Source organism: Aromatoleum bremense, assembly GCF_017894365.1.
Taxonomy (GTDB): domain Bacteria; phylum Pseudomonadota; class Gammaproteobacteria; order Burkholderiales; family Rhodocyclaceae; genus Aromatoleum; species Aromatoleum bremense.
Map to the genome: position 1 here is coordinate 229974 of NZ_CP059467.1, position 908713 is coordinate 1138686.

At 65.2% G+C, this 908713-nt stretch carries 847 protein-coding genes, 18 tRNA genes, 3 rRNA genes, 1 other RNA gene, 6 pseudogenes and 1 riboswitch (2 of these 876 only partly in view); of the genes and pseudogenes, 324 read left to right on the top strand and 551 right to left on the bottom strand.

The window, feature by feature from the left end; all coding sequences use genetic code 11:
* Positions 1-78, bottom strand: partial view of an NHL repeat-containing protein gene (locus pbN1_RS00995; RefSeq protein ID WP_169202739.1) — the 5' end (the start) only. 180 nt of this gene lie to the left of the window's left edge; only the first 78 of its 258 coding nucleotides appear in the window; it begins with the start codon at positions 76-78; its stop codon lies beyond the left edge, outside the window.
* 107 nt (positions 79-185) lie between these two features.
* On the opposite strand from pbN1_RS00995, the gene pbN1_RS01000 reads away from it, so the two are divergent.
* Positions 186-467, top strand: coding sequence for a hypothetical protein (locus tag pbN1_RS01000; protein WP_169202712.1), 282 nt, complete (start codon positions 186-188; stop codon positions 465-467).
* A gap of 39 nt (positions 468-506) precedes the next feature.
* Positions 507-1739, top strand: a complete 1233-nt coding sequence (locus pbN1_RS01005) for a multiheme c-type cytochrome (protein WP_169202711.1) — start codon at positions 507-509, stop codon at positions 1737-1739.
* 72 nt (positions 1740-1811) lie between these two features.
* Here pbN1_RS01005 and pbN1_RS01010 read toward each other — a convergent pair whose 3' ends face one another.
* From pbN1_RS01010 to pbN1_RS01035, 6 genes are all read right to left on the bottom strand, one after another.
* Entirely contained in the window at positions 1812-2768 is a 957-nt protein-coding gene (locus pbN1_RS01010) for a hypothetical protein (protein WP_169202710.1), read from the bottom strand.
* Between the two features lie 94 nt (positions 2769-2862).
* Entirely contained in the window at positions 2863-3036 is a 174-nt protein-coding gene (locus pbN1_RS01015) for a hypothetical protein (protein WP_169202709.1), read from the bottom strand.
* Positions 3037-3049: 13 nt separating this feature from the next.
* The gene (locus pbN1_RS01020) at positions 3050-3664 is read right to left on the bottom strand and encodes a carboxymuconolactone decarboxylase family protein (RefSeq protein WP_169202708.1); all 615 of its coding nucleotides are present in this window, start codon (positions 3662-3664) and stop codon (positions 3050-3052) included.
* A 120-nt stretch (positions 3665-3784) separates the two neighbouring features.
* A complete protein-coding gene (merA, locus tag pbN1_RS01025) occupies positions 3785-5224 on the bottom strand; it encodes a mercury(II) reductase (protein ID WP_425305745.1) in 1440 nt (479 codons plus the stop codon).
* Complete coding sequence (gene merF / locus pbN1_RS01030) at positions 5217-5522, bottom strand: mercury resistance system transport protein MerF (protein WP_169202738.1); 306 nt, start codon at positions 5520-5522, stop codon at positions 5217-5219. Before merF ends, merA begins: the two co-directional genes overlap by 8 nt.
* Before the next feature lie 65 nt (positions 5523-5587).
* On the bottom strand, positions 5588-6529 hold the full coding sequence (locus tag pbN1_RS01035) for a DUF3179 domain-containing protein (RefSeq protein ID WP_169202706.1): 942 nt from the start codon (positions 6527-6529) through the stop codon (positions 5588-5590).
* Between the two features lie 216 nt (positions 6530-6745).
* Here pbN1_RS01035 and pbN1_RS01040 point away from each other — a divergent pair, with 216 nt between their 5' ends.
* From pbN1_RS01040 to pbN1_RS01095, 12 genes are all read left to right on the top strand, one after another.
* Positions 6746-7408, top strand: a complete 663-nt coding sequence (locus pbN1_RS01040) for a cytochrome c peroxidase (protein ID WP_169202705.1) — start codon at positions 6746-6748, stop codon at positions 7406-7408.
* Positions 7393-8196 carry a DUF6969 family protein gene (locus tag pbN1_RS01045; RefSeq protein ID WP_244857088.1) on the top strand — a complete coding sequence of 268 codons (804 nt, stop codon included), beginning with the start codon at positions 7393-7395 and terminating at the stop codon, positions 8194-8196. Before pbN1_RS01040 ends, pbN1_RS01045 begins: the two co-directional genes overlap by 16 nt.
* A gap of 59 nt (positions 8197-8255) precedes the next feature.
* Positions 8256-9188, top strand: a complete 933-nt coding sequence (locus pbN1_RS01050; RefSeq protein WP_169202704.1) for an HD domain-containing phosphohydrolase — start codon at positions 8256-8258, stop codon at positions 9186-9188.
* Complete coding sequence (gene nrtS, locus pbN1_RS01055) at positions 9185-9424, top strand: nitrate/nitrite transporter NrtS (protein ID WP_169202703.1); 240 nt, start codon at positions 9185-9187, stop codon at positions 9422-9424. The genes pbN1_RS01050 and nrtS overlap by 4 nt, the downstream gene beginning before the upstream one ends.
* On the top strand, positions 9421-10029 hold the full coding sequence (locus pbN1_RS01060) for a sigma-70 family RNA polymerase sigma factor (RefSeq protein WP_169202702.1): 609 nt from the start codon (positions 9421-9423) through the stop codon (positions 10027-10029). Before nrtS ends, pbN1_RS01060 begins: the two co-directional genes overlap by 4 nt.
* Positions 10026-10217 carry an anti-sigma factor family protein gene (locus tag pbN1_RS01065; protein WP_169202701.1) on the top strand — a complete coding sequence of 64 codons (192 nt, stop codon included), beginning with the start codon at positions 10026-10028 and terminating at the stop codon, positions 10215-10217. Before pbN1_RS01060 ends, pbN1_RS01065 begins: the two co-directional genes overlap by 4 nt.
* Before the next feature lie 92 nt (positions 10218-10309).
* Complete coding sequence (locus pbN1_RS01070; protein ID WP_210147626.1) at positions 10310-10720, top strand: YiiX/YebB-like N1pC/P60 family cysteine hydrolase; 411 nt, start codon at positions 10310-10312, stop codon at positions 10718-10720.
* Between the two features lie 341 nt (positions 10721-11061).
* Complete coding sequence (locus pbN1_RS01075; RefSeq protein ID WP_169202700.1) at positions 11062-11433, top strand: hypothetical protein; 372 nt, start codon at positions 11062-11064, stop codon at positions 11431-11433.
* Positions 11434-11528: 95 nt separating this feature from the next.
* Positions 11529-12011: a DUF302 domain-containing protein gene (locus tag pbN1_RS01080; RefSeq protein ID WP_169202699.1), complete on the top strand. Its 483-nt coding sequence runs from the start codon at positions 11529-11531 to the stop codon at positions 12009-12011.
* The gene (locus pbN1_RS01085) at positions 12008-13153 is read left to right on the top strand and encodes a YeeE/YedE family protein (RefSeq protein WP_169202698.1); all 1146 of its coding nucleotides are present in this window, start codon (positions 12008-12010) and stop codon (positions 13151-13153) included. Before pbN1_RS01080 ends, pbN1_RS01085 begins: the two co-directional genes overlap by 4 nt.
* Positions 13154-13222: 69 nt before the next feature.
* Positions 13223-13675: a hypothetical protein gene (locus pbN1_RS01090; protein WP_169202697.1), complete on the top strand. Its 453-nt coding sequence runs from the start codon at positions 13223-13225 to the stop codon at positions 13673-13675.
* Positions 13676-13878: 203 nt separating this feature from the next.
* The gene (locus pbN1_RS01095) at positions 13879-16095 is read left to right on the top strand and encodes an FAD-dependent oxidoreductase (RefSeq protein ID WP_244857090.1); all 2217 of its coding nucleotides are present in this window, start codon (positions 13879-13881) and stop codon (positions 16093-16095) included.
* A gap of 281 nt (positions 16096-16376) precedes the next feature.
* Here pbN1_RS01095 and pbN1_RS01100 read toward each other — a convergent pair whose 3' ends face one another.
* The 5 genes from pbN1_RS01100 to pbN1_RS01120 form a co-directional block, all read right to left on the bottom strand.
* Complete coding sequence (locus pbN1_RS01100) at positions 16377-17378, bottom strand: YeiH family protein (RefSeq protein WP_169202696.1); 1002 nt, start codon at positions 17376-17378, stop codon at positions 16377-16379.
* A gap of 26 nt (positions 17379-17404) precedes the next feature.
* The gene (locus pbN1_RS01105; protein WP_169202695.1) at positions 17405-19864 is read right to left on the bottom strand and encodes an efflux RND transporter permease subunit; all 2460 of its coding nucleotides are present in this window, start codon (positions 19862-19864) and stop codon (positions 17405-17407) included.
* Between the two features lie 15 nt (positions 19865-19879).
* Positions 19880-20932 carry a WD40/YVTN/BNR-like repeat-containing protein gene (locus tag pbN1_RS01110; RefSeq protein ID WP_169202694.1) on the bottom strand — a complete coding sequence of 351 codons (1053 nt, stop codon included), beginning with the start codon at positions 20930-20932 and terminating at the stop codon, positions 19880-19882.
* 79 nt (positions 20933-21011) lie between these two features.
* Positions 21012-22361: a DUF1329 domain-containing protein gene (locus pbN1_RS01115; RefSeq protein WP_210147627.1), complete on the bottom strand. Its 1350-nt coding sequence runs from the start codon at positions 22359-22361 to the stop codon at positions 21012-21014.
* A 13-nt stretch (positions 22362-22374) separates the two neighbouring features.
* Positions 22375-24075 carry a DUF1302 domain-containing protein gene (locus pbN1_RS01120; protein WP_244857092.1) on the bottom strand — a complete coding sequence of 567 codons (1701 nt, stop codon included), beginning with the start codon at positions 24073-24075 and terminating at the stop codon, positions 22375-22377.
* 442 nt (positions 24076-24517) lie between these two features.
* Between pbN1_RS01120 and pbN1_RS01125 the strand changes: the two genes are divergently transcribed.
* The 3 genes from pbN1_RS01125 to pbN1_RS01135 all read left to right on the top strand — a co-directional run bounded on the left by pbN1_RS01125 (position 24518) and on the right by pbN1_RS01135 (position 27650).
* Positions 24518-24682: an EAL domain-containing protein gene (locus tag pbN1_RS01125; protein ID WP_169204033.1), complete on the top strand. Its 165-nt coding sequence runs from the start codon at positions 24518-24520 to the stop codon at positions 24680-24682.
* A 223-nt stretch (positions 24683-24905) separates the two neighbouring features.
* Positions 24906-25934, top strand: a complete 1029-nt coding sequence (locus pbN1_RS01130; protein WP_169204027.1) for a universal stress protein — start codon at positions 24906-24908, stop codon at positions 25932-25934.
* A gap of 57 nt (positions 25935-25991) precedes the next feature.
* A complete protein-coding gene (locus tag pbN1_RS01135) occupies positions 25992-27650 on the top strand; it encodes a long-chain-fatty-acid--CoA ligase (RefSeq protein ID WP_169204028.1) in 1659 nt (552 codons plus the stop codon).
* Positions 27651-27736: 86 nt separating this feature from the next.
* On the opposite strand, the gene pbN1_RS20630 is transcribed toward pbN1_RS01135, so the two are convergent.
* A complete protein-coding gene (locus tag pbN1_RS20630) occupies positions 27737-27904 on the bottom strand; it encodes a helix-turn-helix transcriptional regulator (protein ID WP_244857093.1) in 168 nt (55 codons plus the stop codon).
* A gap of 26 nt (positions 27905-27930) precedes the next feature.
* On the bottom strand, positions 27931-28782 hold the full coding sequence (locus tag pbN1_RS20635; protein ID WP_244857094.1) for a BadF/BadG/BcrA/BcrD ATPase family protein: 852 nt from the start codon (positions 28780-28782) through the stop codon (positions 27931-27933).
* 228 nt (positions 28783-29010) lie between these two features.
* On the opposite strand from pbN1_RS20635, the gene pbN1_RS01150 reads away from it, so the two are divergent.
* Positions 29011-30699, top strand: a complete 1689-nt coding sequence (locus pbN1_RS01150) for a methyl-accepting chemotaxis protein (RefSeq protein ID WP_169204029.1) — start codon at positions 29011-29013, stop codon at positions 30697-30699.
* 154 nt (positions 30700-30853) lie between these two features.
* Positions 30854-31081 carry a hypothetical protein gene (locus pbN1_RS01155; RefSeq protein ID WP_169204030.1) on the top strand — a complete coding sequence of 76 codons (228 nt, stop codon included), beginning with the start codon at positions 30854-30856 and terminating at the stop codon, positions 31079-31081.
* Positions 31082-31251: 170 nt separating this feature from the next.
* Here pbN1_RS01155 and pbN1_RS01160 read toward each other — a convergent pair whose 3' ends face one another.
* The 3 genes from pbN1_RS01160 to pbN1_RS20640 are packed head-to-tail and all read right to left on the bottom strand — an operon-like array spanning position 31252 to position 34128.
* Positions 31252-32088, bottom strand: a complete 837-nt coding sequence (locus tag pbN1_RS01160; protein WP_169204031.1) for a Rossmann-like domain-containing protein — start codon at positions 32086-32088, stop codon at positions 31252-31254.
* 2 nt (positions 32089-32090) lie between these two features.
* Positions 32091-32738, bottom strand: coding sequence for a vWA domain-containing protein (locus pbN1_RS01165; RefSeq protein WP_244857095.1), 648 nt, complete (start codon positions 32736-32738; stop codon positions 32091-32093).
* A 16-nt stretch (positions 32739-32754) separates the two neighbouring features.
* On the bottom strand, positions 32755-34128 hold the full coding sequence (locus pbN1_RS20640; protein ID WP_280516170.1) for a 2-oxoacid:acceptor oxidoreductase family protein: 1374 nt from the start codon (positions 34126-34128) through the stop codon (positions 32755-32757).
* Between the two features lie 100 nt (positions 34129-34228).
* On the opposite strand from pbN1_RS20640, the gene pbN1_RS21030 reads away from it, so the two are divergent.
* From pbN1_RS21030 to pbN1_RS20660, 3 genes are all read left to right on the top strand, one after another.
* On the top strand, positions 34229-34429 hold the full coding sequence (locus tag pbN1_RS21030; protein WP_244857289.1) for a hypothetical protein: 201 nt from the start codon (positions 34229-34231) through the stop codon (positions 34427-34429).
* 156 nt (positions 34430-34585) lie between these two features.
* Positions 34586-34834 carry an AMP-binding protein gene (locus tag pbN1_RS20655; RefSeq protein ID WP_244857096.1) on the top strand — a complete coding sequence of 83 codons (249 nt, stop codon included), beginning with the start codon at positions 34586-34588 and terminating at the stop codon, positions 34832-34834.
* Positions 34831-35274: an AMP-binding enzyme gene (locus tag pbN1_RS20660; protein WP_244857097.1), complete on the top strand. Its 444-nt coding sequence runs from the start codon at positions 34831-34833 to the stop codon at positions 35272-35274. The genes pbN1_RS20655 and pbN1_RS20660 overlap by 4 nt, the downstream gene beginning before the upstream one ends.
* Before the next feature lie 8 nt (positions 35275-35282).
* Here pbN1_RS20660 and pbN1_RS01185 read toward each other — a convergent pair whose 3' ends face one another.
* The 8 genes from pbN1_RS01185 to pbN1_RS01220 all read right to left on the bottom strand — a co-directional run bounded on the left by pbN1_RS01185 (position 35283) and on the right by pbN1_RS01220 (position 46805).
* Positions 35283-37946: a helix-turn-helix transcriptional regulator gene (locus tag pbN1_RS01185; protein ID WP_169203510.1), complete on the bottom strand. Its 2664-nt coding sequence runs from the start codon at positions 37944-37946 to the stop codon at positions 35283-35285.
* Between the two features lie 159 nt (positions 37947-38105).
* Positions 38106-39290, bottom strand: coding sequence for an acetyl-CoA C-acyltransferase (locus tag pbN1_RS01190; RefSeq protein ID WP_169203509.1), 1185 nt, complete (start codon positions 39288-39290; stop codon positions 38106-38108).
* A 53-nt stretch (positions 39291-39343) separates the two neighbouring features.
* Positions 39344-39790, bottom strand: coding sequence for an acyl-CoA thioesterase (locus pbN1_RS01195; RefSeq protein ID WP_169203508.1), 447 nt, complete (start codon positions 39788-39790; stop codon positions 39344-39346).
* Positions 39791-39923: 133 nt separating this feature from the next.
* Positions 39924-42032 carry a 3-hydroxyacyl-CoA dehydrogenase NAD-binding domain-containing protein gene (locus tag pbN1_RS01200; RefSeq protein WP_169203507.1) on the bottom strand — a complete coding sequence of 703 codons (2109 nt, stop codon included), beginning with the start codon at positions 42030-42032 and terminating at the stop codon, positions 39924-39926.
* 93 nt (positions 42033-42125) lie between these two features.
* Positions 42126-42530, bottom strand: coding sequence for a molybdopterin dinucleotide binding domain-containing protein (locus pbN1_RS01205; protein ID WP_169203511.1), 405 nt, complete (start codon positions 42528-42530; stop codon positions 42126-42128).
* A gap of 95 nt (positions 42531-42625) precedes the next feature.
* Complete coding sequence (locus pbN1_RS01210) at positions 42626-43858, bottom strand: 2-hydroxyacyl-CoA dehydratase family protein (RefSeq protein ID WP_169203506.1); 1233 nt, start codon at positions 43856-43858, stop codon at positions 42626-42628.
* Positions 43846-45909 (bottom strand): 2-hydroxyacyl-CoA dehydratase, encoded by a 2064-nt coding sequence (locus tag pbN1_RS01215; RefSeq protein WP_169203505.1) that lies wholly within the window; start codon positions 45907-45909, stop codon positions 43846-43848. Before pbN1_RS01215 ends, pbN1_RS01210 begins: the two co-directional genes overlap by 13 nt.
* Positions 45906-46805: an acyl-CoA dehydratase activase gene (locus pbN1_RS01220; RefSeq protein ID WP_169203504.1), complete on the bottom strand. Its 900-nt coding sequence runs from the start codon at positions 46803-46805 to the stop codon at positions 45906-45908. The genes pbN1_RS01215 and pbN1_RS01220 overlap by 4 nt, the downstream gene beginning before the upstream one ends.
* A gap of 160 nt (positions 46806-46965) precedes the next feature.
* On the opposite strand from pbN1_RS01220, the gene pbN1_RS01225 reads away from it, so the two are divergent.
* Together pbN1_RS01225 and pbN1_RS01230 are read left to right on the top strand one after the other, a co-directional pair.
* Positions 46966-47988, top strand: a complete 1023-nt coding sequence (locus tag pbN1_RS01225) for an AraC family transcriptional regulator (protein WP_169203503.1) — start codon at positions 46966-46968, stop codon at positions 47986-47988.
* A 247-nt stretch (positions 47989-48235) separates the two neighbouring features.
* Positions 48236-48481: a YfhL family 4Fe-4S dicluster ferredoxin gene (locus pbN1_RS01230; protein ID WP_169203502.1), complete on the top strand. Its 246-nt coding sequence runs from the start codon at positions 48236-48238 to the stop codon at positions 48479-48481.
* Positions 48482-48751: 270 nt separating this feature from the next.
* Here the strand turns inward: pbN1_RS01230 and pbN1_RS01235 are convergent, their stop codons facing one another.
* The 14 genes from pbN1_RS01235 to pbN1_RS01300 form a co-directional block, all read right to left on the bottom strand.
* On the bottom strand, positions 48752-49021 hold the full coding sequence (locus pbN1_RS01235; protein WP_169203501.1) for a cytochrome C oxidase subunit IV family protein: 270 nt from the start codon (positions 49019-49021) through the stop codon (positions 48752-48754).
* The gene (locus pbN1_RS01240; RefSeq protein ID WP_169203500.1) at positions 49018-49614 is read right to left on the bottom strand and encodes a cytochrome c oxidase subunit 3 family protein; all 597 of its coding nucleotides are present in this window, start codon (positions 49612-49614) and stop codon (positions 49018-49020) included. The genes pbN1_RS01235 and pbN1_RS01240 overlap by 4 nt, the downstream gene beginning before the upstream one ends.
* A 160-nt stretch (positions 49615-49774) precedes the next feature.
* Positions 49775-51025, bottom strand: a complete 1251-nt coding sequence (locus tag pbN1_RS01245; protein WP_169203499.1) for an acyl-CoA dehydrogenase family protein — start codon at positions 51023-51025, stop codon at positions 49775-49777.
* A 27-nt stretch (positions 51026-51052) separates the two neighbouring features.
* A complete protein-coding gene (locus pbN1_RS01250; protein WP_169203498.1) occupies positions 51053-51817 on the bottom strand; it encodes an SDR family oxidoreductase in 765 nt (254 codons plus the stop codon).
* A complete protein-coding gene (locus pbN1_RS01255) occupies positions 51814-52863 on the bottom strand; it encodes a phosphotransferase (RefSeq protein ID WP_169203497.1) in 1050 nt (349 codons plus the stop codon). The genes pbN1_RS01250 and pbN1_RS01255 overlap by 4 nt, the downstream gene beginning before the upstream one ends.
* Before the next feature lie 8 nt (positions 52864-52871).
* Complete coding sequence (locus tag pbN1_RS01260; protein WP_169203496.1) at positions 52872-53540, bottom strand: histidine phosphatase family protein; 669 nt, start codon at positions 53538-53540, stop codon at positions 52872-52874.
* 8 nt (positions 53541-53548) lie between these two features.
* Positions 53549-54787: a thiolase family protein gene (locus pbN1_RS01265; protein ID WP_169203495.1), complete on the bottom strand. Its 1239-nt coding sequence runs from the start codon at positions 54785-54787 to the stop codon at positions 53549-53551.
* 3 nt (positions 54788-54790) lie between these two features.
* Positions 54791-56344: a class I adenylate-forming enzyme family protein gene (locus tag pbN1_RS01270; protein ID WP_169203494.1), complete on the bottom strand. Its 1554-nt coding sequence runs from the start codon at positions 56342-56344 to the stop codon at positions 54791-54793.
* A 10-nt stretch (positions 56345-56354) separates the two neighbouring features.
* A complete protein-coding gene (locus pbN1_RS01275) occupies positions 56355-57488 on the bottom strand; it encodes a saccharopine dehydrogenase family protein (protein ID WP_169203493.1) in 1134 nt (377 codons plus the stop codon).
* 21 nt (positions 57489-57509) lie between these two features.
* Positions 57510-58796: an acyl-CoA dehydrogenase family protein gene (locus tag pbN1_RS01280; protein ID WP_169203492.1), complete on the bottom strand. Its 1287-nt coding sequence runs from the start codon at positions 58794-58796 to the stop codon at positions 57510-57512.
* 25 nt (positions 58797-58821) lie between these two features.
* A complete protein-coding gene (locus tag pbN1_RS01285) occupies positions 58822-59571 on the bottom strand; it encodes a hypothetical protein (protein WP_169203491.1) in 750 nt (249 codons plus the stop codon).
* Between the two features lie 395 nt (positions 59572-59966).
* Positions 59967-60134 carry a hypothetical protein gene (locus tag pbN1_RS01290; RefSeq protein ID WP_169203490.1) on the bottom strand — a complete coding sequence of 56 codons (168 nt, stop codon included), beginning with the start codon at positions 60132-60134 and terminating at the stop codon, positions 59967-59969.
* A 68-nt stretch (positions 60135-60202) separates the two neighbouring features.
* Entirely contained in the window at positions 60203-61225 is a 1023-nt protein-coding gene (locus pbN1_RS01295) for a 2-oxoacid:ferredoxin oxidoreductase subunit beta (RefSeq protein WP_169203489.1), read from the bottom strand.
* 10 nt (positions 61226-61235) lie between these two features.
* Positions 61236-63113 carry a 2-oxoacid:acceptor oxidoreductase subunit alpha gene (locus pbN1_RS01300; RefSeq protein ID WP_244857098.1) on the bottom strand — a complete coding sequence of 626 codons (1878 nt, stop codon included), beginning with the start codon at positions 63111-63113 and terminating at the stop codon, positions 61236-61238.
* Positions 63114-63725: 612 nt separating this feature from the next.
* Between pbN1_RS01300 and pbN1_RS01305 the strand changes: the two genes are divergently transcribed.
* The 4 genes from pbN1_RS01305 to pbN1_RS20665 all read left to right on the top strand — a co-directional run bounded on the left by pbN1_RS01305 (position 63726) and on the right by pbN1_RS20665 (position 67231).
* Entirely contained in the window at positions 63726-64547 is an 822-nt protein-coding gene (locus tag pbN1_RS01305) for a formate dehydrogenase accessory sulfurtransferase FdhD (RefSeq protein ID WP_244857099.1), read from the top strand.
* A gap of 20 nt (positions 64548-64567) precedes the next feature.
* Complete coding sequence (locus pbN1_RS01310) at positions 64568-64966, top strand: hypothetical protein (RefSeq protein WP_169204161.1); 399 nt, start codon at positions 64568-64570, stop codon at positions 64964-64966.
* 525 nt (positions 64967-65491) lie between these two features.
* Entirely contained in the window at positions 65492-66769 is a 1278-nt protein-coding gene (locus tag pbN1_RS01315) for an MFS transporter (protein WP_280516192.1), read from the top strand.
* 129 nt (positions 66770-66898) lie between these two features.
* The gene (locus pbN1_RS20665; RefSeq protein ID WP_244857103.1) at positions 66899-67231 is read left to right on the top strand and encodes a hypothetical protein; all 333 of its coding nucleotides are present in this window, start codon (positions 66899-66901) and stop codon (positions 67229-67231) included.
* Here pbN1_RS20665 and pbN1_RS01325 read toward each other — a convergent pair.
* Both pbN1_RS01325 and pbN1_RS21085 read right to left on the bottom strand, forming a co-directional pair.
* The gene (locus pbN1_RS01325) at positions 67209-67715 is read right to left on the bottom strand and encodes a hypothetical protein (protein ID WP_169204159.1); all 507 of its coding nucleotides are present in this window, start codon (positions 67713-67715) and stop codon (positions 67209-67211) included. The genes pbN1_RS20665 and pbN1_RS01325 overlap by 23 nt on opposite strands.
* Positions 67715-67927, bottom strand: a complete 213-nt coding sequence (locus tag pbN1_RS21085) for a transposase domain-containing protein (RefSeq protein ID WP_425305746.1) — start codon at positions 67925-67927, stop codon at positions 67715-67717. The genes pbN1_RS01325 and pbN1_RS21085 overlap by 1 nt, the downstream gene beginning before the upstream one ends.
* Before the next feature lie 525 nt (positions 67928-68452).
* Between pbN1_RS21085 and pbN1_RS01335 the strand changes: the two genes are divergently transcribed.
* From pbN1_RS01335 to istB (pbN1_RS01360), 6 genes are all read left to right on the top strand, one after another.
* A complete protein-coding gene (locus tag pbN1_RS01335) occupies positions 68453-69034 on the top strand; it encodes a DUF6036 family nucleotidyltransferase (protein ID WP_169204157.1) in 582 nt (193 codons plus the stop codon).
* A gap of 17 nt (positions 69035-69051) precedes the next feature.
* Positions 69052-69441 carry a hypothetical protein gene (locus pbN1_RS01340; protein ID WP_169204156.1) on the top strand — a complete coding sequence of 130 codons (390 nt, stop codon included), beginning with the start codon at positions 69052-69054 and terminating at the stop codon, positions 69439-69441.
* 483 nt (positions 69442-69924) lie between these two features.
* Entirely contained in the window at positions 69925-70365 is a 441-nt protein-coding gene (locus pbN1_RS01345) for a hypothetical protein (RefSeq protein WP_169204273.1), read from the top strand.
* Between the two features lie 56 nt (positions 70366-70421).
* The gene (locus pbN1_RS01350; protein ID WP_169204272.1) at positions 70422-71414 is read left to right on the top strand and encodes a ParB/RepB/Spo0J family partition protein; all 993 of its coding nucleotides are present in this window, start codon (positions 70422-70424) and stop codon (positions 71412-71414) included.
* Complete coding sequence (locus pbN1_RS01355; protein ID WP_169204271.1) at positions 71320-72708, top strand: Mu transposase domain-containing protein; 1389 nt, start codon at positions 71320-71322, stop codon at positions 72706-72708. The genes pbN1_RS01350 and pbN1_RS01355 overlap by 95 nt, the downstream gene beginning before the upstream one ends.
* Entirely contained in the window at positions 72695-73489 is a 795-nt protein-coding gene (gene istB / locus pbN1_RS01360) for an IS21-like element helper ATPase IstB (RefSeq protein WP_169204270.1), read from the top strand. Before pbN1_RS01355 ends, istB (pbN1_RS01360) begins: the two co-directional genes overlap by 14 nt.
* A 208-nt stretch (positions 73490-73697) precedes the next feature.
* Here istB (pbN1_RS01360) and pbN1_RS01365 read toward each other — a convergent pair whose 3' ends face one another.
* The 8 genes from pbN1_RS01365 to pbN1_RS01400 all read right to left on the bottom strand — a co-directional run bounded on the left by pbN1_RS01365 (position 73698) and on the right by pbN1_RS01400 (position 80920).
* Positions 73698-74090, bottom strand: coding sequence for a hypothetical protein (locus pbN1_RS01365; protein ID WP_169204324.1), 393 nt, complete (start codon positions 74088-74090; stop codon positions 73698-73700).
* Positions 74091-74096: 6 nt separating this feature from the next.
* Positions 74097-74372 carry a type II toxin-antitoxin system Phd/YefM family antitoxin gene (locus tag pbN1_RS01370; RefSeq protein WP_169204323.1) on the bottom strand — a complete coding sequence of 92 codons (276 nt, stop codon included), beginning with the start codon at positions 74370-74372 and terminating at the stop codon, positions 74097-74099.
* A 307-nt stretch (positions 74373-74679) separates the two neighbouring features.
* Positions 74680-75984 (bottom strand): IS1182-like element ISAzo1 family transposase, encoded by a 1305-nt coding sequence (locus pbN1_RS01375; RefSeq protein WP_244857286.1) that lies wholly within the window; start codon positions 75982-75984, stop codon positions 74680-74682.
* Positions 75881-76609 carry a branched-chain amino acid ABC transporter permease gene (locus pbN1_RS01380; RefSeq protein ID WP_244857104.1) on the bottom strand — a complete coding sequence of 243 codons (729 nt, stop codon included), beginning with the start codon at positions 76607-76609 and terminating at the stop codon, positions 75881-75883. The genes pbN1_RS01375 and pbN1_RS01380 overlap by 104 nt, the downstream gene beginning before the upstream one ends.
* 83 nt (positions 76610-76692) lie before the next feature.
* The gene (locus tag pbN1_RS01385) at positions 76693-77907 is read right to left on the bottom strand and encodes an ABC transporter substrate-binding protein (protein ID WP_169204043.1); all 1215 of its coding nucleotides are present in this window, start codon (positions 77905-77907) and stop codon (positions 76693-76695) included.
* A 47-nt stretch (positions 77908-77954) separates the two neighbouring features.
* Complete coding sequence (locus pbN1_RS01390) at positions 77955-78665, bottom strand: ABC transporter ATP-binding protein (RefSeq protein WP_169204044.1); 711 nt, start codon at positions 78663-78665, stop codon at positions 77955-77957.
* Positions 78658-79455 carry an ABC transporter ATP-binding protein gene (locus pbN1_RS01395; protein ID WP_169204045.1) on the bottom strand — a complete coding sequence of 266 codons (798 nt, stop codon included), beginning with the start codon at positions 79453-79455 and terminating at the stop codon, positions 78658-78660. The genes pbN1_RS01390 and pbN1_RS01395 overlap by 8 nt, the downstream gene beginning before the upstream one ends.
* A 31-nt stretch (positions 79456-79486) precedes the next feature.
* Positions 79487-80920, bottom strand: coding sequence for an aldehyde dehydrogenase family protein (locus pbN1_RS01400; RefSeq protein ID WP_169204046.1), 1434 nt, complete (start codon positions 80918-80920; stop codon positions 79487-79489).
* A gap of 148 nt (positions 80921-81068) precedes the next feature.
* On the opposite strand from pbN1_RS01400, the gene gcvA reads away from it, so the two are divergent.
* From gcvA to pbN1_RS01415, 3 genes are all read left to right on the top strand, one after another.
* The gene (gene gcvA / locus pbN1_RS01405; protein ID WP_169204047.1) at positions 81069-81974 is read left to right on the top strand and encodes a transcriptional regulator GcvA; all 906 of its coding nucleotides are present in this window, start codon (positions 81069-81071) and stop codon (positions 81972-81974) included.
* A gap of 165 nt (positions 81975-82139) precedes the next feature.
* Entirely contained in the window at positions 82140-83603 is a 1464-nt protein-coding gene (locus pbN1_RS01410) for an aldehyde dehydrogenase (protein WP_244857106.1), read from the top strand.
* Between the two features lie 10 nt (positions 83604-83613).
* Positions 83614-84516, top strand: coding sequence for an NAD(P)-dependent oxidoreductase (locus pbN1_RS01415; protein WP_169204049.1), 903 nt, complete (start codon positions 83614-83616; stop codon positions 84514-84516).
* A 195-nt stretch (positions 84517-84711) separates the two neighbouring features.
* On the opposite strand, the pseudogene pbN1_RS01420 reads toward pbN1_RS01415, so the two are convergent.
* From pbN1_RS01420 to pbN1_RS01450, 7 genes and pseudogenes are all read right to left on the bottom strand, one after another.
* A pseudogene (locus pbN1_RS01420) lies at positions 84712-85413 on the bottom strand (SDR family oxidoreductase); the annotation flags it as partial.
* 173 nt (positions 85414-85586) lie between these two features.
* Positions 85587-86831 carry a CaiB/BaiF CoA transferase family protein gene (locus pbN1_RS01425; protein ID WP_210147630.1) on the bottom strand — a complete coding sequence of 415 codons (1245 nt, stop codon included), beginning with the start codon at positions 86829-86831 and terminating at the stop codon, positions 85587-85589.
* A 1-nt stretch (position 86832) separates the two neighbouring features.
* On the bottom strand, positions 86833-87222 hold the full coding sequence (locus tag pbN1_RS01430) for a PaaI family thioesterase (protein WP_169204309.1): 390 nt from the start codon (positions 87220-87222) through the stop codon (positions 86833-86835).
* Positions 87223-87269: 47 nt separating this feature from the next.
* A complete protein-coding gene (locus pbN1_RS01435) occupies positions 87270-88073 on the bottom strand; it encodes an enoyl-CoA hydratase/isomerase family protein (protein WP_169204310.1) in 804 nt (267 codons plus the stop codon).
* Positions 88074-88084: 11 nt separating this feature from the next.
* Positions 88085-88849, bottom strand: coding sequence for an SDR family NAD(P)-dependent oxidoreductase (locus pbN1_RS01440; RefSeq protein ID WP_210147599.1), 765 nt, complete (start codon positions 88847-88849; stop codon positions 88085-88087).
* A 1-nt stretch (position 88850) separates the two neighbouring features.
* Positions 88851-89996, bottom strand: a complete 1146-nt coding sequence (locus pbN1_RS01445) for a thiolase family protein (protein WP_210147631.1) — start codon at positions 89994-89996, stop codon at positions 88851-88853.
* A gap of 19 nt (positions 89997-90015) precedes the next feature.
* Positions 90016-90369, bottom strand: coding sequence for a Zn-ribbon domain-containing OB-fold protein (locus pbN1_RS01450; protein WP_169202098.1), 354 nt, complete (start codon positions 90367-90369; stop codon positions 90016-90018).
* Between the two features lie 274 nt (positions 90370-90643).
* Here pbN1_RS01450 and pbN1_RS01455 point away from each other — a divergent pair, with 274 nt between their 5' ends.
* Both pbN1_RS01455 and pbN1_RS01460 read left to right on the top strand, forming a co-directional pair.
* Positions 90644-91498 (top strand): oxidoreductase, encoded by an 855-nt coding sequence (locus pbN1_RS01455; protein ID WP_169202099.1) that lies wholly within the window; start codon positions 90644-90646, stop codon positions 91496-91498.
* Between the two features lie 297 nt (positions 91499-91795).
* Positions 91796-93022: an MFS transporter gene (locus tag pbN1_RS01460; RefSeq protein ID WP_210147632.1), complete on the top strand. Its 1227-nt coding sequence runs from the start codon at positions 91796-91798 to the stop codon at positions 93020-93022.
* 797 nt (positions 93023-93819) lie between these two features.
* On the opposite strand, the gene pbN1_RS01465 is transcribed toward pbN1_RS01460, so the two are convergent.
* From pbN1_RS01465 to rpoE, 19 genes are all read right to left on the bottom strand, one after another.
* Positions 93820-93893 (bottom strand) — tRNA-Cys (locus pbN1_RS01465).
* A 70-nt stretch (positions 93894-93963) separates the two neighbouring features.
* Positions 93964-94039, bottom strand: a tRNA-Gly gene (locus pbN1_RS01470).
* Between the two features lie 36 nt (positions 94040-94075).
* The gene (gene pgsA / locus pbN1_RS01475) at positions 94076-94669 is read right to left on the bottom strand and encodes a CDP-diacylglycerol--glycerol-3-phosphate 3-phosphatidyltransferase (RefSeq protein ID WP_169202154.1); all 594 of its coding nucleotides are present in this window, start codon (positions 94667-94669) and stop codon (positions 94076-94078) included.
* A 32-nt stretch (positions 94670-94701) separates the two neighbouring features.
* Entirely contained in the window at positions 94702-96510 is a 1809-nt protein-coding gene (gene uvrC, locus pbN1_RS01480; RefSeq protein ID WP_169202100.1) for an excinuclease ABC subunit UvrC, read from the bottom strand.
* A 24-nt stretch (positions 96511-96534) separates the two neighbouring features.
* Positions 96535-97605 (bottom strand): beta-N-acetylhexosaminidase, encoded by a 1071-nt coding sequence (nagZ, locus tag pbN1_RS01485; RefSeq protein ID WP_169202101.1) that lies wholly within the window; start codon positions 97603-97605, stop codon positions 96535-96537.
* Complete coding sequence (gene acpS, locus pbN1_RS01490; RefSeq protein WP_169202102.1) at positions 97602-97979, bottom strand: holo-ACP synthase; 378 nt, start codon at positions 97977-97979, stop codon at positions 97602-97604. Before acpS ends, nagZ begins: the two co-directional genes overlap by 4 nt.
* Before the next feature lie 10 nt (positions 97980-97989).
* Positions 97990-98745: a pyridoxine 5'-phosphate synthase gene (locus pbN1_RS01495; protein WP_169202103.1), complete on the bottom strand. Its 756-nt coding sequence runs from the start codon at positions 98743-98745 to the stop codon at positions 97990-97992.
* Positions 98742-99461, bottom strand: coding sequence for a DNA repair protein RecO (gene recO, locus pbN1_RS01500; protein ID WP_169202104.1), 720 nt, complete (start codon positions 99459-99461; stop codon positions 98742-98744). Before recO ends, pbN1_RS01495 begins: the two co-directional genes overlap by 4 nt.
* Before the next feature lie 21 nt (positions 99462-99482).
* A complete protein-coding gene (era, locus tag pbN1_RS01505) occupies positions 99483-100400 on the bottom strand; it encodes a GTPase Era (RefSeq protein WP_169202105.1) in 918 nt (305 codons plus the stop codon).
* Positions 100397-101074 (bottom strand): ribonuclease III, encoded by a 678-nt coding sequence (gene rnc / locus pbN1_RS01510; protein WP_169202106.1) that lies wholly within the window; start codon positions 101072-101074, stop codon positions 100397-100399. Before rnc ends, era begins: the two co-directional genes overlap by 4 nt.
* Positions 101074-101433, bottom strand: coding sequence for a DUF4845 domain-containing protein (locus tag pbN1_RS01515; protein WP_169202107.1), 360 nt, complete (start codon positions 101431-101433; stop codon positions 101074-101076). The genes rnc and pbN1_RS01515 overlap by 1 nt, the downstream gene beginning before the upstream one ends.
* 18 nt (positions 101434-101451) lie before the next feature.
* On the bottom strand, positions 101452-102240 hold the full coding sequence (lepB, locus tag pbN1_RS01520; protein WP_169202108.1) for a signal peptidase I: 789 nt from the start codon (positions 102238-102240) through the stop codon (positions 101452-101454).
* A gap of 48 nt (positions 102241-102288) precedes the next feature.
* On the bottom strand, positions 102289-104085 hold the full coding sequence (gene lepA / locus pbN1_RS01525) for a translation elongation factor 4 (RefSeq protein ID WP_169202109.1): 1797 nt from the start codon (positions 104083-104085) through the stop codon (positions 102289-102291).
* Positions 104086-104139: 54 nt separating this feature from the next.
* A complete protein-coding gene (locus pbN1_RS01530; RefSeq protein WP_169202110.1) occupies positions 104140-104406 on the bottom strand; it encodes a glutaredoxin family protein in 267 nt (88 codons plus the stop codon).
* Positions 104403-105818: a DegQ family serine endoprotease gene (locus tag pbN1_RS01535; protein ID WP_169202111.1), complete on the bottom strand. Its 1416-nt coding sequence runs from the start codon at positions 105816-105818 to the stop codon at positions 104403-104405. Before pbN1_RS01535 ends, pbN1_RS01530 begins: the two co-directional genes overlap by 4 nt.
* Positions 105815-106288, bottom strand: a complete 474-nt coding sequence (locus pbN1_RS01540; RefSeq protein ID WP_169202112.1) for a SoxR reducing system RseC family protein — start codon at positions 106286-106288, stop codon at positions 105815-105817. Before pbN1_RS01540 ends, pbN1_RS01535 begins: the two co-directional genes overlap by 4 nt.
* On the bottom strand, positions 106285-107262 hold the full coding sequence (locus pbN1_RS01545) for a MucB/RseB C-terminal domain-containing protein (protein WP_169202113.1): 978 nt from the start codon (positions 107260-107262) through the stop codon (positions 106285-106287). The genes pbN1_RS01540 and pbN1_RS01545 overlap by 4 nt, the downstream gene beginning before the upstream one ends.
* Entirely contained in the window at positions 107259-107822 is a 564-nt protein-coding gene (locus pbN1_RS01550; protein ID WP_169202114.1) for a sigma-E factor negative regulatory protein, read from the bottom strand. The genes pbN1_RS01545 and pbN1_RS01550 overlap by 4 nt, the downstream gene beginning before the upstream one ends.
* A 9-nt stretch (positions 107823-107831) precedes the next feature.
* Positions 107832-108431 carry an RNA polymerase sigma factor RpoE gene (gene rpoE / locus pbN1_RS01555; RefSeq protein ID WP_011238912.1) on the bottom strand — a complete coding sequence of 200 codons (600 nt, stop codon included), beginning with the start codon at positions 108429-108431 and terminating at the stop codon, positions 107832-107834.
* Positions 108432-108641: 210 nt separating this feature from the next.
* Between rpoE and nadB the strand changes: the two genes are divergently transcribed.
* On the top strand, positions 108642-110237 hold the full coding sequence (gene nadB, locus pbN1_RS01560) for an L-aspartate oxidase (RefSeq protein ID WP_425305747.1): 1596 nt from the start codon (positions 108642-108644) through the stop codon (positions 110235-110237).
* 2 nt (positions 110238-110239) lie between these two features.
* Here nadB and pbN1_RS01565 read toward each other — a convergent pair whose 3' ends face one another.
* From pbN1_RS01565 to pbN1_RS01605, 9 genes are all read right to left on the bottom strand, one after another.
* Entirely contained in the window at positions 110240-110710 is a 471-nt protein-coding gene (locus pbN1_RS01565; protein WP_169202116.1) for a protein YgfX, read from the bottom strand.
* 21 nt (positions 110711-110731) lie between these two features.
* Positions 110732-111970: a beta-ketoacyl-ACP synthase II gene (gene fabF, locus pbN1_RS01570; protein WP_169117860.1), complete on the bottom strand. Its 1239-nt coding sequence runs from the start codon at positions 111968-111970 to the stop codon at positions 110732-110734.
* Between the two features lie 21 nt (positions 111971-111991).
* Entirely contained in the window at positions 111992-112231 is a 240-nt protein-coding gene (gene acpP / locus pbN1_RS01575; protein ID WP_011238908.1) for an acyl carrier protein, read from the bottom strand.
* A 91-nt stretch (positions 112232-112322) separates the two neighbouring features.
* Positions 112323-113081, bottom strand: a complete 759-nt coding sequence (gene fabG / locus pbN1_RS01580; protein WP_169202117.1) for a 3-oxoacyl-ACP reductase FabG — start codon at positions 113079-113081, stop codon at positions 112323-112325.
* Positions 113078-114007 (bottom strand): ACP S-malonyltransferase, encoded by a 930-nt coding sequence (gene fabD / locus pbN1_RS01585; protein WP_169202118.1) that lies wholly within the window; start codon positions 114005-114007, stop codon positions 113078-113080. Before fabD ends, fabG begins: the two co-directional genes overlap by 4 nt.
* Positions 114008-114022: 15 nt before the next feature.
* Positions 114023-114988, bottom strand: a complete 966-nt coding sequence (locus pbN1_RS01590; protein WP_169202119.1) for a beta-ketoacyl-ACP synthase III — start codon at positions 114986-114988, stop codon at positions 114023-114025.
* Positions 114985-115998, bottom strand: a complete 1014-nt coding sequence (gene plsX, locus pbN1_RS01595; RefSeq protein ID WP_169202120.1) for a phosphate acyltransferase PlsX — start codon at positions 115996-115998, stop codon at positions 114985-114987. The genes pbN1_RS01590 and plsX overlap by 4 nt, the downstream gene beginning before the upstream one ends.
* Positions 115999-116084: 86 nt before the next feature.
* A complete protein-coding gene (gene rpmF / locus pbN1_RS01600; protein WP_169117865.1) occupies positions 116085-116264 on the bottom strand; it encodes a 50S ribosomal protein L32 in 180 nt (59 codons plus the stop codon).
* Between the two features lie 27 nt (positions 116265-116291).
* Positions 116292-116795, bottom strand: a complete 504-nt coding sequence (locus pbN1_RS01605; RefSeq protein WP_169202121.1) for a YceD family protein — start codon at positions 116793-116795, stop codon at positions 116292-116294.
* A gap of 132 nt (positions 116796-116927) precedes the next feature.
* Between pbN1_RS01605 and pbN1_RS01610 the strand changes: the two genes are divergently transcribed.
* Together pbN1_RS01610 and pbN1_RS01615 are read left to right on the top strand one after the other, a co-directional pair.
* Positions 116928-117503 carry a Maf family protein gene (locus pbN1_RS01610; RefSeq protein WP_169202122.1) on the top strand — a complete coding sequence of 192 codons (576 nt, stop codon included), beginning with the start codon at positions 116928-116930 and terminating at the stop codon, positions 117501-117503.
* Positions 117500-118219, top strand: a complete 720-nt coding sequence (locus pbN1_RS01615) for an SAM-dependent methyltransferase (protein ID WP_169202123.1) — start codon at positions 117500-117502, stop codon at positions 118217-118219. The genes pbN1_RS01610 and pbN1_RS01615 overlap by 4 nt, the downstream gene beginning before the upstream one ends.
* A gap of 31 nt (positions 118220-118250) precedes the next feature.
* Here pbN1_RS01615 and pbN1_RS01620 read toward each other — a convergent pair whose 3' ends face one another.
* From pbN1_RS01620 to pbN1_RS01630, 3 genes are all read right to left on the bottom strand, one after another.
* Positions 118251-119201 carry a S49 family peptidase gene (locus pbN1_RS01620; protein ID WP_210147633.1) on the bottom strand — a complete coding sequence of 317 codons (951 nt, stop codon included), beginning with the start codon at positions 119199-119201 and terminating at the stop codon, positions 118251-118253.
* 75 nt (positions 119202-119276) lie between these two features.
* Positions 119277-119933 (bottom strand): HAD-IA family hydrolase, encoded by a 657-nt coding sequence (locus tag pbN1_RS01625; protein ID WP_169202125.1) that lies wholly within the window; start codon positions 119931-119933, stop codon positions 119277-119279.
* Positions 119926-120885, bottom strand: coding sequence for an RluA family pseudouridine synthase (locus pbN1_RS01630; protein ID WP_169202126.1), 960 nt, complete (start codon positions 120883-120885; stop codon positions 119926-119928). Before pbN1_RS01630 ends, pbN1_RS01625 begins: the two co-directional genes overlap by 8 nt.
* Before the next feature lie 381 nt (positions 120886-121266).
* Here pbN1_RS01630 and pbN1_RS01635 point away from each other — a divergent pair, with 381 nt between their 5' ends.
* On the top strand, positions 121267-124284 hold the full coding sequence (locus pbN1_RS01635; protein WP_169202127.1) for a ribonuclease E/G: 3018 nt from the start codon (positions 121267-121269) through the stop codon (positions 124282-124284).
* Between the two features lie 116 nt (positions 124285-124400).
* Here pbN1_RS01635 and pbN1_RS01640 read toward each other — a convergent pair whose 3' ends face one another.
* On the bottom strand, positions 124401-124868 hold the full coding sequence (locus pbN1_RS01640; protein ID WP_169202128.1) for a low molecular weight protein-tyrosine-phosphatase: 468 nt from the start codon (positions 124866-124868) through the stop codon (positions 124401-124403).
* Positions 124869-124879: 11 nt separating this feature from the next.
* Positions 124880-126937 carry an excinuclease ABC subunit UvrB gene (gene uvrB / locus pbN1_RS01645; RefSeq protein WP_169202129.1) on the bottom strand — a complete coding sequence of 686 codons (2058 nt, stop codon included), beginning with the start codon at positions 126935-126937 and terminating at the stop codon, positions 124880-124882.
* 172 nt (positions 126938-127109) lie between these two features.
* On the opposite strand from uvrB, the gene pbN1_RS01650 reads away from it, so the two are divergent.
* The 4 genes from pbN1_RS01650 to pbN1_RS01665 all read left to right on the top strand — a co-directional run bounded on the left by pbN1_RS01650 (position 127110) and on the right by pbN1_RS01665 (position 133588).
* Complete coding sequence (locus pbN1_RS01650; RefSeq protein ID WP_169202130.1) at positions 127110-128315, top strand: amino acid aminotransferase; 1206 nt, start codon at positions 127110-127112, stop codon at positions 128313-128315.
* A gap of 60 nt (positions 128316-128375) precedes the next feature.
* Positions 128376-128451, top strand: a tRNA-Asn gene (locus pbN1_RS01655).
* Between the two features lie 40 nt (positions 128452-128491).
* Positions 128492-128567: transfer RNA gene (locus tag pbN1_RS01660), tRNA-Asn, on the top strand.
* A 203-nt stretch (positions 128568-128770) separates the two neighbouring features.
* A complete protein-coding gene (locus pbN1_RS01665) occupies positions 128771-133588 on the top strand; it encodes a DUF3320 domain-containing protein (RefSeq protein WP_169202131.1) in 4818 nt (1605 codons plus the stop codon).
* Between the two features lie 71 nt (positions 133589-133659).
* Here pbN1_RS01665 and pbN1_RS20670 read toward each other — a convergent pair whose 3' ends face one another.
* The 3 genes from pbN1_RS20670 to pbN1_RS01680 all read right to left on the bottom strand — a co-directional run bounded on the left by pbN1_RS20670 (position 133660) and on the right by pbN1_RS01680 (position 137073).
* Complete coding sequence (locus tag pbN1_RS20670; RefSeq protein WP_244857108.1) at positions 133660-133863, bottom strand: hypothetical protein; 204 nt, start codon at positions 133861-133863, stop codon at positions 133660-133662.
* 401 nt (positions 133864-134264) lie between these two features.
* The gene (locus pbN1_RS01675; protein ID WP_169202133.1) at positions 134265-136685 is read right to left on the bottom strand and encodes a Lon protease family protein; all 2421 of its coding nucleotides are present in this window, start codon (positions 136683-136685) and stop codon (positions 134265-134267) included.
* Positions 136686-136788: 103 nt separating this feature from the next.
* On the bottom strand, positions 136789-137073 hold the full coding sequence (locus tag pbN1_RS01680) for a hypothetical protein (RefSeq protein WP_169202134.1): 285 nt from the start codon (positions 137071-137073) through the stop codon (positions 136789-136791).
* Between the two features lie 290 nt (positions 137074-137363).
* On the opposite strand from pbN1_RS01680, the gene moaA reads away from it, so the two are divergent.
* A complete protein-coding gene (moaA, locus tag pbN1_RS01685) occupies positions 137364-138443 on the top strand; it encodes a GTP 3',8-cyclase MoaA (RefSeq protein ID WP_169202135.1) in 1080 nt (359 codons plus the stop codon).
* Positions 138444-138474: 31 nt separating this feature from the next.
* On the opposite strand, the gene pbN1_RS01690 is transcribed toward moaA, so the two are convergent.
* The 10 genes from pbN1_RS01690 to mltG form a co-directional block, all read right to left on the bottom strand.
* Positions 138475-139680, bottom strand: a complete 1206-nt coding sequence (locus pbN1_RS01690) for a DNA recombination protein RmuC (RefSeq protein ID WP_169202136.1) — start codon at positions 139678-139680, stop codon at positions 138475-138477.
* Positions 139681-139842: 162 nt separating this feature from the next.
* Positions 139843-142338: an ABC transporter permease gene (locus tag pbN1_RS01695; RefSeq protein WP_169202137.1), complete on the bottom strand. Its 2496-nt coding sequence runs from the start codon at positions 142336-142338 to the stop codon at positions 139843-139845.
* 28 nt (positions 142339-142366) lie between these two features.
* Positions 142367-143539 (bottom strand): M20 aminoacylase family protein, encoded by a 1173-nt coding sequence (locus tag pbN1_RS01700; RefSeq protein ID WP_169202138.1) that lies wholly within the window; start codon positions 143537-143539, stop codon positions 142367-142369.
* 184 nt (positions 143540-143723) lie between these two features.
* Positions 143724-145067 carry an NADP-specific glutamate dehydrogenase gene (gene gdhA, locus pbN1_RS01705; protein ID WP_169202139.1) on the bottom strand — a complete coding sequence of 448 codons (1344 nt, stop codon included), beginning with the start codon at positions 145065-145067 and terminating at the stop codon, positions 143724-143726.
* Between the two features lie 157 nt (positions 145068-145224).
* The gene (locus pbN1_RS01710) at positions 145225-145896 is read right to left on the bottom strand and encodes an ankyrin repeat domain-containing protein (protein ID WP_169202140.1); all 672 of its coding nucleotides are present in this window, start codon (positions 145894-145896) and stop codon (positions 145225-145227) included.
* Between the two features lie 4 nt (positions 145897-145900).
* A complete protein-coding gene (locus tag pbN1_RS01715) occupies positions 145901-146674 on the bottom strand; it encodes a TatD family hydrolase (protein ID WP_169202141.1) in 774 nt (257 codons plus the stop codon).
* 18 nt (positions 146675-146692) lie between these two features.
* Complete coding sequence (locus pbN1_RS01720) at positions 146693-147055, bottom strand: PilZ domain-containing protein (protein WP_169202142.1); 363 nt, start codon at positions 147053-147055, stop codon at positions 146693-146695.
* Complete coding sequence (gene holB, locus pbN1_RS01725) at positions 147052-148107, bottom strand: DNA polymerase III subunit delta' (protein WP_168953578.1); 1056 nt, start codon at positions 148105-148107, stop codon at positions 147052-147054. Before holB ends, pbN1_RS01720 begins: the two co-directional genes overlap by 4 nt.
* Positions 148104-148736 carry a dTMP kinase gene (gene tmk / locus pbN1_RS01730; RefSeq protein ID WP_169202143.1) on the bottom strand — a complete coding sequence of 211 codons (633 nt, stop codon included), beginning with the start codon at positions 148734-148736 and terminating at the stop codon, positions 148104-148106. The genes holB and tmk overlap by 4 nt, the downstream gene beginning before the upstream one ends.
* The gene (mltG, locus tag pbN1_RS01735; RefSeq protein ID WP_169202144.1) at positions 148733-149734 is read right to left on the bottom strand and encodes an endolytic transglycosylase MltG; all 1002 of its coding nucleotides are present in this window, start codon (positions 149732-149734) and stop codon (positions 148733-148735) included. Before mltG ends, tmk begins: the two co-directional genes overlap by 4 nt.
* A gap of 112 nt (positions 149735-149846) precedes the next feature.
* Between mltG and ygfZ the strand changes: the two genes are divergently transcribed.
* From ygfZ to pbN1_RS01750, 3 genes are read left to right on the top strand one after another with little or no spacing between them, the layout of a single operon-like run.
* Complete coding sequence (ygfZ, locus tag pbN1_RS01740; protein ID WP_169202145.1) at positions 149847-150878, top strand: CAF17-like 4Fe-4S cluster assembly/insertion protein YgfZ; 1032 nt, start codon at positions 149847-149849, stop codon at positions 150876-150878.
* Positions 150879-150881: 3 nt separating this feature from the next.
* Entirely contained in the window at positions 150882-151190 is a 309-nt protein-coding gene (locus pbN1_RS01745; RefSeq protein ID WP_169202146.1) for a DUF4936 family protein, read from the top strand.
* Complete coding sequence (locus pbN1_RS01750; protein ID WP_169202147.1) at positions 151181-151975, top strand: NRDE family protein; 795 nt, start codon at positions 151181-151183, stop codon at positions 151973-151975. The genes pbN1_RS01745 and pbN1_RS01750 overlap by 10 nt, the downstream gene beginning before the upstream one ends.
* A gap of 52 nt (positions 151976-152027) precedes the next feature.
* On the opposite strand, the gene pbN1_RS01755 is transcribed toward pbN1_RS01750, so the two are convergent.
* Both pbN1_RS01755 and tadA read right to left on the bottom strand, forming a co-directional pair.
* Entirely contained in the window at positions 152028-152516 is a 489-nt protein-coding gene (locus pbN1_RS01755; RefSeq protein WP_425305748.1) for a L,D-transpeptidase, read from the bottom strand.
* Positions 152513-152977, bottom strand: coding sequence for a tRNA adenosine(34) deaminase TadA (gene tadA, locus pbN1_RS01760; RefSeq protein WP_169202148.1), 465 nt, complete (start codon positions 152975-152977; stop codon positions 152513-152515). The genes pbN1_RS01755 and tadA overlap by 4 nt, the downstream gene beginning before the upstream one ends.
* A gap of 196 nt (positions 152978-153173) precedes the next feature.
* On the opposite strand from tadA, the gene pbN1_RS01765 reads away from it, so the two are divergent.
* Positions 153174-154430 carry a cyclic di-GMP phosphodiesterase gene (locus tag pbN1_RS01765; protein WP_244857110.1) on the top strand — a complete coding sequence of 419 codons (1257 nt, stop codon included), beginning with the start codon at positions 153174-153176 and terminating at the stop codon, positions 154428-154430.
* Positions 154427-156103, top strand: coding sequence for an ATP-binding protein (locus pbN1_RS01770; RefSeq protein ID WP_169117895.1), 1677 nt, complete (start codon positions 154427-154429; stop codon positions 156101-156103). Before pbN1_RS01765 ends, pbN1_RS01770 begins: the two co-directional genes overlap by 4 nt.
* A gap of 155 nt (positions 156104-156258) precedes the next feature.
* Here the strand turns inward: pbN1_RS01770 and pbN1_RS01775 are convergent, their stop codons facing one another.
* From pbN1_RS01775 to fdhD (pbN1_RS01830), 12 genes are all read right to left on the bottom strand, one after another.
* A complete protein-coding gene (locus pbN1_RS01775) occupies positions 156259-156669 on the bottom strand; it encodes a thioesterase family protein (RefSeq protein WP_169117896.1) in 411 nt (136 codons plus the stop codon).
* 77 nt (positions 156670-156746) lie between these two features.
* On the bottom strand, positions 156747-158831 hold the full coding sequence (locus pbN1_RS01780; RefSeq protein ID WP_169202150.1) for a CoA-binding protein: 2085 nt from the start codon (positions 158829-158831) through the stop codon (positions 156747-156749).
* 75 nt (positions 158832-158906) lie between these two features.
* Positions 158907-160256: a phenylacetate--CoA ligase PaaK gene (gene paaK / locus pbN1_RS01785; RefSeq protein ID WP_169202151.1), complete on the bottom strand. Its 1350-nt coding sequence runs from the start codon at positions 160254-160256 to the stop codon at positions 158907-158909.
* Positions 160246-161628 (bottom strand): NADH-dependent phenylglyoxylate dehydrogenase subunit beta, encoded by a 1383-nt coding sequence (gene padI, locus pbN1_RS01790; RefSeq protein WP_169202152.1) that lies wholly within the window; start codon positions 161626-161628, stop codon positions 160246-160248. The genes paaK (pbN1_RS01785) and padI overlap by 11 nt, the downstream gene beginning before the upstream one ends.
* 23 nt (positions 161629-161651) lie before the next feature.
* Positions 161652-162905 carry an NADH-dependent phenylglyoxylate dehydrogenase subunit epsilon gene (gene padH, locus pbN1_RS01795; protein WP_244857112.1) on the bottom strand — a complete coding sequence of 418 codons (1254 nt, stop codon included), beginning with the start codon at positions 162903-162905 and terminating at the stop codon, positions 161652-161654.
* 25 nt (positions 162906-162930) lie between these two features.
* The gene (padG, locus tag pbN1_RS01800; RefSeq protein ID WP_169204257.1) at positions 162931-164190 is read right to left on the bottom strand and encodes an NADH-dependent phenylglyoxylate dehydrogenase subunit alpha; all 1260 of its coding nucleotides are present in this window, start codon (positions 164188-164190) and stop codon (positions 162931-162933) included.
* A 2-nt stretch (positions 164191-164192) separates the two neighbouring features.
* Complete coding sequence (gene padF, locus pbN1_RS01805; RefSeq protein ID WP_169204256.1) at positions 164193-164492, bottom strand: NADH-dependent phenylglyoxylate dehydrogenase subunit delta; 300 nt, start codon at positions 164490-164492, stop codon at positions 164193-164195.
* Complete coding sequence (gene padE, locus pbN1_RS01810; protein ID WP_169204255.1) at positions 164489-165061, bottom strand: NADH-dependent phenylglyoxylate dehydrogenase subunit gamma; 573 nt, start codon at positions 165059-165061, stop codon at positions 164489-164491. Before padE ends, padF begins: the two co-directional genes overlap by 4 nt.
* A gap of 89 nt (positions 165062-165150) precedes the next feature.
* On the bottom strand, positions 165151-166062 hold the full coding sequence (locus pbN1_RS01815) for a DmsC/YnfH family molybdoenzyme membrane anchor subunit (RefSeq protein WP_169204254.1): 912 nt from the start codon (positions 166060-166062) through the stop codon (positions 165151-165153).
* 8 nt (positions 166063-166070) lie between these two features.
* A complete protein-coding gene (locus pbN1_RS01820; RefSeq protein ID WP_169203674.1) occupies positions 166071-166718 on the bottom strand; it encodes a 4Fe-4S dicluster domain-containing protein in 648 nt (215 codons plus the stop codon).
* Complete coding sequence (locus pbN1_RS01825; protein ID WP_210147635.1) at positions 166715-169471, bottom strand: molybdopterin-dependent oxidoreductase; 2757 nt, start codon at positions 169469-169471, stop codon at positions 166715-166717. Before pbN1_RS01825 ends, pbN1_RS01820 begins: the two co-directional genes overlap by 4 nt.
* A 13-nt stretch (positions 169472-169484) precedes the next feature.
* The gene (gene fdhD / locus pbN1_RS01830; protein WP_169204194.1) at positions 169485-170306 is read right to left on the bottom strand and encodes a formate dehydrogenase accessory sulfurtransferase FdhD; all 822 of its coding nucleotides are present in this window, start codon (positions 170304-170306) and stop codon (positions 169485-169487) included.
* A 311-nt stretch (positions 170307-170617) separates the two neighbouring features.
* Here fdhD (pbN1_RS01830) and paaX point away from each other — a divergent pair, with 311 nt between their 5' ends.
* Positions 170618-171574 (top strand): phenylacetic acid degradation operon negative regulatory protein PaaX, encoded by a 957-nt coding sequence (gene paaX, locus pbN1_RS01835; RefSeq protein WP_169204193.1) that lies wholly within the window; start codon positions 170618-170620, stop codon positions 171572-171574.
* Between the two features lie 170 nt (positions 171575-171744).
* Here the strand turns inward: paaX and pbN1_RS01840 are convergent, their stop codons facing one another.
* Positions 171745-171942, bottom strand: a complete 198-nt coding sequence (locus pbN1_RS01840; protein ID WP_169120359.1) for a YfhL family 4Fe-4S dicluster ferredoxin — start codon at positions 171940-171942, stop codon at positions 171745-171747.
* Positions 171943-172193: 251 nt separating this feature from the next.
* Here pbN1_RS01840 and pbN1_RS01845 point away from each other — a divergent pair, with 251 nt between their 5' ends.
* The gene (locus pbN1_RS01845) at positions 172194-172655 is read left to right on the top strand and encodes a MarR family winged helix-turn-helix transcriptional regulator (RefSeq protein ID WP_169204192.1); all 462 of its coding nucleotides are present in this window, start codon (positions 172194-172196) and stop codon (positions 172653-172655) included.
* Positions 172656-172757: 102 nt separating this feature from the next.
* Here pbN1_RS01845 and pbN1_RS01850 read toward each other — a convergent pair whose 3' ends face one another.
* The 13 genes and pseudogenes from pbN1_RS01850 to pbN1_RS01905 all read right to left on the bottom strand — a co-directional run bounded on the left by pbN1_RS01850 (position 172758) and on the right by pbN1_RS01905 (position 188027).
* Positions 172758-174200 carry an aldehyde dehydrogenase family protein gene (locus tag pbN1_RS01850; protein WP_169204191.1) on the bottom strand — a complete coding sequence of 481 codons (1443 nt, stop codon included), beginning with the start codon at positions 174198-174200 and terminating at the stop codon, positions 172758-172760.
* A 10-nt stretch (positions 174201-174210) separates the two neighbouring features.
* Positions 174211-175758 carry an FAD-binding oxidoreductase gene (locus tag pbN1_RS01855; RefSeq protein WP_169204190.1) on the bottom strand — a complete coding sequence of 516 codons (1548 nt, stop codon included), beginning with the start codon at positions 175756-175758 and terminating at the stop codon, positions 174211-174213.
* Positions 175755-176405, bottom strand: coding sequence for a hypothetical protein (locus tag pbN1_RS01860; protein WP_210147636.1), 651 nt, complete (start codon positions 176403-176405; stop codon positions 175755-175757). Before pbN1_RS01860 ends, pbN1_RS01855 begins: the two co-directional genes overlap by 4 nt.
* 7 nt (positions 176406-176412) lie before the next feature.
* Entirely contained in the window at positions 176413-176691 is a 279-nt protein-coding gene (locus pbN1_RS01865; protein ID WP_244857115.1) for a c-type cytochrome, read from the bottom strand.
* Positions 176692-177586: 895 nt separating this feature from the next.
* Positions 177587-178354 carry a hypothetical protein gene (locus tag pbN1_RS01870; protein ID WP_169203409.1) on the bottom strand — a complete coding sequence of 256 codons (768 nt, stop codon included), beginning with the start codon at positions 178352-178354 and terminating at the stop codon, positions 177587-177589.
* Positions 178355-178539: 185 nt separating this feature from the next.
* On the bottom strand, positions 178540-179640 hold the full coding sequence (locus tag pbN1_RS20675) for a choice-of-anchor E domain-containing protein (RefSeq protein WP_169203408.1): 1101 nt from the start codon (positions 179638-179640) through the stop codon (positions 178540-178542).
* A gap of 298 nt (positions 179641-179938) precedes the next feature.
* Positions 179939-180370 (bottom strand): AAA-type ATPase lid domain-containing protein, encoded by a 432-nt coding sequence (locus pbN1_RS20680; protein ID WP_244857288.1) that lies wholly within the window; start codon positions 180368-180370, stop codon positions 179939-179941.
* 60 nt (positions 180371-180430) lie between these two features.
* Positions 180431-181360: pseudogene (locus tag pbN1_RS20685) on the bottom strand (sigma-54-dependent transcriptional regulator); the annotation flags it as partial.
* Positions 181303-183444 (bottom strand): PAS domain S-box protein, encoded by a 2142-nt coding sequence (locus pbN1_RS01885; protein ID WP_169203407.1) that lies wholly within the window; start codon positions 183442-183444, stop codon positions 181303-181305. The pseudogene pbN1_RS20685 and the gene pbN1_RS01885, both read right to left, overlap by 58 nt.
* Positions 183445-183501: 57 nt before the next feature.
* Positions 183502-184983, bottom strand: coding sequence for an AMP-binding protein (locus pbN1_RS01890; protein ID WP_169203406.1), 1482 nt, complete (start codon positions 184981-184983; stop codon positions 183502-183504).
* Between the two features lie 35 nt (positions 184984-185018).
* Positions 185019-186338, bottom strand: coding sequence for a TRAP transporter large permease (locus pbN1_RS01895; RefSeq protein ID WP_169203405.1), 1320 nt, complete (start codon positions 186336-186338; stop codon positions 185019-185021).
* Positions 186335-186856 carry a TRAP transporter small permease gene (locus pbN1_RS01900; protein WP_169203404.1) on the bottom strand — a complete coding sequence of 174 codons (522 nt, stop codon included), beginning with the start codon at positions 186854-186856 and terminating at the stop codon, positions 186335-186337. The genes pbN1_RS01895 and pbN1_RS01900 overlap by 4 nt, the downstream gene beginning before the upstream one ends.
* Before the next feature lie 121 nt (positions 186857-186977).
* Complete coding sequence (locus pbN1_RS01905; protein ID WP_244857117.1) at positions 186978-188027, bottom strand: TRAP transporter substrate-binding protein; 1050 nt, start codon at positions 188025-188027, stop codon at positions 186978-186980.
* 415 nt (positions 188028-188442) lie between these two features.
* Between pbN1_RS01905 and pbN1_RS01910 the strand changes: the two genes are divergently transcribed.
* Together pbN1_RS01910 and pbN1_RS01915 are read left to right on the top strand one after the other, a co-directional pair.
* Positions 188443-190767 (top strand): aldehyde ferredoxin oxidoreductase C-terminal domain-containing protein, encoded by a 2325-nt coding sequence (locus pbN1_RS01910; protein WP_169203403.1) that lies wholly within the window; start codon positions 188443-188445, stop codon positions 190765-190767.
* A 215-nt stretch (positions 190768-190982) separates the two neighbouring features.
* Positions 190983-191705 (top strand): BON domain-containing protein, encoded by a 723-nt coding sequence (locus tag pbN1_RS01915; protein WP_169203402.1) that lies wholly within the window; start codon positions 190983-190985, stop codon positions 191703-191705.
* Positions 191706-191770: 65 nt separating this feature from the next.
* Here pbN1_RS01915 and pbN1_RS01920 read toward each other — a convergent pair whose 3' ends face one another.
* Positions 191771-192409: an NAD(P)-dependent oxidoreductase gene (locus pbN1_RS01920; protein WP_169203401.1), complete on the bottom strand. Its 639-nt coding sequence runs from the start codon at positions 192407-192409 to the stop codon at positions 191771-191773.
* Between the two features lie 111 nt (positions 192410-192520).
* On the opposite strand from pbN1_RS01920, the gene pbN1_RS01925 reads away from it, so the two are divergent.
* Complete coding sequence (locus pbN1_RS01925) at positions 192521-193429, top strand: LysR family transcriptional regulator (protein ID WP_169203400.1); 909 nt, start codon at positions 192521-192523, stop codon at positions 193427-193429.
* Between the two features lie 98 nt (positions 193430-193527).
* Positions 193528-193926 carry an RNA-binding S4 domain-containing protein gene (locus pbN1_RS01930; RefSeq protein WP_169203412.1) on the top strand — a complete coding sequence of 133 codons (399 nt, stop codon included), beginning with the start codon at positions 193528-193530 and terminating at the stop codon, positions 193924-193926.
* Between the two features lie 12 nt (positions 193927-193938).
* On the opposite strand, the gene pbN1_RS01935 is transcribed toward pbN1_RS01930, so the two are convergent.
* The 4 genes from pbN1_RS01935 to pbN1_RS01950 all read right to left on the bottom strand — a co-directional run bounded on the left by pbN1_RS01935 (position 193939) and on the right by pbN1_RS01950 (position 197544).
* Positions 193939-194271, bottom strand: coding sequence for a thioredoxin family protein (locus tag pbN1_RS01935; protein ID WP_169203399.1), 333 nt, complete (start codon positions 194269-194271; stop codon positions 193939-193941).
* A gap of 142 nt (positions 194272-194413) precedes the next feature.
* On the bottom strand, positions 194414-196513 hold the full coding sequence (locus pbN1_RS01940) for a TonB-dependent receptor (RefSeq protein WP_169203398.1): 2100 nt from the start codon (positions 196511-196513) through the stop codon (positions 194414-194416).
* Positions 196514-196820: 307 nt separating this feature from the next.
* Positions 196821-197252 (bottom strand): PaaI family thioesterase, encoded by a 432-nt coding sequence (locus pbN1_RS01945; protein WP_169203397.1) that lies wholly within the window; start codon positions 197250-197252, stop codon positions 196821-196823.
* 67 nt (positions 197253-197319) lie between these two features.
* On the bottom strand, positions 197320-197544 hold the full coding sequence (locus pbN1_RS01950) for a hypothetical protein (RefSeq protein ID WP_244857119.1): 225 nt from the start codon (positions 197542-197544) through the stop codon (positions 197320-197322).
* A 416-nt stretch (positions 197545-197960) separates the two neighbouring features.
* On the opposite strand from pbN1_RS01950, the gene pbN1_RS01955 reads away from it, so the two are divergent.
* Positions 197961-199019 (top strand): GGDEF domain-containing protein, encoded by a 1059-nt coding sequence (locus pbN1_RS01955; protein ID WP_169203396.1) that lies wholly within the window; start codon positions 197961-197963, stop codon positions 199017-199019.
* Between the two features lie 37 nt (positions 199020-199056).
* Here pbN1_RS01955 and pbN1_RS01960 read toward each other — a convergent pair whose 3' ends face one another.
* Positions 199057-200958 carry a B12-binding domain-containing radical SAM protein gene (locus tag pbN1_RS01960; RefSeq protein ID WP_169203410.1) on the bottom strand — a complete coding sequence of 634 codons (1902 nt, stop codon included), beginning with the start codon at positions 200956-200958 and terminating at the stop codon, positions 199057-199059.
* Positions 200959-201140: 182 nt separating this feature from the next.
* Here pbN1_RS01960 and pbN1_RS01965 point away from each other — a divergent pair, with 182 nt between their 5' ends.
* On the top strand, positions 201141-202373 hold the full coding sequence (locus pbN1_RS01965; RefSeq protein WP_244857121.1) for a polysaccharide pyruvyl transferase family protein: 1233 nt from the start codon (positions 201141-201143) through the stop codon (positions 202371-202373).
* Positions 202374-202839: 466 nt separating this feature from the next.
* On the opposite strand, the gene pbN1_RS01970 is transcribed toward pbN1_RS01965, so the two are convergent.
* The 5 genes from pbN1_RS01970 to pbN1_RS01990 form a co-directional block, all read right to left on the bottom strand.
* Positions 202840-203349: an arsenate reductase ArsC gene (locus tag pbN1_RS01970; RefSeq protein WP_169203394.1), complete on the bottom strand. Its 510-nt coding sequence runs from the start codon at positions 203347-203349 to the stop codon at positions 202840-202842.
* An 85-nt stretch (positions 203350-203434) separates the two neighbouring features.
* Complete coding sequence (locus pbN1_RS01975; protein WP_169203393.1) at positions 203435-205054, bottom strand: PEP/pyruvate-binding domain-containing protein; 1620 nt, start codon at positions 205052-205054, stop codon at positions 203435-203437.
* Positions 205051-206997: a DUF47 family protein gene (locus pbN1_RS01980; protein ID WP_169203392.1), complete on the bottom strand. Its 1947-nt coding sequence runs from the start codon at positions 206995-206997 to the stop codon at positions 205051-205053. Before pbN1_RS01980 ends, pbN1_RS01975 begins: the two co-directional genes overlap by 4 nt.
* A 78-nt stretch (positions 206998-207075) precedes the next feature.
* On the bottom strand, positions 207076-207633 hold the full coding sequence (locus tag pbN1_RS01985) for a CHAD domain-containing protein (RefSeq protein ID WP_244857123.1): 558 nt from the start codon (positions 207631-207633) through the stop codon (positions 207076-207078).
* A gap of 110 nt (positions 207634-207743) precedes the next feature.
* Complete coding sequence (locus pbN1_RS01990) at positions 207744-209102, bottom strand: IS1182-like element ISAzo1 family transposase (RefSeq protein WP_169204312.1); 1359 nt, start codon at positions 209100-209102, stop codon at positions 207744-207746.
* 484 nt (positions 209103-209586) lie between these two features.
* On the opposite strand from pbN1_RS01990, the gene pstB (pbN1_RS01995) reads away from it, so the two are divergent.
* On the top strand, positions 209587-210366 hold the full coding sequence (gene pstB / locus pbN1_RS01995; RefSeq protein WP_210147725.1) for a phosphate ABC transporter ATP-binding protein PstB: 780 nt from the start codon (positions 209587-209589) through the stop codon (positions 210364-210366).
* A gap of 127 nt (positions 210367-210493) precedes the next feature.
* Here pstB (pbN1_RS01995) and pbN1_RS02000 read toward each other — a convergent pair.
* From pbN1_RS02000 to istA (pbN1_RS02045), 10 genes and pseudogenes are all read right to left on the bottom strand, one after another.
* Positions 210494-210691, bottom strand: a pseudogene (locus tag pbN1_RS02000) (TraR/DksA C4-type zinc finger protein); the annotation flags it as partial.
* Between the two features lie 75 nt (positions 210692-210766).
* Positions 210767-212557 (bottom strand): acyl-CoA dehydrogenase, encoded by a 1791-nt coding sequence (locus pbN1_RS02005; RefSeq protein ID WP_169204089.1) that lies wholly within the window; start codon positions 212555-212557, stop codon positions 210767-210769.
* A gap of 39 nt (positions 212558-212596) precedes the next feature.
* Entirely contained in the window at positions 212597-213364 is a 768-nt protein-coding gene (locus pbN1_RS02010) for a 3-hydroxyacyl-CoA dehydrogenase (protein WP_169204090.1), read from the bottom strand.
* A 28-nt stretch (positions 213365-213392) separates the two neighbouring features.
* Positions 213393-214658, bottom strand: coding sequence for a thiolase family protein (locus pbN1_RS02015; protein ID WP_169204091.1), 1266 nt, complete (start codon positions 214656-214658; stop codon positions 213393-213395).
* Positions 214655-215425, bottom strand: a complete 771-nt coding sequence (locus tag pbN1_RS02020; protein WP_169204094.1) for a crotonase/enoyl-CoA hydratase family protein — start codon at positions 215423-215425, stop codon at positions 214655-214657. The genes pbN1_RS02015 and pbN1_RS02020 overlap by 4 nt, the downstream gene beginning before the upstream one ends.
* A 50-nt stretch (positions 215426-215475) precedes the next feature.
* Positions 215476-217329 (bottom strand): feruloyl-CoA synthase, encoded by a 1854-nt coding sequence (locus pbN1_RS02025; protein WP_169204092.1) that lies wholly within the window; start codon positions 217327-217329, stop codon positions 215476-215478.
* A 21-nt stretch (positions 217330-217350) separates the two neighbouring features.
* On the bottom strand, positions 217351-218493 hold the full coding sequence (locus pbN1_RS02030) for an ABC transporter substrate-binding protein (RefSeq protein WP_169204093.1): 1143 nt from the start codon (positions 218491-218493) through the stop codon (positions 217351-217353).
* 372 nt (positions 218494-218865) lie between these two features.
* Positions 218866-219093 (bottom strand): hypothetical protein, encoded by a 228-nt coding sequence (locus pbN1_RS02035; RefSeq protein ID WP_169204281.1) that lies wholly within the window; start codon positions 219091-219093, stop codon positions 218866-218868.
* Positions 219090-219842 carry an IS21-like element helper ATPase IstB gene (gene istB, locus pbN1_RS02040; RefSeq protein ID WP_169204280.1) on the bottom strand — a complete coding sequence of 251 codons (753 nt, stop codon included), beginning with the start codon at positions 219840-219842 and terminating at the stop codon, positions 219090-219092. The genes pbN1_RS02035 and istB (pbN1_RS02040) overlap by 4 nt, the downstream gene beginning before the upstream one ends.
* A complete protein-coding gene (istA, locus tag pbN1_RS02045; protein ID WP_169204279.1) occupies positions 219829-221328 on the bottom strand; it encodes an IS21 family transposase in 1500 nt (499 codons plus the stop codon). Before istA (pbN1_RS02045) ends, istB (pbN1_RS02040) begins: the two co-directional genes overlap by 14 nt.
* Before the next feature lie 851 nt (positions 221329-222179).
* Between istA (pbN1_RS02045) and pbN1_RS02050 the strand changes: the two genes are divergently transcribed.
* Positions 222180-223076, top strand: coding sequence for a TetR/AcrR family transcriptional regulator (locus tag pbN1_RS02050; protein ID WP_169203877.1), 897 nt, complete (start codon positions 222180-222182; stop codon positions 223074-223076).
* Positions 223077-223119: 43 nt separating this feature from the next.
* Here pbN1_RS02050 and pbN1_RS02055 read toward each other — a convergent pair whose 3' ends face one another.
* From pbN1_RS02055 to pbN1_RS02160, 22 genes are all read right to left on the bottom strand, one after another.
* A complete protein-coding gene (locus tag pbN1_RS02055) occupies positions 223120-224478 on the bottom strand; it encodes an MFS transporter (protein WP_169203876.1) in 1359 nt (452 codons plus the stop codon).
* Positions 224479-224590: 112 nt separating this feature from the next.
* Positions 224591-225307 (bottom strand): ABC transporter ATP-binding protein, encoded by a 717-nt coding sequence (locus pbN1_RS02060; RefSeq protein WP_169203875.1) that lies wholly within the window; start codon positions 225305-225307, stop codon positions 224591-224593.
* A complete protein-coding gene (locus pbN1_RS02065; RefSeq protein WP_169203874.1) occupies positions 225300-226061 on the bottom strand; it encodes an ABC transporter ATP-binding protein in 762 nt (253 codons plus the stop codon). The genes pbN1_RS02060 and pbN1_RS02065 overlap by 8 nt, the downstream gene beginning before the upstream one ends.
* Complete coding sequence (locus pbN1_RS02070; RefSeq protein WP_425305749.1) at positions 226054-227028, bottom strand: branched-chain amino acid ABC transporter permease; 975 nt, start codon at positions 227026-227028, stop codon at positions 226054-226056. Before pbN1_RS02070 ends, pbN1_RS02065 begins: the two co-directional genes overlap by 8 nt.
* A 2-nt stretch (positions 227029-227030) precedes the next feature.
* Complete coding sequence (locus pbN1_RS02075) at positions 227031-227897, bottom strand: branched-chain amino acid ABC transporter permease (protein WP_169203872.1); 867 nt, start codon at positions 227895-227897, stop codon at positions 227031-227033.
* Between the two features lie 88 nt (positions 227898-227985).
* Positions 227986-229173 carry an ABC transporter substrate-binding protein gene (locus pbN1_RS02080; RefSeq protein WP_169203871.1) on the bottom strand — a complete coding sequence of 396 codons (1188 nt, stop codon included), beginning with the start codon at positions 229171-229173 and terminating at the stop codon, positions 227986-227988.
* Positions 229174-229239: 66 nt separating this feature from the next.
* On the bottom strand, positions 229240-230841 hold the full coding sequence (locus tag pbN1_RS02085; RefSeq protein ID WP_169203870.1) for a benzoate-CoA ligase family protein: 1602 nt from the start codon (positions 230839-230841) through the stop codon (positions 229240-229242).
* A 113-nt stretch (positions 230842-230954) separates the two neighbouring features.
* Positions 230955-231701: an SDR family NAD(P)-dependent oxidoreductase gene (locus tag pbN1_RS02090; RefSeq protein ID WP_169203869.1), complete on the bottom strand. Its 747-nt coding sequence runs from the start codon at positions 231699-231701 to the stop codon at positions 230955-230957.
* A 140-nt stretch (positions 231702-231841) separates the two neighbouring features.
* Positions 231842-232972: a 6-oxocyclohex-1-ene-1-carbonyl-CoA hydratase gene (oah, locus tag pbN1_RS02095; protein WP_169203868.1), complete on the bottom strand. Its 1131-nt coding sequence runs from the start codon at positions 232970-232972 to the stop codon at positions 231842-231844.
* 37 nt (positions 232973-233009) lie between these two features.
* Positions 233010-234077, bottom strand: coding sequence for a 6-hydroxycyclohex-1-ene-1-carbonyl-CoA dehydrogenase (gene had / locus pbN1_RS02100; protein ID WP_169203867.1), 1068 nt, complete (start codon positions 234075-234077; stop codon positions 233010-233012).
* 43 nt (positions 234078-234120) lie between these two features.
* Positions 234121-234900, bottom strand: a complete 780-nt coding sequence (locus tag pbN1_RS02105) for an enoyl-CoA hydratase/isomerase family protein (RefSeq protein WP_169203866.1) — start codon at positions 234898-234900, stop codon at positions 234121-234123.
* Positions 234901-234953: 53 nt separating this feature from the next.
* Positions 234954-235136, bottom strand: a complete 183-nt coding sequence (locus tag pbN1_RS02110; RefSeq protein ID WP_041646458.1) for a hypothetical protein — start codon at positions 235134-235136, stop codon at positions 234954-234956.
* A gap of 12 nt (positions 235137-235148) precedes the next feature.
* Positions 235149-237698 carry an FAD-dependent oxidoreductase gene (locus pbN1_RS02115; protein WP_244857125.1) on the bottom strand — a complete coding sequence of 850 codons (2550 nt, stop codon included), beginning with the start codon at positions 237696-237698 and terminating at the stop codon, positions 235149-235151.
* 203 nt (positions 237699-237901) lie between these two features.
* Positions 237902-238540, bottom strand: coding sequence for a PHP domain-containing protein (locus pbN1_RS02120; protein ID WP_169203865.1), 639 nt, complete (start codon positions 238538-238540; stop codon positions 237902-237904).
* A 28-nt stretch (positions 238541-238568) separates the two neighbouring features.
* Positions 238569-239021 (bottom strand): GNAT family N-acetyltransferase, encoded by a 453-nt coding sequence (locus pbN1_RS02125; protein ID WP_169203864.1) that lies wholly within the window; start codon positions 239019-239021, stop codon positions 238569-238571.
* 54 nt (positions 239022-239075) lie between these two features.
* The gene (locus pbN1_RS02130) at positions 239076-239372 is read right to left on the bottom strand and encodes a hypothetical protein (RefSeq protein WP_236255353.1); all 297 of its coding nucleotides are present in this window, start codon (positions 239370-239372) and stop codon (positions 239076-239078) included.
* A gap of 40 nt (positions 239373-239412) precedes the next feature.
* A complete protein-coding gene (locus tag pbN1_RS02135) occupies positions 239413-239697 on the bottom strand; it encodes a ferredoxin (protein ID WP_169203862.1) in 285 nt (94 codons plus the stop codon).
* 108 nt (positions 239698-239805) lie between these two features.
* Positions 239806-240723 (bottom strand): benzoyl-CoA reductase, bzd-type, subunit Q, encoded by a 918-nt coding sequence (gene bzdQ, locus pbN1_RS02140; RefSeq protein ID WP_210147638.1) that lies wholly within the window; start codon positions 240721-240723, stop codon positions 239806-239808.
* 50 nt (positions 240724-240773) lie between these two features.
* Positions 240774-241583, bottom strand: coding sequence for an acyl-CoA dehydratase activase (locus pbN1_RS02145; RefSeq protein ID WP_169204306.1), 810 nt, complete (start codon positions 241581-241583; stop codon positions 240774-240776).
* A gap of 32 nt (positions 241584-241615) precedes the next feature.
* The gene (gene bzdO / locus pbN1_RS02150) at positions 241616-242929 is read right to left on the bottom strand and encodes a benzoyl-CoA reductase, bzd-type, subunit O (protein WP_244857127.1); all 1314 of its coding nucleotides are present in this window, start codon (positions 242927-242929) and stop codon (positions 241616-241618) included.
* Between the two features lie 19 nt (positions 242930-242948).
* The gene (gene bzdN / locus pbN1_RS02155) at positions 242949-244088 is read right to left on the bottom strand and encodes a benzoyl-CoA reductase, bzd-type, subunit N (RefSeq protein WP_169201472.1); all 1140 of its coding nucleotides are present in this window, start codon (positions 244086-244088) and stop codon (positions 242949-242951) included.
* A gap of 392 nt (positions 244089-244480) precedes the next feature.
* Positions 244481-245380 carry a helix-turn-helix transcriptional regulator gene (locus pbN1_RS02160; RefSeq protein WP_169201471.1) on the bottom strand — a complete coding sequence of 300 codons (900 nt, stop codon included), beginning with the start codon at positions 245378-245380 and terminating at the stop codon, positions 244481-244483.
* 211 nt (positions 245381-245591) lie between these two features.
* Here pbN1_RS02160 and pbN1_RS02165 point away from each other — a divergent pair, with 211 nt between their 5' ends.
* The gene (locus tag pbN1_RS02165) at positions 245592-245861 is read left to right on the top strand and encodes a hypothetical protein (RefSeq protein WP_211161352.1); all 270 of its coding nucleotides are present in this window, start codon (positions 245592-245594) and stop codon (positions 245859-245861) included.
* Positions 245798-246553 (top strand): esterase/lipase family protein, encoded by a 756-nt coding sequence (locus pbN1_RS20915; RefSeq protein ID WP_280516171.1) that lies wholly within the window; start codon positions 245798-245800, stop codon positions 246551-246553. Before pbN1_RS02165 ends, pbN1_RS20915 begins: the two co-directional genes overlap by 64 nt.
* 10 nt (positions 246554-246563) lie before the next feature.
* Here the strand turns inward: pbN1_RS20915 and pbN1_RS02175 are convergent, their stop codons facing one another.
* From pbN1_RS02175 to acnB, 5 genes are all read right to left on the bottom strand, one after another.
* A complete protein-coding gene (locus pbN1_RS02175) occupies positions 246564-247823 on the bottom strand; it encodes an osmoprotectant NAGGN system M42 family peptidase (protein ID WP_169201469.1) in 1260 nt (419 codons plus the stop codon).
* A gap of 19 nt (positions 247824-247842) precedes the next feature.
* Positions 247843-249573 (bottom strand): N-acetylglutaminylglutamine synthetase, encoded by a 1731-nt coding sequence (ngg, locus tag pbN1_RS02180; protein WP_169201468.1) that lies wholly within the window; start codon positions 249571-249573, stop codon positions 247843-247845.
* Positions 249574-249582: 9 nt separating this feature from the next.
* The gene (locus tag pbN1_RS02185) at positions 249583-251355 is read right to left on the bottom strand and encodes an N-acetylglutaminylglutamine amidotransferase (protein ID WP_169201467.1); all 1773 of its coding nucleotides are present in this window, start codon (positions 251353-251355) and stop codon (positions 249583-249585) included.
* Between the two features lie 518 nt (positions 251356-251873).
* Positions 251874-252290 carry a VOC family protein gene (locus pbN1_RS02190; RefSeq protein ID WP_169201466.1) on the bottom strand — a complete coding sequence of 139 codons (417 nt, stop codon included), beginning with the start codon at positions 252288-252290 and terminating at the stop codon, positions 251874-251876.
* 246 nt (positions 252291-252536) lie between these two features.
* Positions 252537-255134 (bottom strand): bifunctional aconitate hydratase 2/2-methylisocitrate dehydratase, encoded by a 2598-nt coding sequence (gene acnB / locus pbN1_RS02195; RefSeq protein ID WP_169201465.1) that lies wholly within the window; start codon positions 255132-255134, stop codon positions 252537-252539.
* Positions 255135-255470: 336 nt separating this feature from the next.
* Here acnB and acnA point away from each other — a divergent pair, with 336 nt between their 5' ends.
* The 4 genes from acnA (at position 255471) to pbN1_RS02215 (ending at position 260847) form a co-directional block, all read left to right on the top strand.
* Entirely contained in the window at positions 255471-258188 is a 2718-nt protein-coding gene (gene acnA / locus pbN1_RS02200) for an aconitate hydratase AcnA (protein WP_169201464.1), read from the top strand.
* Between the two features lie 14 nt (positions 258189-258202).
* The gene (locus pbN1_RS02205) at positions 258203-258598 is read left to right on the top strand and encodes a YchJ family protein (RefSeq protein ID WP_169117237.1); all 396 of its coding nucleotides are present in this window, start codon (positions 258203-258205) and stop codon (positions 258596-258598) included.
* 109 nt (positions 258599-258707) lie between these two features.
* Positions 258708-259091 carry a DUF6394 family protein gene (locus tag pbN1_RS02210; protein ID WP_053422113.1) on the top strand — a complete coding sequence of 128 codons (384 nt, stop codon included), beginning with the start codon at positions 258708-258710 and terminating at the stop codon, positions 259089-259091.
* 16 nt (positions 259092-259107) lie between these two features.
* Complete coding sequence (locus pbN1_RS02215; protein ID WP_169201463.1) at positions 259108-260847, top strand: potassium channel family protein; 1740 nt, start codon at positions 259108-259110, stop codon at positions 260845-260847.
* A gap of 6 nt (positions 260848-260853) precedes the next feature.
* Here pbN1_RS02215 and pbN1_RS02220 read toward each other — a convergent pair whose 3' ends face one another.
* Positions 260854-261075 carry an RNA-binding S4 domain-containing protein gene (locus pbN1_RS02220; protein ID WP_169201462.1) on the bottom strand — a complete coding sequence of 74 codons (222 nt, stop codon included), beginning with the start codon at positions 261073-261075 and terminating at the stop codon, positions 260854-260856.
* A gap of 107 nt (positions 261076-261182) precedes the next feature.
* Here pbN1_RS02220 and pbN1_RS02225 point away from each other — a divergent pair, with 107 nt between their 5' ends.
* Entirely contained in the window at positions 261183-262058 is an 876-nt protein-coding gene (locus pbN1_RS02225; RefSeq protein ID WP_169201461.1) for an ATP adenylyltransferase family protein, read from the top strand.
* Positions 262059-262117: 59 nt separating this feature from the next.
* On the opposite strand, the gene pbN1_RS02230 is transcribed toward pbN1_RS02225, so the two are convergent.
* The 3 genes from pbN1_RS02230 to trmB form a co-directional block, all read right to left on the bottom strand.
* Positions 262118-262453 carry a YkgJ family cysteine cluster protein gene (locus tag pbN1_RS02230; protein WP_169201460.1) on the bottom strand — a complete coding sequence of 112 codons (336 nt, stop codon included), beginning with the start codon at positions 262451-262453 and terminating at the stop codon, positions 262118-262120.
* A gap of 61 nt (positions 262454-262514) precedes the next feature.
* Positions 262515-263243, bottom strand: a complete 729-nt coding sequence (locus pbN1_RS02235) for a UPF0149 family protein (protein ID WP_169201459.1) — start codon at positions 263241-263243, stop codon at positions 262515-262517.
* 13 nt (positions 263244-263256) lie between these two features.
* Complete coding sequence (gene trmB, locus pbN1_RS02240; RefSeq protein WP_169201458.1) at positions 263257-263970, bottom strand: tRNA (guanine(46)-N(7))-methyltransferase TrmB; 714 nt, start codon at positions 263968-263970, stop codon at positions 263257-263259.
* A gap of 447 nt (positions 263971-264417) precedes the next feature.
* Here trmB and rpmE point away from each other — a divergent pair, with 447 nt between their 5' ends.
* The 3 genes from rpmE (at position 264418) to pgi (ending at position 268097) form a co-directional block, all read left to right on the top strand.
* Positions 264418-264636, top strand: a complete 219-nt coding sequence (gene rpmE, locus pbN1_RS02245) for a 50S ribosomal protein L31 (RefSeq protein WP_011238763.1) — start codon at positions 264418-264420, stop codon at positions 264634-264636.
* 193 nt (positions 264637-264829) lie between these two features.
* Positions 264830-266467, top strand: coding sequence for an ArnT family glycosyltransferase (locus pbN1_RS02250; RefSeq protein ID WP_169201457.1), 1638 nt, complete (start codon positions 264830-264832; stop codon positions 266465-266467).
* A gap of 70 nt (positions 266468-266537) precedes the next feature.
* Positions 266538-268097 carry a glucose-6-phosphate isomerase gene (gene pgi / locus pbN1_RS02255; RefSeq protein ID WP_244857129.1) on the top strand — a complete coding sequence of 520 codons (1560 nt, stop codon included), beginning with the start codon at positions 266538-266540 and terminating at the stop codon, positions 268095-268097.
* A gap of 19 nt (positions 268098-268116) precedes the next feature.
* Here pgi and orn read toward each other — a convergent pair whose 3' ends face one another.
* The gene (gene orn, locus pbN1_RS02260; RefSeq protein WP_011238760.1) at positions 268117-268668 is read right to left on the bottom strand and encodes an oligoribonuclease; all 552 of its coding nucleotides are present in this window, start codon (positions 268666-268668) and stop codon (positions 268117-268119) included.
* Positions 268669-268743: 75 nt separating this feature from the next.
* Here orn and pbN1_RS02265 point away from each other — a divergent pair, with 75 nt between their 5' ends.
* Together pbN1_RS02265 and rsgA are read left to right on the top strand one after the other, a co-directional pair.
* Positions 268744-270000 (top strand): M48 family metallopeptidase, encoded by a 1257-nt coding sequence (locus pbN1_RS02265; protein WP_169201455.1) that lies wholly within the window; start codon positions 268744-268746, stop codon positions 269998-270000.
* 15 nt (positions 270001-270015) lie between these two features.
* Positions 270016-270966, top strand: coding sequence for a ribosome small subunit-dependent GTPase A (gene rsgA, locus pbN1_RS02270; RefSeq protein ID WP_244857131.1), 951 nt, complete (start codon positions 270016-270018; stop codon positions 270964-270966).
* A 90-nt stretch (positions 270967-271056) separates the two neighbouring features.
* On the opposite strand, the gene pbN1_RS02275 is transcribed toward rsgA, so the two are convergent.
* Together pbN1_RS02275 and pbN1_RS02280 are read right to left on the bottom strand one after the other, a co-directional pair.
* Positions 271057-272238, bottom strand: coding sequence for an acetyl-CoA C-acyltransferase family protein (locus pbN1_RS02275; protein ID WP_011238757.1), 1182 nt, complete (start codon positions 272236-272238; stop codon positions 271057-271059).
* A gap of 22 nt (positions 272239-272260) precedes the next feature.
* Positions 272261-273187, bottom strand: coding sequence for a CobD/CbiB family protein (locus tag pbN1_RS02280; RefSeq protein ID WP_169201454.1), 927 nt, complete (start codon positions 273185-273187; stop codon positions 272261-272263).
* A 314-nt stretch (positions 273188-273501) separates the two neighbouring features.
* Here pbN1_RS02280 and pbN1_RS02285 point away from each other — a divergent pair, with 314 nt between their 5' ends.
* Positions 273502-274098 carry a Tll0287-like domain-containing protein gene (locus pbN1_RS02285; RefSeq protein ID WP_169201453.1) on the top strand — a complete coding sequence of 199 codons (597 nt, stop codon included), beginning with the start codon at positions 273502-273504 and terminating at the stop codon, positions 274096-274098.
* 38 nt (positions 274099-274136) lie between these two features.
* On the opposite strand, the gene pbN1_RS02290 is transcribed toward pbN1_RS02285, so the two are convergent.
* The 14 genes from pbN1_RS02290 to pbN1_RS02355 all read right to left on the bottom strand — a co-directional run bounded on the left by pbN1_RS02290 (position 274137) and on the right by pbN1_RS02355 (position 292650).
* Positions 274137-276068 (bottom strand): ATP-dependent metallopeptidase FtsH/Yme1/Tma family protein, encoded by a 1932-nt coding sequence (locus pbN1_RS02290; protein ID WP_169201452.1) that lies wholly within the window; start codon positions 276066-276068, stop codon positions 274137-274139.
* A gap of 506 nt (positions 276069-276574) precedes the next feature.
* Complete coding sequence (locus pbN1_RS02295; RefSeq protein ID WP_169201482.1) at positions 276575-277609, bottom strand: U32 family peptidase; 1035 nt, start codon at positions 277607-277609, stop codon at positions 276575-276577.
* A 19-nt stretch (positions 277610-277628) separates the two neighbouring features.
* A complete protein-coding gene (locus pbN1_RS02300; RefSeq protein ID WP_169201451.1) occupies positions 277629-278552 on the bottom strand; it encodes a hypothetical protein in 924 nt (307 codons plus the stop codon).
* A complete protein-coding gene (gene qhpE, locus pbN1_RS02305; RefSeq protein WP_169201450.1) occupies positions 278549-279247 on the bottom strand; it encodes a subtilisin-like serine protease QhpE in 699 nt (232 codons plus the stop codon). The genes pbN1_RS02300 and qhpE overlap by 4 nt, the downstream gene beginning before the upstream one ends.
* Positions 279244-280962 (bottom strand): ABC transporter ATP-binding protein, encoded by a 1719-nt coding sequence (locus tag pbN1_RS02310; RefSeq protein ID WP_169201449.1) that lies wholly within the window; start codon positions 280960-280962, stop codon positions 279244-279246. Before pbN1_RS02310 ends, qhpE begins: the two co-directional genes overlap by 4 nt.
* Before the next feature lie 13 nt (positions 280963-280975).
* Positions 280976-282049 (bottom strand): quinohemoprotein amine dehydrogenase subunit beta, encoded by a 1074-nt coding sequence (peaD, locus tag pbN1_RS02315; protein WP_169201448.1) that lies wholly within the window; start codon positions 282047-282049, stop codon positions 280976-280978.
* Between the two features lie 5 nt (positions 282050-282054).
* Positions 282055-282375, bottom strand: a complete 321-nt coding sequence (qhpC, locus tag pbN1_RS02320) for a quinohemoprotein amine dehydrogenase subunit gamma (protein ID WP_169201447.1) — start codon at positions 282373-282375, stop codon at positions 282055-282057.
* Positions 282372-283805: a quinohemoprotein amine dehydrogenase maturation protein gene (peaB, locus tag pbN1_RS02325; RefSeq protein WP_169201446.1), complete on the bottom strand. Its 1434-nt coding sequence runs from the start codon at positions 283803-283805 to the stop codon at positions 282372-282374. The genes qhpC and peaB overlap by 4 nt, the downstream gene beginning before the upstream one ends.
* Positions 283806-283817: 12 nt before the next feature.
* A complete protein-coding gene (peaA, locus tag pbN1_RS02330; protein ID WP_244857133.1) occupies positions 283818-285449 on the bottom strand; it encodes a quinohemoprotein amine dehydrogenase subunit alpha in 1632 nt (543 codons plus the stop codon).
* An 82-nt stretch (positions 285450-285531) separates the two neighbouring features.
* Positions 285532-286014 carry a tellurite resistance TerB family protein gene (locus pbN1_RS02335; RefSeq protein WP_169201444.1) on the bottom strand — a complete coding sequence of 161 codons (483 nt, stop codon included), beginning with the start codon at positions 286012-286014 and terminating at the stop codon, positions 285532-285534.
* A 34-nt stretch (positions 286015-286048) separates the two neighbouring features.
* The gene (locus pbN1_RS02340; RefSeq protein ID WP_169201443.1) at positions 286049-287029 is read right to left on the bottom strand and encodes a WD40/YVTN/BNR-like repeat-containing protein; all 981 of its coding nucleotides are present in this window, start codon (positions 287027-287029) and stop codon (positions 286049-286051) included.
* A gap of 10 nt (positions 287030-287039) precedes the next feature.
* Positions 287040-289403, bottom strand: a complete 2364-nt coding sequence (locus pbN1_RS02345) for an efflux RND transporter permease subunit (RefSeq protein WP_169201442.1) — start codon at positions 289401-289403, stop codon at positions 287040-287042.
* 58 nt (positions 289404-289461) lie between these two features.
* On the bottom strand, positions 289462-291243 hold the full coding sequence (locus pbN1_RS02350) for a DUF1302 domain-containing protein (protein ID WP_169201441.1): 1782 nt from the start codon (positions 291241-291243) through the stop codon (positions 289462-289464).
* Positions 291244-291270: 27 nt separating this feature from the next.
* Complete coding sequence (locus pbN1_RS02355) at positions 291271-292650, bottom strand: DUF1329 domain-containing protein (protein WP_169201440.1); 1380 nt, start codon at positions 292648-292650, stop codon at positions 291271-291273.
* A gap of 339 nt (positions 292651-292989) precedes the next feature.
* On the opposite strand from pbN1_RS02355, the gene pbN1_RS02360 reads away from it, so the two are divergent.
* A complete protein-coding gene (locus tag pbN1_RS02360; protein WP_244857135.1) occupies positions 292990-294084 on the top strand; it encodes a helix-turn-helix domain-containing protein in 1095 nt (364 codons plus the stop codon).
* 17 nt (positions 294085-294101) lie between these two features.
* Here pbN1_RS02360 and pbN1_RS02365 read toward each other — a convergent pair whose 3' ends face one another.
* Positions 294102-296120 carry a methyl-accepting chemotaxis protein gene (locus pbN1_RS02365; protein WP_169201439.1) on the bottom strand — a complete coding sequence of 673 codons (2019 nt, stop codon included), beginning with the start codon at positions 296118-296120 and terminating at the stop codon, positions 294102-294104.
* Between the two features lie 176 nt (positions 296121-296296).
* A riboswitch (cobalamin riboswitch) is annotated at positions 296297-296436 on the top strand.
* Between the two features lie 618 nt (positions 296437-297054).
* Here pbN1_RS02365 and pbN1_RS20700 point away from each other — a divergent pair.
* A complete protein-coding gene (locus pbN1_RS20700) occupies positions 297055-297339 on the top strand; it encodes an energy transducer TonB (RefSeq protein ID WP_169201438.1) in 285 nt (94 codons plus the stop codon).
* 31 nt (positions 297340-297370) lie between these two features.
* On the opposite strand, the gene pbN1_RS02375 is transcribed toward pbN1_RS20700, so the two are convergent.
* From pbN1_RS02375 to hemN, 4 genes are all read right to left on the bottom strand, one after another.
* On the bottom strand, positions 297371-297580 hold the full coding sequence (locus pbN1_RS02375) for a heavy-metal-associated domain-containing protein (RefSeq protein ID WP_169201437.1): 210 nt from the start codon (positions 297578-297580) through the stop codon (positions 297371-297373).
* A 25-nt stretch (positions 297581-297605) separates the two neighbouring features.
* Positions 297606-300017, bottom strand: a complete 2412-nt coding sequence (locus pbN1_RS02380) for a heavy metal translocating P-type ATPase (RefSeq protein WP_169201436.1) — start codon at positions 300015-300017, stop codon at positions 297606-297608.
* 139 nt (positions 300018-300156) lie between these two features.
* Positions 300157-300867 (bottom strand): sulfite exporter TauE/SafE family protein, encoded by a 711-nt coding sequence (locus pbN1_RS02385; RefSeq protein ID WP_169201435.1) that lies wholly within the window; start codon positions 300865-300867, stop codon positions 300157-300159.
* 98 nt (positions 300868-300965) lie between these two features.
* Positions 300966-302357 carry an oxygen-independent coproporphyrinogen III oxidase gene (gene hemN, locus pbN1_RS02390; protein WP_169201434.1) on the bottom strand — a complete coding sequence of 464 codons (1392 nt, stop codon included), beginning with the start codon at positions 302355-302357 and terminating at the stop codon, positions 300966-300968.
* Positions 302358-302482: 125 nt separating this feature from the next.
* Between hemN and fnr the strand changes: the two genes are divergently transcribed.
* Positions 302483-303223 (top strand): fumarate/nitrate reduction transcriptional regulator Fnr, encoded by a 741-nt coding sequence (gene fnr, locus pbN1_RS02395; protein ID WP_169201481.1) that lies wholly within the window; start codon positions 302483-302485, stop codon positions 303221-303223.
* 6 nt (positions 303224-303229) lie between these two features.
* On the opposite strand, the gene pbN1_RS02400 is transcribed toward fnr, so the two are convergent.
* The 3 genes from pbN1_RS02400 to pbN1_RS02410 are packed head-to-tail and all read right to left on the bottom strand — an operon-like array spanning position 303230 to position 305406.
* Complete coding sequence (locus tag pbN1_RS02400) at positions 303230-303781, bottom strand: hemerythrin domain-containing protein (protein ID WP_169201433.1); 552 nt, start codon at positions 303779-303781, stop codon at positions 303230-303232.
* Complete coding sequence (locus tag pbN1_RS02405; protein WP_169201432.1) at positions 303781-304176, bottom strand: SirB2 family protein; 396 nt, start codon at positions 304174-304176, stop codon at positions 303781-303783. Before pbN1_RS02405 ends, pbN1_RS02400 begins: the two co-directional genes overlap by 1 nt.
* A 6-nt stretch (positions 304177-304182) precedes the next feature.
* Positions 304183-305406, bottom strand: coding sequence for an NnrS family protein (locus tag pbN1_RS02410; RefSeq protein WP_169201431.1), 1224 nt, complete (start codon positions 305404-305406; stop codon positions 304183-304185).
* 108 nt (positions 305407-305514) lie between these two features.
* On the opposite strand from pbN1_RS02410, the gene pbN1_RS02415 reads away from it, so the two are divergent.
* The gene (locus tag pbN1_RS02415; RefSeq protein ID WP_169201430.1) at positions 305515-306204 is read left to right on the top strand and encodes a Crp/Fnr family transcriptional regulator; all 690 of its coding nucleotides are present in this window, start codon (positions 305515-305517) and stop codon (positions 306202-306204) included.
* A 135-nt stretch (positions 306205-306339) separates the two neighbouring features.
* Here pbN1_RS02415 and pbN1_RS02420 read toward each other — a convergent pair whose 3' ends face one another.
* Complete coding sequence (locus pbN1_RS02420; protein WP_169201480.1) at positions 306340-307977, bottom strand: PHA/PHB synthase family protein; 1638 nt, start codon at positions 307975-307977, stop codon at positions 306340-306342.
* Between the two features lie 185 nt (positions 307978-308162).
* Positions 308163-309572 (bottom strand): MBL fold metallo-hydrolase RNA specificity domain-containing protein, encoded by a 1410-nt coding sequence (locus tag pbN1_RS02425; protein ID WP_169201429.1) that lies wholly within the window; start codon positions 309570-309572, stop codon positions 308163-308165.
* A gap of 146 nt (positions 309573-309718) precedes the next feature.
* On the opposite strand from pbN1_RS02425, the gene pbN1_RS02430 reads away from it, so the two are divergent.
* Positions 309719-310162 (top strand): universal stress protein, encoded by a 444-nt coding sequence (locus tag pbN1_RS02430; RefSeq protein WP_169201428.1) that lies wholly within the window; start codon positions 309719-309721, stop codon positions 310160-310162.
* A gap of 50 nt (positions 310163-310212) precedes the next feature.
* Here pbN1_RS02430 and pbN1_RS02435 read toward each other — a convergent pair whose 3' ends face one another.
* The 12 genes from pbN1_RS02435 to pbN1_RS02490 all read right to left on the bottom strand — a co-directional run bounded on the left by pbN1_RS02435 (position 310213) and on the right by pbN1_RS02490 (position 321151).
* Complete coding sequence (locus tag pbN1_RS02435; RefSeq protein ID WP_169201427.1) at positions 310213-310452, bottom strand: hypothetical protein; 240 nt, start codon at positions 310450-310452, stop codon at positions 310213-310215.
* Between the two features lie 23 nt (positions 310453-310475).
* Positions 310476-310988: a FixH family protein gene (locus pbN1_RS02440; protein WP_169201426.1), complete on the bottom strand. Its 513-nt coding sequence runs from the start codon at positions 310986-310988 to the stop codon at positions 310476-310478.
* A gap of 15 nt (positions 310989-311003) precedes the next feature.
* Positions 311004-312434 carry a cytochrome c oxidase accessory protein CcoG gene (gene ccoG / locus pbN1_RS02445; protein ID WP_169201425.1) on the bottom strand — a complete coding sequence of 477 codons (1431 nt, stop codon included), beginning with the start codon at positions 312432-312434 and terminating at the stop codon, positions 311004-311006.
* Positions 312435-312517: 83 nt separating this feature from the next.
* Positions 312518-313420 (bottom strand): cytochrome-c oxidase, cbb3-type subunit III, encoded by a 903-nt coding sequence (gene ccoP / locus pbN1_RS02450; RefSeq protein WP_169201424.1) that lies wholly within the window; start codon positions 313418-313420, stop codon positions 312518-312520.
* Positions 313421-313423: 3 nt separating this feature from the next.
* Positions 313424-313603: a cbb3-type cytochrome oxidase subunit 3 gene (locus tag pbN1_RS02455; RefSeq protein WP_169201423.1), complete on the bottom strand. Its 180-nt coding sequence runs from the start codon at positions 313601-313603 to the stop codon at positions 313424-313426.
* A 17-nt stretch (positions 313604-313620) separates the two neighbouring features.
* A complete protein-coding gene (gene ccoO / locus pbN1_RS02460) occupies positions 313621-314253 on the bottom strand; it encodes a cytochrome-c oxidase, cbb3-type subunit II (protein ID WP_169201422.1) in 633 nt (210 codons plus the stop codon).
* A 15-nt stretch (positions 314254-314268) separates the two neighbouring features.
* Positions 314269-315693: a cytochrome-c oxidase, cbb3-type subunit I gene (ccoN, locus tag pbN1_RS02465; RefSeq protein ID WP_169201421.1), complete on the bottom strand. Its 1425-nt coding sequence runs from the start codon at positions 315691-315693 to the stop codon at positions 314269-314271.
* A gap of 436 nt (positions 315694-316129) precedes the next feature.
* Positions 316130-316327: a cbb3-type cytochrome oxidase assembly protein CcoS gene (gene ccoS, locus pbN1_RS02470; protein WP_169201420.1), complete on the bottom strand. Its 198-nt coding sequence runs from the start codon at positions 316325-316327 to the stop codon at positions 316130-316132.
* The gene (locus pbN1_RS02475; RefSeq protein ID WP_169201419.1) at positions 316327-318807 is read right to left on the bottom strand and encodes a heavy metal translocating P-type ATPase; all 2481 of its coding nucleotides are present in this window, start codon (positions 318805-318807) and stop codon (positions 316327-316329) included. The genes ccoS and pbN1_RS02475 overlap by 1 nt, the downstream gene beginning before the upstream one ends.
* Before the next feature lie 199 nt (positions 318808-319006).
* The gene (locus tag pbN1_RS02480) at positions 319007-319774 is read right to left on the bottom strand and encodes a 3-hydroxyacyl-CoA dehydrogenase (RefSeq protein WP_169201418.1); all 768 of its coding nucleotides are present in this window, start codon (positions 319772-319774) and stop codon (positions 319007-319009) included.
* A gap of 89 nt (positions 319775-319863) precedes the next feature.
* Positions 319864-320463: a CoA pyrophosphatase gene (locus tag pbN1_RS02485; protein WP_425305750.1), complete on the bottom strand. Its 600-nt coding sequence runs from the start codon at positions 320461-320463 to the stop codon at positions 319864-319866.
* A 28-nt stretch (positions 320464-320491) separates the two neighbouring features.
* Positions 320492-321151: a retropepsin-like aspartic protease family protein gene (locus pbN1_RS02490; protein ID WP_169201417.1), complete on the bottom strand. Its 660-nt coding sequence runs from the start codon at positions 321149-321151 to the stop codon at positions 320492-320494.
* Between the two features lie 268 nt (positions 321152-321419).
* Between pbN1_RS02490 and pbN1_RS02495 the strand changes: the two genes are divergently transcribed.
* Positions 321420-321977 (top strand): GspH/FimT family pseudopilin, encoded by a 558-nt coding sequence (locus tag pbN1_RS02495; protein ID WP_169201478.1) that lies wholly within the window; start codon positions 321420-321422, stop codon positions 321975-321977.
* Positions 321978-321999: 22 nt separating this feature from the next.
* Here the strand turns inward: pbN1_RS02495 and pbN1_RS02500 are convergent, their stop codons facing one another.
* The 14 genes from pbN1_RS02500 to pbN1_RS02565 form a co-directional block, all read right to left on the bottom strand.
* Positions 322000-323112 carry a sensor histidine kinase gene (locus tag pbN1_RS02500; RefSeq protein WP_244857136.1) on the bottom strand — a complete coding sequence of 371 codons (1113 nt, stop codon included), beginning with the start codon at positions 323110-323112 and terminating at the stop codon, positions 322000-322002.
* Complete coding sequence (locus tag pbN1_RS20920) at positions 323069-323551, bottom strand: type IV pilin protein (RefSeq protein WP_280516172.1); 483 nt, start codon at positions 323549-323551, stop codon at positions 323069-323071. Before pbN1_RS20920 ends, pbN1_RS02500 begins: the two co-directional genes overlap by 44 nt.
* On the bottom strand, positions 323539-325308 hold the full coding sequence (locus pbN1_RS02510; protein ID WP_169201416.1) for a type IV pilus modification PilV family protein: 1770 nt from the start codon (positions 325306-325308) through the stop codon (positions 323539-323541). Before pbN1_RS02510 ends, pbN1_RS20920 begins: the two co-directional genes overlap by 13 nt.
* A 33-nt stretch (positions 325309-325341) precedes the next feature.
* Positions 325342-326613, bottom strand: coding sequence for a pilus assembly PilX family protein (locus pbN1_RS02515; RefSeq protein WP_280516173.1), 1272 nt, complete (start codon positions 326611-326613; stop codon positions 325342-325344).
* A gap of 16 nt (positions 326614-326629) precedes the next feature.
* Positions 326630-327421, bottom strand: coding sequence for a PilW family protein (locus pbN1_RS02520; RefSeq protein ID WP_169201414.1), 792 nt, complete (start codon positions 327419-327421; stop codon positions 326630-326632).
* The gene (locus tag pbN1_RS02525; RefSeq protein ID WP_169201413.1) at positions 327415-328065 is read right to left on the bottom strand and encodes a GspH/FimT family pseudopilin; all 651 of its coding nucleotides are present in this window, start codon (positions 328063-328065) and stop codon (positions 327415-327417) included. The genes pbN1_RS02520 and pbN1_RS02525 overlap by 7 nt, the downstream gene beginning before the upstream one ends.
* A gap of 352 nt (positions 328066-328417) precedes the next feature.
* Positions 328418-328705 carry a hypothetical protein gene (locus tag pbN1_RS02530; protein WP_169201412.1) on the bottom strand — a complete coding sequence of 96 codons (288 nt, stop codon included), beginning with the start codon at positions 328703-328705 and terminating at the stop codon, positions 328418-328420.
* Positions 328706-328856: 151 nt separating this feature from the next.
* Complete coding sequence (locus tag pbN1_RS02535; protein ID WP_169201411.1) at positions 328857-329057, bottom strand: YjfB family protein; 201 nt, start codon at positions 329055-329057, stop codon at positions 328857-328859.
* Positions 329058-329068: 11 nt separating this feature from the next.
* Complete coding sequence (locus pbN1_RS02540) at positions 329069-329554, bottom strand: YajQ family cyclic di-GMP-binding protein (protein WP_169199430.1); 486 nt, start codon at positions 329552-329554, stop codon at positions 329069-329071.
* Positions 329555-329567: 13 nt separating this feature from the next.
* Complete coding sequence (ppnP, locus tag pbN1_RS02545) at positions 329568-329891, bottom strand: pyrimidine/purine nucleoside phosphorylase (RefSeq protein WP_169201410.1); 324 nt, start codon at positions 329889-329891, stop codon at positions 329568-329570.
* Positions 329892-329904: 13 nt separating this feature from the next.
* Positions 329905-330135 (bottom strand): DUF2788 domain-containing protein, encoded by a 231-nt coding sequence (locus pbN1_RS02550; protein ID WP_053422179.1) that lies wholly within the window; start codon positions 330133-330135, stop codon positions 329905-329907.
* Between the two features lie 12 nt (positions 330136-330147).
* Positions 330148-331377 (bottom strand): argininosuccinate synthase, encoded by a 1230-nt coding sequence (locus pbN1_RS02555; protein WP_169201409.1) that lies wholly within the window; start codon positions 331375-331377, stop codon positions 330148-330150.
* 76 nt (positions 331378-331453) lie between these two features.
* Positions 331454-332377, bottom strand: a complete 924-nt coding sequence (gene argF, locus pbN1_RS02560) for an ornithine carbamoyltransferase (protein WP_169201408.1) — start codon at positions 332375-332377, stop codon at positions 331454-331456.
* Positions 332378-332388: 11 nt separating this feature from the next.
* Positions 332389-333558: an aspartate aminotransferase family protein gene (locus pbN1_RS02565; RefSeq protein ID WP_169201407.1), complete on the bottom strand. Its 1170-nt coding sequence runs from the start codon at positions 333556-333558 to the stop codon at positions 332389-332391.
* A gap of 291 nt (positions 333559-333849) precedes the next feature.
* Between pbN1_RS02565 and pbN1_RS02570 the strand changes: the two genes are divergently transcribed.
* On the top strand, positions 333850-334146 hold the full coding sequence (locus pbN1_RS02570; RefSeq protein ID WP_169201406.1) for a DUF3579 domain-containing protein: 297 nt from the start codon (positions 333850-333852) through the stop codon (positions 334144-334146).
* Positions 334147-334306: 160 nt separating this feature from the next.
* Here pbN1_RS02570 and rpsT read toward each other — a convergent pair whose 3' ends face one another.
* Complete coding sequence (gene rpsT, locus pbN1_RS02575; RefSeq protein WP_053422183.1) at positions 334307-334573, bottom strand: 30S ribosomal protein S20; 267 nt, start codon at positions 334571-334573, stop codon at positions 334307-334309.
* A gap of 117 nt (positions 334574-334690) precedes the next feature.
* Here rpsT and murJ point away from each other — a divergent pair, with 117 nt between their 5' ends.
* Together murJ and pbN1_RS02585 are read left to right on the top strand one after the other, a co-directional pair.
* The gene (gene murJ, locus pbN1_RS02580; RefSeq protein ID WP_169201405.1) at positions 334691-336226 is read left to right on the top strand and encodes a murein biosynthesis integral membrane protein MurJ; all 1536 of its coding nucleotides are present in this window, start codon (positions 334691-334693) and stop codon (positions 336224-336226) included.
* A 111-nt stretch (positions 336227-336337) separates the two neighbouring features.
* Positions 336338-336973 (top strand): YbhB/YbcL family Raf kinase inhibitor-like protein, encoded by a 636-nt coding sequence (locus tag pbN1_RS02585; protein WP_169201404.1) that lies wholly within the window; start codon positions 336338-336340, stop codon positions 336971-336973.
* A gap of 25 nt (positions 336974-336998) precedes the next feature.
* Here the strand turns inward: pbN1_RS02585 and pbN1_RS02590 are convergent, their stop codons facing one another.
* From pbN1_RS02590 to pbN1_RS02620, 7 genes are all read right to left on the bottom strand, one after another.
* Entirely contained in the window at positions 336999-338255 is a 1257-nt protein-coding gene (locus pbN1_RS02590; RefSeq protein WP_169201403.1) for a 6-phosphofructokinase, read from the bottom strand.
* Between the two features lie 78 nt (positions 338256-338333).
* A complete protein-coding gene (gene adk / locus pbN1_RS02595) occupies positions 338334-338987 on the bottom strand; it encodes an adenylate kinase (protein WP_169201402.1) in 654 nt (217 codons plus the stop codon).
* A gap of 79 nt (positions 338988-339066) precedes the next feature.
* Positions 339067-339843: a 3-deoxy-manno-octulosonate cytidylyltransferase gene (gene kdsB, locus pbN1_RS02600; RefSeq protein WP_169201401.1), complete on the bottom strand. Its 777-nt coding sequence runs from the start codon at positions 339841-339843 to the stop codon at positions 339067-339069.
* Positions 339843-340037: a Trm112 family protein gene (locus pbN1_RS02605; protein ID WP_053422189.1), complete on the bottom strand. Its 195-nt coding sequence runs from the start codon at positions 340035-340037 to the stop codon at positions 339843-339845. The genes kdsB and pbN1_RS02605 overlap by 1 nt, the downstream gene beginning before the upstream one ends.
* On the bottom strand, positions 340018-341028 hold the full coding sequence (gene lpxK, locus pbN1_RS02610) for a tetraacyldisaccharide 4'-kinase (protein WP_169201400.1): 1011 nt from the start codon (positions 341026-341028) through the stop codon (positions 340018-340020). The genes pbN1_RS02605 and lpxK overlap by 20 nt, the downstream gene beginning before the upstream one ends.
* A 50-nt stretch (positions 341029-341078) precedes the next feature.
* A complete protein-coding gene (locus tag pbN1_RS02615) occupies positions 341079-341501 on the bottom strand; it encodes an ExbD/TolR family protein (protein WP_169201399.1) in 423 nt (140 codons plus the stop codon).
* 8 nt (positions 341502-341509) lie between these two features.
* Complete coding sequence (locus tag pbN1_RS02620) at positions 341510-342118, bottom strand: MotA/TolQ/ExbB proton channel family protein (RefSeq protein WP_169201398.1); 609 nt, start codon at positions 342116-342118, stop codon at positions 341510-341512.
* Between the two features lie 300 nt (positions 342119-342418).
* Here pbN1_RS02620 and xseA point away from each other — a divergent pair, with 300 nt between their 5' ends.
* Both xseA and pbN1_RS02630 read left to right on the top strand, forming a co-directional pair.
* Positions 342419-343795 carry an exodeoxyribonuclease VII large subunit gene (xseA, locus tag pbN1_RS02625; protein ID WP_210147640.1) on the top strand — a complete coding sequence of 459 codons (1377 nt, stop codon included), beginning with the start codon at positions 342419-342421 and terminating at the stop codon, positions 343793-343795.
* A 132-nt stretch (positions 343796-343927) separates the two neighbouring features.
* A complete protein-coding gene (locus tag pbN1_RS02630) occupies positions 343928-344515 on the top strand; it encodes a superoxide dismutase (RefSeq protein WP_169201397.1) in 588 nt (195 codons plus the stop codon).
* Between the two features lie 103 nt (positions 344516-344618).
* Here pbN1_RS02630 and gstA read toward each other — a convergent pair whose 3' ends face one another.
* The gene (gene gstA / locus pbN1_RS02635) at positions 344619-345227 is read right to left on the bottom strand and encodes a glutathione transferase GstA (RefSeq protein WP_169201396.1); all 609 of its coding nucleotides are present in this window, start codon (positions 345225-345227) and stop codon (positions 344619-344621) included.
* 164 nt (positions 345228-345391) lie between these two features.
* Between gstA and pbN1_RS02640 the strand changes: the two genes are divergently transcribed.
* Both pbN1_RS02640 and pbN1_RS02645 read left to right on the top strand, forming a co-directional pair.
* Positions 345392-347167 carry a PHA/PHB synthase family protein gene (locus tag pbN1_RS02640; RefSeq protein WP_169201474.1) on the top strand — a complete coding sequence of 592 codons (1776 nt, stop codon included), beginning with the start codon at positions 345392-345394 and terminating at the stop codon, positions 347165-347167.
* A gap of 55 nt (positions 347168-347222) precedes the next feature.
* A complete protein-coding gene (locus tag pbN1_RS02645; RefSeq protein ID WP_169201395.1) occupies positions 347223-347651 on the top strand; it encodes a hypothetical protein in 429 nt (142 codons plus the stop codon).
* Here pbN1_RS02645 and pbN1_RS02650 read toward each other — a convergent pair.
* On the bottom strand, positions 347627-348715 hold the full coding sequence (locus pbN1_RS02650; RefSeq protein ID WP_244857138.1) for an RNA methyltransferase: 1089 nt from the start codon (positions 348713-348715) through the stop codon (positions 347627-347629). The two genes, pbN1_RS02645 and pbN1_RS02650, sit on opposite strands and share 25 nt — an antisense overlap.
* A gap of 180 nt (positions 348716-348895) precedes the next feature.
* Here pbN1_RS02650 and pbN1_RS02655 point away from each other — a divergent pair, with 180 nt between their 5' ends.
* The 3 genes from pbN1_RS02655 to pbN1_RS02665 all read left to right on the top strand — a co-directional run bounded on the left by pbN1_RS02655 (position 348896) and on the right by pbN1_RS02665 (position 351249).
* Positions 348896-349570 (top strand): hypothetical protein, encoded by a 675-nt coding sequence (locus pbN1_RS02655; RefSeq protein WP_169201391.1) that lies wholly within the window; start codon positions 348896-348898, stop codon positions 349568-349570.
* Between the two features lie 81 nt (positions 349571-349651).
* Positions 349652-350593, top strand: a complete 942-nt coding sequence (locus tag pbN1_RS02660; protein WP_169201394.1) for an AEC family transporter — start codon at positions 349652-349654, stop codon at positions 350591-350593.
* A 164-nt stretch (positions 350594-350757) separates the two neighbouring features.
* Positions 350758-351249: a polyhydroxyalkanoate granule-associated phasin gene (locus pbN1_RS02665; protein ID WP_169201393.1), complete on the top strand. Its 492-nt coding sequence runs from the start codon at positions 350758-350760 to the stop codon at positions 351247-351249.
* 171 nt (positions 351250-351420) lie between these two features.
* Here pbN1_RS02665 and pbN1_RS02670 read toward each other — a convergent pair whose 3' ends face one another.
* The 6 genes from pbN1_RS02670 to pbN1_RS02695 all read right to left on the bottom strand — a co-directional run bounded on the left by pbN1_RS02670 (position 351421) and on the right by pbN1_RS02695 (position 359231).
* A complete protein-coding gene (locus tag pbN1_RS02670; RefSeq protein ID WP_169201392.1) occupies positions 351421-351879 on the bottom strand; it encodes a universal stress protein in 459 nt (152 codons plus the stop codon).
* Between the two features lie 74 nt (positions 351880-351953).
* Positions 351954-352931, bottom strand: a complete 978-nt coding sequence (locus tag pbN1_RS02675) for an efflux transporter outer membrane subunit (RefSeq protein ID WP_280516174.1) — start codon at positions 352929-352931, stop codon at positions 351954-351956.
* A 110-nt stretch (positions 352932-353041) separates the two neighbouring features.
* Positions 353042-354400, bottom strand: coding sequence for an IS1182-like element ISAzo1 family transposase (locus tag pbN1_RS02680; RefSeq protein WP_169204312.1), 1359 nt, complete (start codon positions 354398-354400; stop codon positions 353042-353044).
* 30 nt (positions 354401-354430) lie between these two features.
* The gene (locus tag pbN1_RS02685) at positions 354431-354934 is read right to left on the bottom strand and encodes a TolC family protein (protein ID WP_169203732.1); all 504 of its coding nucleotides are present in this window, start codon (positions 354932-354934) and stop codon (positions 354431-354433) included.
* On the bottom strand, positions 354934-358080 hold the full coding sequence (locus tag pbN1_RS02690) for an efflux RND transporter permease subunit (protein WP_169203733.1): 3147 nt from the start codon (positions 358078-358080) through the stop codon (positions 354934-354936). Before pbN1_RS02690 ends, pbN1_RS02685 begins: the two co-directional genes overlap by 1 nt.
* An 11-nt stretch (positions 358081-358091) precedes the next feature.
* The gene (locus tag pbN1_RS02695) at positions 358092-359231 is read right to left on the bottom strand and encodes an efflux RND transporter periplasmic adaptor subunit (protein WP_169203734.1); all 1140 of its coding nucleotides are present in this window, start codon (positions 359229-359231) and stop codon (positions 358092-358094) included.
* 176 nt (positions 359232-359407) lie between these two features.
* Between pbN1_RS02695 and pbN1_RS02700 the strand changes: the two genes are divergently transcribed.
* The 4 genes from pbN1_RS02700 to pbN1_RS02715 all read left to right on the top strand — a co-directional run bounded on the left by pbN1_RS02700 (position 359408) and on the right by pbN1_RS02715 (position 361246).
* Complete coding sequence (locus pbN1_RS02700; protein ID WP_169203735.1) at positions 359408-360205, top strand: IclR family transcriptional regulator; 798 nt, start codon at positions 359408-359410, stop codon at positions 360203-360205.
* A gap of 9 nt (positions 360206-360214) precedes the next feature.
* Positions 360215-360472, top strand: a complete 258-nt coding sequence (locus pbN1_RS21090) for a TetR/AcrR family transcriptional regulator (protein WP_169203736.1) — start codon at positions 360215-360217, stop codon at positions 360470-360472.
* On the top strand, positions 360457-360597 hold the full coding sequence (locus pbN1_RS02710) for a DUF3096 domain-containing protein (protein ID WP_169203737.1): 141 nt from the start codon (positions 360457-360459) through the stop codon (positions 360595-360597). Before pbN1_RS21090 ends, pbN1_RS02710 begins: the two co-directional genes overlap by 16 nt.
* Positions 360598-360781: 184 nt before the next feature.
* Positions 360782-361246 carry a phasin family protein gene (locus pbN1_RS02715; RefSeq protein ID WP_169203738.1) on the top strand — a complete coding sequence of 155 codons (465 nt, stop codon included), beginning with the start codon at positions 360782-360784 and terminating at the stop codon, positions 361244-361246.
* 104 nt (positions 361247-361350) lie between these two features.
* On the opposite strand, the gene pbN1_RS02720 is transcribed toward pbN1_RS02715, so the two are convergent.
* The 6 genes from pbN1_RS02720 to pbN1_RS02745 form a co-directional block, all read right to left on the bottom strand.
* Positions 361351-361554 carry a CsbD family protein gene (locus pbN1_RS02720; protein WP_169203739.1) on the bottom strand — a complete coding sequence of 68 codons (204 nt, stop codon included), beginning with the start codon at positions 361552-361554 and terminating at the stop codon, positions 361351-361353.
* A 233-nt stretch (positions 361555-361787) separates the two neighbouring features.
* Positions 361788-362945, bottom strand: a complete 1158-nt coding sequence (locus pbN1_RS02725) for a methyltransferase (protein ID WP_169203740.1) — start codon at positions 362943-362945, stop codon at positions 361788-361790.
* 98 nt (positions 362946-363043) lie between these two features.
* A complete protein-coding gene (locus tag pbN1_RS02730; protein WP_169203741.1) occupies positions 363044-363622 on the bottom strand; it encodes a YceI family protein in 579 nt (192 codons plus the stop codon).
* Between the two features lie 54 nt (positions 363623-363676).
* Positions 363677-364270, bottom strand: coding sequence for a YceI family protein (locus pbN1_RS02735; protein WP_169203742.1), 594 nt, complete (start codon positions 364268-364270; stop codon positions 363677-363679).
* An 11-nt stretch (positions 364271-364281) separates the two neighbouring features.
* Entirely contained in the window at positions 364282-364827 is a 546-nt protein-coding gene (locus pbN1_RS02740) for a cytochrome b (protein WP_169203743.1), read from the bottom strand.
* 36 nt (positions 364828-364863) lie between these two features.
* The gene (locus pbN1_RS02745; protein WP_169203744.1) at positions 364864-365742 is read right to left on the bottom strand and encodes an NmrA family NAD(P)-binding protein; all 879 of its coding nucleotides are present in this window, start codon (positions 365740-365742) and stop codon (positions 364864-364866) included.
* A 123-nt stretch (positions 365743-365865) separates the two neighbouring features.
* Here pbN1_RS02745 and pbN1_RS02750 point away from each other — a divergent pair, with 123 nt between their 5' ends.
* A complete protein-coding gene (locus pbN1_RS02750) occupies positions 365866-366768 on the top strand; it encodes a LysR family transcriptional regulator (RefSeq protein WP_244857139.1) in 903 nt (300 codons plus the stop codon).
* A gap of 43 nt (positions 366769-366811) precedes the next feature.
* Here pbN1_RS02750 and pbN1_RS02755 read toward each other — a convergent pair whose 3' ends face one another.
* Positions 366812-367525 carry an ABC transporter ATP-binding protein gene (locus pbN1_RS02755; protein WP_210147727.1) on the bottom strand — a complete coding sequence of 238 codons (714 nt, stop codon included), beginning with the start codon at positions 367523-367525 and terminating at the stop codon, positions 366812-366814.
* Positions 367526-367530: 5 nt separating this feature from the next.
* Complete coding sequence (locus pbN1_RS02760; protein ID WP_169203747.1) at positions 367531-368235, bottom strand: ABC transporter permease; 705 nt, start codon at positions 368233-368235, stop codon at positions 367531-367533.
* 321 nt (positions 368236-368556) lie between these two features.
* Between pbN1_RS02760 and pbN1_RS02765 the strand changes: the two genes are divergently transcribed.
* On the top strand, positions 368557-369252 hold the full coding sequence (locus pbN1_RS02765; RefSeq protein ID WP_169203748.1) for a DUF502 domain-containing protein: 696 nt from the start codon (positions 368557-368559) through the stop codon (positions 369250-369252).
* Positions 369249-369440: a DUF2062 domain-containing protein gene (locus tag pbN1_RS21095; RefSeq protein ID WP_425305762.1), complete on the top strand. Its 192-nt coding sequence runs from the start codon at positions 369249-369251 to the stop codon at positions 369438-369440. Before pbN1_RS02765 ends, pbN1_RS21095 begins: the two co-directional genes overlap by 4 nt.
* A 158-nt stretch (positions 369441-369598) precedes the next feature.
* Here the strand turns inward: pbN1_RS21095 and pbN1_RS02775 are convergent, their stop codons facing one another.
* From pbN1_RS02775 to pbN1_RS02815, 9 genes are all read right to left on the bottom strand, one after another.
* Positions 369599-369901 (bottom strand): hypothetical protein, encoded by a 303-nt coding sequence (locus tag pbN1_RS02775; RefSeq protein WP_169203749.1) that lies wholly within the window; start codon positions 369899-369901, stop codon positions 369599-369601.
* A gap of 17 nt (positions 369902-369918) precedes the next feature.
* Positions 369919-370170: a sulfur carrier protein ThiS gene (gene thiS / locus pbN1_RS02780; protein ID WP_169203750.1), complete on the bottom strand. Its 252-nt coding sequence runs from the start codon at positions 370168-370170 to the stop codon at positions 369919-369921.
* Between the two features lie 46 nt (positions 370171-370216).
* Complete coding sequence (locus pbN1_RS02785) at positions 370217-371491, bottom strand: NAD(P)/FAD-dependent oxidoreductase (protein ID WP_169203751.1); 1275 nt, start codon at positions 371489-371491, stop codon at positions 370217-370219.
* Between the two features lie 119 nt (positions 371492-371610).
* Complete coding sequence (locus tag pbN1_RS02790; RefSeq protein ID WP_169203752.1) at positions 371611-373461, bottom strand: aldehyde ferredoxin oxidoreductase family protein; 1851 nt, start codon at positions 373459-373461, stop codon at positions 371611-371613.
* Between the two features lie 14 nt (positions 373462-373475).
* Complete coding sequence (locus pbN1_RS02795; protein ID WP_011238651.1) at positions 373476-373952, bottom strand: 4Fe-4S dicluster domain-containing protein; 477 nt, start codon at positions 373950-373952, stop codon at positions 373476-373478.
* 246 nt (positions 373953-374198) lie between these two features.
* Entirely contained in the window at positions 374199-374372 is a 174-nt protein-coding gene (locus pbN1_RS02800; RefSeq protein ID WP_169203753.1) for an NF038104 family lipoprotein, read from the bottom strand.
* 189 nt (positions 374373-374561) lie between these two features.
* Positions 374562-375593, bottom strand: coding sequence for a TRAP transporter substrate-binding protein (locus pbN1_RS02805; RefSeq protein ID WP_169203754.1), 1032 nt, complete (start codon positions 375591-375593; stop codon positions 374562-374564).
* A gap of 187 nt (positions 375594-375780) precedes the next feature.
* Complete coding sequence (gene paaK / locus pbN1_RS02810; protein WP_169203755.1) at positions 375781-377103, bottom strand: phenylacetate--CoA ligase PaaK; 1323 nt, start codon at positions 377101-377103, stop codon at positions 375781-375783.
* Between the two features lie 301 nt (positions 377104-377404).
* Positions 377405-377824: a MarR family winged helix-turn-helix transcriptional regulator gene (locus pbN1_RS02815; RefSeq protein WP_169203756.1), complete on the bottom strand. Its 420-nt coding sequence runs from the start codon at positions 377822-377824 to the stop codon at positions 377405-377407.
* 531 nt (positions 377825-378355) lie between these two features.
* On the opposite strand from pbN1_RS02815, the gene fdhD (pbN1_RS02820) reads away from it, so the two are divergent.
* The 3 genes from fdhD (pbN1_RS02820) to pbN1_RS02830 all read left to right on the top strand — a co-directional run bounded on the left by fdhD (pbN1_RS02820) (position 378356) and on the right by pbN1_RS02830 (position 382740).
* Positions 378356-379168, top strand: coding sequence for a formate dehydrogenase accessory sulfurtransferase FdhD (gene fdhD / locus pbN1_RS02820; RefSeq protein WP_169203757.1), 813 nt, complete (start codon positions 378356-378358; stop codon positions 379166-379168).
* 13 nt (positions 379169-379181) lie between these two features.
* A complete protein-coding gene (locus tag pbN1_RS02825) occupies positions 379182-381935 on the top strand; it encodes a molybdopterin-dependent oxidoreductase (RefSeq protein WP_210147641.1) in 2754 nt (917 codons plus the stop codon).
* Positions 381936-382092: 157 nt separating this feature from the next.
* Positions 382093-382740 (top strand): 4Fe-4S dicluster domain-containing protein, encoded by a 648-nt coding sequence (locus pbN1_RS02830; RefSeq protein ID WP_169203674.1) that lies wholly within the window; start codon positions 382093-382095, stop codon positions 382738-382740.
* A gap of 113 nt (positions 382741-382853) precedes the next feature.
* Here the strand turns inward: pbN1_RS02830 and pbN1_RS02835 are convergent, their stop codons facing one another.
* From pbN1_RS02835 to tig, 10 genes are all read right to left on the bottom strand, one after another.
* Entirely contained in the window at positions 382854-384902 is a 2049-nt protein-coding gene (locus pbN1_RS02835) for a helicase-related protein (RefSeq protein WP_169203675.1), read from the bottom strand.
* Between the two features lie 109 nt (positions 384903-385011).
* Complete coding sequence (locus pbN1_RS02840; RefSeq protein WP_169203676.1) at positions 385012-385560, bottom strand: DUF3617 domain-containing protein; 549 nt, start codon at positions 385558-385560, stop codon at positions 385012-385014.
* A gap of 279 nt (positions 385561-385839) precedes the next feature.
* Entirely contained in the window at positions 385840-386466 is a 627-nt protein-coding gene (locus tag pbN1_RS02845; RefSeq protein WP_169203677.1) for a superoxide dismutase family protein, read from the bottom strand.
* A 221-nt stretch (positions 386467-386687) separates the two neighbouring features.
* Complete coding sequence (locus pbN1_RS02850) at positions 386688-388016, bottom strand: ferredoxin reductase family protein (RefSeq protein ID WP_169203678.1); 1329 nt, start codon at positions 388014-388016, stop codon at positions 386688-386690.
* 167 nt (positions 388017-388183) lie between these two features.
* A complete protein-coding gene (locus pbN1_RS02855) occupies positions 388184-388645 on the bottom strand; it encodes a hypothetical protein (RefSeq protein ID WP_169203679.1) in 462 nt (153 codons plus the stop codon).
* Positions 388646-388947: 302 nt separating this feature from the next.
* Positions 388948-389023, bottom strand: a tRNA-Val gene (locus pbN1_RS02860).
* Between the two features lie 295 nt (positions 389024-389318).
* Positions 389319-391748 (bottom strand): endopeptidase La, encoded by a 2430-nt coding sequence (gene lon / locus pbN1_RS02865; protein WP_169203680.1) that lies wholly within the window; start codon positions 391746-391748, stop codon positions 389319-389321.
* Positions 391749-391835: 87 nt separating this feature from the next.
* A complete protein-coding gene (clpX, locus tag pbN1_RS02870) occupies positions 391836-393104 on the bottom strand; it encodes an ATP-dependent Clp protease ATP-binding subunit ClpX (RefSeq protein ID WP_011238635.1) in 1269 nt (422 codons plus the stop codon).
* Positions 393105-393121: 17 nt separating this feature from the next.
* The gene (gene clpP, locus pbN1_RS02875) at positions 393122-393760 is read right to left on the bottom strand and encodes an ATP-dependent Clp endopeptidase proteolytic subunit ClpP (protein WP_169203681.1); all 639 of its coding nucleotides are present in this window, start codon (positions 393758-393760) and stop codon (positions 393122-393124) included.
* A 19-nt stretch (positions 393761-393779) separates the two neighbouring features.
* The gene (tig, locus tag pbN1_RS02880) at positions 393780-395084 is read right to left on the bottom strand and encodes a trigger factor (RefSeq protein WP_169203682.1); all 1305 of its coding nucleotides are present in this window, start codon (positions 395082-395084) and stop codon (positions 393780-393782) included.
* A 347-nt stretch (positions 395085-395431) separates the two neighbouring features.
* On the opposite strand from tig, the gene pbN1_RS02885 reads away from it, so the two are divergent.
* The 7 genes from pbN1_RS02885 to nadC all read left to right on the top strand — a co-directional run bounded on the left by pbN1_RS02885 (position 395432) and on the right by nadC (position 405135).
* Positions 395432-397354: a PrkA family serine protein kinase gene (locus pbN1_RS02885; protein ID WP_169203683.1), complete on the top strand. Its 1923-nt coding sequence runs from the start codon at positions 395432-395434 to the stop codon at positions 397352-397354.
* Positions 397355-397412: 58 nt separating this feature from the next.
* The gene (locus pbN1_RS02890; RefSeq protein ID WP_169203684.1) at positions 397413-398681 is read left to right on the top strand and encodes a YeaH/YhbH family protein; all 1269 of its coding nucleotides are present in this window, start codon (positions 397413-397415) and stop codon (positions 398679-398681) included.
* Complete coding sequence (locus tag pbN1_RS02895; RefSeq protein ID WP_169203685.1) at positions 398678-400216, top strand: SpoVR family protein; 1539 nt, start codon at positions 398678-398680, stop codon at positions 400214-400216. Before pbN1_RS02890 ends, pbN1_RS02895 begins: the two co-directional genes overlap by 4 nt.
* Positions 400217-400370: 154 nt before the next feature.
* The gene (locus pbN1_RS02900) at positions 400371-401876 is read left to right on the top strand and encodes an NAD(P)H-hydrate dehydratase (RefSeq protein WP_169203686.1); all 1506 of its coding nucleotides are present in this window, start codon (positions 400371-400373) and stop codon (positions 401874-401876) included.
* Between the two features lie 79 nt (positions 401877-401955).
* The gene (locus tag pbN1_RS02905) at positions 401956-403206 is read left to right on the top strand and encodes a cyclic di-GMP phosphodiesterase (protein WP_169203687.1); all 1251 of its coding nucleotides are present in this window, start codon (positions 401956-401958) and stop codon (positions 403204-403206) included.
* Positions 403207-403297: 91 nt separating this feature from the next.
* Positions 403298-404290 (top strand): DMT family transporter, encoded by a 993-nt coding sequence (locus tag pbN1_RS02910; protein ID WP_169203688.1) that lies wholly within the window; start codon positions 403298-403300, stop codon positions 404288-404290.
* Complete coding sequence (gene nadC, locus pbN1_RS02915) at positions 404287-405135, top strand: carboxylating nicotinate-nucleotide diphosphorylase (RefSeq protein WP_169117513.1); 849 nt, start codon at positions 404287-404289, stop codon at positions 405133-405135. Before pbN1_RS02910 ends, nadC begins: the two co-directional genes overlap by 4 nt.
* 113 nt (positions 405136-405248) lie before the next feature.
* Here nadC and thrC read toward each other — a convergent pair whose 3' ends face one another.
* Positions 405249-406688, bottom strand: a complete 1440-nt coding sequence (gene thrC, locus pbN1_RS02920) for a threonine synthase (protein WP_169203689.1) — start codon at positions 406686-406688, stop codon at positions 405249-405251.
* Between the two features lie 149 nt (positions 406689-406837).
* Positions 406838-407095 (bottom strand): hypothetical protein, encoded by a 258-nt coding sequence (locus tag pbN1_RS02925; protein ID WP_169203690.1) that lies wholly within the window; start codon positions 407093-407095, stop codon positions 406838-406840.
* 196 nt (positions 407096-407291) lie between these two features.
* Here pbN1_RS02925 and pbN1_RS02930 point away from each other — a divergent pair, with 196 nt between their 5' ends.
* Entirely contained in the window at positions 407292-408767 is a 1476-nt protein-coding gene (locus pbN1_RS02930; RefSeq protein ID WP_210147604.1) for an IS5 family transposase, read from the top strand.
* Positions 408768-409133: 366 nt separating this feature from the next.
* Here the strand turns inward: pbN1_RS02930 and pbN1_RS21100 are convergent.
* A pseudogene (locus tag pbN1_RS21100) lies at positions 409134-409466 on the bottom strand (methyl-accepting chemotaxis protein); the annotation flags it as partial.
* 882 nt (positions 409467-410348) lie between these two features.
* Between pbN1_RS21100 and pbN1_RS02940 the strand changes: the two are divergent.
* Complete coding sequence (locus pbN1_RS02940) at positions 410349-411773, top strand: aldehyde dehydrogenase family protein (RefSeq protein WP_169202270.1); 1425 nt, start codon at positions 410349-410351, stop codon at positions 411771-411773.
* A 180-nt stretch (positions 411774-411953) separates the two neighbouring features.
* On the opposite strand, the gene pbN1_RS02945 is transcribed toward pbN1_RS02940, so the two are convergent.
* The gene (locus pbN1_RS02945; RefSeq protein ID WP_169202271.1) at positions 411954-413264 is read right to left on the bottom strand and encodes a homoserine dehydrogenase; all 1311 of its coding nucleotides are present in this window, start codon (positions 413262-413264) and stop codon (positions 411954-411956) included.
* An 81-nt stretch (positions 413265-413345) separates the two neighbouring features.
* Complete coding sequence (locus pbN1_RS02950) at positions 413346-414608, bottom strand: pyridoxal phosphate-dependent aminotransferase (protein ID WP_277813126.1); 1263 nt, start codon at positions 414606-414608, stop codon at positions 413346-413348.
* Positions 414609-414814: 206 nt separating this feature from the next.
* Here pbN1_RS02950 and pbN1_RS02955 point away from each other — a divergent pair, with 206 nt between their 5' ends.
* The 6 genes from pbN1_RS02955 to pbN1_RS02980 all read left to right on the top strand — a co-directional run bounded on the left by pbN1_RS02955 (position 414815) and on the right by pbN1_RS02980 (position 420394).
* Entirely contained in the window at positions 414815-415189 is a 375-nt protein-coding gene (locus tag pbN1_RS02955) for an Mth938-like domain-containing protein (RefSeq protein WP_169202272.1), read from the top strand.
* 84 nt (positions 415190-415273) lie between these two features.
* A complete protein-coding gene (locus pbN1_RS02960; protein WP_011238620.1) occupies positions 415274-415738 on the top strand; it encodes a peroxiredoxin in 465 nt (154 codons plus the stop codon).
* A 35-nt stretch (positions 415739-415773) separates the two neighbouring features.
* Positions 415774-417180 (top strand): PhoH family protein, encoded by a 1407-nt coding sequence (locus pbN1_RS02965; RefSeq protein ID WP_169202273.1) that lies wholly within the window; start codon positions 415774-415776, stop codon positions 417178-417180.
* A gap of 111 nt (positions 417181-417291) precedes the next feature.
* Positions 417292-419190, top strand: a complete 1899-nt coding sequence (locus pbN1_RS02970) for a DUF294 nucleotidyltransferase-like domain-containing protein (RefSeq protein ID WP_169202274.1) — start codon at positions 417292-417294, stop codon at positions 419188-419190.
* Positions 419187-419831 carry a 3'-5' exonuclease gene (locus pbN1_RS02975; RefSeq protein ID WP_169202275.1) on the top strand — a complete coding sequence of 215 codons (645 nt, stop codon included), beginning with the start codon at positions 419187-419189 and terminating at the stop codon, positions 419829-419831. The genes pbN1_RS02970 and pbN1_RS02975 overlap by 4 nt, the downstream gene beginning before the upstream one ends.
* On the top strand, positions 419828-420394 hold the full coding sequence (locus pbN1_RS02980) for a C40 family peptidase (RefSeq protein ID WP_244857141.1): 567 nt from the start codon (positions 419828-419830) through the stop codon (positions 420392-420394). Before pbN1_RS02975 ends, pbN1_RS02980 begins: the two co-directional genes overlap by 4 nt.
* Positions 420395-420409: 15 nt before the next feature.
* Here pbN1_RS02980 and pbN1_RS02985 read toward each other — a convergent pair whose 3' ends face one another.
* On the bottom strand, positions 420410-420745 hold the full coding sequence (locus tag pbN1_RS02985; RefSeq protein ID WP_041646396.1) for a DUF2325 domain-containing protein: 336 nt from the start codon (positions 420743-420745) through the stop codon (positions 420410-420412).
* Positions 420746-420863: 118 nt separating this feature from the next.
* On the opposite strand from pbN1_RS02985, the gene pbN1_RS02990 reads away from it, so the two are divergent.
* The 13 genes from pbN1_RS02990 to gspN all read left to right on the top strand — a co-directional run bounded on the left by pbN1_RS02990 (position 420864) and on the right by gspN (position 432560).
* Positions 420864-421883, top strand: a complete 1020-nt coding sequence (locus pbN1_RS02990) for a Fe(3+) ABC transporter substrate-binding protein (RefSeq protein WP_169202276.1) — start codon at positions 420864-420866, stop codon at positions 421881-421883.
* Positions 421884-422036: 153 nt separating this feature from the next.
* Positions 422037-422513, top strand: coding sequence for a type II secretion system protein N (locus pbN1_RS02995; RefSeq protein ID WP_169202277.1), 477 nt, complete (start codon positions 422037-422039; stop codon positions 422511-422513).
* A gap of 14 nt (positions 422514-422527) precedes the next feature.
* The gene (gspD, locus tag pbN1_RS03000) at positions 422528-424687 is read left to right on the top strand and encodes a type II secretion system secretin GspD (protein WP_169202278.1); all 2160 of its coding nucleotides are present in this window, start codon (positions 422528-422530) and stop codon (positions 424685-424687) included.
* Complete coding sequence (gspE, locus tag pbN1_RS03005) at positions 424684-426153, top strand: type II secretion system ATPase GspE (protein WP_169202279.1); 1470 nt, start codon at positions 424684-424686, stop codon at positions 426151-426153. The genes gspD and gspE overlap by 4 nt, the downstream gene beginning before the upstream one ends.
* Positions 426154-426159: 6 nt before the next feature.
* Positions 426160-427362 carry a type II secretion system inner membrane protein GspF gene (gspF, locus tag pbN1_RS03010; RefSeq protein ID WP_169202280.1) on the top strand — a complete coding sequence of 401 codons (1203 nt, stop codon included), beginning with the start codon at positions 426160-426162 and terminating at the stop codon, positions 427360-427362.
* A 7-nt stretch (positions 427363-427369) separates the two neighbouring features.
* A complete protein-coding gene (gspG, locus tag pbN1_RS03015; RefSeq protein ID WP_169202281.1) occupies positions 427370-427810 on the top strand; it encodes a type II secretion system major pseudopilin GspG in 441 nt (146 codons plus the stop codon).
* Positions 427782-428303 carry a prepilin-type N-terminal cleavage/methylation domain-containing protein gene (locus tag pbN1_RS03020; RefSeq protein ID WP_169202282.1) on the top strand — a complete coding sequence of 174 codons (522 nt, stop codon included), beginning with the start codon at positions 427782-427784 and terminating at the stop codon, positions 428301-428303. Before gspG ends, pbN1_RS03020 begins: the two co-directional genes overlap by 29 nt.
* Entirely contained in the window at positions 428300-428668 is a 369-nt protein-coding gene (gene gspI / locus pbN1_RS03025) for a type II secretion system minor pseudopilin GspI (protein ID WP_169117039.1), read from the top strand. Before pbN1_RS03020 ends, gspI begins: the two co-directional genes overlap by 4 nt.
* Positions 428665-429219, top strand: coding sequence for a type II secretion system minor pseudopilin GspJ (gene gspJ, locus pbN1_RS03030; protein WP_169202283.1), 555 nt, complete (start codon positions 428665-428667; stop codon positions 429217-429219). The genes gspI and gspJ overlap by 4 nt, the downstream gene beginning before the upstream one ends.
* Complete coding sequence (gene gspK / locus pbN1_RS03035; RefSeq protein ID WP_248279774.1) at positions 429206-430129, top strand: type II secretion system minor pseudopilin GspK; 924 nt, start codon at positions 429206-429208, stop codon at positions 430127-430129. The genes gspJ and gspK overlap by 14 nt, the downstream gene beginning before the upstream one ends.
* The gene (gspL, locus tag pbN1_RS03040) at positions 430126-431343 is read left to right on the top strand and encodes a type II secretion system protein GspL (RefSeq protein WP_169202285.1); all 1218 of its coding nucleotides are present in this window, start codon (positions 430126-430128) and stop codon (positions 431341-431343) included. The genes gspK and gspL overlap by 4 nt, the downstream gene beginning before the upstream one ends.
* Entirely contained in the window at positions 431340-431825 is a 486-nt protein-coding gene (gene gspM, locus pbN1_RS03045; protein ID WP_169202286.1) for a type II secretion system protein GspM, read from the top strand. The genes gspL and gspM overlap by 4 nt, the downstream gene beginning before the upstream one ends.
* Positions 431826-431828: 3 nt before the next feature.
* Positions 431829-432560, top strand: coding sequence for a type II secretion system protein N (gspN, locus tag pbN1_RS03050; protein ID WP_169202287.1), 732 nt, complete (start codon positions 431829-431831; stop codon positions 432558-432560).
* A 495-nt stretch (positions 432561-433055) separates the two neighbouring features.
* Here gspN and pbN1_RS03055 read toward each other — a convergent pair whose 3' ends face one another.
* Together pbN1_RS03055 and pbN1_RS03060 are read right to left on the bottom strand one after the other, a co-directional pair.
* On the bottom strand, positions 433056-433367 hold the full coding sequence (locus pbN1_RS03055) for a hypothetical protein (RefSeq protein WP_169202288.1): 312 nt from the start codon (positions 433365-433367) through the stop codon (positions 433056-433058).
* A 42-nt stretch (positions 433368-433409) separates the two neighbouring features.
* Positions 433410-435092, bottom strand: coding sequence for an ABC transporter permease (locus pbN1_RS03060; RefSeq protein WP_169202289.1), 1683 nt, complete (start codon positions 435090-435092; stop codon positions 433410-433412).
* 129 nt (positions 435093-435221) lie between these two features.
* On the opposite strand from pbN1_RS03060, the gene pbN1_RS03065 reads away from it, so the two are divergent.
* The 12 genes from pbN1_RS03065 to pbN1_RS03120 all read left to right on the top strand — a co-directional run bounded on the left by pbN1_RS03065 (position 435222) and on the right by pbN1_RS03120 (position 445378).
* Positions 435222-436340: an ABC transporter ATP-binding protein gene (locus pbN1_RS03065; RefSeq protein WP_169202290.1), complete on the top strand. Its 1119-nt coding sequence runs from the start codon at positions 435222-435224 to the stop codon at positions 436338-436340.
* Positions 436337-437050 carry a leucyl/phenylalanyl-tRNA--protein transferase gene (gene aat / locus pbN1_RS03070; RefSeq protein WP_169202291.1) on the top strand — a complete coding sequence of 238 codons (714 nt, stop codon included), beginning with the start codon at positions 436337-436339 and terminating at the stop codon, positions 437048-437050. The genes pbN1_RS03065 and aat overlap by 4 nt, the downstream gene beginning before the upstream one ends.
* A 10-nt stretch (positions 437051-437060) precedes the next feature.
* Positions 437061-437801 (top strand): arginyltransferase, encoded by a 741-nt coding sequence (locus pbN1_RS03075; protein WP_169202292.1) that lies wholly within the window; start codon positions 437061-437063, stop codon positions 437799-437801.
* 63 nt (positions 437802-437864) lie between these two features.
* Positions 437865-438917 (top strand): quinone-dependent dihydroorotate dehydrogenase, encoded by a 1053-nt coding sequence (locus pbN1_RS03080; RefSeq protein WP_169202293.1) that lies wholly within the window; start codon positions 437865-437867, stop codon positions 438915-438917.
* Positions 438918-439022: 105 nt separating this feature from the next.
* Positions 439023-439607, top strand: a complete 585-nt coding sequence (gene rsxA, locus pbN1_RS03085) for an electron transport complex subunit RsxA (protein ID WP_169202294.1) — start codon at positions 439023-439025, stop codon at positions 439605-439607.
* Between the two features lie 92 nt (positions 439608-439699).
* Complete coding sequence (gene rsxB, locus pbN1_RS03090; RefSeq protein ID WP_169202295.1) at positions 439700-440251, top strand: electron transport complex subunit RsxB; 552 nt, start codon at positions 439700-439702, stop codon at positions 440249-440251.
* Complete coding sequence (gene rsxC / locus pbN1_RS03095; RefSeq protein ID WP_169202296.1) at positions 440248-441894, top strand: electron transport complex subunit RsxC; 1647 nt, start codon at positions 440248-440250, stop codon at positions 441892-441894. Before rsxB ends, rsxC begins: the two co-directional genes overlap by 4 nt.
* 2 nt (positions 441895-441896) lie before the next feature.
* Positions 441897-442904 (top strand): RnfABCDGE type electron transport complex subunit D, encoded by a 1008-nt coding sequence (locus pbN1_RS03100; RefSeq protein ID WP_169202297.1) that lies wholly within the window; start codon positions 441897-441899, stop codon positions 442902-442904.
* Positions 442901-443563 carry an RnfABCDGE type electron transport complex subunit G gene (locus pbN1_RS03105; protein ID WP_169202298.1) on the top strand — a complete coding sequence of 221 codons (663 nt, stop codon included), beginning with the start codon at positions 442901-442903 and terminating at the stop codon, positions 443561-443563. The genes pbN1_RS03100 and pbN1_RS03105 overlap by 4 nt, the downstream gene beginning before the upstream one ends.
* 10 nt (positions 443564-443573) lie before the next feature.
* Positions 443574-444272, top strand: a complete 699-nt coding sequence (locus tag pbN1_RS03110; protein ID WP_169117022.1) for an electron transport complex subunit E — start codon at positions 443574-443576, stop codon at positions 444270-444272.
* Between the two features lie 9 nt (positions 444273-444281).
* The gene (nth, locus tag pbN1_RS03115; protein ID WP_169202299.1) at positions 444282-444914 is read left to right on the top strand and encodes an endonuclease III; all 633 of its coding nucleotides are present in this window, start codon (positions 444282-444284) and stop codon (positions 444912-444914) included.
* A 23-nt stretch (positions 444915-444937) separates the two neighbouring features.
* Positions 444938-445378 carry a DUF1841 family protein gene (locus pbN1_RS03120; protein ID WP_169202300.1) on the top strand — a complete coding sequence of 147 codons (441 nt, stop codon included), beginning with the start codon at positions 444938-444940 and terminating at the stop codon, positions 445376-445378.
* Between the two features lie 27 nt (positions 445379-445405).
* On the opposite strand, the gene pbN1_RS03125 is transcribed toward pbN1_RS03120, so the two are convergent.
* Positions 445406-445732, bottom strand: coding sequence for a c-type cytochrome (locus pbN1_RS03125; RefSeq protein WP_244857142.1), 327 nt, complete (start codon positions 445730-445732; stop codon positions 445406-445408).
* Entirely contained in the window at positions 445729-446061 is a 333-nt protein-coding gene (locus pbN1_RS03130) for a c-type cytochrome (protein WP_169202301.1), read from the bottom strand. Before pbN1_RS03130 ends, pbN1_RS03125 begins: the two co-directional genes overlap by 4 nt.
* 180 nt (positions 446062-446241) lie before the next feature.
* On the opposite strand from pbN1_RS03130, the gene pbN1_RS03135 reads away from it, so the two are divergent.
* The gene (locus pbN1_RS03135) at positions 446242-447084 is read left to right on the top strand and encodes an AAA family ATPase (protein WP_169202302.1); all 843 of its coding nucleotides are present in this window, start codon (positions 446242-446244) and stop codon (positions 447082-447084) included.
* A 126-nt stretch (positions 447085-447210) separates the two neighbouring features.
* Positions 447211-448389, top strand: coding sequence for a vWA domain-containing protein (locus pbN1_RS03140; RefSeq protein WP_169202303.1), 1179 nt, complete (start codon positions 447211-447213; stop codon positions 448387-448389).
* Between the two features lie 106 nt (positions 448390-448495).
* On the opposite strand, the gene pbN1_RS03145 is transcribed toward pbN1_RS03140, so the two are convergent.
* Complete coding sequence (locus pbN1_RS03145) at positions 448496-449011, bottom strand: MarR family winged helix-turn-helix transcriptional regulator (protein ID WP_169117016.1); 516 nt, start codon at positions 449009-449011, stop codon at positions 448496-448498.
* 270 nt (positions 449012-449281) lie between these two features.
* Between pbN1_RS03145 and pbN1_RS03150 the strand changes: the two genes are divergently transcribed.
* Positions 449282-450691: a chloride channel protein gene (locus tag pbN1_RS03150; RefSeq protein WP_169117015.1), complete on the top strand. Its 1410-nt coding sequence runs from the start codon at positions 449282-449284 to the stop codon at positions 450689-450691.
* A 68-nt stretch (positions 450692-450759) separates the two neighbouring features.
* On the opposite strand, the gene htpG is transcribed toward pbN1_RS03150, so the two are convergent.
* The 3 genes from htpG to pbN1_RS03165 all read right to left on the bottom strand — a co-directional run bounded on the left by htpG (position 450760) and on the right by pbN1_RS03165 (position 454647).
* Positions 450760-452706: a molecular chaperone HtpG gene (gene htpG, locus pbN1_RS03155; RefSeq protein ID WP_169202304.1), complete on the bottom strand. Its 1947-nt coding sequence runs from the start codon at positions 452704-452706 to the stop codon at positions 450760-450762.
* 75 nt (positions 452707-452781) lie between these two features.
* Positions 452782-453342, bottom strand: a complete 561-nt coding sequence (gene greB, locus pbN1_RS03160) for a transcription elongation factor GreB (RefSeq protein ID WP_169117013.1) — start codon at positions 453340-453342, stop codon at positions 452782-452784.
* Positions 453343-453441: 99 nt separating this feature from the next.
* Entirely contained in the window at positions 453442-454647 is a 1206-nt protein-coding gene (locus tag pbN1_RS03165; RefSeq protein WP_169202305.1) for a lytic murein transglycosylase, read from the bottom strand.
* A gap of 278 nt (positions 454648-454925) precedes the next feature.
* On the opposite strand from pbN1_RS03165, the gene pbN1_RS03170 reads away from it, so the two are divergent.
* From pbN1_RS03170 to pbN1_RS03185, 4 genes are all read left to right on the top strand, one after another.
* Entirely contained in the window at positions 454926-455141 is a 216-nt protein-coding gene (locus tag pbN1_RS03170; RefSeq protein ID WP_011238569.1) for a DUF465 domain-containing protein, read from the top strand.
* Positions 455142-455169: 28 nt separating this feature from the next.
* Positions 455170-456474, top strand: a complete 1305-nt coding sequence (locus pbN1_RS03175; RefSeq protein ID WP_169202306.1) for an O-acetylhomoserine aminocarboxypropyltransferase — start codon at positions 455170-455172, stop codon at positions 456472-456474.
* Between the two features lie 3 nt (positions 456475-456477).
* Positions 456478-457287, top strand: a complete 810-nt coding sequence (locus pbN1_RS03180) for an alpha/beta fold hydrolase (protein ID WP_169202307.1) — start codon at positions 456478-456480, stop codon at positions 457285-457287.
* A 63-nt stretch (positions 457288-457350) separates the two neighbouring features.
* The gene (locus tag pbN1_RS03185) at positions 457351-458145 is read left to right on the top strand and encodes a DUF2189 domain-containing protein (RefSeq protein WP_169202308.1); all 795 of its coding nucleotides are present in this window, start codon (positions 457351-457353) and stop codon (positions 458143-458145) included.
* Between the two features lie 9 nt (positions 458146-458154).
* Here the strand turns inward: pbN1_RS03185 and pbN1_RS03190 are convergent, their stop codons facing one another.
* On the bottom strand, positions 458155-459006 hold the full coding sequence (locus pbN1_RS03190) for an endonuclease/exonuclease/phosphatase family protein (protein ID WP_169202309.1): 852 nt from the start codon (positions 459004-459006) through the stop codon (positions 458155-458157).
* Between the two features lie 152 nt (positions 459007-459158).
* Between pbN1_RS03190 and pbN1_RS03195 the strand changes: the two genes are divergently transcribed.
* Together pbN1_RS03195 and pbN1_RS03200 are read left to right on the top strand one after the other, a co-directional pair.
* Positions 459159-460136: a cation diffusion facilitator family transporter gene (locus tag pbN1_RS03195; RefSeq protein ID WP_169202310.1), complete on the top strand. Its 978-nt coding sequence runs from the start codon at positions 459159-459161 to the stop codon at positions 460134-460136.
* Between the two features lie 381 nt (positions 460137-460517).
* The gene (locus tag pbN1_RS03200; protein ID WP_169202311.1) at positions 460518-463403 is read left to right on the top strand and encodes an adenosylcobalamin-dependent ribonucleoside-diphosphate reductase; all 2886 of its coding nucleotides are present in this window, start codon (positions 460518-460520) and stop codon (positions 463401-463403) included.
* A 96-nt stretch (positions 463404-463499) separates the two neighbouring features.
* Here pbN1_RS03200 and pbN1_RS03205 read toward each other — a convergent pair whose 3' ends face one another.
* The 26 genes from pbN1_RS03205 to rlmE form a co-directional block, all read right to left on the bottom strand.
* Positions 463500-464087, bottom strand: coding sequence for an NUDIX domain-containing protein (locus pbN1_RS03205; RefSeq protein ID WP_169117005.1), 588 nt, complete (start codon positions 464085-464087; stop codon positions 463500-463502).
* Positions 464065-465534 (bottom strand): NADH-quinone oxidoreductase subunit NuoN, encoded by a 1470-nt coding sequence (gene nuoN / locus pbN1_RS03210; RefSeq protein ID WP_169117004.1) that lies wholly within the window; start codon positions 465532-465534, stop codon positions 464065-464067. The genes pbN1_RS03205 and nuoN overlap by 23 nt, the downstream gene beginning before the upstream one ends.
* A 36-nt stretch (positions 465535-465570) precedes the next feature.
* The gene (locus tag pbN1_RS03215) at positions 465571-467052 is read right to left on the bottom strand and encodes an NADH-quinone oxidoreductase subunit M (RefSeq protein ID WP_169202312.1); all 1482 of its coding nucleotides are present in this window, start codon (positions 467050-467052) and stop codon (positions 465571-465573) included.
* Between the two features lie 68 nt (positions 467053-467120).
* Positions 467121-469142, bottom strand: coding sequence for an NADH-quinone oxidoreductase subunit L (gene nuoL, locus pbN1_RS03220; RefSeq protein ID WP_169202313.1), 2022 nt, complete (start codon positions 469140-469142; stop codon positions 467121-467123).
* A 12-nt stretch (positions 469143-469154) separates the two neighbouring features.
* Positions 469155-469460 (bottom strand): NADH-quinone oxidoreductase subunit NuoK, encoded by a 306-nt coding sequence (gene nuoK / locus pbN1_RS03225; protein ID WP_011238557.1) that lies wholly within the window; start codon positions 469458-469460, stop codon positions 469155-469157.
* 43 nt (positions 469461-469503) lie between these two features.
* Entirely contained in the window at positions 469504-470106 is a 603-nt protein-coding gene (locus tag pbN1_RS03230; protein WP_169202314.1) for an NADH-quinone oxidoreductase subunit J, read from the bottom strand.
* Positions 470107-470139: 33 nt separating this feature from the next.
* Complete coding sequence (gene nuoI, locus pbN1_RS03235) at positions 470140-470625, bottom strand: NADH-quinone oxidoreductase subunit NuoI (protein ID WP_169202321.1); 486 nt, start codon at positions 470623-470625, stop codon at positions 470140-470142.
* A gap of 10 nt (positions 470626-470635) precedes the next feature.
* The gene (gene nuoH, locus pbN1_RS03240) at positions 470636-471685 is read right to left on the bottom strand and encodes an NADH-quinone oxidoreductase subunit NuoH (RefSeq protein WP_169202315.1); all 1050 of its coding nucleotides are present in this window, start codon (positions 471683-471685) and stop codon (positions 470636-470638) included.
* Positions 471685-474024, bottom strand: coding sequence for an NADH-quinone oxidoreductase subunit NuoG (nuoG, locus tag pbN1_RS03245; protein ID WP_169202316.1), 2340 nt, complete (start codon positions 474022-474024; stop codon positions 471685-471687). The genes nuoH and nuoG overlap by 1 nt, the downstream gene beginning before the upstream one ends.
* Positions 474024-475337 carry an NADH-quinone oxidoreductase subunit NuoF gene (gene nuoF / locus pbN1_RS03250; protein WP_210147642.1) on the bottom strand — a complete coding sequence of 438 codons (1314 nt, stop codon included), beginning with the start codon at positions 475335-475337 and terminating at the stop codon, positions 474024-474026. The genes nuoG and nuoF overlap by 1 nt, the downstream gene beginning before the upstream one ends.
* A complete protein-coding gene (nuoE, locus tag pbN1_RS03255; RefSeq protein ID WP_169202413.1) occupies positions 475334-475813 on the bottom strand; it encodes an NADH-quinone oxidoreductase subunit NuoE in 480 nt (159 codons plus the stop codon). Before nuoE ends, nuoF begins: the two co-directional genes overlap by 4 nt.
* Positions 475814-475864: 51 nt before the next feature.
* Positions 475865-477118 (bottom strand): NADH-quinone oxidoreductase subunit D, encoded by a 1254-nt coding sequence (locus tag pbN1_RS03260; RefSeq protein ID WP_169202414.1) that lies wholly within the window; start codon positions 477116-477118, stop codon positions 475865-475867.
* A complete protein-coding gene (locus pbN1_RS03265) occupies positions 477111-477716 on the bottom strand; it encodes an NADH-quinone oxidoreductase subunit C (RefSeq protein WP_169202415.1) in 606 nt (201 codons plus the stop codon). Before pbN1_RS03265 ends, pbN1_RS03260 begins: the two co-directional genes overlap by 8 nt.
* Positions 477717-477730: 14 nt before the next feature.
* Positions 477731-478207 carry a NuoB/complex I 20 kDa subunit family protein gene (locus pbN1_RS03270; protein WP_011238548.1) on the bottom strand — a complete coding sequence of 159 codons (477 nt, stop codon included), beginning with the start codon at positions 478205-478207 and terminating at the stop codon, positions 477731-477733.
* Between the two features lie 3 nt (positions 478208-478210).
* Complete coding sequence (gene ndhC / locus pbN1_RS03275; RefSeq protein ID WP_011238547.1) at positions 478211-478585, bottom strand: NADH-quinone oxidoreductase subunit A; 375 nt, start codon at positions 478583-478585, stop codon at positions 478211-478213.
* A gap of 90 nt (positions 478586-478675) precedes the next feature.
* Positions 478676-478760 (bottom strand) — tRNA-Leu (locus pbN1_RS03280).
* Between the two features lie 62 nt (positions 478761-478822).
* On the bottom strand, positions 478823-479185 hold the full coding sequence (gene secG, locus pbN1_RS03285; protein ID WP_169202416.1) for a preprotein translocase subunit SecG: 363 nt from the start codon (positions 479183-479185) through the stop codon (positions 478823-478825).
* Entirely contained in the window at positions 479182-479970 is a 789-nt protein-coding gene (tpiA, locus tag pbN1_RS03290; RefSeq protein ID WP_169202417.1) for a triose-phosphate isomerase, read from the bottom strand. Before tpiA ends, secG begins: the two co-directional genes overlap by 4 nt.
* 139 nt (positions 479971-480109) lie before the next feature.
* Entirely contained in the window at positions 480110-480979 is an 870-nt protein-coding gene (gene pstB / locus pbN1_RS03295; RefSeq protein ID WP_244857240.1) for a phosphate ABC transporter ATP-binding protein PstB, read from the bottom strand.
* A gap of 11 nt (positions 480980-480990) precedes the next feature.
* Positions 480991-481914 (bottom strand): phosphate ABC transporter permease PstA, encoded by a 924-nt coding sequence (gene pstA / locus pbN1_RS03300; RefSeq protein WP_169202419.1) that lies wholly within the window; start codon positions 481912-481914, stop codon positions 480991-480993.
* A gap of 10 nt (positions 481915-481924) precedes the next feature.
* Positions 481925-482884 carry a phosphate ABC transporter permease subunit PstC gene (pstC, locus tag pbN1_RS03305; RefSeq protein WP_169202465.1) on the bottom strand — a complete coding sequence of 320 codons (960 nt, stop codon included), beginning with the start codon at positions 482882-482884 and terminating at the stop codon, positions 481925-481927.
* A 53-nt stretch (positions 482885-482937) separates the two neighbouring features.
* Positions 482938-483930 (bottom strand): PstS family phosphate ABC transporter substrate-binding protein, encoded by a 993-nt coding sequence (locus tag pbN1_RS03310; RefSeq protein WP_169202420.1) that lies wholly within the window; start codon positions 483928-483930, stop codon positions 482938-482940.
* A 489-nt stretch (positions 483931-484419) separates the two neighbouring features.
* On the bottom strand, positions 484420-485772 hold the full coding sequence (gene glmM, locus pbN1_RS03315) for a phosphoglucosamine mutase (protein ID WP_169202421.1): 1353 nt from the start codon (positions 485770-485772) through the stop codon (positions 484420-484422).
* 70 nt (positions 485773-485842) lie between these two features.
* Entirely contained in the window at positions 485843-486676 is an 834-nt protein-coding gene (gene folP, locus pbN1_RS03320; RefSeq protein WP_169202422.1) for a dihydropteroate synthase, read from the bottom strand.
* 76 nt (positions 486677-486752) lie between these two features.
* Entirely contained in the window at positions 486753-488645 is a 1893-nt protein-coding gene (ftsH, locus tag pbN1_RS03325; RefSeq protein ID WP_169202423.1) for an ATP-dependent zinc metalloprotease FtsH, read from the bottom strand.
* A gap of 275 nt (positions 488646-488920) precedes the next feature.
* Positions 488921-489544 carry a 23S rRNA (uridine(2552)-2'-O)-methyltransferase RlmE gene (rlmE, locus tag pbN1_RS03330; RefSeq protein WP_169202424.1) on the bottom strand — a complete coding sequence of 208 codons (624 nt, stop codon included), beginning with the start codon at positions 489542-489544 and terminating at the stop codon, positions 488921-488923.
* A gap of 39 nt (positions 489545-489583) precedes the next feature.
* Here rlmE and pbN1_RS03335 point away from each other — a divergent pair, with 39 nt between their 5' ends.
* Positions 489584-490054 carry a YhbY family RNA-binding protein gene (locus pbN1_RS03335; RefSeq protein ID WP_169202425.1) on the top strand — a complete coding sequence of 157 codons (471 nt, stop codon included), beginning with the start codon at positions 489584-489586 and terminating at the stop codon, positions 490052-490054.
* Between the two features lie 22 nt (positions 490055-490076).
* Here the strand turns inward: pbN1_RS03335 and pbN1_RS03340 are convergent, their stop codons facing one another.
* From pbN1_RS03340 to pbN1_RS03365, 6 genes are all read right to left on the bottom strand, one after another.
* Positions 490077-490541 (bottom strand): DUF4149 domain-containing protein, encoded by a 465-nt coding sequence (locus tag pbN1_RS03340; protein ID WP_169202426.1) that lies wholly within the window; start codon positions 490539-490541, stop codon positions 490077-490079.
* 55 nt (positions 490542-490596) lie between these two features.
* Positions 490597-491073 carry a transcription elongation factor GreA gene (gene greA / locus pbN1_RS03345; RefSeq protein ID WP_169202427.1) on the bottom strand — a complete coding sequence of 159 codons (477 nt, stop codon included), beginning with the start codon at positions 491071-491073 and terminating at the stop codon, positions 490597-490599.
* The gene (carB, locus tag pbN1_RS03350; protein ID WP_169202428.1) at positions 491070-494297 is read right to left on the bottom strand and encodes a carbamoyl-phosphate synthase large subunit; all 3228 of its coding nucleotides are present in this window, start codon (positions 494295-494297) and stop codon (positions 491070-491072) included. The genes greA and carB overlap by 4 nt, the downstream gene beginning before the upstream one ends.
* A gap of 54 nt (positions 494298-494351) precedes the next feature.
* A complete protein-coding gene (carA, locus tag pbN1_RS03355; protein ID WP_169202429.1) occupies positions 494352-495497 on the bottom strand; it encodes a glutamine-hydrolyzing carbamoyl-phosphate synthase small subunit in 1146 nt (381 codons plus the stop codon).
* A gap of 166 nt (positions 495498-495663) precedes the next feature.
* Positions 495664-496470, bottom strand: a complete 807-nt coding sequence (gene dapB / locus pbN1_RS03360) for a 4-hydroxy-tetrahydrodipicolinate reductase (protein ID WP_169202430.1) — start codon at positions 496468-496470, stop codon at positions 495664-495666.
* Positions 496471-496538: 68 nt separating this feature from the next.
* Entirely contained in the window at positions 496539-496955 is a 417-nt protein-coding gene (locus pbN1_RS03365; RefSeq protein WP_169202431.1) for an outer membrane protein assembly factor BamE, read from the bottom strand.
* A gap of 120 nt (positions 496956-497075) precedes the next feature.
* Here pbN1_RS03365 and fur point away from each other — a divergent pair, with 120 nt between their 5' ends.
* Positions 497076-497513, top strand: coding sequence for a ferric iron uptake transcriptional regulator (fur, locus tag pbN1_RS03370; RefSeq protein WP_169202432.1), 438 nt, complete (start codon positions 497076-497078; stop codon positions 497511-497513).
* A 55-nt stretch (positions 497514-497568) separates the two neighbouring features.
* Here fur and recN read toward each other — a convergent pair whose 3' ends face one another.
* Positions 497569-499239, bottom strand: a complete 1671-nt coding sequence (gene recN / locus pbN1_RS03375; RefSeq protein WP_169202433.1) for a DNA repair protein RecN — start codon at positions 499237-499239, stop codon at positions 497569-497571.
* 28 nt (positions 499240-499267) lie between these two features.
* Complete coding sequence (locus pbN1_RS03380) at positions 499268-500152, bottom strand: NAD kinase (protein ID WP_169202434.1); 885 nt, start codon at positions 500150-500152, stop codon at positions 499268-499270.
* Positions 500153-500243: 91 nt separating this feature from the next.
* Here pbN1_RS03380 and hrcA point away from each other — a divergent pair, with 91 nt between their 5' ends.
* Positions 500244-501272, top strand: a complete 1029-nt coding sequence (gene hrcA / locus pbN1_RS03385) for a heat-inducible transcriptional repressor HrcA (protein WP_169202435.1) — start codon at positions 500244-500246, stop codon at positions 501270-501272.
* A gap of 29 nt (positions 501273-501301) precedes the next feature.
* Positions 501302-502399, top strand: a complete 1098-nt coding sequence (hemH, locus tag pbN1_RS03390) for a ferrochelatase (protein WP_169202436.1) — start codon at positions 501302-501304, stop codon at positions 502397-502399.
* Between the two features lie 169 nt (positions 502400-502568).
* Here hemH and pbN1_RS03395 read toward each other — a convergent pair whose 3' ends face one another.
* Positions 502569-503933 (bottom strand): serine/threonine-protein kinase, encoded by a 1365-nt coding sequence (locus pbN1_RS03395; RefSeq protein WP_169202437.1) that lies wholly within the window; start codon positions 503931-503933, stop codon positions 502569-502571.
* A gap of 185 nt (positions 503934-504118) precedes the next feature.
* On the opposite strand from pbN1_RS03395, the gene grpE reads away from it, so the two are divergent.
* The 3 genes from grpE (at position 504119) to dnaJ (ending at position 508019) form a co-directional block, all read left to right on the top strand.
* A complete protein-coding gene (gene grpE, locus pbN1_RS03400) occupies positions 504119-504697 on the top strand; it encodes a nucleotide exchange factor GrpE (protein WP_169202438.1) in 579 nt (192 codons plus the stop codon).
* Positions 504698-504833: 136 nt separating this feature from the next.
* Entirely contained in the window at positions 504834-506771 is a 1938-nt protein-coding gene (dnaK, locus tag pbN1_RS03405) for a molecular chaperone DnaK (protein WP_169202439.1), read from the top strand.
* Between the two features lie 117 nt (positions 506772-506888).
* On the top strand, positions 506889-508019 hold the full coding sequence (dnaJ, locus tag pbN1_RS03410; RefSeq protein ID WP_169116971.1) for a molecular chaperone DnaJ: 1131 nt from the start codon (positions 506889-506891) through the stop codon (positions 508017-508019).
* A gap of 72 nt (positions 508020-508091) precedes the next feature.
* On the opposite strand, the gene cysS is transcribed toward dnaJ, so the two are convergent.
* Positions 508092-509477, bottom strand: a complete 1386-nt coding sequence (gene cysS / locus pbN1_RS03415; RefSeq protein ID WP_169202440.1) for a cysteine--tRNA ligase — start codon at positions 509475-509477, stop codon at positions 508092-508094.
* 373 nt (positions 509478-509850) lie between these two features.
* Here cysS and pbN1_RS03420 point away from each other — a divergent pair, with 373 nt between their 5' ends.
* Genes pbN1_RS03420 through pbN1_RS03430 form a run of 3 tightly spaced genes read left to right on the top strand, consistent with a single transcriptional unit; the run spans position 509851 to position 511715 of the window.
* A complete protein-coding gene (locus tag pbN1_RS03420; RefSeq protein WP_169202441.1) occupies positions 509851-510432 on the top strand; it encodes a peptidylprolyl isomerase in 582 nt (193 codons plus the stop codon).
* Positions 510433-510451: 19 nt separating this feature from the next.
* The gene (locus pbN1_RS03425; protein ID WP_169202442.1) at positions 510452-510946 is read left to right on the top strand and encodes a peptidylprolyl isomerase; all 495 of its coding nucleotides are present in this window, start codon (positions 510452-510454) and stop codon (positions 510944-510946) included.
* A gap of 31 nt (positions 510947-510977) precedes the next feature.
* A complete protein-coding gene (locus pbN1_RS03430; RefSeq protein ID WP_210147643.1) occupies positions 510978-511715 on the top strand; it encodes a UDP-2,3-diacylglucosamine diphosphatase in 738 nt (245 codons plus the stop codon).
* Between the two features lie 29 nt (positions 511716-511744).
* Here pbN1_RS03430 and pbN1_RS03435 read toward each other — a convergent pair whose 3' ends face one another.
* The 24 genes from pbN1_RS03435 to fdxA (pbN1_RS03550) all read right to left on the bottom strand — a co-directional run bounded on the left by pbN1_RS03435 (position 511745) and on the right by fdxA (pbN1_RS03550) (position 537974).
* Positions 511745-512914 carry an O-succinylhomoserine sulfhydrylase gene (locus pbN1_RS03435; RefSeq protein ID WP_169202444.1) on the bottom strand — a complete coding sequence of 390 codons (1170 nt, stop codon included), beginning with the start codon at positions 512912-512914 and terminating at the stop codon, positions 511745-511747.
* A 9-nt stretch (positions 512915-512923) separates the two neighbouring features.
* Positions 512924-514450 carry an amidophosphoribosyltransferase gene (gene purF, locus pbN1_RS03440; RefSeq protein WP_169202445.1) on the bottom strand — a complete coding sequence of 509 codons (1527 nt, stop codon included), beginning with the start codon at positions 514448-514450 and terminating at the stop codon, positions 512924-512926.
* An 11-nt stretch (positions 514451-514461) separates the two neighbouring features.
* Positions 514462-514953, bottom strand: a complete 492-nt coding sequence (locus pbN1_RS03445; RefSeq protein WP_169202466.1) for a CvpA family protein — start codon at positions 514951-514953, stop codon at positions 514462-514464.
* A gap of 24 nt (positions 514954-514977) precedes the next feature.
* On the bottom strand, positions 514978-515664 hold the full coding sequence (locus tag pbN1_RS03450; protein ID WP_169202446.1) for an SPOR domain-containing protein: 687 nt from the start codon (positions 515662-515664) through the stop codon (positions 514978-514980).
* Positions 515665-515672: 8 nt separating this feature from the next.
* On the bottom strand, positions 515673-516950 hold the full coding sequence (gene folC / locus pbN1_RS03455) for a bifunctional tetrahydrofolate synthase/dihydrofolate synthase (RefSeq protein ID WP_169202447.1): 1278 nt from the start codon (positions 516948-516950) through the stop codon (positions 515673-515675).
* 21 nt (positions 516951-516971) lie between these two features.
* On the bottom strand, positions 516972-517841 hold the full coding sequence (gene accD / locus pbN1_RS03460; RefSeq protein ID WP_169202448.1) for an acetyl-CoA carboxylase, carboxyltransferase subunit beta: 870 nt from the start codon (positions 517839-517841) through the stop codon (positions 516972-516974).
* Entirely contained in the window at positions 517838-518653 is an 816-nt protein-coding gene (gene trpA, locus pbN1_RS03465; RefSeq protein WP_169202449.1) for a tryptophan synthase subunit alpha, read from the bottom strand. Before trpA ends, accD begins: the two co-directional genes overlap by 4 nt.
* Before the next feature lie 42 nt (positions 518654-518695).
* Positions 518696-519907 carry a tryptophan synthase subunit beta gene (gene trpB / locus pbN1_RS03470; RefSeq protein WP_169202450.1) on the bottom strand — a complete coding sequence of 404 codons (1212 nt, stop codon included), beginning with the start codon at positions 519905-519907 and terminating at the stop codon, positions 518696-518698.
* Positions 519894-520517: a phosphoribosylanthranilate isomerase gene (locus pbN1_RS03475; protein ID WP_169202451.1), complete on the bottom strand. Its 624-nt coding sequence runs from the start codon at positions 520515-520517 to the stop codon at positions 519894-519896. Before pbN1_RS03475 ends, trpB begins: the two co-directional genes overlap by 14 nt.
* Entirely contained in the window at positions 520518-521312 is a 795-nt protein-coding gene (gene truA / locus pbN1_RS03480) for a tRNA pseudouridine(38-40) synthase TruA (protein WP_169202452.1), read from the bottom strand.
* Positions 521309-521908, bottom strand: a complete 600-nt coding sequence (locus tag pbN1_RS03485) for an energy-coupling factor transporter transmembrane component T (RefSeq protein WP_169202467.1) — start codon at positions 521906-521908, stop codon at positions 521309-521311. Before pbN1_RS03485 ends, truA begins: the two co-directional genes overlap by 4 nt.
* A 63-nt stretch (positions 521909-521971) precedes the next feature.
* A complete protein-coding gene (locus tag pbN1_RS03490; protein WP_169202453.1) occupies positions 521972-524872 on the bottom strand; it encodes a motility hub landmark protein FimV in 2901 nt (966 codons plus the stop codon).
* Positions 524873-525107: 235 nt separating this feature from the next.
* The gene (gene asd / locus pbN1_RS03495; protein ID WP_169202454.1) at positions 525108-526241 is read right to left on the bottom strand and encodes an aspartate-semialdehyde dehydrogenase; all 1134 of its coding nucleotides are present in this window, start codon (positions 526239-526241) and stop codon (positions 525108-525110) included.
* 27 nt (positions 526242-526268) lie between these two features.
* Positions 526269-527321, bottom strand: a complete 1053-nt coding sequence (leuB, locus tag pbN1_RS03500; RefSeq protein ID WP_169202455.1) for a 3-isopropylmalate dehydrogenase — start codon at positions 527319-527321, stop codon at positions 526269-526271.
* Between the two features lie 36 nt (positions 527322-527357).
* The gene (leuD, locus tag pbN1_RS03505; protein ID WP_169202456.1) at positions 527358-527999 is read right to left on the bottom strand and encodes a 3-isopropylmalate dehydratase small subunit; all 642 of its coding nucleotides are present in this window, start codon (positions 527997-527999) and stop codon (positions 527358-527360) included.
* Positions 528000-528066: 67 nt separating this feature from the next.
* Positions 528067-529476 (bottom strand): 3-isopropylmalate dehydratase large subunit, encoded by a 1410-nt coding sequence (leuC, locus tag pbN1_RS03510; protein WP_169202457.1) that lies wholly within the window; start codon positions 529474-529476, stop codon positions 528067-528069.
* A gap of 82 nt (positions 529477-529558) precedes the next feature.
* Positions 529559-530374 (bottom strand): M48 family metallopeptidase, encoded by an 816-nt coding sequence (locus pbN1_RS03515; RefSeq protein WP_169202458.1) that lies wholly within the window; start codon positions 530372-530374, stop codon positions 529559-529561.
* Positions 530371-531531: an MFS transporter gene (locus tag pbN1_RS03520; protein ID WP_169202459.1), complete on the bottom strand. Its 1161-nt coding sequence runs from the start codon at positions 531529-531531 to the stop codon at positions 530371-530373. The genes pbN1_RS03515 and pbN1_RS03520 overlap by 4 nt, the downstream gene beginning before the upstream one ends.
* Before the next feature lie 77 nt (positions 531532-531608).
* Positions 531609-532742, bottom strand: coding sequence for a chorismate synthase (gene aroC / locus pbN1_RS03525; RefSeq protein WP_169202460.1), 1134 nt, complete (start codon positions 532740-532742; stop codon positions 531609-531611).
* Positions 532743-532941: 199 nt separating this feature from the next.
* Positions 532942-533256: an acetolactate synthase small subunit gene (gene ilvN, locus pbN1_RS03530; RefSeq protein WP_169202461.1), complete on the bottom strand. Its 315-nt coding sequence runs from the start codon at positions 533254-533256 to the stop codon at positions 532942-532944.
* 1 nt (position 533257) lies between these two features.
* Positions 533258-534925 carry an acetolactate synthase large subunit gene (ilvB, locus tag pbN1_RS03535; protein WP_169202462.1) on the bottom strand — a complete coding sequence of 556 codons (1668 nt, stop codon included), beginning with the start codon at positions 534923-534925 and terminating at the stop codon, positions 533258-533260.
* A gap of 275 nt (positions 534926-535200) precedes the next feature.
* Positions 535201-536868 carry a long-chain-fatty-acid--CoA ligase gene (locus tag pbN1_RS03540; RefSeq protein WP_169202463.1) on the bottom strand — a complete coding sequence of 556 codons (1668 nt, stop codon included), beginning with the start codon at positions 536866-536868 and terminating at the stop codon, positions 535201-535203.
* A gap of 174 nt (positions 536869-537042) precedes the next feature.
* Complete coding sequence (locus tag pbN1_RS03545) at positions 537043-537501, bottom strand: CBS domain-containing protein (protein WP_210147645.1); 459 nt, start codon at positions 537499-537501, stop codon at positions 537043-537045.
* A gap of 149 nt (positions 537502-537650) precedes the next feature.
* Complete coding sequence (gene fdxA, locus pbN1_RS03550; RefSeq protein ID WP_169201196.1) at positions 537651-537974, bottom strand: ferredoxin FdxA; 324 nt, start codon at positions 537972-537974, stop codon at positions 537651-537653.
* A gap of 273 nt (positions 537975-538247) precedes the next feature.
* Between fdxA (pbN1_RS03550) and trxA the strand changes: the two genes are divergently transcribed.
* The 3 genes from trxA to ltrA all read left to right on the top strand — a co-directional run bounded on the left by trxA (position 538248) and on the right by ltrA (position 541723).
* Positions 538248-538574, top strand: a complete 327-nt coding sequence (gene trxA / locus pbN1_RS03555; RefSeq protein ID WP_169201197.1) for a thioredoxin TrxA — start codon at positions 538248-538250, stop codon at positions 538572-538574.
* A gap of 132 nt (positions 538575-538706) precedes the next feature.
* Positions 538707-539966 (top strand): transcription termination factor Rho, encoded by a 1260-nt coding sequence (gene rho, locus pbN1_RS03560; RefSeq protein WP_169120756.1) that lies wholly within the window; start codon positions 538707-538709, stop codon positions 539964-539966.
* Between the two features lie 596 nt (positions 539967-540562).
* The gene (gene ltrA, locus pbN1_RS03565) at positions 540563-541723 is read left to right on the top strand and encodes a group II intron reverse transcriptase/maturase (protein WP_244857143.1); all 1161 of its coding nucleotides are present in this window, start codon (positions 540563-540565) and stop codon (positions 541721-541723) included.
* A gap of 225 nt (positions 541724-541948) precedes the next feature.
* Here the strand turns inward: ltrA and pbN1_RS03570 are convergent, their stop codons facing one another.
* The 14 genes from pbN1_RS03570 to pbN1_RS03635 form a co-directional block, all read right to left on the bottom strand.
* Positions 541949-542800 (bottom strand): 3-hydroxybutyryl-CoA dehydrogenase, encoded by an 852-nt coding sequence (locus pbN1_RS03570; protein WP_169201198.1) that lies wholly within the window; start codon positions 542798-542800, stop codon positions 541949-541951.
* A gap of 238 nt (positions 542801-543038) precedes the next feature.
* Positions 543039-543115, bottom strand: a tRNA-Asp gene (locus pbN1_RS03575).
* Positions 543116-543181: 66 nt separating this feature from the next.
* Positions 543182-543257, bottom strand: a tRNA-Glu gene (locus pbN1_RS03580).
* 18 nt (positions 543258-543275) lie between these two features.
* Positions 543276-543351: transfer RNA gene (locus tag pbN1_RS03585), tRNA-Ala, on the bottom strand.
* Positions 543352-543465: 114 nt separating this feature from the next.
* Positions 543466-543542 (bottom strand) — tRNA-Asp (locus tag pbN1_RS03590).
* 66 nt (positions 543543-543608) lie between these two features.
* Positions 543609-543684: transfer RNA gene (locus tag pbN1_RS03595), tRNA-Glu, on the bottom strand.
* Between the two features lie 18 nt (positions 543685-543702).
* A tRNA-Ala gene (locus tag pbN1_RS03600) sits at positions 543703-543778 on the bottom strand.
* 73 nt (positions 543779-543851) lie between these two features.
* Entirely contained in the window at positions 543852-545258 is a 1407-nt protein-coding gene (locus pbN1_RS03605; protein WP_169201286.1) for an FAD-binding oxidoreductase, read from the bottom strand.
* Between the two features lie 16 nt (positions 545259-545274).
* Positions 545275-546219 (bottom strand): patatin-like phospholipase RssA, encoded by a 945-nt coding sequence (rssA, locus tag pbN1_RS03610; protein ID WP_169201199.1) that lies wholly within the window; start codon positions 546217-546219, stop codon positions 545275-545277.
* A 15-nt stretch (positions 546220-546234) separates the two neighbouring features.
* Positions 546235-547566, bottom strand: a complete 1332-nt coding sequence (rimO, locus tag pbN1_RS03615; RefSeq protein WP_169201200.1) for a 30S ribosomal protein S12 methylthiotransferase RimO — start codon at positions 547564-547566, stop codon at positions 546235-546237.
* 54 nt (positions 547567-547620) lie between these two features.
* A complete protein-coding gene (gene phaR, locus pbN1_RS03620) occupies positions 547621-548253 on the bottom strand; it encodes a polyhydroxyalkanoate synthesis repressor PhaR (protein WP_169201201.1) in 633 nt (210 codons plus the stop codon).
* A gap of 121 nt (positions 548254-548374) precedes the next feature.
* On the bottom strand, positions 548375-549115 hold the full coding sequence (gene phbB, locus pbN1_RS03625; RefSeq protein ID WP_169119660.1) for a beta-ketoacyl-ACP reductase: 741 nt from the start codon (positions 549113-549115) through the stop codon (positions 548375-548377).
* Between the two features lie 221 nt (positions 549116-549336).
* Positions 549337-550077, bottom strand: a complete 741-nt coding sequence (gene phbB, locus pbN1_RS03630) for an acetoacetyl-CoA reductase (RefSeq protein ID WP_169201202.1) — start codon at positions 550075-550077, stop codon at positions 549337-549339.
* 107 nt (positions 550078-550184) lie between these two features.
* Entirely contained in the window at positions 550185-551927 is a 1743-nt protein-coding gene (locus pbN1_RS03635; protein WP_169201203.1) for a PHA/PHB synthase family protein, read from the bottom strand.
* A gap of 128 nt (positions 551928-552055) precedes the next feature.
* On the opposite strand from pbN1_RS03635, the gene pbN1_RS20715 reads away from it, so the two are divergent.
* On the top strand, positions 552056-552280 hold the full coding sequence (locus pbN1_RS20715; protein WP_244857144.1) for a hypothetical protein: 225 nt from the start codon (positions 552056-552058) through the stop codon (positions 552278-552280).
* A gap of 19 nt (positions 552281-552299) precedes the next feature.
* Here pbN1_RS20715 and pgeF read toward each other — a convergent pair whose 3' ends face one another.
* Positions 552300-553034 (bottom strand): peptidoglycan editing factor PgeF, encoded by a 735-nt coding sequence (gene pgeF, locus pbN1_RS03640; RefSeq protein WP_169201204.1) that lies wholly within the window; start codon positions 553032-553034, stop codon positions 552300-552302.
* On the bottom strand, positions 553031-553993 hold the full coding sequence (rluD, locus tag pbN1_RS03645; RefSeq protein WP_244857146.1) for a 23S rRNA pseudouridine(1911/1915/1917) synthase RluD: 963 nt from the start codon (positions 553991-553993) through the stop codon (positions 553031-553033). Before rluD ends, pgeF begins: the two co-directional genes overlap by 4 nt.
* Positions 553994-554072: 79 nt before the next feature.
* Here rluD and pbN1_RS03650 point away from each other — a divergent pair, with 79 nt between their 5' ends.
* Complete coding sequence (locus pbN1_RS03650; protein WP_425305751.1) at positions 554073-554804, top strand: outer membrane protein assembly factor BamD; 732 nt, start codon at positions 554073-554075, stop codon at positions 554802-554804.
* Between the two features lie 67 nt (positions 554805-554871).
* Here pbN1_RS03650 and pbN1_RS03655 read toward each other — a convergent pair whose 3' ends face one another.
* The 12 genes from pbN1_RS03655 to pbN1_RS03710 form a co-directional block, all read right to left on the bottom strand.
* Positions 554872-556317 carry a mannose-1-phosphate guanylyltransferase/mannose-6-phosphate isomerase gene (locus pbN1_RS03655; RefSeq protein WP_169201207.1) on the bottom strand — a complete coding sequence of 482 codons (1446 nt, stop codon included), beginning with the start codon at positions 556315-556317 and terminating at the stop codon, positions 554872-554874.
* A 215-nt stretch (positions 556318-556532) separates the two neighbouring features.
* Positions 556533-558575, bottom strand: coding sequence for a sigma-54-dependent Fis family transcriptional regulator (locus pbN1_RS03660; protein WP_210147646.1), 2043 nt, complete (start codon positions 558573-558575; stop codon positions 556533-556535).
* 413 nt (positions 558576-558988) lie between these two features.
* Positions 558989-559636 carry a CoA transferase subunit B gene (locus tag pbN1_RS03665; RefSeq protein ID WP_169201208.1) on the bottom strand — a complete coding sequence of 216 codons (648 nt, stop codon included), beginning with the start codon at positions 559634-559636 and terminating at the stop codon, positions 558989-558991.
* A 2-nt stretch (positions 559637-559638) separates the two neighbouring features.
* Positions 559639-560337, bottom strand: coding sequence for a CoA transferase subunit A (locus pbN1_RS03670; RefSeq protein WP_169201209.1), 699 nt, complete (start codon positions 560335-560337; stop codon positions 559639-559641).
* Positions 560338-560356: 19 nt separating this feature from the next.
* Complete coding sequence (locus pbN1_RS03675; RefSeq protein ID WP_169201210.1) at positions 560357-562348, bottom strand: AMP-binding protein; 1992 nt, start codon at positions 562346-562348, stop codon at positions 560357-560359.
* A gap of 151 nt (positions 562349-562499) precedes the next feature.
* The gene (locus pbN1_RS03680; RefSeq protein WP_011238468.1) at positions 562500-563825 is read right to left on the bottom strand and encodes a DUF1329 domain-containing protein; all 1326 of its coding nucleotides are present in this window, start codon (positions 563823-563825) and stop codon (positions 562500-562502) included.
* Positions 563826-563841: 16 nt separating this feature from the next.
* Positions 563842-565425: a DUF1302 family protein gene (locus pbN1_RS03685; protein ID WP_011238467.1), complete on the bottom strand. Its 1584-nt coding sequence runs from the start codon at positions 565423-565425 to the stop codon at positions 563842-563844.
* A gap of 62 nt (positions 565426-565487) precedes the next feature.
* Positions 565488-567863 (bottom strand): efflux RND transporter permease subunit, encoded by a 2376-nt coding sequence (locus tag pbN1_RS03690; protein ID WP_169201211.1) that lies wholly within the window; start codon positions 567861-567863, stop codon positions 565488-565490.
* A 10-nt stretch (positions 567864-567873) separates the two neighbouring features.
* A complete protein-coding gene (locus pbN1_RS03695; RefSeq protein WP_169201212.1) occupies positions 567874-568893 on the bottom strand; it encodes a WD40/YVTN/BNR-like repeat-containing protein in 1020 nt (339 codons plus the stop codon).
* Positions 568894-569091: 198 nt separating this feature from the next.
* Positions 569092-569598 carry an acetone carboxylase subunit gamma gene (locus tag pbN1_RS03700; protein WP_169116819.1) on the bottom strand — a complete coding sequence of 169 codons (507 nt, stop codon included), beginning with the start codon at positions 569596-569598 and terminating at the stop codon, positions 569092-569094.
* Positions 569599-569684: 86 nt separating this feature from the next.
* Positions 569685-572012, bottom strand: a complete 2328-nt coding sequence (locus pbN1_RS03705) for a hydantoinase B/oxoprolinase family protein (RefSeq protein WP_169201213.1) — start codon at positions 572010-572012, stop codon at positions 569685-569687.
* A gap of 12 nt (positions 572013-572024) precedes the next feature.
* Entirely contained in the window at positions 572025-574175 is a 2151-nt protein-coding gene (locus pbN1_RS03710) for a hydantoinase/oxoprolinase family protein (protein WP_169201214.1), read from the bottom strand.
* 1158 nt (positions 574176-575333) lie between these two features.
* Between pbN1_RS03710 and pbN1_RS03715 the strand changes: the two genes are divergently transcribed.
* A complete protein-coding gene (locus pbN1_RS03715) occupies positions 575334-576677 on the top strand; it encodes a sigma-54 dependent transcriptional regulator (RefSeq protein ID WP_169201215.1) in 1344 nt (447 codons plus the stop codon).
* A gap of 48 nt (positions 576678-576725) precedes the next feature.
* The gene (locus pbN1_RS03720; RefSeq protein ID WP_169201216.1) at positions 576726-578051 is read left to right on the top strand and encodes an acetate kinase; all 1326 of its coding nucleotides are present in this window, start codon (positions 576726-576728) and stop codon (positions 578049-578051) included.
* 42 nt (positions 578052-578093) lie between these two features.
* On the opposite strand, the gene pbN1_RS03725 is transcribed toward pbN1_RS03720, so the two are convergent.
* From pbN1_RS03725 to pbN1_RS03740, 4 genes are all read right to left on the bottom strand, one after another.
* Positions 578094-579080, bottom strand: a complete 987-nt coding sequence (locus pbN1_RS03725) for a hypothetical protein (protein WP_169201217.1) — start codon at positions 579078-579080, stop codon at positions 578094-578096.
* 33 nt (positions 579081-579113) lie between these two features.
* Positions 579114-579806, bottom strand: coding sequence for a C39 family peptidase (locus tag pbN1_RS03730; protein ID WP_169116812.1), 693 nt, complete (start codon positions 579804-579806; stop codon positions 579114-579116).
* Between the two features lie 10 nt (positions 579807-579816).
* Positions 579817-580203 (bottom strand): hypothetical protein, encoded by a 387-nt coding sequence (locus tag pbN1_RS03735; protein WP_169116811.1) that lies wholly within the window; start codon positions 580201-580203, stop codon positions 579817-579819.
* Positions 580204-580269: 66 nt separating this feature from the next.
* Positions 580270-581589: a hypothetical protein gene (locus tag pbN1_RS03740; RefSeq protein ID WP_169201218.1), complete on the bottom strand. Its 1320-nt coding sequence runs from the start codon at positions 581587-581589 to the stop codon at positions 580270-580272.
* Positions 581590-582138: 549 nt separating this feature from the next.
* Between pbN1_RS03740 and cysK the strand changes: the two genes are divergently transcribed.
* A complete protein-coding gene (gene cysK, locus pbN1_RS03745; protein WP_169201219.1) occupies positions 582139-583116 on the top strand; it encodes a cysteine synthase A in 978 nt (325 codons plus the stop codon).
* A gap of 194 nt (positions 583117-583310) precedes the next feature.
* On the top strand, positions 583311-584390 hold the full coding sequence (gene tal / locus pbN1_RS03750; protein ID WP_169201220.1) for a transaldolase: 1080 nt from the start codon (positions 583311-583313) through the stop codon (positions 584388-584390).
* Here the strand turns inward: tal and pbN1_RS03755 are convergent.
* The 12 genes from pbN1_RS03755 to flhD all read right to left on the bottom strand — a co-directional run bounded on the left by pbN1_RS03755 (position 584380) and on the right by flhD (position 594630).
* Positions 584380-584712: a DUF3135 domain-containing protein gene (locus pbN1_RS03755; protein WP_169201221.1), complete on the bottom strand. Its 333-nt coding sequence runs from the start codon at positions 584710-584712 to the stop codon at positions 584380-584382. The genes tal and pbN1_RS03755 overlap by 11 nt on opposite strands.
* A gap of 121 nt (positions 584713-584833) precedes the next feature.
* A complete protein-coding gene (locus pbN1_RS03760; protein WP_210147647.1) occupies positions 584834-586744 on the bottom strand; it encodes a chemotaxis protein CheA in 1911 nt (636 codons plus the stop codon).
* Positions 586745-586841: 97 nt separating this feature from the next.
* On the bottom strand, positions 586842-587690 hold the full coding sequence (gene cheZ, locus pbN1_RS03765; protein ID WP_169201222.1) for a protein phosphatase CheZ: 849 nt from the start codon (positions 587688-587690) through the stop codon (positions 586842-586844).
* A gap of 33 nt (positions 587691-587723) precedes the next feature.
* Positions 587724-588125: a chemotaxis response regulator CheY gene (gene cheY / locus pbN1_RS03770; RefSeq protein ID WP_169201223.1), complete on the bottom strand. Its 402-nt coding sequence runs from the start codon at positions 588123-588125 to the stop codon at positions 587724-587726.
* 35 nt (positions 588126-588160) lie between these two features.
* Entirely contained in the window at positions 588161-589111 is a 951-nt protein-coding gene (locus pbN1_RS03775) for a chemotaxis protein (RefSeq protein ID WP_169201224.1), read from the bottom strand.
* A 14-nt stretch (positions 589112-589125) separates the two neighbouring features.
* Positions 589126-590094 (bottom strand): chemotaxis protein, encoded by a 969-nt coding sequence (locus pbN1_RS03780; protein ID WP_169201225.1) that lies wholly within the window; start codon positions 590092-590094, stop codon positions 589126-589128.
* Positions 590095-590202: 108 nt separating this feature from the next.
* Positions 590203-590829 carry a chemotaxis protein CheB gene (locus tag pbN1_RS03785; RefSeq protein ID WP_244857148.1) on the bottom strand — a complete coding sequence of 209 codons (627 nt, stop codon included), beginning with the start codon at positions 590827-590829 and terminating at the stop codon, positions 590203-590205.
* Complete coding sequence (locus pbN1_RS03790; RefSeq protein WP_169116802.1) at positions 590813-591640, bottom strand: CheR family methyltransferase; 828 nt, start codon at positions 591638-591640, stop codon at positions 590813-590815. Before pbN1_RS03790 ends, pbN1_RS03785 begins: the two co-directional genes overlap by 17 nt.
* Before the next feature lie 17 nt (positions 591641-591657).
* Complete coding sequence (gene motB, locus pbN1_RS03795; RefSeq protein WP_169201226.1) at positions 591658-592668, bottom strand: flagellar motor protein MotB; 1011 nt, start codon at positions 592666-592668, stop codon at positions 591658-591660.
* A 70-nt stretch (positions 592669-592738) separates the two neighbouring features.
* Positions 592739-593593, bottom strand: coding sequence for a flagellar motor stator protein MotA (motA, locus tag pbN1_RS03800; RefSeq protein ID WP_169201227.1), 855 nt, complete (start codon positions 593591-593593; stop codon positions 592739-592741).
* A 150-nt stretch (positions 593594-593743) separates the two neighbouring features.
* Positions 593744-594289, bottom strand: coding sequence for a flagellar transcriptional regulator FlhC (gene flhC, locus pbN1_RS03805; RefSeq protein ID WP_169116799.1), 546 nt, complete (start codon positions 594287-594289; stop codon positions 593744-593746).
* Between the two features lie 20 nt (positions 594290-594309).
* Entirely contained in the window at positions 594310-594630 is a 321-nt protein-coding gene (gene flhD, locus pbN1_RS03810) for a flagellar transcriptional regulator FlhD (RefSeq protein WP_169201228.1), read from the bottom strand.
* A gap of 260 nt (positions 594631-594890) precedes the next feature.
* Here flhD and pbN1_RS03815 point away from each other — a divergent pair, with 260 nt between their 5' ends.
* From pbN1_RS03815 to guaD, 3 genes are all read left to right on the top strand, one after another.
* A complete protein-coding gene (locus pbN1_RS03815; RefSeq protein ID WP_169201229.1) occupies positions 594891-595442 on the top strand; it encodes an NUDIX hydrolase in 552 nt (183 codons plus the stop codon).
* Between the two features lie 202 nt (positions 595443-595644).
* The gene (locus pbN1_RS03820; protein WP_244857150.1) at positions 595645-596217 is read left to right on the top strand and encodes an HNH endonuclease; all 573 of its coding nucleotides are present in this window, start codon (positions 595645-595647) and stop codon (positions 596215-596217) included.
* Positions 596218-596306: 89 nt separating this feature from the next.
* Positions 596307-597608, top strand: coding sequence for a guanine deaminase (gene guaD / locus pbN1_RS03825; RefSeq protein WP_169201230.1), 1302 nt, complete (start codon positions 596307-596309; stop codon positions 597606-597608).
* A 46-nt stretch (positions 597609-597654) separates the two neighbouring features.
* Here guaD and pbN1_RS03830 read toward each other — a convergent pair whose 3' ends face one another.
* The 7 genes from pbN1_RS03830 to pbN1_RS03860 all read right to left on the bottom strand — a co-directional run bounded on the left by pbN1_RS03830 (position 597655) and on the right by pbN1_RS03860 (position 607860).
* Positions 597655-599655, bottom strand: coding sequence for an acetoacetate--CoA ligase (locus tag pbN1_RS03830; RefSeq protein ID WP_169201231.1), 2001 nt, complete (start codon positions 599653-599655; stop codon positions 597655-597657).
* Positions 599656-599674: 19 nt separating this feature from the next.
* Positions 599675-600352, bottom strand: coding sequence for a glutathione S-transferase family protein (locus pbN1_RS03835; RefSeq protein WP_169201232.1), 678 nt, complete (start codon positions 600350-600352; stop codon positions 599675-599677).
* Between the two features lie 72 nt (positions 600353-600424).
* Positions 600425-601336 (bottom strand): hydroxymethylglutaryl-CoA lyase, encoded by a 912-nt coding sequence (locus tag pbN1_RS03840; protein WP_169201233.1) that lies wholly within the window; start codon positions 601334-601336, stop codon positions 600425-600427.
* A gap of 22 nt (positions 601337-601358) precedes the next feature.
* Positions 601359-603047, bottom strand: coding sequence for an AMP-binding protein (locus tag pbN1_RS03845; RefSeq protein ID WP_169201234.1), 1689 nt, complete (start codon positions 603045-603047; stop codon positions 601359-601361).
* A 17-nt stretch (positions 603048-603064) separates the two neighbouring features.
* Complete coding sequence (locus tag pbN1_RS03850) at positions 603065-605068, bottom strand: acetyl/propionyl/methylcrotonyl-CoA carboxylase subunit alpha (protein ID WP_169201235.1); 2004 nt, start codon at positions 605066-605068, stop codon at positions 603065-603067.
* Between the two features lie 12 nt (positions 605069-605080).
* Entirely contained in the window at positions 605081-606688 is a 1608-nt protein-coding gene (locus tag pbN1_RS03855) for a carboxyl transferase domain-containing protein (RefSeq protein WP_169201236.1), read from the bottom strand.
* Positions 606688-607860, bottom strand: a complete 1173-nt coding sequence (locus pbN1_RS03860) for an isovaleryl-CoA dehydrogenase (protein WP_169201237.1) — start codon at positions 607858-607860, stop codon at positions 606688-606690. Before pbN1_RS03860 ends, pbN1_RS03855 begins: the two co-directional genes overlap by 1 nt.
* A gap of 168 nt (positions 607861-608028) precedes the next feature.
* On the opposite strand from pbN1_RS03860, the gene pbN1_RS03865 reads away from it, so the two are divergent.
* The 8 genes from pbN1_RS03865 to pbN1_RS03900 all read left to right on the top strand — a co-directional run bounded on the left by pbN1_RS03865 (position 608029) and on the right by pbN1_RS03900 (position 614391).
* Positions 608029-609093 (top strand): AraC family transcriptional regulator, encoded by a 1065-nt coding sequence (locus pbN1_RS03865; protein ID WP_169201238.1) that lies wholly within the window; start codon positions 608029-608031, stop codon positions 609091-609093.
* A 202-nt stretch (positions 609094-609295) separates the two neighbouring features.
* Positions 609296-609943, top strand: coding sequence for a phosphoribosyltransferase (locus tag pbN1_RS03870; protein WP_169201239.1), 648 nt, complete (start codon positions 609296-609298; stop codon positions 609941-609943).
* Positions 609944-610114: 171 nt separating this feature from the next.
* Positions 610115-610654 (top strand): chromate transporter, encoded by a 540-nt coding sequence (locus tag pbN1_RS03875; RefSeq protein WP_425305763.1) that lies wholly within the window; start codon positions 610115-610117, stop codon positions 610652-610654.
* Positions 610651-611202: a chromate transporter gene (locus pbN1_RS03880; RefSeq protein WP_210147648.1), complete on the top strand. Its 552-nt coding sequence runs from the start codon at positions 610651-610653 to the stop codon at positions 611200-611202. Before pbN1_RS03875 ends, pbN1_RS03880 begins: the two co-directional genes overlap by 4 nt.
* A gap of 140 nt (positions 611203-611342) precedes the next feature.
* On the top strand, positions 611343-611726 hold the full coding sequence (locus pbN1_RS03885) for a DoxX family protein (RefSeq protein WP_211161336.1): 384 nt from the start codon (positions 611343-611345) through the stop codon (positions 611724-611726).
* 57 nt (positions 611727-611783) lie between these two features.
* The gene (locus pbN1_RS03890) at positions 611784-613211 is read left to right on the top strand and encodes a cytochrome ubiquinol oxidase subunit I (protein WP_169201241.1); all 1428 of its coding nucleotides are present in this window, start codon (positions 611784-611786) and stop codon (positions 613209-613211) included.
* An 11-nt stretch (positions 613212-613222) separates the two neighbouring features.
* Positions 613223-614230 (top strand): cytochrome d ubiquinol oxidase subunit II, encoded by a 1008-nt coding sequence (gene cydB / locus pbN1_RS03895; RefSeq protein ID WP_169201242.1) that lies wholly within the window; start codon positions 613223-613225, stop codon positions 614228-614230.
* A 17-nt stretch (positions 614231-614247) separates the two neighbouring features.
* Positions 614248-614391, top strand: coding sequence for a DUF2474 family protein (locus pbN1_RS03900; RefSeq protein ID WP_169201243.1), 144 nt, complete (start codon positions 614248-614250; stop codon positions 614389-614391).
* A gap of 155 nt (positions 614392-614546) precedes the next feature.
* Here the strand turns inward: pbN1_RS03900 and pbN1_RS03905 are convergent, their stop codons facing one another.
* The 4 genes from pbN1_RS03905 to pbN1_RS03920 all read right to left on the bottom strand — a co-directional run bounded on the left by pbN1_RS03905 (position 614547) and on the right by pbN1_RS03920 (position 620046).
* Entirely contained in the window at positions 614547-616100 is a 1554-nt protein-coding gene (locus pbN1_RS03905; protein ID WP_244857154.1) for a sensor domain-containing diguanylate cyclase, read from the bottom strand.
* 212 nt (positions 616101-616312) lie between these two features.
* Complete coding sequence (locus pbN1_RS03910; protein WP_169201244.1) at positions 616313-616918, bottom strand: EAL and HDOD domain-containing protein; 606 nt, start codon at positions 616916-616918, stop codon at positions 616313-616315.
* Positions 616919-617384: 466 nt separating this feature from the next.
* Entirely contained in the window at positions 617385-618815 is a 1431-nt protein-coding gene (locus pbN1_RS03915) for an aldehyde dehydrogenase family protein (RefSeq protein ID WP_169201245.1), read from the bottom strand.
* Between the two features lie 70 nt (positions 618816-618885).
* Positions 618886-620046, bottom strand: coding sequence for an NnrS family protein (locus pbN1_RS03920; RefSeq protein ID WP_169201246.1), 1161 nt, complete (start codon positions 620044-620046; stop codon positions 618886-618888).
* A gap of 164 nt (positions 620047-620210) precedes the next feature.
* Here pbN1_RS03920 and hyi point away from each other — a divergent pair, with 164 nt between their 5' ends.
* From hyi to pbN1_RS03935, 3 genes are read left to right on the top strand one after another with little or no spacing between them, the layout of a single operon-like run.
* Positions 620211-620996 (top strand): hydroxypyruvate isomerase, encoded by a 786-nt coding sequence (hyi, locus tag pbN1_RS03925; protein ID WP_169201247.1) that lies wholly within the window; start codon positions 620211-620213, stop codon positions 620994-620996.
* A gap of 52 nt (positions 620997-621048) precedes the next feature.
* On the top strand, positions 621049-622311 hold the full coding sequence (locus pbN1_RS03930) for a glycerate kinase type-2 family protein (protein WP_169201248.1): 1263 nt from the start codon (positions 621049-621051) through the stop codon (positions 622309-622311).
* Positions 622312-622340: 29 nt separating this feature from the next.
* Complete coding sequence (locus pbN1_RS03935; protein WP_169201249.1) at positions 622341-622751, top strand: GlcG/HbpS family heme-binding protein; 411 nt, start codon at positions 622341-622343, stop codon at positions 622749-622751.
* A 91-nt stretch (positions 622752-622842) separates the two neighbouring features.
* Here pbN1_RS03935 and pbN1_RS03940 read toward each other — a convergent pair whose 3' ends face one another.
* Together pbN1_RS03940 and pbN1_RS03945 are read right to left on the bottom strand one after the other, a co-directional pair.
* The gene (locus pbN1_RS03940) at positions 622843-623622 is read right to left on the bottom strand and encodes a UDP-2,3-diacylglucosamine diphosphatase (protein WP_169201250.1); all 780 of its coding nucleotides are present in this window, start codon (positions 623620-623622) and stop codon (positions 622843-622845) included.
* Positions 623623-623624: 2 nt separating this feature from the next.
* Entirely contained in the window at positions 623625-624854 is a 1230-nt protein-coding gene (locus pbN1_RS03945; RefSeq protein ID WP_169201251.1) for a glycosyltransferase family 4 protein, read from the bottom strand.
* Between the two features lie 110 nt (positions 624855-624964).
* On the opposite strand from pbN1_RS03945, the gene pbN1_RS03950 reads away from it, so the two are divergent.
* Complete coding sequence (locus pbN1_RS03950; protein WP_169201252.1) at positions 624965-625225, top strand: outer membrane protein assembly factor BamE; 261 nt, start codon at positions 624965-624967, stop codon at positions 625223-625225.
* On the opposite strand, the gene pbN1_RS03955 is transcribed toward pbN1_RS03950, so the two are convergent.
* Positions 625203-626123, bottom strand: a complete 921-nt coding sequence (locus tag pbN1_RS03955) for a DMT family transporter (protein WP_169201253.1) — start codon at positions 626121-626123, stop codon at positions 625203-625205. The two genes, pbN1_RS03950 and pbN1_RS03955, sit on opposite strands and share 23 nt — an antisense overlap.
* Before the next feature lie 229 nt (positions 626124-626352).
* On the opposite strand from pbN1_RS03955, the gene pbN1_RS03960 reads away from it, so the two are divergent.
* Positions 626353-627555, top strand: a complete 1203-nt coding sequence (locus pbN1_RS03960; protein ID WP_169201254.1) for an ammonium transporter — start codon at positions 626353-626355, stop codon at positions 627553-627555.
* 24 nt (positions 627556-627579) lie between these two features.
* On the opposite strand, the gene pbN1_RS03965 is transcribed toward pbN1_RS03960, so the two are convergent.
* Entirely contained in the window at positions 627580-628779 is a 1200-nt protein-coding gene (locus tag pbN1_RS03965) for an ATP-binding protein (protein WP_169201255.1), read from the bottom strand.
* A 298-nt stretch (positions 628780-629077) separates the two neighbouring features.
* Here pbN1_RS03965 and pbN1_RS03970 point away from each other — a divergent pair, with 298 nt between their 5' ends.
* Positions 629078-629563 carry a tellurite resistance TerB family protein gene (locus pbN1_RS03970; protein ID WP_169201256.1) on the top strand — a complete coding sequence of 162 codons (486 nt, stop codon included), beginning with the start codon at positions 629078-629080 and terminating at the stop codon, positions 629561-629563.
* Positions 629564-630066: 503 nt separating this feature from the next.
* Here pbN1_RS03970 and pbN1_RS03975 read toward each other — a convergent pair.
* The 16 genes from pbN1_RS03975 to nosZ form a co-directional block, all read right to left on the bottom strand.
* Entirely contained in the window at positions 630067-632853 is a 2787-nt protein-coding gene (locus pbN1_RS03975; protein WP_169201257.1) for a restriction endonuclease, read from the bottom strand.
* Complete coding sequence (locus pbN1_RS03980) at positions 632850-633665, bottom strand: hypothetical protein (RefSeq protein WP_169201258.1); 816 nt, start codon at positions 633663-633665, stop codon at positions 632850-632852. Before pbN1_RS03980 ends, pbN1_RS03975 begins: the two co-directional genes overlap by 4 nt.
* Positions 633666-633673: 8 nt before the next feature.
* Positions 633674-634801, bottom strand: a complete 1128-nt coding sequence (locus pbN1_RS03985; RefSeq protein WP_169201259.1) for an AAA family ATPase — start codon at positions 634799-634801, stop codon at positions 633674-633676.
* Positions 634794-636023: a DUF262 domain-containing protein gene (locus pbN1_RS03990; RefSeq protein WP_169201260.1), complete on the bottom strand. Its 1230-nt coding sequence runs from the start codon at positions 636021-636023 to the stop codon at positions 634794-634796. Before pbN1_RS03990 ends, pbN1_RS03985 begins: the two co-directional genes overlap by 8 nt.
* 9 nt (positions 636024-636032) lie before the next feature.
* Positions 636033-637913 (bottom strand): site-specific DNA-methyltransferase, encoded by a 1881-nt coding sequence (locus pbN1_RS03995; RefSeq protein ID WP_169201261.1) that lies wholly within the window; start codon positions 637911-637913, stop codon positions 636033-636035.
* Positions 637913-638122 (bottom strand): type II toxin-antitoxin system antitoxin, encoded by a 210-nt coding sequence (locus pbN1_RS04000; RefSeq protein ID WP_169201262.1) that lies wholly within the window; start codon positions 638120-638122, stop codon positions 637913-637915. The genes pbN1_RS03995 and pbN1_RS04000 overlap by 1 nt, the downstream gene beginning before the upstream one ends.
* 645 nt (positions 638123-638767) lie before the next feature.
* Positions 638768-639976, bottom strand: a complete 1209-nt coding sequence (locus pbN1_RS04005; protein ID WP_169201263.1) for a trans-sulfuration enzyme family protein — start codon at positions 639974-639976, stop codon at positions 638768-638770.
* 55 nt (positions 639977-640031) lie between these two features.
* A complete protein-coding gene (locus pbN1_RS04010; protein ID WP_169201264.1) occupies positions 640032-640529 on the bottom strand; it encodes an RcnB family protein in 498 nt (165 codons plus the stop codon).
* A gap of 88 nt (positions 640530-640617) precedes the next feature.
* A complete protein-coding gene (locus pbN1_RS04015) occupies positions 640618-641691 on the bottom strand; it encodes a DUF5924 family protein (RefSeq protein WP_244857158.1) in 1074 nt (357 codons plus the stop codon).
* On the bottom strand, positions 641673-642089 hold the full coding sequence (locus tag pbN1_RS04020) for a CBS domain-containing protein (RefSeq protein WP_169116766.1): 417 nt from the start codon (positions 642087-642089) through the stop codon (positions 641673-641675). The genes pbN1_RS04015 and pbN1_RS04020 overlap by 19 nt, the downstream gene beginning before the upstream one ends.
* 286 nt (positions 642090-642375) lie before the next feature.
* On the bottom strand, positions 642376-643431 hold the full coding sequence (locus tag pbN1_RS04025) for a 2-oxoacid:ferredoxin oxidoreductase subunit beta (protein ID WP_169201265.1): 1056 nt from the start codon (positions 643429-643431) through the stop codon (positions 642376-642378).
* Positions 643428-645275, bottom strand: coding sequence for a 2-oxoacid:acceptor oxidoreductase subunit alpha (locus pbN1_RS04030; protein ID WP_169201266.1), 1848 nt, complete (start codon positions 645273-645275; stop codon positions 643428-643430). Before pbN1_RS04030 ends, pbN1_RS04025 begins: the two co-directional genes overlap by 4 nt.
* On the bottom strand, positions 645272-647059 hold the full coding sequence (locus pbN1_RS04035; protein WP_169201267.1) for an FAD-dependent oxidoreductase: 1788 nt from the start codon (positions 647057-647059) through the stop codon (positions 645272-645274). Before pbN1_RS04035 ends, pbN1_RS04030 begins: the two co-directional genes overlap by 4 nt.
* Positions 647060-647384: 325 nt before the next feature.
* Positions 647385-647669: a hypothetical protein gene (locus pbN1_RS04040; RefSeq protein WP_169201268.1), complete on the bottom strand. Its 285-nt coding sequence runs from the start codon at positions 647667-647669 to the stop codon at positions 647385-647387.
* Between the two features lie 3 nt (positions 647670-647672).
* Positions 647673-648278, bottom strand: coding sequence for a cytochrome c oxidase subunit 3 family protein (locus pbN1_RS04045; protein ID WP_169201269.1), 606 nt, complete (start codon positions 648276-648278; stop codon positions 647673-647675).
* A gap of 276 nt (positions 648279-648554) precedes the next feature.
* Positions 648555-650498 (bottom strand): TAT-dependent nitrous-oxide reductase, encoded by a 1944-nt coding sequence (nosZ, locus tag pbN1_RS04050; RefSeq protein WP_169201270.1) that lies wholly within the window; start codon positions 650496-650498, stop codon positions 648555-648557.
* Between the two features lie 410 nt (positions 650499-650908).
* Here nosZ and pbN1_RS04055 point away from each other — a divergent pair, with 410 nt between their 5' ends.
* The gene (locus pbN1_RS04055) at positions 650909-652321 is read left to right on the top strand and encodes an aminotransferase-like domain-containing protein (protein ID WP_169201271.1); all 1413 of its coding nucleotides are present in this window, start codon (positions 650909-650911) and stop codon (positions 652319-652321) included.
* Positions 652322-652412: 91 nt separating this feature from the next.
* Here pbN1_RS04055 and pbN1_RS04060 read toward each other — a convergent pair whose 3' ends face one another.
* Entirely contained in the window at positions 652413-653003 is a 591-nt protein-coding gene (locus pbN1_RS04060; RefSeq protein WP_169201272.1) for a hemerythrin domain-containing protein, read from the bottom strand.
* 229 nt (positions 653004-653232) lie between these two features.
* On the opposite strand from pbN1_RS04060, the gene fdxA (pbN1_RS04065) reads away from it, so the two are divergent.
* Positions 653233-653556 carry a ferredoxin FdxA gene (gene fdxA, locus pbN1_RS04065; protein WP_169201273.1) on the top strand — a complete coding sequence of 108 codons (324 nt, stop codon included), beginning with the start codon at positions 653233-653235 and terminating at the stop codon, positions 653554-653556.
* Positions 653557-653584: 28 nt separating this feature from the next.
* Here fdxA (pbN1_RS04065) and pbN1_RS04070 read toward each other — a convergent pair whose 3' ends face one another.
* The 4 genes from pbN1_RS04070 to sdhC all read right to left on the bottom strand — a co-directional run bounded on the left by pbN1_RS04070 (position 653585) and on the right by sdhC (position 655813).
* Positions 653585-654253: a Crp/Fnr family transcriptional regulator gene (locus pbN1_RS04070; protein ID WP_244857159.1), complete on the bottom strand. Its 669-nt coding sequence runs from the start codon at positions 654251-654253 to the stop codon at positions 653585-653587.
* Positions 654254-654366: 113 nt separating this feature from the next.
* Positions 654367-655062 carry a succinate dehydrogenase iron-sulfur subunit gene (locus pbN1_RS04075; protein ID WP_169201275.1) on the bottom strand — a complete coding sequence of 232 codons (696 nt, stop codon included), beginning with the start codon at positions 655060-655062 and terminating at the stop codon, positions 654367-654369.
* A 23-nt stretch (positions 655063-655085) separates the two neighbouring features.
* Entirely contained in the window at positions 655086-655430 is a 345-nt protein-coding gene (sdhD, locus tag pbN1_RS04080) for a succinate dehydrogenase, hydrophobic membrane anchor protein (RefSeq protein ID WP_169201276.1), read from the bottom strand.
* On the bottom strand, positions 655427-655813 hold the full coding sequence (sdhC, locus tag pbN1_RS04085) for a succinate dehydrogenase, cytochrome b556 subunit (RefSeq protein WP_169201277.1): 387 nt from the start codon (positions 655811-655813) through the stop codon (positions 655427-655429). Before sdhC ends, sdhD begins: the two co-directional genes overlap by 4 nt.
* A gap of 282 nt (positions 655814-656095) precedes the next feature.
* Between sdhC and pbN1_RS04090 the strand changes: the two genes are divergently transcribed.
* Positions 656096-657238 (top strand): HPP family protein, encoded by a 1143-nt coding sequence (locus tag pbN1_RS04090; RefSeq protein WP_169201278.1) that lies wholly within the window; start codon positions 656096-656098, stop codon positions 657236-657238.
* A 24-nt stretch (positions 657239-657262) separates the two neighbouring features.
* Here pbN1_RS04090 and pbN1_RS04095 read toward each other — a convergent pair whose 3' ends face one another.
* The 4 genes from pbN1_RS04095 to pbN1_RS04110 all read right to left on the bottom strand — a co-directional run bounded on the left by pbN1_RS04095 (position 657263) and on the right by pbN1_RS04110 (position 660417).
* Positions 657263-657991 carry an amino acid ABC transporter ATP-binding protein gene (locus tag pbN1_RS04095; protein ID WP_169201279.1) on the bottom strand — a complete coding sequence of 243 codons (729 nt, stop codon included), beginning with the start codon at positions 657989-657991 and terminating at the stop codon, positions 657263-657265.
* An 18-nt stretch (positions 657992-658009) separates the two neighbouring features.
* Positions 658010-658690: an amino acid ABC transporter permease gene (locus pbN1_RS04100; protein WP_169116751.1), complete on the bottom strand. Its 681-nt coding sequence runs from the start codon at positions 658688-658690 to the stop codon at positions 658010-658012.
* Between the two features lies 1 nt (position 658691).
* Positions 658692-659429: an amino acid ABC transporter permease gene (locus tag pbN1_RS04105; protein ID WP_169116750.1), complete on the bottom strand. Its 738-nt coding sequence runs from the start codon at positions 659427-659429 to the stop codon at positions 658692-658694.
* Positions 659430-659520: 91 nt separating this feature from the next.
* A complete protein-coding gene (locus pbN1_RS04110; protein ID WP_169201280.1) occupies positions 659521-660417 on the bottom strand; it encodes a transporter substrate-binding domain-containing protein in 897 nt (298 codons plus the stop codon).
* A gap of 321 nt (positions 660418-660738) precedes the next feature.
* Here pbN1_RS04110 and pbN1_RS04115 point away from each other — a divergent pair.
* Positions 660739-660829: transfer RNA gene (locus tag pbN1_RS04115), tRNA-Ser, on the top strand.
* 91 nt (positions 660830-660920) lie between these two features.
* On the opposite strand, the gene pbN1_RS04120 is transcribed toward pbN1_RS04115, so the two are convergent.
* Entirely contained in the window at positions 660921-661139 is a 219-nt protein-coding gene (locus pbN1_RS04120) for a helix-turn-helix transcriptional regulator (protein ID WP_169201281.1), read from the bottom strand.
* A gap of 128 nt (positions 661140-661267) precedes the next feature.
* Between pbN1_RS04120 and pbN1_RS04125 the strand changes: the two genes are divergently transcribed.
* The 4 genes from pbN1_RS04125 to pbN1_RS04140 all read left to right on the top strand — a co-directional run bounded on the left by pbN1_RS04125 (position 661268) and on the right by pbN1_RS04140 (position 664814).
* The gene (locus pbN1_RS04125) at positions 661268-661540 is read left to right on the top strand and encodes a type II toxin-antitoxin system ParD family antitoxin (protein ID WP_169201282.1); all 273 of its coding nucleotides are present in this window, start codon (positions 661268-661270) and stop codon (positions 661538-661540) included.
* A gap of 468 nt (positions 661541-662008) precedes the next feature.
* A complete protein-coding gene (locus pbN1_RS04130) occupies positions 662009-663142 on the top strand; it encodes an ATP-binding protein (RefSeq protein ID WP_169201283.1) in 1134 nt (377 codons plus the stop codon).
* A gap of 114 nt (positions 663143-663256) precedes the next feature.
* Positions 663257-664222, top strand: coding sequence for a DUF4351 domain-containing protein (locus pbN1_RS04135; RefSeq protein WP_169201284.1), 966 nt, complete (start codon positions 663257-663259; stop codon positions 664220-664222).
* A gap of 70 nt (positions 664223-664292) precedes the next feature.
* Entirely contained in the window at positions 664293-664814 is a 522-nt protein-coding gene (locus pbN1_RS04140) for a DUF4351 domain-containing protein (protein WP_169116724.1), read from the top strand.
* 275 nt (positions 664815-665089) lie between these two features.
* Here the strand turns inward: pbN1_RS04140 and pbN1_RS04150 are convergent, their stop codons facing one another.
* Both pbN1_RS04150 and pbN1_RS04155 read right to left on the bottom strand, forming a co-directional pair.
* Positions 665090-665596 carry a type II toxin-antitoxin system YhaV family toxin gene (locus pbN1_RS04150; RefSeq protein ID WP_169201285.1) on the bottom strand — a complete coding sequence of 169 codons (507 nt, stop codon included), beginning with the start codon at positions 665594-665596 and terminating at the stop codon, positions 665090-665092.
* Entirely contained in the window at positions 665593-665922 is a 330-nt protein-coding gene (locus pbN1_RS04155; RefSeq protein ID WP_169116722.1) for a type II toxin-antitoxin system PrlF family antitoxin, read from the bottom strand. The genes pbN1_RS04150 and pbN1_RS04155 overlap by 4 nt, the downstream gene beginning before the upstream one ends.
* A 467-nt stretch (positions 665923-666389) precedes the next feature.
* On the opposite strand from pbN1_RS04155, the gene pbN1_RS04160 reads away from it, so the two are divergent.
* From pbN1_RS04160 to pbN1_RS04170, 3 genes are all read left to right on the top strand, one after another.
* On the top strand, positions 666390-667379 hold the full coding sequence (locus tag pbN1_RS04160) for a DUF4351 domain-containing protein (RefSeq protein WP_169116721.1): 990 nt from the start codon (positions 666390-666392) through the stop codon (positions 667377-667379).
* Positions 667380-667403: 24 nt separating this feature from the next.
* Positions 667404-667655, top strand: a complete 252-nt coding sequence (locus pbN1_RS04165) for a DUF4351 domain-containing protein (RefSeq protein WP_169116720.1) — start codon at positions 667404-667406, stop codon at positions 667653-667655.
* A 77-nt stretch (positions 667656-667732) separates the two neighbouring features.
* The gene (locus pbN1_RS04170; protein WP_169203981.1) at positions 667733-668254 is read left to right on the top strand and encodes a DUF4351 domain-containing protein; all 522 of its coding nucleotides are present in this window, start codon (positions 667733-667735) and stop codon (positions 668252-668254) included.
* A gap of 68 nt (positions 668255-668322) precedes the next feature.
* Here pbN1_RS04170 and pbN1_RS20725 read toward each other — a convergent pair.
* A pseudogene (locus pbN1_RS20725) lies at positions 668323-668391 on the bottom strand (hypothetical protein); the annotation flags it as partial.
* 29 nt (positions 668392-668420) lie between these two features.
* Between pbN1_RS20725 and pbN1_RS04180 the strand changes: the two are divergent.
* The 12 genes from pbN1_RS04180 (at position 668421) to pbN1_RS04240 (ending at position 678428) form a co-directional block, all read left to right on the top strand.
* Entirely contained in the window at positions 668421-669050 is a 630-nt protein-coding gene (locus tag pbN1_RS04180; protein WP_169203980.1) for a hypothetical protein, read from the top strand.
* Positions 669051-669688: 638 nt separating this feature from the next.
* Complete coding sequence (locus tag pbN1_RS20925; protein ID WP_169203979.1) at positions 669689-671797, top strand: flagellin N-terminal helical domain-containing protein; 2109 nt, start codon at positions 669689-669691, stop codon at positions 671795-671797.
* Positions 671798-671871: 74 nt separating this feature from the next.
* Positions 671872-672246: a flagellar protein FlaG gene (locus pbN1_RS04195; protein ID WP_169203978.1), complete on the top strand. Its 375-nt coding sequence runs from the start codon at positions 671872-671874 to the stop codon at positions 672244-672246.
* A 32-nt stretch (positions 672247-672278) separates the two neighbouring features.
* A complete protein-coding gene (gene fliD / locus pbN1_RS04200; RefSeq protein ID WP_169203977.1) occupies positions 672279-673970 on the top strand; it encodes a flagellar filament capping protein FliD in 1692 nt (563 codons plus the stop codon).
* Positions 673971-673985: 15 nt separating this feature from the next.
* Entirely contained in the window at positions 673986-674288 is a 303-nt protein-coding gene (locus tag pbN1_RS04205) for a flagellar protein FliT (protein ID WP_169203976.1), read from the top strand.
* Positions 674289-674440: 152 nt separating this feature from the next.
* Positions 674441-674866: a flagellar export chaperone FliS gene (gene fliS, locus pbN1_RS04210; RefSeq protein WP_169203975.1), complete on the top strand. Its 426-nt coding sequence runs from the start codon at positions 674441-674443 to the stop codon at positions 674864-674866.
* Positions 674867-674874: 8 nt separating this feature from the next.
* On the top strand, positions 674875-675210 hold the full coding sequence (locus pbN1_RS04215) for a flagellar protein FliT (protein WP_244857160.1): 336 nt from the start codon (positions 674875-674877) through the stop codon (positions 675208-675210).
* A 48-nt stretch (positions 675211-675258) separates the two neighbouring features.
* Positions 675259-676458 carry a flagellar hook-length control protein FliK gene (locus pbN1_RS04220; RefSeq protein WP_169203974.1) on the top strand — a complete coding sequence of 400 codons (1200 nt, stop codon included), beginning with the start codon at positions 675259-675261 and terminating at the stop codon, positions 676456-676458.
* Entirely contained in the window at positions 676445-676795 is a 351-nt protein-coding gene (locus pbN1_RS04225; RefSeq protein ID WP_169203973.1) for an EscU/YscU/HrcU family type III secretion system export apparatus switch protein, read from the top strand. Before pbN1_RS04220 ends, pbN1_RS04225 begins: the two co-directional genes overlap by 14 nt.
* Before the next feature lie 28 nt (positions 676796-676823).
* Positions 676824-677600 (top strand): flagellar brake protein, encoded by a 777-nt coding sequence (locus pbN1_RS04230; protein WP_169203972.1) that lies wholly within the window; start codon positions 676824-676826, stop codon positions 677598-677600.
* Between the two features lie 154 nt (positions 677601-677754).
* Entirely contained in the window at positions 677755-678099 is a 345-nt protein-coding gene (locus tag pbN1_RS04235; protein WP_169203971.1) for a type II toxin-antitoxin system RelE/ParE family toxin, read from the top strand.
* Positions 678096-678428 (top strand): helix-turn-helix domain-containing protein, encoded by a 333-nt coding sequence (locus pbN1_RS04240; protein WP_169203970.1) that lies wholly within the window; start codon positions 678096-678098, stop codon positions 678426-678428. The genes pbN1_RS04235 and pbN1_RS04240 overlap by 4 nt, the downstream gene beginning before the upstream one ends.
* A 94-nt stretch (positions 678429-678522) precedes the next feature.
* Here the strand turns inward: pbN1_RS04240 and fliE are convergent, their stop codons facing one another.
* The 3 genes from fliE to pbN1_RS04255 form a co-directional block, all read right to left on the bottom strand.
* The gene (gene fliE / locus pbN1_RS04245; protein ID WP_169203969.1) at positions 678523-678843 is read right to left on the bottom strand and encodes a flagellar hook-basal body complex protein FliE; all 321 of its coding nucleotides are present in this window, start codon (positions 678841-678843) and stop codon (positions 678523-678525) included.
* Between the two features lie 88 nt (positions 678844-678931).
* A complete protein-coding gene (locus tag pbN1_RS04250) occupies positions 678932-680353 on the bottom strand; it encodes a sigma-54-dependent transcriptional regulator (protein ID WP_169203968.1) in 1422 nt (473 codons plus the stop codon).
* On the bottom strand, positions 680350-681516 hold the full coding sequence (locus pbN1_RS04255) for a sensor histidine kinase (RefSeq protein WP_210147650.1): 1167 nt from the start codon (positions 681514-681516) through the stop codon (positions 680350-680352). Before pbN1_RS04255 ends, pbN1_RS04250 begins: the two co-directional genes overlap by 4 nt.
* Before the next feature lie 158 nt (positions 681517-681674).
* Between pbN1_RS04255 and fliF the strand changes: the two genes are divergently transcribed.
* The 13 genes from fliF to fliR all read left to right on the top strand — a co-directional run bounded on the left by fliF (position 681675) and on the right by fliR (position 693145).
* Positions 681675-683339 carry a flagellar basal-body MS-ring/collar protein FliF gene (gene fliF, locus pbN1_RS04260; protein WP_210147651.1) on the top strand — a complete coding sequence of 555 codons (1665 nt, stop codon included), beginning with the start codon at positions 681675-681677 and terminating at the stop codon, positions 683337-683339.
* On the top strand, positions 683336-684337 hold the full coding sequence (fliG, locus tag pbN1_RS04265; protein WP_169204304.1) for a flagellar motor switch protein FliG: 1002 nt from the start codon (positions 683336-683338) through the stop codon (positions 684335-684337). Before fliF ends, fliG begins: the two co-directional genes overlap by 4 nt.
* A 57-nt stretch (positions 684338-684394) precedes the next feature.
* Positions 684395-685102, top strand: a complete 708-nt coding sequence (locus tag pbN1_RS04270; RefSeq protein WP_210147652.1) for a FliH/SctL family protein — start codon at positions 684395-684397, stop codon at positions 685100-685102.
* The gene (fliI, locus tag pbN1_RS04275) at positions 685102-686499 is read left to right on the top strand and encodes a flagellar protein export ATPase FliI (protein WP_169203947.1); all 1398 of its coding nucleotides are present in this window, start codon (positions 685102-685104) and stop codon (positions 686497-686499) included. Before pbN1_RS04270 ends, fliI begins: the two co-directional genes overlap by 1 nt.
* A gap of 113 nt (positions 686500-686612) precedes the next feature.
* Entirely contained in the window at positions 686613-687074 is a 462-nt protein-coding gene (gene fliJ / locus pbN1_RS04280; RefSeq protein ID WP_169203946.1) for a flagellar export protein FliJ, read from the top strand.
* Positions 687075-687200: 126 nt separating this feature from the next.
* Entirely contained in the window at positions 687201-688547 is a 1347-nt protein-coding gene (locus tag pbN1_RS04285) for a flagellar hook-length control protein FliK (RefSeq protein WP_169203945.1), read from the top strand.
* 97 nt (positions 688548-688644) lie between these two features.
* Positions 688645-689205, top strand: coding sequence for a flagellar basal body-associated FliL family protein (locus tag pbN1_RS04290; protein WP_169203944.1), 561 nt, complete (start codon positions 688645-688647; stop codon positions 689203-689205).
* A gap of 14 nt (positions 689206-689219) precedes the next feature.
* Positions 689220-690227, top strand: coding sequence for a flagellar motor switch protein FliM (gene fliM / locus pbN1_RS04295; protein ID WP_169203943.1), 1008 nt, complete (start codon positions 689220-689222; stop codon positions 690225-690227).
* Entirely contained in the window at positions 690220-690696 is a 477-nt protein-coding gene (fliN, locus tag pbN1_RS04300; RefSeq protein ID WP_169203942.1) for a flagellar motor switch protein FliN, read from the top strand. The genes fliM and fliN overlap by 8 nt, the downstream gene beginning before the upstream one ends.
* A 179-nt stretch (positions 690697-690875) precedes the next feature.
* Positions 690876-691298 carry a flagellar biosynthetic protein FliO gene (gene fliO / locus pbN1_RS04305; RefSeq protein ID WP_342343974.1) on the top strand — a complete coding sequence of 141 codons (423 nt, stop codon included), beginning with the start codon at positions 690876-690878 and terminating at the stop codon, positions 691296-691298.
* Complete coding sequence (fliP, locus tag pbN1_RS04310) at positions 691288-692052, top strand: flagellar type III secretion system pore protein FliP (RefSeq protein ID WP_169119984.1); 765 nt, start codon at positions 691288-691290, stop codon at positions 692050-692052. The genes fliO and fliP overlap by 11 nt, the downstream gene beginning before the upstream one ends.
* A 16-nt stretch (positions 692053-692068) precedes the next feature.
* The gene (fliQ, locus tag pbN1_RS04315; protein WP_053422432.1) at positions 692069-692338 is read left to right on the top strand and encodes a flagellar biosynthesis protein FliQ; all 270 of its coding nucleotides are present in this window, start codon (positions 692069-692071) and stop codon (positions 692336-692338) included.
* 27 nt (positions 692339-692365) lie between these two features.
* Complete coding sequence (gene fliR / locus pbN1_RS04320; RefSeq protein ID WP_169203941.1) at positions 692366-693145, top strand: flagellar biosynthetic protein FliR; 780 nt, start codon at positions 692366-692368, stop codon at positions 693143-693145.
* Between the two features lie 13 nt (positions 693146-693158).
* On the opposite strand, the gene pbN1_RS04325 is transcribed toward fliR, so the two are convergent.
* From pbN1_RS04325 to flgB, 12 genes are all read right to left on the bottom strand, one after another.
* On the bottom strand, positions 693159-693605 hold the full coding sequence (locus pbN1_RS04325; RefSeq protein WP_169203940.1) for a hypothetical protein: 447 nt from the start codon (positions 693603-693605) through the stop codon (positions 693159-693161).
* A 6-nt stretch (positions 693606-693611) separates the two neighbouring features.
* Entirely contained in the window at positions 693612-694523 is a 912-nt protein-coding gene (gene flgL, locus pbN1_RS04330; protein WP_169203939.1) for a flagellar hook-associated protein FlgL, read from the bottom strand.
* 14 nt (positions 694524-694537) lie between these two features.
* On the bottom strand, positions 694538-695959 hold the full coding sequence (gene flgK / locus pbN1_RS04335; protein ID WP_169203938.1) for a flagellar hook-associated protein FlgK: 1422 nt from the start codon (positions 695957-695959) through the stop codon (positions 694538-694540).
* A gap of 75 nt (positions 695960-696034) precedes the next feature.
* A complete protein-coding gene (gene flgJ, locus pbN1_RS04340; RefSeq protein ID WP_169203937.1) occupies positions 696035-697027 on the bottom strand; it encodes a flagellar assembly peptidoglycan hydrolase FlgJ in 993 nt (330 codons plus the stop codon).
* Between the two features lie 2 nt (positions 697028-697029).
* Positions 697030-698094 (bottom strand): flagellar basal body P-ring protein FlgI, encoded by a 1065-nt coding sequence (locus tag pbN1_RS04345; RefSeq protein WP_169203950.1) that lies wholly within the window; start codon positions 698092-698094, stop codon positions 697030-697032.
* A gap of 97 nt (positions 698095-698191) precedes the next feature.
* Positions 698192-698884, bottom strand: coding sequence for a flagellar basal body L-ring protein FlgH (locus pbN1_RS04350; protein ID WP_244857161.1), 693 nt, complete (start codon positions 698882-698884; stop codon positions 698192-698194).
* Positions 698881-699663: a flagellar basal-body rod protein FlgG gene (flgG, locus tag pbN1_RS04355; RefSeq protein ID WP_169119993.1), complete on the bottom strand. Its 783-nt coding sequence runs from the start codon at positions 699661-699663 to the stop codon at positions 698881-698883. Before flgG ends, pbN1_RS04350 begins: the two co-directional genes overlap by 4 nt.
* A gap of 139 nt (positions 699664-699802) precedes the next feature.
* Complete coding sequence (flgF, locus tag pbN1_RS04360; RefSeq protein ID WP_169203936.1) at positions 699803-700543, bottom strand: flagellar basal-body rod protein FlgF; 741 nt, start codon at positions 700541-700543, stop codon at positions 699803-699805.
* Between the two features lie 98 nt (positions 700544-700641).
* A complete protein-coding gene (gene flgE / locus pbN1_RS04365) occupies positions 700642-701970 on the bottom strand; it encodes a flagellar hook protein FlgE (protein WP_169204113.1) in 1329 nt (442 codons plus the stop codon).
* Positions 701971-701995: 25 nt separating this feature from the next.
* Positions 701996-702673, bottom strand: coding sequence for a flagellar hook assembly protein FlgD (locus tag pbN1_RS04370; RefSeq protein WP_169204112.1), 678 nt, complete (start codon positions 702671-702673; stop codon positions 701996-701998).
* A gap of 19 nt (positions 702674-702692) precedes the next feature.
* Complete coding sequence (flgC, locus tag pbN1_RS04375; RefSeq protein ID WP_169204111.1) at positions 702693-703097, bottom strand: flagellar basal body rod protein FlgC; 405 nt, start codon at positions 703095-703097, stop codon at positions 702693-702695.
* Between the two features lie 16 nt (positions 703098-703113).
* Positions 703114-703518: a flagellar basal body rod protein FlgB gene (gene flgB, locus pbN1_RS04380; protein WP_169204110.1), complete on the bottom strand. Its 405-nt coding sequence runs from the start codon at positions 703516-703518 to the stop codon at positions 703114-703116.
* Positions 703519-703909: 391 nt separating this feature from the next.
* On the opposite strand from flgB, the gene flgA reads away from it, so the two are divergent.
* The 4 genes from flgA to pbN1_RS04400 all read left to right on the top strand — a co-directional run bounded on the left by flgA (position 703910) and on the right by pbN1_RS04400 (position 706188).
* Entirely contained in the window at positions 703910-704503 is a 594-nt protein-coding gene (flgA, locus tag pbN1_RS04385; RefSeq protein WP_342343975.1) for a flagellar basal body P-ring formation chaperone FlgA, read from the top strand.
* Between the two features lie 146 nt (positions 704504-704649).
* On the top strand, positions 704650-704952 hold the full coding sequence (gene flgM / locus pbN1_RS04390) for a flagellar biosynthesis anti-sigma factor FlgM (RefSeq protein WP_169204109.1): 303 nt from the start codon (positions 704650-704652) through the stop codon (positions 704950-704952).
* Entirely contained in the window at positions 704949-705422 is a 474-nt protein-coding gene (locus pbN1_RS04395) for a flagella synthesis protein FlgN (protein ID WP_169120659.1), read from the top strand. The genes flgM and pbN1_RS04395 overlap by 4 nt, the downstream gene beginning before the upstream one ends.
* Before the next feature lie 253 nt (positions 705423-705675).
* The gene (locus tag pbN1_RS04400) at positions 705676-706188 is read left to right on the top strand and encodes a retropepsin-like aspartic protease family protein (RefSeq protein WP_169204108.1); all 513 of its coding nucleotides are present in this window, start codon (positions 705676-705678) and stop codon (positions 706186-706188) included.
* 9 nt (positions 706189-706197) lie between these two features.
* Here the strand turns inward: pbN1_RS04400 and pbN1_RS04405 are convergent, their stop codons facing one another.
* Positions 706198-706806 carry a PRC-barrel domain-containing protein gene (locus pbN1_RS04405; RefSeq protein ID WP_169204107.1) on the bottom strand — a complete coding sequence of 203 codons (609 nt, stop codon included), beginning with the start codon at positions 706804-706806 and terminating at the stop codon, positions 706198-706200.
* A gap of 702 nt (positions 706807-707508) precedes the next feature.
* Here pbN1_RS04405 and pbN1_RS04410 point away from each other — a divergent pair.
* From pbN1_RS04410 to pbN1_RS04425, 4 genes are read left to right on the top strand one after another with little or no spacing between them, the layout of a single operon-like run.
* Complete coding sequence (locus tag pbN1_RS04410) at positions 707509-708000, top strand: hypothetical protein (RefSeq protein ID WP_169204106.1); 492 nt, start codon at positions 707509-707511, stop codon at positions 707998-708000.
* Between the two features lie 21 nt (positions 708001-708021).
* On the top strand, positions 708022-708591 hold the full coding sequence (locus pbN1_RS04415) for an RNA polymerase sigma factor (protein ID WP_169204105.1): 570 nt from the start codon (positions 708022-708024) through the stop codon (positions 708589-708591).
* The gene (locus pbN1_RS04420; RefSeq protein ID WP_169204104.1) at positions 708584-709039 is read left to right on the top strand and encodes an anti-sigma factor family protein; all 456 of its coding nucleotides are present in this window, start codon (positions 708584-708586) and stop codon (positions 709037-709039) included. Before pbN1_RS04415 ends, pbN1_RS04420 begins: the two co-directional genes overlap by 8 nt.
* The gene (locus pbN1_RS04425) at positions 709036-709494 is read left to right on the top strand and encodes a periplasmic heavy metal sensor (protein ID WP_169204103.1); all 459 of its coding nucleotides are present in this window, start codon (positions 709036-709038) and stop codon (positions 709492-709494) included. Before pbN1_RS04420 ends, pbN1_RS04425 begins: the two co-directional genes overlap by 4 nt.
* Before the next feature lie 91 nt (positions 709495-709585).
* Here the strand turns inward: pbN1_RS04425 and pbN1_RS20735 are convergent, their stop codons facing one another.
* From pbN1_RS20735 to tyrS, 7 genes are all read right to left on the bottom strand, one after another.
* Positions 709586-709759: a hypothetical protein gene (locus tag pbN1_RS20735; protein WP_244857163.1), complete on the bottom strand. Its 174-nt coding sequence runs from the start codon at positions 709757-709759 to the stop codon at positions 709586-709588.
* Between the two features lie 264 nt (positions 709760-710023).
* Positions 710024-710137: ribosomal RNA gene (gene rrf, locus pbN1_RS04435) — 5S ribosomal RNA — on the bottom strand.
* A gap of 88 nt (positions 710138-710225) precedes the next feature.
* Positions 710226-713111 (bottom strand): 23S ribosomal RNA (locus tag pbN1_RS04440).
* 271 nt (positions 713112-713382) lie between these two features.
* Positions 713383-713458: transfer RNA gene (locus pbN1_RS04445), tRNA-Ala, on the bottom strand.
* Positions 713459-713469: 11 nt separating this feature from the next.
* Positions 713470-713546: transfer RNA gene (locus pbN1_RS04450), tRNA-Ile, on the bottom strand.
* A 72-nt stretch (positions 713547-713618) separates the two neighbouring features.
* Positions 713619-715154 (bottom strand): 16S ribosomal RNA (locus pbN1_RS04455).
* The 16S, 23S and 5S rRNA genes sit together here with 2 tRNA genes alongside, the layout of an rRNA operon.
* Positions 715155-715526: 372 nt before the next feature.
* The gene (tyrS, locus tag pbN1_RS04460; RefSeq protein WP_169204081.1) at positions 715527-716726 is read right to left on the bottom strand and encodes a tyrosine--tRNA ligase; all 1200 of its coding nucleotides are present in this window, start codon (positions 716724-716726) and stop codon (positions 715527-715529) included.
* Positions 716727-716883: 157 nt separating this feature from the next.
* Between tyrS and pbN1_RS04465 the strand changes: the two genes are divergently transcribed.
* Positions 716884-718125, top strand: coding sequence for a peptidoglycan DD-metalloendopeptidase family protein (locus pbN1_RS04465; RefSeq protein ID WP_425305752.1), 1242 nt, complete (start codon positions 716884-716886; stop codon positions 718123-718125).
* 89 nt (positions 718126-718214) lie between these two features.
* On the opposite strand, the gene erpA is transcribed toward pbN1_RS04465, so the two are convergent.
* From erpA to rplM, 4 genes are all read right to left on the bottom strand, one after another.
* Positions 718215-718565 (bottom strand): iron-sulfur cluster insertion protein ErpA, encoded by a 351-nt coding sequence (gene erpA, locus pbN1_RS04470; protein ID WP_169204079.1) that lies wholly within the window; start codon positions 718563-718565, stop codon positions 718215-718217.
* Positions 718566-718654: 89 nt separating this feature from the next.
* Positions 718655-719683: an N-acetyl-gamma-glutamyl-phosphate reductase gene (gene argC, locus pbN1_RS04475; protein WP_169204078.1), complete on the bottom strand. Its 1029-nt coding sequence runs from the start codon at positions 719681-719683 to the stop codon at positions 718655-718657.
* A 127-nt stretch (positions 719684-719810) separates the two neighbouring features.
* Positions 719811-720203, bottom strand: a complete 393-nt coding sequence (rpsI, locus tag pbN1_RS04480; protein ID WP_169204077.1) for a 30S ribosomal protein S9 — start codon at positions 720201-720203, stop codon at positions 719811-719813.
* A gap of 13 nt (positions 720204-720216) precedes the next feature.
* Positions 720217-720645, bottom strand: coding sequence for a 50S ribosomal protein L13 (gene rplM, locus pbN1_RS04485; protein ID WP_169204076.1), 429 nt, complete (start codon positions 720643-720645; stop codon positions 720217-720219).
* Positions 720646-721192: 547 nt separating this feature from the next.
* Between rplM and pbN1_RS04490 the strand changes: the two genes are divergently transcribed.
* Positions 721193-721612, top strand: a complete 420-nt coding sequence (locus pbN1_RS04490) for an OsmC family protein (protein ID WP_169117611.1) — start codon at positions 721193-721195, stop codon at positions 721610-721612.
* A 39-nt stretch (positions 721613-721651) separates the two neighbouring features.
* Here pbN1_RS04490 and coq7 read toward each other — a convergent pair whose 3' ends face one another.
* The 7 genes from coq7 to pbN1_RS04525 form a co-directional block, all read right to left on the bottom strand.
* Positions 721652-722272: a 2-polyprenyl-3-methyl-6-methoxy-1,4-benzoquinone monooxygenase gene (gene coq7, locus pbN1_RS04495; RefSeq protein ID WP_169204075.1), complete on the bottom strand. Its 621-nt coding sequence runs from the start codon at positions 722270-722272 to the stop codon at positions 721652-721654.
* Between the two features lie 19 nt (positions 722273-722291).
* Positions 722292-722804, bottom strand: a complete 513-nt coding sequence (locus pbN1_RS04500; protein WP_169204074.1) for a CNP1-like family protein — start codon at positions 722802-722804, stop codon at positions 722292-722294.
* A complete protein-coding gene (locus pbN1_RS04505) occupies positions 722801-723388 on the bottom strand; it encodes a DUF3501 family protein (protein WP_169204073.1) in 588 nt (195 codons plus the stop codon). Before pbN1_RS04505 ends, pbN1_RS04500 begins: the two co-directional genes overlap by 4 nt.
* A gap of 12 nt (positions 723389-723400) precedes the next feature.
* The gene (locus tag pbN1_RS04510; RefSeq protein WP_169204072.1) at positions 723401-724741 is read right to left on the bottom strand and encodes a heterodisulfide reductase-related iron-sulfur binding cluster; all 1341 of its coding nucleotides are present in this window, start codon (positions 724739-724741) and stop codon (positions 723401-723403) included.
* Positions 724742-724835: 94 nt separating this feature from the next.
* On the bottom strand, positions 724836-725255 hold the full coding sequence (locus pbN1_RS04515) for a rubrerythrin family protein (protein ID WP_169204071.1): 420 nt from the start codon (positions 725253-725255) through the stop codon (positions 724836-724838).
* Positions 725256-725411: 156 nt separating this feature from the next.
* The gene (locus pbN1_RS04520; protein WP_210147654.1) at positions 725412-726005 is read right to left on the bottom strand and encodes a CBS domain-containing protein; all 594 of its coding nucleotides are present in this window, start codon (positions 726003-726005) and stop codon (positions 725412-725414) included.
* Between the two features lie 260 nt (positions 726006-726265).
* Entirely contained in the window at positions 726266-726796 is a 531-nt protein-coding gene (locus pbN1_RS04525; RefSeq protein WP_169117600.1) for an RNA pyrophosphohydrolase, read from the bottom strand.
* A gap of 199 nt (positions 726797-726995) precedes the next feature.
* Between pbN1_RS04525 and pbN1_RS04530 the strand changes: the two genes are divergently transcribed.
* Together pbN1_RS04530 and pbN1_RS04535 are read left to right on the top strand one after the other, a co-directional pair.
* A complete protein-coding gene (locus tag pbN1_RS04530) occupies positions 726996-728747 on the top strand; it encodes a proline--tRNA ligase (RefSeq protein WP_169204251.1) in 1752 nt (583 codons plus the stop codon).
* A 20-nt stretch (positions 728748-728767) separates the two neighbouring features.
* Positions 728768-729415, top strand: a complete 648-nt coding sequence (locus pbN1_RS04535; RefSeq protein ID WP_169204252.1) for a transglycosylase SLT domain-containing protein — start codon at positions 728768-728770, stop codon at positions 729413-729415.
* A 79-nt stretch (positions 729416-729494) separates the two neighbouring features.
* On the opposite strand, the gene pbN1_RS04540 is transcribed toward pbN1_RS04535, so the two are convergent.
* Together pbN1_RS04540 and pbN1_RS04545 are read right to left on the bottom strand one after the other, a co-directional pair.
* Complete coding sequence (locus tag pbN1_RS04540; RefSeq protein WP_169204253.1) at positions 729495-730112, bottom strand: bactofilin family protein; 618 nt, start codon at positions 730110-730112, stop codon at positions 729495-729497.
* Positions 730113-730414: 302 nt separating this feature from the next.
* Positions 730415-731632: an IS256 family transposase gene (locus pbN1_RS04545; RefSeq protein ID WP_169204317.1), complete on the bottom strand. Its 1218-nt coding sequence runs from the start codon at positions 731630-731632 to the stop codon at positions 730415-730417.
* Between the two features lie 194 nt (positions 731633-731826).
* Here pbN1_RS04545 and pbN1_RS04550 point away from each other — a divergent pair, with 194 nt between their 5' ends.
* The 4 genes from pbN1_RS04550 (at position 731827) to pbN1_RS04565 (ending at position 735832) form a co-directional block, all read left to right on the top strand.
* Complete coding sequence (locus tag pbN1_RS04550; RefSeq protein WP_169201556.1) at positions 731827-733236, top strand: sensor histidine kinase; 1410 nt, start codon at positions 731827-731829, stop codon at positions 733234-733236.
* A gap of 85 nt (positions 733237-733321) precedes the next feature.
* Positions 733322-733882 carry a hypothetical protein gene (locus tag pbN1_RS04555; protein ID WP_169201555.1) on the top strand — a complete coding sequence of 187 codons (561 nt, stop codon included), beginning with the start codon at positions 733322-733324 and terminating at the stop codon, positions 733880-733882.
* Positions 733879-735279, top strand: a complete 1401-nt coding sequence (locus tag pbN1_RS04560) for a sigma 54-interacting transcriptional regulator (protein ID WP_169201554.1) — start codon at positions 733879-733881, stop codon at positions 735277-735279. The genes pbN1_RS04555 and pbN1_RS04560 overlap by 4 nt, the downstream gene beginning before the upstream one ends.
* A 223-nt stretch (positions 735280-735502) precedes the next feature.
* The gene (locus pbN1_RS04565; protein ID WP_169201553.1) at positions 735503-735832 is read left to right on the top strand and encodes a BON domain-containing protein; all 330 of its coding nucleotides are present in this window, start codon (positions 735503-735505) and stop codon (positions 735830-735832) included.
* Positions 735833-735903: 71 nt separating this feature from the next.
* Here pbN1_RS04565 and tldD read toward each other — a convergent pair whose 3' ends face one another.
* The 3 genes from tldD to pbN1_RS04580 all read right to left on the bottom strand — a co-directional run bounded on the left by tldD (position 735904) and on the right by pbN1_RS04580 (position 742158).
* On the bottom strand, positions 735904-737349 hold the full coding sequence (gene tldD / locus pbN1_RS04570; RefSeq protein ID WP_169201552.1) for a metalloprotease TldD: 1446 nt from the start codon (positions 737347-737349) through the stop codon (positions 735904-735906).
* Between the two features lie 82 nt (positions 737350-737431).
* Positions 737432-738271: a carbon-nitrogen hydrolase family protein gene (locus pbN1_RS04575; RefSeq protein ID WP_169201565.1), complete on the bottom strand. Its 840-nt coding sequence runs from the start codon at positions 738269-738271 to the stop codon at positions 737432-737434.
* A complete protein-coding gene (locus pbN1_RS04580; RefSeq protein ID WP_169201551.1) occupies positions 738271-742158 on the bottom strand; it encodes a YhdP family protein in 3888 nt (1295 codons plus the stop codon). The genes pbN1_RS04575 and pbN1_RS04580 overlap by 1 nt, the downstream gene beginning before the upstream one ends.
* Before the next feature lie 139 nt (positions 742159-742297).
* Between pbN1_RS04580 and glnE the strand changes: the two genes are divergently transcribed.
* From glnE to pbN1_RS04605, 5 genes are all read left to right on the top strand, one after another.
* Entirely contained in the window at positions 742298-744982 is a 2685-nt protein-coding gene (glnE, locus tag pbN1_RS04585) for a bifunctional [glutamate--ammonia ligase]-adenylyl-L-tyrosine phosphorylase/[glutamate--ammonia-ligase] adenylyltransferase (RefSeq protein ID WP_244857164.1), read from the top strand.
* Positions 744983-745100: 118 nt separating this feature from the next.
* Positions 745101-746609, top strand: coding sequence for a CYTH and CHAD domain-containing protein (locus tag pbN1_RS04590; RefSeq protein WP_169201549.1), 1509 nt, complete (start codon positions 745101-745103; stop codon positions 746607-746609).
* Positions 746610-746707: 98 nt separating this feature from the next.
* A complete protein-coding gene (locus tag pbN1_RS04595) occupies positions 746708-747160 on the top strand; it encodes a SixA phosphatase family protein (protein ID WP_169201548.1) in 453 nt (150 codons plus the stop codon).
* Between the two features lie 148 nt (positions 747161-747308).
* On the top strand, positions 747309-748238 hold the full coding sequence (locus pbN1_RS04600; RefSeq protein ID WP_169201547.1) for a hypothetical protein: 930 nt from the start codon (positions 747309-747311) through the stop codon (positions 748236-748238).
* A 48-nt stretch (positions 748239-748286) separates the two neighbouring features.
* Positions 748287-748460, top strand: coding sequence for a hypothetical protein (locus pbN1_RS04605; protein WP_169201546.1), 174 nt, complete (start codon positions 748287-748289; stop codon positions 748458-748460).
* Between the two features lie 38 nt (positions 748461-748498).
* On the opposite strand, the gene mnmA is transcribed toward pbN1_RS04605, so the two are convergent.
* Genes mnmA through pbN1_RS04620 form a run of 3 tightly spaced genes read right to left on the bottom strand, consistent with a single transcriptional unit; the run spans position 748499 to position 750793 of the window.
* Positions 748499-749596 (bottom strand): tRNA 2-thiouridine(34) synthase MnmA, encoded by a 1098-nt coding sequence (gene mnmA / locus pbN1_RS04610; RefSeq protein WP_169201564.1) that lies wholly within the window; start codon positions 749594-749596, stop codon positions 748499-748501.
* A gap of 16 nt (positions 749597-749612) precedes the next feature.
* Positions 749613-750326, bottom strand: a complete 714-nt coding sequence (locus pbN1_RS04615) for a hypothetical protein (protein ID WP_169201545.1) — start codon at positions 750324-750326, stop codon at positions 749613-749615.
* Between the two features lie 11 nt (positions 750327-750337).
* Positions 750338-750793, bottom strand: a complete 456-nt coding sequence (locus pbN1_RS04620; RefSeq protein ID WP_169201544.1) for an NUDIX hydrolase — start codon at positions 750791-750793, stop codon at positions 750338-750340.
* 289 nt (positions 750794-751082) lie between these two features.
* Between pbN1_RS04620 and pbN1_RS04625 the strand changes: the two genes are divergently transcribed.
* From pbN1_RS04625 to pbN1_RS04640, 4 genes are all read left to right on the top strand, one after another.
* Positions 751083-752003, top strand: coding sequence for a branched-chain amino acid transaminase (locus pbN1_RS04625; protein ID WP_169201543.1), 921 nt, complete (start codon positions 751083-751085; stop codon positions 752001-752003).
* 10 nt (positions 752004-752013) lie between these two features.
* Positions 752014-752214, top strand: a complete 201-nt coding sequence (locus tag pbN1_RS04630) for a zinc-finger domain-containing protein (protein ID WP_169117583.1) — start codon at positions 752014-752016, stop codon at positions 752212-752214.
* Positions 752215-752285: 71 nt separating this feature from the next.
* Positions 752286-752717, top strand: a complete 432-nt coding sequence (locus pbN1_RS04635; protein WP_169201542.1) for a YybH family protein — start codon at positions 752286-752288, stop codon at positions 752715-752717.
* Positions 752718-752805: 88 nt separating this feature from the next.
* A complete protein-coding gene (locus pbN1_RS04640; protein ID WP_169201541.1) occupies positions 752806-754218 on the top strand; it encodes a phosphomannomutase/phosphoglucomutase in 1413 nt (470 codons plus the stop codon).
* A gap of 112 nt (positions 754219-754330) precedes the next feature.
* On the opposite strand, the gene alaS is transcribed toward pbN1_RS04640, so the two are convergent.
* Positions 754331-756952 carry an alanine--tRNA ligase gene (gene alaS / locus pbN1_RS04645; protein ID WP_169201540.1) on the bottom strand — a complete coding sequence of 874 codons (2622 nt, stop codon included), beginning with the start codon at positions 756950-756952 and terminating at the stop codon, positions 754331-754333.
* 130 nt (positions 756953-757082) lie between these two features.
* On the opposite strand from alaS, the gene pbN1_RS04650 reads away from it, so the two are divergent.
* Entirely contained in the window at positions 757083-757634 is a 552-nt protein-coding gene (locus tag pbN1_RS04650; protein ID WP_169201539.1) for a cob(I)yrinic acid a,c-diamide adenosyltransferase, read from the top strand.
* 8 nt (positions 757635-757642) lie between these two features.
* Here pbN1_RS04650 and dinB read toward each other — a convergent pair whose 3' ends face one another.
* The 4 genes from dinB to yjgA all read right to left on the bottom strand — a co-directional run bounded on the left by dinB (position 757643) and on the right by yjgA (position 761260).
* Positions 757643-758716 (bottom strand): DNA polymerase IV, encoded by a 1074-nt coding sequence (dinB, locus tag pbN1_RS04655; protein ID WP_169201538.1) that lies wholly within the window; start codon positions 758714-758716, stop codon positions 757643-757645.
* 157 nt (positions 758717-758873) lie between these two features.
* Positions 758874-759956 carry a 3-deoxy-7-phosphoheptulonate synthase AroG gene (gene aroG / locus pbN1_RS04660; RefSeq protein WP_169201537.1) on the bottom strand — a complete coding sequence of 361 codons (1083 nt, stop codon included), beginning with the start codon at positions 759954-759956 and terminating at the stop codon, positions 758874-758876.
* Between the two features lie 92 nt (positions 759957-760048).
* Positions 760049-760639 (bottom strand): molybdopterin adenylyltransferase, encoded by a 591-nt coding sequence (gene mog, locus pbN1_RS04665; RefSeq protein ID WP_169201536.1) that lies wholly within the window; start codon positions 760637-760639, stop codon positions 760049-760051.
* 48 nt (positions 760640-760687) lie between these two features.
* Positions 760688-761260, bottom strand: coding sequence for a ribosome biogenesis factor YjgA (gene yjgA, locus pbN1_RS04670; RefSeq protein ID WP_169201535.1), 573 nt, complete (start codon positions 761258-761260; stop codon positions 760688-760690).
* 61 nt (positions 761261-761321) lie between these two features.
* On the opposite strand from yjgA, the gene pmbA reads away from it, so the two are divergent.
* From pmbA to ribD, 9 genes are all read left to right on the top strand, one after another.
* Complete coding sequence (gene pmbA / locus pbN1_RS04675) at positions 761322-762662, top strand: metalloprotease PmbA (protein ID WP_169201534.1); 1341 nt, start codon at positions 761322-761324, stop codon at positions 762660-762662.
* A gap of 154 nt (positions 762663-762816) precedes the next feature.
* Positions 762817-763899: a TRAP transporter substrate-binding protein gene (locus pbN1_RS04680; protein WP_169201533.1), complete on the top strand. Its 1083-nt coding sequence runs from the start codon at positions 762817-762819 to the stop codon at positions 763897-763899.
* Between the two features lie 226 nt (positions 763900-764125).
* A complete protein-coding gene (locus pbN1_RS04685; protein ID WP_169201532.1) occupies positions 764126-765208 on the top strand; it encodes a TRAP transporter substrate-binding protein in 1083 nt (360 codons plus the stop codon).
* Positions 765209-765348: 140 nt separating this feature from the next.
* Positions 765349-765957, top strand: a complete 609-nt coding sequence (locus tag pbN1_RS04690) for a TRAP transporter small permease subunit (RefSeq protein ID WP_169201531.1) — start codon at positions 765349-765351, stop codon at positions 765955-765957.
* Positions 765954-767645, top strand: a complete 1692-nt coding sequence (locus pbN1_RS04695; RefSeq protein ID WP_169201530.1) for a TRAP transporter large permease — start codon at positions 765954-765956, stop codon at positions 767643-767645. The genes pbN1_RS04690 and pbN1_RS04695 overlap by 4 nt, the downstream gene beginning before the upstream one ends.
* Positions 767636-768286 carry a histidine phosphatase family protein gene (locus tag pbN1_RS04700; RefSeq protein ID WP_169201529.1) on the top strand — a complete coding sequence of 217 codons (651 nt, stop codon included), beginning with the start codon at positions 767636-767638 and terminating at the stop codon, positions 768284-768286. Before pbN1_RS04695 ends, pbN1_RS04700 begins: the two co-directional genes overlap by 10 nt.
* A 164-nt stretch (positions 768287-768450) precedes the next feature.
* A complete protein-coding gene (gene glyA / locus pbN1_RS04705) occupies positions 768451-769701 on the top strand; it encodes a serine hydroxymethyltransferase (protein ID WP_169201528.1) in 1251 nt (416 codons plus the stop codon).
* A 93-nt stretch (positions 769702-769794) separates the two neighbouring features.
* Entirely contained in the window at positions 769795-770310 is a 516-nt protein-coding gene (nrdR, locus tag pbN1_RS04710) for a transcriptional regulator NrdR (protein ID WP_169117567.1), read from the top strand.
* Complete coding sequence (gene ribD, locus pbN1_RS04715) at positions 770291-771385, top strand: bifunctional diaminohydroxyphosphoribosylaminopyrimidine deaminase/5-amino-6-(5-phosphoribosylamino)uracil reductase RibD (RefSeq protein WP_169201527.1); 1095 nt, start codon at positions 770291-770293, stop codon at positions 771383-771385. The genes nrdR and ribD overlap by 20 nt, the downstream gene beginning before the upstream one ends.
* Before the next feature lie 45 nt (positions 771386-771430).
* Here the strand turns inward: ribD and pbN1_RS04720 are convergent, their stop codons facing one another.
* The 5 genes from pbN1_RS04720 to gpmA form a co-directional block, all read right to left on the bottom strand.
* Positions 771431-772186: a HesA/MoeB/ThiF family protein gene (locus pbN1_RS04720; RefSeq protein ID WP_169201526.1), complete on the bottom strand. Its 756-nt coding sequence runs from the start codon at positions 772184-772186 to the stop codon at positions 771431-771433.
* 80 nt (positions 772187-772266) lie between these two features.
* The gene (locus pbN1_RS04725; RefSeq protein WP_169201525.1) at positions 772267-772716 is read right to left on the bottom strand and encodes a hypothetical protein; all 450 of its coding nucleotides are present in this window, start codon (positions 772714-772716) and stop codon (positions 772267-772269) included.
* A gap of 20 nt (positions 772717-772736) precedes the next feature.
* Positions 772737-774122, bottom strand: coding sequence for a S41 family peptidase (locus tag pbN1_RS04730; RefSeq protein ID WP_169201524.1), 1386 nt, complete (start codon positions 774120-774122; stop codon positions 772737-772739).
* 42 nt (positions 774123-774164) lie between these two features.
* The gene (locus tag pbN1_RS04735; protein WP_244857165.1) at positions 774165-775493 is read right to left on the bottom strand and encodes a murein hydrolase activator EnvC family protein; all 1329 of its coding nucleotides are present in this window, start codon (positions 775491-775493) and stop codon (positions 774165-774167) included.
* A 13-nt stretch (positions 775494-775506) separates the two neighbouring features.
* Entirely contained in the window at positions 775507-776256 is a 750-nt protein-coding gene (gene gpmA, locus pbN1_RS04740) for a 2,3-diphosphoglycerate-dependent phosphoglycerate mutase (RefSeq protein ID WP_169201522.1), read from the bottom strand.
* 159 nt (positions 776257-776415) lie between these two features.
* Between gpmA and pbN1_RS04745 the strand changes: the two genes are divergently transcribed.
* The 6 genes from pbN1_RS04745 to pbN1_RS04770 all read left to right on the top strand — a co-directional run bounded on the left by pbN1_RS04745 (position 776416) and on the right by pbN1_RS04770 (position 779538).
* Complete coding sequence (locus tag pbN1_RS04745) at positions 776416-776745, top strand: ArsR/SmtB family transcription factor (RefSeq protein ID WP_169201521.1); 330 nt, start codon at positions 776416-776418, stop codon at positions 776743-776745.
* A gap of 81 nt (positions 776746-776826) precedes the next feature.
* Complete coding sequence (locus pbN1_RS04750; protein ID WP_169201520.1) at positions 776827-777243, top strand: rhodanese-like domain-containing protein; 417 nt, start codon at positions 776827-776829, stop codon at positions 777241-777243.
* Between the two features lie 2 nt (positions 777244-777245).
* Entirely contained in the window at positions 777246-777506 is a 261-nt protein-coding gene (gene grxC, locus pbN1_RS04755) for a glutaredoxin 3 (RefSeq protein WP_425305753.1), read from the top strand.
* A gap of 108 nt (positions 777507-777614) precedes the next feature.
* On the top strand, positions 777615-778091 hold the full coding sequence (gene secB / locus pbN1_RS04760; RefSeq protein ID WP_169201519.1) for a protein-export chaperone SecB: 477 nt from the start codon (positions 777615-777617) through the stop codon (positions 778089-778091).
* Positions 778092-778096: 5 nt separating this feature from the next.
* Positions 778097-778546, top strand: coding sequence for an SH3 domain-containing protein (locus pbN1_RS04765; RefSeq protein WP_169201518.1), 450 nt, complete (start codon positions 778097-778099; stop codon positions 778544-778546).
* 5 nt (positions 778547-778551) lie between these two features.
* Complete coding sequence (locus pbN1_RS04770) at positions 778552-779538, top strand: NAD(P)H-dependent glycerol-3-phosphate dehydrogenase (protein WP_244857244.1); 987 nt, start codon at positions 778552-778554, stop codon at positions 779536-779538.
* Positions 779539-779629: 91 nt separating this feature from the next.
* Here the strand turns inward: pbN1_RS04770 and pbN1_RS04775 are convergent, their stop codons facing one another.
* Both pbN1_RS04775 and pbN1_RS04780 read right to left on the bottom strand, forming a co-directional pair.
* Positions 779630-780094 (bottom strand): tRNA (cytidine(34)-2'-O)-methyltransferase, encoded by a 465-nt coding sequence (locus pbN1_RS04775; protein WP_169201517.1) that lies wholly within the window; start codon positions 780092-780094, stop codon positions 779630-779632.
* Between the two features lies 1 nt (position 780095).
* Positions 780096-780797 carry a ComF family protein gene (locus tag pbN1_RS04780; RefSeq protein ID WP_342343979.1) on the bottom strand — a complete coding sequence of 234 codons (702 nt, stop codon included), beginning with the start codon at positions 780795-780797 and terminating at the stop codon, positions 780096-780098.
* A gap of 66 nt (positions 780798-780863) precedes the next feature.
* Between pbN1_RS04780 and bioB the strand changes: the two genes are divergently transcribed.
* The 3 genes from bioB to pbN1_RS04795 are packed head-to-tail and all read left to right on the top strand — an operon-like array spanning position 780864 to position 783405.
* A complete protein-coding gene (bioB, locus tag pbN1_RS04785; RefSeq protein ID WP_169201516.1) occupies positions 780864-781850 on the top strand; it encodes a biotin synthase BioB in 987 nt (328 codons plus the stop codon).
* Between the two features lie 5 nt (positions 781851-781855).
* Positions 781856-782749, top strand: a complete 894-nt coding sequence (gene bioC / locus pbN1_RS04790) for a malonyl-ACP O-methyltransferase BioC (RefSeq protein ID WP_210147657.1) — start codon at positions 781856-781858, stop codon at positions 782747-782749.
* Complete coding sequence (locus pbN1_RS04795) at positions 782746-783405, top strand: pyrimidine 5'-nucleotidase (protein ID WP_244857167.1); 660 nt, start codon at positions 782746-782748, stop codon at positions 783403-783405. The genes bioC and pbN1_RS04795 overlap by 4 nt, the downstream gene beginning before the upstream one ends.
* 18 nt (positions 783406-783423) lie before the next feature.
* Here pbN1_RS04795 and hemB read toward each other — a convergent pair whose 3' ends face one another.
* Positions 783424-784437 (bottom strand): porphobilinogen synthase, encoded by a 1014-nt coding sequence (gene hemB, locus pbN1_RS04800; RefSeq protein ID WP_169201515.1) that lies wholly within the window; start codon positions 784435-784437, stop codon positions 783424-783426.
* Between the two features lie 222 nt (positions 784438-784659).
* Positions 784660-785310 (bottom strand): ribosome biogenesis GTP-binding protein YihA/YsxC, encoded by a 651-nt coding sequence (gene yihA / locus pbN1_RS04805; RefSeq protein ID WP_169201514.1) that lies wholly within the window; start codon positions 785308-785310, stop codon positions 784660-784662.
* 132 nt (positions 785311-785442) lie between these two features.
* Between yihA and pbN1_RS04810 the strand changes: the two genes are divergently transcribed.
* From pbN1_RS04810 to phoU, 4 genes are all read left to right on the top strand, one after another.
* Positions 785443-786069: a c-type cytochrome gene (locus pbN1_RS04810; RefSeq protein WP_169201513.1), complete on the top strand. Its 627-nt coding sequence runs from the start codon at positions 785443-785445 to the stop codon at positions 786067-786069.
* Positions 786070-786263: 194 nt separating this feature from the next.
* Positions 786264-787517, top strand: coding sequence for a molybdopterin molybdotransferase MoeA (gene moeA, locus pbN1_RS04815; RefSeq protein WP_169201512.1), 1254 nt, complete (start codon positions 786264-786266; stop codon positions 787515-787517).
* A gap of 30 nt (positions 787518-787547) precedes the next feature.
* A complete protein-coding gene (rpiA, locus tag pbN1_RS04820) occupies positions 787548-788210 on the top strand; it encodes a ribose-5-phosphate isomerase RpiA (protein WP_169201511.1) in 663 nt (220 codons plus the stop codon).
* 81 nt (positions 788211-788291) lie between these two features.
* Complete coding sequence (phoU, locus tag pbN1_RS04825) at positions 788292-788996, top strand: phosphate signaling complex protein PhoU (protein WP_169201510.1); 705 nt, start codon at positions 788292-788294, stop codon at positions 788994-788996.
* A gap of 82 nt (positions 788997-789078) precedes the next feature.
* Here phoU and pbN1_RS04830 read toward each other — a convergent pair whose 3' ends face one another.
* From pbN1_RS04830 to pbN1_RS04850, 5 genes are all read right to left on the bottom strand, one after another.
* The gene (locus tag pbN1_RS04830) at positions 789079-789351 is read right to left on the bottom strand and encodes an oxidative damage protection protein (RefSeq protein WP_041645623.1); all 273 of its coding nucleotides are present in this window, start codon (positions 789349-789351) and stop codon (positions 789079-789081) included.
* A 3-nt stretch (positions 789352-789354) separates the two neighbouring features.
* Positions 789355-791022: a sensor domain-containing diguanylate cyclase gene (locus pbN1_RS04835; RefSeq protein WP_425305764.1), complete on the bottom strand. Its 1668-nt coding sequence runs from the start codon at positions 791020-791022 to the stop codon at positions 789355-789357.
* A gap of 121 nt (positions 791023-791143) precedes the next feature.
* Positions 791144-792499, bottom strand: a complete 1356-nt coding sequence (argA, locus tag pbN1_RS04840; RefSeq protein WP_169201509.1) for an amino-acid N-acetyltransferase — start codon at positions 792497-792499, stop codon at positions 791144-791146.
* Between the two features lie 102 nt (positions 792500-792601).
* Positions 792602-794113 carry a polyphosphate:AMP phosphotransferase gene (pap, locus tag pbN1_RS04845; protein ID WP_169201508.1) on the bottom strand — a complete coding sequence of 504 codons (1512 nt, stop codon included), beginning with the start codon at positions 794111-794113 and terminating at the stop codon, positions 792602-792604.
* 18 nt (positions 794114-794131) lie between these two features.
* On the bottom strand, positions 794132-794854 hold the full coding sequence (locus pbN1_RS04850; RefSeq protein ID WP_169201557.1) for a 16S rRNA (uracil(1498)-N(3))-methyltransferase: 723 nt from the start codon (positions 794852-794854) through the stop codon (positions 794132-794134).
* Between the two features lie 41 nt (positions 794855-794895).
* On the opposite strand from pbN1_RS04850, the gene pbN1_RS04855 reads away from it, so the two are divergent.
* From pbN1_RS04855 to pbN1_RS04880, 6 genes are all read left to right on the top strand, one after another.
* Positions 794896-795453, top strand: a complete 558-nt coding sequence (locus pbN1_RS04855) for a thioredoxin family protein (protein WP_169201507.1) — start codon at positions 794896-794898, stop codon at positions 795451-795453.
* Position 795454: 1 nt separating this feature from the next.
* Positions 795455-796264, top strand: a complete 810-nt coding sequence (locus pbN1_RS04860) for an inositol monophosphatase family protein (protein WP_169201506.1) — start codon at positions 795455-795457, stop codon at positions 796262-796264.
* A gap of 115 nt (positions 796265-796379) precedes the next feature.
* Positions 796380-797255, top strand: coding sequence for a phosphoribulokinase (locus pbN1_RS04865; protein ID WP_169117541.1), 876 nt, complete (start codon positions 796380-796382; stop codon positions 797253-797255).
* Positions 797256-797400: 145 nt separating this feature from the next.
* The gene (tkt, locus tag pbN1_RS04870; protein WP_169201505.1) at positions 797401-799434 is read left to right on the top strand and encodes a transketolase; all 2034 of its coding nucleotides are present in this window, start codon (positions 797401-797403) and stop codon (positions 799432-799434) included.
* A 44-nt stretch (positions 799435-799478) separates the two neighbouring features.
* Positions 799479-800495: a type I glyceraldehyde-3-phosphate dehydrogenase gene (gene gap, locus pbN1_RS04875; RefSeq protein WP_169201504.1), complete on the top strand. Its 1017-nt coding sequence runs from the start codon at positions 799479-799481 to the stop codon at positions 800493-800495.
* Between the two features lie 63 nt (positions 800496-800558).
* The gene (locus pbN1_RS04880; RefSeq protein ID WP_169201503.1) at positions 800559-801743 is read left to right on the top strand and encodes a phosphoglycerate kinase; all 1185 of its coding nucleotides are present in this window, start codon (positions 800559-800561) and stop codon (positions 801741-801743) included.
* 42 nt (positions 801744-801785) lie between these two features.
* Here pbN1_RS04880 and pbN1_RS04885 read toward each other — a convergent pair whose 3' ends face one another.
* Entirely contained in the window at positions 801786-805817 is a 4032-nt protein-coding gene (locus tag pbN1_RS04885) for an EAL domain-containing protein (RefSeq protein ID WP_169201502.1), read from the bottom strand.
* 452 nt (positions 805818-806269) lie between these two features.
* Here pbN1_RS04885 and pyk point away from each other — a divergent pair, with 452 nt between their 5' ends.
* From pyk to fba, 3 genes are all read left to right on the top strand, one after another.
* Positions 806270-807718 (top strand): pyruvate kinase, encoded by a 1449-nt coding sequence (gene pyk, locus pbN1_RS04890; RefSeq protein WP_169201501.1) that lies wholly within the window; start codon positions 806270-806272, stop codon positions 807716-807718.
* Positions 807719-807969: 251 nt separating this feature from the next.
* Positions 807970-808995 (top strand): peptidoglycan-binding protein, encoded by a 1026-nt coding sequence (locus pbN1_RS04895; RefSeq protein WP_169201500.1) that lies wholly within the window; start codon positions 807970-807972, stop codon positions 808993-808995.
* Between the two features lie 169 nt (positions 808996-809164).
* Positions 809165-810229: a class II fructose-bisphosphate aldolase gene (gene fba / locus pbN1_RS04900; protein WP_169201499.1), complete on the top strand. Its 1065-nt coding sequence runs from the start codon at positions 809165-809167 to the stop codon at positions 810227-810229.
* Between the two features lie 12 nt (positions 810230-810241).
* On the opposite strand, the gene pbN1_RS04905 is transcribed toward fba, so the two are convergent.
* Entirely contained in the window at positions 810242-811018 is a 777-nt protein-coding gene (locus pbN1_RS04905) for a DUF3047 domain-containing protein (protein ID WP_169201498.1), read from the bottom strand.
* Between the two features lie 219 nt (positions 811019-811237).
* On the opposite strand from pbN1_RS04905, the gene pbN1_RS04910 reads away from it, so the two are divergent.
* From pbN1_RS04910 to pbN1_RS21105, 10 genes and pseudogenes are all read left to right on the top strand, one after another.
* On the top strand, positions 811238-811909 hold the full coding sequence (locus pbN1_RS04910) for a TIGR04283 family arsenosugar biosynthesis glycosyltransferase (RefSeq protein WP_169201497.1): 672 nt from the start codon (positions 811238-811240) through the stop codon (positions 811907-811909).
* 48 nt (positions 811910-811957) lie between these two features.
* Positions 811958-812611 carry a TIGR04282 family arsenosugar biosynthesis glycosyltransferase gene (locus pbN1_RS04915; RefSeq protein ID WP_169201496.1) on the top strand — a complete coding sequence of 218 codons (654 nt, stop codon included), beginning with the start codon at positions 811958-811960 and terminating at the stop codon, positions 812609-812611.
* 162 nt (positions 812612-812773) lie between these two features.
* Positions 812774-815002, top strand: coding sequence for a putative bifunctional diguanylate cyclase/phosphodiesterase (locus tag pbN1_RS04920; protein ID WP_169201495.1), 2229 nt, complete (start codon positions 812774-812776; stop codon positions 815000-815002).
* Between the two features lie 59 nt (positions 815003-815061).
* The gene (locus pbN1_RS04925) at positions 815062-816234 is read left to right on the top strand and encodes an RNA-guided endonuclease InsQ/TnpB family protein (RefSeq protein ID WP_210147659.1); all 1173 of its coding nucleotides are present in this window, start codon (positions 815062-815064) and stop codon (positions 816232-816234) included.
* Between the two features lie 173 nt (positions 816235-816407).
* Positions 816408-816809, top strand: coding sequence for a PA2779 family protein (locus tag pbN1_RS04930; protein ID WP_169201494.1), 402 nt, complete (start codon positions 816408-816410; stop codon positions 816807-816809).
* Positions 816810-816882: 73 nt separating this feature from the next.
* Positions 816883-817779: a PA2778 family cysteine peptidase gene (locus pbN1_RS04935; RefSeq protein WP_169201493.1), complete on the top strand. Its 897-nt coding sequence runs from the start codon at positions 816883-816885 to the stop codon at positions 817777-817779.
* A 42-nt stretch (positions 817780-817821) separates the two neighbouring features.
* Positions 817822-818520, top strand: a complete 699-nt coding sequence (locus pbN1_RS04940) for a YiaD family glycine zipper/OmpA-like lipoprotein (RefSeq protein ID WP_169201492.1) — start codon at positions 817822-817824, stop codon at positions 818518-818520.
* Positions 818521-818631: 111 nt separating this feature from the next.
* Positions 818632-819921 (top strand): DUF3422 family protein, encoded by a 1290-nt coding sequence (locus pbN1_RS04945; protein ID WP_169201491.1) that lies wholly within the window; start codon positions 818632-818634, stop codon positions 819919-819921.
* Between the two features lie 71 nt (positions 819922-819992).
* Positions 819993-820928, top strand: coding sequence for a phosphoribosylaminoimidazolesuccinocarboxamide synthase (locus pbN1_RS04950; RefSeq protein ID WP_169201490.1), 936 nt, complete (start codon positions 819993-819995; stop codon positions 820926-820928).
* Positions 820929-821327: 399 nt separating this feature from the next.
* A pseudogene (locus pbN1_RS21105) lies at positions 821328-821564 on the top strand (type IV pilin protein); the annotation flags it as partial.
* A gap of 75 nt (positions 821565-821639) precedes the next feature.
* Here pbN1_RS21105 and pbN1_RS04960 read toward each other — a convergent pair.
* Entirely contained in the window at positions 821640-822866 is a 1227-nt protein-coding gene (locus pbN1_RS04960; RefSeq protein WP_280516176.1) for an IS4 family transposase, read from the bottom strand.
* Positions 822867-823056: 190 nt separating this feature from the next.
* Between pbN1_RS04960 and pbN1_RS04965 the strand changes: the two genes are divergently transcribed.
* The 13 genes from pbN1_RS04965 (at position 823057) to pbN1_RS05025 (ending at position 836757) form a co-directional block, all read left to right on the top strand.
* Complete coding sequence (locus tag pbN1_RS04965) at positions 823057-823467, top strand: pilus assembly FimT family protein (protein WP_244857245.1); 411 nt, start codon at positions 823057-823059, stop codon at positions 823465-823467.
* Between the two features lie 142 nt (positions 823468-823609).
* Positions 823610-824833 carry an IS110 family RNA-guided transposase gene (locus tag pbN1_RS04970; RefSeq protein WP_169201487.1) on the top strand — a complete coding sequence of 408 codons (1224 nt, stop codon included), beginning with the start codon at positions 823610-823612 and terminating at the stop codon, positions 824831-824833.
* A 368-nt stretch (positions 824834-825201) separates the two neighbouring features.
* Complete coding sequence (locus pbN1_RS04975; protein WP_210147661.1) at positions 825202-826677, top strand: IS5 family transposase; 1476 nt, start codon at positions 825202-825204, stop codon at positions 826675-826677.
* 70 nt (positions 826678-826747) lie between these two features.
* Positions 826748-827194: a type IV pilus modification protein PilV gene (pilV, locus tag pbN1_RS04980; RefSeq protein ID WP_210147662.1), complete on the top strand. Its 447-nt coding sequence runs from the start codon at positions 826748-826750 to the stop codon at positions 827192-827194.
* An 11-nt stretch (positions 827195-827205) separates the two neighbouring features.
* Positions 827206-828111 carry a PilW family protein gene (locus pbN1_RS04985; protein WP_210147663.1) on the top strand — a complete coding sequence of 302 codons (906 nt, stop codon included), beginning with the start codon at positions 827206-827208 and terminating at the stop codon, positions 828109-828111.
* 344 nt (positions 828112-828455) lie between these two features.
* Positions 828456-830018, top strand: coding sequence for an IS21 family transposase (gene istA / locus pbN1_RS04990; protein ID WP_210147730.1), 1563 nt, complete (start codon positions 828456-828458; stop codon positions 830016-830018).
* A 22-nt stretch (positions 830019-830040) separates the two neighbouring features.
* Entirely contained in the window at positions 830041-830775 is a 735-nt protein-coding gene (gene istB, locus pbN1_RS04995; RefSeq protein ID WP_168954115.1) for an IS21-like element ISAzo4 family helper ATPase IstB, read from the top strand.
* A 209-nt stretch (positions 830776-830984) separates the two neighbouring features.
* Entirely contained in the window at positions 830985-831467 is a 483-nt protein-coding gene (locus tag pbN1_RS05000; RefSeq protein WP_169204335.1) for a pilus assembly PilX family protein, read from the top strand.
* On the top strand, positions 831431-832504 hold the full coding sequence (locus tag pbN1_RS05005; RefSeq protein WP_169204322.1) for an IS630-like element ISAzo30 family transposase: 1074 nt from the start codon (positions 831431-831433) through the stop codon (positions 832502-832504). The genes pbN1_RS05000 and pbN1_RS05005 overlap by 37 nt, the downstream gene beginning before the upstream one ends.
* A complete protein-coding gene (locus pbN1_RS05010; RefSeq protein ID WP_169201183.1) occupies positions 832501-833103 on the top strand; it encodes a hypothetical protein in 603 nt (200 codons plus the stop codon). Before pbN1_RS05005 ends, pbN1_RS05010 begins: the two co-directional genes overlap by 4 nt.
* 217 nt (positions 833104-833320) lie before the next feature.
* Positions 833321-833635: a hypothetical protein gene (locus pbN1_RS05015; RefSeq protein ID WP_169201182.1), complete on the top strand. Its 315-nt coding sequence runs from the start codon at positions 833321-833323 to the stop codon at positions 833633-833635.
* Between the two features lie 178 nt (positions 833636-833813).
* Positions 833814-834584: a DUF2189 domain-containing protein gene (locus pbN1_RS05020; RefSeq protein ID WP_169201181.1), complete on the top strand. Its 771-nt coding sequence runs from the start codon at positions 833814-833816 to the stop codon at positions 834582-834584.
* 115 nt (positions 834585-834699) lie between these two features.
* Positions 834700-836757 (top strand): M3 family metallopeptidase, encoded by a 2058-nt coding sequence (locus tag pbN1_RS05025; protein WP_169201180.1) that lies wholly within the window; start codon positions 834700-834702, stop codon positions 836755-836757.
* A 46-nt stretch (positions 836758-836803) separates the two neighbouring features.
* On the opposite strand, the gene pbN1_RS05030 is transcribed toward pbN1_RS05025, so the two are convergent.
* Positions 836804-836983, bottom strand: coding sequence for a hypothetical protein (locus pbN1_RS05030; RefSeq protein ID WP_169201179.1), 180 nt, complete (start codon positions 836981-836983; stop codon positions 836804-836806).
* Between the two features lie 222 nt (positions 836984-837205).
* Between pbN1_RS05030 and xth the strand changes: the two genes are divergently transcribed.
* From xth to pbN1_RS05045, 3 genes are all read left to right on the top strand, one after another.
* Positions 837206-837967: an exodeoxyribonuclease III gene (gene xth / locus pbN1_RS05035; RefSeq protein ID WP_169201178.1), complete on the top strand. Its 762-nt coding sequence runs from the start codon at positions 837206-837208 to the stop codon at positions 837965-837967.
* Between the two features lie 33 nt (positions 837968-838000).
* Positions 838001-838681: a Crp/Fnr family transcriptional regulator gene (locus pbN1_RS05040; protein ID WP_169201177.1), complete on the top strand. Its 681-nt coding sequence runs from the start codon at positions 838001-838003 to the stop codon at positions 838679-838681.
* Between the two features lie 96 nt (positions 838682-838777).
* Positions 838778-838972 (top strand): YgaP family membrane protein, encoded by a 195-nt coding sequence (locus tag pbN1_RS05045; protein ID WP_169201176.1) that lies wholly within the window; start codon positions 838778-838780, stop codon positions 838970-838972.
* Between the two features lie 81 nt (positions 838973-839053).
* On the opposite strand, the gene rsmA is transcribed toward pbN1_RS05045, so the two are convergent.
* The 4 genes from rsmA to pbN1_RS05065 all read right to left on the bottom strand — a co-directional run bounded on the left by rsmA (position 839054) and on the right by pbN1_RS05065 (position 844613).
* Positions 839054-839839: a 16S rRNA (adenine(1518)-N(6)/adenine(1519)-N(6))-dimethyltransferase RsmA gene (gene rsmA / locus pbN1_RS05050; protein ID WP_169201175.1), complete on the bottom strand. Its 786-nt coding sequence runs from the start codon at positions 839837-839839 to the stop codon at positions 839054-839056.
* Positions 839836-840813 (bottom strand): 4-hydroxythreonine-4-phosphate dehydrogenase PdxA, encoded by a 978-nt coding sequence (gene pdxA / locus pbN1_RS05055; protein ID WP_169201174.1) that lies wholly within the window; start codon positions 840811-840813, stop codon positions 839836-839838. The genes rsmA and pdxA overlap by 4 nt, the downstream gene beginning before the upstream one ends.
* Before the next feature lie 9 nt (positions 840814-840822).
* Positions 840823-842142 carry a peptidylprolyl isomerase gene (locus pbN1_RS05060; protein WP_169201173.1) on the bottom strand — a complete coding sequence of 440 codons (1320 nt, stop codon included), beginning with the start codon at positions 842140-842142 and terminating at the stop codon, positions 840823-840825.
* An 86-nt stretch (positions 842143-842228) separates the two neighbouring features.
* Entirely contained in the window at positions 842229-844613 is a 2385-nt protein-coding gene (locus pbN1_RS05065; protein ID WP_211161332.1) for an LPS-assembly protein LptD, read from the bottom strand.
* A gap of 148 nt (positions 844614-844761) precedes the next feature.
* Between pbN1_RS05065 and pbN1_RS05070 the strand changes: the two genes are divergently transcribed.
* From pbN1_RS05070 to hemF, 9 genes are all read left to right on the top strand, one after another.
* A complete protein-coding gene (locus pbN1_RS05070) occupies positions 844762-845766 on the top strand; it encodes an aminoglycoside phosphotransferase family protein (protein WP_169201172.1) in 1005 nt (334 codons plus the stop codon).
* 8 nt (positions 845767-845774) lie between these two features.
* Positions 845775-846455 (top strand): N-acetylmuramate alpha-1-phosphate uridylyltransferase MurU, encoded by a 681-nt coding sequence (gene murU, locus pbN1_RS05075; RefSeq protein ID WP_169201194.1) that lies wholly within the window; start codon positions 845775-845777, stop codon positions 846453-846455.
* A 70-nt stretch (positions 846456-846525) separates the two neighbouring features.
* Complete coding sequence (locus pbN1_RS05080; protein ID WP_169201171.1) at positions 846526-847878, top strand: aminopeptidase P N-terminal domain-containing protein; 1353 nt, start codon at positions 846526-846528, stop codon at positions 847876-847878.
* Complete coding sequence (locus pbN1_RS05085; RefSeq protein WP_169201170.1) at positions 847865-849034, top strand: FAD-dependent monooxygenase; 1170 nt, start codon at positions 847865-847867, stop codon at positions 849032-849034. Before pbN1_RS05080 ends, pbN1_RS05085 begins: the two co-directional genes overlap by 14 nt.
* Before the next feature lie 140 nt (positions 849035-849174).
* Positions 849175-850197, top strand: coding sequence for a tRNA dihydrouridine synthase DusB (dusB, locus tag pbN1_RS05090; protein WP_169201169.1), 1023 nt, complete (start codon positions 849175-849177; stop codon positions 850195-850197).
* The gene (locus tag pbN1_RS05095) at positions 850194-850430 is read left to right on the top strand and encodes a helix-turn-helix domain-containing protein (RefSeq protein WP_041645644.1); all 237 of its coding nucleotides are present in this window, start codon (positions 850194-850196) and stop codon (positions 850428-850430) included. The genes dusB and pbN1_RS05095 overlap by 4 nt, the downstream gene beginning before the upstream one ends.
* Before the next feature lie 74 nt (positions 850431-850504).
* Positions 850505-852100, top strand: coding sequence for a bifunctional phosphoribosylaminoimidazolecarboxamide formyltransferase/IMP cyclohydrolase (gene purH, locus pbN1_RS05100; RefSeq protein ID WP_169201168.1), 1596 nt, complete (start codon positions 850505-850507; stop codon positions 852098-852100).
* Positions 852101-852119: 19 nt separating this feature from the next.
* On the top strand, positions 852120-853409 hold the full coding sequence (gene purD, locus pbN1_RS05105) for a phosphoribosylamine--glycine ligase (protein WP_169201167.1): 1290 nt from the start codon (positions 852120-852122) through the stop codon (positions 853407-853409).
* Positions 853410-853412: 3 nt separating this feature from the next.
* Positions 853413-854351, top strand: coding sequence for an oxygen-dependent coproporphyrinogen oxidase (gene hemF / locus pbN1_RS05110; RefSeq protein ID WP_169201166.1), 939 nt, complete (start codon positions 853413-853415; stop codon positions 854349-854351).
* 25 nt (positions 854352-854376) lie between these two features.
* On the opposite strand, the gene pbN1_RS05115 is transcribed toward hemF, so the two are convergent.
* The 4 genes from pbN1_RS05115 to hemC form a co-directional block, all read right to left on the bottom strand.
* On the bottom strand, positions 854377-855552 hold the full coding sequence (locus tag pbN1_RS05115) for a heme biosynthesis HemY N-terminal domain-containing protein (RefSeq protein WP_169201165.1): 1176 nt from the start codon (positions 855550-855552) through the stop codon (positions 854377-854379).
* Between the two features lie 12 nt (positions 855553-855564).
* The gene (locus tag pbN1_RS05120) at positions 855565-856677 is read right to left on the bottom strand and encodes a uroporphyrinogen-III C-methyltransferase (protein ID WP_244857169.1); all 1113 of its coding nucleotides are present in this window, start codon (positions 856675-856677) and stop codon (positions 855565-855567) included.
* A gap of 151 nt (positions 856678-856828) precedes the next feature.
* On the bottom strand, positions 856829-857596 hold the full coding sequence (locus pbN1_RS05125) for a uroporphyrinogen-III synthase (protein WP_169201193.1): 768 nt from the start codon (positions 857594-857596) through the stop codon (positions 856829-856831).
* 37 nt (positions 857597-857633) lie between these two features.
* Positions 857634-858578, bottom strand: coding sequence for a hydroxymethylbilane synthase (gene hemC / locus pbN1_RS05130; protein ID WP_169201163.1), 945 nt, complete (start codon positions 858576-858578; stop codon positions 857634-857636).
* 222 nt (positions 858579-858800) lie between these two features.
* Between hemC and ppc the strand changes: the two genes are divergently transcribed.
* A complete protein-coding gene (gene ppc, locus pbN1_RS05135; RefSeq protein WP_169201162.1) occupies positions 858801-861551 on the top strand; it encodes a phosphoenolpyruvate carboxylase in 2751 nt (916 codons plus the stop codon).
* Between the two features lie 25 nt (positions 861552-861576).
* Here the strand turns inward: ppc and pbN1_RS05140 are convergent, their stop codons facing one another.
* Positions 861577-862338, bottom strand: a complete 762-nt coding sequence (locus tag pbN1_RS05140; protein ID WP_169201161.1) for a LytR/AlgR family response regulator transcription factor — start codon at positions 862336-862338, stop codon at positions 861577-861579.
* 178 nt (positions 862339-862516) lie between these two features.
* Between pbN1_RS05140 and argH the strand changes: the two genes are divergently transcribed.
* Positions 862517-863914 (top strand): argininosuccinate lyase, encoded by a 1398-nt coding sequence (gene argH / locus pbN1_RS05145; RefSeq protein ID WP_169201160.1) that lies wholly within the window; start codon positions 862517-862519, stop codon positions 863912-863914.
* Positions 863907-865214: a protein kinase domain-containing protein gene (locus pbN1_RS05150; protein ID WP_244857170.1), complete on the top strand. Its 1308-nt coding sequence runs from the start codon at positions 863907-863909 to the stop codon at positions 865212-865214. Before argH ends, pbN1_RS05150 begins: the two co-directional genes overlap by 8 nt.
* Positions 865215-865275: 61 nt before the next feature.
* Here pbN1_RS05150 and grxD read toward each other — a convergent pair whose 3' ends face one another.
* From grxD to pbN1_RS05205, 11 genes are all read right to left on the bottom strand, one after another.
* Positions 865276-865605, bottom strand: coding sequence for a Grx4 family monothiol glutaredoxin (gene grxD, locus pbN1_RS05155; protein ID WP_169201158.1), 330 nt, complete (start codon positions 865603-865605; stop codon positions 865276-865278).
* Between the two features lie 105 nt (positions 865606-865710).
* Positions 865711-866547 (bottom strand): peptide chain release factor N(5)-glutamine methyltransferase, encoded by an 837-nt coding sequence (gene prmC, locus pbN1_RS05160; RefSeq protein ID WP_169201192.1) that lies wholly within the window; start codon positions 866545-866547, stop codon positions 865711-865713.
* 7 nt (positions 866548-866554) lie between these two features.
* On the bottom strand, positions 866555-867634 hold the full coding sequence (gene prfA, locus pbN1_RS05165) for a peptide chain release factor 1 (RefSeq protein ID WP_169201157.1): 1080 nt from the start codon (positions 867632-867634) through the stop codon (positions 866555-866557).
* A gap of 47 nt (positions 867635-867681) precedes the next feature.
* Complete coding sequence (gene hemA / locus pbN1_RS05170) at positions 867682-868935, bottom strand: glutamyl-tRNA reductase (RefSeq protein WP_169201156.1); 1254 nt, start codon at positions 868933-868935, stop codon at positions 867682-867684.
* Between the two features lie 142 nt (positions 868936-869077).
* Positions 869078-869153, bottom strand: a tRNA-Phe gene (locus tag pbN1_RS05175).
* Between the two features lie 84 nt (positions 869154-869237).
* Positions 869238-870725: a sensor histidine kinase gene (locus pbN1_RS05180; protein ID WP_169118189.1), complete on the bottom strand. Its 1488-nt coding sequence runs from the start codon at positions 870723-870725 to the stop codon at positions 869238-869240.
* Entirely contained in the window at positions 870700-871386 is a 687-nt protein-coding gene (locus tag pbN1_RS05185) for a response regulator transcription factor (protein ID WP_169201155.1), read from the bottom strand. The genes pbN1_RS05180 and pbN1_RS05185 overlap by 26 nt, the downstream gene beginning before the upstream one ends.
* Before the next feature lie 307 nt (positions 871387-871693).
* Positions 871694-873346, bottom strand: coding sequence for a chaperonin GroEL (groL, locus tag pbN1_RS05190; protein WP_169201154.1), 1653 nt, complete (start codon positions 873344-873346; stop codon positions 871694-871696).
* A gap of 45 nt (positions 873347-873391) precedes the next feature.
* Positions 873392-873682 carry a co-chaperone GroES gene (groES, locus tag pbN1_RS05195; RefSeq protein ID WP_004311482.1) on the bottom strand — a complete coding sequence of 97 codons (291 nt, stop codon included), beginning with the start codon at positions 873680-873682 and terminating at the stop codon, positions 873392-873394.
* A gap of 324 nt (positions 873683-874006) precedes the next feature.
* The gene (locus pbN1_RS05200; RefSeq protein WP_169201153.1) at positions 874007-875764 is read right to left on the bottom strand and encodes an autotransporter assembly complex protein TamA; all 1758 of its coding nucleotides are present in this window, start codon (positions 875762-875764) and stop codon (positions 874007-874009) included.
* Between the two features lie 123 nt (positions 875765-875887).
* Positions 875888-876889, bottom strand: coding sequence for a class 1 fructose-bisphosphatase (locus pbN1_RS05205; protein ID WP_169201152.1), 1002 nt, complete (start codon positions 876887-876889; stop codon positions 875888-875890).
* Positions 876890-877129: 240 nt separating this feature from the next.
* Here pbN1_RS05205 and pbN1_RS05210 point away from each other — a divergent pair, with 240 nt between their 5' ends.
* On the top strand, positions 877130-878395 hold the full coding sequence (locus pbN1_RS05210) for a D-amino acid dehydrogenase (RefSeq protein ID WP_169201151.1): 1266 nt from the start codon (positions 877130-877132) through the stop codon (positions 878393-878395).
* Between the two features lie 156 nt (positions 878396-878551).
* Here the strand turns inward: pbN1_RS05210 and pbN1_RS05215 are convergent, their stop codons facing one another.
* From pbN1_RS05215 to pbN1_RS05290, 16 genes are all read right to left on the bottom strand, one after another.
* Positions 878552-878992, bottom strand: a complete 441-nt coding sequence (locus pbN1_RS05215) for a ClpXP protease specificity-enhancing factor (RefSeq protein ID WP_169201150.1) — start codon at positions 878990-878992, stop codon at positions 878552-878554.
* Between the two features lie 34 nt (positions 878993-879026).
* Positions 879027-879623, bottom strand: a complete 597-nt coding sequence (locus pbN1_RS05220) for a glutathione S-transferase N-terminal domain-containing protein (protein ID WP_169118182.1) — start codon at positions 879621-879623, stop codon at positions 879027-879029.
* A gap of 96 nt (positions 879624-879719) precedes the next feature.
* A complete protein-coding gene (locus tag pbN1_RS05225) occupies positions 879720-880475 on the bottom strand; it encodes a cytochrome c1 (RefSeq protein WP_169201149.1) in 756 nt (251 codons plus the stop codon).
* On the bottom strand, positions 880472-881740 hold the full coding sequence (locus tag pbN1_RS05230; RefSeq protein ID WP_169200527.1) for a cytochrome b: 1269 nt from the start codon (positions 881738-881740) through the stop codon (positions 880472-880474). Before pbN1_RS05230 ends, pbN1_RS05225 begins: the two co-directional genes overlap by 4 nt.
* A gap of 3 nt (positions 881741-881743) precedes the next feature.
* A complete protein-coding gene (petA, locus tag pbN1_RS05235; RefSeq protein WP_169201148.1) occupies positions 881744-882337 on the bottom strand; it encodes a ubiquinol-cytochrome c reductase iron-sulfur subunit in 594 nt (197 codons plus the stop codon).
* A gap of 188 nt (positions 882338-882525) precedes the next feature.
* Entirely contained in the window at positions 882526-883119 is a 594-nt protein-coding gene (gene recR, locus pbN1_RS05240; protein ID WP_169118178.1) for a recombination mediator RecR, read from the bottom strand.
* Entirely contained in the window at positions 883120-883443 is a 324-nt protein-coding gene (locus pbN1_RS05245; RefSeq protein WP_011236490.1) for a YbaB/EbfC family nucleoid-associated protein, read from the bottom strand.
* Between the two features lie 24 nt (positions 883444-883467).
* Entirely contained in the window at positions 883468-885465 is a 1998-nt protein-coding gene (dnaX, locus tag pbN1_RS05250) for a DNA polymerase III subunit gamma/tau (protein WP_169118177.1), read from the bottom strand.
* 144 nt (positions 885466-885609) lie between these two features.
* Positions 885610-885708: signal recognition particle sRNA small type (gene ffs, locus pbN1_RS05255), an RNA gene on the bottom strand.
* A 143-nt stretch (positions 885709-885851) separates the two neighbouring features.
* A complete protein-coding gene (locus pbN1_RS05260; protein ID WP_169201147.1) occupies positions 885852-887543 on the bottom strand; it encodes an AMP-binding protein in 1692 nt (563 codons plus the stop codon).
* A gap of 439 nt (positions 887544-887982) precedes the next feature.
* Positions 887983-890799, bottom strand: a complete 2817-nt coding sequence (locus pbN1_RS05265) for a nitrate reductase (RefSeq protein ID WP_169201146.1) — start codon at positions 890797-890799, stop codon at positions 887983-887985.
* Positions 890800-890831: 32 nt separating this feature from the next.
* Positions 890832-892619 (bottom strand): bifunctional protein-serine/threonine kinase/phosphatase, encoded by a 1788-nt coding sequence (locus pbN1_RS05270; protein WP_425305754.1) that lies wholly within the window; start codon positions 892617-892619, stop codon positions 890832-890834.
* A 26-nt stretch (positions 892620-892645) separates the two neighbouring features.
* Positions 892646-893857: a nitrate/nitrite transporter gene (locus pbN1_RS05275; protein WP_169201145.1), complete on the bottom strand. Its 1212-nt coding sequence runs from the start codon at positions 893855-893857 to the stop codon at positions 892646-892648.
* Between the two features lie 105 nt (positions 893858-893962).
* Positions 893963-894301, bottom strand: coding sequence for a nitrite reductase small subunit NirD (gene nirD / locus pbN1_RS05280; protein WP_169201144.1), 339 nt, complete (start codon positions 894299-894301; stop codon positions 893963-893965).
* Between the two features lie 17 nt (positions 894302-894318).
* On the bottom strand, positions 894319-896790 hold the full coding sequence (gene nirB, locus pbN1_RS05285) for a nitrite reductase large subunit NirB (protein WP_169201143.1): 2472 nt from the start codon (positions 896788-896790) through the stop codon (positions 894319-894321).
* Positions 896791-896813: 23 nt separating this feature from the next.
* A complete protein-coding gene (locus tag pbN1_RS05290) occupies positions 896814-897209 on the bottom strand; it encodes an SAM-dependent methyltransferase (RefSeq protein ID WP_169201142.1) in 396 nt (131 codons plus the stop codon).
* A gap of 322 nt (positions 897210-897531) precedes the next feature.
* Between pbN1_RS05290 and pbN1_RS05295 the strand changes: the two genes are divergently transcribed.
* A complete protein-coding gene (locus pbN1_RS05295) occupies positions 897532-897744 on the top strand; it encodes a hypothetical protein (RefSeq protein ID WP_210147666.1) in 213 nt (70 codons plus the stop codon).
* Here pbN1_RS05295 and pbN1_RS05300 read toward each other — a convergent pair.
* Positions 897710-898123 carry a site-specific integrase gene (locus pbN1_RS05300; RefSeq protein WP_169201141.1) on the bottom strand — a complete coding sequence of 138 codons (414 nt, stop codon included), beginning with the start codon at positions 898121-898123 and terminating at the stop codon, positions 897710-897712. The two genes, pbN1_RS05295 and pbN1_RS05300, sit on opposite strands and share 35 nt — an antisense overlap.
* Before the next feature lie 212 nt (positions 898124-898335).
* On the opposite strand from pbN1_RS05300, the gene rcsF reads away from it, so the two are divergent.
* Positions 898336-898692, top strand: coding sequence for an Rcs stress response system protein RcsF (gene rcsF, locus pbN1_RS21110; protein ID WP_425305765.1), 357 nt, complete (start codon positions 898336-898338; stop codon positions 898690-898692).
* A 23-nt stretch (positions 898693-898715) separates the two neighbouring features.
* A complete protein-coding gene (locus pbN1_RS21115; RefSeq protein ID WP_425305766.1) occupies positions 898716-899060 on the top strand; it encodes a nucleotidyltransferase family protein in 345 nt (114 codons plus the stop codon).
* A 172-nt stretch (positions 899061-899232) separates the two neighbouring features.
* Here pbN1_RS21115 and rlmB read toward each other — a convergent pair whose 3' ends face one another.
* Together rlmB and rnr are read right to left on the bottom strand one after the other, a co-directional pair.
* Positions 899233-899955 (bottom strand): 23S rRNA (guanosine(2251)-2'-O)-methyltransferase RlmB, encoded by a 723-nt coding sequence (gene rlmB / locus pbN1_RS05315; protein WP_169201190.1) that lies wholly within the window; start codon positions 899953-899955, stop codon positions 899233-899235.
* 178 nt (positions 899956-900133) lie between these two features.
* Positions 900134-902674 carry a ribonuclease R gene (gene rnr, locus pbN1_RS05320; protein ID WP_211161322.1) on the bottom strand — a complete coding sequence of 847 codons (2541 nt, stop codon included), beginning with the start codon at positions 902672-902674 and terminating at the stop codon, positions 900134-900136.
* A 38-nt stretch (positions 902675-902712) separates the two neighbouring features.
* Here rnr and pbN1_RS05325 point away from each other — a divergent pair.
* Both pbN1_RS05325 and pbN1_RS05330 read left to right on the top strand, forming a co-directional pair.
* Positions 902713-902797: transfer RNA gene (locus pbN1_RS05325), tRNA-Leu, on the top strand.
* Positions 902798-902925: 128 nt separating this feature from the next.
* Positions 902926-903010, top strand: a tRNA-Leu gene (locus pbN1_RS05330).
* 74 nt (positions 903011-903084) lie between these two features.
* Here pbN1_RS05330 and pbN1_RS05335 read toward each other — a convergent pair.
* The 6 genes in view from pbN1_RS05335 to hflX are tightly spaced (at most 14 nt apart) and all read right to left on the bottom strand, a layout consistent with a single transcriptional unit that may run on beyond the window.
* Positions 903085-904395 (bottom strand): adenylosuccinate synthase, encoded by a 1311-nt coding sequence (locus tag pbN1_RS05335; protein ID WP_169201138.1) that lies wholly within the window; start codon positions 904393-904395, stop codon positions 903085-903087.
* 5 nt (positions 904396-904400) lie between these two features.
* Positions 904401-905555, bottom strand: coding sequence for an ATP phosphoribosyltransferase regulatory subunit (locus tag pbN1_RS05340; protein ID WP_169201137.1), 1155 nt, complete (start codon positions 905553-905555; stop codon positions 904401-904403).
* 5 nt (positions 905556-905560) lie between these two features.
* Complete coding sequence (locus pbN1_RS05345) at positions 905561-905746, bottom strand: DUF2065 domain-containing protein (protein WP_169201136.1); 186 nt, start codon at positions 905744-905746, stop codon at positions 905561-905563.
* 4 nt (positions 905747-905750) lie between these two features.
* Positions 905751-906632 carry a protease modulator HflC gene (gene hflC / locus pbN1_RS05350; protein ID WP_169201135.1) on the bottom strand — a complete coding sequence of 294 codons (882 nt, stop codon included), beginning with the start codon at positions 906630-906632 and terminating at the stop codon, positions 905751-905753.
* On the bottom strand, positions 906632-907891 hold the full coding sequence (hflK, locus tag pbN1_RS05355) for an FtsH protease activity modulator HflK (RefSeq protein ID WP_169201134.1): 1260 nt from the start codon (positions 907889-907891) through the stop codon (positions 906632-906634). Before hflK ends, hflC begins: the two co-directional genes overlap by 1 nt.
* A gap of 14 nt (positions 907892-907905) precedes the next feature.
* Positions 907906-908713 carry the 3' portion of a ribosome rescue GTPase HflX gene (hflX, locus tag pbN1_RS05360; RefSeq protein WP_169201133.1) on the bottom strand. It continues 350 nt past the right edge of the window, so the window shows 808 of its 1158 coding nt (coding positions 351-1158); the start codon falls outside the window, past its right edge; its stop codon occupies positions 907906-907908.

Consider the following 908713-nt stretch of genomic DNA (forward strand, 5'->3'; position numbering starts at 1 on the left):
GTAGAAGTCCGCGACGAACACCTGCCCGGCCCGGCTGACGGCGACTCCGGTGACGGTCGCGAATGCCGGCGGTGCAATTCGTTGTAAGGATTCAGCGTCGTGCTCCGACTAAGCAGCGAGGGCAATATGACGTGAGCCCCGTGGCAAGGCCCTCACTTCAATTCACTCGACATAAAGGAGCTCCGATGAAAACACTATCCCGCAAGACCGTATCCCTCGGGCTGGTTGCCCTTGTCTCCGCCGCACTGGCACTGCCGGTGGCTGCCGCCGGCGGCGCGGCGAACCCTTGTGCGGCCAACCCGTGCGCGGCGAAGACGATGAACCCGTGCGCGGCCAAGAACCCCTGCGCCGCGAAGAATCCCTGCGCCGCGAAGAAGAAGGCCGCCAATCCGTGCGAGGCCAAGAACCCTTGCGCGGCGAAGAATCCGTGCGCGGCGAAGGCCGCCAACCCCTGCGCGGCCAAGTAATAATCGGCCATGGTGATCGGCCACGGGGTCATCGGGTGGGTGGTTCTGGGACTGACGCTCACACTCGCCGCCTGCGGCCCCGATCCGCGCTCGCCACCCTCGCCTGCGGCGGCTCCACCGGTCGATAATCAGTCGTTTCTCGAACGGCACTGGCAGCGTCCGCTCGCGCCCCAGGGTGCGGCGCCCGCGGCTTTCAGTCCGCTGGAGGCCTCCCTCGACCCCGCCGCGTGCGGACAATGCCACACACCCCAGTTCGAGGACTGGCAGACGACACTGCACAGCAAGGCGATGGGCCCGGGGCTGGTGGGCCAGTTGCAGGAGATGGACGCCGACGCCGTCGACGACCATCAGGCGTGCCTGCGTTGTCATGCGCCGCTCGCCGAGCAGGAAGCCGACCTGCAGCAAACGTTGGCGGCATCCGGGGCCGCACCCGCGCGCCCCGACGGCGCCGCCTTCACTCACGGCCTCACCTGCGCCGGCTGCCACGTGCGCGAGCACGGCCGCTTCGGGCCAGCGCGCCGCGACGGCAGCGGGCCGGCGACCGGGGACAAAATGCCCCACGACGGCTGGCAGGTCGCCGCGGCCTTCGCAGACTCGCGCTTCTGCGCCGCCTGCCACCAGTTCGAGCCCGACGGCTACAGCCTCAACGGCAAGCTGCTCGAGAACACGTATGAGGAGTGGCGGACGAGCCGCTACGGCCGCGACAACCAAACCTGCCAGTCCTGCCACATGCCCGACCGGCGCCATCTGTGGCGCGGCATCCATGATCCGGAAATGGTGAGGGCGGGGCTCGCGATCGAATTCCCGGCGCCTTCGACCGCCGCGGGCCGGGTAACGGCCGAACTCACTATTACCAGCCGCGGCGTCGGCCATGCCTTCCCGACCTACGTCACGCCGCAGGTCATCGTCGAGATCGGCCAGGCCGGCCGCGACGGCGCCCTGCTCCCCGAGACGGTCGAGCGCCACCTTATCGCCCGCGACGTGAGCCTGGACCTTTCCGAGGAGCGCTCCGACACCCGCATCCTGCCCGACGAGGCGCGTCGCTACGGCTACGACCGCCCGCGTGCGGCCAGAGCGGCCGCCCTCGTCGCGCGCATCCGGGTCGAGCCCGACGCCTTCTACGCCGAGTTCTACCGCGCGACGCTGCGGGACACGGGCTTCACCAAGGGGCGCGCGGCCATCGGCGAGGCCCTGCGGCAGGCCGAACGCTCGGGCTATGTGCTGTACGAGTCGCAGCAGGATCTGAGCGCCGCCGCGTCCTCGCGACGCTAGGGGTGTCGCCGACGCGCCGATCCTCCGCCGACGGTCGCGCCGAGCACGCGATCTCGCAAGTCCGGTCTGCCCTCACCACCACGCGGCGACGAGTCTTCCGATCATGTCCTGTACGAAGTCGTGCAGGTGTACAAGGTCACGGACGTCGAGCCCGCCGGCGACCACGAGCAGCGGCACCGGCGCGGTCGCGACCACCACCGTCAGCACGAACCAGTGCCACGCGAACTGCCGGCTCGCACCGCACAGCAGAGCGATGCCCCCGCCGCCGCCGAGCACCGAATTGCCCGGCAGGTTGAAGGCGACCGCAAGGGTCAGGTAGCGATAGGCGAGGAGCCGCGCGACCACCCTCACCCATCGCCCCGCGCCCGCGCTCCCGCCGGCCACCAAGCGACGCACCGCCGCGTCGAGCGGCTCGTCGGGGACGGCGACTCCGACGCGTTGCAGGAGGCGCACGAAGATGCGCGCCGGGATCAGGCGGCCCGCGGCGAACGCGAGGCCCAGCCCCGCGATCGTGGCCGCGTAGACCGCCATCGCCCCGGGAGCGCCGAACAACATGATGATCATCAGGCCGATCTCGACGCCGGGCACGAAGGGCAGCGCCAGCGCCAACATGTAGGCGAGCATCGCGAGGACGATCGCGACCGGCCCCATCGCCTCGCGCAGCGTGGCCAGCATCGTCTCAAGCACGCCGTACTCGAGGCGCGAGAGACAATCGCTCAGCACGACGAGGGCGACCCACAACCCCAGCGCAGTGGTCGCGCGCAGGCCGGGCTTGCGGCCCAGCGGCAGGCTGCGGATGGCAGCGTACGCGAGGGCGGTAAACACCACGGTCTCCACCGCGAAGCGGGTCGCCACCGTTGCGGGCAGCCCGACGGGCCCGAAATCGACCGTATTGATCAGGCGCAAGACGACGGCGAAGACCACCGCCCAGGCCGCGATCATCGCTCCGACCCACAGCCGGAAGAGGCGCGGATGCTGGCGCGCGAGCGGGAGCCGGTGCGGCAGAGGCTGTGGCGGCAAGGTGCTCAAGGCTGCTCCCTCGTTCGATGATCGGCCCGAAGCCGCATTCGTCGCGAAATCGTACGCCGCCCGGCGGATCGACGCATCGGGCGGTCCGCGCGTTTCATCGTGACCAGTGGACGAAGCTGTAGGAGGCCCAGGTCGTCCGGTCCATGTCAGGATCGCGATGACGGGTGTCGGCGACGAAGGCGCCGGCGGGAATCTCCGCCACCGCCGGCAGCCACGGTTCGCCCGCTGTGGCGATCATCGCGCCGCCGACGGCGACGAGGACGGCCATTGCGGTCAAGCACCTAGCCCGCATGCGTCGACGCCGGATCGGGCGGGCTTTTCGACTCGGCCTCGCCGGACCGCGTCCCGGTTCGGCAAAAGCCCTGAGGCGCGACGGCGAGCGCCGCGTTGAACTTGCTCGACATGTTCTGGAAGGCGACGAGCGCCGTCAGCTCGATGATTTCGTCATCGCTGAAATGGGATCTCAGCCGCGCCATGAGCGCGTCGTCGACGCCGGCGTCGCTGCGCGTCATCGCCTCGGCATAGGCAAGCGCCGCCTTCTGGCGGGTATCGAAAAGGGGCGATTGCTCGAAGTTCGCGAGCGCGGCAAGCTGCTCTTCGCTCACGCCGCGCTTGAGGCCGGTCGCCGAATTGATATCCACACAGAAGGCGCACCAGTTGATCTGCGACACCCGCACCGTGAGGAGCGAGCGCAGCGCGGGCTCGATCGGCGAGCGCCGGCGGTCGAGCGCCCCGTAGAGCAGCGACAGCGCGGCAAAGACCTTCGGCGTGCGCGCCCACAGGCGCGCCGGCTCGAGCTCGCGCCCGTAGCGGCGGCGCTGGTTGGCGAACACCAGGCGCGCGTACCAGGGAAAGCGGTGCCGGGGGTCGGTCGGGATGCGGGAGCTGGGTTTCATTGTCGGGTCACAGTGGGTTCGAAAAGCATATTGGTCGGGTCGGACGGCCATCGGGGCGTCGGCGCGGACGATATCCACGCCGTCATCTCCTTTGCCACGTTGCGCGGAGTCACGCGATACCTATCCGGCACAGCACGAGAGCTCCGCGACGTCCTTCGTGAATGCCTGCGCCGCGAGCTTCAGGCCCTCGACCATCGTCAGGTAAGGAAACAGCTGGTCGGCAAGATCCTCGACCGTCATCCGGTGGCGGATCGCCAGCGCCGCGCTCTGGATCAGCTCGCCCGCCTCGGGCGCGACGGCCTGGACGCCGATCAGGCAGCCCGATTCGGCGTCGGCGACGAGCTTGATGAAGCCCCGGGTATCGAAGTTGACCAGCGCGCGCGGCACCTGATCAAGGGCGAGCACGCGGCTCTCGGACTCGATGCCGCATTCGCGCGCGGCGGCCTCGGTGAGCCCCACCGTCGCGACCTGAGGGTCCGTGAACACTACCGCCGGCATGGTGCTCAAGTCGAGCGCCGCCTTGCCGCCCGTCATGTTGATCGCCGCGCGCGTGCCGGCGGCAGCCGCAACATAGACGAATTGCGGTTGGTCGGTGCAGTCGCCGGCCGCGAAGACGTAAGGCGAGGTCGTGCGCATCGACCGGTCGACGACGATCGCGCCGCGCGCGTCGACGGCGACCTCGGCGGCCTCGAGATTCAAGGCCGCGGTGTTCGGCGCGCGCCCGGTCGCGACGAGCAGCTTGTCCGCCTGCAGCGTGCCCTGCCCCGTCGTCAGGACAAACCCGCCCGCGCCATGGGCGACATGGCTCGCCTCGGTATGCTCGAGCACCTCGATGCCTTCGGCGCGGAAGGCCCTGGTGATGGCCTCGCCGATCGCGGGATCCTCGCGGTGAAACAGGGTGTGGCGTGCGAGGATCGTCACCTTGCAGCCCAGTCGCGCGAAGGCCTGCGCCAGTTCGACCGCGACGACGGACGAGCCGATCACGGCCAGCCGTCCGGGAAGTTCACGGCCCGCGAGCGCCTCGTCCGAGGTCCAGAACGGGGTGTCCTTGAGGCCCGCGATCGGCGGCAACTCCGGCCGCGCACCGGTCGCGACGAGGCAGCGGTCGAACGCGACGGTGCGCTCGGCCCCGTCCGCGAGGCGCACGGCGAGGCGGCGAGGCCCATCGAAGGCGGCCTCGCCGCGCAGCAGCGTGATGGCCGGATGATTGCCGAGAAGGTCTTCGTACTTCGCGCGACGCAGCGCATCGACACGCGCCTGCTGTTGCGCGAGAAGACGCTCGCGTCGGATCGCCGGCGCGGCCGCCGCGATGCCCGCGTCGAACGGACTCTCCCGCCGCAGGTGGGCAATGTGGGCCGCACGGATCAGGATCTTCGAAGGAATGCAGCCGACATTGACGCAGGTGCCGCCGATCACTCCGCATTCGATGAGCGTCACGGCCGCGCCGCGCTCGGCAGCCTTCAGTGCCGCCGCCGTCGCGGCACCGCCGCTGCCGATTATCGCGATGCGCTGCGGGCCGTCGGTCGTTTGCTGGGCACACGCTGCGGGCCAGTCACTCATTTGAAGCTCCCTTTTTCCAGTCCGGCCCGGGTTCGGTTTCAGGCTCGCAAAAGGCGCGCTCCCTCCGCTGCCGCCGCAGTGCATAGATCGTGAGACCGACGAACGCAATGAGCGCCGGTATCAGCACGTAATCGAGCCAGCCGACCCATGCAGAGAGTCCGACGGCCCCAAGGAGGATCACGAGAACCGGCGTCGCGCAGCACACCGCGGCGACTACCGAGCCGGTGATGCCGGTTCGCAGCAAGTTGCGGGTTTTCACGGCCTCAAACTCCTTCCGTTCCTGACGATCTTCGTGCATGACCAAGCTTACTTCCGTAGTCGACTACGGTGTCAAGCGGTTCGGAAAGGGCTGCGGCGCGCTCCTCATTTGCCCTCGTAGAGCGCGGTCTGCGGATGAAAAGCGAGCCAGGCGAACCAGAACGCGATCACGCTGGGCAGCTCGCGCCCGTCGGCGTCGAGCACCCGCCCGGTACGTGCCTCGGGATCGAACTCGACGCGGATCGCCTGGCCGCCGACGCGGTCCTCGACGGCACGCCGCCCGACCCGCGCCAGGGCCGAGAACGGGTAGGCCTTGTGCTCGCCGCCGAGCGCGAGGCCGATCACCTGTTCCTTCGGATGCAGGCGCTTGTCCTGCGTCGCGACGGGAAATATCAGGTCGGGGCTGTCGCGGTAGCCGGCGTAGGGGTCGCGCGCATAGTCGCGGCCGTAGCCGGTTTCCTCGGACAGGACTTCGGTCGCCGGATGGCGCGCGCGCCACTCGGCCCAGGTCGTGTGCGCGGTCGGCAGGAAGGTCAGGCGCTGCCCGCGCATCGGCCCGGTGACCGCCTGCGCCATGATCTGCGACCACAGCGACTCGGTCTGCCGGTCGTAGAGCAGCACATCGCTGTTGTAGAGCAGGCCCGAGACGCCGAACGAGAGATCACGCCCGGCGACGCGTGCCGCGAAGGCCATGCCGGTGCCGCACAGCGGGCAGAAGGTGACGACGATCGCCTCGTCGCCGAAGCGGTCGTTGACGACCTCGTGCCAGTTCAGGATCGCGATCGGATAGGCGCGCGCAGTCTTCCCGCGCACGACGCCGAGCACGCGGTCTTCGGGCTTGACGTGGCCGGCACGCGCCGCAGGCACGAAGCGCGGGCGGTCGATCGCCGGGATGCCGTTGCGCGGCGGGCCGCCCGGAAGAATCTCGTCGACCGGGACGGCAGCACCGTCGAGGCGGAAACCGTTGCGTTCGATCGCCCATCCCGACGCCGACACCGCGAGGGTGATCAGCGCGACGGCAAGATGCCGGAAATGCGCGTGCTTCATCGCTGCCTCCGTCCATTCATCCGATCCCCATCCTCCTGATTAGTCGTTGTGGCGCAGCTGTCCTTACATCGGATCGGCGTCCGGCGCGCGGGAAAGCGCAAAAAATGTGTCCCGGCCGTAAGGATCCGCCGCGGGACACGACGAATGCTCATGACCATCCGCGTCGGCGGACGGTTTGTCGTGCCAAAAAACTACTAGTGATGGAGGGATGTTTCCATGAACCACGCCGATACGTGTCGTACCGGTCGCACCGTCGCCGCGATGATCTCCGCCGGTCTCGTCAGCGCCGCGCTGGGCCTGCCGCTCGCGGCGTTCGCAGCCGGCAATCCTTGTGCAGCGGGAAGCCAGGCGACGCGCGCCGCGAATCCCTGCGCGGCAAATCCGTGCGCCGCAAAGAACCCGTGCGCCGCAAAGAACCCGTGCGCTGCGAAGAACCCGTGCGCCGCGAAGGCCATCCAGCGTCCGGCGGGGTACAAGCCTTACAAGGGCGATCGCGCCGAACTGGTCGCTGCCGGCAAGAAACTCTTCTCCGACAAGAGCCTGTCGACAAACAACTCGTCCTGTGCGACCTGCCACACCGACTACGCCGGCTACCAGGCGAGCTTCACCCAGCCCTACCCGCACAAGGTCGAAATGGCTCAGGGCACCTACGGCATGAAGCAGATCCATCTAGACGAGATGGTGCAGCTGTGCATCACGACACCGATGGCCGGCAAGGCGCTCGACTGGAAATCGAAGGATCTCGCGGCTCTGGTCGCCTACATGGAAGAGGAGCAGAAGGGCTACAAGGAACACGCGAAAAAGAATCCCTGCGCGGCAAAGAACCCGTGCGCCGCGAAGAATCCCTGTGCCGCGAAGAATCCATGCGCCGCGAAATGATGACCACCGCCACCGGCTCCGCGCCGGTGGCCGCCCCCTCCGCGGCCGAAGCGTCCGCCGACCCGCTCGCTCCGCCCGAGCTGTCCGGCTTCCTGCCGGCCCTCCGGGAACTCGACCTGCCGACCCGGCGCCGACTGCGCGACGCGGGCAGGGAGGTGCTCGAGTGCCGTCGCGTGCTCGCGAAGGTGGGCCTCAACGTCGTCGGCGAGGTGCTGCGCGATCAGGGCGAGTTCGTCGAGATGGCGCACTACCCGCGCGATGACGTGTTCGACGCCGACACGCACGCGCAGTACTACTACCACGCGCACCGGGGCGACGCCGAACACGGCCACTTCCATACCTTCCTGCGTGCCGGCGGCATGCCCGAGGGGGCGGCGCCGCTCGCGTTCCCGCAGGCGACCGAGCCCTGGCCCGCGGGCGACGACGCGATCAGCCACCTCGTTGCGATCTCGATGGATGCGTGGGGCGAGCCGATCGGCCTGTTCGCGTGCAACCGCTGGGTCACCGGCGAGAGCTGGTATCCGGCCGAGGACGTGATCCGCATGCTCGGGCGTTTCGACATCGACCACGCGTGGCCGTCGTGGCCGGCGAACCGGTGGCTGGGTGCGATGCTGCGCCTCTACCGGCCATGGATCGAAGGCCTGTTGCGGCATCGCGACGCCGTGATCGCGGCGCGCTGGGCTACACGCCCGGCCGAGGACGTGTTCGAGGACCGCGAGCTGGAGATCACCGGCTACGTGCCGGTGTCGGTCGAGCGGCTGGTCGCCGCGCTCGAGGACGCCGCTTAGCGCATCGCGTTCCGTAAGGCCGGCCGCCCCTGGCGCGACCAATGGGAGAGGAGACCGACATGAACCTGCGCAGCGCGATCGGAAAATTGCTGGGACCGGCGTCGTGCGGCGAACGCGACCACGAGCTGCTCGCCAGCCTGCTCGTGATGGCGTGGATGGTCGAGGCGCGCGACCCTTACACCGGCGGGCACCTGTGGCGCGTCTCGCGCTACGCCGAATTGCTCGCGTCGCACGCGCAGCTCGCCAGCGCGGAGGTCGCGCGCGTGGCCGTCGGCGGTTTTCTGCACGACCTCGGCAAGATCTGCCTTCCCGACGCGATCCTGAGAAAGCCCGGCGCGCTCGACGCCGGCGAGTTTGCGACGGTCCGCACCCATCCGGAAGTCGGGGTGAGGCTGCTCGCCGCCCATCCGTTCGCGCCGCTGGTGCGCCCGGCCGTGGCGCTGCATCACGAACGGCCCGACGGTCGCGGCTATCCGCTCGGGCTCGCCGACGCCGCGCTGCCGCTCGACGCCCGCATCGTCGCGATCTGCGACGCGTTCGACGCGATGACGAGCACCCGGCCGTACCGCACCGCGATGCCGATCGATGCGGCGCTCGACGTCGTCGCCGCCGGTCTGGGCGGGCAGTTCGACGCCGAGTTCGGTGCGCGCTTTCTGTCGCTCGCCGACACCGGGGCGCTCGAGCACATCGCCGGCCACAGCGATGCGGGCATCCCCTTGCAGACGTGCATGATGTGCGGCCCGACGCTCGTGCTCGCGCGCGCGAGCGCGCCAGGCGAGCTCGTGTACTGCCGTGCGTGCGGCGGCGAGTACCGCGTTACCGCCGACGCTTCCGGGCGCCTCGGCGTCGAGCCGACGGGCGGCCGCGGCGACGCCCACGCGTTGCAGCCGGAAGCGGACGTCGCGCTGATCGCGCGCGTCGTGCAATCGGCCGCCGCCCGCCTGCCGCTGCAGCAGATGCTCGAGAGCCTGCCCCAGGACGCCCCGATATGACGCGGGCGCCGGCGCTGCTTCGCGCCGCCTGCAGTCCCGGCATCGCCCGCGCGGCGCTGAAGGTCTCGCTCGTCGTCGGCGCCATGCTGAACCTCGTCAATCAGGGGCCTGCGATCTTTGCGGGCGAACGCGTCGACTGGCTGCGCAGCCTGCTGAATTTCCTCGTGCCCTACCTCGTGTCGAGCTACAGTGCCGCACTCGGCACCGTCAGAGCATGCAGGAGGAATGAACGATGAGCGACAGCGCGCACGAAGCCGGCGCAATTCTGTGGGACGACCCGTCGATCCTGGCGATCCGCCGCGACATGCTGCGCTTTGCGCAGCTGCAGCTGCGCGACGCGGGTGCGGCCGAAGACATGGTGCAGGAGGCGCTGATCGCGGCGATCAGCGGCGCCGCGAACTTTGCCGGGCGGGCCGCCTTCAAGACCTGGATGTTCGCGATCCTGCGCAACAAGATCGTCGATCACATCCGCCGCGCGTCGCGCGAGGTCTGTGGCTCGGACCTCGTCGCCGCCGTCGACGGCGATCTCGAGGATTTCGACGCGCTGTTCGACGCGCGCGGCTTCTGGAACCTGGAGGACCGCCCGGCGACCTGGGCCGATCCGGAAGCGTCGCTGTCGCAACAGGAGTTCTGGGCAGTGTTCGAGGCCTGCCTGAACGACCTGCCCGAGCAGATCGCCCGCGTCTACATGATGCGGGAGTTCCTGGAGCTGGAGACGGCCGAGATCTGCCGGCAGCTCGGCATCACGAGCAACAACTGCTGGGTGATCCTGCACCGCGCGCGCCTGGGCCTGCGCGAATGCCTCGAAAACCGCTGGTTCATGAAGGGGGCCATGTCATGATGAACTGCACGCAGGCGACGCGCCTGATGTCCGAGGCGCACGAGCGGGAGCTCACGTTGCGCGAGCGGCTCGCGCTGAAGTACCACCGCATGATGTGCATCGGCTGCACGAACTACGGCAAGCATTTGGGTTTCCTGCGCAAGGCGGCAAGGCGGCTGAGCGAGGGGCGCGCCGGCGACGGCTCCTGAGTCGCACGCCTGCCGTTTCGAGGGGCGGGCGATGGGATTCCTGTTCGACCGCGTCGGTCGCTGGCTCGGACGCGCTTTGAGCCACGCCGGTCATGTCCACAACGTCGCCCAGCCGACGCCGGCCGACGACCTCCCTGCCACTCTGCGCCCCCGGCGACGTGCTGCTGATCGAGGGGTCTTCGCGGATCAGCACGGCGATCAAGTACCTGACGCAATCGACGTGGTCGCACGCCGCGCTCTATGTCGGCGACGCGTTGACCGGCCGTGCGCCATCCGGCCACTGCTTCGTCGAAGCCGACGTTGTCGCCGGCGTGCGCAATGTCGGCATCGAGGCGTTCGCCGGGCTGCACAGCCGGATCTGCCGGCCGAGCGGGCTGACCGACGAGGACTGCCGCAGGGTCGTCGCCTATGCGGTCGAGCGGATCGGCCACCAATCGAACCACCTCTTCCACACCGAGCTCGACGAGAAATTCGCGCCACGCCGCTGGGTCGATCCGCGCTGAACGAGTATCCCGGCGCCCGGCGTCCCGCCGACCGTGGATTGACAGGCGGCGGAACGGGCGCGCCCGCAGACATCTGCTTCCTTTCTTCGAATGCGTGGGACGCCTATTCGGCGAAGGCTTTCGGCCTTCGTGTGCTGTGGTGCAATCGCTTCGGCCAAGCGGCGGAGCGCATCCCGGCCACGCCGGATGGCGAAATCGGCGATCTCTGCGTGCTACCCCCATGTCTCGGCCTCGACGGGGCCACCGTCTCGGGCCGATCGCCCTTGTAAGGGTTGGCGGCCCCGGCCGACTAATGATTACGAGAGCGCTCGCCCCCGCCATCCCCGCAGGAGGATTCGACCATGAAAACATACCCTAGCAGCTTGATCGCAGCCGCCATCAGTGCCGCGCTACTGGCGCCGACGACTGCAGGCGCCGCCGACTCGGCCACGTGGCTGCAGCGGCAGTTCAGTGCGGACCATCGGGATCCCGCCGCCCGGCCCGCCGTAGCGGCGGCGCGAGGCGCACGCGATCCGGACGGCGTCGGCCACGCCTATGCCGAAGCCTGGCTGCGGCGCCAATTCGCCGGTGATACGCTCGTCGTCGCGCGCGGCGACGGCGTCGCCGGCCGGACCGGACCGATCGACATCGATGGGTCGACCGCTCCGCTGTCGGACGCGTGGCTGCGCCACCAATTCACGACCGATCACCCCGGCCCGGAGCGCCTGGAGTGAGCGACGGATTGTCCACGTTACTCGATCCGTCCCCCTGAACAAACGGAACCGGACGCGCCGCGCCCGGTTCCGTCTTTCCATCTTCGGGAGACGTCATGCAGAGATTCCCAAACGCCAGGTTCCGCGCCGTCGTGATCGTGCTTGCCGCTCTGGCATCGCTGCTGGCACCGTTGGCCGGCGCTGCACCGACCAACGGGCTGCGCACGATCGCCACGTCGCATTCGTTCCCGGCGCTGCAGGAACGGCTCGAACGCGCGGTCGAAAAGCACGGCCTCGCGGTCGTCGCGGCCGCGAGCGCGAGCCGCGGCGCCGCCGCGCGCGGCGTCAAGATTCCGGGCAACTCGGTCGTGATGGTGTTCCGCAACGACTACGCGGTGCGGATGCTCGAAGCGAGCGTGCCGGCCGGCATCGAGGCGCCGCTGCGTTACTACGTGACGGAAAATGCCGATGGCACGGCGACGCTGTCGTGGCGCACGCCGACGAGCGTGTTCGGCCCCTACGGCAGCGAGCGGCTCGACGCGCTCGCGCGCGAGCTCGATCCGATCTTCGAAGCGATCGGCCATGACGCCAGCCAATGACGTCAGCCAATAACGCCGCGTCGGCCCCGGCCGCAGCGCGCCTCGGCGGAGCGCTCGCCTGGATCGCGCTCGCGGCGGCGGTCGGCGCCGCGGCGTATGCCGCAAGCGGGCCGCGCCACCTCGCGCTGTATGCGGTTGGAGTGGCGATCGGCGCGGTGCTGCTGCGCAGCGAGTTCGGCTTCACCGGCAGTCTGCGGCGCTTCGTCATCGACCGTGATCGGCGCGCGCTGCGCGCGCCGCTGGCGCTGCTCGGCCTGACGACGCTCGCCCTCGCGCCCGCACTTGCGCAGGGCGAACTGTTCGGCCAGCCGCTCGGCCCGGCCGCCGCGCCGGTCGCGCTGCAGGTCGCCGCCGGCGCGCTGCTCTTCGGCGTCGGCATGCAGCTGGCCGGCGGTTGCGGCTCCGGGACGCTCTTCAGCCTCGGCGGCGGCAACGGCCGCATGCTCGTCGTGATCGTCTTCTTCTGCGCCGGATCGTTCGTGGCGAGCCTGCATATGGGCTGGTGGGCGGCGCTGCCCGCGGCCGAGCCGATCGTGCTCGGCGAGCGCTTCGGCTGGCTGCCGAGCGCCGTGTTCCAACTGGGCGTCATCGGGGCGCTCTGGGTGTGGGCGGGCCGGCGGCAGCAACCTGCGGCGGATCACGAGAAGCATGGCATTTCACGCATGGGGCCGGCACTGGTCGCCCTGGCCTTGCTCAACCTTGCGACCCTGCTGCTCGCCGGCCATCCGTGGACGATCACGTGGGCCTACGCATTGTGGGGCGCCAAGGCGGCGACCTGGGTCGGTTGGGATCCGGCCGGCGCGGCGTTCTGGCAGGCCCCCTTCCAGTCCGCCGCGCTCGCGCGCGGGGTGCTCGACGACGTCACCTCCCTCATGGACATCGGGCTCGTGCTCGGGGCGGGCGGCGCCGCGCTCGCCGCGGGCCGCTGGACACTGCGCTTCGACCGGCGCCCAGGCACAATGCTCGCCGCGGTGCTCGGCGGGGTGCTGATGGGCTACGGCGCGCGCATCGGCTTCGGCTGCACCGTCGGCGCGCTGCTCTCGGGCGTGGCCTCGACCAGCGTTCACGGCTGGCTGTGGCTCGCCGCGGTGCTGCCCGGCACCTGGCTCGGCGGCAGGCTCCGACCCCGGTTCGGGCTTTGACGCGCACCCGTGCAGTGGTGCGCGTGTCGCAATGCGCGGCGCGCTGCCGCGAACGCCAAGGAGATGACGATGAATTCCCGATCTGCCCTGTTCCTCGCGCTGCTGGCCACGCCTCCCGGCGCAGCCTGCGCAGCCCCACAAGTCATCGAGTTGACCCAGGTCGCATGCCAGTTCCTCGAAAGCGAAAATGGCACGAACCGCGGTTTCCGGAGCCGCAAATCGGCCGATTGCGAGGCCATCAATGCGCGCACCGGCGCGCAGCGTCTGGCCGAGGCGAAGGTGCTCCGACTCAAGCCCGGCGCGTATATCTTCCGTGTCAGCAATCGCAACGTGCCCTACGAACTCGGCTTCTGGCTACGCGGTGACGGCCTGGTCGCCCGGGCGCGGCTACCCAGCGTGTCGGGGGGCGGCCTGACCGAGGGCAAGACGCAGGACTACGCGATCGCGCTCGAGCCCGGCGAGTACGTATATTCCTGCCCGCTCAATCCGACGCCGGACTACAAGCTCGTCGTCGCCGAGTAACGCCCGCGTTTCAAGCCGTCTGCGATCGCAGCCGCCGACACGCCGCCGGCGGCGGCTGCACGCCTGGTTCAAGCGGGCCCGACCGAACCGGCTGCCGGCCGGCAGAACGCAGACCTTTCGCCCCGACTGTAAGTTCATGGCCGCCACCGACGACCAAGCACTGCGCACGTTTGCGCCGCCCTTCATCCGACCGGGTTCAAACAATGAAAACCAGCCGACTCGCCCTCCTCGCCGCCATCGTCCTCGCGATCGCGCTGTTCTTCCTGTTCGATCTCGACCACTATTTCAACCTCGACGTCTTCAAGAGCCAGCAGGCCGCGATCGAGGCCTGGCGGGAAGCGCGGCCGGTAGCTGCGGCGCTCGGCTTCTTCGCGCTGTACGTCGCCGTCACCGGCCTGTCGCTGCCCGGCGCCGCGGTCATGACGCTCGTCGCCGGCGCGATCTTCGGCCTGGGCTGGGGCACGCTGATCGTCTCCTTCGCCTCGACGATCGGCGCGACGCTGGCTTTCCTCGTCTCGCGCTTCGTGCTGCGCGACATGGTGCAATCGCGCTTCGGCGACCGCCTTGCGGCAATCAACGCCGGCGTCGCGAAGGACGGCGGCTTCTATCTCTTCACGCTGCGTCTCGTGCCGGCCTTCCCCTTCTTCGTCATCAATCTCCTGATGGGCCTGACGCCGATCCGCACGTGGACCTTCTACTGGGTCAGCCAGGTCGGCATGCTCGCCGGCACCCTCGTGTATGTGAACGCCGGCACGCGGCTCGCGCAGATCGACTCGCTGGCCGGCATCCTGTCGCCGGGGCTGCTCGCCTCGTTCGCGCTGCTGGGCGTGTTCCCGCTCGTCGCGCGCAAGCTCGTCGAGGCGGCCCGCGCGCGCAAGGTCTACGCCGGCTGGAAGCGCCCGTCCCACTTCGACCGCAACCTCGTCGTGATCGGCGCCGGCGCGGCCGGGCTCGTCAGCAGCTACATCGCCGCCGCGGTGAAGGCGAAGGTGACGCTGGTCGAAAAGCACAAGATGGGCGGCGACTGCCTCAATACCGGCTGCGTGCCGTCGAAGGCGCTGATCCGCTCGGCGAAGCTGCTGTCGCACATCCGCCGCGCGAAGGAATTCGGCATTCGCGACGCGCGGGCGGATTTCGACTTCGCCGACGTGATGGAGCGCGTGCATGCGATTATCCGCACCGTCGAGCCGCACGACTCAGTCGAGCGCTACACCGGCCTCGGCGTCGAGGTGATCGAGGGTCGGGCGAAGATCGTCTCGCCGTGGGAGGTCGACATCGCGCGCAACGACGGCGGGCAGCAGCGGCTCACGACACGCAGCATCATCATCGCGGCCGGCGCGCGCCCCGCCGTGCCGCCGATTCCGGGCATCGAGGACGTCGGCTACTACACTTCGGACACGATCTGGAACCTGCGCGAATTGCCGCGGCGGCTCCTCGTGCTCGGCGGCGGGCCGATCGGTTCGGAGCTCGCGCAGACCTTCGCGCGCTTCGGTGCCGCGGTGACGATGGTCCTGCGCGGCGAGCGCATCATGCCGCGCGAGGACGCGGAAGTTTCCGAGCTCGTCATGCAGCGCTTTCACGCCGAGGGCATCGACCTGCGGACCGGGCACAAGATGCGGCACTTCGTCGTCGAGGACGGCGAGAAGATCCTCGTCGCTGAGCACGACGGCCACGAAGTCCGCATCCCCTTCGACGTGCTGCTGGTCGCGGTCGGCCGCGCCGCGAAGCTCAAGGGCTACGGCCTGGAGGAGCTCGGCATCCCGACCGGGCAGACGGTCGAGGTCAACGAGTTCCTGCAGACGATCTATCCGAACATCTACGCCGCGGGCGACGTCGCCGGCCCGTATCAATTCACGCACACCGCGGCCCATCAGGCCTGGTATGCGTCGGTGAACGCCCTGTTCGCGCCGTTCAAGAAATTCCGCGCCGACTACTCGGCCGTGCCATGGTCGACCTTCGTCGATCCCGAGGTCGCCCGCGTCGGCCTCAACGAGCAGGAGGCCCGCGAACGCAACATCCCGCTTGAAGTCACGCGCTTCGACATCGCGGATCTGGACCGCGCGATCGCCGACGGCGAGGCGCACGGCTTCGTGAAAGTCCTCACCGTGCCCGGCAAGGACCGGATCCTCGGCGTGACGATCGTCGGCGAGCACGCCGGCGACCTGCTCGCCGAATACGTGATCGCGATGCGGCACGGCCTCGGACTCAACAAGATCCTCGGCACGATCCACATCTACCCGACGCTTGCCGAGGCCAACAAGTACGCCGCCGGCGAATGGAAACGGGCGCACGCGCCGCGGAAGCTGCTCGAATGGGTCGGGCGCTTCCACGCTTGGCGGCGCGGCAAACCTGCCCCGGCCGAACCGATCGAGCCCAAGGTCGGCGCCTTGCGCGACGCTCCGACCTCGTCGCGGAGCTGATCCGATGCACAAGCTTCGACTATTCGCGGCCGGCCCCGCGCCGAGGAGCTGATCGCCGAACTCCTCGGTCGGTAGCCGTTTCGAGAAACCGCTCCCTCGACCGGCGCGAATTCAGCGCGTAGCGTCCTGATCAGCGCACGAGATGAAGAAAAAAAGGGTGTCCCAATCCACAGGGAGAGGAAGGTTGGAATTCCGGAAACGACCGGGGGACACCCTTGCGAAAACACGCGATCGGGCCGCCGATGACACGTCCTCGAACTGACGTGCGGCGCGGTCCCCGCTCACCGCAGCATCAGGAGCCCGCTCAGGATCAGCGCGGCGAGGAACACGGTATTGACCGCGAGCATCGCCACCGGCCGCCAGCCGAGCGCGGCGAGCTGCTGGAACGAGGTCTTCACGCCGAGCGCCGCGATCGCCACGACCAGGCACCAGCGCGACAGGCCGGAGGCGGCGTCGGTGACCGGCTGCGGGATCAGCCCGAGGCTGTTGACCGCGACCAGCACCGCGAAGCCGACGAGAAAGCCCGGCAGCACCGGCGGCTTCTTGCCGGCCGGCGCGCCGTTACGAAACAGCAGCGACACCACCGCCACCACCGGCAGCAGCATCGCGACGCGGAAGAGCTTGACGAAGGTCGCCCCGTCGCCGACCTCGGGCGAGATGAGATACCCTGCCGCGACGACCTGCGCGACGTCGTGGATCGTGCCGCCGAGAAACACCGCCGCGGCGTTCGCGTCGAGCCCGAAGAGCTTCACGAGCGAGGGATAGACGACCATCGCGACCGTCGACAGCGCCGTGACGCCGACCACCGTGAACAAGGTGAAGCGCTGGTTCTCGTCGCTCTTCGGCAGCACCGCCGAGATCGCCAGCGCGGCCGACGCGCCGCAGATCGCCACCGCGCCGCCGGTGAGAATCCCTTCGGTGCCGGGCCGGCCGAGCAGGCGCCCGACGAGGGCACCGAACAGGATCGTCGCGACGACGCCGCCGGCGACCATCGCGATCGACCCGGCGCCCAGACCCGCAAGCTGCTCCGCGGTGATGCGCGCCCCGAGCAGTGCGACGCCGAAACGCAGCACATGGCGCGACGCGAACTCGATGCCGTCGCGGATCTTCTCGCCGTTCGCGGCGAAGTTGAACGCCATGCCGAAGAACAGCGCATACAGCAGCTGCGGGCCGCCCTGGTGCTCGGCGACGAAGCTCGCCGCCAGCGCGATCGTGATCGCGGTCAGCACGCCGGGCCACAGCCGCACCCAGACCGGAATGTTCAACATTGCCAATGCTCGCATTGCATAGCTCATCGATGCGTCCCCGATCACGCCGCCAGGCCGAGCTCGGGCACCGCGCCGAAGCGCCGCGCGCGGGTTGGATCCTTCAACAGGAAGTGCGACAGCGCCGGGATCAGGATCAGCGCGCCGGCCATGTTCCACACGAACATGAAGGTCAGGAGTATCCCCATGTCGGCCTGGAACTTGATCGGCGACCAGATCCAGGTGACCACCCCGGCGGCGAGCGTCACGCCGACGAGCGCGACGACCTTGCCGGTGAATTGCAGTGCGCTGCGGTGCGCTTGCGCAAGCGAAGCGCCCGTGCGCTGCTGCGCGAGCTGGATGGAGAGCAGATAGAGCGCGTAATCGACGCCGATCCCGACCCCCAGCGCGATGACCGGCAAGGTCCCGACCTTCACGCCGATCCCCAGCACCACCATCAGCGCCTCGCACAGGATCGAGGTCACCGCGAGCGGCACCACCGCGACGACGACCGCGCGCCAGCTGCGGAAGGTGACGAAGCACAGCACAACCACCGCCGCATACACGTAGAGGAGCATCGTGCGGTTGGCTTCCCGCACGACGATGTTGGTCGCCGCCTCGATGCCGGCCGAGCCCGCTGCGAGCAGGAACTGGCGCTCGGGGGTGCTGTGCGCCTCGGCGAATTGCGCGGCGGTGGCGACGATGGCGTCGAGCGTCTCGGCGCGGTGGTCGGTGAGGTAGGCGATCACCGGCATCACCGAGCAGTCGTTGTTGAAGAGGTCGGGGTTGTTGACGGACGCCTGCTGCGCGCCGTAGTTGAGCACGTCCTGGTTGCGCGCGAGGGTGAGCCACTTCGGGTTGCCTTCGTACGAACCGGCGGTGATCTGGCGCACCGCATCGCCGAGGAACACCGTCGTCTGCACCCCGGGCAGCTGCTGCAGCTGCCACGCGAGGCGGTCGGCTTCGACGAGGGTCTCGTACTTGAGGCAGCCTTCGGCCGCGGTCCTGACGATCACGGCGAACTGGTCGGACGAGAGCGAGTAGTTCGCCGTGATGTAGGCGTTGTCGCGGTTGTAGCGCGAGTCGGCGCGCAGCTCCGGCGCGCCCGGCTCGAGGTCGCCGATCTTGAGCTCGAGGCTGACGACGAAGCCCGCGACGGTGAGCACCGCGGAGACCGCGATCGCGCCGATCGCCCAGCGCCGCTCGGTGAAGCGCTCGAGCCAGCGCCACAGGCCCGCGCCCGTGCCGTCGGCGGCCCCCGACTCGGCCACGAGACTGCGCTCGGCCGCCCGGGCGCTCACGCCGGTGTAGGACAAGAGCACCGGCAGCAGGATCAGGTTGGTGAAGATCAGCACCGCCACGCCGATGCTCGCCGCGAGCGCGAGCGCCTGGATCACCGGGATGTCGATGACCATCAGCACCGCGAAGCCGACCGCGTCGGCGACCAGCGCCGTCATGCCAGCGAGAAAGAGCCGGCGGAAGGTGAAGCGCGCCGCGACCAGGCGATGCGTGCCGCGGCCGATGTCCTGCACGATGCCGTTCATCTTCTGCGCGCCGTGGCTGACGCCGATCGCGAAGATCAGGAACGGCACGAGGATCGAGAACGGGTCGAGCTCGAAGCCGAGCGCGGCGATGAGGCCCATCTGCCACACCACCGCGATCACCGAGCAGGCGACCACCAGCGCGGTGCTCCTCAGGCAGCGGGTGTAGAAGAAGATCACGAGAATCGCGATCAGCGCGGCGATCGCGAAGTAAGCCATCACCTGGCTCACGCCGTCGATGAGGTCGCCGACGAGCTTGGCGAAGCCGATGATGTGGATGCGGATTTCGGGGCCGCCCGAGCCCGCCGCGCGCTCGAACCTCAAACGGATGTTCTCCTCGAGGTTCCGCGACAGCGCGCGGTAGTCGATCGCCGCGCCCGTCGCGGGATCCTTGTCGAGCAGCGGCACGAAGATCATGCTCGATTTGAAGTCGTTGCCGACGAAGCGCCCGACGATGCCCGAACGGGCGATGTTGAGCTTGAGCTCGCCGGTCGCCTGCGGCGAGCCGTCGTAGGAATCCGGCATCACCGGCCCGCCCTGGAAGCCTTCCTCGGTGACTTCGGTCCAGCGCACCGACGGCGTCCACAAGGATTTCACCCACGCGCGATCGACGCCGGGCGTGAGGATGAGCTCGTCGCTGATCTTCTTCAGCGTCTCCTGGTAGGCCGGGTCGAAGATGTCGCCGCTCGGGCTCGCGACGACGACGCGCAGCACGTTGCCAAGGCCGCGCAGCTCCTTGCGGCTCTCGAGGTAGTTCTGGATGTAGGGCTGGCTCTGCGGCAGCATGCTCTCGAAGCTCGCGTTCAACTGCAGCTTCATCGCGCCCACCACGGCCAGCACCACGGTCACCACGGCGCAGATCACGACCACCGCGAGGCGGTGGTTGAAGATCAGGCGCTCGAGGGCATTGCCGGAGTTGCGGTCGAACTCCGAGAGGGCACGCACGACGGGCGTGCGGTCATGCGAATCGAATGCGACGGCCATCGCGTCGGTCTCCTGTTAGCGAAGCGTCTGGACGCGCACGCCGCGGGCACCCGCGACGACCACCGCATCCGTGCCGAGGGGTTGCACCGCCGACGCCGGGGCGGCGCGCTCGAGCTTGAGCGGCGAGAAATGCTCGCCGCCATCCGTGCTCACCAGCAGCCGCCCCGCCTGGCTGGCGAGGATCACGCCCTGGTCGCCTACGGTCGCAGCAGCCGTCAGGCCTTCCTGCACGCCGGTGTCGATCTTGTGCCAGGTCCGCCCGCTGTCGGTGCTGCGGAACGCGTTGCCGCGCAGCCCGAAGACGATCACCGCGCCTTTGGCGGGCGCGACGCCGAAATAGGTGCCCTGGTAGGGGGTCTGCAGTGCGCGAAAGACGCCCGCCGCGGCATCGAGGCGCAGCACGAGGCCCTGCTCGCCGGTCGCGAACACTTCGCCCTCGGCGCCGCGGATCGCATAGAGGTGCAACGCCTGCGGGTTCTCGGTGCGGTCGAGCCACGGCTCCCAGTGCTTGCCGCCGTCCGTGGTGCGCAGGATCAGGTTGAACGCGCCGACGACGAAGCCGTTGTGCTCGTCGGCGAACCACACGTCGAGGAAGGGGTTCTCGGCGCCCTGCGCGGCGAAGCGCTCGGCCTCACTGACCCACTTCGCGGCCTCGTCACCGGACTGGGCCTTGTAGTACTCGACCATCATGGTGCCTACGGCACGCCCGTCGAGCTGCTTGGTCCAGCTCGCACCGGCATCATTGCTCGCGAGCACGACGCCGTCGTGCCCCACCGCCCAGCCGGCTCGCGCCGTCGGGAAGCTCACCGCGACCAGATCCGAGCTGACCGGCACTTTCGCCTGCCGCCAGCTCTTGCCCGCGTCGTCGGAATACACGACGTGGCCGCGCTGGCCGACGCCGACGACACGCTGGCCGGCGAGCGCCAGGCCGTTGATGAGCCCCCTGGCCGCGAGCTCGCTCGTCATCGCCGGGGTGTCGAGCACGTCCTGGAAGCCGGCCGCGGGGGCGGTCGCCGGCAGCGTCAGCGCGAGCGCAAACAGGGCGCCGCCAAGTCGGTGCGCGTTCATCGTTGCTCCTCCGTGGGGTCGGAAAGGCCGGGCGGGCGGCACAGCGCCCTGCCCGGCTCGAATCATTGTTGTTGTGGTTTCAGCGGATGCCCGCGCCGGCGAGCGAATCCGGCGACCACTCGCGATCGGTGAGCGGCTTGGTCTGGCGCATGCCGCCGGTCTCGGCACTGAAGCCGGTCAGCGAGTAGATGCCCGCGACCAGGTCGTAGTGGCCGAACATGTCGGTGTAGGGCGCCGGCAGGTCGTAGCTCGGGGCCATGTAGGCGAAGCCGGCGCGGTAGAGCTGGCCGCGGGCGTCGTACTGGTCGGAGGCGAGCGCCGCCCACGAGTCCTCGTCGAGGTAGAAGGTGCGCTTGCTATACACGTGGCGCTTGCCTTCGCGCAGCGTCGCCTCGACGACCCACACGCGGTGCAGCTCCCAGCGCACCAGGTCCGGGTTGAGGTGGTTGGGCTTCACGAGCGCGTCCTGCTTGGCCTGATACACCGCGGTGTAGGCGTTGTACGGCACGATCATCTCCTTCTTGCCGACGAGCTTGAAGTCGAAGCGCTCCATCGAGCCGATGAAGATGAAGATGTCGTCGAAGGTGTTGCCCCCCGCCGTGCCCGGGTTGGGCGTGTCGTGCGAGAGATCGGGGGCGACCTTGACGCGCCGCTGCCCCGGCAGGTAGGTCCACGCACGGCGGTCCTTGGTGCCGATGTCGAGCGGATCGACGATCAGGAGCGCCTCGCCCGCGCGCCGCGCCGGACCCGTGTAGGTGTTCTTGATGCGCCAGTAGGTCTCGGCCGAAGTCTTGCTCGCATCCCAGAACGGGAACTCCTGGACGTTCATGCCTTCGGTGGCGAGCGTCGTGCGCCCGCTCGCGTCGACGTTGAGGTTGCGGTACTTCACCTCGTAGGCCTGGCCGTTGTAGCGCACCAGGTGGTTCCACATCGCTTCATAGCCGGTCTTGGGGATCGGGAAGGGGAAGCCCGCGTGCGCGCCTTCGATCGAGCGCCCGTCGTTGTGGGTCTTGGCCTGCGTCGCGATCTTCGCGGTGTTGTCGGCGATGAACTTGGGGAAGGCGACGCTGCGGTGCGTCGGATAGACGTCCACGCGGAAGCTCGGATACTTCTGCAACAGCGCCTTGGTCCCTTCGGTGAGCTTGTCGGCGTGCTGCGCCATGTTCTTGGCGTCGATCACGAGCCGCGGCTTCTCGGCGCCGAAGGGGTTCGGGCGGATGCCGTCGCCCGGCTTGAAGCCCGCCGGGGGCGTGGTGAGCCCGCCGGTGTATTCGGGGATGGTGCCGTCCTGGTTGCCGGCGCGCTCGGCGCCGACCGCAGTGAGCGTGGTGCCGAGCTTCTTCGCCTCTTCGGGCGTGATCGCGGCCAGGGCCGCCCCGCTCAGGGCCAGCGCGAGCGCCGCCGGCAGCAGTGCTTTCGTGAATTTCATGGGGTCCTCCTCCTTAGAAGGTCGTCTTCAGCGTCAGGCTCACGAAGCCGCGATCCTTCAGCAGCGTGGTGAAGCCGTTTTGTGTCGTCACGGCGGTGCCGTTGTCGCGGTACTTGCCGAAGTAGTCGATGTACTTCAGGTCGATGCGGTACTTCTGGAACACGTCGGCCGAGAGGCCCACGCTGTAGTTGCCGTTGCCTTCGTTGCCGCCGAACACCGTCGCGGCGTTGCCGGACAGACCCAGCGACATCGTCATCGGCGCCGACAGATCGACGCCCGGCATCACCTGGTACCAGGTCGGCGTGAAGGCGACGCCAAGGCCCCAGAAGTCCTTCGTCGTGCAGCCGTCCCACTTGTCGAGGTCGCGCGGGCGCGTCGTGCCGTTGGCCTCGCACGGTGCGAAGCCCACCGCGTTGAAGAGGTTCTCGCCGCTACGAACCTTGTCCCAGCGGCTCCACGTGAGCTCGGCGGCCCAGCTCGCCTGGTCGAAGAGCGGCGTGTCGGGGATCAGGCCGAGCACGTTCACGAGGCCGTGGAAGGTGTCGCCGCGCGGGCCGCTGGTGTCGCCGCGGTCCGGGAGCCCCGTCGCCGAGATGCCGAGCACCTGCGCGTTGAGCGGCGTGTTGCGCCGGTACGAGAGCTCGGCGCCGACGCTCACGCCGCCGATGTTCTTCGCCAGGCTGACGCCGAACAGGTCGATGTCGTCGGCGTAGATCAGGTTGTACCGGGAGACGCCGGGGCCGACCCGCGTGAGCAAGGTCTGCGGCAGCTTGTCGGCGTAGCGCCGGTAGTAGAAGCCGAGCGTGCCGTCGAGCGCCTCGGGGGCCCAGCGCAGCGACACGCCGTATTCGCCGCGGTCCTTCGGCTCGAGCGCATCGCCGTTGGTCGCGAAGCCGAGCGCCGGGCTGAGGAACTGGCGGTCCGGGCCGTTGAAGGCGAAGTCGACCGGGCCGAGGTAGGTGCCGCCTTCGGGGTAGCGGTAGGCCTCCCACTGCAGGAAGTACTGCGCGGCGACCGACAGCGTGTCGGTGACCTGCGCCTGGGCCGAGAGCTGGTTGAGCGGGCGGAAGAGCTCCTTGGCTTCGACCCCAGGGGTGGCGAAGCCCTTTTGCAGGTCGAGCGGCATCTGCGCATAGGAGACGCTGTGCAGCGCGCCGCCGAGGAACAGCGACTCGCCCCAGAACACCGAGTGCCGGCCCGCCTTCAACCGCACCGGCACCTCGCCCGCGTCGAAGTTGGCGAACGCGAACGCGTCAAGGAGCTCCCCCGACGGGCCGTGGTAGAGCCGCTTGGTGTAGCGGCTGTACTGGTGACCCTCGTAGCTCGGGATGTTCACGAGCGGCGCATTCGGGTTCGAGCGGCTGTCGTCGTCATAGGCCGCGTCGTACCAGCCGGTGGCGCTGACGCGAAAGCCGGTCTTGCCCTGGTACACCACGTCGAGTTCGGACAGCAGGTCGAAGCGGTTGGCGACGAAGTCGCCGTTGTCGAAGCTGTACGTGCCTTCGTCGGTGACCGCCGAGCGGCCGAACTTGTCGTCGCGGCGCTCGACGCGCGTCGCAATGTTGTAGCGCACCGTGTTGTCCCAGCGCACCTGCAGCTCAGCGCTGCCAGTGTCGAACTCGAACGCCACCGCGTTGCCGCCCATCGCCAGCAGCGCTGCGGCTACCGCGACCGCGATGCGCCCACGCGCAACGCCCTCCCCTTGTCTGCTCATCTCCATCGCCTTCAGCCCCTCTTTTATCGTTGGCTTGATCAATTTCGCCTGCTCCGGCACCTGCCCACCGGATGCGATTCATTGTGCGCATCGCCGGAAGCTCTTTCACCCCCCTGCGAAGAGGGGTAAAGAGCACCAAGCAAGACCCGACGCGTGCGCGCCGGTTTCTCATTGCTTCGTGAAACAGCAGTTGGGAATTGAGGCGACGACCGCGAGAATTTCATCGCCGCGCAGCGCCGTTTTTATAGTTGGAACGAAGAGGCGATTTCTTATTTATAGTCGTGGATACGAATCGCCGTCTTGGGACATTGTCCAATTCGTGGGTTCGCACTGCAGCTCGAGCCGCGCCACAATAATGTAATGCACGAGCGGATTGAAAAGGCGTCGCGCGACATCGAGGGCCGAACCATGAAACGTCAGGCAATGCCGACCGGGGCACAACCTGGACCTCAAGGTCATTGCCGAAGGCGTCGAGAGCAGAGCGGTATGGGACCGTTTGACCGCGCTGGGCTGCGACACCGCACAAGGCTATTTCATCAGCAGGCCCATTCCCGCAGGAGAGTTCGCCAAATGGGAAAGTGAATCCTGTTGGCATGCGCAGCACTAAGTCTGGCAGATCCCGTCGGCGCTTGCGCAGGTGCCCGCGAACCCGCGACGCCCCCCTTTGCCGAGGGGGTGGCAGGGCATTCCGACGGGACTAGAATCGGCCGCGAATCATCTCCCGTCGACGGAGAGCCGGATGCAATTCCCGGGTCGCGGACGGCTACTTGACGTCCGTCTGAAACGGGTACGCCTCGAGAACCCGATTCGCCCAGCTTCCAGGAGTCACCATGTATCGCCACCTTCTCGTGCCCATCGACGGTACCGACCTCTCGACGGAAATCTGCAGCAATGCGGTCGAATTCGCCCGCACCCTCGGCGCCCGCATCACCTTCTTTCACGCCCAGGCGGACTATGCGGCGGCGCTCGACGGCGAAGCCGAAATCGTCCGCCTCACGTCGCCGGAAAAGTTCGCCTATGCCTTCGAGGGCCGCGTGCGCGAACTCCTCGCGCAGGCCGAGGCCGCAGCGCGCGCTTTCGGCGTTCCTTGCGGTTCGTCGACTGCCGTCAGCAATTCGCCATCGCGCGCAATCATCGCCGCGGCACGCGAAGCCGACTGCGATCTGATCTACATGGCCTCACACGGCCGACGCAGCAGCATCGGCATGATGCTGGGATCACAGACGCTGAAGGTCCTGGTCAATGCCGGCATGCCGATGCTCGTTGCCTCGACGTCCAACCCGGGCGCGCCGTCGCAAGCGACAGACGTCATTCGCGAGGAGCACCGTTCGCTCGCCGCCGTGCTCCACGCGCTGCTGAATCTGCTCGACAGCGGACAGGACTTGCACGTGGCGCCTCAAGCTGAACTCCTGCGCCTGATGATGCACTACATCGAGGGGTTTTCGACGACCCAGCATCACCCGAAGGAAGAGGAATACCTCCTGCCCAAACTGCAGGCGAGATCGTCGCGCTACGACGCGGAACTCGCGGAGCTTGGTCAGAGGTATGAACATGACCGGCGACTGGTCGGCGAACTCGCAGCATCGGTCGAACGACTTCTCGTCGACAAGGGCGACCTTGTCGAGACAAAGGACACGGCGACTCGCTACGAACAATCCCTCTGGCAGCACATGGAACGCGTCGAACGGGTAATTCTGCCCGCGACCCTGTGCCATCTGACGCCCGAGGACTGGGAAGGGATCAATACGGCGTTTTCGGATAACGGCGATCCGCGTTTCAGCCGAAACAGCAGGACGGAATTCCGCCGCATCTTCTCGCGCATCGTGAATCTCGCCCCCTGGAACGCAGCGGACAAATAGCCGAATTTCGTGCGGCACAGCGTTGCGTGAAATCCAGGCGTGCTCGGGAGTCAGCCGATGCTCAAGGGACTCATGCAGGATGCCCCCCTGCTGGTATCTTCTCTGATCGAACATGCGGCAAGGTGTCACCCCGATGCGGAAATCGTTTCGCGGACGGCGGAAGGGACGATCAATCGCTGCACCTACCAGGACGTCGGCCGACGGTCGAAAGGACTCGCGACGGCACTGCTCGGCCTCGGCGTCGGGCCCGGTGAACGAATCGGGACCCTGGCGTGGAATGGATATCGTCATATGGAGATGTACTACGGCGTATCCGGCATCGGCGCCGTTCTTCATACCATTCATCCGCGGCAATTCCCGGAGCAGCTCGAATACGTCGTCAATCACGCCGAAGACCGGCTCCTGTTCTTCGACGTCACCTTTGCGCCGCTGGTGGAACGCCTGGCGCCACTCCTCAGGACGGTCGAGCACTTCGTGGCGATGACCGACCGCAAGAACCTTCCACTGAGCGACATTCCGAATCTGCTGTGTTACGAAGACCTGATCGCCGACCGCGGCAAAGACTTCGCATGGCCTACCTTCGATGAAACCTCGGCCTCGTCGCTGTGCTACACCGGCGGAACCACGGGAACGCCCAAGGGGGTCCTGTATTCGCATCGATCGACTCTGCTGCACGCCTTCGCGCTATGCGCGGCCGACAGCATGGCCCTTTCGGCCAATGAGGTCGCGTTGCTTGCGACGCCGATGTTCCACGTCAGCGCCTGGGGCGTTCCCTACGCGGCGGCGATGTGCGGCATGAAGCTCGTGCTGCCGGGGCCGGCCAATGATGGCAGGAGCCTGTACAGCCTGATGCGCGATGAACGGGCGACCCTCGCGCTCGGCGCTCCCAATGTCTGGGAGCCGGTATTCGCCCATGCCGATGCCACGCATCGAAATCCCAGGAAGGACCTTTGTCTGCGGCGGGTCATCGTCGGCGGAGCTCCGTTGGGCAGCGAGCTGACGGACCAATTCGCGTCGAGGTTCGGCGCTACCGTCACGCAGGTCTGGGGGATGACGGAAACCTCGCCGATCGGCGCCGTTTGCGCCCCCCTTCCGAAGCATGCCGGTGCGTCGGGGAATCCGGCGGCAGCGCCGGGAACCACGCAGGGCCGCTCGCCGTTCGGCATCGAAATGCGCATCGTCGACGACGCCGGCCGGAAGCTGCCGCACGATGGGCAGACGAAGGGCCACTTGCTCTTGCGGGGCCCTTGGGTCGCCGCCGGTTACTTCGGATCGACGGACGCGTCGCTGCTCGACGCGGACGGATTCTTCGATACCGGCGATATCGCAACGATCGACCAGGATGGCTATCTGCAGGTCACCGACCGAGCCGCCGATGCGATCAGATACGGCGACGAATGGATGTCTTCGGGCGAACTCGAAACGCTCGCAGTGGCCCACCCAGGGGTTTTCGAGGCCGCGGTCATCGCGCTTGCCTGCGCACCATCGCGCGAGCGTCGGCTTCTGGTTGTTCTGAAGAGAACCGATTTCGAATTGAGCCGGGAGGACATGCTCGAATACCTTGCAGCCAGGCTCGACCGGTGCTGGTTACCGGACGACGTGGCCTTCGTGGAGCATCTTCCGCATACGGCGACCGGAAAGGTGCGCAAGGGGCAGTTGCGGGAGATGTTCGCCAATCACAGCTGGCCGACGGACCGCGCAGTCCCGACCATCTGACGGGGGGCTCAAGAAAACGCCGGGCCGTCCCAAGTTTTCTTGCCCCCCTCGGGGGGCGGAAACGGCAAAGCCGTTTCCTGGGGGGCTCAGTAGGGATCGTTGAGGATGCCGAGCATACGGGCGCGGTCGACCACGTGCCGTCGCGAACCCGCGCTGAACTTGACAAAAAGATTCTTGACGTGCCATTTGACGGTCTCGTCGCTGATGCTCAGGGCGCTCGCGATCTGTTTGTTCGACAGATTGCGCCCGAGCAACTGAAGAATCTCTTCCTCCTTCGCGGTCAGCAGCCCCCCCGTCCGGACCGCATTCGCATTGGTGGGGGGAACGGTGGGCCTGCGCGGCGGAACAGGAGGACTTTCGGGGACGATCTCCTTCGCGACCGCATCCTCACCGTCTCCCTCGAACGCCAACGGCCGCAGGTCCTCGAGCGCGCGTCGCATTCCGAAGACTTCGGCGAGGCCCACCGCCTCGTCCAGCCGGGATCGCCATTCCAGACCACGACGCCTGCGTACGAGCGCGAGGAGGAACTTGGCCTCCACGCCTTCCCGCCCGCGGCGCAGCTTGTCGGTCTCGTCGTGCAGGGGTTATCGCTCGTCCGCGGCACCACGTAGCCGTAGGACGGCTTGAAATAGTGGTTGATCGCGTTGGAAGTCGCGCGCATCGTGTCGCAGGTGTAGAAGGTGACCACCTGGTCGAGAGCGTCGTGAAACGGGTCCTTGGTGCGGAAGTGGCCGATGACGCTCTTGCCCGCCGCGCACTTGTCGTTCATGCGGAACTTGACCACCTTGCCGGTTTCCGGATCGACCTGGATGGCCTTGGCGTCCTGGCCGCCGATGTCGATGATGGTGCGGGTGCCGGCGTTCAGGTAGTGGGCGCCCATGGCGTGGCAGGAGATCTCGGTGAGGATCTCACTGGGCACCGTGTCGAATTTCAGCGCGATCCGGCCGTAGCCCGTACCGACGATGAAATCGATGTCTTCCATCGTGATATTGGCGTTTTCGTACAGCTCTTCCAGCAGTTCCTTGGCCGTATCCTGCAGGCTTCCGGGCAGCTCGAAAGCCGTCGCGGGCGGCTGGAGTGCAAGGCGCACGGAACACGGGACGCGAGACATATCAAATCGATAGGCGAGCATCCGAGCACCGCGCAACGCAGCAATCCGGCCGCGCGGCAGGGTTTTCGAGCTGCCCTTTCGTCAATGACCGGCGAGCGCAATGATCATCCCCCCAGACGAGGGGGGTGCCCCCACCGCATACCCATGCTCATCATGGTCATTGCCACACTCCGGCAAGGACACTTGTCAACGGCCGCACGGCTCCTTGCACCGATTCGCTCGGCAACGACCCAGGATGAAAGGAAAAACATGGATCGCTTCACCATCAAAGGCAAACTGGTCTTGCTGGCCTTGTCGTCCCTGGCCATTCTCGGACTGGTGGGCGCCACCGGCTGGTTCGGGGTCGTGCGGCTCGGTAACTCGCTGGACACGGTCAGCGCACGCATGTGGACCGCCAACGTCCTGACGGGCATCCGGCTGGCGCAGCTGAATTCGGCCAGCGAAAGCGTCCGCGCGGAGTTCGCCAAGTTCGATGCCCTGGCCGACAAGGGCGACGCACTGCAGGAAGTGAATGGTTTCTATGCGTACGCCCTCGGCAAGAAGCAGGAGCTCCACCAGAAGGCCGAACAGTCCTACGAGGCCTATGCGCGCCTGCCCAAGACCGCTGCGGAGGACGCCCTGTGGCAGGCCTTCCAGGCCGACTGGAAAGCCCACGAGGAAACCACCGAGGCGTTTCACCGACATCTGAAGCTGTTGGCAACCCTCGACGACTGGAACCGGGTGCCGAACGAGCTGAGTACCCTGAGCTTCCAGGAGGACGACTGGCTGCACAGCACCAGAAAGGTGGCTGACCACCTCGACAAGCTCCTCGAACTCAACCACGCGGCCTCCGAAGAGACGCGCAAGAACGGCGAGCTCGCCAAGGCGACGGCAATGGGCATCATCGGCGCCATCGTCGCCGGCGCCATCGTTGGCCTGGCAGCCCTGGCCTGGCTGATCGTGCGCGATGTCGTGGGTTCCCTGGAGCGGATGCGCCAAGCCATCGCCCACGTGGCGGCGAGCGACGACTTCACGGCGCGCATCGCGGTCAAGGGCAAGGACGAGGCGGCGCAGACGGCCCTGGCGTTCAATGTACTGGTCGCCAAGATGCAGGCCTCGCTGCACGAGGTGCTGAAAAACGCCGAGAAGATTTCGGAGGCGGCGCAGCACACGCTGGGCGCCGCCCGGCGGATGTCGGAAGCCTCGTCGACGCAAAGCGGCGAGGCGGCGGCCATGGCGGCGGCCATCGAGGAGATGACCACCAGCATCCAGCACATCGCGGGGAGCGCCAGCGACGCCCGGTCGCGGGCCCGCGACGCCGGCGCGGGGGCGGAACAGGGCAAGGACATCATCGCCCGCAGCGCCGGCGAGATGGACCTCATCGCCGATTCTATCGGCCACGCTGCAGACACCATCGGCGAGCTTGGCCGGCAGTCCGAGCAGATTTCTCACGTCATCCGGGTCATCGACGATCTGGCGGACCAGACCAACCTGCTGGCGCTGAACGCGGCCATCGAGGCTGCGCGGGCCGGCGAACAGGGCCGCGGCTTCGCGGTGGTCGCCGATGAAGTGCGCAAGCTGGCCGAGCGCACGACCCGCTCCACCGAGGAGATCACGCGGATGGTTCAGGCTATGCAGACCTCGGCCCGCAATGCGGTGACCGGCATGGGGTCGGTGACGGCGAAAGTGAGCGCCGGCAAGGATCTGTCGGATCAGGCGGCCGGTCGCATGAACGGCATCCACGCCGACGCCACACAGGTATCGGACGCCATCAACGAGATATCGGCCGCCCTCCATGAGCAGGGCAGCGCGGCCGAGGAAGTCGCCCGCCGTGTGGAGGTCGTGGCGCAGATGAGCGAAGGCAACTGCAACGCCGCCAACGAAACCGCTGTCATTGCCGGCGATCTGAGCGGTCTGGCCGGGGCCCTGCGCGCGTCCGCCAATCGCTTCAAGGTATGAGCAACTATCTTTCGCCGTGCACGAAAATAAACTGCCGGCTCATACCCGACTCGGGGCTCTGCCCTACCCCGCACCCTCCTCTAGCTGGGGGGGAGAAAGTCCTCCTCCACAGGCGTAATTTGACTCATGGCAAGAACGCGAGGAGGAGGCGAGCATGTTCGAACGGAACACCCCATCAGGCCTCCCGATCCACCTGGCCATTGCGGCCGCCCTGCTCGCGGCATCGCTGTTCGAGATTCCGAATCGGAGCGCGCCCAAGCCCGCGAACGGTCAGCCCGGCGACACCGCGCGAATAGCCGCCGAGGTAGCGGTTCAGCCATCTCCCGAGCCCTTTCCCATCACGCGGCCGAGTATCGAGTTGATCTGGAACCACTTGCGCTGACCGGTCGGGGAGCCGACCGAAGCCCTCACCCCGACCTTCCGCACCCTGAATCGGTTTTCTGGTCATTGCCTTCATCGAGATCGAGATGGTCCGCGAACTGACCATCGCCGCGACCCTCGGCGCGGACCGCTACGATCGCGTGAGCACCGCCAGTCGGCGTCGGGATGCGACTATGCGAGGCGGTCGAGCAACGCGGTGACGCCCGGATATTCCTCCCGCGGCAGCGCAAATTTGCGCCCGTGTGACCCCCAGGGCTTGCCACCCGCCAGGGCATCGACGAAACCTTCCACATCGCTGATCCAGTGGCCGCCCAGCAGCGTTACGCCGCGCGCGAACAACGGATCCGGCAGGCAACCGGCTCCCGGGCCGACCATCGCGAAATACCGTGCCGACCGGCAGTTCGCCAAGACCGCATCCAGCGTATCGTTGAGCAGGACGGTGCTGGTGGACAGCACCTTGTCGCAGCTCGCGAGTTCGGCCGGATCGAGGGTAACGCGGTAACCGGCCGCTTCACCTGCAAACGTGGGATCGAGTTCGGCGATGGTGAGGTGGGCGCCGGCGGCCACGATGCGCGGCACCAGCGGCGAGAAGAAGCCGATCATCCCGATGTGCTCGCCGGGCTGCGGATCGAGGAGTCCGATCGAATCCGCGGCCGCATCGGGAATGAAGCCGGCACGCTCGAACAGGCAGCGGGTCAGGGCGTTCACGGCCGCGAAGCCGACCGTCCGCTTGGCACCCGACGCGCTCGCGTACCAGCGCGCCACCGCGAGACTGTCGCTACCCGCGAGTGTCGCGAACTCAGGGTCCGCAGCGAGCGAGACGAGCGTGTCGCCGAGCAGCACGTAGCTCAAGCCGATGCTGCCGTCTTCCAGTTCGAGCGCGCAGAATTCGCCGCTCTTCGTGCCCGCCGCGGATGGCGGAGGCACGTGCAGCGCGCGGACGCGCGGCAACGCCGAACGGGCGGCGAAACGTTCGAGAAGCGCAATCAGTTCGGTAGCGATGCTCATGATCAACTCGTTATCGGTCTCGTGTGCAGTTGGCGCCCAAGCAGCACGGAAATGCTGTCAGCCGTCCCTGTTCCTCTCGTCCCCCAGACCACCGTCGCCGCGCGGTTCTCCGGCGAGCGCAGCGCGCCCGGGAAATACGTCGCAGTCAGGCTCTTCGAATGCACCGGGGAGTCGGCCGTCGAACCGCCGAAGTGGCGCCAGTCGCGCAGCCAGCAGATGTCGTCGGCGACTTCCAGGAAGCCGATCGTTTCACGGTCGCCGATCAGGATACCCTGCACGCGCAGACCCTGCTCGTCCTCCGTGCGCTCGACCGCAGCCGCGGTTTCCCGCGTGGCCCCATACTCGCCGTTGGAGACGATCAGGAGGTCGGCGAGTTGCCAGCGATCGTCGGCGAGGCGCGCAAGCGCTTTTTCGAGGGGTCCGCAGATGTCGGTGCCGCCGCGGAAGCTCTGGGCGAGGAAGCGCGTCAAGCGTTCGACGCCCTGTGCGTCGAAGGACATTTCGAGTTCGACGATCTCGTCCGGGCCGCCGAAACAGAAGACATGACAAGGGCGCCGCTGACGATGCGCGGCCCGCGCCGCTTCGAGAACGACCGCCTTTGCGACCGCCTCCGCCCCGCCCTGCATCGAACCCGAGGTATCGACGCACACGAGCAGCGGCCCCTGCTCACGCTCCGAGCCGTGAGCCTCGAGCTGCCTTCGGGGAGCCGGTCCTGCGTTTTGCCCTTGCGAGCGGCATCCAGTGCAGGAACCCGAACAATACGGTCAGCACGATGCTGACCACGAGCGATCCCCGATAGAGCCTGATGCTCTTGAAGGCCACGAAAATTTCGAGCACGTGAGCCCCGAGCAGGATCACGGCGCCGTACTGCACCGGAGCCGCGACACCGGCCGGAAGGTCGATGAAAATGCCGACAAGCGCCAGCAGGTAGATAGCCAGGCAGCTGCCTTTGAATAAAGCGGTCATATTCGGATGTTCCCTGTAGCGGGACATGATGTCGCCGAGATCGTGGGGTAGCGGGTTGAGGTGGCGCAGATGCACATGCGCCACCGACTTGCCGGCCAGCGCAGCCTTCTCGCGCGCCTGAACGATCGACCCGTAGGTGCTGCCCCAGCCGACGATCAGCAGATCGCCGCTGCCAGGCCCCTCCACCATGAGCGGCGGAATGTCCTTCGCGATGCCGGCCACCTTGGCCGCGCGCACGTCGACCATGCGCTCATGGTTGATCGGGTCGTGGGAGATGTTGCCGGTCAGGAAATTCTTCTCGAGCCCCCCGACGCGATGCTCCATGCCCGGCGTGCCGGGCCGTACCCAGGCGCGCGCCAGATTCTCATCGCGCGCATACGGCTGGAAGCCCTCCGGATCGGTGCGGAACTTGACCGCCAGCGGCGACAGGCGCGCCGGATCCGGAATCCGCCACGGCTCGGCCGCGTTGCCGATGCCGCCGTCGGACAGGAAGATCACCGGTGTCATGTATTTGACGGCGATGCGGAACGCCTCGATCGCGCAGTCGAAGCAGTCGGCCGGCGAGCGGGCGGCGATCACGGGGATCGGGCATTCGCCGTTACGCCCATACACTGCCTGCAAGAGGTCGGACTGCTCGACTTTGGTCGGCAAACCGGTCGAGGGGCCGCCGCGCTGCACGTTGGTGATCACCAGCGGCAATTCCAGCATGACGGCGAGGCCCAGCGCCTCGGTCTTCAAAGCCATGCCGGGGCCGGACGTGGTGGTCAGGCCCAGCACGCCGCCGTAGGCCGCGCGCAAGGCGATCACGTTCGCCTCGGCGATTTCGGGCTTCTTCGCGAATTTCGCGCGGATGTTGCCTTCCTCGGATTCCAGCGGCCGGCTGTACAGGCACAGCATCAGGCCGAGTGCGTAGTAGTTCTTGCAGCGGCCGATTTCCTTCTTCGAGATCCCCATGTCCTTCAGGGCCTGCGCCGTCAGCTCCGAGATGTCGATCGTGTAGAGGCGGAAGTCGGTGAGCGTCCCGTCTTCGAGCGGATTGCTCTGATAACCCGCCTTCTCCAGAATCGGGGGCATCCCCGGAGGTGAACACCTGCCCGGAGGAGAACTGGATCTGATAGCCGGAGACGCCGAACAGCGTGCCGGTCGGGGCGCGGATTTCTGACGGGTAATCCGGGTGCGTCGCGAAATCATGGCCGGCCCTGGCAACGGCCTTCGAAAACTCGTTGCCGGTGAGCTGCATGCCGTCGCCGGAATCGCCGACGAAGCGGATGACGACGCTTTCGACTTCCTCTATCGGCCGGGTTTTCTGCATACGATGGCTGCACGCCGCGGGCTCGTCCACCGTCATGGTTTGAGTATTCATACAAGCACCTGATGTCCGTTAGTAGAGCTGGGTTATGAGGACCTGATCGCCGGGAGCGACGAAGTCTTCACCTGGCCGGCCCTCGATGAAACCACGGCCTCGTCGCTGTGGTACACGGCGGGAACGACATGAACGCCCAAGGGCGTCCTGTACTCGCACCGCTCGACCGTGCTGCACGCGTTCGCAATATGCGCAGCCGACAGCATGGCGCTTTCCGCGAACGAGGCCGCGCTGCTGGCGGCACCGATGTCTCACGTCAATGGCTGGGGCGTGCCCTATGCAGCAGCGATGTGCGGCATGAAACTCGTGCTGCCGGGGCCGGCCAACGACGGCAGGAGCCTGTACGAACTGATGCGAGATGAACGCGTCACCTGCGCCTGCACGGCCCGTGGGTCCCCGCCGGTTATTTCAAGGTGACGGGGGCATCGCCGCTCGACGCGGACGGATTCTTCGCAAGCGGGGATATCGCGACGATCGACGGTAAGGGCTGGCTACGGGTCACGGACCGGGCGGCGGACGCGATCAAGAGTGGCGGGGAATGGATGTCCTCGGGCGAACTCGAGGCGGTCGCCGTCGGCCACCCCGGCGTGTTCGAGGCGGCACTGATCGCGCTTCCCGGCACACAGCAGCGCTCCCGCCGGCTCCTGGTCGTGTTGAGGCGAAGCAGCTGCGAGGTGAGCCGGGAGGAACTGCTCGACTACCTCGCACAACGGCTCGACCGGCGCTGGCTGCCGGACGACGTGGCGTTTGTCGAGCACATTCCGCATACCGCCACCGGCAAGGTGCGCAAGGGGCAGTTACGCGAAATGTTCGCCGCACACCCCTGGCCAGCGGAGATCGCCGCTCCCGTCGTCTGACCGCCGCCTCAATACGGATCGTTGAGGATACCCAGCATCCGGGCGCGGTCGACCACGTGCCGTCGCGAGCCCGCATTGAATTTGACGAACAGATTCTTGACGTGCCACTTGACGGTCTCGTCGCTGATGCTCAAGGCACTTGCGATCTGCTTGTTCGACAGATTGCGCCCGAGCAATTGAAGAATCTCTTCTTCCTTCGCGGTCAGTAGCCCGCCCGTTCTGGCGACCGCCGCATGGGCGGGGGGAGCTGCCGTCCGCCGCTGCGGAACAGGCGCACGCTCCGGCACGAGTTCGTCGCCGGCTACCTCCTCGCTTTCCCACTCGGCGACCAACGGCTGCAGATAATTGAGCGCGCGCCGCATCCCGAAGATATCCGCGACGCCAACCGCCTCGTCCAGCCGGGTCTTCCATTCCAGGCCGCGATGCCGGCGCGCAAGCGCGATGAGGAACTTGGTCTCCACACCTTCCCGTCCGCGCCGCAGCTTCTCCGTTTCTTCGTGCAGGGGTTCGAGGATCGCCAGGGCCCTTTCCCACTCACCGCTAGCGATCGCACCGTAACCGCGGGCCAGACCCATGCGCAGCAACAGCAGGCGCCCAAGTAGGGTATTCGTCTCCAGTTCGGGCGCCATCGCTTCGAGGCGCTCACAGGCATCGAGACAGGACCGCGCGCGCCCCTGCATCATGTGCATGCGCGCCTGTTCGAACAGGCTGGCGACGCGATAACGCGGCATCTTGCGGACCTCGCCGAGCGCATAGAGGTTGTCGAGCAGATCGAGCGCACGTCGATCCTGCCCCTTCATGCGCGCAAGCCGGGCCGCAACCTGGTAGCCCATGACAATCGCCTCCGGCGCCGAGACGTGCTCGAGCACGTCCAGCCGTCCAAGCAGCACGTCCTCCGCCGCATCTGTATCGCCCATCTCCCAGTGCGCCATCGCCAATGCCGAGGCCAGCATCGCGCTCACACCATTGCGGCGTCCGATTGCGTCGTCCGCCCGACGGCAGGGTTCCGTGAGCCACTCCTGTGCGAGCTGCACGTGCCCCTCCCACAGGTAGCTGAAGCCGATCCCCCACTCGGCCCAGCCGCGCACCCCATGCAGTCCGGCGGGCACGTCCACGTAAGCCGCCCGGATCAGATGGCGCGCCCGCTCCGGATTGCCGCGGTAGATCTGGGCAATCGCCGTGCAATTGGCGTAGATCGCCTTCAGGGGCGGCGACGCCGAGTCATCATGCCCCTCCCATGGCGCAAGAATGCTCTCCACCTCGTCGATCCGATCGGCGAAATACGCCGCCGAACTGCTGATCAGAGCGCTCTCGAAACGTTCTTCCACGGGGGCGGCGAAGTTTCCGCGTATCTTCTCGATCAGCCGGGTCGCCTCCTGGTGCCGCTCGCTCAGCGCAAGCACCCAGGCGGCACCGAGCAGTGTGCGTGGATGGCGCTCGAGTTCTTCGGGTGGCATGCGCTCCAGCCAGTACATCAGGCGGACATGGTCGCCTTCGAGCGCGGCACCGTAGATGCATTCGCTGATCAGGCCGTATGCCAGCGCGTGCTCGCCCGCCGCGAGCGCCTGGTCCGCCGCCGACTCGCGCATGCCATGGTCGGCCAACCAGCGCGCCGCCCGCGCGTGCAGAGCCTGCCGCTCGCCGTCGGGACGCTTGCGCAACTGTCCGGCGAGAAATTCGCGCACCATCGGGTGAAACCGGATCCAATCGGTGATGAGTCCGTCTGCGAAGATCGGCAGTGAATCACGCAGGCGCGCCAACACCGCGGGAGCATCCTCGTACCCGGTAACGAACGCGCACAGCTCGACCTGCAAGGCGTCGAGGATCGAGATGCGAACGAGGAATTCGACGAGGCGCGGCTCCAGATCCCGCAGCAGGCCCTCGAGGAAATAGCGTTCGAGATCGCCCGTCGCCGCATCCATCGTCGCGATCGCCGCGTTCAGATCGGCCTCGCGTTCGATGGCCACCATCGCCAGTTGGAGCCCCAGTGGCCAGCCGGCGGCCTTCTCGTGCAGACGCATGCAGGACTCGGCGTCGATCCGATCCTTGAACCGTGCCTTCAGGATCTCGGCCGTTTCCTGCCGCGTAAAGCGCAGCCGGTCCGCGCCGACGGAGGCATACAGGCCCCGCGCCAGAAAGCTCGAGAGCGGAAGCTGCAACGCCTTGCGCGAAGCGAGGACGACGCGGAGATTCGGCGGCGCGTTGAGGATCAGATAGAGCAGCGACTGCTGGACGGCATCCGTGGCTGCCTGCGCCTCATCGAGGATCAGCACCGTCTCGGCACCGAGATTGGCGACTTCGGCGAGCCACGCCGTCAGGCCTTCGAAGTCGCTGCTGCCCTGGCGGATCAGCTGTGCGACGGCCCGCTCGAACGTCGGCCGTCCGCTCGCCACCCTCATCGAATACGCAAGACCGCCAGTGAAGCGGGCGACGTCGTCCCGCTCGTCGAGCGTCAGCCACGCGACGAGCGCGCCAAGGTTCAGGGCCTCGCGCCGCCACTGACCGAGCAGGGATGTCTTGCCGAAGCCTGCGGGAGCAATGACCTCGATGATCGTCTTGTGCCGGAGCTCCTCACTGTCCCAGCTGAGACGGCCTCGCAGCAGTTGCTCCTTGGGCATGCGCGGCGGCGTGCTCTTCAGAACGAATTCGGGATTCGCCGTTTCAGTTGTCATTCCGCAGGTGCGCGCAGAGGCTCGCCGGACAGGGGAGGTAGAGACTATCGCAGTCGGTGACGAAACGGAATCACGTACGCATTCACGGCACGGGACCGGTGGCGCGGCGCACTGAAGACGATGCGCCGGCCCCGATCCCTGGGCGCTACCCGTACTGGGTCAGCAAACCTCGAACAGCCCCGCAGCCCCCATGCCGCCGCCGACGCACATCGTGACGACGACATACTTCACCCCGCGTCGCTTGCCTTCGATCAGCGCATGGCCGACCAGACGGGAGCCGGTCATGCCATAGGGGTGGCCAACGGAGATCCCGCCACCGTTGACGTTGTATTTCGCCGGATCGATGTCGAGATGGTCGCGGCAATGCAGGGCCTGGCACGCGAAAGCCTCGTTGAGCTCCCACAGCCCGATGTCGCCGACCGTCAGACCGTGTTGCCTGAGCAGCTTCGGGATGGCATAGATCGGGCCGATGCCCATCTCTTCCGGCGCATTGCCGGCGACGGCGATGCCGCGGTAGATGCCGAGCGGGTTCAGGCCGCGTTGTTCGGCGAGCTTGCGCTCCATCACGATGCAGGCCGAGGCGCCATCCGACAGCTGGCTGGCGTTGCCGCCGGTAATCGTGCCGCCCTCGACCACCGGCTTCAGGCTGGCGAGGCCCTCCAGGGTCGTGTCGGCGCGGTTGCCCTCGTCCCTCGCGAGCGTCACTTCCTTGTACGAGACTTCTTTCGTGTCCTTGTTCACCACCGCCATCATGGTGGTCAGCGGCACGATCTCCCGGTCGAAACGGCCCGCTTCCTGGGCGGCGGCCGTGCGCTGCTGCGACGACAGTGCATACAGGTCCTGCGCCTCGCGGGAGATGCCGAATTTCTTCGCGACGTTCTCCGCGGTCAGCAACATCGGCATGTAGGCGTGGGGCACGAGCTTCTCGACGTTCGGATCCTTCTCCCTGGCCGCCCATTCGAAATAGCCCGCCTGGACCGCCGAGATGTTGTCCTGCCCACCAGCCGCCACGACCTCCATGCCGTCGACGATGATCTGCTTGGCGGCCATGCCGATCGCCATCAAACCGGAAGAGCACTGACGATCGACGGTCTGCGCGCCGGCCGTAACCGGAATCCCCGCGGCGAGCGCCGCATTGCGCGCGATGTTCATGCCGGCGGTACCGGCCGCCAGCACCGTGCCGACGATCACGTCTTCGATCTCGCCCGCGTCGATGCCGGCACGCTGGACCGCGTGGCTGAGCGCGTGGCCCATCAGTGTCGGCGACTTGGTGTTGTTGAAGGCCCCGCGGAAGGCCCGGCCGATCGGTGTACGGGCGGTGGAAACAATGACTGCTTCTTTCATGATTCAGGTTCCTGAACAGGTTGTTGGATGACTCATTGGATGGGCCGGGCGGGTCACGCTGGCACGGACGCTCTGGGCATGGACTCGCTCGACATGGCCGGCACCGGGCGCGGCCGGCGCTCGTCGTCCACGGCGACATAGGTGAGCGTGGCCTCCGTCACCTTCACGATCTCGTGTTCGGAGAAGTAACGCTGCGCGTACACCTCCACCTCGACCGTCACCGACGTGCGCCCCACCCGCAGGATCTGCGCGTACAGGCTGACGATGTCGCCCACGAACACCGGCTGCTTGAAGGCGAAGGAATTCACCGCCACGGTCGCGGCGCGCCCTCCGGCACGGCGGATGGCGAGGATGCCGCCGGCAATGTCCACCTGCGACATGATCCAGCCGCCGAATATGTCGCCGGTGTAATTCACGTCCGCCGGCGAGGGCATCACCCGCAAGGTGGGCTCCCGCCCGGCAGGCAACTCCGTTTTCAGCTGCGCGTTGGGCAATGTCATGGCGTCCTTCCTCCCTCGTGTCGTGTGGGGTCTGCGACCCATTGGCCGCGGCCGCCCCTCGCCGGGGAGGCGGTCGTGCCGCGGAAGCCGTTCCTGCGTCGTCGGCTCTACGACACGCTGACGATCCTGCGACTCAAGCGCCACCGAACTCTCGCTCGGCGGTCGCCAGATCACCGAGCAGTGCCGCCACGCTCCAGTAGCCGAACGTGTTGCCGCGTTTGTCCGCATAGCGGTCGAGGCACGCGACGATCTGCTCCAGACCGATGACATTCGCGGCATGCATCGGCCCGCCCTTCAGCGCCGGGAAGCCGTAGCCGTTCAGCCACACGATGTCGATGTCGCCCGCACGGTAGGCGATCCCCTCTTCGAGGATCATTGCCCCTTCGTTGATCAGCGGGTACAGGCAGCGCTCGACGATCTCCTCGTCGCTGATGTCGCTGCGCCGGGCGATGCCGTATTGCCTGGCGAGCCCCTCCATGATCCGATCGACCTCGGCGTCGTGCACGGGCGTGCGACCTTCGTATCGGTAATATCCGGCGCCGCTCTTCTGGCCGTGGCGACCGAGTTCGAACAGCATCTGGCATGCGACCCGATAGCTCGGATCGGCCGGAAGCGCGCCCTCCTTGCGGCGCTCGAGGACGACCTTCGCGGCGACATCGACGCCCGCCATATCGATCATGCGACACGGCCCCATCGCCATCCCGAAAGTCTCGATGGCGCGATCGATCTGCGTGGGCGTTGCACCTTCGAGCAGCAGGAACTCGCACTCGCGCAGATACGGTTCGAGCATGCGGTTGCCGATGAAGCCGAAGCAGACGCCCGAAACGACGGCCACCTTCCTGATTGTCCGGGCCAGGGCCATGACCGACGCCAGCACCTCCGGCGCGGTGTCGCGACCGCGCACGACTTCGAGCAGCCGCATCACGTTCGCCGGACTGAAGAAGTGCATGCCGACCACATCCGCCGCGCGACCGCTGGCTGCGGCCAGCACGTCGACGTCGAGCGTCGAGGTGTTGGTGGCGATGATCGCGCCGGGCTTGCACACCTCGCCGAGGCGGGCCATCACGGCCTTCTTGATGTCCATGTTCTCGAACACGGCCTCGATCACGAGATCGCACCCGCCCAGTTCCGCGTACTCGAGGGTTCCGCTGCACAGCGCCATGCGCTGCTCGACCTGCTCGAGCGTCATCCGGCCCTTGCTTGCCGTCGCCTCGTAGTTCTTGCGGATGATGCCCAGCCCGCGTTCCAGCGCATCGGGTCTCACTTCCAGCAGCACGACGGGAATTCCGGCGTTGAGGAAGTTCATCGCGATGCCGCCGCCCATCGTTCCCGCGCCGACGATCCCGACCTTGCCGATCGACCGCAGTGAGAGGTCCTTCGCAATGCCCGGAATCTTGCCGGCCTCGCGCTCGGCGAAAAAGGCATGACGCAGCGCCGCCGACTGCGGCGAATTCATGCATTCCACGAAGAGGTCACGCTCGTACTTCAGCCCTTCGGCGAAAGGCGTGGTCACAGCCGCCACGACACAATCCACGATCCGTGCCGGAGCGATGGCGCCTCGGGCCTTCTTCGCCAACGAAGCCCGCGATTCCGCAAACAGTGTTGGCGACACACTGGCCCGATCGACTTCAAGCTCACTGGCCAGACGAAGCGGCGCACGCGTGGCGACCAGTTCTCCCACGAAACGCTGCGCGGCTTCGAGCAGGTTGCCCTCGACGATCACGTCGATGAGGTCTTTTTCGAGTGCGGTCTGGGCAGAAACAGGAGCGCCCGAAAGCATCATGTCCAGCGCATCGGCGGCGCCAATCAGGCGCGGCAAGCGCTGCGTCCCGCCTCCGCCCGGCAACAGGCCGAGCGTGACTTCCGGCAGACCGAGTTTGGCCGTCGGCGTGGCAACGCGGTAATGACAGGCAAGCGCGAGTTCCATGCCGCCGCCGAGCGTCGTACCGTGCAGTGCGCACACGACCGGAATATTCAGGTTTTCGATGGCGGCATGAACGTCGTTAGGGTCCGCCTCGGAAAAGGCGGCGGTGCCGAATTCGGAGATTTCCGCCCCCGCCACGAAGGTGCGCCCCGCACAGGCGAGGACAGCGCCCGCGACGCTCGGGTCGCTGGCAAGCGCCCCGAAGGCGTCAAGCAGACCGCGGCGAACGTCGGCAGAGAGCGCGTTGACCGGCGGACGGTCGATGGTGACGACGGCGATCGCGCCGTTCCTGGTCATGGTGACAACGGGTGAATCCATACGATTCCCTTTTTCAATCGATCGAACTGGAATACTTGGCGGCAGGGTTGGCCTTTTTGCGCCCCCACCCCGCCGCGCCCTTGAAGCTATCCGTCAGTGCGGCGGATTGCCCCACGACTGCTCTTCGGAGTAGACCCGGACGGGAATGCCGCACAACTGCACCGAACCGGTCGCCGGACAATTGGCCCCATCGCCCTCGGAGAGGATGTTGATGTTGTATTTGCGCCAGTCGTATTCGTTGTCCTCCGCCTCGGTATCCCACCAGCCGAAAGCCGCCAGAATGACGTTCGGGTGCACGTGCTCGGAGATTTTCAGGCGCTGCTGGATGCGGCCCTTGCGCGACTCGATCCAGATCATCTCGCCTTCTTTGAGCCCATACCGCGACGCGGTGTGCGGATTGAGCTCGCAGATCGCCTCGGCGCTGTACTTCTTCATGCCCTCGATGTGGCGGTAGCCCGAGGAGAAGTAGGCGCCTTCCTTGCCGTTGGTCAGGTACAGTGGATAGGGAGCTGTTCATGAACGATCGGGATTGAGCGGCTTCGCCGTCCAACCCCGACCTGTGCCTTAACGCAAGCCCTGGGGGCCTGGTTCCGTCAGGACAACATCTCGATGAAGGCGCGCACACGGGTGATCAGCTGTCCGGACGGAGCCCCCACCTGCCAGCTGCCTTCCAGACCCGAACTCGGCACGCCCTTCTGGTGGAAATGGTTGCGGAACAGCTCGACGTGCATGCCGCCGTACGGGCAACCGATGTAGGTGTAGAAGAGCATCCCCTTGGAGCCCGACTCCTCGATCATTTGCTCGATGTACTTGATCTGGTTCACCGGCGAGCCCGTCACGAAGTAGTCGAGAATGAAACGCGCCATGCTCTCCAGCGGCGGAATGTCCTCGTTCCAGACGCGGTCGTAGGGGTTCGGGGTGAACCAGCTCAGCAGCGCGCCACCCAGGTCATCCACGGCCTTGTACACCCCGAACTCCAGCCCGCGGGCACCGACCCAGGTCAGGGGAATGATTTTCCCCATCGGCGACGGTACGAATTCAGCGGTCTTCAGTTCCTCGATCAGCTCGTCGAGCAGGATCTCGTACTCCGCCGGCTTGCCGAAGTAGTGCCCCGACCCCATCAGCAGGAACAGCGTGGGCAGGCTCTTGATGTACATCGGATTCTTCAGGCGCAGCTTCAGGATCTCGCGGAACTTCGCCATTAGCCGGTTCATGCGGGCGATTTCCGTGCGCATCTTGTCCTCATCCACCGGCTTGCCGGTGAGGAAGAGCGCCACGTCCTCGATCTCGCTGGCGAGGAACTTGACCATCTGCTCCAGCCGCTCCTCGCCGCCCTGCACCGGACGGATCACCTGCTCGACGCGGTGGATGTCAAAGCCGAACTCCTTGATCATCTCGTAGCCCATGTTGAGGGGCTCGCAGACGGTGGACAGGGCCACAACCTTCTTGACCGAGTTGTTGCGGCGCATGTACCACTCGCCGATCAGGGCCGAAACCATCGAACAGGTTTCCTTCGGCATGTCGAAAATGTCTTCCGACAACTCCGCTGCCTCCACTGCCGAACCCAGACGACCGAGGTCATACACCGCCATCGGAATCGTGTCGCAGGCATACAGCAGCGGTGCTTCCATCAGGCCGGTGGACCACACCGCCGGCTTCCCTTCCTGGTTGCCCCGCTCGGCGTCCGGAAAATAGGAGAGTGCCATGTCGTACAGCTTCTGGATGCCCGGCGAATAGTGGTGGGCTTCCCGGCTCTGCTGGATGTACTCGACCTGGTTGCGCGGCTCTTCGTTGCCGATCGGCGCCTTTTCCATTACTGCGTGCATGATTCTTTCTCTCCTTTGCTTTCCTTGAGCACTTCGATGAAAGCCTCGAGGCGGGTCTTGATCTGGCCGGTGTCACCTTGCGAGTAGTCGGTATCCAGTTCCAGCGCGGGCAATCCCAGCTCGTGGAACCTCCGCATGAAGAGGCCCTTGGTCTGCGAGAAGGACGGGCAGAACTTCAGCGTGTAGTAGATCACCGCGTCGACGCCGTATTCCTGGGCCAGGTTGCCGGCGAAGTCGATGCGCCTGCTCAGGGGCGCCTGGCGGGCACACGGCGCCTGGTCCAGGTAGGCGTTGGCAAGGTCACGGTACGGGTCGTCGGTTTCCTGGGTCTCGTAGTAGAACGGGCTCAGGCCGGTGCAGTGATCCTCGACCACCACATTGACGCCGATGTCCTTCTCCAGCAGATCCATCAGGCGCCGGTCGCCGTCGGCCACGATGCCGCCGCAGATCATCACGCGTAGACGCGGCGTGTCGTCGTCGGGAACCGCCGCCAGGCGCTCGTACAGGTCCTCGAGGACAGGCAACTGCTCTTCGGCCGGGATGCTGCGGTAGGCGCGGGTGATCTCCAGGAAGTCGCTGCCCGACAGCGGCGGACGGTTGCGCTTGCGCAAATCGGAGATCTTGTGGATGGTCTGGCGCAGCTTCTTGTGCAACTTGATCGACTCGCGCAGCTTGGCTTCCTCGATGGGATTGCCGGTCAGCTTTTCCAGGTCCTTGCCGAAGTTCTTCATTTCCTCGCGGAAGAAGTCCCGGGCACTCGGCTTGTCGCCCGTCCGCGGCACCACGTAGCCGTAGGACGGCTTGAAGTAGTGGTTGATGGCGTTGGAGGTCGCGCGCATCGTATCGCAGGTGTAGAAGGTGACCACCTGGTCGAGGGCATCGTGGAACGGATCCTTGGTGCGGAAGTGGCCGAGCACGCTCTTGCTCATGTCGCAGAACACGCTCTTGACGATCACCTCGCCCTCGGCGACCACCGACGGCGTGCCGCACTTGTCGATGCGGCCGAAGGCCACACCGGCGGCGGTAAGCAGCTCGGGCGGCGTGTAGGTGCAAAGGTAACCGACCTTCTTCACGTCCTTGCGCTCGATCAGCGACACCTCGGCGTCCTCGATGCGGCGCGACACGTCGGAGAGGTCGCAGCGCTCGGCCACCCTCGTGGACTTGATCTTGCGCTTCTCGACCGCCAGACGCTGAGCGTACATCGCCGCGCCCAGGCAGCCGGCGAAGACCATGTCGAGCTTGGGCTGGACGATCGACTTGCCGAGAAGGCGCTCCAGGGCGTGCTTCATCCCCGCGTTGTTGGACACGCCACCGGTGAAGACGATGTCCGATTCCAGGGGGATGGCCCGCAGCAGGCCGACGACGCGCTTGGCAGAGGCCATATGCACGCCGGCGGCGATGTCGGCCGCCGTCTCGCCCTTGGCGCGGTGGGAAATCACTTCGGATTCGGCAAAAACCACACACTGGGCGCTGACTTCCAGGTCCTTGGTGGCCTTCAAGGCCTCGGGGCCGACGTCGTACATGGTGAGGTCGAGCAGGTTGGCGGCCTTCTCCAGGAAGCGCCCGGTACCCGCCGCGCACTTGTCGTTCATGCGGAACTTCACGACCTTGCCGGTTTCCGGATCCACCTGGATCGCCTTGGCGTCCTGGCCGCCGATGTCGATGATCGTGCGCGTGCCGGCATTCAGATAATGCGCGCCCATCGCGTGGCAGGAGATCTCGGTGAGGATCTCGCTGGGCACGGTATCGAACTTCAGCGACACGCGGCCGTAGCCGGTGCCGACGATGAAGTCGATATCTTCCATGGTGATGTTGGCGTTCTCGTACAGCTCTTCCAGCAGCTCCTTGGCCGTCTCCTGCATGTTGAGGCCGGTGGGCAGCAGCGCGGTGTAGAGGCGCCCTTCGTGGAGCAGCACCGCCTTGGAGTTGCGCGAACCGATGTCGATGCCCAGCGAGGTGACTGCAGTGAGTTCGTGGACCAGCGCCGGGTCGATCACTTCGGCGAAGGGCAGGCTGCGCTCTGCGGAAATGTTCTCGTGTCTCATGTTCATGCCTCCACCTCCATCTCCTGCGGGGCCGCATCGACGTCGGCGATGCCGCAGATCTTCTGCTGGGCGATGACGGCCGCCCCGAGGCAACCGGCAAAGACGGCGTTCAACCGCGGTGTGACGAAGGGCCGCCCGAGCAGGCTTTCCAGCGCGTGCTTGACGCCGATGTTGTTGGAGACCCCGCCGGAGAAGGCCAGCTCGGGATCAAGGCCGATGCGGTTCACCAGGTTGCAGACGCGGCGGGCGATCGCGAAATGCACACCGGCCGCGATGTCCTCGCCCTTCTCGCCCTTGGCCTTCAGCGACACGATCTCCGACTCGGCGAAGACCACACACTGGCTGCTCATCTGCAGCTCCTTCGTGGACGCCATCGCGCGCGCGCCCAGCTCTTCGAGCTGATAGCCGAGCATCTCCGCCGTCTTCTCCAGGAAGCGGCCGGAACCGGCAGCGCATTTGTCGTTCATCGCGAATTCGGTGACGCGCCCGTTGCTGGTGTCGAGCTTGATCGCCTTGCAATCCTGACCGCCGATATCAATGATCGTGCGGGTATCGGAATTCAGGTAATGCGCGCCCATCGCGTGACAGGTAATCTCGGTGATCACCTCGGCGGGAATATCATCGAATTGCAATGCAATCCGGCCATAACCGGTGCCTGCAATCATCGAAATGTCGCTGCGCGGCAGCGCCGCCAATATCAGCAATTTATTCACCAGCCGCTGTGCCGTTTCATGCGGATGCACGCCGCTGGCGGTAATTACCGTGTAAACATGCTCGGCGGTGAGCATCACCGCCTTCGATTGCCGGGAACCGATATCGATGCCGACGGTGGTCACCGGCTGCAATTCGGGTATTTTCCGCGGATCGATCACATCCTCGATCTTGAAACTGCTCTCGCTCATTGCAGGCTCCTCCGTTTGGAACTTTTGATTTGATCTGCGGTGCCACATTAAGCGCATCCCAAATAACGGGCTTGACCTGCAAAGACACCAACTTGACATTTGGTCACAGCTTGTTAGAGTGAATATTCAACAATCGGGCGAGTGAGAGTTTGATATGGCAATGAAGAAGCTCCACCGCAGCGCCTGCCTGACCAACTACGTCGAACTCGCTCAGTCGCTGAACATTTCGCCGTTCGACCAGTTGCGCCGTGTCAACATCAACCCGGCCTGCCTGACGAACCCGGACACCAAGATTCCGGTTTCCGCGCTGTTCCAGCTGCTCGAGAATTCCGCGCAAGCGGCAGGCGTCGAGAACTTCGGCCTGCGCATGGCCGAAGGCCGCCAGTTGTCGAACCTCGGCCCGCTCGCGCTCGTGATCAAGAGCCAGCCGACGATGCGCCAGGCCCTCGAAGCGATCCGCAGCTATGCCCACCTGCAGGCGGAAGAGCTGATGCTGATGTTCGAAGAGAAAGACGGCGTGCTGGTGATCCGCGAAGAACTGATGCCCGACCAGTCCGAGCCGACGCGCCAGGCGACCGAGATGTCGGTCGGCATCCTGTACCGGACCTTGCGGGTGCTGCTCGGCAACGAATGGCGGCCCACCGCGGTGTGCTTCCGGCACTCGGCCCCCGCCGATCTGCGTGTGCATCAGCGGGTGTTCGACGCGCGCCTGCAGTTCAACAGCAATTTCGACGGCATCATCTGCCGGGCCACAATCCTGGACGACCCCCTGCCCAGCTACGACGCCGAAACCGCCCGCTACGTGCGCAAACTGCTGGACGTGATGAACACCGAACCCGTCCATTCGGCAGCGGAAAACGTGCGACAACTGATCTGGTTGCTGCTGCCGACGGGGCGATGCTCCGTCGAGGTCGTGGCCCAGCATCTCGGGCTCGACCGCCGAACCCTGCACCGCCATCTGCAGAAGAGCGGCCAGACCTTCTCGGGCATCCTCGACGGGGCGCGGCGCGACCTGGCGGTGAAGTACCTGAGCAACTCGCAACGCCCGCTAAAGGACCTCGCGGAGCTGCTCGGCTTCTCGGAACCCTCCGCCTTTTCGCGCTGGTTCGCGGGCCGCTTCGGATGTACTGCATCGGCTTGGCGCCAGCATCAGCTCAGCGAGAAAAATCCCTTCCTCCAGTAAGTCCTCCGGGGCCTCCACGCCCGCTCCTCGCTACCCGACCGCGCTCACCGCCGCCCCGCGAGCTGTCCCATATCATCAAGTAAATGACCTGAACGGTCAAAGCCAGTCGGCCTCCCCAAGCGCTAAATACCGCCAACGACATCGGGCAGAGCATCATCAAAACCGGTGCTCGCGCTACCCATAACCATCTGCGCCCCCGCCATCCGCATTTCGGGTTTCGGTCGGGCGAACGCGCCAGGAGGAAGACATGGCACTGATCATCAATGCGGACTGTATCAATTGCGGCGTGTGCGAAACGGAGTGCCCCAACGAGGCGATTTCTCCGGGCGACGACATTTTCGTGATCGACCCCACGAAATGCACCGAGTGCGTCGGGCATTACGACAAGTCGCAATGCATCACGGTTTGTCTGTCGGACTGTATCTTCCCTGATCCCGCCTTCAAGGAAAGCCGGGATCAACTTCAGGAGAAATACGCCCGCATCGCGTCCTGAGCGGCACGAGCCCGCGGCGGGAGAAGCTACAGCCATGGAAACGGCCGTGATCCGGCTCCTCCTCGTTGCGCTGGCGTGCGCGGAGTGGGTCGCCCTGTGGAGCTTCGTGTATCGCTCGACGCTCGGGATTTGAGGCGCCGTCGGCGTCTCGATCCCGCGTCCGCCTTTTCGCCGTATCGCATCGATCCGGCATTTCGTCTTCAGATGTCATTAGCAGCGGCTTTTTCAGCCGCTTCGTCGGCGATTCCGGCTACGGGCAGCACGTGTCCGTCATTTGAGGCTGATCCAGTAGGCGAGAAGAATGAGGCCGCCCACCAGGATAAGCCAGCCTTCGAGAAGAAGGCGCCACATCAGGGGGGCGCCCTGCAATTCCATGAAATCCAGAATGACCAGCCGGCCCTTGATGAAGGCGATAGCCAGCATGGCGAGAATGGCGCCGGTGCCGGCGGCGCCCACTTCACCGAGCCACCAGGTGGCGCCGGTGGCGACGAGGAGGACGAGCCACGCCCGATTGGCGGGATTCAGGAAAAAGGTAATCATCGCATCACATAAACCAAGGGAAACAGGACGATCCACAAGAGATCCACCATGTGCCAGTAGACGGCCCCGCTCTCGAGGCCGTGGGCATCGTGGCTACCGTAGGCACCCTGGCGGGTCTTAACCCACAGGATGGCGAGGACCACCATGCCGAGGATGACGTGCATGAAGTGGAAGAAGGTCAGCGAAAAGTAGAACCTGTAGAAGGTGCTGGTGGAGAAGAAAATCCCCTCGCCGAACTTGGTGGCGTACTCGAACACCTTGACGGCCAGGAAACCGCCACCGCAGAGGAAGCCGAAGGCGATATGGCGGCTGGCGGCCCGGCTGTCGTCCCGGTGGGCCGCCTGGACGGCGAGGACCACGAACCACGACCCGGTCACCAGGAGCAGCGTGTTGATGGCCCCCGCGTTACGGTCCAGGGTCTGCTGATAAAGGTTGAACATCTCCACGTTGTCCACTCGCGCGAAGGCGTAGGAAGCGAAGAGCATCGCGAAGAGCAGCATTTCGGCCAGGATGAAGGCCCAGACGGCCAGATAGCCGGGGAGGCGCTTGGCGGCAGGGGCTTCGGCCGGTAGGGCAGCGGTGATGGCAGTCATGGCTGGATGATAGTAACTATTGGAATCAGCGCTCCAGTCGGATCCCGGTGCGCGCAGCCGCGGTGAATCCTGATCGAGACGAAGGCCACTTTATTCCGAGCTCGGGCGCGCGTCCCCCCAGTCTCGGGGGGAGTTTGCGGTCATTGCCCATCAAGCTGGGTCAGCAGCCCTCCGGGGTTCTCAAATAGGGCGCAGTAGCGCCCAAATTTTCCTGCCCTTTCTTGATTTCGATACGGGCGATATTTTGGAGATGCACTTCATCCGGGCCGTCAGCGAAGCGCAAAGCGCGGCCCCAGGTCCACATATCAGCCAGTGGCGTATCGGGACTGATACCCATGGCCCCGAATACCTGCATTGCACGATCGCATACCGCAGTATAGACCGCCGGCACCAGGGCCTTGATCATGGAGATTTCCTTGTGCGCATGCTTCGCACCGAACTGATCGATCATCCAGGCGGTTTTCAACACCAGTAAGCGCGCCTGATCGATCTCGATCCTTGATCTCGCGATCCACTCGCCGATCGAGCCATGCTGATGCAGATACTTTCCGAACGTGCGTCGCTCCAGGCTTCGGTCAATCATCATTTCCAGAGCAAGCTCGGCGGCACCGATCGATCGCATGCAGTGGTGAATACGCCCGGGGCCGAGCCGCGCCTGGGCCAAGGCGAAGCCGCTGCCTTCCTCACCGAGCAGATTGGATGCCGGCACGCGCACATTACGGAAAATGACCTCGCAGTGCCCCTCCGGCGAATGGTGGTTCACGATATTGATATTGCGGACCACTTCCAGACCCGACGTGTCCCGAGGCACCAGGATCATGCTCTGCTGCTTGTGCCGCTCGGCGTCCGGGTCAGTCTTGCCCATGACGATGAAAATACGGCAGTGCGGATGAGCGGCGTTGGTGATGAACCACTTGCGACCATTGATGACATATTCGTCACCTTCCCGCCGAATCGAGGTGGTGATGTTCGTGGCGTCCGAGGATGCCACGTCAGGCTCTGTCATTGCGAAGGCCGAACGAATTTCGCCCTCGAGCAGTGGACGCAGCCAGACCTTCTGCTGCTCCGGGGTGCCGAACATGTGCAGTAGTTCCATGTTGCCGGTGTCCGGGGCATTGCAGTTGAAGACTTCGGACGCCCAACTAACACGTCCCATAATCTCGGCCAGTGGCGCATATTCCAGGTTGGTCAGTCCGGTGCCCGGTTCGCCAGCGTGCAGGCTGGGCAGAAACATGTTCCACAAGCCTTCCGACTTCGCCAGCGCCTTCAGATCCGCCATGAAGGACACAGGAAACTGGCCGCGATGCACTTCCTCTTGCCATTGGCGCTGGCGGGGCACGATATATGTGTCCATAAAGCGGCGCACGCGGTCCCGAAGCTCTTCGACTTTGGACGAGTAGGCAAAATCCATGATATTTCCTTTCTATCGATCCATCTTTTAAAGAGTCATACCGCCGTCGACGACGATGCAGTCGCCGTTGGTATAGCTGGCGGCGTCAGATACGAGGTAAAGCACAGCGCCAGCCATCTCGCGCGGTTCAGCGTGACGGCGCAAGGGAATGTTGGAGACCCATTCGCTGTAGAGCTTTTCGTCATTGAACAGCGCTGTCGAAAACTTGGTCTTGGTCAGCCCGGGCAACAAGGCATTGACGCGGATTCCCAACGCGCCGCATTCTCTGGCGAAAGCCTTGGTCATATTGACGATGGCCGCCTTCGTGATCGAATAAATGCCTTGATTCTCCCCGGGTCGCAACGCATTCACCGAGGCGACATTGACGATCGCGCCCTTACCCTGCCTCTTCATCATCTTGCCGGCCTCTACCGACATGAAGAAGTAACCGCGAATGTTGACGTCGACGGTTTTGGTGAAAGCGCCGAGATCCGTATCCAGCACATGCCCGTAATAGGGATTGGCCGCCGCGTTGTTGATCAGGATGTCGAGCCGGCCGTGAAGCTTTTCGATCTGCTCGAAAGCAGCAGCGATGTCTTCCATCTTGCCGACATTACAGGCAAGCACACTCGCGCTTCCACCTGCTTCACGGATGGCGTCGGCGACTCTTTGGCAGTCTTCAGCTTTCCGGCTGGAAACGATCACATGCGCTCCCTGTTCCGCCAGCAGCTTGGCGATCTCTTCGCCGATGCCGCGACTTGCCCCCGACACCAAGGCGATTTGGCCTTCAAGATCGAATAGTTTGGTCGTCATGCCATACTCCTTTCCATATCTTTTTCGTTCGCTGCGGCAAAGCCCATTTCGGTAAGCGGCACAACCATCTCTCCGACTTTTTGTGCGTGCAGGCTGGAGGCATTGCCGTCGATGGCGCGCTTCTTTACCCCTTGAGCGATAGCAGCAAGGCGGAAAAAACTGAATGCAATATAAAAATTCCAGTTCTCTATTTTCGGGATACCGCGCAACTCGCAGTAGCGCCGGACTATTTCAGCTTCTTCGGGCACGCCGAGAGCGCGACGATTCTTGGTGCCCAGCCCGGTGACGTAAGCATCCGCGGGCAATCGCAGGCACATGCAGAAATACGCGAGATCCGCTAGCGGATTACCGAGTGTGGAAAGCTCCCAGTCAAGGACAGCCAAGACGCGCAGATCTTTCGGATGGAAGATAAGGTTGTCGAAGCGGAAGTCGCCATGAACCAGCGCAGGTCTGCCGTCTTCGGCCGGGCAATGTTTTGGCAGCCAGTCGATCAAGGCTTCCATGCATTCCAGCCGCTCGGTTTCGGAAGCACGATATTGCTTCGTCCAGGTACCGATCTGCCGCTCGAAATAATTCCCGGCCCGGCCATAATCGCTCAAGCCGACCTGATCGACATCGACGTCGTGCAGTGCGGCTAGCGTCGCTATCAATGCATCGTAAGCCGGTTTGCGCTGATCGATATCGAGTTCGGGCAGTGACGGATCCCAAAAAATGCGCCCATCAAGGTAATCCATGATGTAGAACATGCTGCCGATCACGCTCGTATCGGTGCAGAGATGATGAGCATGCGCGACGGGTACTTGCGTCGGAGACAACGCCGTGATGACGCGATATTCACGGTCCACCGCATGCGCCGATTTCAGGAGCTGGCCCGGCGGTTGCCGGCGCAGGACGTAGTTGCCGCTCTTTGCGCGCAGCAAGAACGTGGGATTCGACTGACCGCCGGCAAATTTCTCCGCGCTCAATGTCCCGCCAAAGCCCTTGACATGGGTTTCCAGGTATCTGCACAGCCCTTCGACATCAAGTTGGTGAATTTCGCTGTCCACAATCTTGCCTACCCATAGGTAATGAAATTTTGACGATCCGCTTTGTCGAAATACGGAATACTGTTGAAGGTTGCGAGATGAAACGAATCGGCGTTGAAGAAATATCTGCAGAAACTACAGTTGTTGATTTGCAGGTTGAGCGGTATGACTGCTTCCCTGGGAGCGCCAAGTGTCTGCTGTGCGATTGCCGCCATGACTCCCCCCGAACTCACGGCCAATATCCGTCCTTTGAGTCCCTGGATATAGCTTCTGGCATCGGCAACACGCTGCTGAAACTGCGACCATGTTTCCGGAATCGGTCCTTCGATACGATCTTCCATCCACAACAGCAAGACTTGCCTCAGGGCCTTGTAGAAATCCTTCTTGCTCTCTTTTGCCAGCAGCTTCAATTCATGGTGCTCGTCACCGAGGCCGTCAAACAGCGCGACAAAGTCGTACTCGTTCAGTCCCCGATGTTCCGTCGGCTTCGCAACGTCATTTGAGCCATCGAATATCGCCTCCACGGTTTGCCTGTGACGATTCATCGTCCCGATCAATACATGATCGAAGGCGATATTTCGCCCGGCAAAATATTCGCCGACCAGTTGCCCCTGCTGCTGTCCCAACAATGAGAGCTGGTCATAATTGTCGGCGCCGAAACTTGCCTGACCGTGCCTGACGAGATAGAGCTCTGCCATGCTTGCGCTCAACGCCTCAGGATATGGATCGCGACCGCGGCTTCCTCGACGCCCTGCAAGCCGCCGCCGTTCTCCTGCATGGCATGGCGGGCGCCCTCGACCTGGCGCGGGCCGGCCTCGCCGCGCAATTGGGTCACCAGTTCGTAGAGTTGGCCGATACCGGTGGCGCCCAGCGGATGGCCCTTGGATTCAAGACCGCCCGAGGGGTTGATCGGGATCCGGCCGCCGATGGTGAATTCACCGCGCTCAGCCGCCGGACCGCCTTCACCCGCGTCGACGAAGCCGAGGTTTTCGGCCTGGATGATCTCGCCCATGGCCGAAGCGTCGTGCACTTCGGCGACATCGATGTCGCCGGGTCCGATGCCGGCGATCTCGTAGGCCTGCAGCGCCGCCAGGCGGCCGACGGCCTTTTCCGGCTCGTCGATGCCGCGGTGGCTGAAACTGCGGATCACGCTGGCCGCGACCTCGACCGCGCGGCGGCGGTCGGCGCCGATCCGCTTGAGCCCCTCCTCGGTGCAGACGATGGCGGCGGCGGCGCCGTCGGACAGCGGCGCGCACATCGGCAGTGTGATCGGATAGGTGATCGGCGGCGCCGCCAGCACCTCGTCGATGCTGAAGGGCTTGCGGAACTGCGAGTAGGGGTTGTGCACCGAGTGACCGTGGTTCTTGGCGCACACCGCGGCGATCTGACGCTGCGTGGTGCCGTAGGTCCGCATGTGCCAGCGGCACATCGCCGCGTAGATGGCCATGAAACGGCTGTAGGGGCGGTCCGATTCCGACCCCGGCGGCGGCGTGATGCCTTCGCCCATCTTGATCAGGGTGGCGTAGCTTTCCTCGACGCGCGAGACGTCCCAGCCGCCCTCGAACAGCGCCATCGCGCGGGCCTTGTCGGGGATGTTCATCTTTTCGGCGCCGATCGCCAGCGCCACGTCGGTGGCGCCCGCCTTCAGGCTCTGCAGCGCGAGGTGAAAGCCGCTGCTGCCCGAGGCGCAGGCGTTCTCGACGTTGAACACCGGGATACGTTCAAGCCCGATCTTGCTGAAGATCACCTGGCCCGGCACCGAGATCTGGCCCTGCAGCGCGCCGTTGGTCATGCCCGAGTAGTAGGCGGCGCCGATGTCGGCGGCGCTGCAACCGGCGTCCTTGAGCGCGCCGGCGAGCGCTTCGCCGGCGAGGTCGTGCAGGCTGCGCTCGAGGTGGCGACCGAAGACCGTCATGGCGATGCCGGCAATATAAAGTCGTGTCATGGTTTAGATCTTCCGCTCGGCAGTGCGCCAGTACTCGGCACGCAAGTCCTTCTTCAATACCTTGCCGACCGCGCTGCGCGGCAGGGTGGCAAAGACGACCGTCTTGGGCGCCTTGACCGAGCCCAGCTTCTGCTTGCACAGCGCGATCAGTTCCTCTTCGCTCACGCTCTGGTCGGCCTTCAACTCGACCACCGCCTTCACCGCCTCCCCCCACTTCTCATCAGGGATGCCGATGACGGCGCAGTCGCGCACCGCGGGGTGGCCCCAGATCACCTGCTCGACTTCGCTCGGGTAGACGTTGAAGCCGCCGCTGATGATCATGTCCTTCTTGCGGTCGGTGATATGGAGGCGGCCAGCGGCGTCGAGGTGGCCGACGTCGCCGGTGTGCAGCCAGCCGTCGACGATCGTTTCTGCGGTCCTGACCGGGTCGTTGTAATAACCCTTCATCACCAGATCGCCGCGGACGCAGATCTCGCCCGTTTCGCCCTGCGCCAGGACGCGGTTGTCGTCGTCGAGGATCTCGACCCGGATCAGCGGATTGGGCCGTCCCACCGACGACAGCTGCTCGTCGCTGGCCAGCGCACCGGCGTCGAAATGCTCGTCGGGGCGCAGGCAGGCAATGGCTCCCGGCGCTTCGGTCTGGCCGTAACTTTCCATCATCACCGGGCCAAAGACCTCGATCGCCCGCTTGAGCTTGTCCAGCGACATCGGCGCCGCGCCGTAGAGGAAATACTTCAGCGACGAGAAGTCGACTTTGTTCACGTCGGGGATGTCGAGCAGGCGGTAGATCACCGTCGGTGGCAGGAAGAATTCCGTCACCCGGTACTTGGGGATGGCCTCAAGAAGCAGCGCCGGATCGGGCTTGGGCAGGATGACGACCGCGCCGCCACGTGCCGTGCAGGGCAGCGACAGCAGCCCCGCGGTGTGGGTCATCGGCGCCGCCGCCAGATTGACCGGGCGATCGTGCGCGCCATAGCTGCAGCCGATCATGAAGTGGGCGACGAAGGTCTGGATGCTGCGGTGGGTGTTCATCACCCCCTTGGGCAGACCGGTAGTGCCGCCGGTGGGCGAGATCGCGACCACGTCGTCAAGATCGACCGCGATGCCGGGGTCGGTATCGGCGTGGCCTTCAACCCAGGCGACCAGCGAGACCGCAGCCTCAGCCTCGCCGTCGATGCAGACGAAGAGTTTGATTTTTGGCAGCTGCGGCCGCAGGGCGGCGATCGTTGCCTCGAACTCCTTCTGGAAGAACAACACGTCGCAGTCGAAGCTGTCGAGGACGTGGCGATTCTCGTCTGCGGCGTTGCGCGCGCCCACCGGGATCCACGCCATATTGGCCCGCCACAGCCCGAGCGCGCAGGTCCAGGCGGTGGTGTCATTGCCGGCCCAGACCGCACCCTTGTTGCCGCGCCCGAAACCGGCTGCCAGCAACGCGCGTGCGATGCGGCAGCTCAGCCGCCCGACCTCGCTGAAGCTGTAGCTGCGGCTTCCCTGGATGTAGGCCGCACCCTCGGGGTTAAGGCGCCAGCCGCGGTCGAAGAAATCGATGATCGCCATGGTCCGGCCCTCAAAGCGCAGTGACGCTGGCGCTGGCCAGCCCGCGTTGCTCCAGGAAACCCAGGAGATAGCGGTGACCGAAGGCCTTGCAAGCCGAGGCGAATCCGACTTTCGCGGTCTCGCCATCTAGGAGTTTCATCACGGCAGCCGTCTGCAGCGCGCCGGTCGAGATGTAGGGCGTAACGCCGCGTACCGTCGCGCGCACCGCGGCGAGCTGGCCGCGCCCGATCGCTGTATCGACCGTGCGTGTCAGGGTCGTGCGCTCGCGCGGCGGCATCGAGGGCGTTGTCGAGTCGACGAGCCCCTTGACCACCTGGTCTTGCTCCTCCGTGGTCAGATTCTTGTATTCGCTCTCCCACTTCTGGCCCACGGCATGCACGAACTTCATCACCTCGTTGTCGTAGAAACCGACACTGGAGATGCAACTGTTCACGCGCGAATCGTTCTGGAAGAAGATTGGCAGCGACGTGCCGCCCCACGGGAGCGTGAACACGGGTTGCAGGAGTTCCGGCGTGGCGACGGTGTACGAGGCGTTGGCGGCATGCGGCACCAGCTTCTTCTCCCAGAGGTAGCAGGCCTCATGACGGAAGATCTCGAAGATCGAGGCCGTCGACCCCACCGTGACCCCCGACCCCGCGTCGCGCGGTCCGCGACAAAGCGTGGCGGTCTCGAGGGCATCGACTCCGGGTGTCTCCAAAGCCAGTTCGGCGGCGATCTCGGCGAACGAGTACATATAGGCCGTCGACGGCGCGAGCAGCAGGCCCGCCTGCCGGAACTGCTCACCGAAGCGATCGCGGGCCGCCCGAATGAAGCTCTGCTCACCCGTGGTGTCCAGGTAATGGCAGCCCGCCTGGAGCGTTGCCTCGACGGTCGTCAGACCAAAGTTGACGAAGGGGCCCACCGTATTGCAGACGACTTTTGCGCCTTTGAACGCCCGGACCAGCGATTCGACGTCATGCGTCGCCTCGACGATCTCGTAGGTGGCCGACTCCAGGCGCACGACGCGCTGGGCCATCATCTCCTGGGTCCGTTTGGCGTTGCGCGCGACGGCCGTGAAGGGGATGTTCTGGTCGATCAGCCAGTCCATGATCAGCATGCCGGTATAACCACTGGCGCCATAGACGACGACGGAATGTTTAGCCATTTTGATTCCTTCGGAAATTTTTCAGTTGTTCGACCAGCCATCGGCATAAAGCTGCTGTGCGAGCAGCCCCAGGCGCATGGTCAGGACATAGTTTTCGCCGTCTTCGATCAGCGCGGACCGCGCATCGCGGAACAGCTTTTCAATCGGATATTCGCGCGTGGTGCCACTGGCGCCGAAGAGCTGGAACGCCTCGGTCGCGACCTTCATCGCTTCCTCGGTGACCGTGACCTTTCCCGACGCCGTCGCGTACGGGTGTCCAGACGGCGTGAGCCGGGCATAAGTGAGCGAACGGCGGGCGACGGCGCGGCAGAGTTCGACCCGCCGCAGCATGTCGCCCAAGCGCCAGCGCGTGAGCTGGTGATCGATCAGCAATTGGCCGCCCTGCTTGCGCTCGTGGCAATATTGCAGCGCCATCTCGAAGGCCGCGCGCGCCAATCCGGTCATGATCTGGCCCATGTGGCAACCCGCGAAGGCCCACACGGAGGCCAAATTGCCGTAATACTCGTCCTTCAGAGCAATCGCGAAACGCTTGGGAACGCGGACGTTGTCGAAATAGATTTCGCCCTGCGGCAGCGCGCGCTGCCCGATCTTGTCCAGCGGCTTGCCCTTCGAGACACCGGGCAGATCGAGGGGAATGATCACCACCAGGCCGTGCGGACGACCATTGGCGTCAAAGAACCCGTCGCCATAATCGGCGTTGATGTAGGCCAGCGCCACCTGGGCGACGACGCCGTTGGTCACCCAGGCCGAACATTGGCCGTTGATGACGATTTCGTCCTTGCCGACGACGCCCCAGACATTGCCCTTGTTTCCCTGGCCGCCCTTGACCGGCCACTCGCGCGCCATGTCGAAAATCTGGGCATCGCTGCCCCGGTCGGGCTGGGTGATCATCCAGCAGCCGATCTTGTCACGGCACAGGTCGACCAATTCGGAATTGCCGGCGGCCTTGGCCATTTCCAGCGGAAAGGTGACGCAGGCCAGCGAGACACCCAGGCCGGCGTCGCCCCAGCCCATTTCCTCGCCGATGATCGACTCGACCCGGATGGCCGTTTCCGGCGGCATTTGTTCCAGCAGGCTGGAATCGAGGCCGAGTTGCGCGGCCTTGGCCAGAACCTCGTAGTAGGGAGAACCCGGAGCAATCACCTCCTCCGCGCTCATCTTGTCGAGTTCCTGGCCTGCGGGCCGGAGCACATCCTTGGCGAACCGGTGCAGTGTTTCCTGGATCGCCAGCTCGGTCTCGTTGAGCGGCGCCTCGAAGCCGGTCAAGCCCACGGCCGGAAGCGTCAGTTCGGTCTTCAGGTTAATCATTCAAGTTCCCCAGTCGAAGGTTTGCCTAGTGAGCCAGCGCATGGGCGCCGGCCGTCTGGGTGCTGACCTGGGTACGTTTGAGGTCCTTGATACACAACCGGCTCACCCAGATGAGATAGCAGAAGAATGTGATCCAGACGAAATACCAATTCCAAAGACCGTCATACGAGAAGATGAAGGTATGGTCGAACGGAATGAGCGCCAGGGTGGCATAGCCGCACGCGAGCATCACCCCAATCAGGCCGGTGGATTTCGGGATGAGCGGGTCCTTGCCGTTGTCACAGATCCCCATCAGGCCAATGGAGCCAAATTGGGCGATGGTGACCCAGTAGGTGCCATCGAACACATACCAGGTCATAACGTGGAAGAACTTGACCATGTCAGGATCCAACTGAGTGGAAAACTCAGCCAGGGCGCACCACATCATGGCGGCCATCATCCCGACCCAGCCCGTCAGGAGACCGCCGACGAGCTGCACCGTTGACAGCACGTGGTGGCCATTCCTTTCCCTGCGCCTCATCTGCGTGGCGATCTGGGAAACAAACAACATGAAGACGCCGGCATCGAAGCTGGCGATGGTCATTCCGATCATGATGCGGGTGCTGTGTTCCTGGTAAAAATCGAAGTGCTGCTGGGCAGTCGCTGCGGGACTGATCATGAACGGCCCGGCACACATGCCCAGAATTCCCCAGCCGATCACGTAGCCAACGATGCAGAACATTCCACTTCTGGCCAGCCAAATCTCGATCTTGTTTGTCGCGCTTTCTGAAACCATCTCGTCACCTCGATTAGGACGTCATTAACTATTCGCCTGCATTCAGTCCGGTCCCGGTGCGCGCAGTCGCCGCGGTGACCGCTGATCGAGACGATGACCACTGTATCCCCGAGATTTCGGCGTAGCTCCCCCCCGTCTCGGGTGGAATGGGCAACGGCTGCAACGCCGACAATTTCCGTGCGTCAACTGCGTCAGCATTCTTGAAACGATGCGCGACCATAAGCATTTCCTCCGATGTTCCTGAGTGCGTCCATGGAGGCACATTAAGCGCTCCGGCCTTGTCGAAATTGACAGGCGGTGACACCGGTTTGACAATTCGTGATTTGCTGCTGCGCACGAAAGCGCCGCGCCGCGCGTCCTGCCCTGGCGGTACAGCGCCTCTCGGCCTGCTGAAATCACCACGAAAACGGATAGCCTTCCGGCCCGGAATAGAATGCAGCGGCGGTCAGAAAGGCTCCGTCGATGTAGGCCCACTCGCCAGCACTCTCGTCCTCCGCGCACCCGGAACCGATTCCTGCAAACACCAGAAGTAGTGCCGCAATCGGACGCAATGAACACTTCATGATCTGCCGTCTCCTCGATTATTGTCGTCACTGAAACCAGTGATCGTTTGTCGCGCAACGCGACCGAATTAATCGATGGTCCAGGTATCCCCGCTGTTGAAGAGTTTTTCGAGCGTTCCCTGGCCTCTTTTCGCGCGCGCATCGTCCGCAAGGCCGGTGCTGAGCTGCTCATAGACCGGAGCCTCGACAGCGCGGAAGACTCCCAGCGGCACGGGCAGCGGCGCCGCGAACTGCGACAGGAAGAACGCCAGCCCGCCGTTGGCGGCCGATTCGTCATGGACCGCCAGATCGGCTTCCGTGACGCCACCTTCGCCGACCGTCACGACTTCGGGCTCAAAGCCGCGCATGCGGATGCCCTTGGTGCCGTCCTTGCCGAAACGCATCGGCTGGCCGTCCCGGAGCAGGAGGCGCGCGTCGTCCCGCGTCTCCTTGTCGGCCAACGCGTTGTAGGCACCGTCGTTGAAGACGATGCAGTTCTGAAGGACCTCGACGAAGGCCGTGCCGGGGTGTTCCGCGGCGCGTCTCAGGGTGTCGAGCAGATGCGGGTGATCGCTATCGACGGTCCGTGCAACGAAGGTCGCACCGGCACCCAACGCGACCGACACGGGGCTGAAGGGACGGTCGATGCTGCCGAGCGGTGTGGTCTTGGTCTTCTTGCCGAACTCGGAGGTCGGCGAGTACTGGCCCTTGGTGAGGCCGTAGATGCGGTTGTTGAGCAGGATGATCTTGAGGCCGATATTGCGCCGCATCGCGTGGATGAAGTGATTGCCGCCGATCGCCAGCGAGTCGCCGTCGCCGGACACGACCCACACCGACAGCTCCGGGCGCGCGAGCTTGAGGCCGCTGGCGATGGCCGGCGCACGGCCGTGGATGCTGTGCATGCCGTAGGTTTCCATGTAGTACGGGAAGCGGCTCGAACAGCCGATGCCGGAGATGAAGGCGAAGTGCTCGCGCGGGATGCCGAGCGTCGGCAGCAGCTTCTGCACCTGGGCGAGCAAGGCGTAGTCGCCGCAGCCCGGGCACCAGCGCACGTCCTGGTCGGATTCGAAGTCCTTCCTGGTCAGCGGCTTGATTTCTGTCATCTGGTTCATGGTCGGTTCCTCAGCACAGTTCCAGGATGCGATCGTGGATTTCGGAGACTTTGAACATCTTTCCCTGCATCTTCGACATGACGATCACGTCGCGCAGGTAGCGTTCGCGCAGCAGCTTCGAGAGCTGGCCGAGATTGAGTTCGGGGACGAGCACGGTCTTGTAGCGGGACATGATGTCGCCGAGATCGTGGGGTAGCGGGTTGAGGTGGCGCAGATGCACATGCGCCACCGACTTGCCGGCCAGCGCAGCCTTCTCGCGCGCCTGAACGATCGACCCGTAGGTGCTGCCCCAGCCGACGATCAGCAGATCGCCGCTGCCAGGCCCCTCCACCATGAGCGGCGGAATGTCCTTCGCGATGCCGGCCACCTTGGCCGCGCGCACGTCGACCATGCGCTCATGGTTGATCGGGTCGTGGGAGATGTTGCCGGTCAGGAAATTCTTCTCGAGCCCCCCGACGCGATGCTCCATGCCCGGCGTGCCGGGCCGTACCCAGGCGCGCGCCAGATTCTCATCGCGCGCATACGGCTGGAAGCCCTCCGGATCGGTGCGGAACTTGACCGCCAGCGGCGACAGGCGCGCCGGATCCGGAATCCGCCACGGCTCGGCCGCGTTGCCGATGCCGCCGTCGGACAGGAAGATCACCGGTGTCATGTATTTGACGGCGATGCGGAACGCCTCGATCGCGCAGTCGAAGCAGTCGGCCGGCGAGCGGGCGGCGATCACGGGGATCGGGCATTCGCCGTTACGCCCATACACTGCCTGCAAGAGGTCGGACTGCTCGACTTTGGTCGGCAAACCGGTCGAGGGGCCGCCGCGCTGCACGTTGGTGATCACCAGCGGCAATTCCAGCATGACGGCGAGGCCCAGCGCCTCGGTCTTCAAAGCCATGCCGGGGCCGGACGTGGTGGTCAGGCCCAGCACGCCGCCGTAGGCCGCGCCGATCGCGGAGCAGATGCCGGCGATCTCGTCTTCGGCCTGGAAGGTGGTGATGTTGAAATGCTTCAGCGCCGACAGTTCCTGCAGGATGTCGGTGGCCGGAGTGATCGGGTAGGAACCGAGGAAGAGCGGCACCTGGGCGAGTTCCGACGCCGCCGCGAAACCGAGCGCCGCGGCGTGGTTACCGGTGAGGCTGCGATAACGGCCGGGCTTGATGTCGGCCGCGCGCACCTGGTAGGTGCTGACGAACATCTCGGTCGATTCCGCATAGGCGTAGCCCGCGCGCAAGGCGATCACGTTCGCCTCGGCGATTTCGGGCTTCTTCGCGAATTTCGCGCGGATGTTGCCTTCCTCGGATTCCAGCGGCCGGCTGTACAGGCACAGCATCAGGCCGAGTGCGTAGTAGTTCTTGCAGCGGCCGATTTCCTTCTTCGAGATCCCCGTGTCCTTCAGGGCCTGCGCCGTCAGCTCCGAGATGTCGATCGTATAGAGACGGAAATCGGTGAGCGTGCCGTCGTCGAGCGGATTGCTCTGGTATCCCGCCTTCTGCAGGTTGGCCTTGTTGAAGGCACCGGCGTTGGCGATGATCATCCCGCCGTGCTTCACATCCGGCAGGTTGGTTTTCAGCGCCGCGGGGTTCATCGCGACGAGCACGTCGGGGGCGTCGCCGGAGGTAAACACCTCGCCCGACGAAAACTGGATCTGGTAACCGGAGACGCCGAACAGCGTGCCGGTCGGGGCGCGGATTTCGGAGGGGTAGTCCGGGTGCGTCGCGAAATCGTGGCCGGCGCGGGCGACCGACTTCGAGAATTCGTTGCCGGTGAGTTGCATCCCGTCGCCCGAATCGCCGACGAAGCGGATCACGACACTCTTGATTTCCTCGATCGGGCGGGTCTTTTGAATTCCGCCGACGACCCTGGGCTCGTCCACCGCCATGGTTTGAGTATTCATACGAAAGCACCTGATGTCCGTTAATGGAGTGAGGCAACCGGAGAACGCAAAGGTCATCCACACGTCGCTTGGCGGAATCGATTAGGCGCTTCGGGGATGGACGGTCGATTGACCGGGCGAGCCAAATTGTTGACCTTCTGTCTCACCGTGAATCGGCAACAGAGGCCTTCCGGTTCGGATCCGGGGCCGATTCGGAATTCGCCCGACTTGCACGCCCTACATGAGTTTTCGGGCAAATTGCGACGACGCCAGCATGGCAGCTTCAAGGCCCGATCCCGTGCCTCCCCCCGCCGCACGGGTGGGGAGCGGTGATCGCCTTACCGCCCGCGGCACTGGTCGCACTCGCATTCGGCGCCATGTCGCCGTAAGCACGAAACGTCAAGGCAATGCCCCAGCAGGTCAATTACACCTTCGCCAAAGTGCTTAACGTGATCGCACAAAAATGCAATTCATAGACGAAGGAGACACCACCATCGCATCACGATCCTGCCATCGGCAAACCTGGGCCCACCCACGACGGCGCCGATGGCCGGCAAGTCGGTGTATCTGCCCGGACACGGCGCCTAAGCGCGCCCCGGTGGCAACAATTCTTCCCATCCCGCGGAGACTCCCATGCTGATGGAACGCCGCCCCCTCATCTCACAGACTCGCTGCGAACCGGCCGTTTCCGGCCTCGTGCTGGACCAGAACGGCCAGCCGTTGGCGACCCAGCTCCCCGGCGAGCGCGCGCTGACGATCTATCTCGACAAGCGCGAGATCGTGACGCTGATGACGCTGGGGCAGAACCCCGAGGCGCTGGTGCTCGGCTATCTGCGCAACCAGCGCCTCATCGACAACCTGCGAGACATCGCCGAGCTCCACGTGAGCTGGGAGGTCAGCGCGGCGGCCGTCAGCACGTATCACCGCGACGCCGGCGAGCGCTGCGACGAGCTGCGGCGGCGGCGCACCGTCACGTCCGGTTGCGGCCAAGGCACGCAGTTCGCCGATGCGATGGCGCGCCTGCAACCGCTTCCCGACGAGGGCTTCACTGTGGCGCGCTCGACCGTCTTCGCACTGGTCGACCGGGTGCACCAACTCGATACCGTCTACAAGCGCTGCGGCGCGGTACATGGCTGCGTGCTCGCCGACGGCGCGGAAATCCTGCACCACGTCGAAGACATCGACCACCACAACGCAGTTGATTCGATCTCCGGGCTGATGTGGATGAAGGGCGAGACGGGTCACGGGAACATCTTGTACACGACCGGACGGCTGACTTCCGAGATGGTCATCAAGGCCGTCGAGATGGGCATCCCGGTGCTGATCTCGCGGTCGGGCACGACCGAGATGGGGATCGACGTCGCGCGCCACTGCGGCGTGACACTGATCGGGTGGGCCAAGAAGGAGCGCTTTCTCGTCTTCAACGGCGGCGAGCGCATCGACTTCACGAAATAAGGAAGCAAGGAAGCGCAATCATGACGACGAAGAAGAAGGTCATCCCGCTCAGCCTGATGCGGACCGATCGCCCGGACGAAATCGACGCGCTGCACGAACGGCTCGAACGCGCCGGCTACATGCCCATGATGCAGATCGGCGAGCCGCGGCTTTCCGAGCTGGTCGCGAAGTACAAGGCCAAGGGCTACGAAGTCGAGGTCGTCCCCTTCGTCGATGACGGGGAAGATGGCTCCGCCCCCGCCCCGACCGGTGGCTGCGGGCCAGGCTCCTGTAGCACGGCCGCCAGCTCGCCCAGCTGCAGCTCCGGCGGCTGCGGCTCGGGCTCCGCCCCGGTCCGCCGCACCGGTCCGCGCGTCGTCATTCCGGACGTCGGCACCATCTACGTGCGCATGAACGAGACGCCTGCCACATCGGCCTGATCCGCACCCACCCGCCCAAAAAAATAACCGGGCGCAATTGGAGGAGACAACCCTGGCCACTCACGTCGCCGACGCGAGCACGATCCCGTAGCGTGCGCAATCCTAGTCTGCGTACCCCTCGCATCGATGGTGACGATGCAGCTGTCGCTGTCGATCCGAAGAAAGCCACGCAACCACGGCAGTTTGGTGCGCCCACACTGCCGGGTCGTAGCGGCCGCAGCGGATGGGCCGCCGGCATCCGGCGGGGCGGGATGCCCCCCACCGGCGAGGGGTGCATCCCGCCGCGTACCGCCGTAGGATATGCCTCAGTCTCGGGACGGAACGCGGCGGGCGGACACCCCACGGCCATACACCCCGATACCGTGGAGGCGGATGAGTCGTCATCACCCTTCGCACCTTCAACTATAAGGAAGCCGACGGCCGCTGCCCCACTCGTGGAACCAGGTCGACAAGGCAAATCCGGAGGGGACAACCGTGGCAACGCACGTCGCTGACGCGAGCGCGAACATTCGATATACACAGACCGTGTCGCGTTCTTTCGCGTGGATTGTTTTCGCACTGACTTTTGGCCTATTGATTTCCGATTACATGTCGCGGCAGGTGTTGAATGCCGTGTTTCCGGTGCTCAAGGCCGAATGGGGCCTGTCCGATACGCAACTCGGATCCTTGAACAGCATCGTCGCCCTCCTCGTCGGGCTTCTGAGCTTCCCACTGTCGGTACTGGCCGACCGCTGGGGGCGGGTTCGCAGCATCGTCCTGATGGCGGGCCTGTGGAGCCTTGCCACGCTGGCCTGTGCGTTGGCCGAAGGCTATGGCCAGATGTTCGCCGCGCGTTTCTTCGTCGGGGTCGGCGAAGCGGCCTACGGCAGCGTGGGTATCGCCCTGATCCTGAGCGTCTTTCCGCCGCACTTGCGCTCTTCGCTGACCGGCGCCTTCATGGCCGGTGGCGCGGTTGGCTCCGTCATGGGCATGGCGCTGGGCGGCGTGGTATCGACGCACCTGGGCTGGCGCTTTGCCTTCGGCGCAATGGCCTTGTTCGGACTCGCCCTCGTCATCCTCTATGCCGTGATCGTCACCGAAACCCGCCTGTCCGCCGGAAAGATCGGGCACTCGGCAGCAAACAAGGCCGGGGCCGCGGGGCGCTGCGCCCCCCCATCGTTGCGCAGTCTGTTCTCCGCACTGTTTTCCTCAGTCTCGGTCGTCTGCGCCTATGTCGGCAGCGGCCTGCAGCTCTTCACGATGGCGTCGATGATCGCCTGGCTGCCGAGCTACGCCAATCGCTATTACGGACTGCCGCCGGACAAGGCGGGCCTCGCGGCCGCGGCCTTCGTCCTCATCGGCGCGGTCGGCATGACCAGCTGCGGCATCATCACGGACCGCCTCAGCCGCGATTACGCCGTCCGCAAGTGGATGATCGCGATCGTCTATTCGATCGCCTCCTGCATCCTGCTGGTCGCAGGCTTCCTGTTGCCGCCGGGCCCGCTGCAGTTCGTCGTGATAGGTTTCGGCATGTTCTTCGTCGCGGGAACCACGGGGCCGGCAGGCGCAATGGTCGCCAACCTGACGCACACCTCGATCCACGCCACGGCCTTCGCCACGCTGACGCTCGCGAACAACCTTCTCGGACTCGCGCCGGGGCCGTTCATCACCGGGATGCTCGCCGATCGCATTGGCTTGCTCGCTGCGATGCAACTGATACCGCTCGTCGCCCTGTCCGCCTCCGTGGCCTTCGCAATCGGCTATTGCCATTACGGCGCCGACCTGGTGCGAATTCGCGCACGGCATGCGCTGAACCAACAGTGACCGATCGAGACGTGACGATCATGGCTGACGGGCACGTGCCTTTCGGTTCTATGCCTGGCCTTCGTCATCCACGAGGAATCCCGTTTGCGGCGCCCGATGCTTGCGTGCGCTCGATCGCGAGGATTCCCGATGAGCCTGAGGATCGGGCTGATCGTCGGTTTGGTGCTGGGGCTGACGGGTGCGGGCGGATCGATCTTCGTCGTGCTGCTGCTGATGGTGGGACTTGGTTTTTCGATTACGCAGGCCGCATCCGTGTTACTGCTGGGAGTCACCCGCAGCACTGCTAGCTGGAACCCCGCACCACGCGGGGTGTTCAGGATCGAGTTGCACGGCGCACGAAAACCTCGGGTTATTCGAGCTGCCCGATTGAAAATATCAATCTCCAGGACCGGTGCGGCCCGCCGCCCGTTCTTTCCGCTCGTCACGGAACAGATTGGGTTCAGAGGTCGACGACGTGCCTGAGTATGCCGAAAGACACACGCCAGCCCTGGTCGTCGCAATCGACGCTGGCGGTCTTCTGATTGATGCGCACGACGGTGCCGATCCGGGTCTGCAGGTGGCGATCTTCAAAACTGACGCGGTCGCCAACGCGGAAGTCGTCGCGGACCGGCCGGGGCGGTGCCTTGGGGCTTGCCGCCTGGGATGACGAGCGGCTGCCGGCGGGAATCTCGATCGCGGCATAGGGCAGCGTCCAGGTGGCGCGCGTGGCGTCGTCTTGCACGGTGATCTGCGTATCCTTCATCGCCACGACCGTACCACTGCGCAACTGAAGCGCAGCACCCGGCGCCTTCCAGTCCACGAAGCGTACGCGTTGCCCCAGATTGAGGTGCAGGCGGATCTGCACGATGCGCGCCGGATCCGACATCAGCCGCTCGATCACGGTGGAGAGGTGGAAGAGTTCCAGGGAGCTGGCGCGGTTGAGCGCTTCGAGCGTGGTGGGATCCATCAGACAGGGGGCTTCCAGTTCATCAGCAGCAGTTCGTCGAGCCGGTCAATGCGGTGGTCGTGGATGCGCGCGAGCACATCCTTGAGACAGGCGTGCGGCTCGATGCGGTTGAGCCGAGCCGGGCCGTCTCGGTCAGCGAGCATGCCACAGGGGCGGCACCTCCGCCACGGGGGGCTGCCGGCAAGCAGCCAGTTCGTGCGCGAGATCGCCACCCGCGGGAGGCGACGGTGCGAGCAGCATCGCCGCTTCGTCCGTTCTGCGAGCTGTGTGCAGCCTTCCTCAGCGGGCGATGCTGTTCATGTGCTGCATCACATTGCTCGTTCCCGATTGCGCCACGCGCAAGAAGGGCGTCACGCCCCGCGGCATGGTCCTGCGCGGGCTCCAGCTGACACGAATAGGATGCAGACGGCACCAAGAATATTGGTGCGAGCCAACCGAGTGACCGTGCGGGTGGCATCGGTGGGGCACGACAATCATCTTGGTCGGCGTGTTGATTGACGCCGTCTACCGGATCGAATTCGCCGCGACGCGCGGGTTTCGGGGCCGTTGCCACTCGGTTTGCCACTTTTCGGCGCCGCTTGATGCCGCTTATCTCCGCTTTGTGCAAGAGTCGAGTGTAGAGCCGCGATCAGTCCCGAGGCGATGACATTCAAAGCCACAGACCTCCGATCTTGTAGATGCGATCCAGCTCACTCAGCCAGCCCTATACAATCTCAGGCAACAACTGTGGGGGCACCATGAACACCCCGATGACCGGCGCAATCCTGCGGCTCTTCGGCACCCTGGGTGAGGAACTCGCGCGGCGCCAAGTGCCGCCCGGTGCGGTTCACGCATACATTTTCGGGGGCTGTGCCGTGCATCTCCATGCCCGATCCAGGGCCAGCACCGACGTCGATGCCGAGTTCGCGTACCCGCCGCCGCTCAAGCAGGAGCTGATGCTCATCCTGGCCGAACTGCCGCCAGTGGATTACGACGATCCGGAAGAAGGCCCCTCGCAGCTGGCGTACGACCCGACCTTCAACCCAACCCTGGGCCCGCTCCACATTGACTACCAGGACCGCGCCGTGCCTCTTGAGGGCACCCGTGGGTCACCCGTGATCGTCATGCTGCCGAGCATCGAGGACATCGCCCTTTCCAAGCTAGGGCGCTTGGGAGATGTGGATCTGGAGGACATCCTCACCCTCCTCTCCTTACCGGAGGCCTCTTGGGAGAAGTTTGAGCAATTGGCTCTGGAGGCCAACAAATACTATGTGGGACCCGACTTGACCCCCAATTTGTCCCATGTTAGAAGAAAATTCAACGAAAGGAGATCTTCGTGACACGGTCGGTTCGACGGATGGCACTCGAGCGGATGCTTGGCGACGTGGCTCGCCAGGGCTTCGCGCGTGTCGATCCCGACCTGCTGCGTGAAGTCGCTGAACGGTTATGGTACGTCGGCGAGGTGCCCAACTTGGCCGAGGTGCCCGCCAAGCTTCGGCCGGACGCCGGCTACCTGGTTGACAGGCTGGCCCGCTTCAACGTTCTGCCGAAGGAGCAGAAGCTACGGCTGCTCTCTGCTGTCCGTCAGTACCAGCCGCCCCTCCCGGCACCCAGCGCTGGGGTGGCCCGTTGCAAGGATCCTCTGGCTGTAGCATGGGGCGCCTCGATGGACCTCACGAGCCGCTTGGGTGAGCTGATGCCATACCAAACGAGACAGTACGCCGCTGACAAAGCCAAAGCGGCCTGACTTGCTTACCTGATCTAATTGACGACGGAGCCTGAGGGCTCCGTTTTCATGTGCGCCCAGCAGGGGCGCACTCCTGCGGGTGAGGTTCAGTATCGCCCCCCCCTGCGTCTCGGAAAGTGCCGAAGGAGCGCCGCGGCTTCGGTGGCAAACTTTCGCACCGAACTACCAACTCCCGCGTATCGCCACGCTGTCGCTTCGTTGGCATGATGAACTCGCATCCACGCACAATCGTCACGCTGACGCGTAGTTTTGCGACAGAACCGGAGTGGCACGCCCCTCAAACCGCGTAACTCAACTGGCGCTGGTGCCGCATCGCCAAGAGCACGACCCGGGCCTCAGCGCTCACCAGAATTGACCCGGCTTCCGCTCAAGTAATTGACCCAGCAATCTGAGGTAGGGTCGCCGCCGTGACGGCGGCCGATTGATCTATTTGGCCCGCCTGTCGGACGCTCTCTGGAGGGTTCCCTCGGCAGAGGTCCGTCCATGCAGAGCAAACAGTGCGCTGGCTGCGGCAAGTTATTCCATCCCCGGCCGCAAACCCCCCGGCAAAGTTACTGCGCGTCGGCGGCGTGCCAGCGGGAACGGCGACGTCGCTGGCAACTGGCGCGGCGGCAGAGCGATCCCGAGTACCGAGAGAATCAGGCGCGGGCGCAGGCGGCGTGGGCCGCACAGCATCCCGATTACTGGCGCGAGTACCGGCGTTCGCATCCGGCGTACAGCGACCGTAACCGCCGCCAGCAGCAGGCGCGCGACGCGAGGCGGGCGGCACGCGTTCTTGCAAAGATGAACGTGTGGACGCGTGAAACGCCCGTGCCCTCAGGGATTTACCGGCTGAGCCCGGCCACGCGTGACGATCTTGCAAAGATGGACGCGTGGATGGTTCGAATCACTGCGGTTTCAAGCCCTTACGCACCCTCCGGCTGATCTTGCAAAGAGAGGACGTCATCGCCATTCGCAGCGCGGCTGGGTAGGGTTCGGTCATGGACACCCCGGCCCCCCAGATGCCTGAAGTCGATCTGCACCGCCTCGATCTGCGCTTCGCCGACGCGCGGCTGCTCGAGCCGCGCGCGATCGAGGCCCTCGCCCGCTCGATCGAGCAAAGCGGCCAACTCATTGCGTGCATCGCCGTCCCCGACGCCGACAGCCAGCGCCTGATCCTGGTCGACGGCTACCGGCGTGTGCTCGCCCTGCGTCGGCTCGGACGGGACACCGCGCGGGTGGAAGCCTGGGCGTGCGATCTCGCGCAGGCCCTGTTGACGATTCTCGCGCAAGCCGGCCGCCGACCTTTCGCGGCGCTGGAAGAGGCTCTGCTGCTGCAGGAACTCGTGCGCGGCCAGGGGCTCTCGGAGCGCGAGGTGGCGCGCCGCTGCGGCCGCGACGTGAGCTGGGTCAGCCGGCGTCTGGAGCTCGTCTGCGGCGTGCCCGAAGCCGTGCTCGCGGCCGTGCGCCAGGGCACGGTTTCGACCTGGGCGGCGACACGGGTTCTGGCCCCGTTGGCGCGCGCCAACACCGCGCAGGCGACGCAGCTGCTCGCTGCGCTGGCGGCGACGCCGCTGTCCACCCGAGAGCTGCAGGTCTGGTTCCGGCATTACCTGACGAGCCCGAGTGCCGCCCGCGAGCGCATGGTGGCCCAGCCGCGCCTGTTCATTCAGAGCCTGCGCGCGCAGGAAGAAGAGCTCGCCGATACGCGCCTTCGCGCCGGGCCGCACGGCCAGTGCGCGGCCGATGTCCGGCAACTCTTGGCGCTGATCAGGCGGCTGCGTAGCCGGCTGCCGAGCCTGTCCCGCGAAGTGCTTCCCGAATCCCTTCTCGGCGCGCTCGCTCACCTGCGCGCCGCCCTCGATGCGCTGCACTCCGAGCTTGCGAGGAGCCTTGACCATGACGCCGAGCCAGATTCGCGATGCCGTCCGAACCCTGCAAGCCCAAGGCAAGAGCCTGCGCGAGATCAGCCGTGTGCTCGAGCTATCGCGTAATACCGTGCGCCGGATCGTGCGCCCCGACGATCCGGCGCGATCGGAAGACGCATGCCCGGGTGTGCCGCGGGCCTATTTGAAGTCGGCCTTCGAGCGCGCCCAGGGCAACGTCGTGCGCGTGGCCGAACTGCTCGCCGCCGAGTACGAGCTCACCGTCTCGTACAGCACGCTGACCCGCTGGGTTCGCGAGGCCGGACTGCGCGCACCGCCCCCGCGTGCCGGGCAATACTTCTTCGCGCCGGGCGAGGAAATGCAGCACGATACCTCGCCGCATCGCGTCACCCTGGGCGACAAGACCGTGACCGCGCAGTGTGCCGGTCTCGTGCTCGCCTACTCGCGCCGGCTGTTCATCCGGTATAGCCCGCGTTTCACGCGCTTCGAAGCCAAGGAGTTTCTGCTCGAGGCGGTGCGCTTCATGGATGGCGCTTGTCCGCAGTGCATCATCGACAACACCAGCGTGATGCTCGCCGCCGGCGCCGGAGCGGATGCTGTCATCGCGCCCGAGATGGCGGCCTTCGCCCGCACGCTGGGGTTCGAATTCCGTGCGCACCGGGTCAATCATCCCGATCGCAAGGGGCGGATCGAGCGCAACTTCTTCTTCGTCGAAACCAATTTCCTGCCCGGACGCCGCTTCACCGACTTCGACGACCTGAACCGCCAGGCGCTCGCCTGGTGCCAGGAGGTGGCCAATGCCCGACCGAAGCGGTCTCTGGGGATGTCGCCGGAAACCGCCTATGTGCTCGAGAAGCCGTATTTGCGGGCGCTGCCCGCGGTGCTGCCGCCGGTCTATGAGGTCTTCGAGCGGGTAGTGGACCTGAACGGCTATGTCTCGCTCGAGGTCAATCGCTACTCCGTGCCGGAGCGTCTGGTCGGGCAGGCGGTGACGGTCTACAAATATCCGGCCCGCGTCGACATTCATCATCGCCATCGCGTGGTGGCGACCCATCTGCGGCTGATCGGCCAGCGCGATGCGCGCAGTACCGACGCCGCGCACCATCCCACCCCCGTCAGGGCCAGCCGCACGCCGGCCCTCGAAGCGCAACTGCGCGACGACAGCCCCGAGCTCGAGGCCTATGTGCGGGCCCTCAAGCAACGCGGTCAGGGCCGTGGGGCCCGGGCCTTGCGACGCCTGCTCGAGCTCCAGCGCACCTATCCCGGGGAAGCCTTTCTGGCGGCCGTGCGCCAGGCGGCGCACTACGGGCTGTACGATCTGGGGCGGCTTGAGAAACTCATCCTGCGCGAGGTCGCCGGCAACTTCTTTGCGTTGAACGACGCGCTCGATGACGACGCGTGAGCAGATCCACGCCCAGCTCGCCCAGCTGCGGCTGCGCGGCATGGCCGCCGCCCTCGATGCCGAATTCGAGCGCGCCGAGCGCGAAGGCGCGCCGCCGGCCGAAGTCGTCGGGCGCTTGCTGGCGGCCGAAGCGGCCGAGCGGCGCGAGAAGAGCCTCGCGTACCGACTGACGCAAGCGAAGCTGCCCTGGCGCTGGACGCTCGATTCCTTTCCCTTCGACCGCCAGCCCGGGGTCGATCGGGGCCAGATCCGCGCCCTGGCCGGACTCGACTTCCTGCGCCGCAACGAGAACATCCTGCTGATCGGCCCGCCGGGGACCGGCAAGACCGGCATCGCGCTGGCGCTTCTGCGCGAGGCGTGCCTCAATGGCCACGCCGCGCGCTTCTACAAGGCCCAGGTCCTGCTCGACGAGCTCTATGCCTCGCTCGCCGATCGCTCGACACCGAAGCTCCTCGCGCAACTCGCCCGCTTCCAGCCACTGCTGATCGATGAACTGGGCTATCTCACCCTCAAGCCCGAGCAGTCCAATGCCTTCTTCCGGCTGATGGATCAGCGCTACGGGCGCGTCTCGACGCTGATCACCACGAACTTGGAACCGAGCGCCTGGTACGAGTTGTTCGCCAACAAGGCCCTTGTCGACGCCTTGCTCGACCGGCTCCAGCACCGCTGCATCACCATTCGCATCGACGGACCCTCCCTGCGAACCCCAGTGCCGCACTCGCCGCCGACGAACAAGGGCGCGTCGAAATCGGCGCCCCTCCCGTGCGCACCCGCGGCATAACCCGCCCCATCATTCCCTGCGCAAACCCTGGGGCGCTACCCCAGACCCCGCACTCGCCGTGAGGCAGACGCCGGGGATGGAAAAATCCCATCCCCGGCGCTGCCACGAGCGTATCTCCCCTCCAAGGCGTCAAGGGCTTTCGCGGCATAAACGCGGCGATAAACCCGCCGCATTTATTCCACGGTCCCTTGACCCCTTTCCGGGTTGTTCACTGCGCACTGGCCGGGTCCGTTCTGATAAGCAGAAATGGGTCAGTTTCCGTGAGCGTCGAGGCCCGGGCGCTGGAATGTGCGTACAGGACCACGTGACGCTTGAGCACATACTCACGCAAGTGCGGCAACCCCGCCTCGTCGGCCAGGGCTTGGACCTTGCGGGCGCGGATCCGCGCTTGAACGGACCGCCCGGCGAAAAACCGCGCAGGGCGCCCACCGGCTGGCGCCCACCCGAGCGTCTCGGTCATCTCACGCAACTCGGCACGAAGCGCCCGGAAGCGGTTATCAGCGGTCGTCTCATCCTGCTCGACGAAGAACGCCCTCGCCTCCTCCAGACACGCCGCGAAGTGCCGCGTTGCAGCGACAGTGGCTCGCTGGGTTAGCGTCACCGGCGTTCAGTCCGCAAGCAAGCGTTTGACCTCGTCTTCGGTGACGACCTGCCCCGCCAGCACTTGGCGTAGCCCGACCTCGGCGTCGTCTAGCAGCACCAGACAGGCGTGCTCCTCTTCGAGCGAGTGGTAGTAGTCGAGCTTCCTGGCGTCCACGAGGGCCACGTAGCTCGCGCCGTTCTTGGTCAGGATCTTTTCGGCCCCGGCCCCCACGACTTCCTCGGCGAGTTCCGTCAATCGCGCTCGCGCCTCGCTGATGGGGACCACATCGCTTGCACGCATCTTCGTTTCCTTAACGAATTCGTTAACGGTTACTGTAGCGGACGAACTGGGCCGTGGAAAGTTCGATCGGTCAGCCGATGGTCGCGGCGACCGGCGGTGCCATGACGCACTTCAAGGATGCTCGCTAGTTCGCGAGCTGGTACGGGCTCACGCCCGCCTAACCACCCTAGCCCTAGCAGCCTGTCGGACTTGAGCACCGCCGGCGCTGTATCCGGGGGCTTGATTTCACAATGTGAGAAACGGTCGGCATTTCAGGTTCCAATCAGCGGTTTCCTGTCCGAAATCGCAATGCCCCTGTCCTTTTTTCTCACTGCGGACGCAATACGGCCATGCGCTTCAAGTTCCACGCCAAGCACACCAGGGTCCACTCGGCGCGCACGTTGTCGAGCCCGCGCAGCAGGAACTGGCGAAATCCCATCACCGACTTGATGATGCCGAACACCGGTTCCACGGTCTGTTTCCGGAGCGCGTAGGCGGCGCGGCCGGCCCGGGTCTTGAGGGCGTGCTTCATCTGTTCGACGGGGCTGGCGGGCTGCTCGAGCGGGGCGGGCTCTTCGAAGCGGCGGCGCCAATCCGGATGGTGCTCGTCGCGCCCGACCGCGATCAGCGGTTCGATCCCGGCGGCCTGGCAGCCCTGGACGTTGCGCTCGCTGAAGAAACCGGTGTCGGCCAGCAGTTGGTCGGGCTGATTGAGCCCTTCGGGCAGGGCCGCGATGCGGGCCAGCATCGGCTCGACCTGCTCCTTGTCGTTGCCCGCCTGGGTGAGGTGGGGCACCATCACCAGCATCGACTCCGTATCGACCAGCGCCTGCGCGTTGTAGCACTGCTCGAAGCCGCCGCCGGTCACTTTCATGATGCGCGAGTCTTCGTCGGTCAGATTGAGCTGGTCGTCCGCGCGCGGACCGGGGGCAGGCGGGGTCGGCGGCTTGCCGCCGGGCTTCTTGCCGGTGGCCGCCGCCTTGGCCTGACGCTTGGCCAGCTTGGCATCAAACTCGGCCTGTTCGCGCTCGAAGCGCTCCTTGGCGCGCGCTTCGATCTTGGCCTTGGCGGCCGCGATGGCGGCCAGCCGGTCTTCTCGGCGCTGGATCTCCGCGGGCAGATCCACGCCCTCGGGCACGCAGCTCCGATCGGCCGCTTCGGCCAGCGCGAGCATCTCCTGCACTTCGGCCTTGAGCTGGGCCTCGATCTTCTCGGCGTGCCCATACGAGAGCGCGCTGTGTCGGCTGGCGTTGGCGTGGATCTTGGTACCGTCCAGGCTCACGGTGCCAAAGCGCGAGAGCTGGTTCTCGCGGGCGACTTGCAGCACCTGCACGAAGGCATCGGCGAACTGATCGCCGAAACGGCGGCGGAACGTCGCCAGCGTGTCGTGGTCCGGATGCTGGTCGCACGCGATGAAGCGGAAGGCCAGCGAGTCGTACGTGGCCCGCTCGATCTTGCGGCTCGAATGGGTTCCCGTCGCGTAGCCGTAGATCAGCAGCGACAGCAGCAGCGCCGGGTGGTAGGCATCGCTACCGCGGCCCGCGTAGGCGCGCTCCAATGCCGACAGGTCCAGCCCTTCCACCACATCGACCACGTAGCGCGCCAAGTGCGATTCGGGCAGCCAGTCCTGCACCGACGGTGGTAGCAGGTAGTCCGTTTGGCGGTCGATCGGGCGGAAGCGGCTCATGCTCTCGGGTTCCAGGGGCGACGCGGCATTTTACAGGGGGATAGTCCGACACGCTGCTAGTGCGCTCGATCAGAAGCCAGGTCGCGAGACACAGCAAGACGGAGCACGCGACCACCCACGCGCGGTAGATGGGCAGGAACATGAACCCCAGATCGATCCCGCCCTGCAGGATGTCCGGGGCCGCATAGGGCTGGCCCGAGGAGCCGAACGCGTTGATCGACAAACCCTCGATCATCAATGCCAGACCGAAGGTCAACAGCAGGCCATACAGATGATCCAGCTTGTACAGCCTGCGCAGCAGGGTTCGCTCGAAGAGCATCGCGCCCGCGCCCACGATGAGCGGAGACAACAACAGCGCGAGCCAGTACCCGATGCCGAGCCAGGTCAGTCCCACCCACGCCAGCATGGCGCCGAGCATGTAGAACGCGCCGTGGCTGAAGTTGATCACGTTCAGCATGCCGAAGATCACGGCCAGGCCCAGGCTCAGCAAGGCATAGAACGAGCCGTTGACCAGTCCGATGGTCAGCTGGCCCATGAGCGCAGGCAGGGGAATTCCGAGAATGTCGGTCATGTCGGGCCTCCGGCGCGATGACGGCCGATCGGCTGCCGTTGTTGCTGGGTCGATTCAAGATGCATGGCGATCCCCTGTCCCTGTCACTGCTTCAGCAGGGGGCAGGTGCTCCTGGCCGCCGGCAGAAAGGCCTGCTCGCCCGGGATGGTCGCCCGCACCGTCAGGTAGTCCCACGGACGCTTCGACTCGGCGGGCGCCTTGACCTGAACCAGGTACAAATCCTTGATGAGGCGCCCATCGGCACGGATGCGGCCATTGGTCGCGTAGAGGTCGTTCACCGGCGTGGCGCGCATCTTCGCCAGCACCGCATCGGCATCGTCGCTGCCCGCCGCCGCGACAGCCTTGAGGTACTGCGTCGTCGCCGAGTAGTCCGCGGCATGGATCTCGGTCGGCATCTTGCCGACGCGCTTGTGGAAGCGTTCGGACCAGGAACGGCTCGCCTCGTCACGATCCCAGTAGAAGCTCGCCGTGGTGTACAGACCTTGCGCGGTATCCAGCCCGACGGCATGGATATCCGTGGTGAACAAGGCCATCGCCGCCACCGTCTGCGCGCCGTTGCGGGTGAGCCCGAAATCCTTGGCAGCCTTGATCGTGGCCACCGTATCGCCGCCGGCATTGGCCAGGCCGACGAACTTCGCACGGGAGGCTTGTGCCTGCAGCAGGAAGGAGGAGAAATCGAGCGTGTTGAGCGGATGGCGGACAGATCCGACCACCTTCCCGCCGCCGGACTTGATGGCCTCGGTGGCATCGCGCTCCATGGTGTGGCCGAAGGCGTAGTCGGCAGTGATGAAATACCAGCTGTCGGCACCTTGCGACACCAGCACCCGGGGCGTGTTGGCAAGCGCCGTCGTGTCCGCCTGGTAGTGAACCGTGTAGGGCGAGCACGCCTCGTTGGTCAGGCGCGCGCTGTAGGCCGCGGTCACGATGACGGGCCGGCGCTTTTCCCGGCCGACCTCCGAAACCGCCAGCGCCGCCCCCGAAGAGACCAGGTTGACGATGACGTCGACATTGTCCGCATCGAACCACTCGCGCGCCTTGGAGGCGGCCAGGTCCGGCTTGTTCTGGTGATCGGCCACCACGACCGCGATCGGCTTGCCCATCACCTTGCCGCCGAAGTCCTCGACGGCCATCTTCACGGCTTCGGCCGAGCCTTTGCCGGAAAAGTCCGAATAGAGCGAGGCCATGTCGGTGAGCACGCCGACGCGCACCGTGTCGCCCGAAATCGTGCCGGGCTGTGCCATGGCGCCGAGAGAAACCATGCCGGCCAGACCGGCCACGCAATTCCTGAAGGAAGTCATTCGTTGTCTCCGATGTTGTAGTTGAGGGTGATACGCCCGCCGAGCGCTCAAACGCCGAGCACTTCGCGGAATACGTCCTGGCGCCGGGCGACCTCAGCGCGCGGAATGTCGGCAACGATGCGGCCGTGCTCCATCAGGAGATGGCGGTCCGCCAGCGGTGCGGCAAATCGGAAGTTCTGCTCCACCAGGACGATCGTGTAGCCCCTGGCCCTGAGCGCCGAGATGGCGCGCCCGAGGCTCTGCACGATCACGGGCGCCAGGCCCTCTGAGATCTCGTCGAGCAGCAGGGTGCGCGCGCCGGTGAGCAGAATGCGACCGAGGGCGAGCATCTGCTGCTCGCCGCCGGACAGGCGGGTTCCGGGGCTGCGGCGGCGCTCCGCCAGGTTGGGGAACATCGCGTAGATCTCGGACAGGCCGACGTCGCCCGCGCCGACCCTGGGCAACAGCGTCAGGTTTTCCTCGCAGCTCAGGCTGGCGAAAATGCCGCGCTCCTCCGGGCAGTAGCCCAGTCCCAGGCGGGCGACCTGATGCGGCGCCATCGCCATGGTCTCGCGGCCGCGCACCTGCACGGATCCGGTTCGCCGGTCGGTCAAACCCAGCAGGGCGCGCAGCGTCGTCGTGCGACCGGCGCCGTTGCGGCCGAGCAGGCTCACCACCTCGCCCTCGCGGACGGTGAAGTCCACGCCGTGCAGCACATGGGACTCGCCGTACCAAGCCTGCAGCCCGCTCACCCGCAACACCTCGTGGCGGTCAGACATGAGCCACCTCCAGGCTTTCGGTCTCGCTGCCCATGTAGGCCTCCACCACCAACGGATTCCGGGAAGCCTCGGCGTACGGGCCCTCCGCGATCACCTGGCCGCGCTGCAGCACCGTGATCGTGTCCGCGATCTTCGACACGACCGCCATGTTGTGTTCCACGATCAGGACCGTACGGCTCCGCGCCACCCGTTGAATCAGCGTGGTGACCATGCCGACGTCCTCGTGCCCCATGCCTTGCGTCGGCTCGTCGAGCAACAGCAGTTTCGGATCGAGCGCGAGGGTGGTCGCGATCTCCAGCGCCCGCTTGCGCCCATAGGGCAGCTCGGCCGCCTGCAGCGAGGCGAAATCGACCAGGCCGACCTCGTCCAGGAAGGCCATCGCGCGGTCGTTGAGGCGATCCAGGCTCGAGACGCGCCGCCAGAACTGGAACGACGATCCGAGCGACTGTTGCAGCGCCACGCGCACGTTCTCGAGAACCGACAGGTGGGGAAACACCGCCGAGATCTGGAACGACCGCACCAGGCCCTTGCGCGCCACCTGGGCCGGCGGCATGCGGGTGATGTCCTCGCCGTCGAAGGTGATCGTGCCGCGCGTCGGTTGCACGAACTTCGTCAGCAGGTTGAAGCAGGTGGATTTGCCCGCGCCATTGGGGCCGATCAGCGCGTGGACGGTGCCCCGGCGGACCTTGAGGTCGACCTGCGTCACCGCCACGAAGCCGAGGAACTCCTTGGTGAGGCCGTGCGCCTCGAGGATGAAGTCACCGCGCGCCGGCGGTTGGGAATGGTTCATGTCAACGCTCCGAATTCAACCGTGCCCAGGGTCAGCCGTGGAAGTTCACGATGGTCTTCATCACGCTCATCTCGGCGAGCGCCGCCATGCCCTTTTCACGTCCGTGGCCGCTGCGCTTGACGCCGCCGAAAGGCAGTTCCACCCCGCCGCCCAGACCGAAGTTGTTGATGAACACCTGTCCGCAGCGCAGCCGCCTGGCCATGCGCATCTGACGCGCGCCGTCGCGCGTCCACACCCCGGCGACGAGGCCGTAGTCGGTGTCGTTGGCCAGCCGGACCGCGTCGGCTTCGTCGTCGAACGGGAGCACCGACAGCACCGGACCGAACACCTCTTCCCGCGCCAGCCGGTGGTCACGCGGCACGGGGCCGAACAGGGTCGGACGAACGTAAAAACCCTCGGGCGAGGCGCCATCGGCAATGCGTCCTTCGGCCAGCACCGGCACGCCGTCCTTCACCGCCTCGTCGATGAACGACTGCACCTGGCGCTGCTGCTTGCGGCTCACCACCGGGCCGCAGTCCAGGTCCAGGTGGTAGGCGCCCGCCTGCGCCCACTCGAATCCTTGCGCCACCCGCCGCACCACCGCGTCATAGGCGCTCTTCTGGACCAGCAGACGGCTTCCCGCGGCGCAGGTCTGGCCGGCGTGCTGGAGGATGGTGCGCAGGATGACGGGCGCGGCGGCGTCGACGTCGGCATCCGCGAAGACGATATGGGGCGACTTGCCGCCCAGTTCGGCAACGACCTTGACCTGGTTCCGCGCGGCGGCCTGCTGCACGCGGGTGCCCACCTGGGTCGATCCGGTGAACGACAGGTGGTCGATGCCGGGATGGCCCACCAGGGCCTCGCCCGCCTCCGCCCCGTAGCCGGTAACGATGTTGAGCACCCCCGGCGGCATGCCCACCTCGTCGAAGATGCGGGCGAACTCCAGCGTGATGAGGCAGGCGTCCTCCGACGGCTTCAGCACGGTGGTGTTTCCTGCCGCCAGCGCCGCACCGAGGGAGCGGGCGAACTGCTGGGCAGGATAGTTCCACGGCAACACGTGCGCGCTGACACCATGCGGCTCGTACACCACCGACACGTGATAGTCGTCGTGGAACGGAATCACGGCCCCGTGCAGCTTGTCGGCGGCCGTCCCGTAGAACTCCAGGTAGCGGGCGGCGACCTCGATGTCGGTGCGGGCCTGCCCGATCGGTTTGCCGGTGTCGCGCGCCTCGACCACCGCCAGTGCCTCGACGCGATCCAGGATGAGCGCGCCGGCGCGGGCGAGCAGCCGGCCGCGCTCCACCGGCCGAAGCTTCGACCACGGCCCGTCCAGTGCGGCGCGCGCAGCGGCGACCGCACGATCGACATCCTGCGGGCCGCCGCGCGACAGGGCATCGTAGGCGGCGCCGGTACTCGGGTCGATCACGGCGATCGAATCCGTGTGTTGCGCGTCCGTCCAGCATCCATCGATGAAGAGCTTGTGCACTTCCCGTCTCCAATGTTCTCGCGCTCGACAGGGAATCCGTCTGCGTCGTTTCGATGGAGGCAATGCTAGGAACGGCGCGACACGCCGACAAACGACTTATTCGCCGACAACGATTGAGAAATACTCAATCGTCTGCCAGACTCAGGACATGGACCGACTGCCTCCCCTCAATTCCCTGCGTGCTTTCGAAGCGGCCGCCCGACACCTGAGCATCACGGTTGCGGCCAATGAACTGCATGTCACGCCCGGCGCGGTCAGCCGCCAAATCCGCACGCTGGAGGAAGTGCTCGGCGTGCAGCTCCTGCATCGCGGACATCGACAGATCACGCTCACCCGCCCGGGCGACGACTACTACCGCGCGGTGACCAGGGCCATGGACGCGCTGCGCGAAGCCACCCTCCGGCTGACCAAGCGTGCCAAGCGCAAGCAGCTCAAGGTCCGCGCCTACACGACGTTCGCGATGCGCTGGCTCATTCCCCGGATCTCCAGCTTCCATGCGGCGAACCCCGGCATCGAAGTGTTGCTCACCGCGTCGCTGGAACCAGTGGACTTCCGCAAGGAAGACATCGACGGTGCGATCCGGCTCGGCGACGGCAAGTGGAGCGGCGTGAACGCCCATCGCCTGGTGTCCAATGTGCTGCTTCCCGTGTGCAGTCCCGCCCTGCTTGCGGCGAGCGCCACCAAGGTGAAAAAGCCGGCGGACTTGCAGCACCAGACCCTGTTGCACTCCATCGCGCGCGCCGACGACTGGCGCTATTGGCTGGAAGCGGCGGGCGTCGACAAGCAGATCGACGCGCGCAGCGGAATGACCTACCAGAGCTCTGCAATGGCCTATGCGGCGGCCGTCGAGGGGCAAGGCTTCGCCATCGCACAACGCTTCCTGGTGGAGGCCGATCTCCAGGCGGGCAAGCTGGTGGCCCCATTCCGCCAGACCGTCGACATGGGCGATTTCACCTACTACCTCCTGACACCCGCCGACCGCAAGGAAAGCGCCAGCATGGCCACCTTTCGCCAGTGGCTGCTTGAGCAGTTTCAGACCGCCGAAGCGACCTGACAGCGCACAGGAACGCCACGGCAGGATTGAGTTTTCATCAAGCCTGGTGTGCGGAAATCTCGCTTGCTGCCCGCCTGAAGCGCTTCCTATGATCCAGAGCCCCGCGCGTCATTGCGCGGTGCGCACAACGGATAAAGGAGACAGCGCACGATGCGACGCTATCAAATGTTCATCGACGGCGAGCCGAGCGATTCGGCGTCCGGCGAGTGGTTCGAGACGGCCAATCCCTACACGGGCGAGCCTTGGGCGCAGATTCCAAGGGGCACCGCCGCCGACGTGGATCGCGCGGTCGGTGCCGCCCGCCGCGCCTTTGCCGGCGGTCCCTGGCCAGAGCTGACCGCCAGCGAGCGCGGCCATCTGCTGCTTCGGCTTGCGGACGTCCTGGCGCGCGAGGCCTCCCGCCTCGCGGAGATCGAAGTCCGGGACAACGGCAAGCTCTACGCCGAAATGAGCGCCCAGCTGAAGTACCTGCCCGCCTGGTTCCGTTACTTCGGCGGCCTGGCGGACAAGATCCAGGGCGCGGTGATTCCGCTGGACAAGAAGGGCTATTTCAACTTCACGCGCCGCGAGCCCTTGGGCGTGGTGGCCGTCATCACGCCGTGGAACTCGCCGCTGATGCTGACTGCCTGGAAGATCGCGCCCGCGCTGGCGGCCGGCTGCACGGTGGTCCTCAAGCCGTCCGAGTTCACCTCGGCGTCGACGCTGGAGTTCGTCCGCCTGTTCGAAGAGGCCGGCTTTCCCAAGGGCGTCGTGAATGCCGTCACCGGCTTCGGTGCCGAAGTGGGCGCGGCGCTGGTCGAGCATCGCGATGTCGCGTGCATTTCGTTCACCGGTGCGGACAGCACCGGGCGCCGCATCAACGAGGCGGCAGCGGCCACCTTCAAGCACGTGAGCCTGGAACTGGGTGGTAAGTCGCCCAACATCGTGTTCGCCGATGCCAATCTCGACGACGCCCTCAACGGGGCCATCTCCGGCATCTTCGCCGCCACCGGCCAGACCTGCATCGCGGGCTCACGCCTGCTGCTCCAGTCGAGCATCCACGACGAGTTCGTCGAGCGCCTGGTGAAGCTCGCGGCAACCGCACGCATGGGCAATCCCATGGACCCCGCTACCGAAGTGGGGCCCGTGACGACACCGCCGCAATACGAAAAGGTGCTGAGCTACATCGACATCGCTAAGTCCGATGGCGCCCGCTTGCTGCTCGGCGGCAAGCCCGCGTCGAAACCTGAATGCGGCACGGGATGGTTCTTCGAGCCGACGATCTTCGGGGACGTGACGTCCTCGATGCGCATCGCCCAGGAAGAGGTGTTCGGGCCGGTGCTCTCGGTCATGCGCTTCGAGGACGAGGAGGAAGCCCTGCGCATTGCCAACGACGTGCGATTCGGCCTCGGCGCAGGCGTCTGGACGAGCGATATCGGCCGTGCCTTCCGCATGTCGGAACGGCTGCAGGCAGGCACCGTGTGGGTCAATACCTACCGCGCCGTGAGCTGCATGTCGCCCTTCGGCGGCTACAAGGACTCGGGGCTCGGGCGCGAGAACGGCATGGCCGCGATCGAAGCCTACCTGCAGACCAAGAGCGTGTGGATCAACACCGGCGCCCAGGTCGACAATCCCTTTGTCATCCGATAGGAGGCCCCGAATGAAGGACAAGATTGGATTTGTAGGCCTCGGCGCCATGGGCGGCAAGATGGTTCCCCATCTGCTGAAGGGGGGGTACGAGGTGTTCGTCTGCGATTCGCAGGTCGAAGCGGTCGCGTCCGCGGTGATGGGGGGTGCCGCGCGCTGCGAGTCGCCTCGGCATGTCGCCGACCATGCCGACATCGTGCTGGCCTGCCTGCCCACACCGGACGTCGTCGAGCAGGTGGCACTCGGCAAGGCAGGCATCGCCGAGGGCAAACGGGTGAGGATTTTCGTCGACCATTCCACCACCGGCCCGTCGATGGCCCGCAGCCTCGCCCTGCGCCTGGCCGAGCACGGCATCGCGGCGCTCGACGCACCGCTGGCCGGTGGCGTCGCCGGCGCCGACGCCGGCACGCTGTCGGTGATGGTGGGCGGCGATCGCGCCGCCTTCGAGCGCTGCGAACCCGCCTTCAAGAGCTTCGGCCGCAAGGTCGTGCACGTCGGGACCGAGCCGGGCGCGGGACAAACGCTGAAGCTGGTGAACAACATGATCGTGGGCGCGACCTTGATCGCGACCTCCGAGGCCGTGCTGTTCGGCCTCAAGAGCGGCCTCGACGCGCGTGTCCTGCTCGACATGATCAATGCCAGCACGGCGCGCAGCTTCACCAGCGAAACGCTGGTGGCCAAGGCGGTCCTGTCCCGCCGTTTCGACTTCGGCTTCCGGATGGATCTGATGCGCAAGGACGTGCGCCTGTTTCTCGCCGAAGCCGAGCAAGTGGGTGTGTCCACCTTCATGGCATCGGTGACGAAGCAGTTCTTCGACCGTTCCATTGCGCAAGGGTATGGCGGGGACGACATGACGCAGGTGGTACGCGAACTGGAGCAACTGGCCGGCGTCCAGATCGCCGCCGCAGCGGCGTGACGGAGACTGATTGCGTTGTATGGCGAAGCGCCGCCCACCGGGCGGCGCAAGCAGGCTTACTCTCCCGGGCCGTGCAGGCTCGCTGCGGCGGGTAAGGGCATCCCGACGCCTGCCGCACAGACGTCAACGTGAAACACCATCCGACCGGCACTTCAACCGCGACCGGTCGGATGGCTCGTGCTACGGCACCCAGGATCAGATGCAGCGCCCGCCGTCCACGGGCAATTCGACTCCGCTGATGAAGGACGCCTCGTCGCTCGCCAGGAACAAGGCTGCGTGGGCGACATCATCCGGTTCACAGAAGCGGCCGAGCGGGATGGTGGCCAGAAAACGCCGGCGATTCTCGGGTGTGTCCGGCACGCCCATGAAGTCGCCGATCATCCCGGTCGCGCCGATCACCGGACAGATGGCGTTGCCCCGGATCCCGTCCGGCGCCAGTTCGGCGGCAAGCGACTTCGACAGCAGGTTCGCAGCGCCCTTGGACGCGTTGTACCAGGTCGGGCCGGGGCGTGGCCGCAGACCGGCGACGGAGCCGACGTTCAGGATCACGCCCGAACGCGCACGCCGCATCAAGGGCACGGCGGCGTGAGTCATATGAAAAATGCTCTTGACGTTGATGGCGAACACCCGGTCGAAGGTCGCTTCATCGACCCCCAGCATCGGCTGTTCGATGCGGTCCATCCCGCGTTGTTGCCCATGACATCCAGCCTGTCGCCCGACCGTGTGCGTGGGCGACAAGTGCTTCGACGTCTCCCTGCGCGAGACGTCGTTGGTGAACGCCATTGCGCGCTCACCGAGCTCCGCGGCGACCTGCTTCGCACCGTCACCGCTGATGTCGGCCACGATCACCTTCGCGCCTTCCTGCGCGAATCGCATGGCGATGGCCTTGCCGAATCCGCTGGCGGCGCCCGGTCACGATGGACACTTTGTTCTTCAATCTCATCAATTCGTCTCCGTTTGTGGGTAGTCGCCCGTTGGTGCCGACGCCGAGCACACCGTCCGGTGCCCTGCCCGCCTGCCTGCGCCGAAACCGGTACAGGCTTCGCCGCACCGATGGGTAGCCGCCCTTGTCATTGCGAGTAAACGGCTTGCCGTTGTGCTGCGGGGGAACTGGCCCCCTCGCCGCAATGGATGGCACGCCGCGCGAGCAAGGCCGCGATGTCATCGACGCTGTACCCCAACCCGAGCAGCACTGCTCGGGTGTCCTCACCACAGGCCGGCGCAGGCCGCGAGGGCTGCGAATTTTCCGCCGCGCTGTTGATCGGGAAGCCCGGCATGCGGATCGTCCCCAGCGTCGCGTGTTCGACTTCGCCGATCATCCGGTTGGCGGCCACCTGCGGGTGGCGCACCACGTCCTCATACGTTGCGACGCGCGCGCAAAGAATGTCGGCGTCCTTCAGGACGGGGAGCCACTCCTGCGTCGAACGCGTCACGAAGACACGCGTGAGCGCCTCGACCATCTGCGGCCGGTTCGCGACCCGCAAGGGCGAGGTGGCGAAGCGGGGATCGTCGATCAGGTGCTGCAGCCCGAGCAGCTCGCAAAGTCGCCGCCAGCGCTCCGGCGTGTAGGCGGCCACCATGATCCAGCCATCGGACGTTTCGAAGGCCTGATTCGGCGCGGAATACGGCGCCGCACTGCCGGCCCGGACGGGCAGCTCGCCATCCGCAAAATAGCTGGTGAGCGACGATTGCTGCAGCGCCAGCGCCGAATTCAGCAGATTGACGTCGAGGTGCCCACCCTGTCCGTCGCGCGCCCGCTGCGCAAGCTTGGCGAGCACACCCATGCAGGCCACATAACCGGTCATCACGTCGACCACCGGCGCCTGCACCTTGCAAGGTTCGCCCCCGGCGAGCCCGATCAGGCTCATCAGGCCCGAATCGGCCTGCACGATGCCGTCGACCCCCGCCCGGTCGGCATACGGCCCGGTCTGGCCGTAGGCGGAGATCGAGCAGTAGATCAACGACGGATGGTCATTCACGAGCTGCGCGGGACCGAGCCCGAGGCGCGCCATCACCCCGGGCCGCATGCTCTCCACGACGATGTCGGCGTCGGCCACGAGGCGCCTGGCGACCGCGACGCCGTCGGGCGACTTCAAGTCCAGCGACACCCCGAGCTTGTTGCGATTGAAGGCGTGGAACAGCGCGCTGTCGTCGCCGATCCACCCGGGCCCCAGTCCCCGCCCCAATTCCCCCGCGGGCGGCTCCACCTTGAGGACACGGGCGCCCATGTCAGCCAGCAGCATGGTGCACGTCGGGCCCGCACCGATCTGGGTGAAATCGACGACGGTCAGCCCGTCCAATGCGTCGCGCAACATCCTATGCCTCCGAGCTTGAGAGGGTTCGTTTGAAGGTGCCCTGCGCGGTCGCGACCAGTACGCCGGAATCGGTCAGCAATTGCCCGATCGAGAAGTACAGGCTGCGTCCGGTCTTCGCGACGGATCCGATTGCACGAATGCGCCCCGCATCGACCTTGCTCAGGTAGCTGATCGTCAGCATCACGGTGACGGCGTTGCCCAGCTCACCGTCCTGCGCGTCTCGCAGGCCGGCGTAGCCGCACGCTGCGTCGAGCAGGGTCGCGGTCACACCCCCTTGCAGGCAGCCCTGGCGATTCAGATGCCGGGGCTCGACGTCGAGCTCGAACGCGCACTGCCCCATGCCGACGGTGGCCAGACGAATGCCCAGGTACTCCAGCAACGGGTTGTCCATCGATGTCTCCTGAAAAATGAATGCGGGCTTCGATCGCGGCCGCACGATCAGCGCCCGACGTAGGTCGGCGGGCGCTTGTCGGCGAAGGCCCGGCGCCCCTCCAGCCGGTCCTCGGTGTCGCGCAGCACGCCCCAGTAGAGCTCGGTGAGCTGCTGGGCATCCGCTTCACCGAGGTGGCTCGTCTGGCGCGACAGCCTCTTGATCGCCTGCACCGCGAGCGGCGCGTTGGCCGCGATCTTCGTGGCGACCGCCAGGGCGCGCTCCAGCAAGGCGCCCGGCGCGACGGACTCGGTGACGAGGCCGATCCGCTGCGCCTCGTCCGCGTCGATCCGCTCGCCCGTCAGCACCATCTGCATCGCATGGGCGGAAGGCACCGCCTTGAGCAGCCGGTGCAGGCCCGCGACCGCCGGAATCGACCCGACGCACGCTTCCGGCAGGCCGAAGCTCGCATTGGCGGAGGCCAGTCGCACGTCGCACTGCAGGGCGATTTCGAGCCCGGCGCCGAGGCAGTGGCCGTTGACCGCGGCGATCACCGGCTTCCACAGGCCGAGGTCGGTCAGATCCATCAGGCGGATGTAGAGACCGAGATCGGCGGCCCGCTCGGGGGCGTGGAACAGCGCCTCCGGATAGGTGGCGGGCGAAGTCCGCGTGCCCTTCAGGTCGGCGCCGGCGCAGAACGCGCGCGTACCGGCGCCGGTGAGGATCGCGACGCGCAGGTCGTCGCGGTCGCGAACCTCGGCGAGGTGCGCGCGCAGCGCGCGCAGGTCGGCGACGTCCAGGGCATTCAATGCCTCCGGCCGGTCGATGGTGAGGACGGCGACGAGGCCGTCGATCTCGAAACGCACGGTCATGGCCGCCCTCCTCACACGCTCGGCGACGACAGGCTGCGCCCGCCGCACACGTAGAGCGTCTGCCCGGTGACGTAGGACGAGCGCGGATCGAGGAAGAAGGCGACCGCATTGGCGATGTCGTCCGCCGTGCCGATGCGCTGAACCGGCACCGACTTCTGCAGCTTTGCCTGGACCTCGGGCGCGAAGTTGCGGAAGAGCGGCGTGTCGATGATGCCCGGCGCCACGGCGTTGACCGTCACTCCCTTGGCGGCGAACTCGATCGCCAGCGAACGGGTGAGGCTCACCACCCCGCCCTTGGCCGCCGAGTAGTTCGCCTGCCCGAAGCCGCCGAGCCAGGCGCGCGAGGAGATGTTCACCACCCGGCCGTAGCCGCGCTCGATCATCCCCGGCAGCACCGCGCGGCAACACAGGAACTGCGAGCGCAGGTTGGTATCGATGACGAGATCCCAGTCCTCGTCGCGCATGTTGAGAAAACGCATGTCGCGCACCGCACCGGCGTTGTTCACCAGGTAGTCGATGCGCCCGGCCTGCGCGGCGATGTCGGCGAAGGCGGCGTTGACCGCCGCCGAGTCGGTGAGGTCCACCGTGGCGCCGATCGCCTTCAGGCCCTCGTCTGCGAGTCCGCTGACCGCCTCGTCGAGGGCGGCGCCGTCACGGTCGAGGAGCGCCACGGTGAGCCCTTCGCGCGCGAGTTGGGTCGCGATGCCGAGGCCGATGCCGCGGGCGGCGCCTGTTACCGCGGCGACGTGGGTGGAGTCGAAGCGTTGCATGTCCATGTCACACCCCCAGCAGATGAACCGACGAGGCGGCATGGTCGACGCCCGCAATGCCGCCGCCGGTGCATTGGGTGAGGCCCACGCGCGCGCCTTCGACCTGGCGCGCGCCGGCACGCCCCTGCAGGTGCCACATGATCTCCACCATCTGCGCGACGCCGGTCGCACCGAGCGGATGGCCTTTCGCCAGCAGCCCCCCGCTGGGGTTTACCGGCACGCGCCCGCCGAGCTGCGTGGCGCCGGACTGCAGGAAGGGAACCGCTTCGCCGTGCGGCGCGAGACCCAGCGCCTCGTAGTAGAGGAGCTCGGCGATGGTGAAGGCGTCGTGGAGCTCCACCACGTCCACGTCCCGCGGACTCAGGCCCGCCTGCTCGTAGGCCTGGCGGGCGGCGCGGGCGGTGATCTCGGCGTCGAGGATGTCGTCGTCGGCCTGTTCCCGGATGCCGGACACCACCACCGACGACAACACCTTCACGGGTCGCGCCTGCGACGGGCGCCGCGAGCTCAGCACCACCGCGGCCGCCCCGTCGACCTGCGAGGGGCAGCACTGCAGCAGCGTGAGCGGATCGGCGATCATGCGCGAGGCGAGCACCTCTTCCACCGTGGTTTCGCTGCGCTGCTGGGCATATTCATTGAGCGCGCCGTGGCGCCGGTTCTTCACCGCCACGGCGGCGAGATCGGCGGGGCTCGCATTGCGCTCGTGGAGGAAACGCGTGCCGCGCATCGCATACACCGCCGGCAGCACCATCCCGGCCTTCGCGTAGAGCTCGGTCTTGTGGTCGTTGCGCTGCATCGGGATGGTGCCGCCGCCCAGCGCGGTGAGCTGCTCGATGCCGAACACCAGCACGGTGTCGTACTGTTGGGCGAACAAGGCGTGCCGCGCGAGATGCACGGCGGTGGCGCCGCTCGCGCAGGCGTTCTCGATGTTGTAGACGGGGATCCCGTCGAACCCGAGGTCGCGCACGATGAGCTGCCCCAGGATCATGCCGCCCAGCACGTTCGCGCAGTAGATGGCCTGGATGTCGTGCGGCGACACGCCCGCGTCGTCCATAGCCGCGAGGATCGCCTGCTGCGCGAGCTCGGGGGCGAGCACGCCCGGATGGCGGCCGAAGGGGGTCATCGCGCCCCCGCTGATGTAGATGTCTTGCATGGTCATTGCCTCGGTGGGGTCAGGCCGCGACGGCCTCGAAGACGTAGCCGAAGTTCTCGTCCGGCCGGGGGAAGTAGCGATCGCCGATCGCGGGGCGGTCCTTGCCCTGCAACCGCCCGAAGATGCGGACAGGACCGGGAAAATCCACGTAACCCAATGCGTAAGGCGCAAGGCCGCTCTTCGGGCTCGGGTGGATCACGGTGAAGCTGTAGACGACCCCAATGCCTCGTACGGGCACGGTCTGATGGCGCGCCGCCAGCGGCGAGGCCTCGGGCACCGCGGGGAACACCCATTCGCCGGTGCCGCGATCGCGCGATGCGAGCAGGACCGGGTGAGGCTCGGAAGTCCAGAGTGGGTAGGGTTGGGGTGACATGCTCGTCTCCTTGTCGAGGGTGATTGCACGCGCCCTTGGGGGGCCGTTGAGCAATCTTTGTCTCCCGGCGGATTCCCGACAAACGATATTTCCAGCCCGAACGATTGAGTATTTCTCAATCTTCGCACGCCATTGCAGCGCGCGCGGCGATGGGGAATTGGCATCCTTTGGTTGCCAATCAATCGCCGACTATTGGGCTAGTTGAGCGCGTTGCGAACGTTTAAATTTGTTCCCGCAGCCTCCCCCTCGACAACGAATCGCAAAAGGAATCGACATGTCCACATCCGAGAAGAAAGTCTGGTTCATCACCGGCGCATCCCGCGGTTTCGGCCTGGAAGTCGCCCGCGACGCATTGCAGCGGGGCGACCTCGTCGTCGCCACCGCCCGCAAGCCCGAGACCATCACGGCCGCCCTCGGCGCGCACGACAGCCTGTATTGCGTTCCGCTCGACGTCACCGACGAAGCGCAGGCCATCGCCGCGGCCGACGTTGCCGTGGCGCGCTTCGGCCGCATCGACGTGCTGCTCAACAACGCCGGCTATGGCCTGCTGGGCGCGGTCGAAGAGGCCAGCGCGCAGGAGGTCGAGCGCCAGTTCGCGACCAACGTGTTCGGGGTGCTGAACGTGACGCGCGCCGTGCTGCCGCACATGCGCCGCGCCGGCAAGGGCCACGTCATCAACATCTCGTCCATCGGCGGTTATGCCGCCTACGCGGGATGGGGTGTGTACGGCGCTACCAAGTTCGCGGTGGAAGGGCTCACGGAAGCGCTGGCGATGGAGCTCGCCCCGCTGGGCATCCATGCCACGGTGGTCGAGCCGGGCTTCTTCCGCACGGACTTCCTGGACGACGCCTCGCTGGTCCGCACCCGGCGGGAACTGGACGACTACGCGGCCACCGTCGGTGCCATGCGCGACTTCAGCACGTCGGCCAACCACCAGCAGCCGGGCGACCCGAAGAAGCTCTCGCGCGCCCTGCTCGTCCTGGCCGACAGTCCGAAGCCGCCGGTGCGCCTGCCGCTGGGCACGGACACGGTGGCCCGGATCGCCGAGAAGAACCGGTCCGTCGAGGCCGAACTGGAGCAGTGGCTGACCGTGGCGGTGTCGACGGATCACGACGACGTCGCCAAGTGACCCGCCTGACGGGCCTCCCTCCAGCGCGAGGGCGGCCCGTCGCGTCTCCGGCCGACCCGCAGCGGCCGGCCCGATCCCGTTCGCCTTCCAAATGCTCGCAGCTCGCGCGGCAACCGGTGCGCGCCGGGTCTCGACGATTGATATTCCTTCAATCGACCTGCGCCGATTTCTCGATTGACCGTGCGAGGCTGCGGCGAAAAACTCGATCCCCCGGTTTCACGCGATCCCGCTCACGGACCGGACGCCGCACGCCAGCCCGATGGACGTGCCGCAGCGTTGATGAAGGGATGACAAGCGGTGAACAATCTCGAAACCACGGCCGACCGTCGCGTAGGCGGTGCAGCGGCCCTGATGGTGCTTTTCCTCACCACTGTCGTTCAATCTCTCACGTCAATGGCTGCGCTGATGGTGCCCGTGCTGGCGCCGCGGATGGCCGTCGATCTCGGCCTGCCACCGGCCACCGTGGGCTATTACATCGCCCTGGTGTTCCTTGCCGCGATCCCGGCCACGGTGCTGGGAGGCGATGCGGTGATCCGCTTCGGCCCGATCCGGGTGAGCCAGGCCGGCCTGGTGATCTGCGCCATCGGCCTGGCGCTCCTTTGCGTCGGCAGCCCCTGGCTGTGTCTGCTCGGAGCCTTGTTGATCGGATTCGGCTACGGTCCGGTCACGCCCGCCAGCAGCCATATGCTGTCGCTGTCGACGCCACAGAGAAACCTGGGCCTGGTGTTTTCGGTCAAGCAGACCGGCGTTCCGCTCGGGGGCGCGCTCGCTGGCTTCTTTGCCCCGATGCTCGAGGCGTCGGTGGGCTGGCAAGGCGCGCTGCTCGCCGTCGCCTGCCTGCTCTGCTGCGCGGCGACGCAGTCGCTGCGCACCCCGCACGACGACGATCGCATCCGCAGCCATACGCTCGGACTGGGCGTCTTTCGCGAACTGGCGCGGCTGCTGGCACGCTCACCGTCGCTGCGGACCCTCGCCTTCGCGTCGTTCTGTTTTTCGACCTTCCAGCTCTCGCTCACCACCTACCTGGTCACTTATCTGCACGAAACCTTCGGCTATACGCTGGTTGCGGCCGGGCTGACCATGTCTGCGGCACAGGCTTCAGGGGTCATCGGCCGCATCCTGTGGGGCATTGCCGCTGACCGCTGGCTCGGCTCGGTCAGGATGCTCGCGGCCCTCGCCGTGGCGATGGCGGCAGGCGCAGCGGTCCTCGCGGGCATGCCCGCGACATGGGGACCGTGGCCTCTGATGGCTGTCGTCTGCATCGTCAGTGCGTGCGCGCTCGGCTGGAACGGCACCTTCCTGGCCGAGGTCGCGCGCCAGGCTCCGTCCGGCGCTGCTGGACGTGCGACGGGGGCGATCCTGTCATGCACCTTCGCCGGCGTCGTCGTCGGCCCCCCGCTGTTCGGAATCGTGGCCTCACTGACGGGCGGTTATCGCCTGGCGTTCGCTGTCATTGCGGCCGGGCCGGCCATCGCCGCCATTGCGCTGTACCTGAAGCGTTCGACCTTCCGCACAAGCACCTGAACGCGCCGGGAAATTTGCCTTTTCACTACTAAAAAGCTGCGAAAAGCGGCGCGTCAGCCAACCAGCGTACTCTCGTGTTGCACGGATGTCTGCTTTCGGCGTTCTACCTCAAGGACGGCTTCTGGCCGGACCCGGTCCGTCAAGGCTCGTGGCCTGACCGTCAGATCGCGGCCGACTTGCAGTCCTCGAGATCTCTCATGTGAATGTCAGCTGTCTGGGTCGCAGCAGCCGTCGCCAAGGTGGCATGCCGGGACCGGACAACGCGGATGACTTGCCCGTGTGCCGACCGGACCTACCGCCGCCGCGTGTCCACCACACCGGCGACGAAATTGGCCCGCGCGCCTCATCCGCGCGCAAGCGGCAGGCGAGCCAGAGGCGCACGCCATCGTCGCGTTCATGTGCTCAATCCTTCCGGCGAACCTCGCCCTATCGACCCGCAGCTGGTGAAGGCGCTTTCCAGCGTCACGATGTGGCCCGCTTGGCGCTCGTTATCGGCGGCGAACGATCGCCTGAACGAAGTCCTGTTCGCTATTGTGATCGCCCGTGTCCGCCCGCTGTCACGGCGTCTCGGAAAGTGCAGAAGGAGCGCCGCGGCTTCGGTAGCAAGCTTTCGCACCAAACTACCAGCTCCCGCGTATCGCCACGCTGTCGCTTTGTTGGCATGATGAACTCGCGTCCACGCACAATCGTCACGTTGACGCGTGGTTTTGCGACAAAACCGGAGTGGCAGCCCCCGATATTGCCGGAATGCATACAACAAAAAGCCCACCGAAGCGGGCTTAAGTATTTGATTCTTTTGGAGGCGCGAACCGGAATCGAACCGATGTACACGGCTTTGCAGGCCGCTGCATAACCACTCTGCCATCGCGCCAGCTTACTGGCCTGCCTTCCCGATGCGCCTTCATCGGGCGGAAAATCCAAATGGAATTTTCCGGGAATTCTGGAGCGGGAAACGAGTCTCGAACTCGCGACCTCAACCTTGGCAAGGTTGCGCTCTACCAACTGAGCTATTCCCGCTGAAAGATCGCCATTATAGGTTCGTATTTCTGCCTGTCAACCGCTTTTGTTTCGAATATCCCGATCGTAGCGGGCAAGCTGCGGCATCGCACGGTGAAGGTAATAGCCCATCGACCACAACGTCAGGGCTGCTGCAATATAAATCAGGACGTTACCGATCACGCGAAGGTCCAGCGACAGCAACGGTGCATTGTAGAGCAGCAGCGGAATGGCCGTCATCTGCGCCGCCGTCTTCAACTTGCCGACGAAAGCGACCGCAACGCCGGCCGATTGCCCGACCCGCGCCATCCATTCGCGGAGTGCTGAAATCGTGATCTCCCGGCCGATGATGACGACGGCGATGATGGAATCGACGCGCGCGAGCTGCACAAGCAGGATCAGCGCCGCTGCAACCATCAGCTTGTCCGCGACCGGGTCGAGAAACGCGCCGAAGGCCGAAGTCTGGTTGAGTGCGCGGGCGAGATAACCGTCGAACCAGTCGGTGACGGCTGCGACGATGAAAATGACCGTTGCGACGAAGTTTTTCTCTTCGACGTCGAGCCAGCTGTCGGGAAGATAAAATACGCCGACAAACAGCGGAATCAGCGCAATGCGCGCCCAGGTCAGCGAATTCGGAACATTGAATAGCATTGAATGAGGCCCTTCGGGCCGGTGCGAGCGCGTCAATGCAGGGCATTGTATATCGCTTCCGCAGTCTTTCGGCTGACCCCGCCGACGCGGCACAGGTCCTCGACGGTCGCGGCGCGTACGCCGTCGAGTCCGCCGAAGCTCGCGAGCAGGTTGCGCCGGCGCGTCGGACCGATGCCTGGAATGTCCTCGAGCCGTGAACCGACACGTGTTTTCGCCCGCCTCGCGCGGTGGCCCGTGATTGCGAAGCGGTGGGCCTCGTCGCGGATTTCCTGGATCAGGTGCAGTGCCGGGTGGTCGATTGCGAGGTTCTGCGTGCGGCCGTCCGGAAAGACCAGCGTCTCCAGGCCGGGCTTGCGCTCCTCGCCTTTCGCCACCCCGACCATCGCGATCGATTCCAGCCCGACGTCAGCCAGCACCGAACGCGCCGAACTGACCTGCCCCTTGCCGCCGTCGATCAGTATCAGGTCGGGGCACACGCCCTCGCCGGCTGCGACCTTGCCATAGCGGCGCTCGAGCACTTGGCGCATGGCGGCGAAATCGTCGCCGGGAGTGATGCCGGTGATGTTGTAGCGACGGTATTCGGAGTTCTTCATCGCCCCATCGACGCTTACGACGCACGATGCGACGGTCGCTTCGCCCATCGTGTGACTGATATCGAAGCACTCGATTCGCCGCGGCGCCTCAGCCAGGTCGAGCGTCTCGCGCAGGGCTTCGAGGCGCATTTCGGCCCGGCCGGTGTCCCGCGCGCGGGCGATGATGGCGAGGCGCGCGTTGTTCTCCGCCATTCCCATCCACGCTTTTTCAGCCTGCAGACGCGGCGCGAGCAACGCGCAGGGCTTGTCGCGGATCTCGTCCATCAGCAGCCTGACCGGGGCGAGCGGCACATTCACGAGCAGCTTCGTCGGAAGCTCGTGTTCGCGGTAGTGCTGCTCGATGAACGCGAGCGCAGCGTCCAGCGTGCCGATCCCGGCCGTCACACTCGGAAACTGCGGACGGTCGCCGAGATGCCTCCCGCCGCGCACCATCGCGATGTTCACGCAGGTCACGCCGCCCTCCTCGACCGCGGCGATGATATCAACATCCTCGTCCTTGCGGCTGTCGACGAACTGGCGCTGCAGCACCGCCTGCAGCACGCGCACCTGGTCACGGCACGCCGCGGCCTCCTCGAACGCCAGGCGCTCGGCCGCGGCGTGCATGCGGGTCGTGAGGTCGTCGATGACTTCCGAGGCCCGACCCTCGAGGAAACGCGCCGCGAGCCTGACGTCGGCGGCGTAGGCGTCCTTGTCGATCAGGCCGACGCAGGGCGCGCTGCAGCGCTTGATCTGGTGCAGCAGGCACGGGCGCGAGCGGTTCTGGAACACCGGGTTTTCGCAGGTGCGCAGGCGGAACGTCTTCTGCAGCAGGTGGATGCTTTCGCGCACCGCCCATACGTTCGGGAACGGGCCGAAATAGCGCGCGCCTTTGGTGAAAGCGCCGCGGTGGTAAGCAAGACGTGGGAACCCGTCGCCGGACAGTTCGATGTACGGATAGGTTTTGTCGTCGCGAAACAGGATGTTGTAGCGCGGCGCGAGACTCTTGATGAGGTTGTTCTCGAGCAGCAGCGCTTCAGCCTCGGAGCGCGTCGGCGTGATGTCGACACGCAGGATCTGCGCGACCATCATCGCGATCCGCGGGCTCGGCTGGGTGCGCTGGAAGTAGCTCGACACGCGGCGCTTGAGATTCTTCGCCTTGCCGACGTAGAGGACCCGCTCGTCGGCGCCGATCATGCGATAGACGCCAGGTTCCTCGGGGACCGTCCTGAGGAAGGTCCGCGCGTCGAACAGTGTACCGGGAGCAGCCATGGTGAAGACCCCCGCGAGCGCGATCTAGGCCGCGTCCTCGACGAGGCCGGCGACGACGTCACGCGCCTGACGGTAGACGGGATGCAGTTCCAGCGCGAACGGATCGGCAGCTTGCGGACGCGAGCGCAACGCCTCGATGCGCGCCCGACTCTCCGGGGCGATGTCGGGTGCCCAGCGGTCGAGCAGGTCGACCGCGAGGTCGGGCCGGTTGCACACCAGCATCATGTCGCATCCGGCGCCGAAGGCGGCGCGCGCACGGGCAAGAATGTCGCCGACGACGGTTGCGCCTTCCATCGTCAGATCGTCGCTGAAGATCACGCCGCCAAAGCCGACGCGCCCGCGCAGGATGTCCTGCAGCCAGAAGCGCGAGAAACCGGCCGGATTCGGATCGACACGCGGGTAGATGACGTGCGCGGGCATCACGCCGGCCAGCTGGCGCCCGAGCCGGTGACGGTACGGGGCGATGTCCTCGGCCCAAATCGCATCGAACTCGCGTTCATCGACCGGGATCTCGACGTGCGAATCGGCTTCGGCATAGCCATGACCCGGAAAATGCTTGCCGACGCAACCCATGCCCGCCTCCGCCATGCCGGACACGAGCGACTGCGCGAGCGCCGCGACGACGAGCGGGTCGCGGTGGAAAGCCCGGTCGCCGACGACGCGGCTGCGACCGTAATCGAGATCGAGCACCGGCGTAAAGCTGAGGTCGACACCGTGCGCGAGCAGCTCGGCGGCGAGCACGTAGCCCGCGCAGCGCGCGGATTCGAGCGCGACAACATGGTCGCGCTCCCAGATGCGCCCCAGGCAGCGCATCGACGGAATGCGCGTGAAGCCGCCGGTACGGAAACGCTGCACCCGACCGCCTTCGTGATCGACCGCGATGATCAGCGCCGGGCTGCGCAGCGCATGGATCTCGGCGGTCAGCGCCCGCAACTGTTCCGAGTCGCGGAAGTTGCGGGCGAACAGGATCACGCCGCCGACCAGCGGGTCGAGCAGCCGCTCGCGCTCTTCATCCGTGAGCGCAAGACCTGCGACATCGAGCATCACCGGCCCGAGCGGCCGGACGGTGGCGGGCGAACCGGATTGGAAAGTCATCGTTTCTCGATCAGGGCGAAGGCGACGACGTAGTCCGCCTCGTCGGTGAGGCTCAAATGTGCATTGAGGCCGCGCTCGGCCAGAAAGCCGGCCAGCGCCGCGTCGTAGCAATACAGCGGCTTGCCGAGCTCATCGTGGTCGACCGCCACCGCGTGCAGCGTTGCCGGGATTGCGACGCCTGTTCCGAGCGCCTTGCCAAACGCTTCCTTTGCCGCGAAGCGCTTGGCGAGGAAACGTGCGGGGTCGCGGCTCGCCGCAAAGCCGTCGTGCTCGGACGCGGCAAGAATCCGCGCGGCGAAACGCGCCCCATGACGATCAAGCGAGCGCTGCATGCGTTCGACCTGCACGATGTCGGTACCGATGCCGTGGATCATGCGCTCCCGCTCATCGTCCGGCGCCGGCGGCCTCGCGCATCAGCCGCTTCATTTCGCGCACCGCCTCACGCAGGCCGGTGAATACCGAACGGCTGATGATGGCGTGCCCGATATGCAGTTCGCGCACCCCCGGCAACCGGGCGATCGGCTGCACGTTGTAATAATTCAGCGCATGGCCCGCGTTGAAGCGCATGCCGAGTGCCCGAATCGCCTCGCCGGCACGGCGGACCTTGTCGATCTGCTCCACGACCGCAGCACTCTCCGCATCGCGGCCGGCGGCATGGAACGCATGGGCGTAGGCGCCGGTATGGATTTCGCAGACCCGGGCGCCGATGCGTGCCGCCGCCTCGACCTGCTCGAGTTCGGCATCGATGAACACGCTGCTGACGATGCCGGCGTCGGCGAGCCGTCCGACGACGTCCTTCAGCCGCTTTTCCTGCGCCAGCACGTCGAGCCCGCCCTCGGTCGTCACCTCGTGGCGCCCCTCGGGCACCAGCATCGCCATCTCGGGCCTGAGCGCGCACGCGATGCCGACCATCTCATCGGTGGCCGCCATCTCGAAGTTCAGCTTGATCTGCGTGAGCTCGCGCAGCCTGCGCACATCCTCGTCCTGGATGTGGCGGCGGTCCTCGCGCAGGTGCACGGTAATGCCGTCGGCTCCGCCCAGATGGGCCTCCATCGCCGCCCAGGCGGGATCCGGTTCCCACGTGCGGCGCGCCTGGCGCAGCGTCGCGACGTGGTCGATATTGACGCCGAGTTCGATCACAGTTCCTGCAACTCCTTCAGCACCCGGCGCGACTGCAGCGGCTGTCCGCCAAGGTAGTGGTTGATCAGCAGGCGCAACAGCGCCTTGCTCTGGAAAAGGGTTTCGGTGCGGGAAAAATCGCCATGCGCCATGTCGAGCAGCGTCTGGCCGCTCACCCCCGGCAGGCCTTCGTCGTCGCTCGCGAGCCGTACCGGACCCTTCTCGATTATATAGACGTACTGCTGCGCGGGATCGACGGCCCTGTTCGAGTCGCCCTCGATGTCCAGGCCGACCCCGTAACCGAGTTCGCGCAGCAGCGTGAGTTCGAAGCGCCGCAGGATCGGCGCCACGTCGCCGCGTCCGAGCTGCGAAAGCGCGTCCGCGTAAGCCTCGAACAGCGCCGGATGCGCATCCTCGCGTGCGGTGAGCCGCACCAGCAATTCATTGAGGTAGTAACCGCACATCAGCGCCCGACCGGTGAGCAGCGGCTGCCCGCCGCGCCATTCCGCGCGCACCAGGGTCTTGACCTCGCCCCCGCCGGACCAGTCCATCAGCAGCGGCTGGAAAGCCATGATCACGCCGCGCAGCGCCGACATCGGCCGGCGCGCACCCTTGGCCACCAGCGCGACCCGGCCGTGGTCCCGCGAGAAAATCTCGACGATCAGGCTGGTTTCGCGCCACGGATAAGTGTGCAGGACGAATGCAGGTTGCTGGTCGATGCGCTGCTTCTGGCTCACGGCCCCACGCGCACGGTCGGATTATTCGTAGCCGAGACTCTTGAGCGCCCGTTCGTCATCGGCCCAGCCGCTCTTGACCTTGACCCACACCTCGAGGAACACCTTGCTGTCGAAGAGCTTTTCGAGCTCGACACGCGCCTCGGAGGCGATGCGCTTGAGTTGCTCGCCGCCCTTGCCGATGACGATGCCCTTGTGGCTGGACCTGTCGACCACGACGGCTGCATAAATGCGACGTAGGTTGCCTTCCGTCTCGAACTTCTCGATCTCGACGGCGACGCCGTAGGGCAGTTCGTCGCCGAGCAGGCGGAACAGCTTCTCGCGCAGGAATTCCGCCGCCAGGAAACGTTCGCTGCGGTCCGTGATCTCGTCGGCGCCGTACATCGGCTCGCCCTCGGGCAGCAACGGGGTAGCCGCCTTCACGAGCGCTTCGACGTTGGTGCCGCGTTCGGCACTCAACGGCACGATTTCGGTGAAGGGATAGACTTCCGCCATCTTCGCGATGAACGGCAGGAGCTGGCTCTTGTCGCCAAGCCGGTCGACCTTGTTGATGACCAGCACCACTTTCGCATCGCCAGGCAGCACCGAGACGACCTTGCGGTCGTCGTCGCCGAAGCGCCCGGCCTCGATCACCAGGAACACCAGATCGACGTCGCCGAGCACCTGCGACACGGTGCGGTTCATCGAGCGGTTCAGCGCGTTGCGATGCCGTGTCTGGAAGCCGGGCGTATCGACGAACACGAACTGCGCGTCGTCGCTCGTCAGGATACCGGTGACGCGATGCCGCGTGGTCTGGGCCTTGCGGGAGACGATGCTGATCTTCTGCCCGATCAACCGGTTCAGCAAAGTCGACTTGCCAACGTTGGGGCGCCCGACGATGGCGACGAAACCGGTGCGAAACGGCACCTTGTCATCGGCTTGCGGCGTATTTTCCTGATTCATTGCTTCCTCAACTGGGCCAGCGCGAGCTCCGCCGATTGCTGTTCTGCGGCACGGCGGCTGGGGCCACGGCCGGTGGTGCGAAGATTCAGTGCGTTGACCTCACACACCACCTCAAATTCCTGCGCATGGGCTTCGCCGTGGACCTTGGCCATCACATAGGTCGGCAACGGCAGCTTGCGCCCCTGCAGCAGTTCCTGCAACGCGGTTTTCGGGTCTTTCGCGGCGACGTGCGGATCGATCGCGGCGATCATCGGACCGTACAGGCGATCGATCACCGCCTTCGCGGCGGCGAAACCCTGATCGAGAAATGTCGCGGCGAACACCGCCTCGAGCGCATCCGCGAGAATCGACGGACGGCGAAAGCCGCCGCTCTTCATCTCGCCTTCGCCCAGACGAAGATATTCGCCGAGGTCGAGTTCCAGCGCGACCCGGTGCAATCCGTCCTGGCACACCAGCGATGCGCGCAGGCGCGACATCTCGCCTTCGCGCAGGCCCGCGAAACGCTCGAACAGCGCAATCGCCACGACGCAGTTGAGGACGCTGTCGCCGAGAAACTCCAGGCGCTCGTTGTTGGGCTGTCCGAAACTGCGATGCGTGAGGGCCTGCTCCAGCAGCGCCGGATTGTCGAACCGGTGTCCGAGGCTGCACTGCAGGCGGTCGAGCTTGCCTGCCACTATTGCTCGGCCGACGTGGCCTGGAAGTCGAACAGCAGGCTGACGTTCCCTGCCACCGGCACCTTGCGTTCGTAAACAACTTCGACGACCGTCTTCCCGCCCGGCCTCGAGATGTCGAGGTCTGCCCCGCTGACCGTGACGACGTCGTCGATCTGCCGGCGCCGGTCGAAACTGCGGCGCAGTTCGGGCGTTGCCACGCCGTTGTCGCCTTCTTCCGCAACCAGTTTTACGTTGCGCTTGATGGCCAGGTATTCGTTGATCGCCGGCACGGTCCGGAAAGCGACCAGCAACGCCGAGCCCAGCAGCGCCCCGACAATCAGCACGCCGATCAGGCTAAGACCCAGTTGTCTGCTTTTCATGCGTTTAAGTTCTCCGTATCAATGGAAACCACCGATGCGCTTCATGTCGCTGAAGTTGAACCAGATGAAAAATGCGCGCCCGACAATGTTCTCGTCCGGCACGAAACCCCACACGCGGCTGTCGCTGCTTGCGTCACGGTTGTCGCCCATGACGAAATAATGCCCCTCCGGCACGGTGCAGGTTACCCCGGCCGTCGTGTAGGTGCAGTTTTCGCGGTACGGGAAGTCCAGCACATGCGGAACGAATGCCGGCGTATTACGCTCGATCAGCACCGAATGATTGACGTCGCCGAGTTTCTCGGCGAACCGCGGGGAATAGTAGAGGCGATCCGGGTGGAGGTAGTCGGCCTGGGGTGCGAGTTCGACCATTTCACCGTTGATCCGCAGTCGCTTGTTCAGGTATTCGACTTTGTCGCCAGGCAGGCCGACCACACGCTTGATGTAGTCGAGGGAGGGATCGGCGGGATAGCGGAACACCATCACGTCGCCGCGTTTCGGGTCCTCGACGTCGATGATCTTCTTGTTGATCACCGGCACGCGAATGCCATAGACCCATTTATTGACGAGGATGAAGTCCCCCACGAGCAGCGTCGGAATCATCGAGCCCGATGGAATCTTGAACGGCTCGACGAGAAAGGATCGCAGCGCGAACACGATCAGGATGACCGGGAAAAAGCTCGCCCCGTACTCGACCCACCACGGAGAAGGGGATCCCGGGGCGCGTCGTTTGCGCGCGACGAAGCGATCGATCAGCCACAGCACTCCGGTGGCGACAAGCAGCAGAAACAATACAAGGGCGAAATTCACACGGACTCCGTATCGAAGCGTTCCGGCGCCATTACGCCGGACTGCGCATCATTTGCCTTCATCGACCCGTAGCACGGCGAGGAAAGCTTCCTGCGGGATCTCCACGTTGCCCACCTGCTTCATCCGCTTCTTGCCCTCCTTCTGCTTTTCGAGCAGCTTCTTCTTGCGCGAGATGTCCCCGCCATAGCACTTGGCGAGCACGTTTTTGCGTAGCGCCTTGATCGTTTCACGGGCGATGATGTGGGAGCCGATCGCCGACTGGATCGCGACATCGAACATCTGGCGCGGAATCAGTCCGCGCAGTTTCGCCGCGACCTCGCGCCCGCGGTACTGCGCCGAGGCACGATGGACGATCACCGACAGGGCATCGACCTTCTCGCCGCCGACCAGCAGGTCGAGCTTGACGAGATCGGCTGCACGGTACTCCTTGAACTCGTAGTCGAGCGACGCGTAGCCGCGTGAAACGGATTTCAGCTTGTCGAAGAAGTCCATCACGACTTCGTTCATCGGCAGATCGTAGATCAGCTGCACCTGACGACCGTGGTAGCGCATGTCGACCTGAGCGCCGCGCTTGAGGTTGCACAGCGTGATGACCGGCCCGACGTAGTCCTGGGGCAGGAAGATCGTCGCGGTGATGATCGGTTCGCGGATCTCGGCGATCTTCGATTGGTCAGGGAGCTTCGCCGGGTTCTCGACGCGGATCACCTCGCCGCTGTTCATCACCACTTCATACACCACCGTCGGCGCGGTGGTGATGAGGTTCATGTCGAACTCGCGCTCGAGCCGCTCCTGCACGATGTCCATGTGCAGCAGGCCGAGAAAGCCGCAGCGGAACCCGAAACCGAGCGCCTGCGAGACTTCCGGCTCGTACTGCAGCGAGGCGTCGTTGAGCCGGAGTTTCTCGAGCGAATCGCGCAGCTGGTCGTATTCGCTCGATTCGACCGGGTAAAGTCCGGCGAACACCTGCGGCTTGATCTCCTTGAAGCCGGGCAGGGGCTCACTCGCCGGGCGCGTCGCGAGCGTCACCGTGTCGCCGACTTTCGCCGCCTGCAGTTCCTTGATCCCGGCGATGATGAATCCGACCTCGCCAGCCGAAAGTTGGGGGCGCCCCACGGACCGCGGCGTGAACACGCCGACCTGGTCGCACGGGTACTGCGCGCCGTTGGCCATCAGCAGGATGCGGTCCTTGGGCTTGAGCACACCATCGACGACGCGCACCAGCATCACGACGCCAACGTAATTGTCGAACCATGAGTCGATGATCAGCGCCTTCAGCGGCGCGTTCGGGTCACCCTTCGGCGGCGGCACGCGGCGCACGACGGTCTCCAGCACATCCTCGATGCCGAGCCCGGTCTTCGCTGAACACAGCACCGCTTCGGACGCATCGACGCCGATCACGTCCTCGATCTCCTTGCGCGCGCTCTCGGGATCGGCGGCCGGCAGATCGATCTTGTTCAGGACCGGAACGACTTCGACATTCTGCTCGATCGCGGTATAGCAGTTCGCCACGGTCTGCGCCTCGACGCCTTGCGAGGCATCGACGACGAGCAGCGCGCCTTCGCACGCCGACAGCGAGCGGCTGACCTCGTACGAAAAATCCACGTGGCCCGGCGTGTCGATCAGGTTGAGGTTGTAGACCTGCCCGTCCTTGGCCGTGTACTGCAGCGCGGCCGTCTGGGCCTTGATCGTGATTCCGCGCTCGCGCTCGAGATCCATCGAATCGAGAACCTGCGCCTCCATCTCGCGATCGGACAAGCCCCCGCAGAAATGGATGAGCCGATCCGCCAGCGTGGACTTGCCGTGATCGATGTGGGCGATGATCGAAAAATTTCGGATATGTTGCATGCGACAACAAAAGAAAGGTGCCGTGCGGCACCTTGGATGAATTGGTTGACCTAGCTAAGGCGCGGATTCTAGCGGAAAACGTCGGCAATAGGCACGAACGGCCGCCGCGTCGAGCCGGTAGCGGCACAGTTCGGTGTCGCCGCCGAGCACGACCGGGACCAGTTCGTTCCAGCGTGCCTCGAGTTCGGGGTCGGCATCGACGTCGAGAACGCGCAGCGTCCAACCGAGCTCCGTCGCGAGCGGCCCGAGCTCATCGAGCAGATCGTGGCACAGGTGGCACCACTCGCGACTCATGACCACCAGCTCGCGCACCGCGCTCATTCGCCCGCCTGCAGCGTCACGTAGGAAGTCCCCTCGCCGCGCTGCACGAGCAGCGTCACCTGCTGGCCGTCCTTGAGCCCTGCGACGGCGCGCGTGAAGGCCGCGACCGATTTCAGCGGGACCTGCCGGCCACCCGACACCAGCGCGAGGATGAAGTCGCCACGCTGCAATTCCGCGCGCGCGGCAGCGCCCTGCACGCGCTCGACGATCAGTCCGTGCTCGACCTCGCGCTCGCGCCGCTGGGCCGGCGTCGGTTCGGCGACCACGAGACCCAGCTTGTTTGGCGCCGGCTGCGGGCGCTCGCTGCGCCGCGTACGGGCGGGCGCGTCGTCCTGCCATTCGCCGACCGTCACGCTCAGTTCGCGCGGTTCGCCATTGCGGTACACCCGCACGTTGACACGCGAGGAGGGCCGGCTCGCTGCGACGATACGGGGCAGATCAGCCGATGCCTCCACGCTCTTGCCGCCGAAACTCACGATGACGTCGCCCTGTTCCACGCCGGCACGGGCTGCCGGGCCGTCGGGTTCGACCGCACTCACGAGCGCCCCTGCGGCCCGCGGCAGACCGAAGCTCTCCGCGAGCACGCGCGTCACCTCCTGTATCGCGACCCCGATCCGCCCACGCTGCACGCGGCCGGTGGTGCGCAGCTGCTGCTGGACATCCATCGCGACGTTGATCGGGATCGCGAACGACAACCCCATGAACCCGCCCGTCTGGCTGTAGATCTGTGAATTGATGCCGACGACCTCGCCGCGGAGATTGAATAGCGGGCCGCCGGAATTGCCCGGATTGATCGCGACATCGGTCTGGATGAACGGGACGAAGTTCTCGTCGGGAAGGCTGCGGCCGGTCGCACTGACGATCCCTGCCGTCACGGAGTGATCGAAACCGAACGGCGACCCGATCGCGACGACCCATTCGCCCACCTTCAGCTTGTCCGGATCGCCGATCACGAGCCTCGGCAAGTCCGTCGCCTCGATCTTGATCAGAGCGACATCGCTGCGCGTGTCCGCGCCGATCACCCGGGCGCGGAATTCGCGCTTATCGACGAGCCGGACCAGGATTTCGTCCGCCGCATCGACGACGTGTGCATTGGTGAGGATGTAACCGTCGGCACTGATGACGAACCCCGAACCGAGCGAGCGGTTTTCAGGATCTGCCCTCGGCAGCTCGGGCTTGCGGGGGATGAAGCGACGAAAAAAATCGAACATCGGATCGTTTTCATCGAAACCCGGAAACAACGCCGTGCCCTCTTTCGGCGACTGGCTCGTGCTGATATTCACGACAGCGGCGCCTTGGCGCTGCACGAGCTCGGTAAAGTCCGGCAGCGATACGGCGGCGACCGCGATCGGCATCAGCGACGACATCACGACCGCGACCAGACAACGAAACACCGTGCTCCACGACGTCATGAGGACGTTCCCGCCTGGTGCCCGCACGACGCCGGCTCCCGCACCATTTCGACGTCGAACGCCTGGCGCAGCTTCGCGCTGCGTAGCACGAAGCGATTCAACGCCACCGACGCGGCAAGGCCTCCAACGCCTCCGGTCAGCGCGAACAGATCGCCCTGCCCTTCGGCCGCCCAGCCGGTGCCGAGCGCCGCGCCGACGAGGAGCAGGACGACGCCCAGGCCATAGCCGAGCAAGGCACCGCGCAGAGGAGCAGCGTCGTCGATGCGGATGCGTACGGCGTCGCCCGCTTCGGCACCGATCCGGTTCGGCAGCCTGAACACTTTGTCGGGCGCTTTCAGCGCATAGGCAAGCCCGGTCGAGCGGCACCCGCCCGGCTCGTCACAGCGGCCACATCCTCCCGGACGATCATCAATGCGAACCCACGCCTCGCCGTTTTCCGCGCGGGTAACCACAGCCCTGGCTTCGATCATCGCGCGACCGGCTCAATCCCGTCGCCCAACCTCTGGACTGCCCGCAGAGGAACCTCGCCGAGCGTCGTGACCAGGTGGCCGGCGACGACGCGCTTGTACGTGTTTATCGCACCGCTCGGTGCCAGCGGCCCCGCACTGTTGACGGCACCATCCGGGGCCAGCGGTTCGATGAACACCGAGATTGCGGCAAGGCCGTCACTGAATACGAAATGGAGAACTTCGGCGCGGTCACGCCCTATCGGACGTCGCACGATCGACATCATCGAGTACCCGGGCAGCGGCGTGGTCAACACCCAGCCGCTCTCTTCCTTTCCCACCTCGACCCCATGGGCACGGACGACGCGCCATCGGTCGTCCTTGACATAGCGCGGCTTGAAGGCCTCGGTCGCAATCTCGCCGCCGATCTTCACATCGCCGAAAGTGAACTGCTCGATGATCTCGCCACGCTCGTCGATCGTGCGAGCCTTGAGCAACAGGCCGGACTGGACTTCGGCCCACAACAGATGGCCGTATCGCAGGTCGTCCTTGGGCTCCAGGATGATGAGCTGCGCGTCGAGCCCGGCCACGCGGCTCGATTCGCCCTTGCGGATGCGGTAATTCTCGGTGAGGCTCCCGAACGATGCCGGAAGTCGTGCGGGAAACGCGCGCTGGCCGCCCGGCTGGTCGATTATGACGATCTTCTGGTCCGGCAGGACGCATCGCACTTCGCTGTTGGTCCGGATCACCTCGCGAGGGCTTCCGTCGAGTACCTCGAGCCGCTCGTGTTCCGTCCCACCCGCGTCGACCATGTGTGAGATCCGGGAGGTTTCGAAATTCTTGCCCGACTGATAGATGAAGGTTCCCGAGTAGGTCAAGCGTTGTCCTGCAGTGGCGATGCGCCCCAGCCAGGATACGGGGTCGCTCGGTGCCTGCGCCAGAACCTGAGTCTGGGCGAACAGCAGGCACAGACCCAACGCAGCGGCAAAACCTCTCATCGATTGACGTCCTGTCTCACATCCGAAACTGTCCGGACGTGCTGGATGACGCCCGAAAGCGGTCCGCCGGAGGTCATTGCCTGATGCGCGAAGAGATATTCGCGGTGGCGGTCGACCTGGGGTGAGGTGGTCATGGTCCCCACCGGGACGGAAACGTTTTCCACTGTCTGAAGGCCATTGACGGCGCTCGCTGTGCGGACGTCTCCTTCGGGCCCGGCATATAGTGTGTGCGCGACCCACCCGACAGCGGCGACGCCCATGATCGACGCCGCAAGCGGCATCAGGGATCGTCGCGCCCGAGGCCGTGCGCCCCCCGGCTGCCCGCTGGCGGAGCCGGAAGCGGGAGGAGCAAGCACCGTGGGCTCCGCTTCGATGCCGGCCATCACCCGGGCGACCAGACCAGGAGAAGTGTCCCGGGCCCCGCGCAGGACGTCTCCTATGGTGCAGTATGTTTCCCAGTCGGAGCGCAAAGACCGATCTCGACGGATCGAGTCAAACACCGGGCCCATCGCCTGTTCGTCCAGATCGCCATCCAGCAGTGCCGACAGTTTGTCCTTCATGAGTACCACCTACCAACGTTTGTCAGGAGCCGTATCCAGCAGCGGCCGCAGTCGTTCAGCAATTGCCTCGCGCGCCCGGAAAATCCGGGACCGGACCGTCCCGATGGGACAATCCATGATGCTCGCGATCTCTTCGTAGCTAAGGCCTTCCAGTTCTCTCAGCATGATCGCGGTGCGCAATTCTTCGGGCAGCGCCTCCATGGCCTCATCCACCGTTTGCCCGATCTGGCGCGTCATCATCAGCCTTTCGGGCGTATTGATGTCGCGCAAGTTGTCGCCTTCCTCGAAGGTTTCCGCCTCTTCCGAATCGAACCCGGTCGATGTCGGTGCACGACGGCTCTGGGATACCAGGTAGTTCTTAGCGGTGTTGATTCCGATCCGGTAAAGCCAAGTGTAAAAAGCACTGTCGCCCCTGAAAGAACCCAAGGCACGGTAAGCCTTGATGAACGTCTCCTGGGCGACGTCCTCTACCTCGGCAGAATCGCGAATCAACCGCGAAAGCAGCCTATGCAACTTGCGTTGGTATTTTGTTACCAGCAAGCCGAAGGCTTGCTTGTCGCCGCGCTGAACGCGTTCGACAAGCTGCTGATCAATTTCGCGATCGCTCATGAGCGGGTCGTTTCTCTAGGTTGGGCAAAATCCGCGCCAGTATAACGACCGCCCATGAGTCCGGCAAAGCCGAAGCTATTGCAACAGACACAGCCTTCCAGGAATAGTTCAGACGGCAAAGGGGTCTTGTGATTCCGGCGAATCCAATGTATGCGTGGACTCCGGCCCTTCCCTGCGGCGTGCTATATTCCGGCGCGCGACCGACCCTGGATGCTCACGACCTTGTCAATACAATACGACGTACTCATTCTTGGCAGTGGCGCCGCTGGCCAATCGCTGGCGTTGCGCCTTGCGGACCATCTGCGCGTTGCGCTGGTGACCAAACGTTCCATCGCGGATAGCGCGAGTTCCTGGGCGCAGGGCGGCATTGCAGCGGTACTTGACGCCACCGACAGCATCGAAGCCCATATACAGGACACCTTCACGGCGGGCGCGGGCCTTTGCGACCCGGCGGCGACCCGCTTTGTCGTGGAGCACGGTAAGGCTGCGATCGAATGGCTCATACGCCGGGGCGTTCCCTTCACCCGGGAGGACCAGTCCGCGATCGGATACCACCTGACGCGTGAGGGCGGGCACTCCCATCGCCGCATCATCCACGCAGCCGATGCCACCGGGGCCGCCGTCCAGGCCACGCTCACCGAGCGCGTCTGCGCGCATCCGAACATCCACATTCTCGAGAACCACATCGCGATCGACCTGATCCTCGGCGAGAAGGTCGGACGCAGTGGCGAAGGCTGCCTCGGGGCCTACGTGCTCGACATCGCCGATGGACGCGTGATCACGATCGCGGCGCGCAGCACCGTGCTCGCAACCGGAGGCGCCGGCAAGGCCTACCTCTACACGACGAATCCGGACGTCGCCACCGGCGACGGGATCGCGATGGCCTGGCGCGCCGGTTGTCGCGTCGCGAACCTCGAGTTCATCCAGTTTCATCCGACCTGCCTCTATCATCCCCAAGCCAAGTCGTTCCTGATTTCCGAGGCCGTTCGAGGCGAAGGCGGCGTCCTGAGACTCCCCGATGGCACACGCTTCATGCCGGAGCACGACCCGCGGGCGGAGCTTGCCCCGCGCGACGTCGTGGCCCGCGCAATCGACTTCGAGATGAAGAAACGCGGCCTCGACTGCGTCTATCTCGATATCAGCCACAAGCCGGCCGACTGGCTGCGGGAACATTTCCCGAATATCCACGCGCGCTGCCTCGAACTCGGCATCGACATGACGCGCGAAGGCATTCCCGTCGTCCCGGCGGCCCATTACACCTGCGGCGGCGTCGTCACAGACCTGGCCGCTCGTACCGACGTAGCCGGCCTCTATTGCGTCGGTGAGTCGGCGTGCACCGGCCTGCATGGCGCGAACCGGCTTGCGAGCAACTCGCTGCTCGAATGCCTGGTATTCGGGGAAGCGGCCGCGAAAGACATCCAGGCGCGCCCCCGCGACCCGATTCCTGCGCTGCCCGAGTGGGACGAGAGCCGGGTGACCGATGCCGACGAAGAGGTCGTGATCGCCCACAACTGGGCAGAACTGCGGCGAGCGATGTGGGACTACGTCGGCATCGTCAGGACAACGAAGCGCCTGCAGCGCGCTCAGCACCGGATCCGCCTGCTGACGAGCGAGATCAATGAGTTCTACTCGAACTTCCGCGTGACCAACGATCTCATCGAACTGCGCAATCTGGTCGTCACTTCCGATCTCATCGTGCGTTGCGCGCTCGAGCGCAAGGAAAGCCGCGGCCTGCACTTCTCGCGCGACTATCCGGGACTGCTCGACGAGGCTCTCCCGACGATCCTGCAGCCCCGAAAAACCTGATTCTACGGTTTCCCGCCCGGGTTTTCGCGCACCCCCACCTCTTCCCGGGCGGCACGAACCTTCTGCCGCAACCAGATGCGCAGCGCCCGCCACTGTCCACCGGGCAGGTTACCGGGTAGCAGCATGATCGACCCGCGACAGCGCGTACCGGCACCCTCCGCCTCGTCGCGTCGCCACTGCAGCCACGCCGCCCATCCAAAATCGGTGCACCCCGTCTCCGGTAGCAGCGTCGCGACTTCGCTGCCGTCGCGAAGCGTTCCATCATTCTCAAGGGTCAGAACTCGCCCCGCCTTGCTCCACTCGACGCGCAGGCCGGCGAAGAGCGATACGGCGAGCACGAAAAGAACAGGATAGAGAGCCAGCCCGGAAAGCGACGAACGCAGAAATGCGATCGCCGCGATCGTGTGGATCGCGGCGATCATAATCAGTGCCTGCCGGGATGGCCTGAGCGGCAGTTCGAGCGGATAGCGCATGCGGAGCGCTATCCCGCCCGTTCAGATGCGACGAAACGCCAGCGTGCCGTTCGTGCCCCCGAACCCGAACGAATTCGAAAGCGCCGCCCGGATCTCCATCGGACGCGCCTTGTTCGCGACGTAATCAAGATCGCACCGCTCGTCCTGCTCGAAAATGTTGATCGTCGGCGGAGCGATCTGGTTGTGCAGGGCCAGCGCGGTGAACACCGCTTCCACACCTCCCGCGGCCCCGAGCAGATGACCGGTCATCGACTTGGTGGAGTTCACCGCGATCGACTTTGCCCGATCGCCGAAACAGCGCTTTACCGCGGTCGTCTCGGCCACGTCTCCAAGCGGCGTCGAAGTGCCGTGGGCGTTGACGTAGTCGATCTCCTCGACCGTCATGCGGGCATCGCGCATCGCGTTCGCCATGCAGCGCGCGGCGCCGTCGCCGTCCTCGGCCGGTGCCGTCATGTGATAAGCATCGGCGCTCATGCCGTAGCCGGATATTTCCGCGTAGATACGGGCGCCCCGCGCCTTTGCGTGCTCGTACTCTTCGAGGACCAGCACGCCGGCGCCTTCGCCGAGCACGAAACCGTCGCGCCCCTTGTCCCACGGACGGCTGGCAGTAAGCGGATCATCGTTGCGCGTCGACAACGCCTTCGCCGAGGCAAAGCCGCCGACGGCGAGCGGAGTGACGGTGGATTCGGCGCCGCCGGCCACCATCACATCGACATCCCCGTACTGGATGAGGCGGGCTGCCTCGCCGATGCAGTGCGTCGCCGTGGTACATGCGGTGACCATCGCCAGGCACGGGCCCTTCAGTCCGAGCATGATCGACAGGTTGCCGGCGATCATGTTGATGATCGTGCCGGGAATGAAGAACGGGGAAATCTTGCGTGCCCCGCCCTTGAGGAAATCGTCGTGGGTCGCTTCGATCATCGGCAGACCGCCGATCCCCGATCCGATGTTGACCCCTATGCGTTCCGCATTGGAGGCGGTAACGTCCAGTCCGGCATCCCTGAACGCCTGGATGCCCGCTGCCAGGCCGTAGTGAATGAAAATATCCATGCGGCGCGCCTCCTTGGGAGAAAGGTAGGCGCCGATGTCGAAACCCCTCACCTCGCCGGCAATCCTGACCGGGAAGCTGGAGGCATCGAAACGCGTGATTTCGCCGATGCCGGAGCGGCCGTTGACAATGTTGTCCCAGGCCTCCGGAACGGTATTACCGACCGGCGAGATGATCCCGAGACCGGTAATGACGACTCTGCGACGGGTCAATGTTCGCTCCGGTAATCAGATTTATTTCTTCAGATGAGCGGTGACGTAGTCAATCGCCTGCTGAACCGTGGTGATCTTCTCGGCCTCTTCGTCCGGGATTTCGCACTCGAATTCTTCTTCCAGCGCCATGACCAGTTCGACGGTGTCCAGCGAATCCGCGCCCAGATCGTCGACAAAAGACGACTCGGTCTTGATCTCCGATTCGTTCACGCCCAACTGCTCGGCGACAATCTTCTTGACGCGCTGTTCGATGTTCTCCATGAACAAACTCCTTCCCTGAATGATCCAGATATGAATAAAAAAGCCGGCGTATTCTACCAAAAAGGATGGCAACCGCTATCGCGGCCGGCGCTCACGACATGTACATACCACCATTCACGTGCAGGGTCGTCCCGGTCACGTAAGCAGCGGCGGGTGAAGCAAGGAAGGCGACCGCCGCGGCGATCTCCTCCGGTCGGCCAAGACGACCGAGCGCGATGTTGCCCAGCAGCGCATCGCGCGCGGCCTCGGGCAGTGCGCGGGTCATGTCGGTGTCGATGAATCCGGGTGCAACGCAATTGACAGTGATGTTGCGGCTGCCGAGTTCGCGCGCGAGGGCGCGGCTCATGCCGGCTACCCCGGCCTTTGCTGCCGCATAGTTCGCCTGTCCGGGATTGCCGGCGCTGCCGACCACCGAAGTGATGTTGATGATGCGCCCGCCGCGCGCCTTCATCATCCCGCGCATGACCAGGCGCGACATGCGGAAGACGGACTTGAGATTGGTGTCGATCACCGTATCCCATTCGTCGTCCTTCATGCGCAGCGCGAGATTGTCGCGCGTGATGCCCGCATTGTTCACGAGAATGCCGACCGCGCCAAAACGCTTTTCGATCTCTCCGATCGCTGCCTCGCAGGCAGCGCCGTCGGTCACGTCGAGCGCGAGGCCGCAGCCTTCAACGCCGGCTTCCAGCAGGCTCTTGCCGATTTCCGCTGCGCCCGCTTCCGAAGTCGCCGTCCCGACGACCGTGGCGCCGAGCCGACCCAGTTCGAGTGCGATGGAGCGGCCGATACCACGTGAAGCGCCGGTCACCAGCGCCACTGCCCCTTTCAGGGGTGAATTCGTTGCGCTCATTTCACCGCCGCGATCGAGAGTTCGAGACTGGCGGCGTCGTGAATCGAGCCCCCCTGCAAGTCACCTGCGATCCGCCTGGTCATCCCCGCGAGCACTTTGCCCGGGCCACATTCGAAGACGTGGCCGATGCCGCGCCGGGAAATTTCCTGGACGATTTCGATCCAGCGCACCGGCGAGAACGCCTGGCGGACCAGTGCGTCGCGGATTCCAGCGGGCTCATCGCACACCGCGACATCGACGTTGTTCAGCACCGCGATCTCGGGCCGCGCGATCGTGACCGTCGCGAGGCGCTCGGCCAGCCGCTCGGCTGCCGGCCTCATCAGCGCGCAGTGGAACGGGGCGCTGACCGGCAACAACATCGCGCGCTTCGCGCCGCGCCCCTTCGCCGCCTCGATCGCGCGTTCGACCGCACCCTTTGCTCCGGCAATGACGATCTGGCCCGGCGCGTTCAGGTTCGCCGCTTCGACGACCTCGCCGCGGGACGCCTCGGCGCATGCCTCGCGAACCGCATCGACGTCGAGGCCGAGCAGCGCTGCCATTGCCCCCTCGCCTGCCGGAACCGCCTCCTGCATCGCTTGCGCACGAAAGCGCACCAGCGGCACGGCATCCTTGAAGCTCAGCGCTCCGGCGGCGACCAGCGCGGAGTATTCCCCGAGGCTGTGACCGGCGACGAGCGAGGGCTTCGGCCCGCCGGCAGCCAGCCACGCACGGTACGCGGCGACCCCGGCGGTGAGCATCAGCGGCTGGGTATTCACCGTCAGCGCGAGCCGTTCTGCCGGCCCCTCGCTCACCATCTGCCACAAATCCTCGCCGAGTGCATCCGACGCTTCGGCAAAGGTGTCGCGAATCTCGGCCCGTTCACCGTAGGCCGACATCATGCCGACCGATTGCGACCCTTGTCCCGGAAAAACCAGCGCAAAAACCATCGTATCCGTCCTGTATCAGAATTGGAGCAGCGCCGCGCCCCAGGTGAAGCCGCCACCTACCCCTTCGATGATGAAGCGGTGCCCCGGCCGGATACGGCCATCGCGGACGGCGAGGTCGAGCGCCAGCGGAATCGATGCCGCGGAGGTGTTGCCGTGGCGATCGACGGTCGTGATCACTTTGTCCATCGAGACGCCGAGACGGCGCGCAGTCGCCTGCAGGATGCGGATATTCGCCTGGTGGGGAATCAGCCAGTCCACCGAGTCGACCGTGACGCCCGCCTGGTCGAGCACTTCCAGCGCGACGTCGCCCAGCGCCCTGACCGCGAACTTGAACACGGCCTGGCCGTCCATGCGCAGGAACGGGTCGCCGACGACTTGGCCAGCCGCCACCCCCCCCGGAACGCACAGAATCGGATGATGGCTTCCGTCGGCGTGCAGCGCGCTCGCCAGGATTCCCGGCGCCTCGGCCGCTTCGAGCACGACCGCGCCGGCGCCGTCACCGAACAGGACGCAGGTGCCGCGATCGGACCAGTCGAGAATGCGCGAGAACACTTCGGCGCCGACGACCAGCGCGCGCTTGTGGCTGCCGGAGCGGATGAACTTCTCGGCAATCGTCAGCCCGTAGACGAAACCGCTGCAAACCGCCTGCACGTCGAACGCGGCAGCGCCATTGCGAATGCCGAGCTTCCACTGGAGCAGTGCGGCGGTGCTGGGAAAGATGCAGTCGGGGGTGGAGGTCGCGACGATGATCAGGTCGATGTCGTCGGGCCGCACTCCTGCCGCTTCGAGCGCGCGCTCGCTCGCTGTCTTCGCCAGATCGCTCGACGACATTTCCGCCGCCGCCAGATGCCGAGTGCGGATTCCGGTCCGTTCGATGATCCATTGGTCCGACGTATCGATACCGCGCGCCACCAAGTCATCGTTGGTTACCGGCTCGCCCGGCAGAAAGCTGCCAGTTCCGGCGATCCGTGCGTAGATCATGCTGCTACCCCCATAGCCGTCATCCGTTCGGTAATGCGCTCGATCAAGCGGTTCGATGCCGCCTCGGCGGCGCGGTGGATTGCCTGCTCGAACGCGAACGCATCGGCCGAGCCGTGACTCTTGACGACTACGCCGCGCAATCCGAGCAGCGCCGCGCCGTTGTACCGACGGTGATCGACGCGATGCTTGAAGCGCTTGAGCGCCGGCATCGCGATCAGCGCCATCGCCTTGCTGAGCAGATTGCGGCTAAATTCTTCGCGCAGAAAAGTCGCCAGCATCTGCGCCAGCCCTTCGGAGGTCTTCAACGCGACGTTGCCGACGAATCCGTCGCACACCACGACGTCGGTCGTACCCTTGTAGATGTCGTCACCTTCGACATTGCCGTAGAAGTTCAGACCGCTCGTTTTCAGCAACTCCCCGGCCCGCTTCACCACCTCGTTGCCCTTGATCGCTTCTTCGCCGATGTTGAGCAGACCAACCGTCGGCCGGTCGAGATGCTCGACGGCCGACACCAGCATTGCGCCCATGATGCCGAACTGGAGCAGATGCTCGGGCAGGCAGTCGACGTTGGCACCCAGATCGAGGACGTACGTCTGCCCCTTGCGCGTCGGCAAAATGGTGGCGATCGCCGGCCTGTCGATTCCCGGCAAGGTTTTCAGCACAAAGCGCGAAATCGCCATCAGCGCGCCGGTGTTGCCAGCCGACACTGCAGCCTGCGCCTCACCCGACTTCACCAAGTCAATCGCCACGCGCATCGACGAATCCTTCTTCGTGCGCATGGCGATTGCCGGAGGGTCGTCCATGGCGACGACTTCTGACGCGGCGCGGAGCGAAAGCCGCTCGCCGAATCCGTTCCCGATGGCGGCCATCGCCTGCTCGAGCGCATCTTGGCGCCCGACGAGGATGATGCGGGCTTCGGGATGATTGCGCAGGAACGCTCGCGCAGCAGGAACGGTCACGGCCGGGCCATGATCGCCACCCATGCAGTCGATCGCAACGGTGACACCCATCGGCTTCTCGCGTGGCTCGAACAATTGATTCGGATGAAAAAACGGCGCAGGCGCACAAGGCGCCGCGCCGTTTCCGGTAACCGGACTTATTCGCCCTTGGTCTTGACGACCTTCTTACCGCGGTACACGCCGCTCGGGCTGATATGGTGACGCAGATGCACTTCACCGGTGGTCGGCTCGACCGCCAGCGGAGGATCGGTCAGAAAATCGTGCGCACGGTGCATGCCACGCTTCGAAGGGGACTTCTTGTTCTGCTGAACAGCCATGAAACGCTCCTAATACAAATATCGCGCCTAAGTTGCGCTATCGCTCTTGCGAAGCTTCTCGAGCGCAGCAAAAGGCGATTTCTTTTCCGCCCCGTCCGAAGGACGTGGCACGTCACACTTTTCATGCCGCGGCGCTATGGGCACCGCGAGTACGATTTCGTCCTCGACGAGCGCCAGGACATCCAGATCCGGCGTCGCTTCGATCGCATCGAATTCATCGTTTTCCAGCTCGCCTTCCGGAATCGCCTGCCCGGGCCTGACCAGTTCGAGCAGCGTTTCGATGCTCAGCGGCCAATCCATTCGACCCAGGCACCGCTGACACCGCAACGGGAACACTCCGGTGGCGCGCAGCCTGAGGCGCGGCTTGCGATCCACCCCCAGCTCCCCTGTCAGCTCATAGGCGACTTCCCCGGAGGCATCAAGGATCACATCCGCGAGCCGCCCGAGATCCGCAGACGGGATTGCGCCGGACAGCTTGCGCCCCTCGGCGGCAAACTTGAACGGATCCGGAATAAGGCATCGTTGCGACATAAGGCGCGCATGATATTATTTTCGGCTTGCCCTGTCAAAATAGCTGAAGCACCCGTGCGATATTCGATCGCCGGCATTGCCTTGGGCAACCGCCTGAAATCAATCTCTACTCCCGCGATACGCCCGACACCGATGAAACTCGTCCTCGCTTCGACCTCCGCGTACCGGCGCCTGCTGCTCGAGCGTCTCCAGCTACCGTTCGAGACGGCCCGCCCCGACGTCGATGAAACGTCCTTGCGCGGCGAGATGCCGGCGGATACGGCGAATCGCCTCGCAGTGGAGAAAGCGCGCGCGGTTGCGGTGCGATATCCGGACGCGCTGGTCATCGGCAGTGACCAGGTTGCCGACCTGGACGGCGAAATCTTCGGCAAGCCCGGGACGGTCGCGGCCGCCATCGGACAGCTGCGACGCATGCGAGGTGCGACGGTGATATTCCATACCGCGGTGGCACTGGTCAACGCACGCAGCGGGCAGGTCCGTTGCGAGAACGTCCCGACACGGGTGAAGTTTCGCGAGCTGTCCGACGACGAGATCGTTCGTTACGTCGACAAGGAACGTCCGCTCGATTGCGCCGGCAGCGCGAAGTCCGAAGCGCTGGGAATCACGCTGCTCGACTCGCTGTCCGGCGACGATCCGACCGCGCTGGTCGGCCTGCCGCTGATCGCGCTGTCGCGCATGCTGCGGGCCGAAGGCCTCCAGCTGCCATGAAGCCGCCATCCGGAACGTTGTTCCTGGTGCCGGTGAGCCTCGGCGACACGTCGTGGACGCGCTTCCTGCCGGCCGAAGCGCAACACATCGCGACAGGCATCCGTCACTTCGTCGTCGAAAACGCCAAGACGGCGAGAGCCGAACTCAAGCGCCTCGAACATCCAACCCCACTGCGCGAGCTGGACATCCGCGTCTTGCCCGAACGGGACAGCGACGCCGAGCTCGACGCGCTGCTCCAGCCGGCGCTTGCCGGGGAGCACATCGGGCTGATGTCCGAGGCCGGGTGCCCGGCCGTTGCCGATCCGGGAGCACGACTCGTGGCCCGCGCGCATGCGCTGGAGGTCGCAGTCCGTCCGCTGATCGGACCTTCGTCGATCCTGCTCGCGCTGATGGCCTCAGGGCTCAATGGCCAGAGCTTCGCGTTCAACGGCTATCTCCCGGTGGCCGAAGGCGAGCGCGACCGGAGCATCCGCCAACTCGAAGAAGAGTCACGCCGGCTGCAGCGCACGCACATCTTCATCGAGACGCCCTACCGCAACGAGCGGCTCTATGAAGCGCTGCTCGCGGTCTGCCACCCGACTTCGCGCCTGTGTGTCGCGCGCAACCTGACGACCGACGACGAATGGATCCGCACGCGCAGCATCGCCGAATGGCAGCGCGCCCCCAAGCCGGATCTCGCGCGGCGCCCTGCCCTGTTCCTCATTCTGGCGCGCTGATCCGACCCGTTCCAGCAGGCACCGGAGACGGTCAGCGCAGGCTGACGCGCCCGAGCGAACTCATCACGCTTTCCGCAACGTTCGCGCCAAATTGCTGCGCGAAGCGTTCGGCAAAGTTCCGCCGCTGCGTGAAATCCTTCACCTCCTCGGCGTTGAACACGTTGCGCGCGACTGACTCGACCGTGCCGTAATCGTCCGCGAGACCCAGTTCGATGCTGCGCTCGCCAGTCCACACCAGCCCCGAAAACATCTCCGGGATCTCCTTCAACCGGTCGCCTCGCCCGTTGCGCACCACCTTGATGAACTGCTGGTGGATGTCGTCGAGCAATACCTTCGCGTGAGCCAGATGACTCGCCCGCTGCGGCGAAAACGGGTCGAGGAACCCCTTGCTCTCGCCGGCCGACAGCAGGCGCCGCTCCACGCCGAGCTTGTCCATCGCACCGACGAAGCCGAAGCTGTCCATCAGGACGCCGATCGATCCGATCAGGCTCGCCTTGTCGACGTAGATGCTGTCCGCCGCGACGGCAACGTAATAGCCGCCCGACGCGCATACATCCTCCACGACTGCGACCACCTTCAGATCCGGCCGCGTTCCGCGCAGTCGCGCGATTTCGTCGTTGATCATCCCCGCCTGCACCGGGCTGCCGCCAGGGCTGTTCACGCGCAGCACGATGCCGCGCACCGCCGGGTCCGCGAACGCCTCCTGCAGCGACGCGATCACCTGCCCGGCGCTCGCCTCGCTGCCCGAATCGATGACGCCTTCGACGGATACCATCGCCGTATAGCTCCGGCCCTCGGCGCGCTTTTCGGCGGAGGCGCCCCAATCCCCCATCAGGTAAATCACCGCGCCAAGGAATCCGAACCCCACGAACTTGAAGAAAATTCCCCAGCGGCGTCGACGTCGCTGCTCGACAAGCGCTTCGAGGGCGAGTCGTTCGAGCACGCTCCGCGCCCAGTCATCGTCACGCTTGTCGCTATCCATCATCCTGTTCCGTCAAATAAACGTCGCCATCATGTTCAACGACCGGCACGAGCGTGAGTTTCCGCCCCTCGCAGATCAGGCGTTATCGCGCAACCATACCGCCAGTTCTCCCGGAGTCGCGAGGACATCGACAGGCGACTCCGCCTCGAGCGCCGCGCGCGGATGGGCGCCGAACGCCACCGCCAGGGAGTCGACGCCGGCATTCTTCGCCATCTGCAGGTCATGCGTAGTGTCGCCCACCATCAGCGTGCGATGCTTCGCAATTCCGAGTTCGTCCATGATCTCTTCGAGCATCGCCGGATGAGGCTTCGAAAAACATTCGTCGGCGCAACGCGTGGTGTGGAAATACGGCCCCAGGCCGGTCTGCTCCAGCGCCCGCTTGAGCCCGAGCCGGCTCTTGCCGGTCGCGACCGCAAGGCTCCGTCCCATCGCGGCAAGCTGCGCAATCATCGCGGCTGCGCCGGGGAAAAGCGTCAGCTCGTGGTCGCGTGACAGGTAATGGAAGCGATAACGCTCGACCATCAGCGGGTAGTCGTTTTCGGCAAGTTCGGGCACCGCATGGCGCAACGCGTCCGACAGGCCGAGGCCGATCACGTGGCGCGCACGTTCTTCCGAAGGCTCCGGCAGGTTCAGGTCGCGCGACGCGGCCAGGATTGCCGCGACGATCGCCGCAGCCGAATCCATCAGCGTGCCATCCCAGTCGAAAACGATTAGATCGTAGCGGTCAGCCATGCTTGCGCGGCTCCGTGGCGTCGAGGTGGGCGAGGAAGGACTGCAATTCGGCGGGCAGATCGGCTGTCAGCGTGATCGCCTCGCCCGTCAGGGGGTGGGCGAAGGACAGCCGTGCCGCGTGCAGGAACATCCGCTTCAGGCCTTCGGCCTCGAGGGACTTGTTCAGCGCGAAATCCCCGTACTTGTCGTCGCCGCACAGCGGAAAACCCAGATGTGCGAGGTGCACCCTGATCTGGTGGGTGCGTCCGGTCTTGAGTTCGACTTCGAGGAGGCTGAACCGCGACCACCGCCGGACCAGCCTCACGATGCTGTGCGAGGCCTTTCCGTCGCCGCTCACCCTCACGCGCCGCTCGCCTTCGGGTGTGAGGTACTTGAACAGCGGTTCCTTGACGTGCTGCAGCGGGTTCGCCCAGCGGCCGGCAACCAGCGTCAAGTAACGCTTTTCGACGCGCCCCTCGCGCATCATGTCGTGCAGCGCGGTCAGCGCCGACCGTTTTTTCGCGATCATCAGCAAACCGGATGTCTCGCGGTCGATTCGATGCGCGAGCTCGAGCAGCCGCGCATCGGGGCGCTGGCTGCGCAGTTGCTCGATGACGCCGAAGCTCACGCCGCTGCCGCCATGCACTGCCTTGCCCGACGGTTTATCCACCACCAGCAGCGCTTCATCCTCGAAGACCACCGGCAGCGGTTCTCCGGCCGGAGCGGGCCCGCTTGCCGTCTTCTCGGCCAGCCGGATAGGAGGAATGCGGATTTCGTCGTTCTCCGCAAGACGATAGGTGGGTGCGACGCGCCCCCCGTTTACCCTGACCTCGCCGCTGCGCAGGATGCGATAGACGTGGCTCTTCGGCACGCCCTTGCAGATCCGCAACAGGTAGTTGTCAATGCGCTGACCGGCGGCTGCCTCGTCCACCCGTTCGCGCCGTACCGCAATCGCTTTGCCTTGTCCCATCATCCTGAAATATACTTAGTCCCGGTTGGCCCCGGTTGCAGTCGAAGTCCCTCGCGCACGAAAGCGGATGCGGACGGACGACAACGAGCCCGAATGCGAGCTCCCGGGCAACCAAAACGTGCCAGCGCTGCCAAAAAAGGCATTGATGGTAACGCAATCGACAAACTTCAATCCATTTGATTGAATCTAGACGCGTAACGCACACGCAGGATCAAGGGTTCCGGCCTTCGGCGGGAACACGCGAGAATTCGACCAGCCGACCCATCACAGCCCATTACCGACCAGAAAAAAGTAGGCATCACTACCCGCTCCTGATCTCGTAGTAAGCGCGATGGTGCGCGCCGTTCGTCCTGCCCGTGGGTTCCGCGCGGGGGAACGACATAAATGAAGCGCATGCTTTTCAACGCGACGCAGGCCGAGGAATTGCGCGTCGCGATCGTGGACGGTCAGAAACTGATCGACCTCGATATCGAATCGGCCGCCAAGGAACAACGCAAGAGCAACATCTACAAGGCCGTCATCACCCGCATCGAACCGAGTCTTGAAGCCGCATTCGTCGATTACGGCGGCGAGCGGCACGGGTTTCTGCCGTTCAAGGAAATTTCCCGCACCTATTTCGCCACCGGCGCCGATGCCGGCAAGGTCCGCATCCAGGACGCGCTGAAGGAAGGCCAGGAACTCATCGTCCAGGTCGAAAAGGACGAACGGGGCAACAAGGGCGCTGCGCTCACCACCTACATCTCGCTGGCGGGCCGTTACCTTGTCCTGATGCCGAACAACCCGCGCGGCGGCGGCGTGTCGCGTCGCGTCGAGGGTGATGAACGCACCGAGCTGCGTGACGTCATGGATCAGCTCGAAATTCCTTCCGGCATGAGCCTGATCGCGCGTACCGCCGCGATCGGCCGCAACGCCGAAGAGCTGCAGTGGGACCTGAACTACCTGCTGCAACTGTGGCGCGCGATCGATGGCGCAGCGCAGTCGCAGTCCGGCGCTTTCCTGATCTACCAGGAAGGCAGCCTCGTGATCCGTGCGATCCGCGATTATTTCCAGCCCGAGATCGGCGAAATCCTGATCGACACCGACGACGTGTACGAACAGGCGCGGCAGTTCATGTCGCACGTGATGCCGGCCAACGTAAACCGCGTCAAGCGCTACAGCGACGACGTGCCGCTGTTCTCGCGCTTCCAGATCGAGCACCAGATCGAATCCGCGTACTCGCGCCAGGTCACCCTGCCGAGCGGCGGGGCGGTCGTCATCGACCATACCGAGGCGCTGGTGTCGATCGACGTAAACTCCGGTCGCTCGACGAAGGGTGAGGACATCGAGGAAACCGCGTTTCGCACCAACCTCGAAGCGGCCGAGGAAATCGCGCGCCAGCTGCGTTTGCGCGACCTCGGCGGCCTGATCGTCATCGATTTCATCGACATGGAGTCGCAAAAGAACCAGCGCGAAGTCGAAGGTTTGCTGCGCGACGCGCTGCGGCATGATCGTGCGCGCGTCCAGACCGGCAAGATCAGCCGCTTCGGCCTGCTCGAACTGTCGCGCCAGCGCCTGCGCCCGGCACTGGCCGAAACCAGCTACATCCCGTGCCCGCGCTGCAACGGCACGGGCCATATCCGCAGTACCGAATCGTCGGCGCTGCACATCCTGCGCATCCTCGAAGAGGAGGCGATGAAGGAAAACACCGGCGCCGTGCATCTGCAGGTTCCGGTCGACGTCGCGACCTTCCTGCTCAACGAGAAGCGCGTGGACATCGCGCACATCGAGGTCCGTCACAAGATCCAGCTGATCATCATCCCGAACCGCCACCTGGAGACACCGCACCACGAAATCATTCGTCTGCGCCATGACCAGCTGAACCAGGAAGAAGTCGCGCTGGCGAGCTACCAGATGGTCGGCAAACCTGCGGAAATCGATCTGCGGCTGCCGTCGAAAGACGACAACAAGCCGCCGCGCGCGGAAGCCGTCGTGAAGGGAATCTCACCGGCCCAGCCCGCCCCGATCGTCGAACCGAAACCCGAACCGGTGACGGCGCCCGCCCCCGTCGCGAAGCCCGCCGGACTGTTCCAGCGCCTGTTCGGCTGGCTGCGCAGCGAGAAGCCGGCCGTGACGCCGCAGAGGGTTCCGGAGGTTGCCCAGAAGCAGGAGCCCCGCCCGCGGGTCGAGCGCAGCGATACTCGCCGCGGCAACAATCGCAACCGTCGCGATGGCCAGCAACGCACCGAACGGGGTGAGCGTGACGAGTCGACATTGGCCGCCCAGGCTGCAAGAGGGTCGATGCGCAGCGAACGCGCGGAGCGGCCCGAACGGCCCGAGCGTACAGAACGACCCGAGGCCGTCGTCGACCGCGGCGACAGGCCGGCACGTCCGGAGCGTGACAACGGCGGCCGTACGCGCCAGGGCCGTGGTCCGCGCAGTCAGCCGAAGCAGGGTGAAGCCGTGGTAGACAACGTCGTGGAATTGCCGGTCAGTACCGTCGCAATCGCCGCCCCGGTCGCGCCGATGGAGGCCGCAGCAATCGCTCCCGCAGCCGAAGAGGGCGCCGCCGAGAAGCGTCGTCGCCGCAGCCGCGGCCGCCGTGACCGGCGCGGAACCGAACAGCAGGCAGAAGTTGCTGCATCGGGCGACGAAACCGCGGATATCTCGGCCGAAGCGGCTATGCCGATCGTCGAAACAGCACCGGAAACGACACAAGTCGTCAGTGCCGAGCCGGTTGCCGAGGCCGCCGCTGAGCTGCCCGTCGCTGCCGCGGAAGCTGCCGCCCCGATGCCTGTCGCTGCCACCTCGCCGGAACCTGTCGTTGTCACAGCCGAAGCCGCACCGTTGCCTGTCTCTCTGCATCCAGCAGCCAACATCGAGGCTGAATCGCCCGCGGAAGCCGAGCCGGCGTTCGCGCCGGTGAAGCTCGAAACCGCTGCGGAACCTGTGGCCGAAAGAGAAGCTGAAATTGAACCGGCACTCGAAGCGAAAATTGCACCGGAAGCAGCGATCGAAGCGGCCGAGCGTGCGCGCGAATCGCTGCAGGCCGGCCTCATGGAGCCTCTCGCCCCTGCAGGCCCCGAACCGGTACAGGCATCCGCGAGCGAGGAATTGGCTGAGGCCGTGACCGAGCAGGCGCCCACTGCGGCTCCCGCGCAAAATGTCGTCGCGCCGGAAACCGAAGTCGCCGTGACCGAAGCCGAAGTCAGTACGGCCGAGTCCCGGGCGCCCTCCGCTCCGATCGACCTGGGCGTGAACCTGGCCGAAAGCGGCCTGGTGATGATCGAGACCAGCCGCGACAAGGTGCAAGAGCTGGCGAGTACGGCGGGCGAGACTCCTGCCCGACCGCTGGGACGCCGTCCGCGTCCGGCGCCGGTCATCGTCAACGAACCGCTGCAGCAGGTCGAAACCCACTCCAAATAAGCCTTGCTGCGTTTTGGCGCGAATGGGGCCCTCCTCACGGACGGCCCCATTTTTTCGCGCTGCAGCCCTGACCTTCTGCCGCCGTGCCGGAAGCGGCGGGCGGGCTCTTGCTCACCTCAACGCCCGACAATCTCCTCGAGCAGACCTTCGACGGCGTCCTCGCAGTAATCCAGCACCACCTCGAAACCGCTCTCGCCGCCGAAGTAGGGATCAGGCACCTCGCTCAGCTGGTGCTTGCGGGCGTAATTCATGAACAGTTGCAGTTTCGGCCGATAAACTTCCGGGCAGACGCCGCGCATGATCTCGAGATGGCCCGCGTCCATTGCCAGAAGCAGATCGAAATTCTGGAAATCGGCCGTCTCCAGTTTTCGCGCACGCAGCGTGGAAAGATCGTAGCCCCGCTTCCCGGCGGCTTTCCGGGCACGCGGGTCGGGAGGTTCCCCGACGTGGGCGCCGTATGTTCCGGCGGAGTCCACCATGATCGCCGCGGACAGTCCGGCCGATTCGATCCGGTGACGGGCTATGCCCTCGGCAGTCGGCGACCGGCAGATATTGCCCGTGCAGACAAACAGGATCTTCGTCAATCTTTCCTCCTTCATGGTGTGCCGTGCTGGTCGGCGCCGAACGCCCGCTGCCGCAGCCGGAACAACTCATCCCGTGCGGCGGCAGCCTTCTCGAACTCCAGGTTGCGAGCGTGCTCCTGCATTTCTTTTTCCAGCTTGCGGATCGATTTTGCCACGGTCTTCTCGTCCATCGAAAAGTACTCGGGCTGCGGTTCGGCCGCGGTTCGCCCTTCGCGCTCCTCGTTACCTCCATAGACGCCGTCGATGATGTCCTTGATCCGCTTGCTCACTGTCTTCGGCACGATGCCGTTTGCCTGGTTGAAGGCGACCTGCTTGGCCCGCCGTCGTTCGGTCTCGTCGATTGCCGCGCGCATCGACCGGGTCACGACATCAGCGTAGAGGATGGCACGGCCATTGATGTGCCGCGCGGCGCGCCCGATCGTCTGGATCAGCGAGCGCTCCGATCGCAGGAAGCCTTCCTTGTCGGCATCGAGGATCGCGACCAGCGACACTTCGGGGATGTCGAGGCCCTCGCGCAGCAGGTTGATGCCGACGAGCACGTCGAATTTTCCGAGGCGCAGGTCGCGGATGATCTCGACGCGCTCGACCGTGTCGATGTCGGAGTGCAGGTAGCGGACGCGAATCCCGTTCTCGGCCAGGTAGTCGGTCAGATCCTCCGCCATGCGCTTGGTCAGCGTCGTGACCAGCACGCGCTCACCGGCTGCGATGCGGCGCTTCGCTTCGGACAGCAGGTCGTCGACCTGTGTGGTCGCGGGCCGGACCTCGATCGCCGGGTCGATCAGCCCGGTCGGACGCACAACCTGCTCCACCACCTGCCCCTGGTGTTCGGCTTCATAGGTCGAGGGCGTCGCGGAGACGAAAATCGTCTGCGGCATCAAGCGCTCGAATTCCTCGAATTTCAGCGGGCGGTTGTCGAGCGCGGACGGCAGCCGAAAACCGTAGCCGACGAGGTTTTCCTTGCGTGAGCGGTCCCCCTTGTACATGCCGCCGACCTGCGGAATCGACACGTGCGACTCGTCGACGAACAGCAGCGCATCCGGCGGCAGATAGTCGATCAGCGTCGGCGGCGGCTCGCCCGGCCCGCGTCCCGAGAGGTGGCGCGAGTAATTCTCGATGCCCTTGCAGAAACCCATCTCGTTGAGCATTTCGAGGTCGAAGCGAGTGCGCTGCTCGATGCGCTGCGCTTCGACGAGCTTGCCGGATGTCTGGAAATACGCCGACCGGTCCCGCAATTCGTCCTTGATCGCCTCGATCGCCTTCAGCACCGTCGCGCGCGGGGTCACGTAGTGGCTGGACGGATACACCGTGAAGCGCATGAGCTTCTGCTTCAGGTGCCCGGTGAGCGGGTCGAACAGCGTCAGATGTTCGACTTCGTCGTCGAACAGCTCGATGCGAACCGCAAGTTCGGCGTTCTCGGCCGGAAAAACGTCGATGACGTCGCCGCGCACGCGAAAAGTGCCGCGGCGAAAATCGATGTCCGAACGCGTGTACTGCATCGCGACGAGACGCTGCACGAGGTCGCGGTGCGCGATGCGCTCACCTTCGCGCAGGTGCAGGATCATTGCGTGGTAGTCGACCGGGTCGCCGATGCCGTAGATGCACGACACGGTCGCGACGATGACGACGTCGCGCCGCTCCATCAGGCTCTTCGTCGCCGACAGGCGCATCTGCTCGATGTGCTCGTTGATGCTCGAGTCCTTCTCGATGAAGAGATCGCGCGACGGCACGTAGGCTTCGGGCTGGTAATAGTCGTAGTACGAGACGAAATACTCGACGGCGTTTTCGGGGAAGAACTCGCGGAACTCCGCGTAAAGCTGCGCCGCGAGGGTCTTGTTCGGCGCCAGCACGAGCGCCGGCCTGCCGCAGCGGGCGATGACGTTCGCCATCGTGTAGGTCTTGCCCGAGCCGGTCACGCCGAGCAGGGTCTGGTACATCAGTCCGTCGGCGATCCCTTCGGTAAGCAGGTCGATCGCCGCGGGCTGGTCGCCGGCGGGCGGGAATGGCTGGTGAAGGCGGAACGGACTGTCCACGAAAGTGATCACCGGAACGCTGTCGGTCGAACTCGTCATGCTAAAATTTCCGGCTGTTTCAGGCGCTTGCCGGGTTGCCGTCCAGGACGGAATGGCCACGGCAAGAAGCCCATTATTTCCCAAAACGCGGCTCAAAGCACGGCAGCATGGACCCGAACCTCGAGACGAGGCTTCGGGCCGGACCGCGCGCCCGCCCAACCTGGAGTTGTTTATGCCTTCGATCTTCGCCGCCGTCGAGATGGCGCCCCGTGACCCGATTCTCGGCCTGAACGAGGCCTTCAACGCCGATACCCGCACCGACAAGGTCAACCTCGGCGTCGGCGTCTATTACGACGACAACGGCAAGATTCCGCTGCTGGCCGCAGTGAAGGCCGCCGAAAAGGCGCGCCTCGAGGCAATGCCGCCGCGCGGCTACCAGCCGATCGAAGGCGCTCCAGCCTACAACAACGCGGTGCAGAACCTGCTGTTCGGCAAGGATTCCACGCTGATCGCAAACGGCCAGGTAGTGACGATCCAGGCGCTCGGCGGCACCGGCGCGCTGAAAGTCGGCGGCGACTACCTGAAGCGGCTGAACCCGGCCGCAACCGTCTACATTTCCGACCCGAGCTGGGAAAACCACCGCGCGATCTTCGAGTCCGCCGGTTTCGCGGTCGACACCTACCCGTACTACGATCCGGCGACGCGCGGCGTGAACTTCGCGGGCATGAAAGCGAAGTTCGGCGAACTGGCTGCCGGCTCCGTCGTCGTGCTGCACGCGTGCTGCCATAACCCGACCGGCGCAGACCTCACCGAAGCGCAGTGGGGCGAAGTGGTCGAGGCCTGCCGCGCGCGCGGCCTCGTGCCCTTCCTCGACATGGCCTACCAGGGTTTCGCCGACGGCATCGAGCCGGACGCGGTCGCCGTGCGCCTGTTCTCTGCCAGTGGCCTGCAGTTCTTCGTCTCCAGTTCGTTCTCGAAGTCGTTCTCGCTGTACGGCGAACGCGTCGGCGCGCTGTCGATCGTCACCGCGAACAAGGACGAAGCCGCTCGCGTGCTGTCGCAGGTCAAGCGCGTCATCCGCACGAACTACTCGAACCCGCCCACCCACGGCGGCGCAGTCGTCGCCGCAGTGCTGAACGCCCCCGAACTGCGCCAGATGTGGGAAGACGAGCTCGCCGGCATGCGCGATCGCATCCGCGCGATGCGCATCGGCCTGGTCGAGAGCCTGAAAGCCGCCGGGGTCGCCCAGGACTTCTCGTTCGTCATCCAGCAGCGCGGCATGTTCTCCTACACCGGCCTGTCTGCCGCCCAGGTCGAGCAGCTGAAGAACGAGTTCGGCATCTACGCGGTGTCAACGGGGCGGATCTGCCTCGCGGCGCTGAACTCACGCAATATCGGCTACGTCGCGAAGGCGATCGCGTCCGTCGCGAAGGCGTGAAAATCATCTTGGTCAAATATTGACGGGTCCGCGCCAGATATCTATACTGCGCGGCTCAATTCCCCGATAGCTCAGTCGGTAGAGCAACGGACTGTTAATCCGTGTGTCCCTGGTTCGAGCCCAGGTCGGGGAGCCAAATTTAGTCCAGGCGATGTTTTCGCCGGACACCGTACCGATCCCCGATAGCTCAGTCGGTAGAGCAACGGACTGTTAATCCGTGTGTCCCTGGTTCGAGCCCAGGTCGGGGAGCCAAGAAAAGCAGGATAAGGCCAGCCTTCACAGGTTGGCCTTTTGTTTTTCCGGCCCGTTTCCGGTCGCATCACTTTGATACGCCGCCGGCTCCGCTTCATCGGGACTTCTGCGGCGGACCTCGGAGAGAGCGTATTCGCTTACCATTGATCAGCTTTATGGGTTCGGTATCCTGTGCCCGGGCTGAGGTTGAAGAGGTAACGTGAATGTCGCACGCAGAGATTAAAAAGAAGCTTGCCAGCAGTCGAAAGGACCTCCTCGACATAGGGCTGCGCAACACGATGATCAACTTCCGCAGCGGCCCCAGGAGCCTGGCGATCGTCGATGAGCGCTCCGAGCAGATCCTTCAGCTCCTGTACCGGCAGAACAAGGCCATGACGTTCGTGCCCGCGCCCGAGAAAGGAACGAAGGGCGGAAAAGAGACCGGGAACAGCATCGTCAGGACAGACTCCGCTCAGGACACGGCCGCGGGGTCGGGTGAAGACCGCGAGGAAGTCGATGCCCCGGCCCAGGACGCGGCGACGATTGCCCTCGTCGAAGAACTCGACGGCGCCGATTGGCCGGATGAGGACGTCGCCGGCGGCGACATCGCCAGGCAGCACACGGACACCAAGCTGCAGACGATTCTCTCCGAGGAGCGACTATTCCTCAGCCTGCTGAAAATTCACACCGAAGCGCAGACCTTCATCCAGGAGCAAGGGGTAAACATCCTTTTTCTTGCCCTGGGCTTCCTACATTGGTACGAGGCGGAATCCTCCGACAAGCTTCGCAAGGCGCCGTTGCTGCTCGTGCCCGTCGAGCTGTCCCGCACGGGCACCCGGGATGTCTTCCGGCTGCGCTACAGCGACGACGACCTCATCCAGAACCTGTCGCTTGCGGCGAAGCTCAAGACGGACTTTGCGCTCGATCTGCCGCAGTACATGGCCGATGCGAACGCCGACGCATCCGAGATGCCGGGCACCGAATCGTTCTATGAGGCCGTTTCCGGGTGCGTTTCGAAGCAGCCGCGCTGGAAAGTGGTACCCGATGAAATCCACCTCGGGTTTTTCTCGTTCGGCAAATTCCTGATGTTCAACGACCTCGACGAGGCAGTCTGGCCCGAGGACAAGCGCCCCAGCGAACATCCGGTTCTTGGGCGCCTGCTGGGCGAAGGCTTTTCGAACGAGGCTGCTTTCGTCGCCGAGGACACGCACCTCGATACGATCATCGAGCCGGGCGAGGTGCGCTTCGTGCGCGATGCCGACAGCAGCCAGACGATGGCGATCCTCGAGGCACGGGAAGGCCGCAACCTGGTGATCCAGGGGCCGCCGGGCACGGGGAAATCCCAGACCATCACGAACATCATCGCGGAGCTGTTGGCCAGCAGCAAAAAAGTGCTCTTCGTCGCCGAGAAGATGGCGGCGCTCGAAGTGGTCAAGCGCCGCCTCGACGAGTGTCATCTGGGCGACGCGGTGCTCGAACTGCACAGCCACAAGGCGACCAAGCAATCGGTGGTTCGAGAGCTCGAGCGCACCTTGCAGCAAGGTCGCCCGCTGGCCGCCGACGGCACGGACGACCTGGCCGCGCTCAAGGAAGTCCGCAACGAGCTGAATGCCTACTGCGAGGCAGTCAATACGGCCATCGGCGCGAGCACCATCCCCTTCATCACCGCACTGGGCCATTATTTGCGCATCAAGCGCAAGCATGAGAGCTTGCCGGTATGGTCATTCGAGCCGATGAAGGCATGGTCCCAGCGGGACCATACCCGCATCCGCGAGAAGGTCGCGGAATTGGCGCATCACCTGCGGGAAAACGGCCGGCCGTCGCTCAATACGTTCTACGGGACGGCGTGCACGACGTTCTCTCCCGTCGAGCAGACGCGTGTCACGGAGGAGCTGAAGCACGCCATCACGGTGCTGTCACGCCTGTTGGAGTCGGCCGGGCAACTGGCCGCCCACCTCGGCCTCGAACGCCCGGCGACGCTCCAGGATGTCGACGTGATCTGCCGCACGGCCCGGCGCGCGGCCGAAGCGCCCCCGCTCATCGGCGTACGGCTGGATAGCGCAGTCTGGCAGACCGGGCCCGAATCCATCCGGGCGCTCGTTGCGGCCGGACGCATGATGGCCTCGGCGCGCAGCGCGCACGACGGGATGCTGATTGAACAGGCATGGGAGCAGGACCTGTTGACCGAGCGCCAGCACCTCGCGCAGCTGGGCGAAAAGTGGTGGCGCGTTTTCTCGGGCGCCTATCGACGTGCCCGTGCCCGCCTCCAGGGCCTGTGCAAAAAGCCGCTGCCCAAGGACAACGCATCGACGCTCGCGCTGGTAGACGGCATCCTCGGCTACCAGCTGAGCAGGCGCACTTACGACCAGCATCTCGCGCTCGGTGAAGCGCTTTTCGGCGCCCAATGGATGGGCGAACGTTCCGACTGGGACGTCCTCGGGCGGTCGAGCGAATGGGTCATCGGGCTCCACGACGATATGGGCAAAGGGCAGCTGCCTGCCGGCATCGTCGGCTTCCTCGCCGGCCACCCCGATGCCGGCAGTCTGGGCACTTCGATCGGAGCGATCCACGCCGCTGCCAGCGACTTGCGCGCACGGGTCACCACGATCATCGACCTTCTGGGTTTCGCCCGGAACCGGCCGGCGTCCACGCTCCTCGACTCCCCTTGTGCCGAGCTGCGCGAGCAGCTTTCGACGTGGCTCGAGGCGGTGCCGACGATCTACGAGACGATCCGCTTCAACGCCCTTCACGACGAACTCGCCGCGCTCGGATTGCCCGAGGTGGCGCAGGCGGCAGCGGACTGGGAGCGCGACGCGGACGACCTCGTTCATGCGTTCGACTACAGTTGGTACGCGGGGCTCGTCGCCCAGGCCTACGGCGCCTCGCCTGCGCTCGCCCGGTTCGACCGGATCAAGCAGGCGCACCTCATCGACCGCTTCCGCCACCTCGACCAGCTGTCCCTGGGCCACGCGCAGGCCGGCCTCGCCAAGCGGATATGGGAGATCCAGCCGCGTCTTTCCGATCCGGGAGAGATGGCCGTCGTGCGCAACGAGGCCAACAAGAAGCGGCGCCTCATGCCGATCCGCCAGCTCATGGAGCAGGCCGGCCGCGCGGTGCAGGCGATCAAGCCTGTCTTCATGATGAGCCCGATGTCCATCGCCAGCTTCCTGCCGCCCGGCAAGGTTGAGTTCGACGTCGTCATCTTCGACGAGGCCTCCCAGGTGAAGGCGGTCGATGCGTTCGGCGCGCTGCTGCGGGGTCGGCAGGCGATCGTCGTCGGCGACACGCGCCAGATGCCGCCCACCGATTTCTTCGGGCGCGACGTCGAAGTCGACGAAGAGGACAACGTGACCGCCGACATCGAAAGCGTGCTGTCGCTCTTTCGCGCGCGCGGCGCCCAGGAGCGCTATCTCAGCTGGCATTACCGCAGCCGCCACGAATCGCTGATTGCCGTATCCAATGTCGAGTTCTACGAGCGCAGGCTCACGATCTTCCCGTCGTCGGGCACGAATGCGCTGGCTACGGGTTTGGAGATGGTTTGTCTTCCGCATGCGCTGTACGACCGGGGGCGCACGCGCACCAATCGCGAGGAAGCCCGCGCGGTCGCACAGGCGGTGATGGACCATGCGACAACGCACCCGGGCCTGTCGCTGGGCGTCGTGGCATTCAGCGTCGCGCAGCGCGACCTGATTCAGGTGGAGCTGGAGTTGTTGCGACGCAAATCACCCGGGCCGGAGCGGTTCTTCACCGAGGCCCATCCGACCGAGCCGTTCTTTGTCAAGAACCTGGAAAACGTGCAGGGCGACGAGCGTGACCGCATCTTCATCAGCATCGGGTACGGGCGCAACGAATCCGGACGTATCGCGAAAGAGTTCGGTCCGCTGAACCGCGAAGGTGGCGAGCGGCGCCTCAACGTACTCATCAGCCGCGCGAAGATGGGCATGACCGTCTTCAGCAACTTCCGCGGCGAGGAACTCGACCTCGACGAGACTGCGAGTCACGGCGTGCGGGCGCTCAAGCACTTCCTCAAGTACGCCGAGACCCGCGTGCTGGACATCCCGCGGGAAACGGGGCGTACCCCCGACTCGCCGTTCGAGCTGGAGGTGATGAGCGCGCTGCAGGCGCGCGGCTACCGGATCGAACCCCAGGTCGGCACGGCCGGATATTTCATCGACATGGCGGTCAAGGACCCGGAGCTGCCGGGTCGTTACGTCCTCGCGATCGAATGCGACGGGGCGGCCTATCACAGCTCACGTTCGGCTCGCGACCGGGACCGCCTGCGCCAGGGCGTTCTGGAAGGCCTCGGCTGGATCTTCCACCGGATCTGGAGCACCGACTGGTTTCGTGACCCGGGGCGGGAACTCGACCGCGCAGTCGCCGCAATCGAAGCCGCGCGCGCACTGCGCAAGGCGGCCCGCCCTGTTCAACCCGCCATCAAGCCCGTGAACGCACCCCTTATAGAGCGTGCACAACCGGACGAGGAGACAACCTCACCCTCCGTGGCGACTTACCGCAAAGCCGTTCTGCCGCCCTGGAAAGGAGCCCAGGCGATCCACGAGGTCGCTGTCCCGCAACTGGCGGACCTCATACAGAAGGTTGCCGCGATCGAGGCGCCCGTCCATGAAGCCGAGGTAACCCGACGCCTCATGGAGGCCTTCGGCGTGAGCCGTGCCGGCAGTCGCATCACGCAGGCGGTTTCAAGGGCGGTCGAACACGGCGTGCGCTCCGGGCTGTTCAACTATGCGGGCGGATTCCTCCATACCCAGCCCCGCGGCGAGGTGCAAGCAAGAAGCCGCAGCACCCTCGCGCCGGCCGAGCGCAGGATCGAATGGGTCTCACCGGAGGAGCTGGACGTCGCGCTGCTACAGGCGATCCAGGCCGGTTTCTCGATGGATCGGGATGCGGCCATCACCAGCGCCCTCGAGGCCCTGGGCTTTGGGCGCGCCTCGGCCAACATTGCTGGCGCGTTGGGCGAACAGCTTGACACGCTCCTCGCGACCGGCCGTATCCGGCTCGTCGACGATCGATACGCAGTGGCCTGAAATCAAGCCTGTCGGAGGCGAAGCGGTGTCGATCGTCGATGACCACGCAAACGGGGGCGATTGCGCAAGATCTACCCCTGCCAGATCACCCAGAGCTTTTCCTGCCACCCCAGCGAACCCCACCAGCGCTCCCCTTCCTCGTACAACGTGATGCCCTCGGAGGTGAGCGTGTAGTAGTGGGCGAGCAGGCCCACCCTCGCGCGGGGGGCGATGTAGCCGTTGCGCTCCAGGTATCCGAAGAAATGCACCGCCAGCGGAACACCTTCAAGGTGCATCAGGCACGACATATCCAGAAGTCGTATGAACGGATGTCCCGATCGCATCGCACGCAATATCTTGAGGACGTGCCATCGATGGGGAACCCGTTCCTGCCTTGACAATTCAATGGCACTCGAGATCATCGTAGGCTCCAGGATGGGCAGTCGGAAGGGACACTGCCTGAAGCAAATTCAACTCCTTCCTTGCCCCGCCAACGGGCCGGGACCTGCCGGGAGGTCGAATTTGCCGTGGACCGGCTTTCGGATCGGCCGAGCCATCGTCGGCCGTTTGACAACACGATGAACCGCTAAGTGCATTCGCGATGCTTCCAGGCCCGTAATCCGTCAGCGCGTCGACCTCAGCGATGCGGCCTTTCTCGCTGTTCGGATTCCTGCCGACAGCACGGCCGGCCCGTGCTTCAATGATCGCTTCGCCTCCGGTGGCGGTGCGTATGTCCCGGCCCCTCGGCAAACGCATGCTTCGCCGCCGTCATTGCGGCGAGCGCCGACGCGACGCGGCGATTGATGCTCTCCTTCGGCATGACGCCCTTCGCATCGGGCGTGCCGGCGGCCAGCCCCGTCAGCACGGTCATCGCTTCATCGACCGTTGCGACGCTGTAGATGTGAAACCGTCCGTTTCGCGCCGCCTCGACGACATCGTCGCGCAGCATCAGGTGCCGCACGCTCGCCGACGGGATCACGACGCCCTGCTCCCCGGTCAGCCCGCGTATCGCGCAGAGGTCGAAGAACCCTTCGATTTTTTCGTTCACGCCGCCGATCACCTGGACCTCGCCAAGCTGGTTGACCGATCCGGTAACGCCGAACGACTGGCGGATCGGCACCTGCGCGAGCGCGGACAGCAGGGCGCACAGCTCCGCGAGCGACGCGGAGTCGCCTTCGACGGGCACGTACGACTGCTCGAACACGAGACTCGCCGACAACGACAGCGGCTGATGGCGGGCATAGCGGGATGCCAGGAAAGCCGAGAGAATCAGCACGCCTTTCGAGTGGATCGCCCCGCCGAGCTCGATTTCGCGTTCGATATCGATGACGTCGCCTTCACCGAGCCGCGCCGTCGCAGTGATCCGCACCGGGTGGCCGAAGCGCTCTCCCGCCATGTCGACGATCACCAGGCCATTGATCTGGCCACAGCGTTCGCCCGACGTCGAAATCAACGTCGTCCCCTCGACCATCGCTTCCAGTACCCGCTCGGAGTAGCGCGCATAACGCCGTGCACGCGAAGCCACGGCGAGATCGACCTGCGCACGCCCGATGATCGTCAGCTTCGCGCTGCGCGCATGGTAATCGGCCTCGCGCATCACATCGGCGAGCAGGCGAGTCTGCAGCGTCAGCCGCCCGCCGTCTTCGGCAACGCGGGCGCCGTGTTCGACCATGCCGGCGATGCCGCTCCGGTCGAGCGGCAGCAGGCCCGCCGTGCGTGCGAGCGTCGCCAGAAGATGCGCGTAACGCATGACGTTCTCGGCCGTTCGCGGCAGATCGTCGTCGAAATCGGCAGCCACCTTGAACAGCTCGGGAAAATCAGGATCGTGCTCGGTCAGCAGGAAGAACAGCTCGCGATCGCCGATCAGCACGACCTTGATGTCGCATGGCACCGGCTCGGGTTCGAGGGTCACGATGCTGGTCCAGCCCTGCGCCTCGGCCGGGGGCTCGATGCGGATCTCGCGCCCCCGCAGCACCCGCTTGAGTCCATCCCACGCAAATGGTTGCCCGAGCAGGCGCTCGACATCGATGACCAGGTAGCCACCGCAGGCCCGGTGCAGCGCCCCGGCACGGATCAGGTTGAAGTGCGTCACCAGCGTGCCCATCTGCGCGATGTGCTCGATGCGGCCGATAAGGTTGACGAAACCCGGATTGTCCTCGTACACGACGGGCGCTCCGCGCGTCGATGAGTGATCGACGAGGAGGTTGATCTGGTAACGGTGGAATCGCGTCCGCGCCTCGTCCTCGGAGACGTCTTCCTCATCTTCCCCGCCAGCCCACTCGTCACCACTGTCGAGCAATTCGGCGGTGATCGCCGAAAGGAAGCTCCCCACCTGCTCCAGGTCTGCGTAGCGCTCGCGCAAGCCCCGTGTCAGGTGCGACACAGCCGGCGCCAGCGCGTCACGCGCGGCCCGCTTCATTGCCTCGTACAGTTCCTTGCGCCAGCCGGGAAATTGCTCAAGTAAATCGGTGAGCCGCTCGCTCCAGGCGCCGACCTTGGCCTCGATCGCATCCCGCTCGGGCTGCTGCAAGACCTCGAACTCCTCCGGCGACATCGTCTCCCCGTCGCGAATGGGTGCAAAGACAAAGCCTTCGGGCGTGCGGAGCAGTGAAATTCCTTCCGCCGCGCACGCCTGCCCGAGCTCACGCAGCGCAGCTTCCTCGCGCGACTTGTGCGCTTCCTGCAAGGATTCGCTGCGGCTGCTGTAAGTGTCGCTGTCGAGGGCGGCGTCGATCGCCGGCCGCAATTCGCGGATGAACGCCTGCATGTCGGCACGCAGCATCGCACCTCGCCCCGCCGGCAGGGTCAGCAGCCGCGGGCGCAGCGGATCGTCGAAGTTGTGCAGATAGCACAGGTCCCGGGGTACTTCACCCTGGTCCGCGAATTCGCGCAACACCCGCTGCACGGCGACATGGCGACCCGTGCCGGATTCACCGAGAACGAAAACATGGTACCCGGGCTGGCGCATCGCAAGACCGAAACGCAGCGCGTCCTCGGCCCGTGCCTGCCCCAGCCCTCCCGGCAGATCGGGGAGACCGGCTGTCGAATCGAATTCGAATACGTCCGGGGCACAGACCACGCGCAGCCGGTCCGCAGGCAGCGGCTCGAAATCGGCCATATCGTCGTTCTCCAGATGCCGAAATGAAACGGGAGCTTCGGGCCCACCTGCCCGAAGCTCCCGTCATGATCCCCTTCAATCCGCCCGAACGGCAAGCCGCCGATCAACCATAATCCCTGCGCCGCACGTCGTTCCCCCAGCGGTGATTGTTGGGGCTGATCTCGTTTTCGAACTGTGGAAAACGCCGGTCGTGCTCGAGAAGCAGCGACATGATCGTTGCGCCGTGTTCGCGCGGAAACCCCTGTCGGGTACCGCCGCGCGTGTCGGTCATCAGCATGAAAAGGAACTTCCGACACTCCGGGCTTCCCCACACCAGGTCGATTTTCCGCAGATGCGGAAACCGCTCGTAGAGCTCTTCGGTAGATGTCTCGGTGACTCTTCCCCTCATCGGAACCACTCCGTCCGGCCTCGTACAGCCGTTGAAATCCAGAATTCGCCTTTATATCCGACAAGCCGATTCCGAACCACCGGGACCAGCAACCCGTCGTGACACAGTACGCAGACCCGGAGGAACACGATGGATTCAGGTACCGGAGCGGGCCGGCTTGCGCGCCCTGTTGATGCTGCCGATAATGGATAAAGTCATCGGCTGCCATCCTGGCTGCTTGCTCCAGGGCAAGGAATCTGCAGGCTCGGCGCCCGATAATCGCCAAAAGCTCTCAGCGAAAACCGCCTCACATGAAAATCATCCCGATCCAGCCAGGCCCTTCGACCGCTTTACCGGCCGTCCCTGGCACCGCCTATCCGACGCACGGCCCGCTGAAGGATCGCCGGGACCGGGCAGTGCAGGACCTCAGGATTTCCGTCACCGACCGCTGCAATTTCCGCTGCATCTACTGCATGCCACGCTCGGTGTTCGGTGCCGACTACCCGTTCCTGCCGCGCAAGGAATTGCTGTCGTTCGAGGAAATCACCCGCGTCGCCCGCCGCTTTGCAGCACGCGGCGTACGCAAGATCCGCATCACCGGGGGCGAGCCGCTGCTGCGCAAGCATGTCGAGAATCTCATCGAAATGCTGGCGCAGATTCCCGACATCGAACTGACGCTCACGACCAACGGCGTGCTGCTGCCGAAGATGGCGCGGACCTTGAAGGACGCGGGCCTCGATCGCGTGACGGTCAGCCTCGACGCGATCGACGATCCGACCTTCCGGCTGATGAACGATGCCGATTTCCCGGTCGCGGCGGTGCTCGAAGGCATCGCCGCGGCGAAGGATGCGGGGCTCGGACCGATCAAGGTGAACATGGTCGTCAAGCGCGGCGTCAATGACCAGGGCGTCATCGAGATGGCGCGCCATTTCCGCGGCAGCGGCCACATCCTGCGCTTCATCGAATTCATGGACGTCGGCAGCTCGAACGGCTGGAAGCTGGATTCGGTCGTGCCGTCGCGTGAAATCATCCAACGCATCGACCAGGTCTTCCCGCTCGAACAGGTCGATCCGAACTACACCGGCGAAGTCGCCGAACGCTGGCGCTATCGCGATGGCGCCGGGGAGATCGGGGTCATCTCGTCGGTGACGCAGGCATTCTGCTCGACCTGCTCGCGCATCCGGCTGTCGACCGAAGGCAAACTCTACACCTGCCTGTTCGCACAGACCGGGCACGATCTGCGTGACATGTTGCGCGCGGGCGTCTCCGATGCCGAGATCGACCAGACGATCGCCGGCGTGTGGCACAACCGGGAAGACCGCTACTCGGAGATCCGCACCGCGAACACCGCCGGACTGCGCAAGATCGAGATGTCCTACATCGGCGGCTGAGCCACACCGACGGCACGCATGCCGTCCTCCATCAGCCCGCGCCGCCTTCCGCCCGCCTCGCGGGCGCCACCACCACCGGGACCAGTTCGTCACTGGCACCCTGGTCGAGCTGCGCCGATTCGATCTTCTGGAAATGCGCAGTGATCTTGCGCGAGCTGACCTGCACGTCCTGAACATCCTTGCTCGCCTGCTCGATGTGGCGTGCGAGCGCGTTCATGCGTTCGTCGAAGCGCGCAAAGTCCTTCGCGAGCTTGCCGAGCGCATCCTTGATGACGTGCACCTGCTTGCGCGTTTCGACGTCCTTCAATACTGCGCGCGCGGTGTTCAGCACCGCCATCAGCGTCGTCGGCGACACGATCCATACCCGGCGCCCCTGCGCATAGGCGACGACCTCCGGATGATGGGCATGGATCTCCGCGAACACGGCCTCGGCAGGCACGAACATCACCGCGCCGTCGGAAGTCACGTCGGGGATGATGTATTTCGATGCGATCGCGTCCACATGCCGCCTGACATCCGCGCGGAACGCCGTCTGCGCGAGCTTGCGGTCGATGTCGGAAACGCCTTGGCCGACCATACGGTGGTAGTTTTCGAGCGGAAACTTCGAATCGACGCCGACCAGGCCGGTCGGCTCGGGCAGGCGCAGCGCGCAATCGACACGCGCGTTGTTCGGCAGCGTGTGCTGGAATTCGTAGGAATCGGGCGGCAGCATGTTCCGCACCAGCGCCTCGAGCTGGACTTCGCCGAACGCCCCGCGCGCGCGCTTGTCGCCGAGCAGTTCCTGCAGGCTGACGACGTTCGTTGTCAGACCGTCGATCTTTTTCTGCGCCTCATCGATCGTAGCGAGGCGTGCCATGACGTTCGTGAACGTCTCGTTGGTCTTGCGAAAGCCTTCGTCGAGGCGCTCGTTGACGTGGCCGGACAGGGTTTCGAGACGACGATCGACGCTGCGCGTCATCGCTTCGATGCTTGCAGCGAGCTGGCCCGACGCGCCCGCCAAGCCGCGCTGCAGCAGGTCGCGATCGGCGCGCGCATGTTCCGCCAGCCGGTCGGCCTGGCGCGCTAGGCCGTCGTGCAGGTCGCCGAGCATCGCGCGGTGCTGCCCGGCGAGCGCGGCGCCGACTTCGCCGACGAGCACCTCGGGAAGATCCTGTTCGAGCCGGCGCATGCGCCACGCCAGCCAGACGACGATCACGATCAGTCCGGCCACCAATCCGGGCAGCATGTATTCAGGCATCCGCACCGCACTCCGTTCGAAATCGTGCCGGATTATAGCCACGATGATTCGACGCGCCCCGCCCGATTGCGACAACCGCGGCGGCACCATCGGCCAGGGCCACCGGACCTCGGCAGATAGTCGGCCGAAGCGCCGCAGGGATGCCGACGGCCGGCGCCGGAATCACGCCGACGCGCGCAGGCTCGCGAGCGGCGGGCGCGCGAGCAGCTTGCGCGTGCCGAGCCAGCCCCCGGCGACCACGCCGCCCGCGCCGATGACGATCGCGAGCACGGTCGGCCACGGCGCCGGCACGTACGCCATCTTGAACACGTAATGCGCAAGGGCCCAGCCGATCACCGTGGCACCGACGCCGGCCAGCGCCCCGGCGACGCCGCCGAGCACGAGAAATTCGGCGAGCAGCGCGTCCCGCACCTGGCGGTTGCGCGCGCCGAGCGTGCGCAGCACCGCGAGTTCGTAATCGCGCTCGTCGTGCGTCGATTGCAACGCAGCGTAGAGCACGACGAACCCTGCCAGCACCGCGAAGCCGAACACGAACTGCACGATCAGCACCAGCTTGTCGGTCATCGAGCGGACCTGCTCGATGACCGCGCCGACGTCGATGACGGACAGGTTCGGGAAGCGGGCCACCAGCGCGGCCGTGAGCGCGTACCTGTCGGGCGGCAAACGAAAGCTCGTGATCAGGCTCGCCGGATCGCCTTCGAGCATGCCGGGCGCGGCGATGAAAAAGAAATTGACGCGCATCGAATTCCAGTCGAGCTCGCGCACGCTCGTGATCGGTGCCTCGACGAGGCGTCCGGCGACATCGAAGCGCACGCGGTCGCCGACCTGCAACGCGAAAGTCTGCGCGAGGCCTTTCTCGACCGAAAACTGAGGTTCGCGCTGATCGCCGTGCCAGCGTCCGTCCGCGACCCGATTTCCGTCGGGAAGCATGGCGCCGTAGCTCAGGTTGAATTCCCGTTCGGCGAGCCGTTTCGTGCGCTGATCGACGAAATCGTCCGGATCGACCGGCCGGTCGTTGATCGCGACCAAGCGGCCGCGGATCATCGGCATGATGTCGGGGGCAACGAGTCCGTGGTCCACGAAGAACGCCGCGAGCGCTTCGCGCTGATCGGGCTGGATGTTGATGATGAAGCGGTTCGGCGCCTCCGGCGGCGTCATCCCGCGCCAGTTCTCGAGCAGATCGGTACGCACCAGCGTCAGTAGCAGCAGCGCCGTCATGCCCAGCCCGAGCGCGGTCGCCTGGATCACGCTGCCCGCCATGCGCCGCGCGAGCGACGCGAGCCCGTAGCGCCAGCCGCCATGGCGGATCGTGCGGCGGCCCCTGGACCCGGCAATCGCATGCAATACGCCCCACGCTGCGAGCGCAAACAGGCCGAGCGCCGCCACAAAGCCGGCCGCGACCGTCGCCCCGAGCTTCAGGTCGCCGGCAATCCAGAAAATGATCGCGAGCAGCGCGCCGGCCCCGCACGCCCATGCGAGTCCGCTGACCGGCTCGACCGCACCCATTTCTCGCCGCAGCACGCGCACCGTCGATACCTTCCCGAGCCGCAGCAGTTGCGGCAGCACGAAGCCGACCAGCAGCACCATGCCGACCGCCACGCCATGCGCAAACGGCAACAGCGACGGCGCCGGCAGCTCCGCCCCCATCACTTCAGCGAGCACCGCCGCGAGCCCGAACTGCACTGCCCAGCCGGCCACGCCGCCGAGCGTGGCGGCGACGAGCCCGAAGAAGACGAACTCGCCGACGACGATCCACAGCACCTGCGCCTGGCCCGCGCCGAGGCAGCGCATCACCGCGCAGCCATCGAGATGACGCTGCATGAAGCGGCGCGCCGCGAGGCCGACCGCGACCGCGGCGAGGATCACCGCGAGGAGTGCCGCGAGCCGCAGGAAGCGCTGCGCCTGGTCGAGCGCGCCGCGCACCTCGGGGCGCGCATTCTCGATGCTCTCGACCGCCTGCCCGCGCCCGAGCCGCTGCCGCGCCCAGCGCTCGAAGCCCGCGACGGCGTCCGGCTCGCCGGCCAGATGCAGGCGCCACCTCGCGCGGCTGCCGGCGATCAACAGGCCCGTTGCGGGCAGGTCCGCCGCGTTGAAGATCGCGCGCGGCAGCAGGCTGAAGAAATTCGCGCCGCGGTCCGACTCGAAGCTCACCATGGCGCCGACGCGGAACTCGAGCTGTCCGAGTCCGATTTTGTCGCCGACCGCGACACCGAGCGCGGCGAAGAGCCGCTCGTCGAGCCATACTTCGCCGCGCTGCGGCATTCGCTCGGCGACTGCATCCGGCCGGTTCGGACCGGGCGCGACGCGCACGCTGCCGCGCAGCGGATAGTCCGCCTCGACCGCCTTGACGCCGGCCAGCTGGGCCGCCTCTGCCGTGCTCACCATGCTGGTGAATACCACCGTCTCGGCGGTCCGCAGGCCGCGCCGCCGCGCTTCGTCCGCGAATTGCCGCTCCCACGGCCGGTCGGCACGCAGCAACAGGTCGCCCCCGAGCAACTGGTTCGCTTCGCGGTCCAGCCCGCGCGACACGCGGTCGGCAAGGAAACCGACGCTCGTCAGGCTCGCCACCGCGATGACGATGGCGAGCCCGAGCAGGAGCAGCTCGCCCGCGCGCAGGTCGCGCAACATCATGCGCCATGCCAACCGGATGGTTTTCATATCGACCGGAGGATCCTGTTGCGCACGCTCACCGCGCCGGCGCCAGCACTTTGCGCACCAGTTCGACCCAGTACGCGACGCCGGTCGCGATGATGTCGTCGTTGAAGTCGTAGGTCGGGTTGTGCAGCATGCACCCGCCCTCGCCCTCGCCGTTGCCGATCCAGACGTAGCAGCCGGGCTTGCGCTGCAGGAAGTACGCGAAGTCCTCGGCCCCCATGCTCGGGCGCGCGTCGGTCGCGACATTCACCGAGCCGACCAGCTCGCTCGCAACTTCCGCACAGACGGCAGCTTCCGCCGCGCTGTTTATCGTCGGCGGATAGCCGCGGCGATAATCCAGCGTGACTTTCACATCGCACGCCGCGGCGACGCCGTCGCAGATGCGCCGCAGCGCCGATTCGACCCGGTCCTGCACGACTTCGCTGAAGGCACGCACGGTGCCGCACAACTGGGCGCGGTCGGGTATCACGTTGTACGCCTCGCCGGCATTGAACCGCGTAACGGAAACCACCGCCGAGTCAATCGGATCGAGGGTACGGCTGACGATGGTCTGGATCGCCTGCACCAGCGCCGCACCGGCGGTCACCGGGTCGGCGCCCAGATGAGGCATCGCCGCGTGTGCGCCGTGGCCGAGCAGATCGATGTCGAAACGGTCGGCGCTCGCCATGACCGGGCCACTGCGCACGCCGAACTGTCCGGCGGGCATGCCGGGCCAGTTGTGCATGCCAAAAACGGACTCCATCGGGAAACGTTCGAACAGGCCGTCCTCGATCATCGCCAGCCCGCCCCCTTCGCCCTCCTCGGCAGGCTGGAAAATCAGATACACCGTGCCGTCGAAGTCGCGTCGCGCCGCGAGCGCCTCGGCCGCACCGAGCAACATCGTGGCATGTCCGTCATGCCCGCAGGCGTGCATGCACCCTTCGTGCACGGAACGGTGGGCGAACTCATTGCGCTCCTGCATCGGCAGCGCGTCGATATCGGCGCGCAGGCCGATCGCCCGCAGGCTGCGGCCGCCGCGCACGACGCCGACGACCCCGGTCTTGCCGAGGCCGCGGTGGACTTCGATGCCCGCGGCTTCAAGATGGCGCGCGATCAGCTCGGCGGTACGGTGTTCGGCGAACGCGAGCTCGGGATGGGCGTGGAGGTCGCGGCGTATCTCGGTCAGTTTCGCGAGGCGGGGCCGGATGGATTCGATGACGCTCATGTCTGCCCCCTTGTGAGCCGGGTTTCAGTGACGTAGTGCGAAAACATCGAGTGTAATGATCCTGGCGCCGGCCGTCGAACCCAGGCGCCGTCTCCTCGATCGCAGCCGTGAATTGCTCCCCCTCCACGGGGAAGGCCGGTCGCCTTCCCCGTGGAAAGTGTTGCAGCCCTTCGTTACGAGGGCCTCAGATGACGCCCTGCGAAAGCATCGCGTCGGCGACCTTGACGAAGCCGGCGACATTCGCGCCGTCGGAGTAACTCACGGTCCCGTCGGGCCTGGTGCCGTACTGCAGGCACATGCGGTGAATTCCCTGCATGATCTCGAGCAGCCGCCCGTCGACCTCTTCGCGGGTCCACGACAGGCGCATCGCGTTCTGGCTCATCTCCAGCCCGGAAGTGGCCACGCCGCCCGCGTTACTCGCCTTGCCCGGCGCATACAATACGCCGTTCTGCTCGAACACACGCACCGCCGCGGCATTGCACGGCATATTCGCCCCTTCGGCGACGCATTTCACGCCGTTCCTGACCAGCATCGCGGCGTCGTCACCGTCAATCTCGTTCTGCGTCGCACACGGGAACGCGATGTCGACCGGCACGTGCCACGGCCGCTTGCCGGCCTCGAAATACAGGCCGAGTCGTTCAGCGTATTCGCTGACGCGACCGTAATGGACGTTCTTGACGTCCATCAGCACCGCGAGCTTTTCGGCTGTGAAGCCTGCCTCGTCGATGACGGTGCCGCTCGAGTCGGACGCGGTGATGACCTTCGCGCCGAGCGCCATCGCCTTCTCGATGCCGTACTGCGCGACGTTGCCCGAGCCCGAGACCGAGACCGTCATGCCCGCCATCGTCTTGCCGGCGTGACGCAGCATCTCTTCGGCGAAATAGACGGTGCCGTAGCCGGTGGCCTCCGGACGGATCAGCGAGCCGCCGAAGCTCAGCCCCTTGCCCGTGAACACGCAGCTCGCCTTGTTCGACAGCTTCTTCATCATGCCGGCGAGGAAGCCGATCTCGCGCCCCCCGACGCCGATGTCACCGGCCGGCACATCGGTATCCGAACCCACATGCCGATACAACTCGGTCATGAAACTCTGGCAAAAACGCATCACCTCGCCGGGGCTGCGCCCTTTCGGATCGAAATCGGAGCCGCCCTTGCCGCCGCCCATCGGCAGCGTCGTCAACGCATTCTTGAACGTCTGCTCGAACGCCAGGAACTTCAACACCGACAGGTTCACCGAGGGGTGGAAGCGCAAGCCGCCCTTGAACGGTCCGATCGCGGAACTGTGCTGGATGCGAAAGCCGCGATTGACCTGCACTTCGCCGCGGTCGTCGACCCACGACACCCGGAACTGGATGACGCGCTCCGGCTCCACGAGACGGTCGAGCAGGCCGTGTTCGGCATAGCGCGGATGTTCGGAGATGAACGGCCAGAGGCTTTCCATGACCTCGGCCACCGCCTGGATGAACTCGGGCTGACCGGGGTTGCGTTGTTCTACATGAGACAGGAACTCTTCGAGGGACTGATAGCGCATTGCATTGGCCTTTGTCAGGAAGGTGACCGGACACCCGCGAGGCGCGGGCGGACGGAGATTTTCCTCGAAGTTGCCGTTCCATGCACTATTTTCGTGCATTACGCGCCGCATTCTGGTGCATTCGCAGTTTCATCGCGAACGAACCGCGCCAAAACCCTTATCTGGTCTCGATCCGCAGAGCCGGCGACGCCTTCGTGCGCCTGCTGCGCTCGGTTCGTACCAATTCGGCGATGTCGGTGTTGCCGTTGGCCTGCGCCCAGCTGTCGACCGTGAAGCCCGCATCGTTCTTCTGCTCGAGATCGACGTCCGTGCGCAACAGCCGGCGTACGACGTCGACGTGCCCGTTGCGCGCGGCAAGCATCAGCGCGTTCGACTTGTTCGGCGCCAACGCGTTGACGTCCGCACCCTGCGCAAGCAGGCGTTCGAGGATCGCGGCACGGCCCTCGAAGGCGGCGTACATCAGCGGCGTCCAGCCGTCGTGATTGACCGGAGCGCCCGCATCGAGGAGCAGGTCCACGACCTCGTCATGGCCCTTGAGCACCGCCATCATCAACGCCGAATCGCCCGCCGCGTTGCGTTGCCCAAGCTTTGGACGGAATTCGAGAATCGCCGCGACGGTGTCCGCGTGACCTTCGCGCGCCGCGAGGATCAGCAGCGTATTGCCCTGCTCATCGACGGTGTTCGGATCGAGCCCGCGGCTGAGCAGCTGTACCAGCGGCCAGGTGTCGCCGAGCCGCGCGGCGTTCAGCGAATCGTCGTAGCTGCTGGCCTGGACGGGTGCGCTGCCGAGCGCCAGGGCAAACAGCGCGGCAAGGATCGTTCGCTTCATGGGATCAGGATCTCCGGGCGTGGCGGAACAGGCGGAAGAAATTTTCGGTCGTTGCCGCGGCGATGCGCTCCAGCGGCTCGTTGCGCAAGCGCGCGATCTCTTCGGCGACGTGCACCACCCAGGCGGGTTCGTTGGTCTTGCCGCGGTGCGGTACCGGCGCGAGATACGGCGCATCGGTTTCGATCAGCAGGCGATCGAGCGGAACGTACTGCGCGACCGCCTTGAGCTCGGCCGCGTTCCTGAACGTGACGATGCCGGAGAAGGAAATGTAGAAGCCGAGGTCGAGCGCCGCTTCGGCCACCTCGCGCGTCTCGGTGAAGCAGTGCATGACGCCGCCCGCCCCGGCGGCATCTTCTTCGCGCATCAGGCGCAGCGTATCGGCCGCTGCGGAGCGGGTATGGATGATCAGCGGTTTGCCGCAGGCCCGCGCGGCACGAATGTGGGTGCGAAAGCGCGCCCGCTGCCATTCGGGAGCGTCCTTCTGCCAGTGGTAATCGAGGCCCGTCTCGCCGATCGCGACCACTTTCGGGTGATCGGCGAGCGTGCCGAGGCGCGCGTCGTCGGGCTCCTCGACGTCGTCGTTGTCGGGATGAACGCCGACCGAGGCGAAGAGATTCGCATGACGCTCGGCGAGCGCCAGCACACGCGGGAAGTCTTCGAGCTTCACGCTCACGCACAGCGCATGACCGACCCGATTGGCGGCCATCGCCGCGAGCACGGCGTCTTCACGCGCGGCGAGGTCGGGGAAATCGAGATGACAATGGGAATCGACGAACATCGGGGAAACCGGGCGGAATCAAAGGGTGTGGGTCGGGCGACTGGAACCGAGGTGCCCGGCGAGGATCTGCTCGATGCGCCCGCGCAGCGCGCGTCCCGAATCGTCGGCGCTGAAATGCACGCCGATCCCCTGCGTCCGGCCGCCCTGGGCGCCATGCGGCGTGATCCATACGACGGTCCCCGCAACCGGGTGCTTCGTCGGGTCGTCCATCAGTTGCAGCAGCATGAACACCTCGTCGCCGAGCTGGTGGGGCCGCGGCGTCGGCACGAAGATGCCGCCGTTCGCCAGGAATGGCATATAGGCGGCGTACAGCGCGGACTTCGAGTTGATGTTCAGCGACAACACGCTCGGACGTGCGGCGCTCGGTTTGCTTTCGCTCACGATCGGGGTCCGGCCACCGCGCGCGCATAGCGCAGCAGCATGTCTTCGAGCATCAGTCGGGCATTCAGCGGATGCTGTGCGACCCGGCGAATCCGGGCGAGTTCATTGTAGCAGTTCAGCACCGCGGCCACGTTCGAGCGCTGCGCCAGCGCGCACACCACCCCTTCCTCGCGGGGAAAGAACCGCACGCGGCCACCGAGGCGCAGCGACGCGAGATCGGTGACCCAGCGCTGCATCCATTCGACCAGCTGCACGATACCGAAACCGGCTGCGAGCGCTTCCTTCGATTTCAGCCAGGCGTCCCACTGGCCCGCGAGCTGGAGCGGATCGGCCGCGGGCAACTGCGCCACGTCGCGCACGAAACGGGCAAGCAGCGCGCCGGCGCCCTGCCCGGCCAACCGCTGCGCTGCAAGCGGCATGCCGCCGGTCAGGGCGAGGAGGTCCGCTGCCGGCGCTTCCTGCGTGCCGAGCCACTGCCCGACCACGTCCGCCGCGGGCCGTGAAAAGCTCCACTGCTGGCAGCGGCTGCGGATCGTCGGCAGCAGGCGGCGCGGAGCCGACGACACGAGCACGAACAGGCAACCGGCGGGAGGCTCTTCGAGCAGCTTCAGCAGCGCGTTAGCGGTATACGGGTTCATCGCGTCGGCCGGATCGACGACGATGACGCGCCGGCCGCTCTGGTGGCCGGTCACCGACAGCGATTGCTGCAGGTCGCGGATCTGCTCGATGACGATCTGCGTGGACTTCTTCTTTGCCGACCCGACATCGCGTTCCCCGCCTTCCCTGCCCTCGTCGCCGGCTTCCATATCGGCAGCGGGCACGATCATGAAGAGATCGGGGTGGTTGCCCGAGCGGCGCAGCTGGCAAGTCGTGCACCGGTCGCAGGCGCAGCCGTCCGGGCGAGGCGTCGCACACAGCAGCCGCGCCGCCAGCGCGTCGGCCAGATCGCGCTTGCCGAGTCCCGCCGGCCCGACGAACAGCAGCGCGTGCGGCAGGCGTTCACCGAGCGCGACGAGCCGCTGCCAGGTTTCCTGCAGCCACGGGTGGATCATCGCAGGCAACACTCCTCGACGATCGCCTCGACCTCGGCGCGGATCGATTCGGCCGTACCTCCGGCATCGATGATCCGGATCCGCCCGGGCGCCATACGCGCCCGTTCGAGGTACGCGGCGCGCACCCGCTCGAAGAAATCGCGCTGCTCGCGCTCGAAGCGATCGGGTTCTGCACCGCCTTTTGCGAGCCGCGCGGCGGCGACCTCCGGCGGCAGATCGAAGACGAGCGTCAGGTCGGGCTGGAAGCCCGGATGCACCCACGCCTCGAGCGCTGCGAACTTCGCCGGGTCGAGGCCGCGCCCGCCCACCTGGTACGCATAGGTGGCATCCGAAAAGCGGTCCGACACGACCCACCGCCCGGCCGCGAGTGCCGGCAGGATGCGCGCGGCGAGATGCTCGCGGCGCGCGGCGAACATCAGCATCGCTTCGGTCTCGAGGTGCATCGGCTCGTGCAGGAGCAGCTCGCGCAATCGCTCGCCGAGCGCCGTGCCGCCGGGTTCACGGGTCTGTTCGATGCACAGGCCGCGCCCCTCGAGCAGCGCGACGACGGCCGCGATCTGGCTGCTCTTGCCCGCCCCGTCTATGCCTTCGAACGTGATGAAACGTGCCTGCGCCTGCGATCCGCTCAACTTCCCGTTCTCCGCTGGTATTGACTCACGGCCTTGTTATGGTCGTTCAGATTCGTCGAAAACTCGCTCGTGCCGTCACCGCGAGAGACGAAATAAAGGTAATCGGTCGTCGGCGGCCTGACCGCGGCCAGCAGCGCGTCGAGTCCCGGCATCGCGATCGGGGTCGGCGGAAGTCCGGCGCGCGTATAAGTGTTGTAGGCGTGATCGCTTTCGAGGTCGCGCTTGCGCAGATTCCCGTCGAACGCGCTGCCCTGGCCGTAGATCACGGCGGGATCAGTCTGCAAACGCATGCCGTTGCGCAGACGATTGACGAAAACCGACGCAATCAGCGCGCGATCTTCCGCGCGACCCGTTTCCTTCTCGACGATCGAGGCGAGAATCAGCGCTTCGTATGGCGACGCGAGAGGCAGATCGGGATTTCGCGTCTCCCACGCCTGCGCCAGTCGTTCGTGCATCGCCCGATAGGTGCGGGCGAGCAGCGCCAGGGCGCTCGACTGCTTGTCGAAAAGATAGGTATCAGGAAAGAACAGCCCTTCAGGGTGGGATTCCGTCGCGCCGATGCGCTGCAGGATCTCCGCCTCCGACAGGCCCGCGGTATCCTGGATCAGGTCGGGGTTTGCTTCGAGTGCGGCCCGTACCTGGCGGAAATTCCAGCCCTCGACGAGGCGCAGTTCAGCCTGCGACACATCGCCGCTCGACAGCTTGAGGATCAGCAGCCACGGCGTGATCCCGGCGTGGACTTCGTAGCTGCCCGCGAGAATGCGGTCGGCCTTGCCCGTGAGCCGCGCGATCCAGTACAGCACGCGCGGATTCACGTCGACGCCCGCATTGGCGATCGCCGCAGCCGCCTCGCGCATCGTAAATCCGCGCTGCACCGTGAAGTCGACGACCGGCCGGGCGAGCGGCAGCGGACGCGTGACATACCACCACGCGGCGGCGAGACTCGCTGCAGCGCCGAGTGCGACGACGAGGAACAATCGGAGGAGCAGCGACTTCATGCGATAGTGAAATAATTGGACCTCGGCGTGTCGGAGGCGATTCGCCGGCGACCGCTTGCGGCGAGCGGACCCTATAATACTTCATCGCATTCTCCGACTCCGGCTTAACGACATGAATACGAATACGACCTGGACCGATTTTCTCATCGCGGAAGGCGCCACGATCGAAAGCGCCGGCATCCGTTTCGATACCCCGGACGCCGGACTTGCGCCGCCTGCCACCGTCGCCGTGCCGCTCGTGCATCTCGGGATGATCCGCAGCCGCGGCGAAGACTCCGCGCCCTTCCTGCACAACCTGTTCTCGAACGACGTCAAGAACCTCTCGGCCGATGGCGCGCAGTGGAACAGCTTCAATTCGCCGAAGGGCAGGATGCTCGCCAGCATCCTGCTGTGGAAAGAAGCCGACGGTCACGCGCTCGTGATGTCCGCCGACCTCCAGCCGGCGCTGCTGAAGAAGCTGTCGATGTACGTGCTGCGCAGCAAGGTCAAGCTCGCCGATGGCGCAGCCGAAACGGCGCTCGTGGGCATCAGCGGCAGCGACGCGGCCCAGGTGCTCGCGCGCACCGGGCTCGCCGTGCCGACCACCGCGATGACGCAGGCCGCGGCAGGAGACACGCGCTGCATTCGCCTCGACGACAACAACTTTCTCGTCGCACTTCCCGTCGCCGAGGCCCCGGGGGCATTCGGCGCGCTGCTCGCGGCGGGCGCCACGAAGGCCGGCACCGCGGCGTGGCAGCTCGCGATGATCCGCGCCGGGGTGCCTCTGATCACCGTTCCGACGCAGGAAGAATTCGTCGCGCAAATGCTCAACTATGAAATCATCGGCGGCGTCAGTTTCCAGAAAGGCTGCTACCCCGGTCAGGAGATCGTCGCGCGGACGCAGTACCTCGGGAAGCTCAAGAAGCGCATGTACCATGTCCGGGTTGCCGATGGCGCGGCGCCGCTGCCGGGCGCCGACGTCTTCGCGCCGGAGTTCGGCAACCAGTCCGCGGGCAAGCTGGTCAACGTCGCGCCCTCCCCCGCAGGCGGGTTCGAGGCGCTCGCGGTCATGCAGACCAGCTGCGCCGAGTCCGGCGACGTGCATCTCGGAAGCCTCGTCGGTCCGCGGCTTTCCTTTCTCGAACTTCCTTACGCCCTGCCCTGAACGATGGTCATCAGCGAAACTGCGCGCATCCATTACTTCATCTACTACCGCATTCGCGCCGGCGTCGACCGCGATGACGCGCATGCGAACGTGCGCGCGATGCAGGCCGCGATTGCCGCCCGCACGATGGTGTCGGGCCGGCTGATGGAGCGTCGCGGCGACGACGCGACGTGGATGGAGATCTACGAATCCGTTGCCGATCCGGCCGCCTTCGAAGCCGCGCTCGGTGCCGAGACCGAAGCGCATCGGCTCGCCGACCTGATCGAGCCCGGTTCGGCCAGGCACCTCGAACGTTTCATCGAATGTGCCTGATCGTCATCGGCTGGCAGGCTCACCCCGACTACCCGCTCGTCGTGGCCGCGAACCGCGACGAGTTCCTCGCTCGTCCCGCAGTGCCCGCCCACTGGTGGAGCGACGCGCCGGATCTGCTCGCCGGCCGGGATCTCGAGGGCGGCGGGACGTGGATGGGGGTCACGCGCAGCGGACGCTTCGCGGCATTGACGAATTATCGCGACCCGACGCTGCACCGGCCGGGCGCGCCGTCGCGCGGCATTCTCGTGCGCGACTGCCTCACTGCCGCCGACAACGCCAATGCCAACGCCCAGGCAACCCTGCGCCGCATTGCTGCGGTCAGTCCGGGCTACGCTGCGTTCAACATGCTCGTCAGCGACGGTCCACATCTGGGCATCCATGAAAGCACCACCGGCGCCATACGGCTGCTCGAAGCGGGCATCTACGGGCTGTCGAACCATCTCCTCGATACGCCGTGGCCCAAGGTCCGGCTCGCCCGCCAGCGCTTCTCCACCGCCCTCGCCCGCCTGCCCGAAGACGAAGAGGACGCGTTCCTCCCGCTGTTGCGCGACGTCGCTGCGGCGCCCGACAGCCACCTGCCGGAGACGGGCGTCAGCGCAGAGTGGGAGCGCTGGCTGTCGCCCGCCTTCATCCGCGCGCCGGGTTACGGCACGCGCTGCTCCACCGTGATCACGATGCGGCGCGACGGCGACGTGAGATTCGTCGAATGGACGTGGGATGACCAGGGCGAATTCGCGAGCGAGGTGCGGCACCGCTTTACCTTACGCACTCCCGTTGCACGCTGAGTGGCAGCAGACGCGCCATGCCTGCCGAATCGCCGCGTGCCGCAGGGCTGCCCTACTCGACGATCTCGACGGCGGTGCCGGCCGGGACGAGTTCGAACAGCTCGATGATGTCCCGGTTGCGCATGCGGATGCAGCCGTGCGAACGCGGCACGCCCATCGGCTCGTCGTCCGGCGTGCCATGAATGTAGATATAGCGGCGCATCGAATCGACGTTGCCGAGCCGGTTGCGACCCGGCTCGCAACCGCACAGCCACAGGATGCGGGACAGGATCCAGTCGCGGCCGGGATGCTGCGCAGCCAAACCGGGCGACCAGACTTCGCCGGTCGGACGCCGTCCACGAAATACCGCGCCCGTCGGCGCGTTGGCGCCGATCCTGGCACGAATGCGGTGGAGACCGCGCGGCGTGCAGCCGCTGTCCCGAATTTCGCCTGCACCCTTTTCGCCGGTCGATACCGGATAGCACCGGATGCATGCACCGTCCGGTCCGAACAGAAACAGCCGCTGCCTGGCGATGCTGATACGGATGTGCACGATCGTCACGCGATGAGAGTACGCCCGCGCCGGGCCGCGAAGAACCCCGACAGCAGGCGGCCGCATTCGTCGGCGAGCACGCCGCCCGCGACCTCCGCGTGATGATTCAGCCGCCGCTCGGCAAAAAGGTCGATGACGCTGCCGGCAACGCCCGTCTTCGGATCGCGGGCGCCGAACACGATCCGCGTAACCCGCGCATGCATGATCGCGCCGCTGCACATCGCGCACGGTTCGAGCGTGACGAACAGTTCGCAGCCGGGGAAGCGGTAGTTTCCGAGCCGCTCGCCCGCGTCGCGCAACGCCATCACTTCGGCGTGCGCGCTCGGATCGTTGCGCCCGATCGGCTGGTTGAAGCCGCGGCCGACGATCTCGCCGTCGAGCACGACGACCGCGCCGACCGGCACCTCGTCGCACGCCCCCGCCATTCGCGCCTGCTCCAGCGCCGCACGCATGAAATCTTCGTCACTCATCGAACTCATCTCCTCGCCCCACAGTTTACTGGAGCGCGCCTGCGCAGCGCCACGACAGCGTGCCCCGGTTGGCTGGCGAAGTTGAATAATCGCGGCGGGGACAATACGATGGCGCGGTTTGCGTCCTGCTCCCCATCTTCCCCGCCCGGCAACATTCAGGCCGTCGTCATCGATGTCAGATAATTCCAGTGTCACCATGGATCAACTCCGGGTCGGGCTGTACGTCGTTCTCGATGTCAGCTGGTTCGAGCATCCCTTTGCATTCAGCCATTTCAAGATCAAAACCGAGGAGCAGATCAGGACCATTCGCAGCCTCGGTCTGAAGACGGTCCGCTACAACCCGTCCCTCAGCGACATCAGCCCGCCGCTCCAGGGCGCGCCACAGCAAGCCCCCTCCGCAGCCGTCGCGGAGGCCAAGCCCGATCTGGCCCCCGCGCTCCAGGCCAAACGCGCATTGATGGAGCGGATAAAAGCCCAGCGCGAAGCCGCCGCACGCATCGAGAGCGCGTTTATCAATTCAGCCAAGGCCATCCGCGACATCGAGAAAAACCTGCTGTCCCGGCCCGCCGAAACCGTGCAGCAGGCGACGCAACTGGTGACGCAGATCGCCGAATCGATACTTTGCGCGCCGGAACTCGCGATCCACGTGATGGGCGACAAGATGGGCGGCGAGGAACTTTATTTTCATTCCTTGAACGTCACGATGCTGTCGATGATGGTCGCGCGCGATATCCGCCTGCCCCAGGCGGTCGTCGGCGTGCTGGGCATGGGCGCGCTGTTCCACGATATCGGCCGCAGGGAAATCCCGAACAGGATCCTGCTGAAGACCGAGCCGCTGACCCAGGCCGAACGCCATCTGTATGAAATGCATTGTCAATACGGCGTTGAAATAGGCCAGCGGTTGCACCTCGTCCCGCCGGTCCTGGCGATCATCCGGGAGCATCACGAGCTGTTCGACGGTACCGGCTACCCGAAGAAACTCAAGGGCGAATCGATCGGACTGCTATCGCGCATTGTCGCCATCGCCAACTATTACGACGAGCTGTGCAATCCCGTCGATATCATCGACGCGATGACGCCGCACGAGGCGCTGTCGGTGATGTTCGCCAAGCTGCGCAACAAGTTCGATCCGAAGCTGCTGCAGATATTCATCCGTTGCCTCGGCGTCTATCCGCCGGGAACGATCGTGCAGCTGTCCAACGGCGTGATCGCGATGGTCGCCACCGTCAATACCGCCGCGCCGATGAAGCCGATGATCGTGATCTACGATGCGAACATCCCGAAGGACGACGCGATCCTCGTCGATCTGGTGCGCGAACCGGATCTGAATATCGCGCGGGCCATCAGGCCTGCGCAGGTACCGGGAGAAATCTACAACTACCTCAGTCCGCGCAAGCGGGTGAGCTATTACTTCGACGCAGGCAAACCTGGTCAGGAATCGGTCGCGACATGAACAGCCTTCCGCAGTTGATGCTCGATCACAGCCCGCACATGATGCTGCTCGTCGAACCAGTCCATCTGGGGATCGTCATGGCCAACCGGATCACCGCGCAGACGCTCGGATATTCCGGCGAAGAGCTGCTCGCGATGACGATCACCGACATCGAAAGCTCGCTGCAGGACGTTTTCTACTGGGAAGACGTGCGCAACGGCCAGTATCGCGAGATCGAGGGCCATGAAGGGCTCTATCACTGCGCCGATGCGTCGATGCTGAACGTCATCAAGTCCGTCCGGGTCGTCGACCACGGCGGGGCGCCCCTGCTGCTGGTGCAGGCGAGGGACGTTCAGAACGAGCGCAAGGTCGAGGACGCGCTGGAACAGACCTTGTCGCAGCTCAGGGCAACGCTCGAATCGACCGGCAACGGAATCCTCGTGATCGACGGGCACGGTCGCATCGCGAGCATGAACCGGCTGTTCAGCACGATGTGGAACATCCCTGACGACTTGCTGCTCGAGCGCAACGACGCGGCGATCATCGAGTTCATGGCGGAGCACGTCGTCGAGTCGGAAAGCTGTCGCGCACGCCTGCAGGCGATCGTCGACAGCAGCGAAACCGAGGATCTCCTGCGGCTCGGAGACGGCCGGGTTTTCGAATGCAAGTCGCGCCCGCAATATCTTGGCGAGCGCATCGTCGGCCGCGTGTTCGGCTACAACGACATCACCCAGCGCACGCATGCCGAAGAGGCGCTGCGCGACTCGCGCGACAGGCTGGAAGAACGCGTGCGGGAGCGGACCGCGGAACTGGAAACAGCGAACGCGACGCTGCTGGCCGAGAAGATGCGTCAGGAGGTGCTGATCAGGAAGCTCGAAGAAGCGCAAAACCAGCTGCTGCAGTCAGAAAAGATGGCCTCCATCGGCCAGCTCGCAGCCGGTGTCGCGCACGAGATCAACAATCCCATAGCGTTTGTAAACTCCAATCTCGGCACCTTGCAGAGGTACGCCAGCGATATGTTGAAGCTGCTGGCGGCCTACGAGCAGCTCGAAGACACGCTGGCTCCGGACAAGCTCCAGGATCTCGACCAGTTGAAGAAGGAAGTGGATGCCGCTTACCTGAGCGAGGACATCGGCAGCCTGCTGAGCGAGTCCCTCGACGGACTGCAGCGAGTCAAACGCATCGTGCAGGACCTGAAGGACTTCTCGCACGTCGACCGATCGGAGCGGGAGTGGGCAAACCTGGAGACGGGGCTCGAGAGCACGCTGAACGTCGTGTGGAACGAACTCAAGTACAAGGCCGAGGTGGTCAAGGAATACAGCAATCTTCCGCAGATCGAATGTTTCCCGTCGCAGCTCAACCAGGTGTTCATGAACCTGCTGATCAACGCGGCGCACGCGATCGAGAATCGCGGCCGGATCACGCTGCGCACGGGGCACGACGAGCAGAACGTCTGGGTGGAAGTGGAAGACACCGGCAAGGGCATCAAGCCGGAGCACGTCGGGCGGATCTTCGAACCCTTTTTCACGACCAAGGCGGTCGGCAGAGGCACCGGGCTGGGCCTGTCGCTTTCATACGGAATCGTACACAAGCATGGCGGCCGTATCGAAGTCCGGAGCGAAGTCGGTACCGGATCGACTTTCAGGGTCGTGCTGCCACGCGACGCAAGCGCCGGTCACAAGGCTCACGGGTAGCGAAAGAGCGGAAACCGCGGGCTTTCGCCGGTGCGCCGGGGCTGGCACGGAGGATTCGGGAGGGGGCAGGGACCAGCGGCCGGTCCCTGCCGTAGGCGGGCGGCGACCGCGCTGCCGCATCCGGCAGCGCGGCGCTTGCCGCAATGCTTAAGGTATTACGCCGCAGCCAGCGCCTTGGCGAGTTTCGCCTTCAGCCGCTGCGCGGTCTTCTCGGCGCCGACGACGAAGCGGCTGTGCTTGCCACGGGCGACTTCCTCGAGCGCGTCGCGCGCGGTGAACTCGAACGTCACGGCCGGGCCATTGACTTCGGTCACGGTCACGGTGATCTCGATCCACATGCCGAGCAAGGTCGCACCGACGTGGTCGAGTTCGACGCGCGTGCCGACCGAATCCTTGCCCGGCTCGATATTTTCGAGCAGCAGGTCGCGGCAGACGACTTCGATGTCGTACAGCAGGCTCGGCGTCGAGTAGACGCGGCAATCGTCGCCCATGAATCCGATCGTGCGACCGGCATCGATGTCGTAACGCCGCGTCGAGGTCAGGCCGGCTTTCAGAGTCTCGCTCATTTGATTTCCTCCAGTTGTTGCATGTTTTCCAAAGGCAGCCGTCCCGGATGGAGGGCTGCCGCTTTTTCAGCCAAGGCTTACTGATTGCGGTTCTTGATGGCGTCCGCGTTGAGGCGAGCCTCGACGTAGCGGACCAGCGCCCGGGTGCCGCGCCCGCAGTTGCGGAACACGCACACGCCCTGATCCATCAGGCGGGCAGCCATCGCATCGTAGAGGACGCCGCCGTCGACGATGCCGATCACCGGCTTGTCGTTGCGTTCGACCAGCGGCGGCATCAGATGGACCGTGCCCTTCGGGTCCGACAGGTCGAAGCCGGGGCGCAGCGTGCTCGATTCGAGGGCGCGGATCGAGGGCGCGGTCGGGTCGAGACCGACGACGACCGCGTCGATGTTCGGGTCGTCGAGGAAGGCCTGCGTGATCAGCAGGTGCGCCTCGTCGTCAGCGCCGGGATTGATGTCGATCGGGTTGCGCACTTCGACCAGCGCGTCGAGCCGCTTCGCGGCAAGGATCTCCTCGACGCGTTTGACGGTCGCGTCCTCGAGCACGCCCATGTCCAGCGCGAAAGTCTCGGAGACGATCGAATCGGCCATGCCGACGGCCTCGAAACCGGCGCCGCTGATCGCCCCGATGCGTTTGCCGACGGTTTTGTGATGCAGCGCTCCGGCAATGTAGAAGAGATCGTCGAACGTGTTGAAGTCGTCCGCGACGATCGCTCCGGCCTGGCGCAGCACCGACTCGAACAGCACCGGATCGCCGGCGATGGAAGCCGTATGGCCCATGACGCCGCCGGCACCGGCTTCGGTGCGGCCGGACTTGTAGACGACGACCTGCTTGCCGCTGACGACCGCCTTGCGTACCGCCTTGGCGAAATCGAGTCCGTCGCCGTCCTTGAAGCCTTCGATGTAGACGCCGATCGTCTCGATATCCGGCCGTTCGGCGAAGAAACCGAGCATGTCGCCGTGCGTCAGGTCGGTCTGGTTGCCGAGGGCGAGCATGAAGCGCGGGTCGAGCCACGGATTCTGCGACAGCCGCGTGATCATGAACGCGCCGCTCTGGCTCAGCATCACCGAGTTGCGTTCGGGCTTTTTCTGCGGTTTGGGCAGGCGCTCGAGCGGGATGAACCAGGAATCGTAGCCGCCCGGATGCGACACCACGCCGAGGCAGTTCGCGCCGAGGAAGATCGGCCCGCCGTCGGGTCTGCCGTGTGCCGCATTGATGCGCGCCGCGAGCGCCGCGGCCGGTTCCCTGCTCTTCGCCGTCTCGCCGAGGCTGCCGGGAATCAGCATCACCGACTCGACCGCGTCGGTTTCGATGATCTCGTCGACGAGGCCGTACACCGCATCGGCAGCAACCGCGACGATCAAGAGGTCGAGCTTGTGGTCGAGCGCCTTGAGGCTCTCGACGCAGCGCACGCCGTCGATCTCGGTCTCGCCGGGGCGCAGGATCGTCAGTTTTTCCTTCGGATAGCCGCTGCCCATCAGGTTCTTCAGGATGATGCGGCCGAAATTCATGCTCGTCGCCGACACGCCGATGATGCCGATCGACTGGGGATGGATGAGCTTGTCGATCTTGTGCACCGGACGCGGCAGGCGGCCCGCGACCGGGGCGCCGAACTCGAAGCGGGCGCTGCCGACGGTCGGCTTCTTGTTGAACTGCACCGAGTCGAGTTCGAGCGTGCGCAGCACGAACGGCGCCTGCGGGTTGGCCGCGGAATACTCGCGCGCGAGGCCGAGCATCAGGCCGAAGCAGAATTCGAGCACCTGGTCCGGCGGACGGCGTCCGTCACGCTGTGCCAGCGCTGCCATCTTCCGGTACGCGAGCGTGCGCCGGAACAGGCCGAGAAAGTCGGCGGCGTCGGTCAGTTCGACCGAGGCTGAAACGCTCGCGCGGTCCTTGCGGAAATTGTCGCGGTCGAGCTGCGCATCGATGCCGCCCTGCCCTGCGGTGATAACGATGCCGAACTCGCGCGTGTTGTTCAATTCGATGCGAAGATCGACGCCGCCCGGCGTCCCCTCGGCCAACGCGGCGCCGAAGCTCGCAACGAACTTTTCGAGTTCCGCGGCGTTGAGCGCGTCGCGCCCTTCCGATGCCGCCTGCTTGAACAGCTCTCCGGCCACGGCGTTCACCGTCGCGCCCGGATTGAAGGTCGACCGATCGTTCACTGTGCTGTCTCCGTTATCGCCCCGCGGCTTGCCGCACGGCTTTTGTTGGAATTCCCTTCTGCTACCGGTGCCGTATCACACACTCGCCTTCGGCCGCTTGTCGACGACGCGCTTCGCCTTGCCGACCTGCGTGCGCTCGATGCTGTCCGTCTCGAGCACATGGACGTCAGCCGACACGCCGACCGCGCTCTTGATCTCGTGGCGGAGCTCGGTCGCGATCGCGGCGCGCTGGCTCGCACTGAGCACCTCCGACAGGTCGTGGCGCACTTCGGCAAGCACCGTCATCTCGTCCATGTGGTGCTCGCGAGTGATCTGCAGCTGGTAATGGCCACACAGGCATTCATGCTTGAGCAGGATTTCCTCGATCTGCGTCGGGAAGACGTTCACGCCGCGGATGATCAGCATGTCGTCACTGCGGCCGGTGATCTTGCCGATGCGGCGCATCGTCCGCGCGGTCCCCGGCAGCAGCACGGTGAGGTCGCGCGTGCGGTAGCGGATGATCGGCAGCGCTTCCTTCGTCAGCGACGTGAACACGAGCTCGCCCGGTTCGCCGTCGGGCAGCACTTCGCCCGTCTCGGGATCGATGATTTCGGGATAGAAATGGTCTTCCCAGATGTGCGGGCCGTCCTTCGTCTCGATGCATTCGCAGGCGACGCCCGGACCGACGACTTCGGACAGACCGTAGATGTCGATCGCATCGATGCCGAGGCGCGTCTCGATCTCGCGGCGCATCTCGTTGGTCCAGGGTTCGGCGCCGAACACGCCGAGGCGCAGCGACGTCGAAGCCGGATCGATGCCCTGGCGCTGCAACTCGTCGGCGATCGTCAGCATGTATGACGGCGTCGCGAGGATGATCGTCGGGCCGAATTCGCGGATCAGCTGCACCTGTTTCTCGGTGTTGCCACCACCCATCGGGATCACCGCAGCGCCGAGATTCTCGCCGCCGTAATGCGCCCCGAGGCCGCCGGTGAACAAGCCGTAGCCGTAGGAATTCAGGATGATGTCGTTGCGCGTGCCGCCGGCGGCGCGCAGCGATCGGCCCATGACGCCCGCCCACATCGCGATGTCGTTCTTCGTGTAGCCGACGACGGTCGGAAGACCGGTCGTGCCGGACGAGGCGTGCACGCGCACGATCTCGCTCATCGGCACCGCGAACATCCCGTAGGGGTAGTTCTCGCGCAGCGCCGATTTCGTCGTGAAGGGGAAACGGGCGAGATCGGACAATTGCTTCAGGTCGGACGGATGCACGCCGGCCGCGTCGAAAGCGGCGCGGTAATGGGGCACGTTGTCGTATGCGTGCTGCAGCGACCATTTCATCCGTTCGAGCTGCAGCGCGGCAAGTTCCTCGCGGCTCGCCTTCTCGATCGGTTCCAGTTCGTCACCTGCCGGGGGGCGCCCCGACTCCCAGTCTTGTCTAGCCGCCATGGGCTTGCTCCGAAAAACGTTGTACGAATTTTGCATTTTCCACGACCTTCCCCTGAATATGCTCGATCTGCGCGGGGCTGAGGTGGCGGAAGCGTCCCATGGCCTTGAGATAGTCGGTGACCGGCAGGGGGTCGTCGACGGGGCGGGTGAAGTTGAGGCCCTCGCCCGGGGTGAATTCCCACAGCATGACGAAGTTGGTCTCGACGGCTTTCCGCGCGACCTCCATGTTCTGGTCGGACGCAAAGCGCCAGCCGGTCGTGCACGGCGAATACACATGCACGTAGGCGAAACCGGTTTTCGACGCCTCGATCGCGCGCTCGAGCTTCGCGTAGAGGTCCTCCATGTAGGCGGTCGAGGCGGTCGCGACATACGCGCAGCGATGGTTCACCATGATCAGCGGCAGGTTCTTCGCGTCCTGCGTCTTGCCCTGCGCCGGCTGCCCCGCGGCGCAGCCCGCGCCGATCGGCGTCGTCGAGGTCCAGGCGCCGTACGGCGTGCAGCTCGAGCGCTGCATGCCGGTGTTCATGTAGCCCTCGTTGTCGACGACCATGAAGAGCATCTGCTCGCCGCGCTCGGCCGCCCCCGACAGCGACTGGAAGCCGACATCGGAGGCCCCGCCGTCGCCGGCGATCGCGAGCGCGGTCACCTCGCGCCCCATCCTCTTGAACTGGCGCTTGACGCCCGCGAGCATCGCCGCGGTGTTCGTCAGGAGCGGATGGAACACCGGCACTTTCGTGCCGGTCGTGCCGTTGAAGCCGACCGAGCCCATGCCGGGTACGCACCCCGGAGGGGTCGCGAGCACCGTGTCGGGGCCGACGCGGCGCAGCGTGTGGCGCATCAAGAGCTCCGTGTTGCAGCCCTGGCAGCCGGCCAAGCCCGGCGCGAACAGATCCTCCCAGTCGCCGACCTCATTGTAGATCTTGGCCGTCGTCACGTACGTGAGCGCCCCTTTCGGGCACGCCGGCACGCACGCGGGGCGCCCGTCACAGGTGTCGCACTTGGCGACGTGCCCCGTGGCTTGCTCCAACGCGATGCCGCCGTACGCACAGCCGACCGTGCACAGCAGGCAATCGACGCATTTCGAAGCGTCCCAGCCGATCACGCCCGACGCACCGTCCTTGGCAAGCGCGCCTGCCGGACACACGGTGACGCATTTCGGATCGGCGCACTGGCGGCACAGCGCCAGCTCGAACGCGTTTTCAGTGGCGTCCTCAGTGGCGTCCTTAGTGGCATTACCTCGGCCGACGATCTGGATGCGCGAGCGCGCCGTGTCGGAAGTCCCGGTCTTGGCCTGCGCGCAGGCCATCATGCAATCGCCGCAGCCGTCGCACTTGGCGGGGTCGAAGGCGATCGTGCTGTAAGCTCGTCCCATATCTGCTCCTTGATCGGGCGCTTCTAGCGCCACGTCCTCGACATCAGCTCACGGCCGACTTTGAGCGGGTCGGCGACCAGGCGCTCCTTGACTGCCGTGAGGTCCATGCGCCGCACGATCAGCTGCGCCATGATGCCGCCGTCGAAGAATTCATTGACCCCGAAGATGCCGGCGAGCCGTCCGTCGCGGAAGATCGCCTTCAGGTAGCGCCCGGTTTTTTCGTCGAAGCGGGTCATGACCTCACTGCCTGCGGGCGCCTCGCTCGAGCCCACCGAGATCGCATGCCGGCCGAAGAAGTGGTAGGTGTTGAGTGGCACGCCGCCCGCGTAAGGGCGGATGCCCGCATCGCCCGCCATCGCCATGCCGGCGAGGCGCCCCTGCTCGGTGGCCGAAGGCAGGATGGCGTTGACGCGCGGCGTCGGCGAGAAGAAATGCTTCGCCTGCGCGCAGTCGCCCGCTGCCCAGACGTTCGGGCGACTGGTGCGCATCGTGTCGTCGACGAGGATGCCGTGCTCGAACGCGACGCCGCTGCCGTCGAGGTAGTCGAGGTTCGGCTTGACGCCGGTCGCCACGAGCAGGAGATCGGCTTCGAGCGTCGTGCCGTTGGCGAGCGTCAGGCGCGCACCCACCGATGAGGGCTCGAGGCGCACGACGCGGCTGCCGGTCAGGATCTTCGCGCCGTTGTCGATAAAGGCCTGCTCGATCATCTGCGCGGCAACTTTGTCGAAGTAGCCCGCGGTGAGCTGGTCGCTCATCTCGACGATGGTCACGCTCGCGCCCGCCTTGACGAGGTTCTCCGCGGCGTGCATGCCGACGAGGCCCGCGCCGAGCACCACCGCCTGGCGCGACTGCGCGATCGCCTCGCGCAGCCCGAGCGCGTCGTCGAGGGTGCGCAGCACGTGGTAGGCGACGGTGTCGATGCCCGGGATCGGCGGGATCGCGGGCGAGGTGCCGGTGGCGAGCAAGAGCTTGTCGTAGGCGAGGTGCGTGCCGTCGGCCAGTTCCGCGGTGTTCGCGTCCGCGTCGAGTGCGGCGAGTCCCGCACCCGGCCGGTAGCTCACCGCGTTGCGGGCGAAGAAGTCGTCGTCCCTGAGGAACACGCGCTCGGGCGCGGATTTTCCGGACACGACGTAGGGCAGCACGGTCGGCGAATACGGCAGGTGGGCGTCGCGCGTCACCACCGTCAGGGTGCCGGTCGCGTCATGCATGCGGATCGCGCTGATCGCCTCGAGCGCCGCGTGGCTGCTGCCGACGACGAGGTATTGGGTGTGTTCCATTGCTGGTTCCATGGTTCTGCCGCCCTCAGTCATTCTCGTTGAGCCACACCGGCTCGTTGGGCGCCGGCCCGTCGAGCAGCCGCTCGGTGGCGTCGATGACGCGGTGAAAGTGGCCAATCGTGATGTCCGCGCCCGCCAGGCCCCCGATGAAGCTCATCGCCGGCAGCACCGTGCCCGCCTCGCGCGCGAGGCGGTACAGCACGCCGAGCACTTCCTGGTACATCGGCCCGCAGTTCCAGCGAAAGCCCACCGAGCGGTCGACGACACCGAGCGCGCGCACCTTCGACAGGGCGCGCATCAACGCCTCGACCGGGAACGGGCTGAAAGTCTTGATCTTGATGAGGCCGACCTTGCGGCCCGCTTCGCGCGCTTCATCCACGGCGTCCTTGGCCGCGCCCGTCATGCTGCCGAGCGTCATGATCGCGAACTCGGCATCGTCGAGGCGGTACTCCTCGACGAGCGGCGCGTAGCTGCGCCCGAAGCGGCTCGCCCACTCGGCGTGCACGGCCTCGATGACGCCCAGCGCGTTCTGCATGCCGCGGCACTGGCTCTTGCGATAGCGCACGAACGTCGCCGGCCCCTTGCCGCCCGAGCCGCCAGTGAGCGGATCGACCGCCATGGGCTTCATCGGGTCGAGCGCGACGTGCCAGTTCACGTCCTTCGCCCCCATGAACGCGTCGACGTCCGATTGCTCGGGCAGCTCGACGCGTGACGTGCCGTACGACAGGTAGTTGCCGTCGAGGCAGATGTTAACGGGGAGCATGACGTCGTGGTCTTCGGCGATCCTGAACGCCATCACCGTGGTGTCGAGCACTTCCTGCACCGTCTCGCAGTAGATCTGCACCCAGCCGACTTCGCGCACCGTCATCGCGTCCTGGTGCCCGCCCCACACGCACTGCGGCGTGATGCCGTCGCGCGTGACGATCGACATCACGATCGGCAGGCGCATGCCGGAGGTGCGAAAGTACGGTTCGAACATGAACGCGAGCCCCGGCCCGCAGGTCGCGGTGTAGGTGCGCGCGCCGGCCAAGGCGCCTCCCTGCAGCACCGACAGCACCGAGTGCTCGCCTTCGGCGTCCACGATGTCGGCGTCCATCCTGCCGTCGGCGATGAGCTTGGCGACGTGCTCGACGAGGGACGACTGCGGCGTGATCGGATACACCGCGACCATGTCGGGGCGCGCGAGCGCGACGCCGAGCGCGGCCGCTTCGTTGCCTTCGCACAGCATCACTTTCTGCTTCGTCGGCGCGCCGACGGCGGGTTTTTCGAGCGTGGTGGTGCTCATGTTCACTGGGCCTCCCCGATCATCGTGATCGCGCGCTGCGGGCATTCGGTCGCACAGATGCCGCAGCCCTTGCAGGTGTTGAGGTTGAAGTCGAACCACGCGGCGTGCTCCTCGACGCACTGCACCGGGCAGTACAGCCAGCACACCGCGCATTTGACGCATTTGTCGCGGTCGATGACCGGGCGCTGGCTGCGCCAGTCGCCGGGCAGCATCGGGCTGATGTCGGTCGCGACCGGGCACAGGTCGTCGGGGACATTCGCCTGCTCGAGGTTGAACAGCGGATAGCTTTGATGCCGGCTCATGCGGCGGCCCTCCTTGCGATCGTGTGCACGGTCGTCTCGGCGTAGCCGCGCTCGAGCGCCGTCATGTTCTGCGCGAGCCCGGCGTCGCGAAAGTCCGAGTCCTCGAGCGCGCGCTTCAACGCGTCGAGCGACACCACCCCCGTCGTCTTCGCGAACGCACCGAGCATCAAGGTGTTGGTGATCGGGCGGCGGAAGATCTCGATCGCGATCTTCACCGCATCACACAGGCCGACGCGCCCGACCGTGTCGGGCAGCACGAGCTCGCCAAGCGCCTTGTGCGTCGCCTGTACCAGCGTGCCGCCCGGCTTCAGCCCGGCGAAGATGTCGACCGAGCGGGTCAGCGTCGGATCGACGCAGATCAGGCAGTCGGGGTGGTAGATATTGGTGAGCTGGCGGATTTCGCGCTCGCTTGCGCGCAGGAACGACACCACCGGCGCGCCGCGCCGCTCGAAACCGAACGACGGGATCGATACCGCGTATTTGCCTTCCTCGACCAGCGCCGCGGCCAGAATGCCCGACGCCAGCACCGAACCCTGGCCGCCCCGGCCATGGAATCGCACTTCGTACATGTTGTCTCCTCCTGCCTCGCAGGGACGGGACGGCTTGGCCCCGCCTTGTGGTTTGCTTCGGGTGCTACCGGATTGCTATTCGTGCTGTGTCAGTTGGCCCCGCCCCAGCCCGGTTTCACCGCGGCGCCGGCCGGACCGCGCCCGCGCACCGGCAGGTGCGGCAGCGCGAAGCCCTGCGTGAAGGCGGCGCGGCGCACCAGCGTGTATTTGACGAGCCAGCCGCCGCCGACCGCGAGCAGTCCGGCCGGAATCAGCGCGAGGCCCGCCAGCGGCGCGCCGAGCGCCGCCAGCAGTAGCAAGGCCGCCGCCAGCAGGTTGCCGAACTTGAGGAACGGCCCGTCGACCGCCGCCAGCGCACGCAGGCTGCCTTCCGGCGCCCCGTCGGCGCGCAGGCCGGCGAGGTAGCTGCGCCACGCGAGCACGCGCACGAGCAGCAACCCGAGCGTCACGGCGGCGACGCCGAGCTGGCCCGCCGCGCTCGTCATCACGAACGGCGACGCCACCGCCACCAGCGCCGCGCCTTCAGCGAAACCGGTCGCGACCAGCATCGGCCGGCAGCGCGGATGGCGCCACGCCGGAATGCCCTTGTCGGCCGACAGGATGCGTGCCTGGGCATAGACGAAGGCGGCGCCGAACACGCCCGTCAGCAGCACGAACAGGCTGTGCCCGGTGAGCAGTGCAAGCGCGCCACAGCCAAACACCAGCGGCGCCACCGCCGCCTCCCGCGTCATCCACGAGGTGGCCAGGTGCCGATAGACGTTCAACGCGCGCCACGGCTTGCCGATCTCGAACCACACGCAGGTGAGCCCCGCACCGATCAGCGCCATCCCGCCGAGCAGCAGGGCGCGAACGTCGATGCCCGCGAGGCTCGCCAGCGCGGCGAAGGCGAGCAGCCCGCCGCCGGCGCCTCCGGCAATGAAGTTCGATGCCGCGCGCCAGTCCCAGTGGTGCTGCTGCCGCGGCCCGATCCGCTCGCCCGCCTTCAAGGTCTTCGCTTTCATCCCCGCCTTCACCCCTTGTCCCAGATGTAATACACGCCGGGGCCCGTGCCGAGTTCCTCGTGCATGCGAAACGATTGCGTCTCGGCGAGCAGCCGGCTCACGTTGCTCGTCGGGTCGTCGAGGTCGCCGAAGCTCATCGCCCCCGAGATGCAGGAATTGACGCATGCCGGCGTGACGTCCGGGTCGCGCCCGGGCACCTGGCCGGTTCTCGCCGCCTCGTCGATGCGATCGACGCAGAACGTGCATTTCATCGACACCGAGATCCGCGCCGCATCGAAGCGCACCGCTTCCGACTTGATCGGCGTGTCGCCGTAGGCGAACTTCGCCTCGTGCACGATCGAGCGCGCCTCGTACGGACAGGCCATCACGCAGTTCGCGCAGCCGATGCAGGTGTCGTAGTCGATAGTCACCAGCCCGTCGGCACGCTTTTTCGTCGCCGTGGTCGGGCACACTTCCTCGCACGGCGGCTCGTCGCAGTGCATGCACGAGATCGGCACGAAGCTGCGGCGCACGTCGGGAAATTCGCCCGATTCGATATCGAGCACGCGCCGCCACTGCACGCCCGGGGGCGTCGCGTTGGCGTTCTTGCACGCCGCGGTACAGGTCTGGCAGCCGACGCAGCGGCGCAGGTCGATGGCCATCACGTAGCGGGTCATACAGTCTCCTTAGCAGCAACCTTGCGCACCGCAACGCGCACGATGTCCGAGCCCGAGCCGGTCGCGTCCGTCAGCTCGAGCGACATCGGCGCGATCGTGTTGAGGCTCGGCATGCCGAAGTCGCGGGCGAAAGGCGTCGCCCAGTGGTCGAACTGGCCGAGGATCACCAAGGTGTCCGGGCGCACGCCCTGCGCGAGCACCGCGTCGCCGTAGGTCGCGCCGATGTGCGAGCGGATCTCGACGCGGTCGCCCTCATTGATGCCGAGGCGCTTGGCGGTGCCCGCGTTGATGATCACGCCGGTGTGGCCGCGCACGTTCTGCGCGACTTCGCGCATCAGCGCGATCGAGACGTTGCCGCCGGTGTGGTACTGCATGCTCTTGGTCGCGAGCAGCCACAGCGGGAAGTCGTCCGGGTTGGCGCCGGCATTTTTGAGCTGCTCGGTCCAGCGCCCGGGCACGTCGTGCCACTCGGGCAGCGCCGTGTATTCGGAGAGCTGCGCGTCCCACCAGTGCATCTTCTGTTCGTGCAGCCGGTTGCCCAGTTCCCGGCCGATCCGAAGCAACCGCTCCTGGTACGGCATCTCGTAGCGGAGATTGTGCTTCTCGAGCGTCGGCGTGAGGTACCAGTCGAACTTCGACATCGGCACGGTGTAGAAGCCGTGCTCCTTGAACCATTCGAGGTCGTGCGTCTCGGCCCCGTGCGACAGGCTCGCGGAAGACGCCTTGCAGATCGCGTCCCAGATCGCCTCGACGCCATGTTCCCGGCTCGGGTCGAGGGTATGGTCGTACTGCTCGCCTTTCAACGGCGCCCCGCCCCCGGCGCCGCGGTTGAGCGCCGTGTTGTAGCCTTCGAGCAGCCCGGTGCGCTTCGCCAGTTCCGTGCTGATCCACGTGAAGTCGCGCGCCTCGCCCTGCGGTGCGACCGCGGGCTGGCGCAGCACGACGCCGCGGTGCTCCCAGAACTGCTCGACGAACTTCGTGCCGCCGACCTTGATCATCTGCAGCGACTCGAGGTCGGTCGCCTCGGGCAGCAGGACGTCGGCCATCCAGTTGGTTTCATCGACCGTGTAGGCGAAGCACACCGTGAACGGGAACGTCGCGATCGTATCGACCAGCGTCGGCGTGTCCCAGAACGAGATCGCCGGGTTCGAGCGATAGACGAACCACACGTCGGGCAGCGTCGGCACGGGCATCGACCAGTCGCTGGGCACCTCGCGCAGGTGCATCCACGCCAGTTGCGTCGGGCCCAGCGCCTGGCTCCAGGCGCTGTTGCCGACGATCGGCACGAGCGTGCGGTGCGCGTTGCGCCCGGTCGGCGTCGCTACCCAGTGTTCCTTGTCGGTCGGATTGAAATTCTGTGCCATGAAGCCGTCTTCGCCGGCTTTGACGCTGCTGTGGCGGTCATCGTGCGGGCGGTTCAGCCGCACCGTCGTGCCGAGCGTGCCGCCGGGGTTCTCGAGCGCGCCGACGAGGGTCGCAAGGAGCGTCCGCGCCCAGCAGCATTCGAACGCACCCCAGCCGTTGTTGACCGACTTGCCGAGCGTCACCGCGACCGGGCGCAGCGGCAAGGTCCGGCCGTCGATGTCGATCGTCGCGCCGATCGAGGCCGCTTCGAGGTATTCGTTGGCGATGCGCCGGATCGTTGCGGCCGGCACGTCGCAGACGCCTGCGGCCCATTCCGGGGTGTATTTCTTCATGTGCTCGACGAGCATCGTGTACGCGGTCTTGCCGTCGACCGCGCCCATCTCGCGATGCACGTCGTCGGCGTCGACGCTCACGGCACCGGCCACGGCAAAGCACCCGGCCACCGCCGGCACCACGGCCGGCGTATCGAAGGGCACGGCGCGCCCGCTCGCCTCGTCCCACAGCAGCGGCTTGGCGCTTGCCGCGTCGCGCAGGTACAGGCCATCGGGGCCGACGAGATACGGCGACGAGGTGCGATCGCGCAGGAACGGCACGTCGAGCTTGTCCAGCCCCTGTTCGCACACCAGCACGTGGATCAGCGCGAACATGAACGCCGGGTCGGTCTTCGGCCGGATCGGCACCCATTCGGCCGAGCACGCGCCGGTCACCGACAGGTGCGGCTCGACCTGCACGCGCTTGTAGCCGCGCACGCGCGCCCCCGCGTGACGCGTCACCGCGCACGGGCCGCCGGAGGCCTCGACGTTCGAGCCGATCGAGATCACGTAGTCCGCGAGCGGCGTGTCGGCCGCGACCGTGAATGCGCGATGCCAGAACTCGCCGTACAGGTGCTCGGAGTGCACGCACTTGACGCCCTGACCCGAGCCGAAGCTGAAGTCGATCGGCCCCCATGCGGCGAGGAACGCGGGAAGGGTGCCCATGTACATGCCGGGCGTGCCGCCGTGGCCGAAGCTCGCGGCGAGCCGCGGCAGCCCGGCCTCGTCGGTCAGCCCCTTCGCGCGCGTCGCGGTGAGTTTGGCAGCGACCAGATCGAGCGCCTCGTCCCACGACACCGGCACGAAGCCGGGATCCTCGTCGCGCCCCTTCTTCGGGTTGGTGCGCTTCATCGGCTGCAGCACGCGGTGCGGGTTGTAGGTCTTTTGCACCAGCCCGTAAGCCTTCACGCACACGCGCCCGCGCGCCGGATGCACGTCCTCGGCGGCGAAGTTCGGCTCGATTTCGGTCGCGACGCCGTCGACGACTTTCACCGTCATGAAGTCCGGGCCGGCGACGCAGTTGTAGCAGTAGCTCGGGACTTTGGCGACCGACTGCGGCTTGGGGGCAAGCGTCATGGTGTTCCTCACCTCAATGAATGCGTTGCGGGTGCGAATACACGCTGTGGCGCGCGCCGCGTGCAAACCCGATCAATGTGACCCCGGCCGCCTCGGCCAGGCGCACCGCCAGGCCCGTCGGGGCCGACACCGCGGCCACGACCGCGATGCCCACGGCGGCGGATTTCTGCACGATCTCGTAGCTCGCGCGGCTCGTCATCAGCACGAAGCCGTCGCCGAAGGCGCCGTCCTGCGCGGCGACCGCGCCGATCAGCTTGTCGAGCGCGTTGTGCCGGCCGACATCCTCACGCACGAGTGCGACCGCGCCGTCCAAGCCGCACCACGCGGCCGCGTGCACCGCACCGGTCAGGTGGAACAGGTGCTGGCGCGCGTGCAATTCTGCCTGTGCGCGGGGCAATGCGCCCGCCTGCAGCGCGCCGCGGCTCACATCGACCGAGCCGAGCGGGCGGCCCGCGATCTGGTCCAGGCTCTCGATGCCGCACAGCCCACAGCCGGTGCGCCCGGCCATGGCGCGGCGGCGTTGGCGCAGCCCGGCGAACCGCTCGCCGGCGATGCGCATCTGCACTTCGCTGCCCTGGGCGTGTTCGACGACTTCGATGTCGTAGAGCTCGCGGGCATCGGTGATGATGCCTTCGCTCAGGCTGAAGCCGAGCGCGAAGTCTTCGAGGTCTTGCGGCGTCGTCATCATTACGGCGTGGGAAAACCCGTTGTATACGAGGGCGACAGGGACTTCTTCGGCAACCATGTCTTCTTCGCGGGTGGCATCGCCACCAATCCAGCGATCCACGCCAACTGTGCCGTGCGAATCTGCGATCGAATCCGAATCGTGCCGCATCGCTCACCCCGCCAACCGGTTTCACCCCGATCCGCCGAGATTGGCGAATCAGCCTCTTCACTTGGCTGTAACGATACAAATAGCACCAACAGAAGTCAATATATTTGTATCGTTTTTCATCCAGCGCTTCATGGTGCGACGCATCATTCCACGCCGCTGCATAGAATGTCGTATTTCGTTCTCCGACGAGCGGGTCCCGCTGTCCGAATCACGATCCTCCTGTTCTTAAATCGCCCCGCCGGCGCTAGAATCAATCAGCATTCAATTCAATAACGAAATATCCCTCCCCTCAGAGAAACACGATCACGACAATGAAGAGCCGGTTCATCACACAGTGGATCAACGACTACTTGGCGGAACGCCGCGTACGGGCGAACTCGCTGATCATCACCATTTACGGAGACTTCATCGCCCCGCACGGCGGAACCGTGTGGCTCGGCAGTTTCATACGTCTGGTCGAGCCCCTGGGCCTGAACGAGAGAATGGTCCGCACCAGCGTCTATCGCCTGTCGCAGGACAAGTGGCTGGTCTCCGAACAGATCGGGCGCAACAGCTATTACAGCCTCACTGCCTCCGGGCGACGGCGGTTCGAACATGCCTACCGTCGGATCTACGACGCGCGGCAGCTACCGTGGAATGGCGAATGGCAGATCGTGATCCTGCCCTCGACGCTGGCCGCACCGCAACGGGACGCGCTGCGCAAGGAACTGTCGTGGGCCGGTTACGGCACGATCGCTCCGGGCGTGCTTGCCCACCCATCGGCGGATACCGAAACCCTGCTGGAAATCCTGCAGGAGACCGGCACCCACGACAAAGTCGTGCCGATGACCGCCAACAATCTCGGCGCGCTGTCGAACCGCCCGCTGCAAGATCTGGCGCGCGAATGCTGGAACCTGGAGGCAATCGGCGCGACCTACCGCGAGTTCGCGGACCGGCTGCGCCCGGTGCTGCGGGCGCTGCGCACCGCCCGCGACCTCGATCCGGAACAATGCTTCCTCGTGCAGACCCTGACGATGCACGATTTTCGTCGCGCACTGCTGCACGATCCGCTCCTGCCCGATCAACTGATGCCTGCCGACTGGAGCGGCTCGGTAGCCCGCGAAGTGTGCCGCGACATTTATCGCATCACCTACCGCCTCGCACAGCAGCACCTGATGGCGACATGCAGGACGCCGAATGGCCCGCTGCCGCCCGCCGCACCGTATTTCTACGAACGTTTCGGCGGCCTTGAGGACACTACACACCGGGAAGCGGCAGAGCAGCGGTAGCGCAAAAATCCACCTCCGCTGACTGCTGACCTGGAAACCGTTCCTGATCAATCAATCCATAATGCGTTCTTGATACACAAAAAGCGCTTTCGCGCTTTTTGTTTGTATCTCGTTGCACTCTTCCCACCCGCGGTTGTACTGCAAGGGCCGAGTAGTGCAGGGAAGAGACGCTACGCAGCGACCAGCGGCACGATGGCATCGACCGGACAGACGTCGATGCATTGCGGCGAGTCGAAGTAGCCGACACATTCCGTGCACTTGCCGGCATCGATCACGAAGATATCGTCTCCGGTCGCGATTGCCTCGTTCGGACACTCCGGAACGCACACGTCGCAACTGATGCAGTCGTCGTTGATCATCAAGGCCATTGCCGCTTTCTCCTGTTTGTATGCTTGGGTCCATGGTGATTCGGCCCGGGTTCGCCGGAGGGGTGCATCGGTGGGAGGCACTCGCCCGACTATCGCCAGCATTCCGATGGCCGAACGGTAACATCCACATTGCTCCGAGTCAAATTGTTTGACGTCTAACAATATAACCGCAGTTCAACGTGGAGCCGATCTACGGTAGCATTCGAGCCTGGAACCTAAGTGGCGTCTGTGACGCCAAGCCCGGAATGGACATGACAAGAAAGAAGACATCCGCAGACAAAGGCCTCGATTTCGGCATTCTGCCCGGCCTGGCCGGCTATCAGCTGCGGCTTGCGCAGATCGCAATCTTTCGCGATTTCGCCGCTGCGCTCGGCGAGTTCGACGTCACGCCCGGACTGTTCGGCGTCATCGTCATCATCGACGCGAACCCTGGGCTCAAGCAGAGCGAGCTTGCCCGCGCAGCGCACCTCGACCGCTCGACGGTGGTTTCGGTGATCGACAATCTCGAACGCCGCGGCCTCGTCGAACGACGGCCGGCCGAAAACGACCGTCGCTCGAACGCGCTGGTGCTCACCCCGGACGGGGTCGCGCTGCTGAAAAAACTCAAGCGCCGCGTCGGCGAACACGAGAAACGGCTGGTCGAGCATCTCTCTGAAGAGGAGCGCGTCACGCTGGTGACGCTGCTGCAGAAGATTTTCCCAGAACAGCGTTAACCTCAGACGCCGCGTTGCGGGCGCGGCGAATTCCGCCCGCTGCCCGCGCCAGAAGATCCAGGCGCCCCGCACATCGGAGTGCAGCGCGTGGACCAGACCGCATCAGAACGGGAACTGCCGCTTGCCCATCTGCACGGTGATCCACTTGAGTTCGGTCATCTCGTCCATCGAGTGATGTCCGCCCTCGCGGCCGAAGCCGCTGTCCTTGACGCCGCCGAACGGCACATGCGGTTCATCCATGATCGACGAGTCGTTGATGTGCACCATCCCGGCTTCCAACCGCAGCGACAGGTCGAACGCTTTCTGCAGATCGTTGGTGATCAGGCCCGACGAGAGGCCGTAGCACGAGTCGTTCGCGAGCGTCAGCGCTTCCTCGCTGTCCGTGGCGCGGATCACCGATACCGCCGGGCCGAAGCTCTCTTCGCGGAACACCAGCATGTCTGGCGTCACGCCGGCGAGAATCGTCGGCTGGTAGAACGCACCGTCGCTTTTTCCTCCGGTGAGCAGCTTCGCGCCTTTCGCGACCGCGTCGGCGACGTGGCCGTCGAGCACGCGGCACTGCTTGCGGTCGATCAGCGGGCCGATCACGGTCTGCGGGTCGTGCGGATCACCGACCTGGAAGCCCTTGATCTTGGCGGTCAGCTTGTCGCAGAACGCCTCGAAGATCGGCGCCTCGACGATCAGGCGCGAGTTCGCCATGCACACCTGTCCCTGGTGCAGGAAGATGCCGAACGCGGCGGCATTGACCGCGTAATCGACGTCGGCGTCTTTCAGCACGATCAGCGGGCTTTTTCCCCCGAGTTCCAGCGTGATGCGCTTGAAGCGCTTGCCGGCCTCGGCCGACAGTTCCCGCCCGACCTCGGTCGAACCGGTGAAGGTGATCATGCGGATGCGTGGATCGGCGACGAAGGTGTTGCCAAGCACCGAACCCTGCACCGGCACGACGTTCAGCACGCCTTTCGGCAGGCTGGCAGCCTCGAAGATTTCGGCGATCTTGAGCCCGGTGACCGGCGTGTAGGTCGCGGGCTTCAGGATGAAGGTATTGCCGGCGGCGAGCGCGAGCGCGACTTTTTTCGTCGCGAGGAGGAACGGGAAGTTGAACGGCGCGATGCCCGCGATCACCCCCAGCGGCCGGCGCACGCTCATCGAGAACACGCCGGGGCTGTCGGACGGCATCGTCTCGCCGGTGATGCGCCGGCATTCGCCCGCCGCGCTGCGCAGCAGGTTCACGACGAACGACGCCTCGAACATCGCCTTGCCGAAGGTCGAACCGGCTTCGTCGATCAGCACCTCCGCGACTTCCGGGATGCGCTTTTCGAGCACGTCGGCAGCGCGCAGCAGGATCGCCTCGCGCTCGTTTGCGAGCGTGCTGCCCCAGCTTTCACGCGCGCGGTACGCCGCGGCGATCGTGCGCTCCAGATCCTCGGCGGAAGCCTGATGCACGCGCCCGAACACTTCGCCGCTCGCCGGATTGAGGTCGTCGAGGATCGTACCCGACGACGACGCAACCCATTCGCCGTCGATGAAGAGCTTGTATTCCTTCATGGCTGATTCCTCACAGGCTGATGCCGCAGCGGCCCGGCGCGATGATGTTGTTCGGATCGAGCGCCTTCTTCAGGCGCTTTTCGACGTCGCGCTTGACCGGCCCGTAGGTCGCTGCGACCTTCTCGGCAAACGCCGTGTTCGCGCGGTACATGCCGTAGCCTTCCTTTGCGAAGGCGTGCAGCAGCTCGTCGTAGCACGCGTAGGCATTCTTCTTCTGCGTCTCGTCGGAGCGGTCGTACAGCAGATCGATGACGTGATGCATGTCGCGCCAGCCGACGATGAATTCACCGACGTAGTCGAAGCCGTACTTGCCGAGGATGTCCTTGGCCATCTTCATCTGCTTGAGCGTCTCGGAGCCCTTGGCCTGCGACACCGGCGCGAACCAGATCGACCCGCCGCCGCCGCGCCAGTTATAGAGGCCGAACTCACCGAGGTTCGGCTTGCCTTTCATCAGGTCGAAGCGGTATTGCAGCGCCTGACTGCCGCGCGACTGCTCCTGCGTGATGATCTTGCCGCCGGTCGCCGCCGCGACCGCCTCGATAATCTTCCAGTTCGCGTCGTTGGTTTCCTTCGTGCCATAGAGGCCGGCGTACACGTTCCACGCGCCGATGCCGTGGTCGGCCTGGATCTTCAGCACCGCCTCGTCGGAAATCGCGCCCGGCCCGGTGACATAGTCGGTGCGCTTGACCGGCGTGCACGGCGCCTCCCACAGCGTGTGCGCGATCACCACCGCGTTCGGGATCACCATCGCGATCCGCAGCGGGCGCAGCGCATCGACGATCTTCGTGATGTCGGTCTCGTTCGGGTACTGGATGCAGAACGGGCGGAAGTCCGGCGGCGCCGGCATCAGCCACATCCCCATCTTCGTGACGATGCCATAGTTCGACTGCGTGAAGATGCCGTCGAGCGTCGGCCCGTAGCCCCACTTGAACACCTGCCAGGTGTTCGAATTCTCCATCGCGCCCATGCCGGTGCGCAGCACGTCCCCGTTCGCGAGCACCACTTCCATGCCGCACGAGAACATGAAATGTTCGCCATACGGCGTGTAGCCGACGCCGCGATCGACCATGTTGCCGACCGGGCCGGCGATCGCCGACGGCGCCGGGCACGAGAACCACAGCGGAAGGTTGTGCTCCTGCAGGTAGTCATAGAGCTGCTGATAGGTCACGCCCGGCTCGACGAGCGCGGTGCACAGGTCCGCATCGACCTCGATGATGCGGTTCATGCGCCGCAGGTCCATGACGATCTGGCCGCGCTCGACCGGTGCCGCCGAACCGTAGCCGATGTTCTTGCCGGTCGACACCGGGTACACCGGTAGGCGGTACTTGTTCGCGACCTTCATGATTTTCCGGATCTGCTCGACGCCGTCCGGCATGACCGCCGCGGACGGCGCGTGCTGCGCATCGGCGACCGGCATCATGATCTTGTTGTACGGCGCGAGCGGCTCCTCATCGACGAGCACGTATTCGGCACCGACGATGGCGCGTATCTCCCGCATCGCCTTGTCGAAATCGCCCGCCGTCACGCCTTTCGGCAATGTTCTGTTCTTTGAACTCATGCTGCTGTCTCCGTGGATGTATGACGCCGTCCGATGCTCGAGGTGTTGATGACGAAGGACACGAGGCTCGCCGCGGAAGCGTCGCTGGCGCTTGCGAACGCGTCTTTGGCAACCCCTGCCGGGCTGCCCGACTTGGCGCGTCCGCGGCCGACCGCCTGCGCGTACAGGCGCCCGATGCGGTCTGCGGGCGACGCGACGCCGTCGGACCAGACGAGGTTCGATTCGAGGCCGGCAACGGTGCAGCAACTGCGCACCCCCCCGGCCGAAACCCTGTGGTGCGTCTGGATCGCGCACGCCGCCCCGCGGGAAGCCGCGAGTTGCTGGACGATCACTGCCGAGGCATCGTCCATGACTCCGATCAGATGCCCGTTCCGCGCGCCGTCGAGGATCGCCATGACGCTCGCGAACCGGCCAAGCTCGTTGCCGTGCGGCGCAAGCCGGGCGACGCGGATGCCCGTCGCCTCCAGGCTGCCGGCGATCCGCCCGGCGAGCGCCGCCGCAAAAGGCAGATCGACCTGGCTGACGATCGTCACCGGGATTCCTGTCCCGGCATCCGCAGGCGCTGCCGCTGCCGCGAGCGCCCCGAGCGGCGCCCCGGCCAGCGCCCCGCTCCCCAGCATTCCCTTCAGAAAATCACGCCGTTCCATCACGCGCCTACTCCTTCACAAGCGGCGCACCGGCGCCGATCAGCCGCGCCACATCGGCAAGCGCCGCATCGTCGATCTCGCTCGGTCGAAAACTCGGCATCGCCCGGTTGCCGTGGCGCACGACGCGCTCGATGTACGCCACCGGAAGCTGGCGGCCCTTGAGCACCGGCCCGACATTCGCCTCATGACAATGGCTGCACACCTTCTCGTACACCTGCACCCCGTCGCGCCACTGCCCGGCCCCCGCCCCGGCGCCCCCCAGCATCGCCCCGGCAGCGATAATCAAACACGCCAACCTGTTGGCACGCATCCCGTTCCCCTCCCTGTTTTTGGTCTTTGCGGCACTCCCGAAGAGGATTAAAGCAAATGCCATGCCTGAAGCTGCATATCTGGAAAGCGTTATTGTTAACAGTTACTTATAGAACTGAGGAGAACACCATCCGCGGTCCACTTGGTGTCTGGAATCTGAACACATTCAGGTCAAACACTCGTCTCGGTCGCTCGCTTCATGACGTCACCCCGGGGCTTTCGTGACGGTGTCGCAAATCCGGGCAGTGTCGGTTTTTGCGACAGGGTGACGCGAGTGAGTGTCACCATCGCGTAGCGTGACGCGGAGAGACCGAGCAAACGCCGGGATGAACAAGCCGCAAATGCGCTTCGGATCGTAGAGGCAGCGCCGACCTGCCATTAGCAGCGGGATGTCCTCGCGCCGCTCAGCGCCGGGACATGGATGTGGACGACGTTTTCAGGCGATACAGGAGGTCGTGACGAAACTTGCCGTCGGCGACCAGTGCAAACGGACGGGGGTGAAAGTCTCCGCCGAATGGCAGTACGCGGTGAGACCGAGCAAACAGCGCGACCCGGCAGTCTCGGTCATAGGGAATCAAATAGGCCGGCCGCAAATATGCATCGGCGGAACACGCGCCGACGACTCACGGATATACCGGATATACCAATACCCGCAGGCCATGATGCGGTTGGCCTAACGTAGCGTTTCCGGAACCAAGCGACCTATGCGGCACGCGCGCAACAACAGCGGAAGCAGCGCAGGCATCGGAAACCGCGAATGGAACCATGACGATTTCGTCATGGTTCCCGGAATATCGTGTCGCAAACACCAGCTCTCGACATTCCGCTGACTGGATAGCGGGAGGCACCGAGTTCCGGATCAGCCGCCCATATCAAACAGCAGTGATACATCTGGTGGGCGAGTCGGCGGCGACGCGATTCCACGCGACGTACGCGGATGTAATCCCCAGCACGACCGCGGCGACCGGTCCGGCAGCGACCATGCCGAGGTTCCATGCCCCGGCGCCCCACCCTATCGACCCGAGTAGCGAGCGCGCCGTGACACACTCTGCCAGGCCGCGTGAATTTGCGTATTGCACGGCGCCGAGCTTCAGCCCGACCACCGCAACAATCCCCGCTGGCGTGCCGATGAGTGCTGCAACCGCCGGGTTGCCTTCTGCGAATCCCATGCCGAGTGCCGCTGCGGTTGTGCCGATGTCGGCGGCCTGCCCGGCCATCGCGAGATCCACCGCGGCGGCGGATTCGATGACGGCGTGTTCCTCGCGTACCACTTTGCCATCCTCGACATACAAGGACATGACACCGCGTTGCTCATAGGGCTGGCCATCGAACTGCATTGCGGTGTAATACCATGCGTCGATACGGCCATCGAATTGCTGCGCGTGGGTGATTTCGATTGTCCGGCCTGTCGATCTGGAATAGAGGGCTGCGTAGTCCGGCTCGTGGGCAAGAAATGTCCCGTCCTCATATCGCGCCTTGAATTCGTCGAGCGGGGAAGCGAACGCGTGGGCCGCCATGGCTGCCAACGACAGGACGACGACAAGTGCCGCCAGGAACGCCGTTGCGCACCTCGGAAACTTACCAGCCTCCTGCTCCCACCGATGCGGCTCGATCACCGGCATACACAGAATCAGTCTCATGGTTTTCCCCTTGGCGGATTGTTGAAATCACCGCATGCGTTCGGTTTGCGCTTTAAAAATCCCTGATCAATTGACGAATTTGAGAAGCGTGGAAATGGGGTCAGAGTCGACTTATTTGTGTTCTCCTTCACCGACGAGATGGGAAGAAAGTCGGGTCTGCCCCCCGTTTTCCGTCTTCCTATTCCCTATTCCTGGCGCGCCCTGCGTCGGTCGGTAAGCGCCAGTGCAGCGAGCCCGATTCCGAGCAAAGCCAGCAGCCCCGGCTCGGGAACGGCGGTCGGGCCGATATCCGAGGGACGGGCGACGACGATGCCCTGCAGGGTCAGATCCAGCGTATAGGCGGAACGGGTCGCGGCGACCCCGACATCGGCATCGGAGAAGAACAGGCGGTACGTGGAGCTGAAGGTCCCCTCGGCAGAGGTATCCATCATCGCCGTGTAGCCGAGGAGGCCACCGGCCTCCAAACCGGCAAAAGTCGCGAGATCGCTGCTGAAGGGTCCGGAGAACGGGTCGAAGCCGTCGAGATCCAGGCCGACGCGATCGCCCGCGAGGTTCAAGATGTCGAAGCTCAGGCTCGCGGCGTCGTCCAGGAACAGCGTGCCGAAATCCAGCGTCAGCGCCGTGAGGCCGGGCGCCGCGTGCAGCAGGTAATCGTAGGTGACGCCGACCTCACCCGCCCACGTCACACCGTAGCTCGTGGTCTCGGTACCGGTGAAAAGGCTCGTCGTCTGCATTGCCGACAGCGTCGGCGCACTGCGGCTGACGTCGATCGTGCCGCCACCGACGTAACTGCCGAGGTCCGCGGAAGAAATCGTCGCCGTGAGGTTCGTCGCGGCCGACGAGGTCGTACCTGTCCCGCTGCAGCCCCCCCTGCGATTGGCCGTACAGTCGTCAGAACCGCTGATCGCCGGCGAAAAAGTGTTATCCACGCCCGGCGCGACAATCTTCGCCGTGCTCTGCCCCGTGCCGGTGGTGGTGCCAACTTGGTTCGGACCGGTATTGGATCCGTCGGTGGACGACACAGTCACCGTCTGCGTCCGCGTCGAGGAGAGGTTCAGCGTCGCACCCGTCAGCACACCGGCGCTCGCGTCGAACTGTGCAAGCTCGCTGGTGCCGAAACTCGTGCTGCTGACGGTCGTCGCGCCCCCGCCCTCGGTGTCGGTGACGCTCGCCGATTCGCTGAAGGCCACCGTATTCGTCATCAGCAGCGCATGCGCTGCGGACGGCACAATCGCCGCGAAGAGTGAGGCAATGGCGATGCCGGAAGTTCTGAGCTGTGTTTGCATTTTTGTTGTCCTTTGCATTTGCGGATGGAATGCACGCAAATCCCCCTGCCAGCTCCGCCATGCATTTTCCGGACCAGAATCTAAATCGCCTTTCCTCCCAAGCCCTTGCAAATCAATAGCGGGACGCCGAGCAGACGAATGTAAAAATTTCCGACAAACCTTCAGAACGAGGTCTGCCTCACCTTCTGCGAGATCACGTCAGGAAAATGGGGCCAGCCGCGGCATTCCGGTGACAGGACAGCGGCAAGCGCCGGGCCCCGGTTCGGCCGTGGCGGCAGCGGTGCCTGGCGGTCGCTCGCTACCCGGCCAGTTGCGCCGCGCGCAGAAAGCGATAAACCGTCGAGCGCGATACGCCCAGCGCCGCGGCGGCCGCGCTGACGTTGCCGTCCAGTTTGTCGAGCACCCAGACGATGTAGTCGCGCTCGAAGTCTTCGAGCGGCGTGATGGCGGAAAAGGCGCGCTGCGCAGCCGGTATCGACGCTTTTTCCGGCGGGATCGACAGGATCGAGCAGACCGTCGCCTCGTCGATCGTCTCGCCGTCGTTGAAGACCAGCAGGCGCTCGATGACGTTGCGCAGTTCGCGCACGTTGCCGGGCCAGGGGTAATCGACCAGGCGCGACAGCGCCGGCGGGGAGACGCGCGGCAGGCGGGTTACATGGGACGCGGCGCGGCGCATCAGGTAGTCGACGAGCAGCGGGATGTCCTCGCGCCGCTCGCGCAGCGCCGGCACATGGATATGGACGACATTCAGCCGATACAGGAGGTCGTGACGGAACGTGCCGTCGGCGACCAGCGCGTCGAGATCGCGGTGCGTCGCCGCGATGACGCGGGCATGGGTGTGGCGCAGCGCCGTCGCGCCAAGTTACCGGAATTCGCCGCTGTCGAGCACGCGCAGCAGCTTCGCCTGGCAGGCAGCGGGAAGTTCGCCGATTTCATCGAGGAACAGCGTCCCGGCGCTCGCGATCTGGAAGAGGCCATCCTTATCGTTCGTCGCGCCGGAAAACGCGCCGCGTTTGTGGCCGAAAAGCTCGCTTTCGACGAGATCGTCGTCGAGCAAGCCGCAGTTCAGCGGCACATAGGATTCGGCCGCGCGGCCACTCCAGCGGTGCAGCGCGCTCGCGACGACCTCCTTGCCGGCGCCGCTCTCGCCAGTAATCAGCACCGGCAGATCGAGTGGCGCGGCCTTGCGGACGAGCGTGAGCATGCGCTGCCAGGCGGCGCTCTCGCCGACCACCGCGGCCTCCTCCGGGCCGCGCAGATGGGCGATCTCCGCGCTCAGCACTGCGCAGCGCTGCGCCATCGCGCGCTTTTCGAGCGCCCGCTCGACGACGATGTCGAGCTCGGTCAGCTTGTAAGGTTTCGACAGGTAGTCGAAGGCGCCGAGCTTCATCGCCGAGATCGCGGTATCGACATTGCCGTGCCCGGTCAGGATCACGACTTCGATCAGCGGATCGAGCACCTTGAGGCGCTTCAACACCTCGATCCCGTCGATGCCCGGCATCTTGATGTCGACGAGCGCGAGGTCGATTCCGCCGTGCTGTGCGCATTCGAGCCCCGCCTCGCCGTCCGCGGCCTCGCTGAGGCGATAGCCGGCGCGGCCGAGCCGGCTGGTGAGCAGCTGGCGGTACAGCGCTTCGTCGTCGACGATCAGGATATGTCGGTTCATCGGTGCGCGCCCTCGATGCCTGCTTCGTCGTACGGCAGCGAAATCCGGAACCATGCCCCGCCTTCGTGCCGGTTGCCGCAGGTGATCCTGCCGTGCAGCTCGGACATGATGCCGTAACAGATCGACAGGCCGAGGCCGGTGCCGCGGCCCGGCGGCTTGGTCGTGAAGAAAGGGTCGAAGACATGGTCGATGACGCCCGCAGGCAGACCAGGACCTTCGTCGAGCACGCCGAGCTCGACGGCGTCGTCCGCGCACCGCAGCTCGACCCGCAGGCGGCCCGCGCCATTCATCGCGTCGCGCGCATTCTTGACGAGGTTCTGGATCACCTGGTCGAGCAGCGTCGGATTGGTGCGCACCGGCGGCAGGCGGTCCTTGATGTCGAACGTGATCTCCAGCCCGCGAGTGAGGCCGACATCGCGATACGATGCAAAGCGCTCGCGCACGTACAGCGCGACGTCGACCGGTTCGATCGGCGGACTCTGCCGGCGCGAAAAAAGCAGCAGGTTGTCGGTGATCGCCTTGCAGCGCTGCGCCTGTTCCTGGATCGTCGTCAGTCCGCGCCGGAGAATTTCGAGGTCGGCGATTTCCGCTGCATTCGGGATCGCCTCCATCAGCGATTGCAGCTCTTCGGCGAAACCGGAAACGAGGCCGAGCGGATTGTTGATTTCGTGTGCGATGCCGGAAGCGAACTGCCCCAGCGAACTGAGACGATTCGCCTGCGCGAGCTGCCGCTCCATTTCGCGGCGCGCGGTGATGTCGCGCGCGACGCCGATGACGCCTTCCGCTTTTCCGTTCGTCAGCAGCACCGCCGTGCTGACTTCGAGCAGGCAGTGCGCTCCGCACGGCGTCTCGACCGCGATCTCGAACGGCAGCCCCGGCCCCCCGGCCAGACGCCGCCGGAAATCCCGCTCCACGCGCAACGCGGACGAATGGAGCATGAATTCGCCGCAGCGCCGCCCGATCGCCTGGTCGGCCGGCACGCCGAGGAGATCCGCCATGCGCGTGTTCACGAAGCTCAGGCGCCCGTCCAGATCGAGGATGTACACCGCGTCGTTGATGACGTCCTGGATCTGCTGTTCCCGGTTTTCGAGCCGCGCGGCATATTCGGTGAGCTTGCGCTCGCGCTCCTGCTGCGCGGTGACATCGAGCGCGAGGCCGCTGTAGCCGACGATCTTGTCGTCCTTGATGACCGGCTCGACCTGCAACTGGACAGGGAAAGAATGACCCGCCGAATCCTTCATCACGACGTCGAGGCGGCTGACGCTGCGCTGGCGCGCGCTCTGCTTGAGGAAGCTCGACGCCTGCGCGCGATACTGCGGCAGCACCAGATCCTTCAGGCGCAGCGACGACAGATCGGTCTCGTCGATGCCCAGGCGCGTCCGGCCGGCCTTGTTGAGCTGCACCAGCCGGCCGGACAGATGCAGCGCGAAGACGATTTCCGGCAGGTCCTCGATCAAGTTCCGGTAACGCTGCTCGGACGCCTCGAGTTCGCGTGTACGCTCGAAGACCTTGGTTTCGAGGCCGTTGATCTGGTCCTTGATGTTCAGCGGCTGGAAATACTTGCGCAGCTCGGCAAGTTCGGGGGAACAGTCGTCGGCATTCATCAGCGTCCATGAACACCGTTCGTTGCCGCGCCCTTCGCATTCCTGCTCGATGCAGATCATGTCGGTCTGGAACACGTAGGACGCGAAGCCCGACGCGTAGCCGGCCACGGTCCAGCACACCGCCTCGGGCGAGCGGCCGAACAGGCGCAGGTGCTGCTCGGCTTCATACGATCGCCGCCAGAAGCCGCCCATGCGATAGCGCCGGCGCTCGCTGTCGATCTCGACATAGTGGGTGTCGACTTCGACGATGCCCGCAAACATGTGGGTGCGCGGGCCGCCACGGACGAACTGCTCGATCGTGTCCGGGTGCATGTAGCCGGCGAGGAGGCTGGCATACTCATGGCCGCAACTGAAGCCGTAGCGCGTCAGGACGACTTTCGCCGCCTCCGCGCCGAGCGTCTCGACGAGTTCCTTGCGCAGCGCGCCCATCGCATCGGTATGCAACAGGATCGCCCGGCGGCCGCAGAACTCGATCACCCCCTCGTCGGGCCGGAGCTGGACGAGAGAGAAGAAATCGAGTTCGTCCGCGCGCATTCCCGTTCCCCCCTGGCTTGGCAGAAATTTTGAAAAGCGCACGGCGGAAACGCCGGCTCAGGACGCGCCGACCATGCTCTCGTGCAACGCCCGCAGACGCCCGCGCTGAAGTTTCCCGGTCGCCGTCAGCGGCAGTTCGTCGAACCAGTGCACCCAGCGCGGACGGCGATGGCCAGGCAGCGTCGCAATGCCTTCGTCCATCCGCCGGCGCGCTTCGCCGCCGCACTCGGGCGCTGCCACGGCGAGCACCGCGAGCGCCGTCAGACCGTCCGCGGAGCTTACCCCGACGGAGGCGATCTGATGAAGCGTTTCGCCACAGGCCGACGCGAGCGACTGCTCCACCCACAAGGTGCTGACCCACTGGCCGGCGATCTTCAGCATGTCGTCGTTGCGACCGGTGTATTCGAGGCGCCCGTCGGCGTGGCGCATAAACATGTCGCCGGGAGAAAACCAGCCGTCCTGGAACCCGTCGGCCTGCGCCTCGGGCCGCTTCCAGTAGCCGACCGCGACCGCCGAATGGCGGATCCACACGCGCTGCGGCACGTCCGGATCGGCGTCGCCGGCATAACGGACTTCGGTCAGCGGGGTCGGCCGCATCAGGCCGGAATCGTCGTCGCTGAAGAGCATCAGGCACAGCGTCTCCGACGTCCCGTAGCCGCTGATCAGCGTGTGGCCGGTCGCTTCGCGCCACTCCTGGCGCACCACCGGCGGCAGCGCCTCGCCGGCCGAGACGTAGTGGCGGATGCCGTATTTCGCGATCCGCGCGGCGACGCCGGTCTGCAACATCTTGCGGTACAGCGTCGGGACGCTGAACAGCAGCGTCGGGCGGTATTTTTCGACCATGTACTCGACGCGCTCCGCGGTCGGCCATTCGCGGTCGAGAATCACCGTCGCGCCGACGCGCAGGCCCGCGAACAGGCTGTTGCCCAGCGCATAGGCGAAGAACAGTTTGGAGCTGGCGTAGACCCGGTCGGCCGCGGTCAGGCCGAGGAGGCCACACGCGAACGAATGCGCGTCGACCACCGTGCGCTGCGCATGGACGACGCCCTTTGGCACGCCCGTCGTCCCGGACGTCCCGATCCACAGCGCCGGGTCCTCGGGGTCGCGCTCGACCGGGGCGATCGGTTCGGCCGCAGCAAGGTGCGCCGTCCAGTTACAGGTGCCGGGGCCGTTCGCGACGATCTCCGCGGAGGTCCGGGTTTGCGCGACGAGCATGTCGGCCTGCTCGTTTTCGCACCACACGAAGCGCGGCTCGCACTCGTTGAGGATCAGCGCGAACTCGTTCATCGACAGGCGCGGATTGACGCCGATCGCGACCCCGCCCGCCCAGATCGCGCCAAGGTAGGCAACGACCCAGTCGACGCTGTCCGGCGCGAACACGATGACGCGGTTGCCGGGTTGCAGGCCGAGCGCCTTCCATGCGCCGGCCGCGCGGCTCACGCGGTCGCGCAGCACCGCGTAACTCACTTTCTCATCGTCGCATTCGATCGCGATCGCCGTGTCGGCACCGGCGGACAGCAAAGTTTCAGCAGCATTCATTGTCATTTCTCCTGTAGCCCGCAAGCTCTCGGGCTTCATCCTATTAACCGGACCAGAAACAGCGTCAGGACCGGGAAGAAAACCAGCAGGACGACGCGCAGCGCGTCCGACATCAGGAACGGCACGATGCCGCGGAAAGTCGCCGACATCGGGACGTTCTTCGCCATGCTGTTGATGATGTAGACGTTCATGCCGACCGGTGGCGTGATGAGGCCGACTTCGACGACCATCAGCGCGAGGATGCCGAACCAGATCGCCTTCTCGGTTTGATCCAGGCCCCAGAAATCGAGGCCCAGAACCATCGGCAGAAAGATCGGGATCGTCAGCAGGATCATCGACAGGCTGTCCATGACGCAGCCGAGGAACACGTAGATAACGATGATCGCGAACAGCACCAGGAGCGGCGGCAGTCCCGAGCCCGAGACCCAGCTCGCCAGTTCCGCCGGCATCTGCGTCAGCGCGAGAAACACGTTGAGCACGTCAGCACCGAGCAGGATCAGGAAGATCATCGCGGTAGCTTCGGCGGTCGAGTACAGCGACTCCATCAGTCCGTCGAGGCGCATGCCCTTCGCGACCGCCAGCACGCCGGCGCCGATCGTGCCCACCGAAGCCGCCTCGGTCGGCGTAAAGATGCCGCCGTAGATGCCGCCGATGACGATGACGAAAATCGCCAGCACCGGCCATACGTCGATCAGCGCACGGACCCGCAGCGCCACGCTCTTGCGTTCGGCGGCCGGTCCCGCGCCCGGATCGAGCCGACAGTACAGCGCGATGACGGCGATGTAGCCGAGGGCGGCGATGATGCCGGGAATGAGCGCCGCGGCGAACAGCTTGGCGATGTTCTGCTCGGCGAGGATCGCGTAGATCACCAGCACAACCGACGGCGGAATCAGGATGCCCAGCGTGCCGCCGGCGGCGAGCGTCGCCGTCGCGAGTGCCGGCGAGTAATTGAGCCGGCGCAGTTCCGGCAGCGCGACCTGACCCATCGTCGCTGCCGTCGCGAGCGACGAACCGCAGATCGCGCCGAACCCTGCACAGGCGCCAACCGCCGCCATCGCGACGCCGCCGCGGTAATGGCCGATCATCGATTCGGCCGCGCCGAACAGCGCTTTCGACAGGCCGCCGCGCGACGCGAAGCTGCCCATCAGCAGGAACAGCGGGACGACCGACAGATCATAGATCGAATAGCGCCCGTAGGCGGCGGTCTTCAGATAGCTGAGCAGCGGATCCCAGCCCGCCATCGTGACGTAGCCGGCAACCCCGGTGATCAACATCGAGATCGCGATCGGCACCCGCAGCGCCAGCAGCACCAGCAGGAAAACGAAGAAACTTGCACCGATAGCCGTACCGCTCATGCTGGCTGCTCCCGGAATTTCTGTGATGACGTGTAAAACGCGGTCGCTGCGAGCAGCGCGAAGGACGGCGACATCAGCACGTACGCATACCAGGTGGGCACGCCGAGCAGCATCGAGGTTTCACTGCTGGCCCTGAGATCGACCGTGCCGATCGTCATCCGCCAGGCCACGATCGCGGCGCAGATCGCGAGCAACAGCGCACCGAGGCCGTCGAGCCGGGCCCGAATACCGGGGCGCAGGCCGGTCGTGAAGAAGTCGACGAACACGTGGCTGCCGCGCATCTGGCCCCAAGGCAGGAACGCGGCGACCGCAACGGCGGAACCGAGCTGCACCAGTTCGAAGTCGCCGAGCACCGCGTTGCCGGTCAGCGCGCGGCTCGCGATGCTCAACACCGACATGATGCTGACCGCGACCAGCACCAGTCCGCCGGTCGCAGCGAACGCGCGGGAAAGAAAGAACAGTGAGCGACCGATCGCGTCCTGCGGCGGACAGATCGGCGTTGCAATGGGTTCGGACATTTGAAGTCTCCCGGTGAGGCGATCCCGGCCGGCGGACGGATTCGTCCCCGGACCCGCAGACCGCGGGTCATGTGGCCGCGACGCGAACGGTGACGGTTCGCATCGCGGAGTGCCGAATGCTTCAGATCGGGTCGTGCTTCTGGATCAGATCCTGCGCGCTCTTGAGCAGCGCCTTGCCGTCGTATCCCTTACCCGAGACTTCGGAGACCCAGGAGTCATAGACGTGCTGGCCGGCCGTCTCCCATTTCTTGAGTTCGGACGCCGGAATGACGTTGAACTGGTTGCCGCGGTCCGACGCCAGTTTGCGTGCGGCGGTCGCCGACTCGTCCCACACCTTGCCGACCCACGCCGACGCGTCGGCTCCGCCATTGGCGTCGATGACCTGCTTCAGGTCGGCCGGCAGGCTGTCGTACTTCGCCTTGTTCATCGCAAAGATGAACGCCCCCGTGTAGAGCGCTCGCGCTTTCGGGTCGCCTTCGCTGTGGAACTTGACCAGCTCGTGAGCCTTTACTGCCGGAACGACTTCCCACGGCAGCATCGCGCCGTCGATGACGCCTTTGGACAGCGCCTCGGAAACCTGCGGCACCGGCATGCCGACCGGCGTCGCCCCGAGCGCGGCGAGGAACTTGTTCGTCTGGCGCGTCGGCGCCCGCAGCTTGAGGCCGCGGAAGTTCGACTGCTGGGTGATCGGCCCCTTGACGAGGTGCAGCTGGCCGCTGTCATGAACGTGGAAAAGGATCGGGTGAACGTCCTTGAACTCCGTCTGGTCGAGCTTGTTCACCGTGACGTATTCCCACAGCGCACGGCTCGACAGTTCAGCGGTCTTGATCATGAACGGCAACTCGAACACTTCGACCGCAGGGAAGCGCCCGGGGCTGTACCCGGGCAGCGTCCAGACGATATCGGCAATGCCGTCGCGCGCCTGGTCGATCAGCTGCGCCGGCGTGCCGCCGAGTTGCATCGCCGGGTAGATCTGGCATTTCAACCGGCCGGCCGATTCCTTGTTGATCTTGTCGCACCACGGCGTGATGAACTTCGCGTGCGCCGTCGAACCCGGTGGCAGGAAGTGATGCACCTTCAGCGTCACTTCCTCCGCCGACACTGCACCAAACGCCAGCGCCATCGCCGCCCCGGCCACTACCCTCATTCCAGCTGAAATACCCTTGCTCATCTGCTCCTCCGGTGTATCGGTCCATGGTTCTTATTTTTCTGCACGATAGGCCTGAGGTAGACCCCCCACAACACGGAGAGTCGCCTATTTTCGCTTCAATTGATGAATATCAAACAATTTACGATATTCACAAACGTCTCTTGCAAGTAACCTCCGGAGCGTGTCCCCTCAGTAGCGGAGGAGCCCGGTGCACTCTCGCGCTCGCGGTTGAAGCACGCGCCTGACTGCGTCGGTTACGGTCACAGCGGTAATCCTGGAGCAGAACGCCGGACCCTCGAATTTGCGGGCATTTGCGTTGCCGGCTTGCCGCAAACCGTCCATCGCGGCAGAACCTGCATTTCTTGCCGTCATTGTTTGACGTCAAACAATTTGCTCCCTATACTTCGAACCACCCTTGATTGCCACGGACACGCCAATGAATATCAGGACGAAGGTCGAGCAGTTGTGCGCCAGAATGCATGACGAGCCCCAGTTCCCGACGCAGGGCCTGACCCTGTTCGTCGATCTCGAACGGCGCGAAACGCGCCGCAAATACCTGCCGCGCGACGTGCTCCAGACGTTCCTCGGCGGCCGCGGCGCGAACATGTACCTGCTCTACAACCTGCTGCAGGAAGAGCGCGACGCCCTCGATCCGGAGATCCCGCTGATCTTCGGCGCCGGAACCCTCACCGGCGACATGCCCGCCGCGACGCGCGGCAACTTCACCAGCCGCTCGCCCGAAAGCGACGCGATCCTCGACGCCAACGGCGGCGATTACTTCCCGTCCTTCGTCAAGCGACACGGCTACGATCATATCGTGCTGTACGGCCTGGCGCCGCAATGGACGCTGCTGCGCATCGCGCACGACGAAGTCCAGTTCCTCGACGCGACGCCTTACGTCGGCCTCGACAACCTCGAGATTCCCGGCGCCATCGAGCGCGACTTCGAGTGCACCGAACGCAAGGACATGGCGCTCGCCCGCATCACGACCGCCGGCGAAAACCTCGCGCTGTGCAGCGGCATCATGGGCGGCATCAAGGCAATCTGGGCGCGTGGCGGCGGCGGCGCGAAGATGGGCGCGCTGCGCCTGAAAGCGATCATGGTGCACGGCAAACCCGGCGAAGCGCCGAAAGCCAAGGAGCTGAAGGACCACAACAAGGTGATCGGCAAGAAGATCACCTCGACCTCGGTGATCAAGAACGCGTTGAAGCAGGTCGGCACGCCGTTCCTGTACAAGCCTTCGCGCGTGCTCGGCGCACTGGGCACGATGAACAACCAGAAGACCGCCTGGCACGACTCGCTCGACGCCGACAACTTCGACCCCTACCGCCCCGGCATGGACGGCTGCTACAAGTGCCCGGTGCATTGCCGCAACCTCAACGACATGACGCCCGAAGGCAAGGGCGGCTGGGGTTCGGCGGCGCTGAAAGGCCTGAAGGGCAATGCGAGCTACGACAAGGCCCAGGCGGATGTCGAGCACAAGAAGCAGCGCACCTACAACGGCATCCACAACGACGGCAAGTTCGACAAGTACGACAAGGGCGACGGCCCCGAGTACGTCACTGTCGGCAAATTCGGCCCGATGATCGGGCTGAGGGAGCCGGAGCACGTGCTGCGCCTGAACAACATCCTCAACGACCTCGGCCTGGACTCGGCCTCGACCGGCAGCGCAATCGCATGGGCGATGGAACTGTGGCAGCGCGGCATCATCGACGCGAGCCACACCGGCGGCCTCGACCTGTCGTGGGGCAACTACGAGACTGTCGAAAAGCTGCTGTTCATGACGGCCAAGCGCGAAGGCTTCGGCGACACGATCGCGGATTCGTCGCGCGCCGTCGAGCGGGGCAAGTATCCCAAGGAAGCGCTCGACTACCGCATGGCGGTCAAGGGCCTGTTCCAGTCCGACCCGCACGATGCGCGCATCCTCAAGGCGTTCGCGCTCGGCCTGTCAGTGGCGACGCGCGGCATGGATCACCTCAGGAACCGCGTGACGCTCGAAATCAACGCGCGCATCAACGACGACGCAGCATTCAAGACCGAACTCTACGGCGGCACTGTCTCACCTCAACCGAACCGCTACGAAGGCAAGGAGTTCGCGGTGCGCCGCTGCGAGAACACCTTCGCCGTCGGCGACTCGGTCGGCATGTGCCGGTTCAACACGAAGCTGTTCAACTCGCCCTCTACTCCCGACTGCGGCGACTTCGCAACACAAGTGTCGTCGGCAACCGATCTGTCGTTCTCCGCTGACGAACTCAACGAGATTGGCCGCAACATCACCGGCATCGAGCGGCTGTTGAACTTCCGCCTGGGTCTGCGAGGGAAGGACGACACGCTGCCGCGGCGTTGGTTCGACGAGGAAATCGAGGTCGGGCCGTTCAAGGGCGAGAAAATCGACCGCAAGGAATTCGAGGCGATGAAGTCGCGCTTCTACACAGTCACCGGCTTGAACACCGAAGGTGTGCCGGCCGCGGACTGGCACGAACAACTCGCCCACACGATGACCGGCTTCGCCGTGCGCGTTGAACTGCCGAAGCCGATTCCGGGCGCTCCGGACAAGGATATCGTCATCGATGAGCCGGTATCGAACGTGATCGCGCTGCGCGAAGCCCTGCGCCGCCGGTTCCCGGAAGCGCAGGAGGAACTCGGCGATCATTCGTGGAACGTCGCGGTCAATGGCCGCATGGTACTGTCGGGCGAACGCGAGACCGCGTTGAACGACGGCGACCGGGTGACGCTGGTGCCGATCATCGCCGGCGGCTGAGGTCACGGCCGCCGATCGGCCGCGGCCGGACAGTAAAGACGCCACAGCGCCCCGCCAGCAACGGGGCGCTGTGCTTTTGGGGGCCGGATCGGTCGACCCCGCGTTGCCATCCCGCCTGCTGTCACTACCCCCACCATTGCGGATCGCGCCACTCCGGGTTCGTTGTCTATGATCAGACAAACGGCCCTACCGACATTACCGAAGGAGACGGGATCATGCAGACGAAAGACGACATCGTGCGCCGCGTTCTTGCCGCACTCGAGCGCGGAGCGCATATCGATCCCGTCCTTCATCCGCTCGAGGTGAGCGCCACCGCGGGCGTGGTGACCCTGTCAGGCGAGGTGCCGGGAATCGCGAGCAAGCGACGCGCGGTTGCAGCTGCCACAGGGGTCGAAGGTGTGCGGGCAGTGATCGATCGGCTGCGGATTCCACCGGCCGTGGAGGCAGGCGACGGGGCGATCCGCGACGCGGCCTGCAAATGGATTTCGCGGGACGTGGATTTCTTCAACTGCACGCTGCGCGCCCTGAGTTCGGGGCGCCTGGAAGTACTGCGCGACGCCGGCGCCGATCCGAGCGGCGCCATCGATATCGCCGTCGAGGACGGCGTGATCACGCTGAGCGGCTACGTCATCAGCCTGTCCCACAAACGCCTGGCAGGCGTGCTGGCGTGGTGGGCGCGAGGCTGTCGCGACGTGGACAACGCGCTCGAAATCAGGCCCGCGGAAGAGGACAGTGACGAGGAAGTCGTCGAAGCGATGCGCCTCGTGCTCGAAACCGACCCGCTCGTGCATGCGGAGCAGATCGCCGTCGGCAGCCACGATTTCGTCGTCACGCTCCAGGGCGTCGTCTCTTCCGAGGACGAACGCCGGCGAGCCGAACTGGACGCGTGGTTCCTGCACGGCGTCAAGCGGGTGACCAACGAGATCGAAGTCCACTAGCAGCGGCGCCGAGGCCGGCCCACGCCGGCCCCTGACCACCGACGCGGTACGGGGGGACGCAATGCTCAGTAGCCGACCGTGAAACGCCGCCGTGAATGGACCGGCGCTTCAAGCTCGTCGATCATCGCGACCGCATAGTCCTCGAGCGAAATGCGGCTGTCGCCCTTTTCGTCCTGCAGCAGGTGATCGGTGCCCAGGCGAAACTTGGCGGTCCGCTGCCCGGGTTCGAGATACGCCGACGGGCTCAGCATGGTCCAGTCAAGTTCCCTCTCGGCGCGCAGCATGTTCAGCGCCTGGCGGGCACCTTCGGCGCTGTCCTTCCACTGCTCGGGGAATTGCGGCGTGTCGACCAGTTGCAGCCCTGGTGCCACTTCGAGGCTTCCCGCACCACCGACGACCAGCAGGCGCGGCACACGAGCCTGCTTCGCGGCGTCGATGACCGAGCCGATGCCCTTCACGTAGTAGCCGAAGATATCGGTCTGTGCGTGACCGCTGAAGGCGCTGATCACTGCTTCGTGCCCCTGCAGCTGCGCGGCCAGTGCCGGCCCGTCGAGAACGTCGACCTTGGCCGCGGCGAGGTTCGCCTGCGGGGCGAGCTTCGCAGGATTGGTCACGAGTGCGGTCACCCGATGCCCGCGCGACAGCGCTTCCTTCAGCAGCGCAGAACCGACAAAGCCAGAGGCACCGATAAGAGCAATGTTCATGAGAATCACCTTTCACGTTGAAGTGAAAGCATCATCGCAGCGGCCATTGTGCGGAAAAACATCAAAGTACAGAACTCACTGTTATCGTTTCACGCACAATCAGGAGCGCCGATGGCGACCGCCGACCACATCGATTTGAATGCCTTGCTCATTTTTGCCGCAGTGGCCGAGGCCGGGGGGTTCACCGCGGCGGCGGATCGGCTCGGCATCGCGAAGGGCAAGGTCAGCCTGGAGGTGAGCAGGCTGGAAGCACAGCTCGGCGTCGGTCTGTTCAGCCGCACGACGCGTCGTGTCGCACTTACCGCCGCGGGGCACACGCTCTACGCGGAGTGCATTCCGCAGCTGCGCGGCGTCGAGGAGGCGCTGACGCAGCTCGGCAGCGGCTCCACCGAGCTGAGCGGAACGCTGCGCATCGGTTGCACGGTGGATCATGCCGTCCAGTCGCTCGCGCATGTCGTCGCCGGATTCGCGGCGCTGCATCCGCACCTGCAGGTCGACCTGCGCACCAGCGACCGGGTCACCGATGTCGTCGAAGAAGGGCTGGACCTCACCTTTCGGCTGGGTTGGCTGCGCGATTCCTCGATGCGTGCGATCAAGCTCGCGGACTTCGAGCAGCGCATCGTCGCCTCTCCGGACTACCTGCGCCGTGCCGGACAGCCGAAATATCCCGAAGATCTCGCGCAGCACGAATGGATCGCGCTAAGCCTGCTGCGGTCACCGCTGACCTGGACATTCACGTCGCCCGGCGGGGAGACGCGCACCATCCGAACCCGGGCCCGCCTGCGGGCCGACTCGTCCGCGGCGATGCGCGCGCTGCTCGAAAGCGGGGCCGGCATTTCGGTGCTGGACCAGTTCAGCGCCGAGCAGTCGTTGCGGAGCGGACGTCTGGTCCGCCTGTTGCCCGACTGGTCCTTGCCGGGCGGCGGCCTGTACGCGGTTTATCCGCCGGGACGGCACCTGCCCGTGCGGGTGCGAAGTTTCATCGATTTCTATCGAAGCTCGCTGCGAACGCTTGTATAACCGCATGATCGGGGTTGCGGGACGCCGCCGACCGCCCGGACGAAACAGCGCTCATCGCGACCCGTGGCGACAAACTCTCAGGACATGTGAACACCAAAATGGCACAGGCCGAAATCTTCGAACGCATGCGCATCGACAAATGGTTGTGGGCGGCGCGCTTCTACAAGACACGCTCACTCGCGAGCCAGGCGGTCGACGCAGGTCATGTCAAGCTCAACGGCCACGCCATCAAACCGGCCCGCGACGTGCAGACCGGAGACACGCTCGAAATCGCTGCCGGCGACGCAGTGTGGACAGTGATCGTGCGCGGTCTCAACGCACAGCGGCGCCCCGCCCCGGAAGCGCGGGAGCTGTATGAGGAGACCGTCGAAAGCAGCGAACGGCGCGCGGCGGAGAAGGAAAACCGCCGGCTGGCGCCGGTACCCGGCAGCGATCTGCGCGGGCGGCCGACCAAGAAGGCGCGGCGGCAGATCAAAGGGTTCGACGAAGGCTTCTGAAGCGCGGGCGCGTCACGCTCCGGTGTCGATCCGTCCGAGCGCCTCGGCGATCGCGTCCGCATCGGCGGGGCGAACCAGGCGGGCGACTTCCCTCCCCTGACTCAGAAAGATCAGCGTCGGCCACAGCTTCACGCCGAACGAGCGACCCAGCTTGCGCCCCTTGCCATCTTCGATCCTGATGTGGCGCACGCGCGGATGGCGGTCGAAGGCTGCGGCAATCGACGGTTGCGCAGCCTGGCAATATCCGCACCAGTTCGCACCGAACTCGACGACGGTGGGGGCCTGCAGCGCATCAATCTCGGCACGATCGGGGGCGGTCGCGGAATAGACGGTGTTCGTCGTCATGTTTTTTCCTCCCGGCAAAGTCTGGTGCCGGAAAGGTACATCAAAAAGCAGACCCGAAGGCTCGCAAAAAACCTTCGGGTCCGCCCGGGGCCGGTCGTTCCGCGGGGCCTCGCGTCGCACCAGTCCCCGGAAGTATCGGCTTTTAGAACGCCGTGCTCAGCGTCAGGCGCGCATTGAGAGGCGCTCCCGGGCTGATGTTATTGTCGCTGTGCGCGGTCGGGAAATATTCCTTGTCGAAGAGATTCTCGACGTTGAGCGCGACGCGCGTCTTGCCGCCGGTGAACGCGTAATACACCGCGCCGTCTACCCGCGTGAAGGACGGCAGTTTCACCGTGTTGGTGAATGACGTATAGCTCGAAGACTGATGCACGACGCCGAGGCCCACACCCCAGCCCTGCCCGATGTCGAAGCGGTTCCAGATCGACGCCATGCGCTCCGGCACGAGGCCGACCTTGCGGCCCTTCGGCGCGCTCGCGCTGGTCTTCGTGATCTCGGCATCGAGGTCCGCGTAGCCGGCGAACACTTGCCACCACGGCGTGACCTGGCCCTGCAGCGCGAGCTCGACGCCTTCGGTGCGCTGCTCGCCGGTCTGGACGAAGAAACCCGGGTTCAGCGGATCGGCGCTTCGCACGTCCTCGCGATCGAGGCGGAACACCGCGGCCGACAGCGTCAGTTCGGGCGCGAGGTCCCAGCGGGCGCCGACCTCGTAGTTGATCGCCTTTTCGGGGTCGAGGTCCGCGGTGTTGACCGCGAGGCTCAGCTGCTCGCCCGAAGGCAGGAACGCGTAGCTGTAGCTCGCGTAGTAGGTCTGCGTCGCCGTCGGCGTCCAGATCAGGCCGAAACGCGGGCTGACTTCCTCGTCGGTACTGGATGCATCGGCGTTCGCGATACGCTTGTCGTCGAAGTCGACCTCGAACTTGTCGTAGCGCAGCCCTGCGAGCACTTTCCACTGGTCGTTCAGCGCGATCTGGTCCTGCAGGTACGCGGCGAACGTTTTCGACGTCACGTTGTTGCTGGCGTCCGTGGCCGTCGGGTTGAAGCCCGTCGCCGCCGCGAACGGATCGCTCGCCGGCACCACCATCGGGTTGGCAGCGAAGGAGGCGCTCTGGCGCTTGTTGTCACTGTCCTGATGGCCCAGCTCGATGCCGGCGAGCAGCGTGTGCTGCAGGCTGCCGGTTGCGAACTTGGTCGTCAGATCAGTCTGGTTGAAGATGTTGGTGCGGTCGTTGGCGTTGTTGTAGCCGCTGAGGCGAAGGTTGCCGGAGCCGTCGATGGCGCTGCCGGCGAAGACGTTCTGGTAGAACTTGTTGTAGTAGGTCACCCGGAAGCTGTTCTTCAGCTGCACGCCGCCGAAGTCGTGTTCGAGGACCGCCGACAGCGCGTCGACGTCGACGCTCGACTCGCTCTGGTCGGCGTTGCCGAAAAAGCGGCTGCGGCTGTCGTCGAACGGCTCGCCGTTCTGCGACGGCACGCCGCGGTCGGCGGTGCGACGGTCATGGAAATGCTCGTAGCCGAGGGTCAGCGCGGTGTTGCCGCCGGGCGTCAGGGTGATCGTCGGGTTGACGCCGTAACGCTCGAGGTCGACCCCGTCACGGAAGCTGTCGGCCCGTTCGGCCATCGCGTTCAGCCGCCACGCGGCAGCGTCGTTGACCTTGTTGCCGACGTCGATAGTGCCGCGCAGCTGATCCCAGCTGCCGACGGTCAGCGACGCGTCGGCGACGCGGCCGAACACCGGGCGCTTCGTCACGCGGTTGACGACGCCACCCGCGCCGCCGCGACCAAACGTCATGCCGCCCGGGCCTTTCAGCACCTCGACGCGCTCAAGATTGTAGAGATCGCGGAAAGTCTGGGCATCGTCGCGGATGCCATTCACGAAGAAGTCGGCGGTCGTATTGTTGCCACGGATCACGATCTGGTCGCGGTTGCCTTCGCCCTGCGCGGCAGTCGCACCCGGCACGTAGCGCAGCACGTCGGACATCCCGCGCATCGCCTGGTCTTCGATCAGGCTTTCCGGCACGACCGTGATCGACGCCGGCACTTCCTTCAATGGCGTGTCGGTCTTCGTGAAGGTCGCCGAGCGGGTGGCGCGGTAACCCTGCACCGGGCCGTCGGCACGCTCGGCTTCGCCCTGGACGAGAACGGGGGACAGCACGGCGTCGGCGGCATGCACAGTGGCATGAGCGCCGCCGAGCGTGGCGAACACGGCCACCGCCGCCGGCTTCATGCGGATCTTGAACGACATCTATCTTGCTCCTTCGTGAATCCTGGCTGGCTGGGAGAGATGTCGCCTGGCTTGCCGTTGACTGGGAAATTTGCGCTAAATGATCTCAGGAGGTGCGACGTGAATAAATGAGAACGCCGCGCATCATAAATGCGAAGCGTTCTCAGCGACAAGAGGTTTCAACGTCAAATTCGAATCGCTGGCGCGCGAGAATGGACCCTGCCCGTTTCGGCCCTTTCGGGCTGCCTCTCGAGAAAACGCCGGGCCGTCCCAAGTTTTCTTGTCCCCCGCGGGGGGCGGAAACGGCAAAGCCGTTTCCTGGGGGCGCTCAGGACTTCGGCCACAGGATCATCTGGGTGCAGCGGAACAGCGCGAGCTTGCGCCCGCTCGCCTCGTCGGTCACGACGGCATCCCACACCTGCGTGCTCTTCCCGAGGTGTTGCGCCGTCGCCACACAGGCGATGCTCCCGTCCCTGACCGTGCCGAGATGGTTGCTCTTCAGTTCGATCGTCGTGAACGATTCGGCGCCGTCCGGCAGGTGCGCCATCGTGCCGTAGCCGCAAGTGGTGTCGGCCAGCGCAACGATGCTTGCCGCGTGGAGAAAATTGTTCGGTGCGAAATGCAGCTGCCTGACCGGCATCCGGCTGCTGAGCGTGCCCTGCTCCATCGAGAGGATTTCGATGCCGAGATAGCCCGGCAGGTATTCGCTGCCGCGCTCGTTGAGCACGTCGAGTGTCACATCGGAGCGGAGTCGGCTCATCACTGTCCTTGGGAAAATGGCCCGGCGACGCGGGGGCCGGGAAATTCGATTGCCGCTTGCGGCCCGCTCAGAACGGCAGTCGGCGCTTCGGAGGCAGCGCAGGTTTTTCGTCCCGCACGGCAGACGCCGCCTTGACCGGCTTGCGCGGCAGATTCATCTCGTCGCGCGCAAACCGGACCTTGCCCTCCAACTCGCAACCGCGCATGCCAGGCGCACAAACCGCGCCCTGCACGCGCTGACAAATTCCCTCCAGATCGTGAGGGCAGCTCCAGGCACTCATGTCGTCAAACACTCCGCTTCAAGATCGGACAAACCGCTTACGCCCCTGGCCACACGACTCGGACAAGGCCTGTCGTGACACTCGGAAACATGGTCAAGAACCGGCCGGGGCGCGAAACACGGCTGTTCGCAGTAAAAAATAACCGGCCACCAGCCTAACGCAACGGCGGCGCCGTCTCAAGAACGACGCCGGATAAATGCGGGTGGACAAGCGATCGTGAGACCTCCGAACCGGGCGTTTGAACGGCAACCAACAAGATCAACCATCGAATCCTGGCCCGGCTGCGTGTGGCCATTGAATCTGCCCAGGGGTAATAGTTGGCATGTAAGGCAAGAAGCACGACAAGGTACGCGCGGGAAAGAGGAAAATCACTCTCCGTAGTGGATATCCTTATATTGGTAAGTTTCCTGACGCAAGCCAACAGTGCAATGAACGAACTTCTTCGACAGGTAGAGAGCATTTCGGCATGTCGCGATCGCGACCTTCTGGCTATAAGCCTGGTCTCGACCTTAAAGACCGTTTTCAGACCCGGTACCGTTCGGCTGTACAGGCTGAGCAGCAATGTCGGCGCCGAATCCCAGGTAACGATTGTGGTCGCCGCTTCCGACGCCGGGGTTGAGTTCCGTGAAAAGGCCGGCGAGGACGAGCGGGGCGAGCCGCTTGCGGCGCATCCGCTGATCGCGGCGGCAGCGCGCGATTCGAGGCCGGTCTGGAAAATCGGAGCGACACACAGCGATTGCGTTTTCCCGTTGCCGGATGCGGGTAATTCCACACTGTGCATACTCGCGGTCATGGGCCTTCCGCCGCTGGTTCAGGTTGAACGCGAAGCGCTCGAGCAATTCGTCAAGATCTACGTGAACTTCATCGGCCTTCTCGATTACAGCGAACGCGACTCGCTGACCGGACTGCTCAATCGCAAGACCTTTGACGAAGCCTTCGACCGCATGCTGGCCAGTATTCCCGTCGAGGCGGCGCTGGAACCGCTCGAGGAACGGCGGGGCGAGCGACCGCTCAATGACCCCCGCTGGATCGGGGTTATCGATATCGACCACTTCAAGCGCGTCAATGACACATACGGCCACCTGTTCGGTGACGAAGTGCTGCTTCGCGTCGCGAACGTCATGAAAACCGTGTTTCGACGGACCGACCGATTATTCCGGTTTGGTGGCGAGGAATTCGTGGTCATGCTCCAGCCCACGCCGCAGGAACACGTGTTCAACATTTTCGACCGTTTCCGGCAGACGCTCGAAAAACATGAGTTCCCGCAAATCGGGCAGATTACATGCAGTCTCGGCTTCACCCGGGTTGATCCGGCGGCCGCCCCGACGGACATCCTCGGCAGCGCCGACCAGGCGTTGTATTTTGCAAAGGAGCACGGGCGCAACCAGACGCGGGACTTCGAGCAATTGGTAGCCGAGGGATTGATTGTCTTGCAGCAGGCCGAGGCGACCCAGACCGGCCCCGATCTCGACGCACTCTTCGGCTAGCGGCTCTGCGCCGGCGGGGATCACCGCAGGATATCGCTCACCGGAGCGCCCGGGCGACGAAATGGCGGGGGACACGGGGGCGGGGGACGCGGCCGGAAAACCAGCTGCGAACGTCTTCTTCCAGGCCGATGCCGTGCATGTAGTTGTACAGCGCCTTGTTGAGGGCAACGCCCAGAACGTCGTGGTCGACGCCAGTCGGGTCGACGAAGCGGACGTCGTTCCTGGCAAAGGAGCCCGGCGGCAGCGGCGCGAGCGCGACACCGTATTCCTCCGGGCGCTGGCCCACCGGTGAATGCACGGTGCAGGCGAAGCGATGGAAAAATCCCGACTGGATGCAGCCGGCTTCGAAGAGCTGCCGCACGTATTCGAGCGCATCCACGGTGTCCTGCACGGTCTGGGTCGGAAACCCGTACATCAGGTAGGCGTGGACGAGGATGCCGGCCTCGCTGAAGCCGTGCGTGACGCGCGCGACCTGCTCGACCGAGACGCCCTTGTTCATGAGTTTGAGCAGGCGGTCCGACGCGACTTCGAGGCCGCCGGAAATCGCGATGCAGCCGCTGTCGGCAAGCAGGCGGCAGAGCTCCGGCGTGAAGGATTTTTCGAAGCGAATGTTGCCCCACCACGAGATCGCGCGGCGGCGGGCGAGAAGCTCCTGCGCCAGGGCCTTGAGCGCCTTCGGCGGCGCGGCTTCGTCGACGAAATGGAAACCCGTCTGGCCGGTCTCGTCGATGATCGCCTCGATGCGATCGACGAGCGTCGTCGCGGCAACGCCGTCGTAGCGCGAGATGTAGTCGAGGCTGACGTCGCAGAAGCTGCACTTCTTCCAGTAGCAGCCGTGCGCGACGGTGAGCTTGTTCCAGCGCCCGTCCGACCACAGCCGGTGCATCGGGTTGAGCATGTCGAGGACCGAAAGATAACGATCCAGCGGCAGGCCGTCCCAGGTCGGCGTGCCGACTTCGGCGAACGCGATGTCGGCTTCCCCGAGGTTGATGTAACGCACCGTCGCATCGTCGTCGCGCACGAAAGTGCGCACCAGCCGCTCCCGCGAACGCCCGCCGGAAAGGTGGTCGAGCAGCGCCAGGATCGGGCGCTCGCCGTCGTCCAGCGTCACGTAGTCGAAATAGTCGAATACCCGCGGCTCGCAGAGTTCGCGCAACTCAGTGTTCACGAATCCGCCGCCGAGGACCGTGACGATCGTCGGGTCGTGTTCCTTGATCGCCTGCGCGATGCGGAACGCCGCGTAGACGGCGCCCGGGAACGGCACCGACAGCAGCACGAGCCGCGGCGCATGACGCGCCACCGCGGCCAGCGTCAATTCGCGCAGCGTGCAGTCGACAAGATTGAGCGGCGCCGCGAGCGCTTCGGCGAGCGGATCGAAAGTCGGCTGGCTCTGTGCCAGCGATTCGGCGTAGCGCACGAACTCGAAGCGCGGGTCGACGGCCTCGCGCAGCACGTCGGCGACGTCGTTCAGATACAGCGTCGCGAGGTGGCGGGCGCGGTCCTGCAGCCCGAGCGCGCCGAACGCCCACGCGAGCGGATCGCCTCCGTCCGGGTCGACGTAGACGTCGAGCGATTCGAACCGCGAGCCTTCTGGCAGGAAGCTGCGCCCGGCAATGCGATGCGCAACGGTCGGATCGCGCCCCTGCAGGAACGCGATCGCGGGCCCGATCGTCGTCCGGTAGCGGTCGAATTGCGCGAGGAAGGCCTGCACGCGCGGCGGTCGCTCGCGTTCTGGCATCGCTTCGATGCGTTCGCGGATCGCCGCCAGCCCGTCACCGGAAAACAGCCGCAGCACAAGCGCCAGCGCAAGATCCTCCTGCACCGCATCGATGCCGCGCGAGCGCAGGAAGCCGGTCAGGTACGCGGTGGACGGGTACGGCGTGTTGAGTTGCGTCATCGGCGGAATCACCGACAAAACGCGCAAAGAAGTGTCTGACATCATGTCGGGGGAACCGGTCGGGAGGGCCAGATCGTGGAGCGGGTAGTCGCGGCAGACTGGCGCCCCACATCCGCGACCGGCCTGATCCTTCGGGGATCGCCGCAAGGTTCGCGCTGGGCTCGGGCTGGATATTCTAGAGGCAATCGTTGCACCCTGACAGCGCGCAACCAAAGGAGGCAGTGGTGGCAGGAAGTCCGGTCGTTCCCGAACCACCGACAAACATCCCGACGATCCTGTTCGGCGCTTTCGACCGCCACAACTTCGGCGACCTGCTGTTCCCCCACGTCGTCGCCGCGATGCTCGACGACCGGAATCCGGTATTCGCCGGTCTCGTCGACGCCGACTTGCGGCGTTTCGGCGGACATGCGGTCCACGCGATCGCGCCGCTCGCGGCGGCCTGGGGCGAACGCGCGGTCAACATCATCCACGTCGGCGGCGAGATTCTCACCTGCGGCGCGTGGCAGGCAGCGGTGATGCTGCTACCGCCGCAGCAGGCGCACGAGGCCATCACCCGCCTCGACGCGCGACCGCGGGAGGCGCTGGAATGGGCGCAGCGCCGGCTCGGCACGCGAGCGCTCGCACCGTACTGCCTGCCGAAGGGCCTTTTCTCCGGCGCGGCGCGCGTGATCTACAACGCCGTCGGCGGCACCGAGCTCGGTCAGTGCGATGCGGCGCTGCGCGCAGAAGTCCTCGCGGATCTCGGCGCGGCCGACGCGGTCGGCGTGCGGGATCGGGAGACGCTCGCGCAGCTCGCCGCGGCAGGCATCACTGCCCGCCTCGTGCCCGACCCCGCGGTGATGGTCGCGGCGCTCTTCGGCGAGCGCATCGCCCGGCACACCCGCGCGGGCGAAGTCGCGCAGATCCGCGCCGCGTTCCCGCAAGGCTATCTCGCGATGCAGTTCAGCGCCGACTTCGGCGACGACGCAACGCTCGACGCGATCGCCGCCGGGCTCGAACGCAGCGCACGCTCGACCGGCTACGGCGTCGCACTGTTCCGCGCCGGCGCGGCGCCGTGGCACGACGACAGGGTCTGCTACGCGCGGCTCGCGGCGCGCCTGCGAGCGACATCGGTGAGGATCATCGAATCGCTCGACATCTGGGACATCTGCGCGCTGATCGCCGCGAGTCGCGGGTACTGCGGCAGCAGCCTGCACGGCCGGATCGTCGCAATGGCGTTCGCGCTGCCGCGCCTCAACCTGCTCCATCCGTCCGCAGGGAGACGGCCCGGCAAGCAGGCGGCTTTCGCCGCGACGTGGGAGCCGCCGGAAGTGCGTGCAACGGTCGCGGTGGACCACCTCGCGGCCGGCGTCGGCAATGCATTGAACGCCGACCCGGAGCGGCTCCGGCACACCGCGCGGGAACTCGTTGGACGATACAGCGACGAATTCGGCGCGATCCGGCAGCGACTCGAATGAAGCGAGCGGTCCGGGTTCAAGAAAACGCCGGGCCGCCCCAAGTTTTCTTGTCCCCCTCGGGAGGCGGAAACGGCAAAGCCGTTTCCTGGGGGCGCTCAAAAAACAGAACTGAAGACGGCTCCTGGGCGGCATCTGCAGCGACCCCGGACTTGTCCGTCACCGGGGCCACGAGGGGCCGCCGTGACGGTCTCGCCGCCGCTGACCTTCAGGTCGCTGTACGCGAAGCTCGTGTAGCTCAATCCGTGGCTGAACGGGTACATCGGCTTTCTGTCCTTCTTTGCGTACCAGCGGTACCCGACTTCCGCGCCTTCGTCGTAGCGAATCGTGGTCGCTGTGCCCCACGGCGTGCCCAGGCCGGGCAGCTCCGGTCGCGGGGTCTGGGCGAGGTCCGCCGGAAAGGTGATCGGCAGACGGCCCGACGGGTTCCCTCCACCCAGCTCTGATTGCAACGCAGTTCTAATGCTACTCAGTCCCCCTGCTCGGGCAGCCGTCCGATATCGGCCACTTCCCGCTGCAGCGAAAGGACATCGAGTTCCGCAAACCGCAAGCTGACGAATAACACCATCCGGCTGTTCAGCAATTGCAGCACCCCCTCGACGGCGCGGCGCCTGGCTTGGTCATCTCCGCCCACAGCGGCGGGATCCTCGATACTCCAGTGCGCTGTCGCCGGGTGGCCGGGCCAGACGGGACACACTTCTCCAGCGGTTTTGTCGCACAGAGTGATGACGAAATCCATCGCTGGGGCACCGGGGTTCGTGAATTCGTCCCAGCTCTTGCTCCGCAGGCCGCCAGTCGGCAATCCCTCTTGTTCCAGCAATTCCATGACGAAGGGATCGATCTCGCCCCTCGGATGGCTACCCGCACTGAATGCCCGGAAGCGCCCCTTCCCGGCGTGATTCAGGATCGATTCGGCAATGATGCTGCGCGCCGAATTGTCGGCGCACAGAAAGAGAACGTTGAAGACGCGTTCGATCATGAGCGGTCCTTTTCGGGGAAGGTTCTTGAAACAGCCCCGGCGCTTTTCGGCCCTGTCTGCAATATAGACGCCGCGCCCGCTTCGTTCAGCAATGCGCGCGCAGCCGCTCGAGGCGCTCGAGCAGTTCCTGCGGAATTCGCTCCTCGACCCGCGTCGTGCCGGCGTAGACAACGCCTTCGTTGCCGTCGAGGGTGATCGAATCTCCCTCCCGCAGCACCTGCGCGCCGATACGCACGGTGCCGTCCGACTCGTCGATCGCGAGGTTCTCACAGCCGACAAGGCACACCTTGCCGAGTTGGCGCGCTACGACCGCCGCATGCGAGGTACGCGCGCCGTGCTGGGTCAGCAAGCCGTCCGCCAGGTCGAGTGCGGCGATGTCGCGCGTCTCGGCGTTGCGCCGCACCAGTACCACGCTCGCGCCGGCAGCCTTGCGCTCGCGTACCCGCGCCTCGTCCAGCGCGATCTCGCCGCATACCACGCCGGTGGCCGCACTGGGTACATGAGCCAGCGGTTCGGGAATCCTGCCGTCCTTCGCCGCGATCACACGCAGCGCGAGCGAACGCGCGTCGAACTCCCGCGTTCGTTCGAGCGCAACTTCCGATGCGATCACCCCTTCGTCGCAGAGATCGAGTGCGATCCGTGCTGCAGCCTGGGGCGTGCGTTTGCCGCCTCTCGTCTGCAGCAGGTAGAGCTGGGCGTCCTGCACCGTGAACTCGAAATCCTGCATGTCGCCGAAGGCGCGCTCGAGTTGGGCTGCGGCCTGGAGCAGAGCGTTCCACGCCTGGGGCGCAACGGCTGCCAGTTCTTCGTGACCTTGCGCGCTGCGCCGGCCGCTAACGACGTCCTCGCCCTGCGCATTGAAGAGGAAGTCGACCCACGGTGCCGGCTCGCCGCTGTTCGGATTGCGGGTAAAACCGACGCCCGACCCGGACGTCCCCCCGGCGTTACCAAACACCATGCGCTGCACGGTCACCGCCGTCCCCATCGACTCCGACAGGCCGTGCAGCTGACGGTAGGCGCGGGCCTTGTCGCCGTGCCAGGAAGCGAAGACGGCGGAAATGGCGTCGCGCAGTTGTACGTGCGCATCCTGCGGAAAAGCTTCGCCGGCCTCCCGCGCGTAAGTGACCAGATGACGATGCGCCACGTCGCGCAGCGCAGCGAAGTCGAGTGCGCGCTCGTCGGTATCGCCGCGTACGGCATCGAGGTCGGCCGCGAAATGACGCGCATCGATACGGACAACCACCTCGCCGAAGCCGGCGATGAGCCGACGATAGGCATCCCAGGCGAGGCGAGGATGTCCGGTCAGCCTCACCAAACCTGGCAGGGTCGCGTCGGTAAGTCCGACGTTGAGCAAGGTTTCGAGCATGCCCGGCATGGAAACCGGCGCGCCCGAGCGCACCGACAACAGCAACGGACGCCGCCGATCGCCCAAGGCCAGGCCGGTAAGGCGTTCCAGCTGCAGCAGCGCCTCCTGCCAGAGCGCGGGGCCGACCTCTTCGGTCCGTGCGCACCAGCCGGTGCCGAGAACGAATGCGGGCGGCACGGGAAGGCCCAGCGCCGCCATGCGGGCGAGGTTCCACGCCTTGAACCCCAGGGCCGCCGGCGTAGCAGCCTCGGGCAACGCCATGCCACCGCCGATGAAATGGATCAACCGGAGCCCGCTCTGTTCATCTTGCACCGGCGCAGAGTGAGGCTGGCGCGTCATTCGCCCCCTCCCACGCGGCTGAACGCAAGCTTGCGCAGGGCGTAACCGGTGGCGAGCAGCGCGTCGGTGGCCTGTTCGAGGGCGGCAGCGAAATCGGTGCTCAAATTCAAAGTCGCCGCGTCGGAGACGTGCTCCGACAACGTGCGCCGCACATCTCGCAGCAGAATGTCGCACTGGCGTTCGGCATTGAGCACGCGCCACGACGCCGCGACGAATTCCTCGTGATCCACTCCGCCGCTCTCCTCGCCGAACGCGCGTGCGATGGCGAGCGCCTTGACGTGATCCTGCGTGGCCGTGAGAACCGCGTCGGCCAGCAGCTGCATTACCTGGTGCACCTCACCCCGCCAACCCTGGTGATGGTCGGCGGCAATCAGCGACAGCAGGAAAGCCGCCTCCTCGAGGGCATCGGCGACATCATCAGCCCCCTCGATCAACCGGGTGAATGGCAACCAGCGCGGGTGCCGCTCCGCCCGCGCGCGCGAATGCACCACGAGGAGGTCGGCCTGACGCTCCCACTCCTTGGCGCGTTCGGCCAGCGCGCGGGCAGCCTCCTTGTCGCTGTCGTGTCCGTGCGCGAGGGCATCGCGTACGCCCTCGGCAATCGCATGGCAGTACGCCGCATGTTCGGTCAATAGATCGAACTCGTCGCGGTGCTGCCGCATGTGGCGCACCAACAGCAGTCTCGTTTCGTCTGCGATCAGCGCGATCGGCTGATGCCGCTGTATCGCCTGGCTCGACAGCACCAGCACCTCGACGAGGAACTCCTTTGCCTGGGCCGGCCCCATCACTTGGTCGAGGCGGTCGCCGATGTGGAAGTAGTCCGCGCCGAGCGCCTGCATCGCGCCGTAGATCAGTCGTTCGCCACCGCCCGCGAGCCAGGCCATGTGGCCCACCTCACGGCGAGCCCCTTCGGCGAGGACGGCGACCGCGTCGACCTTGCTGACGAACTCCACCAGACGCTTGCGGGCACGGTTCCAGTCGATCAGGAACACGATGCGCGAACCGATGCCTTCGAGCACGTGCTGCAGCGCTTCCTCGCCGTCGCAATCGAAAACCGCGGTGTCGACGTGATAGGCCTCGCCGGCGTTGAGGCCCGGCGTGACGCGCAATTCGGGCGCCGACCAGCTCGCGCCGATCTCCGTCAGCAGGGACTGGAAGAAGGCCAATCGCTGGCGGTGCAGGTCGGAGTAAGTCAATGTGGCACGTATCCCTGCGACCTGGACGACGAGCACGTGCGCGTCGTTGGTGCCGATGTCGTTTTGCAGCAGCAGGCGTTCGCCATCGCGGGTGGCGGCGGTGTCGAGCCCGGGGTGGTTCAGCTTGAGCGCACGCGTTCGATTGAGGCCGCGCATGAAGGCGGCGACCCGCGGACGGTCCGCGTCCTGCAGCTCCCAGACGTGCGCGCCGTCGATGGTCTCGCTCGACAACTCAGCCGCCATGCGGTTGAGCGCCTTGTGCAGGTCCATCACCAGCACATGGAAGCTGTCGTCTTCCCCACGCTTGCCGCTGGTCAGCGCCCGCAGCTGCGCGACATCGAGCGTGTCTTCCGTCAGCGCGTCCAGCCAGCCGCACCATTGCTCAACCCGGCGGTCCAGCTCCGATTCGACGATATTGCCGACGCCGGCCAGCGGGCGCGCCATGATCCGCAGGTCGTCCCGCAGCAGCGCAACCAGCCTCAGGAAATCCGGCACGTACAGCGTCTTGCCCTCCCGGTAGGTCGTGCCGGGCAGATCAGTGAGCCATGGGATCGTGACCTGTGCCGCGGCGAACTCGCGCTTCAGATCGAGCAGCGGCGCATTCGGCTGTTCCGCGTGTGCCTGCGCGGCTTGCAGCACGGTCAGATACAGCTTGAGCCTGTCATTCGCGGCGAGCGCAGCCTTGATCCAGGCGGGGCGCAGCAACTGCAGCTGTCCCAGCGACGTGACGACATCCACTTTCTCCATGTGATACCCCCGCATGGCGCCTCGCGCGATTGTGGAGGCAGTATGTGACAGAAATTCGCCGTGCCGCTCGGGCATCCACTACCACGGCTTGTTGCCCCACAACACGGGCTCGCAGTCGTGCAACACGCGGCGACGCAGCTTGGCGTAGCGCGGCGCGTACCAGCCGAGGACGAAAGCCGCTGCCGTGGTGAGCCTTGCATCGTCTCGAGCCCAGGCATCCAGGCGGCGACGCGCGACCACGACATCCTGCAGGAAGCCGAGCACGCCTTGTGCGCGCGTGAGGTGCGCGAGGTAACGCCGCACCGCCTTGTCCGGAAACAACGGCGCAAGAAATTCTGTCGCGTAGCACAGTTCCTTCATCGCGATACGCAGTTCGTGCAAATGGGTGGGGGCCAGATCGGCGGGCGGCTTCGAAGCGGCGGCGGCCTCGCCTGCGCAGGCGGGCGAGGCGAATTTGGGCAAATGTGCGAGTTCGAGTTCGAGCTCCCTGATCGGCGCACTGCGCTCGCCCGACTGGATCGTGCCCTCATCGATCATCAACAGGATCTTCACGCCCTCGCGGGGCATGTACCGCAGCGTCTCGCGGCGAAATCGCGTGGTGAAGACGGGCACTAGCAGCCTGTCGGACTTGAGCACCGCCGGCGCTGTATCCGGGGGCTTGATTTCACAATGTGAGAAACGGTCGGCATTTCAGGTTCCAATCAGCGGTTTCCTGTCCGAAATCGCAATGCCCCTGTCCTTTTTTCTCACTGCGGACGCAATACGGCCATGCGCTTCAAGTTCCACGCCAAGCACACCAGGGTCCACTCGGCGCGCACGTTGTCGAGCCCGCGCAGCAGGAACTGGCGAAATCCCATCACCGACTTGATGATGCCGAACACCGGTTCCACGGTCTGTTTCCGGAGCGCGTAGGCGGCGCGGCCGGCCCGGGTCTTGAGGGCGTGCTTCATCTGTTCGACGGGGCTGGCGGGCTGCTCGAGCGGGGCGGGCTCTTCGAAGCGGCGGCGCCAATCCGGATGGTGCTCGTCGCGCCCGACCGCGATCAGCGGTTCGATCCCGGCGGCCTGGCAGCCCTGGACGTTGCGCTCGCTGAAGAAACCGGTGTCGGCCAGCAGTTGGTCGGGCTGATTGAGCCCTTCGGGCAGGGCCGCGATGCGGGCCAGCATCGGCTCGACCTGCTCCTTGTCGTTGCCCGCCTGGGTGAGGTGGGGCACCATCACCAGCATCGACTCCGTATCGACCAGCGCCTGCGCGTTGTAGCACTGCTCGAAGCCGCCGCTGGTCACTTTCATGATGCGCGAGTCTTCGTCGGTCAGATTGAGCTGGTCGTCCGCGCGCGGACCGGGGGCAGGCGGGGTCGGCGGCTTGCCGCCGGGCTTCTTGCCGGTGGCCGCCGCCTTGGCCTGACGCTTGGCCAGCTTGGCATCAAACTCGGCCTGTTCACGCTCGAAGCGCTCCTTGGCGCGCGCTTCGATCTTGGCCTTGGCGGCCGCGATGGCGGCCAGCCGGTCTTCTCGGCGCTGGATCTCCGCGGGCAGATCCACGCCCTCGGGCACGCAGCTCCGATCGGCCGCTTCGGCCAGCGCGAGCATCTCCTGCACTTCGGCCTTGAGCTGGGCCTCGATCTTCTCGGCGTGCCCATACGAGAGCGCGCTGTGTCGGCTGGCGTTGGCGTGGATCTTGGTACCGTCCAGGCTCACGGTGCCAAAGCGCGAGAGCTGGTTCTCGCGGGCGACTTGCAGCACCTGCACGAAGGCATCGGCGAACTGATCGCCGAAACGGCGGCGGAACGTCGCCAGCGTGTCGTGGTCCGGATGCTGGTCGCACGCGATGAAGCGGAAGGCCAGCGAGTCGTACGTGGCCCGCTCGATCTTGCGGCTCGAATGGGTTCCCGTCGCGTAGCCGTAGATCAGCAGCGACAGCAGCAGCGCCGGGTGGTAGGCATCGCTACCGCGGCCCGCGTAGGCGCGCTCCAATGCCGACAGGTCCAGCCCTTCCACCACATCGACCACGTAGCGCGCCAAGTGCGATTCGGGCAGCCAGTCCTGCACCGACGGTGGTAGCAGGTAGTCCGTTTGGCGGTCGATCGGGCGGAAGCGGCTCATGCTCGGGTTCCAGGGGCGACGCGGCATTTTACAGGGGGATAGTCCGACACGCTGCTAGGAAGGCTCTCCCCGGCAGGGGGATGCTGCCGCAGCAGGGGTTGCGGAATGTAACCGAGACTCCTCACGGTCATGAAGATGTAACGGCCCGCGTGAATACTGCGATATGAGCGCATTCCGTGCCTGCCTGCCTGCGGACTTGGGCTGCTCGCGTCAGTCGATCTGCCAGCGCTCCCGGATCACCTCGGGTCGATGGTCGCCACCCGACTCTTGCTGATGCCAAGAAGCGCATTTTCAGAGGCGACCTCCGGCCTCAACGCTACGTCTCGTTGCCACCAAACGTCCCCGAATGGCCTCCCAGGGGGCGTCGCCGGGAACGGGCTCCCGGTTCTGCTGCGCCATTTCGTTTGAAGGAAGGTCGAACATGGTAATCGCCGCATTGAACACGGTCTACGCACCCCAAAGCGCAGCCACGAACGCCGCGGACATGTCGATGGGAATGTCTGCAAGGTTGAAGGCGGAAGCGGAACGGTTCAGCTTCTACTACGGCGACTTCCGCGCGCTCAAGGACGTCAATCTGCCGGTGCATGAGCACTGCATCACCGCGCTGATCGGTCCCTCCGGCTGCGGCAAATCGACGCTGCTGCGCTCGTTCAACCGGATGCATGACCTCTATCCCGGCAATCGATACGAGGGCGTCATCCGCCTGTATCCAGACAGGGTCAACATCCTGGACGCCAGGGTCGATCCGATCGCCGTCCGCATGCGCATCGGCATGGTCTTCCAGAAGCCGAATCCCTTTCCGAAGTCGATCTACGAGAACGTCGCCTACGGACTGCGGGTGCGGGGCGAGAAACAACAGAATGTCCTCGACGAGCGCGTCGAAGAGGCTTTGCATGAGGCAGCGCTGTGGTACGAAGTCAAAGATAAGTTGCAGTCGCCGGGCACCGAATTGTCCGGCGGGCAGCAGCAGCGACTGTGCATCGCGCGATGCCTGGCGTCCAAGCCGGAACTGCTGCTGTTCGACGAACCGACCTCGGCACTGGACCCCATCGCCACCGCGAGCATCGAGGACCTGATCCAGAAACTGCGCGCGAAGGTCACGATCCTGATCGTTACGCACAACATGCAACAGGCCGCGCGCGTCTCGGACTACACCGCCTACATGTATATCGGGGAAGTGATCGAAGTCGGCCCTACGACAAAAATTTTCACCCGCCCGGCCAACAAGCACACCGAGGACTATATTACCGGGCGGTTCGGCTGATCCCTGCGACCCGCGAAGGCCACGGGGAATGCCGCGCGAAATGAGTCGCTTCGCGCCGGGCGTTGGCGCAGATCGTGCGCCAGCAAGCTTCGCGCAGCACCGCGGCTTGATTATCGGCTGCTGCCTGTTAGCCGATCATTCTTCTGTGAATCTCTCGCCGCTCTTGAGCTTCCACCGTCAAGTTTGCGGTGGGCCGGGCAATGAGACGACCCACGCCGATCGGCTCGCCAGTCTCGTCACACCAGCCGTAACTGCCGTCATCAATACGGCGGAGCGCTTCGTCGATCTTGTGCAGAAGCTTCCGCTTCCGGTCACGAACCCTCAAGAAAACGCCGGGCCGCCCCAAGTTTTCTTGTCCCCCTCGGGGGGCGGAAACGGCAAAGCCGTTTCCTGGGGGCGCTCAGAAGGCAGCGGCGTCGAAGCGGATCAGCGGCCCGCCGGCCTCCCGCACGGCCTGCGAGCAGGCGACGGCCTGCGGGCCGAAGCTCGCCATGTAGAAACGGGCGAGCTCGACGAGGCTCGCGTGGTAGATCGGGTCGCCCTGACCGGCCGCGAGCCGGCGCCGCGCGGCGAGCGCGACGCGCGCCATCTGCCACGCGCCGCAGGCGATTCCGAGCAGATGCAGGAACGGCACCGCGCCGGCGAGCACCTCCGCAAAATGATCCTTCCCGTTCGCGAGCAGCCAATCGGCCGCCCGTTCGACCGCCGCGATGTTCTCGGCAAGGGCGTCGGCGATCGGCGCGAGTTCGGCATCTTCACGCAACGCGGCGGCGGTCGCATGCAGGTCGGCGACCAGTTCGCGCAGCGTCTCGCCGCCTTCGCGCAGGATCTTGCGGCCGACGAGGTCGTTGGCCTGGATGCCGGTCGTGCCTTCATAGATCGTGATGATGCGCGCGTCGCGGGCGAACTGCGCAATGCCGGTCTCTTCGACGAAGCCCATGCCGCCGAACACCTGGATCGCGTCGTTGCAGACCTGCTGCCCGACTTCGGTGCACCAGCCTTTTGCGACCGGCATCAGCAGGTCGACGTAACGCCGGCATTTCGCGGCGAGCGCGGCGTCCGGATGATGCTCCGCGAGGTCGAACCAGCCGGCGGCGGTGTACAGCAGCGCGCGCATCGCCATCACCCGCGCGCGCATCGACAGCAGCATGCGCTTGACGTCAGGGTGATGGAGGATCGGCTGGCCGGCCTCGCCGGTGATCGCGTCGCGACCCTGCACGCGTTCGCGCGCATAGCCGAGCGCGAGCTGGTAGGCGCGCTCGCCGAGCCCGGCGCCCTGCACGCCGACGCCGAAGCGCGCTTCGTTCATCATGATGAACATCGTCTCGAGGCCGCGGTTCGGCGCGCCGACGAGCCAGCCGACCGCGCCGCCGGCGTCGCCATAGCTCATCGTGCAGGTCGGGCTGCCGTGGATGCCGAGCTTGTGCTCGATCGCGATGCAGCGCACGTCGTTCTTCGCGCCCGGATTGCCGTCGGCGTCGAGCAGGAATTTCGGCACGAGGAACAGCGACAGTCCTTTCACGCCGGCCGGCGCGTCCGGCAGCCGGGCGAGCACGAGGTGGACGATGTTGCTCGTCAGCTCGTGCTCGCCGTACGAGATGAAGATCTTCTGGCCGAACACGTGATAGCTGCCGTCGGCGACAGGCTCAGCGCGGGCGCGCGTCGCGGCGAGGTCGGATCCGGCCTGCGGCTCGGTGAGGTTCATCGTGCTGCCCCACTCACCGCTGACAACCTTGTGCAGCCAGGTCTGCTTGAGCTCGTCGCTGGCGGCGATCAGCAGGGCTTCGGTCTGGCCGACGTTCAGTTGCGGCAACATCGCGAACGCCATGTTCGTGGCGAACCACATCTCCCACACCGGCGTCGACACGAGCTTCGGCAAGCCTTGGCCGCCGAATTCCAGTGGCAGCGACAGGCCGGTCCAGCCGGCCTCGACGAAGCGATCCCACGCGTCCTTCCAGCCCTCGGGCGTGACGACGCGCCCGTCGGCGTCGAGCCGGCAACCCTGCACGTCGCCCTGAGCGTTGATCGGGCCGAGCACGCCGGCGGCGAACTTGCCGGCTTCAATGAGGATCGCCTCGACGACGTCCGGCGTCGCGTCCTCGAATCCCGGCAGCGCAGAAACCGCGTCCTGCCCGGCCAGTTCGCGGAGGATGAAATGCATGTCGCGCAGCGGCGCGGCGTAATCGTGCATGGTGGCAGCTCCGGCCGGCGCAGGTCCGGCCAAGTGGTCTTAGCGGGGCGCGAGGCGGATCGCGCCGTCGAGGCGGATCGTCTCGCCGTTGAGCATCGCGTTCTCGACGATCTGGCGCGCGAGTTGCGCGTATTCGGCCGGTTCGCCGAGGCGCGGCGGGAACGGCACGGATTCGCCGAGCGAGCGCTGCACGTCTTCGGGCAGGCCCTTCATCATCGGCGTCAGGAACAGGCCCGGCGCGATCGTCACGACGCGGATGCCGAAACGCGCGAGCTCGCGCGCGATCGGCAACGTCATCGACACGATGCCGCCTTTCGACGCGGCGTAGCCGGCCTGGCCGATCTGGCCGTCGTAGGCGGCGACCGACGCGGTGTTGATGATCACGCCACGCTCACCGCCGGCGTTCGGTTCGCCTTTCGACATCGCTTCGGACGCGAGGCGGATCATGTTGAAGGTGCCGACCAGGTTGATGTTCACGATGCGCGCGAACGTGTCGAGCGGATGTGGGCCGTCGCGGCCGAGCACTTTCGCGGCGGTGCCGATGCCGGCGCAGTTGACGAGCCCGTTGAGCGCGCCGAAGCGTGCGAGCGCGAGCTCGACGCAGCCGCGCGCATCGGCTTCGGACGCGACGTCGGTGCGGTGGAACGCTGCGCGGGCACCGAGCTCATCGGCGAGTTTTTCCCCGCCGACGCTGTTCAGGTCCGCGATGACGACCTTCGCACCGGCCGCGTGGAACGCGCGCACAGTCGCTTCGCCGAGCCCCGATGCCCCGCCGGTGACGATAAAAGTGCTGTTCTCGAGTTTCATCGTTTTTCCCTTGTTTGCGGCCGATGGCTCAGCCGACGTTCTCGACGACGATCGCAACGCCCTGGCCGCCCCCGCAGCACGCGGACGACACGCCGAACTGCAGCCGCGCCTCCTGCAGCTCACGCGCCACCGTCGTCGTCAGACGGACGCCGGATGCCCCGAGCGGATGCCCGATCGCGATCGCGCCGCCATGCACGTTGGCACGCTCGCGGTCGAGCCCCAGTTCGCGTTCGCATGCGAGGTACTGAGCACCGAAAGCTTCGTTGATCTCGACGCGCCCCAGGTCGCCGACCGTGAGTCCGGCCTTTGCGGCGGCCGCACGAATCGCCGGCGCCGGGCCGATGCCCATGATCTCCGGCGGCACCGCCACCGACGCGCCGGCGACGATACGCGCCAGCGGCTTGATGCCGTGCACGCGCACCCAGTCGCCATGCGCGACGATCACCGCGGCCGCGCCATCGACGATCGCCGAACTGTTGCCGCCTGTCTGCACGCCGCCGAACGCGGGTTTCAGTTTTTGCAGCGCGTCGAACGACGTCGACCGCACATGGCCGTCGCGATCGCACACTTCGGCGCGGTCGGCGAGCTTCAGCGACCTGCCGTTGTAGCCGTCCAACTCCCATTTCGCATTGACGACGGGGGCAACTTCGCCGGCGAACCAGCCCGACTCCCACGCCGCGGCGGCGCGTGCAAAGCTCTGCTCGGCGAAGCGGTCGACCTCCTCGCGCGAAATGCCGTAGCGCTTCGCGAGGTTTTCCGCGGTGTCGCCCATGCTCGCTCCGGGCGCGGTGTCCTTCGTCGCTTCCCACAGGAAGTCGCGGAAATCGAGCTGGCCCATGCGGAAACCGGCGCGGTGCGTGTAGGCGGCGATCGGGTTGCGCGACATCGATTCAGTGCCGACGGCGAGCGCGACTTTCGCCTTGCCGAGCGTGATCTGGTCGGCGGCGGCGATGATCGTCTCGAAGCCGGTGCCGCACAGGCGCTGCACGAGCAATGCCGGAACGTTCGGGTTCACACCCGAATACAGGCCGATGTGGCGCGGCAGGAAATACGCGTCGAAGCTCGCCTGCGCCATGTTGCCGGCGACGATCGCGTCGACTTCACTCGCCGGGATGCCGCTCCTGTCGAACAGCGCGCGCGCCGCGAAGATGCCGAGGTCGGTCGGCGACACATCGCGCAGCACGCCGTTGTAGTCGGCGAAAGGCGTGCGGCTCCCGGCGACGAGCCAGATGTCGTCGTAGCGCGCGGCATGGGCCGCGGCTTGCGACGCGGCGTAGGAATCGGTCGTGTTCATCGCTGCGCTCCCTGACCTTTGCGCTGCAGGAACTGGCCGATGCGCTCGGCGACTTCCGGGCCGGTCTGCGTGACCGCGGCGGTCAGCGACTCGACGAAGAAGCCGTCGTCGGCCGCCATGTTCTCGATGCGGGCGATCGACGTGACCATCGCCCAGTTCGCCATCGGCGCGTTCTCGGCGATCCGGCGCGCGAGCTGCTGCGCCTTCGCGAGCCCGTCGCCGGGCCCGACGAGGTAATGCGACAGGCCGAGGCGCTGTCCTTCGTCGGCTTCGAGGATGCGTCCGGTCAGCATCATCTCGCCCATCCGCCCGGCGCCGATGATCCGCGCGACCCGCACCGAGGCGCCTCCGCCGACGAAGATGCCGTGGCGCCCTTCGGGCAGCTGGTAGATCGTGTTCGGCTCGGCGACGCGCACGTGGGTCGCGGCCGCCAGCTCGAGGCCGCCGCCGATGACCGCGCCGTGCAGCGCGGCGACGACCGGAATGCCGCCGTTCTGGATGCGGCTGAACACGCGGTGCCAGCTCTGCGAGTGCTTCATGACGCCGAAAGGCTCGCGGTGCTGGTGCTCGGTCAGGTCGAGGCCGGCACAGAAATGCTCGCCCTCCGCGGCCAGCACGATCACTCGGGCGCCGTCGGGGACGGCCGCGAAAGCGTCGTCGATGGCAGCCAGCAGGCGGTCGCTGATCGCGTTGCGCTTGGCGGGGCGCGCCAGCGTGACGGTGTAGATGTCGTCCTCATGCGAGGTTCTTACCAGTTGTTCGGTCATCAGGATGATCCTTTCATGATTCATGCCGAAGTTCTCCGGTCGGCGTCCGGCTACGCGGTGACGACGGACTTGTCCGGCATCGCCGCATACAGGGATTCGATGAGGTCGCGGCGCCGGGTCAGCACCGCGCGCTGGTTGATGTAGCCTTTGTCGGTGATCTCGCCGGCTTCGACCGACGGCGGCTCGGCCATCAGCAACGCGCGCGTCGGGCACGTCGACGAGCCGCCGCCGGCCTGCATCATCGCCGCCATGCCGAGACGCACGCGGGCGAGCACCGCCGGGTTCGACAGCACCTGCTCGACCGGAGCGTCGGAGGGCAGTCCCGGGCACAGCGAACGGCATTCGGGGATGTTCGGGAACACCAGGAAGCCGATGTCGTCGCGGTCATGCCCGGTGACGACAATGTCCTGCGCAACCGGCTTGAGCGCGTCGATGCCTTTGACGCGCAGCGCTCCGACGTGCACCCACGTGCCGGTCAGCAGCTTGAAGTCCTCGCCGACGCGTCCGTCGAACAGCAGGCCCTGTTCGGGACGGGCCGGATCGACGAACTCGACTGCGTCGCCGATCAGGTAGAAGCCTTCGTCGTCGAAGGATTTCGCCGTCAGCTCGGGCTGCTTCCAGTAGCCGGGGAACACGTTCGGCCCCCTGACCCGCACTTCGAGCTTGTCGGCCGACGGCACGAGCTTCAGCTCGGTGCCGGGCACCGGCACGCCGATGACGCCTGAGCGCACCGCCTGGAAATGGCAGTCGGTCGCAAGCGGCGAAGTTTCGGTCGAGCCCCACGACGACACCATCGTGACGCGGCGGCCGGTTGCTTCCTCGGAGAGGTTCTCCAGTTCGGCCCACAGATGTTGCGGCAGCGCGGCGCCAGCGTAGAAGATCAGCTTCAGGCGCTTGAAGAAGCTGTCGCGCAGCGCCTTGTCGCGACGCAGCACCGGCACCAGCATGTCGAACGCACGCGGCACGCTGAAATAGATCGTCGGCGAGACTTCGCGCAGGTTGCGCAGCGTCCTGTCGAGCAGCGCCGGCGTCGGCTTGCCGTCGTCGAGATACATGCTGCCGCCGAAGCGCAGCACCATGTTGAAGTTGTGGTTGCTGCCGAAAGTGTGGCTCCACGGCAGCCATTCCATCAGCAGCGGCGGCTCGTGGCTCAGGAAAGGCCACACCAGCTCCTTCGCAAGCTGACTCGCGCACAGCATGCGCTGGGTGTTGATGACCGCCTTCGGCGTACCGACCGATCCCGACGTGAACAGGAACTTCGCGGTCGTGTCCGGCGTGATCCGGGCAAACGCCTCCATCACCGCCGCCTCGTCGCTGTTCGCCTCGATATCGGCGAACGGCACGCAGCCGGCAGTCGATTCGCTGCCGCCCCCGGCGACGACGACGCCGTCGTGCAACGGCCCGATCGCATCGATCGCCGCCGCAAACTTGCCGACCGGATCGGCATAGATGACGCCCGGCCGCAGCAGCTCGATGTTCGCCTTCAGCTTGACGAAATCCTTCGACATCAGCGAGTTGCCCGACGAGATCGCACACGAGGGCACGCCGATGTGCATCGCCGCGAGCATCAGCAGCGCATGCTCGATCGAGTTGTCGGAGAGGATCGCCACCGGCCGCTCGGCCGACAGATTCTGGCCGAGCAGCCAGGTCGCGATCGCGACGACGCGGCGCCGCGCCTCGCCATAGCTGACGCGATGCCACTCGCCAGCCGCGTTGCGCTCGGCGAGGAACAGGCGCTCGGGCGTGTCGCGCGCCCAGCGTTCGAGCCACTCGCCGACGCAGCGCGCATAGCTGTCGGGCAGGGGAATCCCGGAACGCAGGATGCGGCTGCCGTCCGGGCGCGCCTCGATGTTCACGACCGGTCGGGCGAACATCGCGTCGATATCGGATATCACTGTGCTCATGGGATTTTCCGCCCGTTCCGGTTACTGCGAGATCATCTTGTACGCCCCGCTCTCGATCTTCACGAGCACGTGCGAGCGCTCGTCGAGACCGAAATGGTCGGCGGCGCTCATGTTGAACACGCCATGGCTGCCGACGACCTCCTTGTTCGACTCGATCGCGTCCCGCAGCGCCGCGCGGAACTGCGGCGTGCCCGGCTTCGCGGTCTTCAGCGCGACCGGGATCGCCTGTTCGATGAGACGGAACGCATCGAACGCGTGACCCGCGAACGACGAGAACGAGCCCGGGCCGTACGCGGCTTCGTACTTGTGCACGAGATCGCGCCCGGCGGTCTTCGACGGATGCGTGTCCGGCACCTGGTCGACGACGACGACCGGGCCGACCGGCATGATCGCGCCCTCGGCCGCCTTGCCTGCGACCTTCAGGAAAGCCTGGTTCGCAGCCGCGTGGGTCTGGTAGATCTGGCCCTTGTACCCGCGCTCGCCGAGCGTCGTCTGCGGCAGTGCGGCGGGGCTTCCGGAGCCCACCACCAGCACCGCGTCGGGCCGCGCCGCGACCAGCTTCAGCACCTGCCCGCTGACCGATGTGTCGGCACGCGCGTAACGCTCGACCGCCACCATTTTGATGCCCGCCGCCTCGGCGCGGCTCTTCACGGCGCCGAGCCAGTCTTCGCCGTAGGCGTCCGAAAAACCGATAAAGCCAAGCGTCTTCACGCCCATCGCCGTCATGTGACCGAGCAGCGCATCGGCCATCACGCTGTTCTGCTGCGGCGTACGGAACACCCATTTGTTGCGGTCCGCGGGCAGCGACACCGGGCTGATCGCGACCTGCGGCGTCGCGCTCTCGTTGGCGACTTCGGCCATCGCCGCGGTGGCCGGCGTCGTCGACGAGCCGACGAGCACGTCGACGCTGTTTTCCGTAATCAGCTTGCGCGCATTCTTCGTCGCGATCGACGGATCGGTCGCGTCATCCAGCAAGATGTAATGGATTTTTTCCCCTGCGATCTGCGTCGGCAGCAGCGCAAAGACGTTTTTCTCGGGAATGCCGAGCGAAGCACCGGGCCCGGTCGCCGACAGTGAAACCCCCACCGTGATATCCGCGACAGCGGGTTGAACGAACGACAGCGACGCGAACGAACACAGGACTGCGAGTTTCTTGACTTGCATGGTCACTCCTCTGGTTTTGACGCCGGACTTCCCCGGGCCAATCGAACGGCGGCTGGACCGCTCTGGGTATCGCGCCGAAAGATGTCGGCGTGTCGCAAAGTTAGCAATGCCGAACAATCTTGTCAAACACTTGTTCAAGTAGTTTGTCAAAGGATGCTACAAAGCAGACGGACTGCAGCACGCGACGATTCGACACGACGCAGGCACCCGTTATGCAGGGGCGTTTCCGGCCATTGCTCGCTATCATTGCGGCCCTGTTAGCGGCGGTGTAAATCCGCTGCTACTTGGCGACGAAATGCTGTGCGGACGGCAAAGAGCACAAGGGGCCTTCGTAGGCCCCTTGTGGTTTGGCGTTGCGATGCCGGGCAGTCGTCAGAATGGCGGGTCGTCGGTATCGGTGTGGCGCAGATCAGGGGCGTGGGTTGGTGCGTACTCCTCACGCATAAGCTCGTGAAGCGGGATCTGGTAATGCGCCCAGATGCGTTCGCGCAGATCGTCGAGCAACTCGACGACGGCCAGTGCCTGCTCGGGCGTCCAGTGGTCGGGCACGATGAAGGGGATGCCGCGCTGGTGCCCGGAGGGCAGGAGCCAGGGCTTCATGATTTCGCCCTCCGTCGTTGCTTTGCCCGTTGCTCCGAGCGTTCCTTGGCCTCCTTCAGGCGATAGGAGTCGCCGTCGATGGCAATGACTTCGGCGTTGTGCACCAGGCGATCGACGAGCGAGACGACGCAGGCGGCATTGGGAAAGACCTCGGACCATTCGGCGAACGGTCGATTCGTGGTGACCAGCGTGCTCTTCGTCTCATAACGGCGGCTGATCAGCTCGAAGAGCAGATCGGCGTGGCGGTTCGAATAGGAGAGGTAGCCGACCTCGTCGATGGCCAGCAAATCCGGCGCGGCATAGTGGCGCAGTCGCCGGCGCAGTGCCGAATCGCTATCGAGCGCGGCCAGATCGCCGAGCAGTTGGCCGGCGGTCGTAAAGAGCACGGTGCGGCCGTGGATCAGCGCCTGATGGGCGATATTTTTCGCCAAGGTCGATTTGCCGACGCCGTTGGGGCCGAGCAGCACGGCGTTGGCCGATTCCTTGAGGAAGTCGAGCGCCATCAGTTCCTCGATCGCCGCGCGGTCGCAGCGCCGGGGCCAGAGCCAATCGAAATCGCACAGCGGCTTGAAGCGGCCGATATGCGCGTCCTTGAGCCGGCGCTCGAGACTGCGCCGGCTGCGCTCGTCCTCTTCCCACTGCAGCAGCGGCTCGACCCAGCCCGCCGTGGCCGCGTCCGGCCAGTGCGCCAGCAGGCCGTGGAGGTGCAGCGCGTGCGCGCGCTGGCGCAACGCTTCAAGCGTGCTCATCGTCCTCTCCAGTGAGGGTGTCGTAGGTATCGAGTCGGTGCGGCTGGACCGGTGCGTCCTTGTCTTTGACGTGCGGCGGCAGGCAGGTGGCGACCGGGGGCGCCTCGTGGCGCGCCTCCCGCCGGCGCTCGAGCGCCAGGCGCACCGCGTTGGGGTGCGGCACGCCACCGGCCAGCGCCTCGACGATGGCCGCCTGCAATTCCGAGGCGCCGTAGCGATCGAGGAGCCGCAGCAAACCCGAGGTGATCGTGCCGAGGTTGGCGCCGCGTTCGGCGGCGCTGAGCAAGAGGTCCCGGCTCGCCGGTGCGACCTGAGCCAGGTGGTTCTGACCGCGGTGATGCCGGGCTTCGCGCTTGAGCTCGATCAGCGTCTTGATGTGGGCCGGATCTTCGATCTGGTCTCGGCTATCGTAGCTGCGCGGGTGATCGGCGAGCACCTCGCCGCCGTCGAGGACGCGCACGCGCGAGGGATCGGCGCGGACCGTCAGCAGCCGCCGCACATACGTGTGCGGAATCGAATAGTCGTTGAGGTCGAAGCGCACGTACGGCGTCTTGCCCGCCGTCACCGTCAAGTGCTCATCGGTCGGATAGGGGTTCTCCGGCAGCGCGAGCAGGCGGGGCTGCTCGCGGGCAAAGGCTTCGCGCACGCTGATCGAGCGCTCCTCTGGGCAAGGCCGATCGGCCGCCTGGCCGTCGCACCAGGCTTGCGCCTGGGCGTTCAGATCATCGAGGTCCGCGAAGCTGCGGGCGGCGAAGAAGCTCTCGCGGGCATAACGAATCGCCCGTTCGACCCGCCCCTTCTCATTTCCTCGCGCAACGGCGACCGGCCGCGGCTCGAAGCGGTAGTGTCCGGCGAACGCGAGCAGCGTCGGGTGAAAGCGGATGGCGTCATTCTGGCGCTCGAGCACGGCGCTCTTCAGATTGTCGTAGAGCAGGACTCTCGGCAGCCCTTGCCAGGCGGCGAAGGCGCCGACGTGGCCGCGCAGGAAGTTCTCCATGCGCGCATCGAGGAAGAAACGCAGGAAGATGCGCCGCGACCAGGACAGGACCAGGACGAAGGCCATCAGCGGCCGGCGGGCACGGCCGATCTCGAGGTGACCGAAGTGCGCCCAATCGACTTGCCCTTGCTCACCGGCGAGTGTGCGCAGGCGCAGGAAGGCTTCTGCTTTCGGCCGAGGCCGATGCAGGGAAATCAGGTGGCGAAAGTGGTCGGGGCCGCCGCCATAGCCGCGTTCGCGCACCATCGCGTACAGGCGACTGGCGGTCAGCGTCGGGAATTTCTCCAGCGTCTGGCCAATGAAGGGCAGGTAGGCGTCGAGCTGCGACGGGCGCTGCACGCCGCCGGTCCTGGGCAGCCCGGCTTGCGCCAGGACGCGGCGCACCGTGCCGTGATGCACGCGCAATTGGCGGGCGATCGTGCCGGTTCGCCATTTCTCGACGTGGTAGTAGCGAAGGATATGCGCTTCGAGCTCAGGGGCTATGGTCACGGTCAGTTCCTCTTCGATCTAGTCGGCAGACGGTGTGAGGAACTCGACGGCGCAAGGGGCCGATTCGGACCAACGCCGAACACGGACAGTCACAAAAATGACAGTGTTGTGACGTGGACGTCGTCTGGATCACCTTCGATGACGCCGTCGCCATGGGCGTCGAGCTCACGGCCAGTAGATCATCGGCCGCCGGCGCGGGGGAACCCTGATGCGTCACGTTCTTCTGTCGCGCACGGTAGCGACGGCTGCGTTCGGCATGGGTGAAGCGGCCATGGCGGCTCGTTTGGTAGCGCCGACCCGCTCTGCGGATCGAGTCCTGCCGCGCCGTCGGCGCGCAGCCGCCGGCGCAGTAGATCTGGCCATGGTCGCAGGGGCTGCAAATCAATACCTGCACGCGGCAGCGCGCGCAGAGGAAGAATCGGCCCGTGGATTCCATTGGCGGTCCAAGTCACGCCAAGGAGCTGTCGACAGGGGCTTCCGACTCGTGGAATACTCACCCTGCACCCGTGCCCGGCACGGTGTGGGGCACGACATCGGTGTGAACTTGGCGGTTTGGGCCGGCGTCGTGCCTGTTCTCTTCGGCGGAGTCTTTCTACCGCATCTCGAACTCAGCTGTCATCCCTGTCGCTTGCCGCTCCCCGTCGGGGGCCGCGCGGCAAAGGGCGCGTTTCCAGTCGCCCTACGGGCTCCTTCCAACGCGCCCTCTGCCGCACCATTCAGAACCACGCCTGAAACCGGAATCCCCGGTAAATCAAAACACCGCTACCGGCTCCGCCGCCAATGTCACGGCGCCAGATTTACGCGCATTTCGACCGCCATTCACACGGCCCCGATGCACTGCAGGATTCCGGATGGCACCGAAAACGACTTCCGATGACGACACGCCAGAACTCGACACCGAGCAGGCGATACTGCGGCTCGCGCGGGAGGAGCCCGAGCTCGGGCAGGCTGCGGTGGCGGCGCGGCTGCGGCGATCGGGGATGCGGATTTCAGCGTCCGGCGTGCGCTACCTTTGGCAAAAGCACGGGCTGGAGACGGCGGCAAAGCGCCTGCAGGCACTGATGCGCGATTCGGATCGCGGCCTCGCGGCGCTGAGCGACGGCCAGCGCCGGCTGCTCGAGCGCGCGACGTTGAGCGCGCAGGCAGCCCGCGGGCCATCCGGAGGTGAGACCGGGCCACATGACGAGCCGCTGGACCGACGGCAGGTGATCCTCAACGCGGCTGCCGAACTGTTTTCGGAACAGGGCTACGACCGTGCCTCGATCCGCGACATCGCGAACAAGGCCGGATTGCTCGCCGGATCGGTCTATCACCACTTCGCGTCGAAGGATGAGCTGTATCTCGCGGTGCACCGCGAAGGTTTCCACGACGTCATGGAAGCGGTACAGCGCGCGGTCGACAGCGCGAGCGATCCGTGGGAAAGATTGACCCACGCGTGCGAGGTGCATGTGCATCTCATCGTCGGCGGCTCGCCGGTGCACCGCGTGACCGGCCACAGCCTGGCGCTGATCGGCCACGATACGCTGCTCGCGAAAATCCGGCCGGTGCGCGACGCCTACGAGGATCTGTACCGCGGGCTCATCGACGCCCTGCCCGTCGCGCCGGGCACCGACCGCTCGCTGCTGCGGCTGACGCTGCTCGGCGCGATGAACTGGGTATACCTGTGGTACCGCGAGGGGCGGCGGTCGCCGCAGGAAATCGCGGCGACAATGGTGGAAATGCTGCGCTGGGGCACCAGCCCGCGGTAGCGGGAGCTGCCCGCGCGCCGCGCGAACGCGGCGCGCGGCTGGCTCAATCGGAAATGGCGCCCGATTCCGCGGCGAACGACAGAGGCAGCTCCTCCGCCGGAACGTGGGCCGCGCTGCGGGCGACCAGCGACACCGCGAACGCCGCGATCGCGCCGGGGATCGCGAAAAACAGGAAGTTGTATTCCAGAGGCATTGCCATGCCGAGCAGCGTTCCGCCGAGGATCGGACCGACGATCGCGCCGCTGCGCCCGACGCCGGAGGCCCAGCCGATGCCGGTCGAGCGGATCGCCATCGGGTAGAACTGCGCAACGTAGGCATAGAGCAGGATCTGCGATCCGATCGTCGTCGCACCGGCCGCGGCCACCAGCAGGTAGAGCACGGCAGTCGGGTTCTTGAAGCCGAGCAGGCTGATCGAGAACGCGGCGATGACGAAGAACACCATCAGCACGGTCTTCAGGTGCAACCGGTCGGCGATGAAGCCGCCCCCGACGGCGCCGAAAATCGCGCCGAAATTGAGCACCAGCAGGAACGACAGGCTCGAGCCGAGTCCGTATCCCGCCTGCGTCATCAGCTTCGGCAGCCAGGACGCGAGCGCGTACACCATCAGCAGGCACATGAAGAACGCCAGCCAGAACATCAGCGTGCTCAGCGCGCGCCCGTTCTTGAACAGCGCGACCAGCGACACGTGGGCGGTCTTGCCGGTCGGCATCTCGTAGCGGTCCCCGACCCGCGCCGCGAAGTTCGGTTCGACCCTTCCGAGCAGCACGCCCGCTTCGGCGTCGCGCTTCGCTTGCAGCAGGAAGCCGATCGACTCCGGCAGCGCGTAGAGGATCACCGGAAGCAGCAGCAGCGGAAGCCCGGCGACGAAGAACACCGACGGCCAGCCGAAATTCGGGATCAGGTACATGCCGAGGCCGGCTGACAGCATGCCGCCAACCGAATAGCCGCTGAACATGATCGCGACCAGCGTCGTGCGCAGTTTTTTCGGCGAGTACTCGGTCATCAGCGCGACGACGTTCGGCATCACCCCGCCGATACCCAGCCCGGCGAGGAAGCGGCAGATCGCGAACTCGGTCGGCGTTGTCGCAAAGCCGTTTATGAACGTGAAGAAACTGAACAGCACAACGCAGATCGCGATCACCCGCTTGCGCCCGAACCGGTCGGACAACGGGCCGAAGATCAACGCCCCGAACATCATCCCGAACAGCGCGTAGCTGCCGAGCGTGCCAGCCTGCAGCGGCGTCAGGTCCCACTCTTTCATCAGCACTGGCAGCACGACGCCGTAGATCACCAGGTCGTAGCCGTCAAAAATGATGATCAGCGCACACCAGAACAGCACCTGCCAGTGAAAGCGGTTGAATTTCGCCTTGTCGATCAACTCGTGAACATCGATTTTCCGCATTGCCCTGTCTCCTGTTGGTTAAATCTTGTGCCGCGCCGCTTCGTAAGGTGTCGGCGGGATCAATATCGAATTCGCCGCACGGCGCGCGCCGTGCGGCCCGCGTCGAATCGCGTCAGCCTGCGCCGAGATGCTTGTGCAGGAGTTCCGGCTGCGCGCGCAGCTCCGCGCTCGAGCCTTCGAACGCGACCTTGCCCTTGACGAGGATCACGTTGCGATCCGAAATCGACGTCACCGCGGCGTGGTTCTTGTCGATGACGATCGTCGCGATGCCGGTCGCGCGGATCTGGCGGACGATGTACCAGATCTCCTTCGCGATCAGCGGCGCCAGGCCTTCGGTCGCCTCGTCGAGGATCAGCACGTCCGGGTTCGTCATCAGCGCGCGGCCGATCGTCAGCATCTGCTGCTCGCCTCCGGAGAGCTGCCCGCCACCGTTCGTCAGCCGTTCGCCGAGCCGCGGAAAGGTCTCCAGCACCCGCTCGAACGTCCAGTCCCGGCGTCCGTCGATACCCGGCTTGGCAGCCATCAGCAGGTTTTCCCGCACCGAAAGGTTCGGGAAGATGCCCCGCCCTTCCGGCACGTAGGCGATGCCCTTGCGCGCGATCAGATACGGCGCCGAACCCGTCATCGTCTTGCCGCGCACCGCGACGCGACCATGGCGCGGACGGACATGGCCGAGCATGCTGCGGATCAGCGTCGTCTTGCCCATGCCGTTGCGGCCCATCAGACCGATCGTCTCGCCGCGGCGCACGACGAAATCGATGCCGTGCAGGATATGGCTGCTGCCGTAGAAGGAATGAAGGCCTTCGGCTTCCAGCAAGGTTTCACTCATCGTCGGGTTCTCCTCCGCCCAGATAGGCTTCCTGCACCGCAAGGCTCGCGCGGATCTGATCCGGCGGCCCGCTCTCGAGCACCTGCCCGGTCACCATCACGGTAATGACGTCCGCGACCGCGAACACCGCATCCATGTCGTGCTCGACGAGCAGGATCGCGTGATCGGCCGAGAGCTTCTGCAGCAGCGTCACCATCAGCTGCGACTCCTCCGAGCCCATTCCGGCAAGCGGCTCGTCGAGCAGCAGCACCGACGGCGCGGTCGCGAGCACCATCGCGATCTCGAGCTGGCGCTGCTCACCGTGGCTCAGCGTCGCGGCAACGGTGTCGCGCCGCGACGCGAGTCCAGCCTGTTCGAGCGCACGGTCGGCCGCGCTGCGCAGATCGTCGTAGTTCTGTGCCCGCGAGAAGATATGCAATGCCCGCGGCGTGCGCGACTGCGCCGCCAGACGGCAGTTTTCGAACGCCGTGAACGCCGGGAAGATGTTCGTGCGCTGATAGCTGCGGCCGATCCCGGCGCGCGAGCGCCGGTCCGGGCTCCAGCCCGAAATATCCTGCCCGCGGTAGAGAATCTGCCCGCCCGACGGCGGCAGGTCGCCCGACAGCAGGTTGATCAGCGTCGATTTCCCGGCGCCGTTCGGCCCCAGCACCGCGTGCAGCTCACCGCGATGCATGTCGAGCGACACGTCCTTGTTCGCGGCCAGCCCGCCGAACTGGCGCGACAGGCCGCGCGCAGCCAGTACCAATTCACCCATTCGAGCTACCTCCCAGGAGCAGGCGGCGCAGCCGCTGCGTCAGGCTCGACAGGCCGCCCGGCAGCAACATCACCACCAGAACGATCACCGTGCCCATCAGGAACTGCCAGTGTTTGGTCAGCGCCGAGAACACTTCTTGCAGCACGACGAACGCGAACGCGCCGATCGCGGCACCGTTGAGGGTGCCCATGCCGCCCAGGATCACCATCAGCAGCACGTTGCCCGACTGGTGCCACGACAGGATCTCCGGCGTCACGAAGCCGAACTGGCACGCCGAGAGGAACCCGGCCACGCCGGCCAGCGCGCCCGCGATGACGAAACCGGCGAGCTTGTACAGGAACACCGGGAAGCCCAGCGACAGCATGCGGTGTTCGTTGCTCTTGATCCCGGCGAGCGCGTGCCCGAGCGGCGAGCGCAACAGGATGCGCAGGAACACGTACGTCGCGACCAGCAGCAGCAGCACGACGTAGTAGAAGTGCCCTGCGTCGCCGAGGTCGAGCAGTTGCGTCTCGCCGACCCGCAGTTCCGGCTTGAAGTTGATGAACACGCCGTCCGACCCGCCGCCGAGCGGAGAGTCGTGGAACACGAAGTAGATCATCTGGGCGAACGCGAGCGTCACCATGATGAAATAGATCCCCTTCGTCCGCAGCACGAACAGGCCGACGACGAACGCGGCGACGGCCGCCGCGAGCACCGCGGCCGGCAGCACGAGCCACAGGCTGGACGGGTCGTACTGCGGCGACACCAGCACCACCGCATACGCGGCGATGCCGAAGAACGCGGCGTGGCCGAAGCTGACGAGGCCGGTGAAGCCGACCAGCAGATCCAAGCTCATGGCGAAGATCGCCATGATCATGATCTTCGTCAGCAGTTCGCTGTAGTAGTCCGAGCCGAACAGCGGGAAAACCGACAGCACCAGCAGCGTCGCCAACAGGGCGGCGCGCGGGGTCTTGATGGCTGCAGACATGGTCATATCCTCCGGAAGATGCCTTCGGGCCGCCACAGCAGAACCGCGGCCATCAGCAGATAGACAGTCAGTCCGGCGTAGTCGGGGATGATGACCTTGCCGAACGTGTCGGCGAGGCCGATCAGCAGCGCCGCGACGAGCGCGCCCCATACCGAACCGACGCCGCCGATGACGACGACGACGAAACAGATGATCAGCACCTGGTTGCCCATGCCCGGATAGACCGACGACACCGGCGCCGCGAGCATGCCGGCGAACGCGGCGAGCGTGACGCCGAGCGCGAACACGAGGCGGTAGATGAGATCAATGTTGATGCCGAGCGACTGGACCATCTCACGGTTGCTGCTGCCCGCGCGAATCATCATGCCGAGCCGCGTATGGCGGATCAGCCAGTACATCAGCACCGCGAGCACGATGCAGACCGCCGACATGAACAGCCGGTATACGGGATAGCTGAGGGTCTCGCTGAGTTGGACCGACGCCGACAGCATCTCGGGAATCCGCACGCCATGGACGTCGTCGCCGACGATCATGCTGCGTATCTCCTCGAACATCAGGATCAGGCCGTAGGTCAGCAGCACCTGGTCGAGGTGGTCGCGCTTGTAGAGCCGGCTGAACAGGCCCCATTCGAGCAGGAAGCCGATCAGCGCGCTGAGGGCGATGCCGAGGAGGATCGCGACGAAGAGATTGCCCGTCGCCGAGGTCAGCGCGAACGCCATGTAGGCGCCCATCATGTAGAAGCTGCCGTGGGCGAGGTTGATGATGCCCATGATGCCGAAAATCAGGGTCAGTCCGCTGGCGACGAGGAACAGCAGCAACCCGTACTGCAACGCATTCAGTAGCTGAATCAGGAAGGTCGTCAAATCCATGAAGGCTCCAGTCCGGGCCGCTGCGAAGGCGCCCGAATGACGGCGAAGCGAGGGGCGGAGCCGCAGACGCGGCCCCGCGGGAAGAGGATTACATGCGGCAGCCGCGAGCCGGGTCGGCCAGCGCCTTCGCTGCCACCGACACGACCTTGTTTTCTTTCCCCTCGACCTTGCGCAGGTAGATGTCCTGCACCGGGTTGTGGGCCTTCGACAGCGTGAACTTCCCGCGCGGACTGTCGATCGTCACGGACTCCATCGCCTTAATCAGCTCGTCGCGCTTGCTGACGTCGCCCTTGACGCCCGCGAGCCCCGCGGCGAAGAGCTGCGCCGCGTCATAGCCCTGCACCGCATAGACGTCCGGCTGCATCTTGAACGCGGACGCGTAGGCGGCCCGGAACTCCTTGTCCTTCGGGATATCCAGGCCGTCGGCGTAATGCAGCGTCGTCAGCACGCCCTCGGCGGCATCGCCCTGGGCCTCGAGCGTGCCGTCGGTGAGGAAGCCCGATCCATACAGCGGGATCGTGTTCTTGAGCCCTGCCGCCGCGTAGTCCCTGACGAATTTGACCGCGCCGCCGCCCGCGAAGAACACAAACACCGCGTCGGGCTTGAGCGCCGCGATCTCGGTCAGGTAGGGCTGGAACTCGACGTTCGGGAACGGCAGATAAAGCTCCTTGACGACCTCGCCGCCGGCCTTCTCGAACGCTTCCTTGAAGCCGGCGACCGACTGCTCGCCGAACGAATACTTCCACGACAGCGTGACGACCTTCTTGTGCTTGCGCTCGGCCATCACGCCGCCCATCGCATAGGCCGGCTGCCACGCCGAGAACGAGGTCCGGAAGATGTTCGGCGCGCACAGCGGGCCGGTGATCTCGTCGGCGCCGGCGTTCGGCACGATCAGCAAGGTCTTGGTCTCGCGCGCGACGCGCGCCATCGCCAGCGCGACACCGGAGTGGACGGTGCCGACGAGCACGTCGACGTTGTCGCGCTTGATCAGCTTGTTCGCATTCTCCGGCGCCTTCGCCGCATCCGACTCGTCGTCGACGGTGAAGTATTCGACCTCGCTCCCACCGAGCTTGCCGCCGCCCTGCTCGACCGCAAGCTTGAAACCGTTGGTGATCGCATTGCCGAGCGCCGCATAGGTACCGGTATAGGGCAGCATCAGGCCAACCCGCACCTTCCTCGCGCCTTGGGCGAACAACGGCGCAGACGGCAGCGCCAGGCCTGCCGCGACCGCGGCGCTGGACAGCAGAAACTGGCGACGATTGACTTCATGACTCATGGCGGGACTCCTCCGGTGATTGGCCGATCATTCGGCGCGTTACGTTTTTTTATTTGGGACGTGATGTTACACGGAGGACGCGGCGCGCAGCTTGAATCGCTGGATTTTTCCGGTCGCGGTCTTCGGCAACTCGTCGACGAACTCGAGCCAGCGAGGATACTTGTACGGCGCGAGTTTCGATTTCACGTGCAGTTTGAGCTCGTCGCCGAGGCCGGGCGACGGGCGCAGGCCGGGCTTGAGCACCACGAACGCGAGCGGCTTGATCAGGCCGTCGACGTCGGCCTTGCCGACGACCGCGGCTTCGAGCACCGCCTCGTGAGTGATCAGCGCCGACTCGACCTCGATCGGCGACACGTAGATGCCGCCCACCTTGAGCATGTCGTCGTTGCGTCCCGCATAGGCGAAGTTGCCGTCCGCGTCCTGGCTATACTTGTCGCCGCTGCGCGTCCACTGCCCCATGAAGGTGTCGCGGCTCTTGCTGCGGTTATTCCAGTAGAACGCCGCGCTGGTCGGCCCGCGCACCTGCAGTTCGCCGGATTCGCCGGGCGCGACCTCTTCGCCGTCGTCGCCGATGAGGCGAAGCTCATAGCCAGGCACCGGCTTTCCGCTGGTGCCGTAGCGCGCCTCGCCGTGCCGGTTCGACAGGAAGATGTGCAGCATCTCGGTCGACCCGAGGCCGTCGAGGATCTCGACCCCGAAGTGCTCCGTCCAGCGCTTGCCGACTTCGGCCGGCAGGGCTTCGCCCGCGGAGGCGCAGCGGCGGATCGACACTTCATCGCGCCCCGGCAGTTCCGGGCTGGCGAGCATCGACGCGTACAGCGTCGGCACGCCGCAATACACGGTCGGCTGATGCTGGCGCAGCACGCGGGAGACGGACGCGGGGGTCGGGCGCTCGGACATCAGCACCGCCGTCGCGCCTGCCGCCAGCGGGAAGGTCAGGCCGTTGCCCAGACCGTAGGCGAAGAACAGCTTGGCGGCGGAGAACACGACGTCGCTCTCCTGCACGCCGAGGATCGGCCGCGCGTACAGCTCGAACGTGTTGATCAGGCTCGAATGCAGATGCACCGTCCCCTTCGGCGCGCCGGTCGAGCCCGACGAGTACAGCCAGAAACAGGGGTCGTCGGCGCACGTCGGCGCGGCCTCGAACGGCGGGCGCGGCGCGGCCACGAGGTCGGCAAAATCGAGATGGCTGCCCCTGACGCCTGCATCGCCACCGGATACGACGACGTTCTTGACGAACGGGCTCTGCTCGATCGCATTCGTGAACGCCGGCAGCAGCAGCGAAGACACCACCAGCACGCGGGCGCGGCTGTCCCGCAGCATGTAGCTGTAGTCGGACGCGGTCAGCAGCGTGTTGATCGGCACCGGGACGACGCCGGCCTTGATGCAGCCGAGAAACGCCACCGGAAAATCGACCGTATCGAGCAGGCACAGCAACACCCGCTCTTCCATGCGCACGCCCAGTTCACCGAGTGCGTGGGCGAAGCGGTCGACCCGCTCGGCCAGCTGCGCATAGGTGTATTGGCCGGCGTCGTCGATCACCGCGATCTTGTTGCCGCGGCCGGCGCGCAGGTTGCGCTCGATCAGGTCATGGGCAGCGTTGTAGTCGCGCGGAATCGTGATGTGCGGGGGGCTCGACGTGTGGTCTGCGGTACTCAGTTCTGGCATGGTCTCTCTCCAATTCGACTCGATTGATGATCTTTCACCGACGCGATCCGAATCCCGCCCAATCGTCTCGACCCGCCGCGTCGATGCCGCGCGTTCGCGCGGTGGCGCAGTGGCTAACGGATCGTCATGCCGCCGTCAGCTGCCAGTATTTGTCCGGTCACGTAGCTCGACGCGTCGGAGGCGAAGAACAGGAATACCGGTGCGATCTCTTCCGGTTCGGCCCAGCGTCCGAGCGGAATGCGGTCGAGATACTTTTCCTTGAAGCGCTCGTCGGTGCGGATGGTTTCCGTCATCGGCGTCGCCGCGCCCGGTGCGATCGCGTTGGCCGTGATGTTGTAGCGCGCGAGTTCCTTCGCGGTGCTCATCGTCATGCCGACGATGCCCGCCTTCGCGGCACTGTAGTTGATCTGCCCGATCGTGCCCAGCAGGCCCGCTGTCGAGGTGACGTAGATGATGCGGCCATACTGACGCTCGATCATGCCGCCAACGACCGCCTGAAGACAGTTGAATGCGCCGGTCAGATGCACGCCGAGGACCTGCTGCCACTGCTCGGGCGTCATCTTGTTGAGCATCGCGGTGCGCGTGATGCCGGCGTTGTTGACGAGAATATCGATGCGTCCCCATTTCGCCGTGACCTGCTCGGCCATCGCCAGCACCTGGTCGCGGTTCGACACGTCGCACGCGACACCGAGCGCCTCGCCGCCGTTCGCGACGATCTCGGCCACAACGGCATTGGCGGCGTCGATGTTCAGATCGATCACCGCCACTTTCGCGCCCTCGCGGGCGTAGGCCCTCGCCACCGTGGCGCCGATGCCCTGCCCGGCGCCGGTGACGATGGCGACTCTGTCCTTCAATTGCATGTCTGCTCCCCTTGTTGCGGACGCGACTGTTTGAATTAGGTACAGCCAGGGATTTCGCTCTCTCCCAGGCGAAAAAAAACGGGGTGGGTTAAAGACGGATTACCGTCGCCCCCACCCCGAGAAGGGAGAGACTTTTGACTCTAGGACTGCGGCTTGGCCAGGACCTGCTCGGCGAAGGCGTCGTTGAACGCATGGCCTTCGGCGACGAGCTGGCGGAACTTGATGAAGTCGATGACGTCCTTGCCCGTTGCCTTCTTGTTGTTGAAGGCGGTGAAGCCGAGGTACGCCTCGTGGTTCATGTTCGCGGCGAGCCAGTGACGGTTCGCGAGCTTCATCTGATCCCAGAAGAACTTCTTCTTGCCGCGGATGCCGTCAATCGACTTGATCAGGCACTGCGGGAAGAGGTTCGTGAACTTCCACACCAGCGCATTGACGGCTTCGTCGAGCTTCGCGAAGTCGGTCGTGCATTGCGCGATCAGTTCCTTCGCCGCCTTGGCCTTGTCGGCGGCGACCGGCTCACCATAGACCAACTCGCCGTCATCGACGTAGGCATCCGTGCGGATCAGCGGGTTGCGGACCCATTCGCCGTCCTTCTTCAGCACCGGCACGACCTTCGTGATGAGGTTCTTCGCCTTCATCTTGTACGCGCTCCACGGCTCGCACGAGATGCAGTTGTACATCGCGTCTTCCATGTTCAGCATCCACGGCAGGAAGTCGGTCGAGCCGCCGTCGGGCGCGCTGCCGTGCTTCGGACCGGCCTGGCCGAACACCGCCATGTCGGAGGTGATCGTGATGTCGGTCGCCATGCCGATTTCCTGGCCGCCGCCGACGCGCATGCCGTTCACACGGCAGATCACCGGCTTCTTGCAGTTCAGGATGCCGTCGACCATCGCGTTGAACAGATCCATGTACTCGCCGTATTCATTCGGGCGCTGTGCATAGTAGGACGCGTACTCGGCGGTGTTGCCGCCGGTGCAGAACGCCTTGTCGCCGACGGCCGTGAACACCGCCGCGACGATCGTGCGGTCGGACGACGCGCGCTGGAAGCCCGCGATGATCGCCTTCACCATCTCGGTGGTGTAGGAGTTGTACTGCTTCGGGTTGTTCAGGATGATCCACGCTGCATACAGACCGGGAACCACGTTGCCCTGCGGATCCGTTACCGGGCGCTTCTCGAAGAGGACCGAGGGAGCCTCGGTGCCGAAGTGCTCTTCGCCCAGCAGGGCATGATCCTTGATTTCGTTGTCGCGGGGCAGCCAATCGAGTGCCATGAAATGTCTCCTGTTTTTTTACAGTGGTCAGCGTGGTTCAGAAATCGGGCGTCAGGATGACGCGTCGCTTGAGTTTGCCGTGGTGCGCTTCGTCGAACACCTGTTCGATCTGGCTCATCGGGCGCGTTTCGACGAACGGTCCGAGCTGGATGCGGCCATCGAGGCACATGTCGCGCACGGCCGCATAGCGGTCCGGCGGGCAGCCCCAGGTGCCGATGATCTCGGCGTCGAAGGCCATCAGCTTCGACAGCATGTAGTTCGTCTCGGCCGTGCCGTAGCCGACGATAACGAGCTTGCCGGTGAAGGACAGCAAGGACAGCGCCAACTCCTGGCCAGGCTTGCTGCCGGTGACCTCGAAGATCTTCCAGCCGTAATTCGACGGCAGGCCGCGCTCCTTGCAGAAGCCCTTGAAGAGCTCCTTCACTTCCTTTGCGCTCTTGCCCTTCGGGTTGATGATGAAGTCGGCACCGTAGTCCTTCATCATCTCGAGCTTTTCTTCGTTGATGTCGATGCCGATGACGGCTTTCGCACCCATGCCCTTGGCGGTCTGCACCATGAAGCTGCCGACGCCGCCGGCGGCACCGACGACGATCACGAGGTCGTCCTTCTTCAGGTCCGCACGCACCGCCGCCTGGTACGGCGTCGTGACCGCATCCGCGACCACCGCGAGATGCTCGAGCGGCGTGTCGCCGCGGTTCTCGACCACGCACAGGTACTTCGACTGCGCGACGATGTGGCTCGAATAGCCGCCATAGATGCCCATCGAGTTGCCCGGCATTTTCTGCGCGAGGCAGCGGTTGCCGCGACCCGTCTTGCACAGTTCGCATTCACCGCACGGGATCACCGCCGGGACGATGACTTCCTTGCCGATCATCGACGCCTCGCCACCGATGACGACGCCGGAGATTTCGTGGCCGAGCGACAGCGGCGGCTTCTGCACCGTCGGCACGCCCATGTAGAAATACGACAAGTCGGTGTGGCACACGCCACAGCCGGCGATCTTCACGACGACGTCGCCCGGTCCGAGTTCGGGCATCGGCACGCGCGTCTTTTGCAGCTTGCCCGGCTCGGTCATCTGCCAGGTATCGATGAATTGCGGAATCACGCTTGTCTCCATTAAATCAATGTCGTTCGGTCGATCGCAGCGGTCAGCGGTCACGCCACACCGGCTTGCGCTTTTCGAGGAAGGCGGCGAGACCTTCTTTCGCGTCCTCGGTGGCCATCAGTTCGTTCAGATAGATGTTCTCGGCGACATCGAGCGCCTGCCCGAACGGCTTGCCGGTGGTCGCGCGGATCGTCTTGCGCGTGCTCACCAGCGCGGCGCGCGAGAGCGCGAGATACGGCGCGACGAAAGCCTGCACGTCGGCGGCGAAAGTTTCCTTCGCAAACACGCGGTTCACGAGTCCGATCGCACGGGCTTCCTCGGCCGCGATGTTCTCGCCCCCGAGCAGCAGCTCCATCGCCCGCGCCGGCGGCACCAGGCGCGGCAGCAGCACCGCCGCGATCGGCGGGAACACTGCGAGCTTGATTTCGGGCTGGCCGAACTTGGCATTCGCCGCAGCGACGATCATGTCGCACGCGATCGCCACTTCCATGCCGCCGCCGAGCGCCGCGCCATTGACCGCGGCCAGCGTCGGAACCGGCAGTTCCTGCAGGCGGCGGAAGATGCCGTGGAACACTTCGATCATCCGGTCGACCTTGTCCGGCGTGTGGTCCGCGACCTCGACACCGGCCGAGAACGCCTTTTCACCCGCGCCGGTGATCATCAGCAGCTTGACGTCGGTCGCGGCGAGGCACTGGTCGAGCGCGACGTTGACCTCTTCCATCGTCGGAATGTCGAGCACGTTGAACGGCGGCCGGTTGATCGTCAGGGTCGCCAGGCCATTGGCGACGCCGTAGGTAATGAACTTGAATTGCGCTTGCGTCATGTTGTCTCCCATTTCCCGTTTCCCGTTTCCCGGGTCGTGCGGTTGGATCGTGTTCAGTTTTCGTTCTTTACCTGCAGGCGGTACGGGCACACGGCGTCGCAGTCCGCACAGCACACTTCGCCGTCACAGCTGATGTGCCACAAATCGGCGCCGCAATTCGTGCAGCGGCGTTTGGCCTCCGCCGAGATCGTCGGGCGGAGTTCCTCCGCCGACCAGAAATCGATGACTTGTCCCACGTCGGCCACTCCTCAGAACAGATCGTCGAGTTCGTCCGAGCCACCGCCGGGCATCTTGCCGTACTGCTGCAGGTAAGCCTGGATCATCTGGCTTTCGCGCGATGTGAACATCGCCGCTTCCTCGAACACGAAGTTCGTCGCATCGCTGCCGCGTTCGAGCTGCTCGGTGAGGCCTTCGCGCAGGTTCTCGACGCCCTTGATCATCAGCACGTTCTTGTCGCCGTCGAGCAGCTGGAACACGCCGGCTTCGGTCGGCACTGCGGCAATCGCGGCAGCGTCGAAGGTCAGGGACGATTCCGGCGGCAGCACCGCTTCGGCGATCTTCGGCGCGAGGTTGCACTTGAAGCAGCGTGCGGCCTCCAGACGGGCGGTCGTGTCGTCGAAGCCGAGCTCGACTTCGTCCCAGCCGCTGCGCTGTTCGGGCGCGAGCATGATCGGGTGAAACTTGCGCGTCGTGTTGAAGCCGTCCTTGCGGCCGATCCAGGGGTTCGTCTCCCAGCCGTCACGCAGCAGCACTTCGGAGATGTCGCCGTCGCCGCCGAGCACCTTATCCATCGCGGAGGCCGCGACGCGACCCTGCGCGACCGACTCGATCAGCGTCGAGGGCCCGAGCACGCAGTCGCCACCGGCATACACTTTGGGCCGGCTCGTCAGCATCGAGTCCTCGCGTACCGTGATGCGGCCCTTGCGGTCGGTCTCGACGCCGAAGCCTTCGAAGCGGTTCGGGAACTGGCCGATCGCACCGATCACGAGATCCACGCCTTCGACGATTTCCTCGCCGGTCTCGACCGGGCGGCGGCGGCCTGAAGCATCCGGCTCGCCCAGCGCCATCTTCGCGTAGGTGATCTGCAACCGATAGCCGTTCTGACCCGGCTCGATCTTCTTCGGCGCGAGCAGATAACGGATATTCACGCCTTCCTCGACGCAGCCTTCGAATTCTTCCAGGCGCGCCGGCATCTCCTCGCGGGTGCGGCGATAGACCATGTCGACTTCGGCGCCGTAGCGGCGCGAGGAGCGCGCGTTGTCGGTCGCGACGTTGCCGCCGCCGATGACCACGACCTTCTTGCCGGTCTGGATGCCTTCGGGCGTATTCACGAGGCCCATCGTCACCGCCTTCAGGTAAGTCGGGCTGTCGACCACGCCCGGCAGGTCGTCGCCGGGGATGCCCAGCTTGTCGCCGCCCTGCGCGCCGATGCCGACGAAGACCGCGCCATAGCTGTCGTTGAAGAGCTCATCGACGTTCTCGACTTTCGCGCCGTAGCGGAACTCGACACCGAGCGCGGCGACTTCGGCGACTTCGTCGTCGATGACTTCGGCCGGCACGCGGTACGACGGGATGCCGTAGCGCGCCATGCCGCCGGCGGCCGGCTGGGCGTCAAAAATCGTGACCGCGTGGCCCTGCTTCGCAAGGTAGTACGCGACGGTGAGTCCCGCAGGGCCGGCGCCGATGACGGCGGCCTTCTTGCCGGTCGCGGGAAGCTTCTTCGCGAATTCGCGCCAGATGCCCGTGTCGTTGTCGGCGGCGATGCGCTTGAGGTTGCGGATCGACAGCGGATCGTCGAGGTCCTTGCGGCGGCAGGCCGATTCGCACATCGCGAAACAGGCGCGGCCGAGGATGCCCGGGAACGGGAGCTTTTCGCGCACGACCGCGATCGCCTCGCCATACTTGCCTTCGGCGGCGAGCTGCACGTAGCGCGGCACGTCGATGCCGGCCGGGCACGCGGACTTGCACGGCACCATCGATTCTTCGCGGTGGGCGGGGTCGAGCGTGCGGTCCATCAGCGCGCCGGTCGGGCACACGGTCACGCAGGCCTGGCAGAACGTACAGCCGGATTCGATCAGCGTCGGCGCAATCGTGCCGACATAGGTGCGCTTGCCTTGCGGCGTCTCGACTTCCTTGACTTCGAGGCAGCCCACGCCGCGCACGTCGTTACAGGCGACGAGGCAGCGGCGGCAGTCGATACAGAGGTTGTAGTCGCGGTCGAAGAACGGCTCGTTCTTGATGATCGGCAGCTGCGCGGGCTTGTACGGCGGGGTGCTGTTCGGAATGCCGATGAAGTCGGACACCTTGCGCAGTTCGCAGCTCGAGAAGATCGAACAGCAGCGCGTCTCCTGCGGGTTGCCATACGAGCACTGCGAGCGCGAACAGCCTTCGCGCTGCGGACAGGTGAGGCAGACGTGAGGATGGGGGCCGAGGATCTTCGCGAGGCTCGCCTGGCGCGATTCCTGGATCGCGGGCGATTGGGTCTTGACGACGAGGCCGGCCCGGACGGGCATCGAACAGGCCTTGCGCAGCCCTTCTTCGCCTTCGACCTCGACCATGCACAGGTTGCAGCCGCCGTCTCCCGCGCCACGCTGGCCAGCCGGCGGCAGATCGGGATGCGCGCACAGCGCCGGAATATAGAGGCCGGCCGCCGTCGCGGCATTGAGGATCGACGCGCCGGCGGGCGCTTCGACGTCGACGCCGTCGATGCTGAACTGCACCGGGGCGCCGAACTCCGGCATATCGACCGGCCGGCTGGCCTTCCACCACCTGATCTCGGATGTCTGTACGGCTTCCATGTCTCTCTCTTCCTATCTTGTTCCGGCGCTCATCGTAGGGCGGAAAAGCGCAGCGCCTTCCGCCACCCGGCACACTTTTTTCATCACGGCGGCGCAGTTGCCAAATGAGGCCGCTTCGCGGCTCATCCGCCCGACAAAGGCTGGATTCGTTTTCCGTGGTCGCGTCGCGGCCGTCTGCGCCGCTTCTCGCCCGCGATGTATCCCTACGCCGCGAGAGCCGCCTGGGCGAAACCGGGGAAGTACCCTCCCCGACACGCTCCGGCGCGCACCGCCGCGATGAAACTCTTCATGTCGGTCACCGGCTGCAGGAACTGCGTCGCGCAGCGGCCGACCGCTTCGGTCTTGTGGCAATCGCTGCCGCCGAGCGACGGCAGAGCCATATGCCGCGCGGCGCGCATCGCCAGTTCGTTGTCGCTCTCGCGGTTGCCGCCGTTGTGCGTCTCCACCGCGGCAATCCCGGTCAGGTCGAGCACGCCTTCGAGCAGGCACGCCCCGACTTCGCGGAACGGATGCGCCGGCACGCAGATGCCGCCGATTCCGTTGATGTGTTCCACGACTTCGGCCAGCGGGAGGTAGTTGTCACGCCCCCAGATGTTCCAGCCGTCGTCCTCGACGCCGTAGGCCAGCATGTGGCCACGGTCCGTCGCAATCTCGACACCGCGCAGAACCAGCATCCCCTCGTCGCGTCCAACCTGCTCGACCGGCTCCGACGCCTCAAACGAGTAATGCTCGGTGATACACACACCGTCGAGCCCGAGTTCCCTCGCGCGCCGGATCAGGTTCACCGGCTCCAGCCAGTTGTCGTACGAGTACTTGGTGTGGCAATGACAATCGATCCACATGGGGATGGGCTCCGCGCGCAGTCGTTTCTCAGACCACCGTGTATTCGAGATTGATGCGCTTGGAGGGCGCGAACTTCTGCCGCGAGAAGAATTTCTCCAGCGCGAAATCGTCCCAGTTCACCAGCGTGTAAACCTTGTTCACGCCGCCGGCCTTCATGTTCATCATGAACTGCTCGAGCAGTTCGCTCGCGACGCCATGGTTCTGGAAGCGCGGGTCGACGCCGATCGTGTCGATCGTCGCGGTGCTTTCCGGGATCCCGAATTCACCGAAATAGATGTCGCCCATGACGAAGCCGGCCAGTTTGCCGTCGATCTCACAGACCAGCGATGCATTGATGTTGTGCTTGGGGTTCAGGATTGCTTCGATCTTGCGCTCGTAGTAGTCGCGACGATTCTGCTTGGAAGCGGCAGCATCGATCTCGACGATCGCATTCAGGTCGTCCTTGTTCAGCAACCGCATTACGCGCTTCTGTTCGGCCATTTGCACTCCTCCTTGGATATCGCGGCTTCGCGCTGGACGCGCGTTGCACGCCGTTCAGAACAACTCGTCATCCTTTTGCGGCACAGCCGCGCGGCGCGTGTACACCGTGCCGATGATCTTGCCCATTTCCTGGTCGGCGTCGAGGCAGGTGTTGCAGCCGTCGCCTTCGCTCTTGTAAGTCTCGACGTGCACCTCGAAACCCATGCCGCGATAAGCCTCGGCGATCTCCGACAACCGCGGTTCGCCGATCGTCGTCAGTCGCTTCCAACCCTGGCGCAACAGACGGTCTTCGATTTCCTCTTCTTCATTCGCCGAAGCAAGCTTGATCGGGATCATCTTCTTCACGTTCACCGCAGAACCCTCCGTCGCCACGCCTTTCATCTCGTCCGGCCTACCAGGAATGCTTGATCGCGCCCGGGGTACAGGCAGCGGTACAGGGCAGGCTGGTATAGCCACCGGCCGGCTTGCATTCGGCGCAGTCGTAAGCGAGGGCGCGCGTGCATTCCTTCTTCACCCATGCCACTTCGTCGTCGTAATCATCGGTGATGATTTCGAACATATTCTTCGGGCACGCGGTCAGACAGGCGCGCCCCGCAGTACAGTCGATGCACTTGTCGGTATCGATGCTGATGTAATACTCGCCAGACCCGTCCTTGTAGCCGTAGTTCGCGATCATGTCCGTTCTCTCCTGTGAATTGAGTCGTAGGCCGCCGGCCGTCCGGAAAAACCGCCGCGTTCAATCGCGGCGTTTCCCGAGACGGCCGGCGCTGCTTCAGCCCCGACTTCAGGCCGCTTTCGCCTGCTTCTGCATCAGCGTGTAGCCAAAGAGCGCTGCGCCCAGCGCGCCGGCGATCTGGCTGTCGACCTTGGTGTCGACCGCCTTGATGCCGAGGATGCGCTCGATGCGCTTGACGACACCCGGGTTCTTCGCGATGCCGCCGGTGATGAAGAAGCCTTCCTCGACGCCGATGCGCTCCAAGAGGCTCACCACGCGCTCGGCCATCGCCTGGCAGTATGCCGCGATCACCTTGTTCTTGGTGTAGCCGGCCTTCAGGAGACCCAGCGCTTCGGACTTGGCGAACACGACGCAGATCGACGACACCGCTTCGGGTTCGACATCGACGTCGAACGAGCGCGGGCCCAGTTCGGCGATCGGGATCTGCATCAGGTCGGAGATGACTTCCATGCCGCGCCCGGTGCCGGCCGCGCACTTGTCGTTCATCAGGAAGTTGGTGACCTTGCCTTTCTCGTCGCAGTGGATCGCCTTGCAATCCTGGCCGCCCATGTCGAGGATGGTGCGCACCTGGTTGCCGCCCATGTAGTTCGCGCCGCGGGCGTGGCAGGCGATCTCGGTGATCGCCTTGTGGGCGAAGGGCACGTTCACCCGGCCGTAGCCGGTGCCGACGACATAGTTGATGTCCTCGAGCTTCATGCCGATCTTGTCCATGATGCCCTGCAGGGCATTCTTGGCCGAGTCCGGCGAGTTGTTGCCGGTGCGCATGCTGTTGTAGCCGTACAGTTCGCCGTCACAGACGATGACCGCCTGCGAGGACACCGAGCCGACGTCGATGCCGCAGGTGATGATCTTGGCGTCTTTCCAGTTCTTCGTTTCGTCGAACCAGACGTTTTCCTGCCAGCGCCAGAATTCCTTCTTCTCGGGGGCCGCTTCTGCCACCGTGGCCGCAGCAACTTCTGCATTCATTTGATCGCTCCTTTATCCGTGTCTTTTCGCGTGTCGTTTCGCGTATCGGTTCAGTGCTGGCGTTCGGCCGCGATCAGCGCGCAGCCCAAAGCGCTGACGAATTCCGGCAGGTCGGGCAGCAGCACCTGATCGACGTCCATCGCGTTCTTGAGCGAGGCGACGAAACCGGGGTTGTGCACCATGCCGCCGATCAGCACCACGTTGCCTTCGATGCCGACGCGGCGCACCATCGCGCACACCCGGCTGGCGACCGCGTCGAGCACGGCCTTGGCGATGTCTTCCTTGGGCGTCGCGGAGTGGATCAGCGACACCACTTCGGACTCGGCGAACACCGTGCATTGGGCGTTCATCGGGATCGACTTGTCCGAGCGCAGGCTCGCTTCGCCGAATTCCTTCAGGGACAGCTGCAGCGCGCGGCTCATCGCTTCGGCGAAGGAACCCGCCCCGGCGGCGCACTTCTCGTTGCCGGCGAAGTCGATCGCCTTGCCGTCCGCGTCGGTCTTGATGCCGCGGCCTTCCTCGGCGCCGACGTCGACCACGGTGCGCGCCTGCGGGTACATGTACACCGCGCCGCGCGCCCCTGCCGTCATCTCGGTGACGCCTTCGGTGGCGAACTCGACCTGCTTGCGCCCGGCCCCGGTCGCGAACACCGACTTCACCTGGTCACGCGACACCCCGGCCGCGGCCAGCGCTTCGGTGAAAGCCTTCTCGGCGGCCTGGTCGGCGTCGATGTCGCCCGGCATCATCAGGTGCGCTTTCTTCACCGCGTAGTTCAGTTGCGGCGCGCCATCCACCTTGATCTCCTCCAGCAGCACAACCTTCACGCTGCGGGAGCCCATGTCGATTCCAGCGGTAATCATTCTCGTGTACTCCTTGGGTTCCAATATTCCGATCAGGCGGCCTGGCGACGCATGCCGAGCTGCTCCATGAACGCATCGACCCGCGCCTGGGTGCGAACTTCGTCGAACTCGCGCTCGTCGCCCATGTTTCCTTCGAACGTCATCACCGGAGTGCCGGCCTTGGCGATGCCAAGGCGGTTTTCCATGATGCCGATCGACAGGCCTTCGCAGCCGCGGTTCAGGTGAAGCATCACGCCGTCGACCTGCCATTCCCTGATGATGCGCAGCATCATCTCGGTCTTGATACTCGGGTCGTAGAAGTGCTGCCACTGCGGCTTCGACAGGTTCCAGTCGGCATACAGGCGCACTGCCGTGTCGCGGTCGTTGATCTCGATGCCCTTCTCCCACGGCAGCGTGCGGCCACCCCAGGAACCGTCCGGCTTGTCTTCCCAGATGCCTTCGAGCGCAAAGGTGTAGAGCGAGCCGATCGACACCGCACCAAAGGTCTCGAGGTAGCGGAAGATCTTCAGGAACGACCAGGGCGGCTGCGTATCGGTCATCAGGCGAACGGTCTCGTTCGGCACTGCGGCGATGCCACGGGCGACGCGATCCTTCACTTCCTCGTACAGCTCGTCCATGAAGTCAGCACACCACTGCGACGACTTCGACAGCGTGCAGAGCACATACAGCGAGTACATCGTCTTCTCGTCGAGCGGCGCGGGCTTGACCTTGTTCAGCGCGCAGATGTCCGCCCAGCGGCTGGTCGAACGCATCTCGTTCTTGACCGCCTTGATGAACAGCTCGTCATCGAACTTGCGGCCGCTCGCCTTCTCGACGAACTCGATGCCGTCGTGCAGCTGGTTCGCAACGTAGTCGAGGCGCGCATCAGTCATGTCCCGGTACGGGCCGACGCCGACGTCGAGGTAGAACTCGGGAACCTTCTCTTCCTTGGCGACGTGCTGGTACCACTTCGAGTGCGAGCAGCAGATCTGGGTCTGGAAGACGAAGTCGGGCTTCGGAAACTCACCGCCGAACGCGTACTTGTTCAGGTGCATGCCACCCCAGTAGATCCGCATGTAGGAGCACAGGTCGCGGGCAAAGCCGTAGGCTTCCGCAGCGTCCATGCATTCCTTCGCGAACTTGCGGTCGTGCGCGACAGCTGCTGCGTACGGCTCGCCGGTCAGCGAATACACGTCCTCGCCGAGGCCGGCCGGGATCGCGTCGAGCGCCCACGCCGAACCGGACCAGCGGATGCCGCCCTTTTCCTTCGCACGGGCGTAGTTCTGGTAGTACTGCTCGCGCAGCTGCTTGGCCTTGCCCCAGAGCTTGAGCTGCTCGGTCGGATACTTGTTTGCCATTGCGTTCATCGTTCTCTCCGCAGTCAGTTCAGAACAGCTCTTCTTCGCTCAGCGTCTCGAGGAATGCCTCGATACGGATGCGGAAGGGGCCGATCGGGTTCGTGATGTCGAATTCCAGGAACAGCGTCGGGATGCCGTTGGCTTCCAGGTGACGCTTCAGGTCCGGGTAGTCGCCCTCGTGCGGATCGCAGAACTTCTGCTGCAGGAAAATCGCGCCCTGAACGTCGTAGTCCTTGGCCAGGCCGAGCACGTGGTCGTAACGGGTATGAACCGGGTAATCCTTCGTCGGACAGGCCGGACGATCGCAGTAACGATCGGCAATCGCCTTGATGACGTCGGTTTCGGGCTTCGACTCGTTCCAGAAGTAACGGGTACCGGAGCACTGGTCGTCGATGACGATCGTCGCACCGACGGATTCGACCATCGCCATGAACGCGATGTCGTCGTTTTCCGAACCAATCGTCATGAAGCGGGCACCGGTCTGGCGCTCGACCTTGCGCGACGGCAGCGCGGCGAGCACTTTCTTCAGCTGTTCGTTGTGCTCGCGCTTGTCGATGAACTGCGCGGTCAGCGATGCATAGACAGCTTCGACACCGGTGACTTTCGGATTCGCATCCTTGCGGTAGTCGAACAGTTCGCGCAGCAGGCGGCGGTTCTCGTCGACCACGGCGAGCGACTCGCGCAGCATGTCGTCGGTGATTTCCTTGCCGATCAGCGTCTGCAGGAACACGCGGAACGACTGGATTTCCGCGTAGTGCGCCTTGCGAGCATGCTCCGACTGAACTTCGTTGGGCATCGGCACGTAGTAGTCCCACTTCACCGTCGGGACGTGCTGGCGCCACGAACCGAAGGTCTGGCGATACTGGATGCACGACTGGGTCAGCGTCACGCCTTCGGCGTAATCGAAGCGGCCGAGCAGGCCCTGGGCGAGCGAGTCGCGGCAGAACGGGCAGAACATGCCGAAGATGTGCGGCTCGGTCACGTTTTGCGGTTCATGGGCACCGAGCACGCGCACCGGCAGCATCCCGGCGGCAATCAGCAATTCCTCGGCAGTATAGGTACACATCGTTGCCACCACTTGCCCACCGGTCCGCGCCTTCCAGTCCCGTGCATAATCGTGGCGCTTCTCGTACCAGGTCTTGAACTGGTCGAACAAACCATCGCTCATCGAACTATCTCCTCTGATTTATCCGCGACGCCTGTACCGACCCCGCGGCTGCTGCATTATTTTTCCGGCCCTGCATGATTGCGCATAGTACGCACTCCAGTGCAGCCACTGTTGACCTAGATCAAACGCAGCACAGGAAAACTGCACTCACGTGCATTTTTTTCGACGTTTTTCCCACACATGCAATTTTGTGCATTGCAGCAAGATAAACCGGACCGAACGGGTCGTGAAATCGCCTCGGGACAGCCCCTGGCCTCCCGCGAAGGGCACACAGGGACGAAGCGCGGCACAACGGAAAGGGAGGAGGAGATTCGGTGCCCGAGGGAGAGCGGTGGAAAGCAGCCGCCGGAGAATGGCAGCTGGCACGACCGGTGACACCGGTCGGGTGCAGTTCAGGCCGAAACGACGGCTTCGCGCAGCGCAGCCAGGCTCTGCTCGACGGTCTTGCCCGACGTTTCGACGATCGCGTCGGCCTTGCTGTACATCGCGATCCGCCCGGCAATAATGCGCCGGAGGTCGTCCATCGCCTCCTGGCTGTCCTTCATCGGCCGATAGTCGCCCTGTGCGACGACGCGCTCCATGTGTTCTTCGGGCGAAGCCTTGAGCCACACCGTGTAGCACGATGACAGCAGGAACTCGAACGTCGCCGGCTCGGAGACGATGCTTCCGCCCGGAACGAGCACGAAGCGCTCGTTGTTCTCTATGATCGATTCGAGGCTGCGGCGCTCGTAGCGCCGGTAGGCACCCTGCCCGTAGAGCGAAAAGATTTCCGAAAGCTCGGCCCCTGCTTCCTGCTCGATGGTCTTCGCCAGCTCGAAGAACGGCACTTCGAGATCTTTCGCCAGCAAGGAACCGAGCGTCGTCTTGCCCGCCCCGCGCAGCCCGATGAGCGCGATCCGCTCACGCCGACCCGCCTTGCCGGACGATTCAAGTTCGTTTTCCAGCAGACCGCGCGCCCAGTTCAGCTTTTTCGGCGAAAAACGGCTCAGATATTGCACCAGTAGCGTCAGCTCGGCCGGTTGCTCGGGCTCTTCGCGCACCAGGTCGACGAGCGGCAGGCCCATGCCCAGCGCAATCTGCCGCAGCAGGATGATCGAGATGTTGCCGTGCCCGGTTTCCAGTTGGGCGAGGTAGCGTTCCGAGACGCCCGACTGGTGGGCCAGCGCCTTGCGCGTCATTCCGCGCCGAGCACGCAGTTCGCGTATACGCTCGCCCAGCATCAGCAGATAGCCGTTTTCTTCGACCGTCAAATCGGGCCGCTTCAGTCTTTCGCCACTGTTTTCGCTGTGCATGAGCGTTCACCGTTCGGAAGGATGATTCATATCGATGCATTATAGTGCACGGTTTTCGCATCTTTGCAACCGCTTATGGCAATTGCGCGAAAATGGGTATTGTGCGCCCCGATACATGCCTGCAAGATTTCTTGCGGTACATCAACGCTTTTCGGCGATTGGAATCGCAGAGTTAGATGTGCTCCAAACGTCAACAAAAAGGCGCAACCCAATGAAAAGACACTCCGAGAACGAGACACACATCACGAATCTTCGCTATCACACGCGGGGACTGGATGACCTTTACATACCGATTCCGTTCTTGTTCGTCACCAGCCGCATGCGCGATGAGATTGCCGCCGAGCGACAGCTGATCATCGATCTCGCCCAGTCAGCGACGAAAGTTCGCCAGCTCGAACTTCTCTCGCGATACGACCCGTGCGTCAGCGCCGATGCCTTCAATTCGGTTCTCCATCTGTTCGAGGTCGACCGGCAGGACTGAGGCAGATCCGGAATATTCCCACCCTGCCTTCAACTGAAAAGCACCCGCGCCCGCAGCGTGGCGAGACGATTATCCTGGTCCATGGGCTATGGATGCACGGGGTCGTCTTTCATTTTCTGCGGCGAGCGCTGATGCGCTGCGGTTTCCGGGTGGAGACCTTCTCCTATCCCTCGGTGCGTCGGGGCCTTGCCGCGAACACCGCTCGGCTTGCGCACTTCGTCGCCGGCCGGGATGCCGAAAAAGTGCACCTCGTTGGGCACAGCCTGGGCGGATTGCTGATATTGAACCTGCTATCGCAGCCAGTCGTGCCACATATCAGCCGTGCCGTGCTGATGGGAACGCCGTGCCGCGGGTCGCATTGTGCGGCCATGCTAGCGGGGATTCCCGGGTGCGCCCGGATCGTCGGACACTCCATACGGGACTGGCGGGGAGTCACGTCGCCGCTCGCCGCGGGGGTGGAGATCGGCGTCATCGCGGGCGATCGCGGCGTCGGCACGGGGCCGCTGCTGTTCGGCCTGCCGAAACCCAATGACGGCATCGTCGCAGTCGCCGAAACGCAACTCACCGGTGCGACCGACTCGCTCACGCTGCACGTCGCCCATTCCGAAATGCTGTTCTCGAAAGCCTGCGCCCGCCAGGTCGCGGCCTTCCTCGCGACGGGACGTTTCCTGCACGACGACGAGCGGCCGTAGCAGGGGCGAATCAAACCTTCGGATCACCTCCGGGCTCGCGTTGCGACACGTCACAATCCTGCGCCTCGCCGCCGCCGTCCTGCCGGCCGCAATCGAGAAATTCACCCGGGAGCGGCAGCGGCGTCGACGGCACAACCATGTCCTCGGGCCGCAGCTGCTCGGTGAAGCCCGCCAGCGAACCCATCGTGCGCCGGTCGCGCCGCGTCACAGGTTCGCTCGTCATGTAGGCGACCACGAGCCGCGTCAGCGCGACCAGCGCGTCGCGGTGCGTACGTTCCTGCGCGTGCGAGGCGTCGCCGCCGAAGCCGATCAGGGCGGTGCGAATGTCGTTGCCAGCTTCGACCGCGGCGGCGGAATCCGAGCGGTAGAAGCGGAACACGTCGCGCCGGTGCGGGATGCCGTGCTCGCGCGCGAGCGCGATCAGCTTGTGCGTGAGGTGGTAGTCGAACGGCCCCGACATGTCCTGCACGCAGATCGTCGCGGCATGCTCGGACGTGTTCTGGCCCGGCGCGGCGATCGAGATGTCGAGGCTGACCATCTCCGCGATCTCGCCGTGCAGCGCCGCGGACGCGCCCGAACCGACTTCCTCGGTGATCGTGAACAACGGATGGACGTCGACCGCGAGAGGCAGGCGATGGTCGCGGACCGCCTTGCATGCGGCGAGCAGGGCCGCGACCGCGGCCTTGTCGTCGAGGTAGCGCGAGTTGATGTAGCCGCCGGGCAGGATCTCGGTCTGCGGATCGAACGCGATCCAGTCACCGACATGCAGGCCGGCCTGTTCGAGTTCCAGCGCCGTCGTTGCCGGCACGTCGACCCGCACTTCGACGTGGTCCCAGCCGACCGGCTGGCTGTCGATCTCGCTGCCGAAGGCGTGACCCGAAGTTTTCAGCGGTAGGCAGGTGCCGCGCAGCTGGCAGTGGTCGGTGAACACTGTCAGGCGCGAACCCTCGGCAAATCGCGCCGACCAGTGCCCGATCGGCGCGATCGCCAGCCGCCCGTTCGGCTTGATCTCCCGGACCATCGCGCCCAGCGTGTCGAGGTGCGTGACGACCGCGCGCGCCGGCTGCGCCTCGCGGCCGCGCAGCGTCGCGCGGATCGCGCCGCGCCGCGTGAGCTCGTACGCAATCCCGAGCGCCTCGAGCCGGGCGGCGGTATAGCGCACGACCGCATCGGTCAGCCCGACCGGGCTCGGGATCGCGAGGAGCTGCAGCATCGTCTCCTCGAGGTAGTCGTAGTCGATTTCCGGCAATGCATTGGCGATCGGAATCATCGTCGCCTCCTTTCGTGATTCAGGCAGCCCGGGTGCGCGGGAACAGCAGGTCGATGAAGCGCTCCGCGGTCGGCTGCGGCTCGTGGTTGGCCAGGCCCGGGCGCTCGTTCGCTTCGATGATCACGTAGTCGCCGCGATCGACCGCCGACACCAGGAAATCCAGCCCCGTGACCGGGATGTCGAGCGCCCGCGCCGCCGCTTCGGCCGCGTCGCGCAGCGCCGGATGAAGCTCGCCCGTGACATCGTGGATCGTCCCGCCGGTGTGAAGGTTCGCGGTATTTCGCACCCTGATCTGCACGTCGTGGTCGAGCACGTCCTCGAGGGCGTGTCCCTGCATGCGCAGGCAGCGCTCGGTCTCCTCGTCGACGGGGATGCTCGACTCGCCGCCGGTCGCGGCCTGGCGGCGGCGGCTCTGCTTCTCGATGAGCTTCAGCACCGTCGAACGCCCGTCGCCGACGACGACCGGCGGACGGCGCACCGCCGCGGCGACGACGCGAAAATCGATGACGACGATGCGCAGGTCCTCGCCCTCGCAATACTGCTCGAGAATCACGCGGTCGCAAAAGCGATGCGCGCGCCCGATCGCGGCCGCGACGTCGTCGGGCGAGTGCAGATCCACGCTGATGCCTTTGCCCTGTTCGCCTTCGACGGGCTTGACGACGACCACGCCGTGCTCGGCGAGGAAGCGCTCGTTGGCCTCGGCATCGGTCGCGTCCGCCTGCGCCGGAACCCGCAGCCCCGCTTCGCGCAGCAGCTTCAGCGTCACCCGTTTGTCCTGGCAGCGGCTCATCGCGATCGCGCTGGTCAGCTCCGACAGCGACTCGCGACAGACGATGCTGCGCCCGCCCAGCGTGAGGCGGAAATAGCCGTTTTCCGCGTCGAGCACTTCGACGAGGATGCCGCGCCGGCGCGCCTCGGTGACGATCAGGCGGGCGTAGGGATTGAGGTCCTGCGCGCCGTCTTCCGGGCCGGTGAAGAGCGGTTCGTTGATCGCGTTGCGCCGCTTCACCGCGAACGCCGGGATGCGCTGGAACCCGAGCTTTTCATACAACGCGATCGCCTGGCTGTTGTCATGCATCACCGACACGTCGAGGCTTATCCGCCCGCGCGCCTGGTAATGCTCGGCGAGGTAGCGCACGAGCGACTCGCCGACGCCGGGATGGGCGGCTTGCGGGGCGACGGCGAGCGCCCACAGGCTCGCGCCGTGTTGCGCGTCGGCGAACGCCTCGACATGGTCCAGTCCCATCGCGACGCCGATGATCTCGCCGCTCGTGCGGTCTTCGGCCATCGCATAGGTGATTGCGCGGCTCGCGCGCTCGCGCCACACGCGCTGCGTATCGACCGGCACCATGCCGCGGCTGCGGTACAGCACGTTGATCGCCGCGACGTCGGCGCGCGTGCGCAGGCGCCGCAACGTGAAGCCACGCCTCGTCTGGCGGGCGCAGCGGTAACCGCCGAGCGACAGGCGAAACGCTTCGGAGGGATCGACGAAGAGTTGCTGCGGCGCGGCCGCGACCACGACGTGCGGCTTCTCGACGTAGAACGCGATGTCGCGCTGGCCGGGTCGCTCCTGCAGCAGTTCCGTCGCCAGCAGCGCCGGCTCGCGCCAAGTCTGGCCGGGCAGCAGTCGCCCCCAGCCACACTCGATCACGACGTTGTCGGGCATCGCCTGCGCCTCGGGCTGGCCGACAGGCAGGTGCAGCGGCTGGTTTCCGGTGCGCAGCGACCGGGCAAGCTGTTTGCGGATCATCGCGTCACCTCAGCGGACATGGGTCTGCAGCCACCATTCGAGCAGCCCGAGCTGCCAAAGTTTGGAGCCGCGCAGCGGGGTGATGTGCGCGCCCGGATCGGCGAGAAGCATGTCGGCATACTCCCGGCGGAACAGGCCGCGCTCCCGCGCCGCACGGTTCGTCAGTGCGTCGCGCACCCGCTCGAGCACTGGGCCTTGCAGGTATTTCAGCCCCGGCACCGGAAAATACCCTTTCGGCCGGTCGATGACCGCGGAAGGGATGACTTGGCGCGCCGCCTCCTTGAGCACGCCCTTGCCGCCGTGCGCGAGCTTGTGCCGTGCAGGAATGCGCGCCGCCAGCTCGACGAGTTCATGGTCGAGGAAAGGCACGCGGGCCTCCAGGCCGAACGCCATCGTCATGTTATCGACGCGTTTTACCGGATCGTCGACGAGCATCACAGTGGTATCGATACGCAGCGCCTTGTCGACCGGGTCAATCGCACCGGGCAGGTCAAAGTGGGCGGCGACGAACGCACCGCTGCAATCGTCAGCACGATGCGCCGAGGCAACCGTGCGGCAATACTCGTCGTAGCCGCGGTCACGAAATGCCGCGAGGTAATTGGCGACCGGATCGACGCTGCCGGCGAGCTTCGGGTACCAGTGGTAGCCGCCCAATACCTCGTCCGCCCCCTGCCCGCTCTGCACGACCTTCGAATGGCGCGACACCGCCTCCGACAGCAGGAAGAAGCCGATGCAGTCATGACTCACCATCGGTTCGCTCATCGCCGCGACCGCCTCCGGCAGCCGCGCGAGGAGCTCCGCCTCGGACACGAAGATGCGTTCGTGGATCGTGCCGAAACGCCCGGCGACGATGTCGGCATATTCGAACTCGTTGCCCTTTTCCCCGCCGACGTCCTCGAAGCCAACGTTGTAGGTCCGCAGGCTCTGCACACCGGCCTCTGCCATCAGCCCGACGATCAGGCTCGAATCGACGCCGCCCGACAGCAGCGCGCCGACCGGTACGTCCGCAACCAGGCGCCGACCGACCGCACTGCGCAAGCCATCAAGCAGAATTTCCGTCCATTCCTCGAAGCTGCGCCTCGCGTCGCCCGGGTCGTGCGAGTAGGCCAGCGACCAGTAGCTGTGTTCGCTGCGGCGCCCGTCCGCGTCGACCGTCATCAGCGTCGCGGGCGGCAGCTTGCGCACGCCGGCGAGAATCGTGTGCGGCGCCGGCACGACCGCATGGAACGAGAGGTAGTGGTTCAACGCCACCGCGTCGACCGTGGTGTCGACGCCGCCGGCGGCAATGAGCGCCGGCAGGCTCGACGCGAAGCGCAGCAGGCCGGGCTGTGCGCTGTAGTAGAGCGGCTTGATGCCGAGCCGGTCGCGACCGAGCACGACACGGCCGCTGTCGCGCTCCCAGACCGCGAACGCGAACATGCCGTTGAGCCGCTGCACGAAATCCTGCCCCCACGCGTGGTAGGCCTTCAGCAGGACTTCCGTGTCGCCGGTCGAGTAGAACCGGTAGCCGAGGGTCTCGAGCTCGCGGCGCAGCGTGACGTGATTATAGATCGCCCCATTGAAGACGATCCCCAGGCCGAGGGCCGGGTCGAACATCGGCTGCTGCGCCGATTCAGACAGGTCGATGATCTTCAGCCGGCGGTGGCCGAAGCCGACCGCGCCCTGCACGAACACGCCGCCGCTGTCAGGACCGCGCACGCGCTGCCGCGCATTCATGCGGTCCAGCGCCGCCACATCGGGCGACTGCCCATCGAATCTGACTTCACCTGCAATACCGCACATGTCTTGTCCCTCCTTCGTCCGCGTGGATCGGCTCTCACCGTCCGGGTGCCTGGAGGCGCCCCTCGACGGCACGGCAGCGGATCACGCGGTCCATTCAGTCCGGGGCTTCGCCACCCGCGACCGAAACCTCGTATCGGGAAGCAAGGATCGGGATCTCCGGCAGCCCTGGAGGTTGAGTGTGACGAAGCGCCGGGTCGGGCGTTTCCCGCTCCAGCGCCGCTCTCCGGCACGGAAGTGGAGGCCATTATAGCAAATTGCTTTTGCGCAAATATTTATGCGGAAATGATCGCGTGCGTGGCTTGCAGATTTTCGCGCCGCGGCGCGCTGCTGGCGCCTTGCCGCGGGACGGACGTCAGGACGATGTCCTGCGTGTCGCCAGGAGGCTGACGACGACGCTCGATCCGATGAAGGAGTCCGTCGTGACGGCGAAGATGGCCGGAATGGAGTCAACCGCGAACACCAGGTCGGACGCTCTCCCTGCCCTAGCGCCGCACATTACCCCGCGCCTCACCGGTGCTTCACTGGTTCTTCTCGCAGTTGATCATCCACGGTACGCCGAAGCGATCGACGCACATGCCGAAGCGCGCCGCCCAGAACGTCTGTGCCAGCGGCATCTGCACCGTGCCGCCTTCGGCCAGCGCCCTGAAGATGCGTTCGGCCTCGGCGATGGAGTCGACGTTCAGCGACACCGCGCAGCCGTGGATGCCTTCGTACGGGTGCTCGGGAGTCGTGTCCGAACCCATCAGCACCTGGTCGCCGATCGCCAGGCGTGCATGCATGATCCGCTCACGCTGCTCCGGCGTCAGCACCTCGTCGCACTGGGGCGCTTCACCGAAGCGGGCCAACGCCGTCACGGTGCCGCCAAGACAATCGGCATAGAAGTGGAAAGCGGCCTCGCACTGGCCATCGAACGTCAGATAGGGGTTGAGTAGCATCGCGTGCTCCTTTGGCAAGTCGGAGTTTGACTGTCGGGTGCGGACTCGGCGCCGGAGACCTCCGCCGCCTGGTTTTCATCGTAGTACAACACTGGAGCCCCGCATTCGACCGCACCGGCCGGTCCGGCGTGGAACGGGCGTGCGCGATCCATCAAACCAAGCAGAACGCCCCTGCCCGGTCTCCCGGGCAGGGGCGTTCTGGTGAAGCGACCGGTCAGGCGAACCCGATCGGCCCGCCTTCCTCCATCAGACCGTGACGGTGTCGGCCACGCTCTTGAACTCGGCGATCTGATCGAAGTTCATGTAGCGGTAGACGTCCTTCGCCTTGGCGTTGACCACTGCCACCTGCGACATGTACTCCGCGACCGTCGGGATCTTGCCCATCAGGGCGCACACCGCCGCGAGCTCGGCCGAGCCGAGATAGACACGCGTGTCGATGCCCAGGCGGTTCGGGAAGTTGCGCGTCGAGGTCGACATCGCGGTCGAGCCCTTGCGCACCTGCGCCTGGTTGCCCATGCACAGCGAGCAGCCCGGCATTTCCATACGGGCGCCGGACTTGCCGAGCACCGAGTAGTAGCCTTCCTCGTTGAGCACCATCGCGTCCATCTTCGTCGGCGGGGCGATCCACAGGCGCGTCGGGATGTCGGACTTGCCGTCGAGCACCTTGCCGGCGGCGCGGAAGTGGCCGATGTTGGTCATGCACGAGCCGATGAAGACTTCGTCGATCTTGTCGCCGGCGACTTCGGACAGCAGCTTGACATCATCCGGGTCGTTCGGGCAGGCGACGATCGGCTCCTTGATGTCGGCGAGATCGATCTCGATCACCGCCGCGTAGTCGGCGTCGGCGTCGCCGTTCAGCAGCTGCGGGTCGGCAATCCAGCTTTCCATCGCCTTGATGCGGCGGCCGAGCGTGCGCTTGTCCTCGTAGCCGTTGGCGATCATCCACTTCATCAACGTGATGTTCGAGCGCATGTACTCGATGATCGGCGCCTTGTCGAGGTGCACCGTGCAACCGGCGGCGGAACGCTCGGCCGAGGCATCCGACAGCTCGAAAGCTTGTTCGACCTTGAGGTCCGGCAGGCCTTCGATCTCGAGGATGCGGCCGGAGAAGACGTTCTTCTTGCCTTTCTTCTCGACGGTCAAGAGGCCCTCGCGAATCGCGTACAGCGGGATCGCGTTGACGAGATCACGCAGCGTGACGCCCGGCTGCATCGTGCCCTTGAAGCGCACCAGCACCGATTCGGGCATGTCGAGCGGCATCACGCCGGTCGCCGCGGCGAAGGCGACCAAGCCCGAGCCGGCCGGGAAGGAGATGCCGATCGGGAAGCGCGTGTGGCTGTCGCCGCCGGTGCCGACGGTGTCGGGCAGCAGCAGGCGGTTCAGCCAGGAGTGGATCACGCCGTCGCCCGGGCGCAGGGCCACGCCGCCGCGGGTGCTGATGAAAGACGGCAGCTCGCGGTGCATCTTGACGTCGACCAGCTTCGGGTAGGCCGCGGTGTGGCAGAAGGACTGCATCACCAGATCAGCGGAGAAGCCGAGGCAGGCCAGATCCTTCAGCTCGTCGCGGGTCATCGGGCCGGTGGTGTCCTGCGAGCCGACGGTGGTCATCTTCGGTTCGCAGTAGGTGCCCGGGCGCACGCCCTGGCCTTCCGGGAAACCGCAGGCGCGGCCGACCATCTTCTGCGCCAGCGAGAAGCCCTTGCCGGAATCGGCCGGAGCCTGCGGCAGGCGGAACAGGGTGCTCACCGGCAGGCCCAGCGCTTCACGCGCCTTGGCGGTGAGACCGCGCCCGATGATCAGCGGAATGCGGCCGCCGGCGCGCACTTCGTCGAGGATCACGAGAGTCTTGAGCTGCGATTCGGACACCACGGCGCCGTTCTTGAGCGCGGTGACCTTGCCGCTGGCGGCGTCGACCTGGAGCTCGATCTCGTCGCCCATGTCGAGCTGGCCGCAGTCGAGCTCGATCGGCAGCGCGCCGGCGTCTTCCATGGTGTTGAAGAAGATCGGAGCGATCTTGGAGCCCAGGCACACGCCGCCGAAACGCTTGTTCGGCACGAACGGGATGTCTTCGCCGGTGAACCACAGCACCGAGTTGGTGGCCGACTTGCGCGACGAACCGGTACCGACCACGTCGCCGACGTAGGCGACGAGGTTGCCCTTGGCGCGCAGCTCTTCGAGGAACTTCACCGGGCCGCGCACGCCGGATTCTTCCGGCGTGATGCCCGGACGCGGGTTCTTCAGCATCGCCAGCGCGTGCAGCGGGATATCGGGCCGCGACCAGGCGTCCGGCGCGGGCGACAGGTCGTCGGTGTTGGTTTCGCCGGTGACCTTGAACACGGTGAGCTTCTGCGACGCGGGGACTTCCGGACGGCTGGTGAACCACTCGGCGTCGGCCCACGACTGCAGCACCGCTTTCGCGTTCGCGTTGCCCTTGTCGGCGAGTTCCTTGACGTCGTGGAAGTAGTCGAACATCAGCAGGGTCTTCTTCAGCCCTTCGGCCGCGACCGCGCCGACTTCGGCATCGCCGAGCAAGTCGATCATCGGCTTGATGTTGAAGCCGCCGAGCATGGTGCCGAGCAGTTCGGTCGCCTTCGTGCGGGACACCAGTGCACAGGTCTCCTCACCCTTCGTGACTTTGGCGAGGAACTCCGCCTTGACCTTCGCGGCATCGTCGACGCCCGCCGGCACGCGGTAGGTCAGGAGTTCGACGAGGAACTCTTCCTCGCCCTTCGGGGGATTCTTCAGCAACGCGACCAGTTCCTCGGTCTGCTGCTTCGACAGCGGCAGCGGCGGGATTCCGAGGGCGGCACGTTCGGCGACATGGGCACGGTAGGCTTCAAGCACGGGCGATTCCTTCCAATATCGTGGCGGTGGCAGGGCGTCCGGGTGCGTACCCGAACGGAACTCTGTGATTATATGTCTTTTATAAGACCTGGGGTGCAATGCAGCATTCGGGTCATCCCGTTGCCGCGCCGGGATTCTACTCTTCCCGCTCAGGTTGCGGGCCGGGTGGCGTCACTCTCATCGCGCCGTCATTGCTTTGCGCGAGGCTTTCAACTAAACAGGGCAAAGGAGTACGACGGGAACGGGCGCCGCCAGCAAGGGTTCCAATAACAGATATGCACCCGGCGGCGTCACCTCGCGCCCTTCGACGAAGCCCCATTCATCGGGAGACGGACCATGCTCCACACTCTGTTCGACACGCTGAAAACCTTTTCCACGCCCAGCGGGCGCAGCGGCCGCTATTACTCGTTGCCGGCACTCGAAACCGCCGGCATCGCGACGATCTCGCGCCTGCCGGTGTCGATCCGCATCGTGCTGGAAGCCGTGCTGCGCCATTGCGACGGCAGGAAAGTCACCGAAGACCACGTGCGCCAGCTCGCCAGTTGGACAGCGAACGCGCCGCGCACCGCCGAGATTCCGTTCGTCGTCGCCCGCGTCGTGCTGCAGGACTTTACCGGCGTGCCGCTGCTGTGCGATCTCGCCGCAATGCGCAACGTCGCGGCCGACATGGGCCGCGACCCGAAGCTGATCGAACCGCTCGTGCCGGTGGATCTGGTCGTCGACCATTCCGTGCAAGTCGACCACTACGGGTCGCCGCTCGCGCTGCGACAGAACATGGAACTCGAATTCCAGCGCAACCGCGAGCGTTACCAGTTCATGAAATGGGGGATGCAGGCATTCGACACGTTCCGCGTCGTGCCGCCGGGCATCGGCATCGTCCACCAGGTCAATCTCGAATATCTGTTCCGCGGCGTGCGCGGGCACGACACCGGGGATGGCATGCTGTATTACCCGGACACGCTGGTCGGCACCGACTCGCATACGACGATGATCAACGGCGTCGGCGTCGTCGGCTGGGGTGTCGGCGGGATCGAAGCCGAAGCCGGCATGCTGGGCCAGCCGGTCTACCTGCTGACGCCGGACGTCGTCGGCGTCGAACTGAAGGGGCGACTGAACGAAGGCGTCACGGCGACCGACCTCGTGCTGACCGTCACCGAACTGCTGCGCCGGCACAAGGTCGTCGGCAAGTTCGTCGAGTTCTTCGGCGAAGGCACCGCCAGCCTGACCGTCACCGACCGGGCGACGATCGCCAACATGGCTCCCGAATATGGCGCGACGATGGGCTTCTTCCCGGTCGATGACAAGACGGTCGCGTACATGCGCGGCACTGGCCGCAGCGACGTCGAGTGCGAACTGTTCGAAGCCTATTTCCGGGCGCAGCAGCTGTTCGGCGTGCCGCAGGCGGGCGAGATCGACTACTCGGAGACGGTGACGCTCGATCTGGCGTCGATCGTCCCGTCGCTCGCCGGGCCGAAGCGGCCGCAGGACCGCATTCCGCTGTCCGACATGGAAGAGATGTTCGACCGGCTGTTCTCCCGGCCGGCGAGCGAAAACGGCTTCGGCCAGCCGGAAGCTGCACTCGGCACGCGTTTTCCGACGAAGCTGCCGGGCGTCGACCTCGGCCATGGCGACATCCTCATCGCCGCGATCACGTCCTGCACGAACACCAGCAACCCGGCGGTGCTGATCGCCGCCGGCCTGCTGGCGAAGAAAGCGGTGGCGAAAGGGCTGCGCGTGAAACCCCACGTCAAGACGTCGCTCGCACCCGGCTCGCGCGTCGTCACCGACTACCTGCAGAAAGCCGGGTTGCTCGAACCGCTCGCCGAGCTCGGCTTTGCGCTGGCCGGCTACGGGTGCACGACCTGCATCGGAAACTCGGGCGATCTCGCGCCGGAGCTCAACGAGGCGATCGGCGAGCATAACGTCATCGCCGCCGCAGTGCTGTCGGGCAACCGCAATTTCGAAGCGCGCATTCATCCGAACATCCGCGCCAACTTTCTCGCGTCGCCGCCGCTCGTGGTCGCGTTCGCGATCGCGGGGCGGGCCAACGTCGATCTCACCGAGAACCCGCTGGGCACCGGAGCGGACGGCCACCATGTGTACCTGAAGGACATCTGGCCGACGTCCGACGAGATCGCCGCAGTGATGCCTTATGCGATGGATCCGGCGACTTTCAAGCGCCTGTATTCCGACTTCACGAAAGACCACGACCTGTGGAACGAGATCTCGGCGCCGGCGGGACAGGTGTACGCGTGGCCGGAGTCGACCTACATCGCGCGTCCGCCGTTCTTCGAAGGTTTCTCGCCGCAACCCGGCGCCGTCGCCGACATCAAGGGCGCGCGCGTGCTGCTGATGCTCGGCGACTCGGTCACGACCGACCACATCTCGCCGGCCGGTTCGTTCAGGGAGACAACTCCGGCAGGGCAGTGGCTGATCGCCAAGGGCGTCGCGAAGCAGGATTTCAACTCCTACGGCTCGCGGCGAGGCAATCACGACGTGATGGTGCGCGGCACTTTTGCCAACGTGCGGATCAGGAACATGATGCTGCCGCCGAAACAGGACGGCTCGCGCGTCGAAGGGGGCTACACGCTTCTCGACGACCGGCAGACGACGGTGTTCGACGCCGCGATGGCATATATGGCGACCGGCACGCCGACGGTGATCTTTGCCGGCGAGGAGTACGGCACCGGTTCGAGCCGCGACTGGGCCGCGAAAGGCACGCAGCTGCTCGGCGTCAGGGCCGTTATCGCCAGAAGTTTCGAGCGCATCCATCGCTCGAATCTCGTCGGCATGGGCGTGCTGCCGCTGCAGTTCAAGGGCCAGGACTCGTGGGAGAGTCTCGGTTTCGTCGGCGACGAGACGTTCGACGTCCTCGGCATCGATGCGACGCTCAAACCCCAGCAGGATCTGTCGCTGGTCGTGCACCGGCGCAATGGCGAGAGGATCGAGGTGTCGGTGTTGTGCCGCATCGACACGCCGGTCGAGGTCGATTACTACCGTCATGGCGGCATCCTGCCGTATGTGCTGCGGGAGATTCTCGGGCGCGTGCAATAGAATTGAATGCGCCGATGCGACGAACCGCCGCCCCACCCTGCCCCTGCCAGTCGGGCAAGTCGTTCGACGACTGCTGCGCTGCGCTCATCGCCGGGGAGCTTCTGCCCGACACCGCGGAGGCGCTGATGCGCAGCCGCTATACCGCGTACACACTGGGCGACGAGTCGTATCTCCTCGCGAGCTGGCATCCGTCGACCCGCCCGGCAGCGATCGATTTCACGACCGACCCGGCGCCCAAATGGATCGGGCTGCAGATCCGCCAACACGTCCAGACCGGTGCGGATGCCGCGGTCGTCGAGTTCGTCGCGCGATATCGCGTCGGCGGCCGCGCCCATCGCCTGCACGAGACGAGCCGCTTCGTGCGCACGCAGGGTCGCTGGCAGTATGTGGAGGGCGATATTCACGAGTGAAGCAGTCGTGCGTCACCCCCGACCCCTATAATTGCCCGGGGAATATCCCGCCCGACTGAATCCCGATGACAACCGACGAGCCGCAGAGCGATCCGGCAACGAGAAAAACATGAACCTCGAAAAAGTCATCTTCGGCTTCTTCATCGTGCTCGCCGCCACACTCAACTTTGGCTTCTTCGTCGGCGACATCGACGACCCTTCGCACCACGACATCTACGAGCTTTTCGCCGCGATCGTCGTGAGCCTGATCGCGACCGTCCTCAAGTTCGGCGACCGCACCCAGATCGGCGCGGTCCATCTGGCGACGAGCCTGGTGGCAGACCTGCAGCTCATCGCCGCCGCGATGGTATGGGGCTATGCCGCGCATGTCTCCGCCGGTGGGGTGACACCCGAGATGGTCGCCCGGGTGGTTTCACTGTCGGGCGGAGCGCTGTTCGCGAACGTCGTGTCGGTGGCCATCCTGATCGCCGAAACGATCATGCAGCGCCGCTAGGCGGCCAGGCGCACCGATGACGCCCCTGCTGCGCCATCACAGCATCATCTTCCTGATCATGCGCCGCCTGCGGGCGCCGCTGATCCTGCTCATCAGCATCCTTGCGGTCTCGGTGCTCGGCCTGACGCTCGCGCCGGGCGTGGACGACGAAGGCAAGGTCCACTACCTGAGCTTCTTCCACGCGCTCTATTTCATGAGCTACACGGCGACGACGATCGGCTTCGGCGAGATTCCGTACGCATTTTCCGACCAGCAGCGCCTGTGGGTGACGCTGTGCATCTACCTGTCGGTGATCGGCTGGGCATACAGCGTCGGAACCGTGTTTGCCCTGCTCGCCGATCGCAGCCTGCAACTGGCGATCCGCACGCATCGCTTCCTGCGCGCAGTCAAGCGCCTGCGCGAGCCGTTCTACCTCGTGTGCGGATATGGCGAGACCGGACGGCTGATCTGCAGCGCGCTCGACCAGCTTGGCTATCGCGCCGTCGTCGTCGAATGCGACGAAGTCAAGGCCGGCGAAATCGACCTGCACAGCTACCGGGCGGACGTGCCGACGATGTGTGCCGACGCACGCAATCCCGACCTGCTGCAGTTCGCCGGCCTCACCCATCCGTATTGCATCGGCGTGATCGCATTGACGAACGACGACAGCGCGAACCTCGCAATTGCGATCGCCGCCCGTCTGCTCGCGCCGAAGATCCCGGCGCTGTGCCGCGCCGAGACGCCGGAAACCGCTGCGAACATGGCCTCGTTCGGCACGCGTTACATCATCAACCCGTTCGAGAAGTTCGCCGAATACCTGTCGCTCGCGTTGCACGCGCCGGCCGCGTGGCATTTGCTGACCTGGCTGACGGGACTGCCGGGGACGACCGTCGAGCGTGAGCGGGACCCGCCGCCGGGCGGCTGGATCGTATGCGGACACGGGCGCTTCGGGCGAGTGCTGGTGCAGGCGATGGAACAGGAATCGGCGGTATCGATCACGATCATCGACCGCGAACCATCCGACGACCCTCACCACCGCTGGGTGCAGGGGGATGGCACCGGCGCAGCGGCGCTCGAGCAGGCGGGCGTGCGCGAAGCTGCCGGCATCATCGCCGGCACCGGGAACGATGTCGACAACCTGTCGATCGCGGTGACCGCGCGCGAACTGAACCCGGCGCTGTTCGTGATCCTGCGCCAGAACCACTATGCCAACCACTCACTGTTCGAGGCTTACGATTCCGACGTCGACGTCGTGCCCAGCGAAATCATCGCGCACGAATGCCTGGCGATCCTGACGACGCCGCTGCTCGTGCCCTTCCTGAACGAGGTCAAGCGCCGCGACGAACCCTGGTGCGCGGCGCTGCTCGACAGGCTGACCGGACGATTCGGCTGGCAGGTACCCAGCGTCTGGAGCGAACGCATCAGCTTCACCCAGGCACCGGCACTTCACCACAAGCTGATGCATGGCGCGACGATCGCCCTGCGAGAAATCTTGCGCGCCCCGTCGAACCGCGACGATGAACTCGCGTGCGAGGTGCTGTACCTGCACCGCGACGACGACGATCACTTCCTGCTGCCCGATCCCGACACTGAAATCCGCGCTGGCGACGAACTGCTGCTGGTCGGCCGGCAGGAGGCGAGGCATGAATTCGACCTGACGCTATCGAACGAACACGCCCTCACCTATGTGCTGAGCGGTCGGGATCTGCCGGGAGGATGGCTGTGGGAGAAATTCTCGCGCGATCCGGTGGCCAGCCCGGCCCCGCACGAACGCTGAGCCGGTTCAGCCCTGCGCGGCAACGAGGACGACCGTCTCGTTGCCGAAAGTGACCGTCTGGCCCGGGCGCAGCTTGGCCCGCTTGCGCGATTCGGCCCGCCCGTCGACGAGGACCCGCTGGCCTTCGACGGCGGCATGCGCTTCGCCGCCGGTTCCGGTCAGCCCGGTCGCTTTCAACAGCTGGTCGAGCTGGATGTATTCGCCGCGCACGGCAAAGGAAATTGTCATTGCATACTCCCGCACAGCCCTCTCGAGCTGCGCGAATCAATTGATCGATCGGAAGCCGCAAGCCTACACTGCCAACTCACTGTCTGCCGCCTCCGCGAACGAGAAACATGCCGCTGCCGCTCCTGCCAAGAATCGACCGCACGTACGTCCACGCGAACGAATCGGGGGCGCTGCAGCCGATCCGCACGGAGCGTGCATTCATCCGCGACGAAGACTTCGACTTCACCGTTCGCTGGGTATCTTCGCTCGCGCTGAAGGATGCCGGCCGGGTCAGCGCGGCGTTGCGCCGCGATCCGGACTACAACCCCTTTCTGCCGCCCGAAGAGGACCTGAACGTCGGGCCGGTCGGCAAACATCATCTCGCCGTGCTGAACAAATATCCGGTGATCGAGCGCCATCTGCTCATCGTCACGCGGGCGTTCGAATCCCAGACCGTGCCGCTCAGCCTTGCGGATTTCGTCGCCCTCGCGCGCGTCACCACCGAGCTCGGCGGGCTCGGCTTCTACAATGGCGGCACCGAAGCCGGCGCGAGCCAGCGCCACAAGCATCTCCAATGGATTCCCGGCACCACTCCGGCCAGTTCGAACTTCGACCGCATCACGGCCCGCCTGCCCGTGGTCGGGCGTGGTGAGGCCATATTCGACGCGAAGCTCCCGTGGCGACATCGTTTCGTGCGTCTCCGGCCCGCGCCGCCGGGCAGCGATTCCGCCGCCCTCAACGGAGCAGCCCTGCACCAGGCTTTCCACGCCGCCTGCGACGCACTCGGCATCGCTGCCGACCGCGATCCGATGCTGCCCTACAACATGCTGACCGGCGGCGGCTGGCTCGTCGTGATTCCGCGCAGCCGCGAGCAGCATGAAGGCATCTCGGTGAACGCGCTGGGCTTCGGGGGATCGCTGTTCGTGCGCCGCCCCGAACAGATCGAGGTCGTGCGCCGCATCGGCCCGCTGAACCTGCTGGCGGCGGTCGGATTTCCCGCGTGATCGAAACCGGCAACGCCCGGAAACCAACACGGGCGGACGCGTCGGCGCACCGGGCCGCTTCAGGGCTGCAGCGGCGGCAGGCCGTGCCGGACGCGCGCACGGTCGCACGCATCTTCGCCGATCCCGAGCGCCGCATAAGGCGCAAAGTCGCGGCACGGCGAAGGCCGGTTCGAATAGATCGTGCAATGGGCGCGGACACCGATCTCGCCGGCCAGGGCCACGCAACGCGGCGGCCCTTCGTCGGTGCCCCGCATGCGCACCAGCGCCCCGGTGACCGGCACGGTCATCACATCCGGCACGCCGCCCACCGTCGTGCCCGCCAGCTCGGAGCGGTGAAAATCCACTCGGAAAGCCGCGCAGCACGCGCCGCACCGGACGCAGTGATCGTCGCTCATCAGCTCGCCGGACCGCGCGCCATGCGCTCGATGGCGGGAACCGGATCGGTCGAACTGCCCGTCATCGCGGGGCGCCGCAGCATTTCTTGTATTTCTTGCCGCTGCCGCACGGACAGGCCTCGTTACGCCCCGCACTTGCCGGTGCCGGGGCAACCGGCTCATCGACCGACAGCAGCTCGACCGGTGCGAGCCCGAGCTTTCGCCACTGCCCGATGATCTCGCTGACTCCCGTGACGGCCAGTTCCAGCCATTGCAGCCGCGTGGCGTCCTCAGCGGTGCTCGCCGCCGCTTCGTCGGCCCAGGGCGCCATCATCGTGTCGATCGCATCCCGCACGGCCTGCGCCGCGTCCTCGGGCACGCCCTGGTCCCAATCGTCCGACCACAGCTCGAGCCCCTGGGCGAAGCCTTCGATCCATTCCTCGCCGATCCGCAACGAATCGCCGTCGCTTGCGGCGTAGCAAAAAGGCTCCCACCCTTCGGGCTCGCCGATCGTGGTCGCCAGCTCGTTGTAATAGCGCCGCACCAGCCCGATTGCCCGCTGCATCTGGCTTCCCGAACCGAACGACACGTCCTCGCCATGCGCGGACCACACGTCGGGCAGCCACCGCTCCGGCCCAATCCGCCGCGGCGACGCGAGCACCGCGACGAGATACCCGTCGAGCATCTCCAGGTCCATGCAGTCTTCGGGCACCGCGTCGGACGTGAGCAGCTCTTCGAGGGCTTCGAACTGCGCGTCGTCGAGCAGATGGGAGTTCGGCGTTTCGTCCTGGGGCGCTGCTTCGATATTCATCGTTTCTTCTCCGTCAAGGCAGGCAGGGTGCGCCTTCGGGCAGCGGCGCGCAAGCCGCAGGGCCGAGGTCGCAGATGACGCGATACAGCTGCTGGCCGGAGTCCCGATATTTGCGCTCGAAAGGCGTCAGCGGTATCGGTGCCTCGAATTCCTCCGGGACGATTTCCTGTCCCGTCACGCGCTCCAGCGCGCAGGCGAACTCCTCGATATAGACGTGCCAGTTGCTGCGGCACTCCAGCACGCCGCCGAGCCGCGGGATGAACGGGAACACCGGGTGGGCGTGCCAGCGCCGCGCAAGATGCCCGATCTTCGGCCAGGGGTTCGGATAAAGGATGTAGTGGCGTGCAAGCGTCAGGCCGGCATCGCAGCACAATCTCCAGTAATCGACGAGATCGGCGCGCACGAACACCATGTTCGTCGGCAACAGCGCCTGCGGGTAGGGCTTGCGCCGGTTCAGGCGGTCCTCAGACTGGTCGATGCCGATCACCCAGTGATCGGGAAAGCTGCGCGCCAGCTGGATCGTGCTGTGTCCGACGCCGCAGCCGGCATCGAGGATCAGCGGCGCGGTTCCGTTCCATCGTTCCAGGCTCGCGGTGAACGCCGCCCGGTTGTAGTCGGCATAAGGCTTGCGGAACGGCTCGGCGAGATGGCGTTCGACGCGACGCAAGAGCTGCTCGTGGATGCCGGACTGGGCGCTTGCGGGAATGCGGGAATTGGCGTAACTCATCGACTCGGGACTCCGGCGGCAAGCAGTGGCCCGACGATCCCGCAACGCATCAAGACAGGGTCGATTTCGGCCGGATGGCGCATCGAACGGATCTCCTCGAAAAGGCCTCCGGCGCGAGGATGATTCCTGCGCAGCAGGTTCGGCCACTGTCTGATGTGACCGGGCGCATGTTTGGGTAACGCCTCCATCGGCGCCAGAACGAGCCGCACACGAAACTGCGGCAAGAAAGGCGCGTATTGTAGGGGCAATCGCGGGCCAGTGCAGGCGGGTAGCCGCGGTGGAGCCGGCAGGCGGCCGCGCCCCGCGCCCCCGCCAACCGTGGTCCACCGCGTTGCCGCAGCCGTGCGCCGATCCTTGCTTTTGCCCCCCTCATCCACGATAATTCCTCGTTTCCAATCAGCTCTCAGGGCGGCCACAGTCACCGCCCGCTCGTACAAGGGAATCATCATGAAAGCGGACATCCATCCCAAATACGCCGAAGTCCAGGTGACCTGCTCCTGCGGCAACACCTTCGAGACGCGCTCGACGCTCGGCAAGCCTGCGCTGCACGTCGAAGTGTGTGCGGCCTGCCACCCGTTCTACACGGGCAAGCAGAAGATCGTCGACACCGCCGGTCGTGTCGAACGTTTCCGCCAAAAATACGGCAACGTTCAGCGCCTCGGCTGATTCCTGGCCAAAGTCTAGAAAAGGCAGCTTCGGCTGCCTTTTTTATTCAACCACTGCCGCGCCGTCGGCCCCTCGCAGCGCGCCCGATGGTTTGCCGGCTAGAATCCCGCCCTGACGACGACGGCGCGTCGCAAACGTGTCCGTGGTGGTCCTGGTCCCCGCACCAAAAAGTGCTGCCCGACACCCGTCCCGAATGACTCGCGCCCCCAACTCTCCCCTGCCGAAACAGCACCTCTACGGAGCGGCCGGGCTGGCCGTGCTCGTTGGGCTGTATCTTCTTGTCGGGCTGACCGGCCACGTCCCGTGGCGTGGCGACGACGCCCGGCATTTCGGCCCGATCTTCGAGATGCTGCAGGGCAACGGCCTTCTGTTCCCGCTGATCGCCGGCGAACCGTCGACAAGTTTCCCGCCGCTGTATTACTGGACGGGTTCGGTGTTTGCGCTGCTGTTCGGCTGGCTGCTGCCGCCCCACGATGCGGCGCGCCTCGCCACCACGCTATACACGGCGCTCGCGATCTTCTGGATCGCCCGTGCTTCGGCGCGGCTGTACGGCAAGCACACGCGCACTCCGGCTGCGCTGTTGACGCTGGGCACGCTGGGACTGGTGCTCCACGCGCACGAAACCCAGCCGATGATCGCCGTGATGTCGTTCGTCGCGATGACCCTTGCCGGCCTGTCGCTGATCCCGACGCGGCCCGCCCTCGGCAGCCTCCAGGCCGCTGCGGGCTCGGTGCTCGCATTTCTCGCCGGCGGCCTGCCCGGCGTGATGCTGACGCTGCCGCTGTTTCTCGTCGTCGTCATTGCGTGCCCCGAGTGCCGCAACCCGCGCGCCAGCGGCGGCCTGATTCTCGGACTGAGCCTCGCCGTGGGAGCCGGCGCGCTGTGGCCGCTGGTTCTTCACTACCAGGCTCCCGAACTGCTCGCGCTGTGGTGGCGCAGGGAATGGCTCGAGTTCGGTGCGGACCCGCTGCGGCGCGACGAGTTTTCCCGGCTGGTCGAACTGTTCGGCTGGTTCGCCTGGCCGTTGTGGCCGATCGCGCTGTGGTCGCTGTGGCGCGCGCGCCGCCAGCTGATGCGGATTTCCTGGCTCCTGCCGATCGCGTCAGCGCTGCTCGCCGGCGGCTGGATCATCGCCAACGGCAGTCTCGCCCAGGCGACGATGCTCCCGCTGATCCCCCCGCTCGCGTTGCTCGCCGCGGCGGGCATTCCGACACTGCGACGCGGCGCAGCCAACGCTTTCGACTGGTTTGCGGTGATGACCTTCGTCGTTTTCGCGCTGCTGGTGTGGATTGCATGGACGGCACAGGCCGTTTCCTGGCCCCCCGGGCTTGCGCGCCACGTCGCGAGGGTCGCCCCGGGGTTCGAACTCAAAGGGAGCGTGTCGCAGGCGCTCGCCGGGCTCGGCATCTGCGTGAGCTGGATCGTGCTGATGTGGCGGCTGCCGCGCTCCTTCAATCGCGGCCCGGCAAGCTGGGCGATGGGCATGACGACGCTGTGGTGCCTCGCAGTCGTGCTGCTGATGCCGTGGTTCGACTACGACCGCAGCTACCGTCCGGTTGCGACGTCGCTGGCCATCGCGCTGGCGGGGGAAAGGAGCGACTGCGTCGCGATGCTCGAGCTGTCGCCAAGCCAGCGCGCCTCGTTCCACTATTTCGCCGGCGTGCGACCCGAAAGGGTTTCCGGCAATGAAACGGTCTGCAGCTTTTTGCTGGTGTACGATAGCCGCAACCCTGCCGCGCTCCGGCCAGCCCAGGAATGGCAGCAGATCTGGGAGTATCGCCGTGGAGGTGGCAAACAACTCGAAACATTCCGTCTTTATCGCCGTGACTGAACCTTTTACCCCTCCGCACCGGCTGTCCGCCTGGAGCACGCTCGAAAACCACGCTGCCCGGTTGCGCACCATGCGCATCGCGGAACTGTTCGAGCATGACGCCGCGCGCTTCGCGACCTTGTCCTTCGGCCACCGCGGCCTGCTGCTCGACCTGTCGAAGCAATCGATCGACGCGCCGGCACTCGCTGCGCTCATTGATCTCGCTGGCCAGGCTCGCCTGCCGGACGGCATCGAAGCGCTTTTCGCCGGCGAGCATCTGAATTTCACCGAAGACCGCGCGGTACTGCACATGGCACTGCGCGGCGCCTGCGCAGCCCCGCCCGAAGACGCCGCGACCCTCGCGCAATCGCAACAGCGCATGCGTGCGTTCACCGTGGCGCTGCGCAGCGGAACGATGACCGGTGCGACAGGAAAACCGATCCGCCTGGTCATCAACCTCGGCATCGGCGGCTCCGACCTCGGCCCCCGCATGGCGGCGCAGGCACTCGTACCGACCGGGTTGCGCGCGACACCGGAAGTCCGCTTTGTCGCGAACATCGATCGGCGCGAGCTCGACGAAGCGCTCGCCGACGCAGACCCGGCCAGCACGTTGTTCGTCGTCTCCTCGAAAAGCTTTGCGACCGCCGAAACCCTGGCCAATGCGCAGGCAGCCCGAGCGTGGCTGCAGGCAGGCCTGGGAGCCGGGTGCGATCCGGCGCTGCATTTCACTGCAGTCAGCAATGCGACCGACGCTGCGGCCGCATTCGGAATTCCCGCGGAACGCGTCTTCCCGCTGCCCGAATGGGTCGGAGGACGCTATTCCGTGTGGTCGACGATCGGGCTGCCACTGATGATCGCGATCGGCGCGAGCGAGTTCGACGCATTCCTGGCCGGCGCCCGGGCGATGGACGAACACTTCCGCACCGCGCCGCCGGACGAAAATCTTCCGGTCCTGATGGGCCTGGCAGGCCTGTGGAATACCGATTTCCTCGGCATCGAAAGTCTCGCGCTGCTGCCCTATGCGCACGGCCTGCGCAGTTTCGCCGCGTGGCTGCAGCAGCTCGAAATGGAAAGCAACGGCAAGCGTTGCCTGCGCGACGGCTCCGGGAGCGTCATCCACACTTCGCCGATCGTGTGGGGCGGCGTCGGCACCGTCGGCCAGCATGCATTCCACCAGCTGTTTTACCAGGGCACGCGCCGCGTCGCACTCGATTTCATCGTCCCGGTCGCGGCGGCTGACGACGTCTCCCAGCGCTCCCTGGTCGAGAACGCGTTCGCGCAATCGGCCGCGCTGATGAGCGGACGCGACCTCGACACGGCGTTCGCCAGCCTGCGCGCGAAAGGACTTGCGGAAAGCGAAGCGGCAGTGCTCGCGCCGCATCTGGTCTGCCCGGGCAACCAGCCGAGCACGACGGTGCTGCTGCCCGCGCTCGACGCGTTCTCGCTCGGCCAGCTGATGGCCCTGTACGAGCACAAGGTGTTCGTGCAAGGCTGGATCTGGGGAATCAACAGTTTCGACCAGTACGGCGTCGAGCTGGGCAAGGAGATGGCGCGCAGTCTTTCAGCAGGGTCGGGCGAGAATCACGATGCGTCCACTGCAGGCCTGATGGCGGCAGCCGAGGCGATGCGGCGCACTCCCGACCGCAGCTGATCGCCGCCCTGGCCGACAATCACGGCACGAGGCGCAGGAAATTGTCCCGGTAGTGGCGCAGTTCGGCGATCGACTCGCGAATGTCGGCGAGCGCTTCGTGCTTGCCCTTTTTCTCGACCCCCTTGTACACCTCGGGCCGCCAGCGTTTGGCGAGTTCCTTCAGTGTCGACACGTCGAGGTTGCGATAGTGGAACCAGGCTTCGAGGTGCGGCATGTAGCGTGCCATGAAGCGGCGGTCCTGGCATATCGAGTTGCCGCACATCGGCGACGTGTGCGCCGGCACGTGTTGCTGCAGGAACGCGAGCATCTGCGCCTCCGCGTCGGCTTCACCGATCAGCGACGCCTTGACGCGATCGGTCAGACCCGATTTGCCGTGCGTGTTCCGGTTCCACTCGTCCATTGCGTCAAGCACGCTGTCGGGCTGGTGCACGGCGATCACCGGCGCTTCGGCGACGGTGTTGAGCTGGGAGTCGGTGATCACGATCGCGATCTCGATGATGCGGTCGGAATCGGGCTGGAGGCCGGTCATCTCCATGTCCAGCCAGATGAGGTGGTTCTGATCCTGTGCCATAATCCTTCAGCCCGCTTTAACAAAGCGCAGATTGTGGCATAAATCCCCGCCCCGCCGCCTTCCACCCCCTCCTGCATGGCACCCGACACTTTCTCGAACCTGTTCGTTGCCGCACTTCTCGCCACCCTGTTCATCAAGGTCGCGCTGATGGTGCGCCAGAGGCATCACGTGCGGGGGCGGCGGGAACAGGTGCCCGCGCCGTTCGCGGACTCGATCGGTCTCGAATCGCATCGCAAGGCTGCCGATTACACCTGCGCACGGATGGCGCTGGGCGTCGTCGACGCCACGGTCGGGGCGGCTTTCGTGCTGGCACTGACGCTCGGCGGGGGCCTGCAGGCGATGCACCGCGTCCTTGCGGGATGGTTCGACCCTGACGGGCTCGCCCATGGCATTGCGCTGCTCGCCGCGCTCGGCGTCCTCGGCTGGCTCATCGAATTGCCGTTCGCGCTATACCGCACTTTCGTCATCGAAAAACGCTTCGGTTTCAACAGGATGACTCCGGCGTTGTACGTCGCCGACGTCGCGCGCGAAGCGCTCCTTGCCGCGCTCATCGGCCTGCCGGTGCTCGCCGCGGTGCTGTGGCTGATGGGCGCGATGGGCGAGCACTGGTGGCTGTGGGTGTGGCTGTTCTGGTTCGCATTCAACCTGCTCGGACTGTTCGTCTGGCCGACGTTCATCGCCCCGCTGTTCAACAAGTTCACCCCGCTCGCCGACGAGGCGCTGCGAAAGCGCGTCGAAAACCTTCTGGCGCGCTGCGGTTTCCGCTCGCGCGGACTGTTCGTCATGGACGGTTCGCGCCGTTCGGCGCACGGCAACGCCTACTTCACGGGTTTCGGTGCGGCCAAGCGCATCGTGTTCTTCGATACGCTGCTCGACAAGCTCAGCCCCGCCGAGGTCGAGGCCGTTCTCGCGCACGAACTCGGGCACTTCCATCACCGGCACATCTGGAAGCGGCTCGCGGTGGTCGCCGCCACGAGCCTCGCGCTGCTCTGGCTGCTCGCGTGGCTGATGGGACAGTCGTGGTTCTTCGCCGGACTCGGCATCGAAGACGGAGCCGGCGGCACCGCCGTCGCCCTGGCGCTGTTCGCGCTTGTCCTGCCGGTGTTCGCGTTTCCGCTCGGACCGCTGATGAGCCACTGGTCGCGGGTGCACGAGTTTCAGGCCGACGCGTACGCGGCCCGCCAAGCGAGCGCAGCCGATCTCGCCGCGGCGCTGGTCAAGCTGTATCGCGACAACGCGTCGACGCTGACGCCCGACCCGCTCTATTCGCGCTTTTTCGATTCCCACCCGCCAGCTTCGCTGCGGGTTTCGCGCCTGCGCGCAGGCACGTGACGCTTGGGAAACCAATTGACCGCCTCCCCATCGCCCGACAGCGGCGCAAGCCTGAACGGCGTCATCACCGCCGCGTTCGGCCGTCACTATGAAGTCGATCTCGCCCGACATCACGCTGCAAGCGGCTCCGATCCGGCCCAGCCGCGGCTGAAGTGCTATCCGCGCGGCAAGAAAAGCGTCTTTGCGTGCGGCGACGAAGTCGAGGTCAGCCCTACCGGCAGCGGACAGGGCGTCATCAACCGATTGCACCCGCGCCGTAACCTGCTGTGGCGGTCGGATGCGTTCCGCGAAAAGCTCATCGCCGCGAACCTCACGCAGGTCGTGGTCGTCGTCGCGACCGAACCGGGTTTCTCCGACCTGTTGATCTCGCGCTGCATCGCTGCTGCGCAAAGCCAGCAGCTCGGCACCCTGATCGTGCTGAACAAGGCCGATCTGCGTGATCAGTTGCCGGCCGCCCGGCGAATCCTCGCGCCGTTCGAGAAACTGGACTACCGCATCGTCGAACTCAGCGCACGCGAAGGCGCCGGAGCGCTGCGCCCTTTTCTCGCAGGCCAGCGGAGCATCCTGGTCGGCCAGTCGGGCATGGGCAAATCGACCCTGACGAACGCCCTGATCCCCGGGGCGCAGGCGGCGACGCGCGAGATTTCGGAAGCGCTGAACAGCGGCAAGCACACGACAACGTTCGCGCGCCTTTACGGGCTCGACGGTGGCTGGCTGATCGACAGCCCCGGCCTGCAAGCCTTCGGCCTCGCGCACCTGACTGCCGACGAACTGGCGGCAAGCTTCGTCGAGTTCGCGCCGCACCTCGGAAAATGCCGCTTCCGCGACTGCCTGCACGAGTCCGAACCGGGATGCGCGCTGCGGGCGGCGATTGCAGCGGACGCGATCGATGCGCGACGCTTCGAGCATTTCCGCGTCATTCGCGAAGAGATCACCCACGCAAAACGGCAAACGCAGGGCTGGTGATTCGTTCCACCACCCTCCGGGCCGGGCGGAATTACTGGCAAAAAAAACCCCGCCGCAGCGGGGTTTTTTCGTACCGGTCGCGAGACGCGGTCAAACGCGTTCCCAGATCGTCGTGATGCCCTGGCCGCCGCCGATGCACATCGTCGCCATGCCGTAGCGGCCATTGACGCGGATCAGCTCGTGCAGCAGCTTGGTGATGATCACCCCGCCGGTCGCACCGACCGGATGGCCGAGCGCGATCGCGCCGCCGTTCGGGTTCGTCTTCTTCGGGTCGAGGTCGAGGCCCCGATTGACAGCGATCGACTGAGCGGCAAACGCTTCGTTCGATTCGATGACGTCGATCTTGTCCAGCGTCAGCCCGGCGCGCTGCAGCGCGAGCTTCGAAGCGGGGATCGGGCCTTCGCCCATCAGGTCGTTCGGCACGCCGGCGATCGCGTAAGCGACCAGGCGTGCGATCGGCTTGTGCCCTGCGGCCGCAGCCTTGCCCGCCTCGGCCAGGACCAGGAAGCTCGCCGCGTCGTTGATGCCCGAAGCGTTGCCGGCAGTCACCGAACCGTCCTTCTTGAAGGCCGGCTTCATCTTCCCCAGCGCTTCCATCGTCGTCATGCGCGGATGCTCGTCGGTGTCGAAGACGACCGGTCCTTTGCGCGTCTCGAACGTGATGGGCACGATCTGGCTCTTGAAACGGCCATCGGCGATCGCCGCCGCCGCACGGTTCTGCGACTCCAGCGCGAATGCGTCCTGCTCCTCGCGGCTGATGTTCCACTTCGTCGTCAGGTTTTCTGCGGTCACACCCATGTGTCCGACCCCGAACGGATCGGTCAGGACTGCAACCATCGCGTCGATCGCCTTGGTGTCTCCCATGCGAGCGCCGCTGCGCAGCGCCGGCAGCAGGTACGCGCCGCGCGACATCACTTCGACGCCGCCGCCGATCGCGAAATCCGCGTCGCCGAGCATGATGGCCTGCGCCGAATTGACGATTGCCTGCTGCGCCGATCCGCACAGGCGGTTGACCGCGAAGGCGACCGAATCCATCGACATGCCGCCCTGCACCGTCGCCAGGCGCGCGACGTAAGGGTAGCGCGACTCGGTCGGGATGCAGTTGCCGACCGCGGCGAAGCTGATCTGCTTCGCGTCCACCCCGGAGCGGGCAATCGCTTCCTTGACGACCACAGCGCCGAGTTCAGCCGGTTCCATGTCCTTCAGCGAACCGCCGAAACCGCCGACCGCCGAACGTACCGCACTCAAAACCACTACTTCACGATTCGCCATCTCAGTGCTCCCTCCTCAAAAATCAACGACCAACCCAACCGGCTATCACAACCAAAGCGAGCATTAACAGGCAAAGCACCAGCGCTCGCCATACCAGGCCCACGGTACTCTGCATGTATTCGGCATCGGCTTCCGCGCCGACGCCCATTTCCGGCCGCTCGACGATCTCGCCGGATTCGTGGACGGGCATTCCCAGACGCACTCCCAGCGCTCCCGCACCGGCGGCAATCAGTATACCGGACGCCCTTTCGCCCCAGAGCATCGCCTGGGTGCGCCAGCAGAACAGCGCGTCCTCGAAGTCGCCGACGACCGAAAACGACGCTGCGGTCAGGCGGGCCGGCACCCAGTCAATGACCGCGAACGCTTTTCTCGCGAAGCGGCCGAACTCGCCGAATTCGGCATCACGGCGCTGCCCCCATTCCTCACCGAGGAAGCGCGCCAGGCGATACAAAATCGCGCCTGTCGGCCCGGGCATGACGATGAACCAGAACACCACACCGAACACGTTGCGGTGCGCCGCGACGAGCGCTTTCTCGATCGCGAGCCGCGCCACCTCGCTCGAACTCGCCTCGCAATACTGTCCGCCGCGCCATTCGCCGAGGAGCGTGCGGGCGCGGGCAAGTTCGTCCATGCGCAGCGCGAGGTGGATGTCGGTGAAGTAATGGCTCTCCTGGCGAAAACCCATCGTCAGATACAGCACGCCGATATTGAACGCGAACGCGAGCGCCGGGTGAATCAGCCACAGCAGGACGAAGACCAGCACGCCTCCCAAAACCCCGAGAAGCATCAGCAACCACCATGCGATCGTTCCGTTGCGCGCCCGGCCGTCGTTGAAGCGGTCAACGAGTACGCGGGAAAACCGTCTGAGGGGATCCAGAACAACCTGCCGGACCGGCAGCGGGCGCAGCTGCTCGATGAGCAGCGCAACGATCAGCGAGAAAAGCGTCATTCAGGGGGGGTCGGGGTAAAAAAATCTGCAAACCATTTATTTTTGGCCAAGATACCACAAGGCCCAGCCTATTGTGCACCACGGAATAAGCCGGGCACTGCGTCGCCGGCGCTCCAGCGGCGGTTTCCCGGCCTCCGATCCGGTTTGCGGAACGGCCCGCGATAGCGCTTTTTACCCATACGAAGCGGGTGACTTGCTGCACTGCGACCCGTCCAGGTCGCGGCCGGACGTGAAGTGCATCGTGTCGATCGCCCCCAAAGGAAATCGAGTGTAATATTAGCATTCACTTTTATACGACAGCCAAGGAGATTCCGATGAAGCTCATGCCCGCCCTCAAGTGCCTCCCCACCCCCGTGGCCGTCGCGCTCGGCTGTGCCTGCCTGTCGTTTTCCGCGCTCGCCGCCGACGACGCGATGCTCGTGGAAGCGCGCGCAGCGGCGTCCACACTACCGCCGAGGCTGCTGGCCGCGCTGAACGAGAAAATCGCCGAAGTGGGTCCCGAAGGGGCGATCCCGGTGTGCAAGGACATGGCGCCGGCCATGGCGAAAGAAGTCGCGGCGAGCACCGGATGGCAGCTCAAGCGCGTGAGCCTGAAGCCGCGCAACGCGCAGCGCGCGACGCCGGACGCCTGGGAAAAAGCCGCGCTGGAAGAATTCGACCGGCGCGCCGCCGCAGGCGAGAACCCTGCCGGTCTCGAGAAAGGGGAAGTGGTCGAGGCTGCTGGCGGGCACGTCTATCGCTACGCGAAGGCCCTGCCGACCCAGGCGCTATGCCTGAGCTGCCACGGCCCGCGCGACCAGCTCAAGTCCGAAGTCAGGGCGGTTATCGACGAGCATTATCCCGACGACCGCGCCACCGGCTACAAGGAAGGCGAGATCCGGGGAGCAATCGTCGCGACGAAGCGTCTCTGACCCCCGCCGCGACCCAACGCCAGCCCCGGGGCCATCCTTTACACCGGCCCGGGAACCGTTTCCATCGCAACACGCAGTGCCGCCGCGTCGTTCGCCGCGTCGGCGTGGAAATCATGCGCCGGCAACATCTCGCACAGCAACGCGCCGGAAACCGTGTCGTCCTTCAGCAGCGCCGCGGTCACGGCGTGCAGCACGTGACAATGGCGTTCGAGCGTCTCGCGGCACGCGCGCTGGGCCGCTTCGAGCATCGCGCGCGCTTCGCCCAGCGCCCGCTCCTGGATGTGTGGTCCGACCAGTGCATCGGGCACACCGGCGAGGCTCAGCAGCCCGAACTGGCTCGAAAACCCCATCGAGCTGACCATTTCGATTGCCAGTTCCGAGGCCCGCTTGAGGTCATCGGCCGCGCCCGACGTCGTGTTGCCATAGCTCATCAGTTCGGCCTCGCGACCAGCCAGCAGCATCGACAGCCGCGCCTTCAGTTCACGCTCGCCATACAGCGGCACTTCGTCCTCGCGGCTGACGAAGGTCACGCCGAGCGCCTGGCCGCGGGGCTCGATACTGATGCGCTCGACGCGGCCCGCTTTCAGCGCATGGGCGACCAGCGCGTGGCCCGCTTCGTGCACCGCAATGCGCTCGCGGTGCGTTTCGGTGAACGCGGCTTTGAGGCTCGAGACTTCGCCACCGAGCTGATGCGTCTCGAGCGCACGGTGCAGGTGAGCCTGGGTCACCGAAGCGCTGCCCGACTCCGCCGCCAGTACCGTCGCGCGATTGACGATGTTCGTGATGTCGGCGTGCGACAGGCCACTGCTCGCGCGGGCGAGCGCCTCCGCGTCGATCCGCCCGGAGTCGGCGCGGACGCGGGTCAGACACAGCTCGAACAGTTCGCGGCGGTCGTGCACGGTGGGCAGGTTGACGCGCGCGACGAGGTCGAAACGACCGGGGCGGCGCAGCGCTTCGTCGACGTTGCCGACGTGGTTCGTCGCGCCGATGACGATGACGTTGTCGGACGTCGAGAAACCATCCATCTCGACGAGCAGCTTGTTGATGATGCGATTCTCTTCGGACTGCCCGCCCTCGACTTTCGCACCACTCGCGCGCTTGCCGATGCCGTCGAACTCGTCGATGAAAATGATGCAGGGCGCATTCTTGCGGGCGGTCGCGAAGAGTTCGCGGACTTTCGCGATGCCCTGGCCGTAGAACATGCTCGAAAAATGCGAGCCATCGACGGCGATGAAATTGGCCTTGCATTCGCCGGCGAGTGCGCGTGCCAGCAAGGTTTTTCCGGTTCCCGGCGGGCCTTCGAGAAGCACGCCGCGCGGAGGCTTGGCCCCGAGCGCGAGATATTTCTGCGGGTCGCGCATGAAGGCAGTCACCTGCTGCAGCGAGGTTTTCGCATCCGACGCGCCGACCACGTCGACGAAACTCGTCTGCGGCTTCTCGGCGAGCCTGGCTTTCGCGCCGCCGCCCATTGCACCTTGCCGCAGCAGATAGACGCCGAGCACCACCATTGCGGCGACCGTCAACAGCGTGAAGAGCCGCTCGAGCACGCTGCCCGTGCTGGCGACGATGCGTTCGCCCACCGTGCGCGCGTCCACGCTGATGCGGGTCAGCGCGAAACCCTGCTCCCGGCTCGCGGTTTCGAGGCCGGCCAGCAGTCCTTCCTCGCCCGCGACGAGCTCGGTGCTGAATTGCTCACCGCTGCGGGTGGTCGCCAGCACGCGCTGGCCGTCGACCCCGACCGCGGCGATCTCGCCCTGTCGAAGCTTGTCCGCGAAAACCGATGCGTCGAGCGGACGGTCCAGCCACATGTGGGGGCCGGACTCGAACTCGCGTGCGAGTTCGGTCTTGCCAGCCGTGCTCGGCGCGTGGCTGTGGTAGTCGAACGCGATCCAGCCGGCGACGACGGAGGTAAAAAGGGCGACGGAAAAAAGGATTTGGACCCAGCGGGGCCACGCAGAGAATAGCTTCATCGACGATCCGGGATTCAGCCCCGAATAGGACCGTCGGAGGGTCCGGGCAGGGCCTGCTATGTGGCGGCGCGAACCGCCAGGTTCAGCTTCGAGTGCAGCGTGCCGGGCTGTGACCGCCCCGCTGCACCCTCGATTATTGCTACCGCACACGCAGTATTTTTGTGCGGTGAAGCATTCTTTCCCAGCAGCCATTCGCGAGCAACTTTCGCGCGCCCGGCCGACACGATGACGTTCGCGCAGGGCAGCCTGCATAGCGCCCCGCGCTGCCAGACTTCAGCCGGCATTACGCCTACGCGTTATGCAGCCGGTTTTGCGACTCCCACCCAGCAACGAAACATGCCGTTACATAATCGACCGTCGGATAGCCTGGTCATCCGGGTCGCTCCACGGCCGCCGTTCTCGTCAGCTGCTCGTCCTGATCGACGCCGCGATCGTCGAGGCGGTTGGAATCCGGCCGACGAAACCAGCTTTTCATTGATTATGCCGGAAGCGATCCGGCGGCGACTTCAGGCGGGTTGTGCGTGAACGGCGATCTCCGGCCGGCTGCGTTTCTCGGGGTAATAGCACATGTAACCGCTCGCGCAGTGGCTCGGCGCGGCGCGCAGTCCGACCGCGCATTCGCGGACTTTCGTCTCCGGTTCGCCGTCCTCGATGCGGCGCAACACCTCATGGACGAGCTCGACACTCTTCACCTTGCGCTCGCTCGCCCCTTCGCGCCCGGCGATCTTCACCGAATGCACGCCTGCCGCATGCATCGCCGGCATCGCGCACAGGCCGCACGGGCCCCACGGATAGCGGTTCGGCGCGACCGAAAAACCGTTGCCGAAGCGATACCACAGCCAGCGCTTGTAGTCCTGGTCGTTCTTTTCCAGCCGCCGCAGCGCCCGTTCGGCAGGCGCTTCGCCGCTCGCGGTACGGTATTCGAACTGGTAGTTGTCGATGCAGATCGGTCCCCCCTTGTTCATCGGCAGATGCACGGTGTGGCACGCGCCCTCCTCGAACACGCAGCCGTCGTTGAGCACGAACGCTTCGATGTCGAGTTCGGGGAGTTCGGTCGCGATCGCCGCGATCTCGGCGACGGTGACGTCGCGCGGCAGGATGATGCGGCGCGCGCCGAGCTGCGCGAAAAAGCGCGCCGATTCGACGTTGCGGCAGGTCGCCACCGAGCTGACGTGGATCGCGAGCTCCGGCACGTTTGCCGCGAGCGAGGCGATCAGCGAGATGTCGGCGACGATCGCGGCGTTACCGCCGATGCTGCGAAAGTGCGCGGCGATTTCGGTCAGCGCGTCGAGGTGCTGCTCGCCGTATTGCTGCGCGTTGAGGACGAGGAACACTTCGGCATCGAGCGTGTGCGCGTTGTCGATGACGCGCTCGAGGTCGGCATAGCCATTGAGGTTGCCGAACACGCGGCGATTGACGCCCGAAGTGTTGAAACGCCGGATCCACTCCGGAGGCACGACGCCGCAATACAGTTCGCGCGCGCCAGCCCGCACCAGCGGTTCGACTTCGGCAGGCGTGCTGATCGGTGCAGTGATTTTCATGCGTGAGGGTTGTTTCACTCTAGGCTCCCGACAGGACGATACGGCTGACCCAGCCATTCGCCACCGCCTCGGCGATTGCCGCGCTCATGCCCGGCGCGTGGCGGTAATACATCGTGTTGCCGCGCTGCGAAGTCTGCAGCTCGCGCGTGCCGGGGCGCGCGCCGACTTCGGAGAAGCCGAGGCATTCGCGGCGGCATCGGTGGCCCGGCGAGAATTTTTCCGGCACATCGAGCGCCAGCGAACCGAGCTTGCAGATGCGGCCCTTCGCGATGTAGCCATACGGCGCGCGCACGCCGACCGGGAAATCGATGCCGGCATACATGTCGGCAGCGCCGAACGGCGGGAAATCGAGTTCCAGGCGGCCGATGCCCAAATTGTCGAGGATCTCGCGGAACGGACCGGCGCGCAGGCCGTTCGGGTACATGCGCGCCCACGTCGCGGACGGCAGCCGCGGGTCCTTCAGCATCTTCCCGAGCAGCCGCCCGGCGACCGGCCGCAGACCCGGGAATTCGCGCTGCACGACGCGCGCGACGCCCCAGTCGTTGACGGTCACTTCGGCGCCCGCGGGCAGGCGCGCGAGCGCGGCGCGAAGCGGCTCGAACAGGCTGTCGCAGGCGATCGGCGTGACGAGGCCGAACGTCACTCCCCAGCGCTCGCAGAGGGCCACGGCGCGATCGATCGCCTCGATGCTCGGCAGCAGGTGCTCGCAGAACTCGCTGCCGAGGAAGAAATGCGTCGGCTCGGCGTCGTCGGGCAGCGTGACGCACTGTCGGGCGTCGCCGAGCCGTTCGAGATAGTCGTCGCGCGTGACACGCTCCTGGCGCGCGAACGCGGCCAGCTCACGCTCGTCGACGAGCGCAAAGCCAAGCTCGATCGGGCCAGCCGGAGGTTTTGGCGGAATGGAAAAGGTCGGGGTGGGGGTCGGGGTCGGAGTCGGTGTCATGAATCGGTCTCCGCGATTCTTCTGTTTTCGCGCCCCTGCCAGGTGGCAAAGGCCGCGAGGTAGGCAACGAGCCCGCGAAGGCCCGTGTCGGGGTGCTGCATGAGGTGATTCGCGATGATGCCGGTAAAGCGCGCCGCGGCCATGCTCGCGCCGCCCGGAGCTCCGCCGGGCGCGTCGGGACAGGTTCCCCACGCGGCGCCGGATGCGGTCGCCGGGTCGAGCCGTGACCATTCGCCGGGAGCGCAGCGCGCATCGCCGCTCACCGCGAGCACGCCGGGATAACGCGCCGGATATACCGGCGAGCCGCGCGCCGGCGCTGCGGCGACGAGCAGCACGCCCTGTCCCACGGCCCACTCGCAGGCTTCGCGCAGCACGCGGCGGTCGTCGGCGAGACCGAGGCTCAGGTTGACGACACGGGCCCCTTCGGCGACGCACCAGTCGATCGCGGCGGCGACGAGGCGCGGCGTCGCGGGCCGGGCGACCGTGGCGACGCGCGCATCGAGCAGGCAGGCGGCCGGCGCCGCACCGAGGACCAGCGCAGCGACGCATTTGCCATGCGGCAGCGCAGGTCCGTGCGGCGCTTCGCAACGCACGACGCCATCGGACTCGCCGCCGGCGAACTGCACCGCCGCGTGCAGCGCCGTGGGCGACACGCGCTCGAAACCACCATCGACGATGCCGACGCGCAGTTTCATACGGCCCTCAGCAGCGGCGCGGGCGGTCGCGCCGGCGGCTGCTCGACCAGCGCGCCGTCACGCAGCTCGACGACACCGTCGAGCTCTCCGACGGACGCGAGGTTGTGCGTGATGACGATGCGGGTGCGACCGGCGAACACGCGGTCGACCGCCATGACGATCGCCTGCGCGACCGGCAGATCGAGCCCGGAGGTCGTCTCGTCGAGGATCAGCACCGCCGGGTCCTGCAGGATCGCGCGGGCGAGCGCGATGCGCAGGCGTTCACCGCGGGACAGCGCGGACGCCGACGCGCCGACCGCCTTGTCGAGGCCCCCCGCGTGGGCGAAGCGCGCGAGACCGGCGAGGTCGAGCGCGCGCAGCAGCGCCGCCTCGTCGGCATCCGGCGCGACGAAGCGCAGGTTGTCGCGCACGCTGCCGGGCATCAGCACCGGGTCCTGGTCGACGACGACGACGCGCCGGCGCAGTTCGGCGAGATCGAGCCGGTCGAGCCGCACCCCGTCGAGCAGGATGTGGCCGGCGCCCGGATCGTAATGACGCTGCAGCAGGTCGATCAGCGTCGATTTGCCGGCCCCGGACGCGCCGATCAGCGCGAGCTTGCGGCCGGCCGGAATGTCGAGCGACGCGCCGTCGAGCACGCGCGCCTCGCCGTAGCCGAAACGCACGTCGACGAGTCGGAGGTCGCCGCGCACCGGCTGCGCGAGCGCGACCGGCTGCGCCGGCGACGTGACCGTCGGCAATTCAGCGGCCAGTTCGCGGATGCGCTGCAGGCTGACTTTCGCCCGCTGCCAGCCCATGAAAACGCCCGCCGCGGTCTGCAGCGGACCGGCCGCACGGGTTGTGTAGGCGATGAACGCGACGACGACGCCGACCGTCAGCTCGCCCGCCGCCGCGAGGCTGCCGCCGACCGCGAACACCAGCAGCACGCCGAGCCCGGACAGGATGCGCTGCACGCCCCCGGCGCCGAGCGAGGCGACCTGCGAGCGGCGCAGCGCCGCGAAATAATCGCCGTGATGCGCGCGCAGCTCCGCCTCCTGCCGCGCGCCGGCATTCGTCGCCTGGATGAACTTCATTGCGCGCAGCGATTCGACGAAAAAACTCGACATCGCCGCGCTCTGCTGCCGCACCGCCTGCGCGCTGCGTTCGAGCCACGGCCGCGACCCGAGCAGCGCCGCGACATGCAGCGGCACCAGCGCGAACACCAGCGCCGTCAGCAGCGGACTCAGCGACAGCATCAGCGCCAGCGCGACGACCAGCGAAAACGCCGCGTTGAGGAGACCCATCGGCGCGTCGATCGCAAAACGCTGCACCTCGGCGACATCGCCGTCGAGCCGCGACAGGATCTCGCCGCCGCGGGTGCGCGCGTAGTACGTCGGCGCAAGCGTCTGGAGGTGGCGGTAGATCTGCTCGCGCAGGCCGAACAGCACGTGCGCGGACAGCTTCAAATACGCGAGCCGGGAAACGGCCTCGACCGCGACGCCGGCAACAAGCAGCGCGAGGAACGCGCCGCACAACTGCAGCACCACGTCCATGCGCCCGCCGACGATGCCGTCGTCGACCAAGCGCTGCGTGAGATACGGTGGCAACAACGCGGCGCCCGACGCGAGGAAGGACAGCACGACGATGCCCGCTGCCGCGCCCGCCCGCCCGCGCACCGTCGGCCACGCCCACGCGAGCGCCTGCAGCGGCAGCGACCCCTTTTTCCGCAGCGCGATCACGCGGCGGCGCTCCTCAGCGCCTGACGACCCGCAGCCATCCGATCGACTGGTCGGCCCCGCCCGGCATCATGATCTCGCCGGTCTTCTCGAGCGTCTCGGCGTCGTGGATGACAATCTTGTCGAGCGCCCCGCCGACATAGACTTCCTTGCCGTCGCCCGAGATGTTGACGGCGTAGAACGTCTGCTCGAGGTCGACGCGCTTGATCAGCTTGCCGGTTTCGGTATCGACTTTCGACAGCTGGTTCATAACGAGGAAAGCCTCGTTACGGGCAACCGGATTGATCACCGACGAGAACATCGCCGTCTGCGCGTTCTCGAACTCGACCGTCTTCAGCGTCTCGGCGTCGAGGTCGAACACCGCGATGCCAGCCTTGAACGCCTCGGCGGAATCGGGCGCGGCATCGGTCTTGGCGACGAAGTACGGGGTGCTCAACGCGCGCGCCTGCTCGAACGTTCCCCACATCGCCAGGACGTCCGGCTCGCCCAGGCCGGGACGGTCCCAGTGGCGGATCGGGTAGGTCTTCTCGATCGTCCCGCTGCGGATGTTGAACAGGTACATGTCCCAGCCTAGCGCGAGCAGGTGGTCCTTGTTGCCCGTCGGCGCAAGCAGGCTGATGCGGCGCGGTGCCGGGAACGTGCGGCGCGGCTTCGCGCCCACCCCGTCGGCGGTGTCGAACACCGCGATGTAGGTGTCCTCGACCTGGTACTCCGAGCGCCCGAGCACGACTGGCGCCTGGTGCACGTACAGCTCGCGCCCGTCCTCGCTGACCGCCGCGGCGAAGAAGCCCTTGATACGCTTGCCGGGACTCGAGAAGTCGGCGCGGAACACCTGGTTGCCGGTATCGAGGTCGATGCCGACGACGCTTTCCATGCGGTTGGTCAGCACATAGGCGACCTTGCCGTCCTTCGGCACCGTGATCGTGCCCGGCACGCCGTCGCCGGGGATCCTGACCGAACGCACGACTTCGCGCTTGGCCGGATCGATGACGTGCAGGGTGTTCGGCCGCGTGACGGTCAGCAGGTATTCCGCAGCGATCGCGGACGCCGACGCCGCGACGCAGCACAGCGCAACGAGCAGTTTCTTCATGATGCTCAATCTCCCGGGAACAGGGTCTGCAGCTCGCGCCAGTCGCGCAGTGCCGAGTTCTTGCCGTCGGTCCAGTCGCGCGCGCTGTTCAGGCCGTCGGCGAGTTGCGCCGGCCACCAGCACGGATCGGTGCAGCCGTAGAGATCCGCCTCCATCGGCTGGCACAGGCTGGCCAGTCCGCCGAAAGCGTCGATCTCCCAGCCCGGATCGAAAGTCGTCGTGCAGCCGACGACGCTGCTCATCAGCTGCACTTCCTCGCCGTTGCCTTCCTGCACGGCGTGTTCGAGCAGCTGTGCCTTATGGTTGAGGGCTCGCAAGCGTTTCATTGTCTGGCACTCCTTTGTTCGTTGGAGGCGTTGAAATACGCCGGATTGGCGATTGCGATCTCGCCGAAGGCTTCGAGGCCGAACGCGATCCAGGCGCGGATCTGCTCGCAGTACTCGAAAGTCGGCAGGAACGGATCGCCGTAGCGGGAATACGATTCGTGGTAGCAGCCGCCGGCGCACAGGCTTCGTGCCGGGCACGTCCGGCACGCGGCGTGCGGGTTCTGCGCGGCACTGACGAAGTCGGACAGCGACTCGCGTGCGATGCCGCTCGTCACATCGCCGAAACCCGAGAGGTCGGAGTCGGAGCCGGTGAAGCGGTGGCACAGCGAGATCTTGCCGGTCGTGCCGACCGCGAGCAGGCCGACGCCGGCGCCGCACGGCAGCACCTTGCGCGTGCCCATCCACAGGTCGGTCATCAGCTGGTGCATGTTGCCGAAACCGTGACGCCGGCCGCGCTTGGCCTCGCCGACGTATTCGCGGCCGAGCGCCTGCATCGCCGCGAACACTTCGTCGAGTTCCTGCGGCGACAGCCCGACCGGGGAATCCGGCCCCGCGGTCGCCGGCGCGAAGCCGACCTCGAAGAAGCCGAGCTCGTCGTGCAGGTGCCGGTAAATGCCGGCGACATCGATATTGCCCGAGGCGAGCGTCACGCGGGCGCCGACCGGGCGCGACTTGTAGCGTTCGAGCAGGCGCTGCACGCGCATCGCGACCGTCTTGTAGGTGCCGCCGCCGGCAATCGTGCGGCGGTGACGGTCGTGCTGCGCTTCGCCGCCGTCGATGCTGACGGTGATGCCGAAGCGATGCGCATCGAGGAAATCGATGACGTCGTCGGTGAGCAGCGTCGCGTTGGTCGTCAACGAAAACTCGACGTCCTTGCCGGCGGCCGCGGCCTTCTCCTCGGCGTATTCGACGAGGTCGCGGATCACCGCGATGCGCGTCAGCGGCTCGCCGCCGAAGAACACCACCGCGACACGCTCGTTCTCGCTCGCTTCGGCGAGCAGCAGGTCGATCGAGCGCGTGCCGGTCTGGTAGTCCATCACCGACGAGTTCTTCGGCGAAGTCAGGTCCTCGCGGTAGCAGTAGCTGCAGCCGAGGTTGCAGCCGGTCGTCAGCGTCAGCACGAGCGTCTTCAGCGGCGAGCGCTCGACCAGCCGCGGCGGGATCTCGTAGTGCTTCGGCTGCGGCGCGACGATCCCCAGCTCGATGAAGTCGCTGAGACTGTCGCACAGCTCGCCCGGCGAATAGCGCCCGTCAAAGCGCGCCTGGATGTCCTCGGCGGCGACTGCGGGCGTCGACTCGAACAGTCCGAGCAGGTCGGTCGCGGCCGGATCGAGCTCGAAGATCGACGTCGTCGGCACGTGCAGCAGGACATGCCGGCCGCCGGAGCGGATCGAACGATAGTTGTGCGCCTGCACCTGTAATGTCGTCACGGGATGTCTCCTTCAGCGCAGCGGTGTCGGGTTCCAGCGCTGCGCGACCACCATCAGCTGGCCCTTGCCGTTCAGCGTCTGGTCGCCGTCGGCAACCGTCGCGATGACGTGCAGGTTGCCGACGTTGTTCATGCCGCCGCGCAATGGATTGGGCCCGGCAAAGGACGGCACGAACTGGCCGTGCGGCGCCATGTGCCCGGCGTAGCGCGCGTCCTCGTCATGGCGCGCCCGGTCGTCGAACGGCTCGGTCGACCACGTCGCGGGGACGCTGCCGAGGCGGATGTCGTCGTCGGTGCCCGGTTTGCCGTCCGCACCGTTGAGGAAGGCGATGGCATCGAACTGCGCGCTCATCGGTGCGACGGTGCCGCCGCCGAGCCGCGCGACCGCGAACGCGGGCTCGACGCGCACTGCGTCGAAGCGATTGAACACCGCCACGGTCTGGGCCGACTCGCGGCCGCCGACGACAACCTTGCGCACCCCTTCCGGCGCATCGGCCGCGACGCGGACGCGCACTTTCAGCCCGCCGGGCGATGTGCCGAGCCATTCGACGACTTCGATGCCGGGGCCGAAGTCGACTTTCGCGTCGAGCGCGACGCCGGCGAGCGTCAGGTCCGCCGTCGCCCCACTGCGCAGCATCCGCGGCGTGACCGAGACCAGCTCGTTCTTCACCGCGTCGTCGGCGCGCACCGCTTCGAAGCGGGCCCCGATCTCGTCGGCGCCCTTGAGGAACCAGCGTCCCGACATGTGCGAACCGTCCGGGCTCAGTGCGAAGATCGAGCGCGTGTCCTCGTTGCCGAGCTTCGCCGAGCCGCGCCATTCATAGCCGGTGTAGACGATCGCGTCGCCCTGCCCGCGCACCGTGTTGCCGGCGCCAAAGCGCAGCTCGTAGCTGACTTCGTAGCGATCCGGCCCGGCTGCACGCGCCGTCATCGTGCCGGTGTACGCCCCCCAGCCCGGACGCTCGCCGGCGACGACCCAGCTCCCCGTCGCGGGGCGGTGCTTCGCGCTGCGCCATTCGCGCCAGGCCGGCGTGTCCTTCGGATACAGCGCCGCCAGCCGCACCGGCAACTGGTCGCGGGCGATCTCCCACCAGTTGCGGTCGCGGCCCATCGCCGAATATTCCGCGCTCGGGAACTGGCCCAGGTGAGTGTGCATCAGCTTGCGCCATTCGCCCTCGTCGCGCCGCTGCAGCGCGACGCGTCCATAGCTGTGGCAGCGTCCGCACATCTGCGCGAGCTCCTCGTCGGGCGCCGTGTCCTGCATGTTCGGCCGGCGCTCGGTGAGGGGACGGTAGGGTGTACTCTCCGACGGCGCGAGGCCCTGCCGGTCGGCGAGGTACTTGACGATCGTCTGCCGTTCGCCGGGCGTCAGCTCGACCTTGTGCCAGATGCCCATGCGCACGACCGTCATATCCCAGCCTTCCGGGCTCTTGCGCATCTCGGAGATGCGCGTCAGCTTGCCGTTGTCCAGGTGACAGGCGCCGCACTTCGCCTCGATCAGCCGCTGTGCCGCGGCGTCACCGTTCGCCGCGTGCGCCGCACCCACGAGGCCCGTTGCGACGGCCAGCACGCCGGCGATCCTTGCACCACACTGCATCGCATCGCGAATCCCGTCGCGAACCCCTTCGCGAAACGCCTCGCTCATTTGCGCCTTCACATCGCCCTCCGTTTCCACCCGTGTGGTTCTTCGTGTTGAGGAATGCTCATCGTTGCGCCTTTCATCCTTGTCAGTTTCCGCCGGCACCATCGTCGAGCAGGCCGGCGCGCGCCACCGCGGCGGCTCGCGCCGCATCCGCGGCTTCCGGCCCGATCTCGAGCTGCATCGCGAGCCGGCTTATCAGGCGGTCCTCGAGACCGACGAGATCGCCGTCGGCATAGGCCACCTCCCATAACATCGTCAGCACCTCCTGGCGCTCGGCCGCGTCGAAGCCCGCACGCACCGCTTCGCCGAACTCCCAGTCGTCGAGCACCTCGGCGAAACGTTCGTCGGCGACGGTCACGAGCTGGCGTGCGACGTCCTCCGTCAAGCCGAAATGTTCGTGCAGCAGGCGTCCGACGGCCGCGTGTTCGCGCTCGGTGGCGCGGTGGTCGATGTACATCGCTTCGAGCAGCAGGACCGCGACGGCAATATGGCGTCGCTCGAACGGACCGGCTTCCAGTCCTTCGGGCTGGAGCTCGCCGGACAGCAGCGCCATCAGTTTTGTCAGCATGCGGAGGTCTCCACGGAATGTCCTGAATTCTGAATTAGCGCGCCGGCACGAGCCGCTCGACACCAAGTTGTCCGGCCACGATGACGCCACCGCCGGCCGGGGCTGTCATCACCGCGGCGAGGTTCTGCCGGTCGGGCCGGATTTCCAGCTGCAGCGGGCCGCTGCCGTTGCCGCGCAGCACCACGCCCCCTGCCCCGACGACGATCACGCCGCCATCAACCGTCGCAATGCCGGCGGTCAGCGACTGCTCGGTACCGGTATCGCGCGCCTGCCAGGTGTCGCCGCCGTCCCGGCTCGTGATGACCTTGCCGCTCATGCCGAGCAGCACGACTTCGCCGCTGCTGCGCTCGAATCCGCTCCATAGCGAGCCCGAGACGCCGCTCGCGAGCTTCGTCCAGCTCGCGCCGCGATCGGTCGAGCGGAACGCGAGGCCGCTTTCGGCCGCGACGAACAGCGTGCCGGTGCGGGTCGAGAACAGCTGGTTGAGGTGCAGATCGGCATCGCGGCCGCTGCCCACCGCCATCGGCGCCCAGCTGCGGCCGCCGTCCGCGGTGCGGAACGCCACGCCGTAGGCGCCCGTCACGTAGCCCCGCTCGGCGTCGAGGAAATGCACCGACAGCAGCACCGGGCGCTCGTCGAGCACCTCGAGCAGTTTCCAGCTCGCGCCGCCGTCATCGCTGCCGAGGATCACGCCACCGTGGCCGACCGCCCAGCCGTGCCGCTCATCGACGAAATGCACGGCCGTGAGCAGCGCACTGACCGGGCCTTCGGCCTGCTGCCAGGTATTGCCGTCGTCAGTCGAGCGCACGACCATGCCATAGTCGCCGACCGCGACGAGCGCCTTGCCGGCGCGTGCGATGCCGGTCAGCGGCACCTTCGCCGCCAGCCTTGCCTTCATCGCCGGGACGGTCGTCGTGATGCTGTCGGGACCGGCCGGGGCGGCCGCGCAGGCGAGTGCGCCCATCGCCAAGCCGAGTGCCACGATGCCGCGCGCAAATCGGTTCGATTTTTTCACGGGCATCTCCTCAATGAGCCATCAGCGGCGCGCGTACCGGGCCGCGGCGCGGAATCAGCATGTCGATCGTGACCGCCAGCGCCGGCAGCAGCGTGATCGCCATGATCATGTTCATCATGAACATGAAGGTCAGCAGCATCCCCATGTCGGCCTGGAACTTGAGCGCCGAGAACGACCAGGTCGCGACGCCGATCGACAGCGTCACCGCGGTGAATACCGTCGCCACGCCGATCTCGCGCAGCGCCTGCTTGAACGCCGTGACGATGTCGTCGCCATGCGCGAGGTGCATCTGCAGGCGGTTGTAGATGTAGAACGCGTAGTCGACGCCGATCCCGACCGCCAGCACCATCACCGGCAAGGTCGCCACCGTGAGCCCGATGTCGAGCTCCTTCATGAACCAGTAGCCGAGGAAGGTCGCCAGCGTCAGCGGCACGCAGCACGCGACCATCGCGCGCCAGTCGCGATACACCGCGAACACCAGCACGAGGATCGTCGCATACACGTAGAGCATCATCGGCAGTTCCGAATGCTCGACGACTTCGTTCGTCGCCGCCTGCACGCCGGCGTTGCCGCTCGCCAGCCGCACGGTCACGCCGTCGAACGGCTGCATCTCGCGGAAATGCTTCACCGCGGCGACGACCTCCTTGATCGTCGAGGCCTTGTGGTCGGCGAGGTAGAGATTCACCGGCAGCAGCGTGCAGTCGGCGTTGAAGAGCCGCATGCCTTCAGGCACCTGGCGCACCGCTTCGCCAAGCGTCAGTTCCTCGCGCGGCAGCGCGGCCCATTTCGGGTTGCCCTCGTTGACCCCGGACGCGGCGAGCTTCGTCATGCTCGGCAGCGACTGCGCCGACAGCACGCCGGGCACGTTCGCGAGATACCACGTCAACCGGTCGACATAGCTCATGACGTCGTGGCGGTAGCACCCGTCCGCAGGCGATTCGACGACCACCGTCAGCAGGTCCAGACCGAGCCCGTAGCGCCCGACGACCGCTTCGACGTCCTGGTTGTAGCGCGAATCGTCGTGCAGTTCCGGTGCGCCCGGCAGCACGTGGCCGACGTGGCGGCCCTGGCTCTGCCACACCGCGATGCCCATCAGCACCAGGCACACCAGCGTGCCGATCGCGGCGTTCCTCGGGTTCGCAATATGCACGCCGAGCGACGACATCATGCGGTTGCGCATCGCCTCGACCTTGCCTGCACGCAGCACGAAAGCGTCGTCGAAGCGGAAATAGCTCGCGACCACCGGCAGCATGATCAGGTTCGTGACGATCTTGTAGGCGACGCCGACCGAGGCGGTGATCGCGAGCTCGCGGATCATCGGGATCGGCACCAGCACCAGCGTCGCGAAACCGACGAAGGCGGTGATCAGCGCGAGCGTGCCGGGCACCAGCAGGCCGGTGAAGCTGCGGCTCGCGGCGGTGTAGCCGTCGGCGCCGTTGATGACTTCCTTGGCGATGTAGTTCACCTGCTGGATGCCGTGCGACACGCCGATCGCGAACACCAGGAACGGCACCAGGATCGCGAGCGGGTCGAGGCCGAAGCCGAGCAGCGTGATCGTGCCGAACTGCCACACCACCGACACCAGCGAACAGGCGAGCGGCAGGAAAGTCAGCAGCAGCGAGCGGGTGTACCAGTAGACCGCCGCGGCAGTGAGCAGGAACGCGAGCGCGAAGAACTCGATGACGCTGGTCGCCCCTTCCGAGATGTCTCCCATCTGCTTGGCGAAGCCGATGATGCGGATGCGGATGTCGTCGTCGCTGAAGGTGTCGCGGATTTCGCGCTCGAGGCGCTCGCTGAACTCCTGGTAATTGAGCCGTTCACCGGTCTGCGGATCGGGATCGGCCAGCTCGGCGACGACCATCGCGGACGACGAATCGTTCGCGACGAGGCTGCCGACGAAGCCGCCGACGATCGTGCGCTCGCGGATCGCCGCGATGTTGTTGGGGGTGAGCGCCTTGACGGTCACGTCGCCGCCGATCACGTCCTCGGCCCTCATGCCCTCTTCGGTGATCTGCACCGCCCGCGCGTTCGGCGTCCACAGGGACGTCACCGTGCGGCGGTCGACACCCTTCATGAAGAACACCGCCTGCGTGACGTCGTGGAGTTTCGTCAGCGCCTTCTCGTTCCAGATGTCACCGTTCTTCGCCTCGACGGTGACGATGATGCGGTTGGCGCCGAACAGCACCTCGCGGTACTGGTTGAAAGTCTGGATGTATTCGTGATCCTGCGGCAGCTGCTTGTCGAAGCCGGCACTCATCTCGAGGCGGGAAGCGAACACCGCCATCACCACGGTGAAGCCAAGCAGCGCGAGCAGGATGGTCAGGCGGTGCCGGAAGCACGCCTGCTGCAATGCACGCACCAGTGTCTCGATCATGTTGGGTATCCGTCAGGCCGGCACGGCGGAAAGGTTCCGCCGTGCCGGCGCTCTCTGGTCAGAACGAACGCGAAATGCTCGCGGACAGGAAGTCGCGGTCGCGCATCAGGTTGTTCGCGCCGCCGCCGGAGAAGTTGACCCACTGGATCGCACCCTTCCAGTTGTCGCGGTAGTTCGCGAACAGCGACAGCGTCAGCGCCTTGCGGCCCTCGACGAACGGCAGGCCGTTCGGGGTCGTGCCATTGACGTCGTGGTACCAGTCGATCTGCGGTGTCAGCGTGACCCCGGTGCCCCAGGCGTTCGGGTAGTTCAGCGCGGCCTCGACGACGTAGCCCCACGAGGTCTTGTCCGGCAACGAATAGTCGGGCAGAAAGTACGGCGTCACACCGCTGCGGTCGAGGCCCGGGTAATGCGCGACCGCGGCCTCGGCGAGGATGAAGCCGTCGACCGCGCCGAGCGCCTTCGCGATGCCGCCGAGCGGGTCGTTGTGCGAGAAGGTGTAGAAGCCGGTGAGGTGGAACTGGTATTTCTCTTCCTCGACGAAACCGGGGTGGCTGCCGTTCTCGAAGCTGCTGAACTTGCCCGCGAATGGCACCGTCGGGTCGACGCCGACGCTGTCGTCGGGCCGGTACGACAATTCGGCGCCGACGGCGATGTTCATCAGCTTGGTGTTCGCCGAGATCGCGTACAGGTCCTTGTCCTCGCCGTATGCGAGGAAATAGCCCGTGACGGCGCCTTCCGGACTGCCGGTGAAGCCGAGGAACGGCAGCTTGTCGTGGTAGCGCTGGTACGTGAATGCGAACTCGGTGTCGATCTCCTCGGCGTTGTAGCGGAAATTCACGCCGTACTGGCCGCTCTTCTTCGGCTCGTCCTGGCCGAGATAGGGAACTGCCAGACCTTCGGCGATGAGATCGGCGTCGGGGAGGCCGGGATCGTCACCGCAGCGCCCGTTCGGCAGCCCTGCACAGGCTCCTACGCCGGCAAAGTCCTCGATGATGCTCGTCGGCACGTACGCGACGCGCCGCCCCTTGCCGAGCACGTCGACCGTCGAGAAGAACGTGCCGGACGGGTCGAACTTGAAGCTGTTCCAGCGCCACTGGTAGTACGCCTCGACGCCGAGCTGCTCGGTCAGATCCATCGAACCCGAGATCATCTGCGCCGGGATGAAGATTTCCTTCAGCTGCGTGCCCGGCACGTGGAATTTCTGCAGGTCGATCGCGTTGATCTGATTGACGCCGCCGACGATGAAGATGTCCTCGCCCCACGAGATCACCTGGTTGCCGACTTTCACCTTGCCGCGACGGTCGCCGAGGCTGAACGACTTCGCGACCCACAGGTCGAGCAGCGTCGCGTCGTCGGTCGCCTCGCTCGCGACGTCGGTGCGCTGCGTGTCGTCGGCTTTCCAGTCGTGGAACCAGTTCACCCGCGCGAGCGCGCTCCAGCCACCGGGGTACTTCAGCGACAGGTCGTGCGTGCCTTTCAGCGCCGCGGAAACGATGTCCCCCTTGTCGTAGTTCAGGTTGCCATCGTCAAACTGGGTGTAGTTGAAGTCGGCGTTCGCGTAGCCCGTGCCGGCGTCGAGGTTATAGACGCGCGACAGTGCATTGTCCGTGCCGTTGTTGCAGCCGCCGCTGTCGTTGCTGATTATCGAGCAGCTCGGCGATTCGAGGCGTTTCGCGACGCCGAACGAAACCGTGCTGTCGAGGCTCCCCGACAGCCCTTCCTCGGAACCGAAGCGGAACGCATGGCTTTCCGGCGCCCAGCAGGCCGCCGCTACCGACACGGCCAGGATCGACGGCGCGAACACGCCCCGACGATGCGAAATCGTCTTTGTTTTCATTGATTTTCTCCCTTGAGTGGGCGGCGGTCAGCGTTCGCCGCGGCGACGCATTTCGTCCTGCGTGAAGTTCGCGGCCGTAACCCGGCCGTCCTTCGCGGCGGTCAGGTCGAGCACCTCGCCTTCCGCGGTCCAGTTGTCGACGACGTAGCGGCGCGCGACGAGGTCGTACATCTGCGTCTCGTAAGTGATGCACGCACCGACGTCCGGCGCCGCCCACAGGCTGCCTTCCTGCACGCGCCACAGGTTGCCCTTGGCGTCGTACATGTCGACCTGCAGCAGGGCCCACGAATCCTCATCGAAGTGGAACACGCGCTTCGCGAACGAATGACGCTTGTCCGGCTTCACCGTCGCCTCGACGACCCACACGCGGTGCGGCTCGTAGCGCATGAGATCGCGTTTGACATACTCCTGGCCGAGCATGTCCTTGAACTTCTGCGACTTGTCGATCAGCTTGTACGAGTTGTACGGGACGAACATCTCCTTCTTGCCGACCAGCTTGTAGTCGTAGCGGTCGAGCGCGCCCGTGAACATGTTGATCTGGTCGACGAAGTACAGGTTGTCGAAGCCGGCGACCTGGTTGTCGTACGCGAAGGTCGGCGAACGGCGTACGCGGCGCTGTCCCGGGAAGTAGATCCACGCGTCCTGGGGCTTGTCCACGTACGTATGGACGAGGTAGCCCTCGCCGGCGCGCGACGGCGGCGTCAGCACGTCGTACAGCAGCTTCGCCTCGACGCTGCCGACGTCCGCCGGACCGGTCACCTTCGGGTCGTTGAACGGATACATCTCGTACGCCCACTGCTTGTTCTCGACGTAGGAGCCGTCCTTCTCCGGCATCAGCGCCGCGATCTGCGCGCGCCGGCCCAGACCGGTGTAACGCAGCTTGAAGTTCCACATCGCTTCGGCACCGGTTTTCGGAATCGGGAACGGGATGCCGGCGCCGAACACCTGTTCGAGCTGCCAGCCGTCGCCGCCCAGCTTCGCGCCCGTCGCGTTCTTCTTCGTCTGCTCCGCGACGAAATCGGGCACCGGACAGCTGCGGCGGCTCGGATATACGTCCATCCGGTAGCCCTTGTAGGCCTTGATCAGCGCAATCTGCCCGGCCGACAGCTTGTCGGCGTATTTGTCGACATTCGACGCATCGATCGAATAGAGCGGCTTGTCGTTCTTGAACGGGTCGAGGTGGCCCGGCTTCCAGCCGGCGGGCGCTTTCGTCATGCCGCCGGTCCAGGCGGGAATCGAGCCGTCCTGGTTGGCTGCGGCTTCGGCGCCGACCGGCGTCAGGTTCTTGCCGAGTGCGGCTGCTTCCGCCTCGGTAGCGGCCGCCCGCACCGCCGAGCTGCCGACGAGGGCCGCCACGGCGAGACAGATAAGGCCCAGGCGGGGCGGTTTGATGGTCGTTCTGGTCACGTTCGTCTCCTCGCTTTTTGTGTGTGTTGCCGGTACTTCTGCTGCCTTCACGTTCTCGATGACGTGTTGTGCTGCTAGCTTCGTGGATTGTATGAACGAGCCTTCAGCGGGTGTTATCCGAAATCGGCAAATGCAATTCCCTCGCTCACCCCCTCTCCCGCCGAAACGGGCAGTCACCTGTACGGTCGGCGACGAACCGCCGTCCCAGTCCGGGCGACGCGCATGAATCGCGATACACGAAGCAACCGAAAACGCTTGTTCGCCGTGTGGGTTTGGGATTAGTCTGAAAAATATAAAGAAAACATCATCAGAACACTTTCCGGTCAGGAGACAGACCGAATGGAAGCTCTTGCAATGACGGCGGAAAGCGGCGACTCGGCGCTTGCCGGCGACGACGCCTTTTCCGTCGTCCAGCTCGACACGCGCGACGCCGATGACCACGCATCGTGCCTTCAGCATTGGCGCCAGCGCTACGACCAGTTGTCGGCCGGGTTATTCTCCGGCAAGTTCGAGGAGTTCTGGTTCGGCAACGTCCAGGTCTTTCGCGAGCGCACGAATCAGGTCATCCACGAAATCGGCAGCGCGTGGGAAGGCTCGCGCACAGTGGGCGTGCCGGTCGCGCTGGACGGCACAGGCTGGTACTGCGGCGAGGCCTGCGGAGTGGATTCGCTGATCACGCTGCGCGGCGGCGACGATCTCGACTACCGCACGCCGCGCGTGCACGACGTCGTCGCGGTCACGACCGACACCCAGGCGTTCAGCGACTACGCGACACAGGTCGAACACCGCGACATCGAAGCCGAAATCGGCAATCGCCGGGTCATCGCCGCGACGCCCGACCAAGCCACGACGCTCCGATCCTTCCTGCTGACGGTGATCTCCAGCCTCGAAGCGACGCCGGAACTGCTGCGGCACCCGCAGATGCGCAAGGGCCTCGAGCAGGCGATCTACGCGAGCCTCCTCGCGGCCATCAGCGGTTCGCCGGACGCTGCGCGCGCGCCCACGCCGGGACGCGGGCGGCAGCTCATCGTCGATCGCGCGCGCGAATACATGAGCGCCCACATCGACGAGCCGATCACGGTCGCGGACCTGTGCACCGAACTCGAGGTATCGCGGCGCACGCTGCAATACAGCTTCCAGGACATTCTCAACCTCAACCCGGTCAGCTTCCTGCGCGCCCTGCGTTTGAACGGCGTGCGCCGTGCGCTGAAAGGTGCGGAGCACGGCCATGCTGCGGTCGCCGATATTGCCGCGCAGTGGGGTTTCTGGCACCTGTCGCACTTCGCGGCGGACTATCGCACGATGTTCGGCGAACTTCCGTCGGAGACGCTGCGCAGCACCGGTTCCAGCGCAAACCGGGCGGCCTGCGCGCCGGGCGGCACCGCTTCAGGTTCCGGCGATCATCCGCTCCACGCCTGCGCCAATCGCCAGTGACGCGGCCAGCGATCACGTCATGACACCCTGAAGCGTCTCACATCCTGCAGCAGGCTTTCGGCGAGGCTTTCGAGCCGGTCCGCGGTGTGATGGCTTTCTGCTGCGGTGGCCGAGTTCTCGTCGGCCATCCGGGCGATGGTCTCGACATTCTTCGCAATCTCCGTCGACGCGGCGCTCTGCTCGCGCAGCGCATCCGAAATCTCGCCCACGGTGTCGACGACGCGGCGCGCCGCATCGCGCAGATGCGCCATTGCCTCGCCAGCCCGCTGCGCGCGCTCGACGCCGGCATTCACCTGGCTCACGCCCTGGTGCATGCGCTGCACCGACTCGCGCGCACCGGTCTGGATCGACTGGACCATGCCGGCGATTTCCTGCGTCGACTGTGTCGTGCGCTCCGCAAGCTTGCGCACCTCGTCGGCAACGACCGCGAAGCCGCGCCCCTGCTCGCCCGCTCGGGCGGCCTCGATCGCGGCGTTCAGCGCCAGCAGGTTCGTCTGGTCGGCAATCTCCTTGATGACATCGACGATTGCCGAAATCCGCTCGGAGCTGCGGCCGAGATTCTCGATCGTGCGCGCCGAAGACCCGACCGTCTCGGCGATATCGCCGATCTCGCGGACCACCTCCGCGACGATCTCGCCGCTTTCGCGCGACAGCTTGCCGGACTCCTGCGCGAGCTCGTTGGCGGCGCCGGCGTTGGTCGAGATGTGCTCGATGCCGACAGTCATCTGCTCGACCGCCGCAGCCATGCTCGACGCCGCTTCGCTCTGGCTCGCCGATGCCCGGTCGATCTGCTGCGACGACTCGACCATCCCCCTCGCGGTATCCGCAACGTGCCCGGAATTGCCCTGGATGTTCGAGATCAGCTTGCGCATCTCGACCGCCATATCGTTGAAACTGCTGGCGACCAGACACAACTCGTCGCGGGCCTTGAGCTCGATCCGGGTCGTCAGGTCGCCCGCGGCGAAGTGGCGGCTGCCCTCGGCGAGGCGACGCACACTGCCCATGACCGACAGGTACGCGCCGACCGAGAAATAGGCGACGAGGGCAAGCCCCGCCAGCAGAACCGCGAGGTTGAAGTAAAGCATGCGCTGCGCTTCGGCGATCCGCTGGCGCAGCAGCTCGTCGAGCGTCGGCAGGAGGATCTCGTGCATCTGCGCATAGCCGACGCCGATCGTTTCCGTCGCCATCTCGTAAAACCGCTCCGCGGGCATGCTCCGGGCATTGCCGCCGACGATGTCCGCCACGACGGCCTGGGTGCGGTCGAGCTTCTCTTTCAGTGCATCCCGTGTCGCATCGAGCTTCGGCTTGAGGTCCGGGCGACTCACCGTGATCTTGCCGATGTTCGATTCGAGATCGCGCATCGCGACGCTCACGTCGCCGGAGATCACGCCGATGTCGACGCGCGCCGCGTCGTCGGCGTCGCCCCGCGCGAGCATCCCTGCTCCCTTGGCGCGCAGCTGGCCCGTACGCTCGAGCAGATAAGGCATCCGGACGACCGCAGTGGACATCAGGTAGAAACTCTCCTGCTCCGGGTCGAACGTCAGTCCGTATTCGTCGGCGAGCGAGACCTGGAACGCCAGCAGGCGGCCGATCATCGCAGTATGCGCGGCCACGCTCTGGGGCTGGGTCCAGCTCAGGCCCTCGCTCGTGATCAGCTTCCACTGGCTCTGGACGGATTTCCATTCTCCGGATTCGCGGCCGCCCTTCGGCAGCGCTTCCTCGAGCGCCGCCATCGCCCGATTCACCTCGTCCTCTTTCGCCGTCCGCCGGGCGCCCATCGTCGAAACGCCCCCGAGCAGTGAAGAAGACAGGCCGCGATGTTGCTGCATCAACTCGACGGCTTTCGACAAGTGCCGCGACAGGCTCGATGCGACGAGCTCACGACGGGTGCGTTCGGCTGTCTCGTTGAGCTCGTTCGCGAGCGTCAGCATCAGGCTCGCGAAGGCAACGAAGATGATGACTCCGAGCAAGCCGAATTTAAACGGATAGCTCAGGCGATTCATCATCGCTTCAGCGGGCGCAAATAATGTCTTCACGATTTCGTTCCTGGATGTTCGCCCCGCCTCACGGCACGTAGGCAGACGGCAGAGTATAGGAGGCCCCTGCGCCTGCATGTGATCTGAATCACGCAGCACCGCACGAAGGACATCCGAACGAGGTCCGCCCGCCGCCGGCGCAAGCGCGCGGAGGGAAAACAGCCGGCGGAGGCGATATAATCGAACCGCTCGAAGGTGCCGCGACGATCGATGTCGCGGAGAATCGGGAAGCAGGTGAAATTCCTGCGCTGCCCCCGCAACGGTAGATGCGCGCCTTGCGCAAAGCCCGGAGACCGGCCTTCCTGATGGTGACTGCGTTGCGGGCCGGCCGCGCAGCACGTGCCTTGTGCCCGTGCCAGCCCCGCATTCGACAAGCTTTGCGCGGGATTCAATGGGCTCACCAGGTTCTCAATTCCCCCGGTTCGGCGGCAATACCGTCCGGAAGCGGTTCTCGTCGGTCCACTGGGGACCGCTGGCTGTCGTCGCCGGCGCCCATGCGGCCGGACTGCTCGCGCTGTCGGGTCTCGGCGGCCCCGCGCCGGCCCAGGTCCCACCCTCTGCGCCGGCGACCCTCAACGTGCGCCTGATCGCCCCACCGGCGCCGGTGATGCCCACAGCAGTGATGCCCCCGTCCGTGATGCCTGCCCCCGTCGCTGCGCCGCCTGCGAAGGTCACGCCGCGCAGCCCAATCGCAAAATCGGCCATACGATCCACGCCCGGCACACCGTCACCCAAGGCGACGCCGCCCCGCCCGACCACGGAAATCGTCCCGCCCGCTGAGGCATCACCGCGTCACGACGACGTCCCCCCCGACAACCCGCCACAGCCTGTTGCCGACGCCGCGCCATCCTTGTCACCTTCCGGAAGTGCAGCGGCTCCCGCCCCGCCCTCTTCGGCAACCACGCCACCGGCTCCGCAAGCGACGGCCGTTGCCTTGATTCCGGCGAGCTTCGACGCCGCCTATCTGCATAACCCCGCGCCCATCTACCCGCGCTCGTCACGGCGACGCGGCGACGAAGGAAAAGTCGTGCTCAGGGTGCATGTACTCGGGGACGGCAGCGCGGACGCGGTGGAAGTGGCGGAAAGCAGCGGTCATTCGCGCCTGGACGACGCGGCGCGCGAGGCCGTGCGCAACTGGCGTTTCACGCCCGCGCACCGGGGGGAGGTGCGGGTCGACAGCTGGCTGCGGGTTCCGATCGTGTTCCGTCTCGACGATTGAGCGCGCCAGCAGCGCCGCGCCAGCAGTCCCATTACGCCGGCGCGTCGAAACCGGCATCCTCGACCGCCTCGCGCAACTGCTGCTCGGAAACCGTCGCCGGGTCGTACTGGACGCGCGCCTGCGCGGACTCCAGCGAGACGTCGGCGTCCGTGACGCCGGGAAGCGACTTCAGTGCCGCCGTGACGCTGCGCACGCACCCGCCGCAGCTCATTCCTTCGACCCTGATTACCGTTTCAGCCATCACGAATTCTCCTCTGCACAGAAAGTTACCGACCCGGCCGCCACCGCTTGAGCAACAATGAATTGGTGACGACCGACACCGAGCTCATCGCCATCGCCGCACCCGCGATCACCGGATTGAGCAATCCGAACGCAGCGAGCGGGATGCCGAGTATGTTGTAGATGAACGCGAAAAAGAGGTTCTGCCGGATCTTCGACAACGTCGTGCGCGACAGGTCGATCGCGTCGGCGACACCGTGCAGGCTGTTCCTCACCAGCGTGATGTCGGCCGCTTCGACCGCCACGTCCGCCCCGACCCCGATCGCGAACGACACATCGGCGGCAGCGAGCGCCGGCGCATCGTTGATGCCGTCGCCGGCCATCCCGACCCGTTCGCCGCCTTGCGCGAAAGCCTTCACCACGGCCGCCTTGTCTGCCGGCATCACGCCTGCCTGCCAGTCGTCAATGCCGGTTTCGCGAGCGATCGCCGCCGCCGTCGCGGCGTGATCGCCGGTAAGCATCACGACCCGCAGCCCGCGCGCCTTCAATCGCGCCACGGCGCTCGCCGAATCCTGCCGCACGCGATCGGCAACCCCGATCACGCCGGCGTAACGACCGGCGACGGCGACCGCGACCATCGTCTTGCCAGCCGCCGCGAGGGTTTCCCAGGGGGCGCCCGACATATCGATGCCGCGCTCGGCGAGGAAAGCGGGGGTGCCGAGCACGACGTCCCGTCCATCGACCCGGCCCGACAGTCCCTTGCCCGGCTCGGCGACGCTGTCCCGTGCCGACGCAATCGTGGCTCCCGTCGCCCGCGCCTCGGCGACGATCGCCGCGGCGATCGGGTGCGCGCTGGTCTGCTCCAGCGCCGCCGCGATCCCGAGCAGGCCGGCCCGGTCCCATCCCTCGGCCGGCACGGCATCGCTGACCGCCGGCGTGCCCTCGGTCAGCGTACCCGTCTTGTCGACCACCAGCACGCGGATTTTCTCGGCCAGTTCGAGCGCTTCGGCATTCTTTACCAGCATGCCCGCGCGCGCGCCCTGCCCGGTCCCGACCATGATCGCGGTCGGCGTCGCGAGACCCAGCGCGCACGGGCATGCGATCACGAGCACGGCGACCGCGCTGATCAGCGCCTGCGCAAAGTCCCCGCCGAGCCACCACCACGAGACGAACGTGACGGCGGCGATGCCGACCACCACCGGCACGAACACCGCCGCGATGCGGTCCGCGAGGCGCTGCACCGGCGCTTTCGAGCCCTGAGCCTGCTCGACCATGCGGATAATGCCGGCGAGCAGCGTGTGGGCGCCGACGCCGGTCGCCCGGCAGCGCAACACGCCTTCCCCGTTGAGGGTCGCGGCGAACACCTTGTCACCGGGCCGTTTGTCGATCGGCATGCTCTCGCCGGTCAGCATCGCCTCGTTGAGCGCCGACGCTCCGGACACGACCTCACCATCGACCGGCACGGCATCCCCCGGCCGCACCACGAACAGATCCGCTGGCTTCAGGCTGTCGACCGGGACCGCGACCAGGTCGCCGTCGCGTTCGACATGCGCGACCCTGGGCTGCAGGCGCAGCAGCGCATCGAGCGCAGCGGTGGTGCGGGCCTTCGCGCGCGCCTCCAGCAGCTTGCCGAGCAGAATCAGCGTGATGATCATCGCGGATGCTTCGTAATACACGTGCAGGTCATGGCGTCCGAACAGCGTGACGATTGCGCTGTAGCTCCAGGCCATGCTCGTGCCGAGCACGACCAGCACGTCCATGTTCGCGCCGCCTCCTCGCACCGAGGACCATGCGCCGCGGTAAAAGCGCGCCCCGATCCAGAACTGCACCGGCGTCGCGAGCATCAGTTGCAGCCAGCGCGGCAGGAACTCGTGGTGCGCCTCGGCCGCCCAGCCGCCGCCGAACATCGCCGGCATCTGGGCGGCGAGTGGCAGCGTCAGCAGCGCAGCGATCCAGAATCGGCGCAGCTCGGCTTTCCACGCCGCAGCCTGCCGCAAACGCACCTGCTCCCGGCCCGCAAGCCCGGTTTCCGCCGCAACAAAACCGGCACGCTGCACGGCATCCTTCAGCGTCTCGGTCGTTACCAGGCCGGGCTGGTAACGCACGGTCGCGCGTTCGGTCGCGAAATTGACCGCCGCCTCGACGCCCGGCAGCCGATTGAGGACCTTTTCCAGCCGCGAGGCGCACGCGGCACAGGTCATGCCCGAAATCGCCAGTTCGAGCGCCGCCGCCGGAACATCGAAACCCGCCTTGCGGATCGCCGCGACGACATCGGCCGGCCCTGCCTCGGCGCCGGAGAAGTTAACGCGCGCTTTTTCGGCCGCGAGATTCACGTTCGCACTAACGCCCGGCATGCGGTTCAGCACTTTCTCGATCCGTGCCGCGCAGGCGGCGCAGGTCATGCCCGACACCGGCAGTTCGATTGCAGCGTGGCGCGGATCCATCACGGGATTGTTCATTGGTCGACTCCACATGTCGAAGATCAGCGGCCCCATGGATGTCTAGCGGCCCACGAACCTATCGCACGCATCCCGGGCAGCAACTCCGATCGACGAACCGGTATCGCAATAAAGAAACAGCCCGCCCGACGGGCTGCATTCAGACTTCGCAGACCACGCCGCTCCATAGCTTGCCCCCGAGCGTCGGCGCGTTGAACAGCCCGAATACTCCGAACCCGAGCACCAGCAGACCGGCGGCGAAGCGAACCTTGCCGTTGCGCGTGACATCCCTGAACCGCTTGAAGAGCATTCCCGCCAGCATCAGGTTCGGCAGCGTCCCGAGCCCGAAGGCCAGCATCAGCCCGGCGCCGCGCCCCGCCGAGCCGGTGACGAGCGCAGTGGTCAGCACGCTATATACGAGACCGCACGGCAGGAACCCCCACAACAGGCCAAGCGGCAGGGCCTGAGCCGCCGAACGTGCCGGCAGGAAGCGCCGCGTCAGGGGCTGGACCCGCCGCCACAGCCGCAGTCCCACCCGCTCCACCGGGGTCAATAGACGCGTGAACCCGGTCAGGTACAAGCCGAGCGCGATGAGCATCAGGTTCGCCAGCACGTAGAGGCCGAGCTGGACCGGCAGCACGTCGTTGAACAGCAGGCCGACCGTGCCGAGCGCGCCGAGCACGGCGCCCAGCAAGGTATAGGTGGCGACGCGCCCGAGATTGTAGGCGAGATGGATCGGCCATTGCCGACGCGTGTCGCCGGGCATCCGCACCGAGGTCATCGCGCCGACGATCCCCCCGCACATGCTGACGCAATGGGTTCCGCCAAGCAGGCCGATCAGGAAAACTGCGATATAACCGGTTTCAGGCATCAGGTAGCGCCGAATACAAGCGAAAGTGCCGCGGTACCCGCGGCACAGAAAACGCTTCTATTCTAACACTCCCCCGCCAGCCTCCGGCCGTGGTGTGGTCAGATCACCTTGGAATAGCGGGCGCGTTCCCGGTCGGCCCGCAGATACCGATCGAATACCATCGCGATGCCGCGTACCAGCAGACGGCCGGCAGGCATGACGTTGATCCACTTGTCGGTAACCTCGACAAGCCCGGCCTCTTCCATCGCGCGAAGGTCCTGCAATTCATCGGCGAAATATTCGTTGAACTGGATCAGGTGCGCGATTTCGATCGAATCGATCGAAAGTTCGAAATGACACATCAGGGCCTGGATGATCGAACGGCGCAGCAGGTCGTCGGCGGTCAGCTCGATGCCGCGCAGCACCGGCAGTTCGTCGCGATCGAGCGCGTCGTAATATTCATCGAGCGATTTGAAGTTCTGCGAATATACCGGTCCGATCTTGCCGATCGCGGACACCCCGAACGCGAGCAGGTCGCATTCGGCCTGCGTCGAATAGCCCTGGAAGTTCCGGTGCAGCCGGCCCTGGCGCTGTGCAACGGTCAATTCGTCGTCCGGCTTCGCGAAGTGATCCATGCCGATATACACGTAGCCCGCTTCGGTCAGCCGGCGGATCGCAAGTTGCAGGATCTGCAGCTTCGCGTCCGAAGTGGGCATATCGACGACGGTAATGCGCCGTTGCGGCTTGAACAGACCCGGCAGATGCGCATAGCTGTAAAGCGAAATGCGGTCCGGGGACAGCGCAAGGACCTGTTCGAGGGTGCGATTGAAGCTGATGATGTTCTGCTTCGGCAGCCCGTAGATCAGATCCAGGCTGATCGACTTGAAGCCGGTCGCCCGGGCCGAGTCGATGACCAGCTTGGTTTCGTCGAAGCTCTGCACGCGGTTGACTGCGACCTGGACATCCTCGTTGAAGTCCTGGACGCCGACGCTCATGCGGTTGAAACCCAGGTCCGCAAGCAGCTTGACGGTTTCGAAGTCGACCTTGCGCGGGTCCACTTCGATCGAATATTCGCCGTTCGGTACCAGAGTAAAGCGCGAACGGACCGAATCCATCAGCTGGCGCAACTCGTCGTGGGAAAGGAAAGTCGGCGTCCCTCCTCCCAGGTGCAACTGGGTGACCTGATGGCTGCCGCCCAGCGCATCGGCCTGCATCCCGATTTCTTTATCCAGATATTTCAGGTACTTGGCGGAACGAGCATGATCCTTCGTGATGATCTTGTTACACGCGCAGTAGTAGCAAATCGTGTTACAAAATGGGATGTGGAAGTATAATGAAAGAGGTTTGCTCACCCCGCCCACCGCACGCTGGGCAAGCCAGTCCCGGAGGGCGCGGTCATCGAAGGCTTCGACGAAGCGATCGGCGGTCGGATACGACGTATAGCGCGGCCCGTTGATATCGAAGCGGCGGATCAGCTGCGGGTCGAATACAAGATCGTTCTGGCTGGTCATGGTTGTATCGCTCGGGTGCGTTTCGTACGATCGCAAAAAGCAGCGCCGTGGGGGTTGACGTGGATCAACGGACTTCCTTGGCAATCGTAAGTCGGACTTGAACAGAGGGCATTATTATCGTGCAAATGAAGGCCACGGTGCCAATTACGGTAGCCAGTCTGAAAGTCGCGTGTTCCCAGTGCAACCTGGTCGAGCTGTGTCTGCCTTTCGGCATGTCGGAAAACGAGATCGACCGCCTCGACGAACTCGTCGGAGCGCGTCGCAAGATCAAGCGCCAGCATCACCTGTATCGTGCGGGCGACGCTTTCGAGGCGATCTACGCGATCCGGGCGGGTTCGTTCAAGACGGACGTGCTGCTTGAAGACGGACGCGAGCAGGTCACCGGTTTCCAGATGACCGGCGAGATGCTCGGGCTCGACGGCATCAGCACGGAATTGCATTCGTGCAACGCGATCGCGCTCGAGGACAGCGAAGTGTGCGTGATCGCTTACGGCAAGCTCGAAGAGCTGTCGCGCGTCGTCGAAGGTCTGCAGCATCAGTTCCACAAGGTGATGAGCCGCGAGATCGTACGTGACCACGGCGTCATGACGCTGCTCGGTTCGATGCGCGCGGAAGAACGTCTGGCGGCGTTCCTGCTGAACATGTCGCAGCGATTCACTGCGCGCGGCTTCTCTGCGGCGGAATTCCACCTGCGGATGACGCGCGAGGAAATCGGCTCGTACCTGGGACTGAAGCTGGAGACCGTGTCGCGGGCGTTCTCGAAGTTCCAGGAAGAGGGACTGATCGCTGTCCAGCAGAAGCACATCCGCATTCTCAATATCGGCGGCCTGAAAAAGCTGATCCAGCACCCGTCGCCGCGGGCCTGACCGGCATCAGGAACCGCGCGACGGCACGTCCTGCCGCCGTCGCGCGGTCATTGTCGCTGTCAGGGTGGCAATGTCCTGCTCCGTCAACAACTCGCGCGCATAGGGCAGCAGTTCGCCCTCTTCGCGCTCCATGTGGCGCCGGTAACGAGCGGTGAATTGCTCGACCTCTGCGGCCGACAGTTCCGCCGGCTCGCCGCGGGAGATCGGATCGAGCTTTGCCCGGATTGCCGCCCACGCAGCGAACATTTCCTGGTGGTCCGCCAGGATCCAGTCGATCAGCTCGTACAGCGCTTCCCGGCGCCCGCCATCGACTCGCGCGCGCAGGACAGGGAACAGGTCGTCTTCCTCGTCGAGATGGTGATTGACGGCAGCCAGGTCGAAGTAACGCATCACGTTGACCGCCGCCTGTTGTGCCTGCCGGTCGGCGCCATGCTCAGGCAGCCACGCCGCGAGGCGCGACAGCGTCGCGAGCTGCGCCTGCAGACGTCCGTGGCAAGCTTCGAGCATTTCGAGCGGCGTCTCCAGGCCGGGAGCAACGGGTATCAGGGAATCAGCCATCAGAAAGCTCCGGTAAGAACAAGAAAGCCAGCCGCATTCTTCGTCAACGCGACCGACACGATCCATGAAAAGACGAGCAATGCGCAGGCCAGCGCGAAGACGCGTATGCGCATTGTCGGGCCGCCCCGCAGCGCGATGTAACCGAGCACCACGTAGACGACCAGCCCGATCACCTTCGCCGTGACCCACGGAGCAACGAACGGATACTGCGCGCTCAGCATCGCGAGCGTGATCGCGCTGGTGAAAAATAAGGTATCGATCACGTGCGGCAGAACGCGGGTGACGCGATGATCGAGCAGCGGGCTGCGCCGCGTCATCCAGATCCCCTGCAGGAGAAATCCCGACCCGCTCAACACGGCACACAGGACGTGGAGGTGTTTGATCGCCGCGTACACCGCATTTCACCCCGGCCGGCCGTCACTGCGCGGACGCAGATAAACGGGCAGATATCGAGCCCCCCACAGGCCGAACACGGCAACCCAGCCCAGCGCCGCCGCGAGCATCACGCCGCTCGACCACGAGGGCGGCACCAGTTCGCCGGCCACGCGCAACACCACGACAAATTCAAGCCCGAGGAACAGCGACCACGTCAGCTTGTCCGCCACGAGCTTGCCGCCCGAATGTCCCAAGGTCACTCTCGACACCATGCCCAGCAGCACCGAGCCGAAGAATCCGACGCCCAGCGCGTGCAGCGGCGCGAGGCCGAGCCACGCCTGGCCAAACAGCGCAGCGACGCCCTGCAGCGTCGAGAGCAGGAAAGCGATCCCGAGCCACGCGAAACCGATGTGCAGCATCCCCAACAGCGGCACGCACAACGCCGGGACCAGGCGCCATTGCACCGACAGCCAGAGGGCAGTCGCCGCCGCCGGCGCATCGACGATCCAGGTCATCGCGCCGAATCCCGCCATCGCCAGCGCCCCGTGGATGACGCTCGCCCCCAGCACGATGCCGAGCGCCCAGCGCGGGCGGACAACCACGTAATCCTTGACGATGTTGCTGGAAAAAAATGGAATCATGCGGTGACAGACCGTAAAGAACACCGGCAGCAGGCACCACCACACTCCGAGGCCGATGGCCACACGCCCCCAGACGCCGTCACCGGTGATCGCGAAAACGAACCAGGCGAGCACTCCGAAGGCACCTGCCGCGAGCGCCGTGGTCACCAGTCGGGCGTGCAGCGAATCGGGATTGTCGTTGAATGCCACACCCCACAGCACCCGCAGAACGCCGCCCCACCCGGCCAGCACCAGCAGCAGGCCGACCGCGAGCAGGCCGGGAATCCACAATCCGATGATTGCGACCGCCCACCCGGCGACGAGCAGACGCCACGGTGGCAGCCAGACTGTCACGGGCACGTCCTGCGCGCCCTGCCAGCGGGGCATCGCGGTGAGGAGAAAACCGAACATGAACAACGGGAACACACCGGCGAGGACCAGTAACGCGTGCATCCAGCCCGGCGGAAGCGTCCACGCCAGCGGCGCCACCGCACCAACGCGGCTCACGAGCTCGAATGCCCACAACACGAAGGCCACGAGCAACATCACACCACCGGAAAAGAACATCGCCCGGTGCGGCGCTGCGAAAAGAATCGGCGGCGCGGACGCGGCCTTGGTTTGAGTCTGCATGGTGCTGCGTTCCTTCAGTGAATTCCTATCCGGGCCGTTACTGCCGGGAATTCCGGGGCCAAGGGTCCGACACGGTAGAATGCCCAGTTGTTTCCGCTGGAGGCCAAGATGCCCAACCCCACTGCCGACATCCCCACCCTGCTGCGTCAGATTTCGTTCTTCAGCGAACTTTCCGCCGACGGCATCGACCGGGTTGCCCGCTACACCCGGGAACGCACGCTGGAAAAAGGTGAAGTCCTGTTCCAGCGCGGCGACCCGGTCCATGGTTTCTTTTTCGTCGTTTCCGGGCAGGTGAAACTCGCGGTTTCGTCGGCCCAGGGCAACGAGAAGGTGGTCGAGATCCTCAGCCCGATGCACAGCTTCGGTGAAGCGGTGATGTTCCTGAACCGCCCATATCCCGTTTTTGCCGAAGGACTCGTGGCCACCCGCCTCCTGCACATCGGGCAAGCCGTCGTCTCGGATCTGATCGACCAGGACTCCAGTTTTGCACGCAAATTGCTGGCGGGCATGGCCATCCGGTTGCACAGCATGATCCAGGACGTCGAAATCTATTCGTTACGCTCGAGCACCCAGCGGGTGATCGGTTATCTGCTGCAGCAGGTCGAGCAGGACGGCGCCACCGGCGCTCGCGACATCCAGCTGCCGACCAGCAAGCAGGTCATTGCCTCGCGTCTGAACCTGACCCCCGAAACGCTTTCGCGAATTTTCCACGACCTCGTGAATGCAGGACTGATCACCGTCCACGGCAAACACATCGCACTGCACGATCCGGTCGGCCTCGCCCAATACCAAGGCTGATCGCAAGAGCTGGTGGGCTGGCAGGCCCGAAGCATTCTCCCCAGCGCCCGGAGTGCTCACCTTGACTCGGGTCAATTGCATAAAGAAGCCGGCGAAGAGGTCGTGGCAACCGAAAAACCGCGGGACGAATCCTGCTCAACGCTCCAGGACATAGATTCCGGGCGCGTCCGCGAGCCGGGGATATGCATCCGATGCGGCCGCCCGCGCATCGACCAGCTCTCCGCACCGCGGCGTGAGCCAGTTCATCCAGTCGGTCCACCAGCTACCGGCCTCTTCCGCGGCTTTCGCGTACCACGCTTCCGCGGCGTCGGACCGGTGCGCATCGGCGACACGGTACTTGCGCTTCGGCGGAGTCACGGGGGGATTGACGATGCCGAGGATGTGCCCCGAACTCGACAACACATAGCGCTTCGGTCCGGTGACGAAGTTGTTCACGCGATAGGCCTCGTGCCACGGCGCGATGTGGTCGTCCTCGGCGGCGACGGCGTACAGCGGCTGCGTGATGCGGGCGAGATCGATGGGCTCGCCCGCAATGGCCAGCGCATCCGGCTCGATCAGCCGGTTGTGCAGGTAGAGTTCGCGCAAATACCAGGAGTGCATCGCGCACGGCATCCGCGTCGTATCCATGTTCCAGTACAGCACGTCGAACGGCGGCGGCGCCTCGCCATACAGCCAGCCGTGGACAGCGTAGTGCCAGATGAGACTGTTGGAACGCAGCAGGCGAAAAGCGGAAGCCATCTCCTTGCCGTCCAGAAACCCCTTGCGCTCCATGCTGGCGGTCAGGTAGCGAATGCTTCCCTCATCGATGAAAACTTCGATGTCGCCGGGTTTGCGAAAATCCACGAGCGTCGTCAGCAACGTCCAGTCCGCCACCGGGACGTCTTCCGGCTGGAAACGCCGATTGGCCCACGCCATGTACATCGACAGCGCTGTCCCGCCGATGCAGTAGCCCACGGCATGCACCCGCGCGGCGCCGGTAAAGCGCCGGGCCGTCTCGACAATCGCGTGCACGCCGTCCTGCAGATAACGGTCGAACCCCACGTCGCGCATCCCCGCGTCCGGGTTCTTCCAGCTCGTGATGAACACATCCAGCCCCTGGTCCAGGAGGAAGCGGACCATGCTTTTCCTCGGCACCAGATCGAGGATGTAGAACTTGTTGATCCAGGGGGTGACGATCACCACCGGCTCGGCATGCACTTTGGCCCGGGTCGGCGCGTAATGAATGATTTCCAGCAGATCGTTGCGGAAGATGACCGCGCCGGGCGTCGCTGCGAGGTTCCTGCCGACCTCGAAATCGTGCGGGTCGGTCATGCGCACGTCCCCCGCCTGCAGATCGCCGAGAAAAATGCCGTGTCCGCGCAAGAGGCTCGCGCCGCGGGTCTGCATGGCCTTGCGCATCGCGACGGGGTTCGTCCAATAGAAGTTCGTCGGCGCAACCGCATTGATCCACTGGCGCCACCAGAATGCAGCCCTGCGACTTTCCTTGCCGGACATTCCGGGAGTGTTGTACAGCATGTCCTGCATGTGGTGGGTAACTGCCAAATACCACTCCTTGACCAGATCCCAGGACGCCACGTCCGTCCATACCGGGTCGGCAAAGCGTTCGTCGTCGGCATTCGGGCTGATCGGATCAGGATTCGCCAGCCCCACGGCGCGGCGCCACGAGTGCTCCTGCAGACGCCAAAGATCGGAGGACAGGCTGGCGATCCTTTCCGCAAGTTCCTGCGGATGCGCAAACCAGGCGAGTTGCGCATGCACGATCGGCGCCGCCATGCCGAGGGGATCGACGGTCCCTTCTACGTGTTCATGGATCTCGCGCAGCGTCCGCCGCACTGCCTGCGGCGGCGTGAGCGGACTGGAGGGCTTTCCGTTTCTCGCTGTATTCACGATCATCATCCCGTCGTCTTGTGGAGAGCGAATCGCCGGATACTGCAATCCCCCGGCCGAAAGGGTCCTGCTCAATCGAGCGGGTAGACCTGCCCCGCTGCAGGAATCGTAATCCCGGGCCAGTGCAGCCGCGAGGCGAGCGCACCGGCAAACGCCGACGCGGCTTCCTGCTCGCCGTGAACAACGAACGTCCGGCGCGGCGCCTCTTCGATGTGCTCGAGCCACTCGAGCAGCCCCGGCTGGTCTGCATGGGCCGAGAGTCCTCCGATGGTATGAACCTGCGCACGCACTGCAATGCGTTCGCCGAACAGCGTGATCGTGCGTGCCCCGTCGACCAGTCGGCGACCCAGCGTCCCTGCCGCCTGAAAGCCGCAGATCACGATACTGCACTCGCTGCGGCCGACGTTGTACTTGAGGTGATGACGAATACGTCCGGCTTCGCACATGCCGCTTGCCGAGATGATGACCAGCCCCGAGGGCTGCGCATTCAACGCGATCGAGTCCTCGACGTGCTGCACGAAGCGCACGCTGATCCTGTGCGGATGGGCACGAATCCAGGCGAGCAGGGAGCGGGTTTCCTCATCCCACAGCTCATCGTACTGCAGGGTCAACTGCGTCACGGCCGATGCCATCGGCGAATCGACGACGACCTCGAGGCGCGGAATCTTCCCCGCCCTGACAAGATCGGCAAGAACAAAGATCACCTCCTGAGTCCGCCCTACGGCAAAGGCGGGAATGATCACGTTGCCCCGTCTTTGCTCCAGGGTGTCGCGCAGGACATGGACGAGTTCCGCCTCGGTAGCCTCGATCGGCCGATGGGCACGATTACCATACGTCGACTCGATGCACAGATAATCCGCTCTCGAGATCTTCACCGGATCCCGCAGCACCGGTCGCATCGGTCGCCCCAGGTCGCCGCTGAAAACCAGCCTGCGCGACGTCCCGCCCGTTTCGATATCGATTTCGATGATCGCCGAACCCAGGATGTGGCCTGCCTCGCGGAACCGGCAGCGCACGGCGGAGTGCGGAACGATCTCTTCGTCGTAGGCAACCTTGTGCAGGCTCGCGAGGCTCTCGAGCGCCTGGTTGACGGTATATAGCGGCGCGGCCGACCAGCCGTGCCGCACGTTCTTTCGGCGGTTGTTGCGGACCGCCCACTCCGCCTCCTTCTCCTGTATGTGCGCCGAATCGAGAAGCATCACGCCGAGAAGGTCGACAGTGGCGGCAGTGGCATAGATTTTTCCCCGGTAACCGAGCGAAACCAGCCGCGGCACAAGCCCCGAATGATCGAGGTGAGCGTGGGTCAAGATAACGAAATCGACTTCGCGGAGGTCGAAGTCGAGCGCCTGCAGGTTCTTTCGCGTCGCATCGCGGCCGCCCTGGAACATGCCGCAATCCACGAGGAACATGCCACCCTCGTGGCGCACCCTCGCGCACGATCCGGTAACCTCGCCGGCGGCGCCGAAAAATGTCAGGTCCATAACACCTCCCGCAATGCGGATAGCTTGTTCTCATATTCCTTCATGCTGGTTGACCTGTGTCAATCGTCCGCCGCTGCCCGCAGCGCGCCATCGCGTCCGACGTGGCTATAATCAACCGTCCATTCAAAAACCGAGGGAGCAGCGCGATGTTCAAGCACATTCTCGTCCCCACCGACGGCTCGCCGCTGTCGGAAAGCACTGTTGCACGGGCAGTTTTGTTCGCCAAGGACGCCGGCGCGCGGATCACCTTCTTTTATGCGCAGCCCGATTTTCCGATGCCGATCTATGGCGAAGGCGCACTGATCGATCCGACCACGCCGGAGCAGTTCGCGAAATCGGCCGAAGAGGAAGCGAGGAAGATCCTCGGCAAGGCCAAAGCGCTGGCAGATAGCGAAGGTGTCGCCGCCGACACCGATACGATCGTGAACGAAGTGCCGTACGAAGCAGTCATCGACGCCGCCAAGCGGCACGGCTGCGACCTGATTTTCATGGCTTCACATGGTCGCCGCGGGATTGCCGGCCTGCTGCTGGGTAGCGAGACGCAGAAAGTGCTTACCCACAGCAATATTCCCGTACTGGTGTATCGCTGAGATTGACGACCGGCATGCGAGGCCTGCGGGGCGGGTCTCGCTGCAGTGAGCTAGGGCTGCGGCCGGTTGAGCTCTTCCGGGCTGCGCTGGAGAAACAGCGTCGCCAGGCTGGAGGCAGCACAGACGATCCAGAAACCGAAAAACCCGATCGAATAAGTGGCCATCAGCGAATATTCGACGGGTTCCCCAAGAAAATACAGAGTATTGGGATCGACAACCGTGAAGAAGACCGCCTCGGCAATGCCCGCGACAAGAAACGAAGGCCACAGGACCTGGATCCATTTCAGCAATTGACACCCCCTTCACCAGTCAGTTACGCATCCGCGGGGACTATCCGGACCTCCGCACCCGTCGGCACGAGGATGGTTTCACTGAGTCGCCACGTCTGCGCCTCGTCCTCGAGCTGAATCAGCCAGCGACCCGTCGATAGCGGTGCGACAGCACCGGCGAACGCCCCGTCGCGCCCCTTCAGCAGGAGCTTCTGATCCTGCCCCGCGCGCGTCGGATGCGCGATCGTCAGTACCACCGTCGGGGGCAAGGCGATTCCCTGCGCGGCGCTCAGCCGAACGCTGACCTCCTCCGCGCGAACCCGGAAATCGGCGACGAGGCCCATTTCGCGCGCGCGGATCGAACGCCCGATGGTTTTTTCGATTGTCTTGCCCTGCTGGTAGTAATCGTCCACCACCAGGCCATCCCAGCTGGTGATCGCCAGCCACAAGGTCACTGCGCCCGCAATGACGGCAGTCGCCGGGATTGCGATCAGGAACCACGGCCAGCCCTGCTGGTACCACGGCTGGATGTCTTTCGTCAGGGCTACTGTGCGCATTCGATCGATCCTGTCTTAGCGAGGCAAATGGAAGGTCGTGTCTTCGCGCACCGACACGGACGGATCACCGCCCATGCCGACGTCGAAGACGATTTTGTGCGAACCCGGCGCGCCCGATTCGGGCGGCACCCTCACATGCACCGTCACGGATTCGGTCGACGCCGGAGCGATCCTGACCTGCCGAATACCGTCGATGCGAATCCCGTCCAGGCCCGACACCGCGATGTCGAACACGCGAGGAGTCTCGAGCATGTTCATGATCTGCAGCTGGTAAACATTCTCGATCAAGCCGCCTTCGACCTCACGCGCCAGCGTCGCCCGATCGCGGATCACATCCACCCGCAGGTCCGAACGCGTCGCCAGGCCCCACAGCAGCGCGAGGCAAACGGACGCGAGGACCGCGCTGTAGATCAGTGTCCTCGGCCGCAGCACATGCGCGACGATTTCCTTTCGTCCCCAGTGCTGCTTGATTGCATTGTCGGTGGAATAGCGGATCAGCCCACGCGGATAGCCCATCCGGTCCATCACCTGGTCGCAGCCGTCGATACACGCCGCGCAACCGATGCATTCATATTGCAAGCCCTGCCGGATATCGATTCCGGTCGGGCACACCTGGACGCAGATCCCGCAATCCACGCAATCTCCCAGCCCGGATGCGCGTGGCGCGACGCCCTTGCGGCGCGAACCTCGCGGCTCGCCACGTTCCTGGTCATAGGTTATGACGAGCGTGTCGGCATCGAACATCACGCTCTGAAAGCGCGCATAGGGGCACATGTACTTGCAGACCTGCTCGCGCATCACTCCGGCGAAAAGGTAGGTGAAGCCGCCGTAGAACAGGATCCAGAACATTTCCCACGGTCCGAAACTCAGCATCTTCGCCGCCTGGAGCAACTCGTCGAGCGGCGTGAAATACGCGACCAGCGTAAAGCCGGTCCACAGGGACAGCAGAATCCATGCGCCGTACTTTGCCGAACGGATCGCGAGCTTTCGCGCCCCCATCGGCGCGCTGTCCAGTTTCTTGCGCTTGAGATGATCCCCTTCGATCTTCTCCTCGATCCACATGAAGATTTCGGTGTACACGGTCTGCGGACACGCGTACCCGCACCACAGCCGCCCGGCGATCGCCGTGAAGAAGAACAGCGCAAAAGCGGAAATGATCAGCAGGATCGCGAGGTAGAACACGTCCTGCGGCCAGAACACCCAGCCGAAAATGTAGAACTTGCGCTCGGTCAGGTGGAACAGCACGGCCTGTCGATCGTTCCACGTGAGCCAGGGCAGGCCGTAATAGAGGATCTGCGTAAACCACACCAGGATCCAGCGCCAGGTCGCAAAGCGGCCGCTCACCGAACGCACGTGGAGCTTCTTCCGTGCAGCATAGAGTTCGTCGGACTCGGCCGACTTGTCGCGCGGGGAAGGGAACTTCCGAAGGGGTATCGGAGCGGTCATATATCGCTATATCCGTAAGTTCTAATTTCGCGGGCTTGAATTCCCCGGGTCGCCCCCGGGGAATGGCTGCTGCCCGAAACGGTTTACTGCGCCGGCTTGTTCGAGAGACCGTACACGTACGCCGTCAGCAGGTGCACTTTCGCCTCGCCGAGGAATTCACCGAATCCCGGCATCCGGTTCATCCGGCCCTTCGTGACGGTTTCCATGATCGTCGTCTCCGACGAGCCGTAAAGCCAGGCGTCATCGGAAAGATCAGGAGCCCCCATCGCCGGCGTCCCTTTCGCCTCGGCTCCGTGACATGCCACGCAGTTCTGCTGGAACAGCTCTGCGCCGCGCTGGGCGCGCAGCGAGTCGTGCGCGAGGCCGGACAGCGAGCGCACGTAGTTCGCGACATCCTTCACCCCGTCGGCGCCGAGCGTCGGACCGAGAGGGGGCATCACGCCGATCCGCCCGTTGGTGATGGTGGCCTTGATCGTCTCAGGATCGCCGCCCCAATGCCAGGCCTTGTCGGTCAGGTTCGGGAAGCCTTTCGCACCGCGCGCATCCGAACCATGGCACTGCGCGCAGTAGGTCACGAACAGCCGCTGGCCCATGCCGCGCGCCTCCGGGTCCGCGGCCACTCCCGCCACGTCCATGCCCTGGTACTTGGCGAAGATCGGCGCATAGCGCTCCTCCGCCTTCCGGGTCTCCGTTTCGTACTGCCCGACCGACGCCCATCCGAGCACGCCCTTCGTGTTGCCGAATCCCGGATACAGGATCAGGTACACCACCGCGAAGATCAGCGTCAGCCAGAAGAGATACAACCACCAGCGCGGCAGCGGGTTGTTGTATTCGGCGAGGTTCTCGTCCCAGACGTGGCCGTGCAACTCGACCGGACCGGTCTCGCGCTTGTTGTTCGACATCAGCACGAACAGGCAGAACAGCAGGCTCAGGGCCACCAGGCCCATCACATACATGTTCCAGAAACCGCTAACAAAGTCAGCCATTTTTTATCCTTCCTTGGCTTGCCGGGCAGCGTGCGGCGCCGGCGCATCATCGTCGGTGAAGGGAAGCAGCGCCGCTTCATCGAATCCGGCCCGGGCACGCTTGCTGTAAGCCCAGAAACAGATGCCCAGAAAGCAGGCCATGCCGAGCACGGTGATGAGGGATCGCAAATCGTTGATATCCACGGCGCTTCTCCTGCTCGTCACTTGAAGTTCGAAAGCGCGGTACCCAGCCCCTGCAGGTACGCGATGAGCGCTTCCATCTCGGTCTTGCCTTCGAGCGCTGCCCGGGCCCCGGCGATTTCCTCGTCGGAATAGGGATGGCCCAGGGTGCGCAGCACCTGCATCTTCTGCTCGATGTCGTCCGCCTCGACCGGGCGTTCGAGCCACGGGAACGCCGGCATGTTCGATTCCGGCACGACGTCGCGCGGATTAGTGAGGTGCACCCGGTGCCACTCGTCGGAGTAGCGACCGCCGACGCGCTGCAGGTCCGGGCCGGTCCGCTTCGAGCCCCACTGGAACGGCCGGTCATAAATGAATTCCCCGGCAACCGAGTAGTGACCGTAGCGTTCGGTCTCGGCCCGGAACGGGCGAATCATCTGCGAGTGGCAGTTGTAGCAGCCTTCGCGGACGTAGATGTCGCGCCCGACGAGCCGGACCGGATCGTACGGCTTGACGTTCAGCGGGTTGCCCTGACGATCGATCGGCATCGTCGTCGACTTCTGGAAGAACAGCGGGACGATCTCGACGAGGCCGCCGACGCTCACCGTCAGCAGCGTGAACACGATCAGCCAACCAACACTGCGCTCGATAAAATCGTGATTCGATTTAGCCATGTCACATTTCTCCGATCAGGCGTGCGCAGCGGCGGGAAGCACGACGGGAGCGTCGTACGCGCGGTGGCCAGCCATCGTTTTGACCATGTTGTAGAACATGATGAGCATGCCGGTCAGGAAGAGCACCCCGCCTACCAGGCGAATCGACCAGAACGGGTAGCTCGCCTTGACGCTCTCGACGAACGAGTACGTAAGGGTGCCATCCGGATTGGTTGCACGCCACATCAGGCCCTGCATCACGCCGGCAATCCACATCGACGCGATATACAGCACGATGCCGATCGTCGCGATCCAGAAGTGGGCATTGATGAGACCTGTCGAATACATCTCGGTCCGGCCGTACATGCGCGGCAAGAGGTAATACATCGAGCCGATCGAGATCATCGCGACCCAGCCGAGCGCGCCCGAATGGACGTGACCGACAGTCCAGTCGGTGTAGTGCGACAGCGCGTTCACCGTCTTGATCGACATCATCGGGCCTTCGAAGGTCGACATGCCATAGAACGACAACGCGGTGATCAGGAACTTCAGGATCGGGTCGGTGCGCAGTTTGTGCCACGCGCCGGACAGCGTCATGATGCCGTTGATCATGCCGCCCCACGACGGCGCCAGCAGGATCAGCGAGAACACCATGCCGACCGACTGGGTCCAGTCGGGCAGCGCGGTGTAGTGCAGATGGTGCGGGCCCGCCCACATGTAGGTGAAGATCAGCGCCCAGAAGTGCACCACCGACAGGCGGTACGAATACACCGGGCGCTCCGCCTGCTTCGGCACGAAGTAATACATCATGCCGAGGAAGCCGGCGGTCAGGAAGAAGCCGACCGCGTTGTGGCCGTACCACCACTGGACCATCGCGTCCTGCACGCCGGCGTACGCCGAATACGACTTGGTGAGCGTCACCGGGAGTGCTGCGCTATTGACGATATGGAGCAGCGCCACGGTCAGGATGAACGCGCCGAAGAACCAGTTCGCGACGTAGATATGCGAGGTCTTGCGCTTGGCAATGGTGCCGAAGAACACGATCGCGTAGGACACCCACACCACCGCGATCAGGATGTCGATCGGCCATTCGAGCTCGGCGTACTCCTTGCTACTCGTGATGCCGAGCGGCAGCGTGACTGCGGCCAGCACGATGACCAGCTGCCAGCCCCAGAACGTGAAAGCCGCGAGACCCGGCGCGAACAGCGTGGTATGACAGGTGCGCTGAACGACGAAATACGACGTCGCGAAAAGCGCACAGCCGCCGAACGCGAAGATCACCGCGTTTGTGTGAAGCGGACGCAACCTGCCGAAGTGGAACCATTCCCCGACGTTGAGTTCCGGCCATACAAGCTGTGCCGCAATGATCACGCCGACCAGCATGCCCACGATTCCCCACACGACTGTCATGATGGAGAACTGGCGCACGACTTTGTAGTTGTAAGTCGCTTGCGATTGCATGTAACTGCCCCCCTGATGAAAAACCTTTGCGCCCGGTCTGCAACCATCCACGCACTAGCGGCCCGGACGAACACGTTGACGCACAACACCGCTGACCGGCCGTTGACTTAGGTCAACATTGTATTGCACCGCGCAATCGGGCGGAAGCATATGGGGTATCAATCGCGCAAAAACCATGTTCTAAACATGGTGAAAATCGCAGGCAAAAAAAAGGGTGCGTATCGAACGCACCCCCAACCCCAACAGAGAGACATAAATACCAGTTGCCGGAATGCCGCCCGAAACCTCGCGGCGACAACCGTAAAAACCATGAGAAAAGTATGCCCATCTCGCCCGGATGACGTTTTGACCAAGGTCAACAAAGGGTGCCCCCGGCAGCGCTGCGATGTGCCCCGACTCATTTTGCCGACTCACTTTGCCGACTCACTTTGCCGACTTACTTCGGCAGCTCGCGATCCGTGCCGTCCGGCTGTCTCTCGGGAGGCGGCGGCGCATCGCGGTCATCCATCAGCACCCGGTACGCCGGACCTTCCATATCGTCGTACTGCCCTGACTTGAGCGACCACCAGAAGATCACGCCGATCACGAAAACCAGGACGACCGAGAGCGGGATCAGGATGTAAAGGCTTTCCATCAGCGAACCCCGCTCCGCGGTTGGCGCTGCAGACGCAGCGCGTTGAGAACGACGAGCAGCGAGCTTCCGGCCATGCCGATGCCCGCCATCCAGGGCGTGACCAGGCCGGCCATTGCGAGCGGCACCGAAGTGAAGTTGTACGCGAACGACCACCACAGGTTCTGCCGGATGATCCACAGCGTGCGGCGCGAAAGATCGAGCCCGCGCCCGAGCCCGGCGAGACTCTCGCTCAACAGCACGATGTCGGCTTCGTTGCGGGCGAGCTCGGTGCCGCCGCCCATCGCCACCGACACATGTGCCTGGGCAAGCACCGGAGCATCATTCACGCCGTCGCCGACCATCGCCACCACTGCCCCGGGGGCACGCTGCAGCCTCGCCAGGAACTGCTGCTTGCCCTGAGGCGTCAGGGCGCCGTGAGCGTCCTCGATGCCCAGGACCGCATCGACCGCGCCGGGCGAATCGCCGCTCAGCACCGTCATGCGCACCTTCTCTGCGAGAAGCTTCGTCGTCAGCTGCGCGGCCTCCTCGCGCGGCACGTCCGCGAGGCGGAACAGGCCGAGCCATTCGCCCGTTCTGCCGAGCGCGATCACCGACCCGCCCCGCGCCTCGAACTCCGCGCACCGGGCCGGTTCAGGGATGCCCAGTTGCGCAGCGACGTATGCCGCCCGTCCGATCGCATAGCGCACGCCCTCGATCCGCCCCGCGATGCCTTGCCCGGTTTGCGCGACAACCTCATCGACCGCGGGCAGCACGCCGTCTCCCGCGGCGCGGCGCAGTCCCGCGGCGACCGGATGTTCGGAATCGCGCTCGAGCGCCGCCGCCAGCCTGTGCAATCCGGCTTCGCCCAGTTCGCCGAGCGGCAGGACTTCCTCGAGGCTCATCCGCCCATGCGTCAGCGTGCCGGTCTTATCGAAGACGAAGTGGTTCGCACGCCCGAGCGTCTCGATCGCATGCCCGCGCGTCACCAGCACGCCCATTCGGGCCAGCGCGTCGGTAGCCACCGTCAGCGCCGTCGGCGTCGCCAGCGACAGCGCACAAGGACACGCGACCACCAGCACCGACACGAACACCCACAGCGCCCGTTCCGGCTCGATGAAGTACCACGCGATACCCGTCGCGAACGCAAGCGCGAGCAGCGCGACGATGAACACGGCCGCAAAGCGGTCCGACTGCTGCGCGATGCGGGGCTTTTCGCTCGCGCCGCGCTCCATCAGGCGGCAAATCGCCGCGAGGCGGGTCGAGTCCCCGACCTGCTCGACGCGCACCGTCAGCGGACTCGAAATATTGATGCTGCCGCCAGTGACCGGACTCCCGGCAGACTTCGGCACCGGCAGGCTCTCGCCCGTCAGCAGCGCCTCGTTCGCCTCGCTGCGCCCGTCGACAACGACGCCATCGGCGGGCATCACTTCACCGGGACGCACCCGCACGAAGTTGCCCGGCACCAGTTGCGACACCGGCACGCGCTCACCGTCCGGCGCCGGCCAGCCGGGCAGGCGCTCGGCAAACGCCGGCAGCACCTTGCCGAGTTCCTCGACGCCACGCACCGCCTTCTGGCGCGCCACCATCTCCAGATAGCGCCCGCACAGCAGGAAGAACACGAACATCGTCACCGAGTCGAAATACACCTCGCCGCCCCCGGCAAGCGTCGCCCAGACGCTCGCCGCGAAGGCGCTGCCAACTCCAAGCGCCACCGGCACGTCCATGCCCAAGCGGCGCAACTTCAGGTCGCGCAACGCCCGGCGGAAAAACGGCGCCGCGGAATACAGCACGACCGGAAGCGTCAACAGCAGGCTCGCCCAGCGCATCAGCTGCTCGATGTCCGGCGCCAGGTCGCCCTCCGGGGCGATGTACGCCGGGAAGGCGTACATCATCACCTGCATCATGCCGAAGCCGGCGACGAAGACGCGCCACAGCATCGAGCGGCGCTCGCGCTTGCCGATCTGCTCCGACCGCTCGGCGTCGTACGGATACGCGCGGTAGCCGATGGCCTGGATTGCGGACAGGATCCCGGACAGCTTGATGCGCCGTTCGTCCCAGCGCACCCGCGCACGACGGGTCGCATAGTTGACCTCGACCAGCGAAACGCCCGGCTGGCGTGCGACATGCTGTTCGTTCAGCCACACGCACGCGGCGCAGGTGATGCCCTCGAGGATCAGCGCCGCCTCGCGCTCGTGCTCGCCGATCGGCTGCACGAAGGTTTTCTGGAAATCGGGATGATCGAACAGCCCGAGTTCCTGCAGTTCGGCGGGCAGCGCCTCCTTCTGCGGCTCGGGCATCGCGTCGCGATGGCGGTAGTAATCGGTCAGGCCGTTGGCGACGATCGACTCGGCGACGGCCTCGCAGCCGACGCAGCACATGCGCCGCGACGCGCCGTCGATCGTTACATAGTGGTGCGTCTGGGGCGGGACCGGCAGACCGCAGTGATAGCAGTCCTGCTCAGGCAAGGATGCTCGGACGGGCTCGATTTCAGAGGCGCTCATCGGGGAAACACGGAGGACGGCGAGGACGGCGAGGGGCGGACCCGGCCGCCCGTTCAGGCAGCGAAACGTCTTTTAGCACACTTGACGTCCCGCCGCCATTGCACTGCAGCAAAACTTACGGCACGCCAGCCGCAAAGAGCCGCGATCGTCGCACGCCCCGCTTACCATCGCCGCGACGCCGTCCGCAGCCCGCTTCAGCTTATTTCGCCGTCATGCGAATCGCGCCGTCGAGGCGGATCGTCTCGCCGTTGAGGTAGGCGTTCTCGATGATGTGGCGAACCAGCGCCGCGTATTCCGCGGGCCGCCCCATGCGCGACGGGAACGGCACGGTCCTGCCGAGCGAATCCTGGACTTCCTGCGGCATCCCCATCAGCATCGGCGTCTCCATGATCCCCGGCGCGATCGTCATCACCCTCACGCCGAAGCGCGCCAGTTCGCGCGCCACCGGCAACGTCAGCCCGACAACGCCCGCCTTCGACGCCGCATACGCCGCCTGGCCGATCTGACCGTCATAGGCCGCGACCGACGCCGTGCTGACGATCACGCCGCGCTCGCCCTCCTCGTTCGGCGCCGCCTTTGTCATCACATCCGCCGCGAGGCGCATCATGTTGAAGCTGCCGATGAGGTTAACGGTAATCGTGCGCGCGAACGATTCGAGCCGATGCGGCCCCTCGCGGCCGACGACCTTCTCGGCCGGAGCGATGCCGGCGCAATTGACCAGCCCGTGCAATCCGCCGAAGCCGGACACCGCGCGATCGATCGCCGCCTTCGCGCTCGCCTCGTCGGTCACGTCGGTCGCGGCGAACGCCGCCGCACTGCCCAATTGCGCCGCCAGCGCCTCGCCCGCGTCACGATTCACGTCGGCCAGCACCACTTTGCCTCCGGCCCCGACCAGCATCCGCGCCGTCGCCGCCCCCAGCCCCGACCCGCCACCCGTGACGACGAACACGCCATTTTCGATCTTCATTGCGAGACTCTCCGTGAATGCCGCCCGGATGCGGGCGTACGAGGGCGCAACATAATGTCCGTTGACGTCAACGTCAACCTCAGCGATCGCTACACGCTCGGCTCGCCGCCGAGGAACCGGTACAGCGACACCAGAATTCCCGCCGTCGCGCCCCAGATGAAATACCCTTCGTACGGCATCGCGTAATACTGTCGCATCCGGCCCTGGTATTCCATGCTGTGACGCTGGTGGTTGGCCGGATCGAGGAAATGGGCCAGCGGCACTTCGAACGCTTCGGCGACTTCGAACGTGTCGAGCTTCAGCTCGAACGGCGGATGCACGAGCCCGACCACCGGCGTCACCCTGAAACCGGTCCCGGTGAAGTAGTCGGGCAGCTCTCCGAGCAGCTCGATGCGTTCCGGATCGAGACCGATCTCCTCCTCCGTCTCGCGCAACGCCGTCATCACCGCCGAGACGTCCGCCTTCTCGACCCGCCCGCCGGGAAAGCTGATCTGGCCGGGATGATGATGCAGATGATCCGTGCGGCGCGTCAGCAGCACCGCGAGCCGTTCCGGGCGCAGGACCACCGGGACCAGCACCGCGGCCGGGCGGAACGCCCCCCGGTGGGAGCCATCTTCGCGCACCGGCGCCATCTCCGGCGCATCGACAAACCGGCGCCGCAGCCCCTCGGCATCGAATGCCGTTTTCATGAGATTCTTTTCCGTCACTCGTTTCACCTTAGTAACGCTTGCGCAGCACGAGTCGGCCCCCCTCCCGCTGCATGTCCATGCGGCCGAGAAAACTCATCCCGAGCAGTACGAACGGCAGGTCGTTTTCATGCACCAGTCCATCGACACCGTGCACCGTGATGTCGCCGACGCGCAAGGTATCGAGCCGCACCTTCCACACCACCGCCGGCCCGCTCGCCGTCTGGGTGCGGGCCGGCATGCCACGACGATAGTCGATGCCGGCCCGCCGCGCGTCCGACAAGCCGATCGACACCATGCTCGCGCCGGTGTCGACGAGAAAACGCACCGCAGCCCCGTTGATCGTGCCGTTCGCGAAGTGATGGCCGGAGGAATCGGCAAAAAGACTGACTGTCGCTGACGCCGCTTCCGGCACCTCGGCGCGCAGCGCCGACTGCCCGAGCGCAATCCGGCGCGGCGTGCGATCCACCTCGACGACCGCCGTCTCGCCACGGACTTCGATCAACCTGACCCCCTCGCGCGTGCGTTCCCCGACCGCCAGCGTCTTCGGCGCACCGCCATCGACGATCAGCACCGCCTTCCCGCCGAACACGCCGACCAGCTCGACCTCGGCGCCGAACGACGCCGCGGCTGCGAAAGCCGCCCCGATCGACACCACCGCAACCCGGCACAGCTTCGAAATCCGCAGCATCGATGACCTTCGAAGAAGAAATTGGGCTGTGTGGCGGCAGTGCCGGAAGCCATCCCCAATAGTCGCCGGCCCACAAGAAATGGGCCGCCGTAACGAGTGTCGCAAGAGAAAAATCAGGATCTCAACCGCCATTCAAAGTAATGGCGTAGAGGTTACCGCCGAATGCTCAAGCGCACCAGACTGCATTGGAGAGGGATCAGGGAGGACAGCGTCACGGAGAGCATGTACTTGATTTGCATATTTTGCGCAGACCATCTATACATTTGACATGCCCAGAAAACGCACATCCGGCTTCAGCCTGATCGAACTGCTCGTCACACTCGCGGTGATCGGGATCCTGCTCGGTGCAGGCCAGCCTCTGATGGCCATGATGCTCGAATCCCGTCGCGTGAGCGGCGCCGCCGAAGCAGTTCAATCCGCGCTGCACTTCGCGCGGTCGGAAGGGATCAAGCAGATGGTTCCAATGGTCGTCACCTACTCCATGAACAACACGGGCGCGTGGCGCGTCGGCATCCGTGATCGCACCACCTGTGATACCGCCATTGCCGATCCCGAAGACGAAACAGCCTGCTCGATCCCGCAGGCTGACGAACGGGTTCTGAAGGTATTCGAGGCTGCTGAATTTCCGGGCGTGATCGCACGGGCCACTCGCGGATCGACACGTTTCAACCCCGTGCGCGGCACGGCGCTCGGTACGAACGCGACCGTAACGCTGAGATCGACAGGCGGGAAGGAGGTCCGCGTGATCGTCAGCAATATCGGACGGGTGCGCAGTTGTTCGCCAAGCGGCGACGGGAAAGTTCTCGGCTACCCGACCTGCCGATGAAGCATCGCGCATGCGCGATGCTTCATGCAGCCACCCGGGATCCGGCATTAATCGGCAGCCTCACCTGCACAACGAAACGCGCATCCTTCTGGAAAGTGCGCAACTGTGCTTCGGCGTCGAAATGCAGCGCGAGGCGTTCTTCGATATTCGCAAGGGCGATCCGGTTTCCCCTCGAAACTTCCGCCGCTGCATCGCGAATCGAATTGGCAACCTCGATGCGCAGTGCCCCACCTTCTGCATGGATCCGGACGAAGACATCCCCCCCGCCCGACGCCGGTTCGACGCCATACCGGACGGCGTTTTCAAGCAAGGGCTGCAGCAACAGGATCGGCACCGATGCGTCCAGCGGCGCGTTCTCGCAATCCCATTTCACCCGCAGGCGCTCCCCCAGCCGAAGCTGCTCGATCTGGAGATATGAACGCGCCAGTTGGATCTCGTCGGCGAGTGGCACCAGCGAACGCGGTTCGGCGAGCAGCACGCGGAACAGGTCCGACATGTCGAGCAGAACCTGCTCGGCCAGCCGCGGATCGCGCCGTACAAGCGACACTGCGGTATTAAGGCTATTGAACAGAAAATGCGGCCGAATGCGGGACTGCAGCGCCATCAGCCGAGCCTCCGCGAGCGCCGGGGAAAGTACTCGCTGGCGCCAGTTGAAGTACGCGAGGATCAGGCAGGCGAGTAGTGCGGCAACTGCGGCCGCCTTCAGCCCGCCGCCGGTCGGTAACGATCCGACCCACGCCTTCAGCGCGGCGTCCTGCACCGCCGAAACGCCCGCCGCCAGCCCGATCACCGCCCACACGCCCTGCCGGTACGGCAGACGTCCGAGCCACGGTGACAGCAGAAACAGCAGCAACACGACAACCAACAGCGAGGATTCGAACAGCAGTCCCGAGTCGGGAACGCGGAGCAAGGCCTCGAATCCGTCCGCTGAGTGCGCCAGCAGCGCGCCGAGACTTGCCAACTCCGCGATCACGAGAATCCGCAGAATCACGCCGAGGTTGCGGAAGTCGGGGAGGGTCACTGCGGCTGGTCGTTCGGCTGCAGACGTTGCTGGCTCGAGGTGCAAAAAACTAGCGATTACGGCCTGGCCTTTACCAACAAACTGCAGGGGTCCGCTTCTCGCTTTCCGCCACACCTTCCTTAAGGACTATCGTTGCGCAATCGGTGTCGTCGGCCTGCGCGCCGACCGCAGTTGCAGTCACCGTGTAACCCGTGCCTGATGTCCCTGAAATCGCGAGCGTGTAATGCTTCTCGGCCGATTCGTCGTCGAGCCCCAAGTCATCTACTAGGTTTGATGTGTACGTGGTGTTGTTCGTTCGCCATTTTTCCTGTTCGATCTGCACCCGCACCAGCGCTTCCTTGCCGTCCGCACGGCGAGCCTTGCGGACGAATTCCTGATAGCTCGGGTAGGCGATGGCAGCGAGGATGCCGACGACGGCGACGACAATCATCAATTCGATCAGCGTGAAGCCCTCCGCCGCTCGGTCAGCGGTGGGGCGGCCGCGCAAGTTGTGGCCTCTCTCGTTCATATCCGTGCTGCTCCCAAAATCAATTGTCCGGTTCAGGGTACGCAATTAGCTGCGGTCCCGCCGATCGCGAAGTTAAAGGTGCTGTTGCCCGCACTGATCGACTGACCCGTGAAATTGAAGGTGTAGGTCGTCGCAGTCGCAGTCGAAGGCGCTGCCGGCAACGGCGACGCCGTTCCGCTCGTGGCAGTCTGGCAAACAAAGTTGTCGCTTCCCGTGGTAACGGTGATCGCTCCCGACCAGCTGCCTCCGGTAAAGCCTGCGCCGGTAAAGGAGCAGGTATAAACGTCACTCACCGCGGCGGAACCTGACCAGGACGGCAAAGGAGTGCAGCTGCCGCCGCTGTTCGTCGTCATCGACTCGATCGTCGGCTTGCCGGAACCGGTCGTCGGGTTCCGGGTCACCGTGCCGGTGATGTTGATCGTGATTTCGGGCGCCGCGGCGTTCGGCAGCGGATCAGGGCAGGTCGTCGTGAAGCAGAAGAACTTGCCGGGGTTGCCGAGCACCACGTCCACACTGTTACCTTGCAGATAGGCAGTCTCTGTCGGAGCCAACGAGCCGCTATCCGCCGGATCCAATTTCCGGTGGTTCCGGGGGTTGTCCGCCTCGGTCGAGAACGGCACGTATGTGGGACTCACATTGTCATAGAGCCTGAGCTTCGCGCTGCAATCCGCGTCGACCGGATTGCCAGTAATCCGCGTCAGCAGGAAATCGTGGCCGTCATAAAGCGCGGCCGTGTAATCGCTGGTGTCGCTCGACTGCACGCCGATGCCGGTCGACTTGAAGAACGCACCGGCCGACACATAACCGCGATACATCCGCGACGTGCCAAGCGCCGGATGGCGATTGTCGCTCTTCACATCTGTAGCCACCGCGGTGACCGCCGGATCGCCGAGACAGACGCGGTCGTTCGTGTTCGCGCTATCGGTGCGGATCACGCCGATATTGCCGAACCAGTTCGCGCCGACATAGCAGCGGTAGCTGAAAGTCCTGTAGACCGTGCTCGGACTTTGGTAATACGGCGGCGGGGTCGGAGTGACCGGATTCTTTTCGGGCGTCATCGAGCAGAACGACGCATCGGAAATCACGATATAGACGTCTTCGTTGTTGAGCGAACTCAGGTTGTTCTGATCGATATACACATTGCCGGCGATCTCGCTGAAGCGCTCGTCCTCTCGGGTCGCGGTCAGCAAAACGTTGCCGTTCGAATCGACGAGGCGCCAGATGTTATCGGTGTCCTGCTGCTGGCGCAGCCCGTCGGCATTGGGCGTGACGGTGTTGTCCACGGTCCTCGTCCCGTCGCCGAGCCGCGCCCGCCCGGTCGGCGTTTCGGCGTGGCTGCCCACCCCCTCGCCGGGCTTGACGAGCGCGACCGCCTTGCCGGGGTCGTCCCACGCGACAACCGAGCGCACATCGACGGCCTGTTCGATGTTCATCCGGTCAGTCCACGACACGAGCACCGAGATTTCCGCATGATCGTCATCTTCCGTGATCGTTTCGGGCGTTATCGTCCAGCAACGTTCGAACGCGGTCGATTGCACGTCGGACGCCGACATGCCGTACACGCTGTCGCAATCGCCGGCAATCGCCTCGAACTGACTCCTCACCATCAGCGAACGCAACTCCTCGAGCTTGCCTTCCGCCAACTGCACGGCCTGCGTCCGCGATTTGGCCTGCCCGCTGACCTCGATAAAGAAGGTGTTCAGTTTCGCGATGCCGAGAATCCCGGCAGCCATCACCACCAGGGCGACCATTGCCTCGATGAGTACCATGCCCCTGTAGGCCTGCCGTCCAGCGTTTTTCATGGCCGCTTCACCTGTCGAATATGTTGCGTAAGCTTAGAAATCGCGCCAGCTTCCCGGCAGAGAGGCATAACTTCCGGCATTTCCCGCCCCCCCGATCGCATCCGGATCGTAGATCACGTTGAGGCTGCCGTCGGCGTCGACGCTGCCGGTGATGAGCACTGCGCCGCGGATCGTCGCCGAACCGCTCTGCGTCAGATTCCCCCTCACGAAGACAATACCGAAGATCGTCGGGCTGCCGCTGAGGTCGAGGTCACCATCGACGACCAGCACCACGGGTTTGTCGGCCGAGCCGATGTCCTGATTGATCGCGGCATTGCCCTCGACCCAGAATACTGTGCCACCGCCGTTGTCGGCTTCCCCGTCACCGATGGAACCCGCGTCGGCGCCGGCCACGACCTCTTCGGCCTGCGTGGACTTGTACTCATTCGGCTTCATGCCGAGGAAATTCTCGAAATACTGGTCCTCGGTCAAGTTCGCGAGCGTCGTATCGCTCTGGATGACGTCCGGCCCGTAGACGCCGGTGCTCGTCGTACAGATCAGGTCGGGCGCCTGCGCATCGTTGCAAACCTGATTGCCGCCGCCGACCTGAGTGGTGACCTCGTCGGAGGTGCAGTCGCCGGCCGCGCAGTCGCTGGTGCCATCGGTGACCCCGGGCCGCCGGATCACCGTCTTGCCGGTGTTGCCGGTGTTGTCGAGCGTCGAGCCGGTCCACACGGTCAGATTATTGAAGTAATTGACGACCGTCGCGTTGCCGCTCATCCCGACCGAGCCCTTCGCAATCAGCGGATTCGAGACGTCTCCCGGCACCGGGTCGGTCTTCGCGACCAGCGTGAGGATGCGTTTTCTCGCCGCACTGTCGTCGCTCCATCCGCACGAAACCGCCCAAGCCGTTTTTGCAGAGGCCCCAGGATTGGTACACGAAGCTGCCGTGATGCCATCGTCGGCACTATCTGCACACTGGGGCAGATTGGCAAAATCAAGGGTCGTTGGTTCGCAGAACAACACGCTGAAACTCGAATTCGGATTCGCCGGTGTCCAGCTGGCGTTCAGCGCGGTCTGTGCTGCGACATCGAAGTCGATGTCGCCTTCGCTCGCATTGATTTGCTGGATCGTCAGCTCGATGCCGGCCTCGGCCGCCTCGAACGCCTGCTTGCTGCGCACTTCGTTCGCCGACATGCGCTGCTCGCCAACAACCGTATTGGAAGCGTAGAGCACCAGTAGCGTGGCCGCGATCAGCAGCACCATCGATACCAGCAGCGTGGCGGCGCCATGCTGTTGCGCACGCGATCCGCTCGGTTTTCGCATCACATCACCCCACTCACTACCAGTTGAAGATACGGTTGTTCGCCAGATGCACGGTCTCGGTGATCGTGCTCGCCATCACCGAATCGCTCGCGTGGTGGCCAGTCAGCGTGATCGTCACCTGCCGCACTTCAGTCAACACCTCGCCAGCCACGGGCGCGACATAGGTGCCGCCGTTGTTCATCGTGACGTCGGCGGCGGCGGCCGCGCACGCCGCGACGGTGCTCCCGGCCGTCTCGAGCTTCCACGAAATGTCCTCCTTCGGGTACATGCACTGCGAGCCGGTCGTCGAAAAGCTCAGCGAGTCGATGACGACCGTATCGTTGCTGGTCATTCCCGACCAGTTTCCGACGGTGCAATCGGAACTCAGCGTAGGCCCCCCCACCGAATCGGTCTGGAGCATCTGGATTTCATCACCGGTAAGCCTGAAACCGAACACCTCGCCCGGCTCGACAGCCCCCCCGAGGCCGTCGGCGTCATACGCATACATCACGCACGTGCCCCCTTCGAGAATCGCGAGGTCAGTCGTTGCCGCGGTGTAGGGATTGGTCGGAAATGTGTAGGTGACCGGAGGCCCCGCGTTCACGACGACGCTGCCCGCCCAGTAGCCGGCACGCCGAATGTCCGCTGCGATCACGCTCATCGTCGCGCGCAAATCCTGATTCAGCTTCGCCGCGCGCAGGCCGTAGCTCTGGCCGCGGACGGTCGTTACGTACATCGCGCCCGCACCGGCGACGACAATCAGGCCCACGACGAGACCGACCATGAGTTCGACGAGTGACAGCCCCGCCTGACGGGATCTGCTCAACATGATGGATAGCCTCCGACAGAGCCCGACGGCGAGCAGAGCTGCACGCGGCCGATTGCGTTGACGTCGACGCGCATTTGGCGACCGAGGCCGGACTGGAACAGGATCGATCCGGTCTCGGCGGTCGGCACCGTGCCGCGAACCCCGTCGAACGTCACTTGCGCGGGTGCGCCGGCCGCAAGCGTCACGCCGTTGAAGGCGGTGGCATTGACCACTTTGAGCACCGCCGTCTGGCCATCGCCGAGAATTTTGCAGGCCGCGCCATCGCCAACCGCCTTGGTGCAGTCGCACGTCCCGCCGCGGCTGAATCCCGAGCACCACGCGGCTCCCGTTGAAAACACGACGATCATGTCGGCCGACTGTTTGACCGCCTCGGAACGTGCCGCCTGCATCTGCGTGTAGATCGCCTCGGCGGCGCCGACGACGCGATTCTTGTCGAGGAAACTCTGAAAGCTCGGCGCGGCCGTGGCTGCAATGATCGCGAGCACGGCAACCGTAACCATCAGTTCGATCAGTGAAAAGCCAATATAGCGACGCATGGTGCTCATTAGTCCAACCTGTAAGTCAAGCAAGATCGACAGCTCATGTGCGAAATCCGGTTCGACGATGAGGTCTGCGTCCTGCGAGAACCGAAGGGGATTACCCATTGGAACGGCATCGACAGCAGTTCTCTTAAACTTGTTACAGATAGTAATTTCGCGGTTCGGTCGGCGAAAGCCGAGGAAGGCGAACGGCATGAATCGACGGACGAGCGGCTCAGAAGGACGACCAGCGGAGACAAATGAGGAACGAGGGAGAGTCGAGCGAAACTCGACTGATTTCGGAAGGCGGGTTGCACTTGATTACGGGGTACCCCCCATGTGGGGGTCGTGGCGCTCCGGGGCCCCCTACTCAAGAAGGCGTACCGCCCCGTAAACAAACAGTTTTTCGTCAGAGGGTAGTGAGTATCCCGTCCACAATGAGAAATGAGGAAGGCCGGGGCGCCTTACCCATTGATCATTAAAAATCCATCAGTTTACTGAGACGGCGAAGCTCATCCTCGAATCCCGGCGGCAGGTCGGGCTCAGGGGTGGAGGCCACGGGGCTTTCGAGGTCGATCACAGGTTCTTCCGGAGGCGATTTCTGCACTCGACCGAGGGTGGCGGCGGTTGCGGCGGATACTTCCGTTCCCGATTTCACTCTCGCGATCAGCTGATCGTGCTTCAGGATTTTCTCGGCGTTTTCCTTCAACGACCGCTTGTCGTTCTCGTGCTTTCTGCCTGTGATTCTCTTCAGGATTCCAATCACTCTTCAGACTTCCTGGCTGGATGAACCGGCATAGTCTAATTGAGGGGCGACTATTGCGGACCGGCGCGAGATTTGCATCGTCGCCTGCGTATGGAAGAGCACTGCTCATCGCCTTGGCGCAGCACCCCTCGCGCGGCCGAAGCCGCAGGGGTCAGACGAAGAGGTCGATCGATCCGCCGACGGTTGCGCCGGGAATGGGCGCGACCGCGGGTTGGGGGAGCGCCTGCAGGAGCTGCGCGGCGCCGGATTGCTGCAGGTCCATCGCCTTCTTGAGGACGAGCAGCGAAGCTTGCGCCTGGACGGTGGCCGCGCTGTTCGCGGAGGCGGCGGCAGCGATCGTGGCAACGTTCATCAGCTGCGCCGTCAGTCGCGGAAGTTGCCGAACTGCAGCGGGAAGTCGGTGATGTCCTTCTTCACCAGCGCGATGGCTTCCTGCAGGATGTCGCGCTTGGCGCCCGAGACGCGGATCGCTTCGCCCTGAATTGCGGCCTGGACCTTGAGCTTGCTGTCTTTGAGCAGCTTGACGATCTTCTTCGCGAGATCCTGCTCGACGCCGACGCGGACCTTGAGTTCCTGCTTGAGCTTGTTGCCGCCGATCTTCTGCAGGTCGCCGTATTCGAGGCAGCGCACGTCGATCTTCTTCGCCGTCATTTCGGGCAGCAGGATCTGGCGCATCTGATCGATCTGGAAGTCGCTGTCGCCGAACAGCGTCAACACCTTTTCGCCCTGCTCGACCCGCGCGTCGCTGCCCTTGAAGTCGTAGCGGCCGCTGATCTTGCGGTTGGCGACGTCGACCGCGTTCTTCAGCGAAGGCAGGTCGACTTCGGACATGATGTCGAAGGATGGCATGGCTCGCCTCCGGTCAGCCGAAGTGGCAGACGTAGTGGTACGGTTCGCCGGCAACTTCGATGTCGAAGCTGGAATTGGCCGGCACGTTGAAGGACTCGCCGGCGCCGTAGACTTTCCACCCGGACTCGCCTTTCAGGCGCACGCGGCAGCTTCCCGCGACCCCTTCCATGATCTCGGGCGCACCGGTGTTGAACGTCAGCGCCGCCGGCAGGATCACGCCGACGGACTTCTTCGTGCCGTCCGCCAGCACGATACCGTGGCTCACGCATTTGCCGTCGAAATAGACGTTGGCCCTGGTGGTGACGGTGACGCCGTCGAATTTTTCGGTGAGGCTCATGATTGCTGCTTTCCTATTCGATGCCGAGAAATCTCTGGATGAAACTCTTCGCGACGAAGCCGACGAAACCCAGCCCGAGCGCGATGAACAGCCACACGGTGCCGTATCTGCCGGCTTTCGATTGCTTCGCGAGGTTGCCGATGATGAACAGCATGTACACGATCAGCGCAGTCAGCAGGATCTTGAGCGACCAGTCCTCGAACTCCGCGATCGTCAGCCCGAAGATGACTGCGTCGCCGTCCATCGATCGGCCTCCTTAGCTGCGCTTGGTCTTCGCGTTCGCGGCGATGCGCATGCGCAGTGCGTTGAGACGGATGAAGCCGTGCGCGTCCTTCTGGTTGTAGGCGCCCTGGTCGTCCTCGAAGGTCGCGATCGTCGGGTCGAACAGCGAATCGGTCTTCGAGTCGCGGCCGGTGACGATGACGTTGCCCTTGTAGAGCTTGAGGCGCACCCAGCCGTTGACCGATTCCTGCGTGTTGTCGATCAGCGCCTGCAGCGCGCGGCGCTCCGGACTCCACCAGTAACCGTTGTAGATCAGGCTGGCGTAGCGCGGCATCAGGTCGTCCTTGAGGTGCGCGACTTCGCGGTCGAGCGTGACGGATTCGATCGCGCGGTGCGCGCGCAGCAGGATCGTGCCGCCCGGCGTTTCGTAGCAGCCGCGGCTCTTCATGCCGACATAGCGGTTCTCGACGAGGTCGAGCCGGCCGATGCCGTGCTTGCCGCCGAGCTCGTTCAACTTCGCGAGCAGCTCGTGCGCCTGCAGGCGCGTGCCGTTGATCGCGACGAGATCGCCACGCTCGAATTCGAGATCGACGTATTCGGCGGCATCCGGCGCCGCTTCCGGCGACACCGTCCAGCGCCACATCGATTCCTCGGCTTCCGCCGCCGGGTTCTCGAGGTGGCGCCCTTCGAACGAGATGTGCAGCAGGTTTGCGTCCATCGAATACGGCGAGCCGCCCTGCTTGTGCTTCATCTCGATCGGGATGCCGTGCTTCTCGGCGTACGCGAGCAGCTTTTCGCGCGACAGCAGGTCCCATTCGCGCCACGGCGCGATGACCTTCACGCCCGGCATCAGCGCGTAGTAGCCAAGTTCGAAGCGCACCTGGTCGTTGCCCTTGCCGGTCGCGCCGTGCGACACCGCGTCGGCCCCGGTGGCGCGCGCGATCTCGATCTGGCGCTTGGCGATCAGCGGACGGGCGATCGACGTGCCGAGCAGGTATTCGCCTTCGTAGACGGTGTTGCAGCGGAACATCGGGAAGACGAAGTCGCGCACGAACTCTTCGCGCAGGTCGTCGATGAAGATGTTGTCGGGCGTGATGCCGAACTTCAGCGCCTTCTGGCGCGCGGGCTCGAGCTCCTCACCCTGGCCGAGGTCGGCGGTGAACGTCACCACTTCGCACTGATAGGTGTCCTGCAGCCACTTCAGGATGACCGAGGTATCCAGCCCGCCCGAATAGGCAAGCACCGCTTTCTTGACGTCGCTCATGTCGATTTCCGCTTTTTCCGATTTCTGCTCAACAGACAGGCCGCAGCCGCACGGCCCGGACTTGCAAAGGCGCCGGCTAGTCTTCGACCTTGCCGAGCACCAGGTATTCCATCAGCGCCTTCTGGACGTGCAGGCGATTTTCCGCTTCGTCCCACACGACCGACTGCGCGCCGTCGATGACGTCGGCGGTGACCTCCTCGCCGCGGTGGGCGGGCAGGCAGTGCATGAAGAGCGCATCGGTGCGGGCCGCCGCCATCATTTCGGCGTCGACGCACCAGTCGGCGAAATCCTTCATCCGCTCGTCGTTTTCCGCCTCGAAGCCCATCGACGTCCACACGTCGGTCGTGACGAGGTCCGCGCCCTTACAGGCCTCCATCGGGTCGGCAAACTGCTTGAAATGACCGGTACCGTACAGTCCGGCACGTTCCGGCTCGACTTCATAACCTGGCGGGGTCGACACGTGGACGTTGAAGTCGAGCAGCTCGGCCGCCTGCAGCCAGGTGTTGCACATGTTGTTCGAATCACCGACCCATGCGACCGTCTTGCCCTGGATCGAGCCGCGGTGCTCGATGAAGGTGTAGATGTCGGCGAGGATCTGGCACGGGTGGTATTCGTTCGTCAGCCCGTTAATGACCGGGACGCGCGAATGCGCGGCGAAGCGCTCGATGATGTCCTGCTCGAAGGTGCGGATCATCACGACATCGCTCATGCGCGAGATCACCTGCGCCGCGTCTTCGACCGGCTCGCCGCGACCGAGCTGCGAGTCGCGGGTATTGAGGTAGATCGCCGAGCCGCCGAGCTGCTGCATGCCGGCCTCGAACGACAGCCGCGTGCGCGTGCTCGCCTTCTCGAAGATCATCACCAGCGTGCGGTCGAACAGCGGGTGATACGGCTCGTAGCGCTTGAACTTGTCCTTGATCCAGCGCGTGCGATCGAACACGTGCCGGTATTCGTCGCGCGTGAAATCCTTGAACTGCAGGTAATGCCTGGGTTTCGTCATCGCGCCTCCTCTCATTCGAGATGCTTGCGCACCAGCGGCGCGAGGCGCGACACCAGCTCCTGGGCATTGGCCTCGGTGAACACCAGCGCCGGCAGCAGGCGGATGACGCGGTCGGCGGTAACGTTGATCAGCAGGCCGGCATCGAGCGCCTGGCGGACCAGGTCGCCGCAGGGACGATCAAGTTCGATGCCGATCATCAGCCCGCGGCCGCGGATATCGACGACGCCGGAAAGCCCTGCGAGGGCTTCCTGCAGGCCGGTGCGGATCGCTTCGCCGACCTTGACGGCGTTGGCCATCAGTCCGTCGTCCTCAATCGTCGCGAGCGTCTCGAGGCCCGCGGCGCAGGCGAGCGGATTGCCGCCGAAAGTCGAGCCGTGATTGCCCGGCCCGAACAGGCCCGCGGCGCGCCCGCTGGTGATGCATGCGCCGATCGGCACGCCCGAACCGAGGCCCTTGGCGAGCGTCATCACGTCGGGTGTCACGCCGCCCTGCTGGAAACCGAACCAGCTTCCGGTGCGCCCCATGCCGCACTGGACTTCGTCGCAGATCAGCAGCCAGCCGCGCTCATCACAGATCGCGCGCAGGTCGCGCTGGAAGGCTTCGTCGGCGATATTGACGCCGCCCTCGCCCTGGATCATTTCGAGCATGACCGCGACGACGTTGTGATTGTGCTCGCCGACCGTGCGGATCGCGCCGATGTCCTTGTACGGCACGCGCAGGAAACCGGACACCAGCGGCTCGAAGCCGGCCTGGGTCTTGCGGTTGCCGGTGGCCGACAACGTCGCCAGCGTGCGCCCGTGGAAAGCGTTTTCCATGACGATGATCGCCGGCTGGTCGATGCCTTTCCGGTGGCCGTAGAAACGCGCGAGCTTGATCGCGGCCTCGTTGGCCTCGCAGCCGGAGTTGCAGAAGAACACTTCGTCCATGCCCGACACCGCGGCCAGCCGGTCGGAGAGTTCTTCCTGCAGCGGGATGCGGTAGATGTTCGACGTATGCAGCACCTTCGCCGCCTGGCCGGCGATTGCGCGCACCAGACGCGGGTGGTTGTGGCCGAGCGTCGACACGGCGATCCCGGACAGGGCGTCCAGATAACGCTTGCCCGTCTCATCGAAGAGCCAGACCCCTTCGCCGTGCGTGAATGCGACGGGCAATCTGGCGTAGGTATTCATGAGATGCGACATCGAGGACCCCGATCAGGATGAACCAGAAATGCACACGGCGGCACTCGCCGCCGTGAATAATCGAAGGATCGATGTTAAGCGAAAAATGCACGCCTTGTACAGATTGCGAGCCCCCGGCGCGGGCCGCCTCACCGCCTCATCACACCCGCATCATGAAACCGTGAGCCACGACATGAAATCGCGAGGCCCGTTTTCTGCTAGAATCCGCCGCGTCTTTCGCGGTCCCCACAACACCGGTTCAAGCCGGGACACCGCCTTCTGAAAATTCCCTCAGCCGCCGGGTTGCGCCACATGAGCCAATTGATCGAAAGCTTCGTCATCATCGGGGTCACGCGAGAGGGAAAGACTTTCCGCCCGAGCGACTGGGCCGATCGTCTGTGCGGCATCATGTCGGCCTTCGGCTCGGATCATCGCATGATGTATTCGCCCCACGTGCGCCCGGGCTGCACGCTCAAGGGGCACAAGGCGGTGCTGGTCGATGCCAGGCTGTACGACGTCGAGCCTCTGGCCTACAAATTCCTGATCAACTTCGCAAAAGACAACGACCTGGTCGTAGACCGGATCGACGACGACCAGGTCAAGATCTGACTCTCCGCGCAGCTCTGCCCTTTTCGATTCGATGCAGAAGCGGGCATTGAACCCTCGGGGCGTTGAACCCTCGCCGCGGCGGACGCGGCAGCCGCAACGCGGACAATAAAAACGGCGACCCGAAGTCGCCGCTTTTATTTGCTTCCAGTCTGTTCGCAGATCAGGCGGCCATCGCCTTGATCGCGGCCGACAGGCGGCTCTTGTGGCGAGCGGCCTTGTTCTTGTGAATGATCTTCTTGTCCGCGATGCTGTCGATGGTACTCATCGAGGTGCGGAACGTGGCTTGCGCCGCCGCCTTGTCGCCACCCACGACGGCCTTTTGCACAGCCTTGATCGCGGTACGCAGACGAGAACGCAGGCTGCCGTTGTGAGCGCGGGCCACGACCGCCTGACGGGCGCGCTTGCGGGCTTGTGCCGAATTGGCCATAGATGTTCTTCCGTTGGTTGGTTCTTGAAAACGCGCGAGTCTACCGATTCGGGCTGTCCGATGCAAGTGCGCCGCGGGCCTTCAGCCGCTATCATCCCCCCCTTTTGGCTACCCCAGATGAATCTGCTGCGCGCCCTCGCCACCGTAAGCGGCATGACCCTGTTGTCGCGCATCCTGGGCTTCGTCCGCGATTTCGTCATCGCCCGGGCATTCGGCGCCGGAATCGCGACCGACGCCTTTTTTGTCGCGTTCCGTCTGCCGAACCTGTTGCGGCGCATGTTCGCCGAAGGCGCGTTCTCGCAGGCCTTCGTGCCGATTCTCGCCGAATACCGGAACCGGCAGGGGCCCGAGGAGGCGCACCTGCTCGTCAATCGCGTCGCCACGGCGCTCGGGCTCGCGGTGACCGGAGTGTCGGTGCTCGGCATTCTCGCCTCGCCGTGGATCATCCAGGTCACGGCGCCGGGGTTTGCGGCCAATCCGGACAAGTTCGCGCTGACCGTCGAGCTGACGCGCATCACCTTCCCCTACATCCTGTTCATGTCGCTCGTCGCGCTCGCCGGAGGCGTGCTCAACACCTGGAGCCGCTTCGCGATTCCGGCCTTCACGCCGGTGCTGCTGAACCTGTCGTTCATCGGCATGGCGCTGTTCGCGGCGCCGTACTTCGACCCGCCGGTGCTCGCACTGGGCTGGGCGGTGTTCATCGGCGGCGTGCTGCAACTCATGCTGCAACTGCGGCCGCTCGCGCGCATCGGCCTGCTGCCGCGCTTCGACCTGAAGCTGTCGGATCCGGGCGTGCGCCGCATCGCGAGGCTGATGGGGCCGGCGATGCTCGGCGTGTCGGTGAGCCAGGTTTCGCTGATCATCAACACCGTCTTCGCGTCGTTTCTCCCCAGCGGCAGCGTGTCGTGGCTCTATTACGCGGACCGGCTGATGGAATTCCCCGCCGGGCTGCTCGGCGCGGCGCTCGGGACGATCCTGCTGCCGAGCCTGTCGAAGCTGCATGCCGACGAACAGCCCGAAGCTTTTTCGTCGCTGCTCGACTGGGGCCTGCGGCTGACGCTGATGCTGACGCTGCCGGCCGCGCTGGCATTGGCGTTGCTCGCGGTGCCGCTGATCTCGACGCTGTTCCAGCACGGCGCGTTCTCCGCCGCCGACGTGATGCAGACCCGTCTCGCGCTGATCGCGTACAGCGTCGGGCTTGCCGGGCTCATCCTCGTGAAGATCCTCGCGCCGGGCTTCTATGCGCGCCAGGACATCCGCACACCGGTGAAGATCGCGCTGCTGACGCTCGCGGCGACGCAGCTGATGAACCTCGCCTTCATCGTGCCGCTGCAGCACGCGGGGCTCGCGCTTTCGATCGGCCTCGCGTCGCTGCTCAATGCGGGGCTGTTGTATCGCGGACTGAGGCGGCGCGGCGTGTACCGGCCACAGCCGGCGTGGGGCCGGTTCTGGCTGCGGCTGGCGGGCGGGCTGGTGGTGCTCGGCACCGTGCTGTGGTTCGGCCGCGGCGACGATGCCTGGTGGCTCGCGGAAGGCGGACTGGCGCGCGTACTGCGGCTGTCAGCGGTCGTCGGCGCCGGCGTGGTCGCGTATTTCGCGACGCTTTTAGCGCTCGGCTTTCGCCCGCGCGATTTTCGCCGCCGCGCCGCGTAAGGCCTGCGTGAGGCCAATGCCGATCCGGAGGCGGGACGCCGATCACCCCATCGCGCTCTACAATGAATCCATCCCGGCTTTCCCGCCGCCCCACCGAAGGAGCCCAAGGGCATGAAACTCACGAGCCAGAGCTTCACCGACAACGCCACGATTCCCGGCGAATTCGCATTCTGCATTCCGGCAGCCGCCGGGCACGTGTGCCTCGGCAGGAACCTCAACCCGCACCTGGCATGGACCAGCGTCCCGGCCGGAACCCGCTCGTTCGCGCTGATCTGCCATGACCCCGACGTGCCAGGCAAGGGCGACGACGTCAATCAAGAAGGGCGCGTCGTGCCGGCGAGTCTGCCGCGCGTCGATTTCTTCCACTGGGTGCTGGTGGATCTTCCCGCGGCGCTGCGCGAAATCGCCGCCGGCAGCTTCTCGGCTGCCGTCACGCCGGGCGGCAAGCCGGGACCGCAGGCGCCGCACGGGCGACACGGGATCAACGATTACACGGCGTGGTTCGCCGGCGACGAGTCGATGCGCGGCGACTACTACGGCTACGACGGCCCCTGCCCGCCGTGGAACGACGAGCGGGTACACCGATACGTCTTCACGCTCTACGCGCTGGACGTCGAATGCATCGCGCTCGACGGCCGCTTCGGCGGCGCCGAAGTGCGCAATGCGCTCGCGGGCCATGTGCTCGCCGAGGCGAAGCTGACCGGCCTCTACAGCCTGAATCCCGCCCTGGAGCGCCGTCCCGGGTGATGCGCGCTGGCGTGGCGAGCGCGCGTCACGGACGGTACGGCGCGAGCCTGCGCGCCACGCCAGGCAGCGCGAAACGCGGGTAATCCGGCAGTCCGCCGGCAAAACACGCCGGCATTTCCCCCTCGATCAGCGGGCGCAGGTACGCCCGCGCGGCATCGGTGACGTGCAGCCCGTCGGAGCGAATGAAGGCAGCGGGCACTTGGCGTTCGAGGTTCGCGATCGCGGTCACCGCGACGGGCGCAACATCCCAGCGGTACGGGGCGTCGGCGAGACGGCGGATCGCGGCCATCACGCCGTCGCGCCCCGCCAGCGCGTACTCCACGGCCGCCTGCCCGACCGCACGAGCCTGCGCGTGGTCCGTCGCCGACACCAGGTGGCCGGCCGCCCGCTGCAGGTAGTCCGGGATTGCCCAGTGATGCTTGTAGCCGAGGCGCGCGTGGATCAGGCGCGCGATGCACTGCCCGGCGCCGCCGAGCTGGACATGGCCCTTCGCATCCTCGTCCTGTTCCATCAGCAGCGTGCCGTCGGCGCGGCGGATGCCTTCGGAGACGGTGATCGCGCAGTATCCCAGACGCGACACGGTGGACCGGACCACCGCGAGGAAGGCTTCCTCGTCGAACGGCACCTCGGGCATCAGGATCACATGCGGCGGCTGATCGTCGTTGCACGCGGCAAGCGCGGTCGCCGCGGCGAGCCAGCCGGCGTTGCGCCCCATGACTTCCAGGACGAAGGCGCGCCCGACGGGGCTCGTCATCGCCGCCAGGTCGAGCCCGGCTTCGAGCATCGAGGTCGCCGCGTATTTCGCCGCGGAGCCGAATCCGGGCGAACAGTCGGTGCCTTCGAGGTCGTTGTCGACGGTCTTCGGCACGCCGACGCAGACCAGCGGATAGCCGCGCTCGGCCGCCGCGCGCGACACTTTCGCGACCGTGTCCATCGAACCGTTGCCGCCGTTGTAGAGGAAATAACCGATGTCGTGGGCCGCGAACACCGCGAACAGGCGCTCGTACTGGTCGCGGTTCGCCTCCGGCGGATCGAGGTCGAAGCGGCACGAGCCGAACGCCCCGCCCGGCGTGCCGGCCAGGCGGCGCAGATCGGCAGCCGACAGCGGCGCGGTGTCGATCAGATCCTCGTCGAGCGCGCCGAGAATGCCGTGATGCGCGGCAAGCACCCGACCGACGGCATCGGCGCGGGCCCGGGCGGCTTCGATGACGCTTGCCGCGGTCGCGTTGATGACCGCGGTCACGCCGCCGGACTGGGCATAGAGCAGGTTGGCTTTATTCATCACGGTCCAGAAGCGCAAACGCGGCGAGGGACGGGAAAAACTCCCGCCGCTCGCCGCGCCATGCGGGAAAAATCCGGTTTACTTCAGGGCCGCGAATGCCCGCGTGGTGATTTCGTCCACCGCGCCGAGGCCGCTGATCTTGCGCACTTTCGGCGCGCCCGGCTGGCCCGACGCGGCCCATTTCGAGTAGTACTCGACGAGCGGCTTGGTCTGCGAATGATAGACCTCGAGGCGCTTCGCCACCGTCTCCTCGCGGTCGTCGTCACGCTGGACCAGATCCTCGCCGGTGAGGTCGTCCTTGCCGGCGACTTTCGGCGGATTGTACTTGACATGGTAGGTGCGCCCCGACGGCAGGTGCGCGCGCCGCCCGCTCATGCGCTCGATGATCTCGCTGTCGGGCACGTCGATTTCGAGCACGAAGTCGATCGGCACGCCGGCTTCCTTCATCGCGTCGGCCTGCGGGATCGTCCGCGGGAAGCCGTCGAACATGTAGCCGCTCTTGCAGTCGTCTTCGTTCAGGCGGTCCTTCACGAGGCCGATGATGATGTCGTCGGACACCAGCCCGCCCGCATCCATGACTTTCTTCGCCTCGATGCCCAGCGGCGTGCCGACCTTGACGGCGGCGCGCAGCATGTCACCCGTGGAAATCTGCGGAATGCCGAACTTCTCCTTGATGAAGTTCGCCTGCGTACCCTTCCCCGCACCCGGCGGTCCCAACAGAATCAGACGCATACACCTCTCTCCCAGTCAGGCGGCCGATGCTGCCGGCCGCGTCGTTATGCAAAAAAACTGCCAACAAAAGCCGCAGAACTTAACCGACTCGTTCGTGCCGGTCAAACGCCGCCCGCACGCGCTCGAGGTCTTCGGGCGTATCGACGCCCGCTGCCGGCGCGACCGCGACGGGCATCACCCGGATCCGGTGTCCGTGCCACAGCGCGCGCAGCTGTTCGAGCGCTTCCCAGTGCTCGAGCGGAGACGGGGCGAGGCTCGCGTAGCAGCGCAGGAACGCGACGCGGTACGCATACAGGCCGACGTGACGCAGCACCGGCAGGCCGGCGGGAATCCCGTCGCGGTCAGTGGCGAACGCATCGCGCGCCCACGGGATCGGGGCGCGCGAAAAATACAGCGCGTGGTCGCGTGCGTCGCAGACGACCTTGACGATGTTCGGGTTGAAAAGCTCGGCCGCGGCGTGCAGCGGGTGCGCCGCCGTCGCGATCGCCGCGACCGGGTCGTCGGCGAGCGCCTGCGCGACCGCGGCGATCAGCTTCGGCTCGATCAGTGGTTCGTCGCCCTGGACGTTGACGACGATGTCGTCGGCTTTCCAGCCCAGCGCGTCGACGACTTCGGCGAGCCGGTCGGTGCCGCTCGGATGGTCTTCGCGCGTCATCAGCGCGTCGCCACCGGCTGCCCTGACCGCGTCGAACACTGCCGTGTGATCGGTGGCGACCCACACTGACGCAGCGCCGGCGCGGCGCGCCTGCTCGAGCACGCGCACGACCATCGGCTTGCCGGCGATGTCGGCGAGCGGCTTGCCCGGAAGCCGGCTCGACGCGTGGCGCGCCGGGATGACGACGTGGAACGCAGCCATCAGCGGCGCCGCAAGGCGTCGACTTCTTCGGCGCCGAGCTGGCGCGCTTCCTCTTCGAGCATCACCGGAATGCCGTCGCGGACCGGGAAGCCGAGGCGGTCGGCCTTGCACACCAGTTCTTGCTTGTCCTTGACGAAGTCGAGAGGACCCTTGCAGATCGGGCACACGAGGATTTCAAGCAGTCGGGCGTCCATGCGTCAGTTTCTCCAGGATACGTTCGGCGGCGCCCGCCGCGATATGCGCTTTCACCGGGAACTCCCAAGTGTCGGCGGACGCGAAAGACGCGCATTTTACCGCATCCTTGCTGGTGAGGATTTTCGGCTCGCCCGGGGCGAAATCGAGGTCCGCCGCGGTGAATGGATGATGATCGGGAAACGGGTGCGGCACGACGTCGAGCCCCATCCCGGCCAATTGGGCGAAAAAGCGCTCCGGACGGCCGATGCCGGCGACCCCGTGCACGCGCCTGCCGCGAAACGCTTCGGCATTGCGGCACCCGCCGCCGTCGAGCCGGCGGAATTCGGCGCCCTCGAGATGCATCGCAAAGACCGGACGCCCGTCGAGAAGCGACGACAGCGCGGGCGACAGTGCGCCATGGGCGACGACCATATCCACGTCGCGCAGCCGGCCCGGCCCCTCGCGCAGCGGCCCCGCTGGCAGCAGCCAGCGGTTGCCGAGCGTGCGTTCGTCGACGACCGCGATCTCGACGTCGCGCGCGAGCGGGTAATGCTGCAAGCCGTCGTCGGCGACGATCATGTCACATTCGGGGTGTGCCTGCAGCAGTGCGAACGCCGCGGCCGGTCGGTCGGCACCGACGGCGACCGGACATGCGGTGAGCCGCGCGAGCAGCACCGGCTCGTCGCCGAACAGCCGAACATCCCCGTGCGGCGGCACGATCACGACGCCGGCAACTTCGCCGCCATAGCCGCGGCTGACGATGCCCGGCGTAAAGCCCGCCTCCCGCAGCCGAGCGACGAGCCATTCGACGACCGGCGTCTTGCCGCTGCCCCCGACCGCGATGTTGCCGACGACGATGACCGGCACCGGAAGGCGTACCGCACGCCGGATCTGGAGTTTGAACAACTGGCGACGCGTTGCTGCAAGCAGCAGGAACAGGCCCGACAGTGGCAGCAGCAGCACGGCCGCGAGCGAGCGGGTCTGCCAGAACGCCGGCGCGTTGCGCGGCATGGCTCAGAACGACCGGGCCGGTCCCTGGCGGGAAGAGGCAGGGGCCGGCGTCATTGGGGCGGCGCCTGGACCGCGAACGTGATGCGCGAGAGGCCCGCCCGCTGCGCCGCCTGCATCGCGTTGATGACGCTTTGATGCGCGGCCTTGGCGTCGGCGTTGATGACGACGACCGGCTGATCCCCTCCGGCAGGAACTGCCCGCCCCAGCGCCGCGGCAATCGCCTCGATGCCTTTGCCTCCGACCGGCTGCCGGTTCACGAGGATGTCGCCGGTGGCGCTCACCGCGAGGTCGATCTCGTCGGGCATCGTCTCGGCCGGCTGCGCTTCGCCGGTCGGCAGGTTGATCTCGAGGCCCGAGACCTTCGAAAACGTCGTCGTCAGCACGAGGAAGATGATCAGGACGAGCATGATGTCGATGAGCGGGATCAGGTTGATCTCCGGCTCTTCCTGGCGTCGGCCGCGCTGGAAGTTCATGTGCTTTCTCAGGCGCGACGCTCGCCGTGCACGACTTCGACGAGCCTGATCGCCTGCTGCTCCATCTCGATGACGAAACTGTCGACGAGGGCGCGGAAATGACGCCAGAAGATCGTCGCCGGGATCGCGATGATCAGGCCCAGGCCGGTGGAGTTGAGCGCGGTCGAGATGCCCTGCGCGAGTTGCTGCGGGTTCGTGCCGGCGGCGCTTTGCGACGCGAAGATGTCGATCATGCCGACGATGGTGCCGAAAAGCCCCATCAGCGGGCTGATCGCGGCGATCGTGCCGAGGGTTGTCAGAAACCGTTCGAGTTCGTGCGCGACCACGCGGCCGCTTTCTTCGATCGCCTCCTTCATGACCTCGCGCGAGCTGTTGACGTTGCGCAATCCGGCGGCGAGGACTTTCCCGAGCGGCGAATGGGCCGCGACGCGGTTCGCCATTTCACCCGATACACCCTTCTGGCGCAGGTCCGCGAGCACCTTGTCGAGCAGGCCGGGGGGGGCGATTCTGGAGCGACGCAGCGTCACGAGGCGCTCGATGATGAGTGCCACGGCGATCACCGATGCCAGCAACAGCGGCCAGATCGGCCAGCCCGAGGACTGTATGAGCGCGAACACGCGAGAAGACTCCCCTTGGCAAAGGCGGAACTCTAGCGTTCGCCTGCCCACAGGGCAAGCTTCCGCACCCCCGCGACGGGTGCGGAAGAATCCACAAAAGCTGTGGATAAGTATGTGGATTTTTCGCGGATAGCGCCCTGAAACTCTGTCGTCTCAAGCCAATGGCCACTTCGATCAAAAAATGTGCAACTAAATTTTCTTTTTTTATCAATAACTTAAAAATACAACCTTGAATCAAAAGGGTTTTCCGGATCGGGATTGACAAGGCGCCGGGCTTGTGGATTCCGCTACAATCCGCGCATGCAAACCGAGCTCCCGCATGGCGACGGGGATCCGCGCCCTCTCCCTTCGGCTGGCCACGTGCTGAGCGTCGCCGAACTCAACCGGCTCGCGCGCCAGACGCTCGAATCCCGTTTTCCGCTGCTGTGGGTCGGCGGCGAACTGTCCAACCTGACCCGCGCGCCGTCGGGTCACCTGTACTTCACGCTGAAAGACGCGCAGGCGCAGGTTCGCTGCACGATGTGGCGCAATCGCGCGCAATTGCTGCCGTTCCGGCCGGAAAACGGCATGCGCGTCGAAGCCCGCGCGCTGGTGACACTGTATGAAGTGCGCGGCGACTTCCAGCTCGGCATCGAAGCGCTTCGGCAAGCCGGGGTCGGCAATCTTTTCGAAGCCTTCGTGCGCCTGAAGGACAGGCTCGCCGGCGAAGGGCTGTTCGATGCCACCCTCAAGCGCGCGCTGCCGCGCTACCCGCGCCGCATCGGCGTCGTCACGTCGCCGGCCGCAGCGGCGTGGCACGATGTTCTCGCGACCTTGCGGCGACGAGCGCCGCACCTCGAGGTCGTGCTGTACCCGGCTCCGGTCCAGGGAGATGCGGCAAGAACGCGACTGGCCGAGGCGGTGCGCGCGGCCTCGGCGCGCGCCGCAACGGATGGCATCGACCTGCTGCTGCTGGTGCGTGGTGGCGGCGGCATCGAGGATCTGTGGGCGTTCAACGATGAAAGCCTGGCGCGGGCGATCCGCGCGTGCGCGGTGCCGGTGGTCAGCGGGATCGGACACGAAACCGACTTCACGATCGCCGACTTTGCCGCCGATCTGCGCGCCGCGACCCCGACCGGCGCAGCCGAACTCGCGAGCGCCGGCTACCATGAAGCCCGCAGGCATATCGCTTCGCTCGGCCGCACGCTTGCGGCGGCGCTGCACTATCGGCTCGACACGTTCGCGCAGCGCCTCGACCGCGCAGCTTTTCGCCTCGTTCACCCGCGCGAGCGCCTGGCGGGGGCACAGGAACGCGTCGCTCGTCTCGGAACGCGGCTTGCCGCGGCGCTCAGCCGCCGCCTCGAACGCCTGGAGGCGCGCCACGAGCAGCTTCGCCTCCGCCTCGAAGCGCGCCGGCCCGACCTCGACCGCGAGGCCGAACGCTGCGCGCGCCTCGCCAGCCGCCTCGCCTTCGCCGGGGAGCGGCTGATCGACCGCCAGGGCGAACGCCTCGCCGGCCTCGCGGCCCATCTTCAGCACCTCGCACCGCACGCCGTGCTCGCACGCGGCTACAGCATCACCCGCGACGCGCACGGCCACATTCTGCGCACCTCGGCAGACGTCTGCCCCGGCGCGAGGGTGTCGGTCGAACTGGCCACCGGCCGGCTTCATGCTACGGTGAACCGTACGGACGCGTGACCCGGCAACGCGCGGCTCCCGCGAGGACTCGCGGGCGAAGCCACCGTTCCGACATTGCCAACATCATCAGAGCCCGACTAGAATCGTCTGGCTTTTAGCCCAACAACCTGAATTGCAACAGGAGAGAGAAAAATGGAACATACCCTGCCTCAACTGCCGTACGCGAAAGACGCGCTGGCCCCGCACATCTCGGCTGAGACGATCGAGTTTCACTACGGCAAGCATCACCAGGCCTACGTGACGAACCTGAACAACCTGATCAAGGGCACCGAATTCGAGAACCTCGACCTCGAGGCGATCGTCAAGAAGGCGCCGGCAGGCGGCCTCTACAACAACTCCGCCCAGGTGTGGAACCACACGTTCTTCTGGAACTGCATGAAGCCCAGTGGCGGCGGCGAACCGAGCGGCGCGCTCGCCGACGCGATCAAGGCCAGGTGGGGTTCGTTCGAAGACTTCAAGAAAGCGTTCACGACGTCGGCGGTCGGCAACTTCGGCTCCGGCTGGACGTGGCTCGTGAAAAAAGCCGACGGCAGCGTCGACATCGTCAACATGGGCGCAGCGGGCACGCCCCTGACGACCGGCGACAAGCCGCTGCTGTGCATCGATGTGTGGGAACACGCGTACTACATCGACTATCGCAACCGCCGCCCGGACTTCGTCGCCGCGTTCCTGAACAATCTCGCGAACTGGGACTTCGCAGCGAAGAATTTCGCCGGCTGAGCCAGCGCTGTTTCGCGGCCCCGTAATGGGCCGCACAGAAAACGCAACGGCCCGTCGACCTCACGTCGACGGGCCGTTTTCCCGAATGCGGAAGCCGTCGTCGCTACGCGATCAGGCCTTCGGCCTTCATCGCCTCCTGCACCTTGGGCCGCTGCGCGACGCGCGCGATGAACGCCTGGATGTTGGGCCACTTCGCGACGTCGATCTTCAGCATCCCCGTCCAGTTGAGCACCGTGAAAAGATAGGCGTCGGCGACCGTGAAAGTGTCGCCGGTGACGAACTGCTTTCCGGTGAGGATTTTTTCCAGCGCATCGAGGCGGCGCTCGATCGTGCCCAACTGCACCTGTTTGAACTCCGGCGTCATCGCCGGATTGAACAGCGCCCCGATCTGCTTGTGGATTTCGGTGGCGACGAAATTGAGCGCTTCCATCTGGTGGTAACGCTCCATCGTGCCGGGTTTCGGCACCAGCCCCGATTCGGGCTTCTGGTCTGCGAGATACTGGCAGACGACCCCGACTTCCGTCAGCAGCTCGCCGTTGTCGAGAACCAGCGCCGGCACGTAGCCTTTCGGATTGATCTTCCAGTAATCGTCGCCGCCGGCAGTCTTCTTCGCCGGGATATCGACTTTCTCCAGTTCAATCTCAAGGCCCAGTTCGCACGCGACGATATGCGGCGCCAGCGAGCAGGCTCCGGGGGAGTGATAAAGTTTCATCGACGTCTCCTTCAAGGAAATTGAATCTGGTGTGTTGTTGTGCCTTCCCGGCGTCCCTTGCGCTTCGTGGCAAGCGGCGAAAACTCTAACACAGCATAAAAGAATGTCTCACACCCGACGGATAATCGCCCGCTATTGCACCGCAGGAGCAGACAAACATGAACATGCGCACTCCATCGCCCGCGACGCCCCCCGCACTTCCCGAAGCGCCCTCACACAGCCGCACGCCTCTCGATATCAAGGTCCATGCCGCGCTGGCGCGTGCGACCTCCTCGGTTTCCCCAATGTCCTTGCTGCTCGCGAGCATCGACTGGGCCGGGCACCTGGCCAGCTCGCCGGGCAAACGGCTGGATCTCGCCAATCTCGCGCTCGAACAGAACCGCCGGCTGGTGCGCTACGTCCGCGAACTCGCCGTCGCGCTGCCGGACTCGCCGGCCCGCGAATGCATCGAGCCTCTTGCACACGATCGGCGCTTTGCCGCCGACGAATGGCACCACTGGCCGTTCAACCTGATGCACCAGTCCTTTTTGCTCGCGGACGAATGGTGGCAGGCGGCGACGCACGGCGTCCCCGGCGTGTCTCGGCATCATGAGAACGTCGTCTCGTTTTCTGCGCGGCAATTGCTCGACTTCTTTTCGCCGGGCAATTACCTCGCGACGAATCCGCTGGTGGTGAAACGCACGACTGAACAGGGCGGGGCGAACCTGTGGCGGGGGCTGGTGAACGCGCTGGACGATCTCGAGCGCCTCGCCACCGGCCATCCTCCGGCGGGCGCCGAAGACTTCGCCGTCGGTCGCAATGTTGCCGTCACGCCGGGCAAGGTCGTGCTGAAGAACCGGCTGATGGAGTTGATCCAGTACTCGCCGACAACCGCGAAAGTCCATCCCGAGCCGGTCCTGATCGTTCCGGCGTGGATCATGAAGTACTACATCCTCGATCTGTCACCGCACAATTCGCTTGTGAAGTACCTCGTCGACCAGGGACACACGGTGTTCTGCATCTCGTGGAAGAACCCCGGCGCGAGCGAATCCGACCTCGACATGGAAGCCTACGTGCAGTCCGGTTTCCACGCCGCGCTTGCGGCGGTCAATGCGATCGTTCCCGACCGCAAGGTGCACGCTGCGGGCTACTGCCTCGGCGGCACGCTGCTGTCGATCGCCAACGCGGCGATGGCGCGCGACGGCGACGAACGGCTCGCGTCGATGACGCTGTTCGCGGCGCAGACGGATTTCACCGAGCCGGGCGAGCTGGCGCTTTTCATCGACGAAAGCGAGGTCAGCCTGCTTGAAGCCCAGATGGCCGAAACCGGCTATCTCACCGCCGGGCAGATGGCCGGGGCGTTCCAGTTGCTGCGCTCGTACGACCTGCTGTGGTCCCGCATGGTCGGCGAATACCTGATGGGCGAACGGGCGCCGATGAACGATCTGATGGCGTGGAACGCCGACGCGACGCGCATGCCCGCACGCATGCACACGCAGTACCTGCGGCTGCTGTTTCTCAACGACGACCTGAGCGAGGGGCGTTACCCGGTCGGCGGCAAGCCCGTCGCGCTGAGTGACATCGACACGCCGATTTTCTGCGTCGGCACGGTCACCGACCACGTCGCACCGTGGCGCTCGGTCTACAAGCTGCATTACCTGATCCCGGCGGAAATCACTTTCGTGCTCACCAGCGGCGGCCACAATGCCGGCATCGTCAGCGAGCCCGGCCGGCCGCGACGGCACTTCCAGATACTCGAACGACGCGCCGGGGGCAACTATGTCTCACCCGACGACTGGCTGGCAATCGCGCCCCAGCACGAAGGCTCGTGGTGGCCGCAGTGGCTGGCCTGGCTGAAGGCGCGCTCCACGGAGCCGCTCGCCCCGCCCGCGCTGGGCGCCCCGCAGTCCGGCTACCCGATCCTCGATGACGCTCCGGGCCAATACGTGCGGGAAAAATAGGCATTCGCCCACCTCCGCGCTCGCCTTCTTCGTCTCTCCATAAAAGGATGCCGTCATGCATTTCGATACTCGCGCGTCGCTGGCGCTGCACAAGACGAATCTCGGACTGTACTTGCGCCTGTGCACGCTGCTGCGGGAAAACAGCCTGCGCTGGATCAATGCCAGTACCCATTCGATCGATACCTGCAGCGCCGAATTCGAAACCGTCATCGGCCGCATGCTCGCAGCCGATAACTGGACGGCGATGCTGCTCGCGGCGGGCGAAATGCCGTGGAAAACCGCGCAGCACCAAGTGGATGCCGTACAGCACCTCGCCGAAACGATGCTCGGCAGCCAGGCTGCCTTTATGAGCGCAACCCAGGAAGCCCTGTCGACGTGGCAGCGGGACGCCGCCGTGGCGCTGCGGGAGACGACCGGCGCCATGCCGCTGAGCACGACTTTGCGGAGCCTGATCGAGGATTATCTCCCTTCGGTGTCGTCGTGAAGGTCGGAGAGGAAACCGTCGCCGACCCGGATTTCTATCGCCGGCTTTTCGCTCTCATCGACGCCCTGCACGCCTGATATCCGGGCGCGCAACTGGCCGCAGCCGCCGTCGACATCCTGCCCCGCCGAATGGCGCAGCTTGGTCAGGATCCCGCGCCGGTGCAGGTGACGCGCCATGGCGGCCGCATGCTCCCAGGAAGGACGGGCGAAACCCGTTCCGGCGACGCTGTTGTACGGGATGAAGTTCATCACCGCGTATTTGCCGGCAAGCAGCCGGACGATGCCGTCGAGTTCCTCGTCGCCGTCGTTGATGCCCGCGAGCAACGTCCATTGATACTGGATCGGATAACCCGTCGCGCGGGCGTAGGTTTCGCCGAGTTCGACGAGTTCGGCCGGATCGATACGCGGCGCGCGCGGCATGAGCTGGGCGCGCAGCGCGGCGCGGGTCGTGTGCAGCGACAACGCCAGCGCCGGCTTGACGTCCCCAAGCGGCAGCCGCTCGAACACGCGCCGGTCGCCGACAGTCGAGAAAACCAGGTTCTTGTGCCCGATTCCGCCTTCGGTGCCGAGCAGCGCGATCGCTTCGAGCACGTTGTCGAGATTGTGCGCCGGCTCACCCATGCCCATGAACACGACCTTGCGGACGACCCTGCGCAAGCGGGCGAGCGCCACCTGCGCGACGATCTCGGCGCTGCCGAGCTGGCGCAGCAGGCCGTCGCGGCCCGTCATGCAGAAGGCGCATCCGACCGCGCAGCCGACCTGCGTCGACACGCACAGGCCGTCGCGCGGCAGCAGCACGCTCTCCACGGTCTGCCCGTCGGCCAGTTCGACCAGCAGGCGCGCGCCGTCCTCGCCGGCATGTTCGGAACGCACCTGCGCGAGCGCCGCCAGTTCCGCAGCCATCGCGGGCAGGCCGACGCGCAGCGGCGCAGGGAAAAAATCCTCGGCGCGGCTTCGGCCCTCATCGAGCGCAAGGGCCTGCGCCCAGGCCCGCAACACGCGCTGTTCGTGGCAGGGTTTGGCGCCGCTCGCCCGCAGGCGCTGCCGGATTTGGTCGATACGCATCAAAGGGCGGGCGAAGGGGCGAAGGGGCGAAGGGGCGAATGCTAGCATCGCCATGCGACGGCCACTAGCCGCGCTTTCCGACAAACGAGGCCACCCCGCTTTTCCCCGATGGCCACTACACGGGGTACGGTATCGGCAACCTCTCCCGCCCCCCTCATAATCTCCTTGGCCAGTCGCTCTTTGGCGACTATCGATCAGCATCGGCCGCAGCACAGCCGGGGATCGGCCAAAACCCGAAATCGACTCAGGATGAGGAGACCAAACATGAAGAATTCACCGACAGAACAGCTTCGGACCGAAAACATGGAGTGCGAATTCGTTCCACCGCTTGATCTGCCGGAGACATGGGGTCTTGCGTGGGAACGCCAGCTGAACGCGGCGCTCGCGTGGCAAGCGGCGAATGCGACCGCGGACAACGGCGGCGCACCAGCGAACCCCATGACGAATTCCACGGCGGGGGCGCTCCGGCAAATGGGCGGCACGGCGTGCGCGCCGACGATGCGGACCCTCACCAGGATGACGACGCTGCTGGGTTCGCTGCGGGAGCGGACGCTGCAGATCCAGAGTGAAGCCGCGAACGTGGCGATCGCCGAAGTGGCGCATTCCCACGCCCCGGCGTCGGACACCGCGGGCAACGATGAAGCCTTGCGTCCGATCGACGCTGAAAACGCGCGGCGCATCACCGAACTCATCAGGTCATGGTTCGAAATGACCGCCGCTGCGCAGGCCGAAATGGCAGCGCTGATGGGCTTGGGCGCAACCGGTGCACGAAGCGATGCGAGCAGTCCAGGTGCATTCGAGCGTCGCGCCCAGGCCCGTGTGATCGACTTCCCCGACCGCCGCCGCGCGGCGTGACGTTGCGTCGCAGCCTGATGTTATCCTCGCCGGCTCGCATGGCAATCCGTTCCGGATACGGCCGGCGCCCGGATTCCATTCATGCTGCAAGTATTCACGATCACCGGTCCTGTATTCATCATCATCGCCCTCGGATTCGCTGCCGTACGCTGGGGGTTCTTTGCGAAGTCCGATACCCGCATCCTCGGCAAATTCGCGGTCAATATCGCCCTGCCGGCCATGCTGTTCAAGGCCCTGACCGAACGGCCGTTCGCGGAAATCCTCAACACCCGCTACCTGCTCGCCTACGCGCTGGGCTCGCTCGCGACTTTCGCGATCGGGGTCGCGGCGACGCGCTATTTCCGCCACCGGAGCCTGCAGTTGAGCGCCGTGCACGGGATGGGCATGTCGCTGTCGAACAGCGCTTTCATCGGCTACCCGATCGTCCTGCAGTTGCTCGGACCGCCGGCCGCGATCGCGCTCGCGTTGTGCTTTCTCGTCGAGAACCTGCTGATCCTGCCCCTCGCGCTGGCGCTCGCGGAGAGCGATGGCGGCGGCGGTGAAAGCGCCCTCAAGGTCGTATCGAACACGTTTCTGCGCCTCGGCCGCAACCCGCTGATCCTCGCGATCGTTGCCGGCTTCGCGTGCGCGATGCTCGAACTGCGGCTGCCCGGACCGCTGCTGCGCGCAATCGACATGCTCGCGCTGGCCTCGGCGGGCATCGCATTGTTCGTCATCGGCGGCACCCTGGTCGGGCTGACACTCAAAGGCATGCGCCGCGACATCGCGTACATCGCCGCAGGAAAGCTGCTGCTGCATCCGCTCGCAGTGTTCGTCGCAGTCATGCTCGTTCCCCCTACCGACCGCGCGCTGCAGATCGCCGCGGTGACGTTCGCGTGCATGCCGATGCTGAGCATCTATCCCATCCTGGCGCAGAAGTACGGCCGCGAAGACCTGTGCGCTGCGGCTTTGATGGCGACGACGGTCAGTGCATTCTTCACGATCAGCGCGGTGATCTGGGTGCTGCAGACCGGCATGGGCTGATCGTCCTTCCGGCGGCGGCGGCACGTTCTGTGGCAGGCGAAACACGCGACGGGCACGCGCTGTAACATGTTCCGCCCTCGTTTCTTGTTACCCTTGTTGTCTACGACGGTCGCCGCGGCACTGTCCCCGCAACTCCGTCTCATTGAATGGAAGAAAACTTCACGATGACTCAACGCCAACCTCGTGGCCTGTCCGCCGATCCGATGCGCCAATGGACCCACCTCGCCGTGAAGACGATCCAGACGATGATGGCGTCCGCCCAGGTCATCGGTCACCGCACCACAAAGATGGCCATTGCCGGCTTTGCGCCCAGCGCGAGCGACCAGGAGGAATTCACGCTGATGGGGCAGGAAAAATTCGAGGCGGCCGCCGAATCGGCGCAAGCGATGACGATGCACCTGATAAAGCTCAACCAGCGCCTGTGGGAACAGACATCCGTCGGAATGGTCGGCGGCGCGAGCGCGATACTGTCGCTGGCCGGCAGCCAGACGCTCGGTCAGTCGGTCGAGCGCCAAACCGATCTCTTCAATGTGGTTTCGGAGTCGGCGAAGAATTTATCCCGACTCGCCGGTTCGAGCGTGACGCTCGCCCACCGCGGACTGCGGCCGATCCACGCCAAGGCGACGGCCAACGCGAAGCGCCTCGGGGCGCGCTGATTCGCCGCCGCACCGCCGCAACCCCGGCGGGCTTCATCAGGGCCGCTTACGCGGCCTTCCTGGGGCAAGGCTATCACTTAGCCGGCTGTCCGAAATCCTGGTGCCCGCTCCATCATGCGTGCTCGGATGACGGTTCATGACAAGTTCTGTTTGACTGCCGAGTCCTGAGGTTCAGGCGTCGATCTGCGGTTTCAGGATCAACACCGGAATACGGCTGTGCGTGAGGACCGAGTGCGCCTCGCTGCCGATCAGTAATCGCCGCAAGCCCCGGCGCCCGTGAGAAGCCATGCAGATGAGGTCGGCACCGCAACGCTCTGCCGCCTCGATGATCGCCTCGGCGGGCATGTCGCTGACGGTGCTGAGCGTGGCGCAGACAACCCCGACCTGTTCGCACAGTGCGCACGCCCTGCCGAGAATGCGCGCGGCCTCACGATCTTCGAACTGCTGGAACTTTTCGAGTGTCACTGGCGCAATGAACCCGCTTTCACCGAAACGGGCATCCGGATAGGGTGGCTTGGCGTAAAAGGCAGTCACTCGGGCGCCCGTCGCAGTGGCGAACTCGGCGGTCTGCCGAATGGCCGCCTCTGACAATGCCGAGCCGTCGGTCGATACGAGAATGTGTTTGAACATGGGGTTTTACCTCGATCTGCAGTGCAGGAACCTGGGGGCATGCGAGCCATGCCCGCCAAGCCCGTCCCGGATCGTCAGCGCCAGTCACCACCCCCCAGCGCCTTGTACAGCGCGACCTCGCTAGAGCGCTGGCCGAGCTGGCTGCCGAGTAGTTGTTGGCGGGCACCGAGCAGCGCACGCTGAGCATCGAGCACGGTGAGGTAGCTCTCCACGCCGGCACGGTAACGCTGGTCGGCGAGCTCGAGGTAGCGGCGGTTGGTGTCGACCAGATCCTGCTCGGCCTTCAATTGCGCGGTGAAGGTCTGCCTTGCGGCCAGACCGTCTGCCACCTCGCGGAAGGCCTGCTGGATCGCCTTCTCGTACTCCGCCACGGCGATGTCCTTCTGCAGCTCGGCGTAATCGAGACTGGCGGTCAGGCGCCCGGCGTTGAAGATCGGCAGGCGGATCTGCGGCATGAAGGACCAGAAGCCCGAGCCGCCGTCGAACAGCCCTGACAACTCGCTGCTCGCCGTGCCGGCACCGGCGGTGAGCGTGATGCTCGGGAAGAAGGCGGCACGCGCGGCGCCGATGCTGGCGTTGGCGCCGCGCAGCCGGTGCTCTGCGGCGAGAATGTCGGGCCGGCGCTGCAGCACCTCGGCGGGGAGCCCAACCGGGAGAGCTGCAAGCACGTCGCCGAGGGGCGCGGCCGGGCTCAATCCCGCTTGTTGCGCGGGCGCCCCGAGCAACACCTCAAGCCCGTTGGCGTCCTGCGCAACGCGACGCACGTACAGGGCCTCCTGAGCCCGCACGGCATCCACTGCCGCCTGTGCCTGGCGCACTTCCAGTTCGGACGCGGCGCCCGCCTCGAAGCGCTGTTTAATCAGGCCGAGCGACTCTTCATAAGCCCTGAGGGTGTCCCGCACCAACCCGAGTTGGGCTTGGTCGGTACGCAGCGCGAGCCACGCGTTCGCCACCTCGGCGGTGAGGGCGAGGCGCAGCGCGCGCTGGCTGGCTTCCTGGGCCAGGTAGGCCTCGAGGGCACTTTCTTCTAGCAGCCTGTCGGACTTGAGCACCGCCGGCGCTGTATCCGGGGGCTTGATTTCACAATGTGAGAAACGGTCGGCATTTCAGGTTCCAATCAGCGGTTTCCTGTCCGAAATCGCAATGCCCCTGTCCTTTTTTCTCACTGCGGACGCAATACGGCCATGCGCTTCAAGTTCCACGCCAAGCACACCAGGGTCCACTCGGCGCGCACGTTGTCGAGCCCGCGCAGCAGGAACTGGCGAAATCCCATCACCGACTTGATGATGCCGAACACCGGTTCCACGGTCTGTTTCCGGAGCGCGTAGGCGGCGCGGCCGGCCCGGGTCTTGAGGGCGTGCTTCATCTGTTCGACGGGGCTGGCGGGCTGCTCGAGCGGGGCGGGCTCTTCGAAGCGGCGGCGCCAATCCGGATGGTGCTCGTCGCGCCCGACCGCGATCAGCGGTTCGATCCCGGCGGCCTGGCAGCCCTGGACGTTGCGCTCGCTGAAGAAACCGGTGTCGGCCAGCAGTTGGTCGGGCTGATTGAGCCCTTCGGGCAGGGCCGCGATGCGGGCCAGCATCGGCTCGACCTGCTCCTTGTCGTTGCCCGCCTGGGTGAGGTGGGGCACCATCACCAGCATCGACTCCGTATCGACCAGCGCCTGCGCGTTGTAGCACTGCTCGAAGCCGCCGCTGGTCACTTTCATGATGCGCGAGTCTTCGTCGGTCAGATTGAGCTGGTCGTCCGCGCGCGGACCGGGGGCAGGCGGGGTCGGCGGCTTGCCGCCGGGCTTCTTGCCGGTGGCCGCCGCCTTGGCCTGACGCTTGGCCAGCTTGGCATCAAACTCGGCCTGTTCACGCTCGAAGCGCTCCTTGGCGCGCGCTTCGATCTTGGCCTTGGCGGCCGCGATGGCGGCCAGCCGGTCTTCTCGGCGCTGGATCTCCGCGGGCAGATCCACGCCCTCGGGCACGCAGCTCCGATCGGCCGCTTCGGCCAGCGCGAGCATCTCCTGCACTTCGGCCTTGAGCTGGGCCTCGATCTTCTCGGCGTGCCCATACGAGAGCGCGCTGTGTCGGCTGGCGTTGGCGTGGATCTTGGTACCGTCCAGGCTCACGGTGCCAAAGCGCGAGAGCTGGTTCTCGCGGGCGACTTGCAGCACCTGCACGAAGGCATCGGCGAACTGATCGCCGAAACGGCGGCGGAACGTCGCCAGCGTGTCGTGGTCCGGATGCTGGTCGCACGCGATGAAGCGGAAGGCCAGCGAGTCGTACGTGGCCCGCTCGATCTTGCGGCTCGAATGGGTTCCCGTCGCGTAGCCGTAGATCAGCAGCGACAGCAGCAGCGCCGGGTGGTAGGCATCGCTACCGCGGCCCGCGTAGGCGCGCTCCAATGCCGACAGGTCCAGCCCTTCCACCACATCGACCACGTAGCGCGCCAAGTGCGATTCGGGCAGCCAGTCCTGCACCGACGGTGGTAGCAGGTAGTCCGTTTGGCGGTCGATCGGGCGGAAGCGGCTCATGCTCTCGGGTTCCAGGGGCGACGCGGCATTTTACAGGGGGATAGTCCGACACGCTGCTAGGCTACGGATGCGGCCGAAGAAATCCAGCTCGTAGGCGGCGATGCCCAAGCCGACCGAGTATTGGCCGCTCGTCGTCGCCTCCGGCGCCATTGACAGATCGGCCGGCAGGCGCTGACGCGTGGCGCTGCCGTCGGCATTCACCGATGGCACGCGATCGGCGCGCTGGATGCGGTACTGCGCGCGATAGGCCTCGACCCGAAGGGCTGCGGCGCGCAGATCACGGTTGTTGTCGAGCGCGGTACGGATCAGCGCCTGCAGTTCGGGCGCGCGGAAGAAGGCCTCCCAGCCCAGGCCGTGCGCACCGGGGTCCGAGGCGGCTGCGACGGTCGTGCCTCCGCCATAGGCCTCGCCGCTTGGCCAAGCGCTCGGGGTTGGTGCCGCAGGTCGCTCGTAGGCGGGCATCATCGAGCACGCGCCCAGCGCGCTGCCCAGAGCAAGCGCGGAAGCCAGTTTTTTCAAGGTATTGATCGACATCACTTCACCTCCACCGCTTGGGGAACAGCCACCGCTTCGGTGGGGGTTTTCTTCTTGAACGCACTGGCCACCACATAGAAGAACAGCGGCACGAAGAAGATCGCCAGGAAGGTGCCGGCGAGGGTGCCGCCGACCACGCTGGTGCCGATCGAGTGCTGGCTGCCGCTGCTGGCGCCGGTGGCGATCGCGAGCGGGATCACGCCCATGACGAAGGCCAGCGAAGTCATGATGATCGGGCGCAGCCGCATGCGCGCCGCCAGCACCGCGGCATCGAACAGGCGGCGGCCTTCCTTCTCGTGCAGTTCGCGGGCGAACTCGACGATCAGGATCGCGTTCTTCGCCGCCAGGCCCATCGTCGTGATCATGCCGATCTGGAAGAACACGTCGTTCGACAGCCCGCGCCCGAGCGTGGCCATCACCGCACCGAGGATGCCCACCGGCACGACCAGGATCACCGAGAACGGAATCGACCAGCTCTCGTACAGCGCCGCCAGACACAGGAACACCACCACCAGCGACAGCACCAGCGTGAAACTGCTCTGCGCGCCCGCCAGGCGCTCTTCAAAGGACAAGCCGGTGAAGGCGAGGTCGACTCCCGGCGGCAACTGCTGGGCCAGACGCTCCACCGTCGCCATCGCGTCGCCGCTGCTGGAGCCGGGCGCCGCCTGGCCGAGAATCTGCACCGCCGGCAGGCCGTTATAGCGCTCGAGCTTGGGCGAACCGTAGGTCCAGTGCCCGCTGGCGAAGGCCGAGAACGGCACCATCTTGCCCTCGGCGTTGCGCACGTACCACTTGTCGAAGTCTTCCGGGGCGATGCGCGCATCGACCGCGCCCTGCACGAACACCTTCTTGACCCGGCCGCGATCGACGAAGTCGTTCACATAGGCCGAGCCCCAGGCCACCGACAGGGTTTCGTTGATCGCTGCCAGGCTCACCTGCTGCGCGCGCGCCTTCTCGTCGTCGATGACGACTTGATACTGCGGCTCGTCGGACAGGCCGTTCGGGCGCACCAGGCGCAGGCCGGGGTCCTGCGACGCCATGCCGAGCAGCTGGTTGCGCGCCGCCATCAGCGCTTCATGCCCGACGCCGGCCTTGTCCTGCAGGTAGAGGTCGAAACCAGTGGCGTTGCCGAGCTCCAGGATGGAGGGCGGCACGATCGGGATCACCGTGGCGTCCTTGATCGCCATGAAGCGGCCGAAAGCGCGCCCGGCCAGGGCCTGCACCGCGGAAGCGGGGCTGGTGCGTTCAGCAAAGGGTTTCAACTCGACGAAGGCGATGCCCGAGTTCTGCCCGCGGCCGGCGAAGTTGAAGCCGTCCACCGTCAGCACCGAGGCCACGTGCTCGGCTTCGTCCTGCAACAGGTAGTCGCGCACCTCGGCGAGCACCGCCTGGGTGCGCTGCACGCTGGCGTTGGGCGGCAACTGCACCTGGACGAGCAGGAGTCCCTGGTCTTCGTCAGGCAGGAAGGCGGTCGGCAGTCGCATGAAGAGCGCGCCCAGCACCAGCAGCAGCACCCCGTAAAGCACCAGGAAGCGCTTCTTGCGCTTGAGAATCCCGGCGACGCCACGCCCATAGCTTTCCGAACTGGCATTGAAGCGTCGGTTGAACCAGCGGAAGAAGCGGTTCTGCTCGGAATGATCTACATCCGTCCGGCGCAGGATGGTGGCGCACAGTGCCGGGGTGAACATGATCGCCACCAGCACCGACAGCGTCATCGCGGTCGCGATGGTGATCGAGAACTGGCGGTAGATGACGCCGGTCGAGCCGCCGAGGAACGCCATCGGCACGAACACCGCCGAGATCACCAGGCCGATGCCGATCAGCGCGCCGGTAATCTGGTCCATCGACTTCTTCGTGGCCTCCTTCGCCGACAGACCCTCTTCATGCATGATGCGTTCGACGTTCTCGACGACCACGATCGCATCGTCCACCAGCAGGCCAATCGCCAGCACCATCGCGAACATGGTGAGGATGTTGATCGTGAATCCGGCCGCAAGCAGCACGGCGAAAGTGCCCAGCAGCACCACCGGCACGGCCAGTGTCGGCACCAGTGTGGCGCGGAAGTTCTGCAGGAAGAGGTACATGACCAGGAAGACGAGCACGATCGCTTCGATCAGGGTTTTCACTACGGATTCGATCGAGGCCGTCACCACCGGCGAGGTGTCGTAGGGATAGACCGCCTTCATGCCGGCGGGGAAGTAGGGCTCGAGCGTGGCCAGGGTCGCGCGCACGTTGTCGATCGTCTCCAGCACGTTGGCGCCGGTCGCCAGGCGCAGCGCCATGCCCGAGGCCGGCTTGCCGTTGTAGTTGCCGGAGATCGAGAAGTTCTGCGCGCCGAGGCCGACCTCGGCGACGTCCTTCAAGCGCACCTGGGCGCCGTTCTTCTCAACCTTGAGCAGGATGTTCTCGAACTCCGCCGGCGTGGTCATGCGCGTCTTGCCGAGCACGGTGGCGGTGAGCTGCACGTTGTCGCGGGTGGGCAGGCCGCCGAGCTGGCCGGCGGACACCTGCACGTTCTGCGCGCGCACCGCGGCGAGGATGTCCGAGGGGGTGAGCTGGTAGCTGTTGAGCTTGGCCGGGTCGAGCCAGATGCGCATCGCGTTGGGCGCGCCGAACACCATGAAGTCGCCCACGCCCTGGGTGCGCGAGATCGGATCCTGGAGGTGGGAGACGATGTAGTCGGAGAGGTCGAAGTAGCTCATCGAGCCGTCTTCCGACACCAGGCCAACCACCAGCATGAAGTTCATCTGGTACTTGGCGACCCGGATGCCCTGCTGCTGGACCTCCTGCGGCAGCATCGGGGTGGCCAGCTGCAGCTTGTTCTGCACCTGCACCTGGGCGATGTCGGGGTCGGTGCCCTGCTCGAAGGTGACGATGATCTCCATGCTGCCGTCGGAATTGCTCGCCGACGAGAGGTAGCGCAGGCCGTCGAGGCCGTTCAACTGCTGCTCGATGACCTGCACCACGGTGTCCTGCACGGTCTGCGCCGAGGCGCCCGGATACACGACGCTGATCGACACCGCCGGCGGGGCGACGTTGGGATACTGGTTGATCGGCAGCTTGAGGATGGACAGGGTGCCGGCGAGCATCACGACGATGGCCAGCACCCAGGCGAAGATCGGGCGGTCGATGAAGAATCGGGACATGGCTGCGCTCCTCAGCCTTCGCCGCCGGCGGCGCCGTACTGGGTCACGACATTCACGTTGCCCGCCGGCAGGGCCTCGACCTGCATCCCCGGACGCAGGCGCTGCAGCCCTTCGGTGACGACCCGCTCACCCGCCTGCAGGCCCTCGCCCACCAGCCAGGTGTTGCCGACGGTGCGCAGGGTCTGCACCGGGCGCGGATTGGCGATGCCCTCTGCGCCGACCACCCACACCACCGCCTGCCCGCTCGGGTCGCGGCTCACCGCCTGCTGCGGCACCAGAATGGCGTCGGGGCGCAGGCCGGTCTGCAATTGGGCATGCACGAACATGCCGGGCAGCAGCTTGCCGTCCGGGTTGGGGAAGCTCGCGCGCAGCACCACCGAGCCGGTGCCCTCATCGACGCTCACTTCGGAAAATTTCAGCGTGCCTTCGCGCGCATAGACGCTGCCGTCCTCGAGCTTGAGCTTCACCTTGGTCGCATCGGCCTTTTCCATCGCCTGCCCGCCTTCGGCCACCGCGCGCTGCAGGCGCAGGATCTCGGTGCTCGACTGGGTGAGATCCACATGGATCGGGTCGATCTGCTGGATGGTGGCGAGCGCCTGCGGCTGCCCGTTCGACACCAGCCCGCCTTCGGTCACCAGCGAGCGCCCGACGCGGCCCGAGATCGGCGCCAGCACCTTGGTGTACACCAGGTCGATGCGGGCCATGTCCACGTCAGCCTCGGCCTGTTGCCAGGCCGCCATCGCGTCGTCGTACTGCTGCTGGCTGATCGCGTTGCTCGCGCGCAGGCCCTGGTAACGCTTGGCGAGGCTTTCGGCCGCGCGCAGGTTGGCCTCGGTCTTCTTCAGCCGCGCGCTGTAGGTCGCCGCATCGATCTGATACAGCGGCTGCCCGACCTTCACCGTCGCCCCTTCCTCGAACAGGCGCTGCTGCAGGATGCCGCTCACCTGCGGGCGCACTTCGGCGATGCGGTAGGCGTTGGTGCGGCCCGGCAGTTCGGTGGTCAGGGGCAGTGCCTGCGCCTGCACGGTGTAGGTGCCGACCTGAATCGGGCCAGCCGGCGGTGCGGCCTGGGGCGCCTGGCCGCAGGCGGCGAGCAGCGTTGCGAGCGCGATCGGCGCGATCCGCAGAAAAAGGGACTGAGGCAGATTCATTTGACGAGGCTCTCCTGAAGGTCGGGCATCCGCTGAGCGCGATGAACGGCTAGATGGTCGTGTGTATTGCTTCATGATACAGTTTATCACTTAAACGATCGGTCAAGTAAGCGGCCTGCCCGCTACGGGCGGGTTAAAGTTTCGTCCCAGCACACACAAACCCACGGATTGCACGGATGGATGAACGCAAGCAGGAGAGCGCAGAACCCGGCGAGGACGCCGACGATCGTCAGCAGGGCGGGATCCAGGTCATCGCCCGCACCAGCCGGATCATGCGTGCGCTCAGCGCCCACCCTCACGGGGTCAGCTTGGCGGGGATCGCGGCCGAGGTGGGTCTGCCACGGTCGACGGTGCAGCGCATCGTCACCGCGCTGGTCGCCGAGAACCTCGCCGAACCGGCCGGCGCAGCGGGCGGTTTCCGGCTGGGCCCGGCGCTCGGACAGTTGATCTACCAGACCGAAGCCGACATCGTGCCGGTCGCCCGCCCGCACCTCGAGCGCCTGTCACAGGCGCTGCAGGAGACGGTCTGCCTGTCCCGCATCAACGGCCGCCAGACGCAGCTGCTCGAGGTCTTCGTCGGCGAACAGGTGCTGCGCATCGTCCCCCAGGTGGGCCTGACCGCACCGTTGCACCTGACCGCCGACGGCAAGGCGCTGCTCGCCCGCATGACGCCCGACGAAGTGAAGACCTGGCTGGGGGAAGACCTGCCGCCGCGCACCGACCGCAGCAAGGGCCTCGCCACCTTGCTCGCCGAACTCGAAGAGATCCGTTGCAGCGGCTTCGCCTACGATGATGAGGAGCACACGGAAGGCGTGAGCGCAGTTTCGGCCTCGATCGGCACGTATCGCGGCGCCTATGCGATCACCATCATTGCGCCCACCGTAAGGCTGCGCAGCAAGGTGGACAGCTTTCGGGAGGCGCTGACCAAGACCCGCACCGCACTTGAGCGATTGCTCGGCACGGCTCAAATCTGATCATGCGCGATGACTAACGTGACCCCACAGACGACCGTCGTCGAGCGGAGTGCAGTCCGCCGCGAGCAGGTGATCAGTGCCGCGCGTAAGTGCTTCGAACGTGAAGGACTCCATGCCGCCACCATGGCGCACATCGCTGCGGAGGCCGGCATGGGGGTTGGCCACAACTATCATTATTTTGACAGCAGGGAAGGCACTCAAATAAACGATGGATTTTTACTATATTTGAACCTCGCGCAAGGAGCCTGGAGATGGACCTGCACCTGAGCACCGGCCCGCTGGTATCGCTGATCGCCGGCATCCTGATCCTGATCATGCCGCGGCTGCTGAACTACATCGTCGCGCTCTATCTGATCATCATCGGCCTCATCGGGCTTTTCGGGGTGCGCTGAACCATTTTGCGCCGGATCGCGCCGCTCGAAACATCCGGTAGTGATTGAGGGATTGCTTCTGGCCGCCAACGGAGGAAACTGAGTCTCTTCGCCGCCACGTACTCCACGGGGCGACAAACGGTGACGCAAGAAGAAGTCGGCAAGGCTCCGACGTCCGACAACGAGAATCCGGAGGGATTACACGATGCCCACGAAGCACGAGCATGACGCAATCGGCGCCAACGTCGTTCAGGCGGTCCAGACGATTTCGACCCTTTATCTGAGCAGCGCCCAGCGCTTGGCAGAATTGAACATGAGCACCATGCACGAAGCCATGGAAATCGGCACATCGGCCATGCAGGAAATGGCTCGTGCGAAGAATCCTCAGGACGTCCAGTTGAGGGTCTTCCAGCCGCTGCTGGAAAACGCCCAGAATTACACACGCAAGGCCTGCGACATCCTCGCCAAGACCCAGCAGGAAGCCGTCAATACGATGATTCCGCAGTTCGCGGGCCGCAGCAGCCCGTTCGGTGACTGGAATTCCGCCTTCGAAGCCTTCAACACCGGCATGCGCCGGTTTTCGTCGCTGACCGCTGACAACCTCACAGCGGCGACCGAAGCAGCCTCGCAAGCAACTGAAGCGCGCCCGTATGGAAAGAAATCCGCCTAGACGATTGCCGAAGACGCCACAACCAGGCCCCGCGAGGGGCCTTTTTTTTTGCTCCGCCACCACGGACACACCGATCGCCCGCGCCGTGAGCGGCGGGAGGGGCATCAATCCTTTTGCCGGACTTCCCAGTCGGCGATCTGCTTCTCCGCCTCGTCCTTCGATATCCCGTAGGACTCCTGGATGCGGCCGGCCAGTTCGTCGCGCCTGCCCGCGATCACATCGAGCTGATCGTCGGTGAGCTTGCCCCACTGCTGCTTGACGTTACCCTTGAACTGCTTCCAGTTGCCTTCGATACGATCCCAGTTCATCTCGTCGCTCCTCGTCGTTGGATGATCTTCGACCGGACCCGGACGACCGATGACATCATCGGTCGGGTGGAGTCCATAGTCGCCCGTTGACGCGGCAATCCGTGTTCCCGGGAGGCGCCCCCCAACGGCCACGCGATCAGGAACGGCATTCCGGCTGGGAGAGAAACCGGACAGCGGACAGGCGCGAAACGTGCCCGACGGGCCTGCCCCCGGCGGAAATCAATCGCCGGGCGTCAACGCGCTGCGAGTCGCCACAGCGATGTCACTTCCGCTGCGCGCGCCCGGTGCAGCGCATCGGACGCGTCAGCGGCGCGCGGATGCTGCGGGCGGGCGTCGAGGCGTGCGACGACTTTCAGCCCCGCTTCGTCGATCAGCGCCAACAGTTCGGCCCGCGAGCGCAGCCCGAGATGCTCGGCGAAATCCGACAGGATCAGCCAGCCCTCCCCGCCCGGGGCCAGATGCCCGGAGAGCCCGCCGAGGAAGCCGCGCAACATGCGGCTGTCGGGATCGTACACGGCGTGCTCGACGGGCGAGCTCGGCCGCGCCGGCACCCACGGCGGGTTGCAGACGACGAGCGGCGCGCGGCCTTCGGGAAAGAGATCGGCGTGGACGACCTCGACCTGCGCGGCGAGGCCGAGCCGGGCGAGATTCTCCGCGGCGCACGCGAGGGCGCGCGGGTCCTGGTCGGTCGCGACGACACGGCCGACCCCGCGGCGCGCGAGCACCGCCGCGAGCACGCCGCTGCCGGTGCCGATGTCGAAGGCGAGTGCTTCGGCGCCCGCCGGCAGCGGCGCCTGCGCGACCAGCGCGACGTATTCCCCGCGCAGCGGCGAAAACACGCCGTAATGCGGGTGGATACGCTCGCCGAGCGCCGCAATCGACACACCTTTCTTGCGCCATTCGTGGGCGCCGATCAGGCCGAGCAGCTCGCGCAGCGACGCGACGAAAGGCTCGCCCGGCGGCCCGTAGGCTTCGGCACACGCCTGCCGGACGTCGGGTGCACGGCGCAGCGGAATGGCGTAGTCGGCATCGAACGGCAGCAGCAGCATGCCGAGCGTGCGCGCCCGCTGCGCCTGGGCCTGGCGATGCAGATGGAACGCGTCGGTCGCGGACACCTCGGCCCCGGCGGCGGCCTTGCCCGGCTTGCCCGGCCGCCCGCCGCGGCGCTCGGTGCGGCGCGCCATCGCCTGCAGCAGTTGGCGCGCATTCTGGAAGTCCCCGCGCCACAAGATCGCGGTCCCCTCGCACGCGAGCCGGTACGCCGCGTCGGCGCTCATGCGGTCGTCGGCGACGACGACGCGTTTCGGCACCGGCGCGGCGCTCTCCGAACGCCACCGCGCCGAGCGCACCTCCCCGTCCTCGCTCCAGACGATCGATGCGTTGCCGCTCACGACGGCGGTGCCCCTGCAGCGGCTGCCGATTGCCCCGGCAGCGCAGGCGAGCACGAGGCTCCAGAATTCAGATGCACAAGTTTCTCCAATAAATTCAGCTAGTTCTGCACTGCTTCGACCGCAATCACCAGCTTCACTTCATCGCTGACATACGGCGCGTTGGCACCGGCGCCGAATTCCGAGCGCTTGATCATCGTCGTCGCGTTCGCGCCGCAGCCGAGCTTTTTCAGCATCGGATGCGGCATGCAGTGGAACGAGCTGACCGCGAGCGTCACCGGCTTCGTCACGCCCTTGATCGTCAGGTCGCCATCGACCGACGCGAGCTTGTCGCCGTCGAATTTTACGCCGGTCGACTTGAACGTGATCGTCGGGTATTTCTCGGTGTGGAAGAACTTCTCGGCCTGGATATGGGCGTCGAAAAGCTCGGAACCAGTGTCGACCGACTTCGCATCGATCGTCACCTCGACCGAACCGGTCTTCGCGGCGCGGTCCAGCACGATCGTGCCGGAGGTCTTGTTGAAGCGACTCTGCTGCGTCGAGTAGCTGAAGTGGCTGTACTCGAAGCGCGGGAACGTGTGGGAATTATCGATGCTGAAGGTTTCGGGAGCGGCCAGCGCCGGGGCGGCGACAGCGGCGGCGAACGTGGTGGCGACGGCGAGACGGACGAGCTTGTTCATCGTTGATTTCCTTTTTTGCGTTGAGTAGGTAAGAAAGACGGGGCGCCTACGGCGTTACTTCACGCCGGCGCTGCGGGCGACCGCATGGAAACGGACATCGACGTCATTGGCGACGACCGACGTGTCGGCCCACATGCCGTCGCCGATGGCGAATTCGAGGCGCTTGAGCGTGAATCCGCCGTCGAACGTTGCCGTATCGCCCTGCCGGGTGACGGTGACAGGGGCCGTCAGCAGCTGCGTCCTGCCTTTCAGGCTGAGATTACCGACGACTTCATAACGGTTGCCGCCGAGCGGCCTGACCGCGGTGGACACGAAGGTCGCGGTCGGGTTGTCCTTGACGTTGAACCACGGCTTGCCGAGCACTTCGGAGTTGGCTTCGGACGAACCGGCGTCGATGCTCGCGAGGTCGAGTTCGAGCCGGACGCTCGACTTTGCCGGCGCCGCGGCATCGAACACGAGGTCCGTCCTGACCTTGCCGAAATGCCCTTCGATCGGCACGTTCATCTGCTTGAAGACGAAATCGACCCGGCTCTTGTCCGCCTGGACCTGGCTGAACACCGGGTCCGGACCGGCGGCAAGGGCTGCGCCGGTGGCGAGCGGCAGCGCGACGGCGAGCAGTGCGGCGTTGAATGACATTGATGCGTTCATTTTGATTTTCCTTAGCGGACCCGTTCGAGTACCGGCAGCATGCGGCACAGGGTTCTGTCCCGGTCGATGAAATGGTGCTTGAGCGCGGCGGCGATGTGCAGCCCGACCAGCGCCAGCAGCACGTAGTTGAGGAATTCGTGGGCCGCCACGAACAGCTCGCCCAGTTCCTTGTTCTTGCCGACGAGATCGGGCAACGGCAGCACGCCAAGGAAAACGACCGGAAAACCTTTCGCCGAACTCATCAGCCAGCCCGTCACCGGCACCGCGATCATCAGCGCATACAGCAGCAGGTGCGTCGCGCGGGCGGTTTTCTGCTGCCACGTGGGCGCCGGCAAGGGCGCGGGCGGCGTGTGCGCGAGGCGCACGACGAGGCGCGGCAGGATCAGCAGCAGCACCGCCACGCCGAGCCACTTGTGATACGAAATGAGCTGCAGCTTGAAGGGCGACAGAGGCAGGTCGTGCATATAGACGCCGAGCGGGAACGCCGCGAGCATCAGCGCGGCCATCAGCCAGTGGGCCCATCGGGCGGGTACGGTGTAATGGGGTCGGGGGGGCATCGGGTTTTTTCCTTTTGCGTGCTATGCGGTGCGCGCCTACGGGCGGGGCGCGCGAAAGAATTCGGCGACGAGGCAATCGACCGATTTCGGCGGGTGGCCGACGAGTGCGGCGAAGTCAGTGGTCGTGCGGGCAAGGCGGTTCCCGGCGATCGAGACGTACAGCGTCGCGAGCGTACGGGCAGTCGCCGCCGGCACGTCCCCGGCTTCGAACGCCTCGACAGCGGCCCCCGTGGGCACCGCTTCGTAGCGCAGCGTCTTGCCGACCGCGGCAGCGACTCGGGCGACGAGGTCGCGGTAATCATGGGCGGTCTGCCCGGTCAGTTCATACGTCTGCTTCTCCAGCCGCGGCGCGACGGCCGCTGCGGCGATCGCCTCGGCCAGTTCGTTGCGTGACAAGTAGCTCACCTTGCCGTCCCCCGCCGGGAGCCGCAGCACACCGGTCCGCAACGCGGCGGCAAATTTCATCGGCAGGAAATCGCCATAAAGGCCGTTGCGCAGCACGGTGCAGGCGAGGCCGGATGCGGCCAGGTCGGCTTCGGCCGCGGCATGCACCCGGGCGAAGGCCGACGGCGATTTCGCGTCCGCGTCGAGGAAGCTCGTGTAGCAGACGCGCCGCACCCCGGCCGCCATGGCGGCTTCGATGGCGTTGCGATGGCGGGCGATGCCCACATCCTCCGGCCCGTCGGTCGACACCAGCACCAGGCGCTCGACGCCGGCAAACGCTGCAGACAGGGTTTCACGGCGGTCGAAATTCCCGTGCCGCACCTCGATGCCGCGCGCCGCAAAGTCGGCGACGCGTTCCGGGTCCCGCACGCTGACGGCGAGTTGTCCGGCGCCCCCTTCGGGAAGCCGGACCGAGAGCCACTGGACGATACGCCGCCCCAACTGCCCGCTCGCCCCCGTCACCAGAATCACCCTGCCCTCCTCTCATGTCGTGAGTTTCAAGCGGCATACTTTAGGCGATTGATTAGTATCGAAACAGGCGCTATTTTCAAATTCTTTGTTGCGATCAGAAAAACAATGGACCGTCTGCAGGCAATGGAAGTCTTCGTTCGGGTTGCCGAGGCGGGCAGTTTCACCGCCGTCGCGGATCACCTCAACGTCGCACGCTCGGCAATCACGCGGCAGATCGCGGGGCTCGAAGCGCACCTCGGCACGAAGCTCCTCGCCCGCAGCACCCGGCGCCTGAGCCTCACGTCGTCCGGCGCGGCGTACCTGGAAAAATGCCGCGAAATCCTGGCGATGGTCGAGGCGGCCGAAGGCGATCTCGCCGGCGAGAAGCGCGCGCCGCGCGGGCCGATCCGCATCAGCGTGCCGATGAGCTTCGGCATCCGCCACCTCGTGCCACTGATCTCCGACTTCATCACGACCTACCCCGAAGTCACTGTCGACCTCGAATTCACCGACCAGCGCGTCAACCTCATCGAAGGCGGGCTGGACTTCACGGTGCGCATCTCGCAGCAGATCGACCCGACGCTCGTCATCCGCCGCCTGAGCACCAGCGAACTCACCGTCGTCGCCGCGCCTGCGTACCTCGACCGCCACGGTCGCCCGCAGCACCCGGACGAGCTGCTCGGGCACCACTGCCTGAGCTACACGCTCGCGCCGTCATCCGGCTGGAGTTTCCGCATCGACGGCGAATACCGCACGGTTCCGATCAAGGGACGCCTGCAGATGAACAACGGCGACGCGCTGCTCGAAGCGGCGATCCGCGGCCTCGGCATCACCAACCAGCCGACTTTCATCAGCGCGCAAGCGGTGCAGGCGGGCCTGCTCGAGGAAGTGCTGGCGGAGTATTCGGCCACCGAGCTGCAGATCTATGCAGTCTTCCCCGGCAGCCGCTACGTACCGCATCGTGTGCGCGTGCTGGTCGATTACCTTGCGGAGCGGCTCGGGCCGACGCCATACTGGACCCGCGCAGTGCCGCGCGTCAGCGCCTGAGCGACCGCACCCGCGAGGGAACGCCCCTGCCGCGCCGCGCAGTTCAGAAATTCATCCGCCACGGCAATTCGCCCTGGATGAACAGGCGCGCCTCCTGGGACGCCGGCTTCGCAAAGAATCGCCGCACCGGCGCGTGCTCGCGCACCCGCCCGGCGCTCATGAACACGACATCGTCGCCGAGGCGCGTCGCCTGGCCGAGATTGTGGGTCACCATCAGGATGCGGGTACCGTCGGTGCGGATCTCGCGCACGATGCGCTCGACTTCGGCCGTCGCCGATGGGTCGAGGCTCGCAGTCGGTTCGTCGAGCAGCAGCAGGCGCGGCGCGGTGACCCACGCGCGGGCGAGCGCGAGTCGCTGCTTCTCGCCGCCCGACAGATAGCGCGCGCTGTCGGCCTCGCGCCCCCCGAGCCCGACGCGCGCGAGCACCGCCGCGGCGCGGCGATGGCGTTCGCCGCGCCCGATGCCATGCGGCTTCAGCGCGAGCGCGACGTTTTCGAGCACCGATGCGCGCAGCATCATCGGGTGCTGGAATACCATCGTCACGCCGAACTTCGGCGGCACCGTCCCGCCCCAGTCGATCGTCCCGCCACTCGGCTCGATCAGGCCGCACAGCGTGCGCAGCAGCACGCTTTTTCCCGCGCCGTTCGGCCCGAGCACCAGCGTGATGCCATCGCCGGCGAGTTCCAGATCGACGCCGTCGAGCACTGCCCGGCCGTTCGGCTGGAAACGCAGGTCGCGGATCCGCAGCGGAAACATTGCGCTCATCCGTACCGCCGCATCGCCCAGCCGCGCATCGCGAACGCGAACGCGTTGAGCGCCAGGATCACGACGACCAGCACGACGCCGAGCGCGATCGCGAGCGGCAGGTCGCCCTTACTCGTCTCGAGCGCGATCGTCGTCGTCATCACCCGCGTCGCGCGGTCGATGTTGCCGCCGACGATCATCACCGCGCCGACTTCGCTCATCGCCCGTCCCAGCCCCGCCAGCACCGCGACGACCAGCGAGTGGCGGCAGTCGTACAGCAGCGTCGTGACGCTCTGCCACCACGAGAACCGCATCACCCGCAGCTCCTCGGCATAGCGCTGCCAGGCGTCCTCGATGACCTGGCGCGTGATCGCCGCCATCAGCGGGATGACCAGCAGGCTTTGCGCGAACACCATCGCGGCCGGCGTATACAGGAGGCCATAATCGCCGAGCGGGCCCGACCGCGACAGCAGCAGATAGACGACGACGCCGACGACGACCGACGGCGCCCCCATCAGCCCGTTCATCAGCACCGACAGCGTGTGCTTGCCGGGGAAATTGCCAATCGCGAGGCACGCTCCCAGCGGCAACCCGAGCAGCAGGCCGATCAGCACCGCGCTGCCACTGACGCGCAGCGACAGCACGACGATCTCCGCAATTCGGTCGTCGAACGTGGCGAGCAGCGAAAATGCTTCGGAGAAGGTGGCGGCGAACAGGGACATCGGCGGGAGGATAGCGGAACGGCGGCGTTTCGACAGCGTCCGGCCCTTTCTTGTGGGACCGCGACGAGGGACCGCGACGAATATCTTCCTTCGTAAAGCAATCGGAACGCGGGCGGCAATACAATATCGAAGCTCGCAACGACGAACCGCACCGGCCGTCGGCGGCACGCGTAGTGTCCGGGGCGCCGCTCGGGCGGCACGCAAAGTGGGGAGGACAGGGCAGATTCACTCGACAACGATCGACAGTCACCGCCGCGCGGCGGCCGCGATCAGACTGATGCCGCAGTCCGGGGGCGACCCGACCGCGCCTGGCGCGACGCAATGACCACGGAGGATTCGGCTTTTCCGCAGCCGGGGCGCGCGAGCCGTCATTTCGGCCGGCGCGTGCTGATCGGTTTCTTCACCGTCGCGCCGCTGTGGGTCACCTGGCTCGTGTTCGACTTCCTCCTCGGCATCCTCGCCGCGATGGGGACGCCACTGCTGCGGGCGTCGGCGCGGCTCGTCGAGCCGATGTCGGACACCCTCGCGGCGTGGCTCCTCGACTCCGACTTCCAGAAACTCGTCGCAGTGCTGCTGACGCTCGCGAGCCTGTATGCGATCGGCGTGATGGCCTCGCTCGTGCTCGGACGCAAACTGCTCGACGCCGCCGAAGCGATGCTCGCGCGCCTGCCGCTCGTGCAGACGATCTACGGCGGCACGAAGCGCTTCCTGCAAACCCTGCAGAAGCCGCCGGTCAAGGGTCAGCGCGTCGTCCTGATCAGCTTTCCGACACCCGAGATGAAGACGATAGGCTTCGTGACGAAGGTGATGCGGGACGAGGCGAGCGGCGCGGAACTCGCGGCGGTCTACGTGCCGACGGCGCCGAACCCGACTTCGGGCTATATAGAAATCGTCCCCCTCGTCGACGTCGTGCAGACGGACTGGACGATGGAAGAGGCGATGACCTTCGTCATGACCGGCGGCACGACCGCCCCGGACCGGATCCGATTCAACAATCCACCCCCGGCAGGCAGCTGAATGGCTATTCGAACCCAGGCGCATGGCGGCGCGTCATCGATCTCGGGAAACCGCTGCTCGTCGGCCTGACGGTGATGGCGACGATGGCGGCCTTGACGACCTATTTCGGCATCAGCGTGATATGGCGCTGGCGCGTGATGTCTCGGCGGCGCTCCCGGAAAGGAGGGCGTCGGGAAGCGGACGCGTGAAGGCCGCCCGCCCGTTCGCATCGATGCCCCCCGACGGCGCGACTGGCTCGAGGTTGCGGAAGCGGCAGCTTCGGAGCAGCCCGGGCGCCGGCGTCGCGCTCCTCGTCGTCATTGCCGCGCTCGCGCTCGTCTGAAGCGCCGTCGCCAAGCCGCGTCGCTCAGCCGCCGCCGCGCTGCATCGCACGATCGAGCGCGGCGAGCAACGCGCGGCGCGTCGCCGGATCGCCGCCGGCGAAGCGATAGCGCACGACGACCACCGGCAGCTCCAACAGGCCGAGCCGGCGCATGCCGCGCGATTCGGTTTCGATGTCGAGCTGCGTTTGACCTTCCCGCACGCGGAATCGCCCGGGGGCGAGCGTCTCGACGCCCGCGGGCCAGGCCTTGCGCAATTCGCGCTCGAATTGCTGCGGCGACGCGGTGACTTCGCGCTCGAACTCATCCGCGATCGGCGCGAGTCCCAAGTCCGTTCGCCCCGCGCTCAACCGCCGGCGATCGGCGGCCACACCGCGAGCTCGTCGCCGTCGCCGAGGCGGCGCGTCGCGCGCGCAGCCGGTGGCACGAAGTGGCCGTTGACGAGCACGAGGTGCGCGCTGCGTTCGGGCACCCGGAAACGCGTGATCAGCTCCGAGACGGTCGTGCCTTCCTCGACGTCGAGTTCGATGCGGTTGCCGTCCCGCCCGGGCGGGAGGTAGTCCGTCAGCGACGCGAACAGCTTGAACGCGACCCTCATCCCGCCCTGCCGCCGGGCGCACCGCAGCGCGCGCGTGATGCGTCGATCATCGCGCCAGCGCCATCGGTTGCTGCGAGCGCGCGATGTACGCATCGACGAACTGCAGCGGCGAATGCAACAGCCGCTCCTTCCACTCGCCGAGGCGCACCCTGCCGTGGATCAGGCCGCGCAGCGCGCCGACGTGCTCGGTCAGCCCGATCGAGGTCGCGCCGATCAGCACATCGTCCTTGAACTGCAGGCTCAGGTAGCGGTACGCCGCTTCGTCGACGTGTTCGACGCCCGCCCCGCCGCGCTCGCGTTCCTCGCCCCACCATTGCCCGAACGACGACGAGATCAGGCCGAGCGTGTCGAGCACGTTGATCGCGAGCACGCCTTTCAGGCGCGTCTCGCGCCCGGCCATGTTGAGCGCGGCGACGCGCGCCTGGTCGGCCGCGTTCGGCTGGATCGCGGCAACGAGATGCGCGCCGCTGAAGAGGTCCGGCGCCTCGGCGACGTCGCCGGCGGCGAAGATGCCGGGGACGCTGGTCTCGAGCCTGTCGTCGACGAGCACGCCTTTCGCGACATGCACCGGCGTCGATTCGAGGAACGCGATGTTCGGCGCGACGCCGGCGGCGACGATGACGAGATCGGCGACGACGACTTCGCCGGTCGACAGCGTCACGTCGAGCGGCGCGTCGTTGCTCGCGCGCCGGTCAATACGGCTGACGCCGGCGTTCGTCACGACGCGCACGCCCTGGTCCTCGACCCATTTCCGGATCATGCCGCCAGCTTGCGGCGTCATCATCCGCGGCACCATGCGGTCGCCCATTTCGACGACCGTCAGTTCGACGCCGCGCGCGGCGAGCGCTTCCATGATGATGCAGCCGATGAAGCCCGCGCCGAGCTGCAGCACGCGCGCGCCGGGCGTGGCGAAGCGGGCGATCGCGCGCGCGTCCTCGAGCGTCCAGCAGGTCTGCACCTCCGGCAGATCGACGCCGGGGATCGGTGGCCGCACCGGGTGCGAGCCGGTCGCGATCAGCAGCCGGTCCCAGGATTCGAAGTGGCCGTCGTCGAACAGGATGCGGTGCCCGCCGCTGTCGAGCGACACTGCGCGGCCGCGCAGCTCATGGATGCGCAGCCGGTCGAAATGGCCGGGCGACTTGCGCAGCCACGTGCCCGACTCGTCGATGTTTCCTTCGAGCAGGTAGGGAATCGCCATGCGCGAATACGGCGGCGCGTCTTCGCTGCCGACGAGCAGGATGTCGTCGGCCGGCGCGGCGCGGCGCAGGGTTTCGGCGGCAATCACGCCCGCCGGGCCGTTGCCGAGTATCACGTGTTTCATCGGGGGTCCTCGTTCGCGTCGGGTAGGCGCGGCCCGTACGGGCGGCCGCGCAAGCGGGTGGCGGCGGGGCGATCCGTGCAGGACACCTCGCCGCCTCCCGGGGGCGAATCATCCGGCGGTCACGACAGCCCCAGCCGGGACAGCGTCTCAGGCGTCGGCGCGCCTTCCGGCGTCCAGCCGCGCACGCCGTAGTACTCGGGCAGCATCTCGGCGAGGCGATTCACCATGCCCTTTGCGGGCCCGGTCTTCGCCGGCTCGCTCGTGAGCCGCGGCGGCAGGTTGTCGTCCTTCGCGCTCAGGCCGGCGGCGTTGTTGAACTGGCGCTCCATGTTCCAGATGCGCTCGCCGACCGTGGCGAGCTTCTCCATCGACCAGTCGCCGTCGCAGGCCGCGGCGATCTGCGGCTGCACGTCGGCGAGCGTCCACGCGAACGACGTGAACACGCAGATGCCGGCCGAATCGAACACCGCCGTCGCGTCCTGGAACGCCTTGACGAGCTCGGCCTTGCCCTCGATGACGTGCGGGTCGGTCTTGACCGGCACACCCAGCACTTCGGAGGCGACCGTGTAGCCGCGCAAATGGCATGCGCCGCGGTTCGACGTCGCATACGCGAGGCCCATGCCCTGGATGCCGCGCGAGTCGTAGGCGGGGAATTCCTGGCCCTTGACGCTCATCGACAGCTCGGGGTGGCCGTACTTTGCGCACAGGCGCTTCGAACCGAGGCCGATCTCCTTGCCGAAACCTTCGCCGGTCGCGGTCATCTCGGCGAGCTTCGCGAGCGCCTCGACCGAGCCGAACGGCGCGTCGAGGCCGATTCTCTCCTGCGTCAGCACGCCCATCTCGTACAGCTCCATCGCCGCGCCGACCGTCGCGCCGAACGAGATCGGGTCCATGCCCTGCTCGTTGCACAGCAGGTTCGCGTACTGCAGCGCCTCAAGGTCGCCGACGCCGTTGGCCGCACCGAGCGCCCACGCCGCCTCGTATTCGAGCCCGCCGGAGGCGCCCCAGTATTTCGGGTTGTTCTTTACCGTGAAGTGAGTCTTGTCGATTGCCGAGATGCGCCCGCACGCGATCGTGCAGCCGAAGCATGCGGCGTTCGTCACGAGCTGCGACTTGCCGTCGCTCGGGCGCTTCTCGTGCATCGCTTCGGCGGAGATCTTCGACGCGTCCTCGAACTGCACGTCGCGGTGGTTGCGCGTCGGCAGCGCGCCCATCTCGTTGATGACGTTCATCAGCACCTGGGTGCCGAATTTCGGCAGCCCTTCGCTCGTCACCGGGTTGCCGGCGAGCACTTTCTTCGCCTCGCTCGTCGCCTTGATGAACCCGGGGAAGTCGCGGATGCCCGAGACGCCTTTCGTGCCACGGATCGCGACCGCCTTGAGGTTCTTCGAACCCATCACCGCCCCGACGCCCGAACGCCCCGCGGCGCGGTGCAGGTCATTGACGATGCACGCGAACATCACCTGGTTCTCGCCCGCGCGGCCGATCGACGACACGCGGATCAGCGGGTCCTGGTGCTGCGCTCGGATTGTTTCCTCGGTTTCCCAGCAGCTCCTGCCCCACAGGTGGGAAGCGTCGCGCAGTTCGGCGCGCTCGTTCTCGATGAAGAGGTACACCGGCGTCGGCGAGCGGCCTTCGAAGATCACCATGTCCCAGCCGGCGAACTTCATCTCGGCGCCGAAGAAGCCGCCCGAGTTCGAACAGGCGATCGCGCCAGTCAGCGGTCCTTTCGTGACCACCGTGTAGCGCCCGCCGGTCGAGGCCATCGTGCCGGTCAAGGGGCCGGTCGCCATGATCATCTTGTTGTCCGGCGACAGCGGATCGACTTTCGGATCGGTCTCGGAGACGAGATATTTCGTCGCCAGCCCGCGCGATCCGAGGTATTCGTCGGCCCACTGCATGTTCAGCGGCTCGGCAGTGCACGTGCCTTCGGCGAGGTTCACCCGCAGGACCTTGCGATTCCATCCCATGATGTCCCCTCCTCTCAAGCCGCCGAGGCCGGCGTGTTGGCTTTCGCCGCCCAGGCCTGCATCCGGGCCAGACCGGTCCAGTCGGCATCGATGTATGTGATCGCGGCGGTCGGGCAGGCTTTCGCGCACGCCGGATCACCCTCGCACAGGTCGCACTTCTGCACCTTGCCGGTGTCCTGGTTGTAGTTGATCGTGCCGAACGGACAGGCGATCGTGCAAACCTTGCAGCCGACACAGGTGTCTTCGAACACCATCTTCGCGCCGGTCGTCAGGTCGAGCCGGATCGCATCGACCGGACAGGAGTGCAGACACCACGCTTCGGTGCACTGCGTGCAGGTGTAGGGCACCTTGCGCCCTTCGTGTTCGAAGCTGAAGACCTTGATGCGCGACTTGCTGGGATTGATGACGCCGGTGTGTTCGTACGAGCATGCCATTTCGCACTGCAGGCAGCCGGTACACTTGGCGGGGTCAATGTGAAGCGATTTCCACATCGATGTTCTCCTCCGTGCTGTGACTCGTTGTCGAAACTACGAGCATCGCCGGCCGCCATGCAATTCGATGGCGCCGAGGGTGGTCGTGGCAGCGGGTGTTTCGATTCCCTGTGCCGACTTTGCGTATCGGAAAGTAGCACCGGCCCCTGGCCGAAGCAATCTGTTTTCCCCACGTCGCCCGGGGCCTTGCACGGCGTGTTCGACCGATCGCGCGGGCGACCCGTCGCGTGGCCCGGCGACGCCGTGTCAGTCCTTCTCGTCGTCGTCGGGAAGCACCGCTTCGACGCCGGCCCCGACGATCTTGGCGCCGACTTTCACCGTCGTCGCGACGACCGATACCGCCGCGTCCGCGACAGTGAAGACGGCACAGCCGCCGGTCAGAAGAACAGCCGCCGCCACCGTCAGCAGGATGGATCTCATGGATTGCCTCGAAAAAAACCGCATCAGGAATGGTACCCGCGTGTGGCGCGGGTGGACGGAACCCGCGGGCGGGCTACCGGCATGAAAACGGGCAAGGAGCTGGCTCCCTGCCCGTCCGGATCAACGGCCTCCGCTGCGCTGCGTTCGGCGACTACTTACTGCCCGGCTTGCGCACGCACGACAGGCCGCTCAGTTGTCGAGAAGCGTCTTGGCTTCCGCGAGGAGCCTCTGCCCATCGTAGCCTTTCGCGGTGACTTCACGGACCCACTCCGTCGCGACCCCGTCCGAGGCCTTCTGCCATTTCTTCACTTCGTCCGCAGGCACCATATAGAACGTGTTCTTGTGATCCACGCCCGACTGGCGCCCGGTCAGCGTCACCTCGTCAAAAACCTTGCCCGCCCACGCCGACACGTCGGCACCGCTGTTGGCGTCGATGACCTTCTTCAGTTCCGCCGGCAGGCTGTCGTATTTCGCCGGATTCATCGCCAGCACGAAGGTCGTCGTCGACAGCAGCGGCATCGTCGGGTCGGTCTCGCTGTGATACTTCACGATCTCCTGCGCCTTGATCGCCGGCACCACTTCCCACGGCATCATTGCACCATCGATGACACCCTTGGCCAGGCTCTCCGAGACCTGGGGCATCGGCATCGGCACCGGCGTCCCGCCGAGTGCGGTCACCATTCTGGTGGCAAGACGGGTCGGGGCACGCAGTTTCATGCCATCGAAATCCGCCATCGTCCTGATCTGCTTCTTCGTCGTGTGCAGCGCCATTCCGGCAATGACGTGGAACATCAGCGGCCGTATGCCACGATATTCGTCAGTCGCATTTTTCGTTGCATAGGCCCACAACGCCCGGCTCGACTTTTCACCCGAGATACCCATGAACGGCAGTTCGAATACCTCGGACACGAGGAAGCGCCCCGCCTGGTAACCGGGAACTGCCCAGACGATGTCGGCGACGCCATCCTTGGCCTGGTCGAACAGTTGCGCCGGCGTCCCCCCCATCTGCATCGCCGGATAGATCTGGCATTTCAGCCGGCCTGCGGATTCCGTGCCGATCTTTGCGCACCACGGCTCGATGAGTTTCACCTGGGCATTCGACGACGGCGGCAGAAAGTGGTGCACGCGCAGCGTGACGACGCTGTCCCCTTGTGCGTGGGCGGCGCCGAACGTCATCAGGACGGATGCGAAAAGCGGTGTGAGCACGTTGCGAGTCTTCATCGTTTTTCCTTTCTACACGTGGAATGAACCGGCTTCGGCTGGCAACCGACAGTCCGGACCAGATACAGCGGGACGACTAGGGAAACAGCAGCAACAGAAATGCGGATCGCGCCGCGTACCTGCGCACGGCCGCGAAGGGTTCGCATCGATGGCCCGGTGGCCACGGCAGCAGGTCGCGCGGCGTCTTTCAATCCTTTGGCCGCAGGTCGACAACGCGCTTTGCCTTGCCGACGAGGGTGCGCTCGATGCCGCCCCACTCGAGCACCCGCACTTCGGTACTGATGCCGATGCACGACTTGATTGCGTGCCGGACCTCGGCTTCGATCGCCTCGATGCGGCGGCGGGGCAGCGTGCCGGAAATCTCGTGGCGCAGTTCGACATGGATCGTGAGCTGGTCCAGGTGCCCCTCCCGCGTCAGGCGAAGCTGATACTGGGCGGCGAGGTGCGGGTTCTTCAGCAATTGCTCCTCGATCTGCGTCGGGAACACATTGACGCCGCGGATGATCAGCATGTCGTCGCTGCGGCCGGTCACTTTTTCGATGCGACGCATGCTGCGCGCCGTCCCCGGCAACAGCCGCGTCAGGTCGCGCGTGCGGTAGCGGATGATCGGCAACGCCTCCTTCGTCAGCGAAGTCAGTACGAGCTCGCCGAATTCGCCGTCGGGTAGCACCTCCCCGGTGTCGGGGTCGACGATCTCCGGGTAAAAATGATCCTCCCAGACATGCAGGCCGTCCTTGGTGTCGATGCACTCGCACGCGACGCCGGGGCCGATCACTTCAGAGAGGCCATACGTGTCTATCGCATCGATGCCGAACCGTTCCTCGATTTCGCGGCGCATCGGGCTGCTCCAGGGTTCCGCGCCGAAGAGCCCGATTTTCAGCGAAGTCGTGCGCGGATCGATGCCCTGCCGCGTCATCTCGTCGGCGATCGTCAGGATGTACGACGGGGTCACGGAAATCACCGTCGGCTTGAAGTCCTGGATCAGCTGGACCTGTTTCTCGGTCTGCCCGCCGGACATCGGGATGACGGTCACGCCGAGCCGCTCGCCGCCCTGATGAAAACCCAGTCCGCCGGTGAACAGCCCGTAGCCGAACGCGTTGAGCATCATGTCGTCGGGCCCGACCCCGGCCGCCCGTATCGAGCGGGCGACGACGTCCGACCACATGTCGATGTCGTTCCTCGTGTAGCCGACGACCGTCGGCTTGCCCGTCGTCCCGCTTGAAGCATGCACGCGGACCACGTCGCGCATCGGCACCGCGAACATCCCGAACGGGTAGGTGTCACGCAAGTCGGATTTGTCGGTAAACGGGAATTTCGCGAGGTCGGAGAGTGACCGGATGTCTGCGGGATGCACGCCCGCCACGTCGAACTTGCTGCGGTAGTGCCCGACATTCCCGTAGGCGTGGCCGAGCGACCACCGCATGCGTTCGAGCTGCAGCGCACCGATCTCGTCCCGGCTGGCGTTTTCGATCGGGTCCATTCCACCACGCATCCGCACGTCGAAATTCATCGAAATCTCCCCTCCCGGGCGTCGCGGATCCAACTTGCGGTCGCCGCCGCCGGCCTCGCCCGGTGAATGTGCAGGCCCCGGCAAGTCATCCTCGCCCACCACCGGGAATGCGTTCGAATGATGGTTCACTCATGGAACATTGTCAAACGCGATTGACGACAAACCTTCAGGTACTGTCCTTCGGAACGTGATGCGAGTTGGCCCTGGCACCGGATATCTGCCGTGGCACTCGGCGCGCAGCATCCGGCGACCAATGAAGGCGGTTCGGCGGCGCGCCCGGCTTATCCTGTCGGCAGGGGAATTACCAGGTTTTCTCGAGGATGCGCCGCAAGGACTCGACGTCCTTCTTGCCGATCCGGGCCTCGAGTTCCTGCTGGACGCTGTCCATCGTGCTTTCGGCGACAGCCAGCATCCGCAGGCCGGCGTCGCTGAACTTCACCAGCTTCATCCGCTTGTCGAACGCGCATTCCTCGAATTCGACCACGCCGTGACGCATCGCCTCGTGGATCGTCACGTGCACCGCCTGCCTCGAAATCGACAAGCGGCGCGCGAGTTCGGGAATGCTCACGGGCCGGCGCCCCATGTGAGCAAACAAACGAACCATCGCCGGCGTCACGAAACCGTACCCCTTCGTCGCGGCGCCGCTGAAAACGCGCTCTTCGAACCATTCGGAGCGCATCAGCAGCAGTTGCCGCAAACTCTTTTTTTTCTTCGACTCCATGGCGTTTCACAATGATGGATCAAGTGGGGGGCGGCGTCCGTTCAGCTCGAGCCGGGGGCCGGGCGCTCGCGCATCCGGCCGGATACGCACGTTCGTGCAAGCCATTGTACCCAGCAAATACAGCGATCGGCTGCTGCCCGCACCGATGACGAGCGAGAGCCCGTAGCTGCGCTCCCGTGACGGCAAGGACCCGGCTTTCCCCGACAGGTCGACCGCCAGCACGGCACCTCCTCGCTCACCGCGATCGAATCCCTAGCGGCGTCACGTGGCCAACACTTCTGTGGCAGACCACATTGCATGCCACTGCGCCGCTTGCGAGCCGTCACGTTCAAATAGCATTTTTCGTCAACATACATTGACGTTATGAGGAAATTGAGCAATTATTTATGAACGGACATTCATTCACTATGATGCTGCTGATGACAACGTTCGCCAGCAATGAATTCCGGCCTGCCGCGTCACCATGCGAGGTGGTTGAAGAAAGGGTTTTCTCGACGGCCTGGGCACCAATCGCCCGGCGAGGAGATGTTGATGATGGAAGCTGCACCCATTGAAGCAGCACACAACGACTACCGGGTTGATCGCTGGACCAACGGAATAGCGGTGTCGGCAACGGATCCCGTCGCCGAGGAGGTTCCTGTCGCCCTCGTCTACAACGGTATCGCCCACGCGGTGATGCTGGCCACGCCGCAGGACCTCGAAGACTTCGCGATCGGATTCAGCCTGAGCGAATGCATCGTCGAGCGCCGTGACGAGATCTACGACCTCGAAGTGGCGGTGCGCGACAACGGCATCGAAATCCGGATCGATGTCGCCACCGCCCGCGCCTTTGCCCTCAGAGTGCATCGTCGGACGATGGCCGGGCGCACCGGCTGCGGCCTGTGCGGCAGCGAGAGCCTGGATCGGTTCGATCGCAGATCGAGCGTGGTCCGAGCTTCCGCCGCGCTTTCGGCCACTGCCTTGTCCCTCGCCCAGTCACAGCTCGGTGATATGCAGAGCCTGTTCCAATTGACTGGCGCGGTGCATGCCGCTGCGTGGTGCAATGTTGCCGGCGATATCCAGCTGCTGCGCGAGGACGTCGGCCGGCACAACGCGCTCGACAAGCTGATCGGTGCGGTCGCGGCGCAGGGCGACGGCTTCGGCGACGGCTTCGTGCTGATGACGAGCCGCGCGAGCTACGAGATCGTGCAGAAGGCCGCCTCGGTCGGCATCGCGGTCGTCGCCGCGGTGTCGGCCCCGACCGGCATGGCGGTGCGCCTGGCCGAGGCGGCCGGGGTCACATTGATCGGGTTTGCACGCGGCGCGCGCCACAGCGTGTATTCGCACCCGCAACGCATTCATTGAGGTGAGGAACACCATGACGCTTGCCCCCAAGCCGCAGTCGGTCGCCAAAGTCCCGAGCTACTGCTACAACTGCGTCGCCGGCCCGGACTTCATGACGGTGAAAGTCGTCGACGGCGTCGCGACCGAAATCGAGCCGAATTTCGCCGCCGAGGACGTGCATCCGGCGCGCGGGCGCGTGTGCGTGAAGGCTTACGGGCTGGTGCAAAAGACCTACAACCCGCACCGCGTGCTGCAGCCGATGAAGCGCACGAACCCGAAGAAGGGGCGCGACGAGGATCCCGGCTTCGTGCCGGTGTCGTGGGACGAGGCGCTCGATCTGGTCGCCGCCAAACTCACCGCGACGCGCGCGAAGGGGCTGACCGACGAGGCCGGGCTGCCGCGGCTCGCAGCGAGCTTCGGCCACGGCGGCACGCCCGGCATGTACATGGGCACCCTTCCCGCGTTCCTCGCCGCGTGGGGCCCGATCGACTACAGCTTCGGTTCAGGACAAGGGGTGAAATGCACCCACTCCGAGCACCTGTACGGCGAGTTCTGGCATCGCGCATTCACGGTCGCGGCCGACACGCCGCTCGCGGACTACGTGATCTCGATCGGCTCGAACGTCGAGGCCTCCGGCGGCCCGTGCGCGGTGACGCGTCACGCGGGGGCGCGCGTGCGCGGCTACAAGCGCGTGCAGGTCGAGCCGCACCTGTCGGTGACCGGCGCGTGCTCGGCCGAATGGGTGCCGATCCGGCCGAAGACCGACCCGGCGTTCATGTTCGCGCTGATCCACGTGCTGGTGTGCGAACAGGGGCTGGACAAGCTCGACGTGCCGTTCCTGCGCGATCGCACCTCGTCGCCGTATCTCGTCGGCCCCGATGGCCTGTACCTGCGCGACGCGGCGAGCGCCAAGCCGCTGCTGTGGGACGAGGCGAGCGGGCGCGCCGTGCCCTTCGATACGCCGGGCGTGGTGCCGGCGGTGGCCGGGTGCTTTGCCGTGGCCGGTGCCGTGAGCGTCGACGCCGACGACGTGCGTCGCGAGATGGGCGCGGTCGACGGCAAGACCGCGTACACGATGCTCGTCGAGCACATGAAGAAATACACCCCGGAATGGGCGGCGGGCGTGTGCGACGTGCCGGCCGCAACGATCCGGCGCATCGCCAACGAATACCTCGAAGCCGCGTCGATCGGCGCGACGATCGACATCGACGGCCGGACCTTGCCGCTGCGCCCGGTCGCGGTGACGCTCGGCAAGTCGGTCAACAACGGCTGGGGTGCGTTCGAATGCTGCTGGGCGCGGACGCTCCTTGCGACCCTCGTCGGCGCGCTCGAGAACCCCGGCGGCACGCTCGGCACGACGGTGCGGCTGAACCGGCCCAATGACGATCGGCTCGCGAGCGTCAAGCCGGGGGACGACGGTTTCATGACGCAAAACCTGAATCCCACCGACAAGGCAAACTGGATCGGCCGGCCCACGGGTCGTAATGCCCATCGGACCCTGGTTCCCATCGTTGGCCATTCGGCCTGGAGCCAGGCGCTGGGCCCGACGCAACTGGCGTGGATGCACCTGCGCGAGGTGCCCAGCGACTGGTCGATGCCCGTGCCGACGCTGCCCGACGTGTGGTTCGTCTATCGCTCGAACCCGGCGATCTCGTTCTGGGACACGCCGACCCTGGTCGACACGATCGCGACGTTCCCGTTCACGGTGTGCTTCGCCTACACGGTCGATGAAACCAACTGGATGGCCGACGTGCTGCTGCCCGAGGCGACCGATCTCGAGTCGTTGCAGATGATCAAGGTCGGCGGCACGAAGTTCGTCGAGCAGTTCTGGGAGCACCGCGGCGTCGTGCTGCGCCAGCCCGCGGTCGCGCCGCAGGGCGAGGCGCGCGACTTCACGTGGATCAGCACGGAACTGGCGAAGCGCACCGGGCTGCTCGAAGGCTACAACACGGCGCTCAACCGCGGCGCCGGGGGCGGGGCGCCGTTGAAAGGCGAGCAGTACGACCATACCCTCGACCCGAGCCGGGAACATGGCGTCGAGGCGATCTGGGACGCGATCTGCAAGGCGTCTTCCGCGAGCCTGTCGCACGGGGTCGAGACGCACGACCTCGAATGGTTCAAGGAGCACGGCTTCTACACCGTGCCGATGTCGAAGTTCGACTGGTACCTCACGCCGACGATGGAGAAACAGGGCCTCCGCTACGAGATGCCGTACCAGGAGCGGTTGCTGCGGATCGGCCGGGAACTGGGCAACCGGCTGCACGAACAGAAGATGCACTGGTGGGACGCGCAGCTCTCCGAATACACGGCGCTGCCCGAGTGGCACGACGTGCCCGGGCGCTGGACCGAGCAGCTCAAAAATGCCGGCGCCAACCCGGACGACTTCCCGCTGTGGCTGCTCGCGACCAAGAGCATGCAGTACCACACCGGCGGCAACGTCTCGATCGCGCTGATGCGCGAAGTCGCGCAGAACGTGCGCGGCCACACCGGCGTGATCATCAACGCGGGCACTGCCAAGCGCCTCGGCATCAATGAGGGCGACCGCGTCGAGATCCGCTCGCACATCGGCGCGACCTACGGTGACGCGGTGCTCGCGCAGGGCGTGCGCCCGGACACCTTGGTGATCCTCGGCCAGTTCGACCACTGGGCGACGCCTTTCGCCAAGGACTTCGGCATGCCGAGCCTCAACACGATCGCGCCGATGTCGCTCGAGCTGACGGACGCGACCGGCTCGGGCTCGGACATCGTGCGCGTTGCGCTGCGCAAGGTTGAACGCAAGGAGAAATGATGAACCCCCACGCTTGCACTTTCAGCGCTGCGCTAGGCAGTGCCGGCTTTGCACAGCCGGCCCGTTCCGCCGGCGCGGAGCTGCGCTCCACGAAGCCCCGGCTCCACCCCCCCAAGGGGGCGGCGACCTCCCTTCGGGCGGCCGTGCGGGAGATCGTATGACCCGCTACGTGATGGCCATCGACCTGCGCCGCTGCGTCGGCTGCCAGACCTGTACCGCGGCGTGCAAGAACGCCAACGCGACGCCCCCGGGCGTGCAGTGGCGGCGCGTGCTCGATATCGAATCGGGCGAATTTCCCGACGTGCGCCGCAGCTTCGTGCCGATCTCGTGCATGCACTGCGACGAGCCGCCGTGCGAGGAAGTGTGCCCGACCACGGCGACGAAAAAGCGCGCCGACGGGCTGGTGACTATCGACTACGACACCTGCATCGGCTGCGCGAACTGCGTGATGGCCTGTCCGTACGAGGCGCGCTCGATCGTGCACGAGGCGAAGTTCGCCTACGGCGACACGCCGATCAAGTCGGAAGCGGTGCGCTTCGATGCGGCGCGGATCTCGGTGTCGATGAAATGCACGTTCTGCGTCGATCGCATCGACGAGGCGGCGAGAACCGGCCAGGTGCCCGGGCGCGACCCGGACGTCACGCCGGCATGCGTCAATTCCTGCATCTCGGGGGCGATGAGCTTCGGTGACCTCGACGACCCGACGAGCAACGTGAGCCGGCTGCTCGCCGAGACGCAATCGTTTCGCATGCACGAGGAACTCGGCACGGGCCCCGGCGTGTATTACATCTGGGACAAGGGGTGAAGGCGGGGGTGAAAGCGGGGATGAACGCCCTGGCGAGATAACGGAGACCGGCCGATCGGTCGGCGACGATCCCGCCACAGGCGCTGCCGATCGCCTGCCTGTGCAAACGCCGCTTATCCCCCCGCGCGCGTCCGCCCTTCTCGCCGATCGCCTCGCGATGCGGGGCCGCGGCGAACGCGCCGGGCGGGGGTCGGAGGGCGTTTCTCGTCACGCCGCCGGCCGTGCTGGCGGGCGAGCATCTCGTCCACCGTCTCCGACATGCTGCGGGCGAGCGCCACCGCCGCTTCGGCATCGGGGTAATAATCGGGCAGGCGGTAGCCGAGCCACGCATACGCCGAGTACTTCTTGCAGGCGTCCTCGGCCGCCTGCAACGCGTAGCGCGTGTCGCCGACCGGTTCGATCGACAGATGCGAGCTGCGCTCCTTCGCCAGCGCCCGCGCCCATCCCTGCCACGCCTGATTGAGCGTTTCGACCCGCGTCGACACCGGCACGAGCGACAGCGTGAAGCGGTGCTCGAGCGACAGCGGCAGGGAGTCGAGCCATTGCGCGCGCTCGGTCTGCTCGCTGAGATCGCCAGGAAGAAAGAAGTCGTCGGTGAGGTCGATGTTGCGCGAGAACAGTTCGAGCAGCCGCGCCAGCGTGCGCTCCCCGGTTGCCGCGGCGATGCTCTTCACGTGCCGTAGCGACGGGGTGACGTAGAAGCCGCGGTTCGACAACGGGTCGGCCGGCGTGCGCATCAGGCGGGAGATGATGCGGTGGGTGTGGTCGTCGAATCCGGCCACAAGCCCTGCCTCGTGCAGGCCGAAACGCCCCGCCCGGCCGGCGATCTGGTGCGTGAGCCACGGCGGCAGGATGTCCTCGGAGATGCCGTCGAACTTCTTCGCGGTGGAGAACACGACCCGCGCGACCGGAAGGTTGAGTCCCATGCCGATGGCGTCGGTCGCGACGACGATGTCGGCCTCGCCGTCACGAAAGCGCTGCGCCTGCGCGCGACGGACCTCGGGCGAGAGGTTGCCGTAGATCGTCGCGACACGAAACCCGGCCGCGGCGATGTTCGTCGCCCAGTTGAGCACGTCGCGGCGCGAGAACGCGATGACGGCATCGCCGCGGCGCAGCTGGCCGATGCTGCCCACGGCGCGTGGCGCCATCTCGAGCGGCGACTTGCGCGCGAGAGTGGTCACTTCGAGCTCGCAGCCAAGGCGCTCGGCGAGCGCCTCGACCGCCGGACGCGCCGACAACGCGCCGAGCAGATACACCGTCTTCGCCGCCGCCCCGCACACTGCGGCGGTCCAGGCGGAGCCGCGCTCGAGATCCTCGAGCATCTGGATCTCGTCGATCACCGCGACGTCGACCGCGCGCGACGTGTCGAGCATCTCGATCGTGCTCGCGACGTGCGTCGCGCCGGGCGTGATGCGGCGCTCCTCACCGGTCACCAGGCTCACCGCGACGCCGCGGTCGGCGAGGCGTTCGTAGTTCTCCAGCGCGAGCAGACGCAGCGGCGCGAGGTACACGCCGGTTGCCGCCTGCGCGAGCGCTTCCATCGCCTGGTGCGTCTTGCCGGAATTCGTCGGCCCGAGGATCGCGACGAAGCGGCGCCGCATCATGAATGCGGTCTCGAACGACTCGGGGTAGCGGGTGAGCTTGACCGTGCCGCGCGCGACCTCGGCAAGCGTCTCGGCGCGACGGCGCGACGACGCTTCGGCGAGCCGGTCCTCGACGATGCGGAAGCGCCGGCTCGCCAGTTCCTTGCCGGTTTCGAGCGCGCGAAGGAAGCGCGCTCCGTCCAACCCCTCGACCTCGGCCTCGCGCAGCACGCCCGCGACAAAGCGGCGCACCTCGCCTTCGAACTCGGCGACCGCCGCCTCGTTAAGCCGCTCGCGCACCAGCGCCAGGTGGCGCTCGGCAGTGAGCTTGCGCCACTTCTGGACGCGGGCGAGGACGCAGCGCTCGGGCACGAGGCGGAACGGATAGCGGCGGCCGTCGGCCTCGACGTTGCCGGCGACCTCGATCACGACCGCGCCCTCGTTATGCACCAGCCGGGCGCTGAATCCCTGCAGGTACGCGTGCAACTCGCGGGCGACGTCGAGCAGCGCGTCGTCGCCTTCCGGGTCCTGACCGGCCGGAACGATCGCTTCGGGATCGATAAAGAAGTTCTCTTCCAATTTGTTCGACTCGGTCAATAACGATACAAACTTTATGACGGCAGGCGGCCCGCGCCGGCCCATCCGCCCCATTCCTTCGCCAGAAATACGCTGTGCCCGCCGCCCGAACCTACCGCGCCGCGGGCGGCAGGGCACGCTGTGGAACCTCGCATTGTGCGGAAAGCCAACGAGCCTCGGTTTCCATCTGCATGTCGCCCTGTGGCGATCTCATATTGACGCGCGTCGTGAAGTGTTCCGGACTGCTGACCCGCGCCGCGAAGTCGCCAGTCGCTTGCGGCCGCGTGCAGGTCAGGCGTCCCGTCACGCTATCGCCGGTCTTTGTCACGTTGCCCAGCGTGCAGTTGCCCTCAGTCTTGCCCGAGTAGACGTTGTCCTGCCTCGCCTGTTCCGGCGAAATGCAGCTGCGCACCGCCCCATCCTGACCCAGGCTCACGCCGCGTTCTGTCATCTGCTGCTCGACCATGCGCCGCATGTCCGGGGGAAGACTCTTCAGATGCTGTTGCATCTGCGCCATCTGCGACGACATATCGGGCAGCCCGCCGATGTTCATCCGCGTCGAGCGGAATTCCCACAGCCCGGGCCGAAGATCGGCCGCGTACCCTGCCGCGGTCATGCACAGCGCCGAAAGGCCGAGAATCAACGAACCTGTCCTGCTCATCAGCGCACCGCCTTGCCAGCCATCCGCAGGATGTCGTCTCGCGGTTCGCAGGCAGGCGAGTGGAGGCTGCCTCTCCGCGCAAGGATGTCGGTGATCTGCATGGGCTTGCTCCATGTGGATGGTTACGCAGCCGGCTCGGGCGGGAAAAACCGCGTCGTACCGTACTCTCTTTCCGAAGACGAAGAAACAGCCTGTCCTGCCGGAGCGCAGCCGCACGAATATTGATGATAGTGCCACCCCTCGATTTTCACCACGATGGGGCTGGCACTGGTGGGCCGTTCAATCGAACCACTCGTCCTCGTCGCCACCGACCGGTTCGATGACGCCGCAGGCAGCGCGCGCGCCGCCTGCGCAACCGGGGACCGCGTCGTCAGGACAATATGTATCGGGATCGACATGCACAATGATGGCGCTGCCGTCGCTGTCGAACACGCCGAGCGGGCCGGGAGAAAGGGTGACTCGGCTGGTGGTGGTCCTGAGCATGCCGCGACCATTCTTGACATGGAGGTTGATCAGGTCGCCGGCGTGGAACGGGTGATTACCGTCGGGCGACACGTGGCCGTACGGTCCCGGATCGAAATGACCACCCGCTGCGGCGCAGGTGGGAACACACGCTCCGGTCTGATGAATATGAACGGCATGCAGGCCATCGGGCAACCCTTTCACGGAGATCTGAACGTCGACGAGCTTCACCCCTTCGGGCGAGGGACGCTCGACAAAACGCGCCGCGCCGACAATGCCGGGATCGGTGCAGCCATCGATCGTGGCCGACGCCCTCAACCGCGTCATGCGATCTCCATCACGCTCCATCGAGTCGGCGGCCTGCGCTGCCGGAAACAGACTCCCCAGTGCAACCGCAATCACGGCCGTACGGCATCCTCGGATCATCACAGTCTCCTTGTTCATTGAAGGACTACCACGAAGGGACGGACCGCAGGCGCGATGAAACCAAAGCGCCAGCGAGCGCGCCGTCCAACGTAGACGTTGCGCTCCGGTCCCCGCCTCCGAGGCCCCAGCGACACGTCCCGCCGATGCTCGCCCACATGACGCCAATGCGCTGACGGTAACGGCATCCCTACTGTATAGGTGCCCGACGCGTGATCCGGTAGTTGCGATCAGGGGTTCCCTCACCGCATCTCGAACAGTTCCTGGTGAAATTTCTCCTCGGCGAACCCCTTCGCGCTGAACGCCTGACGCAGTGCCTGCCCGAATCCAGCCGGTCCGCAGAACCACAACCCGGCCGCTTGCCAGTCCGGCACGTGGCGGCAGATTCCGTCCGCATCGAGGCGGCCGTCTCGGTCGGCAATCAGGACATGCAGCCGGACCCTTGCGCGCTCGGCCAGTTGCCGGATGCTCGCGATGAAGTTCTCGTCCGGCGCGCTGGTGCTGTAGAAAAGATCGACCGGCCGATGGGACGGTTCACTCGCCAGCCCCTGCAGACGGGCGATGAAGGGCGTGATGCCGATGCCGCCCGCAACCCAGATCTGGTGCGCCTGGTCGCCGCTGAAGTCGAAGCGGCCGTACGGGCCCTCCACTTCGACCGGGTTCCCCACGCTGAGTATCTCCGGCAGGGTCTTCGTGTAGTCGCCCAGCGCCTTGATCATGAACACAAGCCGCCCGTCCCCCTTCCACGCCGACGAAATCGTAAAGGGATGCGGCCCCTCGCGCCGGTCGAAGGTGACGAAGGCGAACTGGCCGGCCTCATGGCCACGCCATGGGCTCTTCAGCCTGAGCCCGACTTCGAGCACCTGATTGCCCGGGTGGCGCACGAGCGTCTCGATCTCGGCCGCGGCGCGATGACTGCGGCCGATTCGGCCGCGCAGGGATTTGACCGCGGCATAGCTGCCGCCCGCCATCAAGACCCCCATCACGACGCCGACAGCGGTGCTCCAGTACGGGAACGGCAGCAGGATCACGCTGTGCGCCACGAGCGCCAGATACACAACCGCCAGCACGCGGTGTATCTGGAAGAAGCGACGGTAGGGAAAGCGCTTCGTCAGCGCAATCGCAGCCGCGACGACGAACACGTAGAACGCCCACTCACCGATGGTCTCGGCCAGGCCGCGCTGCTCCTGGAAGAAGCGGAAGATCTCCACGCTCTGCTCCGCACGCGGACCGCGCTGCGGACGCTCGAGCCACCCCCAGCCCACTGCCCATTTCGGCCCCTTGCCCCAGAGCCAGTGTGTAACGGCCAGCACCAGCCCGGAAATGCCGAGCCACTTGTGCAGCCGATAGCCCTTGTCCAGCCCGCCGAGGAGCGGTTCCAGGATCACCGGTCGCAAAGCCAGCACCATGGCGAAGCTCATCACGCCCATGGCGAGCACGCCGGTGTAGTTGACTACCAACTTGCGAATGGCGAAGAAACGGTCGCCCTGCAGCAACAGCGGATCGGCCTGCCACCACAGCAGGCTGAGCGAGAGGAGGATGAAGATGAGTCCGAGCTTGATTCGTTTCATGATGAAAACTCAGGTGTATGCAATGACCGGCGCCGACGCTGCGGGCGGGGCAGGATCATGCCCTGCGCCTGCGCCCCGTCGTGTACCGGCATGTAGGACATCGGGGTCGTCCGGATGAAGGAGTGGCGCCAGAGGATGTCCAGGGTGTCCGGATGGCGCTTCGCCATTCAGCGGATGTCCGGCACACCTTGCCATCCTGGATGTTCGAACAGCAGCCCGTAGAGTCTCAGGTCCTGGACCACCTTCATCAGCCCGACGCGCCGCGCGTCATCGTGGCTTGCCGTGCGCATGAGATCGAGCCCGTCACGCATGTCGCCGAGCAGGAAGCTTGCCTGCCTGCCCGCCATGCGGGAAATCGCCTTGTCCGCCAGAATCGAGTCGATTTCCCTGCCCACCTCCAGCGCAAGCGCTGCGCCTTCAGCTCGCGTCAGGCGCAGGTCGGGATGAGCATTCATGGAGTTGGCGAGCGTCGCGCGGATCACCTCCATACGCTGCTGCAGCGGTCCGGGCGCGGCGGCACGGTCCGCGAGACGTTCGGAGCGCGCCGATTCGACGCCGGCAAACGCCACAGGAGGCACGACAAGCAGCGCCGAAACAAGCAGGGTGGAAGTTGCGAGGCGACGGTTCATGACAAGACCTGGTAGTTGGAAATGTGTGACCGAGTCTAGATTTTGTTGCCTGAACTGAAGATGAATGGGCACTTCTCCATGCGAGCGCCAGTGTGCAAAAGCCCGAACGGGCTTGAAGACGTGGGTGAGGTAAGAGGTTAATTGTGCAGATCGACCTTGAACCCTGTGAGGAGGGCGAACGCTGTGCAAGTGGCTTGCACAGCTGAGGAGACAGGACTTCGCAGCCTGACACAACAAAAAACCCGCAAAGCCTTGAGCCGTGCGGGTTATGGTACTGCGTGACACTGATTGTTGTTCGTATCTGGTAGGTGCTGACGGGCTCGAACCGCCGACATCCGCCTTGTAAGGGCGGCGCTCTACCAACTGAGCTAAGCACCCGTACCCGGAGACTCGAGCAAGCCCAATAGCTTAAAGCATTCTTCGCTGCTTTGCCAGCGGGAAACTTGTGAATGAACTCTGGGTGGTCCTGATCTTGATGTCATTGGCCGTGCGCCGATTACTCCCGTCCGGCGCACTGCTACGGACCTCTTGCAGGGAACCGCGAAATCCCTGCTCTCGCAGCAATTTCGCGGTTGGCCCGTTCCGATGCAGCCGATCGGACGCGGCATGGTCCTGCCGCGGCGCAGCGTGAAATCAAGCTGCACCGCGTCTTCCGGGGTGTGAAACGAAGCGCTCAGTGCGCTCTGGCGCTGCTCTTGCCAGCCACGCCTTCGGCCGGCTCCGCTACCGCCGCCGTCGTCTCCTGCGCGAGTTCGGCTTCGGTCAGCGGCTGTGGCTGTCGCTCGAGTGCGTGTTCGAGCACCTGGTCGATCCACCGTACCGGGATCAGCTCTAGCGTATTCTTGATGTTCTCCGGGATCTCGGCCAGATCCTTGACGTTTTCCTCAGGGATCAGCGCAATCCGGATACCACCGCGAACCGCCGCAAGCAGCTTTTCCTTCAAGCCCCCGATCGGCAGGACTTCACCCCGCAGCGTGATCTCGCCGGTCATCGCGACGTCGCAGCGCACCGGAATGCCGGTCAACACCGACACCAGCGCCGTGCAAATCGCCGTGCCCGCTGAAGGTCCGTCTTTCGGAATTGCGCCTTCCGGCAAATGGATGTGAATGTCGCTCTTCTGGTAGAAGTCCTCATGAACGCCGAGCGAGCGAGCACGTTTGCGCACTACCGACAACGCCGCCTGTATCGACTCCTGCATCACTTCGCCGAGCTTGCCGGTGGTCATGATCTTGCCTTTGCCGGGCAACGCCACCGCCTCGACAGTCAGCAATTCGCCACCCACTTCCGTCCATGCCAGTCCCGTCACCTGCCCGACCTGGTTTTCCTTTTCCGCCATGCCGAAGGAGTAGCGACGAACGCCGAGATACTTGTCGAGATTGCGGGCATTGACGATGATCTTGCTCGCGCGCTTGCGCAACACCAGCGATTTCACGACTTTGCGGCATATTTTGGAGATTTCGCGTTCCAGGCTGCGCACGCCTGCCTCGCGCGTGTAATACCTGCATACGTCGCGCAACGCCTCTTCCGTCACGGACAGCTCGTCGCGCTTGAGGCCGTTGTTCTTCATCTGCTTCGGCAGCAGGTAACGCTGCGCGATGTTGACCTTTTCATCCTCGGTATAGCCGGACAGCCGGATCACCTCCATCCGGTCGAGCAGCGCGGCGGGAATGTTCAACGTATTCGCGGTCGCAACAAACATCACGTCGGACAGGTCGAAATCCACCTCGATGTAATGATCCTGGAACGTGTGGTTCTGCTCGGGATCGAGCACTTCGAGCAGTGCGGAACTCGGGTCCCCGCGGAAGTCCTGACCCAGCTTGTCCACCTCGTCGAGCAGGAACAGCGGGTTCTTGACGCCGACCTTGTTCATGTTCTGCAGGATCTTGCCCGGCATCGAACCAATGTAAGTGCGACGATGACCGCGGATCTCGGCCTCGTCACGGACACCACCCAGCGCCATGCGCACGAACTTGCGGTTTGTCGCCTTCGCGATCGACTGCCCGAGCGACGTCTTGCCGACGCCCGGCGCCCCGACGAGGCACAGGATCGGCGCCTTCACCTTGTCGACGCGCTGCTGGACTGCGAGGTACTCGAGGATGCGTTCCTTGACCCGCTCCAGACCGTAGTGATCCTTGTCGAGTATCTTTTCGGCTTCCGCCAGGTCGCGACTGACGCGCGACTTCTTCTTCCACGGCAACCCGATCAGCGTCTCGATGTAATTGCGCACCACCGTCGCTTCGGCGGACATCGGGGACATCAGGCGCAGCTTCTTGAACTCCGCCTGCGCCTTGGCGAGCGCGTCCTTCGGCATGCCGGCGGACTTGATCTTCCGGTCCATCTCCTCGAGATCGGCGCCTTCCTCGCCTTCGCCGAGTTCCTTCTGGATCGCCTTGACCTGCTCGTTGAGGTAGTACTCGCGCTGGCTCTTTTCCATCTGGCGCTTGACGCGGCCGCGGATGCGCTTTTCGACCTGCAGGATATCGAGTTCGGTTTCGAGTTGCGTCAGCAACCGCTCGAGCCGTTCGCCAGCGCCGAACATTTCCAGCACTTCCTGCTTCTGCTCGAGCTTGAGCGGCAGATGCGCCGCGATCGTGTCCGCAAGCCGGCCCGGATCCTCGATGCCGGCGAGCGACGCGAGGATCTCGGGCGGGATTTTCTTGTTGAGTTTCACGTACTGGTCGAACTGCGCGACGATCGCCCTGCGCATCGCCTCCAGTTCGTTGGTGTCGGTTTCGGGAACCGGCACCGGCGTGACTTTCGCGACGAAGACACTGCGCTGGTCTTCGACCGAGTCGACGCGGCCGCGCTGCACGCCTTCCACAAGCACCTTGATCGTGCCGTCCGGAAGCTTGAGCATCTGCAGGATGTTCGCAATGCAGCCGATTTCGTACAGATCTTCGGCCGACGGTTCGTCCTTGGCGGCCGACTTCTGCGCCACCAGCAGGATACCCTTGCCCGCCTCCATCGCGTTTTCGAGAGCCTTGATCGACTTCGGACGCCCGACAAAGAGCGGGATCACCATATGGGGAAACACCACCACGTCGCGCAACGGCAGAAGCGGCAGTTCCATTTGTTCGTTGGGGAGGTCGAGCGGGCCTGACATGATTGTTGTTACCTCGATGGGACGTGTCGAGCCCACATGGGGGCCCGACCGGGAAAAATCAAGCGGCGCGCGACCGATTCGTCCGGGCTAGTTAGAGCCCGAAACCTTCGGCTGCTCGGCATACATCAGAAGGGGCTGGGCGCCCTCTTCGATGGTGCCTTCATCCACCACCACCTTTTCCACCCCTTCCAGCGTGGGCAGGTCATACATGATATCGAGCAAAGCCGACTCGAGAATCGAACGCAAGCCACGTGCCCCGGTCTTGCGCCGGATCGCCTTGCGAGCCACCGCATGAAGCGCCGCGGGACGAATCTCGAGGTCGACGCCTTCCATCGAAAAAAGCTTCTGGTACTGCTTGACGAGCGCGTTTTTCGGCTCGACCAAGATCTGGATCAGCGCTTCTTCGTCAAGTTCCTGCAATGTGGCGACAACCGGCAACCGACCCACGAATTCCGGGATCAGACCGAACTTGATGAGATCCTCGGGTTCGACCTGACGGAACGACTCCGAGACGTTCTTTCCCTCGCGACTCTTGATCTCGGCACCGAAACCGATGCCGATCTTTTCGGTACGGTTGCGGATCACTTTTTCAAGGCCGTCGAACGCGCCGCCACAAATGAACAGGATGTTCGTCGTGTCGATCTGGATGAAATCCTGGTTGGGATGCTTGCGCCCGCCCTGGGGCGGAATCGACGCGACCGTACCTTCGATCAGCTTCAGCAGCGCCTGCTGCACGCCTTCGCCGGAGACGTCCCGCGTGATCGACGGGTTGTCCGACTTGCGTGAAATCTTGTCGATTTCGTCAATATAGACAATGCCGTGCTGCGCTTTGTCGACGTCATAGTCGCATTTCTGCAGCAACTTCTGGATGATGTTCTCGACGTCCTCGCCGACGTATCCGGCCTCGGTGAGCGTCGTCGCATCGGCCATGACGAAAGGCACGTTGAGCAGGCGCGCCAGGGTCTGCGCGAGCAGCGTCTTGCCGGAACCGGTCGGGCCGATCAGCAGGATGTTGCTCTTCGACAGCTCGACCTCTTCCTTGCGGCCGGAAAGGTGTCGCAGGCGCTTGTAATGGTTGTATACAGCGACCGACAGGTTGCGCTTGGCCTGGGTCTGTCCGATCACATACTGGTTAAGGATCTCGCAGATTTCCTGCGGGGTAGGCAAAGTCGTGCGAGTCCCTTCCGCGTCGACGGTTTCAGCAATCTCGTCGCGAATGATGTCGTTGCACAGTTCGATGCACTCGTCGCAGATAAAGACCGACGGCCCCGCAATGAGTTTGCGAACCTCATGCTGGCTCTTCCCGCAAAACGAGCAGTACAGCAGCTTTTCGCCACCCGCCTTTTTATCCGTCATGGTCTTCCTCTCTTATATCAACTGTCGGCGCGACTGGTCAGCACCTTGTCGACAATGCCGTACTCCACGGCATCGGTAGCCGACATGAACCGGTCCCGGTCGGTATCCTTCTCGATCTGCTCGATCGGCTGGCCGGTATGCTTGGCCAGCATCTCGTTCAGTTTCGCGCGGATGCTCAAGATCTCGCGGGCGTGGATTTCAATATCGGAAGCCTGCCCCTGGAACCCACCGAGCGGCTGATGGATCATGACGCGCGAATTGGGCAGGCAGAAGCGCTTGCCTTTCTCGCCGGCCGCGAGCAGGAACGAACCCATGCTCGCCGCCTGCCCGATGCACAAGGTGCTCACGCTCGGCTTGATGAATTGCATGGTGTCGTAGATCGCCATCCCCGCCGACACCGAACCACCCGGCGAATTGATGTAGAAATAGACATCCTTGTCCGGGTTCTCGGATTCGAGGAACAGCAGCTGCGCCACGATCAGGTTCGCGGTCACGTCGTTGACCGGACCGACCAGAAAGATCACCCGTTCCTTCAGCAGGCGCGAGTAGATGTCGTAAGCGCGTTCGCCCCGACCGCTTTGTTCGACCACCATCGGGACCAGTCCGAGGCCGACCGGATCCCAGTTGCTGCTTCCATGTGGCGCTGCACTGTTCATCGCTTTGCCCCTTGCGGCATCAGGCCGCGTTACCCATCAATTCGTCGAAAGTCACCGTTTTGTCCTCAGTTTGAGTCTGGGACAGCACCCACGCAACAACGTTGTCCTCGATTACGACCGCTTCGGCCTGGCCCAGACGTTCCGGTTGAGCGTAGTACCAGCGCACCAGTTCCGCCGGATCCTCGTAACTTTGCGCCATCTCGTCGATCATCGCGCGGACCTGCTCCGGTTTTGCGTACAGTTCCTTCGCGTTGACCAGCTCTGCCATGATGAGGCCGAGCTTCACGCGGCGAACCGCCTGGTCGGCAAACCATGCCGGCTCCACGGGGATGTCCTTGGTCTTCATGCCGCGCATTTCGAGGTCGCGCTTCGCGTTCTCGGCGAGTTGCCTCGACTCGGCCTCGACCAGCGCTTTCGGCACCTCGATCGGATTCGCCACCAGCAGCGCCTCCATCACCTGTTCCTTGACCTTCCCCTGGATACGACGTTTCACTTCGCGCTCCAGGTTCGCCCGGACTTCGTCACGCAGCTTCGTCACGTCACCGTCGGCAACTCCCAGCGCGCGGGCGAGATCCGCATCCACGGCGGGCAGGACCGGAGCCTCGACGCCTTTCACCGTGATCTCGAACTCCACATTCTGTCCGGCAAGATCAGCCGCGTGGTAGTCCTCGGGGAACGTCATTTCAAAAGTCTTCGTTTCGCCGACCTTGAGACCCAGCACGGCGCTCTCGAAATCCTTGAGCATCGAACCGGCTCCGATCACGAACGGGAAATCCTGCGCCTGTCCGCCCTCGAACAGTTCCCCGTCCTTGCGTCCCGCGAAGTCGATCACCACCCGGTCGCCGTCCTGAGCGGGACGATCCACGGCCTCGAAGGTCGTGCGCTGCTTGCGCAGCACTTCGATCGTCTTGTCGACTTCGGCGTCGCCCACCGTCAGGACCGGCCGCTCCACCTTCTGGTCCGACAAGTCACCCAGCGGCACCTTAGGATAGACTTCGAACACCGCGCTGAATTCAAGTGCTCCCTCTGCTGCCGCTTCGCGCGGCTCGATCCGCGGGTAGCCTGCGACGCGCAAATTCTGTTCCCGCACCTTGTCGCCGAACGCTTTTTCTACCGCTGCGCCGATCGCTTCGGAACGAGCCTGCGAGCCGTAGGTTTGCGCGACGATCTTCATCGGCACCTTGCCCGGCCGGAAACCCGGCATCTTCACGGTGCGGGCCATCCGCTTCAGCCGAGAATCGACTTCCTTGTCGATCTCCGCCATGGGCACGGACATGTCGATGCGGCGCTCGAGCGCGCCTTGCGTTTCCTGGTTGGTCTGCATTAAGTGATCCCTGACAAGTCAAAGTTTGCCCCGAAAATCGACTCCCGACCAGCAAGCGGCGCGATGCCGATCAAGGTGAGTTCAACGGGCATGTTAGGAGTAAAAATTTAATTCTAACACAGCCTCCAGACCTTCCTTCCAGCCGCCTTCCGGCCGCAAAATGGCTCGGGTAATCTTTCCTCCGCAGGGTGCACATTGCATGGAACTTGCTGCGTCCATGTGCCTCTCACGGGGGACGGCAGGGGCTGGAGACGCGTCGAGCCGAGAGTGCCGGACCGTTCGCCAAACGTCCAACGTCTCGACCGCTCTGTGTTTCAACTGATTCGATCATGAAGGGAGATATCCAGATGACCATCTTCAATGCCTATCAGGCGCGATTCGAGGCAGCCCGCGAAGAAGAGATGTCGATCCAGGAGTATCTCGATCTGTGCAAGTCGGACCGCTCGGCATATGCCACCTCCGCGGAACGGATACTGATGGCCATCGGGGAGCCCGAACTCGTGGACACGCGCGTCGACCCGCGGCGGTCACGCATCTTTTCCAACAAGATGCTCAAGCTGTATCCGGCCTTCCGTGACTTTTACGGCATGGAAGAGGTCATCGAGCACATCGTTTCCTACTTTCGTCACGCGGCGCAGGGACTGGAAGAGAAGAAACAGATCCTGTACCTGCTCGGTCCGGTCGGCGGCGGCAAGTCGTCGCTTGCCGAAAAACTGAAGTCGCTGATCGAAAAAGTGCCGTTCTATGCGATCAAGGGATCGCCGGTGCACGAGTCGCCGCTCGGTTTGTTCGACGTGAACGAGGACGGCCGTCTGCTGGAAGACGACTTCGGCATCCCGAGCCGCTACGTCAACACGATCATGAGCCCCTGGGCGGTCAAGCGGCTGCATGAGTTCGGCGGCGACATCACGCGCTTCCGCGTCGTCAAGCTGCGCCCGTCGGTCCTGAAACAGATCGCGGTCGCGAAGACCGAACCCGGCGACGAGAACAATCAGGACATTTCTTCACTGGTCGGCAAAATCGACATCCGCAAGCTCGAGGAATATTCGCAGGACGATCCCGACGCCTACAGCTATTCGGGCGGCCTGTGCCTCGCCAACCGCGGGCTGCTGGAGTTCGTCGAGATGTTCAAGGCACCGATCAAGGTGCTGCATCCGCTGCTGACGGCGACGCAGGAAGGCAACTACAAGGGCACCGAAGGCTTTGGCGCGATCCCGTTCGACGGCATCGTGATGGCGCACTCGAACGAGTCGGAGTGGGTAGCTTTCAAGAACAACCGCAACAACGAAGCGTTCCTCGACCGCATCTACACGGTGAAAGTGCCGTACTGCCTGCGGGTGTCGGACGAGATACACATCTACGAGAAACTGCTTACCGAGAGTTCGCTCGCGGCCGCGCCGTGCGCGCCGGACACGCTGCGGATGATGGCGCAGTTCGCGACGCTGTCGCGGCTCAAGGAGCCCGAGAACTCGAGCATCTATTCGAAGATGCGGGTGTACGATGGCGAGAACCTCAAGGACACCGATCCGAAGGCGAAGAGCTACCAGGAGTACCGCGACTACGCCGGCGTCGATGAGGGAATGACCGGATTGTCGACGCGGTTCGCGTTCAAGGCGTTGTCGAAGGTGTTCAACTTCGACCACCGCGAAGTCGCGGCCAACCCGGTGCACCTGATGTATGTACTGGAACAGCAGATCGAACAGGAGCAGTACCCACCCGAGGTCGAGGCCCGTTACATGGGCTTCATCAAGGAGTTCCTCGCCCCGCGCTACGCCGAGTTCATCGGCAAGGAGATCCAGACCGCTTACCTCGAAAGCTACTCGGAGTACGGCCAGAACATTTTCGACCGCTACGTGACCTACGCCGACTTCTGGATCCAGGACCAGGAATTCCGCGATCCCAATACCGGCGAGATCCTCGACCGTTCGGCGCTCAACGACGAGCTCGAAAAGATCGAGAAGCCAGCGGGCATCAGCAATCCGAAGGATTTCCGCAACGAGGTGGTGAACTTCGTGCTGCGCGCACGGGCCAAGAACGATGGCAAGAATCCGAGCTGGACAAGCTACGAGAAACTGCGCGCGGTCATCGAGAAGAAGATGTTCTCGAATACCGAGGAACTGCTGCCGGTCATCAGCTTCAACGCGAAGGCAAGCGGCGACGAGCAGAAGAAGCACCAGGACTTCGTCAACCGGATGATCGAAAAGGGCTACACGGAGAAGCAAGTGCGCTTGCTGTGCGAGTGGTATCTGCGGGTCCGCAAATCGTCATGAACAGCACCCCGCCCGGACGCCGGTTCCGGGCGGCGGCTCGCCCAATCGGGAGGAAACCATGACCCGCATCATCGATCGACGGTTCGACAGCAAGAAGAAAAGCGCGGTCAATCGCCAGCGTTTCATGCGCCGCTTCAAGCAGCAAATCCGCCGCGCGGTCAGCGATGCGATCCAGGATCGCTCGATCCGCGATCTGGATAACGGCGAACAGATATCGATCCCATCGAAGGATCTGAGCGAACCGCAATTCCAGCACGGCCGCGGCGGGGTGTGGGAGCAGGTCTTTTCGGGCAACGACCAGTTCTCGACCGGCGACCTGATCAACCGCCCGCCGGCGGGCGGCGGCGGAGGTCGCGGCCAGGGCAAGGCCAGCAACGAGGGCGAAGGCGAGGATGACTTCGTCTTCCACCTGTCGCGCGAGGAGTTCCTCGACATTTTCTTCGATGACCTCGCATTGCCGAACCTGATCCGCACGCAGCTGGCCAAGATCACCGACTACAAGACCCAGCGGGCCGGTTTCACCGCCGACGGCTCGCCGGCGAATATCAACATCATCCGCTCGATGCGCGGAGCACTGGGGCGCCGGCTGGCGCTCGGTTCCCCGTTTACGACGCGACTGCGGGAGCTGCAAAAAGAACTCGACGCAGTCATCGAGGCCTGCGGCGAGGACAGCCCGGAAGCGATCGCGCTGCGGGAGGAAATCGCCCGGGTGCGGGCGAAGATCGAGGCGATCCCGTTCATCGACAGCTTCGACCTGCGCTACAACAACCGCATCAAGGTGCCGAAGCCGACCACGCAGGCGGTGATGTTCTGCGTGATGGATGTCTCCGGCTCGATGGACGAAGAGAAGAAGGCCACCGCAAAGCGCTTCTTCATGCTGCTGTATCTGTTCCTGAATCGCACCTACGAGCACATCGAGGTGGTGTTCATCCGTCACCACACGATCGCCAAGGAAGTGGACGAGGATGAGTTCTTTCACTCGCGCGAGTCGGGCGGCACGGTCGTGTCGAGCGCGCTCAAGCTGATGCACGAAGTCATCGCTTCGCGTTACGCGCACGGCAACTGGAACATCTACGGTGCCCAGGCTTCCGACGGGGACAACTGGGACAACGATTCGCCGATCTGCCGCGACCTGCTCGACACCCAGATCCTGCCCTACTGCCAGTACTTCGCGTACATCGAGATCACCCCCGGCGAACCGCAGAACCTCTGGCGCGAATACGAGAAACTGATGGGGGCACACAAGAACTTCGCCATGCAGAGAATCGAAGCGCCGGCCGACATCTATCCGGTATTCCGTGAACTGTTCAAGAAGACGCTCGTATGAAACGTGCCGCCGTGAAAAAGCTCAAACAGCTACCCGCGACCTCCGAATGGACATTCGAGGCGATCGACACTTACCACACTGAAATCGCACGGGTTGCCGGCGAATTCGGCCTTGATGTGTACCCGCCGCAGATCGAGCTGATCACCGCCGAGCAGATGATGGACGCCTATGCCTCCGTGGGCATGCCGGTGAACTATCACCACTGGTCTTTCGGCAAGCACTTCCTGACGACGGAAAAGGGCTATCGGCGCGGCCAGATGGGTCTCGCGTACGAGATCGTCATCAACTCCAACCCCTGCATCGCGTATCTGATGGAGGAGAACACGCTGACGATGCAGGCGCTGGTGATCGCCCACGCAGCTTATGGCCACAACAGCTTCTTCAAGGGCAATTACCTCTTTCGCACCTGGACCAACGCCGACGCAATCGTCGACTACCTGATCTTCGCGCGGCATTACATCGCCGAATGCGAGGAGCGCCACGGCGAGGAAGAAGTCGAACTGCTGCTCGATTCGTGCCATGCGCTGATGAACCTGGGGGTGGACCGCTACAAGCGCCCGCCGAAGCTCTCGTTGGCGAAGGAGAAACTGCGTCAGAGCGAACGCACCGAATATCTGCAGAGCCAGGTGAACGAATTGTGGCGGACGTTGCCGGTTCATGAGGCCAAGCCCGGCCGCGCGTCGCGGCCACGCTTCCCGCCCGAACCTGAGGAGAACCTGCTGTATTTCGTCGAAAAGCACGCGCCGCTCCTCGAACCATGGCAGCGCGAAATCGTGCGCATCGTGCGCAAGATCGCGCAGTACTTCTTTCCTCAACGCCAGACGCAGGTCATGAACGAAGGCTGGGCGTGCTTCTGGCACTACACGCTCCTCAACCGGCTGTACGACGAGGGGTTGCTGGCCGACAGCTTCATGCTCGAATTCCTCCAGTCGCATACCAACGTGGTGTATCAGCCCGCCTATAACGAGCGCTGGTACAACGGCATCAATCCCTACGCGCTGGGTTTCATGATGTGGCAGGACATCCGCCGCATCTGTGAATCGCCGACAGAGGAGGATCGGGCCTGGTTTCCGGACATCGCCGACAGCGACTGGCGCGAGACCCTCGATTTCGCGATGAAGAACTTCAAGGACGAGAGCTTCGTCGCCCAGTACCTGTCACCGAAGGTGATCCGTGATCTCCGGCTGTTTGCGATTCTCGACGACGAGCACGAATCCAAGCTCAAGGTGTCGGCGATACACGACGAGCGCGGTTACCGTCGCGTGCGCGAGATCCTGTCCGACCAGTACAACCTCGGCAGCCGCGAGCCGAACATCCAGGTCTGGAACGTGGATCTCAGGGGCGACCGCTCGTTGACGTTGCGCCACCAGGAATACCGGCGGCGACCTCTTGGTGGCACTCTTGACGAAGTCATGAAACACATGGCGCGGCTGTGGGGGTTTACCGTACGCCTCGAGACGCAGCACGAGGACGGCAGCGTCGAACTCGTGCAGGAGACGAGGATCGAGAAGCGCCGCGGTCATCCGGACAACTGACGGGCACGACGGACAGGGTCCGTTGCGAGGAGCACAGCACGCGGCAGGCACGGCCTGCCGAACCTTTGCGACATCGCAGGAATCACCCGCTACGCATCATCGACAAATCGCCGGGCGGTAGAATCGGGTCTTTCCCTTGTCATCCGGAGACCCCATGTTCCAGCCGCCCAGTCCGATCTATCCGGTCGCCGGCATCCGCACCATCGAAGCGCGCGTCGCACCGCTCGCCCAGCCGACGCTGATGGAGCGGGCCGGCCGCGCGGCGGCGGAAGAAGCCGTGCGCCTGACGCAGGACCGTGCAGGACACGTGCTTATCGTGTGCGGGCCGGGTAACAACGGCGGCGACGGGCTGGTCATGGCCCGCCGGCTCCTGCAGGCCGGGCGGTCGGTGACGGTGGCGTTCGCCGAAGATCCGCGCAGTCTGCCGCCCGACGCCGCGGCGGCGTTCACGGCGTGGCGTGCGGCCGGCGGTGAAACGGTTTCGGACTTTCCCGGCGCGCCGGCGAACGGCTGGGCACTCGTTGTCGACGCACTGTTCGGTATCGGCCTGCGACGGCCGATCGAAGGCCGCTACGCGCGCTGGATCGACACGATGAACGCGCAGCGGGCACCGCGGCTCGCGATCGACATCCCGAGTGGCCTCGACGCCGACACCGGCGCAATCCTCGGCACGGTGTTCCAGGCGACCGCAACGCTGACCTTCATCGCGCTCAAGCCCGGGCTGCTCACGCTCGACGGGCCGGACTACGCCGGCACGGTCCACGTCCATCGGCTCGACATCGACCCCACTGCCTGGCTTTCGCCCCCGGGATTCGAGATCCGCCCCGCAATGGTGCGGGAGTTCATGCGGCCGCGACGGCAAAACACGCACAAAGGCAGCTATGGCGACGTCGGCATCATCGGCGGGGCGCCTGGGATGACCGGCGCGGCGCTGCTCGCCGGCCGGGCGGCGCTGAAACTCGGGAGCGGCCGGGTGTATGTCGGCCTCGTCGACGATTACGCGCTCCCGGTCGACCACACCCAGCCTGAACTGATGTTGAAGCGGCCGGAACAGGTTCTCGAACAGGCCAGCGTCCTCGCGCTCGGGCCGGGCCTGGGCACCAGCGCGACCGCTCTTGCGCTGCTCGAGCGTGCGGCCCGATCCGATCGCCCCCTGCTGCTCGATGCCGACGCGCTCAACCTGCTGGCCGACGCGCCACACCTGAAAGCGCAGGTCGCCGCACGCGAGGCCCCGACCTTGCTCACTCCCCACCCCGGCGAGGCCGGTCGACTCCTCGGCATCGGCACCGCTCACGTGCAAGCTGACCGCGTTGCCTCCGCGCTCGAACTGGCGACGCGCTTTCGCGCCGACGTCGTGCTCAAGGGAGGCGGCAGCGTCCTTGCGACAACGACAGGGCAATGGTTCATCAACACCACCGGCCATCCCGGCATGGCGAGCGCCGGTATGGGAGACGTACTGACCGGCCTGATCGCCAGCCTGCTCGCCCAAGGCTGGCCCGCCCGTTCAGCGCTGCTTGCCGCGGTGCATCTGCATGGTGCGGCCGCCGATCGCCTTGCCCGCGAAGGCATCGGGCCGATCGGGCTGACCGCGAGCGAAGTCGCCGAGGCCGCGCGCGGCGTATTCAACGGCTGGATCGTGAAGGCCGCCCGGGGGCGCTGAAGTGAGTGGTCTTGATGCGATGTCGGAAGCGCGCCCGGTGCGCTGCTAGAATCGGCGCTCGTCCCGACATTCGCCCTTCATGCCGCAAATCAGCGTCAATCGCCTCCAGCCCGGAATATTCGTCTCGCTCTCGGGCCATGGATGGATGAAACACCCGTTCCTGCTGAACCGGTTCTGCCTTTCGAGCGAGCGGCAGATCCAGGCGATGCGCGAAATGGGGATCGTCGCGGTCGAGTGGGACCCCGCGCGCAGTACCGTCGCACCGCTCCCCGAAAGCCCTGCCGGAAGCGCCAGCGCGCCGGAGCCGGATTTCGGTTGTGCGGCGCTGGCCGGCATGCAGGACGAAAAACGCGTGCGTCTCGAGCGGGTGCGACAGCAGCGCGAAGGCCTGGCGCGTCGGGAACGGCAGTTCGAACAGCAGGCCGTCGTGGCGGGCGACATCTTCCGCTCCCTGCTCGCCCGCCCGCAGGACGCCCACCGCCACGCTTGCGCGCTGGTCGGCGGGATCGTCGAAAACCTGCTCGGTACCGAGAACATGGTCATCCATCTCGTCAGCCAGAAGAGCCGCGAAGGCGGTCTCGCCTTTCACGCGCTGAACGTGATGGGCCTTTCGCTGATGCTGGGCAAAACGCTGCGGCTGCCGGACGAGGACATGAGGCACCTCGGCCTCGGTGCGCTCCTTCACGACGTGGGCAAGCAGGACATCCCGCCGCGCATTCTGCGCAGCACTCAGCGTACGGCGCCGGAAGAGGAATTCTACCGGGCACACGTCGGCTACGGCATCAAGGCGGTCAGTGCGCTGCGCGCGCTGCCCGTGCCGGTCAAGAACATCATCGCCTGTCATCACGAGCATTGCGACGGCAGCGGATTTCCAAACCGCCTCGTGGCGGAAAGGATTCCCCGTCTCGCCCGCATTGCAGCGATTGCGAATCGCTACGACAACCTGTGCAATCCGTTCGACCTGCGCGAAGCGAAGGCGCCGGCCGAAGCGCTGCGGCAGATGTTCCGCAACGAGGCCGCCCGCTATGACCGGCAGATGGTGGAACTGTTCATCAAGACACTCGGAGTCTACCCGCCGGGGACTTTTGTCGCCTTGTCGAACGGCAGTGTCGGCATGGTCGTCGAAACCAACGCCGCCGACCTGCTCCACCCGCTGGTGATGCTGTACGACCCGGACATTCCGCGCTCGGAGGCACTGCTGATCGACCTGCGCGACGCCGAACTGAGCATCGAATCGGCATTGAGCGCCGCAAAGCTTCCGGTCGAAACCGTCGAATACCTCGCCCCGCGCGGTCGTCTCGACTACCTTGTCGAAGGCAGCAGGAATTAGGAAACCGGCGAGCGGGAAATACCGCGCCCGTGCGCTTCGATCCGGGACTTCCGGGTTTCGTCTGCCCCCACAATAATCGAGCCCCCGCCCCATGTCCGACACTCACCCCCATGCGCTGCGCAGCATCATGTTGCTCCTCGGTGCGCTGTTCCTGTTCGTGCTCCTCGATGCCACTGCCAAACGCCTCGCCGCGACCTACCCGGTCCCGATGCTGGTGTGGTCGCGCTACGCGCTGCACTTCCTGCTGATGGTGGTGTTCCTGGCGCCGTCGATGCGACTCAAACTCGTTACAACGAGGCGACCGGGCCGACAGATTGTTCGCGCCACCTGCCTGCTCGCCGTGACCTTCTTCAATATCGCCGCGCTGCAGGTGATGCCGCTGGCCGAGACCACCGCGATCGTCTTCGCCGCGCCGCTGATGGTCACCCTGATGGCGGGGCCGCTGCTCGGCGAACGCATCGGCCCGCTGCGCTGGGTCGCGGTCGTGACCGGTTTCGTCGGCGTCCTGCTGATCGCCCGGCCCGGCGGCGCGCTGGTGGCCGAAGGCGTCGCCCTCGCCCTCGGGGCGGCCGTGAGCTACGCGGCCTACCAGATTCTCACCCGCCAGCTTTCCCCGACCGAAACCCCGGTCAACATGCTGTTCTACACGGCGCTGGTCGGCACTGCCGCCACGAGCCTCGCGCTGCCGTGGTTGTGGGAGGGCCCGATGCCCGGGCCGCTGGATGCGCTGCTGATCGCATCGCTCGGAATCTACGGCGGCTGCGGGCATTTCCTGCTGATCCGCGCCTTCCGCGACGCTCCGGCTTCGATGCTGTCGCCGATCCTGTACGTGCAGCTGCTGTGGGCGACCCTGATTGGCTGGTTCGGCTTCGGCCAACTGCCGGACGGCTGGGGACTGGTCGGCATCCTGACGATCGGCGGCGCAGGCGTGCTGATCGCCATCGACGGCCGCCGCGCCGCGCAGCGCCGGCAGGAGGCGCTTGCCACGGCTCACGAACCGGCGTCCAGGACAAACGAGATTCGCGCCATCGAAGGGGCGGAACCGCTAGAATCCCCGCTCCACTTCGAAGGCCGACGCCAATGAATCTGTCACAACAGCTACGCATCGAAATCCAGCGCAACGTTGCCGCCTCGCTGGCGGAAGATGTCGGCACGGGCGACCTCACCGCGCGTCTGATCCCCTGGGAAACCGACGCGCGCGGCCGCGTCATCACTCGCGAGGCGGCGGTCCTGTGCGGCACCGCGTGGTTCGACGCTGCGTTCGAGGTGCTGAGCCCCGCCGCCGCAGTCGTCTGGCACGTACGCGATGGCGACCGGATCGAACCGGGCCAGGTGCTGTGCGAAGTTGTCGCAAGCGCCCGTGTGCTGCTCACCGCCGAGCGCACCGCGTTGAATTTTCTGCAGTTGCTTTCAGCGACCGCGACCGCGACCCGGCGTTTCGTCGACGCGATCGCCGGCACCCGCGCGAAGATCGTCGACACCCGCAAGACGCTGCCCGGCCTGCGCCTCGCGCAGAAATACGCGGTGACGGTGGGCGGCGGAGTGAACCACCGCGTCGGACTCTACGACGGCATCCTGGTCAAGGAAAACCACATCATCGCCGCCGGCAGCATCGCCCGCGTCATCGAGCAGGCCCAGGCGATCGCGCCGTCGAACGTGTTCATCGAGATCGAGGTCGAGACGCTCGAAGAGCTCCATGAAGCGCTCGACGCCGGCGCGAAGATGATCCTGCTCGACAACATGAGCCTCGAGACGATGCGCGAAGCCGTACGCATCGCCGACGGGCGCGCTGAGCTCGAAGCATCGGGCGGCGTGAATCTCGAAAAAGTGCGCGCGATCGCCGAAACGGGCGTGGACCGTATTTCGATCGGCAGTCTGACGAAGGACGTCCGGGCGATCGACCTGTCGCTGCGTCACGTCGAGGAATGAGGGCCGCTTCGGGTTAGACAGATCCGGACCAGAGCAGCCGCCCTCCACACCGGGCACGGACTGCCCGACAAGGGCCGCGACGGACTCCCGTTCGCGGCCTCCCTCTGCCGGCGCTACACGCGCTCGACAATGAAGCGCTTGACCGCCTCGACATCCGGCGCCATGAGTTCGACGCGCTGCGGCAGGTTCTCGATGCCTTCGAGCTCAGCCGGACGCTCCGGCTCGCGCCCGAGCGCTTCACGGATCGTTTCGGCGAACTTTGCCGGCAATGCGGTTTCGAGCACCAGCAACGGCACGCCCGCCGGCACGCTGCCGGCACAGTCCCAGGCGACCTTGATGCCGTCGGCGGTGTGCGTGTCGATCATCGTGCCGTATTGCTCGAACACCTTGCGGATCGTCGCCACGCGCCCCGCATGCGAACTGCAGCCGGACACGAGCGCGAAATCGCCGATGCGGGCGAAATCGGCGGACCCCGACAGGTCGAAGGCGCCGCCTGCATCCACCGCCTTCCAGAGTTCGGCGACCCGCTTCGAGTCGCGCCCGACAAGGTCGAACACGAAGCGTTCGAAGTTCGACGCTTTGGAAATGTCCATCGACGGGCTCGACGTGACGTGTGTTTCGGCAGCCTTGCGCGGACGATAGACGCCGGTGCGGAAGAACTCGTCGAGCACGTCGTTTTCGTTCGTCGCGAGGATCAGCCGCGCGATTGGCAGCCCCATCTGGCGGGCGATGTGGCCGGCGCAGATGTTGCCGAAATTGCCCGACGGCACGCAGAAGGCGACCTGTTCGTCGTTGGACTGCGTCGCAGCGAAGTAGCCTTTGAAGTAATAGACGATCTGCGCCGCAACGCGCGCCCAGTTGATCGAATTGACTGCGCCGATCTTGTACCTGGCCTTGAAGGCGGCGTCGTTCGAGACCGCCTTCACGATGTCCTGCGCGTCGTCGAACATGCCCGTGACGGCGATGTTGTAGATGTTCTCGTCCTGCAGGGAATACATCTGCGCGCGCTGGAAGGCGCTCATCTTGCCGTGCGGCGACAGCATGAAGACGCGCACGGCATGCTTGCCGCGCATCGCGTACTCAGCCGCCGAGCCGGTGTCGCCGGAAGTCGCGCCGAGGATGTTGATGGTCTCGCCACGGCGCTCCAGGACGTACTCGAACAGGTTGCCGAGCAGCTGCATCGCCATGTCCTTGAACGCCAGCGTCGGGCCGTTCGACAGCTCCAGCAGGCCGAGCTTGCCGGCTTCGAGCCAATGCACCGGCGTGATCTCGGCGGCGTCGTCGCCCGGACGCGCGAAGCGATAGACCTGCGCAGTGTAGGTCTTGTCGCAGATCGCCTTCAGGTCGGCGGCGGGAATGTCGGTGATGAACTTCGACAGGATCGCGAACGCGAGATCCGCATACGACAGCGAGCGCCACGCGTCGAGCTCGGCGCGCGAGATCTGCGGATAGCTTTCGGGGAGGTACAGCCCGCCATCCGGCGCAAGACCGCCGAGCAGAATGTCGCAAAACTCGGGTCGCGCGGCGTGGCCGCGAGTGGAGAGATACTTCACGGTGGGGTCCTTCAGGTGAGCAGGTTCAAATGGAACGGGCGGCGGGCCGCTGCAGCGCCGGCGCACAGGTTTCCCGGCGGCACAAGGGCCGCATTATCCGCCAGCGGGCGCACCCAGTCCATGCGCGGCGACCGCACCGCTCGCCTGGCTCAATCCTGCAGCAACGCCGGCGCGAAGCCGAAGCGATAGGCGCCCCAGTGACGACCGCCGACGACGATCGGCAGCGAAAGATCGCACAGCACCTCGCCGGTGTCGCGCACGTAGGTCTGCAGCAACGCGTGCCCCGTGTTGGCGAGTGCGCGACGACATGTCGGATCATCGTAGATGCGCTTTTGCCGGCTGAACATCAAGTCATGCTCGGAGTCGCCGTTCGGCTCCGCGGAAAAACGGCGGTTATGGACGGGCATGTAGCAGTTCGTGTCGACCGCCGCGCAGAACGCCAGGCCGGGGAACCTTTCGAGCGCGCGCTCGTAAATAGTCGGCCCTGCAAAACCCTCACAGCCCGCATGAATACTGGGATTCCGTCAGAAAGTAGCCCCACGATTTCCCTCAGAAAGTAAAATACAGGTGATTGAAACCTCAGGGAAATGGGGCTCCGTGCAGATGGCAACCGACGATTTTTTCCGATCCCGACTCGACCAGATGATTGATCTTCGGCACCCGTTGGTGGTGTTGGCGTCACGCATACCCTGGACGCAGATCGAAGCGGCCTTGGCCCCGGCGTTCGCCCGTAAGCACCGCGAAGGACAGGTCATCGAAGGCACCGATCTGTTCGGAACGACGCTCGAGATCGCGGGGAGCAGCGTGAGCATGGCGGGCCGGCCGCGGCTACCGATTCGGCTCATGGCTGCGCTGCTTTACCTCAAGCACGCGTTCAATCTCAGCGATGAAGAACTCGTGGTTCGGTGGTCGGAGAATGTCGTGTGGCAATTTTTCAGCGGCCTGGACTACTACACGCCAACGCTACCTTGCGATGCCACCCAGATTGGACGGTTTCGGACGGCGATTGGCGAAGCCGGCGTCGAAGAATTGCTCAAGGCCACGATTGACACGGCCGTGGCGACAAAGGCGGTACGCCCGGTTGAATTTGAACGGGTCATCGTCGACAGCACCGTGCAGGAGAAGGCCATCGCCCATCCGGTCGATAGCCGGTTGCTGGAGATTGCCCGGGCGAAAGTCGTGCAAGCGGCCAAGTCGGCAGGCATCGCACTGAAGCAGACCTTCATCAAGGAAGGCCGTGAGCTCCGACGCAAGGCCGGCGGCTACGCCCATGCCAAACAGTTCAAACGCCTTCGACGCACCGTCAAACGGCAACGCACGATCCTTGGCATCGTCCTGCGCGAGATCAAACGCAAACTCACCACGGCAACGGCACAATCGGGCGCCTCGATCACCCGCCTGACCACCCTGATGGCGCGTGCCGAGCGCATCCGCACGCAACAGCCCAAGGACAAGAACAAGCTCTACGCGCTGCACGCGCCGGAGGTCGAGTGTATCGGCAAGGGAAAAGCGCGTAAGCCCTACGAGTTTGGGGTCAAGGCCAGCATTGCCGTCACGCACAAGAGTGGCCTGATGGTGGGCGCGCGAACTTTCCCAGGTAACCCCTATGACGGCCATGTGCTCAATCAGCAGCTGGAGCAAACCGCGATCTTGCTGGAGGGGACCGGTAAGGCGCCGAAACAGGTGATCGTCGATCTGGGCTATCGCGGCGTGGATGCAGACAACCCGAGGGTGCAGATCATTCACCGTGGCAAGTACAAGTCACTGACACAACAGCAACGCCGATGGCTCAAGCGGCGCCAGGCAGTGGAACCCGCGATTGGGCATCTGAAGTCCGATCATCGAATGGACAGATGTTGGCTGCAGGGCTCACTCGGTGATGCATTGCATACTGTGCTCTGCGCTGCAGGGTACAACCTGCGGTGGTTGCTGCGGGCAATGCTCCGCCTGGGGCTGAAGGCGCTTTTTTTGCGTCCACTATTGCTGTCGCTACTGGCGCTCGTTCTTCACCGTTCGCTCACGCGGACCTGCCCTGCACCCCACGGTTCGAATGCCGTCGCAACCGGGGCCGGCGGGTGAATTTTGCAGGGCCGACTAAATATCCTGCAGCTCCTTGCCGATCGCCATGTCGTAGCTGGTGTGGAATTTGGGCGGTTGCGTGTTCGGGATCGGCTGGTAGCGCGTATCGAATATGTTCAGCGTGCGCGCCTTGTCCTCGAGGTATCTGACCACCTCGTTGCGGCTTTCCTCGGCGACGCCCGTCAACCTGTCGTAGGCCGACTCGCCGATGCGAAAGCGCGACGACAGCGCGTGGAGGCCTTCGGTATGCTCCCGGAGGTCCTTCGAGAAGCGTTCCGATTCGAGCATCTGCGTCGACACCTGCCCCGATAGCGAGTTGATTTCGTTCACCCGCTCATGCACGGTCTCGTTGGTGTTGCGAATCTCGTGAATCGAGTGGGTGATGACTTTCATCTGGGCGCCGACCCGCTGCAATTCTCCGATCATCGCGGCAAAATTCGCCGACGACTTGTGCACCACCTGCCGTGCCCGCTCCGAGTCCTCGGCAATGCCGCGCGTCTCCACTTCGGTATCGGCGACGAGGCCGAGCATCTGGTCCGAGTTCTCGGTGATGACGCCGGTCGCGACCTTGACCTTCTCCGCGAGCTTGCGGACTTCATCGGCAACGACTGCGAAACCCCGGCCCGACTCCCCGGCACGGGCCGCTTCGATTGCCGCATTCAGGGCCAGCAGGTTGGTCTGATCCGAAATGTGATTGATCAGCAGGCCGATGTCCCGGATCTTTGCCGAATGATTGTTCAGCTCGGCAACGATCCGGTCGAAAGACTGCACTTTTTCACTGATCCCGCTGATGCGTTCGGCCACATCGAGCAGTTCCCGATAGTTGGTCTGCACCGCCTCCAGGTTGGCTGCGGTCGCGACGTCAATCTCGTCGGCGTGGGCGCTCACCCGCGAAACCGCTGCGCGAGTCGTCTGACTCGCGTCGAAAACCAATGCTGCGAGCTCACGCTGGCGGTTCGCGCTGACGGTGGTCTGGCGAATACGCAGGTTCAGTTTCGCTGCCTCCACGGCGATGCTCGAGCCTTTGCCGCGTAGCGCGGCGATCGTCTCCCGGACCTGCGCGATGAAACCGCTTCGCACCCCGGTCGCCTTCTCGCCGATATCCGGACGTTCACCACTCAGGTCCGCCAGCGACCGCGACGTCTCGTCCCGGCCTTTGCGCAGAAATGGGAACAAGGATGCAGCAAGACCGCTGCGCGGATTCGAATTCATGAAATCTCCTGGGTCTTGTTTTTGGGAATACATCGACGGCGCAGTTGTCCAGCTCCAATGGAAGATGCGATCGACAATCTCCCGCTTGATCCTGTGTATCGTCCATTTCCGGGTAACCTTTAGCCCGATGGAGAGGAGATCCGCACCAGCGGCCATTCCCCGCTCGCCGCGTGTCCGGTGAAGCGGAGCGAGCAGGGCCGGGTCGCCGTCCCGGGTCGCGAGCGGCACATATCCTGCCGCCCCGAACGCGGCCTTGCCGATCTCGGATAACACTGCGCATGCCGCGTCCCATAGGCTTCCGACCATCGCCCGCCGCCACGGCCGGCGACTTACAACAATTCGCTTCAACGCAAGCGTGAAGGAGACGAGATGCAGATTTTCGACATGATCATCAACGGCAGGCCGGTACGTACCGACAGCACCTTCGACGTCGTGAATCCGGCGACAGGAGAAGTGTTCGCCCGCGTCCAGGCGGGCGACGCCTCGCACGTCGACCAGGCCGTCGCAGCGGCGCGCGCAGCGTTCCCGGCATGGAGCCGCACCCCGGACGCCGAGCGCCAGCGCCTGCTGCACGCGCTCGGTGCCGCGCTCGAAGCGAACATGCCGGCGCTGATGGAACTGGTCACGAAGGAGAGCGGCAAGCCGCTCGGGGGCTTGAACGGGGTCGGGTCGGGGATGGAAGTCGGCGGCGCGATCGCGTGGACCCACGTCACGGCCGACCTCGAGCTGCCGGTCGAAGTGATCCAGGACAACGATGAAGCCCGCATCGAAGTGCATCGCAAGCCGCTCGGCGTCGTCGGCTCGATCACGCCGTGGAACTGGCCGCTGATGATCGCGATCTGGCACGTGATCCCGGCGCTGCGCGCGGGCAACACGGTGGTGATCAAGCCCGCTTCGGTCACGCCGACGGCGACGATCCGCTTCGTCGAGCTCGCCAACGCGATCCTGCCGCCGGGCGTGCTGAACATCGTCACCGGCGAATCCGGGGTCGGCTCGGCGATCGCCAAGCACCCGGACATCAACAAGATCGTCTTCACCGGTTCGACGCCAACCGGCAAGAACATCATGCAGAACGCTGCCGGCAACCTGAAGCGGCTCACGCTCGAGCTCGGCGGCAACGACGCGGGCATCGTGCTGCCCGACGTCGATCCGAAGGCGATCGCGCCGAAGCTCTTCGGCGTCGGCTTCCACAACAATGGCCAGACCTGCGCCTGCCTCAAGCGCCTCTACGTGCACGACAGCATCTACGAAGAAGTGTGCGCGGAGCTGGCGCGCATCGCCAAGGAGACGGTCGTCGGCGACGGCCTTGTCGAAGGCACGCAGCTCGGACCGGTGCAGAACAAGGCGCAGCTGGAGTTCGTGCAGGAACTCGTCGAGGACGCGCGGGCGCATGGTGCGCGCATCCTGTCCGGCGGCAAGGCCCGGACCGGCGGCGGCTTCTTCTTCGAGCCGACGGTGATCGCGGACGCGAAGGACGGCATGCGCGTCGTCGACGAGGAGCAGTTCGGCCCGGTGCTGCCGGTGATCCGCTACTCGGACATCGAGGAGGTGATCGCGCGCGCCAACGACAACGACAACGGGCTGGGCGGCTCGATCTGGTCGAACGACCGCGCGCAGGCCGCAGAGCTCGCATTGCGCCTCGAATGCGGCACGGCGTGGGTGAACGAGCACGGCGCCGTCCAGCCCGACGCACCCTTCGGCGGGGTCAAGCAGTCGGGCCTGGGCGTCGAGTTCGGCCGCTACGGGCTCGAGGAATACACCTCGATCCAGACGCTGAAGATCATGAAGGCTTAGCGGGGTTTTCGTAGTCGACTGGACGGCAAGGCGGCGACCGGGAAACCTTCCGGTCGCCCAGCCGGGTTCGCATCCGTCACGTTCGCGCGGGTCGCCGCTGCATGGGTCCGGTCTCCTCCACCTGGCCCGGGACGATCCGCTTGCGCCCCGGTAGCCGGGGCGTTTTTTTGACGGCCGCGCTTACTGCAGACTTTCCATGCGCAGGCGGGTGATCCTGCCCTGCACGACCGGCAGGGCCTCGATCTTCGCGATCGCCGCGTTGGCGTTCTTCTCGATCGTGATGTGGGTCAGCATGATGATGTCGGTCTGCGACGCGCCTTCCGGCGCTTCCTTCTGGATCATCGCTTCGATCGAGATGCCGCTGTCGGCGAGGATGCGGGTGATGTCGGCCAGCACGCCCGGCTTGTCCTCGACGCGCATGCGCAGGTAATACGAGGTCACGACCTCTTCGATCGGCAGCACCTTGAGGTCGCGTACCTGGTCCGGCTGGAACGCGAGATGCGGCACGCGGTGCTCGGGGTCTGCAGTGTGCAGGCGGGTGACGTCGACGAGGTCGGCGATCACTGCGCTCGCGGTCGGCTCGGCACCGGCGCCCTTGCCGTAATACAGCGTCGCGCCGACGGCGTCGCCATGGACGACGACGGCGTTCATCGCGCCTTCGACGTTCGCGATCAGCCGCTTGGCCGGGATCAGCGTCGGATGCACGCGCAGCTCGATGCCTTCCGGGCGCATCCGCGAAATGCCGAGCAGCTTGATGCGGTAGCCGAGCTGCTCCGCGTACTGGATGTCGATGCTGTCGAGCTTCGTGATGCCTTCGACGTGCGCGGCCTCGAACTGCATCGGCACGCCGAACGCGATCGCGCTCATGATCGTCGCCTTGTGCGCGGCGTCGACGCCTTCGATATCGAAAGTCGGATCGGCCTCGGCGTAGCCGAGCGCCTGCGCCTCCTTGAGCACATCGGCGAACGGCAGGCCCTTGTCGCGCATCTCCGACAGGATGAAGTTCGTCGTGCCGTTGATGATGCCGGCGAGCCACTGGATGCGGTTCGCCGACAGGCCTTCGCGCAGCGCCTTGATGATCGGGATGCCGCCGGCAACCGCCGCCTCGAACGCGACCATGACGCCCCTCGATTGCGCGGCGGCGAAGATCTCGTTGCCGTGCACCGCGAGCAGCGCCTTGTTCGCGGTAACGACATGCTTGCCGTTCTCGATCGCGGCCAGCACCAGTTCCTTCGCGACGCCGTAGCCGCCGATCAGTTCGACGACGATGTCGATTTCCGGGTCGGCGACGACCGAGAATGCGTCATCGGTCAGTCGCGCGTCGGCGCCCGCGACCTTGCGCGCGAGTTCGAGATTCTTGTCGGCCACTGCGGTGATGCGGATCGGGCGACCGGCGCGACGGGTGATTTCTTCCTCGTTGCGCTTGAGAACGGTGAAGGTACCGCCGCCGACGGTACCGATGCCCAGCAGGCCAACATTGATCGGTTTCATAAAAGCTCGTTCGATTGAAGATTCGGTTGGAAATTCGGTTGAGTGGGCCGGTTGACGCCGGTTAAATGAGGCGGGACGCGCTCAGGCGGCGTGCCGCTTGCGATACTGCTCGAGAAAGCGCGCGATCCGTCCGATCGCGTCGCGCAGGTCGTCCTCGTGCGGCAGGAACACGAGCCGGAAATGATCCGGGTGCGGCCAGTTGAAGCCGCTGCCCTGCACGAGCAGCACGCGCTCTTCTTCGAGCAGTTCGGCGATGAACGCCTGGTCGTCCTCGATCGGGTAAAGCTTCGGGTCGAGCTTCGGAAACATGTACAGCGTCGCTTTCGGCTTGACGCAGCTGACGCCCGGGATCGCGCTGATCAGCTCGTGCGCGAGGTCGCGCTGACGGCGCATGCGCCCGCCTTCCGCGACCAGATCGTCGATGCTCTGGTAGCCGCCGAGCGCGGTCTGGATCGCGTACTGCCCCGGCACGTTCGCGCACAGCCGCATCGACGCGAGCATGTTGAGCCCTTCGATGTAGTCCTGCGCGTGGCGCTTGTCGCCGCACACGACCATCCATCCGGCGCGGTAGCCGCACGAGCGGTAGTTTTTCGACAGGCCGTTGAAGAGGATCGTCAGCACGTCCTCGGAGAACGAGCCCATCGACCGGTGCGTCGCACCGTCGTACAACACCTTGTCGTACACCTCGTCCGCGTAGACGATCAGGCCGTGCTCCCGGGCGATGTCGACGATGCCTTGCAGGATGTGGTCCGGATACAGCGCGCCGGTCGGGTTGTTGGGGTTGATGACGACGATTGCGCGCGTGTTCGGGGTGATGCGCGCGCGCATGTCGTCGAGGTCGGGCAGCCATTCGTTGGCTTCGTCGCAGATGTAATGCACCGGCGTGCCACCCGACAGGCTCACCGCAGCGGTCCACAACGGGTAATCGGGCGCCGGCACGAGCACCTCGTCGCCGATGTTCAGCAGCGCGTTCATCGCCATCACGATCAGCTCCGACACCCCGTTGCCGATGTAGATGTCCTCGAGCGTCACGCCCTTGATGTGCTTTTGCTGCGTGTAATGCATCACCGCCTTGCGCGCGGCGAAAATGCCTTTCGATTCCGAGTAGCCGGCCGAGTTCGGCAGGTTGCGGATCATGTCGAGCTGGATCTCTTCCGGCGCGTCGAAGCCGAACGCGGCGAGATTGCCGATGTTCAGCTTGATGATCTTGTGCCCCTCGTCCTCCATCTGCTTGGCCTTGATCAGCACCGGCCCGCGAATGTCGTAGCAGACATTGGCGAGTTTCGCGGACTTGCGCACCATCCTCGCGTCGGGGTCCAGCGGGGATGCTTGCGTTTCCGCCATCAGGGGGGCAACACGCAGTTTCGGCTCGACGCTCATCGCAATCCGTCCTTTCTTTCGCATGATCTGGATACTCCGCACCGCGGCAGCGGTGCGCAAGGTTTTCGCTCGCCGGGGTAGAATGCTTCGTGCCGGACCGGCGAGCCAAAAGAAGCTATCTTATCCAAGCCCGCCCCCCCCCGGCAATTTTGCCGACCGAGCGAACCGTCATGAAGCTGAATCTCGAACAGAACCCGAACCTCAACCTCTTCACCGGCTATGCCGCCGATCACGTGATGGTCAACAAGGTGCGCCACGAGGGCAACCTCATCGTGACGAGCGAGCGCGTGCTGGCGTGGAAAGCGGCCGGATTCGACGCTCTTGCTGTAGACGATTTCGTCGCCCTGCGCGAACTCGCACCCGAGGTCGTCCTCCTCGGCACCGGTTCGCGGCTGCGCTTTCCGTCGCCACGCGTGCTGCGCCCGCTGATCGACGCCGGCATCGGCTACGAAGTCATGGACCTCGCGGCGGCATGCCGCACCTACAATATCCTGGCCACCGAAGGTCGCGCCGTCGCAGCCGCACTGATTTTCGACGCGCCCTGAACACCGCGCCCGCCTTCCGGCGCGCATTGTCAGCTGCAACATTTGTCCGCTACGCTGCGGTCATCCATTTTCGCTGGAGAGTCCATGACTGCAAGCGCCACTTCGTCCACCCCCGAATTCAGCCTGCCCGCCACGGGCGGAACCACCGTTGCGCTGCCCGCCCTGCGCGGCAGCAAGGTCGTGCTGTACTTCTATCCTAAGGACAGCACGCCCGGATGCACCAATGAAACGGCGGACTTCCGCGATCACCACGCGGCGTTTCGTGCCGCCGGCTGCGAAGTGTTCGGCATCTCGCGCGACAGCCTCAAGTCTCACGAAAACTTCAAGGCCAAGCTCGCGCTGCCGTTCGAGCTGATCTCCGATACCGATGAAGTCGCGTGCAACGCCTTTGGCGTCATCAAGATGAAGAATATGTACGGCAAAGCGGTGCGCGGCATCGAGCGCAGCACTTTCGTCCTCGACGCCGAGGGCGCGATCCGGCACGAATGGCGCGGCGTCAAGGTGCCCGGACACGTCCAGGAAGTGCTCGACTTCGTCACCACCCTCTAGATCCGGCCGCACTCCTCCCACCTGCTCCGCACTCCATGACCAAACGCGCACCCCGCACCCAGAAGACCAAGCTGTTCGTCCTCGACACCAACGTGCTGATGCACGATCCGACGAGCCTCTATCGCTTCGAGGAACACGACCTCTTCGTCCCGATCATGACGCTCGAGGAGCTCGACGCGAACAAGAAGGGGATGTCCGAAGTCGCGCGTAACGCCCGCCAGGCGAGCCGCATGATGGACGACATCGTCAGCGGGAGCCCGGACGACATCCATGCGGGCATCGCCCTCGACGGCCCGTCGCGCGGACTGGCGACCGGCAAACTGTTCCTGCAGACCGAAGCGATCAACGTCGCGCTGCCCGCTGCGCTGCCCACGGCGAAAGGCGACAACCATATCCTCGCGGTCGTGATGCACTTGGCCGAGCGCTTCTCGCAGCGCCCGGTGATCCTCGTCTCCAAGGACATCAACATGCGCATCAAGGCCCGCGCGCTGGGCCTCGACGCGCAGGACTACTTCAACGACAAGGTGCTCGAGGATACCGACCTCCTCTACAGCGGCTGGCGCGAGCTGCCGCCAGACTTCTGGGACACCCACGGCAAGGGCATGGAATCCTGGAAGGAGGAAAGCCGCACCTATTACCGCCTCAGCGGGCCGCTGGCCCCGGAGCTGCTGGTCAATGAGTTCCTGTTCCAGAACGGCGAGGCGCCGCTGCAGGCGTGGGTGAAGGAGCGCAACGGCCGCAGCGTGCTGCTCGAAACACTGGTCGACTACGCGCACACCAAGAACAACGTGTGGGGTATCACGGCGCGCAATCGCGAGCAGAATTTCGCGTTCAACCTGCTGATGAACCCGGAAATCGACTTCGTCACGCTGCTCGGCCAGGCCGGCACCGGCAAGACGCTGCTGACGCTGGCCGCCGGTCTCACCCAGGTGCTCGAAGCCAAGCGTTATTCCGAAATCATCATGACGCGCGTGACCGTACCGGTCGGCGAGGACATCGGCTTCCTGCCCGGCACCGAGGAAGAGAAGATGGCGCCGTGGATGGGCGCGCTCGAGGACAACCTCGACGTGCTCAACGGCACCGCCGGCGAAGGCGGCGACTGGGGCCGCGCCGCGACGCGCGACCTGATCCGCTCGCGCATCAAGATCAAGAGCCTGAACTTCATGCGCGGGCGCACCTTCATCAACAAGTTCCTGATCATCGACGAGGCGCAGAACCTGACGCCGAAGCAGATGAAGACGCTGATCACGCGCGCGGGCCCCGGCACCAAGGTCGTATGCCTCGGCAACATCGCGCAGATCGACACGCCCTATCTGACCGAAGGCAGCTCGGGCCTGACTTTCGTCGTCGACCGCTTCAAGGACTGGCTGCATTCGGGCCACATCACACTGCAGCGCGGCGAACGTTCGCGGCTCGCGGACCACGCGGCCGAAGTGCTGTAGCCGCGTGCGCTCGCCGGAGCGGCGGGCGCACGCATGCGAAACATCTCTGGATCATCCCGATTAACCAGTACGCGGCCTATAATGCGCGGGTTTTTTGTGCGGAAGAGCCCCATGACCGCCACCGCCGCCGGGATGCTGATCGGCGCCAGCTCGGATTTTCTCAAGCGCTTCTCGCCCTTCAACCGGATGGAGCCGCACGCGCTCGACTTCCTCGCCGAGCGTGCAGTGCTGGCGTTTCATGCCCGGGGCAGCGAGATCCTGACGCCCGAGATGGGGCAGCCGCGGCATTTCCATATCGTCCAGCGCGGCAAGGTGCAGGCGCGCCAGTTCGGCCCGGCAACCGTCACGGATTACACGACGATGACGCTCGGGCCGGGCGAATGCTTTCCGATCGGCGCGATTTCGGCACAGCGCCCGTCGACGAACAGCTACGTCGCCGTCGAGGACAGCTTCATCTACCAGCTGCCGGCCGAAGACTTTCTCAAGCTCATGCAGATGAGCTCGGTGTTCCACCTGTTCTGCACCCAGTACATCGCCAGTCTGCTGAACCAGTCGCGCCAGCAGCTGCAGACGAGTTTCGCGCAGCGCGCCGCCGAGCAGCAGACGATGACCACGCCGCTCGGCGAACTCGTGAAGAAGGAAGCGATCTTCGTCACACCCGGAACGTCGATCCGCGCGGCGCTCGAAAAGATGTCCGAAATGCGCCTCGGCTGCATGGTGATCGTCGACGCCGAACAGCGCCCGGTCGGCATCCTCACGCAGAGCGACCTGCTGTCGCGCATCGTTTTGCCGGCGATCGACCTGCAGCGTCCGGTGAGCGAGGTGATGACCCGCGATCCGCACCGGATGCCGGCCTCGGCGTCCGCGTACGACGCGGCGCTCGAGATGGCGACGCATGGCGTGCGCCACCTGCTCGTCACCGACAGCGACGACAGGCTCAAGGGAGTCGTGTCCGAGCGGGACCTGTTCTCACTGCAGCGCATCAGCCTGCGCCAGGTTCGCGCCGGCATCGAGGGCGCGGAGGACGTCGAGGGGTTGCAGCGGGCGAGCCGCGACATTCGCCAGCTCGCGCTGAACCTGATCGCCCAGGGCGTCGGCGCCGAACAGCTGACCCAGTTCATCTCCGCGCTCAACGATGCGCTCACCCGCCGCATCATCGACCTCGCCGCCGCCCGCCACGACATCCACGGCATCGATTACGCCTGGCTCGCATTCGGCTCGGAAGGACGGCATGAACAGACCCTGTCGTCGGACCAGGACAACGGCGTGATCTTCGTCAGCCCGCCAGACGCCGACAGGGAAGCCCTGCGCAAGCGCCTGCTCGCATTCGCCAAAGAGGTAAACGAGAACCTCGCGGCCTGCGGCTTTCCGCTGTGCAAGGGCAACATCATGGCGAGCAATCCGGAGCTATGCCTGACGTTCGAGGAATGGCGAGGGCGTTTCGGCGACTGGATCCGCGAACCGGACCCGCAGGCGCTGCTCAATGCGTCGATCTTCTTCGATTACCGCGTGCTGTGCGGCAACGAACGGCTGGGCGACCAGTTGCGCACCTGGCTGAACAACACCGCGCGAGCGAATACGGCTTTCCTGCGCATGATGGCCGTGAACGCCCTGCAGGTCGCGCCGCCGCTCGGCCGCATCCGCGATTTCGTGCTCGACGACGACGGCACGATCGACCTGAAAAAATGCGGCGCCCGCCTGTTTGTCGACGTCGCCCGCATCCTTGCGCTGCGCACCGGCGTCGCTTCGAGCAGCACCGTCCAGCGCCTGCGCCAGGCCGGCGCGAAGATGGGAATGCAGGCCGAGGAAATCGCCGCGCTGATCGACGGCTTCCACTTCATCCAGTTGCTGCGCCTGCGCTCGCAGCATCTCGAAACCGAACACGATTCGCCGGGCGACAACCGCATCAATCCCGACGAACTCAATGAACTCGACCGTCGCATCCTCAAGGAAGCGTTTCGCCAGGCTCGCAAGCTCCAACTTCGGCTAAAGCTCGACTACCAGCTATGAACTGGCTCACGCGACTGCTCTCGAACCGGGCGGACATTACCGCGCTCGACATCGCGCTGCGCGAGACGCTGGCGCACTGGCAGGCCGCGCCCGAGCCGGACCTGGGCGTCGCGCACTTCGAAGCCCGCTACGTCATCGTCAATACCGAGGCGACAGGGCTGGACCTCGACGCCGACCGCCTCCTCGCGGTCGGCGCAATCGCAGTCGATTGCGGACTGCTGCCGCCGACCGAGAGCTATTACGCGAGACTCGAACCCGACCCGGCGACCGCGCTGATCAACCTGTTGACCTTCTGCGGCGCGGGTCCGGTCGTGGTTTTCAATGCGGGCTTCAACCGCACCCTGCTCGAACGCGCCCTCGGCGAACACCTCGGGATCAAGCCGGAATGGACCTGGCTCGATCTTCACTGGCTGCTGCCGGCCCTGTACGGCGAACTCATCGATCATCCCGCCCGCCTCGCGGACTGGATGAAAGCGTTCGGAATCGAGACCTTCCAGCGCCACCATGCACTCGGCGACGCGTGGGCGATTGCCCAGCTGATGCTCGCCGCCCAGGCGCGGGCGCTCGCGCTCGGGCTCAAGACCCCGCGCAGCCTCGCAGAACTGGAGCGCTCGTGCCGCCATCTGAGACGACAGGCGTGAAACATCCAGGCGCTGCTCCCCGCGGGACGCTGTCCCGCATCGGCGTCCTCGCCGCGCTGCTGATCGCCCTCGCGTTTGCTGCCGCGACACCTGCAGCGGCGGCGGAAGAAAGCGATACCCCTGCGGAGAACGGCTCTGTCGACCTGATCGAGCGCTACGGCAACGCCGCTCAGGAACTTATGAACCAGGGGATGGAGTATCTGGGTATCCGCTACCGCTTCGGCGGAAATTCCCCCGCGACCGGGCTCGACTGCAGCGGCCTCGTGCAGAACGTGTTCCGCAACGCGCTCGGGCTGAATCTTCCGCGCACCGCGCGGGAAATGGCGCGCCTCGGCGACAAGGTGGGCCTGCAGGACCTGAAACCGGGGGACCTCGTATTCTTCAACACCATGCGGCGCACGTTCTCGCACGTCGGCATCTACATGGGCGGGGGACGCTTCCTGCATGCGCCGGCAAGCGGCGGCCGGGTGCGCATCGACGAGATCGGGGAGCGTTACTGGAGCCAGCGCTTCAACGGCGCCCGCCGCCTGCTGCCGGAAGCCGACGCGCTGCTGCCCCGCTAGACGGCGGCCCCCCGATCACTTCCTGCGCGTCGCGCAACCGCCCCGGCAGCCTTCGCAGTCCGCCTGCTCGATGCGGCGCCCGAGCGCCTGCTGCAGCGCGCACACCGACCGGCGGCAGCACACCAGCATCACGCCCTCGCGGCTGGCGGCCTCGCGAAAACGCTGCATCACGTTGTGTCCGAGAAAATCGGTAAACAGGATCACCATCTGGATGCCTGCCGGCAGCGGCGCGCTGCGGCGCTGATGCGCGCTGTCGCGCCCGCTGACGTGGGCCGCGATGCGGATGCCGAACCCCGCGAGCACGTCCGGAATGTTGCCGAGGCGGTCGGCGCCGACGATCAGGGCGTTCATGCGAATCTCCTTAGTGAGAATTATTCGCATCCATATTGCCGCTAATACGAATGGATTGCAACTGCGAATTGTTATCGTTATTATGCCGCCATCGATCCACACACAAAGGCGCCAAGTCATGAAGAAGACCCTCCTTGCCTCCGTCCTGATCGGCCTCGGCCTGACTGCGGTCCACGCACACGCGGCGGACAACGAGCTGAACCTCTACTCCGCCCGCCATTACCAGACCGACGAAGCCCTCTACCAGGACTTCACGAAGCAGACCGGCATCAAGATCAACCGCATCGAGGCCAAGGAAGACGAGCTGCTGGAGCGGATCCGCAACGAAGGCGCGAACAGCCCGGCCGACGTGTTCATCACCGTCGATGCGTCGCGCCTGGCGAAGGCCGACGAGCTCGGCATCTTCGCTCCGGTGAAGTCGAAGGTGCTCGAAGAGCGCATCCCGGCGCACCTGCGCACCGACAACTGGTTCTCGTATTCGACCCGCGCGCGCCTGATCGTCTACAACAAGGAAACGGTGAAGCCCGAACAGGTCCAGACTTACGCCAGCCTTGCCAGCCCCGAGCTGAAAGGCAAGGTCTGCACGCGCTCCGGCAGCCATCCGTACAACATTTCTCTCGGCGCCGCGCTGATCAATCACGAAGGTACCGAGAAGACCGAGAAGTGGGCGCGCGACCTCGTCGCGAATTTCGCCCGCGCACCGAAGGGCGGCGACACCGACCAGATCAAGGCGGTCGCCGCCGGTGAGTGCGGTGTCGCAATCGCGAACAGCTACTATCTCGCACGGCTGATGAACTCGACGAAGGAAGAGGACAAGGCGGTCGTCGCGAAGATCGGCGCAGTGTGGCCGAACCAAAAGACTTGGGGCACGCACATCAACATCTCCGGCGCCGGGATGCTGAAGCACGCCCCGAACAAGGCTGCCGCCGTCAAGTTCCTCGAATACCTCGCCTCCGACAGTGCGCAGAAGTATTTCGCCGACGGCAACAACGAGTGGCCGGTGGTCAAGAGTGTGAAGGTCGTGAACCCGGCGCTCGACGCCCTCGGCGACTTCAAGGCGGACACGCTGCCCGTCGGCGATCTGGCGAAGACCGCCGCCGAAGCCCAGCGCATCTACGACCGCGCCGGTTTCCGCTAAACGGTATCCGGTATTGCTGATACCACGGCCGCCCTGCAGGGCGGCTTTTTTTCGTCATCATCTGCCGTATTCCTGCATCCGCAAACGAAGGAGTAATATGCGCCCTTCGTTCAAGGCAGCACGTCGCTCCTGATGCTCAAACGCTTTTCTTCCATGCGATTCGGTCGCTGGCCGGCGACGTTCGCATGGATCGCTGCATTATCGGTTTCGGCGTGGGTCGCAGCGGATTCTTTCCTGCTTTTTGCCGCCCCCGGGAATATCTCGGCCACCTTCCGTTCCTCGGCCGATCCGGCCACGGCAGCGCAGAAGATCGTCGACAGCGCGCCGCTCGTCGTCGCGACGCGCACAGCCTCGGGACCGACGGCTGACAGCCCCGCGTACACGCTCATCGGCGTCGCGACCGGATTCGGTAGCGATCGGGGTTTTGCCCTGCTGAAATCCGAAGGCGGCGGCGTCTTCCCCGCGACCGAAGGGGAAACGCTCGCGCCGCACACCCGACTCGCGAGGATCCATGCCGACCGCGTCGAGATCGAACGCAGCGGCATCACCCGGACGCTCCATCTGGAATTGCCGCAATCGCCCGGCAGCTCGCCCGCTGTCGCAACTGCAACTGGAAAACCGGACCGCTAGCGAACCCTGTGCCCATGACCCTGATGACTCGCGCGCGCGGCCTGCTGTTGACGCTCGGCCTGCTTTCCCTTTCCCCGCTTGCCGTCGCCGCGCAGGACAACACGGTGTCGCTGAATTTCGCGAATGCCGAGATCGATGCCGTCATCAAGGCCATCGGCAAGATCTCGGGGAAGAATTTCCTCATCGATCCGCGCGTCAAGGGCACGCTGAACATCGTCACGAACACGCCGGTGTCGCGCGACCTGTCATACCAGATCCTGCTGTCGGCGCTGCGACTGCAGGGCTACACCGCGGTCGAGGGGCCGGGCGTGACGAAGATCGTGCCCGAAGCCGACGCCAAGCTGCACGGCGTGCCGGTCGGCAAGGATGCGCTGCGCGGGCGGGGCGACAGCCTCGTCACGCAGGTCTTTGCGATGCGCAACGAATCGGCCACGCAGATGCTCGCCGTCGTGCGCCCGCTGGTGTCGCCGAACAACACGGTCACCGCGTTCCCGTCGAACAACGTGCTGGTGGTCACCGATTATGCCGATAACGTCGCGCGCATCGCGCGCATCATCGATTCGGTGGACGTTCCGCAGGGCGACGTCCACGTGCTCGAACTCAGGCACGCGGCAGCGGTCGATCTGGCCGCGACGCTGAACCGCCTGATGAATGACGGGGCCGGAAACGGCAGCGTGGCGAACGCCGGGGACGCGAGCCAGCGCGTGCAGGTCGTGCCCGACGCGCGCACCAACAGCCTACTCGTCAGGACCGAAAATCCGTCCCGGATCAGCGCGCTGCGCCAGCTCGTCGCGTCGCTCGACCGCCCCGGCGCGGGCGGCAACATCCATGTCGTCTACCTGAAGAACGCCGAAGCGACGAAAGTCGCGCAGACGCTGAACGGCGCCCTTGCCGGCGACGGTTCGGCACCCTCCTCGACCGACAGCACTGCCTCGCCCGGCCCGCTGGGCGCGTCGACACCCGACCGGATGACGACGCAGGGCGCAGGCCTCACCCCGGCGACGTACCGCCCCTCGCCGGAACCCGGCAACGCGTCCGATCGCGGCGGCATGATCCAGGCCGACCCCGTCAATAACGCGCTCATCATCGTCGCGCCGGAAGCGATCTACCGCAACCTGCGCCATGTCATCGACCTGCTCGACCGGCGCCGCGCGCAGGTGTATATCGAGGCGCTGATCGCCGAGATCTCGACCGAGCGCGCCGCCGAGTTCGGCATCCAGTGGCAGAGCGCGAACACCCCGGGCGCCGGCAGCAGTTCAACCTTTTTCGGCGGCACGAACTTCGGCGGTGCCGGGCAGAACATCATCGGCGCGGCGCAGAACATCGGCTCGGTCGGCAAGGGGATGAACTTCCTGCTCGGCGGCGGCACGGTAAAAGTCCCGATCAACGGGCAGATGGTCGAAGTCTTCAACCTCAGCCTGCTGGCGCGCTTTCTCGAAACCGACAGCCGCACCAACATCCTGTCGACGCCGAGCCTGGTCACGCTCGACAACGAAGGTGCGAAGATCGTCGTCGGCCGCAACCTGCCGTTCATCACCGGCCAGTATGCCAATACCGGCGGCGGCACGACGCCGGCGAATCCGTTCCAGACGATCGAACGCCGCGACGTCGGCCTGACCCTCGAGGTGCGGCCGCAGATTTCCGAAGGCGGCGCGATCCGGCTCGACATCTACCAGGAAGCCTCGTCGGTCGTGCCGACCCTCGACGACTCGGCCGGGCCGACGACCAACAAGCGCTCGATCCAGTCGACCGTGCTCGTCGACGACGGCGCGATCATCGCGCTCGGCGGCCTGGTCGAGGACGACTACAGCTCGGGCGAGGAAAAAGTGCCGCTGCTGGGCGACATCCCCTTCGCCGGCAGCCTGTTCCGCTACGACACGCGACGGCGCACGAAGACGAACCTCGTCGTGTTCCTGCGCCCGGTGATCCTGCGCAACAGCGACAGCTACTCGGCGATCACCAACGCGCGCTACGACTACATCATCGGGCAGCAGCGCAGCGTCGCCACACCGAACGCACTGCTGCGCGGCGAGAACACGCCGCCGGAGCTGCCCGCGCCCGGCAGCCCGGCCCCGGCCGTCCCGGTGTCGCACGCGCCCGCACGCGCCACGCCGCCGCCCTTCGTCACAACCGCGCCGCAGCCGGGCCGGACTCCGGAGCAGGTCAACCCGTGAATGACGCCGCGCCCCTGCCCTACGGTTTTGCCAGCACTCACGGCATACTCGTCGCGGGGCGCAGCGACGCGTCGGCCGAACTCGTGCTGCGCGACGACGCGAGCCTCGCCGCGCTCGCCGAAGTGCGCCGCACGCTCGGCGTCCCGGTCTCGATTACGCGCGTCACGCGCGCGGTGTTCGAGGCGCGTCTGGCCGACGCGTACAACGGCACCGACAGCAGCGCCGCCGAAGTCATCGCCGATGCGGGTCAGGATATCGATCTGTCGAAACTGATCACCGAACTGCCTGCGGTCGCCGATCTCCTCGACAGCCAGGACGACGCGCCGATCATCCGCATGATCAACGCGCTGCTGACGCAGGCGGTGCGCGACGGCGCCTCGGACATCCACATCGAACCGTACGAGCGCCGCTCGCTGGTGCGGCTGCGCCGCGACGGCATTTTGCGCGACATCGCCGAAGTGCATCGCGGCCTGCACGCGGCGATGGCGTCGCGCATCAAGATCATGGCGAACCTCGACATCGCCGAAAAACGCTTGCCGCAGGACGGGCGCATCGGCCTGCGGCTCGCCGGGCGCCAGGTCGACGTGCGCGTGTCGACGCTGCCGACAACGCATGGCGAGCGCATCGTGCTGCGCCTGCTCGACAAGAGCACGGCGCAGCTCGGGCTCGATGCGCTCGGCATGGCACCGGACACCCGCGCCTCGTTCGGCGCGCTGCTCGGGCAGCCGCACGGCATCGTGCTGGTGACCGGCCCGACCGGCTCCGGCAAGAGCACGACGCTGTACGCGGCGATTCAGTCGATGGACGCCGCGCGGATGAACATCGTCACGGTCGAAGACCCGGTGGAATACGACCTGCCCGGCGTCGGCCAGATCCAGGCCAATCCGCGCATCGACCTGACGTTCGCGAGGGCGCTGCGCGCGATCCTCCGCCAGGACCCGGACGTCATCATGATCGGCGAGATCCGTGACCTCGAGACGGCGCAGATCGCGGTGCAGGCGAGCCTCACCGGCCATCTCGTGCTCGCGACGCTGCACACCAACGACGCGCCGTCGGCCGTCACGCGCCTCGCCGACATGGGCGTCGAACCGTTCCTGCTCGCCTCGACCTTGCGCGGCGTGCTCGCGCAACGGCTGGTGCGCCGGCTGTGCCCGGCGTGCCGCGAGGCGGCGCCGGCCACCGCCTCGGAGGCCGCCGCGTTCGGCGACGCCTGCCCGGCGACGCTGTGGACCGCGCACGCCTGCCCCGCCTGCAGCCACACCGGCTACAGCGGCCGCAGCGGCCTCTACGAACTGCTCGTCACCGACGAGGCGCTCGCACGGCTGATCCACGACGGCGCGGACGAAGCGCAGCTGCGCGGACACGCCCGTCGCGCCGGCACCCGCAGCCTGCGCGACGACGGCCTGCGTTATCTCGCGGACGGCCTCACGTCGGCCGAAGAGCTGCTGCGGGTGACGAAGGACTGACGCCGCATGACCGCGTTCCGCTACCGTGCCGTCGATGACGCCGGACATGAAAGCGCCGGCGTGCTCGAAGCCGATACCGCACGCGCCGCACGCGGCCTGCTGCGCGAGCGCGGCCTGTTTCCGCTGGACGTGGCGAACATGCGCGGCGCGGCCGGGCATTCCCGCAGGTCGGGCCGGCTGCGCGACGCGGAGCTCACGCTGCTGTCGCGCCAATGGGCGACGCTGCTCGCCTCCGGCCTCACCGTCGATGCGTCGCTCGCCGCGCTGATCGAACAGGCGGAGCGCGAAGCGACGCGCCAGATCCTCGCCGGCGTGCGCTCCGAGATCCTCGCCGGCTACGGCCTGCGCGCCGCGCTCGAGCGCTACCCGGCCGCGTTCCCGACGATCTACCGCGCCTCGGTCGCCGCCGGCGAGCAGTCCGGCGAGCTGCCCGGTGTGATGATGCAGCTCGCCGACTACCTCGAGCGGCGCAGCGCGTTGCGCCAGAAAACGCTGCAGGCGCTGCTGTACCCGGCGATCGTCGCGGCCGTCGCGCTGCTCGTCGTGATTGGCCTGATGACCTACGTCGTGCCGCAGGTCGTCACGGTATTCCAGCACAGCCGGCAGGCGCTGCCGCTCTTGACGCGCGCGATGATCGGCCTGTCCGCCCTCCTGCGCGAATGGGGCTGGCTGGTGCTCGTCGCCACCGGCGGCCTGGGGCTGTGGGCCCGCATGCTGCTGCGCAATCCTTCGGTGCAACGGCGCTGGGACGCGCGGCTGCTGCGCCTGCCGGTGCTCGGCCGCCATCTGCGCACGCTCGACGCGACGCGCTTCGCGAGCACGCTGGCGATCCTCACCGGCAGCGGCGTGCCGCTGCTGCCGGCGCTCGAGGCGGGCCGCGAAGTCATGACGCGCCTGCCGCTGCAGGACGCCGTGCGCGACGCGGCCGAGCGCGTGCGCGAAGGTCACGGCCTCGCGCGGGCGCTCGGCGCCACTGCGGCGTTTCCGCCGCTGCTGATCCACATGATCGCGAACGGCGAAGCCACGGGGCGCCTCGACGAACTGCTCGAACGCGCCGCGCGGCTGCAGCAGCAGGAACTGGAAAACCGCACCGCGGTGCTGACCAGCCTGCTCGAACCCGCGCTGCTGCTCGCGATGGGCGCGCTGGTGCTCGCGATCGTGCTCGCGGTGATGCAGCCGATCATCGAAATCAACACCCTGCTGAGGTAAGCGAACAATGCCGCACCGCTCCACCCTCCCCCGCTGCCGCTGCCGCGGCTTCACGCTCATCGAAGTGATGATCGTCATCGTCATCCTCGGCGTGCTCGCCGCGCTGGTCGTGCCGCGCGTCATGAGCCGGCCCGACGAGGCTCGCGTCGTCGCTGCGAAGCAGGACATCGCCTCGCTGATGCAGGCGCTGAAACTCTACAAGCTCGACAACCGCCGCTACCCGACCAGCGAACAGGGCCTGCGGGCGCTCGTCGAGCGCCCCGCCGCGGCGCCGCAGCCGGACAGCTGGAAGTCCTACCTCGAACGTCTGCCGAACGATCCCTGGGGCACCCCCTACCAGTACCTCAACCCAGGGCTGCAGAGCGACGTCGATGTGATGAGCCTGGGCGCGGACGGCACGCCCGGCGGCGAAGGTTTCGATGCCGACATCGGCTCCTGGAATCTCTGAGCGGCGCGCCGCGAGGCGGTCCGGCCACCGCACGGGGAGCGGTTTCACGCTCGTCGAACTGCTGGTGGTGATGATCGTCATCGGCATCGCCGTCGCGGGCGCGTCGCTCGGGCTCGACGCGCTGCGCGGCCGGGATGCGGCGCTCGCCGCCGAGCGCCTGCGCTGGGTGCTCGAGGCCAGCGCCGAGCGCGCGCAGGTGCGCGGCCGGCCGATCGCGATGGAATTGCTGCCGGACGGCTATCGCTTCAGCGCCCTCGACGCGGACGGCCGCTGGGTCGCGTTCGACGAGCCTCCCGTGTTCGCGGAAAGACTCCTGCCGCAGCAGATGCATTGGGAATTGCGTGTCGAGGGCCGGCCGGCCGAGCGTCTCGTGTTCGGCGCCCGCGCGCCGCGCTTCGAGCTGGTGCTGCACGCCCCGGAAGGCGACATCACGCTGTCGGGCAGCGAAACCGGGGCGGTCGTCCAGCAGCGGTCGGCGGAGCGCGGCGCATGAAGCGCCCCGCCGGCTTCACGCTGCTCGAATGCGTCATCGCGCTCGCGATCCTCGCGGTCGCGATGACCTCGGCGCTGCGTGCAGTCGGCAACACCGTGCAGTCGGCCGCAGCGCTCAAGGAGCGCACGCTGGCCGGCTGGGTTGCGCAAAACCGCCTCGCCGAACTGCGCGCGACCGCCGCGTGGCCGGCTCTCGGACGCAACGCGGGACAAGCGATGCAGGCCGGCCGCCGCTACCTGTGGCGCGAAGAAATCCACCCGACGCCGAACCCGCTGTTCCGCCGGGTCGAAGTGCAGGTGTTCGGCGAATCCGGCACGACGGCCCTCGCCGGGTTTTCCGCTTTCGTCGCGAGGCCGCTGCGATGAGCGCCCGCCCCCATGGACTCACGCTGATCGAGCTGATCGTCGCGCTGGCGGTGTTCGCGGTGCTCGGCACGCTGACTTACCGCGGTACGGCGCAACTGATCGACAGCCGGCAGCGGCTCGGCAGCGATCTCGAACGCTGGCGCGCGATCGAGCGCGCGCTGAACCTCATCGAGACCGACCTGCAGCAGCTCGCCGCACCGCGGCCGGTCGCTGGCCGCGCTGCCGCCATCGAACTGCACCGCAGCGGCGGCGACAGCGAATTGCGGCTCCTCAGCCTGTCGTCCGCAGACACGGCGCGCCGCATCGCGTTCCGCCATGCCGGGGCGCGCCTCGAATGGCTGCGCTGGCCCGGACGCGACGCGCACGAAGCGCCGCGGGTCGACACGCTCCTCGATACGGTCGGCGCCGTGCGCTGGCGCTTTCTCGGCAGCGACGGATGGCTGGATCACTGGCCGCCCGGCTCCAGCCCCGGCAGCATTCCCGCTGGCGTCGAACTGCAGCTCGACCTGCCCGGGGCCGGCACCCTGACCCGCCTGTATGCGCTGCGCTGAGGCCGGTTCCCAACGCGGCGCGGCCGTGATCCTTGCGCTGCTCAGCGTCGCGCTCGCCGCCGGACTGGCGGCCGCGGCACTCGGCGATTTCGGCCGCTCGCTCGACAGCGTCGCCGGCCGCCAGGACCAGGCGCAGGCGCGGCTGCTCGCCCGCGGGGCGGTGGACTGGGCGCGCAATGTGCTGGCCGACGACTTCAAGCGCACGAACGTCGATCACGCGAAGGAAATGTGGGCGGTTCGCGTGCCCCCGACACCGGTCGGCGAAGGCGAAGTCGGCGGCGAGATCCGCGATCGTTCCGGCCTTTTCAACCTGAACAATCTGGTGCCCGACGGCAAGGCCGACCCAGTTGCGCTGGCCCAGTTCGGGCGGCTGCTGGCGACGCTCGGCGTCGCACCGGCAGACGCCGGCCGGCTCGCGCAGGCCGTCGTCGACTGGATCGGCCACCGTGCGGACCGTGACGACGAAAGCGGCCTCGCATCGTCCGATGCACATGATGGGTCGAGCGCGAATGGATCACTGCTCGATGTGGCCGAACTGCGCTTCGTCGCCGGTTTCGACGAAGCACTCGTCCACCGGCTCACCCCTTTCGTCAGCGCGCTGCCGGCCCCGAGCCGAATCAACGTCAACACCGCACCCGCCGAAGTGCTGGCCGCGGTCGTCACCGATCTCGAACTCAACGACGCCCGCATCCTTGTCGCCGAACGCGAACGCGCGTGGTTCCGCGATCTGGCCGATTTTTCGGCCCGTCTGCCGCCCGGCGCGCAGCCACCCGAGACGGGGCTCGACGTCAGGAGCCGCCACTTTGCCATCATCGGGCGATCCGGTTTCGGCAGCGCAGTGGTCCGCATGGAAGTATTGCTGGATCGCCGTGAAACCTGGCCCACCATCCTGTGGCAACGCATCCTATGACCCAACGACTCATCATCTATATCGACGAAACCTGGCCCGCCGCCCCGTCAGCGCCGTGGGTGCTGCTCGATGAGCGCAACCGGATCGTGCAGGAAGGCCACTCGGAACCCGCGCACTGGCCAGTCGTGCCGCATTGCGAACTCGTGCTGGGCGGCGCCCAATGCAGCGCATTCGAGACCCGCATTCCGAAAGCCGCGCGCCGCGAACAGGAGCGGCTGCTGCGCTACGCGCTCGAAACCCAGCTGCTGAAGGACGTGGATGCACAGCACCTCGCGGTGACGCATCAACGCCCCGATGGCGCAGGGCTCGAGGCGGGCGTGCTGGTGATCAGCCGCGCGCGGCTTCGCACCGTGCTCGCCCGGCTCGCCGAAGTCGGCCGCCTGCCGCTGCGCGCGGTCGCCGAACTGCAGGCGGTCCCTGATGGCGGATCGCACTGGACGCTGGCGCTCGGCCCGACGGGCGGAGGCATCCTGCGCGTCGACGCGACGCACGCGTTCGTCGCCGATGCCGGCGCGCTCGCCGAGATCCTCGTGCATGCGCTCATGCAGGCCCGCGCGAGCGGCGCCGAACCGGATGCCCTGGAGGTCCGGCGTGCGTCCACGGCGCCGCGAAGCACGGAGCCGGAAGCGCTTGCCGGCACAGTGGCCGGATTGAGGGTCGAGGCCGGCGCGGCATATCGATGGTGGGAAACCCCGGCTGGGAGTGCCGATCTGCTGCACGGCGAATTCGCCCCCTCGCAGCGGGGGTCGGCCGGGCGCCAGGCATTGCGCCGGCCGCTGATTCTCGCCGCCGTGGCGGTCGGGGTCTTCGCCGCGGTGAACCTTGCCTCCGTACTGTGGCAGCGCCACGAGCTCGACGGCATCGAAGAGCGCATGCGCCGGCTCTTCATCACCGCGGTCCCCGACACGCCGGCGATCGCCCCCGCACTGCAGTTGCGCCGCCATCTGGACCAAGCCCGCAGCCTGCACGGCGAACTTCGCGAAGACGACCTGCTCGCGCTACTGTCCGCGTACACCGAGATCGGCGGCAGTGCGGCTCCCGCGTCGGTCCGCACCCTCGATTACGAAGCAGGGCAGCTGAAACTTACGCTCGATGCAGCGTCGGCAAGCGGGATCGGGGTGCTGGAAAAGCGTTTCGCGTTGCTGGGCTACGTTGTTCGAAGCACCGGCGGCGCGGCGCCGAGCCTGACGCTTTCAAGGAAAAACCAGCCATGAACCCGCTGACCCGCATCGCGGCCGTAGTCGCGACGCGCTCGCCGCGCGAACGGCAGCTACTCGCGGTCGCCGCAATCGTCGTCAGCGCGAGCGCCCTTTTCCGCATCGCGGACCAGGCGTGGGACGCACGCGCGCAGCTCGCCCGGCGCCTGCCCGAAGCGCGCAGCCAGCTGGCGCGCATGCAGGAAGACGCGGCCGATCTGCAGCGACTACGCCGGACACCACTCCCGGCAGCTGCAGCGATGCCGACGGTGCTCGAAGCTGCGCGAGCCGCTGCCGCATCGCGCGCACTGCCGCTGCTGTCGATCGCCCTGTCCGGGGAAACGCTGCAGGTGCGGGGCACAGCAGATTTCGACGTGCTGGTCGAATGGCTCGCGGACATGCACGCGGAACTGAGTTTGCGGCCGCAGCGTGCGGTCATCGCCACCCAGGGCGACACGGTGAGCGTCGACATCGATCTGACACGCGCAGCGAACCCCTGACCGATGAAGAAGCTCGCGCTCTTTCTGCTGCTGGGTCTTGCGCTGGTGCTGCTGCGCCTGCCTGCGAGCCTCATGGACCATGTCGTCGCATCGGCCAGCGACGGACGCATCCGCATCGCTGCCGCCGAAGGCAGTTTCTGGCGCGGCAGCGGGACGCTCGCCACGTCGGACGGACAGCGCCGACTTCGCGCGATGCGGCCGCTCACATGGCGCTTCGGCGCCACCGGGAGCGCGCTGTCGCTGCAACTCGGAGAGCAAGGCAGGCCGCTGGCGCAACTGCTGTTCTCCGTGAGTGGCGCCGATCTGTCCGGGCTCGATCTCGACCTGCCGGCGGCGCTTATCGCCGACGCGATCCCGCACCCCGCGGCACGCGTCGGTTGGCGCGGCAATGCGCAATTCTCGGCACCGGCGATCGCGTGCGACTGGCAAGGCCTGTGCAACGGGGAACTGCGAATCACGTGGCGGGATGCCGGCGTCGATATCGTGCCCGGGCAACGTTTCGGCGACTATCTGCTCACGCTGCGGCTGATCGGCAAACGAACGGCGCTCGAACTCGACACGGTGACAGGGAGCATTCGTGTTGCCGGCCGCGGCGAGCTGAACCGGAACGGCACGGGTTCGTTTGCGGGCACAGTCGAGGGAGACCCAGAAATCGTCGACCGGATCCCGAACATCATGGACCACAACGCGGCCCGAGGCGGCAAACCGGGGATGATCAGGATCATGTTCCCCTGAGCGGGATGCCGGCCAACCCCCTTACTGCGGTGGCGTTTCCTTCGGCGGCCGCTTGCGGAACTTTCTTGCCGGTTTTCTGGGTTGCCCGTCTTCGGCCGGTTTCGCCTGGCCCTGCGGTGGTTTCGGCTGGGCCGGAGGTCTCGGCGCCTGCGGGCCGGAGCGCGGCTGGCCACTGCCCGGTTTCGCGTGTCGCCCCGGCTTGCGGGGCCCTCCCGTTCCCGAATCCATGCGCCGGGCGCCAGGCTGCGGAGCACCTTCACGGTTGCCCGGAGCCATTGAAATTTCGAGTTCGATGAGTTCGTCCCACTCGGCCTCGGTCCGCTGGCTATCAGGGATCTCCAGGAGTTCCTGCATGCGGCGGCGAGGGGAAGTCGGTTGTGGTGCGTTCATCGCGGCATTATCTCATCGTTCGCTGAATTGATGCTTTGAAAGTCGGCCGGTTTGTGCCAAATCGGCCACAAGCCGGTGACATGACAGCAGTCGGTCGCTGCATGTTCACCTGGGCGCGCGCCGCGTGATGCGCTCCACGATCGAGTTTTGCGCGGCCATCTCGGTGGCGCCAGCCTCCTTGGCCGCCGCAAACGCCTCGGCGTCGAACTTGGACGCGAACGCGATGATGTCGACCTGCGGATGCGCCGCACGAAGCTCGGCGATGCGCACGCACGGGTTGCGCACCGCCATGTCGATGACGATACAGTCCGGCACCTCGGCCGTGTTTTTCTTCAGCACCGTCAATCCGGCTGCCGTCCATGCCGATTCGAGGTCCCTCCGGCTCGCCAGGTTATCGCACCACATCAGTACTTTCATGTCCTACTCCACATCGTTAAGGTCGCGGTCTCACCGCGGCGTCTAGACTTCCGCTTCCTCCAGCGTGCGCCGTCGCCCGCGGACGATCTGCCGCGAAATCAGGAACATCGGCAACAGCCCGACCGCCACGATCGTCAAGGCCGCGGTCGAGGCTTCGGTCAGGCGTTCGTCCGATGCGAGCGTGTGCGCCTGTGTCGCCAGCGTGTCGAAGTTGAACGGCCTCATCACCAACGTGGCGGGAAGTTCCTTCATCACATCGACGAAAACCAGCAGGCCCGCAGTCAGGAGACTGCCGCGCAGGATCGGCACATGGACCCGACGCAGGGTTCCGAACTGTCCAAGCCCCAGGCAACGCGACGCGTCGTCCATGCTGGGGGTGATCTTGCCCAGGCTGGAATCCACCGTGTGCAGGGCCACCGCGAGGAAGCGCGTCAGATAAGCATACACGAGGGCTGCGATGCCGCCGGTCAGCAACAGCCCGGGGTTGACGCCGAACACGTCCTGCCACCATGCCGCGAGCTGGTTGTCGAGCCGCGTCACCGGGATCAGCACGCCGACCGCGATCACCGAACCTGGCACCGCATACCCGAGGCCGACGACCCGGTTGAGCACCTGCGGCAGTCGCGAACGGGCGAGCCGCGCCGCGTAGGCGAGCACCACCGCCAGCACCACCGCCAGCACCGAGGTCACCGACGCGAGGACGAAGCTGTTGCGCGCGAGGTGGAGAAAGCGCGAGCCGAATTGAGCATCGCCTTCCGAGAACGCCATGTCGAGCAGCAGCCCGGCAGGCAGCAGAAAGCCCAGCAGCAGCGGCATGAAGCAGGCCAGCGCAGCCACCAGCCCGACAAGCGGCGACAGGCGGATGGGGACCGGCGTCGCCTGCTGGCGCGAGGTGTTATTGAAGCGCGCCCGCCCCCTGCTGGCGTGTTCGAGCACGAGGACCAGCACGACAAACGCCAGCAACGCCGCCGACAACTGCGCCGCGGCGATGCGGTCGCCGAGCGAAAACCACGCCCGGTAGATGCCGGTCGTAAAGGTCTGCACGCCGAAATAGGCAACCGTGCCGAAGTCGGCCAAGGTCTCCATCAATGCCAGCGCGGTCCCGGCGATGACCGCGGGGCGCGCCAGCGGCAGCGACACGCGGAAGAAACAGCCCCACGGCCCGAGGCCGAGCGAACGTCCGGCTTCGAGCATGCCCGAGGCCCGCTCGAGGAACGCGGTGCGGGCGAGCAGATAGACATACGGATAGAGCACGAACATGAACATCGCGACCGCGCCGCCCGGCGTCCGGACGTCGGGAAACCAGTATTGTCCGGGGCGCCAGCCGAAGGTCTCGCGCAGCCAGCTTTGCACCGGGCCGACAAACTGCAGGAAATCGGTATAGACATAGGCCATGACATAAGCCGGAACCGCAAGCGGCAGGACCAGCGCCCACTGGAAAAAACGCCGCCCCGGGAAATCGAGCATCGTCGTCAGCCAGGCCGTCGTGATGCCGATGCTCGACACACCCAGCCCGACGCCGACGCACAGGATTACCGTATTGCGAATGAACTCGGGCAACACCGTGCTTGCGAGGTGCGACCATGTCCCGGAAGTGCCCCCGGCGAAGACGTTCGAGAATACCGATATCACCGGCGTCGCGATCAGCACGGCGATGAGGAGCGCACCGAGCGTCAGCGACGATGCATTCCGTATCAGCCTCTCCAGCCCTCCTAGCAGCTTCATTACACTCCCGGCGCACAGTGCCGCGGACCCTTCCGCGCAGCAAACTGTGACGAATTATAATTGATCGCATTTGGATTGCCGCGATGCAATAATGGCCCGTGCGAAATCTTCTACTGTATCGGATCCGTCATGTCTCACCTTGAACTCGCCGACATCGACCTCGCCTACGGCGGTCAGCGCGTCGTCCGCAAGCTCTCCTTGCGCCTTGAAAAGGGTAGCATCGGATGCCTGCTGGGGCCGTCCGGCTGCGGCAAAACCACGGTGCTGCGGTGCATCGCCGGCTTCGAACCGGTTGCCGCGGGCGAGATCCGGCTCGACGGCGTGGTCGTCAGCGGCAGTGGTCGCCACCTGCCCCCCGAGCGTCGCCGGATCGGCATGGTGTTCCAGGACTACGCGTTGTTCCCCCACCTCTCGGTCGCGGAAAACATCGCGTTCGGCCTGCGCGACATGGACAAGACGCAGCGGCGCGAGCGCGTCGACGAACTGCTCCGCATCGTCGGCCTCGACCACCAGGGGCACAAGTACCCGCATGAAATGTCCGGCGGCCAGCAGCAGCGCGTGGCCCTGGCGCGCGCACTGGCTCCGCGCCCGAGCCTGTTGCTGCTCGACGAACCGTTCTCGAATCTCGACGTGGAACTGCGCGAGCGCTTGTCGCACGAAGTGCGCGACATCATCAAGGCGACACGCACCACCGCGATCCTCGTGACGCATGACCAGAACGAAGCTTTCGCGGTCGCCGACGAGATCGGCATCATGAACGAGGGGCGCATCCAGCAATGGGATACGCCGTACAACCTGTACCATCGGCCCGCGAACCGTTTCGTCGCGGACTTCATCGGCCAGGGCGTGTTCCTGCCAGGCCTGGTGTTGAACGATCACCAGGTGAAAGTGGAACTCGGCGTCCTGAACAGCGCGATCCCCGTCGAGTGCGGAATCGGCTGCGCAAACTGCGACCGCGACTGCACGGTGGAAGTGCTGCTGCGCCCCGACGACATCGTCCATGACGACGCCAGCGCGATGAAGGCCGAAGTCGTGCACAAGGCGTTCCGCGGGGCAGACATCCTGTATACGTTGCGGCTGTCGAGCGGCGCGCGGGTGTTGTCGCTGGTACCGAGTCATCACAATCACGCGATCGGCGAAAAAATCGGCATCCGCCTCGATGTCGATCACGTCGTCACGTTCCAGAAAGACTCGCAGGACGCGGTGCACACTCGCCAGGAGCACCGGCTCGTCCACGTCGCGGCATGATTCCCTGGCTTGCGGGACGACCGGATTTTCCGCCTGTCGAGCAGGCGCTCGCGGATCCGGACGGCCTGCTCGCCGCGGGCGGCGAGCTTTCGCCGGCGTGGCTGCTGGCTGCGTACCGGCGGGGAATCTTCCCGTGGTACACCGAAGACCAGCCGATCCTGTGGTGGAGCCCCGACCCGCGGCTGGTGCTGATCCCCGGGCGTCTCAGGATCAGCCGCTCGCTGCGCCGCACGCTCCGGCAGCAGCGCTTCGACGTCCGCTTCGACACCGCCTTCGCCGACGTCATTGCCGCATGCGCCGAACCCCGCGAGCCTGGCGGCGGAACGTGGATCAGCGCTGAAATCCGGCAAGCCTACCTGCGCCTGCACGAACTCGGATATGCGCACAGTGTCGAATCGTGGGTCGATGGGACGCTTGTCGGCGGGTTGTATGGCATTGCGTTGGGAAGAGCGTTTTTCGGCGAATCGATGTTCAGCCGCCGAAGCGACGCATCGAAAGTGGCGCTTGCGCACCTCGCGGTGCATTTGCAACGGCTCGGCTTCGCCGCGATCGACTGCCAGATGACGACAGCCCACCTGCTGTCGCTCGGCGCCGAGGAGATGCCGCGCGCCAAGTTTTGCGCCGGCCTGGCAAGCTGGACGAACGAAGGCGCCGGGCCGGGACGCTGGAGCTGCGAGGGAGCGGCGGAGATTTCCCGAAATTTTTCATGACGGGTCGAACATGCAAAAGGACTATCCCTACGCGCTGATCCAGTTTTACGCCACGGCGCCCTACACCTGTTCCTATCTGCCGGATCGCGTCGCGCGCTCGCAGGTCGCGACGCCCGGCCACCTGATCGATACGCCGGTCTACAGCGAGCTGGTACGCAACGGCTTTCGCCGCAGCGGCATGTTCACCTACCGCCCGTACTGCGACCACTGCCGCGCCTGCGTGCCGGTCCGGGTCCCGGTCAAGCGCTTCGAGCCCGACCGCAGCCAGCGCCGCGCATGGAAAGTGCACCACGATCTGCGCGCCAACGAGCAGCCGCTCGCGTATTCGGAGGAGCATTACGCGCTCTACCAGCGCTACCAGGCGTCGCGCCACGCCGGTGGCGGAATGGACCAGGACAACCGCGAGCAGTACGCGCACTTTCTGCTGCAGAGTCACGTGGACACCCGCCTCGTGGAATTCCGTGAAGGCGACGCGCTGCGCATGGTCAGCGTCATCGACCGGCTTACCGACGGCCTGTCGAGCGTGTATACGTTCTACGATCCGGACCAGATGCACGCGAGCTACGGCACCTACGGCATCCTGTGGCAGATCGAGGTGTGCCGCCGCCTCAAGCTGCCGTACCTGTATCTCGGCTACTGGATCAAGGAAAGCCGCAAGATGGCTTACAAAGTCCGCTTCCATCCGCTCGAAGGCCGGCTGCGCGGAGAATGGCGCGACATCGATCCGCTGCGCGATCGCACCTCCGAGTAAGAGGACGGCGCAGCGGGCAAAAACCCTGGAGCGGGGCGGCCTCCAAACCGGTAAAATCCCGCGATGCTCTATGACATCGCCCGCCCACTGCTGTTTTCGCTCGACCCGGAAACTGCCCACGAATTCTCCCTCGCCGCCCTGCATTTTTTCGGACGCGTCCTGCCCGCCGGAACCCCGGCGGAATCGGACCCGGTCGACGTCATGGGGTTGCGCTTTCCGAACCGCATCGGCCTGGCCGCCGGGCTCGACAAGAACGGCGAGGCGATCGACGGCCTCGCGCGCCTTGGCTTCGGTTTCCTCGAGATCGGCACGATCACGCCGCGGCCCCAGCCCGGCAACCCGCGCCCGCGGATGTTCCGCCTGCCTGAAGTGCGCGGCATCATCAACCGCATGGGTTTCAACAATCACGGCGTCGATGCGCTGGTCGCGAACGTCAAGGCGGCAAAATACCGGGGCATCCTCGGCATCAACATCGGTAAGAACTTCGACACGCCGATCGAGCGCGCGGCCGACGATTACCTCGCCTGCCTCGACAAGGTCTACGCGCTGGCAAGCTACGTCACCGTCAATATCTCGTCGCCGAACACGAAAAACCTGCGGCAACTGCAGGGCGAGTCCGAGCTCGACGAGCTCCTCGGCCGGCTCAAGGCGCGCCAGCAGCAACTCGCGGATAGGCACGGACGTTATGTGCCGCTGACGCTCAAGATCGCTCCCGATCTCGAGCCGCCCCAGGTCATCAACATCGCCGACGCGCTGCGCCGCCACCGCATCGACGGCGTGATCGCGACGAACACCACGATCGCGCGCGACAAGGTCCAGGGCGTGCGCTACGCCGAACAGCAGGGCGGGCTGTCGGGCGCGCCGGTCTTCGAAGCCTCCACCGCGGTCGTCGCTCAGCTCGCCCGAGCGCTCGCCGGCGAACTGCCGATCATCGCGGCGGGCGGCGTCCTCGACGGGCGCAGCGCCCGCGCGAAGCTCGCCGCCGGAGCGTCGCTGGTGCAGGTGTACAGCGGCCTCATTTACCGCGGTCCATCCCTCATCGGGGAATGCGTGCGGGCCACGACCGACTTCGCCGATTCCGGCCGCGCCGCCGCATCCGCTTCCTCCGGCGCCTGAGCGCGCCGCGGGGCGGCACAAACGGGCATAAGCCTATAACCCGGCCGGGCTTGAGCAGCGGACTGATGGCGGCGATAATCCCGCGATTACACCCGGTACTGGATCATGAGTAGTTACATCTTTGTCGTCATCGGCGCGGTCCTGGTCAACAATGTCGTTTTCGTCCGCATCCTCGGGCTGTGTCCGTTCATGGGGGTGTCGAAAAAACTCGAGACGGCGATCGGCATGGGTGCGGCCACGACGTTCGTGCTGACGCTGGGCTCGGGCACGAGCTACCTGATCGACCACTACCTGCTGCAGCCGTACGACCTGGCCTACCTGCGCACGCTGTCGTTCATCGTCGTGATCGCGGCGATCGTGCAGCTCACCGAACTGGTCATCCAGAAGACGAGTCCGCTGCTGCACCAGGTGCTAGGGATCTACCTGCCGTTGATCACGACGAACTGCGCGGTGCTCGGCGTCCCGCTGCTGAGCGTCGCGCTCGACTACAACCTGCTGGAGTCGCTGCTGTTCGGCTTCGGCTCGTCGATCGGATTCACGCTGGCGCTGATCCTCTTTGCCGGCATCCGCGAGCGCCTGGACGGCGCCGACATCCCCGCGCCCTTCAAGGGAACCGCGATCGCGATGATCACCGCGGGATTCATGAGCCTCGCGTTCATGGGCTTCGCGGGCCTGGACCGGTTCCAGTAATTGAAAATCAACTCACCCATTCCTGACAAGACGCAAGACGCGTCCGGGCGCGAACGTTTACGCTGCTGCGCCTCACTGACCGACATTTCATCATGCTGACCGCCCTCCTCGTCATGACCGGGATTGCCATCGTGCTCGGCGCAGCACTGGGCTACGCGTCGATCCGCTTCAAGGTCGAAGGCAATCCGCTGGTCGAAAAGATCGATGCGATCCTTCCGCAGACCCAGTGCGGCCAGTGCGGCTACCCCGGCTGCAAGCCGTATGCGGAGGCGATTTCGAACGGCGAAGCCGACATCAACCAGTGCCCGCCGGGCGGCGAGGAGGGCATACGCAAGCTCGCCGACCTCCTCGGGCGCGAATTCAAGCCGCTGTCCGAAGAGCATGGCGAGGAAAAACCGAAATCGGTCGCGAGGATCGACGAGCAACTGTGCATCGGCTGCACGCTGTGCATCCAGGCCTGCCCCGTCGATGCCATCGTCGGCGCCGCGAAGCACATGCATACGGTCGTCTCCGCGCTTTGCACCGGCTGCGAACTGTGCGTCGCGCCCTGCCCCGTCGACTGCATCGCGATGACGCCCGTCAAGGAAACGCTGGAGACATGGAAATGGAAATACCCGGTGTTTGAGCTAAGGTCTGCGGCATGATCGCCCGTCTGTTCAGCTTTCACGGCGGCATCAAGCCGGACTCCCACAAGAACGAGTCCTCATCGCTGCCGATCGCCGCCGCACCGCTGCCGCCGCGCCTCACGATCCCGCTGCGCCAGAGCGTCCGTTCGGTCGCCCGCTGCCTCGTCGCCCCCGGCCAGCGCGTGCTGAAGGGCGAACGCATCGGCGCCGGCGAAGGCCCGCTCGGCACCGACGTCCACGCCTCGACGTCGGGCACCGTCGTCGGGCTCGCCCCCTGCGCGATGGCCCATGCGTCGGGCCTCAACACGCTGGCGGTCATCATCGAACCCGACGGCAAGGACGAATGGATCGAGCGCCGCGCATTCGACCACCATGCCGTCCCGCGCGAAGCCGCGCTCCGCTACCTGAGCACGTGCGGCATCGTCGGCATGGGCGGCGCGGGTTTTCCGACCCACATCAAGCTCGGCAACGGCCGCGGCATCGAAACTCTGATCATCAACGGCGCCGAATGCGAACCGTGGATCACCTGCGATGACCGGCTGATGCGCGAGCGCGCCGCCGAAATCCTTTCCGGCGCGGCGATCCTGCACGAGCTGATCGGCGCACGCCGCACGCTCGTCGGCATCGAGGACAACAAGCCCGAAGCGATCCGTGCGATGCGCGAAGCCGCAACGGGTTTCCCCGGTCTCGTCGACATCGTCGCGATACCGACACGGTATCCCGCGGGCGGAGAAAAACAGCTGATCCGCGTGCTGACCGGCATCGAGATCGCCCATGGCAAGCTCGGCACGGAGTTCGGCGTGCAGTGTTTCAACGTCGGCACGGCGCAGGCCGTCCACCGCGCGATCCATCATGGCGAACCGCTGGTGTCGCGCGTCGTGACGCTGACCGGCAACGTCAGGCATCCGGGCAACTACGAAGTGCTCGTCGGCACACCCGTCGAGACGCTGCTCGCGCTCGCGGCGCCGAAGCCGGACACCGACCGCTATCTGATGGGCGGCCCGATGATGGGCATCACCATCGCGGACCTGTCGGTGCCGATCGGCAAGACGAGCAACTGCATCATTGCCGCCTCGCCAGCGCTGTTCCCACCCCCGCCCCCGGAATTGCCGTGCATCCGCTGCGGCGCCTGCGCGCGCGCCTGCCCGGCAGACCTGCAGCCTTTCGAGCTGTACTGGTTTTCGCGCGCGAAGAACGTCGGCAAAGCGCAGGAATATCACCTCTTCGACTGCATCGAATGCGGTTCCTGCGCCTTCGTTTGCCCCTCGCACATTCCGCTCGTCGATTATTTCCGCTTCTCGAAGAGCGAGATCTGGGCGCGCGAGCGCGAGCTCAAGACGTCCGATCAGGCGCGCGAGCGCTTCGAGTTCCGCAACTACCGGCAGGAGCGGGAAAAGGAAGAAAAAGCCGCCAAACTCGCGGCGAAAGCCGCCGAGACCCGGGCGAAGCTGACCGGGTCGGCAGCCCCGACCGACGCCGCAACCGGGGACGACCCGAAAAAGGCCCTCATCGCGGCGGCGCTCGCCCGGGCCAAGCAGCAGGCGGCGGCGATCGAACCCAGGAACACCGACACCCCCCACGCGGGCGTGCCGGGCGCAAGCCCGGGCATCGCCAGCCGGCGCGAGCAGCCGGACCTGCACGACAGCGACGCAACCTCCTGAACATGATCCATTCTCCCTACATCCGCAAACCGGCGAGCGTCCAGAGCGTGATGCTCGCGGTGCTGCTCGCGCTCCTTCCCGGCGTCACCGCCTACGTCATGCAGGTCGCCGCAGTCGTCGTCGTCAACCTGCTGATCGCGACCGTGACCGCGCTCGTCGCAGAAGCGCTGATCCTCACGCTGCGCAAGCGGCCGATCGCCCCGGCGCTGTCGGACCTGTCGGCCGTCGTCACCGCATGGCTCGTCGTCCTGTGCTTTCCGCCGATCCTGCCGTGGTGGGTCACGGTGCTCGGCGTGCTGATCGCGATCGTCGCGGTCAAGCATCTCTATGGCGGGCTCGGCCAGAATCCGTTCAACCCCGCGATGGTCGCGTACTGCGCGATGATCGTCGCGTTCCCGTCGCTGATGTCGCAGTGGCCGCCGGCCGGACAGATCGACTTCCAGACGCAGCTCGACCTCGTGCTCGGTGGCGCCCGCCAGCTCGACGCGATCACTGGCGCGACGGCGCTCGACGCGATGCGCACCGGCCTGCGGACAAGCGGCGCGAGCGTCGAGAGCGTGCTGCAGCAAAGCGGCACGTTCGGCGCCGTCGGCGGCCGCGGCTGGGAATGGCTGGCACTCGGCTACCTCGCCGGGGGTCTCTTCATGCTCGCGCGTCGCATCATCACCTGGCATATGCCGGTCGCGTTCATCGCGACGCTCGCCGTCGTGTCGGGCATCTTCTGGCTGGCGGAACCGGCGCACTTCGCGCCGCCGCTGTTCCACCTCGCCAGCGGCGGCGCAATGCTTGCTGCATTCTTCATCGTCACCGACCCCGTTTCCGGTGCGACGACGCCGCGCGGCAAGCTGATCTTCGCCGCCGGCATCGCGGTCATCGCCTACCTCATCCGGGTATTCGGCGCCTTTCCCGAAGGCATCGCGTTTGCCGTGCTGCTGATGAACCTCTGCGTGCCGCTGATCGACATGAAGACGCAGCCGGCGGTATTCGGCCACCGCGGGAGCCGGCCATGAGCAACCGCTATACCGCCACCCATACCTCGCTGCGCACTGCCGGCATCATGGTGGTGTTCACGCTCGCCTTCACCGCGATGATGTCGCAGACGTACCGCGTGACCCGCCCGGCGATCGAAGCGTCCGAGCAGGAGCAGAAGATGCGCCTGATCAACGACGTGCTCCCGCCGGGCAGCTACGACAACACACTCCTCGAGGACTTCGTCGCCGCCGGGCCGACGCCCGCGCTCGGCCTCGACCGTGGCGGCCGTATCTATCGCGCGCGTCGCGCCGGAGTTCCCGCGGCCCTCGTGTTCGAAGCGGTCGCGCCCGACGGCTACGGGGGAAAAATCCAGCTCGTCGTTGCGGTCGGCGCGGACGGACGCCTGGGCGGTGTTCGCGTAACCGCCCACAAGGAAACGCCGGGACTCGGCGATTACATCGATCCCAGGAAGGATCGCAACAAGACCCGGCCGTGGATCGGTCAATTCGTCGGGATGTCGCTCGCGGACGTTGCGCCCGCGCAGTGGAAGGTCAAGCGCGACGGCGGCATCTTCGCATATCGCATCGGCGCGACGATCAGCGCACGCGCAGTGACCAACGCGACAGGGCGAGTCCTCGAATATGCGGCCGAGCACCGCGATGCGCTGTTTGCCGCATCTACCGGCAGCGCGATCTGATGGAAAAAAAATGAATCTCCAGACTTTTCGTGAAAACGCCTGGAATGGCCTGTGGAAGCAGAACACCGGCCTCGTGCAGCTGCTCGGCCTGTGTCCGATCCTCGCGGTCAGCACGAGCATCGTCAATGCGGTGAGTCTCGGGCTCGCGACGGTGTTGGTAATGGCCGTATCGAACTTCGCGGTCGCGTCGCTGCGCAACTTCATCCCCTACGAGATCCGGATCCCGGTGTTCATCCTGATCATCGCCGCGCTGACGACGGTGGTCGATCTCGCATTCAACGCCTATCTGCACGACCTCTACCTGGTGCTGGGCATCTTCATTCCGCTGATCGTCACGAACTGCATCGTCCTCGCGCGGGTCGAGGCCTACGCGGCCAAAAACGACCCGGTGTCGTCCACCGTCGACGGCATCATGATGGGACTCGGGCTGGTGTGGCTGCTCGGCGTGCTCGGCGGCATTCGCGAACTGGTCGGCAGCGGCACGCTGTTTTCGGGTATCGAGATGCTGATCCCGGGCCTGTCGCCGCTGTCTGTGTTCGGCGACGATTACCCCGGCTTCCTGATCGGCGTGCTGCCTCCGGGCGCGTTCTTCACGCTCGGCTGCCTGATCGCGCTATCGAACCGGGTGCGTACGCGCGCGGCAGCCGGCAAGCCCGCACGCGCGGCGAGCGACGGCGAAGAAGCTGCCCCGGCTTCGGCAGCACCCTGAACCGGCCGGATGAAACGCGCCGCGATCCGTGAATTTTTCCGCCGCCTGGCTGCGGCGAATCCAAGCCCGACGACCGAGCTCGAGTACGGGTCGCCATTCCAGCTGCTCGTCGCCGTGGTGCTTTCCGCGCAAGCCACCGACAAGAGCGTGAACCTGGCGACCCGGGACCTGTACGCCGTCGCCCCGACGCCCGAAGCGATGCTGAGCCTCGGCGAGGAAAACGTTACCGCACACCTCAAGTCGATCGGCCTTTACCGCAACAAGGCGAAAAACGTCGTCGCGCTGTCACGGCTACTGCTCGAGCGCCACGGCGGCGAAGTGCCGCGCAGCCGCGAAGCCCTCGAAGCACTGCCCGGCGTCGGCCGCAAGACCGCCAACGTCGTGCTGAACACGGTGTTCGGTGAACTGGTGATGGCGGTCGACACGCATATTTTCCGCGTCGCCAATCGCACCGGCCTGGCTCCGGGCAAGGATGTTCTCGCCGTCGAGCAGGCCCTGATGCGTCGGGTGCCGAAGGAATACCTGCACAATGCCCATCACTGGCTGATCCTGCACGGCCGCTACGTCTGCACGGCGCGCAAGCCGCGCTGCGGAGATTGCCCGGTACACGACCTGTGCGAGTTCCGCGACAAGACCGTTTAACCCAGAGCCACCGAGTCCAAAAGATGTTCAATCCCTCACGTGACCAGGTACGCAGCTTCTTCATCGAAAGCTGGCGGAAATACCAGGCAAAGGAAGTGCTGACGCCGCTCGAGCACATCGCTTCCGACCTCGTGCTCCTGCATCCTGAGTATCAGGCGCTGCTCGAAGACCCCGATTCGCTGTCGCGCGATTTCCTGCCGGAGGACGGACAGATCAACCCGTTCCTGCACCTGTCGTTCCACCTCGCGATCGAGGAGCAACTGTCGATCGACCAGCCGCCGGGCCTGCGCGCCGCGTTCGAAGCCTGCCAGCGCCGGCGCGGCAACCGCCACGATGCGCTCCACGACGTGCTCGAATGCCTCGGCGAAACGCTTTTCGACGCGCAGCGCAACGACACGCAACCGGATGGCCCGACTTACGTCTCGTGTGTCTTGCGTCGCGCACGCTCGAACCAGCCGGCATGACGGTTGACCGGTGCGGCAGTTCGGGAGTCAGCGTTTCTGGTACAGGCCGGTCTGGCTGGCGAAGTACGCGGCGAGGTCGCCCAGATCCGCAGGCGACAGGTTCTCGACCTGGGCGGCCATGATCGGGTTCTTCCGCCTGCCCGTCTTGTAGTCGAGCAGCGCCTGGTAGAGATAATCTTCATATTGCCCGCCCAGGCGCGGAAATTCCGGCGACGGACTGTTGCCGTCCGGGCCGTGGCATGCTGCGCAGACCGTCGACTTTTCCTTGCCCGCGGCAGGATCGCCTGCGTGCGCAGGGAAACCTGCCAGCGCAAGGGCCGCCAGCGCCGGGAGGGTGAAATTTCGCCTCATCATTGCGTCTCTCCTCCCGCGGCGCTGTAGTAGGCCGCAAGGTCCGCCATGTCCTGCTCCGACAGGCTCGCGGCGATCGCGCGCATCGTCGGATGGCTACGTTCGCCGTCGCGATACGCCTGCAGCGCGCGGACGAGGTAAGCCGCATGCTGCCCGCCGAGCTTCGGCACCGGGTAGACATCCGGGAACGCCGTGCGATAGCCCGGAATGCCGTGACACCCCATGCACATCGAAGTCTTGGCCTGGGCGGCTTTTGCATCGCCTTCCAGCGCCAACGCGGCGGGTCCACCCAGCGCAAGACAAGCGGCGATGAGCAAATGTCGTCCGTGCATGACGTCTCCTCAATTTATTTTAAGTATGGCTGAAACGGCCGCAAAAAATTCTACGTCGCCTAAAGCGGAATGCAAATACCTGTCATTCTTCGAAAAACTCCGTAAATCCGTCAATCCGGCAGCCCCTTGCCCGCACAGGCTAGCCCTATAATCGGTCCGGTTTAATCAGAGGATTCCCCGATGCGTTTCGAAGGTTCACAAGACTACGTCACCACTCCTGACCTGATGCTGGCAGTCAATGCCGCGATCAAACTGCAGCGCCCGCTACTGATCAAGGGCGAACCGGGCACCGGCAAGACCATGCTGGCCGAGCAGGTCGCCGACGCGCTGGGTGTTCCGCTGCTGCAGTGGCACATCAAGTCGACGACCAAGGCCCAGCAGGGGCTGTACGAATACGATGCAGTGTCCCGCCTGCGCGACTCGCAACTCGGCGAAGACCGCGTCAAGGACATCGCCAACTACATCCTCAAGGGCGTGCTGTGGCAGGCGTTCGACGCCGAAACGCCGACGGTCGTCCTGATCGACGAAATCGACAAAGCGGATATCGAATTCCCCAACGACCTGCTGCGCGAACTCGACCGCATGGAGTTCCACGTCTACGAGACCCGCGAGACGGTGCGCGCGCGTCATCGTCCGATCGTCTTCATCACGTCGAACAACGAAAAAGAGCTGCCGGACGCGTTCCTGCGCCGCTGCTTTTTCCATTACATCCGCTTCCCCGATCGCGACACGATGCAGCGCATCGTCGATGTCCATTTCCCGGGACTCAAGCGCGACCTGCTGCGCGAGGCGCTGGAAGTATTCTTCGGCCTGCGCGACGTGCCCGGCCTGAAGAAGAAGCCGTCGACCTCGGAACTGATCGACTGGCTCAAGCTCCTCGTCGCCGAAGACATTCCGCCCGAAGCGCTGCGGGCAAAGGACCAGCAGGCCGCGGTCCCGCCGCTTGCCGGCGCACTGCTGAAGAACGAGCAGGACCTTCACCTGTTCGAACGGCTGGTGTTCATGGCGCGCAACAACCGTTGACGATCGGGCGTTTGCCCGACTGTTTTCCCGGCATTGCCACCGCGCTCGCCACAAGAAATCATCTCGAAGTCTTCCCCGGGGTGCTCGAATTCGGGCCCCTGGGCGATTTCGGGAACGGAGCGGATCATGCTTATCGACTTTTTTCTGCATCTGAAAGCGGGCCACCTCAAGGTGTCCACTCGCGAGTTCCTGACGCTCCTCGAAGGACTCCGTGACGGCGCCTGCAGCCACAGCATCGACGAATTCTATTTCTACGCCCGCACCTGCCTCGTCAAGGACGAGTCACATTACGACCGTTTCGACGCGGCATTCGGGAGCTACTTCAAGGGAGTCACCGAGATTCCGGGGCTCGAAGCGGAGCTGCCGCAGGAATGGCTGCAGGCGATGATGAAGAAGCATCTTTCGCCCGAGGACAAGGCGAAGCTCGAAAAGCTCGGCTGGGACAAGCTGATGGAAGAATTCCGCAAGCGGCTCGGCGAGCAGAAGGAGCGTCATCAGGGCGGCTCGAAATGGATCGGCACCGGTGGCAGCTCGCCGTTCGGCAACAACGGCTACCATCCGGAAGGCATCCGCGTCGGCGGCGAATCAGCCGGCAACCGGACGGCGATCAAGGTCTGGGAGAAGCGCGAATACCGCAACCTCGACGATTCGGTCGAGCTCGGCACCCGCAACATCAAGGTCGCGCTGCGGCGGCTGCGGCGGTTTGCGCGGCAAGGCGCGGCCGACGAGCTCGATCTCGATGGAACCATCGCCGCGACGGCACGAAACGCCGGCTGGCTCGATCTGATGATGCGCCCGGAACGGCACAACGCGGTGAAAGTGCTGCTGTTTCTCGACGTCGGCGGCTCGATGGACGACCATATCAAGGTTTGCGAGGAGATGTTCTCGGCGTGCCGCAGCGAGTTCAAGCACCTCGAGTATTTCTATTTCCACAACTGCGTCTACGAAAAAGTCTGGCGCGACAGTTCGCGGCGCCACGCCGAGAACATCGCAGTCTCCGACCTGCTCCACCGCTACGGCCCCGACTACAAGCTGATCTTCGTCGGCGACGCGACGATGAGCCCGTACGAGATCCTGCACCCACACGGTTCGATCGAACACATGAACACCGAGCCAGGCGCGGCGTGGCTGCGCCGCCTGCTTGACGCATGGCCGGCAGCGGCATGGCTCAACCCCGAACCGGAACACCTGTGGCCTTACCGCAAGTCGATTGAAATCGTCGATCAGATCATGGGCGGGAGGATGTTTCCGATGACGCTCGGCGGACTCGAGCGGGCGATGCAGCAGTTGTCGAAGAAGCAGTAAAAGCAAGAAGCAGTAAAAGCAAAAAAGAAGCGGCCCGAAGGCCGCTTTCAAACTGCTGTCCGCACGTTCGCGAGACGATCGCCGGATGAACCGCCGGCGCGGTTTCCTACTCCGTAAAGGGCAAGGGCTGCATGCCGAAGCCCTCGTCCAGATCCTTGATCTGCCGCAGCAGACCGTCGAGTTCACGCTGCAGGCGCATCAGCGCATCTTCGTCGAGCAAGCGCAGCGCCTCGGGGAGCACACCCCGCGCGGGCGACGGAGAACGCTTGAGCAGATCGCGCCCTGCATCAGTCAGGTACAGACGGACGACGCGCTGGTCGGCGCTCGTGCGCTCCTTCCGGACCAGCTTTGCCGACTCGAGCTTGTCCACCATGTTCGACGCGGTCGACTGGTGTAGCGCCATTCTTCCCGCCAGTTCCCCGACCCGCAGCCCCTCCGCTTCATTGAGTTCCTGCAGCGCCCACAACTGGGCACCGGTGACGCCACTTTTGCGCTCGATCCACTGCGAATGACGCTGCGCAGTCCGGATGAGTACGCGAAAACGCTGCAAAACCGACAAGGGCGAAACCGATGACTTGCGTTCCGGGGATTTTGTCAAGGTCGAAGACTGCTCTTGCGACATGAATCAGGGCTCCAACTATATTTACTTGTGAAATATTTGTCAAAAACATTTAACAGCTACACGCGGCGCGGGTATCGTAGCGGAAAGGGGATTCGCGGCGTACCGTGCTTTGGGTAAAAGACGACACCTTTCCCGATAAGCACGAGAACATGGTAAGCAGAACCTCAATGGCCACTTTCCCCGCACAGAGCAGGGTTTCACTCTCGTCGCAATGCATCCGCCACCAAGCTGGCGGACGACTGTCCAGCATACTGACTGACTCCTCTCATCGTGCCCCTCGATCCGCCAGGCGATAACGAAACCGCTTCCGGCCGCGCCCTGAGACAGTTCGCCCGCAGCAGCCGACGCTATGCGTTACCGTGGCTGTCGGTCGGCCGCTGGAGCAAGCGCATCCTGCTGGTCGGCGCGGCGCTGCTGGCCGGTCTCATTGCGATCCTCTTCGCGATCGGCGCCGATCTCGCCATCGACGCGCATCAACGCGTCATGGACGTGTCGCCGTGGCTGTCCCTGCTGGTCGCACCCGCGGGCTTTGCGGCGATGGCATGGATCGCCCGGCGATTTTTCCCCGGCACACAAGGAAGCGGCATCCCGCAGGCGATTGCCGCCTCGATGACCGACGACCGGCGCATTCGCCACAAACTGCTGTCGTTTCGGATCGCGATCGCGAAAGTCCTGTTGACGCTGGGCGGACTCCTGTCAGGGGGTTCGATCGGCCGGGAAGGGCCTTCGGTGCAGATTGGCGCCTCGGTCATGCACATGCTCGCCGGACGCAAGAAAGCGCGCGTCGCGTCAAGCCGCGACCTGATCGTCGCCGGCAGCGGCGCCGGCATCGCGGCGGCGTTCAATACCCCGCTCGGCGGCATCATGTTCGCGATCGAGGAAATGTGCCGCCACCGGGCCTTTCGCGCGAACAGCACGACGCTCATCGCCGTGATCTTCGCCGGGCTGATGTCGCTCGGGGTGCTCGGCAACTACACCTACTTCGGTCGCACGCCCGCGGCTCTGACGTGGCCGGCGGGGATCTGGCCGGTGTTGATGTGCGGCGCAGCCGGCGGCGTGCTGGGCGGACTTTTCAGCCGCCTGCTGATCGCATCCTCGCGCGGGCTGCCCGGCACGATCGGGGAGTTCTCGCGCAGTCGGCCGATCGCCTTCGCGGCCGCCTGCGGCCTCGGCACCGCGATCATCGGCCTGATGAGCGGGGGGCTTACGTATGGCACCGGCTATGCGGAATCGAAGGCCGCGCTCGAAGGCTCGGCCGCGCTGCCCTTCTACTTCCTGATCGCGAAGATGGCCGCGATCTGGCTCGCGTTCCTCAGCCGCATCCCGGCCGGCATCTTCGCTCCGGCGCTCGCCGTCGGCGCCGGGCTGGGCGCCGACCTCGCGATCCTTTTGCCCGAAGAACACAGCGCGGCGATTCTGGTCCTCGGCATGGTCGCGTTCCTCGCGGGCATGACGCAGACGCCGATCACGTCCTTCGTCATCGTCATGGAGATGACCGCGAACCACGAGATGCTGCTGCCGCTGATGGCGACGGCGGTTGTCGCTCACGCCTTTTCGAAGTCGGTCGCACCGGTCCCGCTCTACCACGCGCTCTCATATCCGACGTTGCGCCATGCCACCGCGCAGGTACGGGGCGAAAGCGCAATGCTGCCTGCCGGCAGTCGCAGCTCGGGAAAATAAAAAACGCCACATACCGTATGGGTACATGGCGTCGTCGCATCGCGCGGGCGCGCAGCCCGCCACGGCGCTCAGTCCGCGCCGGCGGAACTGCCCATCGCCATCATCAACTGGTTGATTCGTTTCACGAACGTCGCGGGGTCGTCGAGCGTGCCGCCCTCGGCGAGCAATGCCTGGTCGAACAGCACGGCCGCCCAGTCGTCGAACTGGCGTTCCTCGTATTTCAAACGCATCACGGCCGGGTGCTGCGGGTTGATCTCGAGGATCGGCTTCGACGCCGGCGCCTGCTGGCCGGCGGCTTTCAGGATCCGCGCGAGGTTCATCCCGACGTCGTGCTCGTCGGCGACGAGGCAGGCCGGCGAATCGGTCAGGCGGTGGGTGACGCGGACTTCCTTGACGCGCTCGCCGAGGCTCGCCTTCATTTTCTCGAGCAGTTCCTTGTACTCGTCGGCGGCCTTCTCGGTTTCCTTCTTCTCCATCTCGTCTTCGAGCTTGCCGAGGTCGAGGCCGCCCTTCGCGACGGATACCAGCGGCTTGCCGTCGAATTCCGGCAGGTTGCCGATGACCCACTCGTCGACCCGGTCGGTCAGCAGCAGCACCTCGATGCCCTTCTTGCGGAAGATTTCGAGATGCGGGCTGTTCTTCGCCGCGTTGAACGATTCGGCGGTGACGTAATAGATCTTGTCCTGGCCTTCCTTCATGCGGCCGATGTAATCGGCGAGCGACACGACTTCATCCGGCGTGTCGGCGTGGGTGGAGGCGAAGCGCAGCAAGCCGGCGATCTTGTCCTTGTTCGCGAAATCCTCGCCGACGCCTTCCTTCAGCACGCGGCCGAATTCCTTCCAGAAGGTCGCGTATTTTTCCTTGTCGGCGGCGTCGTCGCTTGTGGCGAGGCTCTCGAGCAGGCCCAGCACCTTCTTCGTGCAGCCCGAGCGGATGGTGTCGATGTCCTTGCTCTCCTGCAGGATTTCGCGCGACACGTTGAGCGGCAGGTCGCTCGAATCGACCACGCCGCGCACGAAGCGCAGGTAGGCGGGCATCAGCTTCTCGGCGTCGTCCATGATGAACACGCGCTTGACGTAGAGCTTGATGCCGTGGCGCGCGTTGCGGTCCCACATGTCGAACGGCGCGTGCGACGGGATGTAGAGCAGCTGCGTGTATTCGTGGCGGCCTTCGACGCGCGCGTGAGTCCATGCCAGCGGCTCGTCGAAGTCGTGCCCGACGTGCTTATAGAAGCCCTTGTATTCCTCTTCGGTGATGTCGTTCCTGGAGCGGGTCCACAGTGCGTTCGCCTGGTTGACCGTCTCGTCCTCCTCGGTCACGACCTGCTCGTTCTTGTCCTTGTCCCACTCTTCCTTCTTCATCAGGATCGGCTGGACGATGTGGTCCGAATACTTGCGGATCAGGCCGCGCAGCTTCCATCCCGACAGCAGGTCTTCCTGGCCTTCGCGCAGGTGCAGCGTGATCTCGGTGCCGCGCGCGGCCTTGTCGATCGCTTCGACGGTGTATTCGCCGGCCGCGTCGCCGGTCATTGCGCATTCCCACTTCACACCTTCGCCCGCCGCCAGACCCGCGCGCCGCGTGACCACTGTCACCTTGTCGGCGACGATGAACGCCGAGTAGAAGCCGACCCCGAACTGGCCGATCAGGTGCGCGTCCTTCTTCTGATCGCCCGTGAGCTGCGAGAAGAATTCCTTTGTCCCGGATTTGGCGATCGTGCCGAGGTGCGCGATCACTTCCTCGCGACTCATGCCGATGCCGTTGTCCGACACGGTGACCGTCTTCGCATCGCTGTCGAAGCCGATGCGGATCGCCAGCTCGCTGTCGCCTTCGAACAGCTCCGGTTTGTCGAGCGCTTCGAAACGCAGCTTGTCGCACGCGTCCGATGCGTTGGAAACCAGTTCGCGGAGGAATATTTCGCGGTTCGAGTACAGCGAGTGGATCATCAGGTGAAGCAGCTGCTTCACCTCGGCCTGGAAATTGAGGGTCTGAGCGCCTGCGGCGTGCTCGGTCGTCATTGCGTGAACTCCATCTGCTGATTAACGCGCAGCAGATGGGAGCGGAGAGCCCGGATTTCAAGCCCCCGCACGAGATCAGACGTAGCGGATCTCGACCACTTCGATTTCGCGCGGCCCGGCCGGACTCATGAAGCGCACGACGTCGCCTTCGCGCGCCTTGAGCAGTGCCCGTGCGAGCGGCGAGATCCAGCTGATCCGGCCGACGCTGGCGTCGGCCTCGTCGACGCCGACGATCTGCCAGATCTGCTCGCTGCCGTCGTCACTGTCGACGTCGACGATGCTGACCGTGGCGCCGAAAAATACCTGGCCGATTTCCCGTTGGTCGGCGGGATCGACGACTTCGGCACTTTCGATGCGCTTGATCAGGAAACGGATGCGCCGGTCGATCTCGCGCAACCGTTTCTTGCCGTAGATGTAATCGCCATTCTCGGAACGGTCGCCATTCGACGCCGCCCAGGCGACGGTTTCGACCATCTTCGGCCGCTCGACGCGGACGAGGTGATCGAGTTCGCGGCGCAGGCTCTCATAACCGCGCCGCGTCATGTAGTTTTTCGCGCCGGCCGGCAGGCGCACCGCAACGGGTACCTCGTCGTCATCGTCGGCGCCGTCGTTTTCTGTCACAAAGGCTTTGTTCACGATGGGTATCCAGTTCTTCGGGAAGGGCTTGCAGGAATGCGATACCGAATCTGAGAATCTTGTTTGCCAACCTTATTTGCCAACCTCTCTTGCCGGTCGTCAGCGCTCAGCGTACGCCTTTCTCAACAGTTCGAGCACCCGCCGACCGGCGCGGCCGTCGGGCTCGAGCCCCTGCCCGCGCTGGAACTGCTGCACCGCTTCGCGCGAACGGGCACCGAGCACGCCGTCAGCCTCTCCGGCGTCGTAGCCGAGTTGCGACAACAATGCCTGCACTTCGCGCCGCTCGGCGCGGGACAGGCCCGGGTCGTCGGTCGGCCACGAGGCGCGGAACGGCTCGCCGCCGCGGAGGCGATCGGACAAATGGGCGATCGCGAGCGCGTAGCTTTCGGCTGCGTTATAGGAATACAACGCATCGAAATTGCGCAGGACGAGGAAAGCCGGGCCCCGCTCGCCGGCGGGGAGCAGCAGGCCGGCGGCTTCGGTGCCCGGCTCGATCGCGCTTCCGTCCGCGCGCCGCACGCCGAGTGCGACCCATTCGGACAGCGCCCGTTTGTTGCGGCGTCCGGCGAGTTCGGCGTCGAAGTCGGGCGGGAGAACGACTTCGAAACCCCATGGCCGGCCCGTCTGCCAGCCCGCCTCGCGCAGAAAATTCGCCGTCGAGGCGAGCGCATCGGGAACGCTGTCGATCAGATCGCGCCGGCCGTCGCCGTCGAAATCGACCGCGACGCGCTTGAACGTGGATGGCATGAACTGCGTGTGGCCGAACGCACCGGCCCACGAACCGGCCAGACGCTGCGGTGCAATGTGGCCGTCCTCGATGATCTTCAGCGCAGTGAAGAATTCACCGCGAAAAAAGGCCTGACGCCGCCCGAAGCAGGACAGGGTCGCGAGCGAAACGAGCAGCGGGCGCTTGCCGAAATTGCGCCCGAAGTTGCTCTCGACGCCCCACACCGCAACGACGGTGGCCGGATCGACACCATATCGCGCCTCGATGTCCTGCAGCGTCCCGGCCCATTGGACGGCCATTGCACGGCCGTCGGCGACGCGTTCGTCGTCCACCAGCCCTGCCAGATAGTCCCAGATCGGCGTGCGGAATTCGGGCTGGTAATCGAGCAAGCCGATCACCGCCATGTCCGGTTCGAGACCATCCACATGCTGCTCGAAGGTTGCCGGCGCGATCTCGTGCGTCGCGGCCACGCCGCGCAACTGCTTGAGGCAGTCGGCAAAAGACTCCTGCGCGTCGGCGTGAAACGGAAGCAGCGCGGCACACAGCAGGGACCAAGCGGGGAGGCGTCGGGGAATCATTGTGGAACGGCTCGGGCAGTGGCGGACAGCGGCGAACGGGGCGGACGCAATTCGGACGCGGAGCCTGACACGAATGGCGGAACGAGGCAACCGGAGACACTCACGCCATTTTCGTGCCCGGCACGACCACCGATCCCGCATCCCTTGTCGATCGTGCAGTTGCCCGCTTCCAAAAGCCCGGACGGAGTTGTCATTGCCCGTTCTGCGGCATACCATCCAGCGTTACTGGCTCCGCCGCCCGGACGGCGTGCAATCCCCCTAAATTGAACAGGTATACGATGAGCGAGGAAGCATTCGACGACGTTACCAGCCTGCAGGTGAGGCTGGCCGAACTCAGGGCCGAGCATCGCGACCTCGACGAGGCGATCAGCCACCTTGATGCTTCGCCGCAGGAAGATGAATTGCTGTTGCGCCGCCTCAAAAAGCGCAAGCTCGCACTGAAAGACAGGATCGCCGTCGTCGAACGCATGCTCGAACCCGACGAGCGGGCCTGAAGCCGGACGACGAGGATTCAGGCCGCCAATGACCCAATACGGATCCCCTGCTCCCGAGACGCTCGCCCTGCATGCAGGGCAGTCCCCTGATCCGGCATTCGGCGCCCGCGCGACGCCGATCTATTTCACCGCTGGCTACGTCTTTCCGGATGCCGATCACGCTGCGGCGCTGTTCAACCACGAACGACCGGGGCACGTCGATACGCGCCTCTCGAACCCGACCAACGCAGTCCTCGAGGAGCGCGTCGCGGCCCTTGAAGGGGGTATCGGCGCGATTGCGCTGGCGAGCGGCCAGGCTGCGCTGCATGTCGCGATCGTGACACTGATGGGCGCCGGCCATCATATCGTTGCGTCGCGTTCGCTATGCGGTGCAGCGCGCAATCTGCTGGCCCACACGCTGCCGCGCTTCGGTGTCCGGACGACCTTCGTCGATCCGCGCCGCCCGGACGAATGGCGCGACGCGATCAGGCCCGAAACCCGTCTCCTGTTCGGTGAGGCGCTCGGCAATCCCGGCCTCGAGGTGCTCGACATTCCCGCCGTCGCGGCGATCGCCCATGCCCGGCGCGTCCCGCTGCTCGTCGATGCGACGCTGGTCACACCCTGCCTGCAGCGCCCGTTGTCGCTCGGCGCAGATCTGGTCCTGCACTCGGCCACCGAGTTTCTCGGCGGCCACGGCGTCGCCGTCGGTGGCCTGCTGGTCGATGGCGGACGGTTCGACTGGGAGCAGTCCGGCCTGTTCCCGACGCTGACCGAGCCGTACGACGGCTTTCACGGCATGGATTTCACCGAGGAGTCCCCGGTCGCGGCCTTCCTGTTGCGCGCCCGGTGCGAGGCGCTGCCGGACTTCGGTGCCTGTCTCTCGCCGATGAACGCATTCCAGATCCTCCAGGGCATCGAGACGCTGCCGCTGCGGATGCGGGCGCACGTCGCGAACGCGCGTGTCGTGGCCGCCCATCTTGCCCGTCAAGCGCTCGTCGCACGAGTCGCGTATCCGGGACTCCCGACTCATCCCGATCACGAGCTGGCGAGCCGCCTGTTGCCCGATGGAACGGGCCCGGTCCTGTCCTTCGAACTGACCGGCGGACGCGAGGCCGGCCGCGCCTTCATCGAGAGCCTGAAAGTGTTCTCGCACCTGGCGAACATCGGCGAGGCCAAGTCGCTCGTCAGCCACCCTGCGAGCACGACCCATTCCCGCCTGTCCGCCTCCGGGCTCGCTGCGACCGGGATCGGCGAAGGCACGGTGCGACTGTCGGTGGGGCTCGAGCACGTCGACGACCTGGTCGAAGACCTGGACCGCGGACTGTATGCGGCGGACCGGGTGGCCCGGGGGTAGACGGTGCAGCTGACGGTATCCGGGCTCCCGGTCTTCATCTACACCGGCGGACAGATTTTCGTTCCCGCGCGGCCGGTCGTCGTGCTGCTGCATGGCGCCGCTCACGATCACAGCGTGTGGAACTTCCAGGCGCGCCACCTCGCGCGCCACGGTTTTTCGGTGCTCGCCCCGGATCTCCCCGGACATGGCCGCTCGGGCGGCGCCCCGCTCGCGTCGATCGAAGCGCTCGCAGGCTGGCTCGCGGCGCTGCTCGATGCGGCCGGCGTCCGGCGTGCCGCCCTCGCCGGTCACAGCATGGGATCGCTCGTCGCGCTGCAGGCGGCGGCACAGTTCCCCGACCGCATCACGCAGCTGATTCTGCTCGGAAGCGTCGCGCCGATGCCGGTTGCCGAACCGCTGCTGTCCGCCGCGCACGTTGACCGGGCCGCAGCCCACGCGATGATCAACCACTGGTCCTACACTTTCGCGTCGCAGCTCGGGGCGAGCGCGGTGCCGGGAATCTCGCTCATGGGGCTGAATCGCCGCCTCATGGAACGACAGGGCGACAGCGTGCTGGCCATCGACCTCGGCGCCTGCAACGCCTACGAAAACGGTCTCGCAGCTGCGGCGGCGGTCCGCTGCCCGACGCTGCTGCTCTGCGCCGATCGCGACCAGATGACTCCGAGGCGCGCAGTCAAACCCCTGCATGAAGCGCTTGCCGGGGTAGCGGACGGCGCACGTATGATATCCATTCCTCGTGCCGGGCACGCAATGCTGGCGGAGGCCCCCGATGCAGTGGGCAATGCCATACGGAGCTTCCTCACCCGCCGCTGACAACAAGACAAAGAGGCAATCCGTGCGCTGCATCGACAACAAAGTCCACAACAGGAGAGAGAGATGTCGCAGCCGGAGGATGTCAAGCTGGGAACCGAGGAGTGGGTGTTTCCCGTTGTCCGGGACGTCGGGGCGGGTGCGCCGTTGCACTGGATCAGGAGCGGCTGGGCGGATTTCCGTGCCTGCCCGATACCGAGCCTGTTTTACGGATTCTGCTTTGCCGCGATGGGATTACTCGTCACGATGGTTTTCGAGCACGCCTACGCCTACACGGTCGCGCTCACGTCGGGCTTTCTCCTGCTCGGGCCGTTTCTCGCGATGGGCCTCTACGAGATCAGCCGGCGGCGCGAGCAAGGCGCGACCTGCGCCCTCCTCCCCACCCTGACGGTGTGGAAGCGCAACGCCGGCAACATCGGCATTTTCGCCGTCGTGCTGGGCATCGTGTTCCTCGTCTGGGCCCGCGCATCAATGGTCGTGTTCGCGCTGTTCTACACCAACGAGATGCCGAACCTGTCAGGCTTTCTGACGCAGTTGCTGGCCCTCGACAACCTCGAGTTCCTGCTCGTGTATTTCGGCGTCGGCCTGATCTTTGCGACCATCGTGTTCGCCGTCAGCGTGATTTCCGTGCCATTGATGCTCGACCGCAACCAGGATGCGATTTCGTCGATGTTGACGAGCGTCGGGGCGTTGATGCGCAACCCGGGCGCGATGATCGTATGGGCTTTCATGATCGCCGGCCTCACGGTGATCGGATTCATGACCTTCCATCTCGGACTGGTGGTGCTGATGCCGATCGTCGGCCACGCGAGCTGGCATGCCTATCGCGACCTCGTCGTGCTGCCGGCCGCGCCGAGCTGAAGAACGTCGTCAATCGTTCAATTCGAGCACCAGCGGCTGATGGTCGGACGCCGGTGTCGCGGCGTACACCTCCACCTTCGCGACACGAGCGGCGAGATCATCCGACACCCAGGCGTAATCGCAACAATAGGCTCGCCCGGGCCACTCGGCACCGTGAAGGCCGACCGTCGGATCATGTGCATGGCTGCCGTGCTTCACGCGCCAGACGTCCCGCCACGGCGGGACGTGTAACGCGATATCCGCCGACATCAGCGTGTAGGCGCCGGATCCCGGCTCACAATTGAAGTCCCCGCAGACGACTGCGGCCAATGGTCCGCGCCGTGCCGCAAAAGCCGGGCTGGCTTCCCTGCCGCCAGGGCCGTTGCGGACATGTCCGGCAACCTCCTTCTGCAGCGCCCGCAACATGGCCACCTGCGCCGCGCGCTGTCGCGCGGAATAGTATTCGAGATGCGTCGTCAGGATGCGGACCGGCCCCCATGGCGCCTGCAGTACGGCCTCGACGCAGCAGCGCTGCATCGCGGGCTGTCCCGGGTCGGCGGGACACGGAAGCTGATGCCGGAATACGGGGCCGACCGCAAGTCGCGACAGCATCAGGTTGCCGAAACGCGCCCGCCCGCCGGCGCCATCGGGCACGTCGACGCCCGCCCCATATATCGCTTCATGGCCGGGAAAGGCCGCAGCCAGGATTCCCACTCCGTCTTCCCGGTTGCCGCCTTCGAGGCCGGGGAAATTCTGCGCGACTTCCTGCAGGCAGATCACTTCCGCGTCGCCGATGTCATGGATCGCGGCGACGGTCCGCGCCAGGTCGACGCGCCCGTCCGCGCCGCGGCCCCATTGAATGTTCCACGAAACAATGCGCATACTTCAACTCCGGTTGACCCGCCCGAACCCTCTCGTCCGGACGATCACGCACGCGCGCCCGGACCATGGGCAAATATCGAGCACGGAACATACTCATTGTAGGCATCCCCGCACGGGAACGCGGCAGGCACCTTTCGACGACCACGAACAGGATGACGGCGATTCACGATCACGCGCATCACGGGCACGGCGAGGCCCTCCACCCCGACGGGCGCCCCAACCGCGCCTTGCCCTGGGCGCTCGCGATGACCCTGAGCTTCGCGGCAGTCGAGGCCATAGCAGGCGGGTGGTCAGGTTCGCTGGCGCTGCTCGGGGATGCCGGACACATGCTCACCGACAGCCTCGCCCTGGCACTGGCGACCGCGGCGAGCATGTTGGCCCGCCGTCCCTCCAGCGCCCGCCACACGTATGGGCTGCGCCGCGTCGAGACTCTCGCCGGGATGCTCAACGGACTGTTCATGCTGCTCGTCGTGGCGCTGATCGCGTGGCACGCGATCGAGCGCCTGATCACGCCGCACCCGGTGCAGGCCGGCACCGTGATCGGCGTCGCCGCGCTGGGACTCGCGGTCAACGTGATCGTCGCGTGGATGCTGTCACACGGCGAAGGCGATCTGAACACGCGCGCCGCGCTGCTTCACGTACTCGGCGATCTGCTCGGTTCTGTCGCCGCGCTCGCGTCCGGGATCGTAATCCATTACACCGGCTGGTACCCGGCCGACCCCCTGCTGTCGATGCTGATCTGCGGGCTGATCCTCGCCTCGACGCTGAAATTGCTTCGCGTGGCGACGCACACACTGCTCGAAGGCGTGCCCGACAATCTCTCACTGGTCGCGATCGGCCACGCGATGGCGGAAGTCGAAGGAGTGCATTCGATTCACGACCTGCACGTGTGGAGCCTGGACTCGAACCATGTCGCACTTTCGGCGCATGTTGTCCTGCACTCGTGGCAAGCGTGGCCGACAGCCCTCGTTGCGCTGCAACGACTCCTCGCCGACCAGTTCGGCATCGACCATGCGACGCTCCAGCCTGAACCCTTGCCGGGCCAGATCGTCACATTTTCGTCGCGCCATCCCAGGCCCAAGTCTCCAGCGGGCACTCCCGCCGGACCCCGCGGAGCAAGGGAGACGTGATTCGCCGGCTGGGGAACGGGCGCCTCGCGACGATTTGTCAGATTGGGCAACTGCCCGAACCACGTTGCAAACTGGATCACCCGGTGCTTCCGTGTCGGCAAGACGGTAGCCGCTCTTTCGCTTTCGGCCGGGCGTCGGGCGACAGGAATTCTTTTCATCAGGTCTCTGTCACCATTCTCGGACGAACCGCGCAAGACCCTTGCGGGACGTGGAATCGGGCGAAAAATAGCCCTGAATAACCTACTACATCTAGTGCAAATGTCGCTGTTGACATACCGTAATAAACATTAAGTTATTGTTTTAAATGTTATTTTATTTTTTTGCCTTATCAGCCTTTACACGCTATTCTTCGGCCACATTCAGACCACTCAAAAAAAGACCATGAGCATCGCTACCCATCATCAGGCCAAGGGCAAGACCGACGCATCCACGCTGGCGCCACAGGAGATTTCTGGCGAAGTCCTGGTCGAAAAATACGCCAAGGGTGACGAACAAAGCGTGGGCGAAGTGCGCGCACGGGTGGCACGTGCGCTGGCGATTGTCGAAGCCGAAGACAAGCGCGCACACTGGGAAGCGAAATTCCTCGAAGCCCAGGAAAAAGGCTTCGTTCCCGCGGGCCGCATCAACAGCGCTGCCGGAACGAACCTTCAGGCAACGCTGATCAACTGCTTCGTCCAGCCGGTCGGGGATTCGGTGACCGAAGCGGTCGATGGACGCCCCGGGATCTACACTGCCCTTGCGCAGGCAGCAGAAACGATGCGTCGCGGCGGCGGCGTCGGCTACGACTTTTCCAGCATCCGGCCCAAGGGCGCGCTGGTCCGGGGCACGCTTTCGAACGCCTCCGGCCCGGTATCCTACATGCGCGTGTTCGACCGATCCTGCGAAACCGTCGAATCGGCGGGGGCCCGTCGCGGTGCCCAGATGGGCGTGCTGCGCTGCGACCACCCGGACATCGAGGAATTCATCCACGCCAAGGATCATGGCGACTTGACCAACTTCAACATCTCGGTGGGCGTGACCGACGCATTCATGAAGGCCGTCGACACTGATACCGACGTCGAACTCGCGCACAAGGCCGAGCCGATCGAGGAGCTGAAGGCGGCCGGCGCCTACCAGCGTGACGACGGCCTATGGGTCTACCGCAAGCTGCCCGCGCGCGAGCTGTGGGATCAGATCATGCGTTCGACGTACGACCACGCCGAGCCGGGAATCCTGTTTCTCGACCGGATGAACCAGGACAACAACCTTCACTACTGCGAGACGATCGAGGCGACCAACCCCTGCGCCGAGCAGCCGCTGCCACCATACGGCTGCTGCGACCTCGGTTCGATCAACCTCACGCCGTTCGTGAAGCACCCCTTCACGGACAAGGCGGAATTCGATTACCCGGCGTTCGGCAAGGTCGTCGACGTCGCGATCCGCATGCTCGACAACGTGCTCGACGTCACCCACTGGCCGCTGCCGCAACAGGAAAACGAAGCGCAGTCGAAACGGCGCGTCGGCCTCGGCTTCACGGGACTTGGCGACGCCCTGATCATGCTGTGCAAGCGCTACGATTCGCCCGAAGCGCGCGCCGTGGCGACGAAGATCTCGGAGTACATGCGGGACCGAGCCTACCTCGCGTCGATCGAGCTCGCGAAGGAGCGCGGCGTTTTCCCGCTGTTCAACGCCGACCTGTACCTGTCCGGCGGCAACTTCGCATCGCGCCTTCCCGCCGACGTCAAGGACCGGATACGCAAGCACGGGCTGCGCAATTCCCATCTTCTCTCGATCGCCCCCACCGGCACGATCTCGCTCGCTTTTGCCGACAACGCGTCGAATGGCATCGAACCGCCGTTCTCCTACACCTACACGCGCCGCAAGCGCATGGCCGACGGGACCTACAAGGAATACGCGGTCGAGGACTACGCGTGGCGGCTCTTCAAGCACCTCGGCGGCAACGTCGACGAGCTCCCGCCCTATTTCGTCACCGCGCTCGAAATTTCTGCCCAGGCGCACAAGGACATGGTCGCAGCGGTCGCCCCGTACGTTGACACCTCGATCTCGAAGACCGTGAACGTACCGGAAGACTACCCGTATGCCGAGTTCGAGGACCTGTACCTGTCCGCGTGGAAGGCCGGTCTCAAGGGTCTTGCGACCTATCGCCCGAACTCGGTGCTCGGTTCGGTGCTGTCGGTGACGCCATCCGCCGGACCGAAGCAGCCGCAGGACATCGAGTTTTCCGGCCCGAACAAGCGCTTGGCGATCAAGAGCCTGCCTGCCCCGGTGCTGTCGAGCCTGCGCTGGCCCGGCCGCCCAGAACTGCCCGACGGCAACCTCGCGTGGACCTACATGCTCGGCACGCCGCAAGGTGAATTCGCGCTATTCGTCGGCCACATCGAAGCCCAGGGCGCCGCCGGCTTCCCGTTCGAGGTCTGGGTCAACGGCGCCGACCAGCCACGCGGACTCGGCGCGGTTGCCAAGACGCTCTCGATGGACATGCGTGCCAACGACCACGGCTGGCTCAAGCTGAAGCTCGAAACGCTGGCTATGACGATCGGCGAAAAGTCATTCGAGATGCCGTTCCCGCCCCACGGCGAGAAAAAACTCTTCCCGGGTGTCGTCTCCGCCTTCGCGCAGGTCGTGCGCTATCGTTGCGAACGGCTCGGCGCGCTCGCCGTCGAGGGACCGACCCCGGTGCTCGACACGCTGTTCAGCCTGCAGGAGCCGAAGACCGGCACCGACGGCACGCTGTCCTGGACTGTCGACATCCAGAACCCTGCTACCGGCGAAGACTTTGTGCTCGGGATGAAAGAGATCACGCTACCGGCCCAGGACGACTTCTCGGTGGGCGTCACCCGGCCGTACTCACTGTGGCTCTCGGGCAATTACCCCCGCGCGCTCGACGGGCTGACCCGTATCCTGTCGCTCGACATGCGGGTCATGGACCCGGCGTGGATTGGCATGAAGCTGCGCAAGCTGCTGAACTACCCGGAACCCCTCGGTGACTTCATGGCGTTCGTGCCCGGGACGAAGCGCCAACAGAACTACCCGAGCACCGTTGCGTACATGGCGCGGCTGATCATCCACCGCTACGCGATGCTCGGCGTTCTCGACGAAAAGGGTTATCCGGTGCGCGAGATGGGGATTCTCGAGGCGCCACGCGAGAACAGCGACCCGAAAGTCATGCAGGGCGCGTTGTGCGCCGAATGCGGGAATTATTCGGTGATCCGCAAGGACGGCTGCGATTTCTGTACCGCCTGCGGTGCCGTCGGGACCTGCGGCTGAGGAGCCAAACAAAAGCCCGCGACTGGAAAATCGCGGGCTTTTGTTCATCGGAAAACAGCAAGAGGCAAAGCGAGGCACGCCTTGCCTCGAAACCGTTCAGCTGCCGCCAGCCGGCCCCACCGCCAGACCCAGCGCGCGAAAGCCACGGAACAGCGCAACGATGCTCTTGCCGTCCGTGATGCGTCCGTCCTGCGCAGCCTCCAGCGCCTCCTCGACGGAAAGGGTCAGGACCTCGAGAAATTCACCGTCGTCCAGGGCATCCCCGACATGCGAGAGGCCGCGCGCGAGAAAAATCTCGATGCGTTCGTCCGAATAACCGATGCACGGGTGCATCACACCCAGATACTGCCATTCGTCCGCCTCGTAGCCGGTCTCTTCCCGCAGTTCCCGGCAAGCACAACTCAGCAGGTCTTCGCCGGCATCGATCTTTCCGGCCGGCAGTTCGAGAAAAGCACGCCGAAGCGGGTAGCGATACTGGCGCTCGAACAGCAGCCTGCCGTCGGGAAGCACCGCAAGTACCACCACCGCACCGGGATGCCGCACATATTCGCGCATCGATTCCGCCCCGTCGGGCAGCCTGACCCGATCGCGTCGGACTTTCAGCAACGCCCCCTCGAAAACCGGCTCGGAGTCGAGTTCGAGTTCTTCGAGCGGGTCCCGCTCAGAGGGAGGCGAGCAACGCATAGGCGCAGACCGACATCAGCCCCTGGGGCAGCAGGCCGAGTACCGCGATCGCCAGACCGTTGGCCGAAAGCATCACGCGTACTTCGGCCGGAGCACGGATCGGCGCGGAGTCGGTGGGTTCGTCGAAATACATGACCTTCACGACGCGCAGGTAGTAATACGCACCGATCACCGACATCACCACAGCCAGCACGGCGAGCCACACATAGCCCGCTGCGACGACCGCCTGGAGCACGGACAGTTTCGCGAAGAACCCGATGAAGAACGGAATGCCCGCCATCGAGAACATGACGATCATCATCATTGCGGCGAACCACGAACTACGCTTGTTCAGCCCCTTGAAGTCGTCGATATTCTCGGCTTCGAACCCCGCACGCGACAGCAGGATCACCATTCCGAACGAGGCAAGGCTCATGATCACGTACGACACGGCGTAGAACATCGCCGAACTGTAGGCGTTGAGTGCGAAATGGCGGTCGCCCTCCACCACGCCGGAAAGCAGGCCCAGCAGCACGAAGCCCATGTGCGAAATGCCCGAATACGCCAGCATCCGCTTGATGCTCGACTGGGCGATCGCCGCGAAGTTGCCCAGAATGATCGACAGCACGGCGAGGAACATCAGCATCGACTGCCACTGTTCTGCCAGTTCGAACAGGCCATACACCAGCAACCGCATCGTCATGGCAAACGCGGCAAGCTTCGGTGCCGACGAGATCATCAGCGTCACAGCGGTCGGGGCGCCTTGATAGACGTCGGGCACCCACATGTGGAAAGGCACCACCCCCAGCTTGAATGCGATTCCCGCGACCAGGAACACCACGCCGAACAACAGCACGGTCTTGTTTGCGGCCTGGTGATAGATCGACTGCGCGATCCCCGAGAACTCGAGGCTGCCGGTCGCGCCATAAACCATCGACATGCCGTACAGCAGCAGCCCGGACGCGAGCGCGCCGAGCACGAAATACTTCATCGCCGCTTCGGTCGAGCGAGCCGACTCGCGGTCGAACGCCACCATCCCGTAGAGCGACAGCGACATCATCTCCAGTCCGATGTACAGCGACAACATGTGGTTCGACGTGACCATCACCATCATGCCGAGCGTCATCAGCAGCGTGAGCAGATAGTATTCGGGGCGATCGATGTTGCGGTCGGCGAGGTAGCCTCGCCCGTACAGCAGGGCGATCGCGACGGTGAAGTAGATCATGACCTTCAGGAAATCCCCCATCAGGTCTGAAATGAACATGTTGCTGAAAGTCAACGTGACCTGACCGTCCATCGTCCCAATCGTGATGAGCGCGGCGACAACGAGCGTCGTCTGGGTCAGATAATAGGCCAGACCGCGTGCAATCCGCCGCGCAAAGGTTGTCGCCATCATGATGATGAGCGCCATCACGGCAACAAAAATCTCGGCCGCCGCGGGGTAGAAGTCGGGAATAACAAAATTCATCTTCTGACCAGTCCGAAAAAAGTCTCGCCCGCTCGATTAGAGCTTGCTTACGGCAACGTGCCGCAGGAGTTCATTGACCGAAGCATGCATGACTTCGGTGAAGGGGTATGGATACAAGCCCATTGCCAGCACGCACAGGGCCAGAACCCCGAGGAACGCGAACTCTCGACCGTCGATATCATTCAGTTGCGCGACATGGCTGTTGCCGATCGCGCCGAACATCACGCGCTTGTACATCCAGAGGGTGTATGCGGCGCCGAGAATCAGCGTTATCGCTGCTGCGAACGCGACCCAGAAATTGAACTGGACCGCGCCGAGGACGACCATGAACTCGCCGACGAAGCCGCTGGTGCCGGGCAACCCGGCGTTGGCCATCGCAAACAGCATGAAGAATGCAGCGAACTTCGGCATCACTTTCACCACGCCGCCGTAATCGGCGATGTTGCGCGAGTGCATGCGGTCGTAAAGCACCCCGATGCAAAGGAACATCGCGCCCGAGACGAAGCCGTGCGAAATCATCTGCACCAGCGCGCCCTCGAGGCCGATGGTGTTGAACATGAAGAACCCGAGCGTGACGAAACCCATGTGCGAGATCGACGAGTATGCGACGAGCTTCTTCATGTCCGTCTGCACGAGGGCGACGAAACCGATATAGACCACCGCGATCAGCGACAGCGTGATCATCATCGGCGCCATCGCCTGGGCCGCGTCCGGGACGATCGGCAGCGAGAAACGCAGGAAGCCGTACGCACCGAGTTTCAGCGCGATTGCCGCCAGCACTACTGAACCCCCTGTCGGCGCTTCGACGTGCGCATCAGGCAGCCAGGTATGAACCGGCCACATCGGCACCTTCACTGCGAACGCGATGAGGAAGGCCCAGAAAATCAGCGTCTGCGGACCCATTTCGAGCGGCAACTGGTGCCAATCGAGGATGTTGAAGCTGCCACCGCCCTCCATGAACAGATACAGCAGCGCGACCAGCATCAGCAGCGAACCGAACAGCGTATAGAGGAAGAACTTGATCGCCGCATACACCCGGTTCGCGCCGCCCCAGATCCCGATGACCAGATACAGCGGGATCAGCGAAGCTTCGAAGAACGTGTAGAACAGCACGGCGTCCAGGGCCGAGAAGATGCCGTTCATCAGGCCCGACATGATCAGGAAGGCAGCCATGTACTGCGCCACTTTCTGCTGGATCACCTGCCATCCCGCGATCACGACCATGATCGTGATGAATGCGTTCAACAGGACGAACAGCACCGAAATCCCGTCGACTCCGAGGTGGTAATTGATGTTGAAGCGCGGAATCCACGGCAGGATCTCGACGAACTGCATCGCGCTGGTACTCGCGTCGAACTGCGAGTACAGCGGCAGCGTCACGAGGAAACCGGCAATGGCGACCAGCATGGCCAGGAACCGCGCCAGCGGCGCATTACGATCCGACCCGGTCGCTAGCACGAGCAACCCCCCCAGGATCGGTACCCAGATCGCAAGGCTCAGGAATGGCAAACCCGTCATCGTTACTTTCCGTCAAGTGCGTCGACGACCGACGCGCGTTTATCGTTATTCATTGTTCCGACACCCGATCAACCGAGGTTGAACCAGAAGGTGAGCAGGATGAAGACCCCGATGATCATTGCGAACGCGTACTGGTAGAGATGCCCGGTCTGGAACAGCCGGCTGATCTGGGCGATCCAGCCAACCAGCTTGGCGGTCCCGTTCACCGCAACTCCGTCGATCAGCCCCTGGTCGCCGCCTTTCCACAATCCCTTGCCGAGTTGCCGCGAGCCGCCCGCGAAAACGATTTCGTTGATGCGATCGAAGAAATACTTGTTCTCGAGCAGCGCATGCACCGGCCGGAAAGTGCGCTGTATCGCCGCCGGAATGTCCGGCCGCACCATGTAGAAGAACCATGCGAGCCCGACGCCGCCCATCGCGAGCCAGAACGGCGCGGTCTGCAGCCCGTGTATCGCCATGGCCACCGGTCCATGGAAGTTTTCAGCCAGCTCGGACAGGCCGACGTGATTGGCGCCGACGTAGATCACGCCCTTGAACCATTCTCCGAACAACATCGGCTCGATCGTGAAGAACCCGATCACGACCGACGGAATCGCGAGCAGCACCAGCGGCAGCGTGACGACCCACGGCGACTCGTGAGGTTTCTGTCCAGGCGCGAGGCCGTGATGGTGATCGGTCGAGGGTTCCTCGTCGTCATGATCGCCCACATGATCATGGTGCCCATGGTTGCTGCCGAACCGCTCCTTGCCATGGAAAACCAGGAAATACATGCGGAACGAATAGAAGGCAGTGATGAAGACGCCGAACAGCACGCAGAACAGCGCGTAGCCGGCACCCGGAATCGTCGAAGCGTGCACCGCCTCGATGATCGAGTCCTTCGAATAGAATCCCGAGAAGAACGGGAAGCCGATCAGCGCAAGGGATCCCAGCAACGATGTGAACCAGGTCACGGGCATGTATTTCCACAGACCGCCCATGTTGCGCATGTCCTGATCGTGATGCATGCCGATGATCACCGAACCGGCGCCGAGGAACAGCAGCGCTTTGAAGAACGCGTGCGTCATCAGGTGGAACACCGCGGCCGAATACGCCGAGACGCCCAGCGCGACGGTCATGTAGCCCAGCTGCGAGAGCGTCGAGTACGCCACGACGCGCTTGATGTCGTTCTGGACGATGCCGAGGAAGCCCATGAAGAGCGCAGTTGTCGCGCCGATCACCAGCACGAACGACAGCGCGACGTCCGACAGCTCGAACAGCGGCGACATGCGCGCGACCATGAAAATCCCGGCCGTCACCATCGTCGCCGCGTGAATCAGCGCGGAAATCGGCGTCGGGCCTTCCATCGAGTCGGGAAGCCAGACGTGCAGCGGAACCTGCGCGGACTTGCCCATCGCGCCGATGAATAGACAGATGCAGATCGCGGTGATCAACGGCCAGCCCGTAACCGCCATGTCCTGCGCGGCGAGTTCGCCCGCCTTGGCGAACACTTCGGCGTAATCGAGGCTTCCGGCGTAGGCGGCGATCAGGCCGATGCCGAGCAGGAACCCGAAGTCGCCGACGCGGTTGACCAGGAACGCCTTGAGGTTCGCGTAGATCGCCGTCGGGCGCTCGTACCAGAAGCCGATCAGCAGATACGAGACGAGGCCCACTGCCTCCCAGCCGAAGAACAACTGGAGGAAGTTGTTCGACATCACCAGCATCAGCATCGAGAACGTGAACAGCGAAATATAGCTGAAGAACCGCTGGTAGCCGGGATCGTCGTGCATGTAGCCGATGGTGTAGATATGCACCATCAGCGACACGAAGCTCACGACGAGCATCATCATCACGGTCAACGAGTCGATCAGGAAGCCGACCTCGAGAGTCAGGGTTCCGGTCGTCATCCACGTATACACGGTTCCGTTGAACGTGTTCCCGGCCTGTACGTCCTGATAGATCACCACCGAGGCCACGAGCGCCGTTGCAACGCCGAGGATCGTGACGATGTGCGCCCCCGCGCGTCCGATCAGCTTGCCGAACAGTCCGGCGAGGATTGCGCCGGCCAGCGGTGCCAGCGGCACCAGGAGATAAAGCTTTTGCATGTCCGTCATCGAGCCGCTTCCTTAACCCTTGAGGCTGTCGAGATCATCCACATGGATCGTCCGCAGATTGCGGAACAACACCACCAGAATCGCCAGGCCAATTGCCGATTCCGCTGCTGCCACGGTGAGAATGAAGAAAACAAAAATCTGCCCTGCCAGATCGCCGAGATAGTGCGAAAAGGCAATGAAGTTCAGATTGACCGCGAGCAACATCAACTCGATAGCCATCAGCAGGACGATCAGGTTCTTCCGGTTGAGGAAGATCCCGACCACGCTGATCGCGAACAGGATCGCGCCCAGAACGAGATAGTGGGAAAGCGAAAGCATCAATGACTCCCTGATTGCATCGGCCTAACAGCGGCAGCAGTTCTTATTCTTTCTCGGCGGGCATCGAAATCAGTTCGACGCGATCGCCACGCTTGACCGAAATCTGCTCGGACGGATTGAGATAGCGGACGCCCTTGCGCTTGCGCAGCGTCAGCGTCACCGCGACGATCATCGCGACGAGCAACAACAGCGAAGCCAGTTCGAACGGATACACGTAATCGGTATAGAGCAGCCGCCCCAACTCGCGTGTGTTGCTGTACCCCGCCTGCGCCGCGGGCGGCTCGGGCATGGCTTCCAGTCCGAAGTACCGTCCGCCGAGCACCAGCGCCATTTCGACCACCAGCAGCACGCCGATCAGCGCGCCCACCGGCAGATAGCTCCAGAATCCCTGTCGCAGCCGATCGAGGTTGATGTCCAGCATCATGACGACGAACAGGAACAGCACCATGACTGCGCCCACATACACCATGACGAGGACGACCGCGAGAAACTCCGCCGCCAGCAACAGCCAGATCCCGCCTGCCGAGAAGAACGCCAGCACCAGGAACAAGGCCGCGTGTACAGGGTTTCGCGCTGTAATGACTCTCAGCGCGGCGAAAATCACGATCGCGGCAAGAACGTAGAAGACGAAAGTCTTGAAATCCATTTTCTTTTTCGTGGCGCCCGTCAGCGCCCTCCCTTAGCGATACTTGGCGTCGGCTTCGCGATCGGCAGCGATCTGTGCTTCATGACGATCGCCAACGGCAAGCAGCATCTGCTTCGTGTAGTAGAGATCGCCGCGTTTTTCACCGTGATACTCGAGCACGCGGGTTTCAACCACCGCGTCGACCGGGCACGCTTCCTCGCAGAAACCACAAAAGATGCACTTGGTGAGATCGATGTCATAACGCGTGGTGCGCCGCGATCCATCGTCCCGCTGCGCGGATTCGATCGTGATCGCCAGCGCCGGGCAGATCGCTTCGCAAAGTTTGCATGCGATGCACCGCTCTTCGCCGTTCGGATAGCGGCGCAGCGCGTGCAATCCACGAAACCGCGGGCTCGCTGGTGTCTTTTCCTCCGGGAACTGCACCGTGATCTTGCGCGCAAACAGGTGGCGCCCGGTCAGCGCCATACCTTTGATCAGTTCCGTGAGGAACAGGCTACCGATGTAATCCTTCGCACCCATCATCAGCCTCTCATTTCCAGATCGACAGCGGAGACATCATCCACACTGCCACCACGACCACCCACACCAGGGTGATGGGAATGAATACCTTCCAGCCCAACCGCATGATGTGGTCGTAGCGGAAGCGCGGGAACGTTGCTCGCACCCACAGGAACACGAACAGGAAAAACGCTGTTTTCAATGCCAGCCAGAAGAATCCGTCGGGCAGGAAGCTGACCGGGGACAGCCAGCCACCGACGAACAGCACCGACGTCAGGATCGAAACCAGGATCATGTTCGCGTATTCGGCCAGGAAGAACAGCGCGAACGCCATGCCCGAATATTCGACCATGTGGCCGGCCACGACTTCGGATTCGCCTTCAACGACGTCGAACGGCGCGCGGTTGGTTTCGGCGATGCCCGAAATCAGGAACACGATGAACATCGGGAACAGCGGAATCCAGTTCCACGACAGGAACGACCATCCCATTTCGTGGAATTGACCCTGGGCCTGCGATCGGACGATATCGGTCAGATTAAGGCTCGCCGATATCAGCAGCACGCAAATCAGCGCAAAACCCATCGCGACTTCGTACGACACCATCTGCGCTGCGGCACGCATCGAGCCGAGAAACGGGTATTTCGAGTTCGACGCCCACCCCGCGATGATCACGCCATACACTTCGACCGACGTGATTGCCAGCAGGAACAGCAGTCCGGCGTTGACATCGGCGAGCACCATCCCCTCGCCGAAAGGCACGACCGCCCAGGCTGCGAGCGAAGGTGCGATCGCCAGGATCGGGCCGAGAATGAACAGCCCCTTGCTGGCGCCGGACGGGACGATGATTTCCTTGAAAAGGAGTTTCATCCCGTCGGCAATCGGCTGCAGCAGGCCTTTCGGACCGACCCGGTTCGGTCCGATCCGAACCTGCATGTAGCCGATGACCTTGCGTTCCGCCAGCGTCAGATACGCGACGCAAATCATCAACGGCGCGATGATCGCGACGATCTTCGTGAGCGTCCACACTGCGGGCCACGCAGGTCCGAACAACTGCGCCACGGGTTCCAGCAAAGCTTCCATCAGACACGCTCCAGGCTGATTTCGCCGCACATCGCGCCGAGGGCCGCAGTCGCGGGGTGAGCGGCCGCGATGCGAACACAGTTGTCCGCGACCTTTTCATCGACCACCACACCCAGTTCTGCGACAGCTCCGCCCTGCTTCACGCGGGCACGCGCACCCGCTTCAAATCCCAGGCGGGCAAGCGTCGCCGCGCTCGCACGGAGCGACGGTACCGCGCCGTCCCGCGTCTTTTGCAACGAAGGGGCGCGCCGCACCAGGGGGTCGGCGAAATAGATCGGCACGTCGCTCACTCGCTCCAACCCGCCGGCAGCCGCAGGACGCGTCGAGAGTTCGACGTCCGACACGCCGTTCCCCAGGCGTTCCGCGACATCCGTGGACAACACTTCCGCCGCGACCGCCTCGGAATCGTTCTGGTCGAAACCTTCCAGTTCGAGCAGGTTGCCGAGGACGCGAAGCACTTTCCAGCCCGGCCGCGCTTCACCGCGCGCGCGCGCGACGGCATTGAAGCTCTGCACCCTGCCCTCGCAATTGACGAAAGTGCCAGACGTTTCAGTAAACGGAGTAATCGGCAGCAGCACGTTTGCACAGGATCGCAGCGCGGGCGATGTAAACGCGGACAGCGCCACGACGAGCCGTGCGCCGCGCAACGCCGCCATCGTGGCGACGGGATTGGCAAAATCGAGATCGGGCTCGGCATTGAGCAGCAGATAGGACTTCAGCGGCTGCTCGACCATCTGCCGCGCGTTGAATCCCCCGACGATGGGCGCCGCTTTCGCGAGATACCCGCCGACACTGTTTGCCGCCTCGCCGATGAAGCCCAGGGAACCACCGCTCAAGCGGGCGATTTCCTGTGCAACGACGTGCAGTTCGGCAGCGAACTCGGACTGTTCCGCAAAGTTGCCCAACCACACGGCGACGCGAGCGCCCGTGGCGAGATTTTGGGCGATCGTACGAGCTTCGTCCGAGATTTCCGCCGGCACCCGCGTGGCGAGTTCGTCGACAACCGGCATGCCCTTTTCCGCCGCCAGGGCTGCGGCGACCTGCAACAGCATGCCGACCATCCCGGACGGCGCGACCAGCGCCTCGTTTTTCACCGGCAACAGCCAGTTATCGCCCGCGGCATGGATCGCACTCACCTGCAGCCCACGCTTGGCCGCCTGCCGCACGCGCTGCGCCAGCAGCGGCGCGTCCTTGCGCAAGAAGCTGCCGATGATCAGCAACCGGTTCAGCCCGGCGACATCGGCGATCGGCATTCCCAACCAGGGAGCGCCCGTCCGATGACCGTCTGCCCGGAAATCCCACTGCCGCAGCCGGAAATCTATATTGTCGGTACCGAGTGTGCGCGCGAGTTTCTGCAACAGGTGCAACTCCTCGAGGGTCGAATGGGGCGACGCCAGCGCACCGATCGTCGCCGGTCCGTTCTCTTTCGCCGTCGCGAGCAGACCGTTGGCGACGAATTCGAGCGCAGCCTGCCAGTCGACTTCCTTCCACTCGCCGTCCTGCTTGATCATCGGAACCGTCAGACGATCCTCGCTATTCAAGCCTTCGTACGAAAAACGATCCTTGTCGGACAGCCAGCACTCGTTGATTCCTTCGTTCTCGAGCGGCAGGACCCGCTTGACGATATCGTGCTTGACCTGAACGACGAGATTCGATCCGAGCGAATCATGCGAGCTGATCGATTTGCGCCGGGAAAGCTCCCAGGTGCGCGCGGCGAAGCGAAAAGGCTTCGACGTCAATGCACCGACAGGGCAAAGGTCGATGATGTTGCCCGACAGCTCGGATTCGAGTGTCTTTTCGATGAACGGCATGATTTCCGCATGTTCGCCGCGGAAGGCCTGGCCGAGTTCCATCATGCCGGCGATTTCGGTCGTAAACCGCACGCAGCGCGTGCAGTTGATGCACCGCGTCATGTCCGTCGCAACGAGCGGGCCGAGGTTCTTGTTGAACACGACGCGCTTTTCTTCCTCATAGCGCGACTGGCTCCCGCCGTAACCGACGGCGAGATCCTGCAACTGGCACTCGCCGCCCTGATCGCAGATCGGGCAATCGAGGGGGTGGTTGATGAGCAGAAACTCCATCACCCCTTTCTGCGCCTTGATCGCCTGATCCGATCGCGTCCACACCTTCATGCCGTTGGTGACCGGCGTCGCGCAGGCGGGCAGCGGCTTCGGGGCCTTTTCGACCTGAACGAGACACATGCGGCAACTTGCCGCAATAGACAGTTTCTTGTGATAACAGAAGTGCGGAATGTATGCACCGATCTTGGTCGCTGCATCCATCACGGTGCTGCCATCCTCGACCGATACCTGCTTGCCGTCGATTTCGATCTCTAGCATCACGGACTCACGTAGATTTGGCTGCCCAGGTGCTGAACCTCGGGCGGCACTAGACATTTCTTGTTTTCGATGTGGTACTCGAACTCCGAGCCGAAGTGCTTGATGAAACTCTGCACCGGCATCGATGCGGCATCACCGAGGGCGCAAATGGTGCGTCCCATGATGTTGCCGGTCACCGAGTTGAGCAGACCGAGATCGTCGCGGCGTCCCAGCCCGTTCTCGATCCGATGAACCACCCGATAAAGCCATCCGGTTCCCTCGCGGCACGGCGTGCACTGGCCGCAGGATTCCTCGAAATAGAAATACGACAGTCGCTCGAGCGCCTTCACCATGCACGTGGTCTCGTCCATGACGATCACCGCGCCAGAACCGAGCATCGAGCCTGCCTTGGCGATGGAGTCATAGTCCATCGTGCAATCCATCATGACGGCTCCCGGCAGCACGGGTGACGACGAGCCGCCGGGAATCACGGCCTTGAGCTTGCGTCCGCCGCGCATTCCTCCGGCCATTTCAAGCAACTCTGCAAACGGGGTGCCCATCCCGATTTCGTAATTCCCCGGCCGATTGACGTGCCCCGAAATCGAGAACAGCTTCGCCCCGCCGTTGTTCGGCTTCCCGAGATTGAGAAAACTCTCTCCGCCCATATTGATGATGAACGGCACCGACGCGAATGTCTCGGTGTTGTTGATCGTCGTCGGCTTGCCGTAAAGACCGTAGCTTGCCGGGAACGGCGGCTTGAAGCGCGGCTGCCCTTTCTTGCCTTCGATCGACTCGAGCAGCGCGGTCTCTTCACCGCAGATATAGGCCCCGTAGCCGTGATGCGCGAACAACTCGAACGAAAAATCCGAACCCAGGATTTTCTGACCGAGCAGACCCGCTTCACGCGCTTCGGCCAGCGCCTCCTCGAAGCGCTCGTAGATCTCGAAAATTTCGCCGTGGATATAGTTGTAGCCCCGCTCGCATCCCATCGCATACGCCGCGATCGTCATGCCCTCGATGACGCTGTGCGGGTTGTAGCGAAGAATATCGCGGTCCTTGAAAGTGCCCGGCTCGCCCTCGTCGGAATTACAGGCGAGGTATTTCGCTCCGGGGAACGAGCGCGGCATGAAGCTCCACTTGAGCCCGGTGGGAAAACCCGCCCCCCCACGCCCGCGCAGCGAAGAGGCCTTCAATTCGGCGATGATCGTCTCAGCCGGAATCTTCTCCGCAATGATTTTTTTCAGCGCGGAATAACCACCGCGCCCGATGTAATCCTGTAACCGCCAGGTACGGTCGCCGTCGACCCCGGCGAGAATAAGTCCGCGTGCGCTCATTTGTCTTCCAGATCGGCCAGCAGTTGATCGATCTTTTCAGTCGTCATCCAGCTGCACATGTGGTGGTTATTCACCAGCATTACCGGAGCATCACCACAGGCTCCCATGCATTCACCCTCCTTGAGGGTGAATTTGCCGTCCGGCGTGGTTTCGTTGAAATCGATTCCCAGCTTCTGCTTGACATAATCCGCCGCATGCACTCCTCCCGACAGGGCACACGGGAGATTGGTGCACACCGTGATCTTGTGACGTCCCACCGGCTGGAGATCGTACATGTTGTAAAAACTCGCCACCTCGTACGCGGCGATTGCCGGCATGTCGAGATAGCCAGCGACAAACTCGATCGTCTCTTTCGCCAGCCAGCCCATTTCAACCTGGGCGATGCGCAGCGCCGACATTACCGCCGACTGCTTCTGGTCGGGCGGATATTTCGCGATCTCGCGATCGATCTGTTGTAGCGATTCCTGACTCAGCATTTCGTGTTCGTCTTCCCGGATTGCCTGCCGACGTTTGTCATGCCCGTTCGTTCAGCGGTCGATTTCGCCGAACACCACATCCATCGTGCCGATGATCGCAACCACGTCGGCAATCATGTGGCCGCGGGCGATCTCGTCCATTGCCGCGAGATGCGCAAACCCCGGCGCCCTGAGTTTGAGACGGTAAGGCTTGTTCGCGCCGTCGGAGACCGCATAGACGCCGAATTCACCCTTGGGGTGTTCAATTCCCGCATATACCTCGCCGCTCGGAACATGCATACCTTCAGTGAAGAGTTTGAAATGGTGGATCAACTCCTCCATGTTCCCCTTCATCCGCTCGCGCGGCGGCGGCGCAACTTTGTAATTGTCGGCAATGACCAACCCCGGATTCTTGCGCAGCCAGTCGATGCATTGCTTGATGATCCGGTTCGACTGGCGCATCTCTTCCATGCGGCACAGGTAACGATCATAGCAATCGCCGTTCTTCCCGATGGGAATGTCGAATTCCATCCGGTCGTACACTTCGTAGGGCTGTTTTTTGCGCAGATCCCATGCGATGCCGGAACCCCGCAACATCGGTCCGGTGAACCCCCAAGCCTTGGCCTGCTCGGGCGTTACCACGCCGATACCGACCGTGCGCTGCTTCCAGATCCGGTTGTCGGTAAGGAGTGTTTCGTAGTCGTCGCAGTAACCGTTGAACCGTTCGGTGAAGTCCTCGAGAAAATCGAGCAACGATCCCTGACGGTTCTCGTTCAATTCGCGGACGGTATTCGCATTCTTGAACTTGTTAACCACATATTGCGGCATACGATCCGGCAGATCACGGTAGACGCCTCCGGGACGGTAATACGCGGCATGCATCCGCGCGCCCGAAACCGCCTCGTAGGCATCCATCAAATCTTCACGCTCGCGGAAGGTATACAGGACCATCGTCATCGCGCCAATATCGAGCGCGTGCGTGCCGATACCGAGGAGGTGATTCAGAATCCGGGTGATTTCGTCGAACATGACGCGGATGTACTGGGCACGGATCGGCACTTCGACACCCAGCAGGCGTTCGATCGCCATGCAGTAGGCATGCTCGTTGCACATCATGGACACATAATCGAGCCGGTCCATATAAGGGACCGATTGCACCCAGGTGCGCGTTTCCGCGAGTTTCTCCGTTCCGCGATGGAGCAGGCCGATATGCGGATCGGCCCGCACGACGACTTCGCCGTCGAGTTCGAGCACCAGGCGAAGCACGCCGTGGGCAGAAGGGTGCTGCGGACCGAAATTGATCGTGTAATTGCGAATCTCAGCCATGGCCGACATCCCCGTAGTGCTCTTCGCGCACGATGCGCGGCGTGTTCTCACGTGGCTCGATGGTCACCGGCTGATATACCACCCTTCCCTGCTCGGGGTCGTAACGCATCTCGACGTAGCCGGAAACAGGAAAATCCTTGCGGAACGGATGACCGACGAATCCGTAATCCGTCAGGATTCGGCGCAGATCCGGATGACCGGCAAACATGATGCCATAGAGATCGAACGCTTCACGCTCGTACCAGTTGACACTGGGCCACACTCCCACCAGCGATTCGAGCATCGGGAATGCATCGTCATCGGCGAAGGCACGCAAGCGAACCCGCCAATTGTGCGTGATCGAAAGCAGATGTACGGCAACGGCGAACCGCTTTCCCGCCCATGCTCCGCTTCCGTAAGCCGAATAATCCAGGCCCGTGAGATCGATCAGTTCCTCGAACTGCAGATCGCGATGATCCCGCAGCAGTTGCGCAACGTGGAGGTAATCGGCCGCCGCGACTTCGAGCGTAACCTCGCCGCGATCAACGATCACCGAGCGCACTTTCGCACCCAGGATATTTTGCAGTGAACTGCTCAGACGTTCCAGCTTCAAGCTCATAAATGGGCTACCTGTCACCGCGCTATGGTGTTAGTGCGCTTGATCTTGTTCTGCAACTGAATGATGCCGTACAGCAACGCTTCTGCGGTCGGCGGGCAGCCCGGCACGTAAACATCGACCGGCACGATGCGGTCACACCCCCTCACCACCGAATACGAGTAGTGATAGTAGCCCCCGCCATTGGCGCAGGAGCCCATCGAGATCACCCAGCGAGGCTCCGCCATCTGGTCATAAACCTTGCGTAATGCCGGCGCCATCTTGTTGCAAAGCGTACCAGCCACGATCATGAGATCCGACTGCCGCGGACTGGGACGGAACACCACGCCGAAACGGTCAAGATCGTATCGCGCACAGCCAGCGTGGATCATTTCGACGGCACAGCAGGCGAGGCCGAAGGTCATTGGCCACAGGGAACCCGTACGCGTCCAGTTGATCACCGCATCGAGCGAGGTGGTAACAAATCCCTCGCGAAAAACGCCCTCAATGCTCATGCATCACTCCCAGTCGAGTGCACCGTTCTTCCACTCGACGACATAGCCGATAACCAGCACGGCAAGAAAAACCATTACCGAACCGAATACAAACCAGGCAATTTCACCCGCCGCAATGAATTCCTGAAAAACAGTCGCCCAAGGAAACAGAAAGGCGATTTCAAGATCGAAGAGAATGAAAAGAATGGCTATGAGATAATAGCGCACGTCGAATTTCATGCGAGCGTCTTCAAACGCCTCGAAGCCGCACTCGTAAGGCGACAGCTTCTCTCCGTCAGGCCGGTAAGGAGCGAGAACACGCCCGAGAATCACGGGAACCAGACCGAATCCCAGACCAACGAGGATGAACATCAGGACAGGAAAGTAGTTTTCCAGCATCGAAACACCCCGTTTTGAATATTAGACTTGCTCTGACTACGCTGTTGTACGGCATGAAAACGCCCGCATCAGCGGGCGATCTTCAATACCTGGTGCCGACGGTGAGACTCGAACTCACACGGCTTTCGCCACCACCCCCTCAAGATGGCGTGTCTACCAATTTCACCACGTCGGCAATATTTGTTACAGCCGCGAAATTATACGACTTTTTCCGCAGTGCGCAAACCCAAAATGAACTTATTTTGGAATCGCCTGCGCCTTCGAATCCTGAGCCTCGCCGCCGTCCGCGGGCTTCGCGTCCGCCGCCGGCACGGATAAGGTCGAGGCCCCCTCCATCACGCTCGAAGGCTGACTCGGCTTGTTGCTGGCGAGGTAGCTGAGACCCAGACTGGTTATGAAAAAGACCGTGGCAAGAATGCCTGTCGTTCGACTGAGGAAATTCGCCGACCCGGACGATCCGAACACACTGCCCGATGCGCCTCCGCCGAATGCCGCTCCGGCATCCGCCCCCTTGCCATGCTGCATCAACACCAGCCCGATAATGCACAACCCTACCAGCACGTGAATCGTCAGAACGATTGAAAAAATATAGTTACTCATCGAGAACCTTTGAAATCGCTTACATCGTCGTCCTGCGTAGCCACGGCAGCAGCTTCGCAGATCTCAAGAAATTGCTTGGCAATCAGCGACGCGCCGCCGATAAGCCCGCCGTCCGAATCAGGCAGACTGAACAATGCAGCGGCACGGTCTGCCTTCACGCTTCCCCCGTACAGGACTCTGACCGCGCGAGAATCCACCACATGACGGGCCAACCAGCCCCGCACGAATGACAGGATCGCCTGGACCTGCTCCGGGGATGCCGCTCGTCCGGTCCCGATTGCCCACACCGGCTCGTACGCGATCACCAGCCGTGAGAGCGAGGCGCCATCGAGCACCCGCGCCAAGGCATCGAGCTGGCGCAACAGCACATCTTCTGCACGGCCCGCTTCGCGTTCGACAAGCGACTCCCCGACGCACACGATCGGCGCGAGACCCGCCGCCAGCGCAGCACGAGCCTTTCGGGCGACAAGAAGATCATCCTCGTGGAACAACGCACGCCGCTCGGAATGGCCGACGATGACGAAGCGGCAATCGAAGTCCGCCAGCATTGCCCCGCTGACTTCGCCCGTATACGCCCCGGCGTCGAACTCACTCAGATTCTGGGCGCCGAGCATCGTCGCACTACCCGACAACGCTCGCTGACCCTGCGCCAGATAAGGAAACGGAAGGCACAGGGCAGTATCGACGCTGCCGGGACTGCGGCCGACAAGCTGTTCGAAGAGCGCCTGATTGCCTACCAGATCGCCGTTCATCTTCCAGTTGCCGACGACAAGCTTGCGTTCCATGCACTCGAATCCGCTAAATCGGGGCATTCTATCGTGCCCGGCCCCGCGGGGTAAAGACGACCCGATGGACTGGCGGCCGCCAGGCTGGGCGGGGTGGGCCACCGATCCATCGCAGAAAAGCCGGTGCGCAGCGTAATCCCTAGCCGAAGCGTCCCGTGATGTAGTCCTCGGTTTCCCGGCGAACAGGATTGACAAACAGTTGGCGGGTCCGGCCGAACTCGATCAGTTCTCCGAGATACATGTATGCGGTGAAGTCCGACACCCGCGCCGCCTGTTGCATGTTGTGCGTGACGATCAGAATCGTGACTTTCTGCCGCAGCTGGTCGATGAGTTCCTCGATGCTGGCGGTGGCAATCGGGTCGAGCGCCGAGGTCGGTTCGTCGAACAGCAGCACTTCGGGATCTGTCGCGAGACAACGCGCGATGCACAGTCGCTGTTGTTGCCCGCCTGACAAGGCAAACGCAGGTTCGTTCAGGCGATGTGCGACTTCCGCCCACAGGGCCGCGCCCTTGAGGGCCTCCTCCACCCGACCGTCGAGGACAGAGCGGCTTTTTTCCCCGCGGATGCGCAGTCCGTACGCCACATTCTCGTAGATCGATTTCGGGAACGGGTTCGGTTTCTGGAACACCATGCCGATTCGCATCCGGACCTCGATCGGATCGACAGCAGGGTCGAGCAGATTGGTGTTGTCCGGCAGCAGCCGGATCGCGCCCTCGTACCGGTTGCCCGGGTAGAGATCGTGCATCCGGTTGCAAGCCCGCAGCAGCGTGGACTTGCCACATCCGGACGGCCCGATGAGCGCCGTAACGTGCTTCTCGTAGACCGGCAGCGTTATGGATTTAAGTGCCTGGAACTGGCCGTAATAAAAACTGAAGTTTTCCGCCGCGGCCTTGACCGGCGGCGTGTCCGGCGAAGACTGGGCGTCGCCCAAATGCACATTCGATGCGCCAGCGACGCTCTCGGCAGTAGGCCTCACTGCCTGCGCAGCGGGTCGATCAATCGAACGCATTGTGATGTTTCCTACCATTTGATGTCCTTGCGCAGATGGTAACGAATCCAGATGGAAATCGCGTTCATGGCCAGGGTCATGAGAACCAGCACGAAACCAGCGGCGGCGGCATTCTGCTGGAAAGCCTCCTCGGGGCGGGAAGTCCAGTTGAACATCTGGATGGGCATGACTGTGAACCCGGATTTCAGCCACTCAAAGTTCACCCAGGGAAACTCCGGCCCGATCGGCGCCTCGGGCAGGAACGCGATGAAGGTCAGCGCGCCGATCGTGATGATCGGAGCGGTTTCCCCGATCGCCCGGGACATGCCAATGATGACGCCGGTGAGGATGCCGGGCATCGAGTACGGAACGATGTGGTCGTGCGTGACCTGCCAACGCGTCGCACCGAGCGCATAGGCCCCCTCCCGGATATGCTGGGGAATCGATCGTATCGCCTCGCGGGTCGCAACGATGACGACAGGAAGGATCAGCAGGCCCAGAGTCAGGCCGGCAGACAGGATGCTCTGGCCGAAACCGAACGTGTACACGAACACACCAAGCGCCAGAAGACCGTAAACGATCGACGGCACGCCGGCAAGGTTGGTCACGTTGATCTCGATGATGTCGGTGATGATGTTTCTTACGGCATATTCCTCAAGATATACGCCCGCGGCAACGCCGAGCGGTACTGCCGAGACTGCGGTGACCAGCATCACCAGCAGCGATCCGACCCACGCGGTGAGGATGCCGGCCTGTCCAGCTCGACGGGATGGAAAATTCGTGAAGAACTCGGGGTTCAGGCGCTCCCATCCCGAATAGGCCATCTCCAAGAAGAGCGCCAGGAACGTCAATACACCGATCAACAGCGCCATGAAGCCGGCGATCGCAAACATCAGATCGCGGCGCTTGTTGCGTCGAATGATGCGATGAATGCCCGCCAGTTCTGCAGATTTCATGCTCAACCTCTCAATAAGCTTCGCGATAGCGCCGACGAACGACGTGACCCGCGACATTCAGAAGGAGCGTCATCAGCATCAGGCTCAGCCCTGCGGCAAAAATCGACTGATAACCAATCGAACCGTGAGGCAGGTCGCCAAGCGCGACCTGCACGATGTACGAAGAAATAGTCTGCGCCGGCTCCATCGGATTCATTGTGAAGTTAGGCTGCATGCCTGCTGCGACCGCCACGATCATCGTCTCACCCACGGCACGAGAAATTCCCAGGATGTAGGCGGACAGGATGCCCGACAGCGCCGCCGGAACGACCACGCGGACCGCAGTCTGGAACTTGGTACCACCCATCGCGTACGAGCCCTCACGCATGCTCATTGGCACGGCGCGCATCGCATCCTCTGCAAGAGAACTCACGTACGGGATGATCGCAATGCCCATCACGATACCGGCACCGAGCATATTGAAACCCGGCAGGCTCGGAATCAGCATTTGCAGCAGCGGGATGACAACCGTGAGCGCAAAGTAGCCATAGACGATAGTTGGAATGCCGCCGAGAAGCTCGAGAAAGGGCTTCACCACCTCACGTACGGAAGGTTGTGCGAATTCGGATAGATAGATCGCGATCGTCGTGCCGAGCGGAATTGCAACGACCAGTGCAACCAGCGAGGTCGTCAGCGTTCCGGCAAGCAGTGGCAGGATCCCGTAATGCGCATCGGCAAAGAGCGGTGTCCACATCGTGTCGGTCAGAAAGGACCAAATCGGCACGCTCTGGAAAAATTGGTAGGACTCGCTGACCAGCACCCAGACGATACCCAAGGTCGTCAGCACAGAGACACCCGCGGCGCCGAAAAGGAGGAACTCGATAACGCGTTCCTTCGAGTGGCGCAACGCCTTTCGGGCCAGTCGATCGCTGGTGACCAACGGCGGGAAGGATGCCTCCCCGGAAAAGCCGATTGTTTTTGCGTCTTGCATTCTTGACCCGATGATGGGGAACAGGGCACGGGGCTCGCCCGTGCCCTTGAACATTAGAGCTTCGCTTCGCGACTCAGGAGCGACTCGATGGTCACGCCGATCTCGGGCTCACCACCAAAAACCGTACCGAGTTTTTTCTTATTCACATGCTCCATCGCCGTCTCGTATGCCTGCGCAGGCAGCGGCACATACTTCACCTCGGTCGCGAGCGCCGCCGCGTTCTTCATGTAATAGGCAACAAAATCGCGAACTTCGGGCTTTTCAAGCGACTTCTCGCTGACATAGATGAAAATCGGGCGCGACAGCGGATTGTACGATCCATCAAGAACTGCCTTGGGCCCGGGCGCGACTGGCTGCCCTTCCTTATTCACGATCGGCACGGCTTTGAGCTTGCCCTGGTTTTCCGCGTAATACGCAAAACCGAAATAGCCGATGGCGTTGATGTCGCGCGAAACGCCCTGGACCAGAACGTTGTCATCTTCAGAGGCAGTGTAATCGCCGCGCGAAGACTTGGCCTTGCCGACGATCGCTTCGGTGAAGTAATCGAAGGTCCCGGAATCGGAGCCGGCGCCGAAGAGCTTCATCGGCGCATCCGGGAACGACGGATCGATCTGCTTCCAGTTCGTTACGGTGCCCTGTGCGGCCGGCTCCCACATCTTCTTCAACTGTTCAACGGTCAGCTGCTTGATGAAAGTGTTCTTGGGGTGTGCGACGACAGTCAAGGCGTCGAAAGCGACCGGCAGTTCGATGTACTTGATGCCAGCCTGGGCGCAAGCCTCCATTTCCTGCTTGAGGATCGGGCGCGATGCATCCGCAACATCGATCTCGCCTCTGCAGAATTTCTTGAAGCCGCCACCGGTACCCGATATGCCGACCGTCACCTTTACTTCGCCCTTCTTCGACTTCTGAAAGTCCTCAGCCACCGCCTCCGTAACCGGATACACGGTACTGGAACCATCCACCTTCACGACAGACTGGGCGTACGCGGCATGCGAACCGAAGACGACAAGGGCGGCCGCAAAAGCGGTCTGCTTGAAACTGGACATACGGAATCTCCTAATGAATAAAGGGCGCCAGATCCGGAAACATGTTACCGAGAAGCAGGCGCCCCGAATCATCCGTGGTATGTGTGACATAAATTTGACACTGGCCGCATGATTTCACAGTAAACACAGCAATCTCTTGAACCGGGCCCCTTCCCGGCCCGGATCCGGCACATCGTGCGCGCTCCAAGCCTCGGGGGCCGCACGCGGGCAGAATGAGTTCGGTGGCCCAGCCCGTCGAGCACGAGCGTCAATGCAGACAAGCGGGAGCGTGGCCGCCCCTGGCCGCTCGGGGCGACACCAAGGGCAATCTGGAGCAACGGAGAATGGCTAAAGGCTGGAAGCCTACGGATGAAATATTTCAGGAATGTTACAGCGCTGGATTCCGCCTCCGCCCACGGGAAACAGCCCTTCAGCCACAGAACGTGGCCGGTACACCAACTGGCCGAAGGCGGGCCGTAGGAGGATTTCCACCTCCGGGTCTTTTCAGTTTCAGACCATTGCGCGCTCGATGCACGCCGCAATCTCTCGGGCAAGGCGATCGACTTGCGCACCGTCCTTCCCTTCAACCATGACCCGGAGCAACGGCTCGGTTCCCGAAGGGCGTAGCAGCACCCGGCCCTGCTCGCCGAGTTCCAGTTCGGCATCGCTCCGCGCCTGGTCGATGTGCTTGTCGGATCGCCAGTCGAATCCTGGGGCCAGAGGCACATTGATGAGTTTCTGTGGATAGAAGACGAGGTCCGCACAAGCAGCCGCCAACGTGCACTGACGCTTGATCAGCGCCGCGATAACCTGGAGCGCGGAGACGATGCCGTCGCCCGTGGTATGACGATCGAGGCAGATGATATGGCCGGAGTTTTCCCCGCCGAGCTTCCAGCCCCGCTCGTGCATGGTTTCCAGCACGTAGCGATCGCCGACCTTTGCCCGCGCGAAGGCAAGGCCGAGACGGCCGATCGCGCGCTCAAGGCCGAGATTGCTCATCAGCGTACCGACGACTCCCTCCAGGCGTCCTTCGGACTGCCGTGAGGCTGCAATCACGTACAGCAGCTTGTCGCCATCGTAAAGCTCGCCGTCTCCATCGACCATGACCACACGATCGCCGTCGCCATCGAGGGCGATGCCGAAGTCCGCCTGGTTCGCCAGTACCGCTGAACGCAGCGTCTGCGGATGCGTGGCGCCGACCTTGTCGTTGATATTCAGTCCGTTGGGCTCGACCCCCAATGGGATCACTTCCGCGCCCAGTTCGTGAAATACGCTCGGCCCGATGTGATAGGCCGCACCGTGGGCGCAGTCGAGGACGATCCGGTAACCACGCAGATCGAACTCGTTCGGAAACGCACTCTTGCAGAATTCCACGTACCGGCCCGCAGCGTCCACGATCCGACGCGCCTTGCCCAGGCGGGACGCCTCGGCGCAGACCATCGGCTGATCGACCCGGAACTCGATCTCCTCCTCGAGCGCATCCGGCAACTTGGTGCCGTTCGCCGAAAAGAACTTGATGCCGTTATCGTCGTAGGGGTTGTGCGAGGCGGAGATCACGACTCCGGCCTGAAGACGGAGGGCACGGGTGAGATAGGCCACCGCTGGCGTCGGCACCGGGCCGGCAAGCATCACATCGACGCCCGCCGCCGCAAACCCGGCTTCGAGGGCGGCCTCGAGCATGTAGCCGGAAATACGGGTGTCCTTGCCGATGAGAATCGCGGGCCGCTCCCCGGGGGGCAACTGCTCCCGCCCCACCAGCGTCACCCCGGCCGCATAACCGAGACGCATGACGAATTCTGGCGTGATTGTCGAATCGCCGACACGCCCCCGTACGCCGTCGGTCCCGAAATACTTTCTCCCCATTTTTCCCCTCGCGACATTCGTCGAAAAACGAATTATCGCATCAACGACGGGAGACTTCGTGCGCTCCTGCCTATGCCGGGACGCCGGTTACCGCCTGCCACACTTTCAATGCATCGCGCGTTGCGGCGACGTCATGGACTCGCACGATCTGTGCACCCTGCCCGACAGCGATCAGGGCCGCGGCGACGCTGGCATGCACTCGCTCGCCGACCGGTCGCCCCGTGATCGCCCCGAGCATGGACTTTCGCGACACCCCCACGAGCATCGGATAGTCTTGCGCCACGAAGCGGTCGAGGGTGCGGAACAGTGCGAGGTTGTGCTCGAGTGTCTTGCCGAAGCCGAACCCTGGGTCGAGGAGGATCCGGTCCCTGCCCACGCCCTTGTCCGTGAGAGCCCGAACACGCCGCTCCAGGAACTCGAGCACCTCCGCAACGACATCATCGTAGCGCGGATCGGACTGCATGCCGCGGGGCTCGCCCTGCATGTGCATCACGCACAGCGCCGCCTCGCTGTCCCGCACGGCGTCGATCGCGCCCGGCGCGCGGAATGCGTTGATATCGTTGATCAGGCTCGCCCCGGCCCTTAGCGATTCGCGCATTACGGCCGGCTTGAACGTGTCGATCGAAACCGGCACGGCCCAGTCGGCCAGACGCTCGACCAGCGGGATGACGCGGTCGAGTTCCTCCTGCTCCGAGACAGGCTCCGACCCGGGGCGGGTCGATTCACCCCCTATATCGAGCAAATCCGCTCCCGCATCGACTGCAGCCTGCGCCCGTCGCACTGCCGCATCCAGATCCCGACCGAGGCCATCGCCCGAAAACGAGTCCGGCGTGACATTGACGATCGCCATGATGCGTGGGCGGTCGAGTTCCAGGCGGAATCGACCGCATCTCAAAACCTGCATATCAGTCCTCAAATGAATCGGGCCGGCTAAATGCCGGCCCGAAGAAGGTCGAACCTCTTGTCTCGTGCCGCGCGAATTACGCTGCCGGGGCAGGAGCCGTCGGCTCGGCTCCCGGCGCATCGTCCTTCGGACGGCTCGCCGGCGGTGTAATCGGCTTGGGTGCCCGCGGAGCACGTCCCGCCATGATGTCGTTCAGCTGTTCCGCATCCAGCGTTTCCCATTCGAGCAGCGCATGCGTCATCGCCTCGATCTTGTCGCGGTTGTCTTCGATCAGGCGCCGCGCCAGTGCGTACTGTTGATCGATGATCCGGCGTATCTCGGCATCGACCTTCTGCATCGTGGCCTCGGACACGTTCCGGTGTGTCGTCACCTGCCGACCGAGAAAGATCTCTCCCTCTTCTTCGCCATACACCATCGGCCCGAGATTGTCCGACATGCCCCACTGCGTCACCATCCGGCGTGCGAGGTCGGTCGCCCGCTGAAAGTCGTTCGAAGCGCCGGTAGTCATCTGGTTCATGAAGATCTCTTCGCAGATGCGGCCACCGAACAGCACGGCAATCGTCTGGAGCAGCCGTTCGCGGTCCTGGCTGTAACGATCCTGCTCCGGCAACTGCATCGTCACACCCAGTGCACGACCTCGCGGGATGATCGTGACCTTGTGCACCGGGTCGGTCTTGTCGAGCAACTTCGCGACCAGCGCATGGCCGGACTCGTGGTACGCCGTGTTGCGGCGTTCTTCTTCCGGCATCACCATCGAACGACGTTCGGACCCCATCATGATCTTGTCCTTGGCACGCTCGAAGTCTTCCATATCGACGAGTCGCTTGCCGCCCCGCGCAGCGAACAACGCCGCTTCGTTGACGAGGTTCGCCAGGTCGGCGCCGGAAAATCCGGGCGTGCCGCGCGCGAGAACGACGGGTTCGACGTCAGGCGCGATCGGCACCTTGCGCATATGGACCTTCAGTATCTGCTCCCGGCCACGGATATCGGGTAGCGGAACGACGACTTGCCGGTCGAATCGCCCCGGGCGCAGCAGTGCCGGATCGAGCACATCCGGGCGGTTCGTCGCGGCGATCACGATGACACCCGTTTGCCCTTCGAAGCCGTCCATCTCGACGAGCAACTGGTTGAGGGTCTGTTCGCGTTCGTCGTTGCCGCCCCCCATGCCTGCACCACGCTGGCGACCGACAGCGTCGATTTCGTCGATGAAGATGATGCACGGCGCGTGTTTCTTCGCCTGTTCGAACATGTCACGCACGCGCGCCGCGCCGACACCGACGAACATCTCGACGAAATCGGAGCCGGAAATCGAGAAGAACGGCACTTTCGCCTCGCCGGCAATCGCCTTCGCGAGCAAGGTCTTGCCTGTACCCGGCGAACCGACCATCAGTACGCCCTTCGGGATATGTCCACCGAGTTTCTGGAACTTGGAAGGGTCGCGCAGAAAATCGACGAGTTCGGACACTTCCTCCTTCGCTTCGTCGCACCCTGCGACATCCGCAAAAGAAAGCGAATTGGCGCTTTCATCGAGCATTCTGGCTTTTGACTTGCCGAACGAAAACGCTCCGCCTCGCCCGCCTCCCTGCATCTGGCGCATGAAGAACACCCAGACCCCGATCAGCAGCAACATCGGGAACCAGGAAACGAAGATGCTCATCAGGAAGGATTGCTCTTCTTCGGGTTTCGACGCGTTCACGGCCACACCGGCGCGGATCAGGTCGGACACCATCCAGATATCCTGCACGCCAGGCGTATACACGGTGATCTGCCGGCCTTCCTGCGTCGTCGCACGCACCAGGCGGCCGTCGATTGTCGCTTTCGCGATGCGCCCGGCCCTGGCTTCCTCCAGAAACTGGGAGTACTCCATCGTACTGGCCGAAACCTGCCGCGTATTGAACTGGTTGAATACCGTCATCAGCACGACGCCGATAACCATCCAGATCGCGAGATTCTTGAAGAGATTATTCAACTTCTTTCCTTGAAAGCCCAACGGGGGCAGCGACAGATGGACCCATTCTAGTGGCGAACGTTCCGCGGCGTAAACCAATAGACCCGATGGGCTGTTTCAATCACCTGCTCGGCACGCCGCAACGATTCCGATATGGGGTCGCCGGTCTGAATTGCAATATGACCGCCAAAAGGATTTGGACATCCCACATCACCAACTTGGACATCCTGCATCACCAACGGGAGACTCGGTGCCCGACTGCAGAGTTCCGCAGTTTTGGCGCTGTGACAAGGGCGCTAGCTGCCGCGGTGCCCGATGCCGACCAGATACACTTCCGCACTGCGGTCGCGCGATGCCTTCGGTTTTCGCACGTGCAGCGCGTTGAAATGCTTCGCGGCCTCGTTTCGATACTCCATGAAACCCTGTCCCTGGAACACTTTCACGACGAAACTGCCACCGGGCTTGAGGTGCCGCGCCGCGAACTCCAGCGCCAGCTCCCCGAGGTAGATCGAGCGGGCCTGGTCGGTCGTATCGATGCCGGACATGTTCGGCGCCATGTCCGACAGTACGACGTCGACGGGGAGCCCGCCGAGCCTCGACTCGAGTTCGGCAAGCACTGACTCTTCCTGAAAGTCGCCCTGTATGAACTCGACGCCGCCCAGCGGTTCCAGCGGCAGCAGGTCCAGTGCAAAGACCCGACCCTCGCGTCCGACCCGCCGCAATGCGATCTGGCTCCAGGATCCCGGGGCAGCGCCCAGATCCACGACGACCATTCCGCTTCGCATCAGGCGATCGCGTTCATCGAGCTCGATGAGCTTGAATGCTGCCCGCGACCGGTAACCTTCGCTTTTTGCACGCTGCACATACGGGTCGTTGACATGCTCCTGCATCCACGCCTTGCTGGTCTTGGTTCGCTTCATCGGAGTAGAATCCATGCCCCTGAAAGATTTGAGAAAAGTATGAGCGAGCTCACTCCCGTCCGGCGGCGCGAACTGCGTGCCAGCGCCCATCACCTGAACCCCGTCGTCAGCATTGCCGGAAACGGCTTGACACCAGCCGTGCTGGGCGAAATCGACCGCTCGCTGCAGGCACACGAGCTGATCAAGATCAAGGTCCACGGAGCCGAACGCGCGGCACGCGAAGCACTGATGAAAGCGGTCTGCGAGGCCCTCGATGCCTCACCGGTCCAGCACATCGGTACAATTCTCGTCATTTGGCGCCAACGTCGGGAAGAAGCCGAAAAATCCGTACAGGCTAAACCTGTGACATCCAGCGCAAGCACGGGCGTCGCAAGGGCGAAATCGGCGCGGGCCTTTGCAGCCGCTGCGCGTCGCACCGCGCTGATCAAGGCCGCGTCGGACAAGAAGCGTCTTGCGGCAAAGCGCAGCCGGACCTACACCCGCAAAACCGGGCCTGCCGGCAGTAAATAGTTCGCCTGACGGGACGCCCCCGTCAGCGACCCAACAGTTTTCGGACACCCAGCACCAGCGGCAACGCGAGCACGCTCTGGATGAGATAGAGCACGCTCGAGACGCCGTGCCACGTAGCGAAACGGTCCCGCATCACGGTATCCATCACCTCACGCGGCCAGGCATCCGCTTTCATCTGCGCCATCAACGGCTGGATGCCGAACTGGCTCGCGAATGTCGCCAGCAGCATCGCCACGACCAGCCAGAACAGGCCGCTCCGGAACGCTCGCCATCGCCAGCGTGCGAGCATGAAACCCAGCACGTAGAGGGCACAGCCGACCCCGATCCACCCCAGCAGCGCAAAGAGGCGCCCCGCGATGTCGCCGGCGAGTGCGCGGTCGGAAAGCATGCCGAACAGGACCGGTGCGACGATGTAACCGATCGACCACAGCGCACCGGCCCAAAGCGTGATCAACACTACTAGCAGATGCTCGGAAAGGCGGCTCACGATGTTTCCCAGCTGATGCCCGAACGAGACTCCTGATGCGAAACGGGCGCCTCGCTCACACGTAGCGGACGTCGATGATCTCGTACTCCCTCACCCCGCCCGGCGCCTGGACTTCGGCGATGTCCCCGGCGAACTTGCCGATCAGAGCGCGAGCGATCGGTGAGCTGATCGAAATCTTGTTCTCCTTCAGATCCGCCTCGTCATCGCCGACGATCTGATAGGTCACCGTCTGTCCGGTGTCCATATCCTCCAGCTCGACGGTGGCGCCGAACACGCATCGCCCGTCGGCGTCGAGCAATTTCGGATCGATGATCTGCGCGCTCGAAATCTTGCCTTCGATCTCCTTGATCCTGCCCTCGACGAATCCCTGGCGCTCCTTGGCGGCGTCGTACTCGGCGTTTTCCGACAGGTCGCCATGGGAACGCGCTTCCGCGATTGCCGCGATCACGCTGGGGCGCTCGACGGTTTTCAGCCGGTGTAGTTCGTTGCGAAGTTTTTCCGCACCCGCGACGGTAAGAGGAGTCTTGATCATGATTTTTGGTTCAGTTCGGCATGCAGGGACTGCAACCCGTACACCTGCAGCCCCTCGAGATGGCGCATCCCCATACATGCGGCGCGTGCACCTTCGATGGTGGTGAATACCGTGAGTTTCGCGGCGAGGGCGCTGGTGCGGATCGAACGCGAATCGATGATCGCCTGGCGCTTCTCCTCCACGGTGTTGATTACGAGGCTGATTTCATTGTTCTTGATCATGTCCACGATATGCGGACGGCCCTCGTTGACCTTGTTGACCATCGTGACGGGAAGCCCGGCGGCCTCAATCGCCGAGCCCGTGCCGCGGGTTGCGGCGAGCCCGAACCCGATCTCATGGAGCTCGCGCGCGACTTCGACCGCTACCCCCCGGTCGGTCGGCTTGACGCTGATGAAGGCCGTGCCGGACTGCGGCAGGCGTACACCGGCCGCGAGCTGCGATTTGACGAAGGCTTCGGCGAAGCTGCGCCCCACGCCCATCACTTCGCCGGTGGACTTCATTTCCGGTCCGAGAATCGTATCCACACCCGGGAACTTGACGAACGGGAAGACGGCTTCCTTGACCGCGTAGTAAGGAGGCACGATCTCGCTGGTCACGCCCTGGCTGGCCAGACTTTGCCCGGCCATGCAGCGCGCGGCAATCTTCGCCAATTGCAGACCGCACGCCTTCGACACGAACGGCACGGTGCGCGACGCGCGCGGATTGACTTCAAGCACGTAGACGGTCGCCTCGTCGCCGTCGCCCTGGATCGCGAACTGCACGTTCATCAGGCCGCAGACGTTCAACGCCCGAGCCATCGCTTCGGTCTGACGGCGCAGCTCGTCCTGGAGCTTTGCCGAGAGCGTGTAAGGCGGCAGCGAGCACGCCGAGTCGCCCGAGTGGACGCCGGCCTGCTCGATGTGCTCCATGATGCCGCCGATGATGACCTGCCTGCCGTCGGACAGCGCATCGACATCGACTTCGGTCGCATCGTTGAGGAAGCGGTCGAGCAGCACCGGCGATTCGTTCGAGACCTTCACCGCCTCGCGCATGTAGCGCTCGAGATCCTTCTGTTCGTGCACGATTTCCATCGCCCGGCCGCCGAGCACGTAGCTCGGACGCACCACGAGCGGGTAGCCGATCTCGGCCGCGAGCCGCACTGCGGCTTCGGGCGTGCGCGCAGTGCGGTTGGGCGGCTGCTTGAGGCCGAGATCGTTGAGCAGCTTCTGGAAGCGCTCACGGTCCTCGGCCGCATCGATCATGTCCGGGCTGGTGCCGATGATCGGCACGCCGTTGTCTTCGAGTGCCTGCGCCCTCTTGAGCGGGGTCTGGCCGCCGAACTGGACGATGACGCCGACGGGCTTCTCGATATGCACGATCTCGAGGATGTCTTCGAGCGTGATCGGCTCGAAATACAGGCGGTCGGACGTATCGTAGTCGGTCGACACCGTTTCCGGATTGCAGTTGACCATGATGGTCTCATAGCCGTCTTCGCGCAGCGCGAGCGCGGCATGGACGCAGCAATAGTCGAACTCGATCCCTTGCCCGATACGGTTCGGCCCGCCCCCGAGCACCATGATCTTCTTGCGATCCGTCGGACGTGCCTCGCACTCGTCCTCGTAGGAGGAATACATGTAGGCCGTCGAGGTCGAAAACTCTGCGGCGCAGGTATCGACGCGCTTGAACACCGGCCGCACGCCGTTCGCGTGACGATGCAGGCGCACGGCCGTCTCGTCGACGCCGAGCAGCTTCGCGAGCCGCCGGTCGGAAAAGCCCTTGCGCTTCAATTCGCGCAACTCGGCAGCCTGGATCGCCTTCAGCGACCGGCCGGCGAGCGCCTTCTCGGTCAATACGATGTCCTCGATCTGCGCGAGGAACCACGGATCGATCTTCGTCAGGTTGAACACCTGCTCCTGCGTGTAACCTTCGCGGAAAGCCTGGCCGACGTACCAGATGCGCTGCGCGCCCGGGTTCGCGAGTTCGTGCTCGAGGTCCTCGCGATCGGCCTCGACCTCGTCGAGGCCGTAGGCGCCGACTTCGAGCCCGCGCAGCGCCTTCTGGAACGACTCCTGGAACGTACGACCCATCGCCATGACTTCGCCGACCGACTTCATCTGCGTCGTCAGCCGGTCGTTGGCCTGCGGGAATTTCTCGAACGCGAAGCGCGGGATCTTCGTCACGACATAGTCGATCGACGGCTCGAACGACGCCGGGGTCGCGCCGCCGGTGATATCGTTCTTCAGTTCGTCGAGGGTGTAGCCGACGGCGAGCTTCGCCGCGACCTTCGCGATCGGGAAGCCGGTCGCTTTCGACGCCAGCGCCGACGAACGCGACACGCGCGGGTTCATCTCGATGACGATCATGCGGCCGTCCTTCGGGTTGATCGCGAACTGCACGTTCGAGCCGCCGGTATCGACGCCGATCTCGCGCAGCACCGCGATCGAGGCATTGCGCAGGATCTGGTATTCCTTATCGGTCAGCGTCTGCGACGGCGCAACCGTGATCGAATCACCGGTATGCACGCCCATCGGGTCGAGGTTCTCGATCGAGCACACGATGATGCAGTTGTCCGCGCGGTCGCGGACGACTTCCATCTCGTATTCCTTCCAGCCGATCAGCGATTCCTCGATCAGCAGTTCGCTCGTCGGGCTCGCCTCGAGACCACGCTTGCAGATCTCGTCGAACTCTTCCATGTTGTAGGCGATGCCGCCGCCGGTCCCGCCCAGCGTGAAGCTCGGCCGGATGATCACTGGAAAGCCGATGCCGCCCTGCACCTGCAGCGCCTCTTCCATGCTGTGCGCGATTGCCGAGCGGGCGGAACCGAGCCCGATCTTCGTCATCGCGTCCTTGAACTTCAGGCGGTCCTCGGCCTTGTCGATGGCTTCGCGCGACGCACCGATGAGTTCGACGCCGTATTTCTCGAGGACGCCGTTGCGGGCGAGGTCGAGCGCGCAGTTCAGCGCCGTCTGCCCGCCCATCGTCGGCAGCAGCGCGCCCGGCCGCTCCTTCTCGATGATGCTCTCGACTACCTGCCAGGTGATCGGCTCGATGTACGTAACGTCGGCCGTTTCCGGGTCGGTCATGATCGTCGCCGGATTCGAATTGACGAGGATGACCTTGTAGCCTTCCTCGCGCAGCGCCTTGCACGCCTGCGCGCCGGAATAGTCGAACTCGCACGCCTGGCCGATGATGATCGGACCGGCGCCAATGATGAGTATGCTTTGAATGTCTGTACGCTTAGGCATTGCCTAACCTCGGTCTTGCGTTGATGAGCGGCAGCTCCGGCTGCCGCTGGCGAATTACTTGACGCGCGTCTCGAGCATCCTGATGAAACGGTCGAACAGGTAAGACACATCGTGGGGTCCCGGACTCGCCTCGGGATGTCCCTGGAAGCAGAATGCCGGCACATCGTTCCAGGCGAGCCCCTGCAGGCTGCCGTCGAAGAGCGACACATGCGTCGCGCGCACATTCGCCGGAAGCGAATCGGGATCGACCGCGAAGCCATGGTTCTGACTCGTGATCAGAACCTGCCCGGATTCGAGATCCTTGACCGGATGGTTGGCGCCGTGGTGGCCGAACTTCATCTTGACCGTCTTGGCGCCGGCCGCGAGCGCCATCAACTGGTGGCCGAGGCAGATGCCGAAGGTCGGGATGCCACGCTCGAGGAACTTGCGCACTGCCGCGATCGCATAGTCGCAGGCACCCGGATCCCCCGGGCCATTCGACAGAAAAACGCCATCAGGATTGAGCGCGAAGACTTCCGCAGCTGGCGTCTGCGCCGGCACCACGGTGAGCCTGCAGCCCCGGCTGGCGAGCATCCGCAGGATGTTGCGCTTGACGCCATAATCGTACGCGACGATGTGGTAGCGCCCGTCCACCTGCTCGCCGTAGCCGCTGCGGAGCGCCCACTCGCCCTCGGTCCATTGGTAAGGGCTCTCGACGCTGACGACCTTGGCCAGGTCCATGCCGGCAAGACCGGGGAACGCGCGAGCCTGGGCAATCGCCGCATCGGCATTCAATGCGGTGCCGCCGGCCGCGGTGACGATGCAGCCGCCCTGGGCGCCCTTTTCACGCAGCACGCGCGTCAGCTTGCGGGTATCGATCCCCGCAATCGCAATGATGTTCTCGGCCTTGAGATAGGCATCGAGGGTCTGGTCCATGCGGAAGTTCGACGGCAGTATCGGCAGGTCGCGGATCACCAGGCCCGCGGCATGAACACGTTCCGCTTCGACGTCCTCCCGATTGATGCCGGTGTTGCCGACATGCGGATAAGTCAGCGTTACGATCTGGCGGCAGTAGCTCGGGTCGGTGAGGATTTCCTGATAACCGGACATCGAGGTGTTGAACACCACCTCGCCGACCGTGCTGCCGGCCGCACCGATTCCCTTGCCAAAAAATACCGTCCCGTCGGCAAGCGCTAGTAGGGCGGGCGGGGAAGCAGTCACGACAAACTCCTGAGTTCAGCCGAAAAGACACGGGGAAAGCTATCGAGCCACCCCGAACGTGAAAAAAACGGGACGAGCCGACCGGCCAATCCCGCTTTCAAGAAGCCGCTGATTATATCGTTCCGCGCCCGTCGAGGCAATCGCGCCCCTCCCAGCCGGGCCCGAATCAGCGCAGGCCGAGCACGTCCTGCATGTCGAACAAGCCACTCGACCGTCCCGCGAGGAAACGCGCCGCGCGCAGCGAACCGGAAGCATACGGCATGCGGCTGCCCGACTTGTGGGTGATCTCGATACGCTCGCCGATACCGGCGAACAGAACCGTATGATCCCCGACCACGTCGCCGCCGCGGATCGTCGAAAAGCCGATCGTCTCGGCCTTGCGCTCCCCGGTCACGCCTTCGCGCCCGTAAATCGCGCACATTTCCAGATCGCGCCCCAACTCGCGCGCGACCACTTCGCCCATGCGCAGTGCGGTACCCGACGGGGCATCGACCTTGAAGCGGTGATGCGCTTCGATCACTTCGACGTCGTACCCGTCGTTGAGAATGCGGGCAGCCACTTCGAGCAGTTTGAACACCGCGTTCACGCCGACTGCCATGTTCGGCGCGAACACGACCGGGATTGTTTGCGCCGCCGCGGCAATCGTTTCCTTCTCGGTCGTCGAGAAGCCGGTCGTGCCGATGACCATCGCCTTGCCGAGTTCGCGTGCGATCGCAAGGTGGGCGAGCGTGCCTTCGGGGCGGGTGAAATCGATGACGCAATCGGCTGCTGCGATCGCGGCGCGCGAATCGTCCGTGATGAGAACACCGGTCGCGCTTCCGGACAGCTCGCCGGCGTCGCGTCCGATGAAGGTCGTGCCGGGACGATCGAAGGCTGAAGCGAGCACCGCTCCCTCCTCCCTCAGCGTGGCCTCGATCAGCATCCGGCCCATCCGGCCGGACGCACCTGCTATGGCAATGCGCAATGGCGACATCAATGAATTCCTCTTGCTCGACATGATCGGGACCCTTGCGCGATGCGCGACCGCCTCCAGGACAAGGCTCAATCCTTGGCTGCCGGCGCGATCTCGACGACGCGGCTGCGCTCGGTCTGCGGCGCAACCGTTGCAGCTTGCGGATCGCCGGGCTCGATGTCCCCTTCAACGCGATCGAGCCGGTCGCTGACGAAAAAAACGCTCAGCGTGCGCTGCTGCGGTTCGCCCCTGCCGGGCTGGAAGCGGTAAACGTAATCCCAGCGATCGGGATGGAACGCATCGACGATCAGCGGCGTGCCGAGCGCAAACCGCACCTGCTCGCGCGTCATGCCCTTTTTCAGCCTGGCCACCATTTCCTGATCCACGTAGTTGCCCTGCCGCACGTCGATACGGTAGGGATTGATCTGGTCGGTAAACGAGCTGATGGAACAACCGGCCAACAGGCCGAAGGCGGCGACGGCCGCCAGGAGAGTCACTAAGCGCATGGATGGAGTTCTTGGTCGGTGGCGCCAGACGGCGTATCGTTCAGGCAAAGGCGAAAAAATATATCATATGCAGGCACGAGCCATGAGTTATTGGCTCCGGGGCCACCCAGCGGGGCGACCATGTCAGAAAATTCCGAAAACCTGAAAAACATCGGCCTCAAGGCCACTTATCCGCGCCTGAAGATCCTTGATCTGTTCCAGACATCCGATCTGCGCCACCTCACCGCCGAGGACGTCTACCGTCTCTTGATTGCGGAGGGAATGGATATCGGCCTGGCGACGGTTTACCGCGTACTGACCCAGTTCGAGCAGGCGGGCCTGCTCGAACGGCACTATTTCGAGTCGGGCAAGGCAGTGTTCGAACTCAAGAAAGGCGGCCATCACGATCACCTCGTGTGCGTACAGTGCGGCAAGGTGGAAGAGTTTTTCGACGCGGAAATCGAGCGGCGGCAAAACAGGATTGCCGAAGAGCGCGGTTTCGTCGTCCGCGAACACGCGCTTTATCTTTACGCGGACTGCCTGAGAAAGGACTGTCCGAACCGCAAACTGGAAGACTGAGCAGGAAGCTCACCACCCGGCCCGTTTTTTCGGCCGCGGCAGGCGGGCCCTGCGATCAGCGTCCGAACGAGTTCGCACCGAGCATTTCCGCCGCGTGACGGCGGGTCGTCTCGGTGATGTTCACGCCGCCCAGCATACGGGCAATCTCCTCGACCCGCGCTTCGCTGTTCAGCACGCAAACCGTGCTCAGGACTTCCGACCCGCGTGGCGTCTTGGCGATGCTCCATTGCCAGTCGGCGCACGCCGCCACCTGCGGCAGATGGGTCACGCACAGCACCTGGCGCTCCCGTCCCAGCCGGCGCAGCAACTGGCCGACGATCTCCGCGACCCGCCCGCCGATCCCGACATCGACCTCGTCGAATATCAGCGTCGGCGTCGCCGAGTCGCGGCTGGTGATGACCTGGATTGCGAGTCCGATGCGCGACAGCTCGCCCCCCGACGCAACTTTCGCGAGCGGGCGCAGCGACTGGTTGGGATTCGCGGCGACGCGGAATTCAACGGATTCCAGGCCGTAGGCCATCGGCGAGGCGCAGGCTTCGAGCGCCACTTCGAACTTTCCGCCCGCCATCGCCAGCGTCTGCATCGCATCGGTGATGCCGCGCGACAGAGCTTCGGCTGCCGGCGCGCGTGCTGCGGAAAGACGCCGTGCGGCTGCCTCGTATTCGTCGTGGAGGCGCTTTTCCTCTTCGGCAAGGCGGGCCGGATCCGCGCGCGAGACGAGATCGTCGAGCTTTCGCGCCCACTCGGCGCGGAGGTCCGACAACTCGCCGGGGGTCACGCGGTGCTTGCGGGCCAGCGCCATGACGTCCTCGATGCGCCGCTCGATCTCGGCCAAGCGCTGAGGATCGAGGTCGAGCCGCTCGCGATAGCGCCGCAGCGCGTGCAGCGCTTCGTCGGCCTGGATCGCCGCGCCGGCGAGCAGGTCACGGACATCGGCGAGATCGGAATCGATCTCGGCCATCCCATCGACCCGGACGCTGAAGTGGCGCAGCTGCGAAGCGATCGCGAGATCGCCTTCGCCGAGCGTCGCGAGCACTTCGTCCGCCCCCTCGATCAGACCCGCCGCATGGGCAAGACGTGCATGTTCGACATTGATCCGACCCCATTCCTCGGCGCTGAACGCGAGCTCGTCGAGTTCGCGTATCTGCCAGGCAAGGAGTTCACGCTCACGCTCGGACGCCACCGAGTCCTGGTCCGCAGCGCGACGCAGCTCGACGAGGCGCTGCCACGCGTGGAAACGTGCGCTGACTTCTGCGGCGAGCGCCGCAGCCCCCGCGTGCATGTCGAGCAGCGCGCGCTGCGCGTCGGGCTTGAGCAGCGCGTGATGGGCATGCTGGCCATGAATGTCGGCGAGCCAGTCGCCCGCTTCGCGCAACTGCCCCTGCGTGACCGGCACGCCGTTGAGCCACGCCCGCGAGCGCCCGCCGGCCTCGACCACCCGTCTCAGGATCATCACTCCGTCATCCGCCGTCAGGTCCTGCCCCGCCAGCCACTCGCCGAGCGGGCTCGACGGCGGCAGGTCGAACTCGGCCGCGATATCCGCCTTGCCGCATCCCGCGCGTACCGCGCCAGCGTCGGCGCGCCCGCCCAAGGCAAGGCCGAGTGCATCGAGCAGGATCGACTTGCCCGCACCGGTTTCCCCGGTCAGCGCGCCGAACCCCGCTTCGAACTCGAGCTCGAGGCGGTCGACGATCACGAAATCCCGAATGGTCAGGCGACGGAGCATGAGCGGTGCAGTGGTTGGGAAACTTTGGTCAGGGACGACGCGGCGGCGCGCTCCAGTGAAGCTTCTCGCGCAGCATGGCGAAATAGCTGTAGCCCTCCGGGTGCAGCAGGCGGACGACATCGGGCGAACGAGTGACCCGCAGCCGGTCGCCGGCGCGAGCGTCGAAGCGGGCCTGGCCATCGAAATGTATCCGGGCGTCATGCTGGGGCAACAGCACGATCTCGATATGAGAAGTATCCGGCAACGTGACCGGACGCGCGGTGAGCGCATGAGGGCACAACGGTACCAGGGCGATCCCGCCGACGTTCGGATGGAGGATCGGCCCGTTGGCCGACAACGCGTATGCTGTCGAACCCGTCGGGGTCGTCAGGATCATCCCGTCCGAGCGCTGCGTATAAACAAATTCCCCGTCGATTGACAGATCGAACTCGATCATCCGGCCCAGCTCGCCCTTGTTCACGACCACATCGTTGAGCGCCAGCGTCTGGAATACGCGGTGGCCCGCCCGCAGCACTTCGGCGTCGAGCATCGCTCGCGATTCCTCGGTGTAGCGTCCGTCGAGAATCTCGGCGAGTTTCGGCAACGCTTCGTCGCGCGAGATATCGGTGAGGAAACCGAGCCTGCCCTGGTTGATCCCGACCAGCGGCACGCCATGCTGGGACAGCCGGCGCGCCGTATTGAGCATCGTGCCGTCGCCGCCGAGCACGACAGCGAGGTCCGCCTGGGCGCCGATCTCATCGTAGCTCGCAACGGCAAACTGACCAGCCATGCCGATGGAACTCGCCGTCCCCTGCTCGATCCACACGTCAAGTCCGCGCACCCGCAGGAATTCGGCGATGCGCAGCACCGCCTCCGCCACGTCGGGGCTCTGGTACTTGCCGATCAGTGCAACGATGCGGAAGTTCTTGCTCATGCGCGGATTAAACCACATCGCGTAATGCCTTGGCAGACGCCAGCGCTCGTCCGCAGGCTGTTAGAATCATCGCAATAGTGCATACCGGATCATGAAACTGCTAGACCCCCGCTCCCAGTTACTGCTGAAGACCCTGATCGAACGATACATCGTCGAAGGTCAGCCGGTCGGCTCGCGCGCGCTTTCACGTTATTCCGGCCTCGAGCTGTCGCCGGCGACGGTGCGTAACGTGATGAGCGACCTCGAGGAGATGGGTTTCATCACCAGCCCGCACACTTCGGCCGGGCGCATCCCGACCGCCCTGGGCTACCGTTTCTTCGTCGATTCGCTGCTGACCGTGCAGCCGCTCGAACAGGCGCGCGTGCGCAAACTCAAGGGCCAACTGCAGCCCGATCAGCCGCAGCGCCTGATGAATTCCGCGTCGCACCTGCTGTCCGAACTTACCCAGTTCGCCGGCGTGGTTGTTTCGCCACGCCGCGATACCGTGAAGATCCGACAGATCGAGTTCATCAGCCTCGCCGAGAACCGCATCCTGCTGATCATCGTAACCACTGCCGGGGACGTGCAAAACCGCATCCTGATCACGCGCCGCGCCTACTCCTCGGCGGAACTCGTCGAGGCGGCGGCCTACCTTACCGAGCACTTCGCCGGACTCGGATTCGACGACATCCGCGCCCGCATCCGCGACGAACTCAAGCAGTTGCGCAGCGACATGAGCGAACTCATGACGGCCGCCGTCGAGGCCGGCAATGCGGCCGCCGAAGAGGACAGCGCGAGCTATGTACTGTCGGGCGAAACCAACCTGCTCGACGTCGAGGACCTGTCGTCGAACATGGCTCGCCTGCGCGAACTATTCAAGCTCTTCGAACAGAAGACCGGCCTGATGCAGCTGCTCGACCTCTCGAACCGCGCGCAGGGCGTGCAGATCTTCATTGGCGACGAATCCGGGCTCTCGCAACTCGACGGCTGCAGCGTCGTGACCGCGGGCTACGAAGTCAACGGCAAAGTGGTTGGCTCGGTCGGCGTCATCGGCCCGACGCGCATGGCCTACGATCGAGTCATCCCGATCGTCGACATCACGGCCCGCCTCCTGTCGAATGCGCTCTCGAGCCCTGGCTGAACGCTTCGGCCCGCCCCCAAAGGACTTGCATGGCCCGTTATTGGCCCGAACCCGCCCACACCCACGGCACCTCCGCGCGCACCGGCGTCCTGCTTGTCAATCTCGGTACCCCCGCGGCGCCGACGGCTGCGGCGGTTCGCCCTTATCTCAAGGAATTCCTCTCCGACCCGCGCGTCGTCGAGATCCCGCGCGTGATCTGGTGGCCGATTCTGAACGGTGTCATTCTCAACCTGCGGCCGAAGAAATCGGCTGAGAAATACGCGGCCGTCTGGAGCGACGCCGGATCGCCGCTCAAAGTCCACACCGAACGACAGGCAAAACTCCTTGCCGGGTATCTCGGCCACTCAGGGGTGAGCGACGTCGTCGTCGACTGGGCGATGCGCTATGGGGCGCCGCCCATATCCGACGTACTCGTCCGCATGAAAGCCGACGGCTGCAGCCGGATCCTCGTCGTGCCGCTGTATCCGCAGTATGCGGCGAGCACCACCGCGAGCGTCATCGACGAGGTCGCGCGCTGCCTGACCCGCTGGCGTAACCTGCCCGAGATCCGCTATGTGCGGAACTTTCACGATCACCCGGGCTACGTCGGAGCACTCGCCCAGAGCGTACGCGACCACTGGGCAAAACACGGTGAGCCCGACCAGCTCGTGATGAGCTTTCACGGTATACCGAAGCGCTCGCTCGATCTTGGTGATCCTTACCACTGCGAGTGCCACGTCACTGCACGCCTGCTCGCAGCGAAGCTCGACCTGCCACCCGAGCGCTGGCAGCTCACCTTCCAGTCCCGCTTCGGCAAGGCGGAATGGCTGAAACCCTACACCCAGCCGACCCTCGAAGCACTCGGCCGCAAAGGGACCGGGCGCGTCGACGTGATCTGCCCTGGGTTCGCTTCGGACTGCCTCGAAACCCTCGAGGAAATCGCCCTCGAATGCAGGACGGCGTTCCTCGGCGCCGGCGGCAAGGCCTTTCATTACATTCCCTGCCTCAACGAGCGACATGACTGGATTGCTGCACTGACCGACATCGTCCGCAGCCGGATCGGTGACTGGCTGGAAGCTCCCCTGCCGGAGGCGGGGCACCTCGCCGCGACAGCCCAACAGGCACGTGCCGCAGGAGCGGAACGCTGAAATGGATCCCCGTTTCAAACTCGGCCCTGCAGTGGCTGCTCAATGCGGTCAATGCCTGCTCACTTGGCTCGCAAGCGTGGCGCTGACGGGCGTGACGACAGACGTCCACATCGTCGCCGGGCGGCGCCGGAATTGATCATAGCCTCCTTTGCGGCGGGATTTTCCCGACTCAGTCGTCGAGGATCTGCAGATCGAGCCCGCCCGTGGCGGTCAGGTCACCGATAACGGCCGGCTCGCCATACCTCCCCAGTTCCCGCGCCGCGGCCGCGAGCCGCCGCGCAACCGTCGTCGCCACCAGCCGGCGGAAAAGTTCCCGGACCTCTTCCGTCGCCAGTGCCAGCGCTGCCGGGTTGACCTCGATATACGTCGTCGGCGCCACCGCGACCGCGGTGACCGGATGCCGGTGGTCGATCGTGTCGAGCCATGCCAGCTCGCCGAAGACCTCCCCCGGGCCGAGCCGCTGCACCCGGCGTCCATCGACAGACAGTTCCACCTCGCCGGCCACCACGACGCCGAAGCGCTGGTCGGCGTCGCGCTCGCGAATCAGCGTCGTCCGTGCCGCCACGCTGCGCCAGGTCGAAGTGCGCAGCACCTCCCACAACTCGACATCGTCGAATTCGGTGAAGAAGGCAAGCTTGCGCAGAGTCGTAAACCGCGTCGTATCCTGCGGCACATCCTCGTCGTCGACGATCTTGTAGCGCACCGCTGACAGATCCTTTGCAAACTCGGCGCCGTTGCGGTAGCGCGAGTAAAGATCCTTCTCCAGCGCCTTGCGCAGGACCGTGTCCATCAACTCCGGCATGTCCGGGTTCAGCTGCGAAACCAGCGGCGGGTCCGCATTAATGATCTTGTAGATCAGCTGCGCCGGATTGGCCGCACGAAACGGCAAGCGCCCGGTCAGTAAATGGAACAGCACGACGCCGAGGGAATAGAGGTCGGTTTTCTGGTTCAGCGGGTAGCCCTTGATCTGCTCGGGGCTCATATAGGCGGGCGAACCGACGCCCATGATGAAAGTCGAGTCGGTCTCGACCTTCTTGTTGATGTTCAGCGCCAGGCCGAAGTCGGTGATCTTTACGTTGTCGTTCTCGTCGACAAGGATGTTGGCCGGCTTGATGTCCCGGTGGACAACGCCCTGCCGGTAGGCGTGGTCGAGCGCCATGCAGCACTTGAAGACGATGCCGATCGTGCGATGAATCGGCAGCAGGCGTTCGAAGCTGCAGTACCGCTCGAGCGACTCGCCGGGAAAATACTCCATCACCACGTAAGCCTGATCCGGCTCGGTGACGACTTCGTGGATGCGGACGATGTTCGGATGGTCGAGGCGGCTGACGACCGCCTGTTCGGCCTTCAGCAGCTTGAGCAGGCGACGGTTCCACTTCGCTTCGTCCCTCGCCTTGTCCTGGAAGCGGACGAGCTTGACGGCCAGCGGTTCGGGATCATCCGGGGATTCCACCCTATAGACGATGGCAGTCGCGCCGCGCCCCACCTCCTTGATGACCCGGTATTTTCCGATGCTGTGCGGAATATCGCTCATCCTCGTTCCATGCTTTCCCGCCCGCAGTAAGCACTGTCCCGCGCGCACCATTCACGCCAAGGGGGGCGAATCGTGACACACCTGCCGGCGAACCGGCAACCTTCGAAAAATCGCTGCACCTCCCTTGAAAAATGGAATCATGCCCCCAATTGGGCACGGTCGAAGAACAAAGGGAGATTCCACCCATGCAGGAAAACAAGCAGCCTTCCGAAATCCAGGGCGAACTGCCCGAGCTTCCAGATGGCGAATCAGTGCAGCCGCAACCGGCGAACGAACAGGCGGCCCCCGATACGGACACGATGCCGCGACTCGAGGAAACCCTGCGCCAGGCCGAACTGAAAGCCGCCGAACACCACGACGCGTGGCTGCGAGCCCGCGCCGAAACCGAGAACGTCCGCCGCCGGGCCCAGGAAGACATCGCCAAGGCGTCGAAGTTTGCAGCCGAAAAATTCGCCGCTGGCGTGCTTCCGGTCAGGGACAGCCTCGAAGCCGCGCTCGCGAGCGAGAAACAGACTCTGGAGAGCCTGCGGGAAGGCGTTGAATTGACGCTCAAGCAACTGAACGCTGCCTTCCAGAATGCGGGCCTCACCGAAGAAGACCCGACCGGGCAAAAGTTTGATCCGAACAAGCACCAGGCGATCAGCGCGATCGAAGCCGAAGGCGAGCCGAATACAGTACTCAACGTACTGCAGAAAGGCTACCTTCTGCACGGGCGCGTGATCCGTCCGGCAATGGTGATGGTTTCGAAAGCCAAGGGTATGTAAGCCTCGCCGCGGATGCTTGAAATCCGACGCGGCGCCCCGATCTACTGAACAACGAAAATCCGGTGAGGCGTGGTTACGGCAGCGACGCCAGGCGTCCTCCGCCTCACCCTTCACCCCTCACTTGAAAGGAACGGCAATGGGAAAAATCATCGGTATCGACCTGGGCACGACGAATAGCTGCGTCGCCGTGATGGAAGGCGGCAAGCCCAAGGTAATCGAAAACTCCGAAGGCGCACGTACCACCCCGTCCGTCGTCGCGTACGCGGAAGACGGCGAGATCCTGACCGGCGCGCCGGCCAAGCGCCAGGCGGTCACGAACGCGAAGAACACGCTGTTCGCCGTCAAGCGCCTGATCGGCCGCCGCTTCGAAGAGAAGGAAGTACAGAAGGACATCGACCTGATGCCCTATACGATCTGCAAGGCCGACAACAGCGACGCGTGGGTCGAAGTGCGCGGCAAGAAAATCGCCCCGCCGCAGGTCTCCGCCGAAGTGCTGCGCAAGATGAAGAAGACCGCCGAGGACTACCTCGGCGAGGAAGTCACCGAAGCCGTCATCACGGTGCCGGCCTACTTCAACGACAGCCAGCGCCAGGCGACCAAGGACGCCGGCCGCATCGCCGGGCTGGAAGTCAAGCGCATCATCAACGAGCCGACCGCCGCAGCGCTCGCGTTCGGCATGGACAAGAAGCCGGGCGACTCGAAGATCGCCGTGTATGACCTCGGCGGCGGCACCTTCGACATCTCGATCATCGAGATCGCCGACATCGACGGTGAACACCAGTTCGAAGTGCTCGCGACGAACGGCGACACTTTCCTCGGCGGCGAGGACTTCGACCAGCGCCTGATCGACTACATCGTCACCGAGTTCAAGAAGGAACAGGGCGTCGACCTGAAGAAGGACGTGCTCGCGCTGCAGCGCCTGAAGGAAGCGGCCGAGAAGGCGAAGATCGAGCTGTCGTCGGGCCAGCAGACCGAAGTGAACCTGCCGTACATCACGGCCGACGCATCGGGCCCGAAGCACCTCGCGGTGAAGATCACGCGCGCGAAGTTCGAATCGCTCGTCGAAGAGCTGGTTCAGCGCACGATCGAGCCGTGCCGCATCGCGCTGAAGGACGCCGGGCTGAAGATCACCGACATCGACGACGTCATTCTCGTCGGCGGCCAGACGCGGATGCCGAAGGTGCAGGAGAAGGTCAAGGAGTTCTTCGGCAAGGAAGCGCGCCGCGACGTGAATCCGGATGAAGCGGTCGCGGTCGGCGCCTCGATCCAGGGCGGCGTGCTGCAGGGCGAAGTCAAGGATGTGCTGCTGCTCGACGTGACCCCGCTGTCGCTCGGCATCGAGACGCTCGGCGGCGTGATGACGAAGCTGATCCAGAAGAACACCACGGTACCGACAAAGGCGAGCCAGGTGTTTTCGACTGCCGACGACAACCAGAACGCGGTGACGATCCACGTGCTGCAGGGCGAGCGCGAAATGGCATCGGGCAACAAGAGCCTCGGCCAGTTCAACCTGTCGGACATCCCGCCCGCTCCGCGCGGCATGCCGCAAATCGAGGTCACGTTCGACATCGACGCGAACGGCATCCTGCACGTATCGGCGAAGGACAAGGCCACCGGCAAGGAAAACAAGATCAAGATCCAGGCGAACTCGGGCCTGTCCGAGGACGAGATCCAGCGCATGGTGCAGGACGCCGCCGCGCACGCCGAGGAAGACAAGAAGGCCCACGAACTGGTCGATACCCGCAACCAGTGCGACGCGCTGGTGCATTCGGTGAAGAAATCGCTGACCGAATACGGCGACAAGATCAGCGCCGACGAAAAGGCCAAGATCGAACAGGCGATGAAGGACGCGGAAGAGGCGCTGAAGAGCAACGACAAGGACACCATCGAAGCCCGGATGCAGGCGTTGGCGACGGCCAGCCAGAAGCTCGGCGAGCAGATGTACGCGCAGTCGCAGGGTGCCGAAGGCGGTGCCACGGGCGAGGCAGCGGGCGGCGGATCCGCGGGCGGCTCGAAGGCTGCCGATGCCGACGTGGTCGACGCCGAGTTCACCGAAGTCAAAGACAAGAAGTGATCGCTCGCCGGAAGGCGAGATGTCGGCCGAGCCCCTGCCGGTGCCCCTCGCACTGGCCGGCTCGGCCTTTTGCATGATCTGGAGACCCTCCCGGTCTCACAGCCTGAGCGGACCAAGATGGCAAAAAGGGATTACTACGAGGTGCTGGGTGTCAACCGCGACGCCTCGGATGATGAGATCAAGAAGGCCTACCGCAAGCTGGCCATGAAGCACCACCCGGACCGCAATCCGGACAACAAGGACTCCGAGGATAAGTTCAAGGAAGCGAAAAACGCGTACGAAATCCTGTCCGATGCGCAAAAACGCGCCGCGTACGACCGCTATGGACATGCCGGGGTGGATTCGTCTGCCGGCGCCGGGCCTGGCGGGCAAGGTTTCGACGGGTTTGCCGACGCGTTCTCGGACATCTTCGGCGATATCTTCGGCGGCGCGGGCGGAGCCGGACGCGGACGGTCGAACGTGTATCGCGGCGCGGATCTTCGCTACAACCTCGAAATCTCTCTCGAAGAAGCGGCCCGCGGTGCCGACAAGACGATCCGCATCCCGACCGTCGAGGAATGCGACACCTGCCACGGCAGCGGCGCGAAACCCGGCACGCAGCCGAAGCCCTGCCCCACCTGCGGCGGCGCCGGCCAGGTGCGCATCCAGCAAGGCTTCTTCTCGATCCAGCAGACCTGCCCGAAGTGCCACGGCACGGGGCGGATCATTCCGGACCCGTGCCGCGACTGCGGCGGGGCCGGGCGGGTGAAGCGGCAGAAGACGCTGGAAGTGAAGATCCCGGCGGGAATCGACGAAGGAATGCGACTGCGCCACGCCGGTCACGGCGAACCGGGCGTCAACGGCGGGCCTCCGGGAGACCTGTACGTCGAGATCCATATCCGCGCCCACCCGGTGTTCCAGCGCGACCACGACGACCTGCACTGCGAGATGCCGATCAGCATCACGACCGCAGCGCTCGGCGGGGAGATCGAAATCCCGACGCTCGAAGGCATGGCACGGCTGAAAATTCCCGCCGAGACGCAGAGCGGCAAGGTGTTCCGGCTGCGCGGGAAGGGAATTCGCAACGTCCGCTCGCAGGGTCACGGCGATCTGATGTGCCATGTCGTCGTCGAGACCCCGGTCAATCTCACGGAGCGTCAGAAAGAGCTGTTGCGCGAATTCGAGGAGGTTTCCAGTTCGGACGCCGACCGCCACAACCCCAAGGCAAAATCCTGGATGGACAAGGTCAAGGACTTCTTCGGCGCCTGAGCCCCAGGCTCACCAGGGCAATCGTTACCTGCCCGGAGGCTCGCGTTCGCAAGTCTCCGGAAGCAAGCCCATTCAGGCGCGGCGCCAGACGGTGCCTTGCGGCGTATCCTCGAGGACGACTCCCGACGCGAGCAATTGCGCACGAATCCGGTCGGCCTCCGCGTAGTCCTTCGACTTCTTCGCCAGCGCGCGGCGCTCGATCATCGCCTCGATCGCGACGCCTCCCTCCTCGTCCGGTTCGCCGGCTATCCTGCCCTGAAGGAAGCTCGCCGGCTCGCGCGCGAGCAGTCCGAGCACGCCTCCCAACCCCTTGAGCTGGGCCGCAGTCGCGGCGGATCCGGTGCGGTTGGCTTCGTTCGCAAGTTCGAAAAGCACCGCCACCGCCTCCGCTGTATTGAAATCATCGTCCATCGCAGCGCGGAATCGCACTGCGTGCGGTTCGTCCCAATCGATCCCTGCATCGGACGGCTCAACGTTGCGCAATGCAGTGTAGAGGCGTGTCAGCGCCTGGCGTGCATCTTCAAGGTGGGCGTCGGAATAATTCAGCGGACTGCGGTAGTGCGCGCGCAGGATGAAAAAGCGGACGACTTCAGGGTCGAAGCGCTTGAGGACATCGCGGATCGTGAAGAAGTTGCCGAGCGATTTCGACATCTTTTCGTCGTCGACGCGGACGAAACCGTTGTGCATCCAGTAATTCACGAACGTATGCCCGTGCGCGCCCTCGGACTGCGCGATCTCGTTCTCGTGATGAGGAAACTGCAGATCCTGGCCGCCGCCATGGATGTCGAACCGTTCGCCGAGCAGGTCCGAACTCATCGCCGAGCACTCGATGTGCCAACCCGGGCGCCCCGTTCCCCACGGTGACGCCCACTTGACTTCGTCGGGCTCGTCGGTCCGGGCATGCTTCCACAGCACGAAATCGAGCGGATCCTGTTTGTCGCCGGCGACTTCGACGCGCTCGCCGGCGCGCAGTTCGTCGAGCGACTTGCCGGAAAGCCGGCCATAGCTGTCGAATTTTCGAACCGAGTAGCACACGTCGCGGTTCCCGGCCACATAGGCGAGCCCCTTCTCACGCAAGCGGCCAATGAGCGACTGCATCTGCGTCACATATTCCGTTGCACGCGGCTCGTGGTCGGGCCGCAGCACGCCGAGGGCGTCCGCGTCCTCGTGCATCGCGACAATGAACCGGTCGGTGAGCGTGCGGATCGATTCGCCCTTCTCACCCGCCCGCCTGATGATCTTGTCGTCGATGTCGGTGATGTTCCGCACATATGTGAGTTCGAAACCGCTCGCCCGCAACCAGCGCGCCACCATGTCGAAGACCACCATCACGCGCGCATGCCCGAGGTGGCAATAGTCGTAGACCGTCATCCCGCAGACGTACATCCGCACCTTGCCCGGGTCGATCGGAACGAAGGCTTCCTTTCTTCGTGTCAGCGTATTGTGAATGTGCAACATGTTTCTTCCGCCTGGTCGGGTTCAGGGCAGCCGATTCGCAGGGTCGCAAATAGAATCGGCGCCCGCCACCGATACAACAAAAAGGGCGGTACCCGTCGGTCCGCCCCGGCCGTTTCGCCTCCATCACTCGATTGCGATGCGGCGCAGTTTTCTTTGATAGAATGTCGCGTCGATCCGCGCGGATTTCACGGAAAGTTGGGGTGATTTTAGCACAACGACGACATGCTCCGATCCGGGGCCGGTGCGGATGCCCCTGCTGCCCGGACTCACCTGTGCGGCTTTCATCACGACCCGGGGCAGGGCTCGACGATCACCGCCAAGGCCGTGGCCCGATTAAATACCTTCTCCCCTCCTCACTCCTGGAAACCCGACAATGAAGCGCCTGCTCGCCTCTCTCTTTCTGTTCGGCTGGCTCCTTTCCGCCGGCGCGGCCAACCCGGTTGTCGAGATGCGGACCAGCGAAGGTCCGGTAGTGATCGAACTTTTCGCCGACAAGGCACCCAAATCGGTCGCGAACTTCATTGAGTACGTGAAGAGCGGCCACTTCAACGGCACCATTTTCCATCGCGTCATCGACGGATTCATGATTCAGGGCGGCGGCTTCGACGCGGCGATGAGGCAGAAACCTACCCGCGCCCCGATCGAGAACGAAGCGAAGAACGGCCTGCGCAACGAAACCGGCACGCTCGCGATGGCACGCACGGCCGATCCTCATTCGGCCAGTGCCCAATTCTTCATCAACCTCGTCGACAACCGCTTTCTCGACTACCCCTCCCGCGACGGCTGGGGGTATGCCGTTTTCGGCAAGGTCACTGAAGGGTTCGACGTCGTACAGAAAATCGGCCGGCTTCCGACCCGCACCGTGAATGGCATGCAGAACGTTCCCGAGCAGCCGGTCACGATCGAATCGGTCCGCGTCGTAGACGCGGTGCCGGCAAAATCCACCAAGCAGTAAGCCCAACCAGGAGCTTTCCATGGCAGTCAAGCTTCATACCAACCACGGTACGATCACCCTCGAACTGGATTCCGCGAAGGCTCCGGAAACGGTCAAGAATTTTCTCGCCTACGTTACGGCCGGCCATTACGACAACACGATCTTTCATCGCGTGATCAAGGGCTTCATGATCCAGGGTGGAGGTTTCGAACCCGGTATGGCGCAGAAACCTACTCGCGAGCCGATCAAGAACGAAGCCGACAACGGCCTGAAGAACGTCACCGGCACGGTCGCGATGGCCCGCACACAGGCCCCGCACTCCGCGACGGCGCAGTTTTTCATCAACGTTGCCGACAACGATTTCCTCGATTTCCGTTCGGCGGACACCCAGGGCTGGGGCTACTGCGTGTTCGGCCGGGTCACTGAAGGCATGGATGTCGTGGATGCGATCCGCTCGGTCAAGACCGGCTCCAGCGGCTTTCACCAGGACGTCCCGGTCGAGGACGTCGTGATCGAGCGCGCCGAAATCGTCTGACTCGTTGCGTAACTTGCCGGCACAGGCCTCGATGTCGGCCCTGTTCATTTCCGACCTCCACCTGTGCGAGCAACGGCCCGGCACGCTCCGGGCTTTTTTCGCGTTCCTTCAAGGCCCGGCGCGCAGCGTCCAGGCCCTCTACATCCTCGGCGACCTTTTCGAATACTGGGCCGGGGATGACGATGCGACGCCACTGGGCAACGCGGTGAGCGACGCGCTGGCGGCGCTCGCCGAGACGGGGGCGAGCGTCTTCTTCCTGCCGGGCAACCGCGATTTTCTGCTTGGCGAATCGTTCGCGCGCAGAGCCCGCCTGCGGATCCTTCCCGATCCGGCGCCGATCGATCTCGGCGGCGAAGCGGTACTGCTGAGTCACGGCGATATCCTGTGCACCGACGACGAGCATTACCAGTCGTTTCGTCGCCTGGTTCGCGACCCCGCTTGGCAACGGGCCTTCCTGGAACGGCCGCTCGCGCAGCGCAAACAGGTCATCGAGGACCTGCGATCCCAAAGCGAAACCGCGAAGCAGGAAAAGGCGATGGAGATCATGGACGTGAATGCGTCCGCCGTCGAAGCGCTACTGCGCAAGCACGGCTATCCGACGCTCATCCACGGCCATACGCATCGCCCGGCGCACCACATGCACGTTGTGGACGGCCGGTCATGCGAACGATGGGTTCTCGCCGACTGGCACGACGACGCGCCCTATCTGCGCTGGGATGGGGCCGGCCCCCCGGTGGCGCTGCGATTCGGGCCGAAACCCGACGGCTGACTGCGCACCCCGCCGACGAGGCCGAAGGATCAGGCTCCCAGACCCCGGGCAAGGTCGGCACGCAGGTCCTCGATCGACTCGAGACCGACCGCCACGCGCAGCAATCCTTCTCCGATTCCCGCAGCAGCACGCGCTTCGGCGCTGATGCGGCCGTGCGTCGTCGACGCCGGATGAGTGATCGTCGTTTTCGTGTCGCCGAGATTCGCGGTGATCGAAATCATCCGGGTGGCATCGACCACCCGCCACGCACGTTCGCGCCCCCCCGCGACTTCGAAGCTGACGATCGCACCGCCGGATTTTTGCTGGCGCATCGCCAGTGCGTGCTGCGGGTGCGATGCGAGGCCGGGGTAAAACACGCGTACCACCCCCGGCTGCTGTTCCAGCCAGCGCGCCAGATTCAGGCTGGTCGCCGACTGCGCATCCATCCGGATGCGCAGCGTCTCCAGACCTTTCAGAATCACCCATGCATTGAACGGTGAAATGCTCGGCCCGGCAGTACGCAGGAACTTGAGCACCTCGTCGACGACGACTTTCGCCCCGGCCACTGCGCCTCCGAGCACTCTCCCCTGCCCGTCGAGGTATTTGGTCGCCGAATGCACGACGACGTCGGCGCCCAGTTCCAACGGGCGCTGCAATGCGGGGGTACAGAAACAGTTGTCGACCGCGAACAGCGCGCCCGCGCCGTGGGCAATCTCCGCGACCGCCGCGATGTCGATGACTTCGGTGAGCGGGTTCGACGGCGTTTCGACGAAGAAGAGGCGCGTACGCGGCGTCACCGCAGCGCGGTACGCATCGAGTTCGGTGGCGGCGACAAAGCTGGTCTCGATGCCGAATTTCGAGAGAATCGTGCCGAATAGCTGCTGCGTCGCACCGAACAGCCCTGTCGAAGCGACCACGTGATCACCGGCTTTCAGTGTCGCCATCGCCAGCGAGAGAATCGCCGCCATTCCCGACGCGGTCGCGACGCACGCCTCGGCGCCTTCGAGCGCCGCGAGCCGCTCCTGCATCGCCGTGACGGTCGGGTTCGAGAAACGCGCATAGACGTTGCCCGGCTCCTCGCCGGAAAAACGCGCTGCCGCCTGCGCTGCACTGCCGAACACGAAGCTCGAGGTCAGGTAAAGCGCCTCGCTGTGCTCGTTGAACTGGCTGCGTGCAGTGCCTGCCCGCACTGCCAGGGTGTCAAATTCGTAGGGATTCATGGGCGCGGTTCAGTTGTCGTGGCTGCCTACCAGGTTGAGGTCGAGTTGTCCGTCCTCGCTCTCGTCCGACGAGGGGGTGCCGGCTTCGCGCCGGTTCTCGATCCCGTTGAGATACTCCGACGTGATGTCTCCGGTCACGTAGCATCCGTCAAAGCACGAGGTTTCAAAGAAGTTGATCGCCGGATTGACGGCTCTCACCGCCGCCTTCAGGTCGGCGAGGTCCTGGTAGATCAGCCCGTCCGCACCGATTTCCCGGCAGATCTGCGCCTCGTCGCGGCCGGCGGCAATCAGTTCGCCGCGCGTCGGCATGTCTATCCCGTACACGTTGGCATACCTGACCGGAGGGGCCGCCGACGCCATGTAGACTTTCTCGGCACCGGCCTCGCGCGCCATCGTCACGATTTCGCGGCTGGTCGTTCCCCGCACGATCGAATCGTCGACGAGGAGCACTTTCTTGCCCCTGAATTCCTGTGGAATCGTGTTCAGCTTCTGGCGCACCGACTTACGCCGGATCGCCTGTCCCGGCATGATGAAGGTGCGTCCGATATAACGATTCTTCACGAAACCTTCGCGATAGGGAAGGTTCAGCCGGTGGGCCATTTCCATCGCGGAAGGTCGGCTCGAGTCGGGAATCGGGATCACGACATCGATCTCGGCGTGCGGCATCACGCGCTTGAGCTTGTCGGCGAGGAACTCGCCCATCTTGACGCGCGACTCGTACACCGACACCCCGTCGATGATCGAATCCGGCCGCGCGAGATAGACAAACTCGAACATGCAAGGTGCTTCGACGGTTTTGTCCGCGCACTGCCGACTCCGGAAATTCCCCTGCGTATCGATGAGGATCGCCTCGCCGGGTGCGACATCGCGCAGCATCCTGAATCCGAGGACATCCATCGCGACGGACTCCGAGGCGACGAGCCACTCCTGTCCGGCCTCGACGTCATTGCGCCCGACCACGAGCGGCCGAATGCCGTACGGATCGCGGAACGCAAGCAGGCCGTAGCCGGCAATCATCACGACCACCGCATACGCGCCCCGGCAGCGCCGATGGACACCGGAGACGGCGCGGAAGACCGCGTCCTCATCGAGCTTGAAACCCTTCGCCGCTGCCTGCAGTTCATGGGCAAGCACGTTCAGCAGCACTTCGGAATCCGAATTCGTGTTGATGTGCCGCAGATCGGAAAGGAACATTTCCCGCTTGAGTTCCTCCGAGTTCGTCAGGTTGCCATTGTGCGCAAGCAGCAGCCCGAACGGAGAATTGACATAGAACGGCTGCGCTTCGGCGGGATTGCACGCGGATCCCGCAGTGGGATAGCGCACATGGCCGATACCCCAGTTGCCGACGAGATTGCGCATGTTCCGGGTACGAAACACATCGCGCACGAGACCCGGCCCCTTGTGCATCAAGAAGCGCCCGCCATCGGAGGTCGCGATCCCGGCAGCATCCTGACCACGGTGCTGCAGGACCTGGAGGCCATCGTAGAGCAACTGATTGACCGGGGAAGTCGCGACGACCCCTAAAATTCCGCACATGGAATAAACACCTATCTGAAACGAATCCTGTCGGCCACCACGTCCGGCAGCCACGGTTTGACGGAAATCACCGCCATTTCCATCGGGGGCGCAAACATCGCGTTTGCCCACCAGGGCTCCCGCGCCACACCGACCATTCCTCCAAGCAGCACTGCCGAGAACACGATTGCAAAGCCTCGTGCCAGCCCATAAATCGCGCCAAAAAAATGATCGGCAGCACCGAGTCCGACAGCTCTCAACAATTCCCGGAGCAAAAACCGCAACAGCGCCCCCAGCAACAGGACCGCGATGAAGATCAGGACAAACGACGCCACATATCGCCACGCGAGCCCGCTCACGATTCCCGCCAGCGATGCTGCCGCATCACTCCCGTAACGCCAAGTTGCAAACAGCGCCAGCACCCACGCCAAAAGGGAAATCACTTCGCTTGCCAGACCTCGCCAGAGGCCGATCAGTGCCGAAAATCCCAGCACGCCCAGAAAAATGTAATCAAACGCGGTCATCAAGAACGCGAGCACGCAGCAGACTCACCGCTGCACCACGACACCGCTCATACCGCTCAATCTCAGCCTTTCGGCCACCTTGTCCGCCTCTTCCCGGCTACTGAAAGGTCCGATGCGCACCCGCGTGACGGCCCCGGCCTTCTCCGTATAGGCAGCAAATCCGCGGTTCTTGAGGTCCGCGCCGAGCGCACTGGCTTTTGATGCTTCGCCGAACGCTCCGATCTGGACCACGAAAGACTCGCTAGCCGAAACCGCAACCGACTTCTTGCCCTCCAGCAGGGCCAGCGCCCGTGCTGCTTCGCCGTTGGACGTGGCAGCGGGCACGCGATCCGGCGCAGGACGGACGTTCGGCTCGACCGGTTTCGAGGCAGTGCCGGCCGACCCCACAGGAGATGGCGGCTTCGGCTCGGCAAGCGGCGCAACAGGCACAGGATTCGCTTCGGCAGTCTTGTCCGGCGACGACGGCTGTTCCTCCGGCGTCTGCACCAGCGGGGGCTCGACGGGTGCCGCAGAACGACCGGCGATCGGCAGTGAAAGTGCGGCGTCGGCTTCCCGGTCGGGAATCGTAATCTGGATATCCTCGGCGGGCGGGCGGGGCTCCTGGTCCATCACCATCGGGAGCACGATTGCCGCGAGCAAGGCAATGGCCGCGGCACCCACCAAACGGCGTCGCGACCGTTTCTTGAGGTCGAGGTTGTCGTTATCTGTCACGCGAAACCTCAGTGGCGAGCAGCAAGCACCGCTTCGAGCACGTCCGCCACCGTGAGAAATGAACCGAAGGCGACAATTCTATCACCCTCTCCGGCGCTCGTTCGGGCGACCTCGAACGCGTCCGACGGGCGATCGAAACAGCGCACGTCTCCGCCGACCCCGGACGCAGCGAGGCGCTCGGCCAACGCGGGGGCGGACAGACCGCGCGCGCCCGGCAGACTGGCGAGCAACCAGTGGTCAACCTTGTCGCGAATCAGGCTGACGACCCCTTCGACGTCCTTGTCGGCGAACATGCCGAATACTGCCCACGTCTCTGGAAAGTAGCCCATGTTCGAAAGATTCTCGGCCAGTACGCCGGCTGCCTGGGGGTTATGCGCTACGTCGAGCACCACCGATGGCTTCCCTGCGAGCACCTGGAAACGCCCGGGCAGTTCGACCAGCATCAACCCCTCGCGCACCGCCTGCATCGATACCGGAATACGCTCGCGCAAGGTTTCCAGCGCCATCAGGACCGCCGCCGCATTGAGCAGCTGATTCGCCCCGCGCAGTGACGGGTATGCGAGCCCGCCTCGACGGCGGCCGTCCCGGTTCCACCAGGTCCACTGCGTGCGATCACCCGAAAACCCGAAATCCTGGCCTGCCAGGCGAAGGTCGGCGCCGATCTGCCGGGCGTGCGCGATCAGGGATTCCGGTGGCAACGGATCGGAACAGATCGCGGGGCGGCCGGAGCGGAAGATTCCCGCCTTCTCGAAGCCGATTTTCTCACGGCTATCGCCCAGATAATCCATGTGATCCATCGCGACGCTGGCGACGATGGCGCAATCCGGCTCGAACACGTTGACCGCGTCGAGGCGACCGCCCAAACCGACTTCGAGAATGATCACGTCGAGCGGCTCACGGCAGAACGCATGCCATGCAGCGAGCGTGCCCTGTTCGAAATACGTCAGCGGGACGTCGCCGCGCGCCCGTTCGACCCTGTGGAAGGCCGCGACGAGCGCTTCGTCGCCGACCTCGCACCCGTCGATGCGTACGCGTTCGTTATAACGCAGCAAATGGGGCGACGTATAACACCCGACGCGATAGCCTGCAGCGATCAGAATGGCTTCGAGCATCGCGCATGTCGATCCTTTGCCGTTCGTGCCCCCGACTGTTATCACGACCGCGTCGCTGCGGCTGTCGAGAGCGTCCCGGACTTGGGCAACCCGCTCCAGCCCGAGCCGGATCGGCAGTCCCGGGCGGCGCTCCAGCAGTTCCAGCCAGCCCTTCAGGATTTCGGGAGATTGCATCGGGAGTCGGTTCCGCTTCGCCTATACGCCGATCGCCGGCTGGCGCGTCAACAGCGTCAGCAGTTCGGCGAGCTTCGGCCGCATCTCGCGCCGATCGATGATCAGGTCGATCGCGCCTTTTTCGAGCAGAAACTCGGATCGCTGAAACCCCTCGGGGAGGGTTTCGCGCACCGTCTGCTCGATCACCCGCGGGCCGGCGAAGCCGATCAGCGCGCCGGGCTCGGCGATCACAATGTCGCCGATGAACGCAAAGCTCGCCGACACCCCGCCCATCGTCGGATCCGTCAGCAGCGTGATGAACGGCAGTTTGCGCTGGGCGAGCTGGGTGATCGCCGCGGTCGTCTTCGCCATCTGCATCAACGAGAACAAGCCTTCCTGCATCCGCGCCCCGCCGGTCGCCGTGATGCAGATGAACGGCAGGCGCTGATCGAGCGCGGCCTTGGCACCGCGGACGAAGCGCTCGCCGACGACCGAACCCATCGAACCGCCTAGAAACTCGAACTCGAAGCAGGCGACGACCACAGGAACGGTCAGGATCGCGCCCTGCATCACCACCATCGCGTCGGCTTCGGAGGTATCTGCGCTCGCCGTCGACAGACGTTCCGTATAGCGGCGCGAGTCCTTGAATTTCAGCGGGTCGACCGGCACCACCTCGGTGCCGATCTCGAACCGTCCCTCCGCGTCGAGCAGCAAGTCGAGGCGCGCCCGCGCGCGCAGGCGCTGATGATGTCCGCATTTTGGGCACACCATCTGGTTGCTTTCGAGATCTGATCGGTACAGCACCGCCTCGCATGCGGAGCACTTGCTCCACAGTCCTTCGGGGATCGACTTGCGCGCCGCCGATTCCGCCCGCTTGATCTTGGGCGGCAGCAGTTTCTGGAGCCAGCTCATCGCACGGCCCCTTCGACTTGGTCGAGCGCGGCGCGGACTTCCCTGAGGAAGGCGGTGACATTGGCGGCGAGCCGATCACGCGGGCTCCGCTCGATCTCCTCGATGATGCGGCTGCCGATCACCACCGCGTCGGCCACTTCACCGATGCGCCGCGCCGACTCGGCATCGCGGATGCCGAAGCCGACGCCGACCGGCATGCCGACCTGCGCGCGAATCTGCGGAATGCGCGCCGCCACCTCGTCGAAATCGAGCGTCGCGGCGCCGGTAACGCCTTTCAGCGAGACGTAGTAGATGTAGCCGCTGCCGACTCTCGCGACGTCGCGGAAACGCTGCTCGGTCGAGGTGGGCGCGAGGAGGAAGATCGGATCCAGTCCGGCGTCTTTTGCCGCCTGCGCGAAGCTCTCACACTCTTCCGGCGGGTAGTCGACGATCAGCACGCCGTCGACCTGCGCCTCGCGCGCGGCCGACACGAACCGCTCGACGCCCATCGCCTCGACCGGATTCGCATACCCCATCAGGACCACCGGGGTCTCGGCGTTGCCGGTGCGGAACTCGCGAACGGTATCGAGCACCCTGCGCAACGTCATGCCGTTGGCCAGAGCGCGTTCCGAGGCGCGCTGTATGGTCGGGCCATCGGCCATCGGGTCAGAGAACGGGACTCCCAGTTCGATGATGTCGGCGCCCCCCTCGACCAGCGCGTTCATCAACGGCACCGTCAATTCCGGTGCCGGATCGCCGGCAGTGATGAAGGGAATCAGCGCCCGCCGCCCGGTGGCTTGCAGGCGCTGAAAAGTGGATTGGATTTTGGACATATTCGGTGTCAGGAATGCGGGCCGCGAGTCGACCCGTCAGGGTCAGAACTGGATGCCGGATTTCTCGGCGACGGTGTGCATGTCCTTGTCCCCGCGCCCGGAGAGATTGACCAGCAGGATCTTGTCCTTCGGCAAAGTTGGCGCGAGCCTTGCCGCATAGGCCAGCGCGTGCGACGACTCGAGCGCGGGAATGATGCCCTCCAGGCGGCACAGGTCATGAAACGCCTTCAGCGCCTCCTGGTCGGTGACGGTCACGTACTCCGCCCGGCCGCTGTCCTTGAGCCACGCATGCTCGGGTCCGACGCCCGGATAATCGAGGCCGGCGGAAATCGAATGCGTCTCGATGATCTGGCCGTCGTCGTCCTGCAGCAGGTAAGTCCGGTTGCCGTGCAGGACGCCGGGTTTGCCTGCGGTGAGGCTGGCTGCGTGCCGGCCCGATTCCATCCCCTCGCCTGCCGCCTCGACGCCGATCAGGCGCACGTCGGGCACGTCGATGTACGGGTGGAAGATGCCCATCGCGTTCGACCCGCCGCCGACACAGGCAATCACGCAGTCGGGCTGCCGTCCCGTCATCTCCGGCATCTGGAGCAGGCATTCCTTCCCGATGACGGTCTGGAAATCGCGCACCATCAGCGGATACGGATGGGGGCCGGCAACGGTGCCGATGATGTAGAACGTGTTGTGGACGTTCGTGACCCAGTCGCGCATCGCCTCGTTGAGCGCGTCCTTCAGGGTTTTTGAACCGGATTCGACCGGCACCACCGTGGCGCCGAGCAGTTTCATGCGATAGACATTGGCAGCCTGCCGCCTGACATCCTCCGACCCCATGTAGACGACACATTCCATGCCGTAACGCGCGGCAACGGTCGCGGTGGCAACGCCGTGCTGCCCCGCGCCGGTTTCGGCGATCACCCTCGGCTTGCCCATGCGCCGTGCGACCATCGCTTGGCCGATGCAGTTGTTCACCTTGTGTGCGCCGGTGTGGTTCAGGTCTTCGCGCTTGAGGTAGATTTGTGCGCCACCGAGCAGGTCGGACCAGCGCCTGGCGTGGTAGATCGGGCTCGGGCGGCCGACATAGTGCTTGAGCTCATACTCGAACTCGGCGATGAACGCCGGGTCGTCGCGGCAGGCTTCGTATGCGGCACGCAGTTCGTCCAGCGCCGGTATCAGCGTCTCGGCAACGAAGACGCCGCCGTAAGGACCAAAGTGACCGCTCGGGTCGGGAAAACGGTAAGGCGCGTCAGCCATCTGCATGTCGAACTCCAGCGATGAACGCGGCGATGCGCGCCGCGTCCTTGATGCCCTTGCCCGATTCCACGCCGCTCGACACGTCGACGGCCCACGGCCTGACGCGACGGATGGCCTCGCCGACGTTGTCGGGATCGAGTCCGCCGGAAAGGATCAGAGGTTTGTCCAGGCCTGCAGGAATCAGGGTCCAGTCGAATACTTTGCCACCGCCTCCGTAGCCTTCGACGAACGCGTCGAGCAGCAACCCGGAGGCCCCCGGATGGCAAGCGGAGAATTCTACCAGATCGACCCCGGGACGCACCCGCGCCGCCTTGACCCACGGACGCCCGTGCCGGGCGCACTCGCGCTCGTCTTCGTCACCGTGGAACTGGAGTAACTGCAGCGGGACACGGCGCAGCGCCGCGGCGACGAAAGCCGGCTCGGGGTTGACGAAAAGTCCTACTATCGTGACGAACGGCGGGACGAGCGCAGCGAGTTCTGCAGCCGCCTCGAATGACACGAAGCGCGGACTGGGCGGATAAAATACCAACCCGATCGCATCGGCGCCAGCCTCGACCGCAGACCGGACATCCTCGGCGCGGGTCAGGCCGCAGATCTTGATACGGGTTCGGGCCACTCAGACGAAAGGAATACGAGGAACGACGATGATACGCCCTTCACCCGGCAGAGACCAGTGCAGGGCATACTCGACGCCGCACAGATAAAGGCCGTCAGCGGGAAACGTCAGCGCGGCGAGGCTGCGGTCACGGGCAGCGAGCACTTCCGCGAGCCAGGCGGCCGAATGGCGCCCCTTGCCGACGTACACCAGGGCGCCGACGAGGTTGCGCACCATGTGATGGAGAAAGGCATTGGCCCAGAAATCGAACACGATGTAGTCACCGGCGCGCTGCACCCGAACCTCGTGCATCAGTTTGACCGGCGACTTGGCCTGGCAACCCGCGGCGCGAAATGCGGAAAAGTCGTGCCACCCTTCGAGGCAGCGCGCCGCTTCGGCCATGGCGATCTCGTCCAGCGGCGGATGGAACCATCCGACACGGCCGGCGAGAAGCGCGGGCCTGACCGGTGAATTGTGCAGGATATATCGGTAGCGGCGCGACACCGCGCAAAAACGCGCATGGAATTCGTCACTGGCCTCGGTCGCCCAGCGTACGACGACCGGCGAAGACAGGCGGCTATTGACACCGCGCACCCAGCCGGAGTTCGGCCTGACCGATTCGGTGTCGAAATGCACGACTTGCGCCGTCGCATGAACGCCGGTGTCGGTGCGGCCGGCGCAGTGGAGACGCACCGGATGTGCGGCAATATGTCCGATCGCGGCCTCCAAGTGATCCTGCACCGTCCGCCCATGGGCCTGGCTCTGGAAACCCTCGAACGCATTTCCGGCATATTCCACGCCGAGCACGATTCTCACTTCACAATCCCCAGCAAGGCCACGCCCATCGCGATGCACAACGCCGACACCACGATCTCCCGCAAGCCGAAGCGCTCCCGGGCGATGCTGATCGTCTCCTCCGACGGATTGTCGGCCTCGTCGAGCCAGTGCGTCCAGCCGTGCTCGGCCCCGGTTTCGACGTAACGCATGACGAGCAGCAGGCGAACCGCGAGCCGGCTCGCCGGCAGGCTGGCAAACTCCAGCGGCCGTAACAGCGCATACAAACCGCTGACGAGGCGATCGACGGAAAGCCGCTGGAGCAGGATGGCGACGCAAAACACGACTGCGACGAGCCGCCCGCCATGCTGCGCGGCCAGCAGCACGCCTTCCACAGTCGGGCTCAGCATGGGCCAGTCCGCCACAAGCGCCTCACCCGGCGTAAACCCGGCAAAAAAGACGACGATTGCGAGCAGCAGGAAGCGCACTCGCCGCACAAGGCGCCAGCTGCGCTCCGGGGCAAGCGGCGATGCAACGAGCCCGCTCGCGATCACCGCGGCCAGGAGCCATACGCCGGAGAGGGTCTGTATGACCGTAACGCCGGCGGCCCATATCAGTATCAGTAATCCTGCGTGCATGCCAAAACCGCTTTGCAGGGGAGGCGGTCGGGCAATAGCGGGAAACCGCGACGCGCACTGCAATCAGACAAGCTGCTCGAGCAGGCGTTTCCCCGCTTCGCGCTGGGCGAGCGAGCCTTCGCGCAGCACCTCGTCGATCAGTTCGCGCGCGCCTTCCTTGTCGCCCATCTCCTCATAAGCCCGTGCGAGTTCAATCTTGGTATCGACTTCCTGGATCGCCTCGTCGCTCAACGTTCCGCCCGCCGGTTGCGGAACGTCCAGCAGTTCGTCAAGAGTGATGCTCGACGGGTCCAGCGCCGGGACAACGCCCGAGGAATCCATGCTGGCATCGTCGAAGTTGAAATCGAAGTCGAGAAGGTTGCTGTCGAATGTCGTTTCCTCGGGATCCTGAGCGGCAAGACTTGTGTCGCCGGAAGCTTCACCGGAAATCAGCTTTGTCGCTTCGAGATTGAAATCGGTGGTCCCGGCATCCGGCACCGGTTCCTCGATATCCGGCGGAAGATCGAAGTGGGTGTCCGGCATCAGCGCCGGCAGGTCCGCGCCGCTGTCGCTGACGAGCGTTGCACTCAGAAGTGCTTCAGCCGCTGACGGACCGCCGGCTTCACCGAGAAAATCAAGATTCGGAGCCGGGTCGCTCGGCAACGGGGAGTCGACTGCCGCGCCGGCATCCTGGTCGGCGCTCGCAGGCGCGGCTTCGCCCCCCCACGGGAGGCCGACATCCAGGTCGAAATCAAGTGCTGCAGCATCGATCTCCGGCAATGCATCGAAGACGACCGGATCGAGCTCGGTTGCATCCAGTGTGATGTCGCTCGCGTCAGCGCCCGGTTTGTCACCGGTTTCGCCGGCGGGGATCTCCCACGGATTCTTCAACAGCGCCGATTCGGTTTCGGCGGACAGCGGATCTGCTGGCGAAATATCGCCCACGTCCTGGGAATAGGTGGTGAAATCCAGGTCCCTGGACTGATCGAAATCCGGGGAGGTGTCGCCGGCTTCCGCCGCCACGGTACCAAGCCCGGCGCCCACCGCCGCGAAGGGGAGCGTGTCGGTCGCGGTCGCGCCTTGCCGAAGTTCGGTAGCGGCGGTGCGGGAAGCCGCGGTCGATGCGCCGTAGAGCGGATTGTCCGGATCGATCCTCCGGCCCATCTCCGCCGCTTTCTCCCAGTCCTGCCCCACGCCCCCGGTACGGGAATGAAGTGCCGACGCGGTGGCTTCGAACTGCTTCAGACTGTTGCGCTGGGCATAAATTTCGAGCAGTTTCAGCGGTATCGCAAGGCGCGAAGTGTCTGCCTTGAGCGCATCGAGGAGTATTTCCTCCGCCTGGGCATCCCGTCCGTACGCCATATATACATCGGCCTCGGCAACGGGATCGACTCCCTCGTCGGTATCGATTGCGGAGAGGCCGGACTGGCTGAAATCGGTGTCGAGGATGCTGCCGTCCCCGGTGTTCACGTTCTGCCCGCCGGCCGCGCCGAAGCCGGCGCCCGCAGCGAGTGGCAACTCGCTCATGATTCCCAGCGCGTCGCGGCTCTCCTGCTCCCCCTTGCGCCGTTCGCGGACCTTGATTCCGGCATAGCCGAGAAGCAGCACGAGAATACCGCCCCCTGCCGCGAGCAGCTTCGGATCGTCAGCGAGGCCCTGGAGAAAATCGGGTTCGACGACCGGCGCCGCAACTTCCGCCGCCTTTGGTGCCGGAAGCGGCACTTCGGGTTTCGACTCCTCTGCGAGCGGTCGCGAAGCCTGAGTCTCCACAGCCGGCTGTGGTGCACTTGCGACCCCGGCCGGCGCCGCTGCCGCCGGTTCATTCGCCTGCGACGCACCGGGACCAGCGCCGTCCGGGGTACTGCCGCCAGCCCGCTGCTGCAGTTCTCCGAGGCCCTCGCTTCGAATTTCCAGCAGTTGCTGCATTTCGCGGATGCTGGCCTCGAGGGCGGCGAGCCGGCTGTTCGCCTCCTCCAGTGCCTTGTCGCGGGCGACCAGTTCTTCCTCGAGCGACTGAAGCCGGGCAAGACGTGAAGACTCGACGGCCAGCGCCTGGGCCGCCGCCGGATTCAAGGGAGCGGACACTTTTACCTGATCGCCGCCTACCCCCTGCCCCGCGGGTTCGTCGACTCTTGCCACGATCGCGCCGGCGCCAGCCCGAGACGCCGGCGGTTCGCTTGCTGCGGCGCGTGCGGCAACGGTTCCGGCCAACCGTTTTCGATAGGCTTCGAAATCGGCTGCCTGGGCGACGACTTTCCGGTGCGCCTGGGCTGGTTCCACTGCACTCACGGCCGCCCCCGAGGGAACCTTGAGAATTGCACCGGCCCGCATCCGGTTTATGTTCTCGCCCTCGAACGCGTCGGGATTCTCTTGGAATAGTGCAACCAGCATCTGGTCGAGGCTCGCGCCCGGGGGACGATGCGCTTCGGCGATTCCATGCAGCGTATCGCCGCGCCGTACCTCGTGCCGGGCAGGGGGGGCCGACGTGTCGGAAAGCGGCGGACGTGATGGCGGCGCAGCGCGCTGCGTCCCTGACGGCGCCGCGACAGTCGGGGCCGCCACCGGCGCCGCCACGACTGCAGGCGGCGTTCCTGCCGGAGCCGGATCGAGCAAGAACGTGTATTCGCGAATGACACGTCCGGAAGCCCAATCAAGCTCGATAAGTAAATCGACGAACGGGTCACTGAGCGGGCGGTCGCTCGAAATGCGCACCACGGCGCGGTTCCCGCGGCTCTCCACCGCGAGCTTCAACGCGTTCATGATGGAGGAATATGGCAGGCTCGCTTGCCGAAATGCTTCCGCCGACGCAATCCTGGCGGTCAGCGACTGCATCTCCTGCGACGTCGCGTTGAGTTCGACCTCTGCCCTGAGCGGCTGGCCGATGGCACTGAAAACGTTGATCGGACCAAGTCCGGCAGCGTGACTGCCGGAGGGAAGCGTGGCGATCGCGGCTGCGACCAGGGAAGCCTTGAGCGAGGTCTTCATAGCTGTATATCATCCGCACCCTGCAAGGGCACCAAGCTGCGTGGAAGATGGCGTCGTGGACGTGAGCGAGCGTTCGCTATGCTTCGCGCAATCTAACATTTTGTTTCAATACTGGCAGCAATTCTCTGAATGCCGAGGCAATTCACCAACGAACGCCTCCCCGAACAGCGTTCGTGACATGCAGGAGACGAATTGGGCCGGACCCACGTCAGGGCGCGATTCCCGGCCGGCAATTTCACTGCGACAGCAGGATTCGCAGCATGCGCCGCAGGGGCTCGGCTGCGCCCCAGAGAAGCTGGTCGCCGACGGTAAAGGCGCCCAGGTATTCGGGCCCCATTGCCATCTTGTGCAGCCGCCCCACCGGAACGCTGAGCGTCCCCGTCACCGCGGCTGGCGTCAGTTCCCGTTCGCTGATCTCGCGCTCGTTGGGAACGACCTTCACCCAGTCGTTGGCCGTGCCGATGATCTCGCCGAGTTCATCCAGCGGCACATCCTTGCGCAACTTGATGGTCAATCCTTGCGAATGACAGCGCATGGCACCGATGCGTACGCACAGTCCGTCGATCGGCACGCTACCGACGCTGCGGAACGGCGGGTTGCCGAGTATCTTGTTGCATTCCGCCCCGCCCTTCCATTCCTCCTTCGACTGGCCGTTTTCCACCGGGACGTCGATCCACGGGATCAGGCTGCCCGCCAGCGGCACGCCGCGGAAATTTTTCACCGGAAAATCGGCCGAGCGCATTGTCTCGGCGACTTTGCGGTCGATGTCGAGGATTGCCGATGCGGGGTCGGCCAGTTCGGCCCGCACCGCGTCGTGCAGCACCCCCATCTGGCTGAGAAGTTCGCGCATGTTCTGCGCGCCCGCGCCGGACGCGGCCTGATAGGTCATCGCCGAGACCCACTCGACGAGTCCGTGGCGGAACAGTCCCCCGAGGCCCATCAGCATCAGCGACACGGTGCAGTTGCCGCCGATCCAGTCGCGGCCGCCCTTCGCGAGCGCATCCTTGATGACGTCGAGGTTGACCGGATCAAGGACGATCACCGCGTTGTCTTCCATCCGCAGCGCACTCGCCGCGTCGATCCAGTGGCCCTTCCAGCCGGCCGCCCGCAGCTGCGGATACACGGCTTTCGTGTAGTCGCCGCCCTGGCAGGTGATGACGATGTCCATCTGCCGCAGCATGTCGACGTTCATCGCGTCCTGCAGCGCCAGCGGCGCTTCCCGGCCGCCGAAAGCCGGGGCTTTTCCGCCGGCCGCGGACGTCGAGAAATACACCGGCTCAATATCGGCGAAATCCCCCTCCTCGACCATCCGCTGCATCAGCACGGAACCGACCATGCCCCGCCAACCGACCAGACCTACCTTGTTCATTGCCTTCACCTCGAATTGCCAGAAATCTCAGAGTGCCGCCAACACGGCGTCGCCCATTTGCTTCGTACCGACCTTCGTCGTGCCCGGCTCGAAAATGTCGCCGGTGCGCAGGCCCTGCGCCAGCACCTTCTTCACCGCATTCTCGATGCGGAGCGCCGCATTTTCCTGATTGAACGTGTAGCGCAGCATCATCGCCACGGAAAGGATCGTCGCCAGCGGATTGGCAATGCCCTGGCCGGCGATGTCGGGCGCAGAACCGTGCGACGGCTCGTACAACCCCTTGTTGTTCGCGTCCAGCGAGGCCGACGGCAGCATGCCGATCGAGCCGGTGAGCATCGAGGCCTCGTCGGAGAGGATGTCGCCGAACATGTTGCCGGTGACCATCACGTCGAACTGCTTCGGCGCGCGCACGAGCTGCATTGCGGCGTTGTCGACCAGCATGTGGCTGAGTTCGACGTCCGGATACTCGGCGGCCAGCTCGATCATCACGTCGCGCCACAGCTGCGTCGTCTCGAGCACGTTCATCTTGTCCACCGAGCACAGCCGCTTGTTGCGCTTGCGTGCGGCCTCGAACGCGACGCGGCCGATGCGGCGGATCTCGGACTCGGTGTAATGCATCGTGTTGAAACCGAAACGCTCGCCGTCACGAATCTCTAGCCCACGCGGCTGGCCGAAATAGATGTCGCCGGTGAGTTCGCGCACGATCAGGATGTCCAGCCCTGCCACCACCTCGGGCTTCAGCGACGACGCATTCGCGAGTTCGGGGTACAGGATCGCCGGACGCAGGTTCGCGAACAGGCCGAGATCCTTGCGGATGCCCAGCAGGCCGCGTTCCGGGCGCTGTTCGCGCGGCAACGTGTCCCACTTCGGTCCGCCGACCGCGCCGAGCAGCACCGCGTCCGCCTCGCGCGCGAGCTTGCGCGTCGCCTCCGGATACGGATCGCCGGTCGCATCGACCGCTGCGCCGCCCAGCAGGGCCTCTTCCATCTCAAACTTCAGGTCCAGCGCCTCGATCACGCGCACCGCCTCGGCCGTGATCTCCGGCCCGATACCGTCACCCGGCAGAATGCAAATCTTCATCGGCAAACGTCTCCTGCTATGCCCGGCCGGTCCGGCTCAGGCGACAAAATAATAAGGATGGTCGGCGCGGCGCTTCTCTTCGAAGGTGCGAATCCTGTCCGCATGCCGCAGCGTCAGGCCGATGTCGTCCCAGCCGTTGAGCAGGCATTCCTTGCGGAACGGATCGACCTCGAACGCGATCGTCTTGCCGTCGGGACGCGTGATCGTCTGCGCGGCGAGATCGACCTTGAGCCGATATCCGTCGGTGGCCTCGCACTGCCGGAACAACTCATCGACTTCCTGTGCAGGCAGCACGATCGGCAGCAGACCGTTCTTGAAGCAGTTATTGAAGAATATGTCGGCGAAGCTCGGGCCGATCAACACCCGGAAGCCGTAGTCTTCGAGCGCCCAGGGGGCATGCTCGCGCGAACTGCCGCAGCCGAAGTTGTCGCGCGTCAGCAGTATCTGCGCCCCTTCGTAGCGGGGCTGGTTCAGCACGAAGTCCTGGTTTTTCGACCGGTTCGCACAATCCTGGCCGGGTTCTCCGTGGTCCGTATAGCGCCATTCGTCGAACAGGTTCGGACCGAAGCCGCTGCGCTTGATCGACTTCAGGAACTGCTTCGGGATGATCGCGTCGGTGTCGACGTTCGCGCGATCGAGCGGGGCAACCCGCCCGTTGAGTTCGGTAAACGACTTCATGATCTCACCACCTCTGGATGGCCTCGCCATCCTTTCGAAATATTCATACCCTGCGCCGCGGCAACGATCACGCAAGTTCGCGCACGTCGATGAAATGGCCGGTGACCGCTGCCGCAGCAGCCATCGCCGGGCTGACGAGATGCGTCCGGCCGCCGGCGCCCTGCCGGCCCTCGAAGTTGCGGTTCGACGTCGAGGCGCAGTGTTCGCCGGGCTCGAGCCGGTCGGCATTCATCGCGAGGCACATCGAACACCCCGGCTCGCGCCACTCGAATCCGGCTGCGAGGAATACCTCGTGCAATCCCTCGGCCTCGGCCTGACGCTTGACCAGACCCGAACCGGGAACGACCAGCACGCGCTTGACGCTCGGCGCCTTGCTGCGCCCCTTCGCGACCGACGCGGCCTCACGCAGGTCCTCGATGCGGGAATTGGTGCAGGAACCGATGAACACCTGATCGACCGGAATCTCGCTGATCGGCGTGTTCGGCGCGAGGCCCATGTATTTCAGCGCACGCTCGATCCCCTCGCGCCTGACCGGATCGTCGACGCTGGCCGGATCGGGCACGCGCCCCGAAACCGTCTCGACCATCTCCGGGGAAGTCCCCCACGTGACTTGCGGCTGGATCTGCGCGGCGTCGAGTTCGACGATCTTGTCGAATTTCGCGCCATCGTCCGTTTTCAGCGTGCGCCAGTAATCCACCGCCTGATCCCACGCCTCCCCTTTCGGCGCCAGCGGCTTGTCGCGCAGGTAGTCGATCGTGGTCTGGTCGACCGCGACCAGACCGGCGCGCGCGCCCGCTTCGATTGCCATGTTGCAGATCGTCATCCGGCCTTCCATCGACAGCGCGCGGATCGCGCTGCCGCCGAACTCGATCGCGTAGCCGGTTCCGCCCGCGGTACCGATGCGGCCGATGATCGCCAGCGCGATGTCTTTGGCCGATACGCCGCGGCCCAGTTCGCCGTCCACCCGGACCAGCATCGTCTTCGAACGCTTCTGCAACAGGCACTGGGTCGCGAGCACATGCTCGACTTCCGAGGTCCCGATGCCGTGGGCGAGACAGGCGAATGCACCGTGCGTCGACGTGTGGGAGTCGCCGCACACGACCGTCATACCGGGGAGCGTCGCGCCGTTCTCGGGCCCGATCACATGGACGATGCCCTGGTGCGCGTCCCTGAAAGGAAAATAGGCCAGCGCACCCACCTCGCGGATGTTCGCGTCCAGCGTTTCGACCTGTTGACGCGAGACGGGATCGAGAATGCCCCGTTCCCAGTGGTCGGTCGGTGTGTTGTGGTCGGCCGTCGCGACGATCGAGCTGACGCGCCACGGCTTGCGCCCGGCAAGCTTCAGGCCTTCGAAGGCCTGCGGGCTGGTCACCTCGTGGATCAGATGGCGATCGATATAGATCAGCGCCGTGCCGTCCGCCTCCTGGTGAACGACGTGACTGGACCAGAGCTTTTCGTACAGCGTTTGGGCTTCCATCCCATGCATTCCGTGGAAAGAAAAGGGATTGATTATTTCACAGGGGAGACAGCGTGAATAGCCGCGGTCCGAAAGGCCTTCCTCATCGTTTGGCCGCCTCGTACAGCGGCATCACCCGCGCTGCGTATTCGGCCAGATCCTTCTGGCGGTTGGCGTGGGCGGGGTGAGTCGACAGCCATTGCGGGGGCGAACCGCTCGCGCGCGACGCCATTTTGTCCCACAGGCGCACCGCCGCGCGCGGATCATAGCCGGCCCGCGCCGCGAGTTCGACGCCGATACGATCCGCCTCGACTTCGTGCAGGCGCGAATTGGGCAACTCGAAGGTCACCTTGGCCACCATGCCCATCAGGTCCTGTCCGACCTCGCCGACGCCCAGCAAGGCTCCCGCGACGGAAATACCCAGACCGGTCGCCATCGCTTTCGAAACCTGCTCGCGCGAATGCTCGCGCAGCGCGTGCGCGATCTCGTGCCCCATCACCGCCGCGATTTCATCGTCGCTCAGCTGAAGCTGCTCGATCAGTCCCGAGTAGATCGCCATTTTGCCTCCGGCCATGCACCATGCATTGAGCTGGTCGGAGTTGAGCACATTGACCTCCCACTCCCAGTCGCCGGTATCCGGACGAAATGCCGTCGCCTGCGAAATCAGCCGGCTGGCGATCGCACGGACTCTCGCCACCTGCCGCGGATCGCGATTGAGCGCGTTGTTCTTGCGCGCCTCGGCCAGCACCTCGGCGTATTGCTTGCTCGACGCCTGTTCGACCTCCTCGGCCGAGACCATCATCATCTGCCCGCGCTCCACGCCCACCGTCCCGCCGCGCGTGGTTTGCACCGTCTGACATCCGACCGCGATAAAGCCGGCGATCAGTGCCGCGATGCAATGCCTCAATCCGTTTTTCACGCTGCCTCTCCTTTGCTCGTTTCCAGCTTCGGGCGCCACCCGCGCAGCAACCACAGCAGGCCGCCCAGGGCAAAACCGGAGCCGAAAGTATAGGTCCAGGCCGGCCCGATCGTTTCCCACGTAAAACCGCTCAGCAGCCCGCCGAGCATGCCGCCGGCACCGAAGGAAATGCTCCCATACAACGCCTGCCCTCTCGATTGGAGCTTGCCGGGAAACCAGAGGTTCACTGTCGCGATGGCTGCGGCATGATAGGCGCCGAAGGTCGCGCCGTGGAGCAGCTGCGCGAGCACGAGGACGCCCAGCGACTCGACTCCCCAGCCGATCAGTGCGAAGCGCAGCACCGCGCAGGCGAAAGCGAAAATCAGGATGGTGCGCATCGAAAACGACCGGGTGATGCGGGGCATCAGCATGAACACCCCGATCTCGGCGAGCACGCCGAGCGTCCACATCCAGCCGACGAGGGCCTTGCTGTAGCCGTGATCAACGAGATAGATCGAATAGAACACATACAGCGCGCCATGTGCCGCCGACATGAAGAAGCAGGCGCCGAAAAGAGCCTGCACTTCGGGCCGGCGCAGCGTGTCACACAAGCGCGCGGTCTCGCAGTGCGGCGCCGGAACGCGGGCTTCGGGCAGCGTGAGCGCGCACAGCGCGATGCCGCCCAGCACCAGCGCGGTCATCCACAGCACCGAACCGAGCGGCAGGAAATCCAGCAGGTAACCGATACCGAGCACCGCGACGATGAAACCGATCGATCCCCACACCCTGACGCTGCTGTAACGGCTTGCCTGCGGTCCGAGATGCGCAAACGTCAGGCTCTCGACCAACGGCAGGGCCGCGCTCCAGAAGAAAGCCATCAACGCCATCGCGATGAACAGCCCGTCGAAACGCGTCGTCACGAAGAAGACGCAGAATCCGGCAAGGCTGGCGATCGCCGACAGCCTGATGATGAACAGGCGTCGCCCCGGATGCTCGGCGAGCCAGCCCCATACATTGGGTGCGATCACGCGCATCACCTGCATCAGCGACATCAGGATCGCGATATCGGTTGCAGAGAGCGAGATCGACTGGAGATAGAGCGTGAAGTACGGCGAAAAGGCGCCGACGAACGCAAAATAAAAAAAGTAGTAGGCGGACAGGCGCCAGTACGGCAACACGGATGCGCCCTAGCTCCGGCGCCGGGCGGCAGACAGTGCCTGACGCACAGCCGGCGCGCGAACGAACGGCAAACCCGTCAGCGCGGGGGCGCGGGAACGTGCTGCACGCCGGAGGGCGCGAGCCGGGCGAGCTTCGGCGTCGCGCAGGAAACGTCGCCGCACTGAGCGCGATGACGCAACGCGTGGTCCATCAACACGATCGCGAGCATCGCTTCCGCGATCGGGGTCGCGCGGATGCCGACACACGGGTCGTGACGACCATGGGTGTTGATGATCACCGCGTCGCCCTGCTTGTCTATGGAGCGGCGATCGAGCCGAATGCTCGAGGTCGGCTTCACGGCCATACTCACGAGAATGTCCTGCCCCGTCGAAATGCCGCCCAGGACTCCGCCGGCATTGTTCGAGAGGAAGCCTTCGGGTGTCATTTCGTCGGAATGTTCGGTGCCGCGCTGCGCAACGCAGGAAAAACCGGCGCCGATCTCGACGCCCTTCACCGCGTTGATGCCCATCATCGCGTAGGCGATATCCGCATCGAGCCGGTCATAGACTGGCTCCCCCCAGCCCACCGGCACGCCGCTGGCCACGACATCGATACGTGCGCCGACCGAGTCGCCGGACTTGCGCAGTTCGTCCATGTAGTCTTCGAGCGCCGGCACGACAGCGGCGTTGGGTGCGAAGAACGGGTTGCGCCCGACTTCATCCCAGTCCACAAACGGGATCTCGATCGGTCCGAGCTGCGACATGAAGCCGCGGATGACGACTCCGTGCTGCTGATTCAGCCATTTGCGTGCGATCGCACCCGCCGCCACGCGCACCGCCGTCTCGCGCGCCGAGGAACGGCCGCCGCCGCGGTGATCGCGAATCCCGTATTTCTGCCAGTACGCATAATCAGCATGGCCGGGGCGAAACGTCTCGGCGATGTTGCCGTAATCACGTGAGCGCTGGTCCTGGTTGCGAATCAGCAGCGCAATCGGGGTGCCGGTCGTAACCCCCTCGAACACGCCCGAAAGAATCTCCACTTCGTCCGGTTCGCGCCGCTGCGTGACATGCCTCGACGTGCCGGGTTTGCGCCGATCGAGCTCGACCTGGATCTCCTCCGTCGAAAGCGCCATGCCCGGCGGGCACCCGTCGACGACACAGCCGATCGCCGGACCGTGGGATTCACCGAAGGAAGTGACGCAAAAGAGTTTGCCTACGCTATTGCCGGACATCGAATCTCGATTTGAAACGAGGGGTGGAAACCCGACGAGTGTAGCACAGCGACCCAAGACCCCACCGGGGTCTTGGGCAAGCCGCTTACCCTCATCCGAGGCCCGTTCGCGCCATCTGTCCGGCGCTCGTCAAGAAAACGTTTTGCAAACTATAGTTTCCTTTGCGAACGCCTTCCACCGCTTGCGGGGGATGGGATGCTCAGTAGAAAAATTTCTCCAGCCGTTCGAATACTTCATGCTCCGCCCCGTGCCGGCGCACCGACAATACATCGACGAGCTTCTCCACCTGCAGCACCATCTGCTCCAGCCGTTGGTCCTCGAACACCAGCAGCCAGATGCGGCTGCGGCGCGGGTCAGACATCGGCATGCACAAGATGCCTTCGACATTGAACGCGCGACGGGCGAACAGATTGCAGATGTGGCTCATCACACCGGGGTGATTGTTGACCTCAAGTTCCAGCACGACTTTGGCGAAACCGGATTGCTGCAAGGGTTCGGCAACTTGTTCGATCATGTCAGCCTCCGATCATTTCGGTGTTCGCGGCGCCGGGAGGCACCATCGGATAGACGAATTCCTCGCGGTCGATCGATGCGTGGATCAGACACGGCCCCGGGGCGTTCAGCGCCTGGGCAAGCGCCGCGCGCGGGTTCTGGGCCGTATCGAGATCGACGCCATCGATGCCGAAGCCTTCGGCAATTTTCAGAAAATCGGGTGCGCCCCGGTACTTCGACGCGAACACGCGCTTACCGTAGAACAGGCTCTGCTGCTGATACACCAGCCCCAGCGAGTTGTTGTTCATCAGCACGATCTTCACGCTGAGTCCCTCTTCGGCGAGCGTCGCGAGTTCCTGGATGTTCATCTTGAAGCTGCCATCACCAGTGAAGCACACGACCGTTCGCGCGGGCGCCGCCAGCGCCGCGCCGACCGCCACCGGCAAGCCGAATCCCATCGTCCCGAAACCGCCCGAGGTCAGCCACTGACGGGGTCGGCGGAACGGATAAGCCTGGGCGACCCACATCTGGTGCTGCCCGACGTCAGTGGTGACTACTGCATCATCGCCGACCACGGAGGCGACCGCCTGGACGAGGCCATAATGGCTGCGCGGATCGTCCAGCCCCGGCATCTGCAGTGGAAAACGGCTTTTGAGGCTGCCGACACGCGATAGCCAGCGCTTGCGCAGCCTGACGTTCACCCGCGGCAACAGCGCTTCGAGAACCACGCCGACATCCCCATTGATCGCGACATGCGCGTTCTTGATCTTGTGCAGTTCGGACGGATCGATGTCGATATGCACGATCTTCGCCTGCGGACAGAATTGCGCCGCCTTGCCGATCGCCCGGTCGTCGAAGCGCGCGCCGACGCAGACCAGCAGGTCCGATTCTTCGAGGATGAAATTCGTGTAGCGCGCGCCATGCATTCCCAGCATGCCGAGCGAAAGCGGGTGGTCGATCGGCATCACGCCCAGCGCCATCAGCGTCATCGTGGTCGGCAATCCGGCATGCTCGGCGAGCGTGACGATTTGCTGCGCCGCGCCGGAATGAACCACGCCGCCGCCGACATAGAGCACGGGCCGTTCCGCAGCATTGATGAGTCGCGCCGCCTCCTCGATCGCGCCCAGATCGCTTGCGGGCGCGGCATCGGGGATGGCCGGCAGCGGAAACGCATCGAAGCTCACGACCTGGGTCTGCACATCCTTCGGAATGTCGATCAGCACCGGGCCGGGCCGCCCGGACATCGCGAGGCGAAACGCGTCGGGAATCACCTGCAGCAATTCGTCGGCCGAGCGCACGAGGAAATTATGCTTCGTGATCGGCACCGTCATGCCGTAGATGTCGGCTTCCTGGAAGGCGTCGGTGCCGATCATCGAAAGTGGCACCTGCCCGGTGATCGCCACCATGGGAATCGAGTCCAGATGCGCGTCGGCGATCGCCGTAACGAGGTTGGTCGCGCCGGGGCCGCTCGAGGCGAAGCACACTTCCGGGCGCCCCGACACCCTGGCCATCCCCTGGGCGATGAAGCCGGCCCCCTGTTCATGACGGGCGAGCACGTGGCGAATCAGTTTGCTACCCGACAACGCATCGTAGAGCGGCAGGATCGCGCCGCCCGGAATGCCGGCAACGGTGCGTATGCCCTGCCGTTCAAGTAAGCGCAGGATCAGTTCGGCGCCGGTCATCTGGATCATGATGATCTCCTTCGGTTCATATTCGGCGACAGGAACCGGCGACGCAAAAACCAACCCCCGCCGGGCTTGCGCGCCGGCGGGGGTTGGAATCGATGCTACCTGGTTGTCCCTTGCCCTTAAGACGCGCGCCTGCCTACGCTTGCTACTACGCGTACCGGCAGTACTACGGCGAGGGAGAGAACCAGATGCGTCATGGCATTACAAATATCGGGATCAGTGCTCCGGATTCTAACCACGGATCGGACGAAAAAACAAGCACGACGCGGGCAGTGCGTTCAGGCCTTCCCGTCCCGCAACAGGCGCCGCAGGATCTTCCCGACATTCGTCTTCGGCAACTCGTCGCGAAACTCCACGAGGTGAGGGACTTTGTATGCGGTCAGGCTTTCGCGACAATGGGCAATGATCATCTCGCGGGTGAGCGAGGGATCCTTGCGCACGATGAACACTTTGACGGCTTCGCCGGTGCGCTCGTCCGGCACGCCCACCGCGGCGACCTCCAGCACGCCCGGATGGCTTGCGACGACATCCTCGATCTCGTTCGGAAAGACGTTGAAACCTGACACCAGGATCATGTCTTTCTTGCGATCGACGATGCGCACAAAGCCTTTTTCGTCGATCGTCGCGATGTCACCGGTGCGGAGGAAACCATCGGGCGTAAAGACGTGGGCCGTATCCTCCGGCCGATTCCAGTACTCGCGCATCACCTGTGGCCCTCGCACGCACAGCTCGCCGGGCTGCCCGAACGGCATTTCGCTGCCGTCGTCGCCGCGAATGCTCACTTCCGTCGATGAAACGGGCAGGCCGATCGAATGATTGAAGGCGGGCAGATCCAGCGGGTTTATGGTCACCGCGGGCGATGTTTCGGTCAGCCCGTAGGCCTCGATAAGCGGCTTTCCGGTGATCCTGCCCCACCGCTCCGCCACCTGCTGCTGAACCGCCATTCCCCCGCCGAGCGCGATGTTGAGCCGGGAGAAATCGAGCTTGGCAAAATCCGGGTTGTTCAGTAACGCATTGAACAGCGTATTGACCCCGGTGATGGCGGTGAATTTGTACTTGGCGAGTTCCTTGATGAAGCCTGGAATGTCGCGAGGATTGGTGATCAGCACGTTCGTCGCGCCGAGCTTGAAGAACGTCAGGCAGTTCGCAGTCAGGGAAAAAATATGATAGAGCGGAAGCGCCGTGATGATGATTTCCTCGCCTTCATGCAGGAAGGGCCGGATCCAGGCGTGTGCCTGCTGCAAATTCGCGATGATGTTGCGATGGGTCAGTACCGCCCCCTTCGCCACGCCGGTGGTGCCACCCGTGTATTGGAGAAAGGCAATGTCGTCGTGTCCGACGCTCACCGGCTCGAGCGGGAACGCGGCGCCCCTGGATAACGCCGCCGAAAAGCTCACATGGCCCGGGAGATTCCATGGCGGCACCAGCTTCTTCACCTGCCGGACGACCAGATTGACGATCAGGCTTTTCGGAAAGCCGAGCATTTCGCCGAGGCTCGTGACCACGATATGAGGCATCCTGAGCTTCGGCAGCACGTGTTCGAGCGTGCTGGCGAAATTCTCGATGATGACAATCGTCTCGGCACCGGAGTCGCGGAGCTGATGCTCCAGTTCACGAGCGGTGTAAAGCGGATTGACGTTGACGACGACATAGCCAGCCCTGAGCACTCCGAACATTGCGATCGGGTACTGCAGCATGTTGGGCATCATCAGCGCAACGCGCGCACCCTTCGCAAGCTTCAGTGCGCCTTGCAGGAAGCCCGCGAACCGGGCGGACAACCGGTCGAGTTCGGCATAGCTGACACCCTTGCCCATGTTGATGTAGGCTGGCCGGTCGCCGAACTGCCGCACACTCCGGCTGAACAGGTCGCCGATGGAGCTGAACTCGTCGGGATCAATTTCTGCGGGAACGCCCCGGGGATAGCTCTGCAGCCAGATCTTTTCCATCATCGACTCCTTCAGCTAGAAACCGCTGCCGGCAAGCGCGATCTGGCCATGCTTGTCCGGAACCTGATCGGCGCCAGACGCGCGGCGCCGGCTTCCAGCCTGTAACCGGAGCCGCGGCGATCGTCGCGCCTCCTCACCGGACTCGCGAATCCGCCGCAACGGGAAGCTACTGCGTTATTTTTCGTCCTCTTCGCCTGGCTCGCGCGGCCAGTTGCGAATGTAGTTTTTCAGCATCCGGTTCTCAAAACTCTGTTCTTCAAGCACCGCCTTCGCCACGTCATGGAAGGACACCACGCCCATCAGCGTATTACCGTCCATCACTGGCAGATAACGCTGATGATGATCGACCATGAGGCGGCGCAGCGCGTCCATCTCCATGTCCGGGGACGCGATCATCGGCCCGGAAAGCATCGCCGCTTCAACGGGCATCTCGGCCCATCCCGCCCCGCCCTTGTGTACCGCCTGCAGCACCTCGCGAAAGGTCAGCATGCCGGTCATCTGACCCTGCGAAAAAACCACGAGCGAGCCGACGTCCTGCTCCGTCATGATGGCTACCGCTTCAGCCATGCTCCTGCTGGGGGCAATCGTATAGAGCACCTTGCCCTTGATTGCAAGAATCTCGCTCACCAGCATTTGTGTTCCCCCACCATTTTCATGTAATTCACCTTGGGCGATGTTAGTGGATTGTCGTGAGCGCGAACAGCATCCGCATAAATCGCCACACTCGTCGTCGCGGCGTCTGCGGACATCGAATGCGGCTCTCCACTCCGTTATTCGAGTTTTTATTTGATCAGTTCGTCGAGCTTGCCCGTTCGCTTCGCCCACTCGTCGGCATCCGGCAAGGGATCCTTGCGTTCGACGATGGGCTTCCACTGCTGCGCGAGCTCCGCATTGAGTTCGATGAAATGGCGCTGCCCCTCGGGGACGTCATCCTCGGCAAAAATGGCTTCCACCGGGCACTCCGCGACGCAGAGGGTGCAGTCGATGCATTCCGTCGGGTCGATCACAAGGAAATTTGCCCCTTCCCTGAAGCAGTCCACCGGACAGACGTCAACACAGTCGGTGTACTTGCAGCGGATGCAGGCTTCAGCTACAACATAAGTCATTATTTGAACTCCATCAGTTCGATACACGGTCAAAATGGGCGATACTCCCAGTGCTCCCAATATAGCCGAGAGAGCCCGCTTCATGCCATTGCCGCCACCCCTCGGCTCACGGGCGTAGCACCCGCCCCGGAGAACTTCTTGACGCGAGGGCCGGCTTCGCATAACTTTTCGAAACTCCCAGCACGAGGCGGTTCGATTTCGCCTTTGTCGACCGGGCCCGTCGGGGCCCGTCCCCTATCCGAAGCACTACCGTTACCCCTGATGCGAGGAAACATGAGCGAGCATATCCATTACGTCACTGACGGCAATTTCGAAGCCGAGGTGCTTCAGTCGCAGGCCCCCGTGCTGGTCGACTACTGGGCCGAATGGTGCGGTCCGTGCAAGATGATTGCGCCGATCCTGGACGACGTCGCCAAGGAATACGCCGGCAAGCTGAAAGTCGCAAAGCTCAACATCGATGAAAACCAGGAGACGCCCGCCAAATTCGGCGTCCGGGGTATTCCGACGTTGATGCTGTTCAAGGGCGGCAACGTCGAAGCCACCAAGGTCGGGGCGCTGTCCAAGTCCCAGCTCACCGCCTTCATTGACAGCAACCTCTGACCGGCGCTACAGTCGAAGTCGTTTCCGCGGCGCCTTCCGCGCCCCGTGCCGAAATTCCCGGCGCCGCGATTGCCTCTCTCCCCGATCCCTTCACCTGCCTCATCCAATAGCGCCTTGTTGCGCCCTCTCGCCATGCAATTATCGGAGCTGAAGTCCCTCCACGTAAGCGAACTGCTGGAAATGGCCATCGCGAATGAAATCGATGGCGCCAACAGACTGCGCAAACAGGAACTCGTGTTCGCCTTGCTCAAGAACCGGGCGAAGAAGGGCGAACCGATATATGGTGACGGGGCGCTCGAAGTCCTGCCAGACGGATTCGGATTCCTTCGCTCCCCGGACATTTCCTATCTTGCCGGGACCGATGACATCTACGTTTCCCCGTCACAGATCCGGCGCTTCAACCTTCACACCGGCGACACGATCGAGGGCGAGATCCGCACGCCCAAAGACGGAGAGCGATATTTCGCGCTGGTCAAGTTGGACAAGATCAATGGCGAGCCTCCCGAGGCCTGCAAGCACAAGATCCTCTTCGAGAACCTCACGCCGCTGCACCCGAACGAATGCCTCAAGCTCGAACGGGACATCCGCGGAGAAGAAAACATCACGAGCCGGGTGATCGACATGATCGCGCCGATCGGCAAAGGCCAGCGCGGACTGATCGTCTCCCCGCCAAAGAGCGGCAAGACGGTGATGTTGCAACACATCGCCCACTCCATCGTCGCCAATCATCCCGACGTCGTCGTCATCGTGCTGCTAATCGACGAGCGCCCTGAGGAAGTGACCGAGATGCAGCGATCGGTCAAAGGTGAAGTGGTCGCCTCCACCTTCGACGAACCCGCTTCTCGCCACGTGCAGGTCGCCGAGATGGTGATCGAGAAGGCCAAGCGCCTGACTGAGCACAAGAAGGATGTCGTAATTCTGCTCGACTCGCTGACGCGCCTCGCACGCGCCTACAACACCGTGGTGCCCGCTTCCGGCAAGGTGCTCACCGGCGGCGTCGACGCGAACGCGCTGCAGAAGCCCAAGCGCTTTTTCGGCGCCGCCCGGAATATCGAGGAAGGCGGGTCGCTGACGATCATCGCGACCGCGCTGATCGACACCGGCAGCCGCATGGACGATGTGATCTACGAAGAATTCAAGGGCACCGGCAACATGGAGTTGCACCTCGATCGCCGTATGGCCGAGAAGCGGGTTTATCCTGCGATCAACGTCAATCGGTCCGGTACCCGCCGGGAGGAACTCCTCCTCAAGCCCGACGTACTGCAGAAAGTGTGGATCCTGCGTAAATTGCTGTACGGCATGGACGACATCGACGCGATGGAATTCCTGCTGGACAAGATCAAGGCCACCAAGAGCAACGGTGAGTTCTTCGACGCGATGCGGCGCGGCTGAAGCAGAACGCTCAAGTCATAACGCCACCCGAGGGTGGCGTTTTTGTTTGGTGCGCCCGGCAGGGCGCACTCACTTGGAGGTGGAAGTCCTCTACTCGCCCGGCAAGGGGAAGAGTTAGCTGAACGGCAAGGGTGTCGCGGGTAACTGCGAATCTGGAGGAAGCCGAAGGCAAAGCGTTGACCTGACGAACAGGAAGCGGATACGAGGCGGCACAGCGGGGTAAGGCGGCCAATATCGTCAAAGCCCGAAACTTGCACGGGACGCTGTGACGTATATCCGACAGGTATAAGCGTGAAGGTGGGTGCGTCATACCCGGGGAGATCCTCACGGGTGCCATGGTGCTACTGACGTCGCGAGGCGTCGGGATGCGCGTGAGGAAGTCAGCCGAGGCCATAGTAGGCGCCAGTATGGGCTGAAGGGCCGAACATGGAAGAACGCGAGTAGGCGAACGTTTCTCGATGAAGCCATTGAAGGCAGAAGCCCGTCGGCAAGACGGGGCGCGGGCGGCAGGCTCCGGACGGTATCCGGAGGGGGCTGGGCTGCGTGTCGAGGCGGAATCGACGGGCGTTGAGCGGACGAAAGCGGAGTTGGAGCGGATGAGCGAGCTGATGGAGGCCGTGTGTGAGCGCGGCAACCTGTGGCTTGCTTACGAGCGGGTGATCCGAAACAAAGGCGCGGCCGGTGTTGATGGCATCGGGGTGGCCGAGTTCAAGGCACATCTGCAGCAACACTGGCCGACGATCAGGGCCAGGCTGCTGGCGGGGACGTACATCCCGCAGGCGGTACGCCGAGTGGATATCCCCAAGCCGCAAGGCGGGGTGAGGACGCTCGGCATTCCGACGCTGACGGATCGACTGATCCAACAAGCGTTGCATCAGGTGCTCTCGCCGATCTTCGAGGCGGATTTCTCCGAGTCGAGCTACGGCTTCCGGCCGGGGAGAAACGCCCATCAGGCGGTCCAGGCGGCGCGGCAGTATGTCGCCGAAGGCCGGCGTATCGTGGTGGACATGGCTCTGGAGAAGTTCTTCGATCGGGTCAATCACGACATTCTGATGGTGAGGCTCGCGAAGAAGATCGGGGATGGGCGGGTACTGAAACTCATCCGGCGGTATCTGGAAGCGGGGATGATGGCAGAGGGCGTCGTCAGCCCGAGGACGCAGGGCACACCGCAAGGAGGCCCCCTGAGTCCGTTGCTGTCGAACATCCTGCTGACGGAATTGGACCGGGAACTGGAACGTCGGGGTCACGCGTTCTGTCGCTACGCGGACGACTGCAACATCTACGTCCGAAGCCATGCGGCAGGCGAGCGGATACTGACGAGTATCAGCCGGTTTCTGTCCGAGCGGCTCAAGCTCACGGTCAGTGAAGCCAAGAGCGCGGTCGCGCGACCGTGGGAGCGGAAGTTTCTGGGCTACAGCGTCAGCTGGCACAAGGCCCCGAAACTGCGGATCGCGCCGAGCAGCCTGCAACGGCTGCAAGACAAGGTCCGGGAGGTGCTCAAAGGTGCGGGAGGGCGAAGCGTGGGTGGCACGATCGACGAGTTGAACCCGGTGCTGCGGGGCTGGGCAGCGTATTTCAAGCTGACCGAAACCAAAACGCCGCTGGAGACGCTTGACGGGTGGCTACGGCGCAAGCTGCGCTGCATTCTGTGGCGACAGTGGAAACGCCCGTATACTCGTGCGAAGAACCTGATGAAGGCGGGACTGAAGGAGGAGCGGGCATTCCGCTCGGCGTTCAACCAACGCGGGCCGTGGTGAAACAGTGGCGCCAGCCACATGAACGCGGCCTTCCCGAAGTCCTTCTTTGATCGTCTGGGGCTGGTGTCGCTGCTCGATACGACGCGACGACTCCAGTGTCTTACATGAACCGCCGTGTGCGGAACCGCACGTACGGTGGTGTGAGAGGGCGACGGGGGTAACCCCGCCCCCTACTCGATCACCGTTCCGGTGGAGGCTCTATAGCCGGCCGCCTCTTCGAAGTAGTTATTTGTACTCGAAGAAGCCTTTGCCTGACTTGCGGCCGAGGTAGCCCGCCTCCACCATCTCCACGAGAAGGGGTGCCGGGCGATACTTTGGATCCTTGAAACCCTCAAAGAGCACCTGCATCACCGCGAGTTCCACGTCGAGACCGATCATGTCGCCCAGCGCGAGCGGGCCGATAGGATGGTTGCAGCCCAGTTTCATTGCCTCGTCGATCTCGGCCGCACTCGCGAGGCCTTCCCCGAGGGCAAAGATCGCCTCGTTGATCATCGGACACAGTAGCCGGTTGACGACGAAACCCGGGCTGTTGCGCACTTGCACTGGCGTCTTGCCGACCGCCCGGGCAAGCATCTCGACTGCCGCGTAAGTGGCGTCGGACGTCTGCAAACCGCGAATGAGTTCCACCAGCGCCATCACCGGGACGGGATTGAAGAAATGCATGCCGATGATCCTGTCGGCGCGTCGCGTGGAAGCGGCGAGCTTCGTGATCGAGATCGATGACGTATTGCTCGCGATGATCGCATCAGGTTTTGCGATGGCGTCCAGTTGCTCGAAGATTTTCAGCTTCAGTGCAAGGTTTTCGGTTGCAGCCTCGATGATGAGGTCGCAGTCGCCCATCGCCCCGAGATCCGTCGATCCGCTCACCCGCGCAAGCGCCTCAGCCTTCTGCGCTTCGGTCATCTTGTCTTTCTTGATGAGCCGATCGAGGCTGCCGCTCAGGGTCGCCAGGCCGCGCTGCAACGCGGCTTCCGCGACGTCGCTCATCACAACGTCAAACCCTGCTACGGCGAACGCCTGGGTTATGCCGTTTCCCATCGTTCCGGCACCAACGATCCCGATTTTTTTCATATTCATTGTATGTCCCGCTCCTGTCGTTTAACGAACACATCGGCATTGCCATCGAGGATCCCGTACCGAAGCGTATGGGGAAAACTCTAGCGCAATTTACCTTGATGATGCCAGCGCCGCGAACGCCTGCCATCGGAACCACCCACCAGCCACGGCGGCCCGGGCACAATTCGGGATGACTCGCTTTCCGATGACACTCGCTTGACGGGCGAAAAAAAGGGAGCCCGAAGGCTCCCTTGTCTGCTGGCGGAGTGGACGGGGCTCGAACCCGCGACCCCCGGCGTGACAGGCCGGTATTCTAACCAACTGAACTACCACTCCGCGCTGACCTGCTACCGGCAGTTTCCTGCCTGTTTGCACGCCGCCTTACGGCGACCCGCTTTATTCTGGCGTCCCCACGGGGATTCGAACCCCGGTTACCGCCGTGAAAGGGCGATGTCCTAGGCCTCTAGACGATGGGGACATCGTCGCTTTCTTCGGTTGGTGGAGGTAAGCGGGATCGAACCGCTGACCTCTTGCATGCCATGCAAGCGCTCTCCCATCTGAACTATACCCCCACAACAGAGCGGAGCACTATAGCGCTTGAATGAACGCACCGCAAGCAAAGCTTGTTCGCCGATCCGCATGGATATGCACCAGCGAACGACACACCAACACTGCTGCTACGAAACTGGCGGAGTGGACGGGACTCGAACCCGCGACCCCCGGCGTGACAGGCCGGTATTCTAACCAACTGAACTACCACTCCGCGCTGACCTGCTACCGGCAGTTTCCTGCCGGTTTGCACGCCGCCTTACGGCGACCCGCTTTATTCTGGCGTCCCCACGGGGATTCGAACCCCGGTTACCGCCGTGAAAGGGCGATGTCCTAGGCCTCTAGACGATGGGGACATCGTCGCTTTCTTCGGTTGGTGGAGGTAAGCGGGATCGAACCGCTGACCTCTTGCATGCCATGCAAGCGCTCTCCCAGCTGAGCTATACCCCCTGACCCGAAAGAGCGCGCATTATAGGGCTACCCAATCACACTGTAAACCCCGAATTGCGATTATCTTTGCATCTCACAAAACCTTGCCGGGATTCATCAATCCGCGCGGATCGATGCTTTCCTTTATCGCCCGCATCAACTCCAGTTCGACTTCCGATTTGTAGCGCCGGGCCTCGATGCGCTTGAGCTGGCCGAGACCGTGCTCCGCAGATATCGAGCCCTCGAACTGGTCGACGACATCGTGAACGATGCGATTGACTTCCGCTGTTCTTGCGATGAAATGGGCGTTTTCCTGCGCGTCCGGCTTCGACAAGTTGTAGTGGAGGTTCCCGTCGCCGATATGGCCGAAGGCAACGATGCGCGCATCCGGCCATACGGCCAGAAGGGCAGCGTCTGCCCGTTCGAGAAACTCCGGAATCCTGCTTACCGGAACCGAGATGTCGTGCTTGATGCTGACGCCTTCCAGCCGTTGCGCCTCGGAGACGTTTTCGCGCAACGCCCAGAGGGTTTCGGCCTGCGCCAGGCTCGAGGCGACCGCAGCATCGAGTACGAGCCCCTCGTCCATCGCATCGGCCAGCGCCCGCTCGAGCAGCTCCCCCAGCGGTGCATCGGCGGCAGCATCCATCAATTCCACGAGCACCGCCCATGCGCTCACGCCGGCAAGCGGCGGCCGGGCACCGGGGAGATGCTTCAATACCAGATCGAGCGCCGGGCGCCCGACGATTTCGAACGCCGTCACCCGATCGCCCCCTGCATTCCTCAGCCGGGCGAGAAGCGTCACAGCTGCCGCGGGGTCGGCTATCGCGACCCAGGCCGTGGCGCGGCTGCGCATGCGGGGAAAGAGTTTCAGTGCCGCCGCGGTGACGATACCGAGCGTGCCTTCCGCGCCGATGAAAAGCTGCTTCAGATCATAGCCGGTGTTGTCCTTGCGCAATGCCCTCAGCCCGTCCCATACGCGGCCGTCAGGCAGGACGACCTCGACGCCAAGCACCAGTTCTCGCATGTTGCCGTAACGCAGGACATGGACTCCGCCTGCGTTCGTGGATAAATTCCCGCCGATCTCGCAACTCCCCTCCGAGGCGAGCGACAGCGGGAAAAGCCGATCGACCGATGCCGCCTCCTGCTGGACGGCCGCAAGGGTGCAGCCCGCCTCGGCGATCAAAGCATTGTTGGCGGGATCGACCGCGCGAATGCGACTCATGCGTGACAGATTGATTACCACCGTCTGTCCGTCCGGCAATGGGGTCGCGCCGCCGCACAGGCCGGTATTTCCTCCCTGCGGGACCATCGCCACGTCCGCCGCCGCACAGGCCCGCACGACTGCCGCCACTTCAGGCGTCCCGGCGGGCTTGACGACCGCCAGCGCAGTTCCCGTATAGCGCCCGCGCCAGTCAGTCAGGTGGGGCGCCATCGACTCAGGGTCGGTGAGCACATGCGGCGCCCCGACGGCGGCCGCAAGCGTGCGTAGCAACTCGTTCATATCGGGCGACTCCGACTCAATCATGCCCCAGGCAGTATCGCAACGAGGGCAGCATCCGTTCGACCGCCGCCTCTCCCTCGGCAATGGCCTCCGCAGCACGATGAAAATCCATCGGTCCCAAGTGGCCCAGGCGCGGAGAAATCTGCACATCGGCCGGCTCTCCGGCAAGCCGGCTGCGCGCGATGCGAACCTGCATGATGTTGATGCTGCTCGTGAGGACGGTCAGAAGCGAGGGCAGGTTTGCCTCACGTAACGGGGTCTGACCGTTTCCCGGCTCACCGTTCCCGCTGTTGCCGAAAAAGCCCAGGCGTCCGAACAGGCGTTCCGTCCAGCCGATACCGGTTTCGTCCTCGGCCGGCGCCTGGCGCCTGGATTTTCCGATCATGTCCGACCCCAGGTCAATCGCGATCACGATATCGGCTCCCATCGCGCGACACAGGGAAACTGGCACCGGATTGACGAGGCCACCGTCGACGAGAAGGCGTCCGTTATGGATGACCGGTGTGAACAGCCCGGGAAGCGCGATCGAGGCACGCACAGCGGCCGAAACGCTTCCTTCCCGCAGCCAGATCTCCCGTCCGGTTTCCAGCTCGGTCGCGACGCACGCAAAGCAACGCTGGAGCTCTGAAAAATCCCGATCGACGAAATTGCGTTCGAAAAACTGGATGAGTTTCTGTCCGCGAATCAGCCCGCCCCTCAGGCTGACGTCGAGCAGCGAAACGACGTCTTGCCATTTCAGGGACTGCGCCCATTCGGCGAGCTTCGCAAGGTCCCCCGCTGCCATCGCCGCGCCGACGAACGCTCCGATCGAACATCCGCAGATCACCTGGGGCTCGATTCCTTCGCGAGCCAGCGCCTGCAGGACGCCCAGGTGGGCCCAGCCTCGCGCCGCACCACTGCCCAGAGCCAGACCGATGACCGGACTGCTGCGGGGTACGCACGGGAGCGCCGTTTCGTACATGGCGCTAGCAGGACATCACGGGAGCGGCCTGGCGTAAAGATCGTGCACGTCGCAGTCGGTGACGCGCACCTTCGCGAATTCGCCGGGCACGAGCCTGTCGCCATCCGGGATGATGACCAGCCCGTCCACTTCGGGGGCATCGCTCCCCGAACGGGCAACCGCGCCTTCATCGTCGACCTCCTCGACGAGCACGGTGATGTCGCGCCCGATCCAGCGTTCGAGGCGCTGCGTCGAGATGTCCTCCTGGAAATCCATCAGACGCATCCGCCGCTCCTCGCGAACCTCATCCGGCACGGGGTCGGCCAGCAGATTGGCGGCGGCGCCTTCGACAGGCGAATACGCGAATGCACCGACGCGGTCGAGCTGCGCCTCTTCGAGGAAACGGAGCAGCTGCTCGAAATCTTCATCGGTTTCGCCGGGGAAGCCGGTGATGAACGTCGAGCGGATCGTCAGATCAGGACAAATGCTGCGCCACTTGCGGATCCGTTCGAGGACGTTTTCGACATTCCCGGGACGCTTCATCGCCTTGAGGATGCGCGGACTCGCGTGCTGGAACGGCACATCCAGATACGGCAGGATCTTGCCTTCGGCCATCAGCGGAATCAGTTCGTCTACGCTCGGGTACGGATAGACGTAGTGCATCCGCACCCATACCCCGAGTTCGCCGAGAGCATTCGCCAGGTCGATCAGCCTGGTCTTGAGCGGGCGCCCGTTCCAGAAGCCGGTGCGATATTTCAAGTCGACACCATAAGCGCTGGTGTCCTGCGAGATCACGAGGAGTTCCTTCACCCCCGAATCGACGAGGGACTCGGCCTCGCGCATGACGTCATGGATCGGACGGCTGACGAGGTCGCCCCGCATCGACGGAATGATGCAGAAGCTGCAGCGGTGGTTGCAGCCCTCGGATATCTTGAGGTAGGCGTAATGCGCCGGGGTCAGCCGGATCCCCTGAGGCGGAATGAGGTCCGTAAAAGGATCGTGCGGTTTCGGCAGATGCTGGTGTACGGCCTTCATCACCGCGTCGGTGGCATGCGGCCCCGTCACCGCCAGCACCTGGGGGTGGGCCGCGAGGATGACGTCGTCCCTGGCGCCGAGGCATCCCGTGACGATAACCTTGCCGTTTTCGGCGAGCGCCTCGCCGATTGCGTCGAGCGACTCCTCGACTGCGGCATCGATGAAACCGCAGGTATTGACGACGACGATATCCGCATCATCGTAGCTGCCGGAAATGTCGTAGCCTTCTGCACGCAGGCGGGTCAGGATATGTTCGGAATCGACCGTGGCCTTGGGGCACCCAAGGGACACGAAGCCGACGCGCGGTACGTTCTGGGATTTCTGCTGGGTCATGCTCTCTGTTGAAACCCTCTGCGGCACACGATCGTGGCCGCGGGCGGGTTCGCCTTATTTCTGGGTGGCGCGGCCGCCTTTGCCCGTGGTGTTTTCTGCCGGTGCATCGGTCCCGGTGGCCGTTTTCGCAGCCGTCTCGTCCTTGCCCGCAGGGGTGTAATTGGGGAACGGGAATCCGGTGAAGATGTTGCGGGTCTGACTCTCGATCTGTTCCTGCATCTGGGAGAACATCTTTTTGCTCTGCTCGACGTAGGTGCCCATCACGCTTTGCAGCGCAGGGCCCTGGAAATTCAGAAACTGCGCCCACAGGTCCTGGCTGATCGGGCTGTTCTCGCCATAGATGGCCTGCGCCTGTTCCTGCAGCTTTCCCTGCATTTCGGTAAAGGCCTTGATGTTGTTCTCAAGGTACTTCCCCATCATCCCCTGCGTTGCGTTGCCGTAGAAGCGGATCATGTGGGCAAGAAGATCGCTGGTGAACATCGGCGCGCCGCCGGCTTCTTCTTCGAGGATGATCTGGAGCAGGATGCTGCGCGTCAGGTCCTCTGTGGTTTTTGCGTCGACTACCTGGAATTCTTCGCGGCTGAGCACCAATTCCTTGACGTCGGCCAGCGTGATGTACGAACTGGTCCGGGTGTCGTACAAACGGCGATTCGGGTACTTCTTGATCAGGCGCGCTTGCTCGGCCATATTCGCTTTTCTCCTCGACGGCGGTCGATTCCGCTCTGCAAAAAATTATACCGCGCTGCCGAAAGAAAAACCCCGCCATTCGGCGGGGGTTGGCAATCATCCACAGGCTTCGGATGCTGCATCAGCACATGTGGAGGCCGCCGTTGATGTTGATCGTCGCGCCGGTGACGTAGCCGGCCAGGTCGGAAGACAGATAGGAGCACAGGGCGCCGATTTCTTCCGGCTTGCCCAGGCGCTTCATCGGTACGCTGTCGATGATGCCTTGGCGGATGTCTTCGCGGATCGCCATCACCATCTCGGTGCCGACATAGCCCGGTGCGATCGCATTGACGGTCACGCCCTTCGTCGCCAGCTCCGCGGCCAGCGCTTTCGTGAAGCCGAGCACGCCCGCCTTGGCGGTCGAGTAGTTGGCCTGGCCGGCCTGGCCCTTTATGCCGTTCACCGAAGAAATATTGATGATCCGGCCGTAGCCCCGTTCTGCCATCTTCGGCGAGATGTGGTGGGTGACGTTGAAGAGGCTGTTGAGATTGGTGTTGATGACCGCATCCCACTGCGCCTTTTCCATCTTCGGAAAGAACTTGTCGCGCGTGATGCCGGCGTTGTTCACCAGCACGTCGATCGCTCCGACGTCAGCCTCGATCTTCGCAACCATCAGCCGACAGGACTCGTAATCCGACACGTCGCCTTCGGCGGCGATGAAATCGAAACCAAGCTCCTTCTGCCGTCCCAGCCATTCATCCTTCTGCGGGAAACCCGGCAGACAATTGGCCACAACCTTCATTCCGTCCTTTGCCAGCGCCTGGCAGATCGCGGTACCCAGGCCGCCCATGGCGCCGGTGACGAGTGCGACTTTCTGATTCATTTGCAATCCTCTTGCTGCAATTGGGTGATGAGGAATCACAGGCAGTCGCGCCTTCGTCGGCTGCCCCGCTCTTCGGTTGGCTGACAGGCGGCACCCGAGACGCGGGTACCACGAGCGGGGAGATTATAAGCACATTTGTTGCACGATGCTGCAATGCAATAAGCAAAAACGGCGTGCTCCTCCTGTCGGAACACGCCGTCATCGAGCCTTGCGGACGTTGCTCAGAACATGTGCTGGCCACCGTTGATCGAGATATTGGCGCCGGTAACGAACGCCGCTTCCTCGGACGACAGGTAGGCCACCAGCCCCGCGATTTCTTCCGGCTTGCCCAGGCGCGCCACCGGGATCTGCGGCAGGATCTTGGTGTCGAGAATCTCCTGCGGGATCGCCATCACCATCTTGGTGCCGATGTAGCCGGGCGAGATCGTGTTGACGGTCACGCCGGAACGAGCCACTTCCAGTGCCAGCGCCTTCGTGAATCCGTGCATCCCGGCCTTGGCCGCGGAGTAGTTGGTCTGGCCGAACGCACCCTTCTGGCCATTCACCGACGACACGTTGATGACCCGGCCCCACTTGCGCTCGACCATTCCGTCCATGACCTGCTTGGTCATGTTGAACACACTGTCGAGGTTGGTCGAGATCACCGCATCCCAGTCCGCCTTGGTCATCTTGCGGAACGTCATGTCGCGGGTGATACCGGCGTTATTCACCAGCACGTCCACCGGGCCGACCTCCTTCGTCACCGTTTCGACGCATGTCCTGGCCGAATCGAAATCCGACACGTCGCAGGGAAAGGCGCGAAAACCGTAACCCATGTTGTTCATCGTCTGCAACCACTCGCCGGCTTTGGCGTTACCCGGCGAATGCGTGGTCACCACCCTGTAGCCCAGCGCCGCCAGTTTGATGCAGACCGCTTCACCCAGGCCACCCATACCTCCCGTTACCAGTGCAACTCTTGCCATGTTCTGACTCCTCTCCCGTTTCGTCTCTCGAAGGGTCTGTAACAATGCCCGGCAGCGCCCCCCGTAACCGCTGCCCCGAGCTGATTCTTCTTGTCGGCTATCGCCTCTCAGGCCTTTTCCTTTACGTACCGACCCGGAGCCGGTTCGATCGGCTTGTACGTCGCATTGCCGATGCGCCCGCGTGCCGCAACCTGCTTGCCGCCGCGCAGCTTCAGCCACTCGATCCAGTGCACCCACCAGCTACCCTTGCGTTCGGCGGCACTCTCCAGCCATTCGTCAGGGTCGGCGGCGGTGGAAGGATTGACCCAGAAGCTGCGGCGATTCTTCGATGCGGGATTGATGGCTCCGGCGATATGCCCGCTCGCACCCAGCACGAAGGTCGTATCGCCTCCAAGCAGACCGCGCGACAGGTATGCGCCTTTCCACGGCACGATGTGGTCCTCGCGAGTCGCGAGCAGGTAGGCCGGCACATCGACCTTGCCGAGGTCGACCTTGACGCCGAGCACTTTGAGCTTGCCCGGCACCCGGAGGTTGTTTTCAAGATACATGTTGCGCAGATACCACGTCAGGAACGGTCCCGGCAGGTTCGTACTGTCCGAGTTCCAGTACAGCAGATCGAAGGGCGGCGGCGTGTTGCCCTTCAGATAGTTGCCGACGACGTACTGCCAGATCAGGTCGTTGGCACGCAGCGAAGAAAAGACGTTGGCAAGTTCCTGCCCCTTGAGCAACCCGCCCTTGCCGATCGCCGCTTCGCGCGCCGCGACGCTCGCTTCGTCGACGAGACAACCGAGTTCCCCAGCGTCGGCGAAATCGAGCAGCGTCGTCATCAGCGTCACGCTCTCGACCGGCTCCTCGCCGCGGCCTCGCGCGACCGCAAGGGCTGCCGACAGGATCGTGCCGCCGACGCAGAAGCCGAGCACGTTGGGTTTTTTGACGCGGGTCACCGCGCGCACGACGTCGAGCGAGGTCAGCACGCCCTTGTCGACGTAATCGTCCCACATGAAGTGCCCGCCCTCGGCGCCGACGTTCTTCCACGACACGAGGAACACCGTGAAACCCTGCTCGACGGCGAAGCGCACGAGCGAGTTTTCCGGCTGCAGATCCAGCACGTAATACTTATTGATGCTCGGCGGAACGATCAGCAGCGGGACCTGCGCCACCTTGTCGGTGAGCGGCGCGTACTGGATCAGCTGAACGAGTTCGTTCTCGTAGATGACCGCGCCCGGCGTGACGGCCAGATTGCGGCCGACTTCGAACGCTGCCTCGTCGGTCATCGAAATGCGGCCTTTTTCGAGATCCGCGATCAGGTTCTTCAGCCCCTTCGTGATGCTTTCGCCCTTGGTCTCGAGTGCCGTCTTGATGAATTCGGGATTGGTTGCGGCGAAGTTCGACGGCGCCAGTGCGTCGATATACTGCCGCGTGAGAAACTGCACCCGTGACTTGGCCCGGCCATCGGCCATCGGCACCGCGTCGGAAACCTGCTTGAGGAATTCGGAGTTCAACAGGTACGCCTGCCGGACGTAATCGAACACCGGACTCGACGCCCATTCCGGCGACGAAAACCGACGGTCGCCGGGAGGCGGTTCCACGATCGGCGCCGCCTGCTCGCCGGGTTTGCGCTGCAGCAGCGCAGACCACAACGCCGCATGCCGCTCCGCAAACTGGTGTTGCATGCGCCCGAGTTCCTCAGCCTCCGGCAAGGGGAGACGCTGGATCGTTGCCCCGGAGCTGTCCTGCATCGCGGCGTGCTGACGCCCCACGGCGTCGAAGAAGTTCTGCATCATGGCCTGGCCGAACTGCAGCATTCCCTGAACTGCTGCGTTCGCCTGCTTGTCTTCCGAATCAGACATCCGCCCCTCCTGAGGCATGGGTTCGGGCCGCTTCCGGGCATATCCCGTCGACCCTGGTGGTGTGCCGTCCTTCCCCGCTGCTTGCCGGGCATGCGGCCGCGGGCACAAGGCGGGTAGAATCGGCAATCATGTACATTGTCGCCATCGCTTGGTCATACGTGGTTCTGCTCGCTGCAATTTCCGACACCACGGTGATTGGCGGCGTACTCACTTTCATATTCTGGGGGGTGGGACCGCTAGCCCTTTTTCTCTGGCTGTTCGGAACCCCGGCACGGCGTCGGAGCGCACGCAAGAGCCGCAGCGACGAAGAGACAGGTGCCAACGATAGAGCCGATTCCACCCTCGATCAATAGTACCGATCATGCGGCCGGCCTAAGGCGCCAACCATACCATTGACACGAAGCGCCCCGTGATACCCTCCCTCCGGTAGGAAAAAAAACGTTCCCGACTGGCATAAGTGCAGATGCCGCCACCGTACGCGCGCACGACGCCGAGCCGGGCCAGACGCAGGCGCGCGAGCAGGAAGAGATCAGCCATCCACTTGCCAGCCCCGGCGGCGGGCCGAAAGGCGATCGCGGTGGCTGGATCGGCCGCGACGAATGCTTCGCGAACCTCGTCGCCAACCTCGAAAGCAGCTGGCCCGATCGCCGGACCCAGCCATGCCATCACGGTCGCAGCGGGTACGCCCATGCGTGCCAGCGTCGCATCCAGCACCCCTGCGGCAAGACCGCGCCAGCCCGCATGGGCCGCCGCGACAACGCTGCCTTCGTCATTGCAGAAGAGCACGGGGAGACAATCGGCCGTCATCACGGCGCATACCGCGCCGGGCCGCCTGGCGACCGACGCATCGGCGCAGACCGGGGCGCCGGTGCGGTCGGCGTCGGCGACCGCCACGCCATGCACCTGCTCGAGCCACGCCGGTTCGCCGGGCAGGCACCTCCGAAGCAGGGCCCGATTACGTTGCACGTCGGCGACCGAATCGCCGACGTGCAGGCCGAGATTCATGCTCGCGTACGGCCCCGTGCTGACCCCGCCGTTACGCGTCGTCACAAGCCCGCGCACGCGCGGCGGGGCCGGCCAGTCCGGCTCGATCCAGTCCTCCGTCACGGCGCGGATTCCTCGCGCAGGCCCGCCAGCAGCGCTTCGAAATCCTCAGGGAGCGGGGACTCCCAAGTCATCTCGGCGCCACTCGCCGGATGCAGCAGGCCGAGCCGGAAAGCATGCAACGCCTGCCGCGCGAACGCGTCCAGCACCGGGCTGCCGCTGCGGCGCAATCCATAGGTCGCGTCGCCGACCAGCGGATGACCGATATGCGCCATGTGGACGCGGATCTGATGCGTGCGGCCGGTTTCGAGCTGGCACTCGACGAGCGTCGCGCGTGCAAAGCGTTCCCGCGCGCGATAGCGGGTCACCGCGGGTCGGCCCGACTGCACGACCGCCATGCGCGTGCGCTGCGCCGGATGGCGGCCGATCGGCGCATCGACAACCCCTGGTCCGGCGAGGGCGCGGTGCACGAGCGCAAGGTAGTGGCGCCTGACGGTGCGCGCCTGCAACTGGCGCACGAGACCGGTCTGGCTTTCCAGCGTCTTCGCGACGACCAGCAGGCCGCTGGTGTCCTTGTCGAGCCGGTGGACGATCCCGGCCCGCGGCACGGCCGCCAGTTGCGGTGCGTGATGCAGCAGTGCGTTCAGGAGCGTGCCGCTCCAGTTTCCGCTGCCGGGATGGACCACCAGCCCGACCGGCTTGTCGATGACCAGGATTTCCTCGTCTTCGTGCACCACCACGAGCGGAATGTCTTCGGGCGCTTCTGCAGCGGCTTCGGGTGACGGAGCTGCATCGACCTCGAGCGACTCCCCGCCCCAGACCTTGAACTTGGCATCGGGCTGGTCGCCGTCGAGGCTCACCCGGCCGGACTTCAGCCACCCCTGCAGGCGGCTGCGCGAATGGGACGGAAATAGCCGCGCCAGCGCCTGATCGAGCCGCAGCCCGGCACAGTCGGCCGGAATCGTCAATCGGTGATGCAAAGGCGCCGCATCCTGTGGGCTATAATCGTTCGGTTCATTCACGCGAGTCTTTTTGATGGCCAGGGTCACCCTTCGAAGTTTAGCGGTTATCACCGCGCTGCTGCTTGGTGGTTGCGGTTCGATGCCCGAACAGATCGACGAGACGGCAGGCTGGAACGCGCAGCGTCTCTACTCCGAAGCCAAGACCTTCATGAACGAAGGGGCATACGAGCAGGCGATCAAACTCTTCGAAAAGCTCGAAGCGCGCTATCCGTACGGGCGCTATGCGCAGCAGGCCCAGATCGAGGTCGCATACGCCCAGTACAAGTCGGGCGAGCCGGCGCTGGCGATCGCCGCCGCGGACCGCTTCATCAAGCTTCATCCGAATCACCCGAATGCCGATTACGCCTACTATCTGAAAGGCCTCGCAACGTTCAACGAAGACCTCGGGCTGCTCGCCGGATTCTCCAACCAGGATCTTTCCGAGCGTGACCCGAAGGGCGCGCAGGAATCGTTCGACACGTTCGGCCAGCTCGTGAAGCGTTTCCCGGACAGCCGCTACGCCGAAGACGCGGGCCAGCGGATGCAATACCTCGTCAATGCGCTCGCCGCGCATGAAGTGCACGTCGCGCGCTACTACTATCGCCGTGGCGCCTACGTCGCGGCGATCAACCGCGCCAAGACGGCGATCGAGACTTACCCGCAGGCCCCGGCCACCGAAGAGGCACTGTTCGTGCTGGTGAAAAGCTACGACACGCTCGGCATGACCGAGCTGCGCGACGACGCCGACCGCGTGATGCGCAAGAATTTCCCGAACAGCCTCTATTTCGCCGGCGGGCCGAAGGACAACCGGCCATGGTGGCAGCTCTGGTAAGCGCCGCGGCAGGCCGGAACACCGGGCTGGAATAGGTTTCCGCCCGCCGCAAATCAACATCCACTCGTCAGCTCCGGCCGTACGTATCCTCGAAGCGCACGATGTCGTCTTCGCCAAGGTAACTTCCCGACTGCACCTCGATCATCTCCAGCAGCATCTTCCCCGGGTTTTCGAGGCGATGCGTGACGCCCAGCGGGATGTAGGTCGACTGGTTCTCGGACAGCAGGAAAGTTTCGTCGCCGCGCGTGACTCTCGCCGTGCCGCGCACGACGATCCAGTGTTCCGCCCGGTGATGGTGCATCTGCAGGCTCAGCGAGGCACCCGGCTTGACCTCGATGTGCTTGACCTGGAAACGGCCGCCGGTGTCGATCGAATCGTAGCAGCCCCATGGCCGGTGTATCTTGCGGTGCGCCAGCGCCTGCGGGCGGCTGTCGGACTTGAGCCGCGCGACGATCTTCTTGACGTCCTGCGTCTGGTCCTTGCGCGCGACCATCACCGCGTCGGGCGTTTCGACGATCACCAGTCCCTCGACGCCGAGGCAGACGACCATCCGGCTCGTCGCATGGACGAGGCTCCCCGTCGTGCCCTCGAACATCACGTCGCCGCGACCGGAATTGCCGTCGTCGTCCTTGTCGGCGAGCGTCCACAGCGCGTCCCAGGCGCCGACATCCGACCACCCGACCGACATCGGCACGACCTGCGGCACGATGCCCAGTTCCGGCGTCGCAGCGAGCTTCTCCATCACCGCGTAGTCGATCGAATCCGACGGGCAGGCCTGGAACGCCTCGCGACCGACCCTGACGAAGTCGGCGTCACGACCGGCCGACTCGAGCGCCGATTCGCACGCTGCCAGCATTTCCGGATTGAAATGCGCGAGCGCCTTCAGCCACACGCCGGCCTTGACCATGAACAGGCCGCTGTTCCACAGGTAGGCGCCGCTCGCGACATACTCGGCCGCAGTCTCGGCGTCGGGTTTCTCGACGAAGGATGAGACCGCATGGATGCCGGGGCTCGCCTCGTCGCCGACGCGGATGTAGCCGTAACCCGTTTCGGCGCGCTCCGGCACGATGCCGAATGTCACCATCGCACCGGCCAGCGCGGCTTCGATGCCAAGGTCGACCGCCCGGTGGAAAGCCTCGCGGTCGCGGATGACGTGATCGGCCGGCATCACGAGCAGCACCCCGTCGTCGCTATCGCGCCGCACCGTCAGCGCGGCAAGCGTCAGTGCCGGCGCGGTGTTGCGTCCGACGGGTTCGAGCAGGATGTGGTTCGTCGGGCAGCCTGCCGCCCGCATCTGCTCGGCCGTGATGAAGCGGTATTCCTCGTTGCACACGACGAGCGGCTGCTCGGAAACCGGCAGGCGTCCGGAAAAACCTGCGAGGCGAAGCGCTGTCTGCTGCAGCATCGTTTCGTCGCCGATCAGCGCCAGCAGCTGTTTCGGATATTGCTCGCGGGATAACGGCCACAAACGCGTGCCGGAGCCGCCGGACAGGATAACGGGGTGAAGTTTCATTGCTGGATCCGTCGAGATTCGGTAGGGACCGGCGTTCGCGCACGCCGGAGTCGGGCGCAGGCGCCGCCCGGCTCGCGCGAGGATACGATAAAAACCCGTCTGCCATTTCGGCCGACTGCAAGAGAGTGTGATCCCGGGCACTGAAAAGCGGCCGTTCGCCGCCGCCCGACATTCCCCTGCAGCCCCGGCACGGTGGGCCCGCCGGGGAATAGTCGTCAACTTCCCCGCATACGGTAGATCTCGCCCTCGAGTCCGTAGAGCTTGACCTTCTGGTATAGCGTGCTCTTCGCGATATCGAGCTCGCGTGCGGCGCGCGTGAGGTTGCCGTGCGTCGTGGCGATCGCGCGACGGATCAGCTCCGCTTCGCCTTGCGCGATGCTGCTCACGGACGCAACTGCAGGGGCCACGCGTCCTGCCGCACGCGGGAAACCCGTCGTGTCGGCATCCGTGTCGGACATCAGCTCCGGCGGCAGCGCATCGAGGCCGACGCATTCCTGGTCGCTCATCAGCAGCATGCTCTCGATGACGTTGCGCAGCTCCCGCACGTTGCCCGGCCAGGCATAGTTTTCGAGATGCACGAGCAGTTCGTCGTCGAGCCGCCGCGGTCCGAGGTCGTGCTGCTTGCAGAAGCGCTCAACGAAATGCTCCGCCAGCGCACGCACGTCACCGCAGCGGTCGCGCAGCGGCGGAATGCGAACCGACGTCACCGCGACGCGATAATAGAAGTCCATGCGGAAGCGCCCGTCGGCGACCTCCTTGCGCAGATCGCGGTGAGTCGCCGCGATGAGGCGGAAATTGACCTTGCGCGGCACGTTCTCGCCGAGCCGGTAAATCTCGCTCTGTTCGAGCACGCGCAACAGATGTGGCTGCAGGTCGAGCGGCATCTCGCCGATCTCGTCGAGGAACAGCGTGCCGCCGTTCGCAGCCTCGATCTTGCCGACGAGGCCGCCGCGGCGCGCGCCGGTGAACGCGCCGTCGACATAACCGAACAGTTCGCTCGCGAGCAGTTCGCGCGTCAGCCCGCCGCAGTTCAGCGCGACGTAGGGACCGTCGCGGAAGGGGCTCGCCTTGTGCAGCCCCTGCGCGAACTCCTCCTTGCCGACGCCGGTCTCGCCGAGCAGCAGCACCGGTACTTTCGATCGCGCCAGCTGGTCGGCCTTGCGCACCGCCTCGCGCAGCCCCGGGTCGCGCGTGACGATCGTCGCGAAGCCGGCGGGAATGTTCGCCTCCCGGCGCGCAGGTTCATGCGACAGCCCCCGCGCGCCCTCGCCGGACACTGCGCGCCCGAGGCGCGGCAATGGCACGGCGAGCAACGTCCCGAGCCGCTGGCCGCGGCTGTCGACCACCGGCTCGAGCCATTCCGGCCGCAGCCACGCGGGCAGGCAGGAATCCTGCCGCAATTGCCCGTGCTCGTCGATCGCCAGCCCCGGCATGCGGCGCGGCTTGGCGAGATCGACTTCGGCGCCCAAGGCCGACATCGCCGCCTGCGCGATCTCGTTCATCTTGACCGGATACCCGCGGCGGTCGAACAGCACCAGCCCGGCCATTGCCCCCGACCAGCGCGGCAGCGACGCCTCGAGCAGCACGTAGCGCCGCTCCATCTCGCGCATCGCGATCTTGCTCTCGATGCGGCTGGCGGTCGTCACGACCAGCGCGAGGCTTTGCCGGCTGTAGCTTTCCGATAATCCGGAGACATCGACGACGCCGATGATCTCGCCATCGTGCGGATGGCGGATCACGGTTGCCGAGCAAGTCCAGCGCTTGATGCCGGCGCAGTAATGCTCGGCCGAATGGATCTGCACCGGTTCCCCGACGGCAAGCGCCGTACCGATCGCGTTGGTGCCGCAGACTCGCTCGGTCCAGGACACGCCGGGGATCAGGTGGATGCTTTCGGCGACCCCGAGCGTCGGGTCGTCGCCCTCCATCGACAGGATCGTGCAGCTCGTGTCCGCGAGCACCATCATCGTGCCGGTTTCAGCGAGGAAGTCCCGTGCACAGGCCATGATCGGCGCGCTCGCTTCGAGCAGTTCGCTGTTGTGCTGCTTCAGCGAGAAGAGCGTCGATTCCTCGACCGGCGGCGGCGCACTGCACTTGTCCGGGTCGACATTCTGCTGCTGGCAGCGCTGCCACGACCCGTCGATGAGCGTGCGCAGCGAATCGGCGGGTCGGCCGCCGTCGAGAAAGCGTTCCCAGGCCGCCATCACTGCAGCGTCGTTGCCGGGATCGGAAAACATCTGCCCTTCTGGCATCCGTGTCATCAAGTCTCCTCCTCGGGCGTGCTTCGCGGCGGGCCGAGGCAAGCACGGCGGCTGGATGAAGTCTTGTGGATTCTGCCCGCGAAGGCACCGTCGAACGTGTTGTGGGATGGTCAGCTCTCCGGCTGATCGAAAGCCGCGACACCAGCATCCGTCGCAGCTTTAGCAGAATAGCAAAATGGATGCCATGAGACACATCAAAGGAAACATCTGCTCACACTCGGATGGCGAGGCACTCCGCAGCCGAATATCCGGGAGACGAAATCGCCGACCGTCCGGATTCCGGACGGTCGGCGCCGGACGGCGTCCGGAAATCGAACGGACGCAGATCCGGGCGGCTGCGGGCGACCTCGGCTCTGGCCAGCGATAAGCGCCGGGATGCCACCCGGCGGAGAGTTGCGGGCGAACTCGTCCGCTCAGCCGATCACCATCTCCTCGACGTCGACCGGCGCGCCGGTTCGCGCGATGACGTCCTCGATGCTGACTCCCGGCGCGGTTTCCCGCAACCACAGCCCGCGCGGTGTGACGTCGAGCACGCACAGGTCGGTGATGATGCGGTTCACGACGCCTGCCCCCGTCAGCGGCAGCTCGCAGCGGCGCAGGATCTTCGGCTCGCCGCCCTTGCTGCAGTGCTCCATCATCACCACCACGCGACGTACCCCGGCCACCAGGTCCATCGCCCCGCCCATGCCTTTCACCAGCTTGCCCGGGATCATCCAGTTGGCAAGATCGCCGTGCTCGCTGACCTGCATCGCGCCGAGGATCGCCAGATCGATGTGGCCGCCGCGGATCATCGCGAAGGAGTCGGCGCTACTGAAGATGCTGCTGCCGGCGAGCGTGGTGACGGTCTGCTTTCCGGCGTTGATGAGATCGGCGTCGACCTCGGCGTCGGTCGGAAACGGCCCGATGCCGAGCAGGCCGTTTTCCGACTGCAGCCACACGTCCATGCCAAGGGGGATATGGTTCGCGACCAGCGTCGGCATGCCGATGCCGAGGTTCACGTAGTAACCGTCGCGCAGCTCCTGCGCCGCGCGGCGGGCCATCTCGTTGCGTGTCCAGGCCATGGTTATCCCTCCCTCACGGTGCGTTGTTCAATGTGTTTCGTCGGGCGCGGATTGACGACGATGCGCTGGACGAAGACGCCGGGGGTGTGGATGTGATCGGGATCGAGCGTGCCGGTGTCCACCAGTTCCTCGACTTCCGCAACGGTGATGCGCCCGGCGGTGGCGACCACCGGATTGAAGTTGCGCGCGGTCTTGCGATAGACGAGGTTGCCCGCCCGGTCGCCCTTCCACGCCTTGACGAGGGCGACGTCGGCGGTCAGCGAGTGTTCGAGCAGATAGCGCTGGCCGTCGATGTCGCGCTCCTCCTTGCCCTCGGCCACCAGCGTGCCGACACCGGTGCGGGTGTAGAAAGCCGGAATCCCGGCGCCCCCGGCGCGCAGCTTTTCGGCCAGCGTGCCCTGCGGTGTGAGTTCGACCTCGAGTTCGCCCGCGAGCAGCTGACGCTCGAACTCGGCGTTCTCGCCGACGTAGGACGACACCATCTTGCGGATCTGCCGCGTCTCGAGCAGCAGCCCGAGGCCGATGCCATCGACGCCGGCGTTGTTGCTGATCACGGTGAGGTTCGTCACCTGCGCGTCGCGCAGGCCGTGGATCAGCATCTCTGGAATGCCGCACAGGCCGAAGCCTCCGACCGCGACAGTCTGGCCGTCCCGTACGACGTCGGCCAACGCGGAACCGGCGTCCGGATACACTTTGCTCATAAGGTTCTCCTGGTAAAAGTCATGTTCCGATCGCATCCGCCAAGGTTCGCGCGGATGGCCGGAGCGCGCCCACCGCATCGATTGCAGCCGGATTCTCGATCGACGACAGATCGCCGAGGGCGGTGCCGAGGTAGGCGCTGCGCATCACCCGGCGCACCGTCTTGCCGTTGCGCGTCTTCGGGATCGCATCGACGCGGTGCACGTGCGCCGGGCGCAGCGGCTTGCCGAGCTGGCGACCGACGTGGTCGACGAGTTCCGCCTCCCACGCCTGCCACGGCCGCGCCGCGAGCGCCTCGCTGTCGGCGACGGTGACGAAGCACACCACCGTCTCGCCCTTGAGCTCGTCAGGGACGCCGACCGCCACCGCCTCGACGACCAGCGGGTGCGACACCAGCGCCGATTCGAAATCCGCGGGGCCGACCCGCTTGCCGGCGATCTTGATCGTGTCGTCGCTGCGCCCGTGGACGAACCAGTAGCCCTCCGCGTCCACGCGCGCCCAGTCGCCATGCACCCACACGTCCGGCCACACCGACCAGTAGGCCTCGCGGTAACGCTCCGCATCGCGCCAGAAGCCGTGGGTCATGCCCGGCCACGGCTGACGGATCGCGAGTTCGCCGACGCTGCCGCGCACCGCGCGTCCGTCGCTGTCGAGCACCTCGACCGCCATGCCCGGAATCGGCCCGTCGAACGAGCACGGCTTCTGCGGCAATCCGGGAAAGCACGCGAGGATGCCGCCGCCAATCTCGGTGCCGCCCGAATAGTTGATGATCGGGCGCCGCGAGCGGCCGACCTGCTCGAACAGCCACAACCACGGCGCCTCGTTCCACGCCTCGCCGGTCGAGCCGAACACCCGCAGCGTATCGAGCGCATCCGGCGCGGGCAGGCTCGCGTCGTTCGCCATCAGGAGGCGCACCAGCGTCGGCGACAGGCCGAAATGCGTGACCCCGTGGCGCTCGACCACCTGCCACAGCCGCCCGGCGTCGGGGTAATCGGGCGTGCCCTCGTAGAGCACCAGCGTCGCCCCCAGCATCAGTCCGCCATAGACCATCCACGGCCCCATCAGCCAGCCCATGTCGGTGACCCACATCAGCGTGTCGTCGGCGCGCAGGTCGAAGGCCATCAGCAGGTCCTGCGCCGCCTTCACCGGGAAGCCGGCGTGGGTGTGGACGACACCCTTCGGCTTGCCGGTGGTGCCCGACGTGTAGATCAGCATCAGCGTCTGGTCGGCCGGCCAGGCAGGCGCAGGGCCATGATCGGGTGATGCGGCCTGCAACACCCGGAAATCCACTTCGGCGAACGACTCTGCGGCGCCGTCGTGCGCCGCCAGCGGCCCGAGGCCGAGGCGGTCGACGACGACGAGGTGACGCAACGACGGGCAGGCCCGCGCCGCGGCACGGGCGTCCGCGAGCATCGGCACGCGCTTGCCGCGGCGAAAGTAGCCGTTCGCGCACACCAGCACGCGCGCCTCGCAGTCGGCGACGCGCTGCGCCACCGAATCGGCGCCGTAGCCGGAAAAGAACGGGATGAAGACGGCGCCGATGCGCGTCGCCGCGAGCATCGTCACGACCGCTTCGGCAACCATCGGCAGGTACAGCGCGATGCGCTCGCCCTCGCTCACGCCGAGCGCGCGCAATCCGGCGGCGACGCGTTCGACCTCGTCGGCGAGCGCGGCATAGCTCAGCGTACGCAGTTCGCCGCCATCGCCTTCCCAGCGGATTGCGATCTTCGCCGGCGTCGCGCGGGCGTGCTTGCCGACGAGGTTATCGACGAGGTCGAGCCGGCCGCCGACGAACCACTTCGGCCACATCACGCCGTCGGTGAGGTCGAGGGTCTGGCGGTACGGCGTCGCCCAGTCGAGCCCGATCGCTTCGAGCACCTGGTCCCAGAAGCGTTCGGGTTCGCGGGCCGCCCGCTCGCGCAGGTCGTCGAGGTCGCGGTAGCCGTGGCGCGCGATGAACTGCGCGAGCCGCGTCGTGCGCCATTCATAGCCTTGGGGCATATAGCTGTTCATATCGGAGTTCTCCTCCCCTTGTCGTCGAAGCCGCGCTCCGCGCCGGTTCCGCCCTGCCCGCACTGCGGGAAAAATGTCCGCCCCCAAAACGGGCCAGGGGCGGACGAGGGGGAGGACAGGGTGCCGGCACAGGATGCGGTGGCGTGGGCGGTTAGCGGCCCGCGCCGGTCGCGACTTCCTCGAGGACGTTCAGCGACACGTCGGTGTCCTTCACGCCTTTCGGGTTGGATTTCATGTTCGACGACCAGTTGGTGGCATGCCCGCGTTTGACGTCGATGATGTGGCCGATGACGGGCATCACCGCCTTGTAGCCGTCGTCACCGACGTCGGGCCGGTTCTGGAAGATGAACATCTTCCAGAACTCCCCCTTGCGGTCGAGCGCATAGCCGAGATACGGCCGCGGGAAGTCCACCTCGATGTACGCGACCTTCTTGCTGTACGGGTGCTCCGGCGGCGGCGTGCCCTCGACCACATACACTTCGCGCGGCTCCCATTCCACGTCTTTCGCCGGGTTCCAGTACGGCGGCTCGCTCATGTTGATGCGCGGGAAGCGCTTCTGCGGCTCGGTCCATGCCTGCGACGTATCAACGCTCATCTCCGGGCTGTGCGCGATCGCCAGCACCCAGCGCTTTTCGATCAGCTTGTTCTCGACGTATTTCGTCGGCCAGGCGTCCCAGATGTCCCAGTCATCGTAGAGCTGGTCGGTACCGCCGATCGGGTCCATCCACGCGCCGCCGGACAGCCGCCGCGTGCGCCGCACCGACTTCAGGTACGCGTAGGAGTCGTCCGGCTTCTTCGAGTCGGCCTGGTTGTAGCGCACCGAGAACGTGCCCAGACCACGGATATCCTGCGGATAGTGGGCGACGAAGTAGGTTTTCTGCGAAACGTCGCCGTCGCCGACCGAGACCGGGCCGCCGTCGAGCCGCCCTTCCATGTAGTAGCGGCGCGACTGGAACGCCTGGACGCGCTCGTACCCTTTCTTCGCATCGAGGAACACCCACGCGATGTCGCGCAGGTCCATCGTCGCTCCGTAGGTCGCGGCGCGCAGGTTCCAGATGACCTTGTCACCGGCATGAGGGTCATCGAGCTTGATCGTCTCGGGCGGGAACGGCATCCCGGCCTTCCAGCCGCTGATCGTGCGGTCCTCGGGGTTGAACTTGACGTCCTTCGACCCGCTCTTCGTCGCCTCGACGTATTTCGGGTCCATCTCGATCTTCTTCGAGTGGGCCAGCTTGATCGTCAGGTCGTAGTTCTTGATCATCCATTCGAGCTTTTCCGGGACCATGCTGGCGATGGTCTTGTTCTCGAAAGTGTCGTTCTTGACGGCCTCGTAGTTGTCCTTGCCGATGACGAGCCCGGCCTCGAGCTCCTTCGCGGACACGCTGTGCGTGGGCAGCAGCAGCATCAGGCCGAGGGCGGCCGCCACGGCCGCGCGGGGAGCGGGTGGGCGGGCAACGGATTGGGTAGCGTTTTGCATCGTAGTCTCCTCCTTGTCAGAACTGCCGGGTCAAGCGAAAAACAAGCTGGCTGGCGTTGTCGAAATAACCGAACAACTGCGACGACTGGTCGCTGAACTGCACCTTGTTCGATTTGTTGCCGCTCCAGAAAATGTCGGCCTCGATCCGCGCGAGCCATGCGTCGGACAAGGTCAGCGACAGGCTCGGGATCGCAAAGCCGCCGCCGTGCGTCAGGTCAAAACCAATCGCGAACCCCGGGTTGATCGTGTCGTTGGCATAGTTCAGCGTCGTGAAGGCGGTGAGGATCGTGTTGTGCTCAGTGAGCGGCGTGCCGAACGCGAACAGGCGCACCAGGTCGTCGTCACGATCGAAACCGAGCACCTGCGTGTTGAACAGCTGGATCGACGAGAACGACGGCCGTGACGTCCCGAACAGGCCCTGGAAATTCAGGTCCTTGTCGATCCGCAGCATCGTCGTCAGCGTGTTCTTCTTCTTCACGCCACCGAGGCCGATGCCGACGTTGCCCGGCACGCGCGGTGCGAGGAATGCACCGGTTCCGATGTTGAAAGGCTGGTCCTCGGTGTAGGCCATCTCGGCGCTGAGCACCGCGTCGAGCGTCCCGCTGTAGCCGCTCACCGTCGCCCCGAAGACGTCGACGCGCGGATGGATCAGGTCGAACACCGAGCCGCTCGGCGCCTTCTTGTAGGGCTTGAACGACGAGTTCGCGACCGGATCGGCCGAGAACGTCGTGAGCCAGGCCAGCGAGTAGCTCAGGCCGTAGGCTTCGCCCGACCAGCGCACGCCACCGGTGAGGTCGTCGCGGTCGCCGTCCGGATGGTCGCAGTCCTTGTCGGTCACCGCGCTGAGATCGAAGCCACGGTAAGGCTGGAAGAACCAGCGCCCGCCCTTGATATCGTAGGTGTTGCCGATGTCTTCACAGCGGTCCCAGCCCGGGCGGACATACGCGGCAAGCATGCCGTCGGCTTCCGGAACGCGGATCTTCGTCGAGATCAGCGTCAGCGGCTTGCGCCATTCCTCGTTCTCGGGCTCGAAGTACAGGTGCCACGACAGGTCGTAGCCATGCACGAGGTCCATCGCGTGGAAGAAGTCCGACTCGCCCCACACCAGTTGCTGCTTGCCGATCTTCACCGTGGTGCGCTCACCGAACGCCATTTCCGCCCAGAACTCGCGCAGCTCGGTGTTGTTGTAGTTGTCGAGAATGCTGCTGCTGTGCCCCCCGACGGCAGTGCCGTTCGTCGTGCGCAGCCGCTCCAGGTCGTTGAGGTAGCTGGTCTTGTGCTCGCGGTCGGCGCGGCCGATCGCCTTCCACTTGACCGGCCCGGTCTTCGCGTCGGCGTCGAGCAGCAGCGAGCCGCGCACCATCGACAGCTTGCCCTTGCTGTCCTTGTCGATCGCCTCCAGCTCAGGCTGGTTCTGCAGGTTCACCCCCAGCCAGCCGCGCGCATAGCCCGACAGGTTGAAGCTGAAATCCTCGCCCCACGAACTCCCGCCCTCCTCGCCCTCGGCGCCCTGCGCCGGGCCCCCCGCGATCGCGGCGACGGCGGCCGCCATCACAACCGAGGCCGTCTTCATCTTTTTTGCCACTCCCTTGCTCGTCATCTCCTCGCTCCTTCCTTGTGTTTTTTGACTGCCTTGAAGATTTCATTGGGAAACGGGCGGCTTCAGCTGACCGTCACCAGGTCGGCCTGCACGATCGGGCGGCGCTTGCTGCCGACGATGAATTCGGGCCGGAACACATAGACCATCGCGGGCATGATGAACAGCGCACTGAAGGCCGAGATGAACAGCCACAGCGCGATCAGCACGCCCATGTCGGCCTGCAGCCGCAGCGACGAGAAGTGCCACAGCACGACGCTGGTGATCAGCGTCATCGCGGTGATCAGCACGCCCTTGCCGGGGCCCATCAGCGCATTGACGATGGCATGCTCGACGTTGCGCGAGCGGTGCAGGTTCTCGCGGATGCCATCGACGATGTAGAACGTGTAATCGACACCGAGGCCGATCCCCAGCGCGACCACCGGCAGCGTGTTGATGTTCATGCCGATGCCCGCCCACGCCATGTAGCTGAAGGTGATCGTGTTCGACAGCAGCACCGGGATCATGAAGAACACTCCGGCGACCGTGGACCGGTAAGTGATCGTGCAGCACACCACCAGCACCAGCAGCGCGAGCGCGATCGCCTCGATCTGGCCGGCGAGGATCACTTCATTGACCGCGGCGAGCACGCCGACGAGGCCGCCGGCAAGCAGGTACTGCGCATCCTTGATCGGGTGCTGCTCGACGTAGTCGCGCACGCGGGCGATCGCGGTGCGGATCGTCTCGCCCTGGTGGTCGCGGAAGAACAGCGTCACCGCGCCGTTCTTCGCATCGGCGTCAGCGTAGCGGTCCATGTCGCCGGGGTCGGAGCCGGAGACGAACATGTACATCAGCTCGCCGTTCTCGTCGCCGCTCTGCCCGAGCTCCTGATACATCGGGTTGCCTTCGCGCAGCACGCGCTTGACCTGTGGCAGGATGTCGGCGAGCGAGATGCTGCCGCCGACTTCCGGCTGGGCCTCCATGTATTTCTGGAAGCGCGTCATGCTCGACAGCACTTCGGGCTCGCGCAGCGCACCGGGCTGGTTTCCGGCGACGACGACGAACATGCGGTCCGAGCCCTGGAACTGGCGGTTGATCTCCGCGGCATCGCGGTTGTATCTCGAGTCCGGCCACAGGATCGGCGAACCCGGATTGGCGTCGCCGACCTTCAGGTTGAACGCGTACAGGCCCGAGACCACGAAGGCCACGCCGGCCGCGCCGAGCACTGCATAGCGCCAGCGCGTCGTGACGATCGCCGAGCACAGGCCGAGGATGCGCATCAGCACCGGGTTGATGTCGATCGGGTGGATGTAGCGCTGGCGGGCGCCGAACCACGACAGCATCACCGGAGTGAGGATCAGCGCGCTGACGAGAATCGTCAGCACCCACACCGTGCCGATGAACGAGATCTTCTGCAGCAGCGGGATCGGCGTGAGCGCGACCACGAGCACGCAGCCGGCGTCGGCGACGATCGCGAGCATGCTCGGCTTGAACAGGTTGCGCGCGCTCGCCCGCGCCGCGGCTGCGGCGGAGGCGACGCCGTGGCCGATCTCGTCGTCGAAGCGCGCGATGAGCTGCACCGAGTTCGAGATCGCCTGCGCGGTGATCAGGAACGCGACGACGACGACCAGCGGATCGAGGTGGAATCCCATCAGCCGGGCCGAGCCCAGCGCCCAGATCGCACTCACCGTGCCGGCGAGCAGCGGCAGGATCGTGCCGTGCCAGGTGCGCGTGATCAGGCACAGCAGCAGCACCAGCGCGGCCACCGCGGCGAAGAAGATCATCAGCGTCTCGTGCAGGTAGTGGTTCACCCAGCCGTAGAGCACCGGTTCGCCGACGATGCGGACCTCGACGCCGTCGCCGCTCGCCTCCTCGACCAGCGCCATCAGCTGGTTGAAGGCTCGCGTGTAGTCCATGTTGCCGTCGTTGAAATCGACCGTAACCAGCGTCGCCTTCAGGTCTGCCGAAACATAGGGACCATAAACCAGCGGATTGTTGAGCACCGAGGCTTTCAGCGCCGCGAGCTCGGCGGCGCTGCGCGGCAGCTCGGGCCACATCAGCGGACGCGACTCGACGCCCTCGGTCGAGGCGCGCACCTCCTTGATCTTCTTCGACGCGAGCGAAATGATCTGGTAGGTATCCACCCCTTCGACCTGCTGCAGGTCGACCGTCAGCTTCTGCACCTTGCCCAGCACCGCGGGGTTGAAGATGTCGCCGTCCCTGGCTTCGATCATGATGCTGACCATGTTCGAACCGCCGAAGGTCTGCTTGAAGCGCTGGTTCACGGCGACGTACGGGTGGTCCTTGGGGAGCAGGTCGCTGAAGATCGTCTTCACCTCGATCTGGCTCGCCTGGTAGCCCATTGCCAAGGTAACCAGCGCGACCGCCGCGACGACGAGCACGCGAAAGCGGATCAGGAAGGCAAAGGCCCGATCGACCTTGCCGAATGTCGTGTTTTTCATCCTCGTCCCCTCACATCCGCTTGTGGCCGGCGACGCTCAGCGTGCCGTTGTCGAGCACTGCGAGATTGCTGCCAGCAAGGAAATAGCGTGCTCCCGCACGGGCGACGCCGGTGCGCCAGGACACGTCGCCTTCGGCCACGCGCCCGAGCTGCCATTGCTGCGCGTCGGCTTGCGCCGTGGCCATCTCGCCCTTGTCGCCGACGGCGAGCCAGCGGTCCTCGTCCCACATCACGGCGTAGAGGTGTTCGCGAGTGAAGGCCGGCACCTGCTGCCACGACACCCCGCCGTCTTCGGTGACGAGCAGCGTGCCGGTGAGTCCGACCGCGACGCCGTGCTCGGCGTCCCGGAACGCGACGCTCATCAGGCTCACCTCGTTCGGCGTTGCCACCGACTCCCAGGTTGCGCCGCCGTCGGCCGTGCGCATCAGCGCGCCGAATTCGCCCACGAGCCAGCCCGCGTCGCCGACGAAGGTGATGTCGTTCCACGCGCGATCCTCTTCCGGGAGCACGCGCGACCAGTTCGCGCCGCGGTCGGTCGAACGCAGCACGGCGCCGAATTCGCCGACGGCCCATGCCGCTTCGCCGGCGATGCGGACGCGGAACAGCTTGTTCGGATTGGTGCTCGGAGGAATTTCGGCGCGCGCCCAGCTGCGCCCGGCGTCGCGCGTCACGATCACGACGCCGTCATTGCCGACGGCCATCGCGTTATCGCTGTCCCATGCCGCGATACCCTGCAGATTGGCCTCGGTATTCGAGGCCTGGCGCACCCACGACTGACCGCCGTCCTCGCTGCGGACGATCTTGCCGCCCGTACCGGCCGCCCACACCACGCGGCTGTCCGGGGCGGCGACGGCGTAGAACGTGTCGCGCCGCTCGATCGGCGGCGGCTCGACCTTCTGCACGACCGCTTCGGCCTTGACGAACAGGCCGGCGTAAAGGAGCCCGCCGACAATCACCACGGGCGCGGACGAACTCATCAACGTCACGACGCCACGGGCGCCGCCTCCATATTTTCTCAACCGACGCAGCATCACTGTCTCCTTCACGCCCCGGAACGGCGCGAGTTTCATTTTTTGGCATGCCGGAACCCTGCAGGGCATTCGCCTTGCATGGCTCGTTGCTTGAAGAGGGAGAAACGGCGCAAAGCGGAGCGCGGCCCCCGGCCGGCGCTCCCCATCGCGGGAAGCGCCGGCCCGCAGCCGCCGGGCGCCCCGCCCGGCCGGGGGGGATCAGGCTGCGCGTTCGGGAACCGGCAGACCGATCCAGTCCTTGTAGAAGGCTTCGATATCCGGCTCGAAGTCGTGGATCACCGGGTACCACGGCGTCGGCGCCTCGATGTCGTGCATCACGCCGCAGCTCGGGCAGTAGTACTCGCGGTACACCTGCCAGTTGGTGTCTGGCGCCATCAGCTTCGGATACACCTCGTTCATCGCCTCCTCGGTGTCGCGCACATACACCACGGCATTGAGCTTCCAGTTCTCGCGATAGTCGCCGAGCTCATGGCCGCATTCGCACTTCGTCACCCACTGTTTGGTCTTTGCCGACTGCGCGATATAGAGGTGCGGCCCGAGCGGTAGGACGATCTTGTCCTTCCACTGCACCTTCTTCTGCAGCGCCTCCAGGTACAGCGCGAAGCGCTCGTTGTCCTTCGGCATCGACAGCATCCGCATCGTCGTGTCCCAGTCGAGCTTGCCATCGACCAGGCTCGCAACCTGTTCCTTCGTGTAGGTCGTCATGTTCCGTCTCCTCGTTTTCCTGAATGCCGCCGGACCTCGCCGGCGGCACCGATTCACATTGACTCAGCTATGGGGCGCAGCTGCGATCACTCTTCCACCAGCACCACGGTCTTGACGTCCGGCATCTTCGACAGGTCCATGCGGAACTTCGAACCGTAGGACGGCACGCCGAGCTCGTCCTCGCGCACGATCCAGTCTTCGGGCAGGTTCCAGAAGGTTCTGAACTCGTTGAGGAACTTCTCCGACAGGTCGAAGCTCGTCGCGAACATGTGCTGCACCGCCTGGCTCGCGTGCTTGGTCAGGATGCGTTCGCGCTCCTCCTTCATCCAGTCGCGCGTCGGCACTGCACGCTCGAGGCGTTCCTTGCGGACCTCGACCCGGCGCAGCGCGGTCTTGGCCGCATCGACCGACCACACGCCTTTGGCGTCCTGCTCGATCACCGCGCCGTACACTTTCCGCGCGTACTCCGGCAGCAGCCACGCGTTGTTGAGGTCGCGCGCGATCGCTTCCGGCTCGCGGTCGAGCGGGTCGCCGTAGCCCGGACCACCGCGCAGGTAGTTCAGGTACAGGTCGTAGTTCTCGTAGCAGTCCTCCGTCGTCATGCACTGCTGGTCGCGCTTGATGCGCGACGAGGCGTTGATGTGCTGCTCGTAGTCGGGCGAGGCCGGGTTAGCGTCGCCGCCCAGCGGCAGGCTGTCGCCGAGCGCGATGCGCTCCTTCAGGCCGGTGTTGTGCGCTTCGAAGCGGTAGCCGGTCGCCGACGGGTAGCCGCCCATCAGGCCCCAGTCCGAGTTCATGTAGCCGTTGCCCATGAAGAACATGGTCCAGTCTTCAGCCTTCCAGACCATGCGCAGCGTCTCGAAACCGTTGCCGCCGCGATACTTGCCGTAGCCGCCGGAGTTCGCCTTGACGTTGCGGCCCATGTACAGCAGCGGCTCGGCCATCTCCCAGATCTCGATGTCGCCCATGTCGCCTTCGGGGTTCCAGATCGCGGCGGCGTGGTTCAGGCCGTCCTTGATCGCGCCGGCGCCGGTGCCGCAGCTCGAGGCTTCAAAGCTGTTGACCGCGTGGATCTCGCCGTCCTGGTTGATACCGCCGCCCTGCAGCCAGTTCGAGGTATTGGCGTTGCCGGCGTTGACCTCTTCGAGGTAGCCGCGGCTGAAGTAGGCCTGCGAGAGTCCGCGCCACATCGCGCTCCAGCCCGAGACGAGGAAGTGCCAGGCGTAGGCGTGGCCGGTGCGCCGGTCGTCCGGGTTCATCCAGGTGCCCTTCGGCAGATGGAACTCGGTGCCGAAATACGCGCCGTCGTTGATGCGCTGCGTCGGCACCAGGGTCTGGGTCATCATCACCCAGATGCCGCTGGTGAAGGCGACCTGGTGGGCGTTGTACGAATGCCAGCCCCAGCGGCTCGCGCCTTCGAAGTCGAGCCGCCACGTGCCGTCGGCGCGGATCTCCATCTCGACCGGCGAATGCATGATCGAGTCGAGCTTCGCGAACGCGTTGGAGGTCTGCACGTCCGGATGCGCGTACGGCACATCGACGAACGCGACCTTGCGGTACTTGCCCGGCAGCGTCATCGCCTTGATGCGCGTCTGCAGCCCGCGGCGGCCTTCCTCGATGACCTCGTACGAAAACTTCTCGTAGGCCTCGAGCCCTTCCTCGTTGATCACCTCCTCGATCAGGTCGCGCACCATGTGGCAGCCGGCGATGCGGGTCTTCTCGTCGAGGATCCAATACTTCGGCGTGCGTACCGAGCGCTGCGACTCGTGCAGCCAGTCGCGCAGCGGCTGGTCATTCACCCCGGTCTTGCGGCAGGTGATCATGTAGCCGTCGCCGAAGCGCTGAGTCTGGCCGGTGGACATCGAGCCCGGCGTCACCGCCCCGGTGTCGATCACGTGCGTCACGCCGCCAACCCAGCCGACGAGCTTGCCGTGCGCGAAGATCGGCACGATCGTCGCGATGTCGCACGGGTGCACGTTGCCGATCGAGCAATCGTTGTTCGTGAACATGTCACCGGGATTGATGCCGGGGTTGCCTTCCCAGTTGTTCTCGATCATGTACTTGATCGCCGCGCCCATCGTGCCGACGTGGATGATGATGCCGGTCGAAGTCAGCACGCAGTCGCCCGCGGCGTTGTACAGCGTGAAGCACAGTTCGCCTTCCTGCTCGACGATCGGACTCGCGGCGATCTTCTTCGCGGTCTCCCGCGCATGCACGAGGCCGCCGCGCAGCTTCGAGAACATCTTCTCGTAGCGGATCGGGTCACTCTCGCGCAGTTCGAGCTTCGTCAGGCCGTTGTAGTGGCCGCCACTTTCCTTGGTCCGCGCGAGGATGTCGTCACGGAACTGCTTGAGCGTCTGGCCGTTGCCGAGCAGGTTGGCGAAACCCACTTCCTTGTTGGTCATCATGTTCATGGTGGTGTCTCCTTATTTCACTTCGGCCAGGTGGAACAGGCGGTGCTTGTCGAGCCGCGTCTCGAAACCGTCGGGCACGACGAAGGTCGTCGCGTCGGATTCGATGATCGCGGGGCCGGTAATGTGGTTGCCGGGCTTGAGCGCTTCCATCTTCCACAGCACGGCATCGACCCACTTCTTGCCGCGGTAGAACGGACGCGTGCCCAGCCGCGCTTCGGCCGGCGGCGTCTCGCCCTCTTCCGGGTCTTCCGGCAGCACCGGCTTCTGGGTCGCGACGAGGCCGCGCATGATCGCGCCGGTCACCGAGAAGCCCAGTTCCGGCGAACGCGCCGAGCTTGCATAGACGCGCGAGTAGGTGTTCTCGAACGCTTCGACGATGCGGTTCCAGTCCTCCGGCGTCGCTGCCGAGCCGATCGGGGAGGTGATCTCGAGGTCGTTCAGCTGGCCCATGTACTGCATGCGGTAGCCGGGGCGCAGGATCACGTCCTCGGGCTTGAAGCCGTTGATGACGAATTCCTCGACGACCTTCGCCGCGAGCTCTTGCCAGGCTTCCTGGATCGTGTTGCACGCCGCGGCCTTCTGCGAGTCGGGGGCGATCTGCGGCACCGCGATGTCGACGCTCTTGTCGTAGCGGTACTCGAAGTCTGCGCACGCGCAGCCGAACGCCGAGAAGCCCGCCGCCCACGCCGGCACGACGACGTCCTTGAAACCGGCACCTTCGGTGTAGCCGTAGGTATGCACCGGTCCGGCGCCGCCGTACGAGAAGCACACGAAGTCGGCCGCGTTGTAGCCCTTGGCGCTGATGTTGGCGCGCAGGTACTCGCGCAGGTTCTGGTCGAGCAGCTCGATGACGCCGGCCGCCGCATCCTCGACCGACAAGCCCAGCGGATCGGCGAGTTGCACCTTGATGTGCTGCCGCGCGCGCTCGACGTCGAGCTTGATCGCGCCGCCGAGGAAGTTGTGCGGGTTCAGGTAGCCCAGCACGACGTGGCAGTCGGACACCGACACCGTGTCGAGGCCGCTTTCCGGCCAGCAGGTGCCGACGCGATAGCCAGCGCTGTCCGGTCCCAGCTTGATCGCGCCGCTGTACGGGTCGAGCCGCACGAAGCTGCCGGCGCCGGCGCCGACGGAGTCCATCGCGACCAGCGGCAAGGACAGCACCAGGCGCGCCATGTCCGGATCGGACACGATCGCGAAGTTGCCCTTCGTGATCAGCGCCATGTCGAACGACGTGCCACCGATGTCCGAGCACGCGACGTTCTCATAGCCGAGCGCCTCGCCGAGGAGCTTCGAGCCGATGACGCCGCCGATCGGGCCGGAGACGATCGTGCGCGCGAGCTCCTTCGCCTTCCACGAGATCGTGCCGCCGTGCGTCGCCATCACGCGCAGGTCGAACTTCGCGCCATGCTTGCGGAAGCGGTCGCTGACTTTTTTGAGCGTCTGGCGCGACGGCTCGGCGGCGTAAGCCTCGAGCACCGTCGTGTTCATGCGGTGGCTTTCCTTGCGCGACGGGTAGTAATCAACCGACGCGAACACCGGAATGTCGATGTCCAGCTCCGCGAGTTCGTCGCGGCACACGTCGCGCGCCCGCTTCTCACTCGTCCCGTTCTTGTGCGACTGCAGCAGGCAGATCACGATCGCCTTGGCGCCGGCCTGGACGAGTTCGCGCGTCGCCTGGCGCACTTCAGCCTCGCGCAGCGGGATCACGATCTCGCCCTGCACGTCGGTGCGCTCGGTGACGCCGCGGGTGCGCGACAGCGGCACCAGCGGCTCGTCGTAGCGGTGCGTGTTCAGATGGATGCGGTCCTCGAGCGCATAGCCGAGGTAGCTCTGGATCGCGCGACCCATCGAATGCACCTGCTCGAAGCCGCGGTTGCAGATCAGCCCGACATCGAGCCCCTTGCGCTGCACGACGCGGTTGAGCATCGCAGTGCCCGAATAGACGCAGGTGACGAGTTCCGGATAGACCTGGTCGACGTCGCGCTCCCAATGGGCCAGCGCGTCCTGCGACGAGTTGAAGATTGCGAGGGACTCGTCGGCCGGATTGCTCTGTGCCTTGCCAACAACGAAGCGCCCGTCTTCGCGGACGAAGAACGTGTCGGTCATCGTGCCGCCGGCATCGATGCCCATGACCTGTACCTGTGATGCCTGTAGGACTTCCATGTTTATCTCCATCTCCTCTTGATTAGCGAGTCGCCGATGTTGCCGGCCCCCGGATGTCCTTTTGCACCGTCCGTGCCAGCATCTTCTTGTCGCATCGCAGCAACCGCAAAAGCCATGATGGAAGACCCCACGGACACTTTCTTCGCTGCATCGCAGCAATCCCGGACAACTGGAGCGGACGGTCGGAAAACGGAGGAACGTACGAAAATCGAACGTGCTGCGACGTTTGGTCGGAAGCGGGACGCGGGCGGGGGCGAACCGCGCGATGGGGCAGCGGAAAATTGCCTTGCGAGGGCGGGACGGGTGACAGCGACCGAAGCGCAAATCCGTGCTCTCAGCCGGCGCCACCGCGATATCGGTCGCGCCTGGGTGATGGTCCGGCACCACGCACCGTCGGGAATCTTTACACCGATCTTCATTTTTCCGCCGCGCCCCAGCGGCGGCACACCGCAAGATTGATCGCTGACCCCGGCCAAGCGGCCCCTGCGCGCCCCTGCTGCGCGCGCTCCCCGCGCTGGCGGCCCCGTTCCGCCGCAGCTTCTTCGAGCCGCGGGTCCGGGGCGCTGTCGACATTTCTTACAACCGGCTGCGCTGCCGCCGGACAGCGAGCCGTGAGGGATCACGCGAGGCGCATTTGCGTCACGATGAAATGCGGGTAGCCGGCGACGGCGAAAAACGCGACAGGAAACGCGCGCCGATTTCCTGAAGCCACCGCTGGGGGCACTGTTGTTGCGCTTCCATCTGTATTGCCACGCGGTTTCGCCGTTCGAATTTCCACAAAATTGGCGCGCATTCAGGCGCTTTCTACCGGGGTCTTTGGAACCAAAAACCCCCTGGAAAGGTATTCCCAACCAGTTGTTCCGAACGTGGCATTCCCGGCCTCGACGGGTATTGCCCGATCATGAACCGGCCGTTTTCACGCAGCGGTTGCGATTGATATGGAATATGCAGCCCTCGCTGCCGGCGCCCTCTGCCCGTCTCGATGGAGGTCGCTTGGATTTCTTCGGAGGCAATTCACTCGTTGTTCGCATGCTTTTTGCTTGATAGGTCACATTCATTCCGGGACTGAAATGCATGAGCACGGACGTCGGGCGTATCTCGATTCGGTGCGAAACACAATGAAGGTCGATATCTCCGGAGCGGAAAGGGACACCCTTGATGGCGAAACGTAAAGGTTTGCTGCTGGATCAGACCGGCGAAGTGGCCGCCGGCCTGAAGAGTATGGGATTGACCGGCTGGGAATTTCAGGTGGTTTCATCCATCGACGAGGCCCGCAAGACGTTGACTGCCGGCTCACCGCTGGTTGGTCTGGTGGCTTTCAGCTCGGCGCACCCCTGGCCACCGCGCGAAATGGAAGCGCTGATCTCTGTCAACGACGTCGAATGGATCGCGATCCTCGGCAAGGATCTGCTGCGCAACCAGGAGCATGGGCCGATGGTGCTGCGCAACTTCCACGACTTTCACACGCTGCCGCTCGACTGCGAACGCCTGATGGTGACGCTGGGCCATGCTTACGGCAAGGCATTGATGCTGCAGAACATCGAGGGCTGCTCGACTCGAACCGGAGACGGCGACAGCCGGTTCGGCATGGTCGGACGCCACGCGAGGATGCTTCAGCTCTTCAACCAGATCGACAAGATCGTCGGGGTCGACGCGCCGGTGCTGATCGGCGGCGAATCGGGCACCGGCAAGGAACTCGTGGCAAACGCGATCCACCGCTATTCCGCCCGTGCGGGTTCGCCGTTCGTCACGATGAACTGCGGTGCGATTGCGCCGAATCTCATCCAGTCCGAGCTCTTCGGCCACGAGCGCGGCGCATTCACGGGGGCACACCAGCGCAAGATCGGAAACATCGAAGCCGCCCACCGCGGCGTCCTGTTCCTCGACGAAATCGGCGACCTGCCCCTCGACCTACAGGGGAACCTGCTGCGCTTTCTGCAGGAAAAGACGATCGTCCGCGTCGGTTCCACGGAGCGCATCCGCCTCGACGTGCGGGTGATCGCGGCAACGCATGTCGACCTCGAGCGCGCCGTCGAGCAGGGCCGGTTCCGCGAAGATCTTTTCTATCGGCTCAACGTCCTGCACCTCAAGGTGCCGCCCCTGCGCGAACGCACCAGCGACATTCCGCTGCTCGCCAATTCGATCTTCGCCCAGAACCGGCACCAGAAGAGTTCGCAGGTGAAGGGTTTCAGCTCGGAGGCGGTCCATGCGATGTGGGAATACCCGTGGCCGGGCAACGTGCGCGAACTGATCAACCGCGTTCAGTACGCCATGATCATGACCGAGTCCAAGCTCATCGCCGCCGCCGACCTGGGCATCGCCGTGCCCGAGATGCACGGCGTCAGCCCGACGCTCGACGAAGTGCGCGCGACGGTCGAAAAGGAAGTCATCGTCAGCAGTCTCCATAAGTACCGCAACAACGTTTCGGAAGTCGCCCGGCAACTCGGCATTTCGCGCGTGACGCTGTATCGCATGATCGATCGTCTGAAAATCGTTCTTTAGCCGTGCCCGGCCGGCCACATCGAAGACAGGAAATACAAGGGGATAACCATGAAAACCTCGGGACGCCGGTCCGGCGCCGTCGTGGGCTGCAGCGTGGCCGGGCTGGTGCTGGCCGCATCGAGCCCGTTCCTCCACGCTGCCGATGACGCGGCTTTCGACGGCAGCGTCGATACACTTAGACAGCGGATCGAGGAACAGAGCCGGCAGATCGAATCGCTGAAGCAGGATCTGTCGCGCCAGCAGGCAGTACTGCACGACATGCGCCGTGCGCTGGACATCAGCGGCATCAGCGGCCGAGGTCCTGCGCCCGCCGTGCCCGCCACGGTCGCCGCGCCGCCGCCCCCGACAGGCAGCACACCCGCGCAACAGGTCGCCCAGGCACCGGTGCAGCGTCCTGTCGGCGAGGCGCCGACCCGCACCGACAACCGCCCGCCACCGGTCGCGCCGATCTTCGAGCAGCCGGGCGTGCTGACGCCGCGGGGGACGTGGATCCTCGAGCCTTCGCTGCAGTATGCGTATTCATCGAGCAATCGCATTGCACTGATCGGCTACACGATCATCCCCGCACTCCTGATCGGTCTGATCGATGTTCGGGAGGTCAAGAGCAACTCACTGACCGCGGCGCTGACCGTGCGGCGCGGCATTACGAACCGCTTCGAACTCGAAGCGAAAATTCCGTACGTCTATCGCTGGGATTCGAGCGTGAGCCGGGAAGTGGCAGCAGGAAGTGCCAATCCCGAGGTATTCGACACGGACGGGAACGACATCGGCGACATCGAGTTGACCGGCCGGTACCAGCTCAACGACGGCGGGGCCGACCAGCCGTACTACATCGCGTCGCTGCGCTTCAAGTCGCGCACCGGTACGGATCCGTTCGAAGTCGAAATCGACAGAACGATCAGATCGACGACCGGGGGCGTGGGTCTTCAGACCGAAATTCCCACCGGCTCGGGTTTCTACTCTCTCCAGCCGGGCCTGACGGTGCTGATTCCTTCCGACCCCGTTGTCTTTTTCGGCGGCATCAGCTACCAGTACAGCTTCAAGCGGGACAACGTGAAGCAGAAGACGAACGAGGGCGACATCGAACTCGGCGAGGTCCAGCCGGGTGGTGCTTTCGGTTTCAACTTCGGCATGGGTCTCGCACTGAACGAGCGCTCATCGTTCAGCATCGGCTACGACCACCTGTCGGTCGGAAAGGTCGAGCAGAACGGCCAGACAGCAGCGACTTCGGTACGCGTTCAGCTCGGTACCCTGCTGCTCGGCTACTCCTACCGTATGGCGCCGAACCGGACTTTGAACCTGTCGGTCGGCGCCGGTCTCACGGAGGATACGCCGGACCTGCAACTGACCTTGCGGATGCCGATCACGCTGTAGAGCACGTTCGCCGGCGCGGTGCCGGGCACCCAAGCCGGCCTTTCACCTCAGCAGCGAGCTGTTCAAGGCATCCCTCAACGACTCCCCGAGCCGGTGGGCTCGCAGCAGATCCATGCTGTTGGCCTGCGCGTTGATCGTCGTGACCGTCTGAATCTTCTGATTGTCCAGGCTGTTCTGGATCACCGTCGCGAAGGAGCCGGAGGCGAGCACGCCCGGATCGAAGCTGTTGTCCGCCCCGATCTGGATCACGCCCACGCTGGTGCCGACGGGCAGCACCTGCGGGCCTGCCGCCCCCCCAGCCAACTGGCTCAGATCCGCGACGTTCAGCGTCGTCGTGCTCGACAGCACGCCGTTGATGAGGACCACGCGCTCGATACCGAACGAAAGCATCAGTCCGCCCGGCGTCTCGAAGCCGCCGCGCAGGCCGCCGAGCGTGTCGTCATCGACCAGCAGACCGGCGAACAACATCTTCTCGCCCTCGGGCGGGCGGCCTTCTGCGAGTGCCTGGGGGACCGGTTCCAGATCGTGGTCGCGCCCCGCTACGGTGGATAGCGCCGGCGACGGGAGCGGTTCGCCGAGCGCGGCGAGCGGCACGGGCTGGTACGAATCCGGCGTCGACACGGCGAAAGGCGTGGCGCTCGCAGCACCGGGAAGCCTTTCGTCCGCGCCGTTCGCGACCGGGACCGGCGCGGACTCCGGCAGCGCACCCTCTTCGGAGGCTCCAGGCGGAACATCGAGTGACAGGACGTATTCGGCCAGGCGCCGCGATATCGTTCCCGGCCGACTCCCGTCGTCCGACGTCGCAGCCAGCGCGTCGAGCACCCCGGGGTGTGGCCGGCAGCCGATCCCTTCTGCATCCAGCGGCCAGTCGGCGAGCGCGAGGAGTTCGGCGGGCGGCATGTCGCCGGCACACAGTGCGGGGAAGAAGCCCTCGACCACGTCATCCGTCGCATATGCATGCTCCAGCAACCGGAGCGGAATTTCCGGGATTCCCGCACCCACGACGAGCATCGCCATGAGCCCGGCCACGCGTTTGTTCCGCAAAGTGATCATCGAAGAGACTCAAAAATCCATCGGCCCGCGCCGCAGCAGCAGGACATCCGTTGCATTGCCGCCGATCCCCTGCCCGATCGGCGCCGGGGGCCGGACCCGCCAGTCCTCGTCCCGGTCGAAGCGGGCACGCTCGGGCTTGTCGTTGATGACGAGCAGGATGCCGTTGGTCCAGAAGCGCTCGAAGTCGGCGCGATCGAGAACGCGCGTCCCCATTGCCGGATCGCCGATGACCACCCGCTTCGCCCGCAGGCCCTTGACCACGACGAAGTGCGCGTAGCCGTTTTCCCTGATCAGCGCGATTGCCGGGACACGTGCCGCGGAAAGCTGGTCGAGCGACGCGCGCACGCCCTCGGCACGAAAACCGCTGCCGTCGAGATAGAGTTTCATGTCGAGCATCGAAAATCCCTCACGCCGGATCTTCGCCTGGTCGCCGCGCTCGAACATGTGCTTGAACACCTCGACTTCGTCGACCTTGCGGTCGTAATGATGCGTGAGCAGCGTTGCGACCGCCGCGGAGCCGCAACTGAAGTCGTATTGCTGACGCAGCGTCGACACGAAGCGCGCCCCTTTCAGGCTCGTCACGGGCACTGCATAACTGCTCCCGGACGGCCCCAGAATCCTCGCCGAGTCGGACTGCGCCCCCGCGGGCTGGCACACCGACGCGCCCAGCAGGGCGATGAAAAACAGCGTGCGGACTTTCATGACAGCCTCGTCATTTCACCTCGAGATTGAGGATCACCGCGTTCTGGATCAGGACACCGTTTCCGCTGTTCTGGACCACGGTTCCCAGCACATTCGCATTGGCGAATGCGCCCTCGGTGATCAGGTTGTACCCGGTGACGGCATCCGACACGGAAACCTCGCTCATCGAACCGACCGCGCGTATTTCGCTGATGTGCGTATCGGCGCCGCCGCGTTGACCCGAAAGCACCGCGTCATCCACCGTAGCCCCATCCATCAGTCTCTGCACCGGCCGCTGCAGCGCGAAGGATTCCGCATCCCCGAGCATCACGACGTCGTCGGCATGCACGAGGCGGGTGCCGCCGGCCAGGACGGCCAGCGCGATACCGAGTGTCAGCAGGGGCAGTACCTGTCTCATGGCTTCACTCCTCGACTGCAAAGGTGAAGCCGGGAAAAGACTTCTCCCCCGGCTCGATCGTGCTGCTTACTGGACCGTCAGGTTGGCCTGCACGTTTGCGCTTTGCTGCACGAGTGCACCGATGCCGCTGTTCAGCGAGGTCATCGAGATGCCCGCCGAGTTGGCCAGGCTGCCGCCGCCGACGGTGTTGGACATGTTGAAGGTCCCCGCATCGACCATCGCCGTGCCGCCCGCACCGCCCGCACCGCCCGCACCGCCTGTACCCGCACCGCCGGCCCCGGCACCCGCAGTGTTCGTGCCGCCGTCGCCGCCATTGCCAGCCGTATTGGTGCCGCCATTGCCGCCGTTGCCGCCGTTGCCGGCCGTACCATTGCCCGCGGTGGCATTGCCGCTGGTCGCCCCGCCGCCGTTGCCGCCCGCGCCCGCGGTGTTGGTTGCCGTGCCACCGGCACCGCCGGTCCCGCTGCCGCCGCTGGCGGTCGCATTCGAGTCTCCCGAAGTGCCCGCCCCTCCGGCTACACCGCCGGCACCGTCCGGGATGCCCGATCCTCCGCTCGCACTGTTGCTGGCACTGCCCGAGCCGCTGCCGCCGGTGCCGTCACCACCATTCGCGTTTGCCGTGTCGGCATTCCCGCCGTTGGAGCCGATGGCGCCATTCGCCTCGCCGGTCGTCGCAGCACCACCGATGCCGTCGCCGCCGTTGCTGCCCATGCCGCCTTCCGCACCGCCGGCTGCTCCACCGGCGCCGCCCGCGCCATTGGCACTCCCGCCGATCCCGTCGCCGCCGTTGCCGGTTCCGCCGGCCGCTCCGTTGCCGCCATATGCGTTGCCGTTGTTCGTCGCGATGTTGCCGATGCCGCTCACGGACACGCCGCTCACCGTGCCGTTGAGCGTCGCAATCGCCATTACCTCGGTGGTATTGAATGCGTTGGTGAAAGTAGCCGTCGAGGTCGAGCCGTTGTTCGCGGCTGCCGTGCCATAGCCCTCGGCGCGCGCCGTTCCGTCGTTGTTGCGATTGTCGCCGGCGCTCTTGTCGTTGTCCTGATCCGAGTTGTTCGAGTTGTCGGAATTGTCGGTGAGCGAATTGTCCGAGTTGTTCGAGTTATCGGTCATCGAATTGTTCGAGTTGTCCGAATTATCCGAATTATCCGAATTGTTCGAGTTGTCGGAGTTGTTCGAACTGTCGGCGAAGCTGCTGTTGTCCTGCGTTGCGGTCGAAAACTCGTTCGCCTGCGGGCTGGTGTCGCCGCCCTGCGTCGCTGTGGCCGTTGCGGTTTGCGTGTTGTCGTCGGTAACGTCCGTGACCGTATTCACCGGATTCGCCCAAGCCTGCCCAGCAAGACCAAAGGCCAGTCCGATCGCGGCTGAAATCAATGTTTTTCTCATTGCGCTTCCCCTTCGAGAGCCAGGGCCAGCCCCATGCCAGGCCCAGGTATCGATATTGCGCAAGAGCTGTGCCATTCATGCGCGGTGACGCCAAGGGACTGATTAAACGCCGACTATTTTGTCGCCGCGGCGTTGGTCTAGACGCCACGCACGCCTGACTGTTCAGGAGTTGTACAACCCGGCCGGCGCAAAACCCCGGCTGTTCCGCCCGATTCAAAGCCAAGCCTTTGTATGGCCTGGTTTTTTTACGGCAACCCGGGCCATGGTGAAGTGTTTCGTCCGTGAAACACCTCGCACCGCATGTTGTGCCCCCATCGTGCCCCGGCTGCAGTGCCGCAAGCATGGGGTGCGCTTGCCCGCCGCTTCGCGCGCGAATGCCTCGCAATCCTGGATCATCGAAGAGGTTCTTGGCTAAACCGGCGCCGACTGTCGTAATCTTCCTGTCCGACGCTGCTCTCGTTCATTCGTTGATCCGTGTCTCGGCCCTGGCGCCCCGAGACGGGCCGGTGCCGTGAGCATTCATTCCACCACCTTTCATGGAGCCTGATTATGTCGAACTGGTATTCCGACAACGCCTTGTCGATCGGCAAGACGCCCCTGGTCAAACTGAACCGCGTCACCGACGGCGCCCCGGCAACCGTCCTCGCGAAGATCGAAGGCCGCAACCCGGCCTATTCGGTGAAGTGCCGTATCGGCGCCGCGATGATCTGGGACGCCGAGCAACGCGGCCTGCTCGGCCCCGGCAAGGAAATCGTCGAGCCGACGAGTGGCAACACGGGCATCGCGCTGGCGTTCGTCGCCGCCGCGCGCGGCATCCCGATCACGCTGACGATGCCCGAGACGATGAGCGTCGAGCGGCGCAAGCTCCTCGTCGCGTACGGCGCGAAGCTGGTCCTGACCGAAGGGGCCAAGGGCATGAACGGCGCGATCGCGAAAGCCGAGGAAATCGCTGCGTCCGACCCGGGTCGCTATGTGCTGCTGCAACAGTTCAACAACCCCGCCAATCCGGCGATCCACGCGTCGACGACGGGCCCGGAGATCTGGAGCGACACCGACGGCAACGTCGATATCTTCATTTCCGGCGTCGGTACCGGCGGGACGATCACGGGCGTGTCGCGTTACTTCAAAGAGACGCGCGGCAAGCCGATCTTCTCGGTCGCCGTCGAACCGGAAGCCAGCCCGGTGCTGACCCAGACGCGCGCCGGAATGCCGCTCAAGCCGGGACCGCACAAGATCCAGGGACTGGGCGCCGGCTTCGTGCCGAAGGTGCTCGACCTGTCGCTGATCGATGCGGTGGAGACGGTCAGCAACGAAGACGCGGTTCTCTACGCGCGCCGGCTCGCGCGCGAGGAGGGCATCCTGTCCGGCATCTCCTGCGGCGCCGCCGTGGCGGTGGCCGCACGCATCGCCCAGCGCCCGCAGAACGCTGGCAAGACGATCGTCGTGGTGCTGCCGGACTCGGGTGAGCGCTACCTCAGCTCGATCCTGTTCGAAGGCCTTTTCGACGCTTCGGGCGTGGCTATCTGAACGGCCCCGGCGCGCGGCCAGGCTCGACCGCAACACGGGATGCAATCGGGCGGTCGACTGCCGGAATCGCGCCCTGGCGGTCCCCGCGAGGGGCCGCCAGGCGAGCCGGTCGCCGGTCGCCGGTCGCGCAAGCTTTCGGCGACCGCCGATTCATAGCACAATAAATTCTTGAGCAACCCTCACCGCAGCCCTCCATGAATCCTCTGCTCCGCGTACGCGCCGAAGGCCAGCAGGTCTGGCTCGACAACCTTTCCCGCACCCTTCTCAACGAAGGCCACCTTGCGCGGTTGATCGCCGCGGACGGCATCGCCGGCGTCACCACCAATCCGGCGATCTTCCACAAGGCCATCGCAGGCGGGCGCTACTACGAAGAAGACCTCGCCCGTCTCAAGGGCGAAGCGATCGACGCCGAAACCCGCTACGAGCGGCTCGTGATCCCGGACGTGCAGCGCGCCTGCGACCTGCTGCGCCCGCTGTTCGACGAGAGCGGCGGCAACGCCGGCTACGTGAGTCTCGAAGTATCCCCGGCGCTCGCGCACGACGCGGCGCGGACCGTCGCCGCCGGGATGCGCCTGAAACACGCGGTCGGGCGCGACAACGTGCTGATCAAGGTGCCCGCAACCCCCGCCGGTATCGAAGCCATCGAGCAGCTGACCGGACACGGAGTGAGCGTGAACGTGACGCTGATGTTCTCGCTGGCGCATGTCGACGCGGTCGCCGAAGCCTACCTGCGCGGCCTCGCGACCTGGCAGCAGGCGGGAGGCGAGGTGGGCCGCGTGATGTCGGTCGCGAGCCTGTTCCTGAGCCGCGTGGACACGCTGCTCGACAGTCAGCTCGGCGAGATCGGCAACGACGCGGCGCTCGCGCTGCGCGGGAAATCCGCCGTCGCGATGGCGAAGCTCGCGTACCTGCGTTATCGCGAACGCTTCCACGGTGCCGCGTTCGCCAGCCTGCGCAGTGCCGGCGCGCGGCCGCAGCTCATGCTTTGGGCGAGCACCGGGACGAAGAACCCTGCTTACAGCGACCTCATGTATGTCGAACCGCTGATCGGGCCGGAGACGGTCAACACGCTGCCCGACGCGACGCTCGCTGCGCTGCGCGACCACGGCACTGTCGCCCGCACGCTCGACCGGGACGTCGATGCGGCGCAAGCGCAGTTCGCCGCACTGGAAGGGCTGGGCTTCGACATGACGGCGGCGGGGAAGCGCCTGCAGGACGAAGGACTGCGCCAGTTCGAAGAAGCCTTTGCCGGGCTTCTCGAGCTCACTGCCTGAGCTTCGGGCCTCGCCCGTTCGCCCAGCCGTCCGGCCGCACCGCTTTCGGTATCTCACCGAGCGCCCGCAGCCGCTCGCATTGCAACTGGAGCAGTTCCAGCCGCTCCCTCATCATCGCGCACAGCACGCCGGTTGCCCGCAACGGGCCGCCGGCGCTCGCCCGGATGCAGTCGATCCTGCGCTGAAGCTCCCGTAACCGGCCGCGTTCGGCCGCCGGATGGGCCGCGATGAACTGCTCGATGACCTCGGAGCGGGCGCGAAAGAACGCTTCCGGATCCCGCTGCGCGAGACTGCTCCAGTACCCGAAATCGAAGCCGGCCATGACGCCCCTCCAGCACGGCGATGGCCATGCATGTTTCATCGTAGGCAGCAGGAGGGGGTGACGCAAGCGCAGCTGCGTCCGGCCTGCGCGTTTGGCCGCGCGGGCGAAAAACGAGCTCGGCTCAGGCAGCGACGGCGTGCTGCGGGGTCAGCGCCAGACGGGCCATGCCGCGGAAGTCTCCGGAACTGCCGAGCAGTTCCTTCATGTCGAGGATCAGCACGATCTGGCCGTTCGAAAGCGTCGTCACGCCGGCGACACCTTTCGGCCTGAAATCGTCGAGCGACTTGATGACGGCGTCTTCGCGGCCGGCGAAGCTGTCGATCGCGAGAATGAAGGACAGTTCGGCGGCCTGCATCAGCACGCCATACCCGGGCGCCCGCTCGAGCGGCCAGCCCAGCATGCCGGCCAGAGGCAGGATCGGCAGCACTTCGCCGCGCACCACCATCGTCGCGCGTCCGCCCACTTCCTGGACCTCGCGCATGTCGATCGGCAGGATTTCCCTGACCATCGACAACGGCACCGCGAACGGCTGCTCGCCCAGCCGCACCAGCAGGACCGGCAGGATCGCCAGCGTCAGCGGCAGGCTGATGACGAAGGTAGTGCCCTTGCCGAGCTGCGACTTGATCTCGATGCTGCCGTTGAGCTTCTGGATGTTCGTCCGCACGACGTCCATCCCGACCCCGCGGCCCGAAACATCGGACACCTGCGACGCCATCGAGAATCCGGGCAGGAACACCAGATTGAAACTCTGGCGCTCGTCCATTGTGTTCGATTCCTCATCGGTGATGAGACCCTTCTCCAGCGCCTTCGCGCGCAGTCGCTCGGGGTTCATGCCACGCCCGTCGTCGGCGACGAGCAGGATGATGTGATCGCCCTCCTGGCGCGCCTCGAGACGCACCATCGACTTTTCCGGCTTGCCGTTGGCGATGCGTTCAGCCGGATCCTCGACGCCGTGGTCGACGGCGTTGCGAATCAGATGGATGATCGGGTCGGCCAGATCCTCGATCATCGTCTTGTCGATTTCGGTTTCCTCGCCGTCGAGCACCAGTTCGACGTCCTTGCCCATGTTCCGTGCAAGATCGCGCGCGATTCGCGGGTATTTCTGGAACAGCCGGCCGACCGGCTGCATGCGGGTTTTCATCACGGCGTTCTGCAGGTCCGAGACGAGCAGGTCGAGCTGGCTGACTGCGAGGTCGAGCGAATGCAGTGTCTCGGTATCGTTGCGGCCGCTCAGGATGTCGCTGCGCAGCGCGTTGAGCCTGTTCTTCGTCAGGCCGATCTCGCCCGACAGGTTCAGCACCTGGTCGAGCCGCGTGGTATCGACACGGATCGAGTTGTCGCGCTGCTTCTCGATGTCGCGCCGCCCGGCCGGAGCCGCAGTATCGGGCTTGTCGTTCCCACGCCGGCCGATCGCGGCCTGGATGACTTCCTCCGGCGGCCTGGCCGGCTGCGCGGGGACGATCACCGCCGGTTTGACTGCCCCGGGTGTGCGGGCCGGCAAACCGGTGACCACACCGTGCAGCGCTTCCCAGTCCGGCTCCCCGCGCTGCGAGACGTCCGCACGCCCCGCCCGCGCAGGCTCCCCAGCGGGAGCCCGCGGCGGCTCAACAGAGGGAGCCCGCGGCGTTGCCGCCGAAAGGTCTCCCGCGATCGCCTGCTTCAAGCGCGCAATCAGCGCCGGCTCGGCCGGGGCGGGCTGGGCATTGTGCGCGAGGTGCGAGAACATCGCACGTACGGTTCCCGTGGCTTCGAGGATCACGTCCATGACTTCGGGCGTGACCTGCACCGCGCCAGTGCGAAGATTGTCGAACAGGTTCTCGGTCAGGTGGCACAGCGTCACCAGTTCGGCAGCATTGAGGAAGCCTGCCCCGCCCTTGATCGTGTGGAAGCCGCGGAATATCTCGTTCAGCAAGCCGCGGTCGTCGGGTGCCCGCTCCAGATCGACGAGCTTGTTATCGACACCGGACAGCAGATCCCCGGCCTCGATCAGGAAATCCTGCAGGAGATCTTCCATTCCCGCGAAGTCACTCATGACGTTCTCGCATTATCGTTGCAGACTGCCGGGACGAAAGTCGCGGCGCGGCATATCGTCGCATCAAACGGCGGTTGCCCGCCGCCACCTTTGGTTTTCAGAAACCGAGGCTGTCGAGCAGGTCGTCGACCTGCTCCTGGGTCGTCACAACGTCGTCGCGTCCCTCGGAACTGATCACAGGGCCGTTGAGCAGGTTGCCGTGCCTATCGCCCCGCATCTGGGGCGGCGTCACTTCCAGCAGCACCTGGAGCAGTTCGGTTTCGAGTTTCTGCGCAAGATCCACGACCTTCTTGATGACCTGCCCGGTCAGGTCCTGGAAATCCTGGGCCATCATGATTTCCATCAGCTGTTCGTTCGTCGCCCGGCTGTTCCTGGCGACTTCGCCGAGAAAATCCCGCGTGTTGCCCGACAGCGCCTTGAACTCGTCGACCGACAGTTCGTTTGCGAACAGTTTGTCCCACTGCGCCTCCAGGTTTCGCGCATCGGCATGCATCCTGTTCTGTATCGGCTGCGCGATGTCGGTCGCGTTCAACACCCGGCTTGCCGCCTGTTCGGTCATTTGCGCGATATAGCTGAGCCGCTCGCGGGCGTCCGGAATCGCCTGCACCGCCTCCTGGAGCAGGCCGTCTGAACCCAGCGCGCGCAACGTGTTGTGCACCTGGCGCGTCATCTGGCCAATCCGTGTGAATACGGCATCGCAGCTGTGTCCGGGGAGTGCGGGTGGCGGGTCGATCCTTTTCGGCGCCGGCTCGCAGCTGACGGCAGCATCGAACTGCGCGGCGACCGCATCGAACAAGGATTGCAATTCGTCGTCGTCACCGCTCGATGCGCCGGGATCGGCAACGACCTTGAATTCCGATTTCGCCGGACCGGATGCGATGCTGTCGAACAAGGCCTGGAGATCATCAGAATCACCGGTCTCGTCGAGCTTCAGCTTTTTCGCCATTATCGGATTCCCTATTCATTCAGGCAGCGCCATTCAGGCAACCGCTTTCTTGCCAATTTTTTCGAAGATCTTCTCGAGCTTTTCGGCCATCGTCGCCGCCGTGAACGGTTTCACGATGTAGCCGCTCGCACCCGCCTGTGCGGCCGCGATGATGTTTTCCTTTTTCGCTTCGGCGGTGACCATCAGCACCGGCAGGTGCCGCAGATGGGGCGTCTGGCGGATCGTCTGCAGCAGCGTCAGGCCGTCCATGTTCGGCATGTTCCAGTCGGTGACGACGAAGTCGAACGACGCGTTGTTGAGCTTCTGCAGCGCGACCGCACCGTCCTCGGCCTCGTCCACGTTCGTGAATCCGAGTTCCTTGAGGAGGTTGCGCACGATGCGGCGCATGGTCGAAAAATCGTCGACGACGAGAAATTTCATCTTGGGGTCGGACATCCTGTTCTCCGTATTCGTCTCGCAGCCGGCCCGGCCTAGTGCCCCTTCGACAACAAGGGGCGCAGCGTATCGGCCAGCGCGTCAGCGTCGAATTTTGCCACGTATGCATCGACACCGACCTGTTTTCCCATGGCGCGATTCGCCTCCGATGACAACGACGAATGCATGACGACGGGAATGCCGTTGAAGCGCGCGTCGGCCTTGATGTTGCGCGTCAGCACATAGCCGTCCATCTCCGGCATTTCGGCATCCACCAGTATGAGGTCGAGTTCTTCCCCCACCTGGCGCCCGCACTGCTGCGCGTGGCTCGCGATGCCCTGCAGCCGTGTCCAGGCCTCGAGCCCATTGACCGCATGCTTGTGCTTGACGCCGAGCTTGTCGAGGACCTCGGCGATCTTGCGCCGCGCCACGCCCGAGTCGTCGACGAAGAAAATGTCGTATTCATGGCCGCCGGCGATCGGCGAAATATTCCCGACGACCGCGTCGCCGAACGTCGTCGCCAGCACCGTCTCGACGTCGACGATCGAAACGAGCTTGCCGTCGGGCGACTCGGTGATCGCGGTGATGTAGCTTTGCACATTGCTCGACACGTTGTCCGGCGCGCGGACCTTGTCCCATTCGACACGAATGATGCGATCCACGCTGTCGACGAGGAATCCGAGCGTGCGCTTGCTGTATTCGGTCACCATCATCGAGCCGCCGAGCGGCGCGCCGGGCCGGGCAAGGCCGAGGATCTTTGCCAGCGACAGAACCGGGATCACGTTGCCTCGCAGCGAGATCAGCCCTTCGACGCCGACGGGCATGTTCGGCGTGCGCGTGATGAAGGGCGCGGTGCAGACCTCGCGGACCTTGAACACGTTGATGCCGAAGGTTTCGCCGGTTCCCAGCGAAAACAGCAGGATTTCCATGCGGTTCGAACCGGCGAGGCCGGTGCGTCCATCGACGACGTTCAGCAGGCCGCTCTCGTCGGGATTGAAACTCGACATATCGGTGCTCCCTCTCAACATGCCCGGGACGAGGCGCCGCCCTCGACAAGCAGGCGGCGCAGTGTCTGCGCGAGGCGCCGGGGTTCGAATTTGGCCACGTATTCATCCACCCCGACGGATTTCCCGAGTTGCTGGTTGGACATCCCGGACAACGACGAATGCATGAGAACCGGGACCCCGTCGAAGCGCGAGTCGGACTTGATCATCTTGGTCAGGATGTAGCCGTCCATTTCGGGCATTTCGACATCGGTCAGCACGAGGCCGACCAGTTCGCTGACCTTGCGTCCCGTCGCGTCGGCATGCATCGCGATCTTCTGCAGTTCCTGCCACGCCGCCCGGCCGTTGATCGATCCAACATAGGGCACCCCGAGCGCCTCGAGCGTGCGTTCGATCTGCTTGCGGGCGACCGACGAGTCGTCGGCGAAATAAACCGTCTGCGCCGCGTCGTCGAGCGGTTCGATGCCCCGGAACAACAAGGGATCGTCCTGGGTCGTCGTTTCCGACAGCACTTTCTCGACGTCGAGCATCATCACCAGCCTCTCGCCAGGCAGCTCGGTCACGGCGGTCACCAGGCCGCCGAGGTTCGCGGTCAGCATATCCGGCGGAACCCTCATCTGCGCCCAGTCGAGCCGCAGGATCGTGTCGACGGCCTCGACGAGGAAGCCCTGGGTGTGGCCGTTGTATTCAGTCACGATCATGATGTCGCGCCGCGCCTCGGCGCCTATCCCGGCATATCTGGCGAGATCGACGACCGGCACCAGTACGCCGCGCAGGCTCACCATCCCCTCGACCGACGCGGGCATCTCGGGCGCGGCGGTGATGGCCGGCGTGCGCATGACTTCCCGCACCTTGAACACGTTGATGCCGAAAGTTTCCCGACGGCCGGTACGCGCGTCGGTCCCCAGCGTGAACAACAGGATCTCCAGCTTGTTCGTGCCGGCGAGCCGTGTGCGCGCTTCGATATTCCTGAATAGTTCGGACATTTGGCTCTCCGCAAGATGCGGGTATATGTTCCGGCAACGGGTTCGTGCCGCGGGGTTGGGATGGATAACGTCAATGGCGGCCGATTCTTGAGGGCTGATGCGCGCGGTTTATTGCGGCGCCGTGTTCGGCCCGGCGCGCTGCAGGATGTGCAGCGCGATGGCCTTGAGCGGGACGACTTCGCGTGCGGCGCCAATACTCGCTGCCTCCCGCGGCATGCCGTACACGACGCACGAGTCGTGATCCTGGGCGATCGTCCATGCCCCCGCGTGGCGCATCTGCAGCAACCCCTGTGCGCCGTCCTTGCCCATCCCCGTGAGCAGGACTCCGATCGCCGCGGTGCCGACTTGCGCCGCTGCCGAGCGGAACAGCACGTCGACCGAGGGGCGGTGGCGATTGACGGCTTCGTCCCGCGACAGCACGCACTGGAAGCCGCCCCCGGTACGCCGGATCGCGAGATGGGAATGGCCCGGCGACAGATACACGTTTCCCGCCAGCACGGGCTCGCCGTCCTCGGCCTCCTTCACGGTCGGCGCGCACAGTCCGTCGAGCCGGCGGGCGAAGGAAGAGGTGAAGATTTCCGGCATGTGCTGCACGATCAGGATCGGCGGCGAGCGTTCGGGCAGCCCGACAAGGATCTCCTTGATGGCTTCGGTGCCCCCCGTCGAGGCCCCGATGAAGACGATGCGCGCCGCGCCACTGCGCATTGCCGTGCCGGCCTCAGGCGCGGCTTGCATCGACGCACTGATAGACCGTACGGCCCATCGAACGGAACAGGTCGACCGCGTGCAGGAAGCTCTCGGAGTGGCCGGCGAAGAGCGCTCCATCCTGGCGCAGCAAAGGCACAAAGCGCTTGAGGATCGTGTACTGCGTCGGCTTGTCGAAGTAGATCATGACGTTGCGGCAAAAAATCGCGTCGAGCGGCCCCTGCACGAGCCAGTTGGCTTCGAGCAGGTTGATGCGGCGGAAACTCAGCAGGCGCTGCAACTCCGGGCGCACCTGCAGTTCCCCGGGCAGTCCGTCGGCCGGGCGGACGAAGTAGCGCCGCAACCGCTCCGCCGACAGGCGTTCGAGGCGATCCTGTCGATACCGGCCGCGCTGCGCCTGGGCGAGCACGCTGGTATCGATGTCGCTCGCGAGGATCTGCACCGGAGGGCTCAGCGTGTCGAACGCCTCGCATGCGGTGATCGCGAGCGAATACGGCTCCTCGCCGGTGGAAGCGGCGTTGCACCAGATCCTGATCGTGCGCTTTTCCTCGATGCCGCGCAGCCGCTGGGCAAGCAGGTCGAAATGGTGGGGTTCGCGGAAGAACGAGGTGAGGTTCGTCGTCAGCGAATTGACGAAGACCTCCCATTCCGGGCGATCGCGCTCGAGCCGGACGAGATATTCCGCGAAAGTCCGGTCGCCGCACGCCCGCAGGCGCCGGGCGAGGCGGCTGTACACCATGTCATGCTTGGCCGGCGACAGCGCGATGCCGGCGTGGCTGTGGATCAGCGCCCGGATGCGGTCGAAATCCGTCGTCGTGAACAGGAATTCGCGGTCGCGCATGCTTGTCGTCGATGGGCTCAGGGTTGCAGGGCGGCACGCGCCCGTCCGGCCGGCATCGCGGAGGCCGCCCCGATATCGCGGCGGAGCTTCTCGTCGTCGACGGGCATTGTCGCGCCGACGTCGAGCAAACCGCGCTGCGCCCGCACCGCCTCTTCGGTCTTCCGGTTCATGACGACGATGCTGATACGGCGGTTGGTTGGATCAAACAGGTCGTCCTCCTTCATGGGCACCGTCTCGGCCAGGCCGACTACCCGGATCACCTTCCCCGGCTCCAGTCCGCCGGCGACCAGTTCCCGGCGCGACGCGTTCGCACGGTTGCTCGACAGCTCCCAGTTCGAGAAGCCGCGCTCGCCACCGGCGTATTTCGCGGCATCGGTATGGCCGGAGAGGCTGAGCCGGTTCTGCACGTCATTGAGCGCCCGTCCGATCGCCCGCAACAGGTCGCGGGTGTAAGGCTGCAGCGCATCGCTCGCGGTATTGAACATCGGCCGATTCTGCTCGTCAACGAGCTGGATGCGCAGCCCTTCGGACGTGATGTCCATCAGGATCTGGTTGCGAAAGCTGCGCAGCTTCGGGTCGGCCTCGACGATCGCCTCGATGCGGCCTTTCAGGTCGATCAGCCGCGCCCGCTCGCGCATTGCTTCCGCCCCTTCGTTATCGCCCTCCAGTCGCTGGATCTCGCGTCCCTTCGCCGCATCGAGGTTGATCGAACGGCGCTCGTCGACGTCGCCGCGCTTGCGCTGTCCGAGGGAACGGGAGAGGTCTTCGCCGCCGCCCTTGATGACGCTTGAACTGTCGCCCGATCCGCTTCCGCCCTGCATCGCGATTTTCAGCGGATTCTGGAAATGGTCAGCGATCCCCTCGAGGTCGCCCTGCGCGGTCGAGCCGAGGAGCCACATCAGCAGGAAGAAAGCCATCATCGCGGTGACGAAGTCCGCGTACGCGATCTTCCATGCGCCGCCGTGCGCTGCCGCCGCGACCTTGTTGATGCGCTTGACGACGATAGGTTGTTGCGTATCGTCGCTCACGGCCGGGCGCCTCCACGTCGCGCAGAGGCCGGGCGAGGCGTGAGGCGCGGCAAGCTCGTCATTGCGGCCGTCAACCCTTGCGGTTCTTGATGTCCTGCTCGAGCTCGGCGAAGCCCGGACGCTCCGTCGAATACAGCACCTTGCGCCCGAACTCGATCGCCACCTGCGGCGCATACCCGTTCATGCTCGCCAGCAGCACCACCTTGATGCACTCGAACACTTTCCCGCCCTCTTCGACGCGCTGTTCCAGCTGGCTCGCGATGGGCTGGACGAAACCGTAGGAAATGAGGATGCCGAGGAAGGTACCGACCAGCGCGCCGCCGATCATCTTGCCCAGTACCGCCGGCGGTTGGCCGACCGAACCCATGACGTTCACCACGCCCATCACCGCGACGACGATACCGAACGCGGGGAGCGCATCGCCGACCTTCGCCACGACGTGCGGTGCGGTGTGCGCCTCGTGGTGATGGGTATCGATTTCCTTGTCCATCAAGCTTTCGAGCTCGAACGCGTTGAGGTTTCCGCCGACCATCATGCGCAGATAATCGGTGAGGAACTCGATCGCGTGGTGGTTGGCCATCACGCTCGGATACTTCGTGAAGATCGGGCTGGATGCGGCATTGTCGACATCGTTCTCGATCGACATGAGGCCTTCCTTGCGCACTTTCGCCAGCACCTCGTACAGCAGGCCCAGCAGGTCCATGTACATCGCCTTGTTGTACGGCGAGCCCTTCACGACCCCCGGCAGGGCTGCCAGCGTCGCCTTCAGCGCCTTGCTGCCGTTGCCCGCAACGAAACCGCCGATCATCAGGCCGACGATCGCGAGGTACTCGAGCGGCACCCACAGGGCCATGAGACTGCCATGAATCGAATAGGTCCCGATCGACGCGAGAAGGATGATGACATAGCCAACGATCAGAAACACCGGAAAACCCCTGTCGATTCATGTACGAAGGCGCTCCCGCGCTTCGCAGAAATACTGCCACTGTAACGACTCCGGCACGCCGGACTTGAGCTCCGACAAACGAAAAGGCCGCCGGCAGGCGCGGCGGCCTCGAGCACGGCGATCCGTTGCTCAGTCCGCTTCGGCGAATGCCGCCTTGGCGGCCCGCTTGGTCTTTCCGGCCCGCGAAGGCATATTGCACAGACCGCATACGAAGTGGTGGGTCGGATCATAGGCGTGGGCGACGAAGCGTCCGCCGCAGCTCGTGCAGGGGGCGAACTGGAGCAGGTCGGCGTCGAAGAACCGCACCAGCGTCCAGGCGCGCGTCAGGCTGAGCACCGGGTCCATCGCTTCGGCCTCGACGTGATCGAGATACAGATGGTAGGCCTTGATGATCGCATCCAGCCCCTTGAGGCCGGCCTTGTCCTGGAAGAAACTGAAGAAGGCCATGAACAGCGACGCGTGCATGTTCGGCTGCCACGTCATGAACCAGTCGGTCGAGAACGGCAGCATCCCTTTCGGCGGCGACATGCCGCGCACTTCCTTGTAGATCTTCAGAAGGCGCTCGCGGCTCAGCTTCGTCTCGGCTTCCAGCATCTGCATGCGGGCGCCGAGGCGGACCATTTCCGCTGCGCGCTGGATGTCTTCGGCTTCGCCGATGATGCTCTTGTTTTTCAATTTGCTCTCCTCCGGCCGGGCTATCCGGCCAGTTCCTGCACGGGCTTGCCGGCGGCGATGATCGCGGCGTGCAGGCTGGACGTCGCGGCATCCCGCCCGTTGCCGGCGATCAGGCCTGCCAGCATTGCATCGTCGAAGCGGAAACCCGGCAGCACCATCTGGCTGCTCGCCATTTTCACCAGCCTGGCACTGGACAAGCCCTCGATAAGCTCGGCAACGCCATTGCCGATCCCCAGTCGCAGCATCGCCGTCTCACGGTCGGCGCGCAGCATCTGTTGCGCCAGCATCATGTAAGCGAGGTTGAGTTCCTGGATCTCGGACTGAAAATCTTGGCGTTTCATCGTTTGGTCATTACCGTGAATAGGGTAACCAAAATTAGAGTCAATTGTTAGCAATTGCAAGCGAGATCCACGACGGGAGCGGCAAGATTGCACACTTCACGGGCTATCTGTTGTATCGACGCCACGCCTGTACGAACAGCTGCCACGTATGTTAAACGAATACGTTTTGCGGAAGGTTGGCGGGCCTTTTGCCACCCTCGCCACCGGCGCCCCGGCGTTCCGGGCTAGAATCCAGCAACCCCAAGCCTTCAGCCACTGCCATGAAGTTCTGCTCGAACTGCGGCGCGACCGTCGAGTTGCGCATTCCTCCCGGAGATTCGCTGCCGCGCCATGTGTGTGGGAACTGCGGCAGCATTCATTACGTGAATCCGAAGATCGTCGTCGGTGCGATCCCGGAATGGGAAGACCGCATCCTGTTGTGCCGGCGCGCGATCGAACCGCGCCACGGCTTCTGGACGCTGCCGGCGGGCTTCATGGAAAATGCCGAGACGACGGCACAGGCTGCGGCGCGCGAGACGCTCGAAGAAGCCTGCGCGCGGATCGAGGTCGGCGAAATATTCACGCTGATCAACGTCCCGCACATCAGCCAGGTCCACATCGTTTATCGCGCGCGCCTGCTCGACCTGGACTTCGGACCGGGCGAGGAATCGCTGGAGGTCGGATTGTTTGCGGAACATGAAATCCCGTGGGACGAGATCGCTTTCCGGACGATCGCGCTGACGCTGCGGCATTATTTCGACGACCGCCGCCGCGGCACTTTCTGCTTCCGCACCAGCGATCTCGCCCTGCCCCCACCGGTCGGCACTGCCTGAACCACTGCTGCCGCCGCCGATCGAATGACAATAAGGCCGGCCGACACTGCCGCCGGTCCGCAGCACCGGTCCGGCAGGACCGTGCCGGCGCCGCCCGCGCCGGCAGAACAGAAGCGCAGGAGGTATCGTGCCGACAGCGGCTCATGACAACGCAATCAAATCCGAACGACGGCCAGGCCAGCCGCGGGCAAGGTCCCCTGTCGTGCAACACCCCTGGATCCTCACGCTCGACAGCCGCGGCCTGCCCCACCGCTGGATAAGTTGGCAGGCAGCGTGCCACTACTATGCCCTGGACATGGTGGCGTGGGTGGTCGGAAACCAGCAGTTCCGCTTCGTCGGGGGAATCTGCCGGGCTACCGGGCTGCGCTCCGAAATCACCGCGAACAGCATCATCGCGATCAAGGGGCGCAGCTTCCGTCCGGACAGCCACAGCCAGGTTCCGCCGCTGAACAACCGTGAACTGTTTCACCGCGACCGCTATATCTGCGCCTATTGTGGCGACCGTTTTTCGGGCCACATCCTGACGCGCGAGCACATCGTCCCGGTTTCGCACGGCGGCCGCGACGTGTGGATGAACGTCGTGACATCGTGCCGGCCCTGCAACCAGCGCAAGAGCGGGCGCACGCCGGAACAGGCGCGGATGCCGTTGCTGTATGCGCCGTATGTACCGAACAAGGCCGAATACCTGATCCTGTGCAACCGCAGCATCCTCGCCGACCAGATGGATTTCCTCGCCCGCCACCTGCCGCACCAGAGCCGGCTGCACGTTCCCTAAAAAGTGAGCGCACCCTTCCAGCATCTCCCCGCCGGCTTCCTCGAGCCGGCGCGTTCTGGCCTGTCGGAACACGCTGACGGAGGCGGGCAATGAGCGGGCTGCGGGCGATCCGCGGCGATATCGTGCACTTCCTCGGCGACCCGGCGGACTTGGGCGCCGACGCGCTGGCGCACTTTCCGGACGGGTTGCTGATCGTACGCGACGGCCTCGTCGCCGGGCTCGGCCCCGCACCCGACCTGCTGCCGAAGCTGCCCGCCGGCACGACCGTCGACGACTACCGTGGCAAGCTGGTCCTGCCTGGCTTCATCGACACGCACATCCATTACGCGCAGACCGACATCGTCGCCAGCTACGGCGAACAGGTGCTCGCGTGGCTCGAGAAATATACCTACCCGACCGAACGGCGTTTCGCCGATCCGGCTCACGCGGCGGCGGTCGCGGAGTTCTTCTGCGACGAGCTGCTGAGAAACGGCACGACGACCGCGATGGCGTTTGCGACCGTGCATCCGGCTTCCGTCGACGCGCTGTTCGCCGCGGCGCGGAAACGGCACATGCGGATGATCGCCGGCAAAGTGCTGATGGACCGTAACTGCCCGGACTTCCTGCGTGACCCCGCCGACGGCGGCGATGCGGAATCGAAGGCGCTGATCGAGCGCTGGCACGGCCGCGATCGCCTGCTGTATGCGGTGACGCCGCGTTTCGCCCCGACCTCGACGCCTGCGCAGATGGCGCTTGCCGGGCGCCTCTTCGCCGATCATCCCGGCGTCTATCTGCAGTCCCACCTCGCCGAGAACGAGCGCGAAGTGGCCTGGGTCGCGAGGCTCTACCCGGAAGCGCGCAGCTACCTCGACGTCTATGAACGCTACGGCCAGCTCGGCGCGCGCAGCGTGTTCGCGCACTGCGTCTGGATCGACGACACCGATCGCGCCCGCATGTCGGCGACGGGAGCGGCGGTCAGCTTCTGCCCGACCTCGAACCTGTTCCTCGGCTCGGGCCTGTTCGATCTCGACCGCGCGCAGGCCGCGGGCGTGCGGGTCGGGCTCGGCACCGACGTTGGCGGCGGGACCAGCTTCTCGATGCTGCAGACGCTCAACGAAGCCTACAAGGTGCAGCAACTCAGGGGGCAGCGGCTGCCGGTCGAGCGCGGCTTCTACCTCGCGACCCGCGGCGGCGCGCGCAGCCTGTATCTCGACGACCGCATCGGCAGTTTCGACACCGGACGCGAAGCCGACCTGGTGGTGCTGGACCCGGCCGCGACGCCGTTGCTCGCCCGGCGCACGGCCGTCGCGACGACCCTCGCCGAACGGCTGTTCGCGCTAATGCTGCTCGGCGACGACCGCGCCGTCGCGGCAACCCACATCCTCGGCGAACCCGCCTGGCGGCGCCCCTGACCGGCGCTGCCGGCGAATGCATGGGCGGGTCGCGCGGCAGCAGGCCTCAGGTGCGAAGTTCGGCGCGATCACGAAACTCGTCGAGCGCGTCCGGGTTCGCGAGCGCCTCGATGTTCTTCACCGGCTGCCCATGCACGACGTTGCGCACCGCGAGCTCGACGAGCTTGCCGCTCTTCGTGCGCGGGATGTCTGCGACCTGGACGATCTTCGCCGGCACGTGGCGCGGCGTCGCATTGTCGCGGATCGCCTGCCGGATGCGCGCGACGAGCGCGTCGTCGAGCACGACGCCTTCGGCGAGCCGCACGAACAGCACGACGCGCACGTCGGTCGGCGCCTCGGGCGGCCAGTCCTGGCCAATGACGATCGATTCGAGCACCTCCGGCAGCTTCTCGACCTGGCGGTAAATTTCGGCGGTGCCGATACGCACGCCGCCCGGGTTCAGCGTCGCATCCGAGCGGCCATGGATGATCAGGCCGCCGTGCGCGGTGATCTCGCAGAAGTCGCCGTGACACCACACGCCCGGAAAACGCTCGAAGTACGCGGCGCGGTACTTCGCGCCGTCCGGGTCATTCCAGAAGCCGATCGGCATGCTCGGGAAGGGCTTGCGGCAGACGAGCTCGCCTTTCTCGCCGACCACCGGGCGGCCGTCGTCGTCCCACACCTCGACCGCGAGGCCGAGACCGATGCACTGGATCTCGCCGCGCCACACCGGCAGCGCGGGGTTGCCGAGCACGAAGCACGAGATGATGTCCGTGCCGCCGGAGATCGACGCGAGCTGCATGTCGCGCTTGATCGCCTCATAGACGAAGTCGAAGCTTTGCGGTGCCAGCGGGCTGCCGGTCGACAGCACCGCGCGCAGCGCCGACAGGTCGTGGGACTGCGCCGGGCGCACGTCGCCTTTCGCCAGCGTCTCGATGTATTTCGCCGACGTGCCGAAATGCGTGAAGCGCTCGGCCTGCGCGTAGTCCCACAGGAGGCGGCCCTCATTGCCCCCCCCTCCGACGAAGGGATTGCCGTCGTAGAGCATCAGCGTCGCACCGCAGGCCAGGCCCGAGACGAGCCAGTTCCACATCATCCAGCCGCAGGTCGTGAAGTAGAACAGGCGATCGCCTTCGCGCACGTCGGTGTGCAGCTTGTGTTCCTTCAGGTGCTGCAGCAAGGTCCCGCCCGCGCCGTGGACGATGCATTTGGGCACGCCGGTCGTGCCGGACGAATACATCACGTACAGCGGATGGTTGAACGGCAAGCGGACGTACTGCGGTTCGGTCGCCGCGAGGTGCGGCGCGACGAAGTCGTCGTACGACACCGCGCCGGGCACGCCCGAAAGATCAAGCGCGACGCCGGCGGCGAGATACGGCACGACGACGAGCCGCGCGACGCTCTGCAACTGCGGGGCCAGTTCGGCGAGCTTCGGGCGCACGTCGATCGCCTTGCCGCCGTACCAGTAGCCGTCGCACGCGATCAAGAGCTTCGGCTCGGTTTGGCCGAAGCGGTCGAGCACGCCCTGCACGCCGAAGTCGGGCGAGGCGCTCGTGAACACCGCCCCGATCGACGACGCCGCGAGCATCGCGACGATCGTCTCGGGCATGTTCGGCATGAACGCGGCGACGCGGTCGCCCTCTTTGATGCCGAGCGCGCGCAATGCGGCCGCGAAGCGCGCGACCTCGATGCGCAGTTCGGCGCGCGTCATGCGCCGCTCGAGCCGGTCCTCGCCGCGGAACACGAGCGCCTGCGGATTCGTGCTGTCGCGCAGCAGGTTCTCGGCGAAGTTCAGTCGCGCATCGGGGAACCAGGTCGCGCCGGGCATCCGTTCCGCGTCGATCAGGCCGCGCTCGCCCTGCTCGCCGATGACGCCGCCGAAATCCCACACTTCGCGCCAGAACGCGACCGGCGAATGGATCGACCAGGCATGCAGCGCCGCGTAGTCGGCAAGCGGCAGGCCGGTCGCGGCGCGGGCGCGTTCGGTGAAGGCGGCGATCCCGGTCGCCGCGATCTGTTCGGGCCGCGGCGTCCACAGCGGCCGGTCGCCGGATTCGTTGTTTGTCATCTTTTTTCTGTCTCCTCGTTCAGAACGGGGCGCTCGCCTGGGCGACCGATTGCGGTGCCACGCCCTGCTCGACCGCCGCGCGCTGCTGCGCCGCGAGCGCCCGTCGAAATCCGTCGCGCGCCTGCAGGCGCTGCCAGTACGCGAGCGTCGCCGGCTTGAAGCGGTCCCGAAGCCCGATGTCGTCGGCGAGCAGCAGCGCGTAGCCGACCGACACGTCGGCCGCGGTGAAGCGAGCGGCGCACAGATATTCCTCATGCTCGAGCAGCGGCTCGAGCGTGCGCAGCCGCGACAGGAACCATCGCGTATAGTCATCGGCCGCCTGCGGCAGCCGGCGTTCCGGCGGCTCGAAGCGGCTGTAGCGCAGGATCAGCGTCTGCGGGAACGTCAGCGTCGCCTCGCCGAAATGCAGGAAGTTCAGGTAGGCGCCGAACGCCGGCTCGTCGCTCCCGACGTCGAGTTGCCGCGGCGAATAGCGCGCGGCGAGGTACTGGCAGATCGCCACCGATTCGGTCAGGCGCGTGTCGCCGTCGAAGAACGCCGGGATCGTGCCGAGCGGATTGACCGCGAGATACGGCTCGGCCTCGCGCCGCGGCGGGAACGGCAGCACCTTCAGCTCGTACGGCAGCCCGAGCTCTTCGAGCATCCATAACGGGCGGAACGAACGTGCGCTCAGACAATGGTAGAGGGTCATCGTCATCGGTATCCGGCTCCTGAAGTCGTGTAGGGGGCGGCAGGACTGCGAGGGGTGGGTCGTCCGGCCGCGTCGTTGTTAACCCGCTGCGCGGCCCGCGCGCAACGCGCGTGAAACGCGGGAGGCCGGCTCGCGCCCGAGCAAGCCGCTGATCCACGCGCCGGTGTCGACGAGCCGGTCGAGATTAACACCGCTCTCGATGCCGAGTCCGTTCAGCAGCCAGACGACGTCCTCGGTCGCGACGTTGCCGGATGCGCCTTTCGCGTACGGGCAGCCGCCCAGGCCCGCAACCGACGCGTCGAACACCGCCAGCCCAAGTTCGAGCGACGCGTAGATGTTCGCGATCGCCATGCCGTAGGTGTCGTGGTAGTGGCCGGCGAGCCGCGCGACCGGTACGCGGCGCATCACGGCTTCGAGCATCCGCTGCGCATTCAGCGGCGTGCCGGTGCCGATGGTGTCGCCGAGGCTCACTTCGTAGCAGCCCATCTCGAACAGCGTGCCGGCGACGAGCGCGACCGCTTCCGGCCGGATTTCCCCTTCGTACGGGCAGCCGAGCACGCACGACACGTAGCCGCGCACCCTCACGCCCGCCGCCTTCGCTGCGTCCATCACCGGTTCGAAGCGCGCAAGCGATTCGGCGATCGAGCAGTTGATGTTCTTCTGGCTGAAAGACTCGGACGCCGCGCCGAACACCGCGACCTCGTTGGCGCCGGCGGCGAGCGCTGTTTCGAAGCCTTTGAGGTTCGGCGTCAGCACCGGGTAGGCGACGCCCGGCCGGCGCTCGATCCGCGCCATGACGAAGGCCGCGTCCGCCATCTGCGGCACCCATTTCGGCGACACGAACGACGTCGCCTCGATCGCCTTCAGGCCGGCGTCGGCGAGCCGCGCGATCAGCTCGATTTTGGTGTCCGTCGCGACGACCGCCTTCTCGTTCTGCAGCCCGTCGCGCGGACCGACTTCGACGATCTTCACCGCTTTCGGCAGCTTCATCGCTTGTCCCTCGTCGTGGTAATCACGCGGTGCGCGCCTCGTCGAGCCCCAGCTCGCGCTTCATCTGCTCGCGGATCTGGAACTTCTGGATCTTGCCGGTCACCGTCATCGGGAAGGCATCGACGAACTTGATGTAGCGCGGCACCTTGTGATGCGCGATCTGGCCCTGGCAGAACGTGCGGACGTCGTCGGCGGTCAGTTCTTCGCCGTCGCGCACGATGATCCACGCGCACAGCTCCTCGCCGTACTTCGCGTCCGGCACGCCGACGACCTGCACGTCAAGGATCTTCGGGTGGCGATAAAGGAACTCCTCGATCTCGCGCGGATACAGGTTCTCGCCGCCGCGGATCACCATGTCCTTGATGCGACCGACGATGTTGCAGTAGCCCTCGTCGTCGATCGTCGCGAGATCGCCGGTGTGCATCCAGCCGGCCGCATCGATCGCGTCACGCGTCCTGTCGACGTCGTTCCAGTAGCCGAGCATCACGGAGTAGCCGCGCGTGCACAGTTCCCCGGCGACGCCGCGCGGCACGATGCGTCCGTCGTTGTCGACGATCTTGACCTCGAGATGCGGCTGGACGCGGCCGACCGTCGACACGCGCCGCTCTACGGGATCGCCGGTGCCGCTCTGGAAGCTCACCGGCGACGTCTCGGTCATGCCGTACGCGATCGTCACTTCGCGCATGTTCATCTTGTCGATGACGCGCTTCATGACCTCGATCGGGCACGGGCTGCCGGCCATGATGCCGGTGCGCAGGCGCGATAGGTCGAAGTCGCCGAAGCGCGGGTGGTCGAGCATCGCGATGAACATCGTCGGCACGCCGTACGCGGCGGTGCAGCGCTCCTCGGCGAGCGTCTCGAGCACCGCGAGCGGTTCGAACGCTTCGCACGGGTAGATCATCGTCGCGCCGTGCGTCACGCAGCCGAGGTTGCCCATGACCATGCCGAAGCAGTGGTACAACGGAACAGGGATGCACAGGCGGTCGCCTTCGACGAGGCGGATCGCTTCGGCGACAAAGAAGCCGTTATTGAGGATGTTGTGGTGCGACAGCGTCGCGCCTTTCGGCTGGCCGGTGGTACCGGACGTGAACTGGATGTTGATCGGGTCGTCGAACTGCAGCGTTTCGCCGCGCACCGCGAGTTCGGCGAGTTCTTCGCGCGACGGCGTCGCGAGCAGGTCGTCGAAGTTCAACATCCCGGCGCTGCGCTGCGCGCCCATGCGGATGACCCAGTTCAGCGACGGCATCCGCGCGGCTTCGAGTGCGCCCGGCTCGCAGTCGGCAAGCTCCGGCGCGAGGTCGGCGAGCATCGCGAGGTAGTCGCTGCCCTTGAACGACGGCGACAGCACCAGCGCGCGGCAGCCGACCTTGTTCACCGCGTATTCGAGTTCGCTGCGGCGGTACGCGGGGTTGATATTGACGAGCACGAGGCCGGCCTTCGCGGTCGCGAACTGCGTCAGCGCCCATTCGAGATTGTTCTGCGACCAGATGCCGACACGATCCCCCGCGCCCAGCCCGAGGCGCATCAGCGCGCACGCGAGCGCATCGACTTTCAGCTTCAGCTCGGCATAGGTCAGCCGCACGTTCTGGTGGCGCACGACGAGCGCCTCGCGCTGCGCGTGGCGCTCGCACGCCTCGTCGAAGAAACGGCCGATCGTCTGCCCGATCAGCGTTTTTGCGGATGCGCCGTGGACGTAACTCAACTGCGTCATTTGTCTCTCCCCTCCAATCAACTCTTCTCGGGCTCGAACTCGACGAGCTCCGCACCGTCGCCGACCTGGTCGCCGACGGCGTAACGGTAGGCCTTCACCGTGCCGGCAGCCGGCGCGTTGATCGTGTGCTCCATCTTCATCGCTTCGAGGATCAGGAGCGGCGCACCCTTCGCGACTTTCGCGCCGGCCTCGGCGAGCAGCGCGATGACCTTGCCCGGCATCGGCGCCAGCAGCCCGCCTTCGGCGCCACCGCCTTCACCCGCGTAATGCAGCGGATCGACGTTCGCGAGCTGCCAGCTGCGCCCATGCAGGAACACGTGGCGCATCCGTCCCGCAGTGATGACTGTCGCGTCCATGCGCGTGCCGTCGAGCTCGACGCGCAGCCGGCCGCGTTCATTGACCTGCCCACGCGCCTCGGCCGACCTGCCGTCGACCGTCAGCGTGTAGCGGTCGCCGCGATACGCGACCTGGACCGTCTTCTGCACGTCGCCGAGCCGGAAGATCAGTCCGCGATTCGCCGTCGCGTTGAGCCGCCAGCCGTCGCGGGCGTGCCACGGCGAAACGGGATCGGAGCCGCGGCGCGCCGCGTCCTCGGCCCACGTCGCCTCGCGCAGCAGCTCGCCCAGCGCGGCGACGAGCCAGACCTCGTCGGGGGTGGTTTCACCCTCCGGGAACAGGTAGGCCTTCTCGCGCTCGATGAGCCCGGTATCGAGATCCGCGCCGGCGAAGGCCGGGCAGGCGGTCAGGCGCGACAGGAATTCGATGTTGTTCGCGACGCCGACGACGCGGTAGTCGGCGAGCGCTTGCAGCATGCGTGCCAACGCCTGCTCGCGGCTCTCGTCCCAGACGATCAGCTTCGCGATCATCGGGTCGTAGAACGGGCTGATCTCGTCGCCTTCCTCGACGCCGGTGTCGACGCGCACGTGCAGCCCTTCGGCGGGCGGCGCGAGATGCAGCAGTTTGCCGGTCGACGGCAGGAAGCCTTTCGCCGGATCCTCGGCGTAGATCCGCGCCTCCAAGGCGTGCCCGCGGATATCGAGCTGCTCCTGCGCGAGCGGCAGCGCCTCGCCGGCGGCGACGCGCAGCTGCCATTCGACGAGATCGAGGCCGGTGATCATCTCGGTGACCGGGTGCTCGACCTGCAGGCGCGTGTTCATCTCCATGAAATAGAACGTGCCGTCCTGGTTGGCGATGAATTCGACGGTGCCGGCGCCGACGTAGCCGACCGCCCTCGCCGCCTCGACCGCGGCCTGCCCCATCGCCGCGCGGCGCTGCGGCGTCATGCCGGGCGCGGGCGCTTCCTCGAGCACTTTCTGGTGGCGGCGCTGCACCGAGCAGTCGCGCTCGAAGAGGTACACGCAGTTGCCGTGGGTATCGCCGAACACCTGGATCTCGATGTGGCGCGGACGCGTCACGTATTTCTCGACGAGCACGTGCTCGTCGCCGAAACTCGATGCGGCTTCGCGCTTGCACGATGCGAGCGCCGCTTCGAAGTCGTCCGACTTCTCGACGAGCCGCATCCCCTTGCCGCCGCCGCCGGCCGCGGCCTTGATCAATACGGGATAGCCGATGCGGTCCGCCTGCTCGTGCAGGAAGCCCGGCTCCTGGTTGTCGCCGTGGTAACCGGGGGTCAGCGGCACGCCGGCCGCTTCCATCAGCTTCTTCGCTTCGGACTTCGAGCCCATCGCGCGGATCGCCGACACCGGCGGACCGATGAACACGACACCTTCGCGCTCGCAGGCGTCGCAGAAGTCCTCGTTCTCGGACAGGAAGCCGTAGCCGGGATGGATCGCCTGCGCGCCGGTCTGCTTCGCCGCGGCGATGATGCGGTCGATGACGAGGTAGCTTTCCTTCGCCGCCGCCGGCCCGATCAGCACCGCCTCGTCAGCGAGGCGCACGTGGCGCGCGTTGGCGTCGGCTTCGGAGTAGACCGCGACAGTGCGGATGCCCATGCGGCGCGCAGTCTTGATCACTCTGCAGGCTATCTCGCCGCGATTGGCGATGAGGATCTTTTCGAACATTGTTGTCTCCCCTTACATCCGGAACAGGCCGAATTTCGTCTGCGGGATCGGCGCATTCAGCGTTGCCGACAAGGAGAGCCCGAGCACGCGCCGGCTCTGCGCCGGGTCGATGACGCCGTCGTCCCACAGGCGCGCGGTCGCGTAGTAGGGGTGACCCTGCACTTCGTACTGCTCGCGGATCGGCGCGCGGAACGCTTCCTCGTCCTCCTTGCTCCACGTGCCGCCTTTCGCCTCGATGCCGTCGCGGCGCACCGTCGCGAGCACGCTCGCCGCCTGCTCGCCGCCCATCACCGAGATGCGGCTGTTCGGCCACATCCACAGGAAGCGCGGCGAGTACGCGCGGCCGCACATGCCGTAGTTGCCGGCGCCGAAGCTGCCGCCGATGATCATCGTCAGCTTGGGCACCTGCGCGGTCGCGACCGCGGTGACCATCTTCGCGCCGTCCTTCGCGATGCCGCTGTTCTCGTACTTCCTGCCCACCATGAAGCCGGTGATGTTCTGCAGGAAGATCAGCGGGATGCCGCGCTGCGCGCACAGCTCGACGAAGTGCGCGCCTTTCTGCGCCGATTCGCCGAACAGGATGCCGTTGTTCGCGACGATGCCGACCGGATAGCCGTAGAGTTGCGCGAAGCCGGTCACGAGCGTCGTGCCGTAGCGCGACTTGAATTCATCGAAGCGCGAGCCGTCGACGACGCGCGCGATGACTTCGCGCACGTCATAGGGCTTGCGCGTGTCGCTCGGGATGATGCCGTAGATCTCCTCGGGGTCGTAGAGCGGCTCGTCGCCGCCGCCGAGGTTCATGCCGACTTCTTTGACGCGGTTCAGGTTCGCGACGATGCGCCGCGCGATGTACAGCGCGTGCGCGTCGTTCTCGGCGAGGTGGTCGGCGACGCCGGAGACGCGCGTATGCACGTCGCCGCCGCCAAGATCCTCAGCGGTGACGACTTCGCCGGTCGCCGCCTTCACCAGCGGCGGGCCGCCGAGGAAGATCGTGCCCTGGTTCTTGACGATCACCGTCTCGTCGCTCATCGCCGGCATGTACGCGCCGCCGGCGGTGCACGAGCCCATCACCACCGCGATCTGCGGGATGCCCAGCGCGGACATGTTCGCCTGGTTGTAGAAGATGCGGCCGAAATGCTCCCGGTCCGGGAACACTTCGTCCTGCGTCGGCAGGTTCGCACCGCCCGAGTCGACGAGATAGATGCACGGCAGGTTGTTCATCTGCGCGATCTCCTGCGCGCGCAGGTGCTTCTTGACCGTCATCGGGAAGTAGCTGCCGCCTTTCACCGTCGCGTCGTTCGCGACGATCATGCATTCGAGCCCTTTGACGCGCCCGATGCCGGCGATCACGCCGGCCGACGGGGCGTCGCCGTCATACATGCCATATGCGGCGAGCTGGCCGATCTCGAGGAACGACGTGCCCGGGTCGAGCAGGTGATTGACGCGGTCGCGCGGCAGGAGCTTGCCGCGCGCGGTGTGCTTGTCGCACGCTGCCGGGCCGCCGCCGCGGCTCACGTCCGCGGCCTTGTTGCGCAGGTCGGCGACGAGCGCGCGCAGTGCGTCAGCATTCGCCTTGAACTCGGGGCTGCGCGTGTTGATGCTGGATTTCAACACGCTCATCACAGCGTCTCCGCGAACAGCTCTCGCCCGATCAGCATGCGGCGGATCTCGCTGGTGCCGGCGCCGATCTCGTACAGCTTGGCGTCGCGCCACAGCCGGCCCACCGGGTACTCGTTCGTGTAGCCGACGCCGCCCAGCGCCTGGATCGCCTCACCGGCCATCCACGTCGCCTTCTCGGCCGAATACAGGATCGCGCCGGCCGCGTCCTTGCGCAGCGCGCGCGCGTGGTCCGTGCGGTCGCAGGCCTGGCCGACCGCATAGACGTAGGCGCGCGTCGCCATCCACGTCGAATACATGTCGGCAAGCTTGCCCTGCATCAGCTGGAATTCGCCGATCGGTTGATTGAACTGCTTGCGGTCGTGCAGGAAGGGCACGACGACGTCCATGCATGCGGACATGATGCCGAGCGGGCCGCCGCACAGCACCGCACGCTCGTAGTCGAGACCGCTCATCAGCACCTTGACGCCGCCGCCGACCTGGCCGAGCACGTTTTCTTCCGGCACCTCGACGTCGTCGAAGAACAGCGGGAAAGTGTTCGAGCCGCGCATGCCAAGCTTGTCGAGGTGCGTGCCGTGCGTGAAGCCTTTCATGCCCTTCTCGACGATGAACGCGGTCACGCCGCGCGGCCCCGCGTCGAGGTCGGTCTTCGCATAGACGACCAGCGTGTCGGCATCGCCGCCGTTGGTGATCCACATCTTCGCTCCGTTGAGGACAAAGCGGTCGCCCTTCTTGTCCGCACGCAGCTTCATCGACACGACGTCGGAACCGGCGTTGGGCTCGCTCATCGCCAAGGCGCCGACGTGCTCGCCGGAGATGAGCTTCGGCAAGTACTTCCTCTTCTGCGCGGCGTTGCCGTTGCGGCGGATCTGGTTCACGCACAGGTTCGAATGCGCGCCATACGACAGCCCGACCGATGCCGACGCGCGCGAGACTTCTTCGAGCGCGATGATGTGCGCGAGATAGCCCATGTTCGTGCCACCGTATTCTTCCTCGACGGTCATGCCATGCAGGCCGAGCTCGCCGAGCTTCTTCCACAGGTCGGCCGGGAATTCGTTCACCCGGTCGATCTCGGCCGCGCGCGGCGCGATCTGGTCGGCGGCGAAAGCCTGGACGGTGTCGCGCAGCATCTCGATCGTTTCGCCGAGGTTGAAGTTGAGGCTCGGAATGTTCATGGGGTCTCCTCGTTCCTGTGTCGTGGATGGCTTCGTGTTCGGGACGTCCGCAGGAGAAGCTTAGACCGGTCCCGGCAGATCGTCGTGATCGCACTAGAGTAGGCCGCCGCGCGGCGCGTCACGCGCCAACATGGTTGCAAATCGTGCCAACGCTTCTATCATCGCCCGATGTCTTCGCTGCTTCCTTCGCCTGCCGACCCGACGCGTGGCTTTGCCGCGACACCGATCGCGTTCATCCGCGCGATCGTCGCCGCGTACCGTCGCTACGGCATCAATCCTGCCAACGCGCTGCGACAGGCGCACATTCCGCCCGCGATGCTGGAGAACCCGGACGGGCGCGTCACCGCGGCGCAAATGGAGATCATGTCCGGCGTCGCGATGCAGGAACTCGACGACGAGGCGCTCGGCTGGTTCTCGCGCCGGTTGCCGTGGGGCAGCTACGGCATGCTGTGCCGGGCGTCGCTGAGTTCGCCCGACCTCGGCGTCGCGCTCAAGCGCTGGTGCCGCCACCACCGCCTGCTGACCGACGACATCGTGCTGCGGCTCGACGCGACGCAACCGGTCGTGGAGCTGACGATCGAGGTGCGTCGCTACCTCGGCGAGATGCACGAGTTCTGCCTCCTGACGAGCCTGCGCTACCTGCTCGGCTACGCATGCTGGGCGATCGATTCGCGCATTCCGTTGCTGTCGGCGCGCTTTCCGTTTCCGCCACCGCCCCATCGTGGCGTCTATCCGCTGCTGTTCCAGGGGCCGATCACGTTCGATGCCGACCGTGCAGGCATCAGCTTCGACGCGCAATACCTGTCGCTGCCGCTGCGGCGCGACGAACAGGCGTTGCGCCAGATGCTGCAGCGCGCGCTGCCGCTGACGGTGCTGCAGTACCGCCGCGACCGGCTGCTGGTGCAGCGCGTGCGCCAGCTGCTGTGCAGCGACCTGGCGCCCGGCACGACGGCCGACAGCCTGGCGGAACGATTGCACGTATCGCCCCGCACGCTCCATCGCCAGCTGCAGGAGGAAGGGGCGTCGCTGCAGCGGCTCAAAGATGAGGCACGGCGCGAACACGCCGCAGATCTGCTGCGCCGCAGCACGCGGCCGATCAAGCAGATCGCGCTGGCCGTGGGCTTCCGCAACGAAAAGAGCTTTTCGCGCGCCTTCCGGCAATGGACCGGCGAATCGCCGAGCGCTTTCCGGGAGCGGATCGTCGCGCTCGGCGAGGATCGGCACGAGCGCTGAACGCCGCATGCCTGGCAGCAGCGTGCGCTCGCGGCGCCGCCCACGGACCGCTCGCCCTTGTTTTTTTGCTCCGCCCGCATACGCTGAACAACATCACCGTCGTGCCGCGGCCGCAGCGGACAGGCGCCTGATCGGGCAGGCGCATGCGCCATCCGCCGCCTGCCCGAGTTGCACCTCACGGCAAGCCTGGAAGGAGGAAATCATGCTATTTGCCGACCGTATCGACGCCGCGCAGCGCCTCGCCGACGCACTCGACGCCTGGCGCGGGAAACACGCGCTGGTGCTCGCGATTCCCCGCGGCGCCGTGCCGATGGGCGCCGCACTGGCCGAAGCGCTGCAGGCCGACCTCGACGTCGTGCTGGTGCGCAAGCTCGGCGCGCCGTGGCAGCCGGAGTACGCAGTCGGGGCGATCGACGAGAGCGGCTGGTCGTTCATCTCCGATCCCGATGCCGCCAGCGAGGAGTACCTGGAGGGCGAGCGCGCGCGGCAGCTCGAGCGCCTGAAGGAACGGCGCCGCTCGTATTCGCCGCGACATCCGCCGGTCGATCCCGCCGGCCGCATCGTCATCGTCGTCGACGACGGGCTCGCCACCGGGGCGACGATGATCGCCGCGCTGCACGCGGTCCGCAGCAAAGGACCGCAGCGGCTGATCTGCGCGGTGCCGGTCGGAGCACCTGCGAGCGTGGAAAAAGTGAAGCCTTACGCCGACGAGGTCGTGTGCCTGTATACGCCGCCGAATTTCCACGCCGTCGGGCAGTTCTATGGCAACTTCGATCAGGTCGAGGATGACGAGGTCGTGGCCTGCCTCGAGCGGTTTCGCACGAGACCGGGCGCGCAGGCAGCGGACTGAAAGGCGGCGCCGCAGCGGGAGGATCGCGCCGCAGGGGCGCGCCAGGAGCATCGTTTGCGCTAAGCTCCCGCCTTCGTTCGCCGACCCCCACTGCCGGAGCCCAAACTGACTTCACCGCAACCCTCGATCGCGACCCTTGCAGCCGGTCACGGCCCGCGCTCGCCGCTCGATCTGTTCATCGCTTTCACCGTGCTCGCGCTGCAGGGCTTCGGCGGCGTGCTGGCGGTCGCCCAGCGCGAACTCGTCGATCGCCGCGGCTGGCTGACGCGAGAGGAATTCATCGCCGCGTATTCGCTCGCGCAGCTGCTGCCGGGCCCCAACGTCGTCAATCTGTCGCTAATGCTCGGCGACCGCTTCTTCGGCTGGCGCGGCGCACTGGCGGCGATCGGCGGCATGCTGCTCGTGCCGCTGGTGCTGGTGCTGGTGCTCGCGGCGAGCTACAACCGGCTTTCGGATTACCCGGTCGTCGCCGGCGCGCTGCGCGGCATGGGCGCCGTCGCCGCGGGGCTGATGCTGGCGATGGGCTTCAAGATGCTGGGCACGTTGCGGCGCAACCCGCTGGGGCTCGTGCTGTGCGCGCTGCTCGGCCTGGCGACGCTCGTCGCCGTCGCGGTGTTGCGCGTGCCGCTGGCGTGGGTCGTGATCGGGTTCGGCGTCTTCGCCTGGGGGCTCGCCCGCTGGTGCATCGCGCGGCAGGAGCGGCAGCCATGACGCCGGGCTTCATGCTGTCCGACCTGCCGCAGTTCTTCCTGCACTTTCTGACGCTGTCGCTGCTGTCGATCGGCGGAGCGATGTCGACGGCGCCGGAGATGCATCGCCTTCTCGTGCACGATCGCGGCTGGCTCACCGATGCGGACTTCACGACTGCGATCGCGCTCGCGCAGGCGGCGCCGGGGCCGAACGTGCTGTTCGTGCCGGTGCTCGGCTTCCAGGTGGCGGGTCTGCCCGGAGCCGCCGCCGCGCTGGTCGGCATCCTGCTGCCGTCGACGCTGCTGTCGCTCGGCGTCAGCCGCTGGGGTAGCCGGCGCCGCGACACGCCGGCGGTGCGCGCGTTCACTGCGGGACTCGCGCCGGTCACCGTCGGGCTGATGTTCTCGTCCGGCTGGGTGCTCGCGCTGCCTTTCGTGCGCGAGCCGGCCCACCGCGTCGGTGGCATCGTGCTGATCGCGGCGACGGTGGTTGCGATGCTGCGCACGCGCCTCGCGCCGATCTGGCTGATCGCCATCGGCGCCGTGGCCGGCGCGCTCGGCTGGGCGTAGGCCCGGGTCTCGCTGCCTCCCCCGCCCCTGGTCTGCGGGGCGCGCCACCCCCGGCCGAAGCGATCCCGGCCGGTGAGCCTCCGATTTGTCGTCTAAATATAAGGAACGGTCCCGACCCACGATACGAAGGAGAACAAGTGATGAAGGATTTCACCGTTCTGGCCGGGCGTCTCCTGCTGGCGCTGATCTTCATCCTCAGCGGCTGGGGGAAGATCAAAGGCTATGCCGGCAGCCAGCAGTACATGGAATCGATGGGCGTGAGCGGCGCGCTGTTGCCGCTGGTGATTTTCGCCGAACTCGGCGGCGGCCTCGCGATCGCGTTCGGCCTGCTGACGCGGCTCGCCGCCGTCGGGCTGGGCGTGTTCTGCCTGCTCGCCGCGGCAATCTTCCATACCGACTTCTCGAACCAGATGCAGGTCATCCAGTTCATGAAGAACCTCGCGATCGCGGGCGGCTTCCTCGTCCTGAGCGTCCACGGGCCCGGCGCATTCAGCATCGACGCGTGGCGGCAGCGACGGACCTAGAACGCGAACCCGGTCCTGTCCTCGTTGCAACCGACGACAAGCTGAAGGGGCTCGACCATGTGGGACATCGACGCGCTGCTTCTCGCCCGGATCCAGTTCGGCTTCACGATCTCGTTTCATATCGTGTTTCCGGCGATCACGATCGGGCTCGCCAGCTACCTGGTCGTGCTCGAAGGCCAGTGGCTGCGCACCGGGCAGGAGGTGTTCCGCGACCTGTACCATTTCTGGTCGAAGATCTTCGCCGTCAACTTCGGCATGGGCGTCGTCTCCGGCGTCGTCATGGCGTACCAGTTCGGCACCAACTGGAGTTACTTTTCCGATTTCGCCGGCGGCGTGACCGGACCGTTGCTGGCCTACGAAGTCCTGACGGCGTTCTTCCTCGAGGCCGGCTTTCTCGGCGTCATGCTGTTCGGCTGGAAGCGGGTCGGCCCCGGCCTGCATTTCCTGTCGACGGTGATGGTCGCGGCCGGCACGCTGTTGTCGGCGACGTGGATCCTCGCGTCGAACAGCTGGATGCAGACACCGGCGGGCTACGAGATCGTCGCCGGACGCGTCGTGCCGACGGACTGGATCGCGGTGATCCTGAACCCGTCGTTTCCGTATCGCCTCGTCCACATGGGCATTGCGGCTTTCCTCGCGACTGCGCTGATCGTCGGCGCCTCCGGCGCCTGGCACCTGCTGCGCGGCCGCGACACGCCGGCGATCCGCAAGATGCTGTCGATGGCGATGTGGATGCTGCTCTTCGTCGCGCCGCTGCAGGCGGTGGTCGGCGATTTCCACGGCCTCAACACGCTCGACCACCAGCCGGCGAAGATCGCCGCGATGGAGGGGCACTGGGAGAACGTGCCCGGCGAGGGCGTGCCGCTGACGCTGTTCGGCTGGCCCGACATGGAGCGCGAGGAGACTCACTTCGCGGTCCGGGTGCCGCGGCTCGCGAGCCTGATCCTCACGCATTCATGGGATGGCCAATTCCCCGGGCTGAAGGAGTTCCCGCGCGAGGACCGGCCGAATTCGACGATCGTGTTCTGGTCGTTCCGGATCATGGTCGGGCTGGGATTCCTGATGATCGCGCTCGGCGTGTGGGCGCTGTGGGCGCGCTGGCGCGGCGAGCTGTTCCGCTCGCGCGCGCTGCTGCGATTCACGCTGTGGATGGGGCCAACCGGCCTCGTCGCGATGCTCGCCGGCTGGTTCACGACCGAAGTCGGCCGGCAGCCGTGGCTCGTGTACAACGTGATGCGCACCGCCGACGGCGTGTCGTCGCACGGCGCGGGGCAGCTCGCGACGACGCTCGCGCTCTTCGTTCTCGTCTATTTCGTCGTCTTCGGCGCTGGCACCGTATACCTGCTGCGCCTCATCGGGCACGGACCGGTGACGCACGAAGGGACGGAGCCCGTGCCCGGCGGGCCGGGCCGGCCGCGCACTCCGGCACGACCGCTGTCGGCAGCACCGGATGCGGCCGACGACACTGCCACCGCGCGCACCTGAGGCTGAACGACATGGGCATCGATCTTCCGCTGGTGTGGGCCGTGATCATCCTGTTCGGCGTGATGATGTACGTCGTGATGGACGGTTTCGACCTCGGCATCGGCCTGCTGTACCCGTTCTTCGCCGACCGCACAGACCGCGACGTGATGATGAACACCGTCGCGCCGGTGTGGGACGGCAACGAGACCTGGCTCGTGCTCGGCGGCGCCGGGCTGCTCGCCGCGTTCCCGCTCGCGTACGCGGTGGTGTTGAGCGCGTTCTACCTGCCGCTGATCCTGATGCTGCTCGGCCTGATCTTTCGCGGCGTCGCGTTCGAATTCCGCTTCAAGGCGGACGACGCGCACCGCCACCTGTGGGACAAGGCGTTCATTGGCGGCTCGCTCGCGGCGACCTTCTTCCAGGGCGTCACGCTCGGCGGCTACATCCAGGGCATCGAGGTCGTCGATCGCGCGTACGCCGGCGGCGCGTTCGACTGGCTCGCGCCATTCCCGCTCTTCGTCGGCGCCGGCCTCGTCGTGACCTATACGCTGCTCGGCAGCACGTGGCTGATCGTCAAGACGCAGGGGGCGCTGCAGGCGCGGATGATCGCCATCGCGCGTCCGCTGACGTGGCTGCTGCTGGCCGTGATCGTCGCGATCAGCGTGTGGACGCCGCTCGCCCGCGAGGACATCGCGCAGCGCTGGTTCACGTGGCCGAACCTGCTGTGGTTCGCTCCGGTGCCGATCCTCATCGTGCTGACGGCGTGGCAGCTGCTGCAGCGGCTGCGCCGCGCGCCCGACGTCGCGCCTTTCGTGCTGACGCTGTTTCTCGTGTTCCTCGGCTACACCGGGCTCGGCATCAGCCTGTGGCCGAACATCGTCCCGCCCGGGATCACGATCTGGGAGGCCGCCGCCCCGCCGCAGAGCATGGGGTTCACGCTCGTCGGCGCGCTGCTGATCATCCCGCTGATCCTGATGTACACCGCATGGGGTTATTACGTGTTCCGCGGCAAGGTGGACGAAACGCAGGGCTACCACTGATGCGCGAGCCGGTGGATATGCGGCGGACCGCGACGCCGGCGCACGGATGGCTCAGGCGCATCGCGTGGCTCGTGCTGATCTGGGCCGCCAGCGTCGCCGCGGTCGCGGCCGTCGCGGCGGTACTGCGCGTCGCGATGCGCTCGGTGGGGTTGGCACCGTAGCCGAACTGCCCATGCCTGGCGCTCATGACCGGGCCCGGACAGCCGATCAGCCGAGACGGAAGACCGGCACGAGCCGGCCCGTGACGACCCCGGGCCTGGTTGCGGATCTCGTCGCCGCGCCATTTTCCGGGACGACCCCTTTCTAACGATCCCTTTTAAGCTTTCTGATTTCGCCCCATCTGCTTGGCGCGGTACATCGCCGCATCGGCGCGGCCGAGCAGGCTATCCACGTCCCGGCCGTCGTGGGGATACAGGCTGCAGCCGACGCTGCCGGAGATCGTGGCGGACCCGGCCCCGAGTTGGAAAGGCTCGCGCAAGGTGTGCAGAATCTTGTTGGCGACGGCTTCAACGTGCCTGCGGTGCGTCGGGCCATCGAGCAGGACCACGAATTCGTCCCCGCCCAGCCTGGCGACCATGTCTTCCGCGCGCACGCAGTCGGTAAGACGCTTTGCGACATCAATCAATAGCGCGTCGCCGCAGGCGTGTCCCATCGTGTCGTTGACCGCCTTGAACTGGTCCAGGTCCACGAAGAGCAGCGCAAAGCTTTCATGTTTGCGGTGCGCCCGCGCGATCGCCTGCTTGGTCCTGTCCGTTAACAAGTTGCGGTTTGGTAGTCCGGTAAGCACGTCGTGATCGGCGGCGTGTATCAGCTGTTCGGTAAATTTCTGCGCCTCCGTCACGTCACGAAACACCGAGACGGCGCCCACCAGTTTGCCAAGGCGGTCAAGTAGCGGCGTGGCCAGTTCTTCAACGACGTACTTCGCTTTGTCCTTTCCATACAAGACATATTGCTTCCTTTGCGGCGTGGCCGAATGCAGGCTGTCTTCCAGCGCGGTGGCAATGCGCTCGCCTTGATCGTCGAAACATTCGAACATTTCATTCGGCGGACGGTGCAGGACATGCTCGCAACGCTGGCCGAAAAGTTGTTCCGCGGCAGGATTGATGTATTCGATGCGACCGTCGGCATCGATCAAGGCGACGCCTTCGCCGATGGAACTCACGGTGGTCTGCAGCCTGTCCTTTTCCTGGAAAAGCCGTTCTTCGGCGCGCTGGCGTCGCGTGACTTCCGCTTCCAGTTCCTGTTTGTCGAACCGGAGATGCAACGAGGTGCGAATCACGCGGTGGAAATTCCAGGCAGAAAACGACATGGCTGCGAGGAAAATCAATGTCATGACGCCCATCGCCGTCTGCAACGGCGTGCGCAGTGTCAGATATTGAATGGCAAGCGGCAACAGGGCAGGCAACAGGAACGCCAGGCAGGCTTCCATTCGTGGCGCCAGTACGCTGACGCCCCCCGCGGCCATGCCGGCTAGAACAAAAGCAACGAATACCTGATGCGCGATCGAATCGAGTGGAAACAGCACCCAGCCCGCCGCACCCCAAACAATGCCGGCTACCGCCGCGCCGATCGAATAGACAATGTTCCAGAAACGAGCTTCATCCGCGCTCCGTTTGACTCTGCCATAACGCCATGTAACCAGGACCCGGAACGCTGTGACGAACAACAGGCAGCCATACCAGGCAAGCACGACGGCAATGGGAATAAACGCAAGCTGGATATAACCGAGGATCGCTCCGTTGATCAGCGTTACGGTATAAGCGAGAGGCGCATTTTCATAGAGCAGCCTTACCTGCTCCGCATACAACGGGTCGGGATTGCGCTTTTCGATGCTCCCGTGTCTCATTTTGCGGAGGAAATCCGAGCTCATGATCGACCTGCCGCAGCGGGCGCGAAGCTGAATGGGCTGTACATACCCATTATTGTCGACTCGCCCCCCAGATGCGACGGCGCCGCAACAATCGATTACCGCCCGCGTGCAGGCGCTGCTCGATGCTCCTTGTCGTCGCATTGCGGATGAGACCGGCGCGATACCCCCCGCTCCGCCGAAGCGGGCGCCGCGAACATGCCCCTCCCCGCGGGTCAGGCGCTCGCGAGCGCCGTCGGGCGACCGAAGAAGAAGCCTTGGTAGAGATCGAAGCCGAGCGCGAGGCACCGCCGCGCCCGCTCGAGCGTATCGACCTTCTCGGCGAGCAGTCGCGGCGGGTAGAGCCTCAGTCGCTGAACCAGCAGTTCCAGCGCGCGCGGGTCGAGCTGCAACACGTCGATCTTGACGATGTCCACGAGCGCGAGGAGCGGCTCGTAAGCGGGCGCAATCGCACAAAAATCATCGAGCGCAAGCCGGTAACCCAAGTGCTTCAGTTCGGCGCAGCGATGCACGACGGCGTCGTCGACCTCGATCGTCTCGAGCAACTCGAGGACGACCCCTTGCTTGGGCAGGCGCTCGAAGTCGCGGCTCAACAAGGTTTCGGTGTCGAGGTTGACGAAGCCGCTACAGCCTCCGACGACGCTGCGCAGGCCGAGCTGCCCGAAAACACGCGCGATCACCTGGGCGGTTGCCCGCGCCCCGTCGCCGATCCTCGCTTCGCCGGAGCCGTCGTCGCGAAACAGCAGCTCGTACGCGACCACAGTGCGTTGCCGATCCAGAATCGGCTGGCGTGCGACGAACACCTCGTTATCGTTGCCCATGATAGCCTCCGTCGGGGTCGCGGAACGTTCCGTCCGCTCAACCTTCAATATGCAATTTCCGGGCCGAGCTCTTGGATCGATCGGAGGCCGCGAGGTGCGTGAAAACGATGCCGGTGCGCCCGCTCATGCGGGAAAACCGGGTCATCTGACCCGATCGCTCCCATTTCGGGGACGTCGACACCACGGTCGAGCGGCTCGCCGCGGCTTTCGGCGACACGGCGCCGTCCCAAAGCCGGTATGGCACGCCGCCCTGCCTGCAGTACGCAGGATCCGCCTGCAGGACCTGCCCTGGCGGCCGTTCCAGCCGTCTGGATGGCTTACAACGAGAATCCCGCCGCTGTCGGAATATTTGACACCTGCCCCGCATCGGTCGCCGCCCACGGCGAGCATCAGGCGCCGCCATACAGTCTGCGCGACTCGCCCCTGCGCACGCGCCCGCTCCTGCAGCGGCGCTGCGACGATCCGCTCAGCGCGCGGGCCGCAGCTGGATCGCCTTGTACTCGAGGAATTCCTCGAGCCCGTACACGCCGTTCTCGCGCCCGAGTCCCGACTGGCGGTAGCCGCCGAACGGCGCGAGCGGGTTCCACGGCGCGCCATTGACATCGACCTGGCCGGTGCGGATGCGGCGTGCGACCGCGAGCGCATGTTCGTCGGTGCCGGCCCACACGCTGCCGGCGAGCCCGTAGATCGAATCGTTCGCGATGCGAACCGCGTCCTCGTCGCCGTCGTGCGGCAGGATCACGAGCACCGGGCCGAAGATCTCCTCCTGCGCGACGCTCGCCTTCGGGTCCTCGACGACGAGCACCGTCGGCGCGACGAAGAAGCCGTCCCCGCCGAGCGCCGCGTCGACGCCACCACACGCGAGCCGCGCACCTTCGTCGAGGCCGCGGCGGATGTAGTCGACGACGCGGTCGCGCTGCGCCTGCGACACCAGGGGGCCCAGGCGGCTGCCTTCGGCGAGCGCCGGGCCGACCTTGAACGACGACGCGGTGGCCGCGGCGAGCGTCGCCGCCTCGGCGAGCTTCGCGCGCGGCACGAGCAGGCGCGTATGCGCCGAGCAGGTTTGCCCGGAATTCAGCAGGCAGTTCGACACAGTGCCCTTGACTGCCGCGGCGAGATCCGCGTCGTCGAGCACGATCGCCGCCGACTTGCCGCCGAGTTCGAGCGCGACCTTTTTCACCGTCGCCGCGGCAAGCTCGGCGACCCGTCGCCCGGCGCGCGTCGACCCGGTGAAGGACACCATGTCGACGCGCGGGTCCGATGCGAGCACTTCGCCGACGACCGGGCCGTAACCGGTGATGAGGTTGAAGACGCCGGCCGGTAGCCCCGCTGCCTCGATGATCTCGGCGAGAATGAACGCGTTGATCGGCGCGACTTCGGACGGCTTGAGCACGACCGTGCAGCCCGCGGCGAGCGCCGGCGCGACTTTCAGCGTGATCTGGTTGAGCGGGAAGTTCCACGGCGTGATCGCGCCGACCACGCCGACCGGCTCGCGCACGACGAGCGAATTGCCGACGCGCGCTTCCCATTCGAACTCGCGCGCGAGCTTCGCGTAATGCTGCCAGCTCGCGAGCGGCCCGCCGACCTGGATGCGCGAGGCCATTTTCAGCGGCATGCCGACTTCGTGCGCGATCGCCAGCGCGAGCTCGTCGCTGCGCGCCTGGAAGCCCGTGGCGATGCGCTCGAGGTATTGCGCGCGTTCCGCCGGGGACGTGCGCGACCACGAGTCGAACGCGCCGCGCGCCGCGGCGATCGCGGCTTCGGCGTCCGCCGGCACGCCTTCGGGAATACGGGCGTAGACCGACGCGTCGCTCGGGTCGATGACGTCGATGAAGCCGCGGCCTTGTGCAGCGACCCAGCGGCCATCGATGAAAAACTTGTCGCGTAAGAGAGTCATGGAGCTGCCCTCGGCTGGAAGGAAAACCCGTCGACTATAACGAACCGGTAACGTTGCACGCCGGCACCGCTCAGTGTTCCTTGCCGTCGATCCGCGCCTGCAGCAGGAAAGGCGTGTAGCGCCACGCGAGAAGGCCGAAGCAGGCCGCCCAGCACAGCGCGGACAGGTCGATCCACAGCACGTAGCGACCGGGGTCGAGCTGCGTCAGCACGATGCGCAGCACGAAGCCCGCGAGCATGATCCACAGCGCGAACCTGTCGGCCGGCTCGAACACCACCTTGCGTCCGGTGTGGCCTTTCGAGATACGCACCAGCATCGCCGGGACGACCAGCCCCATCGTGCCGAAAGTGAACACGTGCAGCGCCAGCGCCCCGGTCCAGGCCGGCGGGGCCCAGGTGTCGAGTGCGGCGAGCAGCAGCTGCGCAATGATCGCGAGATAGCCGAGATACATGACCGCGAGGTCGAGCCGGCGCAGCCCGAGTTGCGGCTTCCAGAACACGAAGCGGATCGCCAGGAGCAGCGCCAGCACGCACGAGATCGTCGCCGCCAGCGACGGCGGCATCAGGCCGGCGAGCGCGAGCGACACCGCGAGCAGCTTGATTGCGGTGTCGAGCAGCGGATGGCGCAACAGCTCGACCTGGAAGATGCCTTTCATGAACTGCGTCAGCGTGCGCTCCATCATCACGAGGAACGCGACGCGGAACAGCCCGAGCGCCATCAGCCAGCCGGCGCGGAAGTGTTCCGGACTCAGGATCAGGTACTTCGCGAGCAGGAAAGCGGGCAGGATCAGCAGGAAGAAGTAGTTGTCGCGAAAGCTGTCCGTCGCGCGGTGGCGGACGAGCGTCCACATCAGCATCGCGACGATCGCGGCGAGGAACGCGACATTGGACAGCGCGAACAGCGCGGGCGGCCAGCCTGCGCCGAAGAGCATGCCGATCCGCTCGAACAGCCACAACGCCACCAGCAGCATCAGCGCCGGCCCGTGATGGCCGCGGATCTGGACCCAGTTCTTCGACGCCGTGAGCAGAAAGCCGCCGATGACCGCCCAGCCGAAGCCGAAGAACATCTCGTGCGCGTGCCATTGCACGCCGGAAAAGCGCTGCGACGGCAGCGCCGCATGATCGGCGAAGATCGCCGCCCATGCCAGCGGAAACACGATGCCGGACAGGCAGGCGAGGATGAAGAAAGGTCGGAAGCCGACCAGCCATACGGGGTGTGTGGAGAATTTCATGCTCAGCGTCTGGTTGCGTGGCGCTTGTGCGGACAGGAATGGACGGAAACTGTGAAACCGCGCGGATCATAACCCGTGATCGCGAACCGGCGCGCGGGGGAATAGACTTTATCGCCGGCGCGCCGCCGCCCGCAGCCGGACTGAAACGACAAGGAGAAATCCGAATGCCCAGATTTGCCGCGAACCTGACGATGCTGTTCAACGAACTCGATTTCCTCGAGCGCTTCGACGCGGCCGCGCAGGCCGGCTTCAGGGGCGTCGAGTTCCAGTTCCCGTATGCGCTGCCGAAGGAGGCGATCGCCGAGCGGCTCGACCGCGCCGGTCTCGTGCAGGTACTGCACAACCTGCCCGCGGGCGACTGGGAGCACGGCGAGCGCGGCATCGCGTGCCACCCCGACCGCATCGGCGAGTTCCAGGACGGTGTGGGGTGCGCGATCGAGTACGCGCAGGCGCTCGGCTGCACGCAGCTCAACTGCCTCGCCGGGATCGCGCCGCCGGGGGTCGATCCGGACACGCTGCGCGAGACTTTCGTCGCCAACCTGCGCTTCGCCGCGGGCAAGCTCGGCGAGGCCGGCATCCGCCTGCTGATCGAGCCGATCAACACCTGGGACATCCCGGGCTTCTATCTGAACCGCACCGCGCAGGCGGCCGCCCTCATCGACGCGGTCGGCTCGGACAACCTCTTCATCCAGTACGACATCTACCACGCACAGCGCATGGAAGGCGAACTCGGCAACACGATCGCGCGCCACCTGCCGAAGATCGCGCACATGCAGCTCGCGGATACCCCCGGACGCAACGAGCCCGGCACCGGGGAGATCAACTTCGCCTGGCTGTTCGCCCACATCGACCGCCTCGGCTACGACGGCTGGATCGGTTGCGAGTACCGCCCCGCCGCGGGCACCATGGACGGACTCGGCTGGATCGACGCGCTGGCGCGGGCGCGCTGAACGCCTGAGACCGATGAGGGCGACAACCAGCTTTACGCGCAAGGAAGCCGCGATGCCCCGCACTGCGCGCGAAGTCCTGCGAAACATGTTCGCCGCCGCTGTCGCTGCCGCCCAGCCCGAGCGCTGCGTCCCGCCCCACCTGCCGGCGCCGCCGCAGGGGCGCACGATCGTCATCGGCGCCGGCAAGGCGTCGGCGGCGATGGCGCAGGCGCTCGAGCGCCACTGGCCGGGCGAGCTGTCGGGGCTCGTCGTCACGGCTTACGGCCATGCGGTACCGTGCGAACGCATCGAGATCGTCGAAGCCGCGCACCCGGTGCCCGACGGCGCGGGGCTCGCCGCCGCCCGGCGCATGCTCGAACTCGTGCACGGCCTCGACGCGGACGACCTCGTGATCTGCCTGATCTCGGGCGGCGGCTCGGCGCTGCTGCCGCTGCCGGCGCACGGCCTCAGCCTCGACGACAAGCAGGCGGTCAGCCGCGCACTGCTCAGGTCCGGCGCGACGATCGCAGAGATGAACTGCGTGCGCCGCCACCTTTCGGCGATCAAGGGCGGACGGCTCGCGGCCGCCTGCCATCCCGCGCGCATCGTCAATCTGCTGATTTCGGACGTCCCGGGCGACGATCCGGCGGACATCGCCTCGGGTCCGACGGTCGGCGATGCGACGACCTGCGCCGACGCGCTCGGGATCGCGCGCCGCTACCGCATCGAGCTGCCGGGTGCGGCACGCGAGCTGCTCGAAAGCGGCGCGGGCGAGACGGTCAAGCCGGGCGACGCGCGGCTCGAGCGCGTCTCGACGACGCTCGTCGCGACGCCGCAGATCGCGCTGCAGGCCGCGGCAAGCATCGCCCTGGGCGCCGGCTACACGCCCGTGCTGCTCGGCGACAGCATCGAAGGCGAAGCGCGCGACGTCGGCAAGGTCATGGCGGGCATCGCGCGGCAGGTGCGCCGCCACGGCCAGCCGGTCGCGCCGCCGTGCGTGCTGCTGTCGGGCGGCGAGACGACGGTGACGGTACGCGGCAACGGTCGCGGCGGACGCAATGTCGAATTCCTGCTGGCGCTCGCGCTCGCGCTCGATGGCGAACCCGGCGTACATGCGCTCGCCGGCGACACGGACGGCGTCGACGGGCAGGAGGAGATCGCTGGCGCGTTCGTCTCGCCAGACACGCTGGCGCGCGCCCGGTCGCTCGACATCGCGCCGCGCGACCGGCTCGACGACAATGACGCTCACGGCTTCTTCGAGGCGCTCGGCGACGCGCTCGTGACCGGCCCGACGCTGACCAACGTCAACGATTTCCGCGCAATCCTGGTGCTCTGACCCGGGCACCCGAAACGAAGGAGATGGCAATGAAGGATATCAAGGCACTGACGCTCGACGACGTCAAACGCATCGCCGCGGCAGCCGAAGCCGAGGCCGTCGCGAACGGCTGGGCGGTGAGCATCGCGGTGTGCGACGCCGGCGGCCACCCGCTGTGGCTGCAGCGCATGGACGGCGCGCCGCTGATGAGCGCCGTCGTCGCCCCTGAAAAAGCCCGCACCTGCGTGATGACCGGCAAGCCGAGCAAGGTTTTCGAAGACATGGTCAACAGCGGCCGCTACGCCGCACTGGCGATGCCGGTCGTGCCGCTCGAAGGCGGCGAGCCGATCGTCATCGACGCCAACGTGATCGGCGCGGTCGGCGTGTCCGGCGTCAAGGCCGGCGAGGACGCGCAGGTCGCCCGCGCCGGCGTCGAAGCCCTGACCGGAGCCGCGGCATGAGACGCCATCGCCAGTCGCGCATGGCTTCGCGCGCCCGGACGACACCGCCGGCGCATCCGCGCCCGACCGCACCCCGACCGCGCGCGCTGCTTCATGCGGCTTCTTCCGCGAACGCGGCGGTCTCCGTCCGGATCTGCGGGCTCGCCCAGCGCACGATTTCCATGCGCCCGTCGGCATGCTCGACGATCGCGCTGCAACTATCGACCCAGTCGCCGCAGTTCATGTAGCGCACCCCTTCGATCTCATGGTCCGCGGCCCAGTGAATGTGGCCGCAGATCACTCCGTCGAGCCCCTTCTTGCGCGTCGCATGCGCGATCGCCGATTCGAAGTCGAATATGAAATTCACCGCCCGCTTGACCTTCTGCTTGGCGTAGCCGGCAAGCGACCAGTAACCGGGAATGTGCAGCACGCGGCGCAGCCACGACAGCCAGTGGTTGATCCGCACGAGCGCGTTGTAGCCGACGTCGCCGAGCACCGCGAGCCAGCGATGGTGCCGCGTGACCTGATCGTATTCGTCGCCGTGGACGAGCCAGTAGCGGCGCCCGTCGGCGGCTTCATGCACCCATTCGCTTTCGACCCGGATGTCGCCGAAGGCCGTGCCGATGTGCTGGCGCAGCGCTTCGTCGTGGTTGCCGGGAATGAACAGCACGCGGCAGCCGTGGCGCGCGCGGCGCAGCACTTTCTGCACCACCGTGTTCTGCGCGGCCGACCACTGGATGCTGCGACTCATCGCCCAGAAATCGACGATGTCGCCGACCAGATACAGATGCTCCGACGGGTATTCGCGCAGGAACTCCAACAGACGCTCGGCCTGGCACGCGCGGGTGCCGAGGTGGACGTCGGAGATGAACACCGAGCGCACCGCAGGCATCGCTACCGCACCGGGGCTGCGGACGGCGGCAGCTCGCGGCCGCCGGCGCGTGCATGGTCGACGACCTGCCGCAGCGCATCCGCAAAGCGGTCATGGATGCGCTCCCAGTCAAGCGATGCGCTGCGAACGCGCGCATTCGCGGCGAGCCGCATGCGCAGCGCGTCATCGCGCGCAGCCCGCGCCGATTGCGCGACGAATCCCGCGGCGTCGCCCGGTCGGGCGAGCAGGCCGTCCCGCCCGTCGCCGATGACCTCGGACGCGGCGGCGCAGTCGTATGCGACCACGCACAGACCGCTCGCCATCGCTTCGAGCGTCACGTTGCCGTAGGTCTCCGACAGGCTCGGAAAGAGGAACAGGTCGGCCGATGCGTAATGCGCCGCCAGATCGTCGCCGAGCCGTATTCCGGCGAAATGATGTTCGGGATGGTTTTCCTGCAATGCCCGGCGCGACGGTCCGTCGCCGACGATGACGAGCCGCGCATCCGGTCGGCCGCGACGGATCGCCTCGAAGGCTTCGAGCACGAGCGGCAGGTTCTTCTCCGGCGCGAGCCGCCCGACGCTGATGACCGCCAGCCCGCCATCGCCGACACGCCACGAGCGGCGCAGCGCGGCGTCGCGCCGGGCGGGATGAAAGCGCTGTGTATCGACTCCGCGTGCTATGACATCCAGGTTGCGATAGCCGCGCTCCGCCAGATCTCGCGCCATGGCGCGCGTCGGCACGAAGGTGACTGCGGTGCGGTTGTGCAGCCGCTTGAGGTACGCGGACAGCGGCTGCTTCATCCAGCCCACGCCGTAGTGTTCGGCGTAATGATCGAAGTTGGTGTGGAAATCCGATGTCGTCGGGATGCCGAGCTTGGCCGCGGCCGATACCGCCGACCAGCCGAGCGGTCCTTCGGTGGCGACATGCACGACGTCGGGCCGCTGGCGGAACCACATTCCGGCAAGCCGTGCTTTGGCCGGCAGCCCGAAGCGCAGTCCCTCGTAGCTCGGAATCGCCATGCCGCGCGCGAGCACTTGCTCAAGTCCGGGGCTATCGGCGGCATGCTCCGCCACGGCCTGGCGCGGCCGCACGAGCTGGACGTGGTGGCCGCGCGCGATCAGGCCTTCGACGATCCTGCCGAGCGTCATCGCCACGCCATTGACCTCGGGCGACCAGGTTTCGGTCACCAGCGCCACGCGCAGGCTCGACGGCCGCTGGCCGCATTCTTCGGTCACGAAATCGATGGCTTTCATGAGCCCGAAGGCTAGGCGGGGCGGGCGAAAAATCCGTGACGATCGAATGAAGCTTGTGTTACACCGCTAGCGATACGACCGACCCGTTCCCGTCACCCGGAGATCTGCCGATGAAAATCTTCACCCGCCTGCTCTGCGCTGCCGCGCTCGGCCTCGTCGCGGCCGCCTGCAGCAAGGTCACCGTCGAAAACTACGACAAGATCAAGGTCGGGATGACGTACGAGGAGGTCAAGCAGCTGCTCGGCGCACCGAACCAGTGCAGCGACGTGATGACGGTGAAAAGCTGCACGTGGGGCGACGAGAAGCGGCATGTGCAGGTGAGCTTCGTCGCCGACCAGGTGGTGCTGTTCAACTCCGAGAACCTGCGCTAGCGGCGCGGGCCTGCAGCTGCCTGCCGCGCAGCGCGATGGCGCTGATCAGGCCGAGCGCGACGGCGATGCACAGCATGCCGAAGGATTCGGGTCCGCTCGGGCGCTCGCCGAGTTCGAGCCAGCCGCTCAGCACGCCGACGGCCGGAATCGCGAGCGACGACAGGCCGGCAAGGCCGGCGGGCATGCGGTCGAGGATGAACACCCACATCAGCCACGCGAGCCCCGTCGCCAGCAGGCCGTTGTAGATCAGCGCGGCGATGAAATATGGCGTCAGGCGCGGTGGCTCGGACGGCAGCCACCATGCGATGACACACAGCACCAGCGAGCCCAGCAGCATCTGCCACGCGGTCAGCGACAGCAGGTCGACGCTCACGCGGGCACGCAGCCGCTTGAGCACGATCGCGCTCGCCGCCCAAGCGACGCTGCCGAGCAGCGCCAGCGTCGTGCTGAAGAGATCGCCCTGCGGTTTGGACGGGTCGAGGATGAAGACGAGCCCGACCAGCGCCAGCGCGACGGCGACCCACTGCAGGCCGCGCACCCGTTCGCCGAGAAACACCCACGCCATCGGCAGCAGCCAGAACGGCATCGCATAGACGAGCACTGCCGTCTTGCCGGCACCGCCGCTGACGAGCGCCCACTGGATCAGCGCCGTGAAGGCGGTGGTCTGCAGCAGGCCGAGCAGCAGCGTCGGGCCGAGGGCGACCGGGCGCAGCGGCTGACGCCGCAGCGCGAGCACCGCGAACAGCGCGAGCGCCCCGAACAGTGTGCGGATCGCCGAAAAATCGAACGGATCGGCATAACGCATGACGTTCTTCATGACGACCCAGTTGTAGCCCCAGATCAGTGACAGCAGCACGAGGATTCCGGCCGCCAGTTTGAGTTCGAGATTTTTTTTCATTGTCTGCCCTGTTGGAACATGTGCCGCCGGCCCGCCCGCCGTATTTTCGAGGCACTGCGACGAGGCGTGCCGCACCGTGATTGTGCATCCGGCTTGCCGACATGCACCACGACCGGGATTCCGGTGGTGCGCCGCAGCGCTGGATATTCCCAGGATATTGAAACAAAACGTTTAATTTTTTCGGTTCGGTTTTTGCTTAGTTGATCGGATTTGCCAGTGGAGTCCGTTCATGGAGCAGTTCAAGACCTCGGCCGACGTCCTCTTTGTATTGCTCGGCGCCATCATGGTGCTCGCGATGCACGCGGGATTCGCCTTCCTCGAAGTCGGCACGGTGCGCAAGAAGAACCAGGTGAACGCGCTGGTGAAGATCATCAGCGATTTCGCGATGTCCTCGATCGCGTATTTCGTCGTCGGCTACTCGATCGCCTACGGCAGCGATTTTTTCGTCGGTGCCGACCGCCTCGTCGCCGGCTCGGGCTATGAACTGGTCAAGTTCTTCTTCCTGCTCACTTTCGCCGCGGCCATTCCCGCGATCATCTCCGGCGGCATCGCGGAGCGCGCGCGCTTCGGGCCGCAGCTGATCGCGACATTCGTGATCGTCGGCTTTCTCTACCCGTTCTTCGAAGGCGTCGTCTGGAACGGCAACTTCGGTTTCCAGAGCTGGCTCGAAGCCGCGTTCGGCGCGAAGTTCCACGACTTCGCCGGCAGCGTCGTCGTGCATGCCTTCGGTGGCTGGATCGCGCTGCCCGCCGTGCTGCTGCTCGGCGCGCGCCGCGGGCGCTACCACAAGAACGGCGCGATCTCCGCGCATCCGCCGTCGAGCATCCCGTTCCTCGCGCTCGGGGCGTGGATCCTGACCGTCGGCTGGTTCGGCTTCAACGTGATGAGCGCGCAGCGGCTCGACGCCGTCAATGGGCTCGTCGCGATCAATTCGTTGATGGCGATGGTCGGCGGCACGCTCGCCGCGCTCGCCGCCGGGCGCAACGACCCGGGCTTCGTGCATAACGGCCCGCTCGCGGGACTGGTCGCGGTGTGCGCCGGCTCGGACCTGATGCACCCCGGCGGTGCGCTGGTGGTCGGTGCGGTCGCCGGCGGCCTGTTCGTGTTCCTGTTCACGGTCGCGCAGAACCGCTGGAAAATCGACGACGTGCTCGGCGTGTGGCCGCTGCACGGCCTGTGCGGCGCGTGGGGCGGCATCGCGGCCGGAATCTTCGGCTCGACCGCGCTCGGCGGCCTCGGCGGCGTCAGCTTAGCGGCGCAGACGATCGGAACGCTCGCCGGCATCGTCGTGGCGCTCGCCGGCGGCACGGTGGTCTACGGCGCGATCAAGGCGACGATGGGGCTACGGCTCGACCCCGAACAGGAATTCGCCGGCGCCGACCTGTCGCTGCACAGGATCTCGGCGACCGCGGAGCGCGAAACGTCGTGGTGAGCGGCCGTGATCGCAGGAAGCAGGTTATGCCGATTCGTTCCGCCACGAGTCCCCCGGCATGATCCGCTTCATGAACTCATCAAAGAGCGGGACGGTGAAGGCCGTATCTCCATGCGATGGGCTCCACACCATACCCTTGTTGATGATCTTCCCTCGTGTGGGGGCAAGGGCCGAAACCTCCCGGCCAAGGACGGCGGCAATATCGCCGGAGCGGTGTGGCCCGGGCCCCAGTTCGGCCATCGCTCTGAGGTAACGGCGCTCCAGGGGGGTCATGCGGTCGAATCGCACCCGGAAGAAGCTTTCATCAAGGGCAGCGATCGCGACAGTGCTGGCTCGCTCTACATTGGACAGCGTAATCGGGCTGGCATCGGCCAAATCCCAAGCGTGCTTCCCCCATTCCTGAAGAAAGTAGGGATAGCCCCGCGTATGAGCAATGATCGCCTTGACCGCGTCGTCGTCGAACTTGACGCCCAGCGCCTCGGCTGGCGCTTCCAGGGCTTTGCGTGCATCAGCGCTGGCAAGGGGGCCGACCTCCGGGTAATCGAAGAGCCGCTCGGCATAGGATTTGGCACTGCCGGCCCGTTCCCGTAACTGAGGGAGACCCGCGCCGACGAGCATGACCGGCAAGCGCAGCTGGGCACACCGATGCAGCGCAGAAATCAATGCCGCAAATTGCGCTTCGTTGATGTACTGAAGTTCATCGATGAACATTACCACTGCCGTGCCGGCCTCTTTCGCAGCGATCCCGACCTGTTCCAGAAGGGTAGCCAGATCGGTTTCCAGATCGCCGTTATCGGCAAGTCCGGGTTCGGGTTCGTAATCGATGCCGACTTCGATGTCGTGGTATGTGATCCGCAAAGCCTTGGCAAAACCCGCCAGGGCGCTGAGCCCTCGCTTCGCCACGTCCTTTGCTGCTTCGACTCGGCTCAGACGCAACAGCGCGACTCGTAACTGAGGGGCCAGGAGCGCCGGCAATGATCGCCCCTCAGGGGCTTCCATGCGGACGGTCTGCATTCCGTCGGCTTCGGTATCGATACGCATCCGTTCGAGGAGTACGGTTTTACCGACTCCCCGAAGCCCCACCAAGAGGACACTCTTGGCCGGATTGCCGATCCGGATCCGCTGCAGCGCGATTCGCACGATGCGGCGCAACTCGTCTCGGCCAGCCAGCTCTGGCGGCGGAGAGCCGGCTCCTGGGGCGTATGGGTTACGTACAGGATCCACGGTTATACCAACCTTACCAATGTTATCGTCGCAAGATAATATTGGTAAGCTTAGTTGATATCAAGCGCTGGCCATTGAAGGCCGATGAAACTCCTGTGCGAATAGCCAGCAGCGGGTAAGCTCGCGAACCCGCCATGCGATGTTTTCAAGGCGCCGGAAACCGGCGCCCTGCTCCCGTCGGGACCCGGCTGGCCCCACGCCCCCGGCGGACGCCGCGGCACCTTCGGTTCGATGCGGTGTCCCTACAGCAACTCGCAATCCACCGCTCGCGAACGCCGCCGCCCCCGGAGAACCCCCGATGCTTCGTACCCTCAACGACCTGTTTCGTTCGCTGTTCGATGCCCCTCCCCCCACCGATGAACCGGCCGGCCAGCACGCGCTGCAACTGGCGACCGCGGTGCTGCTCGTCGAGGTGATGCGCAGCGACGCGAAGATCGGCGCGCAGGAACGGCGCACCGTGCTCGCGGCCCTGCGCGACAAGTTCGCCCTCGCCGACGACGAACTCGAGCGCCTGTTTGAACTGGCCGAAACACACGCCCGCGAAGCGACCGATTTCCATCATTTCACCTCGAAGATCAACAAGGGTTTCAGCGCCGAACAAAAATTACGCATCGTCGAATTGCTGTGGCAGGTCGCGCTCGCCGACGGCCACATCAGTCATCACGAAAACCACCTGATGCGCAAGCTCGGCGACCTGCTCCACATTCCTCACGCCGCCTACGTCGCCGCGAAGCAGCGCGCCCGGCAGCACATGAACGTGCCCGACGCGCCAGCCGCTCCGTGATCGCACGGTGATCGCGCATCACGGCACCGCGACGAGGCATTACGCACCGCAATCGTCCGTCCTGCCGGGCTGCACCACCGCCGGGATTGCGCCGAATCGGGCGACGATCAGCGAGATTGGAAATCGGCGCCAACGCGTGTGCGCGATCGGTTTCCGTGAACGATTGCTCCCGACCTGATGCAGATCTTCGTGCCGCGCCGGACTGAAGGGCAAGTGACGAAGTACAGCGACCGTTCGAGACACTGAATGGCGGCAGTGTTGCGGAAAGCCGCCGCACGGCGCTCAGCGCCGTCGAACGGCCGGTCCGCGGTTATCCAACTGGTGGTATCGACCCAGAAGAGACCTTCACCAACGTGGCTGTGAGCTTCTGGTTTTCCGCCTGAGCGGAAACTGGCGATCAGGCCCATCTTCGTCCGCAATCCATACGTCAGCTGCCGCACCTCCCACCCAAAGCGGCAGCGCCTCGATTTTTATGGAAGTTGTTGACCTGTAATTCCGATGGGTCAGCTGACCAACTCTTCGAGAGAACTGACGACTCGAAACCGTACTTCCTCGAAGTTCTTGAAATGGCGCTTGCCGCATTCGATGCGCAAATCCTCAATCGGCCGCAGCAGCCCGAGTTGCACATGGCCGGTGTTGCCGGTCTTCTTGGTTTCAGCCACGAAGTACAACACCTTGTCGTTCTTGTAGGCCACCGCCCAGTCGGGGTTGTACGGGCCGACGGGCGTTTCGATCTGAAACCAGCGCGGCAGCTTGATGTAGAACAAAACGTCGTCGTTGTCCTCGCAGGCTTGAGCAAACAAGCGTTCGGGGCTGGAATTCGAGTCGATGACGATGTGCGAGAACAGCGTTTTATCCTGCTTGCCCACGGCACAGACATTGGACGCGAAAACCTCCATCAAGTCGTCAGCTTCAAACCGGCGCATTTCGTAGAAAGCATTTTCCAGCTTGAGGTATTTCACCCCGCTGCCTTCGGAATTGTCGCCGTAGACCAGAAACTCCCGCTTCTCGGCATTGACCAGTTCCGACACCTGATCCACAAACGCCTGCGGATTATTGACGGCATCCGCCAATCGCCCGGAATCCAGCAGAATGCGCGCCACGGTGGACTTCGCCAGCCCTGTTTTGTTCTGCACTTGGCCGACAAAATCCGGCATCACGTACTTTGCCTCCACCGTCTGTGTGCGGAAGCCCGTTTGCGTGCCGGATACGCCGGTTGCACCAATCGCAATTTCAGCGCGAGTCAGTGCCATCTTGGGGCGCTCGATGGCGGGCAACTTCGTTTTAACACGGCTCGCCGCCTTTGCGATCAACTCGCTTGTCTTGTATTCGACTCGGTAACGAGTGCGTGCCCGAATCCTTTCCCAAAGCTCCAAAAACTGGCTGTCCGTGTCGTAGCCTTTGCGCAGTCGCACGGTCACTTTGTTGCGTTCGTTTTGAACCATGTCGCGCTTGAACTTGACGCCGGCATCAAGCATTTCGGTCTGTAACTGGTTGGCGAAGTCCTCGTAGCTCTCGTTTGCAATCACGGTCAGGCGGTTGATCGCGCGGTCATTCACCCGCACAAATTCATCGCCCACGCCTTTGACGCACAGACGCAAACCGCGCCCGATCTCCTGCCGTTTCTTGATTTCAGAGCTGCTTTCGGCGAGCGTGCAAATCTGGAATACGTTGGGGTTATCCCAACCCTCGCGCAGCGCGGAGTGACTGAAAATGAATGCCAGCGGTTCAGTTAGGTCCAGCAGGCGTTCCTTGTCGCGCATGATGAGTTCGAAGGTGCTGGCTTCGGCATCGGCGTTAGTTTTTCCGGTCAGCGTCTCGAAAGGCGACACCGCCCGCTTGTCCTGAGAAAAATAGCCGTTGTGAACTTTCGCGCCATCATGTGGCATCAGGCCGATGTATTCGGCTTTGGCGCGGTACTGCTCATAGATTTCTTCAAACCATTCGCCGAACTTGCCCTTGGTCGCCGTGCCGTCCTCGGCGTAAGCACGATAGTTGACCACGCGGTCGATAAAAAACACCGACAGCACCTTGATTCCCATCGGGTGCAGTTTCTGTGCTTTCTCAAAGTGGCGGCGCACCGTTGCCTCGATCTGCAAACGCAGGATGGCATCCGTCAATGCGCCGTGCGGACTCCCGGCCCGCACCTTCACGTCGTTGGCAAAGGTGATGAAACCTTCCCCCGCGTCGATTTCATTGACGATGAAACCATCGCGATAAATCTCGCGCTGGTTTGAAAGCGCAAACAGGTCGTCGCCGTTCTTCACGCTCACGCTGGCTTTTTCTGGCCCGCTCGATTGGTTGCGCCAGATCGAGAGCTTGGCCTTGACGCTTCGCGCACCGGTCTTGAAGCTTTCCACTTCGACAAAGGCTCGATTCGCATCCTTCAGCTCAATGACTGAATCCACACCAATCTGCTTGACCAGTCCCAATTCGTAGGCGCGTACCGGGTCCAGCGAATAAATCAGGTTGTAGGCGTTTCGGTGGGTCGCTGAATAGCGCAACGTGCACATAGGGTTGAGCCGCGCGATTGCCTGCTTGCGAATGTCGGTTTCCAGATTCTGCGGCTCGTCCAAGATGACAATAGGGTGAGCTGACTGAATAAACTCGATGGGTTTGACCCCGGTTTCCCGTAACTGGTTGATGACGTTGCCTTTGCTCTTCTTGACCTTCTTAGCTTCAGCAGTAGTGCTCGGCTCTGTCGAATCCTTGGCAAAAGCATCGATGTTGATGACCAGGATCTGGATGGCATCGGACAGCGCAAAATTTCTCAGCTCGTTGACTTTTGCCGAGTCATAAACCTTGAACTCAACACGCTCATAATCGTATAGCGTCTTGAAGTGGTCCTGAGTGATTTGCAGGCTTTTCAGCACGCCCTCGCGGATCGCCACCGAGGGCACCACGATCACGAATTTCTTGAACCCGTAGGTCATCGATAATTCATGGATCGTGCGCAGATAAACGTAAGTCTTGCCGGTACCGGTTTCCATCTCGACCGTGAAGTTGGGGCAAGCACCAATCGAAGCGCCATCGTCCAGCATCATCGTTTCAAGTGCGGGCGACAGCGCAATGCCATGCGCGGTTTGTATGGCATGCAAGTTTTTCAGCCATTGCTCATCATCGATGACGCGCTGGTTTGCCACGCCTAACTCATTGAGCTGCAAACTGGAAAGCTCGTCTTCCCGCGACACTGCCGCATGAGAGGAATCCGGCTGCCCGTCGAACAGCGCAACGACGGCACGTATGGCTTCGAGCTGATAGTCCTGATTCGCATCGAATTGCAGTTTCACAACCCATCCCCCATAATTCGATAGGGGTGTTGGCCGCGCTGACAACGCCCCCAGGAACTCAACAATAGTTTCGTGTGCCGCTCGATCCAAGAACGCATGTCATTATCCCAAGATGGTGGCCCTTCCATGCGCTCGAAACGATCAATCCGGTACTTAGCAAGCGTTTTAGGCCGTCCTGTGGGAGTTAGCCGTTGGGGATCAACCAGATGGACATGCGGGTACCCATGATCTAGCGGGTACATCTGTATAGGGTAGTTCGCCAATTCGCCGATTGTGTTCCCTTCGGTCAAACCTCTACCCCAATCAACCAAATTCTGCTGCCAACGGGTTGCATGGGCGCAATTGGCAACATGTTGGATTTCGCACGCTTGCTCGGCAATGTCTTCACCCTCCAAACGACATGCCGAAGCGGTAATCGAAGAAGAAAGCCAGTCGGAATTGGCTACCGGAAAACTAAAAGCCCAACTGCCAACAAGATGAGAAAAGCTCAAACCGACGGCCTTCTGGTTGTTGAAATAAACATCAGTATCTAGGCTATCCATGGGGCAAACATTGCGAAGTCTTGGCAACAACCGTTGATACTCAGTCCTTCCCAGCCATTCCCTTACCCAAGCAGAAAGGGGCTTGGCACCGCACAGCTCATGCCAATGACCTGTCGGCAACGCCATAGTTACATCGGGTTGATGTCGACTGACCTGCTGCAGACAAGCAAAGAGCTCCAGCGTCCATGTTTTCCAATCTGCTTCCAATTCTGGCGGCATCCCCCCAGGTGGCGCAGATAGTTCATTGAAGTACAGCACGAGCGATTTCACAGTGCACCTCAGTCCAGAAGCGCATCAAGGCTTTTTTCCCACTGATCGAAAAACCCATCCGGCCAGTTGGTTAGTTGCCCGTCGGGCAATACGGAAGGCAATTCCACATAACAATCCCCGCTGGACACATCTCGTGTGAAGTAGCACAGCCTCACATCATCGGCCTTCAATGCGCCTTTCTTGACAGCAAGGCGGATGCCATTCAATACATGGTCGCTATGGGTCTCAACCAAAATTTGTACGCCATCGGAAGCGCAAAGCCCCAGCAACTCGCCCATCTTTACTTGCCCCTGCGGGTGCAGATGGGCCTCAGGATTCTCGATTAGCAACAAGGAGCCGGCCGGTGCGGCCAGGCAGGCCACCAGAATGGGCAGACTGTAGGTAAGGCCAAATCCAACATGGGTTGGCCGGTAAAAACGTGGCTCAAGACCGCGTGCCTGTCCGACATACTGGAATTGAAGGATCACCTCGTCCGTGCCTTTCAGTAGCTCTGCCCGCAAGCGAGCACCGGGGCTGATCTGCTGCAACCAGCCGGCCACTTGGTCCAGCAATTGGGGCGTCGGCGCGATCTTGGCCCACATGGCGTCATCCAAGGCGCCGCACTCTTTCGTGCAACGACGTTTTTCCGAAACAGACTGATCTCTGTTGCTGGCAAGAAAATCTGCAGTGAACTCCCCATGACTACCTAACAGACCGTCTTGCCGCGCTTGCTGATCTGCTTGAGGATAGAGGGTTCGAGGAACAATGCGGTCCGCTTGCAGATATTGAAAATGAGGGTTGACTGCAAAGCCATGAGGGGGCGATGGCGACTCGATGAACTTCAGTTGATTCGCTTCAGGTAGTGCTTCGCACACCCAGCAATACTCCGTGTCACCCTCCAGGACTGCCACCGTAATGGTCTCGTCTTTGGCGCCCTCACTCAGAACGTCCATTCCCTGACCGAGGGCGACGAGGGGGCCACCGAGCTGCATGCCATGACCTTGCCCGACCTGATAAGACTGGCGTATAGCCGCGAGGCTCTGCAAAACCGTGCTCTTGCCCGAGCCATTAAGGCCAGCCAGCATCGTCAATGGTGCTAAAGGTAGATCCAGGCTTCGCGCTGCTTTGAAGTTGTACAGGTGAATACGATCAAGCATGGAGCACCTCCTCAAAAATCGCGTTTATCACCTCAAGCCGCTTGTTGGATGCCCAACCTTTGCCGGTCGCGTAAAGCAGAGCATTGGCAAAATCATTGTCGCCGGAAAACTTCTGGCCGAATTTTTCTATGACTTGATCCGAACGCTCCGCCAGGGCATTGATCTCAATATCAGGGCGCTGCGCAAGAGCGACGGCTTCGGTTTCAAATAGGCCGCGATTGATCGGGCGTCTTGCCTCATTGGGCTTAGAATATTTGCGGAAGGCCATCCGTCCAAAGACACGGGGCGCGCTCTTCATTGCACGGTCAAACGCCGCTTCCGTCTCCTGCCATTTTTGATCGTTCCATCCCACCGCGCGTTTATCAACAAACTCATTCAAAAACTCCTCCAGGTTCTCATCGGGATGTCGCTTCTCATCGCTAGGCAGGGAAAATAGAGCAGCAAAGCGAAGCACTAATTCGTGATCCTCTAGCCGTTCGCCTTTAATTTTTCCTTCGGTGGCGGAGAGAAAATCCTTGGTTATCGCCATGCGGCGAACGTGTTCACGCCACTTGCCGGCGGTATAGATGGCATTGCGGATTTCCTGAGCTTTAAGGGGTAGCCCGCCCTGGTTGATGCGGGAAAAAATATTGAACTTGACATTGGCAGGAGTCCCGAAGCGGATGACATGCAAGGTCAACTCCGTTTCCATGATGCGCCGATGCAACGGACGAGGCAGGTCATCGAAAGCCTTGTGATCCAGCTCATTCTTCAGGGATTGCAGTCCTGTAAGTCGCAGGGGGGCGAGCTTAGTGTTTAACGCTTTGTTTAACCCACTGACTCGCACGAAGTGGGCAATGGCACACAAGCGTTGCAGCCCATCGACCACTTCGTAGTTCCCATCCTTATCTTCAGAAACATAGAGGGATGGGATGGGAATACGTAACAATATGGACTCGATCAGTCCGCTTTTTCGAGCCTCGCTCCATAGATTCGCCCGGCGCTGAAAGTCTGGGGAAAGATTAAGCTCGCCGTGCCCAAGACGCGCCATGAGTAAATCCACTGTTCGCTGGTGGGTGATGACGTCAATCAGCTTCGGGTCGAAGGGGGCGCGAATTTCCCCGGCATCATCCAATGGTTCTGCCTCCAAGCCACTGCCAGTGCTATCGGAAGTCAGTTCCTCCAGCGGCGCTGCCTCATCATTATTGGAGACTTCAATTTTTTCATCATTGTTTGACGTCATTGCCCGCTCCTAAATGCAGGTGAACTTGATGCCGGCATCACGGCACTGCAAGTCGAGATTGCTCTTGAGTGGATCTGAATCGTGGAACACTCCGTCGATGGCAATGATTTCGCGCGGCTTCATATCGACCAGCGGCTGGATCATGGCGTCGGAAAACGAATCAAGCACGAAAAGCATCTTGCGACTGTGAATGGCAAACACCTTGCCGCGCGCCACCTCCAGCGCCTCCACCGGCGTCGTCAGCTCCTGACCAAATTTCAGCAGCAGTTCATAGAACATGGCTTCGATCTCGGCGCCTTCTTTCTCGGTCTTGGCGAACAGTTTGATTTGCTCGGCCAGTTGTTCCGGCGTGTCGATGCCATCGCCGCGCCATTGTTTGAAGTTCGAGGGGGCGAGCACGAAGGACTTGAAACCGAGGCTTTTTGTTTCGGTAGTCACAAGGTCGGCTGAGTTCTGTGTGCGCTGGATGACGCGCTTTATCCGTTCACGAGCAATATTGGCGATCGTTCCGTATCCAGCCGTGGCCGCTGCGCTTCCAGCGGCAACTGGCTCAGGCAATTGCACAAGAATTGATCTGCGGACGATTCCATTTCGAGCGTTCAAGCGTGCTATTGCATCAAAACTGGACGCCGAACCCGCGAAGAAGTCCAAAAAAATGTCTTGGTCACCAAGTACCTGGTCGGCTAATCGCGCAATGAGCCCAGACGGCTTTGGGAAGGAGAACACCTCGGCGCCGAAAGTTTCTCGCACCTCCTGAGTCCCATCGGCCGTATGGACGCCATCGATAATTGTGCGAAAAGATATGAACTCCGACTGCATGTGTTTCCGAAACTTTTTTTCACGGGGACGGCCGTCGTCCTTCGCTGGGAAGAGGACGCATCCGTCTGCAATCAAGGCCTTCATTTTTTCCTCAGAGTACCTCCAACCAGTGGCGGGATTTGGAGGAAATACCCTACCGGTAATTGGCTCCACGATGTCGTAATGAAGATTGGGGCGTTGATCTCTGGTTGCTAGACCGAGCATGCTTCGGCTCATCCACGCGCCGCGAGAATCATTATCCGGATTGGAAAACTTCGATTCATCGCGCTCAATGCCTCGCAACGAAAATTCCGACGTACGAGAATAGCCAAGGATGTATTCGTGATCGGTCGAAACATTTGTTATCGCGCGGGCATCGGTAAACTGCCGCGCTTTCCAAACAAATTCGGCGACGAAATTTTCTTCACCAAAAACCTCGTTCATTAAACACCGCAGGTTGTACACCTCATTGTCATCACATGACACGAAGATCACGCCATCCTCGCGCAACAGATTGCGCGCGATATACAGGCGGGGCAGCATCATCGACAGCCAGTTGCTGTGATAGTGGCCGCTCTCCTTGCCGTTCTTGCGGAAAAAGCCTTCTCGCATCAGGGTGCCATCATCGCTCAGGTCGTTGATGCGGCGCAGGTAATCTTCCTTGCTTTCCTGAAAGCGGTCGGGGTAAATGAAGCTGTCCGAGCCAGTGTTATAGGGCGGGTCGATATAAATCAGCTTGACCTTGCCGAAGTAGGCTTTCTGCAAGACTTTCAGCACTTCCAGGTTTTCGCCTTCGATGAACACATGCTGCGCTTCATCGAAGTTGACCGAGATGCCACGCTGGGGTCGCAGCGTGGCGCGAGATGGCGTTTGCAATACCTTGTATGCGTTGGCCTTGCCTGCCCAGCTCAAGGCATAGCGTTCGCCGCCTTCGACCACCGCCTCGCTGCCGAGTGCGCGCTTGAGTGCAGATACATCAAGCTGGCCTTCTGAAAAGGCCTCCGGAATCAAAGCCGCCAGTTGGGCGCGACGTTCCTCTGCGGGATCGGGCGACTGGGCAAGGCGGCTGGTGTCGGTCTTCGTGTCGGTCATTATTTTTTGCCTGCGGTAGTTTTTTGGCGGCCAGTCAACGGCTTGTTCAATTCTGAAATGGTGACGTTGTTCCGCCCGCAATACTCCCGAATCATCACTTCAACCATATTGGCGATGCTGCGGTGTTCCTGCTCCGCGGCGGTGCGGAGAGCTTCTTTCAGGCCGGGTTCGATGCGAAAGCTCAGCGTGGCGGTCTTGGCGTTGGCCATTTTTTCCTCAAGGGCGCTTGTACTGCGGAAGTGTGGCAATGTACCGGAACGTCCGGCATAATCCAAACGAAATAGTCCACCTACCCAAGAGTGGGCAAGCATGCCCAGTCAGCAGGCGGGTTAGGGTCGAGCCGCCGGTGGCTCGCAACAACCGAATAGCACCCGCCCATTCTTGCCCGTTACTTCTGTTGTTTTCTGCCACGTAGTCGGCCGGTGCCGAAAATCTGACGCGATCATCTTCTGCCGGCGACAGCAAGCAGTTCTTTACCGGCCACTCAATGCTGGTGATGTTGCGGCAGCAATGGCCGATCAGGAGGCGAGGGTCTCGATGGCATCCCCGGCAGGTGACAGAGTTGAGCGGTCGTTCAGTTGACCGCTTCGGCCAGCAGGTCAACGGCTGTTGATGGCCGTTATGGATAGCTGTTCAAGGCCGTAAACAGCCAGTCCGCCGCGATCGCCCTCGCGTTCTTTCCTGCATCACCTTACCGATCAAAAGGCCTTTCGCACCCAGTGGAAAACTCTGCTGCTACTGGCTCCAAAAACCAAGGAAACCAATAGCATCAGCAAAATCAACACCGTCCGACGGACTCGCACCTCCATCCGGTGACGCCAGCCTCGCCCGGGCGAAAGTGCAGAAAGCGCGATTCACGGCCGGGTGAATGCCTGGCTGAAATCGGCCTTGAGGTCTTCCAGGTGCTCGAGGCCGATCGATAGCCGGACGAAGTTCGGGGCGATGCCGGCGGCTTTCATCTGCGCTTCGTTCATCGTGCCGGACCACATCGCGGCGGTGTGCACGACCAGCGACTCGACGCCGCCGAGGCTCACGCCGTGAGTCGCGAGTTCGAGCGCGGCGACGAACTGGCGGGTCGCGTCGAATCCGCCCTTGACTGCGAATGCGATGACGGCGCCGTAGCCTTTCATCTGCTTTTTTGCCAGCGCGTGCTGCGGATGGCTCTCGAGGCCGGGGTAGAACACTTGCTCGACCTGCGGCTGCGCTTCGAGCCAGCCGGCAAACGCGAGCGCCGTCGCGTTGATCCGCTCCATGCGCACGGGCAAGGTCCGCAGGCCGCGCAGCAGCAGCCACGCGTCCATCGGCGACAGCACCGCGCCGAGCGTGACGTGCATGCGCCAGATGCGCTCGGCGAGCACCTCCGAGCAGCACACGACGCCGGCCATCAGGTCGTGGTGCCCGCCAAGATACTTGGTCGCGCTGTGCACGACGATGTCGATGCCCAGTGCGTGCGGCTTCTGGTTCAGCGGCGAAGCGAAGGTGTTGTCGGCGACGGTGAGGATGCCGCGGCTGCGTCCGAGGGCGGCGACGGCTTCGAGGTCCGTCAGCACCAGCGTCGGGTTCGCCGGCGTTTCGAACATCATCAGGCGCGTGTTCGGCCGGATCGCGGCTTCGATCGCCGCGAGATCGCTCTGCTCGACGAACGTGACGCTGACGCCGAACTTCGGCAGCACTTCGTCGAACAGCTTCGCGGTGCTCATGTAGTGGCGCTGCTGCGCGATCACGTGGTCGCCGGCCGCGACCAGCGCCAGCACCGTCGTGCTGATCGCCCCCATGCCCGAGGCGGTCAGCAGTGCGGACTCGGTGCCTTCGAGCTCGGCCAGGATGGCCTCGACGCGCTGGTGCGTCGGGTTGCCGTAGCGCGTGTAGAAGCCGGGGTGGCGCGGTGTGTTCGCGCGCTCGGCGAAGTCATGGGCGTCGGACGCCCTGAAGGTGGCGGTGTAGTAGATCGGCGCGACGATCGCGGCATCGTCGGAGAGATGCGCATCGCCGTGCAGCACGCGCGTCTCGTCGTGCCACGCGGGATTGGCGGAATCATTCGCTCTGGTCGGTGTGTTTGCCATGTCCATCCGGGGGTCTGTGGTTTCTCTGTGCGTTTTGTCGGTTGTCGGCCGGCCTCTACATCCGGCCCAGATCCTCGATCGCATCGACGACCATCCCGGTGCCGATCGCGATCAGCAGGATGTCGGCCGCGACCCGCACGTAGCGGTGGCCGGGCGGCGGCACGCCGAGTTCGACGACGATCGCCGGCGGGAGATCGTAAAAGATCACGTCCCGCGGCAGCGGCCTGCCCATCGACCATTTTTTCGCTTGGCCGGGCGGCATGCAGCCGTTGCCTTTCTTCGCCAGGCCGGGCGGGCAGCGGCCGGTGCGGACCCGCTCGGAATAATATTCACGGATGACGATGCGTTCCCGGTCGCCGAAATGGATGTTCACGCGCGGCCGGTCGCTGTCGCGATGGCGGGAAACCCGGTCGTCACCGCGCCGCTCACGGTAGTCATTGTCGCCGCGCCGCTCGTTCTGCTGGTGCTTGTCCGGCTTGCCGCCGCCTGCCCATTCCGGCTTGTCGGCGAGCGCCGAGCCGGCCGCAAACGTCGCGATCAATGCGACGCCCATCAGAAAACTGCTCCTGCGCCTGCTCCCGTGTTGCATGGCCGATCTCCCTAAAAGTTTGTCGCGTCCGGCGAAGAGCCTCGCGGCCGATTCAGTCCACGACCTGGAACCGCAGCGCGCCGATCATCTGGCCGGCCTCCGTCAATACCCGCACCTGCCAGCGGCCAACCGCATTATCGGGAAAATTCCTTTTATGCGTCCAAGATCGGTAGCCTCGTTCCCGGCCGCCCGTGATGTCGAGCGCGATGCGATCGACCTCGATTCCATCGTGCTGCCACACATGGTAGACCCGCTCGTCCAGCCCGCGCGGGGCGCGGATCGCGGTGTAGGCAAAGAGCCCCGTCGAGCGCAGCTGCGCGCCCGTCACCGTCCCCAGGCTCTCGGCCGGCGTGCGGTCGTCGTCGAGGCTCGCGGTAACCGCGACATCGGTGAGCCACAGCGTGGCCGGAGGTATCCACGAGCGCGCCAGCCAGCCGGTCGCGCCCAGCGCCAGCGACAACGCGCCGAGCGCGGCCCACCGCCCCCACCCGTCGAACGGCACGTTGCGCGAGAGGCTGGGCAATGACAGCACCACCGCGACGGCGATCGCCAGCTTGTAGCTTTCGGGAGTCGTCAGGTGAAAGAGGATCGGCAGCGCGGTGAGCAGCACGGCGAACAGCGTCAGCGTGTGGTACGCGAGGTAGGTCCAGCGCCGCGGCGCGAGCCATTTGTAATAGACGGGGTCGATGATCGCGACGAGCGCCGCGCCGAGCAGCAGCGCGGAAAAGAATGCCTGGCCGCTGTTCCACGCGGTCGTCACGAAAAAGAACGGCAGGACGAAGAACAGGCTCTCCTGGTGGATCATCTGCGTCGCGTAGCGCAGCACGCCCGCCGGCAGCTCATGCCCGAAGCGGCGCGACAAGCTGCGGCTCAGGACGTTCTCCAGCACCAGCCAGGCCCAGCTCAGCAGCATCAACAGCGGGATGACGCGAGCGAATTCCTCCTGCCGGTCGACGAGCACGAAGCTGGCGATGCCGGAGACGAATCCGAACAGAGCGAGGATTCTCGGGTGACGCTGAACCAGCCCGACGATGCGAAGAAGACGCTCTTTCCAGATTGACCCGGCAATCGGCGCCGCGGCCTTTGCCCCCGGGGCCGCGCGTTCCTTCAGCAGATCCGCTCCCACAGGCCGGTTTCTTCTTCGAGCCGGTCCAGTTCCAGGCCTTTGAAATCGCCGCGCGAGACGACGCCGACGATGGTGCCGTCATCGACGATCGGCAGGTGGCGATAGCCGCCATCGCTCATCATGCGCAGCGCCTCGATCGCGGTGCATTCGCCGGCGATCGTGTCCGGGTCGGGCGTCATCACCATCGCAAGCGGAGTGCCGGGATCCTGGCCTTCGGCGATCGCCCTGACCACGTCACGCCCGGTCAGAATACCGGCAAGCCGCCCTTCCTCCACGATGAGCACCGCACCGACGCTACGTTCCCGCATCGCCTCGCAAGCGCTCCGGATGGTATCGGCAGGCGCGAGCGTTACAGGGCTGTGATCCTTCACAATCAGGTCAAGGCAACGATTTGTCATGATTCTCTCCGCATGGTCAAGAGTTGCTCGAGGTTCACTTCAAATGTAGTCGACAGGGGCGGTGAAGACAGCCCGCCGGCAGCTTACGCTGACGCAGGTCAACCCGGCCGCCGGCCCGTCGGCTGCCGCTGGCGCGCAATGAGAAACGCAGCCGAAGTCCGGCGCCGGCGAGGGTCGTCCCGGCTGTCGCCTGTACGAGCTTGTGACCGGCGGCCGGCGCTGGATCGAGATGAATCAGGGGCTGCTTGGCGCCGCAGCACGCCCGGAAGCGCGCTGCGGCCGGTGCTTACCTGAGCAGCGCGTTCAGCGCGTCGAGCGCCTTGCTGCCCGGGCAAAGATAGGCATCGCCGAGCTGGTTCAGCGGCTTTTCGACCGTGTTCAGGTGGCTGTGCATGTCCTGCGCGCTGCTGTCGACATACAGCAGGCCGGTGACGATCTCGCCCAGCGCCTGGCGTTCCTGCAGGTGGTTGATCGCGCCGATGCGGTCCGACGGGTCGTAGTCGATGTCGAGCTTGCGCAGGTGCAGGATCGAGCCGTCGTGCTGCACGACGCGGCGCAGCGAACCGGGCGGATACGAGGTCTCGATCGGGTCGCGCGGCAGGATCACTTCGACGCGGTTGACCGCTTCATTGTGCTGGCGCACGTAGTCGTAGCTGCGCGTCGAGCCGCCGTGGTTGTTGAAGGTCACGCACGGGCTCAGCACGTCGATCAGCGCCGGACCGTTGTGGCACAGCGCGCCCTTGATCAGCGGCACCAGCTGTTCCTTGTCGCCGGAGAAACTGCGTGCCACATAGGTGGCGCCCAACTGCAGCGCGAGCGCGGCCAGATCGATCGGGTTGTCGCTGTTGATGACGCCTTTCTTGCTCTTCGAACCCTTGTCGGCGGTCGCCGAGAACTGGCCTTTGGTGAGGCCATACACGCCGTTGTTCTCGACGATGTAGGTCATGTTCACGCCGCGGCGCATCGCGTGTGCGAACTGGCCGATGCCGATCGACGCCGAGTCGCCGTCGCCGGACACGCCCAGGTAGATCAGGTTGCGGTTGGCGAGCGCGGCGCCCGTGAGCACCGACGGCATGCGCCCATGCACGCTGTTGAAGCCGTGCGAGTTGCCGAGGAAATAGTCGGGCGTCTTCGACGAGCAGCCGATGCCGGAGAGCTTGGCGACACGGTGCGGTTCGATGTCGAGGTCGAAGCACGCCTGCACGATCGACGCGCTGATCGAGTCGTGGCCGCAGCCGGCGCACAGCGTCGAGATGGCGCCTTCATAGTCGCGGCGCGTGTAGCCGAGCGCGTTCTTCGGCGCATCCGCGCTGAGGAGTTTCGGTTTGGCGAGATAGGTCATGAGGCCACCTTGCGGATCGGACTGATTTTGCGGTCGGACAGGGCATCGGCGATCCTGCCGCTGATGAATCGCGCAGTGATCGGCGAGCCGTCGTAATGCAGCACGCGGACGAGCTTCTTCGGATCGATCTCGCCTTCGTTGATCAGCAGCGAGCGTAGTTGCCCGCTCTCGTTCTGCTCGACGACGAACACCTGCTCGTGGTCGGCGATGAACTGCATGATCTCGTCGCAGAACGGGAAGCCGCACACGCGCAAGGTGTCGACGTGGATGCCGTCGGCTTCGAGCAGCGCGCCGGCCTCGGCCATCGCCGGACTCGTCGAACCGTAGTAGATCACGCCGATGCGGGTCGGCTGGGCAGCCTTCTTCAGGATTGGCGCCGGCACGAGCGCCTTCGCGGTGTCGAACTTCCTCCGCAGCCGCTCCATGTTGTAGACGTAGTCGGTGCCGGCCTCGCTGTACTTGGCATACGCATTGCGGGTCGTGCCGCGCGTGAAGTAGGCACCTTTCGTCGGATGCGTGCCGGGAATCGTGCGATACGGGATGCCGTCGCCGTCGACGTCGAGATAGCGGCCGAAGTCCTTGCCGGCTTCGAGGTCTTCGTAGGTCATCAGCTTGCCGCGGTCGTAGCGGCGGCTGTCATCCCAGTCGAACGGCTTGCACAGCGATTCGTTCATGCCCATGTCGAGGTCGGACAGCACGAACACCGGCGTCTGCAGGCGGTCGGCGAGATCGAAGGCCAGCGCGCCGAACGTGAAGCATTCGTACGGGTTTTCCGGGAACAGCAGGACGTGCCGCGTGTCGCCGTGCGACGCGTAGGCGCAGGCCAAGAGATCGGACTGCTGCGTGCGCGTCGGCATGCCGGTCGAGGGGCTGCCGCGCTGCACGTCGAAGATCACCGCCGGAATCTCGGCGAAATACGCCAGGCCGAAGAATTCCTGCATCAGCGAGATGCCGGGGCCGGACGTCGCGGTGAAGGCGCGCGCGCCGTTCCACGCCGCGCCGATGACCATGCCGATCGAGGCGAGCTCGTCTTCGGCCTGCACCGCGGCGTAGCGCGCATGCCCGCTGTCGGGGTCGGTGCGGAATTTGCGGCAGTAGCTCGTGAAGGATTCGATGACCGACGTCGACGGCGTGATCGGGTACCAGCCCGCCACGGTCGCCCCGCCATACACCGCGCCCAGGCCGCAGGCGCTGTTGCCGTCGATGAAGATGCGGTCACCCACGGCGTCGGCGCGCCTGACGGTGAGGCCGATCGGACACGGCAGGTGCGCCCGCACATAGTCGTAGCCGAGGCGCAGCGCATGCACGTTGGCCTGGATCAGCGGATCCTTGCCGCGGTAGCGATCGACGATCAGCGCTTCGGCAACGCTGAACTCCATGTCGAGCAGCGCGATCAGGGCGCCGACGTACATGACGTTCTTGAACAGCTGGCGCTGGCGCGGATCGGTGTATTCGCGGTTGCACATCGCTGTCAGCGGCACGCCGAGCACGGTGATGTCGTCGCGGAACTTCGACGCCGGCATCGGCTTCGTCGAGTCGTAGAAAAGGTAACCGCCGGCATCGACGGCGGCGACGTCGCGATCCCAGGTCTGCGGGTTCATCGCGATCATCATGTCGCAGCCGCCGCGCGCGCCGAGCCAGCCGGCTTCGGACACGCGCACCTCGTACCAGGTCGGCAGGCCCTGGATGTTCGACGGGAAGATGTTGCGCGGCGCGACCGGCACGCCCATGCGCATCACCGCACGCGCGAAGAGCTCGTTCGCGGACGACGAGCCCGAACCGTTGACGTTCGCGAATTTGATGACGAAGTCGTTGCTGCTTTCGATCGATTGTGCGCTTGTCATGACCTGGGCGCCTCCGCTCCGGCTTGTGCTACGTCGATAGTGAATTTCTGCATGTCCCATGCGCCGGTCGGGCAGCGCTCGGCGCACATGCCGCAGTGCAGGCAGACGTTCTCGTCCTTGACCATCACCCGCCCGGTCTTGAGCCCTTCGGCCAGATACAGCGACTGCTCCGCGTTGCGCGACGGGGCTTTGAGCCGTCCGCGCAGCGCTTCCTCTTCGCCGTTGGCGGTGAAAGTGATGCATTCGGTCGGACAGATGTCGACACAGGCATCGCACTCGATGCACAGCTTCGGCGTGAAGATCGTCGCGACGTCGCAGTTCAGGCAGCGTTCGGTTTCGCCGCACGCGAGCTTGAGGTCGTAGCCGAGTTCGAATTCGAGCTTGATGTCCTTCAAGGCATCCTCGAGCGTCTTCACCGGCACCTTGCGCCGCGCTTCCTCGGACACCTTGTTGTCGTAGCTCCACTCGTGGATGCCCATCTTCTGGCTGACGAGATTGACGAGCGGCCCGGGCCGGTTCGTCAGCGGTTCATTGCGGCAGAACAGATCGATCGAGATCGCCGCATCGTGCCCCTGCGCGACCGCGGTGATGATGTTCTTCGGCCCGAGCGCCGCATCGCCGCCGAAGAACACGCGCGGCAGCGTCGACTGCAGCGTCGTGCGGTCGAGCACCGGCATGCCCCAGCGGTCGAACTCGACGCCGATGTCGCGCTCGATCCACGTAAAGGCGTTTTCCTGGCCGATCGCGAGCAGCACCTCGTCGCATTCCATGTGCACGTCGGGCTCGCCGGTCGGCACCAGCGAGCGCCGCCCGGCGGCGTCGTATTCGGCCTGCACCTTCTCGAACAGCACGCCGGTCAGACGCCCGTTGTCGTGCGTGAATTCCTTCTGCACGAGGTAGTTGTGGATCGGGATGCCTTCGTGCAGCGCGTCCTCCTTCTCCCACGGCGAGGCTTTCATCTCGTCGAAGCCGCTTCGCACGACGACATGCACGTCTTCGCCGCCGAGGCGACGCGCCGAGCGGCAGCAGTCCATCGCGGTGTTGCCGCCGCCGAGCACGATGACGCGCCTGGCGATGCTCGTCACGTGGCCGAACGCGACGTTCGACAGCCAGTCGATGCCGACGTGGATGTTCGCCGCGGCCTCCTGGCGTCCCGGCAGCTCGGCGTCGCGCCCGCGCGGCGCGCCGGTGCCGACGAAAACGGCGTCCCAGTTGTCGGCGAGCAGGTCGCGCAGGCTGCCGATCCACTCGCCCTGGCGCAGCTCGACGTCGAGGCCGGCGATATAGCCGCACTCCTCGTCGATGACGCTGTCGGGCAGGCGGAATTTCGGGATCTGGCTGCGCATCATGCCGCCGGCCGACTTGCCGCTGTCGAACACGGTGACGCTGTAGCCCTGCACCGCCAGATCGCGCGCGACCGTCAGCGAAGCGGGACCGGCGCCGACGCAGGCGATGCGCTTGCCGTTCTTCACGGTCGGCGCTTTCGGCAGCCGCTCGTGGATGTCTTCCTTGAAATCGGCGGCGACGCGCTTGAGGCGGCAGATCGCGACCGGTTCCTTGTCGACGCGCCCGCGCCGACAGGCCGGCTCACAGGGACGGTCGCACACGCGGCCCAGGATGCCGGGGAACACGTTGGAGCGCCAGTTGAGCATGTACGCGGCGGCGAAATCGCCCGCCGCGATCTGGCGAATGTATTCGGGGACGGGGGTATGGGCCGGACAGGCCCACTGGCAGTCGACGACCTTGTGCAGGTAGTCGGGCGCGCTGATGTCGGTCGGTTTCAAGTCTGTCCTTCCTGTCCGAAAGATTGCGGACGCCCGCCGGGATTGCGGGAGTTCTTCTTCTCGCCGGTCGCCGCGGCCGTGGAGGCGCAGCGGGGCGTTGACGTCGCCCCTGCCAGTGATTACTGAGCAGTATAATTCAGAAAACGCACTATGGTGCATTCCGATCACGGTTATCGGATCGTGCATTACATTCAACGACGCGTTCGCCGAATATGGCCCCAACCCGAGGTTTCGATGCCGATGCCGAGACTCGGTTGCGAGGGCATTTCCGATATTTGCACCTGCGTGCTCATCACATTTGCGCCCTACTGCAGCGACAGCGTCGTCAGCCGCCGAGCCACGCCGTAAGGATCAAGGCGACCGGCACGCAAAGAACGAAAACCCGGACGACCACCGCGATGAAAGGATGGGCGAGGTGAGACTCAATGAAATACCTGGCGACGATCCAGCCCTTGAGCCAGACGATGGCGGCGACGGGAAGCTGCAACCAGGCAGCGCTTCCCGACCGTTGCGCGAGCCACAGGCTGAGCAGCGTCAGCATCACGAGACCGAGCCAGGAAAGGAACAGCGGGAACAGCGCCGCCGACCGGGTCGTTTCGATCGTTTTCATGATTCAGGCCAGCACGTAGAAGAGCGGAAAGATGATCAGCCAGATGATGTCCGTGGCGTGCCAGTAGCTGGCCAGTGCTTCCAGACCGCTGTGATCCTCGGCGGTGTAGCCGCCGGCCAGGTGGCGCGCCAGGACCCACAGGATGCCGAGGATCCCCCAGAAGCCGTGCACCAGGTGGGTGAAGGTCAGGTAGTAATAAACGGTAAAGAAGATTCCGGATTCGCCGTTGATGCCGTGCGCGAGGTTCCACCGGATCTCGATGTATTTCGCCAGCGGATAACCGAGCGCGACGATCAGCGCGGCGATCAGCCACCCGAGCGATTCGCGACGACGCCCTGCCCGCATCCTCGCAACGGAGCAGGCAATGAAGAAACTGCTCGTGACCATCAGCAGGGTGATGACGGTGCCGGCGACAGTCGACAGGCGCCCGGCTCCTTCCTCGAACATCCCGGGGAAGTGGGCGCGGGCCACGAAGTAGACCGTGAAGAGCACGAGGAACTCGACGAACTCGCAGGTGATGCCGACCCAGATTCCGTGGTTTCCCGGAATACGTGCGCGGGTTTCCTGCTTGCCGCCGATGTCGAATGCGGGAATCGCCGCTGCGGTCATTTTTCGTCCTGCCGGTTGATGAGGCACGGCCCCTATTCTTTCAAGCTGCAGCCGGGAAGCATAGATACAGGAGCATACGTTTCCGATCGGTACAGCCGGGGGCCGTTCGCGCTGCGTTCCGAACCGTCCCGGCTTGATGCCGCTGCGACCTTGCCAGGGACAAGCTGCAACGACACCGACCCCTCGCCGTCCGTTTGTCCGGCATCCCCATCCCGCTTTCCGGCGTGATGGCGTGCCGGATGCTTCGAGTGCGGGCGAGACATGCTGGAATGCCGTTCAGGCCTCGACGATCATGCGTGTGCGCATTTCCATGTGCAGCGCATGGCAGAAGTGCGTGCAGTAGCACCAGTAGATTCCGGGTCTGTCGACTTTGAAGGTCACGGACTTGGTTTCCTGCGGATTCACAATGAAATTGATGTTGTGCCGCTGGATTGCGAAGCCGTGGGTCAGATCTTCGACCTTGTCGAGGTTCGTGAGGATGATCGTGACTTCATCCCCTTTCTTCACCCTGAATTCGCGCAGACTGAAAGCGGGGGCCTGGCTGACAAGCTTCACGGTGACCTTCCTGCCGTCCCGGAAGACGCCGGATTCCTTGGCGTCCCGCACCGCGTTCGGAAAGTCATCGAGGTTATAGATCTGCAGCGGCTTGATGATGTCGCGCCGGATGATGATCGAGTCGTGCGGTTCGGACGCCACCGGGTTGTCGTGCACGAGCGTCATCTTGGCGCCGCTGATGTCGATCAGCTGGGACGTTTCGGGATGCAGCGGGCCGACCGGAAGGAACCGGTCCTTCGAGAACTTGTTGTCCGACACCAGGAATCTGCCGTCGCACTCGCGCGTTTCGCCCATCGACGTGAAGCCGTGGCCGGGCTGGTAATGTACGTCGAGGCGGTCGAGCACGACGGGGGCGTTCTTGTCGCCCTGGTAAGCCTTGATCGCGCCCTCGATGCTCCATTTCACCATCTGGCTATCGAGGAACAGCGTCGTGTAGGCATTACCGCGGTTGTCGAACGCGGTATGCAGCGGGCCGAGGCCGATTTCCGGTTCGGCCACGACGGCCTCGCGCGGCTCCTTCAGCTCGCCGTCGAACCACTTCAACACGAGTTCGTGCGCGATCAGACTTGCCGACGGCGAGAGCTTGCCTGCGCAGGCGTAGTACTTGCCGTCCGGACTGATGTTGACGCCGTGCGGGTTTTTCGGGATCGGCACGTAGCAGGTCAGCGCCGACTTCGGCTCCGCGTTGGCGGCCTTCGTGCCATCGACGACCGGCACCTTCGAGTCGCCGTAATAGCGCACTTTGCCCGCCTTCACCGCCTCTTCGATGCGGGCGACGTTGAAGAACAGGCACGTGTCCCATTCGAGCGACATCATCTCCTCGTACTTCGTCGCCATCTCGGTGTTGTACTGGGTTGTGGCGGCCAGCTTTCCGTCGTACGAAGTCGCCACCAGCTCGCAGTTCCCGTCGATCAGCACTTGCCAGCGCACTTCCATCGATTCCGCATCGACGCAGGTGAAGAGCGAGCGGTACGCGGCTTCGTCATCGAGCCCTTTGCCGAGATTGGGCAGCGGAATCGAGAATTCCGAGCCGCAGAACACGCGGGTGGTGTGGTTGATCGAACTGTCGACCGGATCGCGCTTGTCCGGGAAGGTGCCGTGGAAGCCCTGAATGTTCGGCAGCTGCGTAATCCGGTCGCATTCCATGGTGTCCAGGCGGACACGCGCAAGGCGGCAGTTGATCTTGTCGTTTACGAACAGGTATTTGCCATCGTAGGTGCCGTCGGTGTAGGACGGGTGCAGGTGGTGGGTGTCGCCGGTGTCGTACTTCACGGAACCATCCGGGTTCGTGCCGATGATCGCCTTCGACTCGTTCGTTATTCCCCAGCCGACCATACAGTCGGTGTTGAACACCGGGATGCGCTTGAACTCGCGGCCCGACGGCAGGCCGAAGACACGCACGTCGCCGGCATGGCCGGCGCTGGAAAACATGTAATAGGTGTCGAGTTGTCCAGGGGCGACGGTGTACTCCCCGCCGTGGGCGGCAGGGGTCGCGGCTGCCGGTGTCGCGGCCGGCGCCGCCGTTGCCGCCCCGTCCTGCTTGCACGCCGCCAGGCCGACCGACAGGCCTGCGCCCGCCAGACCGGCAAAGGCGGCCCTGTTCAGAAATCGCCGACGACCGGCATGGGGCTGATCGTCGAGCGGTATTGTGTAGTCCTGAATCATGTTGCCTGGCTCCGTTCTCAAGAGTGATCGGTATTTGTCGACCGGCTGCGCGGGCGAAACTGCGGGAGGCGGCGCTGCATGGCTCGGCTGCTGCGAAGGCAGTCGATCGGCCCTTTCGGCGGGAGGAAAGCCGCAGCGACCGAAGACCGGCGGCCGTGATTTTCCTTTCCACCATGCCTTGGTGGCGGTTACAGAAGGGAACATATTCGTGCGGCACAGCGTGATCGCGGCCTCACCCGACACAGCGCGCCGGGGAAAGCCGATCGACGCCAGCCGACGCACGATCTTCAGACCGGATGAACACGAGCCAAGTCAAGGCGCGCGCGATCCTGGACCGGTAGATTGCAATGCCGTCGGACCGGTGCCGGAATCGGACACATGAGCGGGCACGGAGAAGACGATGGATCGCGATGAATCTTTATGACCGCCTGACGCTGGACATCGAACAGCGTATCCGCGACGGCGTGCTGCGCGCCGGGGAGCGGCTGCCTTCGGTGCGCCAGGCGTGCCGGTCGCAACACCTGAGCCCCTCGACAGTGCTGAAGGCCTATTACCAGCTCGAGAGCCGCGGGCTGATCGAGGCGCGGCCGAAGTCCGGCTATTTCGTGCGTCCGCGCCTGCGCCAGCCGCTGCCCGAGCCGCAGCTCACGCGCCCCGTCGGCCACGCGACCGAACTGAATGTCAGCGACTTCATTTTCGAGATCCTCGAATCGGTGAAGGACCCGGCAGTGGTCCCGTTCGGATCGAGCTTCGCGAGCCCTCATCTGTACCCGTTGGCGAAGCTGGGGCGCTATCTCGCCGCCGCCGCGCGCCACATGGACCCGTTGTCGACGGTCACCGACCTGCCGCCGGGCAACGAGGAATTGCTGCGCCAGATCGCGCTGCGCTACCTGACCAGCGGTGTTCCGGTGCAACCGAGCGAGATCGTCATCACATCGGGCGCGATGGAGGCGCTGAACCTGTGCCTGCAGGCGGTCACGCGTCCGGGCGACCTCGTCGCGGTCGAATCGCCGACCTTCTACGCCGGGCTGCAGGCGATCGAGCGGCTCGGGCTGCGCGTCATCGAGATCCCGACGCATCCGCGCGAAGGCGTCAGCCTCGCCGCGCTCGCCGACGCACTGCGCCACCACCCGGTCAAAGCCTGCCTGCTGATGCTGAACTTCCAGAATCCGCTGGGCGCGCTGGCGCAGGACGACACCCGTCGCGCACTGGTCGAACTGTTGCGCCGGCACGACGTGCCGCTGATCGAGGACGACACCTACGCGGAACTGTACTTCGGCAAGCAGGCGCCGCTCGCGGCGAAATCGCTCGACACCAGTGGGCTCGTGCTCCACGTGTCGAGTTTCTCGAAGAGCCTCGCGCCCGGCTACCGTGTCGGCTGGGTCGCCGCCGGGCGATTCGCGCAGAAGATCCAGCGACTGAAGATTTCGACCAGCCTCGCGACGACGATTCCGGTACAGATCGCGCTCGCGGATTTCCTGCGGCGCGGCGCCTTCGACACGCATCTGCGCCGGCTGCGCTCGACGCTCGAAGGGCAGGAGACGAAGATGACTGCGGCGATCGAACGCCACTTCCCGGCCGGCACGCGGCTCGCCCGGCCACGCGGCGGCTATTTCGTGTGGGTCGAACTGCCGCCGCAGGCCGACTCGCTCGCGCTGCACCGGATGGCGCAGGAGCACGGAATCAGCATCGCTCCAGGGCCGATCTTCTCGGCCAAGCGCGAATACCGCAACTGCATCCGGCTGAACTTCGGCCATCCGTGGTCCGACGAGCACGAGAACGCGATGGCGACGCTCGGCAGGATGATCACCGGACTGACCTGAGCCGACCCTGCTGCGCGCCTCGAAACCGGGCTTGGTGCGCAGCGGGCGGGGACAGCCCGTTTCACGCCCGGGAACAGCGGGCGCGCCAGTTTCATTCGAGGCAGCACGCCTTCTCGGTGAGGTCAGCGCATCCGCAGCCGACCTGGCCGGCGATCTGCCGCTGGATCGCCCTGAACCGTTCCTGCACGGCGTCGCCAAAGAGCGGATCGGCGCTGAAATGGATCGCCGAATCGACGAGGAACCAGTCTTTCTTTTGCAGGGAAGCGGCGAGCCGGGGGAAAATCTCGCGCTCCTCCTTGTCCATGTGGCTGCGCAGGAACGCGACGTAGCGACACACGTCGCCGACGAGCGTGGCGCGCGACATCATCGCTCCGGCAGCCGCAGCGGCCAGATCCGCAGCCAGCGTCGCACCGCTTGCCTCGATTTGCCGGTGCTGGCCGGCCAGTTCGTCAACGACGTCCCGGGCGGACGGATCGTGGGCAAGGAGCATCCCGAACGCGACGTCCTCGCGCGGATGATGGAAGCGGTCGGGGTACTGCGTGATGTAGTAGACGACGTCCGACATGAGCTCGTAATCCGGCTGCTCGCCGCGGGCGAACAGTTCGGTCTGGGTTTCAAGCAGGTCGAGCAGCTTGCGGTAATTCGCGTGCTCGGCTTTCCACTTCGTGATATGTGCGGGCATGACAGCCTCCGATGTTGGGTTCGTTCTCGACATCCCGCCTGCCCTCACTGCCGGGGACGGGACTCCACTGCACGATTTCATGCTAAGCACGCGTCCGCACCGCCGAAATGACTTTTGTCATTCAGCCGGGTGCCGCCCTGCCCTAATCTGCGCTTGTGCCGAACCCCCGGCATCTTTCGGCCACTGCCCGCGTTGCGGCGGGCCGGCCCCCAACGAGAGGAGAAAAATCATGACTTACGTGGTCACCGAGGCCTGCATCAAGTGCAAACACACCGATTGCGTCGACGTCTGCCCGACCGACGCTTTCCGCGAAGGCCCCAATTTCCTCGTCATCGACCCGGAGGAATGCATCGACTGCACGCTGTGCGTGGCCGAATGCCCGGTGGACGCGATCTATGCCGACGACGACGTGCCGGACGACCAGCGGCAGTTCATCGCGCTGAACGAAGAGCTGGCGAAGGAGTGGAAGCCGATCGTCGAGGTCAAGCCCGCGCCGGCGGACGCGGGGATGTGGGCGACGGTGAAGGACAAGCTCAAGTTCCTGGAACGCTGACCGGCCCCGGCTGCGCGGTGGATTGCCGCTACGTGTCGAGGATCCGCCGCAGCATGTCGGCGCGCGTGATCTCCATCCCGCCAGGCCGGCTCGTCAGCCAGCCGGCTTTCTGCCACCGGCTGAGGATGCGGATGACGGTCTCGACCCGCGCGCTCACGAGCTGGCTGATTTCCTCGCGGGTCAGATTCACCTCGACCGCGACAGCGTCCGAGCCCGAGCCCGCTGGCCGGCCGAAGCGCTCGATCAGGTAGATCATCAATGCCGCCAGGCGCCGCGGCACCGAGCCCGCGCTGACGATGTCGATCTTCGCACGCAGCGCGGCCGTATGCTGGAGCAGCGCCCGGTTGACGGCGAGGCCGACCGCGACCGAAGTCTCGAGGGCCTCCCGCAGCACGTCTGCACGGATCGACAGGACATCGACCGCGCCGCCGATCGCGATCGCGTCGGCGGGAAACAGGCCGTGTTCGAGCGCCGCGGCGAGCCCGACCGCCTCACCCGTGCGGAACAGGCCGACGACGACGCCGTCCCCGGTCGGCGTCGTCTGCCGGATCTGGACGATCCCCGCTTCGATGACCGCGAAATGTGCGGCGCGCTCACCAGTGAGCCACAGCGGCTCGCCGGACGCGAGGCGACGATGGCGCGCGCCCCGGGCGAGGCGCGCGAGATCGCCGGGCTCCAGGGTCGAGAACAGCTCCATCGCAGCCATCCGGTCGGCCGGAGCGCGGGCGTCTCCCGGTCTCGGCTGCGGCGTGGCCAGTGGCGGTGCGTGACCCATCATGCTCCTGCGAACAGCAACGAACGGGCGTCGGTTCAGGACGATTCGCGCACCAGCGCGAGCCGGATGCGCTCGATCGCGTGCGACGGGCTGAGGCCTTTCGGGCAGACCTCGGTGCAATTCATGATCGTGCGGCAGCGGTACAGGCGGTACACGTCATCCAGATAGGCCAGCCGCTCGGCGGTCGCCGTGTCGCGGCTGTCGGAGATGAAGCGGTAAGCCTGCAGCAGCCCTGCGGGACCGATGAACTTGTCCGGGTTCCACCAGTACGACGGACAGAACGCGCTGCAGCAGGCGCACAGGATGCATTCGTAGAGCCCGTTCAGACGGTCGCGCTCTGCGGGCGTCTGCAGGCGCTCGCGCTCGGGCGCCAGTTCGTTGTTGATCAGGTAGGGCTTGATTGCGTGGTAGTGCGCGAAGAACTGCGTCATATCGACGATCAGGTCGCGAATCACCGGAAAACCCGGCAGCGGGCGCAGCACCACCGGCTCCTTCAACCCGGCCAGCGACGTCAGGCACGCCAGGCCGTTGCGGCCGTTGATGTTCATCGCGTCCGAACCGCACACGCCTTCACGGCACGAACGCCGGAACGACAGGCTGTCGTCGATCGTCTTGAGCCGCATCAGCGCATCGAGCAGCTTCTTGTCGCCCGCTTCCGGCGTGACGTCGTAGTCCTGCATGCGCGGCTTCGCGTCGGTTTCGGGGTTGAAGCGGTAGATGCTGATTCGCATGTCTTCCTCCTCGCCGCCGGCGCTCATCCGGGGGTGGTGAAATGCGCGGCCATCGTCAGCGCGACGCGGATCACGATCGCGATCAGGACCAGTGCGATCAACCCCAGCAGCGGCAGGCGCACGGCCGGCGAGTGAATGTAGTCGAGCACGATGTCGCGGATGCCGATCCAGCCGTGCAGGGCCAGCGCCGCGAAAAGCACGACGATCAGCACCGCGCCGTGCGGACTTGTCGCCAGTTCGTGCCAGCGTTCATAGCTGAGCGGCGGACCGACCAGCAGCATCGCCGCAGCCGCCGCGAGAAAGACCAGCAGCACGACCGCCGTCGCGCGCTGCAGCATCCACGCCCTTTGCCCGAGGAACAGTCTCATGACAGCCACCTCGCCGCGACGGCGAGCGCGATCAGCGCCGCCGCGACGATCGCGGCCCACGCGCTGCTCCGCGCCTGGTCGAGACGGCTGCCGATGCCGACATCCATCAGCAGGTGGCGCAGGCCTGCGAGCACGTGATGCGACGCGGCCCACACGACCACGACGAGGAGCAGCGCGCGCCCCGGCGCCGACACCAGATCGCGCAGCGCTTCGAATTCGGCTTCGCTGCGCAGCGACCGGTCGAGCGCGAGCGCGAGAAGCGGCAGCGTGATGAGCAGCAGCACGCCCGAGATGCGGTGCCCGATCGACGCGATCGCGCCGATCGGAAAGCGGATCTGCGACAGGTTGAGGAACTTCGTGGCGCTTCCGGGCGGTGTTCGCATATTCGCCTCCGCAGGGGGCTGAGTGGACTCGTCCTCACAACCGCAGTTCGCCTCGGCGGCGACCCGCACCTCCACGAATGCAGCGCAAATGCGCACGGTCACAACGAATAGTAGGCTCTGGTTTTAAAGAGTCAACAAAGATGCACCTTTAACCACTCTTCCCTATAATGAATGCTGCACCAGTCACCCAACGTGGGCGGGTGCTCCCGGGCAGGTCGCATGAAGCCGCGCCAGTCGGCCGAAAAACAGCCCAGAACGGGCGGGAACAAAAGGGGACGCATCTTGAATTTCGGTTTTAAGCAGCTGGGCCGGCTGCGCTCATGGCTACGCGCCTTCATTCCCGACGCGCATCACGTCAGCAGGCGCGAGCGGATCTTCGGCTGCATCGGCGCCCTGCTCGGCCTGATGTGCACCGAGTGGATCAGCCGGCAGATGCTCGGCGAGACGAACCCGTGGTTCATCGCCCCGATGGGGGCATCGGCAGTGCTGCTGTTCGCGATGCCGTCGAGTCCGCTCGCGCAGCCGTGGTCGGTGATCGGCGGAAACGTGATCTCGGCGCTCGTCGGCATCACCTGCGCCAAACTGATCGGCAATCCCGGATTCGCCGCGGCGGTCGCCGTCGGGCTGGCGCTGGTCATCATGTTCCAGCTGCGGTGCCTGCACCCGCCCGGCGGCGCGGTCGCGCTGACCGCGGTACTCGGCGGCCCGGCGGTCGTGGACCTGGGCTACCAATTCGCGTTCTGGCCGGTCGCGGTGGATTCGCTGTGCCTCGCGCTGTTCGCGGTCGCCTTCAACGTCGCCCTCGGACGCCGTTACCCGCATCGCTCGCAGGAGCAGGCGAACCCTCACCTCACGGCGGACCCGCTGCCGAGCGCCCGGGTCGGCGTCACCCTCGCGGACCTGAACGAAGCGCTCGATGCGCGCGGCGAACTGCTCGATATCAGCAGCAAGGATCTCGGCGAAATCCTCGCTGCAGCCGAAGCACGCGCTTTCCGCCGCCGCTTCGGCGAGGTCCGCTGCGGCGACATCATGTCCGAGGACGTCGTCACCGTCGGGACGCAGGCATCGATCGGCGAGACCTGGGCGCTGCTGGCGAGACACAAGATCAAGGCGATTCCGGTTGTCGCCGGCGAGCAGCGGCTGCTGGTCGGCATCGTCTCGCTGCACGATTTCTTCATTCGCCGCGAACTGGTCGGCACCATGTTCATTGGCGAGCTGATGTCGCGCGACGTCGTCACGGCCCGCCCGGACCAGCCGATCCTCGAACTGGCAAAGCTCTTTTCCGATGGCGGCCTGCATCACGTGCCGGTGGTCGATGAACACCGCAACGTGGTCGGCATGTTGACGCAGTCCGATCTCGTCGCCGCACTCGTCCGGACCCGCCTCGACGAGCCCGAGAAAACCGACCTCGCGCTGGCCGCCTGAACCGCTCCCCACGGCGCGGATCAGTCAGTGGTGCAGGATCTTCGCGAGGAAGGTCTGCGCGCGCTCGGAGCGCGGCTGGCCGAAGAAGTCATCCTTGGCCGCGTCCTCGACGATCGCGCCGCGATCCATGAAGATCACGCGGTGCGCCACCTTGCGCGCGAAGCCCATCTCGTGCGTGACGCACATCATCGTCATGCCTTCGTGCGCGAGCTGGACCATCACGTCGAGCACCTCGTTGATCATCTCCGGGTCGAGGGCCGAAGTCGGCTCGTCGAACAGCATGCAGATCGGATCCATCGCGAGCGCCCGTGCGATCGCGACGCGCTGCTGCTGGCCGCCCGAGAGCTGGCCGGGATACTTCGTCGCCTGCGCCTTCAGGCCGACGCGATCGAGCAGCCTCAGCCCCTTGTCGACGGCCTCATCGCGACTGCGGCCGAGCACCTTGATCTGCGCGATCGTCAGGTTGTCGGTGATCGTCATGTGCGGGAACAGCTCGAAGTTCTGGAACACCATGCCGACCTGCGCGCGCAGCTTCGGCAGATTCGTCTTCGGATTCTCGACGGCGACGCCATTGACGACGATGCTGCCTTTCTGGAACGGTTCGAGCGCGTTCACGCACTTGATCAGCGTCGACTTGCCCGAGCCCGACGGGCCGCACACGACGACCACTTCGCTCTTCTTCACGTTCGTCGTGCAGTCCGTCAGCACCTGGAAGCTGCCGTACCATTTTGAGACGTTCTTGATCTCGATCACGTTCGAAACTCCGGAGGGTCAACGAATGATGGCGATGCGCGACTGCAGCAACTTCACGAGGCGCGAAAGGGTGAAGCAGATGACGAAATAGACCACCGCGACGGTGGTGTACATCTCCACCGGACGCAGGTCGCGCTGCGTGATCTTGTCGGCCGCGCCGAAGAAATCGGTCGCGCCGATCGCATACACGAGCGATACGTCCTGGAACAGGATGATCGTCTGCGTCAGCAGCACCGGCAGCATGTTGCGGAAAGCCTGCGGCAGCACCACCAGCCGCATCGTCTGGCCGTACGTGAAGCCCATCGCATAGCCCGCCGCAACCTGCCCGCGCGGCACCGACTGGATGCCCGAACGCATGATCTCGGAGTAATACGCGGCCTCGAACACGGTGAAGGTGAAATAGGCCGAATTCGCCGCTCCGATCGGCATCTGTTTTCCAGTGATCATCTGCAGCACCATCGGCAGGATCAGGTAGAACGCGAGGATCACCTGCACCAGCGGCACGCTGCGGAAGATGTTCACGTAGCCGGCGGCGAACCACTGCAACGGCGGGAGCGACGACAGGCGCATCAGCGCCAGCACCGTGCCGATCAGGATGCCGCCGAGCATCGCCGTGATAGTGACCTGCACGGTATAGCGCAGCCCCTGGGCGAGAAAACCCCAGTTCTCGAGGATGACCGAAAAGTCGAAATCGCTCATCTCAGTTGCTCCCCTTGCCGCCGACGATCAGCCCCGGTACCCGGGTACGCCGCTCGATGAACGCGAGGAGGCGGTTCATCAGGAACGCGAGCGCGAAATACGCCAGCGTCACGACGATCGTGATCTCGAGCACCTGCGAGGTCTTCTCGATGATCTGCTTGTACTGGAAGTACAGCTCCAGGATGCCGACGGCGTAGGTCACGGCGGAATTCTTGAAGATGTTCATCGCCTCCGAGGTCATCGCCGGCAACACGATGCGGTAGGCCATCGGCAGGCGCACATGGCGGTAGGTCTGCCATTCGGTCAGGCCGAGCGCGAGCCCGGCATTACGCTGCCCGCGGGACAACGAGTTGATGCCCGCCTTGACCTGCTCGGCGATGCGCGCGGCGGTGTACAAACCGAGGCCAACGACCGCGATCACGACATACGGCAGGTCCTGCTTCATCCACATCCCGAGCCTGTCCGGCACCAGCTCGGGGACGACGAAGAACCACATGAAAAGCTGGACGATCAGCGGAATGTTGCGGAACACATCGACGTAGGCATCGCCGATCGCGACGAGCCAGCGCTTCGGCGTCGTGCGCATGACCCCGAGGGCCGAGCCGAGCGCCAGCGCCAGCGCGAGCGAGGCCAGCGACACCAGCGTCGTCCAGCCCAGCCCGGACAGTATCCAGTCGTAGTACTTGAGACCGTCGTCGGTCTCGCGGAAGAAGAACAGCCAGTCCCAGTGATAGTCCATCGCAATTCCCCCGATTTGCCGCGACGGCAGGCGGCGAAGCCCGACGAAAAGGGAAGCAGCCGGGCGCGACGCCACCCGGCTGCCCTGCAGCTTATTCGACGCCCTTGTCCGTCGGCGTCTCGAACGCGGCCTTGAGCACCGGGCTCATCTGGAAGTTCAGGTTCACGTTGCGCGGCGGAATCGGGTTCATGAACCATTTGGTGTAGAGCTTTTCGGCCTCGCCCGACTTCATCAGGCCGACCAGCGTCTTGTCGACGATCGCCTTGAACGGCGCGTCGTCCTTGCGCACCATCACGCCGTACGGCTCATCACGCAGCGATGGTCCGACGATCTCGAACGCGGCCGGATTCTTCGAACTGGCGATCAGGCCGGCGAGCAGGATGTCGTCCATGACGAACGCCGCGGCGCGCCCGCTCTCGACCATCAGGAACGAGTCGGCGTGGTCCTTGCCGTAGATGTTGCGCACGTTGATCGTCTTGCCTTTCTCGTTCTGCTTGATCAGCTGGTCGGACGTCGTGCCCGTCGTCGTCACGACCGGCTTGCCGTCGAGGTCGCCGATGTCCTTGACGCCGGAATCCTTGCGCACCCCCATGCGCACACTGGTGATGAAATACGCGACGCTGAAGCCCACCTGCTGCTGGCGCGCGACGCTGTTCGTCGTCGAGCCGCACTCGATGTCGATCGTGCCGTTCTGCATCAGCGGAATGCGATTCTGCGAGGTCACCGCCTGGTAATTGACCTGCAGGTTCGGCATCTTCAGTTCGGTCTTGACGGCGTCGACGACCTTTGCACACAGGTCCATCGCATAACCGATCGGCTTCTGGTTGGCATCGAGGTAGGAAAACGGCACCGACGACTCGCGGTGTCCGACGGTGATGGTGCCCGTATCCTTGATCTTCTGCAGCGTGCCGCTCGACTGTGCGTGAGCGGGCGCGACCATACCGGCCGCAGACAGACATAGCGCAATGACGGTGAGGGACTTGTGCATGAATACCTCCAGTCTTGGTTCGGGATCGACGAATTCTCGCCGCGTAAGGCAACGGAAGCGCACGGACGTGACATTTCCTGTTGCCATCCTAGACCAACGGTCCCGCACGAGATATCCCGGTGTACTCGACCCACTCGTTTGCAAGTATGCATGCGGGCCCGGCCGGCCAGCGGGACTGCGCCGCAGGCCGACGCCAACAAGGTCTGACGCGGCCAGCGGACTCCCGAAAGGACGGTGTTCCCCCTGCGGGACAGCGGCGCGGCACCACAGAAAGCGGGGCTTCCGGCCGCATCGCTTTCTGCTACAATGCGCGCCTTCCACGGAGAGGTGGATGAGTGGTTTAAGTCGCACGCCTGGAAAGCGTGTTTGGGATAATATCCCAACGCGGGTTCGAATCCCGCCCTCTCCGCCAAGATTCGAAATGGCCATCATTGGCCCGTAAGAACCCTCAGCGGTTCGCAGGTATCCGAAGGAACCAGCGAAGCGACTGAGGGTTTTTCATATCAGCGCTGCTTGCCGCTGGCTACGTATGGTTCCGACGTGCTCTTGCGGAGAGCTTCCTGTTCAAAGGCAAGGATATCGGATAGCCGATATCGCACCTGGCCCTGCATCTTCAGGAAAATTGGTCCGATGCCTTCGCTGCGCCACCGTTCTAACGTGTGCATTGATATTTGCCAGTGTTCAGACAGTTGTTTTTGGGTCCAGAATTCAGGCTCGCTCATGGTTTCCTCCATAGGTTGAACCGTCGAAGGCGACGGCAGATAAACCTTGAAGTGAGGAAGTAGGTCTGCGCTGCCGCAACTGAAAGTGTCATAGAATGTCAAAAACTGACATTCATTCGGAGCCTGCCATGTCCTTGAACGTTTCTCTTCCCCCAGAACTGGAAAACCGCGTTCGCCAACACGTCGAGTCTGGTCTCTACAGCTCCGCCAGTGAGGTCATCCGCGAAGCCCTGCGCCTGTTCGAGGCCTACCAAGGCGTCCAGGCCGCCAGCCTGGCCGCTTTGAAGACGGACATCGCCCAAGGTGTCAGCGACATCGAAGCGGGGCGGGTGCGCGGGGTCAGCATGGCCGAAATCAAGGAACGGGGACGCGCTGTGTTGGCCGCCCGGAAATCGGTGTAGTGGGTTCTCCCCCATCGGCAAGGGGTCGGATTTCAAATTGCACCCTTGTGGCGGCGACGCCGCGCAGCGCCTGAAAGACGAGATCGAGGCCAAGGCCGCTCTGTCACCACTCAAACGAGTTTGATGATGGCGGCAACGGCGGCCATGCCGGCGAAGATTGCGCCCATGGTCCAGCGCTGCATTTCGGTGATCGCCTTCAAGCAATGAACGTAAGCCATGCATGGATGAGGAGGTCCCGCCTCCCCGTAGCCCGGATGAAGGCCGCAGGCCGGAATCCGGGGAAGCCCTCGGCGCACCGATGTCGGCCGTTCCCGGATTCCGCTGCGCTGCATCCGGGCTACGCGGCTGCGGAACGGCGGTCGTGGACGGCCTGTGTCGAACATCCAGCCATCGCGTCCACTCCGACCTAATTTCGGCATATTGCAAAAAAGTCGCGACTTTTATGCATCAGTCGATAAGATGGTCGCCATGAAGCGCTATCTCGATGAACAGGTTTCCAAAGATCTGCAAAGCAAGGCGGTCGTGCTTACCGGTCCCCGGCAGGTGGGCAAGACGACCCTCGCGCGTCAGTTGATGCAGACCTTCCCGTCCGCTCAGTATCTGAACTGGGACGTCGCCGCTGACCGGGCCATCCTGCAGCGGCAAAGCTGGAGCCCACGTGCGCGCCTGCTGGTACTTGACGAAATCCACAAGATGCCCGACTGGAAGAACTGGCTGAAAGGCATCGTCGATGGCAAGCCGCCGGAACAAGCCCTCCTCGTCACCGGCAGCGCCCGCATGGAAACCTTCCGCCAGAGTGGAGAATCGCTCGCTGGCCGCTACTTCGCGCTACGCCTGCACCCGATTTCGGTACGCGAGTGGTGCGAGATGTGCGGTGACTCCCCCGACGCGGCCCTCGACCGCCTGATCGCGCGCGGCGGCTTTCCGGAACCCTGCCTCGCGGACGATCCGGTGGATGCCAACCGCTGGCGACAGCAGTACTTCACCGACCTCATCCGCGAAGACGTGGTGGAGTTCTCCCGCATCCACGAAATCAACACCATGCGCATCTTCGTCGAGTTGCTGCGCGAGCGCGTCGCCTCACCGCTCTCGCTGGCGTCGATCGCGCGCGACCTGGCGGTCTCGCCTGCCACCCTCAAGCGTTACCTCGATATCCTCCAGGCCCTCTTCATCGTCTTCACCGTCCAGCCGTGGCACCACAATGTCGCCCGCGCCATCCTGCAAACGCCCAAGGTCTACTTCTTCGACACCGGCCTCGTCCGTGGCGACGACGGCGTGCGCTACGAGAACGCCGTCGCCACGATGCTGCGCAAGCACGTCGACTTCCTCCACGACACGCAGGGCATGAACGTCGGGCTGCATTACATTCGAACGAAGGACGGCGCCGAAGTCGACTTCGCCCTGTCGGAGGAGAATCGCCTGACCCAACTCATCGAATGCAAGCTCGCCGACACCACGCCCCATCGCGCGCTTGTCGGCTTCGCCGAGCGTTTTCCCGACGCCCGGGCGGTGCAACTGGTGCGCGAACTCAGGCAGGAGGAACTGCGCGGGCGCACCGAGGTGGTCCGGGCTGCGCCCTGGCTGGCTGGACTGGCTGCCTGAACACTGCGGTGGTCCGCCTGCAGCACGAACTCATCCGCACATACTTCCCCGCCGGCGACAAGAAGATCCTGTTTTGCCATTAACATATTCGGCTCCTTCCCCCGGAGCCTTGCGATGGCCTCCCCCGCCGACGACTACGACAGCCCGTGGAAAAGCGCCGTCGAACACGCTTTTCCCGAATTCATCGCTTTCTACTTTCCCGACGCCGACCGCCGCATCGACTGGTCGCGCGGCCACGACTTTCTCGACCAGGAACTGCGCCAGGTCGTGCGCGACGCCGAACTCGGCCGCCGCCATGCCGACAAGCTCGTGCGCGTGCACGACCACGACGGCCGCGAGGACTGGGTCTATATCCACATCGAGATCCAGGGCCGCCGCGACAGCGGTTTTGAAAAGCGCATGTTCGTCTACAACTACCGCATCTTCGACCGCTACGACCGCCCCGTCGCGAGCCTCGCCGTGCTCGCCGACGACGACCCGCACTGGCGCCCGGCGCGCTACGGCTTCGAGCTCTTCGGCTGCCGCCACGCGCTCGATTTCCCCGTCGCCAAGCTCACCGATTTCGATTCCCGCGCCGACGCGCTCCTCGCCGACCCGAACCCTTTCGCCCTCGTCACCGCCGCCCACCTCCACACCGCCCGCACGCGCCACGACCCGCAAAACCGCTTCGAGGCCAAGCGCCGCCTCGTCCGGCTGCTCTACGAGCGCGACTGGAACAAGCAGCGCATCCTCGAATTCTTCGGCGTGCTCGACTGGATGATGCGCCTACCCAAAGAGCTCGAAACCAAACTGTGGCACGATATCGAAACCATTGAAGGAGAACGCAAAGTGAAATACGTCACCAGCGTCGAACGCCTCGCCCTCGAACGCGGCAAGCGGCAAGGGCTGGAGGAAGGATTGGAGGAAGGGCTGATCAAAGGCGAGCGGGGGGCGCTCGAACGTCTCCTCACTCGCCGCTTCGGGCCGCTGCCGCCGGCCGTTGCGGAGCGTCTCGAGAAGGCAACGGGCGAGCAGCTCGAACTGTGGCTGGATCGACTGCTCGACGCGCGCACGCTCGACGATTTGTTCGTCGGGAATTGACAGCGAGATCACGTCGTTCGCGGCCTGCTCGGGAGCAGCACGACATTCCCGACCATCGAAGGACAACCCCATGGCGAAGTACATCACCAGCATTGAGCGCATCGGGCGCGTCGAAGGCAAGCGGGAAGCGATCCAGTATCTCCTTACTCGCCGCTTCGGGCCGCTGCCGCCGGCTGCTGCGGAGCGTGTCGCGCAGGCGAAGCGCGAGCAACTCGAACTCTGGCTGGATCGGTTGTTCGATGCGCGCACGCTCGATGATTTGTTGGACCCGGATTCGCTGGATTACGGAGAAATGAGGTACACCACCAGCGTCGAGCGCCTCTCCTTCAATCGGGTGCTGCAAGAAGGATTTCAGGAAGAACTTCTGAAATCGCATCGGGAGGGATTTCGGAAAGGGTTCCTGGACGGGTTTCACCAGGGCCGGACCGAAGGCACCCGCAGCGTCCTCAGCCGCCTGCTCACTCGCGGTTTCGGGCCGCTCCCGACGGAGGTCGCTGAACGTCTGGGAAATGCCCCGGTCGAGCAACTCGAATGGTGGGCGGAGCAGATCGACAACGCCCGCAAGCTCGACGACGTGTTCGTCGGAAGGTGAAGCGCCGCCTTCGAAGCCGGGGGGGATACTCCGGCTTCCGCCGCCTGCGAAATGTTGATGTTCAACGACTTCGCTTCGGCCAGCAGCGATTCGCCGAGCGTCACGTTCGTGCCCTGGCGCGCCGATCCCTTCGTTGTCGGAACGCCAGCGTCGCAAGGTTTTCAGGCCGACCTTCCATCGGCCGGCAACCTGCTTCCGGTCATCACGGGGTAGCGCCTCTTCTTCTCCAAGACTGATGACCCCATGACAACGCTGCTCGCCGCAGAAGCCAAGCCTTACGGCGTGACGCCAGCGGCGAACCGCTGCAAGCGCTCCCCCTCGGCCCGGGCCTCGGCCAGCAACTGGTTCCAGTCATCCGGCGGATGGCCGCTTTCCAGCATCTTGCGAAACACCCGGTAGGCGTCGTCGCTGCTCTCATAGGCGCGCTTGGTATCCTCGTCGTTGACCCACGCGAACACGATCACCTTGCTGGGCGCGTGGTACCGGAAGAAGAGCCGGTACTGCTGGAAGAATTTCGCCCGGAACCAGTGCTTGTGATCGTCGCCAAGGGTGCCGCCTTGGCGGTATTCAGGACGGGCCGGGTCTTGCGGGACGACGTCGAAAGCGAGCTTGGTGATCGCCGCAAGGCGCTTGCTGGCGTTCTTCTTGTTGTACCCGGTCGGATCTTTCTGTTTCAAGGCCTCGACCTGATGCGCCAGCGCTTCAATCTGTGCGAGGAATAGCGGGTGGGCAAAGATCGTCCAGCCGTGAATGACCAGGGGCGCGTGCTTGCCCGTGCTCATTCATCGTCTGCTGACAGGGCAGCATCAAGATCGACCTCGATGCCACCGACCAGCGACTGGAGCCGTTGGACAAGGCCCGCATCCACCGCCTGCAGGCGCTCGGGATGGCTGGCAATGTCGCGGGCCAGAAAGCCCAGGAACTGCCCGAGCACCGGGTCGTCACCTTCGTGGCTTGCAGCGCGGGTCAGCACCACCTCGCCACTGGGGCGGATGCTGTAGTGAATCTTGTCGCGCTTGCCCAGCCGCAGGGCGCGACGCACGGTTTCCGGCACCGTGGTTTGATAACGGTCGGTCAACGTGGATTCGACGTCGAGGGTGGCAGGCATGGCGCTCTCCGGTCAAAGGATGGATGCCTTGCATGGTAATGCAACCACCTTGTCTGGTCAATGCATATGCATTGTCTGCGGTTGCTGCCATCCTGTTCGGAGTTTCGGAGGGCGACTGGCTACCAGGGGGCGTATCGAACGCTGACCACCAGGTCCGACCGATGTCCGCCGAACCTCCGCCCTCAACCTCTTCGTCATGTCTGCCCTCCATGCAACTGTTTGTGTCGGGAACAGGGAACATGACGTCGCTGAGAATGGGAAGTCAAATTGATTATGGAAGCGTGCTCGGAACCCGGTGCCCTTGCGCGCCGATCCCTTCGTTGCGATCGTTCTCATGGCAATTCTCTGATGAGAGATGTACGAATGTTGGCTTACATGTGCATGAATCGCACCAGCAGCGCGTTACATCGTGGCGACGCTTTCTGTCTATTGGTTTAACATAATCGCCTTTCATCGCGAAAGCCCCCATGGCCCTCCCCGCCGACGACTACGACAGCCCGTGGAAAAGCGCCGTCGAACACGCTTTTCCCGAATTCATCGCTTTCTACTTTCCCGACGCCGGCCGCCGCATTGACTGGTCGCGCGGGCACGACTTTCTCGACCAGGAACTGCGCCAGGTCGTGCGCGACGCCGAACTCGGCCGCCGCCATGTCGACAAGCTCGTGCGCGTGCACGACCAGGACGGCCGCGAGGACTGGGTCTATATCCACATCGAGATCCAGGGCCGCCGCGACAGCGGTTTTGAAAAGCGCATGTTCGTCTACAACTACCGCATCTTCGACCGCTACGACCGCCCCGTCGCGAGCCTCGCCGTGCTCGCCGACGACGATCCGCGCTGGCGCCCGGCGCGCTACGGCTTCGAGCTCTTCGGCTGCCGCCACGCGCTCGACTTCCCCGTCGCCAAGCTCACCGATTTCGATTCCCGCGCCGACGCGCTCCTCGCCGACCCGAACCCTTTCGCCCTCGTCACCGCCGCCCACCTCCACACCGCCCGCACGCGCCACGACCCGCAAAACCGCTTCGAGGCCAAGCGCCGCTTGGTCCGGCTGCTCTACGAGCGCGACTGGAACAAGCAGCGCATCCTCGAATTCTTCGGCGTGCTCGACTGGATGATGCGCCTACCCAAAGAGCTCGAAACCAAACTGTGGCACGATATCGAAACCATTGAAGGAGAACGCAAAGTGAAATACGTCACCAGCGTCGAACGCCTCGCCCTCGAACGCGGCAAGCGGGAAGGGCTAGAGGAAGGTCGTGAGGAAGGTCGTGAGGAAGGTCGTGAGAAAGGCCGCGCCGAAGGCGGAAGCGCGCTGCTCGGCCGCCTGCTCGCACGCCGCTTCGGGCCGCTGCCGAAACCCGTCACCGAGCGCCTTGCCCGTGCCACGACGGATCAGCTCGAAGTATGGGCCGAGCGCGTGCTCGATGCGCGCACGCTTGAGGACGTCTTCGTGGAGAACTGATTCCCGCGGGAAGGAGAACGCAAAGTGAAATACGTCACCAGCGTCGAACGCCTCGCCCTCGAACGCGGCAAGCGGGAAGGGCTGGAGGAAGGATTGGAGGAAGGGCTGATCAAAGGCGAGCGGGGGGCGCTCGAACGTCTCCTTACTCGCCGCTTCGGGCCGCTGCCGCCGGCCGTTGCGGAGCGTCTCGAGAAGGCAACGGGCGAGCAGCTCGAACTGTGGCTGGATCGACTGCTCGACGCGCGCACGCTCGACGATTTGTTCGTCGGGAATTGACAGCGAGATCACGCGAGCTCACGTCGTTCGCGGCCTGCTCGGAAGCAGCGCTACATTCCCGGCTATCGAAGGACCCCATGGCGAAGTACATCACCAGCATTGAGCGCATCGGGCGCGTCGAAGGCAAGCGGGAAGCGATCCAGTATCTCCTTACTCGCCGTTTCGGGCCGCTCCCGCCGGCTGCTGCGGAGCGTGTCGCGCAGGCGAAGCGCGAGCAACTCGAACTCTGGCTGGATCGGTTGTTCGATGCGCGCACGCTCGATGATTTGTTGGACCCGGATGCGCTGGATTACGGAGAAGTGGGGTACACCACCAGCGTCGAGCGCCTCCCTTTCAATCGGGTGCCGCAAGAAGGATTTCAGGAAGAACTTCTGAAGTCGCATAGGGAGGGATTTCGGAAAGGGTTCCGGGACGGGTTTCACCAGGGCCGGACCGAAGGCACCCGCAGCGTCCTCAGCCGCCTGCTCACTCGCGGTTTCGGGCCGATCCCGACGGAGGTCGCTGAACGTCTGGGAAATGCCCCGGTCGAGCAACTCGAATGGTGGGCGGAGCAGATCGACAACGCCCGCAAGCTCGACGACGTGTTCGTCGGAAGGTGAAGCGCCGCCTTCGAAGCCGGGGGGTGTACTCCGGCTTCCGCCGCCTGCGAAATGTTGATGTTCAACGACTTCGCTTCGGCCAGCAGCGATTTGCCGAGCGTCACGTTCGTGGCCTTGTGTCCCCCATTTCTCCCCATTTTCCACCTTAAGCCTCAAAAGGTACTCAATGCGAAACGTAATAACTCAACGACGCTATGGTTACTGGCGTGAACTTCTTGAACAGTGGGTATTCCTCGTAGAGCGAATCCACCGAGTCACTGTAGAGAAACACTCCGTCTATTCGTACAAAGAGAGAACCAATGTCGGTCTTCTCGCAGCGGCAGCGACGGCCAATGGCTGGATCGCTCTGGAAGAATGCCGCTCTGAGAAGTATTCGTCAAAGGACAGCGAAGAGGTTTACCAAGGTCGATCCGATTTACGAATATGGCGAGACAAACGGCACCACGAGATCGAGGCGAAGTTTCTTCGCATAGCCCTCACGTCTACTTCCACAACCCGCTTGACCAAAGCCGCTGAGAAGTCAGTTGCCGATGCTGCCCGTTCCGTTGAGTCAGGTGACAGATTCGATCGGAAGATTGCCGTCACGTTCGTAGTGCCAACGTTGACCAATTCCCAAGCGGACAAGTTAAGCGAGAAGATGCAATCGGAACATCAAGAACGGCTGATTAATTTCATTCAGGAGAAGAAACCGAGCTTCATGGCTTACGCATTTCCCGGCCGCGCTCCCGTTGCCGGTTCACTAAATCGGCAAGCACTCGGGGTCATTCTTTTCGGGACCGAGCCAAGTGAAGCCTGACCCGAAAAGAGCCTTTGAGATTGCCCGTCCAGCCTCTGCGTCCGGCTCCGATCGGCGGCGTTTTGGCGCCTGCGCCACGCTGTTTGCCAAGGTGCCTGCGTGAGGGATGCCATGGTGGCGACGCTGGCACACGCAGCACCTGCTCGAAGCGCACCAAGAGCAGGCCGGCCACGCATTCCGCAGTGAGCGATTTCGCGGCAAGCGCCATTGCAGGAGATGAGTGCCTGCATTGCTCCTGAGCAGCCGCCCTGGCTACTTTACCCACAGCACGCACATCGCCCGGCCGGCGCCGGAAGGTAGCCACACAGAACCCTCGGCCTCTAGCCGCTCGTCCCACAGGCGGAATCCGGCCCGGCCCGCGACAGCTGGTTTGAGCCTGTCACGCGCCGTCGATAAAGAGGGGCCGCGTGTTGCCGAACGGTTTACGGCCCGCCCGCCCTCTACTCGCACCTTCTGTCTTCGCTCGTCTGGCGGCGGGTTGGAGCCTGACGGCCGCGCAGAAGCAACCGCCTCCAAATCTCCTAAAGTTTCACAGCGGCCCTCCGTTAATGGCTTCAACGGCACACGAACCGCCCCGACCAGGATGCAATCAGGGCACGACGCCGGGATAACCGAAGTCCTCTCTTAGGAGTCTCATCATGGCCCAGATGATCAACACCAACATCGCGTCGCTGAATTCGCAGAACAGCCTAACCAAGTCACAGTCGTCGCTGACCACGTCGCTGCAGCGCCTGTCTTCCGGCTTGCGCATCAACAGCGCCAAGGACGACGCCGCCGGCCTCGCGATTTCCGAGCGCATGAACGGGCAGATCAAGGGCATGAACCAGGCCGTGCGCAATGCCAACGACGCGGTGTCGATGTCGCAGACGGCCGAAGGCGGCATGCAGGAAGTCAGCAACATCCTGCTGCGCATGCGGGAACTCGCCGTGCAGTCGGCCAACGACACCAACAGCGCCAGCGACCGCTCCGCGATCCAGGATGAAGTCAATCAGCTCACCTCAGAAATCGACCGCATTTCCGGCGCGGCCGAGTTCAACGGCATCAAGCTGCTCGATGGCAGCGCGGGCAAGCGTACCTTTCAGGTCGGCGCCAACGCGGACCAGAACATCTCCTTCTCGCTGGGCGAAGTGTCGACTTCGTCGCTACGCCTGGGCGGCAGCTCCACCGGCGTCGGCGGGCTCACCAGCGGTCGGATCACCGCCGATGGTGCTTATGACAGTCAGTTGAAAATCAACGGAACTAGCATCGATTTCAACGACGCAGGGACCGATGACAGCATCGGAGAATACGTCACCGCCATCAACAAGAAGACTGCCGAAACCGGCGTCACGGCCACTGCGTTTAACCGCGTCGAGGGCACCAAGGGAGCAACGGGGGCCGTCACCGGCATGACCATCACGGTCGAAACAGCCGACGGCTCTGCCACTGCAACCTCCGCTGCCATAACCGCCAAAGACATGAACGATCTGGTTGAAAAGATCAATTCGCAAGCCATTGGCGTTACGGCTTCCCTTGGGAAAGACGGACAGCTTGTCCTTTCCAACGAAACCGGCGGAAAGATCACAGTCGCCAATAGTGATAAATCCGGCATCGACGCGGAAGACTATGAAGGCTATCTCAGCCTGACCAGCAACGACGGCTCGAAGATCTCGGTGTCAGGTTCAGTCAGCTCTCTTGCAGCCGACGATACGAATCCCTTGTCGAAGTTCGGTTTCAATGAGACTGCGGGAACGAATTCCGTCAAGGCGATGGGCGAACTGTTGATCACCGCCGATGCGGCTAATGCAGGGGCCGGCATGACGTCGGCGACCACTGATCTGAACACCGCCCAAGGATCCTATGATCCTGACACAGTGGCCGTTGATGATCGACTGACAATCAATGGGGTGGAGATCGGCAAAACCGCCAGCGGGACGGCGATGGACAAGGCAGCCGCGATCAACGCGCTCACCGATCAGACGGGCGTAAGCGCGACCGCGAGAACCGAACTCAAGCTTGAACTGAACTTCGCAGGCACGGGCACCCCCCGCGGCACAATCAACATCAATGGGGTGGACGCCGATATTTCGGGCGCGAATATTGGAGCGGTCGTCACCGAGATCAACACCAATTCGGGGGTTCAAACATTAGGGATCACCGCCTCGGCCGACGAGAACGGCATGCTAGTGCTGACCTCTGAAAGCGGACAGGACATCTTCGTCGCCAACAATGACATTGCTGGAACCGGAGCCGCGGGCATTCTGAATGCATTTCTGCCGAATGGCACGAAAGTCGAAGTGGATGATGGCGGCGGGGTTCCCAACACTGGCACCATTGCCGCGCGCGGCGTCCTGACCCTGGAAGCAACCAGTGCATCGGCGATCACGATTGCAGGAGACAAGACGACGGCGCTGGACCTTTTCGGCTTCACCGCCCAGGGCGGCGCCGAAGCCGCCAACAACGGCAAACTCTCCGTCGCCACCCAGGCCGACGCCAACGAAGCGATCAAGCGGATCGACGACGCCATCGGCAAGGTCACGACGATGCGTGCGCAGATGGGTGCGGTGCAGAACCGCTTCTCCTCGGTGGTCTCCAGCCTGCAGACCTCGTCGGAGAACATCACCGCCGCGCGCTCGCGGATCGTCGATGCCGACTTCGCGGCCGAAACGGCGAACATGACCCGCGCCCAGATCCTGCAGCAGGCCGGCACCGCGATGCTCGCCCAAGCCAACCAGCTGCCCAACGGCGTGCTGTCGCTGCTGCGTTAAACCCCGCCGGCCTCTGAGCCGTTACTGCCCGGCCGGTGCACACTGGCCGGGTTTTTCGCCTTCGGGAGACAGGAATGGATCTGCAGGCAGTCAATACCAACCCGCTGCTCGCCCAAGCGGCAACGCTCGCCGGCCCGCGGCCGGAAAGAACTCCGCCCCCAGCCGAAACGCCGGCCGTGCGCGCCGTGGCGGCCGTACCCCAGGCGCAGGCCGCTACGAGTGTGGGCGCGGATGAGCTGCGCGAGGCGCTCGACACCATCAACGAGGTCGTGCACGTGCACGCAGCGAACCTGAGCTTTTCCGTGGACGAAGACACCCGTATCACGGTGGTGAAGCTCATCGACAGCGAAACCGACGAGGTTCTCCGCCAGATCCCGTCGGAAGAAGCATTGCAGATCGCCAAGGCGCTCGACAGGCTGCAGGGCCTGCTGGTGCGCGACAAGGCATGAAGCGGGCGCAAGGGAGATAAGGGAGGACAGCCATGGCAACCATCACGGCGCAGGGCGTCGGGTCCAACCTCGACGTCGATGGCATCGTCACCAAGCTGATGGCGATCGAGCGGCAGCCGCTCACCGCCATCAACAAGAAGGAAGCTTCCTACCAAGCGAAAATTTCCGCCTACGGCAACCTCAAGTCGTCGCTGTCATCGTTCCAGTCGTCGCTGAGCGGCCTGGCCAGCTTCTCGAGCTTCCAGGTGGTCAAGGCCACGCCGGGCGACAGCAACGTGCTTACCGCCTCGGCCACTACGGCGGCGGTGGCGGGCAGCTATACGGTCGAGGTGCAGCAGTTGGCAGTGGCGCAAAAGCTCGCCACCGCCGGCCAAGCCGCGCTGAACACCGCGATCGGCACCGGCACGCTCACTTTCGAGTTCGGCACCGTCGGCGACGACGGCGCCACGCCGCGCGTACTCGGTGCCGACGGCAAATACACCGGCGCCTCGTTCATGCCCGGCGCGGACGCGCCGAAGACCGTGACCATCGACGCCGGCCACAACACGCTCGAAGGCGTCCGCGACGCGATCAACGAGGCCGCCATCGGCGTGCGCGCCAGCATCATCAACGACGGCAGCGGCACTCCCTACCGCCTGGTGCTGAGCGGGGAGGGGACCGGCTCGACAAACAGCATGCGCATCTCCGGCGGCGACGCCGGCCTGCAGGCCTTGCTCGGCCACAATCCCGACGACGATGCCGGCCAGGGCCTGAGCGAAACCGTCACCGCGCAGGACGCGAGGCTGAAGGTCGACGGCCTGCAGGTGGTCAAGAACTCCAACAGCATTTCGGACATCATTTCCGGCGTCACCCTCAACCTCGCCAAGGTCGGCTCGAGCACGCTGAGCGTGGCCAAGGACACTTCCAGCGTCAAGTCGGCCGTGACCGGCTTCGCCAAGGCGTACAACGATCTGCAGGCCACTTTCAAGGAGCTTTCCTCCTATTCGGCAGGCCAGGCCAGCGGCGTGCTGTTCGGCGACACCGCGCTGCTCACCGTCCAGCGCAACCTGCGCACGGCGCTGGCGACGCCCATCCCGCATCTCACCGGCGCTTACAAGAACCTCAGTCAGGTGGGCATCACCATCGGCCGCGACGGCAACATGAGCGTGGATGAAGGCAAGCTGCAGAAGGCGATCGCCGACAACTTCACCGACGTAGGCCTGCTCTTCGCCGCCGGCGGCAAGGCGAGCGACCCGCAGATCGCGTTCGCCGGCTCGTCATCCAAGACCAAGCCCGGCGTTTATGAGGTAAGCGTGTCGACCCTCCCGGCTTCGGGGACCAACGCCGGTGGCCTGATCGGCGGCGCGGTGGCAAGCGGCGCCGGCGCACGGCTGTCCGGCGCCAGCGGCACGAACATGGAAGGCCTGAGCGTGCAGGTCAACGGCGGCAGCACCGGCGCCCGCGGCACGGTCAGCTTCTCCCACGGCTATGCCTTTCAGCTCAAGGAGTTGATCACCGGCCTGGTGGGCGAGAAGGGGGTCGTCAGCTCGCGCACCGGCGGCCTGCAAACCTCCATTGCGGATCTCGGGAAACAGCGCATTTCGCTCGATCGCAAGCTCGAAATGACCGAGAAGCGCTACCGCGCCCAGTTCGCCGCCCTCGACACGCTGATGGGACGGATGTCGCAGACCAGCAGTTTCCTGACGCAGCAGCTGGCCAATCTGTCGAACATGTCGAATTCATAAGAACGGAGCAGGTTCATGGCTCAAGACCTGCTGGATGACATCGTTGCGCTCGCCGAAGCCATGCTGACTGCAGCGGGCGAGGGCGAGTGGGGCGTACTCGTGGCGCTGGAAGCGAGACGTGCCGAGCTTCTGGCAGCGCTGGATCTTTCCGGCAAGGAAGGGACCGAGGCGGTGCATGCCACCAAGCGCATTCGGCGCATCCTCGAACTGGATCGCCAGGCCGGCGAACTGGCACAACAGCACCTCCATGAACTCGCCGGGCTGCTGAACAACACCGGCAACCAGAAAAAACTGCTCGCCGCCTACGGCGGGGTTTGACGCGGCTGGCTGCACCGGCTTCGCAGCGTCCACCACCCCCCACGAACCTAAAGAAGACAGCACCCGGGTCGTAAACCAATGACAAGCGGGGCGCAGTTTGCGACCGCTACTTCGGTCAATTCGAATCACGCGACAAGAAAAGGAACTCGATCATGTTCGCATCTCTCGGCAACCGTGCTTCCGCCTACGCCAGGGTGGGCGTCGAAACGGGCGTCCTGACAGCCAGCCCGCACAAGCTGATCCTGATGCTGTTCGACGGCGCGATCCTGTCGATTGCCACCGCCGCCGCCGCGATGGACGGCAAGGACATTCCCGCCAAGGGACAGGCCGTGTCGAAAGCGATCGACATCATCCTCAACGGCCTGAAGGCGAGCCTCGACGCGAAAGCCGGGGGCGAGCTCGCGGACCGCCTCGCGGCGCTGTACGACTACATGGGCGAGCGCCTGCTCTACGCGAACCTGAACAACAGCCGCGCCGCGCTCGACGAAGTCAGCGGCCTGTTGCACACCTTGCGCGAAGCGTGGGAAGGCATCGCGCCGGGGGCGGGGGCGCGGGCGCCGGACACGGTCGCGGCCTGAGCGGTACCGTGAGCACGCTTGCGCTGTTCGAATCGATGAGCATTTTGTCAGCCGGCATGGTCGAGGCCGCGCAGGCCAACGACTGGGAGCGGCTGGTGGTGCTGGAGCACGAGATGGCGGACATCCGGGCTGAACTGATGCGCATCGAACCGGACGGTCGCCAGGCTGCCGACCAGAGCGAAGCGGACGCGGCGCGCAAGGCGTCGCTGATCACCGCGATGCTGCGCAACGACGAGGAGATCCGCCGCCACGTCGAGCCGTGGCTCGCCAGCACGCGCAAGCTGCTCGGCGGTGCGCAACGTGACCGCGCGGTGCGCAGCGCCTACGGCGCCTTCGGCCCGTAAGGCCGCGGCGCTTTCCGCGGACGGTTTCACGCCCCAGGAGCGACCCCGATGATTCCGTCCGATCTCGCCGCCCGGCTGCGCATGCTCACCGAAGCGAGTTTTTTCGACAGCGAGCCGCCGGTCAGCGGGCCGGCGCGGGTGCGCGAAATCCAGGCGCGGCTGCCGGAGATCGTGCCGGGCCAGCGATTCACCGCGACCCTGGAGCGCGCGCTGCCGGACGGGACGTTCCAGGCGATCGTCGCCGGCAAGCACTACACGCTGGCGCTGAACCATGCGGCGAAATCCGGCGACACGCTCGAACTGATTGCGACGCAGAACACGCCGAAGGCGGTGTTTGCGCAGCTTGCGAACGTCGCGACCGCCCAAACCGGCGCGGACGCCGCCACCCGCCCGACGCTCAGCGCGACCGGGCGGCTGATCGGCTTCCTGCTGACCGGACAACCCGCGTCCACGCCGGCCGCCCTCGCCGGCGGCAAGCCGCTGCTCGATGCGCCGCCGGCCAACGGCGCCGCCACGCTCGCCCCCGCGCTGCGCCAGGCATTGACGCAAAGCGGGCTGTTCTACGAATCCCATCAGCGGCAGTGGCTCGGCGGCAAGATCGACACCGCGGCGCTGCAGCTGGAGCCGCAGGGCCAGCATGCGCCGGCACGCGGCCCTGCCGGGAACGCGCCGGCGGCGCAGCAGACCGCTGCAGCCGGCGAACCGTCGTCGACGGCCGACTCCGGGGGTGCCACGGCCGGGGCCATGCGTGCGGCTTCCGGCACGGTGTCGAACGCCCAGGGGATCGCGGCGGGCGCCGCCGCTGAAATCGATGAACAGGCGGACATCCGCGGCACCGCAGCGGCACCGAACCCGGCCCGCGCCGCCGCGATACCCGAGCGGCTGATGCCGGTCGTGCACCAGCAGCTCGACGCGATGGCGACGCAGAATTATGTCTGGCACGGCCAGGTGTGGCCGGGCCAGAACGTCGAATGGGAGATCGAGGATCCGCAGCGCGACCAGCGCGGCGACAGCGACGAGGTGGCGGAAAACTGGAACACCACACTGCGCCTGACGCTGCCGCGGCTCGGCGGCATGGAGGCGCATCTCGTCGTGTCGCCGGCCGGTGTCGCGTTGCGCCTCTTGGCCGACGACCCCGGCACGGTCGCGGCGCTCGACGCTGCGCGCGCCCGGCTCGACGATGCGCTGGCCGCGGCGAACCTGCCGCTCACCGGCTTTGTCGCGGAGCGTCGCAATGACGAGGGATGAGTCGCCGCAGGGGCCGCCGCAGCTGCCAACGCACCTGTCACACCAGGAAGCGGTCGCGCTGACCTACAGCGCCCATGACGCCGCGCCGCGCGTCGTCGCCAAGGGGCGCGGCCTGATCGCCCGCGAGATCATCGAACGTGCGCGCGAAGCGGGCGTGTTCGTGCACGAATCGCCCGAACTCGTCGGCCTGCTGATGCAAGTCGACCTCGACGCGCGCATCCCGCCCGAACTCTACGTCGCGATCGCCGAGCTGCTGGCATGGCTGTACGCCATCGAGCAGGGGACGAACGCCGGGGTGCGTCCCGCGGAGACCGGCGCACACCGGTCCGTGCTATAAGAGCCGCTTTCGATTCGACACATTCTGCATGAGCGACCCGAACGAAGGCGCGACCCGCCCCCGCCCGTTGAACCCCGAGGCCTTCTCGCGCTTCGCCGTGCGCGATCCGCGCGAAATCGTCCAGCTGCTCCGGGCGCTGTCCGAAAAGCGCGCGCTGATCACCGGCCATCTCGACGAGCGCACGTCGTTCATCACGGTGATGCTCGCATTGGACGCGAGCGGCGCGGCCGTCGTCCTCGATGCAGCGCCCGAGGCCGGCATCAACCAGCGTGTCGCGGCCGCCCCGGAGCTGATCTGCATGACCCGGCTCGACAACGTCCGCGTGCAGTTTTCGCTCTCCGCGATCGAAGCGGTCCGCCACGACGGCCAGGCTGCGCTGCGTGCGAACCTGCCGACCAGCGTCCTTCGCCTGCAACGCCGCGAGTTTTTCCGGCTCGCCGTGCCCAGATCGGCGCCACCGGTCTGCACGATCGCGCAAAACCAGCTGGACGGACGCAAGAAGATGGTCTCGGTGCGGATACTCGACATCAGCGGCGGCGGGCTCGCGATCCTCGTGCCCCCGCAAGAGCTGCACTTCGAACCCGGCATGGACTTCAACCACTGCACCCTGGTCCTGCCGGAAGGCGAACCCCTTCCGGTCCGGCTCACGGTGCGCAACCTGTTCAACATCAAGCAGCCGAACGGCACCCGGGCGCGCCGCGCCGGCTGCCAGTTCGTCGGCCTGTCGAACAGCGTCATGGCGCGCCTGCAGCGCTACCTCTTCAAGCTGGAACGCGAGCGCCACGCTCAGGACGCGGGGTGCTAAGCCGGTGCGCGGCCAGCCTCGGCCTTCAGGCTTGGGAAGGGTAGCGCGCGCCGCAGCCTGACTTCCTTGGCCGCCGCCTGCCCAAGTCGCCCCGCTCTCGTATGGGGTTTGCCTCAAGCCCTTGTTGTGTATAAAATTTTGTACAGCCACAGAAATGAATGGCGAAAAAGAGATCCGGTGGGTAGGCTCCGCTTACGACGACTTGCTGGGATTTCCGGACGAGATTCGTCGCTCCGCCGGTTTCCAGTTGGGCAAGATTCAGGTTGGCTTGGACCCGGACGACTGGAAGCCCTTCGATGATGTAGGCGCCGGAACTCGCGAAATCCGCATTCGGGAAACAAGCGGCATCTACCGGGTGATGTATGTCGCCAAGTTTGAGGAAGCGGTGTATGTCCTGCACTGCTTCCAGAAGAAGACCCAAGCGACCAGCAAACAGGACAAGAGCATTGCCGCGGCGCGCTACCGCGCCGTCGTCAACGCGAGGAAGACACACAAATGAAGATCGACACCGAAATCCGCCATGTGACGAAGCCGGGAGCGAACCTCTTCCTGGAGCTTGGCTTTGCGCCCGAAGAGGCCGAACGCATGCAAGTGGCCTCCCGTAAGCAGATCAGCGACACCCAGTTGCTGAAGCAGCAGTTGATGAACGAACTGTCGACCTGGATCGCCAATCATCACCTAAAACAGGCCGATGCCGCCGAGATCCTGATGGTTTCGCGTCCGCGCGTGTCCGACGTAGTGAACAAGAAGACGGCCAAATTCACTATCGACACCCTAGTGGAAATGCTCAGCCGGATCGGCAAGCCGGTCAAGCTGGTGATCGGTTGACGTCGGGACTCGCCATTCTCTATGAACAGTGCTGAAACTCAAGTTCCTTTCTTTTCCTGAACTTGGCCGAACCGTGAGACCGCTTGAGACGCCGTTAAACCGGCATGTTCATGATGTCCTGATACGCGGTGACAAGCCGGTTGCGCACCTGCACCATCTGCTGGAACGACAGGCTCGCTTTCTGCAGGTTCACCATCACGTCCTGCAGGTTGACGTTCGGGTCGCCGGTGGAGAATTCCTGCGCCATGCCGCGCGCTTCCTGTTGCGCGGCGCTGACGTCCTTGAGCGCCCCTTGCAGCACTTCGGCGAAGTCGACGCCGCCGGCCGCCTGCGCGCCCTGTGCCGGCTTGCCGGCCGCGGTCTGCGCCGTGGAGCGCAGCTCGCCGATCATCTGTTCAATTCCGCGCGTATCCATGATCTCGACCCCGGAGAGCGAGTGATTGTTGCTCGCAGTCTAGCAGAGCAATCGTCATGCCAACAGGGCCGAATCCGGCCCCCCCCTGTCATACCTCGTGCCCGTCGTCCCGGTATTGCTGCAGCTTGTATCGCAAGGTCCGTTCCGAGATCCCGAGCCTCTCGACCGCCCGCTTGCGCGAGCCGCCCTGCTCGCGCAGCGTCGCGAGGATGTGCTCGCGTTCCAGGTCCTTCATGTTTACGGGGCGCGGCGGTTCGACCGGGACCCGCGCAGCGGTGCTGGCAAGGCTTCCGATGACCGGGGAAAGACCCGCCGGCAGGAAGGCGGGCGCTGGGCAGGACGCACTGTCCGGCCGGCTTTCCGCGACGCCGGGTGCCGCGGCCCAGTGCGGCAGGCAAAGATGCACGATGTCGGCGCCGATCGTGTCGCGGCTGGCAAGGATCAGCGCGCGCTGCATCGTGTTTTCCAGTTCGCGCACGTTGCCCGGCCAAGCGTGGCGCACGAGCAGGGATTCGGCGTCGGCGAGCAGATGCGCGCTGCGCTTGAGCCGCTCGGCGTGGCGCGCGAGGAAGTGCCGGGCCAGCGGCAGGATGTCGGCGGGCCGTTCGCGCAGGCCGGGGATTGCGAGCGGGAACACGTTGAGGCGGTAATACAGGTCTTCCCTGAAGCGCCCCGCCGCGACCTCCGCCGCCATGTCGCGGTTGCTCGTCGCCACGACGCGGATGTCGAGTTCGACCGGCTTCCTGCCGCCGACGCGCTCGACTTCGCGCTCCTGCAGCACGCGCAGCAGCTTGGCCTGCAGCGCGAGCGGCATCTCGGAGATCTCGTCGAGCAGGATCGTGCCGCCCTGCGCCTGCTCGAACTTGCCCGGCTGCGCCGTCTGGGCACCGGTGAAAGCGCCTTTTTCATAGCCGAACAGCGTCGCTTCGAGGAGGTTCTCGGGAATCGCCGCGCAGTTGATCGCGACGAACGGGCCGTCGCTGCGCGCGGAACGGGCGTGGATGTAGCGCGCGAACACTTCCTTGCCGGTGCCCGATTCGCCGGTCAGCAGCACCGTCGCGTCGGTGTCCGCGACGCGCGCGGCGAGCGCCAGCAGGTTGCGGGTGCGGCAGTCCTCGGCGATCGTGTCGTCGGCCGACGGCGGCATCGCGGCGTAGCGGCGCACATGCGCCAGCAGCACGTCCGGCTCGAACGGCTTCATGAGGAAATCGCACGCCCCGCCGCGCATCGCGGCCACCGCCTTGTCGACGTCGCCGTACGCGGTCATCAGCAGCACCGGCAGCTGCGGCAGGCGGGCGCGCAGTTCGGCGAGCAGCTGCAGGCCGTCCATCGGCTGCATGCGCAGATCGCTGACGACGAGGTGGAACGCCTGGCAGCCGATTTCCTGCAGCGCGCCGGCGCCGCCGTCGACGCCGGTGACGCGGTGGCCGCCGATCTCGAGCGTGAGACAGACAGCGTCGCGCAGCGCGGCATCGTCCTCGACGACGAGGATGTTGATCTGTTCGATCATGAGGTTTCCTTCGATGCCGCTCCCGCAGCGCTGTCATCCGCGCGCAGCAGCGGCAGGCTGAGCGTGAACAGCGAGCCCTTGCCCGGCGTCGATTCGAACGCGATGTCGCCGCCGTGACCCCGCGCGACGCCGCGCGCGATCGCCAGCCCCAATCCGGTGCCTTCGGCGCGCGTCGTGAAGAACGGCTCGAACACCCGGCCCTGCCGTGCCGGTTCGATGCCGCGCCCGTTGTCGGCGACATGGAAAGTCACGAATTCGCCGTTACGCACCGCGCTCACCGACACCTCGCCCGCGGCGCCGGTCGCCTGGATCGCGTTCTCGATGAGGTTCGTCAGCGCCCCGCCCAGCGCCTTGCGATCGCCGAGCAGCGTCAGATCGCCGCAGTCGCAGCGCGATACGAACGACAGCTGCCGCGCCCGCGCGAGCGGCTCCAGCGTGTGCACGATTTCGCCGACCAGCTCGCAGATGCCGAAACGCTCGCGGCCGAGGCTGTCGCCGCGGGCGAACAGCAACATGTCGCGGATGAGCCGCTCCAGGTAGCGCAGGCGCTCGATCGCACGGTCGGCGACTTTCGCGCGATCGGCTGGCCCCAGCTCCGGCTGGCGCAGGTTGCCGGTGTAGAGCAAAGCGGCGGCGAGCGGCGTGCGCAATTGGTGCGCGAGCCCGGCGACCATCTCGCCCATCGCTGCGAGCCGCTCGTTTCGCTCGGCCTGCAGGCGCATGCGGTGGGTGTCGGTGACGTCGTGGAGCAGCACGATGCGGCCTTCGCCGGATTCGAGGGCAGTATCGGACAGCGACACGCGGCGCGCGCCCGGTTCGTTGCCGACGCTCAGCTCGCCCGGCGTCCCGGTGTCGCCGAAGCGGCGCGCGACCGCGTCCCAGCGCTCGCCCGCGAGCCCGCTACCGAGCAGGCTTTCGGCTGCACGGTTGAACTGTACGATGCGCCCTGCCCGATCGAGCATCACGACGCCGGCCGGCAACGCGCCGAGCAGCACGTCGAGCCGCTCGGTGAGCTGCGACACCTGCCCCTGCAGCGCGTTGTAGGCCGTCGACAGTTCTTCCGAGGCGCGCGAAAACAGCGCGAACGCCTCGGCGAGCTGCGCCGCGTCGAGGCGCTGGCCGGCGGTCGGCGGCTCGGGCGCGCCGGATTCGGCTGACATCATGACGGAATCGGTTTTCACGACGGGCAGATTAGCCGCCCGGCGGCACCGCGCAACCGGCAAATAGGCGGCAAAAACTGCCGCTTATCCCGCCGGGAAAGTTGCATCCGCGAGCGGACAATGCATCACCCGAAAAAGTCGGACGATTGAAGGACTCGACCATGTCTACCGACGTCACCGCCGTCGTGCGGGAAACGCTGCCGGCACCGCAGCAGGTGTTGCAGCGCTTCAACGAACTCGGTCAGCGCCAGAAGCTCGCGGCGGCCGCGGCCGTCGCGTTTGCGATCGCGGTCGTGGTCGGCGTGTGGCTGTGGAGCCGTGCCCCCGAGTACGCGGTGCTGTTCTCGAATCTCGAGGAACGCGACGGCGGCGCGATCGTCGCCGCGCTGCAGCAGCAGAACGTGCCGTACCGGTTTTCCCCGGGCGGCGGCGCGATCCTGATCCCGTCGCAGATGGTCCATGACGTGCGACTGCGACTCGCGGCGCAGGGGTTGCCCAAAGGCGGCCTGGTGGGTTTCGAGCTGATGGAAAACCAGAAGCTCGGCGTGTCGCAGTTCCACGAACAGGTGAATTTCCAGCGCGCGCTCGAAGGCGAACTGGCGCGCACGATCCAGTCGATCGCGTCGGTCGCGTCGGCGCGGGTGCACCTGGCGATTCCGAAACAGTCCGGCTTCCTGCGCGACGAGCAGAAGCCGACCGCTTCGGTGATGGTGAACCTGCACCCGGGGCGCACGATGGACGCGGCGCAGATCGCCGGCGTCGTTCACCTGATCGCGTCGAGCGTGCCGCAGCTCGCGAACGAACGCGTCAGCGTCATCGACCAGAGCGGCACGCTGCTGACGACGCGTGCCGACCCGCTGCGCAACGCCGGGCTCGACGCGACGCAGTTGAGCTACGTGCGCGAAGTCGAGGCGAGCTATATCCGCCGCATCGAGGCGATCCTGACGCCGATCGTCGGCGCCGCCAACTTCAAGGCGCAGGTCACCGCCGACGTCGATTTCAACCAGGTCGAACAGACCGCCGAAACGTACAAGCCGAACCCGTCGCCCGACCAGGCGATCCGCAGCCAGCAGAGCAGCGAACAGGAGACGCGCCAGACAGGTCCGCAGGGGGTGCCCGGCGCGCTGACGAACCAGCCCCCCGCCCCGGCCACCGCCCCGATCACGAATCCCGCGCTGCCGGGCGCGGCAAACGCCGGCGCCGGAGCGCCGCTGAACAGCAACCGTTCCTCGACGCTGAACTACGAGCTCGACCGCACGATCCAGCACACGCGCCAGGCGCTCGGCCAGGTCCGGCGGCTGTCGGTCGCGGTCGTCGTCAATCACCGCGGCGAGACTCTGCCGAACGGCCAGACGCGCGCCGTGGCGCTGACGGACGAGGAGGTCGCGCGGCTCACGAACCTCGTGCGCGAAGCGATGGGCTACAGCCAGGCACGCGGCGACAGCCTGAACGTGTCGAACGCGCCGTTCGCCGCGCCGCAGGAAGAAGCCGAAGCGGCCCTGCCGATGTGGAAGGATCCCGCCATGATCGAACTCGGCAAGGAGTTGCTGAAATACCTCGCGCTCTTCGCCGCGCTCGCCTTCGTGTATTTCGGCGTGATCCGGCCGCTGTTGCGCAGCGTCGCGCCCCCTCCCAAAGAGATCGAGGCGACCGTGGAAGAAGGGGACGACGACGAGCACGCGCTGCTCGGCGTGTCGGCAGCCCCGCGGATCGAGACCTTCGACGAGAAGCTCGTCCGCGCAAAAGAGCTCGCGCAGTCCGACCCGAAGGTGGTCGCGAACCTGATCAAGGAATGGATGGGTGCGAACGATGAGACCAAGAAATGAACACCCCTGACGAAGGACTCGCAAAAAGTGCCACGCTGTTGCTCGCGCTGGGTGCGGACCACGCCGCCGAAGTGCTCAAGCTGCTCGGGCCGAAGGAAGTGCAGAAGCTCGGCACCGCGATGGCCGGCCTGCCGTCGCAACAGCGCACGCGCGTCGAAGCGGTGCTGGACGAACTCGACGAGCACCGGCTCAAGGGCGCGCCGGTCGAAGCCGACGAAGAGCAGATCCGCGCGATGCTGACCAAGGCGCTGGGCGACGAACGTGCCGGCCACATCATCGCGCGCGTGCTGCAGGGGTCGGACACCGCCGGCATCGAGAGCCTCAAATGGATGGACCCGCTCACCGCCGCCGACCTGATCAAGAACGAGCATCCGCAGATCATCGCGACGATCCTCGTGCACCTCGAATTCGACCAGGCGGGCGAGATCCTGAAGCAGTTTCCAGACCGCCTGCGCAATGACGTGATCCTGCGCATCGCGACGCTCGATGGCGTCCAGCCGACGGCGCTGAAGGAACTCAACGAAGCGCTCGGCCGCATGCTGTCGGGCGCTTCGGCGGTCAAGAAGGCGTCGATGGGCGGCGTGCGCCATGCGGCCGAGATCCTGAACTTCGTCGGCGTCGGCGCGGAAACCGCGGTGCTCGACAACGTGCGCGAATACGATCCGGACCTCGCGCAGAAGATCCTCGACGAGATGTTCGTCTTCGAGAACATCATGGACATCGACGACCGCGGCGTGCAGGCGCTGCTGCGCGAAGTGCAGTCGGACTCGCTGATCACCGCATTGAAGGGCGCAGCGCCCGAGCTGCGCGAGAAAGTCTTCAGGAACATGTCCCAGCGCGCGGCCGAAATGCTGCGCGAAGACCTCGAATCGAAAGGTCCGGTGCGCTTGTCCGAAGTCGAGGCCGAGCAGAAGGAGATCCTCAAGGTCGTCCGTCGCCTCGCCGAGGAAGGCCAGATCGTGCTCGGCGGCAAGGGAGGCGACGATGCGTTCGTGTAGTTCGTGTAGTTCGTGCAACCCGTGCAGCGGTTGCCCCGGGCACCGCCGGAGCCGTCGATGAGCATTTCGCGCCACCAGGCCGTCGGGGCGTACCGTCGCTGGGAGCCGCCTGCCTTCGGCGGCGAGCCCGAGGCTGACGCGCCGCGCGCCGCCGACCCCGCCCCCCCGCCGCCTGCGCCGCCGCAACCCGAACCCGCGCCCCGGCCCGAACCCGATCTGCCGCCGGACCCCGAACCGCCGGTCCGCCTGCCGACCGCCGCCGACATCGAGTCGATGTTCGAGGACGCGCGCCGCGACGGACACGAGGCCGGCTACCGCGAAGGCGCCGAACAGGCGCAGCAGGAAGCGATGCGGATCGCCGCGCTCGCCGACGCCCTCGACGAGGCGCTCGCCCGCCTCGATCGCGACGTCGCCGAGGAGCTCGTCGGGCTGGCGATGGAAGTGGCGCGGCGCATGGTCCGGAACGCGCTCGCGGAGCAGCCGGAGGCAGTCATCGAGACGGTGCGCATGGCATTGAACCAGTTGCCGCAGGCGCAGGCCCGCATCCACCTGCATCCCGACGATGTCGCGCTGGTGCGCGCCTACCTCGCCGAGCAGTCCGGGCACGGCCACCCGACGCTGATCGACGACGACGCGATCAGCCGCGGCGGCTGCCTCGTGCAGACCGCCGGCAGCCAGCTCGACGCGACGCTCGAAACCCGCTGGCGGCGCGTCCTCGAAACCCTCGGCCGCCCGGACACCGGCTGGCAGGAGTGCGGACGGTAATGCGTCACGCCGACGCGTGGAGCGCCTACCTGGCCGAGCACCGCGACCTGGCGGCGTCGGCAGCGCCGTTCGAAGTGTCCGGCCGCCTGACCCGCATCAACGGGCTCGTCATGGAAGCGTCCGGCCTCAAGCTGCCGCTGGGCGCCGACTGCCGCATCGTCGCGAGCGGCGGCGGCACTGTCGAGGCCGAAGTGGTCGGCTTCAACGGCGACCGGCTCTACCTGATGCCGACCGACGACGTGTTCGGGCTCGCGCCCGGCGCGCCGGTGCTGCCGCTCGAAGTCCACCCGTCGCGCCCGGCGCTCGGGACCACGTCGCCGCCGCGCCGGCGCACGTCCGACCGCGCCAAGCACCTGCCAGTCGGCGAGAAGCTGCTCGGGCGGGTGCTCGACGGCGCCGGCCGCCCGCTCGACGGGCTCGGCCCGCTCGGCACGACGGACGCCCGCTCCCTGCAGAGCCGCCCATTCAACCCGCTGACGCGCGCGCCGATCGACACCCCGCTCGACGTCGGCATCCGCGCAATCAACGCGCTGCTGACGGTCGGCCGCGGGCAGCGCCTCGGCCTCTTCGCCGGCTCCGGCGTCGGCAAGTCGGTGCTGATCGGCATGATGGCGCGCTACACCTCGGCCGACGTCATCGTCGTCGGGCTGATCGGCGAGCGGGGGCGCGAAGTCAAGGAGTTCATCGAGCACAACCTCGGCGCCGAAGGCCGCGCGCGCTCCGTCGTCGTCGCCGCGCCCGCCGACACCAGCCCGCTGATGCGGCTGCAGGGCGCCGCGTACGCGACGACGATCGCCGAATATTTCCGCGACCAGGGCAGGCAGGTGCTGCTGGTCATGGACTCGCTGACACGCTACGCGATGGCGCAGCGCGAGATCGCCTTGGCGATCGGCGAACCGCCTGTCACGCGCGGCTACCCGCCAAGCGTGTTCGCACGCCTGCCGGCGCTCGTCGAGCGGGCCGGCAACGGGCTCGAAGGCAGCGGCTCGATCACCGCGTTCTACACCGTGCTCGCCGAAGGCGACGACCAGCAGGACCCGATCGCCGATTCGGCGCGCGCGATTCTCGACGGCCACTTCGTGCTGTCGCGCTCGCTCGCCGACCAGGGCCACTACCCGGCGATCGACATCGAACAGTCGATCTCGCGTGCGATGCACGGGCTCGTCACGCCTGAACATTTCGACCTCGTGCGGCGCTTCAAGCAGATGTTCTCGCGCTACCAGCGTGCGCGCGACCTGATCGCGGTCGGCGCCTACCAGGCCGGCTCGGACCCGATGCTCGACCGCGCGGTGGCGATCTACCCGAAACTCGAAAGCTTCCTGCAGCAGCGCATCGACGAACAGGAAACCTGGACGCAGGCGACCGCGAATCTGCGCACTTTGTTCTCCGGCGGGTGACAAGTGGCACGGTTGCGCGCGCCTCCAGGCCGTAGAATGGCGACCCCTCTTCAACCCCGGCCGGGCATGCAAACCCCATTCGCGGCGCCTGATCCGCGTCGCAAACCAATCCGATGAGCCAACCTTTTCCGCTGCAGCCTCTGCTGGACCTCACGCAAAACCGCATGGACGACGCGGCGCGCCGGCTCGGCGAGCTGGTCGCCAGCGAGCAGGAAGGCAGCCGCAAGCTCGAGCTGCTGCAGAACTATCGCGCCGAGTATGAATCGCGCTTCCAGGAAACCGCGCGCAACGGCATCAGCCCCGACGCGTGGCGCAACTACAGTGCGTTCATCGGCCGCATCGACGAGGCGATCGCGCTGCAGACGGCGAATGTCGCCAACGCGCACCGTCAGACCGCCGCCGGCCAGCACGCGTGGATGGCGCAGCGAAACAAGGTCAAGGCTTTCGGCACGCTGCAGAAACGCCACGAAACCGATGAGGCCCGCAAAGCCGCGCGCCAGGACCAACGCCAGTCCGACGAGCACGCGGCGAAGCGTTTTCGCGACCGCGACCAGGACGAGACCGCCGGTATTTGAGCCGCGGTGGCACAAGGCTTGCTGAATCCCGACCAATCGCCCCCATTCACCACGTCCCATTCGCCACGTCCCATTCGCCACGTCCCCATTCGCCGCGGAAGAGAACCCGACATGCCGGATCCCCTGTTGAACAAGCTGCTCCTGACGCGCGCACCTGCTGCCGCGGCAAATTCCGGCCGGCCCTCCCCCGCTGCGGGCGCCTCCGGGAGCACGTTCGGCGACAGCTTTTCGAACGCGCTCGAACGGCGGATGAGTGCGGCCGAGCGCGAGCCTGCAGGCACACGACCCGTCGCCACCGGACGTTCGCCCCAGCGCCCGGAAGCACCGCCACCCCGGGACCGGAGCCGGGACCAGGGCCGGGAACTCCGCCGGGAGGAGGATGCGGCGACCGCGGACCGGGCGCAGGAGGTTCCGCACGGCATCGGCCGCGACGCGCCCGCCGAAGCCGCGAGTGCCACATCCGGCGACGACAGCAAAGCAGGCTGCGAGGATCGGGCGAGCGCTGCGGATGTCCAGCAGCCGGCCTCGTCGCTCGCGCCCGCAGCCGAAAGCATCGTCACAGGCGAAAGCATTGTCACAGGCGAAAGCGCAGCCCCGCCGGCCGACGCAGCACTCACGGCAAGCTTTGCCGGGCTCGTGCCCGGTCCTGCCGCCGTGACCGCCGGGGTTGCCGCCGGGGTTGCCGCCGCGGCCGGCGACAAGGCCGTTTCGGCGCCCGTGCTGCAGGACGGCACCGAACGCGGCTCTGCAGCGCCGCTGCTTGAAAAACTGATTGCCGAAGCCACCGCCGCGACGGGCGAGGCGCATGCCGGAGCCGGCGAGCGCCTCAAAGTTGCCGGCCGATCCCCGCAAGGAGATGCGAATCCCGGTTTGGCCGCTGTACTGCCGGGGCGCGTCGAAGTGCAACTTCCCGACCCTGCCGGAGCAATTCCCGGCCCACCGGCCGACGCGCCCGCCACCGGTGGCCCCGCCACCGGTGTGCCCGGCGCCGGCTTCAACGCGGCCGTGCGCAGCGAACCCGTGTCGCAGCTGCCGGTACACACGCCCGCCGGCCAGCAGCGCGCGTGGGCCGAGGAGATCGGAAATCGCGTGGTGTGGCTCGTCGGACGCAACGAGTCGAAGGCCGAGCTCGTCCTCACACCGCCGCAGATGGGCAAACTCGAAGTCTCCATTCACGTCAGCGGCGACCAGACAGTCGCCCATTTCGTCGCCGCGACGTCCGCGGCACGCGACGCCCTCGAACAGGCGATGCCGCGCCTGCGCGAGATGATGCAGCAGGCCGGCATCAGCCTCGGCGAGACCAGCGTCGGCACGTCGGGCGGGCAGCAAGCCGGCCAGGAAAGCTCGTCCGGGCGCCACGCGCGAGGCCCTGCATCCGGCACCGCGTCCGGCGCAGGGGAGACCGGTGCGACGGCGCCGATATCCGTCGACTGGTCGCGCGTCGGCACGGGAAGGGTCGATACCTTTGCTTGAATCGTCTGAATTGCGGGCGCTGTACCCCACTTTTCGGCCCTTCGCGGGACGTCCGCCGCGCACATACTCTCAATTGTCGACACTGGAGAAATGATTCATGGCCAAGGCTCCCCCTGCCGCCCCGGCAGATGCAGCAGCAGAACCTGCACAGGTGCGCAGACGACCGAAGAAGCTCGTGATCATTGTCGTTGTGCTGGCCGTGATCCTCCTCTTGCTGGCTGCAGGAGTCGTCGGCCTGCTGATGCTGAAGAAAAATAACGCCGGGGCTGACGAACACGCCGAGGAGCACGTCGCCGCCCCGGTCTTCGACCTGAGCAAGCCGCCGACTTTCATCGCGCTCGAACCGTTCACCGTCAACCTTTCCCCCGAAGAGGGCGAGCGCTATCTCCAGGTCGTGCTGGCGTTGCGGATCGCGGACGCGAAAACCGGCGAAAGCCTGAAGGGCTTCATGCCCTCGATACGGCACGAGATCAACCTGTTGCTCACCGGCAAGCTGCCGTCCGAACTTTCGACACCCGAAGGTCGCGAAGCGCTTGCCGACGAGATCGTCGAACGCACCAACAGCACGCTCGGCGCCCCGCCGTCCAAAGGCGGCCGCGGGAACGGACCGGCCGGCCCGATTCAGGCTGTGCTCTTCGACTCGTTCATCATCCAGTAGGAGAAACGGCGGCGATGTCTTCCGATTTTCTGTCCCAGGATGAAGTCGACGCCCTGCTGAAAGGCGTCGCCGGGGAACCGGAGGAACTCGAAGAGGATACCGTCGAGCCGGGAGGCGTGCGACCGTACAACCTCGCGACGCAGGAACGCATCGTCCGCGGGCGCATGCCGACGATGGAGCTGATCCACGAGCGCTTCGCCCGCTACCTGCGCATCGGGTTGTTCAACTACATGCACCGCAACGCCGAAGTCTCGGTCGGGCCGGTGAAGGTGCAGAAATACGGCGAATTCGTCCGCAACCTCGTCGTGCCGACGAACCTCAACCTGGTGCTGGCGAAACCGCTGCGCGGCACCGGACTTGTGGTGTTCGACCCGAACCTGGTGTTCCTCGTCGTCGACAACATGTTCGGCGGCGACGGCCGCTTCCATTCGCGCGTCGAAGGGCGCGATTTCACGCCGACCGAGCAGCGCATCATCCAGGGCATGCTCGGCGTCGTGTTCGCCGAATACTCGCGCGCGTGGGCACCGGTGTTCAAGCTCGAGATGGAATACGTGCGCTCGGAGATGAACTCCCAGTTCGCGAACATCGCGACGCCGTCCGAGATCGTCATCTCGGCGAGCTTCTCGCTGGAGTTCGGCGGCTCGCAGGCGGACATGCACGTGTGCTTCCCGTACTCGATGGTCGAACCGATTCGCGACCTGCTGTACTCGACGATGCAGAGCGACCACCTGACCCAGGACAACCGCTGGATCAAACTGCTGACACGGCAGCTGCAGGCGGCCGACGTCGAACTCGTCTGCAACCTCGGCAACGCGCGAATCTCGCTGCGCGACATCGTCAACATGCGCGTCGGCGACGTGATCCCGATCGAGATCCCGGAACACGTGCACGGCGAGGTCGACGGCACGCCGATCCTCGCACTGAGCTACGGCCGGCAGGGCGCCAAGTACGCCGTGAAGGTCGAACGCTTCCTCGCCAGCGACAATGCCGACAACCCACCACCCGGAGGCCACCATGGCTGAGAACGACAACGATGGCCAAATTACCGAGGACGACTGGGCCGCGGCGATGATGGAGCAGTCCGCGACGGAAAACGGCGCGGACGCCGAAGCGCGGCGCGTGGCCGCCGACCTCGCGGCCGCAGCGGCGGCTGACTCGCCCTACCAGGCAAAGCCGGCCAGCCACCTGTTCCCCGATTTCGGCGCACCCGGCCCGCGCTCCGGCGCGCTCAACGATTTCGACATGATCCTCGACATTCCGGTCCAGCTGACCGTCGAACTCGGGCGCACGAAGATCTCGATCCGCAACCTGCTGCAGCTCGCGCACGGGTCGGTCGTCGAGCTCGACGGCCTCGCCGGGGAACCGATGGACGTGCTGGTCAACGGCACGCTGATCGCCCAGGGCGAAGTCGTCGTCGTCAACGACAAGTTCGGCATCCGCCTGACGGACATCATCACGCCGGCCGAACGGATGCGGAAAATCCGCGGCTGACGGCAGCGGCAAAACGCACTCGCATCACGACCCTGCGCCCGGCCGTTTCGCCCGGCGGCGCCTCAGCCACGGGCGCAGGCGAAGCGCCGAATAATCACCTTTTTGCCCGTCTTATCGCAGGCTGGCGGCGACGCGGCGGCGCTTAAAGTTCATCCATCCGCACAGCCGTCGAGCAGGTCGTGAACGCACGCAGCATCCTTCCCCTTTTCCTGTCGACCGCCGCCCCTGCGCTGCGCGCCGCCGACGCGAGCCCCGACTTTGCCGGCAGCCTCGGACAGACCCTCTTCGGGCTGGCGATCGTCATCGGGCTGCTGCTCGCCAGCCTGTGGCTGCTCAAGCGCCTGTCGGCACCGCGGGGTGCCGCGGCCGGCCTGAAGGTGCTCGGCGCGGTTGCGGTGGGACCGCGCGAACGCGTCGTCCTGGTCGAGATCGCGGGGCAGGTGCTGGTGCTCGGCGTGACGGCGTCGAACGTTCGCACGCTGCATACCGTCGCGGCCGCCGACCTCGCCGACGCAGCGCTTGCCGAGCCGCCGGCGCAGGCCGCCGGCGACTTTCCGGGCTGGCTCCGGCGGGCGATGGAGCGCCGCAACGATGCGCGCTGAGCGCCCGATGTTCGCCCGCGCCCTCTCCCGTGCCCTCGCCGCGCTGCTGCTGCTCGCGCCGCTGTCCGCCGCGGCGCAGGGCCTGCCCGCGATCACCGGCACGCCCGCCCCGGGCGGCGGCACGACCTACAGCCTGAGCGTGCAGACGCTGCTGCTGCTGACTTCACTGAGCTTCCTGCCCGCGGTCGTGCTGATGATGACGAGCTTCACGCGCATCATCATCGTGTTTGCGCTGCTGCGCACCGCGATGGGAACGCAGACCTCGCCGCCGAACCAGGTGCTGCTCGGCCTCGCGCTGTTCCTGACTTTCTTCGTCATGTCGCCGGTCGTCGAGCGCGTCTATGCCGACGCCTACCTGCCGATGTCGCAGGGCACGATCGGCTTCGACCAGGCACTGGAGCGCGGCACGGTGCCGGTCAAGGCGTTCATGCTGAAACAGGTGCGCGAGCCCGACCTCGCGCTGTTCGCCCGGCTGTCGAAGACCCCGCCGGTCGAAAAGGCCGAGGACCTGCCGATGCGCGTCGTCGTGCCGGCCTTCGTCACGTCGGAACTCAAGACCGCGTTCCAGATCGGCTTCGTCGTCTTCATTCCGTTCCTGATCATCGACATGGTCGTCGCCTCGGTGCTGATGTCGATGGGCATGATGATGATGTCGCCGGTGATCGTGTCGCTGCCGTTCAAGATCATGCTGTTCGTGCTGGTCGACGGCTGGACGCTGCTGATCGGCTCGCTGGTCCAGAGTTTCGCTCCCTAACCCCCAAAGGCAAGCCATGACCCCGGGCATCGTCGTCGATATCGGCCGCCAGGCCGTCGAAATCACGCTGCTGATGGCGGCGCCGCTGTTTCTCGCCGCGCTGGTCACCGGCCTCATCGTCAGCGTCTTCCAGGCTGCGACGCAGATCAACGAAATGACGCTGACCTTCGTACCGAAGCTCGTCGCCGTGTTTGCGACGATGGTCGTGGCCGGGCACTGGATGATCGCGCTGATCACCGATTTCACCCGCCGCCTGTTCGAATCGATCCCGACGCTGATCGGCTGAACCCATCGCGCAACACTCGCGGCGACGATGATCAGCCTGACTTCCGCCCAGCTCGATGCGTGGATCGCGGCGCTGATGTTCCCGCTCGCGCGCCTGCTCGGGCTGGTGTCGGCGGCGCCGCTGTTCGGCAACCGCATGGTGCCGGTGCGGGTCCGCCTGGCCGTCGGCCTGGCGATCGCGATGGCTGTGCTGCCGGCGCTGCCGCCGATGCCCCCCGTGCCGGGAGGCTCCATGGAGCAGCTGGCGATATTCGCGCAGCAGGCGTTCATCGGCATCGCGATGGGTTTCGTGATGCGGCTGGTGTTCGCGGCGGTCGACGTCGCCGGCGAGATGATCGGCCTGCAGATGGGCCTGTCGTTCGCCGTGTTCTTCAGCCCACAGACCGGCGGGCAGACCTCGGTGATCGCCGAATTCCTCGGCCTGGTCGCGCTGCTGGTGTTCGTCGCGCTCGACGGCCACCTGATGCTGGTCCAGGGGCTCGTCGCGAGCTTCGAGTGGCTGCCGGTCGGGGCGGTGCCGGGTGCGGAGGGCTGGCTGCTGATCGTGCGCTACGCCGCGGTGATGTTCGCGTCCGGCCTGATGATGGCGCTGCCGATGGTCGCGGCGCTGTTGATCACGAACACCGCGCTCGGCGTGCTGACGCGCGCCGCACCGCAGCTCAACCTGTTCGCCGTCGGCTTCCCGGTCACGCTGTCGGTCGGATTCCTGGTGCTGCTGCTGAGCCTCGACACGCTCGCGCCGGTGCTGCAGAGCCTTTTCGAACGCGGCTTCGGGGCGATCGATGAATTGTTCCGCGCGTTCGGCTGAACGGCCGGCGCCGCTACATCCCCGGCCAGATGTGCGAGCGCACGAGACGCACTTCGCCGACCGCGATGCGCTGGGCGAACGGCCAGCTCGATTCGACGCTCTCCTCGAAGCGCACCACCTCGAACCCGGCAAACCCTCCGGCGTCCGCGAACCGCTGCGCAGCGCGAGCGAACACCTGCCGCGCTTCGCCTTCGCCGCCGGTGACGAGCGACTTCATGCGCAGGTCGAAGCGCACGCGCTCGGCGTCGAGCCGCACGATGCCCAGGTCCCACGCGGGCGACTGCGGGTCGTGGGGCAGATACGCGACCGGAGGCGGCGTGGGGTAATCGGCGTCGTTCAGGCGCGGCGCCGCGGCGCTTTCCCCCGCTGCGCCCGCGCCGGCATAACGCGGCAGCGGCAACGCGAGGCAGCCGCCGGCGAGCGGGAAAATCAGGCACAGCGCAACACGGCGGACCGTCACTGTCGCTCAGCGCAGCAGATCGAACAGCGACAAACCGGTCGTGCGGACATACGACTGCTGCGCAGCCTCGAGGATCGCCTGCTGCTTCGAGAAACGCGAGATCGCCTCCGCATAGTCGAGGTCCTGCAGCCGCGACAGCGTCTCGGCATATTGCACATCCTGCGTCGCCGACATGTCCGCGAGCGCGTCGAGTTCGACCATCCGCGAGCCGACCGACGAGCGGATCGTGTTCACCTTGTCGAGCGCGGCATCCATGCCGCCGATCGCGCTCTCGACAACCGCGGCAACACCCTCCGCCGGCGGATTGCGCAACCCGTCGATGAACCCGGAGATCGAAGCGAACATTCGGGATTCGCCATTCTCGTCGACCATGAACACATCGCTGCCCGGCACCCCGACCGGCATCGTCCGCGACTCGGCGACCTGTATGCCGCGCACCCCGGCATCGCCGGTGTAGGCGATCCCGTCGAGGTCGCCGGAAAACGGCGCCTGCCCCGACTGGTAACCGGCAAAGCGGTATTCGCCGGTGCCGTCCTTGCTGTTCGCGATACCGACCAGCGCGTTGAACTGCGCCTCGATATCGACCGCGATCGCCTCGTGCTCGGTCGGCGACAGCGCCGCGTTGCCGGCCTGGATCGCCCGCGTGCGGATGTAGGTGAGGATGTCGCCGATGCTGCCGAGGCTGCTTTCAAGCGACGCGAGGGCGTCGTTCGCATAGCCCTGGTTCGTCTGGAACTGCTCGTTGATGCTTCGGGTCTGTGAAACTTCGAGCGCGCGCGCCGCCGCGATCGGATCGTCCGACGGCGCCAGCACGCGCTTGCCGGTCGAGAGCTGCTGCTGGGTATGCAGCAAATCCGCGCTTTGTCGCAGCATCGCGTCGCGGCCGGAGTCGAAGATCATGCTGGTGGAGATTCTCATGGTGTCACCCCGGCTCAGCGCGCGATCGAGAGGATTTCGTCGAACAGCGTGCCCGCGACCGACATCACGCGCGCCGCCGCCTGGTAGGACTGCTGGTAACGGATCAGATTGGCCGCCTCTTCGTCGAGATTGACGCCGGAAAGCGCTTCCTGCGCGGCAGTCGCCTGATCGAGCTGCGCTTCTTGGGCCTTCAAGCCGATCTGGACTTCGCGCGCCTTGTTGCCGACCGAGCTGACCAATTGTGAATACGCCGAACCGATGGCCGCCTTACCGGACCCGACCGCTACAACCGACTTGTCTGTCTGCAGCGCCGCCAGTGCCAGCGCATTCCGGTTGTCCGAAGGGCCGACGGGCCCGGGGTCTGAAGCGTCGGCGGCAGCGGCAACGGCCTGCGGATCGGACACCGCGATCCGGATCCCGGCGGCGGCCCCGGCCGCCGTCGTGCCGATCGAGAAAAAGTCCCCCCCCAACTGGCCGTTCAGCGCGAGGCCGCTGCGGTGCTGCTCGTTGAAGCGCGTCGCGAAATCGAAAGCGATCTGGTCGAGTTGGCCGCGCGTAGTGTCCAGCACCTCGCTGCGGAACTTCAGCAGTCCGCCGAGTTGCCCGCCGGTAAACAGCGAATCCGGCAGCGGCACCGCGCCGCCGCCGGCCGTCCTGAGCTCGATCGTGCCGTGCAGCGGGTCGGACGGATCGGGCTTGACGGCGAGCTCCGAAGCGGTGGCGCCGACAACGAGCGCCTGGCCGCTGCCGACGAACACGCTGAGCGAGCCGTCCCGCTCGGTCACCGTGCTGACCTTCACGAGCTTGTTGAGCTCGGCGACGAGAGTGTCGCGCTGGTCGAGCAGATCGTTGGCCTGGACGGAGGGCCCGGCGACCTGCACCGTGCCGATCTGCTGGTTCATTTCGGCGATCTGGCGCGCGTACGTGTCGATCGACTCGACCGCGCTGGCGATCTGACCTTCGGTGAGGCTGCTGATCTCGTCGAGGCGGGCATCGAGGCCGTTGAAGCGCGATGCGAGCGATTCGGCCTTGGAAATCAGCGCCTGGCGCCCCGGGATGCTCGCCGGGTTGGTGGCGACGTCCTGCACGCCCTTGAAGAAATCGGACAGCGCCGGCGCGAGGCCCGCCGACGGATCGGCGAGCAGGTTGTCGAGCTGCCCGAGTTGCGCGTCATATGCGGAAAGCTCTTCCTTGCGCGCCGACGCACTGAGCACCTGCTGGCCGAGGAACTGGTCGTACTGGCGACGCACGGCGTCGACCCTCGAGCCCTGACCGAAGAAACCCGCGCCGCTGAACTGGGGATCGTTCGTCGTGATGATCGCCGTCTGCCGGTGGTACCCGGGCGTGTTGGCGTTAGTGATGTTGTGACTGGTCGTCAACAGGTTCGCTTGCGAACTGTTGATGCCTGTCAGGCCAATGCTGAGGAGTCCGGCCATGCTCGTTTCCTTTTTCCTGCTGCGCTCGATGCATCTCTAAGCAAGACTTTTGCCAGACTGCGCGGCCGCCGGGATTCAGCCGGCGAGCGCTGTGCGCAGCGTGTTGCCGCCGATGATCCGCGTCAGCTTGTCGGCATACATCGGGTCGGTCGCGTAGCCGGCGTGCTGCAGGCTGCGGGCGAACCTGGCGGCGTCGGTCTGGCCCAGCACTTCGGCGTAGCGCGGACTGTTGCGCAGCAGGTTGGCGTAGTCGCGGAAGGCGTCGGCGTAGGAGCCGTAGGCGCGAAAGCGCGCGTTTTCGGTGTACGCCCGGCCGTTTGCATACTCGGTGACCGGCACTTCGACGACCGCACCCTGCCAGTCCGGTCCGGCCTTGATGTTGAACAGGTTGAAGCTCGGCGTGCCGTCGGCACGGAGCAGTTCGCCCCGCCCCCAGCCGGTTTCGAGCGCCGCCTGCGCGACCATGAAATGCGCCGGGATGCCGGTGGTGCGGCTCGCGCTGCCGGCGTGCGGCCACACGCGGTCGACGAACTCGCGGGCGCCGTTCGGCACGTTGCGCGCACCGGGTGCGGCAAGAGCCTGCGCCGCCCTGGGTGGGGTGGGCAACTCGGCGGGCACGTCGCCTGCTGAGGGCGGGCCGGCGTCGGCGACGCCAGGCGCGGCGGCGTTTGCCGGCGAGTGGGCGCGTGCGGCAAAGATTGCCGTGCGCGGCGGCACGGGCGGCGCGCCCGCGGCGGCAGCGTCGTGCGTCGCTGCCGGTTTTTCCAGCGCTTCACCGCCCAGCTGGCGAAAGATCACGTCGGCAAGCCCCGTGCCGCGGCCCTGGGCCATGTTCATCGCCGTCTGCTGGTCCTGCATCGCCTGGAAAAGCCGCGTCTGGTCGCTGTCGAGCATCCCTTCGGACGGCACCGCGTCGCGCATCGACTTCAACACCATCTGCAGGAACAGCGCCTCGAACTGCTTCGCCGTCGCGCGCAGCGCCGCCGGCGAGTCGCCGTCGCGCGACAGGCGCTTCAGGTCGGCGAGCGCGTTCGGGTCGATGGCGTTGATCTGCGCGGGGACGGTCATCCTCAGATCACCTCGAGTTCGGCGCGCAGCGATCCCGCCGCCTTCATCGCCTGCAGGATGCTGACGAGGTCCATCGGCGTCGCGCCGAGCGCATTGAGCGCCTTGACGACGTCGGCGAGGTTCGCGCTGGCGCGCACGTTGTGCAGGCTGCCCTGATCCTGCTGGATGTCGACCGAGCCGCGCTGCGTGATGACGGTTTCGCCGCGCGAGAACGGCTGCGGCTGGCTGACCGCGGTATCCACGCCGACCGTCACCGTGAGGTTGCCATGGGCCACCGCGACGTTCTGCAGCGTCACGCCCTGGTTCATGACGACCGAGCCGGTGCGCGAATTGACGATGACCTTCGCCGCCTGCTGCACCGGGGTGACATCGAGGTTCTCGAGCTTGCCGAGGAAGCCGACGCGATCCGAGACATCAAGCGGCGCGCGCACCTGGATGCTGCGCCCGTCGAGCGCCTGCGCGGTGCCGGCGGAGGTTGCGAGGTTGATCGCATCGACGACGCGCCGCGCGGTGCCGAAGTCGTTGTCGTTGAGTTCGAACAGCACGAATTCGCCCTGTCCGAGCATCGTCGGCACCGCGCGTTCGACGGTGGCGCCGCCCGGCACGCGGCCCGCCGACAGGTGGTTGATCGTCTGCGACGAGCCGGCCGCCGACGCGCCGGCGCCGCCGACCAGCATGTTGCCCTGCGCCATCGCATAGACCTGGCCATCGGCCCCTTTCAAGGGCGTCATCACCAGCGTGCCGCCACGCAGGCTCTTCGCGTTGCCGACCGACGAAACCGTGATGTCGAGTTGCTGGCCCGGACGCGCGAACGGCGGCAGGCTCGCGGTCACCATCACCGCGGCGACGTTCTTGAGCTGCAGGTTCGTGCCGGGCGGCAGCGTGACGCCCATGTTGCCGAGCATGTTGATGATGCTCTGCACCGTGAAAGGCGTCTGCGTCGTCTGGTCGCCGCTGCCGTCGAGGCCGACGACGAGGCCGTAGCCGACGAGCTGGTTGTCGCGCACGCCGGCGACCGACGCGAGATCCTTCAGCCGCTCCGCGCCCGCCCCGCCGCAGCCGAGCATCAGCCCGAGCGCGCAGGCAGCGGCGCGAAAGAGCTTGCCCGGAGTCTTCTGCGCGTCATTGCGAAACATCATTCACTCCCCGATCAGCAGCGGCCAGTCAGAACGGCAGCACGATGTTGAAGAAGCGCTGCATCCACCCCATCGTGTTCGCCTCGTCGATATAGCCGCTGCCCTTGTATTCGATCCGCGCATCGGCGACCTGCGTCGACTGCACGGTGTTGGCGGCAGTCACCGTGGTCGGGTTGACGACGCCGGAAAAGCGGATGAACTCGTTCCCCTGGTTGATCGCGACCTGTTTTTCGCCCGACACCAGCAGGTTGCCGTTCGGATACACCTCGATGACGGTGACGGTGATCGTGCCGTTGAACTGGTTGTTCGCCTTCGACGCGCCTTCGCCGGAGAACTCGGACTCGACGCCCGCTTCGACATTCATCCCCGCGAGCCCGGCGAAAGGCACACGCGACGCCGCCGTGATGCCGCCTTTGACGTCCGAGTCGCGCGTCGCGCTGCTGTTCGCGGCCTTCTGCGCGGCGTTGCGTTCGACGAGGTTGATCGTCAGCGTGTCGCCGACGAGCCGCGCTCGCCTGTCCTCGAACAGCGGCCTCGCCTGCCCCGGCTGGAAGATCGCGCCGGTTACCGGAACGCTCTGCGCCCGCCCTTCCGGCCGCGCGGTCATCGGCTGATGCACGGCCGTCGGCGGCGTGGAATAGATCGACGCGCAGCCGGGCAGCAGCGCGGCAACGAGTGCCGGAAGGACAGCCCGCCCCGCCTTCGTCGCGCGAGCGCTCACAGCTGCGTCAGCCTGCCGAGCATCTGGTCGGAAGTCTGGATCGCGCGCGAATTGAGTTCGTAGGCGCGCTGCGTCGCGATCATGCTGACGAGCTCCTCGGCGACGTTGACGTTCGAGGTTTCGACATACTGCTGATTGATGACGCCGGCGCCGTTCGTGCCCGGCGCATTCGGCGTCGCGACGCCGCTCGATGCAGTCTCACGGAACAGGTTCTCGCCGGCGCTCGCGAGCCCGCCCGGGTTGACGAAAGTCGCGAGCTGGATGTTGCCGACGACCGTAGGCGCCGCCTGTCCGGCCTGCAGCACGCTGACCGTGCCGTCCTTGCCGATCGTCACCGACTGCGCGTCGTTCGGGATGATGATCGCCGGTTCGAGCGGATAGCCGCTGGCGGTGACCATCTGTCCCTGCGCGTCGAGCTGGAACGCGCCGTCGCGCGTGTAGCCCGACGTGCCGTCGGGCAGCGTCACCTGGAAGAAACCGGCGCCCTGCACCCCCATGTCCATCGCATTGCCGGTCTGCTGCAGGTTGCCCTGGGTGTGGATGCGCTCGGTCGCGACCGGACGCACGCCGGTGCCCAGCTGCAGGCCGCTGCCGATCTGGTTCTGCTGCGTGTTCTGCGCGCCGGGCTGGCGGATCGTCTGGTACAGCAGATCCTCGAAGATCGCGCGCGAGCGCTTGAAGCCGTTCGTCGAGACATTCGCGAGGTTGTTCGAGATCACGTCCAGCTGCGTCTGCTGGGCCTCGAGGCCCGTCCGGGCGATCCACAATGAACGAATCATGATGCTGGCTCCCTTTCCTGGGCAGGCAGGCGATCTGCCTGCAAGTGTCGTGGCCAGTCTAGGCGGCGGCCGGCCGCTTCAATCGCCGGAACACCCGCCCAAAAGGCCCGTTAATTCCGTCGCCGGACGACGCCGCCGGCTAGCGGGCCGCGAGCACCTGCGCCGCCGCCTGGTCGTTCGACTGCGCGGTCTGCAGCATCTTGGTCTGCATGTCGAACTGGCGCGCCAGCCCGATCATCGACACCATCTGGTCGACGACGCTGACGTTGCTGCCTTCGAGGTAGCCGCCGGCGACCTGCACGGCCTCGTCACGGGGCGCGGCCCCACCGTCGCGCAGCCGGAACAGCCCGTCGTCGCCGCGCACGAGCGAAGTCTCCGGCGGATTGACGAGCTTCAGCTGGCCGAGGTTGTTCACGACGTTCTGCGCGCCGCCGCCGCGCATCGCCGAGATCGTGCCGTCCTTGCCGATCAGCACTTCGTTGTCGGGCGGAATCGTGATCGGCCCGCCGTCGCCCAGCACCGGCAGTCCGTTGCGCGTCTGCAGCACGCCGTTCGGGCTGACTTCGAGGCTGCCGTTGCGCGTATAGCCTTCGGAGCCGTCGGGCAACTGCACCGTGAGCCAGCCCTTGCCCTCGACGGCGACATCGAACGCACGCCCCGTCTGCTGCAGCGGTCCGGTCTCGAAGTTCGTCGCGATGCTCGCATCGACGACGAACGCGCGCGTCGGCAACCCCTCGCCCTGCACCGGCACTGCGCGCAGCTTGTGCATCTCGGCGCGAAAGCCGGTGGTGGTCGCGTTCGCGAGGTTGTGCGACACCGCGGCCTGCTGGCCCATGGTGTGCTTCGCCCCGGTCATCGCGGTGTAGATCAGACGGTCCATGGCCCGCTCCCTTTTTTCTTTCCCTCTCCCTGCCCGCCACCCCGCCCGCCACCCTGCCCGCCACCCGGCACGACACCGGGGAGTCATTCAGGCGGTATTTATCCGAGATTGACGATGGTCTGCAGGATGGTGTTCTGGGCCTGCACGGATTGTGCGTTCGCCTGGTAGTTGCGCTGCTGGACGATGAGCTGCACAAGCTCCGCGGTGAGATCGACGTTGGCTTCCTCGACCGCGCCCGCGTTGAGCAGCCCCAGGTTGGCACTGCCGGGCACGCCGACGCTGGACGGCCCCGAGGCCGGCGACTGGGCCCACATGTTGCCCCCCAGCGACACCAGGCCGTTCGGACTGCGGAAGTTCGCCAGGACAACTTGCCCCAGATCGCGGGACTGGCCATTGCTGTAGCGACCTTCAATGACTCCGTCATCGCCGACGGAGACGCCCGTCAGCCGGCCCGGTGCGAATCCGTCCTGGTCCGAGGGGACATTGATCCCGAACTCGCCGCCATACTGGGTCGTACCGCTGAAGTCGATCCGCAAAGCGGGGGTTTCGAGGCCGGGTACAAGGTTGTCGCCGAAGAGATCCTTAAAAGCGGGACCGGTCACGGGCAATGACGTAGTCAACACGCCGCCAGTATTGAACGACAGCGTGTGGTTGAACGTCGGGTTCCCGATGTCCTTGCCATCGAGTTGATAATGGACAGTCCAGTCGTTCTTCACCTCTTCGAGCTTCGGCGGGCTGGCCGCCGGATCCGCCCGTGTGCCGTTGCGGACGAAATACATCGTCAACGTCTTGGGGTTGCCGAGGCTGTCGTACAGGGTCGCCGACGTGGCGTTGTTGTATGACTTGGGGTCCGCGGCCGAAAACTTCGGCTTCTCGGGCAAGTGTTGTCTGGAGTCGAGATTGACCCCGAGGCTAAGCCCCGCCGTGTTGTCAGGGAGGGGGCGCTGCGAGACGCCGGTTTGTTGTGGCGCCCCTCCCGCCAGCGACGGGTTCACGACGATGTCACTGACGACGCCCGTCAGGATGTCCCCATTGACGTCCGCGCCATAGCCGGACAGCCGATATCCTTGAGCATTGACGATGAACCCGTCCTTGCTGATGTCGAACTGGCCGTTTCGCGTGAAAGCTTCCGTTCCATCCGGCGCGCTGACGCGAAAGAAGCCGTTGCCGTTGATCGCCAGGTCCAGCGGGTTGTTCGTGACGGTCACGTTGCCCTGGGAGAAGTTCTGGCTTACGGCAGCAATCGTCGTCCCGATTCCGACTTGCGAATTGCCCCCCGTACCATTGAAAGAAGCAGCGAAAACATCCGCGAACTCCGCACGCCCGGCCTTGAAGCCGATGGTATTCGAGTTCGCGACGTTGTTGCTGATGACGTCGAGGGCTTTCGACGCCGAAGCGAGGCCGCTCAATCCTTGCTGGAATGCCATGATCCTGTCCCTTGGAGTTCGGTAATCAGAGAATCTGCCGGATCTCGGACATCTTGAAGATGCCCAGATCGCCTATCTGCAGGTCGGTGCTTTTCGGTCCGCGCACCACGCTCGACACCGCGCCGAACTCGAGCGATTCGGCCGCGGCAGTCGTGTCGCCCGCCGTCGCGGCGAGGCTTACGGTGTATTTGCCGTTCGCCGCACGGGTGCCGTCGGCGGCGGCGCCATCCCACTGGAAGTTGTGCGTGCCGGCATCGAACGCGCCCAGATCGACGTTCGCGACTTCGAGGCCGTTCGCATCCTTTATGCTCATCGTGACCTTGTCGGCGGGCGCATCGAGCGAGAAGCCGCCGACCGCGCCGGCTTCGGTGAGCAGCAATCCCTTGCCCGGCACCAGCACGCCGCGGCCGACGAGCGACGCCGCCTGCATCGCTTCGGAGGACTGCTGGCCTTCCATGATCTGGCCGAGCATCGTGTTGAGCCGCTCGATGCCATCGACGGTGCTGATCTGCGCCAGCTGCGAAGTCACCTGCGCGTTGTCGAGCGGGTTCATCGGATCCTGGTTCTTGAGCTGCGTGGTCAGCAGCTTCAGGAAACGGGTCTGGCTGAGCTCCTCGGATTTTTCGGGGGCGGCGCTGTTGCGCGCGAGATTCGACATCACGGCATCGGCCGCCGAGGAGGTCGCGCTATTGACGGTTGTCATGATTGCTCCGGTCGCCCGCTCACTGGCCGATCGCCAGCGTGCGCTGCATGAGGGTCTTCGCCGTGTTCATGACTTCGGCGTTGGTTTGATAGGCGCGCGAGGCCGAGATCATGTTGGTCATCTCCTCGACGACGTTCACGTTCGACATCTCGACGTAGCCTTCGGGGTTGGCCGCGGGATTGCCGGGGTCGTACGTGAGGCGTCCCGCCGCCGCGCTCTCGACAACCTCCGTGACCTGCACCCCCACTCCGCCCGGCCCGGCCACCGGCGTGGCGGTAAACACCACCTGCTTGGCGCGGTAGGGCTGGCCATCGGGGCCCGCGACGCTGTCGGCGTTCGCGAGGTTCGACGCGGTCGCGTTGAGGCGAGCGGACTGCGCATGCAGCGCGGAGCCCGCAATCGTGAAGACGTTCAACATGCTCATGGTCCACCCACCTCGCTCACTGGCCGTTGATCGCGGTCTGCATGCCACGCAGCAGGCTGTTGATGAAAGTCACGCTCGCTTCGTATTGCACCGAGTTCTCGGCAAATGCCGCGCGCTCGACGTCCATGTTCACGGTGTTGCCGTCGACGCTCGACTGGAACTCGCCGCGATAGCCGACATGAGGCTCGAGGGGCGTCCCCTGCCCGCCGGGGAGGTGGCGCGCCGAAGTGCCCGCGAGCGCCAGCGGTCCGCTCCGCCCGCCCGTCGCACCCTTCAGCGCGGCGGCGAAATCCAGGTCGCGCGCCTTGTAATTCGGCGTGTCGGCGTTCGCGATGTTCGACGCCAGCATCTGCTGGCGCCGGGCCTGCACGTTGAGCGCCGTCTGATGAAACTGCAGCGCGCTGTCGAGTCGGGATTTCATGGCATCACCTCAAGGTCCTGCTGTAACCGCCGTTACCGAAGGCAGGTGCGGGCATTGATCCATCGCACCTTCCATGCCAGCGATCTTAGTCGTCACATCACAATGGGCTTGCTCCGATAAGACTGGAAATTACCGGTCAATTTCGCCGCTTTCGCTGCCGGCTTCGGCGTCGTGCCTGCCGGCCGGCGGAAAAACTTGCCGCCCGCGAAGGGGGCGAAGCGGGAATGCGGCGGCGGTTGCCGGGCGCACGCAGGCGTGGTGCAATCGCCCCATGCTGAAAAATCGATCCCTCCTTTGCCGATTTCCTGCCGCCGCTATGGCGGCCGTCACGACCGCAATGCTGCCCCTGCCGGCAGGCGCGCAGCAGCCTCCCGAACCCGTCGAGCGGACAGTGACGGCATTTCTCGAGCAGCAGACTGCCGGCCTGCCGGGAAAAGTTGAAATCTCCGTCAGCGCGTTCGATGCGCGGAACAGTCTCCCGGCATGCGCAGCGCTCGAAGCCTTCCTGCCGGCCGGCATACGGGCGTGGGGACAGATCAACGTCGGTGTGCGCTGCGACTCACCGGCCCCTTGGACCGCCTATGTGCCGGCGCGGGTCGCGGTGATGGCCGAGTATCTCGCCACCGCCCGCGCGCTTCGCGCCGGCCAGACCCTCGGCCCGGCCGATATCGAACGGCGGCACGGCGATCTCGCGGCGGAACCGCCCGGCACGCTGACCGACCCGACGCAGGCGGTCGGGCACCCCGCCCGTTACGCCGTCGCCGCCGGCAGCACGTTGCGCGCCGGAATGCTGCGCCTCCCACCCGCGGTGCGGCAGGGCCAGGCGGTAAAAGTCGTCGGCAGCGGCAACGGCTTCAGCGTATCGAACGAAGGACGCGCCCTCAATGCCGCAGCCGAAGGCGAACCCGTACGGGTACGGATCGGCAATGACCAGGTCGTTTCAGGCCTCGCGCGCGCCGGCGGGGTCGTCGAAGTGCAATTTTGAGTGCAGGGCCGATGAGCAAGCGGAACAGCCCTTGCTTTCGATCGCCCGGGTTCCCGATCGGCCCCGGTCGCCCAGCGCCACGGGGTTAAAGTTTTCGCTGTGCGGACCGTTGACACGGTTAGAGAATATTCAATGGGAGTTGCGCCGTGAAGATCGAAGGTACCCCGAAGCCAGCCGGCTCCGTACCTGCCGCGGAGAGCCGGCCACGGTCGCAGCCCGTGGCGTCTAAACCCGTCGGCGACGACGAGAAGGTGCAGCTGTCGTCGCTGTCATCGAGCTTGAACAAGGCCGAAGCGGCAATGGCTTCGACTCCGGTCGTCGACCGTGGCCGCGTAAACGAAATCCGCCAGGCAATCAGCGAAGGGCGCTTCAAGGTGGACGCCGACCGCATCGCCGAAGGCCTGATCGACTCCGTGCGCCAGATACTCGACACTCGGCGCGAATCGTGACTCCGCAACCGGAACTGCAGCGCCTGGCGACGCTGATCGACACCGAGGCAGCCCTGCTGCGTGCCTTTCTCGCGCTGCTCGAACGCGAGGAAACGCTCCTGATCGCCGGCGAGGCCGACGCGCTGCTCGCTCTGACACAGGAGAAATCGCAGCGCCACCAGCAGTTGCAACGCGTGCACAACGACCGCGCCTTGCTGCTCGGCCGCTTGCGGCGCCCGAACGACGAGGCGTCGATTCGCGAACTATGCCGGCCGCTGCCCGACACCCTGGCCTGCTGGGACGAGATTCGCGAACTCGCGCGCAACGCACAACACCGCAACGAGAGCAACGGCAAGCTGATCGTCGAACGGATGCAGCACAACCAGTCAGCGCTCACCGTGCTGCTCACGGCGGCCGGCCAACCCCAGCTCTACAATGCCGCGGGCATGACACGCCCCCGCAGCAGCGGGCGCCATCTCGGCAGCGCCTGAACTCCGCCAGATCCCTCGCCTTCCCCGCCGCACCGGCTTCGCTCGCCCTCAGCCATTCCGCTCGTCCCCCTGTCACCCCGTTGCTGCGACAGTGCGGCGCGGGCAGGTGCTGGTGGGCTCCCCCGCTTTGAGCCACTGTTACACACTGAGTGTTTGACTTTCTTTCAATCTGTTGCTTTCATTATTGCCTTTCGTCCTGCGTCCGATCCGCTGGACGCTCACCACGCGACGCCGATTTGACGAGGACGATCCGATGCAGAAGTTCATGTGCCTGCTACTCACGTTTTGGGCGGGCACCTCGTCCCTTGCCTGGGCCGGGCAATTCGATACCACTGTGGCCATGCGCGCGAACAGCGCGACGACTTTCTACGTGCAGGGCAATATTGGCGGGCTGGGTCCTGTCGACCTCATGGTCGACACCGGTTCAGGCTACATGACCATCAACGAGGAAATGCTGGCCACGCTTCAGGGCGCAGGCCAGGCGCAATACATCAGGCAACTGCGCGGCCGGCTTGCGAACGGCAGCGAACTGGACGTGCCGGTCTATGCGATCAAGGCCGTGAGCATCGGGAACGGGTGCTGGATCAATAACGTCGAGGCAGCCGTATTCCCGGGAAAGACCCGCGCCATCCTCGGGCTCAATGCCCTGCAACGGGCGGCGCCGTTCATCTTCTCTTTCGATCCGCCACGCCTCGTCCTGAGCAATTGCGGCGCCACCACTGCCGCCCAGACGAAGGCTGCCGACCTCGCAGCCTTCGATCATTGAGCAGCACCCTCAGGGAAGCGGCTCCCTGCTCGTATCGCTGCCCGGCGTCCAGTCTCCCCGCTCAGAGTCTTGCAAGCGAGGCGACTGGTCTTGCGACCGCGGCGCGGCCTTGCGGCTCGACTCCTCCAGTTCGAACGCCGAGAACTCGGTGATCGGCTGATCGGCAGGCTCCAACTCCACGAACTGCTCGGGTTGATACTCGGGCCTCGCCTTCAACTCCTCCTCGCTCGCGCTGACGCGAAGCTTGCCATCGACAAACTGCAGCCTGTCGAGGGGAATAGTGATTTCCTTGTCGCCGACCCCGAGGAAGCCGCCAGCCGAAATCACGGCCTGGATATCCTTCTCCCGGCGGCTATGCACGACGGCCTTCACCGAACCGATTTCATCGCCTCCGGGTCCGATAACATCCTTCCCGCGTAGTTCACGAGGCGTCATGGTGTAGACCACGCTGCCAGGATTCGCCCGCGAAGTGTCCATCCGGGGATTCATGGTCTGGGTGCCCTCGGCCCGCGGCATGCTGTCGTTAGTCTTCGAGGCATCGGTGCCAGCCCATCCTGGCGTCGCGACCAATGCGGCAACTGCACCGGCGAGCAACGACTTGCGATAGCTGATCTTCATCTCGTCCTCCTGCCTTGCGGCTCTGGTTGACCGGTTCCCCCTCCACGGAGTGCGAGGGGCGTCGGGATGTCCGTCCGCCAGAATCTTGCGCAAAAAGCACGCCAGGAGAGCACGCATGCTCGTGACGTTAACGAATGCATTCATGCATTTGATTTCATTCATTTTATTGAAATGAGCTGCAGCTCCAGACTTTTTCGTGCGGACGAAGGCCGTCGGCAAGACTGCTGGGCGCTTTCCAGGAACGCAGCATCAACAGTGCGCAGAATGCGTACAAGCATCTGAATAATAAAAGTTTTCGCATTTCTCGGTGGGCCGCTCTGCACTTTCGCAATCTTTCGACGAACACGACTCAACGCCTGCTGTCGTTCATGGGCGACAAGCCATGCCCAGTATTTTCAGCCGCTTACGCTCATACTGCCGACCGCATGACACTCGTTCGATTCTGTTATTTTCATTGTTTTTCAACAACTTGTATTCTTCATGGAGTGATGACCGTCGTCGTGACACGACAGATTCCCGACGCGCCCCAAGTTGCCGACCGCGCTTGAATGGCGCTTGAAGGCGAGGATCGGCAACGTCATCAAAGCATTTTCATGGAACATTCCCGGCTCCCATTCGTTTCATTAAATAAGACAGCAGGGACGCCGATGTAGCCGCGGCGGGCCAGTTGGCTCTTCAACCAACCCGAGTGGAATACGGAAAATGAAAATACGCACTGCAACGACCTTGCTCGCAGCCTGCCTCGTCACCGCGAGCCTCGCCGGAGTCACCCCCGCCATTGCGGCCGGTGGCCATGATCACGACAGCGGCACAGCCGTCCTCAGGCTCAATGCCGGCAGCAAATGGCATACTGACGCCGCCTTGCAACACGGCATGCTGAAAATCCGCGCCGCCGTCGAACACAGCCTCCCGGCCGTTCACGGCGGCACGTTCACCTCCGACCAGTACCGGTCCCTGGGCCACACGGTCGAAAAGGAAATCGCCTACATCGTGCAGAACTGCAGACTTGCGCCCGAAGCCGATACGGTGTTGCACGGCATCATCGCCGAACTGGCCGACGGTATCGAAGGAGTCACTGGCACGAAGGCCGGCGGCGACCGCAGCAAGGGCGTGGTGCACATGGTCGTGGCACTCGATAACTACGGTACCTACTTCGACCACCCGGCGTGGACGCCAGTGGCTACCGGGCACTGAACCGCGACACCGGACAGAGGCATGGACGATGCGGGCGCAGAGCAGGACAACGCCTTCATCGTCCTTGCGCGCGCCGGCGATACGCGTGCGTTCGGCGAGATCGTGCGACGCCATCAGGATCGCGTGTTCGGCTTCATCCTGCGGCTCACCGGGACGCGCGACGAAGCCATGGACCTGACCCAGGAGGTGTTCATGAAAGCGTGGCAAGCGCTGCCCGAGTGGCGTCCGGAGGCGCATTTTTCCACCTGGCTGCTGCAGATCGCCCGCAACCTCAGCATCGACATGCTGCGCCGCCGGCAGCTTGTCCGGTTCGCGCCGCTCGACGACGAACTCGATATCGCGGACACCGCCATGGGTCCGGAAGCCTGCTACGCCATGCGCCAGCGCGACGCACAGCTTGCCCGGGCGCTGCAATGGATCCCGGCCGAGCAGCGGGAAATCCTGCTGCTGCGCGAGGTCGAGGACCTCACCTACACCGATATCGCGCAGACGCTCGGCATCCGCCCCGGCACGGTGAAGTCACGCCTCGCGCGGGCGCGCGCGGCACTGCTGGAACGGCTTCGGCGCAAGACAGGAGAGGATCATGGCTGACCATTGCCCGCGAACGCTCGCGCTGTCGGCATTCCTCGATGGCCAGCTCCCGCCGCGACGGCTCCGGGATCTGCGCGCGCATATCGACAATTGCGCGGCTTGCGGGGAAATGCTGCGCGAGCTGGAAACGCTGCGCAGCCGGCTCCAGGCACTGCCGCAAGAGCGGCTCGGCTTCGATCTCGGCGCCGTGATCGAGGCCCGCCTCCCGGTCCAGTCCCGCCCATCCCGGACCGCGCGACGGCGCGGGCTGCGCTGGCTCCTGTTTCCGCTGAGCGGCGCCACGGCCCTGACGCTGGGTCTCTACCTCGGGAGCACGCTGATCCGGTCCGTTGCCGGCGACATGCCCGAGAACCCGCCAATGCTGACGATGGCGGTGTTCGATCCGATTCCGCCCGGCAATCTTTGCCCCGTCCCGAAATCGTGCCCTTCCGGAAATGGCTTCAGATGAAACCTTCCACGCTGCGCTTCGCCTTGATGTGTTCGGTCCTGGTCAACCTCGGCGTCGTGGCTGCGGCGGGTGTCCACGTTCTGCGCCCGGCTTCGACAAACGCCGGCGCAGCCCCGCCCCTGCCCGTCCACCTCGGCCTCGACGCGCGCCAGCTCGAACGCTGGCACGCGACCGAGCAACCTTTTCTGCGCCAGTTCGGCGATGCCGCCGCGCGCATCGAAGCTCATCGTGCCGAAATGATCCGCGCAATTTTCGCCGGGAACGTGGATCGCAAGGCGATCGAAACCGAGCGTGTCGCCATCGCCCGCCTGCAGCACGAGCAGCAGCGCCTGATGATCGAGCAGTTGCTTGCCGAGCGCGACATCCTCGACGAGGCGCAGCGTGCCCGTCTCGCGCAACTCCTGCTCGCGCAGCCGGACAAACAGTCACTGCTGGAGGATCTGCACGGCCGGTAACGGTGAACGATTTACAGTTAACGAGTCCGGCGTGGTCACCCCGCAGGGCTTCCGCACTCGGAAAGCATTTTCCCTGATGACATAGCACTTGTCACGGATCGGCATAAAGGCGCCGGGCATGATCGGCGCAATGGCGCCACTTGGAGGGTAAGTGATACAACGCCGCCACCGACAAGCCTTCACGCTCGGCGTACGCCTTCGTCGTGATTCTCTCAGTCTCGATCGCCGCAAGGTGGCGTGACCAATACTCCGATACGTCCGACATGCTCTTTCGCTCCGCAATATCAACGAGCGAAGCGTCCCCGATTCAGAAGGCCAGCGAAAGGATGCGGTTCATGGATCACTTACGATTAACTGTCGAACTCGGGAGCACCGGCTCGCGGAGCGAAAGCAGAGCGCTCACGTCATCCACGGGAAACACAGAATGACGATGCGCTTACGCCCGAGAGGCGGGAGGGGGGGTTTTGGCGGTTGCCATCAAAAAAGCCGCCTTCCTGGCTGGGAAGGCGGCTTTTCGGGCAATGGGGTAGTCTGACGATGACCTACTTTCGCACCCGGATTGGGCACTATCATCGGCGCGGTCCTGTTTCACGGTCCTGTTCGGGATGGGAAGGGGTGGTGCCAGGATGCTATGGTCGTCAGACTGTAAGGGGTAACAAAGCGGGGAAGCAAAGTGTGTGGGGGGTGTGATGCGTATTGGGTGAGTTGTCGCGGTGTTGATCCAGGGTTATAGGATCAAGCCTCACGGGCAATTAGTATCGGTTAGCTCAACGCATTGCTGCGCTTCCACACCCGACCTATCAACGTTGTGGTCTTCAACGACCCTTCAGGGGGCTCGAGGCCCCGGGGAAGTCTCATCTTGAGGCGAGTTTCCCGCTTAGATGCTTTCAGCGGTTATCTCTTCCGCACTTAGCTACCCGGCGATGCGACTGGCGTCACAACCGGTACACCAGGGGTGCGTCCACTCCGGTCCTCTCGTACTAGGAGCAGGTCCTCTCAAACTTCCAGCGCCCACGGCAGATAGGGACCAAACTGTCTCACGACGTTTTAAACCCAGCTCACGTACCACTTTAAATGGCGAACAGCCATACCCTTGGGACCGGCTACAGCCCCAGGATGTGATGAGCCGACATCGAGGTGCCAAACTCCGCCGTCGATGTGAACTCTTGGGCGGAATCAGCCTGTTATCCCCAGAGTACCTTTTATCCGTTGAGCGATGGCCCTTCCATACAGAACCACCGGATCACTATGACCTGCTTTCGCACCTGCTCGACTTGTCGGTCTCGCAGTCAAGCCGCCTTTTGCCATTGCACTATCAACACGATGTCCGACCGTGTCTAGGCGACCTTCGTACTCCTCCGTTACCTTTTGGGAGGAGACCGCCCCAGTCAAACTGCCTGCCATGCACGGTCCCCGACCCGGATTCACGGGCCAAGGTTAGAACCTCAACGACACCAGGGTGGTATTTCAAGGTTGGCTCCACGAGAACTAGCGTCCCCGCTTCACAGCCTCCCACCTATCCTACACAAGTCCCGTCAAAGTCCAATGCAAAGCTACAGTAAAGGTTCATGGGGTCTTTCCGTCTTGCCGCGGGGAGATTGCATCTTCACAAACATTTCAACTTCGCTGAGTCTCAGGAGGAGACAGTGTGGCCATCGTTACGCCATTCGTGCAGGTCGGAACTTACCCGACAAGGAATTTCGCTACCTTAGGACCGTTATAGTTACGGCCGCCGTTTACCGGGGCTTCGATCAAGAGCTTGCACCCCATCACTTAACCTTCCGGCACCGGGCAGGCGTCACACCGTATACGTCCACTTTCGTGTTTGCACAGTGCTGTGTTTTTAATAAACAGTCGCAGCCACCGATTCTCTGCGGCCCCTTCGCCCTTCGGATGTACTCCTACAAGCTAATGGGGCATACCTTCTCCCGAAGTTACGGTATCAATTTGCCGAGTTCCTTCTCCTGAGTTCTCTCAAGCGCCTTGGTATTTTCTACCTGCCCACCTGTGTCGGTTTGCGGTACGGTCGATTCTGGACTGAAGCTTAGAGGCTTTTCCTGGAAGCATGGTATCAACCACTTCGGGCTCAAAGAGCCCTCGTCATCACGCCTCAGCTTAATCCCCGCGGATTTGCCTACGGGGCACGCCTACACGCTTAAACCGGGACGTCCAACACCCGGCTGGCCTAACCTTCTCCGTCCCCCCATCGCATCCAGAACCGGTACGGGAATATTGACCCGTTTCCCATCGACTACGCATTTCTGCCTCGCCTTAGGGGCCGACTCACCCTGCGCCGATGAACGTTGCGCAGGAAACCTTGGGCTTTCGGCGAGGGTGCTTTTCACACCCTTTATCGCTACTCATGTCAGCATTCGCACTTCCGATACCTCCAGCATCCCTCTCGAGACACCTTCGCAGGCTTACGGAACGCTCCCCTACCATCTCTTGCGAGATCCGCAGCTTCGGTTCATGGCTTGAGCCCCGTTACATCTTCCGCGCAGGACGACTCGACTAGTGAGCTATTACGCTTTCTTTAAAGGATGGCTGCTTCTAAGCCAACCTCCTAGCTGTCTGGGCCTTCCCACTTCGTTTCCCACTTAGCCATGTATTTGGGACCTTAGCTGGCGGTCTGGGTTGTTTCCCTCTTGTCCCAGGACGTTAGCACCCCAGGACTGTCTGCCGTATATCACTTTGCGGTATTCGGAGTTTGCTATCGCGGGGTAGATCGCAGTGACCCCCCCAACGATTACAGTGCTCTACCCCCGCAAGTGTCCGTACGACGCACTACCTAAATAGTTTTCGGGGAGAACCAGCTATTTCCGGATTTGTTTAGCCTTTCACCCCTATCCACAGCTCATCCCCTAATTTTTCAACATTAGTGGGTTCGGACCTCCAGTGCGTGTTACCGCACCTTCATCCTGGCCATGGATAGATCATCCGGTTTCGGGTCTACGCCCAGCAACTCAATCGCCCTTGTCAGACTCGGTTTCCCTACGCCTCCCCTATTCGGTTAAGCTCGCTACTGAACGTAAGTCGCTGACCCATTATACAAAAGGTACGCAGTCACCCCCTGACGGAGGCTCCCACTGTTTGTATGCATGCGGTTTCAGGATCTATTTCACTCCCCTCCCGGGGTTCTTTTCGCCTTTCCCTCACGGTACTGGTTCACTATCGGTCGATCACGAGTATTTAGCCTTGGAGGATGGTCCCCCCATCTTCAGACAGGATTTCTCGTGTCCCGCCCTACTTGTCGCACGCTCAGACCCGCCAGCTACTTTTCGCATACGGGACTATCACCCTGTATCGTCGGACTTTCCAGACCGTTTTGCTAAGTAATTGGTTTAGTCGTGCAGGCTCATCCCCGTTCGCTCGCCACTACTTGGGGAATCTCGGTTGATTTCTGTTCCTGCGGCTACTTAGATGTTTCAGTTCGCCGCGTTCGCCTCCTCAGACCTATGGATTCAGTCTGGGATACTCCAAAAGGAGTGGGTTTCCCCATTCGGACATCGGGGGATCAAAGCTCCATTGCCAGCTCCCCCCCGCTTTTCGCAGGCTTGCACGTCCTTCATCGCCTGTGATCGCCAAGGCATCCACCACATGCACTTAGTCGCTTGATCCTATAACCATGGACCCTGTCACCAGGGCACCACCGCCATAGACGAACTCACGCTTGTGCTCGCCGCCCCCCGCCGCTGGTTCAAAGCGCGGAGGACCGCAAAAAAATGCAATCACACCAACCCATGCAACAGCCCGCCTTGCGGCCAACTGTCGCACACTTTACTTCTTCCACTTTGTTAAAGAACGCAGCCTCAAAAACCTGCCAAGGCCTAAGCCCTGCGGACACCATCCGCACGGCTTAGCCCTTCGACGCCTGCCCACCCCAAACGCTGGTGGAGGATGACGGGATCGAACCGTCGACCCCCTGCTTGCAAAGCAGGTGCTCTCCCAGCTGAGCTAATCCCCCGCTTGATCGCTTGGTGGGTCTGGTTGGGTTCGAACCAACGACCCCCGCCTTATCAAGACGGTGCTCTAACCAGCTGAGCTACAGACCCTCATGCCTCGAGGCTCTTTGCCTGAACAACCGATAAGTTGTGGATACTGGGCCGCCGCGGCCTCATCTCTTGAAAGGAGGTGATCCAGCCGCACCTTCCGATACGGCTACCTTGTTACGACTTCACCCCAGTCATGAATCTCACCGTGGTAAGCGCCCTCCCGAAGGTTAAGCTACCTACTTCTGGTGAAACCCACTCCCATGGTGTGACGGGCGGTGTGTACAAGACCCGGGAACGTATTCACCGCAGCATGCTGATCTGCGATTACTAGCGATTCCGACTTCACGTAGTCGAGTTGCAGACTACGATCCGGACTACGATCGGCTTTGTGGGATTGGCTCCGCCTCACGGCTTGGCAACCCTCTGTACCGACCATTGTATGACGTGTGAAGCCCTACCCATAAGGGCCATGAGGACTTGACGTCATCCCCACCTTCCTCCGGTTTGTCACCGGCAGTCTCGTTAAAGTGCCCAACTCAATGCTGGCAATTAACGACAAGGGTTGCGCTCGTTGCGGGACTTAACCCAACATCTCACGACACGAGCTGACGACAGCCATGCAGCACCTGTGTCCTGGCTCCCGAAGGCACTCCTCGATCTCTCAAGGATTCCAGGCATGTCAAGGGTAGGTAAGGTTTTTCGCGTTGCATCGAATTAATCCACATCATCCACCGCTTGTGCGGGTCCCCGTCAATTCCTTTGAGTTTTAACCTTGCGGCCGTACTCCCCAGGCGGTCGACTTCACGCGTTAGCTGCGTTACTCAGAAAGTTACCTTCCCGAACAACTAGTCGACATCGTTTAGGGCGTGGACTACCAGGGTATCTAATCCTGTTTGCTCCCCACGCTTTCGTGCATGAGCGTCAGTATCGGCCCAGGGGGCTGCCTTCGCCATCGGTGTTCCTCCACATATCTACGCATTTCACTGCTACACGTGGAATTCCACCCCCCTCTGCCGTACTCTAGCCGTGCAGTCACAAGCGCAGTTCCCAGGTTAAGCCCGGGGATTTCACACCTGTCTTACACAACCGCCTGCGCACGCTTTACGCCCAGTAATTCCGATTAACGCTCGCACCCTACGTATTACCGCGGCTGCTGGCACGTAGTTAGCCGGTGCTTCTTCTGACAGTACCGTCATCCAGGCACGCTATTCACGCGCCCGATTTCTTTCCGTCTGAAAGAGCTTTACAACCCGAAGGCCTTCTTCACTCACGCGGCATGGCTGGATCAGGCTTGCGCCCATTGTCCAAAATTCCCCACTGCTGCCTCCCGTAGGAGTCTGGGCCGTGTCTCAGTCCCAGTGTGGCTGATCATCCTCTCAGACCAGCTACGGATCGTCGCCTTGGTAGGCCTTTACCCCACCAACTAGCTAATCCGACATCAGCCGCTCCAATCGCGCGAGGCCCGAAGGTCCCCCGCTTTCCCCCTCAGGGCGTATGCGGTATTAGCTACGCTTTCGCGTAGTTATCCCCCACGACTGGGTACGTTCCGATGCATTACTCACCCGTTCGCCACTCGCCGGCAGGCCGAAGCCCCCGCTGCCGTTCGACTTGCATGTGTAAAGCATGCCGCCAGCGTTCAATCTGAGCCAGGATCAAACTCTTAAGTTCAATCCAACAAAGTACTCAAAATCATTACTGACTCGTGAGCACTCAATCTTTGCAATGCCAAAACTGCCCGAAGGCAATTCTTCACCGCAGCAACCCAGTACCCACACTTATCGGTTGTTCAACTTTTTAAAGAACCGCTGCGATACAGCGAGAAAGAGATTCTGACAAACTTTGCTGCCGCTGTCAACCCCCTCCGATCCCTTTCCTGCCAACCGGGGAGACTCCCTCTACCGCCACCTCGCACCGCACCGCACTGCCAAAACCCCCGGTGCCGCGAAGAGGGGCGAATTATAGATGGTAGAATGGCGATGTCAATGACTCGTCCAACATTCTTCGGAGACAAGGGGCTTCTTGATCACGGAAAAGCCCCTATCAATTCAGCACAACAGATACAAACTTCCGTTTTCCGACCTGCAGGACAACCGTTTGATCGCGCCGAAGCACAAGACCCTTGTCCTCGACTCGCTCTCCATTCAGTCGAACCGCGCCCTGCTCAATCATACGCAGCGCTTCCGATGTGCTTCCGGTCAGTCCTGCCTGTTTGACGACCTGGAAAACCGGCAAACCGCCATCCCCGACCGTGACATTCACTTCAGGCATCTCGTCTGGCAATGCACCCCGTCGGAATCGCGCCTCGAAATCGGCTAGCGCGTCCTCTGCAGCAGCATGGTTGTGGAACCGGGCCACGATCTCCTGCGCCAGCAACACCTTCAGTTCACGCGGATTACTCCCACCTTCGACCTCGGCGCGATAGTGCGCAATCTCGCCCGCAGGACGGAATGACAGCAACTCGAAATAGCGCCACATCAAACTATCGGAAATCGACATGATCTTCCCGAAAATTTCGCGGGGCGCTTCCGTGATACCTATGTAGTTGCCAAGCGACTTCGACATCTTGTTAACGCCGTCGAGCCCCTCCAGCAGCGGCATCATCAACACGCACTGGGGGGCCTGCCGGTCATGCTTCTGAAGCTCTCTGCCGACCAGCAGATTGAATTTCTGGTCTGTCCCCCCAAGCTCGACATCCGCCCGCATCGCCACCGAGTCGTAACCCTGACACAGAGGGTACAGAAACTCGTGGATCGCGATGGCCTGCCCTCCTGCGTAGCGCTTTGCGAAATCGTCCCGCTCCAGCATGCGCGCCACCGTGTGCCGCGATGCGAGACGAATCATCCCCGCTGCCCCGAGGGACTCCATCCACGAGGAGTTAAAGCAGATCTCCGTCTTGTCCGGATCGAGAATCTTGAACACTTGCTCCTGATAGGTGCGAGCATTTTCGAGGATCTGCTCACGCGACAAGGGTGGCCGAGTGGTGTTCTTCCCCGAGGGATCACCGATCATTGCGGTAAAGTCACCGATCAGAAACATAACCTGATGGCCCAGTTCCTGAAAGTGCCGCAACTTGTTGAGCAGGACAGTGTGCCCCAGGTGCAGATCGGGTGCCGTCGGGTCGAAACCCGCCTTCACGCGCAGAGGGCGATCCGATTTGAGTTTTTCGACAAGTTCCGCTTCGATCAGTAACTCTTCAGCTCCCCGCTTTATCAGCTCAAGGGCCGCCTGTACGTCAGTCATGCATTTCTCCATTCGTTAGGGCAGCCGGAAAAACTTTGCTAAACTCGCGCAAGTTTTTTGCCCAGTGTTTCCCATGCAGGCACGAAAAATCAGGATTCTAGCCGAACTGCCCCACTATCTCCCTTCCGGTCGCCGGCGCTGGATGCTTGGGACTCTCGTGGGCACCTCGCTTCTGAGCGTCGTCGCGGCGACTGCAATGGTCCCTGGGGATGCCTTGCCGCCGTTTCCGGTGCAATCGGTCATCGAGCAGCTGGGTTCCGTCACCATCCAGCCTAGTGCCAATGCGCCCATCCCCTTCGTTTTCGACGAACGAGTGCAGCCGGGCGATACGATTCAGGCGCTCTTTCGCCGTATCAAGATCGATGACCAGGAAGCACTCGACTTCCTGTCTAGCGATCCCGAAAGCCGAAGCGCACTTCGTCAGTTGCGTGCAGGGCGCTCCGTATTGGCGCTCGTTGACGGCCGCGGAAAGCTCGTTTCATTGACTTTGCCAGTCGCGAGAGGCGATTCGCGCTTCACGATCGAGCGCACTTCGGAGGGGATCCGCTCCCGCGGCCGAGACCCCCTGAAGGTCGATACCCACATCGAGATGCGCTCTGGAACGATCCGCCATACACTTTTCGGCGCAACGGATTCGGTAGGTGTTCCCGACAGCGTCGCAACAAAGCTTGCGGAAATTTTTGGCACCGAGATCGATTTCAGCTCCGATCTGCGTGCAGGAGATCAATTCAGTGTCGTCTACGAGACGATTTACGACAAGGGGGCTCCTGCTGGTAGTGGGCGAGTGCTGGCGGCCGAGTTCGTCAACCAAGGGAAAAAATATGCCGTGGTACTCCATCGCGATGCGGACGGGAGCGAGGCGTACTACACACCGGAAGGTCGCGGGCTTAATGAGGCGTACCTCCGGTACCCTCTCGAGTTCTCCAGAATCTCGTCCACATTCGGGCGGCGCCTGCATCCGATTCACCGGAGTTGGCGCAGTCACAACGGCGTGGACTTTGCAGCGCCGACCGGCACACCTGTGAAGGCGGCCTCCGACGGGGTTGTAAACTATGCAGGCAGGCAGAACGGTTACGGCAACATCGTTATCTTGCAACACAGGGACCGCTATTCCACCGCCTATGCTCACCTCAATGGTTTTGCCGGCGGTCTTCGAAAAGGCGCCAAAATCAGGCAAGGGGATCTGATCGGCTATGTAGGGTCGACGGGCTGGGCGACCGGCCCGCACCTGCACTACGAGATCCGCGTGAACAACGTTGCGCATGATCCCATGAAAATTGCGCTACCTACCGTCCAGCCACTGGGACCCACCGCCCTCGCGGCATTCAAGAGCCAGACTGCCCCACTGCTACAACGATTGGCGCTGCTGAATCGAGCACTGGTGGCTCAAGCCAATTGAGCTTTCCCGCTCTGGAAGGCTGAAAAGAAAACGGGGTGCACCAGCACCCCGTTCTTGCCTTGCCTTGCAGAGGACAGGCTTCTTTCCGCTCACGCAGAAAACGAAGAACCGCAGCCGCAAGTACTTGTCGCGTTCGGATTGCGAATCACGAACTGGGACCCTTCCAGCCCCTCGCTGTAATCGATTTCGGCACCTACCAAGTACTGGTAGCTCATCGGATCGACCAGCAACGTCACGCCATTTTTTTCGAAGGCAGTATCGTCGTCGTTCACTTCCTCATCGAACGTGAAACCGTACTGGAAACCGGAACACCCCCCACCGCTCACGAAAACGCGCAGCTTCAGTTCGGGGTTGCCCTCCTCCTCAATCAGTTCCTTTACCTTCGTGGCCGCACTGTCAGTGAAGACCATCAGTTCTGGGGTATCAACTACGGTGTTCATATTTTCTCCTCTATCAGAACACTGGCACATGATGCGCCACACGAAGCATTTTCGTCAAAATCCGATCACCGGTCCATCCGATAGTTCCCTTACGGGGACACCGGAACGATATCGAGCCCCAGCGACTCATCCAGGTCAAACATGATGTTCATGCACTGGACGGCTTGGCCGGCCGCACCCTTGACGAGGTTATCGATGACCGACAGGACCACGACGACCTCGCCGCCCTGCGGCCGATGGACAGCCACGCGGCAAAGGTTGCTTGCCCTCACCGAACGGGTTTCCGGATGACTGCCTGCGGGTAGAACGTCGACAAAGGGCTCATCCTGATATCGTTCTTCAAACAGCTTCTGCACATTCACATCCTTCGAAAGCCTTGCATAAAGCGTCGCATGGATGCCCCGGATCATCGGCGTCAAATGTGGAACAAAGGTGAGGCCGACACACTGCCCGGCCATCGCCTCGAGTCCTTGACGAATCTCGGGAAGATGCCGGTGTCCCGCCACTCCGTAAGCTTTGAAGTTGTCGGCAGCCTCGGCAAACAACGTATGCACTTCCGCCTTGCGTCCCGCACCCGAAACGCCGGATTTCACATCCGCGATCAAATGCGACAGATCCGCCGCACCGGACTCGATCAACGGCAGAAAGCCCAGTTGGACTGCTGTCGGGTAGCAACCGGGATTAGCCAGTACGCGAGCCGAACGAATGCGTTCGCGGTTCCGCTCGGGCAAGCCGTACACTGCCTCGGCTACCAGATCTGGCGAAGCATGCTTCATCCCATACCACTTCTCCCATTCCGCAACGTCGCGGATGCGGAAATCCGCCGCCAGATCGATCAGCCGCACACCGGCGTCGACGAGTTCCCTCGCCTGCTGCATTGCAATTCCGTTCGGCGTGGCGAAGAAGACCACATCGCAGCGGTCGAGCGCCGCGTCCTGCGGGGCTACGAAGCGAAGATCGACACGGCCGCGCAGACTCGGAAACATGTCGGAAACGGGCAAACCGGCGTCGCCGCGCGAGGTGATCGCAACCAGGTCCGCCTCGGGGTGGCGGGCAAGCAGCCTCAGCAGTTCCACCCCGGTATACCCCGTTCCACCGACTACACCAATTTTAATCATGCCTTCTCCTTGCCGTGTCTGTCTTCGTGAGCAATGAATTATCGCACTCGCACCAATTGAATTCTTGAATTCGAAACGAGAAAAGCCGCCTCGAGGGGCGGCTTTTCTGCTCGCGGATACGAAAGTATCAGCGCTTCGAGAATTGCTTGCGGCGACGCGCCTTGCGGAAACCGACCTTCTTCCGTTCGACTTCGCGAGCATCACGAGTCACGAAGCCGGCCTTGCGCAGCACGGGCTTGAGTTCTGCATCATATTCGATCAGCGCACGGGTGATACCGTGGCGAACGGCGCCGGCCTGACCCGACTCGCCGCCCCCGGTCACATTGACCATGATGTCGAAGCGGCCGTCGTTTTCGGTCAGCACGAGCGGCTGGCGCACGATCATGCGGCCGGTTTCGCGCGAAAAGAACTCGTCGACCGGCTTGCCGTTGACGACGATGTTGCCGGAACCCGGCTTGATGAACACACGGGCAACCGCAGTCTTGCGGCGGCCGGTGCCGTAGTTGTAACTCACAGCCATTGATCGGCTCCTGTCAGATCTCGAGAACTTGGGGCTGCTGAGCGGAATGCGGATGTTCACCACCCGCGTAGCACTTCAGCTTCTTCAGCATGGCGTAACCCAACGGCCCCTTCGGCAGCATGCCCTTCACCGCCTTTTCCAGCACGCGCTCAGGAAAGCGCTGCTGCAGCTTGGTGAAGTTGGTTTCGTAGATTCCGCCCGGATAACCAGTATGACGGTAATACTTCTTGTCCAGCGCCTTGTTGCCGGTCACCCGCAGCCTTTCGACATTGACGACGACGATGAAGTCACCCGTATCGACGTGCGGCGTGTAGATGGCCTTGTGCTTGCCACGGAGGCGACGGGCCACTTCGGCGGCAAGCCGGCCAAGCACCTTGTCCGACGCGTCGACAACAAACCAGTCGCGCTTGACTTCGTGCGGCTTGGCAGAAAACGTTTTCATTCGAATCCTCGATCTTGTCCGGCCTAGGGCGAAGGCCAATAAACGGAAAGCTCGTGATGGTACCCGCAAGCCTGCCGGGAAGTCAAATTCAGGCTACCGCAGCCCTGCCACAAGGGAGGAGGCAAAAAAAACGCAGTCCATGCAGGACTGCGTTAAATCCACACCAAAGGAGGAGGGTGGAGGAGACACCGCTTGGATCACGAAACCATCTCGATCCGACTGAGTACGATTATCCTGAAACACGCCCCCCGTCACAAGCTTTTATTGTGCATTGCACTATAAATGTTTTGATTACTTTATAAACATTGCTTATTTACAAACAAACTATTGATATAAATCAATTTATCTGGCCATCATGGCCAACAGATGCCCGCCTCAGCGTGACACGTTATTATGCATTTAAGGTGTATTATTGCACCGCAATAGAAAACTTGGATACTGGCTCCATCCCACGTCTGGTTGGCCGTATCGGATTGCCATCCGGTAAAATGCCGCTCCGCCTCGCCCAGAGGTTTCCTCGCTCATCAAGCGGACAACGGAGTAGATGATGGAATGCACTATCAAGTGGGTCGATGGAATGACCTTCCTCGCGGAAACCGGCACCGGTCACGTCGTGGCGATGGATGGCGCTCCGGAGGCGGGCGGCCGGAACCTTGCCCCCCGGCCGATGGAAATGATGCTTGCCGGCGCTGGCGGGTGCACGGCGTTCGACGTCGTATTGATCCTGAAACGCGGACGCCAGGATGTTCGCGGCTGCGAGGTAAAGCTCTCGGGCGAGCGAGCGGAAGCAGACCCGAAGGTGTTCACCCGCATCACTTTTCACTACACCGTGCGGGGTAAAGGGCTGAAGGCCGAGGCGGTGGAGCGCGCGATTCATCTATCAGCAGAGAAATACTGCTCGGCGTCGATCATGCTTGGCAAGACCGCCGAATTGGTGCACGAATGGGACATCGTCGAGTGCGAGTAACGGCGCTGCCTGCTCGACGCGCCGCACGCGTTTTGCTCGCTATACCCGATACGCGGTCGCCGTCATCACGCGGGCCATCAATCTCATCGCTCCCCTGAAGGGCGCAGGCAGTTCGTGAGCCCCGAGGGCGCGCGCGACGTCGGCGTGATGCGCCTCGTCCGCCTTCATCTGCTCGAGGATTTCACGAGACTTGCGGTCCTCGGGGGGCAAATGTTCCAGATGGCCGCTGAGATGCGCTTCGACCTGGCGCTCGGTTTCGGCAAGGAAGCCGAGATTCCATCGGTCGCCAAGCCTCCCGGCTAGCAGCCCCAGCGCCAGCGACCCGCCGTACCACAGCGGATTCAGCAGGCTCTTGCGCCCGCCGAGTTCGGAAATGCGCTGCTCGGTCCATGCCAGGTGCTCGGTTTCCTCATCCGATGCCCGCGCTAGCTCGCGTTTGACGTCGAGGTCGCCCGCGCTCATCGACTGCCCCTGGTACAGCGCCTGGGCGCAGATCTCGCCGCTGTGGTTGACGCGCATCAGGGCCGCGACATGTTGCCGGTCACGATCCCCCAGATGCGTTTCGGGCACGTCGGCGCCGGGGACCGGGCGCACGCTACGCGCGGGAGCGAATAGCGTGCGCAACGCCTTGTCGAACTGGACAATCGCTTCGTCGATCATGAACACCTCGAAATGTCGGTCATTTCAATGCCGGCTCCATGCCACGCAGCCGCCGCAGCACTTCGCCGACGTTGCGCGGCGGGACCGGTCCGTCGCAGAAATATTCCTTAGCCAAAGCTGCACGCGGACGGTTGTACGCGGTGTCGATGATCGGCTGCCAGCCGGCGTCGCGCGCCACCGCCCACTCGCCTCCGTCGCGGCCGACCGCATAGATGCGCCATCCGGCCACCTCGCAGCGAATGCCTTCGAAAGTGACGTTCTCGGCTCCACCCGTGGTGTGCACCACAAGCACGTAGCGGACGACACCGTCCTCGCCCACTGTCAGGCTATGCTCGTCGAGCAGAAAACGATTGCGCGAAGTCACATCGACGGGGAATTCGCGCAACGCAGAGGGAAGCGGCGGAGCCGGCAACTCGTAGTCGCCTTCCTTCCAGTTCGGATCCGGGTCGCTGAAAAGGCCGGCGCAAGCGGCCCCGGAAAAGAACACGAGGGCCGAAACCCCCGCTTGGACGATGGTTTGGAACGGTTTCAAGCTTGCAGGTCTCCGCACAGGGACAAACGAATCCTCTCGGGCAGCGGATCCACCGCGGCAGAGTAAGCCGGATGATCGATCCCGATTGCGAGCGCTCCACCGGCCCTCACCGCCCGGATCATGTCCGGCGGCAGTTCGAATCGAAGGAAATGCACCGCAGAGGTCTTTTCGGCATTGTCACGTTCCAGATCCTCGTCGGCAATCGAAAAAACCGGCTCGGACCCGGCCACCTTCACCCACACGCGGCGCTCGACCCCGATCAGCCGCCGAAGCCTCAGGAGACGCTCGGTCACGTCGGGGAACTCGATTAGCATCGTCGCCTTCCAGTTGCTACCGTCGGGCACGAGCGGGTTGTATACGTCGAGTTCATCGCGGATGCCGTCGTCCTCGAAAGTCCGCTCGATGCGAAGCATCTCCTGAATCTGGTAGCGGATCGTCAATTCGTCCTCGAAGACCAGCGTGACATGCTCTCCGATGCGCACCGTCCGATCCTTTTTGTGCGCCATGACGCGGCTCCGGAAAGCGGTGCGCTGCCGGGCGTATTCTTCGAGGCTGAGCAGGCTTTCGCGGCTGATCGCACTCATGATGTTGCATCCTCACAAGCCGTAGGCCCTGCGCAGCAGCGTCAATGGATGGACCTTTTCCGCTTGCAGATCGGCCCCGCCGTCGCGAATCCCTTGCTGGATATGACGAGCAGCGATCGGACAATCCGAACTTATGCAGTCCGGCCGGACTTCGGCCATCCGGCGAAACACCGGACGACCGATCCGCATCGACTGTTCGAAATGTTCCTGCTTGACTCCCCACGTACCGTCATGTCCGGCACAACGCTCGACGGTCACGACTTCGGTGCCGGGAACGAGTTGCAACATCTCGCGCGTTTTCTGCCCGACGTTCTGTACCCGGCTGTGGCAGGGAATGTGATACGCGACCTTGCCTAGGGGCTGCTTGAAGTCGGTCTCCAAGAGTCCGTCGCGGTTGCGCAGCACGAAATACTCGAATGGATCGAACATCGCCTGGGCAACCGCCCGGACGGGAGCATCGTCCGGAAACAGCAGTGGCAGTTCTTGCTTGAACATCAACGCGCACGACGGCACCGGCGCAAGGATCGCGTACCCTGCGGCCGCGAGTTCCGCAAGCGCGGGGATATTCTGTTCTTTGAGCCGCTCGACGCCGCTGAAATCGCCCAGTTCCAGCTTCGGCATACCGCAGCACGCCTCGTGTTTCGCCATGACAGCCGGAATCCGGTTGTGCGCGAGCACCGCGGCGAGATCGTGGCCGATGCCCGGTTCGTTGTAATTGACATAGCAGGTCGAGAAGATCGCGACCTTGCCCGACGTACGCTCGCCATCGCGTACGGGCCATTGTGCCTGCAGTTGTACCGTGCGACGAAATCTGGCCGGCGCGTAAGGCGGCAGCTCGCGCCGTTTGTCGACGCCCAGCGCTGTCTGCAGTGCCGCACGCGCGACCCCGTTACGATTGGCCGCATTGACGGTCTGGGCGATCACGGGAATCGCGGCGAGCTTGCCGATCGCATCGGTGTTGGTCAGGATCCTGTCGCGCAACCGCACTTCACGCTTGCGGAACTTGACCGCTTTCGCACGCAGCATCAGGTGCGGAAAATCGACGTTCCACGGGTGCGGCGGGACATACGGACACTTCGTCATGAAGCAGACGTCGCACAGATAGCACTGATCGACGACTTTCCAGAAGTCGCGCTTTTCGACACCATCGACTTCGCCCGTTTTCCCCTCATCGACCAAGTCGAACAAAGTCGGGAAGGCGTTGCAGAGGTTCACACAACGACGGCACCCATGGCAGATTCCGAACACCCGTTCGAGTTCGTCCTGCAGCGGCGCCTCGGCGTAGTATTCCGCTTCGCGCCACGCGACCGGATGACGAGTGGGCGCATCCAGGCTGCCTTCTCGCTTCGACATGAGAAACCTCTCTCGTCGTTCCGGCCGAATGGCCTAATGGCCGGTCCCACACCCCCGCAAGATGCGGGCGCTCCCGGTCCGCTTCTGCCAGTCCTCAATCCTGCAGAGCGTCGAGCGCCTTCTGGAAACGGTTCGCGTGCGACCGCTCGGCCTTTGCCAGCGTCTCGAACCAATCCGATATTTCCTCGAAACCTTCCTCCCGCGCCGTTTTCGCCATGCCGGGGTACATGTCGGTGTATTCGTAAGTCTCGCCCGCAATGGCGGCGCCAAGGTTCGCGCGAGTGGCTCCGATCGGCAGGCCGGTGGCCGGGTCACCGCAGGCCTCGAGGTATTCGAGGTGTCCGTGCGCATGCCCGGTCTCGCCTTCGGCCGTCGAACGGAATACCGCGGCAACGTCGTTCTGGCCTTCGACGTCCGCTTTCGCGGCAAAATAAAGATAACGGCGGTTCGCCTGCGATTCGCCTGCAAAAGCGGCTTTCAGGTTTCCCTCGGTCTTCGATCCTTTGAGTAGCATCTTCGTCTCCTTTATCTGTTCCCACGGACGACCTTCTCCGCGACTCCCCGGAGATAATTAAAAGCTAGAAGACGAATCCCGCCAGAGAAAATTGATCCATGCTATCTGCCGGATTGGAAATCCCTATGAGACGCCCTGCGACCCCGGCATGTCGTGTCAGGCGGAGATTGCCGCTTCGATCTCGGCGAAATTCCTCGCGATCTCGGTGCTGACCGGCTGGGGTTCACCGAGCTGGCGCGCGATCTGTGAGGCCGAGAAAATCCCCCTGATCAGGCCCCGCCCGCCCTCGCAGCGTTCCAGCACCAGGGCATGCTGCCGACCAGAACGTTTCAGCGTCGCGAGAACATGCCCCACGTCCGCGCGCATGACCTCGCCGAGCTCGACGGCCTCGGTGCGCTCGAGTGGCGTCATGACGGAATCGACGGTCAGTTCGCCGACCCGCGTGCCGCGTTCCTGTGCGGTCCGCACCGGGCCTTCGCCCAGCAGGTCGGCGACCGAAATCACGCCCATCACCTGGTGACGCGAATCGGTCACCAGCAACAGTCGCACTCCGCGCAGGATCATGGCGCGGTTGGCATCGGCCAGCGACGTTTCAGCCGCGATCGTCGCCGCGGGAATTCTCGTGAGGTCGGTCATGACCTCTATCGCCGGGGAGTTGCGGGAGACCCGGCGGTTGTTATCGGTTCTTGCGACTTCGCAATGCAGGCCCGCCAGGCGCGCTTGCGGAAGCGGATCGAATTCCCGGTTCATGGACACCTCCCATTACAGAATATTGACAAGCGTGCCAACCGCATGCCGATGGTCTTTTCTGGCTGCCGCAAGCGCATCTTTTTCATGTCCGAGAAGCTTTGCAGAGGCCGCAGCCGAACGGCCCGGAAGCATCAGTTCGACCCGATCGTTTCCGTGGAGTTCATCGCCGTCAACCGACGGAACCCGGGGATCCGGGCGTCCGCTCAAAGAAAACGCCCCGCATGACGAACATCGGCATGCGGGGCGACAAGGAATGGCGCTCAAGGCTCGCGCACTTCGGTCAGTACCTTGTAGGCCTCAGGTGGATCCCGGGGTCGCGTCCGGAACAATGTTTTCGACAGTTCGAACAACGCCTGCTGGTACACCTGCCGCTTGAACTCAATCACGGCTTCCAGCGGCACCCAATAGTCACTCCAGCGCCAGGCATCGAACTCCGGATGAGTGCTGGCTCGCAGACAGACGTCGGAATCACGCCCCACCAAACGCAACAGAAACCAGATTTGCTTCTGTCCCCGGTAGGTATTGCGCCATTCCCGTTTGATCCAGTGCTTCGGAACGTCGTACCGCAACCAACCACGCGTGCGGCCGAGAATCTTCACATGCTCGGGACGCAGACCCACTTCCTCGAACAGTTCACGGAACATGGCCTGCTCCGGCGTTTCGCCGTGCTTGATGCCACCTTGCGGGAACTGCCACGAATGCTCACGGATCCGCTTGCCCCAGAAAACCTCATTGCGCGTGTTGACCAGAATGATGCCGACGTTCGGGCGATAGCCTTCACGATCGAGCATGATCAAACCTTCAATTCAAGAACTGTCACAATTTTTCCACATTTACAGAGGCTTGGAAAGGCGCACCACCGGAAGCGTTCCCGTTCCGCAGCTTCGCGGCGGGTGTGCAGCGGGCCGGGCGGCGTACCGCGATCTGCATATCGGTCGTCGACACGGTAAAATCGCGTCTTTGCTCACCAGCCCGACCCCCGGATCCAGCATGCGCGCCAGCCAGTATTTCATCTCCACCCTCAAGGAAGCCCCCTCGGACGCCGAGGTCGTCAGCCAGAAACTGATGCTGCGCGCGGGCTTCATCCGCAAAGTCGCAGCCGGCATCTACAGTTACCTTCCCATCGGCCTGCGCGTGATCCGCAAGGTCGAGGATATCGTGCGCGAGGAAATGAACCGTGCCGGTGCACTTGAACTGACGATGCCGCTCGTTCAGCCCGCCGAACTCTGGGACGAAACCGGCCGCTGGGAACAGATGGGCGCCGAGATGCTGCGCTTCAAGGATAGGCACCAACGCGACTTCGCGCTGCAACCCACGTCCGAGGAAGTGGTCACCGACATCGCTCGTCAGGAATTGAAGAGCTATCGCCAGCTGCCGAAGAACTTCTACCAGATCCAGACGAAGTTCCGCGACGAGCGCCGGCCGCGGTTCGGCGTGATGCGTGGCCGCGAATTCACGATGAAGGACGCCTATTCGTTCGACCGCGACGCGGCGGCCGCGGGCCGCAGCTACGACGCGATGTACGCCGCCTACTGCCGTATTTTCGACCGGCTCGGCCTGACGTACCGCGCCGTCGCTGCCGACACCGGGGCGATCGGCGGGGATCGCTCACATGAATTCCAGGTCATCGCCGACACCGGCGAGGATGCAATCGTCTACTGCCCGGGTTCCGCCTACGCGGCCAACATCGAACTTGCCGAAGCGCTGCCGTTGCTGGCGACCCGCGCCGCGCCGGGCAAGGCGCTCGAGAAGACCTCCACCCCGGGCAGGACGACCTGCGAAGAGGTCGCGAAGCTTCTCGGCGTGCCGCTCGCGACGACGGTGAAATCACTTGTCCTCGCGACCGATGACGTCGATGACGCGGGCAAGCCGGCCGGCGTCACGGTGTGGCTGCTGCTCGTGCGGGGCGATCACGAACTGAACGAGGTCAAGGCGGGCAAGCTCCCCGGCCTGAAAGCGGGGTTCCGCTTTGCGACGGAAACCGAGATCACCGAGCGCTTCGGCTGCAAGCCCGGCTACCTCGGGCCCGTGGGCCTGAACAAGGCCGTCAAGGTCGTCGCCGACCGCACCGTCGCGAACATGGCCGACTTCATCTGCGGCGCCAACGAGGCGGACTTCCACTTGACCGGCACGAACTGGGGCCGCGACCTGCCGGAACCCGATCTCGTCGCCGACCTGCGCAACGTCGTCGAAGGCGATCCGAGCCCGGACGGCATGGGACGGCTCGCGGTCCAGCGCGGCATCGAGGTCGGCCACGTTTTCTACCTCGGCACCAAATACTCGCAGTCGATGAACGCGACCTTCCTCGATGAGGATGGCAAGCCGAAGCATTTTGAAATGGGCTGCTACGGCATCGGCGTCACGCGCATCCTCGGTGCGGCGATCGAACAGAATCACGACGCCCGCGGCATCATCTGGCCGGACGCGATCGCACCGTTCCGCGTCGTCGTCTGCCCGGTCGGCTGGGGCAAGTCCGAAGCGGTGCGCGACGAAGCGATGAAGCTCTACGAAACGCTGCTCGCCGGCGGCATCGACGTGATCCTCGACGACCGCGACGAGCGTCCCGGCGTGATGTTCGCCGACTGGGAACTGATCGGCGTGCCGCATCGCGTCGTCATCGGCGATCGCGGACTGAAAGAAGGGATAGCCGAATATCAGGGGCGACGCGACGCCGAGGCGGCGAAGATTCCGCTTGCCGAACTCGCAGCCTTCGTCGGCTCGAAGCTCCAGCCGGCCGCGTGAGGAACGCCGATAGCGGCGGCATGAGTGCCGCGGGCAGCCTCGTGCTGAGCCTCGCTCTGCTCGCGGGTCTCGCCGGCGCCCCGGACCAGGCGCTCGCCGGCCGCCAGCAGTACGAACCGATGGCGGCGAGCGTGCGCTCGGCGCTGCACGCGGCAGTCAGCGACGCCGGCGCTCCGGGACTCCTGATTGCGAACGAGGGGGAGCGGGTACGCTGGCTGCAGGATATGTCCCGCCGTCTCGAAAAACGCATCCCGGACCGTCATTACCGGGAAGAATTGCTGACCGCAGTGCACTATGAAGCCACGCGGGCGGGACTCGATCCGCAACTCGTGCTGGGCTTGATCCAGGTCGAGAGCGCTTTCCGGAAATACGCGGTGTCGAGCGCCGGAGCGCGCGGCTTCATGCAGGTGATGCCGTTCTGGATCAAGGCGATCGGCCTGCCGGAAGATAATCTCTTCCACCTGCGTACGAACCTGCGCTACGGCTGCACGATCCTGCGCCACTACCTCGACATCGAAAAAGGCGATCTGTACCGGGCGCTGGGACGCTACAACGGCAGCCTCGGCAAGCCCGAGTACCCAAACCTGGTGCGGGCGGCGTGGGAGAAGCACTGGAGCTACCAGTCGCTGCGGCTCGCGTCCGATGACCGCGGGAGCCGCGCGAACTGAACTGAAGAGCGGGCATGCCTGCGGCGACCGGCCTCCCGCGAGCCGCCTCCTGGCGCGTGTCGCTCAGGCACGACAATCGTCAGCTGGCGCCCACGACTGCGACTTTCGGCGTCGACTCCTCGCGCGGCACGGCCCTCCCCGCTTCCTTCGCCGAAGCCAGGGACTGGACGTCGCCAGACAGTTCGCCGCCTTCCTCGATCAGGATCTTGCCGTAGCGGATCTTGCCGCTGACACGGCCCGTCGCATGGATCACGAGTTGGGTGCGCGCAGTGAGTTCGCCGTCGAACCGGCCGTGGATTTCCGCGATGTCGATGCCGACCGTCCCGGCGAACGAGCCGCTTTCGGCGATGCGAATGACGCGGCTGTCCATGGTCGCTTCGACGCGACCCTCGACGATCAGCGTGTCGCAATCCAGGATCTCCGCGCCTTTGAGCTTGACCTCCGGCCCGACGATGAGGCGGCTGCCGGAACCGTAGCCCGCGTCCTCCGCGGCCTCGTTGGCGCGAGGAAGAGTGGTCGACGCTGTCCCGCCTGCCACACTGCTCGTGCCGGCATCGCGTGCCGGCTGGGACATCTCGGCAGAACTGCTGACCAGCCCGGCCGGCTGAGCGGCTGCGAAATTGCCCGACCCGATGCGCTGTCCACGAGCGGCCTGTGGATCGGCAGCTTTCGGGAACACTGGGGATTTGCTGAACATGATCTCTCCTGGGTGAATTCGCGTCAGACGACTAGCGACGCGAATGCAAAATCCACGCCATATCGATTTAGTCTTTTATATTCATATTCATACGAATATAAGCTGGAACAGTACACGAGATTTTTTGCGTTCTGATGTCGCCATGAAACGACATCTCAAACACCAATTCATATTAAGCATTTGAATTATATTGATTTATTTATGTCGCTTCAGAGCGACATTTGTGTAGCCAAAAAGCGCCAGCTAGTCAAGTCCAAAATCTGCTGTAAATTCTCTTCAGCCCGGATGATGACGAATGGTTTTTATCCGGCGAGAGCAACAACGTTGTTGCTCTCGCCGGCGGCGGCGCGGGCGGCGACCCACTCCGCGAATTCATCCATATCCAGATATCGTCTTTCCTGCCAGACCTCGTTCTGCTCGGCCAACAGGGCGCCGATCAGGCGCAGGGCGGATTCGTCGTTGGGGAAGATGCGGATCACCCGCTCGCGACGGCGAATCTCTTCGTTGAGCCGCTCCTGCATGTTGGTCGTGCGCAGCCGCCGCCGGTATTTCTCTGGCAGCGCCATGACCGCCATTGCGTCGGCGAAACCTTCCTCGATGCACGCCACGGCCTTTGCCGCCGTTTTCTCGAAGCGCTCGACGAATTCGGCGAGCCGGCGCTTGGCCTCGGCCATGTCCGCCGCCTGGAAGACGAGTTTGGCTGCCGCCGCCACGTCGGCCCGGATCTTGGCGCTGCAGCTCCCCAGAATGTTGCGCATCAGATGCACCTGGCAGCGCTGCCAGGTCACCCCCTGAAAATGCTTTGCGACCGCCTGCGTCAGCCCGCCGTGGCTGTCGGAAACGACGAACATGACGCCTTTCAACCCCCGGCCTTTGAGCCAGCGGAACGTCTCATCCCAAGTGGCGAAACTCTCCGTGTCGCCGATCTTCACGCCGAGAATTTCGCGGTAGCCGTCACTCCTGATGCCCGACACGACCAGTGCGGCGCGCGATACGACGCGGTCGCCTTCCCTGCTCTTGATGAACAGCGCATCGACCAGAACAAACGGGTAATCGCCTTCGAGCCGTCGCTCGTTGAAGGCACCGACACGTCCGTCCAGTCCGGCGCAGAGCGCGCTGACCGTCGATTTGGAAAAGCTCGTGCCGCACAGCTCCTCGGTGATCGCCGATACTTTCCGCGTCGAGACGCCTTGCACGACCATCTCCATCAGCGCCAGTACAAACGCCTGCTCGCTCCTCTGGTAACGCTTGAAGATCTCTGTCGAGAAGCTGCCATCCCGCGTCTGCGGCACCAGCAGCGTCACCGGCCCCACCCGTGTGTAGAGCGTGCGTGCTCGCGTGCCGTTGCGGTAGCCGGCGCGCTCTTCCGTGCGTTCGTGCCGCTCCGCTCCCAACGCTTCTGTCACTTGCGCCTCCAGTATCTGGTTCAGAACCGCTTCTACCAGTTTCGCCAGCCCGTCCTGACCGCTCAACAGCCCTGGCAACAAATCACGCCCTACGCTAACATCATATCCAGCCATCGCTTCGCCTGCCTTTCTTCGGTTGATCAACGCTTCGACAACGTCATCGTACCGAACTGAAGCGGTGGCTACCTGCCACTCGATTTACAGCAGTTTACGGACTCAATCCGCCAGCTTGCATTTCCTTACGGATCTCGGCCGAAACCGCGCACTAAACTGCGACGCCGGACTTCGAGCTCATTCGCCGGCCGTCCATGTCCCGCCTGTCCTTCAGTTCCACGCTGCTTGCGAGCTTTCTGCTGATCGCCGCGATCCTCGGCACCGCAGCGCTCGGCGGACTGCTGACCCTCGAAGACTTTGCGGCGCGCAGTCGCGAAGGCGCAGGGCACGCGCTCGGTTTTTCCAGCGCGCTCCAGCAACTGGGTGAACGCACGGTGGATATGGAACGCAGCGCCCGCCAGTTCCTGGTCCTCGACGATCCCGTGCTGCTCGAGCGGTTCGAGCAGGCGCGCGACGACTCGATGACGGCGCTGGTGTGGATTGCCGGTCTCGGAGGCGCGAAATCGCAAGGGCTCGTCAACCAGTGGATCGACGCCTCCAACCGGGCCGCGGCAGCGTTGAACGCTCGCGCGGGCGCCGACGCCGCGCTCCGGGCACTCGGCGAGTTACCGATCCTCAACGAGCATCTCGCCGCGGAACTCCGCCTGCAGCTGGACGCGGAGTCGAAACGGCTGCTCGACGAACTCGACGGCAATCGGGAACAACTGGCGTGGCACCTGTTGGTGGCGGTGACGGCGGCCCTCCTGCTCGCGGCGCTCACCGGATGGTGGGTGCTGCGGCCGCTGAATAGGGTCGAAGGCGCGATCGAGGCCCTCGGCGAGAGCCGCTTCGACGAACCGGTCATCATTGGCGGGCCGGCCGACCTGCGCCGGGTCGGGCGGCGACTGGACTGGCTGCGGATGCGCCTCGCCGACCTGGAAGCGAACCGTACGCGAGTGCTGCGCCACGTCTCGCACGAACTGAAAACTCCGCTTGCATCCCTGCGCGAAGGCATCGCGCTGCTCAAGGACGGCGTTGTCGGCGGGCTCACGACCGAGCAGCACGAAGTGGTGGCCATTCTTGAACACAATACCCGCGCGCTGCAGCTGCGCATCGAAGGATTGCTAGGCTACAACGCCGCGGTGTTCGACGCGCGCAGCCTGAAGCGCTGGAAAGTGGCATTGCGACCGCTCGTCGAGTCGGTGGTCGCGGAACAGCAATTGCAGATACAGAGCCGGGATCTTCACGTCGATATCGACGTAAACGGCAATATCCCGCCGTTGACCGCCGACCCCGACAAGCTGCGGATCGCGCTCGCAAACCTGGTCGCAAACGCGATCTCGTTCAGTCCGCACGGGGGCAAAGTCCGCCTGAAAATCGCCCGCGAACTGCGCGACGTGACGATCGACTGCATCGACGAGGGACCTGGCGTGCCTGAAAACGAATCCGAACGCATCTTCGAACCTTTTTACCAAGGGAGCCGGCAACCGGCAGCGCCGCGTCATGGCAGTGGCTTGGGGCTTTCGATCGTGCGCGAATTCATCCACGCGCATGGCGGGAAAATCGAGCTGGTGCCGACCTCCGTGGGCGCCCATTTCAGGATCGCGCTTCCCAATGAAAGCTGAAACTGAAACGGGTCGCTCTGCCTCGTCGCTCCCGGCAACTTCTGCGGCACGGCGACCGGTGTTCGTCGGAAGGATATTCGTAGCCTTGCTGGCCGCCGTCCTGCTCGGGGCGTGCGCGAACCTGGCTGCGCCGGGGGCGGGCGGCGACGAGCGCGCCGATCCGTCAAAGGACGGCGGCCGGCTCGCAGTCGAGAGTGCGATCGAGTACTACCATTTCGTCCGCCAGCTCGAACCGGCCGAGCTGGAACGGGAACGGGAGGTCCTTGCAGTCGGCGTGGGCGACCCGCTGAATCAGCTGCTCCAGGCGATCGCGCTCGCCTGCCCGCCGGGAAACAATATTCCGCGCGCGCTGGCGCTACTGGCAGTGGTCGACGCATCGACACGACCCGCGGCGGTCGCGTTGCGTCCGCTGGCGCGGCTGCTCGCCGATCAATTTGCCGAGCAACAACGTCTCGAGACGGCGGCGCAATCCCTCACCCGGCAACTCGAACGCACCGGCCAGCATCTCAAGGAAAGCCGCCGGCACGCCCGGCAGCTCGAGGAAAAGATCGAGGCGCTGACCGAGATCGAACGCACGCTGCCGGAGCGCCCGGCCGCCCATGCGGCCCCGCCGCCACCGCCGACGGAACGGAGGATCACGCGATGAAAGCCACTCACAGCCCTGCTCCCACTGCCGGCGCCCACCTGCTGCTCGTCGACGACGACACCGACCTGCTCAAGCTGCTGTCGCTGCGCCTGCACGCGAGCGGCTATCGCGTCAGCACCGCCGAGACGGCGGAGGCGGCGCTCGGGCGCATCGCGGTCGAACGCTTCAGCCTGGTCGTCAGCGACGTGCGCCTGCCTGACCGCGACGGGCTCGCGCTGTTCGAGGAAATCCGGCGCACCTGCCCGGTGCTGCCGGTGATCCTGCTCACCGCGCACGGCAGCATTCCCGACGCCGTCGAGGCGACCTCCCGCGGCGTCTTCGGCTATCTGACCAAACCTTTCGACAGCCAGGCGCTGCTCGAGAAGATCGCGCAGGCGCTGCAGGTGGGCGGCCCGATGCACGTGGGGGACGACGCCGATGACAACGACTGGCGCGATGAAATCATCAGCCACAGCAACCGCATGGCGACCGTTCTCGACGAAGCCCGCCTCGTCGCCGCGTCGGACGCGAGCATCCTCATCCGCGGCGACAGCGGCACTGGCAAGGAATTGCTCGCGCGCGCAATCCACCGCATCAGCAGCCGCGCGAACGCGCCGTTCGTCGCGATCAACTGCGGCGCGATTCCGGAACAGCTGCTCGAATCGGAACTCTTCGGCCACGTGAAAGGCGCCTTCACCGGCGCGGCAACGGCCAACACCGGGCTTTTCCTCACCGCCAATCGCGGCACGGTGTTTCTCGACGAGATCGGCGACATGCCGCTCGCGCTGCAGGTCAAGCTGCTGCGCGTGCTACAGGAGCGCGCCGTGCGCCCCGTCGGGGCGAGTCGTGCCGAGCCGATCGACGTGCGGATCATCTCCGCGACGCACCGCGACCTGGAGCTCGCGCTTGCCGAGGGGCAGTTCCGCGAGGACCTGTTCTACCGGCTCAACGTCGTCAGCCTGACCTTGCCGACGCTCGACCAGCGCCGCGAGGACATCCCACTGCTCGCCAACCACTTCCTTCAGGTGATCGGACGCAAATACCACAAACGGTTGTGCGGTTTCGCCCCCGAAGCGATGGAAGCACTCGCGACAGCAGCCTGGCCGGGAAATATCCGCCAGCTGCAGAACGTCGTCGAACAGGCTTGCGCGCTCGCGACGACGTCCCTGATCCCGCTTGCACTGGTCGAGCGGGCGCTGCGAGTGCCGAGCATCGAAGCCCTGAGTTATGCCGAAGCGAAGCAACGCTTCGAACGCAACTATCTCATCCAGCTGCTCAAACTCACCGACGGCAATGTTTCGGACGCGGCGCGCCTCGCGGACCGCAACCGGACGGAGTTCTACCGCCTGCTACAACGGCATGCGCTGACTCCGAGCTTGTTCCGCGACGGCGGGGTTGTCGCCCGCGAACGACAATAATAACGCCATCGATACAGCGTCTTGTCTCCGAGCACCGCGCTTTGGTCGCCACCGCCCGACAAAATTCGGCCGGGCAGCGGGCGAACGCGCACCTGCGACCTGCCCCGCTACGGCAACCCCTTGATCGAACCCGCCATTCGGGGCAACTGGCACGAAGGCTGCTGCAAGGCGGGGGGATCCGACCCTCGCCTTTTCAGCCTACCTATTGCAAAGGAGTCCGCGCATGATCAGACGGCAGACCGTTGCCTCCGTGCTCACCACCACCGCAATCGCTTTCTGCATCGCCCACACTCCCGCCCAGGCCGCGGACATGGCTTCCGCAGCTGCCCCGCCCGACGAGCGCGACCGTGGCCTGCAGCGCGACGTCAAGAATGCGCTCGTCGCAGATCCGGCGCTGCAGCAGACCCATATTGCGGTCTCCGCAGAAGGGGGGCAGGTGACGCTTGCCGGCGTCGTCACCACCGCAGCGCAGCGGGAGCGCGCACAGCGCAACGCGATGGCGGTCCGCGGCGTACGCCAGGTGGAGAACGCGATCGAGGTCACCGAACCCTGAACGGCACCGCCCGGCACGCGGGCGGCGGCTACGCGTCCCGACGCTTGGGACGGACGGGGCGCCGGCAATCTTCAGCCGGTCCCGCCGACGGTCAACCCGTCGATGCGCAGCGTCGGCTGGCCGACCCCGACCGGCACGCTCTGGCCATCCTTCCCGCACGTGCCGACGCCCGGATCCAGGGCCATGTCATTGCCGATCATCGATACGCGCGTCAGCGCGTCCGGGCCGTTGCCGATCAGCGTCGCGCCCTTGACCGGTCGCGTGACCTTGCCGTTCTCGATCAGGTAGGCCTCGGCGGTCGAGAAGACGAACTTGCCCGACGTGATGTCGACCTGCCCGCCGCCGAAATTGGCTGCGTACAGGCCTTTTTTCACCGACTTGATGATTTCCTCATGCGACTTGTCGCCGTTCAGCATGTAGGTGTTCGTCATGCGCGGCAGCGGCAGGTGCGCGAACGACTCGCGGCGGCCGTTGCCAGTCGGCTTCACCCCCATCAGGCGCGCGTTCATCGTGTCCTGCATGTAGCCGGTGAGGATGCCGTCCTCGATCAGCACCGTGCATTCGGTCGGATTGCCCTCGTCGTCGATCGTCAGCGAGCCGCGGCGATCCGGCAGCGTGCCGTCGTCGACGACCGTGACGCCTTTCGCCGCCACCTGCTGCCCCATGCGCCCGGAGAACGCGGAACTGCCCTTGCGGTTGAAGTCGCCTTCCAGGCCGTGGCCGATCGCCTCGTGCAGCAGGATGCCGGGCCAGCCCGGCCCCAGCACGACGCTCATCGTACCGGCCGGCGCCGGCCCGGCGCCGAGATTCGTACGGGCCTGATGCACCGCCGCGAGGGCATATTCACGCAGCCGGTCGTCGTCGAAATAACCGTAGTCGAAGCGTCCGCCGCCGCCGCCGCTGCCTTGCTCCCGGTCGCCGTTTTCTTCCATGATCACAGTGACTGAAACCCGCACCAGCGGACGCACGTCGGCCGCCATGTGGCCGTCGCTGCGCATCACCATGACGACCTCCCACGAGCCCGCGATGTGCGCCATCACCTGCGTGACGCGCGGGTCCTCGTCGCGCGCGAAGCGTTCGAGCCGTTCGAGCAGCTTCACCTTGGCGGTGTCGTCGAGCGACGCGAGCGGATCGTCGGCGCGGTACAGGCGCGGCAGGCCGGCATGCGCCTGCACCGCGACGCTGCGCCGGCCGCCGGCGTCGGCGATCGCCCGCGTCGCTTCGGCAGCCGCCGTCAGCGCCGGCAGGGAAATGTCATCGGAGTAGGCGAAGGCGGTCTTCTCGCCGCAGATCGCGCGCACCCCGACACCCTGTTCGATGTTGAAGCTGCCGGACTTGACGATGCCTTCCTCGAGGCTCCAGCCTTCGGAACGGTGATACTGGAAATACAGGTCGGCGTAATCGAGCCGGTGGCTCAATAGCTTGCGGAACACTTTTTCGAGTTCCGGATGGCCCAGATCGTAGGGGTTCAGCAGGTAGCGGTCGGCAACCTTAAGCGGGTTTTGTGTGGGGCTCATTGTTTGTCCAGTCGTTGGGTCGCCCTGTTCGACAGGGCCGACCCGATAAAGGTCACCGGAGTCTCGTCCGGCACGCCCGGGTTCAGGTTGCGAGGCAGCGATGCCGCAGCGCCGGCAGGCTCTCGCGCACCGCCGCGATACGCTCGATGTCGAGGTCCGCGGCGACGATGCCGGGCCCTTCGTCCCGGCATGCGAGCACCTCGCCCCACGGGTCGACGATCAGGCTGTGTCCCCAGGTCACCCGCCCGCCTGGGTGGTGTCCGCCCTGCGCAGGCGCCATCACGTAGCACTGGTTCTCGATCGCGCGCGCACGCAGCAGCACTTCCCAATGGTCGCGACCGGTCGTCCACGTGAAGGCCGCCGGCAACACGATCAGATCGACCTTGCCCATCGCACGGAAGAGTTCGGGGAAACGCAGGTCGTAGCACACCGACAACCCGACGCGGCCGCACGGGCCGTCGAACGTGACCACCTCGCGCCCGGCCTCGATCGTCGCGGCCTCGTCGTACTGTTCGCTGCCCTTGCGGAAGCCGAACAGATGGATCTTGTCGTAGCGGGCGACCTGCTCGCCGCACGGGTCATACACCAGCGTGCTGTTGCGGACCTTGCCGTCCGCTTCGGCGACGAGCGGAATCGTGCCGCCGATGAGCCACACGCGATGACGCACGGCGGCCTCGCGCAGGAAGTCCTGCAGCGGGCCCTCGCCTTCGGATTCGCGGATCGCGACCTTCGCCGTTTCGTCCGGCGTGATCAGCGGGAAATACTCCGGCAGCGCGACGAGCCGCGCGCCGCCGGCCACCGCTTCGGCAACCAGCGCCGCGGCGACGCGCAGGTTCTCCGCGACGTCCGGGCCGGACACGGTCTGGATCGCCGCGATCCGGCACGCTCCGGGCGAAGGGTCTGGGGACACGCTCACGTTCATCATTCCTGGTCAGGTTGCGGATTTGCCGCGGCCGAACGGCCGGCGAGCTTCTCGACCTTCGGGTCCGCCCAGCTGCCGGTGATCGCGTAATTGAAGGCGAACAGCTTTTCGATCGGGTCGCTGAGCGCTTTCTGGGCGACGTAGGCGACGACGCCGGCGACCGGATTGATCAGTCCGGCCGCCGCGCCGATCGCGATCGATTCGGACAGCGTCGGCTGAACGGTGACCTTCAGATCCTGGGTTTCCCTTTCGACGTCCGCCGAACCGCTCATGAGGATCCGGGCCGCCGGGCCGCGGATCAGCAGATCATCGGTCCGCATGACGCCAGCGCTCACGTCGATGCTACCGGAAATGCGATCGAACGCGAATCCTTCACTGAGGACATCGCGAAAATCCAGCGTCAGCCGTCGCGGCAGCGCCTGCAGGCTGAGGACGCCGAGCAGGCGGCCCATGCCCGGCTCGAGCTTGCGGAACTGGCCGTTGCCCGCTTCGACGAGCATCCCGCCCGATAACGACGGGTAGTGGATGCGCGTCGGCGCGCCGCTCCAGCCGAGCTTGCCGCTGAGGACCGCATGCCCGCCGCGCACCGCCTCCTCGTAGCCCATGCGCGTCGCGAAACGGCCGATGTCGTTGGCTTCGAGACGAAAATCGAGCGCGGTACTGGCGCGGGCGCCGGGACGCCACTCGCCGCGCCCCGTGAGCGTCGCGTCGGCATTGGCGATCGCGAGGGCATCGAGATGCCAGACAGCGCCGCGATTGCGCGCCTGCAGTTCGAGGCGTCCGAGGTCGATGCCGCGCAGCACGAAGCGGTCGGCGACGACATTCAGTCCGGGCAGCCGGCGCGGCGGTTCGTAGGCTTTGAGCGGATCCGCGCCGCCACCCTCGCCCTCGTCCGCGGCACCGACGACAAGACGCTTCAGACGCGCCTCGAGCGCACCTTCGCCGCGCTCGCGCCAGTCGAACTCGCCCTCGACTTCGGTGCTCGCGATGCGTCCCTTCCAGCCGCCAGCATCGGTTCGGGCAGCGATCCGCACCCCCGACAGGCTCTGCCCGAATGCCGTCGCGCGCTTCGCCTGCAGCTCGATGCCCGCCAGCGGCGGCATCTGCCCGGCGGTGCCGGCGCCCGGCGGCTCACCGGCGGCCTCCTCGCCATCGAAAACCGCGCGCCACGCATCGACGTCGAGCTCATCGAGGTTGGCGACCACCATCACGCCGCGTTCGGCCTGACGCAGCGGCGCAAACAGCGCCAGGCCGCCGCGTTCGATCTCCCATCCCTGCTCGCTGCGCCGCCGCACCAGGTCGAGTTCGGCACGCCCTTCGAGCGAGACGCGGATGTCCTCACGCGCGCCGCCGGGAAAGGCGAGCGCGACGCGCAGCGGCCAGCGCGCCGTCGCACTCTTGTTCATCGGCTGCGGCAGGCTCGACGCCACCCCCGACAGGTCGGACTGCACGACGACGCGGGTCTGCTGCGCGCGCAGCTCGATGCTCGCCTGCCAGGGCAACGTCCCCGACAGGTGCGCGAGCACCGGCCAGTCCTGCGTCTGCCGCAACGCCTGGATGCTTGCCGCACCCGTCGCCCTGAAGCTCACGCCGCCGTCCTTCGCGGCACTGGCGACCAGTTGCATCGGTTCGCCGAAAAGCCGTCCGTGCGCACCCGGGATGGCGAGATCCTTTTCGGTGAAACGCACCCTGCCCGCGGCTTCGGTCACCGGCGGCAACGCGTCGACCAGCCACAGGCGATTGTCGGCAAAGCGGAATTCGCCTTTCACGGAGCTGCCGGCGATGTCGCGCAGCGGCATCACCAGCTTCAGGTCGAGCGTTCCGCGCCCCTCGGCGCGCATGCCGTCGGTGAAACCGTCGATCCGCCCGCTGACCGGACTCGCCGACACGAAGCGGAGAAACTCCGCGGTCGGACCGCCTGCGCGCCCGTCGATCGTCATCACCTCGCCGGCAGGCGCGTCGAGCTCCGGCACGTCGGCGACGACGCGGCCCAGCGTCGCGCCGAAGATGCGCGCCCGCTCGGCAACGATTCGCATCCCCGGCCCCTCGAAACGGACTTCGCCGTGGATGTCGGTGATCGCCGGCCAGCCTTCAGCATAGTCGAGGCTTGCTCCGGCGACGCGCGTCGTCACCAGGAACTGGCCCGATTCGCCGTTGCGAAACGGAAAGTCGTCGAGCTTGCCCCGCAGCCGCAACCGCGCCTCCGGTACCGTTCCGCTACTGAGGCCGCGGCGCAGCCAGTCGCGCGTCGCGTCGTTGACGACTTTCGGCAGGTAGCGCCACACGGCCTTGCTTTCGGCGCGCGTCAGGTGCGCCGCGAGGTCGATTTCTCCGCGCCCTTCGGCCGCAGGCCGGTACCAGCCGGAAGCACTGCCGGCGGCATCCGGGTTGTCGAAGCTCGCGCGGTCGAGCGCGATCTCCAGTTGTCCGTCCTTCCGCGTCCAGCCGCCGTCGGCGCGCAGCATCGAGAACGCGAGGCGCGACTCCGGGAAGACCGCGGGCAGGTCGAGCGCCATGTCCTGCCCGGCGAGACGGAAACGGCCGCGCTGTTCGTCACCTTCGATCTCGCCGGACAGCCCCGCCAAGCCTGGCAGCACGCCTTGCGGGCGCAGCCCGATATCGTGGAACCGGGTCTTCAGGCTCCATGTGTCCGGCCGCGCGACGTCGCCGCGCCACGCGACGTGCAAGTCCTCCAGCCGCCCCTGCGGATCGACCGCCGCAAGGCGCGCCCGCACCGCCTCGTCGAACGGCAGATGCGCCGCCAGACGCGCGAGCACGGCGAAATCCAGCCGGTTGGCGCTGAACTGTCCCCCGTCCGGCTTGCCGTCGACTGGCTCGCGCAGCGTGAAATCGAGATCGACGGGTTCAACGTCCAGGCCGTCGCCGGTGACGATTTCCAGCGCCCGCGCCGAAACGCTCAGCCCGCCCGGCGAACGCCGCCCGGACAGCCAGCCGCGGGCACTGGCAAGCTGCAGTTCGGGCAGGTCTGCAGCAAGGCGCGTCGCGACCTCATCGGCGGCGAAATTCGCCGTGAACGCCTCGGGCTGCCCGTGCGTGAGATCCAGCCACGCCCGCACGCCGCCGCTGCCGGCAAGTTCGATCGGGTAGTCGATCCACGCGCGCCATCCTCCGAAGTCGGCCTGCGCGAGGGCCAGATAAAGCTCGCCGCTCCACGTCGCGGGCGCCGCGGGCTGTGCGCTCGCGACGTCCCCGCGCAGGTCGAGGGTCGACGCGAGCGCAGCAGGAGGCGCGGCCTGCAGGCCGAAGCGGTAACGCCCCCCGGCATGGGTGAGACGGAAATTCACGTGTTCGAGCCGCAGCTCCGGGGCTGCGCGCCGGGCATCGTGCCAGCTCAGCACCGCATCGCGGATCACGATCTCGCGCTGCCCGAACAACCAGTCCGACAGCCCGCCGGAAGGGCCACTCGAGTCGACGGGAATCCCGGCAACGAAGAGCTGCCCGCCGGCATCGCGCCGCAACGCCAGTTGCGGCGCATGCAGGACGAGCCTGTGGAAGTGCGGCTGCCCGCGCAGCAGCGACGACCACGCAAGCGTCGCATCGACGGTCTCGAGCCGCAGCGCAGGACGGCCTTCGCGATCGCGCAGTTCGACGCCCGACAGATGCAGGCGCGGACGCAGCCCTGACAGGTCTGCCGACAGGGCGTCGATCGAAACCGGCAGGCCGACGGCGTCGCCGATCACCGCGGCGATGTGGCCGCGATACTGGTCGGCACGCGGCAGCAGCACGTCGCGCACGAACAGGAACGACAGCGCCGCGACGAAGAATGCGACCGCCAGCCCGATCGCCAAGGGACGCCACGGGGCGCGGCGGCGCGTTCCCGTGCTCGCGGCGTCGTTTGCGGCAGGAAGGACGGAAGGAGCGTTCATCTCGATAATGCTTGAGGCCGATGCTGCACGACTGAAAACGGACAGGCTTGGCTACAATCCGCTCCACGTCCTCCGCGCCGACGCCGCCACGCGGCGTCAGGAGCCCGCCATTCTAACAATGATCCGGAGCTCGCCTCCCATGTCCGTCGACTCCTCGCCGCTACCCGAAGCGCTCCGCCACGCCGCGTCCATTTCCCGATTCATGCGCCGCATGCTCGACAGCCGGCCGTGGCTCGCCACGCAGCTCGCGGGTTCGCTCGCACAACCGCTCGACAGTGAGGCGATGTCGTCGTTCCTCGCGAGCCGCGGCCTCAACGAAGCGAGGCTGCGGGCGAGCCTGCGCCACTTGCGCAGCTGGGTCGTCTGCCACGTGCTGACGCGCGACCTGAACGGCTTCGCGGACCTCGCCGAAGTCACCGAAACGATGACCGTCCTCGCCGAGGTGACGATCCGCGCCGCATACGACGTGCTGCGCGAAGGACTGGTTGCGCGCTACGGCGCGCCGCTGTCGCCGACCGGCTGGGAGCAGGAGCTGCTGGTCATCGGCATGGGCAAGCTGGGCGGGCGCGAACTCAACGTGTCGTCGGACATCGACCTGATCTTCGTCTACCCCGAGGACGGCGACACCGGCGGCAACAAGGTGATCAGCAACTTCGAATTCTTCGAACGGCTCGGCAAGCAGATGATTCAGGCGCTCGCCGACGTCACCGAGCATGGCCAGGTGTTCCGCGTCGACATGCGGCTGCGGCCGAACGGCGATTCGGGCCCTCTGGTGTGCTCCTTCGATGCGCTGGAAAACTATTTCATCACCCAGGGCCGCGAATGGGAGCGCTATGCGTGGATCAAGGCGCGTGTGCTGGCCGGCGAGCGCTATCACGAGTTGGAACAGATCGCGCGCCCGTTCGTATTCCGCAAGTACCTGGATTTCGGCTCGATCAACGCGATGCGCGCGCTGCACGCGCAGATCCGGCGCGAAGTCACGCGGCGCGACCGCGTGAACAACGTCAAGCTCGGGCCGGGCGGCATCCGCGAAATCGAATTCACCGCGCAGGTGTTCCAGCTGATTCGCGGCGGGCGCGAACCGGGGCTGCAGGTGCGCGCGACGCTCGACGTGCTCGCGCTGCTCGGCGAGCGCGGCATCCTCACGCCGCAGACGGTGCGCGAACTTGCCGAAGCCTACGACTTCCTGCGCCGCCTCGAGCACCGGCTGCAGTACCTCGACGACGCGCAGACACACGACCTGCCCGGCAACGACGAAGACCGCGAGTGCATCGCGCGGGCGATGAACTTTCCCGACTACGCGTCCTTCCTCACCGTGCTCGACCACCATCGCGCCGCGGTGAGCCGGCATTTCGATCACGTGTTCGGCGATCCGAGCGAGGAAGCCCACACGCTCGACAGCATGTGGGCCGCCGCGCGCGACGTCGAGCAGGCCGAGCCGATCCTCTCGCGCCTCGGCTACGGCGACCCGTCCGGCGCCGCACACCGGCTCGCGGCGCTGCACGGCAGCGCACGCTACCAGCAGCTGCCGAACCACATCCGCAGCCGCCTCGACGCGCTGATGCCGCGAGTCGTCGAAGTCGCCGCCGCCACCCCGGGCCCGGACGAAACCCTCGCGCGCTGCCTCGACCTGATCGAGGCGATCAGCCGCCGCGGCGCCTACCTCGCGCTGCTGCAGCAATATCCGCAGGCGCTGCGACGCGTCGCCGACCTCGTCGGCGCGTCGCGCTGGGCCGCGCAATATCTCACGCGCCACCCGATCCTGCTCGACGAACTGCTCGACGACCGCAATCTCGAACCGGCACCCGACTGGGACGCGCTGCGCGCGCAGATGCGCGACACGCTGGACGCGCTCGAGCCGGACATGGAGCGCCAGATGGACGTCATGCGCGAGCAGCACCACGCGCAGGTCTTTCGCCTGCTGACGCAGGACATCGCCGGCCTGCTGACCGTCGAGAAACTCGCCGACCACCTGTCGGCGCTCGCCGACCTGATGCTCGAACTCGCGCTGCCGCTGGTGTGGCGCAAGATCAAGATCCGCCACCGCGACGACCCGGCGTTCGCCGTCATTGCCTACGGCAAGCTCGGCGGCAAGGAGCTCGGCTACGCATCGGACCTCGACATCGTGTTCCTCTTCGATGACCCGGCCCCCGAGGCGCTCGAGGTCTACACCCGGCTCGCGCAGCGCATCAACACCTGGCTGTCGAGCCAGACCGCCGCCGGCATCCTGTTCGAGACCGACCTGCGGCTGCGCCCGAACGGCGATTCCGGCCTGCTCGTGACATCGATCGAGTCCTTCCGCAAGTACCAGCTCGAATCGGCGTGGGTGTGGGAACACCAGGCGCTGACGCGCGCCCGCTTCGCCGCCGGCGACGCGACGATCGGTGCGGCCTTCGAGCGCATCCGCTGCGAAGTGCTGCGCCTGCCGCGCGACCTGGCCACGCTGCGTGCCGAAGTGCTGGCAATGCGCCGCAGGATGAGCGACGCGCACGCCGGGAAAAGCGAGCGCTTCAACCTCAAGCACGACGCCGGCGGCCTCGTCGACGTCGAATTCCTGGTCCAGTACCTCGTGCTCGGCCACGCGCACCGCTACCCGGAGCTCACCGGCAACCTCGGCAACATCGCGCTGTTGCGCATCGCCGGCGAACTCGGCCTGATCCCGGCGAAACTCGCGACGCGTTGCGGCGACAGCTACCGCCTGCTCCGTCGCCTGCAGCACCGCCAGCGCCTCAACGGCCTGCTGTCGCTGGTCGATCCGGACGAGGTCGCGGCCGCTCGCGAGCCGGTCCAGGCGCTCTGGGCAATCATGTTCGGCAGCGCCTGAGCCGCGGCGCCCCCGAACTCCCCCGGTGCACGCATCGCATCGCATCGCCATGCATCTGCCGGTAACGGCACGAGGATTACAATCGGCCACTTCTTCACCCGTGGCCCGCCACCTTCCAATGAGCCAGGAAATCGAACTCAAACTCAGCCTGCCCACGAAAGCGGTGCCTGCGCTGCGCCGCCATCCGATCTTCAGCGGTGCCGCCCGACAGGGCAACGCGGTGACGCTCGACAACACTTACTTCGACACCCCGGACCTCGCGCTGAAGCAGCGCAAAGTAGCGCTTCGCATTCGCCGCCAGGGGCGGGTACGGCTGCAGACGGTGAAATGCTCGGCCGTCTCCGCCGGCGGCCTGACCCAGCGCCCGGAATGGGAACATCCCTACAGCGGCGCCTTCGACTTCTCCACCGTCGATGCGCCCAAGGTGCTGAAGCTGCTGAAGCGGCACGAAGCGGCGCTGCAGCCGGTGTTCTCGACACGCTTTCGTCGCGAGACGCGCCTCTACGCAGCGGGCGAGGGCGTGCGCATCCTGATGATGATCGACACCGGCGAAGTGATCGCCGGCGAACATCGCGAACCGATCTGCGAGCTCGAGCTGGAGCTCGTCGAAGGGCATCCGCTCGACCTGCTGCGCCTCGCGTGCGAACTCGCCGCCGACCTCCCGCTGCTGCCGAACGACGTCAGCAAGGCCGAACGCGGCTACCGGCTGCATCTGGGCTACGCACCCGAACCGATGCGCGCCGAAGCGTCGACGATCGACGCGAAAGAGACTCCGGTCGAAGCGTTCCGGGCGCTCGCATTCTCGTGCCTGCGACAATGGCAGGCGAACGCAGGCGCGATGACGCATGCCGGCAAGCCGGAGGAATTCACCCACCAGTTGCGCGTCGCGTTGCGACGCTTGCGCTCGCTGCTCGCGCTGTTCGCGCCCGCCCTGCCCGCGGATTTCGTCGCCGACTGGCGCGAACGACTGAAGCACAATGCCGATCGCTTCGGCGACACGCGGGACCTCGACGTGCTCTACGATGAAGTGCTCGCTCCTGTCGTCGCCGGCGCGACGGTCGAAGAATTGGCAGTCACGCGGCTGGCCGGACTCGCCCTTGCTGCACGCGATGAAGCGCGCGACGCGGCGATCCGCGGCCTCGACCTCGCTGCCCAAGGCCGCCTGCTGATCGAATTCACCACTGCACTCCATGCCTTGCCGACGAGTGACCTGATCGGCGCGGTCGATTTGCGCAGTTTCGCGCGCCTCCAGCTCACGCGCCTGCGCAAGAAAGTGCGGCGGCGCTTCGAGGCCGCGGCTGACTTCGTGCCAGCGCATCTGCACGCGTTGCGGATCGCACTCAAGCGCCTGCGCTACGGCGTCGAGTTCTTCGCTCCGCTGTTCCCCGCGAAGGCCGGCAAACGCCATCTTCAGCGCATCGTCCGGGCGCAGGATGCGCTAGGGTTCGTCAATGACGTCGACGTCGCGCGCGGACGTCTGCTCGGCTGGGCCGGCGAGGACGCCGAACTGCGCGCCGCCACGGCTTTCGTCTGCGGCTGGCACAGTCCGAGATCTGCGCGCCTGGCGCGGCGTGCGCTGCGCGAGCTCCGGCCGCTGCTGCGGGGCAAGACCCCGTGGTCCCGCTGAGCGCGCAAGGGCACTCGAACCTGGCGCGAGGGTCGACTCGTCATCGCGGCGCAACCGGCCGCATTCAGGCTGTCGTCCTTTTGACCGGGGAGCAAGCGATGGATTTGTTGTTGTGGCGTCACGCGGAGGCCGTCGAAGGCAGTCCGGACCAGGCTCGCGAACTTAGCGCACGCGGCCGCGAGCAGGCGCGACGGATGGCGCGCTGGCTCGACGAGCACCGGCCGAAAGCGCTGCGGATACTCGTCAGCCCGACGATGCGCACGCGCCAGACCGCGCTGGCGTTCACGCGGGATTTCGAGATCGTGCCGTCGATCGGGCCCGAGGCCGGCGTTGCGGATCTCCTCGCCGCGGCCCGCTGGCCGGAGGCGCGCGGCGCGTGCCTCATCATTGGCCATCAGCCCACGCTCGGGCGGCTCGCGGCGCTGCTGTTGTGCGGTGCGGAAGCCGACTGGACGATCAAGAAAGGCGCGTTGTGGTGGTTCAACAATCGAGTGCGCGAAGGCGAACCGCAGACGGTGCTGCGTGCCGCGATCCCTGCCGATTTCACGTAACTGAGGGGTGGCGGGCGCCAGGAAACGCCCGAAGTGCCCAACATGGGGCGAGCCGCATACGGGATGACGGCGGAACATGGTTTTTTGCAGTGCACAATCCCTGGTTTCATGCCTAAACTGTCGGCTACATGAACCGAAACGGCCCGCCATGAACACACTGATCGCCAATGGCACTGTCCGCGTCATCGAAAACATCGAACGCGTCTACTACGACGGTTACTGGATCAAGGCCTACGATCCGCCCGCCGACTCGCTGCGGGCAAAGAAGCAGCTGATCGAAGCCTTGACGCGCCGGCTGTTCAATCACGTCGAACACGGCATCAACATCCCGGGACGCCGGCTGAACGAAGCGCGACAGGCCTTCGAGTCGGAGGCCGATCCTGCGCGCAAGCGGGTCAAGGGAGCGATGCTCGCGGGAGCGTTGTTCAACCGTGCGACCGACATCTTCACGAAACTCATGGAACTGCAGGAGCTGGGCATCGAGATTGACGAGGAAAACGCCTTGATGCGCGAGTGCGGCTTCTGTCTGCAGGAAGCGCTGACCTTCGGCAAAATGGTGCTACATCGCAGCGGCGAAGAGGGCATCGACGAGCTGTGGGGCGAGCCGTTCCGTGCATTCTCGATCCCGGTCGAAGCCTTCTACGACAGCCGCTACATCAAGATCGCCCAGACGCTGCGCGACATCGACCGCATTGCGCAGGTGATCGTCAGCACTTTCGGCGGAACGCGGCTGTTCGAAGGTGTCGAAGGCCTGGTGATCCGATTCACCGAGGCCGCCAAGATCAAATGCGAAACGCTGCGCACCGACCCGGCGATCTTCGACGTGTGGGCGGATTTCGCAGTGGCCGGCGAGGAGCTCGCCGCGTTTGCACCGCGGCTCGTCGGCGCCACCTCGGCGGAGGACCTGCAGCTTGCGGCCGACGGGCTGCAGCTGATCGTCAAAGGCCGCGATCTCGTCGGCCACATCACCCGGGCGCGGGTGCCGATGCCCAAGAGTACACGCGAATACATCGAGCGCTGCGAACATTACAGTGCGAGAATCCACAGCCATTTCCAGGGCTGCATGAACCTGCCCTGAACCCACACCGGCCCGCTCACGCGGCCGCTTCCTGCCAGGACAAAGTCGATGAAACGCACCGATCTCGAGAAACTCAACGGACTGAAAATCCAGGGCCGGATGAAGCGCGACGGCACGCCCGAGCGGTTCCGCCCGGGGGCCGAAAACGCGGCGAAGGCGCCGGTCAATCCGCTGATCGAAAAACTGCTCCGCAAGAGTCTCGGACCCAAGAGCGGGCGCTGAGCGTCACGGCCGCGCCCGACCGGAGCGGCGCGGCGCGGTCAGGCGATCACGCCGCCGCCGAGGCACACCTTCGATTCATACACGACGACGCTCTGCCCCGGTGTCAACGCCCATTGCGGTTCCGCGAACACGATCTCGGCGCGCCCGCCGGCGATCGCCTCGATCTCGCACGGCATGTCGGGCGTCCGGTAGCGCGGCTTGGCGGTGTATACCCAGTGCGTGTGCGGGTCGCGGCCGGCAATCCAGTGCAGGTCGGTCGCGGCCAGGCGAGTCTTCAGCAGGGCCGGATGCTCGTGCCCCTGGACCGCGTACAGCACATTGGCCTTCACGTCCTTGCCCGCGACATACCACGCATCGTGCTCGCCCGCGTCGTCCTGGCGGCCCTTGATGCCGCCGATGTGCAAGCCCTTGCGCTGGCCGATCGTGTGGTACATCAGGCCCTGGTGCTCGCCGATGACGCAACCGTCGTCGAGGTTGCGGATCTCGCCCGGGCGCATCGGCAGGTAGCGCATCAGGAATTCGCGGAACGGCCGCTCGCCGATGAAGCAGATGCCGGTCGAATCCTTCTTCCCGGCGACATGCAGGCCGGCCTCGGCCGCGATGCGGCGCACGTCGCGTTTGTAGAGGGCGCCGAGAGGGAACAGCGTCTTCGCGAGCTGCGCCTGGTTCAGCCGGTACAGGAAGTAGCTCTGGTCCTTCGTGCCGTCCTCGGCCTTCAGCAGCTGGTATTCGCTGCGCCCGTCATTGACCCATTCGCGCACCTGCGCATAGTGTCCGGTGGCGATGCGGTCCGCGCCGAGCGCCATCGCGTGATCGAGAAAGCAGCGGAACTTGATCTCGGAATTGCACAGGATGTCCGGGTTCGGCGTGCGCCCGGCCTCGTATTCGCGCAGGAAATCGGCGAACACGCGGTCCTTGTACTCGGCCGAGAAATTGACGACCTCGAGGTCGATGCCGATGACGTCGCAGACCGACGCGACATCGACGAGATCCTGGCGCGTCGAGCAGTGCTCGTCGTCATCATCGTCCTCCCAGTTCTTCATGAACAGGCCGGTAACCTCGTAACCCTGCTGCTTGAGCAGCAGCGCGGTCACCGAGGAGTCGACGCCGCCGGACATGCCGACGACGACCTTCATTCCGTTGGGATCGGTATTACTGGACATTCGGTCCTTCTCCATTGAGCCATTCGGCCAGCGGCAGCACGACTGCCGGCTCGCCATGATTTCCGAACCAGCTATCGACGACGAAACGTCCACCCGGGGCAGCGATGCCTGCAGCACCGGGAGGGGACGCATCGGGGTCGCGCGGTCGCGAGATGTCGTCGATGACATTCTGGCAGTCGCACAGCGCCAGCAACAGCGGCACGTGATCCGGAACGCCTCCCGCCGCAACAACAGGGGCGGCCGGTGCCGCGGGCCGGGGTGGCGGCCCGACCTCCTCGATCAGCGCCGAAAAATGCTGGAAGATCACGCGCGAGCGGCGCGCCGGCTCCAGCACGCGGTGAAAGCGCAGCCAGCCGCGGCTTGCCATCAGCCCCAGCAGGCGCGTGGTCGTTGTCGCGTGGTCGATGCAGTCCATCCGCCCGTCGATGCCATTATCGAGGAAATTGCCGGCACGATCGGCGCCGATCGGCGATTGTTCACCGGCGATCCGGTGCAATGCGGCGACCGCGAGCGATATCGCCGCCCGCTCCCGCTCTGCATCGCCCGCCTCCGAAAACAGGCGCCCGACCTCGTCGAGCCGCTCGTTGGCGAAGCGGACTTCCGCACTCGCTGCGCAGCCGTAATTGAAGCAGACGTCGACGGAGGCCGCCGCCTGCACGGCACCGCAGGCGGACATCGCGAACACGAACGACCAACGATGCATCGGTTCCGCAGTCAGCCGGAGTAGTGCGTGATGAACTCGAGCGGGTAGCGGCGCCCGGCAATCCAGTCGTCGACGCAGCGCATCACGAGCGGGCTGCGGTGACGCGGCGTGCAGTCGCGCAGCTCGTCCGGCGTCAGCCACACCGCCCTGACGATGCCGTCGTCGAGCTTCGCGCCGGTCGACTCGCCGCGCACCGGGCCGCCGAAGGCGAAGCGCAGGTAGGTGATGTCGCCGTCCGGCACCGGCCACTGGTAGACGCCGACGAGGCACTCCGGCGCGAAACGGTACGCGGTCTCCTCGAGCACTTCACGCGTCGCCGCCGCGACGAGCGACTCCCCTTCTTCGAGATGACCCGCCGGCTGGTTGAAACGCAATCCGTCGGCGGTCTCTTCCTCGACGACGAGGAAGCGGCCGCCGCGTTCGATGATCGCCGCGACGGTGACGTTGGGTTTCCAGGATCTGTTCATCGCTTGCCGGGCAAAGGCGCGATTTTAGCGCCTCGGGCGCTGCCCTTGAAGGTCGCGTCGCGACGGCACGCGATGACGCCCAGCCGCCCACGGCTTTTCGTCGTCCGCCGTTTTGTTTCACCAAAACCGTCCGGCGACTTGCCGGGCGCATGGGCGGCACGCCCCGGCACCTGCCGCGAACGCGCCGCAGCCCGGCAAAAATACCGGACTTTGCGCTAGAATCGCCCGCTTGATCCGCTTCGCCGCGGACGCTTTCACCAACCTGATTTTCCGCTGGAGAACACGCACCATGTCCATGGCTGACCGCGACGGTTTCATCTGGCAGGACGGCAAACTCGTGCCGTGGCGCGAAGCCACGACTCACGTCCTGACCCACTCCCTGCATTACGGCCTGGCCGTCTTCGAGGGCGTGCGCGCGTACAACACCGCCAGCGGCACCGCGATCTTCCGCCTCGCCGAGCACACGCAGCGCCTGATCAACTCGGGCAAGATCTACCGCATGGAGATCCCGTTCTCCAAGGAAGAGCTGATGGAAGCGCAGAAGGAAGTGGTGCGCGCCAACAAGCTCGAATCCTGCTACCTGCGCCCGCTCGCATTCTACGGTTCGGAAAAGATGGGCATCTCGACGCGCGGCGCGACGGTGCATGTCGCCATCGCCGCCTGGCCGTGGGGCGCATACCTCGGCGAGGAAGGCCTCGAGAAGGGCATCCGCATCAAGACGTCGTCCTACTCCCGCCACCACGTCAACGTCACGATGCCGCGTGCGAAGATGTCCGGCAGCTATGCGAACTCGATCCTCGCGAACCTCGAGGCGACCGAAGACGGCTACGACGAGGCGCTGCTGCTCGACACCCAGGGCTTCGTCGCCGAAGGCTCGGGCGAGAACCTCTTCGTCATCAAGGACGACAAGATCTACGAACCCGAGATCGCCTCGGCGCTGACCGGCATCACGCGCGACTCGGTGATCCAGGTCGCGCGCGAATTCGGCTACACGGTCGAGTCGCGCCGCATGACGCGCGACGACATCTACATCGCCGACGAAGCCTTCTTCACCGGCACGGCGGCGGAAGTGACACCGATCCGCGAACTCGACAACCGCACGATCGGCGAAGGCCGTCGCGGCCCGATCACGGCGAAGATCCAGGCCCGCTTCTTCGATATCGTCAATGGCCGCGCGCCCGAATACGAGCGCTGGCTCACCCACGTCTGAGGATTCCTCCATGGCCGAAACTCGCGACAAGACCCAGCCGATCGCCGTCACCGCGGCCGACCTGCCACTCGCCTGCCCGCGCCCCGACGCCCCGCTGTGGGCGCGGCACCCGCGGGTGTTTCTCGACGTGCTGAAGGAAGGCGAAGCGGTGTGCCCGTACTGCAGCGCGAAGTACGTGTTCACCGGCGAGCATCCGAAAGGCCATCACTGAACGGCTCCGCCGCGCGGCAGTCCGTTCCATCAACGGGGGCGAAAATGCCCCCCGTGACGAGCAAACTCATCGTGAGCAAACCCATCTACACTTCGGTCGCCGAAGCGGAAGCGGCGTTCTACGATGCGCTGGCACGCTCCGACCTCGACGCAATGATGACGGTCTGGTCGGAAGATGACGAAGTCGTCTGCGTGCATCCGGACACCCCGCGCCTGGTCGGGCTCGCTGCGGTGCGGGAATCCTGGCGCCAGCTGTTCGCGGGCGGCGTCCGCCTCCAGGTGCGCACCTCCCACCACGTGGTGTGCCAGAACATGCTGCTGACGATCCACAACGTGATCGAACACGTCACAGTCGAAGGCGAGGACCGGCTGCCGCCGCCGATGATCGCGACCAACGTTTATACGCGGGGAGCGCTCGGCTGGCGCCTCGTCATGCACCACGCGTCCCCGGCGCCGGAAAACCCGCATGCCCCGGCTCACGGCGCGCCGCACGTCATGCACTGAACGGGCTGTAACAGCCCGGACAGGGCGCGCACCGGCAGGTCTGCGATAATGCCCGACGTCATTCACCCACCATCGACCGGCCTGCGCCATGCCCCCTACTCCGAACTCCGCCACGCCCTCCTCCTACGCTCCGCCCGCCCCCGAGATCTTCAAGGCCTACGACATTCGCGGCATCGTCGACAAGACGCTCACCGCCGAGGCCGTGCGCGCGATCGGGCACGCGCTGGGCTCCGAGGCCAGGAAACGCTCGCAGCGCGCGATCGCGATCGGCCGTGACGGGCGTCTGTCAGGACCGGAGCTGGCGGGCGCGCTCGCCGACGGCATCCGCGCCGCCGGCGTCGATGTCGTCGACATCGGCTGCGTGCCGACGCCGCTGACGTACTTCGCCGCCTACCATCTCGGCACCGATTCCTGCGTCAGCGTCACCGGCAGCCACAATCCGCCCGACTACAACGGCCTGAAGATGGTGCTCGGCGGCGAGACGCTCTACGGCGACCTGATCCAGGACCTGCGCCGGCGCATCGTCGACAACGATCTCGCGCACGGCGCGGGCCAGCTGCGCGAAGCCCGGGTCGTCGACGCCTATCTCGACCGCGTCACCTCCGACGTGAAGCTCGCCCGCCCGATGAAGATCGTCATCGACTGCGGCAACGGCGTCGCCGGCGCGGTCGCCCCGCAGCTCTTCCGCCGCCTCGGCTGCGAGCTCGTCGAACTCTTCTGCGACGTCGACGGCACGTTCCCGAACCATCACCCCGATCCGTCCAAGCCTGAGAACCTGCAGGACGTCATCCGCGCGCTGCGCGACACGGACGCCGAACTGGGCCTCGCGTTCGACGGCGACGGCGACCGCCTCGGCGTCGTCACGAAAGCCGGGCAGATCATCTACCCCGACCGCCAGCTGATGCTGTTTGCCGCCGACGTGCTGTCGCGCGTGCCGGGCGGCGAGATCATCTACGACGTCAAATGCACGCGCAACCTCGCCGGCTGGATCCGCGAGCACGGCGGCAAGCCGACGATGTGGAACACCGGCCACGCGCTCGTGAAGGCGAAGCTCAGGGAAACCGGCGCGCCGCTCGCCGGCGAGATGAGTGGCCACGTGTTCTTCAAGGAGCGCTGGTTCGGCTTCGACGACGGCCTGTACGCCGGCGCGCGGCTGCTCGAGATCCTGTCGCGCGCAGCCGATCCGAGCGCGGTGCTCGACGCGCTGCCCGATGCGGTGAGCACGCCCGAGCTCAATATCAAGATGGCCGAAGGCGAGCCGTTCGAGCTCGTGCGCCGGCTGAAGGAGTCCGCGCGCTTCGACGACGCCAGCGATGTCGTCACGATCGACGGCGTGCGCGTCGAATACGCCGACGGCTTCGGCCTCGCGCGGCCGTCGAACACGACGCCGGTCGTCGTGCTGCGCTTCGAAGCCGACTCGCAGCAAGCGATCGAGCGCATCCAGGCGGATTTCAGGCGCGCGATCGAAGGCGTCTGGCCGGGCGTGCAACTGCCGTTCTGAGCGACCCGCCCCGCCTGCGAAGGGACGGCCGGCCGCGGGTGCCGTCGACGCGCTGCCGATTGGAACCGAAAAAAAGCCGCCCGCAGGCGGCTTTTTCCGGAAGCGGGGGCGATCAGAGGCGCGCTTCGGCCCAGGCTTTGACCGACGCGAGCGCTGCCGGCAGATGCGCCGGTTCGGTGCCGCCTGCCTGCGCCATGTCCGGGCGACCGCCGCCCTTGCCGCCGACCTGCTGCGCGACCATGTTCACGAGTTCGCCGGCCTTCAGCTTCGCAGTCAGATCGGCCGTGACCCCCGCGATCAGGCTCACGCGCCCGTCGGCGACCGCCGCAAGCACGATCACTGCCGACTTGAGCTTGTCCTTGAGCTTGTCGAGCGTCTCGCGCAGCGTCGCGACGTCGGCGCCTTCGAGCATCGCGGCGAGCACTTTCGCGCCCCGCACCTCGACCGCCTGCGCGACGAGCTCGTCGCCCTGGCTCGCGGCAAGCCGTGACTTCGTCCGCGCAAGCTCCTTCTCGAGCGCGCGCACGTTGTCGAGGATCGCGCCGATGCGCTCCGCGACCTCGTCGGGCTGCACTTTCAGCAGCGCCGAAATGCCCTGCACGCGCCGCTCCTGCTCCTGCGCGTAGCGCAGCGCGTTCGCGCCGGTCACCGCCTCGATGCGGCGCACGCCGGCCGCTACGCCGCCTTCCGAGACGATCTTGAACAGGCCGATGTCGCCGGTGCGGGCCACATGCGTGCCGCCGCACAGTTCCTTGCTCGAGCCGATCGCGAGCACCCGCACCTCGTCGCCGTACTTTTCGCCGAACAGCATCATCGCGCCCGACTTCTGGGCTTCGTCGATCGGCATCACCCGCGCCTCGGTCGCGACGTTGGCGAGGATCTCGGCGTTGACGATCTCTTCGACCTCGCGGATTTCCTCGGGCGACAGCGGCGCGGTGTGCGCGAAGTCGAAGCGCGTCTTGTCGGGGTCGACCTGCGAGCCCTTCTGCTGCACATGCCCCCCGAGCACTTCGCGCAGCGCCTTGTGCATCAGGTGCGTGACCGAATGGTTGCGCTGCGTGCTCGCGCGCGCCTCGCCGTCGACACGCGCGACGAGTTCCTGCCCGACCGAGAGGCTGCCGGTCTTGACGACGCCGTGGTGGCCGAACACCGCCGCCTGGATCTTCTGCGTGTCCTCGACTGCGAAGATGCCGGCGCTGCCGCGCAGTTCGCCGCGGTCGCCGACCTGGCCCCCGGACTCGGCGTAGAACGGCGTGTTGTCGAGCACGACGACGCCGATGTCGCCTTCCTGGAGTTCCGCGACCGAGGCGCCGTCCTTGTACAGCGCGAGCACTTTGCCGCGCTCCTCGAGCCGTTCGTAGCCGTGGAACACGGTTTCCGGCCCCTCGTATTCGAGGTTCGCGGCCATGCGGAACTTGCCGGCAGCACGCGCCTGCTCCTTCTGCCGCGCCATCGCGGCGCCAAACGCCGCCGCGTCGACGGTGACTTCGCGTTCGCGACAGACGTCCGCCGTGAGATCCAGCGGAAAGCCGTAGGTGTCGTGCAGCTTGAACGCGGTCTCGCCGTTGAACGTCTGGTTACCGGCCGCCGTCATCGCGGCGAGCTCGGTTTCGAGAATCGCCATGCCGTTCTCGATCGTCGCGAAGAAGCGCTCCTCTTCCTGCTTCAGCACGTCGGCGACGCGCGCCTGCCCGGCCTTCAGCTCCGGGTACGCCGCGCCCATCTCGGCGACCAGGTCCGGCACCAGCCGGTGGAAGAACGCGGCCCGCGCACCGAGCTTGTAGCCGTGGCGGATCGCGCGCCGGATGATGCGGCGCAGCACGTAGCCGCGCCCTTCGTTGCCAGGGATCACGCCGTCGGCAATCAGGAACGAGCACGCCCGGATGTGGTCCGCGATCACGCGCAGCGAAGGGCTGTCGAGGTCCGCGCACGCGGTCTCGCGCGCCGCCGCGCGGATCAGGTTCTGGAACAGATCGATCTCGTAGTTGCTATGCACGTGCTGCAGCACGGCCGAGACGCGCTCGAGGCCCATGCCGGTGTCGACGCTGGGCTTGGGCAGCGGATGCATCACGCCGGCCTCGTCGCGGTTGAACTGCATGAAGACGTTGTTCCAGATCTCGATGTAGCGGTCGCCGTCCTCATCGGGCGATCCCGGCGGACCGCCCCGGATCTCGGGGCCGTGGTCGTAGAAGATCTCGGTACAGGGTCCGCACGGCCCGGTGTCGCCCATCATCCAGAAGTTGTCGGACGCGTAGCGGGCGCCCTTGTTGTCGCCGATGCGGATCACGCGCTCGGCGGGCACGCCGACTTCCTTCGTCCAGATATCGTAGGCCTCGTCATCCTCGGCGTAGACGGTGACCCACAGCTTGTCCTTCGGCAGCCTGAACTCGTCGGTCAGCAGTTCCCACGCATACGTGATCGCGTCGCGCTTGAAATAGTCGCCGAAGCTGAAGTTGCCCAGCATCTCGAAAAAGGTGTGATGCCGCGCCGTGTAGCCGACGTTCTCGAGGTCGTTGTGCTTGCCGCCGGCGCGCACGCATTTCTGCGACGTCGTCGCGCGGCTGTACGGCCGCTTGTCGAAGCCGAGGAAGACGTCCTTGAACTGGTTCATCCCGGCGTTGGTGAACAGCAGCGTCGGATCGTCGTGCGGCACCAGCGAACTGGAGGCGACGATCTGGTGACCTTTGGATTCGAAGAACTTCAGGAACTTCTCGCGGATTTCAGCGCTTTTCATGGGTGAGGTTCGCCTGGACTGATCGGATCGACACAGCGGAATTCGTAAAACGGCAATTCTAACGGATGAAAGGAGGCCGAGAGGCTTCGCCTATAATCGGCCGACCCCAACTGCACAGGAAGACGAGAAAATGGGACATCGGCTCTCGAAGATCTACACCCGCACCGGCGACGCCGGGACGACCGGGCTGGGCGACGGCAAGCGTGTGGCGAAGAACAGCCGGCGTATCGACACGCTCGGCGAAGTCGACGAACTGAACGCGGTCGTCGGGCTGCTGCTGTGCGAGGACCTGCCGGACGACGTGCAGGCGCTGCTGACCGACGTGCAGCATGATCTCTTCGACCTCGGCGGCGAGATCTGCATCCCCGGCATGAGCATGATCAGCCAAAAGCATGTCGACAAGCTCGAGACCGAACTCGACCGGCTCAACGAACCGCTCGAACCGCTGAAGGACTTCATCCTGCCCGGCGGCAGCCGCGCCGCGGCGCTCGCGCACCTCGCGCGCACGGTCTGCCGCCGGGCGGAACGCGCGATCGTTGCACTGGGACAGGAAGAAGCGGTCAACGACGGGCCGCGCCAGTATCTGAACCGGTTTTCCGACCTGCTGTTCGTGCTCGGCCGCGTGCTCAACCGTGCCGCCGGCCGCGGCGACGTGCTGTGGCAGAAAGGCAAGAACGCCTGAAGTTCGCCTCACTCCGCCCCGTCGGCGTCCGCGAACAGCGGAAGCTGCGGGTCCGGCGCCGCGCAGGCAGCGAAGCGCACGCCGACGCCAAGCAGACGTACCGGCAGGCCGCGGCGGCGGTGGCCTTCGGCGAGCAGCCGTGTCCAGGTTTCGGCGACGGGCGCCGGATCGACGCATTCCGCCGTCGTCTGCGTGAAATCCGAGAACTTCACCTTGACGAAAACCTTGTGCACCGTCTCGCCGTCGCGCAGCCGCGTCATGCGGCGCGAGAATTCCTCGACGAGCGCCGGCAAGGCCTCGAGGCAGGCCTGCAGGTCGGGAAGGTCGCGGTTGTAGGTCGTCTCCACCGACAGGGATTTGCGCTCGCGGTCGGGCGCGACCGGCCGGTCATCGATGCCGCGGCACAGCCGGTGCAGGTTCGCGCCGAAGCTGCCGAATTCGCGCGTCAGATCGGCGAGACTCCAGCCGCGCAGATCGCCGCACGTCTCCACTCCCAGCCGCAGCAGGCGCTCGGCGGTGACCTTGCCGACGCCGAAGATCTTCTTCACCGGCAACTCGGCGACGAAGGCGTCGACCTCTTCCGGGCGCACGACGAACTGCCCGTTTGGCTTCCTCCAGTCGCTCGCGACCTTCGCGACGAACTTGTTCGGTGCGATGCCCGCCGACGCGGTGATGCCGACTTCGTCATGGATGCGGCTGCGGATCTCCTGCGCCATCAGCGTCGCGCTGCCGCGGCAGCGATCGACGGCGGTGACGTCGAGATAGGCCTCGTCGAGCGACAGCGGTTCGACGAGCGCGGTGTATTCGCGGTAGATCGCGAGGATCTGGCGCGACGCCGCACGGTAGCGGGTGAAGTCCGGCGGCAACAGCAGCAAGTGCGGGCACAGCCGCAGCGCGTGCGCACTCGACATCGCCGAACGCACACCGAAAGCGCGCGCCTCGTAGTTGCACGTCGCAACGACACCGCGCTCGCCGGGCTTGCCGCCGACCGCGAGCGGGCGGCCGACGAGCGACGGATCGTCGCGCATCTCGACGGCCGCGTAGAAGCAGTCGCAATCGCAGTGGATGATCTTGCGCGACACGCGCTGTGCCCGATGCGGAGGATCGACGCTGCGGCTTCAGGCGCCGACCCCGGCATCCATCGCGCGCGGACCGGGAAGGCGCGGCGTTTTGCGGCAGGTCGGCGCGTACATGATCCCGGCCCTCAACCGCCGGCGCGGCAGCTACCCGATCGCCGCGTCACTCCAGGTCGGCGCGTTTGACGCGGCGCTGACGTACCGCCTCGGCGAGGATTTCGAGCACCGTGACGCTGTCTTCCCAGCCCAGGCACGCGTCGGTAATGCTCTTGCCGTACTCGAGCTCCTTGCCCGGGATCAGGTCCTGGCGCCCTTCCTTCAGGTGCGACTCGACCATCACGCCGATGATGCGGTCGTCGCCGGCTGCCATCTGCGCGCCGACGTCGCGCGCGACCTCGATCTGCAGGCGGTGCTGCTTGCGGCTGTTGGCGTGCGAGAAGTCGATCATCACCTTGCCCGGCACGCCCGAAGCGGCGAGCTCCTTGCAGGCTGCATCGACGCTGACGGCGTCGTAGTTGGTGCTCTTGCCGCCACGCAGGATGACGTGGCAGTCCTCGTTGCCGAGCGTCGTGACGATCGCCGAATGCCCCGCCTTCGTCACGGAGAGGAAATGATGCGGCGACTGTGCGGCCTTGATCGCGTCGACAGCGATCCTGACGTTGCCGTCGGTGCCGTTCTTGAAGCCGACCGGGCACGACAGCCCGGACGCCAGCTCGCGGTGCACCTGGCTTTCGGTCGTGCGCGCGCCGATCGCGCCCCACGCGATCAGGTCGGCGATGTACTGCGGTGTGATCATGTCGAGGAACTCGGTGCCCGCGGGCAGCCCCATCTCGTTGATCTCCCACAGCAGCTTGCGCGCGAGCCGCACGCCTTCGTTGATGCGGAAGCTGTTGTCGAGGTAGGGATCGTTGATCAGGCCTTTCCAGCCGACCGTCGTGCGCGGCTTCTCGAAATACACCCGCATCACGACGAGCAGGTCGTCCTTGTGGCGCGCGGCCTCGACCTTGAGCTTGCGCGCGTATTCGAGCGCCGCGTCCAGATCGTGGATCGAGCACGGCCCGACGACGACCAGCAGGCGGTCGTCAGCGCCGAACAGGATGCGGTGGATCCCCTGCCTCGCCTCGTACGCGACTTCGGCCGCCTTTGGCGTCGCCGGAAATTCGCGCAGCACGTGGGCGGGCGGAATCAGTTCCTTGATCTCCTGGATGCGGACATCATCGATGTGAAGCTTGACTGAGGCAGACATGGCGAAACTCTGTTGAGCAGCGTTGGCAAGCGAACGATTCTAGCCGAAGATCGCCCGTTCCTGCGCCAGCAGCGTCCCGCCAGGGTTCCGATTCAGGCCTTTTTCGGCCGGATCGCCTGCTTCGGACGGAAGGCCTTGATGACTTCGTCATCGGTCTCGACGTACGGCCCGCCGATCAGGTCGATGCAGTACGGAATCGCTGCGAAGATGCCGACGTGACTCACCGAGCCGTCGGCGGCGCGCAGTCCTTCGAGCGTTTCACGGATCGATTTCGGCTGTCCGGGCAGATTGACGATCAGGCTCTTGCCGCGGATCACGGCGACCTGCCGCGACAGGATCGCGGTCGGCACGAAGTTGAGGCTGATCCGACGCATCTCCTCGCCGAAGCCGGGCATCTCCTTTTCGCCGACCGCGAGCGTCGCTTCCGGCGTGACGTCGCGCGGCGCGGGTCCGGTGCCGCCGGTGGTCAGGATCAGCGCGCAGCCGGCGGCGTCGGCAAGCTCGATCAGCGTGCGCTCGATCGTCGGCCGCTCGTCTGGAATCAGCCGCATTTCGGCGCGCCATGGCGAGGTCAGCGCGCGATCGAGCCACTCGCGCAGCGCCGGAATGCCCTGGTCCTGGTACGTGCCGTCGGAGGCGCGGTCGCTGATCGACACCAGGCCGATCGTGATTTCGTCACTCATGAGAATCCCCTTTGGATCATCCGGCACCGCCAGAACACCCGGCCGTGCTCACTCTTCGTCGTCATCCTGCGGCTCGTCCGCCGGGCCCGCGGCGGCGCCGGCCTCGAGGTCGCGCAGCACGCGGAACAGCTCGCGGAACGCGCGCGGCGGCTTGTTCTGCTCGCGCTCCTTCAACGCATTGCGGCGCAAGGTGCGCAGCTGCTGGAAATCCGCCTCCGGCCAGGTCTCGGCGATCCTCTGCAGCACCTTCTCGTCGTCGAGCAGATCGGAGCGCAGGCGCTCGAGCCGGTGCTGGCGCGCGACCTCGGCCTTCGACAGGCCGTTGAACACGTCGAGCTGCGCCTGGATCGGCTCGGGATCGATGTGGCGCATCAGCTTGCCGACGTATTGCATCTGGCGCCGCCGCGCCTCGTGCTTCGTCATGCGCTTGGCCTCGCGCACCGCGTCGGCGAGCGCTTCGGGCATCGGCACTTTCTTCAACTGGTCGGTAGACAGCGCGACCAGTTGCTCGCCGAGATCCTGCAGCGCGTGCATGTCGCGCTTGCGCTGGCTCTTGCTTGGCGGCAGCGGCAGCCCTTCCTCGTCGTCGGGGAGGTTGTCGTCGTGGTCGGCGTGGATCATGAAAAGTACAGTGCGTGGGAACGGGGTAAGATTATAGCCTTTGCTCCCTGGTCTCCCGCCCATGTCCGCTCAAGGCTTCTCGTTCTCCCCCGACCGGCTGCACGAAATCGCCGCCGATGTGCTGAAATTCGCGAAAAAACGCGGCGCAACGGCATGCGAAACCGATGTTTCCGAAGGCTTCGGCCAGTCGGCGACGGTACGCAAAGGCGAAGTCGACACGATCGAATACAACCGCGACAAGGGCATCGGCGTCACGATCTATGTCGGCCAGCAGCGTGGCCATGCGAGCACTTCGGATTTTTCGAAGGCGGCGCTGAAGGCGACCGTCGAGGCCGCCGTCTCGATCGCCCGCTTCACCGCGCCCGACCCCTGCGCCGGCCTCGCCGACCCGGAGCTGATGGCAAAGGACTGCCCGGACCTCGACCTCTACCACCCGTGGCGGCTCAGCGTCGAGGACGCGATCACCGCCGCGCGACAGTGCGAGGAGGCGGCGTTCGCCGTGAGCCCGAAGATCACGAACTCCGAAGGGGCGAGCGTCTCGACGCAGGAATCGCACTTCGTCTCGGCGAACAGCGCCGGCTTTATCGGCGGCTACGCCAGTTCGCGCCACAGCATCTCGTGCTCGGTCATCGCCGGCGAAGGCGACGGCATGCAGCGCGAATACTGGTACGACTCGCGCCGCGACGCGGCCGACCTGATGGCGAGCGATCTGGTTGGACGACGTGCGGCCGAACGGGCCCTCGCCCGCCTCGGCGCGCGCAAGATCAAGACCTGCGAGGCGCCGGTGTTGTTCGAAGCGCCGCTGGCGGTCGCGCTGGTCGGGAATTTCGTCCACGCGGTCAGCGGCGGCTCGCTGTACCGCAAATCGTCGTTCCTGCTCGACAGCCTCGGCCAGCCGGTGTTCTCGCCAATCGTGAACATCTCCGAGCGCCCCCACGTTCCGAAAGGCTTCGGCTCGAGCCCGTTCGACAGCGACGGCGTCGCGACGCACGATCGCGAGGTGGTCAGCGACGGCGTGCTGCAAGGCTATTTCCTGTCGACCTATTCGGCACGCAAGCTCGGGCTTCAGACGACCGGCAACGCCGGCGGCTCGCACAACCTCATCGTCGGCGCCGGCGACATGGACTTCCCGGCACTCGTCAAGCACATGGACCGCGGCCTCGTCGTCACCGAACTCCTCGGCCACGGCGTCAATTACGTCACCGGCGACTACTCGCGCGGCGCCGCCGGCTACTGGGTCGAAAAAGGCAAGATCAAGCACGCGGTCGAGGAAATCACAATCGCCGGCAACCTGCGCGACATGTTCCGCAACATTGTCGCGATCGGCAATGACGCGTTGCCGCGCGGCTCGAAGCATTGCGGCTCGGTGCTCATCGAGCGCATGAAGATCGCCGGCCGCTGAACGCGCCGCACCCCATCGCCGTGGCGTGGTGCCACGGATGGCCGTGTGGCCTATGAAGCGGCGCGGCGTTCCTCTGCGGCGCCGCGCCCGCACCACCCCTCGGGGGATCTCGCCGGCATTGCCGGAAATTCATAAAGCACAACAAGGAGAGATCGTGGAACGTCGAAAATTTCTCAGAAGCGCGGGCCTCGCCGGCGTGCTCGCCGGCGCTAGCGCACCGGCGATCGTCCATGCGCAGGAAAACATCCGCTGGCGCCTCGCGTCGAGCTTCCCGAAGTCGCTGGATACGCTGATCGGCGCCGCCGAGACTTTCGCGAAGAACGTCGCCGAATCGACCGGCGGCAAGTTCACCGTCACCGTGCATGCCGCTGGCGAACTGGTCCCGGCCTTCGGCGTCGTCGATGCACTGCAACAGGGCTCGATCGAATGCGCGAACACGGCGCCCTATTATTTTTTCGGCAAGGACGAAGCATTCGCGTTCGACTGCGCAATCCCGTTCGGCATGAACGCGCGCCAGCTCACGGCATGGATGTATGAGGGCAATGGCCAGAAGCTGCTGCGCGAGTTCTACGCGCCCTACAACATCATCAGCCTGCCGATGGGCAACACCGGCGCCCAGATGGGCGGCTGGTACCGCAAGGAAATCAAGTCCGTCGCCGATTTCAACGGCATGAAGATGCGCATCGGCGGCTTCGGCGGGCGCGTGCTGGCGAAACTCGGCGTGGTGTCGCAGAACATTCCGGCCGGCGAGATCTACTCGGCGCTGGAAAAAGGCACGATCGACGCGACCGAGTTCGTCGGCCCGCACGACGACCTCAAGCTCGGCCTGCACCGCGTCGCGCCGTACTACTACTACCCGGCGTGGTGGGAGGGCAGCGCACAGACCACGCTGTACATCAACGCAAAGGCCTTCAACGGGCTGTCGAACGAGTACAAGTCGATCGTGCGCCAAGCGGCCTCGGATTCGCACGTCGTCACCCAGGCCCGTTACGACGCACGCAACCCGGCCGCGCTCAAGCAGCTGATTTCCGAAGGCGCCAAGCTCAGGCGGCTGCCCAAGGAGGTCATGGACGCGGCCTTCAAGGCGTCGCGCGAAGTCTATGCCGAGCTGAACGACAAGAATCCGAACTGGAAGAAGATCTACGCCGACTACTCGCGCTTCATGCAGGCGCAGTACCAATGGACGCCGCTCGCCGAAGGCAGCTACGACCAGTACATGGCCGGGCAGAAGCTGTAACACACGGGCCGGAGCGTCCGCCGGCAGCAAGGCCGGGTAGGCGGAAAGTCCCTTTCCGCCTACCCGCCGGCACGGACAGCACCGTCGTACCCCCGCAGCTGCAGCCGCACGAACCTTTCCGGCCCGGCCGAAACACCGGATATTAGGGTTTCCCGCGAATTTCGCCGCCGTGCGAACCCTTGTACTCTCAGCGCCATTCCAACAGCGGAAGGTCAAGGGAGACATCGTGGAACGTCGTTCATTTCTGAAAAATGCAGGTATCGCCGGAGTCCTCGCCGCGGGTTCCGCCCCGGCCATCGTCCATGCCCAGCAGAACCTCCGCTGGCGCCTGGCATCGAGCTTCCCGAAATCATTGGACACCCTCTTCGGCGGCGCCGAAGGTTTCGCCAAGAACGTCACCGAGGCGACCGGCGGGAAATTCACCGTCAGCGTGCATGCAGCCGGCGAACTCGTTCCGGCTTTCGGCGTCGTCGACGCCCTGCAGCAGGACACCATCGAGTGCGCCCACACGGCGCCTTACTATTTCTTCGGCAAGGACGAAACCTTCGCGCTCGACTGCGCGATTCCGTTCGGCATGAACGCTCGCCAGATGACTGCCTGGATGTACGAGGGCAACGGGCTCAAGCTGCTGCGCGAGTTCTACGCCCAGTTCAACATCATCAATTTCCCGATGGGCAATTCAGGCGCCCAGATGGGTGGCTGGTACCGCAAGGAAATCAAGTCGGTGGCCGACTTGAACGGCATGAAGATCCGCATCGGGGGCTTCGCCGGTCGCGTGATCACCAAGCTCGGCGCCGTGCCGCAGAACATCCCGGCCGGCGAGATCTACCAGGCGCTCGAAAAGGGCACCGTCGATGCCGCCGAATGGATCGGCCCCTATGACGACCTGAAACTCGGGCTGCACAAGGTCGCCAAGAATTACTACTATCCGGCCTGGTGGGAAGGCAGCACCCAGTTTTCGCTGATGGTCAATAGCAAGGCCTACAATGCACTGTCGAACGAGTACAAGGCCATCGTTCGGCAAGCCGCATCCGACGCCCACGTCGAAGTCCTGGCGCGCTACGACGCCCGCAACCCGACCGCGCTCAAGCAACTCATCGGAGAAGGCGCCAAGCTCCAGCGCCTGCCGAAGGACGTGATGGACGCCGCGTTCAAGGCCTCGCGCGAAGTCTATGCCGAACTGAACAGCAAGAACGCGAACTGGAAGAAGGTCTACGCCGACTACTCGCGCTTCCAGGCCGACGCGTACCAGTGGCAGGGCATCGCCGAAGGCAGCTTCGACCAGTACATGGCAGCACAGAAGCTCTGATCCGTCCCCGGACGGCCCGCCTCGGCGGGCCGTTTGCGCTTCCACCGCCCGGCACGGGGCTGTAGCATCGCCCCCCCGGCGAGCCTGGCCCGCAAAGGCTGGTGCTTGTGTATCTTCCCCACGTTCCAGGTAAACACCCGATGGGAATTCTGCTCAAGTTGTCACAAGGGATCGACGCGATAGGCCGACTGATCGGCAAGTCGATCATCTGGCTCATTCTTGCCACCGCGCTGATCAGCGCCGGCAACGCCGTCGCGCGCAAGGCGTTCAACATCGGGTCGAACGCCTTCCTCGAAATCCAGTGGTATCTGTTCGCCGCCGTGTTCATGCTCGGCGCCGGCTACGCATTCCTGCAGAACGCCCACGTGCGCATCGACGTCATCGCCAACAAGCTGAGTCCCCGCGTACGCAATTACGTGGACATCTTCGGCATCATCGTCTTCTTGCTGCCGTTGTGCTACTTCATGATCACTTTCTCGTGGCCGGTCGTCTACGGCGCCTACGTTTCCGGCGAGATGTCCTCCAATGCGGGCGGCCTGATCCGCTGGCCGGTATACGCGATGGTGCCGGGCGGCTTTGCGCTGCTCGGCCTGCAGGCGGTCTCCGAACTGATCAAGCGTGTCGCATTCCTGATTGGCCAGGGTCCCGACTGCCTCGCTCACTCCGGGACTGACGACACCGAAGACCACGTCCACGCCGCGCTCGGCGACACCCCTGAACACAACGCTGCCGGCGAGCCCCAAAAATGATTGAATTCGTCTCCGCCAACATCGCCCCGATCATGTTCGGGGTCATCATCTTCTTCCTGCTGTCGGGTTTCCCGGTTGCCTTTTCGCTGTCCGCCTGCGGTTTGTTCTTCGGCTTCATCGGCCTCGAACTCGACCTGATCCCCGCGACCCTCTTCCAGGCGCTGCCGCTGCGCGTGTTCGGCATCATGCAGAACGACACCCTGCTGGCGATCCCGTTCTTCACGTTGATGGGGCTGATTCTCGAACGAAGTGGCATGGCCGAGGATCTGCTCGAGACGGTCGGACAGGTTTTCGGCCCGATCCGCGGCGGCCTCGCCCTGGCGGTCATCTTCGTCGGTGCGCTGCTTGCCGCGACGACCGGCGTCGTCGCCGCGTCGGTGATCTCGATGGGACTGATCTCTCTGCCGATCATGATGCGCTACGGCTATAGCCGTCCGATCGCAGCGGGCGTCATCACCGCATCCGGTACGCTCGCGCAGGCGATCCCACCGTCGCTGGTGCTGATCGTCATGGCCGACCAGCTCGGCCGCAGCGTCGGCGACATGTACAAGGGCGCGATGATTCCGGCTCTCGCACTGGTCGGCCTCTACGCGCTCTTCGTCATCGGCCTGGCCATCTTCAAGCCGAAGATGGTGCCGGCCCTGCCGCCCGAGGCGCTGGTCTATCGTGAACCCGACGGCAGCTCCGGCCTGCGCTCGCTCGGCATCCTCGCGATCCTCGTCACCGCGGTCTCGGTCGCACTCGGGCAGAACTACCAGGCGGTCCTGACCTGGCTCGAAGGCAAGGAAGTCCTGGCGCCGGCGCTCGACGAAACCATCGTCGTCGCCCTGACTTTCGGCACCATCTTCGCGCTGGTTCTCGCCGTTTTCAACCGCGTACTCAAGCTCGGCCTGCTGTCGCGCATCGCCGAACGCGTCACCTTCGTGCTGATCCCGCCGCTGATCCTGATCTTCCTCGTGCTCGGTACGATTTTCCTCGGCGTCGCGACGCCGACCGAAGGCGGGGCGATGGGCGCGGTCGGTGCACTAGTGATGGCGACGACGCGCGGCCGTCTGGATCTCAAGACGCTGATCCAGGCCCTCGAATCCACCTCGCGGCTGTCGATCTTCGTGATGTTCATCCTCGTCGGCTCGACGATCTTCAGCTTCGTGTTCACCGCGGTGGACGGCCAGAAGTGGGTCGAGCACCTGTTCGATCGGCTGCCCGGCGGCCAGCTCGGCTTCCTGCTGTTCGTCAATGCGGTGATCTTCTTCCTCGGCTGCTTCATCGACTTCTTCGAGATCGCCTTCATCCTGCTGCCGCTGCTCGGCCCGGTCGCGGACAAGATGGGGATCGACCTGATCTGGTTCGGCGTGATCATCGCGGTGAACCTGCAGACCTCCTTCCTGACGCCGCCGTTCGGCTTCGCGCTGTTCTACCTGCGCAGCGTCGCGCCGAGCTCCGCCTATCTCGACCGCATCACGAACAAGCGCATCGAGGGTTTCAAGACCGGCGACATCTATCGCGGCTCGATCGCGTTCGTGATCATCCAGATCTTCATGGTCGGCCTCATCATCGCCTTCCCCGAGCTGGTCACCGGCGGGCTGGACGAGAAGACCAAGATCGATCTCGACACCATCCAGATCCAGCAGCCGGCAGGCGGTGCGGGCGGATGGGGAGAAGAAGGGGGCGGCGGCGCATGGAAGTAAGGCGTAACACCCGGCTGTGCCTTGTCCGGCACGGCGAAACCGCATGGAATGCGGAAAGACGCCTGCAGGGACACCTGGACGTGCCGCTCAACGAAATCGGTCACGTCCAGGCCGAAGCGACCGCCGCGAGCCTCGCCGGACACCGCTTCGCCGCGTTCTACTGCAGCGACCTGCGCCGCGCGCAGCAGACCGCGGCGGCGGCGGGCCGCACGCTCGGGTTCGGGGCGACGCTCGAACCCGAACTGCGCGAACGGCACTACGGGGTATTCCAGGGCCTCACCTACGACGAAGCCCGCGAGCGGTTCCCGCAGGACTTCGCCCGCTTCCACGCCCGCGACCCCGATTTCGCCTTTTGTGGCGACGGCGAGAGCCTCGGCGCCTTTGCGGCGCGCATCCACCGCGCACTTGACCGTATCGCCGCCCGTCATGCAGGCCGGCAGACGCTGGTCGTCACGCACGGCGGCGTGCTCGACATCGCCCATCGCCTCGCGACCGGCAAGGCGCTCGACGCGCCGCGCGACTTCACGATTCCCAACGCCGCGCTCAACTGGATCGAGTTCGACGGCTGCCGCTGGCACCTCCTGGCATGGGCCGACCAGGCTCACCTTGCAGCCGCCCGCGACGAGTTGCCGAACACCTGACGGTCCGGCTCGGCACAGCCGCCTCCGATCGGCAGGGCGGCTGTGCCGGGCCACGCGTGCGCAAGGGATATCCGCGCGGCTGCGGGCGAATGCTTGCCTCACCATGACCGCTTGCGGTGCGTGCTAATATCCGCTTTTAAAACCAATCGCTTCGAGCCCGTCTCATGTTCTCTGCGCAAGATACCCTCGCCAAGGTCGACCCCGAACTGTGGGCAGCCATCCAGGCCGAAAACCGCCGCCAGGAAGACCACATCGAACTCATCGCTTCGGAAAACTACGTTTCCCACGCCGTGATGGAGGCTCAGGGTTCCCAGCTGACGAACAAGTACGCCGAAGGCTACCCGGGCAAGCGCTACTACGGCGGTTGCGAGCACGTCGATGTCGCCGAGCAGATCGCGATCGACCGCATCAAGAAGCTGTTCGGCGCGGAGGCCGCGAATGTCCAGCCGAACTCCGGCTCGCAGGCGAACCAGGCGGTGCTGATGGCTTTCGCCAAACCCGGCGACACGATCATGGGCATGAGCCTCGCCGAAGGCGGTCACCTCACCCATGGCATGCCGCTCAACATGTCCGGCAAGTGGTTCAACGTCGTCGCCTACGGCCTCGACGAAAAGGAAGAGATCGACTACGACGCGATGGAACGGCTTGCGCGCGGGCACAAGCCGCGCATCATCATCGCCGGCGCTTCCGCCTATTCGCTGCGTATCGACTTCGAGCGCTTCGCGAAGATCGCCAAGGAAATCGGCGCGATCTTCTGGGTCGACATGGCGCACTACGCCGGCCTGATCGCCGCCGGTTACTATCCGAACCCGGTGCCGCACGCCGACGTCGTGACCTCGACGACGCACAAGACGCTGCGCGGCCCGCGTGGCGGCATCATCCTGATGAAGGCCGAACACGAGAAAGCCATCAACTCGGCGATCTTCCCGGGGCTGCAGGGCGGCCCGCTGATGCATGTCATCGCCGCCAAGGCGGTAGCCTTCAAGGAAGCGCTGACCCCGCAGTTCCGCGACTACCAGGAACAGGTCATCGCGAATGCGCGCGTGATGGCCCGCGTGCTCGGCGAGGAGCGCGGCCTGCGCATCATCTCGGGCCGCACCGAAAGCCACGTCTTCCTCGTCGACCTGCGCTCGAAAAACATCACCGGCAAGGCCGCCGAAGCGGTGCTCGGCTCGGCGCATATCACGGTGAACAAGAACTCGATCCCGAAGGATCCCGAAAAGCCTTTCGTCACCTCCGGCATTCGCATCGGCTCGCCGGCAATGACGACTCGCGGCTTCACCGAGATCGAAGCCGAGCAGGTCGCACACCTGATCGCCGATGTCCTCGACGCACCGCAGGACGAGGCAGTCCTCGCGGGTGTCCGGGCCAAGGTCGCCGAACTGTGCGCCCGTCACCCGGTGTATGGAAAATAGGCGACTCCGCCTGAACCACGGGCACGCGCTGGCGCGCGGCGGCGGTTTTCCGCCTGCCGTTCAGGTCGGGGCCGCAGCATCCCGGCACCGATCATGAAATGCCCCTTCTGCGGCGACCCGAACACCCAGGTCGCCGACACGCGTGAGAACGAAGGCGGCGAAGTGGTTCGCCGCCGCCGGCGGTGCCCGAAGTGCGACAAGCGCTTCACGACGTACGAGCGCATCGACCTGAAGATGCCGCACATCGTCAAGCGCAATGGCAACCGCAGCGAGTTCGAGCACGACAAGCTTGCCGGCAGCATGAAACTCGCGTTGCGCAAGCGGCCGGTCACGCTCGAAGCGCTCGACGCGGCGGTCGATCGCATCGAGGCGAAACTGCTGGCGCTCGGCGAACAGGAAGTGCCGAGCGAGAAAGTCGGCGAACTCGTCATGCGCGAACTGAAGAAGCTCGACAAGGTCGCCTACATCCGTTTTGCCTCGGTTTATCGCAACTTCGCCGACGTCGACGAATTCGCCGAAGTGATTCGCGAAGTCAAGGCGCGCCCCAAACGCAATCGCCCCGCAGACCCCCCGGAACCGACCTCCGAGAATGACCTATTCCGAAGCTGACCATGTCGCGATGGCCCGCGCGCTGCAACTGGCCGAGCGCGGACTCGAGACAACGACGCCGAACCCGCGGGTCGGCTGCGTCCTGGTGAAGGATGGCAGCATTGTCGGCGAAGGCTGGCATCAGCGCGCCGGCGAGCCGCACGCCGAAGTCCTCGCGCTGCGTGCCGCCGGCGACACGGCGCGTGGCGCGACCGCCTACGTGACGCTCGAACCCTGCACCCATCACGGACGCACACCCCCGTGTGCCGACGCGCTGATCGCCGCCGGCATCACGCGGGTCGTCGCGGCGATGGAAGATCCGAATCCGCTCGTCGCCGGCAGCGGGGTCGCCCGCCTCCGCGCCGCGGGCATCACCGTCACCACGGGCCTGCTCGCGGCCGACGCGCACGAACTCAACATCGGCTTCGTGTCCCGCATGACACGCGGGCGCCCGTGGGTGCGGCTGAAGACCGCGAGCACCCTCGACGGCAAGACCGCGCTGAACAATGGCGTCAGCCAGTGGATCACCGCAGACGCGGCGCGGCGCGACGGACATCGCTGGCGCGCGCGTGCGTGCGCAGTGCTCACCGGCATCGGCACCGTGCGGGAGGACGATCCGCAGCTCACAGTGCGGGCCGTGCCGTGCGAGCGCCAGCCGCTGCGGGTGCTCGTCGACGCGCGGCTCGACGTGGCCCTGTCGGCCAAACTGTTGCAGGGAGGCGGCTGCCTGATCGCCACTGCCATCGAGGATCGCGAAAAGAGCGCGGCGCTGAAGGCACTCGGTGCCGAAGTCGTCGTGCTGCCGAACGGCCAGGGGAAAGTCGATCTGCCGAGCCTGATGCGCGAACTCGGCGACCGCGGCATCAACGAAGCGCATGTCGAAGCAGGGCTCAAGCTCAACGGTTCGTTGCTGCGCGAGAACTGCGTCGACGAACTGTTGCTCTACGTCGCGCCAATGCTGGTCGGCGACGCGGCCCAGGGACTGTTCAATCTGCCGGAACTCGTGCAACTCGACCGCGCAATACGGCTGCAATGGCGCGATGTCCGCTTCATCGGCGACGATCTTCGCCTGCTCGTCCGTCCGCTCAAGACCTGAGGCACACTCTGCCGCCGGTCGCCGGGCAATCCGGCCGCCCCGTCGTCAGTCGTCCCGCCCGGCGCACACTTCGCAGGCCGGATCGCGACCGAGCAGGACGCTGCGCCATTCCATCGCCAGACCGTCAAGCAGCAGCAGGCGGCCATCGAGCGAGGTGCCGCAGCCGATCAGGAGTTTCAGCGCCTCGGCCGCTTGCGTCGCACCGATGATGCCGGTGAGCGGCGCGAACACGCCCATCACGGCGCAACGCACTTCGTCGACATCCTGGCCTTCCGGGAACAGGCAGTGGTAGCAGGGGCTGTCGGACCGGCGCAGGTCGAAGACCGAAACCTGCCCGTCGAAGCGGATCGCCGCGCCGGAGACGAGCGGCTTGCGAAAGCGGACGCAGGCACGATTGATCGCATGCCGCGTGGCGAAATTATCGGAACAGTCGAGTACCAGGTCCGCCGCAGCGACCTGCTCGTCGAGCGCCGCTCCCTCGAGGCGCATCGCGAGCGGCTCGATCCGCGCCTGCGGGTTGAGTCGGAGCAGCGTGTCGCGCCCCGACTCGACCTTCAGGCGCCCGACTCCTTCGGCGCTGTGCAGGATCTGGCGCTGCAGGTTCGTCAGATCGACGGTGTCCCCGTCGCACAGCACGACCGTCCCGACGCCGGCCGCGGCGAGATACATCGCCGCCGGTGACCCGAGCCCTCCGGCCCCGATCACCAGGACTCGCGATGCGAGAATCGCCTCCTGCCCCTCGACGCCGATTTCGGGCAGCAGGATATGCCGGCTGTAGCGCAAAAGCTGGTCGTCATTCATCGGGGAAAAAATCCGGGTGAGGCGGAAGAGCCGGCATGGAAAAGGAAGGAGCCCGGGGGAAGGAACCCGGGGAACCCGGTCTACTTGTATTCGCGGAATTCGACCGGCGTATCGTCGTGATCGCCGTGGAGGTGATGGTCATACACCGTCACATAGACTTCGTTCGATTTTTTGATCAGCCGCTCGGGCGACCCGAGATTGTGCCGCTGCGTTTCCTCGCAAAAATAAACGAAGGTCCGCACCAGCCGCCAATAAAGCGCGTTGTCGAGGTGGAAACCCGCCTCGGACAACGCGCTCTCGACCATTTCGAGCGAAAACTCGAGCACCGAATAGGAGACCACCAGCGACAGCGGATGTTCACCGGACGAAACCCGCAACCCCTTGAACATCTGCAGCGAGCGCATCGCCTGCGCGACCTGGCCGGGGGGCAGGGATGCGAAACGGATTTCCCGCTGCTTCTCCAGCCCGGTTCCGGCAACCGGGTGGTCATGATGCCTGCCGGCCAGCTTGTAGGCAGTCTCCCGACGCATCACCTCTCCTTATTGCGCTTTTATTCCTTCTTATTCTGGACGATCTGCAGCCCCTTGAGAAGGTTGATCGCCTGGTTCAGCTGGTAGTCGTCCTTGCTCGCGAGTTCCGGACGCGGCAGCGCTTCGGCCTCGTCGTCGGCAGGCGACTGGTCGCCCGCTTTCGGTTCGTCGGCCTTCTTCGGCTCTGCCTCGGGATCGCGGTCATTGCCGAGGTGACGCTCCAGGTCGGCCTCGCGCAGGCGACGCGAGGAGCCGTTTGCCGTTTCCTCGACGATGATGTCGGGCTCGATGCCTTTCGCCTGGATCGAGCGGCCGCTCGGCGTGTAGTACCTGGCTGTCGTCAGCTTGATCGCGGTGTTGCTGTTGAGCGGCAGGATCGTCTGGACCGAGCCCTTGCCGAACGTCTGCGTTCCCATCACGACCGCGCGTCGGTGGTCCTGCAACGCGCCTGCTACGATTTCGGAAGCCGAGGCCGAACCGGCATTGACGAGCACGACCATCGGGAGCGTCCGCGCGCCCGCCGGCAAGTCCTTGAGGAAATCCTCACGGCTGCCGCGCAGGTAGTCGTCCGCCCGCGCGCGATATTCACGCTTCGCGTCATCGGTCCGTCCGTCCGTCGACACCACCAGCGCATTCGCCGGCAGGAACGCCGAAGCGACGCCGACGGCGCCGTGCAGCAAGCCACCCGGATCGTTGCGCAGGTCGAGCACCAGGCCTTTCATGTCTCCTTCCTTGGCGAGCTTGGCAAGGTGCTCGGCGACGGCTTGCGAAGTGTTTTCCTGGAACTGCGCGACGCGCAGGTAACCATAGCCGGGCTCGACCATCTTCGACTTGACGCTCTGCACCTTGATCACTTCGCGCGTCAGCGTCACCACCACCGGGCGGTCCTCGCCCTTGCGCACGATGGTCAGCGTGATGTCGGTCTTCGGCTTGCCGCGCATCCGCTTGACCGCGTCGCTGAGCGTCATGCCCTTGACCGGCGTTTCGTCGAGCTTGACGATCAGGTCGCCGGCCTTGACGCCGGAGCGGAACGCGGGCGTATCCTCGATCGGCGAAATGACCTTGACGAACCCGTCTTCCATGCCCACTTCGATGCCGAGCCCGCCGAACTCACCGTGCGTGCCGACCTGCAGTTCCTTGTACGCTTCCACGTCGAGGTACGCGGAGTGGGGATCGAGCCCGCTCAGCATGCCGCTGATCGCGTGGTTGATGAGTTTCTTGTCCTCGACGGGTTCGACGTAGCCCTGCTTGATCGCGTTGAACACGTCGGCAAATGCGCGCAGCTCCTCGACCGGCAGCGGGGCAGGTGAAACTTTGTCGGCACTGGCGGGAAAATTGAGACTGATCAGCACCCCGGCGAACACGCCGGTCATGATCAAACCCGCTTTCTGAAGCTTGTTACGCATGACTACTCCATCGAGGAAAAAACGCCGGGAACCCCGGAAAAGCTAATTGAGCCGCACCCACTGCAGGGGATCGACCGGCTGGCCGCGGTAACGAATCTCAAAGTATAAACCCGATTCGGAGGCGCCTCCGCTCGCCCCAACGCTGGCGATCGGGTCCCCCCCGGCAATCACGTCGCCGAGCTCCTTCAGCAAGGCGTCGTTGTTGCCGTATATCGACAGATAGTCACTGCCATGGTCGACGATGATGAGGTTGCCGTAGCCGCGCAGCCAGTCCGAGAACACGATCTCGCCCGCCGCTACCGCCCGCACCTGTGCACCGCCAGAGGCGCGTATGAAAACGCCTCGCCACGTCGTGCCACCTTCCGCCCTTGGAGCACCGAAACGTCCAACCAGTTCGCCACGGACCGGAAATCGCATCTTGCCGCGCAACTGCGCAAAGCTCACGCCCGTCGGAGTCGCCTCCGCGGCCTGCCGGACCTCACCGACGACCGCTTCCGAGCGGGAACGCGGCGTCGACGGCGTGTCTCGCGCCGCGTCCGCCCGCTTCTCCGCCGCAGCCCTTGCCGCCGCGCGGGCGGCAGCTTCCCGCGCCGCCGCAGCGGCCGCGACACGCGCGGCCTCCCGTTCCGCCGCCCGCCTGGCGAGGACTGCCACCAGGCGACCGAGCCGCTGCTGATCCTGGCGCAGTGTCTCCTCTTCCTTGCGCTGGCTGAGCAGTTGCCGGGATATCCCTTCGAGGGCGTGCTTGCGCCTGGCCTGCATCGATTCGAGCGCGGCATGCTGGGCGCGCTGTTGCGCCTCGAGCGCCACCAGGCGGTCGCGCCGGCCGGCAATCGACTCGCCAAGCTCGGCTTTCTGCCGCAGATCCCCGCGCAACGACTCGATCAGCGCCAGGCGGGCCCTGCCAAGGTGTTCCAGATAATGAGCGTCACGGGCGAACTGATTCGCGTCGCGGGTCGACAGGAACGGCGCAACACCGCCGCCCGCGCCATGGACATAGTGCCGGCGCAGCCACTCGTCCAGTTCGGCCTGCCGCCCCGCGATCCGGGCTTCCACCGCCTCCTGCTCGGCCTCGAGGATCGCAAGCGACTTCTCGGTCGTCACCCGCTCCGCAGCCAGGGCGTGCAGCTGGCGCTGCGCCTGCGAAACCGCCCGTTCGGCCGCGGCGAGTTCGGCGGCAGCGCCCGAACGGGTTTCCTCGGTATCGGCAATCTCCTTGCGCAGATCCGCGATGCGGCGTTTCACCTCTTCGAGGTCGGAACGCTTCTGCGCGACCTCGGCCGGCTCACTCGCCTGCGCTGCGGGAGCGCCCAGCAGGAGCGCCAGCGCCAGCGCAGGGATAAGGGGCCGCAACCCGAGCCGGAGGATCATTCTCGGGAGGCTTTCAGCCCTTGGCCTTGCCCTGCCCCGCCACCGCCGCCTCGGCCGCACGAATGGTGTCGGCATCTGCGAGGTAGTAGCTCCTGATCGGGCGCAGGTTCGCGTCCAGCTCGTAGACGAGCGGCTGAGCGGTCGGGATGTTGAGGCTGACGATCTCGCTGTCCGAGATGTTGTCGAGATACTTGATCAGCGCGCGCAGGCTGTTGCCGTGGGCCGCGATCAGGATGCGGCGGCCGGCCAGGATGTTCGGCACGATCACCGTCTCCCAGTACGGCACGAAGCGCGCAACCGTGTCCTTGAGGCATTCGGTGCGCGGGAATTGGGCGCGCGGCAGCGATGCATAGCGCGGGTCGCCGCTGGTGAGCCGTTCGTCGCCCTCCGGCAGCGGCGGCGGTGGCGTGTCATATGAACGGCGCCAGATGAGCACTTGGTCGTCGCCGAATTTCGCCGCGGTCTCGGCCTTGTTGAGCCCCTGCAAGTCGCCGTAATGCCGTTCGTTCAGGCGCCACGAATGCTCCACCGGCAGCCACAGCGAGTCGAGTTCCTCGAGGACGATGTTCAGCGTCTTGTTGGCACGCTTGAGCACCGACGTGTAGGCCAGATCGAAGGTGTAACCCTCGCGTTTCAGCAAGTGACCGGCAACCCGGGCCTCTTCGACACCCTTCTCGGTGAGATCGACGTCGGTCCAGCCGGTAAAGCGATTGTCCTTGTTCCAGGTAGACTCGCCATGGCGAAGCAGAACGATTTTGTACATGAACGCTCGGGAAAAAGTGGTTGAAATTGTGAAGCTGACATCAAACGACGGGACGAGGCCGGGACCGGAGCGCCCGGCAAAACACAAAGACACCGGACTCGCCCTTAATCGGGCCGCGATATTTTATACTAGTCGCCTGATCTGCACTTCACGCCCACAGTGGACAACAACGCCATCATCGACCTGATCGACAAGCACGAGCACATCGAGACCGCCGCTCGCGCCCTCAAGGCGATTGCACACCCCCTGCGGCTCAAGATCCTGTGCGTGCTCGGCGAGAGCGAAATCTGCGTCCAGGAAATCGTGGAGGCGGTCGGCACCTCGCAGAGCAACATCTCCCAGCACCTCGCGATCCTTCGGGACAAGGGGGTGCTGCAAACCCGCAAGGATGCGAATCGCGTCTACTACCGCGTCTGCGACCAGCGGACGCTGCAACTGATCGTGCTGATGCGCGAGGTGTTCTGCGGCGTCACCCGCGACAGAATGTGAGCCAGCACCGCCGGCTGCAATCCCGGTTGCCGCCTCAATTGTCACCAATCGCATCGAACCCATAGAACGGAGCAAGATTTCGTGGAATTCCTCCAGCAAAACTGGTACTGGGCTGCGCTCGCGGTAGCGAGCGGCAGCTGGCTGCTGTTCGACTTCGCGCGCGCGCAAGGCGACAAAAGCCAGGTATCCCCGATCGAGGCGACGCTGCTGATCAACCGCGAAGAGGCGATCGTCATCGACATTCGCGACCAGGCCGAATACGCGCGCGGTCATATCCCGAACGCACGCCATATTCCGCAGGCCGATCTCGAACGGCGCAGCGCGGAACTCGCGAAGTTCAAGGACCGTCCGCTGATCGTTTATTGTTTCACCGGTGCTCGCTCGTCTGCGGCGATTGCAACGCTGAGGAAAGCGGGATTCGAGAAACTCTTCAACCTGCGGGGCGGTCTCGTCGAATGGGAAAAAGCCGGGCAGCCGGTCAGCCGCAAGAGGAAATGAACATGGCAAAAATCAGAATGTATGCCACGAACGTGTGCCCCTACTGCGTGCGTGCCGAACAGCTCCTCAAGCGCAAGGGCGTGACCGACTTCGAGAAGATCCGCGTCGATCAGGATCCGTTGCTGCGCGACGAGATGATCAGGCTCACCGGGCGCCGGACGGTACCGCAGATCTTCATCGGCGACCAGCACGTCGGCGGTTGCGACGACCTGTTCGATCTCGACCACGCCGGCAAGCTCGACTCCTTGCTGGCCGTGCCCTGAGCGTCCCAACCCCCGGCCCGGCGCCGTTTACGCCCGCGCCGCCGCCAGCCGTGTCAGCTTCGCATCATCCGCACCAACCCGATTCACCTCCTTTTCCAGGCCCTTTCCATGACCGAAAACGCACAAGCCGCGCAACCCGTCTTCTCGATCGAAAAACTCTACGTCAAGGATCTCTCGCTCGAAGTGCCGAACGCACCGAAGATTTTCCTCGACCGCGAGAACCCGCAGATCAATGTTCAACTGCGCACCGAGGCCAGCAACGTCGACGAAGGCGTTTTCGAAGTCACGCTGACGGTGACCGTTTCTGCCAAACTGGCGGAAGACCGGACGGTGTTTCTCGTTGAGGTCGCGCAGGCGGGCATTTTCCAGATTCGCAACATTCCGGAAGGCGATCTCGAGGCGGTGATGATGATCGGCTGCCCGAACATCCTTTTCCCGTATGCGCGCGAATCGGTGTCGGACGCGATCACCCGCGCCGGCTTCCAGCCGGTGGTGCTTGCCCCGGTGAACTTCGAATCGCTGTACCAGGCCCAGCAACAGCAGGCCGCGGCGGCTGCGCAGGCCGGCGAACTCCCGATCCAGTAAGACGAATGCGCACGAACGTCCGCCTCCCACTATGCTTTGCCGCCGCGCTGGCCCTGTCGGCCGGCGCCGCCGATGCGATCGAATTCCGTTCGGTCGGCGAACCCGCCGTGCTGTTCGACGCACCCTCCGAGAAGGGCAAGCGCCTCTACATCGTCGCACCCGGCACCCCCGTCGAAGTCGTCGTGACGCTCGACAAATGGGTCAAGGTGCGTGATGCGGGCGGAGCGCTGACCTGGATCGAACGTCGCGCGCTGTCCGAAAAACGCACCGTGATGGTCTCCGTACCGCGGGCCGTGGTGCGCCAGCGTCCCGCGGACGATGCGCCGGCAGCATTCGAGACCGTCAAGGATGCAGTCCTCGAATTCGTCACACAACCTGGCGACGGCTGGATCCAGGTCCGCCACAAGGACGGCACGCAGGGCTACCTCAAGATCAGCGAGGTATGGGGGCTTTGATGCGGATGCGGATTGCCGTGTTCGGCGCCGGTGCCTGGGGCACTGCGCTGGCGCTCGCGTTCAGCCCGCGCCACGACGTCGTGCTGTGGGGCCGCGACGCAGGCCATATCGACACCTTGGCCACGACGCGGCACAACGAGCGTTACCTGCCCGGCGTGCCCCTTCCCGAAGAATTGGCCCTGACAGCCGACTTCGCCGCCGCTGCCCGCACCGCCGACCTGCACCTCGTCGTCACGCCGCTCGCCGGCCTTCGCGCCGCGGTCGGTGAACTGAGCAGGCTGCAGCCCGGCACGCCGTTGATCTGGGCGTGCAAGGGTCTCGAAGCGGGGACCGGCAAGCTGCCGCATGAAATCGTCGCCGAGGAACTCGGGCCCGCAGCCCTGTGCGGCGTATTGACCGGCCCCAGCTTTGCCGCCGAAGTCGCCCGCGGAATGCCAACCGCGGTGACGCTGGCCGCGGCCGACCCGGCTTTTGCCAGTCGCTGGGTTCCAGCACTCCACCAGCCGCGGTTGCGCATTTACGCGAACTCCGACCTCGTCGGCGCCGAGATCGGCGGCGCGGTCAAGAACGTGCTCGCGATCGCCGCAGGCGTGTCCGACGGCATGGGGTTCGGCCTCAATGCGCGCGCGGCACTGATCACCCGCGGACTCGCCGAAATCGCGCGGCTCGCCGAAGCCCTCGGCGGACGCCCCGAAACCCTGATGGGCCTGGCCGGTATGGGAGACCTGATCCTGACCTGCACAGGCGACCTGTCGCGCAACCGGCGTGTCGGACTCGCACTCGCCCAGGGCAAGACCCTCGCCGAGATCCTCGGCGAACTCGGCCATGTCGCCGAAGGCGTGTCGACCGCCCGCGAGGTCGTCAAGCTCGCCACTCGCCACGGCGTCCAGATGCCGCTGTGCGAAGCCGTCGACACCCTGCTCCACAACGCCCGCCTCGGCCCGCGCGAAGTCGTCGAGCAACTGCTGTCGCGCGAGCCGCGGCACGAGTGAGCCGAGCCGCGGCGTTCGCGCCTATTGCGGCACCGACAGCCCGCCTCCGATCCGCCCCGCAGCTTCCCGCCGGGCGGATGCGCCGGAGCGCTCAAGTCGCGCCGGCAAATTCCAGTTGGCGCCACGCTTCGAAAACGACGACCGCGACGGCGTTCGACAGGTTCACGCTGCGATTGGCCGGACACATCGGGATGCGCAGCGTCTGCATGTCCGGCACCGAATCGAGGACCTCGGCCGGCAGCCCGCTGGTTTCGCGCCCGAACAACAGCACGTCGTCCGTCCGGTAGTCGACCAGGTCGTAGCGTGTCCGGCCTTTGGTGCTCAGCGCCAGCAGGCGCCGGCCGGCCAGCGCCGACCGGCACGCATTCCAGTCCTCATGAATGGTGACCGTCGTCAGATCGTGGTAATCGAGGCCGGCGCGCGCGAGTTGCCGATCGGAGAGATCGAAGCCGAGCGGCCGCACGAGATGCAGGCGCGCGCCGGTGTTGGCCGCGAGCCGGATCGTGTTGCCGGTGTTCGGCGGGATTTCGGGCTGGAAGAGAACGATATCGAGCATGTCAGTGGGGGGAAGGTGTGCGGGCGACGACGAGGTTTTCGACGCGCGCGGCGCCATGCATCTTGAGCGTGCGAGCGAGCTCGTCGAGCGTCGCGCCGGTCGTCATGACGTCGTCAACAACAATCACCGTGCGGCCGGCAAACGAGGCCTCGCAATGGAAGGCGCCCCGCATATTGACGCTTCGCTCCTTCCACGGCAAGGATACCTGCGGCGCGGTATTCAGCGTGCGCCCGACACCCGCGAGTTCGAGCGGCAAGCCCCACGCGCGCCCAAGCGGGCGGGCGATCTCGACGGCCTGGTTGAAGCCGCGCTGGCGCAGCCGACGGACATGCAGAGGCATCGGCAGCAGGACCGAAGCCGGCCGGGGCGGGCCGAACGGCAACAGCGCCTCGGCGAAAAAATTCGCCAACGCCAGCCGGTGCCGATACTTGAGCCCCTGGACGATCCGATCCACGGGAAAGGTGTACGCAAACGCGGCGCGGCTCGCATCGAATGCCGGCGGATTGCGCAGGCAGCGCCCGCAAGTGGCGCCATTGGCAGTCGGGACAGCACATACCGGGCACGACGCCGGCTGGCGTGGCAGATCGTTCCGGCAAGCGCTGCACAGCGCGGCCGCGCCCGACATCGAACCGCACACGAAGCAGTCCTGCGGCATCAGCAGGTCTGCGATCCGGCGCGTGCGAAAGCGCAACGCATTGAGCACGTTTGACAAGATTTCCGCCAATGAAGGAACATGCGAGTCTTCGCATTACATCCCGGAACCGCTTTCATGACAATGACTTCAGCGCCCGCAGCCGAACGCCAGGCCGACCCGGCCGTACCCCGCACCCAGTGGACCGTGGCCGAAGCCGTCGAGCTGTTCGAACAGCCCTTCATGGACCTGCTCTTCCGCGCGCAGCAGGTGCACCGCGCACATTTCGACGCGAACGCGGTGCAGCGCTCGACGCTGCTGTCGATCAAGACCGGCGGCTGCTCGGAAGACTGCGGCTACTGCTCGCAATCGACGCGCCACAATACCGGCCTGGACCGTGAGCAGCTGCTGAAAGTGGCCGAAGTCGTCGAGCACGCGAAAGCGGCGAAAGCGAAGGGAGCGTCGCGCTTTTGCATGGGCGCGGCGTGGCGCGGCCCCAAGGACAAGGACATGGAGACGGTGCTGGCGATGGTGCGCGAGGTGAAGGCGCTCGGCCTCGAGACCTGCGTGACGCTCGGCATGCTCAAAGGCGACCAGGCGCTGCAGCTGAAGGAAGCCGGCCTCGACTACTACAACCACAACCTCGACACCGCGCCGGAGTTCTACGGCCAGGTCATCACGACGCACACCCTGGCCGACCGTCTCGACACGCTCGAACAGGTGCGGGGCGCGGGCATCAACGTCTGTTCCGGCGGCATCGTCGGCATGGGTGAAGGACGACGCAGCCGGGCCGGCCTGCTGGTGCAGCTCGCGAACATGGCGTCGCCGCCGGAATCGGTGCCGATCAACAACCTCGTGCCGGTGCCCGGCACGCCGCTCGAAAACGTCGACAAGATCGATCCGTTCGAATTCGTCCGCACGATCGCCGCGGCCCGCATCATGATGCCGACGAGTTTCGTCCGCCTGTCCGCCGGACGCCAGCAGATGAGTGACGAGCTGCAGGCGCTGTGCTTCATGGCCGGCGCGAACTCGATCTTCTACGGCGACCGCCTGCTGACGACCGACAATCCCGACACCGACCGCGACGAGGCGCTGTTCGCGCGCCTCGGCCTGCGTCCCGTCTGAGCCGGATGAGCGCTCCGGCCGACTTCACCCTCGCCCGCGAACTCCTCGTCCAGCGCTTCGGCCGTGCCGCGGCGACCTACGACGAGGTCGCGGTGCTCGCGCGCGAAGTCGCGCGCCGGATGGACGAGCGGCTCGACTACATCCGCATCGAACCGAAGCGCATCCTCGACCTCGGCTGCGGCACCGGGGCGGACTTCGAGGCGCTCGGCAAGCGGTACCCGAAAGCGACGCGAATCGGCGCCGATTTCGCGCTGCCGATGCTGGACCGCGCGCGCGGCGAGCGCAGCCTCTTCGGGCGGCTGCGCTCGCTCGGCCGCAACGCGCCGCCGTCGCTCGTCTGCGCCGATGCGTCCACCCTCCCGTTCGCCCGTGCCAGCCTGTCGCTGGTGTGGTCGAACCTGCTGCTCAACTGGCTCGCCGATCCGCTGCCGGCGTTGCGCGAAATGCACCGCGTGCTCGAGACGGACGGCCTGCTGATGTTCTCGTCACTGGGGCCTGACACGCTGAAAGAGCTGCGCGCGGCCTTGCCCAGCACGCACGGCGAGCGGGTGCACCGCTTCATTGACATGCACGACCTGGGCGATGCGCTGGTGCAGGCCGGCTTCTCCGATCCGGTCATGGACATGGAGGTGCTGACCCTGACCTACACCGACCTCGACGAACTGCTGCGCGACCTGCGGCTTTCCGGCAGCGCCAACGCGAGCCGCGCACGGCCCCGCGGGCTCGCCGGCAAGTCGGGCTGGGCTGCAGCCCGCAATGCGCTCGAGGCGCTGCGCCGCGACGGGCGCCTGCCGGCGACTTTCGAGATCGTCCAGGGCCACGCATGGAAGGCACAGCCGAAGACGACCGACGACGGCCGCGCGGTCATGCAGTTCCAGCCGCGCAAGGTTCATGGATGAGCACTCCCCTGCGGCCTCCGCCGGTGTGGCTGTTCGACCTCGACAACACGCTGCACAACGCCAGCGCCCACATCTTCCCGCACATCAACCGCAGCATGACGGCGTACGTCGAACAGCACCTGTCGCTGAGCCTGGAGGAAGCGAACGCGCTGCGGGTCCACTACTGGCATCGCTACGGAGCGACGCTGCTCGGCCTCGTGCGCCACCACGGCACCAACCCGCACCACTTTCTCGAGGCGACGCATCGCTTCGAGAAACTGCACAAGCTGATGGTGTTCGACCGCGCGCTGCGCTCGATGCTGCGCCGCCTGCCGGGCCGCAAGATCGTGTTCTCGAACGGCCCGCAGCGCTACGCCGAAGCAGTCGTCGAGGCGATGGGCATCCGCCGGCATTTCCATGACGTGTTCGGCATCGAACAGATGCGCTTCCATCCGAAGCCCGGCGTGCAGGCGTTCCGCCACCTGCTCCACGATCACCGCCTGGACCCGCGGCACTGCGTGCTGGTCGAGGATTCGGCCGAGAACCTGCGCACCGCGAAGCGGCTCGGCATGAAGACGGTGCTCGTCGGGCGCGGCCTGAAGCAGCCGGCCTACGTCGACATGAAGATCAGCTCGATCCTGCGCCTGCGCCGCGCCGCCCGGCCGTGGCTCGCGTGACGCCGTCGCGCGGAAGGCTCAGGCCGCCTTCAGCCAGCGCGCCGCGTCGAGCGCGAAGTACGTCAGGATGCCGTCGGCGCCGGCACGCTTGAACGACAGCAGCGCCTCCATCACGCACGCCTCCTCCGACAGCCAGCCGTTGGCGATCGCCGCCTTCAACATCGCGTACTCGCCGCTGACCTGATACACGTAGGTCGGCACCTGCAGTTCGGTCTTCACGCGCCGGACGATGTCGAGGTACGGCATCCCGGGCTTCACCATGAACATGTCGGCCCCTTCGGCAATGTCGAGCGCGACTTCGCGGATCGCCTCGTCGGAGTTGGCCGGGTCCATCTGGTAAGTATATTTGTTGCCCTTGCCGAGACTCCCGGCCGAGCCGACCGCATCGCGGAACGGGCCGTAGAAGCTCGACGCGTACTTCGCCGCGTACGCGAGGATGCGGGTGTGGATCCGGCCGTTGCGGTCGAGTTCGGCGCGGATGCGCGCGACCCGCCCGTCCATCATGTCGGACGGCGCGACGACATCCGCGCCGGCCTGTGCGTGGCACAACGCCTGTTTCGCCAGCGCCTCGAGCGTCTCGTCGTTGAGCACATAGCCGCGCGGATCGTCGGGATCGATCAGCCCGTCCTGGCCATGGCTGGTGTAGGGATCGAGCGCGACGTCGGTGATCACGCCCAACTCCGGGAAGCGCGCTTTCAGCGCCTGCACGACCCGCGGCACGAGTCCGTCCGGATTCCACGCCTCTTCGGCACCGAGCGTCTTGCCCCCGGCCTCAATGACCGGGAACAGCGCCAGCGCCGGCACGCCGAGCAAAACCGCCTCTTCGGCGACGCGCAGCAGGTTGTCGAGCGACACGCGGTTCACGCCCGGCATCGACGGCACCGCCTCGGTGAGGCCCGTCCCTTCGAGCACGAACACCGGATAGATCAGGTCATCGGTGGAGAGCCGGGACTCGCGCATCAGGCGGCGGGAAAAGTCGTCGCGGCGCATCCGCCGCATGCGGGTCGCGGGAAAGATTCCGGTAGGGCGCATGGTCAGTCCAGTCAGGTGGGAGCGAAACACCCGGTAACGAAACCGCGGGGGAACTTCGCTGAAAGAGGCTTATCTTATTGTACAGATGGTGACGAGCCATCTCCCGCTTCACCTCCCTGAGCGGGTGCCTTAATCCAGTTAAGGCGTTTGACCCCGGGCTTTATCCCCTTTAGCCCGGGGTTTTTTATTGCCCCGGTCGTTTATTCACCGACTGCGGACCGGTTACTTCCCTGCTGCGCGCAGCTGGGCCGGGGTCGGGATTGCCGGCAAATCGTCGCTCGGCAGACCGAGCCAGCCAGCCACCTTGTGCTCGACCTCTTCCATGCCGATTTTCTTCAGGCTGGAGAACAGTTGCACGCTGATCTGCGGCCCGATTGTCGCGACTTCGCGCCGAACGCTGGCGAGCGTGGCCGCAGCCTCGTTGCGCGACAGCTTGTCGCATTTCGTCAGCAGCGCATGGATCGGCCGCCCACCGGGCACGAACCAGTCGATCATCTGCCGGTCGAGGGCGGTGAGCGGATGACGCGAATCCATGATCAGCACCAGTCCGATCAGGTTTTCACGTTTGCGCAGGTAGTGCTCAAGCAGCCCCTGCCATTGGCGGCGGATGTTTTCCGGCACTTTCGCGTAGCCATAGCCCGGCAGGTCGACGAGCACCGCCCCGCAATCGAGGCGAAAGAAATTGATCAGCTGGGTGCGTCCGGGCGTCTTCGATACGAATGCCAGACGGGTATGATCGGCAAGCGTATTGATGGCGCTCGACTTCCCCGCGTTGGAGCGTCCGGCGAATGCGATTTCCGCGCCCTCCGGAGGGGGTAAATCCCCTGATTTTGCAATGGAAATTTCGAATCGTGCATTACGGAAGATCGGCATCTGGGAATCGGTAAGAACAAGGGCGAGAGCGAAGACGGGGTTGGGGCGCGCCCACCTTGCATCGCGCAAAACGGGGTACTTGATATAGAATAACGCGTTTGTGACGACCGCTCACGGCTTTCTGAGGACACCATGATCAAGCGTTCCCTGCTGCTCCCGCTGCTGCTGGTTGCCGGCGGCCTTCAGGCCCAAGACCAGGCTCCCGATCTTGCAAAGGCGAAAATGACGGCCGAAACCGTCTGCGCCGGCTGCCATGGACCGGACGGCAACAGCCCGATTTCGACCAATCCGAAGATCGCGGGGCAGCACGAGGAATATCTCTACAAGCAGCTGAGGGCGTTCAAGTCGTGGGACGGCAAGACGCCCGAGCGCGAAAACCCCATCATGGGCGCAATGGTGGCCGGGCTCGAAGACGCGGATATGAAGGCGCTCGCGGCCTACTTCGCATCGCAGAAACTGCAGCCCGAGAGCGCGAAGAATGCGGCGACGGCACAACAGGGCCAGGACATCTGGCGCGCCGGCATCGCTGCGAAAGGCCTGCCGGCCTGCGCAGGGTGTCACGGCCCGACGGGCGCCGGCATGCCAGTCCAGTACCCGCGCGTTGCAGGCCAGTTCGCCGAGTACACCGAAGCGCAACTGAAGGCCTTCCGCGACGGCGTACGCAAGAACGATCCGAACCAGATGATGCAGACGATCGCGCTGAAGATGACGGACGCGGAAATCAGGGCCGTCTCGGATTACGCGGCGGGACTGCGTTAAGAACTCAACAGCGGGATCGCGGTTCTCGTGATAGGGTGGCTCGACCACCCTTTTTCTTGCCGGTCCGCGAATCGCCGGGCGCTACCGGCGCCCTCAACGACCACAACCACAACACGAGTTGCCGCACGGGCGGTCGACCGTGCGATGATAATCAGCAGTGTGGCGGCGCGCCGCCGCGTCAAGGGATGAGAGTCATGAAACAGAACTCCGGCGGGAAATCCGCGCCCCGCTCCCCCCACCTGACCACCGCCGAAGCGCGACGAACGATCCTCGAACGCCTGTCGCCGATCGGTGGGTGGGAACGCGTCGCGGTCCGCAACGCGCTCGGACGGGTTTTGCTCGAAGACGTGATCGCGCCGTGCAACGTGCCCGCACACGACAACTCCGCGATGGACGGCTATGCCGTGCGGTTCCGCGATCTCGATGTCCGGCACGATACCGCGCTTGCGGTGGTAGGCACCGCGTTCGCCGGCAAGCCGTTTTCGGGCATCGTCGGTGCGGGACAAGCGGTACGGATCATGACCGGCGCGCCGATTCCGCAAGGCGCCGACACCATCGTCGTGCAGGAAATGGCCCGCGCCGGCGACGGCCAGGTATTCATCCCGCCGGGACAGCAGGCGGGGCAAAACCTGCGCCGTGCGGGCGAGGATCTCGCCCTCGGCGGCGTCGCACTGCCGGCTGGCAAGCGCTGCGGTCCGGCCGAACTCGGCCTGATCGCCTCGCTAGGCATCGCCGAGGTGACCGTGCGCCGGCGCCTGCGCGTCGCGTTCTTCTCGACCGGCGACGAACTCGCGTCGATCGGCAAGCCGCTCACACCCGGCGAAGTCTACGACAGCAACCGCTACACGCTCTTCGGCGCGCTTTCCCGTCTGGGCTGCGACATGCTCGACATGGGCGTCGTGCCCGACAACCCGGCGGCCCTCGAAGCAGCCTTTCGCTGTGCATCGGCCGATGCGGACGTGATCCTGACCAGCGGCGGCGTGTCGGTCGGCGAGGCCGATTTCATCCGCGAGCTGGTGAATCGCCTCGGCGAGGTCGCATTCTGGAAGATCGACATCAAGCCGGGCCGGCCGATGGCTTTCGGCCGCGTCGGTGATGCCTGGCTGTTCGGCCTGCCGGGCAATCCGGTCGCGGTGCTGGTGACTTTTTACCAGTTCGTGCAGGATGCCCTGCTCGTCCTCTCCGGCGTCTCGCCGCTGCCGGAACCCACGCTGTTCGAAGTCCCGTGCGGCGAAGCGATCCGCAAGCAGGCCGGCCGCCGGGAGTTCCTGCGCGGCCAGTTGGGAAGGGTCGACGGCCGGCAGACGGTGCGCCTCGCCGGAGCGCAAGGCTCGGGGGTGCTGCGGTCAATGTCCGAGGCGAACTGCTTCATCGTCCTGCCCGAGGAGCGCGGCGACGTGGCGGCCGGAGAACCGGTGATGGTGCAGGTTTTCGACGGACTGATCTGAAGCGACGTTTCATCGGATAGACATTTCACAATGACCCAGGACGAACTCAAGAAGGCGGCCGCGATCGCGGCACTCGACTACGTCGAAGACGGCATGATCGTCGGCGTCGGCACCGGCTCGACCGTCAATCATTTCATCGACGGTCTCGCCGGCATCAAGGACCGCATCGCCGGAGCGGTATCCAGTTCGGAAGCCAGCGCGCGCCGCCTGGAGGCCCACGGCATCCCGATTCTGGATCTGAACGACATTACCGACCTGCCGGTGTACGTGGATGGAGCCGACGAGATCGATGGCGGGTTTTGCATGATCAAGGGCGGAGGCGGCGCGCTGACCCGCGAAAAGATCGTCGCGGCGGTTGCGCGCCGGTTCATCTGCATCTGCGACGCGAGCAAGAAGGTCGCCTGTCTCGGCCGCTTTCCGCTGCCAGTCGAGATCATTCCGATGGCCCGCGCCTACGTCGAACGCGAACTGGTCCGGATCGGCGGTCGGCCCGAACTGCGTGAGGGATTCGTCACCGACAACGGCAACCTGATCGTGGACGTGCACGGCTTGATGATCACCTCACCACGCGCGCTCGAGACCGAGCTGAACCAGATTGTCGGGGTGGTCACCAATGGCCTGTTCGCGCGCCGCGGCGCGGACGTGCTGCTGCTGGCAACGCCCGCCGGGGTCGAGCGACAGGTTGCAAACTGAGAAGCGCGCGCTCCCGACGCTCACCTGAAACATTCCGGTCATTTTTTGCTGCTAGCCTCCTCGCACACAGGGGATTCCAACATGCCGAGCAAACACACTCTTACTCATTTCGACACCGAACTGGAGGCCATCCGCAAGCGTCTGCTGGAAATGGGCGGCCTCGTCGCGCAGCAGCTGAGCCGCGCGATCGATGCGCTGAGCAGCGGGGACATGGCGACGCTCGAAGCGGTCATCGAAGACGACCGACGCGTCAATGAAGAGGAAGTCGCGCTCGACGACGCCTGCATCCTGCTCATTGCACGGCACGGGCCCACAGCGGGCGACCTGCGCATGGTCATGACGATGATCCAGATGATCACCGACCTCGAACGGGTCGGCGACGAAGCGAAGAAAATTGCGAAGGCGGGCAGGCAGATCATCGGCTCCGACGTGGTTTTCGTGCCGAAAGTCGAACTGCGGCACGTCGCGGCGATGGTCGTCGACATGCTGCAGCGCGCGCTCGACGCCTTCGCCCGCATGGATCCCTCGTCGTCGGCCGACATCGCCCGCCAGGACAAGGAAGTCGACGCGATCTTCAAGGGCATCATGCGCCAGCTGATCACCTACATGATGGAAGATCCGCGGCTCATCACGCGCGCGCTCGACGTGCTGTTCATCGCCAAATCGATCGAGCGGATCGGGGACCACGCGAAGAACGTGTCGGAATACGTGGTGTATATGGTCAGGGGCCGCGACGTGCGCCACGAAGGGATCGAAGCGCTGGAGCGCGAGTCCAGGGTCCGCTGACGGGGCCGCTGCGGCCGGAAAGGCGAAGGGATGACCCGCGGGTCATCCCTTCGCCGTTCGCACCCGCGGCATGCGCCGGGATTTACTGTGCGGGGGGAACGTAGCCGCCGACCTGGTCCGCGCCACCGCCGAAGAAATGCTTTTCCATCTGTTCGGCGAGGTACTTCCGCGCCCGCGCGTCCATCAGGTTGAGGCGATTTTCATTGATCAGCATGGTCTGGTACTTCACCCACTGCTGCCAGGCTTCCTTGGACACATTCTCGAAAATGCGCTTGCCCAGCGCGCCCGGTACCGGCGGCAGGTCCAGCCCTTCCGCTTCGCGCCCAAGCTTGATGCAATTGACCATACGGGCCATCGTTCAATCCCCTCTGCAAATGGGTTCATCGGATTCTGAAGACGCCATTCTATCGGATTCGTGCGCTTCACTCCCGGCCAGCGTCCATCTGTCGCGACCACGATTCTTCGAGCAGTACATCGCCTGATCGGCGACCGCGATGAGCTGTTCCGGGTTGTCCGCGTGCTGCGGGAACAGCGCGATCCCGAGGCTCGCGGTGAGGCTCGTGGAGCGCCCCTCGAATTCGAAGCGCTGCGTATCGATGACTTCGAGGATGCGGCGGGCGAGTTCGCACAGATCGCGCTCTTCGGCATCCGGCACCAGCACGCCGAATTCGTCGCCGCCGAGGCGGAAGAACATCTCGTTGCGCCGGATCACGCCGCCGACGGCCTGGGCGAGGCCGACGAGCACCGCATCGCCCGCCTGGTGACCGAACTCGTCGTTGATCGGCTTGAAGCCGTCGAGGTCGATCGCGATCAGTCCGACGTGGACCTCGTGGCGGGTCGCTTCGGCCAGCAGGCGATTGAGCTCCTCGTGGAAACGCCGCCGGTTGAAAAGGTTCGTCAGCGGATCGCGCTCGGCCAGTTCCACCATCTTCCGGGCGATCTTTCGCTCTTCGGTGACATCCTCGTAGATCCACACCCGCCCGATCCAGCGCTGGCCCTCGGCCGACTCCACGACCGTGGACACGTCGGTGACGATGCGTCCGTCGCGCAGGCTGATCTCATGCGCTTCGCTGACACCATGCATCTGCAGTACGCCCGCGATGTGCTCGAAATACGCTTCGGGCTGCTCGAGCAAGGCGACCACGCGGCTTTGCAGCACCACGTCGCGCATCCCGATCAGGTTCTCGTCGGGCGCAAACCCCCAGATGCTGAGCATCGCGCGATTGTAGTAGAGGACCCGGTGATCGCGGTCCATGAACAGAATGCCGAGGCGGATCACGTTTAGCAGCGCCGAAAGGCGCTGGCGCTCATCGTTGCTGCGGGCCAGATAGCGTTCACGAAGCGCCTGCGCGCGACGCAGCTCGGTCACGGTCTCGAGCAGTTTGTATTCGGTTTCCTTGCGCGCCTGGATGTCCTCCGCCGACATGCGCAAACCTGCCGGATGAGTGGAATCGTCGCCGAGCCGCCGCCAGTGGCATGCGACCCAACAGATGCGCCCGTCGGCACGCATCAGGCGCATCTCGAAATTCGCGGGCGGGCCCCCCTCGGCGACTTTCCGCGCCATGCGCAAACAGTAATTGCGGTCCGACTCATGCACGAGGAACACGATCGCATCCGGCGCTCCGAGGCATTCCTCAGGCGTCCGGCCGGTGATGCGGTGGATCGACGGGCTGATCCAGACGAGGCGCCCGGCGACATCGAAAAGCGCCTCGAGGCCATACACCCCTTCGGCAATCTCCCGCAGCCGCCGCACCTCATTCGACGCCGCGTCGATATATGCGAGGGCATCCAGCGGCCGAACCTCCCGTGAAGGAGCCGGCGGAATCGCCGCGTCGGCACCGAGCCGGTCGAGCCGCGCCGCAATCTCGAGATTGCCCTGCTCCTTTTCGCGCGCCCGGCGCAGCCTGTCGCAGCGCACGGCCGCTCCGGCCAGCAGGCCGATTGCGGCGATCGTGACGACCGCCGCCAGGCGCACGCCATCGGCACCGCCATACCTTCCGATTCCGACCGCAAGCGCAGCAAGCATCGCGGCGACCACGCCGGCGAGCAGCGGAACCAGCTTCGCGTCGCCCCCTTCGCCGCTCAAGTCGTCGCCTCCTCGCACACTGCGAGGGGCCCCTCTCCGGCAGGCAATGCATCGCGAATGTTCATAGCGACTTCGTGAACACCTTGGAGCGGCGCTGGTAATTGTAGAGTTCGCGCTTCTGCCGCGGCAGGGCCTCCGGCCCAATCTCGCTGAAGCCGCGCTCGCGGAACCAGTGGGCGGTGCGCGTCGTCAGCACGAACAGCCGCTCGAGCCGCTGCGCCCGCGCGCGCTGCTCGATCCTTCGCAGCAGCTGGTCGCCCAGCCCCGCCCGCCGGTACTCGGAAGTCACTGCAAGGCAGGCGAGTTCGGCGGCGCGTTCGTCGCTGAACGGGTACAGCGCGGCGCACCCGACGAGCACCCCGTCGTGTTCGACGACAGTGAAGCGGTCGATTTCCTGTTCGAGCAGCTCGCGGCCCCGCCGTACCAGCGTGCCGTCGGCTTCCATCGGCGAGATCAGCGCGACCAATGCGGCGACGTCCTCGACCGTGGCCTCGCGCAAGCGGAACAGCGGGTCGCGCGACACGACGGTGCCGACTCCAGCGTGCGTGAAAAACTCCAGCAACAGGCCGCCGTCCTTGTCGTGGTCGATCAGGTGCACGCGCGCGACGCCGCGGCGCACTGCGCGGATCGCACAGGGCAGGTAGAGATCGAGATCCTCGGTCAAACCTTCGCCGGCGTTGAACATGCGCTCGGCTTCGTCCGCGGTGACGGAATCGATCAGATGCTGGTCGGCATCCAGCAGTCCCGGCGCATCGCACAAGTAGATGAGCTTTTCGGCGTGGACCGCTATCGCGACCGCTTCGGCGACTTCCTCCATCGACAGATTGAAAATCTCTCCCGCCGGCGACACGCCCAGCGGGGTGATCAGCACGACGTTCTGCTGATCGAGATCAGCGTTGATTTCCTCGGCGATGATCTTGCGCACCGCTCCCGTGTACAGGTAATCAACACCCTCGACGACGCCGACCGGACGCGCGGTAATGAAATTGCCGCCGGTGATCCGCATGTAGCTGCCCGCCATCGGCGTATTCGGCAACCCTTGGGACAGCAGCGCTTCGACCTCGATACGCGTCACCGCCATCGCCGCCTTGACGCATTCGAGCGCGTCGGCGTCGGTCACGCGCAGGCCGTTGTGGTAGCGCGGCTCGAGACCGCGCCGTGCCAGTTCGGCATCGATCTGGGGACGCGCACCATGCACGAGGACGAGCCGGATCCCCAGCGCCGCCAGCAGGTTGCAGTCGTACGCGAGGCTTTGCGCGCGGGCGCCGGCCGCGACTTCGCCGCCGAAGCCGATCACGAACGTCCGGCCGCGAAACGCGTGGATGTAGGGCGCCGCCCCGCGCACCCAGGCGACAAACTGGTCGGGGCTCGCAGTAACTTCGGTTGCGGCACGGGAGGGAGTGGTTTGCCCGTTCAAACGATCACCGTCAGGAGTTTTTGAGCTGTGCGCGCGGTCGAAGCGACTGCGCGGAACCCGCAAGGTCCACATTCTAACGAAACAGGGGCATTTCGCATGCGCTTACCGCCTCCCGGAACGCGAAACGTCGTTTTTTAGCTCGGTTTCAAGCCGTGCACAGAGGGTTTGCAACACTTTGATACGTGCAAACAACTTGTTTTCCGCTTCGACCAGCGTCCAGTGCGACGTTTCGGTGCTGGTTCGGTCGACCATGTCGCACACCGCCCGTACGTAATCGTCCCAGCGCTCGCGATTGCGCCAGTCGTCATCGGTGATCTTGAAGCGCTTGTGCGCTTCGGCCTCGCGCGCCCTGAACCGCAGCAACTGCTCGTCTTTGCCGATTTGCAGCCAGAACTTGACGACGATCCCGCCGGCGACGGCAAGCTGATCCTCGAAATCGTTGATTTCCGAGTATGCGCGCATCCAGTCCGCCTCGGAACAGAAGCCTTCGACCCGCTCGACGAGCACACGTCCGTACCACGAGCGGTCGAAGATCGCGACCTTCCCCTGGCGCGGCAGATGGCGCCAGAAACGCCACAGGTACGGCTGCGCGCGCTCTTCTTCGGTCGGCGCGGCGACCGGGATGACGTGATAGAGGCGCGCGTCGAGCGCGGCCGTCACACGACGGATCGCGCCGCCTTTTCCCGCCGCATCGACGCCCTCGAACACCAGCACCAGCGACCGCTCACGAAAAGCGGGGTTGCGCGTGAGCAGCGCCAGCCGGCCCTGGTAGTGCTCGAGGAGCTCGTCGTAGGTGTCCCGCTCGAGCGGCTGGTCGAGGGTCAGGCTGTTGAGGATGTTGCGCTCGTCGAGCACCGGCGGCAGCGGCGCCTGGGTCTGTCGCGGCGTCCAGCCTCTGGTCGCGACGTCGAGGCGTTTGCGCATCGCGTCGAGCAAGGTGCGCCCGACAAGCAGCGCCCGGAAGCGCGGGTCGGAACCGTCGACGATCAGCCACGGCGCCTCGCCGCTGCTCGAATGGCGCAGCACATGCTCGGCGACCTTGCGATAGCGAGCGTATTGCGCGTAGTACCTCCAATCCTGCCGGGTGACGCGCCAGCGCGTGCGCGGATCCTTTTCCAGCGCCTTCAGCCGCTTCCTCTGCCCGTCCTTCGACAGGTGGAACCACAGCTTGATCAGCAGCACCCCTTCGCGCACCAGCATCGTCTCGAAGCGCTTGATTTCATCGAGATGCTGGTCGAGTTCGGGTTTCTTGCTGAGCCGCTCGACCCGTTCCCGGATCGGATCGGTGTACCAGTTGCCGAACAGCACGCCGATCTTGCCGCGCGGCGGCAGCGCGCGCCAGAACCGCCACATGAAGGGGCGTTCCGCTTCGTCAGTGGTCGGCGAATCGAACGCCCAGCTCTGGATGTGGCGCGGGTCCATCCACTCGTTGAGCAGGTTGACCGTTTCCCCCTTGCCCGCGCCATCGATGCCGTTGATCAACACGACGACGGCGAAAGCCTTCTGCTCGAGCAGGTCGAACTGCGCGTCGAGCAGCTGCGCGCGCAACTGCGGCTCCACCGCGTCGTACTCGGCCTTGTCGATCTTGTGGCCGAGCTCAGCCGACTCGAACACGTCGCCCCCCGTCCGGCTTCAGAAATCGCCCCACAGCGCCTGCAGCGCGGCCACCGCAGCGAGTCCGGCCGTCTCGGTGCGCAGCACCCGCGGCCCGAGCCCGACCGGCACACACCCCGCGGCCCGGCACATCGCAAGCTCCTCGTCCGACCAGCCGCCTTCGGGGCCGACGAGCAGGTGCAGCGCCGCATCGGGGCGGCCGAGCGACGCCAGCCGACGGCCATCGACCGGCGTCAATACCAGCCTCGATCCCGCTGCGGCGCTGGCAAGATACTCGCGCAGCCCGGTGATCGGCTCGATCTCCGGCACGCGATTGCGCCCGCTCTGCTCGCACGCGGAGATCGCCACCTGGCGCCAGTGCGCGACACGCTTGTGCGCACGGTCGCCCGACAGCTTCAGCACGGAACGCTCGGCCTGCAGCGGGACGAGCGCCGACACGCCCAGCTCGACGGCCTTTTGCACGATCCAGTCCATCTTCTCGCCGCTCGCGAGCGCCTGCACCAGCACCAGGGACAGCGGAGATTCGCGTTCCAGCACGTGGTATTCGCCGCGTACCGCGAGAGCGTCCCGGCCGCGCACTTGCAGCCGTGCAGCCAGCTCTCCACCGCGTCCGTCGAACAGCACCAGCGGGTCGCCGTCGCGCAGGCGCAACACGCGCAAGGCGTGGTGCGCGAGCGCGTCCGGCAGTTCGATCTCGCCCGAATCGGGCAACGGGCAAGGAAAAAAGAAGCGAGAAATCATCATGCTATTATAAGTAAACCCTTGTCTTCCGGAGCTTCTCGATGGTCGCAATGACAACTCCGCTGTGCAATTTCGGCTGGTCGGCGCCCGATTTCGACCTGCCGGGCGTCGACGGCAAGCGTCATACGCCTGCTTCGGCACGCGGGCCCAACGGCCTGCTGGTGATGTTCATCTGCAATCATTGCCCGTACGTGAAGGCCATCACCGACAAGCTCATCCGCGACACGCGCGAGCTGGCGGAGCACGGCATCGGCAGCATCGCGATCATGGCGAACGATCCTGCCGACTATCCTGAAGACTCGTGGGACAACATGGTGCGCATCGCCCGCGACCTCGACTTTCCGTTTCCGTACGTGCTCGACGCGACGCAGGCGGTCGCGAAAGCGTACGGCGCGGTGTGCACGCCGGATTTCTTCGGCTTCAACAGCCGGCTCGAGCTGCAATACCGCGGCCGTCTCGACGCATCGGGCCGCAGCCCGACGCCTGCCGGGACGCGCCGCGAGCTGTTCGACGCGATGCTGCAGGTCGCGCGCTCCGGCGAAGGGCCGCGCGAGCAGACCCCGAGCATCGGCTGCTCGATCAAATGGCGGGAGGCGTGACATGCCGACTGTCGGGCAACGACTCGCCTGTGCCCGCGCGCTCGAATCGGTCGTGCGTGACATCGCCCGCGAAGTCATCCTGCCGCGCTATCTGAAGACTGCGCGCAATCGCAAGCCGGACGGGTCGCTGTTCACCGAGGCCGATCTCGAATCGCAGGACCGCTTCATCGAAGCCCTGCCCCGCCTGCTGCCCGGCCCCGTGCTCGGCGAGGAAATGAGCGGCGAAGAGCAAGCACACCTGTGGAGCAGCGGGCGGGCCGGCATGTGGTGCATCGATCCGATCGACGGCACCACCAACTTCGCCAACGGCATTCCGTTCTTCGCGGTGTCGATCGCGTATCTCGTCGAACAGGAAACCCATTTCGGCATCGTCTATAACCCGGTCACCGACGAATCGTTCTACGCGGCAAAAGGCGCCGGCGCGTTCCTCAACGGCGTGGAACTCCCCCTCCGTCCTGCTGCGCCGCGCCTGCACGACGCGGTCGCCGGCATTGACTTCAAGCGCATCAGCCATCACCTCGGCGACGAACTCGCGGTGCGGCCGCCGTATTTTTCGCAGCGCAACTTCGGCTCGAGCGCGCTCGAATGGTGTTTCGTCGCCGCCGGCCGGCTCGACGTCTACCTGCACGGCGGGCAGATGCTGTGGGACTACGCGGCGGGCCGGCTGATCCTGGCCGAAGCCGGCGGGGAGGCGGCGGCGCTCGATGGCGGGTCGCTGATGGCCGGCCCGGCGATCAAGCGCGGCATCATCGCCGCGGCCAATCCGACGCTGTTCCTCGAGTGGCGCAACTGGGTGGCCGCGCACTCCTGACCGGCCCGATCCGGCTTCCGGCCGGCAGCTTCGCCCCGCGCCACGAACCTCACCACTTTCAAGATCACCGCTTTCAAGATCACATTTCCCACGAACCTGCCCGCGGAACTTCGCCATGTCCATGAAACATCCGATCATCGCCGTGACCGGTTCCTCCGGCGCCGGCACGACCACGGTGAAACATACGTTCGCCGCGATCTTCCACCGCGAGCGCGTCAACGCCGCGATCGTCGAGGGCGACAGTTTCCATCGCTACACGCGCAACGAGATGAAGCGCCTGATCGAGGATGCTGAACGGGTCGGGCAGCGCGGCATCAGCCATTTCGGGCCGGAAGCGAACCTCTTCGAAGAGCTCGAGAACCTGTTCCGCGCCTACGGCGAATCGGCGACCGGCCGCAGCCGCTCGTACATCCACAACGAGGAGGAATCGGCGCGCCTCGGGCTGCCGATCGGCACCTTCACCGAATGGGAAGACCTTCCCGTCGGCACCGACTGCCTGTTCTACGAGGGGCTGCACGGCGGCGTCGTCGCCGACAAGGTGGATGTTGCGCGGCACGTCGATCTGCTGATCGGCGTCGCACCGGCGATCAATCTCGAATGGATCCAGAAACTGCACCGCGACACCAGGATTCGCGGCTACTCGATGGAAGCCGTGCAGGACACGATCCTGCGCCGCATGCACGACTACGTGCATTACATCGTGCCGCAGTTCTCGCTCACGCACATCAACTTCCAGCGCATCCCGATCGTCGACACCTCGAATCCGTTCATCGCACGCGATGTGCCCACGCTCGACGAATCGATGGTCGTGATCCGCTTCAAGGACCCGCGCGGCGTCGATTTTCCCTATCTGCTGCGTATGATTCACGAATCGACGATGTCGCGCGCCAATTCGATCGTGATTCCCGGCGGCAAACTCGATCTCGCGATGCAGCTGATCCTGACGCCGCTGATCTGGAAGCTGATGGAACGCCGGCGACAGTGGGTATAGACACGCTCCGACATCTTGGGGCGGCGGCAATAGCTTTGCCGCGCCAGATACTTATCCGTTTTGCGGCGCAGCACGCGCTACCCCATCGCTGCCGTTTTCGGCGATAATTCCGCTTTTTTCAAGCCGTCACAGGCCAGAGAAAGCCATGCCGCCAGCCGCACACACGAACCCGCGCAACGTCACCCCCCCGGTCTTCAACCCGGTCACCGGCGCGATTCGCGCGCTCGCGATGGACGCCGTCCAGCAAGCCAACTCGGGCCACCCGGGCGCCCCGATGGGCATGGCCGAGATCGCCGAAGTCCTGTGGCGCCGTCACCTGCGCCACAACCCGGCGAACCCGCAATGGGCCGACCGCGACCGCTTCGTGCTGTCGAACGGCCACAGCTCGATGCTGATCTACGCGCTGCTGCACCTGACCGGCTACGACCTGCCGATCGAAGAACTCAAGCGCTTCCGCCAGTTGCACAGCAAGACTCCCGGCCACCCCGAGTATGGCTACACGCCGGGTGTCGAGACGACCACCGGGCCGCTCGGCCAGGGCCTCAGCAACGCCGTCGGCATGGCGATCGCCGAGAAGGTGCTCGCCGCTGAATTCAACCGGCCCGGCCACGCCATCATCGATCACCACACCTACGTGTTCGTCGGCGATGGCTGCCTGATGGAAGGCATCTCGCACGAAGTCTGCTCGCTCGCCGGCACGCTCGGCCTCGGCAAGCTGATCGCGTTCTATGACGACAACAGCATTTCGATCGACGGCGACGTCGCGGGCTGGTTCACCGACGACACGCCGAAGCGCTTCGAAGCCTACGGCTGGCACGTCGTGCGCGACGTGCAGGGCCATGTGCCGGCCGAGATCGACGCCGCGATCCGCGCCGCGAAGGCCGAGACCGGCCGGCCGACGCTGATCTGCTGTAAGACGGTCATCGGCGCGGGCTCCCCGGCCAAGCAGGGCGGCCACGACTGCCACGGCGCGCCCCTCGGCGCCGCGGAGATCACGGCCACGCGCGCGCATATCGGCTGGACCCACGCGCCGTTTGAAATCCCCGCCGATGTCTACGCCGAGTGGGACGCGCGCGAAGCCGGCAGGGCCCGCGAAGCCGACTGGAACGTGAAGCTCGCCGCGTACGCCGAGTCCTTCCCCGAAGCCGCCGCCGAGTTCGAACGCCGCATGAAGGGCGAGCTGCCGGCGAGTTGGGCGCAGCATGTCGACAGCGTGCTCGCGAAGTTCGGCGAGAAGGCCGAGACGATCGCGACGCGCAAGGCGAGCCAGAACTCGATCGAGGCGTTCGCGCCTGCGCTGCCCGAGCTGATCGGCGGCTCGGCCGACCTCGCCAGTTCGAACCTGACGCTGTGGTCCGGCTCGAAGGGCGTGTCGAAGGATTCCGGCGGCAACTACATCTACTACGGCGTGCGCGAGTTCGGCATGGCCGCGATCGCCAACGGCATCGGCCTGCACGGCGGGCTGATCCCCTACACCGCCACCTTCCTGATGTTCAGCGAATACGCGCGCAACGCGCTGCGGATGGCGGCGCTGATGAAGCTGCGCCAGGTGTTCGTGTTCACGCACGACTCGATCGGCCTCGGCGAGGACGGCCCGACGCACCAGCCGGTCGAGCAGACTGCGACGCTGCGCCTGATCCCCAACATGGACGTGTGGCGGCCGTGCGACACCGTCGAAACCGCGGTCGCCTGGGCGAACGCGATTGAACGCCGCGACGGCCCGTCGTCGCTGCTGTTCTCGCGCCAGAACCTGCCGTTCCAGGCGCGCAACCCGGAGCAGGTCGCGGCGATTCGCCGGGGCGCCTACGTGCTGTCGGAAGCGGCGAACGGCAAGCCGCAGGCAGTCGTCATCGCCACCGGATCGGAAGTCGGTCTGGCGATGGCAGCGCAACAGGCGCTCGCCGGCGACGACATCCATGTGCGCGTCGTGTCGATGCCCTCGACCAACGTGTTCGACCGCCAGGAAGCCGCGTACAAGGCGTCCGTGCTGCCGCTCGGCGTCCCGCGCGTCGCGGTCGAAGCCGGCGTTACCGGCCTGTGGCACAAATACGTCGGCCTCGAAGGCGCTGTCGTCGGCATCGACACCTTCGGCGAATCCGCTCCGGCGGGGGACCTGTTCAGACATTTCGACATCACCGCCGACGCGGTCGCGCGCGCCGTGCGCTCGGTCCTTCTTTAACCGCCCCGTTCCATATTCCTATATTCCTCGAGGGAGATTCTTCGATGACCATCAAAGTCGCCATCAACGGTTACGGCCGGATCGGCCGCTGCACGCTGCGCGCGCTGTACGAGTTGGGCCTGCGCGACCAGTTCGAGATCGTGGCGATCAACGCCTCCGGCGATCTCGCCACCAATGCGCACCTGACCCGCTACGACACCACGCACGGCCGTTTTGCGACCCCGGTCGCGACCGAGGGCGACCACCTCATGATCGTCGGCGACGACCGCATCCCGTTCTTCTCGACGAAGGACCCGCTGGCGGTCAACTGGGGCGATTTGGGCGTCGACGTGCTGCTTGAATGCACCGGCGCCTACACGTCGAAAGCGAAGGCCGAGGTGCTCCTGAAGCAGGGCGCGAAGAAGGTGCTGATCTCCGCCCCCGGCGGCGATGATGTCGATGCGACGATCGTCTACGGCGTGAACCACGAAGTGCTGACCCGCGACATGACTGTCGTGTCGAACGCCTCGTGCACGACCAACTGCCTCGCCCCGGTCGCGAAGGTGCTGCAGGACAACATCGGCATCGAGCAGGGCCTGATGACCACCGTGCACGCCTACACCAACGACCAGGTGCTGGTCGACGTGCGCCACAAGGACCTGCGCCGCGCCCGCGCTGCCGCACAGAACATCATCCCGACCAAGACCGGCGCGGCGAAGGCCGTCGGGCTGGTGCTGCCCGCGCTGAAGGGCAAGTTCGACGGCTTCGCGCTGCGCGTGCCGACCATGAACGTATCGCTCGTCGACCTCACCTTCACCGCCAGCCGTGCGACCTCGAAGGAAGAGATCACCGTGCTGATGAAGGAAGCCGCCAACGGACCGATGAAGGGCGTGCTGGCGGTCAATGAAGAACCGCTGGTGTCGATGGACTTCAACCACGATTCGCACTCATCGGTGTTCGACGCGACCCAGACGCGCGTCATGGACGGCACGCTCGTCAAGGTGCTGGCGTGGTACGACAACGAGTGGGGCTATTCCTGCCGCATGCTCGACGCCGCCCGCGTTTTCCACCAGGCCAAATAACAGTCCACCGACTCCCGACGCCCTGCTCTTCGCAGGGCGTTTTTTCATCCGGAAGAAACCCCCATGAACGTCAAGAAACTCGCCGACCTCGACGTCGCCGGCAAGCGCGTCTTCATCCGTGCCGACCTCAACGTGCCGCAGGACGAAGCGGGCAACATCGTCGAGGACACCCGCATCCGCGCGTCGCTGCCGTCGATCCGCTACTGCCTCGAACGGAGCGCCACCGTCATGGTCACCTCGCACCTCGGCCGACCGACCGAAGGCGAATGCCGCGCCGAAGACACGCTCGCGCCAATCGCCGTGCGCCTCGGCGAACTCCTCGGCAAGCCGGTGCGCCTGATCCGCGACTGGGTCGAAGGCGGCTTCGAAGTCCGGGCCGGTGAAGTCGTGCTGCTCGAGAACTGCCGCTGCAACAAGGGCGAGAAGAAGGACAACGAGGAACTCGCGAAGAAGATGGCCGCACTGTGCGACATCTACGTCAATGACGCGTTCGGCACCGCGCACCGCGCCGAGGCCACGACCCACGGCATCGCGCGCTTCGCGCCGGTCGCGTGCGCCGGCATGCTGATGGGCGCCGAGATCGACGCGCTGACGAAAGCGACCGAGAACCCGGCCCGTCCGCTCGTCGCGATCGTCGGCGGCGCGAAAGTGTCGACGAAGCTGACGATCCTCAAGACGCTCGCCGAGAAGGTCGACCAGCTGATCGTCGGCGGCGGCATCGCCAACACCTTCCTGCTCGCGTCGGGCAAGCGCATCGGCGAATCGCTTGCCGAACCCGAACTCGTCAAGGAGGCGCAGGCAATCATGGACATGATGAAGGCGCGCGGCGCCGAAGTGCCGCTGCCGGTCGACGTCGTCGTCGCCGACGAAGTGTCGGCGCTCGCGCGGGCGAACCGGATTCCCGTCGACGAAGTCGGCCCGCACGACCGCATCCTCGACGTCGGCCCGAAGAGCTCGGCAAAGCTCGCCGACATCATCGCGCACGCCGGCACGATCGTCTGGAACGGCCCCGTCGGCGTGTTCGAGCACAACCAGTTCGCCGGCGGCACGAAGATGATGGCCTCGGCGATCGCGCACTCCGAGGCGTTCTGCATCGCCGGCGGCGGCGACACGCTGGCCGCGATCGCGAAGTTCCACATCGCGCAGGACATCGGCTACATTTCGACCGGCGGCGGCGCTTTCCTCGAGTTCCTCGAAGGCAAGAAGCTGCCCGCGATCGCCGCCCTGGAGGCACGCTTCAACGACTGACGGCGCACCGGGCAGCGAGACGGCTGGACATGGCCGCCCCGCTCACCCGGCGGAGAGCAGGCCTGGCGACCGCCGGTTGTACTCCTGCATACGGAAAGCCTGGCGGACTGTCTCGCGCAGCGCCTCGTCGTCCCATGGCTTGGTGAGGAACTTGTAGATCGCGCCCTGGTTGATGGCATCAGTGACCGACTGCAGTTCGGTATACCCGGACAGGATAATGCGCACCGTGTCGGGGTGGAGTTGCTTGACCCGGAAGAAGAACTCGGTGCCGGTCATTTCCGGCATCCGCTGGTCGCACAGGATCACCTGCACCGTATTGAGCGCCAGCAGCTCGAGCCCTTCGCGCGCGCTGTTGGCAATGAGGATGCGGTAGCCCTCGGTGCGCAACTGGCGGCGCAGCGCCGCCATCACGTTCGGCTCGTCGTCGACCAGCAGCAGCGTGCGCGCTGCCTCCTCGCCGCCGCCCGTGGCGGGAGCCAACGTCCGCTGCTCGCGCAGCAGTAGCGCGTACTCGGCGGCGGGCAGGGGCCGGCTGAAATGGTAGCCCTGGATCTCGTCGCAGCGGTGCGCACGCAGCCAGGCGAGTTCCGCTGCGGTCTCGACGCCTTCGGCGATCGTTTTCAGGCCGAGGTTGTGGGCCATGGCGATGATGGTCGCGACCATGGCGGCGTTCCCGGGGTCGGCCTCGACCTCGTGCACAAAGCTGCGATCGATTTTCAGTGCAGCGACGGAAAAGCGCTGCAGATAGCTCAGCGACGAGTAGCCGGTACCGAAATCGTCGAGCGACGTTCGCACCCCGAGCTGCTTGAGTTCGCACAGCACGCGCATCACCTTGTCCACGTCCTGCATCGCCATGCTTTCGGTCAGTTCGAACTCGAGCCGTGCCGGCGTCATGCCGGATTCCGCCAGCACGCGCCCGGTGAGGGCGATCAGATCGGTTTCGCCGAGCTGGCGCGCCGAAAGGTTGACGGCGATGCGTCCCGCCGCCAGCCCCGCCGTGTGCCACGCCTGATTCTGGCGACAGGCCTCGCCCAGAACCCACTCCCCGATCGGGACGATGAGGCCGGTTTCCTCGGCGAGCGGGATGAACTCCACCGGCGTCAACAGTCCGCGCTGCGGGTGTTGCCAGCGTACCAGCGCTTCGGCCCCCGTGATGCGACCGCTCACCAGATCGACCTGCGGCTGATAGTGCAGCAGCAACTCGCCGCCGGCCAGGGCCTGGCGCAGCTCGCGTTCCATTGTCAGGCGCTGGTCGACGCGCCGGTTCATCTCCGCGGTGAAAAAGCGGAAACCGTTGCGCCCGGCCGCCTTCATGGCATGCATCGCCGCATCGGCGTTTCTCATCAGCGTGTGGCGGTCGCCACCGTCACGCGGGTACAGGCTGATACCGATGCTGCAGCTCACCACCAGCTCCTGTCCGTCGACATCGAGCGGGCGCGTCGTCTCCACCTGGATGCGCTGCTGCACGACGTACGCCGCTTCGTCGGCCCCGACTCCGGGCAGCACCAGGACGAACTCGTCACTCCCCATCCGCGCTGCGGTGTCGCCTTCACGCACGCATGACAACAGCCGCACGCCCATGGCGTGCAGCACCTGGTCGGCGCAAGTGTGGCCGAGTCCGTCGTTCACCAGCCGGAAGTTGTCTAGATCCACGGCCAGGACCGCGACCTCGCTGCCGTCGCGCGCGGCCTGTGCGATGGCCTGGTCGAGACGGTCGGCGAGCAGGTTGCGGTTCGGCAGGCCGGTGAGCTCGTCGTGGTTGGCGAGGTGCTCGAGTTCCTCCTCGTAGCGCTTGCGTTCGGTCACCTCATGCATCACCGACACGAAATGCGTCACCTGGCCCACGCGATTGCGCACCGGCGACACCGACAACTCGATCCAGAACTGGCTGCCGTCCTTGCGGTAGTTGCGCAACTCGGCCCGCCCATCGCGGCCCTCTCGCAGCGCGAGACGGATCTCGTCGAGACCCACCTGCTGCATATCCTTGCCGAGCAGAAAACGCCCGTTGTGCCCGACCGCCTCGGCGGCGCTGAAGCCCGTGATGCGCTCGAAAGCCGGATTGACATAGGTAAACGGGTAGTCGTGAAGCTCGGCGGAAGAGATCATGATTCCATCGCCGGACGACTCGATCGCCCGATCGCGCAGAAGCAGCGCCTCTTCGCTCTCGCGCCGGTACGAGATGTCGCGCACGACCCCCACCGCGTGCCATTCGCCATGCAGCTGCAGCGCAGAAACCGACAGCTCCACCGGGAACGCGCTACCGTCGCGCCGGCGTGCGGTCAATTCGAGAAGCTTGCCGACCACAGGCCCTTCGCCCTGCGCCCGAAACGCCGTCAGGGCCCGTCGCGCCGTATCGCCGCCGTCCTCGCCTGCGAGAAGCACGTGGACCTCCTGCCCGATCGCCTCGGCAGCGGTGAAACCGAAGATCCGCTCGGCCGCCGGATTCCAGTAGCCGATCCGACCGGCGGCATCGATCATGATGATCGCATCCTGGGCCGAGCCGCTGATGGCGCGAAAACGCTCCTCGCTCTCGGTGAGCCGATCTGCTGCCTCCTTGTGCGCGTGGCGCGTACGCAGGTTGGCGATGCCGTAGCCCAGGTCGCAGGCGAGTTCCTCCAGCACCGCGATCTCGTCGGCGTCGAACACCTCATACGCGTGCGCGTGCAGCACGAGCACACCGAAGACCTGCGCGTTCAGCGTCAGGGGCAGCGCGAGGCCGGTGTGGCAATCGCACTGCGCAAGGCCATCGGCGACAGAGCGGTAGAGCGCGTCGTCGCGCAGGTTCGAGCACAGTACCGGGCGTCGTTCGGTGATCGCCCGCCCGACGAAACCCTGGCTGCCCTCGGCGTCCGCACCGCTCCAAGCGAGCCGTGCTGCATCGAGCGCGTCTGCCGGCACGATCGTCGCCGCCCGCATCGCCGCTTCGTCGGCATCCAGCAAGCCTGCCCAGACGACACGGTAGCCACCGCTATCGACCAGGATGCGGCACACGTCGCCGAGCAGTGCTGCCTCGTCCTCGGCACGCACCAGCGCGCCGTTGCCCTGGCTCAATACACGCAGCACCCGGTTCAACCGCCGCAGGGCATCCTGTGCGCGGCCGCGCTCGGCGATCTTGGTTTCCAGACTGTGGTTCGCCTCGGCCAGCTCACGGGTGCGCCGGCCGACCTCGCGCCGCAAGGTAAGCGGCTGCCTGAGCAGGATATTGGCCTGGTATGCGACGAGGCCGCTCGCCAGCAGCACGAGCAGCCCTTCGAGCAGCGTCCGCAGCCACGAGCGCCAGCCGTCCACAGGCGCCACACGCAAAACCCACTTGCCACTGCCGATCTCGAGCTCCCGCACCACCGGATCGACCAGCGGCGCCTTCGCGTAGCGTGCAAGAATGGCGGGCTCGCTGCCCGCCGGGTCGATGCGGACCAGCTCGTAGGCATAGCCCGCCTCGCCCATCTGGCCCAGGTGGGCGGCCCCGAGGAGCCCGTCGAGCGGCAGCGCCACCGTGACGAAACCCCAGAAGCGTTCGTCCGCGCCCGAGCCGAAAAAAACCGGCAGGCGCCCGATGAAGCCACTCGCACCGCGGCTTAGCGGCAGCGGGCCGGCCAGCACCGGCCTTCGCAGTTCGAGCGCCGCCATGGCTTCGGGTCGACGTAGCGGATCGCCGAGGATGTCGATGCCGGCGACACGCTCGTTGCCACCGAGCGGGAAGATTTGCGCGACGACGCCGTCGGGCGCCAGGACCAGGCCGCTGATGCCCTTGTAGACCGGCAGCATTCCGGCGGCGACACCCGGGAAGTCATCGACCACGCCCCGGCCCTGGCGCACCAGCGCAGCGAGCGCATGGGTGGCCGACAGCGCACGCTCGACGAGTGCCTCGATGGCGTGCGCGTGATCGACCGTGCGATCGAGCGCGATCGCGCGCCGATCGTCCATGCGACTCGCATCGGCCTGGTAGATGAGCGTCCCGCCGAGGGCCATGGCTGCGGCGAAAACCGCGCCAACGACCAGATTCACGCGCCGCAGGCCCATGCGGCCGTCATCATCCCGTGACGCGGGTGCGGCGTCGGGTGCGACGGCCGCCATCAGAGAGTCGATCCCGCGGCCAGCCCTTTGTACGTCCCCCGGCGCTCCCGTCCGGCGGCGCTCCGGCCGGCCGATAAGGAACAGGCACGCAGTTTGCCGCCACGCGGCTCTCGTTGGGATTGTCTTCTCATGCTGTTGCAGCGGCTCCGGTCTGGTGTTCGGTCATCACCGAATGATGCGGCAGAGCTTGCCCGAAGCCCGTAATCCTTCACAAGGAAATACTTTACGGACAGACGCGATCGCATGGCGTGGCATGGCGTGGCGGCTGCCGCGCTCCATGCGGCCTGCGGCGCACACTCGACGCGCAACGGTCGATCGTCCCCGCGCAGCCGGTTCACCGCACCACCGGCGGAACCGCGCTGGCGCCACCACCGTAGCCGGGCTGCGGATGGCCCCTTGACCTTGGGGTAGAATTCATCCCCCGCAAACCGTCACCGGACTCGATACCCGCCATGCCACGCCACACCAAGATCGTCGCCACCCTCGGCCCCGCCTCGTCCGACCCGCAGGTGCTCGAACGAATGGTTCACGCCGGCGTCGACGTCGTGCGGATGAATTTCTCGCACGGCAAGGCGGAGGATCACGTCGCGCGGGCCGAGGCGATCCGCGAAGCGGCATCGCTGGCGGGCCGGCCGGTCGGCATTCTCGCCGATCTGCAGGGACCCAAGATCCGTGTCGGCAAGTTCGCCGAAGGGCAGGTCGAACTGCAGCGGGATGCCGGATTCATCCTCGATGCGCGCTGCGAGCTCGGCAACGCGGAGCGGGTCGGACTGGACTACAAGGACCTGCCGAAGGACGTCAAGGCCGGCGACGTGCTGCTGCTCGACGACGGGCGGCTGAAGCTGACGGTCGCGCGCGTCATCGGCCACGAGATCCATACCGTCGTCAAGGTCGGCGGCACGCTGTCGAACAACAAGGGCATCAACCGCCAGGGCGGCGGCCTGACTGCGCCGGCGCTGACCGCAAAGGACATGGACGACATCAAGACGGCGGCGAAGATCGGCGTCGATTTCGTCGCGGTGTCGTTCCCGAAGAGCGCGGCCGACATGTACATGGCGCGCCAGCTGATGCGCGCGTCGGGCGTCGATGCGCTGCTGATCGCGAAGATCGAGCGCACCGAAGCGGTCGCGAACCTCGATGAAATCCTCGACGCTTCCGACGGCATCATGGTCGCGCGCGGCGATCTGGCCGTCGAGGTCGGCGACGCCGCGGTGCCGGCGCTGCAGAAGAAGATGATCCGCGCCGCGCGCGACCGCAACAAGCTGACGATCACCGCGACGCAGATGATGGAGTCGATGATCACCAGCCCGGTGCCCACGCGCGCCGAAGTCTCCGACGTCGCCAACGCGGTGCTCGACGGCACCGACGCGGTGATGCTGTCGGCCGAAACCGCCTCCGGCAGGTTCCCCGTCGAGGTCGTCGAGGCGATGAGCCGCGTGTGCCTCGAAGCCGAGAAGTCCTCCGACGTGGCGCTCGACCGCGACGTGCTCAACCGTGTCTTCACGCGCATCGACCAGTCGATCGCGATGGCGGCGATCTGGACGGCGTGGCACCTCAAGGTCAAGGCGATCGCGTCGCTGACGCAGACCGGCTCGACCGCACTGTGGATGAGCCGCCTCAACAGCGGTGTGCCGATCTACGCGCTGACTCCCGAAGCGAGCGCGCGCAACCAGATGACGCTGTACCGCGAAGTCTTCCCGCTGCTGATGTCGCAGACCCACCAGGATCGCGACGTGTTGCTGTGGGAGGCCGAGCAGATCCTGATCGACCAGGGCGTCGTCGAGCGCGGCGACCTGATCGTGCTGACGATCGGCGAGCCGATCGGCGCGTCCGGCGGCACCAACACGCTGAAGATCGTGCGCGTCGGCGAACATCTGCCGCCGCACGTCAGCGATCTGTAGTCGCCGCGGGGGCACCGCGGGCCGGCGGCCCGCCCGCGGAGAGCTCTTCCCGCCCCTGAGGCACCCGCCAGACGGCCGCAACGGTCACTCCTCTGGCATACAGCGGGTGCCGCTACTCAGGCCCGTGTCCGCGTTGAGGATGACCAGGTGCTGGCCTATACTCGCAGGGTGGCAAACCGGACGTCATCGCACCCGTTGCGCCCGGCGCAAAAATAAGCACAAGGTCACTTTTTCGCCAGGGGGAATCCTCGATGATGAAGTCACAGCTCAAAGCGCTCGCCTGTGCGGGCTTCGCGACCACCCTCGCCGGCTGTCTCGGGTCGATGCCGGTGCAGTCCGGCAACGTCGGCGCAAAGACCGTCGCGACCGGCGCCGCCGGCGGCGCCAGTGCCGAGAACGCCAGCGGCCAGCTCGAGCGCTGCGATCGCCCCTTCGGCACAATCGCGGTCGTCGAAGACCAGAACGCGTCGTGGTACCACATCCTGTCCGGCCAGTACCGGCTCACCTCCACCGTGCCGGTGCTGCGCCTCCTGATGCAGCAATCCAACTGCTTCATCGTCGTCGATCGCGGCCGTGCAATGGGCAACATGCAGCAGGAACGCGCGCTGCAGCAGACCGGCGAACTGCGCGCCGGCAGCAACTTCGGCAAGGGCCAGATGGTCAGCGCCGATTATTCGATGACACCGGAAGTGCTGTTCAGCGAGCGCGGCACCGGCGGGCTCGGGGCAATCGCTGGCGCGGTCGGCGGCAGCATCGCCGGAGCCCTCGTCGGCAGCATGAAGACGAACGAGGCGGCGACGCTCTTGACCCTCGTCGACAACCGCTCGGGCGTGCAGGTCGGGGTTGCGGAGGGCAGCGCGAAGAACACCGACTTCGGCCTCGGCGGGCTGATCGGCGGCGGCGGTGCGGGCGCCGGACTCGGCGGCTACACCAACACGCCGCAAGGCAAGGTCATCGCCGGGGCGTTCATGGATTCGTACAACCAGCTCGTGCGTGCGATGCGCAACTACCAGGGCCAGACGATGGGCGATCGCGGCCTCGGCACCGGCGGCCGGCTCGCGGTCGACGGCGCGGCGCAGCCCGCCGGCTATTCCGGCGGCAAGATGGGCCTGCGCGAGGCCCAGGCGAAGCTCAACCAGCTCGGGTTCGACACCGGCGCGCCGGACGGCAAGATGGGCGCGAAGACGCAAAGCGCGCTGCGCGAATACCAGGCCGAGCGCAACATCCCGCTTACCGGCCGGCTCGACGCGGCGACCCAGGCCGAACTGCTGAAATAGGCGAAGCCGTTCGCAACGCCGCAACGGCCCGGCCCCGCCCGGGCCGTTTCACATCGAAACCCCATTCGCGGACTGCCGGGCCCACCATGCGCGAACAGACGCTAGAATGCGGTCCAATTTTCAACATCGCGCGCCCGCCATGCCGGCGACCCAACTCCGGAGAAGTACCATGCCCCTCGTTTCCATGCGCCAGCTGCTCGATCACGCCGCCGAGAACGGCTACGGCCTGCCGGCGTTCAACGTCAATAACCTGGAACAGGTCCAGGCGATCATGGAAGCGGCCGCCGAGGCCGACAGCCCGGCCATCATGCAGGCCTCGGCCGGCGCACGGAAATACGCCGGTGAGCCGTTCCTGCGCCACCTCATCGACGCGGCGATCGAAGCCTACCCGCAGATCCCGGTCGTCATGCACCAGGACCACGGCCAGTCGGCGGCGATCTGCATGGCCGCGATCCGCTCGGGCTTCTCGAGCGTGATGATGGACGGCTCGCTGCTCGAAGACGGCAAGACCCCGTCGTCGTACGACTACAACGTCGCGGTGAGCCGCGAGGTGGTCAAGTTTTCCCATGCGATCGGCATCACCGTCGAAGCCGAGCTCGGCTGCCTCGGCTCGCTCGAGACCGGCCAGGCCGGCGAGGAAGACGGGCTCGGCGCCGAAGGTACGCTCGACCATTCGATGCTGCTGACCGACCCCGACCAGGCCGCCGACTTCGTCAAGCAGACCGACTGCGACGCGCTCGCGATCGCGATCGGCACCAGCCACGGCGCATACAAGTTCAGCCGCAAGCCGACCGGCGACATCCTCGCGATCGAACGCGTCAAGGCGATCCATGCGCGCATCCCGAACACGCACCTGGTCATGCACGGCTCGTCGAGCGTGCCGCAGGAACTCCTCGAGATCATCCGGCAGTACGGCGGCGACATGAAGGAGACATACGGCGTACCGGTCGAGGAGATCCAGACAGCGATCCGGTTCGGCGTGCGCAAGATCAACATCGACACCGACATCCGTCTCGCGATGACCGGCGCGGTGCGCAAATTCATGGCCGAGAATCCGTCGAAATTCGACCCTCGCGAGTTCCTCAAGCCGGCGCGCGAAGCGGCCAAGCTGGTCTGCAAGGCGCGCTTCGAAGCGTTCGGCTGCGCCGGCCAGGCGAGCCGCATCAAGCCGATGCCGCTGGAAAAAATCGCTGCCCGTTACAAGAGCGGTGAATTGACCCAGGTCGTGCGCTGAGCTCGCACCGCGTCATCGCTCGGCGACGAAGCGCAGGTCGCCGAACAGCGTCGTCACCCGCTCGCCGGTGTTGTCGGTATCGGCGCTGACGGCGATGCCGACGATGCGCGGCGCGGCTTCGCCGAAGGCCGCGCGAAAATCGGCGGCGACGTTGCGACGCACGCTTACCCACTGCCCGGCGTGCGCTGCGCCGCTATCGACGACGACCATCCTGACGCGGTCGGTATAAGGGTTCGGTCCGATCGCGCCCGGCGGCTGCGCCGTGCCCCATACGTACGCGAGCGCGGCCGCGGGCAGTTCGGCTCCGTACAGGGCGCGCCCGAGCGTGATCCTGGCCCGGTCGGCGAGCGACAGCCGTTCGACCGGATAGTCGAACAGCACATACACCCTGCCGGCGTAGTCGTCGCCGCCCTTGTGGCTGAAGTCCGAACCGGCCACCGGGCGGGAAACTTTCCAGCGCCATTCCAGCACCGGCGTTTCCGCCGGGTCGACGTCGAGCGGCTGGGCAAGCGTCGACGCGGCGGCGTCCGAGCGGACCCGCAAGACCGTCCGGCCGTCGTCCTCGACGAGGTCGAAACGGTTCTGCCGTTCGACTCGCGGCAGCGGCTGGTGTCGCCATGGAGCGGGCGGCGCCGTGCCGGGTTCGGCCGCCGAGAACGGCGCCGGCGCCGGCGTCTGCGCCAGAACCGGCGACGGGAAGATTGCCGCGGCAAACGCCAGCAAACACGCTGCTACGATCATCCCCGCGCGGTGCGCGACGCGGCGGCGAAATCGCAAAACTCTTTTCATGCACGCCTCCCGCAGGATAAGGTTGTCCAGGCCGCCTCGCGCGGGGAGCTTTCCGTTCCGGCGGACGGCGACGACGTGACTGCCGCCAGTGTAGACTGCGGGCCGATGCCGTCGGCACGTTCGAAGCAGACGCGCCTCGCGCAGGCGCCCGCTGCCCGGCCACCGCCCGCCCCACGGAGAAAACACATGCCTGCCCCGCTGCCCCGGCTGCGCTAGACAATGAAGCTGTCGATCGTCATCCCGGTCCTGAACGAGGCCGGCAACCTGCCCGGGCTGCTCGCGCGGCTCGCCCCGCTGCGCGCGCGCGGCACCGAGATCATCGTCGTCGACGGCGGCAGCAGCGACGGCTCGGCCGGGATCGCCGAATGCGCCGGCGTCGTGACCCTCTGCAGCCCCACCGGCCGGGCGTGCCAGATGAACGCCGGCGCCGACCGCGCGACGGGCGACGCGCTGTTGTTCCTCCATGCCGACACGACGCTGCCGCCGTCCGCCGACCGCATCGTCGCTGCGGCGCTGCAGGGCAGCCGCGCCTGGGGCCGTTTCGACGTCCGCATCGACGGCCGCAGCCCGATGCTGCGCGTCGTCGCGGCGATGATGAACCTGCGTTCGCGGCTCACCGGCATCGCCACCGGCGACCAGGCGATCTTCGTCACGCGCCAGGCTTTCGATGCCGTCGGCCGCTTTGCGCAGTTGCCGCTGATGGAAGACATCGAACTATCCCGGCGCCTGAAGACGATCTCCCCGCCGGCGTGCGTGCGGCAGCGCGTGCACACCTCCGGACGGCGCTGGGAGACGCGCGGCGTGTGGCGGACGATCCTGCTGATGTGGCGGCTGCGCTGGGCGTGGTGGCGGGGTGTGCCGGCAGAGCGGCTCGCCGAGCGGTACCGCTGATGAAACAACCCCCACGCTCACTGCGTTCGCGGCCCGGCGCGTACTGAGATGCCCGCCGAAGCCGCGACGGCGAAGCCCGTGCGCATCCTCGTCTTCGCCAAGGCGCCCCGGCCCGGCTTCGCCAAGACGCGGCTGATCCCCGCGCTCGGTGCCGCCGGCGCTGCGGCGCTCGCACGCCGCATGCTGGACGACACGCTCGCGGCCGCCGTCGCCGCCGCGGTCGGGCCGGTCGAACTCGTTGCGACCCCGCCCATCTGCACACGCGCCTGGAGCGATGTCGCGTTGCCCGCCGGAATCGCCGTCACCGACCAGGGCGAGGGAGACCTCGGCCGGCGCATGGCCCGTGCGGTGCGGCGTACGGCCGAACGGGGTGAAGCGGCGCTGCTGATCGGCACCGATTGCGTCGACCTGAGCCCCGCGGTGCTGCGTGCCGCGGCGGCAGCCCTGCGGACGCACGACGCCGTGATCCACCCGAGCACCGACGGCGGCTACGTGCTGCTCGGCCTGGCGCGTTTCAGCCCGCAGCTGTTCAGCGACATCGCGTGGAGCACCGAAACGGTCGCCGCAGTCACGATCACCCGCCTCTGCGCGCTCGGCTGGTCGCTGCACGTGGGCAAGGCGATGCATGACATTGACGTTGCCGACGACCTGCGGCATGTGCCTGCGGGCCGGGCGGACGGAGACGGGCCGGCAAGGCAATAACCGCCCGTTATCAGCAGCGGCCTTTCCCGGAACATGCCACTGGAGTATAGTCCGCGAGCTGCCCGACCGTTACCATTTGTTACCACTCGCTTCCGGCGTCGAATGGGGCGAACCGCTCGGGTTTTCGTCATTCGCCCGCCGGTGCCAGGCCCTCCAACTCCGATGATTTCGATCAAGACCATCCGCGGACTCCTACTGATCGCGGCAGTAGTGTTCTCCACCGCACTCGTCGCAATGACGCATTACGCGGTTTCCGGCGTCGTCGAACGCGCAGTGCGCGAAGAAGCGATGCACGGCGCCGACACGTTCGCCGAGATGACTTCCCAGTCGATGTTCGAAGTGATGGTTGCCTGCGCGCCGGTGGTCCCCGTCGCGATCATCGCGGCATTGCTGATGGTGATGTACATCCGCCGGCGGATCGACCGCGCGATCCGCGGCTTTGCGCACGACATCCGCTCGGTGAACAAACTTTCCGACCTGCGCCAGCTCGCGCAGACCAGCCTCGATTTCGGCTTCACCGAGTTCAGCCCGATCGCCGACGAGGTCAGGCAGCTGACCGAGCGCGTGCGCTCGATCGCCGTCGACAAGGAGATGCTCGAATTCGAGATCCGGCTGCTCGAAAAATTCATCCTGACCTCCGACGTCGTCAAGGACTGGCGCGAATACGTCAACCGTCTGCTGATCGACATCGACGACGTGATGCCGGCCTACGCGCTGTTCTCGATCTTCAAGATCGGCGACGACATCTTCGACCTCGAGGTGTTCTGGCGCTACGCGCCGTCGAGCGAGAGCAGGCGGCTGTTCGAGGAAACGGTCAAGGAATCGCTGAGCCGCAATCCGTACTTCACCGGCGGCTATGCGGTCAACATCGAACACAACGTCGCCGACGGCTCGCGCCAGATTCCCGACCTGATGCACGGCGACCTCGAGGTGCAGACGAAATCGCTGCTGCTCGATGCGCCGAAGATCGGCGGCATCGTCGGCATCGGCATGCAGGCGCAGGCGAGCCCCGAGGCGACGCGCTGGCTGGTCGTCGAGAGCATCCTGTCCACGCTCCTGAACGTCGTCGGTTCGGTCAAGGCGATCGACAAATACACCAAGGATCTGGAGTATTACGCGACGCGCGACCCGCTGACGAACCTCTATAACCAGCGCGTGTTCTGGGAGCTGCTCGACAGCGAGGCGGTCCGTTCCGGGCGGCACGGGCACAAGTTCGGCCTCGCTGTCCTCGACGCCGACAACTTCAAGTCCGTCAACGACACCTACGGGCACAGCTTCGGCGACGTGCTGCTGCAGGAAGTCGCAACGACGATTCGCGGGGCGATGCGTGAGGACGACCTGCTCGCACGTTACGGCGGCGACGAGTTCGTCGCGATCCTGCCCGAAACCGGCCTCACCGGTACGATCGAGGCCACGCGGCGGATGATGGACGCGGTCGCCGGCCTGTCGATCGAGACCCCGGACGGGGCCCGCGTCGGCAGTTCGCTGTCGATCGGCATGGCGGTGTATCCGGACCACGCGGTCGAGACCAGGGATCTGTTCCTGTTCGCCGACAGCATGATGTACCGGGCGAAGGCCGAAGGTAAGGGCCGCGTCGCGATTCCGACCGAGCACGACGTCGTCGAAGTGTTCCGCTCGCTGTCCGAGAAAAGCATCCTGATCCTCGCCGCCGTCGAGGCACGCGGCGTGATCCCGTACTACCAGCCGATCATCGATCCGCGCACCGGCAAGGTCGAGGCGCTCGAAGTGCTCGCGCGCATCCGCCTCGAGGACGGCACGATGCTCGTCGCCGACGCTTTCGTCGGGATCGCGGAAAAGATGGGGCTGATGCACAAGCTCGACTACATCCTGATGGAACGGGCCCTCGAGGCCGCCGTTGCCGCAAACTACCAGGGCCTGCTGTTCCTGAACATGTCGCCGCGCGCACTGGTGCTCAATGATTTCATCCCGGAAACCCGGCGCATCGCCGGCTCATCGGGGTTCGAGCCGTCGCGTATCGTGTTCGAGATCACCGAGCGCGAAACGATCAAGAACATGGTGCTGCTCGAACGCTTCATCAATACGCTGCGCGCCGAAGGCTTCCGGCTGGCGATCGACGACTTCGGCTCGGGCTTCTCGTCGTTCCACTATGTCAAACGCTTCCCGATCGATTTCCTGAAGATCGACGGCGACTTCATCCTCGGCATGGGACACAACGACAGGGACCGTGCGCTGGTGCGCAGCATCGTCGCGCTGAGTCGCGAACTGGGCATCCGCACCGTCGCCGAATACGTCGAGGACGGCGAGGTGCTGGCCGGCGTCATCGGGCAGTCGATCGATCTCGCGCAGGGCTACCACATCCGCCGCCCCACGGCATCGATCGCCGAAGCGCTCGACGTGCGACTGCATTGACCCGATGCGCGACAAGCCTCGACCTTCAGGGCGGGGAAGGATAGCGCGGACGGCGTCCTTTGGTTTCAGCGTGGCGTCTGCTGCTGTTCGATGTATGCCGCTTCGTGTTCAACAAGGCGCTGGCGTTGCAGAAGGTGCATTACGAGTCGGGTGAGAAAAAACTCGGCTACTCGGGACTGTGCAAGCTGCTCACCGAATGGCGCAATGGCCCGGAAACACCGTGGCTGGCCGATGCGCCGTCGCACCCGCTGCAACAAGCGCTCAAGGATCTGGAGCGCGCCTACGCCAACTTTTTCGCCAAGCGGGCCGACTTCCCATGCTTCAAGAAGAAAGGGCAATCGGACAGCTTTCGCTATCCCGACCCGAAACAGATCAAGCTCGATCAGGGCAACAGCCGACTCTTCCTGCCGAAACTCGGCTGGCTGCGCTACCGCAACAGCCGGAACGTGCTCGGCGAACTGCGCAACGTCACCGTCAGCCAGTCGGGCAACAAGTGGTTCGTGTCGATTCAGACGCAACGCGAAGTGGAGCAGCCCCTGTCGGCAACGACTACCTCAATCGGCATCGATGTCGGCATTGCCCGCTTTGCCACCCTGAGCGACGCGAGCTTCATCGCACCTCTCAACAGCTTCAAGAAACATCAGCAGCGCCTTGCGCGCTACCAGCGCCGCATGAACCGCAAGGTCAAGTTCAGCAATAACTGGAAGAAGGCCAAAGCCCGCGTCCAGAAGATTCACACCGGCATCGCCAACGCCCGTCGCGATTTCCTGCACAAAGCCACAACAACGATCAGCCAAAACCACGCGCTCGTTTGCATTGAGGATTTGCAGGTACGGAACATGTCCAGGTCTTCCAGGGGCAATAGCGAACAGCACGGCAAGAGGGTCAGCCAGAAGGCCGGCCTGAACCGCGCCATTCTCGATCAGGGATGGGGTGAATTCAGGCGACAACTGGATTACAAGCTGGCGTGGAGCGGCGGCTATCTCGTCGCCGTGCCGCCGCAGAACACGTCGCGCACCTGTCCGTGCTGCGGGCAGGTGTCAGCGGACAACCGACAGACACAGGCGAAATTCCTGTGCGTCGATTGTGGCTACGAAAATCACGCCGATGTGGTCGGCGCGATCAATGTTTTAGAGCGGGGATACCGCTTGTTAGCCTGTGGAGAGTCGGCGCAGTCAGGCTGCTCGATGAAGCAGGAACCCACCGAAGCGACTACGCAGCCTATCGCGTAGCGCCGTAGGAATCCCCTTCCTTTACGGCAGGGAGGATGTCAAATACTTTTCGATACTCCTTTGTCCTCGCGGACGCCACCCGCCGCACCTACAATGAAACGGCCCGGACCGTTCCGGTGCGCGAACGGTGGCGGCGCGACGATTCCCGGCGGGACAAGAAGAGGAGACGAATCATGAAACAGCTACAACGACTGTTCGCGATGTTGCTGGCCATCTGCTTTGTCAATGCGACGATGATCCAGGCTGCGCAGGCGGCACTCGTCACGACCGAACAGGTCGCCGGCATGGCCGCAGCTTCTCCTCAGGATTCGCCGCATGCGCGCCTCGGTGCGCTGATGACCCGCGCCGACGTGCAGGCCCAGCTCGAGCGCTTCGGCCTGAGTCCCGACGTCGCCAGGGAGCGCATCGCGGCCCTTACCGACGACGAAGCGTCGCTGCTCGCACAGCAGATCGAAAACGCCCCCGCCGGCGCCTCCGACGTGCTCGGCGTGCTGCTGTTCGTGTTTATCGTGCTGCTGGTCACGGACATCCTCGGCTTGACGAAAGTCTTTCCGTTCACGCGTTCGGTCCGCTAGCGCACCGAACGACACCGTGCGGCCCAGCCCCCGTCGACACCCTGCGCTCCCTTTCGCCGCGTTGTGCGCGGCGATGCTGCTGATGCTCGCGCTGACGGGCTGCGCGGTCCAGGCGCCGCGCCTGCTCGGCCGCCCGCCGCCCGACCTGCCACGGCAGGTCGAACTGGTACAGACGCCGTTCTTCCCGCAGGTGGAACTCCAGTGCGGACCGGCGGCGCTCGCGACAGCGCTATCGGCGAACGGTCTCGTGATCCGGCCGCAAGCGCTCGTCGACGAGGTGTTCCTGCCCGGTCGCGAAGGGTCGCTGCAGCTCGAAATGCTCGCCGGGGCGCGACGCCACGGCATGGTCGCGACGCTGCTGCCGGGTTCGCTCGAAGCGGTGATGCGCGAAACCGCGGCGGGCCACCCGGTGATCGTGCTGCAGAACCTCGGCCTGTCATGGGCGCCGACTTGGCACTACGCGGTCGTGATCGGCTATGACCTCGACGCGGCAACCTTCGTGCTGCGCTCCGGCACGACCGAGCGCCTCGAACTCGCGTTCCGCACCTTCGAACACACCTGGGACCGGTCGCAGCGCTGGGCCTTCGTCGCACTGCCTCCCGGCAGGCTGCCAGTCACCGCGACCGAGGACGAAGCGACACGCGCGCTCATCGCATTCGAACGCAATGCGCCGCCCGATGCCGCAGCGCGGGCCTACGCCGCCGCCCTCGCCCACTGGCCCGACAGCCTGGTGCTGGCGATGGGCCTGGGCAACGCGCGCCATGCAGCCGGCGACAAGGCGGGCGCCGAACAGGCGTTCCGTGACGCCGCCGCACGCCACGAATCGACCGCGGCATGGAACAACCACGCCTCAGTGCTGCTCGAACTCGGACGACGGGATGAAGCGAGACGCGCCGCGCAGCACGCGGTCGAGCTCGGCGGCCCGCTGCGGGAAACCGCGCTCGCGACGCTGCGCGCCATCGACCGATAGCTTTGATCAGAATCAGTACGCAACAACACGTAGAGGTCATGAATGATGAAAACAACCCTTCTTGCCACCGTCACGACGCTGCTGATCGCCGGTTGCGCACAGAACCCCTACTACGGCGACACCGCAAAAACCGCCCGCGGAGCGACGATCGGCGCCGGCGCCGGCGCGGTGCTGGGCAGCGTCGTCTCGGGGTCGGGCGATCGCACCAAAGGCGGCCTGATCGGCGCGGCCATCGGCGCGACGGTCGGCGGCCTGATCGGTCGCCAGATGGACAAGCAGGAAGCGGAACTGCGCGAGCAGATGGCGGGCACCGGCGTCGAGGTCCAGCGCCAGGGCGACACGATCCGCCTGCAGGCCCCCGAGAACATCACGTTCGACACGAACCGCGCGGACATCAAGCCGCAGTTCCAGCCGGTGCTGGGCCAGCTCGCGCAGAGCATCCAGCAATATCCGGGCACCGTCGTCCAGGTCGAAGGGCACACTGACTCCGTCGGCTCCGCGAGTTACAACCAGACGCTGTCCGAGAACCGCGCCGGCGCGGTGCGCAGCTACCTGCTCCAGCGCGGCGTCGACGCGAACCGGCTGGCAGCGGTCGGCTACGGTCTGACGCGGCCGGTTGCCGACAACAGCACTGCCGCCGGACGCGCGCAGAACCGGCGCGTCGAAGTGCTGATCGTCCCGGCACAGCAGCCGGCACAGCAACAACCGGCGCAGCAACCGCAGCAAACCCCGCGATACTGAGTTCCGCGCCGCCTTGCCGCCAGGCGCCGTCGGGACGCCCGGCGCAGCGGAGCTTTCGCGATGCCGGCAGGATAGGTACCCTTGCACAATCCTGCGGCTCCTCTTTTTATCATGCCCCTGTTCGAAGAACACCCCCAGCGCCGCGCGCTGAACGACGAAGTCCACTCGCGCCCGCCGGTGCCGCTCAATACGCCGGAGCTCGTCAGCTACCTCGCCTTCCTGCACGTCGACGGCAGCGCCGATCTCGAGCCCGCGCACCTTCATCAGCTCGCCGCGCAACTCGGCCTGCCGGAGCCGTGCACCGACACCGGCCACGTGTCGCTGGACGCCGGCGAATTTCGCCTCAGGTGGGAACGGCACAGCGAATTTTCGAGCTATACGTTCTTCCGCCACGGCACCGGCGACGGCGCCGATCCTGCGCTGCTGGCGGTTCCCGCGGGGTGGCGCAAGGGCATCCCAGGTCAGCTGATCGTCGCAACCCAAGTCGAAGTGCGCGACGCGGACGATGTTCCTCCGGAAACCGTCATTGCCCAGGATGGCCATGACTTCACCCCCACCGTCGCGTCGGAAATCGCCGGCGGCGCAGGCTGGGTGCTGACCGACTTTCGGATCGTCGATGATTTTTCGCGCTTCGTCGTCTTCAACCGCTCGCTGACCCCGCGGCAGGCCGGCCGCAGCGTCCAGCGGCTCGTCGAGATCGAAACCTACCGCGTCATGGCGCTGCTCGCGTTCCCCGTCGCGAAGGACGTCGGCCGGCTGCTCGCCCGCGCCGAGGAAGAACTCGCCGACCTGATGGACAACATGGGCAATTCGACTTCGACCGACGACGAACGCCGCGTCCTGAACCGGCTGACCCGGCTCGCCGCCGAAGTCGAGCGCTCCGTCGCGCGCACGACGTTCCGCTTCGGCGCCGCCGCCGCGTACTACCAGCTGGTACGCCAGCGCATCGAGGACCTGCGCGAAGTCCGCCTCGACGGCTACCCGCCGATCCGCGAGTTCATGGACCGCCGGCTCGCTCCGGCAATCGCGACATGCGCGACGATGGCCCGCCGGCAGGAGGACCTGTCGGGCCGCATCGCGCGCAATTCGCAGCTGCTGCGCACGCGCGTCGACATCGAACTCGAGCGGCAGAACCAGGAACTGCTCGCGCAGATGAACCGGCGCGCGAAACTGCAGCTGCGGCTGCAGGAGACGGTCGAAGGCCTGTCGGTCGTCGCGATCACGTATTACGCGTCGCAGCTCGTGCAATACCTCGCGAAAGGCGGCAAGGACTACCTCGCCCCGGCGACCCCGGAAGTCATCACCGCGGTGTCGATCCCGATCATCGCCGGCCTGGTCGCGCTCGGCCTGCGCCGCATGCGCCGCCAGCTTGCCGCCGAGGAGGCGGTGCCGGGCCACTGAGCGGCGCCGGGCGGTGAGCGGCTGCCGGACAAGCTGGCCTATAATTGCGTTTTGCCTGAATGAGTCCGATCGTGGCCCAACCCCTGTTCGAATCCACCATCAAGAGCCTGCCGTTGCTCGGTCGCGGCAAGGTCCGCGACATCTACGCCGTCGATGCCGACAAGCTGCTGATCGTCACCAGCGACCGGCTGTCCGCGTTCGACGTGATCCTGCCGGACCCGATTCCCGACAAGGGGCGCGTGCTGACCGCGATGGCCGCGTTCTGGTTCGCGCGCCTCGGCCACATCGTGCCGAACCAGCTCACCGGCATCGACCCCGAATCGGTCGTCACCGTCGACGAGCGCGACCAGGTGCGCGGCCGCGCGCTCGTCGTCAAGCGACTCAAGCCGCTGCCGATCGAGGCGGTGGTGCGCGGCTACGTGATCGGCTCGGGCTGGAAGGACTACCAGGACACCGGCGCGATCTGCGGCATCAGGCTGCCCGCCGGCCTCGCGCAGGCGGCGAAGCTGCCGTCGCCGATCTTCACCCCGGCGTCCAAAGCCGACGTCGGCGACCATGACGAAAACATTTCGTTTGCCGCGGCCCAGACGCGCTGCGCCGCCGAGCTCACCGGTCTGCTCGCCGGCACCGGCACGAACGGCGCCCGTCTCGCGGCGCAGGCGCGCGACGCGGCAATCGCGCTGTACGCCGAAGCGGCAAACTATGCCGCCGGGCGCGGCATCATCATCGCGGACACGAAGTTCGAGTTCGGTGTCGACGCCGCCGGCACGCTGCACCTCATCGACGAGGCGCTGACGCCGGACTCGTCGCGTTTCTGGCCGGCCGACAGCTACCGCGAAGGCATCAGCCCGCCGAGCTACGACAAGCAGTACGTGCGCGACTACCTCGAGACGCTGACGTGGGGCAAGAAGGCGCCCGGCCCGCGCCTGCCGGCGGACGTCATCGCGAAGACCGCGGCGAAGTACCGCGAGGCCTTCGAGCGGCTGACCGGCCGGTCGCTCGCCTGAACGGCGCGCGCTTTTCGACGACACCAGCCCGGACCGGGTAGCGGCAACGCGCCGCCCCGGTCGGGCCACCCGGGCGCGGACTTCATCGACCGCGGCCCGCCGCTCGCGCCGGCGTGACGCAGGTCACAAACCGGATCGGATGCCCCGCTCGACCGGGATGCGATCCGCTTACAATGCCGCGCTACTCACACTTTTGTCATTAACTCCCGGGCAGCACCGCTCGTAGACAAACCCGGGAAAGGGGCTTGATGCATCGCCCCGCGCAAACGCCTGGGACTCGTCGTGGCCGAAACCGGTATTTCCTGCGTACTCGAAGACAACCGGCCTGAAACCGCGCCGCGACTCGCCCCTGGGGGCAAGAGGGCCTCCGGCTCGCGGGGCTTCACTCTCATCGAGTTGATGATCGCGGTCGCAATCATCGGCATCCTCGCCTCGATCGCCTATCCGTCCTATCAGGAACACATTCGCAAGAGTCGCCGGGTCGAGGCTCAGGCCACCATGCTGGAACTCAAGCAGTTCATGGAGCGTTACTACACCACCAACAACAGCTATGCAGCAGCAAGTCTCCCAAGTGCTGTTGTCGCCAACGTTGCAAATTTTTATACCATCACGCTAAGCGAACAGGACGCCCAGACCTATACCCTGGAGGCTGTTCCTACGGCCAAGCAGGAAGCCGATCCATGCGGCACGCTTACGCGCAATGCCATTAAGTTAAGCCGTTTTGTATGCGTAATGGAAGTCAGCGATGCGCACGCCCTTGCGGCGCGGCGCGCTGCGATCCGGGCGGGTGCGTTCGACGGCGGTGGGCGAGCGCAGGCGCTCGACCAATCGATCCAATACTGCAGCCAAGTCCAGCGCGAGCAGAAGACGGGGCAAATAGTGACGCAGGCTCTTCAAAGCCAGGGTGCGATTGAGCCGCACCCGCCAGCCCTTGGCATCGAGCCCGGTGTTGGCGCTGACGGCGGCGTCCTCGGGGCGGGCGGCCAGGGCCAGCACCGCCGCGCAGTTGGCTCGCAACAGCGACGCGTAGAAATCCTGGGTGACCGTGTGGGGCAGGATGCCGCTCCAGTTCTCGACCTGCAATCGCGCCTTGATCAGCTTGAAGGCCTCCTCGATACGCCAGCGGGCGCGGTACAGATCGGCGAACGCTTCCGCGCTGAGCGCCTCGTCGAACAGATTGGTCACGAGTACCAGACGCGACCCGTTGGGCCGCTTCACGCGCAGCAGGCGCAGCGAGAGCGGGGTCGCCGCGGTGCCCAGGTCGGCCACGGCATCGCTGCGCCGGCCCCGGGCAAAGTGGCCGACCGCGGTCCAGGTCCGCTCGCTGATGCGAGCGCAGAAGGCCACACCCAGCGCATTCAACTCATGGAACCACTCGCGCGACGGATAGCCGCGATCCATCAGCAGCAGATCCTGCGGCTCCAAGTGCGGCAGATGCCCACGGGCGAGCGAGCGTTCATCCGCGGCGAAGCCCCCCAGGGCGGCATCGACGAAGGCGCCGCGGGCCACATCGAAGAGCGCCGAGGCGCGGGCCAGCGGGCGAAAGCGTCCGCTGGCGGTGTTCATGCCACCAAAGGCTTCAGCACACTCGGGCCCATCAGGCACACGCAGCGTGCTTCCGTCCAGCGCCAGCACACGCCGTCCGTGCCACGTCGGCACCGGGCTGTGGGCGGCGAACAACTGCGCGCTGTGGACGAGCAGATCGCGCAGCGCATCGGGACGCAACTGGCGCCGCGCCTGACACAGCGCGCTCTTGCTCACCGGGCGCGCCTCGCCGCTGCCCAGGGCGTGGTCGAAGAACGCATCGAGTTCGGCCTGTAGGCCGGCGCGCGGGGCATTGAGCAGAAAGGCCACCAGCCGCGGCAGGGGAAGTTTGCGTTCGCGCACGAACGCGTTGGGGCTCATGCGCGCCTGCTCGGCGAACTCATCAGAGCCCAAATGGGCACCGAGGGCGGCAAAGATGGCATGGGATTTGCAATGTCATGGTCATTCTCAAAGTCAACATTGCAGAAACTGAATTATACCGTAACAGCATGATTTTATTATGCGTTCTGGCCTAACTTAATGGCATTGCGCTTACGCTGGCCCACACTGGTGAGCGCACCCCGACGACTTCCGGTTGCTGGAAGTGATGGGGAGGCTAAGGGCGCGCGTGATACACGCGGAGGGTTTCACTCTGATCGAGATGATGATCACGCTCGCCGTCGCTGCCATCTTGCTCGGACTGTCTGTCCCGAGCTTCAAGTCCCTCTTGGAAAACAATCGTGCGGCTAGTACGGCTAACGATTTGCTGGCAAGCCTGCAATACGCGCGTAGTGAGGCGGTCAAGCGTGCAAAACCAGCCTTCCTGTGTCCCAGCACCAATGGCGAAACCTGCATTGATGGCGACACTGATTGGCACGTCGGCTGGATCGTGGTTGCCGATCTAACGGTGATTGCGATAGGCGCCACCCCTGATGATGAAAGAGAATTCGGGGTGGAAGGTGACGGGAAGAGGTCGCGCAATTTTTTGGCGGCTCGACCCCGCAACCTAACGTGACCCGCCGAACTGACTCGCACCCCGGATTGCTTCCATAGAGAGCGCACGTTAAACAGGCCGTCGGCGACTTGTCGCCTTCAGGCACTTTCAGTTCTGGCACCCGCCACCTTCCGCCTTTGAGTGTAATTCGAGCGGAGATGGCATGGAACTGATGGCACTTCACAAACGCGTCATCGGACTCGACGTTCATCAGGCGCAAATTACGGCCTGCGCGATCCTTGAAGAGGCCGACGGCACGACACGTATCGAGCAGCGGCAATTCGGTGCGTTCAAACGGGATCGGCGCGCGTTGGCCGACTGGGTGGCCGCGCTATGTCCGGACGAAGTGGTGATGGAGAGCACGGGCATTTACTGGAAGAGTCCGTATGCCGCCCTGGAAGCCGTGGGCATTCGCGGGCAGGTGGTCAATGCCCGTCACGTCAAGAATGTCCCGGGGCGCAAGACGGACGTCGGCGATGCCCAATGGCTGGCCACGCTCTCGCGTGCCGGGCTGCTGCGCGGCTCGTTCGTGCCGCCGGCAAGACTGCGCGAGTTGCGCCTGATCTCGCGGCAGCGGCAGAAGCTGGTGGGCCAACTGGCCTCCGAGAAGAACCGCCTGCACAAGGTGCTGACCGACGGGGGCGTGCGCCTTGGCGTGGTGGTGAGCGATCTGCATGGTCAGTCGGCGCGCGCCATGGTCAAGGCCATCATCGCCGGCCAGCCGCCCCACGAGGTGCTCGGGTTCGCCAGCCGGCGACTCAAGGCCAGTCGCGAGGAAATCTTCGATGCCTTGCAAGGGGAACTGACCGACAGCCATCGCTTCGTGCTCGACGAACTGATGCACCATGTCGAGGAGATCGAAGCGCGCATTGCGCGCTTCGATGCGCGACTTCTCGACGGGCTGAAGGACGAGCGAAACGCGCTGGCCTTGCTGCAAACCCTGCCCGGCGTCGATCTGATCGGCGCGGCCATGCTGCTGGTGGAAATCGGCACCGATATGGAGGCCTTCGGCAGCGCCGATCGCCTGGCCTCCTGGGTCGGCATCTGCCCGGGCAACAACGAGTCGGCGGGCAAACGCAAATCCGGACGCCTCCGCAAGGGCAACCTCTATGTCCGGCGCCTCCTCTGCGAGTTCGCTCATGCCGCCAGCCGTACCAAGTCGGTCTTGCAGTCGAAGTTCCAGTCCCTCATCGTGCGACGCGGCCACAAACGTTCCGTCGTGGCTTTGGGTCACAAAATCTTGCGCACCATCTTCTTCATGCTCAAACGGCGCGAACCTTATCGGGATTCCGCCACCGACTATGAAGCCCTCTCCGTTCAACGCAACGCTCCTCGCTGGATCAAGGCTCTGACTCGCTTCGGTTTCATTCCCGCCGCCGAAGCCTGATTCACCCGTTTCTCAAAAATATGACCTTCTGGGGTCAGGTCGTCGGCCGCCCTGGAAGTAGGTTCTTTCACGTTAAACAAAAATAATACCCCGGATGAGGGCGAGGTGATGCGTGTCACCGTTCCTTTCCCGCCAGGGGTCGTAATAACCGGCCCCTCGACAGTCCTGTTTCAGGCCGCCGGAAACGTGCTTCCCGGCGCCTTCGCACTCGACGTCGGGGATGCCGAGATACGCAGTATCTGGTCGGCCCTGCAAAACCCTCACAGCCCGCATGAATACTGGGATTCCGTCAGAAAGTAGCCCCACGATTTCCCTCAGAAAGTAAAATACAGGTGATTGAAACCTCAGGGAAATGGGGCTCCGTGCAGATGGCAACCGACGATTTTTTCCGATCCCGACTCGACCAAATGATTGATCTTCGGCACCCGCTGGTGGTGTTGTCGTCACGCATGCCCTGGACGCAGATCGAAGCGGCCTTGGCCCCGGCATTCGCTCGTAAGCACCGTGAAGGCCAGGTCATCGAAGGCACCGATTTATTCGGAACGACGCTGGAGATCGCGGGGAGCAGCGTGAGCATGGCGGGCCGGCCGCGGCTGCCGATTCGGCTCATGGCCGCACTGCTTTACCTCAAGCACGCATTCAATTTCAGCGATGAAGAACTCGTGGTTCGGTGGTCGGAGAATGTCGTGTGGCAATATTTCAGCGGCCTGGACTACTACACGCCAACGCTACCTTGCGATGCCACCCAGATTGGACGGTTTCGGACGGCGATTGGCGAAGCCGGCGTCGAAGAACTGCTCAAGGCCACGATTGACACGGCCGTGGCGACAAAGGCCGTACGCCCAGCTGAATTTGAACGGGTCATTGTCGACAGCACCGTGCAGGAGAAGGCCATCGCCCATCCGGTCGATAGCCGGTTGCTGGAGATTGCCCGGGCGAAGGTTGTGCAAGCGGCCAAGTCGGCAGGCATCGCACTGAAGCAGACCTTCATCAAGGAAGGCCGTGAGCTCCGACGCAAAGCCGGCGGCTACGCCCATGCCAAACAGTTCAAACGCCTTCGACGCACCGTCAAACGGCAACGCACGATCCTTGGCATCGTCCTGCGCGAGATCAAACGCAAACTCACCACGGCAACGGCACAATCGGGCGCCTCGATCACCCGCCTGACCACCCTGATGGCGCGTGCCGAGCGCATCCGCACGCAACAGCCCAAGGACAAGAACAAGCTCTACGCGCTGCACGCGCCGGAGGTCGAGTGTATCGGCAAGGGAAAAGCGCGTAAGCCCTACGAGTTTGGGGTCAAGGCCAGCATTGCCGTCACGCACAAGAGTGGCCTGATGGTGGGCGCGCGAACTTTCCCAGGTAACCCCTATGACGGCCATGTGCTCAATCAGCAGCTGGAGCAAACCGCGATCTTGCTGGAGGGGACCGGTAAGGCGCCGAAACAGGTGATCGTCGATCTGGGCTATCGCGGCGTGGATGCAGACAACCCGAGGGTGCAGATCATTCACCGTGGCAAGTACAAGTCACTGACACAACAGCAACGCCGATGGCTCAAGCGGCGCCAGGCAGTGGAACCCGCGATTGGGCATCTGAAGTCCGATCATCGAATGGACAGATGTTGGCTGCAGGGCTCACTCGGTGATGCATTGCATACTGTGCTCTGCGCTGCAGGGTACAACCTGCGGTGGTTGCTGCGGGCAATACTCCGCCTGGGGCTGAAGGCGCTTTTTTTGCGTCCACTATTGCTGTCGCTACTGGCGCTCGTTCTTCACCGTTCGCTCACGCGGACCTGCCCTGCACCCCACGGTTCGAATGCCGTCGCAACCGGGGCCGGCGGGTGAATTTTGCAGGGCCGACTATCTGCATGGAAGCGAGTGGCCGCACTAAGGTCAAAAAGGCGGCCAACTGTTCATGATTGCTATCGTTAATGCGACGCGACGGGGCATGCGCGGATTCTCGTTGATCGAAGTTCTCGTCACCATGGTTGTCGTTAGCGTAGGGCTGCTCGGCATCGCTGCACTGCAAGCGAAATCTTTGCAGTATGCCTATGCGAGCCACCAACGGAGCATAGCCACGGTCCAGGCCAATGATCTGGTGGAGCGTCTTTGGGCCAGCGTGTGTGCATTGCCGGACCGGCGCGATGACGTTTATCAGGATTGGGTCGAACATTGGGAAGCTGACGGGAGACTTCCAGACTGGACGCCCTCACTGGACTACGATTCTGCCGCCGTGCCGCCGCGTTACATCATCACGATCGACTGGTCAGACACTCGCATCAAGCTTGCCAACGATGAAAGTGACGCAAGTCAGAGCTTCGTCTATCAGATATCCATTCCGACGCTCGGCGGCTGTTTGTGAGGAAGTCTGTCATGAATGTACCTTCCTCTGGTCTTGACGTTTGCCGATCAGCTTGTCGTGCCCGCCGTGAACGCGGACTGACCCTCGTCGAGCTCATGATTGCCCTGGTGCTGGGGCTGTTCCTGATCGGCGGTGTGTCGACCGTCTTTTTATCAAACCAGCAGACATCGAGAGTGAAGGAGGACTTGGACCGGACGCAGGAAAGTTTTCGCTTCGGTACGCACACGATAACCCGCGTGGTGCGACAGGGTACGGAGATTGACCCGGATAGCAGCGCCAGTCAGATCGTCGTCGGGTTTGCCGACGGTTCGGGCACACATGATTGCGTTGGGGGCACGCTCGGAGGACCAAACACCTTTCTTGTGAACGGCAACAACGAACTCGTCTGCACTGACGCCAATGGTGATTCACATATCCTGATCGGCGCCGTCGATGCGCTGAGCATCCTGTTTGGAATCGATGGTGATGAGGATGGGTTCGTAGGGAGTGCTGAATTCGTCCCCAAGGGTAGCGTTTCGAGTTGGGACCGGGTCAGAAGCGTACGGACAACCCTCCGCTTGCTCGATGGACAGAGCGTAACGTTCGTCGCCACGATGAGATCACCCTTAGTGACACGCTTCAGTGCCAAAGAAGAATCGTCATCGAATCCACCGACTACAGATCCAGACCAGGAACCCGATCCAGATCCAGACTCAGATACCGACCCAGAGCCGGAGCCAGACCCAGATCCGGTTCCAGATCCAGAACCTCCATCTCCATCGGATCCGATAGTTCCCACCGGTGTACCGGTGATTTGCACCCGTGACGGAAATAGCAGCAACTATAAGTCGATGCCTAGCGGCTACGGCAGTTGCTGCGAAAATCCGGGTTGCAGCGGGAAAAAGTGTAGTTACCAGAAAGTATGTTTTGCGCCGTGACGATTCCGGAGTTTCGGTTTGAATACCTCATACAACTACAAATCACAATCCGGTGCAGCGCTGATTGTCGGCCTGATTCTAATGCTTGTCGCATCGCTCGTAGCCATGGCTGCGGATTCCGACCCAACGTGACCGCTGATTCCGAAATAGTGTGACCGGTGAATCCGCGGGTCGTGACCACGGATTCCGATTTGATCGTGACCGATTTCGGCGAGTTGTCGGAATGGGCGGTCACGATGTCGGAATCGTCGGTCACGATCAAATCGGAACGGGTTTGTGAGGCCAAGCGTGGCAACGTCGTTTGTCAGGCCGGCTACCCTCGCGCGCTTTGCGCGGAGACGGGAATGCCGGCGGAGCGGATTGCCATGCACAAGATCAGGGAGCTGTTACGGCTCAAATACGACTGCGCGCTGTCGCATGAGCGCATTGCCCGCGCGCTGTCGATTTCCAAAGGCGTGGTCGCCAAGTATGTGAAGGCGGCCGAGGAGTGCGGCCGGCCGTGGGCCGAGTTGTCGGCGGCCGACGAGGCAGAGCTGCGCCGGGTGCTGGGGGTCGCCCGGCGTGGACGTGGCGCGAGCGTCGCGAATGTGCCGCCGGATCTGGCGGCGGTGCATCAGGGGCTCAAGCGAAAGAACGTCACGCTGGCGCTGCTGTGGGAAGAGTACGTGCAGACGGCCGGCGGGCCGAGCTATCAGTACTCGCGCTTTTGCGACCTGTACCGCGCGTTCGCCCGCACGCTCAAGCGCTCGATGCGCCAGGTGCACCGCGCCGGCGAGAAACTCTTCATCGATTACGCTGGCGACACGGTGCCGATCGTCGACGCCGACACTGGCGAGATTTCGCGCGCGCAGATCTTCGTCGCGGTGCTCGGCGCCTCGAGCTATACGTTCGCCTGCGCCACGGCGACGCAGTCGCAGGCCGACTGGCTGGGCTCGCTTGCCCGGGCGCTGGCCTTTATCGGCGGCCTGCCCGAGCTCGTGGTGCCCGACAATACGCGCTCGCTCGTCGGGCAGGCCGACCGCTACGAACCGCAACTGCAGCGCACCACCGCCGAGTTCGCCGCGCACTACGGCGTGGCGATCCTGCCCACGCGCCCCTACAAGCCGCAGGACAAATCCAAGGTCGAAGTCGGCGTACAGATCGTGCAGCGCTGGATTCTGGCGCGGTTGCGGCATCAGCGTTTCTTCTCGCTGGTGGAGCTCAACGGTGCGATCGCCGCGTTACTCGAGCCGCTGAACACGCGTCCCTTCCGGCGCCTGCCAGGCTCGCGCCGCGAAGCGTTCGAGACGCTCGACCGGCCGGCGCTGCGCCCGTTGCCCGCCACCGCGTTCCAGTTCGCCCAGTGGAAACGGGCCAAGCCCAATATCGATTACCACGTCGAGTTCGACGGGCATTACTACAGCGTGCCGTATGCGCTCGCCGGCCAACCGGTGGAGTTGCGCATCACCGCGAGCAGCATCGAATGCTTTGCCGCAGGCCGTCGCGTCGCGGTGCATGCGAGAAGCCACCGGCCCGGCGTCTACTCCACGCTCACCGAACACATGCCCGCATCCCATCAGGCGCATCGCCAGTGGTCGCCCGGCAAACTCATCGCCTGGGGCGCCACCGTCGGCCCGCACACCGAGCAGGTGGTCAGCCACCAACTCGAACGCATGCCGCACCCCGAGCAGGGCTACCGGGCGTGCCTCGGGCTGATGCGCCTCGGTCGCCAATACGGCAACGAACGGCTCGAAGCCGCGGCGACCCGCGCCGTCACCCTCGGGGCGATGCGTTACCGCAACGTCGCCTCGATCCTCAAGAGCGGGCTCGACCGCGCACCGCTCCCCACTCCCACTGCCGCTAGCCAAACCGAACTGGCGCTCCCCGCCGTGCACGAGAACCTGCGCGGGGCGCGCTACTACCACTGATTCCACCCACCGGAGAACATCGATGCTGATACAACACAGCCTGCAACAACTGCGCACCCTGCGCCTGGAAGGCATGGCCCGCGCCTTCGAGGAGCAGCTCACCCAGCCCGCCATCACCGCGCTCAGCTTCGAGGAGCGCTTGGCGCACCTCATCGATCGGGAGTGCCTGCTGCGCGACGGCAAACGCATCGATCGGCTGCTCAAGGCCGCCCGCATCAAAGCCGCTGCCGCCTGCCTGGAGGACGTCGACTACCGCGCCGGCCGGGGCCTCGAGCGCAGTCAGATCGCCGCGCTCGGCACCGGTCAATGGATTCGCCATCACCAGAACTGCCTCATCACGGGGCCCACCGGCAGCGGCAAGACCTGGCTCGCCTGCGCACTCGCCAACGCGGCGTGCCGGCAGGGCCTCGCGGCCTACTACGTGCGTCTGCCGCGGCTCTTCGAGGAACTGCGCATCGCGCATGCCGACGGCAGCTTCAGCCGACGCCTGATGCAGCTCGCGCGCATGGATCTCATCGTCATCGACGATTGGGGCCTGGCCGCGCCGTCGGCGCAGGAGCGAAGCGACCTGCTGGAGCTGCTCGACGACCGGGTCGGCACGCGTTCGACCGTGATCACCAGCCAGCTGCCGATCGAGCACTGGCACACCTACCTGGGCGACCCGACCTTCGCCGATGCGATCCTCGATCGCGTCGTGCACGCCGCGCACAAGCTCGCCCTCAAGGGCGAGTCGATGAGAAGAAAGGAAAAGGCATGAGGCCGTGCGCGCGAGACGCCTTACCCACAGGCGCCCGCCCGCCAGCGCATGAGGCGCACTGGCGGCCGCCTGTGGATAAGCCTGCGCCGTGCCTCGAATCGAGCGTCATCGTGACCGACGCGGTTAGAATCTGAACACCACGCTTCGCGCGCAGACCCCACCGGTCACGTTCGTCGGTGCAGGCGGTCACGTTCGTCGGAATGCGCACCATGGCGTCGATGCGGGGTAGTGCGTTTCAGGAGAACATCACCTCCAACATGAACAACAAGGCAATCTCCTTCATGGCGGCCGAAGCAGGGGCGACCGCGTTTTGGCAGTGGCTATCGAGCGGACCGACACAATGGCAAGACTTGACGTGGCGTGAGGGTTGGCAGGCGAGCATTCCGACAACTGCTTCCGACACGCCAAATATGGGTAACTTCGGCTACTTCTGGATCGACCCTGACCAAGTCACATGGAGCACCCACGCGGTCACGGTCACGGTTAGCGGGTTTTCCAAAGTCCCCGGCGGTGAGGCGCTCAGCGAAACGCGCATGGAAGCCAAGTTCTCAGCGCCAGGTGTCCACCGGGCCTTTCGGGCAGGACTGGTATCAGATCAGGATATTACAGTCAATGGAAAGGCAAGTTTTACTCAGAAGGCGGGAAGTAAGGCGACATGGTGGGGAACTTTCGCCGTCCTGGCGATCCGATGAGGATGAAACGAGACGGACGAAAACTGGATCACGGGACGCTGGAAACGATTCGTAGGATGGCCATTGAGCGGGTGCGGGAAGGCGAAGCGCCGAGCCAGGTGATCGCCAGCTACGGATTTCATCGCAGCGTGATCTATCGCTGGCTGAAAGCGGCGGCGGGCCGCGGCCATGGGCTGCGGGCGCTGGCGTCGCATCCGATCACTGGACGGCCCCCGAAACTCACCGCGCAGCAGGCGCGGCAGGTATTGCGCTGGATCGACGGGCACTCGCCGATGGAACATGGCTTCGACACCGGGCTGTGGACACGGGGCTTGGTACGGGACTTGGTGCAGAGCAAATTTGGCATCACCCTGAGCCTGTCCTCGATTGGTGCGCTGCTGGCGCGACTGGGCCTGACGGTGCAAAAGCCGCTGCAGCGCGCTTACCAGCGTGATCCGGCGGCGATTGAGCGCTGGCAGCACGAGACCTATCCGGCGCTGATGCGGCGCGCCAGGGAAGAGAAAGCCGAGATTCTCTTTTGGGACGAATCCGGCTTTCGCGCCGACGCCGTGCAGGGCAGGACTTGGGGCGCCAAGGGTCGCACACCGGTGGTCGCGGTGCCCGGGCAGCGGCAAAGTATCAGTGCGGCCTCGGCCGTCAGCATGAAGGGCGGCTTCTGGTTCGCCATCTACCCTGGGGCATTGAACGGCGAACTGTTTGTGGACTTGCTCAGGAAGCTGATGCACCGCCGCAGGAAGCCATTGCACCTGGTGCTCGACGGACTGCCCGCCCACAAGAAGGCGGGGGTCAAGACGTATGTCGCCAGCACGCAAGGCAAGCTGACGCTGCATTTCCTGCCGGGCTATGCCCCCGACCTGAATCCGGATGAACTGGTGTGGAGCCACGCCAAGCGTACCGGCAACGCCCGCCGGCCCCTGCAAAAAGGCGAGACCCTGCAAGAACGTGTGCATGACCAGTTGGCCGATATCGGCAAGCATCCCGCCTTGGTGCGCTCTTTCTTCAAGCATCCCAGTGTCGCCTATATTTCCGCCTCATGAGTAACGGCAGTGCTCATGCTAACGGCAACTTCACCAACAAGTCTGGTGCCAGTTCACTGAGTGTCGGATCGACGATATCAGCTCACGGCGACGCGGATCTAGGTATCGGAGGCGGACAGTCAAACGTTGATCGTATCGATGTTCCGTCGGCGTCAGACTATATAAATGAAAATAAGGATAAAGCTGGAGTCATTCACGGATGCACCATCCCGTCCGGTGATCTTGATGGAAATGTTTATTTTTGCGAAGGCGATGCGAGCACCAGCGGTGACTTCTCAAACGGTACGATCATGGCTATCGGCGATGTTGCGCAGAACGGTTCAGCGCACCTCGGCGGAGACTCCGGCACGACCCTGACCGTTGCGATCATTGCCGGCGGGAATATCACGGTAAACGGCTCGAACGATACCTATGGCGTTTTTTGGGCCGATGGAACCGTAACTCAGAACGGTTCCTCGATCCTTGGTGGCTCCATTGTCGCCCGTGGTGATATCACTCGAAATGGCGCTTTCAATTACGTCCAGTACGATGATTTCGGCGAGCTTCCGTTACCAGTTGGAGGGACTGCGATCCAGCGTTGGGTCGAAATTATAAATTAAAGCTGCGGAAATTCGCAGCTCGTGCTTTGTAGCCTGACCGGGCCAGCTGACGCCCGCCCTGCTTCACGGCTTCGCTAAACGTCGCGGACCGTGCCATCCCACCGGCTGACCGGGCCGGCGAAAACCCAGCCTGCGCGGCGAGGACCGGGGCTGGTACTTCGACCTCCCGATAGCGAACAGCCGCATCAACGGCCATCCCGCGCTGACGACGAGCGGCGTGCTGGTCTTCACCGCGAACGTGCCGACCAATGCGATATGCGATCCGGGCGGTTCGAGCTGGTTCTTCGCCGTCAGTGCCGCCAGTGGCGGAGCGATCCTGAAGAAAGCGGGCGCGACCGAGACCTACGAGAGCGGGTGGTTCCTCGATCACACGCTCGGCAGCCGTCCGGTGATCGTCCAGACGTCGACCGGCAAGCGCGCGCTCGTTCGGATGTCGGACAAAGGCGTCGAAAATCCGCTCATTCCGGAAACCCAGCCGGCCACCCCGTCCGCCGTCCCGTGGCGCAAGATCTACTGGCGCGATCTGTTGTGAGCGGCGGGCGCGGCCGACCGCCTTCCCGTGGAGTCCCGCTGACGCCTGATCGCGATCAAGCGCACCGGCCCCGCGTCGAACTTCCCGCGTGGCCATTTCTCTAATTGGAGCTTGGGGCTCGCACCCAACAGGGATGCATCGACGGGCAGCAGCACGTCCTGTTCCGGAGGAGGCCGTCATGGACAAACCGCACGGTGCGCTGGATCGACATTTCCCGCTGCCTCAGGTGCGCCGGGTCGACAACACGCGACCTTTCGCGTGGCTGCGCAGGGGCTGGACCGACATGCGCGACAACCTGCCGGCGAGCCTGAGTTACGGCCTGCTGTTCGCGGCCGCCGGTTCGTTCATCCTCGGCTATGCGAGTGGCCTGCCGCATCTGTTCACGGCGGCGATTTCCGGCTTTGTCCTCGTCGGTCCGGTCGCCGCGGCCGGCTTGTACGAAATTTCGCGGCGTCACGACCGCGGCGAACCGGCCAGCTTCATCGATTCGCTGCGCGGGTTGAGCACGCATACCGATCACCTGCTGTATTTCGGCGCCTTCCTCGCTTTCGTGCTGCTCGGCTGGGAACGGCTGTCGGCGATCCTGTTCGCGTCGTTCTACCCCGAGGACGCGAGCGGTCTGGGCAGCTTCTTCCTGGAAGTGTTCCTGACGGGCGCTTCCGCCTCGTTCGTCGTGTGGTACCTGGTCATCGGCGGCGCAATCGCGGCCGTGGTCTTCGCGCTGTCGGCGGTGTCGGTACCGATGCTGATGGACCGCGACACCGACGTCGTCACGGCGATGGTCGCGAGCGCCCGCGCGGTCGGCATGAACTTCGGCACGATGGCGCTGTGGGCGCTGATCATCGTCGTGCTGATCGCCGTCGGTTTCGCGACGATGGCGGGCATGATCGTGCTGCTGCCGCTGCTCGGCCACGCCAGCTGGCATGCCTACAAGGATCTCGTCGAGTAATGCCCGTTCTGCCCGCCGCGCTCGGGAAACCCCGCAGCGGCGATGCGGTTAGAATGCGACACATGCTCCAGCGCCGTTTCCTCCCGTCCTCCTTCCAGCCTGCCGGAGAACCACCATGTCCAATCCCCTCCTCGATTTTTCGGCGCTGCCGCGCTTCGACGACATCCGCCCGGAACACGTCACGCCGGCAATCCGCCAGCTCATCGACGAGAACCGCGCGCTGATCGCGGAACTCGTCGCCGATCCCGCTCCGCCGACGTGGGCGAACTTCGTCACGCCGATGACCGAGGAAGGCGAACGGCTGGGTCGCGCGTGGGGCATCGTCGGCCACCTGCACAGCGTCATGGACGTGCCCGAATGGCGCGAAGCCTACAACGCGATGCTGCCCGAGGTGTCGAGCTTTTATGCCGAGGTCGGGCAGAACCTCGAGCTGTTCGAGAAATACCGGCTGCTGCACGACAGCGCCGAATACGACATGCTGTCTCCGGCGCGCCAGCGCATCATCGACCACGAGCTGCGCGACTTCCGCCTGTCGGGCGCCGAGCTGCCGGACGCCGACAAGCCGCGCTTCAAGGAAATCCAGGAAGAGCAGTCGGCGCTCGCGGCGAAATTTTCCGAGAACCTGCTCGACGCCACCAACGCCCACACCGAATGGATCGAGGACGAAGCGGAGCTCGCCGGACTGCCCGACGACGCGATCGCCGCGGCGCGCGCGGCCGCCGAACGCGACGGCAAGCCGGGCTGGAAATTCACGCTGCAGATGCCCGCCTACCTGCCGGTGATGCAGTACGCCGACAACCGCGAACTGCGTGCACGGATGTATCGCGCGTATGCGACGCGCGCGTCGGAGCAGGGCAGGCCGGAGCTCGACAACGGGCCGCTGATCGGCCGTATCCTCGCGCTGCGCGCCGAAGAGGCGAAGATGCTCGGGTACCGCAACTTCGCCGAGGTGTCGCTCGTGCCGAAGATGGCCGAAACGCCCGACGAGGTGCTCGCCTTCCTGCGCGAGCTGGCGACGAAAGCCAAGCCGTTCGCCGAGCGCGATCTCGCCGAACTGCAAGCCTTCGCGCGCACCGAACTGGACCTCGATCCGCTCGAGCCGTGGGACATCGGTTATGCGTCGGAAAAGCTGCGCCAGGCCCGTTACGCCTTCTCGGACCAGGAAGTGAAGCAGTATTTTCCCGAGCCGAAAGTGCTCGAAGGCCTGTTCGGCGTGATCCGCACGCTGTACGGCGTCGATATCGTCGCCGACACCGCGCCGCTCTGGGATCCAGACGCGCATTTCTTCCGCATCGACAGGGACGGCGCGACGCTGGGGCATTTCTACCTCGACCTGCACGCGCGCGAGACCAAGCGCGGCGGCGCGTGGATGGACTCGGCGAGGAGCCGCTACGTCGGCCCACGCGGTACACAGACGCCGGTCGCGTACCTGGTGTGCAACTTCCCCGGCCCGGTGGGTGGCAAGCCTCCTACCTTCACGCACGACGACGTGCTGACGCTGTTCCACGAATGCGGCCACGGCCTGCACCACCTGCTGACGCAGGTCGACGACCTCGCGGTATCGGGCATCCACGGCGTCGAATGGGATGCCGTCGAACTGCCGAGCCAGTTCATGGAGAACTTCTGCTGGGAATGGGACGTGCTCTGCGGCATGACTTCGCACGTCGACACCGGGGCACCGCTGCCACGCGAACTCTTCGACAAGATGATCGCGGCGAAGAACTTCCAGAGCGGCATGCAGACGGTGCGACAGCTCGAGTTCTCGATGTTCGACCTGCGTCTGCATAGCGAGGTCGACGCGGCGGCAGGACCGGTTCCGATCGAGCGCGTCATGGAGCTGCTCGACGAGGTGCGGCGCGAAGTCGCAGTGATGATCCCGCCGCCCTGGCACCGCTTCCCGCACAGCTTCTCGCACATCTTCGCCGGCGGCTACGGGGCCGGGTATTACAGCTACAAATGGGCCGAAGTGCTGTCGGCCGACGCGTTCTCGGCGTTCGAGGAAGCGGGCGTCGGGAAAGGGACGTTGCTGGATCGTGAAACGGGGGAACGCTTCTGGCGCGAAATCCTCGCCGTCGGAGGCAGCCGCGCGGCGCTCGAATCATTCAAGGCTTTCCGCGGCCGCGAGCCACGTGTCGATGCACTGCTGCGGCACAACGGCATGGTGAGCGCCTGATCCGCCGCGGCCCCGCTGCCCGGGCGGCAACGGGGCCGCGCGAGACTCAGAGAGGCGAGGCAGTTCCCTCCAGCACGCGCCGCTGGACATGCAGCGGGACGCCGCGCTCGGTCATGTTCATCTGCGCGTTCGCGTGGTCGCCACCTCGGGCAAGATAATCCATGATTGCCCCGATGAACTGGCGCATGGCCCAATCGACACGCATTTCCAATCCACTGAATGCCATCGTTACCCCCCTTCATGACGAAATGCGTGGGGTGCGCAGGACGCCATGTCATAGCCTCCCGATAGCCAAAGCCAGTTTTATGCCACACGCAGGACACGACGTGGATACAATGAATTGCAGCAGGCACCGCGAGGGCTGCACGCATCATCGCCGCACGATGTAAAAATTTTCGACACCGCCGATCCGGCTGAACTGTTCAATCCCCACGCGACCCTGCACACGATGAAAATCGCTACCTGGAACGTAAACTCCCTCAAGGTCCGCCTGCCCCACGTGCTCGACTGGCTCGCGGCCAACCGGCCCGACGTGCTGTGCCTGCAGGAACTCAAGCTCGAGGACAAGTCGTTTCCGGTGGCCGAACTCGAAGCGGCCGGCTACCAGGCGGCGTTCAGCGGCCAGAAGACCTACAACGGCGTGGCGATACTGAGCCGGTCTGCGCTCGCCGACATCGGCTACGGCATCCCGGGTTTCGATGACGAACAGAAACGCGTGCTCGCGGCGACGGTGAACGGCGTGCGCGTGATCTGCGGGTATTTCCCGAACGGACAGGCGGTCGGCTCGGAGAAATTCGCGTACAAGCTGCGCTGGCTCGCGGCCCTGACGGAGTGGCTGCGCGAAGAACTCAAGGCACATCAGCGGCTGGTGCTGACGGGCGACTTCAACATCGCCCCCGAGGACCGCGACGCGCATCCCGACTGGACGGACGAGATCCACGTCTCACCCGCCGAACGCGCCGCTTTCGCCGCGCTGACCGGACTCGGCCTGGCCGACGCTTACCGTCTTTTTCCGCAGGACGACAAGAGTTTTTCGTGGTGGGACTACCGCATGGGCGCTTTCCGGCGCAACTTCGGCCTGCGCATCGACCACATCCTGCTGTCGCCGGCGCTGCGCGATGTCTGCTGCGCGTGTACGATCGACAAGACGCCGCGCAAGCTTGAACGCCCCTCCGACCACGCCCCGGTGATCGCTGAACTCGAGCTGTAGCCCCAGCGGCGCAGCGCGCGACGGAAGACGATGATGACGACCCCGCACACGCCAGAGCTGGCCCGCCTCGCCCACCGCTATCCGGTGATCGCCACGCTGCCCGAATCGGCCCGGCGGCGCCTGTTCGAGACTGCGCGCTGGGCGCGCGTGCCGGCCGGCGCCCTGCTGTTCGACGACCACCAGACCTGCGAAGGTTTCCCGTTCGTCGTCGAAGGATCGGTGCGCGTCGTCAAGTGCGCCACCAACGGCCGCGAGCTGCCGCTGTACCGGGTCGCGGCGGGCGAAACCTGCATCATCTCGTCGTCCTGCCTGCTCGGCCACGAGGACTACAACGCGCGCGGCATCGCCGAGTCCGACACGGTGCTGATGCTGCTGCCGAAAGCCGAGTTCGACGCGCTGCTCGCCGAGCCGGCGTTCCGCAATTTCGTCTTCCACCTGTTCGCCGAGCGCATCGCCGACCTGATGCAGCTGATCGAGGAAGTCGCGTTTCACCGCCTCGACCAGCGCCTCGCCGGCCAGTTGCTCGGCAAGGGCCGCGTGCTGCACGTCACGCATCAGCAGCTCGCCGACGAACTCGGCAGCGTGCGCGAATTTATCAGCCGCCTGCTCAAAGGCTTCGCTGCGCAGGGGCTGGTGAAGCTGTCGCGCGAGCAGATCGAGATCCTCGACCCCGCGGGGCTGCGCCGGATGGCGAGCGAAGGGCGCCACGAGTAAGGCCGAGGCCGCCGCTGTGTAACCGAGGTTACAGACCGCGCGGCGGGGCGGTGGTCCAATAACGCCATCATCCACCGCATCGCAACGGAGAACATCATGAATGCAAACGTCGGCGGCATCGACCGGGTCCTGCGCATCGTCGCCGGGCTGGTCCTGATCCTCCTTGCCCTCCTCGGCATCGGCACTCCCTGGACCTGGATCGGGGTCGTCCCGCTCGCGACCGGCCTGCTCGGCTGGTGCCCGGCCTACACCCTGTTCGGCCTGCGCACCTGTCCGCTGAAGAAAGCCTGAAGCCCTCGTCGGTGTTGGAGGGAGGCCGACGAATGGCGATGGCCGGTCATCAGCTCCCCGGTACCCGCACGGGCACGGCAGTCATGCGTGCGGCGGCTGCGTCGCGATGTAGTTCGTGATCGCGACGTAGTCCGCGACGGTCAGGCGCTCACCGCGCAGGCCAGGGTCGACATCGAGCGCGGAAAAATCCGCCTCGTCGAGCCATTCGCGCAGCGTATTGCGCAGCGTCTTGCGGCGCTGGCCGAACGCCGCGGCAACGACGCGTTCGAGCAGCGCTTCGTCTTGCGCGGTGCGCTGTTCGGCCGGCAGCGGCACCATGCGGACGATGCTGGACGTGACTTTCGGTGCGGGACGGAACGCTCCGGGAGGCACGTCGAACAGCCGTCCCATGCGAAACCGGTATTGCAGCATCACCGACAGGCGCCCGTAGTCCTCGGTGCCCGGCTCGGCGACCATGCGCATCACGACTTCCTTCTGCAGCATGAAAGTCATGTCGCGCACTTGGGCCGCGAACTGCGCGAGGTGGAACAGCAGCGGCGTCGAGATGTTGTACGGCAGATTGCCGACGACGCGCAGCGGCGCGCCGAGCGTGGCGAAATCGAACTTCAGCGCGTCGCCTTCGTGGATCGTCAGCCGCTCGGGCGGGAAACGTTCGTGCAGCCGGGCGATCAGGTCGCGGTCGATCTCGACGACGTGCAGGTGACCGAGCCGTTCGACGAGCGGATCGGTCATCGCGCCCAGACCGGGGCCGATCTCGACGACGGTTTCGCCGGGCGCGGGGCGGATCGCCTCGATGATCTTGCGGATGATATTGGGATCGGACAGGAAGTTCTGGCCGAAGCGCTTGCGGGCGCGGTGTTCGCTCATCGCGCGGCGTCCCGGCTGCGCACCATCGTGGTCGCGAGTTCGACTGCGGCGAACAGGCTGCCTGGATCGGCCCGGCCCGTGCCCGCCAGATCGAGCGCGGTGCCGTGATCGACGGACGTGCGGATGATCGGCAGCCCCAGCGTGACATTCACGCCGCCGCCAAAGCTCGCGTGCTTGAGCACCGGCAGGCCCTGGTCGTGGTACATCGCCAGCACCGCGTCGCCTTGTTCGAGCGTATGCGGCACGAACAGCGTATCGGCCGGCAGCGGTCCGACGAGCCGCATGCCTTCGCCGCGCAGCCGCTCGAGCGCCGGCGCGATGACGTCGATTTCCTCGCGCCCCATGTGCCCGCCCTCGCCGGCGTGGGGGTTGAGCCCGGCCACGAGAATGCGCGGCGCGGCGAGTCCGAAGCGCCCGACCAGGTCGGCGTGCAGGATGCGCAGCGTCTCGTCGAGCAGCGCCGGCGTGATCGCCGCCGGCACCGCCGCGAGCGGCAAGTGGGTGGTCGCGAGCGCGACGCGCAGCCCGCCGCCGACCAGCATCATCACGACGCGCGGCGTGCCGGTGTGCTCGGCGAGATATTCCGTGTGCCCGCTGAACGCGACGCCGGCGTCGTTGATGACGCCCTTGTGCACCGGCGCAGTCACGATGGCGTCGAACTCGCCGCTTCGGCAGCCGTGCACCGCCCGGTCGAGCAGCGCCAGCACGTAGCCGCCGTTGGCGGGATCGAGCTGGCCGGGGCGCGCGGCGGCTTTCAACGGCACATGCAGCACGTCGAGCACGCCCGCTTCGGCAGGCGCGCCCGGTGTATAGGCGCGCACGAACGCGGCGCCCGCGCGGGCGCGGATCAGTTCGAGGTCACCGAGCACGACGAGGCGCAGCGGCCAGTCGCGGCGAGACAGGTGCGCGCACAGTTCGGGCCCGATGCCGGCCGGTTCGCCGCTGGTGATTGCAAGAATCGGAGGGGAAGCCACGCTGCGGACCTATTCCTTGCCGCTCCGGTACTCGACATACGTGCGGTCGCGCAACTGGCGCAGCCAATCCTCGAACGCTTCGTCGGCCTTGCGCTCGCGCAGCGCATTGCGGGCCGCGGTGCGCTTGCGCTCGTCGGACACATCCTGCAACCGGCGCGACTCGACCTGGATCAGATGCCAGCCGAACGGCGAGCGCACCGGCGCGCTCACTTCGCCCGGCTTGAGCGCGTTCATCGCGCGCTCGAATTCGGGGACGGTGTCGCCGGGGCTGAGCCAGCCCAGATCGCCGCCCTTCGCCGATGACAGATCGGCCGAATGGGCTTTGGCGAGTTCGGCGAAACTGGCGCCGTTGACGATCCGCTCGCGCAGCCCCAGCAGGCGGCTTTCCGCGTCGCTGTCATTGAGGATTTCGGAAGTCTTGATCAGGATATGCCGCGCCCGCGTCTGTTCGAGCTGTTGCGGCCCGGCCGCCGCGCCGCCGCGCTTGCCGAGCAGTTTCACGATATGCAGGCCGGCCGAACTGCGCAGCACCGGCGACACGCCGCCGGCGCTCAGCTCGCGCGCCGCGTCGGCAAACAGCGGCGGCAGGCGGTCGCGGCCGCGCCAACCGAGCGCGCCGCCGTTCATCGCATCGGGCGCATCGGAATAAGTCGCGGCAACCCGCGCGAAATCGTCACCCGAATTGAGTCGCTGTTTCGCGGTTTCGGCGCGCGCGACGAGGCGCGCCATCTGCTGCTGCGTCGCCGCTTCGGGCACGCGGATCAGGACGTGGGCGAGTTCGAACTCCTCGCCCGACAGCGCGTCCGGGGTATTGGCGAGAAAGTTGTCGACTTCCGCGTCGGTCACGACGATACGGCTGTCGACTTCGCGCTCGCGCAGGCGCGTCAACAGGATTTCGGTGCGGATATTGTCGCGGAAGCGGCTCCAGCTGACGCCGTCCTTTTCGAGCGCGGCCTGCAGCTGCGCAATGGTCAGGCGGTTGCTCTCCGCGATCCGCGCGATCGCCCGTTCGAGCGTCGCCTCGTCGACCTGCAGCGACGTCTCGCGCGCCAGCTGCAGCTGTGCCCGCTCGAGCACCAGACGCTCCAGCAACTGCCGCTCGAGCACGTCGGCCGGCGGCTGCGGCGTGCCCTGGCGGTTCAGCTGGTGCATCGCCTGTTCGACCCGCTCGCGCAACTCCATGGCCGTGATGACTTCGTTGTTCACGACTGCGGCGATATGGTCGACCTCGACGGAGCGGGGATTGGCCGCATGAACGGGAAACAGGGCGGCGGTGCAGGACAGGGCGGCGAACAGGACGAGACTGAGGCGCGCGGGAATTCGACGCAAGGGAATGCGACGCAAGGGAATTCGTATCATGGTTTCTCGAAAAATGAATCGACTCGTGTAACGCTGAAATACCGGCCGCGCCGGATTCAGTAGGCACCAAAGACGCGGTCGGACACGGGTTCGTTGATCTTGCCATATCCCGCAACGCTGCGTTTGAGCAGATTGACCGGACTGGAACCGACACTGGCCAGGCCGTTGAGTTCAAGCTGCAGGAACAGCGCCTCGGTGACATCGTCGGGATTGGTCGCGAAACGGTGCACCGCGCTGCGCACCACCCAGCAGCCGCCATCGTATTCGATGCCCGCGATGGTCTCGGTGATGCGGTTCTCCTTCAGCGAGCGCGTCACGCGCGCGACGCCGTACCAGCCGCCGCCGAGCGGCCACTGCCCGGAAAGGTCGAGGTCCTGCAGCACCTCGCGCGAATAACGGTAACCGAGATTCAGCGCCTTCGCGAATTCCGGCTGATAGCGCACGGTGAAGTTGAAGCGCTCGGTCAACTGGTCGCGCGGGTTGTACTGCCACGCCGAATCGATCGACGAGCTCGTCGTCACGCGGCCGCTGAACGCCGCGAGCATGTCGGCGCGGCGCCCGCTGCGGCGCGGTTCGCCCGGCAGCGTGACGCGCTGGTCGTCGAAGTAGTAGCGCTGCCCGAGGGTGGCGCGCATGCGCTCAGCCCCACTTCCCGGATCGATCAGCCGCGACGTCACGGCCGCGGTGACCTGGTTCGCGTCGGCGATGCGGTCGCCGCCGGCATACAGGTTTTCGGAGAAGATCTGCGCGAAGCCGAAGTCGAAGCGGGCCGTGTCGAAAACCGGGATGTCGTCCTGATTGCGGAACGGCGTGCGCACGTAGTAGATGCGCGGCTCCAGCGTCTGGAGATATTGCTGGTCGAACATCGTCGTGTCGCGCTCGAAGTTGAGGCCGCTGTCGAGCGTGAAGATCGGCAGCGAGCGCGTGATCGAGCGGCTCTCGCCGGCGAGATCGCGGTCGAGCGCATATTGCGTGTGATGCACGCCGATTTTCGGCGTCACGTAGTAGCCCGGCCGCTCGAACGGCAATGACAGCTGCGGATACAGCGTGAAGCGGCTGCCTTCCGGCTTGCGGCTGTCGGGGTGTTCGAACTGCACGTATTCGCCGCGGAACCCGAGGACCGTCCCCGCGGCCATGTCCTGCCGGTTCGCGTTCAGCAACAGCTGCGGCAGGCGCCGATAGGGATCTTCGCCGGACAGCGTCTGGTAGCTTTGCACCAGCGCCGACGCGCTCCACCAGTCGCTCGCGACATAGCTGAGCCGGCCTTCGCGCAACAGGTTGACCTGCGACGCGACCGACAGGCGCGAGCTGAGGTCTTCGAAATACTGGTCGTCGGAGACGGCGTTCAGGTCGAGCGAACCGTACAGGTTCGGCGTGATCCGCTGCTGGTGCTGCACCGATCCGAGCGCGCGTTCCTCGCCGGTGACGGCGTCGCGCGGCAGCCACTCGACACGCGACTCGCCGCGGTAGCCCGGCGTCAGGTAACGGAACTCACCCCCGAGCTGCACGCCGCGCCGCCCCATGATGCGCGGCGCGAACGTCGCGTCGTAGTTCGGCGCGAGGTTCCAGTAATAGGGCACCGAGATGTCGACGCCGGCCTTGTTCGACACGCCGACCGTCGGCGCGAGGAAACCGGACTGGCGCTGACCGACGAGCGGAAATTCCGCCCACGGCCACCAGAAGATCGGCACGTCCTGGAAGATCACCGACCCGCCGCGCACGACGCCGACTTCGCGGTCGTAGTCGAGCTCGAGGTCGCGCGCCTTGATGTACCAGTCCGGGTCGTCGGCCTGGCAGGTCGACCAGGTGGCGTTCTCCAGGCGGTAGTGGTTCTCGCCTTCGAAGCGCATCACGTCGGCATGCCCGCTGCCGGAAATCTCGTGCACGGGCTCGCCTGGCGCAGGATCGGAGCGGCGGCTGAAACGGTATTGCGGCGCCTCGAATTCGCCGACCTGCTCGGCGATCTTCAGATTGGCGCGCGGCCCCTCGACCCGGTCCGTCCCCTGCGCCAGCAGCACATTGCCTTCGGCCCGCGCCTCGTCGGTCAGCTCGCTGTACGTCAGCCGGTCGGCGGACAGCAGTATTCCGTCGCGCCGCAGCTCGGCATTGCCTTCGGCGACCAGTTCGACGGCTCGCGTTCCGCGAATCTGCTGCGCGCGGATCTCCGTCGCCCCGGCAGCGATCGGCGCGCTTTGCGCAGCCGCAGCGCCGGCAGCCGGTTCGGCGGGAATCCCGGCCGGTGGCGGTACGGCAGCCGGTGGCGATGCCGGAGTGGTCGATGGCCTCGCCGGCGCAGGCGGCTGCGCCGGCAGCGGGGGCGTGCCCGGGCTTTGGGCCGGCGGCTGTCCGGCCGGGCGTCCCGGCCGGCTCTTCACCAGGTCCGGCGAAACCACCAGCGGTGGCAATCCTGCCGCCACCGCGGCCCCCGAGAAGCAGCACATCAGCAGCGGGATAAGCTTCAGCCGCGTTCTCAATCGCGTTTCGCGCAAGCGTCTTCCCCAATCGTCAAGAGTCAGCCCGACGGCGAGCGGCACGGTCGAAGCCTTTGATAAACTCATCGATTTTACACGAAGCCTCGCGGAGAACCCGGTGCAAAGACTCACCCAACTGAACGCCTGGCTGACGGCGCAGCTACCCGGACAGGATTTCGAACTGAGCCCGGCATCGGCCGACGCCAGCTTCCGGCGCTATTTCCGCGTACGTTTTGCCGACGGCAGCCCGAGCCGCATCGTCATGGACGCACCGCCCGAACATGAGGACACGCGCCCCTGGCTCAAGGTCGCAGAGCTCTTCGGCGACGCCGGCGCACACGTCCCCGAAGTGCTGGCGCGCGACCCGGACCAGGGCTTCCTGCTGCTGTCGGATCTCGGCAGTACGACCTACCTGGCTGCGCTGACCCCGGCGAATGCCGCGAGCCTCTACGCCGACGCCCTCGGTACGCTGATCGCGATCCAGAAAGCGAGTCGCCCCGGCGTGCTGCCGGAATATTCGCGCGAGCTGCTGCGGCGCGAGCTGATGCTGTTCCCCGAGTGGTACATCGCGCGCCACAAGGGCGTGAGCCTCGACGAGCGCCAGCGCGCGACGCTGGACGCGGTTTTCGACCGCATCCTCGCCGTCAACCTCGCCGAGCCGCAGGTCTTCGTGCATCGCGACTACCACTCGCGCAACCTGATGTACCTCGCCGACGGCGCCAACCCGGGCGTCATCGACTTCCAGGACGCGGTGTACGGCCCGCTGACCTATGACCTCGCGTCGCTGTTCAAGGACGCCTACCTCCACTGGGAAGAGGACTTCACGCTCGATCTGCTCGCGCGCTACTGGGAAGCCGCGCGCAAGCTCGGACTGCCGGTGCGCGCGGATTTCTCCGACTTCCACCGCGACTACGAATGGATGGGCGTGCAGCGCCACGTCAAGGTGCTCGGCATCTTCGCCCGCCTCTGTCACCGCGACGGCAAGGACGGCTACCTCGCCGACATGCCGCGGGTGATGGACTACCTGCGCCGCGCGTGCAAGCGCTACCGCGACCTCACGCCGCTGCTGCGGCTGCTCGACCAGGTCGATCCCGAGCCGGTCGAAGTCGGCTACACGTTCTGATGCGCGCGATGATCCTCGCCGCCGGGCGCGGCGAGCGGATGCGTCCGCTGACCGACGCCTGCCCGAAGCCGCTGCTCGCCGCCGGCGGCCGGCCGCTGATCGCGTGGCACCTCGAGCGGCTGCGCGCGGCGGGCTTCACCGAGGTCGTCATCAACCACGCCCATCTCGGAACAATGATCGAAGCGGCGCTCGGCGACGGCCGGCAGTTCGGTCTGCATATCGCGTACTCGGCCGAAGCCGAGGCGCTGGAGACAGCCGGCGGCATCCGCCAGGCGCTGGCGCTGCTCGGCGACGCGCCTTTCGTCGTCGTCAACGGCGACGTCTTCTGCGACGCAGACTTCGCCACGCTGCGCCCCGTCGGCGCCGAACTTGCCGCAACGGGCGACCTCGCCCACCTCGTGATGGTGCCCAACCCGGAGCATCACCCCGACGGCGACTTTCGCCTCGACGGCGACCGCCTGCATTGCGACGGCGAGCCGCGGCTGACGTTTTCCGGCATCGGCGTCTATCGGCCGGCGCTGTTCGCCGCCCTCGCAGCGGGAACGAAAGCGCCGCTGGGCCCGCTGCTGCGGGAGGCGATGGACGCCGGCCGGGTGCGCGGCACGCTGCATCGCGGCTACTGGCTCGACGTCGGGACGCCGCAGCGCCTCGCCGCGCTCGACCGGCATCTGCGACAGGTCATCGACTGAGCGCCACTCCCGAACACGACCCGTTCCGGCGGGTCGAAACCGGGAACCACCCCCGTGCCATAATGAATTCATGAACAGTCTCCCAGAGCGCCCCGTGCCTGACATCGCCCCGTTTCACGCCCGCCGCGAGCGGCTTCTCGCGCGCATGAATGCGCTCGGCGGGGGCATCGCGGTGCTGCCGACCGCGCCCGAGTGCCCGCGCAACCGGGACACGCACTATCCGTTCCGCCACGACAGCTACTTCCATTACCTCACCGGCTTCGGCGAGCCCGAAGCGGTGGTCGTGCTGGTGGCGGGCGACCCTCCGCGCTCGATCCTGTTCTGCCGCGAGAAGAACGAGGAACGGGAGATCTGGGACGGCTACCGTTTCGGCCCCGATGCGGCCCGCGAGCGCTTCGGCTTCGACGAAGCGTGGACGATCGGCGACCTCGACCAGCGCCTGCCCGACCTCCTCGCAAACCAGCCGAAGATGTGGTGTGCGCTGGGCTACGAAGCGGACTGGGACGCCCGCGTGATGCGCGCGCTGAACGCGGTGCGGGCGAACGCGCGCGCCGGCGCAGTGCCGCCCCATGCGATCCACGACGTGCGCACCGAGCTCGACGAAATGCGCCTCGTGAAGGACGAATCTGAACTCGCGATCATGCGCCGCGCCGCCGCGATCTCGGGCGACGCGCACCGGCGGGCGATGGCCGCGACCCGCCCCGGCCGCCACGAATACGAGATCGAGGCGGAACTCTTGCACAGCTTTCGCCGCGCCGGCAGCCAGGCGCCCGCCTACCCGTCGATCGTCGCCAGCGGCCCGAACGCGTGCGTGCTGCACTACGTCGAGAACGACCGCGTGATGGCCGATGGCGAGCTGCTGCTGATCGACGCCGGCTGCGAGCTCGACGGCTACGCGTCCGACATCACGCGGACGTTTCCCGTCAATGGCCGCTTCACGGGCGCGCAGCGGGACGTCTATGAACTCGTGCTCGCCGCGCAGCGCGCCGCGAAAGACACGATCCGTCCCGGCGTACTGTGGAACGACCCACACGACGCCGCGGTGCGGGTCATCGCGCAAGGCCTGCTCGATCTCGACCTGCTCTCCGGCACGCTCGACGCGGTCATCGAGCAGGACCTCTACCGGCGCTTCTACATGCACCGCACCGGCCACTGGCTCGGCCGCGACGTCCATGACGCCGGCGAATACAAGCGCGCCGGCGAGTGGCGCCCGCTCGAACCCGGCATGGTGCTGACCGTCGAGCCGGGCTGCTACATCCGCGCCGCCGCCGACGTGCCGGAAGCGTTCTGGAACATCGGCGTGCGCATCGAGGACGATGCCGTCGTCACCGCCACCGGCTGCGAATTCATCACCGATGCGGCGCCGCGGTCGATCGCCGACATCGAGGCGGTAATGCGCGAGGGCGCCGGTGCGACAGCCTGACCTCTTGGTCGTCGGCGCCGGGCCGGTCGGGCTCGCCCTGGCCCTCGCGCTGAAGGACAGCGGATTCACGGTCGTGCTCGCCGACGCCCGCCCGCGCGCGGCCGTGCTCGCCGACCCGCGCGTGCTCGCGCTGGCGCACGGCACGCGCCTGACGTTGGAGCGGCTCGGCGTGTGGGACGGGCTGGCGGCGACGCCGATCTGCAGCATCCACGTCTCCCAGCAAGGCGGCTTCGGCCGCACCGAGCTTCGGGCCGAAGACTACGGCCAGCCGGCGCTCGGCTACGTCGTCTCGGCCGGCGCACTCGCCGGCGCTCTGCGCGCAGCGGTGGACCGCAGCGGCATTGCCGTCCTCGACGAAACGCAAGTCACCGCGCTCACGCCGCAGGCCGACGCCGTCGTTGCCACCCTCGTCGCCACCCTCGGCGGCACTGCGGCGAGTGCCCCGGACGACGCGCCGTGCCGCGCGCGCCTCGTCGCCTGCGCCGAAGGCCGGCTCGAGGCCGGGCAGGACGTCGTCGAGCGTGACTATCGCCAGCACGCCCTCATCGCGCGGATCGACGTCGACGGCGGTCACCGCCATCGCGCTTTCGAGCGCTTCACGCCCCAGGGTCCGATCGCGCTGCTGCCATGCGACAGCAACTTCGCGCTGGTCCAGGTCGTTTCGCCCGAACGCGCCGACCAGCTGCTCGCCATCGACGACGCCGACTATGTCGCGCAGTTGCAGGACCGCTTCGGCACCCGCTTACGGTTCGGACCGGTTTCCCGCCGCCACCGCTACCCCCTCGGCCTGCGCTACCGGCGCCATCCGGTGGGCGCACGCACCGTATGGCTCGGCAACGCCGCCCAGACTCTCCATCCGGTCGCCGGACAAGGCTTCAACCTCGCGCTGCGCGACGTCTGGGCGCTGGCCGACACGTTGCTGCGCCACCCCGGCGATCCGGGCGGAGCGGCAGTCCTGGACGCCTATGCCGATGCCCGCGGCCTCGACCGCTTCGGCGCGATCCACTTCACCGACGCGCTCGTGCGCGCGTTCAGCAATGACTTCGCCCCGCTGCGCCAGCTCCGCGGCGCCGGCCTGCTGGCCCTCGACATCATCCCGCCGCTGCGCGATTTCGTCGCGCGGCGGATGATGTTCGGGGCCCGCGCCTGGCCCTGACCGGCGCCGTCCAGCGGTGGCAGAGCGCGGGCACAAATACGACAGGATGTGATGCAATCGGCGTCGGGGCTGCATTCCGCTGCTCGCCCGGCGGCGCATGGGGTAAAATGCGCCCTCTTCCCCGAACACCCTCTCCATCCATGCAGTACGCCGGTTTTACCCTGCGCAACAATCTTTTCGTCGCCCCGATGGCGGGCGTGACCGATCGGCCGTTCCGCCAGCTGTGCAAGAAGCTCGGCGCAGGCGTCGCGGTCAGCGAAATGGTCACGTCGAACTCGCTGCTCTATGGCAGTGCGAAAACCCGTCGCCGCGCCGAGCACGCCGGCGAGGCCGATCCGATCTCGGTGCAGATCGCCGGCGCCGATCCGGCGATGATGGCCGACGCCGCGCGCTACAACGCCGACAACGGCGCACAGATCATCGACATCAACATGGGCTGCCCGGCGAAGAAAGTGTGCAACGTCATGGCAGGCTCCGCACTGATGCAGAACGAGCCGCTCGTCGCCCGCATCCTCGAGGCGGTCGTCGCCGCAGTGCCCGGTACCCCGGTGACGCTCAAGTTCCGCACCGGCTGGAACCGCGACCACCGCAACGCGCCGACGATCGCCCGCATTGCCGAGGCATCGGGCATCCGCGCGGTCGCGATCCATGGCCGCACGCGCGCCGACCAATACACCGGCAACGCCGAGTACGACACGATCGCCGAAGTGAAATCCCTCGTGAAGATCCCGGTGATCGCCAACGGCGACATCACGACGCCCGAGAAAGCCCGCTACGTGCTCGACTACACCGGCGCCGACGGCGTGATGATCGGCCGGGCCGCGCAGGGCCGGCCGTGGATCTTCCGTGAAATCGAGCATTACCTCGCCACCGGCACGCTGCTGCCGCCGCCGCTCGTCGCCGAAATCCTCCAGGTATGCCGCGAGCACCTGGGCGACCTGTACGCGTTCTATGGCGAGGAAACCGGGGTCAGGATCGCACGCAAGCACATCTCCTGGTACACGAAGGGCCTCGTCGGCTCGGCGGCTTTCCGCCGCACGATGAACCAGCTGTCCGATGTGCGCGAACAACTCGAGGCTGTTGACGACTTCTTCGGCCGCCTCGCCGAGCAGGACGCCCGCCTGCGCTACGAAGAAGAACTCCCGCAGGAACTCGCAGCATGACCCGCTCGAACGAGATCGCCGAATCGATCCACCGCACCCTTGACCAGTACTTCCGCGATCTGGACGGCGAGAAGCCGGCCGCGATCTATGACATGGTGATCCGCAACGTCGAGCGCCCGATGCTCGAATTCGTGCTTCGCCAAGCCAATGGCAACCAGACCGTCGCCGCCGAGATGCTCGGCATCAACCGCAACACGCTGCGCCGCAAGCTGACGGAATACGAACTGCTGTAGCGCATCCCGACCCTCACTCCCCGCGCGGCGGAATCGCCGCGTCGCCCACCCGATTTTTTCTTGCGATCCTCACGATGAAAGTCTCCCAAGCCCTGATCAGCGTCTCCGACAAGCGCGGCGTCGTCGAATTTGCCCGCTCGCTCGATGCGCTCGGCGTCAAGCTGCTGTCGACCGGCGGCACCGCCGCGATGCTGCGCCAGGCCGGCCTGCCGGTCACCGACGTGTCCGAGCACACCGGTTTTCCGGAAATGCTCGACGGCCGCGTCAAGACGCTGCACCCGAAGGTGCACGGCGGCATCCTCGCGCGTCGTGACCTGCCGGAGCACATGGAGACGATCGCCGCACACGACATCTCGCGCATCGACCTCGTCGTCGTGAACCTCTATCCGTTCGCCGCAACCGTCGCCAAGCCCGACTGCACGCTCGACGACGCGATCGAGAACATCGACATCGGCGGCCCGACGATGGTGCGCGCGGCGGCCAAGAACCACGGCAACGAAGCGGGCGGCGTCGGCATCGTCACCGACCCGGAAGACTACGCGTCGATCGTCGCCGAGCTGAGCTCGGGCGACGGCGCGCTGAGCTACAGGACGCGCTTCGCGCTCGCGGTAAAAGCTTTCACGCATACTGCGCGCTACGACGCGGCGATTTCCAATTACCTGACCGCGCTGACTTTCGACGCCACTGGAGCGGCCACGCGGCAGGCCTATCCGGAACGCTTCCAGCTCGCGTTCGACAAGGTCCAGGACCTGCGCTATGGCGAGAACCCGCACCAGTCCGCGGCCTTCTACCGCGAGCAGTGCGCGCCGGAAGGCGTGATCGCAGCCTACCGGCAGCTGCAGGGCAAGGAACTGTCGTACAACAACATCGCCGACGCCGACGCGGCGTGGGAATGCGTCAAGGCGTTCGACGTCGAGGCCGGCCCCGTCGCGTGCGTCATCGTCAAGCACGCGAACCCGTGCGGCGTCGCGCTCGCCGAAACCCCGCAGGCCGCTTACCGCAAGGCCTTCTCGACCGATCCGACGTCGGCCTTCGGCGGCATCATCGCCTTCAACTGCGAAGTCGACCGGGCCGCTGCCGAGGCCGTCGCAGCGCAGTTCCTCGAAGTGCTGATCGCGCCCTCGTACAGCGCCGACGCGCTCGCGGTGCTCGCCGCGAAGCAGAACGTGCGGGTGCTGACCTGCGCCCTCGGCAAGCCGTCCGGCGCCCTCGACCTGAAGCGGGTCGGCGGCGGGCTGCTGGTGCAAAGCGCCGACGAGGCCCGCATCGCGGTCGCCGATCTCAGGATCGTCACCCGGCGCGCGCCGACCGAACAGGAACTCGGCGACCTGCTGTTCGCGTGGCGGGTGGCGAAATACGTCAAGTCGAACGCGATCGTGTATTGCCGCGACGGCATGACGGTCGGCGTCGGCGCGGGCCAGATGAGCCGCGTCGATTCGGCCCGCATCGCCGCGATCAAGGCCGAGAACGCCGGGCTGACGGTGCACGGTTCGGTGGTCGCCTCCGACGCGTTCTTCCCGTTCCGCGACGGGCTCGACGTGCTCGCCCGGGCCGGCGCCACCGCGGTGATCCAGCCCGGCGGCTCGATGCGCGACAGCGAGGTGATCGCCGCGGCCGACGAACAGGGCGTGGCGATGGTGTTCACCGGTTTCCGTCATTTCCGGCATTGAGAGCGGCACAGGAAAACTCATGAAAGTTCTCGTCATCGGTTCCGGCGGCCGCGAACACGCGCTGGCCTGGAGACTCGCCCAGTCGCCCAAAGTCACACGCGTGCTGGTTGCCCCGGGCAATCCGGGCACCGCGCGCGAGCCGCTGCTCGAGAACGTCGCGGTCACTGCGATCCCGGACCTCGTCGAACTCGCGCGCACCGAGCAGGTGCAATTCACCGTCGTCGGCCCGGAAGCACCGCTTGCGGCCGGCGTCGTCGACGCCTTTCGCGCTGCCGGCCTGCCGATCTTCGGCCCGACGAAAGGCGCGGCGCAGCTCGAAAGCTCGAAGGACTTCGCCAAGCGCTTCATGGCCCGGCACAACATCCCGACGGCGAAACACGCAACCTTCTCCGACCCGTCCGCGGCGCACGACTATGTCGAGGCCGAAGGGGCGCCGATCGTCATCAAGGCCGACGGCCTGGCCGCCGGCAAGGGCGTCGTGGTCGCCGCGACGCTTGCCGAAGCCCATGCCGCGATCGACCTGATGCTGAGCGGCAACCAGAGCGGCGTGCAGTACGACGAAGCCGGCGCGCGGGTCGTCGTCGAGGAGTTCATGGCGGGCGAGGAAGCGAGCTTCATCGTCATGGCCGACGGCAAGCATGCGCTGGCACTGGCGACGAGCCAGGACCACAAGCGCCTGCGGGACAAGGACGAGGGACCCAACACCGGAGGCATGGGCGCCTATTCGCCGGCGCCGGTCGTGACGCCCGAAATCCACGCCCGCGTGATGCGCGAGATCATCCTGCCGACTCTTGCCGGCATGAGCGCCGACGGGCTGTCCTATACCGGCTTCCTGTACGCGGGCCTGATGATCGACGAAGCGGGCCAGCCGCGCGTCGTCGAGTTCAACTGCCGCATGGGCGACCCGGAAACCCAGCCGATCATGATGCGCCTGAAGACCGACCTGTCCGACCTCGTCGAAGCGGCGATCGGCGGACGGCTCGACCAGGTCGAAGCCGAATGGGACCGCCGCGTCGCGCTCGGCGTCGTGCTCGCCGCCGAAGGCTATCCCGAGGCGCCTCGCAAGGGCGACGTGGTGTCCGGATTCCCGACCACCGAGAGCGAGGACGTGCACGTCTTCCACGCGGGCACCGCGGAGCTGGACGGGCGGGTCGTGACCGCCGGAGGCCGCGTGCTGTGCGTCACCGCGCTCGGCGACAACATCCGCAGCGCGCAGAAGCGCGCCTACGAAATCGCCGACGGGATCATCTTCGAAGGACGCCAGTACCGCCGCGACATCGGCCACCGCGCCATTGCGCGCAAAGGCTGAACGATGGGCGCGCCCGATTCGCGCATTGTCAGGCAGCACCTGCTCGACCTGCAAAGCCGCCTCGTCGCTGCGCTCGAACGATTCGACGGCAGCAGCTTCCGCGAGGATGCGTGGCAGCGCCCGGCGGGCGGCGGAGGCATCACGCGCGTCATCGAGGAAGGCCGTTTCTTCGAACGGGGCGGGGTCAATTTCTCGCATGTGATCGGCGGCGCGATGCCCGCCTCGGCGATCGCGCACCGCCCCGATCTCGCGGGCCGCGCGTTCGAGGCGATGGGCGTATCGCTCGTGCTGCATCCGCGCAACCCGTACTGTCCGACGGTGCACATGAACGTGCGCTTCTTCATCGCCTCGCACCCGGAGACGGCCGTTCCGCCGCCTGTCGCGGCGCCGGTCTGGTGGTTCGGCGGGGGCATGGACCTGACGCCCTATTACCCGTACGAGGAAGACGTGCGGGATTTCCACCGCACCTGCCGGGCGGCGGTGCTGCCATGGGGCGGGGAGCCGGAATACCGCCGCCTCAAGGAATGGTGCGACCGGTACTTCTTCCTGAAACACCGCAACGAACCACGCGGTGTCGGGGGCCTGTTCTTCGACGATCTCGGCGCCGACGGCGAGACGGACTTCGACACCGCATTCGGGCTCGCGCGCAGCGTCGGCGACGCGTTCCTCGACGCCTATATGCCGATCGTCGAGCGACGGCGCGACGTCGCATATGGCGAACGCGAACGCGATTTCCAGGCCTACCGCCGCGGCCGCTACGTCGAATTCAACCTGGTGTTCGACCGCGGCACGCTGTTCGGCCTGCAGTCGGGCGGACGCACCGAGTCGATCCTGATGTCGCTGCCGCCGGTCGTCAAATGGCGCTACGACTGGCAGCCGGAGCCGGGCAGCGCCGAGGCGCGTCTATATGACGAGTTTCTCGCCCCGCGCGACTGGTGCTGACTGCCGCGCGGGGGAACGAGGCAGGTCAGGCAGCCGAGTGTTCGGCCGCCGCGCGATAGTGAGCGTGCGCCTCCTCGGCCCGTTCGAGACGCTCGAACAGATGCGCGAGCGCAAGGTGCGTTTCGATTGTCGGCGCGAGGTTCAGCGACGCCTCGAGGTAACTCTGCGCCTTGCCCCACAGCTGTGCCGCCAGGCATAGCCGGCCGAGCGCATACAGCAGGTCTGCATCCTTCGGGTGCTTGCGCAGCCACCCTTCGGCACGCGCGAGGCAGCCGGCCGCATCGCCGTTCGCGCACTGGGCGTACAGCCGCGCCAATCCCCCGTCCCACTCGGTGTCGAGCATGCGTTCCATGGTCTTGCGCACCAGCGCTCCCTGTCCCGCTGCGGCAAGATAGGGAACGGCTTCCTCGACCATGCGCCGGTCACCCAGTTCGGCAGCCGGAATACTGCGCCAGTACGCCGCGAGCGCCTCGCCGTCGCGGGCCAGTTCGCGTATTCGTTCGACGTGCGCGCGGCGCACCACCGGTTGTGCCTGCTCGTCCGTCAGGGCCTTGTGCTTGCGCAACTGCCGCGCGAGGCGCAGGACCTCTTCCCATTGCTCCAGCGCCGAAGCCACTTTCAGTGACAGACGCAGCGCGGCGATGTGCCGATGCCCGGACAGGCGCAGATTTTCGAGCCGTTCGGCAGCTTCTTCGAAGCGCCGCCCTTCGATCGCGAGTTCGGCTTCGGTCATCAGGCGCGCAACACGGGCTTCTTCTTCCTGCTCGGCGGCCCGCCCGATCCAGATCCGGTAGCGGGTGTCATCGTGCATGCCGTGCGCCGCACGCGCCGCGACGAGCGCCGCCATCGAGCGGCTTTCCCCGGCGTCGAAAGCGTTACCGGAGAGCTTCAGCGCCTGCGCGAAGCGGCCTTCGAACAGGGCACGCAAGCCGTCGCGCAGCGCTCGGCCGGCCTTGTCCTTGCGCCGGCGCTCGCGAAACACGCCGACCCGGCCCGGCAGCGCGATCGTTTTCCCGACCAGCCGGAGCGCCACGTAGCCGGTGAAAAACGCCACCAGCAGCGCGACGATGAGGAGATTCAGTGACAGCTGGGCGCGCCACGGCGGCAGCACGACGAGCACGTAGCCGGTGTTGAGGCTCGCGAGCATCGCCACCCCGGCAGCGAGAGCGAATAAGGCGATGAGCCAGAGCAGGGCACGCATCCCCGGGCCTCCTCAACGCTCGCCGGCAGCCGGCGGCTGCACGGGCGCAGGCGGGGCAGGCGGCGACTGGACCGCGGGAGCGGAAGCTGCACCGCCGGGCGCCGGTGTGCCGTTGAGCGGCCGCTGGCCTTCGGCGGAGCGTGCCTGCAGCATCCGCAGTGCGGCGATGCTTTCGGTCGGCGTCGGCTGCTCAACCTTGACCGGCAATGCCTGCAACGCCGCGAGTTCGGCGAGCGTTTCCTGGACGGCCTGGTCGCGCTGGTCAAAAAAGCGTTCGATCCAGCCGCGCGCCTGCGCGAGGTCGGCGGCGAAAGTCCGGCCGTCGCGCGCGAGCAGCGCGAGCCGCGCGGTCAGCAGGCGGATCTTGAGATTCTCGCGCAGGTAGGTGCTTTGCGCCGGCGCCAGCAGCACGGGCTCCGACTGGTCGAGACGCTCGATTCGCACCAGCGTCAGCATTTCGCGCCAGATGTCGCGCGCCAGTCCGGTGATGAAATCGATCACCGAAGGGTCGGTCGAAGCGCGCTCCGGCCCGCTCGCCCCCTCATTGCCAGCGGCAGCGGGATCGGGATCGTCGAGTTGCCCGGCGAAAGCCAGCGGCAGCGTGTCGACACGCTCGAGCAGCGTCTCCAGGCGCAGCGCGATGCCCGGCACGTCCACCTGCGGCGCGGCCTGGAGCCGCTCGATGTCACGCACCAGCGCGCGGCGCAAGGCCTGGAACTGGCCGCGGTCCTGCGCCGCGAGCCGCGCTTCGGCCCCCTGCAACGCGATCAGCGCGGCTTCGTGGTTGCCGGCCAGCTGCAGTTGCTGCGCGGCGATGCCGATCGCCTGCTCCGCCTCGGCGATGACGCGGTCGTCGCGTGTGCGCGAAAACTCCTGGTAGAGATTCTCGAGCGCGGCAGCCTGCCCTTCGGTCGCCGCGACGTGCGCCTCGAGCGCGCCGATCTTGCCCTGCAGCGACGCGATCGACTCCTGCTGCTGGCGCGCCGATCCCCGCGCTTCGGCGAGCGCGGAATCGCTTGCCGCCAGGCGCTGGGCGACTTCCTCGCGAATCTCGATGGCGCCAGAGCGCAGCTCGTATACTTGCCAGGCGGCGAGCCCGGCGGCGGCGAGCGCGACCAGCGCCACGGCAGTCGCGACCCCGCCGCCACGCTTCGAGGAGGAAGCCGCCGGAGTGGAGGACGAGGTGGATGGCGCCGATCCGGATGGAGTATCGGAACGCGGAGGCTGGGAAAGCGCTGGGATTTCTTCTTTCATGCCGAGAGTTTAACCGAGGTCGCTAGAAATGAGATTCGAGTGCGCGAATGAGCCCTTCGTCGCCGGGGCCGGTTTCGACGACACGCACGAAGCCGGCCGCGCGCGCGTGCGCCGCAATTCTCGAGTGCGGCGCGAAGATCGGCACCGGGCACAGCAGGCGCAGGCCCTCGACGCCGACGATGGCGACGAGCTTCGCGACGCCTTCGCTGCTGGTGAGCGTGATCGCGTCGAGTGCGCCGCGCCGCGCGAGGTCGAGCAGCGGGGCCGGGTCCTGGTCGGGCTGGAAGCGGCGATAGCAGCTCACGTATTCGACATCGGCGCCGTGCTCGCGCAAGGTTTCGCCGAGCAGGTCGCGACCGCCGTCGCCGCGAAAGATCACGATCCGCCGGCCGCGCACCGCTTCGGGCCGGAATTCCGGAAGGGCGAGCACGGACTCGCTGTCGAAACCGCTCGCCGGCGCGACGACGGAGCGAAAACCGAACGCCGCGAGCGCCCGCTCGCTCCCCTTGCCGACAGTCGCCACCACTACTCGCTGCGGCCAGGCGCGCCGCGCGAGGATCGGCGTGAGCGCGTGCTGCACGGCGTTCGGGCTGACGAAAAACGCGAGATCGAACTGATCGAGCCGGGTGGCGATGTCGCCGAGTCGTGCGCCGTCGACGGCGCCGATCGCGAGCACCGGAAAGCGCACCGGAATGCCGCCGCGTGCAGCGATCGCCTCGCACAGGCTGTCGGCCTGCCCCGCCGGGCGAGTGACTGCGACGTGACGTCCGCAGAGCGTGTTGCGCGTCATCGGCGTCATCGACAAGGCCGTACCGTCCGGACCGGGCTCACCCCAGCCGCGCGAGGATGTCTTCGGCCCCTTGCGCGCGCAAGTCGCCGGCCAGTGCCAGTCCGAGCCCTTCGGCATCGGCGGCATCGCCTTCGCGTTCGGCGCGGACCATGCGGCTGCCATCGGGCAGCGCGACGAAGCCGCGCAGCCACAGCCGCCCGGCGCGGATCTCGGCGTAGGCGCCGAGCGGCACTTCGCAGCTGCCCGCGAGCGCGCGCGCGACGGCACGCTCGGCGCGCACGCACGCCGAAGTGTCGGCATCGTTCAACGGCGCGAGCCAGGCCGCGATGTCGGTGCGCTTCGCCAGGCATTCGATGCCGAGCGCGCCCTGCCCGGCCGCCGGCAGCGACACCTCGGACGGCAGTTCGGCACGGATGCGGTCGGCAAGCCCTAAGCGCCGCAGTCCGGCGGCGGCGAGAATGATCGCGTCGTACTGCCCCTCGTCGAGCTTGCGCAGGCGCGTGTCGAGGTTGCCGCGCAGGCTCGTGACCGCCAGGAAAGGAAACTGCGCATGCAGCTGCGATTCGCGGCGCATCGACGAGGTGCCGACGACCGTGCCCGGCGGCATGTCGGCGAGGCTCGCGTAGCGCGGCGACACAAACGCGTCGAGCGGCACTTCGCGCGCCGAGATGCACGGCAGCGCGAACGGTTCGGTCAGCTGCATCGGCACGTCCTTCATCGAATGCACCGCGATGTCGGCGCGCTCCTCGAGCAGCGCGGCTTCGAGTTCCTTGACGAACAGCCCCTTGCCGCCGACCTTCGCGAGCGGACGGTCGAGGATCTGGTCGCCGCGCGTGGTCATGCCGAGCAGCTCGACGCGACAGCCCGGGTAGAGCGCCTCGAGCCGGGCCTTGACGTGTTCGGCCTGCCACAGTGCGAGACGGCTTTCGCGAGTGGCGATTACGAGGCGTTCGGGGGCGGGAAAGTCAGGGGTAGCGCTCACGGTGGGCAGACTCGTCACGGAGGAATGGATCGGTGCCGCTCGCAGCAAAGGGTTGCCGCAATGCAACATCAGGGTTGGCGCCAATGGCGCACGGGCTGGGCGGCATTCTAGCATGGGTGCAAATTGCGCCTTTCGTGCCCGGCGGGCGCAAGTCCCCATCACGTCAGCCGGCGAGCCAACCGGCCGCTCCCACAACGTAGCCACCCACACCCGGAACAGACCATGACTGAAGACAAGGACGCCCCGCTGCGCGAAGACATCCGGCTGCTCGGCCGCGTGCTGGGCGACACCGTGCGCGACCAGCACGGCGAAGCGGCATTCGCCCTCATCGAGCGCATCCGCCAGACTTCGGTGCGCTTCCGCCGCGACGATGACAACGCGGCACGGCGCGAACTCGAAGGCATCCTCGACGCGCTGTCGCGCGAACAGACGATCGAAGTCGTGCGCGCGTTCAGCTATTTCTCGCACCTGTCGAACATCGCCGAGGACCAGCATCACATCCGCCGCAGCCGCGCGCACCTGATCGCCGGCTCGGCGCCGCGCGCAGGCAGCGTCGCGCACGCGCTCGTGCGCGCACTGGCGAGCGGCTTGCCGCCGGCCCGGCTCGCGGCGTTCTTCGACACCGCGCTGATCTCGCCGGTGCTGACTGCGCATCCGACCGAAGTCCAGCGCAAGAGCATCCTCAACTGCGAGACCGATATCGCACATCTCCTCGACGCGCGCGATCGCATGACGCTGACGCCGGAGGAGCGCCAGGAAAGCGACGAGGCGCTGCGCCGGACGGTGCTGACGCTGTGGCAGACGCGCATGCTGCGCCCGGCGAAGCTGTCGGTCGTCGATGAAGTCACGAACGGCCTGTCGTACTTCGACGCGACTTTCCTGCGCGAGCTGCCGCGCCTCTATACGAACCTCGAAGACCAGCTCGCGAGCCGCGATCCGGCGCTCGCCGGACTCGAACTGCCGGCGTTCCTGCAGGTCGGCAGCTGGATCGGCGGTGATCGCGACGGCAATCCTTTCGTCACCGCCGACGTGCTCGAACGCGCGCTCGCGATGCAGGCGGGGGCCGCGCTCGGCTTCTATCTCGACGAACTGCACGCGCTCGGCGCGCGCCTGTCGCTCGCGCTCGGGCTGGTCACCGCATCCGATGCGCTGCTCGCGCTGGCCGCCCGCTCGCCCGACCATTCTCCCCACCGCAACGACGAACCCTACCGCCGCGCGATCTCCGGCATCTATGCGCGGCTCGCGGCGACGCACCACGCGCTGCTCGGCACCGAACCGCCGCGCCATCCGGTAGCAATGGCCGAGCCGTATGCCACCGCCGCCGAACTCTGCGACGATCTCGATGTCATTCACCGCTCGCTCGTCGCGAACGGCTCGGCGGCGCTCGCGCGCGGGCGGCTGCGCCGGCTGCGCCGGGCCGTGCGCGTGTTCGGCTTTCACCTTTCGCCGATCGACCTGCGCCAGAATTCCGAGGTGCATGAGCGCGTCGTCGCCGAACTCCTTGCGACCGCCAGAACCGGTACCGACTACGCGACGCTCGACGAGGCGGCGCGCGTCGAACTGCTGATCGAGGAACTCGCGACACCGCGTCCGCTCGCATCGCCTCACGTGCGCTATTCAGACGAGACCGAAGGCGAACTCGCGATCTTCCGCACTGCGCGCGCGGCTCACCGGCGCTACGGGGGGCCGGCGATCCCGAACTGCATCATCTCGAAGACCGGCGACGTCTCCGATCTGCTTGAACTCGCGCTGCTGCTGAAGGAGGCGGGCCTGCTGAGGCCGCACGAACAGGCGCTGGACGTCAATATCGTCCCGCTGTTCGAGACGATCGACGATCTCGCGAACGCGCCGTCGGTGATGGACCGCCTGTTCGCGCTGCCCGGATACATGAACCTGCTCGCTGCCTCCCGCGACCGCACCCAGGAAGTCATGCTCGGCTATTCCGACAGCAACAAGGACGGCGGCTTCCTGACGTCGGGCTGGGCGCTCTACAAGGCCGAGATCGGCCTGATCGAGGTGTTCGCGCGGCACGGCATCCGTCTGCGCCTGTTCCACGGCCGGGGCGGTTCGGTCGGACGGGGCGGCGGCCCGAGCTACGAGGCGATCCTCGCGCAACCCGGCGGCGCGGTGCAGGGGCAGATCCGGCTCACCGAGCAGGGCGAAGTGATCGCGGCGAAATATGGCAACCCGGAAGTCGGCCGGCGCAACCTCGAAGTCATCGTCGCCGCGACGCTCGAAGCGAGCCTGCTCGCCGATCGCGCTCCGGCGCCGCGCGCCGAGTTCCTCGACACGATGCAGGCGCTCTCGGATGTCGCGTTCGCTGCGTACCGCGAATTGGTCTACGACACCGAAGGGTTCGAACGCTATTTCTGGGAATCGACCGTAATCTCGGAGATCGCCGAGCTGAACATCGGCTCGCGGCCCGCGTCGCGCAAGAAAGGCACGCGCATCGAGGATCTGCGCGCGATCCCCTGGGTGTTCAGCTGGTCGCAGTGCCGCCTGATGCTGCCGGGCTGGTTCGGCTTCGGCAGCGCCGTCAAAACCTGGCTCGCGGCCCACACTGACGACGGCATCGCCCGCCTGCAGGCGATGCATCGGGAATGGTCGTTCTTCGCCGCGCTGCTGTCGAACATGGACATGGTGCTGGCGAAGACCGACCTGGCGATCGCGTCGCGCTACGCCGGGCTCGTCAAAGACGTGAGCTTGCGCGACGCGATCTTCGGCCGCATCCGCACCGAATGGCACGACACTGTCGAGGCGCTGCTCGCGATCACCGGCCAGCGCGAGCTCCTCGACGGCAACCCGCTGCTCAAGCGCTCGATCCGCAACCGCTTCCCCTACCTCGATCCGCTCAACCACGTACAGGTCGAGTTGCTGCGCCGCCATCGCGAGACGCATGACGACGCGCGCATCCGGCTCGGGATCCATATCTCGATCAACGGCATCGCGGCTGGTTTGCGCAACAGCGGCTGAGGAAGCGGGCGCGTCGGAGCGAGAGTCAGAGTCCGAGCGCGTGCCGGACCGCCGGCCACTGGCGCCGGCTGATCGGCAGGCGTTCGGCGAGGCCGGCGAGCACGACGTCCCAGTGCGGCTCGCCCTCGTCCTCGCCCGCGCGTTCGACGCCCGTCACGGCGCTGCGCGAGACGAGACAGTTGCGGTGGATGCGGACAAAGCGATCGCGGAACTCCTGTTCGAGTTGGACGAGCGACTCGTCGAGCAGGAACTCGCGCCCCGCGGTGCGCGCAGTGACATACTTGAGTTCGGCGCGCAGGAACAGCACGTCGGCGACCGGCACCAGCACAATGCGCCCGCGCTCATTGACGCTGAAATGGCGCCTTGCGCCGCGCGAAAGGCCGGCCAGCAGCGCGTCGGCAGCGGGCGAACGCCGGCGTGCGCGCGCGAGCGCTTCGGCAAGCCGCGCCGCGCGGACCGGCTTCAGCAGGTAATCGGTCGCCGCCAGGTCGAACGCCTGCACCGCGTATTCGTCGTATGCCGTCGTGAAGATCACCGCAGGCGGGCACTCGAGGCGACTGAGGTGGCGCGCGAGTTCCACCCCGTCCATGACCGGCATGCGGATGTCGGCGAGCACGACGTCGGTCGCCAGGTCTTCGATCAGGCGCAACGCTTCGAGCCCGTTCGCCGCCACGCCGACGACGCGCGTCGGCTGCGTGTCCGCGATGTCGTCGAGCAGGTCCTTGAGGCGTGCGCGGGCAGGCTCCTCGTCGTCAACGATGACGACTCGCAGAGCAGCGTCGGTCATGCAGGAATTCTCCGTTGTGGCGACGCCGGGAAAGCCCGCGTCGCAAGCGCCCGGCGGAAGCCGGCGAAGCTTTTGCTTTATACTTTTCACCCCTTATAGGCGACGGACGCGACGGACGAAACCTGCGCCGCCGCGGCATCGAACGATCTTTCCGGTCGGTTTTCCTTCCACGGACATTATGACAGACACCTCCTCCTCGCAGCCGGCCAAGGCGTGGTCCGGCCGTTTTTCCGAACCGGTCTCGGACCTCGTCAAGCGCTATACCGCCTCGGTGTCGTTCGACCAGCGCATGGCGGTGCAGGACATCCGCGGCTCGCTGGCGCACGCGAAGATGCTGGCGAAGCAGGGCATCATCGCCGCCGCCGACCTTGCCGACATCGAGCGCGGCATGGCGCAGATCCGCGACGAGATCGAACGCGGCGAGTTCGCCTGGAACCTCGACGACGAGGACGTGCACCTCAACATCGAGAAGCGCCTCACCGCGCTCGTCGGCGATGCGGGAAAACGCCTGCACACCGGCCGCAGCCGCAACGACCAGGTCGCCACCGACATTCGTCTCTGGCTGCGCGACGCGATCGACCAGATCCTCGCCCTGATCGGCGACTTCCAGAAGAACCTGCTCGACGTCGCCGAAGCCAACGCCGCAACGCCGATGCCCGGCTTCACGCATCTGCAGATCGCCCAGCCGGTGACTTTTGGCCACCACCTGATGGCCTATTTTGAAATGAGCCGGCGCGACGCCGAGCGGCTCAAAGACTGCCGCAAGCGCGTGAACCGCCTGCCGCTCGGAGCCGCCGCGCTCGCCGGCACGAGCTACCCGATCGACCGCGAGTTCGTCGCCGCCGAGTTGGGCTTCGACGAAGTCTGCTACAACTCGCTCGACGCCGTCAGCGACCGCGACTTCGCGATCGAGTTCTGCGCCGCCGCGGCATTGCTGATGACCCACCTGTCGCGCCTGTCCGAAGAGCTGATCCTGTGGATGAGCCCGCGCGTGGGCTTCATCGACCTCGCCGACCGCTTCTGCACCGGCAGCTCGATCATGCCGCAGAAGAAGAACCCCGACGTGCCCGAACTCGTGCGCGGCAAGACCGGACGCGTCAATGGCAGCCTGATCGCGCTCTTGACGCTGATGAAAGGCCAGCCGCTCGCCTACAATAAGGACAATCAGGAAGACAAGGAACCCCTGTTCGACACCGCCGACACGGTGATTGACACCCTGCGCATCTACGCCGACATGATCACCGGCATCCGCGTCAAGGCCGACGCGATGCGCGACGCGCTCAAGCAAGGTTACGCGACCGCGACCGACCTCGCCGACTACCTCGTCAAGAAAGGCCTGCCGTTCCGCGACGCGCACGAAGCGGTCGCGCTCGCCGTGCGCGCAGCCGAGGCGAAAGGCTGCGACCTGCCGGACTTCAGCCTCGACGAGCTGCGCGCATTCTCACCGCTCGTCGGCGACGACGTGTTCGCGGTGCTGACCGTCGACGGCTCGCTCGCGTCACGCGCGCATGTCGGCGGCACCGCGCCGGATCAGGTCCGCGCCGCCATCGCCCGAGCCCGCAGCACGCTTGGATGACAGGCCGGAGCCGGTGGAACGGATCGGCAAATACGACATCCGCGGGCTGATCGGCGAAGGCGCGACCAGCTCCGTCTATCTCGCATACGACCCATTCACCGGCCGCGATGTCGCCATCAAGCAACTCCATCGCGACGTCCTGCGCGACGCCGACCGGGACTGCCTGCATCGCACGCTGCTGCTGAACGAAGCGGCGCTCGCCGGCAAGCTCGTCCATCCGCACATCGTCCAGATCCACGACGCGGCGATCGACGACAGCCAGGCCTATATCGCGATGGAGTATGTACCGGGCGGCACGCTTGCCGCATTCTGCCGCCCGGACAGCCTGCTGCCGTTCGAACGGCTCATCGAGATCATCTTCCGGTGCACGCGCGCGCTCGATTTCGCGTTTCGCCGGGGCATCATCCACCGCGACATCAAGCCTGCGAACATCCTGCTTGTCGACCGGGACGGGCAGGACATCAAGATTTCCGATTTCGGCACGGCCGTGCACGCCGCTGGCGACGCAACGCAGGTTCTCGGCGTCGGCTCCCCCGCGTACATGTCGCCGCAGCAGGTGCGCGACATGCCGCTGAACCACCAGACCGATATCCATTCGCTGGGCGTCGTGATGTTCCAGCTCCTCACCGGGCGGCTGCCGTTCGAATCCGACAGCCATTACAGCCTGCTCTACCGCATCGCGCACGAGGAAGCGCCTGCGCCATCGTCGATCCGTCCTGACGTCCCGGAAGCACTGGATGCGATCGTGCGCCGCGCGCTGGAGAAAGACCTCGCCCGCCGCTACCAGGACTGGGCGGAGTTTTCGCATGATCTCGCCCAGGCATCCCGCAACCGGAAGATCAATGCCGACCGCGCGGAAGTTGCCGACGCGGAGAAATACGAGGCCCTGCGACGACTCGCGTTCTTCCGTGAGTTCAGCGACGCCGAGCTATGGGAAATCATCGGCTTTTCGCAGTGGAGCCGCGCCGAACCCGGCACCGTGGTGATGAAGGAAGGGGAAAGCGGTGATCACTTCTGCTTGCTGGCCGAAGGCGAAGCGCGTGTCGTCAAGCGCGGCAAGCTCCTTCACCTGCTGACGGACGGCGACTGTTTCGGCGAGATGGCGCTGTTTTCGGCAGGGGGCCGGGCCCGCTCGGCAACCGTCGAGGCCACGACCGCACTCAGCGTGCTTCGCATCGGTGTGGCCGCGCTCGAGCGCGCATCCGACACCTGCAGGATGCATTTCTACAAGGCCTTCCTCGAAGTGCTGTCGACCCGTTTGTCGATGGCCAATTCGAGGATTGCGAACGCCGGGCCATGACCCCCCGACCTGCAAGGCCGGCTTGCCCGCGCCCAGAATCCGGCGCCGGGCGAAGCGCGGATCAGGAAGCGGACGTTACGCCTGCTTCGGTGAGCATCGTCTTCAATTCGCCGTTTTCATACATCTCGCGCATGATGTCGCAGCCACCGACGAATTCACCGTTCACGTACAGCTGCGGGATCGTCGGCCAGTTCGCAAACTGCTTGATGCCATTGCGGATTTCGTCGTTCTCGAGAACGTTCACCGAAAAGAACTTCGGCACACCGCTGTGCTTGAGAATCTGCACGGCCGTCGACGAAAAGCCGCACTGCGGGAACTGGGGCGTGCCCTTCATGTACAGGACGACGGGGTTCGTGGTGACCTGTTCGCGGATGACTTCCTGGATGTCCATGATTTATGTTCCAAAAGTTGAGTGTTTCACTCGGGTAATTCTATGGGTGGATGTCGCACGCGTCAATAGCCTCTGGACGCCGTGCGAGCGCAGGGCTCGCCACGATCAACGGCCGCGCCACTGCCCCCCCGACACCCGTTCGATGCCCGCCAGATCCTTCCACGAGGCGATCGCCGAAAACCCGGCATCAGTCAGCAGCCCGCGCACCGCGGCCGCCTGGTCGAAACCGTGTTCCATGAACAGCCAGCCGCCGGGTTCGAGGTGGCGCGGGGCCTGCGCGGCGATGGCCGCGAGATCGTCGAGCCCGTCGGGGCCGGCGGCAAGCGCGGTGCTCGGTTCGAAGCGCACGTCGCCCTCTTCGAGATGCGGGTCGGCCGCCGCAACATAGGGCGGATTCGCGACGATGAGTTGATAGTGGTCGTCGCCGAGCGAAGAAAACCAGTCGCCGAGCACGAAGGAGACGCTCGCCCGCAAGCGTGCCGCGTTCGCCATCGCGACCCACAGCGCTTCGCGCGAACGATCGACCGCGACGACGTCGGCCTGCGGCAGCTCGAGCGCGATGCTGACCGCGAGCGCGCCGCTCCCGGTACCGAGATCGAGCACGCGCGTATGCGGCTTGTCGCCGAAATGCGCCAGCGCCAGTTCCACCAGCAGTTCGGTGTCGGGACGCGGAATCAGCACTGCCGGCGTCACGATGAACGGGTGGCCGAAGAACTCGCGCTCGCCGGTCAGGTAAGCAACCGGCTCGCCGGCCTCGCGCCGCTCGACCAGCGAGCGGAACTCTGCCCACTCCGGCGCTTCGAGCCTGGCTTCCGGATACGCCGCGAGGCGCACCGCCGAACACTGCAGCACATGGCGCAGCAGAATGCGCGCATCGACGACCGCGATCCGCGCCCGCGCCCAGTTCAGCGCGCCGCCGATATCGGGCGCAGCTTCGGTCATTTTCACGTCAGTCGCCTCCCAGCGCCGCAAGCTGGTCGGCCTGGTGCTCGCGCGTCAGCGTATCGATGAGCTCGTCCAGATCGCCCTGCATCACCGCGTCGAGCTTGTAGAGCGTGAGGTTGATGCGATGATCCGTGACGCGCCCCTGCGGATAGTTGTACGTGCGAATGCGTTCGGACCGGTCGCCACTGCCGACCAGGCTCTTGCGCGTGGCGGCCTCGCGCGCCTGCTGCTCGCGCAATTGCCGGTCGTGGATGCGTGCGGCGAGCACCGACATCGCCTGCGCGCGGTTGCGATGCTGGGAACGATCGTCCTGGCACTCGACGACGATGCCGCTCGGAAGGTGCGTGATGCGCACCGCCGAATCGGTCTTGTTGATGTGCTGGCCGCCCGCACCGCTGGCGCGGAACGTGTCGACGCGCAGGTCCGCGGGATTGATGTTCACCGCTTCGACTTCATCGGCCTCGGGCATCACGGCCACCGTGCAGGCAGAGGTATGGATGCGTCCCTGCGTTTCCGTCACGGGGATGCGCTGCACACGATGCCCGCCGGACTCGAACTTGAGCTTCGAATACGCCCCGGCGCCGGCGACGCGCAGGATCACTTCCTTGTAGCCGCCGAGATCCGACGGACTCGACGACACGATCTCGACCTTCCAGCGCTGGCGCTCGGCATAGCGCGTGTACATGCGCAGCAAGTCGCCGGCGAACAGCGAGGCTTCGTCGCCGCCGGTACCGGCACGCACTTCGAGAAACAGGTTGCGTTCGTCGCTCGGGTCGCGCGGCAGCAGCGCACGCTGCAATTCAGCCTCCAGCGCCTGCAGGCGCACCGCCCCCGTTTCGAGCTCGCTCTCGGCGAGCTCGCGCATCTCGGCGTCGGCCAGCATGGCGCGCGCACTCTCGCAGTCGACCTCGGCTTGGTGGTAAGCGCCGTACAAGGCGACAACCGGTTCGATCTCGGCCCGCTCGCGCCCGAGCGAACGGAACGCATCCATATCACGCACGGCGTCCTCGGACGACAACTCGCGATCGAGTTCCGCCAGGCGGTGGGTCAGGAGTTCGAGCTTGTCGCGGATGCTCTGCTTCATGAAAGGCGTGATCGAGTGGGAAACGAAACGGGTTGGGCGGCCGACGGCTAATCGGGGGAGTTGAGGTTGAACAACTGCTGGACGAGCCTGCTCGCATCGGCCTGCTGCTCGCCTTCGGACTGATTGAGATAGCGGGTCGGACCATGCATCAGCTTGTTGATCAGCCCATGACTCAGCGCATCGAGCACTTTCTGCGGATCTTCGCCTTTTGCCAGCAGACGCGTCGCGCGCTCCAGTTCGACCGCGCGCACCGTCTCTGCGTGCTGGCGCAGCGCGCGAATCGTCGGCACCGCATCGCGCGCCTGCATCCAGTGCAGAAAACCATTGACGCGCGAATCGATGATCTCCTCGGCTTCCAGCACGGCCTGCTGCCGCGACTCGAGACCCGCGTCGACGATCTGCGCGAGATCGTCGACGGTGTACAGGAAAACGTCGTCGAGCTGGCCGACTTCGGCCTCGATGTCGCGTGGCACCGCGAGATCGACCATCACGATCGGCCGGTGCCGGCGCGCCTTGATGGCGCGCTCGACCATGCCCAGACCGACGATCGGCAGCGGGCTGGCCGTACAGGACACCACGACGTCGAAGTGCGGCAGCATCTCGCCGACCACGTCGAGCCGCATGACTTCCGCCCCGAAGCGATGCGCGAGCAACTGCGCGCGCGCTTCGGTGCGGTTCGCGACCGCGATCCGCTTCGGGCACGCCCCGGCGAAATATGCGGCACACAGTTCGATCATCTCGCCGGCGCCGATGAAGAGCACGCGCTGGTCCGACATCCGCTCGAAAATGCGCTCGGAAAGATGCATCGCCGCCGCCGCCATCGACACGATGTTCGCCCCGATCGCCGTCGTCGAGCGCACTTCCTTCGCGACGGCAAAAGTGTTCTGGAACAGTTTGTGCAGCAGCGTGCCCATCGTCCCAGCCTCTTCGGCACGGCGGGCAGCGTCCTTCACCTGGCCGAGGATCTGCGGCTCGCCGAGGACCATCGAGTCGAGCCCGCTCGCGACGCGGAAGACATGCCGGACCGCATCGCGTTGCGGATAGGTATAGAGATACGGCGAGACTTCGCTCAACGGCAGGTGATGAAAACGCGCCAGCCAGTCGGCAGCGTGCTGCGGTTGCTCCGTGGCGAAGTACAGTTCGGTGCGATTGCAGGTCGACAGGATCGCCGCCTCGCGCACCGTCCGCTCGTGCGTCAGATCATGCAGCGCGTCGTCCAAGCGCTCGGGCTGAAACGCCACCTGCTCGCGAATCGTGAGCGGCGCCGTATGATGATTCAGGCCAAGAGCATAAAGTTGCATGCGCGATCGCAGGGGAGCGTAATGCCGCGAATTATAGCACTCCGCGAAACTGCAAAAGATTGAGCAAAATCAGGCAGTTCTGTCAGGTCTTCGGCAGCGTCAACGAAAACGGGCCGGCATTCGCCGGCCCGTTTTCGTATTCTGGTGGCCAGGGACGGAATCGAACCGCCGACACGCGGATTTTCAATCCGCTGCTCTACCAACTGAGCTACCTGGCCGGGAAAGCGCGCATTATAGCCGAATCGGGAGCGCCGTCAATCACCGATGCAAAAATCGTTTCTGCTCCCCAGAAGGCAGGCTCCTCAGGTTACCGAAAATGACGGGAGGAAAGGCTGGGCCGGCGGGGTGACCAGCGGTCCGCGCGGGAACAGGACCTGCGCCGTCGTACCGGGACCTGTCGGGTTTGGATTCAGCGTCACCGTGGCGCGGTGCAGCTCGGCGATCTCCCGCACGATCGGCAAACCCAGGCCCGAACCGTCAACACCGCTACCGAGCACACGATAGAAGCGTTCGAAGACGCGCTCGCGGTCCGCTTCCGGAATGCCGGTGCCCGTATCTTCGATCTCCAGCACGATCGCGCCCGCAACGCGGGTTCGCGCGGTGACACGTCCGCCATGCGGCGTGTATTTGATCGCATTGTCGAGCAGGTTCTTGATCAGTTCGCGCAGCAGCACCGGGTTACCCTCGATCGGCAATGCCCGGCCCGCATCCTCGACCCCCAGGTCGATTCCTTTCACTTGCGCACGCGGATACAGCTCGAGCGCCACATCGCGCACCATCGCATCGAGGTCCACCTGCTCCACCGCGTACAGTTTTTCGAAACTCGCTTCCGCGCGGGCAAGCGACAGCAACTGAGTGATCAGATGGCTGGCCCGGTCGGTGCTGTCCGCGATGCGCTGCAACGATTCGCGCAGTTGCTCGGGGTCCGTTTCGAGCAGCGCGAGGTCGGTCTGCATCTTCAGGCCGGTCAGCGGCGTGCGCATCTGGTGCGCCGCGTCGGCGATGAAGCGTTGCTGCGCCTGCAGATTCTCTTCGAGACGCGCCATCATGTCGTTGAACGCGACGATCACCGGCCGCACTTCCTCGGGAACGCTCGCCGCCGCGATCGGCGACAGGTCGGTCGGACGCCGGCGGCGGATCAGGCTCTGCAACCGGTTCAGCGGCGCGATGCCGCGCGTCAGGCCGACCCACACGAGCACGACCGCGATCGGGATGATCGCGAACTGGGGCAGCAGCACGCCGGTCACGACGCGCGACGCGAGGTCGCTGCGCTTGTTGCGCGTCTCGGCCACCTGCACCAGCACCAGCGGGCTTGCGGGTTCGGGCCAGGCACGCAGGTACTGGTACGCGACGCGCACCTCCTCGCCGTGAATCACGTCGTCGCGATACAGCACCTCCTCCGCGACCACGGTCGCGGGCGGCGCGACCCAAGAAATTTCGCGGTCTCCGGTGACGACTTCGCCGCTGCCGTTGGCAACCTGGTAATAGACGGTGTCGTCCTGGTCGGCGCGAAACAGCGCCCGCGGCGGCGCAGGAAAATGCACCGCGATATTCCCGCCTTCGACCGACACGAGGCGTCCGAGCGCCCGCACGCTGTCTGCCATCGCCCGGTCATACGGCTGGTTCGCCAGATTGTCGGCGACGTTGTGCGTGACGATGATAGAGATCGGCCACAGGAACAGCAGTGGCGCGAGCATCCAGTCGAGGATCTCGCCGAACAGCGAGTTCGGCTGCGACGGCGGTCGGTTCGCTGCCGCCGTCTTGTCAGGCTTTCGCCGTCTGGACCGCATCCGGGTTTTCCAGGCAGTAGCCGAGTCCGCGCACGGTGACGATGCGCACGCCACTGTCTTCGAGCTTCTTGCGCAGCCGGTGGACGTAGACCTCGATCGCATTGCTCGAGACCTCCTCCCCCCAGCCGCACAGGTGATCCACGATCTGGTCCTTGCTCACCAGTCGCCCGGCCCGCAGGACGAAAATTTCGAGCAGGCCGACTTCCCGCGCCGACAATTCGACGATCTGGCCGTTGATCTTCGCCACCCGGTCAGCCTGGTCGTACGAAAGGCTGCCGATCTCGATGCAGCGCGGCTGCCCGGTGCCGCGTCGCGTCAGCGCGCGCACGCGCGCCTCCAGTTCCGGCAGCGCGAAAGGCTTCGTCAGGTAGTCGTCGGCACCGGCATCGAGTCCTCGCACACGCTCTTCGACCCCGTCCTGGGCGGTAAGGATCAGCACCGGCAACGCCGACTTGCGCGCGCGCAGGCGTTTCAGGACGTCAATCCCGGGGAGCTTCGGCAGGCCGAGGTCGAGAATCAGCAGATCGTATGTCTGGGTGGCCAGCGCGGCATCCGCCTCGCTGCCGGAAGCAACGTGATCGACGGCATAACCGCCGCGCTTGAGGGCCCGCCCGAGGCCGTCTGCAATCACCGAGTCATCTTCAGCAAGAAGGATCCGCATGGAAATATGGATGTAAGTTGTCCGTAAGCGGGCACGCCTATTGTTGCACCCGCTGTTCTCCTATTACCGGCCCGGGGAATGTCGGCGCCTTTTCGGCCTGCACATTCCGGGGAGCGCCCGTTTGCACAACCGGTGCTCCCTGCCCCTTTTTCCTCACGATCGATTCATTATCCCACCTTTCCGCAGCGTGGCGTGTCGACACGTCCGTCACCGCGCCAAAGCAAACGGCCCCGCCGCAGCGGAGCCGTTTGCTTTGGCGCCACCGGGCCTGAAAGCCCGGCAGCACGAGGCGAACCTCAGACCGGCATTACATACCCATGTCCATGCCGCCCATGCCGCCCATGCCACCCATGCCGCCCATGCCGCCCATCGAGGGCTTTTCTTCAGCCAGCTCGCCGACCATGCAGTCGGTGGTCAGCATCAGGCCGGCGACCGAGGCTGCGTTCTGCAGCGCGATGCGCTCGACCTTGGTCGGGTCCAGCACGCCCATGTCGACCAGGTCGCCATACTCGCCGGTGGCGGCGTTGTAGCCGAAATTACCGGTGCCTTCGACGACGCGATTGACGACGACGGACGGCTCGTCACCTGCATTGGCGACGATCTCGCGCAGCGGCTGCTCGAGCGCGCGCAGCACGATCTTGATGCCGGCGTCCTGGTCATGGTTGTCGCCCTTGAGGGTACCGAGGTTCGCGCGGGCACGCAGCAGCGCGACGCCACCGCCGGGGACGATACCTTCTTCGACCGCGGCGCGGGTCGCGTGCAGCGCGTCTTCGACGCGGGCCTTCTTCTCCTTCATCTCGACTTCGGTCGCAGCGCCGACCTTGATGACGGCAACACCGCCCGCCAGCTTCGCGACGCGTTCCTGCAGCTTCTCGCGGTCGTAATCGGACGTGGCTTCCTCGATCTGCGCGCGGATCTGCTTGACGCGGCCTTCGATGCGCGCGGGTTCGCCGGCGCCGTCGATGATGATCGTGTTTTCCTTGCCGATCTCGATGCGTGCCGCCTGGCCCAGCTCGGCCAGCGTCGCCTTCTCCAGCGTCAGGCCGACTTCCTCGGCGATGACCTGGCCGCCGGTCAGCACGGCGATATCCTCGAGCATCGCCTTGCGACGGTCACCAAAGCCCGGCGCCTTGACGGAGCAGGTCTTGAGGATACCGCGGATGTTGTTGACGACGAGGGTCGCCAGCGCTTCGCCTTCGACGTCTTCGGCGACGATCAGCAGCGGGCGGCCGGCCTTGGCGACCTGCTCGAGCACCGGCAGCAGATCACGGATGTTCGAGATCTTCTTGTCGAACAGCAGGATGAACGGGTTTTCGAGGATCGCCACCTGGCGGTCCGGGTTGTTGATGAAGTACGGGCTGAGGTAGCCGCGGTCGAACTGCATGCCCTCGACGACATCGAGTTCGTTCTGCAGCGACTTGCCGTCCTCGACGGTGATCACGCCTTCCTTGCCGACCTTGTCCATCGACTTGGCGATGATTTCGCCGATGTCGGCGTCGGAGTTCGCCGAGATCGAGCCGACCTGGGCGATTTCCTTGCTCGTCGAGCACGGCTTCGACAGCTTCTTCAGTTCTTCGGTGACCGCGATGACGGCTTTGTCGATGCCGCGCTTGAGGTCCATCGGGTTCATGCCGGCGGCAACGAACTTCATGCCTTCGCGCACGATCGACTGGGCCAGCACGGTCGCGGTCGTGGTGCCGTCACCGGCGATATCGGAGGTCTTCGACGCGACTTCCTTGACCATCTGCGCGCCCATGTTCTCGAACTTGTCCTTCAGTTCGATTTCCTTCGCGACGGACACGCCGTCCTTGGTCACCGTCGGGGCGCCGAACGAGCGCTCGAGCACGACGTTACGGCCTTTCGGGCCGAGGGTGACCTTGACCGCGTTGGCCAGGATATTGACGCCGGCGACCATGCGGTCACGGGCGGAATCACCAAACTTGACTTCTTTTGCAGCCATCGTTCATTGCTCCTTGAATTCGTTGGACGGGGTCGACAGGGGCGCTCAGGCCTCGACGACGCCCATGATGTCTTCTTCGCGCATGACGAGCAGTTCGTCACCCTCGACTTTCACGGTCTGGCCGGCGTACTTGCCGAACAGCACCTTGTCGCCGACCTTGACGGCCATCGGGCGAACCTTGCCGTCGTCGAGGATCTTGCCGTTGCCCACGGCGAGCACTTCGCCCTGATCGGGCTTCTCGCCGGCCGAGTCGGGGATGACGATGCCGCTGGCGGTCTTGCGCTCGGCTTCCAGGCGCTTGACGATCACGCGATCATGCAAGGGACGAATTTTCATCGAGATGACTCCTTCAGTTCGAATTCAACATATCTGCGGGCAGACCCGCAGCATAAACATATCAAGGGCGCGGACTGGCCCGGGACGGTTAGCACTCACTGCCAACGAGTGCTAATAATAGGGACGGCCCCGGCCGATTTCAAGAGCGGAGAATTCAAATTCCCGTCGAGCGGCGACAGGAACGCGGGATGCTGCACCTTTTGCTCCATTCGACAGGAGGCCCGATATGGCCAAGCGCCGCATGCTCGGTGGCGACGACGCGCCGTACGTCTGCGACGCCGCAGGACGGGTCCCCCGGCATGCGACGGGGTCCCGCGGCGCCGTTCAAAATGCGATGGCGATGCCGAAATGCAGGCGCAGCCGCCGTTCCTCGTGGCCGTAAGCGAGATCGATGGCGAGCGGGCCGGCCGGACTTTTCCAGCGTGCGCCGACCCCGTAGCCAGTCTTGAGAGTGAATCCGTCGCGGCTGTCGGCGGCGTCGCCCGCATCGACGAAGGCCGCCGCTCCCCACTGCGGCAAGAACCAGTGGACATACTCGGCGCTCAGCGTCGCGAGGTAACGTCCGCCGACGGTGGCGTCGCCCTCTCTCACGCCGAGGCTCTCGAACGCGTAGCCGCGCACCGTTTGCGTGCCACCGGTACGGAACAGGAAATCGTGCGGCACGCCGTCGCGACTCGGTGCCAGCGTCGCCCCGCCTTCGGCGCGCAGGATCAGCACGTCACGCTCGGCAAAAGGCAGGTAGCGCACGTAGCGGCCGTAAAGCCGGAGGAAATCCTGGTCGGACAGTACCGCCTTCGCGCCGCCGCCGATGTCGAACTGCAGCACATCGCCTCGTCGTGGATCGAGGAGGTTGTCGACCCGCCGCCGGATCCACGTCCAGTTCGCCGTCAGCGCGTTGCGGCTCGTCGACGGTGCGCCGTCGGGGTCGCGTTGCTCGTGCTGCAGGCGCAGCGCGAGGCGCGTGTCGATGTTGCCGCGTGTCTTGGTGCGCGCCACGCCCACCGCCTGGGTCGTCAGCGTCAACCCCTCGACGGTGCTGCGCTCGATCGCGACACCAAAGCTATCCCGATGGCCGGCGCGCGCGGGCGGAAGGAAAACATCCGCGTACGCGGCGTGACGGCGCTGCTCGAGTCGTAGTCCGGTGGCGAGTTCCCAGCCGCGGTCGAGGAGGTTTACGTCGCGCCAGCTCATCTCGGTACGAAAACCGGTGTTGGTCGAATAGCCGACGCCGAAACCGAGGTGTCGGGACTGCGCTTCGGTGATCTGGACCCGGATCGGCACGGCGGCGGCAAGCGCCGGGTCGCGCTCGATATCGACGATCACGGAGGCGAACTGCGGGGAGTTCTGCAGTGCAGTCTGCAGCGCGAGGAGGCGCTCCTGGTCGAACGGCTCGCCGGGCTCCAGCAGGTTGAAACGTTCGACGAAATCGGGAGGAAGATCCTGCAGGCCCGACACCTCGAGCGGGCCGAGGAAAAAGCGCGGCCCGGAGTCGACCGTCACCGAAAGCTGCACGGTTGCGTTGTCCGGATCGACTTCGGCACGGCTGTCGACAATGCGCGCCGCAGCGTAGTCGCGCACCGCGACCCCGTCGAGGAGCCGCGCCTTCGCGTCGTCCCAGGCGCTCTGGCGAAAAGGTTCTCCCGGCGCGAGAGGCCAGGCGCGGCGCAGCGCAGCGCGACGTTCCGCGCGCGCCTTGCCGTCGCCGGCCAGATCGCCGTCGAACAGCAGTTCGACACCGGCGATGCTCGCCTGCGTGCCGGGCTCGACCGACAGCTGCCAGCGGCCATCCGGCTCGCGCTGCAAACGGATCTCGGGTGTGAAATACCCTTCGGTCGCCAGCAGTTCCGCCGCTTCGCGCCGCGTACGCCGGGCCAGCGCGATGCGGTCGGCCTGTGCTTCGGGCAAGGCCTGGTCGTCGCGATCGAGAATGCGCAGATGACGCTCGAGCAGCGGTCGCACGCTGTCGGGCGCGTCGAGTTCGACCTGCAGCGGGGCTTGGGCGAACACGGTGCCGGACGAAAGGCCAAGGCACAGCGCGACGAGCCACAGCCGGAGCAGCGCACGAATCCGGAAAGCTGTCATGACCGGATTCTACGGCAGAGGCGCGGCCTCGGCGGAATCCGGATCGTGCTGCGCCTTCAGGCTGCGGCTGGAGCTCCCGCCGCCTTTCCCGGCATGGACGCCCTACAGCCCGGCATCGTCGGCTCAGCCTTCGAGATGGTAGGCGGTCACGCGCTCCACTTCGTGGGTCGAACCGAGGATCACCGGCACGCGCTGGTGCAGCCTTTCCGGCTGCACGTCGAGGATCCGCTGGCGCCCGGTCGTTGCCGAGCCCCCGGCCTGCTCGACGAGCATCGCCATCGGATTCGCCTCGTACATCAGGCGCAGCTTGCCGCCCTGGTCACGGCATTTCTCGTCCAGCGGATACATGAAGATGCCGCCGCGCGTGAGGACGCGATGCACGTCGGCGACCATCGACGCGACCCAGCGCATGTTGAAATCCTTGCCGCGCGGCCCCGTCTTGCCCTGCTGCAACTCGGCCACATAGCGCTGCACCGGCGGCTCCCAGTGGCGCGCGTTCGATGCGTTGATCGCATATTCCTGTGTATCCACCGGCACCGTCATGAACGGGTGGGTGTAGACGAAGCTGCCCATCTCGCGATCCAGCGTGAAGCCATGCACGCCGTTGCCGACGGTGAGGATCAGCAGGGTCGACGGACCGTACAGCGCGTATCCCGCGGCGACCTGCTCGCGACCGGGCTGCAGGAAGCATTGCTCGTTCGGCTCCTTGGCACCTTCGGGAAAGCGCAGCACCGAGAAGATCGTGCCGACCGAGATATTGACGTCGATGTTCGACGAACCATCAAGCGGATCGAACAGCAGCAGGTAGCCGCCCTTCGGGTAGTCGAACGGAATCTGGTGCACCTCCTCGACCTCTTCCGATGCCATCGCCGCGAGGTGCCCGCCCCATTCGTTGGCCTGCAGCAGGATCTCGTTTGCGATCACGTCGAGCTTCTTTTGCGCTTCGCCCTGGATGTTGTCGGTGCCCGCCTCGCCGAGCAGGTCGGCCAGCGCCCCTTTCGAGACATTGACGCCGATCGCCTTCACCGCCCGGGCGACGACTTCAATCAGCAGTCGCAGGTCCGGGCTAGTGCGGCCAGCGCGCTGCTGCTCGATCAGGAATTGGGTTAGCGTGACGCGTCGCATGAATTGACTCCTTGTTGGTCCAGCCGGGCCAGACTTCAGTTTGTTTCGCAAGCTTGCGGCGCGGATTATCCCGCGGAAGGCGGTCGAGCGCACCACCGCACGCGGGCGAAGACGGTTATGATCGCTGGCCGACGGCTCGCCCCACACGTCTGAGCTTGCTCAGGCCATGCCGTAGGGACATCGCCGCACACCGGTCCGGCCCGGATCAAAAACTGTCTCCGTTCAGCCCATTCGCTCACTATGCACGTTCTGGTTCTCGGCGCCGGCGTCACCGGCGTCACCACCGCCTGGTATCTCGCCAAAGCGGGTTTCGATGTAAGCGTGGTGGACCGCCAACCCGAGGCAGCTCTCGAAACCAGCTACGCCAATGGCGGCCAGATCTCGATCAGCCACCCCGAACCCTGGGCGAACCCGACGGCTCCGCTCAACGTGCTGCGCTGGTTCGGCCGCGAGGACGCCCCGCTGCTGTTTCGCCCCCACGCCGACGCAGCCCAATGGGCCTGGACGTTCGCCTTCCTGCGTGAATGCCTGCCGCACCGCACCCGGCGCAACACCGCCGCCATTGCCAGTCTCGCCGTGCATAGCGGCGAACGCCTGCGCGCGCTGCGCGCAGAAACCGGGATCGCCTACGACCATCTCGAGCGCGGCATCCTGCATCTGTTCTTTACGCCGGAGGAATTCTCGCGCGCCGGCGCCAAGGCTGCCGAACTCGCGGCGTACGGCATTGAGGCCCGCCTCTGCAGCCGCGACGAATGCCTCGCGATCGAACCTGCGCTCGCCGGCGGGGCCGGGGAGCTCGCCGGCGGCCTGTATGCCCCGCACGACGAGTCGGGCGATGCTTTCCGCTTCACCCAGGCCCTCGCCGAGCGAGCCGCGCAGGCGGGCGTACGCTTCCATTACAACACCACGATCACACGCATCGACCGCACGGGCGGCCTGATGAACAGCATCGAGGTCCGCGATGCCGAAGGCCGCACCGGAAGTCTCACCGCCTCCGCCTACGTACTGTGCCTCGGCAGCTACGGTCGCGCCCTGGTCGCCCCTCTTGGCGAACACCTGCCGATCTACCCAGTGAAAGGCTACTCGGTGACGGTTCCGCTACGCGATCCGCAGCGTACGCCGAGCGTCAGCCTCACCGATGAATCGCGCCGCATCGTGTGTTCGCGCCTCGGTGACCGGCTGCGCGTCGCCGGGACCGCGGAGCTCAACGGCTACGATACCAGCATCAATCCCGCCCGCTGCCAAGCCATCCTGGACTGGCTGGAGATGCGTTTTCCCGGCGCCACCGACACCACCCGAGCGCGACTGTGGGCAGGGCTGCGCCCAGCCACGCCCAACAATGTCCCGCTGATCGGGAAGAGCGGCCTGCTCAACCTCTGGTACAACACCGGCCACGGGACGCTGGGATGGACGCTCGCCTGCGGGTCTGCCAGCTGCCTCGCCGGGTTGATGTCCGGCCGGCGACCGCCGGTGCACAACTTCCCGTTCCTGGGGAACGAAGCCTGACCCTCGGACGGCAGCGCTCGTCCCGCTAACCGAGCCGCGCCCGGGCACCCGCAGCCACACTACAGCCTGCCGGCGAGCCCGGACCGGCCGCCATATTCCCGATTCGGTCCCCGGCACGAATACAACAGGAACGCGCGCAGCCTGTGCTGCAACCAGTTACTTGACGATCTTCAGGTGGTTGCGTCCCGCCGGCGAACGCCCTCCCGCGGGGGGCGCAGCGTCGGGGCGGGCGTCGTCCTGCTGTCCGCCGACCTGCTCGGCCGGGACACCAGGTGCCTCGACCACCGCTTCAGGCTCGAACGCCATGCCGTGCCCGTTCTCCCGCGCGTAGATTGCAAGGACGTTGGACACCGGGACCGACAGCGCGTGGGCGACGCCGCCGAAACGCGCCTGGAAAGTGATCAGGTCGTTGCCCATGACCAGTTGCTGCGTCGCTTCGGAACCCAGGTTGAGCACGATCTGTCCGTCTTGCGCATAGCCCGCCGGGACCACGGTACGCTCGTCGACGAGCACCGCGATATGGGGCGTGAAGCCCTGGTCGACGCACCATTCGAAAATGGCGCGGAGCAGGTAGGGTTTGGTAGATATGTTTGTCATGGTCGGTAGCGCCCCTCACACGGGGCCTCGGCGTTCAGCGCCGCATCACCTTTTCGGACGGGGTCAGGGCGTCGATGAAACCCTGCCGGCTGAAAATGCGTTCGGCGTATTTCATGAGGTTCGCAGCGGCCTTCGGCAGTTCGATGCCGTAATGCTCGAGACGCCACAGCAAGGGGGCGATCGCGACGTCGAGCATCGAGAACTCGTCGCCTAGCATGAACTTCTGCTTGACGAAGATCGGTGCGAGTTGAACGAGTTGGTCACGCACGTGGGCGCGGCTCTTTTCGACGCCCTTCTGGTTCTTCTCGAGCACGTCGATGTGCGAGAACAGTTCCTGCTCGAACGTGTGCAGCAACTGGCGGGCACGCGCGCGCAAGATCGGGTCAGGCGGCATCAGCTGCGGATGCGGGAAGCGCTCGTCGATGTACTCGTTGATGATGTTCGCCTCGTACAGGACGAGGTCGCGATCGACCAGCACCGGCACCCGGTTGTACGGGTTGATGATGGCGATGTCTTCGGGCTTGTTGTAGAGGTCGACATCGATGACCTCGAAGTCCATTCCCTTTTCGAAGAGCACGATCCGGCAGCGGTGACTGAACGGATCGGTTGTGCCGGAATACAGGTTCATCATGTTGTTGCAGCTCCTGATACAAAAGCAAAGCGCACCACGCGATGACCGCGTGGTGCGTCAAATTCAGTGAGTGCGCGGATCAGGTCCGGCGGGTTCTCAGTGAATATCCTTCCAGTAATTTTTCTTCAAAGCATAGGAGAGCACGAACAGCCCCGCCAGGAAGATCAGTACGTACATCCCGATCGTCTTGCGCTTGTCGGCCATCGGCTCCCCCATCCAGACGAGGAAGGAGACCAGGTCGGCAACCGTCTTGTCATATTCCTCGACGCTCATCCTGCCCGGCGTCGCGAGTTCAAGGGCGACCGATTTCGTGCCGTCCTCGTGCTCGGTGACCTTCGCGACCTGTTGGCCCTGCAGTTCCCACAGCGCGTGCGGCATGCCGACGTTGCCGAATACCACGTTGTTCCAGCCTGTCGGGCGCGCCGGATCGCGGTAGAACTGACGCAGATAAGTGTACAGCCAGTCGGCGCCGCTGCCGAACTCGGATGCGCGCTGGCGCGCGATCAGCGTCAGGTCGGGCGGGGTCACCCCGAACCACACCTTCGATTCGGCCGGGCGCATCGCGATCTTCATCAGGTCGCCGACGCGTTCGCCGGTGAACATCAGGTTGTCGCGAATCTGCTGCTCGTCGAGACCGATCTGCTGCAGCGTGTTGTAACGCGCGAAGCTCGCGCTGTGGCAGCTCAGGCAGTAGTTGACGAACACCTTGGCGCCATTCTGCAGCGCGGCCGGGTCGGAGCTGACCGGCGCCTTGTCCAGATGCAGTTCCGCCCCGGCGGACAGCGCGAGAGCCGGCGCGAACAGCACGATGGCGGCCAGGCGCTTGAGAGTCTTGATCACACGAATGCTCATTTGAACGTCACCCTTTCCGGTTCGGGTTTGCACTTGTCGAGTTTGCTGTACCACGGCATCAACAGGAAGAACGCGAAGTACAGCACCGAGCAGATCTGGGCGACCAGGGTACGGCCCGGGGTCGGCGGCAGCACACCGAGGTAGCCGAGGATGAAGAACGCGACCAGGAACACCGCCAGGATGGCCTTGAACAGCCCGCCCTTGTAGCGGATCGACTTCACCGGGCTGCGGTCCAGCCACGGCAGGAAGGCGATGATCACGACCGACGCGCCCATCGCGACGACGCCCCAGAACTTCGCATCGACGCCGAACAGCGGGTACGTCACCGCGCGCAGGATCGAGTAGAACGGCGTGAAGTACCACACCGGCGCGATATGCGGCGGCGTCTTCAGCGGGTCGGCGGGAATGAAATTGTTGTACTCGAGGAAGTAGCCGCCGCCCTCGGGCGCAAAGAACAGGATTGCCGAGAACACGATCAGGAAACCGACTACGCCCATGATGTCCTTCACGGTGTAGTACGGGTGGAACGGGATGCCGTCGAGCGGGATGCCGTTGGCGTCCTTCTTCTTCTTGATCTCGACCCCGTCCGGGTTGTTCGAGCCGACTTCGTGCAGCGCGACGATGTGCGCCAGCACCAGGCCGATCAGCACCAGCGGCACGGCGATCACGTGGAACGAGAAGAAGCGGTTCAGCGTCGCGTCGGACACCACGTAGTCACCGCGAATGACCAGCGACAGGTCCGGTCCGATCACCGGGATCGCGGAAAACAGGTTCACGATCACCTGCGCGCCCCAGAACGACATCTGCCCCCACGGCAGCAGGTAGCCCATGAACGCTTCGGCCATCAGCGCAAGGAAGATCAGCGTGCCGAAGACCCAGATCAGCTCGCGCGGCTTGCGGTACGAGCCGTACAGCAGCCCGCGGAACATGTGCAGGTAGACGACGACGAAGAACGCCGACGCGCCGGTCGAGTGCAGGTAGCGGATCAGCCAGCCACCGGGCACTTCGCGCATGATGTATTCGACGCTGGCGAAGGCGACGGGGATGCCGGACGCGTTCACCGAAGCATCAGGCTTGTAGTGCATGACCAGGAAGATGCCGGTCACGATCTGGATCACCAACACCAGGAGCGCGAGCGACCCGAAGAAGTACCAGAAATTGAAGTTCTTCGGCGCGTAGTATTCCGACAGGTGCGCCTTCCAGGTCGACGTGAGCGGGAAGCGCGCGTCGATCCAGTGCATCAGTTCTTGTGATTTTGTAGTCATCGCTTAGGCCTTTGCGTCGTCACCGATGAGAATCCGCGTATCCGCGAGGAACTTGTAGGGCGGAATCTCGAGATTGTCCGGCGCCGGCATGCTGCGATAGACGCGCCCGGCAAGGTCGAACAGGGAGCCGTGGCAGGGGCACAGGAAGCCGCCCGGCCAGTCGGGTCCGACGCCGCTCTCGGCACCGACCTTGAACTTGTCGCTCGGCGAACAGCCCAGGTGGGTGCAGATGCCGACCACGACGAGGTATTCGGGGTTGATCGAACGGTGCTTGTTTTGCGCGTATTCCGGCTGCATCGGCTTTTCCGAAGCCGGATCGCTCACCAGCGGCTCGGTTTTTTCCAGCGACGCGAGCATTTCGGGCGTGCGCCGCAGGATCCACACCGGCTTGCCGCGCCACTCCACGGTCATCATCTCGCCTGGCGCGAGCTTGCCGATATCCGCTTCGACCGGGGCGCCTGCCGCCTTGGCACGTTCCGACGGCGTCAAGCTGGCAACGAACGGCACCGCCGTCGCGACCACTGCAACGCCGCCGACCGCCGACGTTGCGACAAGCAGTTGCCGCCGGCCACTGTCCATCTTCTGATCCACGCTCATGACATCATCCCTGAAAAAAAGCCATTTCCGGATACAAAAAAACTGCCGGATTCTATCAAACTGGCCGCAACATAAAAAGCATAAAGCTCAAAGGTGTATTCGGATCATGGATTTAGCATTCCGCGCGGGCGCCCGGAACGCAGCTGCAACGAGGTGTTTTGTGCGGCGCAGCAGCATGCTGCCGGGGGTCAGAGCGGGCGCCTCTCGACGAGCGCCTGCGCGATCGTGCCGGTGTCGGTGTGTTCGAGTTCGCCGCCCACCGGCACGCCCCGCGAGAGACGGCTGACCTTGACGCCGCGCGCGGCGAGCAGTTCCGCGACGATGTGGGCCGTCGCCTCGCCTTCATTCGTGAAGTTCGTCGCGAGGATCACTTCCTGCACGGTGTTGTCGGCGACCCGGGCGAGCAGCTTGTCGAGCTTGAGTTCGCGCGGACCGATGCCATCGAGCGGCGACAGACGGCCCATGAGCACGTAATACAGCCCGTTGTACGCATGGGTCTGCTCGATCACCGCGAGGTCGGCCGGCATTTCGACGACGCATAGCAGCGACGCGTCGCGCTGGGGGCTCGCGCAGCGCTGGCAGATCTCGGTTTCTGTGAAGGTGTTGCAGCGTTCGCAATGACACAGCACCGCGAGCGCATTGCCGAGCGCCCGGGCAAGGCGTTCGGCGCCGCGCTGGTCGCGCTGCAAAAGATGGTAGGCCATGCGCTGCGCAGACTTCGGCCCGACCCCGGGCAGGCCGCGCAACGCGTCGATCAGTTCGTCGAGACTGGAAGGGGACATTCAGAACGGCAGCTTCATCCCGGGCGGCAGGTTGAGGCCGGACGTGAAGCCCGCCATTTTCTCCTGCGTCGTCGTTTCCACGCGGCGCACCGCGTCATTGACAGCGGCCGCGAGGAGATCCTCGAGCATTTCCTTGTCGTCCATCACCGAGTCGTCGATCGTCACGCGGCGCACGTCGTACTTGCAGGTCATCAGCACCTTGACCATCCCGGCGCCCGACTGCCCCTCGACTTCGACCGAGGCCAACTGGTCCTGCATCTTCTTCATGTTTTCCTGCATCTGCTGGGCCTGTTTCATCAGCCCGGCAATTCCGCCTTTCATCATCGCCAGATTCTCCGCAAGAGAAATTCAAAGTGGTCTTACCGACGCTTCCACGAGGGACGCGTCGAATCGTTCGATCAGTTCACGCACGAAAGGGTCGCTCTCCAACGCCGCCACAGCCTCGACGTGCCGCGCCCGTTTTTCCGCCTGGTCGCGTTGCGCCGGGGTTTCGCCGGCGATCGCGCCGGTCTCGATCCTGAGCCGCAGCGGACCGCCATACTGCGTCGCGAGCGCGTCCTGCAGGCGGTCGAGGAGTCCCGGATTCATGCCCAGCAAATGGCGATGGGTTTCGGACAGCCGGAGGTTCAGCACGCCGTCGGCAAATCCGGTCCATTCGCAGTGCTGCGCGAGTTCCCGCATCATCCCGCCGAGGCCGAGCGCGCGGAGGATCGCATGCCATTCGCCGGCGGCAAAGGCCGACGCGATCTCGGGCGCTGTTGTGCCCGGCGATGCGGGCGTGACTTCCGGCCGCTCGGCGCGCCGCGGAACAGCACTTCCGGCCGCCGCCGTCGCGCTTCGTGCCGGCGTGGGCAGGGGGGACGGCTCGACCACCACGTTCCCGGAGTGCAGGCGCGCCGGCGCGGACGAGCGGGCGGGTTGCGGCACGGATGTTTCCCCGGCGAACGCCTCCGGCGGCAGGTCCTCCCACGGCGGAACGGAGTTCGACGGTTCGGCCGGACCTTCGGCGACCGCCACTGCTCTGCCGGGCGGCGACGAACGCGTCCCGGCCTCGGCAATCCCGCGTTCGCGTGGCGAATGCTCCACGGGGATCCCCCTTGCCACCGGCGGTCTTGCCACCGGCGCGGCGTCGCGCTGCGGCACCGGTGCCGTGGCCCGTGCTGCGAGACTGGCGGCCGGCTGCGGCGGCGACGGAGGGATGACACGCGCCCGTCCCGCCCCGCCTCCGCCGGCCGCGTCGCCGGGACTGCCGAGCGCCACCGGCTGCTCGGGGCGGAATGCGTGCAGGCGCAACAGGCTCATCGTGAAGCCCGCGTAGTCGTCCGGCGCCAGCGACAGTTCGTCGCGGCCATGGATGGCGATCTGGTAGGCGAGTTGCAGGAACTCGGCGTCGAAGGCCTCGGCATACGGTGCGAGACGTTGGCGTTCCGCATCGTCGGCGATCGCCGCCGGGGCGAACTGCATGAGCGCGATGCGGTGCAGCAGCGAGGCGAGCGCCTGCAACGCCGCGTCGAACGACAAACTGCGCGCCTCCATGCGATCGGCCACCGCGAGCATCCCGGCGACGTCGCCTGCGGCCAGCGCGTCGAGCACCGCGTACAGATGGTCGTCGCCGACCGTACCGAGCATGTGCGAGACCTGCTCTTCCTCGACGCGCCCCGAACCGTGCGCGATCGCTTGGTCGAGCAGCGACAGTGCATCCCGCATCGAGCCGTTCGCCGCCTTGGCGAGGTGGCGCAGCGCGGGGACCTCGAATGGCACGCCCTCGGCCTCGAGGATGCCGCCGAGATGGTCGATGATGTGCCCCGGCGGCATCTGCTTGAGGTTGAACTGCAGGCAGCGGGAGAGCACCGTCACCGGGATTTTCTGCGGATCCGTCGTCGCCAGGATGAACTTGACGTGTTCGGGAGGCTCTTCGAGCGTCTTCAACATCGCGTTGAACGCATGCCCGGTCAGCATGTGGACTTCGTCGATCATGTAGACCTTGTAGCGCCCCTGCGCCGGCGCATAGACCGCCTTGTCGAGCAGCGCCGCCATGTCCTCGACCCCGCGGTTCGAGGCCGCATCCATCTCGACGTAGTCGGGAAAACGGTCCGCGTCGATCGCGCGGCAGGCCGCGCAAGTGCCGCACGGCTCGGGCGTGACGCCGGTTTCGCAGTTCAGTGCTTTCGCGAGAATGCGCGAAATGGTCGTCTTGCCGACGCCGCGCGTGCCGGTGAACAGCCACGCGTGGTGCAGCCGGCCGGTGGCGAGCGCATGGCTGAGCGCCCGGACGACGTGTTCCTGGCCGACCAGCGTCGCGAAACTCTTCGGGCGCCACTTGCGGGCGAGAACCTGATAGCTCATGGCGGGATTCTAGCAGAGCGGCCCCCGTCCCGCGGCGCCACCGCCCGCACGGTCACGGCGCGCCCGGCGACGAAACGGGGGCCGGCGGTCCCAAAATGCCGAAGGGCGTCTTCATGGGAAGACGCCCTTCGCGCGATTGTCCGGGGTGGCGAGCCTGACCCCCGGCACTTGCAGGGAACGGCTGTGGCTGCTGCCTTCCGGCCCTGACCAGGTTCACCGCGCTGCAATGCGGGGAGACCCGCCACGGCCGCAATTATACCAGCTTACGGCGGGCGGGCGGCATCCCGTGATGCGGTGCGCAATTGTTGCGGCACTGTTCGGGCAGAGCTTGTCGAAGCCCGGTCACGGCCCTTCGACAGGCTCAGGGCGAACGGGGTCTTTTGGGATCAGCCCTTCAGCTCAGGGAAGTCCTCTTCGAAGAACTCCAGCGCCCCGCGCGCTGTCGAGGCGTCCTTGCCCTGTTCGCTCCTGCGCAGCTCGACGCGCCGGATCTTGCCCGAGATGGTCTTCGGCAGGTCCGAAAATTCGATGCGGCGGATGCGCTTGTACGGTGCGAGTTTGTCGCGCGTAAAGGCGAAGATGTCCTTCGCGAGCTCCTTGCCGGCCTCAAAGCCCGGCGCGAGGATCACGTAGGCTTTCGGCACCGCGAGGCGCAGCGGGTCCGGGCTCGGAACGACCGCGGCTTCGGCGACCGCCGGGTGCTCGATCAGCACCGACTCGAGCTCGAACGGGCTGATGCGATAGTCCGACGCCTTGAACACGTCGTCGGCACGGCCGACGTACGTGATGTAGCCGTCGGCGTCGATGCTCGCGACGTCCCCGGTGTGGTAGTGACCGTTGCGCATGACCTCGCTGGTCTTCTCGGCGTCACCGGCGTAGCCGAGCATCAGGCCGAGCGGACGCTTCGCCAGCACCAGCGACACTTCGCCCTCTTCGGCCGGCTTGTCGTCGGCGTCGAGCAGCGCGATCGTGTAGCCGGGCAACGGTCGGCCCATCGAGCCGGGCTTGAGCACCTGCCCCGGCGTGTTGCCGATCTGCGCCGTCGTTTCGGTCTGGCCGAAGCCGTCGCGGATCGTGATGCCCCACGCCTTCTTCACTTGGTCGATGACTTCAGGGTTGAGCGGCTCGCCGGCGCCGATCAGCTCGCGCAGGTTCGTCTTCACCGACGCGAGGTCCTGCTGGATCAGCATGCGCCACACCGTCGGGGGTGCGCACATCGTCGTGATCTCGTATTTCACGAGCACGTCGAGCAACGCGCGCGCGTTGAAGCGATTGTAGTTGTACAGGAACACGCAGGCGCCGGCATTCCACGGCGCGAAGAAGCAGCTCCACGCGTGCTTCGCCCAGCCCGGCGAGCTGATGTTCATGTGGCGGTCGCCGGGCTGCAGGCCGATCCAGTACATCGTCGACAGGTGGCCGACCGGGTAGGACTGGTGGCTGTGCTCGACGAGCTTCGGCTTCGACGTCGTGCCGGACGTGAAATACAGCAGCAGCGGATCGGTGACGCGGGTCACGCCTTCGGGCGTGAATTCGGGCGACGCCGCGTACGCGTCCTCGAACGAGAGCCAGCCGCCGGTCGCGCCGCCGACGCTGATGCGCGTGTAGCTGCCGGCGAGCTCCGCGAATTTGTCGGTGTGGGCCTTGCCGATGACGACATGCCTGACCTGGCCGCGGTCAAGACGGTCGAGCAGATCTTCCGGCGTCAGCAAGGTGGTCGCCGGGATCACGACCGCGCCGAGCTTGATCGCGGCGAGCATCGTTTCCCACAGCGGCACTTCGTTGCCGAGCATGATCAGGATGCGGTCGCCGCGCGCGACACCGTGGCTCCTCAGCCAGTTCGCGACGCGGTTCGAGCGCACCGACATCTCGGCGAACGACAGCTTCGCCTCGTGCCCGTCCTCCTCGACGATCCACAGCGCCGGCTTGTCGTTGCCCTGCGCCATCGTGTCGAAATAGTCCAGCGCCCAGTTGAACTCGGTCAGTTGCGGCCACTGGAAACCGGCGTACGCAGTGGCGTAGTCGGTCCGGTTGGCCAGCAGGAAGTCCCGCGCTTTCAGAAACTCGGCAACTGCAGTCATGTGCTCTCCTTTCCCATATGCAACGCCCCGGACGCCCGTCCGCGACGCGTGTTGTACGCCGGCTCGCATCCCTGGCCGCGGTCGCCCCGCGGCAGGGCGCGGCGAAGAAGCGGGGGAACAGTCCGCTGCTGGCGGAGTGATTGGAATCCGGCGATCCCTGAAGATCGCCGGGCGGTATTGTGACGTTGACGTCAACGTCACGCAATCATCCCTCGACGGTAGCCTCCCTGGCGCCGAGCGGCCCGCCACTTTCGAGCACCTCATGTTCATCGAATCAGCGTATCGATCCATCCGACGGCCGCCGGGCACCGCGCACTCGCCGAGGCACTGTTCGCCGCACTCCAGATCCCGGAACCGGGAATGTTCGCGTTGCTGCTCGCGCGTCGCGGCGGCTCGTCGCAAGCCGCCGCGCCCCGGGCACAAGCGCGGGCGCCGCGCTTCAGGCTGCGCGGCGCCCCGCCGCAACGAGCCGCCTGATCTGCGGCACGCACGACCCGCACGTGGTCCCGCACCTGAGCTTCGCCTGCAGGTCGTCGAAACCCGCGCCGCCGGCGATCGCTGCGGCGATGTCGCTCTCCGACACGTTCAGGCACGTACAGACGATGCGGCCGCGGCTCTTCGCCGCCTCCGGCGGGTTCGCGAGCGGCGCGAGGATCCAGCGGCGCAGGTCCGCAGTCGGCTGGCGCTCGACGAGCACGTCGCGCAGCCAGCCGGCGGCCGCGGTCTCGCCGGTAAGGCGCAGGCCGACAAGGAGCCCGTCGTCGATGCGCGCGCGCTTCGTGATGCCGCGCCGGGTGTCGCTGTACGCGAGGCAATGCTCGTCGTCGAGCCCGAGCAAGGCGTCGAGTTCGGCGAGCCACTCGGGCGGAATCGGCTGGTGGTGCGCGATGCGCAGCACGACCGCGGGATGGTCGCGACCGGCGAGCGCGAGCGACGCGTAGCTGAAGCGCTCGAGCCAGGGCGCGAGCGCTTCAGCGCGTTCCAGCGCGAGGCCGGCAGCGTTGGCCGTGACGCCGCCCGCGGTGACCTTGCCAGGGACATCGATCGGCGCAGCGTCATCGTTCCCGTTCCCCTCCTCGTCGCCGGCCGCACCGGGCTCGCCGCGCATGATCAGCGCCTGGAACGGCAGCACCGCCTTCTCGACCTGTACCGTCGCATGCTTGAGCTCCGGCTGCTTCGAGTACGGGTCGAAGTCGCGCAGCGTCAGCGCGTTCGCACCAGCCGAGTTCAGGCTGTTGCCTCCCCAGTGCATCGCGATGAAAGCCTGACCGGAGCGGATTTCGGCGGAGGCTTCGGCGCGCAGCACGACGTCGCCGCGGCGGCTCTTGACGTGCACCAGATCGCCGCTCTTGAGCCCGCGCAGCGCGAGGTCGTCGGCGTGCATCTCGATGCGGGCCTCGTCGACGTGGTTGTACAGCCGCGCGACCTTGCCGGTGCGGCTCATGCCGTGCCACTGATCGCGCAGGCGGCCGGTCGTCAGGTGCAGCGGATAGCGCGCGTCGGCGCGCTCGGCGGTCAGCGCCTGGGTCGGCACGACGAAATGCGCCCGGCCGTCCGCGGTCGGGAAACGGCCGTCGGCGTAGAGGCGGTCACGGCCGGCCGCATCGGCAACATTCACGCCTTTTGGAAATGGCCACTGCTGCGGACCGGCCGCATCGAGCAGCGCGTACGAGAGTCCCGTGATGTCGAGATCGCGCCCGGCGGTCGAGGCCGCATGCTCGGCGAAGATCCCGGACGGCGCCGCGTACGGGAAGAGCCGCGCTGCATCCTTGCCGATGCGCGGCCCGAGTTCGCGCGCGAAATCGCAGACGATGCGCCAGTCCGGCCGCGCTTCGCCCGGCGGCGTCAAAGCGCGATGAACGTGCGTGATGCGCCGCTCCGAGTTCGTCACCGTGCCTTCCTTCTCGCCCCACGTCGCGGCGGGCAGCAGCAAGTCGGCAAACGGCGCCGTCTCAGTGTTGTGGTAGGCCTCCTGCAGCACGACGAAGTCGCAGCGCGCGAGCGCTTCGCGCAGCCGCTCCTGCTCGGGCAGCGACTGCGCGGGGTTCGTGCAGGCAATCCACAGCGCCTTGATCTTGCCGTCGTGCGCCGCGTCGAAGAGTTCGATCGCGGTCAGGCCCGGCGTCGAAGGCACGCTGTCGACGCCCCACAGCCGCGCGACTTCGGCGCGCTCGTCCGGGTTCGCGAGGTCGCGGTGGCCGGACATCAGGTTCGCCATGCCGCCGACTTCGCGCCCGCCCATCGCGTTCGGCTGGCCGGTCAGCGAGAACGGGCCGCATCCGGGCTTGCCGATCTTGCCGGTCGCGAGCGAGAGCGCGATCAGCGCGGTGCCGTTGTGCGTGCCGTGCGTCGACTGGTTCAGCCCCTGGCACCACAGCGACATCGCGGCCTTCGCCTCGCCCCACCAGCGCGCGGCCGTGACGATGTCGTCAGCGCCGCGCTTGCCGAGCCCGCAGACTTCGGCGGCGATCGCCGGCGTGACGTCGCGCACGTGGTCGCGCAGCGCCGCGAAACCTTCGGTGTGTTCGCGCACGAAAGCCTGGTCGACGTGGCCTTCCCATAGCAGCACGTTGAGCATCGCGTTATACAGCCAGATGTCGGTGCCCGGCAGGACGGCCAAGTGCAGGTCGGCGGTCGCGGCAGTGTCGGTGCGGCGCGGGTCGACGACGATGATCTTCATCTGCGGGCGCGCGGCCTTCGCGTCCTCGATGCGGCGGAACGCGACCGGGTGCGCGTACGACGGGTTCGCGCCGGCGATCAGCAGGCAGTCGGTGTGCGCGAAGTCCTCGTACGAACAGGGCGGCGCGTCGGCGCCGAGCGTCTGCTTGTACGCCGCAACCGCGCTCGACATGCACAGGCGCGAGTTCGAATCGATGTTGTTGCTGCCGATGAGCCCTTTCACGAGCTTGTTGAAGACGTAATAGTCCTCGGTCAGCAGCTGGCCGGAGATGTAGAACGCGACCGAGTCCGGGCCATGCTCGTTGATCGCGGCTGCAAAGCGTTCGGCGGCGGTCGCGAGCGCGATGTCCCAGCTCACGCGTTGGCGCGGCAAGCCGCGGGCGGCGCGCAGCTGCGGGTGCAGCAGCCGGGTTTCGGGCCGCGCGGAGAGGTGCAGCGTCGCCCCCTTCGTGCACAAGCGGCCGAAGTTCGCCGGATGTTCGGGGTCGCCGGCGACGCCGGTGATGCGGCGACCGTCATGTTCGATCAGGACGCCGCAGCCGACGCCGCAGTAGGGACAAGTGGCTTTCGTTTTCATCAGGGGCTCCGCGGGAGAGGCTCATCATCGGTCTAGCGCCGACTGAGCAGAAACAACAGGATCAGGTTCAGCAGCAGCGACGCACCGGCCAGGAGCTTGACCGCGAGCGCCGGGTTGCGCGCGACGAGCGGCACGCGGCGATGCGTCGCGAGCGGGCGGTGCGCGCCGCGTTCGAGCGCGAGCAGGAACTCTTCGGCGGTCTCGAAGCGGTCGTTTGCCTCGTGCGCGCAGGCCTTCAGCAGCACCGCTTCGAGCCACGCCGGAGTGTCCGGACGGTAGCGTGTCGGCGGTACCGGCTCGCCAAAGCGCGGCCGCTGGAACGGCTCGACCTCGCCGTACGGGTACTTGCGCGTCAAGAGTTCGTACAGCGTCACGCCGCACGCGTAGAGGTCCGACGACTCGTTCGCCGTCCCGCCGTTGAAGAGTTCCGGCGCCATATACGACGGCGTGCCAGGGTTGTTGATCTCGCGCAGGTCATCGGCGTCGGACGCGGCGACGCCGAGGTCGAGCAGCCGCAGCCGGCCGTGGCGGTCGACATGCACGTTGTCGGGCTTGACGTCACGGTGCACGATGCCGAGCCGGTGCAGGCTGCCGACCGCGCGCAGCAGCGGCATGCCGATCGCGACAAGCTCGTGCGGCGCGAAGCGGTGGCCGCGCGCGAGCCGCGCTTTGAGCGTCTCGCCTTCGTGCCAGCTCATCAGGTAATACAGGGCGCTGCGCGCGTCGGCATCCGCGACGGTGGGGAAGCTTTGCGACGGGGCGCGTCGCGCGAGCCATTCCTCGCGCAGCAAGGCGCCGCCCGCTTCGTCGTCGTCCGCTTCCGGGCGCAGGGTCTTCAGCACCAGCGCTTCGCCGGTCGCGATACGCGTGACGCGGTACAGCAGCGTGACGCGCGATTCGTGCAGCAGCTCCTCAACCCGCAGGCCATCGATCAGGTCGCCGGCCTTCAACCGCGGCGGCAGCGTCAGGCGGCGCGCGGTTGCGAGCCGGTCGCGCAGGTTGTCCGGCGGCACCGCCTCGACGTTCGCGACCAGCGCGGTGCAGTTGTCGGTCGCGCCGCGCGCAAGCGCTTCGAGCGTCAGCACGTCGGCCGCGTCTTCGGCGCACGGGTGGCGCTTCAGGATCTCGACGATGCCGCCGTCGCCGAGCGCGCCCCACACGCCGTCGGTGACGAGCACAAAGCGATCGTCGGCAGCCAGCTCGCCGTCGTCATAGTCGACAGCGAGCTGCGCATCGAGTCCGACCGCGCGGCGCAGCACGTTGCTGAGCTCGGGGTGTTCCCAGGTGTGGTCCTCGGTCAGGCGGCACAGCTCGCCATCGCGCAGCAGGTACGCGCGCGAATCGCCGACGTGCGCGACGTGGTAGCGGCGCCCGCGCAGCACGAACGCGGTCAGCGTCGTCGCCATGCCGGCGTACTCGCGAGACTTCGCCGACTGGGCGAGCAGCCAGCTGTTCAGCGCGCCGATCACGGCGTCGAGCGATTTCTCGACGCTCCACGTGTCGGGCGTCGAAAAATAGTCGGAGAGCAGTCCGCGCACCGAATATTCGGCCGCCTCCCGGCCGCGCGCATGGCCGCCGACGCCATCGGCGATCGCGAGCAGCAGCCCCTTGGCTGCAAGCGCCGCGCCGTCGGGCGTCACCGCGCCGACGAAGTCCTCGTTGTCGGGCCGCAGCCCCTGCTGCGAGGCGTGGCCGAGCGTGACTTCGAGCGATTTCGCCACGGCGCGATGCGACGACGACGCGGGAACGGGGACAGCCGCCTTCCGCACCGGCGCCGATGCCGGCTTGAACCGCGAACTCGCATCGATGATCCGCGCCACGCCGCTTCTCCCCGAACGCCTCAGACTCAGATTTTCGCCGACGTCAGGTGGGCCGCACCCCACGTCGTGCGCCAGCGTGTCTTGACCGCGGTGAGCCCGACCAGCGCCGCGAGCGCAAGGGCGGCGAAGATCAGGAACCCGGATTGATAGCTGCCGGTCGCCTGTTTCGCGTAGCCGAGCGAGGACGCGAGATAGAAACCGCCTACACCGCCGGCCATGCCGACGAGTCCCGTCATCACGCCGATCTCCTTGCGAAAGCGCTGCGGCACGAGTTGGAACACCGCGCCGTTGCCCATGCCGAGCGCGAGCATCGCGGCGACGAACACCATCAGCGCCATCCACGCCGCCGGCAAGCCGACGCTGACGATGCCGAGGAACAGTGCCGCGAGCACGTACATCACCGACAGGCTCTTGATGCCGCCGATGCGGTCGGCGACCGCGCCGCCGATCGGACGCACCATCGAGCCGGCGAACACGCACGCGGCGGTGAAGTAGCCGGCCATCTTCGCGTCGAGGCCATACTGGGTATTGAAGTAGATCGTCAGCGACGACGCCAGGCCGACGAAGCCGCCGAAGGTGACCGCGTAGAAGAACATGAACCACCACGCGTCCTTGTCCTTCAGCACCTTGAAGTACTCGGCGAGGGGCTTCGCCGGCGGGCACTCGGGCGCGTCCTTCGCGACGACGAGGTAGAACACGAACACCAGCACGAGCGGGATCAGCGCGAGGCCGAACACGTTCGTCCAGCCGTAGGCCGCGGCAAGCCCCGGCGCAATCAGCGCCGCAAGCGCGGTGCCGGAGTTGCCGGCGCCGGCGATGCCGAGCGCGGTGCCCTGGTGCTGCGGCGGATACCAGCGCGACGCGAGCGGCAGCGCGACTGCGAACGAGGCGCCGGCGACGCCGAGAAAGACGCCGAGCACGAGCGTCTGCTCAAAGCTGTGGATGCCGAACTGCCACGCGAAGGCGAGCGCCGCGATGACGATGACCTGACCGATCGCGCCGGCCATCTTCGGCTTCAGATGGTCGACGAGCACGCCCATGAAGATCCGCAGGATCGCGCCGGCGAGCACCGGGATCGCGACCATCAGGCCTTTCTGCGCGTGGTCGAGGCCGAGGTCGGCGGCGATCTGCACGCCCAGCGGCCCGAGGATCACCCACACCATGAAGGCGAGGTCGAAATACAGGAAAGCCGCGAGCAGGGTTGGCGGATGGCCGGCTTTGAGGAAGTCTTTGTTCATTTCTCGAACCTCGAATGGGTCGTTGGGTCGCTGACGGGGTTGGGATGCGCGGGGCAGTGTCATGCCGGGCCGGAGCGCGCGTAGCACGGCTTCCGGCCCCGGCGCTCAGACTTTCAGCAGCACCTGGCCGTCGACGAGCTTCACTGCGAACGGCTTCGTGCAGCCGACGTCGGGCGCGGCAGCCTCGCCGCTGTCGAGCTGGATCTTCCAGCCGTGCAGCGGGCACGTGACTTGGCGGCCATGCACGATGCCCTGCGACAGCGGGCCGTTCTTGTGCGGGCATTTGTCGTGCATCGCGAAGACCTCGTCGTCGGCGGTGCGGAAGATCGCGATGTCGCCGCTCTTCGAGGCGACGACGCGCGCACCGAGCACCGGGATGTCGTCGAGCGCGCAGATCGTTTTCCAGCCGGCATCGGTATCGGCATCGGTCTTGCGAAGGGTCATGGCATTCATCGTCTTTCTCACGCTTCCAGGGTTTCGAATTGCGCGCGCAGCGCCGGTGCCGCATCGGCCGCGTAGCGCTCGGCCCACGGGTCCTTGTAGTCCTGCACCGCGTACAGCAGGCGCTCGTACAGGGCCTTCCGGTTCGCCGCGTCCTCAACGACGCGCTTCTTGACGTGCTCGAGGCCGACGCGGTGCACGTAATGCACAGTGCGTTCGAGGTAGTAGCCTTCCTCGCGGTAGAGCTGCAGGAACGCTGCGGAATACTCGAGCACTTCCTCGCGCGTCGCGACCTTGCACAGGAACTGCGCGACTTCGGTCTTGATGCCGCCGTTGCCCGCGACGTACAGCTCCCAGCCGGAATCGACGCCGATCACGCCGACGTCCTTGATGCCGGATTCGGCGCAGTTGCGCGGGCAGCCGGACACCGCGAGCTTGACCTTGTGCGGGCTCCACATGCCGAACAGCATGCGCTCGAGATCGACGCCCATCGCCATCGAGCGCTGCGTGCCGAAGCGGCAGTGCTCGGCGCCGACGCACGTCTTCACGGTGCGGATGCTCTTGCCGTAGGCGTGGCCGGTCGGCATGCCGAGGTCCTTCCACACTTTCGGCAGGTCGTCCTTCCTGATGCCGAGCAGGTCGATGCGCTGGCCGCCGGTGACTTTCACCGTCGGCACGTTGTACTTCTCGGCGACGTCGGCAATGCGGCGCAGCTCGGCCGGCGTCGTCAGCCCGCCGAGCATCTGCGGCACGACCGAGTACGTGCCGTCCTTCTGGATGTTCGCGTGCGCGCGCTCGTTGATGAAGCGGCTCTGCGGATCGTCCTTCGCCTCGTGCGGCCAGGTCGAGATCAGGTAGTAGTTCAGCGCCGGGCGGCAGGTCGCGCAGCCGTTCGGCGTTTTCCACGCCATCATGTCCATCGCGTCGGGGATCGTCAGCAGCTTGTGGTCGCGGATGGCCTTCCTGACGTCGCCGTGCGACAGCTCCGTGCAACCGCACACCGCTTTGTCGTGCGCGCTGACCGCCTGGTAGGCCCCGCCGATCGTCGAGGCGAGGATCTGCTCGACAAGCCCGGTGCACGAGCCGCAACTGGAGGCCGCCTTCGTGTGCTTCTTGACGTCGTCGAGCGTGAACAGGCCTTTCTCCTGGATCGCCTTGACGATCGTGCCCTTGCACACGCCGTTGCAGCCGCACACTTCGGCGCTATCGGGCATCGCAACCGCCTTGTGCTCGCCCTTGTGGCCCGCGTCGCCGAGGTGGTTCTGGCCGAACATCAGGTGGTCGCGGATCGCGCCGATGTCCTGGCCGTCCTTCATCAGCTGGAAGTACCACGCACCATCCGCGGTGTCGCCGTACAGCACCGAGCCGACAATGCGGTTGTTCCTGAGGATGATGCGCTTGTAGACACCGCCCTGCCTGTCGTGCAGCACGATCTCCTCGGTGTCGGCACCACCGGAAAAATCGCCGGCCGAGAACACATCGATGCCGGTCACCTTGAGCTTTGTCGAGGTCACCGAGCCCTCGTAGCGGCCGATGCCGAAGTTCGCGAGGTGGTTCGCACACACCTTGCCCTGCTCGAACAGCGGCGCCACCAGCCCGTAGGCGATGCCGCGATGCGCGACGCATTCGCCGACCGCGTAGACGCGCGGATCGGTGATCGTCTGCATCGTGTCGGAGACGACGATGCCGCGCACGCGGCCTTCGCCGCAGTACAGGCCCGCGGACTCGGCGAGCGCGTAGTTCGGGCGGATGCCCGCGGCGACGACGACGAGGTCGGCCGGGATCTCGCCGCCGTCCCTGAAGCGTACCGCGGCCACGCGGCCGCTGTTGCCGTCGTCATCTTCACCCTCGACGAGCGCGTCGGTCTGCTTTGACAGCAGGAACTTCATGCCCTTCGCTTCGAGCGAGGCCTGCAGCATGTCCGCGGCGGCGCGGTCGAGCTGGCGCTCCATGATCCAGTCCGCCAGATGCACGACGGTCACGTCCATGCCGCGCAACATCAGGCCATTCGCGGCCTCGAGGCCGAGGAGGCCCGCGCCGATGACGACCGCGTGCCGGTAGCGGGCGGCCGCGTCGATCATCGCCTCGGTGTCGGCGATGTCGCGGTACGCGAGGACGCCCGCCAGGTCCTTGCCGGGGATCGGCGGAATGAACGGCGTCGAGCCGGTGGCGATGAGCAGGCGGTCGTACTCGGCGGAGATCGAATCGGAAGCGACGACACGCCGACGCACACGGTCGATCTTCGTGACCAGCTTGCCGGCGTGGAGCGTAATGCCGTTGTCGCGGTACCAGTCGAGATCGTTGAGCATGATCTCCGGCAGCGTCATCTCGCCGGCGAGTACCGGCGACAGCAGGATGCGGTTGTAATTGCCATGCGGCTCGGCGCCGAACACGGTGATGTCATAGAGGTCGGGTGCGTGCTTGAGCAGTTCCTCGAGCGTGCGCACGCCGGCCATGCCGTTGCCGATCATCACGAGTTTCATTTTCTTCATGCCATATCTCCTTGCGAATTCATTCAGGCTGCCCGGCGTGCCGGGATGCCGGCGAGCGCGGCGACGTCACCGATAACGACGATCGCGGGCGAAGCAAAGCCTTCCGCGGCGACGCGCGCCGGCAGTTCGGCGAGCGTCGCCGCGAGGTGCCCTTGCATGTCGGTCGGGCCGGAGGTGATTGCCGCCGCAGGGGTATCCGGCGGCAGGCCCGCGGCGATAAGCCGCGCGACGATGTTCAGCAGCCGCGCGAGCCCCAGGTGGATCACGAGGGTCGTGCCGCTTTTCGCGAGCGCCAGCACGTCGGCGCCGACCAGCCCGTCAGCGAGCGCCTCGTCGGCCTCCCCGAGCGCGCGGGCGGCACGCAACGTCAGCAGATCCACTGCGCCCGGTCCGGCTCCGACGATCAACACGTTGGCCATGATCGAACTCCAAAAACGAAAAAAGGAAGCCGCACCAAATGCCCCCGGAAGCTCCCCTTCGGGAGAAGCGACGCACGCCGTGGTCCGCATGCATTGCGTCAGGCGCTGCACCGGAGCCTCATTGCCCCGACCTGTATTTCAGTTATCGCAAGACCGGTGCCAGCTTCGTTTAAATACACCAACACATTGTTTTAAATGTAATTTTCAGACAAACAGCAATCGAAAGAGGCGATTACCGGCTCACATCGGGGTCACCAATCCGGTGCATCGTTCGGCATGCTGCACCACAACATTGCGCGAGGCACCGACAGGCGCGCTCCTCATGCATGCATCAGCGCCGGCTTTCCGGTTCGACGCCGGCGCGGCGCACGGCGATGCTCTCCACCTTGCGCTGCTTCTCGTGCAGGAAACTCAGCACTTCGTGCCGGTAGTGGTTGTAGCGGGCGTCGTCGGCGAGCGCGACCGTCAGCCGCAGCCCTTCGCCCAGGCGCAGGCCGAGACTATAGAGGGGTGGAGAAAAAGACGCGGTAACTGAGTACCTGCGTGGCCAGAAAAATCCGCTCGGTCTCCTCGACCGTGACGATGTCCGGCAGGCGCTGTGACCGCGGCGGCTTGATCAGACCCGGCGCCACCCAGGGCTTCTTCAGCACGTGCTCGTGATAAAACTTGAGACCATACAGATCGAGCTTGACCGAACTCCACGAGTGCGTCTCGCGCAGGTCGGTGAAGTAATCCATCAGGTCGGCCTCGGTCAGATCGTCGGTTCGATGATCAAAGTAGTCTCCAACCCGGCGGATGGCGCGCGAATACGCCTCGATCGTCTTCGGCTGCAAGCCCTTGAGCTTCAGGCGCTTCTGGTGCAGCGCGTAGTTCTTGTCGAAGATCGTAGCTGCGACAGCGAACATGTCTTCCATCTTGCGGCAACCTCGCATTCGTCATGAATATCCCTCGACTGAGGGGCGAGGCGGCATCTTGACTTCAACACGACTGCAGCACCGGGGTTTCCTCCGCGTAGCGGCTTCGTCCAACCCGGCGCTGCAGCCGACGGCTACGCCGCGGCTGAGCTTTCACGTTGGCACCAGGAGAGCGAAAGATGCGTATTCGACATGAGACTCCATTGTTTGTCATGCTTCTGACGCTCGTAATCTCAACTGGGTGCGCTACCAATCCTGATGTTGGAACCCTTACGAGCGATCAACGTGCCGGGGTTGCCTCGATGGAGGTTGTGCGTGGCGCGACTACACGGTCGCATACCATTCTCGGTGCCGTTAAGGGGATTTCGTGCCATCGCAATGCTTATCAACGCCAACAACTCACCGAGGCCGAGGCAATTGAAGGAGTGAAGCTACGAGCCGCTTCACTTGATGCTGATGCAGTCGTCAACGTAGTCTGTCAAGACAACTCCGGCATGGACTGGGTAAACAATTGCTGGTCGTCGATTGTTTGTGTCGGTGACGCCGTTCGATACAAGGACAGACGGTGATTTCTATTGAGGCACTCTCCGAAATGGTCGCCTCGTGGGCCAAGTCACAGCCTATTGTCGAGAAGGCGTACCTGTTTGGAAGTCGTGCCAAGGGCAACGCCAAATGCGACAGCGATCTCGATGTCGCCATTGAACTCACCCCACGGCGGGGTGACTCCGGCCCTCTTGCCACTTGGATTGCCGAAGCGGCCCACCTTCGCACGTCAATTTCGTCGCACATTCCACTCACAGTCGACCTGCAGTGGCACGGGGACGCCATTGATACGCCGGTTGTTCACGCAGGGCTCGCCGGCGGAAGCCGCCTCGTTTACGAGCGGTCAGCCCAACCAGACGCTGCACGGGACGCTCCGCAAGCGTCGCGCCCCTGAGCGATTACGTTAGACCTTGGACCAAGCATCATGAGAGTCCGGAAAGAAGTCCGAAGGACCAAGATCTCCACCACAGGCGTTTTGCTGGAACTGCGCTTTGTACATCAATCACTCGTGCGCGCAACACCCTCAAGATCGCGGTGATTGGCAGCGCGTTGTTGACAAAGGGGGGTTAGTGTCCGCGCTGGCGCCGCGCCTCGAACAGGCAGATGCCGCTCGCGACCGAGACGTTCAGGCTCTCGACGGTGCCGAGCATCGGGATGCGCGCCAGTTCGTCGCAGGTCTCGCGCGTGAGCCGGCGCAGGCCGTCGCCTTCGGCGCCGAGAACCCACGCGACCGGCCCTTTCTGGTCGACTTCGTACACCGATTTATCCGCTTCGCCGGCCGCACCGACGACCCAGATGCCCGCTTCTTGCATTTCGCGCAGCGCGCGGGCGAGATTCGTCACGGTGACGTACGGCACGCTGTCCGCCGCGCCGCTGGCGACCTTGATCGCGGTCGCGTTGAGGCCGACCGCGCGGTCCTTCGGCGCCACGACCGCGTGCGCGCCGGCGGCGTCCGCGACGCGCAAGCAGGCGCCGAGGTTATGCGGGTCCTGCACGCCATCGAGCACCAGGATCAGCGCATTTTCCTCCAGCACTTCAAGGACGTCGGCGAGTTTCAGCTCGCGGCTGCGCGCATCGACGCGGGCGACGACCCCCTGGTGGCGGCGTGTGCCGACCATGCCGTCAAGACGCTCCGCCTCAGCCTGGATCAGGCGCACGTTCTGCGACTCGGCGAGCCGGACGACGTCTTTCGCACGCGCATCGGTGCGCTGTGCGGATAGATAAAGCTCGAACACCGCCTCCGGGTCGCGTCTCAGCTTGCCGAGCACGGCATGGAAACCGTAGATCAGCCGCGACTCTCCCCGGCCTTCACGGGCCGCAGGCGCCTCGGGAGCGTCTCCCGCGTCGGACTCCTCGTGAGTTCGTGTCGGGCCCCGGCTGTTCGCGGCGGGGCCGGCGTCGCGCTGATGCGCCGGGCGCCTGCCAGCTGCCGTCGTGTGGATCGGGCGTTGATTGCTTGAGGGCTTGTTAGCCACGGGCTGTGCCTTTCTTTTTGCCTGTTGCGGGTTTATCGGTGGCCGGTTCGCCGGCCGTTTTCGCCTTGCGGGGCTTCTTCGCGCCCCCCTCTTGCGGCGATGCCGCCTGCTGATCAGCCGTGACCGCGCCAGGAGGCTGGAACAGCGCGGCGACCTGCTTGCGTCCGCGTCCACCCCGGGCGGCAACGGGCGCATCGACGACCACGGTAGCGACCTCATCGACTTGGACGACCTCGGCCACCTCACCGGCCTCGAGCATCTCGGCCCGCTTGCGCTCCTTGCCGGTTTTGCCGACCCGTTCGGTCGGCCGTTGCGGCCCTTCGATCAGGCGGAAATCGATCTTTGTCGTCTCCAGATCGACACGCACCAGTTGCACGCGTACGCGGCCGGAGAGCCGGTAACGCGCCCCGGTGCGCTCGCCGGCCAGTTCGTGGCGCGTTTCGTCATAGTGGAAATAGTCGCTACCCAGATCCGAGATATGCACCAGCCCCTCGATGAAAATGTCGTCGAGGGCGACGAAGAGGCCGAAGGGTACCACCGCCGATACGCTGCCGGAAAATTCCTCGCCGACCTTGTCCCGCATGTAATAGCACTTCAGCCATGCGACGACGTCGCGCGTCGCCTCGTCGGCGCGCCGCTCGGTCGCCGAGCAGTGCAGGCCGATCTGGTCCCAGTCGCCGGCCTCGTACGTCCGGCTCTCGAGCGCGGCCTTGATCGAGCGATGCACGAGCAGGTCCGGGTAGCGCCGGATCGGCGACGTGAAGTGCGTGTAGGCCTCGTACGCGAGGCCGAAGTGGCCGACGTTGTCCGGGCTATACACTGCCTGGCGCAGCGAACGCAACATCACCGTCTGCAGCAGCTGCGCGTCCGGGCGCTCCTTGACCTTCTCGAGCAGCTTGCCGTAATCGCCCGCCTTCGGCTCATCGCCGCCGCCCAGGCCGAGGCCGAACTCGGCAAGGAAGTTGCGCAGCTTCTCGAGCTTCTCAGGCGTCGGCCCCTCGTGCACCCGGTACAGCGCCGGATGTTCGCGAGTCTGCAGGAATTCCGACGCGCAGACGTTCGCCGCCAGCATGCATTCCTCGATCAGGCGGTGCGCGTCGTTGCGCACTTCCGGCACGATGCGCTCGATCTTCCCGGTATCGTCGAAGATCATCCGCGTCTCGGTCGTCTCGAAGTCGATCGCGCCGCGCTTCGCCCGTGCCTTGAGCAGCACGCGGAACAGCTTGTCGAGGTTCTCGAGGTGCGGCAGCAGCGAGCCGGCCGCATCGCGCGCGCGAGGATCCTGCTCATACAGCGCGGTGGCGACCTGGTTGTAGGTAAGCCGCGCGTGCGAGAACATCACTGCCGGGTAGAAGCGGTATGCCTTGATCGCGCCGGTCGGCGAGATGCTCATGTCGCACACCATGCACAGGCGCTCGACCTGCGGATTCAGCGAGCACAGGCCATTGCTGAGCTTTTCCGGCAGCATCGGGATCACGCGGCGCGGGAAATACACCGAGTTGCCGCGGTCCTGGGCGTCCCCGTCGAGACCGCTGCCGGTCTGCACATAGTGCGACACGTCGGCGATCGCGACGATGAGCCGGAAGCCCCGGCCCTGGCGCTCGCAATACACCGCATCGTCGAAGTCCTTCGCCGTCTCGCCGTCGATCGTCACCAGAGGCAGGTTCGTGATGTCCTCGCGACCGGTCCAGTCCTTCTTGCGCACCTTGAGCGGCAGCTTGCGTGTCTCGGCCTTTGCTTCGGGCGAAAACTCGTACGGCAGTTCGTGCTTGCGCAGCGCGATCTCGATTTCCATGCCGGGATCGGCATAGTTGCCGAGCACCTCGACAATCTTGCCGATCGGCTGCGCGAACTTCGTCGGCTGTACGACCAGCTCGACGGTCACGACCTGGCCCGGCACCGCCTTCTTGCCCCCCGGGGCGAGCAGGATGTCCTGGGCGAGACGGCGGTTTTCCGGCACGACCACCTGGACGCCGTGCGCATCGAGCACGCGCCCGACGACGCGGGTGTTCGCGCGTTCGAGCACTTCGACAATCTTCCCTTCGGGCCGGCCTCGCCGGTCGACACCGGTGACACGGGCGATCACACGGTCGCCGTGCAGCACCTCGCGCATTTCCTTCGGCCCGAGAAAGACATCAGGCTGCCCGTCGTCACGGATCAGGAAGCCGAAGCCGTCGGCATGCCCCGCGACGCGGCCGCGGATCAGGTCCGCCTTGTCCGGCAGCAGGAAGGCATCGCGCCGGTTGCGGATCACCTGGCCATCGCGCTCCATCGCGCGCAGACGGCGCTCGAACAGCGGCGCTTCGTCGGCGGTGACGTCCAGCGCACTGCACAGCTCCGCGAAACTCATCGGCACGCCCTGTTCGGCGAGCGTCTGCTCGACATATTCGCGGCTCGGCAGCGGATTCTCGTACTCCGCCGACTCGCGCTCGAAGAACGGATCGGCGCGCCGAATATTACTCGGCGAGTGGCTCCCGGCAGGGGCGGCAGGACTCTTCGTTTTCGGTCTGGAATTTTTTGGTCTTGTAGTCATTGACATTCTCTAATTGATGCTTATAATGCGCGGCTCTTGCCCAGATGGCGGAATTGGTAGACGCACTAGTTTCAGGTACTAGCGCTGCGAGGCGTGGAGGTTCGAGTCCTCTTCTGGGCACCAGTTCTGCAGGAAAGCCGACCTTGAGTCGGCTTTTTTGTTGCCTGTCCTTCTTGTCATACAGTCGTTGCAGGCGGGCATCGGCGACCCGCTTTGCCAAAATCAGACTTGCCGGTATACTCCGTCCGCCTGCCCAGATGGCGGAATTGGTAGACGCACTAGTTTCAGGTACTAGCGCCGCGAGGCGTGGAGGTTCGAGTCCTCTTCTGGGCACCAGATCCAAGCAAAAGCCGGTCATTCGACCGGCTTTTGCTTTTTCCAGCCCTCCGCGAGCGTCGGGACTCCCGCTCTCAGGCACCGAACGGATGGCGGCGCAGGATCGTTTCGTCGCGCTCGGGACCGGTCGAGATCACGTCGATCGCAATCTCGCAGATCTCCTCGATGCGGTGCAGGTACGCGCGCGCTTCCTGCGGCAGCGCATCCCAGCTCTGCGCGCCGAAAGTCGTGCCGCTCCAGCCCGCCATCGTCTCGAAGATCGGCTCGCAGCGCGTAACTTCCTCGGAACCCATCGGCAGCAGATCGATGCGCTGGCCGTCGAGCATGTAGCCGGTGCACAGCTTCAGCTCCGGCAGGCCGTCGAGCACGTCGAGCTTCGTGATGCACAGGCCGGTTACGCCATTGATGATGATCGAGCGCTTCAATGCCGCGAGGTCGAGCCAGCCGCAGCGGCGCTTGCGCCCGGTCACGGTGCCGAACTCCCGCCCTTTCGACGACATCTGCTGTCCCGGCGTGCCGGCGGTCTCGATGTCGAGTTCGGTCGGGAACGGCCCGCCGCCGACGCGCGTGCAATAGGCCTTCGTGATCCCGAGCACGTAATGCAGGCGCCCCGGACCGACGCCCGAGCCCGCCGCCGCCTGGCCCGCCACGCAGTTGCTGGAGGTGACGAACGGATAGGTGCCGTGGTCGATGTCGAGCAGCGTGCCCTGCGCGCCTTCGAACAGCAGGCTGCCACCGGACTTGTTGACCGCGTACAGCTCGGCGGAGACGTCGGCGACCATCGGCCGGATCTCTTCCGCATCGGCCATCGCCTGCTCGAACACCGGATCGAACTCGACCGCTTCGGCACCGAGGTGCTGCGTCAGCACGAAGTTGTGATAGTCGAGGTTCGCGCGCAGTTTCGCGGCAAAGCGCTCGCGGTCGAACAGGTCATATACGCGCAGCGCGCGCCGTGCGACCTTGTCCTCGTAGGCCGGGCCGATGCCCTTGCCGGTCGTGCCGATCTTGTCGCCCGCGCTTTTCGCCGCCTCACGCGCGCGATCGAGCGCCGCATGGTAGCCGAGGATCAGCGGGCAGCCCGGACTGATGCGCAGCCGGTCACGCACCCTGATGCCGCCGGCCTCGAGCGTGCGGATCTCGGACAGCAGGTGGTGCGCGTCGAGCACGACGCCATTGCCGATGTAGCAGGCAACGCCTTCACGGACGATGCCCGACGGCACGAGGTTCAGCTTGTATTCGTTTGCACCGATCACCAGCGTGTGACCGGCGTTGTGCCCCCCCTGGAAGCGCACCACGCCGCGCGCATGATCGGTCAGCCAGTCGACGATCTTGCCCTTGCCTTCGTCGCCCCACTGGGTGCCGACAACCACTACGTTCTTAGCCATTTACTTCATTCTCCCTGAAGCGATTCGACCGTCCAGCGGCCCTCACGCCTGATCAGTTGCCGATCGCAACCGGCCTCGTTCCAGCTTCCGTCATGTCCGGGGAGCTCGGTCATCACGACCTCGCCCCGGCTGCGCAATTGTGCGACGACCGCGGCCAGCGCGGCGTCGCCGTCGGCCGGCGCAAGGATCGCGCCGGGCTGCACCGGATCGGCCAGGCGCACCGCCAGTTCGCGCAGATCGAGGCTGAAGCCGGTGGCCGGCCGTCCGCGGCCGAAGGCCTCTCCGATGCGGTCGTAACGCCCGCCGAGCGCGAGTGCCGCCGGCGAGCCGCCGCCGTAAGCCGCAAACACGACCCCGCTGTGGTAATGGTAGCCGCGCAGATCCGCCAGATCGAAGCTGATCGGCAGATCGCCGAGCGCCGCGGCGAGACGACCCAGATCGTCCAGCGCCGCCCGGATCTCGGCGTCGTCAGGCAGGCACGCGCGCGCTTCGTCGAGCACCTCGGCGCCGCCGTAGAGGCCCGGCAACGCGAGCAGTGCGGAGCGCACCGGCTCGGCGACGCCGGCGACGAGCTCACGCAGGTCCGGCAGGTCCTTCGCCTGGAGCAGGTCGAAGAGTTCCTCCTCGCGCCCCGGCACCATCCCGGCACGCGCGGCGAGCACGCGGAACAGACCGACATGCCCGAGGTCGATGCGGCTCGCCGGCACCTCGGCCAGGCGCATCACCTCGGCGAGCAGCCGGATGATTTCGATGTCGGCGTCGAGGCCGGCATGGCCGTACAGTTCGGCGCCGAGCTGCAGCGGCTCGCGCGTCGCGGTAAGCGTCGAAGGCAGGGTATGCAGGACGCTGCCGCAGTAGCACAACCGCGACACGCCGCGGCGGTTCAACAGGTGCGCGTCGATGCGCGCGACCTGCGGCGTCATGTCGGCGCGCACGCCCATCGTGCGGCCGGACAACTGGTCGACGAGCTTGAAAGTCCGCAGCTTGAGGTCCTGCCCGGCTCCGGTCGTCAGGGAGTCGAGATATTCGAGCAGCGGCGGCACCACCAGCTGATAGCCGTGGGAGCGGAACGCATCGAGCAGGCGACGGCGCAGACGCTCGATCTTGTCTGCCTCGGCCGGCAACGCGTCCTGGATGTGATCGGGAAGAACCCAGCGCATGATAGTCAGGAAAGGAGAAACAGCAGCAGGACGCCGGTCAGCATCGACGACAGTCCGATGAACCGGATCTGACCGTCAGCCATTTGCGCCAGCCGCAAAAAAGTTTCGCGCCAGGCGGCCGGCGCGACAAAGGGCAGGATGCCTTCGATCACCAGCATCAGTGCGAAGGCCATCAACAAGGTGTTGCCCATCCGTTCAGTTCTTGCTGCCCCCGCCGGAATCCTTCATGAATCTGAAAAACTCCGAACTCGGGTCTACGACCAGCAGGTCGTTCTTGCTGGCGAAGGTCTGACGGTAGGCCTCGAGGCTGCGGTAGAACGAGTAGAACTCGGGATTCCGGCCGTACGCTTCACCATAGATGCTGGTCGCCTTGGCGTCGCCTGCACCCTTGGACTGCTGCGCGTCGCGGTACGCCTCGGCGATGATGACTTCGCGCTGACGATCCGCGTCGGCACGTATCTTCTCGGCAATTGCGCCGCCTTCGGAGCGCAGCTCGTTGGCGACGCGCTTGCGCTCCGCCTCCATGCGGCGATAGACCGACTCCGACACCTCGAGCGGCAGATCGACCCGCTTGAGCCGCACATCGAGGATCTGGACGCCGATCTTGCGTGCGTCCTCGTCGGCACGGGTGCGCATGTCCTCCATGATCTGGTCGCGCCCGCCGGACACCACGTCATGCACGGTGCGCCGACCGAATTCCTCGCGCAGTCCCGAATTGACCGTCTGCAGCAGGCGGATGCGCGCGCGCGCCTCGTCACCGGCAACCGACACGTAATAGAGCTTCGGGTCGATGATCCGCCACTTGACGAAGTGGTCGACGAGGACGTTCTTCTTCTCCGCGGTGATGAAGCGCTCCGGCTCCGGCGTATCCATTGTCAGGATGCGGCGGTCGAAAAAGCGCACGTTCTGGATCATCGGCCACTTGAAGTTCAGGCCCGGCTTGTCGATGACGTCCTTGACCTCACCGAGCTGGAATACGACCGCGAACTGACGCTGATCGACGGTAAATAGCGTCATTGACGCAAGGACGCCGATAAACAGCAGCGCGCCCGCAACGAGCGACATCTTGTCACGCATCAACGCTCTCCCCGCTCACGGTCACGCAACACATCGCGGCTGCGGGCATCAAAAGAACTGTCGGCCCGCGGTGTCGGGGCCGGTGCGGCCGGGGCCGCGGGCGATGAAGTCACCGGCTCCTGCGCCGACTGCGCTGTTCCGACGCCCTGCAGCAGCTTGTCGAGCGGCATCAGGAGAAGATTTCCGTTGCCCTTCGCATCCACCATGACCTTGCTGGAATTCGACATCACGTGCTGCATCGTGTCCAGATACATCCGCTCGCGCGTCACCTCCGGCGCGCGCCGGTATTCTTCGAGCACCTGCGTGAAGCGGCTGGCCTCGCCCTGGGCATTGGCGATTACCCGCTCCCGATAGGCGTTCGCCTCCTCGATGAGGCGCGATGCCGTCCCGCGCGCGCGCGGTATCACGTCGTTCGCGTAGGCCTCGCCCTCGTTGCGCGCGCGCTCGCGGTCCTGACCCGCCTTCACCGCGTCGTCGAAGGCTGCCTGAACCTGCTCCGGGGGTTGCGCATTCTGCATCGTCACACGGCTGACCTGAATGCCGGTTTCGTAACGATCGAGAATTTTCTGGATCAGTTCGTGGGCGCTCGCCGCGATCTGCTCGCGCCCTTCATACAGCACGAAGTCCATCTTGCTTCTGCCGACGATCTCGCGCATCGCCGATTCGGCGGCCTGGATCACCGATTCGTCCGGAAAGCGGTTGTTGAACAGGTAGTTCTCGGGACTGCTCAGCACATACTGGACCGCGAACTGGATATTGATGATGTTTTCGTCATCGGTGAGCATCAGCGACTCGCGCAGCACCTTGTTGCGCTCGGTGCCGCGATAGCCGACCTCGACGGTCCGCACCCCGGTCAGATCGACAATCTCGTTGCTCTCGATCGGATAAGGCAGGCGCCAGCGCAGGCCGGGATCGGTGGTTTGCACGAAATTCCCGAAGCGCAGCACGACGCCGCGCTGGTTCGCGTCGACGATGTAGAAACCGCTCGCGAGCCAGACGATGAAGATGAGCGCCAGCAGCGCGCCGATTCCGCCGCCGAACTGGCGGAACGAAATCTGCGGCATCTGCGGGCCGCCCCCTCCACCGCTGCCGCCGTTGCGCCCCCCCCGCTTGCCGCCGAACATGCTCGACAGCCGCTGGTTGAAATCACGCCAGATGTCTTCGAGATCCGGGGGCCCCTGGTTCCCGCCGCGATTTCCGTCGCCGCGTTTGCCGTCGTCATTACCCTGATTGCCCCAGCGAGGGTCATTGAGTGACATTAGAACGCCTGTAATCACGTTTGAATAGGATCGATATCGGTGAGATTCGGCGAAGATCCCGCAGGATCTTCCGGGGCAGCCGCGCCTGCGCGTGCCGCTTCGGCCAGAGCATCGCGGAGCAGGCCCAGTCCTTCGCCTGTCCTGGCGCTCAAAAAAACGCGGTCGATCTTACCATACTCATCCCGATTGACCGCCGCTTCGGCCTGGGTGAGGTCGATCTTGTTCATCACCATGATTTGCGGCACCTCGCCCGCGCCGATCTCGACGAGCACGCGATTGACCGCATCGACCTGCGCCTCCCGATCCTCGCTGGCCGCGTCGACAACGTGCAGCAGCAGGTCGGCACTGGCGGTTTCCTCGAGCGTCGAGTGAAAGGCCGCGACCAGTGAATGCGGAAGATCGCGGATGAAGCCGACGGTATCCGAGAGCACGACGTTGCCTCCCTCGCCGACATACAGGCGGCGCGAGGTCGTGTCGAGCGTCGCGAACAACTGGTCGGCCGCGTACGCCCCGGCTTTCGTCAGCGCGTTGAAGAGCGTCGATTTGCCGGCGTTGGTGTACCCGACGAGGGACACCGACAACACGCCGCGCCCCAGCCGGCCGCGCCGGCGCACGCGCCGCTGCTTCTCGATGCGGGCGAGCCGCTCTTTCAGCGTCTTGACCCGCGTGCCGAGCAGGCGGCGGTCGGTTTCGAGCTGCGTCTCGCCCGGCCCGCGCAGGCCGATGCCGCCCTTCTGCCGCTCGAGGTGAGTCCAGCCGCGGACGAGCCGTGTCGACAGATGGTCGAGCTGCGCGAGTTCGACCTGCAGCTTGCCTTCGTGG

Excerpts from the sequence above, each read along its gene's own strand:
- pbN1_RS01000 (WP_169202712.1), top strand. The coding sequence starts at position 186 with ATGAAAACACTATCCCGCAAGACCGTATCCCTCGGGCTGGTTGCCCTT.
- pbN1_RS01015 (WP_169202709.1), bottom strand. The coding sequence starts at position 3,036 with ATGGCCGTCCTCGTCGCCGTCGGCGGCGCGATGATCGCCACAGCGGGC.
- pbN1_RS01020 (WP_169202708.1), bottom strand. The coding sequence starts at position 3,664 with ATGAAACCCAGCTCCCGCATCCCGACCGACCCCCGGCACCGCTTTCCC.
- merA (WP_425305745.1), bottom strand. The coding sequence starts at position 5,224 with ATGAGTGACTGGCCCGCAGCGTGTGCCCAGCAAACGACCGACGGCCCG.
- merF (WP_169202738.1), bottom strand. The coding sequence starts at position 5,522 with ATGCACGAAGATCGTCAGGAACGGAAGGAGTTTGAGGCCGTGAAAACC.
- pbN1_RS01035 (WP_169202706.1), bottom strand. The coding sequence starts at position 6,529 with ATGAAGCACGCGCATTTCCGGCATCTTGCCGTCGCGCTGATCACCCTC.
- pbN1_RS01040 (WP_169202705.1), top strand. The coding sequence starts at position 6,746 with ATGAACCACGCCGATACGTGTCGTACCGGTCGCACCGTCGCCGCGATG.
- pbN1_RS01045 (WP_244857088.1), top strand. The coding sequence starts at position 7,393 with ATGCGCCGCGAAATGATGACCACCGCCACCGGCTCCGCGCCGGTGGCC.
- pbN1_RS01050 (WP_169202704.1), top strand. The coding sequence starts at position 8,256 with ATGAACCTGCGCAGCGCGATCGGAAAATTGCTGGGACCGGCGTCGTGC.
- nrtS (WP_169202703.1), top strand. The coding sequence starts at position 9,185 with ATGACGCGGGCGCCGGCGCTGCTTCGCGCCGCCTGCAGTCCCGGCATC.
- pbN1_RS01060 (WP_169202702.1), top strand. The coding sequence starts at position 9,421 with ATGAGCGACAGCGCGCACGAAGCCGGCGCAATTCTGTGGGACGACCCG.
- pbN1_RS01065 (WP_169202701.1), top strand. The coding sequence starts at position 10,026 with ATGATGAACTGCACGCAGGCGACGCGCCTGATGTCCGAGGCGCACGAG.
- pbN1_RS01070 (WP_210147626.1), top strand. The coding sequence starts at position 10,310 with ATGTCCACAACGTCGCCCAGCCGACGCCGGCCGACGACCTCCCTGCCA.
- pbN1_RS01075 (WP_169202700.1), top strand. The coding sequence starts at position 11,062 with ATGAAAACATACCCTAGCAGCTTGATCGCAGCCGCCATCAGTGCCGCG.
- pbN1_RS01080 (WP_169202699.1), top strand. The coding sequence starts at position 11,529 with ATGCAGAGATTCCCAAACGCCAGGTTCCGCGCCGTCGTGATCGTGCTT.
- pbN1_RS01085 (WP_169202698.1), top strand. The coding sequence starts at position 12,008 with ATGACGTCAGCCAATAACGCCGCGTCGGCCCCGGCCGCAGCGCGCCTC.
- pbN1_RS01090 (WP_169202697.1), top strand. The coding sequence starts at position 13,223 with ATGAATTCCCGATCTGCCCTGTTCCTCGCGCTGCTGGCCACGCCTCCC.
- pbN1_RS01095 (WP_244857090.1), top strand. The coding sequence starts at position 13,879 with ATGAAAACCAGCCGACTCGCCCTCCTCGCCGCCATCGTCCTCGCGATC.
- pbN1_RS01100 (WP_169202696.1), bottom strand. The coding sequence starts at position 17,378 with ATGCGAGCATTGGCAATGTTGAACATTCCGGTCTGGGTGCGGCTGTGG.
- pbN1_RS01105 (WP_169202695.1), bottom strand. The coding sequence starts at position 19,864 with ATGGCCGTCGCATTCGATTCGCATGACCGCACGCCCGTCGTGCGTGCC.
- pbN1_RS01110 (WP_169202694.1), bottom strand. The coding sequence starts at position 20,932 with ATGAACGCGCACCGACTTGGCGGCGCCCTGTTTGCGCTCGCGCTGACG.
- pbN1_RS01115 (WP_210147627.1), bottom strand. The coding sequence starts at position 22,361 with ATGAAATTCACGAAAGCACTGCTGCCGGCGGCGCTCGCGCTGGCCCTG.
- pbN1_RS01120 (WP_244857092.1), bottom strand. The coding sequence starts at position 24,075 with ATGAGCAGACAAGGGGAGGGCGTTGCGCGTGGGCGCATCGCGGTCGCG.
- pbN1_RS01130 (WP_169204027.1), top strand. The coding sequence starts at position 24,906 with ATGTATCGCCACCTTCTCGTGCCCATCGACGGTACCGACCTCTCGACG.
- pbN1_RS01135 (WP_169204028.1), top strand. The coding sequence starts at position 25,992 with ATGCTCAAGGGACTCATGCAGGATGCCCCCCTGCTGGTATCTTCTCTG.
- pbN1_RS20635 (WP_244857094.1), bottom strand. The coding sequence starts at position 28,782 with ATGCTCGCCTATCGATTTGATATGTCTCGCGTCCCGTGTTCCGTGCGC.
- pbN1_RS01150 (WP_169204029.1), top strand. The coding sequence starts at position 29,011 with ATGGATCGCTTCACCATCAAAGGCAAACTGGTCTTGCTGGCCTTGTCG.
- pbN1_RS01155 (WP_169204030.1), top strand. The coding sequence starts at position 30,854 with ATGTTCGAACGGAACACCCCATCAGGCCTCCCGATCCACCTGGCCATT.
- pbN1_RS01160 (WP_169204031.1), bottom strand. The coding sequence starts at position 32,088 with ATGAGCATCGCTACCGAACTGATTGCGCTTCTCGAACGTTTCGCCGCC.
- pbN1_RS20640 (WP_280516170.1), bottom strand. The coding sequence starts at position 34,128 with ATGCCCCCGATTCTGGAGAAGGCGGGTTATCAGAGCAATCCGCTCGAA.
- pbN1_RS01185 (WP_169203510.1), bottom strand. The coding sequence starts at position 37,946 with ATGACAACTGAAACGGCGAATCCCGAATTCGTTCTGAAGAGCACGCCG.
- pbN1_RS01190 (WP_169203509.1), bottom strand. The coding sequence starts at position 39,290 with ATGAAAGAAGCAGTCATTGTTTCCACCGCCCGTACACCGATCGGCCGG.
- pbN1_RS01195 (WP_169203508.1), bottom strand. The coding sequence starts at position 39,790 with ATGACATTGCCCAACGCGCAGCTGAAAACGGAGTTGCCTGCCGGGCGG.
- pbN1_RS01200 (WP_169203507.1), bottom strand. The coding sequence starts at position 42,032 with ATGGATTCACCCGTTGTCACCATGACCAGGAACGGCGCGATCGCCGTC.
- pbN1_RS01210 (WP_169203506.1), bottom strand. The coding sequence starts at position 43,858 with ATGCACGCAGTAATGGAAAAGGCGCCGATCGGCAACGAAGAGCCGCGC.
- pbN1_RS01215 (WP_169203505.1), bottom strand. The coding sequence starts at position 45,909 with ATGAACATGAGACACGAGAACATTTCCGCAGAGCGCAGCCTGCCCTTC.
- pbN1_RS01220 (WP_169203504.1), bottom strand. The coding sequence starts at position 46,805 with ATGAGCGAGAGCAGTTTCAAGATCGAGGATGTGATCGATCCGCGGAAA.
- pbN1_RS01225 (WP_169203503.1), top strand. The coding sequence starts at position 46,966 with ATGAAGAAGCTCCACCGCAGCGCCTGCCTGACCAACTACGTCGAACTC.
- pbN1_RS01230 (WP_169203502.1), top strand. The coding sequence starts at position 48,236 with ATGGCACTGATCATCAATGCGGACTGTATCAATTGCGGCGTGTGCGAA.
- pbN1_RS01235 (WP_169203501.1), bottom strand. The coding sequence starts at position 49,021 with ATGATTACCTTTTTCCTGAATCCCGCCAATCGGGCGTGGCTCGTCCTC.
- pbN1_RS01240 (WP_169203500.1), bottom strand. The coding sequence starts at position 49,614 with ATGACTGCCATCACCGCTGCCCTACCGGCCGAAGCCCCTGCCGCCAAG.
- pbN1_RS01245 (WP_169203499.1), bottom strand. The coding sequence starts at position 51,025 with ATGGATTTTGCCTACTCGTCCAAAGTCGAAGAGCTTCGGGACCGCGTG.
- pbN1_RS01250 (WP_169203498.1), bottom strand. The coding sequence starts at position 51,817 with ATGACGACCAAACTATTCGATCTTGAAGGCCAAATCGCCTTGGTGTCG.
- pbN1_RS01260 (WP_169203496.1), bottom strand. The coding sequence starts at position 53,540 with ATGGCAGAGCTCTATCTCGTCAGGCACGGTCAGGCAAGTTTCGGCGCC.
- pbN1_RS01265 (WP_169203495.1), bottom strand. The coding sequence starts at position 54,787 with ATGACACGACTTTATATTGCCGGCATCGCCATGACGGTCTTCGGTCGC.
- pbN1_RS01270 (WP_169203494.1), bottom strand. The coding sequence starts at position 56,344 with ATGGCGATCATCGATTTCTTCGACCGCGGCTGGCGCCTTAACCCCGAG.
- pbN1_RS01275 (WP_169203493.1), bottom strand. The coding sequence starts at position 57,488 with ATGGCTAAACATTCCGTCGTCGTCTATGGCGCCAGTGGTTATACCGGC.
- pbN1_RS01280 (WP_169203492.1), bottom strand. The coding sequence starts at position 58,796 with ATGATTAACCTGAAGACCGAACTGACGCTTCCGGCCGTGGGCTTGACC.
- pbN1_RS01285 (WP_169203491.1), bottom strand. The coding sequence starts at position 59,571 with ATGGTTTCAGAAAGCGCGACAAACAAGATCGAGATTTGGCTGGCCAGA.
- pbN1_RS01290 (WP_169203490.1), bottom strand. The coding sequence starts at position 60,134 with ATGAAGTGTTCATTGCGTCCGATTGCGGCACTACTTCTGGTGTTTGCA.
- pbN1_RS01295 (WP_169203489.1), bottom strand. The coding sequence starts at position 61,225 with ATGAACCAGATGACAGAAATCAAGCCGCTGACCAGGAAGGACTTCGAA.
- pbN1_RS01300 (WP_244857098.1), bottom strand. The coding sequence starts at position 63,113 with ATGAATACTCAAACCATGGCGGTGGACGAGCCCAGGGTCGTCGGCGGA.
- pbN1_RS01305 (WP_244857099.1), top strand. The coding sequence starts at position 63,726 with ATGCTGATGGAACGCCGCCCCCTCATCTCACAGACTCGCTGCGAACCG.
- pbN1_RS01310 (WP_169204161.1), top strand. The coding sequence starts at position 64,568 with ATGACGACGAAGAAGAAGGTCATCCCGCTCAGCCTGATGCGGACCGAT.
- pbN1_RS20665 (WP_244857103.1), top strand. The coding sequence starts at position 66,899 with ATGAGCCTGAGGATCGGGCTGATCGTCGGTTTGGTGCTGGGGCTGACG.
- pbN1_RS01325 (WP_169204159.1), bottom strand. The coding sequence starts at position 67,715 with ATGGATCCCACCACGCTCGAAGCGCTCAACCGCGCCAGCTCCCTGGAA.
- pbN1_RS01335 (WP_169204157.1), top strand. The coding sequence starts at position 68,453 with ATGAACACCCCGATGACCGGCGCAATCCTGCGGCTCTTCGGCACCCTG.
- pbN1_RS01340 (WP_169204156.1), top strand. The coding sequence starts at position 69,052 with ATGGCACTCGAGCGGATGCTTGGCGACGTGGCTCGCCAGGGCTTCGCG.
- pbN1_RS01345 (WP_169204273.1), top strand. The coding sequence starts at position 69,925 with ATGCAGAGCAAACAGTGCGCTGGCTGCGGCAAGTTATTCCATCCCCGG.
- pbN1_RS01350 (WP_169204272.1), top strand. The coding sequence starts at position 70,422 with ATGGACACCCCGGCCCCCCAGATGCCTGAAGTCGATCTGCACCGCCTC.
- pbN1_RS01355 (WP_169204271.1), top strand. The coding sequence starts at position 71,320 with ATGACGCCGAGCCAGATTCGCGATGCCGTCCGAACCCTGCAAGCCCAA.
- istB (WP_169204270.1), top strand. The coding sequence starts at position 72,695 with ATGACGACGCGTGAGCAGATCCACGCCCAGCTCGCCCAGCTGCGGCTG.
- pbN1_RS01370 (WP_169204323.1), bottom strand. The coding sequence starts at position 74,372 with ATGCGTGCAAGCGATGTGGTCCCCATCAGCGAGGCGCGAGCGCGATTG.
- pbN1_RS01380 (WP_244857104.1), bottom strand. The coding sequence starts at position 76,609 with ATGACCGACATTCTCGGAATTCCCCTGCCTGCGCTCATGGGCCAGCTG.
- pbN1_RS01385 (WP_169204043.1), bottom strand. The coding sequence starts at position 77,907 with ATGACTTCCTTCAGGAATTGCGTGGCCGGTCTGGCCGGCATGGTTTCT.
- pbN1_RS01390 (WP_169204044.1), bottom strand. The coding sequence starts at position 78,665 with ATGTCTGACCGCCACGAGGTGTTGCGGGTGAGCGGGCTGCAGGCTTGG.
- pbN1_RS01395 (WP_169204045.1), bottom strand. The coding sequence starts at position 79,455 with ATGAACCATTCCCAACCGCCGGCGCGCGGTGACTTCATCCTCGAGGCG.
- gcvA (WP_169204047.1), top strand. The coding sequence starts at position 81,069 with ATGGACCGACTGCCTCCCCTCAATTCCCTGCGTGCTTTCGAAGCGGCC.
- pbN1_RS01410 (WP_244857106.1), top strand. The coding sequence starts at position 82,140 with ATGTTCATCGACGGCGAGCCGAGCGATTCGGCGTCCGGCGAGTGGTTC.
- pbN1_RS01415 (WP_169204049.1), top strand. The coding sequence starts at position 83,614 with ATGAAGGACAAGATTGGATTTGTAGGCCTCGGCGCCATGGGCGGCAAG.
- pbN1_RS01425 (WP_210147630.1), bottom strand. The coding sequence starts at position 86,831 with ATGTTGCGCGACGCATTGGACGGGCTGACCGTCGTCGATTTCACCCAG.
- pbN1_RS01430 (WP_169204309.1), bottom strand. The coding sequence starts at position 87,222 with ATGGACAACCCGTTGCTGGAGTACCTGGGCATTCGTCTGGCCACCGTC.
- pbN1_RS01435 (WP_169204310.1), bottom strand. The coding sequence starts at position 88,073 with ATGACCGTGCGTTTCGAGATCGACGGCCTCGTCGCCGTCCTCACCATC.
- pbN1_RS01440 (WP_210147599.1), bottom strand. The coding sequence starts at position 88,849 with ATGGACATGCAACGCTTCGACTCCACCCACGTCGCCGCGGTAACAGGC.
- pbN1_RS01445 (WP_210147631.1), bottom strand. The coding sequence starts at position 89,996 with ATGCAAGACATCTACATCAGCGGGGGCGCGATGACCCCCTTCGGCCGC.
- pbN1_RS01450 (WP_169202098.1), bottom strand. The coding sequence starts at position 90,369 with ATGTCACCCCAACCCTACCCACTCTGGACTTCCGAGCCTCACCCGGTC.
- pbN1_RS01455 (WP_169202099.1), top strand. The coding sequence starts at position 90,644 with ATGTCCACATCCGAGAAGAAAGTCTGGTTCATCACCGGCGCATCCCGC.
- pgsA (WP_169202154.1), bottom strand. The coding sequence starts at position 94,669 with ATGCTATTCAATGTTCCGAATTCGCTGACCTGGGCGCGCATTGCGCTG.
- uvrC (WP_169202100.1), bottom strand. The coding sequence starts at position 96,510 with ATGGCTGCTCCCGGTACACTGTTCGACGCGCGGACCTTCCTCAGGACG.
- nagZ (WP_169202101.1), bottom strand. The coding sequence starts at position 97,605 with ATGACTTTCCAATCCGGTTCGCCCGCCACCGTCCGGCCGCTCGGGCCG.
- acpS (WP_169202102.1), bottom strand. The coding sequence starts at position 97,979 with ATGATCCACGGCATCGGTACCGACATCGTGCAGGTCGAACGCATGCAG.
- era (WP_169202105.1), bottom strand. The coding sequence starts at position 100,400 with ATGAATCAGGAAAATACGCCGCAAGCCGATGACAAGGTGCCGTTTCGC.
- pbN1_RS01515 (WP_169202107.1), bottom strand. The coding sequence starts at position 101,433 with ATGAAAAGCAGACAACTGGGTCTTAGCCTGATCGGCGTGCTGATTGTC.
- lepA (WP_169202109.1), bottom strand. The coding sequence starts at position 104,085 with ATGCAACATATCCGAAATTTTTCGATCATCGCCCACATCGATCACGGC.
- pbN1_RS01530 (WP_169202110.1), bottom strand. The coding sequence starts at position 104,406 with ATGAGCGCGGTGCGCGAGCTGGTGGTCATGAGTCGCGAGTGGTGCCAC.
- pbN1_RS01535 (WP_169202111.1), bottom strand. The coding sequence starts at position 105,818 with ATGACGTCGTGGAGCACGGTGTTTCGTTGTCTGGTCGCGGTCGTGATG.
- pbN1_RS01540 (WP_169202112.1), bottom strand. The coding sequence starts at position 106,288 with ATGATCGAAGCCAGGGCTGTGGTTACCCGCGCGGAAAACGGCGAGGCG.
- pbN1_RS01545 (WP_169202113.1), bottom strand. The coding sequence starts at position 107,262 with ATGAGAGGTTTTGCCGCTGCGTTGGGTCTGTGCCTGCTGTTCGCCCAG.
- pbN1_RS01550 (WP_169202114.1), bottom strand. The coding sequence starts at position 107,822 with ATGAAGGACAAACTGTCGGCACTGCTGGATGGCGATCTGGACGAACAG.
- rpoE (WP_011238912.1), bottom strand. The coding sequence starts at position 108,431 with ATGAGCGATCGCGAAATTGATCAGCAGCTTGTCGAACGCGTTCAGCGC.
- nadB (WP_425305747.1), top strand. The coding sequence starts at position 108,642 with ATGCTCACGACCTTGTCAATACAATACGACGTACTCATTCTTGGCAGT.
- pbN1_RS01565 (WP_169202116.1), bottom strand. The coding sequence starts at position 110,710 with ATGCGCTATCCGCTCGAACTGCCGCTCAGGCCATCCCGGCAGGCACTG.
- acpP (WP_011238908.1), bottom strand. The coding sequence starts at position 112,231 with ATGGAGAACATCGAACAGCGCGTCAAGAAGATTGTCGCCGAGCAGTTG.
- fabG (WP_169202117.1), bottom strand. The coding sequence starts at position 113,081 with ATGAGCGCAACGAATTCACCCCTGAAAGGGGCAGTGGCGCTGGTGACC.
- fabD (WP_169202118.1), bottom strand. The coding sequence starts at position 114,007 with ATGGTTTTTGCGCTGGTTTTTCCGGGACAAGGGTCGCAATCGGTCGGC.
- pbN1_RS01590 (WP_169202119.1), bottom strand. The coding sequence starts at position 114,988 with ATGATCTACGCACGGATCGCCGGAACTGGCAGCTTTCTGCCGGGCGAG.
- plsX (WP_169202120.1), bottom strand. The coding sequence starts at position 115,998 with ATGGGTGTCACCGTTGCGATCGACTGCATGGGTGGCGATCATGGCCCG.
- rpmF (WP_169117865.1), bottom strand. The coding sequence starts at position 116,264 with ATGGCTGTTCAGCAGAACAAGAAGTCCCCTTCGAAGCGTGGCATGCAC.
- pbN1_RS01605 (WP_169202121.1), bottom strand. The coding sequence starts at position 116,795 with ATGTCGCAACGATGCCTTATTCCGGATCCGTTCAAGTTTGCCGCCGAG.
- pbN1_RS01610 (WP_169202122.1), top strand. The coding sequence starts at position 116,928 with ATGAAACTCGTCCTCGCTTCGACCTCCGCGTACCGGCGCCTGCTGCTC.
- pbN1_RS01615 (WP_169202123.1), top strand. The coding sequence starts at position 117,500 with ATGAAGCCGCCATCCGGAACGTTGTTCCTGGTGCCGGTGAGCCTCGGC.
- pbN1_RS01620 (WP_210147633.1), bottom strand. The coding sequence starts at position 119,201 with ATGGATAGCGACAAGCGTGACGATGACTGGGCGCGGAGCGTGCTCGAA.
- pbN1_RS01625 (WP_169202125.1), bottom strand. The coding sequence starts at position 119,933 with ATGGCTGACCGCTACGATCTAATCGTTTTCGACTGGGATGGCACGCTG.
- pbN1_RS01630 (WP_169202126.1), bottom strand. The coding sequence starts at position 120,885 with ATGATGGGACAAGGCAAAGCGATTGCGGTACGGCGCGAACGGGTGGAC.
- pbN1_RS01635 (WP_169202127.1), top strand. The coding sequence starts at position 121,267 with ATGAAGCGCATGCTTTTCAACGCGACGCAGGCCGAGGAATTGCGCGTC.
- uvrB (WP_169202129.1), bottom strand. The coding sequence starts at position 126,937 with ATGACGAGTTCGACCGACAGCGTTCCGGTGATCACTTTCGTGGACAGT.
- pbN1_RS01650 (WP_169202130.1), top strand. The coding sequence starts at position 127,110 with ATGCCTTCGATCTTCGCCGCCGTCGAGATGGCGCCCCGTGACCCGATT.
- pbN1_RS01665 (WP_169202131.1), top strand. The coding sequence starts at position 128,771 with ATGTCGCACGCAGAGATTAAAAAGAAGCTTGCCAGCAGTCGAAAGGAC.
- pbN1_RS20670 (WP_244857108.1), bottom strand. The coding sequence starts at position 133,863 with ATGCACCTTGAAGGTGTTCCGCTGGCGGTGCATTTCTTCGGATACCTG.
- pbN1_RS01675 (WP_169202133.1), bottom strand. The coding sequence starts at position 136,685 with ATGGCCGATTTCGAGCCGCTGCCTGCGGACCGGCTGCGCGTGGTCTGT.
- pbN1_RS01680 (WP_169202134.1), bottom strand. The coding sequence starts at position 137,073 with ATGAGGGGAAGAGTCACCGAGACATCTACCGAAGAGCTCTACGAGCGG.
- moaA (WP_169202135.1), top strand. The coding sequence starts at position 137,364 with ATGAAAATCATCCCGATCCAGCCAGGCCCTTCGACCGCTTTACCGGCC.
- pbN1_RS01690 (WP_169202136.1), bottom strand. The coding sequence starts at position 139,680 with ATGCCTGAATACATGCTGCCCGGATTGGTGGCCGGACTGATCGTGATC.
- pbN1_RS01695 (WP_169202137.1), bottom strand. The coding sequence starts at position 142,338 with ATGAAAACCATCCGGTTGGCATGGCGCATGATGTTGCGCGACCTGCGC.
- pbN1_RS01700 (WP_169202138.1), bottom strand. The coding sequence starts at position 143,539 with ATGAGCGTCATCGAATCCATCCGGCCCCGCCTCGCGAAACTGACCGAG.
- gdhA (WP_169202139.1), bottom strand. The coding sequence starts at position 145,067 with ATGCGCTATCAGTCCCTCGAAGAGTTCCTGTCTCATGTAGAACAACGC.
- pbN1_RS01710 (WP_169202140.1), bottom strand. The coding sequence starts at position 145,896 with ATGAAGCGAACGATCCTTGCCGCGCTGTTTGCCCTGGCGCTCGGCAGC.
- pbN1_RS01715 (WP_169202141.1), bottom strand. The coding sequence starts at position 146,674 with ATGTTCGTCGATTCCCATTGTCATCTCGATTTCCCCGACCTCGCCGCG.
- holB (WP_168953578.1), bottom strand. The coding sequence starts at position 148,107 with ATGATCCACCCGTGGCTGCAGGAAACCTGGCAGCGGCTCGTCGCGCTC.
- mltG (WP_169202144.1), bottom strand. The coding sequence starts at position 149,734 with ATGAAGTCGCTGCTCCTCCGATTGTTCCTCGTCGTCGCACTCGGCGCT.
- ygfZ (WP_169202145.1), top strand. The coding sequence starts at position 149,847 with ATGAATACGAATACGACCTGGACCGATTTTCTCATCGCGGAAGGCGCC.
- pbN1_RS01745 (WP_169202146.1), top strand. The coding sequence starts at position 150,882 with ATGGTCATCAGCGAAACTGCGCGCATCCATTACTTCATCTACTACCGC.
- pbN1_RS01750 (WP_169202147.1), top strand. The coding sequence starts at position 151,181 with ATGTGCCTGATCGTCATCGGCTGGCAGGCTCACCCCGACTACCCGCTC.
- tadA (WP_169202148.1), bottom strand. The coding sequence starts at position 152,977 with ATGAGTGACGAAGATTTCATGCGTGCGGCGCTGGAGCAGGCGCGAATG.
- pbN1_RS01765 (WP_244857110.1), top strand. The coding sequence starts at position 153,174 with ATGGATCAACTCCGGGTCGGGCTGTACGTCGTTCTCGATGTCAGCTGG.
- pbN1_RS01770 (WP_169117895.1), top strand. The coding sequence starts at position 154,427 with ATGAACAGCCTTCCGCAGTTGATGCTCGATCACAGCCCGCACATGATG.
- pbN1_RS01775 (WP_169117896.1), bottom strand. The coding sequence starts at position 156,669 with ATGAGCGAGACTCTGAAAGCCGGCCTGACCTCGACGCGGCGTTACGAC.
- paaK (WP_169202151.1), bottom strand. The coding sequence starts at position 160,256 with ATGGCGGCTAGACAAGACTGGGAGTCGGGGCGCCCCCCGGCAGGTGAC.
- padI (WP_169202152.1), bottom strand. The coding sequence starts at position 161,628 with ATGGGACGAGCTTACAGCACGATCGCCTTCGACCCCGCCAAGTGCGAC.
- padH (WP_244857112.1), bottom strand. The coding sequence starts at position 162,905 with ATGGAACACACCCAATACCTCGTCGTCGGCAGCAGCCACGCGGCGCTC.
- padG (WP_169204257.1), bottom strand. The coding sequence starts at position 164,190 with ATGAGCACCACCACGCTCGAAAAACCCGCCGTCGGCGCGCCGACGAAG.
- padF (WP_169204256.1), bottom strand. The coding sequence starts at position 164,492 with ATGAGCCGGCATCAAAGCTATCCGCTGTTCAACCTCGAGCAGGCGAAT.
- padE (WP_169204255.1), bottom strand. The coding sequence starts at position 165,061 with ATGTACGAAGTGCGATTCCATGGCCGGGGCGGCCAGGGTTCGGTGCTG.
- pbN1_RS01815 (WP_169204254.1), bottom strand. The coding sequence starts at position 166,062 with ATGAAAGCGAAGACCTTGAAGGCGGGCGAGCGGATCGGGCCGCGGCAG.
- pbN1_RS01820 (WP_169203674.1), bottom strand. The coding sequence starts at position 166,718 with ATGACCCGCTACGTGATGGCCATCGACCTGCGCCGCTGCGTCGGCTGC.
- pbN1_RS01825 (WP_210147635.1), bottom strand. The coding sequence starts at position 169,471 with ATGACGCTTGCCCCCAAGCCGCAGTCGGTCGCCAAAGTCCCGAGCTAC.
- fdhD (WP_169204194.1), bottom strand. The coding sequence starts at position 170,306 with ATGCGGCACGATTCGGATTCGATCGCAGATTCGCACGGCACAGTTGGC.
- paaX (WP_169204193.1), top strand. The coding sequence starts at position 170,618 with ATGAAGAGCCGGTTCATCACACAGTGGATCAACGACTACTTGGCGGAA.
- pbN1_RS01840 (WP_169120359.1), bottom strand. The coding sequence starts at position 171,942 with ATGGCCTTGATGATCAACGACGACTGCATCAGTTGCGACGTGTGCGTT.
- pbN1_RS01845 (WP_169204192.1), top strand. The coding sequence starts at position 172,194 with ATGACAAGAAAGAAGACATCCGCAGACAAAGGCCTCGATTTCGGCATT.
- pbN1_RS01850 (WP_169204191.1), bottom strand. The coding sequence starts at position 174,200 with ATGAAGGAATACAAGCTCTTCATCGACGGCGAATGGGTTGCGTCGTCG.
- pbN1_RS01855 (WP_169204190.1), bottom strand. The coding sequence starts at position 175,758 with ATGAGTTCAAAGAACAGAACATTGCCGAAAGGCGTGACGGCGGGCGAT.
- pbN1_RS01860 (WP_210147636.1), bottom strand. The coding sequence starts at position 176,405 with ATGGAACGGCGTGATTTTCTGAAGGGAATGCTGGGGAGCGGGGCGCTG.
- pbN1_RS01870 (WP_169203409.1), bottom strand. The coding sequence starts at position 178,354 with ATGAGACTGATTCTGTGTATGCCGGTGATCGAGCCGCATCGGTGGGAG.
- pbN1_RS20675 (WP_169203408.1), bottom strand. The coding sequence starts at position 179,640 with ATGCAAACACAGCTCAGAACTTCCGGCATCGCCATTGCCTCACTCTTC.
- pbN1_RS01885 (WP_169203407.1), bottom strand. The coding sequence starts at position 183,444 with ATGCGCGCGGACGAACTCGATTTCTTCTCTCTCGTCCAGCTCCGGCCC.
- pbN1_RS01890 (WP_169203406.1), bottom strand. The coding sequence starts at position 184,983 with ATGAATGCTGCTGAAACTTTGCTGTCCGCCGGTGCCGACACGGCGATC.
- pbN1_RS01895 (WP_169203405.1), bottom strand. The coding sequence starts at position 186,338 with ATGAGCGGTACGGCTATCGGTGCAAGTTTCTTCGTTTTCCTGCTGGTG.
- pbN1_RS01900 (WP_169203404.1), bottom strand. The coding sequence starts at position 186,856 with ATGTCCGAACCCATTGCAACGCCGATCTGTCCGCCGCAGGACGCGATC.
- pbN1_RS01905 (WP_244857117.1), bottom strand. The coding sequence starts at position 188,027 with ATGAGCAAGGGTATTTCAGCTGGAATGAGGGTAGTGGCCGGGGCGGCG.
- pbN1_RS01910 (WP_169203403.1), top strand. The coding sequence starts at position 188,443 with ATGAATATCAGGACGAAGGTCGAGCAGTTGTGCGCCAGAATGCATGAC.
- pbN1_RS01915 (WP_169203402.1), top strand. The coding sequence starts at position 190,983 with ATGCAGACGAAAGACGACATCGTGCGCCGCGTTCTTGCCGCACTCGAG.
- pbN1_RS01920 (WP_169203401.1), bottom strand. The coding sequence starts at position 192,409 with ATGAACATTGCTCTTATCGGTGCCTCTGGCTTTGTCGGTTCTGCGCTG.
- pbN1_RS01925 (WP_169203400.1), top strand. The coding sequence starts at position 192,521 with ATGGCGACCGCCGACCACATCGATTTGAATGCCTTGCTCATTTTTGCC.
- pbN1_RS01930 (WP_169203412.1), top strand. The coding sequence starts at position 193,528 with ATGGCACAGGCCGAAATCTTCGAACGCATGCGCATCGACAAATGGTTG.
- pbN1_RS01935 (WP_169203399.1), bottom strand. The coding sequence starts at position 194,271 with ATGACGACGAACACCGTCTATTCCGCGACCGCCCCCGATCGTGCCGAG.
- pbN1_RS01940 (WP_169203398.1), bottom strand. The coding sequence starts at position 196,513 with ATGTCGTTCAAGATCCGCATGAAGCCGGCGGCGGTGGCCGTGTTCGCC.
- pbN1_RS01945 (WP_169203397.1), bottom strand. The coding sequence starts at position 197,252 with ATGAGCCGACTCCGCTCCGATGTGACACTCGACGTGCTCAACGAGCGC.
- pbN1_RS01955 (WP_169203396.1), top strand. The coding sequence starts at position 197,961 with ATGAACGAACTTCTTCGACAGGTAGAGAGCATTTCGGCATGTCGCGAT.
- pbN1_RS01960 (WP_169203410.1), bottom strand. The coding sequence starts at position 200,958 with ATGTCAGACACTTCTTTGCGCGTTTTGTCGGTGATTCCGCCGATGACG.
- pbN1_RS01970 (WP_169203394.1), bottom strand. The coding sequence starts at position 203,349 with ATGATCGAACGCGTCTTCAACGTTCTCTTTCTGTGCGCCGACAATTCG.
- pbN1_RS01975 (WP_169203393.1), bottom strand. The coding sequence starts at position 205,054 with ATGACGCGCCAGCCTCACTCTGCGCCGGTGCAAGATGAACAGAGCGGG.
- pbN1_RS01980 (WP_169203392.1), bottom strand. The coding sequence starts at position 206,997 with ATGGAGAAAGTGGATGTCGTCACGTCGCTGGGACAGCTGCAGTTGCTG.
- pbN1_RS01990 (WP_169204312.1), bottom strand. The coding sequence starts at position 209,102 with ATGAGCCGCTTCCGCCCGATCGACCGCCAAACGGACTACCTGCTACCA.
- pstB (WP_210147725.1), top strand. The coding sequence starts at position 209,587 with ATGTCGATGGGAATGTCTGCAAGGTTGAAGGCGGAAGCGGAACGGTTC.
- pbN1_RS02005 (WP_169204089.1), bottom strand. The coding sequence starts at position 212,557 with ATGCACGATTACGCCGCGCCGCTGCGCGACATGCATTTCATCCTCCGC.
- pbN1_RS02010 (WP_169204090.1), bottom strand. The coding sequence starts at position 213,364 with ATGAAACTCGAGAACAGCACTTTTATCGTCACCGGCGGGGCATCGGGG.
- pbN1_RS02015 (WP_169204091.1), bottom strand. The coding sequence starts at position 214,658 with ATGAACACGACCGATTCCTACGCCGCGTCGCAAGCCGCGGCCCATGCC.
- pbN1_RS02020 (WP_169204094.1), bottom strand. The coding sequence starts at position 215,425 with ATGACCGAACAACTGGTAAGAACCTCGCATGAGGACGACATCTACACC.
- pbN1_RS02025 (WP_169204092.1), bottom strand. The coding sequence starts at position 217,329 with ATGAGCACAGTGATATCCGATATCGACGCGATGTTCGCCCGACCGGTC.
- pbN1_RS02030 (WP_169204093.1), bottom strand. The coding sequence starts at position 218,493 with ATGCAAGTCAAGAAACTCGCAGTCCTGTGTTCGTTCGCGTCGCTGTCG.
- pbN1_RS02035 (WP_169204281.1), bottom strand. The coding sequence starts at position 219,093 with ATGAAGCCCTGGCTCCTGCCCTCCGGGCACCAGCGCGGCATCCCCTTC.
- istB (WP_169204280.1), bottom strand. The coding sequence starts at position 219,842 with ATGAGCACGCTTGAAGCGTTGCGCCAGCGCGCGCACGCGCTGCACCTC.
- pbN1_RS02050 (WP_169203877.1), top strand. The coding sequence starts at position 222,180 with ATGGCACCGAAAACGACTTCCGATGACGACACGCCAGAACTCGACACC.
- pbN1_RS02055 (WP_169203876.1), bottom strand. The coding sequence starts at position 224,478 with ATGCGGAAAATCGATGTTCACGAGTTGATCGACAAGGCGAAATTCAAC.
- pbN1_RS02060 (WP_169203875.1), bottom strand. The coding sequence starts at position 225,307 with ATGAGTGAAACCTTGCTGGAAGCCGAAGGCCTTCATTCCTTCTACGGC.
- pbN1_RS02065 (WP_169203874.1), bottom strand. The coding sequence starts at position 226,061 with ATGGGTGAATTGGTACTGGCTGCGCGCGGCCTGTCGCGCCAGTTCGGC.
- pbN1_RS02070 (WP_425305749.1), bottom strand. The coding sequence starts at position 227,028 with ATGTCTGCAGCCATCAAGACCCCGCGCGCCGCCCTGTTGGCGACGCTG.
- pbN1_RS02075 (WP_169203872.1), bottom strand. The coding sequence starts at position 227,897 with ATGGATTTGACGACCTTCCTGATTCAGCTACTGAATGCGTTGCAGTAC.
- pbN1_RS02080 (WP_169203871.1), bottom strand. The coding sequence starts at position 229,173 with ATGAGTCATGAAGTCAATCGTCGCCAGTTTCTGCTGTCCAGCGCCGCG.
- pbN1_RS02085 (WP_169203870.1), bottom strand. The coding sequence starts at position 230,841 with ATGCCAGAACTGAGTACCGCAGACCACACGTCGAGCCCCCCGCACATC.
- pbN1_RS02090 (WP_169203869.1), bottom strand. The coding sequence starts at position 231,701 with ATGCAATTGAAGGACAGAGTCGCCATCGTCACCGGCGCCGGGCAGGGC.
- oah (WP_169203868.1), bottom strand. The coding sequence starts at position 232,972 with ATGGCACTCGATTGGCTGCCCCGCGACAACGAAATCAAGGATCATGCC.
- pbN1_RS02105 (WP_169203866.1), bottom strand. The coding sequence starts at position 234,900 with ATGACGCAAGCGCAATTCAAGTTCATTACCTACGGCGTCGCCAATGGC.
- pbN1_RS02115 (WP_244857125.1), bottom strand. The coding sequence starts at position 237,698 with ATGGAAGCCGTACAGACATCCGAGATCAGGTGGTGGAAGGCCAGCCGG.
- pbN1_RS02120 (WP_169203865.1), bottom strand. The coding sequence starts at position 238,540 with ATGTGGATCGATTGTCATTGCCACACCAAGTACTCGTACGACAACTGG.
- pbN1_RS02125 (WP_169203864.1), bottom strand. The coding sequence starts at position 239,021 with ATGGCCGAACAGAAGCGCGTAATGCGGTTGCTGAACAAGGACGACCTG.
- pbN1_RS02135 (WP_169203862.1), bottom strand. The coding sequence starts at position 239,697 with ATGATCGCGAACTACGGCTACAAGGACGGGTCTGGCGAGTATTACATC.
- bzdQ (WP_210147638.1), bottom strand. The coding sequence starts at position 240,723 with ATGAATGCAGAAGTTGCTGCGGCCACGGTGGCAGAAGCGGCCCCCGAG.
- pbN1_RS02145 (WP_169204306.1), bottom strand. The coding sequence starts at position 241,583 with ATGATTACCGCTGGAATCGACATGGGCTCCCGCAGCGTGAAGGTTGTG.
- bzdO (WP_244857127.1), bottom strand. The coding sequence starts at position 242,929 with ATGAACGCAATGGCAAACAAGTATCCGACCGAGCAGCTCAAGCTCTGG.
- bzdN (WP_169201472.1), bottom strand. The coding sequence starts at position 244,088 with ATGAGCGATGGTTTGTTCGACCAGTTCAAGACCTGGTACGAGAAGCGC.
- pbN1_RS02160 (WP_169201471.1), bottom strand. The coding sequence starts at position 245,380 with ATGCACAGCGAAAACAGTGGCGAAAGACTGAAGCGGCCCGATTTGACG.
- pbN1_RS02165 (WP_211161352.1), top strand. The coding sequence starts at position 245,592 with ATGAAAAGACACTCCGAGAACGAGACACACATCACGAATCTTCGCTAT.
- pbN1_RS02175 (WP_169201469.1), bottom strand. The coding sequence starts at position 247,823 with ATGATTCCGATCGCCAATGCATTGCCGGAAATCGACTACGACTACCTC.
- ngg (WP_169201468.1), bottom strand. The coding sequence starts at position 249,573 with ATGATCCGCAAACAGCTTGCCCGGTCGCTGCGCACCGGAAACCAGCCG.
- pbN1_RS02185 (WP_169201467.1), bottom strand. The coding sequence starts at position 251,355 with ATGTGCGGTATTGCAGGTGAAGTCAGATTCGATGGGCAGTCGCCCGAT.
- pbN1_RS02190 (WP_169201466.1), bottom strand. The coding sequence starts at position 252,290 with ATGCTACTCAACCCCTATCTGACGTTCGATGGCCAGTGCGAGGCCGCT.
- acnA (WP_169201464.1), top strand. The coding sequence starts at position 255,471 with ATGCTCCACACTCTGTTCGACACGCTGAAAACCTTTTCCACGCCCAGC.
- pbN1_RS02205 (WP_169117237.1), top strand. The coding sequence starts at position 258,203 with ATGCGACGAACCGCCGCCCCACCCTGCCCCTGCCAGTCGGGCAAGTCG.
- pbN1_RS02210 (WP_053422113.1), top strand. The coding sequence starts at position 258,708 with ATGAACCTCGAAAAAGTCATCTTCGGCTTCTTCATCGTGCTCGCCGCC.
- pbN1_RS02215 (WP_169201463.1), top strand. The coding sequence starts at position 259,108 with ATGACGCCCCTGCTGCGCCATCACAGCATCATCTTCCTGATCATGCGC.
- pbN1_RS02220 (WP_169201462.1), bottom strand. The coding sequence starts at position 261,075 with ATGACAATTTCCTTTGCCGTGCGCGGCGAATACATCCAGCTCGACCAG.
- pbN1_RS02225 (WP_169201461.1), top strand. The coding sequence starts at position 261,183 with ATGCCGCTGCCGCTCCTGCCAAGAATCGACCGCACGTACGTCCACGCG.
- pbN1_RS02230 (WP_169201460.1), bottom strand. The coding sequence starts at position 262,453 with ATGAGCGACGATCACTGCGTCCGGTGCGGCGCGTGCTGCGCGGCTTTC.
- pbN1_RS02235 (WP_169201459.1), bottom strand. The coding sequence starts at position 263,243 with ATGAATATCGAAGCAGCGCCCCAGGACGAAACGCCGAACTCCCATCTG.
- trmB (WP_169201458.1), bottom strand. The coding sequence starts at position 263,970 with ATGAGTTACGCCAATTCCCGCATTCCCGCAAGCGCCCAGTCCGGCATC.
- rpmE (WP_011238763.1), top strand. The coding sequence starts at position 264,418 with ATGAAAGCGGACATCCATCCCAAATACGCCGAAGTCCAGGTGACCTGC.
- pbN1_RS02250 (WP_169201457.1), top strand. The coding sequence starts at position 264,830 with ATGACTCGCGCCCCCAACTCTCCCCTGCCGAAACAGCACCTCTACGGA.
- pgi (WP_244857129.1), top strand. The coding sequence starts at position 266,538 with ATGCGCATCGCGGAACTGTTCGAGCATGACGCCGCGCGCTTCGCGACC.
- orn (WP_011238760.1), bottom strand. The coding sequence starts at position 268,668 with ATGGCACAGGATCAGAACCACCTCATCTGGCTGGACATGGAGATGACC.
- pbN1_RS02265 (WP_169201455.1), top strand. The coding sequence starts at position 268,744 with ATGGCACCCGACACTTTCTCGAACCTGTTCGTTGCCGCACTTCTCGCC.
- pbN1_RS02275 (WP_011238757.1), bottom strand. The coding sequence starts at position 272,238 with ATGGCGAATCGTGAAGTAGTGGTTTTGAGTGCGGTACGTTCGGCGGTC.
- pbN1_RS02280 (WP_169201454.1), bottom strand. The coding sequence starts at position 273,187 with ATGACGCTTTTCTCGCTGATCGTTGCGCTGCTCATCGAGCAGCTGCGC.
- pbN1_RS02285 (WP_169201453.1), top strand. The coding sequence starts at position 273,502 with ATGAAGCTCATGCCCGCCCTCAAGTGCCTCCCCACCCCCGTGGCCGTC.
- pbN1_RS02290 (WP_169201452.1), bottom strand. The coding sequence starts at position 276,068 with ATGAAGCTATTCTCTGCGTGGCCCCGCTGGGTCCAAATCCTTTTTTCC.
- pbN1_RS02295 (WP_169201482.1), bottom strand. The coding sequence starts at position 277,609 with ATGAAAATCACTGCACCGATCAGCACGCCTGCCGAAGTCGAACCGCTG.
- pbN1_RS02300 (WP_169201451.1), bottom strand. The coding sequence starts at position 278,552 with ATGACACCGACTCCGACCCCGACCCCCACCCCGACCTTTTCCATTCCG.
- qhpE (WP_169201450.1), bottom strand. The coding sequence starts at position 279,247 with ATGAAACTGCGCGTCGGCATCGTCGATGGTGGTTTCGAGCGCGTGTCG.
- peaD (WP_169201448.1), bottom strand. The coding sequence starts at position 282,049 with ATGAAGAAACTGCTCGTTGCGCTGTGCTGCGTCGCGGCGTCGGCGTCC.
- qhpC (WP_169201447.1), bottom strand. The coding sequence starts at position 282,375 with ATGAAACGCTTGCGAGCCCTCAACCATAAGGCACAGCTGCTCGAACAC.
- peaA (WP_244857133.1), bottom strand. The coding sequence starts at position 285,449 with ATGAGCGAGGCGTTTCGCGAAGGGGTTCGCGACGGGATTCGCGATGCG.
- pbN1_RS02335 (WP_169201444.1), bottom strand. The coding sequence starts at position 286,014 with ATGCTGACAAAACTGATGGCGCTGCTGTCCGGCGAGCTCCAGCCCGAA.
- pbN1_RS02345 (WP_169201442.1), bottom strand. The coding sequence starts at position 289,403 with ATGATCGAGACACTGGTGCGTGCATTGCAGCAGGCGTGCTTCCGGCAC.
- pbN1_RS02350 (WP_169201441.1), bottom strand. The coding sequence starts at position 291,243 with ATGAAAACAAAGACGATTTCGCATCGTCGGGGCGTGTTCGCGCCGTCG.
- pbN1_RS02360 (WP_244857135.1), top strand. The coding sequence starts at position 292,990 with ATGGAAGCTCTTGCAATGACGGCGGAAAGCGGCGACTCGGCGCTTGCC.
- pbN1_RS02375 (WP_169201437.1), bottom strand. The coding sequence starts at position 297,580 with ATGGCTGAAACGGTAATCAGGGTCGAAGGAATGAGCTGCGGCGGGTGC.
- pbN1_RS02380 (WP_169201436.1), bottom strand. The coding sequence starts at position 300,017 with ATGAACAATCCCGTGATGGATCCGCGCCACGCTGCAATCGAACTGCCG.
- pbN1_RS02385 (WP_169201435.1), bottom strand. The coding sequence starts at position 300,867 with ATGCCTGAAACCGGTTATATCGCAGTTTTCCTGATCGGCCTGCTTGGC.
- hemN (WP_169201434.1), bottom strand. The coding sequence starts at position 302,357 with ATGACCAGCCAGAACGATCTTGTATTCGACCCGCAGCTGATCCGCCGC.
- fnr (WP_169201481.1), top strand. The coding sequence starts at position 302,483 with ATGAAGGCCACGGTGCCAATTACGGTAGCCAGTCTGAAAGTCGCGTGT.
- pbN1_RS02400 (WP_169201433.1), bottom strand. The coding sequence starts at position 303,781 with ATGGCTGATTCCCTGATACCCGTTGCTCCCGGCCTGGAGACGCCGCTC.
- pbN1_RS02410 (WP_169201431.1), bottom strand. The coding sequence starts at position 305,406 with ATGCAGACTCAAACCAAGGCCGCGTCCGCGCCGCCGATTCTTTTCGCA.
- pbN1_RS02415 (WP_169201430.1), top strand. The coding sequence starts at position 305,515 with ATGCCCAACCCCACTGCCGACATCCCCACCCTGCTGCGTCAGATTTCG.
- pbN1_RS02420 (WP_169201480.1), bottom strand. The coding sequence starts at position 307,977 with ATGGCGGCGCCGATCGTGCATGCGCAACTCGCCTGGTTTGCGCATCCG.
- pbN1_RS02425 (WP_169201429.1), bottom strand. The coding sequence starts at position 309,572 with ATGGACCTGACATTTTTCGGCGCCGCCGGCGAGGTTACCGGATCGTGC.
- pbN1_RS02430 (WP_169201428.1), top strand. The coding sequence starts at position 309,719 with ATGTTCAAGCACATTCTCGTCCCCACCGACGGCTCGCCGCTGTCGGAA.
- pbN1_RS02440 (WP_169201426.1), bottom strand. The coding sequence starts at position 310,988 with ATGCGCACAGTAGCCCTGACGAAAGACATCCAGCCGTGGTACCAGCAG.
- ccoG (WP_169201425.1), bottom strand. The coding sequence starts at position 312,434 with ATGACCGCTCCGATACCCCTTCGGAAGTTCCCTTCCCCGCGCGACAAG.
- ccoP (WP_169201424.1), bottom strand. The coding sequence starts at position 313,420 with ATGGCTGACTTTGTTAGCGGTTTCTGGAACATGTATGTGATGGGCCTG.
- ccoO (WP_169201422.1), bottom strand. The coding sequence starts at position 314,253 with ATGGCTAAATCGAATCACGATTTTATCGAGCGCAGTGTTGGTTGGCTG.
- ccoN (WP_169201421.1), bottom strand. The coding sequence starts at position 315,693 with ATGCAATCGCAAGCGACTTACAACTACAAAGTCGTGCGCCAGTTCTCC.
- ccoS (WP_169201420.1), bottom strand. The coding sequence starts at position 316,327 with ATGGAAAGCCTTTACATCCTGATCCCGCTCTCGGTCGTCCTGGTTTTC.
- pbN1_RS02475 (WP_169201419.1), bottom strand. The coding sequence starts at position 318,807 with ATGAGCGCCTCTGAAATCGAGCCCGTCCGAGCATCCTTGCCTGAGCAG.
- pbN1_RS02480 (WP_169201418.1), bottom strand. The coding sequence starts at position 319,774 with ATGAAGATCGAAAATGGCGTGTTCGTCGTCACGGGTGGCGGGTCGGGG.
- pbN1_RS02485 (WP_425305750.1), bottom strand. The coding sequence starts at position 320,463 with ATGAAAACGGCATTCGATGCCGAGGGGCTGCGGCGCCGGTTTGTCGAT.
- pbN1_RS02490 (WP_169201417.1), bottom strand. The coding sequence starts at position 321,151 with ATGCTGCGGATTTCGAAGCTGTGCCGGGTTGCGGTGGTGTCGATCGGG.
- pbN1_RS02495 (WP_169201478.1), top strand. The coding sequence starts at position 321,420 with ATGCCCAGAAAACGCACATCCGGCTTCAGCCTGATCGAACTGCTCGTC.
- pbN1_RS02510 (WP_169201416.1), bottom strand. The coding sequence starts at position 325,308 with ATGAAAAACGCTGGACGGCAGGCCTACAGGGGCATGGTACTCATCGAG.
- pbN1_RS02515 (WP_280516173.1), bottom strand. The coding sequence starts at position 326,613 with ATGCGAAAACCGAGCGGATCGCGTGCGCAACAGCATGGCGCCGCCACG.
- pbN1_RS02520 (WP_169201414.1), bottom strand. The coding sequence starts at position 327,421 with ATGTTGAGCAGATCCCGTCAGGCGGGGCTGTCACTCGTCGAACTCATG.
- pbN1_RS02525 (WP_169201413.1), bottom strand. The coding sequence starts at position 328,065 with ATGGGTAATCCCCTTCGGTTCTCGCAGGACGCAGACCTCATCGTCGAA.
- pbN1_RS02535 (WP_169201411.1), bottom strand. The coding sequence starts at position 329,057 with ATGAACGTTGCCACGATCGCTGCCGCCGCCTCCGCGAACAGCGCGGCC.
- pbN1_RS02540 (WP_169199430.1), bottom strand. The coding sequence starts at position 329,554 with ATGCCATCCTTCGACATCATGTCCGAAGTCGACCTGCCTTCGCTGAAG.
- ppnP (WP_169201410.1), bottom strand. The coding sequence starts at position 329,891 with ATGAGCCTCACCGAAAAATTCGACGGCGTCACCGTCACCACCAGGGCC.
- pbN1_RS02550 (WP_053422179.1), bottom strand. The coding sequence starts at position 330,135 with ATGGACGGCGACGCAGTCATCTTCGGGCTGACGATCGCGGAGTTCGAG.
- pbN1_RS02555 (WP_169201409.1), bottom strand. The coding sequence starts at position 331,377 with ATGAGCGACGTCAAGAAAGCGGTGCTTGCCTATTCGGGCGGGCTGGAT.
- argF (WP_169201408.1), bottom strand. The coding sequence starts at position 332,377 with ATGACGAAACCCAGGCATTACCTGCAGTTCAAGGATTTCACGCGCGAC.
- pbN1_RS02565 (WP_169201407.1), bottom strand. The coding sequence starts at position 333,558 with ATGTCGCATCTCATGAATACCTACGCCAGATTGCCCGTCGCATTCACG.
- pbN1_RS02570 (WP_169201406.1), top strand. The coding sequence starts at position 333,850 with ATGAGCCAATTGATCGAAAGCTTCGTCATCATCGGGGTCACGCGAGAG.
- rpsT (WP_053422183.1), bottom strand. The coding sequence starts at position 334,573 with ATGGCCAATTCGGCACAAGCCCGCAAGCGCGCCCGTCAGGCGGTCGTG.
- murJ (WP_169201405.1), top strand. The coding sequence starts at position 334,691 with ATGAATCTGCTGCGCGCCCTCGCCACCGTAAGCGGCATGACCCTGTTG.
- pbN1_RS02585 (WP_169201404.1), top strand. The coding sequence starts at position 336,338 with ATGAAACTCACGAGCCAGAGCTTCACCGACAACGCCACGATTCCCGGC.
- pbN1_RS02590 (WP_169201403.1), bottom strand. The coding sequence starts at position 338,255 with ATGAATAAAGCCAACCTGCTCTATGCCCAGTCCGGCGGCGTGACCGCG.
- adk (WP_169201402.1), bottom strand. The coding sequence starts at position 338,987 with ATGCGTCTGATTCTGTTGGGACCGCCGGGTGCGGGGAAGGGTACGCAG.
- kdsB (WP_169201401.1), bottom strand. The coding sequence starts at position 339,843 with ATGGCTGCGTTCCACGTCGTCATCCCGGCGCGCCACGCGTCGAGCCGG.
- pbN1_RS02605 (WP_053422189.1), bottom strand. The coding sequence starts at position 340,037 with ATGGACGCCCGACTGCTTGAAATCCTCGTGTGCCCGATCTGCAAGGGT.
- lpxK (WP_169201400.1), bottom strand. The coding sequence starts at position 341,028 with ATGCCGCGCAACGCGCCGGCGTTCTGGCAGACCCGCTCGCTCGCGGCC.
- pbN1_RS02615 (WP_169201399.1), bottom strand. The coding sequence starts at position 341,501 with ATGAACTTCCAGCGCGGCCGACGCCAGGAAGAGCCGGAGATCAACCTG.
- xseA (WP_210147640.1), top strand. The coding sequence starts at position 342,419 with ATGCAAACCGAGCTCCCGCATGGCGACGGGGATCCGCGCCCTCTCCCT.
- pbN1_RS02630 (WP_169201397.1), top strand. The coding sequence starts at position 343,928 with ATGGAACATACCCTGCCTCAACTGCCGTACGCGAAAGACGCGCTGGCC.
- gstA (WP_169201396.1), bottom strand. The coding sequence starts at position 345,227 with ATGAAACTTTATCACTCCCCCGGAGCCTGCTCGCTGGCGCCGCATATC.
- pbN1_RS02640 (WP_169201474.1), top strand. The coding sequence starts at position 345,392 with ATGCGCACTCCATCGCCCGCGACGCCCCCCGCACTTCCCGAAGCGCCC.
- pbN1_RS02645 (WP_169201395.1), top strand. The coding sequence starts at position 347,223 with ATGCATTTCGATACTCGCGCGTCGCTGGCGCTGCACAAGACGAATCTC.
- pbN1_RS02650 (WP_244857138.1), bottom strand. The coding sequence starts at position 348,715 with ATGCGTATCGACCAAATCCGGCAGCGCCTGCGGGCGAGCGGCGCCAAA.
- pbN1_RS02660 (WP_169201394.1), top strand. The coding sequence starts at position 349,652 with ATGCTGCAAGTATTCACGATCACCGGTCCTGTATTCATCATCATCGCC.
- pbN1_RS02665 (WP_169201393.1), top strand. The coding sequence starts at position 350,758 with ATGACTCAACGCCAACCTCGTGGCCTGTCCGCCGATCCGATGCGCCAA.
- pbN1_RS02670 (WP_169201392.1), bottom strand. The coding sequence starts at position 351,879 with ATGTTCAAACACATTCTCGTATCGACCGACGGCTCGGCATTGTCAGAG.
- pbN1_RS02680 (WP_169204312.1), bottom strand. The coding sequence starts at position 354,400 with ATGAGCCGCTTCCGCCCGATCGACCGCCAAACGGACTACCTGCTACCA.
- pbN1_RS02685 (WP_169203732.1), bottom strand. The coding sequence starts at position 354,934 with ATGTCGATCAATACCTTGAAAAAACTGGCTTCCGCGCTTGCTCTGGGC.
- pbN1_RS02690 (WP_169203733.1), bottom strand. The coding sequence starts at position 358,080 with ATGTCCCGATTCTTCATCGACCGCCCGATCTTCGCCTGGGTGCTGGCC.
- pbN1_RS02695 (WP_169203734.1), bottom strand. The coding sequence starts at position 359,231 with ATGAATCTGCCTCAGTCCCTTTTTCTGCGGATCGCGCCGATCGCGCTC.
- pbN1_RS02700 (WP_169203735.1), top strand. The coding sequence starts at position 359,408 with ATGGATGAACGCAAGCAGGAGAGCGCAGAACCCGGCGAGGACGCCGAC.
- pbN1_RS21090 (WP_169203736.1), top strand. The coding sequence starts at position 360,215 with ATGACTAACGTGACCCCACAGACGACCGTCGTCGAGCGGAGTGCAGTC.
- pbN1_RS02710 (WP_169203737.1), top strand. The coding sequence starts at position 360,457 with ATGGACCTGCACCTGAGCACCGGCCCGCTGGTATCGCTGATCGCCGGC.
- pbN1_RS02715 (WP_169203738.1), top strand. The coding sequence starts at position 360,782 with ATGCCCACGAAGCACGAGCATGACGCAATCGGCGCCAACGTCGTTCAG.
- pbN1_RS02720 (WP_169203739.1), bottom strand. The coding sequence starts at position 361,554 with ATGAACTGGGATCGTATCGAAGGCAACTGGAAGCAGTTCAAGGGTAAC.
- pbN1_RS02730 (WP_169203741.1), bottom strand. The coding sequence starts at position 363,622 with ATGAACAAGCTCGTCCGTCTCGCCGTCGCCACCACGTTCGCCGCCGCT.
- pbN1_RS02735 (WP_169203742.1), bottom strand. The coding sequence starts at position 364,270 with ATGAACGCATCAATGTCATTCAACGCCGCACTGCTCGCCGTCGCGCTG.
- pbN1_RS02740 (WP_169203743.1), bottom strand. The coding sequence starts at position 364,827 with ATGCCCCCCCGACCCCATTACACCGTACCCGCCCGATGGGCCCACTGG.
- pbN1_RS02750 (WP_244857139.1), top strand. The coding sequence starts at position 365,866 with ATGGAAGTCTTCGTTCGGGTTGCCGAGGCGGGCAGTTTCACCGCCGTC.
- pbN1_RS02755 (WP_210147727.1), bottom strand. The coding sequence starts at position 367,525 with ATGTTTCCGCTGCGGATCCGCGACCTGCGTTTCCAGCCGAACGGCCGG.
- pbN1_RS02760 (WP_169203747.1), bottom strand. The coding sequence starts at position 368,235 with ATGTCCCTGTTCGCCGCCACCTTCTCCGAAGCATTTTCGCTGCTCGCC.
- pbN1_RS02765 (WP_169203748.1), top strand. The coding sequence starts at position 368,557 with ATGACCACGGAGGATTCGGCTTTTCCGCAGCCGGGGCGCGCGAGCCGT.
- thiS (WP_169203750.1), bottom strand. The coding sequence starts at position 370,170 with ATGAGGGTCGCGTTCAAGCTGTTCGCGTCGCTGACGGACTACCTCCCG.
- pbN1_RS02785 (WP_169203751.1), bottom strand. The coding sequence starts at position 371,491 with ATGAAACACGTGATACTCGGCAACGGCCCGGCGGGCGTGATTGCCGCC.
- pbN1_RS02790 (WP_169203752.1), bottom strand. The coding sequence starts at position 373,461 with ATGGGATGGAATCGCAAGGTCCTGCGGGTGAACCTCGCCGAAGGCACG.
- pbN1_RS02795 (WP_011238651.1), bottom strand. The coding sequence starts at position 373,952 with ATGTGGAAATCGCTTCACATTGACCCCGCCAAGTGTACCGGCTGCCTG.
- pbN1_RS02800 (WP_169203753.1), bottom strand. The coding sequence starts at position 374,372 with ATGAGATCCATCCTGCTGACGGTGGCGGCGGCTGTTCTTCTGACCGGC.
- pbN1_RS02805 (WP_169203754.1), bottom strand. The coding sequence starts at position 375,593 with ATGAAGACTCGCAACGTGCTCACACCGCTTTTCGCATCCGTCCTGATG.
- paaK (WP_169203755.1), bottom strand. The coding sequence starts at position 377,103 with ATGAATTTCGACGTGCGGATGCGTGGTGGAATGGACCCGATCGAAAAC.
- pbN1_RS02815 (WP_169203756.1), bottom strand. The coding sequence starts at position 377,824 with ATGGAGTCGAAGAAAAAAAAGAGTTTGCGGCAACTGCTGCTGATGCGC.
- fdhD (WP_169203757.1), top strand. The coding sequence starts at position 378,356 with ATGATGGAAGCTGCACCCATTGAAGCAGCACACAACGACTACCGGGTT.
- pbN1_RS02825 (WP_210147641.1), top strand. The coding sequence starts at position 379,182 with ATGACGCTTGCCCCCAAGCCGCAGTCGGTCGCCAAAGTCCCGAGCTAC.
- pbN1_RS02830 (WP_169203674.1), top strand. The coding sequence starts at position 382,093 with ATGACCCGCTACGTGATGGCCATCGACCTGCGCCGCTGCGTCGGCTGC.
- pbN1_RS02840 (WP_169203676.1), bottom strand. The coding sequence starts at position 385,560 with ATGAGCAGGACAGGTTCGTTGATTCTCGGCCTTTCGGCGCTGTGCATG.
- pbN1_RS02845 (WP_169203677.1), bottom strand. The coding sequence starts at position 386,466 with ATGAACAAGGAGACTGTGATGATCCGAGGATGCCGTACGGCCGTGATT.
- pbN1_RS02850 (WP_169203678.1), bottom strand. The coding sequence starts at position 388,016 with ATGAAACGAATCAAGCTCGGACTCATCTTCATCCTCCTCTCGCTCAGC.
- pbN1_RS02855 (WP_169203679.1), bottom strand. The coding sequence starts at position 388,645 with ATGAACCGTCGCCTCGCAACTTCCACCCTGCTTGTTTCGGCGCTGCTT.
- lon (WP_169203680.1), bottom strand. The coding sequence starts at position 391,748 with ATGTCAGGCCCGCTCGACCTCCCCAACGAACAAATGGAACTGCCGCTT.
- clpX (WP_011238635.1), bottom strand. The coding sequence starts at position 393,104 with ATGACGGATAAAAAGGCGGGTGGCGAAAAGCTGCTGTACTGCTCGTTT.
- clpP (WP_169203681.1), bottom strand. The coding sequence starts at position 393,760 with ATGAACAGTGCAGCGCCACATGGAAGCAGCAACTGGGATCCGGTCGGC.
- tig (WP_169203682.1), bottom strand. The coding sequence starts at position 395,084 with ATGCAGACCAACCAGGAAACGCAAGGCGCGCTCGAGCGCCGCATCGAC.
- pbN1_RS02885 (WP_169203683.1), top strand. The coding sequence starts at position 395,432 with ATGACCATCTTCAATGCCTATCAGGCGCGATTCGAGGCAGCCCGCGAA.
- pbN1_RS02890 (WP_169203684.1), top strand. The coding sequence starts at position 397,413 with ATGACCCGCATCATCGATCGACGGTTCGACAGCAAGAAGAAAAGCGCG.
- pbN1_RS02895 (WP_169203685.1), top strand. The coding sequence starts at position 398,678 with ATGAAACGTGCCGCCGTGAAAAAGCTCAAACAGCTACCCGCGACCTCC.
- pbN1_RS02900 (WP_169203686.1), top strand. The coding sequence starts at position 400,371 with ATGTTCCAGCCGCCCAGTCCGATCTATCCGGTCGCCGGCATCCGCACC.
- pbN1_RS02905 (WP_169203687.1), top strand. The coding sequence starts at position 401,956 with ATGCCGCAAATCAGCGTCAATCGCCTCCAGCCCGGAATATTCGTCTCG.
- pbN1_RS02910 (WP_169203688.1), top strand. The coding sequence starts at position 403,298 with ATGTCCGACACTCACCCCCATGCGCTGCGCAGCATCATGTTGCTCCTC.
- nadC (WP_169117513.1), top strand. The coding sequence starts at position 404,287 with ATGAATCTGTCACAACAGCTACGCATCGAAATCCAGCGCAACGTTGCC.
- pbN1_RS02925 (WP_169203690.1), bottom strand. The coding sequence starts at position 407,095 with ATGCCCGTCCATAACCGCCGTTTTTCCGCGGAGCCGAACGGCGACTCC.
- pbN1_RS02930 (WP_210147604.1), top strand. The coding sequence starts at position 407,292 with ATGGCAACCGACGATTTTTTCCGATCCCGACTCGACCAGATGATTGAT.
- pbN1_RS02940 (WP_169202270.1), top strand. The coding sequence starts at position 410,349 with ATGCAGATTTTCGACATGATCATCAACGGCAGGCCGGTACGTACCGAC.
- pbN1_RS02945 (WP_169202271.1), bottom strand. The coding sequence starts at position 413,264 with ATGAAACCGATCAATGTTGGCCTGCTGGGCATCGGTACCGTCGGCGGC.
- pbN1_RS02950 (WP_277813126.1), bottom strand. The coding sequence starts at position 414,608 with ATGGCGGAAACGCAAGCATCCCCGCTGGACCCCGACGCGAGGATGGTG.
- pbN1_RS02955 (WP_169202272.1), top strand. The coding sequence starts at position 414,815 with ATGAAGCTGAATCTCGAACAGAACCCGAACCTCAACCTCTTCACCGGC.
- pbN1_RS02960 (WP_011238620.1), top strand. The coding sequence starts at position 415,274 with ATGACTGCAAGCGCCACTTCGTCCACCCCCGAATTCAGCCTGCCCGCC.
- pbN1_RS02965 (WP_169202273.1), top strand. The coding sequence starts at position 415,774 with ATGACCAAACGCGCACCCCGCACCCAGAAGACCAAGCTGTTCGTCCTC.
- pbN1_RS02970 (WP_169202274.1), top strand. The coding sequence starts at position 417,292 with ATGACCGCCACCGCCGCCGGGATGCTGATCGGCGCCAGCTCGGATTTT.
- pbN1_RS02975 (WP_169202275.1), top strand. The coding sequence starts at position 419,187 with ATGAACTGGCTCACGCGACTGCTCTCGAACCGGGCGGACATTACCGCG.
- pbN1_RS02985 (WP_041646396.1), bottom strand. The coding sequence starts at position 420,745 with ATGAACGCCCTGATCGTCGGCGCCGACCGCCTCGGCAACATTCCGGAC.
- pbN1_RS02990 (WP_169202276.1), top strand. The coding sequence starts at position 420,864 with ATGAAGAAGACCCTCCTTGCCTCCGTCCTGATCGGCCTCGGCCTGACT.
- pbN1_RS02995 (WP_169202277.1), top strand. The coding sequence starts at position 422,037 with ATGCGATTCGGTCGCTGGCCGGCGACGTTCGCATGGATCGCTGCATTA.
- gspD (WP_169202278.1), top strand. The coding sequence starts at position 422,528 with ATGACCCTGATGACTCGCGCGCGCGGCCTGCTGTTGACGCTCGGCCTG.
- gspF (WP_169202280.1), top strand. The coding sequence starts at position 426,160 with ATGACCGCGTTCCGCTACCGTGCCGTCGATGACGCCGGACATGAAAGC.
- gspG (WP_169202281.1), top strand. The coding sequence starts at position 427,370 with ATGCCGCACCGCTCCACCCTCCCCCGCTGCCGCTGCCGCGGCTTCACG.
- pbN1_RS03020 (WP_169202282.1), top strand. The coding sequence starts at position 427,782 with ATGCCGACATCGGCTCCTGGAATCTCTGAGCGGCGCGCCGCGAGGCGG.
- gspI (WP_169117039.1), top strand. The coding sequence starts at position 428,300 with ATGAAGCGCCCCGCCGGCTTCACGCTGCTCGAATGCGTCATCGCGCTC.
- gspJ (WP_169202283.1), top strand. The coding sequence starts at position 428,665 with ATGAGCGCCCGCCCCCATGGACTCACGCTGATCGAGCTGATCGTCGCG.
- gspK (WP_248279774.1), top strand. The coding sequence starts at position 429,206 with ATGCGCTGCGCTGAGGCCGGTTCCCAACGCGGCGCGGCCGTGATCCTT.
- gspL (WP_169202285.1), top strand. The coding sequence starts at position 430,126 with ATGACCCAACGACTCATCATCTATATCGACGAAACCTGGCCCGCCGCC.
- gspM (WP_169202286.1), top strand. The coding sequence starts at position 431,340 with ATGAACCCGCTGACCCGCATCGCGGCCGTAGTCGCGACGCGCTCGCCG.
- gspN (WP_169202287.1), top strand. The coding sequence starts at position 431,829 with ATGAAGAAGCTCGCGCTCTTTCTGCTGCTGGGTCTTGCGCTGGTGCTG.
- pbN1_RS03055 (WP_169202288.1), bottom strand. The coding sequence starts at position 433,367 with ATGAAAGTACTGATGTGGTGCGATAACCTGGCGAGCCGGAGGGACCTC.
- pbN1_RS03060 (WP_169202289.1), bottom strand. The coding sequence starts at position 435,092 with ATGAAGCTGCTAGGAGGGCTGGAGAGGCTGATACGGAATGCATCGTCG.
- pbN1_RS03065 (WP_169202290.1), top strand. The coding sequence starts at position 435,222 with ATGTCTCACCTTGAACTCGCCGACATCGACCTCGCCTACGGCGGTCAG.
- aat (WP_169202291.1), top strand. The coding sequence starts at position 436,337 with ATGATTCCCTGGCTTGCGGGACGACCGGATTTTCCGCCTGTCGAGCAG.
- pbN1_RS03075 (WP_169202292.1), top strand. The coding sequence starts at position 437,061 with ATGCAAAAGGACTATCCCTACGCGCTGATCCAGTTTTACGCCACGGCG.
- pbN1_RS03080 (WP_169202293.1), top strand. The coding sequence starts at position 437,865 with ATGCTCTATGACATCGCCCGCCCACTGCTGTTTTCGCTCGACCCGGAA.
- rsxA (WP_169202294.1), top strand. The coding sequence starts at position 439,023 with ATGAGTAGTTACATCTTTGTCGTCATCGGCGCGGTCCTGGTCAACAAT.
- rsxB (WP_169202295.1), top strand. The coding sequence starts at position 439,700 with ATGCTGACCGCCCTCCTCGTCATGACCGGGATTGCCATCGTGCTCGGC.
- rsxC (WP_169202296.1), top strand. The coding sequence starts at position 440,248 with ATGATCGCCCGTCTGTTCAGCTTTCACGGCGGCATCAAGCCGGACTCC.
- pbN1_RS03100 (WP_169202297.1), top strand. The coding sequence starts at position 441,897 with ATGATCCATTCTCCCTACATCCGCAAACCGGCGAGCGTCCAGAGCGTG.
- pbN1_RS03105 (WP_169202298.1), top strand. The coding sequence starts at position 442,901 with ATGAGCAACCGCTATACCGCCACCCATACCTCGCTGCGCACTGCCGGC.
- pbN1_RS03110 (WP_169117022.1), top strand. The coding sequence starts at position 443,574 with ATGAATCTCCAGACTTTTCGTGAAAACGCCTGGAATGGCCTGTGGAAG.
- nth (WP_169202299.1), top strand. The coding sequence starts at position 444,282 with ATGAAACGCGCCGCGATCCGTGAATTTTTCCGCCGCCTGGCTGCGGCG.
- pbN1_RS03120 (WP_169202300.1), top strand. The coding sequence starts at position 444,938 with ATGTTCAATCCCTCACGTGACCAGGTACGCAGCTTCTTCATCGAAAGC.
- pbN1_RS03125 (WP_244857142.1), bottom strand. The coding sequence starts at position 445,732 with ATGATGAGGCGAAATTTCACCCTCCCGGCGCTGGCGGCCCTTGCGCTG.
- pbN1_RS03130 (WP_169202301.1), bottom strand. The coding sequence starts at position 446,061 with ATGCACGGACGACATTTGCTCATCGCCGCTTGTCTTGCGCTGGGTGGA.
- pbN1_RS03135 (WP_169202302.1), top strand. The coding sequence starts at position 446,242 with ATGCGTTTCGAAGGTTCACAAGACTACGTCACCACTCCTGACCTGATG.
- pbN1_RS03140 (WP_169202303.1), top strand. The coding sequence starts at position 447,211 with ATGCTTATCGACTTTTTTCTGCATCTGAAAGCGGGCCACCTCAAGGTG.
- pbN1_RS03145 (WP_169117016.1), bottom strand. The coding sequence starts at position 449,011 with ATGTCGCAAGAGCAGTCTTCGACCTTGACAAAATCCCCGGAACGCAAG.
- htpG (WP_169202304.1), bottom strand. The coding sequence starts at position 452,706 with ATGACGACCGAGCACGCCGCAGGCGCTCAGACCCTCAATTTCCAGGCC.
- pbN1_RS03165 (WP_169202305.1), bottom strand. The coding sequence starts at position 454,647 with ATGATTCCCCGACGCCTCCCCGCTTGGTCCCTGCTGTGTGCCGCGCTG.
- pbN1_RS03170 (WP_011238569.1), top strand. The coding sequence starts at position 454,926 with ATGAGCGAGGAAGCATTCGACGACGTTACCAGCCTGCAGGTGAGGCTG.
- pbN1_RS03175 (WP_169202306.1), top strand. The coding sequence starts at position 455,170 with ATGACCCAATACGGATCCCCTGCTCCCGAGACGCTCGCCCTGCATGCA.
- pbN1_RS03185 (WP_169202308.1), top strand. The coding sequence starts at position 457,351 with ATGTCGCAGCCGGAGGATGTCAAGCTGGGAACCGAGGAGTGGGTGTTT.
- pbN1_RS03190 (WP_169202309.1), bottom strand. The coding sequence starts at position 459,006 with ATGCGCATTGTTTCGTGGAACATTCAATGGGGCCGCGGCGCGGACGGG.
- pbN1_RS03195 (WP_169202310.1), top strand. The coding sequence starts at position 459,159 with ATGACGGCGATTCACGATCACGCGCATCACGGGCACGGCGAGGCCCTC.
- pbN1_RS03200 (WP_169202311.1), top strand. The coding sequence starts at position 460,518 with ATGAGCATCGCTACCCATCATCAGGCCAAGGGCAAGACCGACGCATCC.
- pbN1_RS03205 (WP_169117005.1), bottom strand. The coding sequence starts at position 464,087 with ATGCGTTGCTCGCCTCCCTCTGAGCGGGACCCGCTCGAAGAACTCGAA.
- nuoN (WP_169117004.1), bottom strand. The coding sequence starts at position 465,534 with ATGAATTTTGTTATTCCCGACTTCTACCCCGCGGCGGCCGAGATTTTT.
- pbN1_RS03215 (WP_169202312.1), bottom strand. The coding sequence starts at position 467,052 with ATGACGGGTTTGCCATTCCTGAGCCTTGCGATCTGGGTACCGATCCTG.
- nuoL (WP_169202313.1), bottom strand. The coding sequence starts at position 469,142 with ATGACGGACATGCAAAAGCTTTATCTCCTGGTGCCGCTGGCACCGCTG.
- nuoK (WP_011238557.1), bottom strand. The coding sequence starts at position 469,460 with ATGCTTTCGCTTTCCCACTATCTCGTTCTGGGCGCGATCCTGTTCGCG.
- pbN1_RS03230 (WP_169202314.1), bottom strand. The coding sequence starts at position 470,106 with ATGGATTTCAAGACTTTCGTCTTCTACGTTCTTGCCGCGATCGTGATT.
- nuoI (WP_169202321.1), bottom strand. The coding sequence starts at position 470,625 with ATGGGTGCGAAGGATTACATCGGTAGCCTGTTCCTCACGGAACTGATC.
- nuoH (WP_169202315.1), bottom strand. The coding sequence starts at position 471,685 with ATGGAAGCTTTGCTGGAACCCGTGGCGCAGTTGTTCGGACCTGCGTGG.
- nuoG (WP_169202316.1), bottom strand. The coding sequence starts at position 474,024 with ATGCTAGAGATCGAAATCGACGGCAAGCAGGTATCGGTCGAGGATGGC.
- nuoF (WP_210147642.1), bottom strand. The coding sequence starts at position 475,337 with ATGAGCGCACGCGGACTTATTCTCGCCGGGGTCGACGGCGACCGTACC.
- nuoE (WP_169202413.1), bottom strand. The coding sequence starts at position 475,813 with ATGCTGAGTCAGGAATCGCTACAACAGATCGATCGCGAGATCGCGAAA.
- pbN1_RS03260 (WP_169202414.1), bottom strand. The coding sequence starts at position 477,118 with ATGGCTGAGATTCGCAATTACACGATCAATTTCGGTCCGCAGCACCCT.
- pbN1_RS03265 (WP_169202415.1), bottom strand. The coding sequence starts at position 477,716 with ATGAGCTTGAAGCTGGAACGTCTGAGCAGTTCACTGCAAAATATCCTG.
- pbN1_RS03270 (WP_011238548.1), bottom strand. The coding sequence starts at position 478,207 with ATGAGCATTGAGGGCGTTTTTCGCGAGGGATTTGTTACCACCTCGCTC.
- ndhC (WP_011238547.1), bottom strand. The coding sequence starts at position 478,585 with ATGCTGGAAAACTACTTTCCTGTCCTGATGTTCATCCTCGTTGGTCTG.
- secG (WP_169202416.1), bottom strand. The coding sequence starts at position 479,185 with ATGAGTAACTATATTTTTTCAATCGTTCTGACGATTCACGTGCTGGTA.
- tpiA (WP_169202417.1), bottom strand. The coding sequence starts at position 479,970 with ATGGAACGCAAGCTTGTCGTCGGCAACTGGAAGATGAACGGCGATCTG.
- pstB (WP_244857240.1), bottom strand. The coding sequence starts at position 480,979 with ATGCGTTCGATTGATCGACCCGCTGCGCAGGCAGTGAGGCCTACTGCC.
- pstA (WP_169202419.1), bottom strand. The coding sequence starts at position 481,914 with ATGAAATCTGCAGAACTGGCGGGCATTCATCGCATCATTCGACGCAAC.
- pstC (WP_169202465.1), bottom strand. The coding sequence starts at position 482,884 with ATGCAAGACGCAAAAACAATCGGCTTTTCCGGGGAGGCATCCTTCCCG.
- pbN1_RS03310 (WP_169202420.1), bottom strand. The coding sequence starts at position 483,930 with ATGTCCAGTTTCAAGCAGACCGCTTTTGCGGCCGCCCTTGTCGTCTTC.
- glmM (WP_169202421.1), bottom strand. The coding sequence starts at position 485,772 with ATGGGGAGAAAGTATTTCGGGACCGACGGCGTACGGGGGCGTGTCGGC.
- folP (WP_169202422.1), bottom strand. The coding sequence starts at position 486,676 with ATGCAGGTTTTGAGATGCGGTCGATTCCGCCTGGAACTCGACCGCCCA.
- rlmE (WP_169202424.1), bottom strand. The coding sequence starts at position 489,544 with ATGAAGCGAACCAAGACCAGCAAGGCGTGGATGCAGGAGCATGTCAAC.
- pbN1_RS03335 (WP_169202425.1), top strand. The coding sequence starts at position 489,584 with ATGAGCGAGCTCACTCCCGTCCGGCGGCGCGAACTGCGTGCCAGCGCC.
- greA (WP_169202427.1), bottom strand. The coding sequence starts at position 491,073 with ATGATCAAGACTCCTCTTACCGTCGCGGGTGCGGAAAAACTTCGCAAC.
- carB (WP_169202428.1), bottom strand. The coding sequence starts at position 494,297 with ATGCCTAAGCGTACAGACATTCAAAGCATACTCATCATTGGCGCCGGT.
- dapB (WP_169202430.1), bottom strand. The coding sequence starts at position 496,470 with ATGTCGCCATTGCGCATTGCCATAGCAGGTGCGTCCGGCCGGATGGGC.
- pbN1_RS03365 (WP_169202431.1), bottom strand. The coding sequence starts at position 496,955 with ATGCGCTTAGTGACTCTCCTGGCGGCCGTCGCCGCCTTCGGCCTGTTG.
- fur (WP_169202432.1), top strand. The coding sequence starts at position 497,076 with ATGTCAGAAAATTCCGAAAACCTGAAAAACATCGGCCTCAAGGCCACT.
- recN (WP_169202433.1), bottom strand. The coding sequence starts at position 499,239 with ATGCTCCGTCGCCTGACCATTCGGGATTTCGTGATCGTCGACCGCCTC.
- pbN1_RS03380 (WP_169202434.1), bottom strand. The coding sequence starts at position 500,152 with ATGAGCAAGAACTTCCGCATCGTTGCACTGATCGGCAAGTACCAGAGC.
- hrcA (WP_169202435.1), top strand. The coding sequence starts at position 500,244 with ATGAAACTGCTAGACCCCCGCTCCCAGTTACTGCTGAAGACCCTGATC.
- hemH (WP_169202436.1), top strand. The coding sequence starts at position 501,302 with ATGGCCCGTTATTGGCCCGAACCCGCCCACACCCACGGCACCTCCGCG.
- pbN1_RS03395 (WP_169202437.1), bottom strand. The coding sequence starts at position 503,933 with ATGAGCGATATTCCGCACAGCATCGGAAAATACCGGGTCATCAAGGAG.
- grpE (WP_169202438.1), top strand. The coding sequence starts at position 504,119 with ATGCAGGAAAACAAGCAGCCTTCCGAAATCCAGGGCGAACTGCCCGAG.
- dnaK (WP_169202439.1), top strand. The coding sequence starts at position 504,834 with ATGGGAAAAATCATCGGTATCGACCTGGGCACGACGAATAGCTGCGTC.
- dnaJ (WP_169116971.1), top strand. The coding sequence starts at position 506,889 with ATGGCAAAAAGGGATTACTACGAGGTGCTGGGTGTCAACCGCGACGCC.
- cysS (WP_169202440.1), bottom strand. The coding sequence starts at position 509,477 with ATGTTGCACATTCACAATACGCTGACACGAAGAAAGGAAGCCTTCGTT.
- pbN1_RS03420 (WP_169202441.1), top strand. The coding sequence starts at position 509,851 with ATGAAGCGCCTGCTCGCCTCTCTCTTTCTGTTCGGCTGGCTCCTTTCC.
- pbN1_RS03425 (WP_169202442.1), top strand. The coding sequence starts at position 510,452 with ATGGCAGTCAAGCTTCATACCAACCACGGTACGATCACCCTCGAACTG.
- pbN1_RS03430 (WP_210147643.1), top strand. The coding sequence starts at position 510,978 with ATGTCGGCCCTGTTCATTTCCGACCTCCACCTGTGCGAGCAACGGCCC.
- pbN1_RS03435 (WP_169202444.1), bottom strand. The coding sequence starts at position 512,914 with ATGAATCCCTACGAATTTGACACCCTGGCAGTGCGGGCAGGCACTGCA.
- purF (WP_169202445.1), bottom strand. The coding sequence starts at position 514,450 with ATGTGCGGAATTTTAGGGGTCGTCGCGACTTCCCCGGTCAATCAGTTG.
- pbN1_RS03445 (WP_169202466.1), bottom strand. The coding sequence starts at position 514,953 with ATGACCGCGTTTGATTACATTTTTCTGGGCGTGCTGGGATTTTCGGCA.
- folC (WP_169202447.1), bottom strand. The coding sequence starts at position 516,950 with ATGCAATCTCCCGAAATCCTGAAGGGCTGGCTGGAACTGCTGGAGCGC.
- accD (WP_169202448.1), bottom strand. The coding sequence starts at position 517,841 with ATGAGCTGGCTCCAGAAACTGCTGCCGCCCAAGATCAAGCGGGCGGAA.
- trpA (WP_169202449.1), bottom strand. The coding sequence starts at position 518,653 with ATGTCCAAAATCCAATCCACTTTTCAGCGCCTGCAAGCCACCGGGCGG.
- trpB (WP_169202450.1), bottom strand. The coding sequence starts at position 519,907 with ATGCAGATGGCTGACGCGCCTTACCGTTTTCCCGACCCGAGCGGTCAC.
- pbN1_RS03485 (WP_169202467.1), bottom strand. The coding sequence starts at position 521,908 with ATGCACGCAGGATTACTGATACTGATATGGGCCGCCGGCGTTACGGTC.
- pbN1_RS03490 (WP_169202453.1), bottom strand. The coding sequence starts at position 524,872 with ATGAAGACCTCGCTCAAGGCTTCCCTGGTCGCAGCCGCGATCGCCACG.
- asd (WP_169202454.1), bottom strand. The coding sequence starts at position 526,241 with ATGAACAAGGTAGGTCTGGTCGGTTGGCGGGGCATGGTCGGTTCCGTG.
- leuB (WP_169202455.1), bottom strand. The coding sequence starts at position 527,321 with ATGAAGATTTGCATTCTGCCGGGTGACGGTATCGGGCCGGAGATCACG.
- leuD (WP_169202456.1), bottom strand. The coding sequence starts at position 527,999 with ATGAAGTCGTTTACCGAACTCAACGGGCGGGTTGCCCCGCTCGATCGC.
- leuC (WP_169202457.1), bottom strand. The coding sequence starts at position 529,476 with ATGGAAGCCCAAACGCTGTACGAAAAGCTCTGGTCCAGTCACGTCGTT.
- aroC (WP_169202460.1), bottom strand. The coding sequence starts at position 532,742 with ATGTCCGGCAATAGCGTAGGCAAACTCTTTTGCGTCACTTCCTTCGGT.
- ilvN (WP_169202461.1), bottom strand. The coding sequence starts at position 533,256 with ATGATCGAACAAGTTGCCGAACCCTTGCAGCAATCCGGTTTCGCCAAA.
- ilvB (WP_169202462.1), bottom strand. The coding sequence starts at position 534,925 with ATGATCCAGATGACCGGCGCCGAACTGATCCTGCGCTTACTTGAACGG.
- pbN1_RS03540 (WP_169202463.1), bottom strand. The coding sequence starts at position 536,868 with ATGGAAAAGATCTGGCTGCAGAGCTATCCCCGGGGCGTTCCCGCAGAA.
- pbN1_RS03545 (WP_210147645.1), bottom strand. The coding sequence starts at position 537,501 with ATGCTGGTGAGCGAGATTCTTGCAATCAAGGGCAAGGTGCTCTATACG.
- fdxA (WP_169201196.1), bottom strand. The coding sequence starts at position 537,974 with ATGACTTATGTTGTAGCTGAAGCCTGCATCCGCTGCAAGTACACCGAC.
- trxA (WP_169201197.1), top strand. The coding sequence starts at position 538,248 with ATGAGCGAGCATATCCATTACGTCACTGACGGCAATTTCGAAGCCGAG.
- rho (WP_169120756.1), top strand. The coding sequence starts at position 538,707 with ATGCAATTATCGGAGCTGAAGTCCCTCCACGTAAGCGAACTGCTGGAA.
- ltrA (WP_244857143.1), top strand. The coding sequence starts at position 540,563 with ATGAGCGAGCTGATGGAGGCCGTGTGTGAGCGCGGCAACCTGTGGCTT.
- pbN1_RS03570 (WP_169201198.1), bottom strand. The coding sequence starts at position 542,800 with ATGAATATGAAAAAAATCGGGATCGTTGGTGCCGGAACGATGGGAAAC.
- pbN1_RS03605 (WP_169201286.1), bottom strand. The coding sequence starts at position 545,258 with ATGAACGAGTTGCTACGCACGCTTGCGGCCGCCGTCGGGGCGCCGCAT.
- rssA (WP_169201199.1), bottom strand. The coding sequence starts at position 546,219 with ATGTACGAAACGGCGCTCCCGTGCGTACCCCGCAGCAGTCCGGTCATC.
- rimO (WP_169201200.1), bottom strand. The coding sequence starts at position 547,566 with ATGACCCAGCAGAAATCCCAGAACGTACCGCGCGTCGGCTTCGTGTCC.
- phaR (WP_169201201.1), bottom strand. The coding sequence starts at position 548,253 with ATGGCCGAGCAAGCGCGCCTGATCAAGAAGTACCCGAATCGCCGTTTG.
- phbB (WP_169119660.1), bottom strand. The coding sequence starts at position 549,115 with ATGAATCAGAAAGTCGCACTCGTCACCGGCGCCATGGGCGGCCTGGGT.
- phbB (WP_169201202.1), bottom strand. The coding sequence starts at position 550,077 with ATGGCAAGAGTTGCACTGGTAACGGGAGGTATGGGTGGCCTGGGTGAA.
- pbN1_RS03635 (WP_169201203.1), bottom strand. The coding sequence starts at position 551,927 with ATGTCTGATTCGGAAGACAAGCAGGCGAACGCAGCAGTTCAGGGAATG.
- pbN1_RS20715 (WP_244857144.1), top strand. The coding sequence starts at position 552,056 with ATGTACATTGTCGCCATCGCTTGGTCATACGTGGTTCTGCTCGCTGCA.
- pbN1_RS03650 (WP_425305751.1), top strand. The coding sequence starts at position 554,073 with ATGCCCGAACAGATCGACGAGACGGCAGGCTGGAACGCGCAGCGTCTC.
- pbN1_RS03655 (WP_169201207.1), bottom strand. The coding sequence starts at position 556,317 with ATGAAACTTCACCCCGTTATCCTGTCCGGCGGCTCCGGCACGCGTTTG.
- pbN1_RS03660 (WP_210147646.1), bottom strand. The coding sequence starts at position 558,575 with ATGACACGGATGCCAGAAGGGCAGATGTTTTCCGATCCCGGCAACGAC.
- pbN1_RS03665 (WP_169201208.1), bottom strand. The coding sequence starts at position 559,636 with ATGGCCTGGACACGCAACGAGATGGCCCGCCGCGCGGCGCAGGAGCTG.
- pbN1_RS03670 (WP_169201209.1), bottom strand. The coding sequence starts at position 560,337 with ATGAGCAAAGTGTATCCGGACGCCGGTTCCGCGTTGGCCGACGTCGTA.
- pbN1_RS03675 (WP_169201210.1), bottom strand. The coding sequence starts at position 562,348 with ATGAACAGCTATATGCCCCAAGGCTATGAATGGCGCACGACGCGGCTC.
- pbN1_RS03680 (WP_011238468.1), bottom strand. The coding sequence starts at position 563,825 with ATGCAAAACGCTACCCAATCCGTTGCCCGCCCACCCGCTCCCCGCGCG.
- pbN1_RS03685 (WP_011238467.1), bottom strand. The coding sequence starts at position 565,425 with ATGACGAGCAAGGGAGTGGCAAAAAAGATGAAGACGGCCTCGGTTGTG.
- pbN1_RS03690 (WP_169201211.1), bottom strand. The coding sequence starts at position 567,863 with ATGAAAAACACGACATTCGGCAAGGTCGATCGGGCCTTTGCCTTCCTG.
- pbN1_RS03695 (WP_169201212.1), bottom strand. The coding sequence starts at position 568,893 with ATGCTGCGTCGGTTGAGAAAATATGGAGGCGGCGCCCGTGGCGTCGTG.
- pbN1_RS03700 (WP_169116819.1), bottom strand. The coding sequence starts at position 569,598 with ATGACGACCTACACGAAGGAACAGGTTGCGAGCCTGGTCGATGGCAAG.
- pbN1_RS03705 (WP_169201213.1), bottom strand. The coding sequence starts at position 572,012 with ATGAACATGATGACCAACAAGGAAGTGGGTTTCGCCAACCTGCTCGGC.
- pbN1_RS03710 (WP_169201214.1), bottom strand. The coding sequence starts at position 574,175 with ATGGAAGTCCTACAGGCATCACAGGTACAGGTCATGGGCATCGATGCC.
- pbN1_RS03715 (WP_169201215.1), top strand. The coding sequence starts at position 575,334 with ATGGCGAAACGTAAAGGTTTGCTGCTGGATCAGACCGGCGAAGTGGCC.
- pbN1_RS03720 (WP_169201216.1), top strand. The coding sequence starts at position 576,726 with ATGAAAACCTCGGGACGCCGGTCCGGCGCCGTCGTGGGCTGCAGCGTG.
- pbN1_RS03730 (WP_169116812.1), bottom strand. The coding sequence starts at position 579,806 with ATGAAAGTCCGCACGCTGTTTTTCATCGCCCTGCTGGGCGCGTCGGTG.
- pbN1_RS03735 (WP_169116811.1), bottom strand. The coding sequence starts at position 580,203 with ATGAGACAGGTACTGCCCCTGCTGACACTCGGTATCGCGCTGGCCGTC.
- pbN1_RS03740 (WP_169201218.1), bottom strand. The coding sequence starts at position 581,589 with ATGAGAAAAACATTGATTTCAGCCGCGATCGGACTGGCCTTTGGTCTT.
- cysK (WP_169201219.1), top strand. The coding sequence starts at position 582,139 with ATGTCGAACTGGTATTCCGACAACGCCTTGTCGATCGGCAAGACGCCC.
- tal (WP_169201220.1), top strand. The coding sequence starts at position 583,311 with ATGAATCCTCTGCTCCGCGTACGCGCCGAAGGCCAGCAGGTCTGGCTC.
- pbN1_RS03755 (WP_169201221.1), bottom strand. The coding sequence starts at position 584,712 with ATGGCCGGCTTCGATTTCGGGTACTGGAGCAGTCTCGCGCAGCGGGAT.
- pbN1_RS03760 (WP_210147647.1), bottom strand. The coding sequence starts at position 586,744 with ATGAGTGACTTCGCGGGAATGGAAGATCTCCTGCAGGATTTCCTGATC.
- cheZ (WP_169201222.1), bottom strand. The coding sequence starts at position 587,690 with ATGGCGAAAAAGCTGAAGCTCGACGAGACCGGTGATTCTGATGATCTC.
- cheY (WP_169201223.1), bottom strand. The coding sequence starts at position 588,125 with ATGTCCGACCCCAAGATGAAATTTCTCGTCGTCGACGATTTTTCGACC.
- pbN1_RS03775 (WP_169201224.1), bottom strand. The coding sequence starts at position 589,111 with ATGTCGAGTTTCAATCCCGACGAGAGCGGCCTGCTGAACGTCGTCGAT.
- pbN1_RS03780 (WP_169201225.1), bottom strand. The coding sequence starts at position 590,094 with ATGTCCGAACTATTCAGGAATATCGAAGCGCGCACACGGCTCGCCGGC.
- pbN1_RS03785 (WP_244857148.1), bottom strand. The coding sequence starts at position 590,829 with ATGCAAGCCGCGCCTGAGGCCGGCACGGCAATGCGCAGTGGCGCGGCG.
- pbN1_RS03790 (WP_169116802.1), bottom strand. The coding sequence starts at position 591,640 with ATGCGCGACCGCGAATTCCTGTTCACGACGACGGATTTCGACCGCATC.
- flhD (WP_169201228.1), bottom strand. The coding sequence starts at position 594,630 with ATGAAACGCCAAGATTTTCAGTCCGAGATCCAGGAACTCAACCTCGCT.
- pbN1_RS03815 (WP_169201229.1), top strand. The coding sequence starts at position 594,891 with ATGAAGTTCTGCTCGAACTGCGGCGCGACCGTCGAGTTGCGCATTCCT.
- guaD (WP_169201230.1), top strand. The coding sequence starts at position 596,307 with ATGAGCGGGCTGCGGGCGATCCGCGGCGATATCGTGCACTTCCTCGGC.
- pbN1_RS03830 (WP_169201231.1), bottom strand. The coding sequence starts at position 599,655 with ATGACAAACAACGAATCCGGCGACCGGCCGCTGTGGACGCCGCGGCCC.
- pbN1_RS03835 (WP_169201232.1), bottom strand. The coding sequence starts at position 600,352 with ATGACGATGACCCTCTACCATTGTCTGAGCGCACGTTCGTTCCGCCCG.
- pbN1_RS03840 (WP_169201233.1), bottom strand. The coding sequence starts at position 601,336 with ATGAAGCTGCCGAAAGCGGTGAAGATCGTCGAAGTCGGTCCGCGCGAC.
- pbN1_RS03845 (WP_169201234.1), bottom strand. The coding sequence starts at position 603,047 with ATGACGCAGTTGAGTTACGTCCACGGCGCATCCGCAAAAACGCTGATC.
- pbN1_RS03850 (WP_169201235.1), bottom strand. The coding sequence starts at position 605,068 with ATGTTCGAAAAGATCCTCATCGCCAATCGCGGCGAGATAGCCTGCAGA.
- pbN1_RS03855 (WP_169201236.1), bottom strand. The coding sequence starts at position 606,688 with ATGAGCGTGTTGAAATCCAGCATCAACACGCGCAGCCCCGAGTTCAAG.
- pbN1_RS03860 (WP_169201237.1), bottom strand. The coding sequence starts at position 607,860 with ATGAACATTCCGAGCCTCAACTTCAACCTCGGCGAAACGATCGAGATG.
- pbN1_RS03865 (WP_169201238.1), top strand. The coding sequence starts at position 608,029 with ATGTCTTCGCTGCTTCCTTCGCCTGCCGACCCGACGCGTGGCTTTGCC.
- pbN1_RS03870 (WP_169201239.1), top strand. The coding sequence starts at position 609,296 with ATGCTATTTGCCGACCGTATCGACGCCGCGCAGCGCCTCGCCGACGCA.
- pbN1_RS03880 (WP_210147648.1), top strand. The coding sequence starts at position 610,651 with ATGACGCCGGGCTTCATGCTGTCCGACCTGCCGCAGTTCTTCCTGCAC.
- pbN1_RS03885 (WP_211161336.1), top strand. The coding sequence starts at position 611,343 with ATGAAGGATTTCACCGTTCTGGCCGGGCGTCTCCTGCTGGCGCTGATC.
- pbN1_RS03890 (WP_169201241.1), top strand. The coding sequence starts at position 611,784 with ATGTGGGACATCGACGCGCTGCTTCTCGCCCGGATCCAGTTCGGCTTC.
- cydB (WP_169201242.1), top strand. The coding sequence starts at position 613,223 with ATGGGCATCGATCTTCCGCTGGTGTGGGCCGTGATCATCCTGTTCGGC.
- pbN1_RS03900 (WP_169201243.1), top strand. The coding sequence starts at position 614,248 with ATGCGGCGGACCGCGACGCCGGCGCACGGATGGCTCAGGCGCATCGCG.
- pbN1_RS03905 (WP_244857154.1), bottom strand. The coding sequence starts at position 616,100 with ATGAGCTCGGATTTCCTCCGCAAAATGAGACACGGGAGCATCGAAAAG.
- pbN1_RS03910 (WP_169201244.1), bottom strand. The coding sequence starts at position 616,918 with ATGGGCAACGATAACGAGGTGTTCGTCGCACGCCAGCCGATTCTGGAT.
- pbN1_RS03915 (WP_169201245.1), bottom strand. The coding sequence starts at position 618,815 with ATGACTCTCTTACGCGACAAGTTTTTCATCGATGGCCGCTGGGTCGCT.
- pbN1_RS03920 (WP_169201246.1), bottom strand. The coding sequence starts at position 620,046 with ATGAAATTCTCCACACACCCCGTATGGCTGGTCGGCTTCCGACCTTTC.
- hyi (WP_169201247.1), top strand. The coding sequence starts at position 620,211 with ATGCCCAGATTTGCCGCGAACCTGACGATGCTGTTCAACGAACTCGAT.
- pbN1_RS03930 (WP_169201248.1), top strand. The coding sequence starts at position 621,049 with ATGCCCCGCACTGCGCGCGAAGTCCTGCGAAACATGTTCGCCGCCGCT.
- pbN1_RS03935 (WP_169201249.1), top strand. The coding sequence starts at position 622,341 with ATGAAGGATATCAAGGCACTGACGCTCGACGACGTCAAACGCATCGCC.
- pbN1_RS03940 (WP_169201250.1), bottom strand. The coding sequence starts at position 623,622 with ATGCCTGCGGTGCGCTCGGTGTTCATCTCCGACGTCCACCTCGGCACC.
- pbN1_RS03945 (WP_169201251.1), bottom strand. The coding sequence starts at position 624,854 with ATGAAAGCCATCGATTTCGTGACCGAAGAATGCGGCCAGCGGCCGTCG.
- pbN1_RS03950 (WP_169201252.1), top strand. The coding sequence starts at position 624,965 with ATGAAAATCTTCACCCGCCTGCTCTGCGCTGCCGCGCTCGGCCTCGTC.
- pbN1_RS03955 (WP_169201253.1), bottom strand. The coding sequence starts at position 626,123 with ATGAAAAAAAATCTCGAACTCAAACTGGCGGCCGGAATCCTCGTGCTG.
- pbN1_RS03960 (WP_169201254.1), top strand. The coding sequence starts at position 626,353 with ATGGAGCAGTTCAAGACCTCGGCCGACGTCCTCTTTGTATTGCTCGGC.
- pbN1_RS03970 (WP_169201256.1), top strand. The coding sequence starts at position 629,078 with ATGCTTCGTACCCTCAACGACCTGTTTCGTTCGCTGTTCGATGCCCCT.
- pbN1_RS03985 (WP_169201259.1), bottom strand. The coding sequence starts at position 634,801 with ATGCTTGATCGTATTCACCTGTACAACTTCAAAGCAGCGCGAAGCCTG.
- pbN1_RS03990 (WP_169201260.1), bottom strand. The coding sequence starts at position 636,023 with ATGACGTCAAACAATGATGAAAAAATTGAAGTCTCCAATAATGATGAG.
- pbN1_RS03995 (WP_169201261.1), bottom strand. The coding sequence starts at position 637,913 with ATGACCGACACGAAGACCGACACCAGCCGCCTTGCCCAGTCGCCCGAT.
- pbN1_RS04000 (WP_169201262.1), bottom strand. The coding sequence starts at position 638,122 with ATGGCCAACGCCAAGACCGCCACGCTGAGCTTTCGCATCGAACCCGGC.
- pbN1_RS04005 (WP_169201263.1), bottom strand. The coding sequence starts at position 639,976 with ATGGCAAACACACCGACCAGAGCGAATGATTCCGCCAATCCCGCGTGG.
- pbN1_RS04010 (WP_169201264.1), bottom strand. The coding sequence starts at position 640,529 with ATGGGCGTCGCATTGATCGCGACGTTTGCGGCCGGCTCGGCGCTCGCC.
- pbN1_RS04020 (WP_169116766.1), bottom strand. The coding sequence starts at position 642,089 with ATGACAAATCGTTGCCTTGACCTGATTGTGAAGGATCACAGCCCTGTA.
- pbN1_RS04025 (WP_169201265.1), bottom strand. The coding sequence starts at position 643,431 with ATGACCTATCTCGCCAAACCGAAACTCCTCAGCGCGGATGCGCCGAAG.
- pbN1_RS04030 (WP_169201266.1), bottom strand. The coding sequence starts at position 645,275 with ATGACAAGCGCACAATCGATCGAAAGCAGCAACGACTTCGTCATCAAA.
- pbN1_RS04040 (WP_169201268.1), bottom strand. The coding sequence starts at position 647,669 with ATGAAAACGATCGAAACGACCCGGTCGGCGGCGCTGTTCCCGCTGTTC.
- pbN1_RS04045 (WP_169201269.1), bottom strand. The coding sequence starts at position 648,278 with ATGACCGCAGCGGCGATTCCCGCATTCGACATCGGCGGCAAGCAGGAA.
- nosZ (WP_169201270.1), bottom strand. The coding sequence starts at position 650,498 with ATGATTCAGGACTACACAATACCGCTCGACGATCAGCCCCATGCCGGT.
- pbN1_RS04055 (WP_169201271.1), top strand. The coding sequence starts at position 650,909 with ATGAATCTTTATGACCGCCTGACGCTGGACATCGAACAGCGTATCCGC.
- pbN1_RS04060 (WP_169201272.1), bottom strand. The coding sequence starts at position 653,003 with ATGCCCGCACATATCACGAAGTGGAAAGCCGAGCACGCGAATTACCGC.
- fdxA (WP_169201273.1), top strand. The coding sequence starts at position 653,233 with ATGACTTACGTGGTCACCGAGGCCTGCATCAAGTGCAAACACACCGAT.
- pbN1_RS04070 (WP_244857159.1), bottom strand. The coding sequence starts at position 654,253 with ATGGAGCTGTTCTCGACCCTGGAGCCCGGCGATCTCGCGCGCCTCGCC.
- pbN1_RS04075 (WP_169201275.1), bottom strand. The coding sequence starts at position 655,062 with ATGCGAATCAGCATCTACCGCTTCAACCCCGAAACCGACGCGAAGCCG.
- sdhD (WP_169201276.1), bottom strand. The coding sequence starts at position 655,430 with ATGAGACTGTTCCTCGGGCAAAGGGCGTGGATGCTGCAGCGCGCGACG.
- sdhC (WP_169201277.1), bottom strand. The coding sequence starts at position 655,813 with ATGCGAACACCGCCCGGAAGCGCCACGAAGTTCCTCAACCTGTCGCAG.
- pbN1_RS04100 (WP_169116751.1), bottom strand. The coding sequence starts at position 658,690 with ATGAGCGATTTCGACTTTTCGGTCATCCTCGAGAACTGGGGTTTTCTC.
- pbN1_RS04105 (WP_169116750.1), bottom strand. The coding sequence starts at position 659,429 with ATGGACTATCACTGGGACTGGCTGTTCTTCTTCCGCGAGACCGACGAC.
- pbN1_RS04110 (WP_169201280.1), bottom strand. The coding sequence starts at position 660,417 with ATGCACAAGTCCCTCACCGTCATTGCGCTATGTCTGTCTGCGGCCGGT.
- pbN1_RS04120 (WP_169201281.1), bottom strand. The coding sequence starts at position 661,139 with ATGAGCGAGCCTGAATTCTGGACCCAAAAACAACTGTCTGAACACTGG.
- pbN1_RS04125 (WP_169201282.1), top strand. The coding sequence starts at position 661,268 with ATGTCCTTGAACGTTTCTCTTCCCCCAGAACTGGAAAACCGCGTTCGC.
- pbN1_RS04130 (WP_169201283.1), top strand. The coding sequence starts at position 662,009 with ATGAAGCGCTATCTCGATGAACAGGTTTCCAAAGATCTGCAAAGCAAG.
- pbN1_RS04135 (WP_169201284.1), top strand. The coding sequence starts at position 663,257 with ATGGCCTCCCCCGCCGACGACTACGACAGCCCGTGGAAAAGCGCCGTC.
- pbN1_RS04140 (WP_169116724.1), top strand. The coding sequence starts at position 664,293 with ATGGCGAAGTACATCACCAGCATTGAGCGCATCGGGCGCGTCGAAGGC.
- pbN1_RS04150 (WP_169201285.1), bottom strand. The coding sequence starts at position 665,596 with ATGAGCACGGGCAAGCACGCGCCCCTGGTCATTCACGGCTGGACGATC.
- pbN1_RS04155 (WP_169116722.1), bottom strand. The coding sequence starts at position 665,922 with ATGCCTGCCACCCTCGACGTCGAATCCACGTTGACCGACCGTTATCAA.
- pbN1_RS04160 (WP_169116721.1), top strand. The coding sequence starts at position 666,390 with ATGGCCCTCCCCGCCGACGACTACGACAGCCCGTGGAAAAGCGCCGTC.
- pbN1_RS04170 (WP_169203981.1), top strand. The coding sequence starts at position 667,733 with ATGGCGAAGTACATCACCAGCATTGAGCGCATCGGGCGCGTCGAAGGC.
- pbN1_RS04180 (WP_169203980.1), top strand. The coding sequence starts at position 668,421 with ATGCGAAACGTAATAACTCAACGACGCTATGGTTACTGGCGTGAACTT.
- pbN1_RS20925 (WP_169203979.1), top strand. The coding sequence starts at position 669,689 with ATGGCCCAGATGATCAACACCAACATCGCGTCGCTGAATTCGCAGAAC.
- pbN1_RS04195 (WP_169203978.1), top strand. The coding sequence starts at position 671,872 with ATGGATCTGCAGGCAGTCAATACCAACCCGCTGCTCGCCCAAGCGGCA.
- fliD (WP_169203977.1), top strand. The coding sequence starts at position 672,279 with ATGGCAACCATCACGGCGCAGGGCGTCGGGTCCAACCTCGACGTCGAT.
- pbN1_RS04205 (WP_169203976.1), top strand. The coding sequence starts at position 673,986 with ATGGCTCAAGACCTGCTGGATGACATCGTTGCGCTCGCCGAAGCCATG.
- fliS (WP_169203975.1), top strand. The coding sequence starts at position 674,441 with ATGTTCGCATCTCTCGGCAACCGTGCTTCCGCCTACGCCAGGGTGGGC.
- pbN1_RS04220 (WP_169203974.1), top strand. The coding sequence starts at position 675,259 with ATGATTCCGTCCGATCTCGCCGCCCGGCTGCGCATGCTCACCGAAGCG.
- pbN1_RS04225 (WP_169203973.1), top strand. The coding sequence starts at position 676,445 with ATGACGAGGGATGAGTCGCCGCAGGGGCCGCCGCAGCTGCCAACGCAC.
- pbN1_RS04230 (WP_169203972.1), top strand. The coding sequence starts at position 676,824 with ATGAGCGACCCGAACGAAGGCGCGACCCGCCCCCGCCCGTTGAACCCC.
- pbN1_RS04235 (WP_169203971.1), top strand. The coding sequence starts at position 677,755 with ATGAATGGCGAAAAAGAGATCCGGTGGGTAGGCTCCGCTTACGACGAC.
- pbN1_RS04240 (WP_169203970.1), top strand. The coding sequence starts at position 678,096 with ATGAAGATCGACACCGAAATCCGCCATGTGACGAAGCCGGGAGCGAAC.
- fliE (WP_169203969.1), bottom strand. The coding sequence starts at position 678,843 with ATGGATACGCGCGGAATTGAACAGATGATCGGCGAGCTGCGCTCCACG.
- pbN1_RS04250 (WP_169203968.1), bottom strand. The coding sequence starts at position 680,353 with ATGATCGAACAGATCAACATCCTCGTCGTCGAGGACGATGCCGCGCTG.
- pbN1_RS04255 (WP_210147650.1), bottom strand. The coding sequence starts at position 681,516 with ATGATGTCAGCCGAATCCGGCGCGCCCGAGCCGCCGACCGCCGGCCAG.
- fliF (WP_210147651.1), top strand. The coding sequence starts at position 681,675 with ATGTCTACCGACGTCACCGCCGTCGTGCGGGAAACGCTGCCGGCACCG.
- fliG (WP_169204304.1), top strand. The coding sequence starts at position 683,336 with ATGAACACCCCTGACGAAGGACTCGCAAAAAGTGCCACGCTGTTGCTC.
- pbN1_RS04270 (WP_210147652.1), top strand. The coding sequence starts at position 684,395 with ATGAGCATTTCGCGCCACCAGGCCGTCGGGGCGTACCGTCGCTGGGAG.
- fliI (WP_169203947.1), top strand. The coding sequence starts at position 685,102 with ATGCGTCACGCCGACGCGTGGAGCGCCTACCTGGCCGAGCACCGCGAC.
- fliJ (WP_169203946.1), top strand. The coding sequence starts at position 686,613 with ATGAGCCAACCTTTTCCGCTGCAGCCTCTGCTGGACCTCACGCAAAAC.
- pbN1_RS04290 (WP_169203944.1), top strand. The coding sequence starts at position 688,645 with ATGGCCAAGGCTCCCCCTGCCGCCCCGGCAGATGCAGCAGCAGAACCT.
- fliM (WP_169203943.1), top strand. The coding sequence starts at position 689,220 with ATGTCTTCCGATTTTCTGTCCCAGGATGAAGTCGACGCCCTGCTGAAA.
- fliN (WP_169203942.1), top strand. The coding sequence starts at position 690,220 with ATGGCTGAGAACGACAACGATGGCCAAATTACCGAGGACGACTGGGCC.
- fliP (WP_169119984.1), top strand. The coding sequence starts at position 691,288 with ATGCGCGCTGAGCGCCCGATGTTCGCCCGCGCCCTCTCCCGTGCCCTC.
- fliQ (WP_053422432.1), top strand. The coding sequence starts at position 692,069 with ATGACCCCGGGCATCGTCGTCGATATCGGCCGCCAGGCCGTCGAAATC.
- fliR (WP_169203941.1), top strand. The coding sequence starts at position 692,366 with ATGATCAGCCTGACTTCCGCCCAGCTCGATGCGTGGATCGCGGCGCTG.
- flgL (WP_169203939.1), bottom strand. The coding sequence starts at position 694,523 with ATGAGAATCTCCACCAGCATGATCTTCGACTCCGGCCGCGACGCGATG.
- flgK (WP_169203938.1), bottom strand. The coding sequence starts at position 695,959 with ATGGCCGGACTCCTCAGCATTGGCCTGACAGGCATCAACAGTTCGCAA.
- flgJ (WP_169203937.1), bottom strand. The coding sequence starts at position 697,027 with ATGACCGTCCCCGCGCAGATCAACGCCATCGACCCGAACGCGCTCGCC.
- pbN1_RS04345 (WP_169203950.1), bottom strand. The coding sequence starts at position 698,094 with ATGCTCGGCTGCGGCGGGGCGGGCGCGGAGCGGCTGAAGGATCTCGCG.
- flgG (WP_169119993.1), bottom strand. The coding sequence starts at position 699,663 with ATGATTCGTTCATTGTGGATCGCCCGGACGGGCCTCGAGGCCCAGCAG.
- flgF (WP_169203936.1), bottom strand. The coding sequence starts at position 700,543 with ATGGACCGTCTGATCTACACCGCGATGACCGGGGCGAAGCACACCATG.
- flgE (WP_169204113.1), bottom strand. The coding sequence starts at position 701,970 with ATGGCATTCCAGCAAGGATTGAGCGGCCTCGCTTCGGCGTCGAAAGCC.
- pbN1_RS04370 (WP_169204112.1), bottom strand. The coding sequence starts at position 702,673 with ATGACAACCGTCAATAGCGCGACCTCCTCGGCGGCCGATGCCGTGATG.
- flgC (WP_169204111.1), bottom strand. The coding sequence starts at position 703,097 with ATGAGCATGTTGAACGTCTTCACGATTGCGGGCTCCGCGCTGCATGCG.
- flgB (WP_169204110.1), bottom strand. The coding sequence starts at position 703,518 with ATGAAATCCCGACTCGACAGCGCGCTGCAGTTTCATCAGACGGCGCTC.
- pbN1_RS04400 (WP_169204108.1), top strand. The coding sequence starts at position 705,676 with ATGCAGAAGTTCATGTGCCTGCTACTCACGTTTTGGGCGGGCACCTCG.
- pbN1_RS04405 (WP_169204107.1), bottom strand. The coding sequence starts at position 706,806 with ATGAAGATCAGCTATCGCAAGTCGTTGCTCGCCGGTGCAGTTGCCGCA.
- pbN1_RS04410 (WP_169204106.1), top strand. The coding sequence starts at position 707,509 with ATGAAAATACGCACTGCAACGACCTTGCTCGCAGCCTGCCTCGTCACC.
- pbN1_RS04415 (WP_169204105.1), top strand. The coding sequence starts at position 708,022 with ATGGACGATGCGGGCGCAGAGCAGGACAACGCCTTCATCGTCCTTGCG.
- pbN1_RS04420 (WP_169204104.1), top strand. The coding sequence starts at position 708,584 with ATGGCTGACCATTGCCCGCGAACGCTCGCGCTGTCGGCATTCCTCGAT.
- pbN1_RS04425 (WP_169204103.1), top strand. The coding sequence starts at position 709,036 with ATGAAACCTTCCACGCTGCGCTTCGCCTTGATGTGTTCGGTCCTGGTC.
- pbN1_RS20735 (WP_244857163.1), bottom strand. The coding sequence starts at position 709,759 with ATGTCGGACGTATCGGAGTATTGGTCACGCCACCTTGCGGCGATCGAG.
- tyrS (WP_169204081.1), bottom strand. The coding sequence starts at position 716,726 with ATGACTGACGTACAGGCGGCCCTTGAGCTGATAAAGCGGGGAGCTGAA.
- erpA (WP_169204079.1), bottom strand. The coding sequence starts at position 718,565 with ATGAACACCGTAGTTGATACCCCAGAACTGATGGTCTTCACTGACAGT.
- argC (WP_169204078.1), bottom strand. The coding sequence starts at position 719,683 with ATGATTAAAATTGGTGTAGTCGGTGGAACGGGGTATACCGGGGTGGAA.
- rpsI (WP_169204077.1), bottom strand. The coding sequence starts at position 720,203 with ATGGCTGTGAGTTACAACTACGGCACCGGCCGCCGCAAGACTGCGGTT.
- rplM (WP_169204076.1), bottom strand. The coding sequence starts at position 720,645 with ATGAAAACGTTTTCTGCCAAGCCGCACGAAGTCAAGCGCGACTGGTTT.
- pbN1_RS04490 (WP_169117611.1), top strand. The coding sequence starts at position 721,193 with ATGGAATGCACTATCAAGTGGGTCGATGGAATGACCTTCCTCGCGGAA.
- coq7 (WP_169204075.1), bottom strand. The coding sequence starts at position 722,272 with ATGATCGACGAAGCGATTGTCCAGTTCGACAAGGCGTTGCGCACGCTA.
- pbN1_RS04505 (WP_169204073.1), bottom strand. The coding sequence starts at position 723,388 with ATGAGTGCGATCAGCCGCGAAAGCCTGCTCAGCCTCGAAGAATACGCC.
- pbN1_RS04510 (WP_169204072.1), bottom strand. The coding sequence starts at position 724,741 with ATGTCGAAGCGAGAAGGCAGCCTGGATGCGCCCACTCGTCATCCGGTC.
- pbN1_RS04515 (WP_169204071.1), bottom strand. The coding sequence starts at position 725,255 with ATGCTACTCAAAGGATCGAAGACCGAGGGAAACCTGAAAGCCGCTTTT.
- pbN1_RS04520 (WP_210147654.1), bottom strand. The coding sequence starts at position 726,005 with ATGAACCGGGAATTCGATCCGCTTCCGCAAGCGCGCCTGGCGGGCCTG.
- pbN1_RS04525 (WP_169117600.1), bottom strand. The coding sequence starts at position 726,796 with ATGCTCGATCGTGAAGGCTATCGCCCGAACGTCGGCATCATTCTGGTC.
- pbN1_RS04530 (WP_169204251.1), top strand. The coding sequence starts at position 726,996 with ATGCGCGCCAGCCAGTATTTCATCTCCACCCTCAAGGAAGCCCCCTCG.
- pbN1_RS04535 (WP_169204252.1), top strand. The coding sequence starts at position 728,768 with ATGAGTGCCGCGGGCAGCCTCGTGCTGAGCCTCGCTCTGCTCGCGGGT.
- pbN1_RS04540 (WP_169204253.1), bottom strand. The coding sequence starts at position 730,112 with ATGTTCAGCAAATCCCCAGTGTTCCCGAAAGCTGCCGATCCACAGGCC.
- pbN1_RS04545 (WP_169204317.1), bottom strand. The coding sequence starts at position 731,632 with ATGGCTGGATATGATGTTAGCGTAGGGCGTGATTTGTTGCCAGGGCTG.
- pbN1_RS04550 (WP_169201556.1), top strand. The coding sequence starts at position 731,827 with ATGTCCCGCCTGTCCTTCAGTTCCACGCTGCTTGCGAGCTTTCTGCTG.
- pbN1_RS04560 (WP_169201554.1), top strand. The coding sequence starts at position 733,879 with ATGAAAGCCACTCACAGCCCTGCTCCCACTGCCGGCGCCCACCTGCTG.
- pbN1_RS04565 (WP_169201553.1), top strand. The coding sequence starts at position 735,503 with ATGATCAGACGGCAGACCGTTGCCTCCGTGCTCACCACCACCGCAATC.
- tldD (WP_169201552.1), bottom strand. The coding sequence starts at position 737,349 with ATGAGCCCCACACAAAACCCGCTTAAGGTTGCCGACCGCTACCTGCTG.
- pbN1_RS04575 (WP_169201565.1), bottom strand. The coding sequence starts at position 738,271 with ATGAACGTGAGCGTGTCCCCAGACCCTTCGCCCGGAGCGTGCCGGATC.
- pbN1_RS04580 (WP_169201551.1), bottom strand. The coding sequence starts at position 742,158 with ATGAACGCTCCTTCCGTCCTTCCTGCCGCAAACGACGCCGCGAGCACG.
- glnE (WP_244857164.1), top strand. The coding sequence starts at position 742,298 with ATGTCCGTCGACTCCTCGCCGCTACCCGAAGCGCTCCGCCACGCCGCG.
- pbN1_RS04590 (WP_169201549.1), top strand. The coding sequence starts at position 745,101 with ATGAGCCAGGAAATCGAACTCAAACTCAGCCTGCCCACGAAAGCGGTG.
- pbN1_RS04595 (WP_169201548.1), top strand. The coding sequence starts at position 746,708 with ATGGATTTGTTGTTGTGGCGTCACGCGGAGGCCGTCGAAGGCAGTCCG.
- pbN1_RS04600 (WP_169201547.1), top strand. The coding sequence starts at position 747,309 with ATGAACACACTGATCGCCAATGGCACTGTCCGCGTCATCGAAAACATC.
- pbN1_RS04605 (WP_169201546.1), top strand. The coding sequence starts at position 748,287 with ATGAAACGCACCGATCTCGAGAAACTCAACGGACTGAAAATCCAGGGC.
- mnmA (WP_169201564.1), bottom strand. The coding sequence starts at position 749,596 with ATGAAGGTCGTCGTCGGCATGTCCGGCGGCGTCGACTCCTCGGTGACC.
- pbN1_RS04615 (WP_169201545.1), bottom strand. The coding sequence starts at position 750,326 with ATGCATCGTTGGTCGTTCGTGTTCGCGATGTCCGCCTGCGGTGCCGTG.
- pbN1_RS04620 (WP_169201544.1), bottom strand. The coding sequence starts at position 750,793 with ATGAACAGATCCTGGAAACCCAACGTCACCGTCGCGGCGATCATCGAA.
- pbN1_RS04625 (WP_169201543.1), top strand. The coding sequence starts at position 751,083 with ATGTCCATGGCTGACCGCGACGGTTTCATCTGGCAGGACGGCAAACTC.
- pbN1_RS04630 (WP_169117583.1), top strand. The coding sequence starts at position 752,014 with ATGGCCGAAACTCGCGACAAGACCCAGCCGATCGCCGTCACCGCGGCC.
- pbN1_RS04640 (WP_169201541.1), top strand. The coding sequence starts at position 752,806 with ATGCCCCCTACTCCGAACTCCGCCACGCCCTCCTCCTACGCTCCGCCC.
- alaS (WP_169201540.1), bottom strand. The coding sequence starts at position 756,952 with ATGAAAAGCGCTGAAATCCGCGAGAAGTTCCTGAAGTTCTTCGAATCC.
- pbN1_RS04650 (WP_169201539.1), top strand. The coding sequence starts at position 757,083 with ATGGGACATCGGCTCTCGAAGATCTACACCCGCACCGGCGACGCCGGG.
- aroG (WP_169201537.1), bottom strand. The coding sequence starts at position 759,956 with ATGTCTGCCTCAGTCAAGCTTCACATCGATGATGTCCGCATCCAGGAG.
- mog (WP_169201536.1), bottom strand. The coding sequence starts at position 760,639 with ATGAGTGACGAAATCACGATCGGCCTGGTGTCGATCAGCGACCGCGCC.
- yjgA (WP_169201535.1), bottom strand. The coding sequence starts at position 761,260 with ATGATCCACGCCGACCACGACGACAACCTCCCCGACGACGAGGAAGGG.
- pmbA (WP_169201534.1), top strand. The coding sequence starts at position 761,322 with ATGTCCGCTCAAGGCTTCTCGTTCTCCCCCGACCGGCTGCACGAAATC.
- pbN1_RS04690 (WP_169201531.1), top strand. The coding sequence starts at position 765,349 with ATGGGAATTCTGCTCAAGTTGTCACAAGGGATCGACGCGATAGGCCGA.
- pbN1_RS04695 (WP_169201530.1), top strand. The coding sequence starts at position 765,954 with ATGATTGAATTCGTCTCCGCCAACATCGCCCCGATCATGTTCGGGGTC.
- pbN1_RS04700 (WP_169201529.1), top strand. The coding sequence starts at position 767,636 with ATGGAAGTAAGGCGTAACACCCGGCTGTGCCTTGTCCGGCACGGCGAA.
- glyA (WP_169201528.1), top strand. The coding sequence starts at position 768,451 with ATGTTCTCTGCGCAAGATACCCTCGCCAAGGTCGACCCCGAACTGTGG.
- nrdR (WP_169117567.1), top strand. The coding sequence starts at position 769,795 with ATGAAATGCCCCTTCTGCGGCGACCCGAACACCCAGGTCGCCGACACG.
- ribD (WP_169201527.1), top strand. The coding sequence starts at position 770,291 with ATGACCTATTCCGAAGCTGACCATGTCGCGATGGCCCGCGCGCTGCAA.
- pbN1_RS04720 (WP_169201526.1), bottom strand. The coding sequence starts at position 772,186 with ATGAATGACGACCAGCTTTTGCGCTACAGCCGGCATATCCTGCTGCCC.
- pbN1_RS04725 (WP_169201525.1), bottom strand. The coding sequence starts at position 772,716 with ATGCGTCGGGAGACTGCCTACAAGCTGGCCGGCAGGCATCATGACCAC.
- pbN1_RS04730 (WP_169201524.1), bottom strand. The coding sequence starts at position 774,122 with ATGCGTAACAAGCTTCAGAAAGCGGGTTTGATCATGACCGGCGTGTTC.
- pbN1_RS04735 (WP_244857165.1), bottom strand. The coding sequence starts at position 775,493 with ATGATCCTCCGGCTCGGGTTGCGGCCCCTTATCCCTGCGCTGGCGCTG.
- gpmA (WP_169201522.1), bottom strand. The coding sequence starts at position 776,256 with ATGTACAAAATCGTTCTGCTTCGCCATGGCGAGTCTACCTGGAACAAG.
- grxC (WP_425305753.1), top strand. The coding sequence starts at position 777,246 with ATGGCAAAAATCAGAATGTATGCCACGAACGTGTGCCCCTACTGCGTG.
- secB (WP_169201519.1), top strand. The coding sequence starts at position 777,615 with ATGACCGAAAACGCACAAGCCGCGCAACCCGTCTTCTCGATCGAAAAA.
- pbN1_RS04765 (WP_169201518.1), top strand. The coding sequence starts at position 778,097 with ATGCGCACGAACGTCCGCCTCCCACTATGCTTTGCCGCCGCGCTGGCC.
- pbN1_RS04770 (WP_244857244.1), top strand. The coding sequence starts at position 778,552 with ATGCGGATTGCCGTGTTCGGCGCCGGTGCCTGGGGCACTGCGCTGGCG.
- pbN1_RS04775 (WP_169201517.1), bottom strand. The coding sequence starts at position 780,094 with ATGCTCGATATCGTTCTCTTCCAGCCCGAAATCCCGCCGAACACCGGC.
- bioB (WP_169201516.1), top strand. The coding sequence starts at position 780,864 with ATGACAATGACTTCAGCGCCCGCAGCCGAACGCCAGGCCGACCCGGCC.
- bioC (WP_210147657.1), top strand. The coding sequence starts at position 781,856 with ATGAGCGCTCCGGCCGACTTCACCCTCGCCCGCGAACTCCTCGTCCAG.
- pbN1_RS04795 (WP_244857167.1), top strand. The coding sequence starts at position 782,746 with ATGAGCACTCCCCTGCGGCCTCCGCCGGTGTGGCTGTTCGACCTCGAC.
- hemB (WP_169201515.1), bottom strand. The coding sequence starts at position 784,437 with ATGCGCCCTACCGGAATCTTTCCCGCGACCCGCATGCGGCGGATGCGC.
- yihA (WP_169201514.1), bottom strand. The coding sequence starts at position 785,310 with ATGCCGATCTTCCGTAATGCACGATTCGAAATTTCCATTGCAAAATCA.
- pbN1_RS04810 (WP_169201513.1), top strand. The coding sequence starts at position 785,443 with ATGATCAAGCGTTCCCTGCTGCTCCCGCTGCTGCTGGTTGCCGGCGGC.
- moeA (WP_169201512.1), top strand. The coding sequence starts at position 786,264 with ATGAAACAGAACTCCGGCGGGAAATCCGCGCCCCGCTCCCCCCACCTG.
- rpiA (WP_169201511.1), top strand. The coding sequence starts at position 787,548 with ATGACCCAGGACGAACTCAAGAAGGCGGCCGCGATCGCGGCACTCGAC.
- phoU (WP_169201510.1), top strand. The coding sequence starts at position 788,292 with ATGCCGAGCAAACACACTCTTACTCATTTCGACACCGAACTGGAGGCC.
- pbN1_RS04830 (WP_041645623.1), bottom strand. The coding sequence starts at position 789,351 with ATGGCCCGTATGGTCAATTGCATCAAGCTTGGGCGCGAAGCGGAAGGG.
- pbN1_RS04835 (WP_425305764.1), bottom strand. The coding sequence starts at position 791,022 with ATGCTTGCTGCGCTTGCGGTCGGAATCGGAAGGTATGGCGGTGCCGAT.
- pbN1_RS04850 (WP_169201557.1), bottom strand. The coding sequence starts at position 794,854 with ATGATTTCTCGCTTCTTTTTTCCTTGCCCGTTGCCCGATTCGGGCGAG.
- pbN1_RS04855 (WP_169201507.1), top strand. The coding sequence starts at position 794,896 with ATGGTCGCAATGACAACTCCGCTGTGCAATTTCGGCTGGTCGGCGCCC.
- pbN1_RS04860 (WP_169201506.1), top strand. The coding sequence starts at position 795,455 with ATGCCGACTGTCGGGCAACGACTCGCCTGTGCCCGCGCGCTCGAATCG.
- pbN1_RS04865 (WP_169117541.1), top strand. The coding sequence starts at position 796,380 with ATGTCCATGAAACATCCGATCATCGCCGTGACCGGTTCCTCCGGCGCC.
- tkt (WP_169201505.1), top strand. The coding sequence starts at position 797,401 with ATGCCGCCAGCCGCACACACGAACCCGCGCAACGTCACCCCCCCGGTC.
- gap (WP_169201504.1), top strand. The coding sequence starts at position 799,479 with ATGACCATCAAAGTCGCCATCAACGGTTACGGCCGGATCGGCCGCTGC.
- pbN1_RS04880 (WP_169201503.1), top strand. The coding sequence starts at position 800,559 with ATGAACGTCAAGAAACTCGCCGACCTCGACGTCGCCGGCAAGCGCGTC.
- pbN1_RS04885 (WP_169201502.1), bottom strand. The coding sequence starts at position 805,817 with ATGGCGGCCGTCGCACCCGACGCCGCACCCGCGTCACGGGATGATGAC.
- pyk (WP_169201501.1), top strand. The coding sequence starts at position 806,270 with ATGCCACGCCACACCAAGATCGTCGCCACCCTCGGCCCCGCCTCGTCC.
- pbN1_RS04895 (WP_169201500.1), top strand. The coding sequence starts at position 807,970 with ATGATGAAGTCACAGCTCAAAGCGCTCGCCTGTGCGGGCTTCGCGACC.
- fba (WP_169201499.1), top strand. The coding sequence starts at position 809,165 with ATGCCCCTCGTTTCCATGCGCCAGCTGCTCGATCACGCCGCCGAGAAC.
- pbN1_RS04905 (WP_169201498.1), bottom strand. The coding sequence starts at position 811,018 with ATGAAAAGAGTTTTGCGATTTCGCCGCCGCGTCGCGCACCGCGCGGGG.
- pbN1_RS04910 (WP_169201497.1), top strand. The coding sequence starts at position 811,238 with ATGAAGCTGTCGATCGTCATCCCGGTCCTGAACGAGGCCGGCAACCTG.
- pbN1_RS04915 (WP_169201496.1), top strand. The coding sequence starts at position 811,958 with ATGCCCGCCGAAGCCGCGACGGCGAAGCCCGTGCGCATCCTCGTCTTC.
- pbN1_RS04920 (WP_169201495.1), top strand. The coding sequence starts at position 812,774 with ATGATTTCGATCAAGACCATCCGCGGACTCCTACTGATCGCGGCAGTA.
- pbN1_RS04930 (WP_169201494.1), top strand. The coding sequence starts at position 816,408 with ATGAAACAGCTACAACGACTGTTCGCGATGTTGCTGGCCATCTGCTTT.
- pbN1_RS04935 (WP_169201493.1), top strand. The coding sequence starts at position 816,883 with ATGCTGCTGATGCTCGCGCTGACGGGCTGCGCGGTCCAGGCGCCGCGC.
- pbN1_RS04940 (WP_169201492.1), top strand. The coding sequence starts at position 817,822 with ATGATGAAAACAACCCTTCTTGCCACCGTCACGACGCTGCTGATCGCC.
- pbN1_RS04945 (WP_169201491.1), top strand. The coding sequence starts at position 818,632 with ATGCCCCTGTTCGAAGAACACCCCCAGCGCCGCGCGCTGAACGACGAA.
- pbN1_RS04970 (WP_169201487.1), top strand. The coding sequence starts at position 823,610 with ATGGAACTGATGGCACTTCACAAACGCGTCATCGGACTCGACGTTCAT.
- pbN1_RS04975 (WP_210147661.1), top strand. The coding sequence starts at position 825,202 with ATGGCAACCGACGATTTTTTCCGATCCCGACTCGACCAAATGATTGAT.
- pilV (WP_210147662.1), top strand. The coding sequence starts at position 826,748 with ATGATTGCTATCGTTAATGCGACGCGACGGGGCATGCGCGGATTCTCG.
- pbN1_RS04985 (WP_210147663.1), top strand. The coding sequence starts at position 827,206 with ATGAATGTACCTTCCTCTGGTCTTGACGTTTGCCGATCAGCTTGTCGT.
- istA (WP_210147730.1), top strand. The coding sequence starts at position 828,456 with ATGCCGGCGGAGCGGATTGCCATGCACAAGATCAGGGAGCTGTTACGG.
- istB (WP_168954115.1), top strand. The coding sequence starts at position 830,041 with ATGCTGATACAACACAGCCTGCAACAACTGCGCACCCTGCGCCTGGAA.
- pbN1_RS05000 (WP_169204335.1), top strand. The coding sequence starts at position 830,985 with ATGGCGTCGATGCGGGGTAGTGCGTTTCAGGAGAACATCACCTCCAAC.
- pbN1_RS05005 (WP_169204322.1), top strand. The coding sequence starts at position 831,431 with ATGGTGGGGAACTTTCGCCGTCCTGGCGATCCGATGAGGATGAAACGA.
- pbN1_RS05010 (WP_169201183.1), top strand. The coding sequence starts at position 832,501 with ATGAGTAACGGCAGTGCTCATGCTAACGGCAACTTCACCAACAAGTCT.
- pbN1_RS05020 (WP_169201181.1), top strand. The coding sequence starts at position 833,814 with ATGGACAAACCGCACGGTGCGCTGGATCGACATTTCCCGCTGCCTCAG.
- pbN1_RS05025 (WP_169201180.1), top strand. The coding sequence starts at position 834,700 with ATGTCCAATCCCCTCCTCGATTTTTCGGCGCTGCCGCGCTTCGACGAC.
- pbN1_RS05030 (WP_169201179.1), bottom strand. The coding sequence starts at position 836,983 with ATGGCATTCAGTGGATTGGAAATGCGTGTCGATTGGGCCATGCGCCAG.
- xth (WP_169201178.1), top strand. The coding sequence starts at position 837,206 with ATGAAAATCGCTACCTGGAACGTAAACTCCCTCAAGGTCCGCCTGCCC.
- pbN1_RS05040 (WP_169201177.1), top strand. The coding sequence starts at position 838,001 with ATGACGACCCCGCACACGCCAGAGCTGGCCCGCCTCGCCCACCGCTAT.
- pbN1_RS05045 (WP_169201176.1), top strand. The coding sequence starts at position 838,778 with ATGAATGCAAACGTCGGCGGCATCGACCGGGTCCTGCGCATCGTCGCC.
- rsmA (WP_169201175.1), bottom strand. The coding sequence starts at position 839,839 with ATGAGCGAACACCGCGCCCGCAAGCGCTTCGGCCAGAACTTCCTGTCC.
- pbN1_RS05065 (WP_211161332.1), bottom strand. The coding sequence starts at position 844,613 with ATGTGCTGCTTCTCGGGGGCCGCGGTGGCGGCAGGATTGCCACCGCTG.
- murU (WP_169201194.1), top strand. The coding sequence starts at position 845,775 with ATGATCCTCGCCGCCGGGCGCGGCGAGCGGATGCGTCCGCTGACCGAC.
- pbN1_RS05080 (WP_169201171.1), top strand. The coding sequence starts at position 846,526 with ATGAACAGTCTCCCAGAGCGCCCCGTGCCTGACATCGCCCCGTTTCAC.
- dusB (WP_169201169.1), top strand. The coding sequence starts at position 849,175 with ATGCAGTACGCCGGTTTTACCCTGCGCAACAATCTTTTCGTCGCCCCG.
- pbN1_RS05095 (WP_041645644.1), top strand. The coding sequence starts at position 850,194 with ATGACCCGCTCGAACGAGATCGCCGAATCGATCCACCGCACCCTTGAC.
- purH (WP_169201168.1), top strand. The coding sequence starts at position 850,505 with ATGAAAGTCTCCCAAGCCCTGATCAGCGTCTCCGACAAGCGCGGCGTC.
- purD (WP_169201167.1), top strand. The coding sequence starts at position 852,120 with ATGAAAGTTCTCGTCATCGGTTCCGGCGGCCGCGAACACGCGCTGGCC.
- hemF (WP_169201166.1), top strand. The coding sequence starts at position 853,413 with ATGGGCGCGCCCGATTCGCGCATTGTCAGGCAGCACCTGCTCGACCTG.
- pbN1_RS05115 (WP_169201165.1), bottom strand. The coding sequence starts at position 855,552 with ATGCGTGCCCTGCTCTGGCTCATCGCCTTATTCGCTCTCGCTGCCGGG.
- pbN1_RS05125 (WP_169201193.1), bottom strand. The coding sequence starts at position 857,596 with ATGACGCGCAACACGCTCTGCGGACGTCACGTCGCAGTCACTCGCCCG.
- ppc (WP_169201162.1), top strand. The coding sequence starts at position 858,801 with ATGACTGAAGACAAGGACGCCCCGCTGCGCGAAGACATCCGGCTGCTC.
- pbN1_RS05140 (WP_169201161.1), bottom strand. The coding sequence starts at position 862,338 with ATGACCGACGCTGCTCTGCGAGTCGTCATCGTTGACGACGAGGAGCCT.
- argH (WP_169201160.1), top strand. The coding sequence starts at position 862,517 with ATGACAGACACCTCCTCCTCGCAGCCGGCCAAGGCGTGGTCCGGCCGT.
- grxD (WP_169201158.1), bottom strand. The coding sequence starts at position 865,605 with ATGGACATCCAGGAAGTCATCCGCGAACAGGTCACCACGAACCCCGTC.
- prmC (WP_169201192.1), bottom strand. The coding sequence starts at position 866,547 with ATGACCGAAGCTGCGCCCGATATCGGCGGCGCGCTGAACTGGGCGCGG.
- prfA (WP_169201157.1), bottom strand. The coding sequence starts at position 867,634 with ATGAAGCAGAGCATCCGCGACAAGCTCGAACTCCTGACCCACCGCCTG.
- hemA (WP_169201156.1), bottom strand. The coding sequence starts at position 868,935 with ATGCAACTTTATGCTCTTGGCCTGAATCATCATACGGCGCCGCTCACG.
- pbN1_RS05180 (WP_169118189.1), bottom strand. The coding sequence starts at position 870,725 with ATGCGGTCCAGACGGCGAAAGCCTGACAAGACGGCGGCAGCGAACCGA.
- pbN1_RS05185 (WP_169201155.1), bottom strand. The coding sequence starts at position 871,386 with ATGCGGATCCTTCTTGCTGAAGATGACTCGGTGATTGCAGACGGCCTC.
- groL (WP_169201154.1), bottom strand. The coding sequence starts at position 873,346 with ATGGCTGCAAAAGAAGTCAAGTTTGGTGATTCCGCCCGTGACCGCATG.
- groES (WP_004311482.1), bottom strand. The coding sequence starts at position 873,682 with ATGAAAATTCGTCCCTTGCATGATCGCGTGATCGTCAAGCGCCTGGAA.
- pbN1_RS05200 (WP_169201153.1), bottom strand. The coding sequence starts at position 875,764 with ATGACAGCTTTCCGGATTCGTGCGCTGCTCCGGCTGTGGCTCGTCGCG.
- pbN1_RS05205 (WP_169201152.1), bottom strand. The coding sequence starts at position 876,889 with ATGCGACGCGTCACGCTAACCCAATTCCTGATCGAGCAGCAGCGCGCT.
- pbN1_RS05210 (WP_169201151.1), top strand. The coding sequence starts at position 877,130 with ATGCACGTTCTGGTTCTCGGCGCCGGCGTCACCGGCGTCACCACCGCC.
- pbN1_RS05215 (WP_169201150.1), bottom strand. The coding sequence starts at position 878,992 with ATGACAAACATATCTACCAAACCCTACCTGCTCCGCGCCATTTTCGAA.
- pbN1_RS05220 (WP_169118182.1), bottom strand. The coding sequence starts at position 879,623 with ATGATGAACCTGTATTCCGGCACAACCGATCCGTTCAGTCACCGCTGC.
- pbN1_RS05225 (WP_169201149.1), bottom strand. The coding sequence starts at position 880,475 with ATGAGCATTCGTGTGATCAAGACTCTCAAGCGCCTGGCCGCCATCGTG.
- pbN1_RS05230 (WP_169200527.1), bottom strand. The coding sequence starts at position 881,740 with ATGACTACAAAATCACAAGAACTGATGCACTGGATCGACGCGCGCTTC.
- petA (WP_169201148.1), bottom strand. The coding sequence starts at position 882,337 with ATGAGCGTGGATCAGAAGATGGACAGTGGCCGGCGGCAACTGCTTGTC.
- recR (WP_169118178.1), bottom strand. The coding sequence starts at position 883,119 with ATGTCCCCTTCCAGTCTCGACGAACTGATCGACGCGTTGCGCGGCCTG.
- pbN1_RS05245 (WP_011236490.1), bottom strand. The coding sequence starts at position 883,443 with ATGATGAAAGGCGGAATTGCCGGGCTGATGAAACAGGCCCAGCAGATG.
- dnaX (WP_169118177.1), bottom strand. The coding sequence starts at position 885,465 with ATGAGCTATCAGGTTCTCGCCCGCAAGTGGCGCCCGAAGAGTTTCGCG.
- pbN1_RS05260 (WP_169201147.1), bottom strand. The coding sequence starts at position 887,543 with ATGACTGCAGTTGCCGAGTTTCTGAAAGCGCGGGACTTCCTGCTGGCC.
- pbN1_RS05265 (WP_169201146.1), bottom strand. The coding sequence starts at position 890,799 with ATGAAAACGAAAGCCACTTGTCCCTACTGCGGCGTCGGCTGCGGCGTC.
- pbN1_RS05275 (WP_169201145.1), bottom strand. The coding sequence starts at position 893,857 with ATGAACAAAGACTTCCTCAAAGCCGGCCATCCGCCAACCCTGCTCGCG.
- nirD (WP_169201144.1), bottom strand. The coding sequence starts at position 894,301 with ATGACCCTTCGCAAGACCGATGCCGATACCGATGCCGGCTGGAAAACG.
- nirB (WP_169201143.1), bottom strand. The coding sequence starts at position 896,790 with ATGAAGAAAATGAAACTCGTGATGATCGGCAACGGCATGGCCGGCGTG.
- pbN1_RS05290 (WP_169201142.1), bottom strand. The coding sequence starts at position 897,209 with ATGGCCAACGTGTTGATCGTCGGAGCCGGACCGGGCGCAGTGGATCTG.
- pbN1_RS05295 (WP_210147666.1), top strand. The coding sequence starts at position 897,532 with ATGCATGCATCAGCGCCGGCTTTCCGGTTCGACGCCGGCGCGGCGCAC.
- pbN1_RS05300 (WP_169201141.1), bottom strand. The coding sequence starts at position 898,123 with ATGGAAGACATGTTCGCTGTCGCAGCTACGATCTTCGACAAGAACTAC.
- rcsF (WP_425305765.1), top strand. The coding sequence starts at position 898,336 with ATGCTTCTGACGCTCGTAATCTCAACTGGGTGCGCTACCAATCCTGAT.
- pbN1_RS21115 (WP_425305766.1), top strand. The coding sequence starts at position 898,716 with ATGGTCGCCTCGTGGGCCAAGTCACAGCCTATTGTCGAGAAGGCGTAC.
- rnr (WP_211161322.1), bottom strand. The coding sequence starts at position 902,674 with ATGACTACAAGACCAAAAAATTCCAGACCGAAAACGAAGAGTCCTGCC.
- pbN1_RS05335 (WP_169201138.1), bottom strand. The coding sequence starts at position 904,395 with ATGGCTAAGAACGTAGTGGTTGTCGGCACCCAGTGGGGCGACGAAGGC.
- pbN1_RS05340 (WP_169201137.1), bottom strand. The coding sequence starts at position 905,555 with ATGCGCTGGGTTCTTCCCGATCACATCCAGGACGCGTTGCCGGCCGAG.
- pbN1_RS05345 (WP_169201136.1), bottom strand. The coding sequence starts at position 905,746 with ATGGGCAACACCTTGTTGATGGCCTTCGCACTGATGCTGGTGATCGAA.
- hflC (WP_169201135.1), bottom strand. The coding sequence starts at position 906,632 with ATGCGTGACAAGATGTCGCTCGTTGCGGGCGCGCTGCTGTTTATCGGC.
- hflK (WP_169201134.1), bottom strand. The coding sequence starts at position 907,891 with ATGTCACTCAATGACCCTCGCTGGGGCAATCAGGGTAATGACGACGGC.